Annotated in this window: 820 protein-coding genes, 10 tRNA genes, 3 rRNA genes, 1 other RNA gene and 13 pseudogenes (1 of these 847 cut by a window edge); 484 read left to right on the top strand and 363 right to left on the bottom strand. The window is 65.8% G+C overall.

All coding sequences use genetic code 11. The features are described from left to right. Window positions 1-115 precede the first annotated feature (115 nt). Complete coding sequence (locus G6N42_RS14100) at window positions 116-1,078, top strand: hypothetical protein (protein WP_163730149.1); 963 nt, start codon at window positions 116-118, stop codon at window positions 1,076-1,078. A gap of 53 nt (window positions 1,079-1,131) precedes the next feature. Here the strand turns inward: G6N42_RS14100 and G6N42_RS14095 are convergent, their stop codons facing one another. Then, window positions 1,132-4,815 carry a multifunctional oxoglutarate decarboxylase/oxoglutarate dehydrogenase thiamine pyrophosphate-binding subunit/dihydrolipoyllysine-residue succinyltransferase subunit gene (locus G6N42_RS14095; protein WP_232076577.1) on the bottom strand — a complete coding sequence of 1,228 codons (3,684 nt, stop codon included), beginning with the start codon at window positions 4,813-4,815 and terminating at the stop codon, window positions 1,132-1,134. A 224-nt stretch (window positions 4,816-5,039) separates the two neighbouring features. Continuing rightward, window positions 5,040-5,792 (bottom strand): hypothetical protein, encoded by a 753-nt coding sequence (locus tag G6N42_RS14090; RefSeq protein WP_163730148.1) that lies wholly within the window; start codon window positions 5,790-5,792, stop codon window positions 5,040-5,042. Between the two features lie 145 nt (window positions 5,793-5,937). On the opposite strand from G6N42_RS14090, the gene G6N42_RS14085 reads away from it, so the two are divergent. Both G6N42_RS14085 and G6N42_RS14080 read left to right on the top strand, forming a co-directional pair. Then, window positions 5,938-7,239 carry a multidrug effflux MFS transporter gene (locus G6N42_RS14085; protein ID WP_163730147.1) on the top strand — a complete coding sequence of 434 codons (1,302 nt, stop codon included), beginning with the start codon at window positions 5,938-5,940 and terminating at the stop codon, window positions 7,237-7,239. An 81-nt stretch (window positions 7,240-7,320) separates the two neighbouring features. After that, window positions 7,321-9,426, top strand: a complete 2,106-nt coding sequence (locus G6N42_RS14080) for an MFS transporter (RefSeq protein WP_163730146.1) — start codon at window positions 7,321-7,323, stop codon at window positions 9,424-9,426. 14 nt (window positions 9,427-9,440) lie between these two features. Here the strand turns inward: G6N42_RS14080 and G6N42_RS14075 are convergent, their stop codons facing one another. After that, complete coding sequence (locus tag G6N42_RS14075) at window positions 9,441-10,793, bottom strand: FAD-binding oxidoreductase (protein ID WP_163730145.1); 1,353 nt, start codon at window positions 10,791-10,793, stop codon at window positions 9,441-9,443. Next, the gene (locus G6N42_RS14070) at window positions 10,790-14,209 is read right to left on the bottom strand and encodes a TM0106 family RecB-like putative nuclease (RefSeq protein WP_163730144.1); all 3,420 of its coding nucleotides are present in this window, start codon (window positions 14,207-14,209) and stop codon (window positions 10,790-10,792) included. Before G6N42_RS14070 ends, G6N42_RS14075 begins: the two co-directional genes overlap by 4 nt. A gap of 191 nt (window positions 14,210-14,400) precedes the next feature. Between G6N42_RS14070 and G6N42_RS14065 the strand changes: the two genes are divergently transcribed. Then, window positions 14,401-15,330 (top strand): endonuclease domain-containing protein, encoded by a 930-nt coding sequence (locus tag G6N42_RS14065; protein WP_163730143.1) that lies wholly within the window; start codon window positions 14,401-14,403, stop codon window positions 15,328-15,330. Window positions 15,331-15,381: 51 nt separating this feature from the next. Here G6N42_RS14065 and G6N42_RS14060 read toward each other — a convergent pair whose 3' ends face one another. Then, entirely contained in the window at window positions 15,382-16,026 is a 645-nt protein-coding gene (locus G6N42_RS14060) for an LppP/LprE family lipoprotein (protein WP_163730142.1), read from the bottom strand. A gap of 6 nt (window positions 16,027-16,032) precedes the next feature. Between G6N42_RS14060 and G6N42_RS14055 the strand changes: the two genes are divergently transcribed. The 4 genes from G6N42_RS14055 to G6N42_RS14040 all read left to right on the top strand — a co-directional run bounded on the left by G6N42_RS14055 (window position 16,033) and on the right by G6N42_RS14040 (window position 19,808). Continuing rightward, entirely contained in the window at window positions 16,033-17,721 is a 1,689-nt protein-coding gene (locus G6N42_RS14055; protein WP_163730141.1) for a DEAD/DEAH box helicase, read from the top strand. Next, window positions 17,718-18,857 (top strand): acyltransferase family protein, encoded by a 1,140-nt coding sequence (locus G6N42_RS14050; protein WP_163730140.1) that lies wholly within the window; start codon window positions 17,718-17,720, stop codon window positions 18,855-18,857. The genes G6N42_RS14055 and G6N42_RS14050 overlap by 4 nt, the downstream gene beginning before the upstream one ends. A 169-nt stretch (window positions 18,858-19,026) precedes the next feature. Then, window positions 19,027-19,440, top strand: a complete 414-nt coding sequence (locus G6N42_RS14045; RefSeq protein ID WP_163730139.1) for a heme-binding protein — start codon at window positions 19,027-19,029, stop codon at window positions 19,438-19,440. A gap of 71 nt (window positions 19,441-19,511) precedes the next feature. Then, window positions 19,512-19,808, top strand: a complete 297-nt coding sequence (locus G6N42_RS14040) for a hypothetical protein (protein ID WP_163730138.1) — start codon at window positions 19,512-19,514, stop codon at window positions 19,806-19,808. A 9-nt stretch (window positions 19,809-19,817) separates the two neighbouring features. Here G6N42_RS14040 and G6N42_RS14035 read toward each other — a convergent pair whose 3' ends face one another. From G6N42_RS14035 to G6N42_RS14020, 4 genes are all read right to left on the bottom strand, one after another. Beyond that, a complete protein-coding gene (locus G6N42_RS14035) occupies window positions 19,818-20,402 on the bottom strand; it encodes a TetR/AcrR family transcriptional regulator (RefSeq protein WP_163730137.1) in 585 nt (194 codons plus the stop codon). After that, window positions 20,402-21,643, bottom strand: coding sequence for a cytochrome P450 (locus G6N42_RS14030; RefSeq protein WP_163730136.1), 1,242 nt, complete (start codon window positions 21,641-21,643; stop codon window positions 20,402-20,404). Before G6N42_RS14030 ends, G6N42_RS14035 begins: the two co-directional genes overlap by 1 nt. A gap of 81 nt (window positions 21,644-21,724) precedes the next feature. After that, complete coding sequence (locus G6N42_RS14025) at window positions 21,725-23,092, bottom strand: FAD-binding oxidoreductase (RefSeq protein ID WP_163730135.1); 1,368 nt, start codon at window positions 23,090-23,092, stop codon at window positions 21,725-21,727. A 28-nt stretch (window positions 23,093-23,120) separates the two neighbouring features. Continuing rightward, window positions 23,121-24,779, bottom strand: a complete 1,659-nt coding sequence (locus G6N42_RS14020; protein ID WP_163730134.1) for an L-lactate permease — start codon at window positions 24,777-24,779, stop codon at window positions 23,121-23,123. 129 nt (window positions 24,780-24,908) lie between these two features. On the opposite strand from G6N42_RS14020, the gene G6N42_RS14015 reads away from it, so the two are divergent. Continuing rightward, complete coding sequence (locus G6N42_RS14015; RefSeq protein ID WP_163730133.1) at window positions 24,909-27,530, top strand: helix-turn-helix transcriptional regulator; 2,622 nt, start codon at window positions 24,909-24,911, stop codon at window positions 27,528-27,530. A gap of 6 nt (window positions 27,531-27,536) precedes the next feature. Here the strand turns inward: G6N42_RS14015 and tap are convergent, their stop codons facing one another. Continuing rightward, window positions 27,537-28,778 (bottom strand): multidrug efflux MFS transporter Tap, encoded by a 1,242-nt coding sequence (gene tap / locus G6N42_RS14010; protein WP_163737494.1) that lies wholly within the window; start codon window positions 28,776-28,778, stop codon window positions 27,537-27,539. Window positions 28,779-28,836: 58 nt separating this feature from the next. On the opposite strand from tap, the gene G6N42_RS14005 reads away from it, so the two are divergent. Then, window positions 28,837-29,682, top strand: a complete 846-nt coding sequence (locus G6N42_RS14005) for a uracil-DNA glycosylase (protein ID WP_174262254.1) — start codon at window positions 28,837-28,839, stop codon at window positions 29,680-29,682. On the opposite strand, the gene G6N42_RS14000 is transcribed toward G6N42_RS14005, so the two are convergent. After that, window positions 29,621-30,274, bottom strand: coding sequence for a TetR/AcrR family transcriptional regulator (locus G6N42_RS14000; protein ID WP_163730132.1), 654 nt, complete (start codon window positions 30,272-30,274; stop codon window positions 29,621-29,623). The genes G6N42_RS14005 and G6N42_RS14000 overlap by 62 nt on opposite strands. A 54-nt stretch (window positions 30,275-30,328) precedes the next feature. Between G6N42_RS14000 and G6N42_RS13995 the strand changes: the two genes are divergently transcribed. Further along, complete coding sequence (locus G6N42_RS13995) at window positions 30,329-31,561, top strand: FAD-dependent oxidoreductase (RefSeq protein WP_163737487.1); 1,233 nt, start codon at window positions 30,329-30,331, stop codon at window positions 31,559-31,561. A 13-nt stretch (window positions 31,562-31,574) separates the two neighbouring features. Further along, window positions 31,575-32,612, top strand: a complete 1,038-nt coding sequence (locus G6N42_RS13990) for an LLM class flavin-dependent oxidoreductase (RefSeq protein WP_163730131.1) — start codon at window positions 31,575-31,577, stop codon at window positions 32,610-32,612. On the opposite strand, the gene G6N42_RS13985 is transcribed toward G6N42_RS13990, so the two are convergent. The 4 genes from G6N42_RS13985 to G6N42_RS13970 form a co-directional block, all read right to left on the bottom strand. Further along, on the bottom strand, window positions 32,613-33,056 hold the full coding sequence (locus G6N42_RS13985) for a nitroreductase family deazaflavin-dependent oxidoreductase (RefSeq protein ID WP_163730130.1): 444 nt from the start codon (window positions 33,054-33,056) through the stop codon (window positions 32,613-32,615). It lies immediately after the preceding gene. A gap of 3 nt (window positions 33,057-33,059) precedes the next feature. Further along, window positions 33,060-33,497: an HIT family protein gene (locus G6N42_RS13980; RefSeq protein WP_163730129.1), complete on the bottom strand. Its 438-nt coding sequence runs from the start codon at window positions 33,495-33,497 to the stop codon at window positions 33,060-33,062. Between the two features lie 66 nt (window positions 33,498-33,563). Beyond that, entirely contained in the window at window positions 33,564-34,517 is a 954-nt protein-coding gene (locus tag G6N42_RS13975; protein ID WP_163730128.1) for a hypothetical protein, read from the bottom strand. 113 nt (window positions 34,518-34,630) lie between these two features. Further along, window positions 34,631-36,130 (bottom strand): hypothetical protein, encoded by a 1,500-nt coding sequence (locus G6N42_RS13970; RefSeq protein ID WP_163730127.1) that lies wholly within the window; start codon window positions 36,128-36,130, stop codon window positions 34,631-34,633. 483 nt (window positions 36,131-36,613) lie between these two features. Between G6N42_RS13970 and G6N42_RS13965 the strand changes: the two genes are divergently transcribed. Then, on the top strand, window positions 36,614-37,990 hold the full coding sequence (locus tag G6N42_RS13965) for an amidase (protein ID WP_163730126.1): 1,377 nt from the start codon (window positions 36,614-36,616) through the stop codon (window positions 37,988-37,990). Here the strand turns inward: G6N42_RS13965 and G6N42_RS13960 are convergent. Further along, the gene (locus tag G6N42_RS13960; RefSeq protein ID WP_163730125.1) at window positions 37,987-38,484 is read right to left on the bottom strand and encodes a DNA-deoxyinosine glycosylase; all 498 of its coding nucleotides are present in this window, start codon (window positions 38,482-38,484) and stop codon (window positions 37,987-37,989) included. The two genes, G6N42_RS13965 and G6N42_RS13960, sit on opposite strands and share 4 nt — an antisense overlap. 41 nt (window positions 38,485-38,525) lie before the next feature. On the opposite strand from G6N42_RS13960, the gene G6N42_RS13955 reads away from it, so the two are divergent. The 3 genes from G6N42_RS13955 to G6N42_RS13945 are packed head-to-tail and all read left to right on the top strand — an operon-like array spanning window position 38,526 to window position 41,044. Further along, window positions 38,526-39,641 carry an adenylate/guanylate cyclase domain-containing protein gene (locus tag G6N42_RS13955; protein ID WP_163730124.1) on the top strand — a complete coding sequence of 372 codons (1,116 nt, stop codon included), beginning with the start codon at window positions 38,526-38,528 and terminating at the stop codon, window positions 39,639-39,641. Between the two features lie 60 nt (window positions 39,642-39,701). Next, the gene (locus G6N42_RS13950) at window positions 39,702-40,115 is read left to right on the top strand and encodes a hypothetical protein (protein WP_163730123.1); all 414 of its coding nucleotides are present in this window, start codon (window positions 39,702-39,704) and stop codon (window positions 40,113-40,115) included. A gap of 29 nt (window positions 40,116-40,144) precedes the next feature. After that, window positions 40,145-41,044, top strand: coding sequence for an NAD-dependent epimerase/dehydratase family protein (locus G6N42_RS13945; protein ID WP_163730122.1), 900 nt, complete (start codon window positions 40,145-40,147; stop codon window positions 41,042-41,044). On the opposite strand, the gene G6N42_RS13940 is transcribed toward G6N42_RS13945, so the two are convergent. The 3 genes from G6N42_RS13940 to G6N42_RS13930 are packed head-to-tail and all read right to left on the bottom strand — an operon-like array spanning window position 41,045 to window position 44,335. After that, window positions 41,045-43,240: a heavy metal translocating P-type ATPase gene (locus tag G6N42_RS13940; RefSeq protein WP_163730121.1), complete on the bottom strand. Its 2,196-nt coding sequence runs from the start codon at window positions 43,238-43,240 to the stop codon at window positions 41,045-41,047. Window position 43,241: 1 nt separating this feature from the next. Continuing rightward, window positions 43,242-44,129, bottom strand: coding sequence for a DUF8832 domain-containing protein (locus tag G6N42_RS13935; protein ID WP_163730120.1), 888 nt, complete (start codon window positions 44,127-44,129; stop codon window positions 43,242-43,244). Continuing rightward, window positions 44,129-44,335, bottom strand: a complete 207-nt coding sequence (locus tag G6N42_RS13930; RefSeq protein WP_163730119.1) for a heavy-metal-associated domain-containing protein — start codon at window positions 44,333-44,335, stop codon at window positions 44,129-44,131. The genes G6N42_RS13935 and G6N42_RS13930 overlap by 1 nt, the downstream gene beginning before the upstream one ends. Before the next feature lie 66 nt (window positions 44,336-44,401). Between G6N42_RS13930 and dtd the strand changes: the two genes are divergently transcribed. Continuing rightward, the gene (gene dtd, locus G6N42_RS13925; protein ID WP_163730118.1) at window positions 44,402-44,833 is read left to right on the top strand and encodes a D-aminoacyl-tRNA deacylase; all 432 of its coding nucleotides are present in this window, start codon (window positions 44,402-44,404) and stop codon (window positions 44,831-44,833) included. 4 nt (window positions 44,834-44,837) lie between these two features. Here the strand turns inward: dtd and G6N42_RS13920 are convergent, their stop codons facing one another. Further along, on the bottom strand, window positions 44,838-45,725 hold the full coding sequence (locus G6N42_RS13920; RefSeq protein WP_163730117.1) for an AIM24 family protein: 888 nt from the start codon (window positions 45,723-45,725) through the stop codon (window positions 44,838-44,840). Between the two features lie 38 nt (window positions 45,726-45,763). On the opposite strand from G6N42_RS13920, the gene G6N42_RS13915 reads away from it, so the two are divergent. After that, window positions 45,764-45,970, top strand: a complete 207-nt coding sequence (locus G6N42_RS13915) for a hypothetical protein (RefSeq protein ID WP_163730116.1) — start codon at window positions 45,764-45,766, stop codon at window positions 45,968-45,970. Window positions 45,971-46,043: 73 nt separating this feature from the next. Next, on the top strand, window positions 46,044-46,613 hold the full coding sequence (gene abmR, locus G6N42_RS13910; protein ID WP_163730115.1) for an ATP-binding transcription factor AbmR: 570 nt from the start codon (window positions 46,044-46,046) through the stop codon (window positions 46,611-46,613). On the opposite strand, the gene G6N42_RS13905 is transcribed toward abmR, so the two are convergent. Genes G6N42_RS13905 through G6N42_RS13895 form a run of 3 tightly spaced genes read right to left on the bottom strand, consistent with a single transcriptional unit; the run spans window position 46,610 to window position 52,442 of the window. Further along, the gene (locus G6N42_RS13905; protein ID WP_163730114.1) at window positions 46,610-48,790 is read right to left on the bottom strand and encodes a molybdopterin-containing oxidoreductase family protein; all 2,181 of its coding nucleotides are present in this window, start codon (window positions 48,788-48,790) and stop codon (window positions 46,610-46,612) included. The genes abmR and G6N42_RS13905 overlap by 4 nt on opposite strands. Window positions 48,791-48,810: 20 nt before the next feature. Next, window positions 48,811-50,703, bottom strand: a complete 1,893-nt coding sequence (locus G6N42_RS13900; RefSeq protein WP_163730113.1) for an ABC transporter ATP-binding protein — start codon at window positions 50,701-50,703, stop codon at window positions 48,811-48,813. Between the two features lie 2 nt (window positions 50,704-50,705). After that, window positions 50,706-52,442, bottom strand: coding sequence for an ABC transporter ATP-binding protein (locus G6N42_RS13895; protein ID WP_163730112.1), 1,737 nt, complete (start codon window positions 52,440-52,442; stop codon window positions 50,706-50,708). 115 nt (window positions 52,443-52,557) lie between these two features. Here G6N42_RS13895 and G6N42_RS13890 point away from each other — a divergent pair, with 115 nt between their 5' ends. Both G6N42_RS13890 and G6N42_RS13885 read left to right on the top strand, forming a co-directional pair. Continuing rightward, window positions 52,558-53,172 carry a DUF3558 domain-containing protein gene (locus tag G6N42_RS13890; RefSeq protein WP_434059584.1) on the top strand — a complete coding sequence of 205 codons (615 nt, stop codon included), beginning with the start codon at window positions 52,558-52,560 and terminating at the stop codon, window positions 53,170-53,172. Further along, window positions 53,169-53,735: a DUF3558 domain-containing protein gene (locus G6N42_RS13885; RefSeq protein WP_163730111.1), complete on the top strand. Its 567-nt coding sequence runs from the start codon at window positions 53,169-53,171 to the stop codon at window positions 53,733-53,735. The genes G6N42_RS13890 and G6N42_RS13885 overlap by 4 nt, the downstream gene beginning before the upstream one ends. A gap of 3 nt (window positions 53,736-53,738) precedes the next feature. On the opposite strand, the gene G6N42_RS13880 is transcribed toward G6N42_RS13885, so the two are convergent. Beyond that, entirely contained in the window at window positions 53,739-54,257 is a 519-nt protein-coding gene (locus G6N42_RS13880) for a SixA phosphatase family protein (protein ID WP_163730110.1), read from the bottom strand. Window positions 54,258-54,331: 74 nt separating this feature from the next. Between G6N42_RS13880 and G6N42_RS13875 the strand changes: the two genes are divergently transcribed. The 7 genes and pseudogenes from G6N42_RS13875 (at window position 54,332) to G6N42_RS13845 (ending at window position 63,615) form a co-directional block, all read left to right on the top strand. Beyond that, window positions 54,332-54,877, top strand: coding sequence for a hypothetical protein (locus tag G6N42_RS13875; protein ID WP_163730109.1), 546 nt, complete (start codon window positions 54,332-54,334; stop codon window positions 54,875-54,877). Window positions 54,878-55,051: 174 nt separating this feature from the next. Further along, the gene (locus G6N42_RS13870; RefSeq protein WP_163730108.1) at window positions 55,052-56,596 is read left to right on the top strand and encodes a PepSY-associated TM helix domain-containing protein; all 1,545 of its coding nucleotides are present in this window, start codon (window positions 55,052-55,054) and stop codon (window positions 56,594-56,596) included. After that, on the top strand, window positions 56,589-57,122 hold the full coding sequence (locus G6N42_RS13865; protein ID WP_163730107.1) for a copper chaperone PCu(A)C: 534 nt from the start codon (window positions 56,589-56,591) through the stop codon (window positions 57,120-57,122). The genes G6N42_RS13870 and G6N42_RS13865 overlap by 8 nt, the downstream gene beginning before the upstream one ends. A 17-nt stretch (window positions 57,123-57,139) precedes the next feature. Continuing rightward, window positions 57,140-58,339: a Dyp-type peroxidase gene (locus G6N42_RS13860; RefSeq protein ID WP_232076134.1), complete on the top strand. Its 1,200-nt coding sequence runs from the start codon at window positions 57,140-57,142 to the stop codon at window positions 58,337-58,339. Between the two features lie 72 nt (window positions 58,340-58,411). Further along, window positions 58,412-59,710: pseudogene (locus G6N42_RS13855) on the top strand (dicarboxylate/amino acid:cation symporter). Window positions 59,711-59,824: 114 nt separating this feature from the next. Beyond that, window positions 59,825-60,973: a metallophosphoesterase family protein gene (locus tag G6N42_RS13850; protein ID WP_163730105.1), complete on the top strand. Its 1,149-nt coding sequence runs from the start codon at window positions 59,825-59,827 to the stop codon at window positions 60,971-60,973. Next, complete coding sequence (locus G6N42_RS13845) at window positions 60,970-63,615, top strand: AAA family ATPase (RefSeq protein ID WP_163730104.1); 2,646 nt, start codon at window positions 60,970-60,972, stop codon at window positions 63,613-63,615. The genes G6N42_RS13850 and G6N42_RS13845 overlap by 4 nt, the downstream gene beginning before the upstream one ends. Here G6N42_RS13845 and G6N42_RS13840 read toward each other — a convergent pair. After that, window positions 63,612-64,418: a hypothetical protein gene (locus tag G6N42_RS13840; protein ID WP_163730103.1), complete on the bottom strand. Its 807-nt coding sequence runs from the start codon at window positions 64,416-64,418 to the stop codon at window positions 63,612-63,614. The two genes, G6N42_RS13845 and G6N42_RS13840, sit on opposite strands and share 4 nt — an antisense overlap. Before the next feature lie 196 nt (window positions 64,419-64,614). On the opposite strand from G6N42_RS13840, the gene G6N42_RS13835 reads away from it, so the two are divergent. After that, entirely contained in the window at window positions 64,615-66,150 is a 1,536-nt protein-coding gene (locus G6N42_RS13835) for a GMC family oxidoreductase (protein WP_163730102.1), read from the top strand. A 3-nt stretch (window positions 66,151-66,153) separates the two neighbouring features. Here the strand turns inward: G6N42_RS13835 and G6N42_RS13830 are convergent, their stop codons facing one another. Continuing rightward, entirely contained in the window at window positions 66,154-66,567 is a 414-nt protein-coding gene (locus G6N42_RS13830; protein WP_163730101.1) for a DUF1622 domain-containing protein, read from the bottom strand. Between the two features lie 81 nt (window positions 66,568-66,648). Between G6N42_RS13830 and G6N42_RS13825 the strand changes: the two genes are divergently transcribed. Then, window positions 66,649-67,911, top strand: a complete 1,263-nt coding sequence (locus G6N42_RS13825; protein WP_163730100.1) for an alpha/beta fold hydrolase — start codon at window positions 66,649-66,651, stop codon at window positions 67,909-67,911. Here the strand turns inward: G6N42_RS13825 and G6N42_RS13820 are convergent. From G6N42_RS13820 to G6N42_RS13805, 4 genes are read right to left on the bottom strand one after another with little or no spacing between them, the layout of a single operon-like run. Beyond that, window positions 67,901-69,580 carry an ABC transporter family substrate-binding protein gene (locus G6N42_RS13820; protein ID WP_163730099.1) on the bottom strand — a complete coding sequence of 560 codons (1,680 nt, stop codon included), beginning with the start codon at window positions 69,578-69,580 and terminating at the stop codon, window positions 67,901-67,903. The genes G6N42_RS13825 and G6N42_RS13820 overlap by 11 nt on opposite strands. An 11-nt stretch (window positions 69,581-69,591) precedes the next feature. Next, on the bottom strand, window positions 69,592-71,430 hold the full coding sequence (locus G6N42_RS13815; RefSeq protein WP_163730098.1) for a dipeptide ABC transporter ATP-binding protein: 1,839 nt from the start codon (window positions 71,428-71,430) through the stop codon (window positions 69,592-69,594). Further along, window positions 71,427-72,356: an ABC transporter permease gene (locus G6N42_RS13810; RefSeq protein WP_163730097.1), complete on the bottom strand. Its 930-nt coding sequence runs from the start codon at window positions 72,354-72,356 to the stop codon at window positions 71,427-71,429. The genes G6N42_RS13815 and G6N42_RS13810 overlap by 4 nt, the downstream gene beginning before the upstream one ends. Beyond that, window positions 72,353-73,330, bottom strand: coding sequence for an ABC transporter permease (locus G6N42_RS13805; RefSeq protein WP_163737481.1), 978 nt, complete (start codon window positions 73,328-73,330; stop codon window positions 72,353-72,355). Before G6N42_RS13805 ends, G6N42_RS13810 begins: the two co-directional genes overlap by 4 nt. Window positions 73,331-73,514: 184 nt before the next feature. Here G6N42_RS13805 and G6N42_RS13800 point away from each other — a divergent pair, with 184 nt between their 5' ends. Both G6N42_RS13800 and G6N42_RS13795 read left to right on the top strand, forming a co-directional pair. Then, window positions 73,515-73,784, top strand: coding sequence for a hypothetical protein (locus tag G6N42_RS13800; RefSeq protein WP_163730096.1), 270 nt, complete (start codon window positions 73,515-73,517; stop codon window positions 73,782-73,784). A 121-nt stretch (window positions 73,785-73,905) separates the two neighbouring features. Continuing rightward, entirely contained in the window at window positions 73,906-74,136 is a 231-nt protein-coding gene (locus G6N42_RS13795; protein ID WP_163730095.1) for a hypothetical protein, read from the top strand. 4 nt (window positions 74,137-74,140) lie between these two features. Here the strand turns inward: G6N42_RS13795 and G6N42_RS13790 are convergent, their stop codons facing one another. Further along, window positions 74,141-74,671 carry a hypothetical protein gene (locus tag G6N42_RS13790; protein ID WP_163730094.1) on the bottom strand — a complete coding sequence of 177 codons (531 nt, stop codon included), beginning with the start codon at window positions 74,669-74,671 and terminating at the stop codon, window positions 74,141-74,143. 184 nt (window positions 74,672-74,855) lie between these two features. On the opposite strand from G6N42_RS13790, the gene G6N42_RS13785 reads away from it, so the two are divergent. The 6 genes from G6N42_RS13785 to G6N42_RS13760 all read left to right on the top strand — a co-directional run bounded on the left by G6N42_RS13785 (window position 74,856) and on the right by G6N42_RS13760 (window position 82,852). After that, window positions 74,856-75,560: a response regulator transcription factor gene (locus G6N42_RS13785; protein WP_083124249.1), complete on the top strand. Its 705-nt coding sequence runs from the start codon at window positions 74,856-74,858 to the stop codon at window positions 75,558-75,560. After that, the gene (locus G6N42_RS13780) at window positions 75,538-77,121 is read left to right on the top strand and encodes a sensor histidine kinase (protein WP_163730093.1); all 1,584 of its coding nucleotides are present in this window, start codon (window positions 75,538-75,540) and stop codon (window positions 77,119-77,121) included. The genes G6N42_RS13785 and G6N42_RS13780 overlap by 23 nt, the downstream gene beginning before the upstream one ends. A gap of 23 nt (window positions 77,122-77,144) precedes the next feature. Beyond that, window positions 77,145-79,025, top strand: a complete 1,881-nt coding sequence (locus G6N42_RS13775) for a glycosyltransferase family 39 protein (protein ID WP_163730092.1) — start codon at window positions 77,145-77,147, stop codon at window positions 79,023-79,025. A gap of 56 nt (window positions 79,026-79,081) precedes the next feature. Further along, window positions 79,082-80,341 carry a bifunctional glycosyltransferase family 2/GtrA family protein gene (locus tag G6N42_RS13770; protein WP_434059583.1) on the top strand — a complete coding sequence of 420 codons (1,260 nt, stop codon included), beginning with the start codon at window positions 79,082-79,084 and terminating at the stop codon, window positions 80,339-80,341. A 28-nt stretch (window positions 80,342-80,369) separates the two neighbouring features. Further along, window positions 80,370-82,274: a glycosyltransferase family 39 protein gene (locus tag G6N42_RS13765; RefSeq protein ID WP_163730090.1), complete on the top strand. Its 1,905-nt coding sequence runs from the start codon at window positions 80,370-80,372 to the stop codon at window positions 82,272-82,274. A gap of 86 nt (window positions 82,275-82,360) precedes the next feature. Then, window positions 82,361-82,852, top strand: coding sequence for a beta-class carbonic anhydrase (locus tag G6N42_RS13760; protein ID WP_163730089.1), 492 nt, complete (start codon window positions 82,361-82,363; stop codon window positions 82,850-82,852). 100 nt (window positions 82,853-82,952) lie between these two features. Here G6N42_RS13760 and G6N42_RS13755 read toward each other — a convergent pair whose 3' ends face one another. Then, window positions 82,953-83,378 carry a PaaI family thioesterase gene (locus G6N42_RS13755; RefSeq protein WP_163730088.1) on the bottom strand — a complete coding sequence of 142 codons (426 nt, stop codon included), beginning with the start codon at window positions 83,376-83,378 and terminating at the stop codon, window positions 82,953-82,955. A 167-nt stretch (window positions 83,379-83,545) separates the two neighbouring features. On the opposite strand from G6N42_RS13755, the gene cysD reads away from it, so the two are divergent. Genes cysD through G6N42_RS13735 form a run of 4 tightly spaced genes read left to right on the top strand, consistent with a single transcriptional unit; the run spans window position 83,546 to window position 87,588 of the window. Continuing rightward, complete coding sequence (gene cysD, locus G6N42_RS13750; RefSeq protein WP_163730087.1) at window positions 83,546-84,472, top strand: sulfate adenylyltransferase subunit CysD; 927 nt, start codon at window positions 83,546-83,548, stop codon at window positions 84,470-84,472. Further along, complete coding sequence (gene cysN / locus G6N42_RS13745; RefSeq protein ID WP_163730086.1) at window positions 84,472-86,316, top strand: sulfate adenylyltransferase subunit CysN; 1,845 nt, start codon at window positions 84,472-84,474, stop codon at window positions 86,314-86,316. Before cysD ends, cysN begins: the two co-directional genes overlap by 1 nt. A 55-nt stretch (window positions 86,317-86,371) precedes the next feature. Further along, window positions 86,372-87,103, top strand: coding sequence for a 3'(2'),5'-bisphosphate nucleotidase CysQ (locus G6N42_RS13740; protein ID WP_163730085.1), 732 nt, complete (start codon window positions 86,372-86,374; stop codon window positions 87,101-87,103). 8 nt (window positions 87,104-87,111) lie between these two features. Next, a complete protein-coding gene (locus tag G6N42_RS13735) occupies window positions 87,112-87,588 on the top strand; it encodes an Rrf2 family transcriptional regulator (RefSeq protein ID WP_083123809.1) in 477 nt (158 codons plus the stop codon). Here the strand turns inward: G6N42_RS13735 and G6N42_RS13730 are convergent. Then, window positions 87,585-88,226 (bottom strand): TetR/AcrR family transcriptional regulator, encoded by a 642-nt coding sequence (locus tag G6N42_RS13730; protein ID WP_163730084.1) that lies wholly within the window; start codon window positions 88,224-88,226, stop codon window positions 87,585-87,587. The genes G6N42_RS13735 and G6N42_RS13730 overlap by 4 nt on opposite strands. 97 nt (window positions 88,227-88,323) lie before the next feature. Between G6N42_RS13730 and G6N42_RS13725 the strand changes: the two are divergent. Both G6N42_RS13725 and G6N42_RS13720 read left to right on the top strand, forming a co-directional pair. After that, window positions 88,324-89,235: pseudogene (locus G6N42_RS13725) on the top strand (alpha/beta hydrolase); the annotation flags it as partial. Next, complete coding sequence (locus tag G6N42_RS13720) at window positions 89,222-89,881, top strand: maleylpyruvate isomerase family mycothiol-dependent enzyme (RefSeq protein ID WP_163730082.1); 660 nt, start codon at window positions 89,222-89,224, stop codon at window positions 89,879-89,881. The pseudogene G6N42_RS13725 and the gene G6N42_RS13720, both read left to right, overlap by 14 nt. Here the strand turns inward: G6N42_RS13720 and G6N42_RS13715 are convergent. Beyond that, the gene (locus tag G6N42_RS13715) at window positions 89,850-90,242 is read right to left on the bottom strand and encodes a VOC family protein (protein WP_163730081.1); all 393 of its coding nucleotides are present in this window, start codon (window positions 90,240-90,242) and stop codon (window positions 89,850-89,852) included. The genes G6N42_RS13720 and G6N42_RS13715 overlap by 32 nt on opposite strands. A gap of 85 nt (window positions 90,243-90,327) precedes the next feature. Between G6N42_RS13715 and G6N42_RS13710 the strand changes: the two genes are divergently transcribed. Genes G6N42_RS13710 through G6N42_RS13700 form a run of 3 tightly spaced genes read left to right on the top strand, consistent with a single transcriptional unit; the run spans window position 90,328 to window position 93,052 of the window. Further along, window positions 90,328-90,657, top strand: coding sequence for a GNAT family N-acetyltransferase (locus G6N42_RS13710; RefSeq protein WP_350310123.1), 330 nt, complete (start codon window positions 90,328-90,330; stop codon window positions 90,655-90,657). Beyond that, window positions 90,658-91,674 carry a nitronate monooxygenase gene (locus tag G6N42_RS13705; protein WP_163730079.1) on the top strand — a complete coding sequence of 339 codons (1,017 nt, stop codon included), beginning with the start codon at window positions 90,658-90,660 and terminating at the stop codon, window positions 91,672-91,674. It abuts the gene before it with no gap. 49 nt (window positions 91,675-91,723) lie between these two features. After that, window positions 91,724-93,052, top strand: a complete 1,329-nt coding sequence (locus G6N42_RS13700; RefSeq protein WP_163730078.1) for a flavin monoamine oxidase family protein — start codon at window positions 91,724-91,726, stop codon at window positions 93,050-93,052. Here G6N42_RS13700 and G6N42_RS13695 read toward each other — a convergent pair whose 3' ends face one another. From G6N42_RS13695 to G6N42_RS13680, 4 genes are all read right to left on the bottom strand, one after another. Then, window positions 93,053-93,940: a DUF4097 family beta strand repeat-containing protein gene (locus G6N42_RS13695; protein WP_163730077.1), complete on the bottom strand. Its 888-nt coding sequence runs from the start codon at window positions 93,938-93,940 to the stop codon at window positions 93,053-93,055. 15 nt (window positions 93,941-93,955) lie between these two features. Then, the gene (locus G6N42_RS13690) at window positions 93,956-94,600 is read right to left on the bottom strand and encodes a response regulator transcription factor (RefSeq protein ID WP_163730076.1); all 645 of its coding nucleotides are present in this window, start codon (window positions 94,598-94,600) and stop codon (window positions 93,956-93,958) included. Beyond that, window positions 94,591-95,901 (bottom strand): sensor histidine kinase, encoded by a 1,311-nt coding sequence (locus G6N42_RS13685; RefSeq protein ID WP_163730075.1) that lies wholly within the window; start codon window positions 95,899-95,901, stop codon window positions 94,591-94,593. Before G6N42_RS13685 ends, G6N42_RS13690 begins: the two co-directional genes overlap by 10 nt. A 95-nt stretch (window positions 95,902-95,996) precedes the next feature. Beyond that, window positions 95,997-96,410, bottom strand: a complete 414-nt coding sequence (locus G6N42_RS13680; protein WP_163730074.1) for a VOC family protein — start codon at window positions 96,408-96,410, stop codon at window positions 95,997-95,999. Between the two features lie 46 nt (window positions 96,411-96,456). Here G6N42_RS13680 and G6N42_RS13675 point away from each other — a divergent pair, with 46 nt between their 5' ends. Further along, a complete protein-coding gene (locus G6N42_RS13675; protein ID WP_174262252.1) occupies window positions 96,457-97,341 on the top strand; it encodes an LLM class flavin-dependent oxidoreductase in 885 nt (294 codons plus the stop codon). On the opposite strand, the gene G6N42_RS13670 is transcribed toward G6N42_RS13675, so the two are convergent. Next, a complete protein-coding gene (locus tag G6N42_RS13670; RefSeq protein ID WP_197905535.1) occupies window positions 97,326-97,760 on the bottom strand; it encodes a hypothetical protein in 435 nt (144 codons plus the stop codon). The genes G6N42_RS13675 and G6N42_RS13670 overlap by 16 nt on opposite strands. Before the next feature lie 29 nt (window positions 97,761-97,789). On the opposite strand from G6N42_RS13670, the gene G6N42_RS13665 reads away from it, so the two are divergent. Together G6N42_RS13665 and G6N42_RS13660 are read left to right on the top strand one after the other, a co-directional pair. Beyond that, complete coding sequence (locus G6N42_RS13665; RefSeq protein ID WP_163730072.1) at window positions 97,790-98,458, top strand: DUF899 domain-containing protein; 669 nt, start codon at window positions 97,790-97,792, stop codon at window positions 98,456-98,458. A 23-nt stretch (window positions 98,459-98,481) separates the two neighbouring features. Beyond that, entirely contained in the window at window positions 98,482-99,381 is a 900-nt protein-coding gene (locus G6N42_RS13660) for an SDR family NAD(P)-dependent oxidoreductase (RefSeq protein ID WP_163730071.1), read from the top strand. Here the strand turns inward: G6N42_RS13660 and G6N42_RS13655 are convergent. Together G6N42_RS13655 and G6N42_RS13650 are read right to left on the bottom strand one after the other, a co-directional pair. After that, on the bottom strand, window positions 99,368-100,312 hold the full coding sequence (locus G6N42_RS13655; protein ID WP_163730070.1) for a lipoprotein LpqH: 945 nt from the start codon (window positions 100,310-100,312) through the stop codon (window positions 99,368-99,370). The two genes, G6N42_RS13660 and G6N42_RS13655, sit on opposite strands and share 14 nt — an antisense overlap. A 90-nt stretch (window positions 100,313-100,402) precedes the next feature. Beyond that, a complete protein-coding gene (locus G6N42_RS13650) occupies window positions 100,403-101,386 on the bottom strand; it encodes an alpha/beta fold hydrolase (RefSeq protein ID WP_163730069.1) in 984 nt (327 codons plus the stop codon). Between the two features lie 743 nt (window positions 101,387-102,129). On the opposite strand from G6N42_RS13650, the gene G6N42_RS13645 reads away from it, so the two are divergent. Together G6N42_RS13645 and G6N42_RS13640 are read left to right on the top strand one after the other, a co-directional pair. Then, entirely contained in the window at window positions 102,130-102,762 is a 633-nt protein-coding gene (locus G6N42_RS13645; RefSeq protein ID WP_163730068.1) for a GIY-YIG nuclease family protein, read from the top strand. A gap of 90 nt (window positions 102,763-102,852) precedes the next feature. After that, the gene (locus tag G6N42_RS13640) at window positions 102,853-103,086 is read left to right on the top strand and encodes a family 16 glycosylhydrolase (RefSeq protein ID WP_163737476.1); all 234 of its coding nucleotides are present in this window, start codon (window positions 102,853-102,855) and stop codon (window positions 103,084-103,086) included. Between the two features lie 1,298 nt (window positions 103,087-104,384). Here G6N42_RS13640 and G6N42_RS13635 read toward each other — a convergent pair. Beyond that, window positions 104,385-104,460: transfer RNA gene (locus G6N42_RS13635), tRNA-Arg, on the bottom strand. A gap of 104 nt (window positions 104,461-104,564) precedes the next feature. Between G6N42_RS13635 and argS the strand changes: the two genes are divergently transcribed. The 6 genes from argS (at window position 104,565) to rho (ending at window position 113,261) form a co-directional block, all read left to right on the top strand. Beyond that, window positions 104,565-106,217: an arginine--tRNA ligase gene (argS, locus tag G6N42_RS13630; RefSeq protein WP_163730067.1), complete on the top strand. Its 1,653-nt coding sequence runs from the start codon at window positions 104,565-104,567 to the stop codon at window positions 106,215-106,217. Between the two features lie 83 nt (window positions 106,218-106,300). Beyond that, the gene (gene lysA, locus G6N42_RS13625) at window positions 106,301-107,632 is read left to right on the top strand and encodes a diaminopimelate decarboxylase (protein ID WP_232076573.1); all 1,332 of its coding nucleotides are present in this window, start codon (window positions 106,301-106,303) and stop codon (window positions 107,630-107,632) included. 4 nt (window positions 107,633-107,636) lie between these two features. Continuing rightward, window positions 107,637-108,962, top strand: coding sequence for a homoserine dehydrogenase (locus G6N42_RS13620; protein WP_163730065.1), 1,326 nt, complete (start codon window positions 107,637-107,639; stop codon window positions 108,960-108,962). Further along, complete coding sequence (thrC, locus tag G6N42_RS13615) at window positions 108,959-110,074, top strand: threonine synthase (protein WP_163730064.1); 1,116 nt, start codon at window positions 108,959-108,961, stop codon at window positions 110,072-110,074. Before G6N42_RS13620 ends, thrC begins: the two co-directional genes overlap by 4 nt. A gap of 11 nt (window positions 110,075-110,085) precedes the next feature. After that, window positions 110,086-111,030 (top strand): homoserine kinase, encoded by a 945-nt coding sequence (gene thrB / locus G6N42_RS13610; RefSeq protein ID WP_163730063.1) that lies wholly within the window; start codon window positions 110,086-110,088, stop codon window positions 111,028-111,030. A 299-nt stretch (window positions 111,031-111,329) separates the two neighbouring features. Next, the gene (gene rho / locus G6N42_RS13605; RefSeq protein WP_163730062.1) at window positions 111,330-113,261 is read left to right on the top strand and encodes a transcription termination factor Rho; all 1,932 of its coding nucleotides are present in this window, start codon (window positions 111,330-111,332) and stop codon (window positions 113,259-113,261) included. A 52-nt stretch (window positions 113,262-113,313) separates the two neighbouring features. Here the strand turns inward: rho and G6N42_RS13600 are convergent, their stop codons facing one another. Beyond that, window positions 113,314-113,919: a TetR/AcrR family transcriptional regulator gene (locus G6N42_RS13600; protein ID WP_163730061.1), complete on the bottom strand. Its 606-nt coding sequence runs from the start codon at window positions 113,917-113,919 to the stop codon at window positions 113,314-113,316. 211 nt (window positions 113,920-114,130) lie between these two features. Here G6N42_RS13600 and rpmE point away from each other — a divergent pair, with 211 nt between their 5' ends. The 15 genes from rpmE (at window position 114,131) to G6N42_RS13525 (ending at window position 127,056) form a co-directional block, all read left to right on the top strand. Then, window positions 114,131-114,409 (top strand): 50S ribosomal protein L31, encoded by a 279-nt coding sequence (rpmE, locus tag G6N42_RS13595; protein ID WP_163730060.1) that lies wholly within the window; start codon window positions 114,131-114,133, stop codon window positions 114,407-114,409. 101 nt (window positions 114,410-114,510) lie between these two features. Further along, complete coding sequence (gene prfA, locus G6N42_RS13590) at window positions 114,511-115,584, top strand: peptide chain release factor 1 (protein ID WP_163730059.1); 1,074 nt, start codon at window positions 114,511-114,513, stop codon at window positions 115,582-115,584. Then, a complete protein-coding gene (gene prmC, locus G6N42_RS13585; RefSeq protein WP_163730058.1) occupies window positions 115,581-116,444 on the top strand; it encodes a peptide chain release factor N(5)-glutamine methyltransferase in 864 nt (287 codons plus the stop codon). The genes prfA and prmC overlap by 4 nt, the downstream gene beginning before the upstream one ends. A gap of 13 nt (window positions 116,445-116,457) precedes the next feature. Then, window positions 116,458-117,111 carry an L-threonylcarbamoyladenylate synthase gene (locus tag G6N42_RS13580; protein ID WP_163730057.1) on the top strand — a complete coding sequence of 218 codons (654 nt, stop codon included), beginning with the start codon at window positions 116,458-116,460 and terminating at the stop codon, window positions 117,109-117,111. Window positions 117,112-117,132: 21 nt separating this feature from the next. Further along, window positions 117,133-118,335 (top strand): glycosyltransferase family 4 protein, encoded by a 1,203-nt coding sequence (locus G6N42_RS13575; protein WP_163730056.1) that lies wholly within the window; start codon window positions 117,133-117,135, stop codon window positions 118,333-118,335. 236 nt (window positions 118,336-118,571) lie between these two features. After that, window positions 118,572-119,018, top strand: a complete 447-nt coding sequence (locus G6N42_RS13570) for an ATP synthase subunit I (protein ID WP_163730055.1) — start codon at window positions 118,572-118,574, stop codon at window positions 119,016-119,018. A 10-nt stretch (window positions 119,019-119,028) separates the two neighbouring features. Further along, window positions 119,029-119,826 carry a F0F1 ATP synthase subunit A gene (atpB, locus tag G6N42_RS13565; RefSeq protein ID WP_163730054.1) on the top strand — a complete coding sequence of 266 codons (798 nt, stop codon included), beginning with the start codon at window positions 119,029-119,031 and terminating at the stop codon, window positions 119,824-119,826. Between the two features lie 86 nt (window positions 119,827-119,912). Then, entirely contained in the window at window positions 119,913-120,167 is a 255-nt protein-coding gene (locus G6N42_RS13560) for a F0F1 ATP synthase subunit C (RefSeq protein WP_014212097.1), read from the top strand. Window positions 120,168-120,176: 9 nt separating this feature from the next. After that, window positions 120,177-120,677, top strand: a complete 501-nt coding sequence (locus tag G6N42_RS13555) for a F0F1 ATP synthase subunit B (protein ID WP_163730053.1) — start codon at window positions 120,177-120,179, stop codon at window positions 120,675-120,677. Then, the gene (locus G6N42_RS13550; RefSeq protein ID WP_163730052.1) at window positions 120,678-122,012 is read left to right on the top strand and encodes a F0F1 ATP synthase subunit B/delta; all 1,335 of its coding nucleotides are present in this window, start codon (window positions 120,678-120,680) and stop codon (window positions 122,010-122,012) included. Between the two features lie 50 nt (window positions 122,013-122,062). Then, entirely contained in the window at window positions 122,063-123,706 is a 1,644-nt protein-coding gene (gene atpA, locus G6N42_RS13545) for a F0F1 ATP synthase subunit alpha (protein ID WP_163730051.1), read from the top strand. A gap of 37 nt (window positions 123,707-123,743) precedes the next feature. Next, window positions 123,744-124,673, top strand: coding sequence for a F0F1 ATP synthase subunit gamma (locus tag G6N42_RS13540; RefSeq protein WP_163730050.1), 930 nt, complete (start codon window positions 123,744-123,746; stop codon window positions 124,671-124,673). Between the two features lie 39 nt (window positions 124,674-124,712). Further along, a complete protein-coding gene (gene atpD, locus G6N42_RS13535) occupies window positions 124,713-126,233 on the top strand; it encodes a F0F1 ATP synthase subunit beta (RefSeq protein WP_163730049.1) in 1,521 nt (506 codons plus the stop codon). Window positions 126,234-126,236: 3 nt separating this feature from the next. Further along, window positions 126,237-126,602, top strand: coding sequence for a F0F1 ATP synthase subunit epsilon (locus G6N42_RS13530; protein WP_014212103.1), 366 nt, complete (start codon window positions 126,237-126,239; stop codon window positions 126,600-126,602). Between the two features lie 7 nt (window positions 126,603-126,609). Beyond that, window positions 126,610-127,056 carry a DUF2550 domain-containing protein gene (locus G6N42_RS13525; protein WP_163730048.1) on the top strand — a complete coding sequence of 149 codons (447 nt, stop codon included), beginning with the start codon at window positions 126,610-126,612 and terminating at the stop codon, window positions 127,054-127,056. On the opposite strand, the gene G6N42_RS13520 is transcribed toward G6N42_RS13525, so the two are convergent. Continuing rightward, the gene (locus G6N42_RS13520) at window positions 127,053-127,631 is read right to left on the bottom strand and encodes a cob(I)yrinic acid a,c-diamide adenosyltransferase (protein ID WP_163730047.1); all 579 of its coding nucleotides are present in this window, start codon (window positions 127,629-127,631) and stop codon (window positions 127,053-127,055) included. The two genes, G6N42_RS13525 and G6N42_RS13520, sit on opposite strands and share 4 nt — an antisense overlap. 80 nt (window positions 127,632-127,711) lie before the next feature. On the opposite strand from G6N42_RS13520, the gene murA reads away from it, so the two are divergent. The 4 genes from murA (at window position 127,712) to rrf (ending at window position 134,567) form a co-directional block, all read left to right on the top strand. Then, the gene (gene murA / locus G6N42_RS13515) at window positions 127,712-128,965 is read left to right on the top strand and encodes a UDP-N-acetylglucosamine 1-carboxyvinyltransferase (protein WP_163730046.1); all 1,254 of its coding nucleotides are present in this window, start codon (window positions 127,712-127,714) and stop codon (window positions 128,963-128,965) included. Window positions 128,966-129,293: 328 nt separating this feature from the next. Then, window positions 129,294-130,814, top strand: a 16S ribosomal RNA gene (locus tag G6N42_RS13510). Between the two features lie 393 nt (window positions 130,815-131,207). Next, window positions 131,208-134,338, top strand: a 23S ribosomal RNA gene (locus tag G6N42_RS13505). Window positions 134,339-134,452: 114 nt separating this feature from the next. Continuing rightward, window positions 134,453-134,567: ribosomal RNA gene (gene rrf, locus G6N42_RS13500) — 5S ribosomal RNA — on the top strand. The 16S, 23S and 5S rRNA genes sit together here, the layout of an rRNA operon. A 65-nt stretch (window positions 134,568-134,632) precedes the next feature. On the opposite strand, the gene G6N42_RS13495 is transcribed toward rrf, so the two are convergent. Then, a complete protein-coding gene (locus G6N42_RS13495; RefSeq protein ID WP_163730045.1) occupies window positions 134,633-135,133 on the bottom strand; it encodes a methylated-DNA--[protein]-cysteine S-methyltransferase in 501 nt (166 codons plus the stop codon). Further along, window positions 135,133-136,617, bottom strand: a complete 1,485-nt coding sequence (locus tag G6N42_RS13490) for a DNA-3-methyladenine glycosylase 2 family protein (RefSeq protein WP_163730044.1) — start codon at window positions 136,615-136,617, stop codon at window positions 135,133-135,135. The genes G6N42_RS13495 and G6N42_RS13490 overlap by 1 nt, the downstream gene beginning before the upstream one ends. A gap of 147 nt (window positions 136,618-136,764) precedes the next feature. Here G6N42_RS13490 and G6N42_RS13485 point away from each other — a divergent pair, with 147 nt between their 5' ends. Next, window positions 136,765-137,268 (top strand): hypothetical protein, encoded by a 504-nt coding sequence (locus G6N42_RS13485; RefSeq protein WP_163737473.1) that lies wholly within the window; start codon window positions 136,765-136,767, stop codon window positions 137,266-137,268. Between the two features lie 8 nt (window positions 137,269-137,276). Here G6N42_RS13485 and G6N42_RS13480 read toward each other — a convergent pair whose 3' ends face one another. Both G6N42_RS13480 and G6N42_RS13475 read right to left on the bottom strand, forming a co-directional pair. Next, window positions 137,277-139,085 (bottom strand): fatty acyl-AMP ligase, encoded by a 1,809-nt coding sequence (locus G6N42_RS13480; RefSeq protein WP_163730043.1) that lies wholly within the window; start codon window positions 139,083-139,085, stop codon window positions 137,277-137,279. A gap of 76 nt (window positions 139,086-139,161) precedes the next feature. Beyond that, window positions 139,162-140,766 (bottom strand): adenylate/guanylate cyclase domain-containing protein, encoded by a 1,605-nt coding sequence (locus G6N42_RS13475; RefSeq protein WP_163730042.1) that lies wholly within the window; start codon window positions 140,764-140,766, stop codon window positions 139,162-139,164. 46 nt (window positions 140,767-140,812) lie between these two features. Between G6N42_RS13475 and nucS the strand changes: the two genes are divergently transcribed. Both nucS and G6N42_RS31200 read left to right on the top strand, forming a co-directional pair. Then, on the top strand, window positions 140,813-141,484 hold the full coding sequence (gene nucS, locus G6N42_RS13470) for an endonuclease NucS (RefSeq protein ID WP_083125558.1): 672 nt from the start codon (window positions 140,813-140,815) through the stop codon (window positions 141,482-141,484). Between the two features lie 3 nt (window positions 141,485-141,487). Further along, window positions 141,488-141,784: an Rv1322 family protein gene (locus G6N42_RS31200; protein ID WP_163730041.1), complete on the top strand. Its 297-nt coding sequence runs from the start codon at window positions 141,488-141,490 to the stop codon at window positions 141,782-141,784. 23 nt (window positions 141,785-141,807) lie between these two features. Here G6N42_RS31200 and mce read toward each other — a convergent pair whose 3' ends face one another. Continuing rightward, window positions 141,808-142,281, bottom strand: coding sequence for a methylmalonyl-CoA epimerase (gene mce / locus G6N42_RS13460; protein WP_434059582.1), 474 nt, complete (start codon window positions 142,279-142,281; stop codon window positions 141,808-141,810). 80 nt (window positions 142,282-142,361) lie between these two features. Between mce and G6N42_RS13455 the strand changes: the two genes are divergently transcribed. From G6N42_RS13455 to G6N42_RS13445, 3 genes are all read left to right on the top strand, one after another. Next, window positions 142,362-143,573, top strand: a complete 1,212-nt coding sequence (locus tag G6N42_RS13455) for an acetyl-CoA C-acetyltransferase (protein ID WP_163730039.1) — start codon at window positions 142,362-142,364, stop codon at window positions 143,571-143,573. Between the two features lie 66 nt (window positions 143,574-143,639). Continuing rightward, complete coding sequence (locus G6N42_RS13450) at window positions 143,640-144,023, top strand: DUF3817 domain-containing protein (RefSeq protein ID WP_163730038.1); 384 nt, start codon at window positions 143,640-143,642, stop codon at window positions 144,021-144,023. Between the two features lie 13 nt (window positions 144,024-144,036). Then, entirely contained in the window at window positions 144,037-144,930 is an 894-nt protein-coding gene (locus G6N42_RS13445) for a co-chaperone YbbN (RefSeq protein WP_174262074.1), read from the top strand. A gap of 21 nt (window positions 144,931-144,951) precedes the next feature. On the opposite strand, the gene glgB is transcribed toward G6N42_RS13445, so the two are convergent. Then, complete coding sequence (glgB, locus tag G6N42_RS13440) at window positions 144,952-147,162, bottom strand: 1,4-alpha-glucan branching protein GlgB (protein ID WP_163730037.1); 2,211 nt, start codon at window positions 147,160-147,162, stop codon at window positions 144,952-144,954. Window positions 147,163-147,166: 4 nt separating this feature from the next. Further along, the gene (locus G6N42_RS13435; RefSeq protein ID WP_163730036.1) at window positions 147,167-149,257 is read right to left on the bottom strand and encodes an alpha-1,4-glucan--maltose-1-phosphate maltosyltransferase; all 2,091 of its coding nucleotides are present in this window, start codon (window positions 149,255-149,257) and stop codon (window positions 147,167-147,169) included. A gap of 161 nt (window positions 149,258-149,418) precedes the next feature. On the opposite strand from G6N42_RS13435, the gene G6N42_RS13430 reads away from it, so the two are divergent. The 3 genes from G6N42_RS13430 (at window position 149,419) to G6N42_RS13420 (ending at window position 153,815) form a co-directional block, all read left to right on the top strand. Further along, window positions 149,419-152,061 (top strand): glycosyltransferase family 1 protein, encoded by a 2,643-nt coding sequence (locus tag G6N42_RS13430; RefSeq protein ID WP_163730035.1) that lies wholly within the window; start codon window positions 149,419-149,421, stop codon window positions 152,059-152,061. Window positions 152,062-152,089: 28 nt separating this feature from the next. Continuing rightward, complete coding sequence (locus G6N42_RS13425) at window positions 152,090-152,938, top strand: virginiamycin B lyase family protein (RefSeq protein WP_163730034.1); 849 nt, start codon at window positions 152,090-152,092, stop codon at window positions 152,936-152,938. A gap of 121 nt (window positions 152,939-153,059) precedes the next feature. Next, window positions 153,060-153,815, top strand: coding sequence for an MspA family porin (locus G6N42_RS13420; RefSeq protein ID WP_174262073.1), 756 nt, complete (start codon window positions 153,060-153,062; stop codon window positions 153,813-153,815). On the opposite strand, the gene G6N42_RS13415 is transcribed toward G6N42_RS13420, so the two are convergent. From G6N42_RS13415 to G6N42_RS13405, 3 genes are all read right to left on the bottom strand, one after another. After that, window positions 153,812-155,248 carry a neutral zinc metallopeptidase gene (locus G6N42_RS13415; RefSeq protein WP_163730033.1) on the bottom strand — a complete coding sequence of 479 codons (1,437 nt, stop codon included), beginning with the start codon at window positions 155,246-155,248 and terminating at the stop codon, window positions 153,812-153,814. The genes G6N42_RS13420 and G6N42_RS13415 overlap by 4 nt on opposite strands. Before the next feature lie 77 nt (window positions 155,249-155,325). Further along, on the bottom strand, window positions 155,326-157,278 hold the full coding sequence (locus G6N42_RS13410; RefSeq protein WP_163737464.1) for an ATP-dependent DNA helicase: 1,953 nt from the start codon (window positions 157,276-157,278) through the stop codon (window positions 155,326-155,328). Between the two features lie 29 nt (window positions 157,279-157,307). Beyond that, a complete protein-coding gene (locus G6N42_RS13405) occupies window positions 157,308-158,651 on the bottom strand; it encodes a nicotinate phosphoribosyltransferase (RefSeq protein ID WP_163730032.1) in 1,344 nt (447 codons plus the stop codon). Window positions 158,652-158,780: 129 nt separating this feature from the next. Between G6N42_RS13405 and clpS the strand changes: the two genes are divergently transcribed. The 10 genes and pseudogenes from clpS to rph all read left to right on the top strand — a co-directional run bounded on the left by clpS (window position 158,781) and on the right by rph (window position 165,592). Then, window positions 158,781-159,083 (top strand): ATP-dependent Clp protease adapter ClpS, encoded by a 303-nt coding sequence (clpS, locus tag G6N42_RS13400; RefSeq protein ID WP_163730031.1) that lies wholly within the window; start codon window positions 158,781-158,783, stop codon window positions 159,081-159,083. A gap of 7 nt (window positions 159,084-159,090) precedes the next feature. Continuing rightward, the gene (aosR, locus tag G6N42_RS13395; protein ID WP_163730030.1) at window positions 159,091-159,672 is read left to right on the top strand and encodes an oxidative stress transcriptional regulator AosR; all 582 of its coding nucleotides are present in this window, start codon (window positions 159,091-159,093) and stop codon (window positions 159,670-159,672) included. Window positions 159,673-159,674: 2 nt separating this feature from the next. Next, window positions 159,675-160,694: a P1 family peptidase gene (locus tag G6N42_RS13390; RefSeq protein ID WP_163730029.1), complete on the top strand. Its 1,020-nt coding sequence runs from the start codon at window positions 159,675-159,677 to the stop codon at window positions 160,692-160,694. Window positions 160,695-160,707: 13 nt separating this feature from the next. Further along, window positions 160,708-161,121 carry a M67 family metallopeptidase gene (locus tag G6N42_RS13385; RefSeq protein ID WP_163730028.1) on the top strand — a complete coding sequence of 138 codons (414 nt, stop codon included), beginning with the start codon at window positions 160,708-160,710 and terminating at the stop codon, window positions 161,119-161,121. Window positions 161,122-161,145: 24 nt separating this feature from the next. Then, entirely contained in the window at window positions 161,146-161,427 is a 282-nt protein-coding gene (locus G6N42_RS13380) for a MoaD/ThiS family protein (RefSeq protein WP_163689969.1), read from the top strand. After that, the gene (locus G6N42_RS13375; protein WP_163730027.1) at window positions 161,428-162,399 is read left to right on the top strand and encodes a cysteine synthase; all 972 of its coding nucleotides are present in this window, start codon (window positions 161,428-161,430) and stop codon (window positions 162,397-162,399) included. Further along, window positions 162,390-163,088, top strand: coding sequence for a rhomboid family intramembrane serine protease (locus tag G6N42_RS13370; RefSeq protein WP_163730026.1), 699 nt, complete (start codon window positions 162,390-162,392; stop codon window positions 163,086-163,088). Before G6N42_RS13375 ends, G6N42_RS13370 begins: the two co-directional genes overlap by 10 nt. Beyond that, on the top strand, window positions 163,085-163,918 hold the full coding sequence (gene murI / locus G6N42_RS13365; RefSeq protein WP_163730025.1) for a glutamate racemase: 834 nt from the start codon (window positions 163,085-163,087) through the stop codon (window positions 163,916-163,918). The genes G6N42_RS13370 and murI overlap by 4 nt, the downstream gene beginning before the upstream one ends. Window positions 163,919-163,976: 58 nt before the next feature. Continuing rightward, window positions 163,977-164,751 (top strand): annotated as a pseudogene (locus G6N42_RS13360) (cyclic nucleotide-degrading phosphodiesterase). 58 nt (window positions 164,752-164,809) lie between these two features. Continuing rightward, on the top strand, window positions 164,810-165,592 hold the full coding sequence (gene rph / locus G6N42_RS13355) for a ribonuclease PH (RefSeq protein WP_163730024.1): 783 nt from the start codon (window positions 164,810-164,812) through the stop codon (window positions 165,590-165,592). Between the two features lie 139 nt (window positions 165,593-165,731). Here rph and mbp1 read toward each other — a convergent pair whose 3' ends face one another. Next, window positions 165,732-165,977 (bottom strand): microaggregate-binding protein 1, encoded by a 246-nt coding sequence (gene mbp1 / locus G6N42_RS13350; RefSeq protein ID WP_163730023.1) that lies wholly within the window; start codon window positions 165,975-165,977, stop codon window positions 165,732-165,734. A gap of 131 nt (window positions 165,978-166,108) precedes the next feature. Between mbp1 and rdgB the strand changes: the two genes are divergently transcribed. Both rdgB and G6N42_RS13340 read left to right on the top strand, forming a co-directional pair. After that, window positions 166,109-166,723: an RdgB/HAM1 family non-canonical purine NTP pyrophosphatase gene (gene rdgB / locus G6N42_RS13345; protein WP_163730022.1), complete on the top strand. Its 615-nt coding sequence runs from the start codon at window positions 166,109-166,111 to the stop codon at window positions 166,721-166,723. Window positions 166,724-166,770: 47 nt separating this feature from the next. Then, entirely contained in the window at window positions 166,771-168,231 is a 1,461-nt protein-coding gene (locus G6N42_RS13340) for an MFS transporter (protein WP_163730021.1), read from the top strand. Here the strand turns inward: G6N42_RS13340 and G6N42_RS13335 are convergent. Next, window positions 168,189-168,809 (bottom strand): TetR/AcrR family transcriptional regulator, encoded by a 621-nt coding sequence (locus G6N42_RS13335; RefSeq protein WP_163730020.1) that lies wholly within the window; start codon window positions 168,807-168,809, stop codon window positions 168,189-168,191. The genes G6N42_RS13340 and G6N42_RS13335 overlap by 43 nt on opposite strands. A 90-nt stretch (window positions 168,810-168,899) precedes the next feature. On the opposite strand from G6N42_RS13335, the gene G6N42_RS13330 reads away from it, so the two are divergent. After that, window positions 168,900-169,748, top strand: a complete 849-nt coding sequence (locus G6N42_RS13330) for a haloalkane dehalogenase (RefSeq protein ID WP_163730019.1) — start codon at window positions 168,900-168,902, stop codon at window positions 169,746-169,748. A gap of 3 nt (window positions 169,749-169,751) precedes the next feature. Here G6N42_RS13330 and G6N42_RS13325 read toward each other — a convergent pair whose 3' ends face one another. Genes G6N42_RS13325 through G6N42_RS13315 form a run of 3 tightly spaced genes read right to left on the bottom strand, consistent with a single transcriptional unit; the run spans window position 169,752 to window position 171,209 of the window. Continuing rightward, window positions 169,752-170,084 carry a DUF3817 domain-containing protein gene (locus G6N42_RS13325; RefSeq protein ID WP_083125583.1) on the bottom strand — a complete coding sequence of 111 codons (333 nt, stop codon included), beginning with the start codon at window positions 170,082-170,084 and terminating at the stop codon, window positions 169,752-169,754. Next, entirely contained in the window at window positions 170,081-170,455 is a 375-nt protein-coding gene (locus G6N42_RS13320) for a hypothetical protein (protein WP_163730018.1), read from the bottom strand. The genes G6N42_RS13325 and G6N42_RS13320 overlap by 4 nt, the downstream gene beginning before the upstream one ends. Continuing rightward, window positions 170,436-171,209, bottom strand: coding sequence for a helix-turn-helix domain-containing protein (locus tag G6N42_RS13315; protein ID WP_174262072.1), 774 nt, complete (start codon window positions 171,207-171,209; stop codon window positions 170,436-170,438). The genes G6N42_RS13320 and G6N42_RS13315 overlap by 20 nt, the downstream gene beginning before the upstream one ends. Window positions 171,210-171,292: 83 nt before the next feature. Here G6N42_RS13315 and G6N42_RS13310 point away from each other — a divergent pair. Continuing rightward, a tRNA-Leu gene (locus G6N42_RS13310) sits at window positions 171,293-171,375 on the top strand. Between the two features lie 10 nt (window positions 171,376-171,385). Here the strand turns inward: G6N42_RS13310 and G6N42_RS13305 are convergent. Beyond that, window positions 171,386-172,822 carry an amidase gene (locus G6N42_RS13305; RefSeq protein ID WP_163730017.1) on the bottom strand — a complete coding sequence of 479 codons (1,437 nt, stop codon included), beginning with the start codon at window positions 172,820-172,822 and terminating at the stop codon, window positions 171,386-171,388. A 115-nt stretch (window positions 172,823-172,937) separates the two neighbouring features. Between G6N42_RS13305 and G6N42_RS13300 the strand changes: the two genes are divergently transcribed. Beyond that, entirely contained in the window at window positions 172,938-173,684 is a 747-nt protein-coding gene (locus G6N42_RS13300) for an SDR family oxidoreductase (RefSeq protein WP_163730016.1), read from the top strand. On the opposite strand, the gene G6N42_RS13295 is transcribed toward G6N42_RS13300, so the two are convergent. From G6N42_RS13295 to G6N42_RS13285, 3 genes are read right to left on the bottom strand one after another with little or no spacing between them, the layout of a single operon-like run. Then, window positions 173,681-174,181, bottom strand: coding sequence for a MarR family winged helix-turn-helix transcriptional regulator (locus tag G6N42_RS13295; RefSeq protein WP_163730015.1), 501 nt, complete (start codon window positions 174,179-174,181; stop codon window positions 173,681-173,683). The two genes, G6N42_RS13300 and G6N42_RS13295, sit on opposite strands and share 4 nt — an antisense overlap. Before the next feature lie 54 nt (window positions 174,182-174,235). Then, window positions 174,236-174,730, bottom strand: a complete 495-nt coding sequence (locus tag G6N42_RS13290; protein WP_163730014.1) for an SRPBCC family protein — start codon at window positions 174,728-174,730, stop codon at window positions 174,236-174,238. 26 nt (window positions 174,731-174,756) lie between these two features. Then, complete coding sequence (locus tag G6N42_RS13285) at window positions 174,757-174,999, bottom strand: WhiB family transcriptional regulator (RefSeq protein ID WP_163737457.1); 243 nt, start codon at window positions 174,997-174,999, stop codon at window positions 174,757-174,759. Window positions 175,000-175,196: 197 nt separating this feature from the next. On the opposite strand from G6N42_RS13285, the gene G6N42_RS13280 reads away from it, so the two are divergent. Beyond that, the gene (locus G6N42_RS13280; protein WP_163730013.1) at window positions 175,197-175,835 is read left to right on the top strand and encodes a TetR/AcrR family transcriptional regulator; all 639 of its coding nucleotides are present in this window, start codon (window positions 175,197-175,199) and stop codon (window positions 175,833-175,835) included. Window positions 175,836-175,847: 12 nt separating this feature from the next. Here the strand turns inward: G6N42_RS13280 and G6N42_RS13275 are convergent, their stop codons facing one another. After that, complete coding sequence (locus tag G6N42_RS13275; RefSeq protein ID WP_163730012.1) at window positions 175,848-176,729, bottom strand: AraC family transcriptional regulator; 882 nt, start codon at window positions 176,727-176,729, stop codon at window positions 175,848-175,850. 24 nt (window positions 176,730-176,753) lie between these two features. Between G6N42_RS13275 and G6N42_RS13270 the strand changes: the two genes are divergently transcribed. After that, window positions 176,754-178,016, top strand: a complete 1,263-nt coding sequence (locus G6N42_RS13270; RefSeq protein WP_163730011.1) for an amidohydrolase family protein — start codon at window positions 176,754-176,756, stop codon at window positions 178,014-178,016. 10 nt (window positions 178,017-178,026) lie between these two features. Here the strand turns inward: G6N42_RS13270 and G6N42_RS13265 are convergent, their stop codons facing one another. Genes G6N42_RS13265 through G6N42_RS13240 form a run of 6 tightly spaced genes read right to left on the bottom strand, consistent with a single transcriptional unit; the run spans window position 178,027 to window position 184,294 of the window. Continuing rightward, window positions 178,027-179,346 carry an MFS transporter gene (locus G6N42_RS13265; protein ID WP_163730010.1) on the bottom strand — a complete coding sequence of 440 codons (1,320 nt, stop codon included), beginning with the start codon at window positions 179,344-179,346 and terminating at the stop codon, window positions 178,027-178,029. After that, complete coding sequence (locus G6N42_RS13260) at window positions 179,333-180,142, bottom strand: putative hydro-lyase (RefSeq protein ID WP_163730009.1); 810 nt, start codon at window positions 180,140-180,142, stop codon at window positions 179,333-179,335. The genes G6N42_RS13265 and G6N42_RS13260 overlap by 14 nt, the downstream gene beginning before the upstream one ends. 29 nt (window positions 180,143-180,171) lie before the next feature. Beyond that, window positions 180,172-181,644: an adenylate/guanylate cyclase domain-containing protein gene (locus tag G6N42_RS13255; RefSeq protein ID WP_163730008.1), complete on the bottom strand. Its 1,473-nt coding sequence runs from the start codon at window positions 181,642-181,644 to the stop codon at window positions 180,172-180,174. 13 nt (window positions 181,645-181,657) lie between these two features. After that, complete coding sequence (locus G6N42_RS13250) at window positions 181,658-181,960, bottom strand: hypothetical protein (protein WP_163730007.1); 303 nt, start codon at window positions 181,958-181,960, stop codon at window positions 181,658-181,660. A 13-nt stretch (window positions 181,961-181,973) separates the two neighbouring features. Next, entirely contained in the window at window positions 181,974-183,464 is a 1,491-nt protein-coding gene (locus G6N42_RS13245) for a class I adenylate-forming enzyme family protein (RefSeq protein WP_163730006.1), read from the bottom strand. Next, window positions 183,461-184,294 (bottom strand): SDR family oxidoreductase, encoded by an 834-nt coding sequence (locus G6N42_RS13240; protein WP_163730005.1) that lies wholly within the window; start codon window positions 184,292-184,294, stop codon window positions 183,461-183,463. Before G6N42_RS13240 ends, G6N42_RS13245 begins: the two co-directional genes overlap by 4 nt. Before the next feature lie 202 nt (window positions 184,295-184,496). Between G6N42_RS13240 and G6N42_RS13235 the strand changes: the two genes are divergently transcribed. From G6N42_RS13235 to G6N42_RS13220, 4 genes are all read left to right on the top strand, one after another. Beyond that, window positions 184,497-186,086, top strand: coding sequence for a methylmalonyl-CoA mutase family protein (locus G6N42_RS13235; protein WP_163730004.1), 1,590 nt, complete (start codon window positions 184,497-184,499; stop codon window positions 186,084-186,086). A gap of 65 nt (window positions 186,087-186,151) precedes the next feature. Beyond that, a complete protein-coding gene (locus G6N42_RS13230) occupies window positions 186,152-186,541 on the top strand; it encodes a cobalamin B12-binding domain-containing protein (RefSeq protein WP_163737454.1) in 390 nt (129 codons plus the stop codon). Window positions 186,542-186,569: 28 nt separating this feature from the next. Beyond that, the gene (locus tag G6N42_RS13225; protein ID WP_163730003.1) at window positions 186,570-187,526 is read left to right on the top strand and encodes an LLM class F420-dependent oxidoreductase; all 957 of its coding nucleotides are present in this window, start codon (window positions 186,570-186,572) and stop codon (window positions 187,524-187,526) included. Further along, complete coding sequence (locus G6N42_RS13220) at window positions 187,523-188,584, top strand: CaiB/BaiF CoA transferase family protein (RefSeq protein ID WP_163730002.1); 1,062 nt, start codon at window positions 187,523-187,525, stop codon at window positions 188,582-188,584. The genes G6N42_RS13225 and G6N42_RS13220 overlap by 4 nt, the downstream gene beginning before the upstream one ends. Here G6N42_RS13220 and G6N42_RS13215 read toward each other — a convergent pair. Beyond that, window positions 188,572-188,880 (bottom strand): 2Fe-2S iron-sulfur cluster-binding protein, encoded by a 309-nt coding sequence (locus tag G6N42_RS13215; protein WP_163730001.1) that lies wholly within the window; start codon window positions 188,878-188,880, stop codon window positions 188,572-188,574. The genes G6N42_RS13220 and G6N42_RS13215 overlap by 13 nt on opposite strands. Window positions 188,881-188,995: 115 nt before the next feature. Here G6N42_RS13215 and G6N42_RS13210 point away from each other — a divergent pair, with 115 nt between their 5' ends. The 4 genes from G6N42_RS13210 to G6N42_RS13195 are packed head-to-tail and all read left to right on the top strand — an operon-like array spanning window position 188,996 to window position 193,066. Further along, a complete protein-coding gene (locus tag G6N42_RS13210; RefSeq protein ID WP_163730000.1) occupies window positions 188,996-190,393 on the top strand; it encodes a class I adenylate-forming enzyme family protein in 1,398 nt (465 codons plus the stop codon). After that, window positions 190,378-191,190 (top strand): acyl-CoA dehydrogenase family protein, encoded by an 813-nt coding sequence (locus tag G6N42_RS13205; protein ID WP_163729999.1) that lies wholly within the window; start codon window positions 190,378-190,380, stop codon window positions 191,188-191,190. The genes G6N42_RS13210 and G6N42_RS13205 overlap by 16 nt, the downstream gene beginning before the upstream one ends. Further along, window positions 191,177-192,265, top strand: a complete 1,089-nt coding sequence (locus G6N42_RS13200) for an acyl-CoA dehydrogenase family protein (RefSeq protein WP_163729998.1) — start codon at window positions 191,177-191,179, stop codon at window positions 192,263-192,265. Before G6N42_RS13205 ends, G6N42_RS13200 begins: the two co-directional genes overlap by 14 nt. A 33-nt stretch (window positions 192,266-192,298) precedes the next feature. Continuing rightward, complete coding sequence (locus tag G6N42_RS13195) at window positions 192,299-193,066, top strand: enoyl-CoA hydratase/isomerase family protein (protein WP_163729997.1); 768 nt, start codon at window positions 192,299-192,301, stop codon at window positions 193,064-193,066. Between the two features lie 103 nt (window positions 193,067-193,169). Here the strand turns inward: G6N42_RS13195 and G6N42_RS13190 are convergent, their stop codons facing one another. Further along, on the bottom strand, window positions 193,170-193,913 hold the full coding sequence (locus tag G6N42_RS13190) for an SDR family NAD(P)-dependent oxidoreductase (protein WP_163729996.1): 744 nt from the start codon (window positions 193,911-193,913) through the stop codon (window positions 193,170-193,172). A gap of 84 nt (window positions 193,914-193,997) precedes the next feature. Here G6N42_RS13190 and meaB point away from each other — a divergent pair, with 84 nt between their 5' ends. Continuing rightward, a complete protein-coding gene (gene meaB / locus G6N42_RS13185; RefSeq protein ID WP_163729995.1) occupies window positions 193,998-194,873 on the top strand; it encodes a methylmalonyl Co-A mutase-associated GTPase MeaB in 876 nt (291 codons plus the stop codon). Here the strand turns inward: meaB and G6N42_RS13180 are convergent. From G6N42_RS13180 to G6N42_RS13170, 3 genes are read right to left on the bottom strand one after another with little or no spacing between them, the layout of a single operon-like run. Next, a complete protein-coding gene (locus G6N42_RS13180; protein ID WP_232076132.1) occupies window positions 194,870-195,319 on the bottom strand; it encodes a nuclear transport factor 2 family protein in 450 nt (149 codons plus the stop codon). The genes meaB and G6N42_RS13180 overlap by 4 nt on opposite strands. Window positions 195,320-195,330: 11 nt before the next feature. Then, window positions 195,331-195,915, bottom strand: a complete 585-nt coding sequence (locus G6N42_RS13175; RefSeq protein ID WP_163729993.1) for a TetR/AcrR family transcriptional regulator — start codon at window positions 195,913-195,915, stop codon at window positions 195,331-195,333. Between the two features lie 22 nt (window positions 195,916-195,937). Continuing rightward, complete coding sequence (locus tag G6N42_RS13170; RefSeq protein WP_163729992.1) at window positions 195,938-196,624, bottom strand: TetR/AcrR family transcriptional regulator; 687 nt, start codon at window positions 196,622-196,624, stop codon at window positions 195,938-195,940. Between the two features lie 51 nt (window positions 196,625-196,675). Between G6N42_RS13170 and G6N42_RS13165 the strand changes: the two genes are divergently transcribed. After that, window positions 196,676-197,995 (top strand): glycosyltransferase, encoded by a 1,320-nt coding sequence (locus tag G6N42_RS13165; protein WP_163729991.1) that lies wholly within the window; start codon window positions 196,676-196,678, stop codon window positions 197,993-197,995. Here the strand turns inward: G6N42_RS13165 and G6N42_RS13160 are convergent. The 6 genes from G6N42_RS13160 to G6N42_RS13135 form a co-directional block, all read right to left on the bottom strand. After that, window positions 197,963-198,241, bottom strand: a complete 279-nt coding sequence (locus G6N42_RS13160; protein ID WP_163729990.1) for a cytochrome C oxidase subunit IV family protein — start codon at window positions 198,239-198,241, stop codon at window positions 197,963-197,965. The genes G6N42_RS13165 and G6N42_RS13160 overlap by 33 nt on opposite strands. A 1-nt stretch (window position 198,242) precedes the next feature. Then, a complete protein-coding gene (locus tag G6N42_RS13155) occupies window positions 198,243-198,854 on the bottom strand; it encodes a cytochrome c oxidase subunit 3 (RefSeq protein ID WP_174262071.1) in 612 nt (203 codons plus the stop codon). Then, window positions 198,851-199,657 carry a hypothetical protein gene (locus tag G6N42_RS13150; protein ID WP_163729989.1) on the bottom strand — a complete coding sequence of 269 codons (807 nt, stop codon included), beginning with the start codon at window positions 199,655-199,657 and terminating at the stop codon, window positions 198,851-198,853. The genes G6N42_RS13155 and G6N42_RS13150 overlap by 4 nt, the downstream gene beginning before the upstream one ends. Then, complete coding sequence (locus tag G6N42_RS13145) at window positions 199,654-200,358, bottom strand: hypothetical protein (protein WP_163737446.1); 705 nt, start codon at window positions 200,356-200,358, stop codon at window positions 199,654-199,656. The genes G6N42_RS13150 and G6N42_RS13145 overlap by 4 nt, the downstream gene beginning before the upstream one ends. A 268-nt stretch (window positions 200,359-200,626) precedes the next feature. Further along, window positions 200,627-202,234 carry an FAD-dependent oxidoreductase gene (locus tag G6N42_RS13140; protein WP_163729988.1) on the bottom strand — a complete coding sequence of 536 codons (1,608 nt, stop codon included), beginning with the start codon at window positions 202,232-202,234 and terminating at the stop codon, window positions 200,627-200,629. A 23-nt stretch (window positions 202,235-202,257) separates the two neighbouring features. After that, window positions 202,258-202,971: an IclR family transcriptional regulator gene (locus G6N42_RS13135; protein ID WP_163729987.1), complete on the bottom strand. Its 714-nt coding sequence runs from the start codon at window positions 202,969-202,971 to the stop codon at window positions 202,258-202,260. 157 nt (window positions 202,972-203,128) lie between these two features. Between G6N42_RS13135 and G6N42_RS13130 the strand changes: the two genes are divergently transcribed. From G6N42_RS13130 to G6N42_RS13085, 10 genes are read left to right on the top strand one after another with little or no spacing between them, the layout of a single operon-like run. Further along, window positions 203,129-203,992 carry an alpha/beta fold hydrolase gene (locus G6N42_RS13130; protein ID WP_163737443.1) on the top strand — a complete coding sequence of 288 codons (864 nt, stop codon included), beginning with the start codon at window positions 203,129-203,131 and terminating at the stop codon, window positions 203,990-203,992. A gap of 31 nt (window positions 203,993-204,023) precedes the next feature. After that, the gene (locus G6N42_RS13125) at window positions 204,024-205,709 is read left to right on the top strand and encodes a bifunctional 3-(3-hydroxy-phenyl)propionate/3-hydroxycinnamic acid hydroxylase (RefSeq protein WP_163729986.1); all 1,686 of its coding nucleotides are present in this window, start codon (window positions 204,024-204,026) and stop codon (window positions 205,707-205,709) included. Beyond that, window positions 205,657-206,577 (top strand): 3-carboxyethylcatechol 2,3-dioxygenase, encoded by a 921-nt coding sequence (locus G6N42_RS13120; RefSeq protein WP_232076131.1) that lies wholly within the window; start codon window positions 205,657-205,659, stop codon window positions 206,575-206,577. Before G6N42_RS13125 ends, G6N42_RS13120 begins: the two co-directional genes overlap by 53 nt. Window positions 206,578-206,582: 5 nt before the next feature. After that, the gene (locus G6N42_RS13115; protein ID WP_163737440.1) at window positions 206,583-208,331 is read left to right on the top strand and encodes an FAD-binding protein; all 1,749 of its coding nucleotides are present in this window, start codon (window positions 206,583-206,585) and stop codon (window positions 208,329-208,331) included. Window positions 208,332-208,335: 4 nt separating this feature from the next. Continuing rightward, complete coding sequence (locus G6N42_RS13110; RefSeq protein WP_163729984.1) at window positions 208,336-209,694, top strand: LLM class flavin-dependent oxidoreductase; 1,359 nt, start codon at window positions 208,336-208,338, stop codon at window positions 209,692-209,694. Window positions 209,695-209,698: 4 nt separating this feature from the next. Further along, window positions 209,699-210,511: a coniferyl-alcohol dehydrogenase gene (locus G6N42_RS13105; RefSeq protein ID WP_232076130.1), complete on the top strand. Its 813-nt coding sequence runs from the start codon at window positions 209,699-209,701 to the stop codon at window positions 210,509-210,511. 10 nt (window positions 210,512-210,521) lie between these two features. Further along, complete coding sequence (locus G6N42_RS13100) at window positions 210,522-211,511, top strand: cyclase family protein (RefSeq protein WP_163729983.1); 990 nt, start codon at window positions 210,522-210,524, stop codon at window positions 211,509-211,511. A gap of 9 nt (window positions 211,512-211,520) precedes the next feature. After that, complete coding sequence (locus G6N42_RS13095; RefSeq protein ID WP_163729982.1) at window positions 211,521-212,111, top strand: NADPH-dependent FMN reductase; 591 nt, start codon at window positions 211,521-211,523, stop codon at window positions 212,109-212,111. Next, entirely contained in the window at window positions 212,108-212,947 is an 840-nt protein-coding gene (locus tag G6N42_RS13090) for an alpha/beta fold hydrolase (RefSeq protein WP_163729981.1), read from the top strand. Before G6N42_RS13095 ends, G6N42_RS13090 begins: the two co-directional genes overlap by 4 nt. Further along, the gene (locus G6N42_RS13085; protein WP_163729980.1) at window positions 212,944-213,756 is read left to right on the top strand and encodes an SDR family NAD(P)-dependent oxidoreductase; all 813 of its coding nucleotides are present in this window, start codon (window positions 212,944-212,946) and stop codon (window positions 213,754-213,756) included. The genes G6N42_RS13090 and G6N42_RS13085 overlap by 4 nt, the downstream gene beginning before the upstream one ends. Here G6N42_RS13085 and G6N42_RS13080 read toward each other — a convergent pair. Next, window positions 213,753-214,475 (bottom strand): alpha/beta fold hydrolase, encoded by a 723-nt coding sequence (locus G6N42_RS13080; RefSeq protein ID WP_163729979.1) that lies wholly within the window; start codon window positions 214,473-214,475, stop codon window positions 213,753-213,755. The genes G6N42_RS13085 and G6N42_RS13080 overlap by 4 nt on opposite strands. 116 nt (window positions 214,476-214,591) lie before the next feature. Here G6N42_RS13080 and G6N42_RS13075 point away from each other — a divergent pair, with 116 nt between their 5' ends. The 9 genes from G6N42_RS13075 to G6N42_RS13035 all read left to right on the top strand — a co-directional run bounded on the left by G6N42_RS13075 (window position 214,592) and on the right by G6N42_RS13035 (window position 224,531). Continuing rightward, window positions 214,592-215,257, top strand: a complete 666-nt coding sequence (locus tag G6N42_RS13075) for a TetR/AcrR family transcriptional regulator (protein WP_434059581.1) — start codon at window positions 214,592-214,594, stop codon at window positions 215,255-215,257. Then, a complete protein-coding gene (locus G6N42_RS13070; RefSeq protein WP_163729977.1) occupies window positions 215,254-215,448 on the top strand; it encodes a ferredoxin in 195 nt (64 codons plus the stop codon). Before G6N42_RS13075 ends, G6N42_RS13070 begins: the two co-directional genes overlap by 4 nt. A gap of 10 nt (window positions 215,449-215,458) precedes the next feature. After that, a complete protein-coding gene (locus G6N42_RS13065; RefSeq protein WP_163729976.1) occupies window positions 215,459-216,694 on the top strand; it encodes a cytochrome P450 in 1,236 nt (411 codons plus the stop codon). Between the two features lie 41 nt (window positions 216,695-216,735). Next, entirely contained in the window at window positions 216,736-217,938 is a 1,203-nt protein-coding gene (locus G6N42_RS13060; protein WP_163729975.1) for an amidohydrolase family protein, read from the top strand. A gap of 71 nt (window positions 217,939-218,009) precedes the next feature. Further along, window positions 218,010-219,185, top strand: coding sequence for a M24 family metallopeptidase (locus tag G6N42_RS13055; protein ID WP_410506607.1), 1,176 nt, complete (start codon window positions 218,010-218,012; stop codon window positions 219,183-219,185). Window positions 219,186-219,188: 3 nt separating this feature from the next. Beyond that, entirely contained in the window at window positions 219,189-220,325 is a 1,137-nt protein-coding gene (locus G6N42_RS13050) for a M24 family metallopeptidase (RefSeq protein ID WP_163729973.1), read from the top strand. 10 nt (window positions 220,326-220,335) lie between these two features. Next, complete coding sequence (locus tag G6N42_RS13045) at window positions 220,336-221,304, top strand: enoyl-CoA hydratase/isomerase family protein (protein ID WP_163729972.1); 969 nt, start codon at window positions 220,336-220,338, stop codon at window positions 221,302-221,304. Between the two features lie 5 nt (window positions 221,305-221,309). Continuing rightward, entirely contained in the window at window positions 221,310-223,715 is a 2,406-nt protein-coding gene (locus G6N42_RS13040; protein ID WP_163729971.1) for a CaiB/BaiF CoA-transferase family protein, read from the top strand. Between the two features lie 9 nt (window positions 223,716-223,724). Further along, a complete protein-coding gene (locus G6N42_RS13035) occupies window positions 223,725-224,531 on the top strand; it encodes an SDR family NAD(P)-dependent oxidoreductase (RefSeq protein WP_163729970.1) in 807 nt (268 codons plus the stop codon). Window positions 224,532-224,546: 15 nt separating this feature from the next. Here G6N42_RS13035 and G6N42_RS13030 read toward each other — a convergent pair whose 3' ends face one another. Further along, window positions 224,547-225,380 (bottom strand): SDR family NAD(P)-dependent oxidoreductase, encoded by an 834-nt coding sequence (locus G6N42_RS13030; protein WP_163729969.1) that lies wholly within the window; start codon window positions 225,378-225,380, stop codon window positions 224,547-224,549. 17 nt (window positions 225,381-225,397) lie between these two features. Further along, the gene (locus tag G6N42_RS13025; RefSeq protein ID WP_163729968.1) at window positions 225,398-226,474 is read right to left on the bottom strand and encodes an NAD-dependent epimerase/dehydratase family protein; all 1,077 of its coding nucleotides are present in this window, start codon (window positions 226,472-226,474) and stop codon (window positions 225,398-225,400) included. A gap of 98 nt (window positions 226,475-226,572) precedes the next feature. On the opposite strand from G6N42_RS13025, the gene G6N42_RS13020 reads away from it, so the two are divergent. Together G6N42_RS13020 and fadD12 are read left to right on the top strand one after the other, a co-directional pair. Beyond that, a complete protein-coding gene (locus tag G6N42_RS13020; RefSeq protein ID WP_163729967.1) occupies window positions 226,573-227,373 on the top strand; it encodes a lysophospholipid acyltransferase family protein in 801 nt (266 codons plus the stop codon). A 63-nt stretch (window positions 227,374-227,436) separates the two neighbouring features. Then, the gene (gene fadD12, locus G6N42_RS13015; protein ID WP_232076564.1) at window positions 227,437-229,011 is read left to right on the top strand and encodes an acyl-CoA ligase FadD12; all 1,575 of its coding nucleotides are present in this window, start codon (window positions 227,437-227,439) and stop codon (window positions 229,009-229,011) included. Here fadD12 and G6N42_RS13010 read toward each other — a convergent pair. From G6N42_RS13010 to G6N42_RS12985, 6 genes are all read right to left on the bottom strand, one after another. Then, a complete protein-coding gene (locus G6N42_RS13010; RefSeq protein WP_163729966.1) occupies window positions 229,008-230,441 on the bottom strand; it encodes a WS/DGAT/MGAT family O-acyltransferase in 1,434 nt (477 codons plus the stop codon). The two genes, fadD12 and G6N42_RS13010, sit on opposite strands and share 4 nt — an antisense overlap. An 85-nt stretch (window positions 230,442-230,526) precedes the next feature. Then, complete coding sequence (locus G6N42_RS13005) at window positions 230,527-231,609, bottom strand: phosphotransferase (protein ID WP_232076129.1); 1,083 nt, start codon at window positions 231,607-231,609, stop codon at window positions 230,527-230,529. A gap of 13 nt (window positions 231,610-231,622) precedes the next feature. After that, a complete protein-coding gene (locus G6N42_RS13000) occupies window positions 231,623-232,462 on the bottom strand; it encodes a mycofactocin-coupled SDR family oxidoreductase (protein ID WP_163729965.1) in 840 nt (279 codons plus the stop codon). 33 nt (window positions 232,463-232,495) lie between these two features. Continuing rightward, window positions 232,496-233,620, bottom strand: a complete 1,125-nt coding sequence (locus G6N42_RS12995) for a cytochrome P450 (RefSeq protein ID WP_232076562.1) — start codon at window positions 233,618-233,620, stop codon at window positions 232,496-232,498. A gap of 218 nt (window positions 233,621-233,838) precedes the next feature. After that, complete coding sequence (locus G6N42_RS12990) at window positions 233,839-234,657, bottom strand: acyl-CoA thioesterase (RefSeq protein ID WP_174262069.1); 819 nt, start codon at window positions 234,655-234,657, stop codon at window positions 233,839-233,841. A 59-nt stretch (window positions 234,658-234,716) separates the two neighbouring features. Continuing rightward, the gene (locus G6N42_RS12985; RefSeq protein ID WP_163729963.1) at window positions 234,717-235,439 is read right to left on the bottom strand and encodes a TetR/AcrR family transcriptional regulator; all 723 of its coding nucleotides are present in this window, start codon (window positions 235,437-235,439) and stop codon (window positions 234,717-234,719) included. 122 nt (window positions 235,440-235,561) lie between these two features. Between G6N42_RS12985 and G6N42_RS12980 the strand changes: the two genes are divergently transcribed. Both G6N42_RS12980 and G6N42_RS12975 read left to right on the top strand, forming a co-directional pair. After that, the gene (locus G6N42_RS12980) at window positions 235,562-236,737 is read left to right on the top strand and encodes an acyl-CoA dehydrogenase family protein (protein WP_163729962.1); all 1,176 of its coding nucleotides are present in this window, start codon (window positions 235,562-235,564) and stop codon (window positions 236,735-236,737) included. A 9-nt stretch (window positions 236,738-236,746) separates the two neighbouring features. Further along, a complete protein-coding gene (locus G6N42_RS12975) occupies window positions 236,747-237,529 on the top strand; it encodes an enoyl-CoA hydratase (RefSeq protein ID WP_163729961.1) in 783 nt (260 codons plus the stop codon). A gap of 13 nt (window positions 237,530-237,542) precedes the next feature. Here G6N42_RS12975 and G6N42_RS12970 read toward each other — a convergent pair whose 3' ends face one another. The 10 genes and pseudogenes from G6N42_RS12970 to G6N42_RS12925 all read right to left on the bottom strand — a co-directional run bounded on the left by G6N42_RS12970 (window position 237,543) and on the right by G6N42_RS12925 (window position 246,748). Further along, window positions 237,543-238,721, bottom strand: a complete 1,179-nt coding sequence (locus G6N42_RS12970) for a sulfotransferase family protein (protein ID WP_163729960.1) — start codon at window positions 238,719-238,721, stop codon at window positions 237,543-237,545. Then, window positions 238,714-239,745, bottom strand: coding sequence for a quinone oxidoreductase family protein (locus G6N42_RS12965; protein ID WP_163729959.1), 1,032 nt, complete (start codon window positions 239,743-239,745; stop codon window positions 238,714-238,716). Before G6N42_RS12965 ends, G6N42_RS12970 begins: the two co-directional genes overlap by 8 nt. 33 nt (window positions 239,746-239,778) lie before the next feature. Beyond that, entirely contained in the window at window positions 239,779-240,414 is a 636-nt protein-coding gene (locus G6N42_RS12960) for a TetR/AcrR family transcriptional regulator (RefSeq protein ID WP_163729958.1), read from the bottom strand. A gap of 128 nt (window positions 240,415-240,542) precedes the next feature. Further along, entirely contained in the window at window positions 240,543-241,286 is a 744-nt protein-coding gene (locus G6N42_RS12955) for an acyl-CoA dehydrogenase family protein (RefSeq protein WP_174262250.1), read from the bottom strand. A gap of 68 nt (window positions 241,287-241,354) precedes the next feature. Beyond that, window positions 241,355-242,494: an acyl-CoA dehydrogenase family protein gene (locus G6N42_RS12950; RefSeq protein WP_163729956.1), complete on the bottom strand. Its 1,140-nt coding sequence runs from the start codon at window positions 242,492-242,494 to the stop codon at window positions 241,355-241,357. A 362-nt stretch (window positions 242,495-242,856) separates the two neighbouring features. After that, window positions 242,857-243,297, bottom strand: a pseudogene (locus G6N42_RS12945) (nuclear transport factor 2 family protein); the annotation flags it as partial. Continuing rightward, window positions 243,281-244,510 carry a metal-dependent hydrolase family protein gene (locus G6N42_RS12940; RefSeq protein ID WP_163729955.1) on the bottom strand — a complete coding sequence of 410 codons (1,230 nt, stop codon included), beginning with the start codon at window positions 244,508-244,510 and terminating at the stop codon, window positions 243,281-243,283. The pseudogene G6N42_RS12945 and the gene G6N42_RS12940, both read right to left, overlap by 17 nt. 34 nt (window positions 244,511-244,544) lie before the next feature. Beyond that, the gene (locus G6N42_RS12935; protein WP_163729954.1) at window positions 244,545-244,874 is read right to left on the bottom strand and encodes a hypothetical protein; all 330 of its coding nucleotides are present in this window, start codon (window positions 244,872-244,874) and stop codon (window positions 244,545-244,547) included. Next, window positions 244,867-246,198 (bottom strand): aromatic ring-hydroxylating oxygenase subunit alpha, encoded by a 1,332-nt coding sequence (locus G6N42_RS12930; protein ID WP_163729953.1) that lies wholly within the window; start codon window positions 246,196-246,198, stop codon window positions 244,867-244,869. Before G6N42_RS12930 ends, G6N42_RS12935 begins: the two co-directional genes overlap by 8 nt. A gap of 22 nt (window positions 246,199-246,220) precedes the next feature. Then, on the bottom strand, window positions 246,221-246,748 hold the full coding sequence (locus G6N42_RS12925; RefSeq protein ID WP_163729952.1) for a carboxymuconolactone decarboxylase family protein: 528 nt from the start codon (window positions 246,746-246,748) through the stop codon (window positions 246,221-246,223). 261 nt (window positions 246,749-247,009) lie between these two features. Between G6N42_RS12925 and G6N42_RS12920 the strand changes: the two genes are divergently transcribed. From G6N42_RS12920 to G6N42_RS12890, 7 genes are all read left to right on the top strand, one after another. Then, window positions 247,010-248,305 (top strand): amidohydrolase family protein, encoded by a 1,296-nt coding sequence (locus G6N42_RS12920; RefSeq protein WP_163729951.1) that lies wholly within the window; start codon window positions 247,010-247,012, stop codon window positions 248,303-248,305. A 94-nt stretch (window positions 248,306-248,399) separates the two neighbouring features. Next, window positions 248,400-249,566 (top strand): acyl-CoA dehydrogenase family protein, encoded by a 1,167-nt coding sequence (locus G6N42_RS12915; protein WP_163737424.1) that lies wholly within the window; start codon window positions 248,400-248,402, stop codon window positions 249,564-249,566. Further along, entirely contained in the window at window positions 249,567-250,328 is a 762-nt protein-coding gene (locus tag G6N42_RS12910) for an SDR family NAD(P)-dependent oxidoreductase (RefSeq protein ID WP_163729950.1), read from the top strand. Between the two features lie 4 nt (window positions 250,329-250,332). After that, window positions 250,333-251,547, top strand: a complete 1,215-nt coding sequence (locus G6N42_RS12905; protein WP_163729949.1) for a CaiB/BaiF CoA transferase family protein — start codon at window positions 250,333-250,335, stop codon at window positions 251,545-251,547. Continuing rightward, on the top strand, window positions 251,544-252,341 hold the full coding sequence (locus tag G6N42_RS12900) for an enoyl-CoA hydratase/isomerase family protein (RefSeq protein ID WP_163729948.1): 798 nt from the start codon (window positions 251,544-251,546) through the stop codon (window positions 252,339-252,341). The genes G6N42_RS12905 and G6N42_RS12900 overlap by 4 nt, the downstream gene beginning before the upstream one ends. A gap of 4 nt (window positions 252,342-252,345) precedes the next feature. After that, window positions 252,346-253,491, top strand: coding sequence for a thiolase family protein (locus tag G6N42_RS12895; RefSeq protein WP_163729947.1), 1,146 nt, complete (start codon window positions 252,346-252,348; stop codon window positions 253,489-253,491). Window positions 253,492-253,503: 12 nt separating this feature from the next. After that, window positions 253,504-254,652, top strand: coding sequence for an acyl-CoA dehydrogenase family protein (locus G6N42_RS12890; protein ID WP_163729946.1), 1,149 nt, complete (start codon window positions 253,504-253,506; stop codon window positions 254,650-254,652). A gap of 6 nt (window positions 254,653-254,658) precedes the next feature. Here G6N42_RS12890 and G6N42_RS12885 read toward each other — a convergent pair whose 3' ends face one another. Both G6N42_RS12885 and G6N42_RS12880 read right to left on the bottom strand, forming a co-directional pair. Next, window positions 254,659-255,498: a mycofactocin-coupled SDR family oxidoreductase gene (locus G6N42_RS12885; protein ID WP_163729945.1), complete on the bottom strand. Its 840-nt coding sequence runs from the start codon at window positions 255,496-255,498 to the stop codon at window positions 254,659-254,661. 170 nt (window positions 255,499-255,668) lie between these two features. Beyond that, window positions 255,669-256,334, bottom strand: coding sequence for a TetR/AcrR family transcriptional regulator (locus G6N42_RS12880; RefSeq protein ID WP_163729944.1), 666 nt, complete (start codon window positions 256,332-256,334; stop codon window positions 255,669-255,671). Window positions 256,335-256,406: 72 nt separating this feature from the next. Between G6N42_RS12880 and G6N42_RS12875 the strand changes: the two genes are divergently transcribed. From G6N42_RS12875 to G6N42_RS12865, 3 genes are all read left to right on the top strand, one after another. Beyond that, entirely contained in the window at window positions 256,407-257,702 is a 1,296-nt protein-coding gene (locus G6N42_RS12875; RefSeq protein ID WP_163729943.1) for a cytochrome P450, read from the top strand. A 105-nt stretch (window positions 257,703-257,807) separates the two neighbouring features. Further along, on the top strand, window positions 257,808-258,416 hold the full coding sequence (locus G6N42_RS12870) for a TetR/AcrR family transcriptional regulator (RefSeq protein ID WP_163729942.1): 609 nt from the start codon (window positions 257,808-257,810) through the stop codon (window positions 258,414-258,416). After that, window positions 258,413-258,916, top strand: a complete 504-nt coding sequence (locus G6N42_RS12865; RefSeq protein WP_163729941.1) for a hypothetical protein — start codon at window positions 258,413-258,415, stop codon at window positions 258,914-258,916. The genes G6N42_RS12870 and G6N42_RS12865 overlap by 4 nt, the downstream gene beginning before the upstream one ends. A 54-nt stretch (window positions 258,917-258,970) precedes the next feature. Here the strand turns inward: G6N42_RS12865 and G6N42_RS12860 are convergent, their stop codons facing one another. Genes G6N42_RS12860 through G6N42_RS12840 form a run of 5 tightly spaced genes read right to left on the bottom strand, consistent with a single transcriptional unit; the run spans window position 258,971 to window position 263,938 of the window. After that, window positions 258,971-259,936 carry an NADPH:quinone oxidoreductase family protein gene (locus G6N42_RS12860; RefSeq protein ID WP_163729940.1) on the bottom strand — a complete coding sequence of 322 codons (966 nt, stop codon included), beginning with the start codon at window positions 259,934-259,936 and terminating at the stop codon, window positions 258,971-258,973. Beyond that, window positions 259,933-260,916 carry a phosphotransferase family protein gene (locus G6N42_RS12855; protein WP_434059618.1) on the bottom strand — a complete coding sequence of 328 codons (984 nt, stop codon included), beginning with the start codon at window positions 260,914-260,916 and terminating at the stop codon, window positions 259,933-259,935. The genes G6N42_RS12860 and G6N42_RS12855 overlap by 4 nt, the downstream gene beginning before the upstream one ends. A 38-nt stretch (window positions 260,917-260,954) precedes the next feature. Next, complete coding sequence (locus G6N42_RS12850; protein WP_163729938.1) at window positions 260,955-262,256, bottom strand: acyl-CoA dehydrogenase family protein; 1,302 nt, start codon at window positions 262,254-262,256, stop codon at window positions 260,955-260,957. A gap of 24 nt (window positions 262,257-262,280) precedes the next feature. Beyond that, entirely contained in the window at window positions 262,281-263,285 is a 1,005-nt protein-coding gene (locus G6N42_RS12845; RefSeq protein ID WP_163729937.1) for a zinc-dependent alcohol dehydrogenase, read from the bottom strand. Beyond that, window positions 263,282-263,938: a TetR/AcrR family transcriptional regulator gene (locus G6N42_RS12840; protein ID WP_174262068.1), complete on the bottom strand. Its 657-nt coding sequence runs from the start codon at window positions 263,936-263,938 to the stop codon at window positions 263,282-263,284. Before G6N42_RS12840 ends, G6N42_RS12845 begins: the two co-directional genes overlap by 4 nt. A gap of 63 nt (window positions 263,939-264,001) precedes the next feature. On the opposite strand from G6N42_RS12840, the gene G6N42_RS12835 reads away from it, so the two are divergent. Then, entirely contained in the window at window positions 264,002-264,757 is a 756-nt protein-coding gene (locus tag G6N42_RS12835) for an SDR family NAD(P)-dependent oxidoreductase (protein WP_163729936.1), read from the top strand. A gap of 421 nt (window positions 264,758-265,178) precedes the next feature. On the opposite strand, the gene G6N42_RS12830 is transcribed toward G6N42_RS12835, so the two are convergent. From G6N42_RS12830 to G6N42_RS12820, 3 genes are read right to left on the bottom strand one after another with little or no spacing between them, the layout of a single operon-like run. After that, window positions 265,179-266,147, bottom strand: coding sequence for a TIGR03564 family F420-dependent LLM class oxidoreductase (locus tag G6N42_RS12830; RefSeq protein ID WP_163729935.1), 969 nt, complete (start codon window positions 266,145-266,147; stop codon window positions 265,179-265,181). Between the two features lie 9 nt (window positions 266,148-266,156). After that, entirely contained in the window at window positions 266,157-266,900 is a 744-nt protein-coding gene (locus G6N42_RS12825; protein WP_163729934.1) for a hypothetical protein, read from the bottom strand. A gap of 9 nt (window positions 266,901-266,909) precedes the next feature. Next, window positions 266,910-267,836 (bottom strand): NAD-dependent epimerase/dehydratase family protein, encoded by a 927-nt coding sequence (locus G6N42_RS12820; RefSeq protein WP_174262067.1) that lies wholly within the window; start codon window positions 267,834-267,836, stop codon window positions 266,910-266,912. A 44-nt stretch (window positions 267,837-267,880) separates the two neighbouring features. On the opposite strand from G6N42_RS12820, the gene G6N42_RS12815 reads away from it, so the two are divergent. Next, the gene (locus tag G6N42_RS12815) at window positions 267,881-269,059 is read left to right on the top strand and encodes an acyl-CoA dehydrogenase family protein (protein ID WP_163729933.1); all 1,179 of its coding nucleotides are present in this window, start codon (window positions 267,881-267,883) and stop codon (window positions 269,057-269,059) included. On the opposite strand, the gene G6N42_RS12810 is transcribed toward G6N42_RS12815, so the two are convergent. From G6N42_RS12810 to G6N42_RS12800, 3 genes are read right to left on the bottom strand one after another with little or no spacing between them, the layout of a single operon-like run. Then, window positions 269,022-270,728 carry a nitric oxide reductase activation protein NorD gene (locus tag G6N42_RS12810; protein ID WP_163729932.1) on the bottom strand — a complete coding sequence of 569 codons (1,707 nt, stop codon included), beginning with the start codon at window positions 270,726-270,728 and terminating at the stop codon, window positions 269,022-269,024. The genes G6N42_RS12815 and G6N42_RS12810 overlap by 38 nt on opposite strands. Further along, the gene (locus G6N42_RS12805; RefSeq protein ID WP_434059580.1) at window positions 270,725-271,522 is read right to left on the bottom strand and encodes a CbbQ/NirQ/NorQ/GpvN family protein; all 798 of its coding nucleotides are present in this window, start codon (window positions 271,520-271,522) and stop codon (window positions 270,725-270,727) included. Before G6N42_RS12805 ends, G6N42_RS12810 begins: the two co-directional genes overlap by 4 nt. Window positions 271,523-271,532: 10 nt before the next feature. Further along, window positions 271,533-272,711, bottom strand: a complete 1,179-nt coding sequence (locus G6N42_RS12800; protein ID WP_163729930.1) for a spirocyclase AveC family protein — start codon at window positions 272,709-272,711, stop codon at window positions 271,533-271,535. Between the two features lie 99 nt (window positions 272,712-272,810). On the opposite strand from G6N42_RS12800, the gene G6N42_RS12795 reads away from it, so the two are divergent. Further along, window positions 272,811-273,413 carry a TetR/AcrR family transcriptional regulator gene (locus G6N42_RS12795; protein ID WP_163729929.1) on the top strand — a complete coding sequence of 201 codons (603 nt, stop codon included), beginning with the start codon at window positions 272,811-272,813 and terminating at the stop codon, window positions 273,411-273,413. Here the strand turns inward: G6N42_RS12795 and G6N42_RS12790 are convergent. Further along, complete coding sequence (locus G6N42_RS12790; RefSeq protein WP_163737415.1) at window positions 273,400-274,194, bottom strand: emopamil-binding protein; 795 nt, start codon at window positions 274,192-274,194, stop codon at window positions 273,400-273,402. The genes G6N42_RS12795 and G6N42_RS12790 overlap by 14 nt on opposite strands. Window positions 274,195-274,349: 155 nt before the next feature. Between G6N42_RS12790 and G6N42_RS12785 the strand changes: the two genes are divergently transcribed. The 12 genes from G6N42_RS12785 to G6N42_RS12730 all read left to right on the top strand — a co-directional run bounded on the left by G6N42_RS12785 (window position 274,350) and on the right by G6N42_RS12730 (window position 283,947). Continuing rightward, the gene (locus tag G6N42_RS12785) at window positions 274,350-275,615 is read left to right on the top strand and encodes an aromatic ring-hydroxylating oxygenase subunit alpha (protein WP_163729928.1); all 1,266 of its coding nucleotides are present in this window, start codon (window positions 274,350-274,352) and stop codon (window positions 275,613-275,615) included. Between the two features lies 1 nt (window position 275,616). Beyond that, window positions 275,617-275,982 (top strand): hypothetical protein, encoded by a 366-nt coding sequence (locus G6N42_RS12780; RefSeq protein WP_163729927.1) that lies wholly within the window; start codon window positions 275,617-275,619, stop codon window positions 275,980-275,982. Further along, window positions 275,979-277,226, top strand: a complete 1,248-nt coding sequence (locus G6N42_RS12775; protein ID WP_163729926.1) for a metal-dependent hydrolase family protein — start codon at window positions 275,979-275,981, stop codon at window positions 277,224-277,226. Before G6N42_RS12780 ends, G6N42_RS12775 begins: the two co-directional genes overlap by 4 nt. 22 nt (window positions 277,227-277,248) lie before the next feature. Further along, window positions 277,249-277,701: a MarR family winged helix-turn-helix transcriptional regulator gene (locus G6N42_RS12770; protein ID WP_163729925.1), complete on the top strand. Its 453-nt coding sequence runs from the start codon at window positions 277,249-277,251 to the stop codon at window positions 277,699-277,701. Between the two features lie 52 nt (window positions 277,702-277,753). Beyond that, complete coding sequence (locus tag G6N42_RS12765; RefSeq protein ID WP_163729924.1) at window positions 277,754-278,779, top strand: ferredoxin--NADP reductase; 1,026 nt, start codon at window positions 277,754-277,756, stop codon at window positions 278,777-278,779. Window positions 278,780-278,798: 19 nt separating this feature from the next. After that, the gene (locus G6N42_RS12760) at window positions 278,799-279,542 is read left to right on the top strand and encodes an SDR family NAD(P)-dependent oxidoreductase (RefSeq protein WP_163729923.1); all 744 of its coding nucleotides are present in this window, start codon (window positions 278,799-278,801) and stop codon (window positions 279,540-279,542) included. A 36-nt stretch (window positions 279,543-279,578) separates the two neighbouring features. Beyond that, complete coding sequence (locus G6N42_RS12755) at window positions 279,579-280,883, top strand: aromatic ring-hydroxylating oxygenase subunit alpha (protein ID WP_163729922.1); 1,305 nt, start codon at window positions 279,579-279,581, stop codon at window positions 280,881-280,883. Then, a complete protein-coding gene (locus tag G6N42_RS12750) occupies window positions 280,880-281,209 on the top strand; it encodes a hypothetical protein (RefSeq protein WP_163729921.1) in 330 nt (109 codons plus the stop codon). The genes G6N42_RS12755 and G6N42_RS12750 overlap by 4 nt, the downstream gene beginning before the upstream one ends. A gap of 14 nt (window positions 281,210-281,223) precedes the next feature. Then, on the top strand, window positions 281,224-282,069 hold the full coding sequence (locus G6N42_RS12745) for a TauD/TfdA dioxygenase family protein (protein ID WP_163729920.1): 846 nt from the start codon (window positions 281,224-281,226) through the stop codon (window positions 282,067-282,069). Window positions 282,070-282,183: 114 nt separating this feature from the next. Continuing rightward, window positions 282,184-283,458, top strand: coding sequence for a cytochrome P450 (locus G6N42_RS12740; protein ID WP_163729919.1), 1,275 nt, complete (start codon window positions 282,184-282,186; stop codon window positions 283,456-283,458). Continuing rightward, window positions 283,455-283,649 carry a ferredoxin gene (locus G6N42_RS12735; RefSeq protein WP_163729918.1) on the top strand — a complete coding sequence of 65 codons (195 nt, stop codon included), beginning with the start codon at window positions 283,455-283,457 and terminating at the stop codon, window positions 283,647-283,649. The genes G6N42_RS12740 and G6N42_RS12735 overlap by 4 nt, the downstream gene beginning before the upstream one ends. Before the next feature lie 13 nt (window positions 283,650-283,662). Beyond that, window positions 283,663-283,947, top strand: coding sequence for a DUF1330 domain-containing protein (locus G6N42_RS12730; RefSeq protein ID WP_163729917.1), 285 nt, complete (start codon window positions 283,663-283,665; stop codon window positions 283,945-283,947). Window positions 283,948-284,022: 75 nt separating this feature from the next. Here the strand turns inward: G6N42_RS12730 and G6N42_RS12725 are convergent, their stop codons facing one another. From G6N42_RS12725 to G6N42_RS12685, 9 genes are all read right to left on the bottom strand, one after another. Then, window positions 284,023-285,225: a cytochrome P450 gene (locus G6N42_RS12725; RefSeq protein ID WP_163729916.1), complete on the bottom strand. Its 1,203-nt coding sequence runs from the start codon at window positions 285,223-285,225 to the stop codon at window positions 284,023-284,025. Beyond that, complete coding sequence (locus G6N42_RS12720; protein ID WP_083125713.1) at window positions 285,222-285,422, bottom strand: ferredoxin; 201 nt, start codon at window positions 285,420-285,422, stop codon at window positions 285,222-285,224. The genes G6N42_RS12725 and G6N42_RS12720 overlap by 4 nt, the downstream gene beginning before the upstream one ends. After that, the gene (locus G6N42_RS12715) at window positions 285,419-286,621 is read right to left on the bottom strand and encodes a cytochrome P450 (RefSeq protein ID WP_163729915.1); all 1,203 of its coding nucleotides are present in this window, start codon (window positions 286,619-286,621) and stop codon (window positions 285,419-285,421) included. Before G6N42_RS12715 ends, G6N42_RS12720 begins: the two co-directional genes overlap by 4 nt. Window positions 286,622-286,733: 112 nt before the next feature. Further along, window positions 286,734-287,525, bottom strand: coding sequence for an NAD(P)-dependent oxidoreductase (locus G6N42_RS12710; RefSeq protein WP_163729914.1), 792 nt, complete (start codon window positions 287,523-287,525; stop codon window positions 286,734-286,736). Then, window positions 287,522-288,340, bottom strand: a complete 819-nt coding sequence (locus tag G6N42_RS12705) for an NAD(P)-dependent oxidoreductase (protein WP_163729913.1) — start codon at window positions 288,338-288,340, stop codon at window positions 287,522-287,524. Before G6N42_RS12705 ends, G6N42_RS12710 begins: the two co-directional genes overlap by 4 nt. After that, on the bottom strand, window positions 288,340-289,185 hold the full coding sequence (locus G6N42_RS12700) for an alpha/beta hydrolase (protein ID WP_163737412.1): 846 nt from the start codon (window positions 289,183-289,185) through the stop codon (window positions 288,340-288,342). The genes G6N42_RS12705 and G6N42_RS12700 overlap by 1 nt, the downstream gene beginning before the upstream one ends. A gap of 71 nt (window positions 289,186-289,256) precedes the next feature. Then, window positions 289,257-290,900, bottom strand: coding sequence for a thiolase C-terminal domain-containing protein (locus tag G6N42_RS12695; protein ID WP_163729912.1), 1,644 nt, complete (start codon window positions 290,898-290,900; stop codon window positions 289,257-289,259). After that, window positions 290,897-291,196 (bottom strand): ferredoxin, encoded by a 300-nt coding sequence (locus G6N42_RS12690; RefSeq protein WP_232076560.1) that lies wholly within the window; start codon window positions 291,194-291,196, stop codon window positions 290,897-290,899. The genes G6N42_RS12695 and G6N42_RS12690 overlap by 4 nt, the downstream gene beginning before the upstream one ends. A gap of 4 nt (window positions 291,197-291,200) precedes the next feature. Next, window positions 291,201-292,502, bottom strand: coding sequence for an NADH-ubiquinone oxidoreductase-F iron-sulfur binding region domain-containing protein (locus G6N42_RS12685; RefSeq protein WP_163729910.1), 1,302 nt, complete (start codon window positions 292,500-292,502; stop codon window positions 291,201-291,203). A 30-nt stretch (window positions 292,503-292,532) separates the two neighbouring features. Between G6N42_RS12685 and G6N42_RS12680 the strand changes: the two genes are divergently transcribed. Then, window positions 292,533-293,006: a hypothetical protein gene (locus G6N42_RS12680; protein WP_163729909.1), complete on the top strand. Its 474-nt coding sequence runs from the start codon at window positions 292,533-292,535 to the stop codon at window positions 293,004-293,006. Between the two features lie 5 nt (window positions 293,007-293,011). On the opposite strand, the gene G6N42_RS12675 is transcribed toward G6N42_RS12680, so the two are convergent. The 4 genes from G6N42_RS12675 to G6N42_RS12660 are packed head-to-tail and all read right to left on the bottom strand — an operon-like array spanning window position 293,012 to window position 296,572. Next, complete coding sequence (locus G6N42_RS12675; RefSeq protein WP_163729908.1) at window positions 293,012-293,920, bottom strand: alpha/beta fold hydrolase; 909 nt, start codon at window positions 293,918-293,920, stop codon at window positions 293,012-293,014. Then, window positions 293,917-294,306: a Rieske (2Fe-2S) protein gene (locus G6N42_RS12670; RefSeq protein ID WP_083125722.1), complete on the bottom strand. Its 390-nt coding sequence runs from the start codon at window positions 294,304-294,306 to the stop codon at window positions 293,917-293,919. The genes G6N42_RS12675 and G6N42_RS12670 overlap by 4 nt, the downstream gene beginning before the upstream one ends. Window position 294,307: 1 nt before the next feature. Further along, a complete protein-coding gene (locus G6N42_RS12665; RefSeq protein ID WP_163729907.1) occupies window positions 294,308-295,450 on the bottom strand; it encodes an amidohydrolase family protein in 1,143 nt (380 codons plus the stop codon). 27 nt (window positions 295,451-295,477) lie between these two features. Beyond that, window positions 295,478-296,572, bottom strand: a complete 1,095-nt coding sequence (locus tag G6N42_RS12660) for an amidohydrolase family protein (RefSeq protein WP_163729906.1) — start codon at window positions 296,570-296,572, stop codon at window positions 295,478-295,480. Between the two features lie 286 nt (window positions 296,573-296,858). Here G6N42_RS12660 and G6N42_RS12655 point away from each other — a divergent pair, with 286 nt between their 5' ends. From G6N42_RS12655 to G6N42_RS12615, 9 genes are read left to right on the top strand one after another with little or no spacing between them, the layout of a single operon-like run. Continuing rightward, window positions 296,859-297,851, top strand: a complete 993-nt coding sequence (locus G6N42_RS12655; protein ID WP_163729905.1) for an acyl-CoA dehydrogenase family protein — start codon at window positions 296,859-296,861, stop codon at window positions 297,849-297,851. Continuing rightward, window positions 297,851-299,038: an acyl-CoA dehydrogenase family protein gene (locus G6N42_RS12650; RefSeq protein ID WP_163729904.1), complete on the top strand. Its 1,188-nt coding sequence runs from the start codon at window positions 297,851-297,853 to the stop codon at window positions 299,036-299,038. The genes G6N42_RS12655 and G6N42_RS12650 overlap by 1 nt, the downstream gene beginning before the upstream one ends. A gap of 3 nt (window positions 299,039-299,041) precedes the next feature. Then, window positions 299,042-299,839: an enoyl-CoA hydratase/isomerase family protein gene (locus G6N42_RS12645; protein WP_434059579.1), complete on the top strand. Its 798-nt coding sequence runs from the start codon at window positions 299,042-299,044 to the stop codon at window positions 299,837-299,839. 28 nt (window positions 299,840-299,867) lie between these two features. Next, window positions 299,868-301,163: an acyl-CoA dehydrogenase family protein gene (locus tag G6N42_RS12640; RefSeq protein WP_163729903.1), complete on the top strand. Its 1,296-nt coding sequence runs from the start codon at window positions 299,868-299,870 to the stop codon at window positions 301,161-301,163. Between the two features lie 9 nt (window positions 301,164-301,172). Next, window positions 301,173-301,949 (top strand): SDR family NAD(P)-dependent oxidoreductase, encoded by a 777-nt coding sequence (locus tag G6N42_RS12635; protein WP_163729902.1) that lies wholly within the window; start codon window positions 301,173-301,175, stop codon window positions 301,947-301,949. Beyond that, window positions 301,946-303,073: an LLM class flavin-dependent oxidoreductase gene (locus tag G6N42_RS12630; protein ID WP_163729901.1), complete on the top strand. Its 1,128-nt coding sequence runs from the start codon at window positions 301,946-301,948 to the stop codon at window positions 303,071-303,073. Before G6N42_RS12635 ends, G6N42_RS12630 begins: the two co-directional genes overlap by 4 nt. 44 nt (window positions 303,074-303,117) lie before the next feature. Then, window positions 303,118-304,260 (top strand): sulfotransferase family protein, encoded by a 1,143-nt coding sequence (locus tag G6N42_RS12625; protein WP_434059617.1) that lies wholly within the window; start codon window positions 303,118-303,120, stop codon window positions 304,258-304,260. Between the two features lie 2 nt (window positions 304,261-304,262). Next, window positions 304,263-305,027: a sugar phosphate isomerase/epimerase family protein gene (locus tag G6N42_RS12620; RefSeq protein WP_163729900.1), complete on the top strand. Its 765-nt coding sequence runs from the start codon at window positions 304,263-304,265 to the stop codon at window positions 305,025-305,027. Window positions 305,028-305,036: 9 nt separating this feature from the next. Beyond that, on the top strand, window positions 305,037-306,245 hold the full coding sequence (locus G6N42_RS12615) for a DUF1214 domain-containing protein (RefSeq protein WP_163729899.1): 1,209 nt from the start codon (window positions 305,037-305,039) through the stop codon (window positions 306,243-306,245). Between the two features lie 49 nt (window positions 306,246-306,294). Here the strand turns inward: G6N42_RS12615 and G6N42_RS12610 are convergent, their stop codons facing one another. The 5 genes from G6N42_RS12610 to G6N42_RS12590 all read right to left on the bottom strand — a co-directional run bounded on the left by G6N42_RS12610 (window position 306,295) and on the right by G6N42_RS12590 (window position 310,014). Then, complete coding sequence (locus tag G6N42_RS12610; RefSeq protein ID WP_163729898.1) at window positions 306,295-306,738, bottom strand: hypothetical protein; 444 nt, start codon at window positions 306,736-306,738, stop codon at window positions 306,295-306,297. 64 nt (window positions 306,739-306,802) lie between these two features. After that, complete coding sequence (locus G6N42_RS12605; protein WP_163729897.1) at window positions 306,803-308,170, bottom strand: cytochrome P450; 1,368 nt, start codon at window positions 308,168-308,170, stop codon at window positions 306,803-306,805. 28 nt (window positions 308,171-308,198) lie between these two features. Further along, on the bottom strand, window positions 308,199-308,393 hold the full coding sequence (locus tag G6N42_RS12600) for a ferredoxin (protein ID WP_083125735.1): 195 nt from the start codon (window positions 308,391-308,393) through the stop codon (window positions 308,199-308,201). A 29-nt stretch (window positions 308,394-308,422) separates the two neighbouring features. Next, window positions 308,423-309,283: a mycofactocin-coupled SDR family oxidoreductase gene (locus G6N42_RS12595; protein WP_163729896.1), complete on the bottom strand. Its 861-nt coding sequence runs from the start codon at window positions 309,281-309,283 to the stop codon at window positions 308,423-308,425. A 32-nt stretch (window positions 309,284-309,315) separates the two neighbouring features. After that, window positions 309,316-310,014 (bottom strand): SDR family NAD(P)-dependent oxidoreductase, encoded by a 699-nt coding sequence (locus G6N42_RS12590; protein WP_163729895.1) that lies wholly within the window; start codon window positions 310,012-310,014, stop codon window positions 309,316-309,318. A 254-nt stretch (window positions 310,015-310,268) separates the two neighbouring features. On the opposite strand from G6N42_RS12590, the gene G6N42_RS12585 reads away from it, so the two are divergent. The 10 genes from G6N42_RS12585 to G6N42_RS12540 all read left to right on the top strand — a co-directional run bounded on the left by G6N42_RS12585 (window position 310,269) and on the right by G6N42_RS12540 (window position 322,898). Further along, a complete protein-coding gene (locus G6N42_RS12585) occupies window positions 310,269-311,762 on the top strand; it encodes an aldehyde dehydrogenase family protein (protein WP_434059578.1) in 1,494 nt (497 codons plus the stop codon). Beyond that, entirely contained in the window at window positions 311,762-312,970 is a 1,209-nt protein-coding gene (locus G6N42_RS12580; RefSeq protein ID WP_163729893.1) for a CaiB/BaiF CoA transferase family protein, read from the top strand. The genes G6N42_RS12585 and G6N42_RS12580 overlap by 1 nt, the downstream gene beginning before the upstream one ends. A gap of 291 nt (window positions 312,971-313,261) precedes the next feature. Next, window positions 313,262-314,074 carry an MlaE family ABC transporter permease gene (locus G6N42_RS12575; protein WP_163729892.1) on the top strand — a complete coding sequence of 271 codons (813 nt, stop codon included), beginning with the start codon at window positions 313,262-313,264 and terminating at the stop codon, window positions 314,072-314,074. Window positions 314,075-314,077: 3 nt separating this feature from the next. After that, on the top strand, window positions 314,078-314,935 hold the full coding sequence (locus G6N42_RS12570; protein ID WP_163729891.1) for an MlaE family ABC transporter permease: 858 nt from the start codon (window positions 314,078-314,080) through the stop codon (window positions 314,933-314,935). A 13-nt stretch (window positions 314,936-314,948) separates the two neighbouring features. Then, a complete protein-coding gene (locus tag G6N42_RS12565; RefSeq protein ID WP_163729890.1) occupies window positions 314,949-316,148 on the top strand; it encodes an MCE family protein in 1,200 nt (399 codons plus the stop codon). After that, entirely contained in the window at window positions 316,145-317,170 is a 1,026-nt protein-coding gene (locus G6N42_RS12560) for an MCE family protein (protein ID WP_163729889.1), read from the top strand. The genes G6N42_RS12565 and G6N42_RS12560 overlap by 4 nt, the downstream gene beginning before the upstream one ends. Then, window positions 317,167-318,270 (top strand): MCE family protein, encoded by a 1,104-nt coding sequence (locus G6N42_RS12555; protein ID WP_163729888.1) that lies wholly within the window; start codon window positions 317,167-317,169, stop codon window positions 318,268-318,270. Before G6N42_RS12560 ends, G6N42_RS12555 begins: the two co-directional genes overlap by 4 nt. Beyond that, the gene (locus G6N42_RS12550; RefSeq protein ID WP_163729887.1) at window positions 318,254-319,747 is read left to right on the top strand and encodes an MCE family protein; all 1,494 of its coding nucleotides are present in this window, start codon (window positions 318,254-318,256) and stop codon (window positions 319,745-319,747) included. Before G6N42_RS12555 ends, G6N42_RS12550 begins: the two co-directional genes overlap by 17 nt. Then, window positions 319,744-321,189: an MCE family protein gene (locus tag G6N42_RS12545; protein ID WP_163729886.1), complete on the top strand. Its 1,446-nt coding sequence runs from the start codon at window positions 319,744-319,746 to the stop codon at window positions 321,187-321,189. Before G6N42_RS12550 ends, G6N42_RS12545 begins: the two co-directional genes overlap by 4 nt. Continuing rightward, window positions 321,189-322,898, top strand: coding sequence for an MCE family protein (locus tag G6N42_RS12540; RefSeq protein WP_163729885.1), 1,710 nt, complete (start codon window positions 321,189-321,191; stop codon window positions 322,896-322,898). The genes G6N42_RS12545 and G6N42_RS12540 overlap by 1 nt, the downstream gene beginning before the upstream one ends. 15 nt (window positions 322,899-322,913) lie before the next feature. On the opposite strand, the gene G6N42_RS12535 is transcribed toward G6N42_RS12540, so the two are convergent. Further along, window positions 322,914-323,438: an Rv2253/PknI dimerization domain-containing protein gene (locus tag G6N42_RS12535; RefSeq protein ID WP_163729884.1), complete on the bottom strand. Its 525-nt coding sequence runs from the start codon at window positions 323,436-323,438 to the stop codon at window positions 322,914-322,916. 79 nt (window positions 323,439-323,517) lie between these two features. Here G6N42_RS12535 and G6N42_RS12530 point away from each other — a divergent pair, with 79 nt between their 5' ends. After that, window positions 323,518-323,928 (top strand): hypothetical protein, encoded by a 411-nt coding sequence (locus G6N42_RS12530; protein WP_163729883.1) that lies wholly within the window; start codon window positions 323,518-323,520, stop codon window positions 323,926-323,928. Here the strand turns inward: G6N42_RS12530 and G6N42_RS12525 are convergent. Then, window positions 323,925-325,205 (bottom strand): cytochrome P450, encoded by a 1,281-nt coding sequence (locus G6N42_RS12525; RefSeq protein WP_163729882.1) that lies wholly within the window; start codon window positions 325,203-325,205, stop codon window positions 323,925-323,927. The two genes, G6N42_RS12530 and G6N42_RS12525, sit on opposite strands and share 4 nt — an antisense overlap. A 197-nt stretch (window positions 325,206-325,402) precedes the next feature. Between G6N42_RS12525 and G6N42_RS12520 the strand changes: the two genes are divergently transcribed. Further along, window positions 325,403-326,002, top strand: a complete 600-nt coding sequence (locus tag G6N42_RS12520; RefSeq protein ID WP_163729881.1) for a TetR/AcrR family transcriptional regulator — start codon at window positions 325,403-325,405, stop codon at window positions 326,000-326,002. Between the two features lie 8 nt (window positions 326,003-326,010). Here G6N42_RS12520 and G6N42_RS12515 read toward each other — a convergent pair whose 3' ends face one another. From G6N42_RS12515 to G6N42_RS12500, 4 genes are read right to left on the bottom strand one after another with little or no spacing between them, the layout of a single operon-like run. Beyond that, complete coding sequence (locus tag G6N42_RS12515) at window positions 326,011-326,454, bottom strand: Rv2576c family protein (protein WP_163729880.1); 444 nt, start codon at window positions 326,452-326,454, stop codon at window positions 326,011-326,013. Window positions 326,455-326,508: 54 nt separating this feature from the next. Then, the gene (locus G6N42_RS12510; protein WP_163729879.1) at window positions 326,509-327,654 is read right to left on the bottom strand and encodes a thiolase family protein; all 1,146 of its coding nucleotides are present in this window, start codon (window positions 327,652-327,654) and stop codon (window positions 326,509-326,511) included. A 13-nt stretch (window positions 327,655-327,667) separates the two neighbouring features. Then, a complete protein-coding gene (locus G6N42_RS12505) occupies window positions 327,668-328,141 on the bottom strand; it encodes a Zn-ribbon domain-containing OB-fold protein (protein WP_163729878.1) in 474 nt (157 codons plus the stop codon). A gap of 16 nt (window positions 328,142-328,157) precedes the next feature. Continuing rightward, entirely contained in the window at window positions 328,158-328,646 is a 489-nt protein-coding gene (locus G6N42_RS12500; protein WP_163729877.1) for a UCP032817 domain-containing protein, read from the bottom strand. A gap of 88 nt (window positions 328,647-328,734) precedes the next feature. Here G6N42_RS12500 and G6N42_RS12495 point away from each other — a divergent pair, with 88 nt between their 5' ends. Together G6N42_RS12495 and G6N42_RS12490 are read left to right on the top strand one after the other, a co-directional pair. Further along, window positions 328,735-329,160: a nuclear transport factor 2 family protein gene (locus tag G6N42_RS12495; protein ID WP_163729876.1), complete on the top strand. Its 426-nt coding sequence runs from the start codon at window positions 328,735-328,737 to the stop codon at window positions 329,158-329,160. Then, window positions 329,157-329,678 (top strand): VOC family protein, encoded by a 522-nt coding sequence (locus G6N42_RS12490; RefSeq protein ID WP_163729875.1) that lies wholly within the window; start codon window positions 329,157-329,159, stop codon window positions 329,676-329,678. Before G6N42_RS12495 ends, G6N42_RS12490 begins: the two co-directional genes overlap by 4 nt. A gap of 3 nt (window positions 329,679-329,681) precedes the next feature. Here G6N42_RS12490 and G6N42_RS12485 read toward each other — a convergent pair whose 3' ends face one another. Then, window positions 329,682-330,398 (bottom strand): enoyl-CoA hydratase/isomerase family protein, encoded by a 717-nt coding sequence (locus tag G6N42_RS12485; protein WP_163729874.1) that lies wholly within the window; start codon window positions 330,396-330,398, stop codon window positions 329,682-329,684. Between the two features lie 83 nt (window positions 330,399-330,481). Here G6N42_RS12485 and G6N42_RS12480 point away from each other — a divergent pair, with 83 nt between their 5' ends. From G6N42_RS12480 to G6N42_RS12455, 6 genes are all read left to right on the top strand, one after another. After that, window positions 330,482-332,011, top strand: coding sequence for an AMP-binding protein (locus G6N42_RS12480; protein ID WP_163729873.1), 1,530 nt, complete (start codon window positions 330,482-330,484; stop codon window positions 332,009-332,011). A 103-nt stretch (window positions 332,012-332,114) separates the two neighbouring features. Further along, entirely contained in the window at window positions 332,115-333,305 is a 1,191-nt protein-coding gene (locus G6N42_RS12475; RefSeq protein ID WP_163729872.1) for an amidohydrolase family protein, read from the top strand. Then, a complete protein-coding gene (locus G6N42_RS12470; RefSeq protein ID WP_163729871.1) occupies window positions 333,302-334,777 on the top strand; it encodes a FadD3 family acyl-CoA ligase in 1,476 nt (491 codons plus the stop codon). The genes G6N42_RS12475 and G6N42_RS12470 overlap by 4 nt, the downstream gene beginning before the upstream one ends. Window positions 334,778-334,921: 144 nt before the next feature. Beyond that, a complete protein-coding gene (locus tag G6N42_RS12465; protein ID WP_163729870.1) occupies window positions 334,922-335,758 on the top strand; it encodes an Rv1363c family protein in 837 nt (278 codons plus the stop codon). Further along, complete coding sequence (locus G6N42_RS12460) at window positions 335,755-336,408, top strand: Rv1363c family protein (protein ID WP_163729869.1); 654 nt, start codon at window positions 335,755-335,757, stop codon at window positions 336,406-336,408. The genes G6N42_RS12465 and G6N42_RS12460 overlap by 4 nt, the downstream gene beginning before the upstream one ends. A 12-nt stretch (window positions 336,409-336,420) precedes the next feature. Then, window positions 336,421-337,116 (top strand): IspD/TarI family cytidylyltransferase, encoded by a 696-nt coding sequence (locus G6N42_RS12455; RefSeq protein ID WP_163729868.1) that lies wholly within the window; start codon window positions 336,421-336,423, stop codon window positions 337,114-337,116. Here the strand turns inward: G6N42_RS12455 and G6N42_RS12450 are convergent. Together G6N42_RS12450 and G6N42_RS12445 are read right to left on the bottom strand one after the other, a co-directional pair. Next, window positions 337,103-337,816, bottom strand: a complete 714-nt coding sequence (locus G6N42_RS12450) for an IspD/TarI family cytidylyltransferase (RefSeq protein ID WP_163729867.1) — start codon at window positions 337,814-337,816, stop codon at window positions 337,103-337,105. The two genes, G6N42_RS12455 and G6N42_RS12450, sit on opposite strands and share 14 nt — an antisense overlap. A 198-nt stretch (window positions 337,817-338,014) precedes the next feature. Beyond that, on the bottom strand, window positions 338,015-338,515 hold the full coding sequence (locus tag G6N42_RS12445; protein ID WP_163729866.1) for an AfsR/SARP family transcriptional regulator: 501 nt from the start codon (window positions 338,513-338,515) through the stop codon (window positions 338,015-338,017). 122 nt (window positions 338,516-338,637) lie between these two features. On the opposite strand from G6N42_RS12445, the gene G6N42_RS12440 reads away from it, so the two are divergent. Continuing rightward, window positions 338,638-339,885, top strand: a complete 1,248-nt coding sequence (locus tag G6N42_RS12440; RefSeq protein WP_163729865.1) for a low temperature requirement protein A — start codon at window positions 338,638-338,640, stop codon at window positions 339,883-339,885. 6 nt (window positions 339,886-339,891) lie between these two features. Here G6N42_RS12440 and G6N42_RS12435 read toward each other — a convergent pair whose 3' ends face one another. Beyond that, window positions 339,892-341,169 carry an MFS transporter gene (locus G6N42_RS12435; RefSeq protein ID WP_163729864.1) on the bottom strand — a complete coding sequence of 426 codons (1,278 nt, stop codon included), beginning with the start codon at window positions 341,167-341,169 and terminating at the stop codon, window positions 339,892-339,894. A 333-nt stretch (window positions 341,170-341,502) separates the two neighbouring features. On the opposite strand from G6N42_RS12435, the gene G6N42_RS12430 reads away from it, so the two are divergent. Beyond that, complete coding sequence (locus G6N42_RS12430; RefSeq protein ID WP_163729863.1) at window positions 341,503-342,303, top strand: MerR family transcriptional regulator; 801 nt, start codon at window positions 341,503-341,505, stop codon at window positions 342,301-342,303. On the opposite strand, the gene G6N42_RS12425 is transcribed toward G6N42_RS12430, so the two are convergent. The 4 genes from G6N42_RS12425 to G6N42_RS12410 are packed head-to-tail and all read right to left on the bottom strand — an operon-like array spanning window position 342,290 to window position 346,219. Next, window positions 342,290-343,090, bottom strand: coding sequence for an ABC transporter permease (locus G6N42_RS12425; protein ID WP_163729862.1), 801 nt, complete (start codon window positions 343,088-343,090; stop codon window positions 342,290-342,292). The genes G6N42_RS12430 and G6N42_RS12425 overlap by 14 nt on opposite strands. Next, window positions 343,090-343,941: an ABC transporter permease gene (locus tag G6N42_RS12420; RefSeq protein ID WP_163737403.1), complete on the bottom strand. Its 852-nt coding sequence runs from the start codon at window positions 343,939-343,941 to the stop codon at window positions 343,090-343,092. The genes G6N42_RS12425 and G6N42_RS12420 overlap by 1 nt, the downstream gene beginning before the upstream one ends. After that, entirely contained in the window at window positions 343,941-345,131 is a 1,191-nt protein-coding gene (locus tag G6N42_RS12415) for an ABC transporter substrate-binding protein (RefSeq protein WP_163729861.1), read from the bottom strand. Before G6N42_RS12415 ends, G6N42_RS12420 begins: the two co-directional genes overlap by 1 nt. Before the next feature lie 2 nt (window positions 345,132-345,133). Continuing rightward, window positions 345,134-346,219 carry an ABC transporter ATP-binding protein gene (locus tag G6N42_RS12410; RefSeq protein WP_163729860.1) on the bottom strand — a complete coding sequence of 362 codons (1,086 nt, stop codon included), beginning with the start codon at window positions 346,217-346,219 and terminating at the stop codon, window positions 345,134-345,136. Between the two features lie 159 nt (window positions 346,220-346,378). On the opposite strand from G6N42_RS12410, the gene G6N42_RS12405 reads away from it, so the two are divergent. The 4 genes from G6N42_RS12405 to G6N42_RS12390 all read left to right on the top strand — a co-directional run bounded on the left by G6N42_RS12405 (window position 346,379) and on the right by G6N42_RS12390 (window position 358,711). After that, on the top strand, window positions 346,379-347,113 hold the full coding sequence (locus G6N42_RS12405) for a DUF1906 domain-containing protein (RefSeq protein WP_163729859.1): 735 nt from the start codon (window positions 346,379-346,381) through the stop codon (window positions 347,111-347,113). 493 nt (window positions 347,114-347,606) lie between these two features. Next, entirely contained in the window at window positions 347,607-356,900 is a 9,294-nt protein-coding gene (locus tag G6N42_RS12400; RefSeq protein ID WP_163729858.1) for a type I polyketide synthase, read from the top strand. Between the two features lie 15 nt (window positions 356,901-356,915). After that, window positions 356,916-357,311, top strand: coding sequence for a holo-ACP synthase AcpS (acpS, locus tag G6N42_RS12395; RefSeq protein WP_163729857.1), 396 nt, complete (start codon window positions 356,916-356,918; stop codon window positions 357,309-357,311). A 53-nt stretch (window positions 357,312-357,364) separates the two neighbouring features. After that, on the top strand, window positions 357,365-358,711 hold the full coding sequence (locus G6N42_RS12390; protein ID WP_163729856.1) for a dipeptidase: 1,347 nt from the start codon (window positions 357,365-357,367) through the stop codon (window positions 358,709-358,711). Here G6N42_RS12390 and bcp read toward each other — a convergent pair. Continuing rightward, entirely contained in the window at window positions 358,688-359,161 is a 474-nt protein-coding gene (bcp, locus tag G6N42_RS12385; protein WP_163729855.1) for a thioredoxin-dependent thiol peroxidase, read from the bottom strand. The two genes, G6N42_RS12390 and bcp, sit on opposite strands and share 24 nt — an antisense overlap. 113 nt (window positions 359,162-359,274) lie before the next feature. Here bcp and G6N42_RS12380 point away from each other — a divergent pair, with 113 nt between their 5' ends. Continuing rightward, entirely contained in the window at window positions 359,275-359,499 is a 225-nt protein-coding gene (locus tag G6N42_RS12380) for a DUF3618 domain-containing protein (RefSeq protein WP_163729854.1), read from the top strand. Between the two features lie 11 nt (window positions 359,500-359,510). On the opposite strand, the gene G6N42_RS30950 is transcribed toward G6N42_RS12380, so the two are convergent. Next, complete coding sequence (locus tag G6N42_RS30950; protein ID WP_174262065.1) at window positions 359,511-359,681, bottom strand: hypothetical protein; 171 nt, start codon at window positions 359,679-359,681, stop codon at window positions 359,511-359,513. 481 nt (window positions 359,682-360,162) lie between these two features. On the opposite strand from G6N42_RS30950, the gene G6N42_RS12375 reads away from it, so the two are divergent. Then, window positions 360,163-361,494, top strand: a complete 1,332-nt coding sequence (locus G6N42_RS12375; RefSeq protein ID WP_163729853.1) for a PP2C family protein-serine/threonine phosphatase — start codon at window positions 360,163-360,165, stop codon at window positions 361,492-361,494. Between the two features lie 86 nt (window positions 361,495-361,580). Here the strand turns inward: G6N42_RS12375 and G6N42_RS12370 are convergent. Further along, window positions 361,581-361,656: transfer RNA gene (locus G6N42_RS12370), tRNA-Lys, on the bottom strand. 146 nt (window positions 361,657-361,802) lie between these two features. Between G6N42_RS12370 and G6N42_RS12365 the strand changes: the two genes are divergently transcribed. Continuing rightward, window positions 361,803-363,023, top strand: coding sequence for a L,D-transpeptidase (locus G6N42_RS12365; RefSeq protein WP_163729852.1), 1,221 nt, complete (start codon window positions 361,803-361,805; stop codon window positions 363,021-363,023). A 46-nt stretch (window positions 363,024-363,069) separates the two neighbouring features. Here the strand turns inward: G6N42_RS12365 and G6N42_RS12360 are convergent. Both G6N42_RS12360 and orn read right to left on the bottom strand, forming a co-directional pair. Beyond that, a tRNA-His gene (locus tag G6N42_RS12360) sits at window positions 363,070-363,142 on the bottom strand. Between the two features lie 31 nt (window positions 363,143-363,173). Continuing rightward, complete coding sequence (orn, locus tag G6N42_RS12355) at window positions 363,174-363,821, bottom strand: oligoribonuclease (RefSeq protein ID WP_163729851.1); 648 nt, start codon at window positions 363,819-363,821, stop codon at window positions 363,174-363,176. A gap of 26 nt (window positions 363,822-363,847) precedes the next feature. Between orn and G6N42_RS12350 the strand changes: the two genes are divergently transcribed. Further along, window positions 363,848-365,443: a helicase HerA-like domain-containing protein gene (locus G6N42_RS12350; RefSeq protein ID WP_163729850.1), complete on the top strand. Its 1,596-nt coding sequence runs from the start codon at window positions 363,848-363,850 to the stop codon at window positions 365,441-365,443. Here the strand turns inward: G6N42_RS12350 and cmrA are convergent. Beyond that, window positions 365,440-366,246: a mycolate reductase gene (gene cmrA / locus G6N42_RS12345; protein ID WP_163729849.1), complete on the bottom strand. Its 807-nt coding sequence runs from the start codon at window positions 366,244-366,246 to the stop codon at window positions 365,440-365,442. The two genes, G6N42_RS12350 and cmrA, sit on opposite strands and share 4 nt — an antisense overlap. A 25-nt stretch (window positions 366,247-366,271) precedes the next feature. Between cmrA and G6N42_RS12340 the strand changes: the two genes are divergently transcribed. Then, window positions 366,272-367,591: an MFS transporter gene (locus tag G6N42_RS12340; RefSeq protein WP_163729848.1), complete on the top strand. Its 1,320-nt coding sequence runs from the start codon at window positions 366,272-366,274 to the stop codon at window positions 367,589-367,591. On the opposite strand, the gene G6N42_RS12335 is transcribed toward G6N42_RS12340, so the two are convergent. Beyond that, window positions 367,588-368,376 carry an MmpS family transport accessory protein gene (locus tag G6N42_RS12335; protein ID WP_163729847.1) on the bottom strand — a complete coding sequence of 263 codons (789 nt, stop codon included), beginning with the start codon at window positions 368,374-368,376 and terminating at the stop codon, window positions 367,588-367,590. The genes G6N42_RS12340 and G6N42_RS12335 overlap by 4 nt on opposite strands. A gap of 127 nt (window positions 368,377-368,503) precedes the next feature. On the opposite strand from G6N42_RS12335, the gene G6N42_RS12330 reads away from it, so the two are divergent. The 3 genes from G6N42_RS12330 (at window position 368,504) to G6N42_RS30945 (ending at window position 370,883) form a co-directional block, all read left to right on the top strand. Continuing rightward, complete coding sequence (locus tag G6N42_RS12330; RefSeq protein WP_163729846.1) at window positions 368,504-370,381, top strand: alpha/beta hydrolase family protein; 1,878 nt, start codon at window positions 368,504-368,506, stop codon at window positions 370,379-370,381. 97 nt (window positions 370,382-370,478) lie between these two features. Further along, on the top strand, window positions 370,479-370,688 hold the full coding sequence (locus G6N42_RS12325; RefSeq protein WP_083125781.1) for a hypothetical protein: 210 nt from the start codon (window positions 370,479-370,481) through the stop codon (window positions 370,686-370,688). A 39-nt stretch (window positions 370,689-370,727) separates the two neighbouring features. Then, the gene (locus G6N42_RS30945) at window positions 370,728-370,883 is read left to right on the top strand and encodes a DUF6131 family protein (protein ID WP_099038799.1); all 156 of its coding nucleotides are present in this window, start codon (window positions 370,728-370,730) and stop codon (window positions 370,881-370,883) included. Here the strand turns inward: G6N42_RS30945 and G6N42_RS12320 are convergent. Further along, the gene (locus G6N42_RS12320; protein WP_163729845.1) at window positions 370,880-371,515 is read right to left on the bottom strand and encodes an SACE_7040 family transcriptional regulator; all 636 of its coding nucleotides are present in this window, start codon (window positions 371,513-371,515) and stop codon (window positions 370,880-370,882) included. The two genes, G6N42_RS30945 and G6N42_RS12320, sit on opposite strands and share 4 nt — an antisense overlap. A 96-nt stretch (window positions 371,516-371,611) precedes the next feature. Here G6N42_RS12320 and G6N42_RS12315 point away from each other — a divergent pair, with 96 nt between their 5' ends. The 12 genes and pseudogenes from G6N42_RS12315 to G6N42_RS12260 all read left to right on the top strand — a co-directional run bounded on the left by G6N42_RS12315 (window position 371,612) and on the right by G6N42_RS12260 (window position 384,318). Then, window positions 371,612-373,162 (top strand): carboxyl transferase domain-containing protein, encoded by a 1,551-nt coding sequence (locus G6N42_RS12315; protein WP_163729844.1) that lies wholly within the window; start codon window positions 371,612-371,614, stop codon window positions 373,160-373,162. Window positions 373,163-373,166: 4 nt separating this feature from the next. Further along, a complete protein-coding gene (locus G6N42_RS12310; protein ID WP_163729843.1) occupies window positions 373,167-375,158 on the top strand; it encodes an acetyl-CoA carboxylase biotin carboxylase subunit in 1,992 nt (663 codons plus the stop codon). A gap of 31 nt (window positions 375,159-375,189) precedes the next feature. Next, complete coding sequence (locus G6N42_RS12305) at window positions 375,190-376,350, top strand: acyl-CoA dehydrogenase family protein (RefSeq protein ID WP_163729842.1); 1,161 nt, start codon at window positions 375,190-375,192, stop codon at window positions 376,348-376,350. Beyond that, a complete protein-coding gene (locus G6N42_RS12300) occupies window positions 376,347-376,847 on the top strand; it encodes a MaoC family dehydratase (protein WP_163729841.1) in 501 nt (166 codons plus the stop codon). The genes G6N42_RS12305 and G6N42_RS12300 overlap by 4 nt, the downstream gene beginning before the upstream one ends. Beyond that, the gene (locus tag G6N42_RS12295; protein WP_163729840.1) at window positions 376,847-377,653 is read left to right on the top strand and encodes an HpcH/HpaI aldolase/citrate lyase family protein; all 807 of its coding nucleotides are present in this window, start codon (window positions 376,847-376,849) and stop codon (window positions 377,651-377,653) included. The genes G6N42_RS12300 and G6N42_RS12295 overlap by 1 nt, the downstream gene beginning before the upstream one ends. A 71-nt stretch (window positions 377,654-377,724) precedes the next feature. After that, window positions 377,725-378,198, top strand: a complete 474-nt coding sequence (locus G6N42_RS12290) for a MarR family winged helix-turn-helix transcriptional regulator (protein WP_163729839.1) — start codon at window positions 377,725-377,727, stop codon at window positions 378,196-378,198. Between the two features lie 72 nt (window positions 378,199-378,270). Then, window positions 378,271-379,425 carry a sulfotransferase family protein gene (locus tag G6N42_RS12285; protein ID WP_163729838.1) on the top strand — a complete coding sequence of 385 codons (1,155 nt, stop codon included), beginning with the start codon at window positions 378,271-378,273 and terminating at the stop codon, window positions 379,423-379,425. After that, window positions 379,415-380,728: a DUF1214 domain-containing protein gene (locus tag G6N42_RS12280; protein ID WP_163729837.1), complete on the top strand. Its 1,314-nt coding sequence runs from the start codon at window positions 379,415-379,417 to the stop codon at window positions 380,726-380,728. Before G6N42_RS12285 ends, G6N42_RS12280 begins: the two co-directional genes overlap by 11 nt. Before the next feature lie 36 nt (window positions 380,729-380,764). Beyond that, a pseudogene (locus G6N42_RS31195) lies at window positions 380,765-380,857 on the top strand (CoA ester lyase); the annotation flags it as partial. Between the two features lie 101 nt (window positions 380,858-380,958). Further along, window positions 380,959-382,077, top strand: coding sequence for a pyruvate dehydrogenase (acetyl-transferring) E1 component subunit alpha (gene pdhA / locus G6N42_RS12270; RefSeq protein ID WP_163729836.1), 1,119 nt, complete (start codon window positions 380,959-380,961; stop codon window positions 382,075-382,077). 1 nt (window position 382,078) lies between these two features. Continuing rightward, window positions 382,079-383,137, top strand: a complete 1,059-nt coding sequence (locus G6N42_RS12265; RefSeq protein ID WP_163729835.1) for an alpha-ketoacid dehydrogenase subunit beta — start codon at window positions 382,079-382,081, stop codon at window positions 383,135-383,137. Continuing rightward, window positions 383,134-384,318: a dihydrolipoamide acetyltransferase family protein gene (locus tag G6N42_RS12260; RefSeq protein WP_163729834.1), complete on the top strand. Its 1,185-nt coding sequence runs from the start codon at window positions 383,134-383,136 to the stop codon at window positions 384,316-384,318. The genes G6N42_RS12265 and G6N42_RS12260 overlap by 4 nt, the downstream gene beginning before the upstream one ends. A gap of 1 nt (window position 384,319) precedes the next feature. On the opposite strand, the gene G6N42_RS12255 is transcribed toward G6N42_RS12260, so the two are convergent. The 4 genes from G6N42_RS12255 to G6N42_RS12240 form a co-directional block, all read right to left on the bottom strand. Then, complete coding sequence (locus tag G6N42_RS12255) at window positions 384,320-385,072, bottom strand: enoyl-CoA hydratase (RefSeq protein ID WP_163729833.1); 753 nt, start codon at window positions 385,070-385,072, stop codon at window positions 384,320-384,322. A gap of 38 nt (window positions 385,073-385,110) precedes the next feature. Then, the gene (locus G6N42_RS12250) at window positions 385,111-385,440 is read right to left on the bottom strand and encodes a hypothetical protein (protein ID WP_163737400.1); all 330 of its coding nucleotides are present in this window, start codon (window positions 385,438-385,440) and stop codon (window positions 385,111-385,113) included. A 99-nt stretch (window positions 385,441-385,539) separates the two neighbouring features. Beyond that, window positions 385,540-386,988 carry a PE-PPE domain-containing protein gene (locus tag G6N42_RS12245; RefSeq protein ID WP_163729832.1) on the bottom strand — a complete coding sequence of 483 codons (1,449 nt, stop codon included), beginning with the start codon at window positions 386,986-386,988 and terminating at the stop codon, window positions 385,540-385,542. Window positions 386,989-387,090: 102 nt separating this feature from the next. Further along, window positions 387,091-388,056 (bottom strand): acyl-CoA dehydrogenase family protein, encoded by a 966-nt coding sequence (locus G6N42_RS12240; RefSeq protein ID WP_163729831.1) that lies wholly within the window; start codon window positions 388,054-388,056, stop codon window positions 387,091-387,093. A 60-nt stretch (window positions 388,057-388,116) separates the two neighbouring features. On the opposite strand from G6N42_RS12240, the gene G6N42_RS12235 reads away from it, so the two are divergent. Then, window positions 388,117-389,220, top strand: coding sequence for an acyl-CoA dehydrogenase family protein (locus G6N42_RS12235; protein WP_163729830.1), 1,104 nt, complete (start codon window positions 388,117-388,119; stop codon window positions 389,218-389,220). Window positions 389,221-389,226: 6 nt separating this feature from the next. Here the strand turns inward: G6N42_RS12235 and G6N42_RS12230 are convergent, their stop codons facing one another. The 3 genes from G6N42_RS12230 to G6N42_RS12220 all read right to left on the bottom strand — a co-directional run bounded on the left by G6N42_RS12230 (window position 389,227) and on the right by G6N42_RS12220 (window position 391,895). Further along, window positions 389,227-390,081, bottom strand: a complete 855-nt coding sequence (locus G6N42_RS12230; protein WP_163729829.1) for an IclR family transcriptional regulator — start codon at window positions 390,079-390,081, stop codon at window positions 389,227-389,229. A gap of 91 nt (window positions 390,082-390,172) precedes the next feature. Further along, the gene (locus tag G6N42_RS12225; protein ID WP_232076126.1) at window positions 390,173-391,663 is read right to left on the bottom strand and encodes a histidine phosphatase family protein; all 1,491 of its coding nucleotides are present in this window, start codon (window positions 391,661-391,663) and stop codon (window positions 390,173-390,175) included. A gap of 159 nt (window positions 391,664-391,822) precedes the next feature. Continuing rightward, window positions 391,823-391,895, bottom strand: a tRNA-Arg gene (locus G6N42_RS12220). A gap of 202 nt (window positions 391,896-392,097) precedes the next feature. On the opposite strand from G6N42_RS12220, the gene G6N42_RS12215 reads away from it, so the two are divergent. The 5 genes from G6N42_RS12215 to G6N42_RS12195 all read left to right on the top strand — a co-directional run bounded on the left by G6N42_RS12215 (window position 392,098) and on the right by G6N42_RS12195 (window position 400,175). Further along, the gene (locus tag G6N42_RS12215; RefSeq protein ID WP_163729828.1) at window positions 392,098-392,535 is read left to right on the top strand and encodes a group I intron-associated PD-(D/E)XK endonuclease; all 438 of its coding nucleotides are present in this window, start codon (window positions 392,098-392,100) and stop codon (window positions 392,533-392,535) included. A gap of 76 nt (window positions 392,536-392,611) precedes the next feature. After that, on the top strand, window positions 392,612-394,096 hold the full coding sequence (locus tag G6N42_RS12210; RefSeq protein WP_163729827.1) for a wax ester/triacylglycerol synthase family O-acyltransferase: 1,485 nt from the start codon (window positions 392,612-392,614) through the stop codon (window positions 394,094-394,096). Continuing rightward, complete coding sequence (locus G6N42_RS12205; protein ID WP_163729826.1) at window positions 394,093-395,763, top strand: HAD-IB family hydrolase/lysophospholipid acyltransferase family protein; 1,671 nt, start codon at window positions 394,093-394,095, stop codon at window positions 395,761-395,763. Before G6N42_RS12210 ends, G6N42_RS12205 begins: the two co-directional genes overlap by 4 nt. Continuing rightward, window positions 395,760-398,099: a glycerol-3-phosphate 1-O-acyltransferase gene (locus G6N42_RS12200; protein WP_163729825.1), complete on the top strand. Its 2,340-nt coding sequence runs from the start codon at window positions 395,760-395,762 to the stop codon at window positions 398,097-398,099. Before G6N42_RS12205 ends, G6N42_RS12200 begins: the two co-directional genes overlap by 4 nt. 69 nt (window positions 398,100-398,168) lie before the next feature. After that, on the top strand, window positions 398,169-400,175 hold the full coding sequence (locus G6N42_RS12195) for a bifunctional copper resistance protein CopD/cytochrome c oxidase assembly protein (protein WP_163729824.1): 2,007 nt from the start codon (window positions 398,169-398,171) through the stop codon (window positions 400,173-400,175). Window positions 400,176-400,181: 6 nt separating this feature from the next. On the opposite strand, the pseudogene G6N42_RS12190 reads toward G6N42_RS12195, so the two are convergent. Then, window positions 400,182-400,565, bottom strand: a pseudogene (locus G6N42_RS12190) (allophanate hydrolase-related protein); the annotation flags it as partial. 143 nt (window positions 400,566-400,708) lie between these two features. Here G6N42_RS12190 and G6N42_RS12185 point away from each other — a divergent pair. The 6 genes and pseudogenes from G6N42_RS12185 to G6N42_RS12160 all read left to right on the top strand — a co-directional run. After that, a pseudogene (locus G6N42_RS12185) lies at window positions 400,709-401,021 on the top strand (phenazine antibiotic biosynthesis protein); the annotation flags it as partial. Window positions 401,022-401,199: 178 nt separating this feature from the next. Further along, window positions 401,200-401,658, top strand: coding sequence for a single-stranded DNA-binding protein (gene ssb / locus G6N42_RS12180; RefSeq protein ID WP_163729823.1), 459 nt, complete (start codon window positions 401,200-401,202; stop codon window positions 401,656-401,658). Between the two features lie 96 nt (window positions 401,659-401,754). Beyond that, window positions 401,755-403,428, top strand: coding sequence for an energy-dependent translational throttle protein EttA (gene ettA, locus G6N42_RS12175; protein WP_083125809.1), 1,674 nt, complete (start codon window positions 401,755-401,757; stop codon window positions 403,426-403,428). A gap of 93 nt (window positions 403,429-403,521) precedes the next feature. Continuing rightward, on the top strand, window positions 403,522-408,405 hold the full coding sequence (locus G6N42_RS12170) for an NAD-glutamate dehydrogenase (protein WP_163729822.1): 4,884 nt from the start codon (window positions 403,522-403,524) through the stop codon (window positions 408,403-408,405). Then, window positions 408,402-408,815: an acyl-CoA thioesterase gene (locus G6N42_RS12165; RefSeq protein WP_163729821.1), complete on the top strand. Its 414-nt coding sequence runs from the start codon at window positions 408,402-408,404 to the stop codon at window positions 408,813-408,815. Before G6N42_RS12170 ends, G6N42_RS12165 begins: the two co-directional genes overlap by 4 nt. Next, the gene (locus tag G6N42_RS12160; protein ID WP_163729820.1) at window positions 408,812-409,471 is read left to right on the top strand and encodes a DUF8010 domain-containing protein; all 660 of its coding nucleotides are present in this window, start codon (window positions 408,812-408,814) and stop codon (window positions 409,469-409,471) included. The genes G6N42_RS12165 and G6N42_RS12160 overlap by 4 nt, the downstream gene beginning before the upstream one ends. A gap of 15 nt (window positions 409,472-409,486) precedes the next feature. Here G6N42_RS12160 and G6N42_RS12155 read toward each other — a convergent pair whose 3' ends face one another. Then, the gene (locus G6N42_RS12155) at window positions 409,487-411,070 is read right to left on the bottom strand and encodes a glycoside hydrolase family 13 protein (RefSeq protein WP_163729819.1); all 1,584 of its coding nucleotides are present in this window, start codon (window positions 411,068-411,070) and stop codon (window positions 409,487-409,489) included. Window positions 411,071-411,145: 75 nt separating this feature from the next. Then, on the bottom strand, window positions 411,146-411,541 hold the full coding sequence (locus G6N42_RS12150; protein ID WP_163729818.1) for a globin: 396 nt from the start codon (window positions 411,539-411,541) through the stop codon (window positions 411,146-411,148). 139 nt (window positions 411,542-411,680) lie between these two features. Here G6N42_RS12150 and G6N42_RS12145 point away from each other — a divergent pair, with 139 nt between their 5' ends. The 3 genes from G6N42_RS12145 (at window position 411,681) to G6N42_RS12135 (ending at window position 413,159) form a co-directional block, all read left to right on the top strand. After that, entirely contained in the window at window positions 411,681-412,349 is a 669-nt protein-coding gene (locus G6N42_RS12145; protein ID WP_163729817.1) for an HNH endonuclease, read from the top strand. Window positions 412,350-412,438: 89 nt separating this feature from the next. Next, the gene (gene ctaJ / locus G6N42_RS12140; protein ID WP_163729816.1) at window positions 412,439-412,690 is read left to right on the top strand and encodes an aa3-type cytochrome oxidase subunit CtaJ; all 252 of its coding nucleotides are present in this window, start codon (window positions 412,439-412,441) and stop codon (window positions 412,688-412,690) included. Beyond that, on the top strand, window positions 412,677-413,159 hold the full coding sequence (locus tag G6N42_RS12135) for a DUF5130 domain-containing protein (protein ID WP_163729815.1): 483 nt from the start codon (window positions 412,677-412,679) through the stop codon (window positions 413,157-413,159). Before ctaJ ends, G6N42_RS12135 begins: the two co-directional genes overlap by 14 nt. On the opposite strand, the gene G6N42_RS12130 is transcribed toward G6N42_RS12135, so the two are convergent. From G6N42_RS12130 to G6N42_RS12120, 3 genes are all read right to left on the bottom strand, one after another. Beyond that, complete coding sequence (locus tag G6N42_RS12130) at window positions 413,156-413,506, bottom strand: HNH endonuclease (RefSeq protein ID WP_174262064.1); 351 nt, start codon at window positions 413,504-413,506, stop codon at window positions 413,156-413,158. The two genes, G6N42_RS12135 and G6N42_RS12130, sit on opposite strands and share 4 nt — an antisense overlap. A 102-nt stretch (window positions 413,507-413,608) precedes the next feature. Then, entirely contained in the window at window positions 413,609-416,194 is a 2,586-nt protein-coding gene (gene pepN, locus G6N42_RS12125) for an aminopeptidase N (protein WP_163729813.1), read from the bottom strand. A gap of 37 nt (window positions 416,195-416,231) precedes the next feature. Continuing rightward, the gene (locus G6N42_RS12120) at window positions 416,232-416,636 is read right to left on the bottom strand and encodes a DUF732 domain-containing protein (protein ID WP_232076125.1); all 405 of its coding nucleotides are present in this window, start codon (window positions 416,634-416,636) and stop codon (window positions 416,232-416,234) included. Window positions 416,637-416,804: 168 nt separating this feature from the next. On the opposite strand from G6N42_RS12120, the gene G6N42_RS12115 reads away from it, so the two are divergent. Next, window positions 416,805-417,416 carry a mycothiol-dependent nitroreductase Rv2466c family protein gene (locus tag G6N42_RS12115; RefSeq protein WP_163729812.1) on the top strand — a complete coding sequence of 204 codons (612 nt, stop codon included), beginning with the start codon at window positions 416,805-416,807 and terminating at the stop codon, window positions 417,414-417,416. 31 nt (window positions 417,417-417,447) lie between these two features. On the opposite strand, the gene G6N42_RS12110 is transcribed toward G6N42_RS12115, so the two are convergent. Beyond that, window positions 417,448-417,957 (bottom strand): hypothetical protein, encoded by a 510-nt coding sequence (locus tag G6N42_RS12110; RefSeq protein ID WP_163729811.1) that lies wholly within the window; start codon window positions 417,955-417,957, stop codon window positions 417,448-417,450. Between the two features lie 151 nt (window positions 417,958-418,108). On the opposite strand from G6N42_RS12110, the gene G6N42_RS12105 reads away from it, so the two are divergent. Together G6N42_RS12105 and G6N42_RS12100 are read left to right on the top strand one after the other, a co-directional pair. After that, window positions 418,109-418,588, top strand: a complete 480-nt coding sequence (locus tag G6N42_RS12105; protein ID WP_197905534.1) for a ribose-5-phosphate isomerase — start codon at window positions 418,109-418,111, stop codon at window positions 418,586-418,588. 3 nt (window positions 418,589-418,591) lie between these two features. Then, window positions 418,592-419,386, top strand: coding sequence for an Fpg/Nei family DNA glycosylase (locus G6N42_RS12100; RefSeq protein WP_163729809.1), 795 nt, complete (start codon window positions 418,592-418,594; stop codon window positions 419,384-419,386). A 19-nt stretch (window positions 419,387-419,405) separates the two neighbouring features. Here the strand turns inward: G6N42_RS12100 and G6N42_RS12095 are convergent, their stop codons facing one another. Together G6N42_RS12095 and G6N42_RS12090 are read right to left on the bottom strand one after the other, a co-directional pair. Continuing rightward, entirely contained in the window at window positions 419,406-420,200 is a 795-nt protein-coding gene (locus G6N42_RS12095; protein WP_163729808.1) for a DUF1542 domain-containing protein, read from the bottom strand. 73 nt (window positions 420,201-420,273) lie between these two features. Beyond that, on the bottom strand, window positions 420,274-421,404 hold the full coding sequence (locus G6N42_RS12090) for a hypothetical protein (protein ID WP_163729807.1): 1,131 nt from the start codon (window positions 421,402-421,404) through the stop codon (window positions 420,274-420,276). Between the two features lie 233 nt (window positions 421,405-421,637). Here G6N42_RS12090 and G6N42_RS12085 point away from each other — a divergent pair, with 233 nt between their 5' ends. After that, a complete protein-coding gene (locus G6N42_RS12085; protein ID WP_163729806.1) occupies window positions 421,638-422,879 on the top strand; it encodes a SpoIIE family protein phosphatase in 1,242 nt (413 codons plus the stop codon). Between the two features lie 116 nt (window positions 422,880-422,995). Here G6N42_RS12085 and G6N42_RS12080 read toward each other — a convergent pair whose 3' ends face one another. Beyond that, on the bottom strand, window positions 422,996-423,406 hold the full coding sequence (locus G6N42_RS12080) for a hypothetical protein (protein WP_163729805.1): 411 nt from the start codon (window positions 423,404-423,406) through the stop codon (window positions 422,996-422,998). Between the two features lie 1,108 nt (window positions 423,407-424,514). Here G6N42_RS12080 and G6N42_RS12075 point away from each other — a divergent pair. Together G6N42_RS12075 and G6N42_RS12070 are read left to right on the top strand one after the other, a co-directional pair. Then, entirely contained in the window at window positions 424,515-425,012 is a 498-nt protein-coding gene (locus tag G6N42_RS12075) for a hypothetical protein (RefSeq protein WP_163729804.1), read from the top strand. 537 nt (window positions 425,013-425,549) lie between these two features. Further along, the gene (locus tag G6N42_RS12070) at window positions 425,550-426,080 is read left to right on the top strand and encodes a hypothetical protein (protein WP_163729803.1); all 531 of its coding nucleotides are present in this window, start codon (window positions 425,550-425,552) and stop codon (window positions 426,078-426,080) included. A 323-nt stretch (window positions 426,081-426,403) separates the two neighbouring features. On the opposite strand, the gene G6N42_RS12065 is transcribed toward G6N42_RS12070, so the two are convergent. Next, window positions 426,404-426,790 carry a hypothetical protein gene (locus G6N42_RS12065; protein WP_163729802.1) on the bottom strand — a complete coding sequence of 129 codons (387 nt, stop codon included), beginning with the start codon at window positions 426,788-426,790 and terminating at the stop codon, window positions 426,404-426,406. 174 nt (window positions 426,791-426,964) lie between these two features. Beyond that, window positions 426,965-427,038 (bottom strand) — tRNA-Gly (locus G6N42_RS12060). 119 nt (window positions 427,039-427,157) lie between these two features. On the opposite strand from G6N42_RS12060, the gene G6N42_RS12055 reads away from it, so the two are divergent. From G6N42_RS12055 to clpX, 6 genes are all read left to right on the top strand, one after another. Further along, window positions 427,158-427,231, top strand: a tRNA-Pro gene (locus G6N42_RS12055). A 51-nt stretch (window positions 427,232-427,282) separates the two neighbouring features. Then, a complete protein-coding gene (gene tig / locus G6N42_RS12050; protein ID WP_163737393.1) occupies window positions 427,283-428,683 on the top strand; it encodes a trigger factor in 1,401 nt (466 codons plus the stop codon). Between the two features lie 107 nt (window positions 428,684-428,790). Continuing rightward, a complete protein-coding gene (locus G6N42_RS12045) occupies window positions 428,791-429,393 on the top strand; it encodes an ATP-dependent Clp protease proteolytic subunit (protein ID WP_163737391.1) in 603 nt (200 codons plus the stop codon). Next, the gene (gene clpP2, locus G6N42_RS12040) at window positions 429,390-430,073 is read left to right on the top strand and encodes an ATP-dependent CLP protease proteolytic subunit ClpP2 (protein WP_163729801.1); all 684 of its coding nucleotides are present in this window, start codon (window positions 429,390-429,392) and stop codon (window positions 430,071-430,073) included. Before G6N42_RS12045 ends, clpP2 begins: the two co-directional genes overlap by 4 nt. Before the next feature lie 122 nt (window positions 430,074-430,195). Next, window positions 430,196-430,540, top strand: coding sequence for a hypothetical protein (locus G6N42_RS12035; RefSeq protein WP_163724403.1), 345 nt, complete (start codon window positions 430,196-430,198; stop codon window positions 430,538-430,540). A 301-nt stretch (window positions 430,541-430,841) separates the two neighbouring features. Next, a complete protein-coding gene (gene clpX / locus G6N42_RS12030; RefSeq protein WP_163729800.1) occupies window positions 430,842-432,122 on the top strand; it encodes an ATP-dependent Clp protease ATP-binding subunit ClpX in 1,281 nt (426 codons plus the stop codon). A 201-nt stretch (window positions 432,123-432,323) separates the two neighbouring features. On the opposite strand, the gene G6N42_RS12025 is transcribed toward clpX, so the two are convergent. Continuing rightward, a complete protein-coding gene (locus tag G6N42_RS12025; protein ID WP_163729799.1) occupies window positions 432,324-433,628 on the bottom strand; it encodes a nucleotide disphospho-sugar-binding domain-containing protein in 1,305 nt (434 codons plus the stop codon). Window positions 433,629-433,781: 153 nt separating this feature from the next. Here G6N42_RS12025 and G6N42_RS12020 point away from each other — a divergent pair, with 153 nt between their 5' ends. Then, a complete protein-coding gene (locus G6N42_RS12020; protein ID WP_163729798.1) occupies window positions 433,782-434,285 on the top strand; it encodes a nuclear transport factor 2 family protein in 504 nt (167 codons plus the stop codon). 88 nt (window positions 434,286-434,373) lie between these two features. Beyond that, a complete protein-coding gene (locus G6N42_RS12015; protein WP_434059577.1) occupies window positions 434,374-435,438 on the top strand; it encodes an NAD(P)H-dependent amine dehydrogenase family protein in 1,065 nt (354 codons plus the stop codon). A gap of 26 nt (window positions 435,439-435,464) precedes the next feature. On the opposite strand, the gene G6N42_RS12010 is transcribed toward G6N42_RS12015, so the two are convergent. The 4 genes from G6N42_RS12010 to G6N42_RS11995 all read right to left on the bottom strand — a co-directional run bounded on the left by G6N42_RS12010 (window position 435,465) and on the right by G6N42_RS11995 (window position 439,999). Continuing rightward, window positions 435,465-436,091, bottom strand: a complete 627-nt coding sequence (locus G6N42_RS12010; RefSeq protein ID WP_163729796.1) for a TetR family transcriptional regulator — start codon at window positions 436,089-436,091, stop codon at window positions 435,465-435,467. Window positions 436,092-436,219: 128 nt separating this feature from the next. Continuing rightward, window positions 436,220-437,044 (bottom strand): formate dehydrogenase accessory sulfurtransferase FdhD, encoded by an 825-nt coding sequence (fdhD, locus tag G6N42_RS12005; RefSeq protein ID WP_163729795.1) that lies wholly within the window; start codon window positions 437,042-437,044, stop codon window positions 436,220-436,222. After that, on the bottom strand, window positions 437,044-439,407 hold the full coding sequence (locus G6N42_RS12000; RefSeq protein WP_163729794.1) for an FdhF/YdeP family oxidoreductase: 2,364 nt from the start codon (window positions 439,405-439,407) through the stop codon (window positions 437,044-437,046). Before G6N42_RS12000 ends, fdhD begins: the two co-directional genes overlap by 1 nt. A gap of 88 nt (window positions 439,408-439,495) precedes the next feature. Then, a complete protein-coding gene (locus G6N42_RS11995; protein ID WP_163729793.1) occupies window positions 439,496-439,999 on the bottom strand; it encodes a DUF2505 domain-containing protein in 504 nt (167 codons plus the stop codon). 174 nt (window positions 440,000-440,173) lie between these two features. On the opposite strand from G6N42_RS11995, the gene G6N42_RS11990 reads away from it, so the two are divergent. The 5 genes and pseudogenes from G6N42_RS11990 to G6N42_RS31720 all read left to right on the top strand — a co-directional run bounded on the left by G6N42_RS11990 (window position 440,174) and on the right by G6N42_RS31720 (window position 479,132). After that, a complete protein-coding gene (locus tag G6N42_RS11990) occupies window positions 440,174-440,935 on the top strand; it encodes a class I SAM-dependent methyltransferase (RefSeq protein ID WP_163737387.1) in 762 nt (253 codons plus the stop codon). A 507-nt stretch (window positions 440,936-441,442) separates the two neighbouring features. Beyond that, window positions 441,443-447,748, top strand: a complete 6,306-nt coding sequence (gene pks2, locus G6N42_RS11985) for a sulfolipid-1 biosynthesis phthioceranic/hydroxyphthioceranic acid synthase (protein ID WP_286201642.1) — start codon at window positions 441,443-441,445, stop codon at window positions 447,746-447,748. A 64-nt stretch (window positions 447,749-447,812) separates the two neighbouring features. Continuing rightward, a pseudogene (locus G6N42_RS11970) lies at window positions 447,813-476,711 on the top strand (non-ribosomal peptide synthetase); the annotation flags it as partial. 24 nt (window positions 476,712-476,735) lie between these two features. Further along, window positions 476,736-477,221: pseudogene (locus tag G6N42_RS31725) on the top strand (class I SAM-dependent methyltransferase); the annotation flags it as partial. A gap of 105 nt (window positions 477,222-477,326) precedes the next feature. After that, a complete protein-coding gene (locus tag G6N42_RS31720) occupies window positions 477,327-479,132 on the top strand; it encodes a thioesterase domain-containing protein (protein WP_434059616.1) in 1,806 nt (601 codons plus the stop codon). Here G6N42_RS31720 and G6N42_RS11965 read toward each other — a convergent pair. The 4 genes from G6N42_RS11965 to G6N42_RS11950 are packed head-to-tail and all read right to left on the bottom strand — an operon-like array spanning window position 479,121 to window position 482,381. Next, on the bottom strand, window positions 479,121-481,091 hold the full coding sequence (locus G6N42_RS11965; RefSeq protein ID WP_163729791.1) for an AMP-binding protein: 1,971 nt from the start codon (window positions 481,089-481,091) through the stop codon (window positions 479,121-479,123). The genes G6N42_RS31720 and G6N42_RS11965 overlap by 12 nt on opposite strands. 8 nt (window positions 481,092-481,099) lie before the next feature. Beyond that, complete coding sequence (locus G6N42_RS31580) at window positions 481,100-481,288, bottom strand: integrase core domain-containing protein (RefSeq protein WP_350310135.1); 189 nt, start codon at window positions 481,286-481,288, stop codon at window positions 481,100-481,102. Next, entirely contained in the window at window positions 481,264-481,998 is a 735-nt protein-coding gene (locus G6N42_RS31190) for a hypothetical protein (protein ID WP_232076124.1), read from the bottom strand. Before G6N42_RS31190 ends, G6N42_RS31580 begins: the two co-directional genes overlap by 25 nt. A gap of 38 nt (window positions 481,999-482,036) precedes the next feature. Beyond that, window positions 482,037-482,381: a helix-turn-helix domain-containing protein gene (locus tag G6N42_RS11950; RefSeq protein WP_163729789.1), complete on the bottom strand. Its 345-nt coding sequence runs from the start codon at window positions 482,379-482,381 to the stop codon at window positions 482,037-482,039. Between the two features lie 306 nt (window positions 482,382-482,687). On the opposite strand from G6N42_RS11950, the gene G6N42_RS11945 reads away from it, so the two are divergent. Next, window positions 482,688-484,862, top strand: coding sequence for a glutamine synthetase III family protein (locus G6N42_RS11945; RefSeq protein WP_163729788.1), 2,175 nt, complete (start codon window positions 482,688-482,690; stop codon window positions 484,860-484,862). Between the two features lie 87 nt (window positions 484,863-484,949). Here G6N42_RS11945 and G6N42_RS11940 read toward each other — a convergent pair whose 3' ends face one another. The 3 genes from G6N42_RS11940 to G6N42_RS11930 all read right to left on the bottom strand — a co-directional run bounded on the left by G6N42_RS11940 (window position 484,950) and on the right by G6N42_RS11930 (window position 486,762). Further along, a complete protein-coding gene (locus G6N42_RS11940; protein ID WP_163729787.1) occupies window positions 484,950-485,219 on the bottom strand; it encodes a metal-sensitive transcriptional regulator in 270 nt (89 codons plus the stop codon). Window positions 485,220-485,293: 74 nt separating this feature from the next. After that, on the bottom strand, window positions 485,294-486,169 hold the full coding sequence (locus G6N42_RS11935; RefSeq protein WP_163729786.1) for a sulfite exporter TauE/SafE family protein: 876 nt from the start codon (window positions 486,167-486,169) through the stop codon (window positions 485,294-485,296). A 5-nt stretch (window positions 486,170-486,174) separates the two neighbouring features. Beyond that, on the bottom strand, window positions 486,175-486,762 hold the full coding sequence (locus G6N42_RS11930; protein ID WP_163729785.1) for a rhodanese-like domain-containing protein: 588 nt from the start codon (window positions 486,760-486,762) through the stop codon (window positions 486,175-486,177). Window positions 486,763-486,969: 207 nt separating this feature from the next. Between G6N42_RS11930 and G6N42_RS11925 the strand changes: the two genes are divergently transcribed. The 8 genes from G6N42_RS11925 to G6N42_RS11890 all read left to right on the top strand — a co-directional run bounded on the left by G6N42_RS11925 (window position 486,970) and on the right by G6N42_RS11890 (window position 493,572). Next, window positions 486,970-488,349: an MBL fold metallo-hydrolase gene (locus tag G6N42_RS11925; protein ID WP_163729784.1), complete on the top strand. Its 1,380-nt coding sequence runs from the start codon at window positions 486,970-486,972 to the stop codon at window positions 488,347-488,349. 20 nt (window positions 488,350-488,369) lie between these two features. Beyond that, window positions 488,370-489,572: an NAD(P)/FAD-dependent oxidoreductase gene (locus tag G6N42_RS11920; protein WP_163729783.1), complete on the top strand. Its 1,203-nt coding sequence runs from the start codon at window positions 488,370-488,372 to the stop codon at window positions 489,570-489,572. Between the two features lie 46 nt (window positions 489,573-489,618). Continuing rightward, window positions 489,619-489,981: a thioredoxin gene (gene trxA, locus G6N42_RS11915; RefSeq protein WP_163729782.1), complete on the top strand. Its 363-nt coding sequence runs from the start codon at window positions 489,619-489,621 to the stop codon at window positions 489,979-489,981. A gap of 22 nt (window positions 489,982-490,003) precedes the next feature. Next, window positions 490,004-490,183, top strand: coding sequence for a DUF8730 family Cys-rich protein (locus G6N42_RS31775; RefSeq protein WP_163729781.1), 180 nt, complete (start codon window positions 490,004-490,006; stop codon window positions 490,181-490,183). Between the two features lie 10 nt (window positions 490,184-490,193). Further along, window positions 490,194-490,919, top strand: coding sequence for a peroxiredoxin (locus tag G6N42_RS11905; protein WP_174262062.1), 726 nt, complete (start codon window positions 490,194-490,196; stop codon window positions 490,917-490,919). 63 nt (window positions 490,920-490,982) lie between these two features. Next, the gene (locus G6N42_RS11900) at window positions 490,983-491,396 is read left to right on the top strand and encodes a DUF302 domain-containing protein (RefSeq protein ID WP_163729780.1); all 414 of its coding nucleotides are present in this window, start codon (window positions 490,983-490,985) and stop codon (window positions 491,394-491,396) included. Between the two features lie 35 nt (window positions 491,397-491,431). Continuing rightward, a complete protein-coding gene (locus G6N42_RS11895; RefSeq protein ID WP_163729779.1) occupies window positions 491,432-492,205 on the top strand; it encodes a sulfite exporter TauE/SafE family protein in 774 nt (257 codons plus the stop codon). 20 nt (window positions 492,206-492,225) lie between these two features. Next, a complete protein-coding gene (locus tag G6N42_RS11890) occupies window positions 492,226-493,572 on the top strand; it encodes an MBL fold metallo-hydrolase (protein ID WP_163729778.1) in 1,347 nt (448 codons plus the stop codon). An 8-nt stretch (window positions 493,573-493,580) separates the two neighbouring features. Here G6N42_RS11890 and G6N42_RS11885 read toward each other — a convergent pair whose 3' ends face one another. The 9 genes from G6N42_RS11885 to iolC form a co-directional block, all read right to left on the bottom strand. Further along, the gene (locus tag G6N42_RS11885) at window positions 493,581-494,966 is read right to left on the bottom strand and encodes an aspartate aminotransferase family protein (RefSeq protein ID WP_163729777.1); all 1,386 of its coding nucleotides are present in this window, start codon (window positions 494,964-494,966) and stop codon (window positions 493,581-493,583) included. Window positions 494,967-495,094: 128 nt separating this feature from the next. Continuing rightward, complete coding sequence (locus G6N42_RS11880) at window positions 495,095-496,588, bottom strand: CoA-acylating methylmalonate-semialdehyde dehydrogenase (RefSeq protein ID WP_163729776.1); 1,494 nt, start codon at window positions 496,586-496,588, stop codon at window positions 495,095-495,097. A gap of 2 nt (window positions 496,589-496,590) precedes the next feature. Continuing rightward, window positions 496,591-497,469 (bottom strand): sugar phosphate isomerase/epimerase family protein, encoded by an 879-nt coding sequence (locus G6N42_RS11875; RefSeq protein WP_163729775.1) that lies wholly within the window; start codon window positions 497,467-497,469, stop codon window positions 496,591-496,593. A gap of 1 nt (window position 497,470) precedes the next feature. Next, a complete protein-coding gene (locus G6N42_RS11870) occupies window positions 497,471-498,490 on the bottom strand; it encodes a Gfo/Idh/MocA family protein (protein WP_163729774.1) in 1,020 nt (339 codons plus the stop codon). A gap of 8 nt (window positions 498,491-498,498) precedes the next feature. After that, a complete protein-coding gene (locus G6N42_RS11865; protein ID WP_163729773.1) occupies window positions 498,499-499,404 on the bottom strand; it encodes a sugar phosphate isomerase/epimerase family protein in 906 nt (301 codons plus the stop codon). Window positions 499,405-499,418: 14 nt separating this feature from the next. Then, window positions 499,419-501,365, bottom strand: coding sequence for a 3D-(3,5/4)-trihydroxycyclohexane-1,2-dione acylhydrolase (decyclizing) (gene iolD / locus G6N42_RS11860; protein WP_163729772.1), 1,947 nt, complete (start codon window positions 501,363-501,365; stop codon window positions 499,419-499,421). A gap of 2 nt (window positions 501,366-501,367) precedes the next feature. Beyond that, window positions 501,368-502,255 carry a 5-deoxy-glucuronate isomerase gene (gene iolB / locus G6N42_RS11855; protein WP_163737378.1) on the bottom strand — a complete coding sequence of 296 codons (888 nt, stop codon included), beginning with the start codon at window positions 502,253-502,255 and terminating at the stop codon, window positions 501,368-501,370. Between the two features lie 2 nt (window positions 502,256-502,257). Beyond that, on the bottom strand, window positions 502,258-503,151 hold the full coding sequence (locus G6N42_RS11850) for a Cgl0159 family (beta/alpha)8-fold protein (RefSeq protein ID WP_163729771.1): 894 nt from the start codon (window positions 503,149-503,151) through the stop codon (window positions 502,258-502,260). Further along, window positions 503,144-504,148: a 5-dehydro-2-deoxygluconokinase gene (iolC, locus tag G6N42_RS11845; protein ID WP_163729770.1), complete on the bottom strand. Its 1,005-nt coding sequence runs from the start codon at window positions 504,146-504,148 to the stop codon at window positions 503,144-503,146. Before iolC ends, G6N42_RS11850 begins: the two co-directional genes overlap by 8 nt. A gap of 154 nt (window positions 504,149-504,302) precedes the next feature. On the opposite strand from iolC, the gene G6N42_RS11840 reads away from it, so the two are divergent. After that, window positions 504,303-505,034, top strand: a complete 732-nt coding sequence (locus tag G6N42_RS11840; protein WP_163729769.1) for a GntR family transcriptional regulator — start codon at window positions 504,303-504,305, stop codon at window positions 505,032-505,034. 13 nt (window positions 505,035-505,047) lie between these two features. Here G6N42_RS11840 and G6N42_RS11835 read toward each other — a convergent pair whose 3' ends face one another. After that, a complete protein-coding gene (locus G6N42_RS11835) occupies window positions 505,048-505,836 on the bottom strand; it encodes a TIM barrel protein (protein WP_163729768.1) in 789 nt (262 codons plus the stop codon). Between the two features lie 157 nt (window positions 505,837-505,993). Here G6N42_RS11835 and G6N42_RS11830 point away from each other — a divergent pair, with 157 nt between their 5' ends. From G6N42_RS11830 to G6N42_RS11815, 4 genes are all read left to right on the top strand, one after another. After that, on the top strand, window positions 505,994-506,980 hold the full coding sequence (locus tag G6N42_RS11830) for a substrate-binding domain-containing protein (protein WP_163729767.1): 987 nt from the start codon (window positions 505,994-505,996) through the stop codon (window positions 506,978-506,980). Window positions 506,981-507,011: 31 nt separating this feature from the next. Beyond that, a complete protein-coding gene (locus G6N42_RS11825; RefSeq protein WP_163729766.1) occupies window positions 507,012-508,070 on the top strand; it encodes an ABC transporter permease in 1,059 nt (352 codons plus the stop codon). Window positions 508,071-508,073: 3 nt separating this feature from the next. After that, window positions 508,074-508,898, top strand: coding sequence for an ATP-binding cassette domain-containing protein (locus G6N42_RS11820; RefSeq protein ID WP_163729765.1), 825 nt, complete (start codon window positions 508,074-508,076; stop codon window positions 508,896-508,898). A gap of 126 nt (window positions 508,899-509,024) precedes the next feature. Continuing rightward, window positions 509,025-509,177 carry a hypothetical protein gene (locus G6N42_RS11815; protein WP_163729764.1) on the top strand — a complete coding sequence of 51 codons (153 nt, stop codon included), beginning with the start codon at window positions 509,025-509,027 and terminating at the stop codon, window positions 509,175-509,177. Here the strand turns inward: G6N42_RS11815 and G6N42_RS31715 are convergent. The 4 genes from G6N42_RS31715 to G6N42_RS11795 are packed head-to-tail and all read right to left on the bottom strand — an operon-like array spanning window position 509,174 to window position 515,593. Further along, window positions 509,174-512,341, bottom strand: coding sequence for a long-chain-fatty-acid--CoA ligase (locus tag G6N42_RS31715; protein ID WP_163729763.1), 3,168 nt, complete (start codon window positions 512,339-512,341; stop codon window positions 509,174-509,176). The genes G6N42_RS11815 and G6N42_RS31715 overlap by 4 nt on opposite strands. Before the next feature lie 23 nt (window positions 512,342-512,364). Beyond that, window positions 512,365-513,450, bottom strand: a complete 1,086-nt coding sequence (locus tag G6N42_RS11805; protein WP_163729762.1) for an acyl-CoA dehydrogenase family protein — start codon at window positions 513,448-513,450, stop codon at window positions 512,365-512,367. 1 nt (window position 513,451) lies between these two features. Next, the gene (locus G6N42_RS11800; protein ID WP_163729761.1) at window positions 513,452-514,693 is read right to left on the bottom strand and encodes an acyl-CoA dehydrogenase; all 1,242 of its coding nucleotides are present in this window, start codon (window positions 514,691-514,693) and stop codon (window positions 513,452-513,454) included. A gap of 3 nt (window positions 514,694-514,696) precedes the next feature. Continuing rightward, on the bottom strand, window positions 514,697-515,593 hold the full coding sequence (locus G6N42_RS11795; RefSeq protein WP_163729760.1) for an enoyl-CoA hydratase: 897 nt from the start codon (window positions 515,591-515,593) through the stop codon (window positions 514,697-514,699). A gap of 249 nt (window positions 515,594-515,842) precedes the next feature. Here G6N42_RS11795 and G6N42_RS11790 point away from each other — a divergent pair, with 249 nt between their 5' ends. The 6 genes from G6N42_RS11790 to G6N42_RS11765 are packed head-to-tail and all read left to right on the top strand — an operon-like array spanning window position 515,843 to window position 523,036. Beyond that, a complete protein-coding gene (locus G6N42_RS11790) occupies window positions 515,843-516,952 on the top strand; it encodes an LLM class flavin-dependent oxidoreductase (RefSeq protein WP_163729759.1) in 1,110 nt (369 codons plus the stop codon). Between the two features lie 30 nt (window positions 516,953-516,982). Further along, entirely contained in the window at window positions 516,983-519,499 is a 2,517-nt protein-coding gene (locus G6N42_RS11785; protein WP_163729758.1) for an FAD-binding oxidoreductase, read from the top strand. A gap of 46 nt (window positions 519,500-519,545) precedes the next feature. Continuing rightward, window positions 519,546-520,601, top strand: coding sequence for an alpha/beta fold hydrolase (locus G6N42_RS11780; RefSeq protein WP_163729757.1), 1,056 nt, complete (start codon window positions 519,546-519,548; stop codon window positions 520,599-520,601). Window positions 520,602-520,624: 23 nt separating this feature from the next. Beyond that, the gene (locus G6N42_RS11775; RefSeq protein WP_163729756.1) at window positions 520,625-521,143 is read left to right on the top strand and encodes a flavin reductase family protein; all 519 of its coding nucleotides are present in this window, start codon (window positions 520,625-520,627) and stop codon (window positions 521,141-521,143) included. Beyond that, window positions 521,140-522,228, top strand: a complete 1,089-nt coding sequence (locus tag G6N42_RS11770) for a 3,4-dihydroxy-2-butanone-4-phosphate synthase (RefSeq protein ID WP_163729755.1) — start codon at window positions 521,140-521,142, stop codon at window positions 522,226-522,228. Before G6N42_RS11775 ends, G6N42_RS11770 begins: the two co-directional genes overlap by 4 nt. 37 nt (window positions 522,229-522,265) lie before the next feature. Beyond that, window positions 522,266-523,036: a glucose 1-dehydrogenase gene (locus G6N42_RS11765; protein WP_163729754.1), complete on the top strand. Its 771-nt coding sequence runs from the start codon at window positions 522,266-522,268 to the stop codon at window positions 523,034-523,036. On the opposite strand, the gene G6N42_RS11760 is transcribed toward G6N42_RS11765, so the two are convergent. Next, complete coding sequence (locus G6N42_RS11760; protein ID WP_163737375.1) at window positions 522,997-524,226, bottom strand: TetR/AcrR family transcriptional regulator; 1,230 nt, start codon at window positions 524,224-524,226, stop codon at window positions 522,997-522,999. The genes G6N42_RS11765 and G6N42_RS11760 overlap by 40 nt on opposite strands. A 127-nt stretch (window positions 524,227-524,353) precedes the next feature. Continuing rightward, window positions 524,354-524,746 carry a limonene-1,2-epoxide hydrolase family protein gene (locus G6N42_RS11755; protein ID WP_163729753.1) on the bottom strand — a complete coding sequence of 131 codons (393 nt, stop codon included), beginning with the start codon at window positions 524,744-524,746 and terminating at the stop codon, window positions 524,354-524,356. A 545-nt stretch (window positions 524,747-525,291) separates the two neighbouring features. Here G6N42_RS11755 and G6N42_RS11750 point away from each other — a divergent pair. The 8 genes from G6N42_RS11750 to G6N42_RS11715 are packed head-to-tail and all read left to right on the top strand — an operon-like array spanning window position 525,292 to window position 534,614. Further along, window positions 525,292-526,065: an MlaE family ABC transporter permease gene (locus G6N42_RS11750; protein ID WP_163737372.1), complete on the top strand. Its 774-nt coding sequence runs from the start codon at window positions 525,292-525,294 to the stop codon at window positions 526,063-526,065. Between the two features lie 15 nt (window positions 526,066-526,080). Next, entirely contained in the window at window positions 526,081-526,929 is an 849-nt protein-coding gene (locus G6N42_RS11745; protein WP_163737369.1) for an ABC transporter permease, read from the top strand. Window positions 526,930-526,933: 4 nt separating this feature from the next. Then, complete coding sequence (locus G6N42_RS11740; protein WP_163729752.1) at window positions 526,934-528,298, top strand: MCE family protein; 1,365 nt, start codon at window positions 526,934-526,936, stop codon at window positions 528,296-528,298. Between the two features lie 51 nt (window positions 528,299-528,349). Further along, window positions 528,350-529,375 carry a virulence factor Mce family protein gene (locus G6N42_RS11735; RefSeq protein WP_163729751.1) on the top strand — a complete coding sequence of 342 codons (1,026 nt, stop codon included), beginning with the start codon at window positions 528,350-528,352 and terminating at the stop codon, window positions 529,373-529,375. After that, a complete protein-coding gene (locus tag G6N42_RS11730) occupies window positions 529,372-530,688 on the top strand; it encodes an MCE family protein (protein WP_163737366.1) in 1,317 nt (438 codons plus the stop codon). Before G6N42_RS11735 ends, G6N42_RS11730 begins: the two co-directional genes overlap by 4 nt. 11 nt (window positions 530,689-530,699) lie before the next feature. After that, window positions 530,700-532,013, top strand: a complete 1,314-nt coding sequence (locus tag G6N42_RS11725) for a virulence factor Mce family protein (RefSeq protein ID WP_163729750.1) — start codon at window positions 530,700-530,702, stop codon at window positions 532,011-532,013. Between the two features lie 38 nt (window positions 532,014-532,051). Then, window positions 532,052-533,167 carry a virulence factor Mce family protein gene (locus G6N42_RS11720; RefSeq protein ID WP_163737362.1) on the top strand — a complete coding sequence of 372 codons (1,116 nt, stop codon included), beginning with the start codon at window positions 532,052-532,054 and terminating at the stop codon, window positions 533,165-533,167. A 1-nt stretch (window position 533,168) separates the two neighbouring features. After that, window positions 533,169-534,614 carry an MCE family protein gene (locus G6N42_RS11715; protein ID WP_163729749.1) on the top strand — a complete coding sequence of 482 codons (1,446 nt, stop codon included), beginning with the start codon at window positions 533,169-533,171 and terminating at the stop codon, window positions 534,612-534,614. Window positions 534,615-534,700: 86 nt separating this feature from the next. Here the strand turns inward: G6N42_RS11715 and G6N42_RS11710 are convergent, their stop codons facing one another. Genes G6N42_RS11710 through G6N42_RS11700 form a run of 3 tightly spaced genes read right to left on the bottom strand, consistent with a single transcriptional unit; the run spans window position 534,701 to window position 536,537 of the window. Beyond that, on the bottom strand, window positions 534,701-534,901 hold the full coding sequence (locus G6N42_RS11710) for a ferredoxin (protein WP_163729748.1): 201 nt from the start codon (window positions 534,899-534,901) through the stop codon (window positions 534,701-534,703). Further along, entirely contained in the window at window positions 534,898-535,305 is a 408-nt protein-coding gene (locus G6N42_RS11705; protein ID WP_163729747.1) for a nuclear transport factor 2 family protein, read from the bottom strand. The genes G6N42_RS11710 and G6N42_RS11705 overlap by 4 nt, the downstream gene beginning before the upstream one ends. After that, window positions 535,302-536,537 (bottom strand): cytochrome P450, encoded by a 1,236-nt coding sequence (locus G6N42_RS11700; protein WP_163729746.1) that lies wholly within the window; start codon window positions 536,535-536,537, stop codon window positions 535,302-535,304. Before G6N42_RS11700 ends, G6N42_RS11705 begins: the two co-directional genes overlap by 4 nt. A 125-nt stretch (window positions 536,538-536,662) precedes the next feature. Between G6N42_RS11700 and G6N42_RS11695 the strand changes: the two genes are divergently transcribed. Beyond that, window positions 536,663-537,850, top strand: a complete 1,188-nt coding sequence (locus tag G6N42_RS11695; protein WP_232076123.1) for a LuxR C-terminal-related transcriptional regulator — start codon at window positions 536,663-536,665, stop codon at window positions 537,848-537,850. Here the strand turns inward: G6N42_RS11695 and G6N42_RS11690 are convergent. The 4 genes from G6N42_RS11690 to G6N42_RS11675 are packed head-to-tail and all read right to left on the bottom strand — an operon-like array spanning window position 537,847 to window position 541,851. Continuing rightward, window positions 537,847-538,809, bottom strand: a complete 963-nt coding sequence (locus G6N42_RS11690; protein WP_163729744.1) for a Gfo/Idh/MocA family protein — start codon at window positions 538,807-538,809, stop codon at window positions 537,847-537,849. The genes G6N42_RS11695 and G6N42_RS11690 overlap by 4 nt on opposite strands. Further along, complete coding sequence (locus tag G6N42_RS11685; RefSeq protein ID WP_163729743.1) at window positions 538,806-539,687, bottom strand: sugar phosphate isomerase/epimerase family protein; 882 nt, start codon at window positions 539,685-539,687, stop codon at window positions 538,806-538,808. Before G6N42_RS11685 ends, G6N42_RS11690 begins: the two co-directional genes overlap by 4 nt. After that, window positions 539,684-540,691: a Gfo/Idh/MocA family protein gene (locus G6N42_RS11680; protein ID WP_163729742.1), complete on the bottom strand. Its 1,008-nt coding sequence runs from the start codon at window positions 540,689-540,691 to the stop codon at window positions 539,684-539,686. Before G6N42_RS11680 ends, G6N42_RS11685 begins: the two co-directional genes overlap by 4 nt. Continuing rightward, window positions 540,688-541,851: a phytanoyl-CoA dioxygenase family protein gene (locus G6N42_RS11675; protein WP_174262061.1), complete on the bottom strand. Its 1,164-nt coding sequence runs from the start codon at window positions 541,849-541,851 to the stop codon at window positions 540,688-540,690. The genes G6N42_RS11680 and G6N42_RS11675 overlap by 4 nt, the downstream gene beginning before the upstream one ends. Before the next feature lie 72 nt (window positions 541,852-541,923). Between G6N42_RS11675 and G6N42_RS11670 the strand changes: the two genes are divergently transcribed. From G6N42_RS11670 to mobA, 4 genes are all read left to right on the top strand, one after another. Then, the gene (locus tag G6N42_RS11670) at window positions 541,924-542,928 is read left to right on the top strand and encodes a LacI family DNA-binding transcriptional regulator (RefSeq protein ID WP_163729741.1); all 1,005 of its coding nucleotides are present in this window, start codon (window positions 541,924-541,926) and stop codon (window positions 542,926-542,928) included. 313 nt (window positions 542,929-543,241) lie between these two features. Then, entirely contained in the window at window positions 543,242-545,188 is a 1,947-nt protein-coding gene (locus tag G6N42_RS11665; RefSeq protein WP_163729740.1) for a 2-oxoacid:acceptor oxidoreductase subunit alpha, read from the top strand. After that, window positions 545,185-546,255, top strand: coding sequence for a 2-oxoacid:ferredoxin oxidoreductase subunit beta (locus G6N42_RS11660; RefSeq protein WP_163729739.1), 1,071 nt, complete (start codon window positions 545,185-545,187; stop codon window positions 546,253-546,255). The genes G6N42_RS11665 and G6N42_RS11660 overlap by 4 nt, the downstream gene beginning before the upstream one ends. 10 nt (window positions 546,256-546,265) lie before the next feature. After that, the gene (mobA, locus tag G6N42_RS11655) at window positions 546,266-546,856 is read left to right on the top strand and encodes a molybdenum cofactor guanylyltransferase (RefSeq protein ID WP_197905533.1); all 591 of its coding nucleotides are present in this window, start codon (window positions 546,266-546,268) and stop codon (window positions 546,854-546,856) included. A gap of 13 nt (window positions 546,857-546,869) precedes the next feature. On the opposite strand, the gene G6N42_RS11650 is transcribed toward mobA, so the two are convergent. Continuing rightward, window positions 546,870-547,181, bottom strand: coding sequence for a hypothetical protein (locus tag G6N42_RS11650; RefSeq protein ID WP_163729737.1), 312 nt, complete (start codon window positions 547,179-547,181; stop codon window positions 546,870-546,872). A gap of 810 nt (window positions 547,182-547,991) precedes the next feature. Between G6N42_RS11650 and G6N42_RS11645 the strand changes: the two are divergent. Together G6N42_RS11645 and G6N42_RS11640 are read left to right on the top strand one after the other, a co-directional pair. Continuing rightward, window positions 547,992-548,225: pseudogene (locus G6N42_RS11645) on the top strand (transglycosylase family protein); the annotation flags it as partial. Between the two features lie 218 nt (window positions 548,226-548,443). Next, the gene (locus G6N42_RS11640; protein ID WP_163729735.1) at window positions 548,444-548,923 is read left to right on the top strand and encodes a transglycosylase family protein; all 480 of its coding nucleotides are present in this window, start codon (window positions 548,444-548,446) and stop codon (window positions 548,921-548,923) included. A gap of 2 nt (window positions 548,924-548,925) precedes the next feature. Here the strand turns inward: G6N42_RS11640 and G6N42_RS11635 are convergent, their stop codons facing one another. Genes G6N42_RS11635 through G6N42_RS11625 form a run of 3 tightly spaced genes read right to left on the bottom strand, consistent with a single transcriptional unit; the run spans window position 548,926 to window position 551,040 of the window. Continuing rightward, window positions 548,926-550,092 (bottom strand): FAD-dependent oxidoreductase, encoded by a 1,167-nt coding sequence (locus G6N42_RS11635; protein WP_163729734.1) that lies wholly within the window; start codon window positions 550,090-550,092, stop codon window positions 548,926-548,928. A gap of 22 nt (window positions 550,093-550,114) precedes the next feature. Continuing rightward, a complete protein-coding gene (locus tag G6N42_RS11630; protein WP_163729733.1) occupies window positions 550,115-550,645 on the bottom strand; it encodes a PaaI family thioesterase in 531 nt (176 codons plus the stop codon). Continuing rightward, window positions 550,642-551,040, bottom strand: a complete 399-nt coding sequence (locus G6N42_RS11625) for a winged helix-turn-helix transcriptional regulator (protein ID WP_163729732.1) — start codon at window positions 551,038-551,040, stop codon at window positions 550,642-550,644. The genes G6N42_RS11630 and G6N42_RS11625 overlap by 4 nt, the downstream gene beginning before the upstream one ends. A 144-nt stretch (window positions 551,041-551,184) precedes the next feature. Between G6N42_RS11625 and G6N42_RS11620 the strand changes: the two genes are divergently transcribed. The 12 genes from G6N42_RS11620 (at window position 551,185) to proB (ending at window position 566,688) form a co-directional block, all read left to right on the top strand. Next, window positions 551,185-553,179 carry a S9 family peptidase gene (locus tag G6N42_RS11620; protein ID WP_163737357.1) on the top strand — a complete coding sequence of 665 codons (1,995 nt, stop codon included), beginning with the start codon at window positions 551,185-551,187 and terminating at the stop codon, window positions 553,177-553,179. Between the two features lie 10 nt (window positions 553,180-553,189). After that, complete coding sequence (locus tag G6N42_RS11615) at window positions 553,190-554,443, top strand: saccharopine dehydrogenase family protein (RefSeq protein ID WP_163729731.1); 1,254 nt, start codon at window positions 553,190-553,192, stop codon at window positions 554,441-554,443. Between the two features lie 82 nt (window positions 554,444-554,525). Further along, window positions 554,526-555,140 (top strand): DUF937 domain-containing protein, encoded by a 615-nt coding sequence (locus G6N42_RS11610; RefSeq protein WP_163729730.1) that lies wholly within the window; start codon window positions 554,526-554,528, stop codon window positions 555,138-555,140. Window positions 555,141-555,226: 86 nt separating this feature from the next. Continuing rightward, the gene (locus G6N42_RS11605) at window positions 555,227-557,878 is read left to right on the top strand and encodes a valine--tRNA ligase (protein WP_163729729.1); all 2,652 of its coding nucleotides are present in this window, start codon (window positions 555,227-555,229) and stop codon (window positions 557,876-557,878) included. Beyond that, window positions 557,875-559,287, top strand: coding sequence for a bifunctional tetrahydrofolate synthase/dihydrofolate synthase (gene folC / locus G6N42_RS11600; RefSeq protein WP_163729728.1), 1,413 nt, complete (start codon window positions 557,875-557,877; stop codon window positions 559,285-559,287). Before G6N42_RS11605 ends, folC begins: the two co-directional genes overlap by 4 nt. Continuing rightward, window positions 559,284-559,703, top strand: a complete 420-nt coding sequence (locus G6N42_RS11595) for a DUF4233 domain-containing protein (protein WP_163729727.1) — start codon at window positions 559,284-559,286, stop codon at window positions 559,701-559,703. The genes folC and G6N42_RS11595 overlap by 4 nt, the downstream gene beginning before the upstream one ends. Then, window positions 559,696-560,115, top strand: a complete 420-nt coding sequence (gene ndk, locus G6N42_RS11590) for a nucleoside-diphosphate kinase (RefSeq protein ID WP_163729726.1) — start codon at window positions 559,696-559,698, stop codon at window positions 560,113-560,115. The genes G6N42_RS11595 and ndk overlap by 8 nt, the downstream gene beginning before the upstream one ends. Window positions 560,116-560,426: 311 nt before the next feature. Next, the gene (gene rne, locus G6N42_RS11585) at window positions 560,427-563,264 is read left to right on the top strand and encodes a ribonuclease E (RefSeq protein WP_232076122.1); all 2,838 of its coding nucleotides are present in this window, start codon (window positions 560,427-560,429) and stop codon (window positions 563,262-563,264) included. Between the two features lie 188 nt (window positions 563,265-563,452). Further along, entirely contained in the window at window positions 563,453-563,776 is a 324-nt protein-coding gene (gene rplU / locus G6N42_RS11580; RefSeq protein ID WP_083125208.1) for a 50S ribosomal protein L21, read from the top strand. A gap of 13 nt (window positions 563,777-563,789) precedes the next feature. Beyond that, entirely contained in the window at window positions 563,790-564,056 is a 267-nt protein-coding gene (gene rpmA / locus G6N42_RS11575; RefSeq protein WP_163729725.1) for a 50S ribosomal protein L27, read from the top strand. A gap of 92 nt (window positions 564,057-564,148) precedes the next feature. Continuing rightward, window positions 564,149-565,594: a GTPase ObgE gene (gene obgE, locus G6N42_RS11570; RefSeq protein WP_163729724.1), complete on the top strand. Its 1,446-nt coding sequence runs from the start codon at window positions 564,149-564,151 to the stop codon at window positions 565,592-565,594. Next, the gene (gene proB / locus G6N42_RS11565) at window positions 565,591-566,688 is read left to right on the top strand and encodes a glutamate 5-kinase (protein ID WP_163729723.1); all 1,098 of its coding nucleotides are present in this window, start codon (window positions 565,591-565,593) and stop codon (window positions 566,686-566,688) included. The genes obgE and proB overlap by 4 nt, the downstream gene beginning before the upstream one ends. A 54-nt stretch (window positions 566,689-566,742) precedes the next feature. Here the strand turns inward: proB and G6N42_RS11560 are convergent, their stop codons facing one another. From G6N42_RS11560 to G6N42_RS11545, 4 genes and pseudogenes are all read right to left on the bottom strand, one after another. Continuing rightward, the gene (locus G6N42_RS11560) at window positions 566,743-567,405 is read right to left on the bottom strand and encodes a hypothetical protein (RefSeq protein WP_163729722.1); all 663 of its coding nucleotides are present in this window, start codon (window positions 567,403-567,405) and stop codon (window positions 566,743-566,745) included. An 8-nt stretch (window positions 567,406-567,413) separates the two neighbouring features. Continuing rightward, window positions 567,414-568,250 carry an NAD-dependent protein deacetylase gene (locus G6N42_RS11555; protein WP_163729721.1) on the bottom strand — a complete coding sequence of 279 codons (837 nt, stop codon included), beginning with the start codon at window positions 568,248-568,250 and terminating at the stop codon, window positions 567,414-567,416. 129 nt (window positions 568,251-568,379) lie between these two features. Then, window positions 568,380-568,838, bottom strand: a pseudogene (locus G6N42_RS11550) (Hsp20/alpha crystallin family protein); the annotation flags it as partial. 120 nt (window positions 568,839-568,958) lie between these two features. Further along, on the bottom strand, window positions 568,959-569,498 hold the full coding sequence (locus G6N42_RS11545) for a cysteine hydrolase family protein (RefSeq protein ID WP_163729720.1): 540 nt from the start codon (window positions 569,496-569,498) through the stop codon (window positions 568,959-568,961). Window positions 569,499-569,541: 43 nt separating this feature from the next. Between G6N42_RS11545 and G6N42_RS11540 the strand changes: the two genes are divergently transcribed. Then, window positions 569,542-571,584, top strand: coding sequence for an NAD(+) synthase (locus tag G6N42_RS11540; protein WP_163729719.1), 2,043 nt, complete (start codon window positions 569,542-569,544; stop codon window positions 571,582-571,584). Here G6N42_RS11540 and G6N42_RS11535 read toward each other — a convergent pair. Genes G6N42_RS11535 through G6N42_RS11515 form a run of 5 tightly spaced genes read right to left on the bottom strand, consistent with a single transcriptional unit; the run spans window position 571,581 to window position 574,915 of the window. Beyond that, window positions 571,581-572,183, bottom strand: coding sequence for a methyltransferase family protein (locus G6N42_RS11535; protein ID WP_163729718.1), 603 nt, complete (start codon window positions 572,181-572,183; stop codon window positions 571,581-571,583). The two genes, G6N42_RS11540 and G6N42_RS11535, sit on opposite strands and share 4 nt — an antisense overlap. Window positions 572,184-572,214: 31 nt before the next feature. After that, a complete protein-coding gene (locus G6N42_RS11530; RefSeq protein WP_163729717.1) occupies window positions 572,215-572,826 on the bottom strand; it encodes a cation efflux transmembrane domain-containing protein in 612 nt (203 codons plus the stop codon). Beyond that, window positions 572,826-573,155 carry an ArsR/SmtB family transcription factor gene (locus tag G6N42_RS11525; protein ID WP_163729716.1) on the bottom strand — a complete coding sequence of 110 codons (330 nt, stop codon included), beginning with the start codon at window positions 573,153-573,155 and terminating at the stop codon, window positions 572,826-572,828. The genes G6N42_RS11530 and G6N42_RS11525 overlap by 1 nt, the downstream gene beginning before the upstream one ends. 57 nt (window positions 573,156-573,212) lie before the next feature. Then, a complete protein-coding gene (locus tag G6N42_RS11520; RefSeq protein WP_163729715.1) occupies window positions 573,213-574,037 on the bottom strand; it encodes an enoyl-CoA hydratase/isomerase family protein in 825 nt (274 codons plus the stop codon). Next, a complete protein-coding gene (locus tag G6N42_RS11515; RefSeq protein ID WP_163729714.1) occupies window positions 574,034-574,915 on the bottom strand; it encodes a ribokinase in 882 nt (293 codons plus the stop codon). The genes G6N42_RS11520 and G6N42_RS11515 overlap by 4 nt, the downstream gene beginning before the upstream one ends. Window positions 574,916-574,988: 73 nt before the next feature. Here G6N42_RS11515 and G6N42_RS11510 point away from each other — a divergent pair, with 73 nt between their 5' ends. From G6N42_RS11510 to G6N42_RS11475, 8 genes are all read left to right on the top strand, one after another. Further along, window positions 574,989-576,260, top strand: coding sequence for a glutamate-5-semialdehyde dehydrogenase (locus G6N42_RS11510; protein WP_163729713.1), 1,272 nt, complete (start codon window positions 574,989-574,991; stop codon window positions 576,258-576,260). Between the two features lie 14 nt (window positions 576,261-576,274). After that, entirely contained in the window at window positions 576,275-577,150 is an 876-nt protein-coding gene (locus G6N42_RS11505) for an AAA family ATPase (RefSeq protein ID WP_163729712.1), read from the top strand. A 10-nt stretch (window positions 577,151-577,160) separates the two neighbouring features. Further along, window positions 577,161-578,609: a vWA domain-containing protein gene (locus G6N42_RS11500; RefSeq protein ID WP_163729711.1), complete on the top strand. Its 1,449-nt coding sequence runs from the start codon at window positions 577,161-577,163 to the stop codon at window positions 578,607-578,609. Between the two features lie 108 nt (window positions 578,610-578,717). Then, on the top strand, window positions 578,718-579,338 hold the full coding sequence (gene nadD / locus G6N42_RS11495; protein WP_286201663.1) for a nicotinate-nucleotide adenylyltransferase: 621 nt from the start codon (window positions 578,718-578,720) through the stop codon (window positions 579,336-579,338). Beyond that, the gene (rsfS, locus tag G6N42_RS11490; RefSeq protein ID WP_163729709.1) at window positions 579,335-579,736 is read left to right on the top strand and encodes a ribosome silencing factor; all 402 of its coding nucleotides are present in this window, start codon (window positions 579,335-579,337) and stop codon (window positions 579,734-579,736) included. The genes nadD and rsfS overlap by 4 nt, the downstream gene beginning before the upstream one ends. Then, window positions 579,733-580,401 carry a glucosyl-3-phosphoglycerate phosphatase gene (gene gpgP / locus G6N42_RS11485; RefSeq protein ID WP_163729708.1) on the top strand — a complete coding sequence of 223 codons (669 nt, stop codon included), beginning with the start codon at window positions 579,733-579,735 and terminating at the stop codon, window positions 580,399-580,401. The genes rsfS and gpgP overlap by 4 nt, the downstream gene beginning before the upstream one ends. After that, window positions 580,391-581,119 carry a diglucosylglycerate octanoyltransferase gene (gene octT / locus G6N42_RS11480; RefSeq protein ID WP_163729707.1) on the top strand — a complete coding sequence of 243 codons (729 nt, stop codon included), beginning with the start codon at window positions 580,391-580,393 and terminating at the stop codon, window positions 581,117-581,119. The genes gpgP and octT overlap by 11 nt, the downstream gene beginning before the upstream one ends. Next, a complete protein-coding gene (locus G6N42_RS11475; protein WP_163729706.1) occupies window positions 581,110-581,946 on the top strand; it encodes a DegV family protein in 837 nt (278 codons plus the stop codon). The genes octT and G6N42_RS11475 overlap by 10 nt, the downstream gene beginning before the upstream one ends. On the opposite strand, the gene G6N42_RS11470 is transcribed toward G6N42_RS11475, so the two are convergent. The 3 genes from G6N42_RS11470 to G6N42_RS11460 are packed head-to-tail and all read right to left on the bottom strand — an operon-like array spanning window position 581,943 to window position 584,428. After that, window positions 581,943-582,995, bottom strand: coding sequence for an NAD(P)H-dependent amine dehydrogenase family protein (locus tag G6N42_RS11470; protein WP_163729705.1), 1,053 nt, complete (start codon window positions 582,993-582,995; stop codon window positions 581,943-581,945). The two genes, G6N42_RS11475 and G6N42_RS11470, sit on opposite strands and share 4 nt — an antisense overlap. Before the next feature lie 10 nt (window positions 582,996-583,005). Next, window positions 583,006-583,812, bottom strand: a complete 807-nt coding sequence (locus G6N42_RS11465; protein WP_163737348.1) for an SDR family NAD(P)-dependent oxidoreductase — start codon at window positions 583,810-583,812, stop codon at window positions 583,006-583,008. Window positions 583,813-583,843: 31 nt separating this feature from the next. Further along, window positions 583,844-584,428, bottom strand: a complete 585-nt coding sequence (locus G6N42_RS11460; RefSeq protein WP_163729704.1) for a PaaI family thioesterase — start codon at window positions 584,426-584,428, stop codon at window positions 583,844-583,846. A 118-nt stretch (window positions 584,429-584,546) separates the two neighbouring features. Here G6N42_RS11460 and G6N42_RS11455 point away from each other — a divergent pair, with 118 nt between their 5' ends. Continuing rightward, window positions 584,547-585,248 carry a PadR family transcriptional regulator gene (locus G6N42_RS11455; RefSeq protein ID WP_232076121.1) on the top strand — a complete coding sequence of 234 codons (702 nt, stop codon included), beginning with the start codon at window positions 584,547-584,549 and terminating at the stop codon, window positions 585,246-585,248. Here the strand turns inward: G6N42_RS11455 and G6N42_RS11450 are convergent, their stop codons facing one another. Beyond that, window positions 585,249-586,952 (bottom strand): 3-ketosteroid-delta-1-dehydrogenase, encoded by a 1,704-nt coding sequence (locus G6N42_RS11450; protein ID WP_163729703.1) that lies wholly within the window; start codon window positions 586,950-586,952, stop codon window positions 585,249-585,251. It abuts the gene before it with no gap. Window positions 586,953-587,052: 100 nt separating this feature from the next. Between G6N42_RS11450 and G6N42_RS11445 the strand changes: the two genes are divergently transcribed. From G6N42_RS11445 to G6N42_RS11435, 3 genes are read left to right on the top strand one after another with little or no spacing between them, the layout of a single operon-like run. Further along, on the top strand, window positions 587,053-588,201 hold the full coding sequence (locus G6N42_RS11445; RefSeq protein WP_163729702.1) for a 3-ketosteroid-9-alpha-monooxygenase, oxygenase component: 1,149 nt from the start codon (window positions 587,053-587,055) through the stop codon (window positions 588,199-588,201). A gap of 35 nt (window positions 588,202-588,236) precedes the next feature. Next, window positions 588,237-588,488, top strand: a complete 252-nt coding sequence (locus G6N42_RS11440; RefSeq protein ID WP_174262243.1) for a ferredoxin — start codon at window positions 588,237-588,239, stop codon at window positions 588,486-588,488. Between the two features lie 9 nt (window positions 588,489-588,497). Then, entirely contained in the window at window positions 588,498-589,310 is an 813-nt protein-coding gene (locus G6N42_RS11435) for an SDR family NAD(P)-dependent oxidoreductase (protein WP_163729700.1), read from the top strand. Window positions 589,311-589,313: 3 nt separating this feature from the next. Here the strand turns inward: G6N42_RS11435 and G6N42_RS11430 are convergent, their stop codons facing one another. The 8 genes from G6N42_RS11430 to G6N42_RS11395 are packed head-to-tail and all read right to left on the bottom strand — an operon-like array spanning window position 589,314 to window position 596,744. Then, window positions 589,314-590,096 (bottom strand): SDR family NAD(P)-dependent oxidoreductase, encoded by a 783-nt coding sequence (locus G6N42_RS11430; protein ID WP_163729699.1) that lies wholly within the window; start codon window positions 590,094-590,096, stop codon window positions 589,314-589,316. A gap of 11 nt (window positions 590,097-590,107) precedes the next feature. Beyond that, complete coding sequence (locus tag G6N42_RS11425; protein ID WP_163729698.1) at window positions 590,108-590,539, bottom strand: nuclear transport factor 2 family protein; 432 nt, start codon at window positions 590,537-590,539, stop codon at window positions 590,108-590,110. Between the two features lie 12 nt (window positions 590,540-590,551). After that, complete coding sequence (locus G6N42_RS11420; protein WP_163729697.1) at window positions 590,552-591,628, bottom strand: hypothetical protein; 1,077 nt, start codon at window positions 591,626-591,628, stop codon at window positions 590,552-590,554. A 12-nt stretch (window positions 591,629-591,640) separates the two neighbouring features. After that, window positions 591,641-592,642 carry an alpha/beta hydrolase gene (locus tag G6N42_RS11415; protein ID WP_163729696.1) on the bottom strand — a complete coding sequence of 334 codons (1,002 nt, stop codon included), beginning with the start codon at window positions 592,640-592,642 and terminating at the stop codon, window positions 591,641-591,643. Then, on the bottom strand, window positions 592,639-593,493 hold the full coding sequence (locus tag G6N42_RS11410) for an SDR family NAD(P)-dependent oxidoreductase (RefSeq protein WP_163729695.1): 855 nt from the start codon (window positions 593,491-593,493) through the stop codon (window positions 592,639-592,641). Before G6N42_RS11410 ends, G6N42_RS11415 begins: the two co-directional genes overlap by 4 nt. Then, window positions 593,490-593,975, bottom strand: coding sequence for a polyketide cyclase (locus G6N42_RS11405; RefSeq protein WP_163729694.1), 486 nt, complete (start codon window positions 593,973-593,975; stop codon window positions 593,490-593,492). The genes G6N42_RS11410 and G6N42_RS11405 overlap by 4 nt, the downstream gene beginning before the upstream one ends. Before the next feature lie 28 nt (window positions 593,976-594,003). Then, a complete protein-coding gene (locus G6N42_RS11400) occupies window positions 594,004-595,581 on the bottom strand; it encodes an acyl-CoA synthetase (protein WP_163737343.1) in 1,578 nt (525 codons plus the stop codon). Between the two features lie 11 nt (window positions 595,582-595,592). Next, the gene (locus G6N42_RS11395) at window positions 595,593-596,744 is read right to left on the bottom strand and encodes an acyl-CoA dehydrogenase family protein (protein WP_163729693.1); all 1,152 of its coding nucleotides are present in this window, start codon (window positions 596,742-596,744) and stop codon (window positions 595,593-595,595) included. 100 nt (window positions 596,745-596,844) lie between these two features. Here G6N42_RS11395 and G6N42_RS11390 point away from each other — a divergent pair, with 100 nt between their 5' ends. Both G6N42_RS11390 and G6N42_RS11385 read left to right on the top strand, forming a co-directional pair. After that, window positions 596,845-598,767: a flavin-containing monooxygenase gene (locus G6N42_RS11390; RefSeq protein ID WP_232076120.1), complete on the top strand. Its 1,923-nt coding sequence runs from the start codon at window positions 596,845-596,847 to the stop codon at window positions 598,765-598,767. Beyond that, a complete protein-coding gene (locus G6N42_RS11385; protein ID WP_163729692.1) occupies window positions 598,764-599,651 on the top strand; it encodes an SDR family NAD(P)-dependent oxidoreductase in 888 nt (295 codons plus the stop codon). Before G6N42_RS11390 ends, G6N42_RS11385 begins: the two co-directional genes overlap by 4 nt. Here G6N42_RS11385 and G6N42_RS11380 read toward each other — a convergent pair. The 8 genes from G6N42_RS11380 to G6N42_RS11345 form a co-directional block, all read right to left on the bottom strand. Then, window positions 599,648-600,280 carry a Dabb family protein gene (locus G6N42_RS11380; RefSeq protein ID WP_163729691.1) on the bottom strand — a complete coding sequence of 211 codons (633 nt, stop codon included), beginning with the start codon at window positions 600,278-600,280 and terminating at the stop codon, window positions 599,648-599,650. The genes G6N42_RS11385 and G6N42_RS11380 overlap by 4 nt on opposite strands. Beyond that, the gene (locus G6N42_RS11375) at window positions 600,273-600,620 is read right to left on the bottom strand and encodes an alpha-amylase family protein (RefSeq protein WP_163737337.1); all 348 of its coding nucleotides are present in this window, start codon (window positions 600,618-600,620) and stop codon (window positions 600,273-600,275) included. Before G6N42_RS11375 ends, G6N42_RS11380 begins: the two co-directional genes overlap by 8 nt. After that, window positions 600,613-601,548 carry a LipP1 family hormone-sensitive lipase gene (gene lipP1 / locus G6N42_RS11370; RefSeq protein ID WP_163729690.1) on the bottom strand — a complete coding sequence of 312 codons (936 nt, stop codon included), beginning with the start codon at window positions 601,546-601,548 and terminating at the stop codon, window positions 600,613-600,615. Before lipP1 ends, G6N42_RS11375 begins: the two co-directional genes overlap by 8 nt. Further along, window positions 601,545-602,363, bottom strand: coding sequence for an IclR family transcriptional regulator (locus tag G6N42_RS11365; RefSeq protein WP_163737334.1), 819 nt, complete (start codon window positions 602,361-602,363; stop codon window positions 601,545-601,547). The genes lipP1 and G6N42_RS11365 overlap by 4 nt, the downstream gene beginning before the upstream one ends. A 147-nt stretch (window positions 602,364-602,510) precedes the next feature. Beyond that, window positions 602,511-603,974 carry an FAD-dependent oxidoreductase gene (locus G6N42_RS11360; protein WP_163729689.1) on the bottom strand — a complete coding sequence of 488 codons (1,464 nt, stop codon included), beginning with the start codon at window positions 603,972-603,974 and terminating at the stop codon, window positions 602,511-602,513. Between the two features lie 3 nt (window positions 603,975-603,977). Beyond that, a complete protein-coding gene (bphC, locus tag G6N42_RS11355) occupies window positions 603,978-604,886 on the bottom strand; it encodes a biphenyl-2,3-diol 1,2-dioxygenase (RefSeq protein ID WP_163729688.1) in 909 nt (302 codons plus the stop codon). Between the two features lie 3 nt (window positions 604,887-604,889). Then, window positions 604,890-606,068 carry an acyl-CoA dehydrogenase family protein gene (locus tag G6N42_RS11350; RefSeq protein ID WP_163729687.1) on the bottom strand — a complete coding sequence of 393 codons (1,179 nt, stop codon included), beginning with the start codon at window positions 606,066-606,068 and terminating at the stop codon, window positions 604,890-604,892. An 88-nt stretch (window positions 606,069-606,156) separates the two neighbouring features. Beyond that, window positions 606,157-606,426 (bottom strand): 2Fe-2S iron-sulfur cluster-binding protein, encoded by a 270-nt coding sequence (locus G6N42_RS11345; RefSeq protein ID WP_174262060.1) that lies wholly within the window; start codon window positions 606,424-606,426, stop codon window positions 606,157-606,159. Window positions 606,427-606,555: 129 nt separating this feature from the next. Between G6N42_RS11345 and G6N42_RS11340 the strand changes: the two genes are divergently transcribed. Genes G6N42_RS11340 through G6N42_RS11330 form a run of 3 tightly spaced genes read left to right on the top strand, consistent with a single transcriptional unit; the run spans window position 606,556 to window position 609,805 of the window. Further along, window positions 606,556-608,175, top strand: coding sequence for a flavin-containing monooxygenase (locus G6N42_RS11340; protein WP_163729686.1), 1,620 nt, complete (start codon window positions 606,556-606,558; stop codon window positions 608,173-608,175). Then, window positions 608,172-608,975: a mycofactocin-coupled SDR family oxidoreductase gene (locus G6N42_RS11335; protein ID WP_163729684.1), complete on the top strand. Its 804-nt coding sequence runs from the start codon at window positions 608,172-608,174 to the stop codon at window positions 608,973-608,975. The genes G6N42_RS11340 and G6N42_RS11335 overlap by 4 nt, the downstream gene beginning before the upstream one ends. 2 nt (window positions 608,976-608,977) lie before the next feature. After that, window positions 608,978-609,805 carry a mycofactocin-coupled SDR family oxidoreductase gene (locus G6N42_RS11330; RefSeq protein WP_163729681.1) on the top strand — a complete coding sequence of 276 codons (828 nt, stop codon included), beginning with the start codon at window positions 608,978-608,980 and terminating at the stop codon, window positions 609,803-609,805. Between the two features lie 3 nt (window positions 609,806-609,808). On the opposite strand, the gene G6N42_RS11325 is transcribed toward G6N42_RS11330, so the two are convergent. Then, complete coding sequence (locus G6N42_RS11325; RefSeq protein ID WP_163729679.1) at window positions 609,809-610,666, bottom strand: alpha/beta fold hydrolase; 858 nt, start codon at window positions 610,664-610,666, stop codon at window positions 609,809-609,811. Window positions 610,667-610,781: 115 nt separating this feature from the next. On the opposite strand from G6N42_RS11325, the gene G6N42_RS11320 reads away from it, so the two are divergent. After that, complete coding sequence (locus G6N42_RS11320; protein WP_163729677.1) at window positions 610,782-611,192, top strand: DUF6841 family protein; 411 nt, start codon at window positions 610,782-610,784, stop codon at window positions 611,190-611,192. Between the two features lie 28 nt (window positions 611,193-611,220). Here G6N42_RS11320 and G6N42_RS11315 read toward each other — a convergent pair whose 3' ends face one another. Next, window positions 611,221-611,952 carry a hypothetical protein gene (locus G6N42_RS11315; RefSeq protein WP_174262059.1) on the bottom strand — a complete coding sequence of 244 codons (732 nt, stop codon included), beginning with the start codon at window positions 611,950-611,952 and terminating at the stop codon, window positions 611,221-611,223. Window positions 611,953-612,110: 158 nt separating this feature from the next. On the opposite strand from G6N42_RS11315, the gene G6N42_RS11310 reads away from it, so the two are divergent. The 3 genes from G6N42_RS11310 to holA are packed head-to-tail and all read left to right on the top strand — an operon-like array spanning window position 612,111 to window position 615,435. Continuing rightward, a complete protein-coding gene (locus tag G6N42_RS11310; protein ID WP_163729675.1) occupies window positions 612,111-612,935 on the top strand; it encodes a ComEA family DNA-binding protein in 825 nt (274 codons plus the stop codon). A 5-nt stretch (window positions 612,936-612,940) separates the two neighbouring features. Continuing rightward, window positions 612,941-614,476 (top strand): ComEC/Rec2 family competence protein, encoded by a 1,536-nt coding sequence (locus tag G6N42_RS11305; protein WP_163737326.1) that lies wholly within the window; start codon window positions 612,941-612,943, stop codon window positions 614,474-614,476. A 17-nt stretch (window positions 614,477-614,493) separates the two neighbouring features. Continuing rightward, on the top strand, window positions 614,494-615,435 hold the full coding sequence (gene holA, locus G6N42_RS11300) for a DNA polymerase III subunit delta (protein WP_163737323.1): 942 nt from the start codon (window positions 614,494-614,496) through the stop codon (window positions 615,433-615,435). 35 nt (window positions 615,436-615,470) lie between these two features. Here holA and rpsT read toward each other — a convergent pair whose 3' ends face one another. Then, window positions 615,471-615,731: a 30S ribosomal protein S20 gene (rpsT, locus tag G6N42_RS11295; protein WP_083125256.1), complete on the bottom strand. Its 261-nt coding sequence runs from the start codon at window positions 615,729-615,731 to the stop codon at window positions 615,471-615,473. 289 nt (window positions 615,732-616,020) lie between these two features. Between rpsT and G6N42_RS11290 the strand changes: the two genes are divergently transcribed. From G6N42_RS11290 to G6N42_RS11280, 3 genes are read left to right on the top strand one after another with little or no spacing between them, the layout of a single operon-like run. Beyond that, complete coding sequence (locus G6N42_RS11290) at window positions 616,021-617,601, top strand: circularly permuted type 2 ATP-grasp protein (protein WP_410506609.1); 1,581 nt, start codon at window positions 616,021-616,023, stop codon at window positions 617,599-617,601. Next, window positions 617,601-618,578, top strand: coding sequence for an alpha-E domain-containing protein (locus G6N42_RS11285; RefSeq protein ID WP_163729671.1), 978 nt, complete (start codon window positions 617,601-617,603; stop codon window positions 618,576-618,578). The genes G6N42_RS11290 and G6N42_RS11285 overlap by 1 nt, the downstream gene beginning before the upstream one ends. After that, window positions 618,578-619,417 carry a transglutaminase family protein gene (locus G6N42_RS11280; RefSeq protein ID WP_163729669.1) on the top strand — a complete coding sequence of 280 codons (840 nt, stop codon included), beginning with the start codon at window positions 618,578-618,580 and terminating at the stop codon, window positions 619,415-619,417. Before G6N42_RS11285 ends, G6N42_RS11280 begins: the two co-directional genes overlap by 1 nt. 2 nt (window positions 619,418-619,419) lie before the next feature. Here the strand turns inward: G6N42_RS11280 and G6N42_RS11275 are convergent, their stop codons facing one another. From G6N42_RS11275 to G6N42_RS11265, 3 genes are all read right to left on the bottom strand, one after another. After that, a complete protein-coding gene (locus tag G6N42_RS11275) occupies window positions 619,420-620,376 on the bottom strand; it encodes an esterase family protein (RefSeq protein WP_174262058.1) in 957 nt (318 codons plus the stop codon). 217 nt (window positions 620,377-620,593) lie between these two features. Then, entirely contained in the window at window positions 620,594-621,457 is an 864-nt protein-coding gene (locus G6N42_RS11270; RefSeq protein WP_083125259.1) for a ribonuclease Z, read from the bottom strand. Between the two features lie 37 nt (window positions 621,458-621,494). Then, window positions 621,495-622,514: an aldo/keto reductase gene (locus G6N42_RS11265; protein WP_163729667.1), complete on the bottom strand. Its 1,020-nt coding sequence runs from the start codon at window positions 622,512-622,514 to the stop codon at window positions 621,495-621,497. A gap of 162 nt (window positions 622,515-622,676) precedes the next feature. On the opposite strand from G6N42_RS11265, the gene G6N42_RS11260 reads away from it, so the two are divergent. Then, complete coding sequence (locus G6N42_RS11260; RefSeq protein ID WP_163729665.1) at window positions 622,677-623,105, top strand: CBS domain-containing protein; 429 nt, start codon at window positions 622,677-622,679, stop codon at window positions 623,103-623,105. Further along, window positions 623,098-623,706, top strand: coding sequence for a GNAT family N-acetyltransferase (locus tag G6N42_RS11255; protein WP_163729663.1), 609 nt, complete (start codon window positions 623,098-623,100; stop codon window positions 623,704-623,706). The genes G6N42_RS11260 and G6N42_RS11255 overlap by 8 nt, the downstream gene beginning before the upstream one ends. A gap of 99 nt (window positions 623,707-623,805) precedes the next feature. Here G6N42_RS11255 and G6N42_RS11250 read toward each other — a convergent pair whose 3' ends face one another. After that, window positions 623,806-624,405, bottom strand: coding sequence for a type II toxin-antitoxin system PemK/MazF family toxin (locus G6N42_RS11250; protein ID WP_163729661.1), 600 nt, complete (start codon window positions 624,403-624,405; stop codon window positions 623,806-623,808). Between the two features lie 95 nt (window positions 624,406-624,500). Between G6N42_RS11250 and lepA the strand changes: the two genes are divergently transcribed. The 3 genes from lepA to G6N42_RS11235 are packed head-to-tail and all read left to right on the top strand — an operon-like array spanning window position 624,501 to window position 627,848. Continuing rightward, window positions 624,501-626,348 carry a translation elongation factor 4 gene (gene lepA, locus G6N42_RS11245; RefSeq protein WP_163737317.1) on the top strand — a complete coding sequence of 616 codons (1,848 nt, stop codon included), beginning with the start codon at window positions 624,501-624,503 and terminating at the stop codon, window positions 626,346-626,348. 16 nt (window positions 626,349-626,364) lie between these two features. Beyond that, the gene (locus G6N42_RS11240; protein ID WP_163729659.1) at window positions 626,365-627,078 is read left to right on the top strand and encodes a sensor domain-containing protein; all 714 of its coding nucleotides are present in this window, start codon (window positions 626,365-626,367) and stop codon (window positions 627,076-627,078) included. 56 nt (window positions 627,079-627,134) lie between these two features. Continuing rightward, complete coding sequence (locus G6N42_RS11235) at window positions 627,135-627,848, top strand: sensor domain-containing protein (RefSeq protein ID WP_163729657.1); 714 nt, start codon at window positions 627,135-627,137, stop codon at window positions 627,846-627,848. Window positions 627,849-627,949: 101 nt separating this feature from the next. On the opposite strand, the gene G6N42_RS11230 is transcribed toward G6N42_RS11235, so the two are convergent. Next, window positions 627,950-629,956, bottom strand: a complete 2,007-nt coding sequence (locus tag G6N42_RS11230) for a glycoside hydrolase family 15 protein (protein ID WP_163729655.1) — start codon at window positions 629,954-629,956, stop codon at window positions 627,950-627,952. A gap of 67 nt (window positions 629,957-630,023) precedes the next feature. After that, complete coding sequence (locus tag G6N42_RS11225) at window positions 630,024-631,247, bottom strand: FAD-dependent oxidoreductase (RefSeq protein WP_163729653.1); 1,224 nt, start codon at window positions 631,245-631,247, stop codon at window positions 630,024-630,026. A gap of 32 nt (window positions 631,248-631,279) precedes the next feature. On the opposite strand from G6N42_RS11225, the gene G6N42_RS11220 reads away from it, so the two are divergent. From G6N42_RS11220 to G6N42_RS11200, 6 genes are all read left to right on the top strand, one after another. Continuing rightward, entirely contained in the window at window positions 631,280-631,480 is a 201-nt protein-coding gene (locus tag G6N42_RS11220; protein ID WP_083125268.1) for a hypothetical protein, read from the top strand. Window positions 631,481-631,616: 136 nt separating this feature from the next. Beyond that, a complete protein-coding gene (locus G6N42_RS31575; protein WP_350310121.1) occupies window positions 631,617-631,709 on the top strand; it encodes an Ms4533A family Cys-rich leader peptide in 93 nt (30 codons plus the stop codon). Between the two features lie 116 nt (window positions 631,710-631,825). Then, entirely contained in the window at window positions 631,826-632,857 is a 1,032-nt protein-coding gene (locus G6N42_RS11215; RefSeq protein WP_163729650.1) for a sulfate ABC transporter substrate-binding protein, read from the top strand. Next, window positions 632,854-633,732, top strand: a complete 879-nt coding sequence (gene cysT, locus G6N42_RS11210) for a sulfate ABC transporter permease subunit CysT (protein WP_163729648.1) — start codon at window positions 632,854-632,856, stop codon at window positions 633,730-633,732. Before G6N42_RS11215 ends, cysT begins: the two co-directional genes overlap by 4 nt. Then, the gene (gene cysW / locus G6N42_RS11205; protein ID WP_163729646.1) at window positions 633,729-634,541 is read left to right on the top strand and encodes a sulfate ABC transporter permease subunit CysW; all 813 of its coding nucleotides are present in this window, start codon (window positions 633,729-633,731) and stop codon (window positions 634,539-634,541) included. Before cysT ends, cysW begins: the two co-directional genes overlap by 4 nt. 17 nt (window positions 634,542-634,558) lie before the next feature. After that, the gene (locus G6N42_RS11200) at window positions 634,559-635,617 is read left to right on the top strand and encodes a sulfate/molybdate ABC transporter ATP-binding protein (protein WP_163729644.1); all 1,059 of its coding nucleotides are present in this window, start codon (window positions 634,559-634,561) and stop codon (window positions 635,615-635,617) included. A 19-nt stretch (window positions 635,618-635,636) separates the two neighbouring features. On the opposite strand, the gene G6N42_RS11195 is transcribed toward G6N42_RS11200, so the two are convergent. The 8 genes from G6N42_RS11195 to G6N42_RS11160 all read right to left on the bottom strand — a co-directional run bounded on the left by G6N42_RS11195 (window position 635,637) and on the right by G6N42_RS11160 (window position 646,401). Next, window positions 635,637-636,872: an acyl-CoA dehydrogenase family protein gene (locus G6N42_RS11195; RefSeq protein WP_163729642.1), complete on the bottom strand. Its 1,236-nt coding sequence runs from the start codon at window positions 636,870-636,872 to the stop codon at window positions 635,637-635,639. Between the two features lie 13 nt (window positions 636,873-636,885). Next, window positions 636,886-637,962 (bottom strand): LLM class flavin-dependent oxidoreductase, encoded by a 1,077-nt coding sequence (locus tag G6N42_RS11190; protein ID WP_163729640.1) that lies wholly within the window; start codon window positions 637,960-637,962, stop codon window positions 636,886-636,888. After that, window positions 637,959-639,311, bottom strand: a complete 1,353-nt coding sequence (locus tag G6N42_RS11185; RefSeq protein WP_163729638.1) for a glutamine synthetase family protein — start codon at window positions 639,309-639,311, stop codon at window positions 637,959-637,961. The genes G6N42_RS11190 and G6N42_RS11185 overlap by 4 nt, the downstream gene beginning before the upstream one ends. Continuing rightward, window positions 639,308-640,747: an APC family permease gene (locus G6N42_RS11180; RefSeq protein ID WP_163729636.1), complete on the bottom strand. Its 1,440-nt coding sequence runs from the start codon at window positions 640,745-640,747 to the stop codon at window positions 639,308-639,310. Before G6N42_RS11180 ends, G6N42_RS11185 begins: the two co-directional genes overlap by 4 nt. A gap of 88 nt (window positions 640,748-640,835) precedes the next feature. Further along, entirely contained in the window at window positions 640,836-641,645 is an 810-nt protein-coding gene (locus tag G6N42_RS11175) for an ABC transporter ATP-binding protein (protein ID WP_434059576.1), read from the bottom strand. Beyond that, window positions 641,629-642,657 (bottom strand): taurine ABC transporter substrate-binding protein, encoded by a 1,029-nt coding sequence (locus G6N42_RS11170; RefSeq protein WP_163729632.1) that lies wholly within the window; start codon window positions 642,655-642,657, stop codon window positions 641,629-641,631. The genes G6N42_RS11175 and G6N42_RS11170 overlap by 17 nt, the downstream gene beginning before the upstream one ends. Continuing rightward, window positions 642,654-643,517 (bottom strand): ABC transporter permease, encoded by an 864-nt coding sequence (locus G6N42_RS11165; protein WP_163729630.1) that lies wholly within the window; start codon window positions 643,515-643,517, stop codon window positions 642,654-642,656. Before G6N42_RS11165 ends, G6N42_RS11170 begins: the two co-directional genes overlap by 4 nt. A 124-nt stretch (window positions 643,518-643,641) precedes the next feature. Next, window positions 643,642-646,401 carry a helix-turn-helix transcriptional regulator gene (locus G6N42_RS11160; RefSeq protein WP_163729628.1) on the bottom strand — a complete coding sequence of 920 codons (2,760 nt, stop codon included), beginning with the start codon at window positions 646,399-646,401 and terminating at the stop codon, window positions 643,642-643,644. Between the two features lie 98 nt (window positions 646,402-646,499). On the opposite strand from G6N42_RS11160, the gene G6N42_RS11155 reads away from it, so the two are divergent. The 3 genes from G6N42_RS11155 (at window position 646,500) to G6N42_RS11145 (ending at window position 651,400) form a co-directional block, all read left to right on the top strand. After that, window positions 646,500-647,582, top strand: coding sequence for a class I SAM-dependent methyltransferase (locus G6N42_RS11155; RefSeq protein WP_163729625.1), 1,083 nt, complete (start codon window positions 646,500-646,502; stop codon window positions 647,580-647,582). 28 nt (window positions 647,583-647,610) lie between these two features. Next, a complete protein-coding gene (locus G6N42_RS11150) occupies window positions 647,611-649,740 on the top strand; it encodes an alpha/beta hydrolase (protein ID WP_163729623.1) in 2,130 nt (709 codons plus the stop codon). A gap of 253 nt (window positions 649,741-649,993) precedes the next feature. Continuing rightward, entirely contained in the window at window positions 649,994-651,400 is a 1,407-nt protein-coding gene (locus tag G6N42_RS11145) for an aldehyde dehydrogenase family protein (protein ID WP_163729622.1), read from the top strand. Here G6N42_RS11145 and G6N42_RS11140 read toward each other — a convergent pair whose 3' ends face one another. The 6 genes from G6N42_RS11140 to G6N42_RS31570 all read right to left on the bottom strand — a co-directional run bounded on the left by G6N42_RS11140 (window position 651,401) and on the right by G6N42_RS31570 (window position 657,491). After that, window positions 651,401-652,402 carry a LacI family DNA-binding transcriptional regulator gene (locus G6N42_RS11140; protein ID WP_163729619.1) on the bottom strand — a complete coding sequence of 334 codons (1,002 nt, stop codon included), beginning with the start codon at window positions 652,400-652,402 and terminating at the stop codon, window positions 651,401-651,403. A 69-nt stretch (window positions 652,403-652,471) separates the two neighbouring features. After that, window positions 652,472-653,938, bottom strand: coding sequence for an aldehyde dehydrogenase family protein (locus tag G6N42_RS11135; protein ID WP_163729616.1), 1,467 nt, complete (start codon window positions 653,936-653,938; stop codon window positions 652,472-652,474). 119 nt (window positions 653,939-654,057) lie between these two features. Beyond that, complete coding sequence (locus tag G6N42_RS11130; protein ID WP_163729614.1) at window positions 654,058-654,804, bottom strand: sirohydrochlorin chelatase; 747 nt, start codon at window positions 654,802-654,804, stop codon at window positions 654,058-654,060. Further along, entirely contained in the window at window positions 654,783-655,487 is a 705-nt protein-coding gene (locus G6N42_RS11125; RefSeq protein WP_163729612.1) for a phosphoadenylyl-sulfate reductase, read from the bottom strand. The genes G6N42_RS11130 and G6N42_RS11125 overlap by 22 nt, the downstream gene beginning before the upstream one ends. Window positions 655,488-655,514: 27 nt before the next feature. Beyond that, window positions 655,515-657,194, bottom strand: a complete 1,680-nt coding sequence (locus G6N42_RS11120) for a nitrite/sulfite reductase (RefSeq protein WP_163729610.1) — start codon at window positions 657,192-657,194, stop codon at window positions 655,515-655,517. A 105-nt stretch (window positions 657,195-657,299) separates the two neighbouring features. Continuing rightward, window positions 657,300-657,491, bottom strand: coding sequence for an Ms4527A family Cys-rich leader peptide (locus tag G6N42_RS31570; protein ID WP_350310120.1), 192 nt, complete (start codon window positions 657,489-657,491; stop codon window positions 657,300-657,302). Between G6N42_RS31570 and hemW the strand changes: the two genes are divergently transcribed. From hemW to G6N42_RS11100, 4 genes are all read left to right on the top strand, one after another. Then, on the top strand, window positions 657,490-658,668 hold the full coding sequence (hemW, locus tag G6N42_RS11115; RefSeq protein WP_163729608.1) for a radical SAM family heme chaperone HemW: 1,179 nt from the start codon (window positions 657,490-657,492) through the stop codon (window positions 658,666-658,668). The genes G6N42_RS31570 and hemW overlap by 2 nt on opposite strands. A gap of 77 nt (window positions 658,669-658,745) precedes the next feature. Further along, a complete protein-coding gene (locus G6N42_RS11110) occupies window positions 658,746-659,261 on the top strand; it encodes a sigma-70 family RNA polymerase sigma factor (protein WP_163729606.1) in 516 nt (171 codons plus the stop codon). After that, entirely contained in the window at window positions 659,254-659,952 is a 699-nt protein-coding gene (locus G6N42_RS11105; RefSeq protein ID WP_163729605.1) for an anti-sigma factor, read from the top strand. Before G6N42_RS11110 ends, G6N42_RS11105 begins: the two co-directional genes overlap by 8 nt. 175 nt (window positions 659,953-660,127) lie before the next feature. Next, entirely contained in the window at window positions 660,128-665,308 is a 5,181-nt protein-coding gene (locus G6N42_RS11100) for a type I polyketide synthase (protein ID WP_163729603.1), read from the top strand. Between the two features lie 12 nt (window positions 665,309-665,320). On the opposite strand, the gene G6N42_RS11095 is transcribed toward G6N42_RS11100, so the two are convergent. Beyond that, a complete protein-coding gene (locus tag G6N42_RS11095) occupies window positions 665,321-666,973 on the bottom strand; it encodes a (2,3-dihydroxybenzoyl)adenylate synthase (RefSeq protein ID WP_163729601.1) in 1,653 nt (550 codons plus the stop codon). Window positions 666,974-667,067: 94 nt separating this feature from the next. On the opposite strand from G6N42_RS11095, the gene G6N42_RS11090 reads away from it, so the two are divergent. The 4 genes from G6N42_RS11090 to G6N42_RS11075 all read left to right on the top strand — a co-directional run bounded on the left by G6N42_RS11090 (window position 667,068) and on the right by G6N42_RS11075 (window position 673,561). Beyond that, window positions 667,068-670,547: a non-ribosomal peptide synthetase gene (locus G6N42_RS11090; protein ID WP_286201641.1), complete on the top strand. Its 3,480-nt coding sequence runs from the start codon at window positions 667,068-667,070 to the stop codon at window positions 670,545-670,547. 206 nt (window positions 670,548-670,753) lie between these two features. Beyond that, on the top strand, window positions 670,754-671,194 hold the full coding sequence (locus G6N42_RS31565) for a helix-turn-helix domain-containing protein (RefSeq protein ID WP_197905532.1): 441 nt from the start codon (window positions 670,754-670,756) through the stop codon (window positions 671,192-671,194). Then, window positions 671,136-672,035, top strand: a complete 900-nt coding sequence (locus tag G6N42_RS11080) for an integrase core domain-containing protein (RefSeq protein WP_163729599.1) — start codon at window positions 671,136-671,138, stop codon at window positions 672,033-672,035. Before G6N42_RS31565 ends, G6N42_RS11080 begins: the two co-directional genes overlap by 59 nt. Then, window positions 672,032-673,561 (top strand): HNH endonuclease signature motif containing protein, encoded by a 1,530-nt coding sequence (locus tag G6N42_RS11075; RefSeq protein ID WP_163729597.1) that lies wholly within the window; start codon window positions 672,032-672,034, stop codon window positions 673,559-673,561. Before G6N42_RS11080 ends, G6N42_RS11075 begins: the two co-directional genes overlap by 4 nt. A gap of 15 nt (window positions 673,562-673,576) precedes the next feature. Here the strand turns inward: G6N42_RS11075 and G6N42_RS11070 are convergent, their stop codons facing one another. Beyond that, a complete protein-coding gene (locus tag G6N42_RS11070; RefSeq protein ID WP_163729595.1) occupies window positions 673,577-674,437 on the bottom strand; it encodes an LLM class F420-dependent oxidoreductase in 861 nt (286 codons plus the stop codon). Window positions 674,438-674,742: 305 nt separating this feature from the next. On the opposite strand from G6N42_RS11070, the gene G6N42_RS11065 reads away from it, so the two are divergent. The 6 genes from G6N42_RS11065 to mbtG are packed head-to-tail and all read left to right on the top strand — an operon-like array spanning window position 674,743 to window position 690,680. Continuing rightward, window positions 674,743-675,489: a thioesterase II family protein gene (locus G6N42_RS11065; protein ID WP_163729593.1), complete on the top strand. Its 747-nt coding sequence runs from the start codon at window positions 674,743-674,745 to the stop codon at window positions 675,487-675,489. Continuing rightward, window positions 675,479-676,783, top strand: a complete 1,305-nt coding sequence (locus tag G6N42_RS11060) for a beta-ketoacyl [acyl carrier protein] synthase domain-containing protein (protein ID WP_163729591.1) — start codon at window positions 675,479-675,481, stop codon at window positions 676,781-676,783. The genes G6N42_RS11065 and G6N42_RS11060 overlap by 11 nt, the downstream gene beginning before the upstream one ends. Then, window positions 676,783-679,758 carry a mycobactin polyketide synthase MbtD gene (mbtD, locus tag G6N42_RS11055; RefSeq protein WP_163729588.1) on the top strand — a complete coding sequence of 992 codons (2,976 nt, stop codon included), beginning with the start codon at window positions 676,783-676,785 and terminating at the stop codon, window positions 679,756-679,758. The genes G6N42_RS11060 and mbtD overlap by 1 nt, the downstream gene beginning before the upstream one ends. Then, window positions 679,751-684,982, top strand: coding sequence for a non-ribosomal peptide synthetase (locus tag G6N42_RS11050; protein ID WP_163729586.1), 5,232 nt, complete (start codon window positions 679,751-679,753; stop codon window positions 684,980-684,982). Before mbtD ends, G6N42_RS11050 begins: the two co-directional genes overlap by 8 nt. 47 nt (window positions 684,983-685,029) lie before the next feature. After that, window positions 685,030-689,331, top strand: a complete 4,302-nt coding sequence (locus G6N42_RS11045) for a non-ribosomal peptide synthetase (RefSeq protein WP_163737310.1) — start codon at window positions 685,030-685,032, stop codon at window positions 689,329-689,331. Then, window positions 689,328-690,680, top strand: coding sequence for an NADPH-dependent L-lysine N(6)-monooxygenase MbtG (gene mbtG / locus G6N42_RS11040; protein WP_163729584.1), 1,353 nt, complete (start codon window positions 689,328-689,330; stop codon window positions 690,678-690,680). The genes G6N42_RS11045 and mbtG overlap by 4 nt, the downstream gene beginning before the upstream one ends. Window position 690,681: 1 nt before the next feature. On the opposite strand, the gene G6N42_RS11035 is transcribed toward mbtG, so the two are convergent. Both G6N42_RS11035 and G6N42_RS11030 read right to left on the bottom strand, forming a co-directional pair. Then, window positions 690,682-692,430 (bottom strand): ABC transporter ATP-binding protein, encoded by a 1,749-nt coding sequence (locus G6N42_RS11035; protein ID WP_163729582.1) that lies wholly within the window; start codon window positions 692,428-692,430, stop codon window positions 690,682-690,684. Beyond that, window positions 692,427-695,027: an ABC transporter ATP-binding protein/permease gene (locus G6N42_RS11030; RefSeq protein WP_163729580.1), complete on the bottom strand. Its 2,601-nt coding sequence runs from the start codon at window positions 695,025-695,027 to the stop codon at window positions 692,427-692,429. Before G6N42_RS11030 ends, G6N42_RS11035 begins: the two co-directional genes overlap by 4 nt. 107 nt (window positions 695,028-695,134) lie before the next feature. Here G6N42_RS11030 and G6N42_RS11025 point away from each other — a divergent pair, with 107 nt between their 5' ends. Together G6N42_RS11025 and G6N42_RS11020 are read left to right on the top strand one after the other, a co-directional pair. Then, window positions 695,135-695,878, top strand: coding sequence for a DUF998 domain-containing protein (locus G6N42_RS11025; RefSeq protein ID WP_163729578.1), 744 nt, complete (start codon window positions 695,135-695,137; stop codon window positions 695,876-695,878). Beyond that, window positions 695,878-696,534 (top strand): response regulator, encoded by a 657-nt coding sequence (locus G6N42_RS11020; protein ID WP_163729576.1) that lies wholly within the window; start codon window positions 695,878-695,880, stop codon window positions 696,532-696,534. Before G6N42_RS11025 ends, G6N42_RS11020 begins: the two co-directional genes overlap by 1 nt. On the opposite strand, the gene G6N42_RS11015 is transcribed toward G6N42_RS11020, so the two are convergent. Continuing rightward, window positions 696,531-696,851: a type II toxin-antitoxin system VapB family antitoxin gene (locus tag G6N42_RS11015; RefSeq protein ID WP_163729574.1), complete on the bottom strand. Its 321-nt coding sequence runs from the start codon at window positions 696,849-696,851 to the stop codon at window positions 696,531-696,533. The genes G6N42_RS11020 and G6N42_RS11015 overlap by 4 nt on opposite strands. 199 nt (window positions 696,852-697,050) lie before the next feature. On the opposite strand from G6N42_RS11015, the gene hrcA reads away from it, so the two are divergent. From hrcA to era, 8 genes are all read left to right on the top strand, one after another. Next, window positions 697,051-698,082, top strand: a complete 1,032-nt coding sequence (gene hrcA, locus G6N42_RS11010) for a heat-inducible transcriptional repressor HrcA (RefSeq protein ID WP_083125294.1) — start codon at window positions 697,051-697,053, stop codon at window positions 698,080-698,082. Between the two features lie 51 nt (window positions 698,083-698,133). Then, window positions 698,134-699,276, top strand: coding sequence for a molecular chaperone DnaJ (gene dnaJ, locus G6N42_RS11005; RefSeq protein WP_163729572.1), 1,143 nt, complete (start codon window positions 698,134-698,136; stop codon window positions 699,274-699,276). 6 nt (window positions 699,277-699,282) lie between these two features. Then, window positions 699,283-700,026 carry a 16S rRNA (uracil(1498)-N(3))-methyltransferase gene (locus G6N42_RS11000; RefSeq protein WP_163729569.1) on the top strand — a complete coding sequence of 248 codons (744 nt, stop codon included), beginning with the start codon at window positions 699,283-699,285 and terminating at the stop codon, window positions 700,024-700,026. 105 nt (window positions 700,027-700,131) lie between these two features. Further along, a complete protein-coding gene (locus tag G6N42_RS10995) occupies window positions 700,132-701,166 on the top strand; it encodes a PhoH family protein (RefSeq protein ID WP_163729567.1) in 1,035 nt (344 codons plus the stop codon). Window positions 701,167-701,178: 12 nt separating this feature from the next. Further along, complete coding sequence (ybeY, locus tag G6N42_RS10990; protein WP_163729565.1) at window positions 701,179-701,715, top strand: rRNA maturation RNase YbeY; 537 nt, start codon at window positions 701,179-701,181, stop codon at window positions 701,713-701,715. Then, window positions 701,712-703,001: a hemolysin family protein gene (locus tag G6N42_RS10985; protein ID WP_163729563.1), complete on the top strand. Its 1,290-nt coding sequence runs from the start codon at window positions 701,712-701,714 to the stop codon at window positions 702,999-703,001. The genes ybeY and G6N42_RS10985 overlap by 4 nt, the downstream gene beginning before the upstream one ends. Further along, the gene (locus tag G6N42_RS10980; protein WP_163729561.1) at window positions 702,994-703,311 is read left to right on the top strand and encodes a cytidine/deoxycytidylate deaminase family protein; all 318 of its coding nucleotides are present in this window, start codon (window positions 702,994-702,996) and stop codon (window positions 703,309-703,311) included. Before G6N42_RS10985 ends, G6N42_RS10980 begins: the two co-directional genes overlap by 8 nt. Before the next feature lie 76 nt (window positions 703,312-703,387). Next, window positions 703,388-704,290 (top strand): GTPase Era, encoded by a 903-nt coding sequence (gene era / locus G6N42_RS10975; RefSeq protein WP_163729559.1) that lies wholly within the window; start codon window positions 703,388-703,390, stop codon window positions 704,288-704,290. A 29-nt stretch (window positions 704,291-704,319) separates the two neighbouring features. Here era and G6N42_RS10970 read toward each other — a convergent pair whose 3' ends face one another. The 3 genes from G6N42_RS10970 to G6N42_RS10960 all read right to left on the bottom strand — a co-directional run bounded on the left by G6N42_RS10970 (window position 704,320) and on the right by G6N42_RS10960 (window position 706,816). Then, complete coding sequence (locus tag G6N42_RS10970; protein WP_163729557.1) at window positions 704,320-704,661, bottom strand: MmpS family transport accessory protein; 342 nt, start codon at window positions 704,659-704,661, stop codon at window positions 704,320-704,322. A gap of 104 nt (window positions 704,662-704,765) precedes the next feature. Next, window positions 704,766-705,314, bottom strand: coding sequence for a CAP domain-containing protein (locus G6N42_RS10965; protein ID WP_163729556.1), 549 nt, complete (start codon window positions 705,312-705,314; stop codon window positions 704,766-704,768). 11 nt (window positions 705,315-705,325) lie between these two features. Then, window positions 705,326-706,816 carry an amidase gene (locus G6N42_RS10960; protein ID WP_163729554.1) on the bottom strand — a complete coding sequence of 497 codons (1,491 nt, stop codon included), beginning with the start codon at window positions 706,814-706,816 and terminating at the stop codon, window positions 705,326-705,328. 63 nt (window positions 706,817-706,879) lie between these two features. Here G6N42_RS10960 and recO point away from each other — a divergent pair, with 63 nt between their 5' ends. From recO to G6N42_RS10945, 3 genes are all read left to right on the top strand, one after another. Next, window positions 706,880-707,722: a DNA repair protein RecO gene (gene recO / locus G6N42_RS10955; protein ID WP_163729552.1), complete on the top strand. Its 843-nt coding sequence runs from the start codon at window positions 706,880-706,882 to the stop codon at window positions 707,720-707,722. Further along, on the top strand, window positions 707,670-708,554 hold the full coding sequence (locus tag G6N42_RS10950) for a decaprenyl diphosphate synthase (RefSeq protein WP_163729550.1): 885 nt from the start codon (window positions 707,670-707,672) through the stop codon (window positions 708,552-708,554). Before recO ends, G6N42_RS10950 begins: the two co-directional genes overlap by 53 nt. Window positions 708,555-708,628: 74 nt before the next feature. Continuing rightward, entirely contained in the window at window positions 708,629-709,051 is a 423-nt protein-coding gene (locus G6N42_RS10945) for a hypothetical protein (protein WP_163737307.1), read from the top strand. Here G6N42_RS10945 and G6N42_RS10940 read toward each other — a convergent pair. Next, window positions 709,043-709,465, bottom strand: coding sequence for a Fur family transcriptional regulator (locus G6N42_RS10940; protein WP_163729547.1), 423 nt, complete (start codon window positions 709,463-709,465; stop codon window positions 709,043-709,045). The two genes, G6N42_RS10945 and G6N42_RS10940, sit on opposite strands and share 9 nt — an antisense overlap. Further along, window positions 709,462-709,830, bottom strand: a complete 369-nt coding sequence (locus G6N42_RS10935; RefSeq protein WP_163729545.1) for an ArsR/SmtB family transcription factor — start codon at window positions 709,828-709,830, stop codon at window positions 709,462-709,464. Before G6N42_RS10935 ends, G6N42_RS10940 begins: the two co-directional genes overlap by 4 nt. Before the next feature lie 17 nt (window positions 709,831-709,847). Between G6N42_RS10935 and G6N42_RS10930 the strand changes: the two genes are divergently transcribed. Then, the gene (locus G6N42_RS10930) at window positions 709,848-711,299 is read left to right on the top strand and encodes a glycine--tRNA ligase (RefSeq protein WP_163729543.1); all 1,452 of its coding nucleotides are present in this window, start codon (window positions 709,848-709,850) and stop codon (window positions 711,297-711,299) included. On the opposite strand, the gene G6N42_RS10925 is transcribed toward G6N42_RS10930, so the two are convergent. Then, window positions 711,296-713,305, bottom strand: coding sequence for a TPM domain-containing protein (locus G6N42_RS10925; protein WP_163729541.1), 2,010 nt, complete (start codon window positions 713,303-713,305; stop codon window positions 711,296-711,298). The genes G6N42_RS10930 and G6N42_RS10925 overlap by 4 nt on opposite strands. Between G6N42_RS10925 and G6N42_RS10920 the strand changes: the two genes are divergently transcribed. From G6N42_RS10920 to G6N42_RS10910, 3 genes are all read left to right on the top strand, one after another. Beyond that, window positions 713,304-714,596: a deoxyguanosinetriphosphate triphosphohydrolase gene (locus G6N42_RS10920; protein WP_434059575.1), complete on the top strand. Its 1,293-nt coding sequence runs from the start codon at window positions 713,304-713,306 to the stop codon at window positions 714,594-714,596. The genes G6N42_RS10925 and G6N42_RS10920 overlap by 2 nt on opposite strands. Before the next feature lie 40 nt (window positions 714,597-714,636). Then, complete coding sequence (gene dnaG / locus G6N42_RS10915) at window positions 714,637-716,574, top strand: DNA primase (RefSeq protein WP_163729537.1); 1,938 nt, start codon at window positions 714,637-714,639, stop codon at window positions 716,572-716,574. A 66-nt stretch (window positions 716,575-716,640) separates the two neighbouring features. Next, window positions 716,641-716,952, top strand: coding sequence for a DUF7155 family protein (locus tag G6N42_RS10910; RefSeq protein WP_163729535.1), 312 nt, complete (start codon window positions 716,641-716,643; stop codon window positions 716,950-716,952). On the opposite strand, the gene G6N42_RS10905 is transcribed toward G6N42_RS10910, so the two are convergent. Continuing rightward, the gene (locus G6N42_RS10905; RefSeq protein ID WP_163729533.1) at window positions 716,953-717,207 is read right to left on the bottom strand and encodes a hypothetical protein; all 255 of its coding nucleotides are present in this window, start codon (window positions 717,205-717,207) and stop codon (window positions 716,953-716,955) included. Window positions 717,208-717,355: 148 nt separating this feature from the next. On the opposite strand from G6N42_RS10905, the gene G6N42_RS10900 reads away from it, so the two are divergent. Together G6N42_RS10900 and G6N42_RS10895 are read left to right on the top strand one after the other, a co-directional pair. Then, window positions 717,356-717,428: transfer RNA gene (locus tag G6N42_RS10900), tRNA-Asn, on the top strand. Window positions 717,429-717,512: 84 nt separating this feature from the next. Continuing rightward, complete coding sequence (locus G6N42_RS10895; RefSeq protein WP_163729531.1) at window positions 717,513-717,686, top strand: thiazole synthase; 174 nt, start codon at window positions 717,513-717,515, stop codon at window positions 717,684-717,686. A gap of 58 nt (window positions 717,687-717,744) precedes the next feature. Here G6N42_RS10895 and G6N42_RS10890 read toward each other — a convergent pair whose 3' ends face one another. Next, entirely contained in the window at window positions 717,745-718,584 is an 840-nt protein-coding gene (locus G6N42_RS10890; RefSeq protein ID WP_163729529.1) for a hypothetical protein, read from the bottom strand. Between the two features lie 131 nt (window positions 718,585-718,715). Beyond that, complete coding sequence (locus tag G6N42_RS10885) at window positions 718,716-720,638, bottom strand: acyl-CoA dehydrogenase family protein (RefSeq protein ID WP_163729527.1); 1,923 nt, start codon at window positions 720,636-720,638, stop codon at window positions 718,716-718,718. 101 nt (window positions 720,639-720,739) lie between these two features. Between G6N42_RS10885 and G6N42_RS10880 the strand changes: the two genes are divergently transcribed. Next, on the top strand, window positions 720,740-721,453 hold the full coding sequence (locus G6N42_RS10880) for a VIT1/CCC1 transporter family protein (RefSeq protein ID WP_163729526.1): 714 nt from the start codon (window positions 720,740-720,742) through the stop codon (window positions 721,451-721,453). Then, complete coding sequence (locus G6N42_RS10875) at window positions 721,453-722,562, top strand: esterase-like activity of phytase family protein (RefSeq protein WP_163737305.1); 1,110 nt, start codon at window positions 721,453-721,455, stop codon at window positions 722,560-722,562. The genes G6N42_RS10880 and G6N42_RS10875 overlap by 1 nt, the downstream gene beginning before the upstream one ends. A gap of 6 nt (window positions 722,563-722,568) precedes the next feature. On the opposite strand, the gene G6N42_RS10870 is transcribed toward G6N42_RS10875, so the two are convergent. Further along, window positions 722,569-723,774, bottom strand: a complete 1,206-nt coding sequence (locus G6N42_RS10870) for an MFS transporter (RefSeq protein ID WP_163729524.1) — start codon at window positions 723,772-723,774, stop codon at window positions 722,569-722,571. Between the two features lie 81 nt (window positions 723,775-723,855). After that, window positions 723,856-724,293: a MarR family winged helix-turn-helix transcriptional regulator gene (locus tag G6N42_RS10865; protein ID WP_163729521.1), complete on the bottom strand. Its 438-nt coding sequence runs from the start codon at window positions 724,291-724,293 to the stop codon at window positions 723,856-723,858. 110 nt (window positions 724,294-724,403) lie between these two features. Here G6N42_RS10865 and G6N42_RS10860 point away from each other — a divergent pair, with 110 nt between their 5' ends. The 8 genes from G6N42_RS10860 to G6N42_RS10825 all read left to right on the top strand — a co-directional run bounded on the left by G6N42_RS10860 (window position 724,404) and on the right by G6N42_RS10825 (window position 732,690). Further along, complete coding sequence (locus tag G6N42_RS10860; protein ID WP_163729518.1) at window positions 724,404-726,452, top strand: ATP-binding cassette domain-containing protein; 2,049 nt, start codon at window positions 724,404-724,406, stop codon at window positions 726,450-726,452. After that, complete coding sequence (locus G6N42_RS10855; protein ID WP_163729516.1) at window positions 726,449-727,297, top strand: CbiQ family ECF transporter T component; 849 nt, start codon at window positions 726,449-726,451, stop codon at window positions 727,295-727,297. The genes G6N42_RS10860 and G6N42_RS10855 overlap by 4 nt, the downstream gene beginning before the upstream one ends. A gap of 25 nt (window positions 727,298-727,322) precedes the next feature. Further along, the gene (locus tag G6N42_RS10850) at window positions 727,323-728,840 is read left to right on the top strand and encodes a TldD/PmbA family protein (protein WP_163729514.1); all 1,518 of its coding nucleotides are present in this window, start codon (window positions 727,323-727,325) and stop codon (window positions 728,838-728,840) included. Between the two features lie 3 nt (window positions 728,841-728,843). Next, window positions 728,844-730,220 (top strand): TldD/PmbA family protein, encoded by a 1,377-nt coding sequence (locus tag G6N42_RS10845; RefSeq protein WP_163729512.1) that lies wholly within the window; start codon window positions 728,844-728,846, stop codon window positions 730,218-730,220. Between the two features lie 7 nt (window positions 730,221-730,227). Continuing rightward, on the top strand, window positions 730,228-731,073 hold the full coding sequence (locus G6N42_RS10840; RefSeq protein WP_174262057.1) for a carboxymuconolactone decarboxylase family protein: 846 nt from the start codon (window positions 730,228-730,230) through the stop codon (window positions 731,071-731,073). 30 nt (window positions 731,074-731,103) lie between these two features. Further along, a tRNA-Ile gene (locus G6N42_RS10835) sits at window positions 731,104-731,180 on the top strand. Between the two features lie 244 nt (window positions 731,181-731,424). Further along, window positions 731,425-731,892: a glucose-6-phosphate dehydrogenase gene (locus tag G6N42_RS10830; protein ID WP_163729509.1), complete on the top strand. Its 468-nt coding sequence runs from the start codon at window positions 731,425-731,427 to the stop codon at window positions 731,890-731,892. A 177-nt stretch (window positions 731,893-732,069) separates the two neighbouring features. Next, on the top strand, window positions 732,070-732,690 hold the full coding sequence (locus G6N42_RS10825) for an antibiotic biosynthesis monooxygenase family protein (protein WP_163729507.1): 621 nt from the start codon (window positions 732,070-732,072) through the stop codon (window positions 732,688-732,690). A 133-nt stretch (window positions 732,691-732,823) separates the two neighbouring features. Here the strand turns inward: G6N42_RS10825 and G6N42_RS10820 are convergent, their stop codons facing one another. Together G6N42_RS10820 and G6N42_RS10815 are read right to left on the bottom strand one after the other, a co-directional pair. After that, a complete protein-coding gene (locus G6N42_RS10820) occupies window positions 732,824-733,039 on the bottom strand; it encodes a hypothetical protein (RefSeq protein ID WP_163729504.1) in 216 nt (71 codons plus the stop codon). A 165-nt stretch (window positions 733,040-733,204) separates the two neighbouring features. Further along, a complete protein-coding gene (locus G6N42_RS10815; RefSeq protein WP_163729502.1) occupies window positions 733,205-733,873 on the bottom strand; it encodes a LuxR C-terminal-related transcriptional regulator in 669 nt (222 codons plus the stop codon). A gap of 132 nt (window positions 733,874-734,005) precedes the next feature. Here G6N42_RS10815 and G6N42_RS10810 point away from each other — a divergent pair, with 132 nt between their 5' ends. Together G6N42_RS10810 and G6N42_RS10805 are read left to right on the top strand one after the other, a co-directional pair. Further along, complete coding sequence (locus G6N42_RS10810; RefSeq protein WP_163729501.1) at window positions 734,006-734,287, top strand: GlsB/YeaQ/YmgE family stress response membrane protein; 282 nt, start codon at window positions 734,006-734,008, stop codon at window positions 734,285-734,287. 94 nt (window positions 734,288-734,381) lie between these two features. Continuing rightward, entirely contained in the window at window positions 734,382-734,741 is a 360-nt protein-coding gene (locus tag G6N42_RS10805) for an STAS domain-containing protein (RefSeq protein WP_163729498.1), read from the top strand. A 512-nt stretch (window positions 734,742-735,253) separates the two neighbouring features. On the opposite strand, the gene G6N42_RS10800 is transcribed toward G6N42_RS10805, so the two are convergent. Continuing rightward, window positions 735,254-736,279, bottom strand: coding sequence for a hypothetical protein (locus tag G6N42_RS10800; protein WP_163729496.1), 1,026 nt, complete (start codon window positions 736,277-736,279; stop codon window positions 735,254-735,256). Window positions 736,280-736,879: 600 nt separating this feature from the next. Between G6N42_RS10800 and G6N42_RS10795 the strand changes: the two genes are divergently transcribed. Next, window positions 736,880-737,572: an HAD family hydrolase gene (locus G6N42_RS10795; protein WP_163729494.1), complete on the top strand. Its 693-nt coding sequence runs from the start codon at window positions 736,880-736,882 to the stop codon at window positions 737,570-737,572. Here G6N42_RS10795 and G6N42_RS10790 read toward each other — a convergent pair whose 3' ends face one another. Beyond that, window positions 737,573-738,523: a lytic transglycosylase domain-containing protein gene (locus G6N42_RS10790; RefSeq protein WP_163729480.1), complete on the bottom strand. Its 951-nt coding sequence runs from the start codon at window positions 738,521-738,523 to the stop codon at window positions 737,573-737,575. A gap of 99 nt (window positions 738,524-738,622) precedes the next feature. Here G6N42_RS10790 and G6N42_RS10785 point away from each other — a divergent pair, with 99 nt between their 5' ends. Together G6N42_RS10785 and G6N42_RS10780 are read left to right on the top strand one after the other, a co-directional pair. After that, window positions 738,623-738,943, top strand: a complete 321-nt coding sequence (locus G6N42_RS10785; protein ID WP_163729478.1) for a carboxymuconolactone decarboxylase family protein — start codon at window positions 738,623-738,625, stop codon at window positions 738,941-738,943. Then, on the top strand, window positions 738,940-739,515 hold the full coding sequence (locus G6N42_RS10780) for a carboxymuconolactone decarboxylase family protein (RefSeq protein ID WP_163729477.1): 576 nt from the start codon (window positions 738,940-738,942) through the stop codon (window positions 739,513-739,515). The genes G6N42_RS10785 and G6N42_RS10780 overlap by 4 nt, the downstream gene beginning before the upstream one ends. A gap of 23 nt (window positions 739,516-739,538) precedes the next feature. Here G6N42_RS10780 and G6N42_RS10775 read toward each other — a convergent pair whose 3' ends face one another. Further along, the gene (locus G6N42_RS10775) at window positions 739,539-739,700 is read right to left on the bottom strand and encodes a hypothetical protein (protein WP_163724392.1); all 162 of its coding nucleotides are present in this window, start codon (window positions 739,698-739,700) and stop codon (window positions 739,539-739,541) included. Window positions 739,701-739,881: 181 nt separating this feature from the next. Between G6N42_RS10775 and G6N42_RS10770 the strand changes: the two genes are divergently transcribed. Then, window positions 739,882-741,162 (top strand): acyl-CoA dehydrogenase family protein, encoded by a 1,281-nt coding sequence (locus G6N42_RS10770; protein WP_163729475.1) that lies wholly within the window; start codon window positions 739,882-739,884, stop codon window positions 741,160-741,162. A 4-nt stretch (window positions 741,163-741,166) separates the two neighbouring features. On the opposite strand, the gene G6N42_RS10765 is transcribed toward G6N42_RS10770, so the two are convergent. Next, the gene (locus G6N42_RS10765) at window positions 741,167-741,898 is read right to left on the bottom strand and encodes a hypothetical protein (protein WP_163729473.1); all 732 of its coding nucleotides are present in this window, start codon (window positions 741,896-741,898) and stop codon (window positions 741,167-741,169) included. Window positions 741,899-742,146: 248 nt separating this feature from the next. Between G6N42_RS10765 and G6N42_RS10760 the strand changes: the two genes are divergently transcribed. Further along, window positions 742,147-742,338, top strand: a complete 192-nt coding sequence (locus G6N42_RS10760) for a hypothetical protein (RefSeq protein ID WP_163729471.1) — start codon at window positions 742,147-742,149, stop codon at window positions 742,336-742,338. Window positions 742,339-742,525: 187 nt separating this feature from the next. Then, entirely contained in the window at window positions 742,526-744,160 is a 1,635-nt protein-coding gene (locus tag G6N42_RS10755; protein WP_163729470.1) for a hypothetical protein, read from the top strand. A 57-nt stretch (window positions 744,161-744,217) separates the two neighbouring features. Here G6N42_RS10755 and G6N42_RS10750 read toward each other — a convergent pair whose 3' ends face one another. Genes G6N42_RS10750 through G6N42_RS10730 form a run of 5 tightly spaced genes read right to left on the bottom strand, consistent with a single transcriptional unit; the run spans window position 744,218 to window position 749,977 of the window. Beyond that, window positions 744,218-744,958 carry an SDR family NAD(P)-dependent oxidoreductase gene (locus G6N42_RS10750; RefSeq protein ID WP_163729467.1) on the bottom strand — a complete coding sequence of 247 codons (741 nt, stop codon included), beginning with the start codon at window positions 744,956-744,958 and terminating at the stop codon, window positions 744,218-744,220. A gap of 24 nt (window positions 744,959-744,982) precedes the next feature. Continuing rightward, the gene (locus tag G6N42_RS10745; RefSeq protein WP_163729465.1) at window positions 744,983-746,590 is read right to left on the bottom strand and encodes an ABC transporter ATP-binding protein; all 1,608 of its coding nucleotides are present in this window, start codon (window positions 746,588-746,590) and stop codon (window positions 744,983-744,985) included. Then, on the bottom strand, window positions 746,587-747,489 hold the full coding sequence (locus tag G6N42_RS10740; protein WP_163729463.1) for an ABC transporter permease: 903 nt from the start codon (window positions 747,487-747,489) through the stop codon (window positions 746,587-746,589). Before G6N42_RS10740 ends, G6N42_RS10745 begins: the two co-directional genes overlap by 4 nt. Then, complete coding sequence (locus G6N42_RS10735; RefSeq protein WP_163729461.1) at window positions 747,486-748,454, bottom strand: ABC transporter permease; 969 nt, start codon at window positions 748,452-748,454, stop codon at window positions 747,486-747,488. The genes G6N42_RS10740 and G6N42_RS10735 overlap by 4 nt, the downstream gene beginning before the upstream one ends. Continuing rightward, window positions 748,451-749,977, bottom strand: a complete 1,527-nt coding sequence (locus G6N42_RS10730) for an ABC transporter substrate-binding protein (RefSeq protein WP_163729459.1) — start codon at window positions 749,975-749,977, stop codon at window positions 748,451-748,453. The genes G6N42_RS10735 and G6N42_RS10730 overlap by 4 nt, the downstream gene beginning before the upstream one ends. Before the next feature lie 139 nt (window positions 749,978-750,116). On the opposite strand from G6N42_RS10730, the gene G6N42_RS10725 reads away from it, so the two are divergent. After that, window positions 750,117-750,653: a hypothetical protein gene (locus G6N42_RS10725; protein ID WP_163729456.1), complete on the top strand. Its 537-nt coding sequence runs from the start codon at window positions 750,117-750,119 to the stop codon at window positions 750,651-750,653. 80 nt (window positions 750,654-750,733) lie between these two features. Here the strand turns inward: G6N42_RS10725 and G6N42_RS10720 are convergent, their stop codons facing one another. Beyond that, window positions 750,734-751,489, bottom strand: a complete 756-nt coding sequence (locus tag G6N42_RS10720) for a 3-oxoacyl-ACP reductase family protein (protein WP_163729453.1) — start codon at window positions 751,487-751,489, stop codon at window positions 750,734-750,736. 699 nt (window positions 751,490-752,188) lie between these two features. Between G6N42_RS10720 and G6N42_RS10715 the strand changes: the two genes are divergently transcribed. From G6N42_RS10715 to G6N42_RS10705, 3 genes are all read left to right on the top strand, one after another. Next, window positions 752,189-753,277 (top strand): NAD(P)H-dependent amine dehydrogenase family protein, encoded by a 1,089-nt coding sequence (locus G6N42_RS10715; RefSeq protein WP_163729450.1) that lies wholly within the window; start codon window positions 752,189-752,191, stop codon window positions 753,275-753,277. A 65-nt stretch (window positions 753,278-753,342) separates the two neighbouring features. Next, a complete protein-coding gene (locus G6N42_RS10710; protein WP_163729449.1) occupies window positions 753,343-755,094 on the top strand; it encodes an Hsp70 family protein in 1,752 nt (583 codons plus the stop codon). 28 nt (window positions 755,095-755,122) lie between these two features. Further along, complete coding sequence (locus G6N42_RS10705; RefSeq protein WP_163729447.1) at window positions 755,123-756,865, top strand: acyl-CoA dehydrogenase family protein; 1,743 nt, start codon at window positions 755,123-755,125, stop codon at window positions 756,863-756,865. Here G6N42_RS10705 and G6N42_RS10700 read toward each other — a convergent pair. Both G6N42_RS10700 and G6N42_RS10695 read right to left on the bottom strand, forming a co-directional pair. Continuing rightward, the gene (locus G6N42_RS10700) at window positions 756,862-757,161 is read right to left on the bottom strand and encodes a hypothetical protein (protein WP_163729445.1); all 300 of its coding nucleotides are present in this window, start codon (window positions 757,159-757,161) and stop codon (window positions 756,862-756,864) included. The two genes, G6N42_RS10705 and G6N42_RS10700, sit on opposite strands and share 4 nt — an antisense overlap. Continuing rightward, complete coding sequence (locus G6N42_RS10695; protein WP_163737297.1) at window positions 757,158-757,787, bottom strand: DJ-1/PfpI family protein; 630 nt, start codon at window positions 757,785-757,787, stop codon at window positions 757,158-757,160. The genes G6N42_RS10700 and G6N42_RS10695 overlap by 4 nt, the downstream gene beginning before the upstream one ends. Before the next feature lie 91 nt (window positions 757,788-757,878). Between G6N42_RS10695 and G6N42_RS10690 the strand changes: the two genes are divergently transcribed. Then, the gene (locus G6N42_RS10690; RefSeq protein WP_163729443.1) at window positions 757,879-758,841 is read left to right on the top strand and encodes a GlxA family transcriptional regulator; all 963 of its coding nucleotides are present in this window, start codon (window positions 757,879-757,881) and stop codon (window positions 758,839-758,841) included. A 6-nt stretch (window positions 758,842-758,847) separates the two neighbouring features. Here G6N42_RS10690 and G6N42_RS10685 read toward each other — a convergent pair whose 3' ends face one another. Continuing rightward, window positions 758,848-759,933 (bottom strand): class I SAM-dependent methyltransferase, encoded by a 1,086-nt coding sequence (locus G6N42_RS10685; RefSeq protein ID WP_163729441.1) that lies wholly within the window; start codon window positions 759,931-759,933, stop codon window positions 758,848-758,850. Window positions 759,934-759,993: 60 nt separating this feature from the next. Next, window positions 759,994-760,941 (bottom strand): annotated as a pseudogene (locus tag G6N42_RS10680) (SDR family oxidoreductase). Window positions 760,942-761,033: 92 nt separating this feature from the next. Between G6N42_RS10680 and G6N42_RS10675 the strand changes: the two are divergent. Both G6N42_RS10675 and G6N42_RS10670 read left to right on the top strand, forming a co-directional pair. Further along, on the top strand, window positions 761,034-761,705 hold the full coding sequence (locus tag G6N42_RS10675; protein WP_232076118.1) for a TetR/AcrR family transcriptional regulator: 672 nt from the start codon (window positions 761,034-761,036) through the stop codon (window positions 761,703-761,705). Between the two features lie 36 nt (window positions 761,706-761,741). After that, on the top strand, window positions 761,742-762,308 hold the full coding sequence (locus G6N42_RS10670) for an SHOCT domain-containing protein (protein WP_197905531.1): 567 nt from the start codon (window positions 761,742-761,744) through the stop codon (window positions 762,306-762,308). A gap of 82 nt (window positions 762,309-762,390) precedes the next feature. On the opposite strand, the gene G6N42_RS10665 is transcribed toward G6N42_RS10670, so the two are convergent. Continuing rightward, window positions 762,391-763,017 carry an MBL fold metallo-hydrolase gene (locus G6N42_RS10665; protein WP_083125354.1) on the bottom strand — a complete coding sequence of 209 codons (627 nt, stop codon included), beginning with the start codon at window positions 763,015-763,017 and terminating at the stop codon, window positions 762,391-762,393. Continuing rightward, window positions 763,014-764,111: an S-(hydroxymethyl)mycothiol dehydrogenase gene (locus G6N42_RS10660; RefSeq protein WP_163729439.1), complete on the bottom strand. Its 1,098-nt coding sequence runs from the start codon at window positions 764,109-764,111 to the stop codon at window positions 763,014-763,016. Before G6N42_RS10660 ends, G6N42_RS10665 begins: the two co-directional genes overlap by 4 nt. A gap of 86 nt (window positions 764,112-764,197) precedes the next feature. Here G6N42_RS10660 and G6N42_RS10655 point away from each other — a divergent pair, with 86 nt between their 5' ends. From G6N42_RS10655 to G6N42_RS10630, 6 genes are all read left to right on the top strand, one after another. Next, window positions 764,198-765,811, top strand: a complete 1,614-nt coding sequence (locus G6N42_RS10655) for a LuxR family transcriptional regulator (protein WP_163729438.1) — start codon at window positions 764,198-764,200, stop codon at window positions 765,809-765,811. A 121-nt stretch (window positions 765,812-765,932) separates the two neighbouring features. Further along, window positions 765,933-767,012 carry a class I SAM-dependent methyltransferase gene (locus tag G6N42_RS10650; RefSeq protein WP_163729435.1) on the top strand — a complete coding sequence of 360 codons (1,080 nt, stop codon included), beginning with the start codon at window positions 765,933-765,935 and terminating at the stop codon, window positions 767,010-767,012. Then, window positions 767,009-767,950 carry a homocysteine S-methyltransferase family protein gene (locus tag G6N42_RS10645; protein WP_163729433.1) on the top strand — a complete coding sequence of 314 codons (942 nt, stop codon included), beginning with the start codon at window positions 767,009-767,011 and terminating at the stop codon, window positions 767,948-767,950. The genes G6N42_RS10650 and G6N42_RS10645 overlap by 4 nt, the downstream gene beginning before the upstream one ends. Before the next feature lie 10 nt (window positions 767,951-767,960). Then, window positions 767,961-768,785 (top strand): serine hydrolase domain-containing protein, encoded by an 825-nt coding sequence (locus G6N42_RS10640; RefSeq protein WP_163729431.1) that lies wholly within the window; start codon window positions 767,961-767,963, stop codon window positions 768,783-768,785. 116 nt (window positions 768,786-768,901) lie between these two features. Then, window positions 768,902-769,414 carry a DUF3145 domain-containing protein gene (locus tag G6N42_RS10635; RefSeq protein WP_163729429.1) on the top strand — a complete coding sequence of 171 codons (513 nt, stop codon included), beginning with the start codon at window positions 768,902-768,904 and terminating at the stop codon, window positions 769,412-769,414. A 112-nt stretch (window positions 769,415-769,526) separates the two neighbouring features. After that, entirely contained in the window at window positions 769,527-769,823 is a 297-nt protein-coding gene (locus G6N42_RS10630) for a DUF732 domain-containing protein (RefSeq protein ID WP_163729427.1), read from the top strand. Window positions 769,824-769,826: 3 nt separating this feature from the next. Here G6N42_RS10630 and G6N42_RS10625 read toward each other — a convergent pair whose 3' ends face one another. Continuing rightward, window positions 769,827-770,705: a diacylglycerol kinase gene (locus tag G6N42_RS10625; RefSeq protein ID WP_232076536.1), complete on the bottom strand. Its 879-nt coding sequence runs from the start codon at window positions 770,703-770,705 to the stop codon at window positions 769,827-769,829. A 20-nt stretch (window positions 770,706-770,725) separates the two neighbouring features. Beyond that, window positions 770,726-772,306, bottom strand: coding sequence for an FAD-binding oxidoreductase (locus G6N42_RS10620; RefSeq protein ID WP_174262239.1), 1,581 nt, complete (start codon window positions 772,304-772,306; stop codon window positions 770,726-770,728). A gap of 59 nt (window positions 772,307-772,365) precedes the next feature. On the opposite strand from G6N42_RS10620, the gene G6N42_RS10615 reads away from it, so the two are divergent. Next, entirely contained in the window at window positions 772,366-772,947 is a 582-nt protein-coding gene (locus tag G6N42_RS10615) for a TetR/AcrR family transcriptional regulator (RefSeq protein WP_163729420.1), read from the top strand. Then, complete coding sequence (locus tag G6N42_RS10610; RefSeq protein ID WP_163729418.1) at window positions 772,944-774,473, top strand: glycerol-3-phosphate dehydrogenase/oxidase; 1,530 nt, start codon at window positions 772,944-772,946, stop codon at window positions 774,471-774,473. The genes G6N42_RS10615 and G6N42_RS10610 overlap by 4 nt, the downstream gene beginning before the upstream one ends. Window positions 774,474-774,534: 61 nt before the next feature. Here G6N42_RS10610 and G6N42_RS10605 read toward each other — a convergent pair whose 3' ends face one another. From G6N42_RS10605 to aceE, 7 genes are all read right to left on the bottom strand, one after another. Beyond that, on the bottom strand, window positions 774,535-775,956 hold the full coding sequence (locus G6N42_RS10605) for an acyl-CoA carboxylase subunit beta (protein WP_163729415.1): 1,422 nt from the start codon (window positions 775,954-775,956) through the stop codon (window positions 774,535-774,537). 37 nt (window positions 775,957-775,993) lie between these two features. Next, on the bottom strand, window positions 775,994-777,256 hold the full coding sequence (gene kasB / locus G6N42_RS10600; protein WP_163729413.1) for a 3-oxoacyl-ACP synthase KasB: 1,263 nt from the start codon (window positions 777,254-777,256) through the stop codon (window positions 775,994-775,996). A 27-nt stretch (window positions 777,257-777,283) separates the two neighbouring features. Next, window positions 777,284-778,534, bottom strand: a complete 1,251-nt coding sequence (gene kasA / locus G6N42_RS10595) for a 3-oxoacyl-ACP synthase KasA (RefSeq protein WP_163729411.1) — start codon at window positions 778,532-778,534, stop codon at window positions 777,284-777,286. Further along, window positions 778,531-778,830 (bottom strand): meromycolate extension acyl carrier protein AcpM, encoded by a 300-nt coding sequence (gene acpM / locus G6N42_RS10590; RefSeq protein ID WP_163729409.1) that lies wholly within the window; start codon window positions 778,828-778,830, stop codon window positions 778,531-778,533. The genes kasA and acpM overlap by 4 nt, the downstream gene beginning before the upstream one ends. Before the next feature lie 83 nt (window positions 778,831-778,913). Beyond that, complete coding sequence (locus tag G6N42_RS10585; RefSeq protein ID WP_163729407.1) at window positions 778,914-779,822, bottom strand: ACP S-malonyltransferase; 909 nt, start codon at window positions 779,820-779,822, stop codon at window positions 778,914-778,916. Window positions 779,823-779,993: 171 nt separating this feature from the next. Further along, window positions 779,994-781,235: a PucR family transcriptional regulator gene (locus tag G6N42_RS10580; protein WP_163729406.1), complete on the bottom strand. Its 1,242-nt coding sequence runs from the start codon at window positions 781,233-781,235 to the stop codon at window positions 779,994-779,996. A 48-nt stretch (window positions 781,236-781,283) separates the two neighbouring features. Continuing rightward, window positions 781,284-784,073: a pyruvate dehydrogenase (acetyl-transferring), homodimeric type gene (gene aceE, locus G6N42_RS10575; protein WP_163729404.1), complete on the bottom strand. Its 2,790-nt coding sequence runs from the start codon at window positions 784,071-784,073 to the stop codon at window positions 781,284-781,286. A gap of 198 nt (window positions 784,074-784,271) precedes the next feature. Between aceE and G6N42_RS10570 the strand changes: the two genes are divergently transcribed. The 6 genes from G6N42_RS10570 (at window position 784,272) to G6N42_RS10545 (ending at window position 787,742) form a co-directional block, all read left to right on the top strand. After that, window positions 784,272-784,847 carry an Rv2240c family protein gene (locus G6N42_RS10570; RefSeq protein WP_174262055.1) on the top strand — a complete coding sequence of 192 codons (576 nt, stop codon included), beginning with the start codon at window positions 784,272-784,274 and terminating at the stop codon, window positions 784,845-784,847. Window positions 784,848-784,951: 104 nt separating this feature from the next. Continuing rightward, window positions 784,952-785,377 (top strand): DUF3052 domain-containing protein, encoded by a 426-nt coding sequence (locus G6N42_RS10565; RefSeq protein WP_163729402.1) that lies wholly within the window; start codon window positions 784,952-784,954, stop codon window positions 785,375-785,377. A gap of 4 nt (window positions 785,378-785,381) precedes the next feature. Next, window positions 785,382-785,846, top strand: a complete 465-nt coding sequence (locus tag G6N42_RS10560; protein WP_163729399.1) for a peroxiredoxin — start codon at window positions 785,382-785,384, stop codon at window positions 785,844-785,846. A gap of 45 nt (window positions 785,847-785,891) precedes the next feature. After that, window positions 785,892-785,963, top strand: a tRNA-Val gene (locus G6N42_RS10555). 44 nt (window positions 785,964-786,007) lie between these two features. Next, the gene (locus tag G6N42_RS10550; protein WP_232076117.1) at window positions 786,008-786,661 is read left to right on the top strand and encodes a nitroreductase family protein; all 654 of its coding nucleotides are present in this window, start codon (window positions 786,008-786,010) and stop codon (window positions 786,659-786,661) included. Window positions 786,662-786,671: 10 nt separating this feature from the next. Beyond that, on the top strand, window positions 786,672-787,742 hold the full coding sequence (locus tag G6N42_RS10545) for a DUF2855 family protein (protein ID WP_163729396.1): 1,071 nt from the start codon (window positions 786,672-786,674) through the stop codon (window positions 787,740-787,742). Here the strand turns inward: G6N42_RS10545 and G6N42_RS10540 are convergent. After that, window positions 787,735-788,130, bottom strand: coding sequence for a VOC family protein (locus G6N42_RS10540; RefSeq protein WP_163729395.1), 396 nt, complete (start codon window positions 788,128-788,130; stop codon window positions 787,735-787,737). The two genes, G6N42_RS10545 and G6N42_RS10540, sit on opposite strands and share 8 nt — an antisense overlap. A gap of 87 nt (window positions 788,131-788,217) precedes the next feature. Here G6N42_RS10540 and G6N42_RS10535 point away from each other — a divergent pair, with 87 nt between their 5' ends. Next, on the top strand, window positions 788,218-789,183 hold the full coding sequence (locus G6N42_RS10535) for a cobalamin biosynthesis protein (RefSeq protein ID WP_163729393.1): 966 nt from the start codon (window positions 788,218-788,220) through the stop codon (window positions 789,181-789,183). On the opposite strand, the gene G6N42_RS10530 is transcribed toward G6N42_RS10535, so the two are convergent. The 3 genes from G6N42_RS10530 to G6N42_RS10520 are packed head-to-tail and all read right to left on the bottom strand — an operon-like array spanning window position 789,137 to window position 791,116. Then, on the bottom strand, window positions 789,137-789,964 hold the full coding sequence (locus G6N42_RS10530) for an SURF1 family cytochrome oxidase biogenesis protein (RefSeq protein WP_163729391.1): 828 nt from the start codon (window positions 789,962-789,964) through the stop codon (window positions 789,137-789,139). The two genes, G6N42_RS10535 and G6N42_RS10530, sit on opposite strands and share 47 nt — an antisense overlap. Continuing rightward, a complete protein-coding gene (locus G6N42_RS10525) occupies window positions 789,964-790,470 on the bottom strand; it encodes a low molecular weight protein-tyrosine-phosphatase (protein WP_163729389.1) in 507 nt (168 codons plus the stop codon). Before G6N42_RS10525 ends, G6N42_RS10530 begins: the two co-directional genes overlap by 1 nt. Continuing rightward, window positions 790,463-791,116 carry an HAD hydrolase-like protein gene (locus G6N42_RS10520; protein WP_163729387.1) on the bottom strand — a complete coding sequence of 218 codons (654 nt, stop codon included), beginning with the start codon at window positions 791,114-791,116 and terminating at the stop codon, window positions 790,463-790,465. The genes G6N42_RS10525 and G6N42_RS10520 overlap by 8 nt, the downstream gene beginning before the upstream one ends. A 97-nt stretch (window positions 791,117-791,213) precedes the next feature. On the opposite strand from G6N42_RS10520, the gene cobC reads away from it, so the two are divergent. Genes cobC through G6N42_RS10500 form a run of 4 tightly spaced genes read left to right on the top strand, consistent with a single transcriptional unit; the run spans window position 791,214 to window position 795,157 of the window. Next, window positions 791,214-792,176 (top strand): Rv2231c family histidinol phosphate aminotransferase CobC, encoded by a 963-nt coding sequence (cobC, locus tag G6N42_RS10515; protein ID WP_434059615.1) that lies wholly within the window; start codon window positions 791,214-791,216, stop codon window positions 792,174-792,176. 26 nt (window positions 792,177-792,202) lie between these two features. Continuing rightward, complete coding sequence (locus G6N42_RS10510) at window positions 792,203-793,345, top strand: Nif3-like dinuclear metal center hexameric protein (RefSeq protein ID WP_163737285.1); 1,143 nt, start codon at window positions 792,203-792,205, stop codon at window positions 793,343-793,345. Then, the gene (locus G6N42_RS10505; RefSeq protein ID WP_163729382.1) at window positions 793,335-794,072 is read left to right on the top strand and encodes a zinc ribbon domain-containing protein; all 738 of its coding nucleotides are present in this window, start codon (window positions 793,335-793,337) and stop codon (window positions 794,070-794,072) included. The genes G6N42_RS10510 and G6N42_RS10505 overlap by 11 nt, the downstream gene beginning before the upstream one ends. After that, a complete protein-coding gene (locus tag G6N42_RS10500) occupies window positions 794,069-795,157 on the top strand; it encodes a bifunctional RNase H/acid phosphatase (RefSeq protein WP_163729381.1) in 1,089 nt (362 codons plus the stop codon). The genes G6N42_RS10505 and G6N42_RS10500 overlap by 4 nt, the downstream gene beginning before the upstream one ends. A gap of 156 nt (window positions 795,158-795,313) precedes the next feature. Here G6N42_RS10500 and G6N42_RS10495 read toward each other — a convergent pair whose 3' ends face one another. After that, window positions 795,314-795,889, bottom strand: coding sequence for a helix-turn-helix domain-containing protein (locus G6N42_RS10495; protein ID WP_163729379.1), 576 nt, complete (start codon window positions 795,887-795,889; stop codon window positions 795,314-795,316). Between the two features lie 47 nt (window positions 795,890-795,936). On the opposite strand from G6N42_RS10495, the gene G6N42_RS30935 reads away from it, so the two are divergent. Together G6N42_RS30935 and G6N42_RS30930 are read left to right on the top strand one after the other, a co-directional pair. Next, entirely contained in the window at window positions 795,937-796,893 is a 957-nt protein-coding gene (locus tag G6N42_RS30935) for an NAD(P)/FAD-dependent oxidoreductase (RefSeq protein ID WP_174262054.1), read from the top strand. Next, a complete protein-coding gene (locus G6N42_RS30930; RefSeq protein ID WP_174262053.1) occupies window positions 796,880-797,515 on the top strand; it encodes a class I SAM-dependent methyltransferase in 636 nt (211 codons plus the stop codon). The genes G6N42_RS30935 and G6N42_RS30930 overlap by 14 nt, the downstream gene beginning before the upstream one ends. Here G6N42_RS30930 and G6N42_RS10485 read toward each other — a convergent pair. From G6N42_RS10485 to G6N42_RS10460, 6 genes are all read right to left on the bottom strand, one after another. Then, window positions 797,512-797,718, bottom strand: coding sequence for an Ada metal-binding domain-containing protein (locus tag G6N42_RS10485; protein WP_163729377.1), 207 nt, complete (start codon window positions 797,716-797,718; stop codon window positions 797,512-797,514). The two genes, G6N42_RS30930 and G6N42_RS10485, sit on opposite strands and share 4 nt — an antisense overlap. An 82-nt stretch (window positions 797,719-797,800) precedes the next feature. Further along, window positions 797,801-798,448, bottom strand: a complete 648-nt coding sequence (locus G6N42_RS10480; RefSeq protein ID WP_163729375.1) for a 2OG-Fe(II) oxygenase — start codon at window positions 798,446-798,448, stop codon at window positions 797,801-797,803. Then, the gene (locus tag G6N42_RS10475) at window positions 798,448-798,960 is read right to left on the bottom strand and encodes a methylated-DNA--[protein]-cysteine S-methyltransferase (RefSeq protein ID WP_163729373.1); all 513 of its coding nucleotides are present in this window, start codon (window positions 798,958-798,960) and stop codon (window positions 798,448-798,450) included. Before G6N42_RS10475 ends, G6N42_RS10480 begins: the two co-directional genes overlap by 1 nt. 106 nt (window positions 798,961-799,066) lie before the next feature. Beyond that, window positions 799,067-799,588 (bottom strand): methyltransferase family protein, encoded by a 522-nt coding sequence (locus G6N42_RS10470; RefSeq protein ID WP_163729371.1) that lies wholly within the window; start codon window positions 799,586-799,588, stop codon window positions 799,067-799,069. Beyond that, the gene (locus tag G6N42_RS10465) at window positions 799,589-800,026 is read right to left on the bottom strand and encodes a VOC family protein (RefSeq protein ID WP_163729369.1); all 438 of its coding nucleotides are present in this window, start codon (window positions 800,024-800,026) and stop codon (window positions 799,589-799,591) included. A 10-nt stretch (window positions 800,027-800,036) separates the two neighbouring features. Further along, window positions 800,037-800,492, bottom strand: a complete 456-nt coding sequence (locus tag G6N42_RS10460; RefSeq protein ID WP_163729367.1) for a helix-turn-helix transcriptional regulator — start codon at window positions 800,490-800,492, stop codon at window positions 800,037-800,039. 21 nt (window positions 800,493-800,513) lie between these two features. On the opposite strand from G6N42_RS10460, the gene rnpB reads away from it, so the two are divergent. Beyond that, window positions 800,514-800,912: RNase P RNA component class A (gene rnpB / locus G6N42_RS10455), an RNA gene on the top strand. Window positions 800,913-800,995: 83 nt separating this feature from the next. On the opposite strand, the gene G6N42_RS10450 is transcribed toward rnpB, so the two are convergent. Further along, window positions 800,996-801,331 (bottom strand): hypothetical protein, encoded by a 336-nt coding sequence (locus G6N42_RS10450; RefSeq protein WP_163729365.1) that lies wholly within the window; start codon window positions 801,329-801,331, stop codon window positions 800,996-800,998. 232 nt (window positions 801,332-801,563) lie between these two features. Between G6N42_RS10450 and G6N42_RS10445 the strand changes: the two genes are divergently transcribed. Both G6N42_RS10445 and G6N42_RS10440 read left to right on the top strand, forming a co-directional pair. After that, window positions 801,564-802,235, top strand: coding sequence for a GntR family transcriptional regulator (locus G6N42_RS10445; RefSeq protein ID WP_163729363.1), 672 nt, complete (start codon window positions 801,564-801,566; stop codon window positions 802,233-802,235). Next, window positions 802,232-802,438: a sigma factor-like helix-turn-helix DNA-binding protein gene (locus G6N42_RS10440; protein ID WP_163729361.1), complete on the top strand. Its 207-nt coding sequence runs from the start codon at window positions 802,232-802,234 to the stop codon at window positions 802,436-802,438. The genes G6N42_RS10445 and G6N42_RS10440 overlap by 4 nt, the downstream gene beginning before the upstream one ends. 10 nt (window positions 802,439-802,448) lie before the next feature. On the opposite strand, the gene G6N42_RS10435 is transcribed toward G6N42_RS10440, so the two are convergent. Then, entirely contained in the window at window positions 802,449-803,918 is a 1,470-nt protein-coding gene (locus tag G6N42_RS10435; RefSeq protein ID WP_163729360.1) for a CYTH and CHAD domain-containing protein, read from the bottom strand. An 85-nt stretch (window positions 803,919-804,003) separates the two neighbouring features. Between G6N42_RS10435 and G6N42_RS10430 the strand changes: the two genes are divergently transcribed. After that, window positions 804,004-804,783 carry an enoyl-CoA hydratase/isomerase family protein gene (locus G6N42_RS10430; protein WP_163729358.1) on the top strand — a complete coding sequence of 260 codons (780 nt, stop codon included), beginning with the start codon at window positions 804,004-804,006 and terminating at the stop codon, window positions 804,781-804,783. Between the two features lie 86 nt (window positions 804,784-804,869). On the opposite strand, the gene panB is transcribed toward G6N42_RS10430, so the two are convergent. Further along, on the bottom strand, window positions 804,870-805,706 hold the full coding sequence (panB, locus tag G6N42_RS10425) for a 3-methyl-2-oxobutanoate hydroxymethyltransferase (RefSeq protein ID WP_163729356.1): 837 nt from the start codon (window positions 805,704-805,706) through the stop codon (window positions 804,870-804,872). 157 nt (window positions 805,707-805,863) lie between these two features. On the opposite strand from panB, the gene G6N42_RS10420 reads away from it, so the two are divergent. From G6N42_RS10420 to G6N42_RS10390, 7 genes are all read left to right on the top strand, one after another. After that, window positions 805,864-807,255: a WS/DGAT/MGAT family O-acyltransferase gene (locus G6N42_RS10420; protein WP_163729355.1), complete on the top strand. Its 1,392-nt coding sequence runs from the start codon at window positions 805,864-805,866 to the stop codon at window positions 807,253-807,255. A gap of 45 nt (window positions 807,256-807,300) precedes the next feature. Then, window positions 807,301-808,812 (top strand): alpha/beta hydrolase, encoded by a 1,512-nt coding sequence (locus tag G6N42_RS10415; RefSeq protein WP_197905530.1) that lies wholly within the window; start codon window positions 807,301-807,303, stop codon window positions 808,810-808,812. Then, window positions 808,809-809,249 (top strand): GNAT family N-acetyltransferase, encoded by a 441-nt coding sequence (locus G6N42_RS10410; protein ID WP_232076530.1) that lies wholly within the window; start codon window positions 808,809-808,811, stop codon window positions 809,247-809,249. Before G6N42_RS10415 ends, G6N42_RS10410 begins: the two co-directional genes overlap by 4 nt. A 100-nt stretch (window positions 809,250-809,349) precedes the next feature. Continuing rightward, on the top strand, window positions 809,350-810,690 hold the full coding sequence (glnA, locus tag G6N42_RS10405; protein ID WP_163729348.1) for a type I glutamate--ammonia ligase: 1,341 nt from the start codon (window positions 809,350-809,352) through the stop codon (window positions 810,688-810,690). A gap of 45 nt (window positions 810,691-810,735) precedes the next feature. Then, entirely contained in the window at window positions 810,736-813,696 is a 2,961-nt protein-coding gene (locus G6N42_RS10400; RefSeq protein ID WP_163729346.1) for a bifunctional [glutamine synthetase] adenylyltransferase/[glutamine synthetase]-adenylyl-L-tyrosine phosphorylase, read from the top strand. 2 nt (window positions 813,697-813,698) lie between these two features. Continuing rightward, window positions 813,699-814,328, top strand: coding sequence for a PaaI family thioesterase (locus G6N42_RS10395; RefSeq protein WP_163737282.1), 630 nt, complete (start codon window positions 813,699-813,701; stop codon window positions 814,326-814,328). Further along, window positions 814,325-815,182: a TIGR03619 family F420-dependent LLM class oxidoreductase gene (locus G6N42_RS10390; protein ID WP_163729344.1), complete on the top strand. Its 858-nt coding sequence runs from the start codon at window positions 814,325-814,327 to the stop codon at window positions 815,180-815,182. The genes G6N42_RS10395 and G6N42_RS10390 overlap by 4 nt, the downstream gene beginning before the upstream one ends. Here G6N42_RS10390 and G6N42_RS10385 read toward each other — a convergent pair. Beyond that, window positions 815,179-815,718, bottom strand: a complete 540-nt coding sequence (locus G6N42_RS10385) for a DoxX family protein (protein ID WP_163729342.1) — start codon at window positions 815,716-815,718, stop codon at window positions 815,179-815,181. The genes G6N42_RS10390 and G6N42_RS10385 overlap by 4 nt on opposite strands. A gap of 110 nt (window positions 815,719-815,828) precedes the next feature. After that, complete coding sequence (gene glnA / locus G6N42_RS10380; protein WP_163729340.1) at window positions 815,829-817,265, bottom strand: type I glutamate--ammonia ligase; 1,437 nt, start codon at window positions 817,263-817,265, stop codon at window positions 815,829-815,831. 118 nt (window positions 817,266-817,383) lie between these two features. On the opposite strand from glnA (G6N42_RS10380), the gene G6N42_RS10375 reads away from it, so the two are divergent. Then, window positions 817,384-817,866, top strand: coding sequence for an RDD family protein (locus tag G6N42_RS10375; protein WP_163729338.1), 483 nt, complete (start codon window positions 817,384-817,386; stop codon window positions 817,864-817,866). Window positions 817,867-817,870: 4 nt separating this feature from the next. On the opposite strand, the gene G6N42_RS10370 is transcribed toward G6N42_RS10375, so the two are convergent. Genes G6N42_RS10370 through sucB form a run of 6 tightly spaced genes read right to left on the bottom strand, consistent with a single transcriptional unit; the run spans window position 817,871 to window position 824,952 of the window. Beyond that, window positions 817,871-819,697, bottom strand: a complete 1,827-nt coding sequence (locus tag G6N42_RS10370; RefSeq protein WP_163729336.1) for an amidohydrolase — start codon at window positions 819,695-819,697, stop codon at window positions 817,871-817,873. A gap of 21 nt (window positions 819,698-819,718) precedes the next feature. Continuing rightward, window positions 819,719-820,471, bottom strand: coding sequence for a DUF4191 domain-containing protein (locus tag G6N42_RS10365; protein ID WP_083125426.1), 753 nt, complete (start codon window positions 820,469-820,471; stop codon window positions 819,719-819,721). Between the two features lie 4 nt (window positions 820,472-820,475). Further along, window positions 820,476-821,477, bottom strand: coding sequence for a lipoyl synthase (gene lipA / locus G6N42_RS10360; protein ID WP_163729334.1), 1,002 nt, complete (start codon window positions 821,475-821,477; stop codon window positions 820,476-820,478). After that, on the bottom strand, window positions 821,474-822,166 hold the full coding sequence (gene lipB / locus G6N42_RS10355; protein WP_163729332.1) for a lipoyl(octanoyl) transferase LipB: 693 nt from the start codon (window positions 822,164-822,166) through the stop codon (window positions 821,474-821,476). The genes lipA and lipB overlap by 4 nt, the downstream gene beginning before the upstream one ends. A gap of 17 nt (window positions 822,167-822,183) precedes the next feature. Then, the gene (locus tag G6N42_RS10350) at window positions 822,184-823,092 is read right to left on the bottom strand and encodes a TIGR01777 family oxidoreductase (protein WP_163729330.1); all 909 of its coding nucleotides are present in this window, start codon (window positions 823,090-823,092) and stop codon (window positions 822,184-822,186) included. A gap of 24 nt (window positions 823,093-823,116) precedes the next feature. Then, the gene (gene sucB, locus G6N42_RS10345; protein ID WP_163729328.1) at window positions 823,117-824,952 is read right to left on the bottom strand and encodes a 2-oxoglutarate dehydrogenase, E2 component, dihydrolipoamide succinyltransferase; all 1,836 of its coding nucleotides are present in this window, start codon (window positions 824,950-824,952) and stop codon (window positions 823,117-823,119) included. A 148-nt stretch (window positions 824,953-825,100) separates the two neighbouring features. On the opposite strand from sucB, the gene G6N42_RS10340 reads away from it, so the two are divergent. Continuing rightward, entirely contained in the window at window positions 825,101-825,457 is a 357-nt protein-coding gene (locus G6N42_RS10340; RefSeq protein WP_163729326.1) for an oxidoreductase, read from the top strand. A gap of 92 nt (window positions 825,458-825,549) precedes the next feature. Further along, complete coding sequence (locus G6N42_RS10335) at window positions 825,550-827,325, top strand: SDR family oxidoreductase (protein WP_163729324.1); 1,776 nt, start codon at window positions 825,550-825,552, stop codon at window positions 827,323-827,325. A gap of 17 nt (window positions 827,326-827,342) precedes the next feature. Here G6N42_RS10335 and G6N42_RS10330 read toward each other — a convergent pair whose 3' ends face one another. Together G6N42_RS10330 and G6N42_RS10325 are read right to left on the bottom strand one after the other, a co-directional pair. Next, a complete protein-coding gene (locus G6N42_RS10330) occupies window positions 827,343-828,869 on the bottom strand; it encodes a leucyl aminopeptidase (RefSeq protein ID WP_174262052.1) in 1,527 nt (508 codons plus the stop codon). Between the two features lie 18 nt (window positions 828,870-828,887). Then, window positions 828,888-829,973 carry an adenylate/guanylate cyclase domain-containing protein gene (locus G6N42_RS10325; RefSeq protein WP_163729322.1) on the bottom strand — a complete coding sequence of 362 codons (1,086 nt, stop codon included), beginning with the start codon at window positions 829,971-829,973 and terminating at the stop codon, window positions 828,888-828,890. 45 nt (window positions 829,974-830,018) lie between these two features. Here G6N42_RS10325 and gcvT point away from each other — a divergent pair, with 45 nt between their 5' ends. Next, window positions 830,019-831,116 (top strand): glycine cleavage system aminomethyltransferase GcvT, encoded by a 1,098-nt coding sequence (gene gcvT, locus G6N42_RS10320; RefSeq protein WP_197905529.1) that lies wholly within the window; start codon window positions 830,019-830,021, stop codon window positions 831,114-831,116. Between the two features lie 53 nt (window positions 831,117-831,169). Beyond that, window positions 831,170-832,276, top strand: coding sequence for a branched-chain amino acid aminotransferase (locus G6N42_RS10315; RefSeq protein WP_163729320.1), 1,107 nt, complete (start codon window positions 831,170-831,172; stop codon window positions 832,274-832,276). A 47-nt stretch (window positions 832,277-832,323) separates the two neighbouring features. On the opposite strand, the gene G6N42_RS10310 is transcribed toward G6N42_RS10315, so the two are convergent. From G6N42_RS10310 to G6N42_RS10290, 5 genes are all read right to left on the bottom strand, one after another. Continuing rightward, a complete protein-coding gene (locus tag G6N42_RS10310; RefSeq protein WP_163729319.1) occupies window positions 832,324-832,665 on the bottom strand; it encodes a DUF732 domain-containing protein in 342 nt (113 codons plus the stop codon). A gap of 91 nt (window positions 832,666-832,756) precedes the next feature. Further along, a complete protein-coding gene (locus G6N42_RS10305) occupies window positions 832,757-833,488 on the bottom strand; it encodes an adenosylcobinamide-GDP ribazoletransferase (protein ID WP_163729317.1) in 732 nt (243 codons plus the stop codon). Next, window positions 833,485-834,537 (bottom strand): nicotinate-nucleotide--dimethylbenzimidazole phosphoribosyltransferase, encoded by a 1,053-nt coding sequence (cobT, locus tag G6N42_RS10300; RefSeq protein ID WP_163729315.1) that lies wholly within the window; start codon window positions 834,535-834,537, stop codon window positions 833,485-833,487. The genes G6N42_RS10305 and cobT overlap by 4 nt, the downstream gene beginning before the upstream one ends. Then, window positions 834,534-835,067 carry a bifunctional adenosylcobinamide kinase/adenosylcobinamide-phosphate guanylyltransferase gene (locus G6N42_RS10295; protein ID WP_163737273.1) on the bottom strand — a complete coding sequence of 178 codons (534 nt, stop codon included), beginning with the start codon at window positions 835,065-835,067 and terminating at the stop codon, window positions 834,534-834,536. Before G6N42_RS10295 ends, cobT begins: the two co-directional genes overlap by 4 nt. A gap of 17 nt (window positions 835,068-835,084) precedes the next feature. Then, window positions 835,085-835,786, bottom strand: a complete 702-nt coding sequence (locus tag G6N42_RS10290; protein WP_232076116.1) for a DUF3043 domain-containing protein — start codon at window positions 835,784-835,786, stop codon at window positions 835,085-835,087. Window positions 835,787-835,925: 139 nt separating this feature from the next. On the opposite strand from G6N42_RS10290, the gene G6N42_RS10285 reads away from it, so the two are divergent. Next, window positions 835,926-836,288 (top strand): iron-sulfur cluster assembly accessory protein, encoded by a 363-nt coding sequence (locus G6N42_RS10285; protein ID WP_163729311.1) that lies wholly within the window; start codon window positions 835,926-835,928, stop codon window positions 836,286-836,288. Between the two features lies 1 nt (window position 836,289). Here the strand turns inward: G6N42_RS10285 and G6N42_RS10280 are convergent, their stop codons facing one another. Further along, entirely contained in the window at window positions 836,290-836,964 is a 675-nt protein-coding gene (locus G6N42_RS10280; protein WP_163729309.1) for an Rv0361 family membrane protein, read from the bottom strand. A 146-nt stretch (window positions 836,965-837,110) separates the two neighbouring features. Between G6N42_RS10280 and G6N42_RS10275 the strand changes: the two genes are divergently transcribed. Next, complete coding sequence (locus G6N42_RS10275) at window positions 837,111-838,094, top strand: carbohydrate kinase family protein (RefSeq protein ID WP_163729307.1); 984 nt, start codon at window positions 837,111-837,113, stop codon at window positions 838,092-838,094. Between the two features lie 42 nt (window positions 838,095-838,136). On the opposite strand, the gene asnB is transcribed toward G6N42_RS10275, so the two are convergent. Further along, on the bottom strand, window positions 838,137-840,080 hold the full coding sequence (asnB, locus tag G6N42_RS10270) for an asparagine synthase (glutamine-hydrolyzing) (RefSeq protein ID WP_163729305.1): 1,944 nt from the start codon (window positions 840,078-840,080) through the stop codon (window positions 838,137-838,139). Window positions 840,081-840,158: 78 nt separating this feature from the next. Between asnB and ctaC the strand changes: the two genes are divergently transcribed. The 4 genes from ctaC to G6N42_RS10250 all read left to right on the top strand — a co-directional run bounded on the left by ctaC (window position 840,159) and on the right by G6N42_RS10250 (window position 843,411). Next, a complete protein-coding gene (ctaC, locus tag G6N42_RS10265; protein WP_434059614.1) occupies window positions 840,159-841,241 on the top strand; it encodes an aa3-type cytochrome oxidase subunit II in 1,083 nt (360 codons plus the stop codon). A gap of 15 nt (window positions 841,242-841,256) precedes the next feature. Then, the gene (locus G6N42_RS10260; RefSeq protein WP_083125446.1) at window positions 841,257-841,676 is read left to right on the top strand and encodes a cytochrome c oxidase subunit 4; all 420 of its coding nucleotides are present in this window, start codon (window positions 841,257-841,259) and stop codon (window positions 841,674-841,676) included. 206 nt (window positions 841,677-841,882) lie between these two features. Beyond that, window positions 841,883-842,710 carry an MmpS family transport accessory protein gene (locus G6N42_RS10255; RefSeq protein WP_163729301.1) on the top strand — a complete coding sequence of 276 codons (828 nt, stop codon included), beginning with the start codon at window positions 841,883-841,885 and terminating at the stop codon, window positions 842,708-842,710. Next, window positions 842,710-843,411 (top strand): DUF2561 family protein, encoded by a 702-nt coding sequence (locus G6N42_RS10250; protein WP_163729299.1) that lies wholly within the window; start codon window positions 842,710-842,712, stop codon window positions 843,409-843,411. Before G6N42_RS10255 ends, G6N42_RS10250 begins: the two co-directional genes overlap by 1 nt. Before the next feature lie 169 nt (window positions 843,412-843,580). Here G6N42_RS10250 and qcrB read toward each other — a convergent pair whose 3' ends face one another. The 4 genes from qcrB to ctaE are packed head-to-tail and all read right to left on the bottom strand — an operon-like array spanning window position 843,581 to window position 847,984. Continuing rightward, a complete protein-coding gene (qcrB, locus tag G6N42_RS10245; RefSeq protein WP_163729296.1) occupies window positions 843,581-845,293 on the bottom strand; it encodes a cytochrome bc1 complex cytochrome b subunit in 1,713 nt (570 codons plus the stop codon). Then, a complete protein-coding gene (gene qcrA, locus G6N42_RS10240) occupies window positions 845,290-846,492 on the bottom strand; it encodes a cytochrome bc1 complex Rieske iron-sulfur subunit (protein WP_163729294.1) in 1,203 nt (400 codons plus the stop codon). Before qcrA ends, qcrB begins: the two co-directional genes overlap by 4 nt. Further along, a complete protein-coding gene (qcrC, locus tag G6N42_RS10235) occupies window positions 846,489-847,325 on the bottom strand; it encodes a cytochrome bc1 complex diheme cytochrome c subunit (RefSeq protein WP_163729292.1) in 837 nt (278 codons plus the stop codon). Before qcrC ends, qcrA begins: the two co-directional genes overlap by 4 nt. A 47-nt stretch (window positions 847,326-847,372) precedes the next feature. Then, window positions 847,373-847,984 (bottom strand): aa3-type cytochrome oxidase subunit III, encoded by a 612-nt coding sequence (ctaE, locus tag G6N42_RS10230; protein WP_163729290.1) that lies wholly within the window; start codon window positions 847,982-847,984, stop codon window positions 847,373-847,375. A gap of 49 nt (window positions 847,985-848,033) precedes the next feature. On the opposite strand from ctaE, the gene trpD reads away from it, so the two are divergent. Continuing rightward, window positions 848,034-849,110 carry an anthranilate phosphoribosyltransferase gene (gene trpD, locus G6N42_RS10225; protein ID WP_232076526.1) on the top strand — a complete coding sequence of 359 codons (1,077 nt, stop codon included), beginning with the start codon at window positions 848,034-848,036 and terminating at the stop codon, window positions 849,108-849,110. Here trpD and G6N42_RS10220 read toward each other — a convergent pair. Beyond that, a pseudogene (locus G6N42_RS10220) lies at window positions 849,048-850,847 on the bottom strand (DEDD exonuclease domain-containing protein); the annotation flags it as partial. The gene trpD and the pseudogene G6N42_RS10220 overlap by 63 nt on opposite strands. A 134-nt stretch (window positions 850,848-850,981) precedes the next feature. Here G6N42_RS10220 and G6N42_RS10215 point away from each other — a divergent pair. From G6N42_RS10215 to G6N42_RS10200, 4 genes are all read left to right on the top strand, one after another. Then, on the top strand, window positions 850,982-851,212 hold the full coding sequence (locus G6N42_RS10215) for a hypothetical protein (protein ID WP_163684556.1): 231 nt from the start codon (window positions 850,982-850,984) through the stop codon (window positions 851,210-851,212). Window positions 851,213-851,363: 151 nt separating this feature from the next. After that, complete coding sequence (gene ripC / locus G6N42_RS10210) at window positions 851,364-852,518, top strand: peptidoglycan hydrolase RipC (RefSeq protein WP_174262051.1); 1,155 nt, start codon at window positions 851,364-851,366, stop codon at window positions 852,516-852,518. Between the two features lie 23 nt (window positions 852,519-852,541). Next, a complete protein-coding gene (locus G6N42_RS10205; RefSeq protein WP_174262050.1) occupies window positions 852,542-853,387 on the top strand; it encodes a DUF4157 domain-containing protein in 846 nt (281 codons plus the stop codon). 20 nt (window positions 853,388-853,407) lie between these two features. Continuing rightward, the gene (locus G6N42_RS10200) at window positions 853,408-854,535 is read left to right on the top strand and encodes a glycosyltransferase family 4 protein (RefSeq protein WP_163729285.1); all 1,128 of its coding nucleotides are present in this window, start codon (window positions 853,408-853,410) and stop codon (window positions 854,533-854,535) included. Here the strand turns inward: G6N42_RS10200 and G6N42_RS10195 are convergent. Further along, complete coding sequence (locus G6N42_RS10195) at window positions 854,532-856,334, bottom strand: AMP-dependent synthetase/ligase (RefSeq protein ID WP_197905578.1); 1,803 nt, start codon at window positions 856,332-856,334, stop codon at window positions 854,532-854,534. The two genes, G6N42_RS10200 and G6N42_RS10195, sit on opposite strands and share 4 nt — an antisense overlap. Window positions 856,335-856,427: 93 nt before the next feature. Here G6N42_RS10195 and G6N42_RS10190 point away from each other — a divergent pair, with 93 nt between their 5' ends. From G6N42_RS10190 to G6N42_RS10170, 5 genes are all read left to right on the top strand, one after another. Further along, on the top strand, window positions 856,428-856,817 hold the full coding sequence (locus tag G6N42_RS10190) for a polyketide cyclase / dehydrase and lipid transport (protein WP_163729281.1): 390 nt from the start codon (window positions 856,428-856,430) through the stop codon (window positions 856,815-856,817). A gap of 68 nt (window positions 856,818-856,885) precedes the next feature. After that, complete coding sequence (locus tag G6N42_RS10185) at window positions 856,886-857,326, top strand: SRPBCC family protein (protein WP_083125457.1); 441 nt, start codon at window positions 856,886-856,888, stop codon at window positions 857,324-857,326. Window positions 857,327-857,348: 22 nt separating this feature from the next. Beyond that, window positions 857,349-858,608 carry an ArsA family ATPase gene (locus tag G6N42_RS10180; RefSeq protein ID WP_163729279.1) on the top strand — a complete coding sequence of 420 codons (1,260 nt, stop codon included), beginning with the start codon at window positions 857,349-857,351 and terminating at the stop codon, window positions 858,606-858,608. Further along, window positions 858,605-859,006, top strand: a complete 402-nt coding sequence (locus G6N42_RS10175) for a hypothetical protein (protein WP_163729277.1) — start codon at window positions 858,605-858,607, stop codon at window positions 859,004-859,006. Before G6N42_RS10180 ends, G6N42_RS10175 begins: the two co-directional genes overlap by 4 nt. A 103-nt stretch (window positions 859,007-859,109) precedes the next feature. Further along, window positions 859,110-859,835, top strand: coding sequence for a lysophospholipid acyltransferase family protein (locus G6N42_RS10170; protein ID WP_163729275.1), 726 nt, complete (start codon window positions 859,110-859,112; stop codon window positions 859,833-859,835). On the opposite strand, the gene G6N42_RS10165 is transcribed toward G6N42_RS10170, so the two are convergent. Further along, window positions 859,832-861,124 (bottom strand): glycosyltransferase 87 family protein, encoded by a 1,293-nt coding sequence (locus G6N42_RS10165; protein ID WP_163729273.1) that lies wholly within the window; start codon window positions 861,122-861,124, stop codon window positions 859,832-859,834. The genes G6N42_RS10170 and G6N42_RS10165 overlap by 4 nt on opposite strands. A gap of 84 nt (window positions 861,125-861,208) precedes the next feature. Here G6N42_RS10165 and G6N42_RS10160 point away from each other — a divergent pair, with 84 nt between their 5' ends. Genes G6N42_RS10160 through G6N42_RS10150 form a run of 3 tightly spaced genes read left to right on the top strand, consistent with a single transcriptional unit; the run spans window position 861,209 to window position 864,000 of the window. Continuing rightward, the gene (locus G6N42_RS10160) at window positions 861,209-862,084 is read left to right on the top strand and encodes a hypothetical protein (RefSeq protein WP_163729270.1); all 876 of its coding nucleotides are present in this window, start codon (window positions 861,209-861,211) and stop codon (window positions 862,082-862,084) included. Further along, on the top strand, window positions 862,081-862,578 hold the full coding sequence (locus G6N42_RS10155) for a polyadenylate-specific 3'-exoribonuclease AS (protein WP_163729268.1): 498 nt from the start codon (window positions 862,081-862,083) through the stop codon (window positions 862,576-862,578). Before G6N42_RS10160 ends, G6N42_RS10155 begins: the two co-directional genes overlap by 4 nt. Before the next feature lie 33 nt (window positions 862,579-862,611). After that, window positions 862,612-864,000: a class II 3-deoxy-7-phosphoheptulonate synthase gene (locus G6N42_RS10150; RefSeq protein ID WP_163684573.1), complete on the top strand. Its 1,389-nt coding sequence runs from the start codon at window positions 862,612-862,614 to the stop codon at window positions 863,998-864,000. On the opposite strand, the gene G6N42_RS10145 is transcribed toward G6N42_RS10150, so the two are convergent. Further along, window positions 864,001-865,182, bottom strand: coding sequence for a protein kinase domain-containing protein (locus tag G6N42_RS10145; RefSeq protein WP_163729266.1), 1,182 nt, complete (start codon window positions 865,180-865,182; stop codon window positions 864,001-864,003). A 36-nt stretch (window positions 865,183-865,218) separates the two neighbouring features. Here G6N42_RS10145 and G6N42_RS10140 point away from each other — a divergent pair, with 36 nt between their 5' ends. Next, window positions 865,219-865,623: a helix-turn-helix domain-containing protein gene (locus G6N42_RS10140; RefSeq protein WP_163729263.1), complete on the top strand. Its 405-nt coding sequence runs from the start codon at window positions 865,219-865,221 to the stop codon at window positions 865,621-865,623. On the opposite strand, the gene G6N42_RS10135 is transcribed toward G6N42_RS10140, so the two are convergent. The 4 genes from G6N42_RS10135 to G6N42_RS10120 form a co-directional block, all read right to left on the bottom strand. After that, window positions 865,612-867,144: an alpha-(1->6)-mannopyranosyltransferase A gene (locus G6N42_RS10135; RefSeq protein WP_163737264.1), complete on the bottom strand. Its 1,533-nt coding sequence runs from the start codon at window positions 867,142-867,144 to the stop codon at window positions 865,612-865,614. The genes G6N42_RS10140 and G6N42_RS10135 overlap by 12 nt on opposite strands. Window positions 867,145-867,146: 2 nt before the next feature. Then, window positions 867,147-868,235 (bottom strand): bifunctional (2E,6E)-farnesyl/geranyl diphosphate synthase, encoded by a 1,089-nt coding sequence (idsA2, locus tag G6N42_RS10130; protein ID WP_163729262.1) that lies wholly within the window; start codon window positions 868,233-868,235, stop codon window positions 867,147-867,149. A 94-nt stretch (window positions 868,236-868,329) separates the two neighbouring features. Next, a complete protein-coding gene (locus tag G6N42_RS10125) occupies window positions 868,330-868,977 on the bottom strand; it encodes an LppM family (lipo)protein (protein ID WP_163737261.1) in 648 nt (215 codons plus the stop codon). Between the two features lie 91 nt (window positions 868,978-869,068). After that, window positions 869,069-869,677, bottom strand: coding sequence for a GNAT family N-acetyltransferase (locus tag G6N42_RS10120; RefSeq protein WP_163729260.1), 609 nt, complete (start codon window positions 869,675-869,677; stop codon window positions 869,069-869,071). Window positions 869,678-869,909: 232 nt separating this feature from the next. Between G6N42_RS10120 and G6N42_RS10115 the strand changes: the two genes are divergently transcribed. From G6N42_RS10115 to G6N42_RS10020, 20 genes are all read left to right on the top strand, one after another. Further along, window positions 869,910-870,317, top strand: a complete 408-nt coding sequence (locus G6N42_RS10115; protein WP_163729258.1) for an SCO2097 family morphological protein — start codon at window positions 869,910-869,912, stop codon at window positions 870,315-870,317. Between the two features lie 301 nt (window positions 870,318-870,618). Beyond that, window positions 870,619-871,050 (top strand): division/cell wall cluster transcriptional repressor MraZ, encoded by a 432-nt coding sequence (gene mraZ / locus G6N42_RS10110; protein WP_163684585.1) that lies wholly within the window; start codon window positions 870,619-870,621, stop codon window positions 871,048-871,050. After that, complete coding sequence (gene rsmH / locus G6N42_RS10105) at window positions 871,025-872,176, top strand: 16S rRNA (cytosine(1402)-N(4))-methyltransferase RsmH (RefSeq protein ID WP_163729256.1); 1,152 nt, start codon at window positions 871,025-871,027, stop codon at window positions 872,174-872,176. Before mraZ ends, rsmH begins: the two co-directional genes overlap by 26 nt. Further along, the gene (gene ftsL, locus G6N42_RS10100; protein ID WP_163729254.1) at window positions 872,173-873,243 is read left to right on the top strand and encodes a cell division protein FtsL; all 1,071 of its coding nucleotides are present in this window, start codon (window positions 872,173-872,175) and stop codon (window positions 873,241-873,243) included. The genes rsmH and ftsL overlap by 4 nt, the downstream gene beginning before the upstream one ends. After that, window positions 873,240-875,168, top strand: coding sequence for a peptidoglycan D,D-transpeptidase FtsI family protein (locus G6N42_RS10095; protein ID WP_163729252.1), 1,929 nt, complete (start codon window positions 873,240-873,242; stop codon window positions 875,166-875,168). Before ftsL ends, G6N42_RS10095 begins: the two co-directional genes overlap by 4 nt. A 44-nt stretch (window positions 875,169-875,212) precedes the next feature. Next, window positions 875,213-876,733, top strand: coding sequence for a UDP-N-acetylmuramoyl-L-alanyl-D-glutamate--2,6-diaminopimelate ligase (locus tag G6N42_RS10090; RefSeq protein WP_163729250.1), 1,521 nt, complete (start codon window positions 875,213-875,215; stop codon window positions 876,731-876,733). After that, the gene (locus G6N42_RS10085; RefSeq protein ID WP_163729248.1) at window positions 876,730-878,220 is read left to right on the top strand and encodes a UDP-N-acetylmuramoyl-tripeptide--D-alanyl-D-alanine ligase; all 1,491 of its coding nucleotides are present in this window, start codon (window positions 876,730-876,732) and stop codon (window positions 878,218-878,220) included. The genes G6N42_RS10090 and G6N42_RS10085 overlap by 4 nt, the downstream gene beginning before the upstream one ends. Next, entirely contained in the window at window positions 878,217-879,296 is a 1,080-nt protein-coding gene (mraY, locus tag G6N42_RS10080) for a phospho-N-acetylmuramoyl-pentapeptide-transferase (RefSeq protein WP_083125477.1), read from the top strand. The genes G6N42_RS10085 and mraY overlap by 4 nt, the downstream gene beginning before the upstream one ends. Then, window positions 879,289-880,716 carry a UDP-N-acetylmuramoyl-L-alanine--D-glutamate ligase gene (murD, locus tag G6N42_RS10075; RefSeq protein ID WP_163729246.1) on the top strand — a complete coding sequence of 476 codons (1,428 nt, stop codon included), beginning with the start codon at window positions 879,289-879,291 and terminating at the stop codon, window positions 880,714-880,716. Before mraY ends, murD begins: the two co-directional genes overlap by 8 nt. Window positions 880,717-880,721: 5 nt before the next feature. Next, on the top strand, window positions 880,722-882,281 hold the full coding sequence (gene ftsW / locus G6N42_RS10070) for a putative lipid II flippase FtsW (protein WP_163729243.1): 1,560 nt from the start codon (window positions 880,722-880,724) through the stop codon (window positions 882,279-882,281). Continuing rightward, complete coding sequence (gene murG / locus G6N42_RS10065; RefSeq protein WP_174262049.1) at window positions 882,278-883,390, top strand: undecaprenyldiphospho-muramoylpentapeptide beta-N-acetylglucosaminyltransferase; 1,113 nt, start codon at window positions 882,278-882,280, stop codon at window positions 883,388-883,390. Before ftsW ends, murG begins: the two co-directional genes overlap by 4 nt. Window positions 883,391-883,428: 38 nt before the next feature. Then, window positions 883,429-884,832: a UDP-N-acetylmuramate--L-alanine ligase gene (murC, locus tag G6N42_RS10060; RefSeq protein WP_434059613.1), complete on the top strand. Its 1,404-nt coding sequence runs from the start codon at window positions 883,429-883,431 to the stop codon at window positions 884,830-884,832. Then, a complete protein-coding gene (locus G6N42_RS10055; protein ID WP_163729239.1) occupies window positions 884,829-885,773 on the top strand; it encodes a cell division protein FtsQ/DivIB in 945 nt (314 codons plus the stop codon). Before murC ends, G6N42_RS10055 begins: the two co-directional genes overlap by 4 nt. A gap of 176 nt (window positions 885,774-885,949) precedes the next feature. Continuing rightward, window positions 885,950-887,083: a cell division protein FtsZ gene (gene ftsZ / locus G6N42_RS10050; protein ID WP_163690324.1), complete on the top strand. Its 1,134-nt coding sequence runs from the start codon at window positions 885,950-885,952 to the stop codon at window positions 887,081-887,083. 55 nt (window positions 887,084-887,138) lie between these two features. Next, window positions 887,139-887,846, top strand: a complete 708-nt coding sequence (gene pgeF, locus G6N42_RS10045) for a peptidoglycan editing factor PgeF (protein ID WP_197905528.1) — start codon at window positions 887,139-887,141, stop codon at window positions 887,844-887,846. A 5-nt stretch (window positions 887,847-887,851) separates the two neighbouring features. Then, a complete protein-coding gene (locus G6N42_RS10040) occupies window positions 887,852-888,664 on the top strand; it encodes a YggS family pyridoxal phosphate-dependent enzyme (protein WP_163729235.1) in 813 nt (270 codons plus the stop codon). Next, window positions 888,661-889,314 carry a cell division protein SepF gene (locus tag G6N42_RS10035; protein ID WP_163729232.1) on the top strand — a complete coding sequence of 218 codons (654 nt, stop codon included), beginning with the start codon at window positions 888,661-888,663 and terminating at the stop codon, window positions 889,312-889,314. Before G6N42_RS10040 ends, G6N42_RS10035 begins: the two co-directional genes overlap by 4 nt. Before the next feature lie 159 nt (window positions 889,315-889,473). Continuing rightward, a complete protein-coding gene (locus G6N42_RS10030) occupies window positions 889,474-889,764 on the top strand; it encodes a YggT family protein (RefSeq protein WP_083125548.1) in 291 nt (96 codons plus the stop codon). Window positions 889,765-890,026: 262 nt separating this feature from the next. Next, window positions 890,027-890,842 carry a DivIVA-like cell division protein Wag31 gene (wag31, locus tag G6N42_RS10025; RefSeq protein WP_163729229.1) on the top strand — a complete coding sequence of 272 codons (816 nt, stop codon included), beginning with the start codon at window positions 890,027-890,029 and terminating at the stop codon, window positions 890,840-890,842. A 46-nt stretch (window positions 890,843-890,888) separates the two neighbouring features. Continuing rightward, complete coding sequence (locus G6N42_RS10020) at window positions 890,889-891,197, top strand: DUF308 domain-containing protein (RefSeq protein WP_163729227.1); 309 nt, start codon at window positions 890,889-890,891, stop codon at window positions 891,195-891,197. Between the two features lie 54 nt (window positions 891,198-891,251). On the opposite strand, the gene G6N42_RS10015 is transcribed toward G6N42_RS10020, so the two are convergent. Then, window positions 891,252-891,923: a phosphoribosyltransferase gene (locus G6N42_RS10015; protein ID WP_163729226.1), complete on the bottom strand. Its 672-nt coding sequence runs from the start codon at window positions 891,921-891,923 to the stop codon at window positions 891,252-891,254. A gap of 82 nt (window positions 891,924-892,005) precedes the next feature. Here G6N42_RS10015 and G6N42_RS10010 point away from each other — a divergent pair, with 82 nt between their 5' ends. Then, window positions 892,006-893,352 carry a TIGR01777 family oxidoreductase gene (locus G6N42_RS10010; protein WP_163729224.1) on the top strand — a complete coding sequence of 449 codons (1,347 nt, stop codon included), beginning with the start codon at window positions 892,006-892,008 and terminating at the stop codon, window positions 893,350-893,352. Here the strand turns inward: G6N42_RS10010 and G6N42_RS10005 are convergent. Together G6N42_RS10005 and G6N42_RS10000 are read right to left on the bottom strand one after the other, a co-directional pair. Next, a complete protein-coding gene (locus G6N42_RS10005; RefSeq protein ID WP_163729223.1) occupies window positions 893,331-894,056 on the bottom strand; it encodes a type 1 glutamine amidotransferase in 726 nt (241 codons plus the stop codon). The two genes, G6N42_RS10010 and G6N42_RS10005, sit on opposite strands and share 22 nt — an antisense overlap. Window positions 894,057-894,064: 8 nt before the next feature. Next, window positions 894,065-895,303 carry a serine hydrolase domain-containing protein gene (locus G6N42_RS10000; RefSeq protein ID WP_163729221.1) on the bottom strand — a complete coding sequence of 413 codons (1,239 nt, stop codon included), beginning with the start codon at window positions 895,301-895,303 and terminating at the stop codon, window positions 894,065-894,067. A gap of 155 nt (window positions 895,304-895,458) precedes the next feature. Here G6N42_RS10000 and G6N42_RS09995 point away from each other — a divergent pair, with 155 nt between their 5' ends. Together G6N42_RS09995 and G6N42_RS09990 are read left to right on the top strand one after the other, a co-directional pair. Beyond that, the gene (locus G6N42_RS09995; protein ID WP_163729219.1) at window positions 895,459-897,000 is read left to right on the top strand and encodes a phospholipase D family protein; all 1,542 of its coding nucleotides are present in this window, start codon (window positions 895,459-895,461) and stop codon (window positions 896,998-897,000) included. A 162-nt stretch (window positions 897,001-897,162) separates the two neighbouring features. Next, window positions 897,163-900,438, top strand: a complete 3,276-nt coding sequence (locus G6N42_RS09990; RefSeq protein WP_163729217.1) for a helix-turn-helix transcriptional regulator — start codon at window positions 897,163-897,165, stop codon at window positions 900,436-900,438. A gap of 30 nt (window positions 900,439-900,468) precedes the next feature. Here the strand turns inward: G6N42_RS09990 and G6N42_RS09985 are convergent, their stop codons facing one another. Together G6N42_RS09985 and G6N42_RS09980 are read right to left on the bottom strand one after the other, a co-directional pair. Next, a complete protein-coding gene (locus G6N42_RS09985) occupies window positions 900,469-900,774 on the bottom strand; it encodes an integrase core domain-containing protein (RefSeq protein WP_163729215.1) in 306 nt (101 codons plus the stop codon). A 91-nt stretch (window positions 900,775-900,865) separates the two neighbouring features. Beyond that, window positions 900,866-901,747: a helix-turn-helix domain-containing protein gene (locus tag G6N42_RS09980; protein ID WP_163729213.1), complete on the bottom strand. Its 882-nt coding sequence runs from the start codon at window positions 901,745-901,747 to the stop codon at window positions 900,866-900,868. 91 nt (window positions 901,748-901,838) lie between these two features. On the opposite strand from G6N42_RS09980, the gene G6N42_RS09975 reads away from it, so the two are divergent. Further along, window positions 901,839-903,269 carry an HNH endonuclease signature motif containing protein gene (locus G6N42_RS09975; protein WP_163729211.1) on the top strand — a complete coding sequence of 477 codons (1,431 nt, stop codon included), beginning with the start codon at window positions 901,839-901,841 and terminating at the stop codon, window positions 903,267-903,269. Here the strand turns inward: G6N42_RS09975 and G6N42_RS09970 are convergent. Together G6N42_RS09970 and G6N42_RS09965 are read right to left on the bottom strand one after the other, a co-directional pair. Next, the gene (locus tag G6N42_RS09970) at window positions 903,266-904,723 is read right to left on the bottom strand and encodes a flavin-containing monooxygenase (RefSeq protein WP_163729209.1); all 1,458 of its coding nucleotides are present in this window, start codon (window positions 904,721-904,723) and stop codon (window positions 903,266-903,268) included. The two genes, G6N42_RS09975 and G6N42_RS09970, sit on opposite strands and share 4 nt — an antisense overlap. After that, window positions 904,720-905,535 (bottom strand): SDR family oxidoreductase, encoded by an 816-nt coding sequence (locus G6N42_RS09965; RefSeq protein WP_163729207.1) that lies wholly within the window; start codon window positions 905,533-905,535, stop codon window positions 904,720-904,722. The genes G6N42_RS09970 and G6N42_RS09965 overlap by 4 nt, the downstream gene beginning before the upstream one ends. Window positions 905,536-905,616: 81 nt before the next feature. Here G6N42_RS09965 and G6N42_RS09960 point away from each other — a divergent pair, with 81 nt between their 5' ends. The 7 genes from G6N42_RS09960 (at window position 905,617) to G6N42_RS09930 (ending at window position 915,519) form a co-directional block, all read left to right on the top strand. Then, the gene (locus tag G6N42_RS09960; RefSeq protein WP_197905577.1) at window positions 905,617-906,186 is read left to right on the top strand and encodes a TetR/AcrR family transcriptional regulator; all 570 of its coding nucleotides are present in this window, start codon (window positions 905,617-905,619) and stop codon (window positions 906,184-906,186) included. A gap of 32 nt (window positions 906,187-906,218) precedes the next feature. Next, window positions 906,219-906,632, top strand: a complete 414-nt coding sequence (locus tag G6N42_RS09955; protein WP_163729203.1) for an NINE protein — start codon at window positions 906,219-906,221, stop codon at window positions 906,630-906,632. Continuing rightward, window positions 906,622-907,041, top strand: coding sequence for a DUF2752 domain-containing protein (locus G6N42_RS09950; RefSeq protein ID WP_163729201.1), 420 nt, complete (start codon window positions 906,622-906,624; stop codon window positions 907,039-907,041). The genes G6N42_RS09955 and G6N42_RS09950 overlap by 11 nt, the downstream gene beginning before the upstream one ends. Before the next feature lie 86 nt (window positions 907,042-907,127). Then, window positions 907,128-911,681, top strand: coding sequence for a glutamate synthase large subunit (gltB, locus tag G6N42_RS09945; RefSeq protein ID WP_163729199.1), 4,554 nt, complete (start codon window positions 907,128-907,130; stop codon window positions 911,679-911,681). Continuing rightward, complete coding sequence (locus tag G6N42_RS09940; RefSeq protein WP_163729197.1) at window positions 911,674-913,182, top strand: glutamate synthase subunit beta; 1,509 nt, start codon at window positions 911,674-911,676, stop codon at window positions 913,180-913,182. The genes gltB and G6N42_RS09940 overlap by 8 nt, the downstream gene beginning before the upstream one ends. 37 nt (window positions 913,183-913,219) lie before the next feature. Then, window positions 913,220-914,638, top strand: a complete 1,419-nt coding sequence (gene pyk, locus G6N42_RS09935) for a pyruvate kinase (protein ID WP_163729195.1) — start codon at window positions 913,220-913,222, stop codon at window positions 914,636-914,638. Window positions 914,639-914,658: 20 nt separating this feature from the next. Further along, window positions 914,659-915,519, top strand: a complete 861-nt coding sequence (locus G6N42_RS09930) for an acyl-CoA thioesterase (protein ID WP_163729193.1) — start codon at window positions 914,659-914,661, stop codon at window positions 915,517-915,519. Here G6N42_RS09930 and G6N42_RS09925 read toward each other — a convergent pair. The 6 genes from G6N42_RS09925 to G6N42_RS09900 form a co-directional block, all read right to left on the bottom strand. After that, the gene (locus tag G6N42_RS09925) at window positions 915,516-916,052 is read right to left on the bottom strand and encodes a DUF4190 domain-containing protein (protein WP_163729191.1); all 537 of its coding nucleotides are present in this window, start codon (window positions 916,050-916,052) and stop codon (window positions 915,516-915,518) included. The two genes, G6N42_RS09930 and G6N42_RS09925, sit on opposite strands and share 4 nt — an antisense overlap. 11 nt (window positions 916,053-916,063) lie before the next feature. After that, window positions 916,064-917,554, bottom strand: a complete 1,491-nt coding sequence (locus G6N42_RS09920; RefSeq protein ID WP_163729188.1) for an ATP-binding cassette domain-containing protein — start codon at window positions 917,552-917,554, stop codon at window positions 916,064-916,066. Next, the gene (gene cydD / locus G6N42_RS09915; protein ID WP_174262048.1) at window positions 917,547-919,118 is read right to left on the bottom strand and encodes a thiol reductant ABC exporter subunit CydD; all 1,572 of its coding nucleotides are present in this window, start codon (window positions 919,116-919,118) and stop codon (window positions 917,547-917,549) included. The genes G6N42_RS09920 and cydD overlap by 8 nt, the downstream gene beginning before the upstream one ends. A 41-nt stretch (window positions 919,119-919,159) precedes the next feature. Continuing rightward, window positions 919,160-920,209: a cytochrome d ubiquinol oxidase subunit II gene (cydB, locus tag G6N42_RS09910; protein WP_163729182.1), complete on the bottom strand. Its 1,050-nt coding sequence runs from the start codon at window positions 920,207-920,209 to the stop codon at window positions 919,160-919,162. Window positions 920,210-920,218: 9 nt separating this feature from the next. Next, entirely contained in the window at window positions 920,219-921,679 is a 1,461-nt protein-coding gene (locus G6N42_RS09905; protein WP_163729178.1) for a cytochrome ubiquinol oxidase subunit I, read from the bottom strand. Window positions 921,680-921,741: 62 nt separating this feature from the next. After that, window positions 921,742-922,338: an HdeD family acid-resistance protein gene (locus tag G6N42_RS09900; protein ID WP_163729175.1), complete on the bottom strand. Its 597-nt coding sequence runs from the start codon at window positions 922,336-922,338 to the stop codon at window positions 921,742-921,744. Between the two features lie 187 nt (window positions 922,339-922,525). Here G6N42_RS09900 and G6N42_RS09895 point away from each other — a divergent pair, with 187 nt between their 5' ends. Beyond that, a protein-coding gene (locus tag G6N42_RS09895) for an ABC transporter substrate-binding protein (RefSeq protein WP_163729171.1) crosses the window boundary here: on the top strand, window positions 922,526-922,746 show its 5' end (the start). Its footprint extends 697 nt past the window's final position; only the first 221 of its 918 coding nucleotides appear in the window; its start codon is at window positions 922,526-922,528; the stop codon falls past the right edge of the window.

Here is a 922,746-nt window from a genome sequence, read left to right as displayed (position 1 = left end):
CTAACGGGTTGATTCCGCGCACCAGGTGCAGGCGATCAACCCGTTAGGGAGTTATGCACAGCGGCGAGTCGCGGCAGGTTGGCCGTCAGCTCGTTCCCGGCCACGCTTACCTATCGTGACGCGTTGGCATCTTGGACACGTCGAGCGTCTGCTCTGGTTACAGGACGGGATCATTTCGCGTCGCCAAGTTCTGGACGCAGACGGAACCGACGCCGACATCGCCAGAATGCTGCGCCGTCGCGAGTTAACGGATGTCCACCGTGGCGTCTACGTGAGCCACAGCGGCCCACTCACCCTAGAACAGCGGCACTGGGCTGCGGTACTGGCGTTTTGGCCGGCCGCTCTGGCTCATACCTCGGCGCTGCCCGATCCACCGACGACGGTTGTGCACGTGGCCGTTGGACCGGGACGTCATCTGCGACCATTGCCACGAATCGTGCTGCACAGGACGCCCGACTTCGAGCAACGGGCCGAACTGAACCGCAACCCGCCGGCAATTCGCCTGGAGCACGCGCTGATCGACGTGGTCAGCGGGGAACTCCACGACAAGGACCTCGCGGCTGCGTTCGCGGTACAGGCACGGGTGTGTGCGAGCCGACGGACCACGCCGCAGCAGATACTGCGGGTACTGGCGACTCGCCAACGGGTTTCGGGCCGGCGCACATTTGAGGCAATGCTCGCCGATCTGCGTGACGGCGCATGTTCGGTGTTGGAGCGCGGCTACTTGCTGAGGGTCGAGCGCGCGCACGGGCTGCCCAGGGGCGAGCGTCAGACTCGAAGCACCGCGACTGGCCGGATTACCTACCAGGATGTGCATTACCGCGGGCAGGGCGTTGTGGTCGAACTCGACGGCCGCGCGTTTCATGACGCGCCGCGAGACCGGGATCGCGACGCGCTGCGTGATCTCGCAGAGTTGAGCCGATCAGGCCTGATCACAACGCGAGTGACCCATGGACTCGTCTTCGGCGATGCATGTCGCACGGCAGTGTTGATCGGTGGCCTGCTCCGCCGTCGGGGCTGGACCGGGCGGATGAGAACCTGCCCTGTTTGCCGGCCCGCGCTCGCGCTGACGGGTTGATTTCACGCGCCAGGTGCAGGCGATCAACCCGTTAACGCTCTGGCGCGGAAAACCTAGCGCGCGAACGCCTCGTCGAGGATCTCCTGCTGCTCGACGGCATGCACCTTCGACGAGCCCGACGACGGTGCCGACATCGCACGCCGCGAGATCCGCGTGATGCCCGTCAACCGATCCGCGCAGACCTCGGGCAGCGTGAGCCCGAACGTCGGCCACGCACCCTGGTTGGCCGGCTCCTCCTGCACCCAGAAGTACTCCTCGGTGTTCGGATACAGGTCGAGCGTCTGGCTCAGCCGGCGCTTCGGCAACGGAGCGAGCTGTTCGATGCGCACGATCGCCACATCGTCGCGCTCCTCCTTGTTTTTGCGCGCCACCAGCTCGTAGTAGATCTTGCCGCTGGTCAACAGGATTCGCTTGACCTTTTCACGGTCACCGGTGCCCTCGGTGTAGGTGGGCTCCTCGATCACCGAGCGGAACTTCATCTCGGTGAACTCACGAAGGTCGCTGACGGCTGCCTTGTTTCGCAGCATCGACTTCGGCGTGAAGACGATAAGCGGGCGGTGGATCCCGTCCAGGCCGTGCCTGCGCAGCAGGTGGAAATAGTTCGCAGGCGTCGACGGCATCGCGATCGTCATCGAACCCTCCGCCCACAGCAGCAGGAAGCGCTCGATGCGGCCCGACGTGTGGTCCGGGCCCTGGCCCTCGTGACCGTGCGGCAGCAACAACACCACATCGGACAGCTGGCCCCACTTGGCCTCACCGGAGCTGATGAACTCGTCGATGATCGACTGCGCACCGTTGACGAAGTCACCGAACTGCGCCTCCCACAACACAAGTGCATCGGGATTGCCGACCGAGTAGCCGTACTCGAAGCCCACCGCGGCGAACTCGGACAGCGCCGAGTCGTACACCATGAACTTGCCACCCGTCGGCGAGCCGTCGAGGTTCGAGGTGAGCAGCTGCAGCGGCGTGAACTCCTGACCGGTGCTGCGATCGATGATCACCGAGTGACGCTGGGTGAAGGTGCCGCGCCGGGTGTCCTGGCCCGACAGTCGGATCGTCTTGCCTTCGGCGAGGAAGGATCCCAGTGCGAGCAGCTCGGCGAACGCCCAGTCGACCTTGCCTTCGTAGGCCATCTCGCGGCGCTTCTCCAGCACCGGCTTGACGCGCGGGTGCACGTTGAAGCCTTCCGGCAAGGCGAGATGGGCATCGCCGATCCGGGCCAGCAGTGACTTGTCGACGGCGGTGTTCATGCCGGCGGGCACCATCTGGTCGGCCTCCACCGACGCGCTGGGCGCGATCTCGTGCTTCTCGAGTTCACGGACCTCGTTGAAGACCCGCTCCAGCTGACCCTGGTAGTCGCGCAGCGCGTCCTCCGCTTCCTTCATCGAGATGTCGCCGCGGCCGATCAGCGCTTCGGTGTAGGTCTTTCGCGATCCGCGCTTGGTGTCGATGACGTCGTACATGTACGGCTGCGTCATCGACGGGTCGTCGCCCTCGTTGTGCCCGCGCCTGCGGTAGCACAGCATGTCGATGACGACGTCCTTCTTGAACTGCTGTCGAAAGTCCATCGCCAGCCGTGCCACCCAGACGCAGGCCTCCGGGTCGTCCCCGTTGACGTGGAAGATCGGCGCGCCGATCATCTTCGCGACGTCGGTGCAGTACTCCGACGAGCGCGAGTCGCCCGGGTGAGTGGTGAACCCGATCTGGTTGTTGACGATGATGTGTATGGTGCCGCCGGTGCGGTAACCCCGGAGCAGCGCCAGGTTCAGCGTTTCGGCGACCACGCCCTGTCCGGCGAAGGCGGCGTCGCCGTGCAGCATCATCGGCACGATCGAGAATTTTTTGGAACCGTCGACTTCTTCTCCGACGTCGAGCAGGTCCTGCTTGGCGCGCACCAGTCCTTCGAGCACCGGGTCGACGGCTTCGAGATGCGACGGGTTGGCCACCAGCGACACCTGGATGTCGTTGTCGCCGAACATCTGGATGTAGTTGCCGGTTGCGCCGAGGTGATACTTGACGTCACCCGAGCCGTGGGCCTGCGACGGGTTCAGGTTGCCCTCGAACTCGCTGAAGATCTGCGAGTACGGCTTGCCGACGATGTTGGCCAGCACGTTGAGGCGGCCGCGGTGCGGCATGCCGATGACGACCTCGTCGAGGGCGTGCTCGGCGGCCTGGTCGATCGCGGCGTCCATCATCGGGATGACGGTCTCCGCGCCTTCGAGCGAGAAGCGCTTCTGCCCAACGTATTTGGTCTGCAGGAACGTCTCGAACGCCTCTGCGGCGTTCATCCTCGACAGGATGTACTTCTGCTCGGCGACCGTCGGCTTCTCGTGCTTGACCTCGATGCGTTCCTGCAGCCACTTCTGCTGATCGGGCTCCAGGATGTGGGTGTACTCGACACCGACGTGGCGGCAGTACGCGTCGCGCAGCAGCCCGAGCACGTCGCGCAGCTTCTTGTGCTCGGCGCCACCGAACCCGTTGACCTTGAACTCGCGGTCCAGGTCCCACAGCGTCAGGCCGTGGGAGTTCACATCGAGGTCGGGGTGGCTGCGGAACCGGGTCTGGTCCAGCCGCAGCGGGTCGATGTCGGCCATCAGGTGGCCGCGGTTGCGATACGCCGCGATCAACTCGATGACGCGCCCGTTCTTGTCCTCGATCGAGTCCGGGTTGTCGGTGCGCCACCGTACCGGCTCGTACGGGATGCCGAGCTCACGGAAGATCTCGTCGAAGAAGTCGTCGCTCAGCAGCAATTCGTGCACGGTGCGCAGGAAGTCGCCGGACTCTGCACCCTGAATGATGCGGTGGTCGTAGGTCGAGGTGAAGGTGACCAGCTTGCCGACGCCCAACTCGTTGATGCGTTCCTCACTGGCGCCCTGGAACTCTGCCGGGTACTCCATTGCGCCGACACCGATGATGGCGCCCTGCCCACGCATCAACCGGGGCACGGAGTGCACGGTGCCGATGGTTCCGGGATTGGTCAGCGAAATCGTCACGCCGCCAAAGTCTTCGGCGGTCAGCTTGCCGTCGCGGGCGCGCCGCACGATGTCCTCGTAGGCGGCGAGGAACTGCCCGAACCGCATGTTTTCGGAATTCTTGATGCCTGCGACGACGAGCTGACGGTTGCCGTCCTTGCCCTGCAGGTCGATCGCGAGACCGAGGTTGACGTGTTCGGGGGTCACCGCGTTCGGCTTGCCGTCGATCTCGGCGAAGTGACGGTTCATGTTCGGGAACTTCTTCACCGCCTGCACCAGCGCGTAGCCGATGAGGTGGGTGAAGGAGACCTTGCCGCCGCGGGTCCGCTTGAGGTGGTTGTTGATGACGATCCGGTTGTCGATCATCAGCTTGGCCGGGATGGCACGCACGCTTGTCGCGGTCGGCACCTCCAGCGACGCCGACATGTTCTTCACGACGGCGGCCGCGGCACCGCGCAGCACCTGGGAGTCGGAGCCTTCCGCAGGCGCGGGGGCCGGCTTCGGCTTGGGCGCCGGCTCGCTCTTGGCCTCGGCCTTCGGCGCGGAACTCTGTTCTTTCGGTTTGGCTTCCGGTTTCGACTCGGCCTTGCTCTCGGCCGGCTTGGGGGGCGGTGCAGGCGCGGGCTCGGGCGGGGCGACGGGCGCAGCTGTCCGTTGGCCGTTGCCGGTCTGACTGTCGGTGGTCGGTTCGGGGGAGTAGTCGACCAGAAATTCATGCCAACTGGGATCTACCGAAGAGGGGTCCTCGCGAAACTTGCGATACATCTCCTCGACCAACCACTCGTTCTGTCCGAATGGTGATGGTGAGCTCACGGCAGCTACTCGCCTCGATTCCTTCGCCTCACGCAAGCGCACCTCGGCGCTCGCCGATTTTTCTCCTCTAGTCAGCGGGTACCCGCTGTGTGCCGTCTAAAGGCTATCGCTCTCACAACGACCAGACCATGACAACGCTCTTATGGTCGTTGTGGTCAGACGCTTGCCGGTGACGGCTAGTTTCGCGGTGCGGGCAGGACGTGAATCGCTGCCGGCCAGCGCGGAGGCGGATCGCCGAACGCGTTGCGCGCGTTGGACACGATGCGCTTGCCCATCATCCGGTTGCCGACACCACCGACGACGGCCCCGATGCCGACCGGCAGCAACTTACCGAATGCGATCGCTCCGCGCTTGAGCGTGTAACGCTTGATGAAGTACTTCAGCAGCCGCGAGTTCAGCTGTGAGACCGCGGGCAGCGGCAACGTCGCCGCGCCATCGGCAAGCCACGACCCGCTCGTGCGGCCGGGGCCGAGCAGATCGGTCACCGCGCGCTTGCTGTCCTCGCCGACCAGCACCGCCAGGACCAACGCCCGTCGGCGCTCCCGATGATCGGCGGGGATGCCGTGCACCTCGGCGACAGACAGCACATAGAGCGACGTCGCCTCGAGGAAAACGACCGTCTCGCCCGCGACGGCCGACATGGCCGCCAGCGTGCCGATCCCGGGGAAGGCGGCCGCCGAACCGACGGCGGCACCGCTGGCCATCACTGCGGCGAGGTAGTGCTTCTCGAGGCGGGCAACGATCTGCGCGGGTGTCGCATGGGGGCTCTGCTGGCGCAGCCGGTCGACGTAGGCCTTGACCGCGGGCGCCTGCACGCGCGCGCTGCGTTCGATGATCGCCGAAAGGACCTTCGCCGCTGCACTCGGATTCTCGTCGACGCCATCTCTGGTCGCCGGCAGCTGGTTCTTGGCGCTTGACCTGGCACTCATGTGCGGCCTCCCTGTGCGTACGGCTGGCCTTTCAGGCTAGCCCTATATGAACGCGCGAACGGGCGCGGCGGGTGCCCGAACGTGATCGCGCTCACTGTCTGTGAAGTGGGGAAGAAAATATTGGGAAGCGACGCTAACCATTTTCATGGCAACATCACCCTTCGTGGACGCGACGACTGTGGAGGCGAAGTCGCCGAGCCGCACCAAGATGGTTCTGATCCTGGGACTGTTGGTCGCCCTGGGCCCGCTGACCATCGACATGTACCTCCCGGCGTTGCCGAAGATCGCCGAGGACCTCGGGGTGTCGTCGTCGGTGGCGCAGCTGACGCTCACCGGAACCCTCGCGGGCCTCGCCCTCGGCCAGCTGATCGTCGGTCCGCTGTCGGACTCGCTCGGTCGTCGGCGGCCGCTGATGGCCGGCATCGTCCTGCACATGCTGGCGTCGCTGGTGTGCCTCTTCGCGCCGAACATCGCCGTACTGGGCGTGGCGCGCGGGCTGCAGGGCGTGGGCGCCGCCGCCGCGATGGTCGTGGCGTTCGCCGCGATCGGGGATCTGTTCGAAGAGTCGGTCGCCGCCACGGTCTTTTCCCGGGTGATGCTCGTGCTCGGCGCTGCTCCGGTACTCGCCCCGTCGCTGGGCGCGGTAGTCCTCTTGAAGGCCTCCTGGCACTGGGTGTTCGCGGTGCTGGTGGTCATGGCGGGGGCGCTGTTGTTGCTGGCCGCCCTGGCGCTGCCGGAAACCCTGCCGGCGTCGCATCGACGTCCGCTGAAGGTGCGCAGCATCGCGGCCACATACGTCGAGGTTCTGCGCGACGTCCGCTTCGTCGTGCTGGTCCTCGTCGCCGCGCTCGGCATGTCCGGGCTGTTCGCGTACATCGCGGGCGCGGCCTTCGTGCTGCAGGGCCGGTACGGGTTGGACCAGCAGGCTTTCGCACTGGTGTTCGCGGCAGGCGCCGTCGCGCTGATCGGTGCCACCCAGTTCAACGTCGTGCTGCTGCGCCGGTTCACGCCGCAGACCATCGCGCTGTGGGCGCTGGCCGCAGCGGCCGTGGTGGGCGTTGTGTTCGTGGGTCTCTCGGCTGCCCACGTCGGCGGGCTGTTCGGATTCGTCATTCCGGTGTGGGCGATCCTCGGTGCGATGGGACTGGTAATCCCGAACGCGCCGGCCGTCGCCCTGACCCGGCATCCCGAGGCCGCGGGCACCGCGGCGGCGGCGCTCGGCGCGGCGCAGTTCGGGCTGGGCGCGGCGATCGCCCCGCTCGTCGGGGTGCTCGGCAACGACGAGTTCGCCCTCGCGCTGGTGATGACGGTCGGTATGGTGATCGCGTTGTTCGCATTGGCCCTTACGCTGCGCGTCGGGGCTCGGGCGGTGGGCACGCCGGCGCCCGTATCCAAGGACAATGAGCGGGATGGTGTCATCGGCGACGCCGTCCCAGAGCCGGCCTGAGGTCTGTAGTGGCGCGACCCTGACTTGTCGGGGTTGGCCACCGCCCGTAGCGTCGGCCGAATCTTTGAGTAAGTCGATGTGATGTACAAGACCCTGACCTCCCGGAACAACGACCGCGCAACCGCAACGCGGCGCGGTACCGCCACGGCGAACCCGTGGCATGCGTTGTGGGCGATGTTGGTCGGCTTCTTCATGATCCTCGTGGACGCGACGATCGTGTCGGTCGCCAACCCGTCCATCATGGCCGCGCTCGGCGCCAGCTATGACTCGGTCATCTGGGTGACGAGCGCTTACCTCCTCGCCTATGCGGTTCCGCTGCTCGTGGCGGGCCGACTCGGCGACCGGTTCGGACCGAAGAACCTCTACGTGGTCGGGCTGACGGTCTTCACTTTGGCGTCGCTGTGGTGCGGGCTGGCCGACAGCATCAACACGCTGATCATGGCGCGGGTCATGCAGGGTTTCGGGGCGGCTCTGCTCACACCGCAGACGCTGTCGACGATCACCCGCATCTTCCCGGCCGACCGGCGCGGTGTCGCGATGAGCCTGTGGGGCGCGACGGCGGGCGTGGCGACGTTGGTCGGTCCGCTCGCCGGCGGTCTGTTGCTCGACGTCCTGGGCTGGCAGTGGATTTTCTTCGTCAACGTGCCGGTGGGTGTCTTCGGGGTCGCTCTGGCCGTGCGACTGATTCCGCAATTGGACACCCAGGTGAAGCGGTTCGATCTGCTCGGTATGGCGCTGTCCGGGATCGGCATGTTCATGATCGTGTTCGCCCTGCAGGAAGGGCAGTCGCACAACTGGGCGCCGTGGGTGTGGGGCACGATCGCGGGCGGCATCGGCTTCATGGCCGCGTTCCTGTTCTGGCAGTACGTCAACCCCACCGATCCACTGGTTCCGCTCCGCATCTTTAGGGACCGTGACTTCTCGCTGTCCAACATCGGTGTGGCCACCATCGGTTTCGTCGTGACGGCGATGATCGTGCCGGTCATGTTCTACGCCCAGGAGGTGTGCGGACTCTCGCCTACCCGTTCGGCACTGGTGGTGGCGCCGATGGCCGTCGCGAGCGGCGTGCTCGCACCGTTGGTGGGCAGAATCATCGACAGGTCCCATCCACGCCCGGTGATCGGCTTCGGCTTCTCGCTGGTGGCGATCGCGATGACGTGGCTGTCCATAGAGATGACGTCCGCCACCCCGATCTGGCGGATCGTGCTGCCGTTGACGGTAGTCGGCGTGGGCATGGCGTTCATCTGGTCGCCGCTCGCAGCGACGGCCACACGCAACCTGCCGCCGCAACTGGCCGGGGCGGGGTCGGGCGTCTACAACACCACCCGTCAGGTGGGGTCGGTGCTGGGCAGCGCGGGTGTGGCGGCCTTCATGGCGTGGCGGATCAGCGACGAGGTGGGAGTGACGGGCGCGGAGTCGCCCGCGGGCGACAGCGCGAACCTGTTGCCGGCATTCCTGCAGGAACCGTTCGCGGCGGCGATGTCGCAGACGCTGTTGTTGCCGGCGTTCGTCGCGTTGTTCGGGGTGGGCGCGGCACTGTTCCTCCTCGGGTTCGGTAGTCCGCGGTCGGTGGAGTTCGACGATCCGCGCCCCGACCGCGACATCGGCAACGCCCCGGGATGGAGCGACGACGACGGGTTCGCCGTCGACCACGACGAGTACGTCGAGTACACGGTGTCGTGGGATGACTTGGAACCGGTCAGGACGCGTCGGCCTGGCGCCGAGTCCGATCCCGAGCCGGCCACCGAGCCGATGGCTTCCCGACCGCAGCACGTACTGCACGCGCCCGCGGACCTCTGGCACGACGAGCCCGTCGAGTCCTGGCGCCACGTGACCGACGAATACCCCGCCGTGGTCGAGGACACGCCGCCGGCAGCGCAGGACATCCTGGACTTCTTACGCGCCGCGGATACACCCGCGCCGAAGGTCCAGCCGATCGGATTCGCACACAACGGATTCCACGTCGACGATGAAAAGCACGTCCAGCCGGTGGCGCGGCCGCAGATCGCCGACCCGGCCGGCCGCCATGCGCGTCGTCTCGACGAGCGCGAACCGTCGCGGCACCGGGCGCGCGACGAAGAACCGGAGCCGCGGACGTTCTGGTTCGAGTCCAACGGCAGGCATGCCCGCGATGATCCCGATGACACGCCCCGCCACGGCAGACACTCCACCCCCTGGCCGGACTAGATCGTGGATGCGAACTAGCCGAAGAGCACCGCGGGGTTCAGGTAGCCGGTCGGATCGAACGCCGCCTTGACCGCGCGCATCGCCGCGATGTCCGCCGCGGTGCGTGACATCGACACATAGTCGCGTTTGCGGGTGCCGACGCCGTGCTCGGAGCTGACGTTGCCGCCCAATTCTGCGATCAGTGCCATCATCGCCGAATACAGATCGCGCTCGCGCTCGGACGCCAGCGCGCACCGCACGAGGTTGAGGTGCAGATTCCCTTCGCCGATGTGGCCGAACAACACCGGGATGGTGTCCGGTGAATGCTCGGCGACCAGGTCGACGGCTTGGCTCGCGAAGGCGGGAATCGCTGAAAGGGGCAGCGAGACATCGAATTTGAGCGGAGGCCCGTAAACGCCGAGCACTTCGGCGACGGCCTCGCGCACCTGCCAGAGCCGCTGCTGTGCGACCGTATCCACGCCGACCGCGGGTTCGCCGGCCAGCTGCGCCTCCTCGAGCGCCTCGGCGAGACGCTCGGTCTGGTCGGTGTCGCCCGCCAATTCGATCAGCAGCAGCCAGGCGCCCTCGACGGGCGCGGACACCCCGGCGTGTTCAGCGGTCAGCAGGCTCGCGCGGGCGTCGATCAACTCCAGCGCCGCGATAGGTTCCATCTCGCGGAACGCCCGGCCCGCCTCGATCAGCGCATCCAGGTCGGCGAACCCGCAAACCGCGGTCACCCGGCTGCGCGGGGCCGGATGCAGCCGCAGGTCCAGGCTGGTGATGACCCCGAGCGTGCCCTCGGCCCCGATGAACAGCGACGCCAGGTCGTAGCCGGTGTTGTCCATGCGGACCTGACTGTGGCGACGCACCACCGTGCCGTCGGGGAGCGCCACATCGAGGCCGACGACCTGTTCGCCCATGTTGCCGTAACGCACCGTGCGCAGGCCGCCGGCATTCGTCGACGCCATACCGCCGACGGTCGCCGAGTCGCGCGCGGCCAGATCGACACCGAACACCAGCCCCGCCGCCGTCGCCGCGTGCTGCACCTCGGCCAGAGTGACGCCGGCTCCCACGCGGATCCGTCGTTCCGCGACTTCGACCTCGCCGACGTCGCGCAGCCGTTCCGTCGACAGCAATACGTCGTCATGCTCGGGCACCGTGCCGGCCACCAGCGAGGTCCGTCCACCTTGGACCGTGACATACGCCCCCGCGTCGCGGCAGGCGCGCAGCACGTCGGCGACTTCGTCGGCCGACCCCGGCCGCACGAGCAGCCCGGCGTGCCCGCGGTAACGCCCGGTGTGGTCGACGCTACGGCCGTCGAGCACATCGGGGTCGGTGCTGACGTAGCCGGGCCCGACGATGTCCGCCAGCCGCTCGGTCAAGTTCATGCCGTGGGTCTATCACACGTGGTCAGCGACAGGAACGCGCCCAGTTCGACGAGGCGATCCGGTGTGCCGGGCAGGTATTCGGTGAGCAGCGGCGACTGCACGATGACACTGAGATATTTGGCCCGGCTCACCGCGACGTTGAGCCGATTCCGGTTGAGCAGGAACGCAATTCCGCGTGGCACATCGTCGGCCGACGATGCGGTCATCGACACGAACACCACCGGCGCCTGCCTGCCCTGAAACTTGTCGACGGTGCCGACCTCGACGCCGGTCAGCCCCGCGTCATCGAGGCGTCGCCGTACCGTCACGACCTGTGAGTTGTACGGCGTCACAACCATCACGTGCCGCTGAGCCAGGGGAACCGTGCCGCTTTCGTCGGTCCAAGCCGCGCCGAGCAGGCCGCGGATCTCGGCGACGATCGCATCGGCTTCCTCGGGGCTGTCGGTGGAGTTGCCGTCGTGTTCGACGCTGAGCACGCGCACCCCGGGCGCCTGCCCCTCGAGGCTGCGCGCCGCGGTCACCGTGTCGTACGACTGCAGCCTGCCGTCGTAGGACAGACGTGAGACCGCCGCGCACACGGTGGGGTGCATGCGATAGGACTGATCAAGGAAGTAACCCAATTCGGCTGGCAGCGTGTGCCTTCCGTCGATGAGCCAGCCCAATGCCGACGTGTCGACCGGTTCGGGATGGGTTCCCTGACTGACCTGGGGCAGCTGCTGCGGATCGCCGAGTAGCAACAGGTTACGCGCCGCCGGCGCGACGGCAACGGTGTTGGCGAGGCTGTACTGGCCGGCCTCCTCGACGACGAGCAGGTCGAGCGAGAGCCGCGGTACGCGTCCGGAATTGGCGAAGTCCCATGCTGTGCCGCCGATTACACAACCCTGCGTGTCGGCTATGAACGCGGCGTAGTCCTTCTCCTCGACCTGTCGCCACGGCATGTCGGCGCTCTTCTTCTTGCCCACCCGGTCGGGGTCGACACCCGCCTCGATCACGCCACCGAGCAGATTCTCGACCACCGCGTGCGACTGGGCCACCACGCCGACGCGCCACGCATTCTCGTTGACCAGTCGCGCGATCACCTTTGCGGACGTGAAAGTCTTGCCGGTGCCCGGCGGCCCGTGCACCGCCAGGTAGGACGAATCGAGATCCCTCAGCGCTGACGCGATGTCGTCGGCGATCACGCCGCTGCGAGGGAGTTCGCCGCCGTGGACGGTGCGGGGTGGACGGCGCAGCAGGATGTCGGTCACGGCGTCACACGGCAGGCTGGGGAGTCCGGCAGCCACGTCGGCCGCTGTCGCGTCGATCGACTCCTGCAGCGGCCTGGTGTTGATCGGCGGTCCCGGCGTCAGCGCGAAGGGCACCTGGTCGAACACGTCGCCGTCCTTGGGTGGTCTTTCGCAGACCACGACTTCGGTGGGCACCTCGGGGTCGTCGTAACCGATGACGGTGACACTTGCGAAACCGCGTCGGTCGGGATCGTCGGCGAGACCCGCGGGCGCGGGCGGGTCGTACAGCGCGTACATGCTGTTGGTCAGTCCGCCGTTCGCGAGGCTGCCGATCAGTCGCACATGTCGCTGGGGCTTGCGCGCTTTCGGCGGTTGGTGCCAGTCGTTGTCGATGACGGTCTTGTCGGCGATGAAGACGTCGCTGTTGTCCGCCCACTCGTCGACGGGGTTGTTGACGCGGTCGAAGTGGCCCCACCAGAACGGCTTTTCCTCGCGACGGTGAAAACCTCTGGCGGAAGCAATCATCGCGACAGCGGCTTGTTCGGCGCTCCGCGCTTCGACGCCGTCACCCGCGAATTTCATCAGCTTGCGTTCGAGATCGTCGCCGCGTTCGATCACGTCGTCGTCGCGCACGGGCTGCGGCCCGCGCGGCGGGACGCCGGATTCGATGGCGCGGGCCATCATCCAGTCACGCAGGCGGCCCGTCGAGCGGCAGTCGTAGACGTTGTAGTCCTCGATCTCCTTGAGCACGACGACCGCTTCGTCGGATCTTCCCTCGTCGCGCAGCGCGCAGTAACGCGCGTACTGCGTGATGGAATCTGCGGCGGTGGTCACTTCGCCGTCGCGCAATTCGTTGCCCATGTAGAGGGGTTCGAGGGATTTGATGCTGTAGTTCTCGGTTCCGACTCGAATGCTCTTGCGCACCAACGGATACAGGTCGACAAGTATGCCGTTGCGCAGCAGGTCGTCCACGTCGTTCTCGCCGACGCCGTAGCGACCGGCGAGCCGGAGCAACGTGCTCTTCTCGTATGCCGCGTAGTGGTAGATGTGCATGCCCGGGTAGCGCTTCAGCCGTTTGCGCACCATGGCCAGGAAATCGACCAGTGCCTTGCGCTCACTCGCGCGGTCGTGCGCCCAGAACGGATGGAACTCGTCGTTGACGGTGAGGACGCCCCACAGGTACTCCAAACCCCATTCGTGGCCGTCGACGGTCCACAGCGGGTCGCCCTCGAAATCGAAGAACAGATCACCCTTGTTCGCGTCGGGTAGCACCATCAACGGTTGCGCGTCGACGACCTCGTACGGCGGCTTGCCGTCCACCTTCGCAGTGGTCTGCAGCCGAGCTTGGGCTGCCAGTGTCGTCACGGTGCGCGCCGACAGTTCGGGCACGGGACCGGTGTGGGTGGCGAGGTCGGCGACGGTGACGATGCCCGCGTCGATCAGCCGGGCCCGCTGGCTCACCCGCATTCCCGCGACGAGCAGCAGGTCGTCGTGGGCGCGCACCTGAATCTCGCATTCCGGACAGCGGAAGCATGCGCGCACGTGCTCGTCTTCCCACGTGACCGCGGTCCCGCCGGCCAGGTGGTCGTCGAGCAGACGCTGCAGGCTGGTGCGCCTGCTCAGATACACCGGGAGCAGTTCGTCGACGCGGTATCCAGCCGTCGCGCCGTCACCGAGCACCAACTCGACCTCGGATGCCACCGGCACGCCTGCGCGGGCGAGGGTGTCGGCGTAGGCGGCGAGCTGCAGCAGCGCCTCGACCTTGACCGAACGCGCGAGCTTGGTGTCGCGCAGCCGGTACTCGTCGCCGTCGAGCACCAGGAAGTCCGCGAAACCGGCGAAGCGGCCGTCGAACATCGCGGCCTGATAGACGACGGGTGCGCGGCGTTCGACCGCGCGCATGGTCGCCTCGGCCGCTGCGGTCAGCCCGTCGACGGTGTAGTCGGGCCTGCCGATGACCGCGACGTTCTCCTCGGTCAGTGCGCGAAGCTCGTCGAGGTGGCGTTGTTCGTGCTCACCACCGAGCTTGGCGGTGCGGGCGAGCAATTCGTCTTCGATCGAGACGGCCGGGCCCCGGCCGAGTTTGGCGTCGAACGCGCGCAGCAGGGCGTACTCGCAGCGGGCGGCCGCCGCGAGATCGGATGCGCTGTAGATGACGCGGTCCTGCGTTCCGTGGGCGACAACGAACACGCTGTCACTGTAGGTGAGCGCAGTGACACCTCACCTCAGGCGCGAACGTGGGTTACCGGCACACGAAATGCCACCCAAGTGTGACGCAAATCCACACTCGTCCATTCAGGTCCGCATATTCATCCACAGCCCGGGCTGCACCGACGTCTCGACGGCCACTCGGTGTGGGACCTCGCGCCGAAGGTGGGCGCATGAAACAGGAACCCATGCCGTTCATCGGCACTGAAGCTCTAGCCGCCGGCACGGTGACGAGGCGGACGCTGGTCAGCCGCCACAGGATGCTCTATCGCAATGTCTATTTGGACAAGAGGGTGGAACTCGATCCGCAGCGACGCGCCGTCGCAGCATGGCTGTGGTCGCACCGCAACGCGACCGTCGCGGGCTTGTCCGCCGCGGCGCTGCACGGAACAAAGTGGATTGACGCAGCGCTACCGGCGGAGCTGGTCCGTCAGGACACCTGTGACGTCGACGGCATCGTGATTCACCGCGCGCGGCTGGCGGATGACGAGAGTTGCGTCGTGCAGGGGATACCGACGACGACGCCGGCGCGCACAGCATTCGATCTTGGGCGTCGAGACTCGCTGCAAACGGCGATCATCCGCCTGGATGCGCTGGCGAATGCGACAGACCTCAAACCGCACGAGGTCGTAGGCGTTGCGGCCGACCATCGCGGTGCCCGCGGAGTTGTGCAGTTGCGGCGTGTTGTGGAACTGATGGACGGGGGCGCTGAGTCTCCGCAGGAGACCAGCACGCGGCTGCTCCTCATCGCTGCTCGTTTCCCCAAACCCCGAACCCAGATCATCGTCGTCGGCGAGTACGGCTCGTTCGTCGGCCGCATCGACATGGGGTGGGACGAATGGAAGGTGGGCGTCGAGTACGACGGTCCGCAGCACTGGGACGACCCGGAACAGCATGCGCGTGACATTGACCGCTTGGCCGAATTGGCCGCACAGGGCTGGTTGATCATCCGGGTGAGCCGCGACCTTCTGCGCTATCGACCGCACGTTTTTCTAGCGCGCGTGCGGGACGCGATGCGTTCGGTCGGATGGCCCGGTGCCGACGACATACGACTCGACGCACGCATCGCTTGGCTCGATCCGGCCAACCGAGTGTGGGCTTAACACACGCTCGCGCGCAAGACACGTGCGGGTAATCCACGTTCGGCGCAGAAGTTAACCCGTGTTGCCGATCAGCTCGACGCCGTTGCCGTTCCAGCGGAACCGCACCACGCTGTCCAGCCCGGAGACTCCGTTGGAGTAGCGCAGGGCGACGGTGTCTCCAGTGGTCACGGCATTGTCGATGCCGTTGAAGCCATACGTATCCGGCACTCCGGACGGGATGAACTGGCCGAGGTGGAACATGACGGCCCGGGTGTTGGGGTTCTCCGCATTGGTGTTCGCTTTGACGATCACCACCGACAGCTGCGCGCACTGGTTGTAGTTGCCCGCCACCGGCTCGGGACTCCAGCCCTGGTTGCTCCGCGGGTCACGTGGCAACTCCGACACCGCGCTGGCGATCTCGGGCGCGGCCAGGTTGACCTCACACGGATCGGCTTCGGTGGCCGGGGTGGCTGCAGGCGCCGACGGCGCGGACGGCGCGGGCGCGCCCGCCGGGGGCGGCGTGCTCACCGGAGGCGGGCCGGGAGTCTTGGAGGCCGTGGAGTCGCTGGACCCGCACCCGGCAATTGCGGATGCCACTGCGACCGTCACCAAACAAATCTTGACCGCCGACTTCACGTTGCGCACCGTACCGAAACCTTCCTCGGCGATCGGGCAGGCCGCGCGGCGGGTCGGGCACGTGACGGGCACTAGACTCATCGACTGATGACGTCCCCCGACCCGGACGAGAACCGGGTAGATCTGACCTTCGAGGACCTGCAGATGCACCCTTCGGTGCTGCAGGCCGTCAACGAGGTCGGCTATGAGTCACCGTCGGCCATCCAGGCCGCGACGATTCCGGCGATGCTGAAAGGTTCGGACGTCGTCGGGCTGGCGCAGACGGGCACCGGCAAGACCGCGGCGTTCGCCATCCCGATCCTGTCGAAGATCGACACCGACAGCCGCACCACCCAGGCGCTGGTGCTGGCGCCGACGCGCGAACTCGCACTACAGGTGGCCGAGGCGTTCAGCCGGTATGGCGCCCACCTGCGGGTCAATGTCCTGCCGGTGTACGGCGGATCCTCGTACGGCCCCCAACTCGCCGGGCTGAAGCGCGGCGCGCAGATCGTGGTCGGCACCCCGGGCCGGGTGATCGACCACCTGGAAAAGGGCACGCTCGACCTCACCCACCTCGACTATCTGGTGCTCGACGAGGCCGATGAGATGTTGCAGATGGGCTTCGCCGAGGACGTCGAGCGCATTCTGGCCGACACCCCTGAGTACAAGCAGGTCGCGTTGTTCTCGGCGACCATGCCGCCGGCGATCAAGAAGATCACGTCGAAATACCTGCACGACCCGGTCGAGGTGACGGTCAAGTCCAAGACCCAGACCGCCGAGAACATCACGCAGCGGTATGTGCAGGTGTCGCACCAACGCAAGATGGACGCGCTGACCCGCCTGCTCGAGGTCGAGCAGGGCGACGCGATGATCGTGTTCGTCCGTACCAAGCAGGCCACCGAGGAAGTCGCCGAAAAGCTGCGTGCGCGTGGATTTTCCGCCGCGGCGATCAACGGCGATATTCCGCAGGCGGTCCGCGAGCGCACCATCAACTCGCTCAAGGACGGCAGCCTTGACATCTTGGTGGCCACCGACGTGGCGGCACGCGGCCTGGACGTCGAACGCATCTCGCATGTGCTCAACTACGACATCCCGCACGACCCGGAGTCCTACGTGCACCGCATCGGACGCACCGGTCGGGCGGGCCGATCTGGTACCGCGTTGTTGTTCGTCACACCTCGAGAGCGCCATCTGCTCAAGTCCATCGAGCGGGTCACGAGGCAGAAGCTCGTCGAGATCGATTTGCCCTCCGTGGACGACGTCAATGAGAAACGCGTCGCCAAATTCCTGGACTCGATCACCGCGGCGCTCAATGCGCCCGGAATCGATCTGTTCCGCCAGCTGATCGAGGGCTACGAGCGCGATAACGATGTGCCCATGGCGGATATCGCCGCGGCGTTGGCTCTGCAGAGCCGCGACGGCGAAGAGTTCCTGATGACCGAGCCGCCGCCGGAGAAGCGTCGCGAACGCCCCGACCGCGGTCCGCGTGAGGACGGTCCGCGCAAGCCGCGCGAGCGGCGGGGTGATTTCGCGACCTATCGCATCGCGGTCGGCAAGCGCCACAAGGTGATGCCGGGTGCGATCGTCGGCGCCATCGCGAACGAGGGTGGCTTGCACCGCAGCGACTTCGGGCACATCTCGATCCGGCCCGACCACTCCCTGGTGGAGCTGCCGGCCAAGCTGTCCCGCGAAACGATGAAAGCCCTTGAGCGCACTCGCATACAGGGCATCCTGATCAACCTGCAACCTGATCGTCCGCCACGAAAAGGCGGGAAACCCGGCCACAAAGCCAAATGACCGTATCGAACAGCGTCGCTCAAGGCGGACTGGAATCGGTCGCAAAGGCCGAGCGGGTCTCATCGCTCACCGGCGTCCGGGCCGTGGCGGCGCTGCTGGTCATGCTCACCCATGCCGCGTACACCACCGGCAAGTACACGCACGGTTATATCGGTCTGGTGTGGTCGCGCGCCGAGATCGGCGTGCCGATCTTCTTCGTGCTCTCCGGGTTTCTGCTTTTCAGCCCGTGGGTGAAGGCTGCCGCGACGGGTGACGCCCCGCCCTCGGTGCGCCGCTACGCCTGGCATCGGGTGCGGCGCATCATGCCGGCATACGTCGTCACGGTGCTCGCTGCATATCTGCTGTACCACTTCCGCACGGCAGGGCCCAACCCCGGCCACACGTGGGAAGGGTTGTTCCGCAACCTCACCCTGACCCAGATCTACACCGACAACTACCTGTATTCGTTTCTGCACCAAGGGCTTACGCAGATGTGGAGCCTGGCGGTCGAGGTGGCGTTCTACATCGCCCTACCGGCGCTGGCCTACCTACTGCTCGTGGTGTTGTGCCGCAGGCAATGGCGGCCGGGTCGGCTGTTGGCGGGACTTGGCGCGTTGGCGTTGCTCACCCCGGCGTGGCTGATCCTGGTGCACACCACCGACTTCCTGCCCGATGCCGCGCGGCTATGGTTGCCGACATATCTGGTGTGGTTCCTCGGCGGCATGTTTCTCGCGGCCCTGCAGCCACTCGGGGTGAGGGCATACGGGCTGGCATGCATCCCGCTCGCCATGGTCTGCTACTTCATCGTGTCCACGCCGATTGGCGGTGAGCCGACGACGTCACCGGCGGAACTGCGTGAGGCGTTGGTGAAGGCGGGCTTCTACGCAGTGATCGCCACGCTGATGGTGGCGCCGCTGGCGCTGGGGGACCGCGGCCTCTACGCGAGGTTCTTGTCGTCACGGCCCATGGTCTTCCTCGGCGAGATCTCCTACGAGATCTTCCTGATCCACCTGCTCACGATGGAGCTGGTGATGGTCGAGATTTTGCGGTATCCGATCTACACCGGCTCGATGGGGTGGCTGTTCATCGTGACGTTCGCGGTGACGGTGCCGATGGCCTGGCTGTTGCACCGAGTCACCCGCGTGCGCACCGCTTAGGAGTCTGGGTCAGCACTCCGAAGGGCCTTCGCGTCGTGGTTGTAGGCCACTCCGATCCCGGAAACGATCGGCCCAATCGCGACATTGGGGCCGGCGGTTGTGGTTGTGTCATTGTCGTCGGTAGCCGTCTCACGGGAGGGCTCCCAACGCCTCTACGAAGGGAGCGAGAATGGTGAAAGCGAGCCGCGCTGCACGGCGTGCAGTGGCTGCAGTGATCGGTAGCGGGGCGGTGGCCGGCGCGATGCTGTTCGGGGGCGCCGCAATGGCATTTGCTCAACCCACGCCCGTCCCGCCGCCTCCGCCGCCTCCGGCGCCTGGGGCCCCGCCGCCTGGGTGCACGGCGGCCGACCTGGCGCAGGCGTCGGGCACAGTCGGAACGGCGACGGGGCAGTACTTGTTCACCCACCCGGACGTCAACAACTTTTTCACCAGTCTCCGTGGGCTGCCGAACGAGGAACTCCGCGGCAGGGTGCAGACATATATGGACGCCAATCCTCAGGTTGAGGCCGAGCTCAACGCGATCCGTCAGCCGGTGACGGATCTGCGGACTCGCTGCGACGCGCCAGCCCCTTTGGATAGGTAACGACATGAGCGTTGCCACGCTCATCTTTCGGCTTGATGCGCCAATCGAGCGCCTGTGAGGAGATAACCGAAATGACCCGATGGACACGATCCTGGGCTATCGCGGCGGCGAGCGTCTTCGCCCTCGCCGCCGTCCCCGGGGCGATCGTCACCGTTAACGCCCCGGGGATCGCAAACGCCGACGTGTGCGTGAGTGCGGGCCGCCGGGTATCTGTGAGTGGCTGCGCGAATATCGCCGACGCCGTTGCGCCTTACGTTCCGCCGCCGGCGTACTACGCGCCCATGCCGTACGACCCGCCGCCGCCCCCGAACGTCAGCGCGTGTGTCGGCTACAACGGCCGGTGGGTCAACGCCTCCGGATGCAACTAGACCGCCGTTCTACCTAGCGGTCTCGCGGGCCGCGGGCAACACGATCGGCACGACGAACTCCTCGAGCATCGCCCGCTCGTCGTCCTCGTCATGCCCGGGGAAGAGCATCAGCGACGTCATGACGCGCACCAGCCAGCGTGACCGGTGTGCGACCAGTTCGGGGTTGTCGGGTCCCAGCGAGATGACGAACGCCTCGGTCAACGCCTTGATGACCTCAGATTCCTCGGCCATCTCCGCGCCGATCGGTCGCTGCGTTGTCGCGAACCACGATGCCAACGCGGGACTTTCGCGAACATTACGCAGCGAGGCGATCATGCCCTCGATCAGACGCTCACGGGGATCGACCAGCGCGGTGATCTGATCGGTCATCTCGCGATAGAGCCGGTAGGCCTCACGGTGTACATACGCGGTGTAGAGCGCTTCACGGTTCTCGAAGTACCGGTACAGCGTCGCGCGCGAGCATCCTGCGGCGGAGGCGATTTCGTGCATGCCGACGGTCGCGGCCTCTTTTGCGGCGAACAGTTCACCCGCCGCGTCGAGGATCCGGTCGGCGGCGACCTCGGTCCGCCGTGCCGCCAGCCAGTCGCCCGCCATCAGCGGATGACCGTGAACGGAACTGACAGCGGCCGGCGCACGTAACTGCCTCCGGCCCAGACGATCCCGTCCTCGTCGACCTGGAAGTCGGGGATTCGCGCCAGGAGCTCGGTCAGCGCGACGCGGGACTGCATCCGGGCGGCGGCGGCACCGAGGCAGTGGTGGGCACCGTGGCTGAAGGTCAGGATGTTGCGCGGTTTACGCGTCACGTCGAGCTCGCCCGCATCGTCGCCGTACTGGCGTTCGTCGCGGTTGGCCGATCCGTAGAGGAGCATCACCCGCCGTCCCTCGGGGATGGTGGTGTCTGCGACCGTGACGTCGCGGGTCACCGTCCGGCCGAGCATCTGGACCGGCGAGGTGAGACGCAGGAACTCATCGATCGCGTCGGGGATCAGATCGGCGTTGTCGGCCAGCAGCTTTCGCTGGTCGGGCCGCTGGTGCAGCAGTTGCACGGAGCCGCCGAGCATGCCGGTTGTGGTGTCGTTACCACCCGTGACCATGGTGAAGGTGAACGCGAGAATCGACAGCACGCCGGCGATGTCGCCGTCGGCGCCGACACCCGCCGCCACCAGGTGCGAGACCGTATCGTCCTCGGGGTCGACGCGACGCTTTTCGATCAGCGCGGTGAAGTAGGCCATCATCTCGCCCAGCGCATCACCCAGATGCTCGAGCGCTCCACCGATGCCGCCCTCGGCGGTGTTGGCCGCGACGATTGCGTCAGTCCATCCGTCGAACTTGTCGCGGTCGCCTTCCGGCACGCCGAGGTAGTGCGCGACGACCATCGATGGCAGCGGCTTGAACAGTTCGGCGACGATGTCGCCGCCACCGTTGGCACGGATGCGCTCGACTCGCTCTATCACGTACTCGCGCACCTTGGGCTCGACGGCCTCGACCTGACGAGGTGTGAAGCCACGCGACACCAGCCTGCGGAACTCGGTGTGCACCGGCGGATCTTGCATGACCATCGGCGGGTTGTCGGCCAGGCCGATGAGATCGAGTTCGCCGTAGTTGACCGTCAGACCCTGGGCCGAGGAGTAGGTCTCGTGATCGCGCGCCGCCGCAAAGATGTCAGCATGCCGCGACATGACGTAGTAGTCGTGGTCGGGTTTGTCGTCGGGCACGACGTGGTGGACGGGGTCGTGGTCGCGCAGCGCCCGGTACATACCCCACGGGTTGGCCCAGGTGCTGGCGGTGGCTAGCTGAAAACGGACCGGAGAGCTCTGAGACAGAGTTGCCGTCATGTCTCATTGGTACGACAACCCACCCCGAGTGTCAATAGGTAGAAGCAGACTGGCCGATTTGTCGCAGATAACGCACAGCGGTCAGATCGCGGCCCCGGGATTCAGGATGTTGTCGGGGTCCAGCGCCGCTTTGATGCGCCGATTGAGCTCCATCGCATCCGGGCCGATCTGGCCCTCGAGCCAGGGGCGCTTCAACCGGCCCACGCCGTGCTCGCCGGTGATCGTGCCGCCGAGTCCGACGGCCAGATCCATGATCTCGCCGAACGCTTGGTGGGCGCGTTCGGTCATCGCGGCGTCCGCAGGGTCGTAGACGATCAGCGGGTGGGTGTTGCCGTCGCCGGCGTGCGCGATCACCGAGATCAACAGGTCGTGATTCGCGGCGATCTTCGCCACGCCGCCGACCAGCTCTGCCAGCGCGGGCAGCGGAACGCCGACGTCCTCGAGCAACAACGAACCCTTCATCTCCACAGCGGGTATGCAGAATCTACGAGCCGCGACGAACGCCTCACCCTCGTCGGGATCCGCGGTCGTGAACACCTCTTTCGCGCCGTACTTGGTGAACACCCCGGCCATGAACTCGGCATCCTCGACTCCGGTGGCGCCGCGGTCGTCGGTCGCCGCGACCATCATGGCGGCGGCGGTCCGGTCCAGCCCCATCCGCAGCTTGTCCTCGACGGCGTTGATCGACGCCGAATCCATGAACTCCAGCATCGAGGGCCGCATCTTGCCGGTGATGGTGACGACGGATTGCGCTGCGGCCTCGACGGAATCGAACGTGGCGACGACGGTGCTGGCCACCCGCTGCGGCGGAAGCAGGCGAAGTGTCACCTCGGTGATCACGCCGAGCGTGCCCTCGCTGCCGACGAACAGTTTGGTCAACGAGAGCCCGGCGACATCTTTCAGACGCGGACCGCCGAGTCGCACCGCGGTGCCGTCGGCCAAGACCACCTGCAGCCCGAGGACGTAGTCCGTGGTGACCCCGTACTTCACACAGCACAGCCCGCCGGCGTTGGTGGCGATATTGCCGCCGATGGAACAGATCTCGAACGACGACGGATCCGGCGGATACCACAGCCCGTGCTCGGCGACCGCGGCCTTGACCTCGGCGTTGAGCAGGCCGGGTTGCGCGACGGCCGTGCGTGTCACCGGGTCGACGGTGATGTCGCGCATCTTCTCGGTGGTCAGCACGATCGCGCCGTTCAACGCCGTTGCGCCGCCGGACAATCCGGTGCCCATACCGCGGGGCACGACGGCCACGTGGTTGGCGGTGGCCCACCGCAGCGTCGCCTGCACGTCTTCGGTGCATCGCGGCCGCACCACGGCCAGTGGTGTTCCCGCATTCGGGTCGAAGGCGCGGTCCTGGCGGTAGGACGCCAGGATGTCGGGATCGGTGACGACGGCACCTTCGGGTAGCTCGGCGATCAGGTCGGCCAGCGCATCCGCACTCATGAGTAGATGCTACGAGCAGCGTCGGACGTCATGACGGCACCATCCACGACAGCACCGGGGTGGCCTGCAGCCCCGACAGGATGCACATCAGTAACAGGAAGCCCAGGCTCCACAGCACGACCCTGCGGAAGATGTCGCCTTCCTTGCCGTCGAGACCGACGGCCGCGGCCGCAATGGCGAGGTTCTGCGGTGAGATCATCTTGCCCAGGACGCCGCCCGAGCTATTCGAGGCCGCCATCAGAACGTCCGAAAGCCCGGCCTGATTGGCCGCGGTCACCTGCAGTGCGCCGAACAGTGAGTTCGCCGACGTGTCCGACCCTGTGACGGCTACCCCGAGCCATCCCAGGATGGGTGAGATCACCGCGAACAATCCACCCGTCGCGGCCATCCATGTGCCGAGCGTGATCGTCTGACCGGACAGGTTCATCACAAACGCCAACGCCAGCACCGCCATCACCGTCACGATCGCCCACCGGAGCTGGTGCAGCGTCGAGCCGTACGCTTTCAGCGCGCGCGGCGCCGAGAGCTTCAACGCAATCATCGTGAGGATGCCTGCAACGAGCATCTGAGTGCCCGGGGTGGTGAGCAGGTTCAGGCTGAACTTGGTGAGTGACAACGGGTCGCCGTCCGGGTCGACGACATCGAGTCCCGGCCAATTGAACGTGAACGTGGCTTTCTCGAGCAGGCTCTTCACCGCCGAGATCTGGCATACGACGAAGACCGCGATGATGATGGCGTACGGCGCATACGCCCGAACGACATCGGCGCGCGAATCGTGACGGCCGTCGGCATTCTCAACTCGCTGGGCGAAGTCCGCGGACGGTTCGTCGGCCGCACCGCCCGCGACGGGGGTCGGCTGTTCGGTGTATGCGTGCCGCGGCCGCCAGACCCGTACCAGCGCGACCACCGCGGCGGCGGACAGCAGCGATGCGACCACATCGGCCAGCGGCACGGACAGGAAGTTCGACGTGGCGTACTGCGCGACGGCGAACACGAATCCGCAGACCACCGCCGCCAACCACGTCTCCCGGATGCCGCGCCAGCCGTCGACGATGGCGACCAGAGCCAGCGGAACGAACAGCGCCAGAATCGGCGTCTGCCGACCCACCATCGCGCCCAGGGTGTCGACCGGTATCTCGGTGACCTTGCCCAACGTGATGATCGGAGTCGCCATGGCGCCGAACGCGACGGGCGCGGTGTTGGCGACCAATGCGATCACGGCGGCCTTCAGCGGCTTGAAGCCGAGCGCCATCAGCATCACCGAGGTGACCGCCACCGGGGTGCCGAATCCGGCCAACGCCTCGATCAGCGCGCCGAACGAGAAGGCGATGATGATGGCCTGGATCCGCTGGTCGTCACTCACCTGGCTGAACGAGCGGCGCAACACGTCGAAATGCCCTGTCTCGACGGTCATTTGGTACACCCAGATCGCATTGATGACGATCCACAGAATCGGGAAGAACCCGAACGCGGCACCCTCGGTCCCGGCCAGCAAGGTCTGCCCGATCGGCATGCCGTAAACCAGGACGGCGATCACGATGCTTACGGCCAGCGATATCAGCGACGCCACCCAGGCGGTGACCTTCAAAGCGCCCAGCAAGACGAACAGCAGGAGCAGCGGCAGCGCGGCGATCACCGCACTCCAGGCGAGCGAGTTGGCGACTGGATCGAGAACTTGCTGATACATGGCCTACCTCGGTTGTGGTGCGCATCACATCGAGACTCGCTTACCCAGCGCCCGCGTGATGCCAAACGCCGTCGCGAGAATCCCTGTTATTCGCGCCGACAAGCACGGCGGGCGCGTTATAGTCGCGCCGTGATCAGCGGGGATCCGCTGGCAGGGCGCGACAGCGAGCTTTTGGCGATTCGTCGCGCACTCAGCGGGGGAAGCAAGAATTCAGGCGTTGTGATCGTGGGCGCTGCAGGGGTCGGAAAGACCCGGCTCGCACGCGAAGTCCTCGCGCGCGCCGAAACCGCCGGGGAGCGCACCAACTGGATCGTCGGTACCGAGTCCGCGCGGGCACTCCCGCTGGGTGCTTTCACGGCGCTGATCGGCGATGCGATCGCCGATCCCATGCCCAATGTACGGCACCTGATCAATTCCTTTGTCGCGCAACAGCGTCAGGGGCGTGTCCTGATCGGCGTCGATGATGCTCACCTGCTCGACGGCCTGTCCGCGCATGTGGTTCATCAACTTGCCAATACGCATAACGCCCGTCTTGTGGTGACCCTGCGGGCAGGCACGAAACCACCCGATGCCATCACCGCGCTGTGGAAGGACAGCCTGCTCGCACGTCTGGATCTCGAGCCGCTGACCGTCGATGCCACGCGCGCCATGATCGAGACCGCTCTCGGCGGCGTGGTGGACGCCCGCAGCGCGCGTCGCTTCTGGAAGCTCACCGGCGGAAACGCGCTGTTCCTGCACCAGCTCGTCAAGGATCAGGTCGCCGCGGGCCGGATGCGACTGATGGCCGGCGTCTGGATGTGGGACGGCGACGTCGCGGTGTCGCAAAGCATCAGCGACATGGTCGGTCGACAACTGCACGAGCTCACACCAGAGATGGCCGTGGTCGTCGACCTCCTGTCGCAGTGCGAACCGCTGGCCGTCGATGTGCTGTGCGATCTGGTGGGGCGTGGCGATCTCGAGGACGCCGAGCGGATGCGCCTGATCACCATCGAAAGGTCCGGCGATCAACTCATGGCCCGCCTGGCACACCCGCTGTACGGCGAACTGCGCCGGGCCGCGGCCGGCGAGATGTACCTGTCGAAGATCCGCGGCCGACTGGCGCAGCGACTCGCAAGGGACGCGGATGCGGATTCACAGGCGACGGTGCGCAGGGCGTTGCTTGCCCTCGAGTCCGATCTGCCGCCGGATCCACAACTGTGCCTGCAGGCCGCGCAGTACGCGATGACTCTGCTGGATCTCGATCTGGCCGACCGCTTCGCGACCGCGGCGGCGTCGGCCGGGGCGCCGGACGCCCTCGGGGTCAGAGCGATGAACCTGTTACTTCTCGGTCGCGGTCCGCAGGCCGAGAACGTATTGCGTGAGATCGGCGAAGGCGGCGCGGCCGGGGCGAATCAATGGAACACGCTGCGCGCCGCCAACATGATCTGGATGCTCGGTCGGTGCAACGATGCCGCGGCGCTACTGCAGAATTCGGGCCCCGACACCGAATCACCCGCCGATGCGGCGGCTCGGACGGCGGTGGAGGCCTGCGTCGACGCGGTTTCCGCCCGGTGCGGCGCGGCTGCGGAAAAGGCAACAGCGGCACTGAAGTCCGGCTTACTGTCGGATTTCCACGCGATGCTCGCATCGGTGGCGCTCACCATGGCACTCGGTGCGCTGGGCCGGGGGGATGACCTCACCACCGTCGCCCAAGGTGCCCTCGACCGTGCCATCACGTCGTTCCAGGCATCCCACATGCGGTTCTGGTTCGGCAGCGTCTACGCCCGGGCCTGCAGGCTGACTGGGCGCACCGAGGAGTGCGTGGCGATGGTTGAACGCCTTGCTGACTCGGCTCGTGAGGTTCCCGGCCTGGCCTATGCGAACCTGGCGTCGCTGATGGGTGTCGCCGAGTTGATGCGCGGCGATGTCAGGAGCGCCGCGAAACTGCTGCACGAGGCGCTGGCCGGCGTCGAACGGCACAGTGTCAGAACGGGTTTGCGTCCCGCTACCTGTTTTCTGCTTGCAGAGGCGCATGCGAAACTCGGCGAGGCGGAAGCGGCCAAAGAAGCGATCGTCGAGGCCCAGAAATGCGTTCCACCCGACTATCTGTTCATGCAGACCGCGCTGAGCATCGCCACGGGATGGTCGCTGGCCGCGAACGGTTGTGTCAACGAGGCGATCCGCGCGGTCAAGTCGGCTGCAGCCCAGGCGCGTCAACGCGAACAGCCGACGCACGAGCTGGCCTGCCTGCAGGTGGCGGCGCAGTGGGGCGACGTCTCCGGCGCGGTACGGGCCCGCGAGATCGCGAACGACCTGGACCTGCCGCTGGCCAAAGCCGTTGCCCAGCACGCGGAATCGTTGGCCGCCAACGACGGCGAAGGGCTCTTGCGGGCGTCGAGCGATTACCAGGCGATGGGTGACCGCGCGACCGCTGCCGACGTCGCCGCTCAGGCGGCTGTGGCGTTTACCGCGGATCAGCAGCGTAAGCGCGGTCTCTGGGCCGCTGCGTTGGCCAAGGAACTCAGCGACGCGTGCGGTGGGTTGTGCACCCCCGCTCTGCGCAGCCCGGCAAGTCAACCGTTGACAGGACGGCAGCGCGAGATCGTCGAACTGATCGTGGCGGGGCTGTCCAACCGCCAGATCGCTGACCGGCTGGTGATGTCCGTCCGGAGCGTCGAGGGCCACGTGTACCGCGCGTGTCAGCGGGTCGGGGCCAGTTCTCGCGAGGAACTGACGAGGATCGCACGGGCGGGACCGGCCGCGACCCGCTAAGCCCGCTCAGCGTGAGTGTTCAGCCGGCGGTGGGCGATCCAGCTCCCGCAGCGCTGGCAGGAACACGGCGACGATGCCGAGCAGCAGCATGGGCAGCGACAGGGCAAGGAAGGTCGTAGTCAGGCCGGCGGCATCGGTGAGCGGTCCTGCCACGATCAACCCGAGCGGGCCAGCGGCGTAGGCCAGCGAACCCATCACCCCGACCACCCGACCCCGCAGATGCTTCGGCGCGCGGGTCTGCATCACGTAGTTGTAGATCGGTGCGATCGGTCCGTACACCAGCCCGACGACGGCACTGAGCCCGAGGATGAGCGGCAGGGGCGGGAGGAACGCGATCACCGTCATCGCCGCGCCGAGGGTGATCACCGCGGTCAGCATCGTGGTGCGGCGGCTCATGTACCTCGACAGGACCGCGTATCCCAGCGCGCCGACCAGACCGCCGATGCCCATGGCCATCAACACCCAGCCCAGCTGCGCGGGTTCGTTGCGGTCGGTGAAGTACTTGGGAAAGAGAACTGACTCCATCGGCAGATACAGGCCGTTGGCCGCCAGGCTGATGAACGCCAATGTGCGCAGGACCCTGTTGCTCCAGACGAACCGGAGCCCCTCGACGATGCCCGCCCAGACGCTCTCCGACAGCGCTTCTCGGTCGGGTTTGCCCGTGCCTTCCAGCCGCAGAGTGCCGATCGCGATGATCGACAGCGTGAACGCCGTCGCAGTGACCCACATGGTGTTGACGCCGCCGAGCGTGGCTATCAGCAGGCCTCCGATACCGGGCCCGACGATGTAGGCCAGATTGAAGATCGCCTCGTACACGCTGTTGGCTCGGTCCAGGGTCCAACCCGCCCGCCCTGCCGCCTCCGGCAGCATCGTCTCGCGGGCGGTCATGCCCGCCGGGTCGAAGAAGCCGCCGAGTCCGGCGAGCACCGCCAGCACCGCGACGTTGATGACATCGACTCCAAACGTCAACGCCAGCACGGGCACCGCGGCCACCGATATCGCGGACAACGCATCGGAGATCATCGCCACGCGTCGGCGCCCGAGATAGTCCACCGCGGCGCCGGCGATCAGGGCCGCCGCGAGCAGCGGCAGCGTTCCGGCCATCGCGACCACCGATGCCTCGACAGCAGAGCCGTTGCGCTGCAACACAAGCCATGGGAATGCCACGATCGAGATGCCGTTGCCGGCGCCGGCCATCAGCGCGGAGAACAGGATCAGAAAGAGCGGGCCGCGCTTGTTCGTCATCATGTTGATCTTGACGAAGATAACAGCGGCGAGGGCCGCTCGACATGCCATTTCGCAGCGCATGCACAGTGGTCATGTGGATTTGAAGCTGCCCCATCCGCGTACCGGCGCGCTGTTCGCCTCGCCGGTACCACCCGGTGCCGGCTGGCCTGGAGACGTCGCCTCTCCCGCGACCCCGGTCGCGACCAAGTCGACGCAGGTGGTCCGGCTGGCCGCCGCGGCGATGTCGATCGAGCAACTCGACGCCGAGATATCCGTCTGCCGTGCCTGTCCGCGGCTCGTGCGGTGGCGCGAGGACGTGGCCGTCGGCAAGCGCAAGTCCTACGCCGACCAACCGTATTGGGGGCGGCCCATACCCGGGTGGGGGTCACCGCGTCCGCGGGTGATGGTCGTCGGACTGGCGCCTGCGGCGCATGGTGGCAACCGCACTGGCAGGGTCTTCACCGGAGACCGATCCGGTGACTTTCTCTTCGCCGGACTGCACCGTGCAGGCCTGGCGAATCAGGCACTTTGCGTCGATGCCGCTGATGGGTTGGCGCTCAACGACACTCGGATCGCTGCCGCGGTGCGATGCGCACCGCCGGCCAATGCGCCGACACCGGAGGAGCGGATCACCTGCGCGCCATGGCTGGACGCCGAGTGGCGCCTGACACGTGCGTCGGTTCGAGTGATCATTGCGCTCGGCGGGTTCGGGTGGCGGGCCGCACTGGAGATGGTCCGCAACGGTGGCGCAACCATCGGATCGCCGGCACCGCGCTTCGGCCACGGCGTGACCGCTGACCTCGGTGAGGTCACGCTCATCGGCTGCTTCCACCCGAGTCAGCAGAACACGTTCACCGGGCGCCTCACTGCGCAGATGCTCGACGACGTGTTCGTGCGGGCGAAGGCTCTAGCATCCGACGAATAGTCGTGAACTGGGCGTTGGCCAGCGCGCCAATCTCGGCCGGCGGAATCTCGTCGTAGTGGGCGATGGTCCACTCGTCGAACACCTGGATGACGCTGAACGTCAGGCTGACCTGCAACGCCTGCGGCAGGTCGTCGGACACCGCCCCCGACGTGCGACCGATCAGGAGTAGTTCTTCGACCCAGGTGCGCACCGCGGCCATGGTGTCGCCGACGGTGCCGTGCTCCGCGGACGGCGACCGGCTGTAGAACATCCGGCCCAGGGTGAGGAACGACTCCTGGGTCTGGGAGGCGACGACGAGTTCGGCGAAGAACCGTTCGAGCCGCGGCCAGAACATGCGGCCGGCGAATTCCTCTGGCTTCGGAAATGTGATGGTCCCCGCCACAGTCTCGACTAATTCGCGTACCACGAATTCGAAGAGCTGCGCTTTCGAGCTCAGCACGTAGTAGAACGAGCTCTTGCTCATGTCGCACGCCTCGATGATGCGGTTCAGGGATGCGTTAGCGTAACCCGCAGAGGCGAATTCAGCTGCTGACACCTCGACGAGCCGCCGCCTTCGCTCCGGGTCCATCCGCCGAATTCGGCCCGTGTTCACGTCCAGATGATACCAAGTGGACCGGGTAGTACACAGAATGGTAACTTGGCGAATATGTTCGTGCCGAAATCCGTCGAAGCGCAATATGAGCAGGCCCGTGCCGACGACCTGCGCGTGCTGGTGGTGGGGGCGGGAATCGCCGGCGTCACGGCCGCGCAACTGTTCCGCCGGGGCGGGCGTCGCCCGGTGCTCATCGAGCGGGCACACGACGCCTCAGCCGCCGGCTACATGCTTGCCCTGATGCCGATGGTCGACGGCGCCATCGACGACCTCGGGGTCCGGGACCGGTATCGCGCGTCCAGCGTTTCCTTCGACCGCTACGCCGTACACGGGCACACCGGCCGCATGTTGCGTGAGGATTCGATGGCCGAAGTCATCGCCAGTTATGGCGATTACCGGGGCATCGCACGTGGGTCGCTGCTCGATGTGCTCTCGGCCGGAGGATGTCCCGTGACGTTCGATTCGACGGTCACCGCGCTTCAAGAAAACCCGGGCGGCGTCGAGGTGGGTATCACGACCGACGGTGTGACACAACAACTCGATTTCGACCTCGTCGTCATCGCCGACGGGATCGGATCGACGACGCGCGAGCTGGTGCCGGCTTACCGGCCAGCCGCGATCACCGATACAAAGTGGGGCGGCTGGGTGGTGTGGTCGCCGGGTGACGACGACACCGACCTCGGCGAAGAGGTTTGGGGCGACGGCTTTTTCATCGGCATGTATCCCGTCGCCGGACAGCTGGGAATCTTTCTCGGCGGGCCGCGTGCCGACACCGCCGTGGGGCCGGGACCGTTCGTCGAGTGGATCCGCGGCAAGCTTGCGACGGTCAACCCGCGAATCGCGCGTGCGCTGACGGCAGTGGCCCGGGCCGCCGATCCCTACTACTGGCCGCTGACCGATTGCCGCGCACCGGCGTGGACCACCGACCGCACGGTATTGCTCGGGGACGCGGCCGCGGGCTTTCTACCCACCGCTGGTGTGGGCGCGGGGATGGCGATGGAATCGGCGTGGGTGCTTGCTCGCATGCTGCGGCATGGGGATACGTCACGGCTCCCCGTTCTGCTTCGCAACTTCGAGCTCGGCCAGCGCCCCCGGGTGGAGGCCGCCCAGGACAATTCCCGCCTGTTGGCGACGCTGATGTTCCACCGCAGCAGGAGCCTCGCGTGGGCCCGGGAGTTCGCGATGCGGTTCGTCAGCGTGGAACGGGCGCTGCGGCCGATTCAGCGGCTGCTGCAGGAACAGCCGGACCCGGACCTACTCGTCGGGGAAGCCGTGGGCGCGACGTAGCGTTGAAGTTCAAATGCAGCTTTCCGTCCTAGACCTCGTCCCGGTACGCACCGACCAGTCCACGTCGGATGCGCTCGCGGCCTCGACCCACCTCGCGCAGACCGCCGACCGGCTCGGTTACACCCGTTACTGGATCGCCGAGCATCACAACATGCCCTCGGTCGCGGCGACCAGCCCGCCGGTCGTCATCGCCCATCTCGCCGCACATACCACCCGGCTGCGTCTCGGCTCGGGCGGTGTCATGCTGCCCAACCACGCCCCCCTTGCGGTCGCCGAACAGTTCGCGCTACTGGAGGCCGCGCATCCGGGACGGATCGACCTCGGCATCGGCCGAGCCCCGGGCTCCGACCCGGTGACGTCGATGGCCTTGCGCGGTGCTGCCGGTCGCGACGACCGCGATATCGAGGCGTTCCCCGAGTATCTCGACGACGTGGTGGCCCTGATGGGCGCCGCCGGGGTGCGGGTACCGATTCCGAACCAGCGCTACGTCCTCAAGGCGACCCCGGCCGCGGTGACGGAACCCAAGCTGTGGTTGTTGGGCTCGTCGATGTACTCGGCGCATCTGGCCGCGGCCAAGGGGCTGCCGTACGTGTTCGCGCACCACTTCTCAGGTCAGGGCACCGCGGAGGCGCTGGCGGTGTACCGGTCGGAGTTCCGGCCGAGCGACCTGGCGTCGGAACCCCTGACGTTTCTCACCGTAAATGCGGTGGTGGCCGAAACGCACGACGAGGCAGTGGCTCTGGCGCTGCCGAACCTGCAGATGATGGCGCGGCTGCGGACGGGTCAGCCGCTCGGGGCGCTGGACCTTGTCGAGGACGCCCAATCCGCGGTGGTCAGCCCCCAGGCAGAGCTCATCGCCGACGCCGTCCTGCGCCGTTCGGTGGTCGGATCGCCTAGCGAGGCGGCCGAGCAGATGCGCGCGCTGGCCGATGAGTTCGGCGTCGACGAGGTCATGGTCAACCCCGCGGCGTCGGCGCGCCGCGGCACTGACCCCGCGACGGCACCCGCACGGGACAAGACGTTGGAATTGCTGGCGAAAGAGCTTTTCTAGTCAGGACTTCGGCGTCAGAGCGACAACACTGATGGGTCGCGTCGTCTTCTTCTGATAGGCCGTATATCGGCCGCTGTTGTTCTCGTCGGCGATGCGGAACAGGCGGGCGTAGTCGGGGTCATCCGGCCCGACGATGCGCGCGGTGACCGGGAACCGCTTCGGCCCCACATTGATCTCGACGTCGGGGTTCGCCTTCAAGTTGTGGTACCACGCCGGATAGCGTCTGGCGCCCGCGTTGGACGCGACGATCAGGTAGTTCTCCCCGTCCTTGGCATAGGTCAGCGAGTTCGTCCTTGCCGCACCGGTTTTCGCTCCGACCGAGCGAAGCAACAGGTTCGGGGGAGCGAAGGGTAGGCGGTGGCCCACCCAGCCGTTGGTCGCTTGATAGATCTTGTCGTGGATGCTCAGTACCTTCAGCATCGCCCGCTGCACACGTGACGTCATGGGTCAATCCTGCTCAGCGGGGTCGAGTTTCGCCAGCGCCTCCCGCAGAAGGCGTCCGGACTCCTCGCGATCCGGGTCCCGTCGCATCAGCATGCCTTTCGCGAAGGACAGCTTGTCGCCGCTCTGGCGCGGCAACACGTGCAGGTGGATGTGGAACACGCTCTGAAAAGCGGCCTTTCCGTCATTGATGACCACATTGTTGCCGTCGGCGTGCAGACCGGATTGACGCGCTGCCCGCGCGATCCGCTGCCCGATGGTCACCATGGCGGCAAGGGTTTCCGGCGGCGTATCGGTCAAGTCGACGGTGTGTTGCTTCGGGATGACCAGGGTGTGGCCGCGGGTGAATGGCCGAATGTCCAGTATTGCCAGGTAGTCGGCGTTCTCATAGATCTTGATGGCCGGCGATTCGCCGGCGACGACGGCGCAGAACACACAGGACATCCCGCCACGTTAGCGAAACCACTGCGGCGCCCACCTCTCGGTGGGCGCCGCATCGGTCAGACCTCGTCAGCCATTGCTATTGCTGCTGTTGTTGCCGTTGTTGCTCGACGAGTTGTTCGAGGAGTTGTTGTTCGACTGGTTGCCGCCGGCGTTGCCGTTGGCGCTGCTGCGCGCACTGCCGCCGGTCGCAGTGCCGCCATTGGCGGTACCGCTACGGGCACCACCGGTGCTGGTGGCATTGCCGCCGCGGGTGATGTTCTGGCTGCTGCTGGCCGAGCCGCCCTCGCCGTCCCCGGCGTCTTGATCGACGTCAGCGTCGCCGCCGGTGGCGTCACCCCCGGCCGCGGCGGAGTTGGCGGTGCTGGTGCCGCCGGTAGCAGCGGTCGCGCCGCCAACCGTTTGCGCACCGGTCCCGTCTCCGCCGGTGCCCGGCCCGTCGAGCGCGCCGGTGCCGGCTCCACCGACGCCCGTTTGAGCGGCCGTAGTCACCGGAACCGCCACACCACCGGTCGACACCGGCACGCCGGTGGCGACGCCCCAGCCGCCCAATCCCAGCCCGCCCAGTGCTGCGCCGAGATTCGAGCCACCGACGCCTATTCCGCCGAGTGCCGGGTTCAGGCCCAGTGCAGAGCCCGCGGTGACCACGTCCACATCAGCGGCGGTGCTCGCCGCGGTGCCACCGACCGCGGCGCCGCCGGTTGTTGGTGCGGCGTTGGTCGCATTACCGCCGGCGATGACGGGGCTGAGAATCGGGACGTTCAGCTGGCCGTTGGCGATGTTGCCGTTGGCGACCCCGAACTGGTTGCTGATGCCGTTGCCGTTCGATCCGATCTGGCTGTTGTTGCGGCTCAACACTTCGTTGAACCAGCCGCAGCCGAAGCCTGAATCAACGCAGTTGTCGGCCTGTGCACTGGCTGCGCCCGCGATGGCACCCAGTCCGAGGGCGCTGCCTGCGATCGCGCCGATCGCCACTGTGCGACTCAACCTGCCTGGTTCTCGAGTCTTGTTGTCTTTGGTCATTTCGCTTGAGCTCCTTTGCTTTTGCTCTATGCCGATACTTTGGCGTCGGATGCAGTGTCGTCCTGTCCCACACTGCTGCCCGATGTCAGTTCATCCACACCTCCCTGGACCCCTCAGGCGTCGGAATCGCCGTTGCCATCGCCACCGCTGTCGCTTGCTTCACCGTTACCGGTGCCGACGGAACCGCCGCCGGTGGCACCGGCGCCACCGGTCGGTTGGCCGGTCGGGTGGCCCCCGTGGTTCGTGTCGTTCGACGTCGCGCTTGCAGAGGTGTTACGGGCCGCGGTAAGACCGGCGATCCTGTTGAGAGAGAACAGATTCCGTCGTTCCTGCTGGCTCTGACGATTGATCCGGCCCGTACCACCCGTAGCTACGCTGCGCGCACCTTCGGTGCGGGAGGCGGACACGAGGGATATAACGTCGTCGAGGTCTTTCGGCCCGGCGGTGGTGGAACCCCCCGCACCGCGACCACCGGGACCGATGTTCACCTGGTCGTTGTAGATATTGCCGGAGCCACTTGCGGCCTGGTTCGTGTTGCCATTGCCGGTCCCCGTGACGACGGTGCCTCCACCGGTCACGGTGTTGGTGCTGCCGTTGCCGTTGCCGTCTGCGGTGTTGGTGATGGCCGAGTTGTTGCTCGTGTTGCCGCCGCCCCACGTCCACTGCGGATTCGAGATGTTGGATACGAAGGACCCGTATTGGTGGCTGTTGCCGTTGCCGCCGCCGAACACGAACGAGCCCAACGGATTTCCCATCGAGGAGATCGATTGGCTGCCGTTGCCGTTGTTCATCGTGACGTTGGTGACGGTGACGTTGTTGCTGATGTTGGCGCCGGTGAGGCTGGTCTGCGGATTGAAGATGTTCCCCGAGAGGAGGGAGAACTGAGAGGCGTTGCCGTTACCCGCCCCACCTGAAAGGAATGGCAGTAAGCCGCCTGCGTCCGCCATAGCGACGCTGCCGTTGCCGTTGTTCATCGCGACGTTGGTGACGGTGACGTTGTTGCTGATGTTGGCGCCGGTGAGGCTGGTCTGCGGGTTGAAGATGTTTCCCGACAGGAGCGAGAACTGAGCGGTGTTGCCGTTGCCTTGACCGCCGGCGCCGTCCGCGACGGCATTGTTGCCGTTGTCCATCGTGACGTTGGCGACCTTGACGTTGTTGGCGACGTTCGCACCGGACAGGCTCAGCTGTGGATTGAAGACGTTGTAGGACGCGATGTTGACGCGAGTGCCGACGTTGCTGCCATCGGTGCCGCTGAGATTGATCTGGATCGACAGCAATCGATCGATGAAGCCGTAGAGCCTATTCAGCGCAGCCCCGCCGATGATCATATTCGTGCTGCTGTTGTTCCCGCTGGCGCTGATCTGCGGGTTGAAGACATTGCCTTCGAGAATGTTGACCCGGGTCGCGCTGCCGGCGCCATCGACCTCCGGGCCGGGCAGCAGTATCGCCAATGCTTCCGCCGTGGGGGCGCCCAGGTAGGAGGCTGCGCCGATACCGAGCGCCGCACCACCCGCTGCCACGGAGCTTGCGAGTGCGGTCCGCCGCGCGGGCACCTTCCGGTGGGCGCCCGCCTTCTTTCGCCGCGTGCGCTCGTTACGCCGAACCCGAGCCATCCGCTTCCCCTCTCCCGCGCTGGAGACATGATCAGTTGCGTGAAGCGGACACTAGATCTTTGCTGAGAGGTGTGTCAAGGATCATAGTTGTGTTTCAATCGGACGGATCTCATAAGGTTTGGCAAATATAGACTGGATGACCTACCAGTCGTACCGACCCAGGTCGGGATGTGATATAGAGGCTGGAACTGGGCTGATTTTCGTCTCACGGAGTATTGTTTTAGCTAGGGTGCTATATCAAAAATTTGCTTATGTGTAAATCGCAAACAGGTTGATATCGGTGACTGTCATCGGTCGACGCCCTGGTCAATAGCATGATAATTAACTGAACGACGTCAATACGCGGCATGGCGGTTCGCTGGCCGGGCCAACCAGTGACGCGCCGCGCGTCCTGCCGTTGCGCCCGCGAAGGTCCGCGATCGTGAAACGGCTTCTTTGACTTACGTCTTGTCGCCTCGGATACCGCTCTATGCTTCGGCCTCGATGGACGATCGTGAACTCGCCTTCGCAGGTGCCGCGCAGCAGGCCCGCATGCTCGCAGACGGCACCGTCACCGCGCCGGCGCTGCTCGATGTCTACCTGGATCGCATCGGTCGCTTCGACCCCGAACTGAGGTCCTACCGGGTCGTGCTCGCCGACACCGCCCGCGAGCATGCGGCCATCGCACAGGCCCGCCTCGACGCCGGTGAACGACTGCCGCTGCTCGGCGTGCCGATCGCCATCAAGGACGACGTCGACATCGCCGGACAGGTCACGGCTTTTGGGACCTCGGCCCACGGCGCGGCTCGCACCACCGACGCCGAAGTCGTCCGTCGCCTTCGCGAGGCGGGCGCGGTCTTTGTCGGCAAGACCGCCGTGCCGGAGATGACGCTGTGGCCCTTCGCGGAAACGACGACGTTCGGTGCCACCCGAAATCCGTGGAACACCGACTACACGCCGGGTGGCAGCAGCGGTGGGAGTGCCGCGGCGGTCGCCGCGGGACTCGCGTCGATGGCGTTGGGGTCCGACGGCATGGGGTCGATCCGCATCCCGTCGACGTGGTGCGGACTGTTCGGCCTCAAGCCGCAGCGGGACCGGGTCCCACTGGCGCCGCACGACGGCGCCTGGAACGGCCTGACCGTCAACGGCCCGATTGCGCGAACGGTCGAGGACGCCGCCCGGTTCCTCGATGTGACAAGTGACGACTCCGGCTTCGTCCGTGCTGCAGCGAAAGAGCCTGGCACGCTTCGAATTGCGGTCAGCGCAAGGGTGCTGTTGGGAGTGGTGACACGCGTGGGCGTCCATCAGCGGGCGGCGATGGAGGAGTCGGCCGCACTGCTGCGTGAGCTCGGGCACCAGGTCGTCGTGCGGGATCCCGACTATCCATCGACCGCGATATCCCATGCGTTGTCGCGGTACTTCCGTGGGGCTTACGACGATGTACAGACGCTGCCTCATCCGGAGCGACTGGAGGCCCGCACCCGGAACTTCGCGCGAATCGGTTCGTTGATCTCCGACGAGCGGATGAAGCGGATCAGGGAGGCCGAGAGCGAGCTCGCCGAACGCGTTCAGTCGATCTATGACGACGTGGACGTCGTCCTGACTCCGGGCACTGCGTTGGGGCCGTCGCGGATCGGCGCCTACCAGCGGCGCGGTGCAGTCTCGACGCTGGCGTTGGTTGCCGCGCGAGTGCCGTTCCAGGCGGTGTTCAACGCGACGGGTCAGCCGGCCGCCGTCGTTCCGTGGGGCCTTGACGGCAACGGCGTGCCGACATCGATCCAGTTGGTAGGGCGGCCGTTTGACGAGGCGACGCTACTGTCGCTGAGCGCCCAGATCGAGAAGGTGCGACCGTGGGTGCAGCGACGGCCCACGGTGTCCTAACGCGCGGTCAACGCGTCACGCCAGGTGGCCAGCTTGTCCTCGTAACGCATGGTGTGCGCCGGACTCGTCGACGGAAGCCGCCGGTACGGCAGGTCCGGTGCGACACGGACGAGACGGTGGAAGTTCTTCTCCGCGGCGGCACCGTTGAAGAAGATTCGTCTGATGCCCGGGTACCCGACGAACAGGCCGCCAAAATCGTTGCCCACCATGCTGTCCGGTTCAACGGCGGAATCCAGGCTGCCCTTGCGCCTGCATGATTTCAGCACGTCCCACACAGCGATGCCGTTGGCGATCAGCGCAGCGCTGCGTTCGTCGTACGGATCGTCGGCGGCGAACCCGAACAGCTCACCGGTGATCCGCCAGAACGCGTTGCGGGGGTTGCCGTAGTACTGCTGGGACGCCACCGACATCACGCTCAGCATGTTGCCGAGGATCAACGTGTGCGCCCCATCGCCGACGATCGGCGGGAGCCCATGCACCTCTGGCGCGGCCATGGAGCCGAATATCGCACGGCGCCGCGGTATACGTTGAGCCCGTGGCCGAAGATTTCGACATCGAGGCGTCCGGGCTGCTCGACGGTCTCGACGGCAGCGCCCGGACCGAACGGGCTGAGCTCATCGAATGGCTGCTCGGTGAAGGCTTCACTGCCGACCAGATCAGAGCGTCGTTCATGCCGATGTTGCTCGCCGCCCGCCGAGTTCTGGGTGAGGATGGAACCTACGTGTCGGCCCGCGAGACCTGCGAGAAGACCGGCATCGACCTGGAACTGCTCCAGCGCCTGCAACGCGCGATCGGCCTGCCTACCGTGGACGATCCCGATGCCGCCGTGCACTCGCGTGCGGATGCGGAGGCCGCGGCGTTCGGGCAGCGTTTCATCGAATTGGGCATCGAGCCCGATCAGCTCGTGCAGATCACCCGGCTGTTGGCCGACGGCCTGTCGCGGGCGGCAGAAGTGATGCGCTACGCGGGTCTGGCCACCATTCTCGACCCGACGGCCACCGAGCTGACCATCGCGAAGAATTCGGAATTGCTCGTTTCCGAGGCCGCGCCGTTACTCGGCCCCATGATCCAGGAGATGTTGCGGCTTCAGCTGCGACATCTGCTGGAAACCGAGGCCATCAGCGCATCGGAAATAGCGGAGGGACAACGCCTTCCCGGAGCCCGCCTGGTGAGCATCGCGTTCGCCGACCTCGTCGGATTCACGCGGCTGGGCGAAGTGGTGCCGCCGCAAGACCTCGAACGGCTTGCGCACCGCCTGGCCGATCTCGCGCACGAGGCCGCGGTTCCGCCGGTGCGTTTCATCAAGACCATCGGCGACGAAGTCATGCTCGTCAGTGCCGAGCCGGTGCCTCTGCTCGAGGCTCTGATGACACTGGTCGAGGCGACCGAGGGCGACGACGAATACCCCAGGCTCAGGGCCGGCATGGCGACCGGCATGGCCGTCAGCCGGGCCGGCGACTGGTTCGGCAGTCCGGTGAATCTCGCCAGCCGGGTGACCGGCGCCGCCCGACCCGGTTCGGTTCTGGTGTCGGAGACGACGCGCGAGGCCGTCGGCGACGACGAACGATTCACGTGGTCCTTCGCGGGTGCGCGCCATCTCAAGGGCATCTCATCCGACGTCAAGCTGTTTCGCGTCCGTCGATCGACCTGAGCGGTATTTGCTACACGCAGATCCGCCCGGACGCGACGGCCCTGGGTTTACGATCCAGAGATGCGCCGGGCGATTATTGGGCTGATCTCAGCGGTTGTGCTCACCGCGGGTTTCGCCGGTGCGGGTGCGGCCCACGCCCTGCCCCTGCCGCCGCCGAATCCGGGTCCGTGCAACTTCACCCTTTCGGCGCCACAAGTGGTTCAGGTCGACGGTGTGGCCAAGGTGACCGCCACGCTGACTCCCGCCGGCTGCCTGGCTCCGTGGAAACCCAGGTACGGCGTGGCCTGCCTGTCGATCCAGGGTCAATCCGACCGCTGCACGCAGTCCCGGGATGCGGCTCCCGCGCAGGTGTACTTCGAGCCGTACACCCCGGGCCTGGTCTACGAGGCGTCGGGCCGGGGCTGCAGCGCGGTCTTCGACTACACGACAGATCCCAACTGTCTGCTGCTCGGACCCGTCAACGCCACCCTCTAGCCGGCACCGCGGTCGCTTACGATCAGCCGATGCGCGGTTCAAAGATCCTCATCACCGGTCCCACCGGGCAGGTCGCCGTCCCCGTCGCCAAGGCCCTCGCGGCCGACAACGAGGTGTGGGGCATCGCCCGTTTCACCGACTCCGCGGCCCGGGCCGACCTTGAAGAGTCAGGGGTGCGCTGCGAGCCGGTCAACCTGGCCAGTGGCGACTTCACGGGGCTGCCGACGGATTTCGACTACGTCATCAACCTCGCGGTGGCCAAGAGCGGCAGGTGGGAAAAGGATCTCGCCGCCAACGCCGAGTCGGTCGGGCTCCTCATGTCGCACTGCCGCGGCGCGAAGGCGTTCCTGCACTGTTCGTCAGGGGCCGTTTACGACCCACCCGGCGACGACCCCCGTTCTGAACACGCCGTCCTCGGGGACAACCACAAGCCAATGTTCCCAACATATTCCATCTCGAAGATCGCCGGTGAGGTCGTTGTCCGCACGATGGCTCGTGCGCTCGGCATTCCCAGCGTGATCGCCCGCCTCAACGTCCCCTACGGCGACAACGGCGGGTGGCCGTTCTTCCACATGGAGATGATGCTGGGCGGCTCACCGATCCCGGTCCCGCCAGGTGGGCCTGCCCGCTACAACCTGATGCACGAGGACGACATCATCGCGACAATCCCGAAACTTCTTGAGGTGGCCTCGGTTCCGGCGACAACCCTCAACTGGGCCAGCGAGCAGTTTGTCAGCATCCAGGAGTGGTGCGAATACCTGGGCTCGCTGGTGGGTGTGGAGCCGACGTTCGAGGAAAGCGATCGGGCGTTGCGCGGCAATCCGCTCGACGTTTCGTTGATGCGCGAACTGATCGGGCCCGCGACGGTCGACTGGCAGGACGGACTTCGTCGAATGGCGGCCAAATTTCACCCGGAGCTGGTCGGCTGACTATCGCGACGGTTTGAACCGGCGCAGTCGCAGGCTGTTGCTGACGACGAAGACGGAGCTGAAAGCCATTGCCGCACCGGCGATCATCGGGTTGAGCAGGCCGGCCGCCGCCAACGGCAACGCTGCCACGTTGTAGGCGAACGCCCAGAACAAATTTCCCTTGATCGTCGCGAGTGTCCTGCGAGACAACCGGATCGCATCACCGACGGTGCGCAGGTCATTGCGGACCAACGTCAGGTCACTCGCCTCGATCGCCACGTCCGCGCCGCTGCCCATCGCCAGACCCAGATCGGCCTGTGCCAGCGCGGCCGCATCGTTGACACCGTCACCCACCATCGCGACGATTTTGCCGTCGGTCTGCAGTCGCTTCACGACGTCGACCTTCTCGCTGGGCAGAACCTCGGCGATCACCTCGTCGATTCCCACCTGGGCCGCCACCGTGCGGGCCGTCGCCTCGTTGTCCCCGGTGAGCAGGATCGGCGTAAGCCCCAGCGCGCGAAGCTCTTTGACAGCATCGGCGGACGTCGGCTTGACCGCGTCGGCGACCACCAGGACACCGACGGCCGCGCCGTCCCGGCCGACCGCGACCGCGGTCCTACCCTCGGCCTCCGCACGTCGCAGGGCCTCGTCGAGTTCGTCCGGCATCTGCGTGAACAGTCGCGCCCGCCCGACCGTCACATCAACGCCGTCGACCACACCTTGGACGCCGAGGCCGCGCAGATTGGTGAAGTCCACTGCCGCGGGCAGATCGCCGACCTTCGCCTGCGCACCTGCCGCGATGGCCTTCGCGACCGGATGTTCGGATGCCTCCTCGAGTGCACCTGCGAGCCGCAGGACCTCGTCGGTGTGCACCCCCTCGGCGGCGATCACGTCGACCAGGGTCATCGTGCCGGTGGTGACCGTGCCGGTTTTGTCCAGCAGGATGGTGTCGACCTGATCAGTGGACTCGAGCACCTCCGGACCCTTGATCAAAATGCCCAGCTGCGCACCCCGGCCGGTGCCGACCATCAATGCCGTCGGCGTCGCCAGACCCAGCGCGCAGGGGCACGCGATGATCAGCACCGCCACCGCCGCGGTGAACGCCGCCGCGATCGGTCCGCCCGTGCCGATCCAGAAGCCCAGCGTCGCAACGGACAACGCGATGACGATCGGCACGAAGACACCCGAGATCCGGTCCGCCAACCGCTGGGCTTGCGCTTTCCCGTTCTGGGCGTCCTCGACGAGCCTGCTGATCTGCGCCAGCGCAGTGTCGGAGCCGACTCTGCTCGCCCGTACCACCAACCTGCCATCGGCGTTGACGGTGGCACCGACCACCTCGGCACCTGGTTCGACCTCAACCGGCACCGACTCACCGGTCAGCAGGGACGCGTCGACCGCGGAATGTCCCTCGACCACCACACCGTCGGTGGCGATCTTCTCGCCAGGACGCACGACGAACTCGTCACCGACGTTCAGCGCATCGATCGGGATGCGCTGCTCGGCACCGTCTCGGCGGACCGTCACGTCCTTGGCTCCGAGCTCGAGCAGGGCCCGCAGCGCCGCGCCCGCGCGTCGCTTGGAGCGGGCCTCGAAGTAGCGCCCGGCGAGGATGAAGGTGGTGACGCCCGCGGCGGCCTCGAGATAGATGTTGCCGCTGCCGTCGGTGCGGCCGATGGTCAGTTCGAACGCGTGAGTCATCCCAGGCGTGCCCGCGGTGCCCCAGAACAGCGCGTAAATCGACCACCCGAGCGCGGCCAGCGTGCCCATCGAGATGAGCGTGTCCATGGTGGCGGTACCGTGCCGCAGGTTCGCCCACGCCGCCCGGTGGAACGGCCATGCACCCCAGACCACCACCGGTGCAGCCAATGTCAACGACAACCACTGCCAGTAGGTGAACTGCCACGCGGGCACCATCGCCATCGCGACGACCGGCACCGTCAGCGCCAGGCAGATCAGCAACCGGGTCCGCAGGGCGGAGGTCGGATCATCGTCCGTGACAACGGGGTCCGGCACGGGCAGGTGGGCCTGATAGCCGGCGTCCGCCACCGTCGCTACGAGTTGTTCAGCGGTCACATCGTCGCCGAACTCAACCCTGGCTTTCTCGGTCGCGAAATTGACCGTGGCGGTGACGCCCTCGATCTTGTTGAGTTTCTTCTCGATTCGGTTGGCACACGACGCGCACGTCATGCCGTCCACCGAGAGTTCGACGACTGACATGTCAGTGTTGGTGTCCGCCGCCGTCGCCAGACGGGGCAGGTGCCGTCGTCGAGGCGGCGTCGGTGACGTTCACGGTGAACGCGGCGGTGCGCACGGCATCGCGATGCTGGAAATCGAGGAACAGTCGGTACGAGCCCGTGCTGGGGAACGTCGTGTGGAACCCGATCTCGGGGCCCGAGGCCGCGGTGCCGCCGTCGGGCTCGCTCATCGGATGCACGTGCAGGTAGGCGAGATCTGGTGCACGCACCGCGACGAGGTGCCCGTACGCGCCGAGGTAGGGCTGCAGGTCGTCGACGGGCTTGCCGTCCCGGCTGACCGACAGAGTCAGCATCGACGGGTCGTTGGCCTTCGGCGTCCCGCGCAGCGTCACCGTGTAATCATCGACCTCGGCGGTCTGCGCTGCTGGGGGCAGCGGTTGTGGGTCGTATTTTCCAGCGACGTGCAGATTGGCGCCCAACGTCAGCGCGGGACCGCCCGATGGCATGAAGTCGGCGAAGACGCGATAGTCGCCGGCGCGAGACAGGTCCAGCGGCACACTCCACGTACCCTGCTCGTCGAGCTTCGGGTGGACGTGCTGGAAGACCGCAAGGTCGTTGCGCACGACGATGAGGTGCAGGAGTTCGTCGTGCTTCTCGACGTAGCGCTTCACCGGCGCTCCGGTGGCACTGAGAATCTGAAACTTCAGTGGCACATCGGGATTGGCGGTGGCGATCGAGTCGTCCAGAGCCAGCGTGTACCCGTCCTGTGTCGTCTGCAGTCCGCCGGGCAGGTCTGGTGCGGCCACCGTCGTCGCCTCCTGCGGGGTGACCGCGTTGCCGATCCAGACGGAGATCGCGAAGACCGCGGCCAGTCCGACGACGAACGCGATGACCTTCTGTCCGGTTTTCATCAGCTGGCCAGCTGGTAGCCGGCGTCCTCGACGGCGGTCTTGATCGCGGCCGCCTCGAGCACGCTGTCGCTCTCGATGGTGACGCTACCGCTGGCAAGGTCGACGTCGACGGCTCGGACGCCGGGGATCTCCGTGATCTCCTCACGTACCGACGTGGCGCAATGTCCACAGCTCATTCCGGTTACGGTGACCGTTGTCGTGCTCATGAGTCCATTGGTACCATACCCCCATAGGGTATGCAAACGGCTCGGTCCCTGGCAGCATCGGCGACCATGCGCGTCCTGGTCCAGCGGGTGACGTCGGCGGCGGTGCGGGTCGACGGTGAGGTGGTCGGAGCGGTCCGCCCCGAGCGCCAGGGGCTGGTGGCGCTGGTAGGGGTGACGCACGACGACGACACGTCGAAGGCGCAGCGCATGGCCGAAAAGCTCTGGCAGCTGCGCATTCTCGACGACGAGAAGTCGGCGAGCGACGTCGGGGCGCCAATCCTCGTAGTCAGCCAGTTCACGCTCTACGCCAATACCGCCAGGGGCCGCCGTCCCGCCTGGAACGCCGCCGCCCCTCGCGCGGTGGCCGAACCGTTGGTGACCGCCTTCGCCGACGCACTTCGTGCCCTAGGCGCACAGGTCGAGACGGGCGTGTTCGGGGCGGACATGCGAGTGGAACTCGTCAACGACGGCCCCGTGACGGTGCTGCTCGAGCTGTGAGCCCTCAGTGTGCCGCGGCGACCGGCGGTATGCCCTCCGATGGCTGCACGATGACGAAGCCCGGCCCGTAAAACGACACCTGAACCGCCTCGCCTGAGCCGCGGCCGATCAGCGCTCCCGCTTTGAAACTGGTCTTGAGCTGGGTCTGCAGGTTCGCCGACCATGCCACCACCGCGTTGGTGTCGGCGAACGTGGGTGCCTCGGCGGCGTTGAGTACGACGGGTGGGCCGTCGGTGGTCAGCGCCACCCATCCGGTACCGCGCAATGTCGTATTGAACAGCCCGCCGGCCACCATGCTGCCGCCCTTGACGCGCTCGATGTTCCAGTCGAGGCTTGCCGAAAAGGCCAGCACGTTCTTGCCGCTGATCGACAACCCGGAATTCGTCAGGTTCAGCAGATGGACGTCGTAAGCGCGCTCGGCCAGGAACACGTCGCCCTGCCCCTGGCACCGCATCAGGGGGAGGCCCTCGCCGGTCAGCGCCTTCTTGAGGAACTTCGACGCCCCGCCGCCCTCGAACGCGAAGTCCACGTTGCCCTGGTAGGCCACCATCGCACCCTGGCGTGCCATGAACGGTTCGCCGAGGCGCACGCGCAGCAGCTTGGAGTTCTGATTCGCGATCGGTTTGGCTTCCTTCTCGCTGAACCGTCCGTCGACCAAATCGCCAGTGATGCCTGAGAATCCGTCGCCGGCGGGTTGCCCGCCCATGACCGCGGCCTGCGGTGGTCCTGGCTGATGCTGCGGCGCGGGCCCGGCAGGCGGTGCGCCCAGCGGCGCCCGGACGACCTGCCCCTGGTGCGACACCTGATCGGTCCACTGCTGGCCGTCCCACCAGCGGTGTTCGTAGCGTCCTTCGGGGTCGGGCCGCCAGCTTCCGTTATTAGGTCCAGTCATGGAGACAAAACTAATCCGACGACTGGCATCCTGGTGGCATGGCAAAGGAAATTGACCGGGTGCGCGCGCAAAGCGCCCTCGCGGTCATCAAGCAGCACCCGGGCATGGTGCTGTTCGTCGCCTCCCCGGTGATCATCGGGCTGGGCCTGGTGTGGTGGCTGGTCAGTCCGACCCTGGCTGTCCTGCTGTTCATCGGTGCGGTCGCGGGCGGCGGAGCTGTTCTGCTGTTGAACCGCAAGCAGTAGCGCACACGCACGGCGCTGTTCGCTTCGGGAGAAAGCCGTCCCAACAGCGGTGTAACGATGTAATCATGTAATCATGAGACATCATCACTCCGGCAGAAGGCCAGGCCGCTCCGGCGGCTGGCAGCAGGCCGAACAACCCGACGCGAGTAGTGCGGGCGACTGGTTCTCCGGTCGCCTGCCCGAAGGCTGGTTCGCCGGTGACCCGACGGTCGTCGTCGACCGCGAAGAGATCACCGTCATCGGTCACCTCCCCGAAGTCGAAGGCGCCGAGGAGAGTGAAGCCCACGCATCCGGCAGAGTCGCGCGGTTCCGCGAGGAGACGCGTTCGGAGCGCATGCGGATCGCCGATGAAGCCGAGCGTCGTTACGGTCGCAAGGTTGCCTGGGGTGTCGAGGTGGGGGCCGACGAGGCGACGGAACGAATCCTGTTCACCCACATCGCCGTACCGGTGATGACACGATTGCGTCAGCCAGAGCGCCAGGTCCTCGACACGCTGGTGGATGCCGGCGTGGCCCGCTCCCGCTCCGATGCGCTGGCGTGGTCGGTCAAGCTGGTCGGCGAACATGCCGACGAATGGCTGGGCAAGCTGCGCGACGCCATGCGCAACGTCGACGATCTGCGCGCCGAGGGTCCACAGATCTAGACCCGCTCGACACCCACATACCCCGAGCTCAACGCCGAGGTCTGGGACAGCGGGTCGACGGACACGTCGTCGATGAGCAGGTTGCGGTTGGCGCCGTAGGAAACCGGATCGGCGCCGCCGCGCGGGTCGAAGATCCTTGAGCCCCAGCCGTGGTCGACTATCAGCACCCCGCGACGGGGACGATCGCTGACGGAAGCGGTCAGCTCGATCTGTCCGACGGGGGAGAAGACGCGCACCGCGTCTCCGTCGGCGATTCCCAGCCCAACCGCGTCCTCGGGGTTGATCACCACGTCATTGCGCTTACCCGAGGGGTGCAGGCCGGGAAGCTCGTTGAGCCAGGAGTTCATCGAGTGCCGGTTGCGACGGTTCGACAACTGGAACGGGTACCCGGCTGGGGCGTGCGGCGCGGGTTCGGCGAGCAGTTCGCGCGCGCGGGCCACGAACTCCGGCGGTGCGGCGTGCACCATCTTGTCCTCGGTGCGCAACGCGCTGCGAAAATGACCGAACTCGCGTGGGCCCAGCACCATTCCATGCGGATTCGCCATCAGATCACGCCAACTCACCCTGCGCCCGTTGACCTTTCGGCTGGTCGCGACGAGCAGGCGATTCAACCACGCCGGGGTGAACTCGAGGCCGGGCCTGCGGGTCAGCCTGGCAAGAGCGCGGGTGACCCGCACGAAACCGTTCATCCCTTTGGCGCCGAAGAGCGGCTTGCGCATCGCGATCGCGAGATCGACGAAGATGCGCCACTCTTCACGGGCCCCCGGCGGTGGATCGACGACCGCCCGTCCGTACTGCACGTACGGCTCGTCGTGCAGGTTGCTGGTCAGGGCCAGCAGGTCGTCGCGTTCCAGCCAGTGCGCGGCAGGCAGCAACCAGTGTGCGTGACGGTGACTTTCACGCTGTACCAAGTCAATCGCGACCAACAGATCCAGCTGCGCGAGTGCGGCGTCCAACTTGGCGCCGTGCGGCCCGGACACCACGGGATTGCCGCAGTTGATCACCATCGCGCGAATCTGTCCGGGCCCCGGTGTGGTGATCTCATCGGGCAGTTCCGCCAGCGCGTGGGCACCCGCGACCAGATCGGTGCCCCTGAGCCGACTCTTGTGTGCCGGCGGTTTCGCCATACCGGACAGCTTCAGCGCATCGACATAGCCGGGTTCGAACCGGCGCCCGCCCGGCCGGTCCATGCGACCCGTGATGACGTTCAGCACGTGGCCCAGCCACTCGCCGATCGTGCCGGTCACATGCAGTGAAACTCCGGTGCGGGTGACGACCATCGCGCGCTTGGCGGTCGCGAAATTCCTTGCCACTTGCTCGATGACCGCGCGCGGGACGTCACACCGCACGGCCAGATCATCGAGGTCCGCGTCGGTGACGAGCGCGCGAAGCTCGTCCACCCCGGTGGCGAGATCGCGGCAGTCGCCCTCGTGTTCGAGCCGCTCGTCGAGGATGACCTTGACCATGGCGAGCAGCAGTGCCCAGTCCTGTCCGGGTCGCACCGCCAGATGCACATCCGCCTTGTCCGCGGTCTCGGTCCGCAGAGGATCGACGACGACGATCTGCGCACCTTGGCGCTGTCGCTCCAGTGCGCGCTGCCAGCCGCCGGGCACGGTTTCCAGCCAGTTCCACGCGCTGACCGCCGGATTGGCGCCGACCAGCAGGAAGTAGTCGCAGTTGTCGACGTCGGATACCGGCGCCATCAGCATCGATCCGTACATCGCCTCGGCGACGACGTGCAACGCGTTCTGGTCCACCGAACCGACGGCGTACCGGTTCTGGGTGCCGACGGCATCCAACCACGCGATCATGAACAGCACGTTCGACGACGAGTAGCCAGTCGGGTTCCCGTAATAGAGGCCGATCGAATCGGGACCGTCGGCGTCGATCAGGGCCGTCATCCGCGCCGCGATGTCGGCGATCGCCTCGTCCCAGCTGGCTTCGACATACTCGCCGGCCCCGATCCGACGCATCGGCGCCACGATCCTGCGCGGGTGCTCGACGAGCTGATTGGCCGTCCTGCCCTTGGCGCAGAAGTCATGCCAACTGTGCGGGTTCTGCTTGTCCGGTGAAATCTTGATCACCCTGTTGTCCTCGACGGTGACCTCGAGACCGCAGGCTGCCGAACAGTATCTGCAGAAGGTGTACGCCGTCGTACTTTTCGATGTCGTGGTCATCGATTTCGAGACTACGACGACTACACCTGCGTCATAGACCAATAAGCGCCACGCTTAGCCATGAGCTGCGCGTGGTTGCCTTGTTCAACGATGCGACCGGCTTCGAGGACGACGATGACGTCGGCGTCGCGGATCGTCGAAAGCCGGTGCGCGATGATGAAACTCGTCCGGTCCCGGCGCAATTCGGCCATTGCCTGCTGGATCAGCAATTCAGTCCTGGTGTCGACCGAACTCGTCGCCTCGTCGAGGACGAGCAGCTGCGGGCGGGACAGCGTGGCGCGCGCGATCGTGATGAGCTGTTTCTCGCCCGCGCTGATGTTTCCGCCGTCGCTCCTGACCCACGTTTGATAGCCGTCGGGCAGATGGTGCACGAACCGGTCGACGTAGGCGGCCTTCGCCGCCGCGATCACCTCGTCCTCTTCTGCATCGGGTCTGCCGTAGGCGATGTTGTCGTAGATGGTTCCGCTGAACAGCCAGGTGTCCTGCAGCACCATGCCGATGCGGGATCGCAGTGACTGACGGCTGATGGTGGCGATGTCCACGCCGTCGAGCAGGATCTGGCCGGAATCGACGTCGTAGAACCGCATCAGCAGGTTCACCAGAGTGGTCTTGCCCGCGCCCGTCGGCCCGACGATCGCCACAGTGCTTCCCGGTTCGACGGTCAGTGACAGGTCCTCGATGACGGGAGTGCCTTCGCGGTAGCCGAAGTCGACGTTCCTGAACTCGACCCGGCCGGGGCGCCCCCCGGGCGACGGCGGCATCGCCGCACGCTCAGGGGATTCCTCGTCGGTATCAAGGAGTTCGAACACCCGCTCCGCGCTGGCCACTCCGGATTGCAGGGTGTTGTACATGCCGGCGACCTGGGTCAGCGGCTGGTTGAACTGGCGGACATACTGGATGAACGCCTGGATACTGCCGAGGGTGATCTGACCCGTCGCGACTTGAATGCCGCCGACCACGGCCACCGCGACGTAGCTGATATTGCCGATGAACACCGTCGCCGGCGACACCAGGCCCGAAAAGAACTGCGCCTCAGAGCTGGTCTGATACACGTCGTCGTTGAACTCGCCGAACTGTTGCTGTGCCTGGGCGCGATGACCGAACGTCTTGACGATGGTGAACCCGCTGTACGTCTCCTCGATGTGCGCGTTGAGCCGCCCGGTGTTGGCCCACTGTGCGACGAACAACCGCTGAGACCGTCGTGCGATCACCCGGGTCGCCCACAGAGACAACGGCACGGTGATCACCGTGAGCAGCGTCAGCAGCGGCGAGATCGTCAGCATCATCACCAGCACCGCGAAGACTGTCAACACCGATGTCAACAGCGAGTTGATCGTCATCGAAAGCGACGTCTGGATGTTGTCGACATCGTTGGTGACGCGGCTGAGTACCTCGCCGCGCTGACGGGAGTCGAAGTACGACAGCGGCATTCGGTGCAGCTTGTCCTCGACGTCGGATCGCAGGGTGACCATCGTGCGCTGCACGACGACGTTCAGAATGCGTGCCTGCACCCAGACCAACAGCGCGGCGACCAGGTACAGGCACAGCGCCAACAGCAGCGTGCGGCCGACGGCTGCGAAGTCCACGCCCTGGCCCGGTTCGACATTCATTCCGGACAGCAAATCGGCGAAAGTGTTGTCACCACGCGCGCGCGCCGCGTCGATTGCCTGCTCTTTGGTCAGGCCGGCGGGCAGCTGACGGCCGATCACGCCGTTGAACAACAGGTCGGTGGCGTGTCCGAGAATGCGCGGTCCGACCACACCGATCGCGATGCCAGCGACGCCGAGCAGCACGACCGTGATGGCCAGCGCGCGCTGCGGCGTCAGCTGCTTGACCAATCTGATCGCCGAACCCTTGAAGTCCCGCGACCGCTCGGTCGGCGCCTGTCCCACGCCGCGGATGGTGCGTGCCATCGTCAAGGCGCACCCACCACCTGTGAGTCGGCGAACTCCGCATACTCCGGACAATCCGTCAGCAGAGTGTCGTGGCTACCCACGCCGAGGATCCGCCCGTTGTCGATGACGATGATCTGATCGGCCTGGGAGATTGTCGAAATACGCTGGGAAACAATCACAACCGTGGAACCGGCCGACTCCTGCCGAAGTGCGGCTCGCACCTGTGCGTCGGTTCGGACATCGAGCGCGGAGAATGCGTCGTCGAACAGGTAGACCGCGGGACGGCGGATCACCGCGCGCGCGATCGCCAACCGCTGACGCTGTCCGCCGGAGAAGTTGATGCCCCCCTGCGCGACACGCATGTCCAGCCCGTCGGGGTGGGCGCGTACGAAGTCGTCGGCAGCCGCCACCTCCAGCGCGTGCCACATGTCGTCCTCGGTCGCCACGGTTCCAGGGGCCGCGCCGACCTGAAGGTTGTCTGCGACGGTTCCGGAGAACAGATAGCCCCGCTGGGGCACCACACCGATCGCTGCCCACAACTGTTCGAGATCGAACTCGCGCACGTCGATGCCGTCCACGCGCACCGAGCCGGCTGTCACGTCATACAGGCGGCAGATCAACGAAATCAACGTCGACTTGCCCGAACCGGTCGATCCGACGATCGCCGTCGTCGTCCCCGGCCGTGCGGTGAACGAAATATCCTGCAGTACCGGGCGCTCGGCGCCGGGATAGCTGAAAGAGGCGCCATCCAAACGGATCTCGCCCTCGATGGCCGCGGGCCGCACGGGGTCCGGCGGGCTGGTGATCTGGGGTTCGGTCGACAACACCTCCCCGATGCGCTCGGCGCACACCGACGCGCGGGGGATGAGGACCAGGATGAATGTCGCCAGCAGTACCGCCATCAGGATCTGCATGAAATAGGCCAGGAACGCGATCAGCGAACCGACCTGCATCTGGCCGGCGTCGATGCGCAGACCGCCGAACCAGATCAGCGCGACGCTGGAGATGTTGATGACGAGTGTCGTCGACGGCAGCATCAGTGCCTGCCAGCGGCCTGCCTCTAGTGCCGCTTCGGCGACGGCCTCGTTCGCTTCCGCGAATCGCTTGCGCTCGAACGTTTCCCGCGTGAAGGCGCGAATCACCCGGATGCCGGAAAGCTGTTCACGCATGACCCGGTTGATGCCGTCGATGAGTCGTTGCATGCGCCGGAAGATCGGCAGCAGGTGCGACACCACCCAGTAGTTGGCGGCAGCCAGGATCGGCACACTGACCAGAAGCAGCCAGGACAGTCCCGCGTCCTGATGTATGGCCATGAAGATCCCGCCGATCGACATGATCGGCGCGGTGATCAGCATGGTGCAGGTCAGTTGCACGAGCAGCTGGATCTGCTGGACGTCGTTTGTGCTCCTGGTGAGCAATGACGCCGCACCAAACCGTGCGGTCTCCTCGGCCGAGAACCCGGTGACGTGGTGAAAGATCGACGATCGGAGGTCGCGACCGAATCCCGAGCCCGCCCGCGACCCGAAGTACACCGCGCCGATCGCGCACAGCACCTGCAGTGCGGTGACCGCGAGCATCACGCCGCCGAGCTCGACGATGATCGGCAGATCGCCCTTGGCGACTCCGTCGTCGATGATCGAGGCGTTCACCGTCGGCAGGTACAGCGATGCCAGGGTGCTGATCAACTGAAGCAGCGCCACGGACGCAAGCAGCCACCGATATGGCCGCGCGTACTGTCGCAGCAGCGCCCACAACATGGGAGTTACTGTCGCATACCGCCTATCCGTCGTGGCCAGCAGTGTCACCTGAGAATTGGATAAATAGGCAGGTCAACCGGCCTGTCGGTGGTTGACCTTCTGACCTGCCGCTACAGTGCATGGCGTGACTCCCCGGAGCCGCCCCGGCGGCGACATCAGATCCACGACGCGCCCGGCTCGGACGAGCCGAAACGCCAAAGCGCTGGCCGTGGCGGCCGCGGTGATGATCCCGATGTTTGCCGCATGCTCGGATTCCGAGCCGACGAACCCGGGGGAGGTGCCGCAGAGTCAGGCACCTTCGGACAACGCGACCCACGGCCCCTTCTTCCCTGAATGTGGGGGTATCAGCGACCAGGAGGTGATCTCGCAGACGCGGGTCCCGGGTCTGGTGAACACCGCGAAGACGTCGGTGGGGTGTCAGTGGCTTGCCGGCGGCAGCATCCTGGGCCCGCACTTCTCGTTCACCTGGTTCCGCGGCAGCCCCATCGGTCGTGAACGCAAGACCGAGGAGCTGACCCGAGCCAGTGTCGAGGACATCACCATCGAGGGAAAGAACGGCTTCATCGCCACCGGTGACGATCCGATGCTCGGAACCAACCTGTGCGAGATCGGCATCCAGTTCGATGACGACTTCATCGAATGGTCGATCAGCTACAACGAGCAGCCGTTCCCGGACCCGTGCGACGTCGCCAAGGAACTGACCCGCCAGTCGATTGTGAACTCCAAATGAGAATCGGACTCAGCCATCAACGCCGGGGTGCCGTGCGCGCTGCTGCCGTGGCGCTGACCGCGGTCGCCGTGCTCGCCGGGTGCACCAGCACCGTGGAGGGAACTGCGACCAAGTCGGGGTCCGGTGACACACCCCGGAACAACGACTCCGAACGGCAGTACCCGAACCTGCAGAAGGAGTGCGACGTCCTGACCGAGGACATCCTCGCCGAGACCGTCAACGCGGATCCCTTGGACATCCAGAGCACGTTCGTCGGCGCGGTGTGCCGCTGGCAGGCGGCCAACCCGACAGGACTGGTGGACATCACCCGTTTCTGGTTCGAGCAGGGCAGTCTGGCCAATGAACGCGAGGTCGCCGACCAACTCGAGTACCAGGTCGAGAGCAAGTCGGTGGCGGGTATCGAATCCATCGTGATGCGCCCGAACGATCCGAACGGCGCCTGCGGGGTCGCCAGCGATGCGGCAGGCGTGGTCGGCTGGTGGGTCAACCCGCAGAGCCCGGGCAGCGATGCCTGCGCGATGGCGCTCAAGCTGATGGAACTGACGCTGGCCACCCGCGCCTGAGTCTCACCGAGGCACGTGGAAGGTGACGAGCGTGGCACCGTTGAGCGCCAGCTGATCCCAGCCCTGGCCGGTTCGCAACACCGCGACCGAGGACGTCGGGAACTTCTCGGAGATGCGTTCGGCCGCAGTGCTGTTGCTGCCGTCAGCGGTGGCCAATCCGAGTGACACCGCGGACATCGTCGGCTCGTGCCCGATGACCAGCAGCGTGTTCACCTCGTGGTCGAACCGTGAGGCGACCCCGTTGATCTCGTCGATCACCACGCCGGGCGTCGCGTCGTAGAGGCGGTCGACGAACTCCGTCGGCGCGTCGATGCGGGTCTGCTCCAGCGTCTGCCGGGTGCGAGTGGCCGTCGAGCACAGCACCGCGTCCACCGCGGGCGCGTGCGCTCGCAGCCAGTCACCGGCGAGCGCGGCCTCCCGGATACCGCGCGGTGCCAGCGGACGTTCGTGATCTGCCACTCCCGCCGGGTAGTCCGACTTGGCGTGACGAAGCAGCAACAGCGTGCGATAGGAGTCGCTCACCGTCTCACCGTAGAGGTGGTGCCGTGATGGGGTCTACTAGCTGATGTAGTAGCAGCGGCGGTAGGGTTCGCCACGTGAGTACGCCGAAGTCACGGGCGCGTTGGGTGCGTGGCGCCCTCGTGGGTGCGTGCTCGGCGGTGGTCACGGTCGGTGCTCACGCCGCCGCAGGCGGGGTCGTTCCGCAGGGCGGACGACTCATCGCGTCGATGCTGGTCTGCGCGATCGTCGGCGCCATCCTGGCCGCCGCGCCACTCGAGGATCGCCGCGGCAGGCTGCTCGGCGTGATCGGCGCGCTCGCCGTCGCGCAGTCGCTCGGCCACCTCACGTTGATGGCGTCCGCATCGCATCACCACGGCCACGCGGTGGGACTCACGCCTGCGATGGCCGCCGCGCATCTCGGCGCCGCTGTGCTGCTCGGCGTCGCCATCACCTCCGTCGAATACCTCTACGTCGTCTGCGAGTCGGTGGTGTGCTGGCTGCGACTGTTCGCGCGGGCCGCCTTGCGGCCGGCCGCGCGGGCGTTGCCGCTGGTAACCAGTGACGTTGTCGCACAGTCGGTGCTGCTCTGCGCCGGCCTCGGTATGCGTGCGCCGCCACGGCACGCTCTGTCGGCCGGATAGCGGTCGATCTCTCACACCACAGCAGCGAAGCCTCAGCCGAGGTGTCGCTGCCGTCCTCTGTTGTGTCAGCGCTGAATCGATGCGCCGCAACCGATCTCCCTTTTCTTGCTTGATCTGATCTAAGGAATTGAATCAGGTGTTCGACACACCTCTCCTCGTGCTTGGCATTCTTCGATGAAACCGACAGTCGCGAAGCGCGGCGATGCCGCCGTGCTGCGGCGCATCTGGCGTCTGCATTTCTGGGTGGCCCTGTTCGCCGCACCCGCTCTGGTGCTGCTTGCGTGTTCAGGGCTGGTGATCCTGTACACCGGGCCGCTCAACGATTGGCTGCACCGCGATCTGTATGTCGTTGCCGAAGGGCCCGACACCGTTTCGCTCGATAACCAGGTCGACGTCGCCGCGCAGAATGTCGGCGCGGACTACACGATCGACGCCGTCACACCGCCCGCGGGCGCGGGCCAGTCGACACGGGTCGACTTCCTGTCGCCGGGAGGCCTATCGCTGCCTGCTGGGGAAGCCAACCTCACCCAGGTCTTCGTGGATCCGTACACCGGGCGATATCTGGGCCAGCGCAGTGAGCTGTCCGGCCTCGTCGGGTGGGCAAATCAGCTGCACCGCCTGTTCGGCAACGACGGGCCCCAGGTCCACCTGCCATCGGTCGGACACCTGATCTCGCCGTCGGCCTATCCCGACGCGACGATTCCGGTCGGGATCGGAAACCTGTGGATGGAGCTGACGGCGGTCTGGATCCTCGTCCTGATGGCCACGGGGATTTACCTGTGGTGGCCGAGGGCGATCGAGGCGACGAAGCCGCTGCTGACGATCCGCTGGAAACGCGGCGGCCGCATCCGGTGGCGCGATCTGCATGCGCTCACCGGTGTGGTGATCGCGGTCGTCCTCATCTGTTATGTGCTCTCCGGACTGACGTGGTCACGGTATTGGGGCGAGAATTGGCGGGCGGTTTCTTCCACGATCACGCCGTCGATCGAAGTAGACGCTCCCTCGACGCCGGCGTCCATGGGCGATTACGACCGCCTGGGCCGACGCATCGCCTGGGCGGCCACCGACGATCCGGTGTACGTATCGGCTATCCACGGGTCGGCGCCCGCGCGCCTCTCGTTCGCCGACGTCGATCGGCTTGCCAAGGGCGAGCACATGGTTCCGGGCTACGCGATCATCCCGCCGACGGACGTCACCGAGAACGGGGAAATGCTGTACGGCAGCTACACGGTCGTCAACGCGTGGCCGCAAAGGCTTTCGGAGCAGCGCACGTTGTACCTCAACCAGTTCACCGGGCGGACGATCACCAACGCCACCGCGGAACATGACGGGGCGCTATCCCAGGCGACCAGCTTCGGTATTGCGATGCACATGGGCACTCAGTTCGGAGTGCTGACGCGGATCCTGGCGACAGTCGCGTGCCTCGGGGTGATCCTGAGCGCGTTGACCGGACTGTTCATGTGGTGGCATCGCCGCCCCTCGGGCCGCAGCGGATTGCCGGGTCCGGTCAGCGATGCGACCCGCGCCGGTACACCCAAACGTGCGGCGGTCGCGGTGTCCGTCGCCGCGGTCGTTCTCGGGATCTTGTTCCCGGTGTTCGGGCTGTCGCTGCTCGTCGTACTCGGGGTGGAAGCCGTTCTCGCCAGGCGGCGCCGAACCCGCGAACGCGAGGTGGCCGGCGACACCGGCGACGCTGAGGAGTCGAAGGCATATGTCTGACATAAGAATCCGGGTGTGGGTCGCGGCTTTCGCCGTCTGCGCGTTGCTCGGCACCGGCTGTTCGGCCTCCCCGGGCGACCGCAGGGAGCTGATGGCGTCCACCATTACCGTCGAGAATCAGTGGGCGAGCTCGGCAGCGACGGGGATGGCCGGGATGGCTGCGGTGTTCGGCACGTTCTCCAACTCCGGCGACCACGACGCCCGCATCGTGTCCGGTGAATCGCGGCTTGCCGGACGGGTCGAGGTGCACGAGGTCGTCCCGGATGCATCGGGGGCAATGACGATGCGTCCCAAGGCGGATGGCCTGACGGTACCGGCGGGTGGCTCTCGCGAACTGATCCCCGGTGGTGACCACCTGATGCTGATGGATCTCAAGGCACCGCTGCAGCCAGGTGCCGACGTGACGCTGACCGTCGTCTTCGAGGACGGCTCGACCCTTCCGGTGACTGCGCAGATCCGCGACTTCGCGGGCGCCGACGAGGAATACACACCGGGCGGCACCGGTTCCGGCGGAGGGCATCACTAGCCATGGGTGGGCATCCGATGTTCAATCGGCGGCGTCTCCTGGCCGGCGGCGCCGCCGCGGTGGCCGCGGGAACCGCCCTCACCCAGTGCAGTGCAGCGCAATCTGTCACTGCAGCAGGCGGATTCGGCACCGCGGTCGAACCGTTCTACGGCGCGCACCAGAGCGGCGTCGCCACACCGCCGCAGGCGCATGCGATGTTTGTCGCGCTCGACCTGATCCCGCAGGGGGGCCGAAGTGCCCGCGACACGCTCACCGCCGTCCTGAAGCTCTGGACATCGGACGCGGCGCGGCTCACCCAGGGTGATCCGGCGCTGGCCGACACCGAACCCGAGCTCGCGCTGCGGCCTGCGCGACTCACCGTCACCGTCGGACTCGGGCCCTCCGTTTTCGACCGTGTGGGGCTGGCGCACCTGCGACCGGAATCGGTCACCGAACTGCCCACTTTCAGCACCGACCGGCTCGAGCCGGCATGGTGTGGCGGAGATCTGTTGTTGCAGATCTGCGCCGACGATCCGGTCGTCATCGCGCACGCGGGCCGGGTGCTGCTGAAGAACGTCCGCTCCATGACCCGCCAACGATGGCGGCAGACTGGCTTTCGCAACGCCCACGGCTCCAACCGCCCGGGTGGCAGCATGCGCAATCTCATGGGGCAGGTCGACGGGACGGCGAACCTGCGTGACGATCAGGCACTCGACCGGCATGTGTGGGCGGATGGTGCGGCCACGCCGTGGTTCGCCGGCGGCACGGTGCTCGTCATCCGGCGGATCCGCGCCGAAATGGACACCTGGGACGAACTCGACCGTCCCAGTAGGGAACTCACCGTCGGGCGACGTCTGGACACCGGTGCCCCGCTGACCGGTCGAAAGGAGACCGACGAGCCCGACCTCGGCGCCACCGTCGACGGGATACCGGTGATCCCGCCGAGTTCCCACGTCGCGCTGGCCCGGCACCGCACCGATGATGAACAGTTCCTGCGCAGGCCCTACAACTACGACGATCCGCCCCGCGACGACCGCACGACAGACAGCGGGCTCATCTTCGCCTGCTACCAGCGTGACCCTGCGCGACAGTTCGTCCCGGTACAGCATCGCCTCGCGGGCGGCGACGCGCTCAATCAGTGGATCACCACCATCGGATCGGCCACTTTCGCGATCCTGCCGGGCGTTCCGACGCACGGCGGATTCGTGGGGCAGTCGCTGTTGGGATCCCGGGGCTGAGCGAGGACTGCTGATACACGGGCGCAACGAACCGGCCACGTCTTTGTAGCGGCGCCGACGTAGCTTCGCGCAATGAAAGCCCTGTCGCATCCAGCGCTCCAGATCGGTGTCGCCGCGGTCGCCGGACTCGCCTTCGGCCTGATCGCCGGCGAGTGGGCGGCGAATCTGAAATTCGTCGGCGACATGTTCATCCGGCTGATCCAGATGTCGATCGTGCCGCTGGTGATGGCCTCGGTGATCGTCGCGACCGGTTCGATGACCGGCGCAGGCACCGGCAGAATCGCGTTCCGCACGTTCAAATGGATGTTCGGATTCTCGATCGTCGCAGCCATCCTCGCGTGGGTGCTCAGTGTCCTCATCCGCCCGGGCAGCGGTATCGAGTTCAGCGGCGAGGTCGACTCGTCGCTTCAGGAGTCCGCCGGAGAAGCGTTGGGGTGGCAGGACACCCTGCTCAACTTCGTCTCCAAGAACATCTTCGAAGCGATGTCGAGCGCGTCGATGGTGCCGATCATCGTGTTCTCACTGCTTTTGGGCGTGGCGTTGCGCAACCAGATCAACAAGACCGGCGACACCAGGGTGCTGACGTTCATCGACCAGATCCAGCAGATCGTGCTCACCATGATCCGACTCGTCATGTACGCCGCCCCGATCGGAGTGTTCTGTCTGCTGGCGGCGCTGGCGGGCGATGTGGGTTTCGCCGTCGTCACATCGGCGCTGAAATACCTGGGGGCAACGCTGGCCGGTGTCCTCATCCTGTTCGCGTTGTTCGTTGTCGTCGTCACGTTGCGCACCCGGCTGAGTCCGTGGAAACTGCCGGGCAAGCTCGTCGAGCAGACGGCGATCGCAATCACCACGACGAGTTCAGCGGTGACGTTCCCGACGGTGCTCAAGAACACCGTCGAGAAAGTCGGAGTCAGCCAGAAGGTCGCCAACTTCACGCTGTCGGTCGGTCTGACGATGGGCTCGTACGGCGCTGTCCTCAACTAGATGATCGTCGTCATGTTCCTCGCGCAGTCGGGCGACATCGAGCTGAGTTTCGGCGCGATCGTGCTCGGTATGGCACTGGCCATCCTCCTGAACATGGGAACGATCACCGTCCCCGGCGGCTTTCCGGTGGTGGCCACGTTCCTCGCAACGTCTCTGGATCTTCCGCTCGAGGCGGTCGGATTGCTCATCGCCGTCGACTGGTTCGCCGGGATCTTCCGCACGTTCCTCAACGTCAACGGCGACACCTTCGTGGCCATGCTGGTCGCGAACGCCGACGACGAGATCGACCGTGAGGTCTACAACGGGACGAGGACCGTGGTGGCCGAGGAAATCGAGCTCGCGGACTATCAGGACGTGCTCACCCGCGCAGATCAAGCCGACTGACAGGGCCCGCCGCGCCTCACCGGACATGTCGGCGGCCGGACCTACACTCGCGATGCCTGGCAAAGACCGGCTGAATTCGCGGCTCGGCCGCGGCGAGTGAAGGGAGGGTCCGAGATGCGGTTCATACACACCGCCGACTGGCAGCTCGGCATGACCCGCTACTTCCTCAACGGCGAGGCGCAGCCGCGCTATTCGGCTGCGCGCCGTGACGCCGTGGCGGGTCTGAAGGAGCTCGCGGCCGATACCGGAGCCGAGTTCGTGGTCGTGGCGGGCGACGTGTTCGAGCACAACCAACTCGCGCCGAGGGACGTCAGCCAGTCGCTGGAAGCAATGCGCGCCATCGGCGTTCCTGTGTATCTTCTGCCGGGCAATCACGATCCGCTGGATGCCTCGTCGGTCTACACCAGCCCGCTGTTCGTTGCGGAGTGTCCGGACAACGTGACGGTTCTCGACCGGTCCGGTGTGCACGTGGTGCGGCCCGGCTTGGAGCTCGTCGCGGCGCCGTGGACGTCCAAGGCTCCGTGTGCAGACCCGGTGGCCTCCGTACTCGACGACCTGCCTGCCGACGGAACCGCCCGTATCGTGGTCGGCCACGGCGGCGTCGACATCTTCGTTCCCGACAAGGACCGGCCGTCGCTGATCCGGCTGGCGGCACTGGAGGCAGCCATCGTCCGTGGCGCCGTGCACTATGCGGCGTTGGGCGACAAGCACTCTCGTATGCAGGTCGGTTCCACCGGGCGAATCTGGTACTCGGGGTCGCCGGAAGTGACCAACTACGACGACATTGAAACCGATCCAGGTCATGTGCTGGTGGTCGACCTCGACGAAGCCCACCCTGACGCGCCGGTGCAGGTCCAGCCCCACACGGTGGGCCGGTGGCGGTTCGTGACGCTGCGCCGCTCGGTGGACGACAGCCGCGACATCGCCGACCTGGACCTGAATCTGGATCTGATGCCGGACAAGGACCGTACCGTCGTCCGAATCGGGCTGACAGGTTCTCTGACGGTGACCGACAAGGCCGCGCTCGATGCATGTCTGGACAAGTACGCGCGTCTGTTCGCCGCACTTACCGTGTGGGACAAGCAGTCCGACATCGTAGTGACACCCGCTGACGGGGAGTTCGACAACCTCGGGATCGGCGGATTCGCGGCGGCCGCGGTCGACGAGTTGGTCACCGCGGCAAGGGCGGACGGCGATGACGCCGACGCTGCGCGTTCGGCACTCGCGTTGCTGCTGCGCCTGGCGGACAGGGGAGTGGCGTGAAACTGCACCGCATGGTCTTGACCAATTACCGCGGCATCACGCACCGCGAGATCGAGTTCCCCGACCGCGGCGTGGTGGTCGTCAGCGGCGCCAACGAGATCGGCAAGTCGTCGATGATCGAGGCGCTGGACCTGCTTCTGGAATCCAAGGACCGCTCGTCGAAGAAAGAGGTCAAGCAGGTCAAGCCGACGCACGCGGACGTCGGCGCCGAGATCACCGCCGAAATCTCCACCGGCCCTTATCGGTTCGTGTACCGCAAGCGGTTTCACAAGCGGGCCGAGACCGAGTTGACGGTCCTGGCGCCGCGCCGCGAGCAGCTCACCGGCGATGAGGCGCACGAGCGGGTTCGGGCGATGCTGACCGAGACCGTCGACACCTGTCTGTGGCAGGCCCAGCGCGTGTTGCAGTCCGCGTCCACCTCGGTGGTGGATCTTTCCGGCTGCGATGCGCTGTCACGTGCGCTCGACGTCGCCGCGGGCGAGGCCACCGGTGTGTCGGAGGCGCAGCCCGCGGCCGGCAACGGCACCGACGCGTTGTTGATCGACCGGGTCGAGGCCGAGTACCTCGACTACTTCACCCGAACTGGTCGTCCCACCGGACAGTGGGCTGCGGCGACGAACCGGCTGCGCGCCGCCGACCAGGAACTGGCCCGCTGCGCGGCTGCGATGGCGGAGGTCGACGACGCGGTCCGGCGTCATGCCGAGCTCACCCCGCAGCTGGAGCGGCTGACCGCCGAACGCGTCGACGCCGATAAGCAACTCGTCGCTGCGCAGACTGCCGCCGAGGCTGTCGCCGCGCTCGCCGGCCAGCTCAAGCAGGCCGAGCAGGTCGCATCCGCCGCGGACGCCATCCGCGCCACGTCGGTCGCTGCGGTCAACGAGCGGCGCAAGTTGGCCGAGCAGATCGATGCGCGGGCCGCCGCCATCGTCGATCTCGAAGCGTCGGCCGCAGCGGCGGCGGAGGAGCTGGCCACCGCCGCCGAGGTGCAGCAGGCGGCCGAGGTCGTGGCAGAGCAGGCGCGGGCGGCGATGGCTATCGCCCAGGTGCGCGCCGAGGCGGCCCGCCGAAACGTCGACCAACTGGTTGCGCGCGACGAAGCCGACCGGGTTTCCTCGCTGCTGGCCAAGATCGCAGGGGCGCAACGCGATCTGGAGCGCACCGAGGCCGAGCTCGCCGGCATCGCGCTGACGGCCGAACGCATGCGGGCCATCGAGGTCGCGAAGTCTGCGGTTGACGTGGCAACGGGTCAGGTCGAGCTGATGTCGGCGCACGTCGAACTGGTCGCGATCGGCGACATCGAGGTGCGCCTCGGCGGCGAATCGCACCCCCTTGCCGAGGGCGAGTCGTGGTCGACGAGTGTCAGCGCAGAGACCGAGTTCGAAGTCCCGGGTGTTCTGACCGCGCGCGTTGCCCCGGGCACACCGGCATCGGAGACACAGGCGAAACTGGCTGCCGCCCAAGAGGTTCTGTCGACAGCCCTGGTGACGGGCGGCGTAGCCGACGTGGCCGCGGCGCGCACCCTCGACGAGCGGCGTCAACAATTGATGACGACCCGGGATCGGCTGGTCACCCGGATCGAGGCCCTGACCGGCGACGCGTCGGCCGAGCAGTTGCGGACCCGGCTGGCCGAGTTGACCGCGCGCCAACCCGCTACCGCGGACCTGTTCGGAATCGACCCCGTCGCGGCACGTGCCGAACTCGAGTCGGCGACGGTCGCCGTCACCCAGGCCATCGCCGAGGGGGACAAACACCGCAAGGTCGCTGAGGCGGCGGCAAAACAACTGGGGGAGCGCGAGACCTGCGTCGCGCTGGTGCGCGACAAGCTCGTCACCGAACAGGGCCAGATCATGCTGGCGCGTGAGGAACTCGCGCGACAGCGCGCGGCGGCCACCGACGCGGAGCTCGCCGTCAAAGCCGAGGCGCACGAGGAGGAGGCGCGGCGCGCGAACATTCTCGTCGCCGAGCTCCGCGACGAGCTGGCGGGCGCGGCACCCGACGCCGTCGCCACCGCGCTCAGCGAGGCCGCCCGGAACGCCGAAGCGCTGGGTCGCGCCCATGACGAGGTGGTCGAGGCGCTGCGCGAGGTGAAGACGCAGCTGAAGGTGTACGGCACCGAGGGGCGCAAAGGGCAGCTGGACGCCGCCGAAACCGAACGTGAACACGCCGAGGCCGACTACCTGCGGGTGCAACGTCGCGCCCGCGCGGCGGAACTGCTGCGGTCGGTGATCACCCGTCACCGCGATGCGACCCGGCTGCGCTACGTCGATCCGTTCCGCAGCGAGGTGGAACGCCTCGGTCGGCTGGTCTTCGGCGACAGTTTCGAGGTCGACGTCGACAGCGACCTGAAGATCCGCAGCCGCACGCTGTCAGGCCGCACGGTCCCGTACGAGTCGTTGTCCGGCGGAGCGAAGGAGCAGCTGGGCATCGTCGCGCGGCTCGCCGGCGCGGCGCTGGTGGCCAAGGAGGACACCGTCCCCGTGGTGATCGACGACGCCCTGGGCTTCACCGACGCCGATCGGCTCGTCAAGATGGGTGCGGTGTTCAACGCGGTCGGCGGTGACGGTCAGGTGATCGTGCTGACGTGCAGTCCGCAGCGCTATGCCGCGGTCGACGGCGCCCACCACATCGCGCTGACCACCTAAGGGTTCGGCGAACAAGTCCATGCCGTATCCAATCGGCACCGCTTCTTCTCATACAACCGTTCGTCGAGCAGCAGCACCGTTACGGGCTTTCCGCCGATGTCGGCCACGATGTATTCCGTCAACTCGTGCATGTAATCCACGTTGACTGGGTCATCCCAGGCACCTTCGGCGCCGACGAACGAGATCTCCCGCTTGCCGGGCTGCCCGGCGATCCACACCTCGGTGGCGACGGTGCCATCGAAGTAGCGGCCCCTTGTCAGGGCTTCACCGAAGTCCTGGGCGGCTTCGCGCGAGGCGCCGCGAGAGTAGAAGACATGCTGGCCGTGGCCGAAGTCGACGGACTCCTGCGTGTCGAGCAGCGCCTTGGGATTGATGCCCGTGCTCAAGAACCAGATGGCGAAAGCGCCGAGCATCAACGCGCCGAACCCCAGGCCGATCGCCGCACCGACCCCGGACGAGATCTTTCCGCCGCCGGCGGCGACGTGTGCATCGAAGCGGCGGCCCTGCAGCCATTTCGCGACAAAGTATCCAACGAGCAGCTGCGGCACAAGGAAGACGACGGCGGGCACACTCGCGGGCGTGATCAGCGCCAGCCAGGCGACGACCGAGAACGCGACGAATCCCGCGGCGACGACGGTCGCGGCGGCAGCCTTCTGGCGCCATTTCCAGTAGTTGAACCCGAGCAGGATGCCGCCTGCAGCGAAGCCCCCAAGCGCGGTAGCCCAGGTGACGCCGGTGGGAGGATGAAGACGGTAGGCAGGGGGCACAGCCTGGGGTTCCGCGGCGGGTGGCTGGGGTTCCATCCGATGGCTCCGAAGTGCGAGGGCGGTTCGAAGGTGCTGCTGGTCGCCGGCTACATCCTCGTGCATCACGCGGTTGCTGGGCGTCAATTTGCGTTCTTTGTACCCGGGAACGCTCGAACGCCCGGATAAGGTCGCCCCACATAGTGACGCGGGCAATCGACCGCATCGCGGTCGCTGGACTCATAGACTCCGGCGGGTGGACGCCGACTACATCGTTGTGGGAACGGGCTCTGCCGGATCGGTGGTGGCCAATCGTCTGAGTGCGGATCCGGCCGCTGCGGTCGTGGTGCTCGAAGCCGGGCCGAAGGATAAAGACAAATTTGTTCACATCCCCGCGGGCTTCTCGAAGCTGATGCGCACCCCGATGGACTGGGACTATCTCACGGAGCCTCAGAAAGAGCTCGACGGGCGCGAGATCTATTGGCCGCGAGGCAGAATGCTCGGCGGCTCGTCGTCGATGAACGCGATGATGTGGGTCCGCGGATTCGCCGCCGACTACGACGAGTGGGGTGCCGCCGCCGGCGAGCAGTGGAGCTACGCGAATCTGGAACCGTATCTGCGCCGCATTGAAAGCGGCCCGCTGTCGATCGCTCGTCAACGAAGCCCCCGGTCGTCCACGGCCGCATGGCTCAAGGCCGTCCAGGAATGCGGCTACCGCATCGAAGAGCCCAATCAAGATGAGCCGCAGGGCTTCTGCGAAACCCACGTCACACAGCGCCGCGGGGCGCGGTGGAGCACCGCGGACGCTTACCTGAAGCCTGCGGTCAAACGTCCGAACCTGACGCTGCTGACCGAAGCCACCGCCACGAAAGTGCTGTTCGACGGGCAACGCGCTGCCGGGGTCGAGTTCGAGAAAGACGGACGCAAGCAGGTGGTGCGGGCAAAACGCGAGGTGGTGCTGTGCGGAGGCGCGATCAACAGCCCGCAGCTGCTGATGCTCTCCGGAATCGGTGACCGCGATCAGCTCACCGAGCACGGCATCGACGTGGTCGCCGAGTCGCCGGACGTCGGCGCCAATCTGCTCGATCACCTGGTGGTGCCGCTGGGATTCGACGTGCCGAATGACACTTTGTTCGCGGCCGAGAAGCCGCTGGAACTGCTCAACTACTTGATTCGCAGGCGCGGCATGCTCACATCAAACGTCGGTGAGGCGTACGGCTTCGTGAAGAGCCGCGCCGATCTCGAATTGCCCGATCTGGAGCTGATATTCGCGCCGGCACCGTACTTCGAGGAAGGCCTCGGCGACCCGTATCCGGGCCATGCGGTCGTGATGGGCCCGATCTTGTTGAAGCCGTACAGCAGCGGCACCATCACCTTGCGGTCCTCGAATCCCAAGGACAAGCCGATCATCGATCCGCGGTACCTGACCGACTCGGCCGGCGCGGATCGCGACGCGCTGATGGCCGGCCTGCGGATGTGCGCGACCATCGCGAAGTCACCCGCGCTGAACGGCATCGTCGGCAAGATCGCCAGGCCGCTGAACGCCACGAACCTCGACGACGAAACGTTGGACCGCGCGCTGAACTCGTTGTCGCACACGCTCTATCACCCCGTCGGCACCTGCCGCATGGGTGGCGACGACGCCAGCGTCGTCGACCCGCAGTTGCGCGTCCGTGGGGTCGAGGGCCTGCGGGTCGCGGACGCATCGGTGATGCCGACGATCATCCGGGGGCACACCCATGCGCCCAGCGTGCTGATCGGCGAGAAGGCCGCGGACCTCATCCGCTCCTGAGCGCTAGGCGGGAGAGTCGGGCTGCGAGCTCATGGCGTTACGGGCCGCACTGGTCAGCACCTCGGGGCCGGTGCGTAGCGCCTTGCGCCACGGTGCGACACCGTCGACTTCGATCTCGATGGTGATGCTCAGCACCGTCCTGATGAGGACGATCATCCCTAGAACGGCGGCGTCGGTGAGCGAGGGCGTCGACGTCACGGTCTTGACGATGTCGGCCGCGACGAGCAGCTCGAGGCCGAGAAGAATTGCTCCACCCAGGGATTGCCGCAGCGTCTTGAACGCCCGACCGCCGCTCTTGGTGCGCCTCCAGGTGATCAGCGAAAGTCCGAACGCGAACGCGAACCCGATGATCATCGACAGCACGCCCAGCACTTCGAACGCCTGCGTCGCCCGCTCGAAGAACTCCTGTGTCCGCACGCTGCCTCGGCTCCCGTGGGGTGTTCGATTCGTCCCGCGACTCTATAGAAGATGGGCGCGCAACGGGCAGAATGTAACGCGATGACCATGAACGCCAAACGCCGGCGCGCGCACGACAAACTCGCGGCGCTCCCCGGTGTTCGCGCCGTCCGGCGGCCGGTGGGCAGCGGCCAGGACGGCGCAGACGAGGAGTTCGACCTCTACTACGTGCGCGCCGGGCGCAAGTCTGCTCATCCGCTGGTCGTGATCCCGGGCGGACCCGGAGCGGCATCGGTCGCGCTGTACCGGGGCTTCCGCCGTCGCGCAGCCGCTGAGGGCCTGGACGTAATCATGGTCGAGCACCGCGGTGTCGGCCTGTCCCGCCACGACGATCGCGGCGCCGACCTCCCGCCGGAAGCGTTGACGATCGGCCAGGCCGTCGACGACGTGGCCGCGGTACTCGACGATGCGGGCGTCGACAAAGCGGTCGTCTACGGCACCTCTTACGGCACCTATCTCGCAGCGGGATTCGGCGTTCGCCATCCTCAGCGGGTGCACGCCATGGTCCTCGACTCACCTGTGCTGTCCGCCCAGGACATCGACGCGGTCCGCGAGGCGGCCCGCAGCCTGCTCTGGAACGGCGAGGACCCCGAGACCGCAGACCTGGCGCCCAAGGTGCGACGGTTGGTCGGCGACAACCAGTTGACGCCGGCAGCCACCCAGCTGGCGATCGCCGTCTACGGCCTAGCCGGACCCGCGCTGCTGCGGCGTCAACTGGATCTGCTACTTACCGGCAAGCACTGGCTGTGGTCGGGCATGGCCCACGCCACCCGGCTGGTGCTGGAACGCAAGGCGCCATACCGAAACGAGCCCGACCTCGTCAACCGCATCGCATACCGCGAGCTGAACTATGGCGCGACACCTGACGGCAAGCCGTTCGACCCTGCCGTGGCATATCGCGAAGCTGACACAGGCACAACAGAATTCGATGCCGAGCCCTTCGATCTGGTCGCCCAGATGCCGAACTTCACCTGGCCGACGGTGGTGATCTCGGGAGGTCGTGACCTGATCACGCCGCCGACGGTGGCACAGCGGGTCGCGTCGCTGATTCCGAACGCGGTCCTGGTCAACTTGGCGACCGCGGGGCACAGCATCGTCGACCTGCGCGAAAGCGCGGCCCTGGACGTCGTCAAGGAGATCTACGACGGCACGTTCCACACACTCCCCGAACGCGAGGCCGCCCTGGATTCGAAACCCGCCGGGCTCGGCGTGCGCGCTTTGGTCTGGGGTATCGAGGCGGCAGCAGCCCTCGAATCTGTGGTGCCCGCGGCGATCCCCCGAACCGTGCGCCGGGCTACTTCATGAAACCGATCGTCGAGTAGTTGGCGTCGGCGAGGCCGAATGCGCCGAAGTTCGCCAAATTGCTTCGCACCGCGACGTTTCCGGTCGACTGCGTCAGCGGAAGGCTGAAGACCTCCTCGAACAGCAGCTTGTCCATCTCGTTGGCGAGCGTGCGGGCTTTTGCGGGATCCAGTTCGCTCACTGTCTCCTCGATTTTGGCGTCGATCGCCGGGCTGCTGATGTTGCCGAAGTTACTTTCCGCGCCCGTGCGGTAGATCTGGGTAAGGCTTGACAGCGGGAAAGCGTCACCGCTCCAAGAAAATTGGGCGATGTCGAAGTTGCCGACCGTGACGTAATCGGTGAAGAAGCCCGCCGCGGGCCGGATGTCGAGGTCGAGCTTGACGCCGATCTGGGCGAGGTTGTTCTGCGCGATCTGGGCATACTGCCTCGTCCCGAGCGAGTCGAAGAGCACATCGCGAATGACCAGCTGCTTGCCGTCCTTCTCGCGGAACTGGCCGTTCATCCGCCAACCCAACGCATCCAGTTCCTGCTTCGCCTTTTCGGGATCGAAGGCGACGACGCCGCTGTTGTCCTGGTAGCCCTCCTGGCCGGCGACGTAGATGTGGTTGTTCAGCGGCACCGGGTTGTCGGCGAGCCCCCGCTGGACCACCGCCGCAATGGTGTTGCGATCGATGCCTCGCGCGACGGCGCGTCGCAATGCTGGATCCGCCAGGATCCGGTCCGGGGATCCGTTGAACGTGAAGTGATACCAGCCCAGCCCCGGGGCGCGACGGATGGCGACGCCGTTGGTGCGCCTGGCGATCTCCATCTCGTCGAGGGTGGCGAGGCCGGTGGCGTCGATCGTGTTGTTCTGCAGTGCCGGGATGCGCGCGGCGTCGTCCAGGATCAGGTACGTGATGCTGTCCAGCAGCGGTGCCTCACCCCACCATTTGGGGTTGCGCGTCAACGTGATCCGCTTCGCGCCGCGGTCGAGGTTGGAGATGAGGAAGGGACCTGCAGAGGGGCCGGGCCCGTTGAGCTGCGCTCGGTTGAACGCCTCCGGGGTAGCCGTCGAACTCTTCGGCAGCAGCATGGTGCTGCCCGCGAACATGCCCTTCCAGTCGGACCAGGGCTTGGCAAACGTGATGACGGCCTGTCGATCGTCGACGCCGCGTTCCACCTTCTCGACCCGATCGCTGCCATTGGTGGCGGCGATCGCGAAACCTTTGTCCTTGCCGCTGGTGGCGTTGATCTGGGACTGGAGGTCCTCCCAGGTGATCGGGGTTCCGTCGCTCCACACCGCTTTGGGATTGATGGTGTACGTGACGACCTGAGGGTCGGTGCTCGTCAGCTCCACGCTGGTGAAGTAGTCGGTGTTGACGGAGGCCGAGCCGTCGGCGGCGATCCGGAATGCCCGCGGCATCGTCGGGCGTTCGATCGATGCAACGTCGCCGGTGTTGCCGTCGATATGAAGTGAGTTGAAGTTCGGCGGGAAGTCGTTCAGCGCCAGCCGTAGGTTGCCGCCCTGCTTCAGGTTCGCGACGTCCTGCGGGTTGACGTCGTTGGTGCTGCCGACTTCGGCGGATCCGCCCGCCGATGGCGCCTCCTGGTTGCTGTCGGAGCAGGCGGTCAGGGTCAGGGCAGCGATTACAGTTGCCATGCCCAGGGCCTGAGTGATGCGTCGGAGGCTCATGCCGACCGACTCTAGCGGCGATTCACCTCCGGTTGCGGAACCGCGGCGAGCAATCGGCGGGTGTACTCGTGTTGCGGGCTGCTGAACACCTGGTCACCGTCGCCCTGCTCGACGACCGTGCCCTTGTACATCACCGCCACCCGGTGGGCCAGATGCTTGACCACGGAAAGGTCGTGGGACACGAACAGGTAGGACAGCCCGAACTGCTGCTGCAGGTCCAGCAGCAGGTTGATGATGCCCGCCTGGATCGACACGTCGAGCGCCGAAACCGGCTCGTCGAGGGCGAGGATCTTGGGTTGCAGCGCCAGGGCACGCGCGATACCGATGCGCTGCTTCTGCCCACCGGAGAACTCAGCGGGGTAGCGAGCGGCGTCCTCCCGCCGCAAGCCGACGATACCGAGTAGCTCGGCCACCCTGTCGTCGATGGTCCTCTTGTCGAAACCGTTGGCGCTCAACGGCTCTGCCAGCACTTCGAACACCGGCAGCCGTGGGTCCAGCGAGGCCACCGGGTCCTGGAACACCGCCTGCAGATCGCCGCGCAGGGCACGGCGGGACCGTGAATCGAGAGTCGCGACGTCGGTGTCGAGCACCTCGATCGAACCCGACTGCGGCGCGGTCAATTCCAGGATCTGATGCAACGTGGTCGACTTACCCGAACCGGACTCGCCGACGATGCCGAGCGTGCGGCCCTGCTCGAGCTCGAAACTGATGCCGTCGACCGCGCGCACCTCGCCGACCTGCCTGCGGAACACCACACCCTTGGTCAGCTTGTACGTCTTGACGAGGTCCCGGACCCGCAGCACCACTGTGCGGTCGGCATCATCATCGGCGGCGTCGGGAGGTTCGGTGGACACGCCGTAGATCTGCGCCGCACTGCGTCCGGCTACCTCGTCGGTGCGGATGCACGCGGCCCGGTGGTCCGGTGCGATCTCGAGCAGTTCCGGTTCGTTGGCGCGGCAGTCGTCGATGGCGAGCGGGCAGCGCGGCTCGAACGGGCAGCCGGGCGGTAGCGCGGCCATGGCGGGCGGGGCGCCCGGTATCGGCACCAGCCGCGCCCCCCGCGCGGCGTCCAAGCGAGGTACCGATCCGAGAAGCCCGGCGGTGTAGGGCATTCGGCGGTTCTCGTACAGCTCCTCGACAGACGCGATCTCGACGGGCCGTCCGGCGTACATCACCAGGGCGCGGTCCGCGAACTCGGCGACCACCCCGAGGTCGTGGGTGATGATCAGAACGCCGGCGCCGGTCACGTCGCGTGCGGTCTTGAGCACGTCGAGGATCTGCGCCTGCACCGTGACGTCCAAAGCAGTCGTCGGCTCGTCGCAGATCAGCAGATCCGGATCGTTGGCGATCGCGATGGCGATGACCACGCGCTGCCTCTCGCCGCCGGACAGTTCGTGGGGAAACGCCCGCGCCCGCTGATCCGGCTGGGCGATACCGACCAGATCGAGCAGCTCGACGGCGCGAGCCCGCGCCGCCCGTCTGGTGGTGTCTCGCTGGTGGATCTCGATCGCTTCGGCGATCTGGTCGCCGACCGGGTAGACGGGCGTGAGCGCCGACATCGGGTCCTGGAACACCGTGCCGATGGTCTTGCCGCGAATCTGCGACATCTCTTGATCGGAAAGCCCGATGAGCTCGTTGCCCTGCAACCGAACCGAACCCGACACCGCGGCGTACTCGGGTAGCAGGCCGACGACGGCCATCGCGCTGGCCGACTTGCCGGCACCCGATTCACCGACGAGCGCGACGACCTCTCGGGGGTCGACGTGAAAGTTCATTCCCCGCACCGCATGGACGACGTCGGTGTCGGTGGGGAAGGCAACCGTCAGATCGCTCACCTCGAGCAGGCTCATTTGCGTACCCTCCGCCGCCGCAGAGCTTTACTGCCCGGGTCGAGCGCGTCGCGCAAGCCATCGCCGATGAGGTTGGCGCAGAAGATGATCAACACGAGCGCACCTGCGGGGAACAGGAACAGCCACGGGAAGGTCGTTGCCGACGGGGTGCCACTGGCGATGAGGGTTCCCAGCGACACGTCAGGCGGCTGCACACCGAAGCCCAGATAGCTCAGCGCGGTCTCGGCGAGGACCGCGATTCCGACGTTCAGCGCGGTGTCGATGATGATGATGGAGGCGACGTTCGGAATGATGTGACGCAGGATTATCCGCGTATTGCTCACGCCCATATACCGTGCGGCCACGACGAATTCGCGTTCACGCAGGCTCATCGTCATACCACGCACGATGCGCGAACTGATCATCCAGCTGAAGACGGACAGCAGAACGATCATCCAGAGGATATCGCCCTTGGTGCGCTGCACGACGATGGTGACGAGCAGGAAGCTGGGTATCACCAGCATGAGGTCGACGATCCACATCAGGGTGCGATCGCGCCAGCCGCCGAAGTAGCCCGCGATGGTCCCGACCGTGGCCGCGATGACGGTGGAGATGAACGCGACACAGACACCGATGAGCATCGACTTCTGCATGCCACGCAGAGTTTGGGCCAACAGGTCCTGGCCGAGTGCGTTGGTGCCGAACCAGTGATCGGTGCTCGGCGGTTGCTGCAGCGCGAAGTAATCCAGATCGCTGTAGCTGTAGGGCAGTAGCGGCGGTAGGGCGTAGCAGCCGACGAACAGAAGGACGAGTATCGCGATCGACACCACGGCGGGCTTGTTGCGCGCAAACCGCCGCAGGACCAGAGTGCGCCTCGACGCGAAGGACGCGACATCGACACCGGACTTCGCGGTCGTCGACGAATCTGTCGTCACAGGTTCGGTCATGTCACGCGCACCCTCGGATCGAGTGCGGCATAGATGATGTCCGACAGCAATCCGGCCAACAGGACCGTGACGCCGGCGAACACAACGATGGCCGAGATGATGTTGATGTCCTGCGTGTTGAGGCCTTGGATGAACCATTCACCCATGCCGTGCCATCCGAAGATCTTCTCGACGAAAACCGCTCCGGTGAACAGTCCCGCGAAACTGTAGGCGAACATCGTCGCCATCGGGATCAGCGCCGTGCGCAGCCCGTGCTTGAAAAGTGCTCTGCGACGGGTCAATCCCTTTGCCCGCGCAGTGCGGATGAAGTCCTGGCCGAGCACGTCGAGCATCGCGTTGCGTTGGTAGCGGCTGTAGCCGGCCATCCCTCCCAGCGCAAGGGTGAGCGTCGGCAGCACGAGATGCTGGAGACGATCGACGAACTGGTTCCATGCACCACCGACCGCGTCCGGCGATGTCTCGCCGGTGAACTCGAAAAGTTGAACGCCCACCGCCGAGTTGATGCCCAACGCCGACAGGATCAGCAGAGTGGCCATCACGAACGACGGAGTGCTGATCACCAACAATGACAGCGCGGTGATGACGCGGTCGCTCATGCGGTACTGACGGATCGCACCCCACGCGCCGATGACCACGCCGGCGACGGTGCCGATCACCGAACCGAGGACCAGCAGTCGCAGACTGACACCGACACGGCGCCACAGCTCGTCGGTCACGGGCTGGCCGGCGATCGTGGTGCCGAAATCTCCGTGGAGGACGCCGGAGGCCCACAGGCCGAACTGAACCAGCAGCGGCCTGTCGAGATTCAGTTCGACCCGTTTGGCTTCGATGACCGCTTCAGGCGGGCGCGGGTTGCGACTCAGGAGGTTCTCGAGCGGGTCGAACTGCCAGGCGGCCAGAACGTAGGCCACGAACGACGCCAGCGCCAGCAGCACGAGGTAGTTGAGCAGCCGGCGCGCGAGAAAGCGCGTCATCCGTCCGGTCCGCATGTGCGCTGCATGCGCACAGGTTATGAGATTCGGGTGGCCGACCTTTGGACAACTCACACGTGGCGGTCAGCGGGTCTCCAGATTCGGCGCGTTCACTGATGGTCACCTGCAGTTATTCGACGGTGGCCGCGAGGAAGGGGCGACCGGCAACACTAGAGGGGCAGTTGAAATGGATGATCAGCACAAGAGCAAATCCCGCGCCGATCTGAGGCTCTGTGCAGCCATGATCGGCGGCAGCGCGGTCGTCGCGATGGCTGCGATCGGCCTGATGGTCGCTCAGGAGCACACGGGGGACCCCGTGGCGAAATCGTCGTCGATGATGACGGTCGGCTCGACAAGCACGCAGACCACACCGTCTAACGCGCCCGCCGTCGCGGTCGCCAAGCCCATCATGAAGGGCCCCGCACCGCTGCCGTCCGAGGAGGAGGCCGCCAAGTAGGTCGTTTCACCCCTCTCCACACCGGTTATCCAAGGGTCGTAGGGGTCAAGGACGACCCTTCAGCGAACTGTTCGACGAGCCGCGACGAGGTGGCTCCCGAAGACCGAATGGAGTGGTCAAGGTGAAATCGAAACAGCTGAAACTGGGTGCGGCAACGCTGGGAACGGGTGCGTTGCTGACCATGGGGGCCATGGGCGTGGCGGCCGGTGTGAGCTCAGCCCAGGAAGAAACCGAGGTGCCGAGTCCGGAGATCACACTAGGGGAGACGACGACGTCCACGACGGCGCCGCCCGAACCCGAGACGTCGGTGGCAGTCCCCGAAGTCACGGCCGAGCCGGCACCGACGGCGTAAGCGACTAGTTGCGCGGAGCAGGTCCCGGTGGTCCGGCAGGACCGCCGGGACCTCTCTGTATGTCCACTGACGTGGCGGTCGTCAGCTGGCCGGCGCGGGTGCCCTGGATCGACACCTGATCGGAAACGGCGATCGTTCGGTCGGTGTGCGCCGCGGCCGGCAGCTCGTAGGTCTGCGTGAAGCCGTCGGCGCTCGCGACCGTGATGGCGGTCGGCGAGATCGCCGTCACCGTTCCGGTCTGCGTGAGCTTCGTGGCGAAGCCGCCGCCATCTGCGACGACGTACTCGCCGTGCAGCGTCGTTGGCTCACCGGCCAGATGCTGAACTGAGGTGAAACCGCCTGGTGGGCCGCCGGGCATGCCGTGCCCGAACGCCTGCTGAGCGGGCGATCCGGTCGCCGCGTATATGGCGGCACCGCCGAAACCGGCGATGACGGCGGCCACGCCCACAGCGACGAGTGTCTCTCGCAATCCCCAGCGTGGAGGGGCGGGCGGCGACGCACCCCAGACGGGCTCGGTGGATTGGTCGATCGTCATACGTACACGCTGCATGACCGACATGTGTGTCGGCTGTGTACCTGATCAGCGGTTGGTGTACACGAACATTCACAGCGGGCGCATAGACAACACACAGGGATCGCCCACGACTCCCGCCGATAATGGAGGCGTGGCGAGTTCCAGCGGTTCGGCGGTCAACGACCAGGAGCCCGCGCGCGTCGTCATGCGCCGGGCCGACGGTCGGCCCATCCATGTCCTGGTCGTCGACGACGAACCGGTTCTCGCCGAGTTGGTGTCGATGGCGCTGAGGTACGAGGGCTGGGAGATCGCGACAGCGGGCGACGGTGCAACCGCCATTGCGCTGGCCCGCCAGACCCCGCCCGACGTGGTCGTGCTCGACGTCATGCTGCCCGACATGAGCGGGCTTGATGTCCTGCACCAGCTGCGCGAACAGATTCCGGGGCTGCCGTTGCTGCTGCTGACAGCGAAGGATTCGGTCGAGGATCGAATTGCCGGGCTGACCGCGGGAGGCGATGACTACGTGACGAAGCCGTTCAGTCTCGAAGAGGTGGTGCTGCGACTGCGCGCGCTGCTGCGGCGCACGGGGGTCACGAGCGAGGCGGGCGGTGCGAAGGTCGTCGTCGGTGATCTGGTGCTGGATGAGGACAGTCACGAGGTGACCCGCGCGGGTGAATTGATCACGTTGACCGCCACCGAGTTCGAGCTGTTGCGGTTCATGATGCGCAATTCCAAACGCGTACTGAGCAAGGCGCAGATCCTGGACCGTGTCTGGAGCTACGACTTCGGCGGAAGGTCGAACATCGTCGAGCTGTATGTCTCGTATCTGCGCAAGAAAATCGACAGCGGGCGCGAACCGATGATCCACACGCTGCGCGGTGCCGGTTATGTCCTCAAACCCGCACGCTGAGCCACCGAGCAGGAGCCGGCTGCTCTCACCGCGCACCTGGTCGCTTCGCACGCGGCTGCTCGTGTCCCAGATCCTGCTGTTGGCTTTGGTATGTGCCGGGATCGGTGTCGGCACAATGATTGCGCTGCAACACTTTCTGACCAACCAGCTCGACGATCGGCTGGCGGAGACCGCCAGGCGCTCCGCGGGCCTGTTCGAGTTCGGTCCGCCCCCGCCGCCGCCCGGGTTTCCGCCGCCTCCCGGTTTTCCGGGACGGATGATCATCCGTGACGACATGGGACCGGGACCGTCCTTCCTCAACGCGCCGGGGCAGGCCGCGCGCACGGTCGGCGCGGTGATCTCGCGCGGCACGCCGTTGAACGCGGGTGTCATCACGGCCGACGGCACCCGCGATCGGATCAGCTCCGCCGCGGCAGAACAACTGGCGCACATCGAGCCTCACGAGGCGCCGGAGACCGTCGACTTAGACGGCCTCGGCAGCTACCGCGTGATCGCAATGCGCGCGCACCCGCCCGGCCAGACGATCGTCACCGGCCTGCCGACGTCGGAAGTGGATGACACCCTGCTCACCGTCGGGATCATCTTCAGTGTGGTGGGTGTCCTCGCGCTGTTCGGCGGGACCACGGCGGGATTTCTCATCATTCGCCGTCAACTCGCCCCGCTGTCAACGGTTTCCGCCGCAGCCCGTCAGGTCGCCGACCTGGAACTCGACCGCGGTGAGGTCCGCCTGCCGACCCCGATCGTCAAGGTCGACCCAGCGGCGGCGCACACCGAGATCGGGCAGCTCGGCTCGTCGCTGAACCGGATGCTCGACCGCATTGCGGGCGCGTTGTCCGCCCGGCATGCCAGCGAGACCCGGGTGCGTCAGTTCGTCGCCGACGCGAGTCACGAACTGCGTACGCCGCTCGCGGCGATCCGCGGGTATACCGAACTGGCGCAACGCAAGCGCGGTGACGTACCCGACGACGTCGCGCACGCGATGAACCGGGTCGAGTCCGAGACGGAGCGCATGACGCGCCTCGTCGAGGACATGCTCTTGCTTGCCCGTCTGGACACCGGGCGACCGCTGCAGCAGGAGTCGGTGGATCTTTCGCGGTTGATCGTCGACACCGTCAGCGATGCTCACATCGCCGGTCCCGGCCATGAATGGTCGCTGGACCTGCCCGACGAACCGGTCGTCGTCACCGGTGACGAAGCGCGACTGCACCAGGTCCTGGCCAATCTGCTCGCCAACGCGCGCACCCATACGCCGCCGGGCACGTCGGTCACGACGTCGCTGATGCAATCCGAGGCCGGCGAAGTCGTCCTGACCGTGGCCGACGACGGACCGGGCATACCCGAGTGGCTGCAGCCCGAGATCTTCGAGCGATTCGCCCGCGGCGACACCTCGCGGTCGCGGCGCGGCGGAAGCACCGGCCTGGGGCTGGCGATCGTCGCGGCCGTGGTCAAGGCGCATCGCGGCACCATCGATGTGCGCAGCGGGCCCGGTGCGACGGTGTTCGCCGTGACCTTGCCCGGCAATTCACAGCCAAGCCACAGCGCGAGCCAACCGAGGGCCTAGCCGGGCGAGACAGGATCGTCTCAGTGACGACGACCCTGGTTCTTCCGCGCGAGCGCGCGCAGGAAGCCCCAAATAGCTCCGGCGACAAGTGCTCTGCCGTGGTCTCGAGGCTGGGACTACCTCTTCTGCTGGCGTCGACGGCGGTGCTCTACCTGTGGAGACTGGGCGACAGCGGGTGGGCGAACGCCTTCTACGCCGCGGCGGTGCAGGCCGGCGCGCACAACTGGACGGCGATGCTGTTCGGGTCGAGCGATCCCGCCAACGCGATCACCGTCGACAAGACTCCCGCGGCGTTGTGGGTCATGGACGTCTCGGTTCGTCTGTTCGGACTGAACTCGTGGAGTGTTCTCGTACCGCAGGCGCTCATGGGTGTCGCGTCCGTCGGGTTGCTCTATGCCGCCGTCCGCCGTGTCGCCGGGCCCAGTGCGGGCCTGCTGGCCGGCGCGGTGCTCGCGGCGACGCCCGTCGCGGCGTTGATTTTCCGCTTCAACAATCCCGACGCGCTGCTGGTGCTCCTGCTGGTCGCCGCCGCGTATTGTATGCAGCGGGCATGCGAAAAAGGCTCCAGCCGTTGGTGGTTGGTGGCCGCGGGCGTTGCGGTGGGTGTCGGCTTCCTGGCCAAGATGCTGCAGGCTTTCCTGGTATTGCCCGCATTCGCAGCCGCGTACCTTGTCGCCGGGCACCGCACGCTGTCGCGCCGCGTCGTCGACCTGGTCATCGCGGGCTCGGCCGTGGTGGTTTCGGCGGGGTGGTACCTCGCGCTCGTCGAACTCTGGCCCGAGTCGTCGCGCCCCTACATCGGCGGATCACAGCACAACAGCATCATTGAACTGACTCTGGGCTACAACGGTTTTGGCCGCTTGACGGGTAAGGAGACCGGCGGCCTCGGCAACCTCAACCACGACGTGGGGTGGGGACGGCTCCTCGGCGCCGGCATGGGCCTTGACATCGCGTGGCTGCTGCCGGCCGCAGCGATCTGCCTGGTGGCCGGCATGATTCTCACTCGGCGCGCGCCGCGCACCGACCCCGCACGGGCCGCGCTCATCCTGTGGGGCGGCTGGCTGGCCGTATCCGCACTGGTTTTCAGCTTCTCCAACGGCATCATCCACGCCTACTACACCGTCGCTCTCGCGCCCGCGGTCGGCGCCTGCATCGGAATTGGCGCAACACTACTGTGGCGGAACAGATCCGACATTCGAGCCGCGACGGCCCTGTCCGGGACGGTGCTTGTCACCACCATCCTCGGGGCGGTGTTGCTGACCCGTCATTCGGAGTGGATGCCGTGGCTGCGGGCGAGTGTCTCGGTCGGGGGAGTCGGGGCCGCGGTGCTGCTGCTCGTATCCGGCCGGTTGGCACCGGTGGTGGCGCGATTGGTGGCGGCGCTGGCGGTCGTGTCGTGTCTCGCGGCGCCCGCGGGTTTCTCGATCGCGACGGCCGCAACGCCGCACAGCGGCGCGATACCGAGTGTGGGGCCGTCTCGCCACGTATCCGGCCCCGGCTTTGGCGGGGCGGGGGGCCTGCTTGATTCGCCGAAGCCGTCGACCGGGCTGGTAGCCACCCTCGCCCGCGGCGCGAAGGACTACACCTGGGCCGCGGCGGTCGTCGGATCCAACAACGCCGCGGGCTACCAACTGGCCAGCGGCGCACCGGTGATGGCGATCGGAGGTTTCAACGGCACCGACCCTGCACCGACTCTCGAGAAGTTCCAGCAGCTCGTCGCCACGGGTCAGATCCACTACTTCATCGGCGATCGCATGATGTTGCTGACCGGCAGGTGGGGATCGTCGAGCGGCGGCAGCCGCGCGGCCGCCGACATCGCGCAGTGGGTGGAGACGCACTACACCCCGCTCGTCGTGGACCGTGCGGTGATCTACGACCTCAGCGCGCCGGCGCCGAATACATAGCTGGCATACAGCTTGGCCCCACGGCCAGCACAATCTGCACCTCGACGATGGGTTCCATGACCGATACCGCCCTAGAACGTGGCACCTCTGCTCGGACCCGATTCGAATCCCGGCCGAACGCCACCGAGATAGCGCGCGAGGCAGGTGTGCCCGTGCTCGACGTGGTGGTGCCGGTGTACAACGAGCAGGTCGCTCTGGCCGACTCGGTGCATCGTCTGCACCGTCACCTCCGGGAGCACTTTCCGTTTTCAGCGCGCATCACCATCGCCGACAATGCGAGCACCGACGACACCGCACGGATCGCCGCGCGACTGGCCGCCGACCTGAGTGACGTCCGGGTGGTGCGGCTGCCGGAGAAGGGTCGTGGCCGTGCCTTGCACGCTGCGTGGTCGACGTCGGACGCACCGGTGCTCGTCTACATGGACGTGGATCTGTCCACCGACCTCGCCGCACTCGCACCGCTGGTGGCGCCGCTGGTTTCGGGACATTCCGACCTGGCGATCGGAACCCGGCTGGGCCGCGGCTCTCGGGTGGTGCGAGGCGCCAAGCGCGAGGTCATCTCCCGCTGCTACAACCTGATCCTGAAATCTGCCCTCGCGGCTCGCTTTTCCGACGCGCAGTGCGGGTTCAAGGCGATTCGGGCCGACGTCGCGCAACGCCTGTTGCCGCATGTGGCCGACACCGGATGGTTCTTCGACACCGAACTGCTGGTGTTGGCCGAACGCAGCGGTCTGCGAATCCACGAGGTCCCGGTGGACTGGGTCGACGATCCCGACAGTCGGGTGGACATCGTCGCGACCGCGGCGGCCGATCTCAAGGGCATCGGCCGTCTGCTGCGCAACTTCGCCAACGGTTCGATACCGGTGAATGCGATTGCGGCACAGCTGGGTTCGTCACAGCGCTCGGCCGCCCCGGGCTCGCTGTTCCGGCAGGTCGTGCGATTCGGCACGATCGGGGTGGTGTCGTCGGCGGCGTACGCTGTGCTGTTCATGCTGATGCAGGGGTCGGTCGGCGCCCAGACGGCCAACCTGATCGCATTGCTGCTGACCGCCATCGGAAACACCGCGGCGAACCGTCGCTTCACATTCGGGATCGGCGGCAGGACGAACGTGACACGTCAGCACGTCGAAGGTCTCATCGTGTTCGCGATCGCGCTGGCGATCACGAGCGGATCGCTTGCCGTCCTGCACACGTTCGTGGCCGACCCGCATCATCTGGTCGAGCTGGTTGTGCTGGTGCTGGCCAACCTCGTAGCCACCGCGGCGCGATTCGTCCTGCTGCGCGGCTGGGTGTTTCACCCCCGCCGGACCAACTGAACGATCTGAAAGGCGAAGGAATCGATTGATGACCATCACCGCTGACATGCAACCGCACACCACGCCGGCTGACGACGGCCCTGGGGAGGTCGCGCAACCGCGCTGGGTGCGTCCCGCGCTGTTCACCCTTCTGGCGGCGACCGCAGTGCTCTACCTGTGGGGCCTGGGGTCCTCGGGCTGGGCCAACGATTACTACGCCGCCGCCGCGCAGGCCGGAACCCAGGACTGGAAGGCCTGGCTGTTCGGCTCGCTGGACGCGGGGAATGCGATCACGGTCGACAAGCCGCCCGCGTCACTGTGGCTGATGGCGTTGTCCGGCAGGATCTTCGGGTTCAGCGCCTTCTCCATGCTGCTGCCGCAGGCGTTGATGGGTGTCGGAGCCGTCGCCGTGCTGTACGGGGCCGTCCGACGCTGCAGCGGGCCGGCGGCGGGCCTGATCGCGGGCGCGGTGCTTGCGCTGACGCCAGTCGCGGCCCTGATGTTCCGATTCAACAATCCCGATGCGCTGCTGGTGCTGCTGCTCGTGGTTGCCGGCTACTGCATGGTGCGGGCGATCGAAACAGCGAGTAATCGCTGGATGATGTTGACTGGCTGTGTCATTGGCTTTGCATTCCTGACCAAGTTGCTACAGGCATTCCTGGTGGTGCCAGGCCTGGCGCTGGCGTTTCTCGTCGCGGCCCCCGTTGGCATGTGGAAGCGCATCGGAAAGCTGCTCATCGCCGGCATCGCGATGGTGGTCTCGGCCGGCTGGTACCTCGTGCTCGTCGATCTGTGGCCGGCCGACTCACGGCCGTACATCGGCGGCTCGTCAGACAACAGCCTGCTGCAGTTGACCTTGGGCTACAACGGACTCGACCGTGTGCTGGGCGGTGGCTCAGACGGGCCGCCCGGTGGAGCACCCAGTGGACCGCCTGCAGGTATGCACAACCTGTTCTTCGGCGGAGAACCCGGCATCGGCCGACTGTTCGGCCATTCGATGGGCACCCAGGCGTCGTGGCTGCTGCCCGCGGCACTGGTCGGCCTGCTCGCCGGGCTCTGGTTCACCCGTCGCACCGCCCGCACCGCGAGTGTGCGTGCCTCGCTGCTGCTGTGGGGTGGATGGCTGATCGTCACCGCCGCGGTGTTCAGCTTCATGGACGGCATCATTCACCCCTACTACACTGTGGCGCTCGCGCCGGCGATCGCAGCGCTGGTCGGCATTGCAGTACGAGAACTATGGCGCGGCAAGGAGTTACTGGCCTCCCGCATCGTGCTCGCGATCATGTCGGCAGGTACGGGCGTGTGGGCGTTCATACTGTTGGACCGAACGCCGGACTGGCTGCCCGAGCTGCGATGGGTGGTGCTGGTCGGCTCGATCATCGTCGCGGCAATCATCGCCGTCGGCGCGCACCGGGTCGGTCGCCTCGCTCCCGTCTTGATCTCCGGCGCACTGCTTTTCGGAGTTCTCGCGCCGGCCGCGTATTCAATCGCCACCGTGGCGAGCTCGCACAGCAGTGGACCGATGGCGATGGCCGGCCCGATGCTCGATGCCAACATGGAGCCGCCGGGTGCCGACGGGCCGGGCTTTGGCGCCGTTGACAACCCACTGCTGGAGAACCTCGTCAAGGGTGTGGACAACCGTTGGGCAGCAGCGACTATCGGCTCGATGACGGCCGGCAGCCTGGAGCTGAAGACCGGCGCATCGATCATGGCGATCGGCGGGTTCTCCGGCGGAGACAATTCGCCGACGCTCGAGCAGTTCCAGAACTACGTCGCCAACCACGAGGTGCGGTACTTCATCGCCAGCGGTCACCAGGGGCCGGGCCGGCGGGAATCCGGTGCTGCGGCCGACATCGCGACCTGGGTGAAGCAGAACTTCACACCGATCGATATCGGCGGCACGACGGTATACGACTTGGACGCGCGGTTCAGCAGCGCGACGCCGTCGCCGTAGTGCCCCTCGAACAGACGGCCGTCGTCAATTCGATCGGGGTGATTCTCTTCGGCTCTCACACCTGCCAGCGGGGATACAGTGCAACGATGTCCGTGACCGACGAATACCTGAAGAACAACGAGGCATACGCGAGTTCCTTCACCGGCCCGCTGCCGCTGCCGCCGAGCAAGCACGTCGCCGTAGTGGCGTGCATGGACGCCAGGCTCGACGTCTACCGGGTCCTCGGGCTCGGCGACGGCGAAGCGCATGTCATCCGCAACGCCGGCGGCGTGATCACCGACGACGAGATCCGATCGCTGGCCATCAGCCAACGCCTGCTCGGCACCAGAGAGATCATCCTGATCCACCACACCGACTGCGGCATGCTGACGTTCACCGACGACGGTTTCAAACAGCAGATCCAGGACGAGACCGGTATCAAGCCGGAGTGGGCGGCGGAGGCGTTCGTCGATGTCGACGAGGATGTGCGGCAGTCGCTGCGCCGCATCGAGGCCAGTCCGTTCGTCACGAAGCACGAGTCCGCGCGCGGTTTCGTCTTCGATGTGGCGACGGGCCGCCTCAACGAGGTGACTCTGTAGCGGCTTTGCACCGAGCGCACCTCACCTCGTTTCGCGAGCGTGCGTGTTTGCACACGACACGCCGAGCTAATCCAGCATTTCGCGCACACTCGCGCGAGTGTCAGCCGACCTTGTAGGAGGCGATCGCCTTCGCGACCGCCTCACCATCTGGGCTGACCACGTCGACGTCGCAATTCACCAACGTCCTGCCACGGCGTAGGACACGCCCGATCGCGATCAAATCGGTCGCGCGGGCCGGCGCGAGAAACTGGATCGACATCGACGTGGTCACGCCGCGCAGCGAGTCGGGCACCTCTGCGCCCGCCCATGCAGCGGCCATCACCGCGACGTCGGCCAGGGCGGTGACGGCGCCTCCGTGGACCATATCGCCGAGCGTGACGTTGGATTCGTCCCACGGGAGGCGTAGCCGTACCTCGTCACAGTCGAGCACCTCGGCGACGATGCCGAGCTTGGCGACGAACGGCGATGCGGGGATGAACTGCGCCATGACCTCGGCGCCGGTCGGCGCGCCAGCTGTGAGTGACATGCGTCCAGTATCTGCACCGGATCAATTACCACGGGGGTAGTCGGCCGAGTCGCGCACGCAGCGGCGGGCGCCGACAACACCGATCGTTGACACGGCAGGCCAACCCTGGTTTCATATCGGGTTATGCAGATAAAGCTGGTCATTTCTACCAACTTTACGAGGAAATCATGACCGAGACCGCCGAGCAACTCAATGCGGGCCGATACGAGCTGAGCCATCTGCGCTCGCTCGAGGCCGAAGCCATCCACATCATCCGGGAGGTGGCCGCCGAGTTCGAGAAGCCGGTGCTGCTGTTCTCCGGCGGCAAGGACTCCATCGTCATGTTGCATCTGGCGATCAAGGCGTTCCGGCCCGGCCGGCTGCCGTTCCCCGTCATGCACGTCGACACCGGGCACAACTTTGACGAGGTGCTGCAGGCCCGCGACGAACTCGTCGCCGAGTCCGGAGTGCGACTGGTGGTGGCCAAGGTGCAGGACGACATCGACGCGGGTCGCGTCGTGGAGACCATCCCGTCGCGCAACCCGATGCAGACCTTCACCCTGCTGCGCGCCATCCGCGAGAACAAGTTCGACGCCGCGTTCGGCGGTGCGCGCCGCGACGAGGAGAAGGCGCGCGCGAAGGAGCGGGTGTTCTCCTTCCGTGACGAGTTCGGCCAGTGGGACCCCAAGGCGCAGCGGCCCGAGCTGTGGAACCTTTACAACGGTCGCCATCACAAGGGTGAGCACATCCGCGTGTTCCCGCTGTCCAACTGGACCGAGTTCGACATCTGGTCCTACATCGGCGCCGAGAAGATCAAGCTTCCGTCCATCTATTACGCGCACAAGCGACAGGTCTTCGAACGTGACGGCATGCTGCTGGCCGTCCACAAGTACCTGCAGCCGCGCAAGGATGAGGAGATCGTCGAGAAAACCGTGCGCTTCCGCACGGTCGGCGACGTCACCTGCACCGGCTGCGTGGAATCCCTTGCGGGCACGGTGTCCGAGGTGATCGCCGAGACCGCAGTTTCGCGCCTGACCGAACGCGGCGCAACGCGCGCCGACGACCGCATCTCCGAAGCAGGCATGGAAGACCGTAAACGAGAGGGCTACTTCTGATGGCAACTCTTCTGCGCATCGCGACCGCCGGCTCGGTCGACGACGGCAAGTCGACTCTCATCGGCCGCTTGCTGTTCGATTCCAAGGCCGTCATGGAGGATCAGCTTGCCGCGGTCGAGCGCACCTCCAAAGAACGCGGAAACGACTACACCGACCTGGCTTTGGTGACCGACGGCCTGCGCGCCGAGCGCGAGCAAGGCATCACGATCGACGTGGCGTATCGCTACTTCGCCACGTCCAAACGCAAGTTCATCATCGCCGACACGCCGGGCCACATCCAGTACACGCGGAACATGGTGACCGGAACCTCGACGGCCCAGCTGGCGATCGTGCTCGTCGATGCCCGCCACGGCCTGCTCGAGCAGTCGCGTCGGCACGCCTTCCTGGCCTCACTGCTCGGCATTCGGCACATCGTGCTGGCGGTCAACAAGATGGACCTTGTCGACTGGGATGAGGAGCGTTTCAACAAGATTCGAGACGACTTCCATGAGTTCGCGGCGCGCCTCGACATCCACGATGTGACGACCATTCCGTTGTCGGCGCTCAACGGCGACAATGTCGTCACCAAGTCCGATGTCACGCCGTGGTACGACGGGCCCGCGCTGCTGTCGCACCTCGAAGAGGTTTACATCGCCGGCGATCGCAATCTGGTCGATGTGCGCTTTCCGGTGCAGTATGTGATTCGGCCGCAGACCCACGAGCACGCCGACCACCGCAGCTATGCGGGCACGGTGGCCAGTGGCGTCATGCGTCCGGGCGACGAGGTCGTCGTGCTGCCCACCGGCAAGACGAGCCGTATCACCGAGATCGAAGGTCCAGGGGGACCGGTCCAGGAGGCGTTCCCCCCGATGGCTGTGTCGATCAGCCTGGCCGACGACATCGACATCTCGCGCGGCGACCTGATCGCGCGGCCGAACAACCAGCCAAGAGTGACAAAGGAATTCGACGCCACGGTGTGTTGGATGGCCGACGAGGCTTCGCTGGAACCCGGCCGCGACTACATCGTGAAGCACACGACCCGCACCACGCGGGCCAAGGTGGCGGCCTTGGACTACCGCCTCGACGTCAACACACTGCATCGGGACAAGTCGGCCACAGCGCTCAAACTCAATGAGCTGGGCCGCATTTCGCTGCGCACCCAGGTGCCACTGCTGCTCGACGAGTACAGCCGCAATGCTGCCACCGGTTCGTTCATCCTGATCGACCCGAATACCAACGGCACCGTCGCGGCCGGCATGATCCTGCCGCAGGTCACGGCGCGCGCGTCGAGCCCGAACACCGTGCGCCACGAATCGCTGTGCAAGGCAGAAGACCGGCTGTCCAAGGGCAGGACCGTGTGGTTCACCGGGCTGTCCGGCTCCGGGAAGTCCTCGGTCGCGATGCTCGTCGAGCAGAAGCTGCTCGAAAAGGGCTGCCCCGCTTATGTTCTCGATGGCGACAATCTGCGCCACGGGCTCAACGCCGACCTCGGATTCTCGATGGCGGACCGTGCGGAGAATCAGCGTCGGCTGGCCCATATCGCGGCCATCCTCGCCGACTCCGGGCAGGTCGTGCTCGTGCCCGCCATCAGTCCCCTCGAAGAGCACCGTGCGTTGGCGCGCCAGGTGACCACCGACGCCGGCCTGGACTTCTTCGAGGTGTTCTGCGACACCCCGCTGGAGGACTGCGAAAGGCGTGACCCCAAGGGGCTGTACGCCAAGGCGCGTTCAGGCGAGATCACCCACTTCACCGGGATCGACAGCCCGTATCAACGGCCCAAGAATCCCGACCTGCGGCTCACCCCGGAACTCACGCCGGACGAGCTGGCCGACAGGGTGATCGAACTGCTGGAGAGCAAGCAGTGATGAGCGCCTGCGCGAAGTGGGGACCCCAGCCCGAAGGGCGAGGGGACAGAAGACTGTGAGTGATCACGACGTCGCTGCGCGACTGGCGACGGAGGCGGGCAAACTGCTGCTCGAGGTTCGCGACGAGCTGGCGGACGCCAATCAGGACGAGCGGAAGGCGGCGGGGGACAAGCGGTCCCACGATTTTTTGATGGCAGCGTTGGCCGCCGAGCGGCCGAACGACGCGGTGTTGTCGGAAGAGGGTGCCGACGACCCGGTGCGCCTGTCCGCGGACCGCGTGTGGATTGTCGATCCGCTCGACGGCACCCGCGAGTTCTCGGAGCTGGGGCGCGACGACTGGGCCGTGCACGTCGCGCTGTGGCAGGCGGGTGAACTGGTCGCAGGAGCGGTTGCCCTTCCGGCGCAGGGCATCACGCTCGCCACCCCGGATGTCAGCGCGCCACCGGCGGCTCCAGGGCAACCGCGAGTGGTGGTCTCGCGCACGCGGCCGCCCGCGGTGGCGCTGGCCGTGCGTGACGCGCTGGGCGGCGTCCTGGTCGAAATGGGCTCGGCGGGCGCCAAGGTGGCCTCGGTGGTGCAAGGTCTGTCCGACGTGTACGTTCATGCCGGCGGACAGTACGAATGGGATTCCGCGGCCCCGGTCGCGGTGGCCCGTGCAGCGGGCCTGCACACCTCACGCATCGACGGCTCACCCCTCACCTACAACAGGCGCGACCCACGATTACCCGACGTGGTGGTGTGCCGACCGGAGCTCGCAGCGGCGGTGCTCGCGGTCACACGTGATTGACTGGGCTCATGCGGATGTCGGCCAAAGCTGAATACGCCGTCCGCGCGATGATTCAGCTCGCCACCGCCGACGACGGTGAGGTCGTCAAGACCGACGACCTGGCCAAGGCGCAGGGCATCCCTGCCCAGTTCCTCGTCGACATCCTTTCCGACCTGCGTACCGATCGCCTCGTGCGCAGCCATCGCGGCCGCGACGGCGGGTACACGCTGGCTCGTCGTGCCGCCGACATCAGCATCGCCGACGTGCTGAGGTGCATCGACGGTCCGCTGGCCAGCGTGCGCGACATCGGGCTCGGTGACCTCCCGTACTCCGGACCTACAGCAGCGCTCACCGACGTATGGCGGGCGCTGCGGGCCAGCATGCGCTCGGTGCTCGAACAGACCAGCCTCGCCGAGGTCGCCGCGGGCACCCTGCCCAAACACGTCGGCAGGCTGGCCGACGACTACCGCGCGCAGGAAGAAAGCCGCGGCCACTCCCTGGGCTAGCTCCGGCGTCGCTTCCTGCCCCGCACGGCGATCCCGTCGAGCAGCATGCGCAGACCCTGTGCGAAATCCTCTTCCACCGATACCTCCCGGGCGACGTGGGAGAGCGCTTCCACGTGGGGATGCGCCTCGCCCGCCGTCGATCCGATCCGTGCGGCGGCGTCGCCCGCATCTCGCCCGCGGGTCAACGGCCCGGCGAGTTCGGCCTGGGCCGCGCCGACCACCAGCGCGAAGACTGCGTGGAAAGCCGCGAGGCGATCGGGATCGGAAAGGCCCCCGCGGCCGAGGGCAGCAATGAGCGCGTCGACCACGGCGAACCCGGTTGCCGAGGAGGTGCGCCGGGTCAGGACCAATGGGATGGCGGCCGGATGCGCACGGATACCCAGCCACATGGCCTCGGCCACCGCGTAGACGTCGTCGATCCAATTCGCGGTCGGCTCGGGTATTCGCACCTCGGCCACGACTGCGGCGACGACGAGTTCCTCGAGGCCCTCCTTGTCTGGCACGTAGTTGTAGACCGTCATCGGACCGGTGCCCAGCGCGGCGGCAAGTGCACGCATGCTCAACGCGCCGACGCCGGCATCGTCGACGATGCCGAGTGCCGCGGCGGCGATCTCGTCGGTGGTGAACCGTGCACGCAACCTTCTGACCTCCTTGCTGAGAGCAAGACGCTCATCATCCATTGACAAGTACGTCGTACGTGAAGCAGTCTAACCATAAGTACGACGTACTTATAAGGAGATGATGATGACGGAGACGATCCCGACCGAACGCGTGGACTTCGAGTCTCGCGGCACGCGCTGTGCGGCCTGGCTGACGGTGCCCGACGCGGCGGGACCGCACCCGGCAGTCGTGCTGGTCCACGGCCTGGGCGCGACCCACGACATGATGCTGGCTCAATACGAACAGCACTTCGCCGCGGCGGGTATCGCCACCCTGGCGTTCGACTATCGGAATACCGGTGCATCCGACGGTCAACCGCGCCAACACATCTCGACGCGAAACCAGTGCCGGGACGTCGTCGCGGCCATCGACCACCTTGGCGATCGAGCCGACATCGACGCCGCACGAATCGGGCTGTGGGGCACCAGCCTTGGCGGCATGAACGTGATCAGGGTTGCCGCTGCCCGCGACGACGTCGCCGTCGCGGTGGTGCAATGCCCCATCGTGCACGGGCCGGGCGCAGCCCGCCGACTCGGACTGCTCGCAGCGCTGCGCCTCGCACCGGCGATCACCGAAGACCTGGTGCGTCTCGCCACGGCGCGCGGTCGCCGCTACGTGCCGATCGTGGGACCGCCGGGAGGCTTCGCGATGGTCACCGTCGCCGGTGCCGAGAGCGGCTGGAACTCCACCGTGCCGCCCGGCGGATGGTTCGACAACCGGATCGCCGCCGCCGGTGCGCTCGCCATGGTGACGACGTCAGCGCTGCGGGATGCACGCGACATCGCGGCACCGTTGCTGGTGTGCGTGTGCGACCGCGAGAACCTCATGGACCCTCGCTACGCCGAACTCGTCGCGCACCGGGCTCCTCGCGGCGTGGCCCGGCACTACGACTCCGACCACTTCGCCATCTACCATCCGCCGCTCGTCAGCCGGGTTCTCGCCGACCAGACGGCCTTCCTGAAGGAGCATCTCGATGTCCGTGCGTGACATGTTGCGCAGCAACGATGAACGATTCCTCGCGCTGGCGGCCGGTCTCGGACCCGACGAGTGGGCGCGGCCAAGCCTGTGCGACGCATGGACGAACCACGATGTGCTCGCGCACCTCGTCATCGGCTACCGCTCGGGCGCCGGTGCGACGACACGCGAAATAATCTGCCATGGTGGCTCATTCGACCGGGCGAACACCGCGATGGCGTGCGCGCTCGCGGCCGCTCGAAGTCCCGAAGAACTGCTCGACGAGTTCGGGGAACTGGTGTATCGGCCCCGTGGATTGGGCCGCGTCTTCCCGCCCCAACTGCTGCTGGGCGACCACATCACCCACGAACTCGACATCCTGTTCGCGCTCGATCGCGCACCGCAGATTTCGGGCGAGGCCGTGGTGGCGGTGCTCAATACGCAAGTAGCGCTTCCCAATCCGTTCGTCCCCGCGTACCGCAACAGCAGGGGACTGCGGCTGCGCGCCACCGACATCGACTGGGCACACGGCGATCGGGGTCCGCTCGTCGAGGGGCGCGGCGTCGAGCTCGTGTCCGTTCTGGGGAGCCGGCCGCGCATGTTGTCAGCACTGCGCGGTGATGGTGTGAAGCTGCTGTCCTCGCGAATCAGCCCGTCCCGGATCCGTAGGGGCGGGTGATGATCTCGAGATAGTGCCCGCCGGGATCCTGGAAGTACACGCCGCGACCGCCGTCGTTGTGATTGATCTCGCCGGGCCGGCTGCCCCTGGGGTCTGCCCAGTGCTGCAGATCTCGTTCGCGGATGCGTCCGTAGATGGCATCGAACTCGCCCTCGGACACCAGGAACGCGTAGTGCTGCGGACGGATCTCCTCGTCACCGCCCACCTGGGCGTAATCGAGGCTGGCGCCGTGGTTGAGCTCGACGACGAGAAACGGGCCGAACTCCTTGGCAGGCGGTAGACCGAAGAGTTCGGTGAAAAACCGGGCTGACTCTTGGCGGTCCTTCGCGGCGACGATGGTGTGGTTGAACGTGATTGCCATGTCAATCGAGTCAACCACCGCTCACGCCGGGGCGGCAACAATGCACGATGGAGCAATGTCGCACGCCCACGTCCCAGGTCCACGGGTGACGCTGAGTCATGATGAGACCGTGATAGGTGCCATCGGGTGGCGGCGCCCGCAACCACACATCGTCGACTTCGGTTACTACCTGGGTCGGCCATGGTGGGGGCGGGGGCTCATGTCGGAAGCGGTGCAGCTCGTGCTCGACAGTGCCGGACGCGATCCAGTCGTGTACCGAATCGCGGCGCATTGCCACGTCGACAACACCGCATCGGCGAGGGTGCTGGAACGCAACGGGCTCTCCCTCGAAGGCCGGCTGCGGCGTTACACCGTCCTACCCTATATCAGCGAGGAACCGCAGGACTGCCTGTTGTTCGCCAAGGCGGTGAAGTAGATGAGTGCATTCGATCTGCGTGACCTCACGGTCCCGATCATCATCGCGCCGATGGCCGGTGGGCCGTCGACGCCCGAACTGGCCGCCGCGGGATCCGAGGCCGGCGGCCTCGGGTTCGTACCCGCGGGGTACCTGACGGCCGAAGTATTCGCCGAGCGCATCACCAAGGCACGTCAGCTGACGACGGGGCCCGTCGGCGCCAATCTGTTTGCGCCACAGCCGAGTGCGGGCACGCCCGCCGCCATCGAGGCTTACGCCAAGGCGCTGGCGACCGAGGAGCAGCGCTACGGCGCGGCCCTCGGGTCGCCGCGGTTCGACGACGACGCGTGGGCCGCGAAAATCGAGGTGTTGCTGGACCTGCGCCCCGACGTGGCGTCCTTCACGTTCGGCGTGCCGAGTGCGGACGAATGCAGACGACTACGCGACGCCGGTATCACGACCGTCGGCACGGTGACGACGGTGTCGGAGGCGCAGGTGGCCATGGCGGCGGGCGTCGATGTGTTGGCGGCGCAGGGCCCGTCAGCGGGCGGACATCGCGGGACGTTTGACCCGTCGGCACAGCCGGCATCCGAATCGCTGGACCAACTTCTGGCGGCGATCAAGAGTGGCGCCGACATCCCGGTGATCGCGGCGGGCGGGCTGTCCACCGCCGACGACATCCGCCACGTCATAGACGCCGGCGCGGTTGCGGCACAACTGGGCACAGCGTTCCTGCTGGCCGACGAAGCCGGCAGTAGTCCTGTGCACCGCGCCGCGCTGAAGGATCCGCAGTTCACCGAAACCGTTGTCACCCGGTCGTTTTCCGGACGCTATGCACGTGGGCTGCGGAACCGGTTCATCGACGAGCACGAAGCCGAGGCGCCGTTCGGCTACCCGGAGGTGCACTATCTCACCGGTCCCGTGCGGGCGGCGGCCGTGCGTGCAGGCGATCCGCACGGTGTGAACGTCTGGGCCGGGACCGGTTTTCGCGAGCTGAAGGCGGGTTCGGTGGCCGAGATCTTCGCCATGCTGACGTAGACGTCAATATAGCCGTGATGTCGGCGGCGGCAAGCTACTCTCTCGAACCATGCAGCTTTCCCGGCGTGCGTTCACGCTGGGTTGCGGCGCGCTTGCAGCCTCTCAATTGCTTCCAGGGTGTAGCAGCAGTAGCGACGCGCCGGAAGCGTCGAAAGAGCGCATCGTGGTGATCGGCGCAGGCATGGCCGGTCTGGCCGCCGCACGGCGTCTTGCCGACGCGGGCATGGACGTCACTGTGCTGGAAGCGCGTGACCGTCTTGGCGGCCGCACGTGGACTGACACGACGACGCTCGGGGTGCCGATCGATCTCGGTGCGGCATGGATCCACGGTCCCGAAGGCAACCCGATCACCGAACTCGCCGACCAGGTCGATGCGCGGCGCGTCGAGACCGACTTCGACAAACCCGTCGTATTCCAGGACGGCCGCGAACTCGCCGCGGAGGTCGTGCAAGTCACCCTGCAGCGCTGGCAGGAGACCACCAACGAACTTGGGGTGCTGAGCGCAGACGCGGGCGAGGACGAGTCGGTCGCGACCGGACTCGCCGAGGTCGCCGACATGAACGATCCGCTCGTCCAATGGAGTGTGGCAAGCGAGATCGTCGGCGAGTACGCGGCCGATCCAGATGAACTGTCGCTCAAGTGGTTGGGCAACGAAGGCGAGTTCGGCGGACCGGATCTGATCCTGCCCGGCGGATACACCCAACTGGTGCAGCATCTTGCGCGCGGGCTGACGATCCGGCTGAGCACCGAGGTTAACCGTGTCAGCTACGGGGGCCCGGGCGTGCGGATCGAGACGTCTCAGGGCGCCGTCGAGGCGGACCGAGCGATCGTCACCATTCCACTGGGTGTGCTCAAGGCGGGCACGATCGCGTTCGACCCGCCGCTGGCCGATGAGAAGCGGGCGGCGATCGAACGTCTGGGCTTCGGTCTGCTCGACAAGGTGGTGCTCAAGTTCGATGAGCCGTTCTGGCCGGACGCCGACGTGATCGGGCTCGTCGGCAGCGAGCAGCCCGTGCCGTTCCTGATCAACGGTGAGACATTCGCCGATGTGCCGGTGTTGATCGGCCTGCGTGGCGGTTCGGATGCGCGTGAGCGAGAAGTCCTTTCCGATCAGGATGCGGTGGCCCAAGTGGTGACGGCGCTGAATGCGCCGGCGCCGACCGGGTCGCTTGTCACCCGTTGGGCCGCAGATCCGTACGCGCGCGGTTCGTACAGCTTCGTCGCCGTCGGCTCGAGTCCCGACGATATGGAGGCTCTCGCCGCACCGGCGAACGACCGGCTCGCGTTCGCCGGTGAGGCCACCAACGCAGAGTTCTTCGGCACCGTCCACGGCGCGTACCTGAGCGGTGTACGCGAAGCCGAGCGAATTCTCGGTTAGCTACCGCAGTTCGTCGACGATCGCGTCGCCGTTCTCAGACCGGACGGTGATGACCGCCGACGCACTCTGCCGGTCAGTCGCCCGGGGGACCCGTATCGCCGTGTGTCCGTTCTCCGTATCTGCGTTCACCACGTAGCGGCCGGCCGCAGGCACGGCGACGGTGACGTCACCGTTGTCGCTGGAAGCCTCGACGGTGCGAGGCGCGACGTCACTGAGGTCCACCTCGATGTCGCCATTTGAGGTTTCGGCCGTGAACGATTCGGACACCGAAATCGGATTGCGGGTCATCACACCGCCGTTCTGGGTGTAGATCTCGATACGACGCGCTGATCCGCCGAGCACCGCCTCACCGTTGTCGGTTCGCGCGATCAGCTGGTCGACATCGGCGTTGAGAAGCACGACGCCGTTGTCCTGCTGGGTATTGACCGTCAGTCGGCGCGCAAGGTCCGGTGGCAGCACGAGCGTCAGCTCACCGGCCCGGCCCCAGTCCAGAAACGACGACCCTTCGCCACTGAGCGTGATGAGGGTGACACCGGCATCGGTGTTCACCATCAACGGGTTCTCGCCCGCCCGAGTTGAATTCACCAGCCGTAGGTCGGCCCGGGGTTCGCGGACTTCACGATCGGCGGTGATGCGGACCGCGACCGGGACGGAGCCCGTGTCGACGGTCAGCGACCGCATCGTCGGCGGCAGCGGTGCGGAGTCGGTGATGACCCGGAAGCTGCTGACGCCGATCGCGAGTCCGCCCAGCGATGCGACGGTGCCGACCACCAGCATCGTCGCCGCGACGATGAGTGCCACACGGATTGCGGTGCGTCCCCGCGGTGACAGCGGGGGCGGTGGCTGTGTTGCCGGACCGGCCGGGGGCGGGGGAGCAAGAGTGGTCACTAGGGATCCTTCCGGTCAGGATTCGAGATAGCGCAGCACCGCCAGCACACGGCGGTTCTCGCTTTCGTCGGGAGCAAGAGCGAACTTGGTGAAGATCGATGCGATGTGCTTTTCGGCGGAACCCACCGAGATGTGAAGGGCCGCAGCGATCGCCGAGTTGGTCTTGCCCTCGGCCATCAACTGCAGGACGTCGTGCTCGCGTTCGGTGAGCTGGTCGAGGACGGTGCGGCGGTGTGTGCGCACGAGGATCTGCGACACCACCTCGGGGTCGAGCACCGTTCCACCGCCGCCGATCACCTCGACGGCGTCGAGAAAGGCGGGAACGTCGGCCACCCTGTCCTTGAGCAGGTATCCGAATCCCCTTGTGTCCGAGGAGATCAGGTCCGCCGCGTAGCGCTCCTCCACATAGTGGGAGAGCACCAGCACGGGCGACTCTGGGTTTTGGCTGCGCAGCAACGCGGCAGCCCTGATGCCCTCGTCGGTGAAGGTCGGTGGCATCCGCACGTCGACGATGGCCAGGTCGGGGCGCTTCTCATTGACCAGTCGGAGCAGGTCGGTGGCGTCGGGCACCCCTGCGACGACCTCGTGGCCCCCGTCGGTGAGGATGCGTTCGATGCCGGCCCGCAGCAGTGCGGAGTCCTCGGCGATCACTACGCGCATGGCAGGACCGCGGTGACGGTGGTCGGGCCGGTGGTGGGGCTGGAGACGCTAAAGGTGCCGCGGGCCGCGCGCACGCGTTCGTCCAGACCGCGTAAGCCGGTGGCGTTCTCGTCGTCGGTGATCGACGCGCCGCCGCGACCGTTGTCGAACACGGACACGAACAGCTGGTTCGACGACGTGTCGAGCCGCACCGTGACCGCCGCCTGCGTGGCGTTGGCGTGTTTGGCGATGTTCGTGACAGCCTCGGCGACCACGAAATATGCGCACGCCTCGACCTCCTCGGGTAGTCGGCGCGGAAGGTCGATATCGAGAACCGTCGGCACGGCCGATCGCTGCACCACCGAAGACAACGCGGCGTCGAGGCCGCGGTCGGACAGAATGGTCGGCGCGATGCCGCGCACCACGTTGCGCAGTTCGACGAGCGCGTTCTTGGCGTCGTCGTGCGCCTCGGCGATCAATGTCTTGGCCGCGGGCAGATCGGTGTCCAGCTTGGTCTGGGCCAGGCCGATCGTCATCGCCAGCGAGACCAGCCGCGGCTGCACGCTGTCATGCAGATCGCGCTCGATGCGGTGGCGTTCCGTCTGCGCCGAGGACACCGCGCCCAGTCTTGCGTCGGCCAGCGCGCTGACCTGATGCTGCAGTGCGGTCATCGGTGATGGCGTCAGCAGCCACCGGTCGATGGCCGCGTCGAGGATCGGCGCGAAGATCAGAATCGAAACCGCGGCGGCGATCGCCACCGCGGCGAGCAGCCATGCCAACAGCGGTGGGATGAACGTCAGACCCGCATCCGCATCGCTTTGCCGGACAGCAATCGCCGCGGCGGGCCCCAGGACCGCGAAAGCGACTAGACCACAGGCGATCCCGGTGGCCACGAGGTCGTAGGTCATCCGGAGAAAGTGATGGGCGGTGGCCTTCCAGAGCCTGGCGCTGCTGATGTCCAGCCAGAGCTGATGGGCCCAGCGCTGGAACCCGGTATACGGCGACGTCGTGCGAAATGGAACCGCGATGCCCAGCCCGAAGACCGCCTCGCTTCGCATGCGTTCGATCCATTCGACTCCGCGCATCAGATAGACGAAGACGACGCCCGCCAGCAGGAAGCCGATGACACTGGGGATCGACGAGGCGCCGACGATCAGAATGGTGAGAGGAACCCAGAACCACACCAGCGCGATCGCGGCGCCGGTGACCATCGACGCCGTCGGAACCACGCCGATGCTGCGGGCGGGGGCAGGCCGCACCTGATTCTCGGTATCGACGGGGGCGACGGCGGCCTCTGGACTCGTGTCGGTGACTGCGACCATGCCTATCAACCTATGGATCCGGCGCGGTCCACGAAACGGCGTTTTCCTCCCGACCCGGTAAGGAAAACCCCCAGAATCTAGGATTTCGGCTTGCGCTACTTCGGGGCGCTGAGCTCGAGCGCGATGTTGTCGGGGTCGCGAAACTCAAGAATGTAAGCCGGGCCGATGTCCTTTATCGGCTCATGTGCGACGCCCAGAAAATCGAGATGATCGACCGCGGAGTCCAATTCGTCTTTGCTGCCGACCCGGAACGCGAGATGGTCCAGACCGACGCGGTCCTCGTCGAAGCGGTCAGCGGCGACCGGGCGCAGCCCGATCAGTGTGCCGCCCAGGTCGTAGATCACGCCGCCGAACAGAAAGCTCAGCATCTCGCGCGTCGCGGCGTCGGCCTGTTCAGGCACCTCGAGGAGGATCGGCCAGCCGAACACGCTGTCGTAGAACTGCCGGGACTGGTCGATGTCGGTCACGGTGAGCCGGACGTGGGCAATAGACGTGGTGTTGATCGCCATAAAACCCCATCGTGCCAGAATCGCGATCGTGCACATTGGGATGACGATGCCGGTGATGGAGTCGGACCTGGACGCGTCGACGCTCCGAGAATGGGCGCAGGTGATCGATGCCGGTCCGTTCTCGTCGCTGTGCTGGGGCGAGCGCATCGCATTCAGCAACCCCGACTCGCCGACCCTGCTTGGTGCGTTGTCGGCCTGGACCGAGCGGGTGCGGTTGGTGACCACCGTCATCGTTCCCCAGCTTCACGATCCGGTCATGCTGGCCAAGGCGCTGGCCACCGGCGACATGCTCAGCGGCGGTCGACTGACGGTCGGGCTCGGCGTGGGCGGCAGGAACGAGGATTACCTCGCCGTCGGCGCGGATGTCGCGACCCAGACGATGCGCGGAATGGCCGACAGCGTCGCGGTGATGCGACGCGTATGGGCCGGCGAGAAGGTCACCGAGTCCGTCGAACCGGTCGGGCCGCAGCCGCTGCAGGCCGGTGGGCCGCAACTGCTGGTCGGCACCATGGGTCCCAAGACCGTCCGCAGTGCCGCCGCGTGGGCTGACGGGCTGGCGGGTACGACGTTGGATTTGGACGTCGACAAGGAGAACAAGCTGTTCGACGTCGCACGCGAGGCGTGGGCGCAGGCGGGCAAGCAACCTCCCCACCTGGCCACGTCGTTCTGGTTTGCGATCGGCAATGGCGATGGCACCCGGGCACAGGTCCACGAGCATCTGCGCCGCTACATGAACTGGATTCCGGTCGAGTACGTCGACGCGATGGCGCCGACCACAGGTTGGGCGGGTACCGGCGGCGAGTTGCTGGAGGTACTGCGCGGATTCGCCGCGATCGGAACTGACGAGATCCATTTGATCCCGACGAGTTCGGACATCGACCAGGTTCGGCAGGTCGCAGAAGTGGTCGAGGAGCTTCAGAGGTCGTCGTAGACCTTCTTGTAGTACGCCGACAGCGAACGCCGCCCGACGAACCGTATCAGGGTCACCGCCGCGAGACCCCTGGCACTCTTCGACGTCTGCTGCCACACGCCGTGTACGGCGCTGCCGCCCTCGTGGTGCGCCGCCGTGAGCGACATGAAGCCGCCCGTCTCGAGGTCGTCGCTTTCGGCGACCGTCAGAACCACCGAGTTCGGTTCCGACCAGTCGTAGTGCCATTTCGCCCAGAGTTTCGGGAAGTTCTGGCCCTCGCGAATGTCGGCATCGGTGTCTCCGATTCGATACACCTCGAATGCGCGGACCGACGAGGCCGGCCATCGGTGGGGGCGGTTCGGGGAGAAGTCGATCATGAGCTCGACGACTTGCGCCGGCGTCGCCGTGGTCACGAAATCGAACTCGAACCTTGTGCGCACGTGGCGAACGTATCAGGCAGGCTTGAACCATGACGACGCCGTTACCGCCTATCGTGTCCCGTTCCGAATGGGAGCAGGCGCGCGCCGAATTGCTGCTTCGGGAAAAAGAACTGACGCGGCTCAAGGACTCCGTCAGCGCGGCCCGGCGCCGCCTACCGATGGTCGAGATCACCGAGCCGTACACGTTCGATTCCGAACAGGGCGCGGTGACGCTGCTTGATCTGTTCGACGGTTGCCGGCAGCTGATCCTGCAGCACTTCATGTTCGGTAGCGATTGGGAGCAAGGATGCGACGGTTGCTCCATGATGGCCGAACACATCGGCCCGCTGTCGCATCTGCACGCGAAAGACACGTCGTTCGTGTTGGTTTCGCGCGCTGCACTGCCCAAGCTGCTGGAATTCCGTGACCGGATGGGCTGGCGGCTTCCGTGGGTGTCGTCGGGAGGCACGACGTTCAACGAGGACTTCGGCGTGACCGTCGACGGAGGGGAGCGCCAATCGGTGAGCGTGTTCCTGCGCGACGGCGGTCGCGTCTTCCACACGTGGCAGACCTTCAACCGCGGGGAGGAACCGTTCATGGTGGTGTTCGACCTGCTCGACCTCACGCCGTACGGACGGCAGGAGACGTGGGAGCAGTCACCGGACGGCTGGCCGCAGCGACCGCCGTACGAGTGGATGCGATTGGCCGACTCCTACTGATGCTGTGTGGCTAATCTCAGAGCGTGACGACACAGTGGGCGCCGAGCCGACTCGGCGATTTGAGCGGCAAGCGCATCATCGTGACCGGCGCGACGAACGGTGTGGGCCTGGGAACGGCGCGGGCGTTGGTCCGCACCGGTGCGCACGTGATTCTCGCGGTGCGCAACCTGGAACTGGGCGCCCAGCGCGCGGCCGAGATGGGCGGCGACACCTCCGTCGTCAAGCTGGACCTGGCCGACCAGTCTTCGGTGCGTGCGTTTCCCGACCTGCTCGAGGGTGACGTCGACATCCTCATCAACAACGCGGGGCTGGTCGCACAGACGCGAAGCGACACCGTCGACGGCTTCGAGATGATGCTCGGCACGAACTTCCTCGGCCCGTTCGCGTTGACCAACCTGCTGTTCGAACGGGTGCGATCGAAGATCATCAATGTCGGCTCGGACGCCCACAAAGGAGGCGTCATCGCCTTCGATGATCCGCATCTGCGCACGCGGAAGTGGTCCTCCCTTCCGGCCTACGCGCGCTCGAAATTGGCCGTCATGTTGTGGGGGCTGGAGCTGGATCGCCGTTTGCGTGAAGCGAATTCGCCGGTCACGTCGTTCCTGACACATCCGGGCTGGGTGGCTTCGAACCTGTCCAACGTCTCCGACACCCGCGTGATGTCTGCGTTTCACTCGGTGGTGACGAGAGTCGCGAACGTCATCGGCAACGACATCGACGCCGGTGCCGCGACGTCGCTGTACTGCATCAGCGAGCCCATTCCGCCGGGCAGTTTCGTGGGCATCGACGGACGGTTCGGATTCAAGGGCGGACCGACGCTCGCCGGCCGCACGGCGAACGCCTGCGACTACGAAGACGCCCAGAAGCTTTGGGAGTTCGCCGAGAGCGAGACGGGAACGACATTCCCCATCAGGGGCACGTGAGGCTGATGTCGAAGGGCTCGGTGACCTGCTTTGGCGGGGTGGTGTCGCTCTCACCAGATGCGGTGCCGATGACCGTGTAGGTGTTGCCGGTCTTGGTGGCGGTGGCGGCGCTTTCGGGCGAACTCAGGTAGACGTCGTCGACGTCGGCGAGCTCCACGCGGTGTACCAACGACGCGTCCGGCTCGAGCTCGACGACGATCTTGAGTATTGAGTTGCCCGCGGTGATGGTGGACCTGCCATTCCAGTACTTACACACCACCGGGCCTCGGACATCCACCGGCTTGCCGCCTATGGTCGCGGCGACGGGAAGGGGCGCGGGGGGAGCGATCTCCGGCAGTTTCGCCTTCAGGATCTCCAGTTGACGCCGAGCGACCGAATCGATGAGTTCCGTTGGTAATCCTTCGAGCTTGCCGTAGGGGCCGTCGAACTCGAGCGTGACGACGGCGTTCTGTTCGGAGAACGTGAGCACCGTGATACCCGTGATTTGATCCAGCGACGTCCCCGCGATCACCGATCCGTTGGTTCCGATCGGCGACGGCTCCCACCTGCCCGAGACGTTTGATATTCCATTCCTGGTCAATTCGAGCACCCTCGCGGCTTCGGCAGGGTCGGCCAGGACTCTGATGGTGGAACCGATCATCGAAGAGTCCTCGGCGAAGAAGCGCCCGCTGACGCCGGCGTCGCCGTTCGGGTTGAGGATCGGCGGCTCAGCGGTGAAGGGTTCCGATGAGTCGATGTTTTCGGTCGTGATGAGCAGGGTGCTGTAATCAGCGGGCGTCGCGGCGTCAGTGGTCGCAGACTCACTGGCCGTACCGCTCGCAGGCTCCGACGGAACCGGCGATGCCTGACCGTCGCTCTTGCTGCAGCCTGCGAGCACACATAGGAATGCCACACCTGCTGCGGTCAGCCTGATCGGGGCGGCAGCCTTCACCACGTCGTCCCTCCTGTGCGAGCCCATAACCTGCGCGGACGGGTGCGGGATCACGATAAGTCAGCCGGGAAGCCGGCAACACGGGATTGCTCAGGCGCTGATCGAATCGGTCGCCTCGGGCGCGCTGTCCTCCCCGCCGCAGCCCCGCATCATCGAGCCGAGGTTGGTTTGGTCGTATTCGGCGGGCAGTGTGGAGTCGAGGAACCGCTCGACGACGGAGACGAAGCGGTCGGGGTGGTCGCGAAAAGGCATGTGCCCGGAGCCTTCGAAGATCTCCAAGCGTGAACCGGGCATTGCCTCGTGAGCTATCCGCGCGTGGCTCGCCGGGATCACCATGTCGTCTTCGCCCCAGATGATCTGCTTGGGGATCGATGGCATGAGGTACGCGCGATCGAGCATGGTGATGAACTGTCCGCGGCCGTCCACCACACCTCGCACCGTCCGCGCGAACGCCGACAAAGCCTTCGGATCGGCCAGCCGGGCGAGCAGATCGATACCGCTGCCCAGATCGCGTCCGTGCTTGGTCGAACCGAGCAGCGACTTGGCGGCGCGGCCGGCGAATTTCAGGGCGGGGACCGCGCCCGGGAGGCGCAACGCGGCCAGCGACTCGGCTCCCATCGGCACTGCTGCCAGTCGCAGAGCCGGGGTGACGTCCTTCGTCACACCGCCACAGCTGACCAGCACGATGCGTTCCACCATATGGGGGTATTGGTAGGCAAACTGTGCGGCGATGCCGCCACCAAGGGAGTGACCCACCAGGGTGACGCGGTCGATACCGAGTACGGCGAGAAGGTCGCGCATGCCGTTGGCGAAGGACGCCAGTGAGTAGTCGGCGCGCGGCTTGTCGGAGTCACCGTGGCCCAGGAGGTCCGGCGCGATGACCGTAAATCGTTGCGCAAGTTTGGAATGCACGCTGTCCCAGGTCGTCGAGTTGTCGCCGACTCCGTGGATCAACAGCACCGCGGGGCCCGATCCGGCGATGCGAAAGGCACGGCGATAGCCGTGAACGGTGCGGAACTGAAGCGACGGCGCGACCTTGCGGGCCGGCCGCAAGTCAGGACGTGAAGCAGGCACTGGGTCTCTCCCTTCGTCAGGCGTTTGGAGGAGCCTTAAAGGGAGCACTTGGGAATTCCTTGGAGACCGGTGGTGGCTGCGCCGACGTGGGCGGCGTCCTCGGCGGTGACTCAGCGGTGTTCCAGTGAACTAGTCGCCGGAAGTCAGCATTCGAAATGGTGTTTGGTTGCGGCGAAGTGGCGCAACGCGTCGTGGACGGCGAATGACCGATGCCATCGCCGTCGTCCCCTCCAACCGCAGTCGCAGCACGCATATCCGCCGATCCACGCGTCGACGATGTACGACTGCGGCGCACCAACATCGTCCTGGAGCGGAGGCGTCAGGCGCGGTGGACGGCTTTTGTCGGGGCCGTTGGTTGATGCAAGCGCCGACACGACCGTGTAGGCGATGGATATCAACACGCAGACGACGCTAGCAAAAATGTCGGGTGCGGGACAGCTACCGTAATTTGGCCCTCTACCGGGAGATTAAACCCAAAAATGGGACAGCGAGTGCAAAGACAGCACAAGATCGAGCTTCCCTCCCGCCGGGCCAGGGTCAATATCATCAATCGTCGATGAAGTGGCAGGTAGGCCGAGCGCGGAGTCTGCCGGGGGCCACACCCGGCGCCGGCTGGGTGCTCAACAGCATCGCGATGACCGTGCCGGACGCGACAACCCACCGGGCACCTACATGGAGGTTTCGAGCACGCCGGCTGAACAAGTGGGGCGGGTGAACGCTCGCCGGGGGCTACGCTGACGTATATGGCTGAGTCGATGGCCGCGAAGCGGGCCGCAAACGCTGTCGCGAACTTCGTTGCGGCTCAGCGATATACGCGTGACGAAGTATTCGCCGATCCATGTCCGGTGCCCAGCGAATCGGGTGCCCACGGCTGGTGGTTTCGCGATATCCCCGGTGACATCGATATTTCGGGGTGCGAACAACGCGACGGCTGGGCGCTGCTCTATGTCGGAATCAGCCCCGGCCCACCCCGGGCCGGAAGCAAGCAGCAGAACCAGCAGGATCTTCGCAAACGCATCCGGTATCACTTCGGAGCCGGCAATGCGAGCGCAGACGGTTCCACCCTGCGCAAATCGCTCGGGGTTCTGCTCGGCGACCGACTCGGCTTCGCGCTGCGCCGGATCGGTTCGGGGAAGCGACAGACCTTCGCGGGCGGCGAAGCGGTCCTGACCCAGTGGATGGCCGAGAACGCCGCGGTGTCGTGGGTACTGCACCCGGAGCCGTGGTACCTGGAACCAAAGCTGATCAACGCGCTGGATCTCCCGCTGAACTTTCAGGACAACGAGCGCAACAGGTTTGCGCCGGAACTCAAGCGTCTGCGTCGGGATGCGGCCGTTAAGGCAGCCAAGATGCGCGTGCTCGCGGAGTGGTCGTAGGCCCAGAGTCACGGCGTTGATGGTGAAACATGTTGTGCTCCAGGGTCTTTATCCCGGTGTCGCATTGACCCGTCCCTCCGGTGAACCTGCATCCGCCATCGGCCGTCGACCACGACGTTCAACCACTGGCATGTCTACACCATCGAATGGGCCCCCGGCCGGGTCAGGCTTCTGATCGATGACGCCGTGGTGCTCGACACAACGCGGTACGTCCCGACGAAGCCGATGCGCTGGCACCTACAGACCGAGACGGAAGGGACCGGGACCAACCGCGGCAATCTGTTGGTCGATTGGGTGTCCATCTGGTCATATGCGGGGAGCTGACGGCCGCACGAGCTCTTAGGGCAGACGGCGATCAGATGGGTGAAAAGCCAAGTCCCAAAATATGCTTGGCGATCGAGGCCCGAGGGTACCCGGGCACGCCTGGTCATGCCGGCTGGACGGTTCGGGGTTCCGCCGTCGCCGAAGCGGTATTTGGACTGTAAACCCGTTGGGGCTCAACACCATCAGGCCGACACCGCTCGTCGCAAGATGACGATTCGCGACTATCATCGGATACCTGATCAGTACCGAGCTGATTCCCTGCAACTATTGGTCATTTTTAGCTCGACACGATGGCCCACGGTGCTGCGTTGCTCATGAGCTGGGACGCTATCGGCGGGCGCCGAGTCCTTTAGGAAGCTCCAAGCCCAAGCCGGGAGGGTCGACTCAGCACGTACTTCTCAATCTCTCGGCTCAGGAAGGTGGAACATGGTTCGGAAGTTGGAGCAGCGCCCGACCCGGGTGCGGGGCGCATTGGACAGGTTTGGCCCGCCACTCGAAAGCATCGGCAGTGTTCTCAGTAGCGCAAAAGATGAGGCTGCAGCTCAACCGCAAGAATCGCTGGAGTTGAAGCGCCGTCCATAGGACCGCCGTTTCGAGTGGGAGGGCCAGGGTATCCGGATGTGAGCGGCGTCACACCGCCGCCTCGAAGGAAGAAGCAAAACATGACCAACCCGGAAACAGAGTCCCAGCAAGTGGATGGCGGGCCAGGCACACACAACACCGGATCAGACGAACCCATCAAGGACGCGGACCGCCCGGCCGGCACCGTTGACCCTGATGCCAACCCGCCCATCAGCGACCCAGACGATAAGACCACTGGTGTCGGTGGTGTGGCCAATAGCCCCTCCCAATAGACCGAAGCCGCTCGACCGCCAAACCAGCGCCAAAGACATTGACACGGAAGATGATTCGGGCACAGGTGGGGCGAGCAGACCAGAGAAAGATTCGGAGTATCGGTCTCCGAGGCCGCAGGACACCCCCGGTGGGCGACGGCCTCGCCGGCTGACGAGCGGCCAGCCTCGCAGGGCTCGGAAACGAGAGTGACGATGAAGGTGCGGAGGCACCAGCCTACGTACCGGCACCCGCCGCGGCGAAGATAAACCGCGACCTGGCGATAGATATGGCAGACCTTCCACATGTTCGGCCCGCCGTTGAGAGGTGAGGGCCGGCCGAAAGACCGGACCCACTAGCGGGCTGCCAGGCTGTCAGGTGCCGTTCATCGGTTAGCCGATGCACGGATCAGTGGTGGTTGGCGACACCAAGGAGTCTCGGGTGTGCACGTATCTGTGCTGGTCAGATGGTGCCCCCGGCAGGATTCGAACCTGCGGCCTTCTGCTCCGGAGGCAGACGCTCTATCCCCTGAGCTACGGGGGCGCACGGGTTTGAACCTGCGCCAATGGGCGTCGACAGCCTAACGCATCGAAATGACCGGAAACCGATTCGGGGCCTGACCACGTCAGACCATAGGATGGACCCTCGTGACCCCAGCCGACTTGGCCGAGCTGCTCAAGACCACCGCGGCCGCGGTGCTTTCCGAGCACGGACTCGACAGCGCCGCGCTGCCGGACATGGTCACTGTCGAGCGCCCGCGTAACCCCGAGCATGGCGATTACGCCACGAATCTAGCCCTCCAGCTGGGCAAAAAGGTCGGCGCGAACCCGCGCGAGCTGGCCGCCTGGTTGGCGTCCGCGCTGGCTCAGACCGACGGGATCGCCGCCGCCGACGTCGCGGGGCCCGGCTTCGTCAATCTGCGTCTCGACGCCTCCGCCCAGGGCGTGATCATCAACAACGTCCTCGCCGCGGGCGAGGACTATGGGCACTCCGAGGAGCTCAAGGCACAGAACATCAATCTGGAGTTCGTCTCGGCGAACCCGACGGGGCCGATCCACATCGGCGGCACCCGCTGGGCCGCCGTCGGCGACGCGCTGGGCCGGCTGCTCTCGACGCAGGGTGCGTCCGTGTTACGCGAGTACTACTTCAACGACCACGGCGCCCAGATCGACCGGTTCTCCAACTCGCTGATCGCGGCGGCCAAGGGTGAGCCGACGCCCGAGGACGGTTACGCCGGCGAATACATCAAAGACATCGCCGCACAAGTGATCGCCAAAGAACCCGACGTCCTGAGCTTGCCCGACCACGAAATGCGGGAGACGTTCCGCGCCATCGGGGTCGACCTGATGTTCAGCCATATCAAGGCCTCGTTGCATGAGTTCGGCACGGACTTCGACGTCTACACCCACGAAGACTCGATGCACACGTCGGGGCGCGTCGAGCAGGCGATCGCCAAGCTGCGCGAGGCGGGCAAGGTGTACCAGAAGGATGGCGCAGTCTGGTTGCGCACCACCGACTTCGGCGACGACAAGGACCGCGTCGTCATCAAGAGCGACGGTGCGCCGGCCTACGTCGCCGCCGACATCGCCTATTACCTCGACAAGCGCGAGCGCGGGTTCGACCTGTGCATCTACATGCTCGGCGCCGACCACCACGGCTACATCGCCCGACTCAAGGCCATCGCGTCATCGCTGGGTCAGGATCCCGCCACGGTCGAGGTGCTGATCGGCCAGATGGTCAACCTGGTCCGCGACGGTCAGCCGGTGCGGATGAGTAAACGTGCAGGCACGGTGATCACGCTCGACGACCTCGTGGACGCGATCGGCGTTGACGCCGCCCGGTACTCGCTGATCCGATCCTCGGTGGACACCCCCATCGACATCGATCTGGCGTTGTGGTCGTCGGCATCCAACGAAAACCCGGTCTACTACGTGCAGTACGCGCACGCTCGGCTCTCCGCCCTGGCTCGTAACGCCGCCGAGCTCGGCCTTGCCGCGAGCACCGAGCACCTCGAGCTGCTTACACACGACAAAGAGGGCGCGCTGATCCGCAACCTCGGCGAGTTCCCCCGAGTACTGAAAACCGCTGCGACTCTGCGTGAACCGCACCGCGTCTCTCGTTACCTCGAAGACTTGGCCGGTGACTATCACCGGTTCTACGACTCGTGCCGCGTGTTGCCCCAGGGCGATGAAGCGCCGAATGATCTGCATTCCGCGCGCCTGGCGCTGTGCGATGCCACACGCCGAGTCATCGCCAACGGTCTGGGCATCCTCGGTGTCAGCGCTCCGGAGCGGATGTGATCGCGCACCCGGCCGGCCCACGGCACGCCGAAGAAGTCCACCACGGTGGTGCGCCGCCGCGTCCGCTCTCGGCGGCCGAGGTCTTGCTACTCGCGCCGAATGTCTGGCCGCGCAACACGGTTCGCGGTGACGACGGCGTGGTATCTATCGCCGGAGTGTCCGTCGCCGACATCGCCGCGCAGTTCGGCACCCCGACGTTCGTGATCGACGAGGATGACTTCCGGTCGCGATGCCGGGAGATCGCTGCGGCGTTCGGCGGCGGACAGAACGTGCGCTACGCGGCCAAGGCGTTCATGTGCTCAGAGGTTGCCCGCTGGATCGCTGAAGAGGGGTTGTCCCTCGACGTCGCGACCGGCGGCGAGATGGCCGTCGCACTTCACGCCGGCTTCCCTGCTGACCGGATTGCGTTGCACGGCAACAACAAATCGGTCGCAGAGCTGACTGCCGCCGTCAAAGCGGGCATCGAGCACGTGGTGGTCGACTCGATGGTCGAGATCGAGCGGCTCGACGAAATCGCCGGAGCGGCGGGAGTCGTACAGGATGTCCTGGTCCGCGTCACCGTCGGCGTCGAGGCGCACACCCACGAGTTCATCTCGACCGCGCACGAAGACCAGAAGTTCGGCCTGTCGCTGGCCAGTGGCGCGGCCCTGACCGCCGTGCGTCGGGTATTCGCAACCGACCATCTGCGCCTGGTGGGCCTGCACAGCCACATCGGATCCCAGATCTTCGATGTCGCCGGGTTCGAGATTGCCGCGCATCGCGTCATCGGCCTGCTGCGCGACGTCGTCGCCGAGTTCGGCGTCGAGAAGACGTCGCAGATGTCGATCGTCGACCTCGGTGGGGGACTGGGCATTTCCTATCTGCCACAGGATGATCCGCCGCCGGTCGCCGACCTAGCCGCCAAGCTGAGCGCGATCGTCCGCGAGGAGTCGGCGGCGGTCGGGCTGCCCACCCCCCAACTGGTCGTCGAGCCCGGTCGCGCGATCGCAGGCCCCGGCACCATCACGCTCTATCAGGTCGGCACCGTCAAAGATGTGGCGGTCGCAACCGACCGGTACCGCCGCTACGTCAGCGTCGACGGCGGCATGAGCGACAACATCCGTACCTCGTTGTATGGCGCAGAATATGACGTCCGCCTGATCTCACGCGCCAGTGAAGGTTCATCGATACTGGGTCGGGTGGTCGGAAAGCATTGCGAGAGTGGCGATATCGTCGTGCGCGACACCTGGGTGCCTGACGACATCAGGCCGGGCGATCTGCTCGGCGTCGCAGCCACCGGTGCCTACTGCTATTCGATGTCAAGCCGTTACAACCTCATCGGTCGCCCGGCGGTCGTGGCCGTGCGCGACGGGCAAGCCCGCCTGATTCTGCGCCGGGAAACGGTCGACGATCTACTCAGTCTGGAAGTGGGGTAAGCACATGAGCACCGAGGAAAAGCCCATCGGCGTAGCGGTCCTGGGTTACGGCAACGTGGGTAGCCAGGTCGTACGCATCATCGAGGAGAGTGCGCAGGACCTCGCGGCCCGCATCGGTGCCCCCTTGGTGCTGCGTGGTATCGGAGTGCGCCGCGTCGCCGACGACCGAGGCGTCCCAGTCGACATGCTGACCGACAACATCGACGAACTCGTGTCGCGAGACGACGTCGACATCGTCGTCGAGCTGATGGGGCCGGTCGAACCCGCGCGCAAGGCCATCCTGTCCGCTCTCGAGCAGGGCAAGTCCGTCGTCACCGCCAACAAGGCGCTGATGGCCGTATCCACCGGCGAATTGGCCCAGGCGGCCGAACACGCCCACGTCGACTTGTATTTCGAGGCGGCCGTGGCCGGTGCTATCCCCGTCATCCGTCCGCTGACCCAATCGCTTGCGGGTGACACCGTGATCCGGGTCGCCGGCATCGTGAACGGCACCACGAACTACATCCTCTCCGAGATGGACAGCACGGGCGCTGACTACGCCGCAGCGCTGGCCGATGCGAGCGCGCTCGGCTACGCCGAGGCGGATCCGACCGCCGACGTCGAGGGATATGACGCCGCCGCCAAGGCTGCGATCCTCGCCTCGATCGCCTTCCACACCCGTGTAACCGCCGAAGACGTGTACCGCGAGGGCATTACGAAGGTCACCTCGGCCGACTTCGTCTCGGCGCGCGCACTCGGCTGCACGATCAAGTTGCTCGCGATCTGCGAGCGGCTCACCACAGACGAAGGGCAGCAGCGGGTTTCGGCCCGCGTCTACCCGGCGCTGGTGCCACTGACCCACCCCCTCGCCTCGGTCAACGGCGCCTTCAACGCGGTCGTCGTCGAGGCCGAGGCCGCGGGACGGCTGATGTTCTACGGCCAGGGTGCCGGTGGAGCCCCGACCGCCTCCGCGGTGATGGGTGATCTGGTGATGGCCGCGCGAAACCGAGTGCAGGGTGGCCGAGGCCCGCGGGAGTCCAAGTACGCCAAGCTGCCGATCTCGCCCATCGGCTTCATCCCCACCCGGTACTACGTGAGCATGAACGTCGCCGACCGTCCCGGTGTGTTGTCAGCTGTGGCAGCCGAATTCGGTAAGCGTGAGGTCAGCATCGCCGAAGTGCGCCAGGAGGGCATGGTCGACCCAGAAGGCCAACGGTGCGGCGCGCGCATCGTCGTCGTCACCCACCAGGCGACCGACGCCGCACTTTCCGAAACCGTCGAGGCGCTGGCCGACCTCGATGTCGTGGAGGGCATCAACAGCGTGCTTCGACTGGAAGGAACCAGCGAATGAGCGATGATCCGCTTGCGCGACGAGCAGTGAGCACAGTCCCGCCAAAGGCCGTTCATCAACCCTGGCCCGGGTTGATCGCCGCCTATCGAGATCGCCTTCCGGTCGAGGACAACTGGACACCGATCACATTGCACGAGGGCGGTACGCCGCTGCTGCCCGCGCCTCGACTGTCCGAATTGACCGGCTGCACCGTGCATTTGAAGGTCGAGGGCCTCAACCCGACGGGTTCCTTCAAGGACCGGGGTATGACGATGGCCGTCACCGAGGCCGTCGCTCGCGGCCAGCAGGCGGTGCTGTGCGCGTCCACCGGCAACACCTCCGCGTCGGCGGCTGCCTACGCGGCCAGGGCGGGTATCACCTGCGCCGTGCTGATTCCCCAGGGCAAGATCGCGATGGGCAAGCTCGCCCAGGCCGTCATGCACGGCGCGAAGATCATCCAGATCGACGGCAACTTCGACGATTGCCTCGAGTTGGCGCGCAAGCTGACCAACGACTATCCGACGGTGTCGCTCGTCAACTCGGTCAACCCGTTCCGCATCGAGGGACAGAAGACCGCCGCATTCGAGATCATCGACGCTCTCGGCGCCGCACCGGACGTGCATTCTCTGCCCGTGGGCAACGCGGGGAACATCACCGCGTACTGGAAGGGCTACCAGGAATACCACCGCGACGGGATTTCCGACCGACTGCCACGCATGTTGGGCACGCAGGCCGCGGGCGCCGCACCCTTGGTGCTAGGTGAGCCGGTGACCAATCCCGAGACGATCGCCACGGCCATTCGGATCGGCTCACCCGCGTCGTGGGCGACGGCCGTCGAGGCCCGGGAGCAGTCCGACGGTCGATTCGTCGCCGCCACCGACGAGGAGATCCTCGCCGCCTATCACCTGGTGGCCCGCACCGAGGGCGTGTTCGTCGAGCCCGCCTCGGCCGCGAGCATCGCCGGGCTGCTCAAGTCGATCGAGGACGGCTGGGTCGCCAAAGGCTCGATGGTGGTGTGCACGGTCACCGGAAATGGGCTCAAGGATCCCGACACGGCGCTCAAAGGCATGCCGGTCGTGACCCCGCTACCAGTCGACCCGTCAGCCGTGGCCGAGATGCTGGGCCTGGTCTAGCAGGTGCCCTTGTGACGCAGACTCTGCCCGTCGGTCTGACGGCCACCGCCGTCGTTGCGGCCTCGAGCGCGAACTTGGGTCCGGGCTTTGACAGCCTCGGCCTGGCGTTGAGCCTGTACGACGAGATCGTCGTCGAAGTCACCGAATCCGGCCTCGTGGTCGAAGTCGAGGGCGAGGGCGCAGGGCAGGTCCCGCTGGACTCGTCGCATCTGGTCGTGCGCGCGATCGAGCACGGGCTGCAGAACACAGGGTTTCAGGTCGCCGGTCTTAAGGTCATCTGCCGCAACGGCATTCCGCATTCCCGAGGTCTCGGCTCGTCGGCCGCGGCCGTCGTCGGCGGCCTTGCCGTCGTCAACGGCCTTGTGACGCAGGTGGGTTCGGAGCCGCTGAGCGACGCCGAGTTGATCCAGCTGGCGAGTGAGTTCGAGGGTCATCCCGACAACGCGTCCGCGGCGGTGCTCGGTGGGGCAGTGGTGTCGTGGACCGAACACGAAGGCGTGTTGCCGCGCTACTCGGCGGTGCCGATCCAGCTGCATCCGGACATCCATCTGTTTCCCGCGATCCCCGAAGAGCGCTCCTCGACGGCCGAGACGCGGGTCCTGCTCCCGGAGCACGTCAGCCACACCGATGCCCGGTTCAATCTGAGCCGCGCCGCATTGCTGGTGGTGGCGCTGACGCAGCGCCCCGACCTGTTGATGGAGGCCACCGAAGACGTCTTGCACCAGCCGCAGCGAGCCGCCGCCATCCCCCGGTCCGCGGAATACCTGCGGATTCTCCGGCGTTGTGACGTTTCAGCGGCTCTGTCCGGAGCCGGACCTGCGGTTATCGCATTGAGTACGCAATCGGAGTTGCCGGCGAAAGCCGTTGAGTATGGCATCGCAAACGGGTTCACCGTCAGTGAGATGAGGGTCGGCGAGGGCGTGCGATGGACATCGGGCGTCGTTGCCCGGACTTGATCTGTGCTGGGTCGCACCGACAACAGGAGTCACATCCGAACCAGTGTCTTTCTTGCTTCCAGCACGGAAGCGGGTTATTCTCGCTCTCGTCCAGCAATTGCAGCGTCTCTGCCTGCGTCGACACTAGGACGACCACTCTTCTTTCAAGTGCTCATCTCGTGGACTGACGGTTCGCCGTTTTGCGGCGAATCCCGGCGATCACTGTCGCAGAGGCAATGGTGGGACCCCCGCGTTCAGCGGATTAGCTGATCGCACGAACCCCCGCATGACTTGATCAGCGAGGGAAAGAAAGGAAATCCGTGACCGAAACGGACCTGATCACGGCTGGCGGTAACAGCGATAACGACCAGCTGCCGAGCCCCGTGAATTCAGACATCTCGACTCCCGCGGCCGAGGAAGCGTCCAACAGCACGCCCACCGCGGAAACCGCACCGACCGCCAGCCAAGAAAAAGACGTAGCGTCCGGCAACCGTGCAGGCTCACTATCGACGATGGTGCTGCCCGAACTGCGGGCACTGGCCAAGCAGATCGGCGTCGAGGGCGCCTCCGGAATGCGCAAGAGCGACTTGGTCGCCGCCATCCGTGAGCGTCGCGGCGAATCCAACGGCACGACCCCCAAGGCCGCCGACGCCGCCCCGGCAGAGCCCGCCGCCGAGTCGGCGACCGCTTCTGAGACGACGACGGAGTCCGGCGAGCAGACCGAGCAACAGCGCCCACGCCGTGAGCGTCGCGGGGCCTCCCGCGGATCGGGTGCCCCCAGCGGCTCCGACCAGTCCGCACAGGGCCGTCAGGATGCGAAGCCCGATGCCGACGAGCAGCCCGCCAAACAGCGCGACAAGTCCGAAAGCGACAAGTCCGACAGCGGTAGGTCTGACGGCGACAAGTCCGATGGCGGCGACCAGCAGGGCGGCCAGCAGAACCGCAACAACCAGAACAATCAGAACAACCAGAACAATGACGACGACGGCGAGGGCCGCGGGGGTCGCCGGGGTCGCCGGTTCCGTGACCGCAGGCGCCGTGAGCGTGGCGGTGAAGGTGGCGGCGGGGGAGACCGCGACACCGAGTTGCGCGAGGACGATGTCGTACAACCGGTTGCCGGCATCCTCGACGTGCTCGACAACTACGCGTTCGTCCGCACCTCGGGCTACCTGGCCGGCCCCAACGACGTGTACGTGTCCATGAACATGGTTCGCAAGAACGGTCTGCGCCGCGGCGACGCGGTGACCGGCGCCGTCCGCGTCCCCAAGGAGGGCGAAGGTGGCGGTCAGAATCCGCGGCAGAAGTTCAATCCGCTCGTGCGGTTGGACACGGTCAACGGTGGACCCGTTGAGGACGCCAAGAATCGCGACGAGTTCACCAAGCTGACCCCGCTGTACCCGAACCAGCGGCTGCGCCTGGAGACGACATCGGAGAAGCTGACGACCCGTCTGATCGACCTGATCATGCCGATCGGCAAGGGGCAGCGTGCTCTGATCGTGTCTCCGCCCAAGGCCGGTAAGACCACGATCATGCAGGACATCGCGAACGCGATCACCAAGAACAATCCGGAATGCCACCTGATGGTCGTGCTCGTCGACGAGCGTCCGGAAGAGGTCACCGACATGCAGCGTTCGGTCAAGGGTGAGGTCATCGCCTCGACCTTCGACCGCCCGCCGTCAGACCACACTCAGGCTGCCGAGCTCGCCATCGAGCGCGCCAAGCGACTCGTCGAGCAGGGCAAGGATGTCGTCGTGCTGCTCGACTCGATCACCCGACTGGGCCGCGCCTACAACAACGCGTCGCCGGCCTCGGGCCGGATCCTGTCCGGTGGTGTCGACTCGACCGCGCTGTATCCGCCCAAGCGGTTCCTCGGCGCGGCCCGCAACATCGAGTTCGGTGGTTCTCTCACGATCATCGCCACCGCCATGGTGGAGACCGGTTCGACCGGTGACACCGTGATCTTCGAGGAGTTCAAGGGCACCGGAAACGCCGAGCTCAAGCTGGACCGCAAGATCGCCGAGCGACGCGTGTTCCCGGCAGTCGACGTCAACCCGTCGGGCACCCGTAAGGACGAGCTGCTGCTCTCGGCTGACGAGTTCGCGATCGTGCACAAGCTGCGCCGCGTGCTCTCGGGCCTCGACCCGCACCAGGCCATCGACTTGCTGATGAGCCAGCTGCGCAAGACCAAGAACAACTACGAGTTCCTGGTTCAGGTCTCCAAGACGGCTCCGGGCTCCGGGGACAACGACTAGGTAGCGAATTCGGCGCGCGTACCGCCCGTTGGGGTACGTATGCGCGCCGAAATCACACGGCGGGGTCGGCTTTCAGGCCGGGCATCACGTAGCGGCGCACGTGGATGAGTACCGCGTCGGCGTTCTCCGGATCGAAGGTGTCGCCCGGCACGGTCGCGAGCGAAATCATCACGCGCGCCACCCATTCCGATGCTTCGGCAATGTCGATGTCGGGATGGATCTCGCCACGATCACGGGCGGCGACGAGGTAGCGCGACCAGAAATCCGCCAGGTCGGGCACCAGTCCCTGGACACCTGCCCCCGCGCAAGCGGCGAATTCCTCGGGCTCCTCCATACGCAGCTTCATCAGCAGCGCACCCGGATCGTCGTACGCGGTGCGGGCGTGCCTGATGCCCAGCGCCATCTGGCGGTCCAGACCCTCGACCTGCTCCAGCATCGCGTGCGCGTCAGACCAATACGCTTCGTTCAACCGCACGATCGCCGCGCCGAGCAGCGTGACCTTGTCCGGGAAGTGGCGGTACAACCAGCCGCGGGATACGCCGGCGACCTCGGCCACCTCGGACACCGTGGTCGCGCGGATCCCTTTCGCACGCATGCAGATCTCCGCCGCGTCGGTCAGTCGGTCGCGAACGCTCTTGGTCGCAGTGCCGGTTGTCACCTGGGCATTGTGGCACGGTAGACAGACTCTCAGATCTGTTCAGCCGCAGAGGTCACGCCAGAGCGGGCCGAGGAATAGCGACCCCGTCGCATGCGTTTAGGCCGTTGGCGGTTGACCTGGCATAATGGCGCCGACACCCTCGGTTCCGGTTCACGCCGTACCTCCTGGTCAACGGAGGGGCGACCCGGGGCCCACGATTGAAGAGGAAACCATGAAATCAGGCATTCATCCTGACTACGCCGACACCACGGTGATCTGCGGCTGCGGTAACACGTTCACCACCCGCAGCACCAAGAAGGGCGGCCAGATCCACGTCGAGGTCTGCTCGCAGTGCCACCCCTTCTACACCGGCAAGCAGAAGATCCTCGACAGCGGCGGCCGTGTGGCCCGCTTCGAGAAGCGCTACGGCAAGCGAGCCGGGGCGAGCGCAGCGACGGGATCAAACAAGGGCGCGGGCGACAAGTCGGCCGAAACAAGCACAGACAACTAGCTGTCTTCCCGACGCCCGATGCTGCGCACGAGCGCAGCCCGGGCGTCGGTTTGCGTTTGGCGCAAGAACCGAGGGAGTGCACTGCAGGTAAGGAGGACGACATGGCCGACACGGCACCCGTGATCGAGGCATTGCTCGCCGAGCACGCCGACCTCGAGCGCCAGCTCTCCGATCCCAACCTGCATGCGGATGCGTCTGCCGCGCGGAAGGTCGGCCGCCGGTTCGCCCAGGTTTCGCCGATCGTCGCTACCTACCGCAAGCTCGAGGCTGCCCGCGGCGATCTCGACGCTGCACGGGAACTGGCCGCCGACGACGAGTCGTTCGCCGCCGAGGTGCCCGAACTGGAGGCCACCGTCGAGCAACTCGACACCCAGCTGACCGATCAACTCTCACCCCGCGACCCGCACGACGCCGACGACATCGTTCTCGAGGTGAAGTCCGGTGAGGGAGGCGAGGAGTCGGCACTGTTCGCCGCCGACCTGGCGCGTATGTACACCCGCTACGCTGAGCGGCACGGCTGGTCCGTCACCATGCTCGACGAGACCACCTCCGACCTGGGTGGCTACAAGGACGCGACGCTGTCGATCAGGAGCAAGGGCGATACGGCCGACGGGGTGTGGTCGCGCCTCAAGTTCGAGGGCGGCGTGCACCGTGTGCAGCGGGTGCCGGTGACCGAGTCGCAGGGCCGCGTGCACACGTCGGCCGCGGGCGTGCTCGTCTACCCCGAACCCGAAGAGGTCGAGGAAGTCCAGATCGACGAATCGGATCTGCGCATCGACGTGTACCGGTCCTCGGGTAAGGGCGGCCAGGGCGTCAATACGACCGACTCGGCCGTGCGCATCACGCACCTGCCCACCGGCATCGTCGTCACGTGCCAGAACGAGCGCAGCCAGCTGCAGAACAAGGCACGCGCGCTGCAGGTGCTTGCCGCCCGGTTGCAGGCACTCGCTGAGGAGCAGGCGCAGGCCGACGCGTCGGCGGACCGGGCCAGCCAGATCCGCACCGTCGACCGCAGCGAGCGGATCCGCACCTACAACTACCCCGAGAACCGGATTGCCGATCACCGGATCAACTTCAAGGCGCACAACCTCGATCAGGTCCTCGACGGCGACCTCGATGCTCTGTTCGACGCGCTGGCCACCGCCGACAAGCAGTCCCGGCTTCAGCAAGCATGACCCGGCCCGGCCGGGTGCCAGCCTGCGCCAACATCCGCCAGGCGATCGATGCCGCCGAGGCGGCACTGGCGCGGGCGGGAGTCGGATCGCCACGGGCTGACGCGGAACTGCTTGCCGCATTCGCCGCCGGTGTGGAGCGCGGACGGTTGGCATTCTTCGCCCCCGAATCGGACTTCTACGAAACCTATGACCGACTCGTCGCCGAGCGCGTCAGCCGCAAGCCGCTTCAGCACATCGTCGGAACCGCAGCGTTCGGTCCGGTCACCGTCCAGGTCGGTCCCGGTGTGTTCGTACCGCGGCCAGAAACCGAAGCGATGCTGGAATGGTCTGTTGCACAACAGCTGTCGCCGAACCCGGTGATCGTCGATCTGTGCACCGGTAGCGGCGCGCTGGCGTTGGCCCTTTCGAAGTTCTGGCCCGCCGCCCGCATTGTCGCCGTCGACGACTCGCAGAGCGCACTCGAGTACGCGGCGCGCAATCTCGCAGGCGCCGGCGTCGAACTGCTGCGCTCCGACGTCACCGAACCGGGCCTGCTTCCCGAACTCGACGACTCAGTGGATCTGCTCGTCGCCAACCCGCCCTACATTCCCGACGGTGCGAATCTGGAACCCGAAGTCGCCGAACATGATCCACCGCACGCGCTGTTCGGCGGGCCGGACGGGATGGGTGTCATCGAAGCCATCGCCGACCTCGCCGGCCGATGGCTGCGCGCCGGCGGGCTCTGCGCCGTCGAGCACGACGACACCACTGCCGCGCAGACGGTCGAAGCGTTCGCCCGGACAGGGCGATTCGACGACATCACCAGTCGCTTCGACCTGACGGGTCGGCCCCGCTTCGTCACTGCGGTCCGGAACCGGTGAGAAACTGGACTTCATGACGGAGATGTTCGACTGCCTCGATGAGCAGACGCGGGCGATCGGTATCGCCTCGGCCGTCAGCGCGGTCAAGGGCGGCAGTCTGGTGGTGATGCCGACCGACACGGTTTACGGCATCGGCGCCGACGCCTTCGACAGCGAGGCCGTTTCGGCTCTGCTGTCGGCCAAGGGTCGCGGTCGAGACATGCCGGTTCCGGTGCTCGTCGGGTCCTGGCACACGATCGAGGGGCTGGTGTACTCCGTCCCGAACACCGCCCGCGAACTCATCCGCGCCTTCTGGCCGGGTGCCCTCAGTCTCGTGGTGCGGCAGGCGCCGTCGCTGCAATGGGACCTAGGCGACGCACACGGCACCGTCATGGTGCGCATGCCGCTGCACCCCGTGGCCATCGAGCTGCTGCGCGAAGTCGGGCCGATGGCGGTGTCGAGCGCGAACATCTCGGGTCGGCCCGCCGCCGTCACCGCGAAAGACGCGCGCGACCAACTCGGCGACCTCGTCGAGGTCTACCTCGACGCCGGACCGTCGCAGCAGCAGGCGGCGTCGACGATCGTGGACCTGACCGGTGCACATCCCCGGGTGCTACGCCAGGGGCCGGTCACCGTCGATGCGGTGGCGAAGGTGCTCGGCGTTGACGCGGCGACGTTGACGGACTGATCTGGGGCGACCTGAGAGAACATGGCATACGGTTCATCGGTGGTCTACGCGGCAGACAGTCTGCTGGCGCTCAGTGATCGCGGTGCAGGCGTCCCGCTTCGCGAGCTCGCGCTGGTCGGACTCACCGCAGCGATCATCACCTACTTCGCTACCGGATGGGTGCGCATCATCGCCCGCCGACTCGGCGCAGTGGCCTATCCGCGCGAACGGGACGTTCATCTGCAGCCGACGCCGCGGATGGGCGGGCTGGCGATGTACGTCGGCGTGGTCTGCGCCGTCCTGCTGGCGTCGCAGCTTCCGGCGCTCACCCGTGGGTTCGTGTACTCGTCGGGAATGCCCGCGGTCGTGGTCGCGGGCGGGCTCATCATGGCGATCGGTCTGATCGACGACAGATGGGGATTGGATGCACTGACGAAGTTCGCCGGCCAGATCACCGCGGCCAGTGTGCTTGTCACGATGGGCGTCGCGTGGAGCGTGCTCTACATCCCCGGTGTCGGCACCATCGTGCTCGACCAGGTGTCGTCGATCCTGCTGACGCTGGCGCTGACCGTCGCGATCGTCAACGCCATGAACTTCGTCGACGGGCTGGACGGCCTCGCCGCAGGCCTTGGGCTGATCACCGCATCGGCCATCTGCATCTTCTCGATCGGGCTGCTGCGCGATCACGGCGGCGATGTCCTGTTCTATCCGCCTGCCGTGATCTCGGTGGTGCTCGCCGGAGCATGCCTGGGGTTCCTGCCGCACAACTTCCATCCCGCCAAGATCTTCATGGGCGACTCGGGCTCGATGCTGATCGGCCTGATGCTGGCCGCGGCCTCGACCACGGCCGCGGGCCCGATATCGCAGACCGCATACGGCGCCCGCGACGTGTTCGCCTTGCTGTCGCCGTTCCTGTTGGTGGTCGCCGTGCTGTTCGTGCCCGCACTGGACATGCTGTTGGCGATCGTCCGGCGCACCCGCGCGGGTCGCAGCCCCTTCAGCCCGGACAAGATGCACCTGCACCACAGGCTGCTTCACATCGGTCATTCGCACCGGCGGGTGGTGTTGCTGATCTACTTGTGGGTGGGCATCATCGCGGTCGGCGCCGCGAGCACGATTTTCTTCGATCCGCGTTACACCGGCGCCGTCATGCTGGCGGCGATTCTGGTCGCGATCGTGGTGACTCTCATCCCGCTGTTGCGCCGCCGAGACGGTCAGCCAGACGAAATGTACGACAAAAGGTAGTAGACGTCTTTTATGGCTCTCACCATGTGTTAGGGTGCAGTCAGAACCCGAAAAAACCTCGCGGGTTGCCGGCCTCCGGGCCATCGGTGAGCCACCGATTAGCGCGGAACAACGACCGACAAAGGGAGCGACCCCAGGGTGATTCCAGTGAGCCCAATGCACTCCGATACGCTCGGGGCGACCACTCACAGGAACCATTCGGCAACTTCCTCTGACCGCGGGATTGAGGTGAAGCAGTGACGACGCCAGGGCATGACGCGCCGTTGGTGTTTCCGTCGGTTGCATTCCGGCCATTGCGGCTGCTCATCGTCTGCGTGGCGCTCACCGCCATCGCCGTCGCCGCGGCCTGGTTCACCGGCCATCCGTTCTTCGGTGTTTTCTTCGGTGTCGGACTGGGTCTCGGTTTGCTCAACGCCCTCCTGGTGAAGCGGGCGGTCGAGTCGATCACCGCTGAGGAACACCCGCTGAAGAAGAAGATGGCGCTGAACTCGGCGGCGAGGTTGCTTGTGATCACCGCGATCGCGCTCACCATCGCCTTCGTCTTCAGAACCAACGGCGGGCTCGGGGTGGTGTTCGGACTTGCGATCTTCCAGGCGCTCCTGGTGATGAGCACCAGCATCCCGGTGATGAAGAAGATCCGAAGCGACGGTTTGGATTACGTGGACACGGATTCGAAGGGTTGAGCAGGCTTTCATGAACTGGGCTACGACAGGGACGTCGGAGATCATTCTCGCGGCCGAGGAGGGCGGCGGTGGCGCCGCTATTCACGTCGGCCATCACACGATGGTGTTCGAGCTGTTCGGCATGACGTTCAACGGCGACACCATCATGGCGACCGGTATCACCGCGCTGATTGTCATCGCCCTTGCATTCGTGCTTCGCGCCAAGGTCACGTCGACCGGCGTTCCCGGTGGCGTGCAGCTGTTCTGGGAGGCGCTGACCATCCAGATGCGCAATCAGATCGAGAGCGCCATCGGCATGAAGGTGGCGCCCTTTGTCCTGCCGCTGTCCATCGCGATCTTCGTCTTCATCCTCATCTCCAACTGGCTGGCGGTGCTGCCGTTGCAGTACGGCGGAGCCGACGGCGCTGCGGCCGAGCTCTACAAGCCGCCCGCCTCAGACATCAACTTCGTGCTCGCGCTCGCCCTGTTCGTGTTCGTCTGCTATCACGCGGCCGGGTTCTGGCGCCGCGGCCCCCTCGGTCACCCGATCAAGGTGATCAAGGGTCACGTGGCGCTGCTGGCGCCCATCAACATCGTCGAGGAGCTCGCAAAGCCGATCTCGTTGGCACTGCGACTTTTCGGCAACATCTTCGCCGGCGGCATCCTGGTGGCGCTGATCGCAATGTTCCCGTGGTACATCCAGTGGGCGCCCAACGCGATCTGGAAGACCTTCGACCTCTTCGTCGGCCTCATCCAGGCGTTCATCTTCTCGCTGCTGACGATCCTGTACTTCAGCCAATCGATGGAGCTCGACGACGAGCATCACTGAGCGGTAGTCCGAAACAACTGAATCTTGTAGCACCAACGACCACGAACTCTGGCGGAGGCCGCCAGTTATCAAGGAGGATAAAGGAAATGGATCCAAACGCCCTCATCACCGCTGGCGCTCTGATCGGCGGTGGATTGATCATGGGTGGCGGCGCCATCGGTGCCGGTATCGGTGACGGCATCGCGGGTAACGCGTTGATCGCCGGCATCGCCCGTCAGCCCGAGGCACAGGGCCGGCTGTTCACACCGTTCTTCATCACCGTCGGTCTGGTCGAGGCGGCCTACTTCATCAACCTGGCCTTCATGGCGCTGTTCGTCTTCGCCACGCCGGGTGCGTCGTAGTTCGACAGCATGACCGAACTGACCACGACGATCCTCGCCGCGGAAGAAGGCGGGGGACAGAGCAACTTTCTGGTCCCCAACGGAACCTTCTTTGCCGTGCTGCTCATCTTCCTGATCACGCTCGCGGTGATCTGGAAATGGGTGGTGCCGCCGGTCGGCAAGGTGCTCGCCGCACGGGAAGCCATGCTGGCGAAGACGGCGGCCGACAACCGCAAGTCGGCTGAGCAGCTCGCGGCCGCACAGGCCGACTACGACGAAAAGATGGCCGGCGCGCGCAGTGAGGCGTCGGCCATCCGCGACGAGGCTCGTTCGGCCGGCCGGAAGGTCATCGAAGAGAAGCGTGCCGAGGCGAGCGGCGAGGTCGCGGACACCCTGCGAGACGCCGAGCAGACGCTGTCCCAGCAGGGTGCGGCAACGCAGACGGAGCTTTACTCGTCGGTCGATGGCCTGTCGGCCACGCTTGCCAGCAAGATTCTGGGCGTCGACGTGAAACCAGGTGGGAGCCAGTAAATGTCGACATTCATCGGCCAGCTGATCGGCTTCGCGGTCATCGTCTTCATTCTGATGAAGTGGGTCGTCCCGCTCGTGCGCGACATGATGCACAAGCAGCAGGACGCGATCCGCGCCGCTCTCGAGGAGAGCGCCGAGGCGGCGAAGAAACTCGAAGACGCCGACGCGATGCACGCCAGGGCACTTGAAGATGCCAAGGCTCAGTCGGAGAAGGTGACCGAGGAAGCGCGACAGGACTCCGAACGACTCGCGGCGCAGTTGCAGGAGCAGGCGGGCGCCGACGCCGAGCGGATCAAGGTTCAGGGCGCTCAGCAGATTCAGCTGCTACGTCAGCAGGTCATCCGACAGCTTCGCAACGGCCTCGGCGAGGGCGCGGTGCAAAAGGCTGCCGATCTGGTGCGTGATCACGTCGCTGATCCGGCCGCCCAGGCCGCGACCGTCGACCGTTTTCTCGACGAACTCGACGGCATGTCGTCGTCCACCGCGGCGATCGAGACCGGGGCGTCGGCCAGGTTGCGTTCGGCCAGCCGGCAGGCGATGGCGGCGTTGTCGGAGGAATTCGACAACGTGGCGGGCCGGTTGCGCGAACCGGGGCTGAAGACGTTGGCCGACGAATTGGCTTCGGTGGTCACGCTCCTCGTGACCGAGCCGATTCTGAACCGGCATCTCGCGGAGCCCAGCGACAACCCTGACGCCAAGGTCCGTCTCGTCGACAGCCTGCTTTCTGACAAGCTGGACACCCATACCCTGGAACTCCTGCGCACCGCGGTTTCGCAGCGGTGGTCGACCGACGCTGACCTGCTGGGCGGTATCGAGCACATCGCACGGTTGGCGCTGCTGAAACTCGCAGAGGTCAACGACGAAGTCGACGCCGTGGAGGATCAGCTCTTCCGGTTCGGCCGAGTGCTCGACGCCGAGCCGCATCTCACGGCTGTCCTGAGTGACTACACGGCGCCCGTTGACGGCCGAGTCGCCCTGCTGGACAAGGTGCTCGGAGGCGGCGACGTCAACGAGACAGCCAAGGCGCTGCTTGCGCAGACTGTGACGCTGTTGCGCGGCGAACGCGCCGACGAGGCCGTCATCGACCTGGCCGAACTGGCTGTTGCGCGGCGAGGCGAGATCGTCGCCCACGTGACAGCGGCGGCCGAACTCACCGATGCACAGCACAACCGGCTGACCGAGGTGCTCACCCGGATCTACGGGCACCCCGTGGCCGTGCAGTTACACGTCGATCCAGATGTGCTCGGCGGACTCTCGATCACCGTCGGCGATGAGGTGATCGACGGCTCGATCGCATCTCGCCTGGCGGCCGCCGAGAACCAGCTGCCGGATTGACCGAACACCACCAGACCACCCGTTAACGCTAGGCAGGAAGACGAAAAACCATGGCAGAGTTGACCATCTCCGCTGCTGACATCGAAGGCGCCATCGAGGATTACGTATCCTCGTTTTCCGCCGACACCGAGCGGGAAGAGATCGGCACCGTCATCGATGCAGGTGACGGTATCGCCCACGTCGAGGGTCTGCCCTCCGTCATGACGCAGGAGCTTCTCGAGTTCCCCGGCGGCGTGCTCGGGGTGGCCCTGAACCTCGACGAGCACAGCGTCGGTGCCGTGATCCTCGGCGACTTCGAGAAGATCGAAGAGGGTCAGCAGGTCAAGCGCACCGGCGACGTTCTCTCGGTGCCGGTGGGTGACGCCTTCCTCGGGCGCGTCATCAACCCCCTCGGAGAGCCGATCGACGGACAGGGCGACATCGAGTCCGACACCCGTCGCGCGCTCGAGCTGCAGGCGCCGTCGGTGGTTCAGCGCCAGGGCGTCTCGGAGCCGCTGCAGACCGGCATCAAGGCCATCGACGCCATGACGCCGATCGGGCGCGGCCAGCGTCAGCTGATCATCGGCGACCGCAAGACCGGCAAGACCGCCGTCTGCGTCGACACCATCCTCAACCAGCGTGAGGCATGGGAGACCGGTGACCCCGCGCAGCAGGTGCGCTGCGTCTACGTCGCGATCGGCCAGAAGGGCACCACGATCGCCAGCGTGAAGCGCGCCCTCGAAGACGGTGGCGCGATGGAGTACACCACCATCGTCGCGGCGCCCGCTTCGGACGCGGCCGGCTTCAAATGGCTTGCGCCCTACACGGGTTCGGCCATCGGCCAGCACTGGATGTACGACGGCAAGCACGTGCTGATCGTGTTCGACGATCTGTCCAAGCAGGCCGACGCCTACCGCGCGATCTCGCTGCTGCTGCGCCGCCCGCCGGGTCGCGAGGCCTTCCCCGGCGACGTGTTCTACCTGCATTCGCGGCTCCTGGAGCGTTGCGCGAAGCTGTCCGATGAGCTGGGCGGCGGCTCGATGACCGGACTTCCGATCATCGAGACGAAGGCCAACGACATCTCGGCCTTCATCCCGACCAACGTCATCTCGATCACCGACGGCCAGTGCTTCCTCGAGTCCGACCTGTTCAACCAGGGTGTGCGTCCGGCCATCAACGTCGGTGTCTCGGTGTCCCGAGTCGGCGGCGCCGCTCAGATCAAGGCCATGAAAGAGGTCGCGGGCTCGCTGCGTCTCGAGCTGTCGCAGTATCGCGAACTCGAATCATTCGCCGCCTTCGCCTCCGATCTGGACGCGGCCTCGAAGGCGCAGCTTGACCGCGGCGCCAGGCTCGTGGAGCTGCTCAAACAGCCGCAGTACACGCCTTACCCCGTCGAGAACCAGGTGGTGTCGATCTTCCTCGGCACCGGTGGTCACCTGGATTCGGTTCCGATCGAAGACGTTGCGCGTTTCGAGCAGGAGGTGCTCGAGCACGTCAAGGCCTCCCACGACGACATCCTCAAGGGGATCCGGGAGACCAAGAAGCTCTCTGAGGAGGACGAGGAGAAGCTGTCGGACGTCATCAACGAGTTCAAGAAGGGCTTCTCGGCCAGCGATGGCAGTTCGGTCGTGGTGAACGAGGCCGACGCCGAGGCCATGGACGAAGAAGACGTCGAGAAGGAATCCGTCAAGGTCCGCAAGGCCGGTAAGAAGTAGAGACGGAAAAGGCCGAGAAAGGGTCTGGAGAAGCTAGATGGCTGCAACACTGCGCGAGCTACGTGGGCGCATCCGTTCCGCCGGGTCGATCAAGAAGATCACCAAGGCCCAGGAACTGATCGCCACGTCGCGGATCGCCAAGGCGCAGGCCCGAGTCGAGGCCGCCCGGCCCTTCTCGACCGAGATCACCAGCATGCTCACCGAACTCGCCAGTGCCAGCGCGCTGGACCACCCGCTGCTGGTCCAGCGGGAGAACCCGAAGCGAGCCGGTGTGCTGGTGGTGTCGTCGGACCGCGGTCTGTGCGGTGCCTACAACGCCAACGTGCTGCGCCAGTCCGAGGAACTGTTCTCGCTGCTGCGCGAAGAGGGCAAGACGCCGGTGCTCTACACGGTCGGCCGGAAGGCGTTGGGCTACTTCAGCTTCCGCCAGCGTGAGGTGACCGAGTCCTGGACCGGCTTCTCCGAGCGGCCCACCTACGAGCAAGCGCGTGAGATCGCCGACACCCTGGTGACGGCGTTCATGTCCGGTGCCGACGACGAGGGTGAGGATCCCGGCGAGGACGGCATCCTCGGCGTCGACGAACTACACATCGTGTTCACCGAGTTCAAGTCGATGCTCTCGCAGAGTGCGGCAGCGCGACGCATCGCGCCGATGGTCGTCGAATACGTCGAGGACGAGACGCCGGAAGACGGTCCACACACGCTGTTTTCGTTCGAGCCGGACCCCGAGACGTTGTTCGACGCTCTGCTGCCGCGCTATGTCGCCACCCGTGTCTACGCCGCACTGTTGGAGGCCGCGGCTTCGGAATCGGCGTCCCGACGCCGCGCGATGAAGTCCGCCACCGATAACGCCGACGATCTGATCAAGGATCTGACCTTGATGGCCAACCGCGAACGTCAGGCGCAGATCACCCAGGAAATCAGCGAGATCGTCGGCGGCGCCAACGCGCTGGCCGACGCGAAATAACTTGACGAGCAAAGCCCCTTCCAGGAAGCGAAGAGAGATATGACTGCTACCGCAGAAAAGACCGCAGGCCGAGTAGTCCGCATCACGGGTCCGGTTGTCGACGTGGAGTTCCCGCGCGGCTCGGTGCCCCAGTTGTTCAATGCGTTGCACGCCGAGATCACCTACAAGGAGATGGCGAAGACGCTGACGCTGGAGGTCGCACAGCACCTGGGGGACAACCTCGTGCGCGCCATCTCGATGCAGCCGACCGACGGCCTGGTGCGTGGTGTCGAGGTGACCGACACCGGCGCGTCGATCTCGGTGCCCGTCGGCGACGGCGTGAAGGGCCACGTGTTCAACGCACTTGGCGACTGCCTCGACGAGCCCGGCTACGGCAAGGACTTCGACCACTGGTCGATCCACCGCAAGCCGCCGGCCTTCGCCGACCTCGAGCCTCGCACCGAGATGCTGGAGACCGGCCTCAAGGTCGTCGACCTGCTGACCCCCTATGTGCGTGGCGGCAAGATCGCCCTGTTCGGTGGTGCCGGCGTGGGTAAGACGGTGCTCATCCAGGAGATGATCAACCGCATCGCCCGCAACTTCGGTGGTACCTCGGTGTTCGCCGGTGTCGGTGAGCGCACCCGTGAGGGCAACGACCTGTGGGTCGAGTTGGCGGACGCCGACGTGCTCAAGGACACCGCGCTGGTGTTCGGTCAGATGGACGAGCCGCCCGGCACCCGTATGAGGGTCGCGTTGTCGGCGCTGACCATGGCGGAGTTCTTCCGTGACGAGCAGGGCCAGGACGTGCTTCTGTTCATCGACAACATCTTCCGGTTCACCCAGGCCGGCTCCGAGGTGTCCACGCTGCTCGGCCGTATGCCTTCCGCCGTGGGTTACCAGCCCACGCTGGCCGACGAGATGGGCGAGCTGCAGGAGCGCATCACCTCTACCCGTGGCAAGTCCATCACCTCGATGCAGGCCGTGTACGTGCCCGCCGACGACTACACCGACCCGGCGCCCGCGACCACGTTCGCGCACCTCGATGCCACCACGGAGCTCTCGCGTGCGGTGTTCTCCAAGGGCATCTTCCCGGCGGTGGACCCGCTGGCGTCCAGCTCGACGATCCTCGACCCCGCGGTCGTGGGTGACGAGCACTACCGGGTTGCACAGGAAGTCATTCGAATCCTGCAGCGCTACAAGGATCTTCAGGACATCATCGCCATCCTCGGTATCGATGAACTCGCCGAAGAGGACAAGCAGCTGGTGCAGCGCGCTCGCCGTATCGAGCGCTTCCTGAGCCAGAACATGATGGCTGCCGAGCAGTTCACCGGCCAGCCTGGTTCGACGGTGCCGCTCAAGGAGACCGTCGAGGCCTTCGACAAGCTGTCAAAGGGCGACTTCGACCACTTGCCGGAGCAGGCGTTCTTCCTCATCGGCGGCCTGGACGATCTGGCGAAGAAGGCGGAAAGCCTCGGCGCCAAGATCGACAAGGGCAGCAGTGGCGGCTCGTCGAAGAAGGACGACAAGAAGGACGAGAAGAAGGACGCGCAGGCCGACGATTCCAAGAGCGAGGACGACTAGCTCATGGCCGAAATGACCGTCGAGATCGTCGCCGTCGAGCGCGAGCTCTGGTCGGGTGAGGCCACTTTCGTTTTCACCCGCACCACCGCCGGAGAGATCGGCATTCTGCCGCATCACATTCCGCTGGTGGCTCAGCTCGTCGACGACGCGATGGTGCGCGTCGAACGCGAAGGCGAAGACGATCTGCGGATCGCGGTCGACGGTGGGTTTCTCTCAGTGACCGAAGAGACGGTTCGGATCCTCGTCGAGAACGCCGAGTTCGAGTCGGAGATCAACGGCGACAGCGCAAAGCAGGACTCGGAGTCCGACGATGAGCGGACCGCAGCATGGGGCAGAGCGCGTCTACGCGCTCTAGGCCAGATCGACTAGCCAGCCGATGAGCGTGTCCATGTTCGTCATGGTCGCGCTGATTGGTGTGCTGCTGGTGGTCGTCGTGATGATGTGCTACCGGCTGTGGAAGCTTCGGCAGGTCGGCGGTACGGCCGCAATCTTGCGTGACGTTCCCGCGATCGGCGGGCACGGATGGCGGCATGGCGTAATGCGGTATCACGGTGGAGAAGCCGGTTTCTATCGGCTGTCCAGCATGCGATGGTGGCCCGATCGCACGCTGAGCCGTCGAGGGTTGGAGATAGTGTCACGGCGTGCGCCCAGAGGCGACGAGTTCGACATCATGACTGACGAAATCGTGGTCCTCGAGCTTCGGGATACCAGCCCCGAGCGCCGGCGCGGCTATGAGGTGGCGTTGGATCGCGGGGCCCTGACGGCGTTCCTGTCGTGGGTTGAGTCGAGGCCATCGCCACGCGCGCGACGCCGCACGTCCTAACCTGTTGCGGGACCGCCGGGTTGCCACAGTACGTCGCCGTTCGGATTGGCTGCCCTGGAAAGAATGAACAGCAGGTCCGAGAGCCGGTTGAGGTACTTGGCAGGCAGCACGCTGATTGATTCCCCGTGCGTTTCGACCGCAAACCATGCCGACCGTTCGGCCCGCCGCGCCACGGTTCGAGCGACGTGCAGCAACGCAGATAGTGGTGAACCGCCAGGCAGTACAAAGGAATTCAACGCCGGTAAGTCCGCGTTGAACTCGTCGCACCACGCCTCGAGCCGGTCGATATAGCTCTGGGAGATCCGCAGCTGTGGATGTTCGGGGTTCTCGACCACCGGCGTGGACAGGTCAGCGCCTGCGTCGAAAAGGTCGTTCTGAATCTGCCTGAGAACCTTGAGAATCTCCTCACGCGGGCTTCCCAAAGCAACCGCCACGCCGATGGCGGCGTTGGTTTCGTCACAGTCGGCGTAGGCCGCGAGCCGGGCGTCATTCTTTGACACCCTGCTGAAATCGCTGAGTCCAGTGGTTCCGTCGTCACCCGTCCGCGTATAGATACGGGTCAGATGAACAGCCATGTGGAAACCGTACCGGAGAAGGTGGCTGGAAAGCTGTCGGGAAACTGACACGGCCCACGGTGCTGTTTACACTGACCGGCGTGAGCGAGCGATTCGTGGTGACCGGTGGAAACCGGTTAGCAGGCGAAGTTGCCGTCGGGGGGGCAAAGAACAGCGTTCTGAAGCTGATGGCGGCATCGCTGCTGGCAGAGGGCACCAGCACGATCACGAACTGTCCCGACATCCTGGACGTGCCGTTGATGGCCGAGGTGCTGCGCGGCCTCGGCGCGACCGTCGAGCTCGAGGGCGACGTCGTGCGGATCACCTCGCCCGATGAACCCAAGTACGACGCGGATTTCGCCGCGGTCCGTCAGTTCCGTGCGTCGGTATGTGTGCTCGGCCCGCTGGTGGGGCGCTGCAAACGCGCGAAGGTCGCCCTGCCGGGCGGTGATGCGATCGGGTCGCGGCCGTTGGACATGCATCAGGCCGGACTTCGTCAGCTGGGTGCGCGATGCAATATCGAACACGGTTGCGTTGTTGCCGAGGCGGATCACCTGCGAGGCGCAGAGATTCAGCTGGAGTTCCCGTCGGTGGGTGCCACCGAGAACATCTTGATGGCGGCGGTCGTCGCCGAGGGTGTCACGACCATTCACAACGCCGCGCGTGAGCCCGACGTCGTCGACCTGTGCACGATGCTCAGCCAGATGGGCGCTCAGATATCGGGGGCGGGCACGTCGACCATGACGATCACGGGGGTCGACCGCCTGCATCCGACCGAGCACCGGGTCATCGGTGACCGCATCGTGGCGGCGACGTGGGGTATCGCGGCCGCCATGACCCGCGGGGACATCTCGGTCACCGGTGTTGACCCACAGCATCTGCAGTTGGTGCTGCACAAGCTTCACGACGCCGGCGCCACCGTCACCCAGGACGACAACGGGTTCCGGGTGGTCCAGTACGAGCGGCCGAAGGCGGTCAACGTCGCCACGCTGCCGTTCCCGGGCTTCCCGACGGACCTGCAGCCGATGGCCATCGGCTTGGCGTCCATTGCCGATGGCACCTCGATGATCACCGAGAACGTCTTCGAGGCGCGGTTCCGCTTTGTCGAGGAAATGATCCGGCTGGGCGCCGACGCCCGTACAGACGGTCACCATGCAGTGATACGAGGGATTCCGCAGTTGTCCAGTGCTCCGGTGTGGTCCTCGGACATCCGTGCCGGCGCCGGGTTGGTCCTGGCCGGGCTGGTCGCCGACGGCGACACCGAAGTCCACGACGTGTTCCACATCGACCGCGGTTATCCGCTGTTCGTGGAGAATTTGACCAGCCTCGGGGCGGAGATCGAGCGCATCGCGTAGGGCTCGGAGACCCGGGTTTGGGACTGGGTCGTTGAAGGCGTACTATTTTGTCCAGAAGCCAAGGGCCCCAGTCCAAATGGATCGGCGGACCGGGTTTGACCTCTCTGACCACATGGAGTACAGTGGCAGGGTTGCCTGAAAACCGGGTGTGTTGTTTGAGAACTCAATAGTGTGTTTGGTGGTTTTTGTTTGTTGTTGTTTTTTGGTCTGCCTCTTTTTCCCGTTTAGGGGTGGGCTGTTTTTTTTGATGCCAGTTTTTGGTGTCTTGATGGTGTCAGGCTTGTTCTGATTCGAATTCCACCTGGCCTTTTTGTGGTTGGGTTGTTTTTGTTTGGAGAGTTTGATTCTGGCTCAGGACGAACGCTGGCGGCGTGCTTAACACATGCAAGTCGAACGGAAAGGCCCTTTCGGGGGTACTCGAGTGGCGAACGGGTGAGTAACACGTGGGTGATCTGCCCTGCACTTTGGGATAAGCCTGGGAAACTGGGTCTAATACCGGATAGGACTACGCGATGCATGTCGTGTGGTGGAAAGCTTTTGCGGTGTGGGATGGGCCCGCGGCCTATCAGCTTGTTGGTGGGGTGATGGCCTACCAAGGCGACGACGGGTAGCCGGCCTGAGAGGGTGACCGGCCACACTGGGACTGAGATACGGCCCAGACTCCTACGGGAGGCAGCAGTGGGGAATATTGCACAATGGGCGCAAGCCTGATGCAGCGACGCCGCGTGAGGGATGACGGCCTTCGGGTTGTAAACCTCTTTCAGCTCCGACGAAGCGCAAGTGACGGTAGGGTAGAAGAAGGACCGGCCAACTACGTGCCAGCAGCCGCGGTAATACGTAGGGTCCGAGCGTTGTCCGGAATTACTGGGCGTAAAGAGCTCGTAGGTGGTTTGTCGCGTTGTTCGTGAAAACTCACAGCTCAACTGTGGGCGTGCGGGCGATACGGGCAGACTTGAGTACTGCAGGGGAGACTGGAATTCCTGGTGTAGCGGTGGAATGCGCAGATATCAGGAGGAACACCGGTGGCGAAGGCGGGTCTCTGGGCAGTAACTGACGCTGAGGAGCGAAAGCGTGGGGAGCGAACAGGATTAGATACCCTGGTAGTCCACGCCGTAAACGGTGGGTACTAGGTGTGGGTTTCCTTCCTTGGGATCCGTGCCGTAGCTAACGCATTAAGTACCCCGCCTGGGGAGTACGGCCGCAAGGCTAAAACTCAAAGAAATTGACGGGGGCCCGCACAAGCGGCGGAGCATGTGGATTAATTCGATGCAACGCGAAGAACCTTACCTGGGTTTGACATGCACAGGACGTGCCTAGAGATAGGTATTCCCTTGTGGCCTGTGTGCAGGTGGTGCATGGCTGTCGTCAGCTCGTGTCGTGAGATGTTGGGTTAAGTCCCGCAACGAGCGCAACCCTTGTCTCATGTTGCCAGCACGTTATGGTGGGGACTCGTGAGAGACTGCCGGGGTCAACTCGGAGGAAGGTGGGGATGACGTCAAGTCATCATGCCCCTTATGTCCAGGGCTTCACACATGCTACAATGGCCGGTACAAAGGGCTGCGATGCCGTGAGGTGGAGCGAATCCTTTCAAAGCCGGTCTCAGTTCGGATCGGGGTCTGCAACTCGACCCCGTGAAGTCGGAGTCGCTAGTAATCGCAGATCAGCAACGCTGCGGTGAATACGTTCCCGGGCCTTGTACACACCGCCCGTCACGTCATGAAAGTCGGTAACACCCGAAGCCGGTGGCCTAACCCCTTGTGGGAGGGAGCCGTCGAAGGTGGGATCGGCGATTGGGACGAAGTCGTAACAAGGTAGCCGTACCGGAAGGTGCGGCTGGATCACCTCCTTTCTAAGGAGCACCACGAGACCTGTGACCCGCCCACATCGTGTGGGGGTTCGGAGATCCAGGCGATTCTGTGGATGGCTTTCACCTGTAGTGGGTGAGGGTCTGGTGCACAACAAACGTGTTGTGGCTCAAGGGAAATTGAGTCATGCGGGAAATCATCGGACACACTATTGGGCTTTGAGGCAACAAGCCCGCTATCTCTTCGTCCCGAGTGTGGGAAACCGGGGATAGGGATTGGTTGTCGCCCTGCTTTGGTGGTGGGGTGTGGTGTTTGATTTGTGGATAGTGGTTGCGAGCATCTCGCATGTGAGGGCGCCGGCTCCTTCGGGGGTTGGTGTTTTTGTGTGCGTGATAATGCAATTTTTGATTCTTCCGAGAATTTTTAACTGTTTTGTGTTGTAAGTGTTTAAGGGCGCATGGTGGATGCCTTGGCACTGGGAGCCGATGAAGGACGTGGGAGGCTGCGTTATGCCTCGGGGAGCTGTCAACCGAGCGTTGATCCGAGGATGTCCGAATGGGGAAACCCGGCACGAGTGATGTCGTGTCACCCGTTACTGAATACATAGGTAACGGGGGAACGCGGGAAGTGAAACATCTCAGTACCCGTAGGAAGAGAAAACAAGTGTGATTCCGTGAGTAGTGGCGAGCGAAAGCGGAGGATGGCTAAACCGTGTGCATGTGATACCCGGCGGGGGTTGTGTGTGCGGTGTTGTGGGGCGTTTCTTCTCTGGTCCGCCGGCCAGGGCGAAAGTGATAAACCATTGGGTTAGGTGAAGTGGTCTGGGATGGCCTGTCGTAGAGGGTGAGAGCCCCGTAACCGAAAACTTGATGGCTTTCGTGGAACTGTCCCCGAGTAGCAGCGGGCCCGTGGAATCTGCTGTGAATCTGCCGGGACCACCCGGTAAGCCTGAATACTTCCCAGTGACCGATAGCGGATTAGTACCGTGAGGGAATGGTGAAAAGTACCCCGGGAGGGGAGTGAAAGAGTACCTGAAACCGTGTGCCTACAATCCGTCAGAGCCCTCGCTTTATGTGTGGGGTGATGGCGTGCCTTTTGAAGAATGAGCCTGCGAGTCAGGGACATGTCGCGAGGTTAACCCGGGTGGGGTAGCCGCAGCGAAAGCGAGTCTGAATAGGGCGTATCCAATCCGTAGGGGTTGGTGTAGTGGTGTGTTCTGGACCCGAAGCGGAGTGATCTACCCATGGCCAGGGTGAAGCAGCAGTAAGATGTTGTGGAGGCCCGAACCCACTTAGGTTGAAGACTGAGGGGATGAGTTGTGGGTAGGGGTGAAAGGCCAATCAAACTCCGTGATAGCTGGTTCTCCCCGAAATGCATTTAGGTGCAGCGTTACACGTTTCTTGTTGGAGGTAGAGCTACTGGATGGCCGATGGGCCCTACTAGGTTACTGACGTCAGCCAAACTCCGAATGCCGACAAGTCAAAGAGTGTGGCAGTGAGACGGCGGGGGATAAGCTCCGTGCGTCGAGAGGGAAACAGCCCAGATCGCCGGCTAAGGCCCCTAAGCGTGTGCTAAGTGGAAAAGGATGTGCAGTCGCGAAGACAACCAGGAGGTTGGCTTAGAAGCAGCCACCCTTGAAAGAGTGCGTAATAGCTCACTGGTCAAGTGATTGTGCGCCGATAATGTAGCGGGGCTCAAGCACACCGCCGAAGCCGCGGCAACGACCACCCCTTTGGGGTGACGTTGGGTAGGGAGCGTCCTGCATCCGGTGAAGCCACAGAGTGATCTGGTGGTGGAGGGTGTGGGAGTGAGAATGCAGGCATGAGTAGCGATAAGGCAAGTGAGAACCTTGCCCGCCGAAAGACCAAGGGTTCCTGGGCCAGGCCAGTCCGCCCAGGGTGAGTCGGGACCTAAGGCGAGGCCGACAGGCGTAGTCGATGGACAACGGGTTGATATTCCCGTACCCGTGTATAAGCGTCCCTGATGAATCCACTCTGCTAACCACCCAAATGGTGGTCCACCGGCGACCTTCGGGTCAATGGGGTCTACCGGCTGCGTGGGACCCGGGTGGGTAGTAGTCAAGCGATGGGGTGACGCAGGAAGGCAGCCGTACCAGTCAGTGGTAATACTGGGGCAAACCCGTAGGGGGACATCTAGGCAAATCCGGATGTCGTATTCCCTGAGAGGTGATGCATAGCCGAGTGAGGCGAATTCGGTGATCCTATGCTGTCGAGAAAAGCCTCTAGCGAGCGTATACACGGCCCGTACCCCAAACCAACACAGGTGGTCAGGTAGAGAATACCAAGGCGTACGAGTGAACTATGGTTAAGGAACTCGGCAAAATGCCCCCGTAACTTCGGGAGAAGGGGGACCGGAACACCGTCAAGGCCTTCGCGGCCGGCAGCGGGATCCGGTGGCACAAACCAGTGAGAAGCGACTGTTTACTAAAAACACAGGTCCGTGCGAAGTCGCAAGACGATGTATACGGACTGACGCCTGCCCGGTGCTGGAAGGTTAAGAGGACCCGTTAACCCGCAAGGGTGAAGCGGAGAATTTAAGCCCCAGTAAACGGCGGTGGTAACTATAACCATCCTAAGGTAGCGAAATTCCTTGTCGGGTAAGTTCCGACCTGCACGAATGGCGTAACGACTTCTCAGCTGTCTCAACCATAGACTCGGCGAAATTGCATTACGAGTAAAGATGCTCGTTACGCGCGGCAGGACGAAAAGACCCCGGGACCTTCACTACAACTTGGTATTGGTGCTCGATACGGTTTGTGTAGGATAGGTGGGAGACTGTGAAACACGCACGCCAGTGTGTGTGGAGTCGTTGTTGAAATACCACTCTGATCGTATTGGGCCTCTAACCTCGAACCGTATATCCGGTTCAGGGACAGTGCCTGGTGGGTAGTTTAACTGGGGCGGTTGCCTCCTAAAATGTAACGGAGGCGCCCAAAGGTTCCCTCAACCTGGACGGCAATCAGGTGTTGAGTGTAAGTGCACAAGGGAGCTTGACTGCGAGACCTACACGTCAAGCAGGGACGAAAGTCGGGACTAGTGATCCGGCACCCCCGAGTGGAAGGGGTGTCGCTCAACGGATAAAAGGTACCCCGGGGATAACAGGCTGATCTTCCCCAAGAGTCCATATCGACGGGATGGTTTGGCACCTCGATGTCGGCTCGTCGCATCCTGGGGCTGGAGCAGGTCCCAAGGGTTGGGCTGTTCGCCCATTAAAGCGGCACGCGAGCTGGGTTTAGAACGTCGTGAGACAGTTCGGTCTCTATCCGCCGCGCGCGTCAGAAGCTTGAGGAAACCTGTCCCTAGTACGAGAGGACCGGGACGGACGAACCTCTGGTCCACCAGTTGTCCCACCAGGGGCACCGCTGGATAGCCACGTTCGGACAGGATAACCGCTGAAAGCATCTAAGCGGGAAACCCCCTCCAAGACCAGGCTTCTCACCCATTAAGTGGGATAAGGCCCCCCGCAGACCACGGGATCAATAGACCAGACCTACACGCACAGCAATGTGTTCAGGGAACTGGCACTAACCGGCCGAAAACTTACACACAAACTCGCAACCACACATCCACGCGCATCAAACCACTGCGCCCCACCACCAAATAACCAGGGACACACAAACCCCCCACCACACAGGTGGGTCACTTTGACAAGTGAATAAAGTTACGGCGGTCAATAGCGGCAGGGAAACGCCCGGACCCATCCCGAACCCGGAAGCTAAGCCTGCCAGCGCCGATGATACTACCCAACCCGGGTGGAAAAGTAGGACACCGCCGAACACAAATTAAAGCCCTTTGCCCCCCAATTCAATTGGGGGGCAAAGGCATTTGTGGGATAGCTTGAGCTAGAACAACGTCTGCGCCGTACCGTTGTGCGCCTTCTCCATGTCGAGCAGTGCCCGCTTGCGGTCCAAACCGCCGCCGTATCCGGTGAGACTGCCGTTGGATCCGATGACCCGATGGCAGGGCACGATGATGCCGATCGGGTTGTGACCATTGGCCAGACCCACCGCCCGAAAGGCTCCGGGTGTGCCGATCTGCCTTGCGATCTCGCCGTAGGTCCGAGTCTCGCCATAAGGGATCGTGAGCAGGGCAGCCCACACCCGTCGCTGGAACTCGGTGCCGATGAGATCAAGGCTCAGATCGAAATCGGTTCTCTCCCGGGCGAAATAAGCCTCCAGCTGCTCAACGGCATCGGGGAACGCCGTGTCGTCGTGTTCCCAACCGTCGCGGCTCGGCTCATAGGTCTGATCGACCATCCGCAAATGCCGCAACCGCCCGTCCTTGCCGGCCAACGTGAGTAGTCCAACCGGGCTGTCCATTTTCCGAAATTGCAACGCTTCCATCAGTTCTCCTTCGGCGGCCATTCGTTGACCGCGTGATCCAAAGCTGTCCACAAATGCTGGGTGGCATACGACCGCCACGGTCGCCATTGCATGCTGTGTTCGGTGAGCGGACGCGGCTCTGCCGGTATGCCCAACTGCTGTGCCGCGATCCGCACTCCGAGGTCACTGGAGGGAAAAGCGTCAGGGTCGCCAAGGCCGCGCATTGCGATGACCTCGGCGGTCCATGGTCCGATGCCGGGCAGTTCCAGCAGTTGCACACGCGCACGATCCCAGTCGCATCCTGCGTCGAGCACCACATCCCGCTTGGCCAGCGCCGTGATCAGCGTGATCAGCGTCCGCTGGCGGGACTTCGGAAACGCCAGGTGCGCCGGGTCGATCTCAGCGAGATCCTCGACCGAGGGGAACACATGCGTGAGGCCGCCATCTGCGTCGGCGACGGGCTGACCGTAGGCGGTCACGAGACGGGCGGCGTGGGTGCGTGCGGCCTTGACGGACACCTGCTGACCGAGCACGACCCGCAGTGCCAGCTCCTGCTCGTCGACGGTCCGCGGAATTCGCTGCCCCGGCGCCTTGGCGACCAACGCACCGAGGTCCGGATCGGCGCCGAGCGCGTCGACGACCGCCTCCGGATCCGCGTCCAAGTCGAGCAGACGCCGGCATCGTGCTATCGCCGCGGCGAGATCCCGAAAGTCGTCCAGCCTGATCTCGCACTTCACATGGTCGGGTTGTGGTGTGAGACTGACGATTCCGTTGCCATTCGCCAATCTCAGCGTCCGCCGGTAGCTGCCCGCACGCACCTCCTCGACGCCCGGAACCGCGCTCGCCGCCAGGTGGCCGAACAGGCCCTCGTATGCGAACGGCATGCGCACCGGTAGCCGCAGGGACAACGCGCCCGTCGCGCTCTCTCCGCGACCGAACCTCGAACGTGCCCGTTGTCGCAACGCCGTCGGGGTCAGGTCGCATACCGCGCGCACCGTGTCGTTGAACTGACGGATGCTGGAGAAGCCCGCCGCGAATGCGACATCACTGAACGGCAATTCGGTGGTTTCGATCAGCACACGGGCGGTCTGAGCGCGTTGCGCTCGCGCCAGCGCAAGGGGGTTCGCCCCAACCTCTGCCTGCAGCAGCCGTTCCAGCTGACGCGTGGTGTATCCGACGCGGGCAGCCAGGCCGGCGACGCCCTCACGGTCGACTGTGCCATCCGAGATGAGTCGCATCGCCCGCGCGACCACGTCGCCACGCACATTCCACTCCGGCGACCCGGGTGAGGCGTCCGGCCGGCATCGCTTGCAGGCGCGGAAGCCGGCTTTCTGTGCGGCGGCGGCGGTGGGGTAGAACCGCATGTTGCGGGCATACGGCGGGCGCACCGGACAGCTGGGCCTGCAGTAGATTTTCGTGGTCAGCACGGCGGTGACGAACCAGCCGTCGAACCGCGCGTCCTTGGACTGGACGGCTCGGTAACAGCGATCGAAATCGTCGTGCACAAGTCAACGATTACACGTGCCCACCGACATCACTGGCGGAAAACCGACATCGTCGTGGGGCGCCGATTTCGAGGCGCTAACGATCTCGTCAAGTGTCGGCATCTCTACTCGCATTGCCAGCGAGAACGTGCTCTGGTGGATGGAGTGATGTCGACTCCCGGGCTGACTGCCCTTCGCCTGGCCGCCGGTGCGGTGGCGTGCTCAACGCTGGCCATCATCGGATTGGGGCCGGCTACCGCGGCGCCCACCGCAGATGATCAGGGCTACATCGACTCGACCGCTCGGTGCCCCTCGTCGAGTCAGGCCGTCGTCTTCGGCAGCACCGCAACGTCTCGCGTGGCCATCTGCGAGGCCGACGGCGAGTACGAATATCGCGGAGTGCGATTGAGCGACGGCGCCAAACTGATCGTCCCGGCGGCCAAGTCCACCGACGGGTACACCGCCGAAAACCATGGCATCACCTATTGGGTGACCGAAGACTCGTTGGTCGTCAGCGCGGGCAAAGAGGTGATTCGCGACGAGACGATGGTGGACTTCAACTCTCCGCAGCAGTCCGGCGTGGGCGGATCGCCGGCGCCGGCTGAGACATCAGCGCCGACAACGCCGTTGCCGCCACCGCTGCCCGCGGAGGTGGGCGGTGGCGAGAGTTGACCTGCCGACTATCCCCGTAGTGCGCCGCTGAGGTACTCGGCTCGGCATGCCCGACGGGCCACCTTGCCGCTCGTCGTGCGCGGGATCGCGCCCGCCGGTACGAATCGGACGTCTGCAATCGATAGTCCGTGGATGCGCGTGACGGCTGCGCGGATCGCCTCGGCCGCGGTATCAGGATCGGTGCCGCGGGTGCCTGACGCGCGTTCGGCGACGATGACGACGCCGGAGTCGGTGGCGAATGCCGCGACATACCCCCCGCGCACCATCGGCGAAGCGGACTGCGCCGTCGCCTCGACGTCCTGCGGGTAGTGGTGGAGTCCGTCGACGCGGATCGCGTCCGCACGTCTGCCGATGACATACAGCTCGCCATCGAGGTAGACCCCGAGATCGCCTGTGCGCAACCATGTCCCGTCGGCCGGCGCACCGTCGGCGTGACTTCGCGGCAGCAGGCGTGACCGCAGCGTGGCGTCGAACGTCAGCCGCGACGCCTCGGGCTGCCCCCAGTACCGCCGAGCGGTGTTGTCTCCGTGCAACCAGATCTCGCCTACCTGACCGTCGGCCAGTTCGGTGTGGGCTTGAGGGTCGACGATGACTGCCCACTCGCTGCGCGCGATCTGGCCACACGACACCTGTGCCACCGCGTTGTCCGCATCCGCCGCGACCCGCACCGCCACACCTTCGGCCAGCCGGCCCCGGTCGAAGTACGCGGCCGTGGCTGTGGCGGATGGAGCGATGGTCGACACGAAGAGCGTTGCTTCGGCGATTCCGTACGACGGCTTGATTGCCGTGGCCGGCAACCCGAATGGCGCAAACGCATCGTTGAACGCCGTGATCGCGTCGATGCTGACCGGCTCGGAGCCGATGATCATCACCACGTTGGCGAGGTCGACGTCCTCGCCCGTCGCGGGCACGCCGCGCTGCGCCGTGTACGCGTAGGCGAAGTTCGGCGCGGCGGTGACCACTCGTCCCTCCCGGGATCCGTCCGACAACGCCCGGATCCAGCGCTGCGGGCGACGAATGAACGCGGTCGGCGACATCAGCGTTGAGTGGCCGCCGTATACCGCCGGGAACCCGATCATCGACAACCCCATGTCGTGGTACAGCGGTAACCAGCTGACGCCGTGGGTGTTTCGGTCGAGCAGATCGATGGACAGGATCATCTGCAGCAGATTCGTCCCGACCGCGCGGTGCGTGATCTCCACCCCGACCGGCGGCCGTGTGGAGCCCGAGGTGTATTGCAGGTGTGAGACGTCATCGACGTCGAGGTCGACGGGACCGAATGTCTCGGCGGCCGAGTCCGGAATGTCATCGACTGCGATGACCGGCACATCGGGCGCGAAAGCGAAGCCCGCGAGGAAATCGCGCACGGCGCGGGCCGCCGCGGTGGTCGTCAGGATTGCCGCCGGACGGGCGTCTGTCAGTGCCGTTTCGAGACGTTCGGCGTGCCCTTGGAGTTCGGGGGCGAACAACGGCACCGCGATCGTCCCCGCTTTGACTGCGGCGAAGAATGCCGCAACGTAGTCGAGGCCCTGCGGGGCCAGGATCGCCACGCGGTCGCCCCGCGACGCGAGACTCTGGACGCGCGCGCCTATCGCCTGCATCCGACGGCCCAGCTGGTTCCAGGTCAATTCCATGGCGCGTCCGTCGGCCGAGCCGGCGAAATCCAGATAGCGGTAGGCGACGGTGTCGCCGACGCTGGCGATGTTGCGATCGATCAGCGATATCAGGGTCGTACCGGGCGGCAGCACGATGCCGCCGTCGGCGTCGAGACAGTCCTCGATCCTCAACAGACCCTCGGGGGCAATCGAACCGTGCACATCCACGATTATAATTACTGTGACGCCTGGTACCACTTACATCGCGGACGATGTGACGAAAAGCGCCCTCTGATGATCAGACCGGAAGTGCGAGCCGGGTCGGTACGTCGTGGCCACGCAGAGTCACCGAATCGCCGAGCGTCCAGTGCGCGCGTTCTTCCTCGTTGACGGCTGAGACCGCATCAGAGGACGCGAGCAGGTGACCGGGTGAGTCCTTCGCCAGCTCGCAGAGCCGTGCAGCCTCGTTGACCGGCTCACCGATCACGGTGTACTCGAAGCGCTCCTTGGCGCCGACATTTCCGGCGACGGCCTCACCGGCCGCGACGCCGATGCCGGCCTCGCATTCGGGTACCTCTTCGCGGATGCGCCGCGCGATCGCCCGCGCGGCGGCGAGGCCTTCCTCCTCCGGGCTGTCGAGGTGAACCGGTGCGCCGAAGACGGCGAGGGCCGCGTCGCCCTCGAATTTGTTCACGAAACCGTGGTGGCGATCGACTTCCTCCACGATCACCGCAAAGAACCGATTGAGCAGATCGACGACTTCGGTTGCGGGCCTGCCGGTCACCAGCTGTGTCGAGCCGATGATGTCAACAAAGATCACCGCGACGTGCCGTTCTTCGCCGCCCAATTTCGGCCGTTCCTTCTCGGCCGCGGCGGCAACCTCGCGACCCACGTGTCGACCGAAAAGGTCGCGCACGCGTTCCCGCTCCTTGAGGCCTTCGACCATCGAGTTGAAACCGCGTTGCAATTCGCCGAGCTCGGTGCCGTCGAACACCACCAGATTCGTGTCCAGATCCCCCTGCTCCACCCTTTGCAGCGCGGCACGCACGACCCGCACCGGTGTCGCGATCAGCCACGACAACAGCAGCATGAGAACCCAGCCGAAGGTCAATGCCACCACCGCCAGAATGCCCACGGCGACCGCGAACTGGGTGGCGGAGAGATTCTGTAGCGACACCGCGAAGACGGCGAGCAGGAGGATGCCGAGCACGGGCACGCCCGAGCTGAGCAACCAGACGGTCATCGTGCGGCCCATCACGCCGTGTGCCAACCGACGTGGTGGACGACCGGCCTCGAGGGCCTGAGCGGCGACGGGACGCAGTGCGAACTCCGTGATCAGGTAACACCCGGTGGCGACGACGATGCCGCAGAAACTCACCGCCAAGAGGAACCGCGGAATGAACGCGGTGTCATAGATCCCGTACCAGGTGGTCAGCAGGACTGCGCCGACGCCCCACAGGAACAGCAGCATCTTCGCCACCCGCCACGGCGCAAAGAAGACGTTGCGTTGATCGGCCCGGGTCGGCGGGCGCTCTTCGATTGCCCACCGCAGCGAGTTGACGATCCGTGAGGTGATCCAGACAGTGCCGACGATCAGGGCGAAGGCCATGTATCCGGGCGCCACGGCCCACGTCAGCCATGCGGGTGCGTCACTGAAGATGCTGGGGACCGGGATGGCGACCGCGATCATCAGCAGCGCGACGCCGATGCCGAGCATGTTCGTGAGCAAGATGAAGAACGTGAGGATCAGCTGGATACGAATACGGCGGCGGAGCTGACTTTCCGAAGGCTTGCCCAGCAGCCAGGAGCCGAATTCCGGAGTATCCGGCAGTCGGCCGCTCTGGCGTGTCACCTTCTCGAGGACACGGCCCAGCCGCTGCGGAACGCTCTTGTTGGCCGTCATCGTGGCTAAAGCCTAGGTTGCCGTCCGGCCCCCTAAGGTGGTTCGGGTGCGTCTCGTCATCGCCCAGTGCACCGTCGACTACGTCGGGCGCCTGACAGCTCATCTGCCGTCGGCCCGCCGCCTGCTCCTCATCAAGGCCGACGGCTCGGTCAGTGTCCACGCCGACGATCGCGCGTACAAGCCGCTCAACTGGATGAGCCCGCCCTGCTGGCTCACCGAGGAACCCGACGGGCCCACGCCCGTATGGGTGGTCGAGAACAAGGCGGGAGAGCAGCTTCGGATCACCGTCGAGGCCATCGAGCATGACTCCAGCCACGAACTCGGTGTCGATCCGGGATTGGTGAAGGACGGTGTCGAAGCGCATCTGCAGGAGCTGCTCGCCGAACACGTCGAGCTGCTCGGTGCGGGCTATTCACTGGTGCGCCGCGAGTACATGACCGCGATCGGGCCGGTGGACTTGCTGTGTCGAGACGAGAAGGGCGGCTCGGTCGCCGTCGAGATCAAACGGCGGGGCGAGATCGACGGCGTCGAACAGCTCACCCGTTACCTCGAACTCCTCAACCGCGACACCGTGCTGGCGCCCGTCGCGGGAGTTTTCGCCGCCCAGCAGATCAAGCCCCAGGCTCGCACGCTGGCGACCGACCGTGGGATCCGTTGCGTGACTTTGGACTACGACCAGATGCGCGGCATGGACAGCGACGAGTTCCGGCTCTTCTAACCCATGCCCCGGCGCCGTCCATCGCCGCGCAAGCAACGCGCTGTACCGCCGCTACCGCAGAGCAGGCGGATCGAGACAGGGCCGGACGGATATGACTACGAAGTCCGTCCGGTTTCGGCCGCGCGGGCGACGAAGACCTACCGCTGCCCCGGATGCGACCACGAAATACGCCCTGGCACTGCGCATGTACTCGTGTGGCCGGCAGATCGCGGCGAACAGGCGTCAGAAGACCGGCGTCATTGGCATACGCCGTGCTGGACCCACCGAGGTACTCGGGGGCCTACTCGCAAGTGGTCGTGACGAACTCGGTTCCGAAGCCAGCGTCAGTGATCGGCGGCAGGCTCGACGAGCTCGATGAGGACGCCGCCGGCATCCTTGGGATGGATGAAGTTGATCCGTGAATCGGCTGTGCCGCGACGAGGCTCGTCATAGAGCAGGCGCATACCCTCGGCGCGAAGCCGCTCGCTGAGCGCGTCGATGTCGCTGGTGCGATACGCCAGCTGCTGCAGGCCGGGTCCGCGCTTGTCGAGGAACTTCGCGATGGCCGAGGTCTCGTCGAGTGGCGCCATGAGCTGAATCTGCGCGCTGCCGACGGGCGCGCCGCGCACCGAGAGCATTGCCTCGCGCACACCCTGGTCCTCGTTGATCTCTTCGTGCAGGACGATCATGCCGAGGTGGTCGTGGTACCACTTGATGGCGGCGTCGAGGTCGGGGACCGCGATGCCGACATGATCGATAGCCGTCACGAGGGCGCTGGCGAGCGCCGGACGTGCGTCTACTTGTTCAGTGGTCATCACGTAACGGTAACCTTGAGACAGATGTTTGCGGAATGTGTCATGTGCCACATCTACGAATACCCAGTTCCTGGAGGAAATAAATGACGACGTCGGTGATCGTTGCGGGAGCGCGTACGCCAATCGGCAAGCTGATGGGCTCGCTGAAGGATTTCTCGGGTAGTGACCTCGGCGCCGTCGCGATCGCCGGTGCGCTGGAAAAGGCCAACATCCCGGCGTCGGCCGTCGACTACGTCATCATGGGGCAGGTCCTGACCGCCGGTGCTGGGCAAATGCCCGCCAGGCAGGCTGCGGTTGCCGCGGGCATCGGCTGGGATGTGCCCTCGCTGACCATCAACAAGATGTGCCTGTCCGGAATCGACGCGATCGCGCTGGCCGATCAATTGATTCGCGCGGGCGAGTTCGAGGTCGTGGTCGCGGGCGGCCAGGAATCGATGACGAAGGCGCCCCACCTGCTCATGGACAGTCGCGCGGGCTACAAGTACGGCGACGTCACCGTTCTCGATCACCTGGCCTACGACGGTCTGCACGACGTCTTCACCGATCAGCCGATGGGTGCGCTGACCGAACAGCGCAACGACGCCGACCAGTTCACCAGGGCCGAGCAGGACGAGTTTGCGGCACGTTCGCACCAAAAGGCCGCTGCGGCATGGAAGGACGGGGTCTTCGCCGACGAGGTCGTGCCGGTGAACATCCCGCAGCGCAAGGGTGACCCGATCGAGTTCACCGAAGACGAGGGCATCCGCGCCAACACCACCGCCGAGTCCCTGGCCGGACTCAAGCCGGCGTTCCGCAAGGACGGCACCATCACGGCTGGGTCGGCGTCGCAGATCTCCGACGGCGCGGCGGCAGTCGTCGTGATGAGCAAGGAGAAGGCCCAGGAGATGGGGCTGACCTGGCTGTGTGAGATCGGCGCTCACGGCGTGGTGGCGGGTCCCGATTCGACCCTGCAGTCGCAGCCGGCCAACGCCATCAAGAAGGCCATTGCCCGCGAGGGCATCTCGGTCGATCAGCTGGACGTAATCGAGATCAACGAGGCGTTCTCGGCGGTGGCGCTCGCGTCGATGAAGGAGTTGGGCGTCGACCCGGAGAAGGTCAATGTGAACGGCGGCGCGATCGCCGTCGGGCATCCGATCGGCATGTCCGGCGCCCGGATCACCCTGCACGCCGCCCTTGAGCTGTCACGACGCCGTGGCGAGCGAAGCGACGGGAAGAAACAGGGTTCTGGGTACGCGGTGGCGGCGCTGTGCGGCGCCGGGGGCCAGGGCGACGCGCTGGTGCTGCGGGCAGGCTGAACGTCGTAGACCGCGGCGAGCCGCGCCTACGACACCGCGTAGTAATACACGTCGGTTTCGGGCACAATGGCGGCCATGACAGGCGCTCTTGATCTTCGATCCGTTGCCGGGTGGTTCCGACTGGTTGCTCTGCTCGAGGCCGTCAGTTGGGTCGGTCTGCTGGTCGGAATGTATTTCAAGTACCTGGCCAGCTCGCCGACCGAGATCGGCGTCAAGGTGTTCGGGATGGCCCACGGACTGATCTTCGTCGCCTTCGTGGCGGCCGCATTGCTCGTCGGATTCGCATTCAAATGGTCGTTCGGGACGTGGTCGCTGGCGCTGATCGCCAGCATCGTGCCGCTGGGCAGTGTGATCTTCCTCATATGGGCTGATCGGACCGGCAAAATGGGTGCAGCGGTTCCGTCCGCGGCCATCATGCAACCAGGGCAGCCGGTTCCAGAATCGACGTGACAAACTTGTAGGCGTGACTCGTCCACGTCCCGTTGCGGCCTCCATGGCAGGTGCGATCGACCTTTCGGCGCTCAAGAAGCCGGCCAGTGCCGCCGCAGGTGGCGCCGCCGCCGGACCGTCCGGCGGTGTAGAGGTCACCGAGGCCAACCTCGAAGCCGAGGTCCTGGTCCGCTCCAGTCAGGTCCCTGTCGTGGTCCTGCTGTGGTCTCCGCGCAGCGACGCCAGCGTGCAGTTGGGTGACGCGCTGGCCAGTCTCGCCGCCGCCGACGGCGGCAAGTGGTCGCTCGCGACGGTCAACGTCGACGTCGTCCCGCGGGTAGCGCAGATGTTCGGGGTCCAGGCGATCCCGACCGTCGTGGCGTTGGGCGGGGGACAACCGCTGTCGAGCTTCCAGGGCATGCAGCCGCCCGAGCAGTTGCGCGGATGGATCGACTCGCTGCTCAACGCGACCGCAGGAAAACTCAGCGGCGGAGGCGCCGGAGAGGATCCCGAACAGGTCGATCCCGAGCTGGCCCAGGCGCGGGCGCATCTGGATGCCGGCGACTTCGACGCCGCGCGCGCCGCGTATCAGGCGATCCTCGACGCCAGGCCGAACGACTCCGAGGCCAAAGGTGCGGTGCGTCAGATCTCGTTCCTGCAGCGGGCATCGGCGCATCGTCCCGATGCGGTGGCTGCGGCCGACGCCGCACCCGATGACATCGACGCCGTCTTCGCCGCAGCCGATGTGGAAATTCTGCAGCAGAACATCGCGGCCGCATTCGACCGGCTGATCGCGTTGTTCAAGCGCAAGACCGACGATGATCGCACCAAGGTGCGGACCCGGCTGGTCGAGCTGTTCGACCTTTTCGATCCGGCCGATCCCGAGGTGATCGCCGGCCGACGCAAACTGGCCAACGCGTTGTACTGAGTCGGCCGTTCGCGCGAAAGGCTAGGCCGGGGCCACGGGTTCGAACCACAGCGCTGCCAGCGGCGGTAGCACCATGACCGCTGATGCCGGACGGCCGTGCCACGGCTCGTCGGTCGCCTCGACCGCACCGTAGTTGCCGATGCCCGAACCGTTGTAGATGTCGGCGTCGGAGTTGAGCACCTCCCGCCACGTGCCTGCATGCGGCAGGCCGAGCCGATAACGGGCGTGTTCGGAGCCGGAGAAGTTGAACACGCACGCCAGCATCGAACCGTCGTCGCCGAACCGCATGAAGCTGAGCACGTTGTTGGCCGAGTCGTTGGCGTCAATCCACGAGTAGCCCTCGGGCTTGCTGTCCTGTGACCACAGCGCCCGACTGCCGCGGTAGACGCCGTTCATGTCGTGGACGAAGCGCTGTACGCCGGTGGAGAAGCTGTTCTCGTCGAGCTGATACCAGTCGACGCCGCGCTCCTCGGACCACTCGGCGCGCTGCCCGAACTCCTGCCCCATGAACAGCAATTGCTTTCCGGGGTGGGCCCATTGGTAGGCCAGCAGGCCGCGCAACCCGGCGGCCTTGGTGTGGTCGTCGCCCGGGATGCGGCCCCACAACGTGCCCTTGCCGTGCACCACTTCGTCATGGCTGATGGGCAACACGAAGTTCTCGCTGAACGCGTACAGCATCGAGAACGTGATCTCGTGGTGGTGGTAGCTGCGGTGGATGGGGTCGCGTTTGATGAACTCCAGGGTGTCGTTCATCCAGCCCATGTTCCACTTCATCGAGAAACCAAGGCCGCCAAGGTTCGTCGGCCGCGTCACGCCCGGCCAGGACGTGGACTCTTCGGCGACGGTGACGATGCCTGGCGCGAGCTTGTGCACCGTGGCGTTCATCTCTTGCAGGAACTGCACCGCTTCGAGGTTCTCGCGGCCGCCGTAGATGTTCGGTGTCCAGCCGTCCGCTGGTCGTGAGTAGTCCAGGTAGAGCATCGATGCGACCGCATCCACGCGCAGCCCGTCGATGTGGTACTCCTGCAGCCAGTACAGCGCGTTGGCGACGAGGAAGTTGCGGACCTCAGGGCGGCCGAAGTCGAAAACGTAAGTGCCCCAGTCGAGTTGTTCGCCGCGTCGTGGGTCGGAGTGTTCGTACAGGGCGGTGCCGTCGAAGCGGCCCAGCGCCCACGCGTCCTTCGGGAAGTGCGCGGGAACCCAGTCCATGATCACGCCGATACCGGCCTGATGGAGGGTGTCCACCACATGGCGGAACTCGTCGGGAGTTCCCAGTCGCGATGTCGGCGCGTAGTACGACGTCACCTGATAGCCCCACGAACCGCCGAACGGATGCTCGGCCACCGGCATCAACTCGACATGTGTGAACCCATTGGAGACCACGTATTCGGTGAGCTCGGTGGCCAATTCGCGGTAGCTCAGCCCCGGCCGCCAGGACATCAGGTGCACTTCGAGCGTGCTCATCGGTTCGAAAACCGGATTCTGGCTGGCCCGCTGGGCCATCCAGTCCTGGTCCTTCCAGGTGTATTCGCTCTTCGTGACTTTCGACGCCGTCTGCGGCGGAACCTCGGTGGCGAATGCCATCGGGTCGGCGCGGTCACTGATCGAGCCGTCGGCGCCGTGCACCCTGAACTTGTACAGTCCGCCGATCTCGAATCCGGGCCAGAACAGCTCCCACACACCCGTCGAGCCGAGCACGCGCAGCTGTGCTTCGTTGCCGTCCCAATGGTTGAACTCGCCGATCAGGCTGACGCCCTTGGCATTCGGCGCCCACACCGCGAAGGACACACCGTCGACGACACCGTCGGCGGTGGTGAAACTGCGGGGATGGGCGCCCAGGATCTCCCAGAGCCGCTCATGGCGACCCTCGGCGAACAGGTGCAGGTCGATTTCGCCGAGGGTCGGCAGGAACCGGTATGCATCGGCGGTGGTGTGCACTTCGTCGCCCGAGCCGTAGCTGACCTGGAGTCGGTAGTCCGCCAGGTTGGTCATCGGCAGGGCTACCGCGAACAGGCCGCCCTCGACGTGCTCGAACGGATATCGCTCGCCACCCACGATGGCGACCACCTCGACGGCATGCGGCCGGTAGGCGCGCAACACCGTGTGATCGCCGTCGTACTCATGAGCGCCCAGAATCGAGTGGGGGTCGTGGTGTTCGCCTGCCAGCAGGCGGTTCAGATCAGTCGTGTGCGGCCGCAGGTGCGGGCTCGTACGGTGGTTGGTCTGCGTCATTTCGTCACTCCCTACGCAGCAGATTGAGTCGTTTTTCGGCCGGCACCTGGGGCATGTTCAGCACGTGCGACACGGCGTTTGCCGGGTCGAGGCGCACGTAATTGGCCTGCCCCCACTGGAATTCGTTGCCGGTGATTTCGTCGCGTACCCAGAAGCGGTCGTAGGGTTCCATCCCCAACGCAACCATATCGAGCCAGAGCGTCGCTTCTTCGGGGCCGAACGGGTTGAGCGTCACCACCACCAGCACCTGATCGCCCGTCACCGGATCGAACTTGCTGTAGGCCAACAACGCGTCGTTGTCGACGTGGTGGAACTTGATGGTGCGCAGCTGGTGCAGCGCGGGATGTAGGCGGCGGATCTCGTTGAGCCGCGTCAAGAAAGGCTCGAGTGATTCACCGTCTGCCAGGGCGGCTTCGAAATCGCGCGGCCTCAACTCGTATTTCTCGGAGTTGAGGTACTCCTCGCTGCCTTCGCGGACCGGCCGGTGTTCGTACAGCTCGTAGCCCGAGTACACGCCCCAGTTCGAGCTCATCGTTGCGGCCAGAACCGCGCGGATCGCGAACATGCCGGGTCCGCCGTGCTGCAGGCTCTCGTGGAGGATATCCGGCGTGTTCACAAACAGATTGGGGCGCGCGTAGTCCGCGTGCTCCGCGATCTGCTCTCCGAACTCGGTGAGCTCCCACTTCGCCGTGCGCCATGTGAAGTATGTGTACGACTGCGTGTAACCGAGTTTGGCCAGACCGTAGAGGCGCGCAGGCCGGGTGAAGGCCTCGGCGAGGAACAGCACGCCGGGATCTTCGCTCTTGACCCGGCCGATCAGCCACGCCCAGAAATCGGGTGGTTTGGTGTGCGGGTTGTCCACGCGAAACACCTTGATTCCGTGCGACACCCAGAACCGGACCACCCGCAGTACCTCCTCGTAGATTCCCGCGGGGTCGTTGTCGAAGTTGATCGGGTAGATGTCCTGGTACTTCTTGGGCGGGTTCTCGGCGTAGGCGATGGTGCCGTCGGGCAGTACCGTGAACCATTCCGGGTGATCTTTCGCCCACGGGTGATCGGGTGCGCACTGGAGCGCCAAATCGAGGGCGACCTCCATGCCGTGATCGCGTGTGGCGGAAACGAACTCGTCGAAGTCTTCGATCGTGCCCAGCTTGGGATGGACCGCGTCATGGCCGCCCTTGTCGCTGCCGATGGCCCACGGTGAGCCCACGTCGCCGGGAGCAGCGGTAACCGAATTGTTGCGGCCCTTGCGATGGACCTTGCCGATCGGGTGAATCGGCGGAAGGTAGACCACGTCGAAGCCCATCGCCGCGATGCGGGGAAGCGCCTTGGTCGCCGTCGCGAACGTCCCGTGAACGGGCTTGCCCTTCTTGTCCCACCCGCCGGTCGATCGCGGGAAGAACTCATACCAGGAACTGAACCGGGCCAGCGGACGATCCACCCACACGCCGTATGACTCTCCGCGCGTGACCAATTCACGCAGCGGATACTCGCCGAGCAACTCGGTCACCTGGTCGGCCAGCGCCGCGCCTGCCCTGGTGAACGGGTCACCGGGCTTACGCAACAGCTCCGCCGCCTCGATGATCGGGTCCCGCAGCTTGCGCGGAATGCCCGTCGCAGCCCGTTCGAGCAGCCGCGCCCCCATCAGCAGGTCGTTGGACAGTTCTTCTTCGCCCTGACCCGCGTCCAGCTTCGCGATGACGGCCTTGCGCCACGTCGTGATCGGATCGCTCCACGCCTCCACCCGGAAGGTCCACAGCCCGACGCTGTCGGGGGCGAACTGGCCGTGGAAGACATCCGGCGTGGTGCCCAAAGCCATCGGCAGGTGATGCCGGGTGATGCGCGCGCGCGGATTGACGACCGTCTCGATGGGTACCGGCTCGGCGGCAATGGGGTTCGCACCGGCCGGTCCCTTGACGAGCTGCGGATAGTCCGAACCGTGACAGCGGACGACCAAAGTCGCGGCGACGGCGTCATGACCCTCTCGCCATACTGTCGCGCGTACCGGCACGATCTCGCCGACGACCGCCTTCGCAGGGAAACGGCCACCGGATACGACGGGGGCGACGTCATCGATCTCGATCCGACCGACCACTTCCTACCACTCCTTCACGCTGCGTTCACCGAGCTCATCAATCGCCTCGTTGCGCCTATACCCACGGTAGTGCGCTGCCCAACCAGGCGGAGGTGAAGCGGTATGGATACCAGCCTGCAGGACGGCGAAACATCAGTAATGTTGAGTCGCGTGATGGCCCGATGAAAGCTCTGAGAAGGTTCACCGTCCGCGCCCATCTGCCTGATCGCATGGAGGCGCTCGAACGGCTTTCGATCAACCTGAGGTGGTCATGGGACAAGCCGACCCAGGACTTGTTCGCGACGATCGACCCAGAGCTCTGGCAGCAGGTCGGATGCGATCCGGTCGCGTTGCTGGGACAGGTCAGCCCCCAACGGCTCGACGAGCTCGCCGCCGACGAATCGTTTGTCCGTCGGCTCGATGAACTGGTCGCCGAACTGGACGATTACCTATCGCGGCCGCTCTGGTACCAGCAGCAACTCGACCAAGGTGCACAGCTGCCCAATGGCATCGCGTACTTCTCGATGGAGTTCGGCGTCGCCGAGGTGCTGCCCAACTACTCCGGTGGTCTGGGCATTCTGGCGGGCGACCACCTGAAATCCGCCTCCGACCTCGGTCTGCCGCTGATCGCGGTCGGACTGCTCTACCGGTCGGGTTACTTCCGGCAGTCGTTGACCGCCGATGGCTGGCAACACGAAAGTTACCCGTCGCTGGATCCGCAGGGGCTGCCGCTGCGCCTGCTCACCGATGCCGATGACAACCCAGTGCTGGTCGAACTCGCGATGCCCGAGGGCAACGAGCTGCGTGCCCGCGTCTGGATCGCGCAGGTCGGCCGAATTCCGTTGTTGCTGTTGGATTCTGACATTCCGGAGAACGACCACGATCTGCGCGGCGTGACCGACCGGCTCTACGGCGGTGACCAGGAGCACCGGATAAAGCAGGAGATCCTCGCCGGCATCGGCGGTGTCCGCGCGATCCGGGCCTTCACCGAGGTCGAGGGGCTGGCTTCGCCCGAAGTGTTCCACATGAACGAGGGCCACGCCGGGTTCCTTGGTGTCGAGCGCATCCGTGAGCTGATCGACGCCGGGCTGGATTTCGACACCGCCCTGACTGTGGTGCGCTCATCGACGGTGTTCACCACGCACACGCCCGTTCCCGCTGGAATCGACCGCTTTCCGGTCGAGATGGTCAAGAGGTACTTCGGCAGCCCAGCCGATGAGCGCTCGCGCGAAGAGCACGGTTCGAGCGGCCCGTCCTCTGAATCTTCGCGGTTGCTGCCCGGAGTTTCGCTGGAGCGCATCATCTGGTTCGGGGCCGAGGACGACCCGTCGAAGTTCAACATGGCGCACATGGGTCTGCGACTGGCCCAGCGGGCCAATGGCGTCTCCCTGCTGCACGGCAAGGTCAGCCGCGGCATGTTCAACGAGTTGTGGCCAGGGTTCGACCCGGGTGAGGTGCCGATCGGTTCGATCACAAACGGCGTGCACGCCCCGACCTGGGCGGCCCCCGAATGGCTTGAGTTGGGCCGCGAACTCATCGGCAACGATGACCTCGGCATGCTGCGCGAGCCAGAGGTGTGGGGTCGGCTGAACGAGGTCGATCCAGGCCACATGTGGTGGATCCGCTCGCAGCTGCGCGCGAAGCTGGTCGAGGACGTTCGTGCGCGGCTGCGACGATCCTGGTTGGAGCGCGGCGCGTCGGAGGCCGAATTGCGCTGGATCGCAACGGCGTTCGATCCGAATGTGTTGACCATCGGGTTCGCTCGACGCGTCCCGACATACAAGCGGTTGACGCTGATGCTGCGCGATCCGGAACGGCTGGAGAAGCTGTTGCTCGACAAGGATCGGCCGCTCCAGCTGATCGTCGCGGGCAAGTCGCATCCGGCCGACGACGGCGGAAAGGCGTTGATACAGCAGGTGGTGAAGTTCGCCGACAGGCCAGAAGTCCGACACCGGATCGCGTTCCTGCCCGACTACGACATGTCGATGGCGCGCCAATTGTATTGGGGATGCGACGTGTGGCTGAACAATCCGCTGCGGCCGCTGGAAGCGTGCGGAACCTCGGGCATGAAGAGCGCACTCAACGGCGGACTGAACCTGTCGATTCGCGATGGCTGGTGGGATGAGTGGTATGACGGCGAAAACGGTTGGGAGATACCGACTGCAGACGGCCTGGCCGACGAAGGGCGGCGCGACGATCTCGAGGCCGCGGCTCTGTACGACCTGATGGAGAAATCCGTCGCCCCCAAGTTCTACGACCGCAACGAACAGGGCGTGCCCGAGCGGTGGGTGGAGATGGTGCGCCACACGTTGATAGCGCTTGGGCCGAAGGTGCTGGCGTCGCGGATGGTGCGTGACTACACCGAGAAGTACTACGCACCAGCCGCCCAATCGCTGCGCAAGACCGTCGAGGCCGGAGCTGACGGTGAACCGTTCGGTGCGGCAAGGGAATTGGCGGCCTACCGGGAACGTGTCGCAGAGGCGTGGCCGAAGATCCAGATCACCGACGTCGACAGCTACGGGCTGCCGGACACCCCGGTGCTCGGTTCCGAGCTGACGCTGACGGCCACGGTCGATCTGGCGGATCTGACACCAGACGAGGTATCCGTGCAGGCGGTACTGGGTCGCGTCGATGCCGGGGACACGCTGGTGGGGCCGGTGACCGTGCCTATGCAGCACACCGGCACCGCCGACGGCGGCAACGAGATCTTCACGACGACAACACCGCTGCCGGTCGCGGGGCCAGTGGGTTACACCGTGCGCGTGCTACCTCACCACCCGCTGTTGGCCGGGGACAACGAGCTCGGACTCGTCACGCTCGCGTGACGACCCGAAGACGAGCGCGAGTCGAGGCGTGACCTCGGCCCTCACGGTCGCGATCGACGGCGGGCCGTATGCGTTGGCTGCCGGTCCCGACGGCGCGATATGGGTGACGCTGGTTCACAGCGGGGCGATCGCACGCGTGTCGTCGAGCGGTGACGTCGAGGTCTTTCCCGCCGCGCCCGCCAGCCGGCCGTCGATCATCACCGCGGGACCAGACGGTGCGTTGTGGTTCACCCGCAACGGCGACGACCGCATCGGGCGCATCAGTACGGCGGGGGAGCTGACCGAGTTCGAGCTGGGTGAGAACAGTGCACCGTACGGGATCACCGTCGGACCCGACCGCGGACTGTGGTTCACGACGATGACGACGGGCGAGGTCCGCCGAATTTCGGTCGACGGCGAGCTGTCTGACCCGCATCCCGTCGGAGGCGCGCCTTCGATGATCGTCACCGGGCCCGACAACGCGCTGTGGTTCACCCTCAACCAACGCAACGCTGTCGGCCGGCTGACACTGTCGGGTGAGCTGACCGTGCGTGAATTACCGACTGCCGCAGCCGGTCCGGTCGGTATCGCGAAGACGCACGACGACGCGATCTGGTTCACCGAAATCCTCGCAGAGCGGCTCGGCCGGATCCCGATGGACGAGGCGATCCAGGAGATCGACCTGCCCGGTAAACCGCACGCGGTGGTCGCTGATCCGGCCGACGGGGTGTGGGTGAGCCTGTGGGGTTCCAGCCAGCTGGCCCGCGTGAGCGCCGACGGCGAGATCGTCACGATCGACCTCCCGCCGGGTAGCGAGCCGCACGGCCTGGCGATCGGTCCGGAAGGCGCGCTATGGGTCGCGCTGGAAAGCGGCTTCGTGGTGCGCATGCCATTTTAGAGACTGCCGCTTGCACGCGGATCGAACGATCTCGCCGACACCTGCTCGGCGCCTGTCGTTGTCGGGTTATGGTCCGAGGTCAGTGCGTTATCAACTGCGACGCCTGGGAAAGGGCTCGGCTGTGACGGTTGGGGAGGTGCTGCGACGCAGCATCACGGTATTTGCCATCGGTGGATTGCTGAGTGCGTCGCACGGAATCGCCGCTGCCCAGCCCCAGCCCGGGCCGCAGCCCGTTGTGGTCGACACGGTGGCGGCCCCGCCGGAAGGCGTGCCGCCACCCCCACCCGTCGACGAGGGACGCGTCGAGTCGACCCCGCCCGCGGTGACCGAAGCGCCCGACGGATGGACGCTCACACTGTCGGCCAAGGACGAGACCCAAGCGCCCATCCCGCCGCTGACGACGGCTTTGTCGTCGCGTGAGTACGTCGTCGGCGGAACCTTCATGGGCGAATTGAGAGGTCCAGAGGAGGAAGAGCCTCCCGGCGGAACCTTGGAGGTCGGGTACGAGATCGGGTGCGGCATCGACATGAGCACGTCAAACGGTGTTTCGCTGACCGGCACGATGGGCTTGAACCCGTCGATCGGGCTGATAGGCATCGACGTCATCTCTCCGGGGATCGACGGCGTCCTGCCCGGGCTGGGAGGAAACCTCGGCGCCGGTGTCACAGTCGGACTCAAGCCCGGCCTGATCAACATCATCCCGGTGACGAAGAAGGATTACACGGGTGCCGACCCATGGGTGATGGTCAGCAAGTTCCGCGTCAAGATCGACGGTTGCGTCGGTGAGTCGTTCATCCGCTCGTATGCGTTCCTCACCAGGTCGACTGCGCAGTCTGAAGCGGTGCTGGCTTGGTACGGCGTGACGAAAAAGATCTAGTCGAACCGCTTGAAGCAGCGCTCCTGATCGCCGAGCACGCCGACGCGGAATGCATCGATCCGTGAGAAGCCCGACGGCACCGATTCGCCGTTGACATCGCTGGCAGCCAAGCCGTTGGTGAGTATCCCCGACACCGCCTCGTCCACGTCACCAGCGGTCAGAACGATGGTGTTCCCGTCGGGAGTGCTGCTGTCCTTCGAGAGTTTGGCGGTCGCGACACCGGTCAGGCATGCGGTGCGCAACGCGGCCTCGGCGTTGTCCAGCGCCACGCCGCCGTGCTCATGCTGGATCGCCTGCATGTATCGCGACATCAGAACCGAATACGCGGCGTTATCACCCTTCGCGTGGGTGACCTCCTCGTCGATCTCGCCCGGAGTACCCATCTCCGCGAGCGCGGGCAAATCGACGGCGATCGTGTTGGTCGCCGGGCAGAACGACACCGGCGGGCTCGGCCGCGCGTCAGGGCAATCGGCGGGTTCGAGGCTGAGCTCTGGCGGGTTCTTCGGACTGAAGACGGTGTTCATCGCGGCGATGACGTCCTGCACCGACTTTTCGGTGATCGCCAGCTCACCCGTGTGATCTTCGGGGAGTAACACGGGCAGGTCGCCACGGCGCTGTTCGATCTCCCGCATGTCGATCGATGCGCAGGCGGCGGCGCCGTCGGTGAACCCGAACTGGAATGCCGATACGCGTTCGAACGCCGAACCGTGTTCGTCGTAGCCGACCATAGGGTCGTCCTCGCTCAACACGGGATCCCGCGACGCGATGACCGCGGCCAGCACATTGTTCAGACCGTCGCCGGTGGACACTGTGAAACGCGGCGAATTGCCCTCGGCCACCCATCGCAGGTAGGCCCCCTCGAAGCAGTCCGCCTGTTGTTCGCTCACCAGGACCGGGGTGTCGTCGTCGACCAAACCGGCCTGGTCTTGAATGGCATGGCCGTATTCGTGTCCGAACACGTCGAGCGCGCTGACGTCGCCGAACTCTTCTGCGAGCGCGGGCAGGAATTCGCCACGGTCCCACCCGATGTTCTTGTCGGGGAAGCAGTAGCCGGCGTTGATGACTCCGAATGTGCTGTCACCACAGAACTCGGTGTCGTCGAAACCATCGGCGTCCCAAGAGACCAATTCCCTGACCGGTCGAAACTCACCGCCGAAAGACTCGCTGTACGCGCCTTCCCAGTATTCCTCGATGTCGCTGATCGCCTGTCGGGCAAGTTGATCGACCGCGTCGTCGTCCGTGCCCTCGACGTCGCGCGTGGGCTCCGGAGCACTCGACCGCAAGCCGCTGGGCCCATCGGTGGCAGGCATACCCGCGACGCTGAACGGGTCGTCGAAGACCGAGACGGCGCTGCCCTGCAGCGTCGTGCTGCACGACGTGACGAACAGCGCCGAGGACACCGCGATCACGGCGACCGCCAACTGTCGGGGCATCGACGCCGCCTTTCGAGGGTCGGCCGGCGGCCCGGGCGGCCCGCACGGGGAATTAGCCGACACGATAGTGAAAGGAATCAGCCCGCGCGTAAGCGTTCGAGCGCCTCGCGGACCCTGACCGAGTCGGTGGTCGCCCAGAACGGTGGCAGCGACGCCCGCAGAAACCCGCTGTACCGCGCGGTGGCCATCCGTGAGTCCAGTACCGCGACGACGCCCTTATCGTCGATGCGCCGCAGGAGCCGGCCGGCGCCCTGAGCCAGCAGCAGCGCCGCGTGGCTGGCGGCGACGGCCATGAATCCGTTGCCACCGCGGGAAGCGATCGCGCGTTGACGTGCCGTCAGCAGCGGATCGTCGGGCCGGGGGAACGGGATGCGGTCGATGAGCACCAACGACAGTGACGGCCCGGGAACATCGACGCCCTGCCAGAGCGACAGGGTCCCGAACAGCGACGTCTCCGCGTCCTCGGCGAAGCGTTTCACCAGCGCCGACGTGGTGTCGTCACCTTGACACAGGACGGGGGTGTCGAGACGGTCCCGCATGATCTCCGCCGCGGCCTTTGCGGCGCGCATCGACGAGAACAGGCCGAGTGTGCGGCCGCCCGCGGCGGTGATGAGCCCGGCGATCTCGTCGAGCTGTTCGGCCGATCCGGTGCCGTCGCGCCCCGGCGGTGGGAGATGTGCGGCGACGTAGAGGATGCCCGACTTTTCATGCTGGAACGGCGATCCCACGTCGATGCCTCGCCACCGGACCTTGTCGTCGTCACCGGCGAGCCCCCACGCCGACGCCATGGCATCGAACCTGCCGCCGATGGTCAACGTGGCGGAGGTGAGGACGGCCGTGGTCTGCTCGAACAGCCGGGTGCGCAACAGACCTGACACCGACAGCGGGGCGACGCGCAGGACCACTCGCGTGCTGCCGCGGTTCTCCTCCCGATCGAGCCACACGACGTCGGTGCGGTCCGGAATGGCCGGCACGAAGGAGTCCAGGATGCGCGACGCGGTGTCTGCCATATCGGTCAGCGCGGTGACCGCCTCGGCGCGCGCGGAGGCGGCTTTCGGGTCGCTCGGACTGGTGTCGATCGCCGATCGAACCCGGTGGGCGGCGTCGCGCAGCGCGGTGAGGTAGGTCGCCATTTCGTCGTCGAGCGTGTCGATCCGTCCCGGTGTGGCGTCGTGGATGACCGACGACAGCGTGGCGGTGGCGGCCTCCAGCCGTTGCGCCAGTTCCTGATCGACCAGCCGACTCGAACGTCGATGCGCGACCGCCATCGACGTCGCCGAGAGTTCGCCGGTGGCCACGCCGGTGACGCGGTCGACGAGTTCGTGTGCTTCGTCGACCACGAGCAGGTGGTGTTCGGGAAGCACGGCCGCATCCGATACGGCGTCGATGGCCAGCAGTGCGTGGTTGGTGACGACGACATCGGCGTGGCCGGCCTTGTCGCGGGCTTTCTCTGCGAAGCAGTCGGTGCCAAACGGACAACGCGACACTCCGATGCATTCTCGGGCGGACACGCTGACCTGCGACCACGACCGGTCGGGCACCCCGGGTGTCAGCTCGTCGCGATCTCCTGTCTCGGTGTCCGACGACCATGCGACGAGCCGCTGCACATCGCGGCCGAGGGCGGACGCCGCCACCGGCTCGAACAGCTCCTCCTGCGGCTGCTCATCCGGTTCGCTCGTCGATCCGTTGTGAATCTTGTTGAGACACAGGTAATTTCCCCGGCCCTTCAGCAGTGCGAACTCGGGGGTGCGGGGCAGTGCGTCGGTCAACGATTCGGCGAGCCGGGGGAGATCACGGTCGACGAGCTGGCGCTGCAGCGCGATGGTCGCCGTCGATATGACGACCGGCTTCTCGGTCTCGACTGCCCGCGCGATCGCCGGCACCAGGTACGCCAGAGACTTCCCGGTCCCCGTGCCCGCCTGGACGGCGAGGTGTTCACCGCTTTCGAAGGCATGGGCCACCGCCTCGGCCATCTCGATCTGGCCGGGGCGTTCTGCACCGCCGAGTGCGCTGACCGCCGTTGCCAGCAGTTCGGTGACGTCTCCGGTCTCGCCCGTGACTACTCCTGGTGACTCGCAGGGGAGATTATGCGGGTGGGAATGGCGGGTTCGCCGCGGGAGAGTTTCAGGCCGTCCCAGGGCAAGCTCAGCAGACCTTCCTTGACACGTTCGCGCGCGGCGGCGACATCGAATTCGGTCGTCGGTTCGCCGTTACGCACGAAGTCGACCATGAGGTCGCGTCCCGACTCGCCTTGTGGTCGCCGACCGAATGGGTACACGACCTCCTCGAGGATCGTCCCCGTGTCCTTACATGTCCGCAACGCTTGCTTGCGGCCGCCGTGAGATTCCTTGTGGCTGCTCCGTTTCTCCACGGGCAGACCGTCTACCTCGACCAGCTTGTAAACCATGCTTGCGGTCGGCGCGCCCGACCCGGTCACCACCGATGTGCCGACACCGTAGATGTCGACGGGCTCGACGCGCAGTGCGGCGATGGCGTACTCGTCCAGGTCACCGGACACCACAATGCGGGTGTTGCGGGCGCCGAGGCCGTCGAGCTGTGCCCGCACCTGCCGGGCGAGCACCCCGAGATCGCCCGAGTCGATGCGGACCGCGCCGAGGTCCTGGCCCGCCACCTCGACGGCATTGGCCACCCCCTGCGTGATGTCGTAGGTGTCGACGAGCAGCGTGGTGCCCACCCCGAGGGCTTCTACCTGGGCCTTGAACGCGGCCTTCTCCCATTCCGACGTTCTTCGCCCAAGCGGCTCATCACCGAGGCCCACTGGCACAACGGTGTACAGCAAGGTGAACGCGTGCGCACTGGTGCCCAGTGCCGGCACACCGTAGGTGCGCTGCGCCTCCAGGTTCGACGTGCCGGTGAAGCCGGCGATGTAGGCGGCGCGCGCGGCGGCGACAGCGGCAAGTTCGTGGGTTCGCCGCGAACCCATCTCGATCATCGTTCGGCCGTCGGCGGCGCTGACCATGCGGGCTGCGGCCGACGCGATCGCGGTGTCGTGGTTGAGGATCGACAACGCGAGAGTTTCCAGGACGACACACTCGCCGAACGTGCCGTGCACACTCAATACCGGCGAACCCGGAAAGTACAGCTCACCCTCGCAATAGCCGTCGATATCCCCGCGGAACCGGTAGTCGGCGAGGAACGCCAGCGTCTCGCGATCGCAGAAATCCGAAAGCGCCGTCAACACGGATTCGTCGAACGTGAACTGTGCCAACGCTTCCACGAATCGGGCCGTTCCGGCGACCACGCCGTAGCGACGCCCTTCGGGCAGCCTGCGGGCGAACACCTCGAACGTCGTCCGGCGGTGTGCGGTCCCGTCGCGCAGGGCGGCGGCGAGCATCGTCAACTCGTACTTGTCGGTGAGTAACGCCGTAGACCCCGGGACCACACCGCAACCGTATCGGCTGGGCGGCCGCTGCCTCGACTCAAATGGTCGGGCACGCGTGTTGCGGCCCCCCGGTGCGATCAGCACGATCCGGCGGACGCATGACCCGACTGTCTCGCTATCCTTGTCCACATGGTTACGCCGGCGAAGGCCCGACCGGGAACTCGCGAGGAACGGGACGTCGCCACTCTCGATGCGACGGATAGCCCGTGGGTGACCCTGGTCTGGGACGACCCGGTCAATCTGATGACATACGTGACGTACGTCTTCCAGAAGCTCTTCGGCTACACCGAGCCGCACGCGACCAAGCTCATGATGCAGGTGCACACCGAGGGTAAGGCCGTGGTGTCGGCGGGCAGCCGGGAGTCGATGGAGGTCGACGTGTCCAAGCTGCACGCCGCGGGCCTGTGGGCGACCCTGCAGCAGGACCGCTGATCCGACTGTGCGCAAATGGAAACGGGTCGACACCGCCGACGGCCCGCGCTTCCGATCGGCCCTGGCCGCTCACGAGGTGTCGCTGCTGCAGAACCTGGCGACGTCGATGGTCGGAATGCTCGACGACCGCGAATCGTCCTCTCCCGCTGATGAACTCGAAGAGATAACCGGAATGCGGACCGGCCACTCGTCGCCTCCGCAGGATGAGACGATGAAGCGGCTGCTACCGGACTTCTTCCGACCGCAAACCGATCATCCGGCCGGCTCCGGCCCCGCCGAGAGTCTCAACAGTGCGCTGCGCAGCCTGCACGAACCGGCGATCATCGAAGCCAAACGTGAAGCGGCACAACGATTGTTGGACACGGTGCCGCAACACGGCGGCAAGTTCGAACTCAGCGAAGATGACGCTCACGCCTGGGCGGCCGCGGTCAACGACATGCGGCTCGCACTAGGCACCATGCTCGGCGTCGCGCAGGATGGCCCTGGCGAACTGCCGCCTGAACATCCGATGGCGGGACATCTCGACGTGTATCAGTGGCTGACGGTGCTGCAGGAGTATCTGGTGCTCGGAATCATGGGCAGGTCATGACCATGGGTGCGATCACGGATGTCGCCGGAATTCGCGTCGGCCATCACCACAAAATCGATTCCGATGCGAACCTCGGTTCGGGGTGGGCCACTGGAACAACTGTCGTTCTGACACCGCCGGGAACCATCGGTGCCGTCGACTGCCGCGGTGGTGCACCCGGCACCCGCGAGACCGATCTGCTCGATCCCATCAACTCGGTGCGTCACGTCGATGCCATCGTGCTCAGTGGTGGCAGCGCGTTCGGATTGGCTGCGGCGCACGGGGTGATGGAGTGGCTGGAGGGGCAGGATCGCGGGGTGGCGATCGAGGGCGGCGTCGTACCCATCGTTCCGTCCGCAGTGATTTTTGATCTTCCGGTCGGCGGCTGGAAGTGCCGGCCGAACGCCGAGTTCGGTCGCGCCGCCGCCGAGAGCGCGGGTACCGACGTGGCCATCGGCACCGTCGGCGCCGGCGTAGGGGCACGCGTCGGGGTGCTCAAAGGTGGTGTCGGCACCGCATCGGTGACGCTCGAGTCCGGTGCGACGGTAGGAGCGATCGTGGTCGTCAACGCCGCCGGTGACGCCGTGGATCCCGCGACCGGGCTGCCGTGGCTCGCCGACCAGATCGAGGAGTTCGGTCTGGTGTCCCCGCCGGCTGATCAGATCGCGGCATACGCCGACCGCCACTCCGAGCTCAGCCCGCTCAACACCACCATCGCCGTGGTCGCGACCGACGCGGTCCTCAGCAAGGCGGGGTGCCGCCGGATGGCCGTCGCCGCCCAGGACGGCCTGGCTCGCACCATCCGGCCGTGTCACACCCCGCTCGATGGAGATACGGTGTTTGCGCTGGCCACCGGAGCCATCGAGGTACCGCCCGATCCGGCGACACCCGCGTCGATGTCGCCGGAGGTGCCCCTGATCACCGCGCTCGGGGCGGCCGCGGCGGACTGCCTGGCTCGCGCGGTGCTGGTCGGCGTGCTGGCAGCCGAGTCGGTCGCCGGAATACCGACGTACCGGGACATGTTGCCCGGAGCATTCGAATGAGAGGCTTTTTACCGTGCTGGTGATCCGAGCGGATCTGGTCGATGCCATGGTCGCCCACGCCCGCGCTGACCACCCCGACGAAGCGTGCGGAGTGATCGCGGGACCGGAGGGGTCCGATCGCCCGGAGCGGTTCATCGCGATGACCAACGCGGAGCGTTCGCCGACCTTCTACCGGTTCGACTCCGGCGAGCAGCTCAAGGTGTGGCGCGCGATGGACGAGGCCGACGAGGCGCCGGTCATCATCTACCACTCGCATACCGCCACGGAGGCGTACCCGAGCCGCACCGACATCTCCTATGCGTCCGAACCGGACGCCCACTACGTCCTAGTGTCGACGCGCGACCCCGACGAGCACGAGCTGCGCAGCTACCGCATCCTCGACGGCGTCGTCACCGAGGAACCCGTCAAGATCGTCGAGCAGTACTAGAACTCTGAAAGGAGTGACCGGCCCATGTCTGTCACCGTGTCGATCCCGACCATCCTGCGCACCCATACCGGCGGCGAGAAGCGCGTCGCTGCCGACGGTGCGACCCTGAGTGCGGTGATCAGCGATCTCGAGGCGAACTACTCGGGCATCTCCGATCGCCTGATGGACAGTGCCAACCCCGGCAAGCTGAACCGGTTCGTCAACATCTACGTCAACGACGAGGACGTGCGGTTCTCCGGAGGGCTGGACACCGCGATCTCCGACGGCGACTCGGTGACGATCTTGCCCGCCGTCGCAGGTGGTTGAGTGACCCGATACGACTCCCTGATTCAGGCGCTGGGTAACACGCCGCTGGTGGGCCTACAGCGGTTGTCGCCCCGCTGGAGCGACGAGGACGGCGCTCCGCACGTGCGGTTGTGGGCCAAGCTCGAGGACCGCAACCCCACCGGCTCCATCAAGGACCGGCCCGCGCTACGGATGATCGAGGATGCCGAGCGGCGAGGTGAATTACAGCCCGGCGCAACGATTCTCGAGCCGACGAGCGGCAACACCGGCATATCGCTCGCGATGGCGGCGCTGCTCAAGGGCTACCAGATGATCTGCGTGATGCCCGAGAACACGTCGATCGAACGACGGCAGCTGCTGGAGCTCTACGGCGCGCGCATCATCTACTCCCCGGCCGAGGGCGGGTCGAACACCGCGGTTGCGCATGCGAAAGAGCTTGCGTTGCAGAATCCTTCGTGGACCATGCTGTATCAGTACGGCAACGAGTCGAATGCCCTTGCGCACTACGAGGGCACCGGACCCGAGCTGTTGGCCGACTTGCCTGAGATCACGCACTTCGTTGCCGGCCTCGGCACCACCGGCACGTTGATGGGGACCGGGCGGTACCTGCGCGAGCACAAACCCGACGTGCAGATCGTGGCGGCCGAACCTCGTTACGGCGAGGGGGTGTACGCCCTGCGCAACATCGACGAGGGCTTCATTCCCGAGTTGTACGACCCGGACGTGCTGACCACCCGCTTCGCCGTCGGCTCCTACGACGCGGTCAAGCGCACCCGTGAGCTCGTCCAGGTGGAGGGCATCTTCGCCGGCATCTCCACGGGCGCGATCCTTCATGCCGCGCTGGGCATGGCCGCCAAGGCGCTCAAAGCGTCGCAGCAGGCTGATATCGCGTTCGTCGTCTGCGACGCCGGGTGGAAGTATCTGTCGACCGGCGCGTACGCCGGTAGCCTGGATGACGCGGAGGACGCGTTGGAAGGGCAGTTATGGGCATGACAGGTTCGGGATATCCGGGGCTGCCGGGGACGCCTGCGGAGCCGAGAAAGCGGCCCGCCTGGATCGTCGGCGGCGTGACGATCATCAGCTTCGTCGTGCTGCTCTGGGTCATCGAACTCTGGGACAACCTGACCAATCATCGCCTGGACAACAACGGCATTCGGCCGCTGGAGAGCGACGGGCTGTGGGGGATCATCTGGGCGCCGCTGCTGCACTCGGACTGGAATCACCTGATCGCCAACACCGTTCCGGCGCTCATCCTCGGCTTCCTGATGACGCTCGCGGGGTTGTCGCGGTTCATCTTCGCCACGGCCATCGTCTGGATTCTCGGCGGCCTCGGCACGTGGCTGCTCGGCAACATCGGCGCGCACTGCCCGTACGTCGGCGTGCGCTGCGAGACCAACCACATCGGCGCCTCGGGGCTGATCTTCGGCTGGCTGGCCTTCCTGATCGTCTTCGGATTCTTCACGCGCAAGATGTGGGAGATCGTCGTCGGCGTCGTGGTCCTGTTGGTCTACGGCAGCGTGTTGTTCGGGGTCCTGCCCGGCACCCCCGGCGTTTCGTGGCAGGGCCACCTGTGCGGTGCGATCGCCGGCGTCGTCGCGGCGTACCTGCTGTCCGGGCCTGAACGCAAGGCGCGTGAACGTCGCAAGGTCGCCGCGAAGAACCCGTACAACCTCACGCCGTGAGTTCTGCAACTGCGCCCGTCGGGATCTTCGACTCCGGTGTCGGCGGGCTGACGGTCGCCCGCGCGATCATCGACCAGCTACCGGACGAAGACATCATCTACGTAGGGGACACCGCCAACGGTCCCTACGGTCCGCTCACCATTCCGGAAATCCGCGGGCATGCGCTGGCGATCGGCGACGATCTGGTGTCCCGCGGTGTCAAAGCGCTTGTGATCGCGTGCAATACGGCGTCGTCGGCGTGCCTGCGCGACGCCCGGGAGCGCTACGCGCCCGTGCCCGTGGTCGAGGTGATCCTGCCCGCCGTCCGTCGTGCCGTGGCCGCCACCCGCAACGGCCGCATCGGCGTCATCGGCACGGAGGCAACCATCGCGTCGGGGGCCTACCACGACGCGTTCGCGGCGGCCCGCGACACTGAGGTCATCGGGGTGGCGTGTCCTCGGTTCGTCGACTTCGTCGAGCGGGGAGTGACGAGTGGACGCCAAGTGCTCGGCCTCGCGGAGGGGTATCTCGAGCCCCTCCAGCGCGCTGAGGTGGACACGCTGGTGCTGGGGTGCACGCACTACCCGATGCTGTCGGGTCTGATCCAACTCGCGATGGGCGAGCACGTGACACTGGTGTCCAGCGCCGAGGAGACCGCCAAGGACTTGCTGCGCGTACTCAGCCAATCAGATTTGCTCCATCCGCATCCGGGAGACGCGGGGCCTGCGGTTCGCCGTCGTTTCGAGGCGACCGGCGATCCTGAGGCGTTCACCACACTCGCGGGTCGGTTCCTGGGCCCGACAATCGACGGTGTTCGCCCTGTTCAGCACACTGTCAAAGTCCAAAAATGAATTCGGTCACGCAAACCAGCGATGTTTTCGTCTTGCGGATGGTGGGCATGGCAAGCTAGTGAGTGTGCGAATCACCGTACTCGGTTGCTCCGGCAGTGTTGTCGGGCCTGATTCGCCAGCGTCCGGCTACCTGGTCACCGCTCCGGACACCCCACCGCTAGTCCTCGATTTCGGTGGCGGCGTTGCTCGGCGCGCTGCAGCGGTACGCGGACCCGAACTCCGTATACGTACTCCTCTCGCATCTGCACGCCGACCATTGTCTTGACCTCCCGGGCCTGTTCGTGTGGCGGCGCTATCACCCGTCGCCTGCGCAGGAGCGCGGCGTGATGTACGGGCCGGCCAATACCTGGGCTCGGTTGGGCGCCGCGTCATCGCCCGAGGGCGGGGAGATCGACGACTTCTCCGACATCTTCGATATCCGGCACTGGGTGGACAACCGCGCGGTAGATCTCGGGGCGCTCAACGTCGTGCCTCGCCTCGTCTGCCATCCCACTGAGTCTTACGGATTCCGGATCACCGACCCGACGGGTGCCACGTTGGTCTATAGCGGTGACACCGGCTACTGCGATGCGCTGATCGACCTCGCCCGCGGAGCCGACGTGTTTCTGTGCGAGGCGTCGTGGACGCATTCCCCGGAGCGGCCCCCGAGGCTGCACCTGTCGGGAACAGAAGCCGGCCGGGCCGCCGCCAATGCGGGCGTCGGCGAACTGCTGCTGACACACATCCCGCCCTGGACGTCCCGTGAGGATGTCATCAGCGAGGCCAAGGCCGAGTTCGACGGTCCGGTGCACGCCGTGGTGTGCGGTGAGTCGTTCGAGGTCGCCAAGTCCTGAGGCCGGACTGCCGGCTCAGCCGGCGAGGCGCGTCGGGCCCACCCGATAGGGTTGGCCCGTGTCCAGACGAGAAGATGGTCGGCTTGACGACGAGCTGCGACCGGTTCGCATCACCCGCGGTTTCACCACTCATCCCGCCGGCTCGGTGCTGGTCGAGTTCGGCCAGACCCGGGTCATGTGCACGGCGAGCGTCACCGAAGGTGTGCCGCGCTGGCGTAAGGGTTCGGGACAGGGCTGGCTGACCGCCGAGTACGCGATGCTGCCTGCCGCCACCCACGACCGTTCCGACCGTGAGTCGGTCAAGGGCCGTGTCGGGGGCCGTACGCAGGAGATCAGCCGGCTCGTCGGGCGGTCGCTACGCGCATGCATCGACCTGGGTGCGCTCGGCGAGAACACCATCGCGATCGACTGCGATGTGTTGCAGGCCGACGGCGGCACCCGCACCGCGGCGATCACCGGGGCGTACGTCGCGCTGGCCGATGCGGTGACGTACCTCGGTGCCGGGGGCAAGCTGTCGGATCCGCGGCCGTTGTCGTGTGCGATCGCGGCGGTCAGTGTCGGGGTGGTCGACGGCCGCGTCCGCGTCGACCTGCCCTACACGGAAGACTCGCGCGCCGAGGTCGACATGAACGTCGTCGCCACCGACACCGGGACGCTCGTGGAGATCCAGGGCACCGGCGAAGGCGCGACGTTCCCGCGTTCGACGCTGGACAAGATGCTGGACGCCGCGATGGCTGCCTGTGAGCAGATCTTCGTGATCCAGCGCGAGGCACTCGAGTTTCCCTATCCCGGAGATTTGCCCGAGTCGGCCGAGCCCGCGAAGAAAGCGTTCGGAAGCTGACGAAAGCCAGGGTTCGCGCGACTCCCTAGCGCGCTTACCGGGTTGATTACTTGCACCAGGTACGTGCTAGCGACCCGCTAGTGCCACAGGACCGCGACACCCCCGGCCCGGATGGGGCCGAGGGTGTCTCGATCACCTATTACTTGGAGTTGGCGGCGGCCTTCTGGCGCGTCTCCTGTGCCTTGGCCTCGGCGCGAGCCGTTTCGGCTTCGGCCTCAGCCCGAGCTGCGTCGAGCTGATGTGAGGCCTTCTCGACCTGGGCGCGACCCTCTTCCTGAAGACTGCTCTGGTTCAAGATCAGCCCGATGACCTGCTTGGTGAAGCCGATCGCACCGGAAACGATTCCGCGGACTGCCTCGATGGGACCGCTGTTGTTCTCTGCCATTGTTTCCCCTCCGCTCATTGACGACCGACCGTGTTGTCGGTGTCGTAACGCACTAGCGGTACCCCTTGCGCTAGCTGTTGCAAGCAGATTGTTAGCGGTGTCACAAACCAGTGACCGTCTACCGTTGACCGGTGGCCGAAGTGCTTGTTGCGAGCCGTAATCAGAAGAAGCTGGCGGAGCTGCACCGCGTCCTCGACGCCGCGGGGGTTTCGGGTTTGACGCTGCTGTCGCTGGAGGATGTCGACCCGTTCGACGAAGCGCCGGAGACGGGCGCGACGTTCGAGGAGAACGCGTTGGCCAAGGCGCGCGACGCATATCGCGCGACGGGGTTGGCATCGGTGGCCGACGATTCGGGACTCGAGGTGGCGGCGCTGAACGGAATGCCGGGTGTGCTGTCCGCGCGGTGGTCGGGCGTGGCCGGCGATGCCGCCGAAAAGGATCGAGCCAATACCGCGCTGTTGTTGGCGCAATTGGGGGATGTGCCGGACGGGCGGCGCGGGGCCGCATTCGTATCGGCGTGTGCATTGGTTTCTCGTGCAGGGGAAACCGTGGTGCGCGGTGAGTGGCCGGGCAGCATTGTGCGGGAACCGCGCGGTGACGGCGGATTCGGCTACGACCCGGTGTTCCTGCCGTCGGGATCGGATCGCACGGCAGCGGAGCTCAGTCCCGCCGAGAAGGATGCGGCGTCGCACCGCGGTCGGGCCTTGGCGCTGTTGGTGCCGGCGCTGCGGGAGTTGGCCGGCTAGGCGCACGCAAATTTTGTATAGCCAGCCTAATCGGTAGCATCCCGGAGATGCGCCGCCTCACTACGCCGGGTTTCGGCGACGTCGGGCGCACTCGTCATCCCGCCGTCGTGGTCGCTGTGCTGGCGACAACCGGGACCTGCATGTCGTTGATGCAGACGTTGGTGATCCCGCTGATTCCCGAGCTGCCGAAGCTGCTCAACACCAACGCGTCCAATGCGTCGTGGGTGATCACGGCGACGCTGCTCGTCGCGGCCGTGGCGACACCGGTGGTCGGCAGGCTCGGCGACATGTACGGCCCCAAACGCCTGCTGATCGCCTGCGCGATCCTGATGACCGTCGGCTCACTGATCGCGGCGTCGACGAGCGCGTGGATACCGGTGGTCATCGGCCGCGCGCTGCAGGGCTTCGGTGTGCCCATCGTCCCGCTCGGAATCAGCGTGCTGCGGACGTGCGTACCCGCCCACCGCGTCGGCACCGCAATGGGATTGATGAGCGCATCGCTCGGCGTGGGTGGGGCACTCGGATTGCCATTGGCGGCGATCATCGCCGATCACTTCGACTGGCACGCGGTGTTCTGGTTCGCGGCGATGTTGGGCGCGATGTCCGGAGTTCTGTTCGCTGTGCTGGTACCGCGAATTCCGGCGGCGGCGTCGTCCGACCGACTCGATCCGCTCGGCGCGCTCGGCCTTGCGGCCGGTCTGGTGACGCTGTTGCTCGGAATATCCAAGGGCGGCAGTTGGGGCTGGGGAAGCGCCACCACGCTCGCAATGTTCGCCGCATCGATGGTCATTTTCGCGATGTTCGGGTGGTGGCAACTGCGCATCGACTCGCCCATGGTCGACCTGCGGACGACGATCAAGCGGCCGGTGCTGATGACGAATGTCGCTTCGGTGGCGGTCGGTTTCGCGATGTTCGCGCTCGCGTTGATCGGCCCGCAGGTACTCGAGTTGCCCGTCGCCACCGGCTACGGGCTGGGGCTCTCCATGGTCGAAGCGGGGCTGTGGCTGGCACCGGGCGGCCTGGCCATGATGGTGGCCTCGCCGGTCGCGTCCAGGATCGCCGCCGCCCGAGGGCCGAGGTTCACGCTGACGCTCGGCTGCGCGATCATCGCCGGTTCGTACCTGGCGGGGTTGGTGTTGCTCGGCGCTGCATGGCAGCTGTGCCTGTTCAACGTTCTCGTCAGTGTCGGCGTGGGGTTCGCCTACTCGTCGTTGCCCGCACTCATCAACGCCGCGGTGCCGATGTCGGAGACGGCCGCAGCGAATGGCATCAATGCGCTGGCGCGCGCGCTGGGAACGTCGATCTCGAGCGCCGTGGTCGGTGCGGTCTTGACGGGGTTGACGATTTCCATTGCGGGTCAGGAGTTTCCGTCGTTGACTGCGTTTCGTATCGGTCTGCTGATCGCAGCGGGAATGGCGATACTCGCGGGCGTCCTCGCGGCGATGATTCCGCTGACCGATGCCGATCAGGATCGCGTGCCGGCAGCAGTGGGCGCATCGACGAGGTAGCCGTCGATGAAGTCGTGCAGTGCGGGCGCGAGCGCCTCGACGCCGGAGTCGTTGAGCTTGGCGAGCAGGATGATTCCCTGGTACTGGGCCAGCAGTGCGTGCGCGAGCCGATCCGGGTCGGTGCCCTCGCGCAGTACGCCCGCATCGGCCGCATCGTGGCACGCCCGGGCGAGGTGGCGCTCCATCGCGCCAAGCACCTCGGCGAGATGCTTTCTCAGGTCGTCGTCGGTGGTCGATAGTTCGGCGGCGAAGTTCCCGAACGGGCAGCCGACCGCCCGCCCGAACTGAGCTTCCAACGCGGTCTGAATCTTGCCGATCGCGTCGGGGATCGCATGCAATCGTTGCGCCGGCGTCGCGGCGGGGGAGCCTTTCAAACGTCGCGCGAAGACCTCGGCGTGCAGGTCGATGACTGCTTTGGCGAGTTCGGACTTGGATGGGAAGTAGTGATAGAAGCTGCCTTTCCGCACATCGGCGGCCTGGCACAGTTCGTCGACCCCGACAGCTTGGTAGCTGCGTTCGAGAAACAGCCGTGCGGCCGTCGTGACGATGCGCCCACGGGCGTCCGAGGTTCGGGGCATGGGCCGATTCTACATAGTTGACCGGCAGATTCTCAAAGCGCTCGTCCGGCGTCCGGAACACCTCAGTCATGCAGACAACGTAGACCCGAGTTGACCGACCGGCCGGGCTACGACTTCGCCCCCAACTACGTGGACGTCGACGGCCTGCGCATGCATTACGTCGACGAGGGGCCGCGCGCCGGCAGGCCGATTGTCTGCTTTCACGGGGAGCCGAGCTGGGCATACCTCTATCGCAAGATGGTCGGTCCTCTGGTGGAGGCCGGCCACCGGGTCGTCGTGCCGGACTACGCGGGGTTCGGGCGTTCGGACAAGCCGACCGACCGGGGGTGGTACACCTACGACCGGCATACCGAGCTGACGTCGCGCGTGCTCGCGGGTCTGGATCTCAGCGACGCCATCGTGGTGGTGCAGGACTGGGGTGGCGCGATCGGACTGCGGTGGGCCGTGGAGAACGCCGATCGTGTTGGTGCGCTGGCGATCTTCAACACCGGGTTGTTCACGGGGCGGGTTTCCAAGGGGTTCATGGCGTGGCGCGACTTCGCCGAGAAGAACCCGGATCTGCCGGTCGGCTTCGTGATCCAGGGCGCGACGGCCACGGAGCTTCCCGAGGATGTCGTCGCTGCTTACGATGCACCCTTCCCGACAGTTGAGTCGAAGGCCGGCGCGGCGCAGTTCCCGCTATTGGTGCCGCTTTCCGAAGATGCGCCTGGAGCACTGGTGATGAGTGCTGTCGCCGACGAGCTGTCGCGGTGGCAGAAGCCGGCATTGGTCGCCTTCTCGGATCAGGATCCGATCTTCCCGTATCCCAAAGCGGGGCAAGCATTTTGCGATCTGATTCCCGGCGCTACCGAGCAGGTGAGGATCGAGGGCGCGTCACACTTCCTGCAGGAGGATCGTGGTGAGCGACTGGCCGAAGAGGTGCTCAAGCACCTGACGTGACGGCTAAAGGCCGTGCTTCTGCTTGATCTCTCTGGTTTGAATCTGCTCGACGATGATGCCGACCAGCGGGATGGTGCCCGCCAGCAGGATGCCGATGGTCTTGGCGATCGGCCAGCGCACCTTCACCGCAAGGTTCGCGGTGAAGAGCAGGTATACGAAGTACACCCAGCCGTGGACGACCGCGATCCAGTTCAGGCCCTCCACGCCGAAGCCGTACTTCATCACCATCTCGTAGCAGAGCGCGATCAGCCAGATGCCGGTGATCCAGGCCGTGACGCGGTAACCCATGAGCGCCTTGCGGATGCTTTCAACGGGGGTGCCGGTGGTCTCCGTCATGTCGTCGGTCGTTCCTTGTCTTCCTTGGCGAGTTCGGCGAGGTACGCGTTGTACTCGCTCAACACGGGGTCGTCGTCGGCGGGTTGGGTCGCGGCGGTAGGTCGTTGGGGCAGCAGGCCCGCGGGTATCTCGGTGATCTCATCGTGCCGCGTCGGCTCCGGCGGCGCTTCCTCGTAGCGCACAAATTTGTAGTACGCGTAGACGACGAAGCCGGCGAACATCGGCCACTGCAGGGCGTAGCCGAGGTTGACGAAGGTGCCCGATGCGGACTCGAAGCGGGTCCACTGCCACCAGGCCAGGGCCAGGCAGCCGGCGGCGCCAAGCACCGCCAACGCGATGAGCGCCGGCCTCCTACGCCGCGTAGTGGACACCTTCCAACGGTACCGCGCGGGTCTTCGGGCCGATGAACTCGTCCAACCGAGCGGTATCGGCCTTTCGGTAGATCGACACGATGTACTTGGTCGACCGCGTCCAGTGAATACCGAGCTTGTCGAGTGCGGCGGTGAACAGGCCGATGATGTCTTCGGAGCGGTTCGAGAAGTGGTAGCGGACGCTGGCGACGCCGCGGTCGTTGGCGATGACGCGGCAACCATCGCTGTGGATCAGTCCGAGGACGAACTCTTCGGTGGCTTGGTCGACGAGCGCCTGCTGCCAGGGTTCGAGGGCGATGCGTCGCTTGTGCTTCTTGCCAGCTCCGTGTTGAGGGAACCGGCAAGGCCAGTGCTTTGAGTACAACGAAACGGCAACACATCCAACGCTTTTCACAATGCCTGCTCGTTGGTCTGGCATGAGCATCTCGATGGCCTGGCAGCAGCGTTCGATTATTGCCGGGTACTTCTGGTCGAGCACGATGCGAAGACGCCAGACTCGACGACTCCGCGAGATGCAACCGTCGCCGAGATACATGCCGAGCAGATACGAATATGGCGCTGCGGGCAATGCCGCGAAGTTGTGGCCGGCGCCGCACTCCGCGGAGCCGGCCGGAAATCTTGATCGGACTTTCGGACGGCAGCGCCAGTCGCGCACCGTTGGTCGCGGGATGCCGGTCAGTCGAGCGATGGCGCAATCGTTCATGCCCGCCGCGATCAGCTTCCGCACCGTCTCGAATTCGTCCGCAGACCGCACCTTCGGGCCTTTCGCCGGGTGCCTCCACCGTAGGAAGCGCCACCGACAGACGGGACTAACGAGCAGGTACGATTGCCACCTGCGCGCGAGTGTCGGAACTGGCAGACGAGATGGCTTTAGGTGCCATTGTCCTATGGGCGTGGGGGTTCGAGTCCCCCCTCGCGCACCCTTTTCGCTCAGATCTCTGGTTTCCGATCCACCCACGGCTTCGCCTGCTCGAGCTGACTCGCGACGCGAATCAGCACGTCCTCGCGCCCATACGCCGCAACGAGCTGTACGCCTACCGGCAGCCCCTCGGCCGTCCACTCGAGCGGGAGGCTGACCGCCGGCTGGCCGCTCGTGTTGAACGGGGGAGTGAACGGTACGAACTCGCCCGCGCGCCGCATCGGTGCCATCGGGTTGTCGGGATCGTTGACGATCGTGCCGAGCTTCAGCGGCAGTTCGGCGAGCGTCGGCGTGAGCAGCAGATCCCAGCCCTCATGCCACCACGACTGCATCGCGCGGCGGAACTGGGAGACACCAGCGAGCGCGAGCGCGTAATCGATTGCGCCGAAGTGTTTCGCGAAATCGGCCTGCGCCAGATTCATCGGCTCCAACTCGTGGTCTACGAGCGGACGGCCGAGCTGTCCTTCGAACCGCAGCCGCGACATGCCCATGTTTGTGCTCCACATCGCGCCGAACTTCGAGCCGAGCGTCTCGTCCTCCAATGCCTTCGGCCACGCCGGCTCGACATGGTGACCCAGCGATTCGAGCAGCCGACCGACGGCCTGCGTCGCGGCGGTGACTTCGACATCGACCCGCCCGCCCTGCGCGTGGTGATCGAGGATGCCGATCCGCAGCCGACCCGGATCTGTGCCAACCTCCTCGACGTACGGACGTGTAGGCGGTGGTGCGATCACGGTGTCGCCGACACCCGGGCCGCGGGTCGAGTCGAGCAGGGCGGCGGTGTCGCGCACGGTGCGGCTGACGCAGTGTTCGACCGCAAGTCCGCTCTCGTCACGGACCGGTCCGAGCGTGATGCGACCCTGGCTCGGCTTGAGCCCGACCAGTCCGCAGCACGCCGCGGGAATGCGAATCGACCCGCCGCCGTCGCTGGCATGCGCGAACGGCACCATTCCCGACGCAACCGCCGCGGCCGCACCGCCGCTCGATCCGCCGGGCGTGCGCGTCGTGTCCCACGGGTTGTACGTCGCGCCCCACGCCACCGGCTCGGTGGTCGGCACGCTGCCCAGCTCCGGGCTGTTCGTGCGGCCCGCGATGACCAAGCCCGCCGCGCGGTAGCGACTGACGAGCGTCGTGTCCGCGTCGGCGATGACGTGTGCCTCTTTCAACGCGACGTTGCCGTTGCTGATCCGTTGTCCGGCGTAGTCGGCGAACAGGTCCTTGATGAGGAACGGCACGCCGCGGAACGGACCGTCGGGGAGATCGCTTGCGGCGACCTCTCGGGCGTGATCGAACCAGCGGATCACGACCGCATTGAGCTCAGGGTCGATGCGTTCGATGCGCTCGATCGCCGCTTCCAACAGCTCGCTCGGCGACACCTCTCCGGATGCGACGAGCGCCGCCTGATCGGTCGCATCCATCCACCGGGTCTCGTCGGCAAGCGAAGTCATGACTGCCTGTCTAGCACCAACAAGAATCCGTCGCGGGAATAACGTGACATGTCACGTGTTGTCGTGAAGTGAGAGACGATGGCAACTCCGCCACCTCGACACCAGGGAGATCAACATGGCTCAGCTCGCAGGCAAGACGGCGCTCGTTACGGGCGGGAGCTCAGGCATCGGCCTCGCCACGGCGCAGAGGTTCGCCGCCGAGGGCGCGCACGTTTTCATCACCGGCCGCAGTCAGCGCACCCTCGACGAGGCGGTAGCGGCGATCGGCGATGAGGCAACCGGAATCCGCAGCGACGTATCGAATCTCGATGACCTGGACAGCGTCGTCGACGCCATCTCTTCGCGCGGGCGTGGTCTGGATGTGGTGTTCGCCAACGCCGGCGGCGGAGAGCTCGCGGCGCTGGCCGACGTGACGGTCGAGCAGTTCACCAACACCTTCAACATCAATGTCGGCGGCATCGTGTTCACGGTGCAGAAGGTGCTGCCCCTGCTCAATTCAGGCGCGTCGATCGTGTTGACCGGATCGACCGCGGCCTACGGCGGGAATCCCGGCATGAGCGTCTACGCCGCGTCCAAGGCCGCCATCCGATCATTGGGACGTACCTGGGCGGCGGAGCTCGCCGACAAGGGTTTGCGGGTGAACACCGTCATACCGGGCCCCGTGGAGACGCCGGGACTGACTGGGCTGGCTCCGAGCGGCCAGGAGCAGGCACTGCTGGACGCGGAGGCATCGCGAGTGCCGATGGGCCGCGTGGGTCGGCCCGAGGAGATCGCGGCCGCGGTGTTGTTTCTCGCCTCTGACGAGAGCAGCTTCATGACGGGAACCGAGGTGTTCGTCGACGGCGGTGAGAGGCAGGTCTAACGCTGCGCGCGGACGTCGATGTCGGGGCGGGGCAGCGTCCCGTGGCGCAGGATGGATTCGTAGACCGCCGACAGGACGTCGGCGAGCGCTTTCTCCTGGCCGCGCTTCAGATCGGAGAAGAACACCTGCTTGACCCAGGCGGCGTGCTTGGGTGCCGCGGCCCGAAAGGCGCGCCAGCCGCTGTCGGTGAGTACCACGTCGGTAGCTCGGCCGTCGGTTTCTGAGGGGACCCGCTCGACGTGACCGCGCATACTCGTCCGCTGCAGATAGTGCGACAGCCTGCTACGTTCCCAGCCGATGGTGATCGCCAGGCTGGTGAGCTGTGCGCGGCCCCGCGGCGCGTTGGTCAGAGCATTCATCACCGTGTAGTCGCCGAGAGACATCCCGCACTCGGCCTGCAAATGCCGGTTCATCTCGTATTCCAGCCGATGGTAGACCCGCATGTAGCTCAGCCAGGCTCGCTGTTGCGACGGGTTGAGCCCGCCGTCGTCGGTCACTGCTCAGAAGCCTCCGATAGGTGATATTTCACGTATCGTAGCCCCGAAGTTCGCTCAGGCGTGCGTCGCGAAGTACTTCTGGCCGCCTGCCGGGATCCGCCCGAATCCGGCCTTCAGTACGGGTGCCAGCACCTTGACCGGCAGCGCGAATGCGGGCTTGGGTTCAACCGCAAGCGTCCAGGTGAACAACGTCTCGCTTCCGGCGGGCTCGACGAGGTAGTGCTCGGCGAAGCGCTTGAACAGGGGCACGGCGCACTCGTAGACGTAGAACGACTTGCTGTGCCCGTCCTCCCATTGGAAGAAGCGCTCGCGCATCACCGATCCGCCGGGGGCGGTGACGTCGCGCGTGGTGCCGACTCCGAAAGGCCGTGGCGACGTCCACGTGACGTCTTTGATCATCGGCCCCCAGGCGGCCAGTGACTCGTCGGAAACCAGTGACTCCCAGACCTTTTCAGGTGAGGCGGCAAACCGCTTCTGGTAGCGGAAGATGTGCGGTGCCGAGGTCAGGAAATCGGCGTCGGCGGGTTCGAGCGCGTGCCAGCGGGTCATGAATGACCATCCTCGCACTCAGCGAGCTAACCCGTCTTTCGTACCGGGTATCCATTCTGCTCCGCCAGCGACCGCAGCTGCTTGAGCGCGAAGCGGCGGGCGCGGCCCGCCTCGGGGATCAGGATGCCGGCCCACACTCCCTCGGCGCCCGGCGTCGAACATGCTTCCCGAGCGCATCGCCACCGGAGGGGGCAGGCGCGGCACAGCGCCTTGGCGCCCTCGTCGGCGGTCGTCGTCCATCGATCCGGATCTTGCGTACAGGGTGCCATTGCCGAGTCATCGAGGATGGCTGGTGCCTGGGGCGCATCGACAGCGCGAAGCTGCGCGACCGCGCTCGATCGTGTCTGGACGTGCACTGCTCCGGCCTCCCCGTCTTCGTCGGTCACGTCAACAATACGTTTGTATGGTAGACACAATACGTTCGTATTGTCTAATCTGGGCCTGTGAGCACGGAGACCACCTCTCGATGACTGCGGTGACAGAGCGCGACCACGTCGGTGGCGACGAACTAAAGAAACTCGAGCGGATCCGCCAGGCGGCATTGAAGAGTTTCGCGACGAAGGGCGCTGCGGGGACGTCGCTGCGTTCGGTCGCCGCGGACGCCGGTGTCTCCCTCGGATTGGTTCAGCATCACTTCGAAACGAAGGCCGGTCTCATCAAGGCCGTCGACGACTATGTGATGGGCGTTGTGATCGCCGTAGTCGCCCAACCGGTGACTGCGCCGCACGCAAAGGACTCGATCGCCGACATGGGCAGCCGGGTCACCACACTTCTGCTCGAGCATCCCGACGTCGTGGACTACTTCGGTCGCGCGCTCATCGACGGCAGCCAGCTGGGCATCACGATCTGGGACACGCTCTCCGCCTTCGGTATGGCGCGCTGGACCGCGCGCAAGGAGAGCGGCGAAGCTCGCGACGACATCGACGTCACCTGGGCGGCGTTGAACTCGCTCGTCCTGGCGCTCGGCACCCTCATCGTGCGAGGGCACATCGAGCGGCAGATTCCGGACGCGTTCAAATCGCCCGAGCAGGTCGACAGGTGGCAGAAATCGGTGAACGCCCTGCTGCGTGAGGGTCTCTTTCCGCATCCACGCGACGACGAGTGAGCGTACTCAAACCTATTCGTCTGCAACCCTTTTGCGATATCCGCTTGGTGTTTCTCCGCTGAACTGCGCAAAGGCACGCGTGAATGAGCTGAGACTGTCGAAGCCGACGGCCGACGCGGTCTCCTGGACCGACTGCCCCGGCGCGGCCAGCAGCGCCATCGCGCGCAACATCCGCGCGTGCAAGAGATACGTGCGCCATGACAACCCGAGCTTGTCCTGGAACAGTCGCCGCAACGTACGTTCGGAGACAGACACCGCGCGGCTCACCTCGTCAGCGCTCACTGAAGCAAGGTGCGCCTTCGTGTAGGACATCGCCGCGGCGACAATCGGGTGCTCGGACGTCGGCAGGCTCAGAGGGGCCTCATGGTCGAGGGCTTCGGCGACCAGATCGGCCAGGGTGCGGAAGAACGCGTCTGATTGGGCGTCGCCGTCGGCACGGTCGATCTGCCACCGCAGCGCGTAGATCATCATCTCCCGGATCAACGGCGACACCGCGAGAATGCGTGCGCGATCGCCGGGGGCCGCCACCAGCGCGGGATCGAACATCACCGCAACGGTCTTCACGTCCGGATTCATGACGGCCTGATGCTCGAGTCCCGCGGGTATCCACGCCGCCTGCTGAGGGGGAAGAAGGTAGTGCGCCGAATCGGTCTCGACCTCGACGACGCCGTGCAGCGCGTACTCGATCTGGTGCACCTCGTGGCTGTGCCATCCGGTGATCAGCCCGTCGCCCTCGTACAGGTAGCTGCCGCCGAGTGCCCGACCACCCCGGCGGAGTTCAATGACGCGTCGGGCGGGGCGGTGTGAAAGATTTAGCGCGGGCCGGCGGGAAGGATCCCGCCGGGGTTTGGCCGCTTCGGACAAATCTCTGTCCGAAGTCGCAGAGCCGGTCATGGCAATAGACGGTACTAGTTGGTTATGCAGACCGACGACCTGATCCTGGTGAGTATCGACGACCACGTGGTGGAACCGCCGGACATGTTCCTCAACCACGTCCCCGCCAAGTACAAAGCCGAGGCGCCCGTCGTCGTCACCGACGAGAAGGGCGTCGATCAGTGGATGTACCAGGGCAGGCCGCAGGGTGTCAGCGGGCTCAACGCGGTGGTGTCCTGGCCGGCCGAGGAGTGGGGACGCGACCCCGCCGGTTTCGCGGAGATGCGACCCGGGGTGTACGACGTCCACGAGCGCGTCCGGGACATGAACCGCAACGGCATCCTGGCGTCGATGAATTTCCCGACCTTCACCGGCTTTTCGGCGCGGCACCTCAACATGCACCGCGAAGAAGTCACGCTGGTGATGGTGTCGGCGTACAACGACTGGCACATCGACGAGTGGGCGGGTAGCTACCCGGACCGCTTCATCCCGATCGCCGTGCTGCCGACGTGGAACCCGCAGGCGATGTGCGCTGAGATCCGCCGGGTGGCCGCGAAGGGCTGCCGGGCGGTCACCATGCCGGAACTGCCGCACCTGGAAGGACTTCCGAGCTACCACGACGACGACTACTGGGGCCCGGTGTTCACCACGCTGTCCGAAGAGAATGTGGTCATGTGCCTGCACATCGGCACCGGTTTCGGCGCGATCAGCATGGCGCCGAACGCGCCGATCGACAACTTGATCATCCTGGCCACCCAGGTGTCGGCGATGTGCGCCCAGGATCTGCTGTGGGGCCCCGCGATGCGCGGCTACCCGGATCTCAAGTTCGCGTTCTCCGAAGGCGGAATCGGTTGGATTCCTTTCTATCTCGATCGCAGCGACCGGCACTACACCAACCAGAAGTGGCTGCGGCGCGACTTCGGCGACAAGCTGCCGAGTGACGTGTTCCGCGAGCACTCACTCGCGTGTTACGTCACCGACAAGACGTCGCTGAAGCTGCGCCATGAGATCGGCATCGACAACATTGCGTGGGAGTGTGACTATCCGCATTCCGATTGCTTCTGGCCCGACGCGCCGGAGCAGGTGCTCGCCGAGCTGAACGCCGCGGGCGCTGACGACACGGACATCAACAAGATCACGTGGCAGAACGCGTGCAACTTCTTCAATTGGGATCCGTTCGCGCTCACCCCGAGAGAGCAGGCGAGCGTCGGGGCGTTGCGCGCGAAGGCAACCGATGTCGACGTGTCGATCCGGCCCCGCAAAGAGTGGGCGCGGCTCTACGCCGAGAAACAACTCGCCAAAGCGTGATTCACACTCGCTATGTGCCCACTTTCTGGCGCAACGGCTGAGCCGCGGTCTCCCGCATGGTCATGATCGTGGCGAGGGTGATGATCGCCGCGGCGATGACGTAGAACGCGGGTGCGAGTTCATTTCCGGTTTCGGCAACCAACCAGGTCGCCACGTACGGTGCCGTGCCGCCGAAGATCGCGACGGACACGTTGTACCCGATCGAGTAGCCGCTGGAGCGCACCCGCGTGGCGAACAGTTCGGCACCGGCCGCCAGCGATGCCGACACGAAGACCGATTCAATCGCGGCCAGGGCAGCGTGCGCGGCGATGGCCGCAGCCAGTGATCCGGTGTTGAGCAACATGAACAACGGATAGGCGAATAACGCAAATCCGACCGCACCCGCGATCAGCAAGGGTTTTCGGCCGATCCGGTCCGACAGCGCACCCAATGGCGGGATGAGGATGATCGCGACAGTGCTCGCGATGATGATCGAGACGAAGGCATTGGTCTTCGTGAATTCAAGTGTCTTGGTGAAATACGTTGGCAGGTAGGTGAAGACGATGTAGAAACCGACGTTGTGGATCACCACCAGGCCGGCGATCTGCAGGATCGGACGCCAAGACGTGGTGAACGCCTCCTTCAGCGGTGAGGTCGACACCTCTCCCTCGTCGCGCAGAGTTTCGAATTCCGGGGTGTCGCCGAGCCGCATCCGGATGTAGAGACCGACCACTCCGAGTACGCCGGCGATGAGGAAGGGAATCCGCCAACCGTAGGAGTTCATCGCGCTCTCCGAGAGCAGCGTTTCGAGTCCGGTCACCGTCAGCGAACCCAGCAGGAAGCCAACGACGACCGACCAGACCAGGAACGACACGACGAATCCGCGGTGCTTGTCGGGGGCGAATTCAGCCAGATAGCATGCGCCGCTGCCGTATTCGCCACCTGCTGAGAATCCCTGCACGCAGCGCAGGAGGAGCAGCAAGAGTGGCGCGGCTACGCCGATGGACTCGTAACTCGGTACCAGGCCGATGAGAAGAGTCGAGCCCGACATCAGCAGGATGACAAGCGCGAGCACCCGTTGCCTGCCGATCCGGTCACCGAGTGGCCCGAAGAAGAACCCGCCGAGCGGTCGCATGAAGAATGCGGCGGCGAAGACGGCGAAGGTGCTCAGCAGCGCGGCCGTCTCGTCGCCGGAGGGGAAGAACTGGTCGGCGATGTAGGTCGCGAGGGTGCTGTAGATCGCAAAGTCGTACCACTCGACGGTGTTTCCGATCGCTGCGCCGCGCACCGCCTTCCGGACTTCTGCGGGGTCGGCTTCGCGCTGCCGCTTCGGCGCCTCATCGATGGTCATGACCCTCCTCGTTGTCGAAGTCGCCGTGACGACGGTCGGTGATGAACATGTGGCCCGGTGCGTGGAAGATCGCGAGCGAGGGCCGGGCCTCGATGGCGACCGCCTGCGGAGTCACGCCGCAGGCCCAGAAGACCGGCACCTCGTCCGCGCCCACCCGGACCGCGTCACCGAAGTCCGGTGTCGCGAGGTCGCTGATTCCGATCTCGGCCGGGTCGCCGATGTGCACCGGCGCGCCGTGCATGGCGGGAAAGCGGGCGGAGATCTCGACGGCACGCGGGACGGTATCGGCAGGAAACGGCCGCATGGACACCACCAGCGGCCCGTCGAAACGACCGGCGGGAGTGCACCGTCGGTCGGTGACGTACATAGGGACGTTGACGCCCTGCACCTGGTGCGCAATCGGCAACCCGGCCGCGGCCAGGGCCCATTCGAAGGTGAACGAGCACCCCAGGAGGAACGACACCAGGTCGGTGCGCCATTGACCGGCGATGTCGGTGGGTTCGTCGACGAGGTGACCGTCATGGAACACCCGGTACCGCGGCAGGTCGGTACGCAGATCGGCGTCGGCGGCGATACCGAAGGGGTGTGGTGATCCGGTGTCGGTCACCTCGAGCAGTGGGCACGGTTTCGGATTGCGCACACAAAAGCGCAGGAAGTCGAGCGCCTCGTCGGCGCGCAGGATGACCAGGTTGGCCTGTGCGAATCCCGGCGCAAGGCCGCTCGTCGGGCCGGTGTGCTCGCCGGCTCGGATGGCGGCTCGGTCAGCGGCTGCGGTGTCCGCGGCCCGCAAGGTCATGCTCGTGCATTCCCGTTTGCGACGAGGACCTAACCTGCGGGCTCCTCTCGCACCGGTACCGAGATGTCGGTCGGGATGGTCCGCCCCCGAAGCACCTCAGAGCCGCGGACGACCCAGTGCTCACGTTCGTCGTCGCTCGCTTGCGCGAGTGCGGCACCAGAGCAGAGCACCCGATCGTCGAAGTCCTTGGCGAGATCGGCGAGTCGCGCGGCCTCGTTCACGGCGTCGCCGACGACGGTGTATTCGTAACGGTTCTCGGCACCGATGTTGCCGGCGAACACCGGCCCGGCCGATATGCCGATGCCGAAATCAACCGGGAGTCTGCGTAGTTCGGCACCCAGAGAGCGGGCGGTCGCGAGTGCGGCGGAAGCGGGATCGTCGGTGCGCAACGGTGCACCGAAGACGGCGAGCACTGCGTCGCCCTGAAACTTGTTGACCAGTCCATGGTTCTCATCGACATGAGCGACGACCATCCGAAAGAACTCGTTGAGCACCGACGCGACCTCATGTGGCTCGTGAGTCGCCGCGAGCTGCGTCGAGCCGACAAGATCAATGAACAGAATGGCGGCATTGCGTTCGTCACCCGACAGCGATTCGTTGGCGTCGATCGCGCGGCGGACGACCTCTTCGCCGACGTGCCTGCCGAACAGATCGCGTAATTGTTCGCGTTCGCGTAATCCGGCGACCATCCGGTTGAATCCACTTTGCAATCGCCCTATTTCGGACCATTCGTAGACGTCGAGGGACTTGTCGAGCTTGCCCCGCTCAACCTCGGCCATGGCGTCGACGACCTGACGGAGTGGATCTGAGATCGAGATCGACACCAGGATCATGGCCCGAAGTCCGAGCACGACCGCGACGAGCGCGAGCACGAGGAGGGCCAGTTCGACGGGTGTGTTTTTCGAGATGATCCATCCGTTGGACCTCATCACCAACAGGCTCGCGATCGCGATGCCCGGTAGCGCGGTCGTGACCGCCCACATGATCAACAACCTGGCACGCACACCGGGTGCGGTGGTGGGCGTGATCTCGCTGAAATCCCTTGTGACACCGGCGAGCAGCGGGCGCAGCGTGCGGAGGGTGAACAGAAACCCGGTGCAGACAGTCGCGATCGTGCCGAAGATGATGGCAGACGCGACCACCACCTGTAGTTCCGCTGGGGCACCGAGGTTGAGCGGAATCATCACCGCAGCCCCGACGATCCATGGTGCTGCCGTGATCGCCGATTGGCGGCGCAGCATCTTCAACGCCAGCCGGCGTTCGTCGTCGGTGGGTTCGCGGATGCCGAGCCATTTCAGCGACGGTGCGACGATACGTACGGCCCCGATCGCCACAATTGCCGTACCGATCACGATCACCGCCGCCGCGGCGACGGTGATCACGGGTGTGGCCCGAGCATGGCCGGTCAATGAGATGACCAGGGCGGTGACCTCGGCGGTCGTCAGGAGATAGGCGGACGTCAACCCCGCTGCATACCGGATCAGCAGCCTGCGGGGCTTCACATGGCCGAAGGTATCAGTCGCTCGCGGGCAGCGGCTTGGCTTCTTTCAGTGACAAAGCCGTGTCGCCGACCGACAGGGTGCCCGCCCCCGCCTTGGTCACGAGGACCTCGGCGCCGGACTCGTCGACGTAGCGCTTACCCATCGCATTGCCCTCGGAGAATGCCGGATCGATTGCGGCGTCGGCGGACTTCTCGCTATCCAGCGGCACCATCGGCACCCCGCCCGCGCGCAGATCGTCGAGGCTGTCCGCGCTGCGCACGACGATCACCTGGGTGTCGCAGACTTGGCTCTGCAGTCGCGTGCCGTTCTTGATCATGTTCGGCTCCTTGCTAATTCGAGGCTGTCAGTTCTTGGACCAGTTCGCGGCGCAACACCTTGCCGGTCGCATTGGTCGGCAGTTCGTCGCGGAAGACAACGCGGTCGGGTGTACGCGATCCGCGCAGTTGCGATCGAACGTGCTCGCGCAACTCGTCGGGGTCGGGGTTCGCGCCTGCCGCCGGGACCACCACCGCGACGATGATCTGCCCCCACTGCGGATCCTCGGGCCCCACCACCGCGCAGTCATGCACCAAGGGGTGTTCCACAAGGACGTCTTCGATCTCGGCCGGCGCGATGTTCTCTCCGCCGCGGATGATCGTGTCGTCCGACCGTCCGCCGATGAAGAGGTAGCCGGCGTCGTCGAGCATGGCGACGTCCTTGGTGGGGAACCAGCCGTCGGCGTCGAGCACGGAACCGATCTCGGCGTAACGGCCCGACACCTGGTCGCCCCGGACGAACAGCTCACCGGTTTCGCCGGGCCCGACGACCTGGCCGGCTTCGTCGCGGATCTGTACCTCGATGCCGGGGACCGGCTGACCGACCGAGCCGAGTCGACGGGTGACCGTCACATCGGTCGAAGCCATGGCGTCTCGGTGATCGTCGGGAGTGAGCACCGCGATCGTCGAACTGGTCTCGGTGAGTCCGTAAGCGTTGACGAAACCGACATCGGGTAACAACCCAAGTGCTTTGCGCACCAACGGAAGTGCGACCTTCGAGCCGCCGTAAGCGAGGTTGCGCAGGCTGGGCAGCGCGACCGGCTCCGCTTCGAGGGCCGAGATGATGCGGTCGAGCATCGTCGGCACAACGGTCGCAGACGTGACCCCCTCGTCCCGCACGAGGCGCACCCACTCGGACGGGTCGAACTGCGGCAGGTACACCATCTTTCGGCCGGCATAGAGGTTCGAGAGCGCCGCGCTGACCCCCGCGATGTGGTACGGCGGTACACAGATCAACGCCGCATCATCGGGTGCGGCCCCGTCGAACTCAACCGTTCCGGTGATGTAGCTGGTCAAATTGTTGTGCGTGAGTTCAACCGCTTTGGGCCGCGACGTGGTGCCCGAGGTGAACAGCACGACGCCGACGTCTTCCGGGTCGGGAAACTCGGCGGCCGGCTCCGCAGTGCGGGCGGCGGCGATGAATTCCTCGGATCCGATGACCTGCTTACCGGCGCCTGCGACGACATCGAGGTACTCCGCGTCGGCGACGACCAGCGGCTGCGGCAGACGGTCGATCAGCTCGCGCAGGCCGTCGGCGCTCAGGCGATAGTTCAGCGGTGTGAACGTCGCCCCCGCCCGCGCAGAGGAGAACAGCAGCAGCGGGAGCATGGCACCGCCAAGGCCGACGTAGGCGACGTGCGATGTGCCGGCCGCCGCGATGACGCCCGCCCCACCGTCGGCGAGCTCGCTCAGTTCAGCTGTCGTAAGCCGCATCTCACCCGACACCAGCGCGGTGCGGTCCGGGTTGGTTGAGGCTGCCATCTCCAGCAGCAACGAGATGCTCATGATTTGTCGACGAAGATATCAAGGATGGGGTCGTCCCCACCGCCATAGCCGGACAAGTCGGTCAGGCCGGCCGATGCCAGCGCGTCGACATCGATGAAGCACTGTCCGGTGACATCGGCAGCCGGGCGGGAGAGGATCGCGACCGCCGCGTCGGCCATGATCCGCGGGTCACGCGACCTGGCCAGCATCTCCTGGAAGCCGGGCGAGTTGGCGACCGCGGCGGTGGCGATGTACGTCTCGGGCCACAGGCAGCTGAAGCCGATGCCCGTGTCGGCGTACTCCGCCGCCCAGCCCAGCGACAACAGCGTCATGCCGTACTTCGACAGCGTGTACGACGGGTGCGCGCCCAGCCAGTGCGGGTTCATGTTCAGTGGCGGAGCCAAGGTGATGACGTGCGCGTTCGGAGACTTGCGCAGGTGGGGCAGCGCGGCCTTGGTGAGCAGGAAGGTGCCCCGGACGTTGATGTCCATCATCAGGTCGAACTTCTTGGCGGCCAGGTCTTCGGTCGGTTCGGTCGCGATGGCGCTGGCGTTGTTGATGACGATGTCGACACCGCCGAAGTGTTCGACCGCCGCATCCACAGCGCGCTGCACGTCCTCTTCCTTACGGACGTCACCGACGACCGCAATGCCCTTTCCGCCCGCGGCCTCGACGTCGGCCACGGCGGTGTGGACGGTGCCTGGCAGCCTGGGATGGGGTTCGGACGTCTTCGCGAGAAGGACGCAGTTGGCGCCCAGCTTCGCTGCGCCCAGCGCGATCGCCAACCCGATGCCGCGGGAACCGCCTGACACCACGAGCGTGCGGTCGGTGAACGGTGACGGGCTCGTCATGGGCCTCCTCTGGATGCGCAGTCCCAGGATTCTACCTGGATTCTAATGGAACGGTAGTGACGTTCTCATTCTAGGCAAGTGCCATAATCGCTGTTTACTGGGCCTTCGGTCGCATTGAAGGGGGACTCGTGGGTCCCTCCCACTGCACGTTTCCAGTGTGCGGTATTGGCATTCTCATTTTTTGCAAGTACGTTATCGAGTGATGACTCCGCCATCTGACCTGCCTGTACAGACCCCCTCCGGCATCCCGCTCGAGCCCATCTACGGACCGGCCGACGTGAGTGGTGAGCCCCCCGCGCCTGGCACCTATCCGTTCACGCGCGGCAACTTCGCCAGCGGGTACCGCGGCAAGCTGTGGACGTTCCGGCAGTATTCGGGCTTCGGCACGGCCGAAGAATCCAACCGCCGCTATCGCTACCTGCTGGATCAGGGTGGCACCGGACTGTCGGTGGCGTTGGACCTGCCCACGCAGTGCGGCTACGACTCCGACGACGAGGAGTACGGCGAGGAGGTGGGCCGCGTCGGTGTCGCCGTGGACACCCTGGCCGATGCCGAGATCCTGTTCGACGGCATCCCGCTGGACAAGATCAGCACCAGCTTCACGATCAACGGCACCGCGGCGATCCTGCTGGCCTTCTACGTGGCGGCCGCGGAAAAGAAAGGGGTGCCGCGCGAGAAGCTCACCGGCACCATTCAGAATGACATCCTCAAGGAATACGCGTCGCGCGGCACCTGGATCTGGCCGCCGGAACCGTCGCTGCGGTTGATCGCCGACACGATCGAGTTCTGTGCCGCCGAGGTCCCGCGCTTCAATGCGATCTCGGTCGCAGGGGCTCACTTCCGCGACGCCGGCGCCAACGCTGTGCAGGAGATGGCGTTCACCCTCGCCGACGGCGTTACCTATTGCGACACCGTCGTCGAGCGCGGCCGGATGACCATCGACAAATTCGCCCCGCAGATCTCCTTCTTCTTCTACACCCACGGCGATTTCTTCGAGGAGATCGCGAAGTACCGGGCCGGCCGCCGCCGCTGGGCCACGATCGTGCGGGAGCGCTACGGCGCCAGCAGCGACAAGGCGTCGATGTTCCGGTTCGGCTGCGTGGCCGGCGGTGCGTCCCTGTATGCGCCGCAGGCCCAGAACAACCTCGTCCGGGTGGCCTATGAGGCGATGGCCGCGGTGCTCGGCGGGGTGCAGTCGATGTTCACCGCTGCCTGGGACGAGCCGTTCGCGTTGCCGAGCGAGGAATCCGCGACGCTGGCGTTGCGGACCCAGCAGATCCTGGCGTACGAGACCGGCGTCGCGAAGGTGGCCGACCCCCTGGGCGGGTCCTATTTCGTGGAGGCGCTGACCGATGCCACCGAGGAGAAGATCATCGAGATCATGCACGATCTCGAAGCGCACGGCGGCATGGTGCGCGCCATCGAGGACGGCTACCTACAGGGTCTGATCGCCGACGAGGCCTACAAGATTCACCAGGAGGTCGAGTCCGGGGAGCGGCCGGTGGTCGGGGTCAACAAGTTCGTCGTCGACGAGCCGCCGCCGGAGATCGCGACATACGAGCTGGACGCCGAGGGTCGTGACAAACAGCTCAAGCGGCTGGCGAAGGTCAAGGCCGACCGGGACGACGTCGCCGTGAAGGAAGCGTTGGCCGCCTTGGCGCGCGGCGCGGAGGGCGACGACAACCTGATGCACAGGCTGATCGACTGCGCAGGAGTCTATTGCACAGTGGGGGAGATGGTGTCGACGCTGAAATCGGTGTGGGGCGAGTTCCAGCAGCCGGTGGTGTTCTAGTGTCTGATTCCTCTCCCACCCAAGCCCACCCGGCATCCGCTCCCGCACAGGGCAATCCGGCGCGCGTGCTGGTCGCCAAACCCGGCCTGGACGGCCACGACCGCGGCGCCAAGATCGTGGCGCGCACACTGCGCGATGCCGGCTTCGAGGTCATCTACACCGGGATCCGTCAGCGCATCGAGGACATCGTGTCCATCGCACTTCAGGAAGACGTTGCCCTGGTGGGCCTTTCGATCCTCTCCGGTGCGCACGTAGCACTGACTACTCGCACCGTTGACGCACTCCGTGCAGCCGACGCCGGGGACATCGCCGTGGTGGTGGGGGGCACGATCCCCGAATCCGACGTGCAAAAACTGCTCGACGCCGGCGCCGCCGCGGTGTTCCCCACCGGCACATCGCTGGACACGCTGGTGCGCGACGTCCGGGCGCTGACGGAGAAGGCGGGACGGCTATGAGGCTCGGGCGGGCGAAGCGGGGTGGGCAATGAGACTCGGCGTGATGATCGGGGCTGAGCGCGGGGACATGGCCCGCAAGGTCAAAAAGCTCCTCGAGGACATCGAGTGGGCGGAGTCCGCAGGCATGGACACCGCGTGGATGCCCCAGGTGCCCAACGACTTCGACTGTCTGACCATGGTCGCCCTGATGGGCTCGCGCACGTCCCGCATCGAACTGGGCACCGCCGTCGTACCGTTGCAGGCACAACATCCGATCGCCCTGGCGCGCCAGGCGCTTTCGGTACACGCGGGCACCGGTGGACGGCTGGCGCTCGGCGTCGGGCCGTCGCACCACTGGATCGTGCGCGACATGCTCGGCATCCCCTATGAGAAGCCGGCCGCGTATACCCGCGATTATCTCGAGGTGCTCAACGCCGCGATCGCGGGTCCCGGCGACGTGGACGTCGAGAACGACAACTTCACCGTGCACAACCCGACCGTGCTCGCCGCCGAGCCGCCGATGCCGGTGCTGGTGTCCGCGCTTGGACCGGTGATGCTGCAGATCGCGGGGGAGCACGCGGATGGCACGGTGTTGTGGATGGCCGACGAGAAGGCCATCGGCGAGCACATCGCGCCGAAGATCAACAAGGCCGCCGCGGAGGCAGGAAGGCCCGCACCGCGAATCGTCGCCGGGATTCCGGTGTGCTTGTGCGCCAACTCGGAGATCGACGCCGCCAAGGACCGCGCGAATCGGATTCTGGCCGAGGCGGAGACCTCGCCGAACTATCAGCGGCTTCTGGATCGTGGCGACGCACGCGACGTGGGCGACCTGACCGCCGCCGGTGACAGTGAACAGATTCTGCGTCGATTCAAAATGTTCGCGGATGCCGGGGTGACCGATCTGTCGGTTCGCCTGCTGCCCATCGGTGAGAACCGCGATGAGCTGATCGCCTCGAAGTACCGGACGCGTGAGGTGATCGCGGAACTCGCCAAGGCCGTGCGATGACAGGAGGCCCACCGCTGGCGGGCATCCGCATCCTGGAGGTCGGCGTCATGCTCGCCGGCCCGTACGCGACGATGCTGCTGGCTGATCTCGGCGCCGAGGTGATCAAGATCGAGCCGCCCGGCGGGGAGATCTCCCGCCAGGTCAGTGACAGCTATTTTGCAAGCCTCAACCGCAACAAGCAGAGTGTGTGCCTGGATCTGCAGTCAGACGAAGGACGCGCCCGTCTGGGTGACCTCGTCGCGAATTCGCATGCGCTGCTGGTCAATATGAAGCCGTCGGCGATCAAGCGGCTGGGCCTCACCTACGACGCGCTGCGACCGTTCAACGACCGAATCGTCTGTGTCGCGTTGACGGGGTTCGGGCTGAACGGCGGCGACGACCCAGCCTTCGACTATGTCATCCAGGCGGCGACAGGCGTGGCCGCGATGACGGGCCATCCCGACGATCCGCCGACCCTGCCGGGTTACTCGTCGGTCGACAACTCCACTGGGCTCGCCGCGGCCCTCGGCCTGCTTGCGCAGATCGTCTCGGGGCGCGGTGGACAGGTGGACGTCTCGCTGCGCGACGTGATGCTGTCCCAGTTGAACTATCGCGCCTCGGCGTACCTCAACGACGGCGCCGAGCCACAACGCTATCCGTATGGGGCGCACTCGTATTACGTTCCAGCGCAGCTATTCGAAACTGCCGACGGATACCTGGCGCTGTTCATCACGCATGACGCTTTCTGGAAGTCGTTCGCCACCGAGGCGGGAATCGAGGGCTTCACCACGATGGCCGAGCGGGCGGCGCACCGCCAGGAGGTGCTCGCCGTCGTCGCCGCCCAGCTCGCAACCGACAGCGCTCTTGGGTGGGAGGCCAGGCTGCGTCCGCTGGGCATACCGGCCGCCGCGGTGCGCACGCTGCCCGAGGCGCTGGAGGCGACCCCCGAAGTCGTGGTCACCGCAGGGGATTTCAAGTTGGTGCGCAGCCCGATCCACATCGACGGGTACCACCCCGAATACCGGCCACCCCCGCGCCTCGACGAGCACGCCGAGGCGCCGACGGCTCAGTCGTCGTAGGTGAAACAGACCGAATCCGTGTCCGGAATGGCTTGGCAGGTAAGTATGTATCCGTCTTCGACTTCATCTTCCTCGAGCGCGTCGTTGACACGCATCGTGGCCTTACCCTCGACCAATTTGCCCATGCAGGTGCCGCAGTTGCCTGCTTCGCAGGAGAACGGCGGAGAGAGCCCGGCGCGCCGCGCGCTCTCAAGGAGAGTCTCATTGGCGACCCGTCGAACCGACGCCGTTTTTCGGTCGAGCACGATCGTCACTTGCCCGTCGTCGGGTGAGCCCGGGACCGGTTCTGCCGTCATCAAGCCTCTCCTGGCACATCGGTTCTGAGAATTAGAGAATACCATTCTCTTTTAGTGATACGCTATTCTCGATTCTTGATTCACATCGTGCCGTAGCGGCGAGTGAGGACAGGCTGTGGGTGAGGCGATCGCGCTCGCTTTCGAGGAGCGTGAATACACGCTGCCCGAACTCGATGCCCTGGCCTGCGGTATGGCCACGACTCTCGAGCATCGCGGAGTACGGGCGGGTGACCGGGTCGCGGTCATGTCGTCCAACCGACCCGAGTTCGTCGTCGCACTCCGGGCCGTCTGGCTGCTGGGCGCTGCGGCCGTTCTACTCAGCCCGGCCTGGAAGCGCACCGAGGTCGAACACGCGCTCACGTTGACCAATCCCGCGCACGCCGTGGGAGACCACCCGGTGCTTGCCGAGTGCATGCCGATGCTGTCGTTGGACGAGGCGATCACGCCCGCGTCGCGACGCTTCGGTACGCCCGCACCGGAGAGCGATGCGCTGTTCGTTTTCAGCTCAGGCACCACCGGGATGCCCAAGGCGGTGCGCCATACTCATGCTTCGTTTGCGGTCGCGGTGCAGCACTGGCGCGATGCGCTGGGCTTGTCGTCGGCGGATCGCATGCAGATCATGACGCCGCCGTCGCACATCCTGGGGCTCCTCAACATCGTGATGGCGCTCGAGACGGGCGCCTGGATTCGGCTGCACCGGCGGTTCGATATCGACAGCATGTTGCGGCACATCGAGTCCGATCGGATCACCATCGAAATGGCCGTGGCGCCAATCGCTCTGGCGCTGGCCGCGCATCCCGATCTCGAGAAGTACGACTTGTCGTCACTACGGTACGTGATGTGGTGCGCCACACCGGTCACCGAAAGCATCGCCGAGGCGGTCAGCCGCCGTACCGGCGTGAGCTGGGTGACCGCCTACGGCGCGAGCGAACTGCCGGTCATCTCGTGCAACGACATCACCGGCGCGCGTCTGGATACCGTGGGCCGAGCGGTGCCGGGTGTGGACCTGCGAGTGGTGGCACTGGATTCCGGTCAGGCGGTGGCGCCGGGTGAACTCGGTGAAATCCAGGTGCGATCGGGCTCCGCGATGGCCGGGTACCTGCCGGATTCGGCTACCGCCGGGGCGTTTTCGGACGGCTGGTACCGGACCGGCGATGTCGGCCATCTCGATGCCGAAGGTTGGCTGCGAATCACCGATCGGTCCAAGGAAATGATCAAGGTTCGTGGCTTTCAGGTCGCGCCCGCCGAGATCGAGGCGGTACTGCATGGCCATGCTGCGGTGGAGGATTGCGCCGTGTTCGGGGTCCCCGACCCGGCCAATGGAGAGGCGATCGTCGCCGCGGTCAAGACGGCGGGTTCTGTCGACGCCGATGAGCTGGTCGCGCTGGTCGCCGAGCGACTCGCGTCGTACAAGCGGCCCAGTCAGGTCGTCTTCGTGGACGAGATTCCCCGGTTGCCATCAGGAAAGGTGTTGCGTCGAGTGTTGAAGGAGCGTCTGTGGACGTCCGTCTGACTAGTGAACAGCAACAGCTGCGGGACGCCGCAGCCAAGCTTGCCGATGATCTGGGGCCGGGCTCGGTCGCAGATCTCGACGACCGGGCACGGATCGCGCGCCTGGAGAAGGCGGTGGACGCCACCGGATTTCGTACCCTGCGCTCGGACGGCGCATCCGGTGTCGAGGTGGCCATCGTCGCCGAGGAGTTCGCACGCGGACTCGTTGACGTCCCCTTCCTGGGACCGGTGCTCGCCGACGACCTGAAGGCGCATGGTGTGCAGGTGCCGACGAGGTCCGACGAACAGGAATCCGTCGATCTGACGAGAAGCCTTGCCGGAGTGGTCGAATCACCCGCCGAGCTCGGCGAGCTGTCGGAAGAGGACGCCGGGCGGTGGCGCGCACTGGCGCTCACCGTCACCTGCGCCGACCTCGTGGGCGCAGCGCGTGGCGCGCACGCGCTGGCGTGCGAATACGCGAAGGTCCGCGAGCAGTATGGCGCGACGATCGGCTCGTACCAGGCCGTCGGCCACCTGCTGGCCGAAAGCCTGGCTCTCATCGAAGGGTCGATCAGCGTGCTACGCCACGCCGCATGGGCGGTCGACGAGTTGCCGGCGGTCGAAGCCATCGAAGCGGCGCGGGTGGCAAAGATCTACTGCGCGCGTGCGGCATTGACCGTCTGCGAGACCTCGATCCAGGTGCATGGTGGCATTGGTAACACCTGGGAGTGCCTCGCCCACATCTATCTACGGCGCGTGCTGGCCGCCACCGAAACGTGGCCCGTCAAGCTGGAGGAGCTGACCATTGGATTTCCGTGATTCGACGGAGGAGGCGGCGTTCCGGGAACGGTTGCGCGGCTGGCTGACCGAGCAGAAGGGCAAGTTCCCGACATCCGGTGACGAGTACTGGGCCGCGCAGGGTGCCTGGCATCAGGCGCTGTACGAGCAGGGCTTCTTCGGCACGTCCTGGCCGAAAGAGTACGGGGGTCAGGACCTGCCCCCGGTGTACGACGTCATCGTCGACGAGGAGATCGCGAAGGCCGGAGCCCCGGCGCGCCCCAGCCTCGGGTATCTGGTCGTCGCGTTCGGGCATCACGGGAGCAAGGAACTGCAGCAGCGCTTCCTGCCCGGCATGATCAACGGCACCGAAAGGTGGTGCCAGGGCTTCTCGGAACCGGGCGCCGGTTCGGACCTCGCGTCGCTGACCACCACGGCCACCCGCGACGGTGACGAGTACGTTATCCACGGTCACAAGATCTGGACGAGCTACTCCGACGTCGCCGACTGGTGTCTGCTACTGGCGCGCACCGACAAGGATGTGCCGAAGCACCGTGGACTCTCCGCGTTCGTCGTCTCGATGCATCAGCCCGGCGTGGAGCAGCGGCCATTGAAGATGATCAGCGGCGTCACCAAGGAATTCGGTCAGGTGTCCTTCGACGGCGCCCGGGTGCCCGCCGAGAACTTGGTGGGCAGCCTCGGTGAAGGCTGGAAGCTCGCGATGACCGTCGTCAGCCACGAACGCGAACCGTCGACCCTGGGCTTCTCCGCCCGCTACGGGAAGCTGGTGCGCCAGTTGGCCTCCCGGACCGAAAGTAGTACGCCGGAAGAGTTGTCGTGGGCGTGGGTGCAGACGGAGATGCTGAGGCTGCACGTGCGTCGGCGGTTGTCCGAGCAACTGGACGGCATCACCCACGGGCCGCAGGGGTCGTTGGACAAGCTGTTGATGACGTGGGTCGAGCAGTCCGTCGGCCATGCGGCGCTGGCCACCGTCGGTACGAGCGATCCCGAACTGTTCGGCGCGTACATGTACAGCCGCGCGCAGAGCGTGATGGGCGGAACCTCACAGATTCAGAAGAACATCATCGCGTCGCGCATTTTGGGGCTGGGCGTGTGATGAGCGCCTGCGCGAAGAACGGAAGGCACTGAAATGTATGGAATGCCAGATGAAATCGATGTCAAGACCGACGGCGGTCTCCGCATCATCACCCTGAACCGGCCCGACGATCTCAACGCCGTCAATGACCCGCTGCATGTGGGTCTGGCCAAGATCTGGGAAGAACTCAACGAAGATGTCGGTGCGCGCGCGGCGGTGATCACCGGTGCGGGCCGCGCCTTCTCGGCGGGCGGGGACTTCAACTATCTGGACGAGTTGCGCAACGACGAAGCCCTGCGCCAGAAGACGATCAAGCACGGGCGCGATCTCGTCATCGGCATGATTCGGTGTCGCATCCCGGTCATCGCCGCTGTCAACGGTCCGGCGGTCGGGCTGGGCTGCAGCCTGGCGGCCCTCTCGGACATCGTCTACATGGCAGAGACCGCGTTCTTCGCCGATCCGCATGTGTCGATCGGACTGGTCGCCGCGGACGGCGGTCCGCTGGTGTGGCCGTCGCAGATAAGTCTGTTGCAGGCCAAGGAGTTTGCCTTCACCGGGATGCGGATCAAGGCCGCACGCGCGCTCGAGCTGGGGATGGTCAACCACGTCGTCGAAGACCCGCTGGCCGAGGCGATCGCGTGCGCGAAGAAGGTCATGGAATTGCCGCAGCAGGCGCTCGAGAGCACCAAGCGGTTGATGAACATACAGCTCGAGAAGGCGGTGATGGCGTCGCTGGACTACGCGAACCTGTCCGAGTACGTCTCGTTCGGGACCGCCGACTTCAACAAGATCGTGGACGGGCTGATCGCCAAGGACAAGTAGCTGATCATCCCCAACAGCCGCGAGCGACCGTGTTTGTACGCAACACGCCGTTATTCGACGGCATTTTGCGGTCGCTCGCGGCTAGCAAGCGTGGGCTCTCGCGCTACGAAGTGATCAGTTCTTCGGAGCGCTGGATCGTGCCCGTGATACCGCCGGCGTCCTGCTGAGCCAGCAGCACCGCGGCGTCGGCCATCGCCTCGGGCGGTTCGACCATCTCCGGCGGTATCTCCACACCACCGCCGCCGGCCTGCCACCCTTCGGTGAGCACGACCCGCGACGGGCTCAGACAATTCACAGCGATGTTGTCCGGCTTGAGATCTGAGGCCAGACCCAGATACAGCCGCTCCACCGCGGCTTTCGAAACCCAGTAGGCGTTGGCGCCGTGGTCGATCATGCCGACGCCGGTCGTGGTGATCGCCATCAGTGAGCCGCCGCCGCGCGCTCTCACATGCGGAACGACGGCCTTGGTCACCAGGAACACCCCGGTGAGGTTGACGTTGAGGCACAACTGCCACCGCTTTAGCGGCGTTGACTCGATCGGGCCGAGCCACAGCACACCGGCGTTGGCGACCAGGATGTCGATACCGCCGAACTCAGAAACCGTTGCGGACACCGCATTCTCGACCGACTCTTCGCTGGTGACGTCGCATTGCACAGGCAAGGCGCGGCCACCTGCTGTTGTGATGCGCTCGGCGACGTCATGAATCGTGCCCGGCACCTTGCCCTGTTCCTCGGAACGCGCTGCGACCGCGACCGCGGCCCCCTCCCGGGCCAGCGCCGCGGCAACAGTCGCGCCGATGCCACGGCTGGCACCTGCGACGAAGGCGACCTTGCCGGTGAGCTGCATACGGCCGCCCTTCTTGCAACTGACACTCTCTCAGTCAGAGAATATCATTCTCGTATCTGTCGCAGCCGGGATAAGGTGGACGCGATGTCCATCGACGAGCTCATCGAAGCGGCGCGCGGCGGGTCGACCCGGGCGGCCGGCCGTCTGCTGAGCCTGGTCGAAAGTCCTCGGCGCGCCGAGGTGCTCGATTCACTCGGCGCGGTGCAGGCCCCGCGTGTCGTCGGGGTGACCGGCCCCCCGGGCGCGGGCAAGTCGACGACGGTCGGCGCGTTGGTCTCCGCGTACCGCGAACGTGACATGCGGGTTGCGGTGCTTGCGGTCGATCCGTCGTCGCCCTACACCGGGGGAGCGCTGCTGGGTGACCGCATTCGAATGGCCGCGCATATCAACGACTCCGACGTCCTCATCCGATCGGTGGCAACACGCGGCCACCTCGGCGGGCTGGCCGCGGCGGTTCCGGCGGCCATCAGGTTGCTCGCCGCATTGTCCTACGACCTTGTTGTGTTAGAGACCGTCGGTGTCGGACAGTCCGAAATCGAGATCGCCGCGATCGCCGACCCGACGATCGTGATCCTCAATCCCGGTGCGGGCGACGCGGTTCAGGCGGCGAAAGCCGGTCTGCTGGAGGTTGCGGACATCGTCGTCGTCAACAAGGCGGATCGCGAAGGTGCCGATCAGACCGTGCGCGACCTGAAGGCCGAGACAAAGGCGCCGATCCTGAAACTCGTTGCCGCAGAAGGACAGGGCATCCCCGAATTGGTGGAGGTCATCGAGGTCCACCATCGCACCGACAGCCCGCAACGCCGCATGGCGCGTGCGCGTGCGCAGATCCTGTCCCTGGCGCAGACGCGTCTGCGAAGTCACCCCGATCTGGATCGCCTCGCGTCGCAGGTCGCCGACGGTGGGTCAGATCCATACAGCGCCACCGACCAACTGTTCGTCACCCCCGTAGAGCCTTAACCGATCGCAGGCGCGTCCGCCGGAAACGGCTGCGTCGTCACCTCCCCGTCGGTGTTTCGCAGCAGCGCGTCGTACCGGCGGTGAAGGATCAGCCACGCGCTGCCGTCGCGGACGTACTCGTCGTGGTAGACGCCCGAGATGATCAGGTTGGTGCCCGCGGCGCGCTGACCGCTCTCCTGAACGAACCAACGGCCAACGGCGCGATTGGGATTCGACTCGTCGATCACGACCACCCCGGACATCAGCGCCTGCAGGAAGACGTTCCAGCCGTCGAGCATCGACGTGAAGAACGACAGCATCGCGTCGCGGCCGGTGAAGCGGCCCAACTCCGGCGCGTACCAGGTGCCCTCGGTCGTGAGTGTGCTTGCCACGCCTGCCGGGTCCCGTCGGGATGCGGCATCGGCATACCGGTGGACGAGGCTGCGGATCTCCTGGTCATCGCCCATGTGGTGCACGGTCATTCGGGGAGGCCGAGCATGCGGCTGGTCATCTGCTTCAGCTGTGTGCGTAGCGTCTCACCGTCGACGTCGGCGAGCAACGGGTGCATGACCGCGACGCTGATCGCGCTCGAGAGCATCGCCGCGTGCAGACGCGCCTCGACACCGGCTTCCGTGCCGAGCAGCGCGGCGTAGAGGCGCTCGATGAACCGTTGAAATGGTTCGTACTCGGCCTGCAGGCGGATGATGACCGGATCGAACATCGGGACACGGAAGGCGTCACGGCGGTCGATCGCCTGCTCGACCATCCGGTCGAGCAGCACCGCGCGTGCCCGCAGCGGATGCCCCTCGGCCTCGGCGGCTTCCAGCACATCCTCGAGCTTGCTCATCTCTCGCTCCGTGATGGCGATGACGATCTCGTCCTTCGTCTTGAACTGGCGGTACACGGCCGCCTTCGTCACACCCATCTCGTCGGCGATCATCTGTAACGAGGTCCCACTGACGCCGTGCTCGGCGATCAGCTTCAACGCCGCATCAAGCACGCGGGTCTGGGCGGCGGTGCGGGTGATCTCGCTGAACTTGAGGCCATCCTTTGTGGACGTCACATCGACGAGGGTAGCCGATCGGCTACTTGGCTGGTCGTTTTGACGTCGACCGCGACGAGACGAAAACCGTCTCAGCGAGCATGCGGCGACACCAAGCGCGGTAGGCGTCGACGGTCCACTCGTCGCGGTGGACGATCCGCAGGTAGGTCTCGACGCTGCAGACCACCGCCGCAGTTTCGACCAGTTCGTCGAAGGGCACATCGACACGGATCCACTTTCGGTCGCCGAGCGCGCCGAGTACCCGGCGAAATTGGCTGTTGATGCTCGCGATCAGGGCGTTGAGATACTGCTCGAGTTCGGGGTCTGCGTTGGCGCCGCCGAAGAGTGCAGGCGCCAACGGCGCGGTCCGCTGGTGGATGACCACCGCGGCCTCGGCAAGGTAGTCCAATGCCTCGTCGAGGTCGTCGATCTCCAGAAGTCTGCGGCCGATGTCGAGGTTCAAGACGCTCTCTTCACCGGCCACGCCGACCGCGGAGTATTCGACCGCGGCGATCAGCAGCGCGGCCTTCGGGCCCTGTCCCTGAACGGTTTCGGCGGACACCCCGGCTGCCGCGGCGATCTTCGCGAGTGTCGTGCGCGCGTACCCGTCGGCGGCGAACCGTTCAGCGGCCGCGGCGAACACCCGCGACCGCGTCGCCTCCGCCTGCTGCTGCCGCAGTTGCGATCGGTACGCTCGCGAAGGCTGACCCGATATTGACTTGGGTGCCACAGTAATGAATACTACACAACCATAGTCATTCGCCGATTGGGCGGGGGAACAATGTCATCGGTCGTCATCGTCAGCTTCCCCGCGCACGGTCATGTGGCGCCGCTGTTGACGGTCGCCGAGAACTTCGTCAATCGTGGCGACGATGTCCGATTTGTCACCGGTGCACTGTTCGCCGACAAGGTCGCCGCCACGGGCGCAACCTTCGTGCAGGTCCATCCCGACGCCGACTTCGACGAGACGCCGCTGAGTGAGCGGTTTCCCGAACGCGCGAGGTTGAAGGGCCCCAGTGCGGCTGCGCACGATATCGAGCACGTCTTCGCCAAGCCCGTCAAGTATCAGTACGCCACGATTACGGCGGTTCTCGCGGCGCAACCCGCCGACGTCGTGATCGCCGACCCGGTTTCCCTTGGTGCGGCGTTCCTGCTGCGGGACCCGCGGCCGGTGCGGCCGGCGGTGGTCATGTGCGGCATCATTCCCCTTCCCCTCGAGAGCCCTGACACCGCGCCGTACGGCATGGGTCTGCCGCCTGCACGATTCCTCAATCGGCAGCGGAATAGGCTGTTGGCCAGAGTGAATCACCGGGTTCTGCGGCGACCGCTCAACGTGATCAACGACCAGCACATCGAGGTGCATGGCTGCCCGTGGCCAACCACGCTGATGGACTGGGGCCGTCACGCCGATGCGCTCGTGCAATTCACGGTTCCATCGTTCGAGTATCCAATGTCCGATGCGCCGGACAACCTCCACTTCGTGGGACCGTTGTCCGCCAACGGGTCCCAGGCTCCACTGCCCGAATGGTGGTCCGATCTCGACGACACGCGCCCCGTCGTCCACGTCACCCAGGGCACGGTCGCCAACACCGATTACGACCAAGCGATTACGCCGACGCTGCGTGCGCTCGCCGACCAGGATGTGCTGGTTGTCGTCGCGACGGGCGGGCGTCCCGTTGAGACGTTGCCGCCGCTACCCGCCAACGCCCGCGCGGCCAGCTTTCTTCCCTACGACGAATTGCTCCCGCGTACTTCGATTTTCGTGACGAACGGCGGGTACGGCGGAGTCCAATACGCGCTGCGTTACGGGGTGCCGATCGTCGCCACCGGCGGTAAAGAGGACAAGCCCGAGGTCGGTGCCCGCATCGCATGGTCGGGGGTCGGGCGGCGGATCAGAGCTGAACACCCGACGTACAAGGCGATGCGGCGCGCCATCCTGGACGTCCTGAACGGCCCGCGCTATCGCCAGGCCAGCAGTCGCGTGGCGGCGGACATGGCCGCAGCCCCCGGCTTCACGGGCCTGGCGGACATCGTCGATCGGCTTGTTGGCAGTCCCGCTGCACCGCAATCAGATTCCTGCGAAGTAGAAGCCCAACAGTAGTGCGACGAGGCCGATGAGCCATCCTCCGGTCGTCAATTTGAGCCACCGCGGCGCAAACCGAACCTCCATGAAGTGCCAGATGACCAATTGCGTCTTCACGGCGGCGATGAGCAACACGACGAGCGTGACCGTCACATTGACGACATGGGCTGAGCCCCCGCCACGAGCGGTCAGCCACGACACCACGGTCACGATGGTGAGCAGTGCCCACACCAGGGTCAGGGGGTTGCGGATATAGGACGTCATTTCACCTCATCAGATACAGCAGCGCGAACAACAGGATCCACAACAGATCGACCATGTGCCAATAGGTTGCCGCGGTTTCCACGAACGACATCTTGGGTCTCGCCGAGATCCGCAGACTGCGAATGACGAAGCCGAGAATCACCAGCCCGAGCATGACATGACACAAGTGCAACCCTGTCATGACGTAGTAGTACATGAAGAAGAGATTGGTCCCCGGCGTCAAGCCGGCTGCGACTTCGGGAACGTACTCGAACGCCTTCATGACCGGGAAGGCCACGCCAAGAGCGAACGCGATGACGAACAGTCGAATAGCCTCCGGCACTTTGCCGTTGCGCGCCGCCGAGGTCCCCAGCGCGACGAAAAGAGAACTCGTCAGCAGGATCACGGTGTTGATCGCGCCGATGTCCAGATTGAGCCGCGCCTGGCTCTCGAGAAACAGGTTGGCGTCCTGCCCGCGGTAGTACATGTAGCCGATGAAGTAGACGCCGAAGATGAGCAGATCGCCAATGACGAAGAACCACATGCTCAACTCGCCGGGAACGTGGTTGCGCAGGGGGGTGATTCGCCCGGTGTCGCGGATGCCGGAAGCGGATTCCGCGGCGACGTTCGTCATGCATTCGCCTTCGGTCGCGGATCAGAGGGCACTGGTTCGGGATATAGCCACGCGGTCTCGAGGGTGTCGTCGCGCTGATTCTTGATCGCCCGATAGATGCAGACGTAGACGATGATCTGCCACGACACGTAGAGCACCATGGCGAACCAGAACGTCATCAAGCCGTTCCAGGCGAACGGCCCCGATTTCGAGATCCACACGGGCGCGGCCATCAGTTCGGTGACGTACTGCCAGACGGTGTAATAGCCCAGCCATTTCGGAAGAATGTTGTTCTTGTCGAGGATGATCGCCAGGCCGAAGGCCATCCACATGACGCAGAAACAGCCGAGTGAGCCGATATAGGCGAGGTAGCCGAAGTCATAGAGCATCGCCAGCGTCGACGGCTCGTAGCCGGAGCGAAACGCGCCGACGCCGAAGCAGAACATCGGGAAGAGCATGCCGACGATCGCGCCGGTCATCGATCCGATCATGACCGAATAACGCAACACCGGGCTGACCGACATCCGTTTGATCTGTATGAGATAGACGGCGTTTCCCACAGATGCGAGACCGAAGCACAACGTCAGGATCGCGCAGGCGATGAGCAGATTGTGGGACTGCATGAACTCGACGACCACGGGCATGGGACTGTTCGGCGGTCGGGGCGGCATCATCCAACTCAGCGGTACGAACACGATGCCGAAGATGTTGAAGAAGATCGGTACGAGCCAGAACGCAATCCACTGATCCCGCTTACGATTCCGGGGCCGCGGTGGTGCGGATTCAACCGGAGACTCGGGCGCCGCGATGACGGTGTCGCTCATGCCAGGCTCTCGCGCTCGTCGCCCTGACGGTTGACCACACCCAGCAGGACGAAGAACATCACGACGGCCCAGATCACGAGTACCGCGTTGCGCAGTATGAATGACACGGCGCCGTCCCACGCCAGCGGTCCGGTCTTGTACAGGATCGAAAATGCGCTCGGGATGAGCAGTAGTGCGGCCGCCACGTTGAAATGCGCCACCCAGCGCGGAAATATCGGATCCGGCCGTTCGTCGAGGTAGATGCTCACCGCAAGACAGAAGTTCTGCACCACGATGGTGCCGACGGGCGCGATGAAGAAGAACCACGCCATGTCGTTCAACAGGCTTATCAGCTGCGGATCCCGGTCAGGCCGGAATGCGGCGACGCCCCAGCAGTAGTCGGCGAGGATGAACGCCGTCGTTCCGACGCCGACGCAGATGATGTACGCGTAGGTGAAGACGCTGCTCGACGTGGCGGTGCGCGATATCTGTACGGCGATGACCGCGAACAACGGCACCAGCGATCCTGCGATCAGATTGCACAGGATCACGACTCCCAGGATTCCCGTGACGTTCTCGCTGAAGATCGTCGCGACCTGTTCGGGGCTCAGATTCGGCGATAGCGGCGGAGAGAACAGCGGGAACAAGAAAAAGCCGATGATGAACAGCGCGCCGGCCGGGGGTGCCGTCCACAGCATGATGCGTTGACCACGGGTCGTCATCGACGCCGGTTCACGCGGCCTGTCGCGAGTCGCGGTGGCTGGCTGGCTCCTGCCTTCGGATCTCTCGTCGTCGTTCATGAGTTCGGTCATCGGTGTGGATGCCCTCCTGGCTCGTCGGCACGCGAGCGACTGTTCGACCATCCTGTCGAGCACATATCGCGCGTTCGCAGCACGAGGGTAGCCCAATATTTGACCGTTTGGTAGCCGATCGGCTACTTTGAAGTAGCCGATCGGCAACCGCCGATGGCAGGGGATTCTGTGCGCTCGCCTACCGGGTGCGGGCCGACACCGCCATACCCGCGCGAAAGCCGAATACCATTGCGGGGCCTAGCGTCCCGCCCGCGCCGCCGTACGCCTTGCCGGTCGCGCCCGCCATCGCATTACCCGCCGCGAAGAGGCCCGGGATGGCCGCGCCGCTGACGTGCAGCACCCGCCCGTCGCGGTCGGTGCGCGGACCGCCCTTGGTGCCCATCGCACCGATCGATACCGGGACGGCGTAATACGGGGGAGTGTCGATGGGGCCAAGGGTCTTACCCGCCGAGGTGGTGGCCGTGTCGTCACCCCAGTAGCCGTCGTAAGCGCTTGAGCCGCGGCCGAAATCGGGATCCTGTTCGTGGGCGACGTTGTCGTTCCACGCTGCGAGCGTAGCCGCCAGGCCAGCCGCGTCGATACCCGTCTTCTCGCCAAGCTCGGTGAGATCGGCCGACGGCGTGAACCAGTCCGGTGCCTCCTCCTCGGGCAGAACACCCAGGAACCCGTATCGCTTGAAGTGCTGTGAGTCGAAAACGATCCACGCCGGATCGTTCGCATAGCCCCGCTTCGGGTCGAGGAAATGGAACGGCCCGGCCATCGAGTTGTACTCGCCCGCCTCGTTGAGGAAGCGTTTGCCTGCACGGTTGACGATGATGCTTCTGGGCCGGGTGCGTTCGAGCCGCACGCTGCGGCTGCGCGGGTGCCCCCCGAAGGTATCGCCGGGCAGCTGCACGATCGGCACCCACCACGCCTCGGCCATATTCGCCAGGTCGGCGCCGTGTGCCATAGCCATTCGCAAGCCGTCCCCGGTGTTGTGCGGCGGGGACACCGCGCCACGCATCGGGCCGCGAAGATAGGCCTCGACCAGCTTCTGATCCCATTCGAATCCACCGGTGCCCAGCACCACGCCGCGACGCGCGCGAACGTTGAACTCGCTGTCGCCCTGTGTGATTCGGGCACCCGTGATTCCCAGCGCATCGGAGTACAGCTCCACCGCGCGCGCGTTGGTGTGCGGGACGACGCCCTGGTCGAGCAGCCCCTTCAGCAGTCCGGCGATCAACGCGGTCCCCGCCACGCAGTAGTCGCCCGAATGAACGTCGACCGAGGCGTGGATGCGGGCGCGGGTCTCGGCGTCGATGCCGACATTGCTGAAGTCGGCGGGGAACGACGTGATTCGCTCACTCCACTCGCCGAGCCGGGACCGGTCGAAGGGTTTGGCATTGAGTGACCGTCCGCCTGCCGGGCGTCCGCCGGGGAGTTCGGGCTTGTAGTCCGGGAATCCCTCGGCCACCTCGAACCGTAACTCGCTGTGGGCCTCGACGAAATCGAGCATATCCGGCCCGGTGCGGACGAACGTGTCCACCAGGTCGTCGTCCATGAAGCCGAGCGACTGCGCACGCAGGTAGCTCATCGCATCCTCGACAGTCAGCTCACCCTCGGCCGCGCGGTCATGTGCCGGAATCCAGATGATGCCACCGGAAACCGCTGTCGTACCGCCGACGGTCGCGGCTTTTTCATACACCTCGACCGAGGCCCCGTTGGCCGCCGCCGTCAGCGCCGACGTGAGACCGGCGCCACCACTACCCAGCACGACGACATCGACCTCATGATCCCAATTGGTCACGTGCTCAATCCTTTCGGCGATCCTCAGGACAGGATCGCGGACAATTCGTTCGCCGCCTTGATCACCGCGTCCTTACCGTTCATCACCACGTCCTCGCGGTGCGAGATGAGGTTGATGCATGTGGGCGGCGACGGCGGTTGCCTGCGTACCGGCACGGCCAGGCCGTAGGTATTCGGCTCGACCTCGCCGTGGGTGATCACCCAACCCTGTTGCCGCGTCAGGGAAACCAAATCGCGTTCAGCGGGTCGCGGTGGCATGCTCGCCAGCAGCGCGAGCCCGGCGGCGCCGCGGTCCAGCGGATACCGGCTGCCCTCGTGAAAGGACAGTTGGTAGTACACGTTCGTCGGCACGATGACCGCGATGGCCACCTGTTGGTCACCCTCGGCGACGAGCAGCGACACCGTGCTGCCGAGTTCGTCTGCCAGCGCGCGGAGGGTGGGCAGGCTCAGCTGGCGCAAGTGGTTGTCAAACGATGCGCCGAGTACCGCGAGCGCTGCGGCCGCGCGGTAACGGCCGTCGTCACCCTTGGCTACGAGCCGGAACTGAGACAGCGTGGACAGCAGGCGATACGCGATTGTGCGGTGCACGCCGATGTCGTCGGCGACCTGCTGGGCCGTCAGACCGGATCGGGAGGTCGCCACAAGCTGCAGTGCGGCCAAACCCCTCGCCAACGTCTGCGAGCCGGGCGCACCCGTCGGAGCGGCATTGGTGCTGGCCCCGCCGACCGAATCAGACATCGCGTCTACCTGACTTTCCTTGACATCTGCCACTCACGAGAGTGATGCTCTGACTATAGTGCACATGCATGTGCGGTAAATGAGCACATCGCTTACAAGATACGAGAATCTAATTCTCGGCGTCAAGAGAGGTTGACGAGTGCCGGAAACGTCTCCGCTGCTCGACTTCGAGAGCGTCTGGAGTGACCTCCAGGGGGTCGCGTTCTCGCAGGGGTACATCGACGCCGCCGGCGTTCGTACCCGCTATCTGCACGCCGGCGATCCGGCGAAACCGGCCCTGATCTTGTTGCACGGGTCGGGCGGGCACGCGGAGGCCTACGTCCGGAATCTCGAGTCGCACGCCGAGCGCTTCTCGACGTGGTCGATCGACATGCTGGGTCACGGATACACCGACAAACCCGGGCACCCTCTCGAGGTGCACCATTACGTCTCCCATTTGATGGCGTTTCTCGACGCCATCGGCGCGGAACGCGCCCACATCAGCGGTGAGTCGTTGGGTGGCTGGGTCGCCGCACGCGCCGCAGCGGACCATCCGGACCGGATCGACCGGCTGGTGCTCAACACCGCGGGCGGATCGCAGGCCGATCCCGAGGTCATGAAGCGCATCGTCGCGTTGTCGATGGCCGCTGCGGAGAACCCGACGTGGGACACCGTGCAGGCGCGCATCAAATGGTTGATGGCCGACAAGTCCAAGGATTACGACGACATCGTCGCCAGCCGTCAGCGCGTGTACCGCCAGCCGGGATTTGCCGCAGCGATGAAGGACATCATGGCGCTGCAGGATCCCGAGATCCGCGCGCGAAACCTGCTCGGCCCGGAGGAGTACGGGTCGATCACCGCGCCGACCATGGTCGTATGGACCAGCGATGACCCGACCGCAGATGTCGCCGAGGGCCGCCGTATCGCGTCGATGATCCCCGGCGCGCGGTTCGAGCTGATGCCCGGCTGCGGGCACTGGCCGCAGTACGAGGACCCCAAGACCTTCAACCGTCTGCATCTCGACTTTCTGCTGGGGCGGTGATGAGCGCTTGCGCGAAGAACAGAGAGCCGAGATGACCGAGCCGGTGGACGTCGCCGTCGTCGGAGCCGGACCGTCCGGGCTGACTCTGGCGAACATTCTTGGGCTGCAGGGTGTCCGGACGCTGATCGTCGAGGAGCGCGACACCCTCATCGACTATCCCCGTGGGGTTGGACTGGACGACGAGGCGTTGCGCACGTTTCAGTCCATCGGTCTGGTCGACCGCGTCCTGCCGCACACCGTGCCGAACCAGATCCTGCGATTCTTCGACGCCAAACGCCGGTTGCTCGCCGAGATGGCACCGCCGGACGCGCGTTTCGGCTGGCCCAAGCGCAACGGCTTTGTCCAGCCGATGGTGGACGCCGAGCTGTGCGGTGGGCTCGACCGCTTCGATCATGTCGGCGTGCGGTGGGGACACCGGATGGAGAACTGCGTCGAAACTCCCGACGGTGTCACGCTTGAATTCGCAGACGGCAAGGAGCCCGTGCGTGCCCGCTACGTTGTCGGGTGTGACGGCGGGCGCAGCGCCACCCGACGGCTGATGGGAGTGTCTTTCGACGGCACCACATCGTCGACCCGCTGGCTGGTGGTCGACGTCGCGAACGATCCGCTCGGTCACCCGAACAGCGAAGTGGGAGCCGACCCCAAGCGGCCGTACGTGTCGATCTCCATCGCCCACGGCATCCGCCGCTTCGAGTTCCTGATTCACGACGACGAGTCCGACGAACTCGCCGATGATCCGGCATTCGTCAGACGCATGCTCGCGCAACGGGTTCCGCATCCCGAGCGGGTCGACATGATCCGCCATCGCGTCTACACCCACCACTCGCGTATCGCCGGCTCGTTCCGCAGGGGACGCCTGATGCTGGCGGGCGACGCCGCACACCTGATGCCGGTGTGGCAGGGCCAGGGGTACAACAGCGGTATCCGCGACGCCGCCAACCTGGGATGGAAGCTCGCCGCGGTCATCAACGGCCAAGCCGGCGACGCCCTCCTGGACACTTACGACATCGAGCGCCGCAAACATGCACGAGCAATGATCGACCTGTCCACCATGGTGGGTCGCGTGATCTCGCCGACGAACCGGAGGGTGGCCGCTCTTCGCGACCGCGTCATCCACGGCGCCTCGCTCGTCCCGACGCTGAAGCGCTACGTGCTCGAGATGCGGTTCAAGCCGATGCCGCGGTATCAGCAGGGGGCGGTGTTCCACGCCGAGAACAGTCCGGACAACTCACCGACGGGCACGCTGTTCATCCAGCCCCGCGTCGATACGCGCACGGATCAGAACGTCTTGCTCGACGACGTACTCGGCGCCGGTTTCGCCGTGCTGTGCTGGAGTAACAATTTGCGTGCCGTTCTCGGCGACGAGGCGTTCAGCCGCTGGAAGGCGTTGGGGGCCAGCTTCGTCGAAGCACGGCCCATGACCCAGCTGTATTGGACCGGCCACGACGACGCCGATGTGACGGTCGTCGGTGACCGGACAGGCGCGCTCAAGTCGTGGTTCGACGTCTTCACCGACTCCGTGCTGTTCGTGCGCCCCGATCGCTGCATCGCGGGCGCATGTATCGCGCAGCGCGCGCCAGAACTGAGCACGTCGCTGTTCGACGTCCTCTGTTTGACCCAGGAAGGAGGCTCGATTTCCCATGGCGAAACTGGCCCTGTGTTGCATGTCGCACAGTCCGCTACTGAACCTTCCGGGACCGTCGCGGGATCTCCTTGACGACGTCGAGTCCGCACTGGCAGCCGCGCAAGGTTTCGTGGCGGACTTCGACCCCGAACTGGTCGTGGTCTTCTCGCCAGACCACTACAACGGCTTCTTCTACCGGACGATGCCCCCGTTCTGCATCGGTACCGCAGCCCAGGGTGTCGGCGACTACGGCACCTATGCCGGCCCGTTGAATGTTCCCGGGGACATCGCAGACGCCTGCGCGCGTGCGGTTCTCGAATCTGGTGTGGACGTGGCGCTTTCGGCCGGCATGGACGTCGACCACGGAACGGTGCAACCGCTGGAGAAGCTTTTCGGTGACGCGACGTCGCGACCGGTGATCCCGATCTTCATCAACTCGGTCGCCACCCCGCTCGGGCCGCTTCGCAGGGTGCGGGCACTCGGTGCCGCCGTCGGCACCTTCTTGGCCACCTTGGGCAAGCGGGTGCTCGTCGTGGGTTCCGGTGGCTTGTCGCACGATCCGCCGGTTCCGACGCTGGCCACCGCACCGCCCGCCGCGCTCGCGCGCATCGTCGGTGGGGAACCGATGACGCCGGAACAGCGGCAGGCACGACAGGTGGCGGTGATGGACGCGGCGCAGGCGTTCGCGCACGGCGACAGCCCGCTGCAGCCACTGAACCCCGAATGGGATCAGGCATTTCTCGACCTGGTCGACTCGAATCGCCTCGACGAGGTGGACGCGTGGTCGAACGGCTGGATCGAGCAGCAGGCCGGTCATTCGGCACACGAAATCCGTACGTGGATCGCCGCGTTCGCTGCGCTGGCGGCGCACGGCCGGTACGAGACGGGCCACCGGTTCTATCGCGCGGCACCGGAACTCATCGCCGGGTTCGCCATCAGGACGGCGGTGTGCAAGTCGTGACCACTATGTTCGACCACACGGTCGATGTGCTCGTCATCGGCTCCGGTGGCGGCGGAATGACCGCGGCACTGGCCGCCGATGCGTTCGGCCTCGACACGCTCGTCGTCGAGAAGTCCCCGCAGTTCGGTGGTTCCACCGCGCTCTCGGGCGGCGGTATCTGGGTGCCGGGAGCGCCGTCGCAACGCGAAGCCGGCTATGTTCCCGACCCCGATGGTGTCTTCGAATACCTGCAGCGGATCACCAGCGGCCTGGTCAGCGACGCGCGACTGCGCGCGTACGTCGACAGCGCGCCGGAGATGATGGAGTTCCTCGAGCGGCACAGCCGGTGGTTCGAATTCGTTTGGAAGCCCGGGTACGCCGATTACTACCCCGAATTGCCCGGCGGCTCGGAGTTGGGCAGCACCATCAACGTCCCCGCGATCGACCTGCGCGAGCTCGGTGACGAGGAGCAGAATCTGCTGCGGCCGTTGGCCCTGGCGCCCAAGGGGATCTGGTTCGCCCCCAAAGATCTTCGGCTGTTCTATCAGGTGCGACAGAACTGGCGCGGAAAGGCCGTGCTGGTGAAGCTCATCTGGCGGATGTTTCGCGCTCGGGTCTTCGGTGACCGGATGGCCGCGATCGGCCAATCGCTGGCGGCCAGGATGCGTCTGGCGCTCAAGGAACACGACATCCCGCTCTGGCTGAGCGCACCGATGACCGAGCTGATCACCGACGTCGACGGAACGGTTACCGGTGCGGTGGTCGAGCGCAACGGGCAAGCTCAGCGCATCGGCGCGCGGCACGGTGTCATCCTTGCCGCGGGCGGCTTCGACCACGACATGGAGTGGCGCAGGCAGCATCTGCCGGTTCTCGAGAAGGACTGGAGCTTCGGTAATCCCGCGTCGATGGGTGACGGGATCAGGGCGGGGGAGAAGGTCGGTGGCTCGACCGACCTGCTCGACGAGGCGTGGTGGTTCCCCGCCATGTGCTGGCCCGACGGCAGGCTCCAGTTCATGCTCAACGAGCGAATGATGCCGTCACAGTTCGTGGTCAATGGCGAGGGTAAGAGGTTCATCAACGAGGCGGCGCCCTACATGGACTTCGCGCACGCGATGATCGAAGGACACAACTCCGGCGTCGCGCACATCCCGTGCTGGCTCGTCACCGACATCCGTTCGTTCCATCGCTATGTCGTCGGTGGCCATCTGCCCATCCCGAAGGTGCCGTTCGCGCCGGTGCCCACGGGGTGGAAGGTACCCAAGGCATGGCTGGAGTCCGGAGTCGTGCTGGAGGCCAACAGCTTCGAGGAGCTCGCGACCAAGATCGGCGCACCCCCTGCACAGCTACGCGCCACCGCCGATCGCTTCAACGAGTTGGCCCGCAAGGGTCACGACGACGACTTCAACCGCGGGGATTCCGCCTACGACAACTACTACGGCGACCCGACGCTGCCCAACCCCAACCTGTATCCGCTGGGCAAGCCGCCGTACTACGCGTTCCAGATCATCCTCGGCGACCTCGGCACCTCGGGTGGGCTGCGCACCGACGAGTACGCGCGCGTGCTCCGCTCCGATGACAGCTTCGTGAAGGGGTTGTACGCCGTCGGCAATACGTCGGCCGCGGTGATGGGACGCAGCTATGCCGGTGCGGGCGCGACCATCGGGCCGGCCATGACCTTCGGCTACGTGGCCGCCAAGCACATCGCAGACCAGTTGCCCGACAACGCTCTTCAGTCTGGGCCTCAGACCGGTTCGACACTCAAGATCGAAAGGTAACGAAATGAAGATCTCGCTGTTCTATGAATTCCCGCTGCCGCGGCCGTGGAGTGACGACGACGAGCACAAGCTTTTCCAGGACGGGCTCGACGAGGTGGAGGCGGCCGACAAGGCCGGCTTCTCCACGGTGTGGCTGACCGAGCACCACTTCCTCGAGGAGTACTGCCACTCCACTGCACCCGAGATCTTCCTGTCGGCGGCGAGTCAGCGCACCAAGGACATTCGCCTCGGCTTCGGCATCATGCACCTGCCGCCGGCGGTCAACCATCCCGCGCGGGTGGCGGAGCGCGTCGCCACCCTCGACCTGCTTTCCAACGGGCGGGTCGAGTTCGGCACCGGCGAGTCGTCTTCGGTGGGTGAGCTCGGCGGGTTCGGCATCGATCCGGCCGACAAGCGTGCGATGTGGGAGGAGGCCCTCGAGGTCTCGATCCGCTGCATGACCGAGGAGCCGTTCACCGGTTTCAAGGGCCAGCACGTCGAGATGCCACCGCGTAACGTCGTTCCCAAGCCGTTGCAGAAGCCGCACCCGCCGGTCTGGGTCGCCTGCACGCGCCCCGCCTCGGTATCGATGGCCGCCCAAAAGGGCCTCGGTGCACTGAGTTTCGCATACACCGGTCCCGGCCCGCTGACCGAGCGTGTCAATGGATATTACAAGGAGTTCGAAGAGAGCGCCGTACCGGTCACACCGCAGATGAACCCCAACATCCTCGCGATCGGGGGTGACCTGTCGATGATGGTCGCCAAGACCGACGAACAGGCCATCGAGCGGCTCGGAAAGGGCGGCGGCTTCTTCGCGTTCGGGATCATGCACTACTACATGACCGGCATGCACACCCCGGGCCGGACCGGTGTGTGGGAACGTCACCTCGAGGAGATCGAAAAGGATCCGAGCATCGTCTACGGCCCGGACCGCGGCCCGATCGGCAGCCCGGCGACGGTGCGCGAATTCCTGCGCGGCTACGAGGAAAGCGGTGTCGACGAACTGATCCTGCTCCTCACGCCGCGTCGGCACGAGGAGACGATGGAGTCCATCGAGCTGATGGGTAAGGAGGTCCTGCCCGAGTTCATCGAGCGCGACGAGAAGGCCAGGGCCGAAAAGGCCAAGCGACTCGAGCCCGTCATCGCGAAGGCCGAGGCACGCAGACCCAAGTCGAAGGCACCGCTGTTCGACGAGACCTACGCCTTCGGTGGTCTGCCCACCGGTCGCGAGAACTACACCGCCAACGAGGTGTCGCTGGCGATGGATGAGATGAACGCCGGTATCGAGGCGGCGGCGGCGAAACTCAAGGCGGGCGAGGGGTGGGCGAGCAGGAACCCTGCCGCGGACGCGAGGAGTGGCGTGACCGGAGCTGATAAGAGTTGATTCGGTGACTGACGAGCTGTGGCGTTACGACGGCCGCCGGGTCGTCGTCACCGGATGTGCTTCGGGTATCGGCGCCGAGGTGGCGCGCCAGCTCGCCGGTCTCGGTGCCGAGGTGATCGGCCTCGACATCCGGCCGCCAGAGTTCGACATCGGCGAGTTCATCTCGCTCGATCTTCACGACCCGGAATCGATCGACGAGGCGGCGGCGGCGATCGGCGGTCACGTCGACGCCCTGTTCAATATCGCTGGGGTGTCTTCGGGTATCCGTGATCCCCTGCGGGTGGTCACCATCAACTTCCTGGGTACGCGGCGATTCACCGAGGCGCTGGTGCCCTCGATGCCATCGGGGTCCGCCATCGCCTGTGTGTCGTCGTTGGCGGCTTCGGCCTATCGGGAGAACGCCGCGGTGACGGCGGGCCTGGTCGACACTGAGACGATGGCCGAGGGAATCGAATGGTGTGAGCGCCATCAGCAGGCAGTCGCTGACCGAGGGGGCTACCGGCTGTCCAAGGAGGCGATCATCCTGTACGGGATGGCCAATGTCGCGGCGCTGGGCGCCAAGGGAATCCGGATCAACTGCACCGCACCCGGCGTCACGGACACCCCGATTCTCGACCAATTGCGTTCGGCGTATGGCCAGGAGTTCCTTGACTCCTTCCACACGCCGTTGGGTCGCGCGGCCACGCCCGAAGAACAGGCCAGCGTGCTGGTCTTCCTGAACAGCACGGCGGCCAGTTACATCACCGGACAGGTGATCTGGGTGGACGGCGGCACGACCGGTGAGACAGACCTGGCGGGATCGGTGACGCGACGATGAGGGGCGAACTATGGCCAGCATGACCGACTTCCGGCGGGTCGCCGACGACGTCCGCAACTGGGGGCGTTGGGGCGACGACGACGAAATCGGCACGCTCAACTTCATCACCGCGGAGAAGATCGCCCAGGCCGCCGGTTTGGTCCGACACGGCAAGCTTTTTCCGCTCGGTGTCGATTTCGGATCATCCGGGCCACAGGGCGCATTCCACTTCCGGCAGAACCCGTTACATGTGATGACGATCGACGGCGGCGATGCGAGCACCCTGGCCGAGTACGGTCCGCCCTGGCTGAAGAATCCCGCCGCGATGCAGCTGAGCGAGTACTGGACCAGCGGCCCGATGCGTTTCAACGACGACGTCATCATCATGCCGCTGCAGGCCGCGACCCAGTGGGATGCGCTATCGCACGTCTACTACGAGGACAAGCTGTACAACGGATTCCCGGCGAGTTCGGTCACCAGCCTCGGCGCCTTCCACTGCGGTATTGACAAGGTCGACGGCAGGGGCATCGCGTCCCGCGGCGTGCTGCTCGACATCGTGCGCCTGCGCGGCGTTGAAACGTTTTGTGAAATGGGTGACCCGATCACCCCCGCCGAACTCGACGAGGCCGCCCGGCAGCAGGGTGTCACCGTCGAACGCGGTGACATCGTCCTGGTCAGAACCGGTTGGTGGGCACGATTTCTCGAAACCCGTGACGGTGCCGAACCCGGTGCGGGCCTGGACTGGACCTGCGCGTCGTGGCTGCACGATCACGAAGTCGCGGCGGTCGCGGCCGACAACCTGATGGTGGAGAACCCGGTCCCCGGCGTCGACGGTTGTTTCCTGCCGATGCACATGCTGTGTCTGCGTGACATGGGGTTGATGCTCGGCGAGTACTGGGATCTGACGGCCTTGGCGGAGGACTGCGCCGCCGACGGAGTCTACGAGTTCCAGCTCATCGCACCTCCTCTGAGGGTGACCGGCGCTGTCGGATCGCCCGTGAACCCGATCGCAATCAAGTAGGTGGGAGTCATGACCGCAAGCACAACCACCGGCGGAGCGCCGCTGATCGTCGGTCTTGGCGGAACGCTTCGCGCCAACTCATCGACCGAGCGGGCGATTCGCTACTGCCTGGCATCGGTCGAACGCCAGGGCGGACGCACCCGCTTCTTCAGCGGGCCTGACCTCGACCTCCCGATGTACGCACCACACGAGCTGGAGCGCACCCCCAAGGCGCTCGAACTGGTCAAGGCCCTGCGCGACGCCGACGCCGTCGTCGTCGGGTCGCCGGGATACCACGGTGCGATATCGGGTTTGGTCAAGAACGCGCTCGACTACATCGAAGATCTCCGAGAGGATCCGCGCGTCTACCTGGACAACACGCCGTGGGGTTGCATCAGTTGCGCCTACGGCTGGCAGGCGGCAGTGGGCACCCTGGGCCAGCTGCGTTCCATCGGACACGCACTGCGGGCCTGGCCGACACCGCTCGGTGTGGCGATCAACTCCGCCGACAAGATCTGGGACGACGCAGGGGAGTTGACCGACACGTCGGTGTGCGACCAACTCGACATGCTGGCCACCCAGGTGCTCACCTTCGCGCAGACCGCGTGGGAAACCACGTGAGCGCAGTGCGGAAGACCATTGTGGTCGACGGCCTTGTCACGGGTTATCTCGAGGCAGGACAGGGCGATCCGGTCATTCTGCTGCACGGCGGTGAGTTCGGTGTCAACGCCGAGATCGCGTGGGAGAACAACGTCGCCGCGCTCGCGCACCAGCATCGCGTCCTCGCACTCGAGATGCTGGGTTTCGGTGAGTCCGCGAAGGTCATCGACTTCAACGACGGTCGTGGGATGCGAATTCGGCATATCGCGCGGTTCTGCGCGGCGGTCGGCGTGGAGTCCGCGCATTTCGTCGGGAACTCGATGGGCGCGGTCAACCTGTTCGTCGACGCGACGTCCGAGTCTCCAGTATTGCCTGTGCGCAGCATGGTGACGATCTGCGGCGGAGGCGAGATCCAGCGCAACGAGCACTCGGCCGCCCTCTACGATTATGACGCCACGCCAGAAGCCATGCGGCGCATCGTTGAAGCCCTCTTTCACGACCCCTCGTATGTGGCCGACGAGGCCTACGTACAGCGACGCTACGAGTCGAGCATCGCACCTGGTGCGTGGGAAGCATTGGCGGCGGCGAGGTTTCGCCGGCCCGGGTTGGAACCACCGCCGCTGCCGTCGAGCGCACGGGCCTACGACCGGATCACCGTGCCGACTTTGATCATCGAGGGCGGCGGCGACAAACTGCTCCCGCGTGGCTGGGCGGCCGAGATTGCCGCGCAGATCCCCTGCGCGCGTTCGGCGGTGATCCCCGATACCGGGCACTGCCCGCAGATCGAACAGCCCGCGGCGGTCAACGACCTGCTGCTGGCGTTCCTGGCCGAGCAGCGTGAAGGAGCAGCGACATGACGGACGAACTGGCCGGCAAGGTCGCGATCGTCACCGGGGGCGCGTCGGGTCTTGGGGAAGGGCTGGCACGTCGGTTCGCCGCCGAGGGCGCCAAGGTACTGATCGGCGACGTCGACACCGACAGCGGCGCCGCACTCGCCGCGGAGATCGGGGACAACGCCCTCTTTGTCGAAGCCGACGTGTCCGACGTCGATCAGGTGAGCGGACTGGTGGCGACGGCCGTCGACCGTTTCGGTGGCCTGCACGTCATGGTCAACAATGCTGGGGTGTCGGGCACGATGCACCGGCGGTTCCTCGACGACGATCTCGCCGACTTCCACAAGGTGATGGCGGTCAACGTTCTAGCGGTGATGGCGGGAACGCGCGATGCCGCCAAACACATGTCGCAACACGGCGGCGGCTCGATCATCAACCTGACGTCGATCGGCGGCATCCAGGCCGGCGGTGGTGTGATGACATACCGGGCATCGAAGGCCGCCGTCATCCAGTTCACCAAGTCGGCGGCAATCGAGTTGGCCCACTACGAGATTCGGGTCAACGCCATCGCGCCCGGCAACATCCGCACCGCGATCGTCCGCAAGTCGGCGACGGGGGAGGACCTCGAGAAGCTGGAACAGTTCGAGGCGAAGATCCGAGAACAGATGCGCAACGATCGGCCGCTCAAGCGTGAGGGCACGATGGAGGACGTCGCCGAAGCAGCGCTGTACTTCGCCACCGACCGCTCACGCTATGTCACCGGCACCGTCCTACCGATCGACGGCGGCACGTCCGCCGGCAAGGTGATCGCGCGTAAGCCCAAGTCCGACTAGCGGCCCTCGTCGGCGCGGTCGGCATGTTCGGCCACCAGTCGGGGATATCGGCCGCGGTCGGGCCGAAAGATGTCATGGGGCGAGTCGGGGAAATCGACCAACTGCGCGTGCGGGAACAGCGTCCGGTATCGCGACCACTGGGCATCGCCCACCAGAAGGCGTTCGCGGCTGCGAACGGCGAGCAGCGGAAGTTGTTCTCGGGCAAGACGACCCCACATCGACCGCTCCTGCGCGGCGAGAAACGTCTTGTTGGCGGCGTCCACGTCGAGCCGCTCGCTCACCGGCGTCCCGCGCCAGCGACCGGCGAGCAGCCGGCGCGACATCTCGGGAGTCAGCACCTTCTCCTCGGGTACGTAGTCGCCGATCGCTACGGAGCGAATGCGTTCGAAGTTCGCGATCGCCCACGTCAGCGCGTAGGTCGTGCCACGGGAGAACGTCACCATGTGGACCGGTCCGTCGGTGACGGCGTCGACCACCGCGCCGACGTCGGTGCTCAAGGTCGTCGCGTCATATCCGCTCACAGGAGCGCTGCTGCGACCATGGCCCCGCAGGTCGATCACGACGGTTCTGCGGCCGAACTGGGACAGGACTTCGGCGTAGTCCTCGGCCACGCACGTCATGCCGGGCACGAAGACCACGGGAGCGCCACGGTCGTCGCCGCCGGAGTCGAGGTAGTGGATCCGGGCGTCGCCGCTGTCGGTGAACCGCGAGTTGGCCATCGTCAGCGGGACTCTATGTTTCGCCGATATCGGCGCAGGCGCGGACCCCCGGAAAGCGTTCAAAAGCTTTAAATCAGTCGCTTGACTTAAAGACGGTGGCGCGGTTCACTGATCCTGTGACCACAGCCAGCAGGACCGTTCGCACCGAGCGCGCCAGCATCACGCGCGAGGCGATCCTTGCTGCCGCCGAGCGGTTGTTCGCCGAACACGGTGTTTACGCCGTTTCCAATAGGCAGGTCAGCGAGGCGGCCGGGCAGGGAAACAACGCCGCGGTCGGCTACCACTTCGGCACCAAGACCGACCTCGTGCGCGCGATCGAGCAGAAGCATCGCGTGCCCATGGAGCGAATGCTGGCGCGAATGGTCGCCGACACGGCCGACTCGACCGACCTGCGGGACTGGATTGCATGTTTGGTGTGCTCACTCACCGATCACCTCGATCAGCTCGGTAACCCGACCTGGTATGCGCGTTTCGCCGCCCAGGCACTCGCCGACCCGGCCTACCAGAAGATCGTGGTGAAGGACGCGCTGGCTTCGCCGTCGGTGCTGTTGGTCGTGCAGGGCATCACGCGCTGCCTGCCCGACCTGCCGATGACCGTCGTCACCGAACGCAACATCATGGTCCGCAACCTGATGATGCACACCTGCGCCGACTTCGAGCGCGCCTTCGCCGAGGGTGCCCACATTTCGTCGATGCCCCGCACCACGTGGAGCTCGGTCGCATCCGGTCTCATCGACGCGATCGTCGGACTGTGGCAGGCGCCCATCACGGAGCGACCGTGAGGGTGAGTGTCGACCAGGACAAGTGCGTGTCCTCCGGGATGTGCGTCATGAACGCGAGTGACGTCTTTGACCAGCGTGACGACGACGGCGTCGTCGAGCTTCTCATCACCGAACCCGGTCCCGATCAAGCCGAAGGAACCCGAAAGGCCGCCGCGGCCTGCCCAGCGTTGGCCATTCACATCGAGGAATGACGGAGAATTCATGTCAGAGACCCTTGCCACAGAACACGTTTCGGCCGAGGTCCCCGAATACCCGATGGAACGGGCCGATCGCTGCCCCTTCGCCCCGCCGCTGCCGATGCTCGAGATGGGCGAGGCCAAGCCGCTGTCCCGGGTGCGGATCTGGAACGGCACCACACCGTGGCTGATCACCGGCCACGAGGTGGCACGGGCGCTGTTCGCGGATTCGCGCGTCAGCGTCGACGACCGGCGTGAGGGCTTCCCGCACTGGAACGAGCACATGCTGTCGACGGTGAACAAGCGGCCACGGTCGGTATTCACCTCCGACGCCGAGGAGCACACCCGGTTCCGCCGGATGCTGTCAAAGCCGTTCACGTTCAAGCGTGTCGAGGCCCTGCGCACGGCCATCCAGGAAGTCACCGACGAGTGCATCGACGACATCCTGGCCGGGCCCCAACCCGCCGACATCGTCGCCAAACTCGCGCTGCCGGTGCCGACGAAGGTCATCAGCGAGATGCTCGGCGTTCCCTACGAGGACCACGAATTCTTCCAGCATCACGCCAACGTCGGGCTGGCTCGCTACGCGTCCGCGGAAGAAGGCCAGAAGGGGGCCATGAGCCTCCACAAGTACCTGATCGATCTGGTCGAGAAGAAGATGGAAAACCCATCCGAAGACGCGGTTTCCGACCTGGCCGAACGGGTGACCGCGGGCGAGATCAGCGTCAAGGAGGCTGCTCAGCTGGGCACCGGCCTGTTGATCGCAGGCCACGAGACGACCGCGAACATGATCGGCATCGGTGTGCTCGCCCTGCTGGAGAACCCCGAACAGGCTGCGCTCCTTCGTGATTCCGACGACCCCAAGTTCATCGCCAATGCCGCCGAAGAGCTGATGCGGTACCTGTCGATCATCCAGAACGGTCAGCGCCGGGTGGCCATCGAGGACATCGAGATCGCCGGAGAGACCATTCGCGCCGGCGAGGGGATCATCATCGACCTGGCCCCGGCGAACTGGGACGCGACCGCCTATCCCGAACCGGACAAACTCGACTTCACCCGCGATGCCGGTCAGCAGCTCGGCTTCGGCTACGGCCGGCATCAGTGCGTCGGGCAGCAGCTCGCGCGCGCCGAACTGCAGATCGTGTTCCACACGCTGCTGCGCCGTATCCCCACGCTCAAGCTGGCGATCCCGTTCGACGAGGTGCCCTTCAAACACGACCGCCTCGCCTACGGGGTCTACGAACTTCCGGTGACCTTCTAGCACCGACCAGCCCGCCCCACAGCCCGATTGGAGTACCAACGATGTCTACCCCGACAGCTACAGGATCGCCCACCCACCCCCCGACGACCACCCTCTATCCGCCGGAGGGCTTCGGTGCTCCCAAGAACCGGCAGGGACACGCCTCAGCGGACGGCTTAACCGGGCTTCCCAAGGGCACCGAGATCTTCTCCGCCGACAACCACATCTCGGTCGCCGACGACATTTTCTACGAGCGATTTCCCGAGGAGCTCAAGGGTGCGGCGCCGCGCATCTGGTACGAGGACGGCGCGTACATGGTCGGCATGAAAGGCAAGGCCTGGACAGGTGGCGACTTCGGACGCGTGCTCATGCAGTACGACGACCTCGCCGGCGCCGCCTCCAACAACATCGAAGCGCGCATCCGCGAGCTCAAAGAGGACGGCATCGACACGGAGCTGGCCTTCCCGAACGCGGTGCTGGCGTTGTTCCACTACCCCGACAAGTCCCTGCGCGAGCGCGTGTTTCGGATTTACAACGAACACATCGCCGACCTGCAGGAGCGATCCAATGGCCACTTCTACGGCGTCGGTCTGATCAACTGGTGGGATCCCAAGGGCACCAGGAGCACCCTCGAGGAATTGAAAGCCCTTGGGCTCAAGACATTCCTGCTGCCGTTGAATCCCGGCAAGGACGATGAGGGCAACATCTACGACTACGGCAGCACCGACATGGATGCGGTGTGGGACGAGATCGAGGCTTCCGGCGTCCCGGTCAGCCACCACATCGGGGAGACGCCACCCAAGACGCCGTGCCAGAACAACAGTGTCGTGGTGGGCATGATGGTCAACGTCGACTCCTTCCGCGAACAATTCGCCAAGTACGTGTTCTCCGGAATCCTCGACCGGCATCCGTCACTGAAGATCGGCTGGTTCGAGGGTGGGATCGCCTGGGTGCCAACCGCACTGCAGGACGCCGAGCACATGCTGGCTTCCTACCGGCACATGTTCAACCACGAACTGCAACACGACGTCCGCCACTACTGGGACAACCACATGTGTGCCTCGTTCATGGTCGATCCGCTCGGCCTCCAGCTCATCGACCGCATCGGAGTCGACAACGTGATGTGGTCGTCGGACTACCCACACAACGAGAGCACCTTCGGCTACAGCGAGAAGTCGTTGGCCACGGTCGTCGAAGCCGTAGGCCCTGAGGATGCGGTGAAGATCGTGTCCACCAACATCAAGAAATTCCTGGGTATCTCGTGACAGCCGTGTCGTCTCCGTCGTCAGCGGGTCTGGCGCTGCTCGACATTCCGGAACTGCCGGACCGCGCCAGGATGTACCGCGAATGCGGCGCCCGACTGCGCGATTCCATGCGGGAAAAGGGCGTCGACGCGCTCGTGTTGCTCGGCAACGGCAACGTCGTGTACGCCACCGGCGCGAGCTGGCCTCTGCTCGATGCGGGGCTGTCCCACGTCGAGCGACCGGTCGCGATCGTGCTCGCCGACGATGAGCATCCGCACCTCTACATGCCGTTCGCCGAGGGCAGCGCGTTCGACACCGAGATTCCCGCGGACCACGTCCACGGTCCGCTGTACCTCGAATTCGACGAGGGTGTCGACCATTTCGCGAAGGTGCTCGCGAGCCTGGTCCCGACCGGTGCCTCCATCGCGGTCGACGAGCTCACCGGCGCGATGCGACGAGCCGCTGAACGGCTGTTCCCCGCTGGGCCGCCGACCGATGCCGCACTCGTTGTGGGTCCGGCCAAGCTGGTCAAGACCGTGGACCAGATCGCCGCTGTCAGAAGAGCCTGCCGCATCACCGAGGAGGCCCTCCTCGATGTCCAGCCGCTGGTCGCCCCGGGCGTGACCCAGATGGACCTCTCGGCGCGATTCGTACGGCGCGCCTTCGAGCTTGGCGCCACGACGAACATGATCGAGGGCATCTGGCAGGTGATGCCGACTACCCGTAGCAGCGGTGCGGTCTGGACGACCACCGGCGACCTGGCGCTGCCGCTGCTGCCCACCGAGAAGCGGTTGGCCAAGGGCGACGTGCTGTGGACCGACATCAGCATCACCTTCGAGGGGTACTGCTCCGATTGGGGCCGTACCTGGGTGGTGGGGCAGGACCCCACGCCCGAACAGAACGCGAATTTCGCCAAGTGGCGGTCGATTCTCGACGCCGTGCTCGCCGTGACGAAGGCAGGCGCCACGGCAGGCGACCTGGCACGCGCGGCAATTGCGGCCAACGGCGGCACCAAGCCGTGGCTGCCGCACTTCTACCTCGGCCACGGCATTGGCACCAACGCTGCCGAAATGCCGATGATCGGAACCGATCTCGGCGAGCAGTTCGACGATAACTTCGTGTTCCCGGCTGGCATGCTGCTCGTACTCGAGCCCGTCGTCTGGGAGGACGGCACCGGCGGCTACCGCGCTGAGGAGATCGTGGTCATCACCGAGGACGGATACCAGTCCATCACCGATTACCCCTACGCGCCCTACGGACTGAGTTGACACATGGCTGAAGAGATCATCCCCGACGACCTCACCCTGCGCACCGGGCGGCGCGAGCGCGCCATCGCTGCAATGGACGCCCACGATCTCGACGTCCTGGTATTGGGTCGCCAGGCCAACGTCCGTTATGTGACCGGGGCGCCCCAACTCTGGGTCGCGGGCACCCGTCCGTTCGCGCCGATCTGCGTACTGGTGCGCGCCACCGGCGAGATCCACCTCAACAGCACCTGGGATGAGGGCATCCCCGAGGAGATCGGCCACGACCATCTCTACGGACTGGCCTGGAACCCCATGAACATCATCCAGGTGCTCAAGGGCATCGACGGCGCGGCGACCGCGCGTCGCGTCGGAACCGACGCCTTGTCACCGTCGTTCGCGAAGCTGCTACCGATCGCATTCCCCAACGCGGAACTCGTCGATGCCGAGGTGGCGATGAAGGCGGCCCGGCGGACCAAGACGCCCGACGAGATCCGGGTCTTGAGAAGCGCACTCGGCGTCGCCGAGCGCGGGCTCGCGGCGGCGGTGTCGGAGCTCGCGGCGGGCACCACCGAGCAGGCACTCAACGGCGTCCTCATGGAGGCGATGACCGCGGGTGGATACAGCACCTCGGCGACCCAGGACGGTGCATGGATCACGTCGCCCGACCACTCGTGGCGCGTCGGTCGGCGCGACCGCAGGATCGCCGAGGGGGACCTGGTGGCCTTCGCTGCCGGCGCGCTTGCCGACGGTTACGTCGGTGAGGTCGGCAGGACATGGCCCGTCGGTGACGTTCCCGGCGCCGATGCCCTCTTCGGTCGGTCGAATGAGCTGTGGGAGAGGCTGATCGACGCGTGCCGACCCGGCGCTTCGGCCGGCGATCTGCTTGCGGCCTACGACGCCGCAGGTGAGGCACTGCCGCCGATACCCGTGGCACACGGTCTCGGCCTCGGCTTCGACCCACCGGTGATCTCGCCCGACCTGCCGCAGACCTCGGCGCACGAGCGGCTCGAGCCGGGCACCGTGCTCGCCGTCACCGCCTACGTGTGGGAACGGGGCGTCGGTGCGGTGTTCCGCCGCGATGCCGTGCTCATCACCGACACCGGAGCCGAAGTGCTCACGGCCAGCCCGTCGCCGGCGCAGGCCGCGGCCGGAATCAGCTGAAGGAGAACCCATGTCTGAGAACGGCAGTCGACCATCCCCCGAAGAGCTCATCCTCTACGACAAGGACCCGAAGACCAAGATCGCGACGATCACCTTCAATCGTCCCGAGTACCTCAACGCGCCCACGTCGATGGCGCGGCTGCGGTACGCCGATCTGCTGCGCGCGGCGACAGTCGACAATGACGTCAAGGTCGTCGTGATCCGCGGCGTCGGTGACAACCTCGGGAGCGGTGCCGACCTTCCGGAGTTCATGGAGGGGTACGACAACACCGACCTGCGGCTGGCCGAGTTGCGGCTGGAGGACGACGGCGTCGGCGAGGTCAACTATCCACCGTCGGGAACGTTCCGCAGCGGGGCGACAATCAGCGCGTGGTACGCGAATGTGCAGGCGGGCAATCGGCCACTGCAGGAGCTGAAGAAGATCAGCATCGTCGAGGCCAAGGGCTACTGCTACGGATGGCATTTCTACCAGTGCGCCGATGCGGATCTCGTGATCTCTTCCGATGACGCCCTGTTCGGGCACCCCTCGTTCCGTTACTACGGCTGGGGACCGCGCATGTGGACGTGGATCCAAATGATGGGCCTGCGCAAGTTCCAGGAGATGGTCTTCACCGGACGCCCGTTCACCGCCGCCGAGATGTACGACTGCAACTTCCTCAACAAGGTGGTGTCGCGGGATCAGCTCGAGGCTGAGGTCGACAAGTATGCGCGCGCGTGCGCGCGAAACCGGCCCGTCGACACGGTGTTCCAACAGAAGATCTTCTTCGAGGTCTACAAGCAGCACCAGGGCGAGTACATGGGCAGCCTGCTGTCCGCGTTCTTCGAGTCCATGGGTAGCGGTGTCGCCAACGACGATTCGGACGACCTCGACATGATGGAATCGATCGACAGCGGGCTGGCCGCCGCGGTCAACGACAACGACAGCAAGTTCCCGCCGGACTTCCGGTTGAGCAAATCGAACCGCAAGAAGGACACGTAGCACCTGTGGGGCCGCTGAACGGCTATACCGTCATCGACCTGTCCGTCGGCATCGCGGGTGCCTACTGCACCAAACTGCTCGCCGAGGCCGGCGCCACGGTCATCAAAGTCGAGCCGCCCGAGGGTGATCCACTGCGCCGATGGTCGGCCTCGGGTGCCGAGATCGCACCGGGTGACGACGGGGCGTTGTTCAGTTTCCTCGCGTGTTCGAAGCACAGCGTGGTCGCGGACCCGGACGACGACATCGATGACGTCAACGCGTTACTCGACGGCGCCGACGCGGTCGTGTGGTCGCGCGGGTCGACCGTCGCCGAACATGTCGTGCTCACACCTGCCGCGATCCTGTCCGCACACCCCCACCTGACGGTCACCTCGATCACGCCGTTCGGTCTCGACGGGCCCTGGTCTGACCGTCCCGCAACGGAGTTCACGCTGCAGGCGTGGTCTGGCGGTATCGTCGGCCTCGGTCGCGGCTCGGCCGATCGCGCACCCGTGTACGTCGGCGGGCAGGTCGGTGAGTACCTGGCGGGTGCCTATGCGAGCGCCGCGACGCTGGCGTCGCGATTGCGGGGCGGCGCAGAACTGGTCGACCTGTCGATGCTGGAGACCCAGATCCTCGGCCTGACCTATTACCCGGTGGCCTACTACGAGATGCTGGGCAGGCCATGGCGCGATGCCAGGCGGTTGACGGTGCCCGGGATTGCCCGCGCCAGAGACGGTCTCATCGACATCGGCTGCGGCACCGCGCAGCAGTGGTTCGACCTGTGCGCGATGACGGGGCATCAGGACTGGATCGACGAGGATTCGCCGCTGTCGATCACCGAGCAGGCCAACGAGAAGTCCGATGAGCTGTACGCGTGGGTCGAGAGTCAGACCGTCGACGAGATCAGGGACCTGGCCACCGCGTTCCGGATACCGAACGCCCCGGTTGCCAACGGGGCCAACGTCACCGGTCTCGATCACTTCGTCGAGCGTGGCTCCTTCGTGGTCAACCCCCGTGATGGCTTCTCCCAACCCGGCCATCCCTATCGGATGTCGCCGATGGTGCTTCGCGAGCCGGAACCTGCGCCGCGGCTGGGTGAACACACCCAGCACTACCGTTCGCGCGACAGTCATCCGCGTCGCGAAGGCGACGCCATCTCGGTCGGCCTACCGTTCAGTGGGCTGCGTGTACTCGATATGACGACGTTTTGGGCGGGCCCGTCGTGCACACACATCCTCGCGATGCTCGGCGCCGAAGTCATTCACGTGGAATCGACCCGGCGTCCCGACGGCACCCGGCTGATCGCTGGTATTCCCGTCACCGAGGACCAATGGTGGGAGAAGTCGCCGATCTTCTCCGGGCTCAACACGAACAAGAAGGGGTTGACTCTTGATCTGCAGAGCGCGGCCGGTCGCGAGGTACTCAACCGCCTCATCGCCACCTGCGATGTGATCGTCGAGAACTTCACGCCCCGCGTGATCGATCAGATCGGTCTCGATTTCGCTGCCGTGCAGGCTATTCGGCCGGACGTCGTCATGCTGCGGATGCCCGGCTTCGGTTTGGACGGCCCGTGGCGCGACAACCCGGCCTTCGCCTACGTGATCGAAGCCGCATCGGGAATCAGCTGGCTGACCGGTTATCCCGACCGCAACCCGTACGAGCCTTATTCGGTCGGCGACCCGAACGCCGGCATTCATGCTCTCAACGCCCTGCTCGTGGCGCTCGAGCACCGGCGCCGCACCGGGCACGGAATGCTCGTCGAGGCCGCGATGGTCGACGCCGCACTGAGCGTGGCCGCCGAACAACCCATCGAGTTCTCCGCCTACGGCGCACTGCTGAACCGCGACGGCAACCGCGGACCGACCGCCGCACCGCAGAACTTGTACCGCACCAACGAGATCGACGAGTTCGGGCGTGCCGACTGCTGGGTTGCTGTCGCGGTTGAGACCGACGAGCAATGGGCGGGTCTCTGCGAGGCCGTCGAGCGCCGCGACTGGGCGACGGACGCCGAATTGAGCACCGCGACGGGCAGGCGCGCCCGCCGCGACGACATCGACGAGCACATCGCTAAGTGGTGCATAGACCGTACCGGCGACGACATCGTCGACGCTCTGTGGGAACGCGGTGTGCCGGTGGCCAAGGTCATGCAACCGCACCGCCAGACCGAGATTGCGCAACTGGCGGCTCGCGGCTTCTTCGAGGACGTCGGGCATCCGGTCAACGCCCGAACGCCGCACAGCACCCTGCCGTTCACGTTCTCGCGCGGCCCGGAGCGCGTCCACACCGCGCCGGCTCCGCTACTCGGCCAGCACAATCACGAACTGCTGTCCGAGCTGGGACTCACCAACGACGAGATCGCCGAGCTTGAAGCGCAGGGCGTGATCGGACATGCCCCGGCGATGGGGCCCAGCAAGGCCAAGACGGGCTAGCCTCGACCGGTGACCATCGAACCGTCGGACATCCTGCTCACCGGCCGGGTCGCGGTGGTGACCGGCGGGGGAGCGGGGATAGGGCGCGGCATCGCCGACGGGTTGACGAGGTTCGGGGCGAAGGTCGCCGTCTGGGAGCGCGACGCCGAAACCTGCGCATCGACCGCGGAAAGTCTTGGCGCACTGGGCATCGTCGTCGACGTGAGAGACAGCGGGCAGGTCGATGCGGCACTGCAGCGCACCGTGGACAACCTCGGCGACGTCTCGATTCTGGTGAACAACGCCGGCGGAGTGTTCAAGTCGCCGCTGCTGGACACCACGGAGAACGGCTGGGACGCGCTGTACAAGAGCAACCTTCGCCATGTGCTGCTGTGCACGCAACGGGTGGCGCGGCGTCTGGTGGCGGCCGGCCTGCCTGGCAGCATCATCAACGTCACGTCGATCGAGGGCGCCCGTGCGGCACCGGGCTATGCGGCGTACGCGGCGGCGAAGGCCGGCGTCATCAACTACACGAAGACCGCGGCCCTCGAGCTGGCGACCCACAACATCCGCGTCAACGCCTTGGCCCCCGATCTGACACTGACCGAAGGCATCATCGCGCTGTCCGGCGGCAGCATGCAGGACAGCGACGCTCCCGGCATTCCGATGAACCGGCCCGGCCATGTCGATGAGATGGCCGGGGCCGCAGTATTTCTCGCATCCGAGCTGTCGAGCTATATCACCGGCCAGACCATTCACGTCGATGGTGGCACGCACGCCGCGAGCGGCTGGTATCACAACCCGCAGACTGGCGATTACCAACTGGGTCCGGATTGATCGCCACTCGACGCCTCAGTGCGTCCAGCCCTCGGCGATCTGATCGTCGAATGCGCGGTCGATACGCTCGAACCTGCGCTGGATCGAGGCACGTGACGCCTGGTGTGGGATGACGTAGAGACGGTTGGCGAGAATCGCTTCGGCTGTCAGCCGCGCGACGTCCTCAGCCCGAACCTCGGGGTCCGTCGCCGCCGACGGCAGCTCCTGCGGGGGTTCGTCCGACGACGCGGGGCCGTAATCCGAGCTCCTGACCGCCTGGCTGTTGGCCATCAAGCCGGTGTCCACGATCATCGGGCAGAGCACCGAGACCCCGATCCCGTTGGCGCGTACCTCCCGCGACAGCGTCTCCGCCAGAGCCACGACGCCGTACTTCGCGACGCAGTACGGTCCGAGACCCACGTTCGGGATGAGGCCGGCGAACGACGACGTGAAAAGTATGTGGCTGTCTTCGGCCTGCGCGATCATCCGCGGAAGAAACGCCTCGACACCGTGGATGGGTCCCCACAGGTCGACGTCGATCACGAAGCGCCAGTCGTCGTGGCTGGTCTCTGCGATCGACCCCGCATACGCGATGCCCGCATTGTTGAAGACGACATGCACGGTGCCGAAGACCCGGAATGCCTCGTCGGCGAGGTGGACGACGTCGTCGAGCTTGCGGGTGTCGCAGACCACGCCGTGCGCGTCGAACCCGTCGTCGCGCAGCGTCGACACCGCCTCCTGCAGGCCGGCTTCATTGATGTCGGCCAGCATGAGACGGGCGCCGCGACGCGCGAATTCGTGTGCGGTGGCGAAGCCGATTCCGCTCGCCCCTCCGGTGATGACTGCAGCGCGCCCTTGAAAACTGTCCACGGCGCGACCCTATGCGGTCAGCGCGATCCGTTCGGCGGATCCCACGACGGATCGCCCAATTCGGCGCGAATGACGCCCCACGGATCGGCGTAGATACCCGGAGCTTTCCAGTAAGCGCTCCTGCGCTTCATCACCGCCCGGACGACCGGCACGATCAGGCGCGCCGGGTGTCGCTTCCACCCGAACGTGTCCGTGAGCTCGGCCATCATCTCCGACCACGAGTAGTGCTGGAACTTCAGCGCTTCCTGCGCACGCATGGTGTCCATCCAGTCGGTCACGAACCAGTCGGTCTCGCTGGCAGGGTTGCCCGGCCTTCCCTGGGGAATCGCCCCCGCCATACCCAACGCCTCGACAAGGGCCGGCGCGAGGTCGCCATAGCAGCGGCGGTGTGACTCGTCACCGGCGATCAAGAGGATTTCGCGTGCGGCGTCCGCGGTGGTCGCCGCCGCACATGCCCATGCGACATCGCGGACGTCGACGGTCTGCACCCTGTTGTCGCTCGGTAGTGCGCTCGCGAACAACATGGCGTCGGCGCTGAGCGGCAGCGCCGTGAGATCGGCGCTGAGCACGCCGCCGAATCGCAGCACCACCCATTCCAGGCTCGACGACCGGACGATCTCCTCGGCCTCTGCCTTGGTCCCGCTGTAGATGTCGACGGGTCGCATCGGGTCGTCTGTCGTCAGCGGCAGGGGAGTGAGATGCGGGTTGCGGGGGCCGAACACCGCATTGCTGGACGCGTGGACGAACCTGGGTGGATTCGGTTGCGCCTCGGCGATGCGTACCAGCGTCGCCGTCGCGTCGACGTTGACCCGCCGCGCCACTTTCGGGATGCGGTAGATCGCGGGGGCGATGATCGCGGCGAGGTGGATGATCGCGGACGGGGTGGTTTCGGAGACCAGTCGCTGAACCTGTTCGGTGTCGGTGAGATCGGTCCACCGCGTTTCGACGCCTGGCGGGAGCTTGTGCGCGGCTTTGACGTTGGCGGGTGTCTCCAGGTCGGCCACCACCACCCGCCGCCCCAGAGCCGCCAGCCGCCGCACGGTCGCGGAGCCGACGAGGCCGAAGCCGCCGGTGACGAGTACGCTGTCCGACATATGTCTCCTACCTGCGGATATGTTATTCTCTTTTTCGGAGAGTACTACTACTCGAGGTATCTCGGGTAACGGGGCACAAAGTTGGGAACAAACACATCATGAGCGACGGGGCGGACAAAAAAGTAGCCAAGTGGGATCCCGATCTCACGCGTCAGATTGCGGGCCGGGTCGGCCCCTTGATCAAGCGCTACTTCCGCGCGGAGGTGCGCGATCTGGACCATGTGCCGGCCGCAGGCGGGGCCCTGGTGGTGTCCAACCATTCCGGTGGCATGTTCACGCCCGACGTGCTCGTCTTCGCGCCGGAGTTCTACAAGAAGTTCGGTTTCGACCGTCCGGTCTACACACTCGGGCACGACATGATTTTCTTCGGTCCCATCGGGGACCTGCTGCATCGTGCTGGAGTCATCGAGGCGAATCGGGAGAACGCCGCCCAGGCGCTTCGGGACGGCGCGCTGGTGCTGGTGTTCCCCGGCGGCGATTACGACTCGTATCGTCCGACGTTCACCGAGAACGTCGTCGACTTCAACGGCCGCAAGGGTTACGTCAGGACGGCGATCGAATCCGGGGTGCCGATCGTGCCGATGGTGTCGATCGGTGCGCAGGAGACCCAACTGTTCCTCGCCCGCGGCGACTCGATCGCCCGGCGGCTGGGTCTCCATCGTCTACGGGCGGAGATTCTGCCGATCAGCGTCGGGTTCCCGTTCGGGCTGTCGGTGTTCTTCCCGCCCAACCTGCCGTTGCCGTCCAAGATCGTCACCCGGATCCTGGAGCCCATCGACGTCGCCGCTGAGTTCGGTGAGAACCCCGACGTCGAGATGGTCGATCTTCATGTCCGGGCCGTGATGCAGAAGGCGCTCGACGAACTCGCCAGCGAACGCCGCTTTCCTGTGCTTGGCTGACGGATCGTGGCAGACACTCTGGGACTCCTTCAAACGCTCTGGCGCGCGCGGCTGATAGCCCCGATGCGCCCCGACCGGTATCTGCGGATGGGCGCGGCGGTACGCCGGGTCGGCATGACCGCCACGTCGGGCTTCGCGACGGCCGCGCAGCGGTGTCCCGACCGGCCCGGCCTGATCGACGAACGCGGCACCCTCACCTGGAAGCAGATCGACGATCGTTGCGATGCCCTCGCCGCGGCGCTGCAGCAATTAGGAGGAGCGACACTCGGTCCTGATGTCGCCGCTGGCGCGGCTCCGAAAACCATTGCCGTGATGTGCCGTAACCACCGGGGTTTCATCGAGTCGCTGGTGGGAGCCGACCGCATCGGCTCCAACGTCCTGCTCCTCAACACGTCGTTCGCCGGTCCCGCACTCGCCGAGGTCGTCGAGCGTGAGGGCGCCGATGTCGTCATCTACGACGAAGAGTTCACGGAGATCGTGAGCCGGGCGCTCGAGGGCAGGCCGGAAACCACACGCATCCTGGGTTGGACCGACCGCACCGACGTCGAGCTCACCGTGGACAAGCTGATCGACCGTCATGCCGGTCAGCGGCCCCGGCCCAGCGAGCGTAAGAGCGATATCATTCTGCTCACGTCGGGCACGACGGGAACACCCAAGGGCGCCAAGCGTTCTGCCGGCAGCGGTGGTGCCGGCGATCTGAAAGCGGTGCTGGACCGGACCCCCTGGCGCGCGGAGGAACCGATCGTCATCGTCGCGCCGATGTTCCACGCATGGGGGTTCTCGCAGCTGTTGTTCGCAGCCTTGCTGGCCTGTCCGATCATCACGCGGCGCAAGTTCGACCCAGAAGCGACGCTGGACCTGATCGATCGCTACAGCGCGACAGGCCTGGCAGTGGTGCCCGTCATGTTCGACCGCATCATGGATCTGCCCGACGACGTGCGCAACCGGTACAGCGGTAGGTCATTACGCTTCGCCACCGCATCGGGGTCACGCATGCGTCCCGACGTCGTCACCAAGTTCATGGACCAATTCGGCGACGTGATCTACAACAACTACAACGCCACCGAGGCGGGCATGATCGCCACCGCGACGCCTGAGGATCTGCGCGTCGCACCCGACACCGCGGGAAAGCCCGCCGACGGCACCGAGGTCCGGATCCTCGACGAGTCGTCGAACGAGGTGCCCACCGGTGAGACCGGGCAGATCTTCGTTCGCAGCGGCACACTCTTCGACGGGTACACCTCGGGCACCACCAAGGACTTCCACGAGGGTTTCATGGCATCGGGGGATGTGGGCTACCTCGACGAGAACGGCCGGCTGTTCGTGGTCGGCCGAGACGACGAGATGATCGTCTCGGGCGGCGAGAACGTCTACCCCATCGAGGTCGAGAAGACGTTGGCCGCGCACCAGGAGGTGGCCGAGGCCACGGTGCTCGGAGTCGACGACGAGCAGTACGGCCAGCGATTGGTCGCGTTCGTCGTGCTCGAGCCGGGTGCGTCGGCGACACCGGACACCCTCAAACAACACGTGCGCGAGAACCTCGCCAATTACAAAGTGCCGCGCGAGATCACGGTGCTCGACGAACTGCCCCGCGGCAGTACCGGCAAGATCCTGCGCAACGAACTACGCAACTCCTAGCCCAGCGCGGGGGCAGGCGCCATCGCCGTGTCGACGGTGCTCAGCGGCGGCAACCCAGCGGCCGCGCGGATCTCGTTCAGCCCATGGACCATCGCGTCGGTCGCCTCGTGGATGTCGTCGAAGGTCTCGTCGTCGGACAGGATCGAGATGTCCACCTGGTCGACGTAGCTCCACACGGTCATGTTGAACGCGCTGCCCGCCGAGAGCACCCCGATGGAGTAGATCTCACTGACCGGCGCGCCGCCGATGTGGCCACGCTCGCGCGGACCGGGAACGCTGGACACCGCGACGTTCATCAGCCGGTTGTGCGCGGCGCGCTTCGATTGCCATCGAAGCAGTGCCGGGGTCACGGGCGGCGGTAGGTACTCCATCAGCTGTCCCTGCAGCTTCGGTCCGAGGAGTTCGTAGTCCTCCTTGGCGCGGGCGGTGGACAACGAGGTCAGCCGGACCCGTTCGAGCGGATCGTCGATGTGGATAGGCAACGACACCGAGAGCCCGCCGATCTCGTTGCCGGTGACGCGATCCGGTGACAGGTCCGTGCTGACCGGCACGGACGCGATCAGCGGACGGTCCGCGCGCCCGTCATATCGCAACAGCAGTTCGCGCAGCCCGCCCGCGGCCGTGGCCAGAACGATGTCGTTGAACGTGACGCCCAGTGTCTTGGCGGTCTCCTTGACCTCGGCCAACGACAGTGACGCCGTGGCGAAGGTTCGCACCGGAGAGATCACATGATTGAGGAACGTCGGTGGCGTGTGAAACATCTTCGCCAGGTCGGGATGATCGCTGCGCTCCTTCTTGCGCCGCCACAGCCGGGTGAATCCCTTGGCTGCGTCCCGCGCCAGCCCGGGCAGCGCCGCGGCGTGCGCGACGTGATCGCGACCCGCCGCCGCCAGCAGTTCGGTCGGTGTCGGCTCTTCGCAGACCACGTAGTCGTCGTTCTCGTCAGCCGTCGAGCCGGTCAGGTCCATGAGCCGGGCGAGCAGATTCGCCGAGGCCACGCCGTCAGCCAGGGTGTGGTGCACCTTGCCGATGAGCGCGAAACGGTCGTCGGCCATGCCCTCGGCGAAATGAAACTCCCACAACGGACGAGTGCGGTCCAGCGGCGTGCTGGCGATCCGGCCGATCACCTCGTCGAGTTCGCGACGGCCGCCGGGAGCGGGCACCTGGACACGGCGCAGGTGGTAGTCGAGGTCGACGGGGCAGTCCTCGATCCACATGGGATGGTGCAGTTTCCAAGGGATGTCGATCAGCCGGTAGCGCAGCGGATCGAGCAGGTGCAGCCGACGGGCCACGGTCCTACGGAACACGTCGAAGGTGAACTCGCCCGGATAATCGGCGGCATGGATGATTGCCACCTTGAGCGTGTGGGTGTGCAGATTCGGCGTCTCGCTGTACAACAGCATCGCGTCCATGCCATTGAGTCGCTTCACATCCCACCCCTTCGGACGGGTTCTATGCAACCACTCGGTACCCCATGATCGGGTGCTTTCGGCGAACGGGTTGGCGCGGAGCTGCTTAGGCGGTGATCGCTTCCAGCGCCGAGCGCGTGTCGAGGTCGACGAACGCGGCGCCGTAGCGCTGGGCCAACGCGAGGCAGATGTCGGCGCCCTGCCAGGCGTCCCCGCCGGACAGCGTCGCCATCCAGATGGCCAGCCCGTGCGCGACGGAGGCTCGGTAGCGCAGCCACACCTCGTCGGCGCTGGGCAACTCGTCGGCGGGCAGCTCGAGCGCCCCGCGGTATTCCGCCACCAGATCGCGCTCACCGCGTCTGCGGTCCTCGATGGTGAGCGCGCCCTGCAGGAAGTAGCCGAGATCGAGCGACCAGTTGCCGCGACGGGCCATCTGCCAGTCCAGGAAGCCGACCTCGTCGTCGGGCAGCAGGTAGGTGTTGCCGATGTGCGGATCGCCGTGCAGCAGCGTGGGCGGCGACTCAGAAGATCCCGCCAGCGTGCCGATGTAGCGGGCCCAGATGTCGACGAACAACTCGTCGCCGCTGAGCGCCGGAATCTCCGGGGGTACCGTATCGCCCAGCCGCTCGCGCGCGATGTGCAGCGGCGCGTACCGCATGCCTTCGAATGCGACGAACGGTTCGAGCCAACTGAGGGTCGGGTGGGTGTCGAGCCGTTGACCCCAGAACCGGCTGTGCATCCGCGCAAGCCCACGCACACCGTTGGCCACCTGATCGATGGACATCGGCCGGGTCGAGTCACGCGGATCGGCGCCCCTCGCGACGACGTCCTCCATGATCATCAGGAAGTCGGAGCGGTCCTCGTCGATCAGCGCCGCGTAGACGGTCGGGTGGTCGAGTCCGAGCTCGACGCCCGAGGTGAATAGTCGCGGTTCGTGATACAGCCCGCTGGTCAGCGCAACGAGTTCGGCGTGCTCGGGATCGACGGCCTTGGCGAATACCGTCGCGGGGCCCGAACCAGCCGAATACGTCAACGCCAACCGCGCCCGCTTGTTGGTGCCGTCGTCGCGCAGCACCACCGTCACACCGTCGACGACCGCGCCGGGATGGTGGCGCGTGAGTGCCGCCGTCATCCAGTCGGGGCTGATGTCCTCCCAGCCGCGCGGCAGCGACAGCTCCGCGACAGTCACGTTGCGCCAGAACCTATTTCAGGCAGCTGCCGCCGTCGACCGGCAGCGTCACGCCGGTGACGTAGCGCGCCTCGTCGGACGCCAGGAACAGCACGGCGTTGGCAATGTCCTCGGGCTCGACCCAGCCGATCGGCAACGTGTGCATCATCTGTCCGACGACCTTCATATCTTCCGGGCCGGGGTTTTCCAGGTCGGGGCGGAACAACCGCATCGTCGGCTCGTTCATGAACAGGGGGGTGTTCACGTTGGTCGGGTGCACGGAATTGACCCGGATGTTCTGTGCGCCGAGCTCGACGGCGAAGGTGCGCATGAGGCCCACCACACCGTGCTTGGCGGCGACGTAATGGCCGGTGTGCGGGTAGGCCTTGAGACCGCCGACTGAACTGGTCAGGATGATCGAGCCGCCGCGGCCGCCCTCGAGGATGTGCGGCACACCGGCTTTCACGGTCTTCCACACGCCGCCGAGGTTGACGTCGATCATTGCGGTCCAGTCGGTTTCGCTGGTCTTGTCCAGTGTCTGGCCACCGTTGCCGATGCCCGCGTTCGCGACGATGATGTCCAACCGGCCGAGCTGCTCGACGCCCGCGTCGACCGCGGCCTTCAACGCGTCGTAGTCGCGGACATCGACCTCTGCGGTGTAGATGCGACGGTTGTGGCCCTTCACCAGATCCGCGGTTTCGGCCAGATCCTCCGGCGTGGACGCCTCGATCAGGTCGACTGTGTCGATCTTCTTACAGATGTCGACGGCGATGATGTCGGCGCCCTCGGAGGCCAACCGCACCGCGTGCGCGCGGCCCTGCCCACGCGCCGCGCCGGTGATGAACGCAACCTTGCCTTCTACACGTCCTGCCATGTCTATCAATCCTTTTGGTGGTGGTTGGATATTTCAGGGAACGAAGGTGGGCATGGATTTCCAGCCGCGGACCGCCGTTGTCTGGGACGGCTCGGCATTCGGCCAGTCGACCTCCCAGGTCGGGAACCGCTTGAGGATCTCCTCGAGCGCGATGCGGCCTTCCAGACGGGCCAGCGCGTTGCCCATGCAGAAGTGCGTGCCCGCACCGAATGTCATGTGCGAGTGCTGCTCTCGGTGGATGTCGAAAACATCGCCATTCGGTGGGAACCGGCGGTGGTCGCGGTTGGCCGCTCCGATCAACAGGAGTATCGCGCTTCCTTCCGGAATCGTCTGGCCGTGGTACTCGGCGTCGCGCGCGACGTACCGGGCCATCTGCAGTGCCGGCGGTTCCCAGCGCAGGATCTCTTCGATCGCCTGCGGGATCAGGTCTGGGTTCTCCACGAGTTCGCGGCGCTGATCGGGGTTTTCGGCCAACGTCTTGCCGGCCCAACCGATCAGGCGGGTGGTGGTTTCGGCGCCGGCCGTGGCGACGACGGTCAGGTACATGAGCAGTTCTTCTCGGCGCAGCCGTCGCACCGTGCCGGTCTCGTCGGTGAATTCGACGTTGAGCAGGTCGGTCATGATGTCGTTGGACGGATGCTCGGTGCGGTAGTCGATGAACTCGGCGAATACCTCGCCGGTGGCCATCAAGTCGACTTCCTTGCTCTCCAACGTCGCTTCGCCGTGGTCGGCCACCCGACGCTGATGCTCTTCCGGAATACCCAGCAGCATTCCGATCACCCGCATCGGCATCTGCTCACCGAGGTCGTTGACGAAATCGAACTTGCCGCTGCCGACGAGCGGGTCCAGGCACCGTGCGGTGAACTCGCGGATCTGCGGTTCCAGGGCGAGCACCTTGCGTGGCGTGAACATCCGAGACAGCAGATTGCGCTGGATGTTGTGTAGTGGGGGGTCCTCGAAAATCAGTGTGCCGGGCGGGATCTCCATGCCGGACTTGATGATTTCGAGCAGTGCGCCGCGGCCGGAGATGAATGTCTCGTGGTCGATCAACGCCTTGTTGACATCTTCGTAGCGGCTCAACGCGTAGAAGTCATGCTTGTCGTTGTAGTACAGCGGCGCTTCCTCGCGGATGCGGGCGAACACCGGGTACGGGTTCATGTTCAGCTCGACGCTGTACGGGTCGTAGTACAGCTCGTCCGCCGTTTTCACGTCGGAATTCTCAGCACTGATCGTCACGGGTCGCCTCTCGCAGGACCAGAAAGGTATAAGACAAATGGCTGTCGTTTGTCTCACAACTCTGGCATCGGCTCCACAATGGTGTCAACCGGCGACTCGTTTCGGGCAATTTATACTCTCCGCTTAACAGAATCGGCTTCTCATCGTTGTTCCGCGAAGCGCAGAAGAGCCTCTTGGCCGTAGGACGCGACCAGCACGCCGTCCTCGGTGAGCACATCGCCGCGACCGAAGCTGCGGCCATGGGCGAGAACCGGGCTGTGTTGGCGCAGCAGCAGCCAGCCGTCGGTGCGAAACGGCCGATGGAACCACACCGTGTGCGACGTGACGGCCGAAGTGAACGTCGTACCGTTGCCCCGCTGATCCGCTCCCTCGATCGGGCGCAGGGCGGTGCCGATGAGCGTCAGGTCCGTGGCGTAGGCCGCCAGTGCCGGCGCCATCTCCTGGGCGACGGCTGGGGTCCGCATCCAGAACTCGAACTGCGGGGCACCGATGGTCGTCGCGTTGAGATCGATGGACGCCCTTGTCTCCCAAGGGATCAGGTCGAGCGGCAGCATGTACTCCGGACCGAGCACCGGACCTACGCTCTCGACTTCCTGATGTTCGGGGCCGCCCTCGACGGCGTGCATGCTGACCGACGCCGTGGCGATGACACCACGGCTCTGGGTGGCCGTGATGGTGACCGTCCCGAACGATCGCCCCTCGTGCGCCCGGACAGCCTCGTAGCGGACCGGTTCATCGGCTCTGCCCTCGCGGGTGAAGATCGCGTGCTGGGATTTGACGGCTTTCTCCGGACAGGTGAGCGCTGCGATCCGGAGGAACTGGCCGAGCAATTGGCCACCGAACACCCGGTGGTACTCCAAGTGTTGATTCCGGCCCTCGTACTCTGCGGTCACCCCGTCGCCGGTCGAGGTCTTGGTGATGTCCAGGCAGCCGAGCAGATCGGTCCAGAGATCGGGCACCCGCCCAGTGTAAGTCAGATTCTCGGCGCTGAGAACGTAATTCTCAGGCCGATCAAGCCCTAGCTGGCGGTGAATCCGTGCGCGCAGAAGTCCCAGAGTTCGTCGGCGGTGATCGGGCGCGATGCCGCGTCTTCGGACTCTTCGCCGCTGGACTGTGCGTTGAACATCACGGTCTGCATGGTTATCGCGGCCATCCGCTTGGGGTTGATACCGGCACGCAGCTGACCTGCGGCGCTGGCTTCTTCCATGAGCTCGGTCAGCAGCGCCAGCAGCGGCGCGTGGGCGATTTTGACCTCGGACGGATGTGAGACGAGCAGCCGAGGGGCGAAGTCGGTGAACAGGGGCCGCTTGGCCGTCGGGTCCGGACGCGAGGACTCGAACAGCAGCTGGATCGCCACCCGTAGCCGCTCGATCGGCTCGTCCGGGCCGCTGGTGGCGGCGCGGATCTGGTCGGCGGACCGGGACAGGGCGTCTTCGAACAACGCCAGCAGCAGCTCGTGCTTACCGTCGAACTGCAGGTAGAAGCTTCGTAGCGACTGGCGTGAACGGTCGACCACCTCTTGTACGGTGAAGTCGGTGCTGCCCTTTTCGATGATGATCGCCTGGGCGGCGTCGAGGAAGCGCTGAACGCGCTGAGCGGCCCGGAGCTTCGCGGTTTTGATCGATCGCTCGACCGCGCGCTGCTTCCAGGCGGGTTCTTCGCTGGGGATGGTCACCGGCGGCTCGGATGCTGTCCGAGTGGGGAGAACATGGACTGACTGTACCGGAGAACGTCTTGCCATTGCGGTCCTCGACCCCCTCGCGGCCAACGTGTCAGAGATTGTAACTTTCTCACGTGGAGAATAGTATTCTCCTTTTACTGGCAACAGTAGTCTTACCAAAATTTTGATCCGCCGGGAGCACTGTGCAGCTGACCTTCGACGCTGACGTCGAGGCGTTCCGTGCGGAGTTCGTCGCGTTTCTCGATGCGCACCTGCCGCACGACGCCGAGGCGCTGGAACGGTCGGGTTCCAGCAGCCACGTTCCCGAGTGGGCCAGACGCTGGCAACGGCTCTTGTTCGACAACGGCTGGCTGTGTCCCGGCTATCCGCCCGAGTTCGGCGGCCGCAACGCCACGATCCTGCAGCAGTACGTCCACCAAGAGGAACTGGCTCGGCGCCGGACCTACCTCACCTTCAACCCGCAGGGCGTCGGCATCATCTCCGCGTCGCTGATCTCGTTCGGCAACCACGAGCAGCAACGGCGCTGGGCGGTGCCGATCCTGCGGGCCGAGTTGACGGCGTCGCTGGGGATGAGCGAGCCCGGCGCGGGCTCCGATCTCGCGTCGCTGCGGACCCGTGCGGTCCTCGACGGTGACGAGTTCGTCGTCACTGGCCAGAAGGTGTGGACGTCGGGCGCGCACGACGCGGACGTGCTGCTGACTTTTGTTCGCACTGATCCGAATGCGCCCAAGCACAAGGGCATCAGCGTTCTGATGATCCCGACCGATCTGCCCGGGGTGGTACGGCGCCCGTTCGCCTCGATGTGCGATGTGGAGGATCTCGATTTCAACGAGGTGTTCTTCAACGAGGTACGGGTACCCGCGAAGAACCTCGTCGGCCCCTTGAACGAGGGGTGGCGCGTCGCCAACGGATCCCTCGGCCACGAGCGGAACATGTTGTGGCTCAGCTATGCAGATCGGCTGGAGGAGATGGTCGAGGACTGGTGGCCATCGTCGGCGTTGGACCGCGACCGCTTCGCCACGCTGGTCATGGACAACCAAGCGCTACGTCTGCTCGGGTCGGTCGCACTGGCCAAGGCCGCACGCGGCGACGAGGATCCGTCGGCCATGTCGGTGCTCAAGCTCCTCGGCTCGGAGGCGTCGCAGTTGGCGGCGGAGTACGCGCTGTCGGCGACGGGTCCCGATGCGCTGGCCTCACCCGGTTTCTCGGGTCCTTACAGCGCACAGCATCTCGATCTGTACCGCTCGGCGTGGTTCGAGCGCTATGCCCGCACCTACGGCGGCACGATCGCCGGTGGGACCTCTGAGATTCAACGCAACATCATCGCCCAACGAGTGTTGGGCTTACCGAGAAACTAGGACTCAGCCGTGTACATCGACTACGACGTCGCCGACAAGATCGGCACCATCACCCTCAACCGGCCCGAGGCCGCCAACGCTCAGAACCCTGAGTTTCTGGACGAACTCGATGCCGCATGGACCCGCGCCGCCGAGGATCCCGAGGTGTCGGTGATCATCCTGCGCGCCAACGGGAAACACTTCTCGGCCGGTCATGATCTGCGCGGTGGCGGACCGGTACCCGACAAGATCACGCTGGAGTTCATCATTCAGCACGAGCATCGGCGCTACCTCGAGTACACGCTGAAGTGGCGCAACACACCCAAACCCTCGATCGCCGCGGTGCAGGGACGCTGCATTTCCGGCGGACTGCTGCTCTGCTGGCCGTGTGACCTCATCCTAGCCGCCGACGACGCGCTGTTCTCCGATCCGGTCGTGCTGATGGGTATCGGGGGAGTCGAATACCACGGCCATACCTGGGAACTGGGGCCTCGCAAGGCCAAGGAGATTCTCTTCACCGGCCGGGCAATGACCGCCGACGAAGTGGCCGCCACCGGGATGGTCAACAAGGTCGTGCCTCGCGATCAGCTCGATGCCGAGACCAGGCCGCTGGCCGAGCAGATCGCGAAGATGCCGACTTTCGCTCTGCGGCAGGCCAAACGCGCCGTCAACCAGACGTTGGACGTGCAGGGCTTCTACGCGGCCATCCAGTCGGTCTTCGACATCCACCAGACCGGCCACGGCAATGCGCTGAGCGTCGGGGGCTGGCCCGTACTCGTCAATCTCGACGAGATGAAGGCCAACATCCAATAGCGTCTCCCCGGTCTCAGGCGCGGCTGGTTTCCGAGGGGACGTCGTATCGCTCGATGTAGTCGGCGAACCGGTCCCTGATCTCGCCGGCCTGCAGCCCGTAGTCCTCCAGCCGATATCCGTGGGTGCCGAAGCGGCCCTTCGGATTCGCCGCGACGCAGGCGGTGAGGGCCGCGCGGCCCCGCTCGTCGAGTTCGCGTCCACAGGCGGCGTAGATCTTCTCGACGGTGCCGATCGGATCGCCGACGAGGTCGGCGTATTGGACGTCGACGACTTCGCGCTCGGAATGTGCGCGTCGGAACGCTTCGCTGCGATCGATCGACTCGGCCAGCAGATCGGTCCAGTGCGCGGCGATGTACGCGGTGTGGTCGGCGTCGCTGAACGTACCGGTGAGCGTCGATATCAGGCTGCATGCCGATGCGCACAGCACCGTCGGATCACGATGCAGAAGAACAAGTTTCGCATCCGGGTACTCCGCGGCCAGCGCCGGTAGCGCGATCGCGTGGTTGGGGCTCTTCAAGGTCCACCGGCCGCGGCGGCCGCCGCTCTGCAGCACCTGTAGCACCCGCCGGTGATAGGCGTATGCCGATGTGTAATCCGCGCCGAGCAACCACCGACTGTAGTCTCCGACGTTGGCCATCGCCTCCCAGGTCAGGCTCTTGAAATCCTGGCCAAGAAGCGTGATGCACTCGGTCGGACCCTCGGCGTCCTCGTGATGGACGATCTTCATCTGCGGATTCAGCGACTCGAGCATCTCGATGGCCTCGTTGGCGGCATCGACCCGGGGACCGGAGCGGTAGTTCTCCGGCGAGGGCGGCGGCACGCTGTCGGCGGCCTCCCATCGCAACAGCGCGCGGTTCGCGGGATCCTGATCGAACAGTTGGCTCAGGAACGTCGTGCCCGCCCGGAACAGGCCGATAACCACCAGCGGGGCGTCCACCGGTTCGTCGCGGATCGCGGGGTGGTGGTTGTGCCAATCGTGGATTCGCAGTCGGTTGACGAGGCCGCCGATGATGTTCTGCTCCAACGCGAACCGGCCGATGTCGTTGAGCTGGGCCTGCTCGTCGATCGATGCGCAGAGCACGGTCAGACCCTCGACGAAGTCGTCGGGTCCGAAGTCCTCGGAGCCGGCGGTTTCTACCGCAGCCGACATGACGGCATCCGGGTTGAGCCCCGGCGCCTGCGTGCTAGTCACCCGCGACCGTCACGACCGTGCGCCCCATGGTGCGACGCTGCTCGTGGTCGTCGAGTGCCGCAGCGACCTGATCCATGGTGATCGTCCGACCCACCACGGGTCGAACCGACCCGGCGGAGACGAGTTCGAGCAGCGCCGCATGCACCTCGCGGCCAACCTCGGCTCCGAACATGTTGAGACCGAACCGGCGGAAGTCGACGGGCAGCTCGCCGTAGCCGAGGATGACGCCGAGGACCGAGAAATTGCCCATCGACACCTTACGCAGCGGACGGCCGGTGAGTCCCGATTGCGGGTCGTCGTTGAAACCGACTGGCAGGTAACGGCCCTCGCGGGCCATGCAGGTCCACACGGTCTCGGTGTGCTCGCCGCCGACCAGGTCGACCGCGACGTCGACGCCGCGTAGGTCGGTGCGCGCGTTCACCTCGTCGAACAGGTCGGCGGAGGTGTGGTCGATGAAGGATGCGCCGAGCTCCTCGCACAGCCGTCCCTTGTCGGGACCGCCCGCGACCGCGATGACGCTGGCTCCCGCGGCGACGCCGAGCTGGATGACCGCTGTGCCGACAGCGCTCGCGCCGCCGACGACGAGCAGCGTCTCGCCCGCAGTCAGCTTCGCGCGCCGGTGCAGCGCCAGGTAGCCGACGTGGAAGGGCAACGTGAAGGCCGCTGCGGAGACATCGTCGAGATCCGCTGGTGCATCGAATGTTCCGGTCACCGGCGCCACCGCGAACTCGGCCATACCACCCAGCGACTGGTTGGTCATGGCCACGACCCGTCGGCCCACCCATTCGGCCGCACCCTCGCCCGCCGCGTCGACCACGCCGCAGACGTCCATGCCGAGGGTGAACGGGATCTGGCCCATGACGCTGGCCACGGTGCCGCGGCAACGGGCGATGTCGCCGAAATTCACCGAGGCCGCCGACACCGCGATGCGGACCTCCCCAGGACCGGGCTCGGGGATCGGAACGTCGGCGACTTCAAGTGCTTCTGTGGGATCGCCGTGCCTGACGACGCGCACTGCCTTCACAGCGAGTTACGGTAATAAGCAGGGTTGCTTATGTCAACGAGCTGCGGGCGCGGCCACCGCGGCGGCGGCCATCGCCACCAGGTTCGCGACGAACGGTTCATGCTCGAGCTGTGGGCGGCCGTGGCGTGCACGTCGCTCGAGCAACCGAGCGCGGTCCGCGATGGCCCGGAGGATGAACATCACCATCAGTGAGAACCGTTCGGTGCGAAGCTCATCGGTGAGATGTCCGGTGCGCTCGGTCAGCAGCGCGAACACGTCGTCGCCGCCGGTGCTGGCCAGCACGGCCTGCAACTCGGCGCTGTACTGCGCCCGGTCCTCACCGGTCAGCTCGGCGATGATCAGCAGGCAGCATCGTCCGCGCCAGCCGCTGTCCGCGAGTTCGGCAGCTGGCCGCACGAGCGCTTCGATGACGGATTCGAGCCCCGCCTGGCGCCTGGCCGCCTCGAGCAGTTCACCTTCGCGGCGGGCGAGGAACTCCGCGTGTCGCTCGATGACCGCGCACAGCACACCGTCGCGCGAACCGAAGTGGTAGCGCAGTGCCGCCCGGTTGCGCTGCCCGGCCTGGCGGGTGATGTCGATGAGGGAGGCGTTGAAGACCCCGTCGTGAGCGAAGGCGCGGGCTGCGGCGTCCAGCAGTCCCGCCCTGGTCTTCGACGCGTCGGGTGGCACCCGTGAAGTCTAGGGTCCTTCGGCGTGGGTGCGAGCGACCGCAAAATGTACGCGCAACGCGGCGTGTCTACGTACAGACGCGGTCGCTCGCGACGCCGTGTGAGCCCGGACGAGACAAGGGGGGGTCGTTAGAGGTGGGCGAGACGGGGGACCGAGCCGCGGGCGCGCAGTCCCGCTCCGGCCCTGCGCGTGAGTTCTCTTGAGCTGCCGAGCAACCCGTCGAGAACTAACGTACGTTCGATGTGGTGGTGCAGCTCGTGTTCGGCGGTGAAGCCGATGCCGGCCAGCACCTGCTGGCAGTGTTTGGCCGCGGTGAGCGCTGCCTTGCCCGCGGCCGCCTTGGCCAGCAGCGCGGTCAGGTCGGGGTTGTCGTCGCCGGGTAGCGTCAGCGCCGCCTCGGCTCCTTCGATCGCCACGAGTGTTTCGGCGAGGCGGTGCCGGATCGCCTGGAACGACGCGATCGGCCGACCGAATTGGACACGGTCCAGCGCATGCTGGCGGGCGAGGGTCAGCATCGCCCTGGCGCAACCCGCCAGCCACCAGCCGACCGCGCGTCGCGCGTCGGGCAGTCGAGGATGCCCGCCCTCTTCGACCCGGCGCAGTGGCAACCCGCCCAGGGCCGAACTCTCGTCGGCGCAGGCGTAGTCCCACACCACCCAGCCGCCGCCCGCGTAGGGAAGCGCAGGGTTCGAGCCCTCGTCGGGGCTCGAGGCGAGCAATACGACGTCGTTGAGAACCGAAGCGTGCGAGCCTGTTTCGCCCAACAGCCGGAACACGAGCGGGATTGCCACCTCGGACATGTCGGACAGCATCTCGGACCAGCCGAGCTCAGCCAGTGCCGCATCCAGTTCGGTGCCGGAGGTCGACAGCATCGTCTTGCGCAGGCCGTCTTCGAGCAGTTCCAGTGATTGGGCGTCCCATTCCGATGGTCCGGCCACGATCACTCCTTCCCGAGGTCGAGCAGTCGGCGGGCGATGATGTTGCGCTGAACTTCGGCGGTGCCGCCGTAGATCGTGGCGGCCCGCGAATACAAGTACTCGGTGCGCCACTCGGTGTCGTCCAGCTCGATGACACTCGGGAGCAGGTCGTGCGCAGAGTCGTAGAGCCGCTGTTCGGCGCCGGCGAGTAAGACCTTGTCGATCGACGTGTCCGGGCCGAGCTTATTGCCGTCGGCCAACCGGAGCTGGGTGGCCCGCGAGCGGCAGCGCAACATGTGCAGAGCCAGATATGTCTCGCCCAGCTCCGAGTCCACCGACTGGCCGAGGCTCTTCACCTCGCCAACCAGTGCGTCGAACCGCGAGTACAGGTAGGCGATGCGCTGCCAGAAGCATGTCGAGCGCTCGTAGGGAAGCAGGTCCATCGCGAGTTGCCAACCGTCGCCGGGGTTTCCGAGCATGCGGTCGGCAGGCACCACCACGTCGTCGAAATACACCTCGCAGAATTCGTCGACGCCGTGCATCGTGCGCAGGGGGCGGACATCCACGCCGGGACTGTCCATGTCGACGAAGAAGGCGGTGATGCCCGAATGCCCGGGTCCTGTTCGGGTGAGAAGCACGCAACGCTTGGCGTACTGCGCGAAGCTCGTCCACACTTTCTGGCCGTTGATCACCCAATCCCCGGTCGAGCCGCGCTGTTCGGCGCGCGTGGCAAGCGATGCGAGATCACTACCCGAGCCGGGCTCGGAGAAGCCCTGGCACCAGGTCTCCTGGCCGGACAGCAGCCGAGGCACCATCTCGGCGGCGAGTTCGGGGCGCGCGTAATCGATCATCGTCGGAGTCAGTACTTCGAGCATCGAGTACGGTCCTGGATCGTCGAGCCGACGGCCGACCACCTCTTCGCCGACGATCGCGCGCAGGATCATCGGGCCACCGAGGCCGCCTGCGGATTCGGGCCAGCCCCAGCGCATCCAGCCGGCGTCGTAAAGCTCCTTCAGCACGCGGGCGTGCTGCGCCTGATGAGCGTCGAGCGAGGGGTCGCCGGGCGGGGGAGTCAGGTCATGGCTATCCAGCCATGCGACCAGTTGTGACCGGAACTCGGCGACTGTCTCGAACTCGGTGCCAGCCGTCAGGTCGCTGGTCATCCGGCCTCCGGAGCCGCCCCGGCGGCGACATCGGCCTCCGGAGCCGCCCCGGCGGCGACATCGGCCTCCGGAGCCGCCCCGGCGGCGACATCGGCCTCCGGAGCCGCCCCGGCGGCGACATCGGCCTCCGGAGCCGCCCCGGCGGCGACATCGGCCTCCGGAGCCGCCCCGGCGGCGACATCGGCCTCCGGAGCCGCCCCGGCGGCGACATCGGCCTCCGGAGCCGCCCCGGCGGCGACATCGGCCTCCGGAGCCGCCCCGGCGGCGACATCGGGCTCCGGAGCCGCCCCGGCGGCGACATCGGGCTCCGGAGCCGCCCCGGCGGCGACATCGGGCTCCGGAGCCGCCTCGGCGGCGACATCGGCCTCCGGCCGGCCGATCGCGTGCGGGCGTCCGGAGTCGTGCTCTCCGCTGCGCCGGATGAAGGTCATGGCACGAGTCTTGAGCCGCCAGCCGTCGTCGGTGCGCACGTAGGTGTCCTTGTAGTAGCCGATTCGCATGTCGTGCTTGGAGTGCTCGATGAAGCACAGCGGCTGTGTTCCGGTGGCGGCGTCCGGGTTGTCGGGGTCGAGGTCGATCAGCGCGGTACCCGTCATGAACAGGCCCTTCGGGGCCGCATCGACCAGCTCGGGAAAGCGGGCAAGCGTGTAGGTCGAGCCGAACGCACTGTAGGTGCCGTCGGGGGTGAAAACAGAGATCAGCCCCTCGATGTCGCCTTGGGTGATGGTCACGGCGTATTTGGCGAGCGTCTGCTGGATCTCGACCAGATCCTCGATCCGCTGTTGACTAGGTGACACTGTCATGTCGGTAGACCTTACCGCCCTTCATTACAAAGCTGACGTCTCGTGTAACGCCGATATCGGCGAGCGGATCGCCGGGCACGGCGATGATGTCCGCGAGATACCCCTCGGCGATGCGGCCGAGGTCCGGTTTGTCGATCAGGTCGGCGGCGACGACCGTGGCCGCGCGGAGCACCGCCGCCGGCGGCATGCCCCAGTCCACGAGGGTGACGAGTTCATCGGCATTCTTGCCGTGCGGGATCGCCGGGGCGTCGGTGCCGACGGCAATCTTCACCCCGGCCTCGTACGCTGCCTTGATCGACGTGCGCGCCTTCGGGAACATCTCGGCGGCCTTGTCCTGCAACTCTTTCGGAGCCCTCGACACGTCCATCGCTTCGGCCAGCCTGCGGGTGGTGACCAGGAACCGGTCGTTGTCCACCAACATCTGGATGGCTTCGTCGTCCATCAGGAAACCGTGCTCGATGCAGTCGATACCGCATGCCACGGCGTGTTTGACCGCCTCCGCGCCGTGGGTATGCGCGGCCACCTTCAGCCCGCGCCGGTGTGCCTCGTCGACGATGGCTCGCAGCTCCTCGTCCGAATAGTGTTGTGCGCCAGCTTCTCCGGTCAGCGACATCACTCCACCGGATACGCACACCTTGATCAGCTGGGCGCCGTGCTTGATCTGATAGCGCACGGCCTTGCGGATCTCGTCGACACCGTTGGCGATGCCCTCCTCGACCGTCAGCTCGAGCGCGCCGGGCATGAACGCCGCGAACATCGTCGGGTCGAGGTGGCCGCCGGTCGGTGTGATGGCGTGACCGGCGGGCACGATGCGAGGGCCCTCGATCCATCCGGCGTCGATGGCCTTGCCGAGTGACACGTCAAGCAGGTATCCGCCTGTCTTGACGAACAATCCGAGGTTGCGCACCGTGGTGAACCCCGCACGTAGCGTGCGCCGGGCGTTGCCGACCGCGCGTAGCACCCGGATCGCCGGATCGTCCTGCACCTGGGACAGGCCGGGGGTTTCGCCCCGCCCGCCCATCAGGAGGTTGACCTCCATGTCCATCAGGCCGGGCAGCAGGATGGCATCACCGAGATCGATGACCTGATCGTCGGGACCCTGAGATCCTTCGCCTAGGCCGACGATCCGACCGTCGTCGATGCGGACGATTGCCGGCCGGACGATCTCGCCGGCGTCGACGTCAACAAGACCCGCTGCCTTGAGGGTCAGCATCGATGAGCCGCTTGCGCGAAGAGCGTTGGCACAGCTAGACCACCGGCTCCTTGATGAGATTGATGTAGGCGGCGCCGCTGTCGAGTACCCGGGGCTGTTTCCACACCTCGATGGGAAAGCTCACCATCACGATCGACTGGCCGAGGTGCACCAGAGCCTTCGCGTCCTCCGGCATTCCCTTGAGCGGGAAGCGGGCGTCGACGTAGACCATGATGTCCTCGAGCCTAGCCATGCCCGCGTCGTAGAGTTCCTGCATCTCCTCCATCGAGGAGTTCAGCCGCTTCTGATAGCGCTCTTCCTCGGTCGGCAGGCACCAGTCGCTGAACCGCTCGAGATCCGCGAATTCCTCTGGAAGCTTAGACATTTGCAGTGTCCTTCTCCTCTGAAGCGGCGTGCTTGCCGTTCGAACCGTTGCTATTCAGGCCGGCCTTGTACCGGTCGACGTACTTGTGCGCGGTGTGGTGCAGGTGGCGCAGCAGGACTTCCTGGTCGCACAGCGGGAAGTCGAGAACGGCGCGGGTGCCGATCTGTGTCTGCGTGGCTTCCAGCGTATTGGCGTCCTGGAACGCGTACTCCTTGAACGTCACCGCGGCCAGTTCCTGGGAGAGCCGTTCGCGCAGGTTCTTCGGGGGCACGAAGTACAGGTCGGCCTCGAAGATGTGGGTGTCCACACCGGTGGGCCAGTAGTTGTACGTCAGATACCAACCCGGCACCCAGAACAGCAGGGTGAAGTTCGGGAAGAACTCGAACGAGTCCTGGCCCCAAGTCTTGTGGCGGCCCGGGTTGATCGCCGGCGGCAACTCGTCGGGCAGGATGCCCTTGATGGCGGGCCGGTCCCACGGCCCGAACAGTCCACTGTGCAGGATTCGCTCGATGGGCTTGACCATGTTCAGGTCCTTGGGCGGGCTCATGCCACCCCAGGACGAGATCATCGAGTGATCGCCCTTGATGTCGTAGTGCAGCGCCTCGAAGCCGAACTTGGCCAGTTTCTCGGCTTCCTCCTTCTCCGCCTGCTTCATGTGCAGGATCGGCGCGTGGTAGAACTCGACGAACGCGTCGATGAAGAGCTTCCAGTTCGACTTGATCTCCGCGCGGTAGCTGTAGTGCTCGGTCATCTCGTGGAAGGGATAACCCTTGAGACCCTGGCCGAACTCGCCCAGATACTCCTCGAGCGAGACCGCGTCGTCGTCGAAGTTGACGAAGATGAAGCCCTCCCACACCTCGCAGCGCACCGGCTTGAGCGGGTAGTCGGCCTTGTCGATGTCGAAGAACTCCTGCTCCTGCTGGATGAAGGTCAGGTCGCCCTTGAGGTTGTAGCGCCAGGCGTGGTACTTGCAGACGAACTGGCGGCAGGTGCCGGAGACCTCTTCGCCGGGATAGTCGTTCCACACCAGCTTGTTGCCGCGGTGGCGGCACATGTTGTAGAAAGCGCGGATCTGGTCGCCGTCGTTGACGATGACGATCGACGTACCCGCTCCGACCGACGGCAGCTCACGGGTGATGTAGCTGCCCTTCTTGGGAATCAGCTCGATGCGACCCATTTGCAGCCAGGTCTTGCGGAAGATGGCCTGCTGCTCCAGCTTCCACTGCTCCGGATCGATCGAGTCCTCGTAGTTGACCGGTGCGGTGCCGAGCTCGGGCCAGTTCTCGGTCCAGCTGCCGACGTCGGGCTTCTTGAAAAATGCCACGGTTTGTCTACCTCTCTGCGTGCTATTCGGAGTCGGGTTCCACGCCAAACGTGTTGATGGCCATGGCGAGTGCGCCATAGCAGCCGATCGTGAAGACGAGGTCCATGCGTTGACGTTCGTCGAGGTGTTCCGAGAGCGTCGCCCATGTGGCATCGGCGATCTCCGACTTGTCCTCGAGTTCGTCGACTGCCGCAAGGACCGCCCGGTCGAGTTCGTCGACGGCCTCGCCGCGCTGGATGCCTTCGATGACGTCATCGGACAGGCCGGCCTCACCGCCCATGCGAACGTGGTGGCGCCACTCGTACTCGCAAGCGCGGCGATGCGCGACGCGCAACACCGCGAGCTCGCGCAGCCGGTCGGGCAGTGGCGAGCTGAACATCAAGTGGTTGTTGAAGCGAAGGAAGGACCTGGTCAGCTTGGGGTGGCGGACGAGCGTTGCGAGCAGATTGCCCGCCGCCTCCGGATTGCGGCGCTCAGGAGGCAGCATGCCGGACAAGGCGTGGTCGACGGCGTCATCCCACTGGTCCGCGGGGAGCGGGGGCACACGCACCGGGCGCTTCCTCTCGTTCACGAGAATCAGGTTCTCATATTTCGCCAATAGATTTCCACCTTTCCGGCCGATGGTCAATGCCGTCGCCTGGATGTGCGGGTCGGTGGCCTGCCACTTACAGTCCAACGGTGCTGCTGGAAGGCTATGCGGGTCGTTTCGGACATTGATTCTCGTCGCAAGAGAAGCTAGTTTCCTCAGATAGAGAACCTGACTGGGTAACTAGTGTGGGTGCTATCACAGATTTCGACGGAGGGAACAGGCGTGAACAAAGAAGACATGATTCTGATCAGCGTTGATGATCACATCGTCGAGCCGCCGGATATGTTCAGGAATCATCTGCAGAAGAAGTATCTGGATGAGGCGCCGCGGTTGGTGCATAACCCCGATGGTTCTGATACCTGGCAGTTCCGCGACATCGTGATCCCCAACGTGGCGCTCAACGCGGTCGCGGGCCGCCCGAAGGAGGAGTACGGCCTGGAGCCCCAAGGACTGGATGAGATCCGGCCGGGCTGTTACCAGGTCGACGAGCGGGTCAAGGACATGAACGCCGGGGGCATCTTGGGCTCGATGTGTTTCCCGTCGTTTCCCGGGTTCGCGGGCCGGTTGTTCGCCACCGAGGATCACGAGTTCTCCCTGGCGCTGGTGCAGGCCTACAACGACTGGCATGTCGAGGAGTGGTGCGGGGCCTATCCGGCCCGGTTCATCCCGATGACGCTGCCGGTGATCTGGGACGCCGAAGCGTGCGCCAAGGAGATTCGGCGCAACGCCAAGCGTGGGGTGCACTCGTTGACGTTCACCGAGAACCCCTCGGCCATGGGATACCCCAGCTTTCATGATTTCGATTACTGGAAGCCGATGTGGGATGCACTCGTCGACACCGACACCGTGCTCAACGTGCACATCGGGTCCTCGGGGCGGTTGGCCATCACCGCCCCCGACGCCCCGATGGATGTGATGATCACCCTGCAGCCGATGAACATCGTGCAGGCCGCCGCGGATCTGTTGTGGAGCCGGCCGATCAAGGAATACCCCGATTTGAAGATCGCCTTGAGTGAGGGCGGCACCGGCTGGATTCCGTATTTCCTGGAGCGTGCTGATCGCACCTATGAGATGCATTCGACGTGGACGGGTCAGGACTTCGGCACCCAGAAGCCTTCGGAGGTGTTCCGCGATCACTTCCTGACCTGTTTCATCTCCGATCACGTCGGGGTGCAGCTGCGCAACGACGTCGGCATCGACAACATCTGCTGGGAAGCCGACTACCCACACAGCGATTCGATGTGGCCCGGGGCCCCTGAGCAACTCGACGAGGTTCTCAAAGAGCACCACGTCCCCGATGTCGAGATCAACAAGATGACCTACGAGAACGCCATGCGCTGGTATCACTGGGATCCCTTCACCCACATCACCAAGGAACAGGCCACCGTGGGTGCGCTGCGCAAAGCCGCCGAAGGCCACGACGTCACCATCCAAGCGCTGTCAAAGAAGGAGAAGACGGGCGCGAACTTCGCCGACTTCGCCGCCAACGCCAAGGAATTGACCGGCAACAAGGACTGAGTCCCACTGCGATTTCGGCGTGCCTGGAAACGCTCAGCGGGACCGAGCGCGCCGAAATCGCTATGCACGAAGAGGAGAACACGTGTCTGGGGGCATGAGTTTCGAGCTGACCGAAGATCAGCAGATCATCCGCAAGTCCGTCGCGGAGCTGTGCAGCAGGTTCGACGACGAATACTGGATGAAAAAGGACCTGGCGCACGAATTTCCGCAGGAGTTCTACGACGCGATCGCCTCCGGCGGCTGGTTGGGCATGACCATCCCCGAGGAGTACGGCGGCCATGGGCTGGGCATCACCGAGGCGACCCTGCTGCTGGAGGAGGTGGCACGGTCCGGCGCGGCGATGAACGGTGCCAGCGCCATCCACCTCACGATTTTCGGGATGCAGCCTGTCGTCAAGCACGGCTCCGACGAACTCAAGGCCGCCACCCTGCCCCGCATCGTCAACGGCGATCTGCACGTGTGCTTCGGTGTCACCGAACCCGGTGCGGGACTGGACACGTCGCGCATCACCACGTTCGCCAAACGCGAGGGCGACAAGTACCGCATCAATGGGCGCAAGGTGTGGATCTCGAAGGCGCAGGAATCGGAGAAGATCCTGCTGCTCACCCGCACCACGCCCTTCGACGAGGTCACCAAGAAGACCGACGGTATGACCTTGTTCCTGACCAATCTGGATCCCGACCACGTCGACATCCGCCCGATCAAGAAGATGGGCCGAAATGCGGTCAGCTCCAATGAGGTATTCATCGACGACCTCGTCGTCGGTGTCGAGGACCGTGTCGGTGAGGAAGGCAAGGGGTTCAAGTACATCCTCGACGGGCTCAACCCTGAACGAATGCTGATCGCCGCCGAGGCCTTGGGCATCGGCCGCGTCGCGCTGGAGAAGGCCGTGAAGTACGGCAACGAGCGCGTCGTCTTCGAGCGCCCGATCGGCATGAACCAGGGCCTGCAGTTCCCGCTCGCCGACTCGTTGGCACGCCTGGACGCCGCCGAGTTGGTGCTGCGCAAGGCGGCGTGGTTGTACGACAACGGCAAGCCGTGCGGGCGTGAGGCGAACACCGCCAAATACCTCTGTGCCGACGCCGGATTCGGTGCCGCCGACCGGGCTCTGCAATTGCATGGCGGCATGGGGTACTCCGAGGAGTACCACGTATCGCGGTACTTCCGTGAGTCGCGGCTGATGAAGATCGCGCCGGTCAGCCAGGAGATGATCCTGAACTTCCTCGGCGAACACGTACTCGGCATGCCAAGGAGCTACTGAATGGGTTACTTCGACCTGACCGGCCGTGCCGCACTGGTCACCGGTGCCGGCGCAGGCGGCGGCATCGGAGCGGCGGTTGCCGCGGCGCTCGCCGATGCGGGCGCGGCCGTCCTGGTGACCGATCTCGATGCGGACGCGGCATCGGCTGTGGCCGAAAGAATCCGCGCCAACGGCGGTAAGGCTGACTCGTGCGCGCTGGACGTGAGTGACCGCGAGGCGGCCGATGCGGCCGCCGCGCAGGCCGCCGGGCTCGGCGGGGGGGCGCTGCACATCCTGGTCAACAACGCCGGTGTCACGTCGCCCGCGATGTTTCCCAAGCTGACGGACGAGACGTTCCGATTGACGTTCGACATTCACGTCATGGGCACATTCCACTGCACCCAGGCCGCACTGCCGCACATCCCGACCGACGGCACCGGCCGCGTCATCAATGTGACGTCGGCGGCGGGGCTGACCGGAACGCTCGGCCAGGTCAACTATTCGGCGGCGAAGGCCGGCCTCATCGGTTTCACGAAATCACTTGCCCGCGAGCTGGCCCCGAAGAACATCATGGTGAACGCCCTTGCACCGCTCGCCGCGACACCGATGACGGAGACCATCCGGACCAACGAGAAGTTCGCGGCCAACATGATGAACCGCATTCCGCTCAAGCGCTGGGCCGAACCGTCTGAGATCGCGGGCGCCTTCGTGTTCATGGCGTCCGACGCCGCGTCCTACATCACGGGTCAGGTGTTGCCGGTCGACGGCGGCATGGTGATGTAGGTACATGAATGCACCGCTGGCGGGCGTGACCGTCGTTGCGATGGAGCAGGCGGTCGCCGCCCCGATGTGTACTCGTGTGCTCGCCGACTTCGGTGCACGCGTGATCAAGGTGGAGAACCCCAACGGGGGTGACTTCGCCCGCGCTTACGACGATGTCGTCAACGGGCCGGGAGGTCTTGCCGCGCACTTCGTGTGGTGCAACCGGGGCAAGGAATCCGTCACCCTGAACACGAAATCGCCGCAGGGTTTGGACCTCCTGCACCGACTTCTTGACGGCGCCGACGCGTTCGTCTCCAACCTTGCGCCGGGATCCACCGCACGGATGGGCATCTCGGCCGCCGACCTGGCGCAGCGCCACCCCAACGTCATCCCTGTCGAAATCGACGGCTACGGACCGGGTGGTCCCATCTCGCACAAGCGCGCGTACGACCTTCTGGTGCAAGCTGAATCCGGGTCGTGTGCCATCACGGGCTATCCCGGGATGCCCGCCAAGCCCGGGCCCGCAATCGCTGACTTCACGACTGGCCTCTATGCCGCGATCTCGATTCTGGCGCTGTTGTTCGCGCGCGGAAAGCGACCCGATGGCGCCACCGCCCCGTCGGTCGAACTCAGCCTGTTCGACGTCATGACCGATGTCATGGGCTACGCGCTGACCTACACGCAGCATTCAGGCATTGACCAGGAGCCACTCGGCGTCGGATCTCCCGCGGTCGCGCCGTATGGCGCGTTTCCGACCCGCGACGGCCAGACCGTCGTGCTCGGCACGACCAACGACCGCGAGTGGCAACGCGTTGCACGCGAGATCATCGACCGGCCCGATCTCGCCGACGATCCGCGCTTCGCGACCAATCCGGGGCGCTGCGAGCACCGGGCCATCCTCGACGAGGCCATCGGATCATGGTGTGCCCAGCATGATCTCGCCGATATTCAGAAGACGGCCGACACCGCGGGTATCGGCAACTCGCGCTACAACCTGCCGAGCGAAGTCGTCGTGCATCCCCAATTGGCCGCCCGGGACCGCTGGCGCAACGTGGGTACCTCGGCGGGCGATATCCAGGCGCTGCGGCCGCCGCCGGTGATCAGTGGATTCGAACAGTCGATGGGTGCGGTGCCGGGGCTGGGTGAGCACACGGACAGCGTCCTGAGTGAGATGGGTTTGACCGCAGACGATCTCAGCCGGCTTCGCGCCGAAGGCGTGATCGGGCCCGCGTACTCATGACCCCAGAACAGGTTCTGCTCACCGAAGACCGCGACGGCGTGCGGACGCTCACGCTGAACCGGCCAGACCGGAAGAACGCCATCAATCCCCAGCTGTGGGAGGAGTTGGCCGACGCGCTGCGCGCCGCCGCACGGGACACCGAGTTGCGGACACTGGTGATCACCGGGGCGGCCAGGGCGTTCTGCTCAGGTGCGGACATCGGCACCGCGGAGGACATTCATCCCCGGCACAAACTGCGCAGGCTCAGCGAGGTTGCGCTGGCGCTGCACGAACTGACCGTCCCCACCGTCGCGAAGGTGAACGGCGTGGCCGTTGGCGCGGGCTGGAATCTCGCCCTCGGATGTGACTTCGTGGTGGCGACGCCCGAGTCGCGCTTCTGCCAGATCTTCTCCAAGCGTGGCCTGTCGGTCGACCTAGGCGGGTCATGGCTGTTGCCCAAGCTGGTGGGGCTGCAACAGGCCAAGCGGCTGGTGCTACTGGCCGACATGATCGACGCCGAAGAGGCGCGATCCCTCGGATTGGTCACCTGGATCAAGGCGGCCGACGAGATCGACGCCTTCGTCGACGACCTGGCGGCTCGCCTCGCCGCGGGCCCGCCCGTCGCACTGGCGCAGAGCAAGGCCCTGCTCAATGACGGAGCCGCGGTGACGTTGCGTGAGGCGCTGGCAAATGAGGCCCGCGCGCAACAGGGCAACTTCGCCACAGCAGACTCAACGGAGGCGTACGCGGCATTCGCGCAGAAGCGTGAGGCGGCGTTCACTGGTCGATGGGCCGTGCCGCCCAGATCGGAGTAACAAGATGCGTGAAACCGTGATCGTCGAGGCGGTGCGTACCCCCGTCGGCAAGCGCAACGGGGGACTGTCGGATATGCATGCGGCGGACCTGTCCGCCATCGTGCTGAACGCGCTCGTGGAGCGGGCGGGCATCGATCCCGACATCGTCGACGACGTGGTGTGGGGTTGCGTATCGCAGGTCGGTGACCAGTCGAGCAACATCGGGCGCTACTCGGTGCTGGCGGCGGGCTGGCCGGTGCACATTCCGGGCACGACCGTCAACCGTGCCTGCGGGTCGAGCCAGCAGGCGCTCGACTTCGCCGTGCAGGCCGTCATGTCCGGCCAGCAGGACGTCGTCGTGGCAGGTGGTGTCGAGGTGATGAGCCGGGTCCCGCTGGGGTCGGCACGGGCGAGCGGCATGCCGTATGGCCCGAAAGTGCTTGAGCGCTATGGCGACTTCTCGTTCAACCAGGGCATCTCGGCGGAGTTGATCTCGCAGAAGTGGGGCTTCTCGCGAACCCGGCTCGACGAGTACTCGGTGCGCTCACACGAGCTGGCCGCAGCCGCCCAGGACAACGGGGCGTTCGAAACGCAGATCATGCCGGTGTTCACCGACGGCGAGCCCGTCGTGGCAGACGAGGGTGTGCGGCGGGGGAGCACCGTCGAGAAGCTCGCCGGGCTCAAGCCCGCCTTCAAGGAGGACGGCGTCATCCACGCGGGTAACTCGTCGCAGATCTCCGACGGGGCCGCCGCGCTGCTGATCATGACCGCGGAGAACGCCGTCACGATGGGGCTGCGACCGATCGCGCGGTACCGCGCCGGCGCGGTCACCGGGGCGGATCCCGTGCTGATGCTGACCGGTCCGATCCCCGCGACCGAGAAGGTTCTGCACAAGGCGGGTATCGGCATCGACGAGGTCGGCGTGTTCGAGGTGAACGAGGCCTTCGCGCCGGTGCCCCTGGCCTGGCTGGCCGAGACCGGTGCCGACGAGGCGAAGCTCAACCCGCTCGGCGGCGCCATCGCACTCGGCCACCCACTGGGCGCGTCGGGCGCGGTGTTGATGACCCGCATGCTCAATCACATGCGGGACAACGGTATTCGCTTCGGTCTGCAGACCATGTGCGAGGGCGGCGGCACAGCCAACGCCACCCTTGTAGAACTCATCGCCTAGGGAGGACGCTGCGTGCGTAGAGATCTTTTCACCGAAGACCACGAGGCTTTCCGCGAGCTCGCGCGCGACTTCGTCGAGAAGGAGGTGGTTCCGCACTATCCCGAGTGGGAGAAGGGCGGACGCATGCCGCGCGAGGTGTTCAAGCAGATGGGGTCGCTGGGTCTGCTGGGTACAGCCATTCCCGAGGAGTACGGCGGCGGCGGTCAACCCGATTATCGCTACTTCGTCGTGATGCAGGAGGAGGCGGCCCGGGCGCTGGTGACCCTGTCGACGGTACGCACCCAACTCGAGGTGATCCTGCCGTACTTCCTGCACTACGCGAACGAGGAGCAGCGCAAGCGCTGGTTCCCCGGGCTGGCCGCAGGCGAACTGCTGACCGCCGTCGCGATGACCGAGCCGGGCACCGGATCCGATCTGGCGGGTATGCGAACCACCGCGGCACGCGATGGTGACGACTGGATCATCAACGGCGCCAAGACATTCATCACCGGAGGTATGCAGGCCGACCTGGTGATCGTGGTCGCCCGCACCGCGACGGATCCGGACAACCGTCGGAAGGGGCTGACGCTGTTCGTCGTCGAGGACGGCATGCCCGGCTTCACCCGCGGCCGCGAGCTGGAGAAGATGGGCTGCAAAGTGCAGGACACCGCCGAGTTGTCCTTCGTCGACGTACGCGTACCCGCCGCCAACATGCTGGGCGAGGAGGGCGAGGCCTTCGGCTATCTCGGCCACAACCTGCCGCAGGAGCGGCTCACCGTCGCGGTGGGATCGGTGTCGCAGGCGCGGTCGGCCATTGCCGCGGCGATCGACTACACCAAGAGCCGCAAGGCGTTCGGTACGCCGGTCGCGTCGTTTCAGAACACAAAGTTCGAGTTGGCCGCCTGCTCGACCGAGGTCGAGGCCGCGCAGGCCATGCTCGACCGGGCGATCACGCTGCACGTCGAAGGGGAGCTGGCGCCCGCCGACGCGGCGCGGGTGAAGCTGTTCTGCACCGAGATGCAGCAGCGGGTCATCGACAGGTGCCTGCAGCTGTTCGGCGGATACGGCTACATGATGGAGTATCCGATCGCCCGGCTGTACACCGATGCGCGCGTGGCCCGGATCTACGCAGGCACCAGCGAGGTCATGAAGGTGATGATCGCCAAGTCGCTGGGTCTGTGAAATCGCTTATTTCAGCATGCTGCCGGCATCGACCGTGACTGGAAGACCCGTGATGTAGCGCGATTCGTCGGACGCAAGGAAGAGCACGGCATTGCTGACATCGATGGACTCCACCCAGCCGACAGGCAGTACGTGCATGAACTGCGCGGCGACGGCGAGGTCGTCGGGCCCCGGGTTCTCGAGGTCAGGGCGGAACAGCCTCATCGTGCCCTCGTTCATGAAGAGCGGCGTGTTCACGTTGGTGGGGCACACGGCGTTGACCCGGATCGAGTGCTGTCCCAGCTCGACGGCGAAGGTCCGCATCAGCCCGATGACACCGTGCTTCGCGGCGATGTAGTGGCCGGTGTGCGCATACGGCTTCAGGCCGCCCACTGAACTGGTGAGGATGATCGACCCGCCGCGGTTACCTGACAGCAGATGCGGCACAGCGGCTTTGACGGTCTTCCAGACGCCCGACAGGTTGACATCGATCATGTCGCGCCAATCGTCCTCGCTGGTCTTGTCGAGCGTGGCGCCACCGTTGCCGATGCCGGCGTTGGCGACGACGACGTCAAGTCGCCCGAGCTGTTCGACTCCGCTGTCCACGGCGGCCTTCAGGGCGTCGTAGTCACGTACGTCCACCTCAGCGGTGATGATGCGGCGATTCAGGTTCTTGACCAGATCGGCGGTCTCGGCCAGATCATCGGGAGTCGCCGCCGGGATGTCGGTTTGGCTGCTGATCCGCTTGCAGACGTCGACGGCGATGATGTCGGCGCCTTCCTCTGCGAGGCGCACGGCGTGGCTGCGGCCCTGGCCACGTGCCGCGCCGCTCACGAATGCCACCTTGCCCTCGACTCGCCCGCCCATGTCGTCACCTCGGTTCGCCGGACGCCGCCGAACGCAAAGGCTCAACCGCGTGTTGATCGATCGATCAGAATTGGTCGATCGATCAGGATCGTGACATCGATCCGCGCGCCCTGTCAACCAGTGCGGCCAAAGGCGGCGCGGCGAAGGCGCTACGGCGCTTCGAGTGGCGCCTAGGGACCGGCAGGAGTCGACTCGGTCGCCGTTGGTGAATCGGTCAGCAGATCCAGTTGGCGTTCCATGAACGCCCGCATCGCGTCGTGCCCGAGGGTGACGTCGACCGCGCTTTCGTTGCACAGACTGCGGGCGATCTGCGCGATGAGCATCGAGATCACGACCGGCGGATACTCATCGAGGTCGACCCCCCGAGCGCGTAGGGCAACGGTTACCGCGGCGGTTTCGATGTCGCGCACCCGCTCCGCGTAAGCCTTCAATTCTGTGCGAATCATCTTGCGATGGTTGGCAAGCGCCATGAATTCCGTGTTCAGCCCGGTCCTTCTGGTATCCCCGTTGATCAGCCACAGCGTGCGCAACGGGTCATCGTCGGTGAGCGAGGCGCGCATGCTCTGCAGCGAAGTCTCGGCGCCTGCGCGCAGGACTTCGACGAACAGATCGTCCATTGTCGGGAAGTAGTAATAGACCAACGCCTGCTTGACGCCGGCCTCCGCCGCCACCCGCCGCGAGGTGGCGGCGGCATAACCTTCGTCATGCATGATCTTGGCGGTCGCCTCGATCAGACGCTCGCGCGCTCCTGTCTCGGCGGACGCATTCCGAGTCGAACGCGTGGCGCTGGTGACCGCTCGATTGCTTGACCGCCCAGCGGCCCGCGTGGTAGGCATGGCGCATCCTAACAGTTTGGTCGATCGACCAAATTGGACGCGGAGACGATCCATGACGAAAGAACGGCATCGATGACCGACCTCGCATCAGTGGACTACTTTTCCGACCCGGCGATCAGCCAGGATCCGTACGACTACTGGGACGCCCTACGCGCAGAGGGGCCGGTGTTTCGTGAACCTCACCACGGCGTCGTAGCCGTCACCGGGTATCAGGAAGTGCTGGCGGCATTCAGGGATCACGAGTCGTTTTCGGCGGTGAACGCGATCGGTGGGCCGTTTCCACCACTGCCGTTCGCGCCCAAGGGTGACGACATCACCGAACAGATAGAGGCGCACCGCCACCTCTTTCCGATTCACGAGCACATGGTGGTGATGGATCCACCAGCACATGAGCGAGCGCGGTCACTGCTGACCAAGCTGCTGACGCCGCGGCGCCTCAAGGAGAACGAAGACTTCATGTGGCGGCTGGTCGATAGCCAACTCGATCAGTTCGTGGACCCCGCGTCTTCGGCGGGCAGCTGCGAATTCCTGTCGGAGTATGCGAAACCCTTTGCCACGTCGGCGATCATCGATCTTCTAGGCGTACCGGAGCAGGACCGGCCGGAATTTCTCGCGGCGCTGGGCGCCGAGCAACCCGGGGGTAGTCGGGTCGGGGCTCTCGATGGTCGGCCGGTGGGGCTCGACCCGCTGCAGTATCTCGATGAAAAATTCGCCGGTTACCTCGCCGATCGCCGCCGCGAACCTCGCGATGACGTGTTGTCCGGCATGGCGACGGCCCGCTATCCCGACGGCTCCGTTCCGGACCTGATCGAGGTCGTCAAACCGGCGACCTTCCTGTTCGCCGCAGGCCAGGAGACCGTTACCAAGCTGCTCAGCACCGCGGTGCAGACGCTCGGAGACCACCCGGAGTACCAACAGATACTGCGGGAGAACCCGGAGCGCATCCCGGCGTTCATCGAGGAGGCACTGCGGATGCATTCGCCGACCAAGGTGGATTTCCGGCTCGTCCGCAGGACCACCACGCTCGGCGGTGTGCACTTGGCGGCGGGAACGATCGTGATGCTTTGCCTCGGCGCCGCCAACCGGGACCCGAACAAGTTCGAGGACCCGCACTCCTTCCGCCCGGACCGCAAGAATGTGCGGGAGCACATCGCATTCGGCCGCGGAATTCACACCTGCGCAGGCGCTCCGCTCGCTCGCGTCGAAGGAAAAATCACCGTTCATCGTCTGGTAGACCGGATGAGCGAGATCCGGATCAGCGAGGCCGCTCACGGGCCCGCCGGGGGTCGCCACTATGCCTACGACCCGACGTTCCTGCTGCGCGGCCTGACCGAGCTGCACATCGAATTCACGCCGCGCACCCCCTGACCTGCGATATGACCGGCGATCGGATCAAATTTCGTTGAGACCCTTGTCGCAGCGGAGAAACCTACCTACTGTGTGTTCACTAGGTTGGTTCGACGAAGGAGCCCCGTGACAGCCCCACGGCCCTATGCGAGCCTCCTCGCCAAAGGTGAGGATCGCAGGCAGCGGATACTCGCCGTCGCTGAGCGGTTGCTGGCGCGCAACGGCTGGCGGAACACCTCGTTGGCGCAGATCGCGAAGGAGGCCGGGGTGAGCCCGGCGGGTCTGCTGCACCACTTCGAGTCCAAGGAACAGCTGCTCAACGCGGTTCTCGATGCCCGTGACGCCGACGACGAGATCCATGCCGACTACCGCTCCGGCGATCTGATCACCGAACTCAGCCGCGTGCCCGAGCGATTCGACCGTGCCCCCGAGTTGGTCGGGACGTTCACGGTGCTGCTCGTCGAGAACATCGCACCGGATGCGCCGCTGCACGACCGGCTGCACCACAGGTACCGCGAAGCGGTGAGCATCATCGTCGATCTCATCAAACAAGGCCAAAGCGACGGCCGGTATCGCCCAGATTTCGACGCGGCCGGAAAGGCCGTCGAGATTCTCGCATTTATCAACGGAATGGAGACCCTATGGCTACTCGATCCCTCAATCCCGCTGGCCGAGGTGTTCAAGGGGTACGCGGAATCACTGGGTCGCGACTTCTCTCCGAGGAGCTCGATGTGAGGTACCGACTCGACGTCGTCGCCCCGACCGCGCTCGATGCGGTGCGCTGCGCCGGCGGCTGGATCTACGACCGCGTGATGGCCGGGTGGGACGTCACTGTGCTCATCGGGAGCGCGGACGATCTGCGGCCGCTGCACATCCTCGGCGCCCAGACGCTCGATCTGCAGGCAGTGCTCGACCAGTGGGAGGACCGGCCCCATCCGCAGACCGTCGCCGTCGCCGCCGATCTCTTCGACCGCGATCCGCGGGTGCTCCAGCATGTGCGCAATGCGCTCGAGCAGGGTGCCACCGAGGTGACGTTGTGGGGCGAGAGCCTGCCCGCCGAGTTGGACGGCAGCGTCGATTCCGCCCAGCATCACTTGAGTGCTGCCGCAAGGGCTTTCAAATCCCGTGCGCTCGCCGCCGCCAACGATCCCGGGGCGGACAGTGTCGCGTCGAGTGAGACGTTTCGATGCGGAATGATGGCCTCCGTCGCCGCGGACCTGGTCCCTGCCAGCTAGCGATTTGTGCACGTTTTGGTGCGCTCACCGCTCCAAAATGCACACAAATCGCGGTCAGGTGAGGTCGATCAGGATCTTGCCGATCGCGCGGCCCTCGGCGACGTGCTCGAGCGCCCGGACCGTCTCGGCGAGCGGATAGACCGCCCCGATGTGCGGGCGCACCGCGCCGCTCACCAGAAGTGCACGCAGCTCGTCCTCGTTACGGGCGAATTCGTCGGCGGGAACATCCTGGAACTGGAAGCCCAGGACGTGAACCCCCTTCACCAGAACAAGATTCAGCGGGATGCGGGGGATGTCACCGGAGGCGAAGCCCACGGTCACGAACCGTCCGCCTCGCCGCAGCGAGCGCAGAGCCGGCTCGGACAGGTCGCCGCCCACCGGATCGACGACCGCGTCGGCTCCACCGGGCAGGGCTTTACGCAGCAAGTCCCGCAACGCGCCTGAACGATGGTTGATCAGATGTCGCGCTCCGTAAGAAGCTGCGGCATCGAGCTTCTCGTCCGACGACGCCACGGCGGCTACTGACGCGCCGAGTTGCGTCGCGAGTTGAACCGCCGCAAGTCCGACGCCGCCGCCCGCGCCGAGCACGACAACCTGGTCGCCGGATTGCACCCGCGCCACCGATCGCAGCGTGTGATAAGCCGTGCGGTATGCGACGCCGAACGCCGCAGCGGTGCGGTCGTCGACACCGTCGGGGATCCGGGCCAGCCCGGCCGGATCGACGGTGACCTCCTCGGCGAACGCACCGAACATCCCGGTGCCGGTGACTCGGTCGCCGATCGCAAAATCGGTTGTTTCAGAACCGGTTTCGACGATCATGCCGGAGAACTCACTGCCGGGGACGAACGGGACGGGCACGGTGACCTGATACTGGCCAGCGATCAACAGCACGTCGGGGAAGTTGACCGCGGCGGCCGCAACACGGACGCGGACCTGTCCCGCCGCGACGGCCGGAGACGGTTGGTCGCCGATGCGGACCACGCCCGGCGGTCCGTACTGCGGGCAGACCGCGGCCCTCACCGGTAGTCGCTGGATTCCGCGAGGTCGGCCGCTGAACGCATCAACGACGTGATGACCGGTCCATACGCGAGCAGTTTCTCGTTGTCGCCCGCGCGCTGGAAACCCTGTTCCAGGACGATCGCGAGCTTCCACTTGGCCAGCACCAGGTAGTAGTCGAGATCGTCGACCTGACGCCCGGACACCTTCGCGTAGTGATCGATCACGGCGGTACGCGACGGCATGCCGCGCATGTCGACGTAGCTCATGGCCGACGGTTCATCGGTGTCCTCGGGCCAGCTCTGCACCATCCATCCCAGGTCGAGCTTCGGATCTCCGACCGTACCCATCTCCCAGTCGACGATTGCGGCCATTTGCGCCGGCGCGCCGTGCCGGTACATCACGTTGGCGAACTGATAGTCGCCGTGCATGAGGCCGGGGATGAAGTCCAGCGGGCGGTGGTTGCGCAGCCACCGCGTCGCGGCGTCGAGACCGTCGATCTCGCGGCCCTTGATCCGTTCGAAGAACGCGGTCCACCGGTCGACCTGGCGTTCGTGAAAACCGTCCGGGCGGCCAAGATCCTGCAGTCCCTTGGCTTTCCAGTCGACCTTCGACAACAGCGCGATTCCCTCGGCCAGCTGATACGACAGCCCGGGACGCGCTGCCATATCGCTGTCGAACGGCTCGGGCCACTTACCGTGCTGGTCCATCGGCGACCAGCCGTCGACGTATCCCATCAGATAGAAGGGTCGGCCGAGAATCGACGCGTCTGCGCAGACGCCTACGGCCGCGGTATGCGGTACGTCGGTGCCGTCGAGCGCCTCGATGATCCGCCATTCGCGCAGGATGCCTTTGTCCCGGTCCGGCGGGGCGCCCGTTGGAGGCATGCGAAGGACGCACACGTTCTCGCCTCGGCTGACCTTGTAGATGACGTTCTGCGTACCCCCGGAAAGGAAGTCGGCCTGCAGGGGTTCGCCCTTACCGGGGAGCTGCGCCCCGTCCATCCAGTCGGCGAGCCGCGCGGTGTCGATCTTCTCCTCGGTCACAGATTCCCGACCTCGTTTTCGAGATAGTCGGCGTACTTCGCCCGAGCCGCCTCGCGTTTGCGCGGCTCCCATTCGGTGGGCCAGGTGTCCTCGGTGGGCCGGTAGTCGCGCAGCACCTGCTTGGCCACCGTCGTCTTGTGCACCTCGGTGGGTCCGTCGGCCAGCCCCATCACCGCGGCACCGGTGACCATCCCGAGGAACGGCATCTCGTTGGTGACGCCAAGGGCGCCGTGCACTTGCATTGCCCGCCAAGCGATGTCGTGCAGCACCGTGGGCATCGCGACCTTGACCGCGGCGATGTCTTTGCGCACCTTCTTGTAGTCGTTGTATTTGTCGATCTCCCATGCGGTGTAGAGCACCATCAGCCGGAACTGCAGTAGCTGGGCATACGAGTCGGCGATGTAGCCCTGCACGAACTGCTTGTCCGACAGTCGGCTACCCTGCGTCTCGCGACTGAGCGCGCGTTCGCACATCATGTCCAACGCCCTCTGTGACATGCCGATGGTCCGCATCGCGTGGTGGATGCGCCCGCCACCGAGCCGCGTCTGTGCGATGACGAACGCCTGGCCCTCACCACCCAGCAGGGCCTCGGCGGGCACCCGGACGTTGTCGTAGTGGATCAATGCGTGTGATCCTTGGCCTTCGGGTTCGCCGTACAACCCGATGTTGCGGATGATGTTCACCCCCGGGGTGTCGGTAGGCACCAGGAACATCGACATCCCTTGGTGCGCACTGACGTCGGGATTCGTCACGACCATGACGATGAGAAACGAGGCCGTGCTGGCGTTGGAGGAGAAGAACTTGTGGCCGTTGATCACCCAGTCGTCACCGTCGCGTACCGCGGACGTCGTGAACAGGGTGGGATCGGCGCCGGCGTGCGGTTCGGTCATCGAGTAGCAGGAGAACAATTCGCCGCCCAGTAGCGGCATCAGGTACCGCTGCTTCTGCTCGTCGGTGCCGTAGTGCGCGATGATCTCGGCGTTGCCGGTGTCGGGCGCCTGGCAGCCGAACACGATCGGCGCCCATTGCGAGCGGCCGAGGATCTCGTTGAGCAGTGCCAGCTTCAGCTGCCCGTAACCTTGTCCGCCGAGTTCGGGTCCGAGGTGAGTGGCCCACAGCCCGCGTCGGCGCACCTCTTCCTTCAGGGGGTCGATCGCATCTCGCCGCTTGCCTTCCAGCGGTGTGAACTGCAGGTGCGGAAACGCGAGGTCCAGCGGTTCGATCTCCTCGCGGACGAACTCGTCGGCCCAATCCAGCACCTTCTGGTACTCGGGGTCGGTCTCGAAATCCCACGCCATGTGCGTACTCCTCTCAGTTGTAAGTCACTGGAAAACGACGACGACCTTGTCGGCCGCGCCGGGGGTGGACGCGATTCGCAGCGCCTCGTCGACATCCGCGAACGGGATTGTGTGGCTGACGATCACCGCGTACTTCTCCCAGTTCGCGACGATGTCGGAGGTGACTTCGAAGATCTCGTCCGGGTAGCCGATCGACCCGACGATGGTGATCTCGTTGCTCATGACGTTGAGGAAGTCGACGGCCACGGGCTCCTTGTGCACCGCGACGACGCACAGCCGCGCGCCCGTCTTGGCGGCGCCCAACGCCGCGCTGATCACCCGCGGCGCACCCGCGGCGTCGTAGTAGATGTCCGTACCCGCCTTGCCGGGAAACATCGACTCGCCGGCACCGTGCAGTTCGATGAGCCGTTTCGCGACGTCCTCCTCGGCGGAGTTGATCACGGCGTCGGCGCCGACGGCGAGGGCCTTCTCCAGTCGTGCGGGAATCAGGTCGGCAACCACGACGTGGCCGACGCCGATGGATTTGAAGCCGATGGTGGCGCCCAATCCGATCGGTCCCGCACCAAAGATCACGACCTTGTCGGACGGTTTCGGTTGGCACCGGTTGACGCCGTGGCGGGCCACCGCCATTGGTTCGTTGAGTGCGGCCACCTCGAAGGGAATGTGATCGGGAACGACCTCGACGCTCGTGCCGCGGACGGCGTCCTCGATGAGCAGGTGCTCGGCGAGCGCACCGAATTTGCCACCGTTGCCGATGATTCCACTCGGCGCGATCATCGGGTTGACGACCACGTGGTCGCCGATTGTGAAACCGGTGACCGCACTTCCGATCTCGACGACCTCGCCGGCTGGTTCGTGGCCCAGTGGCATGTGTCCCTTGCCGAAGCCTCCCATCGAGATGTACAGGCTGTCGGATCCGCAGATTCCGCAGGCCCGCATCTTGATCAGGACGTCGTTTGGTCCGACCGTCGGCTTCGGCACGTCGATCACCTGGGTTTCGTTCGGCCCGGTGATCACCGTCGCCTTCATCGTCGCGCCTTGAGGTTGAACCCGGCGACCAGTGCGGCGATATCGGTGGTGACCACCTCGGAGAAGGACTTGTCGCCGAAACCTCCCGACGCCCAATGGCGCACGCCCTCGCTGACGTGCATCCCGGCGAGGTGCGACAGGTGCTTCACGTCGACATGGGCCGCAAGCTTGCCATCGGTTTGAGCCTTGACGAACAGTTCGCCGAACATGTCGGCATCGGTGTCGCTGCGCTCGTCGCCGGACAGTATCCGGTGCTCGTGGCGGTACCCCTCGAGAATGGTCTCGACGATCAGGTCGCGCGGGTTGCGGGCCATCGACCGTTCGAGGCTGCGCAACGCCTCGGCGATCACGTGCTCGATCTCATAGTCGGTGTCGAGCATCGCGTGCACCTTCTTCTGTGCCGCCCGCGTCGACAAGAGGCCGACTTCGAACAACACATCCTCTTTGGCGGGGAAATAGAAGTAGAACAGGGCGCGGGAGACGCCGGCGGCCCGGCAGATGTCGGCGACAGTGGTCTGGGCGTATCCGTTGGTGCGCCACAGTGCCATGGCCGCCTGCACCAGGCTGCGCTTCGTTTCGTGCGACCGCGCACGCTGGAAAGACGCTCGCCGCTGACCACTGTCAGCACCGTTGGCCACGACAGATTTGGGCACAGCCGCACTGTAACAGCTAAATTGGGGCTTGCATATAGTTGACGTTTGTCTAACTATCTAGGGGTGGCAGGTTCCCTCGATGGCAGACGAATATTGGTGACCGGCGGTGCAACGGGTATCGGTGCGGCGGCGGTCGAGGTGCTCAGCGGGGCGGGCGCGCAGGTCGTGGCGACGTATCACTCGACACCCCCGCCCGACGTCGATGGCGTTTCATGGCTGCAGTGCGACGTGCGCGACGCTGCTGCCGTCGACGACATGGTGGCCACCGCCGCCCAGCAGATGGGTGGCCTCGATGTGCTGTTGCACGCGGCCGGCATGTGGCAGGCGGGCATCCCCGGCCAGATCACCGGCGACGACATCGACTTCCTGATGGACACCAACATCAAGGCGACCATCTTCACCAACCAGGCCGCCTACGCGGTGATGCGCCGCAGCGGCGGCGGCCGCATCATCAACTTCGGGTCGGGGGAGGCCGTGATGGGCAGTCCGATCTCGGCGGTCTACGCCGCGACCAAGGGCGCGGTGTCGGCCTGGACCCGCTCGATCGCCAAGGCGTGGGCGTCCGAGAAGATCTCGGCGATCGCACTGGCCCCCGCCGTGCAGACACCCGGAGCCGACCGGCTGCGCGAATTCCTGGGACCTGCGGCCGCGAAGTTCATCGATGAGGAGATCAAGAAGACGATTCCGCTCGGCGGCGCGCTCGGCGATCCGGTCGAGGATCTCGGTCCGGCGTTGGTGTTCTTCTGCAGTGCAGATTCACATTTCATGACCGGACAACTCGTGGCGATTGACGGCGGCCTCGTCATGCTGGGCGCCTGAGTCAAGGACAAGGAGCAACGATGCCCAACCAACTGCACCACGTCGTCATGCGCAGCCATTCGGCTGCGACCTTCACCGCGTTCCTGACTGACGTGGTGGGGATGACGGTGACAGCCGAAATGCACATTCCCGGAGAAGTATTTGAAGCTACGTTGGGATGGCCACCGTCCGACGGAGCCGACGTGACGATCTTAGGTGGCGGCGAAGGTGGCTTGATCGAGGTGCTCGACGTGCCCGAACACTTGCGTGATTTCGCTCCGGAGGGCCTGGCCGCTCTGTCGTTTCTGACCGACGACTTCTCCGGTACCAAGGACAAGGCGAGCACGTTCACGGACGACGTCACGGTATTCGACACCGGGATTTCGGGCGTTGACCTGTTCTTCTGCACGATGGGTGGGGTCCCCATCGAATTCATGGGTGCCTATGCGCCAGAATCGAATTCCGACACAAGCGAGGCCACGAACTCCTCAGTGCGGCGGCGTGATTCGCTGCGAGCCTTCGCGTCGTCGCCAAGAGGGACCACCCGGACGGCAAGATCGGTGACGCCGGCGTCACGGTAACTCTTCAGCCGGGCCAGCACTGTTGCTTCGTCGCCCGCGGCCATGGTGTCCCCGACGTCCTCGGCGTCACCGTGTTCGAGCAGCCGGACGTAGTTGGGGGAGAAGTCGGCGTGGCCCAGCACCTCACTCGCGTACTCGCGAGCGCCGTCGGTTTCATTGTTCGAGCAGAGCGCGACGGGCACCCCCGCCACGACACGAGTTCCGGACCGTCCGGCGGCCTGCGCGGCCTCCGTGATGCGCGGCACCACGTAGTCGCCGATGGCCCGCTCGTCGGCCATCCACAGGATGGTTCCGCCGGTGCGTTCGCCTGCGATGCGCAGCATTGCGGGTCCGAGTGCGGCCACGAGTACCCGCATCTCGAAGTCCTCGGTGACATCCACCGGGCTATGCACGCGGAAGCTGTTGTTGTCCACTGCGATCGGGCCAGGACCGGCGAACGCCGCGTCCAGCACATCGAGGTAGTCGCGCACCAGCAGGGCCGGCTTGTCGTAGGGAAGTCCGAGTTGGTCGGTGATGATCCAGTGGTGAGACGGGCCGAGGCCCAGCGAGAAGCGGCCCGAGCAGGCCACCTGGGTGGTCAGGGCCTGCTGCGCCATGATGAGCGGATGGCGCGTCTGGATCGGCACCACTGCTGTCCCGATCTCGATGCGCTCGGTCACCTGACCAAGCAGCGCGACCGCTGTCATCGCGTCGAGGTAGCCGGGAACCTGGGGAATCCAGAACGACGCGAAACCGTCACGCTCGGCGGCCTTGCCGTCGTCGAGAAGCCCGGTCAGCCGGTCGGCGCGTGAACGCTCCTTGTCCGAGCCGATCATCAGGCCGATCCGCATCAAAGCCTCCTACGGCACATAGCGATCCCATTCGTGCGGTACGACGGGGTAGAACGGTGCGGCCAGCAGCGGTTCGACTTCGCCCTGGTCCCATCGCGAAGTCAACACCGGCTCAAGGCGTTCCGCGGTGGCAAGAGGATCGTCGTCGAGAAAGCAGTAGGTGACGGTTTGACCCACTGGTGCACTCGCCAGTCTCGCATCGACGTCCAGCGTCGCCGCCGACCAGATGCCGGCCACCCCGTCGACCGCGAGCAACGGATCTGCCGGCGCGTCGCCACGTTCGAGCAGCAGGTACACACCCTTCACCGGCCACCACGGCAGCACGTCGGCGCCCACCTTGACCCGCGGTGCGGCAGACTTGCTCCGCACGTCGTAGACACCGCGCTCGACGGGTGGCAGCAGCGGCAGTTTGCGCTTGCCGCCGATCAGCGCCTTCGCCAGTGCGAGAAAGCCTTCCATGCCGCCGGGGTCTGTGAAGAAGTACGTCATGACATGGTCGATGGTGTCGTAGGGTTCGGTCTCCGTAGCGCGGGCGGCGCGGCATGCGGGCGTCGACACCAACCGCAGGGACGCGCGCACGGCCGACAGTCGGTGTTGTTCGGGACGGTGATCGAGTGTGTGCCAGCGCAGGTATTCGGCATCGGTACCGTCGGGGTGCCGCGTGGCCATCGAGACGAACAACGTGGTGATGTCGCCACGGCCGGTGGCAAGGACGTCATCGATTTCGTCGGACGGCGTTCCGGGCAGCTGCATCAAATGTCCTTAGGGCGTCAGTGGTTCGAACAAAGCGATTTCAGGATGACGGGCCGCGACCATGCGCCGGAACCCGTCACGCCAGTGCACTTTGGTCGCACCGAGTATTTCGTGCATGTAGGTGACGTCGGGCCATAACGGTGTGTGTGCGTCCGCGGTGTAGGTGAAGACCGGTTCGACGCCGACGAGCTCACCGAGGTAGGCGCAGTAGTCTTCGGCGCTGACCGTCTCGCTGCCGGCCCAGTTCACCACGATGGGCGGCGTCGCCGCGACCTCCATCGCCCGGATGCCGAGTTCGACGTAGTCGTCCTCGTAGAGCGGGTTGTAGTTGTTGGGTTTGTCGGGATGCAGCCGAATCGGCGTGCCCGCCAACATCATGTCGAGCCGGTCAGCGGGGGCTCCGCCTTCCGGGCCGTAGGTCGAGCAGATGCGGATGATCGTGAGCGGTATGTCGAACTGCTTCGCGATCCAGGTGCACACGGCCTCGGCGGCGATCTTGGAGAAGCTGTAGTTCGGACGCAGCGGAACGCCCGGCGGATCCGATTCCCGCAGCGGCCGCTGTCCCTGGTACCCGTACACCGATCCGGTCGAGCAGAACACGAAACCCTTTGCGGTGCGGCAGTGGTACAGCAGATCGCCGGATTTCTGCGCGGTCGTGTCGACACATTGTTCCCAATCACCGGAGCCGGCGTCGACGGCCGCGTGGAACACGTAGGTGAAATCGGTGGGGAGCGCGGAGAAGTCGCCGACGCTCATGTCGAATGTCACCGGCGTGATGCCGGCGGCCGTGAGCTTGTCGCGATCCGCGGGGTCCCTCAGCCGTGCGGCACCCCAGACCTCGTTGCGCTGTGCCAACGCCCGCGCGATCGGGAACGCGATTTTTCCCGTGGCGCCGGTGATCAAGATCTTCTCCGCATCGAGCATCCCTTCAGTCATAGCGCACGGCGACCCAAATGTTAAGTACTTGATACTGTTGATCCGTGCAGCTCACCTTCGATGCCGACGTCGAGGCGTTTCGCGCGGAGTTCATCGACTTTCTCGACGCACACCTGCCTCCGGAGGCCGAGGCGGAGACCGAGCGGTCCCGATCGACGTCGCATGTACCGGAGTGGTCGCGCCGGTGGCAGCGCCTCCAGTTCGACCACGGCTGGCTCCTTCCGGGCAATTCGCCCGAGTTCGGCGGCCGCAATGCGGGCATCCTTGAACAGTTCGTTCACCGCGAGGAACTCGCGCGACGCCGCATCTATCACGCGTTCAACCCGCAGGGCGTCGGCATCATCGCCGCCTCGCTGCTGTCGTTCGGCACCGAGGAGCAAAAGCGGAAGTGGGCGGTGCCCATCCTGCGTGCCGAGATGACGGCGTCGCTGGGCATGAGCGAACCGGGTGCGGGCTCGGATCTGGCGGGTTTGCGTACCCGTGCCGATATGGTGGACGAGCACTTCGTGGTGAACGGGCAGAAGGTGTGGACCAGCGGCGCCCACGACGCCGACGTCATCCTGACCTTTGTGCGCACCGATCAGGAAGCGCCGAAACACAAAGGGATCAGCGCGCTGATCATCCCGACCGATCTGCCGGGGGTGGAGCGCCGGCCGTTCGCGTCGGTGTACGGCCGCGACGAGGTCGACTTCAACGAGGTGTTCTTCTCGGATGTGCTGGTACCGGCGGAGAACCTCGTCGGGCCACTCGGCGGCGGATGGAAGGTCGCCAACGGATCGCTCGGCCATGAGCGGACGATGATGTGGATGGCGTTCGCCAATCGCCTCGAACAACTGCTGGAGGACTATCGTCCCGTCGGTGAGGTGAATCGGGACCGGTACGCGACGATCGCAATGGACTATCAAGCGCTGCGTCTGTTGGGTTCGGCGGCGCTCGGACAGGCTGCGCGCGGTGAGCGTGACATCCCCGGTGTCTCGGTGCTCAAACTGCTCGGATCCGAGGCCGAGCAGAGCGCGCTGCGGCACGCGCTGGACGGCGCGGGTGTCGCCGGTTTGCTCAGCCCGTCGTTGACCGGGCGCCACAACCCCTACAGCCCAGATCTTTTCACCGCCAGCTGGTTCACCCGGTACATCAGTAGCTATGCCGGCACCATCTCCGGTGGCACGTCAGAGATTCAGCGCAACATCATCGCGCAGCGCGTGCTGGGGCTGCCCGCCCGGTGAGCGAACTGGGGGTGGCCAGGGCTCGAAGCGCACCGAGGAACAACTCGTCCATTCGCGGGCTCAAATCGGCAAGGGCCGGGGCGCTGGCGAAGCTGGTGGAGCCGAACACGCGTTCCAGCACGCCGGTGTCCGTGGACGCACCGATCGAAAGGCACAGGCAGGCAACGCCGTCGGCGCGTAGTTCTTCCAGGGCTTTGCTGGCGTCAGCCTCCGCGTAACGACCTTCGTAGCCCTCGTCGTAGGGGAAGCCGTCGGACAGGACGAGCAGCAGTTGATTCGGTGTGCCGGAACGGCTCTTGAGTACCTCGCCCGCACCGCGGATGCCTGCGCCGAGACGCGTGTAGCCAGACGGTTGAAGTTGGTTGAGCCGCGCCCGGCCAGCCGCGCCGAACCGCTGGTCGAAGCTCTTGATGGCGGGCAGGTGGACCGCACGCCTGCCGTGTGAGCGGAACGCATAGACGGCGACGCGATCGCCGAGCTCATCGAGCGTCAGGGCCAGCGTCGCCGCCGCTCGCCGTTGATGGTCGTGCACCGCGAGGCCCTCGGCATCGGTATCGGTGGCCGATCCTGACGCGTCGAGCAGAATGAGGACGCCCAGATCGCGAGTCAGCCTGCGGCGCTCCACGTATACGTTTTCAGGCGGTGAGAATCCTGAGCGCAGATCGACGAACAGGTCCATGAGCGCCTCGATGTCCAGCTCTTCGCCATCAGGCCTGGCGCGCAATATCTTCGGGGCGAGACCGATGCGCGACAACCGCCGCCGGAGCACGTCGTCGTGCGTCACGCCGGCTGCGCTCACATCTGCCGCGGATGTCAGGGGAAACTCGATCACACGGCACCACTCGGGCCGGTACCGGCCGTCGAAGACGTCCCACTCCGGATATAGCGCTCCACCGATGCCCAGCGACGCGCCAGGCCTGCCGTCGTCGGTGAAGCGGATCGGGGTGGGAAGCGGTCGCGCGTTCAGACCGGCCGACCGTGCCCGGCGGGTTGAGCGGATTTGCATGCCGCCGCCTGCGGTGTCGCTGGCCTCCGATCGCGAGCCACCGAGGATCTTGCGCAGGAAGTTCGCAACCGCATCCGTCGTGGTGACCGGTGTCTCGAACATCTTCAGAATCTTGCTTCTCTGCGCGGGGTCGTCGTCTTCGTCGTCACCCTCAGCCGGATCACCGAGTGTGAGTTCCAGCCGCAGGTCTTTATCGGTTGCGGCCGAACCGGTCTCGTCGGCAGACGCCAACAGCAGGGACGGCTTGAGCGTGCCGAACCATGGCGGTGCACCGGAGACGCTCTTGCGGGTCCGCGCCATGTTCAGCGACTCGTCGGCCGTCGCGGTCGTCGGCTCCTCGTCGGGACTCACGTCGATGGCGGGCAACCGGTCGGCGAGATCGCGCAGTACCCGACGTCCCTCCAAGGCCAAGTACCGACGAGCTACCGACGGTCGGCCCCGTAACCCTTTGAGCAAGCGCGCATCCAGACTGCCAGCGCCGAGCAACGCGCTCTGGACCAGCACCTCGCGGCGCTGCCGCTCGACGGATACGCCCGCAGACACCGACACGACCTGGCCGTTGGTGTGGGCGCTCTGGCCGGCGGGTGCCTCTGCGATGTCGAGCGCCCGGCCCGCGATGAAGGAGGCCAGAAGCCGGAACCGTTCCGGGTGGGAGGGGCTCACTGTCTAGGCAGAACGGCGTCAACGAGTTCATCGAGGGCGCGGATGACGTCGTCGTCGTCGGAGAGCACCTGGACGACGGCCGCGTGGACAGCGCTGCGCAATTCCAGTCCCTCGGCCGCCAGGCCTCCGGCGAGAATCAACATGCGTGTGGAAGACACCTCGCGCAGCGGTGAGCCGTCCAGATTTCTAATGGCATAAGCGAGTTCGACCAGCGCCCGGGCGGTTTCGGTGTCGATCCCAGCTTCGTGGGCGACCACCTCGGTTTCGATCTCAGGGGACGGGTAGCCGAGCTCGATGGCGACAAAGCGCTGACGGGTGGATTCCTTGAGGTTCTTCAGCACGCTCTGGTACCCGGGGTTGTAGGAGACCACCAGCTGAAATCCGGGCGCCGCCTTCAGCGTCGTGCCGAGCCGGTCGATCGACAACACACGACGGTGATCGGTGAGCGGGTGGATCACGACAGTGGTGTCCTGGCGCGCCTCGACCACCTCGTCGAGATAGAAGATGGCACCGGCTCGCACCGCGCGGGTCAAAGGTCCGTCCACCCAGACCGTCTCGCCGCCCTTCAACAGAAAGCGGCCGATCAGATCGGCCGACGTCATGTCCTCGTGACCCGCGACGGTGATGAGCTCACGGCCGAGTTCGTGAGCCATCGCCTCGATGAAGCGCGTCTTCCCGCAACCGGTGGGCCCCTTCAGCAGAACCGGCGAACCGCGGCGGGCTGCCGCCCGAAACACCTCGAGCTCGTTCCCGACAGCACGGTAGTACGGCGCAGTCGAGCTCGTCTCGGCCATCGGCCGAATATTACTGAGAGCCATTGCCGTTCGCGCCTTGAATCGGCACGACAGGCGGGATCTCCACCCCTTCCGGTAACACGAGTTCGCCGTCGTGGTTGACGAATCCTGAGCGGTGGGTCGTCAGTGGTAGGTCAGGATTCGGACACGGTCGGTCGGTTCCATCGCCGCAGATGCCAGGGTTGAAATACGAACGCTTCTGCACGTCTTCGGGCCACGGATCAGCTTGCGTGCCAAGCCAGGTGGCAGGCACGTTGTAGAAGAGGAAGAAGCATGCGCTCACGCCGCCGAAGATCGCCAGGAAGCGAACGAACTGCTGTTTGACGAACCCGCCGCGGATTTGGTCGAGTCCACGTTCGACGACGGTGCGGCCGCGGTCATCGGTGAAGAAGCGCAGGCAACAGAGCGCCGCCTGGACGCCACCCCACATAAAGCCTTCGTAGATCGGATATTGGTAATAGGTGCCGGCGTTGAGGGACAGTGACTGGATGGCGCCCGGGTAGGAGTAGAAGCCGATCGGCAGGAGGATCAGCCCCTCCATGATGAAGTCGAAGACGATGGCAATCGCGTAGGTGACCAACACGAGCCGCAGGTTGCTGATACCCGGCCAACGGCTCTTGATCTTGCGCATGAGCGCGCATCCGACGATGGTGAGCAGCAGCACCCCGTACATGTAGCCGGGGATGTTGGTCAGCAGCGGCTCGGGCACCGTATGTCCCGGTTCCTCGTGTGCCACCCAGCCGGGAATGTACGGTGCCCAGGAACCCTGATTGAACAGCCATGCGTTGTACGTGCACCAGGTGCTGTAGTAGTTGAGCATCGGGTCCTGGAACATCATCAGTGCCATCGACACCAGCAGCATGCCGTCGAGCGTGATGCGTCGTTCCCGCCACCACGGTCGAATGATGAAGAACCACAGCGCGAATGGCAGGCCGATCCATAGCACGACCGCGTTGGCGATCAACGGAATCTTCATGTACATCGGTGGTTCGCTCGGGCCGCTCGCCACCGGCTCGAAATAGGGCCCGCTGACCCACCGGACGAAGAGATACACCGTCAGCGCCAGGAAAACGGCCCCGACAGTCGCCCATATCTTGATGGAACTCGACGGCCGCGGGGTCTCCGTGCCGAGCACCGCGGTGCGACTGATCGACTCGGTGACGGTGGGCTTTTTCGACGGTCCGCTCACAACGACTCCTGGCTTGGAATGATGAACATGTTCCGGAAAGATACCAATGAGTATCTGAGTATCCAATAGGTTTCTCAGATTCTGTGTCAGACTTCAGTCATGGTCGAGCGCTGGACGCGGGAACGACGCGTCGAACACACTCGCTCCCTGCTGCTCGATGCCGCCGAGGAGGTGTTCGCCGAAAAAGGCTTCACCCCAGCCAGTCTCGATGACATCGCGCGCGCAGCCGGCTACACCAAGGGCGCCATTTACAAGCACTTCGCGACCAAGGAGGACCTTTTCCTGGCCGTCAGCGATCGCTACTGGCGCCGATATTTCGACAACTTCGCCGAGGTGATGGCCTCTGCGAAGCAGGTCGGGGCGCGCGAATTCGACGAAATCGCCAAGCGATGGCGCAAGCTCAGCCGGGACCGCGGCGCCGAGCATGCCGCCCTTGGCCACGAGTTCACGCTGTACCTGCTGCGCAACCCCGAAGCGCGGGAGCGGGTGGCTGCCAAGAGGTCGGAGGTCGTCGAGGCGCTGGCGAAATTCATCGTCGACGGCATGGACCGGCTGGGCGGCACCCTGCTGATTCCGCCGCTGACGTTCGCGCAGGTGCTCGTCGCGACCAGCGATGCAGTCGTGCTCGGCAGCGAACTCGACGGCGTCGACCTCTACCGGCCGGTCATCGAGATGTACACGTCGGCGATCAAGTTGCCGTGACGTGCTGTTGGGTCGGCCTGAGCGCCCCCGCCCGTCTGGTCAGGTAGTCGATCTGAAGGTGGATCGAATACAGCACCAGCGGCGGCAGGACGATGAACGGAATGTTCTCACCGATGAACTTGAACCACAGCCCATACGCGCCCTGGCCGATGTCGTTGAATCCGGCGCCCACCTCGGCGAGGAAGTACACCGCGGTGCTGCTCATCAGCACTGCGATGCCGGCGAACGTCACCCATAGGCACCGGATGCGTGACTCGGTCGACAGCGTCGGCCGGATGAGTCGCGTCCACATCGTGATGACGACGATGCCGGTGGTGACCCCGACGACCTCCAGCGCGAACATCCACGGGTTGCCGCTGACGTAGCGGGTGTCGGCCAATCCGTATTGCCACCACAGCCACTTCCAGCCGGGGTCGGTGGTCGGCGTCCACATTCCGAGCGGGTGGCCTATTAAGAACATCAGCTCGTACCCGATCTGGCTGAAGGCCGTGTAGGGCAGGTAGAAGAGCGTGAGTTCGGCGGCCTTGTCGAGCCGAGTTCGATTCTCGCCCGGTGCATCCCAGAGGATGACGAAAGGCAGCAGGATTACCGGGATTCCGAACAGCAGATTCGCGATGACGTCGACCGTGAAGGAGGGGGGGGTGAGCCCGACAGTCACGCCGATGGTCATCAATACGAAGACCGCGGCGGTGAAGATCGCGACTGCGAGATAGATCCTCGCTCGATGGGATGCCCACGGCTGGGCGAAATTCGGTTCGTGTTCAAAGGTGCTCGCCATCATCACGGGGGCCTGCCATCTCGTGTATCAACTACTTGCGATTGATCTCGCGAGCATATACGGTCAGCGCTACAGGGCCCATAAGAATTGCTCGTCGCGTGCACGACATCTTTCAGCCTCGCGTGCGCGCCACACAGCGATATCGACAGGAACAGGCGATGGCGCGATTCCCTAAACCACCCGAAGGCAGTTGGACTGAGCACTATCCGCAACTGGGGACAGGTCCGGTGTCCTACGAGGACTCGGTTGACCCCGAGTTCTACGAAGTCGAGCGCAAGGCGGTTTTCCGGCGGGCGTGGCTGAACGTCGGTCGTGTCGAACAGATTCCGCGCAAGGGCACCTACTTCACCAAGGAACTAAAGGTCGTCAACACCTCCATCATTGTGGTGCGCACGACGAACGGAGAAGTCAAGGCGTATCACAACATCTGTCGCCACCGCGGCAACAAGCTGGTCTGGAACGACATGCCGCTGGAAGAGACCAGCGGGGTGTGCCGACAGTTCACCTGCAAGTACCACGCATGGCGCTACGACCTCGACGGCAACCTCACCTTCGTCCAGCAGGAGGGGGAGTTCTTCGACCTCGATAAGAGCCGATACGGCCTGGTGCCGGTGCATTGCGAGGTGTGGGAGGGCTTCATCTTCGTCAACTTCGCGAAGACACCCGAGCAGTCCCTGCGCGACTTCCTCGGGCCGATGATCACCGATCTCGAGGGTTATCCATTCGAGAAGATGACGTCGCGCTTCTACTACCGCTCCGAGGTCAAGGCCAACTGGAAGCTCTACATGGACGCGTTCCAGGAGTTCTATCACGCACCCGTACTGCACGCGAACCAATCGCCGACGGCCTACTCGAAGGCGGCGGCCGAAGCGGGGTTTGAGGCTCCCCATTACCGCATCGAAGGTCCGCACCGGTTGGTGAGCACGTCGGGTATCCGCGCGTGGGAGATGGCCGACGAAATGCGCAAGCCCATCGAAGACATCTGTCAGAGTGGGCTTTTCGGGCCGTGGGACAAGCCGGATCTGGGAGAGATGCCGAGAGGCCTCAATCCCGCGAAATGTGATCCGTGGGGGCTGGATTCGTTCCAGCTCTTCCCCAACTTCGTCATTCTGTTCTGGGGCCAGGGCTGGTACCTGACGTATCACTACTGGCCAACGTCGCACAACACGCACATCTTCGAGGGAACGGTGTACTTCCCGGCACCGCGGACGCCCCGCGAGCGGATCGCGCAGGAACTCGCCGCCGTGTCCTTCAAGGAGTACGGCCTGCAGGACGCCAACACCTTGGAGGCCACCCAGACGATGGTCGAATCACGCGTGCTCGACAACTTCGTCCTCTGCGATCAGGAGGTGCTCATCCGCCATCTCCATACCGAGACCGCGGCCTGGGTCGAGGACTATCGGCGCAAGACCGCGGGGGTGTGACATGACGACCGCAGCTTCGACGACGCCGACTCCCGACCGCCCGTCCAAATTGCCGCCGGAGTTCGCCGACCTCGAAGAGTTTTCGGACTGGTGCCTGGGCAGCGAAGCCGAACGTTACGCCAAACGGTTGGCCAGTTCGATGCAGGAGATCCAAGCGTTCTACGACGCGATCACCGCACGCGCGGAAGAGGCCATCGCCTACTGCGACAAGTTCTCGCTGGACGATATGCCGGAGGACGTGCTCAACCTGATGCATCTGTTGTATTCGATGATCCAGGCGTCGTTCCCCGTTGAGTGCTGGAAACAACCCAAAGTGCCTGACTCGGGTGCGACGACATTGGACTGCGTATCGGAACCGGTGCCGTGACACCTCGGATCACCGTCCTGCGTGGCGCGCGCTGGGCCGACGTCGAGGCCGGCGAGGTCCGCTCGCCTGCCGTGATCGTCGTGGAGGGTGACCGCATCCTTGCCGTCAATCCAGTTGACCTGCCGCCGAATCCGGACGAGGACATCGACCTGGGCGACGTGACCCTGCTGCCGGGCCTGATGGACATGGAGCTCAACCTGCTCATCGGCGGTCCGGGCGGTCCGGAAGGGCTGCCGAGCCCCATGCACGGCGTGCAGGACGACCCCGCGTACCGGACGTTGCGCGGGGCGGTCAACGCGCGCACCACACTGGAGGCCGGTTTCACCACGGTCCGCAACCTGGGGTTGATGGTGAAAACGGGCGGCTATCTGCTGGACGTCGCGCTGCAACGTGCGATCGATCAGGGGTGGCACATCGGTCCACGCATCTACCCCGCGGGGCATGCGGTGACCCCGTACGGCGGGCACCTCGACCCGACGGTGTTCCAGCGCCTGGCCCCGGGCATCATGCCGCTGTCCGTCGCCGAGGGCATCGCCAACGGTGTGGACGAGGTTCGTGCGTGCGTCCGGTACCAGGTCAGGCATGGAGCGAAGCTGATCAAGGTGTCGGCGTCGGGGGGCGTGATGTCACACAGCACTGCACCGGGCGCCCAGCAGTACTCGGACGACGAATTCGCCGCGATCGCGGACGAAGCGCATCGCGCCGGGGTACGGGTGGCCGCGCATGCCGTGGGGGACAGCGCTATTCGCGCCTGCATCCGCGCGGGAATCGACTGCATCGAGCACGGTTTCCTGGCCACCGACGACACCATCAAGCTGATGGCCGACACCGGCACGTTCCTGGTGTCGACCACCTACCTGACCGAGGCCATGGCGGTCGATCGAATCGCTCCCGAGCTTCGCAAAAAGGCCGAGGTGGTCTTCCCGCAGGCCCAGGCCATGTTGCCGAAGGCGATCGCGGCCGGTGTCCGCATCGCCTGCGGCACGGATGCGCCGGCGATTCCGCACGGGCAGAACGCAAAAGAACTGTGCGCGCTGGTATCCCGCGGGATGACGCCCATGCAGGCCTTGCGCGCGGCGACGATCACCAGCGCCGAACTCATCGAAGCCGACGGCGAGCTGGGACGTCTGGCCGCCGGCTATCTCGCCGACATCGTTGCCGTACCGGACGACCCGTCACGCGACATCGCCGTCACGCTGGATGTCGGGTTCGTCATGAAGAACGGCGTCGTCTACAAGCGCTAGCGCACCGCTGAGAGGAGCAAGCGTGGAACAAACCGACAACATTCTCTGGCTGCTGAAGCAGGCCTGGTACTTCTCCTTGACGACGGTCAACGATGCGGTGAGCGACCACGGGGTGAGTACTGCGCAAATCGGTGTGTTGCGACAGTTGGCGACCGAGCCGGGTCTGTCCGGCGCCGACCTGGCACGGCGCATGCTGATCAGTCCCCAGGGTGTTCAACTCGCGCTGACCGCTCTCGAGCGACGTGGCCTGATCGTGCGAAAGAAGGATCCGCAACACGGCCGCATCCTGCAGGCATTTCTCACCGACCAGGGGCGTGATGTAGCCGAGGCTGTGGTCAACGACGCAATCGCCGCGCACGACAAGGTTTTCGGGGTACTGAGCAAGTCCGAGCAGCAGACGCTGCGCGACCTGCTGGCGCGCGTCGTCGAACAGGGCACCGGGCACGAATTGTTCGACGATCACATCGGACAGTAGGGGAGTATTCAGTACTTGAGATTAATGACAAGTACTTGATATATTGAGCGGGATGGGCGACAACAACGGAGCCGACGGATTCGCGCCGTTACGCGTCAAGCGGGTCGTGCGCGAGACCAGCGACGCCGTTTCCCTGGTGCTGGGTGTGCCCGACCACTGCTCGGCACGGTTCCGGTATCGGGCAGGCCAGTTCCTGACGCTGCGGGTCAATGTGGACGGTCAGGATCTGCGGCGCTGTTATTCGATGTCGTCGGCGCCGGTGGAAGACGAGCTTCGGATCACCGTCAAGCGCGATCCCGGCGGCGTGGTGTCCAACTGGCTCAACGACGCCGCCACCGAGGGTGTCGAGATCCATGCGGCGCCACCCGAGGGACGCTTCTGCCTACGCGACAACGGCGACGAGATCGTGGCGTTCGCGGGCGGCAGCGGCATCACGCCGATCATGTCGCTCATGCGGACGGCCCTGAGCGGATCGTCGCGTCGTATTCGGCTGTTCTACGCCAATCGCAATCGCGATTCGGTGATTTTCGACGAGGCGCTCGCTCGACTTGCCGAGCAGCACGCCGACCGTCTGGCGGTCGCGCACCACATCGATGACGACAACGGTGTGGTGACTCCCGAAGCGGTACGGACTTTCCTCGAAGATGCCGGTGCGGCCGACTACTACATCTGCGGCCCGCGTCCCTTCATGGACACCGTCGAGGCTGCGGTGCGGGAATCCGGTGTGCCGTCGCAGCGTGTGCACCTCGAGCGCTTCACGGTCGACCCGGTGCCTGCCGACGTCGGCAACAGCTCCACGGAGACGACCGAAACGGTCGTCATCGAACTGGACGGCAAGAAGACGACCGCCGACTACCGGTCCGGCAACACGCTGCTGCAGACAGCGCGCATGTCCGGTTTGCGGGCGCCGTCGTCGTGCGAGACGGGTTCGTGCGGAACGTGTATGGCACGCATCGTCACCGGGAGTGCCCGGATGCTTAACAACGATGCACTCGATGACGACGAAGTGGCTGAAGGCTGGGTGCTGACGTGTCAGTCTCTACCTACCAGCCAAACAGTCCACGTGGTCTACGAGTGATGGAGCGGAGGAACGTGCGATGACGCGGGTGGCGGTGGTGACCGGCGGCGCCTCTGGTATGGGCGAAGCGACGTGCCACGAGCTTGGCAGGCGTGGGCACAAGGTGGCTGTTCTCGACCTCAACGGCGAAGCGGCGCAACGGGTCGCCGAAGAGTTGCGCGCGGAGGGCGTCACGGCATTCGGGGTGGCCGCTGATGTCAGCGACCGCACCGCCGTTGAGGAAGCCTTCTCGAAGGTGCGCACCGAACTGGGCCCGGTGCACATCCTGGTAACCAGCGCGGGCGCCGTGGACTTCGCGCCGTTCACCGACATCAGCGTGCAGGCCTGGCAGCGACTGATCGACGTCAATCTCACGGGCACCTTCCACTGCTGTCAGATCGCGGTGCCGGACATGCTGGAAGCCGGCTGGGGCCGCATCGTCATGATCTCCTCGTCCAGCGCGCAGCGCGGATCGCCGGGGATGGCGCATTACGCCGCGTCGAAAGGCGCGCTGTTGTCACTGACCAGATCGCTTGCGCGGGAATACGGTCCGACGGGTATCACCGTCAACAACATTCCGCCGTCGGCGATCGAGACGCCGATGCAGCACGCGGGACAGGCGGCCGGACACCTTCCCTCGAACGAGCAGATGGCCGCGAGCGTCCCGCTCGGCCACCTGGGCACCGGTGCCGACATCGCCGCCGCCGTCGGCTTCCTGTGTTCCGAAGAGGCCGGTTTCATCACCGGCCAGACGCTGGGTGTCAACGGCGGGTCGGTGATGTGACGACCACGAGTTCTCCGAGACGACAGGGAGGTTCGCATGGCTAAGTGGCCCAAACCGGCCGAGGGTAGCTGGACGGAGCATTACCCGGAACTGGGCACCGGACCGATCTCGTTCCGCGACTCGATCTCACCGGAGTTCTACGAACTCGAGCGCGAAGCGGTCTTCAAGCGCGCCTGGCTCAATGTTGCTCGCGTCGAGGAACTGCCGCGGGTCGGCAGCTACCTCACCAAGGAGATCGAGGTCGCCAAGACGTCGGTGATCGTCGTCAGGCGCAAAGACCAGCAGATCCGAGCCTTCTACAACGTCTGCCGTCACCGTGGAAACAAGTTGGTGTGGAACGACTATCCCCACGAGGAGGTCAAAGGCACCTGCCGCCAGTTCACGTGTAAGTACCACGGGTGGCGTTACGACCTCAAGGGTGATCTGACGTTCGTGCAACAGGAGGGCGAGTTCTTCGGACTGGACACCTCGCAGTACGGATTGAAACCCGTGCACTGCGACGTGTGGAATGGTTTCATCTTCATCAATTTCGACCATGAACCTCGGTGGACGCTGCGTGAATTCCTCGGCCCCATGATCACCGCGCTGGACGACTATCCATTCGAGATGATGACGGAGCGTTACGAATTCGAAGCGCGGAACAACAGCAACTGGAAGATCTTCGCCGACGCGTTCCAGGAGTACTACCACGTGCCGTCGCTGCATTCGCAGCAGGTGCCCAGCGCCGTTCGTCAACCCAACCAGACGTTCGAGTGCGGACATTTCCAGATCGACGGACCCCACCGCCTGGTCTCGACGGCGGGTACTCGCCGGTGGCTGCTCGACCCGGAGTTCATGTATCCCGTCGAGCGGGTCACCCGAAGCGGACTCGTGGGTCCGTGGCGTACCCCTGAGACGCATCATTCGGCCGGCCTGAATCCGGGCGGTATCGAGCCGTGGGGCATCACCAATTTCCAGATCTTCCCGAACCTCGAGATCCTGATCTACCACGGGTGGTACCTGCTGTATCGCTACTGGCCGACGTCGCACAACACCCATAAGTTCGAGGCGTACAACGCATTTCATCCCGCACGTACGGTGCGCGAGCGCATCGAGCACGAGGTCGCGTCCGTGGTGCTCAAGGAATTCGCGCTGCAGGATGCGGGCATGCTCGGCGGCACCCAGGCGGCGCTCGAATACGGCCTGGACGAGCCGATAGTCAACGACTACCCGCTGTCGGATCAGGAGATCCTCGTCCGCCATCTGCACAAGGTGGCCGTCGACTGGGTGGAGGAGTACCAGGCCGAACGCATGCCCGAGCCGGAGGCGAGAATGGGCCACGGGGTGGGGGTCGGATCATGACCCGACTGCCCAGCGCCTTCGCCGAGTTCGAGCAGTACGCCGAAAAGTGGTGTCTGGCAACTGAACCGGAGCGGTGGAGCACCCGGTTGAGCACGCCCATGTCGGAGATACGCGAATTCTACGATGCGTTCACGCCTCGCTTCGAGGAGGCGATCGACTACTGCGACAAGTTTCCGCTCGACGATGTGCCCGACGATGCGCTCAACCTGTTGCACCTCGTGTACTCGATGATCATGGTGTCGATGGCCGTTGAAGTCTTCGGTACCCAGAAACCCGCCGACTCCGCCGACGCGGTCATGCATCGCGTCAGTGCGCCAGTGCCGTGACGGATAGGACGAACATGAGTCTGCTGACGATCAACAAACTCACCTCCTCGGTCGGTGCCGAGGTCGTCGGGCTGGATCCCGACCGGCTGGCCTCCGACGATGCGCTGGCCGAAGCGGTGCTCGAAGCACTGGAAGACAATGGCGTGCTGGTCTTTCCGGGGTTGGGCCTGCAACCCGAGGCGCAGGTGGCGTTCTGCCGTCGACTCGGCGACATCGACCACTCCTCCGACGGGCACCATCCCGTCGCAGGCATCTATCCCGTCACGCTCGACAAGTCCAAGAACGCTTCCGCCGCCTATTTGCGCGCGACCTTCGATTGGCACATCGACGGGTGCACACCGCTGCACGATGAATGCCCGCAGAAGGCCACCGTGCTGTCGGCCAAGCAGGTGGCCGAGCACGGCGGCGAGACCGAGTTCGCCAACTCCTATGCGGCCTATGACGCATTCAGCGACGAGGAAAAGCGGCGGTTCGGATCGCTGCGGGTGGTGCACTCGCTGGAGGCCTCGCAACGTCGGGTCAACCCCGACCCATCGCCCGAGCTGGTCGCGCGCTGGCGCAGCCGCCCCACCCACGAGCACCCTCTGGTGTGGACACATCGCAGCGGCCGCAAGTCGCTGGTGCTCGGGGCATCGGCGGACTATGTCGTCGGAATGGACCTCGACGAGGGTCGGGCGCTGCTCGCCGAGCTGCTGGACCGCGCCACCCAGCCCGACCTGGTCTATCGCCACAGCTGGTCGGTCGGGGACACCGTCATCTGGGACAACAACGGCGTCCTGCACCGAGCAGCGCCCTATGACCCCGATTCACCTCGGGAAATGCTGCGAACCACCGTTTTGGGACACGAGCCGATCCAATAATGGTGTGGACGCGCTGTGCGGGTGCACAGCTGCCTCGTTGACGCCGACGTGCCCACTGTGGAAATCTAATACCCACATATGAGAATCACATTCTCGTAGTTAGAGGAGTAGCGCATGACGGAGGACCTCACCTCGGTCGATTTCTTCCGGGACAGTCGACTGACGGATGACCCGTTTCCGTTCTACGAGGCACTTCGCAACAAGTGCCCCGTCACCCGTGAGGATCACTACGGCGTGACGATGGTGACCGGCTGGCAGGAGGCCGTCGACGTCTACAACGACGCGGAGACGTTCTCGTCGTGCCTGTCGGTGACCGGCCCGTTTCCCGGGTTCCCGGTTCCCCTCGAAGGGGACGACGTCACCGACCTGATCGTGAAGCACCGCGACGAGATCCCGTTCAGCGATCAGCTGCCGACGCTGGACCCCCCGACGCATACGAATCACCGCGCGTTGTTGATGCGGTTGATCACGCCCAAGCGCCTCAAGGAGAACGAGGACGCGATGTGGCAGCTCGCCGACGACATCCTCGACGACTTCCTGGCACCGGGCGAGGGTGAGTTCATCAAGGGCTTCGCCGGTCCGTTCACGTTGCGCGTCATCGCCGATCTGCTGGGTGTGCCCGACGAGGACCGCGACGACCTCCTCGAGCGGCTCGCGCGCGGCACCCACGGAAGCTCGGTGGGCAACGCCGACAAGACGATGAACAAGACTCCGCTGGAATACCTGTATGAGGTCTTCGCCACGTACATCGAGGACCGGCGGGCCGAGCCGCGCGATGACGTGCTGACGGGACTGGCCACCGCGTCGTTCCCGGACGGCTCGATGCCCGAGGTCGCTGACGTCGTGCGGGTGGCCACCAATGTCTTCTCGGCAGGGCAGGAAACCACGGTGCGGCTGCTCAGCACGGCGCTCAAGGTGATCGGCGACCAGCCCGACATTCAGCGTCGGCTGCGCGAAGATCGCAGTCTCCTCGGCAATTTCATCGAGGAGTGCCTGCGCATAGAGAGCCCGGTCAAAGGCGATTTCCGATTGTCACGGGTGCCGGTGACCGTCGGTGACCAAGAGCTCGGGGCCGGCTGCACGCTGATGGTGATCAACGGGGCGGCCAACCGCGACCCGCGGCGTTTCGAGGATCCGGACACCTTCGATCCCGACCGCAAGAACGCCCGCCAGCACCTGGCCTTCGGCCGCGGCATCCACAGCTGTCCCGGCGCTCCGCTGGCACGTGCCGAAACGCGCGTCGGGCTCGAGCGTCTGCTCGATCGCACCACCGACATTCGCATCAGCGAGAAACACCACGGCCCGGTGAGCAATCGGAACTATCAGTACATCCCGACGTACATCCTGCGCGGGCTCACCCAGCTGCATATCGAGTTCGACGTCCGATGAAGGTCAGCGTTGACGAAGACAAGTGCGCCGGCCACGGCATGTGCCTGACGCTGTGCCCCGAGGTGTTCGAGATGACCGACGACGGTTGGGCGGTCGCGAAGCCGGGTGAGGTGCCTGCGGAGCTCGAGAGCGCAGCCAAGGACGCCATCGCGAACTGTCCAGAACAGGCTATCTCTGAAATCGACGGTTAATAAAGGAGATCGAATGCCCAAGGCGTACATCCTCATCACCGAGGACGTCAAGGATCCGGCCGGGATGGCGGAATACGGCAAGCTCGCGAGCCAGGCCATGGCCGGTGCCACGCTGTTGTCGTTCGACTCGAAGGCCGAGGTGATCGAAGGGCAGTGGCACGGTACCCAGACCGTGCTGCTGGAGTTCGAATCCGAAGAGGCAGCCAAGGAGTGGTACTACTCCGATGCCTACCAGGAGGCGGCCAAGCTGCGTCAGGCCGCCGCCGACTGCAACGGCGTCATCCTGCACGGCCTCTGATTTTTTTACGCGAGCAGACGCGAAAACCCCCATCTTGATTCGAAATTCGGGGTTTTCACGTCCGCTCGCTGAGAGTTAAAGCACGCGGACCGGAACGTGTGACCAGCCGGCGACGTTCTGCATGGCGACACGCTCGCACTGGCCCCACAGCACTTCGTACCGCGGCATGCGGTCCAATAGCCGCTCGATTGCGATCGCGGTCTCCATCCGGGCGAGCGCAGCGCCGAGGCAGCTGTGCACGCCGTACCCGAAGCCGAGGTTCTGTGCCTCGGTCCGGTCGCGATCGATGTCGAAAGTGTCAGGATCGGTGAACGCGTCCGGATCGCGGTGTGCCGAAGCCTGAAGCAGGAACACGGGTTTGCCCTCGGGGATCGTGACACCGTGGAGGTTGACCTCGCGCATCGATCGGCGGACGTTGTAATGCACCGGTGGTTCGTAGCGCAGAAGCTCCTCGACCGCGGCGGGGATCTTGCTGCGATCGTCGAGCAGCTTCTGCCACTGTTCGGGGTGGCGCGCGAACTCGACCACGGCGTTGCCGACCAATTTCGTGACCGTTTCGGCGCCGGCACCCCCGAGAAGCGTGGCGAATCCCGCGATCTCGAAGTCTTCGAGTGACTCGACCCCACCGTCCTCACGCTGGATCTCGGCAGCGACCAGCCGGCTGAACATATCGTTTTGCGGTTCGTTGCGGCGTTCCTGGATCAGCTGGAAGTACAGACCCATGGCTTCCGCGATGGCCGCCATGCCCTCCTCAGACATGTCGATCTGGCCCGGTTCGCGATGGAGCGAAGTGTCCACCCACTCACGGACTTGCTGGCGCTTGTCCTCGGGGACACCGAGCATCGTTGTGATGATGTCGACTGGGAAGTACGCCGAGAAGTCCTGTACGACATCGAAGCTCGCGGGGTCGGCCGCGTTCAGGTAGCGGTCGATCGTCTCGGTCACCATCGGACGCATCGCCTCGATCGCACGCGGGGTGAACACCTTGTTGACCAGGCTGCGCATGTGGCGGTGCTCGGGTGGGTCCATGAGGATGATCATCTTCATGGGGGGCGGCTCACCGGACCGGACCATCGCGAGGTCGAGGCCGTACGCCGAGGAGTAGGTCGCAAAATCCTTATAGGCCGCCGCGACGTCCTCGTGGCGGGACAACGCGTAGAAGTCCTCCGCCTCGTTGTAATAGACGGGCGTTTCCTCGCGCATGCGCCGGTAGATGTCCCAGGGCCCGTTGAAGTACTCCTCGGAGAACGGGTCGAAGACGACCTTCGATGCGGTCATTCGTCTTTGATGAAGATCGCCTGGCGCGGGCACTGCCGCACAGCTTCTTTGACGTGCTCTTCGTTTTCAGGTGTTACCTCGTCCTGGAGGACATGCAGATAGTCCTGGTCATCCAGGTCGAAGATCTCGGGGTCGATGCCCATGCACACCCCGTTGCTCTCACACAGACCGAAGTCGACTTCGATTTTCTGGGTCACTTCAGCACCCTCACTGGAACGTTGTGGTAACCCGCGACGTTCTGCATCGTCACCCGATGTAAGCCGTCCCAGTCGACCTCGTAACGCGGCATGAAGTCCAGCAGGTGCTCGAGCGCGATCACACTCTCCAGGCGGGCCAGTGCCGCCCCCAGGCAACTGTGAATTCCGTAGCCCAGGCCCATGTGCGGCGACTGGGTGCGGTCGCGGGTGATGTCGAATTCTTCGGCGCGGTCGTAGGCCCGAGGGTCACGGTTGGCGGCCGCCTTCATGATGAAGACCGGCTTGTGCGCGGGCACCGTGCCGCTGGGCACGTGTGCTTCTTTGAGCGTGTAGCGCACGTTGTACTGCACCGGGCCGACGTAGCGCAGCAGTTCCTCGACGGCATCGTGAACCTTGCTGCGGTCGTCGAGCAGCAACTGCCACTGTTCCGGATGCTTGGCGAACTCGACGACGGCGCTGCCGATCAGCTTGGTGACCGTCTCGGCGCCGGCGCCACCGAGCAGTGCACAGAAGCCGGTGATCTCGATGTCGTCCAGCTTGCGCATCTTGCCGTCGGGACCGGGAATCTCGGCCGTGATGAGTCGGCTGATCATGTCGTCCTGCGGATTCTGGCGCCGTTCCTGCACCAGGCCGTAGTAGTAGATGCCCGAGTCGATATTGGCCTGCATGTTCTTCTCGGACAGCTCGATTTGGCCAGGCTCACGTTCGAGGCTCGTGTCGATCCAATGCCGCACCTGCTGGCGGAACTCTTCGGGGACACCGGCCATCCGGGTGATCACTTCGACGGGAAACGGGCCTGAGAAATCCTGGACGACGTCGAAACCGTCCGGGTCGCACTTCGACAGGTAGTGCTCAACGACCTCGATGACGGTTTCACGCTGCGACTGAATGGCGCGGGGCGTAAACGCCTTGTTCAGCAGGCTGCGCATGTGGCGGTGGTCGGGTGGATCCATGAAGATGATGGACTTGTGCGGCCCCTCCTCGGACCGCACCATCGACAGGTCGCAGCCACGAGACGAGGAGAACGAGTCCGTGTCCTTCAAAGCCGCGGCGACGTCCTCGTGCCGGGTCAGCGCGTAGAAGTCCTCTTCCTCGTCGTAGTAGATCGGCGCTTCGTCGCGCATGCGCTTGTAGATCTCATACGGGTTGTCGAAGTAGTCCTGCGAAACCGGGTTAAATTTCAATTTGGGCTTGGTCATGGTCTCTCTTTCGCCGCGTGGCTAACGTCTACGTGCGTTACGCAAGGCTGCATTTGTGTAACGTATAGTATGCCTCACAAGAGGCTGCTGAGACAGCGGAATCGCATCTGTTTCATGGTTGAATTCCGGCGTTGATGACGTTGTCGAGGAGCCCGATCGTCTCACCGAGCTCGGCAGCGATCTTGCGCACGACCTCGACGTCCTTTCCGATGAACTCGCGGGTCCGTTCGACGAAGGAGTCCACCGATCCGCCCGCCGCGACAAAACCCGCGACCCGGCTCGACCCGCTGCCGTGCGTGATCGCCTCCAGCAGCTGTGCCTCGTCCACGCCAAGGCGATCGCCCAGCGCGACGGCCTCCCGCAACAACCCGATCTGGGCGGCGAACAACGCGTTGTTGGTCAACTTGACGGCCTGGCCCGCGCCCAGCGGACCGACGTGCAGAATCGGGTCGCTATAGGCGGCGAGTACCGGCCGGACGCGCGCGACCGCATCAGTGGGACCACCGACGAAAATCGTCAGCCCGCCGCCGGCGATGTTGTGCGGGCCGCCGCTGACGGGGGCGTCCAGCACGTCGACGCTGGGGGAGTGTGCCGCGATCGTCTGCACGGTGCGCGGACTTCCGGTCGTGTGCACGACGAGGGCGGAGCCGGGCGACATCGCCGAGAGCACGCCGGGCGAGCACACCTGCACAACCTGCTCGTCGGTGAAGACGCAGACGATGAGAACGTCTGCGTCCCTGGCGATGTCGTGGAGACCCGCGACCGCCTGTGCGCCGAGCGCAGTGACCTCCTGGCGCTTTTCGTCCGTCCTACCGAGTGCGCGGACGTGATGGCCGGATTCGACGAGACGGGACACCATCGGGCCGCCCATGCGACCCGCCCCAACGAATCCGACGCAAGTCACCGCGGATGGTCCATCGATTCCAGGGCGGTGTCCGCCGCGGTGAACACCGAGCCTTCGGGCGCTGACGCGGCGGCGGCGATGCTGGCTGCGTGACGAACGTCCTTCTGCAACAACGCGCCCGCGATCGGCGCGAGGCCTTCGACGGTCCCGCCGAAGATCGCGATGCTTCCCAGCGCCTTGCTGGTCGCCGATCCCCCGTTGAGCACCTCGGCCAGCCGAACCCGCGGGATGCCGAGGGACTCGCCCAGGTCGAGTGTGCTCAGCGCGCTGCCCAGGTTCGCGGTGAACAGCAGGTTGTTGAGGATCTTGGTGACCTGTCCGCTGCCGAGCGGACCGAGATGAACGATCGGATCGGCGTAGGTCGCGAACACCGGGCGGCACCGCTCGGCGACCTCTTCTTCGCCTCCCACCATGACGAGCAGCTTGCCCTCCTCCACGGCGGGGCCTCCGCCGCTCACGGGTGCGTCGATCACCGAAACACCCTGAGCGGCAGCCTTCTCCGCGATCTCCCGGCACGTGTCGGGGTGCACGGTGCTGTGGATCGCCACCACGCCGCCGGAGGCCAGACCTGCCAGCACGCCGCTGTCGCCATAGAGCACTTCCCGTACGTCGTCGTCGCCGACCACACATAGGCAGACCAGGTCACTCGCCGCTGCCAACTCAGCGGGTGAACCCGCGGTCTTCGCGCCGGTGTCGGCATAGGGATCGAGGCTGGCCGCCCGACGCGCCCACAGCGTCGTCTCGAACCCGCCTTCGACGATCCGTCGTGCCATGGGACCGCCCTGACTGCCCAACCCGATGAATCCGACGCGCATCAACCCGCCTCCATAGCTTCCGATGTGCTCTGCTGCGCGACAACGCATTCCTCGGCGAACGACAGCACTGCGCTGTGGTACGCCGCCGCGTTGTGCGATAGGGACATATTGTGTCCGGTGTTCGGTTGCTCGTTGGTCACGAATCGCGGTGATGACGTGAACATGGCGGCGATCTGACCCAGGGCCTCGGCATCCGATCGCCACACGCGCTCGTGTTCGGCGGCGCTGAACTGCACCGGCACCCGAACATGCGGCGCCAGCGCGGGAAAGTCCTGCCGCGGCCAGCTCTTCGTCATGCCCACTTCGTAGAGCGCGCCGGTCGACGAGTTCGTCATGCCGGACAGCACGTCGGGCGGATACAGCTCGGCGGGCTGCCAGAGCACCTCGCGCAGGCCGGTCGGTCGACCGGTCGCCGTCGCCGACTTCATGATCTCGGCCATCGCCGCGTCGTATTGCACACCCGTGCCCGCCAACTCGAGTCCGATGACGCCGGCTTGGTCAGCCCGATCATCTACGGCCAGACGCACCGCCAGCTCACAACCGGCGGAGTGGCCGACGAGAAACAATCCCGCACCGCGCGGGTTGGCGCCGAGTATCTTGTCGATCGCGCCGTAAACGAGCGCAACACGTTGCTCCGGCCGCTCCATGGCGTCAGGGTAGGGCGCAGAGCTTCCGTACCCGGGCCGGTCGAGTGCCACCATGGTGAAGCCGTGGTCGGCTCCCATCCGGAGCAGTGACAGCGACGGGTGCCCCGGGCAATCGAAATACGCTGCGGTGCTGGATCCGCCGTGGAACGCGACCACGACAGCCTTGGGTTCGTCGACCGCCGCGATCAGTCCGGACATGGGCACGCCGTCGACGAAGACGACGCGTGGTCTCGGAGCCGCCCCGGCGGCGACATCAGGCTGCGGATCGCTCACGCGTCGGTCCGCATCAGGATCGCGCCGCTGGGTGTGAGGCCGCCGCTGCTGACCACCGCAACACGGGCGTCTTTGACCTGACGTTCGCCGGCGTCGCCGCGCAACTGGGTGACCGCCTCGTGAATGAGCCCCATGCCGTGTGTGCGGCCGTGGGAGAGCTGACCGCCGTGGGTGTTCAGCGGGATCACACCGTCGCGGGCGATGGCCTTGCCGCCGTCGAGGAAATCCTTCGCCTCGCCGATACCACAGAACCCGAGCGCCTCCAGCCACGACAGACAGTTGAACGAGAAACCGTCGTAGAGTTCGGCGACGTCGACGTCCTTGGGCCGCAGTGACGTTCGCGTCCACAGGTGCGCGGACTGACCCAGGACCTGTGGTTCGTGAGTCATCGTGGTCTGATCCCAGTCGGTGCGTTCGACGATCTGGGTACCGACCGCTTCGAACAGCACCGGCTTGCGCGGCATGTCCTTGGCGGCGTCGACCGCCGACACGATCACCGCGACGGCGCCGTCGCACGGGACGTCGCAGTCGTAGAGCCCGAACGGGGTGGTGATCGGTCGCGCGTTCAGGTAGTCGTCCATGGTCATCGGATCGCGGTAGATCGCCGTCGGGTTCAACGCGGCGTTGGCGCGCTGGTTCAGCGCGATCCAGCCGAGCGTCTCGCGCGTCGTCCCGTAGCGCTGAAAGTGTCGCTGCGCGTTGAGCGCGAGCACATGCGCCGCGGATATGGCGCCGAATGGTGTCTGCCAGCTGGAGGTGCTCAAGCCCGTAGGAGGTGTGGTCTTGCCTTCCTTCATCAGCTGTTGAAAAGTGGCCTCCCACAAGGTGCGGAAGCACAGGACGTGCCGGGCCATGCCGGTCGCGATGGCCATCATTGCGGCGATGACCGATCCGCCGGGACCGAACGTGTCCATTCCGCCATTGATCCAAGTGGGCCGCAACCCGAGTGCGCCTTCAAGGGCACTCACTCCGCCTTCTCCCATACCCATCATGTCAAGCCCTGGATACGTGGACAGTCCGTCGATGTCGTCGAACGTCAACCCCGCGTCGGCGACCGCCGCCTCGCACGCGTCTATGGTCAGCGCCAGCGGCGGCACCATCAGGCGCCTACCCAGCTTTGACGCACCAATGCCGGTGATCGCTGACTTCTCCTCGAACTTGTCTCCGGTCAGCGGCGGACTCACGTGCCGCGCGAAATCCGTTGGCGCGATCTCGTCGGTGGGCAGTGGCCCTAACTCCTTGTCCGCAGTGGGGCGAAACAGGGGAAGCCAGACATCTTCGATCTTGTCGAAGGTGACCTCGACCATCTGCCCCAACGTCAGTTCGTCGGGATCGCACTCCACGATGTTGGTGGTCAACCGAACACGCGGATCCTCGACGACGGCAACCTGAGCCACCACATATGGCGGGGGCAGGTCGGGGAAGCCGAATCTGTGGTTGACCGTGAATGCCGAGAGGGTGGCGCGTCCGGAGACATCGCGCACGCCCATGTTGCGGCTGCGACAGTATCGGCACACCGGCTGCGGTGGATGAATCAATGCCTCGCAGTCCTGGCATTCCTGGATGCGAAGGACGCCGTCACCGCCTGCGGTCCAGAAGAACTCGTTCTGAGCATTCAGTTCGGGCAGGGGTCGAGTCACCTGACGAACTCCGAAATAGCCTCGCTGCCGTTGTTTTTCGGGTCCGGCTCGGGTGACTCCTGCACATCGGGGTGCGCCGCTCCGTCGCCTGAAGGCCGGTGCTCACCCATGTATACGATGGCGTGGACCGGGCAATCGAACAGCGCGCGCATCACTGCGTCGCGATCCTTCTCGGCCACAGTGCCATCGCCGATCAGCGATGCGTAGCCCCAGTCGTCGAGCGAGAAGTACCCTGGCGCGTGCTTGGCGCAGATGCCGAACCCGTCGCAGAGAGTCCGATCGAGCCGGATTCGCAAGCCGTCACTCATGTCCCACCGCCTCCACTTCGTACGGCCGTATCTCGTTGAAAGCGCCGGTGCGGCAGGACGGGCACTCGCGGGCGAGGTGGCTGGTGATCAGTTGCGGGTACTGGCGCAGCAGGCTCGCCGCGACGTTCGTGGCGCCGTCGAGGGTGCCGCATGCGCCGCGGCCACGCAGTACCACCGACCAGCGCTCCAGGCGCGTGACGTCCTCCTGGGTCGCCGCTCCGTCGCGCAGTGCCGAAACGACGGCCGCCATTGCCGCCGTGCCGTTGAAGCACGACCCGCATTGGCCGGCGTTCTCCCGATCGAAGTACGACATCACCGACGCCGCGACGGCGACGGGGCAGTCGTCGGTGAGAATCGAGATCGCACCGCAGCCAAGGCCGCTGCCGAGGCGGCGAATCGTCTCATGGTCGAGCGTCGCGCCGAGGATGTCGGTGTTGACCAGGCCGGCGAAATAGCCGCCCATCAACACTCCGCGCACCGAGTCCTTCGGCACACCGTGCAAGGTCAGCAGATCGGAAAACGCGGCGCCATGCGGAATCTCGTACAGCGCTGCGGGCCTGCCGCCGCCCGTGATCGTCGCCAGGAACGTTCCCGGCGACATCGGCGTGCCGACCGCGCGGAAACTCTGTGCGCCGTGCTGGTGGATGTGCGGGAGATTGGCGAGCGTCTCGACATTGCTGACGGTCGTCGGCAAACCTGACACGCCCTCCTCGAACGGCCGGGGTGGTTTGTCGGTCGGCTTTGCGGGCCCGCCGTTGATGCGGCGTACCGCGGCGGTCTCCTCACCCGCAACGTACCCGGGTTCTACGCTGATCACCGCGACGTCGGTCGCACCGAACATCTCGGGATCGAGTTCCGACAGCGCACTGTTCACCGCGACGGCCGACTGTTCGTCGGAGACATACACATACGCGCGGCTCGCGTTGACCATCACGGCGGCCAGGCGCAGACCGTCCAGCACGAGATGCGGCCGGTTGCGCAGCAGCCAGCGGTCTTTCACCGAAGCCGGCTCGCCCTCTTCACCGTTCGCGACGATGACCGTCTGCACGCCGCGGCGCCCGGCGTCGCGCACCGTACGCAGCTTGGTCCCCAGCGGGAAGGCGGCGCCGCCGCGACCGAGCAGACCGGACAGGTCGACCTGCTCCAGCAGTGCGTCCGCGTCCGTCAGCGGCCGGTAGCCGCCGGCCTGCACATACTCGGCAAGCTCCTCGGCTTTCACCTGGGTGGGCCGCAACAGTCGCGGCGTACACCCTGGCCACGTGGCGACGGTGAGTTCGGTTGCGGTGAAGGTCATCGCGTCGCACCTCTGGATAGGCTGACGGGCATGAGGACTGCCGTGGTGCGCGTTGGCGTGGATCTGGCCGGCGAACTCGCGCCCGCAGAGTTAAGCGATGGCATGGCGCGCCTCCGCGAATCGGCCGGCGCAGCGGGCGTCGACGTGGTGGAGAACAATCTCGCCGGCCTTCCGCCGCAACGACGTGAGGTCGAGCTGTTGATCGCTGGCGACGATGCCGCCGAACTCGAACGCATCGCGGTGAGTTTGTGCGCCAAGGCTTTCGGCACGAAACCGGTGCCCGGTGTGCTGACTTTCATCAGCAGGGGCACGGACGACGACGCGCACGGCGTGCTCGCCGGATTGGGGCTCAGCGGCGAAATCGAACGTGTCGCTGGTGACGACGGCTGGGACGTGATCCATGTGACGCTGCGCAAGTCCGACCTCGAGCGGGTGCCCGAGAGTCGCGTCCACACCGCCCTGGAGGCGTCGCTCAACTGCGAAGTGCACATCCGCACTGTCTAGCGCCATCAGTCGTCCAGGAACTGGAGGATTGCGGGCGCGGCCTGCACCCAGGTGTCGAAAAGGCAGAAGTTCTTCCCGCCGCTGGCGGCGAACTTCTCACCGGCACGTTCCCAAGCGTCTTCCGGCCATGGCGGGTCGATCAATGTGGAACCCTTGATCAGGCAGCTCACCTCGAGCGAGGTGCGCTTCGGATGGTCCCAATCGTTCTCGCCGCCACGGATGATCAACGTCGGAATGGTGATGTTGTCGAACATCTCGTCCTCGACGCCGGGGATGGTCTGGCCGGGCTTGGGCACGAAAGCGTTGAGCCAGCGCCGCATCAGCTTGAGGAACTCGTCGACGTCGAGTGCCCGGAACCGCGCCTCGTTGTCCGGGTTCTCGGCGATGCGCTCCTTCCACTCGGCGACGTGGAGCAGGCCCTCGACGCCCATGCCCTTGGCGGCCAGGATGCTGGGCACGACATAGTGTCCGCCGAGCACGAACGAGCCGTAGACCCCGCCGACGATGTTCCACACCACCAGTTTTCGCACGATCTCTGGGTAGAGCATCGTGGTCAGCATGGAGTCGCGTGCCCCGCCGGACCCACCCGCGATGATGCACGGACCGACGTCGAGTCCGGTGATCAACGCGTGCAGAGTCTCGGCGCGCATGTGTGATTCGCTCTTGCCGTAGAACTGCACGTCCGACTTGCCACAGTTCGGCCTGTCCCACAGCAGGACCCGGTAGCCGCCCTCGGCCAGCGCCTCCGCCAACGGCCGCAGCCCCGGGATGTCCTTGCTGAATCGGCCTCCCGGCGTCAGGGCGATGAATTCGCCTTCTTCGCCGAGGATTTCGTAGACGACGCGGCCGCCCTTGTATTCGAAGATCTCTTCGCCGGGCTTGAGCCGCAGGCCGGAGGACTCAGTGGTTGTCATGCCTGCACCATCACATCGTTGCCGACGATCCGGACGGGATAGGTCCGGATACTCCACTCGGGTTTGACCGCGGTCGTGCCTGTCGCCAGTTCAAAACCCCACTGGTGCCACGGGCAGTAGATGAATTCGAGGTCGCGCACCATCACCGCGTCGCCAGGAACGTCGTCGTCGACGATCGTGCGGCCGCGCGGGCGGCCCGAGCACAGCGGACCGCCCTCGTGCGGGCAGTAGTTCGCGATGGCGTAGAACGTGCCGTTGACGTTGTAGACGCCGACGCCGTGCCGGCCGATGGGCACCAGTTTGTGTGTGCCCGGCGGGATCTCGTCGACGGTGGCGACGACGTGTTCGCGCCCTTGCGCGAGCCGGGGCGTCTTCTGCTCGTCCAACTCAGAACACCCGCACCTGGCCCTCGAGGGCCGGAACCGTCTCTGGCAGGTGGTATGTCGCGATGCCGTTGCGGAACATCACCGCCTCGCGGGCGTGCTCGGGCAGGTGCTTGACCAGCCAGCGGGGGTCGTCGAACGTCCAGTGCGGATAGTCGCTGCTGAACAGCAGGATCTTCTCGCACTCCATCCACTCGAACGCCCGGGTCAACTCGGTCTTGTCCTCGGGGTAGTCCAGCGGCTGGGTGGTGAACTTGATGTGGTCCTTGACGTACTCCGACGGCTTGCGCTTGATGTCCAGCCACGACTTGCGGGCTTCGTAGATCGCGTCCATCCGCCACATCAGCGGCAGGATCCACGTGAATGCGTGCTCCACCAATACGATTCGCAGTGTCGGGAACCGGTCGAAGAGGCCGTCGAAGACCATGCTCATCACCTGGTTCGCGGCCAGCAGCGAGTAGGTGACCATGAAATCGTGGTTGTAGCTGGGGAACCCGACCGGCGGGATCGGCAGTTCCTCGTGGTGGCTGCGCGACAGGTGGCAGCTCACGGTGATGTCGTGTTTGGTGGCGGCTTCCCAGATCGGGTTGTACTTGGGGTCACCCCACGCCGGACGGGGTTCGGCCTTGATCAGGATCTGTCCCATGTAGGGGTGGCCGGCCCAGCGCTCGATCTCGCGAGCGGAGTCCTCCGGCGCTTCGATCGCCGCGCAGATCGAACCCCTCCAGCGCTCGTGCCAGTTGTTGTGACTGTCCAGCCAGTGGTTGTCCTGCCAGTCGTTCAGGGCACAGCTCATCGCGTGGTTCACCTCGGGGAAGCGCGCCGGGTAGGCGGCCGGCTCGAGGATGGCGATGTCGGCGCCGGCCTCCATGATCAACTGCTTGAACGCCAGATCGGGGTCGCTGCCCGCGAAGTTGCCGTCCGACGGAAACGTGTCCACCCGCATCGCATACGCGTGTGCGTAATCAGGCGCGTCGTAGTAGATCTGGTCCCCGACCCGGCGCGTCAGGAAGTACTTGCTGCGCCACGGCTCGGGGATGTACTGCGTCAGCTCGCCGGCCCTCGGCGTCGGATGCACGTCGGAGTCGACGCAGCGAACCGCGATGCGCTCGGCCGCGGGCTTTCGCTCGTTCACTGTGACCGTCATAGTGGCCTCCCTTAACGAAGTCTTCTCTTACTGTGCGCTGACGCCGGCCCCGACGTCTATGCCGTAGAGCTCCGCGGCATTTCGCCAGCAGAGCTTGTCGCGTTGTTCCGCCGAGTACGAACTGGGCACCCTCAGCTCGTTGAGCTGCCAATGCGGGTAGCTCGACCCGTACATCACCATGTCGTCCTTGCCGGTGAAGTCGAGCCATTCACCGGCGAATTCGACGTCGCCGGGCCCGTCCATCGCGCCCTGGATGAAGTAGGTGTGGCCGGGCAGGTAATCGCTGGGCATCTTCGGCGCCCACGGAGTCTGCTCGAGGTGGGGGCGACCGAAGCAGTCCATCCGCCACATGAACGGCGTCAGCAGGTCACCGGCCCCGTCGGCCCAAACGAACTTCAGCGTGGGCATCTTCTCGAACACCCCTTCGACGATCAGGTTCATGAGGTGATACAGAAAGTTCAGCGCCATGAAGCTGACGTAGTGCTCGTAGGTCCTCGGAACTCCATTCGGTGTCGGCGCGTACTGCACGCCCGCTCCGACCTCGATGTGCACCGCGACTGGAAGATTCGCCGCCGCGGCCGCTTCCCACAACGGCCAGTACTGAGGTTTGCCGTAGAGCTCTCGCGACTGCAGCGGGACGCCGATCTGTACGACGCGTGGGTGGTCGGCGTATTTCGCGATGTCGCGCAGCGCTCCGGTGACGTCGTCGGGATTGACCCGGATGGTGCCGCGGAACCGGTCGGCGTAGGAATTGTCCTCGAGCCAGCGCGACACCATGAGCTCGTTGTGCGCCGCCGCGATCGCGGTGCCGAGATGGCGGTCGGGCATGATCCCCCGCGTCATCGGGTGCAGGATCGCGATGTCGACGCCGCGTTCTTCGAAGAGCTGCCGGCCGACGAACTCGGGGTCCGATCCGGGATAGCGGCGTTCACCTTCGGTGTCGGGGGCGTACTCGCCGCCGGGGGCGCCGTACCAGTCCATTTCGTAGTCCGGGAATCCGCGGCTCTTGAACGGCTCGCGCATGAAGCCGCGCAGGTCCTTGTTCGACTTGCTGAAGATGTGCACGCTGGCATCGATCACGGGTGTCTTACCGAGCTGGCTCTCCTCGGGAAGTGTGTTCACTCAAGGCCTCCGATGTCCATCCGGGTGGCCGGAGCGCACGAGGGGCTGTGACATGCGCCGGCACCGGACATAAAGCCATAGTAAAGGCTTGTTCTTCAAAGGCAAGAATCTTGTTCTCCAGCAGAACGCTTACTTCTTCGCAGGTCAGGGTGTGCGCTGGTCAGTCGCTTGGCGCCCGGGCCGTGAAACGAGGTAGTCGAATCCAGAGAACGGTTACAGCATCTAACGAGAATGTTATTCTCGTGCCAACCCACGACGTAGTGACGAGGTCCTCGGGAGGCCACACGTGTTACTGGAATTCGACGCCGATCAGCGGCTGTGGCAGGAGACCGTGCGGGACGCGGTCACCAAGGCTTGCCCGGCGTCCCTCGTTCGCGGAATCGCCGAGAACGGCGAAGACCCCATGCCGCTGTGGAAGACCTACGTCGACGCGGGCTGGACCGAGCTCAACGATCCGGAGAACGCCGTCGAACTCGCGATCGTGGCCGAGGAATTGGGCCGCGCCACCGATCCGACCCCGTTCCTGGCGACATTGACCCAGTTCGCGCCCCTCGCCGGTGACCGGTTCGATCCGCAGCTGGCCGGCACGGCCGTGTACAGCGGGGTGACCGCTCATCGCGACGCCCAGGGCTGGGTCCTGAATGGAACGGCGCATCACGTACTCGACGGTGACCGCGCCGAGAAGCTCGCAGTGGTCACCGGGGCCGGGGTCTTCGTCGTCGACGCCGGCGAGGCCGCCACCCGGCGCAGCGACGTCTTCGATCCGGTGCTGCACGTAGCGGAGGTCACCTTCGCCGGTACGCACGTGCCCGACACCGACCGCGTCCCCGTCGACACCGAAAAGGCCCGGCACGTGGCCCTCACCGGCATGGCCATCACGACGGTCGGCGCCTGCCAACGCATCCTCGATCTGGTGCTCGAGCACGTGAAGCAGCGTCAGCAGTTCGGTGTGGCGATCGGAACCTTTCAGGCCGTGCAGCACAAGGCTGTCGACATGCACGTCGCGACCGAGCGTGCCCGCGCGCTGTCCTACTTCGCCGCCTTGACCATCGCAGCCGACGACCCTCGACGCCGGCTTGCGGCGGCGATGGCCAAGGCATCGGCGGGGGAGGCTCAGGCATTGGTGTTTCGCCACGGCCTGCAGCTGTTCGGCGCCATGGGATTCACGTGGGAGAACGACCTGCAGTTCGCGCTGAAGCGAGCCAAGGCCGGTGAACTACTGCTGGGCGGGGCGGCGGAGCATCGTGCGGTGATCGCCGCGGAATACAGGATTTCCTAATGCAATTGACCTTCGATTCCGATGTCGAGGAGTTCCGCGCCGAGTTCGCGGCGTTCCTCGACGAGCACCTGCCCTCGGAGAGCGAGACCCAGGAGCGACCGAAGTCGGTGTCGCACATGCCCCAATGGGCGCGTGACTGGCAGCGGCTGTTGTTCGACAACGGCTGGTTGCTGCCCTCCCAGCCACCAGAGTTCGGTGGCCGCAATGCAACGGTGTTGCAGCAGTTCGTGCACCTCGACGAACTGTGCCGACGGCGCATTTACCACAGCTTCAACCCGCAGGGCGTGAACATCGTTGCGGCGTCGTTGATCTCCTTCGGTTCCGACGAGCAGAAGCACCGTTGGGCGGTGCCCGTGTTGCGCGGCGAGATGACCGCATCCCTCGGCATGAGCGAGCCGAGCGCGGGGTCCGATCTGGCGTCGCTGCGCACCCGAGCTGAGTTTTTCTCTGATGCCGACGAGCCCTACTTCGTGGTCAACGGTCAGAAGGTGTGGACGTCCGGCGCACACGACGCCGACTTCCTGTTGACGTTCGTGCGCACCGATCCCGATGCCCCCAAACACAAGGGCATCAGCGTGCTGATCATCCCGACCGACACTCCCGGTGTGGTGTGCCGGCCCTTCGCCGACATGTGCGGTGAGGACAATCTCGACTTCAACGAGGTGTTCTTCACCGACGTTAAGGTGCCGGCCGAGAACCTCGTCGGCCCGTTGAACGGCGGCTGGTCGGTCGCCAACGGCTCTCTCGGCCACGAACGCACCATGATGTGGCTCGGCTTCGCAGACCGGATCGACAACATGATCGCCGATTTCCGGCCGCGCACCGAGCTGGAGCGCGACCAGTACGCGACGACGATCATGGACTATCAAGCGCTGCGTGCCATGGGTTCGGCGGCGCTGGCCCGCGCCGCGCGCGGCGAGATGGACACCGCGTCGGTGTCGGTGCTGAAACTCTTCGGTTCTGAAGCCGAACGTCAGGCGTTCGAGAACGCGTTGACCGCCGCGGGAGCCGAGGGCCTCACCCACCCGTCGACCACGGGTCCTTACGAACACATGAACCTGGACCACTACTTCGTCAGCTGGTTCGAGCGCTACGCGCGCAGCTTCGGCGGCACCATCGCAGGCGGCACGTCCGAGATCCAGCGCAACATCATCGCGCAGCAGGTGCTCGGTCTGCCGCGGCGCTGATAAGTGACCGAGTCCGCTCCCACCCGAACCCACCCGGCGACGCTGCTCATCGACCGGCCCCACGTCGGCGTTGTTCTGCTGCAACTCAATCGGCCCAAACAGCTCAACGCGATCAACGAGGCGATGCGCGACGAGTTGATCGCGACGCTCGCCACCATTGGCTCCGACGTATCGGTCCATGCCGTCGTGATCACCGGACAGGGGCGCGGATTCTGTTCGGGGATCGACGTCCGCAACTTCTCGCCGAAGGCACTGGAGGCCTCGGATCCCGCGATCGAACGGTTGCGGTTCCAGGAAGCGATGGCCGCTCTGCCACAGGCGATCCGGAATCTGCCCCAGCCCGTCATCGCCGCGGTGAACGGCCCGTGCGTGGGCGCGGGCTTCGCGCTGTGCCTGTCGTCTGACATCCGGATCTGCTCGACATCCGCGACGTTCGGCAACGGTGCGATCCTGCTCGGGTTGTCCGGTGCCGAAATGGGCATGAGCTACCACCTGCCCCGGATCGTCGGCACCAGCGTCGCCGCCGACTGGATGATGACCGGCCGCACGGTGACGGCGGCCGAAGCCGACCGTCGCGGCCTGGTCAGCCAGGTGCTCGAGCCGGACGAACTGATGCCGCAGGCACTCGAAATCGCCCGCGCCGTTGCGGAACTCCCGCCCTTCGGCACGCAGCTGACGAAACGCGCGCTGCAGGTGAACACCGACGCGACGTGTTTCGGCGCGGCACTGGAGCTCGAGAATCGCAACCAGGTGCTCAGCCACGCCACGGACGAAGCCGAGGCGCGGCGGCGACCGAAGTGATCGCGGTACGGAAAGGCGGTACTCGATAGTGGCGTGGGACTTCTCCACCGATCCCGAATGGACGGAGCAGCTGGCCTGGGTAGAGCAGTTCGTCCGCGAGGAATGCGAGCCCATCGACTACGTGGTCAAGGAGTCGCACGACCTCAATGACCCCGTGCGCCAGGCGCTGGTCCCGCCACTGCAGGACATCGTCAAAGAGCGTGGGCTGTGGGCCACCCACCTCGGCCCGCATCTCGGCGGACCCGGCTACGGACAGGTGAAACTCGCGCTGCTCAACGAGATTCTCGGGCGATCGGAATGCGCACCGATAGTGTTCGGATCCCAGGCACCCGACTCCGGCAACAGTGAGATCCTCGCGCACTACGGCACACCGGAACTCAAGGAACGGTATCTCGAGCCGCTGCTGGACAACCGGATCGTGTCGTGCTTCTCGATGACCGAACCGCAGGGCGGCGCCGATCCCAAGGTATTCACCACCATGGCAGTGCAAGACGGCGATCATTGGGTGATCAATGGTGAGAAGTGGTACTCCTCGTTCGCGTCGATGGCGTCCTTCATCATCGTGATGGCGATGACCGATCCCGACGCGCCGCCCTACCAACGCTATTCGATGTTCGTCGTGCCCGGAGACACGCCGGGCATCAACGTGCTGCGCGACGTCGGCCTCGGCTACCAGCCGCCAGGCGGCGGACGCGAAGGCTACGTGCGGTACGAGAACGTCCGGGTACCCGCCGACCACATGCTCGGTCCTCGCGGTGGTGCGTTCGTGGTGGCGCAGACCAGGCTGGGCGGCGGTCGCATCCACCACGCCATGCGCACAGTCGGACTAGTGCGGCGGATCTTCGACATGCTGACCGAGCGGGCCGTCTCGCGTTACACGCAGGGAGAGCTGCTCGCCAACAAGCAGATGGTGCAGGAGATGATCGCCGACTCCTGGATGGAAATCGAGGCCTACCGCCTGCTGACCCTCCAAACCGCCTGGAAGATCGACAAATACAACGACTACAAGGCGGTACGCGGCGATATCTCGGCGGTGAAGGCGATGATGCAGAAGGTGCTGCATGACGTCTCGGCGCGCGCCCTTCAACTGCACGGATCGCTGGGCACCTCGCATGAGATGCCGTTCGTGCAGTACATGACGGAATCGTTCGTGCTCGGGCTGGCCGACGGGCCGACCGAGGTGCACAAGGTGACACTGGCGCGGCTGTTACTCAAGGACGTCAAGCCTGCACCGGACGCATTCCCGTCCGAGCACCTGCTGCGGCTGCGGGAAGCCGCTGAGGCGAAGTTCGCCGACAAGCTCGCAGGCATTGCGCGTACCTAGGAGGGCACGATGACGTGTGACGGCAAGGTGGCCCTGGTCACCGGCACCAGCCGCGGGTTGGGCAAGGCCATCGCGAAGCGTCTGGCGGCAGAGGGGGTCACCGTCGCCCTCACCGCGCGCACCGCCGAACCCGACCCGAAATATCAAGGTTCCCTCAGCCAGACGCTGGCGGAAATCGAACAATCGGGCGGATCGGCGATCACCGTCGCCGCCGACCTCGCCAAACCCGAAGACCGCGAACGGATGTTCAGCGAAGTCGTGGAGAAGGTCGGCGCACCCGACATTCTCGTCAACAACGCGGCCGTCACATTCCTGCGGCCACTAGACGAATTCCCCGACCGTCGCGTCCGTCTGATGATGGAGATGCACGTGCTGGCCCCGCTGCACCTCACCCAAATGGCGATCCCCGCAATGCGCGAGCGTAAGCGGGGGTGGGTCCTGAACGTGACCTCCGTCGGCGGCGATCTGCCTGACGGACCGCCGTTCTCCGCGTTCGATCGCGAGGCGGGTTTCGGCATCTACGGCACAGCGAAGGCCGCGCTCAACCGGTTGACGAAAAGCCTTGCGGCCGAGCTGTACGACGACGGCATCGCCGTGAACGCCGCAGCACCGTCCAACCCCGTCGCCACCGAAGGTGCGGGTGCACTCGACCTCGCCAAGACCGACACCGAAGACATCGAGCTCATCACGCAGACGGCGTTCGTGTTGTGCACGGGCGATCCGAAAACGCTGACCGGCCGTATCGCTCACACGCAACCGTTCCTGCGTGAGGTCGGCTGGCTGTGAAGGTCCAGCCCGCTGCGTACCTGCGGACCACACTTCCGCTGGACCTCTCGGTACTGACGCAGCTCGACAGCGGCCGTTACCACTCGATCTGGCTGCCCGATCACATGGTCAGCTTCTGGCCCGACTCGATCTGGACTCCTGAATTCACCGACCTGGCAACGGTTTCTCCGTCGCCGCACCGCCACCTCGACGCCATGGCGGTGGCCGCGGCGGCGGCAGTGCTGACCGAGAACGTACCGCTGGTCACCAGCGTGATCGATACCGTGCGCCGTCATCCGGCGCTGCTCGCACAGAGCGCGCTCACCATCGACCATCTCGCCGAGGGCCGTTTCGTGCTCGGCCTGGGCAGCGGCGAGACCGAGAACACCGTGCCCTACGGATTCGACTTCACCAAACCGGTCAGCCGATTCGAAGAGGCGCTGCACGTCATTCGGCTGCTCTGGGACAGCGACGGCCCGGTCGATTTCGACGGGCAGTTCTACCACCTACGCCATGCCCGGCTCGACACCGAGCCGTATCAGGGTGCCACCCCGCCGATCTGGATCGGAGCAAGCGGGCCGCGAACCCTGGAGATCGTCGGCCGCTACGCCGACGGGTGGTGGCCCACCGGCGCCTGGGATCCCGACGACTACGCCCAAAAGCTCGCCACCGTAAGGGCTTCGGCGGAGCGGGCCGGCCGCGATCCGATGGCCATCACGCCGTGCTACATCCAGGTCTGCCTGATCGGTCGCGACGCCGCCGCCCTCGCCGAGATTCTCGACGCGCCGCTCGTCAAGGCGTTCCTTCTGCAGGTATCCGCCGAACTCCTGCGCAGCCTCGGCTTCGAACATCCGATGGGGGAGCACTGGCGTGGCTACCAGGACATCGACCCGGCGACACTGACCCGCGAGCGCGTGGTCGAGTTTCTCGACCGGGTCGAGCCCGAATCGATTCTCGCCGTTGTCCCACACGGCACGCCGAAGCAAGTGGCGCAGGAGATCAAAAACTATGTCGACGCGGGCCTTCGCGTGCCCAAGATCCTGGATTATGGCGGTATGGCCGGACTCTCGTACTCCGCCGCGTCCGCGGAGAACGTGCGCGACGTCGAGGACGAACTGATGCGCCTGTGCGGAGACGTCCAGTGAGTGGCGCGCTCGACGCGGTGAACGGTGCCCTGAACGCGCAGAAGATGCTGAACCGGGCGCAGGCCGGCACCGGTCTGACGGACTACGGCGACGCCACGCTGCCGCAGCGATTCGCCACGGCCGTCGACCTTCTCAACGGCATCGGCTTGGACGCCGACGGTAGGGCGCGGGCTGAGGACGTATGCCACTGGCTGCTCACCTCGCGACTGGAGTTCTTCGAGGACCGACACCGGTATCCGGTCGCCGACGAAGTGATCGAGCGGCCGATGTTCGTGACCGGCGAACCGCGCTCGGGCACCACCCTGATGCACGCCCTGATGTCGGTGGATCCCGATGCGCGGGCGCTCCGGTTCTGGGAGGTGATGTATCCGTCCCCGCCACCCGGAATGGCCGGCGATGACGACCCTCGCCGGGAGCGCGCCGACGCAGACTGGCGCGAGATCAACGCACAGATGCCGAAATGGCTGCACAGCCATCCCTACAACGACATGCTCGGCGCGGGGCTGCCGGAGGACGAACGCACCTGGGCCTTCGACTTCCGCGTGATGACACCGACCGCGTGGTGGCGGGTTCCGATGCAGACGGTGGTCGGGGGTCTGCCCACCGATGACGCCGCACAGTACCGCATCCACAAGGCGATGCTGCAACAGTTCCAGTACGGACGTCCGCGCAAGCAGTGGGTTCTGAAGGGATTCCACGGCTTTCGTCTGCGGGAGTTCTTCAACTGCTATCCGGACGCGACCCTGCTGTGGCTGCACCGAGACCCCGTGCAGGTCGCCGCGTCGCGCACGATGATGATGGCCGACATCCTCGAAGGCATCGTCGGCCCGATCGACCTACAGCAGGCGGCGAAGACGCATCTCGAGTTGACGCGGGCAAGCATCGCCAACACCATGACCAACCCGCTCACCGACGATCCCCGGATCCTGCACGTGCGCTACACGGATTTCCTTGCCGACCCCGTCGGCACCGTCGCCCGCTACTACGAATTCCGCGGCCGGACCCTGAGCGCCGATGCCCGAACGGCCATGCGCGCCTATCTGGAGAACAACCCGGGCGACCGGCACGGGAAGTTCCGCTATTCGACCGAACTCCTCACCGACATCGGTGAGGATCTCGAGGCGTTGCACGAAGAATTCCAGCCGTTCCGTGATCGATTCGGTGTCGCAATCGAACAGCGGAGGTGAGGGTGCATAGTCGGCTATCGGTGCACAGTGTGACGTTTCTCGGCACGCCGTTCGCCGAGCAACATTCGATGTGGTCCGCACTTGGACTCACCCGGCTGAGCCTGATCGATTCCCAGCTGGGTGAACCCGGGCTGGTGCCGCTCATCGAGCAACACGGCTACTCGGTCGACACCGTGTACCACCTGTTCGAGTCCGGCGACCGGCTGTCCCGCGTCATCGAGAACGCCGCCGCTCTCGGAACTCGCGTGGTGTACATGCTGACGGGCGGTCGAGGTGAATTGGACTGGGGCCAGGCCGCCGAACGCTTCTGCGCGGCGGTCGCTCCATGCCTACGTGAAGCAGAGCACGCCGGCGTCGCACTTGCCATCGAAAACGCATCCGCTCTCTATGCGGACATCCACATCGCGCACACCCTGCGCGACACGATCACACTGGCCGAGATGGCGGGCGTCGGTGTCTGTATCGACTTGTTTCATTGCTGGGCCGAGGCCGACCTGGGCGGTCTCGTCGAACGCGCGCTGCCGCGGACGCTGCAAATTCAACTCAGCGACTACGTCCTCGGTGACCGGGCACTCCCGGCCCGCGCCGTCCCGGGGGACGGGACGATCCCGATCGAGCCGTTCCTCCGGCAGGTACTCGCCGGCGGCTACAGCCATGGCTTCGATCTGGAGTTGATCGGCCCTCGTATCGAGGCCGAGGGCCGTTTCGAGGCGGTGCGTCGCGGCTGCGAGATGGTATCGACGATGCTGAAACGACTTGGTGTGTAGGGGATAACTGTGGCGCTTGGAGACGGTTCTGATGACGCTGCGCTGCACGCCGCGTGGATCGACTTCTGCGACCGTCTCAAGGTGGCCGGCGAACGGGTCTTCAAGGATCTGAACCCCACCTCGGGTCTGCAGCGGGCCGACGGCTTCAGGTTCTTGACGCAGAACCTCGGTCAGGCCTTCGATCTGGGGCTGGAGACCAGGGACACCCGCTATCCGGCGATTCATACGTTCTGCAATCCCACGCGCAAGCTCGGCGGCGACTGCGCCGACTTCCTCTATCAGCAGGCGTGGATCGACGGCGAATCGACGTATCGCGTCGTCGGAAACCGCGGCACCGCACGATTTCTCAACATCACCGTGCAGGGACCGCGATCCGACGGTCCTGGCGTACTCCACGAACCATTCGGCGACGTCCCGGAGGCCAATCTGTTCGGCCACGAGCTCACGTCCGCCGACGACGGCAGCTTCGAGGTCTGGGTCGGCGGCCAGCAACGCGGGACGAACTGGGTACCCACCACGGCGGGGTCGCGCAAGTTGTTCATCCGCCAGGGTTTCGACTCCTGGGACGAGCGGCCTGCTCGCCTACAAATAGAACGTGTCGGCATGGATACTCCCAAGCCTGCGCCGACTCCCGTGTCGATGATCGACGCGATGGGCTGGGCGGGTGACTTCGTCACCGGCCTGATGGACGATTGGCCGGAGTTCCCGTTCCGCTACGGCGGGGTGGACGCCGCGAATCCCAACCGTTTTCCGGCCGCCGGCGCGACCGACGCCGATGCGAAACGCGGTCGCGCCGCGACCAATATGCATTGGGTGCTGGCCGCCGACGAGGCGCTCATCATCGAGTTCGACGCGCATGAGGGCCTGTGGATGTTCACCAATATGGGTGTCTTCTTCAACAGCATGGACTACCTCTACCGGCCGGTGAGCTACACGCCGAGCCGCACCGCGGTGGACAGCGACGGCAAGGTGCGGCTGGTGCTGGCGCACGATGATCCGGGCTATCACAACTGGATCGACACGCAGGGCTTCGAGCGGGGCAACATCACCTACCGGCACATGCTGGAGGGTGAGCCGGCCGAGTTGTACACCCGGGTGGTCAAGCGCGCGCAGCTCGCCGATGCGCTGCCACCCGCGACCGTGACCGTCACTCCCGAGGAGCGCGTCGCGCAGATGTGGGCGCGGTTCAACGGAATTCGGCAACGTTACGTCTTGTGATTTCGGTGCGCATACGGTCGCTGAGCGGTCGTCCGCGCACCGAAATCGCCTATAGGCGTTGGAGTCTGAACGTCCAGAACTGCTGTCCGGGCGGGCCGTTGAAGCAGCCGACGTCGTAGTTCGAGGTGATGGTGCCGGTCAACGAGGTGTCGTCCCACACATAGGTTTCGTGGGTGGGCATGGCGTAACCGGGAAGGCACTGCAGACCGTCGGACACGTCGACCTTGAGCGTCCACTGGCCGTTGGCCAGGTAGGCGTTTCCCTGATAGTAGTTGTAGAACTTCAGCCGGGGCGCCGCGCTGATGTACCTGCAATCCGGTTCTCCGGCGCCGCATCGCGCGACGAACCAGAACCACGACGCCCGCTCGTACCTGTTGGTCTGGAGATCGTAGTTGCCGTAATTCCAGAAGGCGTTCGCTGGTGGCGCGACCACCGTTGCCAGCGTCATGAGGACGGCGGCGGCCACCGCGGCCAGGACCTTGACGGATTTCATCGCGTCCTCCCAATTCCGTTCGCCGGTGCCTATCAAACCATCTCGTAGCAAATCTCGGTTCCGATCAGTCGATGACGACAGCGTCCTTGTGTTCGGTGATGGGTCGGGCCGGATGCTGTTCATCGCAGATCCGCTGAAGTTTCTCCAGCGTCTCGTCCAGTCCCGGACCCAGTGGCTTGCCCGGCGTGAACGTCGCCGGCAGATGCTTCATGCCCTGGATGACACCGATGGTCTCGTAGTGTTCGGTGCCCTCGGGGTCACAGACGTAGTCGGGCATGCGGTCCAGCACCGCGGTCAGCATCGACTTGAAGACCGTGCGGGCGACGTTGGAGCCCACGCAACGGTGAACACCGATCCCGAAGCTGAAGTGACGGTTGCCCTTCCGGTCCATGATGAGCTCGTTGGGCTTTTCGAAGACCGACGGGTCGCGGTTGGCCATGGCCCACGAAATCCACAGTCGCTCGCCTTCTTTGAATTTCGTGCCCTCGACCTCGACATCGTCGGCGAAGGTGCGTCCGTCGCCCGGTGCCGGCGTGTAAAAGCGTAGGAACTCCTCGGTGGCCGGGTTCAGCAAGGTCTCGCGTTCGCGGCTGAGCAGCTCGCGCTGGTCCGGGTTCTCCGACAGCCACTCCAGCGAGTGCGCGGTGAGCGCGGTGGTGGTGTCGAAGCCGCCGCCGATGATCAACCCGAGATTGCCGAGGATCTCCAGGTCAGGGGCCGGTTCACCGTCGATACGCAGTTGCAGCAGTGCGTTGATCAACCCGGGCCGCGGGTGCTCGCGGACCTCCATCATGGTGGTGATCATGTCGATACCCATCTGGCGGTTCATCTCGGCGACGCGGGCGGCGTCGGGCGAATGCTCCGGGGTGGATACCGAGAGGTGCGCGGGCTCGCTGTAGACCGGCCACTTCTTCAGTTCGATGCCCATCATCGCCAGCGTCAGCACCGCGGGCACGATGTTGGCCAGGTCGTCGACGAAGTCGATGCGGCCCGACTCGATCTTTTCGTCGAGGGCCGCCCGGGTGATCTCGTCGACGAACGGTTGCCATCGCCGGACCGCGGCAGGGGAGAGGTAGGGGTTCAACGTGCCGCGGTAGATGCTGTGCTCGGGTTCGTCCATCTCCAGGATGCCGCCCCGCACGACCGTGGCTCGTTGCGCCTTTGGGATCGTTATTCCCTGATAGCCCTTTCGCTCTCCGTTGATGTCGTGATCGTTGGACACCACCGGACAGCGAGCCAACTCGAACACGTGCTTGCTGTCGGCGGCAACCCAATGTCCGTCGTAGACATCAGTCCAGGCCATCGGGCATTTGGACTGCATCTCTTCGGTGATCTTCTCGAACTGCACCCGATACTCCGGGGTGTGCCGGTCGAAGTGATACCGATTCTTCTTCCGCTCGTTGTCGGCGGCGCGGATGTCGTCGACAGTCAAGGCTTGTCTCCCTGCCGTTGAAGTGATCTCACTCTTCTATCGAGATGGCCTGCTCGGGGCACGACTGCACGGCTTCGCGTACCGCGTCCTCCTGGTCGGGCGGCACCACTTCGTGCACCGGCGAGGCAGTGCCGTCAATATCGCTGAGCTCGAAGGAATCTGGCGCGATCATCGAGCACAGCGTGTGGCCCTGGCAGCGTCCCGAGTCGACGAAAACCTTCACCGTGTCCCCTTCTCAGATAGTGCCCGCTCTTAAATGTGGTAGTCGTACCACTTCAGGTATCCGCCGGCATCGACGCGCTGCTGGGTGCCGGTGATGTACCGGGCCTCGTCCGATGCCAGGAAAAGCACCATGTTGCTGATGTCCTCGGGTTCGATCCAAGGCACCTTCATCGCCTGCTGGACGTAGAACACGGGTTCGGCGTCCGCCTTCGTCGGGTGCTCCAGGTCGGGACGGAACGACTTGTACATCGGCTCGCTCTGCAACATCGGAGTGTTGCAGTTCGTCGGGTGAATCACGTTCGCGCGGATGCCTCGTGGCGCGAGTTCGGCAGCGAGGTTGTGGACATACTGCGACAACAGGCGCTTCGAATGGAGATACGCGGCGCCACCGGGATCGGTGCCCGGGTTGTCGTTCTTACTGACGTCCATCAGGGCCGCGGTGGACCCGGTGGCGATGATCGACGCACCTTCGCGGAGGTGTGGGAGTGCCACGTGGATGGCGTTCATGGTGCCAATCAGGTTGGTATTCATGACGTCTACCCAGGCCGCCATGTCACCCGAGCCCTTCATGCCCGCGATTCCGGCCGACGTGACGACGATGTCGAGCCCGCCGAGCTCAGAAACACCTGCCTCGAGCGCGTGCTTCAGCTGCGCGGCGTCACTCACATCGACCTGCGCGGTGACGACACGCTGTCCCGTCTTCTCGACGAACTGCGCCGTCTCCTCCAGGTCCTCCGGTGTGGCCATCGGGTAGCCAACTGTCGCGAAATCTTCACATCGGTCGACGGCGATGATGTCGGCGCCCTCTTCGGCTAACCGGATGGCGTGACTGCGACCCTGTCCGCGACCCGCGCCCGTGACGAAGGCGACCTTTCCCTGTACTCGTCCCACTGAGATGTCCTTTCGATCTGGCTGGTGTTTGGTTACGTGTTCCGGCCGCCGTTGACGCCCAGGATCTGACCCGTGATGTAGCCGGCCTCCTCTGAGGCCAAAAACGCGCAGGCGGCCGCGATGTCCTCGGGCTTCCCGATGCGCCGCACCGGCGTCGAGTCGATGCTCTGCTGGACGGTGAGGTAGCCGCGCTCCTCGGACTTACGCAGCATCGGGGTGTCGATGAAGCCGGGCGGCACCGCGTTCACGGTGATTCCGCTGGGGCCGTACTCCAGGGCCAGTGACTTGGTGAGTCCGTTGACCGCCGACTTGGCCGCTACATACGGGGACATGAACGGCTGGCCGGAATGCGTGCTCGACGACGAGATGTTGACGATGCGCCCCCAGCCGGCCTCGATCATGTCGGGCAACACCGCCTGGATGCAGTGGAAGACGCCGTTGAGGTTCACGTCGACGACCCGCTGCCACTCCTCGAACGAGATGTCGGTGAATCGCTTGAACTTCTCCAGCCCCGCGGCGTTCACCAGAACCGTCACCGGACCGAGCTGAGCGCGCACGGCATCGAGGGCGGCGTCGACCTGAGCGCGGTCGGTGACGTCGGCGACGTACGAGTTGTCAGCGTCCGATGGATTGAGGTCCAGAATCGCCACATTCATGCCGTCCGCGCGCAACCGGTGCGCCACTGCCTGCCCGATGCCGGAGCCACCTCCGGTCACGACAGCGTTCTTCAACTCCACACCTGCCGGTCATGCATTAAGAATCGTCCTTCCGATTATGAGAACCGTACTCTCGGGTGTAGCAATCCCGCAAGACACGGTAGAGGTCAGATTCGCACAGGTGAGACGTTTCGTCGGCGATTGTCGCACCGTTAAGTGCAGGCAGTGAGAGTTCCGGTCTTTTCCTTGAGTTCTCTTGATACGAATGTATGATTCGCCGGTGATGAGAATGAAGTTTCCATCACATGGGCTGTGTGCTGAGGAGGATGATGCAGGAAACGACCATCACGGGTAACGGGTCAGCCGCCGACACCGCCGCACGCGGTGCCGATAGGCGACTGCTGATAGACGGGCAGTTACTCGATACGTCTCGGACGTTTCCCAGCCTCAACCCGGCCACCGGCGAGGTGCTCGGACACGCACCGGACGCCACCGTCGGCGACGCCCAAGCAGCGGTCGCCGCTGCGCGGCGCGCATTCGATGAGACCGACTGGTCGACCAACACCGAATTGCGGATCCGCTGCCTCGACCAGCTGCACCAGGCGCTGGTCGACCACCGCGACGAACTCGCCGCGCTGACCATCGCCGAGGTCGGCGCGACCGAAGCGCTGTGCCAGGGCGCTCAATTGGACCAGCCGATCGCGATCGTCCGCTATTACGCAGACCTGTTGAAGACCTACCCGATGACCGAGGATCTCGGGAACATCGAAAGCCGGGGCATGCAGCACCACCGTTGGGTGGAGAAGGAAGCGGGCGGCGTCGTCGCCGCGATCATCGCCTACAACTATCCGAACCAGTTGGCGCTGGCCAAGCTCGCGCCGGCACTCGCGGCGGGTTGCACGGTGATCCTGAAGTCCGCCCCCGACACCCCGCTGATCACGCTGGCGCTCGGGGAGCTGATCGCCAACCACACCGACATCCCCGCCGGCGTCGTGAACGTCCTCAGTGGCGCCGATCCCGAGGTCGGTGCCGCGCTGACCACCAGCCCCGATGTCGACATGGTCACCTTCACCGGTTCCACACCGACCGGCCGCCGGATCATGTCGGCGGCCAGCGACACCCTCAAGAAGGTGTTCCTGGAACTCGGCGGCAAGTCGGCGGCGATTGTGCTCGACGACGCCGACTTCAACACCGCGGCGCTGTTTTCGGCCTTCAGCATGGTCACCCACGCCGGTCAGGGTTGCGCGCTGACGTCGAGACTGCTGGTGCCGCGCAGTCATCATGACGAGATCGTCGAGATGATCAAGAACAATTTCGCATTGGTGCGCTATGGCGACCCAGCCGACCCCGGTACGTACATGGGTCCGCTGATCAGCGACAAACAGCGCGACAAGGTCGACGGCATGGTGCAGCGCGCCGTCGAGGCGGGCGCCACGCTGGTCACCGGAGGCGAGAAGGTCGACCCGGGCTACTTCTATACCCCGACGCTGCTGACCAACGTGGACCCCGACAGCGAGATCGCTCAAGAAGAGGTCTTCGGTCCGGTGCTCGTGGTCATCGCCTACGAAGACGACGACGATGCGGTGCGGATCGCCAACAACTCGATCTACGGGTTGTCCGGTGCCGTGTTCGGCAGCCAGGACCGTGCGCTCGCGCTCGCCCGCCGCATTCGGACGGGCACCTTCTCGATCAACGGGGGCAACTACTTCAGCCCCGACAGTCCGTTCGGCGGCTACAAGCAGTCGGGCATCGGCCGCGAGATGGGCACCGCGGGGCTCGAGGAGTTTCTCGAGTCGAAGACGTTTGCGACGGTGGTGAGCTGATGAGTGCGCCGCTTGACGGAATCCGCGTCCTCGAAGTCGCGATGTACGGCTTCGTGCCGTCGGCGGGCGCCGTACTGCGCGAATGGGGCGCCGATGTCATCAAGGTTGAGCACGCGGTGACCGGCGATCCGCAGCGCGGGCTGCGCCAGACCGGGCTGCTGCGGGTCGAGGGCGATCCCAACCCCAACATCGAACACGCCAACCGCGGCAAGCGCAGCATCGGTCTGGACATGTCGGTGCCCGAGGGCAAAGAGGTGCTGCTGGAACTGGCCAAGCGCGCTGACGTGTTCCTCACGAGCTTTCTGCCGGGACATCGACAGAAGTTCGGCATCGACGTCGAGGACATTCGCGCCGTCAACCCCACGATCATCTACGCCAGGGGCAGCGCGCTGGGACCCCGAGGCGAGGAGTCGGTCAAGGGCGGCTACGACATGACGGCGTTCTGGTGCCGCGCGGGTACGGCGGCCACCATCACGCCGCCGGGTACACCCGGCATGGTCGGTCCGCCCGGACCCGCCTACGGCGACACCATCTCGGGCACCAACCTCGCGGGCGGGATCGCCGCCGCACTGCTCAAGCGCGAGCGCACCGGTGAGCCATCGGTGGTGGACGTCTCGCTGCTGGGGAGCGGCCTGTGGTCGCTCGGGCACACCGTCGCGCTGACGAAGCATCTCGGTCAACGGATGGAGGCCTTCCCGCCAGGGACGCAAGGTTCGCCCTTCAACCCGCTGGTGGGCCTGTATCCGACCGCCGACGATCGCTACATCTCTTTTGTGATGATGCAGCCCACCAAGTTCTGGGCGGATGTCTGTAAGCACATGGATCTCGACGAACTCGCCGACGATCCGCGCTTCGCGACTGCCGAGTCGATCGCGGAGAACACCGCAACGGCCAACGAGATCCTCAGCGAGGCGATGCAGAAGCGCACCCTGCCGGAGTGGAGCCAGCGCTTCTCAACGCTGCTCGGACCGTGGGCGCCGGTGCAGGACACCCTGCAGGCTGTCGAAGACGCGCAGATCCGCGCCAACGACTATCTGGTGTCAGCGGGTGAACTCGAATTGGTCGCGAATCCAGTGCAGTTCGATGTGAGTCCACCCCAAACCGGCCCCGCTCCGGGATTTGCAGAGCAAACTGACGAAGTCTTGCTGGAACTCGGATTGGCTTGGGACCGAATCATCGAGCTGAAGACGGCCGGGGCCGTCACCTAGACAACGAGAGAGGCCAGGGATACAGCCCAAATGCCCAACGTCACTTCGATCGGCACCCAGGTGCCGCGCAGAAGGGGGTTATCCCCCGAAATCAGCGGTTCCTACGCGGGCATCGGCGTGATCGGCTATGAAGGTGTCGGATTCACCGAGGGGCTGCGGGGGGCTATAACTCATCGAATCCGACGGGACGACTGTCGCCGGGGAGATCTGTGGGGACTCAAATCAACTTGGTGCACAATGTCTTTCGGTCGGCGGGGGTGTCAGCAGTGACCATCGTGGGAGGAGCCACCTATGGCGCGGGGTAGCGGGCCGGAGCGGTGGTCGCCTGGGTTGCCTCAGCTGAGCAGCTTTGCAGGCCCGATGCAGGCTATCGGCGGTCTCTTCGCTATGTCGGCCGATGCGGTGCGATTTGTGTTCCGCAGGCCGTTTCAGTGGCGTGAGTTCCTGGAGCAATGCTGGTTCATCGCACGGGTCGCTTTGCTGCCCACGTTGCTCGTGGCGATCCCGTTCACGGTGCTGGTCAGCTTCACGCTCAACATTCTTCTTCGCGAGCTGGGTGCGGCCGATCTGTCGGGCGCGGGTGCGGCGTTCGGTGCGGTCACCCAGATCGGTCCGCTTGTGACAGTGCTCATCGTGGCGGGGGCGGGTTCGACGGCGATCTGTGCGGACCTGGGGTCGCGAACCATCCGTGAGGAGATCGAGGCGATGGAGGTACTGGGTATCAACCCAGTGCAGCGGTTGGTGACACCGCGGATGCTGGCCGCGGGTCTGGTCGCATTGCTGCTCAACAGCTTTGTGGTGGTCATCGGAATCCTGGGTGGCTATTCGTTCTCGGTCTTCATCCAGGACGTGAACCCGGGGGCGTTCGCGGCCGGTATCACGCTTCTGACGGGGGTGCCCGAGGTCATCATCTCGTGTGTGAAGGCTCTCCTGTTCGGCTTGATCGCCGGACTGGTCGCCTGTTACCGGGGGTTGAGCATCACTGGTGGTGGTGCCAAAGCGGTAGGCAACGCCGTCAACGAGACCGTGGTCTATGCGTTCATGGCGCTGTTTGTGATCAACGTGCTCGTCACAGCCATCGGCATCCGGATGACGACGGGGTAGCGGATGGGCACATCAACGGTTCTCAAGTCCAGGTTTCCGCGGACCTCGACCGCGGCGCGCCGTCCGGTGGAGTGGCTGGGCGGCATCGGCGACCACATGATCTTCTATGCGAAGTCGCTGGGCGGGATTCCGCATGCCTTCGTGCACTACCGCAAGGAGGTCATCCGGTTGATCGCCGAGATCTCCATGGGCGCAGGGACGTTGGCGATGATCGGCGGTACCGTCGTGATCGTCGGCTTCCTGACCTTGGCCGCCGGCGGCACGTTGGCCGTGCAGGGCTATTCCTCACTCGGCAACATCGGGATCGAGGCGTTGACCGGATTCTTGGCGGCCTTCATAAACGTGCGTATCGCCGCACCGGTGGTCGCAGGTATCGGCTTGGCGGCAACCTTCGGCGCGGGAGTGACTGCGCAATTGGGGGCCATGCGGATCAACGAGGAGATCGACGCGCTGGAATCGATGGCGATCCGGCCGGTCGAGTACCTGGTGAGCACGCGCATCATTGCGGGAATGATCGCGATCACCCCGCTGTACTCGATCGCGGTCATCCTGAGCTTCGTCGCCTCCCAGTTCACCACGGTGGTGCTGTTCGGCCAGTCCGGCGGGCTGTATGACCATTACTTCGATACTTTCCTCAACCCGATCGACCTGCTGTGGTCATTCCTGCAGGCGATCTTGATGGCGATCACGATCCTGTTGATCCATACCTACTTCGGCTACTTCGCCACCGGCGGGCCCTCCGGTGTCGGCGTCGCAGTGGGCAACGCGGTTCGCACCAGTCTGATCGTCGTCGTCTCGGTGACGCTGCTGGTGTCGCTGTCCGTCTACGGTTCCAACGGCAACTTCAACCTCTCCGGATAAGCGACTTACAGCCATGAATTCGATCACCGCGCGCGCACTGGCCGGCCTGGCCGGACTCGTCGCGATCGTCGTCGTATTCGCCTTGGGTATCGGTCTCTTCCGAGGCTCGTTCACCGAGACCGTTCCGGTAACGGTGGTCTCGGATCGTGCGGGTCTCGTCATGAACCCCGACGCGAAGGTGAAGATGCGCGGCGTGGAGGTTGGCAGGGTCGCCTCTATCGCGACGAGGCCAGACGGGCAGGCCGTCCTGAAGCTGGACATGAATCCGTCTCAGCTGCACCTGATTCCCTCGAACGTCGGTGTGGACATCACGTCGACGACGGTGTTCGGTGCCAAGTTCGTCGATCTCCTCCCTCCAGCGAACCCTGAATCGCAGAGACTGCACGGGGGACAGGTGATCGAGGGGCGGCATGTCACCACTGAGATCAACACCGTCTTTCAGCGCCTCGTCACCGTCCTGGACAAGATCGACCCCGCGAAACTCAACGAGACCCTCGGCGCGGTCGCGACGGCGTTCGACGGCCGCGGCGAGAAGATCGGCCGCAGTCTTGAAGACTTCAACGCGTTCCTGGCCAAGATCAATCAGAGCCTGCCGAATCTATCGCGCGACATCGAAGCGTCGGTCCCGGCGTTCACCGCCTACGGCGACGCCGCGCCCGACCTGATCGGAACCTTCGAGAATTCGATCCAGCTAAGCAATTCCATCGTCGAAGAACAGCAGGCTCTCGACGAATTTCTCATCAGCTCAATCGGTTTGGCCGATATCGGCAACGATGTGATCGGCGGCAACCGCCAGGCCCTGACGGATCTTCTGCACGTTCTCGTGCCGACCACATCACTGCTCGGCGAGTACCACGAGATGCTGGCCTGCGGCGTCGGCGCCCTGGTCCCCTTCGTGAATGCCGGAAATTTCCAGTATTCGCACATTTTGTTCAATGCCGGTCTCACACTGGGGACCGAGCGCTATCGCTGGCCCGAGGACCTACCCAAGGTCGCGGCTTCCACTGGAGGTCGGTCCTTCTGCAAGGAGTTGGGTCTGCCCGACGTCCCGCCTGAGTTCCGGGTGCCGTTCCTCGTCTCAGATTCCGGCTCGAACCCGTTCAAGTATGGAAACCAGGGGATCTTGCTCAACTCCGATGGACTCAAGCAGTGGCTGTTCGGTCCCATCCCGGGACCGCCCCGCAACAGTGCGATGATCGGAATGCCGGGGTGACGCGCATGCGGGGCACATTCATCAAGTTCGGGATCTTCGCGATCGTCATGGTGCTGCTGACCGCGTTCCTGTTCGCCACTTTCGCCGAAGTGCGGACCGGTTCGACCAACGACTACTCCGCAGTATTCGATGACGCGTCCCGACTGGAAACCGGAGACACCGTCCGGGTGGCGGGCATCCGGGTGGGCACGGTGCAGGAGGTGTCGCTGGACGCCGATCGCAATGTGCTGGTGAAGTTCGACGCCGGGCGGGACATCAAGCTGACGGACGGCACCAAGGCGCAAATCAAGTATCTCAACCTCGTCGGCGACCGCTACCTCGAACTCGTCGATGCGCCGGGATCGACAAAGATCCTGCCCGCTGGCGGCCAAATACCGATTGACCGCACGGCGCCCGCGCTGGATCTTGACCTGCTGCTCGGCGGGCTGAAGCCGGTCATCCAAGGCCTCAACCCGCAGGATGTCAACGCGCTGTCGGCATCGCTGCTCCAGATTCTGCAGGGCCAGGGCGGCACCATCGAATCGTTGTTCTCGCGGGCGTCGTCGTTCTCGAATGCGCTGGCGGACAACAGCGCCGTGATCGAGCAACTGATCGACGAACTCAAGACGACGCTGAAAACGCTGTCCGACGACGGGGACCAATTCACCGAGGCCATCGACAAGCTCGAACAACTCGTGCGCGGCCTCTCGGAGGATCGTGACCCGATCGGTGAGGCGATCACCGCACTCGACAACGGCACCGCCTCGTTGTCCGACCTCCTCGGCCGGGCACGGCCGCCGCTGGACGGCACCGTCGACCAGGTGAAGCGGCTCGCGGAATACCTTGACGCGGACAAGGCCACCTTCGACGCCACGCTGCAGCGTCTGCCCGATATCTATCGCAAGCTGGCCCGGGTGGGCTCCTACGGCGCGTTCTTCCCCTACTACATCTGCGGAATCGCCTTTCGGGCAAGCGATCTCGAGGGCCGTACTGTGCAGTTCCCCTGGATCAGGCAAGAGACGGGGAGGTGCCGGGACGAATGAACAAGTACCGCGGATCCTCTCTCATCAGGGCCGGCTTCATCGGCGTGGTGCTGATCATCCTGGTGATCATGATCGGCTTGCAGCCCGAACGCCTGTACTCGTGGGCCACCGCCCTGCGTTATCAAGCGGTGTTCACCGAGGCCGGAGGTCTTGCAGCCGGTAACGACGTGACTGTCTCAGGCATCAAGGTCGGCTCGGTGTCGTCGATCGAACTCGAAAACGGCGAGGCGCTGGTTGGTTTCACGATCGACGGCAAGTATGCGCTCGGTTCGGACACCACCGCGCACATCCGCACCGGCACGCTGCTCGGCGAGCGCGTGCTTGCGCTGGAGTCAGAGGGCAGCGGCACGTTGTCGCCGAATCAAACCATCCCGGTCACCAGGACGTCGTCGCCGTATTCGTTGACCGACGCGGTCAGTGAGCTGACCGCGAACACGGCGCAAACCGAGACCGACACTCTCAACCAGTCGTTGGACACGTTGGCACAGACGCTCGACCAGGTGGCTCCGGAACTGGGACCGACTTTCGACGGCCTGTCGCGGGTGTCGAAATCGCTCAACGGACGCAACGACAGCCTGGCCGAGCTGCTGAAAACCGCAGGCGATGTCACGGGAATCCTGTCCGAGCGCAGTCAGCAGGTCAACTCGTTGATTCTCAACGCCAACGACCTCCTCGGTGTGCTCAACGATCGGCGTCAGGCGATCGTCGACCTGCTGGCCAACACGTCGGCCCTGTCGCGGAATCTCACCGGTCTCGTCGCCGAGAATGAACAGGAACTCGCGCCGGCGCTGGAGAAGATGAACGCGGTCAACCAGATGCTGGAGAAGAACCGCGACAACATCACCAAGGCCCTCGCGGGGGTGCGCAAGTACGAGGTGACCCAGGGCGAGATCGTCGCCAACGGCGCCTACTACAACGCGCTTGTCCCCAACATCCAACCGGCGCAGCTGCTGCAGCCGTTCCTGGACTACGCGTTCGGCTTCAGAAACGGTGAGAACATCGGGCAACCGCCGGACACCGCCGGTCCGCGCGCGCAACTTCCGTTCCCCGTCAACGGGCTTCCACAACCAGGAGATCTCCCCGATGATGGCAACCCGTAAGCGCCTCGCGACATGGGTCGCCGTGCTGCTGGCCGTGGTGCTTGTGGCCGGAGCCGCGTTCCTGGTGCGCCAGGTCTTCTTCGGTCCAAACAAGATCACCGCGTACTTTCCGACGGCCACGGCCATCTATCCCGGCGACGAGGTGCGGGTGTCCGGCGTCAAGGTCGGCAGAATCGAGAGCATCCAACCCGAGGGCACGCAGACCAAGCTGGTCCTGGAGGTCGACCGCGACGTGCCGGTGCCTGCGGGCGCCAAAGCGGTGATCGTCGCGCAGAACCTGATCGCCGCACGGTATGTGCAGCTCACGCCGGCATATCGCGAGGGTGACGGGCCCACCATGGCCGACGGCGCGGTGATTCCCAGTGACCGGACCGCGGTCCCAGTCGAGTGGGATGAGGTCAAAACCCAATTGATGCGACTGGCAACCGAATTGGGGCCCAAGCCCGGCTCGCAGGGCGCGGTAACCGACACTTCCATCGGCAGGTTCATCGACAGCGCCGCCAACGCGATGGACGGCAACGGTGAGAAGCTTCGATCGACGCTTGCCGAATTGTCAGGTGTCGCAAGGATCTTCGCCGAAGGCAGCGGCAACATCGTCGACATCATCAAGAACCTGCAGGTCTTTGTCAGCGCGCTGCGCGACAGCAAGCAGCAGATCGTCCTGTTCCAGAACCGCCTGGCCAGCCTGACCAGCGTGGTGGACAACAGCAGGTCGGATCTGGACGCGGCGCTGTCGGATCTGTCTGTTGCGATCGGGGAGGTGCAACGGTTCGTCGCGGGCAGTCGCGAACAGACCGCCGAGCAGATCAGAAGCCTGGCCGCTGTCACCCAGAACCTGGTCGACAGCCGGCTGCCCCTGGAGAATGTCCTGCATGTGGCGCCCAACGCCATCGCAAACTATCTGAACATCTACTACCCGCCGACCGGCGGCGTGAGTGGGGCGTTCTCTTTCGTCAACTTTTCGAACCCGGTGTACTTCATCTGCGGCATGATTGGCGGCGTCGCCAATACCACTGCGCCCGAGACGGCGAAACTCTGTGAGCAGTACCTCGGTCCGGCGCTGAGACTGCTGAACTTCAACAACCTGCCACTGCCGATCAATCCATACCTGCGACCGAGCCCCAAACCGGAAAACCTCATTTACACAGACCCCAAGCTTGCGCCGGGCGGTACCGGGCCGGGTGATCCACTCGAGCCGCTGCCTGCGGTCTCGGCCTACACCGGTGCCGGTGACGTACCACCGCCGCCCGGATACGGGGGCGTCGGACTGCCCGATATGCCGCGCGGCCTTTACGGACACGACGAAGTGCCTTCGATACCGTCTCCCGCGCTGTTTCCAGGCGCGCCGATTCCGGGTCCGCCCAACATACAACCCGGACCGGGGACGCCTTCGGTCCAGAACATGTTGCTTCCGCCCAGCCCTGCCCCCCCGCCACCGGGTCCGTTGCTGCCTGCGGAAGGGACGCCGCCGTCATGATCCGTCGCAACGGTGTGAAGGTGATGGTCGTTTCGGGCTGCTGCCTGGCTCTGACGATGACGGGTTGTGCGTATCAGGGTGTGAACTCGCTGCCGCTGCCGGGTGCGGTCGGCCGCGGGCCCGACTCGGTGCAGTACACCGTGCAGGTCCCGAATGTCGCGACGCTGGAATCGAATTCGCCCGTCATGATTAACGACGTCATCGTCGGCAGTGTCGGCAAGATGACCGTTGACGCTTGGCATGCGAACGTCGAGATATCCGTCAAGCCGGATGTGGTCGTCCCTGCGAACGCCGTGGCCTCGGTCGGGCAGACCAGCCTGCTGGGATCGATGCATCTGGCGCTGAATCCGCCGCTGGACGAACAGCCGAGCGGTCGTCTACAGCCCGGTGCCACCCTGCCCTTGAACCAGTCGTCGACCTATCCGACCACCGAGCAGACGCTGTCGTCGCTGTCGACCATCGTCAACGCGGGCGGGCTTGGGCAGATCGGCGATGTCATCCACAACTTCAGCGCTGCGCTGTCGGGGCGGGAGCCACAGATCCGTGAATTGCTGACCCAGCTCAACGATTTCGTGGGAACGCTGGATGCCCAGCGCGACAACATCATCGAGTCCATCAAGCAACTCAACCGCGTGGCTGGAAAGTTCGCCAGTCAACGCGACGTGATCGACCGGGCGCTCAGAGAGATTCCGCCCGCGATAGACGTGCTGGTGAAAGAGCGACCGAACCTCACCACGGCGCTGCAAAAGCTGGGGACTTTCAGCGACACCGCGACCCAGTTGGTCAACGATGCCGGCGACGATTTGGTGAAAAACTTGCAAGGCCTCGAACCGGCACTCAAATCGCTCGCCGACATCGGCCCCGATCTCAGTCAGGCGCTGATCTTCGCGACGGCGTTTCCGTACGGCCCGGCATTCGCCGACAAGATCGCCAAAGGCGACTACATCAACCTCATGGCCACGTTCGACCTGACTTATCCGCGTTTCAAGCGCGGAATCCTGCTCGGCACCCGATGGGGTGATCAGAACGCCAAGCTCATTCCCGCCCCGGGCGATCCGTATTTCCTGAACTACGCCTACGACCCGATCATGGTGGGCGTCGCGCCGCCGCCAAGCGACCTGCCGCCCGCGCCCGATGCGGCTCCGGGAGCGCAGATCAACACCATGTTCGGGCCGGTGCTACCGATGGTTCCGCCGCCTCCGTCCAGACCGCAGTTCGGATCCGAGCCGAAGCTGGAGGGCTCGCAGATCTTCGCCGGTCCCTTTGGCGCCGAAGCGCCCGCCGGACCGGCACCAGCTGAGTTGCCGGCACCGCCGGCGGGAGCTGAATTGCCGGCACCGCCGGCGGGAGCTGAATTGCCGGCACCGCCGGCGGGAGCTGAATTGCCGGCACCGCCGGCGGGAGCTGAATTGCCGGCACCGCCGGCGGGAGGTGGTGGCTGATGCTGACCCGCTTCGTCCGCAACCAGCTGATCATCTTCACGATCGCATCGATCGTCGGCGTGACGGTGATGCTGTTCGCGTACATGCAGTTGCCGACACTGCTCAACGTGGGCCGGCTGACCGTCACGCTGGAACTGCCTGCTGCAGGCGGTCTCTACCGCTTCGCCAACGTGACGTATCGCGGGGTGCAGATCGGCAAGGTGAAGTCGGTAGAGCTCACCGAGAACGGTGCCGAAGCGGTGCTGTCACTCAACACATCGCCGAAAGTCCCCGCGGATCTCGAGGCAAACGTGCTCAGCGTGTCGGCGGTCGGCGAGCAGTACGTGGACCTGCGGCCACGCACCGATTCCGGTCCATACCTCCAGGACGGCTCACGAATCTCGGTGTCCAACACCACGATCCCGCAGCAGGTCGGCCCGATGCTGGACCAGGTCAGCGAGCTGGTTGACAGCATCCCCGGCGACAGGATCTCCGATCTGCTCGACGAGACATTCAAGGCGTTCAACGGCGCAGGGCCCGATTTCGGCTCGCTGATCGACTCCGGTGCGACGCTGACCGAGCAACTCAACAGCGTGTCGGATGAGTCGCGCGGTTTGATCGACGACAGTGGTCCGCTGCTGGATTCGCAGGCCGAGACAGCCGACTCCATCCGGACGTGGGCGCGCAGCCTGGAGGGGGTCACCGCCCAGCTCGCGCAAAACGATCCTCAGATACGCGCACTCCTGCAGCAGGGACCTGGCTTCACACAAGAGGTCTCGGCGCTGCTCAACCAGATCAAGCCGACGCTGCCCATCCTGCTGGCGAACCTGACCACGCTGGGACAGATCCTCGTCACGTACAACCCCTCGATCGAGCAGCTGCTGGTGGTTTTCCCCAATGCGCTGGCCGCCCAGCAGGGCTTTGGCCTCGGCAAGAACAACCCCACCGGGTATGCGCTGAGCGACTTCTCGCTCACCATCTCCGATCCGGTGCCGTGCACGGTCGGCTTCCTACCGCCGTCCCAGTGGCGTTCACCCGCGGACACCACGACCATCGACACGCCAGATGATCTGTACTGCAAACTGCCCCAAGACTCGCCGATCGGCGTGCGCGGCGCCCGAAACTATCCGTGCATGGGACACCCGGGTAAGCGTGCCCCAACCGTTGAACTCTGCAACGACCCCGAGGGCTACAAGCCCATTGCCCTCCGTCCTCATTCGACAGGGCCATATCCGATTGACCCCAACATCATTGCGCAAGGCTTCCAGGTCGATGACCGGGTCGACTTCCAGGAACGGATCTACGCACCGATCGAGGGGACACCCCTGCCTCCGGGCGCCGTGCCGTCGGGGACGCCTCCCGGTGTTCCCAATCCGCTGTACACGCCGATCGCACCGCCCCCGGCGGCGCCGCCGATGCCGCCACCGCCGCCGTCACCTGCACCCCTGCCGCCACCGCCGCCGGGCAATTCGGTGAACGGTGTGCCCATCCCGGCCGCGCCGGCTGGCGCTGTCGTACCCGCGCCGTCAACGGAGGTGCCACACGGCGGTGGAGCGCCGGTTACGCCGAGTGCGTTCCGCGGCAACGAATCCGGCGGACCCTCCGTCGCCGCGGTGCCCTACGACCCAGACACCGGTCAGTTCGTGACACCCGACGGACAGGTGCAGACTCTGACGAATGTCGCCACTGGTCATACTCCCAAATCGTGGAAAGACCTGCTGCCGACCTGATTTGCGCTAGGCGCCCTAGGCAATCTGCTCCAGCTTCATCGGTGTCTCGATGGCGAGGGGTTTGTTGGTGCCGCACGAGCCGCTGGGACTTATTGTGCGCTGGCGGCCCACCAGGAAGTTCGTGATCCTCTTGTTGGCTTCCTCGGCCACCACGTCGACGCCGGAGAACTGAAACCTCTGTTCACCGGGAGCGACGCCGCCGCCGGGGCAGAACTGCCACTCGGGAATATTGCGGTCGACCACCCAATAGGTGTTCGGATAGCCGTACCACAACCGGGCGGTCCACCCTGCCGAACTCGTTGCCGTACCTTCACATTCGACGGGGCTGACACAACTGGAAGACAGCGTCCACGTCTCGTCGATGGTCGGCATCTGCTTTTTCACATCGTTGACGAGCGCGATGTCGCCGTTCGCGTGGTAATGGTAGGTGCCGTTAAGTTCGACGCCGAAGTCCGATGCGCGGGCCGTTGGAGTGCCGCTGAGGGTCGCGGCGACGGTCAGTGCTGCTAGTGCGCCAGCGGCGATCTTGTGTCCACGCATGACTCTAGAGCCTATCTTGACCGGTAGCGATCCTCTTCGAAAGCGAGAATTTGATTCCCTCACATGTGAGAATGATCGGGTGCGATCCACCATCGCAGTGCTTGCTGCAGCCCTGACCGCAGGTTCGATCATCGCGTCGCCCCCGGCCGCGGCCGGACCGACCCAGTGCAACGAGCCCAGCTGTGTCCCGGGCATCAAACCGGGTGTCGTACTGGGCTCGTACTGCGGCGACAACACCAAGTACTACGTATTCGGTGTGACGTCGTGGGGCCGGCTGGTCTTTTGCGGAACGCCGAGAAGATACGAACCGCGCTGGTTCCGGTCACCGGAGATGCGCGGAATCAAGGACTACATGAGTGACTGCGCCGGCTACGACGGCGAGGTGGCCCAGGCGCCCGACGGCATGTTCCTCAGTTGCGTGACGCGCGAGGACGGCTTCCCGCGATGGGAGAGCGGCGAGCAGCTCAGGCCCGCCCCGGCAGGTTCCTAGCCGACGGGCCTGAACTCGATGTTGATCTCGGTCAGCCCGCGCAGGATGAACGTTGGCTCGTACTCGTAACGCCGCGCGTCGATCGGCCCGTGCTTCTCCTCGCTCACGGTGATGTCGGCCATCCGGTCGAGAATGCGCTCGATCGATACCCGGCCTTCCACACGCGCCAGGGGCGCGCCTGGGCACGAGTGAATGCCACGGCTGAACGCGATGTGCTCGCGCACGTTCTTGCGCTCGAGTGAGAACTCGTGTGGATTCTCGAAGCGGGCAGGGTCGCGGTTGGCGGCACCGGGACTCACCATCACCGTGGTTCCCGCGGGCACCGGGGTGTCGCCGAGTGTCGTTGTCTTGCGGGCCATTCGGAACACGCTCTTCACCGGGCTGTCCATCCGCAGGCACTCCTCGACGAACACGGGGATAAGCGTGCGGTCGTCACGCAGCTGCTGCTGGATGTCCGGCCGGTCGCTCAGCACCCGCATGGCCGCGCCGAGCAGCTTTGCGGTCGTCTCCTGTCCGGCCGCGAACAGGAACGTCGCGGTCCGCACCACATCGACCACCTCGGGGGTCGAACCGTCGGGATACTTCGCGGTCGCAATCGAGGTGAGCACGTCGTCGCGCGGGTTCTCTCGGCGTTCCTCGATGTACTGCGAGAACTTCTCGTCCGCCCACGCGAGCGGGTTCACGGCGATCACTTCGTGGTCGAGGCTGCCGATGTTGGTTCCCTCGCCTTGGGCGCCGAACGCCTGACGAAAATCCTCGTGGTCCTCTTCGGGCACGCCGAGCAGGTCGGCGACCACCAGAAGCGAGAACGGCTTGGCGTAGGCATTGAGGAACTCGCAGTGGCCCGCGGCGATGAATTCATCGATGTGGCGGTCGGCGAGCCGCCACATGAAGTCTTCGTTCTCCTTGAGGCGCTTCGGCGTCAGCAGGCGCGAAAGAACGGACCGCGCGTCGGTGTGATGCGGCGGATCCATCGTGACCATGTGCTCGTGCATGATGATCTCGGTGCGGTGCTCCTCGAGCTGCGCGCAGATGTCGTCACCCTCAGGCGTGAACGGCATCGGCGTGAAGGGCCCCATGACCGCGACGCAGGACGAGTAGTTCTCGGTGTCCTTGTAGACGGAGTTCGCCGCTTCCCAGCCGGTCACGGCGAGCACGCCGTTGTTGATCGGACAGCACACCGGATCCTTGCTGCGTACATGGTCGTAATACGGGTGAGGATCGGGCACCAACGACGGATCGGTGAAGTAGTCGACCGAGTCGAAATCTGTGGTCATCGTCTTGTGAGCCCTCCAAGGTCGGCGCTTACTCGCGTCGTGGGTGTGACTGAATCGGTCGCATCGACGAGCCGGCTAGCCAAATATGCTGAGCACCTGCTTAGCATGGCGTTAAGGTCAGGGTCAAGGACGCGCGGCCGGTCGGCACTACGATCGGCGTGTCGTAACACGCGACGTCGGAAAAGAGGACTGACGCCATGACATCGGTGCGAAGGATCGGGGCGCCGGAGGCGAAGAACCGGGGTGTGCTCCTCGATGCCGCCGAGCAGCTGCTTCTCGAGGAGGGCTACGCCGCGGTCACATCGCGCCGGGTCGCTGAAAAGGCCGGACTGAAACCCCAGCTCGTCCACTACTACTTCCGCACAATGGAGGATCTCTTCCTCGCGGTGTTCCGCCGGATGGCAGAAGCCGGGCTCAGTGTGCTGCAGACAGCACTGAAGTCGCCGCAGCCGTTGTGGTCGCTGTGGAGGTTCAGCACGCAGCCCGAGGCGACGAGGCTGACGATGGAATTCATGGGCCTGGCGAATCACCGCAAGGCGCTGCGTGCCGAGATCGTCTACCACGCGGAACGATTCCGGGCTGAACAGAACGCCGCGATCGCCGCCGCGCTCGATCGGTACGGCGTCGCATCCAATGACGTTCCGCCTGTGGTGTGGACGGTGTTCGCGACGAGTGTGTCCCAGGGGCTGGTGATGGAGCGCGCGCTGGGCATCACCACCGGTCATGCCGAGACGTTTGCGTACTGCGAGCAATGGATCCGCCGCCTGGAGGGCGAGCCACTTCCCACGGACGAGTGAATCAGCGTTCACCAGTTGCGGATTGAGCAGAGCGCGCCCTTGGGCCGTTGATCCGTCGCGACGACGACGCCGTCCACCGCGAGGATGCAATGAACATTGGGAGTCAGGCCGGGTTCGCCTTGCGCAACGACCATCGCCCATTCGTCGGGATTGGCCAGCTGCACGTCGAGATTCCATTGCTGATTCGGTCCGACGTCGGCCTCGACCTTCGGGGTGTAGGCGTAGGGGTTGTGGCTGTAGTCGGCCCAGTTCGGTGGGTCGACGTCGCGGTAGTAGATCTTCAGGTACGCAGGCCCCTCGGCGAACACCGTGTATTTCACGTTGTGTAGCGGAGCCTGAGCAGTCGCAGGCACGCTCGCCGCGGCGATGCCCGAAGTCGCCAGTACGGTTGCCGCAGCGAGCCGCAGCAACGCTGTCGGCGTCCAAACACGGGGTGTCGCCGGAAACTTCATTCCCCGAATTTTAGAACCATGTTTTCGCACGGTGGGCCGAATGCTCGATCTGGCTCAGACCGAAAGAATCGTCGCTGAGGCGGTACCCGGCGCGCCGTAGACCTGCGCCAAACCGACCTTCGGCTCCCCGGGAACCTGCCGGTCACCCGCCTCGCCGCGAAGCTGGCGCACCAACTCGTGGACCTGCCGCAGACCCGAGGCGCCGATGGGTTCGCCGTTGGCGATCAGACCGCCGTCGGTGTTGATCGGAATGGTGCCGTGGATCTCGGTGGCGCCATCGGCCAGCAGCTTCTCTTGTTCGCCGTCCGCGCAGAGCCCGGTCTCGGCCATGTGGATCACCTCGGCGCCCGCGTCGGTGTCCTGCAGCTGGGCGATGTCGACGTCGTCGGGACCGATTCCGGCCGCCTCGTAGGCCGCCTTGGCGGCGTACACCGTCGGCGACGGGTCCTCGTCGAGTGGCGCACTCGTGGCGTGCACCTCGTAAGCGCCGTAGGTGCGGGTCCGGATCTCGCTGGCACGCACGAACACCGGCTTGTCGGTGAACTTGTGTGCGATATCCCCGCGGCACATGATCACCGCGGCCGCCCCCTCGTCCGGAGCGCAGAACATGTACTGGGTGAGCGGGTAATTCAGCACCGCGGAGTTGAGAATCTCGTCGACCGAGATCTCCTTGCGGCGGAACGCGTTCGGGTTCAGCGCACCGTTGCGGAAGTTCTTGTTGGCCACCCGCGCCAGCGTCTCCTGGGAGATGCCGTGCTTGTGGATGTAATGGTTGGCCTTGATGCCGAAGAATTTGGTGGTGACGAACTGGCCGTTCTCGGCATACCACTGGGGCAGGGCCAGTTTGGCTGGGTCGTCGGTGAATGCGCCGCGGGGATGCTTGTCCAGGCCGATGGCGATGCCGATGTCGTACTTGCCGAGGCGGATGGTGTCGGCCGTCTGCTGGATCGCCGAGGCCGCCGTCGCGCACGCGTTGAACACGTTGGTGAACGTGATGCCGGTCAGCCCCACCAGGCGGGTGACAGCGTCGGGGTTGGAAACCTCGTAGCTCCCGCCGAAGCCGAACTGGATGTCCTTCCATTCGACACCCGCGTCGGTGAGGGCGAGTTGGATCGCTTCGGCGCCCATCTCCATGGCTGTTTTGTCGAACCGGCCGAACGGATGGAGTCCCACTCCGATGATCGCAACGTCGTTGGTCATGTCACGGTCCTCTCTAGACGGGCTGGAAGGCGAAGGTGATGATCTCGTTGCCCTCGTCGTCGGTGGTGAACGGCACCATGGTCAGCTCGACCTGCATGCCGAATTGCAGCTTCTCGGGGTCGTTTTCGGTCAGCCGGCCCTCGACACGGATCACGTCATCGAGCTGGACCAGGCCCACGCCGAACGGCACGAAGTCCTTACCCGCGGGCCCCTTGTACGGGGCGCCGGGCGGAAAGCCCTGCGTCGTCCAGGCGACCAGGGTGCCCTGGCGGGGGAGATGCACGTCGGTCATCTCGCCGCCGCTGCACTTTGGGCAGCGCTGCTGGACAGGGAAGGTGGTCGCTCCGCACACACCGCAGCGGCTGCCGATCAGCTGCGGGTTCTCGTCGGGCCACGTGGAGATCTCGGGGGCGAGCGCTTTCTGGGTGGACACGGAGTGACCATAATCGGAAATGACGTTCTCGTCTAGAGAGAACAACGTCCGCATCACCCGTTGCCGCCGCTCACCTGACTCGAGAGATGTCGGCCTCGATCGCCGTCACCTTCGCGGGATCCACGCCCCACGGCTGATCCACCCCGACACTCCGATCGAGGTCCCACAGCACACATTGCTCACCCGGCTGCGCCACCATCGACCAGGCGATCACCGTCCTGCGCAGTCGTTCCTCCGCCGAATCGGTGACGGCACCCGCGGGTGCCCCGCCCTCGGGATGGTGATGAAGGAACCGGCCGTATGCCCTTTCGCAGAACGCGGCGTATCGGGCGGTGCACAGGATCAGGCCGTGCCATGCCTCGTCAACGGCGTGAGATGGCATCCCGATGATCTGATCGTCGCGCAGAGCCGCGCCGCAACACCTCAACCATTGCCGGAGACCGGTGTCGATGAGCTCCCGGGGCTGCCACGGACACGTCTTGAACACGGCGGGCGGAAGTTCGAGTTCCGACGCCGCAACCAGCACGCGATCGACCGGATCGCCGCGCCAACGCCGCACGTCATCACCCTATGTGTACCGGTGCGGACTCGGCGTTCTTCGCGCATTCATGGTGCTGGCCGCGGTCGCAACGCGTTAGCCTGCCCGTGTGGATGCCGACAAAGCGCAGATCGCCGACGTTCTGATCCGCTACGCCACCGGAATCGATTTCAAGGACTGGGCGCTGTTGCGCACCTGCTGGACCGAGAACGTCGACTGTGACTACGGCGAGGTCGGGCGGTATTCGGGTGTCGACGCCATCAGCGGGTTGATGGAGCAGCTCCACAGCTCGATGGGGCCCACCTACCACCGGCTGTCCAACTTCACGATCACTGTCGACGGCGATCGGGCCACCGCCAGATCCTATGTCTTCGCGCATCTGCAGGCGGTTCCCGACGATCCGGCCACTTGGGTTGAGGCCCTTGGTCATTACGACGACGAACTCGCCCGTACTCCCGACGGATGGCGCATCGCCCGCCGGACCACGCAGATCGCGCGGGTGCAGTCCGGTGTCACGGTGATCCCGCAGTCATGAGCATCCTGCCCGGACCGATCCGACAGATCGGTTACATCGTCGAGGATCTCGACGACGCGCTCGTGCCGTGGATCGACCTGGGTGTCGGCCCGTTCTTCGTCATGCGGGGTATTCCCATACGAGCGTCTTATCGCGGCGACCCGTGTGAGGTCACGATCTCGATGGCGCTAGCCAACAGCGGGGAGATGCAGATCGAGCTGATCCAGCAAGAGGACAGCACCCCGAGCATCTACACCGAATTTCTCGCGGCCAGTGGTCCTGGCTACCACCAACTCGCGTACTGGACGGATGATTTCGACGCGACGATGGCATCTGTGCGTGATGCCGGCTGGCCGGTGGTCTGGCTCGGAGACGAGAACGTCGGAACACGGTTCGCCTATCTCGAGCCGCCGAATAGTCCCGCCACCGTCATCGAGATCATGGAAGACAACGAAATCACTTCCGGCATGGGTAAATTCGTACGTGATGCCGCAGTCGACTGGGACGGTAGCGATCCGATCCGCGTCCTCGGGGGGTAGGCGCTACTTGTCGCGCTTCATCACCTTGTCGGCGGCTGACCAGTGTTCGTCTGAAACCCACAGGCGCGCAAAGGCTGCGACAGCCTCCGTCGTCGTCGCCCCCTTCATGACGCGCTTGATCTCTCCTGCCGGACGGCCGGCCATGGCGCGGGCGAGATCACGCCAGCCGCTGTCGAACGATGCCCGCGGGATGACGCGGTCCACCAGCCCCAGCCGTTCGGCCTCCGCTGCACCGACGATGGTGCCGCTGCCCGCCAGCAGCAGCGCTTGGCTGTAACCCACCAGCGCGACGAGACGTTCGGCGCCGCCCCACGCCGGCATGATCTCCAGCGCCACTTGGTTGAATCCGATCTTGATGTCGTCGGCCGCGACCCGGATGTCCGCAGACACCGCGAACTCGGCGCCCCCGCCCAGTGCGTGCCCGTTCAATGCCGCGATCGTCGGCCCGGGAAAGCCGGCGATCCGGTCACAGATGGTCCGCATGCGGAAAGCCATCGCCGAGGCGTCGAGCTCGGTGCGCAGCGCGCTGAGTTCCTTGAGGTCGCCGCCGGAGACAAAGGCGCGGTCACCGGCGCCGGTGATGACGAGCGCCCGGGCACCGTCAGCGCTGTCGAGCGCCTTCTCCAGTTGGTCCATCGTCTCCAGGGAAATGGCGTTGCGGGCATGCGGCCGGTCGATGGTGATGACCGCCAGCCCGTCGTCCAGCTCGAGGTCCACCATCTAGCGTTCTCCATTCCCGGTATTGGCATTCTCTCTAGCGGAGAATAACATCGGGGGCCCGACGCGGAGGTGCAGCCGAATACATGCGAAAAATCCCTGAGTACCTGACGAAACGCTACGTCGCCGAAGGTTGGTGGACACAGGAAACACTCGGGGACCTGGTGGCCGGCGGACTGGCGGCCAATCCAGCGACTGCCTTCAACGTGCATTCCGCGGTGCGGCCGTACTCCGGCACCTTCGATGACGTCGAGACCGAGGCCCGCAGGCTGGCGGCGGGACTTCGGTCGCGCGGCGTGGGCGCGGGTGACGTCGTCGCCATCCAATTGCCCAACTGGATGGAGGCCGCTGCGGCGTTCTGGGCCGCGACCTTCCTGGGTGCGGTGGTCGTGCCGATCGTGCACTTCTACGGGCGCAAAGAACTCGGTCACATCATGACGACGGCACGGCCGAAGGTCTTCATCACCACCGCCGAATTCGGCCGCATGACCTTTCAGGCCGACCTTTGCGCGGACGTGCCGATCGTCGGGTTGGTCGGCGACACGTTCGACGACCTCCTCGCCGACGACCCGATGCCGGGCACCATCGGCGCGGACCCGGCCAGCCCGGCGCTGATCGCGTTCACCTCGGGCACCACGAGCAACCCCAAGGGGGTCATTCACAGCCACCAGACCCTCGGCTTCGAGACGCGTCAGCTCCTGGAGAACTACCCGCCCGACCGCGGCAGGCAGCTGACGGCGACCCCGGTGGGGCACTTCATCGGGATGCTCGGCGCATTTCTCATCCCGGTGCTCGAAGGAGCGCCCATCGATCTGTGTGACGTGTGGGACCCGGGCCGGGTACTCGAGCTCATCGAACGCGACGGTTTGTCGATCGGCGGCGGGCCGCCGTATTTCGTCACGAGCGTGCTCGACCATCCGGACTGCACGCCGGACCACGTGCGCCACTTCACGACGGTCGGGTTGGGCGGCTCGACGGTTCCGGCGGCAGTGACACGGCGCCTGGCCGATCTCGGCATGTTCGTGTTCCGTTCCTACGGCAGTACCGAGCACCCGTCGATCACCGGGTCGCGCCGCAGCGCGCCGGAAGACAAGCGCCTGTTCACCGACGGCGACGTCCGGCCCGGGGTGGAGATCCGGCTCGGGCCCGACGGCGAGATCTTCAGCCGAGGGCCAGACCTGTGCCTCGGCTATACCGACGAGGCGCTCACCGCGAGCGCGTTCGACGCCGACGGCTGGTACCGCACCGGCGATGTCGGTGTCCTCGACGACGACGGCTACCTCACGATCACCGATCGCAAGGCCGACGTGATCATCCGGGGCGGCGAGAACATCAGCGCGCTGGAGGTCGAGGAGGTCCTGCTCGGTATGCCGGCCGTCGCCGAAGCCGTGGTCGTCGCGGTGCCCGACGACCGTCTGGGCGAGCGCGCGGCCGCAGTGCTGCGCGTTCGCGACGGCTCGGAGATGCCGACGCTTGACGAGGTGCGAGAACACTTCAAGGCGCAGGGTGTCGCGGTCCAGAAGTGGCCCGAGGAGCTGCACCGGGTGGACGACTACCCGCGCACTGCGAGTGGCAAGGTTCAGAAGTTTCGCGTCAGGCAGTCATTGCATGCGTGAGCGGTAGGCAACCCCACCGGTAACGTCATTACCACTACGGCGAAAACCTTGTTACCATCGCGCTAGGAGAATAGGATTCTCGTCAGAGGATAAGGAGTCTTTCATGGGCCAGCTGTCGCACCGCGTCGACATTCCGTTTCCGCTGTTCGATGCGGACAACCATCTCTACGAGCCGCCGGAGGCGATGACCAAGTACCTCCCCAAGGAGTACAAGGACATCGTCCAGTACGTCGAGATCAATGGCCGTACCAAGATCGCGCTCAAGGGCGTGATCAGTAACTACATCCCGAACCCCACCTTCTCCGTCGTCGCCAAGCCGGGCGCCTGGGAGGAGTACTTCAAGTTCGGAAACCCCGACGGCAAGAGCAAGCGCGAGCTGTTCGGTGAGCCGATGCGCGCCATTCCGGCGTTCTTCGAGCCCGAGCCGCGCCTCGAGAAGATGAACGAGCTGGGCATCGACCGTTCGCTGATGTTCCCGACCCTGGCCAGCTTGATCGAGGAACGCCTGTCCGACGATCCGGTCGCCATCCACGTGATCATCCACGCGCTCAACGAGTGGCTGCATGAGGTGTGGGGCTTCAACTACCAGAACCGGATCTTCACCACGCCGGTGATCACCCTGCCCATTGTCGAGAAGGCCATCGAGGAACTGGAGTGGTGCGTCAAGCGCGGTGCTCGCGCGATCCTCATCCGTCCCGCACCGGTGCCGGGCTTCCGCGGCCCGCGTTCGTTCGCGCTGCCCGAGTTCGATCCCTTCTGGGAGCGCGTCGTCGAGTACGACATCTTCGTCGGTATGCACTCGTCTGACAGTGGCTACTCCCGGTACACCTCCGAGTGGGACGGTGCGGCCCAGGAGATGCTGCCGTTCCAGACCAACGCCATGTCGATCCTCAACGAGTGGCGCCCGATTCAGGATGCGGTGGCTTCCTGGGTGATTCACGGTGCGCTGTTCCGGTTCCCGAAGCTGAAGGTGGGCATCGTCGAGGCCGGCTCGAAGTGGATGTTCCCGCTGTTGGATTCAATGGCAGAGGTATGGAAGAAGGCGCCGGAGGCCTTCCTCGGCAACCCGATCGAGGAGATCAAGAACCGCATCTACGTCAGCCCGTTCTACGAGGAGGGCATCGACGAGCTCATCAACCTGATCGGCGTGGAACAGGTGCTGTACGGCTCCGACTGGCCGCACCCGGAGGGCCTGGCTGAGCCGACCCACTACGTGACCGCGCTCGAACATCTTGCGCTCGAAGACCAGGCGAAGATCATGGGCGGCAACCTCGGCCGCCTTGTCACCGTGTGACGGGTAGTCAACCTTTCCAGACCATCCCCGAGATGGTCTTGAGCGCGGCGGACCGCTTCGGCGATGCAGAAGCGGTTGTCGACGGTTCGCTGCGCATCACCTTTTCCGGAGTCGTCGATCGGATCCGTTGTGCGGCAGGGGCGTTCGCGGACCTCGGTATCGAGAAGGGCGATCGGGTAGCCATCTGGGCGCCAAACTCCGCGGAATGGATGATCGCCGCGTTCGGAATCATGACCGCGGGTGCGGTGCTGGTCCCGGTGAACACGCGGTTCAAGGCTGACGAGGCCGGCGACATCATCGTCCGCAGTGGGGCCAAGGCCGTCATGGTCCAACAGGGTTTCCTGAACCAGGATTACTCTCTGCCCTCTTTGAACACCGGCCGGCGTCCGCCGGTCATCGACTTGAAGTCCGGCTTCCTGGCCTCTGGTTCACCTCTGCATCGTCAGGTCAGCGGGGACGACATCTCCGACATCATCTTCACATCGGGCACGACCGGCAGGCCCAAGGGCGCCAGGATGAATCATCTGCAGACGCTACGAGCCTACGAGGAGTGGGCCACGCTGGCGGACCTCCGTGAAGGTGACCGCTACCTGATGATCAACCCGTACTTCCACACCTTCGGGTTGAAGGCCGGTTTGGTCGCGTCGTTCCTGCGCGGCGCGACAATGGTGCCGCTTGCGGTGTTCGACATCGATCGTGTGGTGGAACTCGTTGCGGCCGAACGCATCACGATGCTGCCCGGCCCGCCGACGCTTTACCACTCGCTGCTCACGGTCGCTGACAAGACCAAGCTCGCCACGCTGCGGGCCGCGGTTACGGGCGCCGCAGACATCCCGGTCGAACTCATCAGGCGCATTCGCGACGACCTGCCCTTCGAATCGCTGATGACCGGCTACGGGCTCACCGAGGCGGGTAACGTCACGTTGTCTCGGCCGGGTGATTCACCCGAGGACGTCGCGACCACGGCGGGCCTGCCGTGCGAGGACGTCGAGGTGCGGATCGCCGATGACGGCGAAGTGTTGGTGCGTGGCTACAACGTCATGCAGGGGTACCTCGATGACCCCGTCGCCACCGCCGAGGCGATCGATCGCGACGGCTGGCTGCACACCGGCGATCTGGGCACCCTCGACGCCGCGGGACGGCTGCGGATCGTCGGCCGCAAGAAGGACATGTTCATCGTCGGCGGATTCAACGCCTATCCCGCCGAGATCGAGGGCTTTCTGCTCGAGCATCCGGCGATCGCGCAGGCCGCGGTCATCGGCGTGCCGGACGAGCGGATGGGTCAGGTGGGCAAGGCGTTCATCGTGGTGAAGGCCGACGCAGGAGCGATGAGCAGCGACGACGTCATCGAGTGGAGCCGCGGACGAATGGCGGGTTTCAAGGTGCCCCGGTATGTAGAGTTCCTCGACAAGCTGCCGTTGAACGCCACCGGCAAGGTGGTGAAGGACGACTTGAAGAAGCTGCACAGCTGAGCGCGTGCACAGCGTGTAAATAGCATTTCCGCAGGAAGGGCGGCATCAGTCCGGCCTTTGAGTGGAGGGTATCGTCGCGGCGATACGCAATAAAAGAAAATGGCATTCTCGTAAGTAGTGGGACATACAGACAAGGAGGTCGCTGTGCCGTCATTCAGGCGCCGCGCGTCGGCGACCGACACTGATCAGCGCGCCGTGGAACCGCCACTGGAGGCGGACGGCACGACCGACGATGCGCTGACACTGGCCGAGGAGGCCGAAGCCGAGGCGGCCGAGGCCGAAGCCGCTGCCGCCGCGGCGCGCGCGAAGGCAAAGGCGATCCGGTTGCGTCGCGAGGCGCAGGAGGCCGAAGCCAAAGCCAAAGCCGAGGCCGACGCGGAGAACCAGGCCGACGACGAGGTCGCGGCGGATGAAGCGGTGGAGACCCAGGCCGCCGTCGAGGGCGCTGCCGTTGATTACGACCAGGAGGCCGCTCCGAAGGGACGCCGCTGGGGGCTCATCGTCAAGGTGGTGGCGATGACACTCGCGGTCCTCTGCACCGCCGCATTGATAACCGCCAGCGTGCTCATGGTGAACGAGCACCGGAAGGCAACCGAGAATCAACAGCTCAATGCAGAGTTCGCCGCCGCCGGCCGGCAGGGAGTCGTGACGCTGATGTCGCTGGACTTCAACACCGCCGAAGACAACGTTCAGCGCATCATCGAGAACACCACCGGCCAGTTCAAAGCGGACTTCGAAGACCAGGCTGCGGATTTCGTCAAGGTCGCTCAGGATTCGAAAGTCATCACCGACGTCACGGTCACTGCCGCCGCCGTCGAATCGATGACCCCGAATCAGGCGGTCGTGCTGGTTGCGGCCACCTCCCGCGTGACCAATTCCTCAGGCGCCAAACAAGAGCCGCGCGCATGGCGACTGCAGGTCAGCCTGGAACGAGTGGACGGCGGACAGATCAAGATGGCGAAAGTCGAGTTCGTGCCATGAGCGCCGACGAGAACACCACAGTGCCGGCGGACGACCCGACCGCCGAGGAAAGTAGCCAAGCCGTCGAGATCACTGAGTCCGGCGAATCGACAGACGATTCCAGCGACGGCACCGCCGAGAAGGTATCCGATGAGAAGCCCGCGCGCGGCGGCGACCGGGGCATCGTCCGCCGAAATATCGGGGCCATCCTCGTCGCGGTCGCACTGGTTGCCTCCGCCGGCGTTGCCGGGTGGCTGTACTTCTCTCAGTACCGGATAGACCAGCAGACCAACGCGGACGCAACGAACGTCGCTCTGGAAGCCGCGAAAAACGGCACCGTGGCGTTGTTGTCGTATTCGCCGGAGTCTCTCGACAAGGACTTCGCCGCCGCCAAGTCGAATCTGACCGGCGACTTTCTCTCGTATTACACGCAATTCACCGAGCAGATCGTCACTCCCGCGGCCAAGGAAAAGCAGGTCAAGACGGCCGCATCGGTAGTGCGGGCAGCGGTGTCAGATATGCAACCCGACTCCGCCACGGTGTTGGTGTTCGTAAACCAGGTCACCACCAGCAAGGAGAATCCGGACGGCTCGTTCGCAGCGAGCAGCGTCAAGGTCGGACTGAAGAAGATCGACGGCCGCTGGTTGATCAACACCTTCGACCCGGTCTAGCGGCGCGCGAAAGTGGAGCTTTCGGCCGTTGTGCCGCTGCCGGTTTCGGTCGTCGACAACCCGGCGGCAGCATTCCTATCGGTGGGGACCGAGCCGCCGTTGCCCCGAATCGTGCGATCGATGCTCGACACGGTGGAAGAACCGAGTCGGACTGTCATCGCCACTGCCGCGTCGCTTGTCGGCGACGTGCGCACCGCTCTCGCGTCCCGGGATCTGGCAGCGGTGAGTGTCGCGGCGGTAGGTGGATTGGCTCACAGGGCCGACTGTCTCGGCGCGGCGCTGGAATATCTGCAGCGAGCGGCGTTCTCGACGAGCCACGTGCTCGTCTACGACATCGCCACACCGTTGGCGCCGGCCGACCTTGCCGCCCGTGTCGTCGAAGGCATGCGCTGTGGTGGCGCAGTCGTGATGCCGGCACTGGCGGTGACCGACAGTGTCAAGGCCGTCGACGGACACGGGTCGATCACCGCCACCGTCGATCGGTCGGTGTTGCGCGCCGTCCAATATCCGCGCGGTTTCACCGTCGACGCGTTGGCCGGACTGCTCGAACGGGGCGCGTCGGCAGACTTCGACGAGATCGCGGTGGCCATCGATGCCGCGGTGCCCGTCACCTTCGTCGACGGTGACCCCGATGCGTTCCGTGCCGAGCTGCCCGAGGACGCCGAGTTCGTCGAAGCGATCATCGCGAGCAGGATCAGCGGCGCGTGAGAAGGCGTTCGGCGACCGCGATGTCCGCAGCGTAGGTCACCTTGAGGTTGCGCTGTTCGCCGCGGAAGGTGCGGACCTCGACATCGGTGAACGCTTCCACGCACGACGATGTGTCCGTCCCCTCGAACCCTTCACGTTCGGCCGCGCGGTATGCCTGCAGCAGCGTCGCTGCGCGAAAGGCCTGGGGGGTCTGGACGCGCACCAATGCTGCGGAGCCGGCCAACAATTCGACGTCATGGCCGCGGGTGCGAATCACATCCGCGACCGGCAGCGCGGGGATGGCGCCACCGAACTCGCGGGCGACCGACAGCGCGGTGACGAACATGTCCGGCCCGGCGACCGGCCGGGCGGCATCGTGGATGATGACGACGTCGACGGCCCCAGAGTCGATGTCGGTGGCAAGATACCGCAGCACATTGGACTCCGACGCGTGCCTGGTGTCGCCTCCCTCGACGAACTCGACTGTGGCCGTTGGTACTTCACTCTGCAGCGTATCCCTGGCCAACTCGTACTCTCCGCGCCGGAACACCAGCACGGTGCGAGCGATCTCGGGCACTCGTGTCAACGTGTCGATCGACCACGCCACCATGGAGCGGCCTGCGATCCGCAGATAGGCCTTGTTACCGTCGGCGCCGACCCGGGTTCCCAGACCGGCTGCCAAGACGACGGCGACGGCGTCGGGGCCCGGCCTTGCGCTCATGCTGTCATCTTGTCACTGCGGACCGTCCCGCCGCGGTGCGCTGTTGCCCCGGCCAGTTCGCAAGGTCTGACCCCCCGGTCGACCGTCAGTCTTCTGCGTGCCGGTCGTGGTCCCACCGCTCCAGGCGCACCTGCAGGTTGTACAGGCCGATCGCGGCGAGCGGAACGCAGACCGAGATGCTCACCACCCAGAACGCGTTCACGGGGTCCTCGGTTCGGCGGCGCAGCGGTCGGCGATCATCTGCAGAGCCGTCTTGCGCTTGAGGTGGTAGTGGTCGCGATCGCTGATGACCCACTGCTCGAACCACCTGTCGAGGAGGTCGCCCGCCCGAAGCAGCGGAAGCAAGTCGGCCATCAACTGTGCGTCGGCATTGTCGTCGAGCAGCAGCTCGATGAGATCGGCCGAGTGGTGAAAGTCGACGTAGACGTCTGGAGAGAGCTGAAGGTACTGCGGATCCACCGTCAGCAGGGGCCCGGCGCCGGCGGGCCGGAGGCGCCACAGCGCCGATCGCAGGCTCGCGACGGCCTTGGGGAGATGGACGTTCGGCCAGAGCTTGGTGCACACCCAGAGGCGGTGCACAGGTTTGCGCTTCATCGCGACGAGCGCGACAAGCCGTTGAGAGGCGGGAGGCAGGGTGACGTGCCGATCGCCGTGATACACCGCGAAGTCGCCGAGCAGGCTCACTGAGAACTGGTCCACGTTTCGATCGTGGATCCCGCTACCCGCCAGGGCGTGAGTAGTGCGCTACTCCATATCTCACCGATGTCGTGCGGTGCCTCGCCAGGGGATGCGGTGAAATGTAGCCGGAAAGGACAGACCACATGACTGAAGCGCAGCGACCGACGATCATCCACCACCGGGTGCGCCGGATGACGGGTCGTGACCCCGACGAACAGCACCGTGTTGCGACGCCGCTGGAGCTGCTGTTCGACCTGACGTTCGTCATCGCGTTCGGCATCGCCGCCAATGAGTTCGCCCACCTCCTGGCCGAAAATCATATCGGCGCGGGCCTGCTCGGCTTCTCCCTCGCCACGTTCTCGGTGTGCTGGGCGTGGATCAACTTCAGCTGGTTCGCCTCGGCGTATGACACCGACGACTGGGTCTACCGGCTGATGACGATGCTGCAGATGGTCGGCGTCATCATCATGGCGCTCGGCTTCCCGCCGATGTTCGCCTCGATCGAACACGGCCAGCACGTCGACAACCGCGTCATGGTGGGCGGGTACATCGTCATGCGAATTGCCCTGGTGGGGCAGTGGTTACGCGCGGCCAGCCAAGACCCCGAACACCGGCCGGCGTGCCTGACCTACGCGCTGTGGGTGACCCTCGCACAGGTCGGCTGGTTGGCCGCCCTGCTGCTGCACACGTCGGTTCCGGTGACGCTCATCGTGGTCGCACTCCTGATCGGGGTGGAGACTCTGGGCCCGCTGTTGGCCGAGACCCGCAGGGGCGGCACCCCGTGGCACGCGCACCACATTGCCGAACGCTACGGCCTGCTGGCGATCATCGCTCTCGGCGAAGGTGTGGTCGGAACGGTGGCGTCGTTGTCGGCCGTGGTCGGCGCGCAGGGCTGGACGTTCGACGCCGCGTTCGTCGCCGTCGCAGGCGTGGGGCTCACGTTTGGCATGTGGTGGTCGTATTTCGTGGTGCCGCACGCCGAACTGCTGCACGCCCACCCCGACCGCTCGTTTTGGTTCGGGTACCTGCCGATCGTGATGTACGGCGCCATCGTGGCAACGGGCGCCGGTCTGCACGCCGCCGCCTACTACATCGAGCACCACTCGAAACTGAGTGCGGCCGAGACCGTCTTGACTGTCGCTGTGCCGGTTGGGCTGTACATCGCCTCTATCTACGCGCTCTACATGGTGATCGTGCGCAAGGCAGAACCCGTTCTCGTGCTGCTGCTGGGACTCACCGCCGTGGTGCTGGCCGTTGCGGTGTGGCTGGCCGATTCGGGCCGTTCGATGGCGAACTGTCTGCTGGTCGTCACATTGGCGCCGCTGGTGACGGTGATCGGATACGAACTGCTTGGCCATCACCGTGCCAAGGAGAAGGCGACACCCGCTTGATCGGAGCTATCGCGGCGCGGGATGCGGTTCGAAACCCTCGATCACGAGATGTGGACTTGCGTTCTCCGCCCGCATCACGGCGCGCGCCTTGCGGCGCGTGATGAGGATGCCCACCACCGCAAGCGCCCAGACGGCGTACTGAACCGTCCACGCCAGCCGAAACGATTCGAACGAGATGTCGCCCACCGCGTCGAGGATGACGCCCATGAACTGCATGACCAACAGCGACGCGATGAAACCGCCCATGTTGACCATGCCCGACGCGGTGCCGAGCGTGGCCCGAGGATTGAAGGTTCGGGCGAAGTCGAACCCGACCATCGATCCGGGGCCGCCGACCGAGATGACCACCACGAGAACCACCAGTAGCCACAGCGGCGCCCGGCCGGGCAGCGCCAACACCACGGACCAGATGACGGCGTTGCTGGCGATGATGCAGAGCACCAGCCGCGACCTGCGGTTCGGATGACGTCCGGTGAAGATGCCGACCAGAATGCCGGCAGAGATCGCGGCGACCACCGACAGAGTCAGCAAGGTGCCTGCGATGGTTGCCGAAAGACCCTGAGCGACAGTCAGATACGGCACACCCCACATCAGCGCAAACACCGTCACCGAGAACTGTGTGCCCATATGCGTGAAGAAGCCCAACCGGGTCCCCGGTCGCAGCCACACCGTTTTCACGCTGACCAGTATTTCGCGCAGCGACGTGGCTTCGGCTTCGACGATGCGGCCCTCGGGAGTGTCCTGGACCAGCAGCAGGGTGAGGATGATCGACAGCACTCCCAGCGCGGCCACCGAGACGTAGGCGGTGGTCCAGCCCGAGCCGGCGAGCAGAGCGAAGAACGGGATGGCGGACAGCACCTGGCCGAGCTGGCCGCAGATCCCGGTCAGCTGCGTGACCAGCGGCACCTGCCGGGGGCTGAACCAATGCGGAACCAGGCGCAGCACGGAGATGAAGGTGAACGCGTCCCCCAGTCCGACGACCGCGCGCGCACCGATCGCGACCGGCAGGGATTCGGTGAAGGCCAACGCCAGCTGGCCCGACGCCATCAGCGTGGCACCCGCGACGATCAGCGTTTTGGAACCGAACCGATCGAGCAGTAGCCCGGCCGGTACCTGCGCGCCCGCGTAGACGACGACCTGCAGCACCACAAACGCCGACAAGACGGTGGGGCTTGCGGTGAATCGGTCGGCCGCGTCCAGGCCGGAAACCCCGAGCGTGGTGCGGTCGAGGACGGCGACGATATAGGCGAAGAGTCCGGTGGTCCACACGATCCAGGGACGCACGCCGAAACCTCACTACCGCCGATTTGTCTTAATGTCTGCCAAATTCATCCTCCCGCAACGACCGCTCAGGAAGCCAATCCGTCAACCGTGAAATCACTCACCCGATCGGCCAGCCTCGACGAAAAAAGTTGGCTGAGAGGTTGCATTCAAATATGATCAAAAATTACCACAGAGGTAAATATGCAGATAGAAACCCATTACCGGAGTAGCTAAATACTCATTCTCCTGTTAGGTAACCATTCGCTAAATCTGCACGTGCGCGCTAGAGTGGAGCGATGAACCGTCGCGGTCCACGGCTACTCCGCGCCCCGATGTCGATCGGGGCGGTTTTCAATGGCTGAGTACCGTCTGGAAGAACTCGCCCAGATATCCGGCGTCAGTGCCCGCAATATCCGCGCCTACCGCGAACGCGGGCTGCTCGACGCGCCCCGCCGCGTCGGCCGTTCGGCGTTCTACGACGACTACCACCTGTCACAGTTGCGCACCATCAACCAGCTGCTGCGCCGCGGCTTCAACTCGGCCCACATCGCCGAGTTCTTCGCGAGCATGCGTCAAGGCGCCGACCTGGCCGACATCCTGGGTATCCAGCGAGCACTGTTGGGGCCCACGCCGAACGACGAACCCGACGGTGCGTCCGACGCCGGCGACCAACGGCCCTCCGGCGGTGAGCCGGCCCCAAAACCCCGTGCCGTCCGCATCGATCCCGACAGTGAGGCGGCGCGAAAGTTGATCGAACTCGGCTTCGCCGAGGCACGGGCCGGCAGCGTCGTCGTCGTCGACCCGTCGATCGCCGAGATTCTGGGCCGCACGTCCGATCAGCTGCTTTACGTCCGCGCGCTGCTGCGAATCTACGAGTCGTCGCGGGACGCCGCCGACGGCCTGGTCAGTGGCTTCGTCCGAGCGCTTGGCGATTCCGTCGAGGCGAAGTTCGGGAAGGACCATCGGCCTAAGCCGCGCGAGCTCGACGACCTGGGGCAGATGGCGAGGGACTACCGCGAGCTATGGGGTCACGTCTTGTCGATTCGCATGGAGGAGTCGCTGCGGCGGCAGCTGGCGACGGTGGCCACCGGCCACCCAGCCGGCGGCTTGCTGAGCGAGCTCCTGCGCCGGTGTGCGGGCACTACACCCGGCTGACGGCAGGATCTCCGCCGAAGCGCTGCGCCAGCCACACCGGGATTATTGCGACAATGGTCAGCGCGGCGGCGACGACGTTGATCACGGGGGCCTGGTTGGGCCGGAAGAGGTTTCCGAAAATCCAGATCGGGAGTGTCTGCACGGCCGGGCCTGCCGTAAACGTCGTGACGACGATCTCGTCGAAGGACAGGGCGAACGCCAGCACCGCACCCGCGACCACCGATCCCCGCATCGTCGGGAAGGTCACGTAGCGGAAGGTTTGCCACGGCGACGCGCCGAGGTCGGCCGAGGCGTCCTCCAGGCTGCTTCCCATCCGGCGCAGCCGCGCCTGAGTGTTGTTGAAGACGATCACGATGCAGAACGTCGCGTGCCCGATGATGACGGTGGCCATGCCCAGAGACATGCCGAGTGCGGATGTGAACGTCGCATTCAGCGCAATGCCGGTGACGATCCCCGGCAGCGTGATCGGTAGTACCACAAGCAGACTCACCACATGCTTGCCGAAGAAGTCGTAACGCTGCACGGCGAAGGCTGCCATCGTGCCCAACACCAGCGCGATGACCGTTGCGCCGAGACCGACGACAACCGAGTTCACGAGTGACTGCCACATACCGTGGCTGTTCCAGGCGTCCGTCCACCAGTGCAGCGTGAATCCCGTCGGGGGAAACGCGAATGTGCGGGAGGTGTTGAACGCGTTGATCACCACGAGTAGCAGTGGCGCATAGAGGAAGAGCAACACGAGCAGCGTCCAGCCCCGGACGAGGCGGCGGGCGGTGTTCGACAGCATCAGATGTTCTCCAGCGCGCCCGTGCGCCGCATCGCCAACAGATACGCCACAATCGCCAGCAGCGGGATGATCGACAACGCGGCGGCCAGCGGCTGGTTGTTGGCGGTGACGAGTTGGCCGTAGATGATGTTGCCGAGCAATTGAGTCTTGCCGCCGACGATCGTCACCGCGATGTAGTCACCGAGCGACAGCGAGAAGGTGAATATCGAGCCCGCGGCGATACCGGGGAACACCAACGGCGCCAGCACCATTCGGAGGGTGGACATGTCGGAGGCGCCGAGGTCGGCGCTCGCGTCGAGCAGCGAGTCCGGAACGCGGGTGAACGCCGCGAACACCGGAAGGACCATGTAGGGCAGCCACAGGTAGGTCAGTGTCACGATGGTGGCGGCCAGGCCATACCCGGGTGTGTAGTCGGTCGCCCAGACCAGTGGGCCTTCGGGGGATAGAAGCATGCGCCACGCGTATGCCTTGACCAGATAGCTGGCCCACAGCGGGGTCGTCACGGCGACCACGAGCGCGAGCCGCACCCGCGGTGACGCGACCTTGGCCATGTAGAACGCCAGCGGCACGGCGAGCACGGCGCAGATCACGGTGACGGCCAGCGCCACCGATACGGTGCGTACCGCCGCTGTACGGAAAAGCTCGTCGGTCGCCACCCGCACGATGTTGTCGAAGGTGAACGAGTGCACCACCGCGCCGGTGAAGGCGTCTGTGCTCCAGAAGGCCGAAACCAGGAGCACGGCAAGGGATCCGAGATATGCGACCACCAGCCAGGCCAAGGGTGGCACGAGCAGGAAGCCGAGGCTGATACGCCGTCGCACGGACCCCGACGAGGCGGCCCCGCGCAACATCACCCCTTGATCTGCTGCCACTTGTCGACCCACTCGTTGTAGGCCGTGCAATTATCCCCGCTGCCGTCCACGCAATTCTTCTGCGGTGTGGTCCAGTAATGGATCTTGGCGGCGAAGTCTTCGTCGGTGGCGTGGTAGATGTCGCAGAAGTCCGGTTCGACGGTGTACTTGCACGCTTCGGTGTTGGCCGGAGCCTCGCCGAAGAACTCGGCGACCTGGGCATTGACCTCCGGCGAGGAGATCCAATTCATCCACTTGTACATGCAATTGGGGTGCGCGGCCTTCGACGAGATCATCCAGGTGTCCGACCACCCCGTTGAACCTTCTTTGGGCAGAACGGTGTTGACCTGCACCCTGTTTTCCGAGCCGATCGTGTTCGCGATGACCTGCCATGTCGTACCGATGACCGAGGTGCCGGATTCGAACGCCTGCACCTCCTTGGTGTAGTCCGACCAGTACTCGCCGATGCTCTCCCGCTGCTTCTTGAGCAATTCCGTTGCCGCGTCGAGCTGTTCGGGCGTCAGCGAGTACGGATCCTTGATGCCGAGTTCCGGCTTCGACTTGGACAGGTACAGCGCCGCGTCGGCAATGTAGATGGGGGAGTCGTACGCGGTGACCCTGCCCTTGTACTTGTCCGCATCGTCGAATACCGCCGCCCATGAGTTCGGGGCATCGCGAACGACCTCGATGTTGTACATCAGCAGATTGGCGCCCCAGCCGTGAGGGATCCCATACATCTTGCCGTCCACCGAATTCCACGGTTTGTCTTTGAGGAACGGCGAAATAGAGGCGTAGTTCGGCACGAGATCGGTGTTCACCGGGGCGACATCTCCGGCGTAGATCAACCGCAACGTCGCATCGCCGGACGCGGATACGCCGTCGTACTGGCCACTGCGCATCAGCTGCACCATCTCGTCGGAGGTGTTGCCGAGCTTCACGTTGACCTGACAACCGGTCTGTCGCTCAAACGGCGTCACCCAGTCGGCGGTGCTGTCGTTCGAACCGTCCTCGGCGTAGCCCGCCCATGCGATCAGGTTGAGCTCGCCCTCGCCGTCGCCGATGGCCTCCATGGGCTCCAGCTTCGGCGGCGGCTCGTCTCTGCCGGGTTGGTCGGTGCATCCGGTGATGCCGGCCAGCATGAGGGCGGCGCACGCGGCGAGCACAAGACTGACTCGTGTTCTGGACGGCATCGCTACTCCTCGTTCGTCAGGGTGTGTACCGCTTTTTCTGGCCAGGCCAACGTGATTGGACTGCCGTGATGTAGGTCGGGCGGCAGCCAGGTGCTGGCGGTGAGGACCGTGGCGGTGAGATCGACGCCGATCTGCGTGCGCGCGGTGATCCTGGTGGTGGGGCCGGCGTAGATGAGCTCAGACACCGTGGCCGCGACCGTGCGCACGCCGGGCACCGAGTCGGTGTCTGCCGCGAAGACGCCGATACGCTCGGGCCGTACCACGAACGTTCCGGAACGTCCCACGAGTGCTTCGGCGACGGCGCCGACAAGCACGTTCGAGGTGCCGACGAAATCAGCCACGAATCTGTTGACCGGGTTTTCGTAGACCTCGCGCGACGGACCGACCTGCTCGATGCGCCCGTGGTTGAACACCGCGAGCCGATCGCAGAGGCTCAGCGCCTCGTCCTGGTCGTGAGTGACGATCACGAACGTGATGCCGACTTCGCGCTGGATCTCCTTGAGTTCGATCTGCATCTGCTCGCGCAGCTTGAGGTCCAGCGCCCCGAGCGGCTCGTCGAGCAGCAGCACCCGTGGCCGTCCGACCAGTGCGCGTGCGAGCGCGACGCGCTGACGTTGCCCGCCCGACAACTGCTGCGGGCGTCGGGACGCATGCTCGGTGAGCCGGACCAAGTCGAGTTCGTCGCTGGTTCGACGTCTGCGCTCCGCCTTGGGGACCCCGCGCACCTTCAGGCCGTACTCGACGTTCTGCGCGACGGTCATGTGCGGGAACAGTGCGTACTCCTGGAACACGGTGTTGACGTCGCGGTGTCGCGCCGGACGGGCGGTGACGTCTGCGCCGCCGAGCCTGATGGTCCCGGCGGTGGGCTGCTCGAATCCCGCGATCATGCGCAGGACGGTTGTCTTTCCGGATCCGGACGGGCCGAGGATCGCGAACAGTTCGCCGTCCGCGACTGTGAGGTCGGCGCTCTGGACGGCCACGACGCCGCCGCCGAACTCCTTTCGGACGCCGATCAGCTCAACCTGCGGTTCTTGATCGCCGGCGGGGACATCCACAGCAGATCCAGCGCTGATGGTGTCCGAGGGCATGGCCAATCGTAGGAATCGGAATGGTCGCGCCGCAGTTCATCGCGGATTTCACGCCAGCTCGTGTTCGCTCGGCTACCTCGCCGTGACAGTAAATCTTGATGCAGGTGTGACCAGTGGCGCTGTCGTGAAAAGTGATGTTGCTGTCGTACTCTGTGGCACGTGTCAATTTCCCGGCGCGACGTGCTGAAAGGTGCCGTCGCGTTGCCCGCCGCGCTTGCCGCGGGCGCAGGTCTGCAGACGCTGGTGTCCGCGGCTGCTCCCGTGACGGCTTCGGCGGCGCCGTTGGGCGTCCTGCTCGACTATGCAGCCGGGGTGATCAGCGCCAGAGACATCCGGGCGTCGGGCGCGCTGGGCGCCATTCGGTACGTCTCCGACCGCAGGCCCGGGGGTGCCTGGATGCTGGGTAAGCCGATCCAGATCGCCGAGGCGCGTGACCTCTATCAAAACGGTCTGAAGATCGTGTCCTGCTACCAGTACGGCAAGCAGGACACCGCCGACTGGCTCGGCGGGCAGAACGCCGGTGTCGCGCACGCCAAGCGGGGATGGGAGTTGCACGTCGCCGCCGGCGGTTCCTACGGAGCGCCGATCTACACGTCGATCGACGACGATCCGACGTACGAGCAGTACAAGCAGCAGGTCGCGCCGTATCTGCGGGGCTGGGAGGCGGTGCTGGGACATCAGCGCACCGGCGTCTACGCCAACTCGAAGACCATCGAGTGGGCTGCCCAGGATGGGCTCGGCGCGTGGTACTGGCAGCACAATTGGGGATCACCCGGCAAGATCGCCCATCCGGCGGCCCATCTGCACCAGGTGGAGATCGACAAGCGCTCCGTCGGAGGCGTCGGGGTCGACATCAACCACATACTCAAGCCGCAATACGGCCAGTGGGATTAAAAACCTTACCGGTCAGTAAGTAGAGCCAGCAAACTTCCGATGGTGGCCGGCCTCGCTGACAAGACAAATCATGTCCAGTTGTCGACTCTGCACGCCGCAATGCCGCAGGTGAAGATGGCCGAAAAATTTAGATAACGATTCGATAACAATACCGCCTTGATCAGCGCTGTTACACCTACTCGACCGTAACCACCTGTCAACAGGACGTTTGTCCCGGATAGCTGAGGCCGGTTGGAGGGCGCGCGTTATCTCAGAGACGGTTACCCGTGCGTAGAACTCGCTAGTAACCATTTCGGGCGCGAAAATGGTGTCGTCTCTTATGACACTCTTAGCACGGCTGGGATGTCCGCTGGACCGGATGAACAAGTCGGGATTCGACGCCGAATCGCATGGTCCCCGCAGGGGAGCGCGGGCCAGTCAGCTTCTAGCGACGCCACAGCCACCACAGACGACGAGCGATACGCGCAGATAGCACCGAGGGAGAAATAAAGACGTGACGATCAACGAGCAGCACCGGGTGCCGGCAGAGTCAACCACCGAGCGCCCGGGGGCCCGCCCCTCCGCGCATGCGCTCGTCGATCGGTTGAACGCCGGTGAGCCCTACGCCGTCGCGTTCGGTGGGCAGGGCGCCGCGTGGCTGGAGAACCTCGAAGAACTGGTCAGCTCGGCTGGCATCGAGTCCGAGCTCAGTGAAGTCGTGGGCGAGGCCGAGCTGCTGCTGCAGCCCGTCGCCCGCGAGCTGGTGGTCGTGCGGCCGATCGGCTTCGAGCCGATGCAGTGGGTGCGGGCCCTGGCCGCCGAGGAGTCGCTGCCCGCCACCAAACAACTCGTCACCGCGGCGATCTCGGGCCCCGGCATCCTGCTTGCCCAAATGGCCGCCATCCGCGCGCTCACCAGGCAGGGCCTGGATCTGTACAACACCCCGCCGGTCGCGATGGCGGGCCACTCGCAGGGCATCATGGCCTGCGAATCGCTGCGGGCGAAGGGCACCAAGGACGCCGAGCTGCTGGCTCTGCTGCAACTGATCGGCGCCGCCGGTTCGTTGATGTCCCGACGACGGGGCATGGTCGGTCGCGGCAACAAGACGCCGATGGTGTCGGTGACCAACGTCGACCCCGACCGCATGCGTGAGCTGCTCGAGGAATTCAGTACGGATGTCCGCACCGTGCTTCCGCCGGTGCTGTCGATTCGCAACGGCAGGCGCTCCGTGGTGATCACCGGGACGCCGGAGCAACTGGGTCGATTCGAGCTCTACTGCAGCAAGATCACCGAACGGGAAGAGGCCGAGCGCAAGAACAAGCTGCGCGGCGGAGCGGTGTTCGCACCCGAATTCCACGGAGTGCAGGTCGAGGTCGGCTTCCATACCCCGCGCCTCGCCGACGGCGTCGCGGTCGTCGAGGGCTGGGCCGAGAGGTGCGGTATCGACGCCGCGATGGCGCACGAGATGACCGAGGCGATCTTCGTCCGTCCCATCGACTGGGTGGCCGAGATCGAGCGGCTGCACGAGTCGGGCGCCAAATGGATCGTCGACCTGGGCCCGGCCGATACCGTGACTCGCCTGACCGCGCCCGTCATCCGGGGATTGGGCGTCGGAATCGTTCCCGCCGCCACCCGCGCCGGTCAGCGCAACCTGTTCACCGTCGGCGCCGAGCCCGAGGTGCTGCCCCCGTGGTCCAGCTTCGCGCCGACCACGGTGGAGCTGCCCGACGGCTCCGTGAAGCTGTCCACCAAGTTCACCCGCCTGACCGGCCGGTCGCCGATCCTGCTGGCGGGTATGACGCCCACGACCGTCGACGCCAAGATCGTCGCCGCGGCCGCCAACGCCGGCCACTGGGCCGAGCTGGCCGGTGGCGGTCAGGTCACCGAGGAGATCTTCTCCGACCGCATCGCCGAGCTCACCAACCTGCTCGAGCCGGGCCGCGCCGTGCAGTTCAACACGCTGTTCCTGGATCCCTACCTGTGGAAGCTGCAGGTCGGCGGCAAGCGGTTGGTGCAGAGAGCGCGTCAGTCCGGCGCTCCCATCGACGGCGTTGTGGTCAGCGCGGGCATTCCCGATCTCGAGGAAGCCGTCGAGCTGATTGACGAGCTGAATACCGTCGGCATCAGCCACGTCGTGTTCAAGCCGGGCACGGTCGGCCAGATCAAGTCGGTCATCAACATCGCCGCCGAGGTCCCCGGGAAGGACGTCATCGTCCACATCGAGGGCGGACGCGCAGGTGGTCATCACTCGTGGGAGGACCTCGACGACCTGCTGCTGGCGACCTATGCGGATCTGCGCAAACTGTCCAACATCACCATCTGCGTCGGCGGTGGCATCGGGACGCCCGAACGAGCGGCCGACTACCTTTCGGGCGCATGGGCCAAGGCCTACGGCTTCCCCGAGATGCCGGTCGACGGAATTCTCGTCGGTACCGCGGCCATGGCGACCCTGGAGGCCACCACCTCGCCGGCCGTCAAGCAGATGCTGGTCGAGACGACCGGCACCGATCACTGGATCAGCGCCGGAAAAGCCAACGGCGGCATGGCTTCCAGCCGTAGCCAGCTGGGCGCGGACATTCACGAGATCGACAACGCCGCCTCTCGGTGCGGCAGGCTGCTCGACGAGGTCGCCGGCGACGCGGATGCCGTGGCGGCCCGTCGTGACGAGCTGATCGCGGCGATGGCCAACACGGCCAAGCCCTACTTCGGCGACGTCAGCGGCATGACCTACCTGCAGTGGCTGAACCGTTACGTCGAGCTGGCGATCGGTGACGGCGACAGCACCGCCGACACCGCAACGCCGGGCAGCCCGTGGATCGCCGACACATGGCGGGACCGGTTCGCCGACATGCTCAAGCGAGTCGAGGCGCGACTTCATCCGCAGGACTCCGGCCCGATCGAGACTCTCTTCGCGGATACCGCCGAAGGCCAAGCGCTGCTTGAGGATCCGCAGACCGCGATCGATCGGCTGCTGCAGCGCTACCCGGATGCCGGGACCCTGAAGCTGCACCCCGCCGATGTGCCGTTCTTCATCACGCTGTGTAAGACGCCGGGCAAGCCCGTCAACTTCGTGCCGGTCATCGACAAGGACGTACGCCGCTGGTGGCGCAGCGACTCGTTGTGGCAGGCCCACGACGCGCGCTACACCGCCGACGAGGTGTGCATCATCCCCGGCACGCAGGCGGTCGCCGGGATCACGCGGGTCGACGAGCCGGTCGGCGAACTGCTGGACCGCTTCGAGCAGGCGTCGATCGACGCGCTGGTCGCCTCGGGCGCCGAGCCGACGCCGGTGGTGTCGCGCCGCCAGGCCCGCGAGGACGTCACCGGTGCCCTCGCGGTCGTACTCGATTCGCCCGACGTGCTGTGGGCAGGCCGTACCGCCATCAATCCGGTACACCGCATCGGCGCATCGGATGAGTGGCAGGCCAACGAAAACCGCAGTGCCACACACCCGTCCACCGGCGCACGGCTCGAGCTGAACGCCGACGGCCCGAATGCCGGGACTGTCACCCTGAGTGTCCCGCTGAGCGACATCTGGATCGACATCCGCTTCACTCTCCCGTCCTGCACCGTCAACGGCGGCATGCCGGTCGTGACCGTCGAGGACGCGTCGAAAGCGATGCGTTCTGTCCTTGCGATCGCCGCAGGTGTCGATGGCCCCGACGCGCTGCCACCGGTGCACGACAACACCGCATCGGTCACCGTCGAATGGGATCCGGAGGAGGTCGCCGACCACACCGGCGTCACCGCGACCTTCGGGGCGCCGTTGGCGCCGGGTCTCACGCTGGTGCCGGACGCACTCGTAGGCCATTGTTGGCCCGCGGTTTTCGCAGCGATCGGAGCCGCGGTCACGGACGACGGAATCCCCGTTATCGAGGGTCTGCTGAGCCTGGTGCACCTGGACCACGCTGCGCACCTGCTCGTTCCGATGCCGAAGACGACGGCCCAATTGACGGTCACAGCAACGAGTTCGGCCGCCTTCGACACCGAGTACGGACGCGTTGTCCCGGTGAGAGTCGACGTCACCGATGCCGACGGCACCACCCTGGCGAAACTCGAAGAGCGGTTCGCGATCCGCGGTCGCACGGGCGCCGTCGAACTCAGCGACCCGCCGCGCGCCGGCGGTGCGATCACCGACAACGCGACCGAGACGCCGCGTCGCCGCCGTCGTGACGTCACCGTCGCCGCGCCGACCGACATGCGCGCCTTCGCGGTGGTGTCCGGGGACCACAACCCGATCCACACCGACCGGGCGGCCGCGCTGCTGGCCGGCCTGAAATCGCCGATCGTGCACGGGATGTGGCTCTCGGCCGCCGCGCAGCACGTTGTGGCCGCCACCGACGGCAAGGCCGCCCCGCCGGCTCGTGTGGTCGGCTGGACGTCGCGATTCCTCGGCATGGTGCTGCCCGGTGACGACATCGACTTCCGCGTCGACCGTGTCGGAATCGACCGTGGCGCAGAGATCGTCGAGGTCGCCGCGCGCGTCAACAACGAGCTTGTGATGTCGGCCACGGCGCAACTGGCCGCCCCGAAGACGGTCTATGCGTTCCCGGGCCAGGGCATCCAGCACAAAGGCATGGGCATGGAGGTTCGCTCCCGGTCCAAGGCCGCGCGCAAGGTGTGGGACACCGCCGACAAGTTCACCCGCGAGACCTTGGGCTTCTCGGTGCTGCACGTCGTGCGCGACAACCCGACCAGCCTGATCGCCAGCGGTGTGCATTACAGCCACCCCGACGGCGTGCTGTTCCTGACGCAGTTCACCCAGGTCGCCATGGCGACGGTGGCGGCCGCCCAGGTCGCCGAGATGCGTGAGCAGGGTGCGTTCGTCGAGGGTGCGCTGGCGTGCGGGCACTCCGTCGGCGAGTACACCGCCCTGGCCTGTGTCAGCGGTGTCTACGAGCTGGAGGCACTGCTGGAGGTGGTGTTCCACCGTGGCAGCAAGATGCACGACATCGTTCCTCGCGACCACCTGGGCCGGTCCAACTACCGGCTGGCTGCGATCCGGCCGTCGCAGATCGATCTCGACGACGACGACGTCCCCGGCTTCATCGAAGAGATCTCCGAGCGCACCGGTGAATTCCTGCAGATCGTGAACTTCAACCTGCGTGGCTCGCAGTACGCGATCGCCGGGACGGTGCGCGGGCTCGAGGTGCTCGAGGAAGAGGTCGAGAAGCGTCGCGAGATCAGCGGCGGTAAGCGCTCGTTCATCCTGGTGCCCGGTATCGACGTGCCGTTCCACTCGTCCGTGCTGCGGGTCGGCGTCGCCGACTTCCGCCGCTCGCTCGAGCGCGTCATGCCCCGCGGTGCGGATCCCGACCTGATCGTCGGCAAGTACATCCCCAACCTGGTGCCGCGGCCGTTCACCCTGGACAAGGACTTCATTCAGGAGATCCGCGATCTGGTGCCCGCCGAACCGCTCGACGAGATCCTTGCCGACTACGACACCTGGCGGAACGAGAAGCCGAGTGATCTGATGCGCAAGGTCGTGATCGAGCTGCTGGCATGGCAATTCGCCAGCCCGGTGCGCTGGATCGAGACTCAGGACCTGCTCTTCATCGAGGAGGCCGCGGGCGGTCTGGGCATCGAGCGGTTCGTGGAGATCGGTGTGAAATCCGCGCCGACCGTCGCGGGCCTGGCGACCAACACGCTCAAGCTCCCGGAGTACTCGCACAACACGACCGAGGTGCTGAACTCGGAGCGCGACGCCGCGGTGCTGTTCGCCACGGACACCGACCCCGAGCCGGATCTCGATGCGGACGACGGTGCCGACACGGCGCCCGCGCCCGTGGAGTCCGCCGCGCCGGTCGAGGCCGCACCCGCCCCCGCCGCCGCTGCCGTGTCGACGGGTGGGCCCAGCTCCAATGTCGCGCCTGCCGGCGCTCCGCGCCCCGACGATCTGGTCTACGACGCGGCCGACGCCACCACGGCGCTGATCGCGCTGTCGGCGAAGATGCGCATCGATCAGATCGAGCCGCTGGACTCCATCGAGTCGATCACCGACGGGGCGTCGTCGCGGCGCAACCAGCTGCTCGTCGACCTCGGCTCGGAGTTGAATCTCGGTGCCATCGACGGTGCCGCAGATGCCGACCTCGCCGGGCTGAAGGGTCAGGTCACCAAGCTGGCCCGTACGTACAAGCCTTACGGCCCAGTGCTTTCCGACGCCATCAACGACCAGCTTCGTACGGTCCTCGGGCCGTCCGGCAAGCGGCCCGCTTACATCGCCGAGCGAGTCAAGAAGACTTGGGAGCTTGGTGACGGCTGGGTCAAGCACGTCACGGTCGAGGTGGCGCTGGGCACTCGCGAGGGTTCCAGCGTGCGCGGTGGTGAATTGGGCGGCTTGCACGCAGGCGCGCTTGCGGACGCGGCTTCCGTCGACAAAGTCATCGACGCCGCGGTGTCGGCGGTGGGTTCACGCCACGGTGTGGCCGTCACGCTGCCCGCGGCAGCCGGTGGCGGTGGCGGCGTCGTGGACTCCGCGGCACTCGGTGAGTTCGCCCAACAGGTGACCGGACCCAACGGTGTACTCGCTTCGGCGGCGCGCCTGATCCTGGGGCAGCTCGGCCTGGAGACGCCGGTCAGCGCGCCGGAAGCGACGGATGCGGAGCTCATCGATCTGGTAACTGCCGAATTGGGTTCGGATTGGCCACGTTTGGTCGCTCCGACATTCGACGGCCGCAAGGCAGTGGTGTTCGACGACCGCTGGGCCAGCGCACGTGAGGATCTGGCCAGGTTCTGGTTGTTGGACGAGGGCGAGATCGACGCCGACTGGCAGCGTCTTTCCGAGCGGTTCGAAGGCGCCGGCCACATCGTCGGCACCCAGGCCACCTGGTGGCAGGGCAAGGCGCTGGCGGCGGGCCGCAACATTCACGCGTCGCTGTACGGCCGCGCGGCCGCAGGCGCGGAGAACCCGGGCAAGGGGCGCTACACCGACGAGGTCGCGGTGGTGACCGGTGCATCGAAGGGCTCCATCGCGGCATCCGTAGTGGCCCAACTCCTCGACGGCGGGGCGACGGTCATCGCGACCACGTCCAAGCTCGACGACACCCGGCTGGCGTTCTACCGCGATCTGTACCGGGACAACGCCAGGTTCGAAGCCAAGCTCTGGGTCGTGCCCGCCAACATGGCGTCCTACAGCGACATCGACGCGCTCGTCGAGTGGGTCGGTACGGAACAGACTGAAAGCCTTGGGCCGAAGTCCATTCACCTCAAGGATGCGCTGACACCAACGCTTCTGTTCCCATTCGCGGCGCCGCGGGTGGCCGGCGACCTGTCGGACGCGGGATCGCGCGCCGAGATGGAGATGAAGGTCTTGCTGTGGGCCGTTCAGCGGCTGATCGGCGGGCTGTCGCACGTCGGCGCGGAACGCGACATCGCGGCGCGGATGCACGTGGTGCTGCCGGGCTCGCCCAACCGCGGGATGTTCGGCGGTGATGGTGCCTACGGTGAATCCAAGTCCGCGCTCGACGCGTTGGTCACCCGGTGGAAGGCCGAGTCGTCGTGGGCACAGCGGGTTTCGCTGGCGCACGCGCTGATTGGCTGGACCAAGGGCACCGGACTGATGGGTCACAACGACGCCATCGTCGACGCCGTCGAAGAAGCCGGAGTGACGACATATACCACCGACGAGATGGCGAAGATGTTGCTCGATCTGTGCGACATCGAGTCGAAGGTGGCCGCTGCACGCGAGCCGCTACAGGCGGACCTGACCGGCGGATTGGCCGAGGTCGAGCTGGACCTGGCCGAGTTGGCCGCCAACGCGCGCGACCAGCAGGCGGCCGGCGGAGCCGAGAGCGACGACGCCGACGGCAACGATGCCGGCACGATCCGCGCGCTGCCATCCCCGCCGCGTGGCTACCGGGCTGCGCCGCCGCCGGAATGGGACAACCTCGATGTCGACCCCGCCGATCTGGTGGTGATCGTCGGCGGCGCCGAGCTCGGACCCTATGGTTCGTCACGCACCCGCCTCGAGATGGAGGTCGACAACGAGCTGTCGGCGGCCGGCGTGCTGGAGCTCGCGTGGACCACGGGCCTGGTCAAGTGGGAGGACGATCCCACCCCGGGTTGGTACGACGTCCAGACCGGCGATTTGGTCGACGAGGGCGAGCTGGTGGAGCGTTATCACGACGCGGTGATCGAGCGGGTCGGCATCCGCGAGTTCGTCGACGACGGTGCGATCGATCCGGATCACGCTTCACCGATCATGGTTTCGGTCTTCCTCGACAAGGACTTCACGTTCGTCGTGTCGTCGGAGGCCGAGGCCCGGCCGTTCGTGGAATTCGATCCGGAGCACACGGTCATCGCGCCGGTGCCGGACAGCAGTGATTGGCAGGTGACCCGCAAGGCGGGCACCGAGATTCGCGTGCCGCGCAAGACGAAGCTGTCCCGCACGGTGGGCGCGCAGATCCCGACGGGCTTCGATCCGATGGTGTACGGCGTCCCCGCGGACATGGTGTCGTCGATCGACCGGTTGGCGCTGTGGAACCTCGTCACGACCGTCGATGCCTTCCTGTCCGCGGGTTTCACTCCTACCGAGCTGATGCGCTGGGTCCACCCCAGCCTGGTGGCCAGCACGCAGGGCACCGGCATGGGTGGAATGACGTCGATGCAGACCATGTACCACGGCAACTTGCTCGGCCGGAACAAGCCGAACGACATTTTGCAGGAGGTTCTGCCGAATGTCATTGCAGGACATGTGGTTCAGTCCTACATCGGCAGTTACGGCTCGATGATCCACCCGGTGGGCGCATGCGCCACCGCGGCGATCTCGGTCGAAGAAGGTGTGGACAAGATCCGCCTCGGTAAGGCCGAGTTCGTGGTGGCTGGCGGTTACGACGACCTGACGCTGGAAGCCATCATCGGATTCGGTGACATGTCGGCCACAGCCGACACCGAGATGATGCGGGCCAAGGGCATCAGCGACTCGAAGTTCTCGCGCGCCAACGACCGTCGCCGGCTCGGGTTCGTCGAGGGACAGGGCGGCGGAACGATCCTGCTCGCCCGCGGTGACCTGGCGCTGAAGATGGGTCTGCCGGTGTTGTCCGTCGTGGCCTACGTGTCGTCCTTCGGTGACGGTGTGCACACGTCGATCCCCGCTCCGGGGCTCGGTGCGCTGGCAGCTGGTCGTGGCGGCAAGGGATCGCAGTTGGCACGTTCGCTGGCGAAGCTGGGTGTGGGTGCCGACGACATCGCAGTGGTGTCCAAGCACGACACCTCGACTCTGGCCAACGATCCGAACGAAACCGAGTTGCACGAGCGTCTTGCGGATTCGATGGGCCGGTCGGCCGGTGCGCCACTTTTCGTGGTGTCACAGAAGAGCCTGACCGGTCACTCGAAGGGTGGTGCCGCGGCGTTCCAAATGATGGGGTTGTGCCAGATCCTGCGCGACGGCGTCATTCCGCCGAACCGCAGCCTGGACTGCGTCGACGAAGAAATGTCCGGAGCCGGACACCTCGTCTGGCTGCGCGACAGCCTCAAGTTCGGCGACAAGTTCCCGTTGAAGGCCGGTCTGATCACCAGCCTCGGCTTCGGACACGTGTCCGGACTGGTGGCGCTGGTGCACCCGCAGGCGTTCATCGCGGCGCTGAGTCCTGATCAGCGTGAGGACTACAAGCGTAGGGCTGAGGCACGCGTGCTGGCCGGACAGCTGCGACTGGCGTCGGCGATCGCGGGTGGACGGCCGCTGTACGAGAAGCCTGCCGACCGGCGATTCGGTGGAGACGTCGCGGAGAAGCGGCAGGAAGCAGCAATGCTTCTGGACGAGTCTTCGCGCCTCGGTGAGGACGATGTGTACCTGCTCTCAGGGCAGTGAGATAGGTTCTTGCGCATGGCGGTAGTCGGTGTGGGGATCGATCTCGTCTCCATCCCCGACTTCGCCGAACAGGTCGACCAGCCGGGAACGGTGTTCGCCGAGACGTTCACGCCCGGCGAGCGGCGTGACGCCGCCGACAAGAGCTCGTCGGCGGCGCGGCATCTGGCGGCGCGCTGGGCGGCCAAGGAGGCGGTGATCAAGGCGTGGTCGGGGTCGAGGTTCGCCAAGCGGCCGATGCTGCCGGAGGGCATTCACCGCGACATCGAGGTCGTCACCGACATGTGGGGCCGACCCAAGGTGCGCCTCACCGGCGCAATCGGTGAACACCTGAAGGACGTGGTCATTCACGTGTCGATGACCCACGAGGGCGATACGGCGGCGGCGGTCGTCATATTGGAGTCGCAACCCTAACGGGCCAATCTGCGTTTGCTCACCAAGGATTGGCGACCAGCTAGCCTCGAAGGGTGAGCGATCTCGTGCAGCGGGTGCGCGACGTGTTGCCGTCGGTGCGCCGCGACTTGGAAGACCTCGTGCGTATCGAATCGGTGTGGGCCGATCCGGCCCGTCGTGGTGAAGTACAGCGCAGCGCCGATGCAGTGGTAAAGCTGTTGTCGGACGCGGGCTTCAAGAATGTGCAGATCGTCAGCGAGGGCGGCGCCCCCGCCGTCATCGCCAGGCATCCGGCGCCGCCGGGTGCGCCCACCGTGCTGCTCTATGCCCACCACGACGTTCAGCCCGAGGGTGACCACACACAGTGGAACTCGCCACCGTTCGAGCCCACCGAGCGCGACGGACGCCTCTACGGACGCGGCACGGCCGACGACAAGGCCGGCATCGCAACGCATCTGGCGGCCTTCCGGGCCCACGGTGGCAACCCGCCCGTCGGTGTCACGGTATTCGTCGAGGGGGAGGAGGAGTCGGGATCGCCGTCGCTGTCCCGACTGCTGGCCGCACACCGTGAGGCGCTGGCGTCCGACGTGATCGTCATCGCCGACTCCGACAACTGGAGCACCGACGTGCCTTCGTTGACGGTGTCGCTGCGGGGTCTGGCCGACTGTGTCGTCGAGGTCGCGACGTTGGATCACGGCCTGCACTCGGGTTTGTGGGGTGGCGTCGCCCCCGATGCGTTGACGGTGCTGGTGCGACTGCTGGCCAGTCTGCACGACGATGAGGGAAATGTGGCCGTCGAGGGATTGCACGAAGCTGCCGCTGCGGACGTCGACTATCCGCCGGAGCGGGTCCGCGCGGAAACGGGGCTCTTAGACGGGGTCCGCGAAATCGGTTCCGGGTCGGCGCCGCAACGACTTTGGGCCAAGCCCGCGATCACGGTGATCGGTATCGACACCACGCCGATCGACAAGGCGTCGAACACGTTGATTCCGCGGGCGCGGGCGAAGGTCAGCATGCGCGTCGCGCCGGGCGGCGACGCGGGGGAGCACCTCGCGGCCCTGACCCGTCACTTGGAGCGGAACGCGCCGTGGGGTGCGCAGGTGACCGTCACCCCCGGCGACGTCGGCCAGCCGTACGCCATCGACGCCACCGGAGCCGTCTACGACGCCGCCCGCGCGGCGTTCCGGCAGGCGTGGGGCGCCGAGCCCGTCGACACCGGAATCGGTGGCTCTATTCCGTTCATCGCCGAGTTCGCCGAGGCGTTCCCGTCGGCCAAGATCCTGGTGACCGGCGTGGAAGACCCTGCGACACAGGCGCACAGCGTCAACGAGAGCCTGCACCTGGGAGTCCTGGAGCGGGCCGCGATCGCCGAGGCGCTGCTGCTGGCGAACCTGGGGTCAGACGGACAGATCGCGACGTAGCTTGGCCACGTGACCGGTGGCGCGGACGTTGTACTGCGCCTCGGCGATCTTGCCCTTCTCGTCGACCACGAACGTCGAACGAATAACGCCCTGAACGGTTTTGCCGTACATCATCTTCTCGCCGTAGGCGCCCCACGCTGTGAGAACCTCGCGGTCGGGGTCGGACAGCAGCGGAAAGGTCAGCTTTTCCTTGTCACGGAACTTGGCCAGCTTCTCGGGTTTGTCGGGAGAGATGCCGATCACGTCGAGTCCGGCCCCGTTGAGTTCGCCGAGGCTGTCGCGGAAGTCGCACGCTTGCTTGGTGCAGCCCGGCGTGGAGGCAGCGGGGTAGAAGTACACGATGACCTTGCGCCCCTTGTAGTCGGAGAGCTTGACGGTCTTGCCGTCGGCGTCAGGCAGGCTGAACGCGGGGGCTTTGTCGCCCACCTCGAGTCGCGGAGTCTGTGACACGTGAGCGGATCCCCTCTCATGGACCGGTGCACTTCGATTGATGCGAGCTGATCTAGGGTAGTTGCGCAAGGCACCGGAGTTGGAGCAGGGCTTGACGCGTATGGGAGATGGATGTGGCGGACCGCGACCCCGACACCATCAAGCAGGAGATCGACCAGGCTCGCGACCAGCTGGCGCTGACGGTCGACTCCCTGGCTGAGCGTGCCAACCCACGTCGGCTGGCCGACGACCTCAAGGCTGGATTGGTGCAGTTCGTCAAGAAGCCGCCGGTGGCCATCTCGCTGGCAGGCGTGGGAACTGTGGTCATCGTGCTCGTCGTGCGCCGGATCAGGCGCTGAGGCGGCTCAGTTCAGCGCCGGCGGCCGGGGCGGAACAGTTCCGAGAACCACGAGCTCGGCGGATTGGCGACACGGCCGATACGGCTGCAGTTGTACACCGCAACCGGGCCCTGCCCAGTTACGTCGTCGTCGCCGTGCGCGCCGTGCGCACCAGCTGCGAACGCTGCGCCAATCTGCGCCATCAGCTAATTCCCTGTCCTTCGGTTTCGGCTGTCAACAGCGGGCCGCTGCCCTCGTCGTCAGCTAACGCGGACTCTAACATCATTGGCACTCTTTTGGCAGCTTGAACCGAGACAATCTGTGGAAAGAGTTACCTCCGCAACGATCATCGGCCCTGCGCAAGCCCGAGGATGACCGATTTTCTGTAACTTCCAGCACACATAGCGCTGGCAGGCTCGAAGCCGTGCTGGATATTTACGCAAACGAAAGCCGCAACCGTCCGAATGTGGTAATTGAAGGCGCCGGCGATAGCCTTCCGCGATACGCGGCGTCGATGTCCCCCCGGGATCGAGAGGCCTTCGACGGCTCGGCCCTAGCCGAAGCGGGGCGATACGGGAACACGCCTGCGGTATTTACGCCGTTTATGGGACATTGAACTGTTGACGGCGCCGGTCGCCGGTCACCCGCCGACTCACTCCATCGGTGGATCAGTGAAGGGGCGGCATGGAGGCTCAGACTTTCCCCGTCAGGTTCCCCGCGGAGAGCGGCGAATTCGACGACACCGCCTATGCCCGTGGGATGGCGCGGTTGGTGCAAGCGGTCCAGGAGCTCTCGCTGGCACGAAGCTTGTCGGAGGTGCAGGGCATTGTCCGTACCGCTGCTCGCGAACTCACCGGTTGCGACGGTGCGAGTTTCGTGTTGCGCGACGATGACAAGTGCTACTACGCCGACGAGGATGCGATCGCCCCGCTGTGGAAGGGGAGCCGGTTTCCCCTGGAGGCCTGTGTCAGCGGGTGGGCGATGCTCAACCGCGAATCGGCGGTGATCCCTGATATCTATCGCGATGCCCGCGTCCCCCACGAGGCGTACCGGCCCACATTCGTCAAGAGCCTGGTGATGGTTCCCATCCGCAAGCTCGACCCGATCGGGGCGATCGGCAACTACTGGGCGTGTGCGCGGCAGCCCTCCGAGCAGGAGGTCTCCCTACTGCAGGCCCTGGCAGATGCGACGTCGATCGCGATGGAAAACGTGCAGGTCTACTCCGAACTCGAACAACGGGTGCATGACCGGACAGTCGCGCTGGAGCGGGCCAACGACGAGATCCGCCAGAAGACCGGCCGCCTCACGGCGGGACTGGACAGCGCATCAGCCTATGTCTCGTCGATCCTGCCGGGTGAACTGGAAGGGCCGGTGCGAGTGTCCTCGCGCTACCTGCCGTCCCAGCAGCTTGGCGGGGACAGCTTCGACTACCGGTGGATCGATGACGATCATCTGATCGCCTATCTGATTGACGTCTCCGGGCACGGTATCGGCCCCGCACTGTTGTCGGTGTCGGTGCACAATCTGTTGCGCTCGGGCTCCCTGCCCTTGACGACACTGCTGGCCCCTGATCAGGTGCTGGCCGAACTCAACCAGCTCTTCGAGATGGACAAGCACGACGGGAACTACCTGACGATGTGGTTCGGGGTGTACGAATTGTCCTCGCGCACGCTTCGCTACGCCAGCGCGGGTGCCCCGCCGGCCATTGCCGTCGGTCCCGATGCCACCAGCACCGAGTTGTCCACCGCTGGAAAACCTCTCGGGATGTTCGACGATGCCGTCTACACCTCGCGCAGCTACGCCGTGCCGCCGGGCTGCCGCATCCTTCTCTACAGCGATGGCGCCTATGAGGATGCCTGCGTCGACGGGCACCCGTTGTCCCCGACGGATTTCAAAGACCTGTTCACCCGGCTGCACGAATCGTCCCTGGACGTCCTCGTCGAAACACTGCGGGGTCTCACGCCGTCGGGCACCTTCACCGACGACTGTTCACTCGTCCGACTGGAATCCGGCTGACGACGTCGGCGACGAGGTGAACGTGATGCCAGTGGACGGCGAGGCTGGTGCTGGGGTCTGCGCCGGAATCCCAACAGGGATTTTGCTGGTGCGCCGTCAGGGTTTCGAACCCCGGACCCGCTGATTAAGAGTCAGCTGCTCTACCAACTGAGCTAACGGCGCTGCGTGTGAGACGATAACAGGCCGCGCGGCGCGCGCGAAATCGTTACTCGCCCGCCGCTGGAGAGCGACGCTGTCGTCGCGCCTCGGGTCGTCGGTGCCCTTAGACTATTCCCAGAGATTCTTCTATTCGTGAGGTGGAGCAAACAATGTGGCAGGTCAGGTCCGTGGCCGGTCCGCGTCGCAATCGTCGATGGCTGACCGTCATCGCGCTCATTCCCGCGATCGTGCTTGGGCTGTCGGCGTGCAGTAGCAATTCCGCGCCGCCGCAGCCTCAGGTCATCGCCGACAAGGGCACGCCGTTCGGCGACCTGCTCATTCCCAAGCTGGCCACGACGGTCAAGGACGGGGACGTGGGGGTGAGCGCCGCGTCGCCGGTGACCGTCGGGGCGGAGGACGGCGTGCTCGGCGCGGTCTCCATGGTCAACGAGGACGGCGAGCCCGTGCAGGGCAAGCTGAGCAAGGACGGCCTCCAGTGGGCTACCACCGAGCCCCTCGGTTACAACAAGCGCTACACGCTGACCGCTGAGGCGCTCGGCCTGGGCGGTGCCACCTCTCGGCAGATGACATTCGAGACGCACTCGCCGGAGAACCTCACGATGGCCTATGTGGTGCCCAGCGAGGGCGAGGTCGTCGGCATCGGTCAGCCGGTCGCCGTCCAGTTCGACGAGAACATCCCGAACCGCCTGGCTGCCCAGCAGGCCATCAAGATCACGACCACGCCGCCCGTCGAAGGCGCCTTCTATTGGCTGAACAATCGCGAAGTACGTTGGCGGCCCGCGAATTACTGGAAGCCGGGCACCAAAGTCGAGGTGGCGGTCAACACCTACGGCGTCGACCTGGGCGACGGCCTGTTCGGCCAAGAGAACATCACCACGCACTTCTCCATCGGCGACGAGGTGATCACCCGCATCGACGACAGCACCAAGACGATGACGGTGACGCGCAACGGCGAGGTCATCAAGACCATGCCCGTCTCGATGGGCAAGAACAGCACGCCGACCAACAACGGCACCTACATCGTCGGTGACCGCCGCTCCCACATGGTGATGGATTCGTCGACCTACGGCGTGCCGACGAACTCACCCAACGGCTACCGCACCGAGGTCGACTGGGCCACCCAGATCTCCTATAGCGGCATTTATGTGCACGCCGCACCGTGGTCGGTGGGTAGCCAGGGCTACAGCAATGTCAGCCACGGGTGCATCAACGTGAGCACGAGCAACGGGCAGTGGTTCTACGACAACTCCAAGCGCGGCGACATCGTGGAGATAAATAACACAGTCGGCTCGATCCTTCCGGGCACCGACGGCCTGGGCGACTGGAACATTCCGTGGAGCCAATGGAAGTCGGGCAACGCGAGCGTCTGATCGTACAAAAAAGTCAGGGAGCGGATTCCGCTCCCTGACTTGTTTGGGTGGCTGACGGGACTCGAACCCGCGACAGCCAGGATCACAACCTGGTGCTCTACCAACTGAACTACAGCCACCATCGCCGCAGCATCTGCGGCGTCGTCGATACTAGCCGCTCGGGCGCTCTGCAGCCGAATCGATATCCGCAGAGTCGCCGTTCGGCGGGCCTAGCTGACCGGCGATCGCGGCGATATCACTGGTCGAGGGCCCGGGCGGGGCGACGAAGGCCGTCTGACGGTAGTACTTGAGCTCGCGGATCGACTCGTGGATGTCGGCCAGGGCGCGGTGGGCCAGACCCTTTTCGGGCTGGCCGAAGTAGATCCGGGGATACCAGCGCCGGCACAGTTCCTTGATCGAGCTGACGTCGATCATGCGGTAGTGCAGGAAGTCGTCGAGCTTGGGCATGTCCCGCGCGATGAACCCACGATCGGTGGCGATCGAGTTGCCGGCCAACGGAGCCGTCTTAGCCTGTTTGACGTGCGTGCGGATGTAGTCGAGGACGAGTTCTTCGGCGGCCGCCATGTCGACCGTGGACGCCCGCACCTCCTCGGTCAGGCCCGATCGGGCGTGCATATCCCTGACCACATCGATCATCGACGCCAGCGCCTCATCGTCGGCGTGGATGACGACGTCTATGCCTTCGCCCAGGATGTTGAGGTCGGCGTCGGTCACCAGCGCCGCGATCTCGATGAGCCGGTCGGTCCCCAAGTCGAGGCCGGTCATCTCGCAGTCGATCCACACGAGTTCGTCACGCACAGCGCTCAACAGTACTGTTTGCGACCATGACCAACGCGTCGAGCGTCAATGCAGCCCAGCAAATCGCCGCCGGTTATGCGTTCGAGGGCCCGGCCCTGGAGTTGGGCACGGTCGTCGTCGACGGTCTCTGCGACCCGACGGCGCGGGTCCGCATTCCGTTGGCCACCGTCAATCGGCACGGCCTCGTCGCGGGCGCTACCGGTACGGGTAAGACGAAATCGCTGCAGGTGATGGCCGAGCAGTTGTCCGCGGCCGGTGTGCCCTGCCTGATGGCTGACATCAAGGGCGACCTGTCGGGACTGTGCGCGCTCGGCGAGCCGAACGACAAGACCGAGCAGCGCGCCACGGACACCGGCGACGACTGGACGCCCACCGCCCATCCGGTGGAGTTCTTGTCGCTCGGCACCGGCGGAATCGGCGTGCCGGTGCGAGCGACCATCTCTAGTTTCGGCCCGATTCTTTTGTCAAAAGTGTTGGGGCTCAACCAAACCCAGGAGTCCACGCTGGGGTTGATCTTTCACTGGGCCGACCAGAAGGGCTTGCCGCTGCTAGACCTCAAGGATCTGCGTGCGGTGATCCAGTTCCTCACCGGCGACGACGGCAAGCCCGAACTGAAGGCACTCGGCGCGGTGTCCAAGACCACGGCCGGCGTCATCCTCCGGGCCCTGGTCAACCTCGAGGCCGACGGTGGCGACACGTTCTTCGGTGAGCCCGAACTCGAGCCCGAGGACCTGATGCGCGTCGACGCGCAGGGCCGCGGCGTCATCACGCTGCTCGAGGTCGGTGAGCAGGCGGCGCGGCCGGTGATGTTCTCGACGTTCCTGATGTGGGTGCTCGCCGATCTCTTCACGACGCTGCCCGAGGTCGGTGATCTCGACAAGCCGAAGCTGGTGTTTTTCTTCGACGAGGCCCACCTGCTTTTCAGCGACGCGTCGAAGGCCTTTCTGGAACAGGTCGAGCAGACCGTCAAGTTGATCCGCTCCAAAGGTGTCGGGGTGTTCTTCTGCACCCAGCTGCCGACCGACGTGCCCAACGCGGTGCTTTCGCAGTTGGGGGCGCGGGTCCAGCATGCGCTGCGCGCCTTCACCCCCGATGACCAGAAGGCGTTGTCGAAGACGGTGCGGACTTACCCGAAAACTCAGGTCTACGACCTGGAGACGGCGTTGACGTCGCTGGGCATCGGCGAAGCGATCGTCACCGTGCTTTCGGAAAGCGGTGCACCGACACCGGTGGCGTGGACCAGGATGCGGGCCCCGCGCTCGCTGATGGACACCATCGGGTCCGAGGCGATCGGTGCGGCCGCCAAGGCCAGCCCGCTGCAGGCCGAGTACGGCCAGACGATCGACCGCGACTCGGCCTATGAGCGGCTGTCGGCCAGGATGGCGCCGCCAGAACCGCCCGCGCCGGCGGCCGAACCGCAGCTGCCGCCGCCGCTCCCGGTCGATGTCGGGGGAGCGACGGCCTCAGGCGAGGTGAAGAGCCGGGGGACTGCCGAACCCGGAATGCTCGAGAAGGTGATGGACAGTCCGGCGTTCAAGAGTGCGATGCGCTCGGCGGGCACGGTGATCGGCCGCGAGATCACGCGCAGCATTTTCGGCACGGGCCGTCGCCGCAGGCGCTAGCCGCCGCCGAGCTTCTTGTAGACGGCGCCGACGATCGGCGTCACGATCGCCCGCGGTGTGTAGCCAGCGCCGACCGACATCGCCTTGCTGGTGATACCGGGAACGATGCGCATCTTGTTGCGCTCCAAGCCATCCAGCGACAGCTTGGCGGTGTACTCGGTGGAGATCCACAAGAAGTCCGGGATCAGCTTCTCCACGAGCGACTGTTCGGTCTCCGACGGAAGCGTTTCGCGCACCGGTCCGGGAGCGAGCAGCGTGACGTGCACGCCGTCGCGCTTGAGTTCACCGCGCAGCGACTCACTGAACGTATTGACGAACGCTTTGCTCGCCGCATAGGTCGCGTTGTTCGGTATCGGCGAATTGCCTGCGGCGGAACCGGAGATCAAGATGCCGCCGGCCTTGCGCGCCACCATTCCCGGCAATACCGCGAGCACAAGGTCGTGCACCCCAAGGACATTGAGTTGCACCTGGGCCTGCTCACCATCGGCGGGCAGGGAAGCGACGGGTCCGAACGTCGCGGTACCGGCGTTCGCGCACAGGATCGAGATGTTACGGACGGCCAGCTCGTCACAGAACTTCCCGCGTTCGGCGGGATCGGCGAGGTCGACGGGACGCACCTCGACCGTCACGCCGTACTGGCCGCTGATCCGGTCGGCCAGCGTCCGCAGGACGTCTTCTCGGCGGGCGGTGATGATCAGGTGGTGCCCGCGCGCGGCGAGTTCGAGGGCCAGAGCTTCGCCGATATTCTGCGACGCTCCGGTGACGACGGCGCGGGCATCTTCGCTGGGAGCGGGTACTGGCATGGGCCGGACTATATCGTGGGGCCCCATGAGCGAACTGACGTCGTCCGCGCCGACGGTGCGACGGTCGCAGATCCTCTCCTGGGCGGTATGGGACTTCGGTTCGACGGGGCTGAACGCGGTCGTGGTCACCTTCGTGTTCTCGATCTACCTCACCAACGCCGTTGGTGACGGACTGCCCGGCGAAATCAGCGCGACGAGCTGGCTCGGGTGGGCGCTGGGCGCTGCCGGCCTGGCCGTCGCACTGCTGGCCCCCCTCACCGGCGTGTGGGTCGAAACGCCGTGGCGGCGACGACGCGCGCTGGCCGCCCTCAGCGTGATGTCGGTCGTGTCCACCGTGGCGATGAGCGTGGTCCGCGAGGACTGGCGCTACTTGGCGCTGGGTCTTTTCCTGGTGGCCGCCACCTCGGCGTGCAACGACCTGGCGAGCGTGCCGTACAACGCCATGCTGCGCCAGCTGTCCACTCCCCGCACCTCGGGTCAGATCTCGGGATTCGGTATCGGCTTGGGCTATTTCGGCAGTGTCGTCTTGCTCTTGGTGGTCTATTTCGGATTCGTCTCCGGCGACGGTGATCACACCGGTCTGTTGAATCTGCCCAGCGCCGACGGCCAGAACGTCCGCGCCGCCATGATCTTCACCGCGGTCTGGTTCGCCCTGCTCGCGCTGCCGGTTCTCATCCTGGTCCCCAGCCCGAAACCAGACATCGAGGTGCCGGTCGAGGCAAGCGGCTTCTTCAGTGGATACCGAAAACTGTGGACCGAAATCCGCAGCGAATGGCACAGGGATCATCACGTCGTCTACTACCTGATCGCCAGCGCCGTGTTCCGTGACGGACTCACCGGCGTATTCGCCTTCGGCGCAGTGCTCGGAGTCAAGGTGTACGGCGTCTCCTCGGCCGACGTGCTGTTGTTCGGGGTGAGTGCCAGCATCATCGCCGCCATCGGCGCGATCATCGGGGGCTACCTCGACGACAAGATCGGCGCCAAGCCGGTGATCGTGGGCTCGCTGGCGTCGATGATCGTGGTCGGTCTCATCCTGATGACGCTGTCGGGTGTCCTGGCGTTCTGGATCTGCGGACTGTTGCTGTGCTTGTTCATCGGGCCGACGCTCTCGGCCGCCCGGACGCTGATGCTGCGCATGTCGGCCGAGGGTAAAGAGGGCGTCGCCTTCGGCCTGTACACCACGACCGGCCGGGCGGTGTCCTATCTGGCTCCGGTGTTGTTCTCGACGTTCATCGCCATCTTCGGTACCGACCGAGCGGGCATCGGCGGCCTCGTCGTGGTGCTCTTGGCGGGGATGCTGGCGATGCTGGTGGTGAAGACGCCGGGCCGGGTGCAGGCAACCTAGCCGGTTGGGGCGCAGATCGTCAGGCCGGCACCCGTGCGCTGCTCGAGGGTGACGCCGTTGACCGAGATCGAGCAGGTCACTTCGCGCCCGACGTTGATGATGCTGATGCTCGCGGAAGCGTCTGCAGGTTCGGCCAATTGGACTTCCTTGCTCCACGGCAGCATGACGTTGAACTCCGTCTGCAGCAGTCCGCCGTTGTCGACATAGGTGATGTTGATGGCCCGGCCGTCACCGGTGACGTTGTAGACCACGGTCTCGGTGGGGCCGGCTGGGGTGGTGCCGGTGGTGGTGGGCACGGTGGGCAGGGTCGGGGGTGGGGTCACCGGAGCCGAGGGCGTGCGCGACGTTGTCGTCGACGGGGTTCGGGTCGGCGTGGTGCGCTCGGTGAGCGACGGCGGCGGCGCGACGACGGTCTCCTGACGGGAGCTGTTGTCGTAGACGACGACCAATGCGATCACCAGGCCGATGACGGTCAGTACCGCCGCCGTGGCCAGCACCCACAGCCAGCGGGGTGACTTCGGCTCGTCCGGCGGTTGTCCGGCGCCGTCGGGCGGATACTGCCCACCGTATTGGTCGTACCGGCCGGTTGAGTAGGGGTCGTAGCCGTACGGCAACTGCTCGGTCGGGGGCGGCGCTGAGGGGGCCTGATAGGTGGGGCCGTACGGGGCCTGGCTCGCATATGCGGGATCGGGGCCCTGATAGCCGCCGTCCAGCGGCTGCGTCGGGTTGGGTCCGTAGTTGGCGCCCGACTGCTCATCACGTCCGCGGTGTGGTGAATCGGTCATGCCCACCTCATGGCTGCGAGGGTACCTGTGCAGGCGCTCAGGCTGCCCTCGCGGCAAAGGTTCGGTCCGTCCGCACTGTCGCGATCACCACGTTTACCGCCCGCGACCTCGGTTTACTCTGGTTCCGATGGCTGAGCAGGTTCGTCGCGTCTACGGGGCATCGATGTCGCCGGACGCCACCGCGTTCGCGCACATAGTCGACGACGGCGGATACCCGCGCGCCGTGCAGCGGTTCTTGCGCGGCTGGCGGGCGAGTTCCTCTCGTGACGTCGAATTGCCTGTCGACGGTCCGGTGAATCGGGTCATCCATTCCGCGGACGGATATTGGCTCGCGTGTGAGGTGGCACCCGAGGGCGGGTCTCGAAGCCAGATCTGGGTGGTGACAACCGATCCCGACGACCGCGACGCTCGCCGCATCGACAACTGGCCCGCCGGAGCCGCCGAAGGCAACGCGGAACTGATCGGTTGGGACGGTACCCGGGTCGCGGCGATCCTGACGGGTGACGACGGTGTCGGCAGCTCGTGCCTGATCGACCCGGCCGACGGGATCACCGTGGTGCTCGACCGGCGGTCGGGCGGCAGGCTGGTCGACGCGTGGGCGGGGTCCGCACTCGTGCGCGTCGGACCACGCGGCTACCGCGACCTCATCATGTTGCGCGGGTCTACCGAAATCGCTTTGCTGCCCTACGATCCCGGTTCCACCACCGACAACGGAATCATCCTCGATGACCACGTTCCGCGCCGCCTGCGAGCTGGTCTGGAGGGCGACTCTTACGAGCTGTATCAGCCGTCGACCGCGACCGGGCTCACCGGCACAGAGGGGTATGTGCGTGCGCTGATCCGCAGCGAGAACGGCGCCGAACACGCCCGGCTGCTCGAAGTCACCACCACCGAAGACGGGGTGTCGTATCAGGTCATCGCGGAGCGGCCGGGATACGAACTCGACGAGTTCACCGTCAGCGACGACTTGTCCACCGTGGCCATACTGTGGAATATCAACGGCGCCAGCGAATTACAGATCCTGGAACTCGCTGACTACACGGCATACCCGCCGATTCCGCTGCCCGGGATGGTGGCCAGTGAGCTAAGTATCAGCGCCGGCGGGTCGATGCTGGCGATGACGGTCGAAAGCCCCTCGATGCCTGCGACTGTCGAACTGGTCGATCCCCGTACTCGCGAGTGGGAGCCGGTCGACCGTGAGCCGAGTCTCGGTCCGGTGTCAGCCGATCCGACGCTGGAGACCATCACGGCGCGTGACGGTCTGACGTTCACCGGATGGCTGTTCCGGCCACCCGACGGGATCACGCCGATCGGCGCGATGTTGTTCCTGCACGGCGGGCCCGAAGGTCAGGGCAGGCCCGGCTACAACGAGTTCTTCCCACCCCTGCTCGAAGCCGGCATTTCGGTGTTCCTGCCGAACGTGCGCGGATCCGGAGGGTTCGGACGTTCCTTCATGCATGCCGACGACAGAGAGAAGCGATTCGCGGCCATCGACGATGTCGCGGATGCGGTCAACTTCCTGGCCGAGAACGGTCACGCGCATCCCGATCGCATCGCGTGCTGCGGTTGGTCATACGGCGGCTATCTGACGCAGGCTGCGCTTACCTTCCATCCCGAATTGTTTGCCGCGGGCATCAGCATTTGCGGTATGAGCGATTTGAACACGTGGTACCGCAGCACCGAGCCGTGGATCGCCGCTGCCGCCTATCCGAAGTACGGCCATCCTGTCAGCGACCGCGACCTGCTCGAGGAATTGTCACCGCTGCAGCGGGTGGATGCGATGACCGCACCCCTGCTTCTCGTCCACGGCGCCAACGACACCAACGTCCCCCCGGACGAGTCGCTGCAGATGTACACCGCATTAAAAGCGCTCGGGCGCACCGCCGAACACCTGGTATTCCATGACGACGGCCACGAGATCGACAAGCGGGAAAACCGCGCCGTACTGGTCAAGGCCATGTGCGACTGGCTGTTCACAGCTTTCTCACCGCGCCGGGAACCGTAGCCGAATCGTTGCCATTCCCAGGTTTGGGAAATTTTCTGCCGGGTAAACACGCTGCGTGCGCGCCGATTTGGGGCGCAATTAGAGATGGAGGCGCAGCATGCGAGGTGGTGGGCTACTCGGAGTTCTAGTGCTCATCTGGTTGCTGATCGGCGCGTTTGCGGCCTATCAGCGCGGTTACTTTGAAACTGGCGCAACCAACTGCGCGACTGCGGGGAGTATCGCACTCACGGTCGTCGTCGGCCCGCTGAACTACGCGGGAGTCAATCCGAAGGTGGCGGACTGCAATATCCCGGAGCCCAGTCAATAGTCCACTAGCAGTTGATAATTCAAAAGAAATGGAGTCACGATGATTATCCTCGGAATCATCCTCGCCGTACTCGGTTACATCCTCGGCATCAGCGTTTTGACGACAATCGGTGTCATCCTGGTCGTTATCGGAGCCGTCTTCTGGATTCTCGGGTCCGTCGGACGTCCCGTCGGTGGCCGTAGAGCCTGGTACTAACCGCTCACGGTCTCCGCGGCCGAGGTCAGCGCAGCAACCGTCATCGCTCGAAGGACGGCACGCTCGCTGGCCTCGGCCCTTTTTGTGGCACTTGGTTTCACCGAATGTGGGGTCGAATTCAGCAGTCCGAACGTCGCGTGCGCCATCAGCCGGGCATCGTCTTCCCGGAGAGACTTATTCAACTGCCGCAACACATCGACCCAAATCTCGACATACTGCCGCTGGGCCTTTCGGACCTGACGTTTGGCGTTCGGCGGCAGGTTGGGAAGGTCACGATCCTGGATGCGGATCAGATCCGATTCGCCGAGTGCGAAGTCCAGGTGAAAGTCGACCAGCCCATCGAGCGCGGACCGCGCGTCGTCAGCCCGCGCGACGACCTCGGTCGCGCCGGCCAGCAGGCGTGTGCTGATTCCCACCAGCAATTCGACGAGCAGCGCTTCTTTGTTGGGGAAGTGGCGGTAGATCGCCGGTCCGCTGACGCCGGCAGCGGCGCCGATGTCCTCCAGACGCACGGCAAGATATCCCCGTTCGGCGACCAGTCGTTCAGCCGCTGCGATCAGTTGCGATCGGCGGTCCGATTTGGCCTTGCTGCGGCGCGTCGCGGCCAGATCAGGCACCGAAGTGGAGGCCATCGACACACTCCAAACGCGCTGGTGGACATTTCGGTTAATCGTGACTAACATACCACGAGTTAGTCGTCATTAACTCAACTGAACGGGTTTTCTGCGATGACAACGCGGATCTCGCATCGCGAGGAGCACCTCGAGCTGGTGGGTCAATTGCGCGCCAAGCTCGCCGCTGCGGCGCTCGGTGGCCCCGAACGTGCCCGCGAGCGCCACGTCAGCCGCGGCAAGCTGCTACCGCGTGACCGCGTCGACGGGCTCCTCGACCCGGGCAGCCCTTTTCTCGAGCTGACACCGCTGGCCGCCGACGGCATGTACGACGACGAATGCCCCGGCGCGGGCATGATCGCCGGCATCGGACGCGTCTCAGGGCGCGAATGTGTGGTCATCGCGAACGATGCGACCGTCAAGGGCGGGACCTACTATCCGATCACCGTCAAAAAGCACCTGCGCGCTCAAGAGGTAGCCGGACAGAACAGGCTGCCGTGCATCTACCTGGTTGACTCGGGCGGGGCGTTCCTGCCGCGCCAGGACGAGGTGTTCCCCGACCGCGAGCACTTCGGCCGCATCTTTTACAACCAGGCCAACCTGTCCGCCGCGGGCATCGCTCAGATCGCGGCGGTGCTCGGCTCGTGCACGGCCGGGGGCGCGTATGTGCCGGCCATGAGCGACGAGGCCGTGATCGTCCGCAATCAGGGCACTATCTTCCTCGGAGGCCCGCCGCTGGTGAAGGCGGCGACCGGCGAGATCGTCACCGCGGAAGAACTCGGCGGCGGCGATCTGCACTCCAAGACCTCCGGTGTCACAGACCATTTGGCGCACGACGACCGCGATGCTTTGCGGATTGTGCGGCGAATCGTCGGCACGCTGGGCCCGCGTGAGCCGCTGCCTTGGGATGTGAGGCCGACGGTGCACGCGGTCGCCGACCAGACCGAACTGTACGACGTGGTGTCCGTCGACTCGCGTGTGCCATACGACGTTCACGAGGTGATCACGCGCATCGTGGACGGCGGGGAGTTCGCCGAGTTCAAGGCCGAATACGGCAGCACGCTGGTGACCGGATTCGCGCACATCCACGGTCACCCGGTCGGCATCATCGCCAACAACGGGGTGCTGTTCAGCGAGTCGGCCCTCAAGGGTGCCCATTTCATCGAACTCTGCGACAAGCGCAACACACCACTGCTGTTCCTGCAGAACATCTCCGGCTTCATGGTGGGACGCGACTACGAGGCGGGGGGCATCGCCAAGCACGGCGCGAAGATGGTCACCGCGGTCGCCTGCGCAAGGGTGCCGAAACTGACCGTCGTGATCGGCGGTTCGTACGGCGCGGGCAACTACTCGATGTGCGGGCGCGCGTATTCACCCCGGTTCCTGTGGATGTGGCCGAATGCGAGGATCTCGGTGATGGGTGGTGAGCAGGCCGCCTCGGTGCTGGCGACGGTGCGTGGAGAGATGACTCCCGACGAGGAGGAGACGTTCAAGGCGCCCATCCGCCAGCAGTACGAGGATCAGGGCAACCCGTACTACTCGACGGCCCGGCTGTGGGACGACGGCGTCATCGATCCCGCTGACACCAGAACCGTTCTCGGCCTCGCACTTTCAGTGGTCGGACAGGCTCCACTCGAGCCCGTCTCCTACGGCGTTTTCCGGATGTGATCACGTGACCACCATAGATACAGTCTTGATCGCCAACCGCGGTGAGATCGCCGTGCGCGTGATCCGCACGCTGCGTGCGATGGGTATCCGTTCGGTCGCGGTGTTCAGCGACGCCGACACCGGCGCCCGTCACGTCGCCGAGGCCGATGTGGCGGTGAACATCGGGCCTGCCGCGGCCCGGGAGAGCTATCTCGACATCGACGCGGTGGTCGCGGCGGCCCGGCGCACCGGGGCGCAGGCGGTGCACCCGGGTTACGGGTTCCTCTCGGAGAACGCACAATTCGCGGCTGCCCTGCACTCCGCTGGCATCGTGTTCATCGGCCCTCCAGTCGGCGCGATACAGACGATGGGTGACAAAATCGCCGCCAAGGCCGCGGTGTCGGCGTTCGGAGTTCCTGTCGTTCCCGGTGTGTCGCGGCCCAGCCTCACCGACGCAGACCTGATCGCCGGTGCTGACGAGGTCGGATACCCGGTCCTGGTGAAGCCGTCCGCGGGCGGCGGCGGCAAGGGCATGCGCGTCGTACACGAGCCGGCGGAGCTGGCGGCCGCGCTGGCCAGCGCCCGCCGGGAGGCCGCGTCGGCCTTCGGCGACGACACGCTGTTCCTCGAACGTTTCGTGTTGAACCCGAGACACATCGAGGTGCAGGTGCTCGCCGACGGCTTCGGCAACGTCGTGCACCTAGGCGAACGCGAGTGCAGTCTGCAGCGTCGGCATCAGAAGGTGATCGAAGAGGCGCCGTCGCCCCTTCTGGACGCGGCAACCCGTGCCCGCATCGGTGCCGCGGCCTGCGATACGGCCCGCAGTGTGGAGTACACCGGCGCGGGCACCGTCGAGTTCATCGTGTCCGCCGACCGGCCCGACGAGTTCTTCTTCATGGAGATGAACACCCGCCTGCAGGTCGAGCACCCGGTGACCGAAATGGTCACCGGCGTCGACCTCGTCGAACAACAGGTGCTCATCGCGGCGGGGCACAAGCTGCCGTTCAGCCAGGACGACATCACTTTGACCGGGCACGCCATCGAGGCGCGCGTCTACGCCGAGGACCCCGGCCGTGGCTTCCTGCCGACTGGCGGCACCGTGCTGGACCTTGCCGAACCCGGTGGCCGCGGCGTCCGCGTCGACTCCGGGCTGAAAGCCGGCACCATAGTCGGCAGCGACTACGACCCGATGCTGTCGAAGGTCATCGCGCACGCCGAGGACCGTGCCGGCGCCATCCGCGCCCTCGATACGGCCCTGTCGCAGACCGCTGTCCTCGGTGTCGTCACGAACATCGAGTTTCTGCGATTTCTGCTGGCCGATCCTGACGTCGTCGCCGGTGACCTCGACACCGGTCTACTCGACCGCCGCATGCCGGACTTCGAGCCCGCGGAGCCGGGTGACCGTGAGTTGATCGCCGCGGCTGCCCACAAGTGGCTGCGCGGCTGGCCCGACCCGGTCACCGACCTGTGGGCGGTGCCATCGGGATGGCGGCTCGGAGAGCACGCGCCGACGGCGCTTCGCCTGCATTCCGGCGACCGCACCGACCACGTCTACCTCACCGGCAACCCCGGATCCGCGACCGCTGCCGTGGAGGACAGCGAATCCCGTTCGTTGTCAGCGTCTCTCGACGGTGACAAGTTGTCGTTGACGCTGGATGGGTTGCGAACCGAGTACCTGGTCGCGGCCGTCGACGGGCGGACCTGGCTGTCCGGTGACGGGCACACCGCCGTCGTCGACGAGGTTCGGGAAGCGCCCGTGCGCCCCGACGACGAACTGGGCGGCGACGCCGAGCTGACGAGCCCAATGCCGGGTTCGGTTGTCGCCGTCGGTGTTTCCGACGGCGACGCGGTCGAGGCCGGAACCGTCGTAGTGACCGTCGAGGCCATGAAGATGGAACACGCACTGACCGCCCCGGTCGCGGGTGTGGTCGAGCTACTCGTCGCCGTCGGCGACCAGGTCAAGGTGGGCCAGACATTGTCCCGGATCACCGCTAGTGAGAAAGCAGAACAGGCATGAGCATCAAGCGAGTAGCGGAGGCGGATCGCGCATGAGCAACAGTCTGGCGACGGGCATGCTGCCCGATCACTATGAGCAGCTGGCCAAGACGGTCCGCGATTTCGCGCAGAGCGTGGTCGCGCCCGTCGCCGCCAAACACGATGAAGAGCACTCGTTTCCGTACCAGGTCGTCGCCGGCATGGCCGATATGGGGTTGTTCGGCCTGCCATTCCCCGAGGAATACGGCGGTATGGGCGGTGACTACTTCGCGCTGTGCCTGGCGCTGGAGGAGCTCGGCAAGGTCGATCAGAGTGTGGCGATCACGCTGGAGGCAGGTGTTTCGCTGGGTGCGATGCCTGTGTACCGCTTCGGCAACGAGGAGCAGAAGCAGGAATGGCTGCCGCTGCTGGCGAGCGGAAAGGCGCTGGGTGCATTCGGTCTGACCGAGGCGGGTGGCGGTACCGACGCGGGCGCGACTCGAACGACAGCGCGGCTAGACGACGGGCACTGGATTATCAATGGCTCCAAGCAGTTCATCACCAACTCGGGCACCGACATCACCAAGCTCGTCACCGTTACCGCAGTAACGGGGGACACGGACGGCAAAAAGGAGATCTCGTCGATCCTGGTGCCGGTTCCGACGCCGGGATTCACCGCCGAGCCTGCCTACAACAAGGTCGGGTGGAATGCGTCGGACACCCACCCGCTGAGTTTCGACGACGTCCGGGTACCGCAGGAGAACCTGCTGGGCGAACGTGGTCGCGGTTACGCCAATTTCCTGCGCATCCTCGACGAGGGACGGATCGCCATTGCAGCATTGTCCGTCGGTGCCGCGCAGGGCTGCGTCGACGAATGTGTGAAGTACGCCAAGGAGCGGGAGGCGTTCGGTCAGAAGATCGGCGCGTACCAGGCCATCGCATTCAAGATCGCCCGCATGGAGGCGCGCGCACACTCGGCCCGAACCGCCTACTACGACGCGGCGGCACTGATGCTGGCGGGCAAGCCGTTCAAGAAGGCCGCGGCAATCGCCAAGCTGGTGGCCAGCGAGGCGGCGATGGACAACTCCCGCGATGCCACGCAGGTGTTCGGCGGCTACGGCTTCATGAACGAGTATGCGGTCGCTCGTCACTACCGCGACAGCAAGATCCTCGAAATCGGCGAGGGGACAACGGAAGTACAGCTGATGCTGATCGCACGGGAGGCCGGCCTGTGAGCGGCGCCGAAGAGTCCAAGAAGGTCATCGTCCAACGCGGTCTGTGGTTCGAGGAATTCGAAACCGGTGTCCTGTACCAGCACCGGCCGGGACGCACCATCACCGAGGCGGACAACGTGCTGTTCACCACTCTGACCATGAACACCCAGGCGCTGCATCTCGATGCGGCGTTCTCCGATGCGTTGCCCCCGTTCAACCAGCGGCTGGTGAATTCGATGTTCACGCTGTCGACACTGGTCGGGCTGTCGGTGGCGCAACTGACACAGGGCACCATCGTCGGAAACCTCGGCTTCGGCGAAGTCGCGTTCCCGAAGCCGCTCTTCCACGGTGACACGCTCTACGCCGAGACCGAGATCACCGAGAAGCGGGAATCGAAGAGCAGGCCGGGGGAAGGCATCGTCACCTTCTTGCACGTTGGCCGCAATCAACACGGTGACGTCGTGGCGACCGCGTCCCGCAAGACCATGGTGCGCAAGCGGCCCGAGGGGACGGCCTGATGGCGTTGGGCAACAACGGTCCGGCTTGGCTGTTCTGTCCCGCCGACCGCCCTGAACGGTTCGAGAAGGCCGCCGCCGCAGCCGATGTCGTTATCCTCGATCTCGAGGACGGTGTCGCCGCCAAGGACCGCGAAGCCGCACGCCAAGCGCTGATCGACACTCCGCTGGACCCCGCCCGCACGGTCGTCCGGATCAACCCGACCGCGACGTCCGATCATCAGCTCGACCTGGAGACGCTGGCGCGCACCGACTACACCGTCGTCATGCTGGCTAAAACCGAATCACCGCGCCAGGTCCGCGATCTCGCACCGCGCGAGGTGGTCGTGCTGATCGAGACACCGCTGGGCGCCTTGGAAGTCGGCGAACTGGCGCGCATGGACAATGCGTTCGCGGTCATGTGGGGCGCGGAGGATCTGTTCGCCGTCACCGGCGGCACCGCCAACCGGTGGCCCGACGGTAGTTACCGCGACGTCGCCAGACATGTGCGGTCGCAGAGTCTGCTTGCCGCCAAGGCGTACGGCAAGATCGCGTTGGATTCCGTTTATCTCAACATCAAGGACCTCGACGGCCTCCGCGCGGAAAGTGACGACGCGGTCGCAGTGGGCTTCGACGCCAAGGTTGCCATCCACCCATCGCAGGTTGCGGTCATTCGTGATGCCTACGCGCCGACAGACGAGCAGGTCGACTGGGCACGGGCGGTTCTCGCGGCTGCCCGCGATGAGCGGGGAGTGTTCCAACACGAGGGTTTGATGGTCGATGCCCCGGTGCTTCGGCGCGCAGAACGGATCGTCGCGTCCGCCACGTAGGGACGAGTTTCGCGGGACCGGCTTCATGCCCGCCTCTGAGCGTCACCCCGCATAGCGTGCATGATTTGCCAATGGCGTTGTCAGGCAGACAAGGGTCGCTGGACTCCATCAACCACACGCTGGCCAGGGTGATGCGGCTGAGCGGCAGTCGCTCCATGTTCGCCCGGCAGGCGGCGGCCGCCGGTGTGGATCTGGCGCAGCCGTCCTACGTCCTGCTCCGAACCCTCATCGACGAGGGACCGCTCCCGATGGGTGGTCTGGCGCGTATCGCTCACATGGACGTGGGCATGGCGGCGCGGCAGGTCAACGCACTCGTCGAGGCGCGGCTGGTCAGTCGACAGCCGGATCCCGCGGACCGACGAGTGTCACTCGTTGCGGCGAGCCCTGAGGGCCACCGGGTCGCGGGAGCACTGCAGGACGTGCGGCGGCGTCACTTGCAGCGGGCACTGTCCGGATGGTCGGCCTCCGAGCTGGAGGACTTCGATCGGCTTCTGATGCGGTTCCTCGCAGACACCACGGCGACTTCGATCGACGACGAACCATGAAGACAGGCGTCGAGAAGAGTGCGCTCTCGTAGTTGCTTGACATTGTCAAATTACTAGGGCTAGCCTTCTTGCATGGGTGCCGGGTGGCGCTACTACTTCGACTGGGCCAACTACCGCACGATGCTCAGGCTGTTGCGCGAGGAGCCAAATCCGGCGCGACGCCGAAAAATGTTCTGCGCGTTCCTGATCGGTGTGCCGACGATCGCCGCCATCCACGCCGTCTGCTTCGCGCTGGATCCCATCCTGTTCCCGTCGCTGCGCAGGACACAGGTGCGCGAGCCGACGTTTTGTGTCGGACATGCCCGCAGTGGCACCACCTATCTGCATCGGTTGATGGCCAAAGACCCTCAGTTCAGCTACGTGCTGATGTACGAGATGTTCTTTCCGTCGCTGCTCGAGAAGCGGTTCCTGCGGCTGCTGTTCCGAATCGATGACGTGACGGGGAAGCGCCTCCGGCGCAGGCTCGATGCGATCGAAGAGAGCGCGTTCGCTGAGACCAATGACATGCACAAGACGGGGTTCTTCGCACCCGAGGAGGACGACTTCCTGTTGACGTGGTCGCTGGGTTCCGGCTTCTGGATAGTGATGTTCCCCTACATGGGTGAGCTGGATTTCTACCACGTCGACCGCTGGAGCGAAGACAAGCGTAGGCGTGTGATGACCTTCTACAAGGAATGTGTTCGGCGCCAGATCGTCCTGAATGGCGGAGGAACTCACCTGAGTAAGAACCCGACCTTCTGCGGCCGCGTCGAGGCCCTCATCGAGACATTCCCGGATGCGAGATTCGTTGTGCCAGTGCGTAACCCTTACGAAACGATCCCGAGCCTCCTCAAGATGCTGCAAAAAGAGTGGACGCTGCGCGGACGCGACGACCAGTTGATCAAGAACTCGCTGCGCGTTCTGGCCGACCAGTCGTTCGATGCCTACGAACATCCGCTCGAGGTGCTGGCGCGACATCCGGAAACGCGCTCGTGCGTAGTCGACTATCGAGACCTGGTGAGCAGGCCTGCGCTCACGATGCGTTGCGTCTACGAGGAGTTGGGTCTCGAGCTCGGGCCCGCGGTCGCCGAGGCAATCGACTCGGCATTGGGACAAGGCCATGAGTCGGCTCATCGATACTGCCTCGAAGAATTCGGCCTTGATCCACACGAGATTCACACCCAGTTGGCCGGCCTCTTCGAGCGCTTCAACTGGGAGACAGAAGGAGACGACGCAATTGTCAACTGAGTCAAGCGCGACCGCACTCCGCGCCGCCTGGACCGACTTGATCGACGGACTGAACAGGGCAAGGGACGCGATCGACTCACCGGATCTACACGCGCCCCCAGAGACCGAGCGGGGGCTCGCCGAGGGATACCGCTACCTACTCGGCTTCACATTCGGTGCGATCGAGCGCGCCTTGTGTGAAGACCCCGCGTTCCCATACTTCCGCCGCGCAATTCAGCCGGTGGACAAGGCGACCATCGACAATGCCGACGCGCTGTACCTGTCGGCGTCGATCGACGGTGGCGCCAGTTACCGGGTGCGGGGCAGGCTGGTGGGCCACAAGGCGCCGCAGTACATGATTTTCGAAGCGCACACCGCGTACGCCGGAGACTCGGGCACATTGGCGGAGCTCAGCCCGACCGAACGCGCCATCACTGGATCGCTCGACAGCACGGGCCTGGTCGTGGCCGACGATGGTCAATTCGAGATCCTCGTCGCCCCGGCGCGGCCCGCCGATCACGTCGGCAACTTCATCGCCTCGCGTCAGGTCATCGGCGACGACACGAAAGATGCCCGATTCTTGATCGTGCGCATGCTTTTTCACGACTGGGAGAACGAGCTATCGCCCGATCTGCAGATCGTCCAGGCCGGCAGGGAGGGTGCGCATCCGCCGCCGATCGACCCGTCTGCCGCGGCCATCAAGATGCGTCGAGTCGGCGCGATCGTCGAGAATCAGATGAAGTTCTGGAACGAGTTCTACGACGTCGTCTTGGAGGCACACGGTGACCGGAACGGCGATGGCCAAACGTTCATGCCTCGCAACGGACTCAACGAACCCGCGCGGGCGAACCTCGCGACGGGCGGCGGTCAGTGCACCAACGTCTATTCCGGCGGAATGTTCGACCTCGGCCCGGATGAGGCCCTGCTGGTTGAGATCGACGCCCCAGTCGAGCCGTCCTACACCGGCTTTCATCTCGGCAATCTGTGGGGTGAGTCGTTGGACTATGCCAACCACGTGACCAGTCTCAACGGATTTCAAGCCGAAGCAGACACCGACGGCATCACCCGGTTCGTGATCGCCCACCGCGATCCCGGTGTGCCGAACTGGCTGGACACCACTGGCCAGACGCAAGGGTTCCTCACCGCGCGGTGGACCTACCCTGAGCCTCCTGACGAACTCCCGAAGGTCAATGTCAGCAAGATGGCGTTCGGCGAGGTGCGTCCACACCTCCCCGCCGCCACCCGCGTCGTCTCTCAAGACGAACGCAATGAGCAGATCCGGATCCGTCAGGAACACGTTCAACGGAGATATCGCCAGTACTGACGCGCGACACGTCCTCACCGCCGGCCGCGATCAGATGCTGTCTTCCAATGCGAGGGCATAATGGTTGATGCCCCAGTACTGCGGCGAGCAGAGCGCATCGTCGCGTTAGCGCCACACCCCGGCAGCTAGCGGACGAGCCCCCCACCAGGGGTTCTGCTCCGATCGCCTCCGTGCTGAGCACCTCAGTCGCCTGACGGCGCGACCCGCCGTCAGTGACCCTAGGAGGCGGTATGGCAGGGATCGATGCGACCCCGCGGACGTCTGGGATAGAGCCAGGCGTCGAGCTGGATCCGATACAGCTGGTCGCGCCCGATGGGACGCCGACCGCCTCAAGCAGGTCCTCTCAATACCGACGGAACCTCCCGCCCGAGACTCTGGCCTGGCTCTACGAGTCGATGGTCGTCACCCGCGAACTCGACATCGAGTTCGTCAACCTGCAGCGACAGGGTGAGCTGGCACTCTACGCATCCTGCCGTGGTCAGGAGGCCGCGCAGATCGGTGCCGCAGCTTGCCTGCCCAAGACCGACTGGCTGTTCCCGCAGTACCGAGAGATCGGCGCGTTTCTGCTGCGCGGACTCACCCCGGCGCAGATGGGTGCGGTCTGGCGCGGCAAATGGCACGGGGGGCTGCAGTTCACCGAGAAGTGTGTCGCGCCGATCTCGATCCCGATCGGAACCCAAGGTCTGCATGCGGTCGGCGCGGCGATGGCGGCGCAACGCCTTGGCGAGGATTCGGTGACCTTGACGTTCATGGGCGACGGCGCCACCAGCGAGGGCGACGCGCACGAGGCGCTGAATTTTGCGGCCGTGTTCAACGCGCCATGCGTGTTCGTCGTACAGAACAACCACTGGGCGATATCGGTTCCGGTCAGTAGGCAGCTGGCCGGGCCGTCGATCGCGCACCGGGCCATCGGCTACGGGATGCCCGGAGTTCGGGTGGACGGCAACGACGTGCTGGCCTGTTACGCCGTGACGGCCGAGGCCGCCAAGCGTGCCCGAGGAGGCGGCGGGCCGACGCTGATCGAGGCGATCACCTACCGGATGGGTCCGCACACCACCTCTGACGACCCCACCCGCTACCGCTCCGACGAGGAACTCGAATACTGGGCGGCGCGCGACCCGATTCAGCGCTACCGGACGTACCTGCAGTCGGTAGGTGTGTGGAGCGAGCGGCTCGAGGAGCGGGTTGCCGCCAAATCGAAGCGATTGCGCGCCGAGCTGCGGGAGGCGGTTGTCGACGCCGACGATTTCGACATCACCGACGTGTTCGACACCGTGTACCACGACATCACCCCGGACTTGCTGGCGCAGCGAGAACAAGTGCTGGCGGAGATCGCGAAGGAGGCCTGACGTGACTCAGATCATCGAGCGGCCGACCTTCCACGGAGACGACGAACCGCAACGTCCGTTATTGACCACCGTGCCGGACGCCCCGACGCTGACCATGGCCCAAGCGATCAACCGCGCACTGCACGACGCGATGGCAACCGACGAACGCGTGCTCGTGTTCGGTGAGGACGTCGCCACGCTCGGCGGTGTCTTCCGGGTCACCGAGGGGCTCGCTCAAACCTTCGGTGAGCAACGGTGTTTCGACACTCCGCTGGCGGAGTCGGCAATCATCGGCATCGCGATCGGCATGGCGATCCGCGGCTTGGTACCCGTCCCGGAGATCCAATTCGACGGGTTCGCCGCGCCGGCGTTCGACCAGATCGTCAGCCATCTCGCGAAGTACCGGATGCGAACCCGCGGCGACATCGAGATGCCGGTGACCATCCGGATTCCGTCGTTCGGCGGAATCGGGGCCGTCGAACACCATTCGGAGTCGACCGAAAGCTACTGGTTGCACACCGCGGGGTTGAAGGTGGTGGCGCCCTCGACCCCGACCGACGCGTACTGGCTGCTGCGACAGTCGATCACATGCCGTGATCCGATCGTCTACCTGGAACCCAAGCGCCGGTATTGGTTACGTGAACCCGTCGACACCGTCACCCCTGGCCTGCCGATCGGGCGTGCGGCGATCCGGCGTAGCGGAGACGACGTCACGGTGGTGACCTACGGACCGCTGGTCGCCACAGCCGTCAGCGCCGCCGAACTGGCGGCGCAGCACCACGGTTGGAGTATCGAGGTCATCGACCTTCGGTCGCTGAACCCGTTGGACTTCGATACGGTCGCCGAATCGGTGCGGCGCACCGGTCGCGCTGTGGTCATGCACGAGGGGCCGCGCACGCTGGGCTTCGGTGCTGAACTCGCGGCGCGCATCCAAGAGGAGTTGTTCTACGACCTCGAGGCACCGGTCCTGCGCGCCACCGGATTCGACACCCCGTTCCCGCCGGCACGGCTGGAAAAGCTGTGGCTACCGGGAGTCGACCGGCTTCTGGATTGCGTCGAGCGGACGCTGGAGGCGCCATGACCGACCAGGTGCGGGACTTCCTCGTTCCCGATCTCGGTGAGGGGCTGGAGGACGCGACGATCACGAGCTGGAGCGTCGCGGTCGGCGACACCGTCGAGCTCAACCAGACGCTGTGCACGGTCGAGACCAACAAGGCCGAGGTGGAGATCCCGAGTCCGTTCGCGGGGCGGATCGCCGAGCTCGGCGGCGGCGAAGGTGAAACGCTGAATGTCGGTGCGGTGCTGGTCCGTATCGAGACCGACACGCCGACGGCTGTGGAGACCAAGCGTAACCCGGTCCTGGTCGGCTACGGCGCCGACGACGAGATGGACGAAACCAGGCGAACCACGCCGCCCACGTCGACACGACCACGCGCGAAGCCCCCGGTACGAAAGTTGGCATCGGAGCTGAACGTTGACCTCAACGCGCTGGTGGGCTCGGGCGCCGACGGTGTCATCACCCGCGAGGATGTCTTGACGTCGGCGGGCCGGTCCGCGCCGAGCCCCGACATGGTGGCGGTGCGCGGCGTGCGGGCGGAGATGGCCCATCGAATGTCGCTGTCGCGCAGGGAGATACCCGATGCCCATGCCAGCGTGCAGGTCGATGGGACGAACCTGGTGCGGCTGCGCGACCGCATGCGTGACCAGGTGGGCGACGACGTGTCGATCACACCGTTCGTACTCACGTTGCGGCTGTTGACGATTGCGCTCACCCACCACCAGAACCTCAACGCGACTTGGGTAAATACCACCGAAGGTCCGCAGATCCATCTGCACTCCGCGGTGCATCTGGGATTCGGAGTCGCGGCACCGCGCGGCCTGCTGGTGCCCGTCGTCAAAGACGCCCAGGACAAGACGACCCGCGAGCTCGCCGACGTGGTCGCCCGGCTGATTCGGGACGCGCGGTCCGGCACGCTCAGGCCGACCGAACTGCAGGGCTCGACGTTCACGGTGTCCAACTTCGGCGCGCTCGGGCTCGATGACGGCGTCCCGGTGATCAACTATCCGGAGGCGGCGATCCTCGGGATGGGCTCGCTGAAGCCGCGCCCCGTCGTCGTCGACGGAGAAGTCGTGGCGCGGCCGACGATGTCGCTCACGTGTGCGTTCGACCATCGCATCATCGACGGCGCGCAGGCCGCCGCATTCTTGGCCGAACTGCGCGGCCTCATCGAGTCGCCCGAACTGGCGCTGTTGGACCTCTAGCTCACCGGCGCTTGGCGGCCTCGAGTCGGCGCGCGAACTCCGGTGATTCGATGGAGGTCGCCTGCGGGCCCAGCTCGGTGTCCACCGCGATGCGGTGCTGGTCGCTGTCGACGAATCCGGGGTTGGCGGTAGCGCGCATCGAGGCTTTGGTCGCGAGAACCACCTCGCGCGGCGCAGCGGCCGGTCCCGCGGCGAGTTCGCGCGCGGCGGCCACGGGATCCTCGGCGACCTTGAGCGCGAGTCCGTGGCGCACCGCCGTCTCGGCGTCGAAGCTCATCCCGAACAGTAGCGACGCGCGGGCTACCTGCGGACCGACCGCGCGCTGCAGCATCCACGTGGCACCGCCGCCGGGATGGATGCCCAGCTTCTGAAAGCGCGGATCGAAGAGGGCGTGGGGACCGGCGATGCGGACATCCGCGGCTAGTGCGAGGTTCAGCCCGGCGCCGACTGCCGCGCCGTTGACGGCGGCGATCGTCGGCAACGTGCAGTTGGCGACCGCGAGGAATCCGTCGTAGATCACGCGCAGGCCGTCCTCGGTGGCCTCGCCGAGCGCGGTCAGATTGGCGCCTGCGCAGAACGCCTTCCCGGCGCCGGTGACGATCAGCGCATGCACATCTGTGTTGGCCTCGGCGGCATCCACCGCGGCACGCAACGCCGCAGAGATCTCGAAAGTGACCGCGTTGCGGCGGTCGGGATCGTTGATGGTGATGACGGCGACGTGGTGGTCGACGTGAACCAGTACGAGATCAGACACGCGGCTCAGCCTAGTGACCGCTCACAGCCCTCTGTGAGTCAGGCGATCGTCAACGTGACGTTGTGTAGCGCCACCGCGACATCGGTGGGCAGGATGTCGACGAACGTCGCGGCGTCGCGCTGGGCGGGGCCGGAAGCGATGACGTTGCCCGGAAAGCTGGGGCTGCACGGGAAGTTGTGGCAGCGGTACCAGAACCCGGGCGCACTTTGATACGGAAACATGCTCGGGGCCTGATTGACGCGGTAGTGGCCCGGCGGGATGAACGCCGTCGCCCATCCGTCGCGCGGATTGGTGGTGACGTTGAAGACGCCGTTGCTGCCGTAGCTCGGTGGAGCGGCGTCCGCAGGGACGGCCAGTCCCAGCGCCATCAGTGCGGCGCCCGCTGCCGTCGCGACCTTCGTCTTCACGTCGTGGAGTGTATCCACAGCGTCGCCAGGCCGAGGCAGATCTCGCGACGACAGCACCCGTCACGCCGCCGCGGCGCCACCGTTGTTCGCGTCGGTGGATCCGCCGGGTTCGGTGCCGTCGCCGGCGCCGTTCCCGCCGGCTGGCTCGGTCGGCGACGGATCTGTCGGCTGTTCGACGTTCTCGCCGTCCTTCGGTTTGTCTGGCACGGCGCCGACAGGGCTTTCCGAGCCCTCTCCGAGGGTGCCGGGCTTGACCTTGAGTCCGTCCCGAACGACGTTCAGCAGGGGCTTGTTGGTCAGTTTCGGCTTCTGCGGTTTCAGATAATCCGGCACCGCGGTCGCCTCGGCGGCCTGCTCGAGTTGCTCGGCGATCGGAGGCTTGTCTTCCGCCGCAAATGGCTCGGCCGTGTCGGTGGTCGGCTCAATCCTGTTCATAGACGGCGGATTTTCCTGCCGCAGCGGACCGAGCGCCGCGGCGACCGTGCGCTCGATCACGCCGGGAAGCTTCGCCAAGGCGGTCACGATGTCAGCGCTCGACGGCAGGAACGCCCCGGGTCGATAGGCGCTGGGATCGCTCGGAATCGGGTTGCCGCCGTAGTAACCGAAGTCGACGGCCAACTCCAGAACTGGATTGAGGACATCGGCGATGTAGTCACCGAAGTAGGTGCGAATCAGCTTGGTCAGCGGCAGCTCGTCCGTCGTATAGGTGACATACGTGGTGTTGTCCCGCGTCGTGATGTAGGCCGTGATTCGGTCGCTCGGCGAGCTGCATCGCGCGTCGGGGCAGTCCAGCACGGCGCCGCTTTCGGTGATCGCGCACGTGTTGGCGTTGCACGTGACCGACGGTGTGCCGTCGGCATTGACCGGCAGATCGATCTCCGCCTGATTCAGGCGCGTGTTCAGGTACGCCGCCAGCGAATTGACCGCCGAGAACGGGTTCAGCACGTAGGAAGGGGCATTCGAGTTGTAGTCGTACTGGTAGCCGACGTTCACTGCCGCCTGGGCCGGAACCTCGCTGGGGGTGGGAATGGGGTTGACCCCGATGAGGGCGAACCACGGATACCGGGTGCCGAAGCCGCCGTCGGGACGAGCGACGTCGTTGTCCAGAATGAAGACGGTGTCCGCGTAGGCCGGATCGTCCCTCAGCAACAGCAGACTCGCGTTCGCCGCACCCCAGCCCGAGGCGAGGACGGCGTTCTGCTCGCCCGCGTTCTCGTCCAGCGCAGCCCTGATGCCGGCGGGGCCCTCACGGAAGTTCACACGGACGATGTCCGTGCCGTCGGCCCCGGTGTACATCGGGTCGCGGAACTTGCCGCCGAAGAAGTTCTCGACGCCCTCTCCGGTCGGATTTGTCGAGCTCCCGACCACGATGAGTGCGGCCAGGTCGACAAGGGACGCGGAGATGGAGGCGGGTTGCGTGACCGCAACGGCGCCGACGCTGGTAGCGACTCCCACCGCGACAGCGCCGATCGCGACCTTGAGCGTGCGCTTTCCGTCAGACTTCGCCATTGATCCGCCCCTTGTAAGCATTTCGCAGCAAACCTGTTGCCCACCGGAATGGTACGCGAGATCGCCACTTCTCGGCACTCGGGATGTCCGTGATTTTGCCGATCAGGCGCCCACTGCTTCGTCGAGCACAGCGGCGGACAGTCGGCACCCCATATGCACGTCCCGCCACAGGCGGGTAACCGGATCGGTCATGTCGAGCGCATGGCGACTGTTGCCAAGGATGTGGTCGGCGGCGGACCTCGCCCTGGCCACCGCTTGCCGATAGGCCCGGGCGTCGGCCGCTTCGGCCTCCGGACGCCGCAACGCGTCGACGATCTGGAGCCTGGTCGCGTCGATGTCGGATGCGGCCCGGGCCACTTGCGCAGGGGCGGCGTTGGCCAGTTCGCCGCCGCTGTAGGACGTAGCAAGCCGAGCCCGCATCTGTTCGACGTGGTGGCGCCAGACGCCCTCGGCCGCCCCTGTCACTGCTGCGGCCGCACCGGCCATGGCGATTGCCGCGGCACGGTGGTCACTTGGAAAGGCGTGGCTGTCGTCGACGACGTGACCGGCGATCGTCACGTCGCAGACGCCTGCGACGGTGAAACCCTCGCGATGCGGTTCGATCCGTGCGGCGGCACGCGGCACGAGGACGCGGCGGGCGTTCTCCGTGGGCAGCAGCAGCCAGTCGGCATATTGGGCGCCGACGACCGATTCCCACCGGCCGACCAGCCGCTGATCGGGCCCGACGGCACCCGAGCCGCGATAAGCGATGGTAGCCACCGCTTCCGGATCCGAACCCCATACCGCGTGGACAACAGCCTCTGGGAGAGTCGCGATTTGGCGGGTGGCCGCATGGAACATCGCCGCGAGCCACCCGAGCGATCCGTCGAGAGACGCGAGTTCGCAGATCTGCGAAACGAACTCGTCGGCACCCAATTCCGACCCGCCATGCCGCGCCGGGCGCATCGCGTGGCCGGCTATCGAACCGTGCAGCCCGACAAGTGATTCAGTCGTGACCCCTTCGGATTCGCTGGCCAGCTTGCCGAGAATGACGCGGACGACGCGCGGCACGGTCGTCTGCTCGGCCATACTCACCTCCACGCGGGCGCCGAACTGGTATTGAGAAATCGTGGCACGAAAAAGGCAGCTGTGAAGCAGACTACGACGCCGTCGGTGCTCGATTCGGTTCGAGAGTTGATTCCCGAGATCGCCGCGGCCGCGCCAGATGTGGACCGGCGGCGCGCGGTCGACCCCGAAATGATCGCGCGCCTTCAGGACACCGGCTACTTCGCGCTGCTGCGACCGCAGGGTTTTGAGAGCGAGGGCGACCCCGACGACTATCTGACCGCCACGCATGAACTCTCCTCGGCGTGCATGTCGACCGGCTGGCTCGCCGGATGGCTGGCGATGAACAGCTGGGGGCTGTCGGTGCGCAACGAAAGGGTGCAGCAGGACATCTGGGGTGACGACCCGCGCACGCTGCTGTGCTCGTCCTACGCCCCGACCGGACGGTTGGAGTCCGTCGACGGCGGGTTCCTACTATCCGGTCGATGGGCCCGATGCACCGGCGCGCGCCATGCGGCGTGGTTGAGCGCCGCGGCGCTGCGCGTGGGGCCTGACGGCGCCGCCCAGGACTTCATGGCAGTGCTGGTGCCGCAGGCTGACTACGTGATCGAGCCCACCTGGAATGGGTTGGGACTGAGGGGGATTGGTGCGGACGACGTCGTCATGTCCGGCGTATTCGTGCCAGAGCATCGCGCGTTCAGCTGGCTGAACTTCGATCCGAACGCTGCGACGAAGCTGCTGGACCGGTTGCCGCAGCCGACGTTGTACACCCTGGCCGGAACCATTCCGCTGCTCGGGGCGGCGCAACGAGTGCTGGCAGAGCGGGCGCCGGACTCTTCGACACCGCTGGATCCGATCGCGATGGCCCGCGCGGACATTGAACTGTCGATGCTTCAGATCAGACGCAATCTTGCCGATCTGATGGACCGCGTTCGCGCCGGCGGATATCCGGATGCGGAATTGGTGCTTCGCGCGCGTCGGGACCAGGTGATGGCGTGCGAGCGGGCGGTCGCGGCGATCCGCACGGTCGTGCACAATCCGGGTCCCCACGCTGATCACGCTCTGCTGGAACGAATCTGGCGTGATGTGCAAACCGCGCAACGCCACGTGTCGAGCAATGTGGAACAGGTACTTTCTGTGGCCGGTCGGTTCGCGATGGGTCTCAACGTGGATGACCTCATCTGGTAGCGCGGGTCACACCCAGTCGTCGGACGACAGGGTGCGTAGCACCCGCGACATCATGTCGTCGGTGACGGTCGTGGAATCGGTGTCGTTCCGCGTTGCGGGTATCGCCCTGCCGATGTGCTCCGATATGCCTCTTGCAGCGCGCGTGAGGAACGGCGCCATCCGGTTGAGCCAGCGGGCGGGCATCGGGCCGGTGAGGGAGAGACCGGCCACCTCGCCGTCGGCCATTCGGATGGGTGCTGCGACGCTCGACAGACCCACGGCCAGTTCCTGGTCGTCGTAGGCGAGTCCGTGCCGGGATCGGATCAGTGCCAGCTCCCGGTGCAGCGTGGCCAGGTCGGCGATGGTCGCCGGGGTGCGCTTGGGGAGCGGATCGGCCAGGATCGCGTCGACGTCCTCGGCGGGCTGCATGGCCAGCATCGCCTTGCCCAGCGCGCTGGCGTGGGCGGGGGTGCGGCCCGCGACGCGTGTCGGAATCGCGACATCGCTGCTGCCACCGACCTTGTCGAGATAGACGATGTCCGCTCCCAGCAGCACGCCGAGATGTACGACGAGGGATGTGTCGGCGGCAAGACGTCTGAGCACCGGCGACGCTATGCCGCGCAACTCGGAGTGATCGACGGCGCGATTCGCCGAGAGAGACGACGCAGCAAGGCAATAACCGTCCGGCCCGCGGGTGAGCAACCCTGTCGCGTGAAGTTGATTGAGGATGCGGTGAGTCGACGAACGCGGCAGGCCGGTGTGGGAGGCCACGTCGTCGAGGCGTAGCTGCTTTCCGGCGCGGTCGAACGAGTTGATGATCAACGCGACCCGCGCCACCATCGACGCCGGCGCGTCAGACGCACTGTTCGCAGGACCGACCAAGGGCCCTCCCGTGTCGCGGTTGAGTCAGTTCACTGTAGGTGGCAGAAAAACAGTCGGCCCCTTGCAGGGGCAAGGGGCCGACTGCACTCATTTACGCCGCGTTGCTTTGCGAACCTCCGCCGTCACTGTCACTGTCACTGTCACTGTCACTGGGACTGGGACCGGTGCTGCCTGCGGTGCCGGTGGTGCCGACCGTTTCCGAGGTGGTGCTGTCCTTCTTGTCAGTGGCACGTTTCGGAGTAAACCTCGAGACGAAGTCGCGGACATCGTCGGCCGTGATCGGACCACGATCGCCGGCCCGAGTAGGCCTCGTGGTGCGCGCCGGTACGGACTCGGCACCTTCGCTCGCCTCGTCAGCGTCGACCGCCTGTGACTTCTTGGTGGAGCTGCGTGGCTTGGCGCCGAACGAGCTCGTGGCAGCGGAAACGCGCCCGGCGATGTCGGTGGATTCCGCCGTCGCCGAGTTGTCGGTCGTCGCTGTGACCGAGGCGACCTGGCTGTGCGGTGCCGGGGTGTTTTCGGTGTCACCGGACTCGGCGGGTTGCGACGTCAGCTTGCTGATCTCGTTGGTGATTTTGGCGGTGACGGCGCGGCTGAACTTGGCGAACGAGAACTGCGTGTCCGCGGCGCCGCGATTGACCGCGGTGAGGATCGTCCTGACGTCCCGCGTGGCGAACGCGTCGGCGACCTCATCGAAAGTCGCGGTCAGCTGACGCGTCAAGGTGCGCTGCTGAAGCGCGATTTCGGCGCTGAGTGTGGGTTCAGGGCTGAACCGCTGCCCGTTCCAGTCGACCAACGTCCAGCCGTCTTCGTTGTTGCCTTCGATGACGACGTAGTCGGTGTTGCCCAACGCAGCCGTCTGCAGCAGCTGTAGCTTCTGGATCGGGGTCAGGTTGTTCACGTTCATCATCGTCCAGAACATGATGGCGCCGCCGTGCGAGTACACGATCGCGTTGCGGTCACCGTTGTCGTACATCGTCTGCAGCGCACCGTCGACCCTGGCGTCGAACACATACCCGTTGAGTCCATCCGTACCGGGCATGACGGTGCCCTTGTTGAAACGATCCACTGGGATCTGGGGGATGACGCCGGGCAGTGCCCACCCGATGGGATACAGCCCGTACCCCCGCGAGGCGTTGGCCTCCGGGGTGCCCTCGAAGACACCGGCCTCGATCTCCTGAAGGCCGGGCAGCACCTGCACCGGCAGGCCCAGGTACTGCGACATCGGGGCCGCGGTGAGCTGGGTCCGCACCATCGTGGATGCGTAGATGGCGTCGTAGTTGTTGTCGCCGAGTAGGTCGACCACATCTTCAGCCTGCTGCTGACCCAACGGGGTGAGCACCGGGCCCGGGGTCGACGTGTCGATCAGTCCGGAGGCATTGCCCTCGGATTGACCGTGGCGGACGAACGTCACCCGCATCGTCTCGGCCGCCGAGGCGGGAACCGCCGCGCCAATGAGCATGGCGATCGCGGCTACAACGACGCCGAGGATCCGGTACATCGCCCTTCTGCGCTGACGCCCTGGCGACGTCGCTCGTATTCGTGAACCCGCCTGGATGGCGCCTTCAGACGCACCGTTCATTGAGCAATTCCTCCCGCCGTTGGTGTGGACAGCTCACGGTGAACGGAAGGTGAACACGGGACAACCCGCAATCTCATTCAGCGGGACTTGCGCGTCGCAACGAGCGAGCTATGCGGTGTTCAGGCGCGGTGTCGCGTGTGGCGAGCGCTCCTCATTTTGCGCCCCCGGCAGGATTCGAACCTGCAACCTACGGAGTAGAAATCCGCTGCGCTATCCGTTGCGCCACGGGGGCAAGTGATACGACACGCGACCCAGAAACTACCGACGTATCGCAACGACACCTACATGTGGCCGTCGTTCTCCTTTCACATACGCCTCCCGAGCAGGGCGAAACCGGGTATTGGGTCACTCTGTCGGTGAGCTACGAAGGCAGCGCACCTACCTTAGCCGAACTCCCGCAAACCGATTGATGGGTCATCGATTACTCTAAAACGATGGCGCACCACACGAAAGACAAGGGTGATTTGGGCATCGCCAAAGCCCATGCCGATTTGGTGAGTCAGGGATTCACGGTCTTGTTCCCGGCGACGGAGCATGCGCCGTTCGACCTCGTCGCGTACGCAGCGGGAGAATTCAACCGTCTACAAGTGAAGTATCGATCGGCGCGCACAGGCGCCGTCACCGTCACGTTCCGATCCATGTGGGCGGACCGCAACGGGACGCACACGACACGGATGGATAAAAGCGCAATCGATACGGTGTGCATCTACTGCCCGGAGACCGACGAGTGTTACTACATCCCGCCCGATGCGTATGGCGCATCGGTCACGCTCCGGATAGCGCCCAGCAGGAACGGCCAAAAGGCGGGAGTTCTGGACGCTGCAGCCTTCCGTAAGCTGCCGAGTCCGCTGACGCGTCGCGACAGCCACTAAAGGCCCGTCGCACTCCCGCGCAGCGGACTAGCGTGGTGACCACCGAATGGGCCTATGGGAAGGGGAGCGACGGGCAATGAGCGATGTGCCGGACCTCGACGCCGACGGACTCCCGGAGGAACTGAGCGCGTTCGATCAGATCCTGCATCGCGGTGAAGCCAACCCGCGCACCCGGTCGGGGATCATGACCGTGGAGATCCTGGATGCCGAGCCGGACTGGGAGCAGTTCCGGCGACGGTTCGACAACGCCTCACGCAAGGTGCTGCGGCTACGGCAGAAGGTCGTCACGCCCACGCTGCCGACGGTGGCGCCGCGGTGGGTCATCGATCCCGATTTCAACCTCGACTTCCACGTCCGCCGAATCCGGATCGCCGAGCCGGGCACCCTGCGCCAGGTGCTCGACCTCGCCGACGTCGCCGCGCAGTCGCCGCTCGACATCTCCCGGCCATTGTGGACCGCGACGCTGATCGGGGGGCTCGAAGGCGGCGGTGCTGCGATCATGATGCATCTGAGCCACGCCATCACCGACGGTGTTGGCGCCGTCGAGATGTTCGCCAACATCTACGACCTCGAGCGCGAGCCCGCGCCGCGAGCAATCCCTCCGTTGCCGATTCCGCAAGACCTCTCACCCAACGACTTGATGCGGCAAGGGGTCCGGCGCCTCCCCGGCACGATCGCCGGCCGCGTGCGCGGCGTCGTCGCCGGCACCGCTCATGTGGTTACCGAAGCGATTCGCGACCCGGTCTCGCGCATGGGCAGCGTCGTCGGCTACGCGATGTCCGGTGTCCGCGTGATGGGCCCGGTCGCCGAGCCGTCGCCGGTGCTGCGCCGGCGCAGCCTGTCGTCGCGCAGCGAGGCCATCGACATCAAGTTCGGCGACCTGCATCGCGCGGCCAAGGCGGCGGGTGGCTCGATCAACGACGCGTACCTTGCGGGTTTGTGTGGCGCGCTGCGGCTCTACCATGAGGCCAAAGGTGTTCCCATCGATGCCTTGCCGATGGCGGTGCCGGTCAACCTTCGATCCGAGGCCGACCCCGCCGGTGGAAACCGGTTCGCAGGGGTCAATCTCGCTGCGCCAATCGGGCTGCAGGACCCCGAGGTGCGAATCAAGAACATCCGTTCACAGATGACGAGCAAGCGCGAAGAGCGGGCGATCGACATGGTCGGTGCCATCGCCCCGGTGATCAGCCTGCTGCCTGACTCGGTGCTCGAATCGATGGCGGGTTCGATCGTCAACTCCGACGTGCAAGCCAGCAACGTGCCCGTTTACGCGGGCGACACCTTCATCGCCGGGGCAAAAATCCTGCGACAGTACGGAATTGGTCCGCTGCCCGGTGTGGCGATGATGGTGGTGCTGATCTCTCGGGCGGGGTATTGCACCATCACCACACGCTACGATCGCGCCGCGATCAACGACCCGGACCTGTGGGCACGCTGCCTGTTGTCGGGATTCGACGAAATCCTGGCTCTGGGTGGCGACGGCCGCGCAGAGCCGGCGTCGTTCTCCGCGGAGCCGCCCGAAACTGCCCAAATCTCACCGAACGGAAGTGCGCTGCAATGACTTCGGGAAACGGCCAAGGCGCGCCGGCCATCGGCAGGACCATGCGACTGCCCGGTTCCGTCGCCGAAATCGAGGCGAGCCCGGCCGGACCTGAGGTCGGCGCGTTCTTCGATCTCGACGGCACGCTGGTCGCCGGCTTCACCGGTGTGGTCATGACGCAGGACCGGCTGCGGCGCCGCCAGATGTCGGTCGGGGAGTTCATCGGCATGGTGCAGGCCGGGCTCAATCACCAACTCGGTCGCTCCGAATTCGAGGACCTCATCGGCAAGGGCGCCCGAATGCTGCGTGGCAACTCCCTCGATGACATCGACGAGCTGGCCGAGCGTCTGTTTGTCCAGAAGATCGTCGGCCGCATCTATCCCGAGATGCGTGAGCTCGTCCGCGCACACATGGCCCGCGGCCACACCGTGGTGCTCAGTTCGTCGGCGTTGACGGTGCAGGTCGAGCCGGTCGCGCGGTTCCTCGGCATCAAGAACGTGTTGAGCAACAAGTTCGAGACCGACGAGGACGGTCTGCTGACCGGAGAGGTGCTCAGGCCGATCATCTGGGGTCCGGGCAAGGCCAGGGCGGTGCAGGCGTTCGCCTCCGAGAACGACGTCGATCTGGCGAAAAGCTATTTCTACGCCGACGGTGACGAGGACGTCGCGCTGATGTATCTGGTCGGCAATCCGCGGCCCACCAACCCGGCGGGCAAGCTCGCGGCGGTCGCCGCCAAACGTGGCTGGCCGGTACTGAGATTCAGCAGCCGCAGTGGCAGCAGCCCGGTGTCACAGCTGCGCACCGCCGCGGGCATCGCGACGATGATGCCGATCGCCGCGGGCGCTATCGGACTCGGCCTGCTAACCCGCAACCGGCGCACCGGCGTCAACTTCTTCACGTCGACGTTCGGCCGGACGCTTCTCACGACCATCGGTGTCGATCTCAATGTGCTCGGCAAGGAGAACCTGACGGCCGAACGGCCTGCGGTGTTCATCTTCAACCACCGAAACCAGGCCGACCCGCTGATCGCCGGGAGACTCGTCGAATCCAACTTCACGTCGGTCGGAAAGAAGGAACTCGAGAAGGACCCGATCGTCGGCACGATGGGCAGGATCATGGACGCGGCGTTCATCGACCGTGACGATCCGCAGAAGGCGATCGAGGGACTGAAGAAGGTCGAGGAGCTCGCGCGCAAGGGGCTCTCGATCCTCATCGCGCCCGAAGGCACCCGGCTGGACACCACCGAGGTCGGCCCGTTCAAGAAGGGCCCGTTCCGTATTGCGATGTCGGCGGGAATCCCCATCGTGCCCATCGTGATTCGTAACGCCGAAGTGATCGCCGCCCGCGATTCGAGCACGTTCAATCCCGGCATCGTCGACGTCGTCGTGTATCCGCCGATCCCCGTAGACGATTGGACTCATGACAACTTGTCCGAACGCATCGCCGAGGTACGCGAACTCTACCTCGACACGCTGAGGGACTGGCCGCGGGACGAGCTGCCCACTCCAGAGCTGTACCGCCGCGCGGCTCCGGACAAGAAGGCGCAGAAGTCTGCGGCAAAGAAGGTTCCCGCCAAGAAGGCGGCCACCAAAGCGGCCGCCAAATCGACGGCCAAGAAGGCTGCGGCGAAGAAAACCCCCGCCAAGAAGACGGCGACGAAAAGGGCTGCGCCGAAGGGCCGGTCGTGAAACCCACCGCGGACCAGATGGCACCGTTCACCGCTACCGACGACTCACTCGTGCTGGCATCGGTGTCGTCGCCGGCCGAGCAGGAACTGCTCAACGACTGGCTGGAACAGCAGCGCCGCGAGCATCCCGACGCCAAGGTGGACGTGTTGCGGCTGCCCGACGACGATCCGCCTCCCGGCGTGCTCGCTCAGCTCGTCGCCGAGCTGGAGGCCGACGAGGATCGGTCCGTTGTCCCCGTGCGGGTGTTCTGGGTGCCGGGCGGACTACCGACCCGTTCGAAGGTGGTGTCGCTGCTGTCGGGTCGCGACACCTACCGGCCGCCAGAGCTTCTGCAGCGCCGCATCCTGCGCAAGGATCCGTCTCGCGCGCGGGTGGTCGCCGGCGAGCCCGCCAAGGTTTCGGAGCTTCGGCAGCAGTGGGCCGACACCACGGTCGCCGAGAACTCTCGGGAGTTCGCGCGATTCGTGATGCGTCGCGCGGCGTTGGCGATCGAGCGTGTCGAGCTGCGCCTGCTGGGACCGGAATACAAGTCCCCGCGCCTGATGAAGCCAGAGATCCTGGCCTCATCGCGGTTTCGCGAAGGCCTGGAACAGATCCCGGATGCGACGGTCGAAAAGGCGGGGGAGATGCTCGATGAGCTCTCCACCGGCTGGAGCCGCTTTTCGGTCGACCTGATCCCGTCGCTGGGCCGCGCCATCTTCAGCCGCGGGTTCGATCCCAACGTCGACTACGACCGCGCCGAGGTCGAGGCGATGCGCGACAGCCTGGAGAACCATCCCGCGGTGCTGCTGTTCTCCCACAGGTCTTATCTCGACGGTGTGATCGTCCCGGTGGCCATGCAGGAGAACCGATTGCCACCGGTGCACACCTTCGCGGGCATCAACCTGTCCTTCGGGTTCATGGGTCCGCTGATGCGTCACTCGGGCGTGATCTTCCTGCGCCGCAAGCTCGACGACCCGCTCTACAAATACGTGCTGCGGCAGTTCGTCGGCTACATCGTCGAGAAACGCTTCAACCTCAGCTGGTCTATCGAGGGCACCCGCTCACGCACCGGAAAGATGTTGCCGCCCAAACTCGGTCTGCTCGCCTACGTCGCTGATGCGTACCTCGACGGCCGCAGCGACGACATCCTGCTGCAGCCGGTATCGATCAGCTTCGACCAACTGCACGAAACCGCCGAATACGCCGCATATGCGCGAGGAGGCGAGAAGACGCCCGAGGGTTTGTCCTGGATGTACAACTTCATCAAGGCGCAGGGTGAACGCAACTACGGCAAGATCTACGTCCGCTTTCCCGCGGCGGTGTCGATGCGCGAATACCTCGGTGCCCCACACGGTCCGATGGCCACCGACGAGGCCGCCAAACGCCTGGCCATGCAGAAGATGGCCTTCGAGGTGTCGTGGCGGATCCTGCGGGCAACGCCGGTCAATGCGACCGCGCTGGTGTCGGCGCTGCTGCTGACCACCCGCGGTGTCGCCCTGACACTCGATCAACTGCACCACACCTTGCAGGATGCGCTGGATTACTTGGAGCGCAAGCAAACTCCGATGACCAACAGCGCGTTACGGTTGCGCACTGCCGACGGGGTGCGCGCCGCGCTCGACGCGCTGTCCAACGGTCATCCGGTCACGTGCGTCGACGGTGGCCGCGAGCCGGTGTGGCGGATTGCGCCCGAGGACGAGCACGAGGCGGCGTTCTACCGCAACACGCTCATCGACGCGTTCCTCGAGACGTCGATCGTCGACCTGGCGCTGGCGTACTCGGGGCGCGCCGAAGGTGACCGCTTGGAAGCGTTTTGGAGCCAGGCGATGCGGCTCCGCGCTCTGTTGAAGTTCGATTTCTACTTCGCCGACTCGGCAGCCTTCCGCGAGCATGTCGCCGAAGAGATGTCCTGGCACCAGGACTGGGAGTCGCACGTCGCGTCGGGAGACGTCGACAGCGTGCTGCGCGCCAAACGTCCGCTCATCGCCGGTGCGATGCTGCGACCGTTCTTCGAGGCGTACGAGATCGTGGCGGATGTGTTGCGTGAATCGCCCCCCGACATCGACGAGAAGGCGTTGACCAAGCAAGCGCTGGGTCTCGGCAATCAATACAGCGCGCAGCATCGGGTGCAGAGCAACGAGTCGGTGTCCGCCCTGTTGTTCGCGACGGCGCGTCAGGTGGTCGCCGACCAGAATCTGCTGACACCGGCCGCCGATCTGGACGAGCGACGCGCAGCGTTCGCGACCGAGTTGCGCGGCATTCTGCGCGACATGGACAAGGTCGAGCAGTTCTCCCGCGAGCAGTTCTATGCGCGCGAGGTCGCGCGCCGCAACCTCCGCACCGAACCGGCCTAGCAGCTCGCCCACCACGCATTCCGGATATCGCCTGCGGGCTGGCGACTGGCCACGCCATACGCTGAACGCATGACGACGGTCGCATCCCGCGTGCGCACCGGCCCGGTGTGGCCGGTGCTCGTCGGGGTCGCTGTGCTGGCCGGGGCGACCGCCGCGGGCCTGGGCGCGCTGTCGCTCGCGGATGCGCTGACGGCGACGGGGCTGCCCGATCCGGGCCCGGTGACCACGTATGGCCTGCCGTTCGTCCGAGCAGCGGGGGAGATCGCCGCCGTGATCGCCGTCGGGTCGTTCCTGTTCGCCGCATTCCTGGTACCTCCGCAGGCCAACGGGGTGCTCGACGCCGGCGGCTATCGTGCGCTGCGGCTCGGCACTGTCGCCTCCGGCGTGTGGACCGTCTGCGCCGCGTTGCTGGTCCCGCTGACCGTGTCCGACGTCACCGGGCAGCCCATCTCCTCGCGCCTGGACCCGTCCGCGATCTGGTCGGTGGCGAGCCTGGTCGAGATCGCCGGGGCGTGGCGGTGGACCGTCTTCATCGCCGCTGCCGTGACCATCGCCAGCATCCCGGTCCTGCGCTGGTCGCCGACGCCGCTGCTGTTCGCGGGGTCCCTGGCCACCCTGCTGCCGCTGGCGCTGACCGGTCATTCGGCCTCCGGCGGTTCCCACGATCTGGCCACCAACAGCCTGCTCATCCACCTCGTGGCCGGCGCGCTCTGGGCCGGCGGGTTGCTGGCGCTGCTGGTGCACGCGCTGCGCGGTGGCGAGCACGCCTACCTGGCGGCGCGTCGATTCTCGGCGGTCGCACTGTGGTGCTTCGTCGCCATGGCGTTCAGCGGTGTCGTCAACGCCCTCGTCCGGGTTCAGCCCTCAGATCTGTTCGACACCGCGTACGGCTGGCTGATCCTGGCCAAGACGGCGGCGCTGTGCGTACTCGGTGCGCTCGGTTGGTTGCAACGCCGCCGCGGTGTCGCCGCGCTGGAGGCGGACCCTGGGGCGCGCGTTCCGTTGATCAGGTTGGCACTCGTGGAAGCGGTGGTGTTCGGCCTGACGTTCGGTATCGCCGTCGCGCTGGGGCGGACACCGCCCCCTGCGCCCCCCATCTTCAATCCCTCCATCCCGGTGATCGAAATCGGCTACGACCTGGCAGGTCCACCAACGCTGGCCCGCATCCTGTTCGACTGGCGCTTCGACTTGGTATTCGGCACGGCAGCCATCGTGTTCGCCGTCGTGTACACGGTTGCCGTCATCAGGCTGCGGCGCCGCGGCGACACATGGCCGATCGGCCGGACCGTGGCATGGCTCCTGGGTTGTCTGGTCCTCCTGTTCGCCACGTCATCAGGCGTCGGCCGGTATATGCCGGCCATGTTCAGCATGCACATGGCCGCGCACATGCTGCTGTCGATGCTCGCGCCGATCCTGCTCGTGCTCGGGGCTCCCGTCACGCTCGCATTGCGGGCGCTACCCGCCGCTGGCCGCGACGATCCGCCGGGGCCCAGGGAGTGGCTGCTCGCCGCCCTGCATTCTCGGGTGTCGCGCGTGCTCACCAATCCGTTCGTCGCGACGTTCCTGTTCGTGGCGGGTTTCTACGGGCTGTACTTCGGCGGCATCTTCGACGCGGCGGTGGACAGCCACCCCGCCCACCTCGCGATGAATCTGCACTTCCTCCTGACCGGCTACCTGTTCTATTGGGTGGTGATCGGCGTCGATCCGACTCCGCGGCCGATCCCGCCGCTGGGCAAGGTCGGCATGGTGTTCGCGTCGTTGCCATTCCACGCGTTCTTCGGGGTGGTGTTGATGAGCACGAACACGGTACTGGGAGAGCCGTTCTACAAGTCGCTGCAGCTGTACTGGCACAACGACCTGCTCGGCGACCAACGGCTGGGTGGTGGAATCGCCTGGGCGGCAGGCGAGTTGCCGCTCGTCATCGTGATGGCCGCGCTGCTGATTCAGTGGCGCCGCAGCGACGAGCGCACCGCGAAGCGGCTGGACCGCGCCGCGGATCGCGACGACGAGGCCGACCTCGCCGCGTACAACAGGATGCTCGCCGAGCTTGCCCGCCGCGAGGAGCAGTCCCAGTAGCGGTCGTTAGACCGCCCGTGCCGCAATGGCGACGGGCCAGCTGCCATAGCGACTTATGTCGGGGCCGGTGGCGGCTGAAGCATCGCAACTGAATCCGGTTCGCCATGTGCCGTCCTCGAACTCGACCTTGCCCAACTGCATGGGCGCGGGGAGCGCCGCGAGGAACAAGCCGAGTGCCCGTGGCGAGAGCAACCAGCGATGACCCATGATGGAGGCGCCCGCAGCGCCGTCGGGCACGCGGGTGACGGCGGGCTTGGGCGGGTCGGTCGGCAGCACCGACATCCGGTACCTGGGGGCCGTGGTGATCTCGCCGGCCCACTGCGCGCCCAAATCCGTGAGTTCGTGAGACAGCGGTCCGCCCCGCAGGTGCGCGCCGAACACCACCAACTCCAGATCCTCGCTCATGGGCCTTCAATGTACGGGGCATCGTGACCGGCACGCGCGGTAGACGCTTGCCGAATGGCACGTTAACGCACGCATTTTCGCGAGATAGGTCACGCTGCATGCCACGTGGCGGTGACACCACTGGTGCCGTGACCGGTGTCGACTTCTCATTGCTGGACGTTCCGCGCGACCGACCCGTCGAGGACCCGGACGCGTTTCTGCGCGCGGCGATCGCATGGCATTTCGGCGCCGATCCCGCTGATCTTCGAATCGGGCGGAACCACCGGGGCACCGAAGCGCACCGCCCAGCTGCCTGATTGGGTCGAGCAGGTAACCCGTTGGCAGGTAGAGGATTTCGCGGCAGGTGGCTTTGTCCGCGGCAGCGGACTGGCGTGCCTGATGCCGAGCGGTCCACATGGCGTCGGCTACTTCTCGCGCGAGGTTTCGCGGCGGTTGGGATCGGCGGGTTGTGCGGAGGCACTCGAAGGCTGACCCGCGGCCTATCCACAACGGCGGATTGATCCACAGCCGCGGGGCGGCGCCGACCGTACGTGGTCTCGATGTCGGCGGCCCGACGGTCAATGGTCGTGTCACCGACGCGCCGGGTCGCCGGCCGTCGCACGTAATGAAAGGAAGCATCATGTTCGAGACGCCGTTTCACATCGTCGGCAATATCGTCACCGATCCAATCCACCGCCAGGTCGGCGAGCAGGAGATGGTCAGGTTCCGCGTCGCCAGTAATTCCCGCCGCCGCACTGCCGAAGGAACATGGGAGCCGGGCAACTCGTTGTTCGTGACGGTGACCTGCTGGGGGCGCGCGGTCGCTGGTGCCAGCGCCGGTCTCGTGAAGGGCGATCCGGTGATCGTCGTCGGACACGTCTACACCAGCGAGTACGAGGACCGTGACGGCAACCGGCGCTCGTCGGTCGAGGTACGGGCGACATCCGTCGGCCCAGATCTGGCCCGCTGCACCGCCCGCATCGACCGGACCAAACAACCGGCCGACGCGCGGGTCACCGACCTTGCCGACGAAACCTCCGACGCCAGCGATGACGGCGCCGCCGACGAGTCAGGCCGGGAGCTGCCACTGTCGGCGTAGCCGCAGGCACACGGTCGGCTCGACCGTAGGGGCCACGCCTAGGATGGTCGGCGGCGATAAACGACTCGACCCTCTTTTGAAAGGCAACACCACGGCATGGCCGAATTCATCTATTCGATGCGGAAGGTCCGCAAGGCGCACGGCGACAAGGTCATCCTTGACGACGTCAGTCTGAACTTCCTTCCAGGCGCGAAGATCGGCGTTGTCGGTCCTAACGGGGCTGGTAAGTCGAGCGTCTTGCGGATCATGGCCGGGCTCGACACCCCCAACAACGGCGATGCGCTGCTCCAACCGGGTGCGACGGTCGGCATTCTGATGCAGGAGCCGGAGCTCGACGAGACCAAGACGGTCCGCGAGAACGTTGAAGAAGGCGTTGCGATCAAGGCCAAGCTCAACCGCTACAACGAGGTCGCCGAGCTGATGGCCACCGACTACAGCGATGAGCTGATGGAGGAGATGGGCAAGCTCCAGGAGGAGCTCGACGCCGCCGACGCCTGGGACATCGACTCCCAGCTCGAACAGGCGATGGACGCGCTGCGCTGCCCACCGGCCGACGAGCCCGTCACCCATCTGTCCGGCGGCGAGAAGCGGCGGGTGGCGCTGTGCAAGCTGCTGCTGTCCAAGCCCGACCTGCTGCTGCTCGACGAGCCGACCAACCACCTCGACGCCGAGAGCGTTTTGTGGCTCGAACAGCATCTCGCCAGCTACAAGGGCGCCATCCTGGCCGTCACGCACGACCGCTACTTCCTGGACAACGTCGCGGAGTGGATCCTGGAGCTCGACCGCGGACGCGCTTACCCGTACGAGGGCAACTACTCCACCTACCTGGAGAAGAAGGCCGAGCGCGTCGCCGTTCAGGGTCGCAAGGATGCCAAGCTGCAGAAGCGACTGCAGGAGGAGCTGGCCTGGGTCCGGTCTGGCGCCAAGGCGCGCCAGGCCAAGAACAAGGCCCGCCTCGGACGCTACGAAGAGATGGTCACCGAGGCGGAGAAGACCCGCAAGCTCGACTTCGAGGAAATTCAGATCCCGGTCGGCCCGCGCCTCGGCAACGTGGTCGTCGAGGTGGAGCATCTCGACAAGGGGTTCGAGGGGCGCACCCTCATCAAGGACCTGTCGTTCACTCTTCCGCGCAACGGAATCGTCGGCGTCATCGGCCCCAACGGTGTAGGTAAGACCACGCTGTTCAAGACCATCGTCGGTCTCGAGCAGCCGGACAGCGGCACCGTGAAGGTCGGCGAGACGGTCAAGCTCAGCTACGTAGACCAGAGCCGCGGCGGCATCGACCCCAAGAAGACCGTGTGGGAAGTGGTTTCCGACAAGCTGGACTACATCGAGGTCGGACAGAATGAGATCCCGTCGAGGGCGTATGTCTCGGCATTCGGTTTCAAGGGTCCGGATCAGCAGAAGCCCGCCGGCGTGCTGTCGGGTGGTGAACGCAACCGGCTCAACCTGGCGCTCACCCTCAAAGAGGGCGGCAACCTGATCCTGCTCGACGAGCCGACCAACGATCTCGACGTCGAAACGCTGTCCTCGCTCGAGAACGCGCTGGAGAATTTCCCCGGCTGTGCAGTCGTGATCTCGCACGATCGCTGGTTCCTCGACCGCACGTGCACGCACATCCTGGCGTGGGAGGGCGACGACGACAACGAGGCCAAGTGGTTCTGGTTCGAAGGCAACTTCGGCGGCTACGAGGAGAACAAGATCGAGCGGCTCGGTGCCGACGCGGCACGTCCGCACAGGGTGACCCACCGCCGCCTCACGCGAGACTAGTGTCCATCGTGCGGACCACGTGGTCGCCTGCTCGTCGAGCCGGCGACGACGTCCAATGACGGGCGGTCCACGGGTACAGGCGAGGAGCGTCGCATGTCGGTGAATCCGGGAGCCATCGGCGGACCAGCTGGTCCCGGTCGCGCCGGACCTTCAGCACCTCACGCGCTGAGCCCGGAAGACGTCGCGCGGCTCGCGCACGCCTATCTCGATACCTACCGCGGCCCGCACGATGCACCCGCGTCCGACGCGTCGCTGACCCTGCCGGTCGATATGTCGTCGCGCCAGATGATGGGCCCGGCGCTCGTGACCGCGCATCATCGCCTTGGGCAGCGTCGGGCGGTCGGCGAAACGCGGGTCGCGGTATACGGCGGGGACGACCCGAAGGGCTTCGGTCCGGCGATGCAGATCGTCACTGATTACAGCCCGATGGTGATGGATTCGGTGACCGTGCTGCTGCACCGATTCGGCGTCTCGTACTCGGCGATCATGAACCCGGTCTTCCGGGTGCGACGAAGCTCGAACGGCGAGCTGCTCGACGTCCGGCCGTCCGCCGACCCGGCGGCGTCGCGTGAAGGCGTCGATGAGTCTTGGATCCATGTTCAACTCGGCCAAGCCGCGGACAGCGGCGCGCTCACCCAGGTTGCCCAGTTGCTGCCGGGCGTCCTGGCCGACGCACGGCAGGTCGCGCTGGACTCCAGCGCGATGGGTGCCTCGATGCGCCAACTGGCGTTCGAACTCGATAACGACCACAACGGCCGATTCCCCGGGCGGGATCGCAAAGACGTTGCAGCGCTGCTGCGGTGGCTCGCCGACGGGCACTTCGTGCTGCTCGGCTACCAACGCTGCTCCGTCGACAATGGTCGATCTTCGGTGGACCCGGCGAGCCGGCTCGGCGTCCTCCGGCTGCGCCAGGATGTGCTGCCGCAGTTGACGCACAGCGACGAGCTGCTTGTGCTGGCTCAGGCGACCATCCCCAGCTACCTTCGTTACGGCGCGTACCCTTACATCGTCGTCGTACGCGAGCAGTTGGGTCCGACGGTGATAGAACACCGTTTCGTCGGCCTGTTCACCGTCGCGGCGACCAATGCCAATGTGCTTGAAATACCGCTGATTTCCGGGCGAGTGCGCGAGGCGTTGGCGCTCTCGCAGCGCGATCCGAGCCACCCGGGCCAGTTGCTGCTCGACATCATCCAGACCATTCCCCGTTCGGAGTTGTTCGCGCTGTCGGCACGGGCGCTGCTCGACATGGTCAAGGCGGTCGTCGACCTCGGGTCGCGACGCCGCACCCTGTTGTTCATGCGGGCCGATTCGCTCGCCCATTTCGTCTCGTGTCTGGTGTACCTTCCCCGTGACCGTTACACCACCGACGTGCGGCTGGAGATGCAGAACATCCTGGTGCGCGAGCTCGGCGGGGTCAGCATCGAGTACACCGCACGCGTCAGTGAATCACCATGGGCCGTAGTGCATTTCACGGTCCGCATGCCCGACGGCTCGCGTCCGGCGGACATCGATGCCTCGATGGAGAACGAAACCCGCATCCAGGGTCTGCTGACAGAGGCGGCCCGCACGTGGGGAGACCTGCTGACCGGTGCGGTCAGGACCGGTTCCATCGACCAAGCCAAGGCAGCGCACTACGCGTCGGCGTTCTCGGAGTCCTACAAGCAGGCCTTCACGCCGCATGAAGCGATCAACGACATCGCCATCATCGAAGAGCTGCAAGATAATTCGATCAAGCCTGTGCTCCTGGACGCCGTCGAGGAACACATCGCGCAGCTCACCCTGTATCTCGGCGGACAGTCCGCGTCCCTGAGTGCCCTACTCCCGATGCTGCAGTCGATGGGTGTCGTGGTGCTCGAGGAGCGGCCGTTCACCGTGACCCGACCCGACGGTTTGCCGGTGTGGATCTACCAATTCAAGATGTCGCCGCACAGTTCCGTACCGGAGGTGCCGCCGGGCCCTGAACGCGACGCCGCCCAGATGCGCTTCGCCGATGCGGTGACCGCGATCTGGCACGGCCGCGCCGAGATCGACCGGTTCAACGAACTCGTCCTGCGGGCCGGCCTCACCTGGCAGCAGGTAGCCGTTGTACGCAGCTATGCGAAATATCTGAAGCAGGCGGGTTTTCCGTACAGCCAGTCACACATCGAGTCCGTGATCAACGACAACGCCGCGACGGCGCGATCGCTGGTCGAATTATTCGAGGCCCTGTTCTGTCCGACCGCGCCGACAGACGATGCGCCGCGACGACGCGACGCCCAGGCCGCCGCAGCAGCCGTCGCCGCCGACATCGACGCCTTGGTCAGTCTCGACACCGACCGAGTTCTGCGCGCGTTCGCGTCGATGATTCAGGCCACGCTGCGCACCAACTACTTCGTCACCCGGCAGGAGTCCGCGCGCGCACGAAACGTCCTGTCCTTCAAGCTGAACCCAGGCCTGATCGACGAACTCCCGCTGCCGCGACCCAGGTTCGAGATCTTCGTGTACTCGCCGCGCGTCGAGGGCGTACACCTGCGATTCGGGCATGTGGCCCGCGGCGGACTGCGCTGGTCGGATCGCAGAGAGGACTTCCGCACCGAGATCCTGGGCCTCGTGAAGGCTCAGGCGGTGAAGAACGCCGTCATCGTGCCGGTCGGCGCCAAGGGTGGGTTCGTCGTCAAGGACCCGCCCCCGGCCACCGGCGACGCCGCAGCCGACCGAGACGCCCAACGCAGCGAGGGCGTGGCGTGCTACCGACTCTTCATCTCCGGTCTGCTCGACGTCACCGACAACGTCGACAAGGTCACCGGGGCGGTTGTGACGCCGGCCGACGTCGTGCGCAGGGACGGCGACGACGCGTATCTCGTCGTCGCCGCCGACAAGGGCACCGCGACGTTCTCAGACATCGCCAACGAGGTGGCGCTGTCCTACGGCTTCTGGCTCGGCGACGCCTTCGCGTCGGGCGGATCGGTGGGCTACGACCACAAGGCGATGGGTATCACCGCCAAGGGTGCGTGGGAATCGGTCAAACGGCATTTCAAAGAGATGGGCGTCGACACCCAGTCCGAGGACTTCACCGTCGTCGGCGTCGGTGACATGAGCGGCGACGTGTTCGGCAACGGAATGCTGCTGTCCAAGCACATTCGACTGCGCGCCGCGTTCGACCATCGGCACATCTTCATCGACCCGGACCCCGACGCGGCGACGTCGTGGGACGAGCGCAAGCGACTGTTTGAACTGCCGCGGTCCAGCTGGGAGGACTACAACGCCTCGCTGATCAGCGAGGGCGGCGGCGTGTACAGCAGGGAACAGAAGGCGATCCCGATCAGCTCGCAGGCCCGCACGGCACTGGGCATCGAGGACGGCGTCGAGGAACTCACCCCACCCGCGCTGATGAAGGCGATCCTGATGGCGCCTGCGGATCTGCTGTTCAACGGCGGCATCGGCACCTACATCAAGGCCGAGACGGAGTCCGATGCCGACGTCGGCGATCGTGCCAACGATCCCGTGCGGGTCAACGGTAATCAGGTGCGCGCCAAGGTCATCGGAGAAGGTGGCAACCTGGGCGTGACTTCACTGGGGCGGGTCGAGTTTGATCTCGCAGGGGGCCGGATCAACACCGATGCGCTGGACAACTCGGCAGGCGTCGACTGTTCCGACCACGAGGTCAACATCAAGATCCTGATCGATTCACTCGTCACCGCGGGCAAGGTCAGTCCGCAGGACCGCACCGAACTGCTGCTGTCGATGACCGACGAGGTCGGTCGTCTTGTTCTCGAGGACAACGTCGATCAGAACGATCTGCTGGGCACCAGCCGCGCGAACTCGGCCAGTCTGCTCCCCGTCCACGCCCGCATGATCAAGGACTTCGTCCACGATCGTGGGCTGAACCGGGAACTCGAGGCGCTGCCATCCGAGAAAGAGATCAGTCGTCGCTCCGAAATCGGAATCGGTTTGACTTCACCGGAACTCGCGACGCTGATGGCTCACGTCAAACTTGCTCTCAAGGACGACGTGCTCGCCAGCGACCTGCCCGATCAGGACGCGTTCGCTGCTCGCCTGCCGGTGTATTTCCCCGCCAGGCTTCGCGAGGAGTTCGGCGCGGACATCCGTGCGCACCAGCTGCGTCGGGAGATCGTCACCACGATGCTGGTGAACGACCTCGTCGACACCAGCGGCATCAGCTACGCCTACCGGGTCGCCGAAGACGTCGGTGTGGGGCCGGTGGACGCGGTCCGAAGCTATGCGGCGACCGACGCCATCTTCCGGATCAGCGACGTGTTGCGTCAGATCCGCGTGGCCAGCGAAAACGGGGTGTCGGTGGTGGTGTCGGACCGGATGACATTGGATCTGCGGCGGCTCATCGACCGGGCCGGGCGCTGGCTGCTCAATTACCGGCCGCAACCGCTGGCGGTCGGGGCCGAGATCAATCGGTTTGCGGCCAAAGTCGCCGCCCTGACTCCGCGCATGTCGGAGTGGCTCCGCGGCGACGATCAGGCGATCGTGTCGAAGGAGGCCGGCGAGTTCAGTTCGCAGGGAGTGTCTTCCGACCTGGCGTACATGATCGCGACGGGGCTGTACCAGTACAGCCTGCTCGACGTCATCGACATCGCGGACATAGTCGACCGCGAACCGGCCGAGGTTGCGGACACGTACTTCGCGTTGATGGATCACTTCAACACCGACAGCCTGCTCACGGCGGTGTCACGGCTCGAACGGGATGACCGTTGGCATTCTCTGGCGCGGCTGGCGATTCGCGACGACATCTACGGTTCGCTACGTGCGTTGTGCTTCGATGTGCTGGCCGTGGGCGAGCCCGACGAGACCGGCGAGGAGAAGATCGCCGAGTGGGAGTCGACCAACAGTTCGCGAGTCGGCCGTGCGCGGCGAACGCTCGCCGAGATCTACGAGGGCGGAGAACTTGACCTGGCCACCCTGTCGGTGGCCGCCCGTCAGATTCGCAGCATGACTCGGACGAGTGGAACGGGGACGTCTGGGTGACACATGGTTTCATCGCGCCGGTGCACGTCCGTTGGTCGGACATCGACATGTATCAGCACGTCAACCACGCGACTATGGTCACACTCCTCGAAGAGGCACGGATTCCGTTTCTGCGTGAGCCGTTCGGTCCTGAGATCGACACCATCGGCCTGCTGATCGCGGACGTGCACATCTCCTACAAGGCGCAGGTGCGACTGATCGATTCGCCCTTGCAGGTGACGATGTGGACGAAGAAGGTGCGGTCTGTCGATTTCACCATCGGATACGAAGTGCGGCCGGTGGGTGCGTCTGCCGACTCGAAACCCGCCGTGATCGCCGATACACAGCTGGCCGCCGTACATATCAGAGAGCAAAGACTGCAACGACTTTCAGATGGTCAGAAGGCGTATTTGCGGCAATGGTTGAGATGACTCAACCCGAGCGCGGTATTTGGCTGCACGACGCCGCTGATCGCGAAGACCTCGCGGCCTTCGTCGAGCGCGCCTTGCGACTGGACGACGCGGCGGTGATCCGGTTACGTGAGCGCGAGGGCGGTCTGGTCACGGCCTGGGTGTCGACCGGGTTCGACGTGCTGGCCAGTCGCGTGGTCGCCGGTGAAGTCAAGCCTGCCGACCTGTCCGTGGGTGCCGACGCGTTGGGCGCGGGTCTGGCCGCGATGGATGCCAGCGGATATGTCGGGACGGGCTTCGCGATGGACTCCGCGTGGCGCGGTGCGTTGCCGCCCGAGTCGGGCTTCGAGCACCTCGATGACGTGCCTGCCGGTGTCATGCTCGATCTGGCGCAGCGAGGAATGGCGCTCGCCAAGGAGCATTCCAGCTCGCACGGTCCACCCGCGTCGCTGCTGGACCAGGAGGTGGTGGCGGTCATCGCCGGCGACGCCAGCGTTGGTATACCGATGCGCTGTGTATTCGCCTTGACCGCAATGGGTTTCCTGCCGCAATCGGGTGATGCCGTCGGCGGCGACGAGATCGTGCGAGTGCGTGCGCTTCCGTCATGGTTGCGCGTCGACGCTCGCTTCGGTTCGGTTTATCGACGACGCGGCGACCCGGCATTGGTCCTGCGTTAAAAGCCTTCGCGGAAACTAGACCAGCCAGGCGGCGGCGTTCGGCGGCAGCTTGCCGCCCACCAGTTCAGCACTCGCCAACAACACCTCATCGTCGGGCAGCGCTATCGCGTCGGCGCCGGCATTGAGCACGCATACCAACCCGCCGCTATTCCGGAACGTCAACGTGTCGGCCGGGGAGTCGAGCCATTCGATCGTCGGACCGGCGAATTCGGCTCGATCCCGCCGCAATTCGATTGCTCGCCGGTAGAACGTCAGCGTCGACGCCGGATCACCGTCCTGCTGCTCGACGGTCAACGTCGCCCAGTCCTCAGGCAGCGGCAGCCAGGTGTCAGAACTGTCCGAGAACCCGAACGGAGGTGCCTCGCCCTCCCACGGCACCGGCACCCGGCTGGCGTCGCGCCCGCGCCGCGTGTGACCCGAGCGCTCCCACACCGGATCGCGCAGCGCCTCGTCGGGCAGGTCGACGTTGGGCAGGCCCAGCTCTTCGCCGTTGTAGATGAACACCGCGCCGGGCAGTGCCAGCATCGCCAGCGTCATCGCCTTGGCGCGGTCCAGGCCGACGGCTCCGCCGCCGTACCGGGTCGGTTCACGGTCGACGTCGTGATTGGCCAGCGTCCAGCTCGGCGTCGCATCCACGAGATGCGCTGCGGCAAGCGAGTTCTCGATGGCATGACGGATGTCGGTGGCGTCGAACTCCGCGCGCAGCAGGCGGAAGTTGAAGGCCAGATGCAGCTCATCGGCCCGCACGTACTGCGAGAACTGCTCGTTGTCGTACACCCAGACCTCGCCGATGGCGACCGCGTTGTCGTAATCGTCGAACACCCCGCGGATCTGCCGGTGGATGTCGTGCACGCCGTCGTTGTTGAAACGCGGGTCGTCGTCCATATCGGCCAGCAGCACTTCAGCCTTGATGTGCTCCATGTCGGGCAGTCCCGGCGGCTTGGCCATCCCGTGTGCGACATCGATGCGGAACCCGTCGACGCCGCGCTCGAGCCAGAACCGCAGCGTCTTCTCGAGATCGTCGAAGACCTCCGGGTTGTCCCAGTTCAGATCCGGCTGTTCGGCGTCGAAGAGGTGCAGGTACCACTGCCCGGGATTGCCGTCGGCTTCGACGACGCGCGTCCACGCCGGCCCGCCGAAGATCGACACCCAGTTGTTCGGGGGATGAACACCGCCGGGGCCGCTGCCGTCGCGGAAGATGTAGCGCCCGCGTTGATCGCTGCCGGGGCTGGCGGCCAACGCCGCCTGGAACCAGGGGTGCGCCGAGCTGGTGTGGTTGGGCACCAGATCCATCGTCACCTTGATTCCCGCGGCGTGCGCGGCCTCTGTCAGCCGGTCCAGCGCTCCGATGCCGCCGAACATCGGGTCGACGTCGCGGGGGTCGGCCACGTCATAGCCGTTGTCGGCCATCGGCGACACCATGACCGGGTTGAGCCAGATCGCGTCGACGCCGAGTGCCTCGAGGTAGTCCAGCTTGGCGATCACACCGTCGAGATCGCCGAGACCGTCGCCGTTGCTGTCGTAGAACGATCGCGGATAGACCTGATAAAACAGCGCGTGCGACCACCAAGGCTCACGGGCACTCACGTCCTGACTCATCGCCGCCAAATCTACGTCAACGGCCCGCTCGCACCGTCGAGGAAATGGCGCGTTCACCGCCGCTTGGCCCGCTCGTCAGAAGGGTGAGTTGACCATCGAGTGCGCGGCCATCTCCAGATAGGCCAGGAGCTCTTCGCGATGCTCGTCGTCCAACGTCTGCGAGTCGATCTCCGCGACGGCGGTGTGCATGCAGCGCAGCCATGCGTCGCGCTCGAGATAGCCGATCCGAAACGGTGCGTGCCGCATGCGCAGCCTCGGATGACCGCGCTGATCGGAGTAGGTCCGCGGCCCGCCCCAATACTGCTCGAGGAACATCCGCAGCCGCACCTCGGCGCCGTCGAGGTCTTTCTCGGGATACAGCGGGAGCAGGATCTCGTCCTCGCGCACCAACTGGTAGAACCGCGACACGAGGGTTCGGAACGTGTCATGGCCACCGACTTCGTCGTAGAACGACCGCTGGGGCTGAGTCACTCCACCATTGTGTCCTGCCGCCACAAAGCGCTGCCCAGCCGGTCGCGTCACCCGATGTTCATTGGACTGACCAGCGAACACGAGCAGAATTGTCGTGCGATTGACAGGAATCCGTGGTGGACTGTCCGACGGAGGACGTATGGCGCATCGCAAGAAAGGCCCGTCCAAAAGGGCTGGCCACCGGCTTCACGACGCCGCAGCGGGCTTGTCCGGGCCCGCAGTGTCGCATTCGCAGTCGCGCGTCCTGCACAGCGTCGAAACCCATCCGCCCAGTACCAGGGAAGGCTCGCTGTGGGGCCGGCGGCGGGTACTCCTGCTGAACTCCACGTACGAACCGTTGACCGCTCTGCCCATGCGGCGGGCGGTCATCATGCTGATGTGCGGAAAAGCCGACGTGGTCCACGACGATCCGGGCGGCCCCGTCATCCACTCCGCCAGCCGCTCCATCGTGGTGCCCTCGGTCATCCGGCTGCGGTCCTACGTCCGAGTGCCTTACCGTGCGCGCATCCCGATGACCAGGGCAGCGCTGATGCACCGCGACCGGTTCCGCTGCGCCTATTGCGGCGGCAAGGCCGACACCGTCGACCATGTGGTGCCACGCAGTCGCGGCGGCGAGCATTCGTGGGAGAACTGTGTGGCGGCCTGCTCGACGTGCAACCACCGCAAGGCCGACCGTTTGCTCTCCGAACTCGGCTGGTCTCTGCGCTCGGTGCCGGTACCGCCGAAGGGCCAGCATTGGCGACTGCTGTCCAGCGTGAAGGAACTCGATCCGGCATGGGTTCGGTATCTGGGCGAAGGCGCGGCCTGAGCTATGGCCCTTGGCTCTTCGCGCGGGCGCTCATCGCTGGCTGTTGGCTCTTCGCGCAGGCGCTCATCGCTGGCTGATACGGTTTGCGCGTGAGCACAGCACTTACTCATTCCCTCCTTGGCGGGGTTCCACTGGCCGTGCTGCTGGTGTTGATGTTCTTGATCTACGTCGTCGGTCCAAAGCGCAAGGGCCCGCATCCGGCTACCTACAAGATGTCCGACAAGTGGACGCATGACCCGATCCTGTGGGCAGCCGATGAACCCGCCGATCACGGCGGTCATGGGGCTGGCCATGGTTCGCACCCCGTCACGGTAGGAGGCGGCGCAAGTGGCAAGTGGTGACGTCGTAACTACTCGTTCCACGGAACTCGCCGAGCTGCCGCGCGGCTGGGTCGTCACGAACAGCGGCCGGATCTCCGGGGTCACCGAGCCCGGCGAGTTGTCGGTGCACTACCCCTTCCCGGTCAACGATCTGGCGTTTCTCGACGACGCGCTGAAATACGGTTCGCGCGCCGCCAAGGCCCGTTTCGCGGTGTACCTCGGGGACCTCGGCGCCGATACCGCGGCGACCGCTCGCCAGATCCTGGCGAAGGTGCCGACACCGGACAACGCCGTGCTGCTCGCGGTGTCCCCCGACCAGCGCGCGATCGAGGTGGTCTACGGCAGCGAGGTCAGCGGCCGCGGCATCGAGGAGTCCGCACCCAAGGGAGTGACCGCCGCCGCGGAGCTGTTCAAGGACGGCAAGCTCATCCCGGGCCTGATCAAGGCCGTCGAGGTGATGAGCGCCGGGGTCTCACCAGCAGCTCATTAGCCGGCGTCGGCCAACAGCGCCGCACGGATCTCGACGTATCGCTGGAGAAATCTGCGTTCGTCGAGGCGCTTACGGCGCATCCATCCGGTGACTTCGTCGTTGCACTTGCTGGTGTTGCACCTGGCGCAAGCGGGCACGACGTTGTCGATGGTGTAGCGCCCGCCGCGGGATATCGCCATGACGCAATCGCGCTGTAGTGCAGCGTCGGTCGCCCCGCAGTAAGCGCAACCTTCCCAGGCATCCTTGATGGCTGCCCACTGCTCGGCGGTCAGGTCATGGTCGACGGCGGCCATCCGTTTCTTGCGCTTGCGCGCAGCGCGCGCTCGTCTCGTCCGACTGACCGCCATCCACAAAGAATGCCGCGCGAGTGACCGCAAAGTGCACACGGTTTACGGCGTGTCGCCGTACAAACACGGTCACTCGCGGCTTCGCGTGGGCCCTTGCGAAAGTCAGCTGGCGTCGAAACCCCGTGCACGCAGCGACCGCTCGACCCCGGCGCGGCCTTCGAGCACCAGCCGGCGTAGCGGCGGCGGCACGTCTGGGTCAGACAGGAACCTGTCGGCGGCGTTTAACCCCTCCTGGCTGATGTCCCATGACGGATACAGCCCGACGACGACGGTCTGTGCCACCTCGCTCGACCGCCGTTGCCAGACGCCGGAGATGGCGCTGAAGTACTTGTCGCGGAACGGCTTCAGCAGTTCTTCCTGACCCGGGCGCACGAAGCCGATGGTGATCGACCGCGCGGTGACGTTGGCCAGGGTGTCGTCCTCCATGACCTCCTGCCAGTCCGCTTCCTTCACCGCCAACTGAGGCCGCGCCGCCGCGGCCTGCGCGGCATGCCGCCCACCTGCAGCCGTCGGATCGCGTTCGGCTTCCGCGTCGATGAACGGTGATTCGGGGCCGTCCGCGTCGATGACGCCTGCGGTGGCCAACGCGGTGACAATGCGCCAGCGCAAGTCCGTGTCGATCACCAGGCCCGGCATGTTCACCGCCTCGGGCTCGTTGTCCAACAGCGTCGACAGCACAGCAATGTGGTTGGGGGAGAGCACCGATGCGCACAGCGCATTGACGAACGCCAGCTGGTGGTCAGAACCCGGTGCCGACTCGCGTGCACGGTCCAGCAGTGCATCGCCGAATGCCGGCCAGCCGTTCTCTTTCGCCCAGACCGGGTCGGCGTAGGAGCCGAGCGCGGTCTGTGCCTGCAACAGGAGGCGTTGCGCGACACCGACTTCGGATTCGGCGTGCACACCGCTGATGACGAGGGCGACGAAGTCGCGGGCCTTCAGTTCGGCGTCACGGGTCATCTCCCACGCCGCCGACCACGCCAGCGTGCGGGGGAGCGGCTCGGCGATATCGGCGATCCTCGTGAGCGCCGTCTGCAGCGACTGCGGGTCAAGGCGTAACGAGCAGTACGTCAGGTCGTCGTCGTTGACCAGGACGAGCTGTCCCCGCGAAACTCCCTGCAGCGCAGATACTTCGGTAACATCACCCTCGATGTCGAGCTCCTCGCGGTGCGTTCGCACCAGCTTGCCGCTACCGTCGTCGTCATAGATTCCGACCGCGAGGCGGTGCACGCGTGTCTCCCCGGCGCCCGGTTGCGCCCCGCTCTGGGCGATCGCGAACCGGGTGAAATTGTCGTCGGCGTCGAGGTCGAATTCAGCACGCAGCGTGTTGAGTCCGGTGGTTTTGAGCCACTGCCTGCCCCAGCCGGACAGGTCGCGTCCGGACGCCTTCTCCAGCGCGCCCAGCAGGTCGCCGAACGTCGCATTCGCAAAAGCGTGGTCGCGGAAGTAATCCCGCAGGCCGGCCAGGAACGACTCGAGTCCCACGTAAGCCACGAGCTGCTTCAGGACGCTGGCGCCCTTGGCGTAGGTGATGCCGTCGAAGTTCACCTCGACGGCGTGCAGATCGGGGATGTCGGCGGCCACCGGATGCGTCGACGGCAACTGATCCTGCCGGTATGCCCAGGACTTCTCGACGTTCGCGAACGTCGTCCAGGCCTCTTTGTACTCGGTCGCCTCGGCCTGGCACAGCACCGAGGCGAACGTCGCGAACGACTCGTTGAGCCACAGGTCGTCCCACCACTGCATCGTGACCAGATCGCCGAACCACATGTGCGCCATCTCGTGCAGGACGGTCTCCGCGCGTCGCTCGTACGACGCCCGCGTCACCTTGCTGCGAAAGACGTAATCCTCGAGAAATGTCACGGCGCCGGCGTTCTCCATAGCGCCCGCATTGAACTCCGGCACGAACAGCTGGTCGTACTTGCCGAAGGCATACGGCACGCCGAAGTTGTTGTGGTAGAAGCCGAATCCCTGCTTCGTCTCGGTGAAAAGCCGCTCCGCGTCCATGAATTCGGCGAGCGACTTGCGGCAGAACAGGCCGAGCGGAATGTCGCCGTGCTCGTCGTTGTAGTTGTCGTCCCAGCGCGCGTACGGGCCGGCGATCAGCGCGACCAGATAGGTGCTCATCCTCGGTGTGACGGCGAAGGTGTGCCGTTTGCCGGCGCCCGCGTCTTCGGCGTCGGTGGTGGCGCCGTTGGAGACGACCTCCCAGTGCGACGGGGCCGTGACGGTCACCTCGAAGGTCGCCTTGAGGTCGGGCTGGTCGAAGCACGCGAACATCCGCTTGGCGTCGGCGGTTTCGAACTGTGAGTACAGGTAGACCTCGTCGTCGACCGGGTCGACGAACCGATGCAGGCCTTCACCGGTGTTGGAATAGCGGCATTCGGCGTCGACGACGAGGACGTTGCTTTCGACCAGGCCCGTCAGCGGAATACCGGTGGACTCGTCGTAACTCGACACGTCGATGTCGCGGCCGTTGAGGACGGCGCTGCGGACGCGATCGGCGGCGATGTCGATGTAGGTGTCGGCGCCGGGCAGCGCTTCGAAGTCGACGGTCGTCACCGATCGGAACGTGCGCTCGCCGGGCTTGCCGGCGCCGTCGGTCAGATCGAGGTCGATGCGGTAGTTGCCGACGGTGACCAGTGCGGCGCGTTCGACGGCTTGGTCACGGGTGAGGTTGGGAAGTGCCACGTGTCCAACCTAGTGGTCGGTCTCGTGGTGAGGCGCGCTAGAACCCCGGTATCCCGAACCCGTTGAGCCCGGTGAGCCCGTTCAGGCCGCCCAGTCCGTCGAGCCCCTCCAGGACGGTGCCGTTGCCGATCCGGGCCATCATCGATGGGCAGTACATCGATATGGCGATCCCGGTGAAGAAGGCCGCCATGTCGGGGTTGATGCCGTTGTTGGAAACGGTGGAGTACACCGACGCCAGGTTCTTGCCCGGTTCGACGAGCATCGGGCAGACCGACTGTCCGAGCCTTTCCGTGCTTACGGCATCGCCGTACCCGATGCCGGCGTCGTTCAACGCGTTGAGGAACGTCGTGTCCACCGGCTCGGCGGACGCCGGCGCCGCGAGACAGAGTGCCATCGCGGGTCCGGCCAATGCCGTGGCGATCATGCGTTTCGTTTTAATCACAGGTGAAACACTGATTGACAACAGTCACATCGACAACACGCTTCTATAACTGTTTGCACACTATGCGTGTCCTGTGAGCCGGTACGTCGCAATACGTGGCAGCGGGAACATGCGGGCGGGGTGCAAGGTTGTCTGAATGGACGTCTGACCATCTACCGAGAGGTTTTCATGCCCGAGAAGTCTGTCGCCGGTTTCTGGTTCGACCCGCTGTGCCCGTGGTGCTGGATCACGTCGCGTTGGATCCTCGAAGTCGAGAAGGTGCGCGATATCGAGGTGCAGTGGCACGTGATGAGTCTTGCGGTGCTCAACGAGAACAAAGAAGATCTGCCTGAGCAGTACCGCGAAGGTCTCAAGCAGGCGTGGAAGCCGGTCCGGGTGGCGATCGCCGCAGAGCAGGCCAAGGGCAGCGAAATCCTCGCGCCGCTCTACACGGCGATGGGCACACGCATCCACAACCAGGACAACAAAGATTTCGATGTCGTCATCAAGGAGTCGCTGGAGGAGGTCGGACTGCCGGCCGAGCTGGCCGAGGCCGCCAACACCGACAAGTACGACGAGGCGCTGCGAGAGAGCCATCACGCGGGTATGGATGCCGTCGGCGACGACGTCGGTACCCCGACGATTCACGTCAACGGTGTCGCCTTCTTCGGCCCGGTGCTGTCGAAGATCCCACGCGGCGAAGAGGCCGGAAAGCTGTGGGACGCCTCGGTGACGTTTGCGTCCTATCCGCACTTCTGGGAGCTGAAGCGCACCCGCACCGAGCCGCCGGTATTCGATTGACCGCTCGCGGTCGTCTTCGACTGACGAGGTTTCAGCGCGCCGCGAGCCACCAGGAATACAGCGCCGTGAGGTCGTCGCCCGATGCCGACCCCACGAACAGATCCGAGGCCTTGGTCCACGACACCGTCGGCGCGCCTTCTCGGGGGCCGCTGGCCGTCGTGCAGACCACCATGCCGCCTCCCCATGCGACCGGCTGCGCGCCGGCCGCTCCCGGACATGCGACAGGACTACCACTGCCCGCCAATATGCCGAAGGCCGTGTCCACGTCGGCAGGGCTCCCGTACAGCGAGTAGACGGCGCTGTACGGCCCGCCCGGTTGACTGTTCCGGCCGCAGCCGAGCCTGGCGACGAACGGGTCTTCGGGGTACTGCCGCCCGACTTGGCAATCGGTCGAGCCCGCGGGGATCAGAGCGGCCAGTTCGTCATTGCGTGCCTGATCGCTCGCTGGGTCAGCGGCCGCCGGTGCCCAAGTACCGAGAAGTGTGGCCGCGGAAAGACAACCGACGGCGATCGCTCGTGAAGGCTGAAACAAATCGAACATTTGCCGCTCTCCGATTCCGGCGCCTATGGCCGTGATAAGACGCGATTTTATGCCTGCGCGCACGTTTGCACGGCGACTTCGCAGTTTCTCAGGCCCGCCCTCGCCGGCATGCGAACGCCGCTGGCCGGAACCGTCTGCCAGAATGGCCGCCATGCGCGTCTACCTGGGAGCCGACCACGCGGGCTTCGAGTTCAAGCAGCGGATCGTCGAGCACCTCACCGCCAACGGGCACGAGCCCGTCGACTGCGGGGCGTACGCGTACGACGCCGACGACGACTACCCGGCGTTCTGCATCGCGGCCGCGGAGAAGACGGTCGCCGACCCAGGCAGCCTCGGCATCGTGCTCGGCGGTTCGGGCAACGGCGAGCAGATCGCCGCGAACAAGGTGCCCGGTGTCCGGTGTGCGTTGGGGTGGAGCGTCGAGACGGCCAAACTCGCGCGCGAGCACAACAACGCGCAGGTGATCGGCATCGGCGGGCGCATGCACACGGAAGACGAGATGCTCGCGATCGTCGATGCGTTCCTCACCACGCCGTGGTCGAAAGCCGAACGGCATCAACGTCGTATCGACATTCTGTCCGAGTACGAGCGCACCCACGTCGCGCCTCCTGTGCCCGGCGCGCCGAGCTAGGGGATGCCGGAAGGGCACACGCTGCACCGGCTTGCCCAGCTGCATCAGCGCCGATTCGGCCGGGCGCCGGTCATGGTGTCCAGCCCGCAGGGCCGATTCACCGACGGGGCCGCGGCGGTCAACGGACACGTCCTTAAGAAGGCCAGTGCGTGGGGCAAGCACCTGTTCCACCACTACAACGGCGGCCGCGTCGTGCACGTTCACCTCGGGTTGTACGGGACGTTCACCGAACTCCCGTTACCCATGCCACTGCCCGTCGGTCAGGTGCGGATGCGGATGCTCGGTGCCGAGTACGGCACCGACCTGCGTGGCCCGACGGTGTGCGAGGTCATCGAAGAGCCGGAGATCGCCGACATCGTCGCGCGTCTTGGCCCAGACCCGTTGCGCCGTGACGCCGACGGGGCATTGGCGTGGAACCGAATCCGCAAGTCGCGCAGACCCATCGGTGCGCTGCTGATGGACCAGTCGGTGATTGCAGGCGTGGGCAACGTGTACCGCAGCGAGCTGTTGTACCGACATCTCATCGACCCGTACCGACCGGGCACGCACATCGACGAGAGCGAATTCTTCGCGATGTGGACAGATCTCGTCGAGTTGATGAAAGTTGGCGTGCGGCGGGGCAAGATCATCGCGATCCGCCCCAAGGACGACCATGGGTTGCCGTCATATGGACCTGGCCGGCCGCGCACCTACGTGTACCGGCGTGCGGGAGAACCATGTCGGGTGTGCGGCACCGAAATTCGCACTGCGGAGTTGGAGGGCCGCAACCTGTTCTGGTGCCCGACCTGTCAGAAATAGGAACCGACTCCGCCGGCGGCTAGAAGCCGCCGAAGTCGCCTCCGAAGTCGCCGCCACCCCAATCGCCGCCCCAGCCGCCATCGCCGCCGCCGAAGTCACCCCCGCCGCCGTCGGCGTAGTCACCCCCGCCGTCGCCGCCACCATCGCCGCCCTGATCGAATCCTTGGTCGTATCCCTCCGCGAAGCCCTGCTCGTAGCCGGTGCCGGCCATGCCCGAGAACAGCGCGCTGAACAGGAACATCGATCCCACACCCCACGCGCCGGCGACCAACGCGGGTTTCCACCACGGCTCGGAGTACCAGCCGGCGGGCACGGGGCGGCCGGCGACGCGGCCGCCGGGGTAATAGTTCGGTGTGCGCTCGGACGGAGCCGGCGACGCCTCGATCTCGCGACCTTCGAAGTTCACCTTGCGGTCCTCGGTGACGGTGCCGGCCGAGCGTTGGCCGGCAAGCGTTTCCAGCTCCGGGCCTGGGTCGATGCCCATCGCGGTGCGGGCGGCACGCACGTAGTAGAGGCCTTCGAGTGCACTCTCCTTGGCGAACAGCGCCTGCTTGGCGGTGTTTGCCTGCTCGATCTGCGAACCCGCCGCCGTATACCGCTCCGACGCGTCGGCAAGCGCCTGCTTGGAAGCGTCGTCGGTGCCGGTCAAGTTGATGACCTGGCCGCCGAGACGTTCGATCACGCGACGCGCATCGGCTTTCGCGTCCTCCAGTGAGGCGGCATTGCGCCGGTCGGAGGCCCTCATCGCGCCGTACACCACCGCACCGAGAGCGACGACGACCAGGACAACGAGGACAAGCAAAACGCTGTTCATGGCGTCCAGCGTACCGACAGGAAACAGTCAAGATCGGTCGCGAACATGCAGCGAGTTACGCCCGCAGCGAGACCTACAGCGCGAGAGTCCTGCGCAGGTGCCAGGCGACATCACCGTCGGCGTCCTTGTCGGGATGGCTGAAATACTCGGTGTGCGCGGAACCGGGTTTGAGCCGCTCGGGCTGATTGCCGCTCACCGCGATGTCGCGGATGCCGGCGCCGAACAACGGACCCAACTCCCCGCCGAACCAGTCGCCGCGGCGGCTGCCCCGAGTCACGGGAAACCACATGTTCGTCCATCGCGTGGCGGCGAACGGAGACTCAGGTTGGCATCCGACGACGACGCCGCGACGCATCAGTTCCTCGAACAGCTCACGCCGCAGGGCGCCGTCCGACGTCTTCATGCCGTTGAGCAACGGCGGCCGAGTAAGCAACAGATCCGCAAGGACCAGCGGGGCGCCGACGGTGACGAAATCGGTTATGCACGAGGCCTTTCCCTGTTTGTGAAACTGTGCCCAGAATAGCGTCAGCGCGTCATACGCGATGTACGTGCCGGTACCGTGGGCAACCACGACGATGCGTGTGTATCCCTCTTCGTGCACATCGCGGAGAAGGTCGACCAGGCCGCCGCGAACGGCTCGTCGCGCCGCATACGAAGGCGGCGCCGGATCCAGGTAGCGGGCAGAGTCGACCAGGGGCGCGGTCTTCTTGTTCACCAACGCTCGCGCCAGCATGCGGTAGAGGCCGAACCAAAAGACCAACACGGCCGCGCTGATGGTCAACCCGATGATCCACGCCGGAACATCCGAATTCAGCGCGTAGCCGGACACGAACAGTACGGGGATCAGCAACAGGGCTGACAGGACCACGATCCAGACCCGACGCCAAATCCCGACCAGCGCGTCGGGCACATTGCCGGGCCGCCGCAGAAAGAGCCGTAGCGCCGTCGATGCAACGCCGGCGTACTTGCCCGCGGTCATCAGGAATGGCCAGTGGTATTCGAAGAAGTCGACGGGACCAGGGGCGACGTAGCGGCGCGCTTCGTAGGTGTCGGTGATCTCGGCCGGACGCGGTTGGTAGTCCCATTTCCCGTCGAGCGGATGCAGCGCCGTCCGCACGAAACCTTCGAACGTCTCCATCGGGCGTTTCTCGCCCATTCCATGCACGATGACGACCGCTGTGCGTCGCGGGTCCTCCGCTGCCATGTCACCTTCCAAGACTGTTGTGTCGCGAGGAGAGTCCGCGATCCCGATGAATTCTCGACCACAATGCGTGCGCGCGCCTCGAATCTCGGCAGACCGCACAGGCCGGTGCTCCCCACCGCGATTGCTGCCTTTCGGCAATCGCGTACACCACCCTGCTCTGCCAAATATCGTTTCGCGTAACGCGGGGATCGATCGATGGGGGACGCGTGGTTCAAGAGCTCGGGCGTGAGGCCATGTCAGCCGAAGTCGTCGGTGAAGGCTTCGTGCTCGCTCCCGAGGTCGAAGATGCCCGGATGCGCTCTGTCGAGCAGTTGCACTTGCTGGGCTCAGAACCCGAGGAGCGATTTTCCCGCATCACCCGGATGGCGCGACAGGTGTTCGGCGTGCCAATGGCCGCGGTGTCGCTGATCGATCGTGATTGCCAGTGGTTCAAACAGAACGATGGCCTTGACCTGGCCGGCACGGTGCCCCGGGAGCAGACCATCTGTCGGGCGACCATCGCGCGCGTGTACATGAACGTCGACGAACCGGCCCTGATCATCGAGGATGCGCGCCAGGAACCGGATTTCTGCGAACTGCCCGCGATCAAGGCCGAAGGCGGCGTCCGCTTCTACGCCGGCTACCCACTGTTCGGCCCTGGCGGTCACCCTGTCGGCACCTTCTGCATCTACGACACGAAACCGCGTTCGCTCGACAGCGAGCAGGTCGAGACGTTTCGCGAGTTGGCCGGTTGGGTTCAGCGGGAACTGGAACGGTTCGATGAGATGGATCGTGCAACACAGGTGCAAAGTCATCTGCTGCCGCGACCGCTCGGCGATCTGCCGGGATACACCGTGTGCGCCTTGTGTTTGCCCGCCTTCGCGGTCGGCGGCGACTTCTACGACCATTACAGCTCGCAGCGCGGCGTGATCTTCACCGTCGCCGACGTGATGGGAAAGGGACTCGGCGCCGCGATCCTGACCGCCAGCGTGCGATCAGCCCTTCGCGCGGCGTCGCGGGCGGTCGACGAAATGGATCACAGTGCCGACCTCGCCGACGCGGTGAACTCCGTGTCGGCGCAACTGTCCGACGATCTCACCAGCACCGAAACCTTCGTCACGCTGTTTCATGCGCGACTGGATATCGCCACGGGAGCAGTGCGCTACGTCGACGCCGGACATGGTCTCGCCCTGATAGTGCGGAAAACCGGTGTCGTCGAACGGTTGTCGAGCGAGGGTCTGCCGCTCGGCGTCATGCCCGACGAGGAGTGGGTGTCGCACGACGTGATGCTCGAAGACGGTGAAACGCTTGTCATCGCGTCCGACGGCGTGCTGGATCTGATCGGTGACGGCACCGATGTCCGTCCTGCGTTGGAGTTCGTCGCCCAATATCCCGATCCCGTCGAGTTGTGCTCTCGAGCGCGTGCCCTCGCCGAGGCCGGCGCTGCGCTGGATGACGTCACCCTGGTCGCAATCCAGAAGACGCCCGAACAGTGAGCGCCCGGTGGCGGTCCTCGATGGTCACGATGGAAATTGCCCCCGGTGCCGGATGCCTCGGACGTGCTCGTCACCTCGGCAACCGGTGTGCCGACGGCGGACCGATTCTGGGATGACTACGGCGTGCAGGCCGCGGGGCCACCGTCCAAGGAGACGCAGCAGCGGCCGTTTACACAACACGTGAACGAATTGTTCGCGTTGATCGAAGAGTTGTCGCCAACAGTCGTCGATTGAACGTTGGTGTTATTGGGGCCGCTCTGAACAGATATGTTGTTGCCGCTGTTGATGTTTACGGTCGCGCCGCTGCCGTTCGGGTTCAGGCGATTCGGATCAGATGCTCCCGGCACGCCCACCCCCTGGATGTCCTGCAGGACGTCGGCAATTGTCTGGCCGCAGACGTCCAGCGGCTCGGGTTGCGCGACCGCCATCGACCAGGAGGTAGCGCCGAAGATTGCGCCAGCCACTGCGATCGACGCAGAGGGCAGCAGGAGATACGCAGAAAAATGGTTGGTTCGTCGGGATGCCACTGTGCCTCCCTGCGGATCGAAGGTGCCGTTGTCCTAGGTAGCAAACAGCATGCGCGTTCTGACGCTCCGACCGCAAGGGACCGATGGGGTATATCAGCGGATTGGTTGACTAGGCAAAATAATGAGGCGTCATGCCGATAATCCTCAATCGCGGATGTGATTGCCTGTTTGCACAGCTCCGATCCGTAATTTGACTGTGCGGTATTACTCAAGCCGGTTCGAAATGAATCAGCAAAAATCTGATCTCCTAAACATTTCACCCTCTGCATGGGCCGCCGCTCCGAACATTGGCTCGGCTTGACTCATACACGACATCGCTCGGTGCCGTCATCGCTGCAACAGCTCCGCCGCGCCTTGCTCGGTCGGGTCCGAGTGGTGCGACGCGTTTCGGCGGCGCGTCGCCCGCCTCGGCCCAGCTACTACGCTGAGGGTTCCATGCAAGGAATCGACGATTGCTATACACAGAAACTAAGTTCACTGGATTTCGTAGCTCTTTGGTCCGATTTGGATCGCAATACGTTGCTGACAGCATGCGCGTTGCTCAAAGCGCCCCGTTACCCGACCGAGATACTTGCGCATGCAACCGTCTTCAGCCAGCCAAGATTCACACTCATCTCAGATGGATTCGGTGCGATCGGCGAGTACGACAGCCTGTTTGGCCAGGTTGCTTGATCGCGCAGGAATCCGTAGCACTATATTGACTCAAACGTGAATAAAATTTCCTACAGATCGGCCTTCTAATTCGCCAGATAGCTAGCTGTGATACTTGACACAGTCTCTGGCAAAGGAATACCGTCGATCCGTACCTGACTCGCTGCAGGCACGGGAGGGAGCAGTCGGTGATGGCGCCACGCGCAAATATCGTCCAGTTGCGCCAGTCGTCGTTGGTCTGCATCCACTCACAGCGTTCGCCCCCCGCTTCCATGATGTCGCAGCGACGGATCGCAATCCATCACAATTCTCCGGTCGGAATTGGCCCCGGCTCAATTCTGTGCGCATTCAGACAGCAAATTGACTAACTCGTATTTAACAACCACAGAGAGCGAAGGAGATCAGCAAAATGGCAAATCACAGGATGTCGCGTAAGCGCCCGGCGTTCAATCGGACCGTGGGCGTCGGCTTGGTCGCGGGCAGTATGGCTTTGAGCGGTGTTGCGCTCAGCTTATCGACGGCTACCGCGCCGGAAGCAAACGCGGCCTGCGGTAAACGATTCGTAGTCTTCGGGAACACCGGCACCAACAACCCGAACACACTCAACTACGGCTCTGGTAACAACCTGAACTTCCAAGGCAACTTCACCGGAGGAAATCTGAGCAGCAGCCAAACCTCGAGCACGGGCAACAACACCAGCGGGAACACCACCAACCCGACAACCTGCACCGTCACGCAGACTCCCAGCCTGTTCCCGACGTTCCCGAGTACCAACTTCTTCGGCAACACCGGAACGAACAACCCGAACACCTTCAATGTGTTCTCGGGCAACAACATCAACGCTCAATTTAGCGGATTCGGGCCGAACGCCAGCGGCGCGCAGAGCGCGACCACGGGCAACAACGGAAGCACGAACACGGGGAACACCACCACGGACACCAGCGTCGGTCCGTAGGGGCGGCCGCCGCTTCGGCGCGACACTGGACCGACAGTAGCGCGGTCCAGCTGTCGACGCCGGAGGTTGCCTGTGGCCGGGACCACTGCACATCGGCCGGTGCCACGACGTCGTCACGCTCGGGCTTCGGATAGCCTGCGGCGGCTGCGAAGTCGGCAACACCGCGATGACACCACTTGCGCGAGAACGATTACTGGCTCGCGATGACAGCCCTCGGCGCGCTGGGCGCCCAGCATTTGGCGAGGTCGGCGCGTGACTCCGCTGTCGGGCTCGGAACTACTGCTGAATGTGGCGGCTCTCGATTCAGCCGACGGCGGGTGACGGCAGACTCCGCCTTCGCTGGGTATGCGGCGGATACTCCGACAGTTGACGACCCTATCGGGGGTTAGTCCGCCCGATTAGCGCACCGTGCCAACAACTTTCACGGCGTGTCCAGCAATGTCCTTGCGTACGGGCCACGGACGGGCCGAGGGCATCTGTCGCCAGCAAATCGAACACCCGACGACCGCCCCTGGCCCAACCCATAGCCTCACCGGCATGTCACGCACCGTCGCTGCCTCCGTTCTGATCGCGTTCACTCTCACCGGCTGCGGGTCCACCGTGACCGACAGCGACAGCCCCACCGCGTCGTCATTTGCCACCAGTGCCAACGCCGCCACCGCAACCACGGCACCGGCACAGCCGAAGACGCTTGAAGCCGCGACCGCAGTAGCGCAAGAGTGGGTAGACCGCAGAGCGGCAGGTGACTACGCGGGCGTCTGGCTCTTGTTCAGCGAGCAGGTTCGCGAGGGCATCAGCCAGGAGAACTACGTAACCGTCAGCGAGACGTGCACGAGTTCCCTCACGAAGCTGCCGTCAACAGTTAACGGTGTACGCCTCGACGGTCCGGACAAGGCGATCACTCGCCTTGAGGCGATGGAGTTCAAGCTTCCGGCGGACCTCGTATACGAGGGCGGCCAGTGGCTCTTGCTCTTGCTGCCGACACCGGAGTTCGCGGAGGACCTTGGTGAGCCCGTTCAACAGATGATCGATGAGCGAAAAGCCGAAGGCGACTGCGAGGCGCAGTAGCGCCGTGCGCGCTGGGCACAACTCTCTCTAAAGCGGTGTTCCGGCTGCGGTACTGCGCGCCAACAACGGCGGTGCGGGCATTGCGTCCGGCCTCCGCTGGCGCGGGCTGCGGCGCACGTATGCCACCTGTGTGTCGCGGCTGGCGTCCCGATGTTTGAAATCAGTCGATTCATGGGCCATGCGAAGCTGAGCACGACGGAATCGGTCTACGCGCACCTGCCGACCGAGGATCACAGTGAGGTGATGGCAGCGCTTGGTGCGATGGCGGTGCCCACTAGTCGCGCAACCAACGTGATCCGGCTTCGGAGCTAATTGCGCCGCCGTTAGGCCTGACTCAAGTGAATTCGGGTGCCGTCGCCGCGACCCTCGTAGGTCCAGAGCATTTTCCAGCCCTCCCAATCGGCGTTCTGAGTTCCGTCGATAGGGCGTGTCTCTTTGACTTGGTAATCGACGTTCGATGGCGCATGGGTTTCCTTCAAGAGGCACTCGTAGACGGCCTCGGCGGACTCTGTGCCCGCGAAGAAGTTATATTCGATGGCCTTCTTGTCCTCTGAAAGCTCGATGTTTGACGAGTCCTGTTTGCACTTGTTGTAGACGGACTCGGCTGTCACTCGGTCGTCCTCGCCGCAACCCGTCATGAGTGTCGCCAACGCCGTCGTCGCGACGACCGCCGTCCCGACTCGTTGCACGAACGATTGAGCGCTGCCCACTGATACCCCCTGGAGAAGCTGGCAACGGAGGTGTTACCGCCGCGGCGGGTACGGCAAACATGCTTCGCCCTCGCGCAGGCATCCATTCTGCTGCCGAGACGGGCCAAAGACGGGCCAGCCACCGCCCCTCAAATTGTTCGTACGCAGCAAATACGCCCCGATCAGGGGCGTTAGTGGAGCGGGCGACGGGAATCGAACCCGCGTAGCTAGTTTGGAAGACTAGGGCTCTACCATTGAGCTACGCCCGCGTGTGTTGCACCAGGAGACTGTACCGGCGCCCGCGGAATCATCCAATTAAAGGCTGGGCGCGTCCAGGCCGTAGTATCTCGCGTGGTCGTTCTGTGTTTTGAGAGCGATCGCGTAGGCGCGGGGTGTAGCGCAGCTTGGTAGCGCATCCGCTTTGGGAGCGGAAGGCCGCAGGTTCAAATCCTGTCACCCCGACTGCACCCCTACATAGGCAAGACCCACCCAGGATCAACGAGGAGCATGAGCGTGAAGAGCACCGTCGAGAAGTTGAGCCCGACCAGGGTTCGCATCAACGTGGAGGTGCCCTTCACCGAGCTCGAACCTGAGTTCGATCGCGCCTTCAAGCAGCTGGCGAGCCAGGTCCGGCTGCCCGGCTTCCGGCCCGGCAAGGCGCCGCGCAAGCTGCTCGAGGCCCGCTTCGGCCGTGAGGCCATGCTTGACCAGGTGGTCAACGACGCACTCCCCGGCCGCTACAGCGAGGCGGTGACGTCGTCGGATCTGCGCCCGATCGGCCAGCCGGACATCGAGGTCACCAAGAAGGAGTACGGCGAGGATCTCGAATTCACCGCCGAGGTCGACGTCCGCCCCGAGATCGACCTCCCGGACCTTGACGCGCTGGAGCTCACGGTCGACGCCATCGAGGTCAACGACGATGAGGTGGACGCCGAGCTGCAGAACCTCCGCGCCCGCTTCGGCACGCTGACCGGTGTCGACCGCGCCGCCGAGGATGGCGACTTCGTCTCCATCGACCTGTCCGCGACCGTCGACGGCGAGGACCTGCCCGAGGCCAAGACCGAGGGACTCTCACACGAGATCGGTTCCGGCCAGCTGATCGAGGGCCTCGACGAGGCCATCATCGGCCTCAAGGAGGGGGAGACCCGCGTCTTCACCACCAAGCTGGCCGCCGGCGCACACGCCGGCGAGGAGGCTCAGGTAACCGTCACCGTGAAGTCGGTCAAGGAGCGCGAGCTGCCCGAGCCCGATGACGAATTCGCCCAGCTGGCAAGCGAATTCGACACCATCGACGAGCTCAAGAACAGCCTCACCGAGCAGCTGCGCAACCGCAAGCGCGTCCAACAGGCCGAGCTGATCCGGGACAAGGTGCTCGAGGCTCTGCTTGACCAGGTCGAGGTGCCGCTGCCCGAGAACGTCGTGCAGGCGCAGGTGGATGAGGCGCTGCACAATGCGATCCACGGGCTGGACCATGACGAGGCGCGGTTCGCCGAGGCGCTCGAAGCTCAGGGCGGCAGCCGGGAGAAGTTCGACGAGGAGAACCGCACCAACGCGGAGAAAGCCGTCAGCACCCAGCTGCTGGTGGACGCGATCGCCGACAAGCTCGACGTCGAGGTCGGTCAGGACGACATCACTCAGCGCCTGATGCTGATGTCGCAGCAGTACGGCATGGAGCCGCAGCAGCTGCTCGCCGCCCTGCAGGAGAACAACCAGTTGGCGGCGCTGTTCGCCGACGTCCGTCGCGGTCTGGCGGTGGCGCAGGTCGTTCAGGGCGCCACGATCACCGATTCGAACGGTGAGGTCGTGGACACCTCGGAGTTCTTCGGTCGTGGCGGCGATTCCGAGGCGCCTGAAGCATCCGAGGCCCCGGCCGAAACGGCCGAGACTGACGAGGAAACCGCCGACGCCAAGTGACGCTGTGAGCGAAAGCGGCCTGTCTAGGGAGTGCACGCTCGCACAGGTTGGTTAGTGTCGGTGAGTGTTAGGACTTGAAAGAAAGCAGGTATCCAGTCGTGACTGATATGCGTGGTGCATCGCCCGGACTGAACCTCGTCGACTCTGTCTACGAACGGTTGCTCTCCGAGCGCATCATCTTCCTGGGATCACAGGTCGACGACGACATCGCCAATAGGCTGTGCGCGCAGATTCTGCTGCTGTCGGCCGAGGATCCCACCAAGGACATCCACCTCTACATCAACTCGCCGGGCGGATCGATCAGCGCGGGCATGGCGATCTACGACACCATGGTCCTCGCGCCGTGCGACGTCGCCACCTACGCGATGGGGATGGCCGCGTCGATGGGTGAGTTCCTCCTCGCCGCGGGCACCAAGGGCAAGCGCTACGCGCTACCGCACGCCCGCATCCTGATGCACCAGCCACTCGGTGGCATCACCGGCGGCGCCGCCGACATCGCGATCCAGGCCGAGCAGTTCACGGTCATCAAGAAGGAAATGTTCCGGCTGAACGCGGAGTTCACCGGGCAGACCCTCGAGCGGATCGAAGCCGACTCCGACCGCGACCGCTGGTTCACCGCGCAGGAAGCCCTCGAGTACGGCTTCGTCGACCACATCATCACCAGCGCCAGCGTCAACGGCTCTGGCCCGAGCGCAGGACTAGACAAATGACCGACCACTTGCATCCGCAGACTGACCCTCGCCTGGCACCCCACGGCGGTGCCGTGATCCAGCCCCAGGCCCGCTACATCCTGCCGTCGTTCATCGAGCATTCGAGCTTCGGTGTCAAAGAGTCCAACCCGTACAACAAGCTGTTCGAGGAGCGCATCATCTTCCTCGGCGTGCAGGTCGACGACGCGTCGGCGAACGACATCATGGCCCAGCTGCTGGTCCTCGAGTCGCTCGATCCCGACCGCGACATCACCATGTACATCAACTCGCCGGGTGGCTCTTTCACCTCGCTGATGGCGATCTACGACACCATGCAGTACGTTCGCGCAGACATCCAGACCGTCTGCCTCGGCCAGGCCGCGTCGGCCGCCGCCGTGCTGCTCGCCGCAGGCAGCCCCGGTAAGCGCCTCGCGCTGCCCAACGCCCGCATCCTGATCCACCAGCCCGCGCTGTCCGGCGTCATCCAGGGCCAGTTCTCCGACCTGGAGATCCAGGCCAAGGAGATCGAGCGGATGCGCACGCTGATGGAGACGACGCTGGCCCATCACACCGGCAAGGACGCGGCGCAGATCCGCAAGGACACCGATCGCGACAAGATCCTTACGGCCGAGGAGGCCAAGGAGTACGGCGTGATCGACACCGTCCTGGAGTATCGCAAGCTGTCCGCTCAGACCGCCTGAGCCCAGCTCCCAGACCCTTGCGCCGGCGTCAGTAATGCCGCCGAATCGGGCTCCGGGACCCGTCGTGCATGGCAAGCTGTCGACACCGTGCAGATGGGTACGGCGACAGGGGGATTGCCACGATGGTGGGGGTACGACTTCGCGGGGCGGTGCTCGCGGTGCTCGCTTCGGCGGCAGCTGCGGTACTGGTGCAGTTCGGATCTTCCGCGATCGGCGGTGCGCAGCCGCCACCGCCACCGCCGCCACCTCCGCCGTGCCCTTACGGCATGTACTGGGACGTGTACACGGTGACGTGCGTGCCGGTCGACGCGACCGTCTACGTGAACCCGCCGAACCCGGTGGTGGGGCCTGCCGGACCCGTTGGTGTCGGCGGAGTCGTCGGTCCGGTGGGACCTGGCCCCGTGGGTCCTGGCCCGGTGGGTCCTGGCCCGGTGGGTCCAGGGCCGGTCGGACCGGGTCGCCGGTAGGGGTTGCGGTATCGGGGACGCGCGGTTGCCGGCAACTCCCACGCGACGGGTACTTTGGTTGCGGACGGCTCCCGAACCGGTAACGGCGGCGACACGCCAGGGGCGTGGCAGCGCGTTCCAGAGGGTTGCGGGGTGGTTAGGCGATATGTTCTGCCCACACAAGTGAATACCAACTACGCGATTCGGCTTTATCGGTCGCCTCGTGCCGGAACAAGCGGGTAGCGTCGGGATCAACACCCAGTGGGATCTCGAGCGAATCGAATCAGATCTTATTGCGAACAGGAAAGTAGGACTTCACCACATGGCGCGCATCGGAGACGGCGGTGACCTGCTGAAGTGCTCGTTCTGCGGGAAGAGTCAAAAGCAGGTCAAGAAACTCATTGCGGGCCCCGGCGTATATATCTGCGATGAATGCATAGACCTGTGCAACGAGATCATCGAAGAGGAGCTTGCTGACGCCGACGATGTGAAACTCGACGAGCTGCCTAAGCCTGCGGAGATTCGCGAGTTCCTCGAGGGGTATGTCATCGGACAGGACACCGCCAAGCGCACCTTGGCCGTCGCCGTCTACAACCACTACAAGCGCATCCAGGCCGGCGAGAAGATGCGCGATTCGCGCGCCGAGCCCGTCGAGCTGGCCAAGTCCAACATCCTGATGCTCGGCCCCACCGGCTGCGGCAAGACCTACCTCGCGCAGACGCTGGCGAAGATGCTGAATGTCCCGTTCGCCATCGCCGACGCCACCGCGCTCACAGAGGCGGGCTACGTCGGCGAGGACGTCGAGAACATCCTGCTCAAGCTGATTCAGGCCGCCGACTACGACGTGAAGCGCGCAGAGACCGGCATCATCTACATCGACGAGGTCGACAAGATCGCCCGCAAGAGCGAGAACCCGTCGATCACCCGCGATGTCTCCGGTGAGGGCGTGCAACAGGCGCTGCTGAAGATCCTGGAAGGCACGCAGGCGTCGGTGCCGCCGCAGGGCGGCCGCAAGCATCCGCACCAGGAGTTCATCCAGATCGACACCACCAACGTCCTGTTCATCGTGGCGGGTGCGTTCGCGGGCCTGGAGAAGATCGTCTCCGACCGCGTCGGCAAGCGCGGGCTGGGCTTCGGTGCCGAGGTGCACTCCAAGGCGGAGATCGATACCCAGGACCACTTCGCCGAGGTCATGCCCGAGGACCTGATCAAGTTCGGCTTGATCCCCGAGTTCATCGGTCGTCTCCCGGTCGTCGCGTCGGTGACGAACCTCGACAAGGAGTCGCTCGTCACGATTCTGTCGGAGCCGAAGAACGCATTGGTGAAGCAGTACACACGGCTGTTCGAGATGGACGGCGTCGAGCTCGAGTTCGACGAAGCGGCCCTGGAGGCGATCGCCGATCAGGCCATCCACCGCGGCACCGGTGCCCGCGGCCTGCGCGCCATCATGGAAGAAGTCCTGCTGCCGGTGATGTACGACATCCCCAGCCGCGACGACGTCGCCAAGGTGGTCGTGACCAAGGAGACCGTCGAGGACAACGTCCTTCCGACGATCGTTCCCCGCAAGCCGCCCCGCAACGAGCGTCGCGAGAAGAGCGCTTAGCCTTCAGCGCCGCGTTGTGTGGGCCAGCGAGCTCACCAGCCCCCACACGAGGAACGTCGCTACCGCGATGTACTGCAGCCGCTCAACCATGGCTTCACCGTCGTCCGAATGCTCGCTAGCGGCACGCGTAGCCGACTACGCCAGCTGATCCTGGGTGCCTCTTGCGCAGGGATGGGTGGCCGAATGGGTCGGCGCACGGGCTCATCGCTGCACCGCCTGGCGCTCGGCGATGACCTCGTCGATCAGCGCGGCGATCTCGGCCACCCCGTCACGTCTCGCGAAGGCCGCCTCCAGCTTCCGCGCGGCACGCAGATAGCTGTCGTCGCCCAGCACCTTGCGGACCGCGGCGCGGATGACCCTCGGGCTCGGCGTCCCGGTCTTGAGGTTGACGCCGGCACCGCTCCACGCGACGCGCGCCGCGACTTCCGGCTTGTCCTCCGTATTGCCGGCGACCACCAGCGGAACACCCATCGACAACGCTCGCTGCACCGCGCCGAACCCGCCGTTGGTGACCATCACGTCCACCTTGGGCAGCAGGACGTCGTGCGGGATGTATTCGGCGACATAGGCATTCAACGGAAGCGGGACCTTCAGCTGGGACACGTCGCGGCCACCGGTGGTGGCCACCACGATGACGTCCTCACCGCCGAGCGCATCGATGGTGGGTTCGAGCAGGCGGCCGAGGTCGGCGTTGTCGATGGTGCCCTGGGTGACATGCACGACGGGCCGGTCGCCGTCGAGTTCCGACCACCACGGTGGCGGGCGGAACCCCCGCGCCGGACGGGGATGAACAGCACCGACGTAGCGCACATTCGAGGGTAGATCGCTTCGGGGATAGTCGAATTCAGGCACCGTGGGTGCGATGTAGCGGTCCGCCAGTACCCCGGAGTCGAGGATGAACGTGGGCAGTTGCCGGCTGTTCAAGCGATCGAGTAGCAGATTGGCCGTGTTCTGGCACTCGCGCAACAGCACCTTGTGCGACAGCGTCGTCAGTGCCCGGTTGCGCAGCCGCCCCAGTGTGGTCGAGGACGGAGTCATGCCCAGACCGAAGGGGGCGGTGTCGCGGCTGCTCACCATCAGCGGCATCGTGCTGTAGCTCAGCATCGGCGGACGGGCGGCGGCATCACCGAGCAGGAACGGCAGGATCCCGAAGTAGGCGGAATCGGCGAGGATCGCATCGAAGCGCGTCTGTGCCATCGCCTCCGACAGTGCGCGCGTGAGCAATGGCATCGGCTGCAGGAAGATGCGCTGGATGTCGAAGTTGATTCTCTTGACGCCGGACGTTTCCGCACGACCTGGCAGGTCGAGGTCGAGTCGAGTCAAATCGAAATCGGCTTCCGCGGGAATCGCGGCGGGGATGGCGCCGACGGCTCGAATCTTGTCGGCATGTGCGGCGGCCGTCAGGACGGTGACGCGGTCGCCACGGTCGACCAGACCCCGTGCGACATTCAGCAGTGGTCCGATGTGGCCGGTGGGGGACAGCGAGGGGATGAGGATTTCTGGCATGCATCGATGCTCGCGATCGGCGCGTGCGCAAGCTTGGAGGTTATCTGGAGAACTGGTGGAGATCGCAGGTAGAAGCGTTAGTGTCGGGCTCTCGGTTGTCGGCGCTGGCTCGTTCCTCGAGTCGGACACTTCACACGCACAGGTAGGGAGACCATGGCAGAGCTGAACGAGCGCGAGCTGGAGGCGCTGGATTCATACCGGCGTTATGTCGCACAGCGTGAACGTTGTGTCGCTGGCGCGGCGCCTTGGTCGACCATCGGCGAGTGGTTCACCGAGGATGCGGTATTCATCGACCCGGCCTTTGGCCGGGTGCAAGGGCGCGACGAGATCGCGGCGTTCTTCGACCGGTCGATGGTCGGCTTCGAAGGATGGAGTTTCCCGGAGGAATGGACCATGGTCGACGGTGATCGCCTCGTCACGTACTGGTGGAATCGCTTGGCCGGGACACGCGCAGACGGCACGCCATATCAGGCGCCGGCGTTCTCGGTGCTGCACTACGCGGGCGACGGCCTGTTCGACTACGAACTCGATCTGATGAACATCGCGGAAGTGGGCGAGTTGCTGGTCGAGTCCGGTTGGGTCCCGAGTCCGGGTATGTCCGTTCCGGAGCCACGCCCCGACCGAAACATCACCCCGCCGCGTCTCGACACCCCGTGACGCGGTGAGCCTTTAGCGCCCGCTCTCACTCATGTGATAGTTACTGCTATCTTGACAGTCACTGTCAATCACGACTTGAATGGTCGCCATGGCGATTCGCGTGGTGCAGTGGGCGACTGGTGGCGTGGGACGAGCAGCGATCGAGGGGGTGCTCGCGCATCCCGACCTCGAGTTGGTGGGCGCCTGGGTGCACTCAGAGGGCAAGCACGGCAAGGACATCGGCGAACTCGTCGGCCGCGACCCGATCGGTGTCACGGCGACGACCAGCATGGAAGACATCCTCGCTCTCGACGCCGACTGCGTGGTCTACAGTCCGCTGCTGCCGAACGAGGACGAGGTCGTCGCGCTCCTGCGCTCCGGCAAGAATGTGGTCACCCCGGTAGGTTGGGTCTATCCCGATCTTGATAACTGCAAGGCCATCCTCGATGCCTGCGCCGACGGCGAAAGTACTCTGCACGGCACCGGTATTCACCCCGGAGGCATCACCGAGCGGTTCCCGCTGATGGTCTCGGCGCTGAGTGCGGGGGTGACGCACGTGCGGTCGGAGGAGTTCAGTGACATCCGCACCTACAACGCCCCCGACGTGGTGCGCTACATCATGGGATTCGGCGTCTCGCCCGAAGAAGCGATGGCAGGTCCGATCGTCGAATTGCTGGGCGCCGGATTCAAGGCGTCGGTTCGAATGATCGTGGCGGAGATGGGTTTCGACGCCGATCCCGAACTCGAGTCCGTGCAGGAGGTTGCCGTGGCGACTGCGCCGCTCGATACCCCCGTCGGTGTCATCGAGCCGGGTCAGGTCGCCGCCAGGAAGTTCCACTGGCGCGCCGTCGTGGATGGGACACCGGTCGTCACGGCAACAGTCAACTGGTTCATGGGGGAGGAGAACTTCGACCCGGCGTGGAGTTTCGGACCTGAGGGAGAACGATTCGAGGTCGAGATCACCGGAGACCCCGACGTGTTGCTCACGTTCAAAGGTCTGCAGCCGGACACCATCGAGCAGGGCCTCGTGCGCAACCCCGGTATCGTCGCCACCGCCAACCACTGTGTCAGCGCGATCCCGTACGTCGTCGACGCCGAACCCGGCATCAAAACGTATCTCGATCTGCCCTTGTTGGCCGGCCGCGCCGCGCCGCAGTTCGGCGCTCATCGATGAGAACTATTGAAAGACAGAGGTTCTTGCTATCGCCGACGCCGTATGGTCCGCGCCGGACTGTCGAGTCCACGGGTGACCAGCTGGAGAGCCCGCTCCGTGAGGGTGTGTAGTGACTCGTTCTGGTCGTAGGTGAGCCACCACTCATAGGCATATTCGGCCGCAGCGACGGTGGCGCGGACGAGTACGCCGGCCCGGATGTCGGACCCGGCGGCGGTGTCGTTGAGGCGGAGGGCAACTGCGTCGATGAGCTCGTCGCAGTCCTCGCGACTCAGTAGGGAGGCTCGCCGCAACTCTGCCGGAGCCGACGCCATCGCCCGGCGCCACAGTTCGAGTGTCTCGTCGTCGTCCAGGAACTGCGAGGTGCGGGCGAGGATGGCCGCGGCGATGGAGTCCGCGACGTCCTCGCCGGCGGGGCGGGCACGAAAGTTGGCGACGATTTGCTCGCGTCCACGCTGGGTGGCGCCCAGTAAAAGGTGTTCCTTGCTCGGGACGTGCCGGAAAAAGGTACTCGGCGAAATGCCTACCGCTTCGGCGATCGCCTCGGTACTGACGTTGTCGAAACCCTTTGCGGCGAACAATCGCAGGGCAGCATGCTGAATGTCGGCGCGCAGTGCGTTGCGTTGCCGCTCGCGCAGCGGAATCGAATCGGGCATGCACACCTCTCGCCAGACCGAATTCCTGCCCGGGAGCCACAGTCTTCAGAAGATGACAGTGACTGTCAAGTTAAATGTCACTATTGTCCGGGGCAATTTGTGATGCGCTGGTTGCGCTTTCGAGCCGCCTAGTGCGTCACGCGGTCCGGTCTCGTATAGACGTTCATCGAGTCGCCGCGGAGGAAGGCGACGAGTGTCAGACCGGACTGACTGGCGAGGTCGACGGCCAGTGACGACGGCGCGGAAACCGCGGCGAGCACTGGGATGCCGGCCATCACTGCTTTCTGGGTGAGTTCGAACGAGGCGCGCCCGCTGACCAGGAGAACGGTGGCGCTCAGGGGTATCCGGTCGTTCTCCAGTGCCCAGCCGATGACCTTGTCGACGGCGTTGTGACGGCCGATGTCTTCGCGCACCACCAACGTGGTGCCGTCGACGTCGAACAGCGCCGCACCGTGCAGTCCGCCGGTGCTGGCGAACACCTTCTGCTCGTCGCGTAAGCGGTCGGGAAGGTCGGAAAGTGTTTCGGCAGTGACCGTGGTCGGGTCGTCGCCGGGGCCGTGCTTGCTGATCGTTCGGACCGCATCCAGTGAGGCCTTACCGCACACGCCGCACGACGAGGTCGCGTAGAAGTTCCGGGTCATATCAACGTCAGGCGGCGGGACCTCCGGCGCCAGGGTCACGTCGAGCACGTTGTATGTGTTGACTTGGTCGGGGCCCGCTCCCTTGCAGTAGCGCACCGTCAGCACATCGTCACGGTTTGCGATGATGCCCTCAGTGAGCAGGAAGCCTTGGGCGAGTTCGATATCCGAGCCCGGGGTGCGCATCGTGACCGTCAGCGGTTTGCCGTCGATCCGAATCTCGAGCGGCTCCTCGACTACCAGGGTGTCGGGCCGGGCGATGGTATCGCCGGCGGTGACGTGATGGACGCGGCGGCGCGCTGTCACGCGGCCCACTAGCTGACCACCCGATCTTCGGCGCGGACACCGGCGGAGCGCTCCAGGCGGATCACCACGGCCTTGGACACCGGTGTATTCGACTTCTCGGCAACGTGATCGAGCGGAACCAACGCGTTGGTCTCCGGATAGTAGGCGGCGGCATTACCAACCGGGGTCTCGTACGCCACCACCATGAAGTCCTTGGCGCAGCGCTCCTGGAGTTCGCCGTCGCCCCCGGGGAATTCGGACACGAGGTCGACCCGGTCACCCTCGCACAATCCGAACCGCTCGATGTCCGCCTTGTTGACGAACACGACTCGGCGGCCGCCCTTCACGCCTCGGTAGCGATCGTCGAGGCCGTAGATTGTGGTGTTGTACTGGTCGTGGCTGCGCAGCGTCTGCAGAATCAGCCTGCCCTCGGGGATCGGCACCCACTGCAGCGGATTCACGGCGAAGTTGGCTTTGCCTGTGCTCGTAGGGAATATGCGAGAATCCCGAGGGCCGTGCGGCAACTGGAAACCATCGGGTGCGCGCACCTTGTGGTTGTAGTCGTCACAGCCGGGCACCACGGCGGCGATCGCGCCGCGGATGGTGTCGTAGTCGTCGTTGAACACTTCCCATGGCACGGGGTGGTCGGGTCCGAGCAGTGTGCGTGCCAGTTGGCAGACGATCGCGACCTCGCTGCGGACGTGATCGGACGGCGGGTTCAGGCTGCCGCGCGACAAGTGCACCATCGACATCGAATCCTCGACGGAAACTTGCTGTTTGACGCCGCGCTGAATGTCGCGGTCGGTGCGGCCCAGTGACGGCAGGATCAATGCCGAGCGGCCGTGCACCACGTGGCTGCGGTTGAGCTTCGTCGAAACCTGCACGGTAAGTGAGCAGTTGCGCAATGCGGCTTCGGTGACGGCGGTATCGGGAGTCGCCGTCGCGAAGTTACCGCCCATGCCCATGAAGACTTTCGCGTGACCGTCGCGCATGGCGCGGATCGCATCGACGGTGTCGACGCCGTGCTTGCGCGGGCTGACGATACCGAAGTGCTTGTCGAGCGCGGCCAGGAAACTCTCGGGCATCTTCTCCCAAATGCCCATCGTGCGGTCGCCCTGCACGTTGGAATGTCCACGCACGGGGCACAATCCGGCACCGGGCTTACCGATCATGCCGCGCATCAGCAGCACGTTGGTGATCTCCGAGATCATCGGAACAGCGTGCTTGTGCTGGGTCAGTCCCATGGCCCAGCACGCGACGATGCGTTCGGAGTCGATCATCATTTGCGCGACCTTCTCGAGTTGCGCACGCTCGATACCGGTCGCCTCCAACACGGTGTCGAGGTCGACGGCCCGCGTCTGGGCTTCGTACTCGGCGAAATTCGCGCAGTGCTGCTCGATGAATTCGCGGTCGACAATCTGCACGCGCGGACCGGCATCGTCCTGGGCCTCCAGTAGCAGGCGGCCCAGCCCCGCAAAGAGCGCCATGTCGCCGCCGAGGCGGATCTGCACGAACTCGTCGGCGATGGGCACCCCGTGGCCCACGACGCCGTGCACCTTTTGCGGGTCCTTGAATCGGATCAGCCCGGCCTCTGGTAGCGGATTGATCGCAATGATTTTCGCGCCGTTGGCTTTCGCCTTTTCCAGCACCGACAGCATCCGGGGATGGTTGGTGCCGGGATTCTGACCCGCGATCACGATCAGGTCAGCGTTGGCGACGTCTTCGACGGTGACCGAGCCCTTGCCCACGCCGATGGCTTCGACCAATGCCGCGCCCGAGGATTCGTGACACATATTGGAGCAGTCAGGCAGGTTGTTCGTGCCGAAGCTGCGGACCATCAGCTGGTAGAGAAACGCCGCCTCGTTGCTGGTGCGCCCAGAGGTATAGAAGACGGCTTCGTCGGGGTGATCGAGTTCGCGCAACTCGTCGGCGATCAACTGGTAGGCCTCGTCCCATTCGATGGCGCGGTAGTGATCGTCGCCAGGGCGCAGCACCATCGGGTGGGTGAGTCGGCCCTGCTGCGAGAGCCAGTACTCGGGTCGACCGTCGAGGTCGGCGATCGAGTGCCGCGCGAAGAAGTCGGGGGTGACGACGCGCTTGGTCGCCTCTTCGGCGACGGCCTTCGCACCGTTCTCGCAGAACTCGGCGAACTTGCGGCCACCATGCTCCTCGGGCCATGCGCAGCCGGGGCAGTCGAAGCCGTGACGTTGGTTCAGGCGGACCAGGGATGCGCCTGTGCGCCAAACCCCCATCGACTTGAGGCCGCGTTGCAGTGACACCATGACTGCCTTGACTCCGGCCGCCTCCTGCTCGGGCCCGGTTGCGACGACCGCGTGCTCGTTGTAACTCGCATCGAAGTCACGGGTGACGTCGCGTCGTCTGCCTAACCGCATGTGCCCAGCCTAGGTCCTGGTCTCATACCCCAGGGATACCCACGCAGCGTGGTCGGTATCTGGGACGAGCGCGCGGCACCACAGGCTGTCAGGCCTGCTCCGTGATCCACTTCGTGGTGAAGCGCTCGATGATGTTGAACTGCTGACTCAACATGTGGCCGATCATGCTCTCGATTTTGCCGCCGACCAACGGGACCCTGAATTCCACTGTCGCGTTGCAGTCAAGGCGCGAACCGCTTTCCGTCGGCGCCAGCAAAGCTACGCCAGACCCGGATCCCGGCGCTCCGTGCGATGCGATGTCGATCTCTCCGCGCACCAGACCGTCGCCGATCGGGCGCCACGTTTCCTTTTGCACGACCTTCCAGTCGCGTGGGAAGAACCTCGCCACGATCTTGGGCAGCCCTTCGTGGCGCAGTTTTTGGATGATGACCACCGTCGCGGCGCGGTCGGAATCGATGACCAATGAGTCCAGCGTGCCGAATCCCCCGAACTCCGCCAGCCGCGTCTGCCAGTAGTTCTCGTCGGAGAACGCCGAGTGAATCTGCTCGACACTGGCGGGAGATTTGACACAGAAGTCGACCGATCGAGGCACAGCGGCAGGCTAACCCGTCGGTATCCTGCGGGGGCTGCTTTGGTGGGCCGAAACCACATTGCTTAGGGGGAGTTTGTGACGAATCCAGGAGGTCCCGAGCCGATCGACCCGGTTGGTGCTCAGACCGGCAAGGTGGACTTCACGGCGGTGCCGTGGAAATCGGTGGAGTGGACGATGTTGTGCATGCTTTACCTTCGTGCCTGCGAGAGTCAGGTGGAGCGGCCAATCCTGGGCGATCACATGGCGGCACAGGACGTCGCGCGTATCGAATACGACTTCGAGCGCATTCATCGTTTCGTCCGCCCAGCGGCCAATCAGTACATGGTGGCCCTGCGCAGCTCGCAGTTCGATGCGTGGATCGCCGAATATCTGGATCGCGAACCCGAGGCGGTGGTGCTGCATCTGGGGTGCGGGCTGCACAGTCGAGCGTTTCGCCTGGGCGCGGGGCGTGTGCGGTGGTTCGACGTCGACCTTCCACAGGTCATCGCGCTTCGTCGGCAGTTGTATGCCGAGTCCGAGGCCTATCGGATGGTCGCGTCGTCGGTGACCGAGTCGCCTTGGATTGATGAGCTACCCACTGGCGGTCCCGTCCTGATCGTCGCCGAAGGCCTACTCATGTATCTGAACCCTGCCGACGTGGCCGAACTCCTCCACCGGCTAGTTGACCGCTTCGACTCCGGAGAGCTGCACGCTGACCTGCTTTCGAAGATGGGTCCACGGCTCTCCAAGGTGGCGATGGGGGGAATCATCAAGTGGGGAACCCGCGACGGTCTCGAGATCACCCGCTGGGATGATCGGATCCGGCTTGTCGACGACAGTCCCGTGATGGCCGGATTCGAGAAGATTTCGCCTGCTCGGCAGCGGTTGTTGTACCGCGCCGCGCACGCCGTCCCGACGTGGCGAAACTATGATCGGCTCTTCCGCTACGCCTTCTAGATACCGGCGCACCTGTTGCTGAGACGTGATGCAAATGCATTCGTGGCGCGACGAGCCCGTCGGCCGCGAGAGCGTCCCTGGTTGGTCCCTGCGGATCGCGACTCAGGCCACAAAGCGAAGTTTACGTTGGCGAGCTAACTAATTTGCCAGCTTCCGCTGTGGTTTTTTGCCCAGCGTCGGCTGGATCGATATGGTCCGTTAACCGCCAGGCGTGGTCGCTTGCCGTATGACACGCCCGCGGAGCGACTACGCCTGGGGTGGACAGACGCCATATCGGGCTGTCCGTTCGCGTGGCTGGAGGCGTCTTGCGATTCGTCTCTCCCCGGCAGGACCGAGAGCAATTGTTATGTCATCTAAGCCACGCTCTGACGGTGGCGCTAATTTGCCCAAATCGCGGACTCGGGGATGTGGCCTCCAGTAGCGTTCGGCTCATCTCGACTACGCGGACTCGGGAACCGGATCGGCATCAGGCCTGCGATTCCGGCTGAAAAAAGGGGGCGAGCGGACGTGGACAACCCAGGCGTCGCATCCGTCGCCGTCATCGGCATGGCTTGCCGGCTTCCCGGGGGCATTGACTCTCCCGAGCGGCTATGGCAGGCGCTGCTGCGCGCTGACGACTTGATCACCGAGGTTCCCCCCGACCGGTGGGATGCCGAGGAGTACTACGACCCGCAGCCCGGGGTGCCGGGCAGGTCGGTGTCCAAGTGGGGGGCGTTCCTCGATGATGTCGCCGGCTTCGATTCGGAGTTCTTCGGGATCAACGAGCGCGAGGCCACCGCCATCGACCCACAACACCGCTTGCTGCTGGAAACCTCGTGGGAGGCCATCGAACACGCGGGGCTGACCCGCGAGACCCTGACCGGCTCATTGACCGGGGTATTCGTCGGCCTGACGCACGGCGACTATCAATTGCTGGCTGCCGACGCCGACGCGGTCGAAGGCCCATATGGCTTCACCGGTAGCAGCTTCAGCCTGGCGTCGGGGCGGATTGCGTACGCCATGGGGGTCCACGGTCCCGCCATGACGGTGGATACCGCATGCTCGTCGGGCCTGACGGCGGTGCACATGGCGTGTCGCAGCCTTGCTGAGGGCGAAAGCGATCTCGCGCTCGCTGGCGGCGCCTGCGTGATGCTGGATCCGCGAAAATTCGTCGCGGGCTCGGCGGAAGGCATGCTGTCGCCCACAGGGCGGTGTCATGCGTTCGACGTCGCAGCAGACGGATTTGTGTCAGCCGAAGGCTGCGTCGTGGTTTTGTGCAAACGGTTGCCGGATGCGCTGCGGGACGGTGATCGGATTCTGGCCGTCATTCGTGGGACCGCTGCCAACCAAGACGGCCACACGGTGAACATCGCCACACCATCGGCAGAGGCTCAGACCGCCGTCTATTCGGCGGCGCTGGCGGCCGCGGGGGTCGATGCCGGCAGCATTGGAATGGTCGAGGCGCATGGCCCCGGCACCGCGGTCGGAGACCCGATCGAATACGCGAGCCTGGCCAACGTCTACGGCATCGACAGCCCCTGCGCGCTGGCCTCGGCGAAAACGAACTTCGGCCATGCCCAGTCCGCCGCCGGGGTGCTGGGCTTGATGAAGACGGTCCTGGCACTGCAGCACGGTATTGTTCCCCAGAATCTGCATTTCACCCGGTTACCTGACGCTATGGCCACCATCGAGACGAAACTCTTTGTGCCGCAAGCGATCACGCCCTGGCCTCGCAACGGAGGCGTTCCCCGGCGGGCAGCGGTATCGTCGTACGGCCTGTCGGGGACCAACGTGCACGCCATTGTGGAGCAAGCACCTGAATCTCCTGCCGAAGCCGCCGTGCGAGAAGTTACCTCATCTGAGAGATCGTCGACGCCGCTGCTCTTCCTGATTTCGTCCACGTCGGCCGAGCAACTTCGCCGCACTGCCGGCCGACTGGCCGACTGGGTGACAGCACGAGAGGACGTGGCGCTGGCAGATCTCGCCTACACCCTGTCGCGACGGCGCGCGCACCGGCCAGTTCGCACCGCTGTGATCGCGAGTACCCGGCAGGAGCTCGTCGGGGCTCTGCGTGAGGTTGCCGACGGCGACACTCCTCATGAACCCGCGGTCGGACAGGACGACCGTGGGCCGGTATGGGTGTTCTCCGGGCAGGGCTCTCAATGGGCTCAGATGGGTGCCGATCTTCTCGCCACTGAGCCGGTGTTCGCCGCCAAGATCGCGGAAGCGGAGCAACTGATCGCATCCGAGGCGGGTTTCTCGGTGACTGAGGCGATGACCGCACCGCAAATGGTCACCAGGATCGAGCAGATTCAGCCCACGTTGTTCACGATGCAGGTGGCGCTGGCCGCCACCATGCGTGCCTACGGGGTTCGCCCCGGCGCGGTCATCGGGCACTCCCTCGGCGAGGCAGCGGCCGCCGTCGCCGCCGGAGCCCTCTCGTTGGAAGACGGGGTCAAGGTTATCTGCAGACGTTCTCGTCTGATGTCGCGCATCGCCGGCGCCGGGGCGATGGCATCGGTGGAACTGCCTGCCCAGCAGGTGCTTTCGGAGCTGATGACCCACGGTATCAGCGATGCCGTGGTGGCGGTGGTTGCCTCACCGCAGTCCACTGTGATCGGCGGCGCCACCGAAACTGTTCGGGATCTGGTTACGGTGTGGGAGCAGCGTGACGTGCTGGCGCGCGAGATCGCCGTCGACGTCGCCTCACACTCTCCGCAGGTCGATCCGATCCTGGACGAGCTGATCGACGTACTCGCAGATCTGCATCCGAAGACGCCGGATATCCCCTTCTACTCGGCGACCATGTACGACCCGCGGGAAGAGGCGGTATGCGACGCGGATTACTGGGTGCAGAATCTGCGGCAGATGGTGCGGTTCGCGCCCGCAGTGCAGGCCGCTCTGGAGGACGGCTACCGAGTTTTCACGGAACTCGCGCCCCACCCACTGCTCACCCACGCGGTCCAGCAGACAGCCCGAAGTCTCGACATGCCGATGGTGGCCCTGGCCGGTATGCGCCGCGACCAAGCGTTGCCATCCGGGCTGCTTGGTCTACTTGCGGATTTGCACAAATCCGGTGCCACAGTGGACTTCTCGGAGCTGTACCCCAGCGGGCGTTTGGTGGATGCGCCGTTGCCCACCTGGACGCACCGTCGAATGATGTTCTCCCGAGACGGCCAGGAATCGCCAACTCATGGCGGTCGCACGGTTTCAGTCCATCCGCTGCTGGGCGTACATGTGCGGTTGCAGGAAGAACCCGAGCGCCACGTCTGGCAATCCGAGGTGGGCATCGCCGTACAACCCTGGCTCGGCGATCACCGGATTCGCAATGTGGCGGTGTTTCCGGGCGCTGCTTATTGCGAGATGGCGCTGGCGGCCGGGAACGCCCTGCTGGGCAACGATTCCGAGGTCCGTGACATCCACTTCGAACAGGCCTTGATCCTGGATGAGCAGACCGCGATCAGTGCCGCCGCGGTGGTGTCAGCGCCGGGTGTTGCCACGTTCAGGGTCGAGACCGGTCAGGGAGCCGAACTCGTGACGCAAGCCACTGCCGTTCTGCATTCTGCGGGCGAGGTGCAGCCGTCCGCGCACGACATCGCAGCACTAATCGCTGCGCATCCTCGCTCTGTCGACGGCGACGATGTGCGCCAGCGTATGGATCAGCGTGGTGTTCAATACGGTCCGGCGTTCAGCGGTGTCGCAGTCGTACACACGGGCGAGGAGGGAAGCGCGACGGTGGTGGTCGAGGTTGCCCTACCGCGCCAGATCCGCTCGCAACAAGACGCTTACGGTGTTCATCCAGCGCTATTGGATGCCTGCTTCCAGTCGGTCGCCGCCCATCCGGATGTGCAGGGGCTGGGCGAAGACGTACTCGCGTTGCCGTTGGGCATCAGACGACTCCGCTTCTACGGTGCGGCCCGCAATGCCCGCTACTGCTATACCCGGGTAACGCAAGCCGACGTCTTCGGTGTCGAGGCCGACCTGGACCTACTCGACGAGGACGGCACGATCCTCCTCACGGTGCAGGGGTTGCGCTTGGGCATGGGCGCATCAGAGCACGGCCACAACGATCGTGTTCTCGCGGCACGGTTGCTGACCATCGAGTGGCGGCAACGCGAATTACCCGAGCTCGACGACATCGATGCCGGGCGCTGGTTGCTGATCAATACTGCGACCGCTGACGTAGTCGCGACATCGCTAACGGACGCATTGAAAAGCCTGGGGACGCAATGCACCACCATGTCCTGGCCGATGCGGGCCGATCAGGGTCAGAACGTCGAAGCGTTCGGAAATCATTTGCGTGCCGGCGGTTTGACAGGCGTGGTCGTCCTGACCGGACGCGAAAACGGCGGTACGCAGGATGACTGCGCGGTGCGTGCCCGCGAGTACGTGAGCCATCTGGTGCGCATTGCGCGCGAATTGCCCACGGTCACCAACGAGCTGCCGCGTCTGTACGTCGTGACGCGCAACGCCCAAACAGTGGTAGCAAGTGATGTGGCCAATCTGGAGCAGGCCGGGCTGCGGGGCTTGATCCGGGTCATCGGCACCGAATTTCCGCACCTCCGTGCGACCCAGATCGATGTGGACGACGCTGCCGACGCCGAGCATCTGGCGCAGCAACTGCTCGGCGGGTCGGATGACGACGAGACAGCCTGGCGGAACGGCGCCTGGTACACAGCGCGGCTGTGCCAGTCGCCCCTGAGTCCGGAGGAGCGCCACACCACCATCGCCCACCATGACCGTGACGGCGTGCGACTGCAGATCCGCACACCCGGTGATTTGGAGACGGCGGAACTCGCTACCTGCGAACGAGTTTCGCCGGGGTTCGGGCAGATCGAGGTCGCTGTCAGCGCGTCCAGCGTCAACTTTGCAGACGTGCTCGTCGCGTTCGGGCGCTACCCCGCCTTCGAGGGGCGACTGCCGGAGCTGGGAACCGATTTCGCCGGGGTGGTGACCGCCGTCGGGCCGGACGTCACGGACCACGAGGTGGGAGATCACGTCGGGGGGATCTGCGCCGACGGGTGTTGGGCGACTTTCATCACCTGTGACGCGCGCCGCGCCGTTACGCTACCTGCCGGCTTGAGCGACGAGCAGGCCGCAGCGGTGACCACCGCGCACGCAACCGCCTGGTACGGCCTACACGAGCTGGCCCGTATCGGGGGAGCCGACAAGGTGCTGATTCATTCCGGAACAGGCGGTGTGGGACAGGCGGCGATCGCCATCGCTCGCGCCGCGGGTGCTGAGATCTTCGCGACTGCGGGCAATGAGCAACGACGGCAGTTGTTGCGCGACATGGGAATAGCGCACGTATACGACTCACGAAACCTGGAGTTCGCCGATCAGATACGACGTGACACCGACGGCTATGGCGTCGATATCGTGCTCAACTCGGCCACCGGCGCTGCGCAACGCGCCGGCTTGGAATTGCTTGCGCTCGGCGGCCGATTCGTCGAGATCGGTAAGCGCGACATCTACGGCGATACCCGGCTGGGCCTCTTCCCGTTCCGGCGGAATCTCTCGTTCTACGCCCTCGACCTGGGATTGCTGGCATACAGCGACCCCGACCGGCTCTGCGATTTGTTGAACACGGTGTACGAGCACACCGCGACCGGCCTGCTGCCGATGCCGCAGAGTACGCACTATCCACTTGCCGACGCCGCCACCGCCATTCGAGTGATGGGCGGCGCGCAGCACACCGGAAAGCTCGTGCTCGATGTCCCGCACACCGGAACCCGCCGTGTGATGGTGCCACCCGCGCAGGTCCCTGTCTTCCGCCGCGATGGCGCCTACCTCATCACCGGCGGGTTGGGCGGCATCGGTCTGTTCTTGGCAGAAAGGCTCGCGGCCGCCGGTTGCGGGCGCATTGTGTTGTCCTCGCGGTCGGAACCAACGCCGGAGGCGCTGGAGATGATCGATCGCGTCCGCGCCGCCGGCGCAGAGGTCGTGGTCGAGCGCGGCGACATCTCCGAGGCCGGCACTGCGCCACGGCTGTTGGCCAGTGCGATCGCCACCGGGTTTCCGTTGCGCGGCGTTCTACATGCGGCGGCGGTGGTCGAGGACGCGACTCTGATCAACATCACCGACGAGCTGATTGACCGCGATTGGGCACCAAAGGTTTACGGCGCGTGGAACCTGCACACCGCCACGATCGACCAGCCGCTGGATTGGTTCTGCTCGTTTTCCTCGGCTGCCGCGCTGGTTGGCTCGCCCGGACAGGGTGCGTACGCCGCGGCCAACAGCTGGCTGGACTCCTTCACGCACTGGAGGCGGACCCAGGGGCTTCCTGCCACGGTCATTGCCTGGGGCGCCTGGGCCCAGATCGGGCGCGCCACCGCCCTGGCCGAGAGCTCGGAGGTCGCTATCGCGCCCGACGAGGGCGCCTACGCTTTCGAGGCGGTGCTGCGTCACGACCGCGCCTACACTGGCTACGCGCCGATCACGGGCGCCCCGTGGCTGGCACTCTTCGTCGAGCGAACCCCCTTTGCCGAGGCCTTCCGCTCCAACGCGCAAAGCGCCACCGGCACACGCAAACTGCTTGCGGAACTCAATGAGCTGCCTCGAGACGAGTGGCCGATGAGGTTACGGCGTCTGATCTCGGACCAAGTGGCCCTGATACTGCGCCGCAGCGTAGACCCCGACCGGCCGCTGTCCGGATACGGTCTGGATTCACTGGGCGCCCTCGAACTCCGTACCCGCGTCGAGACCGAAACCGGTATACGGATCTCGGCCGGCGACTTCACCACAATCACCATTCGCGGTTTGGCAGGGATGCTGTGCGAAAAGCTGGCGTCCGCACAGGCCGGTGAAACCGAGGAGCGGTCCGATGGAGCTTAAAGACCGGACGTTTCCGCTGACTCGCGGACAGTTGGACATATGGCTTGCGCACGAAACGGGTCGCTTCGGCACGGAGTGGCAGCTCGGCCTGTTCGTGAAGATCGAGGGCCGGGTAGAACGTCGTCCCCTGGAGTGGGCGATTCGCCGGGTGATGCAAGAGGCCGAACCCGCCCGGGCCGGTTTCTTTGAGGAGGACGGTCTCGTCGGCCAAAAGGCAATTGATTACCCGGATGTCGACCTCGCCTTCCATGACCTGACGGCCTCAGAAGATGCCGTACAGGAAGCCCTGCGCATAGCTGATGAGATCCAGCGCACGCCAATGCCGTTCACAGGTCCGCTGTTCAAGTTCGCACTGTTCCGCACAGCGGCAGCCGAGTTCTATTGGTTCACTTGCTGCCACCACATAATCACCGACGGTACTGGCGTGGCATTAGTCGGCCACCGCATCGCTTCCGTCTACTCGGCAGTCGTTTCGGGCGCACCCATTCCTCCTGCGTTTTTCGGGTCGCTGGAGGATCTGGTCGACAGCGAATCGGAATATGAATCGTCGACCGAGTACGAGGACGACGAGGCGTACTGGACCAGCAACCTCCCGGCGGAAGGCGGACCGCATTGCCGGATACTGCAAATCGCTGGGGAGCGCGATCCGTATAGGCCTTCCGCGCCCGTCCAATTCGAACCATCGGTGCTCCGCCGAGTTGACGAATTGGCCCGTAGGTGGAACCTGCCTCGATCGTCTCTCATCACCGCCGCGTGCGCCTTGTTGGTGCACGCGTGGTGCGGTGACGGGCACGAGGTCGTCCTCGACTTCCCGGTCAGCCGCCGCGTGAGCTCGGAGTCCAAGACGGTTCCGGGAATGGTGGCCGGAATCGTGCCGCTGGTACTGAACGTTTCGCCGGAATCTGCGGTAGCCGACTTCTGTCAGCATGTTGACGCGCGCATCCGAGAAGCGGTGCAGCATCAGCGTTATCCAGTACAGGCTCTGGAACGAAAGGCAAACCCCTTCGGCTCGCGGCAGTCAGCGGACCGGGTGAGCGTGAACTTCATTCAGTCCGAATTCAACCTGAACTTCGGCGGGGTCCCGGCATCGGCGTCCTACACCAGTTCTGGGCTCGTCGGGGGCTTCGGATTCTTCTTCTCTGGCGTCGGCGATGAGCTCTTTCTCAGCACAGCAGGCCCCGGGCAACCTTTTTCAGAGTTCAGCGTTGCCGACTTGGTGGGTCGGTTGGAGCGGGTGTTGGTGGGGTTGGTGGTTGATCCGTTGGCGCGGTTGTCGTCGTTGGGTGTGGTTGATGGTGGTGAGTGGGCTGGGTTGGGGGTGTTGGGTAATCGGGGGGTGTTGACGGCGCCGGTGGGTGCGGTGGTGTCGGTTCCGGGGTTGTTTGGTGAGTTTGTGCGGCGTTGCGGTGGGGTTGTGGCGTTGCGGTGTGGTCAGCGGTCGTGGACGTATGACGAGCTTGATGTGGCTTCGGATCGGTTGGCGCGGTTGTTGGTGGCGCGGGGGGCGGGGCCGGGTCGGTGTGTGGGGTTGTTGGTGCCTCGGTCGGGTGAGGCGGTGGTGGCGATTTTGGCGGTGCTGAAGTCGGGGGCGGCGTATTTGCCGGTGGATCCGGCGGTGCCGGCGGCGCGGTTGGAATTCATTGTTGGTGATGCGGCTCCGGTGGCGGTGTTGACGACGGCGGGGTTGGCTGGGCGGTTGGCTGGGTGTGGGGTGGCGGTCATCGATATCGATGATTGTGGGGTTGATGCTGGTTCTGGTGCGGTGTTGCCGGTGGTGGCTGCTGATGATGTGGCGTACATCATTTATACGTCGGGGACCACTGGTGTGCCCAAAGGTGTTGCGGTGACGCATTGTAACGTCACGCAGTTGTTGGGGTCGTTGGATGCGGGGCTGCCTCGTGGTGGGGTGTGGCCGCAGTGTCATACGTTGGCGTTCGACGTGTCGGTGTGGGAGATTTTTGGGGCGTTGTTGCGTGGTGGGCGGGTGGTGGTGGTGCCTGAGGAGGTGGCCGGTTCACCGCAGGACTTCCATGCGTTGCTGGTCGCCGAGCAGGTCGATGTGCTGACTCAGACTCCTTCTGCGGTGCGGGTGTTGCCGCGGGAGGGGTTGGAGTCTGCGGCGTTGGTGGTGGTCGGTGAGGCGTGTCCGGCTGAGGTGGTTGATGTGTGGGCGCCGGGGCGGGTGATGATCAATGCCTACGGTCCGACCGAGACCACGATGTGTGTGGCGATCAGCGCGCCGCTGAAACCGGGAGAAGGGGTGCCGATCGGTGCGCCGGTGCCGGGGGCGGCGTTGTTTGTGTTGGATAAGTGGTTGCGGCCGGTGCCTGCGGGGGTGGTCGGTGAGTTGTATGTGGCTGGTGGGGTTGGCCTGTGGGTATGTGCATCGGTCGGGGTTGACGGCGTCGCGGTTTGTCGCGTGTGGGTTCGGGGCGCCGGGGGCGCGGATGTATCGCACGGGGGATTTGGTGCGGTGGCGTGCTGATGGGCAGTTGCAGTATTTGGGGCGTGCTGATGAGCAGGTCAAGATCCGTGGGTATCGGATTGAGCTTGGGGATGTTCAGTCCGCGTTGGCCGGGTTGGACGGGGTCGATCAAGCGGTGGTTATCGCGCGTGAGGACAGCCCCGGCGATAAGCGTCTGGTCGGTTACATCACCGGCACCGCCGATCCGGGGTCGCTGCGTGTGGCGTTGGCAGAGCGGTTGCCGGCCTATATGGTGCCCACCGCGGTGGTGGTCTTGGATGCGCTGCCGCTGACGGCCAATAACAAACTCGACACCCGCGCGTTGCCGGCCCCGGATTACACCGACGCCGAACATTATCGGGCACCCACCGACGCGGTCGAGGAAATCCTGGCCGGTATCTATGCCCAGGTCCTGGGACTGGACCGGGTGGGCATCGACGACTCCTTCTTCGACCGCGGCGGCGACAGCATCCTCGCCATGCGCCTGGTCGCCGCGATCAATGCCACTCTCGGAGTGGGCCTTTCCGTGCGCGTCTTGTTCGATGCTCCGACGGTTGCCCAGTTGGCGCCGCGCCTCGGCGGGGAGGTCGGGGGACTCGAGCCGTTGGTTGCCGGTCAGCGGCCCGCAGTGGTGCCGTTGTCATTCGCGCAGAGCCGGTTGTGGTTCATCGACCAGCTGCAGGGACCGTCACCGGTTTACAACATCGCGACCACCCTTCGGATCAGCGGGGGACTGGATGTCGACGCCCTGGGCGCTGCCTTGGCCGATGTGGTGTCGCGCCATGAGAGCCTGCGCACATTGATAGTGGCACCCGAGGGGATACCCCAGCAGCTGGTGATCCCCGCCGAGCGGGCCGACTTCGGTTGGGAGGCCGTCGACGCCACCACATGGTCAGCCGATCGCCTTCGTGAGGCGATCGACGAAACAGCGCTCCACTTTTTTGAGATCATGCGCGAGATCCCGCTACGGGCAAGACTTTTCCGCGTCACCGATGACGAACACGTGTTGGTGGGTGTGGTGCACCACATCGCCGCCGACGGGTGGTCGATCATCCCACTCGTGGGTCATCTGAGCGTGGCGTACGCCAGCCGATGTGCGGGCCGGGCGCCGGCGTGGGCCCCGTTGCCGGTGCAGTACGTGGATTACACGCTCTGGCAGCGCGCCCAGTTCGGTGATCTCGACGACGACAACAGTCGTATCGGCGCTCAACTGGCGTATTGGCAAGACGCTCTGGCCGGAATGCCCGAACGGTTGCAGTTGCCGACCGATCGGCCCTATCCGGCGGTTGCCGACCATCGTGGCGCCAGTGTCACGGTGGACTGGCCGGCCGAGTTGCAGTTGCAGGTGCGTGAGCTCGCACGCGAGCACAACGCGACAAGCTTCATGGTGATGCAGGCCGCATTATCGGTGCTGCTGTCCCGGCTGAGCGCCAGCACAGATGTGGCGGTTGGGTTCCCGATCGCCGGTCGCAACGATCCGGCACTCGACGAACTGATCGGGTTCTTCGTGAACACCTTGGTGTTGCGGGTCGATCTGGCAGGCGATCCCAGCGTTGCCGACTTGCTGGATCAGGTGCGGCGGCGCAGCCTGGCGGCCTTCGAGCATCAGGATGTTCCGTTCGAGGTACTCGTAGAACGACTCAACCCCGCCCGGAGCATGACCCACCACCCGCTGGTCCAGGTGGCCTTGGATTGGCAGAAACGCAACCCAGCCGCCGCGCTGGCATTGGGCGATCTGCCGGTCACCCACATTCCGGTCGACACCCAGACCGCACGCATGGACCTGACGTTCTCACTGTCGGAACGTTTCACCGATGCCGGCGAGCCCGCGGGAATCGGTGGCGCGGTGGAATTCCGCACCGATGTCTTCGACGCCGCCGGGATCGAAGCGCTGGTCGACCAATTGCGGCGCGTGGTGGTGGCGATGACCACCGATCCCGCTCAGAACATGTCGTCGATCGACTTGCTCGATGCCGGGGAACGCGCCTGGCTGGACGAGATCGGTAACCGGACGGTGCTGACTGCACCGTCGACGGAGCCGTCGTCGGTTCCGGTGTTGTTCGCCGAGCATGTGACGCGCCGCGCGGAAGCGGTCGCGATCAGCTGCGGGGAGCGTTCCTGGACTTATCGCGAAGTTGACGAGGCATCGAACCGATTGGCGCACTTGCTGATCGCCGACGGCGCGGGCGCGGGGCGGTGTGTCGCGTTGCTCGTCGAGCGTTCGGCCGAGGCCATTGTGGCAATGCTGGCGATCCTGAAGACGGGGGCGGCGTATCTCGCGATCGATCCGGTGCTACCCGAAGCCCGGCTTGAATTCATGGTCAAAGACGCTGCGCCGATCGCGGCGGTCACCACCGGGAGTCTGCGTGGACGGCTGGTCCGCAGCGGACTGCCCGTCGTGGAGATCGATGACCCTGCTCTGGCTGCGTATCCGAGCACCGCAGTGTCGGTTGCGGCCCCCGACGACATCGCCTACTTGATCTACACCTCGGGCACCACCGGCGTGCCCAAAGGGGTGGCCATCACACACGGCAACCTGACGTCTCACCTGTCGCGGTCGACGCCCACACACCTGCCCAGCGAGCAGGTGTGGACGCAGTGTCATTCCTATGCCTTCGATTTTTCGGTGTGGGAGATCTGGGCGGCGCTGTTGGGCGGGGGACGATTGGTCGTGGTTCCCGAGTCGGTGGCCGGATCACCCGAGGACTTCCACGCGTTGTTGATCGCCGAGCAGGTCAACGTATTGACTCAAACGCCGTCTGCGGTGGGGGCGCTCGAACCGGAGGGTCTGGAGTCGGTGGCGGTGCTGCTGGGCGGCGAAGCCTGCCCCCCCGAGGTGGTCGATCGGTGGGCACCGGGGCGCGTGGTGATCAACGCCTATGGCCCGACTGAGGCTACGGTATATGCGTCGATGAGCGTACCGTTGCCAACCGGGTTGGGCGTGGTACCCATCGGTGCGCCCGTGTCGACCTCGGCGCTGTTTGTGCTCGATGAGTGGTTGCGACCGGTGCCTGCCGGGGTCGTCGGCGAGCTGTATGTCGCAGGCGGCGGCGTGGGCGTGGGGTATGTCGGCCGGACCGGATTGACCGCGTCGCGGTTCGTGGCTTGCCCGTTCGGTGGGGCGGCGGCACGGATGTATCGCACTGGAGATTTGGTGCGGTGGGATCCCGACGGGCAGCTGCAGTACCTCGGGCGCGCCGACGAGCAGGTCAAGATTCGCGGCTACCGCATCGAACTCGGTGAAATACAGAGTGCGCTAGCCGGATTGGACGGCGTCGACCAGGTGGTGGTGATCGCCCGCGAAGACAACCCCGGGACCAAACGCCTCGTCGGCTATGTCACCGGGACCGCAGATCCGGTCGGGCTACGCAACGCGCTCGCTGATCGACTGCCGTCATACATGGTGCCGGGCGCGGTGGTGAAACTCGACGCGTTACCGTTGACGGTCAACGGCAAGCTCGACACCCGCGCGTTGCCGGCTCCCGAATACAACGACAGCGATTACCGCTCGCCGGCCGACGCGGTCGAAGAGATTCTCGCGGGCATCTACGCCCAAGTCCTGGGGCTGGAACGCGTTGGCGTCGACGACTCCTTCTTCGACCTCGGCGGCGACAGCATCCTGTCGATGCAGGTGGTCGCTCGTGCCCGCGCGGCGGGTCTGCTGTGTCGGCCGCGCGACGTCTTCGTCGAGCAGACGGTGGCCCGGCTGGCGCGGGTGGCCGGGGTGGCCGACGGCGCGGCGGGTGTGATCGACGAGGGGGTCGGGCCGGTGGTGGCCACCCCGATCATGCGTTGGCTGCACAGTGTGGACGGTCCCGTCGACCAGTTCAATCAAGCGGTCGTGCTGCAGGCCCCGGTCGGGGTTACGGAGGCCGATGTCGTGGTGGTACTGCAGGCGCTGCTCGACCGGCATGCGATGCTGCGCTTGCGCGCCGACGACGTCGCCGGTGGCTGGTCCTTGCAGGTTCCCGAAGCCGGTGCGGTCGACGTAGGCAGCTGCCTGGAGGTCGTCGACGATTTGACCTCCGAGGTGTTGATGGCCGCCAGGTCGCGGTTGAACCCGGGCGCCGGGGTGATGCTGAGCACCGTGTGGGCGGTTGCGACCCGTCAGCTCGCGGTGTTCGTTCACCACCTGGCCGTGGACGCGGTGTCCTGGCGGATTCTGATCGAAGACCTCAATATCGCCTGGGCCCAACATCTTAACGGCCAGTCGGCAGCGCTGCCGGTAACGGGCACATCGTTCGCCCGGTGGGCTTCGCTGTTGGCTGAGTATGCGCGGTCGGCGGGTGTTGTGGAACTGGCCGAGGCCTGGCGCAAGGTGACGGCCGCCCCGGCCGTGCTGCCCCCGGTCCAACCTGACGTCGATACCTATGTCACCGCCGGACACCTGTCGGTGTCGCTGGACGCCGAAAGCACCAGCCAGCTTCTCGGCGAGGTTCCCGCGGCATTCCACGCACGCATCCACGAAATCCTGTTGATCGCACTCGGGTTGGCGTGGAACGAATTCCGCAGCACCAATGCCTTGCCCGTCGGCATCGACGTCGAAGGTCATGGCCGCGAGGAGGATCTGGCGCCCGACATCGATCTGTCCCGCACCGTCGGCTGGTTCACCACCAAGTACCCGGTGTCCTTAACCGTCGGCGAATTACGTTGGAGACAAGTCATTTCCGGCCATGCAGCCCTTGGCGCGGTGATCAAGGACGCCAAAGAACAACTCCGTGCGCACCCCGACGGGATGACCTATGGGCTGCTGCGTTACCTCAACACCGACATCGAGGTGACCGGGTCGGACCCATCGATCGGATTCAACTATCTCGGTCGGCTCGGCGCGGTAACCGCCGATATGCCGGATGACTTCTGGCGCCCGAGCGCCGACAGCCTGTCGGTCGCGGACGCGGCGGCTGCGGTGCCCATGCCGCTGGCGCACGCCCTCGAACTCACCGCCGCCACCATCGACGCCGAGGACGGCCGAAGGCTGCGCTCCAGCTGGACCTGGGCGCCATCGGCACTGGACCACACCCAGGTCACCCGGCTCAGCCGGCTCTGGTTCGAGGCACTCACCGGTATCTGCGCCCATGTCCGACGCGGCGGAGGCGGGTTGACCCCGTCTGATGTCGCACCCGCTCCGCTCAGTCAACTGCAGATCGACGAACTGGACCACCAACACCGGATCGCCGATGTCTTGCCGCTGACCCCCTTGCAGGAGGGCCTGCTCTTCCACTCCAACAACTCACACGGCGTCAACGACGTGTACGCGATGCAGCTGGACATCACGGTGAGCGGACTGCTCGATGCCCATCGCTTGTGCGACGCGGTGCAGGCCATGGTCAACCGGCATCCCAACCTTGCCGCGCGCTTCAGCAGAGAATTTGAGCAACCGATTCAGATCATCCCCGCCGATCCGGTCGCACCATGGCGGTACATCGACCTCACCGGAAACGACGTGTACCCGGATGAGCAGCTCCAGCAGTTGTGGACCGCCGAGCACACCGGAGGGTGTGACCTCGTCCACGAACCTGGACAGGTCATCTCGGCCGATCCAGTGGCGCCGCGGGGGGCTGTCGACCTGAAAGCCTCCAGCACCGACGTCGACGTCGATGAGCAGATCGAGCGGGTCTGCGCCGCCGAACGGGTCGCGGTGTGCGACCTGACTCAACCGCCGGCCTTCCGGGCGGCGTTGATCCGCATCGCGCCGGATCGGCACCGGTTCGTGCTGACGAACCACCACATCGTGCTCGACGGCTGGTCCCTTCCGATCATGTTGCAAGAGATCTTCGCCGGCTATTACGGGCACCGGCTGCCTGCGGCCCCGCCATATCGCAGGTTTCTCAGCTGGCTGGCCGATCGGGACCAAGCTTCCGCCCGGACGGCCTGGCGCGAGGTGCTCGCCGGTTTCGACACCCCCACATTGGTCGGTCCGCCGGGCCGGTCCAGTCTTGGTCCGCGAGGGACGACCGTCGTTCGGGTACCCGAGGCCACGACCCAGGCCCTCAAGGAATTGGCACGCGCATGCCACACCACCGTAAACATCGTGCTTCAAGGCGCATGGGCACAGGTACTGATGTGGTTGACCGGACGTCACGACGTCGTCTTCGGTACCGCGGTATCGGGACGGCCAACGGAGGTCGCCGGTGCGGAATCGATGGTCGGGTTGTTGATCAACACGGTGCCGGTGCGCGCGCAGATCACGACGGAAACCACGACCGCCGGGCTGCTTGAGCAACTGCAAGGCGCGCACAACGACACGCTGGAGCACCAGCACTTGGCGCTGAGTGAGATCCACCGCGCCGCAGGCCACAAGCACCTGTTCGACACGGTCTTCGTCTACGAAAACTACCCGGTCGATGCCGCCGCAATGTTCGGCACCAACGGATTGGCCATCACCGAGATCAACGGCCGCGAATTCAACCACTATCCCCTTGCGATGGTGGTTCGACCCGGCCACGAACTCGGCCTTCGCGTCGAGTTCGACACGGAGGTGTTCGACGCGACGCGGATCGAGAGGCTCACGAAGCGGTTCCAGGCGGTGCTGGCGGCGATGGCCGCGCCAAAGGAGCAGGAGCAGGCATGACCGCCGATCCCAATCGGCGATTGTTGTCGGTCGATCTCTTCGACGAGAGTGAAAACGCCGACCTGGACGGGTGGGGCAACCGGTCGGTACTGACGCAGCCGGCGACCCCGGTCTCCGTTCCGGAGGCGTTCGCCGCACAGGTGCGTCGCACACCCCAAGCGCGGGCCCTGTGCTGTGGAGAGTCCTCGTGGACTTATGACGAGCTGGACATCAGGTCAAACCAGTTGGCGCACAAGCTAGTCGAGCAAGGTGCGGGTTCCGGACAGTGTGTGGCATTGCTCATGGAGCGCTGCGCCGAGGCCGTCATCGCAATCTTGGCGGTGCTGAAATCCGGCGCGGCCTACCTACCGATCGATCCGGCGCACCCGCCGGCCCGGATCAAATTCATGACCGAGGATTCCGCACCGATCGCCGCGATCACCACCACTGAGCTCGCCGGCCGACTCGACGAATGCGGTGTGCCGGTTATCGATATCGGCGACGCGGGTACCGACGCGCAACCCAGCACCGCGCTGCCGGCCCCGGCGCCTGACGACATCGCCCACATCATCTACACCTCCGGTACCACCGGTGTGCCGAAAGGTGTTGCGGTCACTCATCACAACATCACCCGCCTGTTCGACTCAATCGACGTCGGCCTTGATTGGGGACCTGGACAGGTATGGACGCAGTGCCACTCCTATGCCTTCGACTTCTCGGTGTGGGAAATCTGGGGTGCGCTGCTGTTCGGCGGCCGGCTGGTCGTCGTGCCCGTCTCGGTGGCCCGATCGCCGGAAGACTTCCGTGCGCTCTTGGTCGCCGAACACGTCAGCGTCTTGAGCCAGACCCCGTCGGCCGTCGCGGCACTCTCACCGCAAGGGTTGGATTCTGTTGCGCTGATGGTGGCCGGTGAGGCCTGCCCGGCCGAGGTGGTGGATCGATGGGCGCCCGGACGCGTGATGATCAACGGATACGGCCCTACCGAGACAACGGTGTACGCGACGATCAGCGCGCCGCTGAAACCGCGAGAAGGGGTGCCGATCGGTGTGCCGGTGCCCGGGGCGGCGTTGTTTGTGGTGGACGGGCGGTTGCGGCCGGTTCCGGCCGGGGTGGTCGGCGAGTTGTATGTCGCCGGTCGCGGTGTCGGCGTGGGGTACGTGCGCCGCGCAGGGCTGACCGCGTCGCGGTTCGTGTCGTGTCCGTTCGGGGAGCCCGGGGCGCGAATGTATCGCACCGGGGATCTGGTGCGGTGGGGTGCCGACGGGCAGCTGCAGTATCTCGGGCGCGCCGACGAGCAGGTCAAGATTCGCGGCTACCGCATCGAACTCGGTGAAATCCAGGCGGCATTGGCAGCGCTTCACGGCGTGGCCCAGGCAGTCGTCATCGCCCGTGAGGACCGCCCCGGTGACAAGCGCCTGGTGGGTTACGTCACCGAGTCGGCGACCGCCGCAGTGGACCCGGCTGCCGCGCGCACCACTTTGGCTGATCGGCTTCCGCCGTACATGGTGCCGGGCGCGGTGGTTGTTCTCGACGCGTTGCCATTGACGGTCAACGGCAAGCTCGACACTCGCGCCCTTCCGGCACCCGACTACGCCGACCGCGATCATCACCGCGCCCCGGCCAACGCGACCGAGGAGATCGTGGCCGGTGTCTACGCCCAGATTCTCGGCGTCGAACGGGTCGGCGTCGACGAATCTTTCTTCGACCTCGGCGGTGACAGCATTTCGGCGATGCGCCTGGTCGCCGCAATCAACACCACTCTGGGGGTAAGGATTTCGGAGCATGTCTTGTTTGACGCGCCGACCGTCGCCCAGTTGGCGACCCGTCTCGACGGGGAGGGCGACGGGCTCGACCCGCTGGTGGCCGGGCAGCGACCGGAGATGGTCCCCTTGTCGTTTGCGCAGAGCCGGTTATGGCTCCTCAACGAATTGCAGGGGCCCTCGGCGGTCTACAACATGGCAACTGCGCTTCGGATTCGCGGAGGGCTCGATGTCTACGCCTTGGGCTTGGCGCTGGCCGATGTGGTGGGGCGCCACGAATCGCTGCGGACCATTTTTCCCGACATCGACGGTGCGCCGTTTCAGCTGGTCGTGTCGCCCGAGCGAGCCGAATTCGGCTGGCAGGTCGTGGATGCCACCGGCTATTCGACCACGCGGCTGAACGAGGTCATCGACATCGCAGCGAACCACACGTTCGACTTGGCTGATGAGATCCCGCTGAGGGCAACGCTTTTCCGCGTTGCCGATGACGATCACGTGTTCGTCGGGGTGGTACATCATATCGCCGCCGACGGGTGGTCGATCTCCCCGCTGGTGCGCGATCTGAGCGTGGCGTATGCCAGCAGGTGCGCGGGCCATGCGCCGGACTGGGCGCCCTTGGCCGTCCAATATGTCGATTACACGTTGTGGCAACGCGCTCAGTTCGGTGATGTCGACGACATCCATAGCCGTCTCGGCGCGCAGCTGGCTTATTGGCGGGCTGCTCTGGCCGGCCTACCCGAGCGACTGCAGTTGCCGACCGATCGCCCTTATCCGGCGGTGGCGGATCAGCGGGGCGCCATTGTGAGGGTGGACTGGGCCGCAGAGCTGCACGAGCAGGTGCGGGAACTGGCACACGAGCACAACGCGACCAGTTTCATGGTGCTCCAGGCGGCTCTCGCGGTGCTCTTGGCAGCGATCACCGCGAGCGACGACATCGCGGTGGGATTCCCGATCGCGGGGCGCCGGGATCCGGTGCTCGATGATCTGATCGGGTTCTTCGTCAACACGTTGGTGTTGCGGGTCGATCTAACAGGCGATCCCACGGTTTCCGAGCTGCTTGCCCAGGTTCGGCAACGTAGCCTGGACGCGTTCGAACACCAGGACGTGCCCTTCGAGGTGCTGGTCGAACGGCTCAATCCCACCCGGAACATGAGTCACCACCCGCTGGTCCAGGTGGCGCTGGCCTGGCAGAACTGGCAGGAAGGCGGTCCCGACAGCGGGTTGACTCTGGGCGATCTGCCCGTGACCCGGATGCCGCTGGACACCCATACGGCTCGCATGGATTTGACGTTCTCCCTGTCCGAGAACTGGACCGCCACGGGTGAGCCCGCCGGGATCGGTGGGGTCGTCGAGTTTCGCACCGATGTGTTCGACAGCGCCACCATCGAAACACTCGTGGGTCGGTTGGAGCGGGTGTTGGTGGGGTTGGTGGTTGATCCGTTGGCGCGGTTGTCGTCGTTGGGTGTGGTTGATGGTGGTGAGTGGGCTGGGTTGGGGGTGTTGGGTAATCGGGGGGTGTTGACGGCGCCGGTGGGTGCGGTGGTGTCGGTTCCGGGGTTGTTTGGTGAGTTTGTGCGGCGTTGCGGTGGGGTTGTGGCGTTGCGGTGTGGTCAGCGGTCGTGGACGTATGACGAGCTTGATGTGGCTTCGGATCGGTTGGCGCGGTTGTTGGTGGCGCGGGGGGCGGGGCCGGGTCGGTGTGGGTTGTTGGTGCCTCGGTCGGGTGAGGCGGTGGTGGCGATTTTGGCGGTGCTGAAGTCGGGGGCGGCGTATTTGCCGGTGGATCCGGCGGTGCCGGCGGCGCGGTTGGAATTCATTGTTGGTGATGCGGCTCCGGTGGCGGTGTTGACGACGGCGGGGTTGGCTGGGCGGTTGGCTGGGTGTGGGGTGGCGGTCATCGATATCGATGATTGTGGGGTTGATGCTGGTTCTGGTGCGGTGTTGCCGGTGGTGGCTGCTGATGATGTGGCGTACATCATTTATACGTCGGGGACCACTGGTGTGCCCAAAGGTGTTGCGGTGACGCATTGTAACGTCACGCAGTTGTTGGGGTCGTTGGATGCGGGGCTGCCTCGTGGTGGGGTGTGGCCGCAGTGTCATACGTTGGCGTTCGACGTGTCGGTGTGGGAGATTTTTGGGGCGTTGTTGCGTGGTGGGCGGGTGGTGGTGGTGCCTGAGGAGGTGGCCGGTTCACCGCAGGACTTCCATGCGTTGCTGGTCGCCGAGCAGGTCGATGTGCTGACTCAGACTCCTTCTGCGGTGCGGGTGTTGCCGCGGGAGGGGTTGGAGTCTGCGGCGTTGGTGGTGGTCGGTGAGGCGTGTCCGGCTGAGGTGGTTGATGTGTGGGCGCCGGGGCGGGTGATGATCAATGCCTACGGTCCGACCGAGACCACGATGTGTGTGGCGATCAGCGCGCCGCTGAAACCGGGAGAAGGGGTGCCGATCGGTGCGCCGGTGCCGGGGGCGGCGTTGTTTGTGTTGGATAAGTGGTTGCGGCCGGTGCCTGCGGGGGTGGTCGGTGAGTTGTATGTGGCTGGTGCGGGGTTGGCCTGTGGGTATGTGCATCGGTCGGGGTTGACGGCGTCGCGGTTTGTCGCGTGTGGGTTCGGGGCGCCGGGGGCGCGGATGTATCGCACGGGGGATTTGGTGCGGTGGCGTGCTGATGGGCAGTTGCAGTATTTGGGGCGTGCTGATGAGCAGGTCAAGATCCGTGGGTATCGGATTGAGCTTGGGGATGTTCAGTCCGCGTTGGCCGGGTTGGACGGGGTCGATCAAGCGGTGGTTATCGCGCGTGAGGACAGCCCCGGCGATAAGCGTCTGGTCGGTTACATCACCGGCACCGCCGATCCGGGGTCGCTGCGTGTGGCGTTGGCAGAGCGGTTGCCGGCCTATATGGTGCCCACCGCGGTGGTGGTCTTGGATGCGCTGCCGCTGACGGCCAATAACAAACTCGACACCCGCGCGTTGCCGGCCCCGGATTACACCGACGCCGAACATTATCGGGCACCCACCGACGCGGTCGAGGAAATCCTGGCCGGTATCTATGCCCAGGTCCTGGGACTGGACCGGGTGGGCATCGACGACTCCTTCTTCGACCGCGGCGGCGACAGCATCCTCGCCATGCAAGTGGTGGCTCGCGCCCGCGCGGCCGGTCTGAGCTGTCGGCCGCGCGATGTGTTCGCCGAACAGACGGTGGCTCGGCTGTCCCGCATCGCCGAAATCGCCGATGGCACAGCGAGTGTCGCGGATGAGGGTGTCGGTCCGGTGCAAGCCACCCCGATTATTCGCTGGCTGGAAACGGTGCACGGCCGAGTCGATCAGTTCAACCAAACGATGATCGTGGCGGCCCCAGCCGGGGGCTCTGAGGCCGACATCGTGGTGATATTGCAGGCCCTGCTCGATCGGCATGCGATGCTGCGGCTGCGTGTCGACGAGAACGACAGCGGTTGGTCGTTGGTGGTGCCGGAGCCGGGCGCGGTCGATGCCGGCGATTGCCTGCACACCGTCGACATCCTGTCCGACGAGACGTTGGCGGCGGCCCGGTCGCGGTTGAACCCGGCCGCCGGGGTGATGCTCAGCGCGCTGTGGGCGACCTCGACCAGACAGCTGGCGCTGATCATCCACCATCTGGCCGTGGATGCGGTGTCGTGGCGGATTCTGCTCGAGGACTTCAATATCGCTTGGGCCCAACACCATAACGATCAGCCTGTGGTGCTGCCGGCGGGCGGAACGTCGTTTTCCCGATGGGCATCACTGCTGAGCGAGCATGCCCGGTCGGCGGAGGTGGCGGAACTGGCGCAGGCGTGGCAGAAGGTGACGGCCGCGCCGCCCGTGCTGCCCCTCGTAATTCCCGAAGTCGATACCTACGCCGCCGCCGGGCGTCTTACGGAATCGCTGGATGTCGAGACCACCCGCCAGCTACTCGGTCCGGTCCCGGCCGCGTTTCACGCTGGGGTGCAGGATGTTCTGCTGATCGCGTTCGGCCTGGCATGGGCGGAATTCCTGAAAGTTCGTGACGTGCCGATCGGCATCGACGTCGAGGGGCACGGCCGCGATGAGGAGCTGAGTCCCGATATCGACTTGTCTCGCACCGTGGGTTGGTTCACCGCCAAGTATCCAGTGTCCCTGACCTTCGGTGAATTGGGCTGGACACAAGTCATTTCCGGTGATGAAACACTCGGCCTGACCGTCAAAGACGCCAAGGAACAGCTCCGTGCCGTTCCCGACGGCATGACGTTCGGTCTGCTGCGATACCTCAACACCGCCGTCGAATTGTCCGGAAGCGACCCAACGATCGGATTCAACTACCTCGGGCGGCTCGGGGACGATGCCACGGCCATGACCGATGACCTGTGGCGGATCAGCCAGGACGGCTTATCGCTTGTCGACATCGCCGCAGCGGTGCCAATGGCGCTGGCGCACACCGTGGCACTGAATGCGGCCGCAGTCGACACCGACGCCGGTCCACGGCTGCACGCCACCTGGAGCTGGGCGCCCTCGGCACTGAACGACGCGCAGATCGGCCGCCTGAGCCAACTGTGGTTCGACGCCCTGGCCGGCATCTGCGCGAATGTCCAACGCGGCGGTGGCGGATTCACACCCTCCGACATCGCCCCGGCCCGACTCACCCAGCATGAGATCGACGAGCTGAACCGGCAATACCGAATCGCCGACGTGCTGCCGCTGACCCCGATGCAGCGCGGCCTGCTTTTTCACACCAACACCACTCACGGCGCCGCCTACGACGACCTGTACGCGATGCAGCTCGACATCACGGTCACCGGGCCGCTCGACCCTGACCGCCTGCGCGACGCCGTGCGCCGCGTGGCCAACCGGCATCCCCATCTGGCCGCGAGGTTCTGCGAGCAGTACGACCAGCCGGTACAGGTCATCCCGGCCGATCCCGCGGCCGCGTGGCGGTATATCGACGTCACCGGTGGAGACCCCGAGCAGCAGGTTCAGCAGCTGGCCGCTACCGAACGCGCCGCCGTCTGCGATCTCGCCGACCCGCCGGCCTTCCGGGCGGCGCTGATACGCACCGCCGAAGCCGAACACCGATGCATACTGACGTTCCACCACATCGTCATGGACGGCTGGTCGCTGCCGATCCTGCTGCAGGAGATCTTCGCCGGGTATTACGGTCATCGCCTCCCCCCGGCCGCATCGTATCGCCGCTATGTCAGCTGGCTGCTTGATCGGGACCTCGACGCCGCCCAAAAGGCTTGGGGTGAAGTACTCGCCGGCTTCGACACCCCGACTCTTGTCGGTTCGCCTCAGCGATTCGGGCACCGGGGCGTCGAGGCGTTCCGGCTTCCCGAGGAGACCATGCGGACGCTTGGGGAGCTCGCGCGGTCGAACCACACCACCGTCAACACTGTGCTGCAGGCGGCATGGGCGCAGCTGCTGATGTGGCTGACGGGGCGCCACGATGTCGTCTTCGGCACCGCCGTCTCCGGGCGACCGGCCGACGTGGTCGGTGCGGAGGCGATGGTGGGCCTGTTGATCAACACCGTGCCTGTGCGCGCGCGGATCACATCGGCTAGCACCACGGCCGATCTGCTAGACCAGCTGCAAAGTGTCTACGTGCAGACACTCGACCACCAATTTCTGCCGCTCAACGAGATTCACCGCATCACCGGCGTTGACCAACTCTTCGACACCCTTTTCGTCTATGAGAACTACCCGGTCGACACCGATGCGATGGTCGGCGCCGACGGGTTGGCCATCGGCGGTTTCAGCACCCGCGAACGCAACCACTACCCCCTGACGCTGCAAGCACAGCCGGGCAGCGATCTGAGCCTTCGCCTCGAATTCGACACCGGCGTGTTCGGCCCGGCCGGCGTCGAGAAGCTGATCCAACGGTTCACCCAGGTGGTGGCGGCCATGACGGCCGAGCCCACCCGACGACTGCTGTCGATCGATCTACTCGACGCAGACGAGCATGCCTACCTGGATGAGGTGGGCAACCGCGCGGCGTTGACCCAGTCGACGACGCCGGTGGCGCTTTCGGAGGTGTTCGCCGCCCAAGTATCACGCACTCCTGACGCGGGGGCCGTGACGTTCGACGGCCAGTCGGTGACCTATCGCGAGCTAGACGAGGCGGCCAACCGGTTGGCGCACATGCTGGTTGCGCACGGTGCGGGGCCGGGCCGGTGTGTGGCACTGATGTTCAACCGATCTGCCGAGGCGATCGTGGCGATCCTGGCCGTGCTCAAGACCGGTGCGGCGTATCTACCGATCGATCCCGCGCATCCGCAGGTTCGGATCGCGTTCATGACAGAGGACTCCTCGCCGATTGCCGCGATCACCACGCCTGCCCTGAGAGACCGGTTCAACGGATGCGATCTGGTGCTCATCGACGTCGATGATCCCCGTATCGAAATCCAGCCCAGCACCGCGTTACCTGCCCCGGCGCCCGATGACGTCGCGCACATCATCTACACCTCGGGCACCACCGGTGTTCCCAAAGGGGTTGCCGTCACGCAATACAACGTGGTGCAGCTGTTCGAGTCGCTCGACACCGGTCTGGCACTGACGCCCGAACAGGTGTGGACTCAGTTCCACTCATATGCCTTCGACTTCTCGGTGTGGGAGATCTGGGGCGCGCTGCTGCACGGTGGGCGACTGGTAGTGGTACCCGATTCGGTCGCCCGGTCACCGCAAGAATTCCACGACTTGCTGGTTCGCGAACACGTCACGGTGCTCACCCAAACCCCCTCTGCGGTAAGGGGTTTATCGCCGGAGGGGTTGGGCTCGGCGGCGTTGGTCATCGGCGCGGAGCCGTGCCCCCCGGAGTTCGTCGACCGGTGGGCACCCGGCAGACTGATGATCAACGTGTACGGCCCCACCGAAACGACGATGTGGGCCTCCAAGAGCGCGCCGTTGGCAGCCGGCTCGGGTTCGCCCCCCATCGGCTCGCCAGTGACCGGGGCGGCCCTCTTCGTGCTAGACGGGTGGCTTCGACCCGTGCCGCCCGGGGTCGTCGGGGAACTCTACCTGGCCGGCCGTGGTGTCGGCGTTGGGTATTGGCGCCGGGCGGGTCTGACCGCATCGCGGTTCATAGCGTGTCCATTCGGCGGCGCAGGAGCTCAGGGAATAAGGATGTATCGCACTGGCGACCTGGTGCGGTGGGGGAGTGACGGGCAGCTGCAGTACCTGGGACGTGCCGACGAGCAGGTCAAGATCCGCGGCTACCGCATCGAACTCGGCGAAATACAATCAGCGCTAACCGATCTGGACGGAGTGGCCGAAGCAGTGGTCATTGCCCGGGAGGACACTCCCGGCGACAAACGGTTGGTCGGCTACGTCACCGAATCGCGGCCGGGTGCTGTCGATCCGGCGCGGGCCCGCACTGCCTTGGCCGACCGGCTACCGCCCTACATGGTCCCGGCCGCAATAGTCGTGCTCGCCGGCTTGCCTATGACGGTCAATGGCAAGCTCGACATCCGCGCCCTGCCTGCACCGGAGTTCCAGCAGGTCGGTCGTTACCGTGCCCCAGCCAACGCGGTCGAGGAGATCCTTGCCGGCATCTACGCCCAGGTCCTCAACATCGAGCGGGTGGGTGCCGACGACTCCTTCTTCGATCTCGGCGGCGATTCAGTCTCGGCCATGCGCCTGGTCTCCGCGATCAATGCCGGATTGGACGCGGACCTTTCGGTCCGCGCCTTGTTCGACGCACCCACGGTCGCCCAGCTTGCGCCCCGTGTCACCGGGGCGAGCGGGCGTGAGGCGTTGGTCGCCGGCAACCGACCCGCCGTAGTTCCGTTGTCGTTCGCCCAGAGTCGGTTGTGGTTTATCGACCAGTTGCAGGGCCCGTCACCGGTTTACAACATGCCGGTGGCGCTGCGACTGCGTGGCCGTCTCGACGTCGATGCGTTGGTCGCCGCTCTCGCCGATGTCGTGGGCCGGCACGAGAGCCTGCGCACTCTGATCAGGGCGCCGGAGGGGATTCCCCAACAGGTGGTGGTGCCCATCGAGCATGCCGAATTCGGTTGGGATGTGGTCGATGCGACCGGCTGGACTTCTGAGCGCCTCGGTGAGGCCATCGCGCAGACCGGGCGTCACGCATTTGACCTGACCACCGAGATCCCGCTGCGGGCGAGGCTTTTCCGCGTCATGGACGACGAACACGTGCTGGTGGGCGTGGCGCACCACATCGCGGCCGACGGCTGGTCGATCGGCCCGCTGGTGCGGGATCTCGGCGTGGCGTATGGCGGCCGGCGTGCGGGACGTGCTTCCGGGTTGACTGAACTACCCGTGCAGTACATCGACTACACGCTGTGGCAGCGTGCGCGGTTCGGCGACCTCGATGACAACCAGAGTTTGATCGCCCGGCAGGTGGCCTACTGGCAGGACGCGTTGGCCGGGATGCCTGAGCGACTTCAGCTGCCCACCGATCGGCCCTATCCGGCGGCGGCTGACCAGCGGGGCGCACGCGTGATGGTCGACTGGCCGGCCGAGGTGCAAGAGCAGGTACGGGCGGTCGCCGCGCAGTACAACGCGACCAGCTTCATGGTTATGCAGGCCGCACTGGCAGTGTTGTTGTCGCGACTGAGCTCAAGCAGTGATGTGGCGGTGGGGTTTCCGATCGCGGGGCGCACCGATCCCGCGCTGTACGAGTTGATCGGGTTCTTCGTCAACACGCTGGTGTTACGGGTCGCGCTCGCAGGCGACCCCTCCGTATCCGAGTTGCTGGATCAGGTGCGGCGGCGAAGCCTTGCGGCTTTCGAGCATCAGGATGTGCCGTTCGAAGTCCTGGTGGAGCGGCTCAATCCGACGCGGTCGATGACGCATCATCCGCTGGTGCAGGTGTTGTTCGCGTGGCAGAATCTGCCCGGGCACACCAGCGATCCCGCCGCGGGGCTGACCCTGGGCGATCTGCAGGCCACTCAGATGCCGGTGGACACCGAGACCGCCCGGATGGATCTGACCTTCTCGCTGTCGGAGCACTTCACGGACACCGCTGAGCCCGCAGGGATTTGGGGTGCGGTCGAGTACCGCACCGACGTATTCGACGCCGCCACCATCGAAACGCTGATCGAGCGCCTGCGACGCGTGGTGGTGGCGATGACCGCGGATCCGACGGTGCGGGTGTCGTCGATCGACGTGCTCGACGACGGCGAACGCACGCGGCTGGACGCGATCGGCAATCGTGCGATGTTGACGGCACCGGCACCGGCCCCGGTGTCGGTGCCCGAGTTGTTCGCCGAGCACGTGGCTCGCATTCCCGACGCGACCGCGGTCAGCTCCGACAGCTGCAGCCTCACATATCGAGAGCTCGACGAGGCCGCTAACAGGTTGGCGCACTTGCTGATCGAAGAGGGTGCAGGCCCGGGACAGCGCGTCGCGCTGCTGCTGGAGCGCTCCGCTGAAGCGATCGTGGCGATGCTCGCGGTGGTCAAGACCGGGGCCGCATATCTGCCGATCGATCCGGCCCATCCCGATGCCCGCATCGGGTTCATGCTCGCCGACGCCGCGCCTATCGCCGCCATCGCCACGGCGGGTCTGCGCTCGCGACTCCAGGGTCCGCTGGCGGTCCTCGAAGTCAATGACCCCGCGGTGGACACTCAACCGACCACTCCGCCGCCCGTGCCTGCGGCGGACGACGTGGCCTACCTCATCTACACGTCGGGCACCACCGGCGTGCCCAAAGGCGTCGCCATCACACACGCCAACCTGACGAGCCATCTGGCGAAGTCGGCCCCCGCCCACATGCCCGCCGATCAGGTATGGACGCAATGCCATTCGTACGGCTTCGACTTCTCGGTGTGGGAGATATGGGCTGCGCTGCTCGGCGGCGCCCGCCTTGTCATCGTCTCCGAAGAGGTGGCCGGCTCACCGGAGGACTTCCACGACCTGTTGGTACGCGAACAGGTCACCGTGCTCACCCAGACCCCGTCGGCGGTGGCGGCGCTGTCGCCGCAGGGTCTGGAATCGACGTGCGTCCTGCTCGGCGGTGAGGCCGTACCGGCCGAGGTGGTCGACCAATGGGCGCCCGGGCGTGTGGTGATCAACGCGTACGGCCCCACGGAGGCGACGGTGTACGCCTCGATGAGCGCGCCACTGAGCGTCGGATCGGGTGCGGCGCCCATCGGCGCACCGGTGTCGACGGCGGCGGTGTTCGTCCTGGACGAGCGGCTGCGTCCGGTGCCTACCGGTGTGGTGGGCGAGTTGTACGTCGCGGGGCGCGGCGTGGCCGTCGGATACATCGGCCGGACGGGATTGACCGGCTCGCGGTTCGTCGCATGCCCGTTCGGCGAACCGGGCACCCGCATGTATCGCACCGGCGACCTGGTGTATTGGCGTGCTGATGGACAAATGCAGTACCTCGGCCGCGCCGACGAGCAGGTCAAGATTCGCGGCTACCGGATCGAACTCGGTGAAATCCAAAGCGCGCTGGCCGAACTGGATGGCGTAGAGCACGCCGTGGTGCTCGCCCGCGAAGACAACCCGGGAACCAAGCGCCTCGTCGGTTACATCACCGGGACGGCCGACCCCGTCGAGCTGCGCGCCACACTCGCCGACCGGCTGCCGGCCTATATGGTGCCCGGGGCCGTGGTGGTCATGGACGCGTTGCCGTTGACGGTCAACGGCAAGCTCGATATTCGCGCTCTGCCCCCACCGGGCGTACAGCAGGCGCATCACTACCGGCGGCCGGTCACCGCCGTCGAGGAGATCCTCGCCGGCATCTACGCCGAAGTCCTGGGGCTGGAACGGGTCGGGGTGGACGACTCGTTCTTCGACCTCGGCGGCGACAGCATCCTGTCGATGCAGGTCGTCGCTCGCGCGCGAGCCGCCGGCTTACGCTGCCGACCGCGTGACATATTCGTTGAGCAGACGGTGGCCCGACTGGCCATGGTCGCCGGAATGGCCGATGGTGAACCCGGCGTCGTTGACGAGGGCATCGGTCCCGTGGTGGCTACGCCGATCATGCGGTGGCTGCGGACTATCGACGGTCCGATCGATGAGTTCAATCAGACGATGGTCGTGCGGGCACCCGCCGGGGTCACCGAAGCTGACGTGATCGTCGTACTCGGGGCGCTCCTGGACCGACACGCCGCACTGCGGCTTCGCGCGGCAGACGACGGCGCCACGGGGTGGTCGCTCGAGGTACCCGAACCTGGTGTGGTCAACGTGGCCGATTGCGTGCACACCGCCGACGAACTCAACGCTGCTGCGCTCGAGGCCGCGCGGGCGCTGTTGAACCCCGCCGCAGGGACGATGCTCAGCGCGCTGTGGGTGCCCGCAACCGGCCAGCTGGCGTTGATCATTCATCACCTCGCCATCGATGCCGTGTCCTGGCGGATCCTGCTCGAAGATCTCAACATCGCCTGGGTCCAGCACCACAGCGGGCAGCCTGTCGAGCTGCCGACGACGGGAACCTCGTTCGCGCGCTGGACTTCACGGCTTGCAGAGCACGCACGCACTCCAGCAGTGGTGCAGCATGCCGATGCCTGGAGAGATATCGCCGCGACCCCCGTCACGCTGTCACGGGCGCAACCCGCGGTGGACACCTACGCCAGTGCCGGACACTTGTCGGCCTCGCTGGGCCCCGAGCACACTCGTGCGCTGCTCAGCGAGGTCCCCGCAGCGTTTCACGCTGGCGTGCAAGACATCCTGTTGATCGCCTACGCGTTGGCATGCACAGAGTTTCTCGACGGCGACGCGGCGATCGGCATCGATGTCGAGGGCCACGGCCGCAATGAAGACGTGGTCGACGATGTCGACCTGTCGCGCACCGTGGGGTGGTTCACCGCCAAGTACCCGGTGTCGTTGGCGGTCGGTGGCCTGCGCTGGGCACAGGTGGTCGCAGGCGACGCCGCGCTCGGCCCCGTGATCAAGAACGGCAAGGAACAACTGCGTGCCCTGCCCGATGGGCTGACCTACGGTCTGCTGCGCTATCTCAATGACGACGTCGATCTCTCCGGGGCCGACCCGTCCATCGGGTTCAATTACCTCGGGCGCGTGGCTGCCGGCGCTGCCATAGCCGACGTGTCCGCCGATCTTTGGCTGGTGAGCGAGGACGGCCTGGCAATCGCCGATGCTGCCACGACCGTGCCGATGCCTTTGGGCCACACCGTGGAACTCAACTCGGCGACCGTCGACACCGAGACCGGACCACAGCTGAACGCCACATGGACCTGGGCGCAATCGGCCCTCGACGACGCGCAAGTCAACCGGCTGAGCAAACTCTGGTTCGAGGCACTGGTCGGTATTTGCGCGCATGTCCGAAGCGGGGGCGGCGGACTTACCCCGTCCGACATCGCACCGTCCGTGCTGACGCAACAACAACTCGACGAGCTGCAGCGGCACTACCGCATCGCCGATGTGCTGCCGCTGACCCCGCTGCAACAGGGGCTGCTCTTCCACGCCAGCACCGCACAGGATTTCGGTGATCTCTATGCGATGCAGGTCGACATCACGGTCACCGGCGCGCTGGATCGCTACCGCCTGCGCGACGCGGTGCAGACGACGGTGAACCGCCACCCCAACCTCGCCGCCCGGTTCTACGACCACTTCGACCAGCCCGTCCAGATCATCCCCGTCGACCCCGAAATTCCCTGGCGCTACGACGAGCTGGACGCCGAGGAGCAGATCCGGCAGCTATGCGCTGCCGAGCGTGCGGCGGTCTGTGATCTCACCCACCCGCCGGCTGTACGCGCGGCATTGATCCGCACCGCCCCGGATCGGCACCGGGTGGTGCTGACCTACCACCACGTCGTCGTCGATGGCTGGTCGATGCCGATCCTGCTGCAGGAGATTTTCGCAAGCTACTACGGGCAACGGCTGCCCGCAGCGACGCCGTACCGCAGTTTCATCACCTGGCTGGCTAACCGTGACCGACACGCCGCGCACGCGGCGTGGCGGGACGTACTGGCCGGATTCGAGACGCCGACACTCGTCGGCCCCGCGGGTCGGCTCCGTCTTGGCGCGCGGGACAGCAACTACTTCCGGCTGAGTGAGCAAACCACGAGCGCGCTCGGCGAATTGGCGCGCTCATGTCACACCACCCTCAACACCGTGTTGCAGGCGGCCTGGGCACAGGTGCTGACGTGGCTGACCGGGCAGCAGGACGTCGTGTTCGGCACCGCGATTTCCGGGCGCCCGGCCGATGTGGCAGGTGCGGAGTCGATGGTGGGTCTGCTGATCAACACCGTGCCGGTGCGCGCGAGGTTCAGCCCGACCACCACGACCGCCGATCTGCTCGATCAACTGCGAACCTTCAACGGCCACACCCTCGACCATCAGCACCTGGCGCTCACCGAGATCCATCACACCACCGGACACGATCTGCTCTTCGACACCCTCTTCGTGTTCGAGAACTATCCGGTGAACACCGGCGCGATGGCAGCTAGCGACGATTTGGCCATCGTCGAGTTCAACACCAGTGAGTCCACCCATTATCCGGTGACGCTGCAGGCACTTTCAGGCGCCGAACTGGGTCTTCGAATCGAGTTCGACACCGATGTCTTCGATGAGGCCGGGATCGAGGCGCTGGCCGCGCGGCTTCAGCGGGCATTGGTCGCGATGGCAGCCGAACCGACCCGACGGCTCTCCTCGATGGATGTGCTGGACGCCGATGAACATGACCGGCTGGACCAGATCGGCAACCGGTCGGTACTGACCCGGCCCGCGACACCGGTATCGATTCCGGTGCTGTTCGGCGGGCAAGTCGAGCGCACACCCGCTGCGGTCGCTCTGGTGTGGGGCGAGCGTTCGTTCACCTACCGCGAGCTCGATGACTCCGCAAACCGGCTGGCGCACTTGCTAATTGAGCACGGTGCTGGCCCTGGGAGTAGTGTGGCGCTGCTGTTGGAGCGGTCCGCTGAGGCTGTCATCGCGATCCTGGCGGTGCTCAAGTCTGGCGCCGCGTATCTGCCGATCGACTCCGCGCACCCATCAGCCCGGGTCGAGTTCATGATCGACGATGCCGCGCCGATCGCCGCGATCACCACCAGCGGACTGGCCGGCCGATTGGACGGATGCAACCTGGCGGTCGTCGATATCGAAGACCCTCGTATCTCGGGCTATCCAGACACCGGCATGCCGGCGCCGGCTCCAGACGACATCGCGTACATCCTCTATACGTCGGGCACCACCGGTGTCCCCAAGGGCGTCGCGATCACCCAGCAGAATGTCATCAGCCTGTTCGAGGGAATGGATGTCGGACTGGCGCTGGGCGCGGAACAAGTGTGGGCGCAATGGTATTCGCTGGCATTCGACGTCTCGGTGTGGGAGATCTTCGGTGCCCTGCTGCATGGCGGCCGCCTCGTGGTGGTGCCCGAATCGGTCGCCCGGTCACCGGAGGACCTCCATGGTCTGCTCGCGGCAGAACACATCACGGTCCTGAGCCAGACACCCTCGGCGACGGGAATGCTGTCGCCACAAGGGCTGGGATCCATGGCGGTGGCGGTCGCCGGTGAGGCCTGCCCGACGGAGCTGATGGACCGTTGGGCGCCGGGGCGGATCATGATCAACGCGTACGGTCCGACCGAGGCCACGGTGTATGCCGCGATCAGCGCGCCGCTGAGGGCGGGGTCGGGTGTGGTGCCGATCGGCATGCCCGTCCCCGGGGCGGCGTTGTTCGTGCTAGACGGGTGGCTGCGACCGGTGCCGCCCGGCGCGGTCGGCGAGTTGTACATCGCCGGCCGCGGCGTCGGCGTCGGATATGTCCGTCGGGCCGGGCTGACCGCGTCACGTTTCGTCGCATGCCCGTTCGGCGGCGCCGGGGGAACAAGGATGTATCGCACCGGCGATCTGGTGCGGTGGGGCGCCGACGGCCAGCTGCAGTATCTGGGGCGCGCCGACGAACAGGTCAAACTGCGCGGATATCGCATCGAACTCGGCGAGGTCCAGGCAGCGCTGGCCGGGTTGGACGGAGTGCGACAAGCGGCGGTCATCGCCCGCGAGGACCGCCCCGGGGACAAACGGCTGGTGGGCTACATCAGCGGCACCGCAGACCCGGCGGTGCTGCGCAGCGCCCTGGCTGAACGGTTGCCGTCCTACATGGTCCCGTCCGCAGTGGTGGTTGTCGACGAACTGCCTTTGACACCGAACGGCAAACTCGACACCCGCGCATTACCCGCACCCGAATACGCCGCGGGGGCCAACTACCGTGCCCCTGCCACCCCGGTCGAAGACATTCTGGTCGGCATCTACGCCCATGTGCTCGGTGTCGAGCGGGTGGGTGTCGACGACTCCTTCTTCGACCTCGGCGGCGACTCGTTGTCGGCGATGCGCCTCGTCGCCGCCGTCAACACCGGCCTGGACGCCAGCGTTTCGGTGCACAGCCTTTTCAACGCGCCGACCGTCGCGCGGCTGGCGCTGCATGTCAGTGGGGAGGCGGGTCGACGCAAGCCGTTGGTTGCCGGTCCGCGCGCGGCCGTGATTCCGCTGTCCTTCGCCCAGAGTCGGCTGTGGTTCCTTGACCGCTTCCAGGGTGGAGCGGCGACCTACAACATGCCGAATGCGTTGCACATCAAAGGCCCCCTGGACGTCGAGGCATTGGTGTCGGCCTTCGATGACGTCATCGCACGCCACGAATCATTGCGCACCATCTTCCCCGACACCGACGGTGTCCCGTTCCAGAAGGTCATACCCGCGGAGCCGGGGATGTGGCGGCTCGCGGGCGCACCGTTGGTGGTGTCCCTGTCCGAACAGGATGTCCTCACAAAGTTGACGACGCTGGCGGTGCACCGCTTCGATCTGTCGGCCGAAATCCCGATTCGCGCACAGGTCTACTCGGTTGGCCCCGAGCAGTATGTCGTGGCAATCGTCGTACACCACATCGCCTTTGACGGATGGTCGCTGACCCCGATGGTCAGGGACATCGGCGAGGCGTATAGCAGCAGGACCAAGGGGATGGCCCCTGGCTGGGCGCAGCTGGCCGTGCAGTACGTGGACTATACGTTGTGGCAGCGTGAACAGTTCGGCGACCTCGACGACGACGACAGCCCCATCGCCGCGCAGCTGGCCTACTGGCAGGACGCGCTGGCCGGGATGCCCGAGCGTCTGCAGCTGCCCACCGACCGGCCCTATCCGCCTGTCGCCGACTACCGTGGTTCCGGTGTGGCGGTGAACTGGCCGGCGCAGCTTCAGCAGCGGGTGCGTGATGTTGCCCATCAGCACAACGCGACCAGCTTTATGGTGATTCAGGCCGCCCTTGCCGTCCTGCTGTCCGAGGTCAGCGCGAGCAACGATGTCGCCGTTGGGTTTCCGATTGCGGGCCGTCGCGATCCGGCACTCGACGAGTTGGTCGGTTTCTTCGTCAACACCTTGGTGCTGCGGGTCGAATTGGCCGGGGATCCTACGTTCGCCGAGCTGCTCGCCCAGGTGCGGCAGCGCAGCGTGGCCGCATTCGACCGACAAGACGTCCCGTTCGAGGTGCTCGTCGAGCGGCTCAATCCCACCCGAACCCTGACGCACCATCCGCTGATCCAGGTGATGCTGGCGTGGCAGAACATTCTGGGACAGGACGGCACCGACGGTGGCGCGGTGGCGTTGGGTGATCTGCATGTCTCGCAGATGGCGATGGACACCCACACCGCCCGGATGGACTTGGTCTTCCATCTCTCCGAACGGTGGACCGACAACGGTGAGGCCGACGGGATCGGCGGAATGGTCGAGTTCCGGACGGACGTGTTCGACGCCGCTACCATTGTCACGCTGATCGAGCGCCTCGAGCGGGTGCTGGTGGCCATGACCACCGACCCCGAACGGCGGGTGTCGTCGACGGATCTACTTGACGACGGCGAACGTGCCCTCCTCGATCGGTGGGGCAACCGCGCGGCGTTGACCCGGCCCTTGCCCACTGCGGCATCGATTCCCACACTGTGGACCGAACAAGTCGCCCGCACCCCCGATGCAGTCGCGGTGACCTTCGGTGACCAGTCGCTCACTTACGGAGACATCGAGGAGGCCGCCAACAGGTTGGCGCACCTGTTGATCGCCCACGGCGCAGGCCCCGGACAATCTGTGGCGCTGCTGTTCACCCGCTCCACCGAGGCGATCGTCGCGATCCTCGCGGTGCTCAAGACCGGGGCGGCCTATCTTGCGATCGACCCGTCGCACCCCAGCGCTCGCATCGAGTTCATGCTTGGCGACGCGGCGCCGATCGCCGCGATCACCACTGCGTCGTTGCAATCACGGCTGGCGGATGCCGGACTGGTCGTCATCGACATCGACGATCCGCGTATCGAAATCCAGCCCAGCACCGCGGTGCCTGCGCCGGGGGCCGACGACATCGCCTACATCATCTACACGTCGGGCACGACCGGCCAGCCCAAGGGAGTGGCCGTCGCGCATCGGAATGTGGCGCAGCTGATGGAGTCACTGGACGCCGACGTGCCGCGCACGGGCGTGTGGACGCAGTGTCATTCCCTGGCCTTCGATTTCTCCGTTTGGGAGATCTGGGGTGCGCTGCTCGGCGGTGGCCGTCTGGTGGTCGTGTCCGAGTCGGTCGGCCGTTCGCCGGAGGAATTCCATGCCCTGCTGGTCGCCGAACAGGTAAGTGTGCTGAGCAGGACCCCGTCGGCGTTCTACGCATTGCAGACCGTCGATGCGCTGAGCCCCGAGCAGGCCGGGAAGCTGAAACTCGAGGCCGTCGTGTTCGGTGGCGAAGCACTTGAGCCACAACGTCTTCAGACGTGGTTACACAACCACCCCGAAATGCCGCGCTTGATCAACATGTACGGCATCACCGAGACGACGGTGCACGCCTCGTACCGGGAGGTCGTCGTCGACGACGTCGATACCAGCGGCAGTCCTATCGGTGGTCCGTTGACCCATCTCGCCTTCTTCGTGCTCGACGGGTCATTGCGGCGTGTTCCGCCGAGGGTGGTCGGAGAGCTGTACGTCGCCGGTGCCGGCCTCGCATACGGGTACACCCGCCGGGGCGGGTTGACCGGAACGCGTTTCGTCGCATGCCCGTTCGGGGAGCCCGGCATGCGGATGTATCGGACAGGCGATCTGGTGTCGTGGGGGGCCGACGGCCAGCTGAAATATGTCGGGCGCGCCGATCATCAGGTCCAGATCCGGGGCTACCGCATCGAACTCGGTGAGATCGAAAACGCTCTCGCCGCTTCGCCCGAGGTCACCCAGGCCGTGGCCACCGTGCACCAAAGCGATGCCGGCGCCCAGATCGTGGGCTATGTCACCCTCGATCACACCACGACCGACGAGAGCGACGCCGTACTCGTCGAGGAGTGGCAGCAGATGTACGACGACCTGTATGGGGCCGAGGTCGGGACGTCAAAGTTCGGCTCCGATTTCCGCGGCTGGAACAGCAGCTACACCGATGACGCGATTCCGCTGACGGAGATGGCGGAATGGCGCTCTGCCACAGTGGATCGCATCAAAGCCCTTCAGCCGCGGCGCCTGCTCGAGATCGGCGTCGGATCGGGCTTGTTACTGTCGAAGATCGCCCCGCAGTGTGAGCGCTACGTCGCCACCGACATGTCGCCGGTGACCATCGCCAACCTGTCGTGCTCACTAGAGCAGTTGCGGATTCCGTGGCGAGACCGGGTACAGCTGTTGGCCCAACCGGCGCACGTTACCCAGGCATTGCCCCGGGGCTACTTCGACACCATCGTGCTCAACTCGGTCATCCAGTACTTCCCCAACGCGGGCTATCTCGTCGACGTCATCGACAACGCGATGGATCTGCTGGTTCCCGGCGGTGCGCTGTTCATAGGCGACATTCGCAACCACAGCTTGCAGGGTGCGTTCCAAACCGGCGTCGCTTTGGCGCACAACAACACCGCCACCGACGCGGCCGAAGTCCGGCAACGGGTTCATCGCGCGGTCATGAACGAACCGGAATTGCTGGTGGCGCCAGAGTTCTTCGCCGACTGGGCCGCCGACCACCCTGCACCGGTGGGGATCGACATCCAGGTGAAGCGCGGATCTGCCGACAACGAGCTGACCCGATACCGCTATGACGCGGTCCTCCAGAAGGCTGCCGAGCCGATGCTGTCGCTCGCCGACGCGAAGATCTGGACATGGCGAGACTGCGAATGCCTGGACGGGCTGGGCGCACGGTTGACGACGCAGCGTCCCGCCGTTGTCCGCGTCACCGGGATCCCCCGTGCCGGCGTGGCTGACGACGTTCACATCGAGGCAGCGCTCGCCGCCGGGCTCCCGCTGGCCGATGCGGTTGCCGAGGCCACCACCATTCGCGACGCCACCGCACCAGAAGAACTTCATCGCCTCGGTGAATCCCAGGGATACCGGGTCGCCGTCACCTGGGGCGCCGAACCCGGCACCCTCGATGCCGTCTTCATCGCCGCGAGCGAATTTGAGCGCGCGGCGGGCTTGACCGATGTCTACCTGGCGTCCGAGCCCCATTTACGCGGTGCGCACGCGAACAACCCGCAGACCAACACAAAGATCGGCGCGGTACGTCAGCGATTGGGCACGCGGTTGCCGGAGTACATGGTCCCCGCACAGATCGTGGTGCTCCAGGAGTTCGCGCTCACCTCCTCGGGCAAGATCGACACGAAAGCGCTGCCGGAACCGGTCTTTGCCACCACCCCCTTCCAGGCGCCCCAGACCGAGATCGAAAAAATCATCGCAGGCATCTACGCTCAGGTGCTGGGTGTCGAGCGGGTCGGCGTCGACGACTCGTTCTTCGACCTCGGCGGCGATTCGCTTTCCGCGATGAGACTCGTCGCCGCGATCAATGCCGCCCTCGACGCACAACTCGCCGTGCGAACCGTGTTCTACGCACCCTCGGTGCGGAGCTTGAGCCGGCAATTGGGCCGGGCAGACAACGATTTGGAAGTCGTTCCCGCAGAGGTGTTCAAGGAAGCTCCGGGTATTCCGCTTGTCTGTGTGCACGACGGGCTCGGACTGAGCTGGTCCTATCGGACCCTCGGCGGGTATCTGGATTGCCCGATCATCGGCATCAACCAAGTGCCGCAGGACGGCGAGCCTGACCCCCAGTCAATTCGTGCCATGGCTGCCAGCTATGCCGACAGAATCCAATCCGTTTATCCGGCAGACACTTACAACATCCTCGGCTGGTCCTTCGGTGGCGTCGTCGCCCACGAACTCGCGGTGGAACTTCGCCGCCGCGGGTGCGTTGTCCAGCGCCTGGTGCTGCTCGACCCCGCTTTCAGCACCGGCCTGATCATCGCCGCCGCAAACAGGGAGCTGGACCAAGGTCAGGTGCTCGAACACATCCTCCGCACCAACCGGGTCGACATGCCGGTGCTGTCGGGCCCTCTCACCTACGAACGGGCGCAAGAGATCTTGGCGCAACGGGGTGCCGTGGAGTTCCCGCTGCCGCCGAGGGAGCTGCTCGAGTTGATGGTGCGCAGCGTCAACGCCAACCGGAAGCGTCTCCGTGGGTACACACCCGATGTATTCGACGGAGACATGGTCATCTTCTCAGCCGCAAGAAGTCGAGCGACTCACGATGGTGGACCCCCCCTGATGTCCCGGCTTGGCGGACTGCGGACGCGGATCGCAGGCCGGCGCACGTCGCGGAAATGGCGCAATCATGTCCGCGGTGACGTGACGACGTATCCGGTCGACTGCGCGCACCACGACATGCTGAACCCCGCGTCGCTACGCTTGTACGGCGAACAGCTCAGGCGTTCAATGGATTAGGCGCTGGAACCCGTCGTCTCGATAAAGCTGGACACATGCCGCGCGTCTGACTTTGCCGCTCGTTGTGATGGGTATCGAGCCCGGCACGACCAGCACGACGTCTTGGACAGCCACGCCGTGTGCGTTGGATATCGCGGAGGTGACCTGCTCCTCGATGTTGCGGAGATTCTCGCTGACCTCCTCATCGGACTCGCCGCGCTTCTTGACCTCGACGATCACGACGAGCTTCTCCGTCGCTTCATCCACGACGGCGACGGCCGCGACCCGGCCTCTCGAAATCTCTTGGACCGTGGCCTCGATGTCGTCGGGATAGTGATTGCGGCCACGCACGATCAAGAGGTCCTTGATCCTGCCGACGATGAACAGTTCCCCTTCTGAGAAGAAGCCGAGGTCTCCCGTTCTCAGCCATCGATCTTGGGGTGTGCCAGGCGTGGGAGCGTTCAGTGTTGCACCGAAGGTCTGCTCGGTCTCGGCCGCCCTGAGCCAGTAACCGGCACTGACGTTTTCGCCGTGTACCCAGAGCTCACCGACTGTGCCCGCGGGCGCTTCGGTCGCGGTTTCGGGATCGACGATTCGTACCATCGGCGACCGCGGCTTGCCGTAACTCACCAACGGCGTACCGGTATCGCTTCGAATCGCCTGACCGGCCCCAAGTTTCGCTGGCTCGAAGGGGACGAAATCCGGCGGTTGGCCAGGCGCGTTGGTGGCGACGAACACCGTCGCCTCTGCCAGTCCGTAGGAGGGGCGTATCGCCGACTCGGGAAAGTTGAATGGTGCGAACCGCTGGTTGAAGCGTCTGATCGTGATCGGGTTCACCCGTTCGGCCCCGCAATTGATGAACGAGACGTCGCCCAGGTCGAGGCCCGCCATGTCCTCGTCTGTCGTGCGTGCGGCCGTGAGAGTGAACGCGAAATTCGGTGCCGCGGAGAGTACCTGCGGATTACGCGCGAGCATCTGCATCCACCGGGCTGGTCGTTGCAGGAAGGCGATAGGACTCGTGATCATCGATGGCCAGCCACCGAAAATGCCGGTGCACACCCCACACATCAATCCCATGTCGTGGTAGAACGGCAGCCACGAGACAGTCGACTTGGGCATCGGGTTGTCGGCGACATAGTTCGCGACCATCTGTTCCCAATTGGCCGACAGATTGCGGTAGGAGATCACCACGCCGGCGGGTGTGCGCGTAGAACCAGAGGTGTACTGAAGATACGCAATGTCCGGATAGTCGTGCCGCCGCGCGCTGGACCCTCGGCGAGTATCGAGGTCAAGCGAATCGATTTCGAGGATCGAAGGGGCGATATCAACTCCCGCGGCCTCTGCATAGGGGACGACACTGTCGACGACGGAGGAGGTGGTGAGAAGGGCCGTCGGCGACGCATCCCGCAAAACCGCGGTGACCCGTTGATCGTGGACCCCGACTGCCGGGACCGACAGCGGAACCGCAATGCGTCCCGCTTCCAACGCCCCCAGGAACGCCACGATGTAGTCGAGCCCTTGCGGCGCCAGAATGACGGCACGATCACCGGTCGAGCCGCACGCGTCGAGTTCCTGCGCCAGGTTGGTCACCCGCCTGCTCAACTGTGCCCACGTCAGGCTCTCGGCAACGCCTTGCCAGTCCGTGTCGAAATCGAGAAAGGTGAACGCCGTGTCATTGGGCTGAAGGCTTGCGCGTTCGCGCAGGACGACGCGTATCGAAGGTCCAACCACAGGCACCCCCTGTCGCAGCCAACCAACGCCACCACCGTGTGTCGAACCTAGAGTAACCAGCTCGCCCGTTGCCGTGTTTACGTCAACCCAGCCGGGAAGGCGTCCCATCGCGTCGCGGATCTTCTTGACATGCTCACCATTGATCTGCCCGGCCGCCTGCGCCGCGGCGGTGGCGTCCAGCCGCGGCGCCAACGGTTGACCGGTCAACGCCCGCCGCGCGGCCATCGCCACCAGAACCGCGGTCGTCATGTCTTGAGTCAAGAAGGTGGCAGGGTTTTGCTGTCGAGGTAGGCCTGTTTTGGGGTGCGGTCGGCCAGGGCTTGGTGTGGTCGGATGGTGTTGTAGATGATGCGGAATCGATGGGTTTCCATGTCGAGTGCGTCGCCGTCGCCGATGTAGCCGCGGAAGAGATGCTCGTATTTCAGGGTTTCGAAGAATCGCTCGATGACGCCGTTGGTTTGTGGTGATTTGATGCGTGTGCGGATGTGGCGCAGGAGCGGATCATGGCCGGTGAACAGGGTGTGGAAGTCTTTACCCCGGTAGCAGGGACCGTTGTCGGACACGATCGCAATCGGTGCAGGGCGTGGCCGATGACGTTGTCCTCGGCGTCAAGGACCTCCATTTCGCCGCGGTCGACTCGCAGGTCGGTGAGGTTCAAGATGCGGGTGGCTTCCTCGACGGCCAACCGAATGCAGTGCACGGCGTCGCGGCCGCGGCTGGTGGGCGTGACGGTGATGGCCAGGCAGTATTTGGTGACGTAGTCGATGACGGCACTAATTCGCCAGATCCCGCCGTGGGCGGTCTCGAACTCGGAGAAGTCGGTCTGCCACACCCGGTTGCGCTCAGTCGGCGGATCGTGAAATACCCGGCGGCGCAACGCAGCCCAAGACTTTCGATCGGCCCGAAAGCCCTGGGGTAACAGCAGGCCACGCCGCCGCAGCGCGCGTTGCACCGACGAGTTGGTTACGTCGTGACCATCAGCGCGCATCAGTGCGGCGATCTTGCGGTAGCCCCAGGCCGGCCACGCCTCGGCGTACTTCGCCGCGATCGCTTCGATCCGGTCGACGACCGGCGCCGGCCAAGGCCCCTTGGCCGGGTCACCAGCGCGCAGTCGGGCCAGCCGGCGGCGATAGGTCCGCTCGGCGATGCCGGCCAATGGCGCGAACCTCGAAACCGGCAGACCTGCTGCTTCTCTTAGGGTTTCGAGGTCCTGGAAGGGACCTGATCGGCCAAAGCTGCACCGCGCTGCCAGATCCGCAGCTGCACCGTGGCTTCGGCCAGCGCGAGTTTGAGCTGCTCGTTTTCCATCCGCAGCCGACGCTGCTCAGGGCTACCCGCGCCATGCGCGGCGCCGCTGGGCACCTCCTGCAAGCGTTGGGCCCCAGCCTCAAGGAACTGATGCTTCCACTTCGTCACCTGAGTCGAGGCCACCCCACACCGCCGGGCCGCCTCAGCACAGGTCATCTCACCGGCTAGAACAGCCAGCACCAACCGGGTCTTCTCCTCGGCAGCAATCTTTGTTCGTCGCGATCTGACCATGACCCACTCAACCTCCTCAACATCAGCCGCGTATGCACAACGCGACCCTGCCAAGAAGTTTGAGTCAGTGGAGTCAACATGATTCGAACATACATTCGAGCACCGACAGCCAAACCTGAGATGTGACAACAGAAACCAAAGTGACGCAACGGGTTTGAGTGAAGTTGTGCGGCGGAGACCCCAAAAAGGCGCGAGCAAACAACTTCTGTCGTTGACGGCGGCGTAACAATCCCGGAACGCGACGTTCCTACTGTGGGCCGGTCACGGTCCGCAAAGAGTGCGGGCAAGAGCGATAGGAAGTTTCCAGTGAGCGGAAATGCAGTGCGTCTGCAGGCGATCAACAATGTCGAGGCGTACGTGCCTCCAGCGATCAGCTTCGTGCCCGGCGAAGAACCGGGTGCGATCTTCGGCTCGAACGTCTTCACCATGGCCGAGATGCGGCTGCGGTTGCCCAAGTCGGTGTACAAATCCGTCGTCGCCACCATCGAGAAGGGCGCGAAGCTGGATCCTGCGGTCGCGGACTCGGTCGCGTCGGCGATGAAGGACTGGGCGCTGTCGAAGGGTGCCACGCACTACGCCCACGTCTTCTACCCGATGACCGGGCTGACGGCTGAGAAGCACGACAGCTTCCTCGAGCCGGTCTCCGATGGCCAGACGCTTGCGGAGTTCGCGGGTAAGACGCTGATCCAGGGGGAGCCGGATGCTTCCAGCTTTCCGTCCGGCGGCCTGCGCAGCACGTTCGAGGCCCGCGGCTACACGGGTTGGGACGTCACCAGCCCGGCGTACATCCTGGAGAACCCGAACGGCAACACACTGTGTATCCCGACGGTGTTCGTGTCGATGACCGGCGAGGCGCTGGACTTCAAGACTCCGCTGCTGCGCAGCCAGCAGGCGATGGGTGCCCACGCCGAGCGGATCCTGAAGCTGTTCGGCCACGACAACGTGGCGAAGATCGTCGCGTTCTGCGGCCCGGAGCAGGAGTACTTCCTGGTCGACAGGCACTTCTTCTTGGCGCGACCCGACCTGGTCAACGCGGGCCGCACGTTGTTCGGTGCGAAGCCACCGAAGGGCCAGGAGTTAGACGACCACTACTTCGGTGCGGTACCGGAGCGGGTGCTGGGCTTCATGATGGATACCGAGCGCGAACTGTTCAAGCTCGGCATCCCGGCCAAGACCCGGCACAACGAGGTTGCGCCAGGACAATTCGAGATCGCCCCGATGTTCGAGCGCGGCAACGTCGCCTCGGATCACCAGCAGCTGTTGATGACCGTCTTCAAGACGATCGCCAAGAAGCACGGCATGGAGTGCTTGTTCCATGAGAAGCCGTTCGCCGGCGTCAACGGGTCGGGCAAGCACGTGAACTTCTCGCTGGGCAATGCGGACCTGGGATCGCTGCTCGTGCCTGGCGATACCCCGCACGAGAACGCACAGTTCCTGGTGTTCTGTGCCGCGGTGATCCGCGCTGTCCACAAATACGCGGGCCTGCTTCGGGTTTCGGTGGCGTCGGCCACCAACGACCACCGTCTCGGCGCCAACGAGGCACCGCCGGCCATCATCTCGATCTTCCTGGGCGATCAGCTGGCCGACGTGTTCGAGCAGATCGCCAAGGGCGCGGCGACGTCGTCAAAGGGCAAGGGCAGCATGATCATCGGCTGCGACACACTGCCGGTGTTGCCGACCGATGCGGGTGACCGAAACCGCACCAGCCCGTTTGCCTTCACCGGAAACCGGTTCGAGTTCCGCGCGCCGGGATCGAGTCAGACGGTGGCGGTGCCGATGATCATGCTCAACACGATCATGGCCGAGGCGCTCGACTATATGGCGACGATCCTGGAGAAGGCCGTCGAGGGCGGCGAGGACTTCGACGAGGCCGTCCAGAAGCTGCTGACCGACATCATCACCGAGCACGGTGCGGTGGTGTTCAACGGTGACGGTTATTCGGAGAACTGGCAGATCGAGGCCGCCGAACGGGGCCTGCCGAACCTGAAGACCACGCTGGATGCACTGCCCGAGCTGATCAAGCCCGAATCCATCGAGCTGTTCGAGAAGTACGCCGTGTTCAACGAGCGCGAGCTGCACAGCCGCTACGAGGTCCGCCTCGAGATGTACGCACTGACCATCGGTGTGGAGGCCAAACTCGCGCTGGAACTCGGGTCGACGGTCATTCTGCCTGCGGCCGTCCGTTACCAAACCGAGCTGGCGCAGAACGTCGCCGCGCTCAAGGCTGCTGGTGTCGAGCCGGACTTGACCCTGCTTCAGGACGTCAGCACGCCGATCTCGGAGCTGACGGCGGCGCTGGCGGCGCTGAAGGCGGGACTGGCCGAACACGGTGGAGACTCCGCCGCCGAGGAAGCCGCCCACGCGCAGAGCCTGTTACCGAAGATGGACGCGGTTCGTGCCGCCGCCGACACGCTGGAAAGCATTGTGGCCGACGATCTCTGGCCGCTGCCGACCTACCAGGAGATGCTCTACATCCTGTGAGACTCGCCGAGTGTGGGGGTCCAGTCCGAGCCACTCGGGCATTGGTAACCGCAACCCCCACACTCGGCGACCAACCGGACAGGCGCGTCAGGCTAGAGCCAGGAAGAGCTTCTCGAGTTCTGCCTCACTCATCGGCGGGTCGCCATCGGCGGTAGCCCCCGTGACGCATTCACGTAGGCCGGTGGCAACGATTTTGAAGCCTGCACGGTCGAGGGCCTTGGACACCGCGGCCAGCTGCGTCACCACGTCTTTGCATTCGCGGCCGTCCTCGATCATCGCGATCACCCCGGCCAGTTGCCCTTGGGCGCGCCGGAGCCTGTTAAGCACTGCGGCGATGCTGTCTTGATCACCCACCATTGAAGTGCCCTTTCATTCGCGTGAATCGGTTCATTTCATCGTACCCTCCGGGGTATACCGCGGCTGGTCGCGCGTCAGCCTGTCGCCAGCCCTATTCGGCTCCCGCCGGCGAGTCGGCGCAGTGGACAGAAATCCTGTCGGGTGCATGCGAGGTAGAGCGCACCGGCGACGGCCGTAGATACCGCAGCGCCGACACCCACGGCGAGGTGGATTTCTTGGGCCAGGATGACCGAGGACATCGCCAGGACGAACCAGCCGAACGCCTTACGTAATGCATCGGGGTTGACCCTTGCCGTCAGTCGTGCGCCGACCAGCGCACCGACCACTGCCGCGGCGGTGACCATCAGCGCCGCAGTCCAGTCGATCTGAACGCTCGACAGGTAGCCACCCAGTCCTGCGAAAGACTTCATCGCGATCACAACCAACGAGGTGCCCACGGCCACCGGCATCGGCAATCCTCCGAGGAGCGCCAGGGCCGGCACGACAAGGAACCCGCCGCCGGCGCCGACGAGCCCCGTCACCAACCCAACGCCGAGGCCTTCGGCAACGACCTTGACGACTGGAATGCGACGCGGGGCATCGGATTCCGCAATGTTCTTCCGCCCACGAAGCATGGCTACCGCGGTGGCGATCATCATCAGCGCGAACCCGATGAGTAGTACTGAGCCCGGAATGAAGCGGGCCAGGACCCCGCCCAGGTAGGCGCCGGCCATGCCCGCGGCGCCGAATATCAGGCCCGTTCGCCACTGGACGCGGCCGGCGCGTGCGTGCGAGACGGCGCCGACCGCACTGGTGACGCCGACCACCAACAACGACGTTGCGATGGCCTGTTTGGCGTCCATGCCCGCGACGTAGGCGAGCAGGGGGACGGTCAGGATCGAGCCGCCACCGCCGAGCAGACCCAGTGCGATGCCGACGAAGACCGCGAGCGCAACCGTCACGGCAATCATGTCGGCTACCCGACCTTCTGGTCTGGTGACCCGACGAGCTGCGCCACGACGGTCTGGGCGTCACAAGTGGCTCCACGGTTGTAGGGCAGCTTCGACAGCAGCATGCCCATGGCGCAGGTGTTGGACAACGCCGCGAAGGCGAGCCCGCCGCCGACGCCGCCGGCCAGCCACTTGAGCTTGGGGGCGGCAATGCTGCCGAGGATGCTTGTCAGCACGAGAGAGCCGGCGACAAGGCGCACCTGGCGCTCGAGGTCCCAGCGCTGCGCGCCGCGGTTGACCGCGAAACCCTTTGCTTCCCAGGCGGTGATGCCGCCGTCGAGGATGTGCACATTGTCGAGGCCCGCTGTGCGCAGGGTCTCCTCGGCCTGTGCGGCGCGTTGACCCGAGCGGCATACCAGCACGACATCTTCGTCGAGGTGCCTGATGATCTCGTCGCGGTGTTCGCGCAGCAGGTCCAGCGGAACGTTGTAGGCGCCTGCGATGTGCGCGGTCTCGAACTCGCCCGGGGTTCGGACATCGAGAACCCGCGGCGGCGCAGCCGAAGTGAGGCGTTCGCTGAGGTCTTGCGAATCGATGGTGGTGGGAGCGGTCATGGTGTTCAGCGTCCTTCCGGCTAGCCGGCAGTGACCAAAGCCTCTAGGACTCTTGATACCGCCGGGGGTATCTTTAGTCATCATGGTAGACATACCCCCACGGGTATTGTCAAGCAGGGAATAAGATACCCCCTAGGGTACTTGACATACCCATAGGGGTATATGTCAGGATGGCTCTACCCGCAACGGAACGAAAGGACTCGCGCCATGAAATTCGTCCAGTACTACCTGGATTGTCTGTCCCACGCCTCATACCTGGTGGGCGACGAAACAACAGGCCGCGCAGTCGTCGTCGACCCGCAACGCGACATCGCTGAATACCTGGCCGACGCCAAGGAACTGGGTCTGACGATCGAACTCGTCATCGAGACCCACTTCCACGCCGACTTCCTGTCCGGCCACCTCGAGTTGGCCAAGGCAACAGGCGCGAAGATCGTGTTCTCCTCCGTCGCGGAAACCGAGTTCGAGTCGATGGGGGTGGCCGACGGTGAACGCTATTCACTCGGTGACGTCACACTCGAGTTCCGGCACACCCCGGGCCACACGCCAGAGTCGATGTCGATCGTGGTCTATGAGCACGCCGACGACGAGATTCCGTACGGCGTCCTCACCGGCGACGCTCTCTTCATCGGCGACGTCGGCCGCCCGGACCTGCTGGCCTCGATCGGCTTCACCCGCGAGGAACTGGCGGACAAGCTCTACGACTCGCTGCACAACAAATTGATGACGCTGCCTGACGCCACCCGGGTCTATCCCGCCCATGGGGCGGGCTCCGCGTGCGGTAAGAACCTCTCGACCGACCTGTGGTCGACGATGGGTGACCAGAAGGCGACCAATTACGCACTGCGGGCTCCCGACAAGGCGACCTTCATGAGCCTCGTCACCGAAGGTCAGCCGCCCGCGCCGGGCTACTTCGTCTACGACGCGATCCTCAACCGCAAGGACCGCGAACTGCTCGATGAAACCAAGATGCCGGCGGAGATGACTTACGAGCAGGTCCGCAGGGCGATCGACAACGGCGCCGTCCTGGTCGACGGACGGACCCCCGAAGAGTTCGCCCTGGGCCACTTGCGTGGCGCGATCAACATCGGACTCGAAGGCCGTTACGCCGAATTCGCCGGATCGGTGCTGCCGTCCGACGTCGACATCGTCCTGTTCACCGAACCCGGCCAGGAGCTCGAAGGCAAGAACCGGCTTGCCCGGATCGGGTTCGACCGGGTGATCGGCTACGTGGCTGACCCGTTCGAGGTGATGCTCTCGCACCAGGACGACGTTCAGGTGGCCTCTCGATTGACCGCGAAGACGTTCGACCAACGGGCATCTGAGCTCACCGACCTGCAGATCGTGGACGTCCGCAACCCGGGCGAGGTCGAGGCAGGCACGATCCCGAACGCGATCCCGATCCCGGTGGGCCAGTTGCCTACTCGGCTGGACGAGCTCGACGCCACCAAGCCGACCGTCGTCTACTGCGCAGGAGGCTACCGGTCGTCGGTCGCGGCGAGCCTGCTGCGGCACAACGGCTTCACCGACGTCAGCGACATCCTGGGAGGTTTCGGCGCCTGGGACGAATCCCACCAGAACGCCTGAGCAACAAGGAGACGAACACCATGACCACCACCGCCAAGCACCAGATCCTGATCGTCGGCGGCGGAACCGCGGGCATCACCGTCGCGGCCCGCTTGTTGCGCAAGGGCTACCGCGACGTCGCGGTGATCGAGCCGTCGCGCACGCATTACTACCAGCCGCTGTGGACGCTGGTGGGCGGCGGGCAGGCGAAGGCCTCGACCACCGAGCGTGCCGAGTCATCGGTCATGCCGAAGGGTGCGACATGGATCAAGAAGGCCGCCAAAGCCTTCGATCCAGAGAACAACACGGTCACATGTGCGGACGGAGCCACCTACGGCTACGACGTGCTCGTGGTCTGTCCCGGCATTCAGCTCGACTGGAAGGCCACCGAAGGATTGGAGGAAGCCCTGGGCCGCGACGGGGTGTCGTCGAACTACCGGTTCGACCTGGCGCCGCGTACCTGGGACTTCATCCGCACACTGAGGTCGGGCACCGCAGTCTTCACGGTGCCCTCCGGGGCGATCAAGTGCGCGGGCGCCCCGCAGAAGATCGCGTACCTGGCGGCTGACTACTGGCGAAAACAAGGCGTGCTCAAAGACATCGACGTCCACCTGGTCATGCCGGGACCGCGGCCCTTTGGCATCCCCGCGATCGCCGACAGCCTCGATGCGGTCATCGCCGACTACGGGATCCATCTGCACAGCAGCGCCGAGGTGACCTCCGTCGACGCAGCGTCGCACAAGGTCGGCATCACCAGCGTCGGCCCCGGCGGCACCGACACGATGCTGCCCTACGACGTGTTGCACGCCGTCCCGCAGCAGTCGGCGCCGGACTGGATCAAATCCAGCCCGCTGTCGACGGGCGACGCGGCGGGCTACGTCGAGATCGACAAGCACACCATGCAGCATGTGCGCTACGCCAACGTGTTCAGCCTTGGTGACGCAGGCTCGTCGCCGAACTCGAAGACGGGCGCCGCAATTCGCAAGCAGGCCCCGGTCGTGGTCGAGAACGTCGACTCGTTCCTGAAGAACCCGCCGCTGCAGGCGTCGTACGACGGTTACTCGTCGTGCCCCATCGTCACCTCTTCACACGCGATGCTGCTCGCCGAGTTCGACTACGACCTGAACCTCGAACCCTCGTTCCCGATACTCGACCCGACGAAGCCACACCGGGCGTACTGGTACCTCAAGAAGTACGGGCTCCCGTTCATGTACTGGAACCTGATGCTCAAGGGCCTTGCCTAGCAATTCAACTGTGCCACTTGTAAAGACGAAAAGAACGGACACTGCAATGACTATCAAGAATCTATCCGGAGCCGACTTCGAGTCCACGATCACCGACAACCCGATCGTGTTGATCGACTTCTGGGCCTCGTGGTGCGGACCGTGCCGATCCTTCGCCCCGGTCTTCGACCGCTCGGCACAGTCGCATCCCGACGTCGTGCACGCCAAGGTCGACACCGAAGCGGAAGGGCAACTTGCCGCGGCGTTGGAGATCCAGTCGATCCCGACCGTCATGGCCTTCCGTGACGGCGTGCTCGTCTACCGCCAGCCGGGCGCCCTGCCTGCGGCCGCGCTCGAGGACCTGATCACCCGGGTCAAGGCGCTCGACATGTCCGAGGTCCGCGCCAAGATCGCCGCGACGAGGCCCTGATCCACAAAGGAGATCCGTAGAAATGTGCTATCCCGAGAAGTGCCCCCGCTGCGGAAAGACGGGCTGGGCCGGCTGCGGTCAACACGTCGACGAGGTGATGCGCGCGGTGCCCGCGGCTCAACGATGCACCTGCGACGGCGATTCCGCGTTCAAGCCCAGATCCACCATCACCACCTCGCCAATTCACCGCCGACCAAGGTAGAGGAACCGACATGACCACCATCGAGACACCTGCTCCCGTGACCACAATGCCGCGCATCGGTGATCCGGCCCCGGCCTTCACCGCCCAAACCACCCAGGGCGAAATCAACTTCCCCGCCGACTATGCGGGCAAGTGGGTCATCTTCTTCTCCCACCCAGCCGACTTCACCCCGGTCTGCACCAGCGAGTTCATGACGTTCGCCACGATGCAGGAGCAGTTCGCCGCCTACCACACCGAACTCGTCGGCCTGTCGGTCGACGGGCTCTACAGCCACATCGCTTGGCTGCGGACCATCAAGGAGAAGATCTCCTACCGCGACATGAAGGACGTCGAGGTCACCTTCCCGCTGATCGAGGACGTCTCGATGGAGGTCGCCCGCAAGTACGGGATGATCATGCCGGGCGAGGATTCGACCAAGGCCGTGCGCGCGGTGTTCGTCATCGACCCCAAGGGCACGATTCGGGCCGTCATCTACTACCCGCTGAGCCTGGGCCGCAACTTTGACGAGTTGTTGCGCGTCATCCAGGCTCTGCAGACGGCCGACCACTTCTCGGTCGCAACACCGGCCGACTGGCGCCCGGGCGACCGGGTCATCGTGCCGCCTGCCGGCTCTTGCGGCACTGCCAAAGAGCGGATGGACGGTCATGTTGACGGCGTCGAGTGCGAGGACTGGTTCTTCTGTACCAAGGAGATCTCCGCGCAGGATGTCGAGTCCGCCATCCGGGGTAATCAATAGGGCAGGCTGGACATCGAATACCCCCATGGGTAACCTGGGTCCAGGCAGTGAAAGGAGGCAAACATGGCGCTGGCCATATCGACCACGCTGCGGGCATCGTTCGAGGACGCGGTAGCGATGACCCGAAAGGCGCTTTCCGACCAGGGGTTTGGAGTTCTCACCGAGATCGATGTTAAGTCCACGTTGAAAGAAAAGTTGGGCGAAGACATGGAGAACTATCTGATTCTCGGGGCGTGCAACCCGCCACTGGCACACCGCGCGGTCAACGTCGATCGAAAGATCGGGTTGTTGTTGCCGTGCAACGTGGTGGTTCGCTCGGATCCTGCTCACGAGGGCTCCGTGATCGTCGACGCGATGGACCCCCAGATCATGGTTCAGGTGGCTGACGAGCCGGGCCTGCGTGAGGTCGCCGACGACGCCGCCGCAAAGCTGCACGCCGCGATCGACGCGCTGTCCCAGACCGCGCCCGCGAAATAATCGGGCCCCGCGATGTGCGGGCGAAGGTCTAAAAAGTGAACATCGGAATCGCCCTCGCGCTCGGCGCCGTGATCGGTGTCTTGTTGGGTTTGCTCGGCGGTGGCGGATCCATCCTTGCGGTACCGGCACTGGTCTACGTGCTGGGCCTCGGTGTCGAACAGGCGATTCCGATGTCGCTGATAGTGATCGGCATCGCCTCCGCGGTAGGTGCGTTACCCAAGATCCGGGCACACCAGGTGCAGTGGCGACTGGCAGGAATCTTCGCGGCTGCCGGTATCCCGGCCACGTTCATCGGAACCGCGATCGGCAAGCATCTGCCGCAGTCGGTCCTACTGATCGGCTTTGCCTTGGTGATGTTCGTGGCCGGAGTTCGGATGCTGAAGGATGCGGGGGACACCGGAACCGCCTGCAGTGTGGGTGAATCCGGAATCAACTGGCGCCGCTGCGCCCCGCGGTCGATCCCCGCCGGATTCGCCGTTGGTCTGTTGACAGGGCTGTTCGGTGTCGGGGGTGGCTTCCTGATCATCCCGGCGTTGGTGCTGATGCTCGGTGTGGAGATGCCGATCGCCATCGGCACGTCACTCCTCATCATCGTCGCCAATTCCGCCGCCGGTGTGATTTCCCATCTGGGCGGGGCCGGCATCGACTGGTCGATCACTGCCGCGTTCGTCGGCACCGCGATTGTCGGCTCGCTCGTCGCCGGTCATTTCGGCACCAAGCTGGAAACGGCCCGACTCCAGCGCTGGTTCGCTTACCTCGTGTTTGTTGTGGCGGCCTACGTGCTGCTGGACACCATCGTTCTTCGCTGAGACCTCTGAAAGGAGATCCCATGAAAATATCCATCATCGAAACCTCTGGGCTGGGCGACCGCAGCTATCTGGTCGACCAAGGTGACACTGCCGTCGTCATCGACCCCCAGCGGGACATCGACCGAGTCCTGTCGCTGGCCCGCGACCGCGGGGTGACGATCACCCATGTGGTGGAGACCCATATCCACAATGACTACGTCACCGGCGGACTGGAGTTGGCGCGCACTGTCGGGGCGGAGTACGTGGTTCCCGCCGGTGACGACGTCGCCTACGACCGCAGGCCCGTCCGCGACGGCGACGTCGTCGATGCCGGGCCAATTCAGTTGCAGGTCATGCATACTCCGGGCCACACTCACCACCACGTCAGTTATGTGTTGCGCGACAAGACAGGGAACGTCCACGGTGTGTTCACCGGCGGATCGATGCTGCACGGCACCACCGGTCGCACCGACCTGCTTGGTGCCGAACACACCGACGCGCTGACCCATGCGCAATTCCACTCGGTGCGGCGCCTCGCAGATGAGTTGCCAGCCGAGACAAAGGTGTTCCCGACCCATGGGTTCGGCAGCTTCTGTTCCGCCACACCGGCGAGTGGTGACGACTCCACCATCGCCGACGAGTTGGTCACCAACCCGGCGTTGACCCAAGACGAGCAGACCTACGTCAACGATTTGCTCGCGGGACTCACCGACTACCCCGCCTACTACGCGCACATGGGTGTCATCAACAAGGCCGGGCCAGCGCCGGTGGACCTGTCGTTGCCCGACCCGGTAGACCCTGACGAACTGCGTGAGCGCATCGAGGCAGGAGAATGGGTTGTCGACCTGCGCAACCGCACCGCGTTCGCTGCCGGTCATCTCGCCGGCACCCGTGGCTTCGAGCTGTCGGACTCCTTCGTCGCCTACCTGGGCTGGCTATATGACTGGGGCGAACCACTCACCTTGATAGGTGAGAGCACCGACCAGATTGCCGAGGCCAGAAGGGAACTCGTGCGTATTGGTATCGACGAGCTCGAAGGTGCGGCGGTCGGGGAAGTCGGCAGCCTGAGCGCCGGGGCCGAGCTGCGCTCCTACCGCGTCGCGTCCTTCACCGACCTCGCCGAAGCCGTCGAATCCGCCGACCTCACCATCCTCGATGTCCGCCAGCAACCGGAATTCGAAAGCGGCCACATCCCCGGCGCGGTGAACATACCGCTGCACAAGCTCATCGAGCGGATGTCCGACGTGCCCGAAGGCGAGGTCTGGGTGCACTGCGCATCGGGCTACCGGTCCTCGATCGCGGCCTCCTTGATCGACCGGCCGGGGCGCACCGTCGTGCTCGTCGACGACGAGTACGAAAACGCCGAGAAGCTCCAACTCACCACCTGATCGTCCAGTCAGGTGGTGTGGCCGTCGGCAACAGTCAGTGCCGCGTCGAGCATGCGCAGCCCGTCCGCCACCTCCGCGTCGCTGACGTTGCACGGCGGCACCGCGTGGATACGGTTGAAGTTCGCGAAGGGGAGCAGACCATTGGCCTTGCACGTCGCGAGCGTTTCGCCCATCGCGGGGCTCGACCCGCCGTACGGCGCCAATGGTTCGCGGGTCTGCCGGTTGGTGACGAGCTCGATCGCCCAGAACACACCGAGGCCGCGCACCTCGCCGACCGACGGGTGCTTGGCCGCCAGCTCACGCAGGCCCGGGCCGAGCACGTCGCCGCCGATGCGCGCGGCGTTGCCGACCATGCCCTCGTCCTTCATCGCGTTGATGGTGGCGACCGCGCAGGCTGTCGCCAGCGGATGACCCGAGTAGGTCAGGCCGCCCGGATAGGGACGGTCGGCGAACGTCTTGGCGATCGACTCGTTGATCGCCACACCACCGAGCGGGACGTAGCCTGACGTGACCCCCTTGGCGAACGTGATGAGATCGGGCACGACGTCGAAATGCTGGATGGCGAACCACTTTCCGGTGCGCCCGAAGCCCGCCATCACTTCGTCAGCGATGAAGACGATGCCGTAACGGTCACAAATCTCGCGGACACCCTTCAGGTAGCCGGGTGGCGGCACCATGATGCCCGCGGTGCCGGGCACCGATTCCAGGATCAGGGCCGCGAACGACAGCGGGTTCTCCATCTGGATCAGCCGCTCGAGGTGTTCGAGTGCTCGCTGCGTCTCTTGCTCCTCGTTGTCCGAATGGAACGAGGAGCGGTACAGGAACGGCCCGTTGAAGTGCACGACACCGCTGGTGCCGTAGTCATTGGGCCACCGGCGTGGGTCGCCGGTCAGGTTCACCGCGGTATCGGTGCCACCGTGGTAGGAGCGATAGCGGGCCAGCACCTTGTACCGGCCGGTGTGCAGCCGGGCCATGCGAACGGCGTGTTCGACGGCGTCGGCGCCGCCGTTGGTGAAGAACACCCGGTTGAGATCGCCGGGCGTCCGTTCCGCGATGAGCCGTGCGGCCTCCGAGCGGGCGGCATTGACGTGCGCGGGCGCGACGGTACACAGCTTTGCGGCCTGTTCGGCAATGGCGGCAATGACTTTCGGGTGCTGGTGACCGATGTTCGTGTTGACCATTTGCGACGAGAAGTCCAGCAGTTTGTTGCCGTCACCATCCCATACGTAGGAGCCTTGTGCGGCGAGCACGGTCATCGGCTTCAGTGCGGCCTGCGCCGACCATGAGTGGAAGACGTGGGCGCGGTCGAGTTCGTGTGCGCGCACGCCCTCGGCGATCGCCGTGGCAAGGTCCTGCCCGTTGGGTAGCTGTTGCGGCGCGGTGGACCCTGTCATGGCTGTGCCTGTCTCTGTATCCCCGTGTGTATTGCGGGAAGCCTAGCCCGGCGCCTGCACCGAAAGTACGGTTGTTGACGGCCTTACTCGGACGATGCGTACAACAACCGTACGTTCGGCGTCATTGGCTACTGGTTCTGGGGAAAGCCCAACTCGATGCCGCCGTGGCTGGGGTCGAGCCAGCGGCTGGTGATCGCCTTCTGCCGGGTGAAGAACTGCACACCGTCCATCCCGTGCGCGTGGCTGTCGCCGAACAGCGACGCCTTCCATCCGCCAAAGCTGTAATACGCCATCGGCACCGGGATCGGCACGTTGATGCCGACCATCCCGACCTGGACCTCGTTCTGGAAGCGCCGCGCGGCCCCGCCGTCGTTGGTGAAGATCGCCGTGCCGTTGCCATACGGGTTGGAGTTCACCAGGTCCATTGCGTCGTCGTAGCTCTCGACGCGGATCACCGACAGCACCGGGCCGAAGATCTCGTCGGTGTAGACGCTCATCTCGGGGGTGACGTTGTCGATCAGGGTAGGGCCCAGCCAGAACCCGTCCTGTCCACCGTCGGCCTTGACGTTGCGGCCGTCGACGACGATCTTCGCGCCATCGGCCTCGCCGGCGTCGATGTAGGACGCCACCTTGTCGCGGTGGGCCTTGGTGACCAACGGTCCCATATCGGAATCCTTTGTGCCGTCCCCGGTCTTGATGCCTGCCGCGCGCTCGGCGATCTTGGCGACGAGGTCGTCGGCGATCGGTCCGACGGCGACGCACGCGGAGATCGCCATACAGCGTTCGCCTGCCGAACCGAAGCCCGCGTTGACCATCGCGTCGGCCGCCAGATCCAGATCTGCGTCCGGCAGGATGACGGCGTGGTTCTTCGCGCCGCCGAGGGCCTGCACACGCTTGTCGTGTGCGGTGCCGGTGGCGTAGACGTATTTCGCGATCGGCGTGGAGCCCACGAACGACACCGACTTGACCTTCGGATTGGTCAGTAGCTCGTCGACCGCTGTCTTGTCGCCCTGCAGTACGTTGAACACACCCGGCGGCAGACCGGCTTCGGCCCACAGTTCGGCAATCCACAGCGACGCGCTCGGGTCCTTCTCCGACGGCTTGAGCACGACAGTGTTGCCCGTCGCGATCGCGATGGGGAAGAACCACATCGGCACCATGGCGGGGAAGTTGAACGGGCTGATCACACCCACGACACCCAGCGGCTGGCGGATGGAGAAGACGTCGACCTTGGTCGACGCGTTCTCGGTGAAACCGCCCTTGAGTAGATGCGGTATACCGCAGGCGAACTCGACGACTTCCTGGCCCCGGCTGACCTCGCCGAGCGCATCGGAGACGACCTTGCCGTGCTCGCTGGTGATGATCTTCGCCAGCTCACCCTTGCGCGCGTTGAGCAGCTCGCGGAAGTTGAACAGGATCTGCGTGCGCTTGGCCAGCGAGGTATCGCGCCAGGCGGGGAATGCCTCGGCCGCAGCGTCGATCACCGTGCGCGCATCTTCGATGGTGGCCAGCGCCACCTCGCCGGTGACGGTTCCGGTGGCCGGATTGGTCACCGGGGCGGTGGCGGTGCTTGCGCCTGCGAAGGCCTCGTTGTTCATCCAGTGGCTGATGGTCTTGCTCATATTTATCTTTCCGTGAATTTGGAGACGTATTCGGTCATGGTCTTGAGTTGGTAGCGGGAGACGTCGTGGGCGGCCTCGTCTTCGGCGAACACCGACGACACCATCACGGTGTCCGGCCGGTCGTAGAAGCCGATGTCGGCCAGGGCGCCGAAAAAGTCGTCCCAGTCGATGTCGCCGTCGCCGATTTTCAGGTGCTGGTGCACCCGCACCGGATTGCCCGGTGGATTCGTGATGTAGCGCAGGCCGTGGCTGCGGTGGTGGTCCATCGTGTCGGCGACGTGCACCAGTCGCAGGCGCTCACCGGCGGCGCGCATGATCTCCGTCATGTTGCCGCCCATGTGGAAGGCATGGCACGCCACGAAGACCATGCCAATGTTCGGCGAGTTGACGCCACGGATGATCCGGAGCGCTTCCATGCCGTCTTCGACGAAATCGTCTGGGTGCGGGTCGATTCGGACGTCGATGCCTTCGCGTTCGAAGATCGGTACGAGTTCTTCCATCGACCGGAAGAAGGCCCGCTCGGATTCCTCGGGTTTCTCGGGCCGGCCGGAGAACTCGGTGTTGATCACGTTGACCCCGAGATCGACGGTGATCTGCACGACGCGCTTCCAATTGCGCACTGCAGCTTCGCGGGCGTCCTCGTCGGGCCCCGACCACCGCAGCACCGGCAGCACCGACGCGATACCCACACCGGCATCGCTACATGCCTTGCGAAACTTCGCGACCAGATCATCGTCGGCGCGTGGATGATTGAAGAACGGGATGAAGTCCCGGTGCGGCGTCAGCTGCAGGTGCTCATAGCCCAACTCCGCGACCAGCTTCGGGAAGTCGAGCAGTTCGTAGTCGTGGTGGAACGGCGTGGGATCAAGTGCGATTTTCATGTCAGGCTCCGTTGATCGAGGCGCGGTCGACCATCGTGACCTCGACGGGCAGCCCGCTGTCGAGCGACTCGACGCCGGCCTCGCAGACAGCGGCGGCGGCATAGCCGTCCCATGCCGTCGGACCATCGACGTTGAAGCCTGAGCGCACCGCGTCGACCCAGCGCTGAAACTCGGTGTCGTAGGCCTGTCCGAACCGCTCCCGGAACCCGGGAGTGATCTGGCCGCCCCAATGGCCGGGGGCACTCTTGCGCACCAGCCCGACATCGAGTCCGATCATGGCACTGCCCTTTTCGGCCACCACCTCGGTGCGCACCTCGTAGGCCACCCCGGTCGTGACGAACAGTTCGACGTCCACGTGCTTGCCGGACACGGTGCGCATGATTGCGATCTGTGGATCGGCAAGCCCCTGTGGCGCAGCGGGGTTCGCCGCGGGCTTGACGATCTGGATGGACGCGATCTCCTCGTCGAACAGGAAGCGCGTGACGTCTACCTCGTGGACGAGGGAGTCACGCACCACCATGGCGCTATCGAACGTCGGGGGTACTGCCGGGTTGCGGTGCGCACAGTGCAGCACCAGGGCGCGGCCGAGTTCCCCGCCGTCCAGCAGTGCCTTCAGCCGGGCGTACTCGTGGTCGAAGCGGCGCATGAAACCTACCTGAATCAACCGCTTGCCCAGCTCGGCCTCGCGCTTCACGACGGCCAGCGAGGTTTCGATGTCGGTGGTCAGCGGCTTCTCGCACAGCACGGGTTTGCCGTGCTCCAGGCAGGCCAGCAGTTGTTTCTCGTGCGTCGGACCCGGCGTGGCGAGGACGACCGCGTCGACGTCCGGGTCGGCGATTGCGTTGAGCGGGTCGACGATGGCACGGCACCCTGGGATGTCTGCGGCGATCTGTTCGGCCTTCTCGGTGATGTAGTCGTTGACCACCGAGACGCGGGCCCCTGAAATCCTGCTGGTGAGGCGGGCGACGTGATCGGCGCCCATCACGCCGACCCCGAGGACGGCTACACGCAAGTCTGACACCGGTTCTCCTAGCTGAATTGAACGGTCGGGACGCCGCACGAACCCAGATAGGACCGGGTGCGCTGGGCTATGGGCAGGGGTGCGTCGACCTCGCAGGGGTACATGTCCTGCTCGACGATCGCGAACACGTCGATGCCGAGCTTCTCGATCTCGGCCAGCAGCGGCGGCATCTCCGGAATGCCAAGTGGTGGTTCGATCATCGCGCCGAGCTTGACGGCCTCGCCGAACGGAAGGTCCTCGGCCTCCACCTTCGCGCGCACCTCGGGGTCGACCTGCTTGAGGTGCAGGTAACCGATGCGCTCCGGGGCACGTCGGATGATCGCGATGTTGTCGCCGCCGCAGTAGCTGATGTGGCCGGTGTCCAGGCAGAGGTTGACGAACTCGCCGTCGGTGCCGTCGAGGAAGCGGTAGACGTTCTCCTCGGTATCGACGTGGCTGTCCGCGTGCGGGTGGTATTGGGCACGAACGCCGTACTTCTCGAACATCGCCCTACCGAGTTCGTTCATGCCCTCGGTCTTCTTGCGCCACTGTTCGGTCGTGAGGTTGCGGTCCTCGAGGACAGCCCCTGTCGACGGGTCGCGCCACATCTCCGGAATGACGACGACGTGCTTACCGCCGACTGCTGCGGTCAGCCGCGCGACGTCCTCGATCTGCCTCCACACTGCATTCCACGAATCGTCCTGGTGCAGATGCTCGAAGACGGTGCCCGCCGACAGCTTGAGGCTGCGCTTGGCCAACTCGTCCGACAACTGCTTCGGGTCGGTCGGCAGGTATCCGTAGGGTCCCAGTTCGATCCACTGGTAGCCGGACTCGGCGACCTCGTCGAGAAATCGGGTGTACGGCGTCTGGCCTGGATCGTCGGGGAACCATACGCCCCACGAGTCGGGTGCCGATCCAACAAGTATGGTGCTCAACGTCATTCGTCCTATCAGTCACTAGGCTTGATCAAGGGGCGTTGGATCTTTTTCCATTCGGCGTACTTCTCGTACGCCTCCTGGGTGGAAGTCAGGGTGGATACCTCGGATACCGGCACGTCCCACCAGGACTCGCTGTCCGGTGCGCCGATCAGAGGATCGGTTTCGACGTGGATCACCGTGGTGCGCTCGCTGGCTTTGGCCACCTTCACGGCGTCGGCGAACTCCGCGGCGGTACCGACCTTGATGACGTCGGCGCCCAGGCTGGCCGCATTCGCCGCGAGATCCACCGGCAACGTGTCGCCATCGAGACGGCCGTCGCTGGTGCGGTAACGGTACGCCGTACCGAAACGCTGAGATCCCAGTGCCTCCGACAGCGATCCGATCGATGCGAAGCCGTGGTTCTGCACCAGAACGACGATGACCTTGATGCCCTCCTGTACTGCGGTGACCAGCTCGGTGGCCATCATGAGGTAGGAGCCGTCGCCGACCATGACGAACACGTCGCGGGTTTCGTCGGCCATCCGCACCCCAAGGCCCCCCGCGACCTCGTAGCCCATGCAGGAGTAGCCGTACTCGACGTGGTATCCCTTCGGATCCCTTGTCCGCCAGAGCTTGTGCAGGTCACCCGGCATCGAGCCGGCGGCGCAGACGACGACGTCGCGTGGGTCGCTCAGCGTGTTGGCCAAACCAATGACCTGGCTCTGATTGAGCGCCGCGCCGTCCTCGACCGTGTACGCGGCCGTGACGGTGTCGTCCCACTCCTTGGCCAGTGCCGCGGCGCGAGTCCGATAGTCGTCGGATACCTGGTAGTCGCCGAGCGCCGGGCCCAGTGCTTCAATGGCCTCGCGGGCGTCGGCCACCACACTGATTCCGCCCTGTTTCACCGCGTCCAGCGACGCCACGTTGATGTTGACGAACTTGACATCGGGGTTGTTGAACGCGGTTCGCGATGCGGACGTGAAATCGCTGTAGCGCGTGCCGATTCCGATGACGACATCCGCCTCCGTGGCCAGCGCGTTGGCCGCCGTCGTGCCGGTCGATCCGATGGCGCCGACACATTGCGGATGGTCGTACGACAGCGCACCCTTGCCTGCCTGGCTCATGCCCACCGGGATGCCGGTCTGCTCGCACAACGCGGCCAGCGCCTCGGTCGCAGCGGAATATACGACGCCACCGCCCGCGACGATCAGCGGCTTGCGGGCCGTACGGATCACCTCGGCCGCCCGTGCGATGACCGACTTCTCGGGCAGCGGACGTGCGACGTGCCAGGTCCGTTCGGCGAAAAGCGATTCCGGCCAGTCGTGGGCTTCGGCCTGCACGTCCTGGGGGATGGACACCGTGGCGGCGCCGGTCTCGACCGGATCGGTGAGCACGCGCATCGCGCCGAGCAGCGCGGCGGGAAGTTGCTCGGGGCGCCACACCCGGTCGAAGTAGCGGGACAGCGGTTTGAAGGCGTCGTTGACCGTCACATCGCCGGACGACGGCAGCTCCAGCTCCTGCAACACCGGTGCGCTGACACGAGTCGCGAAGGTGTCGGCAGGCAGCAGCAGAACCGGCAGCCGGTTGATGGTCGCCAAGGCCGCGCCGGTGAGCATGTTCGTCGAGCCGGGTCCGACACTGGCGGTGACAGCCCACGTCTGCAGCCGGTCCTTCTGCCGAGCATAAGCGACGGCGCTGTGCACCATGGCCTGCTCGTTACGGCCGAGCACGTACTTCAGTCCCGGTTCTCTGCCGGCTTCGCAGGCCTCGACCTCGTCCTGCAGCAGTGCTTGGCCGAGGCCCGCGACGTTGCCGTGTCCGAAGATGCCGAAGGCGCCCGCAAAGAACTTGGTGCGCTCACCGTCGCGTTCGACGTACTGGTTGGCCAGGAAGCGAATCGTCGCCTGCGCCACGGTAAGTCGGACGGTGCCCTCGGTGTCGGGCGTCTTCTCGGCCCGCTTCGGTGCGGTGGAGACCACGGCTAGGCTCCTGTCTTGTGTAGCGGGAGACGGGGATCTACGGCCTGGTCTTCCCAGGTGCCGCGGAGCCAGGCGTGCTCCGGGTCATCGACGATCTTCCAGGCACGTTCGGCGCCGGGTCCGGCCATGACGTTCAGGTAGTACATGTGGTACCCCGGCGCCGCGACCGACGGTCCGTGATATCCGTGGGGCACCAGCACCACATCGCCGGTCCGCACCTCTTCGAGTACCTCGATCGGACGGTCCGGTGTCCCGTACACGCGGTGGTAGCCGAATCCGCGTGAAGCTGTGCCTTCTATGGAAGGGCCTGGCGAAAACTCGAAGTAGTAGATCTCCTCGAGTTCGGTTTCGGTGGGCGTGGTTTCGTCGTGCTTGTGCGCGGGATAACTCGACCAGTTGCCGCCGGGAGTGATGACCTCACACGCGATCAGCGAATCTGCCTCGAAAACCCCTGCGGTGCCGAAGTTGTGGACCTGGCGGCTGCAGTTGCCGGTGCCGCGCAGTTCGACCGACACATCGGCGGCGGCGACGCGGCGGTTGGGAAACGACGTCTTGGCCCGGGCGCCGCAGATCGCGAACCGGCCTTCACCGGCGATGACATACGTCTGGTCGATGCCGATGTAGACCATGTCGGACGGCCCGTCGAACACCGACGCCCGAGGCGCCAGCTCGAATACCTCACCGTTGCACTCGACGGCGCCGCCGCCCGCCAGCGGCAGAATCATCACCTCGGTGTCACCGGTGGTCAGTTCGGCACGGTCAGATGCCCAGTGCCCACCTATTTCCAAGACCTGTAGGGAGGATTCGGACCAACCGGCGGACTCCGGCGTGATGTCGACCGTGAACGGCGGCGTCGCGCTGCGCGCCGGAATGTAGAGCTTGCTGTGCATGGTCACCTCACCATCGATACGGCGGTCGCGACGGCGGAGGCCACGTCGTCGTCCGGTGGATAGAGCAGCGTTCGTCCGACGATGAGCCCCCGCACCGACGGTAGCGCCAGTGCCTTCTCCCAACTCGCGAATGCTTCGTCGGGATCGGTCGGGTCGCCGCCCAGCAGCAGTGTGGGCAGCGTCGTCGCCTCCATCACGCGGTCCATCTCGTCAACGACCGGGAGCTTCATCCACGTGTAGGCCGACGTCGAGCCGATGCCCTGGCCGATGTGAATCGACTTGATCACTGCGTCGGGGGACAGGTCGTTGCGGACCTTCCCATCGACGCGGGACGACATGAACGGTTCCAGCATCGCGATGAGTCCGTTTGCGGCCAGCTCGTCAACGGCGCGTGCGCACGCCGCCATGGTCGCGACGGTGCCAGGGTCATCGAGATCGATGCGGCACAACATCTTTCCGCCGTTCATCTTCGCTGCGGTGGTCGACGCCGCTGTGGCGGCCGTCATCCTGTCGTCGAGTTCGAAGGACGCGCCGGCCAGCCCGCCGCGATTGAACGACGAGAACACGACCTTGTCCTCGAGCGCGCCGAGCAACACCAGGTCGTCGAGGATGTCGGAGGTGGCCAGGACGCCGTCGACGCCGGGATCGGCGAGCGCCGCGCGCAGCCGGTCAAGCAGGTCGGTGCGGCTGTTCATCGCGGTCGGGCGAGTGCCGACGGCGAGTGCACCGCGGGCGGGGTGGTCGGCGGCCACGATCATCAGACGGCCGTTGCCCCTGATGGTCGGGCGCGTGACGCGGTTCTGCCATGCGCGGGCTATCGCCCCGGGATCGGTGGCACGCAGCTCGGTGATCGCCGCGTAGTCGGTGCATAGTGCGCCGGACAGTGATCTAGACATTGACGGCCTCCGCCGCTGTACGTTCGGCGAGCTCGGCCACCTCGGCGGCGGTCGGCATCGCGGTCGAGCACTCCAGCCGGGAGGCGACGATGGCACCCGCGGCGTTGGCGTAGCGCAGGGTCTTCTCCAGCGACCAGCCGTGCAGCAGGCCGTGACACAGGCTGCCGCCGAACGCATCCCCGGCGCCGAGGCCGTTGACGACGTCGACCTCGTTGGGTGGCACCGTCACCGAGCTGCGCTTGGTCTTGCCAAGGACGCCGCGCGGCCCCTGCTTCACGATCGCCAGCTCGACGCCGAGGTCCAGTAGCGCATCGGCGGCCTTGTGCGGGTTGGATTCACCGACGGCGATCTGGCACTCCTCGCGGTTGCCCACCGCGACGGTGACATGCTGCAGGGCCCGCTGGACCTGTTCGGTGGCGGCGGCGGGGGAGTCCCAGAACATCGGGCGGTAGTCGAGGTCGAGGACTGTGAGCGGCGCCCGGTCGCGGTGCTGATCCTCTTCGCGCGAGCGCTCGTCGCGAGCCGACCATGCCGCGAAATGCGCACTGCGGCTCGGCTCTTCGGACAGCCCGGTCACGGTCGACCAGTAGAGCCGCGCCGAGTGTACGGCCTCGGTATCGATGTCATCAGCACTGATCTGCAGGTCCGGTGCCTTGGGGCGACGGTAGAAGTACAGGGGGAAGTCGTCGGGTGGGAAAATTTCGCAGAAGGTAACGGGCGTCGGGTATTCGTCGTTGGTCACCACGTGGCGGTTGTCGACGCCGAGGCGGGCCAATTCGTTGCTGACGAACTTTCCGAACGGGTCGGCGCCCACACCGGAGATCAGGGCCGAGCGGTTACCGAGGCGTGCCGCGGCCACCGCGACGTTGGCGGCGCTGCCGCCGAGGAACTTGCCGAAAGTCTCGACATCCTGCAGGCCCACCCCGATCTGCAGCGGATAAACATCGACGCCGCAGCGCCCGATGGCGAGTACGTCATGTGGCTGTGTAGTCGTCAAGGGTCGGCTCTCCACGAGTAGGGGATGGCTGTATATGACTGTGCCCGTCCTCACTCGGCCATGTCAATAGTTTGTCCTGACATTCTATCTTTCGATCATAGGGTGCTAGGATTCAGCTACTCTTTGTCTGATCCCTCAGCAGATCGGAGACAACGTGTCCCTGACAGTGGAGCTCGACAGGTCAAGCCCTGTTCCTCTCTACTATCAGCTCGCTCAGGCCATCGAGGCGGCGATACGCGATGGCGAACTCGCGCCCGGTGACCGTTTCGAGAATGAGCTGGCGTTGGCGAAGAGATTGACGCTTTCGCGGCCTACGACGAGGCGTGCGATCCAGGAGCTCGTCGACAAGGGACTGCTGGTTCGCAAGCGCGGTGTTGGCACGCAGGTCGTACAGAATCCGGTTCACCGGCGCGTCGAGCTGACAAGCCTTTTCGACGACCTCGCCCGCGCCGGCCAGGAACCGACAACTCAGTTGCTCGAGTACTCCGTTGGCAAGCCCGACGAGGAGATCGCGCGCGAGCTCAGCATCTCCGAGGACCGCGAGGTCGTCACCATCCACCGACTGCGATGTGCCAACGGCGAACCGCTCGCGGTGATGATCAACCACCTTCCGGTCGAGATCGCGCCCGAAGCGGACGAGCTCGAGACCGTCGGCCTGTATCAGTCGCTGCGTTCGCGCGGCGTGCACATCCGCCTGGCGCGTCAGCGCATCGGGGCAAAGGGTGCCACGCGCACCGAGGCTCGCCTGCTCGGGGAGAAACTCAACGCTCCCCTTCTGACCATGGCGCGGACCGCGTTCGACGACTCGGGCACTGCGGTCGAGTTCGGTACACACTGCTACCGCGCGTCGCGGTACTACTTCGACACGACCTTGGTCGACCGCTAGCTTTTCTCGCGGGTCACGAGAACGCGGCCCGAAAGGCTTCCAGTGCCGCTTCACTGCCTTCGATGCTGTCGACGGATGCCCACGCCTCCATGCCGATGGTGCCGGTGAAGCCGACCTCGCGCAGCGCCTTTGCGATAGCGGGGTAGTTGATCTCACCGGTTCCGGGCTCGCAGCGTCCGGGGACGTCGGCCACCTGGATCTCGCCGATCGCATCGCCGCAACGACGGATCAGCTCGATGAGATTGCCCTCGCCGATCTGGGCGTGGTACAGGTCGAGCATCATCTTCACGTTCGGATGTGCCACGCCCGCGATCAGGGCCAACGTGTCCTTGGCGCGGGCCAGCGGGATGCCGGGATGATCGACGATCGTGTTGAGGTTCTCGACGCAGAACTGCACGCCGGCCTCGGCTCCGAGATCACCGATGCGCTCGAGGGTGCGCAGCGCGGTCAGCCACATCTCGCCGATCGCGCGCTGCCGCGGTCGCACGGCGTTTCCTTCGCCGTCGAGCTCGGCGGTATGCAGGTTGAGTCGCGGAACACCCAGTGTCTCAGCGGCTTTGATAGAGAGCTCCGCGGTGCGGACCACCTCTTCGGCGCTGGCGGGATCGATCAGATCGCCGTGCAGGTAACCCGTCATCGAGGTGAAGCGGGCGCCGGTGGCCGCGAGCGCATCGAGGTCTTTGTCGTGCCAGCTCCAGATCTCGACGGCGAAGCCCATCTCGTGGATTCGGCGCACCCGTTCGAGGATCGGTAGCTCCGTGAAGACCATCTCCGAACAGACCGCAAGCTCAAACTCTGCCATGGCAACCTCGCCTCCTTCGCTGTGGGCGCCACGAGCGGAACCCTAACATTTGATGTGCAGTCCTAATGTCAGGACAAACTATTGACTTTCTGCTGTGAGGCGTATTACATCGATCCTTGAGGTGTGCTACGTCGCACGCAAAGGGCAAGGAGATTCAATGAGGATTAGTCGGCTCGCGGCGATGGCCGGGGTGACCGTGCTCGTACTGGGAATCGCGTCGTGTTCGTCCACCGGCGGTAAGCCGCGGGAGAGCGAAGGCGGGATGGGCGGCGGCACCGTCGACACGCCGCGCGCGACGATCGCGATGATCACCCACGAAGTGCCGGGTGACTCGTTCTGGGATCTGATCCGCAAGGGCGCAGAGACCGCGGCGAAGAAGGACAACATCGAGCTGCGCTATTCGAACGATCCTGAAGCGCCCAACCAGGCCAACCTCGTACAGACCGCGATCGACAGCGGAGTCGATGGCATTGCGCTCACGCTCGCCAAGCCCGATGCGATGCGTGCCGCCGTCGCGGCCGCAGAGGCCAAGGGCATTCCCGTCGTCGCGTTCAACGCAGGCGGCGACGCCTGGCAGCAAATGGGTGTCAAGGAGTTCTTCGGGCAGGACGAGTTCATCGCGGGCCAGGCCGCTGGGGACCGGCTCAAGCAGGACGGCGCGAAGAAGGTGCTCTGTGTCATTCAGGAACAGGGGCACGTCGGCCTCGAAGACCGCTGTGCCGGTGTGAAGAGCAATTTCCCCGCGACCGAGAACCTCAACGTCAACGGCAAGGACATGCCGTCGGTCGAATCGACGATCACCGCGAAGCTGCAACAGGACCCGAGCGTCGACTACGTGGTGACGCTGGGGGCGCCGTTCGCGTTGACCGCTGTGCAATCGGCGAAGAACGCGGGCAGCAACGCCAGGATCGGCACCTTCGACACCAACGCCGCGCTCGTCAGCGCGATCCAGGACGGCAGCGTGCAATGGGCCGTCGATCAGCAGCCGTTCCTGCAGGGTTATCTGTCGATCGACTCGCTGTGGCTGTACCTGAACAACGGCAACGTGATCGGGGGCGGCAAGGAGACCCTGACCGGTCCGGCGTTCATCGACAAGACGAACGTCGACGCCGTGGCCGAGTTTGCGAAGGGCGGAACCCGCTGATGAGGACTTGCGCGAAGAAGGAAGTGCACTGATGAGTACCAGTACCGGAGTCGACCTCGCCGAACGTAAGGTCGTTCGCGACGAACGTGTCAAAGAGCGAAACCGCATACAACGGATGCTGATTCGCCCCGAGATGGGTGCGCTGATCGGCGCGGTCATCATCTTCATCTTCTTCTTCATCATGGCGCCGCCGTTCAGGTCGGCCGAATCGCTGGCCACAGTGCTCTACGGCAGCTCGACCATCGGAATCATGGCGTGCGCAGTCGCCCTGCTGATGATCGGCGGTGAGTTCGACCTGTCGGCCGGCGTCGCGGTCACCACAGGTTCCCTGGCGGCGTCCATGCTGGCCTGGAACTTTCATCTGAACCTGTGGGCGGGGGCGGGTTTGGCGCTCATCCTGTCGCTCGCCGTCGGATTCTTCAACGGGTACATGGTGATGAGAACCAAGATCCCGAGCTTCCTGATCACGCTCGGGACCCTGTTGATGTTGACCGGTGCGAATATCGCCGTGACCAAATGGGTTTCCGGGGCTGTCGCCACGCCCAGCGTGAGCGATATGCAGGGCTGGGAGTCCGCCCGTGCCGTGTTCGCGTCGACGCTGACGATCTTCGGGGTGCCCGTGCGCATCACGGTGCTGTGGTGGCTGCTGTTCACCTTGATCGCGACCTACGTGCTGTTCAAGACCAAGATCGGTAACTGGATCTTCGCCGTCGGTGGCGACGCGGAAAGTGCGCGTGCTGTCGGCGTGCCCGTCACCGCGGTGAAGATCGGGCTTTTCATGTTCGTCGGGTTCGCGGCATGGTTTTCCGGCATGCATCTTCTGTTCTCGTACAACACTGTTCAGTCCGGCCAGGGAGTGGGGCAGGAGTTCATCTACATCATTGCTGCCGTCATCGGCGGGTGTCTGCTGACGGGCGGATACGGGACGGCCATCGGTGCCGCGATCGGCGCGTTCATCTTCGGCATGGTGCAGCAGGGCATCGTTTATGCAGGCTGGGAACCAGACTGGTTCAAGTTCTTCATGGGCGTGATGCTGCTGTTCGCGGTCATCGCCAACAACGCATTCCGCAACTACGCCGCTAAGAGGTGAACCATGACCGCAACCGTTGACCAACATGTCGAAGAAGCTCCGTCCGGAGGCAAGGTGCCGCTGGTCGAGCTGAAGAGCATCGGCAAGATGTACGGCAACATCACTGCGCTGAAAGACATCTCGCTACGTGTACACGCCGGCGAGGTGACGGGGATTCTCGGCGACAACGGCGCAGGCAAGTCCACGCTGATCAAGATCATCGCCGGGTACCACCCGCCGAGCGAGGGCGAACTGCTCGTCGACGGTGAGCCCGCCCGCCTCGCATCACCGAAAGATGCACTGGGCAAGGGGATCGCGACGGTCTATCAGAATCTGGCCGTCGTGCCGCTGATGCCGGTGTGGCGCAACTTCTTCCTCGGCCAAGAGCTTCGGAAGAAGTCCTTTCCGTTCTCGTTGGACTCGAACGCGATGCGTGCCACCACGTTGTCCGAACTTGCGAAGATGGGCATCGAACTGCCCGACGTCGACGTGCCCATCGGCTCGCTCTCCGGTGGTCAGCGGCAATGCGTGGCGATCGCGCGGGCCGTGTTCTTCGGTGCGCGAGTGCTCATCCTCGATGAGCCGACCGCGGCACTGGGTGTCAAGCAGTCAGGGGTGGTGTTGAAGTACATCACCGCCGCCAAAGAGGCCGGTTTCGGCGTGGTGTTCATCACACACAATCCGCATCACGCGCACATGGTGGGTGACCACTTCGTGCTGCTCAACCGGGGTCGTCAGAAGCTGGACTGCACATACGACGACATCACGCTCGAGCACCTCACACAGGAGATGGCCGGCGGTGACGAGCTCGAGGCGTTGTCGCACGAACTGCGCGGTAAAGGCGCATAACCGCGCTCAGAAGAGCCCCGCGACGGAGGTCACGGGGCCCTTCGCGGATTACAGTTCGGTCGCTGTTCACCTCGTAGGCAGTGCGCCGCGAATGACGGCTGCGGGCACAGACGGCACAATGGATTCGTGCATATCGAACCCGATCCGAAACGGCACGCGCCGGTCTGGCGCGACCCGCTGTCTGCGGGGTGGCGTGCGCACCGGGGCCTGCTGATGCTTCGGTTGCGGTGGCATGCGCGCCGCGACGCGCCCGCCCGGCCGCCGCAGCCTTCGAACTAGGTTTCCAACCCCAAGAGCCGTACCGTCTCGGTCCGCATCTCGACCTTGCGGACCTTGCCGGTCACCGTCATCGGGAACTCGTCGACGACGTGTACATAGCGCGGAATCTTGAAGTGCGCGAGCTTTCCGGATGCGAACGCCCGCACGGCGTCGGCGTCCAGTGGTGTGCGGCCGGCCCGCATCCTGATCCAGGCGCAGATCTCTTCACCGTACTTCTCGTCGGGAACGCCGATCACCTGAGCGTCATCGATGTCGGGGTGGGTGTGCAGAAACTCCTCGACCTCGCGCGGATAGACGTTCTCGCCGCCGCGGATCACCATGTCCTTGATGCGACCGATCACCATGCAGTACCCGTCGTCCCGCATCACCGCCAGATCACCGGTGTGCATCCAGCCGTCGACATCGACGGCCTCGCGCGTGCGGTCGTCGTCGTTCCAATAGCCCAGCATCACCGAATAGCCCCTGGTGCAAAACTCGCCTGGCTGACCACGTTTCACGGTGTGACCGGTTTCGGGGTCGACGATCCTGATCTCTACGTGCGGATGCGCCCGCCCCACGGTGGAGGTGCGGCGGTCCAGGTCGTCGTCGATCAGCGTCTGGCAGGACACCGGCGACGTTTCCGTCATGCCGTAGGCGATCGCCAGCTCGGACATGTTCAGCTCGTTGACGCACCGCTTCATCAGCTCCATCGGGCAGGTCGCCCCGGCCATGATGCCGGTCCGCAGCGATGAAAGGTCACGCTCGCCGAGATCGGGGTGGCCGAGCATTGCGATGAACATCGTCGGTACGCCGTAAAGGGCGGTGCAGCGCTCCTTTTCGATCGCCTCCAACGTCGCGGCCGGGTCGAATCCTGCCGCGGGAATGACCATCGTGGCGCCGTGGGTGGTGCACCCGAGATTGCCCATCACCATGCCGAAGCAGTGATAGAAGGGCACCGGGATGCAGAGCCGTTCGCCGGGGCCGAGGTTGATCAGCTCGGTGACGAAGAACCCGTTGTTGAGGATGTTGTGGTGTGACAGGGTGGCGCCCTTGGGGGAACCCGTTGTCCCCGAGGTGTATTGGATGTTGATCGGATCGCTGGGCTGCAGGCTGTCCATTCGCGTCCGCAAGTCGGCCGCCGACACCTGACTGGCGCGGGCCCGCAGGGCGTCCCAGTCGCCGGTGTCCAAGAAGACGACCCCGGTCACGTCGGGTGTTTCCGGCAGCACTTCGCCGACCATGCTGCGGTAGTCGGAGGTCTTGAACGCGCTCGCTGACACCAAGAGTCGCGTGCCCGACTGGCGGAGCACATACGCCAGCTCGTGGGTGCGGTAGGCGGGGTTGACGGCGACCAGGATCGCGCCGATCTTGGCGGTCGCGTACTGGAGGATGGTCCATTCCGGGCAGTTGGGCGCCCAGATGCCGACGCGATCACCGCGCTCGATACCGCTTGCGATCAACGCCCGTGCGACCAAGTCGATCTCGGCGTTCAGTTCGGCATAGGACCAGCGCCGGCCGCCTGCGACGTCGACCAGGGCCTCCGCGTCGGGATACGTCGTGGCGGTCCGCTCGAAGTTCGCCCCGATCGTCTCGTCAAGCAGGGGAGTGTCGGTCGGTCCCATGGCATACGCCTGGGTACCGGACTCGGCGGCACCGTATTCCTCGCGCAGCCGAGTCTTCAGGACCTTCCCGCTTGCGTTGCGCGGCAACGTGTCGACGATCGCGAGGCGACGCGGGCGCTTGTAGGGGGCGAGGTGCTGCCGGCAATGCGCTTCGATGTCGTCGTCGGTCGGAGGATCGGCAGCGTCGCGCGGGACGATCACGGCCAAGGGCGTCTCGCCCCACTTCACATCGGGTACCCCGATGATCGCCACCTCGGCGACCTTGGGACAGGTGGCGAGCACGTTCTCCACCTCGGCGCAGTAGATGTTCTCCCCGCCGGAGATGATCATGTCCTTCTTGCGGTCGACCACATAGATGTAGCCGTCGGAGTCCTGGCGGACCAGGTCGCCGGAGTGAAACCACCCGCCGTGGAACGCTTCTGCCGTCTCGTCGGCCTTGTTCCAGTACTCCTTCATGACCAGTGGGCCCAGATAGACGATCTCGCCGACCTCGCCCTGGGCGACATCGTTCATCTGGTCGTCCACGATCCGCGTCTCCACGTTGAGCATCGGCGTGCCCACCGAGCCGATCTTGCGCAGCGCGTCCTCGCCACGGAGCAGACACGTGATGGGGCTGCACTCGGTCTGACCGAACGCGGCGATGATCTCGGCGTGCGGGAACGCGTCGATCATGGTTCGCAGCAGCGTCGTCGACGCAGGCGCGGCACCCCACCACACGCGGCACAGGCGGGACAGATCCCGGGAGCCGAGATCGGGCATGGCGCAGACGATCTGCCACTGAGCCGGCGTCATCCAGCACGAGGTGACGCGTTCCTCGACGATCGTGGCGACGATCGCGGCGGGGTCGAACCCGCCCGAGGGGGGAATGACCGCGGTGCGGCCGTTGAGGAACATCGGCAGCATCCCGGACACACCGGCCGTATGAAACAGCGGCGCCACTGCCATCCAACAGTCGTCGTCATCGCGGTTTCCCAGGGTGGCGATCGAACTGAAGGCGTGCAGATAAAGGTTGCGGTGGGTGAGGACAGCGCCCTTGGGGAAGCCTGTCGTCCCCGACGTGTACATGATGAAGGCGGGCGCCTCGTCGTCGACCGTGACCTCAGCGACAGCACTGTCGGCGGCGGCGATGATGTCGTCCATATCACCGCCGATGGTGATGACCGTGTCTACCGACGGAGCCTTGGCACATGCCTCTTCCACCGCCGGCGCGAGCGCGATGTCCACCAACACGGCCGCCGCACCGCTGTCCGAGAGCACATATGCGATCTCGTCGGCCACCATCCGGAAGTTCACGGGTACCGCGATGGCGCCGAGACGCAATGCGGCAAGCCAGGACTCGACGAGTTCGATGCTGTTGTATCCGAGGACGGCCACCCGATCGCCATGGCCGATACCGCGGGCGGACAGCGCGTTGGCCAGCCGTGTCACCCGGTCGTCCAGCTCGAAAAAGGTGCACCGTCGTCGCGGATCGACGAACGCGACCTTGTCGGGTCGGACACCGGCATGCCTGCGCAGGACATCGCTGAGCGTGATGCCGGTGCAGGGGGATACGAGCGTGGTCATCATTGCTCCTTTGCGAGTGAGGATCAAAGACCCGCGCGGTCGGCGAGCAGCAGGCGATGATGTGTGCTTCCACCGAACAGCGCCTGGGTCGTCTTGGCGCGTCGGAAGTACAGGTGCAGGTCGTGCTCCCAAGTGAAGGCGATACCGCCGTGCACCTGGATGGCGGAACCGGCGCACAGCGCGAAGGTGTCGGCGGCCTGCGCCTTCACCAGCGGGCCGACGATCCGCAGTTCCGCGTCGTCCGCGGCACTCATCGCGGCGTACATCACAGCCGTGCGCGTCGCATCGATCTCGATCATCATCTCGGCACAGGCGTGCTTGACCGCCTGAAAGGATCCGATCGGGCGATCGAACTGCTTTCGGGTGCGGGCGTATTCGACCGCCATCGTGAGACAGGCCTCGGCGCCGCCGAGCATCTCCGCGGCGAGCAGCACCCGTGCGATGTCCATCACCCGCTCGATATCCTCGGGTGACCCCGCGGACAGCGCTTCGGCGGGAGCGTGCGCCAGTTCCAGCCTGGCGACGGGTCGTGTGACGTCGAAGGACGGCAGGTTCACGAGAGTCACCCCCGGCGCATCCGCTGCCACCACGTGCAGGGCGACCACACCGTCGGCCACCGCGGGCACGATGAACAGGTCCGCGACCGAACCGTGCAGGACCGGCCCGCATACGCCGGTGAGGACGGTGCCGCCCTGCCATTCGGCGCGCACCCGTGCCGTCGCGGGGTCGGTGTCGCCATGGGCTGCCACCGCGAGCGCGCCGACCTGGTCTCCACAGAGCATTCCCTTCAGCAGTCTGCGACGCTGCTCCTCGTCACCGGTGCGGAACACCGCTTCGACTGCAAAGGTCGTGGCCGCCAACGGAACCGGCGTCAGTGCCCGGCCGAGCTCGGAGAACGCGACCGCCGCCTCGAGCAAGGTGCCACCCGCACCGCCGTATTCGAGCGGAACGTGCAACCCCGGCAGCTCCAGCTCGTTGCACATCCGCTTCCAGAGCTGGGGGTCGTGGCCCGCGGCGCCGCGGATCATGGCGGGCGGTGCGGCGTCACGGAGAAAACCGTTCAGTGATGCGCGAAAGTCGTCTTGTTCTGTGCTGTAACGAAAGTCCATGTCACCGATTCCCGCCTGCGGCCGCGTGAGGCCGTGGTTCTTTGGGCAGCCCGAGCAGTTGCTCACCGATCACATTGCGCTGGATCTGAGAACTACCGGCGTAGATCGTCGCGGCACGCGCGTAGAGCAGTTCGTCCATCCAGCAGGCCGCCGAGTTGGGTGTGCCCGCCTCCGGAACTATCAGCGCCGCACCGTTGCCCGGACCTTCCGGCCCGAGCGTCTCGACGCCGAGGATCTCGGCGGCCAGCTCCGTGTGGCGCCTGAAGTACTCGCTCCAGATGACCTTGCTGATCGCGGCGTCGGGGCCGGGACGCCGGCCGTCCAGCAGCTGCGTCAGACCGCGGTAGCCCTGGTAACGCATGATCTGGACCCGCGAATAGCACCACGCCAGTCCGTCGCGGATATGCGGGTCGGTGTGCAATCCACGCGCTCTGGCGAGGTCGTTCAACCGCTCGAGGTCCCTCCCGAAGTCGATGGCCGCGGTGGTGATCTGCGCGCCGCGTTCGAAGCCGAGCAGCGTCATCGCGGTCGGCCACCCGCGGCCGATCCCGCCGACCACGTTGGCTGCCGGGGTTCGGGCGTCGGTCAGGAACACCTCGCTGAACGAGGCATGCCCGGCAGCGTTGACGATCGGGCGCACGTCGACGCCCGGTTGGTCCATCGGGACCAGCAGCAGTGAAAGTCCCTTGTGCTTCGGTGCATCGGGAGCTGTGCGCGCCAGCACGAAAATCCAGTTTGCGCATGCGCCTGCGGATGTCCAGATCTTCTGGCCGTTGACCACCCACTCGTCGCCGTCGAGCACGGCCCTCGTCCGCACCGACGCCAGGTCGGAGCCTGCCTCGGGCTCGGAGAAACCCTGACACCAACGGTCCTCGCCGGACAGGATCCGCGGCAGAAAGTGCCTCTTCTGCTCCTCGGAACCAAGTGCGATCAGCGTGTTGCCGATCAGCTCGATTCCGAACCGGTCGTTCTCCGGAGGTTCCGGTGCGCCGGCGCGGGCGAATTCCTCTGCCAGGACGACCTGTTCGATGACGGACAGGCCGGCTCCGCCATATTCCCTCGGCCAGGACACGGCGACCAGTCCGCGGTCCGCGAGGATCTGGCGCCACCGATGTGCGAAAGTCTCCCGGTCTTCCGGCGCCAGCGCACCGCCGCCCGGCCAGCTCTGCGGAAGGTGCTCGGCGAGGAACGTGCGGATCCGGTCCCGGAACGCCTCTGCTTGTTGCGGGTACTCGACGTCCATCGATCAGGGCCGCCGCTTGGCCGCGGGCAGGATCTCGGGTGCGATGCGCCAGTCCTCGAGTCCGTAGTCGACCGTCCCGTAGGACAACTCCCCGCCGGTCACTTCGCTCCAGTGCGCGTGATTGAGCTGATGGATCTTGAAGCAGGCGTCGAGCGCCGTCGAAAAGCCCATCGCGTCGACGGTCTGATTCACCGATTCCTTGATCAGGAGGGCCGCGAGGGTCGGCAACTTGGCGATGCGGCGGACGAACTCGACGGTGCGATCGGCCAGCTCGTCGTTGGGGAACACCTTGCTCACCATGCCGATGGCGTGGGCTTCGTCGGCATCCAGCGAGTCGCCGGTGAGCAGCAGTTCCTTCGCCTTGCGGGGCCCGAACTCCCACGGGTGGCCGAAGTACTCGACGCCGCACATGCCCAGCCGCGTGCCGACGACGTCGGCGAAAACGGTGTCCTCACCGGCGACGATGAGGTCACAGCACCATGCCAGCATCAGTCCGGCCGACAGGACCATGCCGTGGACCTCGGCGACAGTGATCTTGCGCAGATTGCGCCAGCGCTTGGTGTTCTCGAAGAAGTAGTGCCACTCCTGACGGTTGCGGGACTCGACTCCGCCGTACGTTCCGCCGTTGCACTGGTAGGTCGGGTGCTGGTCGGGGCCTGGTGAGCGTTCCCGGACATCGTCGGTGGAGCCCAGGTCGTGACCGGCGGAGAACGACGACCCCGCGGCCCGCAGCAGCACCACTCGCACCTCGTCGTTCGATTCGGCCAGCTCGAATGCGCAGCCCAGCTCGACGAGCATTCCGCGGTTCTGCGCGTTGCGCTGCTTGGGCCGATCGAGCGTGATGACGGCGATCTGCCCCCCGTCGATGACCTCGTATCCGATGTAGTCGAAATCCGACACGGATCACTCCCTTCTTTCGGTGCATCAGGCCGCGCGGCCGCTCGATCGCGGTGACCAGGCGTTTGGGTGCTTGACGTTGGCGAGATTACGCGGCGCGACCGCAATATGTCCATAGCCAATACGCGCTATCAAAAACTTCAGAGACGTAAATCACGATGCAAACTGATGCTTGCGCTCAATGATGTATCTTGCTAGTACTGTGTTGTACATCGCAGTCGGCGGTACCGAAGCATCCCAGAAGGGTTGAAGATGGAGATCGGAATTTTCCTCATGCCGGCACACCCGCCGGAGCGAAGCCTGTTCGACGCCACCCAGTGGGATCTCGACATAATCGAGCTCGCCGACCAGCTGGGTTACGTCGAGGCGTGGGTCGGTGAGCACTTCACCGTGCCGTGGGAGCCGATCTGTGCGCCGGACCTGCTGCTGGCGCAGGCGCTGCAGCGCACGAAGAGGATCAAGCTGGCGCCGGGTGCGCACCTGTTGCCGTACCACCACCCGGTGGAATTGGCGCATCGCGTCGCATATTTCGACCATCTCGCGCAGGGCAGGTTCATGCTCGGTGTCGGCGCCAGCGGCATCCCAGGGGACTGGGCCCTGTTCGACGTGGACGGCCACAACGGTGAGCATCGCGAGATGACGCGTGAGGCGCTCGAAATCATGTTGCGCATCTGGACCGAGGACGGACCGTGGGAGCACCGCGGAAAGTACTGGAACGCCAACGGGATTGCGCCGATGTACGACGGCCTGATGCGCCGTCACATCAAGCCGTTCCAGTCGCCGCACCCGCCGATCGGTGTCACCGGCTTCAGCGCCGGTTCGGAAACCCTCAAACTCGCGGGCGAACGCGGCTACATACCGATGAGCCTCGATCTGAACACCGACTACGTGGCCACCCACTGGGATGCCGTGCTGGAAGGGGCGGCCCGCAGCGGGCGTACTCCCGATCGCCGTGAATGGCGACTGGTGCGCGAGGTCGTTGTGGCGGAGACCGACGAGAAGGCGTTCCGCTACGCCGTCGACGGCATGCTCGGCCGCAACATGCGCGAGTACGTACTGCCGACCTTCAAGACGATGGGCATGACGAAGTTCTACAAGCACGACCCCGCGGTGCCCGATGCCGACGTCACGCCGGAGTACCTGGCCGAGAACACATTTGTGGTGGGTTCGGTCGAGACGGTCGTGGACAAACTGGAGGCGACCTACGACCAGGTCGGCGGTTTCGGTCACCTGCTCATCCTCGGGTTCGACTACAGCGAGGACCCCGGACCGTGGAAGGAGTCGATGCGGCTACTCGCGGAGGAAGTCATGCCGCGGCTGAACGCGCGCATCGCGAAAAAGCCGGCGGGCGCGGTCGTCTGACGTCGAGCACGGGTAGGAAAGGGCACTGGCGTGGAAGCTCATCAGATCACGGTGCGATATTCGGACGGCACGCAGAAGACGATGCCGGGACGGCCAGACCAGTCGATTCTCGATGCGGCGGAAGAGCACGGTGTCTCGATCGTCAACGAGTGCCAGAGCGGCATCTGCGGAACGTGCGTCGCCACGTGCGCCTCGGGTGACTATCAGATGGGGCGCACTGAAGGCCTGTCGGACGTCGAGCGCTCAGCGCGAAAGGTCTTGACGTGCCAGACGTTCGCCGATACCGATTGCGTCATCGATCTGCAGTATCCGGCCGATGACAACGCGGCGCGACTGGTCACCGGAGAGGGTGTGGTGACCAGTGTGCAGCGGCTGTCGGGCACCACCGCGATTCTGCGGATCGATACCTCGGGCATCGACGACTCGATCACGTTCAAGGCGGGCCAATTCGCTCAGCTGCGGGTCCCGGGAACCGATGTGTGGCGAAATTACTCCTTCGCGCATCCCGACGACGGCCGCACCGAACTGGAGTTCATCATTCGGTTGCTGCCCGACGGCGTGATGTCGAACTATGTGCGCGATCGCGCCAAACCGGGTGACCGAATCGCGTTGCGGTGCAGTAAGGGCGGCTTCTATCTGCGGCCGATCGTGCGGCCCGTCATCCTCGTGGCCGGCGGCACCGGGCTGTCGGCGATCCTGGCCATGGCTCAGAGCCTCGACAGTGACATCGGGCAACCGGTGCATCTGCTGTATGGCGTGACCGCCGCCGAGGACCTTTGCAAGCAGGACGAACTCGACGAACTCGCGCGACGCATCCCCGGCCTTCGGCTGCACACCATCGTGTCCCAATCCGACGCCGGCTGGGACGGCCCCGTCGGGCTGGTCACCGATCTGCTCGACGAGTCCATGCTGAGTGACGGCGACGCCGACGTCTACCTCTGCGGCCCAGCACCCATGGTCGACGCGACGCGAAACTGGCTCGACAACAATGGTATTCATCGCGTCGGTCTGTATTACGAGAAGTTTGTGGCGAGTGGGGCTGCGCGCAGGCGTACCCCGGCGCGCCTGGACTACGCCGAGCTCGACCTGACGCAGGTGCGACGTGACGGTCGCGGCACCGCCGTTGTCATCGGCGGTAGCATCGCCGGTATCGCGGCGGCCAAGGTGCTGACTGAGACGTTCGACCGGGTGATCGTGCTCGAGAAGGACGGCCGTCACTCCCGCCGTGAGGGCCGGCCTGGCGCGGCCCAAGGCTGGCACCTCCATCATCTGCTCACCGCGGGACAGATCGAGCTGGAACGGATTTTTCCGGGCATCGTCGACGACATGGTGGCCGAGGGTGCATTCAAGGTCGATATGGCAGACCAATACCGCATCCGGCTCGGTGGCACCTGGAAAAAGCCCGGCACCAGTGACATTCAGATCGTGTGCGCCGGCCGCCCGCTGCTCGAATGGTGCGTGCGGCGTCGGCTCGACGACGAACCCCGCATCGAGTTCCGTTACGAGGCCGAGGTCGGTGACCTCGTCTACGACCGCGACGCCAATTGCGTCATCGGTGTCGCGGTGGACCGTGACGGCGTCCTTGATGTGGTGCCGGCCGAGTTCGTTGTCGACGCATCCGGGAAGAACACGCGCATACCGGAATTCCTGGAGCACGTAGGGATCGGCGCCCCTGAGGTCGAGCAGGACATCATCAACTGCTTCTACTCCACCATGCAGCACCACGTCCCGCCGGAGCGGCAGTGGGACGACAAGGTGATGGTGATCTGTTACGCCTACCGCCCCTACGAGGACACCTACGCCGCGCAGTACTACACGGACAGCTCACGCACCATATTGTCCACGTCTCTTGTCGCCTACAACTGTTACTCGCCACCACGTACCGCACGCGAGTTCCGCGAGTTCGCCGACCGGATGCCCTCACCGGTCGTGGGTGAGAACATCGACGGGCTGGAGCCCGCGTCGCCGATCTACAACTTCCGCTACCCCAACATGCTGCGGCTGCGGTACGAGAAGATGCGCAACCTCCCGCGTGCCCTGCTGGTCGTCGGCGATGCCTACACCAGCGCCGACCCCGTGTCGGGGCTGGGTATGAGCCTGGCGCTCAAGGAAGTCCGCGAGATGCAGCTGTTGCTCGCTAAATACGGCGCGGGACATCACGACCTGCCGCGCCGCTACTACCGCAAGATCAGCAAGATGGCCGATACGGCCTGGTTCGTGATCCGCGAGCAGAACCTGCGCTTCGACTGGATCAAGGGCGTGCGTGACAAACGCCCGTTCTATTTCGGTGCGCTCACCTGGTACATGGACCGCGTCCTCGAACTGGTACACGACGACCTCGATACCTATCGTGAGTTCCTCGCGGTCGTTCACCTCGTCAAACCGCCCGCGGCCCTGATGATGCCGAAGGTCGCGGGCCGTGTGCTCGGCAAATGGGCGCGCACGAGGTTGTCCGGGCAGCAGACGCTGATCGCGCGCAACTACTCCGATCGGACCGTGCCCGTCGCCGATCGGCTGGACCGTCCCGAGGAAATCGCCGTCGGGTAGGCGGCAACCCCCACACACTGAACCACAACAAGGAGAGGCGACTCGCATGCCGCAGATTCATCGGATGCTCGACTGCCGTGGCACCCGGATCCACGCCGTGGAAGAGGGCGAGGGTCCGTTGGTGGTGCTGGTCCACGGCTTTCCCGAGTCGTGGTACTCGTGGCGCCATCAGATACCCGCGCTCGCGGCGGCGGGGTACCGCGTGGTGGCGATCGATCAGCGAGGCTACGGGCAATCGTCGAAGTTCCGCGTGCAGTCCGCTTATCGCATCAAAGAACTCGTCGGCGACATCCTCGGCGTGATCGACGCGTACGGCGAGAAGCAGGCGATCGTGGTCGGACACGACTGGGGTGCCCCGGTCGCGTGGACGTTCGCCTGGCTGCACCCAGACAGATGTGCCGGAGTCGCCGGGCTCAGTTGTCCCTTCGCCGGACGTGGTGTCATTGCCCTGCCGGGCAGCCCTTTCGGAGAGCAACGCCCGAACGATTATCACCTCGAGATCGCCGGACCGGGCAGGGTGTGGTACCAGGATTACTTCTCAGCGCAGGACGGCATCATCGCGGAGATCGAAGAGGACCTGCGCACCTGGCTCCTCGGACTCACCTACACGGTCTCGGGCGATGCCGTGAGCGCCGCCACGCGTGCCGCCGAGGCGGAAGGGATCGATCTGGCGGCCATGGATCCGCTCGACGTGATCCGCGCGGGCCCGTTGTGCATGCCCGAGGGGGCGCGCCTCAAGGACGCCTTCGTGTATCCGGAGAAGATGCCGGACTGGTTCACCGATGAGGATCTCGATTTCTACACAGGCGAATTCGAGCGCTCCGGCTTCGGCGGGCCGCTGAGCTTCTATCACAACATCGACAACGACTGGCACGACCTGGCCGACCAGGCCGGCAAGCCACTCACCCCGCCCGCCGTCTTCATCGGCGGGCAGTACGACGTCGGCACCACATGGGGAGCCGAAGCGACCGAACGCGCCGAGGAAATGATGCCGAACTACTGCGGCACCCACATGGTGGCCGAGGTCGGACACTGGATTCAGCAGGAAGAGCCCAAGGAGATCAACCGGCTGCTGCTCGACTTCCTGCACGGGCTGCGCTAACGGCAAGGCACGGACGAAAAGACATGCATCCAGTCCACTCCCGCCAACTCGACGACTCGACATTGCGTCGCGTCTTCGGGTGTTTCCCGTCCGGGGTGATCGCCGTCTGCGCGAGCATCGACGGTGAGCCGGTCGGCATGGCGGCCAGCTCGTTCACCACGGTTTCGGTGGCCCCGCCGCTGGTGTCGATTTGCGTGCAGAACACCTCGACCACATGGCCGAGGTTGCGCGAGTGCGAGAGGCTTGGTGTCAGTGTGCTGGCCGAGCACCACAGTGACGCCTGCCTTTCGCTGTCACGAAAGGTCGGGGACCGGTTCGCGGGGGTGCGCTGGACTGAACAGTCCAAGGGGGCGGTGTTCGTCCACGGGGCCACGGCGTGGCTGGACTGCCGCCTGCACTCCGAGCTCCCTGCGGGCGACCACACCATCGCGCTACTGGAGATCTGCGAACTCAGCGCCGATCCGGACACCCCACCACTTGTTTTTCACGGCAGCCGGTTTCGCCGACTCGCCGTCGCGGCAACAGCGGGGGAGCGCGGATGAGAACCTCAGATGTACGGGTGCGGCGCGCGATCGCAGCCGTAGGCGCGGGCCGTCCTGTCGTGGTGACAGACGATGCCGCGCAGGGCTACCTCGTCTTCGCCGCCGAGACCGCGACCTCCACACTGCTCGCCTTCACCGTCAGGCACACCTCCGGCTATGTCCGAATCGCCTTGCCGGGCACCGAGTGCGACCGGCTCGACTTGCCGCCGGTGTGCAACGGCGGCCACCTCGGCGCCACGCAGCGTGTCGCGGTCGATTGGGGCGGGGTTGGCACCGGCATCTCGGCGACCGACCGCGCCGCTACCATCGTGGCGCTCGCCGCGCAGGCGTCGTCACCCTCGGATTTCCGGCGTCCCGGCCACGTCGTGCCCGTCCTGGCCGATGCGGACGGCGTGTTGGCACAACCGGCGGTGGCGGAGGCGGCGGTGGACCTCGCCCGGCTCGGAGGCCGGCGACCCGCGGGCGTCCTCTGCGAGATCGTGTCGGGCGAGCGCGTCGGGGCGATCGCCGACGAGGCCGAGTCGATCGAGTTCGCCGACAGGCACGGGCTCGGTGTGATCTCGATCCCCGATCTCGCACAGTTCCGGCGGCGCACCGAACCGCAGGTCGTCCGGTCAGCCGAAACCCTGCTGCCCCTGGGTGCAGTGACGTCGCGCGCCATCGGTTTTCGTGACACCCACGGCGGCGGCGAACATCTCGTGGCGATCATCGGCGCCGCCGATTCGGATCGCCCGATGCCGTTACACGTGCACGTCGAATGTCTGACCGGAGACGTGTTCGGGTCGTTGGGTTGTTGCTGCGCCGACGACCTCCATCGCGCGGTGACGACGATGACTGCTCGGGGCAGCGGCATGATCGTGTACCTGCGCCCACCGGGTCCGGTCGGCGCCTGCGGATTGTCGACGCGCGACGCGTTGGGTGCGGAGCGGGTTTCGCAGATCGTGGCATGGATATTGCGCGATCTGGGCGTGCATTCGGTCCGGCTGTCCGATGATGCTCCGGGGTTCGGCCTCGTGATGTTCGGTGCCATCCGCGAACACGGTTTGGTCGCCGGGCAACACCGGGTTCTTGCCGTCGCGGGGTGACAATCGTTATGGCTCAAACACACTCACAAGGAGTCACATGACGCATCCGGACCTTGCTGGCAAGGCCGCCATCGTCACCGGCGCAGGCGCCGGCATCGGTCTCGCGATCGCAGCGCGCCTCGCCGACGAGGGCTGTCACGTGCTGTGCGCGGACATCGACGGCGCCGCCGCCGACGCCGCGGCGATGAAAATCGGCAGCGGCGCGGTCGGTTTCCGGGCCGACGTCAGCGACGAGGAACAGGTGATCGCGATGGTCGAGGCCTGCACAACCGAGTTCGGCGGAGTCGACAAACTCGTCGCGAACGCCGGAATCGTTCATTTCGCGCCCCTGACCGAAACGACCGTCGAGGACTTCGACCGGGTCATCAAGATCAACCTGCGCGGCGCGTGGTTGTGCACCAAACACGCCGCACCGAAGATGATCGAGCGCGGTGGCGGAGCGATCGTGAACATGTCGTCGCTGGCGGGTCAGGTGGCGGCGGCCGGGTCGGCGGCGTACGGCATGTCCAAGGCGGGGATCATCCATCTCAGCCGCGTGACCGCCGCCGAATTACGTTCGGCCAACGTGCGTTCCAATGCAGTGTTGCCCGCGTTCGTCGACACGCCGATGCAGCAGACCGCGATGGCGACGTTCGACGAGGTGCTCGGCGAGGGCGGCGCGGACAACATGATCGCCCGGCTGCAGGGCCGCATGGCCGGCCCGGAAGAGATCGCCGGAGTCGTCGCCTTCCTGCTGTCCGACGATGCGTCGATGGTGAACGGGACAGCTCAGATCGCGGATGGCGGAACCATTTCCGCGCTCTGGTGACCGCGGCTGGTCAGGATCGACAACACGATCGCGGTGATCTCTTCCGCGACGCCCGAATACCGGGTCAGGTGCCAGGTGCGCACGGTGTCGTCGATGAAGCTGATGGCCGCGGCGACGAGGAGTCGTGCCTGCGCGGCCGTGGTTTCGGGCACCAGTCTGCAGATGAGGTCGATCCATACCGCTTCGCGGTCGACCTGGTTGCGTGTGTATGTCTCGCTGACCTCGTCAGAGGCGTGGGAAAGTTCGGTGATCGACACCGACACCAGGTCGGGATCGTCGAGGCTGATGCGGACCCGCCCGGCGACCAGCGTGCGCAGACAGTCCGCCGTGTCGTTGTCGCTGCGCAACGCGCGAATGGTTTCCAGGCTCCACCAGTCATCCAGACGCCCGATGAGGGCGTCGAGGATGGCCTGCTTGGACGAGAACGTGCGATACAAGCCCGGACCCGCAATGCCGGCGCCCTTGCCGATCTCACTCGTGCTGACGGCCGGATAACCCTGAGCGCGGAAGAGACGCGCACCGGTGGCCAGCAGGGTTTCGTGCCGGGAGAACAATGCGCGCCCGTCATCGGGCGTTGGGTCGAGAGGTTTCAGCGCGCTGACGACAGGCGTCCGGGCAGCCGCCATGCTGGCCCGGTTCAGCAGTTCGGACAGCTCGTCTCCCGGCAGGCTCAGGTTGTGTCTACCCAGGCTGGTGATGGTGCTGGACACCGCCCAGGCGCGCAGTTCGAGATGCTGCGGGCTGAGGTCGGTCACCTCGAGCCGCACGCTGTCGCGAATCCCGGCCACGATGGCGTTGATGCGACGGCGCACCTCGGACCGCTCGACGTCGTCGAGGTAGCGGGCCTCGCGCTGCCAGAGCACGGTCAAAGACCGCGATGCGACGGCGGCCGCCGTCAGGTCGGGCAGTTCGACGCTCAACGGCCGCGGCGCCGAGGCTGTCTCGCCCTCGGAGAGCTGCCGGGCGCTCTGATACTGCTCCTGGCCGGTGCGGATAGCGGCGGCGAGCAGGGCCTGCTTGTTGTCGTAGTGCCTATAGACCGCGCGGGCGGTGACACCCGCCGCCTCGGCGATGTCCTCCAGCTTGACCGAATGAAAGCCACGTTCGATGAACAGCCGAACCGCCTGCTCCAGGATCTGCTGCTTGCGGTCCTTCGGCCTGCGCTTGACGGTTGACACCGCAGGCTCCACCACCGCCCGTCGCCTCCCCTCTTGCTCACTCGAACCACCAAATCCTGCCAGACGCCTGCGCTTTGCGGCGGAGACGACATGCGGTGGGACTGCGGACGAGTCGCTGGCCATGTCGGGGACCGGTGAACTAGAGCTTGAAGCCGCTCTGGCGCTCAAAATCGGCGAGGTCGAAATAGTCGGTGAAGCGGGTGATTTCACCGTTCTTGACGACGAAAACACCGGTGACGGGCAGCTCGACCTTGCGGCCGTCGTTCATGGTGAAGTAATCGATCCGCTCGGCCAGGACAAGGCCCGGCTCGGCCGCCAGGGTCACGATATCGAGCTTGGCGTACGAGAACGCGTCGAGGAACGCGCGGAAGATCTCTCGGATGCCGTCGATGCCCTCGATCGGCGCCACGGGCGTGTTGTGGTAAACGGCGTCGGCGGCGAAGGCGCCGCAGATGGTTTCGAGATCGCGGCCCTCCCAAGAGCCCAGGAAGTCGCGTACGAGCTTCTCGCTCGCCTCTTTGGTGTCGGTCATGCAACCCCTCCTCGGGTATCGCTTCGCGCACGGCAGCGTCAAGCTCACCGTCTGCATGTGACGTACAGAACAGTACTATCAAGATACATCCATGAGCACAAGCCGCACTCTTCATCGTTCTTTGTCTATCTTGTGCATTCTATTGGGCGTATCGACTATGGACATAACTGACATCGGCCGCGTACCCTCTCGGATGTCACCGCACAACTTCGACCTGTCGGGATGGCCAACATGAGCAGCTCCACTCGTCGCCGCGGCGCCGAGCCCATGCGGGTCACGCGGGTGCTGCCAGTCGTTGCCGCGGTGGCGCCGCGGGCATCACAGCAAACTGCGCTGACCGTCGCGTGCAGCGGCGTATGCCTCGTAAGGGGGAGACTTATACCTCTTTTTGGAAGCAGCAATCGGACCGTAGGGGTCGATAGCGTTCCGTCTATGCCCTCCATCGATGGCGATTTCCGGCAAACGCACAGGGCACGGATGGTCGAAGCCTCGGCCGGTTGTTTGCAGGATCGCCGCCTCCCGGCAACCGCGCCGTTGGGCTCAGCATGCTGATCTCGGCGCAAACGGCGACCAGGCCCGTGCGTGCGGTCGGCGGGTTCTTGGCCATGTCGATGGACACCTTGGTGTTGATGTTCAAGCCACCGTTCGCGTGGCGTGAGTATCTGGCTCAGTGCTGGTTCGTGGCAAGGGTTTCGACGCTGCCCGCGGTACTGATGACAATCCCGTGGGCAGTGATATCGGGGTTCCTTTTCAACGTCTTGTTGGCCGATATCGGCGCGGCAGACTTTTCCGGTACCGGTGCCGCGATCTTCACGGTGTCCCAGAGCGGTCCGATCGTGACGGTGTTGGTGGTGGCGGGTGCGGGTGCCACGGCGATGTGCGCCGATCTGGGTGCGCGGACGATTCGCGAGGAACTCGATGCGCTACGGGTCATGGGTATCAACCCGATTCAGGCGCTTGTCGTTCCGCGCGTACTGGCGGCCACGACCGTGTCGCTGGCGCTGAGCTCGGTGGTGATCATGACGGGCCTGGTCGGCGCGTTCGTTTGCTCGGTGTACCTGATGGACGTTTCGGCGGGCGCGTGGGTGGCGGGGTTGACCACGCTGACCCATATGGCCGATGTCATCATCTCGATGGTCAAGGCGACCCTGTTCGGATTGATGGCGGGCTTGATCGCTTGCTACCAAGGCATTTCGGTGGGTGGTGGTTCCGCCGGTGTGGGCAGGGCGGTGAATGAAACGGTGGTGTTCGCCTTCCTGGTGTTGTTCTTGATCAATATCATCGTCACCGCTGTCGGCGTCCCGTTCATGGTGTCCTGAGGTGGAGCCGTGACGTTGGGTGTTCCGAGCGGACTTCATCCCCGCTTACAGCGGGCGAGGAAGGCAGTGGTAGCCGGATGGGACCAGATTGGTTCGCAGACAAGGTTTTACGCCACCACGCTGGCTGGTATTCCGGATGCCGTCATCAACTACCGCGGCGAGCTGTTGCGAGTGATCGCACAGATGGGATTGGGCAGCGGGGCGCTTGCGGTGATCGGCGGGACGGTGGTCATCGTGGCGTTCTTGACGATGACGACGGGTGCGATTGTCGCGGTGCAGGGATACAACCAGTTGGCTTCGGTGGGTGTGGAGGCGCTCACTGGCTTCGCGTCCGCGTTTTTCAATACCCGCGAGATTCAGCCGGGCACGGTGATGGTGGCACTGGCCGCCACCGTCGGCGCCGGCAGTACAGCTCAGCTGGGGGCGATGCGAATCAATGAGGAGATCGACGCGCTCGAGGCCATCGGTATCCGCAGTGTGAGCTACTTGGCCTCCACCAGGGTGGTGGCCGGAGTGATCGTGGCGATCCCGTTGTTTTGCATCGGGCTGATGACGGCTTTCTGGGCCGCTCGTATCGGCACCACTGCTGTGTACGGCCAGGGGTCAGGTGTCTACGACCACTACTTCTATACATATCTGAGTCCATCCGACGTCTTGTGGTCGTTGGCCGAGGTGGCTGCGGTCGCGTTGATGATCATGCTGCTGTGTACCTATTACGGTTACACCGCGCGCGGTGGGCCCGCAGGCGTAGGTGAGGCCGTGGGCCGAGCGGTGCGTGCCTCGATGGTCGTCGCATCGGTCCTGATCGTGATCATGACGCTGGCCATCTACGGCCAGTCCGGCGATTTCCACTTGGCCGGTTAGTGGCATGAAGCGAAGGGCAGGGACATACCGCATCGCCACCGGGTGGTGGACGGTGATCTTGTTGACGGCAATTGTGCTGTTTTTGTCCGTAACGGCGGCATCGTTCGGGGAAACATTCAGATCGTATGTGCCCGTGACGCTTTCGTCGGAGCGAGCCGGATTGGTGATGGAAACCAACGCAGATGTCATGATGCGCGGTGTCCAAGTCGGCCGGGTCAGCCAGATCGGCGGCGGGGGCGATCGAGCCAGCTTGAAGCTGGAGATCGACCCTGACCAGATCCGCTACATCCCGGCCAACGTGGAAGCTCAGATCAGTGCCACAACCGCATTCGGCACCAAGTTCGTCGAGCTGGTCTATCCGCCGAATCCGAGCCCCAAGCGGCTGGCCGCCGGCGCCGTGCTGCATTCAAAGAATGTCAGCACAGAGATCAACACGGTCTTCGAAAACGTCGTCGAGCTGCTCAAGATGATCGACCCGCTGAAGCTGAACGCCGTGCTGACCGCAGTCGCCGACGGCGTGCGTGGACAGGGCCAACGGATGGGCCAGGCCACCACAGACCTCAATGAGGTCTTGCTGGCACTGAACGCGCGCGCCGAGACCATGCAAGAGAACTGGCGCTCGCTCAAGAACGTCGCCGACACCTATGACGCCGCAGCCGACGACATCGTGTCCATCCTGGACGCTGTCAGTACCACCAGCACGACGATCAGCGACCAGGCGAGCGCACTAGATGGGTTGTTGTTGAACGTCATCGGTCTGTCGACGGCAGGCACGAACCTGCTTGCCACGAGCAAGGACGATCTCGTCGAGGCGGTCAACACCCTTGAGCCGACGACGAACCTGCTGCTGCAGCACAGCCCCGTGTACGAGTGCTTTTTGAAGGGCGCCACGTGGTATCTCGACAACGGCGGCTATGCGGCGTGGGGCGGCGATGGTCGCACTCTTCAGCTCGACGTCGCCTTGTTGCTGGGAAACGATCCCTACGCCTACCCGAACAATCTGCCGATAGTGGCCGCCAAGGGCGGACCCGGCGGTGCGCCGGGGTGCGGCTCGCTACCGGACGCGACCAAGAATTTCCCCGTGCGCCAACTGATCACCAACACCGGCTGGGGGACCGGCCTGGACATTCGGCCCAACCCCGGTGTCGGACATCCCTGCTGGGCGAACTACTTCCCGACGACGCGTGCCGTGCCGGAGCCGCCAAGCATTCGTCAGTGCCTGCCCGGCCCGGCGATCGGGCCGGTTCCCTACCCCGGGGCGCCACCGTACGGCGCGCCGCTGTACGGGCCGGGCGGCGTGCCGCTGTGGCCGGGGGTCCCCCCGGCGGCCCCGGCGCCGCTCGACCACAACGGGCAGGGCCCACCGTGATCGCACTGGTCATCATCACCGCCGACCATCCGCACAAGGAGGAGAGCCTCCGTGGCTGACTTCAGGGGCACCATCTGGCGCCTGGGCGTTTTCCTGGCTGTCTGCCTGTTCGTCGCATTCCTGACGCTGACGATCTTCGGACAGTTTCGCTTCGGCGCGGGCAACAGCTACTACGCCGAGTTCAGCAACGTGTCCAACCTGAGGAACGGCACGATAGTGCGGATCGCGGGCGTCGAGGTCGGCAAGGTGGAGAACATCTCCATCAACCCGGATGCGACTGTGCGCGTGCAGTTTTTCACCGAGAAGTCGGTCGTGCTCACGCAGGGCAGCAGGGCGGTGATCCGGTATGACAACCTGTTCGGCGACCGGTTTCTGGCCCTCGAGGAAGGCACCGGCGGACTCAAGACGCTGAGTCCCGGGCAGACCATCCCACTGACTCACACTCAGCCCGCGCTGGATCTGGACTCGGTGATCGGCGGCTTCAAGCCCCTGTTTCGGGCGCTGGACCCCCAACAGGTCAACGACCTGACTCAGCAGTTGATCGAGGCGTTCGAGGGTCAGGGTCCCGCGATTGGGTCTTTCCTGCAGCAGGCCGCGGTGGTCACCAACACGTTGGCCGACCGCGATCTGCTGATCGGGCAGGTCATCGACAACCTCAACGTGGTACTCGGGTCGTTGGGCGGGCAGAGCGAGCGGTTGGACAAAGCCGTGACATCACTTTCGGAGCTGATCGGCGGGCTGGCCGAACGCAGAACCGACATCTCCAACGCGGTGGCTTACACAAACGCCGCCACCGGTTCGCTCGCTGACCTTTTGGCCCAGGCCCGGGCGCCGTTCCGCGAGGTGGTCGCGCAGACCGATCGGGTGGCGGGCATCGCCGTGGCCGACCACGAGTATCTCGACAATCTGCTCAACACGCTGCCGGACAGATACCAGGCCCTCGTGCGGCAGGGGATGTACGGCGACTACTTCAGTTTCTACCTGTGCGATGTCGTGCTCAAGCTCAACGGCAAAGGGGGCCAACCGGTGTACGTCAAAGTGGCCGGCCAGAGCACGGGGCGGTGCGCGCCCAAGTGAAGTCATTCTCCGAACGCAGCCCCTTGGTCATCGGCACCGTCGGCGTCGCAACGGTTGCCGTGATGGTGCTGGCCGCCTTGCAGTACCAAAACCTGCCCTTCCTCAACTCGGGTAGGGAGTACTCGGCGTACTTCGCCGACGCCGGCGGGCTGAACACCGGTGCCGGCGTGGAGGTTTCCGGCTTCGTGGTGGGCAACGTCTCGGACATTGCGCTCGATGAGGCGGGTGTGCTCGTCACGTTCAAGATCGACAGCGATGTGCGTCTGGGGGACCGCACCGAGGCCGCGATCAAGACCAAGAGCCTGTTGGGCGCCAAGATCGTCGATGTGACGCCGCGCGGGAGCGGGCAGCTGGACGGCACCATTCCGCTCGACCGGACGGTTTCGCCCTATCAGCTGCCCGACGCCCTGGGTGACCTGGCCACCACGATCAGCGGCGTGAACACCGACCAGCTCTCGAACTCGCTGGCCACGTTGGCCCAAACCTTTTCGGACACACCGGCGGATCTGAAGGATGCGGTGGCGGGCGTCGCGCGGTTTGCACAAGTGCTCGACACTCGCGATGCCGAGTTGCGCAGGCTGCTGGACAACGCGGCCCAAGTGACGGGGGTGCTGGCCAAACGCACCGACAACATCGTGAGTCTGGTGAAAGACACCAACGCACTACTGGCGGCGTTGCGGACGCAAAGCTCGGCATTGGACCAGATCTGGGCGAACATCTCGGCGGTGTCGCGCCAGCTGCACGCGTTCATCGGCGAGAACCGTCAGCAGCTGCGGCCGGCGTTGGAAAAGCTCAACGGAGTGTTGGCGATCGTCGATGACCGCAAGCAGCGTGTGCAGCAGTCCATCAAATTGATCAACACCTACGTCATGTCTCTTGGTGAATCGCTTTCCTCCGGCCCGTTCTTCAAAGCCTATGTGGTCAACCTTTTTCCGGGTCAGTTCGTGCAACCGTTCGTCGACGCGGCGTTTTCGGATCTGGGGTTGGATCCGGCCACGTTGCTGCCATCACAGCTGACGGACCCGCAGACCGGCCAACCGGGGACGCCTGCATTGCCGGTGCCTTTCCCGCGGACCGGTCAGGGCGGGGAACCCAGATTGCATCTGCCCGACGCGATCACCGGCAATCCCGGGGACCCGCGCTACCCCTACCGCGAGCCGCCCCCGCCACCACTGCCTGGCGGTCCGCCGCCGGGGCCGCCCGCGCTGCCGCCGCCGGCGATGGCCTCGGTGCCCGAGCCGACTCCAGCGCCGGTCTATCTGCCGGCGCCGGGCGAGGCGCCGCCCCTCCAACAACGGGGAGTAAGGCCATGATTCCGGCTGCGATGAGGTCGCCACGTACCGCGAGGTTCGTCTTGGCGGTGGTGCTTGTGCTGGTGTTGGGTGCGGGCCTGATCGTCGTGGCACGTATGCCCGCGCAGATCGCCCGGACGGTGGTGGTCGCCTACTTCGAGAACAGCACAGGGGTCTTCGCCGGCGACCACGTGCTGGTTCGCGGCGTGCCCGTCGGCAAGATCGAATCGATCGAACCGCAGCCCGAGCGGGCCAAGATCACATTCTGGTTCGACGGCAGGTACAAGGTTCCTGCCGATGCCAAGGCCGTGATCCTGTCACCGCAGCTGGTCACCGGCCGCACGATCCAGCTCACGCCGCCCTACACCGGTGGACCGACGATGGCCGACGGCGCGGTGATTCCCGAGGACCGCACTGCGGTGCCTGTCGAATGGGACGACCTACGTGCGCAACTCGAGAGGCTGACCGACCTGCTCAAGCCCACCGGGCCCGATGGTGTGAGTACGTTGGGCGCACTCATCGACACCACCGCGGACAACCTGCGCGGTCAGGGCCCGACGATCCGTGACACCATCATCAAACTGTCGCAGGCGGTTTCGATCCTCGGTGACCACAGCAGTGACATCTTCGCCACGTTCAAGAACCTCTCGACGCTGGTGTCTGCGCTGAGCGACAGCGCCGATCTGCTCGAATCGCTCAACCGCAACCTCGCGGAGGTGACGTCCCTACTGGCCGACGATCCGAACAAAGTCGGTCAGGCGGTCGAGGATCTCAACGCGGTCGTGGGTGACGTGCAGGACTTCGCCGCCGACAACACGGAGGCGATCGGTACGGCATCGGACAAGATGGCGTCGATCACTCGCGTGCTCGTGGAAAGCCTCGACGACATCAAACAAACGCTGCACATCGCCCCGACGGTGTTGCAGAACTACAACAACATCTACGAGCCGGCCAACGGTTCATTGACCGGCGCCCTGGCCATCAACAACTTCGCGAACCCGATCTCGTTCCTGTGCGGCGCGATTCAGTCCGCATCCCGCCGGGGAGGTGAGCAATCGGCGAAACTGTGCGCGCAGTATCTGGCGCCCATCGTGAAGAACCGTCAATACAACTTTCCGCCGTTGGGAGAGAACCTGTTCGTCGGCGCGCAGACCCGCCCGAACGAAGTCACCTACAGCGAGCCCTGGATGCGCCCCGACCACGTACCGCCCGCCGTCGATCCGCCGCCGGACGTCCCCTTGGCCGCCGAAGCCTCGGCGCCTGACCCGGCATTCACCGCGCCGCTGGCCACGAACCCCACCGACGGTCTGCAGGGCATGATGGTTCCTCCCGGAGGTGCCCCGTGACTCGGCGACGCTGGCAACACGTCGCGGCCAACGTGACGATGGTCCTGATCGTGGCCGCGATGCCCGGCTGCGGTTGGCGCGGGCTGAACTCACTACCCCTGCCCGGCACACAGGGAACCGGCGCCGGCTCATTCGTGATCCAGGCACAAATGCCTGACGTCAACAACATTGAGCCGAACTCGCGCGTGCGTGTCGCCGACGTCACGATCGGCCATGTCACCAAAATCGAGCGCCAGGGCTGGCATGCGCTGCTGACCATGCGCCTGAACGGCGACGTCGACCTGCCCGCCAACGCGACGGCCAAGATCGGCACCACAAGCCTGCTGGGTTCCTTGCACATCGAGCTCGCGCCGCCGACGGGCGAAGCGCCACACGGACGGCTGCACGCCGGATCGGTCATCCCGCTGCCGGACGGCGGCGCCTACCCGAGCACCGAACAGACGCTGGCCGCGCTGTCGATGTTGCTCAATGGTGGTGGCCTGGGCCAGGTTCAGGACATCACCGAGGCGTTTTCCACCGCGCTTCGGGGCCGCGAGCAGGACGTGCGAAGCTTGATCACGCAGCTTCGGGAATTCACCGGCCACCTCGACGACCAGACCGGCGACATCATCGCGGCCACCGAGAGCCTCAACCGCCTGGTCGGGAAATTCAGTGCACAGCAGCCCGTTTTGGACCGGGCACTGGCCACCGTCCCCGACGCGTTGGCTGTGCTCAACTCCGAACGAGACAACTTGGTGCAGGCGGCCGATCAGCTCGGCAAGTTCAGCGCTCTGACCGTGGACACGGTGAATCAGACGAAGGAAAACCTGGTGAAGGAGTTGAGACAAGTCGGCCCCGTGTTGGAGTCGCTGGCCAACGCCGGTCCCAGCCTGACGCGATCCCTGAGCCTGCTTGCCACCTTCCCGTTTCCCAACGAGACCTTCGAAAACTTCCAACGCGGTGACTACGCCAATTTGACCGCCATCGTCGACCTCACGCTCAGCCGTATCGACCAAGGGATCTTCACCGGTACTCGATGGGAGTGCGATCTGACCTGGCTCGAGCTGCAGTGGGGCCGCACCATCGGCCAGTTCCCCAGCCCTTGCTTGGCTGGTGGCCCGAACGGTCCCGGGAATCCGCTGACGATCCCCTATCAATGGAATCAGGGCCGCTAGCATGCATTTGACCGGACGGGTACGAATTCAGTTGGCCATCTTCACGATCGTTGCCCTTGCGACGGTGGCGGTGATGGCCCTGCACTTCATCAACCTGCCCGCCATGTTCGGCGTCGGCCGGTACACGGTGACGGTGGAACTGCCGAGATCCGGTGGGCTCTATGAATCGGGCAACGTGACCTATCGCGGCACCAAGGTCGGCCGGGTGGAATCGGTGCGTCTGACCGATACCGGTGTGGCGGCGGTGCTCTCGCTGCAGTCCGGAATCGACATCCCCTCAGACCTGAAGGCCGAGGTGCACAGTCAATCCGCGGTCGGCGAATCCTATGTCCTACTGTTGCCCCGTAACGGCAGCTCGCCGCCGCTGAAGAACGGTGACGTGATCGCCCTCGCTGACTCGTCAGTGCCGCCGGACGTCAACGCTTTGCTCGCTGCGGCGAACACCGGTCTGCAGGCCATACCCCGCGACGACCTCAAGACCGTGATCGACGAGGCCTACACGGCGGTCGGCGGGCTCGGTCCAGAACTGTCGCGTGTGATCGAAGGTGCATCCACGCTGGCGATCGACGCGCGCAAGAATCTCGATCCGCTGACCACGCTGATCGACAAGGCCGATCCGGTGTTGGATTCGCAGACGAACACCTCTGATGCGATCCAGGCGTGGGCGTCCCATGTAGCCACGGTGACCGCCGAATTGAAGACCCACGACGAGGCAGTTGCCGGCGTCATCGTCAAAGGTGGCCCGGCGGCCGCGCAGGTGCGGCAACTGGTCGAACGCCTGCAGCCCACCTTGCCCATCCTGCTGGCCAACCTCGTCAGTGTCGGGCAAGTCGCGCTCACCTATCAGAACGACATCGAACAGCTCCTCGTGGTGTTTCCCCAAGCCATCGCGGCAAACCAGGCCGGCATCCTCGCCAACCTCAACACCAAACAGGACTACAAGGGCCAATACCTGAGCTTCAACCTGAACCTCAACCTGCCGCCACCTTGCACCACCGGGTTCCTGCCTGCCCAGCAGCAACGCGTTGCCGCGCTCGAGGATTATCCGCAGCGGCCGCCCGGTGACCTCTATTGCCGGATCCCGCAGGATTCACCGTTCAATGTGCGTGGCGCACGCAACATTCCGTGTGAAACCGTGCCGGGGAAACGCGCGCCCACGGTCAAGTTGTGCGAAAGCGACGAGGTCTTCGTACCGCTCAACGACGGATTCAACTGGAAGGGGGATCCCAACGCGACGTTGTCGGGTCAGCCCATTCCACAGTTGCCGCCCGAAGCTGCGCCTCCACCGCCGCCCGCTGCGCCGCCGCCGATCGCTGCGGCCGAATACGATCCCGCGACCGGTAGCTATATCGGGCCGGACGGCCGCCGGTACACGCAATCGGATCTCGCCGCAGGCGCGCCCGAGAACAAGACCTGGCAGACGATGCTGCTGCCGCCGGGGAATTGACCAATCGTTTGGGGGATCGAGGAATCCGGCCGCGTGAACGATGACAAATTGCAGTTCACCCGCGGGCGCTACAGCGCGTTGCTGGGTTAAACGATGTCGCTCACGATACGGAGTGCGCCCGACGGGCACATCCTGACGGCGTTGCGCACGGCCTTCTCCTCGCCGGCGGACACTCGATCCGAGGCGAGGACCACGATCCCGTCGTCATCCTGATCGAATGTCTTGTCGGCCGTCATCACGCAAACCCCTGCGCCCATGCAGATCTCGCGGTCACCCGCGACCCTCATCGGGTGAACGCCTGCAGCGTCAGGGCGGAGTTCATGAAGTCGCGGAAGTAGAGCCAGCGACCGCCACGCAGCGTAATGATGTGCGCAAACTCCGACTCCCATTCGTAGCCTGTGTCGAGTCGCCGGAACCGTTGCCTGCCCCACGACGCCAGCTCGTCACCCTGGGCGATGAACTTCCACGCCTCCATCTCGGTGATCGCGATCGATTCCCCAACCTTGGTGAAGAACGTCACGGCCTCGTCAAACCCCCGGTAATCACCGGCATAGGGAATGCCTTCGGTGCCGTAATAGGTGATACGCACGTCGGGGTCGAGCAGTTCCAGTGCGGTCTGCAGATCACCGGCGGGCACAGCGGCGTAGATGGCCTTCGTCGCCGCGATATTGGCTGCCTCCTCCGGGGTCATGAGAGGTGAAGGGGGAGACGCACATAGGCGTGGGTCAGCAGGCTTGCGGTCTGCTTTGTGCCGGGATCATCGGTCAGCGCGATCGTCTGATAGCGGTCGAGTACCGCGTTCACCACGGCGACCACTTCCAGGCGGGCCAGTGATGCACCGAGGCAGAAGTGCAGACCGTGCCCCATCGACAGCTGCTGGCGGATGTTGGGCCGATCGATGTCGAGCTTGTCGGGGTCACCGAACACCTCGGGGTCACGATTGGCAGAGCCGAAAAACAGTGCCACCCAATCACCTTTGCGGATCAGCTTGCCGCCGACCTCGACATCGCGGGTGGCGATGCGGAACAGCCGCTGCGGCGGTCCGTCGACACGCATGGCCTCTTCGACGAAGACGTTCACCAAGGTGCGGTCGCTGCGCATCCGCTCGGTGATCGCGGGTTCGCGCGCCATCGCATGCAGCAGATTGCCGATCAGGAACGTGGTGGTCTCGCTGCCGGCGACGACGAGCGTCACGCAGAACCGGACGATCTCCTCGGGGGTCAGCCGCTGCCCGTCGACCGCGGCGCGCAGCAGGGCGGAGATGAGATCCTCGGCGTCTTCGACATCGTCGGTGGGGGTGCGCTCCGCCAGCCGGGCGGTGTGCTCGGCGAGCCGGGTCGCGAACGTGGTCACCATCTCCTCATTGCTCGCGATGCGCTCCTCGGGTGTGAGCGACGACGACAGCATGAACGCGTTGGCCCACTTTTTGAATCGGACGTGATCGCCGTCGGGCAGGCCCAGCAGTCGCACCATGGCGCGGGTGGGGATCTCGGCGGCGAATTCCATCACCTCGACGTCACCGCTGCCCAGGTCGTCCAGCAGATGCGGCACCAACTCGTTCAGCCAGCCCTCCAGGCGCTTCACCCGGCGCGGGGAGAACGCCTGGCTGACCAGCTTCCGTTCGACTTCATGCTTGGGCGGGTCGGTGTTGACGAGCATCAGGCTCGGCGCAGACGACGCCTCCTGCAAAGGATCCCGCGACGAGAACGTCGCGCTGTCCCTGGCCGCCTCGAAGATCTGGTCGTAGCGGAACAGCGCCCACGCGGTGACGGGTTCGTCCGCCCCCGGAATGGTCCCCGGCGGCCAGTCACGGTATCCGGGCACGGGTGAGAGTGCCCGGAGCTGCTCGTACAGCGGATACGGGTTCGCGATGCCCTGGGGCGTGGTCAGCAGTTCCAAGGCCGAGACGGTCGTAGATGACATGACAAATAGCCTGTGCCAGCTCACCGGGCAAATCGATCCCCCGTTGGGGAGGTCTCGTACCCCCTTACGAGGTGAATTGGCGGTTCCGGCCGCACCTGAGCATCGATCGGAGGACAGTCTTGGTGGTGAGCGTTGTGAGCGAGAAGCCCGAGACGCCCGCGATCGGCAGCCTGTCCGACGGTGACCATCCCGGCTGGGCGTCGCGCCCTGTCAAGGACACCGAAGCCGCGCGCCGCTACCGGGAGGCATTTCAGGACTGCGAGATCGACCCGTCCGAGGACCCCATGGCGGTGGTGGCCGAGGCGGTCGACGCCAAGGCGACCGTGGTGCGCAACGCGTTGGAGGGACTCGGCGACGAGAACGCGCTCAATGCCCTCGACTCCCTGCTTGATCTGTCATCGCTGGAACGCGAGCTGATCGAGGATGGGGCGCGGCGGCGCACGTTTGCACTCCTCTCGGTACAGGAGGCACTGAGCAAGCTGCGTGTCGTAGACGATGTCGCGACGATCGTCGACCGTGCGCCACGCGAGCTGGTCGAGTCGTGCGGCTTCGACCGCGCCGTGCTGTTTCGTGTCCACGAGGGCCGAATGGTCATGGAGGCAGCCTATTTCGGCGAGGACACCGAGGGTGCCGAGAAGATGGTGGCTTTCGCGCAATCGGTGGCGCCGCCCCTCAACCACATGCTGCTCGAGACCCAGATGATCCGCCGCCGCGCGCCCGCCATCGTGCGCGACGCCCGCAACGATCCGCGCGTCAACCGCCCGATCATCGATTTCTCCCTGACCCACGCCTATGTGGCGGCACCGGTGATGCCGACCGGCAAGGTGATCGGCTTCCTGCACGCCGACCGGTTGTACTCGGGCCGCATCGTCGACGAGATTGATCGAGACACGGTGTGGGCGTTCGCGGAAGGCTTCGGATACGCCTACGAGCGCACCGTTCTCCTCGAGCGCATGCGCCGTCAACGCGCAGACGTCCGTCGCGCGTTGGCGTCTGCCGACGAAGCCGCACGGGCGCTGCAGGACGCGGATCTGGACCTTGCCAAGATCGAACCGGTCGAACGCAGTCCGGCGGCGCAATCGCTGGCCGAGGTGCAGACGCGTGTCATGGCAATCCTGACCCGTCGCGAGATCGAGGTCCTCCGCCTGATGGCGGCCGGCCGCACCAACCAGCAGATCGCCGACGAGCTGGTGATCTCGGCGGGCACGGTGAAGTCCCACGTCAAGCGAGTGCTGCGAAAGCTGCACGCCACCAACCGCGCCGAGGCGGCCTCGGCGTATGTGCGGCTGGCGAGCGTGCCGAGCGTGGGCTAGCGGGGTTCCATTCCGCCCGCCCGGTATACGGCGTCGACGTAGGCCATGTTCTCCACCGCGTCGACCGTACTCACCGGCAGCGGTGCGCCGTGCAGGACGTGCGCGGCGAACGCCTCCAGTTGGTACGTGTACGACGTGCGCGTGCCCAGATGTTCGACGCTACTGCCCGCGGGCGTCCGGACGGTGACACGGTCGTCGGCCTGGGGCTTGATGAAGTTGTGCACCAGGACATCTCCGTCGGTGCCGACGATCTGAATCGTGAACGTGTAGTCATCGGCCACCATCGAGTTTGTGCTGAAGCCCGTTGCGCCGCTGGGAAAGCCGAGTTCGACATCGCACCACGCGTCGACGCCGGGGCTGCGTTCTTTCGCGTTCACCCGCACAATCGACGGACGACCCAGCTGACGCATGACGTGCAGCCCGTAACAGCCGAGGTCCATCAACGCGCCGCCGGCCAACTCGAGCGACCATCTCGGATCCCCGTCGGCAGTCTCGGGCATCGCCATGCGCACCTCGACATGTGTGATGTCACCGAGGGTGCCGGCACGCGCGAGCTCCAGGGCACGCCGCGTCACGGGGTGGTACAGGTAATGGAAGGCCTCCACCACAGGCACACCCGCACTCTCGGCGGCCTCGGCGACTTGCTCTGCCTCAGTCCGGTTGCGGGCGAACGGCTTTTCGGTGAGCACCGGTTTGCCCGCCGCGACCGCCGCGAGATTCCACGGCGCGTGCAGTGCGTTCGCCAACGGGTTGTAGACGACGTCGACCTCGGGGTCGTTGATCACGTCCTGGTACGACGGCACGACGCGCTCAACGCCGTACTTGTCGGCGAAAACCTGCGCGCGCTGCGGATCGCGCGCGGCCACCGCGACCAGTCGATGACCCAGCTCGTGTGCGGGCCCGACGATCGCAGGCTCGGCGATGCGGGAGGCCCCGAACACGCCGATGCGCAAGCTCACACCGTCACGCGGCCACTGACGTCGTGCATGAAAGCCACGCTGGTCCGCACGTCGCGTAGGGGTCCCTCATCGGTGGGTTCACCGTCGAGGATCGTGTCCTGTTCCATGACGAACCAGCCGTCGAATCCATTGGCGCCCAGCGCAGTCACGATGCCCGCGATATCGACGTCACCCGCGCCCAGCGGGGTGTACATGCCGGCGCGCACCGCCTCGGTGTAGGTGAGTTCTCCGGCCTGAACGCGAGCGGCGAGCGCCGCGTCGACGTCCTTGAGATGTGCGTGCGCGATCCTGCCGGGTACCTGCAGTGTCAGAGCGAGTGGATCCGTACCGCCGATCAGCAGATGGCCGGTGTCCAGACACAGCTTGATGGTCGAACCCTGCAGCACCCGGTCGACGTCGCCGCGGGTCTCTACCATGGTCCCGACGTGTGGATGCAAGACGGCGAGTGCACCGCGGTCGGCGGCCGCCGCGGCGAGCCGGTCGAGATTGGCCAGTAGCGTGGCCCATTGGCTGTCGTCGAGCGTCGGCCTCGAGTCATAACCGTCGGAACCCGTCGCAGCGGCGAGCACGAGAACGTCGGCTTCGCAAGCGATCAGCGCGTCAAGCGGGCCCTTGATATCGGCGAGCGGGTCGTAGTCGGGGTCGTGCAGCAGCACGGGTACGAACATGCCGACACAGCGCAGACCGTTCGACGCGAGCAGGGCGGTCAACTCCTCGGGGTCTGATGGCAGGAAGCCCTCGGGACCCAACTCGGTGGCGGACAGGCCGACATCCCGCATCTCGGTGAGCACCCGCTCGGCGCTGAGCTGGTGACCCCAGCCGGGTACCTCGCACACTCCCCACGAAATCGGTGCACCGGCGATCTTCAGGGATTTCATCGTGACCTCACGTCCTTGATGCTCACCGGCACGCGGCGCTGCAACGACTCGGTGGCCGCTTCGGCCAGCCACGCGACCTCGACCGCGTCGGCCACCGTGCATGCCGGGGCGGCGTTTCCCTTGACCACATCAACGAACGCACTGAGCTCCGCGCGGAATGCCTCGGTGAAGCGGTCCATGAAGAAGTGGTGCGCCGGTCCCTCGGGAAAGCTGTTGGCGGGGTCGACATTTCGCACCGGAACTCCCTGATCCCAACCGGCGACCACCGTGTCGTGGAAGCCGTGCACTTCGAGGCGGCAGTCGTAGCCGTGGGCGTTGTACCGCGCCGCCGAGACCACGCCGAGCGTCCCGCCTTCGAAGGTGACGACCACGGCGGCGGTGTCCACATCGCCGAACTCAGCGAACTTCGGGTCTCCTTGGACGCTGCCAGCGGCGTACACGTCGACGGCCTGCTGGCCTGTGATCCAGCGGATCACGTCGAAATCGTGCACGGCGCAGTCGCGGAAGATCCCACCCGAACCCGCGATGTACTCCATCGGCGGGGGAGCCGGGTCCATCGTCGTGCTGCGCACGGTGTGCAGGGCGCCCAGCGAGCCGTCGTCGACCGCGCGCTTGGCGGCCGCGAACGCGGCGTCGAACCGCCGCTGATAGCCGACCTGGACCGGCACACCCGACCGCGCGATCACGTCGGCAACCCGCGTGCTCTCGACCGCTGTGGAGGCGATCGGCTTCTCGCAGAACGTGGGCAGGCCGCGCTCGACTGCGGCCAGCGTCAGCTCGGCGTGTGCGGGTGTCGCGGCGGACACGACGACCCCGTCCACGCCGGACGCCAACAGGGCGTCGACCGAGTCGACAGCTCTCGCATCGTGTTTGGCGGCGACGGCCGCGACGACGTCGGGCCGCTCGTCGGTGATGACCAACCCGTCGATGCTGTCGAGGCCCGAGAGGGTTTCGGTGTGGAACGCACCGATGCGGCCCAGTCCGATGACGCCGAGCGTGGTCATGGCATTCTCCGTTCTTGGTGGGCGCGCAAGACGACGTCGAGTTCGTCCGCGTTGAGGTTCGAGTCCAGCGCCGCCAGCACCGAGTCGACCTGACTCGGTGGGGCGAGGCTGCCGATGGGTTGATCGCTGTCGAGGTTGGTGGGGAACGCGTAGCCCTCCGCGGTGGCGACCACCGCGTTGTGCAGGTCGCGCTGCGGGCGTCCGGCAGCCTTCATCGCCAGCAGTGCCGGATAGATCGCGCGGACCATCGCCGTGCGGTCCAGCGCCTCCATCGCCCGGCCGAACGGCGAGGACACCTGAAGCAGGTTCGCGATCCGCCGGATGTCACCCGAAACATTCGATCCCGCAGCGTGATACAGCGCCGGGTTGAAGAACATCGCATCACCTTTGTTCAGCGGCAGCTGCACGTGATGGTCGGCAAAGAAGTCCACGAACTCGGGCCGATTGAAGGCGATATAGCCGCCCGCGAACCGCTGCGAATGTGGCAGCAGCATCGTGGGGCCGCTTTCGACCGGCATATCGCAGTGGGCGACGGCGCCCTGCAGCGTGAGCACCGGTGAGGTCCGGTGCAGATGCGCCGGATACTGCGCAAGGTGTTCGTCGGGGACGAAGCCGAGGTGATAGTCGCGGTGCGGAACCTGGGCGTTGCCACCGGGATTGACGACGTTCACCTGAGAGGTGACCTGGTAGCGGGGACCAAGCCAGGCTTGGCAGACGACGGCGAGGGTGTCGTTCGCGTAGTACTCGGCGAACACGTTCGGCGCGTGCAGCGCGAGCTTCTGGGCGGCGTTCCAGATCCGGTCGTTGGCGCCGGGCCTGCCGAAGTGGTCGCCCGCGGCCCTGCCCGCCGCGCGCTGTGCGGCGATGATCGCGAAGAAGCCCTCGTTCGCGCGGTCGACGAGGTCGGACGAGAAAGCGCCTTCGAACAGTACGACGCCCGGACCATCGGCGAGCGCGCGGATCAACTCCGCTTGCAGCTCGCGCCGGTCGCCGCCAGCCACCGCGGCCGCCGAGTACACCGGCACGTTGCTGCGCACTTCGGTGGCGTTCGGGTAATCGGCGCGTTCGGTGTCACGGAGCACCTGCGGCCGGAAGTCGTCGATCCGGCATTCGGACTCGCCGATCCACGGCGGGTCTGTCGTCCTCACCGGTGCGGTCATGCCAGTTAGTCTTGCTGTGACAGTCGCCGCAATCAACGCCAGAAATCCATCAAAAACACCTCAGGAAGATCGATGCCGCACCGCTATAAGGTCCGCGAGATCGCCCAGCAGGCCGGGCTGAGCGAGGCAACTGTCGATCGCGTCCTCAACCAACGGCCCGGCGTCCGCGCGAACACCGGGGCCGAAGTCGAGCAGGCGATCGCGGATCTCGACAAGCAGCGGGCCCAGCTGCGCCTCAACGGCCGCCGCTACCTCATCGACGTCGTGATGCAGACGCCGGCGCGGTTCTCCGATGCGTTTCGCGCCGCCATCGAGGCCGAGTTGCCCGCCTTCGCACCCGCCGCGCTGCGCGCCCGCTTTCATCTGTGGGAGTCCGGGTCAACGGAACAGATGGTGGAGGCGCTCGGCCGCATCAAGGGCAGCCACGGCGTCGTGCTCAAGGCCCAGGACGACCCCGCGGTGGCCGAGGCCGTCGACCGCCTGGTCGAAGGCGGTGTGCCGGTGGTGACGTATACGACCGACATTCCCGCGAGCGCGCGATGCGCGTACGTGGGCATCGACAACCACGGCGCCGGGGTGACGGCGGCCTATCTGATGCGGGAGTGGCTGGGGTCGGCGCCGTCGGACATTCTCATCACGCTGAGCCGCGCGGTGTTCCGCGGCGAGGGTGAGCGCGAGGTCGGCTTCCGCTCCGCGATGCGCGGTACCGGGCGCACGATCGTGGAAGTCAGCGAAAGCGACGGGCTGGACTCGACGAACGAGCGGTTGGTTCTCCAGGCGCTCGAGCGCCATCCAGAAGTCGGAGCCGTCTATTCGGTGGGAGGTGGCAACACCGCGACGATCGCGGCCTTCGAACGATTAGGGCGGGTGTGCAGGGTTTTCGTTGCCCATGATCTGGACGTCGACAACAGACAGCTCCTGCGGGACGGGCGCATCTCGGTCGTCCTGCACAACGATCTTCGCGCCGACGCGCGCTTGGCGATGCGGCTGATACTCCAACAGCAGGGCGCGTTGCCGGTCGAGCCGACGCGGCCGGTGCCGATCCAGGTCATCACGCCCTACAACCTGCCGCCGTAGGCGGCGCGCGAGTGCTAGCAGCGGGCTACTGATCGGTAGCAATTTCCTTATTAATGACACTCAGTGCCACGTGACGCAAAACACATTTTTGTCTCGCGGCGGGCATCGGCACACGCGCTGATCAGGGCGTTCGTTTGGTAGTTACCAGTGCGTACCCCGCGAGTCGTGTGAAGGGCCACCTAAGAGAAGTGCCATAATCGGTACTGCCAGTGACATCAAATTTCTGTGGACGTCCAACGACGGCGCGTCGCTTCGACCGCGACTCCGAGGACTGTTCGCCGGAACGGCTTGACTCAGACGGAAGGCGGTCGCAGTGGGGGCCAACGGCAACGGGGCCAACCCGGGCACCAGACAGAAGCTCGAAAAGGTCGTCATTCGTTTCGCGGGCGACTCCGGTGACGGCATGCAGCTCACTGGTGACCGCTTCACCTCCGAGGCCGCGCTCTTCGGCAATGACCTTGCGACGCAACCGAATTACCCCGCCGAGATCCGCGCACCACAGGGCACGCTGCCCGGGGTGTCGTCCTTCCAGATCCAGATCGCCGACTACGACATCCTGACCGCGGGTGACCGCCCCGACGTGCTCGTCGCGATGAATCCCGCCGCGCTGATGGCCAACGTTTCCGACCTGCCCCGCGGTGGGCTGATCATCGCCAACTCGGACGAATTCACCAAGCGCAATCTGGCGAAGGTCGGCTACGAGGGCAACCCGCTGGAGAACGACGACCTGTCCGACTACGTCGTGCAGGCCGTGCCGATGACCACGCTGACGCTGGGTGCGGTCGAAGAGATCGGCGCGTCGAAGAAGGACGGCCAGCGCGCCAAGAACATGTTCGCCCTCGGCCTGCTGTCGTGGATGTACGGCCGCGAGCTCGAACACAGCGAAGCGTTCATCCGCGAGAAGTTCGCCCGCAAGCCCGATATCGCCGAGGCGAACGTGCTGGCGCTGAAGGCCGGCTGGAACTACGGCGAGACGACCGAGGCCTTCGCGGGCAGCGTCTACGAGGTCGCGCCCGCCAAGCTCAAGAGCGGTGAGTACCGCCAGATTTCGGGTAACACCGCGCTGGCCTACGGCATCGTGACGGCGGGCCAGCTGAGTGATCTGCAGGTGGTGCTCGGCACGTACCCGATCACCCCGGCCTCGGACATCCTGCACGAGCTGTCCAAGCACAAGAACTTCAACGTGCTGACCTTCCAGGCCGAGGACGAGATCGCGGGCATCGGTGCGGCGATCGGCGCGTCGTACGGCGGCGCACTGGGCGTCACCAGCACCTCCGGACCCGGCATCTCACTGAAATCCGAGGCCATGGGGCTCGCGGTGATGACCGAGCTGCCGCTGATCGTCATCGACGTGCAACGCGGCGGCCCCTCGACGGGTCTGCCGACCAAGACCGAACAGGCCGATCTGCTGCAGGTGCTCTTCGGGCGCAACGGCGAATCGCCGGTCGCGGTGGTGGCGCCGAGGTCCCCGTCGGACTGCTTCGACGTCGCCGTCGAGGCCGTCCGCATCGCCATCAACTACCACACCCCCGTGGTCATCCTGTCCGACGGCGCGATCGCGAACGGCTCTGAGCCGTGGCAGATTCCGGACGTCAGCACCTACGAGAAGATCGAGCACACCTTCGCCAAGACGGGTGAGCCCTTCCAGCCGTACGCGCGTGACCCCGAGACGCTGGCCCGCCAGTTCGCGGTGCCGGGCACTCCAGGCCTCGAGCACCGCATCGGCGGGCTGGAGGCGGCCAACGGCTCGGGCAACATCTCCTACGAGCCGAAGAACCACGACCTGATGGTGCGGCTGCGCCAAGCCAAAGTCGACGGCATCACCGTGCCGGACCTCGAGGTCGACGACCCCACCGGCGACGCGGAGCTGTTGATGCTCGGTTGGGGGAGCAGCTACGGCCCCATCGGCGAAGCATGCCGTCGCGCGCGCCGTAAGGGCATCAAGGTGGCCCAGGCGCACCTGCGCAACCTGAGCCCCTTCCCCGCCAACTTGGGCGAGGTGCTGCGGCGCTACCCCAACGTGGTGTTGCCGGAGATGAACCTCGGCCAGCTGGCGCTGCTGCTGCGCGGCAAGTATCTGGTCGACGTTCAGTCCGTGACCAAGGTGGAGGGCATGGCGTTCCTCGCCGACGAGGTGGAGGGCATCATCGATGCCGCGCTCGACGGAACGCTGGGCGACAAGGAAATTGACAAGGCCAAGTTCGCGCGGCTCGCTGCGGCCACCATCGAAACCGAAACTGGCGTGGGAGCAATCGCATGACCGACCTGATTGGTGCAGATCTCGGACTGACGGCCGGAACCGGCCTGGTCCCGACGACCGACGAGCCGCAGAAGTCGAAGGACTTCACCAGTGACCAGGAAGTCCGCTGGTGCCCCGGTTGCGGCGACTACGTCATCCTCAACACCATCCGCAACTTCCTGCCCGAACTCGGGCTGCGTCGCGAGAACATTGCGTTCGTCAGCGGTATCGGCTGCTCGAGCCGATTCCCGTATTACCTGCAGACCTACGGGTTCCACTCGATCCACGGCCGTGCGCCGACGATCGCGACGGGGCTGGCGCTGGCCCGCCAAGACCTGTCGGTGTGGGTCGTCACCGGTGACGGCGACGCGCTGTCGATCGGCGGCAACCATCTGATCCACGCGCTACGTCGCAACGTCAATCTGACGATCCTGCTGTTCAACAACCGGATCTACGGGCTGACCAAGGGGCAGTACTCGCCGACGTCAGAGACGGGCAAGGTCACCAAGTCGACCCCGATGGGTTCGCTGGACTACCCATTCAATCCGGTGTCGTTGGCGCTCGGTGCCGAGGCGACATTCGTTGGCCGCGCCTTGGACTCCGACCGCAAGGGCCTGTCCGAGGTGCTTCGTGGCGCTGCTGAGCACCGCGGCGCCGCGCTCGTCGAGATCATGCAGGACTGCCCGATCTTCAACGACGGCTCGTTCGACGCGCTGCGCAAGGAAGGCGCCGAGGAGCGGCTCATCAACCTGACCCACGGCGAGCCGATCACCTTCGGCGGCGACGGCGAATACTGCGTCGTCAAATCGGGCTACGGGCTCGAGGTCGCCAAGACCGCCGATGTGTCGGCCGACGAGATCGTCGTCCACGACGCGCAGCTGGAGGACCCGGCATATGCGTTCGCGCTGTCGCGGCTGTCCGAGCAGAACCTCGACCACATGGTGATGGGGATCTTCCGGAAGGTCAGCAAGCCGACCTACGACGACGCTGCCCGCCAGCAGGTCGCCGCGGCGCGCAATGCCAAGCCGCACGACACGGCCGCGTTGCAGTCGCTGCTCCGGGGCAAAGACACCTGGACCGTCGACTAATCTCACTGACGTGACGTCCCCCGTACCGCTTGCAGCGGTCATCCTGGCCGGCGGGGCATCCCGTCGAATGGGCCGCGACAAGGCCACCGTCATGTTCGACGGCCAAACGCTCGTCGAGCGGATGGTGTCAGCCGTCAGCCCGAGATGCGCGCCCGTGTTCGTCGTCGCCGCCCCGGGTCAGGCGCTGCCGACCCTGGACGCGCACATCCTGCGGGACGACATCCGGGGCGTCGGGCCACTGCTGGCAACAGGGCGCGGGTTGCGTGCCGCTGCGGAAGCCGGACGTGAGCTCGCCTTCGTCTGCGCCGTCGACATGCCCCTGCTGTCGGCCGATCTGATCGACGAACTCGAAGGTCCGGCTGTCCGACTCGGGGCCGACGTGGTGCTGCCGTGGGACGGTCGCACCCACTATCTCGCCGGGATCTACCGCACGAGCCTGCATGAGCGGGTGTCCGAACTCGTCGACGCGGGGGAGCGCAGCATGCGCGCCCTGGTCGAGAGTGTCGACACGCAGCGGGTTGTCATGCCCGAGCAGGCCTCGCTGACCAACGTCAACACGGTCGCCGAGCTGCGGGCCACGGCGTCCTCGCGAATCGCTTAGCAAATTCGCAAATTCACGTCCATTCAATTCTTCGCTTATCGAATTCAATTCGGTGCACCGAATTGGCTCGATATTTCTCCGTGATATAGACCGCGTCGACCTTGACGCCGAGTCGCCAATGACTGTCGAGTATCTCTGGGCGGTAGCTCAGATGTTCTGTCCAACAGGAACGTTCGAATTCGTCGGCCGGCGGCAGGCGCCAATTCGATCGCGGATCGGGTCGAATTTCGTTCTCGGGCAGCGCCGGGGGTGAAATGGGACGTCGCTTACCCGTGACGTCCTTTGTCCGTTCCGCCCGCGGCCGGGCAAAGATGAGCGTGTCCATAACACATCGTAGGCTGGGTCGGATTCGAAGCGCACGTAATGTGCTGTAGCACAGTAGTTTTGGCCTATCGAATGTTTTGAATCCCGGCTCGCCCATCGATTGGTGGATGCAGCCTGCGGGACGACACTGTGTATCAAATATCAAGGGGCACCGGGCATTGGCGCTCATCCGCTGCGCTCTGGCGTCATCGGTGATACCAGCGAACCGATCGACCGACACTGGCGCCTACCGGCGACTTCTGCACTCACGCCAGATGTTTCGCAACGAAACCTGGGGTTTCACGCGTCGGGAATGGTGGGCTGGGTCACAAAATACCAGTGAGATGGCTCACGGCAATATGCCGAAGCTGTGAAAACCTCAGCTTCGGAGAACTTGCGGATGACCTGCGCAGACGTTCGACTCTGACCGGCGTGATCAGTCCGTGATCTGGCCGCTGCACGATCTTGACCGAAATGACTTTCGCCGAATCGGTTTGTACGGTCCTAATCGGCTTCTCAGGGAGCAAATAATTTCAAAAACCACGAACCTGCGTGTGAGTGGGGCCGAGCGGTCATTACGCACCCGACGGCCGCCGGACGTGATCGTCCGGTGAGGCGCTTTTCGCTTCCCACTGCTGCACCTACCCGAGACGGTGCGGCCCAAAACCCCGGCCTGTGATCAGGCATGTGCCCTGTGCGTCCTCGCACGGGCCTGGTTGGCGCGCGCACGTCGAAAGGATCGAAGTTGAAGAACATCCGCAAGACGATTGGTCTGGCGACCTTCGCCGGCGCGCTCGCCGTGACGCCGATGGCGCTGGCAGGCACCGCCAATGCGGACAGCGTCAACTGGGATGCGGTCGCGGCTTGTGAGTCCGGCGGCAACTGGGCGATTAATACGGGTAACGGCTACTACGGCGGCCTGCAGTTCAGCATGGGCACCTGGAAGTCCAACGGCGGCAGCGGCTCGCCGCACAACGCTAGCCGTGAAGAGCAGATCCGCGTCGCGGAGAACGTTCTGCAGTCGCAGGGCATCGGCGCATGGCCGAGCTGCGGCGGACGCGGTTAATCAGTAGGACCTTTGCAGAGGCGGTGTTCAGGCGAAATGCCTGGACACCGCCTCTTCTTTCTCAGAGGCCTCTTACGCCAATTAAGTAACGATTAAAACTTTTGACGCTTACGTAACAGGTGACCTTCCTCACCCGAAACACCGGATAGCCGCATCGAAGCACGCACAGGGCTTCACGCGGGCCTTGAGTTCCAAACGGTCGGGGAAGGACCGCAGAAATGAAGTTTTCGAAGATTGTCGCCAAGGGCATGCTGACCGCCGCGATCTCCGGCGCGCTCGCCCTCGTGCCGATGACCATGTCCACCGCCACCGCGAGTGCGGATTCGGTCAACTGGGACGCCATCGCCGAATGTGAGTCGGGTGGCAACTGGTCCATCAACTCCGGCAACGGCCACTACGGCGGCTTGCAGTTCAAGCAGGCGACGTGGAACTCCAACGGCGGCAGGGGTAACCCCGCGACGGCCTCTCGCGCCGAGCAGATCCGGGTGGCCGAGAACGTCCTGCGCACCCAGGGCCTCAAGGCGTGGCCGAAGTGCGGTCCCCGCGGTGCGTCGCCTGCCATCTGGAGGACCCCGGGCTCAGCGCCATCGATGCCGGCTGTGCCCGCGGCCGCGGGCGGCTGCGCCTCGATGCCGTCGAGCGCGTTCCTCGGCTTCCTCAATCCGCGCCAGATGTGCGCCACGCTGCTTGGCGGCTGATCTCAGGCCGGCTGGACGTCGCGGTCGGTAGGAAGCGCGAAAGCCGAGCGAGCCGCGACCGTGGCCAGGTGCCGCGTGACCAGCGCTTCGGGGCCCAGCACGCTCGCCCGGGTGATCGCAGCGCTGAGCAACGGCGGCAAGTTCACAATCCGGCCGATCATCTTGGACTCCCGCACCAGCGAGCGCACCCTCGGGCGGCGGAACGCGGCGAACCGGCTGAACGCGGCACTCAGATCGGTGCTCCTGTGGACGAAGGAAGCCAGGATTGCCGCGTCCTCGAGCCCCTGGCAGCCGCCCTGACCCAGATGCGGCCGCATCGGATGAGCCGCGTCACCGACCGCCACGATCGTTCCCCGGGCCCACTGCCGCGCCGGGTCGCGGTCGTACAGGTCGTTGCGCAACACGCGGTCGGGATCCGTGGCGGCCAGCACTGCGGGAATGGGCTCTGCCCACGCACCGAATTTGTCCTTGAGGTAGTCGAGCTCGCCCTGCGGCGCGCTGCGCCCCTCCGACGTGCGTTCGGTGGCGAACCAATAGGTCCTTTCCCCGCCGAGGGGCACGTGGCCGAACTCGACGGCGGGGCCGAGGACCTCGCCTGCGAAGTCGGCGTCGATCGTGCACTCGGCCACCCCCCGCCACGCCGTGTAGCCGACATAGCGGTTAGCCAATGGGCCGTTCAGATGGCGAGCCACCATCGAGTGCGTACCGTCCGCGCCGACGACCGCATCGACCTGAATCGTCGTCGAGTCCGACAGCCTCACCTGTACACCGTCGGCGGTGGCCACCAGGGAGCGGGCCGCGAGCCCGTATCGCAGGGTGCCCTCGGCAAGCCGGCCGGCCAGCACCGATGTCAGGACATTCCGGTGGATCACCACCAGCGGTTCGCCGAGCGCCTCGACGAGTCGCTGCGGCGACGGGTGGCGCAGCCAGGTCCCGTCACGCCAGCGCATCGCCCCACCGGTGATCCGGCCGCCCGCGCCGCGGACCGCGTCGCCTAGGCCGATTTCGTCGAGGGCGGCCAGTGCGTTGGGCCAGATGCTGATGCCCGCGCCGGACGACGTGTCGGTGCGCTCGTCGATGACCGAGACGTCGTGGCCGTGTTGTTGGAGCGCGTTGGCGGTCGCCAGTCCGGCGATGCCCGCGCCGATCACCAGGATCCGCTTCGGCATCCGTCGAACGTATCGCGTGCGCCTAGAGATCGAAGATGAGGAGCGTGCTGGTCGCGGTGGCGACAATCGCTCCGGATTCGTCGGTCACAACGCCTTCGGAGAAGCCGACCCGCGATCCGGTCTTCACCACTGTGCCCACGGCGGTGAGGGCGCCGCTGCTCAGGCGTACCGCCTTGAGGTAGTTCACCTTGATCTCGATCGAGGTGTAGCCCTTGCCCGCGGGAAGGGTGCTGTGGACGGCGCAGCCTGTCACCGAGTCCAACAGCGTGCAGATCAGCCCGCCGTGAATCGCGCCGATCGGGTTGTACGCGGATTCGTCTGGCCGGCAAGTGAATACGACTCGACCTTCTTCGGCGTCGGCTATGGCGAACTCCATCAGACCGCTGATCGGCGGTTGCGGTAGACGGCCCTCGGCCATCGCCTGCAGGTAGTCCAGGCCGGCCATCGTCAGTCCCTTGGCGGTGCTCGGGCCCGGCTCGTGCCACGTGATGGTCTTCGAGCGTTGCGGGCCCCAGTCTGTGCTGGCGTCGGTATCGGCCAGGTCTGCGGTCATCGCTTGTCCTTCCACGTCGTCATCGAGGGGTAGTGGCGCTGGCGGTCGGGGTCGTCGAGGGAGACGGCGTGCGCCTTGCCCCACTCCAGGAGTGCGTCGAGAACGGGAATCAACGCCTGGCCGGACGCGGTGAGGCGGTACTCGTAGCGCGGGGGAGCGCCTTGGTACTGCGAGCGGGTGACGACATCCGCGTTCTCCAGCGCCTTCAGTCGGGCCGCGATGCGGTCGCGCGGTGCGCCGGTGCCACGCACGATGTCGGTGAAGTGGGTGGCGCCCAGCGCGATCTCCCGGATGACGAGCAGCGCCCAACGTTCTCCGACGAGCTCCAGCGCCGCCGCGATCGGACACGGCCGGCCGGGAAGTTCTGCCAGGGGCAGGGCACTCGGCGAGGTCATGCTTCGAGCCTGCCACGAGTCAGTTTGAAAATCAAACTGACGGCTCTGGACCTGCCCCGGTGCCGAGACTGCGGGCAGATCGCCAATCTGCAGAAAAACCCGATCTGGCAGCAGGCTCGGTGGGTCTCGGCGTGTGCTACCAACATGGGCATGACGCAGCCGACGCCGTTCGACGACCTCGACGCCTACGTCGCGTTGCCTCGCGTCTCGGGGCTGGCGGTGTCGGCGGACGGCACCCGGGTCGTGACCACCGTCGCCGAGCTCAACGAGAAGCGCACCGAGTACGTCAGCGCCGTATGGGAGCTCGACCCCGCCGGCGGGCAGCCTGCGCGACGGCTGACCCGCGGGGCCAAGGGTGAGTCGTCGCCGGTGTTCACCGCCGACGGCGACGTGCTGTTCGTGGCTTCCCGGCCGACCGAGGGCGACGACAAGCCGCCCGCGGCGCTGTGGCGTCTACCTACGGCGGGCGGTGAGGCTTTCGAGGCGCTCGCATTGCCCGGCGGGATCGAGACCGTGCGCACCGCCGCCGAAGCGAACCTCGCCGTGGTGCGCGCGCCGGCGATGCCCTCGGCCCGCAGTGTCGACGACGATCGACGTCTTCGGGAGCTGCGCAAGGACACCAAGGTCACGGCCATCCTGCACACCGGTTACCCGATTCGCCACTGGGACAAGGACCTCGGACCGGGAGTGCCGCACCTGTTCGGCATCGATCTCGATGACGACACCCCGAAGGACCTGACCGAAGCGCCGGGAAGCGCGTTGTGGGACACGGACTTCGATGTCAGTCCCGACGGCCGGTTCGTCGTCACCAGCTGGCAGCAGCCGGCCGCGGGTGCTGCCAAACATGCCGTTCTGGTGCGAATCGATACCGACAGCGGTGACCGGACCGTGATCGCCGACGACCCCGACGGTGACCTGTGGAGCCCGGTGATCGCGCCGGACGGAGCGTCGGTCGTATACGTCCGCGAATCGTATTCGACGCCCGAGATTGCACCACGGATCACGCTGCATCACTTGAGATTCGGTGATGATCCGATCGATATCGCGCCGGACTGGGATCGCTGGGCGACGTCGGTGAATTGGTCGCACGACGGCGCAGCGCTGATCGTCACGGCTGACCAGGACGGCCGAGGTCCGGTCTTCGCGATCGATCCGGCCGACGGCGCCGTCACGCAACTGACGCACGACGACTACGCCTACAGCGACGTCAACACCGCCCCCGACGGGGTGATCTACGCGTTGCGCAGTTCCTATGCGGCGCCGCCCCACCCGGTGCGCATCGATCCCGACGGGTCGGTCACCGAGTTGCCCTGTGTCGACGTGCCGCCGCTTCCCGGCACGTTGACCGAGGTCGAGGCGACGGCGGCCGACGGCACCAGGGTCCGTTCGTGGCTCGCGTTGCCGGAGGGCGCCAGGCCGGCGCCGCTGCTGGTGTGGATTCATGGCGGCCCGCTCGGCAGCTGGAATGTCTGGTCGTGGCGATGGAACCCCTGGTTGTTGACCGCGCGGGGCTATGCGGTCTTGCTCCCTGACCCCGGGTTGTCGACGGGATACGGACAGGACTTCATCCAGCGAGGGTGGGGCGCGTGGGGAAGCGCGCCGTACGAGGATCTGATGGCGGCTACGGACGCGGCTTGTGAGCATCCGCGTGTCGATGCCGACCGGACCGCGGCGATGGGCGGATCTTTCGGCGGCTATATGGCCAATTGGGTTGCCGGACATACCGATCGGTTTGATGCGATCGTCACGCATGCGAGCCTGTGGGCGCTCGATCAGTTCGGGACCACCACCGACGCGTCGTACTACTGGGTGCGGGAGATGACGCCCGAGATGGCGGCGGCGAATTCGCCACACCTCCATGTCGGCCAGATCGCCACCCCGATGCTGGTCATCCACGGCGACAAGGACTATCGCGTACCCATCGGCGAAGCACTGCGCCTCTGGTATCAACTGCTCACCGAATCGCGTCTGCCCGCCGCCGACGACGGCACCAGCCCGCACCAATTCCTGTATTTCCCGTCGGAGAACCACTGGGTGCTCACCCCCGCGCACGCCAAGGTCTGGTATCAGGTGGTGACGGCTTTCCTCAGCCGTCACGTGCTCGGTGAGGACATCGAGCTGCCGGAGACGCTCGGGTAGCGTCGCGACCATGGGTACCGATCGCGAATTCGACATCGTCCTGTACGGCGCCACCGGCTTCGTCGGCAAGCTGACTGCCGAGTATCTGGCCCAGGCGGGGGGTGACGCGCGCATCGCACTGGCGGGCCGGTCCCAGGACAAGTTGCTCGCCGTGCGGGAGACGTTGGGGGAGGCGGCGCAATCCTGGGAGCTGATCGCGGCCGACGCTTCACAGCCGTCATCTCTGAACGCGATGGCAGCCAGGACGCAGACGGTGGTGACGACCGTCGGGCCCTACCTGAAGTACGGGTTGCCGTTGGTGGCCGCGTGCGCTGCCGCGGGCACCGATTACGCCGACTTGACCGGGGAGGGCCTCTTCATCCGTGAATGCATTGACCTGTATCACAAACAGGCCATCGACACCGGTGCACGTATCGTCCACTCGTGCGGATTCGACTCCATCCCTTCGGATCTCACCGTATTCGCACTGCACCGCCGCGCAGAACAGGACAAATCGGGTCAGCTCGCCGACACCAACCTCGTAGTGCGAACTTTCGCCGGAGGAGTGTCAGGTGGCACGGTCGCCTCGATGCTGGAACTGATGCGCGCGGCGTCGACCGACCCCGAGGCCAGGCGTGTGATGAACGACCCCTACACCTTGACGCCCGATCGAGCCGCGGAACCCGAACTCGGCGGCCAACCGGACCTGCGCTGGCGTCGTGGCGGTGACATCGCTCCCGAGCTCGACGGCTATTGGGTCGGGCCGTTCGTGATGGCCGCAGCGAACACGCGAATTGTCCGCCGCAGCAATGCATTACTGAATTACGCCTACGGTCGACGGTTCGAGTACGCCGAGCAGATGAGTATGGGCCGCTCCCTTGTCGCACCAGTGACGGCCGCAGTGAGCGCAGGGGCGAACAATGTGATCATGGCGCTGGGGAGCCGCTACTTCAACCGGCTGCCGGGCAAGCTCATCGAGCGCATCGTCCCGAAGCCGGGCACAGGACCCAGTGAACGCACACGCGAACGCGGCCACTACACCGTTGAGACGTACACGACGACGACAACGGGTGCACGCTATCGAGCGACGATGTCGCAGCAGGGCGACCCTGGGTACAAGGCCACCTCGGTGCTGCTCGGCGAATGCGGTCTTGCGCTGGCCTTCGACCGTGACCGACTATCCGACTTGCGAGGTGTCCTGACGCCCGCAGCGGCGATGGGCGATGCGTTGCTGGCCCGATTCCCTGCGGCCGGAGTGTCGCTGGAGACAACGCGACTGAATTGATCTGCCCGCGCAGAACGTCTGTGTACCAATGGCATTTCGACTAGCGTCGCTTCCAATATCCCAGCGACGAAGGTGGGCAGTCATGGCTGGTCTTGATGATCTCTACGCGCAAATCCCCGTACGGGACATCGCCACCAAAATCGGTGCCGATGAAGGCGAAGTGAACAACGCGATCCGCACCCTGGTGCCCGCGCTGGTCGGCGGTCTGGCCGAGAACGTGCAGGCCGATCAGATCGACTCGAGCGACCTCGAATCCGAGGTGGCCCGGCAGGGCGCGAGCGGCCTGCTCGATGGCGGCGTCAGCGTCGACCAGGTCGACGAAAAGCAGGGCGACCAATACGTCGCGAAGATTTTCGGCGGCAACGACAGCGGGGCGGTCGCGTCCGCGCTCGCCGGTAAGGGTGCCGGTGGCGGTGACCTGATCAAGCAACTTCTGCCGATCCTGGCACCCATCGTGCTGGCCTACATCGGCAAGCAACTCACCAAGGGTTCGGCGCCGGCCGAGGCCCAGCAGGCGCCCGCGGGCGGCGGGGGAGGACTCGGCGACATCCTCGGCAGCATCCTCGGCGGCGCTGGTGGTGGCGGTGGCGGCAACAACCCGCTGGGCAGCATCCTGGGCAGCGTGCTGGGCGGCAGCGGCGGTCAGAGCAACCCGATGGGCGAGATTCTGGGCGGATTGCTCGGCGGCAAGAAGTAGGCCATCGGCAAGAATGACGCCCGGGCTGACGTGTGCCCGGCAATCCGCCTGAACGGCCACCACGCTGGAGTTCATAGAATGGCGCGGTGACCGACAGCTCCCACCCCGGCCTCGACGCCCTGCCCAAATCCTGGGATCCCGGCGCGGTCGAGAGCGATCTGTACGAGGGCTGGGTCAACGCCGGCTACTTCAAGGCCGACGCCGCAAGCGAGAAGCCGCCGTACTCGATCGTTCTTCCGCCGCCGAATGTGACGGGCAGCCTGCACATGGGCCACGCGCTCGACCACACGCTGATGGACGCGTTGACGCGCCGCAAGCGCATGCAGGGCTACGAGGTGCTGTGGCTGCCCGGCATGGACCATGCGGGCATCGCGACCCAGAGCGTCGTCGAAAAGCAGCTCGCCGTCGACGGCAAGACCAAAGAGGACTTCGGCCGCGAGCTGTTCATCGACAAGGTCTGGGACTGGAAACACGACTCCGGCGGCACGATCGCCGGCCAGATGCGGCGCCTCGGCGACGGCGTCGACTGGAGTCGCGACCGGTTCACCATGGACGACGGCCTGTCCCGCGCGGTGCGCACCATCTTCAAGCGGCTGTTCGACGCGGGGCTGATCTACCGCGCCGAGCGGTTGGTGAACTGGTCGCCGGTGCTCGAGACCGCCGTCTCCGACCTCGAGGTCAAGTACGAAGACGTCGAGGGTGAGCTGGTGTCGTTCCGCTACGGCTCGTTGAACGACGACGAGCCGCACATCGTGGTGGCCACCACCCGTGTGGAGACGATGCTGGGCGACACCGCGATCGCGGTGCACCCCGAGGACGAGCGCTATCGCGATCTGGTCGGCAAGACCCTGCCGCACCCGTTCGTCGACCGCGAGATGATCATCGTCGCCGACGAACACGTCGACCCCGAGTTCGGCACGGGCGCAGTCAAAGTGACCCCGGCGCACGACCCCAACGACTTCGAGATCGGCCTACGCCACCAGTTGCCGATGCCGACGATGTTGGACACCAAAGGCCGGATCGCCGACACCGGAACCGAATTCGACGGTCTCGACCGTTTCGATGCACGTGTCAAGGTCCGTGAGGCGCTGGCCGAACAGGGCCGCGTCGTCGCCGAGAAGAGGCCGTACCTGCACAGCGTCGGGCATTCCGAGCGCAGCGGCGAACCCATCGAACCGCGGCTGTCGCTGCAGTGGTGGGTCAAGGTCGAATCGCTGGCGGCCGCGGCCGGGGATGCCGTGCGTGACCACCGCACCGTGATCCACCCGCCGAGCCTGGAGCCGCGCTGGTTCGCCTGGGTGGACAACATGCACGACTGGTGCATCTCACGCCAGCTGTGGTGGGGCCATCGCATCCCGATCTGGCACGGCCCCGACGGCGACATGGTGTGCGTCGGCCCGGACGAGACCCCGCCTGCGGGCTGGGAGCAGGACCCCGACGTGCTGGACACCTGGTTCAGCTCGGCGCTCTGGCCGTTCTCCACGATGGGCTGGCCCGAGCACACGAAGGAACTCGAGAAGTTCTACCCCACAACGGTTCTGGTCACCGGGTACGACATCCTGTTCTTCTGGGTGGCCCGGATGATGATGTTCGGCACCTTCGTCGCCGACGACCCGGCCATCACCAGTGGGGGGACGCGCGGGCCGCAGGTGCCGTTCGAGAACGTGTTCCTGCACGGGCTGATCCGCGACGAGTTCGGCCGCAAGATGAGCAAGTCGCGCGGCAACGGCATCGACCCGCTCGACTGGGTCGACAAGTTCGGCGCCGACGCGCTGCGGTTCACCCTTGCCCGCGGTGCGAGCCCCGGCGGCGACCTGTCGATTGGCGAGGACCACGCCCGCGCGTCGCGCAACTTCGCCACCAAGCTGTTCAACGCGACCCGATTCGCGTTGATGAACGGCGCCGCACCCGCTCCGCTGCCCGACACAAGCCAGCTGACCGACGCCGACCGGTGGATACTCGGGCGGCTGGAAGAAGTTCGCGCCGACGTAGATGATGCGTTGGACAGCTACGAGTTCAGCCGCGCGTGCGAGTCGCTTTACCATTTCGCCTGGGACGAGTTCTGCGACTGGTACGTCGAATTGGCGAAGGTGCAGCTCGCCGACGGTATTCAGCACACCACGGCCGTGCTGGCATCGGTGCTCGATGCGCTGCTGAAGCTGCTGCACCCGGTCATGCCGTTCGTCACGGAAGTGTTGTGGAAGACGCTGACCGGTGGCGAGTCGCTGGTCATCGCCGACTGGCCACAGCCGTCAGGTTTCGCGGTGGATCAGGTTGCGACACAGCGAATCACCGACATGCAGAAGCTGATCACCGAGATCCGCCGATTCCGCAGCGATCAGGGCCTCAACGACCGTCAGCGGGTGCCCGCGCGGCTCTCCGATGTCGAGAAGGCGGGCCTCGAGGCCCAACTGCCCGCCGTCACCGCGCTGGCCTGGCTGACCGAGGCCAAAGACGGCTTCGATCCGTCGGCCGCGGTCGAGGTGAGGCTGTCGCAGGCCACCATCGTGCTCGAACTGGACACCTCCGGCACCGTCGACGTCGCGGCCGAACGGCGCAGGCTCGAAAAAGATCTGGCCGCCGCGCAGAAGGAACTCGCGGGCACCGAAGGCAAGCTCGGCAACGATGCGTTCCTCGCCAAGGCCCCGGCCGACGTGGTCGACAAGATCCGTAACCGCCAGCAGGTGGCCCGAGAAGAGGTCGACCGGATCACGGCCCGCCTAGCCGGCATGAAATGACCGGTCCCACCCCGGACGAGATCGCGTCGCTGCTCCAGGTCGAGCATCTGCTCGATCAGCGTTGGCCGGAAACGAAACTCGAGCCCAGCACCACCCGCATCTCGGCGCTGATGGAGTTGCTCGGCTCACCGCAGCGGAGCTACCCGTCGATCCACATTGCCGGAACGAACGGTAAGACGTCGGTGGCTCGGATGGTGGATGCGCTGTTGACCGCCTTCAGCCGTCGCACCGGCCGCACCACCAGCCCGCATCTGCAGTCCGCGGTCGAGCGCATCTCGATCGACGGGAAACCGATCAGCCCGGCGAAATACGTCGAGACCTATGGCGAGATCGAACCGTTCGTGCACCTCGTCGACCAGCAGTCCGAAGCTGGGGGCGGTCCTGCGATGAGCAAGTTCGAGGTCGTGACCGGGATGGCCTTCGCCGCCTTCGCCGACGCGCCGGTCGATGTGGCCGTTGTCGAGGTCGGTCTCGGCGGGCGGTGGGACGCCACCAACATCATCGACGCGCCCGTCGCCGTCATCACCCCGATCGGGGTCGACCACGCCGACTATCTGGGCGACACCATCGCCGAGATCGCCGGGGAGAAGGCGGGGGTCATCAAGAAGCAGGAGGACGATCTCGTTCCCATCGATACCGTCGCGGTGATCGCGCGTCAACTGCCCGAAGCGATGGAAGTGCTGCTGGCCCAGACGGTACGGGCCGACGCCGCCGTGGCGCGCGAGGATTCGGAATTCGCCGTGCTCGGCCGGCAGGTCGCCGTTGGGGGACAGCTGCTCGAACTGCAGGGCCTCGGCGGGGTGTACAGCGAGGTGTTCCTGCCGCTCCACGGTGAGCATCAAGCGCACAACGCGGCGGTGGCGCTCGCCGCCGTCGAGGCATTCTTCGGCGCGGGCGCGCAGCGACAGCTCGACATCGACACGGTGCGCGCCGGTTTCGCATCCGTAACCAGCCCCGGTCGGCTCGAGCGGCTGCGCAGTGCGCCAACGGTTTTCATCGACGCCGCACACAATCCCGCGGGTGCCGTTGCACTGGCGCAGGCGCTGCAGGAAGAATTCGACTTCCGGTTCCTGGTCGGCGTCGTCGCGGTGATGGCCGACAAGGACGTCGACGGGATCCTCACCGCGCTCGAACCCGTGCTCGACCAGATCGTGGTGACCCACAACGGTTCGCCGCGCGCGCTGGAGGTCGAGGCGCTGGCGATCCGCGCCGAGGAGCGGTTCGGCCCGGAACGGGTGATCGTCGCACCGGCGTTGCCCGACGCGATCGAGACCGCCACGGCACTTGTCGAGGAGGCCGGAAATGAAGGCGAGGGCCTCGGCGGCTTCGGAGGGGTGGGCATGGTGATCACCGGTTCGGTCGTCACGGCAGGCGCGGCGCGGACGCTGTTCGGCAGGGACCCCGAATGACCGAGCAACCGCAGGGCCAGCCCGACCCCTGGAAGAGCTTTCGCGGCGTGATGGCAGGCACGCTGATCCTGGAGGCGATCGTCGTACTGCTCGCGCTGCCCGTCGTGGCGCGTATCGGCGGCGGGCTGACGGCCGTCAGCGGCGGGTATCTGGTCGGGCTCGCCGCGGTGCTGGTGCTGTTCGCCGGAATTCAGGGGCGGGCGTGGGCCATCTGGGCCAACCTGGCATTGCAGCTGGTGGTGATCGCAGGAGTTTTCGTGCACGGCGCCATCGGCTTCATCGGCCTGGTGTTCCTCGGCGTGTGGCTGCTGATCGCCTACCTGCGCGTCGAGGTGTTGCGCAGGCAGAAGCGGGGACTGCTGCCCGGCCAGCAAGGCCCCCCGGACCAGTCCAGCTACGCTGGCCCGCGTGACTGAGCCGACCGAGCGCACCCTCGTATTGATCAAGCCCGACGGCGTCAAGCGACAGCTGATCGGCGAGATTCTCAGCCGAATCGAACGCAAGGGGCTGACCATCGCGGCTATGCAGCTGCAGAACGTCAGCGACGAGCGTGCCCGCCGGCACTACGCCGAGCATGAGGGCAAGCCGTTCTTCGGGTCGCTGCTGGAGTTCATCACCTCCGGGCCCGTCGTCGCGGCCATCGTCGAAGGCCCGCGGGCCATCGCGGCGTTTCGTCAGATCGCGGGCGGAACCGACCCTGTCGAGAAGGCCGCGCCGGGCACAATCCGCGGCGATTTCGCGCTGATCACCCAGGACAACCTGGTGCACGGCTCGGATTCGCCGGAGTCGGCCGCGCGCGAGATCGGCCTGTGGTTCGCCGGCGCATAGGGCCCGCAAATAACCAGCTCGGCCAGCTTGGTCGGGCGCGGCGGCGTGATGTGGGATACTGGGCGCGGGTAACCGGCCGATTAACCAGCGGGTGGATGCCCGAATGAAGACTTTGACGTGCGCGACCATCGCCACGCGCGGTGCGGCGCAGACCGTCCAGCCATCATTCAGACCGGCACTGACGGTCCCCAACCTGGGGATTGATCGGAGCGAGACCATAACAAGCTCGGGCGAAGTGAACCCGGGTCAATAGCGGAAGCCCTCGCGTGGCCGCGTCAAACAGGACGCGCCCGGGGGCTAAAGGAGAATACGTGGCCGACGATGCCCATACCGAAGCCCCATCAGAAGAATCGCAGCACGCGGAGGATGTTCAGCCAGAGACGCTGACCGTCCCGCCGCCCGCTGAGCAGCCCGAAGAGCCCGACGCTGGGGTCGGTGCGGAGGCGGTCGCGGAGGACGTCGAGGCCGAGGAGCCAGCGGCCGAGGCTGATGATCGCGACGGTGAGGACGCCGACGGTGAGGACACCGACGGTGACGACACTGACGGTGACGACACCGACGGTGAGGACGCCGACGAGCCCGAATCCCGGCTGATGCTCGACACCACCCAGGAAGTGCCCGAGCGTGCGCACTACCAGCCGCTGTTCATGGCGCCTCAGCCGATACGGGTCGAATACGACTCGGACGATGATGACGATGACGACGACGAGACCGACGACGACTCCGGTCCGGATTCCGACGACGAGCAGCCCGACAAGCCGTCGGCTCGGCGCAGGCGTCGCGGGCGTCGCGGACGTGGGCGGGGTCGTGGCGAACAAAATGGCGAAGACTCCGACGAGGGCGAGTCCGACGGTCGCAGCCAGGACTCCGGCGACGATTCAGACGACTCCGACGATTCCGATGACTCCGACGACGACAGCGGCGATGACGACAGCGCGGGCGGTGAAGGCGGCACACGTCGCCGTCGCCGGCGCCGGCGCCGCAAGTCCGGCTCCGGGGACGACAGCGAGGGCGGATCGTCGGACGACCCGCCGAACACCGTCGTCCACGAGCGCGAGCCGCGTAAGTCCGGCCGCGGCGACAAGTCGGGCAAGTCCGGCGACGGCGAGATCCAGGGCATCAACGGGTCGACCCGGTTGGAGGCCAAGCGGCAGCGCCGTCGGGACGGACGCGACGCCGGACGCCGCCGGCCGCCGATCCTGAGCGAGGCGGAGTTCCTCGCCCGGCGCGAAGCCGTCGAGCGGATGATGGTCGTGCGCGACAAGGTCCGCACCGAACCACCACACGAGGGCGCGCGCTACACGCAGATCGCCGTACTCGAAGACGGCGTCGTCGTCGAACATTTCGTGACGTCGGCGGCGTCGGCGTCGCTGGTCGGCAACATCTATCTGGGCATCGTGCAGAACGTGCTGCCCTCGATGGAGGCCGCATTCGTCGACATCGGCCGCGGTCGCAACGGCGTGCTCTACGCGGGCGAAGTGAACTGGGAGGCAGCCGGTCTCGGCGGCGCCGCCCGCAAGATCGAACAAGCGCTCAAGCCCGGCGACTACGTCGTCGTGCAGGTCAGCAAGGACCCGGTCGGGCACAAGGGAGCTCGCTTGACCACGCAGGTCTCGCTGGCCGGCCGGTATCTGGTCTACGTGCCGGGTGCGTCGTCGACCGGGATCAGCCGCAAGCTGCCCGACACCGAGCGGCAGCGGCTCAAGGAGATCCTGCGCGAGGTCGTGCCGGCCGAGGCGGGCGTGATCATCCGCACCGCGTCGGAGGGCGTCAAGGAAGAAGACATCCGCACCGACGTCAACCGGTTGCAGGAACGCTGGACGCAGATCGAATCCAAGGCCGTCGAGACCAAGAAGAAGGCGGCCGGCGCTGCCGTCGCGCTCTACGAAGAACCCGACGTGCTGGTGAAGGTGATCCGCGACCTGTTCAACGAGGACTTCACCGGTCTCATCGTCTCCGGCGACGAGGCCTGGAACACCATCAACGAGTACGTGAATTCGGTAGCGCCCGAGCTCGTTCCGCGGATGAACAAGTACGAGACCGCCGCCCCCGACGGCCCTGACGTGTTCGCCGTGCACCGCATCGACGAGCAGCTGGCGAAGGCCATGGACCGCAAGGTGTGGTTGCCGTCCGGTGGAACGTTGGTCATCGACCGCACCGAGGCCATGACGGTGGTCGACGTGAACACCGGAAAGTTCACCGGCTCGGGTGGAAACCTGGAGCAGACCGTCACCCGCAACAACCTCGAGGCCGCCGAGGAGATCGTCCGCCAGCTGAGGCTGCGCGATATCGGCGGCATCGTGGTCATCGACTTCATCGACATGGTGCTGGAGTCCAACCGCGACCTCGTGCTGCGGCGGCTGACCGAAGCGCTGGCACGCGACCGCACCCGGCATCAGGTGTCCGAGGTGACGTCGCTCGGTTTGGTGCAGCTGACGCGAAAGAAGTTGGGCACCGGGCTGATCGAGGCTTTCTCGACGACCTGCTCGGAATGTGGCGGCAGGGGAATCCTGTTGCACGGCGACCCCGTCGACTCGACGTCCAACGGTGGTGGGCGCAAGGCCGAGACGGGCGGGCGTCGGGGCAAGCGCGGTAAGCGTGGCGCCAAGGCCGAGGATGTTCCCGTCGCCAAGGTGCCACCGCATCCCGCCGGCGAGCATCCGATGTTCAAGGCGATGGCCGCGGCCAACGGTCGTCATGAGGACGACGAGGACGAGGTGGACTCGGAGGCCGCTCCCGAGGAAGTCGCCGAAGTCGATTCGGAGACCATTCGCGAAGCCGTCGCCGAGGCCCCGGAGGAGGACTCGGAAGAGGACTTCGACGACACCGACGAGGATTCGGATGACGAGTCCGATGAGGACGACATCGACCTGGATGACGACGAGGACGACGAGGACGACGACGACATCGAGGTTATCGGCGCTGACTCCGACGAGGACGACGACGAGGACTCCGACGACGAGGACTCTGACGACGACGACGACGAGGACTCCGACGACGACGAGGACTTCGAGGACGACGAGGACTCCGACGACGAGGACGACGAGGACTTCGAGGAGCCCGAACCGGCTCAGGTCGTCGTTCCGGCCGGTCGGCACCGTCGCCGCGCGGCGGCCAGGCCTGCGGGACCGCCGATCAACGAGGACTGACCGCACGCGCTGACCTGGGGTGGCGTGACCTGCGGTGATTTGACCCTCGCCGCGCGACTCAAGTAATCTTGGGCAGTTGTCGCCAGGCCCGGAGGCCGGCGGCTCGGAAAGAACTAGAAAGACCCAGCAACCCAGACATGCGCAGCCACCAGTAGCGCGCGCCCGGAGACGAGAAGAAGAAGGACCTGATGGCAGGCGATAAGGCCACGTACGCGATCGTCAAGACCGGCGGCAAGCAGTACAAGGTCGCGGTTGGCGACGTGGTGAAGGTCGAGAAGATCGAGGCCGAGGCCGGCGCGAGCGTGTCGCTGCCGGTGGCCCTGGTGGTCGACGGTGCGAAGGTCACCACCGACGTCAAGGCGCTGGAGAAGGTCGCCGTCACCGGCGAGGTGCTCGAGCACACCAAGGGTCCCAAGATCCGCATCCACAAGTTCAAGAACAAGACCGGCTATCACAAGCGGCAGGGTCACCGTCAGCAGCTGACGGTCCTCAAGGTCACCGGAATCAAGTAGTAGGAGGCGACACATGGCACACAAGAAGGGCGCTTCCAGCTCACGTAACGGTCGCGACTCAGCCGCCCAGCGGCTCGGCGTCAAGCGGTTCGGCGGCCAGATCGTCAAGGCTGGCGAGATCATCGTCCGCCAGCGCGGTACTCATTTCCACCCCGGCGTGAACGTCGGGCGCGGCGGGGACGACACGCTGTTCGCCACGGCTCCCGGTGCGGTCACTTTCGGCACCAAGCGTGGTCGCAAGACGGTCAGCGTCGTGCGACCGGTCGCTTCGGAGGCCTAGTACTCGCTCCTTGATGTCGCAATCGACGTTTTGCAGCTGGGTACTCGCACTTTCTCTGCAAAACGTAGATTTCGACATGGAAAGGAACACCGATGCCCCGGTTCGTCGACCGTGTCGTGATTCACGCGAAGGCGGGCAACGGCGGTAACGGCTGCGCGTCGGTTCACCGCGAGAAGTTCAAACCACTGGGCGGACCCGACGGCGGAAACGGCGGGCGCGGCGGCAGCGTCGTGCTGGTCGTCGACCCGCAGGTGCACACCCTGCTCGACTTCCACTTCCACCCTCATGTCGATGCGCCGTCCGGCAAGCAGGGCATGGGCGGCAACCGCGACGGGGCCGCAGGCGCCGACCTCGAGGTCAAGGTGCCCGACGGCACGGTCGTGCTCGACGAGAAGGGCAGGCTGCTCGCCGACCTGGTCGGCGCGGGCACCCGCTTCGACGCCGCGGCAGGCGGGCGCGGCGGGCTGGGCAACGCCGCATTGGCGTCTCGCGCGCGCAAAGCGCCGGGATTTGCGCTGCTCGGGGAGAAGGGTCAGGTCCGCGACCTCACCCTGGAGTTGAAGACGGTTGCGGACGTAGGGCTGGTCGGATTTCCGTCAGCTGGTAAGTCGTCGCTCGTCTCGACAATCTCGGCGGCCAAACCCAAAATCGCCGACTACCCGTTCACCACGCTGACGCCCAACCTGGGCGTGGTGTCGGCAGGGGAGAACACCTTCACCGTCGCCGACGTTCCCGGCCTGATTCCCGGGGCATCGGAGGGACGTGGTCTCGGACTGGAATTCCTGCGCCATATCGAGCGGTGCGCGGTCTTGGTGCACGTCGTCGACTGCGCAACGCTGGAACCCGGCCGTGATCCGGTATCCGACATCGAGGCACTGGAAGCCGAGCTGGCCGCGTACACCCCGACGCTGCAGGGTGATACGACCCTGGGCGACCTGGCATCCCGGCCGCGCGCGGTGGTGCTGAACAAGATCGACGTGCCGGAAGCACGCGAGCTCGCCGACTTCGTCCGCGAGGAAGTCATCCGCAGGTTCGGCTGGCCGGTGTTCGAGGTGTCGACGGTATCCCGAGAAGGATTGCGGCCGTTGACGTTTGCGCTGTGGGACATGGTGTCGGAATATCGCAAGGCGCAGCCTGCCGCCGTGCCCCGCAGGCCGGTGATCCGGCCGGTCCCGGTGAACGAGAGCGGCTTCACTGTGGCGTCCGACGGGGACGGCGGTTTCGTCGTACGCGGTGCGCGGCCCGAACGGTGGATCGCCCAAACGGATTTCACCAACGACGAGGCCGTCGGCTACCTCGGCGACCGGCTGGCACGGCTCGGCGTGGAGGACGAACTGTTGCGCCTGGGCGCCAAGCCTGGCTGCGCGGTCACCATCGGCGACATGACATTCGACTGGGAGCCGCAGACGCCCGCCGGTGTTGACCTGCCGTTGTCCGGTCGCGGAACCGACGTGCGACTGGAGCAGACGGATCGGCCCCGCGCCCCTGAGCGGAAGGCCGCCCGCCGCGAGCGACGCAAACCCGGCGGTGATGCGTGACTCACCGGGAAAGCATCCGGACCGCACGAAGCGTCGTCGTCAAGATCGGCACGACCGCGCTGACCACGCCATCCGGGGTCTTCGACGTGGCCCGGCTGGCGACGCTGGCCGACGCGATCGAGGCCCGCATGGAGGCCGGTTCGGACGTGGTGATCGTGTCGTCGGGTGCGATCGCCGCCGGCATCGAACCGCTCAAGCTGTCCCGACGGCCCGCCGACCTGGCCACCAAACAGGCGGCCGCCAGCGTCGGGCAGGTGGCGCTGGTCAACGCGTGGAACACGGCGTTCGCCCGTTACAACCGCACCGTCGGGCAGGTGCTGTTGACCGCGCACGACATCTCGATGCGGGTGCAGCACACCAACGCCCAGCGCACGCTGGACCGTTTGCGCGCGCTGCATGCCGTCGCGATCGTCAACGAGAACGACACCGTCGCCACCAACGAGATCCGGTTCGGTGACAACGACCGGCTCTCCGCGCTGGTCGCCCACCTCGTCGGGGCCGACGCGTTGGTGCTGCTGTCCGATATCGACGGCCTGTACGACTCCGACCCGCGAAAGGGTAACGCGCGCTTCATCTCCGAGGTGTCCGGCCCTGACGACCTCGAAGGGGTTGTCGCCGGACGCAGTAGTCATCTGGGTACCGGCGGGATGGCGTCGAAGCTGTCGTCGGCGCTCCTGGCCGCCGATGCCGGAGTTCCGGTGTTGTTGGCCGCCGCGAGCGATGCCGCCACCGCGCTGGTCGACGCATCGGTCGGCACGGTGTTCGCTCCGCGACCCGAACGCATGTCGGCGCGCAGGTTCTGGGTCCGCTACGCCGCCGAGGCTTCCGGGGCGCTCACGCTCGACGATGGCGCGGTGCGAGCCGTCGTCAGGCAGCGACGGTCGCTGCTGCCGGCGGGTATCACCGCGGTGTCAGGCCGCTTCTTCGGCGGCGATGTCGTCGAGTTGCGTTCACACGATGCGACGATGGTGGCGCGCGGCGTGGTGGCCTATGACCACGCGGAGTTGGCCACGATGCTGGGCCGGTCAACGTCGGATCTGCCCGCCGAGATGCGCCGTCCCGCGGTCCACGCCGATGACCTGGTCGCCGTTTAACTGCGATTTGTGCACGTTGGGGAGCGGTGAGCGCTCAATAACGTGCACAAATCGCTAATGGAGGCGGGCGTGGAGCTTGGAAAGCACCGACTTGATCTGGTCGGCCCGCTCATCGGCGTCCTGCATGACGTCGTCCTCCGCGGCCACCACGGTCACACCGTTCGCCTGTGCCGTCGCCTCGAAGCACGCACGCACCGCGGGGTCGGCCAGTATCAACGCGGCGAGCATGCCCGGCGCAAGCTCGCGCGACCGCAACATGCCGCGGTAGTGCACCTCGGCGGGTATGCGAATCTCCATCGCGCCGCCCTCGAGCTGCTGTTTCGCGGCGGCCAGCAGCAGAGTGAGCGCCGCGCGTGAGATGGCGCCGATCACTTTTCTGCGGAACGGGAACCACGGCACCGGCAGCCTGTCGATCTGGCTGTCCAGGCCGCCGGTGAACATGTACTCGATGAGGCTGCGGGTGCGCACCTCTTCGACGTCGGCCCACTCGACCTTGTCGCCGTCGAACTCGACGGTGTCTTCGCTGATCGCGACGCCACCGAAGTAGTTGAGCTTGCGGACCAGTCCGCGCAGCTTGCTCGGTGTCAGCGAGTGATTCGCGATCATGTCGCCGACGCCCAGAGCCCATCGGCCGGAAACGGGTCCGGGACCGGGGCGGTGGCTCTCTAGCAGCGACTGCAGCCAGGAGGCGTCGTCGTCTTTGGTGTCTGTGGACACAAGTTCATCTAAGCGGAGTTGGCGACGGCGGGCAGTTCATCGGCCAGCAGCGCGAGCATCTCCGAGCAGCCGGCGTCGATCTTGACTGTCGCATGGTCGTCGCCGCGGGTACGTCCCCGGTTGATGATCGCAACCGGGATGCCCCGCGATGCCGCATGGCGGACGAACCGGAAACCCGAGTAGACCGTCAGCGACGACCCCGCGATCAACAGGGCATCCGCATCATCAACGAGTGAATACGCTTGTTCCACTCGCTCTTTGGGCACGCTCTCACCGAAGTAGACGATGTCGGGCTTGAGCATGCCTTCGCAGCGAAGACAGTCGACGATCGTGAACGTAGCGGTGTCGCTGACGACCGCGTCTGCGTCGGGGGCCACCGCGATGCCGCCCACCGCCTCCGCGCGCTCGAGGAAGCCCGGGTTGGCCGCTTCCAGAAGTTCGGCGAGCGCGGCGCGCGGCATCGTGAAACCGCAGTCCAGGCAGATCACGCCGGCGTACGTGCCGTGCAGGTTGACGACGTTGCTGCTGCCGGCCTTGGTGTGCAGGAGGTCGACATTCTGGGTGATCAGCCCGGACACGACGCCCGCACGTTCGAGTGCGGCCAGCGACCGGTGCCCGGCATTGGGCATCGTTTCGTGCATGTGGCGCCAGCCGATGTGATTGCGCGCCCAGTAGCGCTGCCGAAACTCGCGGTCGGACGTGAACTGCCGAATGGTCATCGGGTTGCTCGGCGGCGAATCGGGCCCGCGGTAGTCGGGAATCCCGGAATCCGTGGACATTCCCGCTCCGGAGAGCACTGTGACGCGACGACCTCTCAGCAGGCGTACGAGCTCGGGGGCGTCCACCCCTTCCAGGGTAGTTCAGCCGGCGGGCTGCTCCTGGTTCTCGCCGGCCGGGAGCTCAGCCTGCGCATGCTCGTCGTGCTCGTCGTCATCGTCGTCGTCGTCAAAATCGTCATCGTCCTCGTCGACCAGAATCGTCTCGATGACCTCGACGTGCTTCTCGATCGGCGCGTCGTCCGAGAGGGTGACGGAGACGGTGAGGATGCCGCGGTCGTAGGTGGCGTGGATGTCGTCCTCGTCGGCGCCGACGGGCAGCGCGATAGTGCGCGCGAACGATCCGTACGAAAACTCCGAACGACCGTCGGTGTCGGCCGACTGTGTGCGCTCGGCCTTGATGGTCAGCGCGCCGTCGCGGACGGTGACCTCGATGTCCTCGATCGGGTCGACTCCGGGAAGTTCGACGCGAACCTGGTAGCGGCCGTCAGCGGTCTCGTCCTCGATGCGCAGCAGGTTGTTGTCGAAAAAGGGGCGCAGGCCAGCGATCGACGGCAGGCTGGAAAACGTTGAAAAACCAGGGAAAGGCCTGAAGAGTTCGGACAGCTCGAGGAGCACGGGGCGTGACTGACGTTGCACGGCAAGCTTATTCACGATTCCTCCAGGTGGCACGCGGGCGAAAGGTCGACGATTCACGATGCGCGACGCAGGAAAAATCGCCGAAGCCGCAGTGGTGCGGGTGGGCGAACTGCAGGCCAACACAAGGGTGCGGATTGGTCAGCGCAGGCACTTCTCAGCCGGTACCAGCTCTGCGTGCATGTTCTTGTTCATCATGGTCAGTGCGGCATCCCCGAGTTCGGGATCGATATGGGCCACGCAGTCCGGGGGGACGATGAACGAGAAATGACGCACGTAGGCGTCGAGCGCGCTGTAGAGAATGCACTGTTCGGTCACCTGCCCGGTGATGATCAAACGCTGGGTCTCCAGTCGGCGGAGTAGATACGCGAGCGAGCTGGCGTAGAACGCGCTGTGGCGCACCTTGGTGACTCGCAGGCTGTCCTTGTCGGGGGCGACGGGTGTCACCAGATCTGAACGTTCGCCGTCCAGGGCGGCCTTCACGACGTCGTCGAAGTCCGCCGTGAAGTCGCCGTAGTTGTCGTTGACGTAGACCAGGTCGACGTCCTCGCGGTCACGGGCGCGCGAAATGAGGCCCGCCAGCGGATCCACGATGTTCTCGACGTTGGGCACCAGCGCGTCGGCATCCTCGTGTTGATAGGTGTTCATCATGTCGATGACCAGCAGAGCAGTGTCACTCATGGGGAGTTGCATACCCCGATCTGTTTTCGGGCAACAATGAACCATGGATTTCTACTCGGCGTACGGGCAGGGCTTCTTCCGTGTTGCCGCCTGTACCCACCAGACGACCCTCGCCGACCCCGCCGCCAACGCGGAGTCGGTGCTGCGGATCGCGCGGGGCTGTCACGACGACGGGGTCGGCCTGGCGGTGTTCCCGGAGCTGACGTTGTCGGGATACTCGATCGAGGACATCCTGCTGCAGGACACCCTGCTGGACGCGGTCGAGGATGCGTTGCTGGACATCACGGCGGCGTCGGGCGATCTGCTGCCCGTCCTCGTGGTGGGCGCACCGCTGCGCTACGCGCACCGGATCTACAACACCGCGGTCGTGATCCATCGCGGCCGCGTGCTCGGCGTCGCGCCCAAGTCCTACCTGCCGACCTATCGCGAGTTCTATGAGAAGCGTCAGATAGCCGCCGGCGATCTGGTGCGCGGCGCGATCCGGATGGGCGACGCGGATGTGCCATTCGGACCCGACCTGTTGTTCACGGCAACCGACATACCTGGCTTCGTCCTGCACGTCGAGATCTGCGAGGACATGTTCGTGCCTGTGCCGCCGAGCGCGAAGGCCGCGCTTGCGGGTGCGACGGTGCTGGCCAACCTGTCCGGCAGCCCCATCACGATCGGCCGTGCCGATGACCGCTGCCTGCTGGCCCGCTCCGCGTCGGCGCGCTGCCTCGCCGCGTACGTCTACGCCGCGGCCGGTGAAGGCGAATCGACCACGGACCTGGCCTGGGACGGCCAGACCATGGTGTGGGAGAACGGTGTCTGCCTCGCGCAGTCCGAGCGCTTTCCCAAGGGAGAGCGCCGATCCACGGCCGACGTCGACCTGGAACTGATTCGCTCCGAGCGGCTGCGGATGGGCACGTTCGACGACAACCGCATCCATCAGGGCATCACCCCCGAGTCGTTCCGGAGGGTGGAGTTCACGCTCGATCCGCCTGCCGAGGACATCGGTTTGCTCCGCGAGGTGGAGCGCTTCCCGTTCGTGCCCGCGGATCCCACACGGCTGGAACACGACTGCTACGAGGCATACAACATTCAGGTCGCCGGACTGGAGCAGCGGCTGCGCGCACTGAACTACCCCAAGGTGGTGCTCGGACTCTCCGGCGGACTGGACTCGACGCACGCGCTGATCGTCGCCGCCCGCGCCATGGATCGCGAAAACCGCCCACGTAGTGACATTCTCGCGTTCACGCTGCCCGGCTTCGCGACCGGTGAGCACACCAAGAACAATGCCAGCCGGCTCGCGGATGCACTCGGAGTCACGTTTGCCGAGATCGACATCAAGTCAACGGCGGAGTTGATGCTCAAGGAGATGGATCATCCGTTTGCGCGTGGTGAGAAGGTCTACGACGTCACCTTCGAGAACGTGCAGGCCGGTCTTCGCACCGACTACCTGTTTCGGTTGGCCAACCAACGCGGCGGAATCGTGCTGGGCACAGGCGATCTCTCCGAGCTCGCACTCGGCTGGTCTACCTACGGCGTCGGCGACCAGATGTCGCATTACAACGTCAACGGCGGAGTGCCCAAGACACTGATTCAGCATTTGATCCGGTGGGTCATCTCGTCGAACCAATTCGACGACACCGTGAACGAGGTGCTGCAGTCGGTTCTCGACACCGAGATCACACCGGAACTGGTGCCCAGCGGTGAGGACGAGGAGATTCAGAGCAGCGAGGCCAAAGTCGGACCGTATGTGCTGCAGGACTTTTCGCTGTTCAGCGTGCTGCGTTACGGGTTCAGGCCATCGAAGATCGCATTCATGGCGTGGCACGCGTGGAGTGATCCTGAGCGCGGCGACTGGCCGTCCGGCTTCCCGATGGACAAGCGGCCCGCTTACTCGCTGAAGGAGATTCGTCACTGGCTGCAGGTGTTTGCGCAGCGGTACTACTCCTTCTCTCAATTCAAACGGTCGGCGCTGCCCAACGGGCCGAAGGTGTCGCACGGTGGATCGCTGTCACCGCGGGGTGACTGGCGGGCGCCGTCGGACATGTCGGCGCGCATCTGGCTCGACGAGATCGAACGCGAGATCCCCGAGGACTAAGTGCGTCCCACTCCGGGGATGAACCGGCCGACAGCAGCGAGGTAATCGCGATAGGCCTCGCCGTGCGCGGTCAGCAGGTAGGGCTCCTCGACCACGCGCACCTGAAGCTCGATCGTGACGATCAGCAGAGCGAATCCGATGACGGCGACCGGATTCGGTGTGATCAGGGCGAGTCCGAGGCCAAACGTCATCATCGCGGTGAAGATCGGGTTGCGCACCCACCCGAAGACGCCGGTGCGCACCAGTGTCGTCGTCTCGCTCTTGTCGACGCCGATCCGCCACGAGTCACCCATGTCCAGCTGCGCGTACACGGTGGTGGCGATACCGATCACGGCGATGACGGCGCCCGTGATTTGGATCCACGGCGCGTGCAGGAAATTCACCGGCGCGACCACGCGGAGCATCTGCAGGATGGGCGCGAAGACCGCGATACCCATGGAGATGATGAATCCCACTCCGGCGAACCACTCGACCGATCCGGGGCGGCCGCTGATGCCGCGGAATCCGGTGGATCCGGTGCGCCGCCGCTGTTCCCAACTGCGCCAACCGAATCCGAGTAGCGCGAACACCGCGAAGAGCACCAGCGCGATGGTGGGCATGACCATTTTAATTCGGGTCCTTTCAGGACGTTCATGGACAGCATGGGTCTCCGCGCCAGGCGTTGACGCCTTCGCGCACGGCGATCGCGGCGATACCGAGCGCTGCGACGGGGTCGGCCCACGACCAGCCGAGCACGCTGTTGAGCAGCAGACCGGCCAGCAGAATCGCCGACAGGTAGGTGCAGAGCAGTGTCTGCTTGGAATCCGCTACGGCTGAGAGCGATCCGAGCTCACGGCCGGCGCGCCGTTGGGTCAATGACAGTACCGGCATGATTGCCAGGCTGAGCGCGGCAAGCACGATGCCGACGGTCGACGGGCGCGCCTCACCGATGCCGGCCAATGCGCGCACCGCGTCGACGGTGACGTAGGCCGCGAGCGCGAAGAACGAGAACGCGATGAAGCGCAGCGCCGTCTTCTCCCGCGCTTCCGGGTCGGCGGCCGAGAACTGCCACGCGACCGCAGCCGCCGACGAGATCTCGACAACGGAGTCGAGGCCGAATCCGATGAGCGCCGAGGACGACACTCTGGTGCCTTCGGCCAGCGCCACCACCGCCTCGACCACGTTGTAGGCGATGGTGGCGGCCACCAGAAGTCGGATCCGACGGGTAAGCACTGCCCGCCGCGCCTCGGTCAGGGCGGTCATCAGCAGCAGTCGTCGGTTTCGGCGGCCGGGCAGCACGCCGGATCGACGGCGAGGACCAGGCCGACCAGATCGTCGAGGGCGTGCGCGATCCGCTTGTCGGCCAATTCGTAGCGGCTACGCCTGCCCTCGGGTTGGGCGACCACCAGACCGCAGCCGCGCAGGCAGGCGAGGTGGTTGGACAGGATCTGACGCGACACCCCGATCTTGTCGGCCAGGTCGGACGGGTAACCGGGCGCGTCGCGCAGCATCAACAGGATTTCGGCGCGGGTCGGATCGGACAGTGCGTATCCGAAGCGTGAGAGCGCGTCGCTGTGAGTCACCGCCTGCATGGGACTGACGGTACATCAGATTCTGTATTCAGAAAACCCTGAACTATTAAATCGCGTCTAGAGGCGGCCGTCGAGGCGCAGGTCGGGGTGCACCCAGTTGGGCGAACGCCGCTCCTTGAACGACATGAAGCCCTCCAGGGCCTCGGGCCCGGACAGGCCGGCCTGCATGCCGATGCGGTCGAACAGTCCCAGGTAGTTGTCCAGGCTGGACTTGACCAAGCCCCTGGCCGCGGGTGCGGTCCGGCAGCATTGACCGAGCACTTCGCGGGCGGAATCGAGGAGCTCGTCGTGCGGGACGATCCGCGCGACCATGCCCCACTCGTGGGCCTCCTGCGCGGTCAGCGTGCGGCCGGTGAACATCAGATCGCGGGTGCGGACCGGGCCGATGAGGCGCGCCAGCATCTGGCTGTAGTACGTGTCGGCGATGCCGCGCAGCAGCTCGGGTACTCGGAACGTCGCCCGATCGCTCACCACCGTCATGTCACTGCACAGCGCGATCTGCAACCCGCCGCCCTGACACAACCCGTTCACCGCCGAGACCACGGGCTTCACCGACTGGCGCAGCGTCTCGAACGGCGTGACGTCCATGCCAAGCGCCGAACCGAACGTCAGCCAATCGTCGCTGCCGTCGCCGCCGCCCATGTCGCCGCCGGGGGCGAACACGTCACCGGTGCCGGTGATCAGCAAGCCGGCCAGATCCGGGTCGGCGTCGACGTGCCTGACCGCGTACCGAATACCGAAGTACATCGCGGGTGTCATCGCGTTGCGTGCCTCGGGCCGGTCCAGCGTGCACACCCCGAACGCACCCTCACGGGTGAAGCGCAGGTACGGGGTGCCCAGCCAGTCGCCCTCGGGTGGCCGCGGTGGCCCGGTCTTCGTCATAAATGTCCCTCGCTCGCTTTTCTGTTGGAAACCGCATCATCGATGGCCTCGGCGTACGGCGCGCAGTCGCCCGCGCCCGGCACCAGCGTCGACAGTGCCCCGGCCGCGCATGCCCGGCGCAGGGCGACCTCGTGGCCGGTCGGCCAGCCGGCGGCCAGCACGCCGGCGAATACGTCGCCCGCACCCGTGGTGTCGACGGGCGTGACCCGCGGCGCGGGGACATCGAAGCGTTCGTCCTCGCCGAGGTAACTCGCGCCTCGCCTGCCGCGGGTGATCACAAGATGGGCGACGGGCCAGTGCCATTCACGAGCTTCCGCTTCGTTGACGACGACGACGTCGGCCAGTTCGGACAGTGCGAGCAGATCGTGCGGCCGCGCGCCGGACGGGGAGGCGTTGACGATGACTGTCGCGCCGGCGGCCCGGGCGACGCGTGCGGCAGCGATCGCGGTGGCGATCGGGATCTCCAGCTGCAGCAGAACGACATCGCTGTCGGCGATGACTGCCTGGACGTCGGCGGAGTCGACAGACAACTTGGCGTTGGCGCCGGGGGCGACCACGATGTTGTTCTCGGCCGCGGCGTCCACCACGATGGCCGCCGTGCCGCTGGGCCCGGCCACCGACACCAGCCCGTCGAGCCCTACGTCGTTCGCGGACAGGTGCGCGCGCAACTGCTCGGCGGTCGCGTCGCTACCGAGAGCGGCGACAAGCTGCACCGATGCGGCCGCGCGCGCCGCGGCCACCGCCTGATTTCCGCCCTTGCCCCCTGGTGAGGACAGCAGTGCGGACGCCAGCACCGTTTGGCCGGGCCGCGGTAACGCGTTCACGGTGAACGTCAGATCGGCGTTGACACTGCCCACAACACAGACCCGTGCGGCCATAACAGCCAAGCTAGCCCAGGCCCGCTACCTGACACGTGTCGAACTGCCCAGAGAGGTTCGATACGCTGGCTCAATGAGTGTGCAGGCTGCAGCCTGGAGTGAAGTGACAGATGGGCCTGGGTCCGACTTGCGCTCGCAGGTCCACGACGCCGCCCGCCGGGCCCGCGTCGCCGCCCGCACCCTGGCCACGCTGTCCACCGAAACCAAGAACCGCGCGCTGCATGCCGCGGCAGACGCGGTGCTTGCGCGGGTGCACGAGATCCTCGCCGCCAACGAGCGCGATCTCGAGGCTGCCAGAGCCGCAGGCACACCGGAGGCCATGCTCGACAGGCTCGCGCTGAATCCTCAGCGTGTGGACGGCATCGCCGCCGGACTGCGACAGGTCGCCGGGCTGCCCGACCCCATCGGCGAGGTGCTGCGCGGGCGCACGCTGCCCAACGGCCTGCAGTTGCGCCAGCAGCGCGTCCCGCTCGGCGTGGTCGGCATCGTCTATGAAGGCAGGCCGAACGTCACCGTCGACGCGTTCGGGTTGACGCTGAAGTCCGGCAATTCGGCGCTGCTGCGCGGAAGCTCGTCGGCGGCCCAGTCCAACGAAGCGCTCGTCACCGCGCTGCGGGCAGCGATGGTCGGTGAGGGGCTCGAACCCGACGTCGTGCAGCTGCTTCCCAGCGCCGACCGCGCCAGCGTCACGCATCTGATCCAGGCCCGCGGTCTCGTCGACGTCGTGATCCCGCGTGGGGGAGCAGGGCTGATCGACGCCGTGGTGCGCGACGCGATGGTCCCCACCATCGAGACCGGTGTCGGCAATTGTCATGTGTACGTGCACGAATCGGCCGATCTCGATGTTGCCGAACGCATTCTGCTCAACGCCAAGACGCGCAGGCCCAGCGTGTGCAATGCCGCCGAATCGCTGTTGATCGACGCCGCGATCGCCGACACCGCGCTGCCGCGGCTGACGAAAGCGCTGCGCGACGCTGGCGTCACGCTGCACGAGAATCCGTCGGACGACGAACTTCGAGCGGAGTTCCTGTCGATGGACATCGCGGTCGCGGTGGTCGACGGTCTCGACGCCGCGATCGAGCACGTCAACGAATACGGCACCGGTCACACCGAAGCCATCGTGACAACCAATCTTGCTGCTGCACAACGGTTCACAGAGCAGGTGGACGCCGCGGCGGTGATGGTGAACGCATCGACGGCGTTCACCGACGGCGAGCAGTTCGGGTTCGGCGCCGAGATCGGCATCTCGACCCAGAAGCTGCACGCCAGGGGTCCGATGGGCCTGCCAGAACTGACATCGACCAAGTGGATTGTGTGGGGCGACGGCCAGACCCGTCCCGCCTGATTAGGAGTAGCCGAGTGAGCGTCCCCGCGCGCCCAGCACCGTTGTTCGCAGACATCGACGATGTCGGCAAGAAGCTCGCCGAGACGGGCTACCTTCCCGACACCGCAACCGCCACAGCGGTATTCCTTGCCGACCGGCTGGGCAAGCCGTTGTTGGTCGAAGGTCCCGCCGGTGTGGGTAAGACCGAACTGGCCCGCGCGGTCGCGCAGGCGACCGGCTCAGGTCTGGTGCGGCTGCAGTGCTACGAGGGCGTCGACGAGGCCCGCGCGCTGTACGAGTGGAACCACGCCAAGCAGATCCTGCGCATCCAGGCCGGCTCCGGTGACTGGGACCAGACCAAAACCGATGTGTTCAGCGAAGAGTTCCTGCTGACGCGTCCGCTACTGACCGCGATCCGACGCACCGAGCCGACGGTGCTGCTAATCGACGAGACGGACAAGGCGGACATCGAGATCGAGGGCCTGCTGCTGGAGGTGCTCAGCGACTTCGCGGTGACGGTGCCCGAACTGGGCACCATCGTCGCCGAGCGCAAACCGTTCGTCGTGCTGACCTCCAATGCCACTCGTGAACTGTCAGAGGCGCTCAAGCGCCGGTGTCTGTTCCTGCACATCGACTTTCCCGATGCCGAGCTGGAACGGCGCATCCTGTTGTCCCGCGTGCCCGAACTGCCCGAACACCTCGCCGAGGAACTGGTCCGCATCATCGGCGTGCTGCGCGGTATGCAGCTCAAGAAGCTCCCCTCGGTGGCCGAGACCATCGACTGGGCCCGCACCTTGCTGGCACTGGGGCTGGACACGATCAGCGATGCGACCATCGCGGCGACTCTCGGAGTGGTGCTCAAACACCAGTCCGATCAGATCAAAGCCTCCGGCGAGCTACGCCTGAACTAGGAGAGAACTGATGGCAGTCCGCCGAACCCGCCCACCGCAGCCGTTGGCGCCGCACGGAATACCCGGCCACCTGGTCGAGTTCGTGGAAGCGCTGCGCGGGCAGGGGATTTCGGTGGGTCCGTCGGAAACCGTCGATGCCGGGCGGGTGATGTCGGTACTGGGGCTGCAGAGCCGGGAACAGCTGCGCGAGGGACTTGCATGCGCGGTGCTGCGCCGCCCCGATCACCGCGAGACCTACGACGCGATGTTCGATCTGTGGTTTCCCGCGGCGCTGGGCGCGAAGACCGTCTTCGTCGACGATGACGACGAAACGGGCGGCGAGCCCGAGGGATTGCCGCCCGAGGATGTCGACGCCATGCGGCAGGCGCTGTTGGACCTATTGGAAGCCAACGAGGATCTGGCCAATCTGGACGAGCGGCTCCAGCGGATGATCGCCCAGATCGTCGAGGCGCACGGGCGGTACAACTCCAGCCGCGGCCCGTCTTATTCGTCCTATCAGGCGCTCAAGGCCATGAACCTCGACGACCTGGAAGGCCGGCTGCTGGCCGGCCTGCTCGCCCCCTACGGCGACGAACCGACGCCAACCCAGGAGCAGATCGCCAAAGCGATGGCGGCGCAACGCATCAATCAACTGCGTCGAATGGTCGAGGCGGAAACGAAACGTCGCACCGCTGAACAGCTGGGCCGCGACCACGTGCAGATGTACGGCGTGCCGCAGCTCGCGGAGAACGTCGAGTTCCTGCGTGCCTCAGGCGAACAGCTGCGTCAGATGCAACGCGTCGTGAAGCCGCTGGCGCGTACGCTGGCGACCCGGCTGGCCGCCCGGCGGCGCCGGGCGCGACAGGGTGAGATCGATCTGCGCAAAACACTGCGCAAATCGATGTCCACCGGCGGCGTGCCGATCGACGTGGTGCTCAAGAAGCCGCATCCGGCGCGGCCCGAACTGGTGGTGCTGTGCGACGTATCCGGGTCGGTTGCCGGTTTCAGTCATTTCACGTTGATGCTCGTGCACGCGCTGCGCCAGCAGTTCTCCCGGGTTCGGGTCTTCGCGTTCATCGACACCACCGACGAGGTGACCGAGTTGTTCGGGCCGGACGCCGACCTGGCGGTCGCTGTGCAGCGGATCACCCGCGAAGCCGGGGTGTACACCCGCGACGGCCACTCCGACTACGGGCACGCGTTCGCCTCGTTCATGAACACCTGGCCGAATGTGCTGTCGCCGCGCAGCTCCCTGCTGGTGCTCGGCGACGGGCGCAACAACTATCGCAACCCCGAGATCGAGCTGCTGGCGCACATGGTCAACTCCAGCCGGCACGCGCACTGGCTCAACCCCGAGCCGCGGCACCTATGGGGCAGCGGCGACTCGGCGGTGCCGCGCTATCAGGACGTCATCACGATGCACGAATGTCGGTCCGCCAAGCAGCTCGCCTCGGTCATCGATGCGCTGCTGCCGGTCTAGGGTCGGCGCGAACGTGGGTTACCCGCACACTTTGTCGGCCGAAACCGTGCGTCAAGCCCACGCTCGACGCGGGAAGTAAGCTGGTCAATCGTGGTTTCGCGACGCAGGCTGGGCGTGATGGGTGGGACGTTCGATCCCATCCACAACGGCCACCTGGTCGCAGCAAGCGAGGTCACCGACTTGTTCGAGCTCGATGAGGTGGTTTTCGTCCCGACCGGTCAGCCGTGGCAGAAGCATCACCGCCACGTCACCGCCGCCGAGGACCGCTATTTGATGACCGTCATCGCCACCGCGTCGAACCCGAGGTTCTCGGTCAGCCGCGTCGACATCGACCGCGGCGGTCCGACCTACACCAAGGACACCCTGCGCGACCTGCGTGCGCTCAACCCGGACGCGGACCTGTACTTCATCACCGGAGCCGACGCGCTGGCGTCGATTCTGTCCTGGCAGAACTGGGAGGAGATGTTCTCCATCGCCAAATTCGTCGGAGTCAGCCGGCCCGGTTACGAGCTCGACGGTCAGCACATCAAGGCGGCCATGGCCGAGCTGCCGCCTGAAGCGCTGAGCCTCGTGGAGGTTCCCGCGCTGGCGATCTCGTCGACCGACTGCCGTAGGCGCGCCGAAAAGGGCAGGCCCATCTGGTATCTGGTGCCCGACGGTGTGGTGCAGTACGTGGCCAAACGCAAGCTGTACGAGGCCAATTCGTTGGCGGAGGAGTCCCCCCGATGAGCGCATCCCAAGAGGCGATCGACATGGCGACGGTGGCCGCGCGGGCGGCGTCGTCCAAGCTCGCCGAGGACGTCACCGTGATCGACGTTTCGGGGCAGCTGGTCATCACCGACTGCTTCGTCATCGCGTCGGCGTCCAACGAGCGGCAGGTCAACGCGATCGTCGACGAGGTCGAGGAGAAGATGCGGCTGGCGGGGCACAAGCCGGCCCGGCGGGAAGGCGGCCGCGAGGGACGGTGGACGCTGCTCGATTTCGTCGACATCGTTGTGCACATCCAGCATCAGGACGAGCGCGATTTCTATGCCCTCGATCGGCTGTGGCGTGACTGCCCCGTCATCGCGGTGGATCTGGAATCCGATGAGCCGCTTGCGCGAAGAGCGGAGGAATCCGACTCGTGAGGATCCGCCGACTGGTCATGCTGCGTCACGGGCAGACCGAGTACAACGCGGGCAGCCGCATGCAGGGCCAACTGGACACCGAACTGTCCGATCTGGGCCGGGATCAGGCCGTTGCCGCGGCCGAGGTGCTGGCCAAGCGGCAGCCGTTGCTCATCGTGTCCTCTGACCTGCGACGGGCGCTGGACACCGCGGTCAGCCTGGGGGAGCGCGCCGGAATGCCAGTGCAATTGGACACCCGGCTTCGCGAGACGCACCTCGGCGACTGGCAGGGGTTGACGCATCTCGAGGTCGACGCCCAGGCGCCGGGCGCCCGGCTGGCGTGGCGCGAAGACGCCCGCTGGGCACCGCATGGCGGAGAGAGCCGGGTCGACGTGGCCGCGCGCAGCATGCCGCTGGTGAACGAGCTGCTCGCCGAGCATGCGGATTGGGGTGTCGACGATCCGGAACGGCCGGTGGTGCTCGTCGCTCACGGCGGGCTGATCGCCGCGCTGACCGCTGGATTGCTCGGTTTGCCCGTCGACAATTGGCCGATCCTCGGCGGCATGGGCAACTGCAGCTGGGTGCAGTTGTCCGCGCACAGCGACGTCGACGCCGCGCCAACGGACATTCGCTGGCGGCTCGACGTGTGGAACGCCTCGGCGCAGGTTGCCAACGATGTCCTCTGATCCCGTCCGCCCGACGCTGCTGCTGTTCTGCGACTCGCTGTCGTACTACGGCCCGACCGGCGGGCTGCCGTCCGACGACCCACGTATATGGCCTAATATCGTTGCTGCACAGCTTGATTGGGATGTCGAGCTCATCGGCCGGATCGGCTGGACCTGCCGCGACGTGTGGTGGGCCGCCACCCAGGACCCGCGGGCCTGGGCGGCGCTGCCGCGTGCGGGTGCGGTGGTGTTCGCGACATGTGGGATGGATTCGCTGCCGTCGCCGCTGCCCACCGCGCTGCGCGAGCTGATCCGGTACATCCGTCCGGCGTGGCTGCGGCGCTGGGCGCGCGATGGGTACGGCTGGCTTCAGCCGCGCCTCTCGCCGGTGTCCCGTGCGGCGCTGCCGCCCCACGTGTCAGTCGAATACCTCGAGATGACGCGTGGCGCCATCGATTTCAACCGTCCCGGAATCCCGGTGGTGGCGTCGTTGCCTTCGGTGCACATCGCCGAGACCTACGGAAAGGCGCACCACGGCCGCGAAGGCACGGTGAAGGCGATCACCGCATGGGCGGCCGAACACGGCATTCCCCTCGTCGACCTGAAGGCCGCCGTCGGCGACGAGGTCATGAGCGGCCGGGGGAATCCAGATGGCATCCATTGGAATTTCGAAGCGCACCAGGCCGTGGCCGACCTGATGCTCAAGGCGCTCGCGGAGGCCGGCGTGGCATGTCCGTGATCGTCGTGACGGACTCGTCATCCCGTCTGACGGCAGATGAGCTGAAGCAGAACAACATCCGTCAGGTGCCGCTGCATGTACTGGTTGACGGCGCCGATCTGCGTGACGGTATCGACGACGTGCCCAACGACATTCACGACCGACCGCGCGCGACTACTTCGGGGGCATCGCCGGCGGCGCTGACCGAGGCGTACCGGCAGGCGCTGGCCGACAGCAACGGAGACGGTGTCGTCGCAGTCCACCTCTCCGCCGCGCTGTCGAGCACCTTCAGCACGGCGGTGCAGGCGGCCCGCGAGTTCGGCCCCTCGGTCCGCGTGGTCAATTCGCGATCGGCGGCGATGGGGGTCGGGTTTGTCGCGTGCGCCGCGGCAGACGCGGCAGCTGCCGGCGAGGATTTGGAAGCCGTTGAGGCGGAAGCCCGTTCGGCGGTGCCGCGCACTCACGCGTTCATCGTTGTGCACCGACTGGACAACTTGCGGCGCAGCGGGCGGATCGGCACGGCGGCGTCGTGGCTGGGCACGGCGCTGTCGCTCAAGCCGCTGCTGTGTCTGGATGTGGACGGTCGACTCGTGCTGGATCAGCGGGTGCGCACGCTCACCAAGGCGCACACCGCCATGGTCGAGCGGGTCGCGGAGATCGTCGGCGAGGGCGGCGCGAGGATCGCCGTCCACCACGTCGACAATCACGATGGCGCAGACGAAATGGGCGCCGCGCTGACCGCGCGCTTACCGCAGATCGACTCGCTCACCGTCACCGACATGGGCCCGGTGTTGGCGATTCACCTCGGCGCCGGCGCCATCGGCGTCGTCGTCCAGACCGCCGATTAGCGGGCCACCCGGCCGGTGACCGGCGGGAGGTCCTTGAGCGTGACGATGCCCGGTGCGGCCGCGACGACTGCGGGCACGGCGTTGGTGACCGGCATCGCCGTGTAGATCATGCCGAGGCCCATGAATCCGGGCTCGGTCCAGTCCTTGGGCGGCAGGCAGTGCAGCACCGTGCGCATGTTCGGCAGGCCGAACACCTGGATGACGTGACCGTGTTCGAGCGGCTTGGGCGGGGTGACGTGGCTGCCCATGATCCAGTTGAATCCGACGCTGACGACGTTCTTGTCGCCCACCCACCCGCGGTGATAGCCCATGACACCGCCCACGGTGCCCGAGGGGATCTGCATGAATCCCAGATCGCTGTCGCCGGTCGCGGGCGTGAACGTCACGTCGAACGTCATTCTGTCGAGCTTGGCCCCGATGGCGTCGGCCATCATCGCGGCGGATTCGGCGAACACCTCGCTCTCGCGTCGCACGCTCTCGGCCAGGCCCGGGGTGTCGGGGTCCTGCGAGAAGCCCATCGCCGTCTGCGTTCCCGCCGACTCGTACGTCGAGCAGTCGACCGATTCGGTGATCCGGATTTCGTCGACCCGCTCGCACGAGCCTGACAGCACCATGCCCACCATGTTCGTCATGCCCGGGTGGGCGCCATTGCCGAAGATCGTGGAATTGCCTTTCTCGCAAGCTTTCCGGATGCGCGTCAGATCCTCGGGTGTCTGCTTGCCGCCGGTGATCCAGGCGGCGCTGGTGCACACGTTCACGCCGGCTTCGAGCAGTGCGACGAGTTCATCGATGCTGGGCCACAGCGGGTTGTAACAACAGGCGTCGGGTGCCAACGCGATGAGCTCCGCGATGTCGTTGGTGGCCTTGATGCCGGTGGGTTCGGGCCAGCCCGACAGCTCGGCCGCGTCGACTCCCACCTTGTCCGCGCCGTGGGCGTAAACGCCGACGAGTTCCATGTCATCGCGGCCGATGATCGCGTGCAGCGATCGTCGGCCGATGTTGCCCGTGGTCCACTGAATCACACGGAGGGGCCGCTCGGGGGTCGTCATTGAAAGCACGTTACATGTGGGTTCCGCCGTCGACTCGCACCTCGGTCCCCGTCACGAAATAGGCATCCGAGGAGGCGAGCATCGCCACCACAGCGGCGACGGCGTCCGGCCTGGCGAACATGCCGCCGCCGTCCACCGGGAGGGTCGGCATGATCTTGCCGAACAGCGAGAAGTCGGCGTCGGCTGGCAGTCCGGGACCGACGCTCTGTTTGGATTCGCCGGTGCCGTCGGTCATTCCGGACGAGATCGAGCCGGGCTGAACCGAGTTGAACCTGATCCGCTCCTTCGCGAACTCCAGCGCGAGCGTGTGGGTCATCGCTTGAACCCCGCCCTTCGACGCTGCGTAGGCGGACATGTAGGGGTGCGCGAAGGCCGCGGAGGTGGAACTGAAGTTGACGACGGCAGGGTCGGTGCCGTTGCGCAACGCGGGGATGGCCTCTCGCGTCATCAGGAACGTGCCGATCAGATTGATCCGCAGCACCTGTTCGAAATCGGCAAGCGTGGTTTCGAGAAAATGCACCGACCGCAATATCCCCGCCGCGTTCACCAGCGCGTCGAGACCTCCGAGCGCTTCGACGGCCTGGGCCACGCCCTGCTTCACAGACTCCTCACTGGAGACGTCGAGGACCACCGCCGTCAGCCGGTCGCGGTGCGGTTCGGCCTTGGCGACGGTGTCCTTCAAACCGGACTCGCTCACGTCCGCCGCCGCCACCCGGCCGCCTTCGTCCAGGATCCGCAGCACGGTCGCCTGACCGATCCCGGAGCCGCCACCGGTGATCAGGACTCGACGATCGTTGTATCGCTGAAGAGGTGCCATAGGCAGATACTGCTGGGTCGGACCAGAATTGTCAGCCATCTGCCCGACCTCGCTTCGGATGGATGAACACGCCCTCCGCCTCGACGGTGATCCCACCGGGGCCGGCGATGTGGCCGACGGCAAACGTTTTCGCACCCTCGATGCGCTCGACATGCGCCTGGGCGCGCAGCGGCCGCCCCAGGGGGGTGCCGCGGAGGTAGCGCAGCGTCAGCGTGCCGGTGACGGCGGGCTTACCCGGCTGGTGCGCGGTGGCGCCGAGGACGTGGTCGAGGATCATCGCGCACACACCGCCGTGGACATGACCCGGCGGCCCCTCGTAGGCGGCGCCGAGAATGAAGTCCGTGTGCACCACGCCGTCCGTGCCGTGATGAACAGCCAGGGGAGGCGCGACGGGATTGCGGATCCCGATGACGACGTTGCCCCACGCGATCGGGTGACCGTCCGGTCCGGTTTGCACACCGAACGATCCCGGTAGGAGTGATTCGCTCAGATGCGCCGTGGCCGCCTCGATCCTTTCGGTTGCGGCTGCGATGGCGGTCGAGTCGACTTCCGTGCGGATGGTGGCGTCGATCAGACGGCGCACAGCCGCGGTCAGCAGTTCGTGAGTTTCTGTCATCGCCTTCCCAAGTCGCGGTGCACGCAACTTTCAGCCTTGAGGAGTCCGACCGCAACCAGGTCTCCCGCCCAGTGGTCAGTTCGCGTTCGAGTGTGACCTGGGTTGTTAGTCTGAGCTGGTGAAAGACAGCGACCAGCAGGGGAAGCCGAACCTTGCGGCGACCAGCTGGGCGCTATTGGGCATGCTGTCGTACGAGTACGAGCTGTCGGGATATGACATCCGGAAGTGGATCGATTGGAGTATGCGGTTCTTTTACGGAAGCCCTGCGTACAGCCAGATCTACTCCGAACTCAAGAAGCTCGAGCAACTCGGCTTCGTGACATCGCGTGTCGATAGCGACGGCAGCCCTCGCAGTCGCAGGCTGTACAAGATCACTGAAGAGGGCATGGAGGCGGTGACCCGGTGGGCAAACGACGCTCCGCTCGATCCGCCGGTGCTCAAGCACAGTCCTCTGCTGCGGGTGACGCTGGGGCACCTCACCAACCCCGCCAGGCTGCGCGAGATCCTGCAAGAACACCTGGCTTACGCCGACGAGATGCATCGCAGCGCGGCCAAGGACGCCAAATGGGCGGGAGCCGACACGACATGGGCCTATGCGCGAGTAGCGCTGAACTGGGCCGAGCGGTACTACGCCAACGAGCGCGAGCTGACCCTGAAGATGATCAAGGAGCTCGACGAGGCCGAGGCCGAGTTCCCGCGTGTCGGTGACGGTGGACGAACGAAAGTCCCTTGGCCTGCACCGGAATACTGGTACGAGATCGAGAAGAAAGCCGAGGCCGACGACGGAGCCGCCCCGGCGGCGACATCAGACCACGCGTGATCACGTCGCGGCGGCGTCGCGGGCGGCAATGTATCCGTACACCAGACCCTGCGCGATCGTCGCGCCCGCACCGGGGTAGGTGGCGCCGAACGCGTTCGCGGCGGTGTTGCCGATCGCATACAGCCCCGCGATGGCGGTGCCGTCTTCGCGCAGCACCCGGGCGCGCTCGTCGGCGCGCAGGCCGCCGCACGTACCGAGGTCGCTGAGCGCCATCTTGACCGCATAGAACGGGCCGTGGTCGAGCGGGCGCAGATTCGGGTTCGGAGTGATCGTGGGGTCGCCGTAGTAGCGGTCATACGCGCTGCGTCCGCGACCGAAGTCGGAATCGTGTCCAGCGCGCGACATCTCGTTGAATCGGCCGACGGTGGCGACGAACTCCGCCTCGGGCACCTTCATCATGCGCGCGAGTTCGGCCAGATCGTCGGAGCGGTGGGCAATCCCCGCGTCGTACCACGACTGCGGCAGACTCATTCGCGGAAAGCGGTCCGCGGCAAAGACATAGCTGTTGCGGTACTGCTGATCGAAAACGATCCACATGGACTCGACGGGGTTACCGGCACGCTCCCTTTCGAGCACGCACTGGCCGAACGACATGTAATCGGACGACTCATTGGTGAACCGCCGGCCCGTCTGGTCGACGATCAGCGAGCCCGGCAGGGATCGTTCGGCGAGCATGACCAGCGGATCGCCCCCCGGCACCGGTGCCACCGCAGGGAACCACCACGCCTGATCCATCAGATCGATTGCGGCACCAGCATCTTGAGCGATGCGGATCGCATCACCGGTGTTGGTCTCGGCACCCAGGCTGGTGTGCTCGCCGAGTGATTCGGACTGGAACTTCCACCGCATGTCCATGTTGTGGTCGAAGCCGCCCGCGGCCAACACGACGCCGCGCCGTGCTTGGATGGTGACCTCGCGTCCGTTGTGGGTGACGACGGCTCCGGTGACCCGGTCGCCGTCGGTGATCAGCCGCACCAGCGTGGTCTGCGTCCACACACCGATGCCCGCGCGCAGGACGCCTGCGAACAAGCCTGCGGCCAGCGCCTGTCCGCCTGCGGTGTACCGTCGTCCGAGCATCAGGCCGCCGATGCCCTGAGCCAGTCGTTTGGCGATGAGCGGCAGGCCTTTTCGAGGTACCCGGACCATCAGGTTCATCCAGCGATAGTCCGCACTCGTGGTCGGCATCGGGATCGTCGGCTCCATCAACCCCGGGCGCAGCAACGAGCGGTACCGGCCGAGAAGCGAGGTGTTGAACGGTCTGCACTCACACGTCCGCCCGTCGGCACTTCCCCCGGGTTGCTCGGGGTGGTAGTCGGAGTAGTCGCGTGCCCACGTGAACCGCATGGGCGTGGTGCGGCGCAGCATCTGGACTGTCGCCGCGAGGTGGGTGACGAACTCCGCTGACCGTTGCGGCGGAGCGGTGCCGGCGACGACCGAGTCCAGGTAGGTCCGTGCCTTCTGCGCGGTGTCCCCGGCTCCGTTCTCCTCGAGCACCGGGCTCGCGGGAATCCACAGGGCCCCGCCGGACCTCGCGGTGGAACCGCCGACGTATGGCGATTTCTCGACGATCAGCACGTTGAGTCCGTGCTCGGCGGCCGCCAGCGCGGCGGCCATGCCGGTGCCCGATCCCACCACGAGCAGGTCGACGGACGTATCGCGCAGGGGCATCCCGGCGGGAACGGTGGTAGGCGCAGCAGTCGTCACGGCTTCGACAGTAGGTCGGGGCGGTCACTGTCGCGGAGGATCTTCCCTCCCAGCGGGACGATTCGCGCCACGAGCCGCGCCGCGGGCGTACAACGAGGGCATGACGTTGCAGCCAGGGACCGCAGAAACCGACGAGATTCGGCAGATCGAAGCCGCAGCAGCGCCGACCCGATTTGCCCGCGGATGGCACTGCCTGGGTCTGATCAGGGACTTCGGCGACGGCGAGCCACACTCGGTGAGCGCGTTCGGCCAGAAGCTGGTGGTGTTCCGCAGCGGCGACGGCAAGATCAACGTGCTCGACGGCTACTGCCGTCACATGGGCGGGGATCTGAGTCAGGGCACCGTGAAGGGCGACGAGATCGCCTGCCCGTTTCACGACTGGCGATGGGGCGGCGACGGCCGATGCAAGAAGGTGCCCTACAGCAAGCGGACGCCGAGGCTGGCCCGCACCGCGACGTGGACCACCCTGGAACAGGACGGCATGCTGTTCGTCTGGAACGACCCCGAGCGCAACCCGCCGCCGCCGGAAGTCGCCATACCCCGGATCGAGGGTGCGGCGAGCGACGACTGGACCGACTGGCATTGGTACACCACCGTCGTTCACACCAACTGCCGCGAGATCATCGACAACGTCGTGGACATGGCGCACTTCTTCTACATCCACGGCTCGATGCCGACGCAGTTCAAGAACATTTTTGAAGGACACCTCGCGACGCAGTACATGAACAGCGGCTCTCGCGGGGACATACCGGATCCGGAAGGCCAGCCACGACTGCTCGGCACGACCTCAGTGGCGTCGTACTACGGCCCCTCGTTCATGATCGACGACCTGACCTACCACTTCGAGAACGACGACCAGAAGACGATTCTCATCAACTGCCATTACCCGATCGATGCCAATTCCTTTGTGCTGCAGTACGGAATCATCGTTAAGAAGTCGGCTCACTTGCCCGAGGAAGCGGCAATGCAGGCCGCCATCGCGCTTGGCGACTGGGTCAAGGTCGGCTTCGAGCAGGACGTGCAGATCTGGAAGAACAAGGTGCGCATCGACAACCCGTTGCTGTGCGAGGAGGACGGGCCGGTGTACCAGTTGCGCCGGTGGTACGAGCAGTTCTACGTCGACCTCGCCGACGTAGAACCCGACATGGTAAACCGGTTCGAGTACGAGATCGATGTCACGCGCCCACGCGAAGCCTGGCAGCAGGAAGTCGAGGCGAACATCGCCGAGCGTTCGGGCGCGACAGGGTGACCCTTCGGGCCGACAACCGGCTCGCCGACGTGCCGATGGTGCCCGTGGCGTGCCGGACATGCGGTGCGGAAGTACTGGCCCGCAAGAGCAGTTGGGAGCAGACGAGCGTGCAGTGGGACGCCGACGCGATGGCTCGCTGCCCGCAGCGGCGTAATGCCGCGCTACTGGATACTCCTGGCCGGCCCACGCTGTTCTTGTCCTGCTCCGAGCTGACGGAATCGATCCACGACGCGGTGGCCGCGCGCCGATTGCCCATAGTCGATGAGACGGTGCGCGCCGCACCGTAATCTCGTCTCGTGAGCGGTCACATCGATTCACCGGTGGCGGTCGTGACCGGTGCCAGTCGCGGCGCCGGCCGTGGCATCGCTTCCGCGCTGATAGCTGACGGTTGGCGGGTCTATCTGACCGGCAGGACCGTGACTGATCCTGGCGACGGCGGCACCGCCGTGAGTGTCGACCACCGCGACGACGATGCGGTTGCCGCATTGTTCAAGCGGGTCGACGACGAAAACGGCGGGTTGGATCTGTTGGTGAACAACGCCGCGGCCATTCACGACGATCTGGTCAGCCCAAAGCCGTTCTGGGAGAAGCCACTCGAGCTGGGTGACGTGCTCGACGTCGGGTTGCGGTCGGCGTATGTGGCGTCCTGGTATGCCGCGCCGCTGTTGGTGCGGCGGGACCGAGCTTTGATCGCGTTCACGTCGTCGCCGGGATCGGTGTGCTACATGCACGGCCCGGCGTACGGCGCCCAGAAAGCGGGCGTGGACAAGATGGCCGCCGACATGGCGGTCGACTTCCGTGGTACCGGTGTGGCCACGGTGTCGATCTGGATGGGCATTCTGCTCACCGAGCGCTTCCGCAGTGCGTTCGCCGGACATCCGGACGCGCTGGCCAAGACGGCGGAGCATGCCGAAACCCCTGAGTTCACCGGCCATGTGATCGACGCGCTGTATCGCGATCCCGATCTCGCCGAGCTGTCCGGCCACACCGTCATCGGCGCCGAGATGGCGCAGCGCTACGGCATCATCGACGAGGACGGCAGGCAGCCGCCCTCGCACCGCGACATGATGGGCGCACCGCGCGAGCCCAGCTCGGTGGTGGTGCGCTGAGCGTCAGGCGTGCGCGCCGCCGTCGACGCGGATCTCGGTGCCGGTGATGAACGCTCCGTCGTCGGAGGCGACCATCGCGATCACGGCCGCGACGGCGCTGGGGTCGCCGAGGATTTCGTTCTCCTTGCCGTGCAGCAGCGGAGTCTGCTTGGCCCACAGTGCCAAGTCGTATCCCTCGGGCATCTTGTCGAGGGTGCTGTTGGCCAACGCCGTCGACACCCCACCCGGCTGGATGTTGACCGCTCGAAGCCCCTGTTTCGAGTATTCCAGCGCCAGTGCGTGGGTGAATGCCAGCACGCCGCCCTTGCTCGCGGCGTACGCGGCCATGTATGGATGCGCGAAAGTGGCTGCGGTGGAGGTGAAGTTGACCACCACGCCGCGACCGGAGTCGATGAGCGCGGGAAGCGAAGCGCGCGTCATCAGGAACGTGCCCGTCAGGTTGATCGCCAGTGTGGTGTTCCAGTCGTGCAGCGTGTGTTCGTGGGTGTGGGCACAGAGCTGAATGGCCGCGGCATTGACGAGCACATCCAGCCCGTCGAGGGTGTTGACAGCGGCAGCGACCTCGCTGCCAACCGCAACCTCGTCGGAGATGTCCAGGACGGCGGTCGTCAATCGCTTCGCCGTGCCCGCGTCCTCGGCAGCAGCCGTTGTCCTCGCGAGCCCTTCGGCGGCGACGTCGATCGCGACGACTGTGCCGCCCTCCTCGAGGAGACGGGCGACGGTGGCCTGCCCGATACCCGAGCCGGCACCGGTGATGACGATCCGGCGGTCATCGAACCTCTGCATGATCGCTCCTTTCAAGCCGGCCGCAGGACGTTGATATCGCCCATGGCGATCTGGACATCGAAGTGACGGTGGATGATTCGCCATCCGTCGGCTGTACGCAGATGTCGATCCCGGTAGACGCCGATCGCTTCATACGGGGTCAGCTGCGCGCGGTCCCCGGCCCCGACGTGTAACACCCGCGCCTTGGTCACCGAGCGCGCCTCATCGCCGTCGATCGCAATCTGATAGTTGCCGAGAAGATGCTGCGACGGCCCGCAGCCGTCGAGAAAACTGCGGATCGATTCGACGATGGCCGCTCGCCCAGTGAGCGTGGCAGCGTAGTTTCCTACCGCTTCCGGGTGAAATACGTCATTCAGGCCCAACCAGTCTCGCGTGTCCAGACACGTCGCGTATCTGTTGAGAACATCGATGATCGCTTGGCGCTCGACGCACTCGCATTCCATCGCCCGCAATCCTCAGGTCAGCTGGAAGGCGCTGATCGGTGCCTCATCCGGGTATACCGCCGGGCCGCCGAGGTCGTAGGCCGCGTTGAGCGCGCCGATGAATTCCGGATCGTGCAGCGGCTCGCTCGGCACATCGAGTCTGATGCCTTTGCGACTGAGATCGTCGACCATCATGTCGATGGCCTTGTCGGCGGTGAGATCGTCCGAGCCGTCCATGTTCTTCTTCAGTTCGTCGAAGTCGGAGAACACTTCGGCCGACCAGTGCACCAGGAAGCGCAGATCGTCGGTGTGGTGCCGGGCGATCACGTCCTCGCCGTTCTTGAGCAGCCAGTGGTCGCGATCGCTCGGGTCGCCGGTGAACAGCGTGTCGAAGGCGAGCCCGGCCGGAGTCTGCTGTTCGAGGGGACCATTCGCCTCGCCGCGGTGCACCATCATCTCGTTCTGGACCACCACACCCCGGTTGAACACCGGAGGCAGCAGTCGCTGCGGTGCCTTCAGTGGGCCGTCAGGCCAGTAGGTGAAGCCGCTTCCTTCGTCGAGCGAGAACCACGTGATCACCTGAGCCATCTTGATCAGGTAGTCCTGGAACAGGCCGGACTTGCCCATCACACTGCACAGCCATGTCGGCGCATTCTCGTGACGGACGCCGCGAAAGCTCGGGGAGTCAAGGTGGCCGGGGTCGCGGTTGGCGCACGGGCCGTTGATGTTGAACAGCATCAACTCGGGCTTGGCGTAGTCGGCGTTCCAGTAGCTCTTTGCAAGTTCGACGAATCGCTGGTTGTAGAAGCAGTCGTGCAGTTCGGGATAGAGGACCGTGCCGTAGTTGGCGAGGTAGCCGCGAAAGGTCGGTGTCAGGAACAAGTCGAGCGACGGTTCGAAACCCTCGGGGAATGCGCCGCTCATCGTCGCCATCAACTCTTCTGCGGAGGCGAAGTGCTGGGCAATGATCAGCTTCCATGGCCCCTGCGTGCGGACGACGTCGAGTAGTCGCTCCTTCTGGTCGGCCGTGTAGACATTGTCGATCTCCCGTGGCGGCGCGGCGGGACGCAGCACATCGGAAAGCTCCATTCGCCGCTCGTCCGTGAGCATGTCATGGTCTCCTTACTGACTTTGTTCGCTCGATTGTGGGCTGCACCGCTCTGCGGGCGGACCAGGGTGTCCGGTGATCGGGAAGTTCACCGGGTTGTCGAACTTCGCCCGCAGCAGGGCGCCCACCTCAGCGATCGCCAGCCGTCCGCGAGCGGTGGCGTCCGACCGCATCAAGAACCCGTGATAGGCGCCGGGATAGCGCGCGAGTGTGGTTTGCACGCCGGCGTCGCGCAGCCGTGACGCGTAGCGCTCGCCCCAGTCGCGGATCGGATCGCATTCTGCGGTAACGACTATGGCGGGCGGCAGTGCGCTCAAGTCGGCCGCATGGGCCGGCACCCGGTACTGGTCGTGCGGCGCGCCGCTGCCTGCGTCGGCCAGCTCATGCATGTAGACGATGTCGTCGTGGCTGAGCATCGGCGCATCGGGAAGTCCGACCATCGATTCCACCGTCATGTCGCGGTCGAGGCCCGGGTAGAGCAGCACCTGGCACGCGATCGTGGGACCGCCGCGATCGCGGGCCGCGAGCGCCACCGCCGCAGCGAGTGAGCCACCGGCACTGTCTCCGACGACCGCCAGTCGTGTGACGTCGACGTCTATGCGCTGTGCGTGCTCCGCAACCCACTCGGTGGCCGCGTATGCGTCGTCGAACTGAGCGGGCGCGGCGAACTCTGGAGCCAGCCGGTAGTCGACCGACATCACGGTGGCGTTGGACTGGGCGGCAAGGGTTCTCGCCAGTGGCTCGAATGAATGGTTGGACCCCATCACCATGCCGCCGCCGTGGAAGTAGACCAGCACGGGCGCGTCCGTCGTGTCCGTGGGGCGGTAGATCCGAACGGGAATTCGGCCGGCGGGCCCGGGGATCGCGCAGTCGTCGACGTTCGCCATGACAGGCATGTCGTCGGGATGCGGTGCGGACTCGATCGCGTGTCGCACCGCCGCCAGGCCGCGCTCTCGCATCGGCGGGATCGGACCAAACGACGCGACACGCGCGGCGGCATCCGGGTCGAGCGTCATTGCTGTTCGGGGTCGAACCGACGGCCCGACCGTAGTGCCGGCGGACGTTGGGAGACCAGGGCTTCCGCGCGTTCCGCCATCGCCGAGCCGACGTAGTCGGGTTGGGTCAGAAGGTAGAACCGCCCCTGGGCAGCTTGGTCGAAGACGACTTCGGCCGCCGCGAGCGGGTCCATGGCGTCGGCCTTGATGTCGAGCATGGCGCCGCGCTGCGACTCCGCGGCGGCGACGTCACCGGTGTCCACACCACCGGCGGATTCGAAGATGTTCGACACCACGGCACCCGGCAGGACCGCTTGGACGTGAATGTGGTTGTGGCCGGCCAGTTCGACCTCGAGGCGTAGGCACTCGGTGAGCGCCAGCACCGCGTGTTTGCTCATGATGTACGGCGTCTGCAGCGGCACCGAGGCGACGCCGCCGATCGACGAGAGGTTCCACACCCACGCCGGTTCACCGGCGGCGATCATCGGCGGCAGAAATGCTCGCACGCCGTGGAAGACTCCACTGATGTTGATGTCGACCAGTCGATTCCAATTCTCGACGGGGGTGTCCCATAGGAACCCGAACTGCTCGACACCTGCGTTGTTGACGAGCAGCCGCACCGGTCCGACGTCCCGGTACGTGCGTTCGGCGAGTGCGGACACCGCCTCCGGATCACGGACGTCGCACACGACGTCGATAGCGCCCGCGCCCGCTGCTACGAGCTCGTCACGAAGCGCCGCAACCGCATTGGCATCGATGTCGGCCAGCACCACCGTCATGCCCAGCGAGCCGGCATGTCGGGCAAGACCCGCGCCGATGCCTGCGCCTGCACCGGTGATAACGGCGACGCCACCGTCGAAGGGTGTGCTCACGTGCCTGCCGTGGCGGAACTCTTGGCGCTGTGTTCAGCGAAGGGAATCGAATCCTCGGCGTCGAGCACCACACTCATCGACGTGAAAACCAGGCCATGGTCGGCCCGCCGTATCCCGACATCGACGACGCCACTGGACACATCGAACGGGACGTTGTTGGTGATCTGGTTGACATACAGATAGAAGCGCACGTTGGTCACGGCGCCTTCGCTGCCTGTGCGGAAGATGTTGGTCGCGTGATGGCGCAACGGGTAGGGGTTCTCGTTCCGGTGCTGCGTCAGCCACGCCAAAGTCTCGGCACCGCCGTGCAGCTCGGCGGCCAGCAGATGCTCGAACGGGCACTGGCCCGAATCCGAACGACTGAGGTACTCCATTTCGTCACCGATCCGGGTGGCCAGCTCATCGAAGTGGCCCTGGTCGTAGTGGTACCAGAAACCCGCGATGAACTCCTGGACGTCGGTCAACGTGATGGCTTCGCTCATGGCCACCAGTCAATAGCCGCCACCTGCGCTACGGCGCGAAGGCGTCCGGTGAGTGGAACGGTTTTTCTGACCCGAAACGGGTGCGAAGATCACGCTTGAGCAGCTTGCCGCTGGGGTTCTTCGGTAACGCATCGACGAAGTGGAGCCGTTTCGGCGTCTTGTACCCGGCCAGGTGGCTGCGGCAGTGGGTGAGCAGTTCGGCCTCGGTCGGGCTCGCGCCGTCGCGCGGGACGACTGCCGCGACAACAGCCTCCACCCAGACCGGATGCGGGACACCGAACACTGCGACTTCTTCTACGCCCGGATGGCCGTACAGGACTTCTTCGACCTCGCGGCTGGCGACGTTCTCGCCGCCTGTCTTGATCATGTCCTTCTTGCGGTCGACGACGTGCAGCAGCCCGAATTCGTCGTAGAAGCCGAGGTCTCCGGAATGGAACCATCCGCCTCGGAACGCTTCCGCGGTGCGTATCGGGTCGTCGAGGTAACCCAGCATGAGCTGCGGTCCGCGGTGCGCGATCTCTCCGACCGCTCCGGCCGAAACGGGGGTATCGGTGTCGTCGAGGATGGTGGTCTCGACGTTGATCGCGGGCCGGCCCGCCGCACCGCCGTGGTCTGCCTGATCGGCCGGACCCAATGCGCTTGCCAAAGGGGCCATCTCGGTCTGGCCGTAGAAGTTCCACAACTGCAGGTCAGGCAGGCGCTCGCGGAGCTCGAGCAGGATTTCTGTGGGCATCGCCGATGCGCCGTAGTAGCCCTTGCGCAGGCTGCTCAGGTCGACTTCGTCGATGATGGGCGAGCGCAGCAGGCTGATCCAGATGGTCGGCGGGGCAAAGAAATTGGTCGCCCCGTGGTCCTCGATGCTGCGCAAGATCACCTCGGGATCGGGACGCGGAAGGATGATGCTCGTAGCGCCCAGGTAGATATCGGTCGCCAGGAAATTGTCGAGCTGGGCACAGTGGTAGAGCGGCATCGAGTGAATCTCGATGTCGTCCTCCGACATCGACCCGGCCACGATGGTGCTGACGTAGTTGGACACCAGGCTTCGGCTGGAGTGCATCACGCCCTTGGGGCGCGATTCGGTGCCGCTGGTGTACATCAGGCGAAGCAACTGGTCATCGGCGATCTCGACGTCGGGTGGCAGAGTGGTTGTGGTCAGCCAGTGCGCGAAGTCTTGCCAGCCGTACGGTGCGCGTTGCCCGTCGGCGTTCAACGCTACGGTGGTGAGCGACGATCCGTTGCCGGCCATCGCTGCGTCCGCCGTGGGGATCAGGTCGTGCTCGACGATGAATCCGCGGACCCCGCTGTGGCCGAGGATGTAGGCGATCTCGTCGGCGGTGAGCATGAAGTTGATCGGCACGAGCACGACACCCGCCCTCGCGGTGGCGAACGCAAGTACCGCGTACTGCCAGCAGTTGTGGGCCAGCAATGCCACGCGGTCACCGGGCGAAAACCCGTTGTCCCGCAGCGCCGCCGCGGCGCGGTCGACCAGCTCGTCGAATTCGGTAAAGGTCAACGTGACGTCGCCGTCGATGAGGGCGACCTTGCTGGGATGCCTGCGGGCGGTCCGGCGCGGGATGTCGCCCAGGGTGTGGCTGCGCACCTGCATGCGGTCGTCCTTCACTGCGCGAGCTTCAGTTCGCGGCCGATGATCTCGCGCATGATCTCCGAGGTGCCGCCGTAGACACGGGTGACCCTGGCGTCCATCGCGGAGCGGGCGATCGGGTACTCGCGCATGTACCCGTAACCGCCGAACAGCTGCTGGCAGGAATCGAGGCACCGAAACTCCATCTCCGTCGCCCACAACTTGGCCTTCGCGGCGTCAGCGGGTGACAGCCGCCCGGCATTGAGCTCTATGACGCAGCGGTCGACGAACGCCTCCGCCACCGACACCTCGGTGGCGACATCGGCGAGGACGAATCGGGTGTTCTGCAATGCGCCGATGGGTTTGCCGAATGCGGTGCGGTCGCGCACGTAATCGATCGTCCAGCGCAACGCCGCGCGGGCGCGACCGAGGCTGCCGACCGCGATCTGCATCCGTTCCTGCGGCAGATTTTTCATCAGATATTCGAATCCGCGCCCCACCTCGCCCAATACGTTCTCTTTCGGCACCATCACATCGGTGAAGATCAGCTCCGACGTGTCCTGGCAGTGCAGTCCGAGCTTGTCCAGGTTGCGGCCGCGCTCGAAGCCGGGCATCCCGCGCTCGAGCACGAGCAGCGTCAGGCCGCGGTGCCTGTCGGCTGAGGTGCGCACGCAGGTGATCACCAGATCGGCGTTCTGTCCGTTGGTGATGAACGTCTTGGCGCCGTTGACGCAGAAGTGATCTCCGGCGTCGACGGCCGAGGTGCGGATTCCGGCCACATCAGAGCCGGCGCCGGGCTCGGTCATCCCGATGGCCGCGATGAGGTCTCCGGCGACGAAGCCCGGCAGCCACCGAGCGCGTTGTTCGGCGCTGCCCAGGTCGGCAAGATAAGGCAGGCAGATGTCGTTGTGAACCGCGAAACTCAAACCGACGGCACCGCAGTCTGCATCCATGAACGATTCGATCAGGACCTGGTTGTAGCGGAAATCGTGCGCTTCGACGCCACCGAATTGTTCGCCGGCCGCAAAGCCCAGCAGCCCAACGGCTCCGGCTTTGGCGAACACCTGACGTGGGATGATGCCGTCGTCCTCCCAGGCGGCGATGAACGGTGCGACCTCCTTGCGTGCGAAATCGCCGGCGAGTTCTCCGAATGCGCGGTGGTCGACTTCGTAATGCACGCGATCCATTGCCGCAGAGTAGGCACGTGTGCACTGCGGAGACGATGAGTGTCCCGCTCAGTAGACATGACGACCCGCGGCCATCGTCACGGCATCGATACTCCGTTGTGTGATCACTGATGCCGAAACCGTTCGGGCGACCACCGGTTCCGGGTTCGATCCTGTCGAGCTCCGAGCGAACCTGCGACAGGCCGACCCGGGTGTGCTGGTTGCGGTGCTGGCTCAGCTCACCGGCGACGCGTCGGTGATCGACAGGTTCGGGCCGGCGATCACACACGTGCCCGACCCGCCCGAGCGTGCGGGTGTCACCGACGCCGAGACCGCGGAGGCATTGGCATCGGCAGTCCTCGACGCGCTCGACAACCCGTCGGCTCATCGTGTTGCCGACGACCCGGAACTGTTCACCCGGCTGCTGCCGCTCGCGCTCGGCTCTGAGGTCGACGACGAGTTCGTTCCGCTGTTGCTCGAACAGGGCGGCTTTCAGCTGTCGCAGCCGACATTGCCACGCACTGTGCCGGTCCCGGCGACGACGAGTGTGGCGATCATCGGCGCGGGTCTCGCCGGGATGATCGCTGCGTTCGCTGCCGCGGACGCCGGCGTCGCGTACGAGATCTTCGACCGCAACGACGAAGTCGGAGGGACCTGGCTGACGACGACCTACCCGGGGATCGGTGTGGATACGCCGTCGGCGTACTACTCGCTGTCGCGTGAGGTGAATCCCGACTGGACGAGCTACTACCCGCAGGGTGCGGAGTACCAGGCGTACCTGGTGTCGCTGGCCGACAAGTACCGACTGCGCGACCACATCCGGTTCGGCACCGAGGTCGAGGCGCTGACGTGGGAGGAAGACCGACGGCAGTGGCGCATCGAGACGGTGGATCGCGACGGCCATCGTGGGATCAGCTATGCCCGCGTGGTGATCACCGCCGCCGGATACCTCAACCGTCCACGATGGCCGGAAGTCGGCGGCCGAGAAACATTCGCGGGCACGAGTATTCATTCGGCGCAGTGGGACTCGTCGCTGGATCTCACCGGTAAGCGGGTCGCGGTCGTCGGCGCCGGCTGCACGGCCGTGCAGATCGTCGACGCCTGCGTCGATGAGGTCGCGCACTTGACGGTCTTTCAACGTCAGCCGCACTGGGTGGCGCCGCGTAAGCGGCCGACCGACGATGTGCCCGAGTTTCGGCGCTACCTGGGTCGCCATCTGCCGTACTACGCGAACTGGCACCGGCTCAAGTCGTACTGGGCCACGTCCGACAACAACTATCCGGTGATACTGCAAGATCCGGAATGGGCAAGTGAGCACCTGTCGATCTCACCTGCCAACGACGTGCTGCTGCAGATGTGCCTGGAGTACATCGACCGGACCTTCGGGGCGGACAGCGAATTGGCGAAGAAGGTGACTCCTGATTTCGCACCGTACGGCAAGCGCATCATCCGGGATCCGGGTGGCTACTACGCGGCACTGACCCGCAGTCACGTCGACGTCGAGGCCAGCGAGCCCGCCGAAGTCAACGAGCGGGGGATCGTCACGGCCGACGGCCGCCAAATCGATCTCGACGTCATCATCTACGCCACCGGCTATCACCTGGACTTCCTGTCGACCATCGACATTCGTGGTCGCGATGGTCGCACTCTCGCCGGGGAATGGGGCGACAGTCCCCGCGCCTATCGCGGTGGCACGGTACCCGGCTTCCCCAATCTGTTCATCAACTCGGCACCGAATTACAGTCCGGGTCACGGTGCGGGTGCGAACTTCTCGATGGAAGTGATGGCGCACTACATCATCGAATGCCTGCAACTCATGGCACTGCGCGGGGCGACGGCGATCGAGGTGACGCAGCAGGCGCACGACGACTACGTCGCCGCGATCGACGAGGCGATGGCGGGCACAGTGTGGTGTCACACGCCGAATGCGCACACGTATTACCGCTCCGGGTCGGGCCGTGTGGTGGTGGCCACTCCGTACCGTCTGGTCGATCTATGGCATCAGCACCGGGCGCCCATCGAAGAGCATTTCGAACTGCGATGACTCAATTGCTGAGCGGAAAAACGGCTTTGGTCACAGGCAGTAGCCGGGGGATCGGTCGGGCGATCGCGCAGCGCTTGGCGGCCGAGGGCGCGACGGTCGTGGTGACGGCGCGTTCGTTTGAGCCGTCGCAGTCCTTGCGTTGGGGATCGTCCGCGGCGCTACCCGGCACGATCGGCGAAACCATCGAGCTCATCGAGGGGGCGGGGGGGCAGGCGATCGGGCTGGCGGCGGATCTGGAGAATCCCGGTGATCGCGACCACCTCGTCCAGCGGGTACTCGAGCGCACCGGCCGGCTCGACATCCTGGTCAACAACGCTGGTTTCGCTGACTATTCGATGGTCGAGGACATGTCGCTGGACACCTTCGAACGCACAGTGGAGCACTATCTACGGGTCCCGTTCGTGCTGACCAAGGCGGCGGTGCCCGGTATGCGCGCACAAGGCGCGGGCTGGATCGTCAACATCGGATCGGTGACCGGGGTCGCGCCGGTACGGCCGTACCGCGAGTACAACAAGACCTCGGGCGACGTGGTCTATGCGTCGGTCAAGGCGGCCTTGCATCGGTTCACGCAGGGGGTCGCTGCCGAACTGCTCGACACGAACATCGCGGTCAACTGTGTTGGTCCGTCCACTGCAGTGCGCACACCCGGTGCCTCAGCGCTGATCCCGGACACCTTCCCGACGGAACCGGTCGAGTATCTGGCCGAGACCGTGTTGGCGATGTGTCACCGGCCCGCTGCCGAGCGCACGGGGCTGGTGGCTTTCAGCCTGCACTATCCATGGTCTCAGCAACTCGCGGTACACACCCTCGACGGCAGATCGGTGCTGCCGCCGTTGGAGCCACCGAGCACCGCGAACCCGAACATCCTGCCGGCCGGTGTCTAACCCAAAACCACGGTGTCACTGCGGCAGAAGCTGTGACACACCCGGTCCCGCACGATCACTTCGGGACACTCCGGATCGAACCATCGGTCCACATGGGCCCAGTGGATCGGGTGCATCAAATACGGTCCCATCAGGCCGTCGACGTCGGTGAAATGTTGCTCGAACACGTGGGTCCATTGCGACGCACCGATAGCGCGCTCCACCCGGCTCAACTGCCATGCCGTGATCGTGCGCACATAGTCCGGCATCAGATTGAGGTCGCTCTCGAACCGCTCGACGAGGGCCTCATCGGCTTCGGGCGACACCCGCAGCAGCAGGGTCCGATAGACACTCGCGGGCTGCTCAACCGCGGTTTTGCTTGCCGCACCGCGATATTCGACACCGTCGACGTGTTCGACCGCGGCGGACTCGAGCGCACGGTCGAGTTCGGCGGTTGTGTCGGTCCGCCTCTCTAGATCGGAGAAGCGGAGGTGCACCAGAATGTCGCCGCCGTTGCGGACACCGGGCAGCGTCGGTTCGATGAGGACGTGCGCCGCCGCCGATGCGTCCGCAACGGCACGGAGGGCGGGAATCAGTGCATGGGGTTCATCGCCCGGTGCCAGGTGGATCAGCCTGGTGAGATTAAACATCGCAGAGTTCGTCGACATCGTCGGCAGCGGCGGCCACGCTGCGCGACCGTTGACACACCAGCTCGCCGATCGTCGTCCACCATCGGCCGACGCTGGCGTCGGGCCTGCCCTTCCACGTCATCTCCCACCACGCCTGCGCACTCGGCAGCGACCAGCGGACGGTGACCGTGTTGGACTGATCGGTGAACCAAATGGGTGGGCTGACGAGGATGTCGCGCAACGTCATTCCGCGTTCGCGGGCTCCAGGAGCGTATTCAGCGAGGTATCGGTCGATGAATTCTTTCGCCCGTCCCGGCTGCGTCACCACATGGTCGACGACATAGACCGCACCGTCAGACATGCGCACCGGCGAGAATCGTGGACAGGTCTTCGCCCGCTCGCCTTCGTGCCTGCTGGGCGAGCTCGAGTACGGGCATGGTCATGAACCCGTGAATGGCGCCCTCGTAGTGCCGATGCGTCAATCGAACGCCTGCACCTTTGAGCGCCTCGCCGAATGCGATTCCTTCATCCCGCAGTGGGTCGTGGCCTGCCGTCACGACTACGGCGGGTGGCACACCGGACAAGTCGGCGGATAGCGGTGCAGCGTATGGATGTTCGCGGTCGACGGGGGAGGGCACGTACTGGTCCCAATACCACTGCAATGCGGGTCGGGGGTTGTAGTACCCTTCGCCGAACAAGCGATACGACTCCGTGTCGAATCGCGGAGAGATCATCGGGTACAGCAGCAACTGCGCCGCGAGCGTCGGTGCTCCGCGATCGCGTGCCATCAGCGCGACCGTTGTCGCGATATGGCCACCCGCACTGTCGCCACCCACGACTATTCGGCCCGGATGGCCGCCGAGGGCGTCCGCGTTGCGGGCAGCCCAGTGCGTCACCGCGAACACGTCTTCAGCGGCCGCCGGCCATGGCGCTTCCGGCGCCAGCCGGTATGCGACGGAAACCACTACGGCGGGAATCAGATTCGCCAAGCTGCGGCACAGTCCGTCGTGGCTGTCGAGGTCGCAGAACACAAACCCACCACCGTGGGCGTACACCATCGTCGGCACCGGCCCGGACGCTGAAACGGGGCGGTAGATGCGCACCGCGATATCGCCCGCGGGCCCGTGCACGGATACGTCGCGGACGTCGCCGACCTCTTCGGGTGTCGCCGGCGCGACGAATCGGGACCTGATCGTCGCCCGCGCCGTCGCGCCGGTCATCGTGTGCACGGGCGGAAATCCGGCGTCGAGCGCTTCGATCATCTCGGCGATCTGCGGATCGAGCGTCATGCGTACTGCAGCTCCGCGACCGGGCGCGCGGCGCTGCGCAGTGGCCGCGCGTGTTGCAGGGTTGGTGCCACTCGCCGCGGCCCGTCTTCGACGTCGCGCCATATCCCCATCGCGGTCATGCGCACCGGCGCCGCGAGACGCTGGTCGAACGTCATTCGGCTGACAGGGCCGCACACCGATACCGCCGCGACAGCTTCTCCCGGGCCGCCGATGGGCGCTGCGACACAACCGAATCCGGGCACCGACTCTTCGCGGTCGAACGCTACGCCGCGGCCGCGAACGTTGGCCAGTTCAGCGCGCAGCTGCGCGGGCGTGCTGATCGAGTACCTGGTCTTGCGGGTACTGAGATCGACGACGTCGGCCTCGCTGTTATAGGCCAGCATCGCCTTGCCCACCGCCGCGCAATGCGCGGGCTGACGACCGCCCACGCGGGTGGGTATCGCTGCCACCATCCGGTCGCCGATCTTCTCCAGGTAGACCACGTCGGAGCCGTCCAACACGGCGAGATGGACGACCAGTCCCGTCGCGCGATGCAGATCATGCAGCAACGGGATCGCTGCCCGGTGCAGCCGGTCCTGGTGCACGGCGAGCGAGCCGAGCTCCACGAGCCGCATCCCCAGCTCGTAGTCGCGGCCGTTGCGGCGCAGCCAGCGCAGCGCGACCAATCGTTCGAGCATCCGGTGCGCCGATGACCGGGGCAGGCCCGTGCGACGAACGATCTGGGCCAGGTTCAGGCGTCCGGGTCCGTCGAAGGCGTCCAACACGAGCGATACCCGATCGATCACAGCACTCGGAGTTTCGACAGCCCCGGACATCGTGGTCATGACGCCTCCTCGCATATGACTAATAGGAATATGCCTATTTGTAGCATATTGGTGTGGCGGCTGTCACGTAGGCACGCGGAAAATGACGCAGACCACCACCGATGTGCGGTGGTGGCCTGCGGGAATGCTGGAAGTGCCTTACCCCTCGGCTGCAGCGCGGCCTGCGCGGCGGCCGTAGAAACTGCCGTCACCCAGCGAGATTCCGCTGGCATAACCCCACGCCGCGACACCCGCAGTGCAGCGCCCCGCGGCATACAGGCCGGGAATCGGTGCTCCGCTGACGTGCAGCACCTCGGAGTCCAGCGTGGTCTGCAGGCCGCCCAGCGTGAACCCGGCGCAACTGCCCCGGAGATCGATGGCGCCGACGGGCGTTCCGATGGGCTTGAGCCATTCGGGCTTCTTGTGCAGCAGCGGATCCTCGCGGCGCGCAGCGGCCTCGTTGTACGCGCTGACGGTGGCCTGCAACGAACCAGGCGGAAGGCCGATCTCGCCCTCGAGTTCCGCGACGCTGTCGCAGACCCACGTCGCCGGACGTTTGAGGAACGGTGTCGGAGAGGTCGCGGCCATCGCCTCCTCCTGCGCGTCACCGTCGATGATCAGGTACGCGGTGTCGTCCTGGTGATACAGCGTGAGCTGACCGATGCGGCCGGAGTACATGTCCTCTGGGACATAGCGCTGCCCGCGCCCGTTGACGAGGATGCCCCGCACGGTCTGCTGCGGGTCGACGAGGAATGCCACTTCGGTGGCGTCCATGTGCGCGAGATCGGCGCCCAAAGCCTGCGCCATCCGGATCGCTTGGCCGTCATGCTGTTCGATAGATGCCGCGGGCCGCCCGACGAGCTTCGGCGCGTACTGAGCCAGCATGGCGTCGTTGTAGGCGAAGCTGCCGGCCGCAAGCACGACGCCGCGCCGCGCGCGGATCGCGACCGGTTTGCCGTACTGGCGGGCGATGAGCCCAACGACGCGGCCGTCGGACTGCACGACCAACGAGGACGCGTGGACGTCATACACAGCGCGAACGCCGAGCGATGTCGCAGTGTCGACGAGTGGCTTCATCAGCATGTAACCGGCGCTGGCCTCGCCGGCCTTCTTGTTCGACATCTGCGGAATATGGCCCCGCGGAGCGGGTTTCGCGATGGTGTTGAACGGGAAGGCGTTCTCGCCGCCGGTGAACATGAGGCCTTCGTCGCCGGGCGGCTCCCAGCCGGGCTCGCCCCAGAACACCGGTTTGAACGGCACACCGCAGCGCACCAGCCAGTCGAAGTGGTCGACGCTTCCGGCGCAGTAGTCGCCGACGCGGTTCGCGTCGGCGCCCGGGCCCATCGCCACGTTGAGGAATGCGACCATGTTGTCGACGGAATCGTCGAAGCCACAGGCTTTTTGCAGGTCGGTGCCGCCGCCGAGGTAGATGAACCCGCCCGCCATCGCGGCGGCCCCACCCCAGCCGCCGGTCCGCTCGAGGACGAGGACGTCGGCGCCGGTCGAGGCGGCTTCCACCGCCGCGGCCGCACCGGCGATGCCGTACCCCGCGATCACGACATCGGCTTCGTAGTCCCAACTCTCGATCTCATCAGCAGACCTGGGGTAGACGTCGGTATCCATCGGCTACATCCGCATCGCGGCTGGCGGTTCGCCCATCCACTGGTGACCCCAGTAGCTGTCGGCGGTGATTTCCTCTGCGGTGTAATACCGTTCGTCCACCCGCATGCCTTCGGTGCCGAACTCGATGTCCCAGTCGCCGGGTGCACGGACGTAGAAGGACACCATCTTGTCGTTGGTGTGACGCCCCAGCGTCGAGGACAGCTGGAAACCCTCCGCATTGACGCGGTCGAGCGCTTGCCCGACCGCGTCGAGACTGTCCACCTCCACCATGACGTGGACCAGGCCGGGTTTGTCCTGGTTCATCGATGGGCAGATGGCCAGGCTGTGGTGCCGCTCGTTGATGCCCAGGAAGCGAACCCGTATGGGACCGAACTCCGGCGGGGCGGGGACCCGGAAGGCTCCGCGCGAGCGGAAACCCAAGACGCCGGTGTAGAAGTCGAACAGGCCGTTGGCATCCATCGCGGGAACCACCACGTGGCCGAGACCCTGGTCGCCGGTCACGAACCGCGCGCCGAACGGGGTGATGACCGGGCTGTGGTCGAGCACCGCGCCGTGGAAGACCTCCAGCGTCGTACCCGCTGGATCGGAGAACGTGATCACTTCCTCCACGCGCCGCTCGTCGGCCTCGGCGGGGGACAGGTCCTTGAACGCGATCGACGCGGCGTCCAACGCGGCTTTGACTTCCACGAGCGCGGCGTGGTCGCGCACCTCCCAGCCGACCGTCAGAACCCGGTCGACGTCGCCGGGTACGACGATGATGCGCGCTGCGCGCTCGTCCATCCGCAGGTACAGGGCAGAGGGATCGGGACCCGATCCCTCGGCGAATCCCAGTACGCCGAAAGCGAACTGACGCCACCGATCGATATCGCTGGCCGCAACGGTAATGTAGCCGAGGCTCCTGAGAGTGCTCATCGGTCAGATCAGCGCCCGCAGCGGACCCTCGGGGTCGACGCCGAACGAGCTCAGCGCCGACGCGTGATATGGCGTGCCGGGAATGTGGATCGCGTGGGCCAGACCGGCGTGCGCGTCACGCCAGTACCGTTGCAGCGGTTTGTCCATCCGCAACGCGTTACCGCCCGATCGGGCGAAGATCTGGTCGACGGCGGCGACCGCGCGCCACGCCGCGCGCACCTGTGTCCGTCGTCCGGCGGCACGGTCTTCGAAGGACACCTCCTTGCCGGTGTCGACGATGTCGTAGATGCGGTCGACGTTGGCCAGCAGTTCCTGGCGGGCGGCGTTGATGTCCGCGGCGGCCTCGCCGATGGCGTACATGACGTACGGGTCGTCCTTGACCGCACCGTAGGCGCCGACGCGGTCACGCTGGTAATCGAGGTGGGCGGCCAGCGCTCCCTCGGCGATGCCGACCACCGCGGACGTGATGCCCAGCGGGAACATGGTGGACCATGGCATGAGGTACAGCGTCGACGACATCCCGGCCTTGCGCTGGGCGGTGCCGTCCATCACCTCGGTGGCGTCCATCGTCCGGTAGTCGGGGACGAAGGCGTCACGCACGATGACGTCCTTGGACCCGGTGCCACGCAGACCCACGACATTCCAGGAGTCCTCGACGATCTCGTAGTCCTTGCGCGGCAGGATCATGTGCAGCATCTGCGGCGGCATCAGCGGTTTGCCCTCGGCGTCACCGAGCATCGCGCCGAGGATGATCCACTCGCATTGGTCGGTGCCCGAGCTGAACTGCCAGCGGCCGTTGAAGATGTAGCCCCCGTCGACCGGCCTGGCCACACCCTGCGGCGCGTAGGGCGACGCGACCCAGGTGTCGACGTCGGCGCCCCAGATCTCCTCGGCCACCCTGGGATCGGCGTAGGCCAACTGATAGGGGTGCACGCCGACGACGCCGTTGATCCATCCCGCAGCGGGATCGAGCGTCGCCGTCGCCATCACGGTCTCGGCGAACTCGCGCGGATGGACCTCGTAGCCGTTGTACTTGGCGGGTTGCAGCAGCCGGATATTGCCGGCCGTCTTCATCGCCTTGGCTGTCTGGTCGGTGAGTTGGCCGATCTTCTCGGCCTCGGCGCCCTGCTCACGCAGTTGGCCGGCCATCTCCATCACTCGGTCGATTACCCGCTCGGTCATGCTCTCGTCCTTACTGTGTGGGCTTGATTCATGGTCTACCTCAGGTCGCCCCGACGCCGCAGGCAATCCCGGTCAGTGGACTGCGCCGTCAAAACTGGATGTGCACCGAGGCGGAGACGGGTCTTGTCTGACACGCCAGGATCAGGCCGGCCCGCCGGTCCTCGGGTTCGAGGACATCACTGTGCGCCATGTCGACCTCGCCGGAGACGACGCTGCACACGCACGAGCCGCACCGCCCCTCGCGGCATGAGTGGGGCACGTCGATGCCCGCGGCGAGCAGTACGTCGACAAGTGTGGACTGCGCCGGCCAGTCGATGCGATGCAGTTTTCCGTCGAGATCCACGTCGGCTCTGGCCATGGCGGACAGTGTCGGCCCTGGGCGGCTGAGACGGACAGCTGCCGTCCGGTGTCCGGGATCCGAAATCCTGAGCGTCCGGTCACCGGGAAACCGCCCGGCTCGGCGGCCGCGACGACCTACCGTGTGTTCGTGAGCACCGAGGCAGACGTAGACGTCGTCATCGATGTCGTCATCGTGGGCGCAGGTTTCGCCGGAATCTACGCCCTGCACAAATTCCGGTCGCTGGGATTGACGGCGCGGGTGTTCGAGGCCGCGCCGGAGGTTGGCGGCACGTGGTACTTCAACCGGTACCCCGGTGCGCGCTGCGATGTCGAAAGTGTCGACTACTGTTACTCGTTCTCCGACGAGTTGCAACAGAAATGGTCGTGGACCGAGAAATATGCGACGCAGGCCGAGATCCTGCGGTACCTGAACTGGGTCGTCGACGAGCTCGATCTGCGTGACGGCATCACGTTCGACACCCGTGTGACATCGGCGGTGTTCGATGACGCCGCTGTGCGCTGGACGGTGAACACCGACACGGGGGAGTCGGTCAACGCACGATTCTGCGTGATGGCAACGGGACCGTTGTCGGCCGCGTTGACGCCGGACTTCCCAGGCCTGTCCACGTTCGAAGGCGACGTTTACCACACCGCGCACTGGCCGAAGGAGACCGTCGACTTCACCGGCAAGCGCGTCGCGGTGATCGGCACCGGATCATCCGGCATCCAGTCGATACCGATCATCGCCGACCAGGCGGAGAAGCTCGTCGTCTTCCAACGCACCCCGAATTACAGTGTCCCTGCAGGTAATCGAGCCTTGACGGACGATGACGTCGCCGACTACAAGGCTTCTTACGACGAGCGCCGGCGGTTGTCGTGGCGCAGCGGCGGAGGCTCACCACACATTGCGCACCCCAAGCTGACGATGGAGGCCACCGCTGAGGAGCGCAGGGCGGCATTCGAAAAGCGTTGGGAACTCGGCGGCGTGTTGTTCTCCAAGACCTTCAGCGACCAGATGACGGATATCGAAGCCAACGACGAAGCCCGAAAGTTCTACGAGGAAAAGGTCCGCGCCGTCATCGATGATCCCGAGGTCGCCGACCTGTTGATCCCGAACGACCATCCGATCGGCACCAAACGGATCTGCACCGACACCAACTACTTTCAGACTTTCAACCGGTCACACGTCGAGCTCGTCAGTGTCCGCAAGACGCCCATCGAGTCCATCGACGCCACCGGCATCACCACCTCCGACGCACGTTTCGACGTCGATGCGATTGTGCTCGCGACCGGGTTCGATGCGATGACGGGCGCCCTGGCAAAGATCGACATCGTCGGGCGTAACGGCCACACGCTTCGCGACGACTGGGCGCACGGGCCACGCACTTACCTCGGGTTGGCGGTGGACGATTTTCCGAATCTGTTCCTGGTGTCCGGCCCCGGCGCCCCCGCGGTGCTGGCCAACATGGTGCTGCACGCAGAAGCGCACGTGAACTGGATCGCCGATGCCATCACCTACCTCGACGACCACGGTCACACCGCCATCGAGGCCACGGCGGACGCCGTCGAGGACTGGAACGCCGAACTGAACCGACGGGCGGACGCGTCACTGTTCACCAGGGCGAATTCCTGGTACATGGGGGCGAACGTGCCTGGAAAGCCACGGGGCTTCATGCTTTTCATCGGCGGGTTCGCCGCCTACCTCGACATCTGCCGCGAGGTCGTCTCCGCGGGCTACAAAGGGTTCGAACTCGTGACGGCGCCGTGAGGTCCGGACTCGACGGCAAGGTGGTCGTCGTCACCGGCGCCGCTCAGGGAACGGGACGCGTGCACTGCCAACGGTTCGCCGATGAGGGCGCAGATGTGATCGCTCTCGATACTGCTGTAGTCGCCGACGAATTGAACAACACGGCAACGCAGGTGCGCGATCGAGGCCGGCGATGTGTCGCCGCGACGGTCGACGTACGCGATGCCGACGCGATGTCGACCGCGATCGACGCCGCCGTCGGCGAACTGGGTCGGCTCGACGTCGTCGTGGCCAATGCCGGCGTACACACCGCAGGCGCACCGACATGGGAACTCAGCGACGAAACCTGGCAGAACACGCTGGCCATCAATCTGACCGGGGTGTTTCACACCGTGAAGTCGGCGGTGTCACACATCGGTGAGGGCGGGGGATCTGTGGTGATCATCAGTTCCACGAATGGATTACGTGGTACTCCCAACACCGCGCACTACACCGCCAGCAAGCATGCGCTGGTAGGCCTTGCCCGCACACTGGCCAATGAGCTTGGACCGCAGCGGATTCGGGTCAACACGGTTCATCCGGGCGCAGTCGGTACAGCGATGGTGGTTAACGACGCGACATTCCGGCGGCTCTGTCCCGAGGTGCCCAACCCCACGGCGGCCGACGCCGCTGAAGTCCTCAAGGCCCGCAACCTGCTGCCGGTGGGATGGGTCGAGCCCGTCGACGTCGCCAACGCCGTCGTGTTCCTGGCCTCCGACGACGCCCGCTACATCACCGGAACCCAACTCGTGGTCGACGCCGGTCTGACACAGAAGGTGTGAAGATGGGTCGACTGCAGGGGAAGGTCGCACTGATCACCGGTGCGGCGCGGGGTATCGGACGCGCGCAGGCGGTTCGGTTCGCCCAGGAGGGTGCCGACGTCATCGCCCTCGACATCTGCGGCCCGGTGGACACCGTCGTCACACCGCCGGCGACGCCCGCCGATCTCGACGACACGGCCCGGCTGGTATCCGAAGCCGGCGGCCGTGTCGTCACCGAGGTCGTCGACGTCCGTGACAGCGCTGCTGTGCAGGCCGCAACGGACCGCGGCGTCGAGTTCCTCGGTGGTCTGGACATTGTGTGCGCGACCGCGGGGATCACCTCGCGCGGGATGGCCATCGAGATGTCCGAGATCGCCTGGCAGACAATGTTGGACGTCAACCTGACCGGTGTCTGGCGGACCTGTCGTGCTACCGCACCGCATCTCATCGAACGCGGAGCGGGTTCGATGATTCTGATCAGCTCCATCGCGGGCCTGCGTGGTTTGGTCGGGGTTGCGCACTACACCTCGGCCAAACACGGCGTGGTCGGGCTCATGCGCACCCTCGCCAATGAGCTTGCACCGCACAATATCAGGGTCAACTCGGTGCATCCGACCAATGTCGATACGCCGATGATCCAAAACGACAACGTCCGCGCCGCGTTCCGGCCGGACCTCGAGCATGTCTCCCGTGAGGAGTTCGCCGAGGCGGCGTGCTCGATGAACATGCTGCCGATTCCGTGGGTCGACGCCGTCGACGTCGCCAACGCATGCCTGTTCCTGGCGTCGGACGAGGCCCGCTACATCACCGCCGTCACGCTGCCCGTGGACGCGGGCAGCACTCAGCGCTGAGTCTCAGCGGGTCAGGAACGCCAGCACCGCGCTTTCGAACGCGTCCTTGGCCTCGATCATCGCCCAGTGTCCGCAGTTCGGGAACACGTGCAGCTCTGCGTTGGGAATGGTGCGCATCGGGATCAGGGCCATGTCCAACGGGCTCACCCGATCGTCGCGGCCCCACGTCAGCAGCGTCGGAGCGGCCACCTTGTGCATCGTCGCCCAGGGCAGTGGAGCATCCGATGCCCGCATCGCCGCCATCATCTGCGTGAACGCCGCCTTGCCGTACATGCGGCGGGCGCTTTCCAGCGTCGGTGGGTCTGTCGCCAGCGCCCACCGTTCCTCGATCAGTTGCTCGGTCACCAGTGCCGGGTCGTACACCATCGAGTGCAACCAGTCGACCAGTCGCTGCCGCGTCGGGTTCTCGGTGAATTCCTGCAACAGCCGGATGCCCTCACTGGGGCCCGGCGAGAAGATGTTGGTGCCGATCCCGCCGATGGTGACGAGGCGCCGCACCTTCGCCGGCTGATGGGTCGCGTAGTTGATGCCGACGGCGCCACCCATCGAGTTGCCGATGATGTCGACGGAGTCGAGTCCCAGCGCGTCGATGAACGTGCCCACGGCGCCGAATGCGGTGAGCATCGGGTGGCCACCGAAGTCGTCGCTCACGCCGAAGCCGGGGAACTCCAGCACGAGGCAGCGAAAGCGCTCGGCGAATGTGCCCAGGATGCCGCGGAAATTGCGCCAGCCCGTCACCCCGGGACCGGACCCGTGCAAGAGCACCAGGGGAGGACCATCACCCGCTTCGTGGTAGCGAAGAACGCCCGCCTCGGTGGGCATCTCGCGAAGCGTGTCGTCATAGGTCAATTCCGCTGTCATCACCGATCCCGTCGCCGACAATTGGGCAATACCTCAGACTGGCATCGTGACATACGGCGTCGCGGCCGCCGTCCCGGTGAACGGGCCATGAGCACGGCCGGTCCGGAAAGGAGTCATGATCGCCATGCCCGTGGACGCGAAAACGGTCAGCCACTTCCTTGCCGAATACTTCGAGGCCTTCGCGGCATGCGTGCGCGGCGAGCGGGAGATCGCCACGCTACTGGCCTGCTACGCGGTACCGCTGATCATCACCAGCGACGACGGCGTCACAGGGCTCACGACGGACAGCGAGGTCGCGACGGTCATCCAGGGCCAGGTCGACGGGTTGCGGGCCCTGCGGTACAGCGGGACCCGGCTGCTTCAGTCCGAGGTCATCGGTCTCAACGCGACGTCAGCGCTGTTTCGCGCCAGCCTGTCGCGATACGACGACCAGGGCGATGAAATCGACTGCCCGACAATTACTTACGTCATAACCAATATCGATGACGGCCTGCGGATATCCATGCTCGCCGCCCTCGGCGACTAGTGCGGCACATCGGCGCGAAGAGTTCCGATCATTCAACGGTTTCTTCGACGGGTTTCAATTCCTCGGCCGAGTCCGGTTCGGTCGCCGGGTCCCTCGCGTCGGGGGCGTCGGCGGTGGCGGGCCGCTTGTCGCGTTGCGGCTCCGCAGACAACGCGGCGCCGAGCGCCAAGAAGAACAGGATGAGCAGCGGTGCGCCGAGATAGGTGTTCATCGGGCCGCCGGGCGAGATGAAGCTGCCGGGGGGACCGATGATCGTGATCGTCTCGATCAGCTGCTCCACCGCGAACACGGCGGCGACGATCCCAAGCCAGCGAGGGAACTGACCGGCATTGGCGGCCAACAGAATCGGTACAGCCATCATGAGGTTCGTGATCGTCAGCATCGGAGCCGACATGGTCACGATGTCGATGATCGTCCGTGCGGTCGCCGAGCCGAGCTGTTCGGGGTGCAGTGCCAAACCCGCGGCGAACCACGTGGCGATGAACACCTGCGCCAGCAACGCCGCGGCACCGACGGTGAAAACGTAGCCGGCCGGGCCTGACAACCGCTCACGCGCATACCCGAGTAGCGCCACCAGCGCCAGAGACCCGAATGCGAGCAGCAGTGCCTGTGCGCGCATCGCCCCCGAGTGCTCATTGACATGCGCGACGATCGCCGAGCCCGGCTTGTCGATGCCGGGAAATCTTGGCGCCAGCACCAGTGCAACGGCGTACAGCACCGCGAACGCAATACCGGCCGTCATCGGGGTTCGACGATCCATATTGCACCCCCTCGTGCCGCGGTGAGACTCATCGATGCGGACACCGGACATCAACCCTAGACAACGCACCTATCCACAACCGTCATTTGATCCCCAGCGCGCGTCGCGTGTCCCTGTTCGCGGCAAGTGCGGTCCGACGTCGGGCCTACTTTCGGCTCATGCGAACGGAATTGCCCGCCGAGCGTCTGCATCGCCGTCTCGGCGCAGAGAGTGAGCCCGATACCGATGCCGACAGCGAGCCCCGGCCCGACACGTTGTTGTCGCGGTGGTTACCCGACTCCAATGCCGGCGGAACGCCGAGTTGGCTGGCGGCCGTGCGAGCAGATCCGGGCAGGGCGGGGGTCATCGCATTGGGTGTCGTGGGTGTCATCGCGGTTCTGGTCACACTGTTCACGCTGGCGCGCGACGACTCGCCGCCGGTGACTTCGGCGAAACTGCCGCCGGTGCAGATGGTTTCGTCGGCGAGTCCGACCCCATCCGCTGGTGCGCCCGCACCCGATACACCCGTCGTGGTGAGCGTGGTCGGCCTTGTCGGTAAGCCTGGCCTGGTGACGCTGGACCCGGGGGCTCGGATCGCCGATGCGCTCGCTGCCGCTGGCGGCGCGCTCGACGGCGCGGATCTGTTGGAACTGAACATGGCACGACGAGTCGCAGACGGCGAGCAGATCGTCGTCGGCATCGCTCCGGTACCGGGGGAGCCGGCGACGATGGGCAGCTCCATCAGCCCGGGAGCGGCCCCGGCCGCGTCATCGGAGGTGCCTTCGATTCCCGGCGATCCCGCAGCGCCGGACGGTCTGGTGGACCTCAACAGCGCAACCGTCGAGCAGCTCGACGGCCTGCCGGGGATCGGTCCGGTGACCGCGGCAGCGATCGTCGCGTGGCGTGACGCCAACGGACGCTTCAGTAGCGTCGACCAACTCGGCGACGTCGACGGCATCGGGCCTGCGCGGCTGGAAAAGCTGCGCGATCGCGTCCATGTGTGACCACGATGGACCCGGGCGTCACGAGGCTCGACCTGCGCCTGGTACCGGCGGCGCTGACCGCCTGGTCGGTGACAGCTGCCGGAATCCTCTGGCCCACAACAGGTGTGATCGCCATGTCGACGGTTGCGGTCGCGGGGACCGCAGCGGCGGGGTGGTGGGGCCGTGGCCGCGGCGGCGATGATCGCACCTTCGGTGCAGGGGTGCTCGCCGTCGCGGTGGTCGGTGCAGCGTTCGCCATCGCGATCGGACTTCGCGTCGACGCGATGGGGCAGCATCCGGTCTCCCAGCGGTACGGCACGGTCGCCTCCGTCCTCGTCACACCGGTGGAAAGCCCTCGCGAACTGGGCGGCAACCGGGTGATGTTCCGCGCGACGTTTCAGGAACTCGACGGTCGCGAGGTGAGCGGAAGGCTGGTTGTATTCGCCTCGGCCGCTGCCTTTTCGGAGCTGACTGCGGGCCGACCCGTCGCATTCCGCGCCCAGATCGGCCGACCGACGCGCAACGATTTGACGGTCGCCGTGCTGTCGGCGACAGGTACGCCGACGTTGGGTGAGGCGGCAACCGTGCTGCGCGCCGCACATGACGTCCGCGCGGGCTTCGCCGAGGCGGCGCGCGGCGCCCTGCCCGCAGATCAGGCGGCGATGTTGCCTGCGCTGGTCCTCGGCGACACCTCGACGCTGTCGCCGAAGACGACCGAGGAGTTCCGGGCATCGGGCCTGACGCACCTGACCGCGGTGTCCGGCGCCAATGTGACCATCGTGTGCGGGGCGGTGCTGTTGAGTGCCGGTGTCGTCGGACCACGGATGGCGGTAGTGCTCGCGGCGTTCGCGCTGCTTGGTTTCGTCGTCGTGGTGCAGCCCTCGGCGAGTGTGTTGCGCGCCGCGGTCATGGGCGCGGTCACGCTGTTGGCGTTGGTGTCGCACCGCCGTCGGCAGGCGATTCCAGCACTGTCGGCGACGGTTCTGGTGCTGATGATCGCCTCGCCCGAACTCGCTGTCGACCTGGGGTTCGCCCTGTCGGTGTCGGCGACCGCGGCGTTGGTGGTCATCGCCCCTGCGTGGTCGCGGCGCCTGGTCGGGCGTGGCTGGCCCAAGCCGCTCGCCGACGCGGTGTGCGTCGCTGTCGCCGCCCAACTCGTCACCGCACCTCTCATCGCGGGGATATCGGGCACCCTCAGCGTAATGTCGGTGGCCGCCAATTTGGCTGTCGCCGTGGTCATTCCGCCGATCACCGTCGTCGGCACCGCCGCCGCGGCCGTGTGCCCGGTCTGGCCTGCGGGAGCGGATCTGCTGATCAGGTTCACCGGACCCGAACTGTGGTGGTTGCTTCGCGTTGCGCACTGGTCGGCACGTGTTCCGGGCGCGTCGATCGCCGTGCCGTCAGGGCTGCTGGGTGTCGTCGTCGTCGCTGCGGCGGGAGGCGCGGTCGTGGTGCTGTGGCGCCGGCGCTGGACCCGCATGGGCGTATGTGTGGCGCTCGTCGTCGGGCTGGCGTGGACGGTGGCGGGTCTGTCGGGTGGCCATGACACGATCGTCGGGTGAGTGACGATGCTGCACGCTTGCACCTGGTGCTCGGAGACGAAGAGCTGCTGGTCGAACGGGCGATAACCGCGGTGCTCAAAAGTGCCCGCAAGCGGGCGGGCACCGAGGACGTCCCCGTGGACCGGTTGCGCGCCGGTGAGGTCAGCACCAGCGAGCTCGCCGAGCTACTGAGCCCGTCGTTGTTCGCCGAGGAGCGGGTCGTGGTGCTGGAGTCCGCAGCCGAGGCGGGCAAGGACGCGGTCGCGCTCATCTCCGAAGTCGCCGCCGACCTGCCGTCAGGAACCGAGTTGATCGTGGTGCACTCCGGTGGTGGCCGCGCCAAGGCGCTGGCGGACAAGCTCAAAGGCCTTGGCGCACAGGTCCATCCATGCGCCAAGATCACGAAATTCGCCGAGCGTGCCGACTTTGTGCGGCGCGAGTTCCGCTCACTGAAGGTCAAAGTCAGCGACGACACCGTGACAGCGCTGCTGGACGCCGTCGGCTCCGACATCCGCGACCTGGCCTCGGTGTGCTCGCAGTTGGTGGCCGACACCGACGGCGAGGTCGACGCCGCGGCCGTTCGTCGATACCACTCGGGAAAGGCCGAGGTGAAGGGCTTCGACATCGCGGATAAGGCGGTCGTCGGCGACGTCGCGGGCGCCGCCGAGGCGCTGCGCTGGGCGATGCTGGCCGGCGAGCCCCAGGTGGTGTTGGCCGACGCACTGGCCGAGGCCGTCCACACGATCGCCCGGGTGGCGCCGCTGTCCGGCGATCCCTACCGGCTGGCATCGGAGCTGGGCATGCCGCCGTGGCGGGTGCAGAAGGCGCAGAAGCAGGCGAGACGGTGGTCGCGCGCCTCGGTCGCGGAGGCGATGCGGCTCGTCGCGGCGTTGAACGCCGACGTGAAGGGAGCCGCAGCGGACGCCGACTACGCGTTGGAGTCAGCGGTGCGAAAGGTCGCCGAGCTCGTCGCGGACTAGTTGTCCGAAGTTCAGACTGAAGCGGACGGGCGGAATCAGATCTTGTTGAACGCGCGCGACAGCGCGGACTTGCGGTTGGCCGCCTGGTTCTTGTGGATCACGCCTTTGCTGGCGGCCTTGTCGAGCTGACGGCTGGTCTTCAGCAGCAACTCGTTGGCCTTGTCCTTGTCCCCGGCCTCGACGGCCTCCCGGAATCCGCGGACAGCCGTGTGAAGAGACGACTTCACCGACTTGTTGCGCAGTCTGCGGCGCTCGTTGGTCTTGATGCGCTTTTCCTGCGACTTGATGTTGGCCACGCGTGTTTTCCTTCGTAAATCCAGGTTGGTTGAATGCAAAGACGTTATTGGGCCCCCGACCTGCGGGCAGCGAGGGTTCAGATTACCAGCGCAGTGGGTAAATGCCCAAAGTGACGTCGCTGGCCTGCCGAAACGCCGCACTTGGTGCAGCATGTCAATGGTGAGTCTTCGAACACTTCCCGCCGACACCGCACGATCGTCGCGAACCCGCTCGACAAAGCCCCGACGTCACGACGGCGTTTTCGAGGGCTACAACAGCCTGGGCAGCTATTCGAAGGCGTTCGACGAGATGTTCGACGCCCAGGGCAACGTCCGGGGCCCCTACAAGGGCATCTTCGCCGAGCTGGAGCCGACTGACGCCTCCGAGCTGGCGGCCCGCGCCGAGGCCCTCGGGCGTGCCTTCATCGACCAGGGCATCACGTTCTCGCTATCCGGTCAGGAGCGGCCGTTTCCGCTGGATCTCGTCCCGCGGGTGATTTCGGCGGCGGAGTGGACTCGGCTCGAGAAGGGGATCACCCAGCGGGTCAAGGCGCTCGAGGCCTATCTCGACGACATCTACGGCGAACAGGAGATCTTGCGCGACGGGGTCATTCCGCGCCGGCTGGTGACCTCATGCGAGCACTTCCACCGTGAGGCGGTGGGCATATCCCCGCCCAACGGCGTCCGTATCCACGTCGCAGGCATCGACCTCGTTCGCGACGCGCAGGGCGCCTTCCGCGTGCTCGAGGACAACCTGCGCTCACCGTCGGGAGTCTCCTACGTGATGGAGAACCGGCGGACGATGGCGCGGGTCTTCCCCAATCTGTTCGCCACTCACCGGGTGCGGGCCGTCGGCGACTACTCGTCACATCTGTTGCGGGCACTGCGCAATGCGGCCGCCTCCAACGAGGCCGATCCGACCGTCGTCGTGCTGACGCCCGGCGTCTACAACTCGGCGTACTTCGAACATTCGCTGCTCGCCCGTCAGATGGGCGTCGAACTCGTCGAGGGTCGCGACCTGTTCTGTCGCGACAACACCGTCTACATGCGCACCACCGAGGGCGAGCGCCAGGTCGACGTCATCTACCGGCGCATCGACGACGACTTCCTCGACCCGATGCAGTTCAATCCCAACTCGGTACTCGGCGTTGCCGGCCTGCTCAATGCCGCGCGGGCGGGCAACGTCGTCATCTCCAGCGCAGTCGGCAACGGCGTCGGCGATGACAAGCTCGTCTACACCTACGTCCCCACGATCATCGAGTACTACCTGGGCGAAAAGCCGCTACTGGCCAACGTCGACACCTTTCGGTGCTGGCTCGACGAGGAACGTGAGGAAGTCCTCGATCGAGTGGATGAATTGGTCATCAAACCGGTCGAAGGCTCGGGCGGCTACGGCATCGTGTTCGGCCCCGATGCGTCGGAGAAGGAACTCGCTGCGATCAGCAAGAAGATCCGGAGCGACCCGCGCGGCTGGATCGCGCAGCCGGTGGTTCAGCTCTCCACCGTCCCGACCCAGATCGGCGACAGCCTGGCGCCCCGGCACGTCGACCTGCGTCCGTTCGCCGTCAACGATGGTGACGATGTCTGGGTGCTGCCCGGCGGCCTGACGCGAGTGGCCCTGCCCGAAGGGTCGCTGGTCGTCAACTCCAGCCAGGGAGGGGGATCCAAGGACACCTGGGTGCTGGCGTCGCGCACCTCGGTCGCCGACCGTGAGCTCGCCGCGGCCGAAGTGGTGCGGTCGCTGCCCAAGGCGCCGAAGGCGCCGAAGAGCGACAACGGTTCCGAGAGCTCACAACAGCAGCAACAACAGCAGTCGCAGCCGACGGGCGCCACGAACGGATCCCAGACTCAGCAACAGCAACAACAGCAGCAAGCGCAAGGGAGCCAATGATGTTGGCCCGCAACGCTGAATCGCTGTATTGGATCGGACGCTATGTCGAGCGGGCCGACGACACCGCCCGAATCCTCGATGTGACGGTCCACCAATTGCTCGAGGACTCCAGCGTCGACCCCGATCAGGCGTCACGGACTCTGCTGCGCGTGCTCGGCATCGAGCCGCCCGAGGAGTCGCTGGACGTGTGGTCGTTGACCGACATCGTCGCCTTCGGCCGGGACTCACACGGAGCGTGTTCGATCGTCGAGGCCATCTCGGCCGCGCGCGAGAATGCCCGCGGTGCTCGCGAGGTCACCTCAACGGAGATCTGGGAATGCCTCAACACGACCTACAACGCACTCGCTGAACGTGAGCGCGCAGCGAAACGTCTTGGGCCACATGAGTTTCTGTCATTTGTCGAGGGCCGCGCGGCAATGTTCGCCGGTTTGGCGGATTCGACGTTGAGCCGCGACGACGGCTACCGCTTCATGGTCTTGGGCCGCGCGATCGAACGGGTCGACATGACCGTCCGGCTGCTGCTGGCCCGTGTCGGCGACAGTGCGTCCTCACCGGCGTGGGTGACGGTGCTTCGTTCTGCGGGCGCGCACGACACATATCTACGCACCTACCGTGGCGTGCTGGATGCGGGCCGTGTCGTCGAGTTCATGCTGCTGGACCGGCTTTTCCCGCGATCGGTCATGTATTCGCTGCGGCTGGCCGAACACAGCCTCGACGAACTGCGCCACCGCGCCCTCAATCGCGTCGGTGCGACCGCGGAAACCCAACGGCTGCTGGGCCGCGCGCGCAGCGAGCTGGAGTTCCTGCGCCCCGGACTGCTCCTGGATTCACTCGAGGAGCGTCTCGCCGGGCTGCAGAAGGTCTGTGCCGATGTCGGGGAAGCGTTGGCGTTGGAGTACTTCCACTCCGCCCCGTGGGTCGCATGGACGGACGCGGGACATAACGGCTCTCTGGTCATCGAGGAAGGCGAAGTCTGATGTGGCGGCTGAGAGTGGTCCATTCCACCGGCTACGCCTACAAGTCACCGGTGACTGCGTCGTTCAACGAGGCCAGGCTGACTCCACGCTCGGACGCCCGGCAAAACGTCATCTTGAACCGTGTCGAAACCGTGCCCGCGACAAGGTCATACCGCTACGTCGACTATTGGGGCACGGCGGTTACGGCGTTCGACCTGCACGCGCCCCACACCGAGCTGGAGGTGACGTCGTCGTCGGTGGTGGAGACCAACCGCGGCGCCATGCCGAAAGAGGATGTCAGCTGGGAGGATCTGCGGTCAGCGGGGGCGATCGACCGGTTCGACGAAGTGCTCGGCCCGACGCACTACACACCGGAGAGCAAGCGAATTGCGCGGGTGGGGCAGCGCATCATCAAGGACCACGATCCGCGTGAGGCCGTTGTCGCGGCCGCCAACTGGGTGCACAGTGAACTCGAGTACGTTCCCGGAACCACCGGCGTGCATTCGTCCGGGCTGGACGCGCACCGCGAAGGCAAGGGGGTCTGCCAAGACTTCGCCCATCTGACGCTGATCCTGCTGCGCAGCATGGGAATTCCCGCCCGCTACGTGTCCGGGTATCTGCATCCGAACAAGAAGGCCAAGATCGATGACACCATCGACGGGCAGAGCCACGCGTGGGTGCAGGCGTGGACCGGTGGTTGGTGGAACTACGACCCCACGAACGACGCCGAGATCAACGAGCAGTACATCAGTGTCGGTGTCGGCCGCGACTATTCGGATGTCAGCCCACTCAAGGGCATCTACTCCGGCGAAGGCTCGACCGACCTCGACGTCGTCGTGGAGATCACCCGGCTGGCTTAGGGTTACGCGCCGAGGGTGGCCTGGATGTCGCCCTTCATCGCCCTCAGCTGAGAACCCCAGTAGGCCCAATCGTGGATGCCGTTGGGCGGGAAGTTGAACGTCCCGTTGTTGCCGCCGTCGGCGACGTAGAGCCGCTGGAAGTTCTTGTTGCTGTCCAACGTGATGCTTTCGAGGACCTGACCGGGAAGACCCGTGTCACCCAACTCGCCGGGCCTGCCGCTGCCGCAGTACACCCAGATCCGGGTGCCATTGTTGACCAGCCTCTGAACGTTGACCGTCGGGTCGTTGCGCTGCCAGGCCGGCCCGCCGCCGGGTCCCCACATCGCGCTCGCGTCGAATCCGCCGGCGTCGCGCATCGAGATTCCGACCAGCGCCGGCCAGATGCCTTCGGACAGGTTCAGGAACCCCGACAGCGATCCCGCGTAGACGAACTGCGCTGGGTGGTACGCGGCCAGGATCAACGCCGAGCTACCCGACATGGACAGTCCCACCACGGCGTTTCCGGTGGGGGAGATGCCTTTGTTGGCAGAGAGGTAGGCGGGCAGCTCCGAGGTCAGAAACGTCTCCCACTGGTAGTTGTAGGTGGTGCCGTTGCCGACCGCCGGACCCTGCCAGTTGGTGTAGAAGCTCGACATTCCGCCGACGGGCATCACGACGGACAACCCGGACTGGTAGTAGTCCTCGAACGCGGCGGTCTCGATGTCCCAGCCGCTGTTGTCATCGCGGGCGCGAAGACCGTCGAGAAGGTACACGGCGCGCGTGCCGCCACCTTGGAATCGCACGGGGATGTCGCGTCCCATCGCGGCGGACGGCACCATCAGCGTCTCGACGGGAAGTCCGGGCCGGGAGTAGGCGGCGGCCGATCCGGTTTGGCCTGCGACCGCGATCAAACCTGGCAGGACGAGGGCGGCCAGGGCGGCTGCACAGAATCTGCGCGCCATTGTGCTCACTGATGTCATGTGTATCGCACATCTTTCGGGTAATGCCGCAGTGTTTGCGGTCTTCGATTTCCGAGCTACGGGCCGGCGTTCCCGACGATGCCGGTTCAGGTGCTTCTGCTTCACACCTGCCGCAGAGGTCAGCGCTGACCAACAGCGCCGCCATTCAATTCGTCGGCAGCCGACACCGCCACGTTACGGACGCCGGCGTGGTCGCGCCGGAAGCGTCACTGTTCGGTCATGAACCCGCGGGCTTGGCGCAGACGCCGGGGTGGACCTCGACGCGATGCAGGTCGTCACCCACCTCGATCTGGCGATCGAACGCCGTCGCCGCCAATGCACGCCACTCGTCTTCGGCGCCGGGCGCGATCGCGGGCACGTAGTGGGTGAGGATGAGAATGCCCACACCGGCTCGTGTCGCAGTCTCCGCGGCCTGCTCGACAGAGGAGTGGTAGTCGCAGATATCCCTGATGCGCTGCATCGGCATGGCGTCGATCAGGTCCTTGCGAATCACTGTGTGCACCAACGCGCCAGCGCCGGATGCCAGAGCGTCGAGGCTCTCACACGGCACGGTGTCGCCGGCCAGCACGACCGAGGCCCCGGCATGCTCGATACGAAAGCCGATGGTGGGCGCCACCGGGCGGTGGTCGGTCGGTGCGACGCGAATCTGCACACCGTCGCGATCCCACACCGGGCCGTCGGTGTACTCGAAGACCTCTACCGGCGGCGGTGAGTTCAGGTCCGCATGGTGAGCGATGCGGTACCCGATGTCGAACCCGAACGCCTTGAGCGTGTTCTCGACCACCTCGGCGGTGCCGGGGGGACCGATGATGGGCAGAGGTGCGGGATCGGGGGTGAACGTCGATACCCAGCGGGTGATGATCACGTCGCCAAGATCGGCGATGTGGTCACTGTGCAGGTGGGTCAGCAGCAGCGCCGTCAACGCATTGGCTCCGGTGCCCGCGCCGGTGAGCCGTTGCTGAACGCCGCGGCCGCAGTCGATCAGGAACGTCTGACCGCCCGCTCGGACAAGCGTCGACGGGCCCGCGCGGTTCGCGTCGGGGATGGGGCTTCCGGTGCCGAGCAGCGTCACCTCGATCATGGGCCTAGGTATACCCGCCGAGCCGGACCGATGGGCGTTATTCGCGGCCCGCGGACACCCAGCTGAGGTTTCCGAAGCGGTGCCCCGTGACCGCAGCCGCCGCAGCATCCAGTGCGTCGAGCTGTTGCGTCGTCAGCGTCACCGACAGCGAGCCGAGGTTCTCTTCGACGCGAGCCGCCCGCCGGGTGCCTGGGATCGGCACCGCCGCGACACCGAGCGTCTGTGCGCGATACCGCAGCCACGCCAGCGCCACCTGCGCGGGCGTGGCGCCCTGTTGAGCGGCGACACCTTTCACGAGCTCCACCACCGCCAGATTCGCGTCCAGCGCACCGTCGCCGAATCGGGGCATGGTGCGCCGGAAATCCCCGGACGGCAGGTCGTCGCTAGACGTGATCGTGCCGGTCAGGAAGCCGCGGCCGAGCGGTGAGTAGGGGACGAACCCGACACCGAGTTCGGCGGCGGCCGGGACGACGCTGGCTTCCACGTCGCGGCTCCAGATCGACCATTCGCTCTGTACCGCCGCGATCGGGTGCACGGCCACCGCGGCCCGCAGCTCGTCGGCGGTGACCTCCGAGAGCCCGAGGTGGCGAACCTTGCCCGCCGTCACCAGCTCGGCCATGGCGCCCACCGTTTCTTCGATTGGCACGCTCGTATCGCGCCGGTGCATGTAGTAGAGGTCAACCGCGTCGGTCTGCAGCCGCTGCAGGCTCTCGTCGATGCACGCGCGGACGTACGCGGCATCTCCGCGTGCCGCGAGTTCTTGCGCCGCGCGATTGGCCGGATTGCCGGTGATGCCGAACTTCGTTGCCAAGGTGACCTCGTCCCGACGGTCGGCCAACAGCTGGGCGATCAGCCGCTCGTTTTCGCCGCCGCCATAGACGTTCGCGGTGTCGATGAAGGTCACACCCAGGTCGATACAGCGATGCAGGGTGGTCAGCGACTCGGTGTCGTCGACCTCGCCGTATACGGGAGTCAGCGCCATTGCACCGAAACCGATTGCGCTGACTGATAGTTCGTCGCCCAGCGCGACGGTGGGCACGGCGTTGTCCGCTGCCATGTTCGTTCCTTCCGCGTCGACTGTCGAAAGTCAAAGGGTCCAGCCGCGCCTACCACCGTTCTATTCCTCGGAAGGGCACTTTGGGACAGCTATGCCAAAACCTTTCGCGCGGCGCGAGTCGGACCTAGCCTGAAGTGAGCCAGGTCACGAGCGGAGGCAACGATGCGGATCGCGGACGTATTGCGGAACAAGGGTGCGTCGGTGGCGACCATCACCCCGGAGACCTCGGTGTCCGGGCTGCTCACCGAACTCTCCGTGCACAACATCGGCGCGATGGTGGTGGTCTCGCCCGACGGCGTGATCGGCATCGTCTCCGAGCGCGACGTCGTCCGCGCGCTGCACCAGCGCGGCGCCGACCTGCTGCGGATGCCGGTTTCGGAGATCATGACGACGTTCGTCGCCACATGCACCCCGACCGACACGGTGGACAGTCTCAGCGCGCTGATGACCACCAAGCGGGTCCGCCACATCCCGGTGATGGAGAACGGCAGGCTCACCGGGATCGTCAGCATCGGTGACGTCGTCAAGACACGTATGGAAGAGCTCGAAGCGCAGCAGGAGCAGCTGCAGGCCTACATCACACGTGGCTGAGATCGAGGTCGAGGCGGCGCAGCGGCGCGACGCACGACGGATCGGCACGGTGCTGGCGCGCGCGTTCTACGACGACCCGGTGACGTCGTGGATGCTGCCCGACGACCGAACCCGATTGAAGGGGCTGACCCGGGCGTTCACCGGCTTGGCGCGGCACCACTTCCTGCCGCGTGGGGGTTCGGAGGTCGGCAGGCGCGGCGGGCCCGTCGGTGCAGCCACGTTGTGGGATCCGCCGGGTCAGCGCAAGACGTCGTGGTTCGAGGAGCTGCGGATGGCCCCCGTGATGCTGTGGTCGCTGCGGTCCCGTGTACCCGCGAGCGTGCGGCTGCAAGAGATCATGGAGGAGCACCATCCGGAAGAGCCGCATTGGTACCTGATGCTGATCGGCAGTGACCCGTCAGTGCGCGGGGCGGGCTTGGGCCAGGCGTTGATGCGGTCGCGGCTCGACCGCTGCGACGCCGAGCGTGTGCCCGCGTATCTGGAGAACAGCAACCCGAAGAACGAGGCGTACTACCTGCGGTTCGGGTTCGAGGTCATCGGCGAGATCAAGGTGCCCGACGGGGGACCGTCGATGTGGCCGATGTGGCGCGAGCCTCGCTGACCTGATCCGCGAGGGCCCGCCAGAAGCCGCGAACGACCCCAAAATGCACGCGGTATGCGGCGTGTTGCTGTGCAAACACGGTCGCTCGCGAGGGAGAAATCAGCTCCAGGAGTACTCGGCGCGTAGCCGCGCGGCCACGACCTCGAACTTCTCCCGCGCCAGGATCGCGCCCTCGCGGCGGATGCCCTCTTCCGGCACGTCGAGCACGCGGTCCAGCCGCACCCAGCTCGCCCTGCTCTCGTAGTCCCAGGTGCCGGTGCCGATGCTGACCCAATTGGGGTCTTCGCGGTGATGTTCCTGGCTGGAGAGCATCAGGCCGAGCAGCACGGCCCGGTCACGCCCGACAATCAGCACCGGCCGGTCCTTACCCTTGGTCGGATCGTCTTCGTAGACCACCCACGTCCACACGATCTCTCCGGGATCGGCCTGGCCGTCGAGGTCGGGCGCGTAGGACAGCTTGCGGGCCCGGTGTGCGGTCGGGACGAAGTTCTGGCTTACCGGCCGGCCCGCGGTGATCGCGCGGGGCTCAGCAGCCGGCGCGCCGACGATGGCGTCGATACCGAGCTTGATGCCGTATTGAAGACCGCGCGCGACGGTCTCGGGTTGCAGCTGCTGGCGGATGAACTTCGGCGCCTCGTTGAACACCAGGTTCTCCGCAAAGCGCTGGAAGGTCTGCAGCCCTTTCCAGGGGGGAGCCATATCGACGAGCTTAAGGGAAGGTCCGTTCCCACGATTGTGTCGCCGGGGGCCTCGCTAGATACCCTGGTAGCGCACCATCCGACCCGGCTCAGGAGATTCCCATCAGCAGTTTCGCCGACAAGACGTTCACCGCGCCGGCGCAGATTCGGAACTTCTGCATCATCGCCCATATCGACCACGGCAAGTCGACGCTGGCCGACCGGATGCTGCAGCTGACCGGCGTGGTCGCCGATCGTGATATGCGCGCCCAGTATTTGGACCGGATGGACATCGAGCGCGAGCGCGGCATCACGATCAAGGCGCAGAACGTCCGCTTGCCCTGGAAGGTCGGTGACGAGGAGTTCGTGCTCCATCTGATCGACACTCCGGGCCACGTCGACTTCACCTACGAGGTGTCCCGGGCGCTGGAGGCGTGCGAGGGCGCGGTGCTGCTGGTCGACGCCGCTCAGGGCATCGAGGCCCAGACGCTGGCGAACCTCTATTTGGCGCTGGACCGCGATCTGCACATCATTCCGGTGCTCAACAAAATCGACCTGCCGGCCGCCGACCCGGACCGCTACGCGGCCGAGATCGCCCACATCATCGGTTGTGAGCCCACCGATGTGCTGCGGGTGTCGGGCAAGACGGGCGACGGCGTTGCGGACCTGCTCGATCACGTCGTGCGCGAGGTGCCGCCGCCGACGGGCGACGCCGACGCGCCGGCCCGCGCGATGATCTTCGACTCCGTCTACGACACCTACCGCGGTGTGGTGACGTATGTGCGCGTGGTGGACGGCAAGATCGTGCCGCGTGAACGCATCAAGATGATGTCCACCGGTGCCCACCACGAGCTGCTGGAAGTGGGCATCGTCTCGCCCGACCCGAAGCCGTCGGTGGGTCTCGGCGTTGGCGAGGTCGGCTACCTGATCACCGGTGTGAAGGACGTGCGCCAGTCAAAGGTCGGTGACACCGTCACGAGTGCGAAACACGGTGCGACGGAACCGTTGACGGGATATCGCGAGCCGCGCCCGATGGTTTACTCCGGGCTGTATCCGGTCGACGGCTCGGATTACCCGGATCTGCGCGATGCGCTCGAGCGGCTGCAGCTCAACGACGCCGCGCTCTCGTGGGAGCCGGAGACGTCGGTGGCGCTGGGGTTCGGCTTCCGCTGCGGCTTCCTCGGGCTGCTGCACATGGAGATCACCCGTGAGAGGCTCGAGCGCGAATTCAACCTCGACCTCATTTCGACCTCGCCCAACGTTGTCTATCGCCTGGTACAGGAAGACGGCAGCGAGATGGTCGTCACCAACCCGTCGGATTGGCCGGAAGGCAAGATCCGCACGGTGTTCGAGCCAGTGGTGAAGACCACCATCATCGCGCCGAGCGAGTTCATCGGCACGATCATGGAACTGTGCCAGTCCCGACGCGGCGAGCTCGGCGGCATGGACTACCTGTCGCCGGAGCGCGTCGAGCTGCGCTACACAATGCCGTTGGGAGAGATCATCTTTGACTTCTTCGACGCGCTGAAGTCGCGCACCCGTGGCTACGCCAGCCTCGACTATGAGGAGTCCGGCGAGCAGGAAGCGGATCTGGTGAAGGTCGACATCCTGTTGCAGGGCGAGGCCGTCGACGCCTTCAGCGCGATCGTGCACAAGGACGCGGCGTTCGCCTATGGCAACAAGATGACGACCAAACTCAAGGAGCTGATTCCGCGTCAGCAGTTCGAAGTTCCGGTGCAGGCCGCGATCGGTTCGAAGATCATTGCTCGCGAAAACATCCGCGCGATACGCAAAGACGTGCTATCGAAGTGTTACGGCGGTGACATCACGCGCAAGCGCAAGCTGCTCGAGAAACAAAAAGAGGGCAAGAAGCGAATGAAGACCATAGGTCGGGTTGAAGTGCCTCAGGAGGCATTCGTCGCGGCTCTGTCCACCGACGGCCCGGCCGACAAGACGAAGAAGTAGGTTCCACCAGAAGATGATGCGCTCAACGACTCGCATAGTGGGTGCGTTGAGCGCGTGCGTCCTGCTGGCGGCGTGTGGCGCTCCTGTCCAGGACGCGCGGCCCACGGTTCGCATCGCCGAAGCCGTCCAACCTTCTCCTGCGCGTGCGCTCGACAAGATTTTGCCCACCCAGGAAGAGCTGTCCGTCCTGGGGCCCAACGGCATGATGGGCCAGCGCGTCCAGGGCGGTCCGAGCATGCTCCTGGCCACCATCGGCGAAGCTGACGCCACACCCGCCGACTGCGTCAGCCCGACGTACCGGCTGCAACGGGTGGTCTACGACACCGCTGCGGTGCAATCGGTCGCCAGCCAGTCGTGGACAGGCGGATCGTTCGACGCGCCCCCGGTGTCGGGGTTCTTCGGCGTGGTGCAGTTCTCCTCTGAGGCCGACGCGCGCGCGTTCTTCGCCGACGCGGCGGACAAGTGGCATCGGTGCAACGGACAGGCGCTGGTACTGAATCAGCCCGACCACGGTGCGCAACGCACGAGCAGGATCACCGACGTGACCGTCGACGGCCGGATGGTCTCGGCGATGGTGATGCAGGACTCCGGTTCGATGTCCCAGCGCGCGCTCGGGGTGGCGGCGGATTGTGTTGTGGACGTGGAGGTTTCCGACATGAACGGCTTGGGCGGCCCGCAGGCGGCCGCGACGTTGGCCCGGGTGATGCTGGAGAAGGTCGGCACCGCGTAGCCGCCGGAATTCGCCGGTGGTGCCCGCATTCGCCGTCAGTCGGTCACAATAACGCGGTGACCTACATCGGTACGGCCAAGCGGAGACACGCCGCCGCGGCCGTGATCGCAGCATCCGTCCTGCTCACCGGCTGCGTGAGCACCGTGGCGGGTACCGCGGTGCGTCCACCGAACGCCGGGCGCAGCGACGTGCCTCCGCTGGACGAGTCGAAACTCGACGACCTGGTGCTCCCGATCGGGGAGATCAACGCGATCATGGGCTCGTCCGCGATGGAGGTCACCAGCGAGCTGGACGAGATGACCGACCATTCGGACGCGGTGTCGGACCCGGACTGCCTCGGCGCGATCTACGGGGCCGAGGAGCCCGTGTACGCCGGCAGCGGCTGGACCGCGGTGCGGGACCAGATATCGCGCGAAGAAGGCGACGACAACGAGCACTGGGTCGAGCAGACCGTCGTGCTCTATCCGTCAGCCGACAAGGCGCAGGATTTCTTCGAGAAGTCCAAGGCGCAGTGGGAGAGTTGCAACGAATCCACCGTTTCGGTAGGCAACGGCGGCGACGCATATGACTGGGATATCGACGAGTTCAATGCCGAAGACGCCCTGGTCACTCAGGTGACGACGCAACGGGACGCCGCCGGATGGGCATGCCAGCACGCGCTTTCACCGGTTTCGAACGTCACGGTCGAGGTGTGGGCGTGCAGCTACTCACCAGGGGACGAGGCCGAGACCATCGTCACCGACATCGTCGCCAACGCCGCCGAGAAGTAACCGGCCGACCGCCTGGCCCGGTTTCGACCGGGCAACTCGAGGCGGTATGCGTTGCCTGGCAGGAGTACGCAACGCGCGTAACAGTGCTCGCGGCGGGGTGTCTAGGACGGGGCATTGGCCGGCACGAAAACCCCTGAGCTGTCAGCCTCCTCCTCGGCGCGGATCACGTGGACGACGGCGTTGATCAACGCCAGGTGGGTGAATGCCTGCGGGAAGTTGCCGAGATGCCGTCCGGTCCTCGGCTCGATCTCCTCGGCATAGAGGTGCAGCGGGCTGGCGAACGACAGCAGCCGTTCACACAGGTGCTTGGCGCGGTGAATCTCGCCGATCTCGACGAGCGCGGACACCAGCCAAAACGAGCAGATCGTGAATGTGCCTTCCTCACCGGACAATCCGTCGTCGGTTTCCTCGACGCGGTACCGCAGCACCAGGCCCTCTTCGGTGAGTTCGTCGGCGATCGCGAGCACCGTTGCGCGCACGCGCGGATCGTCGGAGGGCAGGAACCGGGTCAGCACCGCCAGGAGCAGCGAGGCGTCGAGCGCATCGTCGCCGTAGCGCTGCGTCAGCACGCCGCGGGAGTCCACACCCTTCTTGAGGATGTCGGCCTTGATCTCCTCGGCGATCACGCGCCATTGCTGCGCGTAGGACTTCTCGCCCTGCAACTCCGCGAGTTTGGAGCCTCGGTCCAGTGCGACCCAGCACATGATCTTGCTGGACGTGAAGTGCTGCGGCTCGCCGCGCACCTCCCAGATTCCGCGGTCCGGTTCCTTCCAGTGCTTGATCGCTTCCTCGACCTGTTGCTTGAGCACCGGCCACAGCGTGTCGGAGATCTGCTCACGCGACTTGGCATGCAGGTACACCGAATCCAGCATCGTGCCCCAGATGTCGTGCTGCATCTGGTTGTAGGCGCCGTTGCCGATCCGCACCGGGCGGGCGTTGTCGTACCCGGACAGGTGGTGAAGCTCCTCCTCGACGAGGCTGCGTTCACCGCCGACCGCGTACATCACCTGAAGTGGGTGGCGCTCACCGTTGTTGGCGCCGGACACGTCGGCGATGAACGCGAAGAAGTCATCGGCCTCACGGTCCAGACCCAACGTGTACAGACCCCACAGCGCGAACGTCGAGTCACGCACCCAGGCGTAGCGATAGTCCCAGTTACGTTCGCCCTGAGGGGTTTCCGGCAGCGACGTGGTGGGCGCGGCGAGCAGGGCGCCGGTCGGCGAATATGTGAGGCCCTTGAGCGTGAGGGCGCTGCGCTGCAGGTAGGCGCGCCATGGATGATCGGGGAATTCGCCGATGTTGATCCACTGCCGCCAACACTCGCTGGTCGCCCACATCTTGTCGGCGGCTTCGTCGTACGTCTGCGGCGCCGGATGCTTGGACCAACTCAACGCCACGTAGGCGTTGTCACCCTCCTTCATCCGGGTGCGCGCCCGCGCCTCGTGCCCTTCCAGTCCCAACCGCAGATTGGTCGTCAGCCGCATCGTCGGGTGGGCGTCAGGATCGCGGCTGGCGCGGGCGATCGCCTCGCTGTATGCCTGGGCCGAGTACTCCCATGTCGCGGCGACCCGGTGGTAGTCGAACGCGGGCTCGCAGTTCATCACCAGTTCGACGGTGCCGCTCACACATCGCACGGTGCGCAGCAGAATGTGCTCGGCGTCCCAGTCCATCGGGGTGCGACGGTGCGTCCGCGACCGGGTCTCGAGGTCGTGCCAAGGACCCATCACGAGCGCGTCGCGCACGATCACCCAGCCGGTGTGGGTTTGCCAGGTGGTTTCCAAAATCAGGCTGCCGGGCAGGTAGCGGCGTGCGGCAGGCACCGAAACCCCGTACGGGGCGAGGCGGAAATGGCCGGCGCGACGGTCCAGGATGGCGCCGAACACGCTGGGGGAGTCGGGGCGCGGGACACACAACCATTCGACAGACCCCGCCGAGGAGATCAGGCAGGTGGTTTCGCAGTCCGACAGGAACGCGTAGTCGGCGATGGGCGGGAACGGGTTCCGCAGGGACCCGCCGGTGGTGTACGGCACCGGGGCCGTCACCGACAACGGGGCGTTGTAATCGATGTCCTTCGATGGCCCACCGGAGGCGGCGTCTTGCAGAACCATCCCGACATCATCGACTGCCGACGTGCCTGGCGTCCACTTATCGCCTGCGTGTCCTGCGAAGGCGCGGTCAGCGCCGAGCAAACTCCGGCACGTGTTCGGGCAGGGGGCCGATGGCGATCCCGTACCCAGCCACAGTGCGCAGCGGGCGAACCCGCGCCGCCATTCGGATGAGCAGCGGCGGTTTGGCCGGCCGGGTCGAGGTCACAGCCACCGCGATGACGCGATTGTGGACGACGCGTTGCACCGCTTGAATGAGCGCCGCCGGCAGCCAGCGCCGGGCCTGGACGCGGGCCAAGGTCTTGGTGGAGACGGCGCCTTCCCGCAGCGGACTCGCCAGCATCCCCGCCGCCGCGACGGCATCTGCCACCGCAAGGTTGATCCCCACCCCACCGACCGGGGACATGGCGTGGGCGGCGTCGCCGATCAGCAACAGGCCGTCGCAATACCATCGCCGCAGCCGGTTGAGCTGCACGTCGAGCAGCTTGACATCGTTGAACGACGTCAAGGAGGCGACGTGGTCGGCCAACCACGGGACGAGGCCCACCACGCCGCGGTGTAGTGCCTCGATGCCCTGCGCCCGAAGTTCGGCATCCCGGCCCTTGGGGATCACGTAGGCGCACTGGTAGTAGTCGCCGCGATCGATCACGATCTGCGCCGCCCCGGCGCCGAGGACACCGGCCAGGCCGGGCGGATCGCCGGCCGCACGGGGGAGCCTGAACCACCACACATCCATCGGCGCCCCGAAGCTTCGGGGCCGCAGACCCATCGCCGCGCGCAGCGTCGACGAACGGCCGTCGCACGCCACCGTCAGAGCGGCACGCATCTCGCGAGTCTCGCCGTCAGCGCCGCGGTAGCGCACCCCGACCACCTTCTCGTCGCTGAGCATCGGCCCGAGCACTTCGGTGCTGCGAAGCAGGCGAAACGTCGGCTCCTTCTCGGCGGCGGCGGCCAGCAACTCGAGGAAATCCCACTGCGGCACAAGCGCAATGTGCTTGTGCGGACCGGGAATTCGGCCCAGATCGATGCCCACCTCGGTGCCCTGGACGCTCATGGTCAGGGTGTCGATCTCACGGTGCGGAACTTGCGCGAACTCCGATGTCAGCCCCAGTTCGTCCAGCAGGCGCAGGGTGCTGGCGTGCACGGTGTCACCGCGGAAGTCGCGCAGAAAATCGGCATGCTTCTCCATGACTGTGACGTTCACGCCCGCACGGGCGAGCAGGAGTCCGAGCATGATGCCCGCGGGACCGCCACCGGCGACGATGCATGTGGTTTCTGATTTCTCGCCCGGCACGACGTCATCTTCGCATCGAATAGTCTGGCCGCATGGGCGGCTTCCTCAGTTGGTGGGACGGTGTGGAGCTGTGGCTCTCCGGACTGCCGTTCGTCGCCCAGACCGCGGTGGTGATGCCGGTCGTGCTGGCCCTGGCCTACGGGGTCGCAGTGGTACTCGACGGAGCACTGGGGAACGGGATACGGGTCTTGCGCCGGGTCAAGCACGACGACGAAGACGTGGACCAGCGATGAGAGGTGGCATGCCGAGGTCGAGGGTGACGTTGGTGCTGGTCATCCTCATGGTGCTGGTCGTCGTCATGTGGTGGCTGACGCGCTAGCGGGCAAACGTGAGCGGAGAACCTGGGAAGACTCTGTTATTGTTCGCGCCATGCGTACGGCATCCGGCAACAAGAGTGGTCATGTCTTGACCCTCATTGCCGTGGGTTTCACCGCCGTCGCTGATGTCTGTTGTTGTCGCTGACTCCACACCCGTCCCGCGGTCTGGTGTCGGTAGCGGCTGAACAGTGCCGACATACTGATGCATAACCTTGCTGTCGTGACGGGATCACCACGTAACTCCCGCAACGAAAGGTCATCATGGTCAACATTCGTAAGACGTGGCGCACCGCCGCCGTCGCGGCGGCATCCGCGGCACTGCTCGCCGCGTGCGGCGGGGGATCCAGCGACGTCGCGGGCGGCGACGGTGAGCAAGGGGCCGCCGACACCACCCTGACGGTGGTCGCCTACGCCGTGCCCGAACCGGGCTGGAGCAAGATCATCCCCGCGTTCGCGGCGACCGAAGAAGGCAAGGGGGTCGCGGTCACCACGTCCTACGGCGCCTCGGGCGACCAGTCGCGTGCCGTCGTCGACGGCAAGCCGGCGGACCTGGTCAACTTCTCGGTCGAACCCGACATCACCCGTCTGGTCAAGGCCGACAAGGTGGCCAAGGACTGGAATGCCGACGCCACCCAGGGCATCCCGTTCGGTTCGGTTGTCTCGCTGGTCGTGCGCAAGGGCAACCCGAGGAACATCAAGGACTGGGATGACCTGCTGCAGCCGGGGCTCGAGGTCGTCAGCCCGAGCCCGCTGAGTTCGGGGTCTGCCAAGTGGAACCTGCTGGCGCCGTACGCCGCCAAGAGCAACGGCGGCCAGGATCAGCAGGCGGGGCTCGACTTCGTCAACAAGTTGGTCACCGAGCACATCCGGACGCGGCCGTCGTCGGGTAGGGAGGCGACCGACCTGTTCCTGCAGGGCACGGGTGATGTGCTACTGAGCTATGAGAACGAGGCGATCAACATCGAGCGCCAGGGTAAGCCGGTCGAGCACGTCAACCCGCCGCAGACCTTCAAGATCGAGAACCCGGTCGCGGTGGTTACGTCCAGCGCGCATCAGGAGCAGGCCAACGCGCTGAAGAACTTCCTCTACACCCCTGAGGGCCAGAAGATCTGGGCCCAGGCCGGCTTCCGGCCGGTTGACCCCGCGGTCGCCGAGGAATTCTCGACCGACTTCCCGACTCCGGAGAAGCTGTGGACGATCGCGGATCTGGGCGGCTGGAGTGAGGTCGACCCCGCGCTGTTCGACAAGGACAATGGATCGATCACCAAGATCTACAAACAGGCCACCGGATGACAGCTGCTCTTGACGACGAGGCGACCCGGCCGAAATCCACCGGGAGTGGTGGAGCCGGGCCGCCTCGCGGCTTCTTCAGGAGCCGCTACGGCAGCACGCGGCTGCGCGTCGGCGTCGCGACGACATGGCTGTCGGTCATTGTGCTGCTGCCGCTCGCCGCGATCGTGTGGCAATCGGCAGGCGGCGGCTGGGCCGCGTTCTGGCAGGCGATCACCTCCAACGGCGCGCTCGAGTCGTTCCGTGTCACGTTGACGGTGTCGCTGGCGGTCGCGGTCGTCAACCTGTTCTTCGGATTGATCGTCGCGTGGGTGCTGACACGCGACGACTTTCCCGGAAAGCGCTACGTCGACGCGATCATCGACCTGCCGTTCGCGCTGCCGACCATCGTCGCCAGCCTCGTGATGTTGGCCCTGTACGGCCCCAACAGTCCGGTTGGCATCTCGCTCCAGCAGACCATCTGGGGCATCGGCATCGCGCTGGCGTTCGTCACGTTGCCGTTCGTCGTTCGTTCGGTGCAACCGGTGCTGCTGGAACTGGACCGGGAGGTCGAGGAGGCGGCGGCGTCGTTGGGTGCCGACAACTTCACCATCTTCCGGCTGGTGATCCTGCCCGCGCTGCTGCCGTCGCTGCTGTCAGGAGCGGGCCTGGCTTTCTCCCGCGCGATCGGCGAGTACGGTTCCGTCGTGCTCATCGGCGGTGCGGTTCCGGGCGAGACAGAGGTCTCTTCCCAGTACATCCGCCAACTCATCGAGTTCGACGATCGGACCGGCGCCGCAGCGGTATCCATTGTGCTGCTGGTCATTTCGTTCGTCGTCCTGTTCATTCTTCGCACCATCGGATCGCGGGCGGCGAAGCGGGAGGAGCTGGCCGCATGATCCTGTCCCGCACCACGCGGTACCTGCTCCGATTCCTGGCGCTCGGGTATGTCTTGGTCCTGCTCGTCGTGCCGGTCGGACTGATCCTCTGGCGGACGTTCGAGCCCGGAGTCGGCGCCTTCTTCGAGTCGATCACCACTCCGGCTGCCATTTCGGCACTGCAACTGTCGTTGATCGTGGTCGCGATCGTGGTGCCGCTCAACGTCGTCTTCGGGGTGCCGACCGCGCTGGTGTTGGCGCGCAACAAGTTCCGCGGCAAGAGCGTGTTGCAAGCGGTCATCGATCTGCCGTTCGCGGTGTCACCCGTGGTGGTCGGCGTGGCGCTCATCCTGCTGTGGGGCTCGACCGGTGTGTTCGGCTTTCTCGAGAACGACTTCGGTATCAAGATCATTTTCGGCTTCGCCGGGATCGTGCTCGCCAGTATTTTCGTGACGATCCCGTATGTCATCCGTGAGGTCGAACCGGTGCTGCACGAGTTGGGTACTGACCAGGAGGAAGCCGCGTCGACACTGGGTTCCAGTGGGTGGCAGACGTTCTGGCGGATCACGCTGCCCTCGATCAAATGGGGCCTCATGTACGGCGTCGTCTTGACCGTCGCGCGCACGCTCGGCGAATACGGCGCGGTGATCATGGTGTCGTCGAACCTGCCCGGTATCTCCCAGACCCTGACGCTGCTGGTATCCGACCGTCATGCACGCGGTGCGGAGTACGGGGCGTACGCGATCTCCACACTGCTCATGGCGGTGGCCGTCGTCGTCCTGATCGCCCAAGTGATTCTCGACGCCCGCCGCGAAAATACAAGCAAATAGGCTTGAGGAGCCCTGATATGACGAACGCGATCACCGTACGGAACGCGAACAAGCGCTACGGCGACTTCGCAGCTCTGGACAACATCGACTTCGACGTTCCCGCGGGTTCGCTGACCGCGCTGCTCGGCCCCAGCGGTTCGGGCAAATCAACGCTGCTGCGCGCGATCGCGGGACTCGACCAGCCAGATACCGGGACCATCACCATCAATGGCGAGGACGTCACCGGCGTCCCGCCGCAGCGCCGCGGCATCGGCTTCGTCTTCCAGCACTACGCGGCGTTCAAGCATCTGTCCGTCCGCGACAACGTCGCCTTCGGCTTGAAGATCCGAAAGAAGTCGAAGGCGGAGATCGCCGAGAAGGTCGACAACCTCCTTGAAGTCGTTGGGCTCGCCGGTTTTCAAACTCGCTACCCCAACCAGCTCTCCGGTGGGCAGCGCCAGCGTATGGCGCTGGCCCGGGCACTCGCCGTCGACCCGCAGGTGCTGTTGCTGGACGAGCCGTTCGGCGCCTTGGACGCCAAGGTCCGCGAAGACTTGCGGGCGTGGCTGCGACGACTGCACGACGAAGTACACGTCACCACTGTGCTGGTGACGCACGATCAGGCGGAGGCGCTCGACGTCGCCGACCGGATCGCGGTGCTCAACAAGGGCCGCATCGAACAGGTCGGTTCGCCAACCGATGTCTACGACAAGCCGGCCAACGCATTCGTGATGTCGTTCCTCGGAGCGGTCTCATCCCTCAACGGCAGCCTGGTCCGGCCGCACGACATTCGCGTCGGCCGCAATCCCGATATGGCGATCGCGAACTCCGACGATTCTGTTCAGACCACTGGAGTGCTGCGAGCCACCATCGACCGAATCGTCATGTTGGGCTTCGAGGTCCGCGTAGAGCTGACCAGCGCCGCGGACAAGACCCCGTTCACGGCGCAGATCACGCGTGGTGACGCTGAGGCGCTCGGCCTCAAGGAGGGGGACACCGTGTACGTGCGTGCGACGCGGGTTCCGGCGCTGCCCGGCGGTACCGACCTTCCCGCCGCCGACAAAGCTGACGAGGACGAGTCGCTGACATCGGCCTGATCCGGCTGCTCCGCCCAGCTCAGAAGTAGCCGTTCGCAGGTGGGCTCACGCCGTTGACCGCGTAGTTGCCCGCCGCATACGCCTTGTACGCCAACGGGCTGTGCGTGGCGACGGTGCGGGCGTTGCGCCAGTGCCGGTCCAGGTTCAGCGCGCGGGCGGTGGCTGACGCGCCGCCGGTGTCGAACAGCCGCTCCGCGGCCGAGATGGTCAGCTTTTCGGCCACCAACTGCGCCTTGGCGACCGTGACGGCGACGTCGGTGACCGCGTGCTGGTCGTGCTCCAAACCGTGACCGACGAGCCGGTCGATCGAATCAGCTGCCGCCAACACGATGGCTTCGGCCGACGATGCGGACGCCGAGATGTCCCCGACAGCCTGCAGGACAAAGGGATCCGTCGCCGCGCTGTCAGCCACCGAATGTGACGCCGGACGCGCCTTTGTGCGGACGTAGTCGACCGCGTCGTCGAAGACGGCGTAGGCGATACCGACCGCCACCGACGCCAAGTACAGCTGCAGGAACGCGGTCCCGTGTCCCAGCGTGGTGCCCTCGGATACGGTGACGACCTCGTTGGGCCGAACCTCGACCTCGGTGAACCGCGTTCCGCCGCTGGCGGTGGTGCGCTGGCCGAATCCGTCCCAATCGTCGAACAAGTCGACCCCCGTGCGGTCCGCCGGGACGATCACCTGCACATCGCGGCCGTCGGCGTCCAGGGCCGATACCGCGATCACATCGGCGAACAACGTGCCGGTGGAGTAGAACTTGTAGCCGTTGAGCCGCAGCACCCCCGAGGTGTCGGGCAACACCTTGGTGTCGGCGCTCGACGGCGCCCTGCCCGCGGCGTCGGTGATCGCGTTGCCGACGACGAGCCCCGCGTTCACGCGCGGAAACCACTCGCTGCGCTCACCGGGTACCGCGCGGTTACTCAGCAGACGTTCGGAGAAGCCGAAATGCGCCCGCAGCGCCTGGGCGACATTGGAACTGCCGCGGCCGATCTGAATCACCGCGGTCAGTACGTCGCGCACCGTGCCACCGGGGCCGCCGAACTCGGTCGGCACCCGTAGTGCGAGCACGCCCGTCCGCCGGATCGCTTCGACGGCGGCGTACTGCAGCACCCGCTCGCGTTCGGCGGCCGGGTCTTCGCGCCGCAACGTGGCGACGACATCCGTGAGTCGGGCCAACCGTTCGTCGACCGAGCCGCCGAGTGGCTGGGTAGAGAACGGCGTGCGCGGTGCGACGGGTTCGCGGGTGACGGTCAAAGCAGCTCCATGTTTATCGGAAGTGGGGAATGATCTTGTCCGCGAACCGGTCCAGTTCCGACTCGATGGGCTGGAACTGGAGCATGAACAGCTCGATGCCGGCGTCGTGGAACACGTCGATGCGCTCGATCACCTGGTCGTAGGAACCGACCAGGCCGGCCAGCGTCCCGCCGTTCGAGCCGATGCGCTTGGTGCCGGAAAGGACCTTGTACATCTGGGTCTTCGGGTCGGTGCCGCCGGAGATCTCAGGGCGGGTCTCGGCATCGTCGAGCGAATGAAGATAGTCCAGCTCTGCGATCGCCTCCTCCTCGGTCTCCCGCGCGATCACAAAGGCGGACAGGCCGAATCGCAGCGGTGCACCGTGGCGCGGCCGGCTGCGCAGGTCCTCGACGACGTCTATGGTCTCGAGAAGCGGACGGCCGTTGATAAAGAACACGTTCGCGTGTTCGGCGGCCAGCTCCCGGCCCGGTTCGGATTCTCCGCCGACGTATAGCGGTGGCGGGTCGGCCGGCGCGGGGCGGATCACGGCGGGGTGACCGCCACGGTCGCCGATCGCGACGTGCTTACCTGCCCATAATTCGATGACGCTTGCCAGCCACTCGCGCGAATATGCGTACCTGTCATCGTGTTCCAGCGGATCGAGCCCCAGGCCTTCGAGCTCGGGCAGAAACCATCCGGTGACGAGGTTGACCGACAGGCGACCGTCCGCGATGTCGGCGACGTTGGCGGCGATCTTCGCGAAGACCAACGGGTTGAACAACAGCGGTTTGACCGCACCGATCAACTCGATGCGTGACGTCGCCTCGGCAAGTGCCGCGATCGTGGACCACGTTTCGAGGACGTCGTCCTCGGTGTTGCTCGGGTGGATGACGTGCTGCGCCAGCAAAGTGGAGTCGAACCCGGCCGATTCGGCGCGCAGCAGCAGATCGCGGGTGCGGCGGTAGCTCGCGTCGGGCGGGTCATGGGGGTGCAGGCGGGCACCGTGGTTGCCGTAGACGGGCGCCCACACCCCGAAACGCGGAGCCGGAAGGCCGGCGACATTGGCAGGCGGAGCCGGAAGGCCGGCGACATTGGTAGGTGGTGTGCTCACGAGCGGGTCAGGTAGCGCTCGCGTTCCCAGTCGCTGACCTCATTCGAGTACTCCACCCATTCGCTGCGGGCCAGTGCCGCGAAGTCGCGTACCGAATCGGCGCCGAGGATGTCTGCGATGGTGTCGTCGCGGGTCGCGAGTTCCAGTGCCACACCGAGTGATTCGGGCAGCGGAACACCTTTGATGTACAGGTTGCCGCCCTCGGCCGGCGGGGGATTGGACTTCGCTTCCAGTCCCGCGATCACCGCAGCCAGCGCCGAGGCGATCAGCCAGTACGGGTTGGCGTCCGACGCGCCGCTGCGCAGTTCGATACGGGTGGCCGACGGGTTGGTTTCCACCAGTGAGCGCACCGCGGCGCTGCGGTTGTCGCGGCTCCATGTCACGGTGGCCGGTGCGAACGAGTCGGGTACGAAGCGCCGGTATGCATTGACCGAATGCGCCCCGAACAAGGTGATCGACGGAAGATGCTCGAGCAGACCCGCGATCGCGTGCAGGGCGGTCTGGCTCTCGGCGCCGTCGTTTGGAGCGAAGGCCGGTTCGCCGTCGCGCCACAGCGAGATGTGCAGATGCTGGCTGCTGCCGGAGTGCTCGGTGAACGGCTTGGGCATGAAAGTGGCGATCTTGCCGTGCTTTCGGGCCACCTCCTTGGCGGCATACTTGAGCCGAACAGCATCGTCCGCGGCTTCCAGCGCATCGGTGTAGACCAGGTTGGTCTCGATCTGGCCTGGGCCGTACTCGGTTTGGATGCCCTCCAGGCGGGTGAAGACACTCAGCGTCTCGTAGAGATCGGTGAGTAGCGGATCGAGTGCGTTGGCGTTTTCCAACGAGTAGGCGTGGATGTCGTCCTGGAACGGTGATCCGTCGGTGTTGAGCAGGTACAGCTCGAACTCCACGCCGATCTTCGCGGTGTAGCCCAGCGATCCGAGCCGCGCCAGGACTTTCCGTAGGACTGCGCGAGGGTCGAGCAGCGACGGACTGCGGTCGTGGGAGACGATGTCGGAGATCACGTGACCTACTCGCGGGCGCCACGGCAGGGGCCGGTAGGTCGCGAGGTCGGGCACCGCGAACACGTCGGGGTAGCCGCCGATCCAGTTCGTGAGATCGAGTGAGTCGACGACTGCACCCTCGGTGTTCCAGCCCAAAGACGCTTCGCAGAAGGCGAATCCACTGCCCAGTGCGCGGTTGAGGAACTGCGACGCCGGAATCCGTTTGCCCTGCGCATGGCCGAACGGATCACTCCACGCCACCTCGATCTCGTGGAGTGAGCCGTCGCCGAGGGCATGGCGCAGTTCGCGCTCCTTCGCCGAAGTCGTGCGCGGGAACGCCGGCGCATCCACCGTCTTCGTCATGACTGTGCGACGGTGCTGTAGCGCACCCTCGTTCCGACGACGGCGCCCGCCGCGAACGCCGCGACGAGCAAGCCGACGATGACCCAGGCCAGCAGGCTGGAGCCGCCGACGAGGGTGTCTAGATTGGCGAGGATGAGCACCAACGATCCGACCAACCCGACCAGCCCGAGCGCCGGGGCGATGCGCACCCGCCACTGCGAGTGCCCACGGCGGTCCTTCCCGAAGAAGGCCAGGACCGCAACGCTGGTCGCGATCAGCAGCACGATGACACCGACGGTCGTCGCACCGGCGAACCAGGTGTAGAACTGCGCGGCAGGGTCGAGCTGGAACACCACGGCGAGTGCGACGCTGACCGCGACGACGCCGGAAATCCACAGCGACGCCTTGTGCGGCGAGCCGTGTTTGACATGCGGGCGGCTCAGCGACTCCGGTAAGACGTCGCGCTGCGACAGGGCGAAAAGGTAGCGCGATGCGATCGTGTGGAACGCGAGGATGCAGGCGAACAGGCTGGTGAAGTAGAGCACGGTGATTATGTCGGCACCCACGATGCCGATGTAGCGCGACGCGGTGTCACCCAGGAAAGTGCCTCCCGAATCGGTGGCGCGTGCCACCGCCGCCGCGTCACCCCAGCCCGAGATCAGTGCCCAGCTGGTGACCGCGTAGAAGACGCCGATCAGGATCAATGCGACGTAGGTGGCCCGCGGGATGGTGCGTTCGGGTGTGCGGGCCTCGTCGCGATAGATCGCCGTCGCCTCGAAGCCGACATAGCTGATGATCGCGAAAAGCAGTCCGATGCCCAGGGATCCGGAGACGATAGCACTCGGATCGATGATCCCCGTCGACAAACCTTGGTCACCGCCGCGGGCGACGATGACGAGATCGAGAACCACGACAATCGCGATCTCGGCCGTCAGCAGCACCCCGAGCACCTTGCTGGACAGTTCGATGTTGCGGTACCCGAGGAACGTCACTACGGCGAAGGCGAGCGCAGCGAACAGCCACCACGGCAGTGCGGGCCCGCCGACGAGTTCGACGACGGCGGCGCCTGCGGGTCCCAGCAGACCGTAGACACCGGCCTCCAGCGCCACGTAGCTGACGATCGCGACGAAGGCGATGCCGATACCTGCGGGCATCCCCAATGACTTTCGGACATAAGAGAAGAACGCTCCGGCCTCGTCGACGAACGGCGTCATCGCCGTGAATCCGACCGCGAACAGCAGCAGGATGATCGTCGAGATGATGAACGTCGCAGGGAAGCCGGCTCCGTTGCCCGAGGCGAGGCCCAATGGAACGACGCCGCCGATCACGCCCAGCGGCGCGGCCGCGGCCACCACCAGGAAGACGATGGACGCCACCCCGAGATTGCCGCGCAGCTGGCGTGCCGGTGCCGGCGGATCATCTCTCAAAGAATCTGGCGCAGCTGTTATTTCGGACATGGTGCCATCCTTCGATGAGTCGATAGGGTTATTGGACGCTAGGCCGATACGCGATGGGTCACCACATCTGAAGTCAGCGTGAGTCTTATTACGCGGCCGCGGCCTTGACCGCGCGGCCTACCTCGGTGCGAATCGCCGTGTACTCGGGTGAGCGGCGGAGTTCGTCGACGTCGACGCCCGTGCGGGGAAGGTCGACTGGAAGGTCCAAGGCCACTTGTCCCGGGCGGCGCGTGAGCACCACGATGCGTGAACCGAGGAAGGCGGCCTCGTCGGCACTGTGCGTTACGAACACGGTGGTGCGGCCCGATTCCGCGCTGACCTGGCGGACATCTTCCTGCAGTCGCTCCCGGGTGAGCGCGTCGAGCGCCGCGAACGGCTCGTCGAGCAGGAACAGCGGGGTCTCGGCCGCCAGTGCGCGGGCGATCGCGACGCGCTGCTGTTGGCCACCGCTGATCTCCCAGATCTTGCGGTCGGTAGTCCCTTCCAGACCCACTCGCGACAGCAGTTGGTCGCGGCGAGCGGCCCGGCGTTCGCGAGGCACTTTCGCGTACTTGAGTGCCAGGTCGATGTTTCCGCCGACCGTGCGCCAGGGGAACAGTCGCGGCTGCTGAAACACCACACCGGCTGTCACCCCCGGTGTCGGTGGTGTGCCCGATACCTGCACCTGCCCTTCGCTGGGCGACTCGAAGCCGGCCAGCAGCCGCAACAGCGTGCTCTTTCCGCAGCCCGACGCGCCGACCAGCACCAGGAACGATCCGGGGTCGATGCTGAGGTCGACCGGACCCAGTGCGGTGACCGCGTTGCGCCCACTGCCGTAGCGATGCGACACTCCGGCTATCCGGATGGCCGCGTTGTTGTTCTGTCGGACAACGTCTTTCAGATCACTGACTGAGGACACCGGGCAAACCCTTGGTGTAAATCGCATCCTGGAACGTCTGCAGCGGGGCCGCCGACGGAATCTGCTTCTGATCAGCCAGGAACTGCGATGCGCTCTGCAGGTTGTTCGCGAGGTTACCCGGCTTGCCTTCGCCACCAAGCCACTCAGCAGAGGCGACCTCCTCAGGCGTGAGGAACACTCCCTGCTTGATCTGACCCTCGGTCTCCTCGGGCGACAATCCGATCTCGGCGGCGACGGCCTTGGCGGCTGCGGCGGGATCATCGTGAATTAACGTCAGTGCGCGTGCCTCCTGCTGGCGCCAGGTGTCGACGACCTCCGGATGTGCAGCGGCGAATTCGTCGGACACCACACCCAGATCCAGCGTCGGCTTCCCGTCCTTCGCCAGTTGGCGGCTGGTGATGAGGTCCTTACCGCTCTTGCGCAGATCGTCCAGCGTGGGCAGCCATGTGTACGCCGCGTCGATGTCGCCACGGTCCCATGCGGCCAGAATCGCCTGGGGCTGCAGGTCGACCAGCTGAACATCGTTGGGAGACAGCCCATTCTGGGCGAGTGCGGCCAGCACGCTGTAATGCGCCGTCGAGGCAAACGGAGTGGCGACCCGCTTGCCCCTCAGCTGCGCGATGGTGTCGATACCGCTGCCGTTGCGTGCGACCAGCGCCTCGTTGTCACCGGCCACGTCGAGGACGAACGCGACCTTGTACGGGATGTTCAGTGGCGCCGACAATCCGCGGGCCACCGGGCTGGATCCCAGGGCGCCGAAGTCGAGTTCCTTCGCGATGAACGCGGTGTTCACGTCGGCGCCGGAGTCGAACTTCGTCCACTTGATGTTGTAGTCGGGCAGCGCTTCTTCTAGCCAGCGGCTGTTCTTCACGATCAGGTCACCGCTGGGGAAGGTCTGATACCCGATTCGGATTGTCGGCTTGTCCGCCTGCTGTCCCGACTGGTCGACGGAGCAACCGGCCAGCGCCAGTGTGGCAACAACCAATGCAGCGAATACGGTTTTCAATCTCATATCTTTCCTCTCCAGGGGACAGCGCGCCGTTCGATGGCACGGAGCAGACCGTCGATGACAAGTCCGGAGATGCCGATGGCGAAGATGCCGACGAGCACGACCGGAGTGTTGTTGTAATTGCTTGCGTCCTTTACCAATCCGCCGACACCGGGGATGCCGTTGAACAGTTCGGCGGCCACCACGGACGAGTAGGCCATGCCGACCGCCAGGCGGATGCCGGTGAACGTCTCGGGCAGCGCCGAGGGGACGACGACGTCACGGATGACCTCGGTGCGCGAAGCGCCAAGTGCGCGAGCGGCTTCCTGCAGACCCACCGGTGCCGCGACGACGGCTGCGGTGGTCGCCACCGCCGCGGGCGGCAGCGCGGCCAGCGCCAGTAGCGTGATCTTGGGTGCCTCGTCGATGCCGAGCCAGATGACGAGAAGGAAGAAGTAGGCCAGCGGGGGCAGTGCGCGCAGGAACGTCAGCCAGGGTTCGAGCACACTGCGTACCCAACCGATCGAGCCCATGATCAGGCCGAGCAGCACTCCGAGCGCTACACCGATGACGACACCGGCGAGCACCCGGCGCAACGTCATGTAGAGGTGTTCCCACAGCAGGTAGCCGGCGTATCCACGGACTCCGTCGTGGGTGGTCGACACGTCGACGAAGGCCTGCCACACCGTGCTGGGGTAGGGCACAAACGTCTGGTTCCAGATGCCACTGGCCGCCGCGAACTGCCACACGACGAAGAAGACGAACAACGACAGCAGGGGGAGCGCCGCGCGAGTGAGCCTGCCGCGCCACTTTCCTGCGGGCGGCGCGGAAGCCAGCGAGCCGACCTGCTGCCCGTCGGGCGCGATATCTTCAAACACCGACACAGTACGCGACCTTCTGTTGCTGAGATGGAACGGAAATGGCTCAGCGACAGCAGAAGTCGTCAGACAGCGCGGTGGTCATTCCGCTATTACTACCGGCTTCTGCGTGCGGCGTGCAGGGATAGGCTCAGTGCGAATTTAAAGTGTCGGCGGCTTGGCCCTCCTCGGCCATGACCGACCGCAGCTCGTCACGGCTACGGATATCAAGCTTCTGATAGATGTGGCGCAGGTGGTATTCCACGGTCTTCGGGCTCAGAAACAACGCCGCCGCTGCTTCTTTCGTGGTGGCACCGCCACCGAGCATTCCCGCGATGCGAAGTTCCTGCGACGTCAGTACATCGAGACGGCCTTCCCCGTTGCGCCGCAGCCGTTCGCCGGTCGCGTCGAGCTCACCGGACGCGAACTCCGCCCAGGGGCGGGCGCCGAGTCGGTCGAATTCCTCTAGCGCTGAGCGAAGGTGCGGCCGCGCCGCCGTCCGAGCTTTGTCACGGCGCAACGCGGAGCCGAACGCCAACCGCGTTCGCGCGACCTCGTATCTGTCCGGGTTGAGTTCGTGTAGTTGGAGTGCCTTTTCGAACTGCGCACACCGCTCGCCGGCGTCATTCGCGACCAGCGCGGTCGCGCGGTACGCTCGTGCCAGCGCCCATGGTTGATCCTTCTCGAGCGCGCGTTGCAGGTAGTCGCGCGCGGTAGCCCGTGCGGCCACGATCTGCCCCTGCCGTACCTGCGCCTCGGTGAGCTCGGGTCCCGGCGCTAAGTCGACATCCTGGAAACTGATGTCGGACAATATCTTTTCCAAATCCACGAAGTGTGCAACGGCCGACTCGGGGTCCGCTTCGGCCAATGCCAGGTCGCCCAATGCGAATCTCGCCCACAGGCCGGCGAACACGATCTGGTGGCGGTGCGCCAACTCCAGCGCCTCGCCGGCATTGGCGCGGCACTCGTCGGTATGGCCCATGCGAGCCTGCAGCCACGCCAGGCCAGACAGCGACGCGGCGAGATCGGTGCTTTGCCCCGTTTCCCTCGCCAGGGTGACACTTTCGTCATACTGCGTCGCGGCCGCCTGCCAACGGTCGGTGGTGGCGGCGTCACGCGCGGTGTGGAACAGGAGATTGGGCAGCGAGCCGATCGCTGTCTGCGCGCGTCTTTCATCCTCGAGACGACGAATGGTGTCCCGGCCGGCCGCGCACTCGCGTAAGAACAGCGTCCCGATGATCGCCCAGTCCGGCCGGTGCGGATCATCCACCGCCCGTGGCTCGTCGCGCAACGCATCGACACCCCTCCGCAGCCACCGCACGCCGTCGTCGCCTGCCAACACCCGAGCCACGCCGATGGCGAACATCGCGCGAACTCGAGTCGACGCCGTCGGGCACACGCCGAGGAGTGCCTCCATCCGGTCGGCCGTGGCCGACCCGGCCGCCGTGTCGCAAAGGTAGAAGGTCGCCGTCACGGCGTCGGCGAGCAGCGCAAGCGTCGTTTCCGGATTGGACGTTGTCGTGCGTTCCGCCGCCGTGGTCAGGAGTTGGTACGCGTCGCGCAGCGATCCGGTTCGTAGCGCGATATTTCCACGCAGCGCATCGATTTCGGCCTGTGCGGACGGAGTCGCCGTGAGTGCGGCCGCGTCGAGTAATTCGCGGGCGCGGTCGGGCCGGCCGGCCAACCAAGCCGAGTCGCCCGCGGCGATCAGCCGGGTAGCACGCAATGAGTGGTCGTCGGTCAGCTCTGCGCTGCGCTCCGATGCCAGCGTCGCGGCACCGTAAGCGCCCTGCGCACGCGCACGTTCGGCGACCGCCGTCAGATCTGAAGCGACCGCATCGTCGGGGCCGATTGTTGCCTGGCTGAGATGCCACGCCCGTCGGTCGTGCGATGCAGCGGGCAGAGCATCAGCGACGGCTCGGTGAACCGCGCGTCGCGCGTTCCCGTCGGCGGTGGCATACACCGCCGATCGGACCAGCGGATGGCGGAATTTCGCACGACCTCCGACGATTTGGAGCACACCGATCGCCTCTGCACCGCCGAGTTGGTCGATCGTGGTGCCCACCGTCCTGACCGCCCGCGATATCAGCGCCAGATCGCCGTCGGCGACAACGGCGACGAGCAGCGCGAGACGCGACGCGTCGGGCAGTGCCGTGATTCGTTGGCCGAACGCTTCGACGACCGTCTGCGGTACGGGCACCGGGAGCTCGGGCGGAAGGCTGCGTACGCGTTCGATGTCGCGGGCCAGCTCGACAATGGCGAGCGGACTACCCAGCGTGAGATGATGCAGCTTCGCGACGAGATCGGCCGGAGCCGGTGTAGCGCTGGTCGTCTCGATCAACGCCGAGGCGGCCGACAGGTCCAGCCCGCCGAGATCGACCACGGGAAGGTCGCTTTCGGCGAGTACCGCACCGGGTTCAGGCCGCGTGCAGATCAGCATCGCCACCGCGTCCGCGAGGAGGCGGCGGGCCACGAATGTCAGCGCCTCAGCGCTCGGCGCGTCGATCAGGTGCGCATCGTCGACTAGCACGAGAAGCGGACCCTCTTCGGCGTAGCGGCTGATCAGACTCAACGTGGCCGCGCCGACCGCGAACCGCGCGGGAGCCGGGCCGTCGCGCAGCATCAACGCCACCGCCAAGGCCTCGGCCTGCGGGGCGGGGAGCCGATCGATCAGATGAAGTGCCGGACGCAGCAGTTGATGCAGGCCCGAAAAGCCGAGCGCCGCCTCCGCCTCGCTGCCGGACGTCCGCATCACCGCCATATCGCCGGTGCTCGCCACGGCGTCCTCCAGGAGCGCGGTTTTACCGATCCCGGCTTCGCCCCGCAGAACAAGCACACCGCTTTGACCAAGTCGCGCCGCGGCGAGCAGCTGCCCGATGCGCTGCTGCTCTGACACCCGGCCTACGAGCATGGGCTGATGCTACGGCGAAGACGACTAGGTGGGTCACCTGATTCGCGAGCTGGCAGCGGCGTGCGACCGTGGTTTCACCTGGTGAAAGGAAGAGTCTGATGAACACACCCACTGTCGTCGCATCCGCGGTCGACCCGGAGAAACTGATGGCATTCGTATTCCGCGCTGTCGAGGAAGCGGGTGCGGCCCTGAACTGCGCGCTGGTGGTCATGGGCGACCGTCTGGGCTATTACCGCGCTTTGACCAGTCTCGGCCCGTCGACCCCGTCGGAGCTGGCCGAGCACACCGACACCGACGAGCATTACGCCCGTGAATGGCTCAACGCGCAAGCGGCGGGGTCATATGTCGACTACGACCCGGCGACCGGTCGCTACCACCTGCCGCCCGAACAGGCGGCAGCGCTCACCGATGAAACAAGCCCGGCGTTCGTCACCGGTTTGTTCCAGATCGCACACGGAACAGCACGCGACGCGGGGGATGTGATGGTGGCGGCAGCCACCGGGGACGGCGTGGGCTGGGGTGAGCACAACCACGACGTCCACGAAGGTTGCGAAAGATTCTTCCGGCCCACGTACGCCGCCTATCTGGTGAATTCCTGGCTGCCCGCACTGGACGGGGTGGTGGACAAGCTCAACCGTGGGATATTCGTGGCCGACGTTGGCTGCGGACACGGGGCGTCGACGATTCTCATGGCGGAGGCGTTCGGGCGCTCGGACTTTCGCGGCACTGACGCACACGTCGAATCGATCGAAACAGCCCGGGAACGGGCCGCGCTTTCGAAAGCCGGTGCCGGAATCACGTTCGAATCCGCCGCCGCGGATGCCTTCACAGGTGGTCCGTACGACCTGATCACGATGTTCGACTGTCTGCACGACATGGGTGACCCGATCGGCGCGGCCCGCCATGTGCGCGAGATGATCGCCGAGGACGGGACGTGGATGATCGTCGAGCCCGCCGCGGGCGATCACGTCGAGGACAACTTCAACCCGATCGGCCGGGCCTACTACGGCTTCTCGACGCTGCTGTGCACGCCGTCATCGCTCGCCCAACCGGTCGGGCTCGCCCTCGGTACGCAAGCCGGACCCGCGCGGATCCGCGACGTGGTCACCGCCGCGGGCTTCACCCGATTCCGGCTAGCGGCACAGACGCCGTTCAACCATGTTTTCGAGGTTCGGCCCTGAATCGCATCTGGCAGACGAGGATGGTGGCATGCCCGAACAGCGTCGAGCACGTCCTCCTGACGCGTCCGGTGAGGTGACCCGCGAGGGCGTCACCCTGCACTTCGACGTGTACGGCGAGGGTGCGACCACAGTGACGCTCATACCCACATGGTCGCTGGTCGATTCGCGAGTCTGGAAGGCCCAAGTGCCGTACCTTTCGCGGCACTACCGGGTCGTGACATTCGACGGACGTGGGTCGGGCAGGTCCGACAGCCCCACTAGCATTGAGGCGTACGCGAACCGCGAATACGCGGCTGATGTCCTCGCGGTGCTGGATGCGGTGGGCGTCGAACAGACCGTGCTGGTCACCCTGTCGCGCGGTATCGAGTGGGCCGCTCGCGTGGCGGCGTCAGAGCCGCAGCGGATTCAAGGCATCTTCGCAATCGCGCCGTCGTGTGACATCCCGGCCGCAGGTCTGGATTTCGAGAGCCTGGCCTGGTCGCAGGCCGTCGACGAGCCAAGCGGCTGGGAGAAATACAACCGGCGCCACTGGCTGAACGGCGGCCTCGAAGACTTTCGCGACTTCTTCTTTGCGCAGATGTTTCCAGAGCCGCACTCGACCAAGCAGATCGAAGACATGATGTTGTGGTCGGCTGATATCGACGCCGATACACTGGTGAAAACCACTGCAGCCCGGCTTGATTCGACGCTTCGCACCGACGACACCTTTCTGGACATCGTCGAATCAATCCGCTGTCCCGTGCACATCGTGCACGGTACCAAGGACAAGGTGAGCCGCGATGCCGTCGCTGTGCAACTAGCTGACCAGGTCGGCGGATCGCTTACGCTCATCGAGGGATCCGGTCACGGACCCTCTGCGCGCGATGCGGTACGGGTCAACACCATCATCCGGAAGTTCGTTGAGTCGGTCGCGCCGGTCCCGCAGCGCGCACGGCATGTGCGGGCGTTGCGGAGGCGCCGTCGCGCGTTGTACCTCTCCTCGCCGATCGGGCTCGGACACGCCCGCCGTGACGTCGCGATCGCCGCGAAACTTCGTGAGGCCGTGCCGGATGTGCAGATCGACTGGTTGGCCCAGGATCCGGTGACCCGGGTGTTGGAAGCCGCGGGGGAGAACGTGCATCCCGCTTCGAGGTACATGCTCAACGAGTCGACGCACGTGGAAAGCGAATCGGGCGAGCACGACCTGCACGCGTTCGAGGCTATACGTCGGATGGATGAGATTCTGCTCGCAAACTTCATGTTGTTCGCCGAGGTGGTGTCCGAGGAACCACCTGATCTCGTAATCGGCGACGAGGCATGGGAAGTCGACTATTTTTTGCATGAGAATCCGGAGCTGAAGAACTTTCAGTTCGCGTGGCTGACCGACTTCGTCGGGTGGCTGCCGATGCCCGATGGCGGGGCGCGTGAAGCCGCGCTCACCGCGGATTACAACGCCGAGATGATCGAGCACCGCAGCCGATTTCCGTGGTTGCGTGATCGGTCGATCTTCGTTGGAAGCCCGGAAGATGTTGTGGTGCAAGAGTTCGGTCCGGGGCTGCCGGACATCAGGTCGTGGACCGAGGAGAACTTTGACTTCTCCGGGTATGTACTCGGATCGCCGCCTCCCAGCGGCCCGGAGCGGGCGGCCTTGCGCCGCAAGCTGGGCATGAAGACCGACGACAGGCTCTGCGTGATCACCGTCGGTGGTACGGCGGTCGGCGGTTCGCTGTTGCGGCGGATAGTCGAAGCCGCGCCCAAGGTGCGAAAACTTCTGCCCGAGATGTGTTTCCTGGTCGTCACCGGGCCTCGGATCGATCCGGATACCGTTCCGGCCCGCCGCGGCGTCCGAGTCCGGGGATTCGTCCCGGACCTCGCGGATTACCTGGCCGCCTGCGACATCGCAGTGGTTCAGGGCGGATTGACGACATGCATGGAGCTGACGGCTGCGGGAACTCCGTTCATCTACATACCGCTGGAGCATCATTTCGAGCAGAACTTCCACGTCCGGCACCGCTTGGAACGCTACGGCGGGGGACGGCGAATGCACTATGCCGAGGCCGCAGATCCCGACTTGCTGGCGAAGATCATCGTCGATGAAATGTCATCGGCCGTGCCGTACCTGCCCGTCGAGGCGGACGGGGCGCAGCGAGCTGCGGCAATGCTGGCCGAGTTGCTCTGAGACGTAGAGACTAGAGAGGTACCGGATTCGGGTCGCGCCCGAAGGGGACCATGAAGGCTCCGTTGACGCTGGCTGTACCTGCCACCGGATTGCTGGCGAACAGACCGGCGTCACCACTGCGCCGCTATTCGGGGCGCCGTCGTACCCCTTAGTGGACATCGACCCGACTGGACGCATAACCTAGCTTGGTTATGCGCTTAAGCACGGCGTGGACAACGGTGTTCCCGGGGCGCGGCGAAAGGTTTGACGGACAGTGACTACGACCATTCCGGTGTTCAACCCCTCGACAGAAGAACAGATCTTCGAGGTCGTCGACTCAGACCAGGCAGCCGTCGACGCGGCAGTCGCCCGGGCTCGCGAGACCTTCGAATCCGGGGTGTGGCGCAAGCTGCCCGCCGCGCGACGCGCGGAGGTGCTCTTCCGAGCCGCCGAGATCATCAGGGAACGTACCGACGAGCTCGCCTTGCTCGAGGGCCGTGACAACGGCATGAACAAGGTGGCGGGTGAGCAGATCATCAAGGTGTCGATGGAGATGCTGCTGTACTACGCAGGTTGGGTCGGCAAGATCCACGGCGAGTCCAGCAGCGTCGTATCCGACGGCCTGCTCGGTCACTACGAGAGCTTTCACAACTTCACCCAGCTCGAACCGGTCGGGGTGTGTGGCCTCATCATCCCCTGGAATGGTCCGTTCTTCGTCGCGATGCTCAAGGTCGCGCCCGCGCTGGCGGCCGGCTGCTCCTGCGTGCTCAAGCCCGCCGAGGAGACGCCGCTCACCGCGTTGAAGCTGGAGGAGATCTTCCGCGAGGCAGGCCTGCCCGACGGCGTGCTCAACGTCATCACCGGTTACGGCGAGACCACCGGTGCGGCGCTCACCGCGCATCCGGACGTCGACAAGATCTCGTTCACCGGGTCGACAGAGGTCGGCAGGCTCATCGTCAAGGCGGCGGCCGGCAACCTCAAGCGCCTCACGCTCGAGCTGGGCGGAAAGTCGCCCCTGATCATGTTCGAGGACGCCAATCTCGACAAGGCGATCATGAACGCGAGCCTTGGACTGCTCGCCGGATCGGGGCAGAACTGTTCCTGCACCTCGCGCATCTACGTTCAACGCGGCATCTACGACCAGGTGGTCGAGGGTATTGCCGGGTTCGCCAAGATGCTGCCGATGGGAGGCAGCGAGGACCCCGATTCGGTACTGGGACCGTTGATCAGCGACAAACAGCGCCAGCGTGTCGAAGGCATTGTGCAAGAGGGTGTTTCGAAGGGCGCCGAGATCATCACCGGCGGTAAGTACCTGGACCGCAAGGGCTACTTCTACGAGGCCACCGTCATCACCAACACCACGCCCGATATGCGGCTCATCCGCGAGGAGATCTTCGGGCCCGTCGGCTGCGTCATCCCCTTCGACGAGGAAGAGGAGGTACTGGCCGCCGCGAACGACACGGAGTACGGCCTGGCCGGCGCCATCTGGACGGAGAACCTGGGGCGTGCCCACCGAGTCGCGAACGAGCTTCACGCAGGGCAGGTCTGGGTCAACTGCGCGCTTGGGGCGGATCCGTCGATGCCGATCTGCGGGCACAAGCAATCGGGTTGGGGCGGCGAGCGGGGTCGCAAGGGCATCGAGGAGTACTTCAACACCAAGGCCGTCTACATCAGCCTCTGATCAGGTCGAGGCGCGCACGATCAGCCGGGTGATGTCGGCCGGCTGCGGTGGCGGCGACGACGGATAATTCAGTTCGGCGAGCAACGCGGCGGTGGCCACGTCGGCGACCGCGGTCGGATCGAACTCGACCGTCGTCAAGGGCGGCGAGCTCAGCGCTCCGATGGGTGCGGCGTCGACCCCGATGACCGCCAGATCGGCGGGGCACGTCAAACCCGCCTCCCGTACGCCGAACAGGATCAGGCACGCGACCTCATCGCTTTGCGCGCACACCGCGGTGACGCCGTCGCGCACCCACGAGGTGACCACCTCCACGACGTTCTCCTGGGTGACGTCGGCGACGCGGACCGGCGGCAGCTCCCTCGCCGTGGCCGCTGAGAGGATGCCGCCCAGCCAGTAGTCGCCCAGAGCGCGCCACCTCTTGGCGCCGGCGCGGGCGAAGGCGATCTCCCGGTGGCCGCGTGACACGAGATGGTCAATTCGCATCTCGCCCACAGACTCTGGTGGATTGCCCAGTGCGGGCAGCGTCCCGATCTCGATGTGCGGGATGTCCGCCGCCTTCATGGCGCGCACGACTCGATCGGGCAACGGGAACAGGCTCGTGACGGCGACGGGATCGATGTTCTCGATCGCGTCGACGATGTTGCGGTCGTCTTCGGTTTCGAAGATCTGGATCTGGAGCAGCCCTGCCCGTGCCAGATCGGCTGTCATCCGGCTGCCCGCCTGCAACGGCATGTCGCCGACGGCGATGCGCGGAACCACGTAGAGCACGGCCCCGCTCCTGCCTCGCGCCAAGTTGCGGGCGGCCAGGTTGGGTCGGTAGCCCAACTGCTGGGCGGCGCGGATCACGGCGTCGCGAGTCCGCTCGGAAATCCGGTGCCCCTCGACGTCGTTAAGGACGTAACTCACCGTGGCAGTCGACACGTTCGCCAGACGCGCGACGTCAGCGGTGGTGGGCCTGGGCAGTCGCGTTTCGCCGGCTGCCGCGCCACGGGGACCGGCCATGCCACATCGTGGCATGCTCAGTCCCCGGGTTCGCGCATAGTCCGCGGCGTGGTCACCGCCGCATCGGTGTCAGAGCTGTGCCCAGACCGACTTCGTCTTCAGGTACGCGTCGATACCTTCCTGGCCGAACTCGTGTCCCCAACCGGACTGCCGGTACCCGCCGAACGGCACCGCGTGGTCGAACACCAACTGGCAGTTGATCGTTACGGTTCCGGCTTGCAACCGCTTGCCGAGACGATGCGCACGGCTGAGGTCGTTGGTCCACGCGGTGGCCGCCAGGCCGTAGGTCGTGTCGTTGGCCATCGCGACGGCCTCGTCGTCGTCGTCGAAAGGCAGGACCGTGACCACGGGCCCGAAGATCTCCTCCTGATACAGCCGCATGTCACGGTTGACGTTGGTCAGGACGGTCGGGTGCACGAAGTAGCCCTTGCGATCGAGCCGGTGGCCGCCCGTGACGACCTCGGCACCCTCGGACTTGCCCTCGTCGATGTAACCCATGACCCTGGTCAGCTGCTTCTGACTGATCAGCGGGCCGCTCATGCATCCCTCCTCATCAGGTCCGCCGAGCTTGACGAAGTTGGCCATGTTGGAGATGCCTTCGAGCACCTCGTCGTAGACGCCGCGCTGGACGAAAACGCGTGAGCCGCACACACAGCCCTGGCCGGAGTGCACGAAGATTCCCATCGACGCCATGAAGATGGCCTTCTGCAGGTCCGCGTCGTCGTAGATCAGCACCGGCGACTTACCGCCGAGCTCGAGCATGACCTTCTTGAGGTTGCCCGCCGATGCCCGCACGATCTCCTTGCCGATCTCGGTCGAGCCGGTGAAGGCGACCTTCTCGACGTCAGGATGCGCGGTGATCGCCGCGCCCGCGGTGTGGCCGTAGCCGGTCAGCAGGTTGACGACACCCTCGGGCACGCCTGCCTCGTGGATCAACCGGTTGAGCAGGATCGCCGACAGCGGCGTCTCCTCTGCGGGCTTGACCACCATGCTGCAGCCTGCGGCCAGCGCGGGCGCGAGCTTTGCGCATGCGTTGAAGATCGGGCCGTTCCACGGAAAGATCAGGCCCACAACGCCGTACGGCTCCTTGAGCGTGTAGGTGTGCATGTCGACCCACGTGTCGGTGGCGATGCCCGCGGTCTTCACGTCGTACGCGTTACCGCTGATCTTGGTGCACCAGCCGGCGTAGTAGCGGAAGAACTCGGCGCAGTTGGGCAGGCCAAGCGTCGCCTGCATCAGCGGCATGCCGGTGTTGAGCGAATCGAGGTGTGCAATCTCGTCGGCGTGCTCGTCGATGAGATCGGCGATCTTCCACATGATCTTGGCCCGCGCCCGTCCGGGCAGCTCCGACCACACGCCCGCCTCGAAGGAGGCCTTGGCACGCGCGACGGCCTCATCGACGGCTTGCGCGCCGCAGTCGGTGAACTCGACGATCTGCTCCTCGGTCACCGGGTTGATCACCGAGATCTTCTCACCCGTGCCCGGCCGTGCGGTGAGTTCGTCCAGAACCGTCTGCAGTGTCGCCGTCGATGTCATCGTTGACCTTTCTCGTCGCCCACGGGGAGCGCGTCGCCCACCATGCTGAGCAACTGCTTAGCATGGTGGCGACGCGAGGGTCAAGGCAGGCGCGAGCGGATGCGAAAACCGATTACCGTTCAGGCGGCGGCGGAGACGACGCTCATCGCGTCGAAACGGTCGAGCACCGTGGCGGCGACCAGGTTGTGTGAGCCCAACGGCTCGGCCATCTGAATGCCGTGAGCTGCCGCATAGGACGCCACGCGGTCGGTGATGATGCCGTGCGCCAGGAACCATGGAGCGATCACAAGATTGCGGGCGCCGTCGGCCCGCAGCCGCTCCACCGCGTCGGCGACGTTCGGCCGCGGTCCGGTTGCGAACGCGACTTGGGCACCGGCCCAACGGGTTCCGGCGCTGAGCGCACGCGCCACGTCCCCGGTTCGCGCGTTGGCCGCCTCATTCGACGATCCGACGGCCGCGACCACAACGCCGAGGCCGTCCTCGTCCGGCGACACCCCGGTCTCGGACAGCCGCTGCCGCAACACGGACAGCAGGGCGGGATCTTCCCCGAGCACCTCGGCCTGCTCGACCCGCGCACCCGACTGCTCGATCATCTCAGGGATGTCGACGCGCGCGTGATACGCGTCGGCCAGCAGGAACGGCACCACGACGCCGTCGGGAAGGCCGGTCAGCACGTCACGCAGGTTCGGGTCGGTCTTCTCCAAAAACGCGGCACTGACGTCGAGCCAGGGCCGCAGCCGCCGGATGCGGCCGGCAACGGCATGTGTCACCGCGGCCGACCGCGGGTCGACGCTGCCGTGTGCCGCCAGGACGAGCGTCGGGCGGCTGGTGGGAGCCGGAGCCGTCACGACGCGTGCAGTCCGCATTCCGTCTTGGTCTGGCCCGCCCAGCGACCGCTGCGCGGATCGGCGCCCTCGACGGGCTTGGCGGTGCACGGTGCGCAGCCGATCGACGGATAGCCCTCGAAAACCAGGGGATTGACCAGCACATCGTGGGCGTCGATGTACGCCTGCATGTCCTCGTCGGACCACGCCGCGATCGGGTTGATCTTCACCAATCCGAAAGCCTTGTCCCAGCTGATGAGTGGCGCGTTGGCACGGGTGGGCGCCTCGACGCGGCGGATGCCGGTCACCCATGCCGAGTATCCGCGCAACGCCTTGGACAGCGGCTCGACCTTGCGCATCCGGCAGCACTCGCTGGCCTCGCGGGCGAACAGATCCTTGCCGAACAACTCGTCCTGCTTGGCGACCGTGTTCTCCGGCGTGACGTTGACGACGTTGATGTCGTAGACCGCCTCGACCGCGTCACGGGTGCCGATGGTCTCGACGAAGTGGTAACCGGTATCGAGGAACAGCACGTCGACGCCCGGGCGTACCTTGGCGGCCATATCGACGAGGACGGCGTCCTGCATGTTCGACGCGACGACGTAGTTGCCGCCGAAGTTCTCGTCGGTCCAGCGCAGCAGTTCGTCGGCGTTCGCACCCTCGAGTTCCGCCGCACCGCGTTCTGCCAACGCGATCAGGTCAGCCTCTGAAATGACGTCAGTCATCTGTGCCCTTCCTCTTCGCGCAAGCGCTCATCGCAGATCCGCCTCGTCTGCTCGTACGGCCCACGTAGCGAAACGCTCGCCGTCCTCGCGATGTTTCACGAAGTTGCGAACGACTCGTTCGATGTAGTCAGCCAGCTCGGTCGAGAGCACCTTGTGCTGACGCAATTTGCGGCCGAACCCGCTGTCCAGACCCAGGCTTCCCCCGAGGTGGACCTGAAAACCCTCCTCGGGCCCATCACCCTCGTCGACCATCTGGCCCTTGAAACCGATGTCGGCGACCTGGATGCGCGCGCACGAGTTCGGGCAGCCGTTGATGTTGACGGTGATCGGCACGTCGAGCTGGGCGTTGATGTCCTCGAGGCGCTTCTCCAGCTCCGGAACCAGCACCTGCGAACGGCTGCGGGTCTCGGCGAAGCTCAGCTTGCAGAACTCGATGCCGGTGCAGGCCATGAGGTTGCGCCGCCAGTGCGACGGTTGCGCCGGCAGCCCCAGCGCGTCCAGGCCGTTGCGCAGCTCGTCCAGCTTGTCGTCGGGAACATCGAGGATGATCAGCTTCTGGTACGGCGTGAATCGGATCCGATCGCTGCCCGCGGCCTCGGCCAGGTCGGCCACCTTAGTCAGGATGGTGCCCGAAACGCGGCCCGCGATCGGTGCGACGCCGACGGCGTTCAGGCCGTTCTTCAGTTTCTGCACGCCGACGTGGTCGATCGGTCGCGTGACCGGGATCGGTGCGGGTCCGTCGATCAGCGGCCGCTTCAGGTACTCGGTCTCGAGAACTTCACGGAACTTCTCGACACCCCAGTCCTTGATCAGGAACTTCAGCCGGGCCTTCGACCGCAGCCGCCGGTATCCGTAGTCACGGAAGACGCTGACCACGCCCTCCCATACGTCGGGCACCTCGTCGATCGGCACCCACGCGCCGACCCGCTGACCGAGCATCGGGTTGGTAGACAAGCCGCCGCCGACCCACAGGTCGAAGCCCGGACCGTGTTCGGGATGCTCGACGCCGATGAACGCCACGTCGTTGACCTCGTGCACCACGTCCTGCAGGCCCGAGATCGCGGTCTTGAACTTGCGCGGCAGGTTCGAGTACTCGGGCTTGTTGATGTAGCGCTTGACGATCTCGTGAATCGCCGGAGTTCCGTCGATAACCTCATCGAGTGACTCGCCGGCCAGCGGGGAGCCGAGGACGACGCGGGGGCAGTCGCCGCACGCCTCGGTGGTCTGGAGTCCGACCTCGTCGAGCCGCCGCCAGATCTCGGGCATGTTCTCGACCTCGATCCAGTGGTACTGGATGTTCTGCCGGTCGGAGATGTCGGCGGTGTCGCGCGCGAACTCGGTGGAGATGCGGCCCAGCGTGCGCAGCGCGGCCGCGGTCAGGGCACCGCCGTCGCTGCGGACGCGCAGCATGAAGTACTCGTCCTCGAGCATGTCGGTGTTCTCGTCACCGGTCCAGGTGCCGTCATAGCCCGGCTTGCGCTGGGTGTACAGACCCCACCAGCGAAAACGGCCGCGCAGGTCGCCCTTGTCGATCGACTCGAAGCCGTTCTTGGCGTAGATGTTCTCGATGCGCGCCCGCACGTTGAGCGGGTTGTCGTCCTTCTTGGACTGTTCGTTCGGGTTGAGCGGCTCGCGGTATCCGAGTGCCCACTGGCCCTCGCCACGTGGGCGCTTGACAGGCTTGGGCTTTGATTCGGCTGTTGTCATATGGTTTGGCTCCTTTGTGGAGCCGGACCGCGCGTCTCACCGGTGGGCTGACCGGCGGCGCAGATCCGGCGGCCAGCTGCAAGTACAGGTGGGCAGGTCAGCGCGTCAGGGCAGACAACAACAGGTACATACGCGCTTGAAGTCGACGTGACGCCGCACCACCAGCGATACGCGGTGGGGGAAGATGCGGCCGGACTTCACGTTGCCAATTGTGCCACGGGCACCGACAGATGCCCTAACCGGGCCAGATTTGCGCTCACCGTGAGCAAAAGGCGCGATCTGGGAAACTGGCTGCATGACAGTCCCGACGGCAGGCGTGCGCGAGCTGCCCGATCTGGCGCCGACGCCGGGCCGTCCGTTCGGCGTCTACGTCCATGTGCCGTTCTGCGCTGCCCGCTGCGGCTACTGCGACTTCAACACCTATACCCCCGCAGAGCTGGGCGGAACGAATCCCGACAGCTGGCTGGCGGCGCTGCGTACGGAGCTCGCACTGGCCGCCGATCGGCTGGGCTCCACGCCCGTCGTCGACACCGTCTTCGTCGGAGGCGGCACCCCCTCGCTGCTCGGTGGCCCCGGTCTGACGTCGGTGCTGGCTGCGATCCGCGCGCATTTCACGCTCGCAAATGAGGCCGAAATCACGACGGAGGCGAACCCCGAGTCGACGTCACCCCAGCTGTTCGAGCACCTGCGGACGGCCGGCTTCACCAGGGTGTCGCTGGGCATGCAGTCAGTGGCACCGCACGTGCTGGCGGTGCTGGATCGGGTGCACTCGCCGGGGCGGGCTCTGGAAGCGGCGGGCGACGCCCGCGCTGCGGGCTTCGAGCACATCAACCTCGACCTGATCTACGGCACGCCCGGGGAGACCGACGACGACCTACTGCGCTCGGTCGATTCCGCCGTCGAGGCGAAGGTCGACCACGTGTCCGCCTACGCGCTGGTGGTCGAGGACGGTACGGCGCTGGCCCGCCGCGTGCGGCGCGGCGAGGTTCGTCCACCCGACAACGACGAGCTCGCGCATCGGTACGAGTTGATCGACGCGCGGTTGTCGGAAGCGGGTCTGGGTTGGTACGAGGTTTCGAACTGGTGCTTGCCCGGTGGTGAGTGCCGGCACAACGTCGGCTACTGGAACGGTGGTGAATGGTGGGGCGCCGGGCCTGGTGCGCACGGTTACGTCGGCACCACCCGATGGTGGAATGTCAAGCATCCCAACCTATATGCGCAAACGCTGGCCGAGGGGACGTTGCCGGTGGCCGACTTCGAGCGGCTCGACGCGGGCGCGCTGCACACCGAGGACGTCATGCTGCGGGTGCGCTTGCGCGAAGGGCTTCCGGTGGCGACGTTGAACGAGGCCGAACAGAGTCGCGCCCAGACCGCGATCGAGGACGGGCTGCTGACACGCGCCGGCGACCATTTGATCCTCACCGACCCGGGTCGCCTGTTGGCCGACGCGGTGGTCCGCACTCTGCTTGACTGACGATTGAACGATTCTGCGGTGGTAATCCGTTGTGTTGTGCGACGACGGAAAGCGAGGAATGCGCCGGTGCATCGCATATGACCGATCCTGATCAGGGCGAGCTGCTGCGGGCGATCCACGACGCCCACAGCAGGGATCTGCAGCGCTATGTCATGCGTCTGACGCGGGGCGACATGCCGTTCGCGGAGGACGTGGTGCAGGAATCGCTTTTGCGGCTGTGGCGAAAGCCCGAGATTCTCGAACAGCCCAGCGAATCGGCGCGGGCGTGGCTGTTCACCGTCGCCCGCAACCTCGTCATCGACGACCGCCGCAGCGCGCGCTTCACCCGGGAACTGCAGAGCGACGACCTCCCCGAGCGTCCGTCGCTGGATGCGATCGGACCCGCGGTCGACAAGTGGGTCCTGGCCGACGCGCTGAAGTCGTTGTCCAGCGATCATCGCAACGCCATCGTGCGCGCGTACTACCTCGGCCAGACCGTTGCCGACATCGCCCAGCAGGAACAGGTTCCCGAGGGCACGGTCAAGTCCAGACTTCACTACGCGCTACGCGCGTTACGAATCGCGTTGCAGGAAAGGGGGGTTGGCCGTGACTGAGAACAAGCCCGACGACGATCTCGCGGAATGGGATGCCGCCTACGTGCTCGGCGCGCTGAACCCAGACGATCAGCGGATCTACGAGAACTATCTCGCCACGAACCCCGAGCGGAACGCCGAGTTCGGCGAACTGGCCGGGATGCCCGAGATTCTCGATGTGCTCAGCCCCGAAGAGGCCTTGGCTTTGACCGACCTCGCGGGCAGTCCGCCGACCGCGGATCGCCCCGACAACGTCGCGTCGTTTTCCGCCGCCTCGGCGAAGCGGCAGCGGCGGTCCGGGCGGGCCATCGCGGTCGTGGTGGCGGCCGCCGCGGCGTTGGCGATCGTCGGCGGCGTAGTCGGGGCGACGGTCTTTCCTCGCACGACGTCGGTGGAGACGGTGGCGATGTCACCGATGCAGCCTGGGTCGCGTCCCGGTCTCACCGCCCAGCTCGCCGTCACGGAGAAGAAGTGGGGGACCGAGCTCAACTGGGCCTGCGAGTACACCAAGGATTGGTCGCGCGACGTCGAGAGCTACGACATCGTCGTCACGACGAAGAGCGGCGGGCAGACGGTCGTGGGTTCGTGGCGTCCCGCCGGGGACGAAGCCGCCGGATTGTCAGCGGCGACGAGCATTCCGACATCGGAGATCGCCAAGGTCGACATTCGGGTGACCGGCACCGATGAACCGCTGGCCGTCACCACTCTTTGAGGGTCACCGGCGAGTTCGACGACGGCGGAAACGTGATCGGCGCCACGCTCATGATCACTGTGTAGGCCCTGCGTAGGGACCAATTCCGGCGCCTGGTGTGCCAGGATGGCGACCATGACGCGGGGTTTGTTAGGCAAGGCTATCCAGACTTTCAAGCACGCAGGGCTTCGTTGACGTGGCAACTACCCCTGAGCCGGTCGCGATCGTCGGCATCGGCTGCCGGCTGGCGGGCAGCATCAACGACCCGGCGCAGTTCTGGACGTTCCTGATCGAAGGCCGAAGCGACGTACGAGAGGTGCCGGAGGAGCGCTGGGAACCGTATCTGCGCCGGGATCCCCGCAACGCGGCGGTGTTGAAGGAAACCACGCGCTGGGGCACCTTCCTCGACGACCTGGCCGGGTTCGACGCCGAGTTCTTCGGGGTGTCACCGCGCGAGGCGGAACTGATGGATCCCCAGCAGCGGCTGGCGCTCGAAGTGAGCTGGGAAGCGCTCGAACACGCCGGTGTGCCGCCGCGCACGTTGGCGGGAACCGACACCGCCGTGCTCATGGGCGTCAACTCCGACGACTACGGCAAGCTGATCATGGAGGACCTGCCCGGCATCGAGGCATGGACCGGGATCGGCACGTCCCTGTGTGGCATCGCCAACCGGGTGTCGCACCTGCTCGATCTGCGCGGGCCGAGCGTCGCGCTGGACGCCGCGTGCGCCGCATCGCTGGTGGCCGTGCACCAGGCCTGCCAGATGCTTCGCTCCGGTGAGACGTCGCTGGCGCTGGCCGGCGGTGTCAGCGCCCTGATCGGCCCTGGGCTGACGCGTGTGCTCGACGAGGCGGGGGCGACGGCCCCGGATGGGCGCTGCAAGACGTTCGACGCCAGTGCCGACGGTTACGGGCGCGGCGAGGGCGCGGCGGTGGTCGTGCTCAAACGCCTCACCGACGCGGTGCGCGACGGTGATCGGATCCTGGCCCTGGTGCGCGGCGGTGCGATCGCGCAGGACGGTCGGACGGTGGGCATCATGTCGCCCAACGGCGATGCTCAGGCCGACATGTTCGCGCGGGCGTGCAAATCAGCCGGCGTGCCACCCGCGAGTGTCGACTTCGTCGAGGCGCACGGAACCGGCACGCCGACAGGCGATCCCACCGAGGTGCGGGCGTTGGCGTCCGTCTACGGAGTCGATCGACCGGCGGACGCGCCGTGCCGAATCGGATCGGTGAAGCCGAACGTCGGCCACCTGGAAGGTGGCGCGGGCGTGGTCGGCCTCGTCAAGGCGGCGCTGGCGCTGTACCACGAAGCGATCCCGCCGACCGCCGGGGTGAAAACGCTGACCCCCGCCGTTGATTGGGCGAACAGCGGCCTGCGGGTGCCGACCGTCGTCGAGCCGTGGGAGCGCACCGGCGACGCACCCCGTCGCGCCGCGGTGTGCAGCTACGGCTACGGCGGGACGATCGCCCACATACTGCTCGAGGAAGCCCCCCGTCCCGAGACTCCTTCTGCTGCCGAGGTTTCAGCCACGCCGACGGTCGTGCCGATATCGGCGCGCTCAACGGCCCGGGTGCGCACCCAGGCGCGGGCCCTGGCCGACCATTTGCGCGCCGGCGACAAGGGACTGGATCGCGTCGCGGCGACGGCGTGGGTGCGCCGCTCGCACGAACCGGCAAGGGCCGCGGTGGTGGCGGAGAACATCGACGGTTTGGTGGCCGGGCTGGACTCGCTCGCCAACGACGAACCCGATCCAATGGTCGTGACCGGCAACGCTCTCGCGACAGAAGGTGCGGTGTGGGTGTTCTCCGGCCATGGATCGCACTGGGCCGGCATGGGACGACAACTGCTCGAACGTGCGCCCGCATTCAGCGCGGTCATCGACGCGATCGATCCGGTGTTTCGCGAAGAGCTGGGGTTTCGTGCGCGCGATGCGCTGCGCACCGGCGAACTCGGCGGCACAGACCGCGTGCAGGCGTTGACGTTTGCGATGCAGGTGGGTCTGGCCGCGGTGCTACGCGAGCGGGGCGTGACGCCCGCCGCCGTGATCGGGCACTCGGTGGGTGAGGTCGCCGCGTGTGTGACGGCAGGTGTGTTCGACCTGACGGTGGGCGCCGCGGTGGCGTGCTACCGAGCGCGTGGATTCCAGTCGGTGATGGGCGACGGCGCCATGGCACTGGTGCGCCTACCTTTCGCTGAAGCCGAACGGAGACTCGAGGGACATCGCAGTGTGGTGGCGGCGATCAGCGCTTCACCCGCATCGACCGTCGTGTCCGGCACCGTCAGCGCCGTCGAGCAGATCTGCCAGATGTGGACCGACGAAGGCGTGATGATCCGCCGCGTCAACACCGACGTGGCGTTCCACAGTCCGGCGATGGATGTGCTGACCGCGGAACTCGGCCGGCTCACAGCAGAGCTGCCGCCGCCACGTCCCGCCGAAATCCCGCTGTACACAACTGCACTGACCGATCCGCGGTCGACGGCACCTCGCGACCAGCACTACTGGGTCAGCAACCTTCGTGATCGCGTGCGTTTCGCGGAGGCGGTGACCGCGGCGGCCGAGGACGGCCATCGGCTGTTCCTGGAGGTGTCCGCCCACCCCGTCGTCTCACATTCGATCGTGGAGACGTTGACGCACGCGGGCATCGACGAGCATGAGGTGGTCCCGGTGCTCCGCCGCGACCGTCCGGAGCTGCAATCGGTGGCCACTGCGGTGGGCGCCCTGTACTGCAACGGCGCCCCCGTACGCCACGGCATCGATGCCCGCACACCGTGGGCCGACTCGCTGCCCGTCACGCAGTGGCAGCACCGCCGCTTCTGGCGCACGCCGACGCCGCCGCCCGGTGGTCGCGGTGTGCATGACGTCGACACTCACACCCTGCTGGGCGGGCGGATGGACGTGACAGGCGCCGTCGCATCCACCATGTGGCACACCCGCCTGGATATGGACAACCGGCCGTATCCGGGCAACCATCCCGTACAGAATACGGAAATCGTCCCTGCCGCAGTCATTTTGAACACCTTCCTAGGCGCGGTCGCCAATCTGAACACGCGCTCTGACCGGTCGAGTACCGACCTCGTGGACGTCCGCCTGCGCACCCCGGTGGCGCCGAGCCGCGCCCGCGATGTGCAGGTGGTCCTGCAGGACCGCGGGCTGACGCTGTCGACACGGCTGGTGGACGACGACGACACTGCCGACGACGGCGGGTGGCTCACCCACAGCAGCGCGGTCGCCGCCGCCGACGACGACATCGAGGATCTTCTCGGACAGGTGCTCGAGGAGTCTGCCGCGCGTCAGCGGTGTGCCGACGCCCTTGCGCCGAACCACATCGTGGACACCCTGGCGACGCTCGGTGTGGCGGCGATGGGATTCGATTGGGAGATACTCGATCTGCACCGCGCCGATTCAGAGCTGATCGCGCGGGTCGCCGCCCACGGCGACCGGACCGCGCCCGCGACGTGGGCGGCGCTGCTCGATGCCGCGACATCCGCGGCTTCCACGATTTTCGACGGACCACCGCGACTGCGGATGCCTGCCCGAATAGAGCGGGTGCAGGTGTACGGCCGTCCGCCGGCGGTCGCGGTGCTGCAGGTTCGACGCCGGCCCGACACCACCACGACCGATGTGCTGATCGCCGACGAGTCGGGCACTGTGCACGCATCGCTCACCGGGATGTCGTTCGAGGAACTCCAAAGCCCTGCCGGAAGCGATCTTTCGCGGATGCTTCACCACGTCACGTGGCATTCGGTCCCGTGGGACCAGGGCGAACGGCCGTCCGCGGTGTTCGTCGTCGGCGGTGACGCCGACACCCAACGCTTCGTGACCCGCGATCTCGCCGGCGCTGACGTGCCGTATGTGACCTACGCCGAACCGGGCGAGATCGCCGAGGCCGCCGTCGAACTGGACCGCGACGCTGTGGTGCTGGTCCTGCCCCGCGCGCACGACACCCCGCAGAAATCGGTCGAGGTCGTCATGCGTACGTTGCGGCACCTGCTCGATCGCGGCGCGAAGGCACGCATATGGGTGCTCACCCAGGGTGTGCACGAAGGCGGCAATGTCGTCCACGCTCCGCTGTGGGGGCTTGCCCGCGTCGCGGCCGCCGAGCATCCCGAGATCTTCGGCGGTGTCCTCGACGTGGGCAATGCGCATCTGCCCGTCGGCGCTCTCGCGTCCCTTCGCGGTCATCCCGTCGTCGTGCTCCGCAATGGCGACACGAAGGTCGCGAGGTTGGCTTTCGCCGGCCGGGGGACCGGCACGCCCATGCAGTGTTCGCCGGGTGGTACCTACCTGATCACCGGCGGCACAGGCGTTCTCGGCCTGAGGATGGCGCAACGACTCGCCGATATCGGTGCTCGGCGCATCGTTCTGCTGTCTCGCTCAGGCATGTTGGACCGTGCCGATTGGCGGGACGCGGCGGAATCCGAGCTGATTCGCACAGTGGCTGCGCTCGAGGAGCGGGGGGTGTCGGTCCACGTCATGCCGCTCGACGTCGGCGCGCCCGACGCCGTCGAGGCGCTGCGGGTCGCGCTGCGGCATCTGCCACCCGTGCGGGGTGTCATTCATGCCGCTGGTGTGGAAGCCGGTGCACTGCTTGTCAATACGAGTGCCGAGGATTTCGAGATGGCCATGCACCCCAAGGTCGACGGGACCTTGACATTGCACGAGGTCTTCCCGCCGGAGCAGTTGGATTGGATGATCTTGTTCTCGTCGTGCGGTTACCTCGCGGGCTTCCCCGGACAGGGTGCCTACGCGTGCGCGAACTCGTTCCTCGACGTCATGGCCCGTCATCGCCGTCGTCTCGGCGACCGCACGGTGAGCATCGCGTGGACGGCGTGGCGAGGTTTGGGGATGGGCTCGACGTCCGGCTTCGTCGCCGCTCAGCTCGACGCGCTCGGTATGGGCACCATCGGTGCCGACGAGGCGGTCCGTGCGCTTGATCTGGCGATGCGCGATGATCAGCCGAATGTCGTTGTGCTTCCCGTGCTCCCGGGAGCCACCGCCGTCCCGATGCTCGCCGATGTCGCGCCCGTCGAGAACGACGAGTCGGCGCTGGCGGATTCGGTGGCGGGCAGTTTTGTGGGGGACGACGGCGAACCCGACCCGAAGCGCGTCATCGAGTGCGTCGTCGGCGCAGTCTCGGCCCAGCTGGGTCTCGCGGAAAACGATGTGGACACCGGGTTGCCTCTGGTGGAGATCGGTGTCGACTCGATCATGACCGTCGGACTGTTACGTCAGCTCGAGAAGCAGACCGGGCTGCCGCTGCCGCCAACGCTGCTGTGGGAATACCCCTCCGCAGCCGCGGTGTCGGAGCGAATCACCGAGCTGCTCGCATCACCGGAAGCCTCGCAGGAGTCCTGCGAAGTCCCGGTGTCCTGATCGCCGGGAGGGTCAGGACGACGCGAGCTGCGCCACGACCTTCTTCTTGTCGACCTTGCCCACCGCGGTCTTGGGCAGTGCCGGCATCGGCGCGAGCACGTCGGGGCGTGAGTGTGCGGAAACGCCCCGTTCATCGAGGAACTGGTTCAGCTCGGCGAGCGTGACCGCGCGTCCGCTGAAGACGACTGCAGCGCAGATCTTTTCGCCGAGGTAGTCGTCGGGTAACGCAACCGCGGCCGCGGCGTCGATCGCCGGATGTGCGAACAGGTGCTCCTCCAAGTCGGAAGCGGATACGGTTTCACCGCCGCGGTGAATGACATCCTTGATCCGCCCGGTGACCTCCACGTAGCCCGCCCTCGGGCCGTCGGTGAAGATGCGCACCCGATCCCCGGAGCGGTAGAAACCGTCGGGGCTGAACGACCGTGCGTTGGCCTCCTCGGCGCGGTAGTAGCCGTTGAGCGTGTAAGGGCCGCGCACCAGCAGCTCGCCCTCCTCGCCCGGGGCGACTTCGCGGCCCGCCTCATCGACCACTCGCATCTCGTCCAAGGGTGACATCGGCTTTCCCTGGGTGTTGACAACGACGTCGACAGGATCGCCGATGCGGGTGAAGTTGAGCATTCCTTCTGCCATGCCGAAGATCTGGGACAATCCGGGGGTCAACCCGTCGAGGATGTAGCGGGCCTCCTCGGGCGTCATCCGTGAGCCGCCGACCTGGACCACGCGCAGCGATGTCGGCAGCACAGGCTCCCACTCACACGCCTGCGTCCACACCTTGGCGAGTGCGTTGACGAGTCCGGTGACGGTGATCTTGTGTTGGTCGATCACCGCGAACGCCGACTCGGGGCTCGGATCGGCGGTGAACACCGACGTGGCCCCTACGGTCATCGAGCCCAGCAGGCCGGGGCAGCCCAGCGGAAAGTTGTGCCCCGCTGGCAGCGCGACGAGATACACGTCCTCGCCGGTCATCTCGTACGCTTGCGCGCACGCGGTCGCGTTGTAGACGTAGTCGTCGTGCGTGCGGGCGATCAGTTTCGGCAGGCCGGTCGTGCCACCCGACACCAGCAGCAGGGCGGGGTTACCCGGGTCGACCGGCGCCTGATCACGGATCGGACCGTCGAAATCGGCCAGCTCCGACCATGATTGGAACGGACCGGGGTCGCCATCCACGAACACGTGGGCCAGCCGGGGATGTTCGTTCACCAGGGCCTGGGCCAGTTCCCGGTAGTCGAAACCGGCGACCCGGTCGGCGACGACGAGGCCGACTGCACCGCTCACGCCGGCGAAGTGGCTGAGTTCGGCATGGCGATGACCCGGCAGACACATCACCGGGACGGCGCCCGCACGCAACAGACCGAACAACGCGACGGCGAACTCAGCCGAATTGGGCAGCTGCAGCATCACGCGGTCACCGGGGGCGATACCGCGTTCCGCCAGTGCCGACGCGACCCGATTGGCACGCGCGTCCAGTTCGGCGAAGGTATAGGTGGTGTCCGGATCGATCACCGCGGCGCGGTCCGGCCAGTTCGTCGCGGCATCGCTGAGGATCGAATCGAGCCGGCGGCCGGTCCAGAGCCCGGCGCGGCGGTACTCGTTCGCGCGGTCGGCGGGAAATGGGACGAAACCGGTGGTGAGATCGCTGTGCTGAGAGTCGAGACCGGTGCTCATTGTGGGTAGGACCCCTCCGGGTAGGTGTGTTCGGCACCTCGAATATAAGGTAGCCTCGCCGAGTTAGTTAGGGCAGCCTAATTTGGAGGAGAGCGTGGCTTTTGCGGGTGGGGCGACAGACAACAGAGGTGCCGCCGTTCACGCCATCCGGGAGGAAGTCGCCGAACTTCTCGGCGTGAACCCCGACGAGGTCGACCCCGAGGGCGACCTGATCGCGTCCGGGCTCGACTCGATCCGCATGATGTCGCTGTCGGGTCGCTGGCGTAAGCGGGGGATTCCGGTCAACTTCGCCGCGCTGGCGGAGAACCCGACGGTGGCAGCATGGTCGGCGCTGGTCGCGCAGCTCTCCGGTGATCCCGCCGAGGCCGCGGACACGGTCGTCGAGAGCGACGATGACGACGACGGTGTTTTCCCGCTCGCACCGATGCAGCACGCGATGTGGTTGGGCCGCAACGACGATCAGCAACTCGGCGGCGTCGCGGCACACCTTTACGTGGAGTTCGACGGCGCGGGCGTCGACCCGACCCGTCTGCGTGAGGCGGCAGCAAAACTTGTTGCACGCCATCCGATGTTGCGGGTGGAGATTCTGCCGGACGGTACCCAGCGGATCGGTGATCGCGGCCTTCCGGTCACGGTCCACGACCTGCGCGAGATGGACGCCGAAGGGGCTGAGCAGCGACTGGAGACCATTCGGCAGCAGAAGTCGCACCAGCTGCTCGACGGCGATGTGCTCGAACTGAGCCTGTCGTTGCGCCCGGACGGGCGGACGCGGCTGCACGTCGACATGGACATGAACGCGGCGGACGCGGTGAGTTACCGCAAGTTCATGGCCGACCTCGCGGTGTTCTACCGCGGCGGCGAACTGCCCGAGCTGGGCTACACGTACCGCCGATACCGTGCCGCGTTGACGGCGGCCGACCCCGGGCCCTCCGACGAGGACCGCCGGTGGTGGGCAGAGCGCCTGCCCGAACTCCCCGAATCGCCTGCGCTGCCGCTGGTTCCGCTCGCCGAGCAAGCCGACCCCCGCAGCAGCGTCCGACTTTGGCACATCTTCGATGTCGAGACGCGCGATGCACTCTTCGCCGCAGCACACCGTCGCGGGTTCACCCCCGCGATGGCCGTCGCGGCGTCGTACTCGAATGCGTTGGCGCGCTGGTCGAGCGGCTCACGGTTCCTGCTCAACCTGCCGATGTTCGGTAGGGAACCGTTCCACCCCGACGTCGAGAAACTGGTCGGCTGCTTCACCTCGTCACTGATGCTCGACATCGACCTGACGCGCACCAGCACACCCGCCGAGCGGACCCGTGCCGTGCAGGAGACGTTGCATAACACCGCTCGGCACTCGAGCTACTCGGGTCTGTCGGTGCTGCGCGACCTGGGACGCCACCGCGGCAACCAGACGCTCGCGCCGATCGTCTACACCAGCGCGCTCGGACTCGGCGATCTGTTCGCCGGTGAGGTCACCGAATTGTTCGGCGCTCCCGTATGGACCATTTCGCAAGGCCCGCAGGTGCTCATCGATGCGCAGGCGACGCCGCTGGCGACCGGTCTGATGATCAACTGGGACGTCCGCGTCGACGCGTTCCGTCCCGGTGTCGCCGACGCGATGTTCGCCTACCACCTGGCCGAGTTGACCAGGCTGGCCGCCGACGACGCGGCGTGGGACGCAAGCGATCCGCCCGCGGTGCCCGCGGCGCAACGAGCCGTCCGCGCCGCGGTGAACAGTGCGACCGCACCGCCGAGCGGGGAGACGATCCACCAAGGGTTCTTCCGCAATGCGGTGGCTGCGCCTGACGCGCCCGCGGTGTTCAGCGACGACGGCGACCTGACCTATGGCGCGGTACGCACCCGGGCGCTTGCGGTCACGGAAGCCCTACGCGGCAGTGGGGTTCGTCCCGGCGACCTGGTGGCGTTGATCGGTCCCAAGTGCGCCGAGCAGATTCCCGCGACGCTCGGAATTCTCGCCGCCGGTGCCGCCTACCTTCCGATCGGTGCCGATCAGCCGACCGACCGCACCGCCCGCATCCTGGAATCGAGCGGTGTGGCGGCCGTCCTGCTCTGTGGTGGTGCCGATCCGGTCGAGACCGCGGTGCCGGTGATCACCGCCGCGACGGCAATGCAACATGCCGTCGATGTTGAACCCACCCCGGTCGAACCGCACGACCTGGCCTACGTGTTGTTCACGTCGGGCTCGACCGGTGAGCCCAAGGGCGTAGAGCTGACACACGACGCGGTGATGAACACCATCGAATTCGTCAGCGGCCGCTACGAACTCGGTCCGTCCGACCGGAGTCTGGCTCTGGCGTCGCTGGAAGCCGACATGTCGGTGCTGGAGATCTTCGCGATCCTGCGGACCGGTGGTGCCGTCGTCGTGGTGGACGAGGCGCACCGTCGGGATCCCGACGTCTGGGCGGGGCTGATCCACAAGCATTCGGTGACGTTCCTCAACTGGATGCCGGGCTGGCTGGACATGCTCCTCGAGGTCGGCGGCGATCGGCTGGACACGCTGCGGGTGGTGTTGCTCGGAGGCGACTGGGTGCGGCCCGAACTCATTCGGGGACTCCGCAAGTCAGCGCCCACAGTGCGCGCCGCGGGGCTGGGCGGGGCGACCGAGACCGCGGTGCACGGCACGATCTGCGAGGTCGATGTTCCGCCGGCGCACTGGACCTCGATTCCTTACGGCATGCCGTTCCCGAACAACGTCTGCCGGGTGGCGGCCGCCGACGGATCGGACTGCCCGGACTGGGTACCGGGCGAACTGTGGTTCGCAGGGCGCGGCATCGCACGCGGGTATCGCGGGCGACCGGACCTGACGGCCGAGAAGTTCGTCGAATACGACGGTCGAACCTGGTACCGGACAGGTGATCTCGTCCGATACCAGCCTGACGGAACCTTGGAGTTCGTCGGCCGCATCGATCACCGGGTAAAGATCAGCGGTTACCGCATCGAGCTCGGCGAGGTGGAAGCGGCCCTCAAGCGGGTGCCGCACATCGACGCGGCGGTGGCCGACGTGATCCCGGGCGATCCGGATGTACTTGCCGCGCTGGTCCGTACCGACGACCCGAGTGTCGAATCGCACGCCGTCGCGGCCGCGCTGGCCGAGCTGGTTCCTGCGCACATGATTCCCAAGATCATCGTCGTGAGCGATCAAATCCCGTTCACGGTGAACGGCAAGCTCGACCGCAAGGCCGCCGCCCGGGTGTTGGCGCAAGCCGAACTGCCGGCCGCCAACGCTTTCCGCCCGGCATCCACGCCACTGGAGTCGGCGCTCGTCGCGATCGTCGGCGAGGTGCTCAACATCGCGGCCGACAAGATCGGCATCGATGACGACTTCTTCTCCCTCGGTGGCGATTCCGTGCTGGCTACCCAGGTGATCGCGCGGGTCCGGGACTGGCTCGATACGCCCACGGTGCTCGTCACGGACATGTTCGCGGCGCGATCGGTGTCGAAGTTGGCAGAACGACTCGTCAGTCGGGAACCGGATGCGGATCGGCTCAACATGGTCGCCGAGGTGTATCTGGAGGTGGCTGCGATGGACACCGCCGACGTACTCTCTGAATTGGCGGGCGGCTAGTTCACGGACGGCTCTGAATCCCCTGCGTCACAACAGTTTCAGAAGTCCGCGCTTTGGCGGAGACCCTTAGAGATCTCTTCGGATTATTTCTAGAGGTTTCTTAGGTTTCGAACGTATGTTCGAGTCATGAGTGCTCCACTGACTCAAACTTCTTGGCAGGGTCGCGTTGTGCATACGCGGCTGATGTTGAGGAGGTTGAGTGGGTCATGGTCAGATCGCGACGAACAAAGATTGCTGCCGAGGAGAAGACCCGGTTGGTGCTGGCTGTTCTAGCCGGTGAGATGACCTGTGCTGAGGCGGCCCGGCGGTGTGGGGTGGCCTCGACTCAGGTGACGAAGTGGAAGCATCAGTTCCTTGAGGCTGGGGCCCAACGCTTGCAGGAGGTGCCCAGCGGCGCCGCGCATGGCGCGGGTAGCCCTGAGCAGCGTCGGCTGCGGATGGAAAACGAGCAGCTCAAACTCGCGCTGGCCGAAGCCACGGTGCAGCTGCGGATCTGGCAGCGCGGTGCAGCTTTGGCCGATCAGGTCCTTCCAGGACCTCGAAACCCTAAGAGAAGCAGCAGGTCTGCCGGTTTCGAGGTTCGCGCCATTGGCCGGCATCGCCGAGCGGACCTATCGCCGCCGGCTGGCCCGACTGCGCGCTGGTGACCCGGCCAAGGGGCCTTGGCCGGCGCCGGTCGTCGACCGGATCGAAGCGATCGCGGCGAAGTACGCCGAGGCGTGGCCGGCCTGGGGCTACCGCAAGATCGCCGCACTGATGCGCGCTGATGGTCACGACGTAACCAACTCGTCGGTGCAACGCGCGCTGCGGCGGCGTGGCCTGCTGTTACCCCAGGGCTTTCGGGCCGATCGAAAGTCTTGGGCTGCGTTGCGCCGCCGGGTATTTCACGATCCGCCGACTGAGCGCAACCGGGTGTGGCAGACCGACTTCTCCGAGTTCGAGACCGCCCACGGCGGGATCTGGCGAATTAGTGCCGTCATCGACTACGTCACCAAATACTGCCTGGCCATCACCGTCACGCCCACCAGCCGCGGCCGCGACGCCGTGCACTGCATTCGGTTGGCCGTCGAGGAAGCCACCCGCATCTTGAACCTCACCGACCTGCGAGTCGACCGCGGCGAAATGGAGGTCCTTGACGCCGAGGACAACGTCATCGGCCACGCCCCTGCACCGATTGCGATCGTGTCCGACAACGGTCCCTGCTACCGGGGTAAAGACTTCCACACCCTGTTCACCGGCCATGATCCGCTCCTGCGCCACATCCGCACACGCATCAAATCACCACAAACCAACGGCGTCATCGAGCGATTCTTCGAAACCCTGAAATACGAGCATCTCTTCCGCGGCTACATCGGCGACGGCGACGCACTCGACATGGAAACCCATCGATTCCGCATCATCTACAACACCATCCGACCACACCAAGCCCTGGCCGACCGCACCCCAAAACAGGCCTACCTCGACAGCAAAACCCTGCCACCTTCTTGACTCAAGACAGTGCGGAGGCGCTGCGGGAAGCGATCGCAGCCCTGCGTGCCGCGCATGATCACTTGGCCGCGCTGCCCATCGACGTGCTGACGAAGTCCGAATTGGTTGATGCTCTTGATGAACTGGAGGCGCTGTCGTGTCAGTTGCCGACTCAGGGCCACCGGATGTTGGCCCGCGTGCAGATCGAGGCGACGGCCAAGGAGATGGGCGCGAAGTCCTGGCGTCAGGTGTTGGCGACGCGATGGCGCATCTCGACGTCGGAGGCGGGGCGTCGCCTCGATGAGGCGGCGCTGTTGGGACCGCGCCGCGCGTTGACCGGAGAGCCGCTGGACCCGGTGCTGCCCTGTGTTGCGCTCGCGCAGGCGCGCGGAATGATCAACGGCGAGCATGTCGAGGTGCTGCGGAAGGCGATGGACCGCATCCCGCCGGCGATCGACACTCTGACCCGCGCGCAGATCGAAGTCGATCTGGTCGGCCACGCGGTCGGATTGGGACCCAAGGAACTCAGGGATCAGGCCGAGCGCACCCTGTTCCTGCTGGACCAGGACGGTCCCGAACCCGACGATGCCGAACGCGCACGTCGCCGCGGCGTGTCAAAGGGCCCGCAGGGTTCGGACAAGATGAGCCCGTTGAGGGGCAATCTCACCCCGGAGTTGGCGGCCACGCTGGAGGCGATCTACGCCAAGTGGGCCGCGCCTGGGATGTGCAATCCCGATGATGAGAGCCCCTGCATCTCGGGCACTCCGAGCCAAGCCCAGATCGACAACGACCAGCGGACGCTTGCACAGCGCCAGCATGACGCGCTGCTGGCGGTGGGGCGCAGTGTGTTGGCCAGCGGGGTGCTGGGACAGCACAACGGGTTGCCGACCTCGATCATCATCCGCACCACCCTGCAGGATTTGGAGAGCCGCGCGGGGGTCGGCGTCAGCGGCGGCGGCACGGTGGTGCCGATCGGCGATGTGATCCGCATGGCCGCGCACGCCAATCAGTTTCTGGCGGTGTTCGACGAGGCGACTGGTTCGGCGTTGGATCTGTTTCGGGCTCGGCGGGTGGCGTCCCCGGCGCAGCGGCTGATGCTGATCGCCCGCGACGGGGGGTGCACGAAACCGGGGTGCACCGTCCCGGCGTATGGCAGCCAGGTTCATCACGCGGCCAAGGATTGGGCCGATGACGGGTTGACCAATGTCGATGAGCTCGGGTTGGCGTGCGGGCCGGATAACCGGATGGTCGGCGCGGGCGGGTGGACCACCCAGATGAACGAGGACCACGAGGTGCAATGGATCCCGCCCGCGCACTTGGACACCGGCCAAGCCCGCGTCAACGACTACCACCGCCCCGAACGGCTACGCCCACCCAGCGACGAACCCATCGAGGAACCGGCAATACGGGCCGATGACACACCCTCAGACGATGTCCCACCATTCGAAAACGCGCGATTCGACGACGAATGGCTCATCGGACCACCCGATTACGAACCGATCCTCAACCCGCACGAACCCGGCGGCCCAGAACCCAACGCCGCCTGAGGCGCTGGCGGGTGGCTAGTTCAGCGCGGCGGCCAGTCGGCGCCACTGATCGCGGGGGAATTCCCTGGGATCGGCGGTGAGCACCTGCACGCAGACATGGTCGGCACCCGCAGAGAGGTGCTCGTTCACCCGGCCGAGCACGGTCGCTTCGTCGCCCCACGCGATGATCGCGTCGAACAGCCGATCGCTGACCGACGCCAAGTCCTCCTGGGTGAAGCCGGAGCGCAGCAGGTTGTTGGCATAGTTCGGCAGCGCCAAATACGAACGCAGCCAATCCGTTCCAAGCGTCCGCGCCTCGTCCCTGTCTTCGCTGAGCAGCACCGTCTGCTCGGGCAGCAGCAGCGGGCCTTCGCCGAGATGCTCACGGGCGTAGCGGGTGTGGTCCGGCGTCACCAGATAGGGATGAGCGCCGCGGGCCCGTGTCGCAGACAGTTCGAGCATCTTCGGACCCAGCGCGGCGAGCACCCGGTTCGCGACGGGCACCGGGTTGTCGGTCGCGTCGATCGCATCCAGGTAGGCACGCGTCGCGGCGAGCGGCTTCTTGTAGAGGCCCGGTTCCTTGGAATCGATGAGTGGAGCGTGGCTCACGCCGATGCCGAGCAGAAAGCGTTCACCATGTTGAGCCGTCAACTCTGCATACCTGGTAGCCACGTCCGCGGGCTCGTGCATCCACAGATTCAGGATCCCGGTGGCGATCACGACGCTCTTGGTCGTCGCCAGCAGATTGCTCACTGAGTCGAGCACCGGACCGCCCACGTCCGGGATCCACAGCGCGGTGAACCCGAGCTCCTCGAGCTCGGCCGCGGCCTCGGCGGCCTCTCCGGCGTCGCCGTAGCGCAACTGAGAACTCCACACTCCGACGCCTGCCAGATCCATCCGTTGATCCTTTCCCGGGCAACTAGCCACTCACGCTACCGTCGGCGCCCGGCAACCCATCGTCGGGGGCCACGGACTCACGCCGACCGTGTCTGCCCAGGTGGCAAGCCATCCGAACGTGCGTGAACGTGGTCGAGCTCACCCGCTCGGACCCCGGACGTACGAGTCTCCGACACGCTCAATTAGGGTAACCTCACCAACTTAGGACAGCCTGCGCTAATTCATGCTGGGAGGGTTCGTGCGTTCTCGCTGCGGTGCTGCAGGCCGTCCCGAACGACCGACCGAAAACCATCGCCGAGCCGCCGATGATTGACGAACAGAGCCAGCTGACCTTCCAGCCCTGGATCAAACGATCCCCGGGTCGAAAGAGCGACGGCGCGACCGTGGTGTTTCCCCACGCGGGGGGCGCCGCCGCGGCCTACCGGGGCTTCGCCGCGGCGTTGGCTGCCGGCGGCGCCGACGTCTACGTCGTGCAGTACCCCCAGCGAGCGGACCGGCTCACTCACCCCGCCCCGGACACCGTCGAAGACTTGGCCGCGCAACTCTTCGACGCCGGCGAATGGACCCGACTCGGGCCGATGAAACTGTTCGGCCACTGCATGGGCGCCGTGATCGCGTTCGAGTTCGCTCGCGTCGCCGAAGCCAAGGGTGCCGACGTGAGCAGCCTCTGGGCGTCGGCGAGCCAGGCGCCCTGCACGATCGCCACCTCACCACGGCTACCCACCGCCGAGGCGGAGGTGATCGCGAACATGGTCGACCTGGGCGGCACCGATGAGCGGCTGCTCGCCGACGAGGACTTCGTCGACCTGCTCGTTCGCGCCGTGCGCGCCGACTACCTGGCGTTCAACCGTTACGCGTGCGGCGACGATGTCCAACTGCGCGCCGACATCCACACCATCGGCGGCCGCAACGACCACCGGGTGAACGAGGACATGCTGCGCCGTTGGACCACACACGCCGGCGGGGCGTTCACACTGTCGCTTTTCGATGGTGGGCACTTCTACATCAACGACCATCTCGACGCCGTTGCGGAGCTCGTCAATGACGTCTAGCGACGCGGACGCCGTCGTGATCGCCGGGATGGCGATTGAAGCGCCCGGCGGAATCGATACCGCGGACGCCTACTGGTCGTTGCTGTCCGAGCGACGCGAGGCGTTGAGCCCGTTTCCGCGGGACCGCGGCTGGTCAGTCCGCAAGGTGCTCGACGGGTCACACCGCGAGGGGTTCAAGCCGATCCACGATCTCGGCGGATTCCTCTCCGGTGGCGCGACTTTCGATGCGGAATTCTTCGGTATCTCGCCGCGCGAGGCCGTAGCGATGGACCCGCAGCAACGGGTCGCGTTGCGCGTGGCCTGGCGTGCACTAGAGAACACCGGGATCAACCCCGACGACCTCGTCGGTCACGATGTGGGCTGCTACATCGGTGCGTCGACAATGGGTTACGGTCCCGATCTCGCCGAGTTCACCAACCTCACGGGCCATTTGATGGCCGGTACCGCCCTCGGACCTGTTTCCGGGCGGATCGCCTACACGCTCGGGCTGGCCGGACCGGCGATGACGATCGATACCTCATGCTCCTCGACATTGACCGCAATTCATCTAGCCGCGCAGGCGATTCGGTCAGGGGATTGCGACATGGCGATCGCCGGCGGGGTCTGTGTGATGGGGTCACCGGGATTCTTCGTCGAGTTCTCCAAGCAGCACGCGCTGTCCGACGACGGTCGCTGCCGCCCGTACAGCGCGCACGCAAGCGGCACCGTATGGGCCGAAGGCGCGGCGATGTTCGTGCTGCAGCGACGTTCCGCCGCACTTCGCGATGGACACCACGTACTCGGCGAACTTCGAGCGACATGTCTCAACCAGGACGGTCGCTCCGTCGGGTTGACGGCGCCGAGCGGCCCCGCGCAGACGCGGCTGTTTCAACGTGCGCTGCGCCAAGCCGGAATCCGTGCCGAACAGGTCGGCATGGTCGAAGGTCACGGCACCGCAACCCGACTCGGCGACCGCACCGAACTCACCTCCTTGGCCCAGACCTACGGGGCCACCGAACCTGGCCGCGGCGCACTGCTCGGATCGGTGAAGTCGAACATCGGCCACACTCAGGCCGCTGCGGGCGGGCTCGGCCTGGCCAAAGTGCTCATCGCCGCTGCGCGCGAAGCCGTGCCCGCGAGCCTGCACACAGCCGAGGCAAGTCGCGAAATCGATTGGGAAAAGCAAGGTCTGCGGCTGGCAACCGAACTCACACCGTGGCCCGCGACGGATGGGCACCGGTTGGCCGCGGTGACGGCGTTCGGGATGAGCGGCACCAACGCGCACGTCATCGTCTCCGTACCGGAAGCCGCGTGATGCCCACCAACGGACTTCCCGACGGCCGCGAGCTCGTTGTCCTCAGTGCGCACGCCGAGGAACTTCTCACCACCGATGCCGACGCGATCCTTCGGTACCTGCGCCCCGGCACGGACGTCTCTGCCGTTGCGGCCACGCTCCTCCGCACGCGCAGGCTGCGGCGGCACCGCGCCGTCGTCCGCGCGGCGAGCATCGCTGAATTGGTCGAAGGCCTGCAGGCGCTCAGCGCCGGAAACGAACATCCGATGGTGGCGACATCGTCGGAAACAAGCACCGGTAAAACGGTTTTCGTCTTTCCCGGCCAGGGCAACCAATGGCCGTCGATGGGAGCCGATGCTTACGATCGGTCACCGGTGTACCGCGCCCAGGTAGATGAATGCGTGGCGGCGTTCGCCGCCGCCGGCCACGTTTCGCCGCTGCCGTACCTCACCGCGCACACCGGTGGTGGCGACTGGTCGCAGGTCGAGATCCAGGGCGCGCAGTTCGTCCACGCCGTGTGTGTGGCTCATATCTGGCAATCCTGCGGGGTGACACCCGACATCACTGTCGGCCACAGCCTGGGTGAAGTGGCAGCGGCATACGTCGCCGGTCGAATAACACTCACCGATGCGGTCGCCGTGGTCATCGCGCGTGCGAAAGCGGTCGACCGCCTGCAGGGCGACTATCGCATGGCCGCGCTGGGCATTTCGGTCGGGGAGGCCGAGCACCTGATCGCCACCGTCGAAGGCTGGCTCGAGGTGTCGGCGGTCAACTCGAAGTCGTCGGTCGTCGTCTCGGGCCAGCGCGATGCCGTCACCGCTCTGGTGGCCACCGCATCGGATCGGGGTCTGTTCGCCCGCGAGCTCGGCGTGAATTATCCAGGCCACACCACCGCGCTGGAGGCGCTGCACGACGACCTGTCGGCCCTCTTGCCCAAGGGTCAGTTCGGCCCTGCACCAGTGCAATTCATCGGGTCGGTCACCGGTCAAGCCGTGCCGGCAGGGACCGGTTTCGCGCACTACTGGTACCGCAATCTGCGCGATACGGTGCGTTTCGACCGCGCCGTCGACGCGGCTCGCAGACAGGGCGGAGCCCGGTTCATCGAGATGTCGGCGCACGCGTCGCTGCTGTTCGCGTTGGAAGATCTGACCGGCGACGGGCCTGAGCCCCCGCTCATCGTCGGATCTGGTCGACGCGACGAACCGCTCATCGACACTTTGTCGGCCGGCATCGCCGCCGTCGCGGTCGCCGATCCGGGGTTCGGATGGTCCGTCTTGGCCGACACGGGGATGCCAGTGCTCCAGGGCTTTCCCAATGCGCCGATGCGTGAGGTACACGTATGGGCCGAACCCGAACCGCTGGCACCCGTGTTCGGGTTGACCGTTTCGAGTGAGAAGTGGAAGCAGAGCGCCGTATTCGCCACAACGGGTGCGCACCGGCGAATCGCAGTCGTCGACCTGGTGGGTCCGGGCAGTTCGCTGTCGGCGCAATTGAGGACCGCCATCGCGCGGCACGGCGACGCGGAACCAGCCCAGCCGGGCGAGGCCGACCTCGTCCTCGCGATCGCCCCGCTGCTCGACCACCCCGACGCCGAGGTCGCCGCTGCGCAGATCGCACGAATCGTGGGCGAGGGTCTGTTCGACTATGCCGATGCCGGGGGATCGGCCTGCCGCGACCTATGCCTTGTGACGGTCGGCGGCGAACACGTACTTCTCGATGAGCCCGTTGCGCTACCGGCGCAGGCGGCACTGGCCGCGATGCACCGCAGCATCGGTTACGAACGACCCGACCAAGCGTTCCGCCATCTGGATCTGCCGTCCTGGGAGATCGACGACGCCACCGCGACGGTGGTCATCGACGCCGCGCGTGGCCGTGTGCACGAGGGAGCGGTCCGCGACAGCGCCTCCGGCCCTGCCCTTTTCGTCCGCACGCTATCCGAGTCCGATGCTCCCGCCCTGGACTGGAAGCTCGACGACGGACTGCTGGACAACGTGGTGATCACCGGTGGAACCGGGGCGGTCGGACTGCACTTCGCGCGGTATCTCGCAGAGCAGGGCGCTCGCCGCATCGTGCTGCTCAGCCGAACGGGCGTCGACGCGGCGATCGTGGCCGAACTGACGGGTGTCGCTGGCTTCGCCGGTGTCGAGATCGTCGCCCCTCCGTGTGATCTGCGCTCCGCCGAGCAGGTCTCGGCCGTCGCGCGGGATCACGGCGCCACAGGGGCGTCGCTCCTCATCCACGCGGCGGGGGCTGCGAGCTTCGACGACTTCGCAGATATCTCCTCGGAGTCCTTCTCCGATACCGCGGCGGCGAAGATCGGCGGCTTCGCGCGCATGACCGATTTGTGGCCACTGCGTTCTGATACGCGAATCCTGGTGTGCTCCTCGGTGTCCGGTGTGTGGGGCGGCCGCGGCCACGCAGCGTACTCGGCTGCCAACCGGATGCTCGACGTGATGGCTGGTCAGCTGCGGGCCAAGGGCCAGCATTGCGTCGCCCTCCGATACGGGCTATGGCGCACGGATCCTGGCCGCGACAGCGGTATCACGGCTCGTGCCGGCGTGAGCGCCATCGAGCGCTCGGGACTGCTGCCGATGGCGCCCGGGTCTGCAGTCGCCGCCAGCCTGCGTGAGCACGAATCCGATCCGATGATCATGGCCGCCGACCCCGACCGGCTGCGAAAGTTCCTCGACAGCCAGACCGTCGAGCAATCCGGCGCGGCGGCCCCCTCGGCCAGCACCCGCAGCGGCGAAGGGCCGACCAGAGTCATCGCCGAAGTTGCTTCGGTGCTCGGCATCGACGCCGCGACGATCGACCGACAGACATCGCTGCTCGACCTCGGCTTGGATTCACTGCTCGCCCTTGATCTGCGCAAGCGGTTGCGGCGGGTGACCGGTGCATCGGTGCCGCTGGGCGCCCTGCTCGGTGGCATCACCAGCGCTGAACTCATCGCCGACCTCGACACCCGATTACAGAAGGTGGAAACGACGCGTGACTGACATCGCCGATATTCGCGAACACGCCGATGAGCGCCGGCTGGAGCTGTTGCGGCGCAGGCTTTCCGAGAAGGGCCTTCGGTCGGATGAGCAGACGCCCGTCGAGCCGACGAACACCGAACTGTCTGACGGGCAGCGTCGCATGTGGTTCGTTCAGATGGCCGACCCCACCGGCGCGATCCTCAACATCTGCCTGTCCTATCGGATCAGGGGGGCGCTGGACGTCGCGCGGCTCCGCGACAGCGTGAACGCGGTGGCCGCGCGGCATGTGCTGCTGCGCACCACGTACAGCGCGGATTCGGACGGCGAGCCGCAGCCGACCGTCCATGACGACCTGATGCCGGGCTGGTCGGCGCACGACCTGTCCGAGCTGTCCGAGCACTCCAGCAGATTGCGGCTGGAAGTGCTGGCGCAGCGTGAATTCGGCGCACCCTTCGACCTGAGTTCGGATTCGCCGCTGCGCCTGACCGTCGTGCGTACCGGTGCCGACGAACACGTCATGCTGCTCGTCGCGCACCACATCGCCTGGGACGACGGCTGCTGGCAGGTGTTCTTCGCCGACCTCACCCGCGCCTACCGCGGTGAGCAGCTCGGCGCGCCGACTCCGATCCCAACGCCGGTGTCGGGTGCCGTCGACGGCGATCTCGAGTACTGGCGCAACGTGATGGCCAATCCGCCGGAACCGCTGGAGTTGCCCGGCCCCAACGGATCTGCGATCCCGACGAACTACCGTTCGCAGCGCACCACGCTGCGGCTGCCCGACGCGACGGTGGAGCGCGTGGCCGCCGTGGCCAAGGAGTCCGGTGCCACCCCGTACATGGTGCTGCTGGCCGCATTCGGTGTGCTGATCCAGCGCTACACCCACTCCGACGACTTCCTCGTCGCCGCGCCGGTGCTCAACAGGACCGCCGACCTCGACGACGTCATCGGGTACTACGGCAACACGGTCGCGATGCGGCTGCGTCCACAGCGGGGTCAGACATTCCGTGAGGCGATTGCCGACGCCCGCGACACCGCAGTCGGTGCCTTCGCTCATCAGGGGGTCAACCTGGACCGAGTGGTCGCCGAGATCAACCCCGACCGCAGTCACGGTGTGGAGCGCATGACGCGGGTTACGTTCGGGGCGCGTGGCGCCGACGATCACGGCTTCAATCCCGACGGAATCACCTGTGAGCGAGCCGAGTTGCGCGGCCAGTTCACCCAGCTGCCGTTCGGTTTCATGGTCGAGTTCGACGGTGCGGGTATCGAGATCGAGGCCGAATATCTCGTCGAGGTTCTCGACGGCGGACTGGCCCGGCAGCTGCTCGAGCACTACGTGGTGCTGCTCGACAGCGCGCTGGCCGACCCCGGGACGCCGATCAGCGATCTCGACCTGATGGGACCCGCCTACGCCGACTGGCTGCGGAAGGTCTCAGCCGGTGAGGAATACGACACCCCGGCGACGACATTGGCCGCGTTGGTGGAGGCGCAGTCCGCCCGGACACCGGATGCGACCGCCGTGGTCTTCGAGGGACGCCATTACACCTATCGCGAGATCAACGAATCGGCGAACCGATTCGCACACTGGTTGATCAAACAGGGAATCGGCACCGAGGATCGTGTCGCCGTGCTGCTGGACCGTTCCCCAGAACTGGTGATCACCGCCCTGGGGTTGATCAAGGCCGGCGCGGTCTACCTACCCGTCGATCCGACCTATCCCGAGGATCGGTTGAACTTCATCCTGTCCGACTCCGATCCCAAACTCGTACTGCGCGAGGCTGTCGGCGGGCTCGACGGCTATCCCGCGTCGAACCCCACCGACGCCGATCGGGTCCGTCCGCTCGGACCCGAGAGCACCGCCTACCTGATCTACACGTCGGGCTCCACCGGGCTGCCCAAGGGTGTCCCCGTCCCGCACCGGCCGGTCGCCGAATACTTCGTCTGGTTCAAGGGTGACTACCAAATCGACGAGCGTGAGCGGCTGCTACAGGTCGCCTCGCCGAGCTTCGACGTGTCCATCGGCGAGATCTTCGGCATGCTGGCATGCGGTGGACGACTGGTGATTCCGCGTCCGGACGGTCTCCGCGACGTCGGCTATCTCACCGATCTGCTGCACGACGAAGCCATCACGTCGATGCACCTCGTCCCGTCGCTGCTGGGCTTGTTGATGTCGCTGCCGGGCGTGAACCAGTGGCGCACCCTGCAACGGGTGCCGATCGGCGGCGAAGCGCTCCCCGGTGAGCTCGCCGACAAATTCCACGGCACCTTCGACGCGCTGCTGCACAACTTCTACGGCCCCACCGAGACGGTGATCAACGCCAGCCGTTACAAGGTGGAGGGCAAGCAGGGCACGCGCATCGTGCCGATCGGCACGCCGAAGATCAACACCCAGATTCACCTGCTCGACGATGCGCTGAAGCCGGTCCCGGCCGGCGTCATCGGCGAGATCTACATCGGCGGAACGCATGTGGCGCGGGGTTATCACCAGCGGCCCGGGCTGACCGCCGAACGGTTCATCGCCGACCCGTTCACCCCCGGCGCCAGGCTGTACCGGTCCGGCGACCTGGCCCGCCGCAACGCCGACGGGGACATCGAATTCGTCGGCAGGGCAGACGAACAGGTGAAGATCCGCGGCTTCCGGATCGAACTCGGAGAGGTCGCCGCCGCGATCTCCGTCGACCCCAGCGTGGGTCAGGCGGTGGTCGTGGTCAGTGAGCTGCCGAACCTCGGTAGAAGCCTCGTCGGGTACCTCACGCCCGCCGACACATCCCCCGGAGCCGCCGACGACGTCGACATCGAGCGTATCCGCGCTCGGGTCGCGGCGGCACTGCCGGACTACATGACGCCGGCGGCCTACGTGGTGATCGACGAAATCCCGATCACCGCGCACGGCAAGATCGACCGCGCCGCGCTCCCGGAACCCGACGTGGACTCCTGGGCCGGCGCGGCGGCCGAATACCGCGAACCCGCCGAGGGGACGCAGCGGCGCGTCGCCGGCCTGTACGCCGAACTGCTCGGCCGCGACCGGATCGGTGCCGACGACTCGTTCTTCGACCTCGGCGGTCACTCGCTGCTCGCCACGAAACTGGTTGCCGCGGTGCGGTCGCAGTGCCACGCGGACATCGGCGTCCGCGAGGTCTTCGAACTCGGCACGGTCGCGAAGCTGGCCGAGCGCATCGACTCGATGTCGGCATCCGACTCGCGGCGCCCGCGGATCGCCGCGCTCCCACACGACGGGCCGATGCAGATGTCGGCCTCGCAGCTGCGGATGTGGTTCCAGTACCGCATCGACGGTCCCAACCCCGTCAACAACATCCCGTTCGCCGCGCGGCTCACCGGGCCGTGCGACGCCGATGCGTTCGTCCACGCGGTCCGCGACGTCGTCGCCCGGCACGAGGTCCTGCGTACCACCTACCGCGAAATCGACGGCGTGCCTTACCAGATCGTGAACGCCGCCGAAGAGGACTCGGTCTCGGTGCGGCGGGCCCGCGGTGACGACGAGGCATGGCTGGACGCCGAACTCGACCGCGAGCGGCGGCACATATTCGACCTCGAGGGCGCGCTGCCGGTCCGCGCGGCCGTGCTGTCGACACCCGATGCGCATGTGGTGTCGCTCGTGGTGCATCACATCGCGGCGGACCACTGGTCGGCCATGGTGTTGTTCAACGATCTGCTCGCCGCCTACCGGTCCCGCCGCGCCGGTGAGGCGCCGACCTTCGCGCCGCTGAACATCCAGTACGCGGACTACGCGGCGTGGCAGGCGGCACTGCTGGCCGACACCGGCGGACCCGTTGTGGCGCAACGTGACTACTGGCGCGGACGGCTGGAAGGTCTGCCCGAGGATCCGGGGCTGACCCCCGACCTCGAGCGCCCGCCGGTGCTCAGTGGTGAGGGCGATGCCGTCGAGTTCGGCATCGACGGCGCGATCCGCGCGCAGCTGACCGAACTGAGCCAGCAGGTCGGCGTCACCGAGTTCATGCTGCTGCAGCTGGCAGTCGCCGTGGCACTGCACAAAGCTGGTGAGGGCAACGACATTCCGCTGGGCACTCCGGTGGCCGGCCGCACCGAGGCCGAGCTCGATCACCTGGTCGGGTTCTTCATCAACATCGTCGTGCTGCGCAACGATCTGACCGGCAACCCGACACTGCGCGAACTGCTGCGGCAGGCCCGCGACACCGCGCTGGGCGCCTACGCCCACCAGGACCTGCCCTTCGACCAGGTGGTCGACGCAGTCCGGCCGGCGCGGTCGCTCTCTCGCAACCCGCTTTTCGGTGTCGTGGTGCACGTGCGCGAGGCCCTGCCCGCCGGGCAGGTCGTGGAGTCCTCGGCCGAGGGTGACACCGTGTTCACTGCGCTGGAGCCGCCGTTCGATGTCGCGCACGCCGACCTGTCGGTCAACTTCTTCGCCGCCGCTAAAGTTGCCGGCTCAGCCGGCGGTGCTCGGATTGCCGGCTCAGCCGGCGGTGCTCGGATTGCCGGCTCAGCCGGCGGTGCTCGGATTGCCGGCTCAGCCGGCGGTGACGGCGGTTATCGAGGGCACGTCATCTACCGCACCGACCTGTACCGGCGCACGACCGCGGAACGGTTGGTCCGCTGGCTCGGCCGTGTGCTGGCCGCGTTCGCCGACGATCCCGATCAGCGGCTGCGCGACATCCAGATCGCCGATCGCGAGGAACGTCAGCGGGTGTACGGGTTCAGCGCCGCGGCGGGCGTCAGCGTGCTCGACCAGTGGCGGGATCCCGTGGCAGTCGGTGTCATCGGCGACGTATACGACCACCACATCGACGAACAGGGCGCACACCTGCGACCTACAGGGAAGCGCGCGCGCTGGTCCGACAGTGGCGAGGTTGAGTACATCGAAGCCGCCATGCCGACGGCGCCGGCAGGTCCGGCTGGGCCGTTTGAGGCCGCCCGCACCGAAACTGAACGCGTCCTCGCCGCATTGCTCGCCGATGTACTCGAACTGCCCGACGTCGGTCGCAACGACGACTTCTTCAGCCTCGGCGGCGACAGCATCCTCGCGGTGCAGGTGGCCGCGAGGGCGCGCGATGCGGGATTGGCGCTGACCGCGCGAATGGTGTTCGAGCATCCTGCGATCCGGGAACTGGCGGCCACCATCGATGCGGGGGGCAGTGCGCCAGAAACCGCCGCTATCCGCCACGAGCCGATGGCCGCCTCGGGCCTGTCGCCCGACGAATTGGCGGCGGTGACATCGATGTTCCACTCGTCCCGCGACGGTGCGCAGTGACCCAAACCAGCACCAAGACCGATGCCGAGGTGGCCGTCGAAGATGTGATGGCGCTCAGCCCGCTGCAGCAGGGGTTGTTCTCGCTGGCCCAACTGAGCAGCGGTGACGCCGGTGACGACCCGTACGTCATCGCGATGTCCGCCGACATCTTCGGCGAACTGGATCCGGAGTTGTTGCGCACCTGCGCCGCGCACCTGCTGGCCCGGCATCCCAACCTGCGCGCCAGCTTCTTTCGCGGTGACCTGAGCCGCCCCGTCCAGGTCGTCCCCACCCGCGTCGACCTGCCGTGGCGCACGATCACCGCCACCGCCGACGAGGTCGACGCGCTGGACTTCGACGAACGATTGCGCCCGTTCGACCTCGAGCACGGACCCGCGATCCGCTTCGTGCTCATCGAGGTGCCCGAATCGCATTGGCGCCTCGTGGTGGTCGCCCACCACATCATCATCGACGGCTGGTCGCTGCCGCTGTTCGTCGGTGAGCTGATCGGCATGTACCGCGCAGGCGGGGATGCCGCTGTCCTGCCCCCGCCGCCGCGGCCGTACCGCGACTACATCGGTTGGCTCGCAGCGCGAGACCAGGAGGCCAGCCGCACACTGTGGCGCGAACACCTCGCCGGCATGGATGGTCCGACCCTGCTGTCGCCTACCCTTTCCGCGGGCGAGCCCGACGGCGGGTCGCCGCGTCGCACCGAGCTGAAGCTTGACACCGGCACCACCGCCGCGCTGGCTGGGGCGGCGCGTGCGCACGGGGTCACCGTGAACACCCTGGTGCAAATGGCCTGGGCGACTTTGTTGTCCGCGTTCGCAGATCGCAGTGATGTGGTGTTCGGCGTGACGGTGTCGGGTCGCCCCAGCGAGCTGGCCGGGGTTGAGACCATGGTCGGACTGTTCATCAACACCGTGCCGCTGCGGGTGCGGCTGGATCCCGCGACCTGCGCGGGCACGCAATGTGTTGCACTGCAACGCGAGGCGGCGAAGCTTCGTGACCACAGCTACCTGCCGCATGCCGAACTACGATCGCTCGGCGGCATCGGCGAGATGTTCGACACCCTGCTGGTGTACGAGAACTTCCCGCCCGGTGGACTGGTCGGAGGCGGGGAGTTCACGGCCAACGGCGCGACGTTCCGCCCGGCGGCGCTGGAGAGCCTGTCGCACTTTCCCGTCACCGTCGCCGCCCACATGGTCGACGACCAGCTGACGGTGCTCGTCGAGGTGGTCGACGGGGCACTCGGGTCGATGAAACCCGAAAGCCTGGGTCGACGACTGCTCAACACCGTGCAGCTGTTGATCGCCAAGTGGGACAGCCCGCTTCGCGATATCAGTGTCCTGCTCGACGGGGAGCAACCGCGAACCGAGATCGATGAGGCACCCGAACACACCGGGGTGCACACCAGGTTCACCGACGTCGCCTACACCCGGCTGGCATCGCGGGCACTGAGCTGGTCCGGCGGCGAGCTGACCTATCGCGAGCTCGATGAGGCCGCCGACCAGGTGGCCGCCCTGCTGGTCGGTAGCGGGGTTCGCGTCGAGGACCCGGTGGCGATCAACCTTTCACGCGGCCCGCAATACGTGATGGCCATGCTGGGGGTGCTGAAGGCCGGTGCCGTCATCGTCCCGCTCGACCCCGCTATGCCTGCCGACCGGATCGCTGACATCCTCGCCCAGTGCGGTGCGGCGGTGATCGTCGACGATCTGTTGATGTCGGCCGCTGCCGCCGGACAATCCGACGGATTCCAGCCCGTCGCAGCACATCCCGGCCAGGCTGCGTATGTCGTCTTCACGTCGGGCACCACGGGACGGCCGAAGGGCGTCATCGGTACCCACCAAGCGCTGCTCGCGTACGCCGAGGATCACGCCCAGCACATTCTGCGGCCCGCCGCGGCCCGGTTAAGCCATCCGCTGCGCGTCGCGCATGCCTGGTCGTTCACCTTCGACGCGGCCTGGCAACCGCTGGCGGCGCTGCTCGACGGGCACTCGGTGCACATTGTCGACGACGACGTCCAACGGGATGCCGAATCGTTGGTCGAGACCATCGCACGGTACGGAATCGACCTGATCGACACCACCCCATCGATGTTCGCCCAGCTGCACGCGGTCGGACTGTTGACGACGGTGCCCCTTGGCGTGCTCGCGCTGGGGGGTGAGGCGATCGGCATTCCGGCGTGGAACCTGATCCGCGACGAATGCTCTCGCACCGGCATGACGGCCTACAACTGTTACGGACCAACAGAATCGACGGTTGAGGCCGTGGTCGCGCCCATCGCCGATCATCCCGAGCCGACGATCGGTGTGCCCACGTCGGCGACCCGCGCCTACATACTGGATTCGTGGCTGCGGCCCGCACCCGACGGCGTGCCCGGCGAGCTCTACCTGTCCGGTCGCCAATTGACCCGCGGCTATCTCGGCAGGCCCGCCGAGACCGCGGGCCGATTCGTGGCCGACCCGTTCGTTCCCGGCGAGCGGATGTACCGGACCGGTGACGTGGTGCGACGCCAGCCCGACGGGGCGCTACAGTTCCTCGGCCGCTCTGACGCGCAGGTCAAGATCCGTGGGTTCCGTGTCGAGCCCGCCGAGATCTCGGCCGTGCTGCACACACACCCCGCGGTGCGTCACGCACATGTCGCGGTACGGGAGCGGGTTCGCGGCGGGCCGCGATTGATCGCCTATGTGGTCGCGGAACCAGCGCCTGACCTCGCCGAGTTGCGGGGCATGCTGTCAAAGCGGTTGCCGCGCTATATGGTTCCGCAGAGCATCGTCTTCGTCGACCAGATGCCGCTGACGTCGCACGGCAAGATCGACGAGCCCGCGCTGGCCGCGCTTCCCGTAGCCGACGCTCCTTCGGCGGCAGCGGAAACCGAAACCGAGGCCGCGCTCGTCGCTGTGTTGACCGAGCTACTCGACGGCGTCGAGATCGATGTCACCGCGGAGTTTCTTCAGCTCGGCCTCGACAGCATCGTCGCGCTATCGGTGGTGCAGGGCGCCCGCAGGCGCGGCATTCCCCTGCGGGCACGGCTGATGTTGGAGTGCACGACCATCCGCGAACTGGCCGCCGCGATCGACAACGAGTCTGTCACCGTCGACAGCCGGGGTGACGAGGGAACCGGGCCGATACCAGTGCCGCCCAACGTGCACTGGCTCTACGAGCACGGCCAACCGCGGCGGCTGGCGCAGACCGAGACGGTACGGCTGCCCGAGGGGATAACCCGCGCGGACCTGGACCGCATGCTCGATGCCGTCGTCGACGGGCACGAGGTCCTGCGCAGCCGCCTGGACATCGAAACGATGACGCTCGTCGAACACGAGCCCACCGGCTTTCTCACCGAGGTGTGGGTAGAGGGTGACATGGTCGACGCGGTCGCCGAGCATTCCGCACATGCGGTGGAACGGATTGACCCGCAACGGGGATCGATGATGTCGGCGGTGTGGCTGCGAGAGTCCGACGGACCGGGCGTGCTCATGCTGGTCGCACACGTGCTTGCGCTGGATCCCGCATCGTGGCGGATCGTGCTGGGTGAGCTCGACGCATCGTGGCACACCATCACATCGGGTCTGGATCCGCTGGCCACGACGGAGCACACCAGCTATCGGCGGTGGTCGCGGATGCTCGCCGAGCGCGCCGCCCGACTGGACACATGCGACTTCTGGGCGGCCCAACTCGAGGGTGCCGATCCGGTGCTCGGCACCCGACGCCTCCGGCCGGAGATCGACCGGATCGGCGACGTCGTCGTCACCATGTCGCTCACCGAGCCAGAGGTGTCGGCGCGTGTTCTCAGTGGTGCCGTGCCCGCGCAGAAGATCCTTGCGGCCGCGGCCGCAAGGACCATCGATCGGTGGCGCGAGCATCGGGGTCAGGACCAGGCGCCGCCCCTGCTCGCACTGGAGACGCACGGCCGCGCGGACGGAATCATGGACGACACCGACACTTCCGACACAGTGGGTCTGCTCACCGCCATCTATCCGCTGCGGATGAATGTGCCAGGCGCGATCGACGCGGTGCCGGGCGACGGTATCGACTTCGGGCTGCTGCGCTACCTGCGTCCGGATACCGCGGAGCGGCTGCGGGGGTACGCCGAGCCGCAGGTGCTGCTGAACTTTCTCGGCAGGGTGCACGTCGGCACCGGCGGCGAGCTGATCCCCGATCGCTCACTGTTGGCGCGCGTTTCGCCGCGGCCGGAACCCGATCTCGCTGTACGACATGAGTTGACCATCCTGGCCGCCGTGATCGGCGACGCGGACAGGCCGGTCCTGGGCACCCAGTGGCGCACGCTGCCGGAGATCCTGTCCGCCGACGACGTCGCCACCCTGCAGTCGATGTGGCAGGACTCACTACGAGAGGTTGCACCATGAGGCCTACCCTCGCCGTCGTCGGCGCAGGAGCCAAGGCCATTGCCGTCGCCGCCAAAGCGGCCGAGCTGAACGACATGGGCGTCGACGTGCCCAAAGTCGTTGCGGTGGAACGCACGGGCGTTGCCGCCAACTGGCAGGCCGAGGGCGGCTGGACCGACGGCCAGCACCGGTTGGGTACCAGCCCCGAGAAGGATGTCGGCTTCCCGTACCGCTCGTCGTCCCCTGCCCTGCGGGCGGGGGCCCAGGCGCCGGGCCGCAACGCCGAACTCGACGAACGCATGACGCGGCACAGCTGGCAGGCATACCTGATCGCGACCGGCCAGTTCGCCGAATGGGTAGACCGCGGCAGGCCCGCTCCCACACATCGCAAGTGGAGTCAGTACCTGCGCTGGGTCGCGGGCAACTGTCGGATGAACATCGTCTCCGGTGAGGTCACCGGGATCTCCGTCGACAGCACCGCCGCCACACCCCGCTGGGCACTGCACACGTCCGAGAAGGCGGTGCTCGCGGACGGCGTGATGATCACCGGTCCCGGCCAGCCCGAGCGGTCCATTCTGCCCGGCAACCCGCGGGTGCTCTCGATCGCGCAGTTCTGGCACCGGGCCGCGGGCAACGAGCTGATCACCGCGGAGCGGGTCGCGGTGATCGGGGGAGGCGAGACCGCCGCATCGATTCTCAATGAGCTGTTTCGGCACCGGGTTTCGACGATCACCGTCATCTCGCCCGGAGTCACCCTGTTCACCCGCGGCGAGGGATTCTTCGAGAACAAGCTGTTCTCCGACCCCACCGGCTGGACCAGCCTCACACTGAACGAGCGCCGCGACGCGCTGGCACGTACCGACCGCGGCGTGTTCTCCGCGCGGGTGCAGGATGCGTTGCTGTCCGACGACCGAATTCGCCACCTTCGCGGCCGCGTCGCGCACGCGGTGGCACGGGACAGCCGAATCCGCCTGACGCTCAGCACGAATCGGGGAAGTGAGAATTTCGAGACCGTGCACGGATTCGATCTCGTGATCGACGGTTCGGGCGCCGACGCGCTGTGGTTCCTGCCGCTGCTGGGCCAGGATGCGCTGGATCTGCTCGAACTGAGCCTCGGCGGCCCGATGACCGGTGACGCGCTCCAGGAGTTCATCGGCGACGACCTGGCCGTCGCCGGCGTCACGCCAAAACTGTTCCTGCCCGGACTGTCCGGGCTCACCCAGGGGCCGGGTTTTCCCAACCTGTCCTGCCTCGGACTGCTGTCGGACCGGATACTCGGTTCCGATTACGCCACGGAGCGAGGCCCGTCCGAGCGACCATCAAGGACTGTGACGGACAACGCACTGGAGAGAAGCGAATCCGTGGGCTGAGCTAGGCGTCGGCCGCGATGCGCCAGCCGGCGCTCTGCTGTTGCCGGCGCCAGAACTCGGCGAATCGTCCGCCGCGTCCGGTCAGCTCATCGATGGCGCCCTGTTCCACGATTCGCCCGGAGTCGACGAACAGCACATTGTCGGCGTTGCGGATCGCTCCCGGCCGGTGCGCGACGATGACGCGGGTGCGGCCGCGTGGATCGTCTCTGATCGCGTCGGTGACGGCCGTCTCGTTCACGGTGTCCAGCGCGCTGGTCGCTTCGTCGATCAGTAGGACTCCAGCCGGTTTCACGAGGGCTCGTGCAATGCTGACCCGCTGACGTTCACCTCCGGACAGCGCCGCTCCCGCCTCACCCACCCGGCTGGACTCGCCGTCAGGCAGGCGCGAGACTATTTCGTCGACGCGGGCCAGCGCCATGGCGTTTCGGAGATCGTCGTCGCGGGCGTCGGGGTGTCCGGCACGGACATTGTCCTTGATCGGGCCGTCGAACAGATAAGGATGCTGGAACACCATGCTCACCAGCGCCCGCCGCGTGGCCGCATCGAGTTCGTCGATATCGACGCCATCGACGAGGATCTGGCCGTGGGTGGGAGCATGCAATCCCGCGATGAGCGAGAGGATCGTGCTCTTACCCGAACCCGATGGGCCCACGATCGCGGTCGTCGTTCCGGGTTCGAGCACGAAGTTGAGCTCGGCGAGCACGTCACCGGCGTCTGCGGCACCGTCGTAGCGGAAAGCCACGTCGCGGAACTCGATTCGCGGCGCGCGGTTTGCGGTGGCGGCAACGCCGCCGCCGACCGCCGCGCGGGGGGCGTCGATGATGCTGCGCAGCCGGTTGAGCACGCCGCGTGAGTTCTCGACGGCTCCGGACAGGTCGGCGAGCGCGTTGAAAGGTTCGAGGAACCGCACCGTGACGATCAGCAGCGCGACGGCCTCCGGGGCGCCGATCTGACCTCGCACCGCCAGGGTCGTGATCATGCCCGCCAGCACGATCAGCGCGAGTTGGCTTGCCACGCTGAACATCAGCTGCCCGGGAATCTGGAACAGCAGCAGCCTCATCGCGGCACCTCGTGCGGTCGCCACCGCCTCGCCGGTCTGGCTGCGCGCTGCCGTCGCCCGCCGGCTGGCCCGCAGCGCCTGCTGCGTCCTGGCGAATTCGAGGATGCGTTCGGTGAGCGCGCTGTGTGCGCGACCGTCGGCGGCGTCAGCTGCCCGCACTATCCGCTGGCTGGCCACCAGCGCACCCAGCATCAGGGGCAACGCGATGGCCGCGGCCACGCCCAACTGCCATGAGACGAAGAACAACCCGAGTGCGATCGCCGCGGGCAGCAGTAGCGCGCCGAGGAACGGTGTGAGCAGGTTAGCGACGAAGGACACCAGATCCGGTGCACTGGCGGCGATGGCCTGACGCGCCATCGCGGTGTTGTCGGTGGTGAACCATCCGAGCGGGACGTCGGTGAGCCGGTCGGCCATCCGGTGCTGAGTGTCGTTCGCCAACGCGAAACCGATGCGATAGCCGATGCGCGCCTGGATCATCTCGACGATCCAGCCGCCGACGGTGGCCGCGGTGAGCGCGCCCAGCCACGGCAGGGCATCGGCGGGTGCCGAGCTGAACAGGGCGGCCAGCAGCGGTACCAGCAGCAGCGCGCTGGTGGCGCGCAGGATCACCGAAACAAGGCTCAACACTGCGTAACCCGTGAGTGCGCCGCGGTACCCGGCGGGGACCAGCCGGATCAAATTGCCGATCATCGGGTGGCCTCTCCGGTGAGTACTTCCGCGTGTGTTCCGGTCTCGCCTCGGCTGTCCCACAGTTGGCGGTAACGGCCGTCGGCGGCGAGCAGTTCGGTGTGCGAGCCGATCTCGGCGATACGCCCGCCGTCGAGCACGACGATCTGGTCGGCTTCGGTGACGGTGTGCAGCCGATGGGCGATCACCAGTACCGTGCGGTTGTGGATGAGGCGGCTCAATGCCTGTTGCACCAGGTATTCCGATTCGGGATCGGCGAACGCGGTCGCCTCGTCCAGGATCAGGATCGGCGTGTCGGCGAGCAACGCCCTGGCGATGGTGAGCCGTTGACGCTCGCCTCCCGACAGCTGGCTGCTCGCACCGAGCTCGGTCTGGTATCCGTTGGGCAGCCGCATGATCCGGTCGTGGATCTGTGCGTCCGTCGCCGCCGCCTCGACGTCAGCGTCGCTCGCATCCGGTCGGGCCAACGCGATGTTGTCTCGGACCGTGCCCTGGATGAGCTGGACATCTTGGAACACGAAACCGACCTGCGTGTACAACTCGTCGGGCTCCAACGTGCGCACATCGCGCCCGTCGATGCTGATCGAGCCGAAGTCGACGTCGTGGAATCGCGCGAGAAGTGATGCCAGCGTGGACTTTCCGGATCCGGAAGGGCCCACCAGCGCGGTGACGGTCCCCGGCCGCAGTGCCAGCGTGACGTCGTGGATGACGGGAACTCCCGGGCGGTAGCCGAAGCCCACGTTGTCGAAGGTGACCGTTCCCGGGTCGGCGGCAGGCGTCTTCGCCGCGGCGTCGTCTGCGTCCATGGTGGCCAGTTCGTCCTCGTCGAGGGTCACGGCGATGCGACGGGCGGCCTGCATCCCGTCGCGCAGACCGGCGAATCCGAAGGCGATGCCGAGCAGGCGGGTACCGAACGTCGTTCCGAGGATCAGGAACGGCAGCAGGGTCAACGGCGCCATCGCGCCGGAGACGACGAACAGGGTTCCCGCGGAAGCGATGAGCCACAGGAACGTCGACGGCCGAGTGGTCAGATCCATGAACGTCTTCTTGCCGATGAACGGCCGCTGCCAGACGTTGATGAAGTCTATGTACTCGTCGAGGCGACGACGGAATGACGACGCCGCCGCGCCGCCGAAGACCCGGATCACCGGCTGACCCTCGAGGTAGGCGGCGGCCTCGCCGTTCATCCGCTCGGCCCACCTCGACGCCTCGGTGATCTTCGGACCGCTCTGGTACACCATCGTCCACGTGGTGACGAGGTACACCAGGATCGGCAGCAGTAGCACCAATGCCAGTCGCCAGTCGACGACGAACAGGTAGACCAGCACCGCGATCGGCGCGACGACGGCGGCGACGGCATCGGACACCGCATGGGTGACGAGGTAGTGCAACGACAGGGTGTCGTCCTGGATCAGTTTCTTGACCGCGCCGGATCCGCGTTGGGTGAACCATCCCAGCGGTACCCGTGCGAGTTTGTCGATCAGCCGTCGACGAACAGTGGCGTTGAAACGCATGTCAACGGCGTGCAGCCACAACAGCAGTGCGGCGCTGAGCGCGGCGCCCGTTCCGAGCAGCACCACGAAGACGATCAGGGTGCTGCGCAATGCGGACTCACCCGCGCCCGCCAGCAGCTGCCTGGCCAGCTCGACGAGAACGATGAAGGGCGCCAACTGAATCAGCGTGATCAGCGTTTCGAGAATGCCGGTCGCGATCAGCTGCGGCTTCACCGGCGCCAACAGATCCTTGGCGGCCTGCGAACGCCACCGCCCCCTGGGTGCCTCCGCGGGGACCGGTGCCGCCGTGCTCTTCTCGACCGCACCGGTTTCGGACTCCACGGCCGAGGGCGTGTCCTCGTTGTCGCGGCGGCTGCCCATCTCGCGGCCCTGCGTCCAGTACGCCTGTGCCTGCAGGTCGGACTTCGGGAATCCGAACACGTCGCGCATGCGCTTACGCAGGTGCTTGAGCGACCCTGCCTCCGGTCCCGCCCACGCCGACCAGTTCGACCAGTCGCGGTCCTCGATGGCCGCGGCGAGGGCGAGCTCGTCGGTCCTGTCCACCCAGCGCAGTGCCCGACGTGGATGGTCGTTGATCGGGATGAGTTCGTCGTCATGGGAGTGCCGTTCGAGGTACACCTCGACGTCCACATCGTCTGGCAGCGCCGCGAGAATCGAGTTGATCGCGGGTATCGACGCCGAGTCGCCGATGAGCAGATAGCCGGCGGGCAATTCCTCGGGGACCGCGAATCCTTTGGACCCCAACGCGACGACGGGAAGGGTCATCCCCGGTTCGGCTCTGGCCGCCCAGTGGCTGGCCGGACCGGACGGCTCGTGGAGGACCATGTCCACCGCGAATTTGCCTGACTCCGGCTCGGTCCAGACGAGCGTGTAGATGCGCTGGAACTCGCTGTCGCCGCCCTCGGGGTCGGGAAACCAGAAACGCAGAAACGCCGTCGGCTCGACAACGACGTCCTGGAAGATCGTCGGTGAAGACATGGTGATTCGGACGAAGTGCGGCGCCACCCTCACGACGTCGGTGACGGTGGCCCGGTGGTCACGCCCCCCAAAGCTGCGCAGCAGGGCTCCCTGCAGGCCTCTTCCCATGTCCAAAGTCCTTTGCTCGGCAATGTCCGATCACGACAAGCCCCCGCCGTGCCCGACCTCGACGAGGTGGCGAGAAGCCCGCAGTTAGTTAGCCTAGCCTAACCTGCATGCGAGGCGAGGCGTCCCGCCCGGCGGGTGCATTCCGCCCCGCTGACATACCCCAGCTGATCTACCGTGTGGCGGTGACCACCCGGCGCGCGCTGAGCGTTGTCGCCGCGCTGTGGATATCGGCGGCCGTCATCTTCATCGGTTTCGAGGCCATCGCGGCGGCCGCGATCCCGTCCTACAGCTACACCGCGAAGTACATAAGCGTGTTGGGCGTCCCCGAATGGTCACCGCGCGCGACGCTGATGAACTGGGGTTTCTATCTTCAGGGCGCGCTGTTCCTCGCCGGTGCTGTGGTCGCGGTGCGCGCCGTTCATCCTCGGCGGACCGGCGTGGCATTGCTGTTACTGACAGCCACGAACGCCGTCGGGAATTTCCTCGTCGGATTCGTGCACGGCTTCTCGCCGTTGTGGAACGACGGCTACGAATGGCTGCACGGGTTCGGCGCATTTCTCGCGATAGGCGGTGGAAATGCGGCGATCGTGGTGGGTTCGGTGGTGGTTGGCCATGCCGTGTCGGCTCGCTGGTATCAGCCGATCGGGGTGATGATTGGAGTGGCGGGCCTGGTGTCCGCCGCGTTGCTGCACACGTACACCAGTTGGGCAGTGGATTTTTCGCACATCGGCCTCGTCGAACGGGCCTGTGTGTACACGATCATCGGCTGGCAGGTTTTCACCGGCATCGTCCTATTGGCCCGACCTCGCAACGACGTTGCGGCGCCACGCGTAGAAGAAGGAGTGGCTTGATGGCCGAGACGACGCGAGTGGTGCTGGCCGACGACGACGTCCTGCTGCGGGCCGGTTTGGCCAGCCTGCTCGAGGGCGCCGGCTTCGAGGTCGTGGGCCAGGCCGACGACGGCGGGCAGTTGCTCGACCTGGTCCGCGCGATGACGCCCGACCTCGTGGTGACCGATATCCGGATGCCACCCACCAACACCAGCGAGGGCCTGGACGCCGCCCGACAGATCCGGCAGGAACTGCCGGATACCGCGATCATGGTGCTGTCCGCACATGTCGCCGTCGACGATGCGATGGATCTGCTGGCCGCGGGGGACCGCATCGGTTACCTGCTGAAGAGCCGCGTCACCGATGTCGCCGATTTCATCGACTCGCTGGAGCGTGTCGCGCGGGGGGCGTCGCTCGTCGACCCGGCTCTGGTGCGCGAACTCGTCTCGGCGCGCAAGCGGGACGACCCGCTGAGCGTGCTGAGCGAGCGCGAGAGCGAAGTCCTCGCGTTGATGGCCGAGGGTCGATCCAATGCCGGTATCGCGCACCGTATTTGGGTCACCGAGGGCACAGTGGAGAAGCACATCCGCAGCATCCTGAACAAGCTGAGCTTGCCCGAGACGGGTGAGGATCACCGCCGCGTACTCGCGGTGCTCGCCTTCCTCGACGCCCGCTAGATCGACACCTGTTCGGACATGGGTGCATCCATGTCGAACACCCGCGCGTGCAGCACGATTCGGTTGCGCAGCGCCGAACGCACGGCGCGGTGCAGCCCGTCCTCGAGGTAGACGTCGCCGTTCCACTTCACCGCGTGCGGGAACAAGTCGCCGTAGAACGTCGAGTCCTCCGATAGCAACCGATCGAGCGCCAGCACGGTCGTCGTCATCACCAGTTCGTCGAGCCGGATCTGTCGGGGCGGGATCTGCGCCCACTGTCGATGCGACAGCCCGTGATCGGGGTAGGGCCTCCCGTCGAGCACGCCCTTGAAGATCACCGGAGCCGCCCCGGCTTCGATTTCTGGGACTTCTGGCTCCGCGCCGCAACCCACCCCCGCGTCGTCCCCCGAGGCAAACGCATCACTCGCAGAGGCTATCGCAAACGGCTAGTTCGCAACGCAATCATCCGCCGTGCGGTATCGCCGCTGATGATGCCCGTAAAATGAATCAACCGGTACGGGAAAGGTAGGTGAACGCATGGGTAGCGCCGAAGATCGACGATTCGAGGTGCTGCGCGCGATCGTCGCCGACTTCGTAGCCACCAAGGAGCCTATCGGCTCGAAGTCACTCGTCGAGCGCCACAATCTCGGCGTCTCCAGCGCGACCGTCCGCAACGATATGGCGGTCCTGGAGGCCGAGGGTTACATCGCCCAGCCGCACACAAGCTCGGGCCGAGTGCCGACCGAAAAGGGCTACCGCGAATTCGTCGACCGGCTCGAAGACGTCAAGCCGCTGTCCTCGGCCGAACGCAGCGCGATCCTGGGGTTCCTGGAATCCGGCGTCGACCTGGACGACGTGCTGCGCCGCGCGGTGCGGCTGCTCGCTCAGCTGACCCGCCAGGTCGCGATCGTGCAGTACCCGACGCTGTCGACGTCGTCGGTGCGCCACCTCGAGGTGGTTGCGCTGACACCGGCACGGCTGCTGCTGGTCGTCATCACCGACACGGGTCGCGTCGACCAGCGCATCGTCGAACTGGGCGACCCCCTCGACGAGCATGACGTGGCCAAGCTGCGCGATCTGCTGGGCCAGGCGCTGGAGGGCAAGCCGCTGGCCGCCGCGTCGATCGCGGTCGCCGATCTGGCGTCGCAGCTCAACGGCAACGGCGGGCTGGCAGACGCGGTCGGGCGGTCGGCCACGATGCTGGTGGAGACGCTCGTCGAGCACAGCGAGGAGCGGCTGGTGCTGGGCGGAACGGCCAACCTGACCCGCAACACCGCTGACTTCGGCGGGTCGCTGCGGTCAGTCCTCGAAGCGCTCGAGGAGCAGGTGGTGGTGCTACGACTGCTGGCCGCGCAGCAGGAGGCCGGCAAAATCACCGTGCGAATCGGCCACGAAACCGAAGCCGAGGCAATGGCCGGAACTTCGGTGATTACCACCGCATACGGAAGTTCGGGCAAGGTGTACGGCGGCATGGGTGTGCTGGGCCCCACCAGAATGGACTATCCCGGAACTATCGCCAATGTCGCCGCGGTTGCTCTCTATATCGGGCAAGTGTTGGGTAGCCGGTAGTACCGGCGACGAACAGACACGAACCAGCAGGAAAGGTCAGGCAAGGTCAGCGTGGCACGCGATTATTACGGGCTGCTCGGCGTGAGCCGAGATGCGAGTGATTCGGAGATCAAGCGCGCGTACCGAAAGCTGGCCCGGGAACTGCATCCCGACGTCAACCCCGACGAGGAGGCGCAGGCGCGGTTCAAAGAGATCAGCGCCGCCTACGAGGTCCTCAGCGATCCCGAGAAGCGCCGCATCGTCGACCTCGGTGGCGATCCGCTGGAATCGGCCGCGTCCGCAGGAAACGGCTTCGGTGGTTTTGGGGGCCTCGGCGACGTGTTCGAGGCGTTCTTCGGCGGCGGAGGCACCTCTCGCGGGCCGATCGGCCGCGTTCGGCCGGGTTCGGACTCGCTGCTGCGGATGCGGCTGGACCTTTCCGAGTGCGCGACGGGCGTGACCAAGCAGGTCACCGTCGACACCGCCGTCCTGTGCGACCTCTGCCAGGGCAAGGGCACCCACGGCAACTCCAAGCCCGTCGCGTGCGACACCTGCCACGGAAGCGGTGAGGTGCAGACCGTGCAGCGCTCGCTGCTCGGCCAGGTGATGACGTCCCGGCCCTGCCCGGTGTGCGGCGGGATCGGCGAGGTCATCCCGGACCCGTGTCATCGGTGCGGTGGCGACGGTCGCGTGCGGGCTCGACGCGAGATCAGCGTCAAGATCCCCGCGGGCGTCGGTGACGGCATGCGCGTCCGGCTGGCCGCACAGGGCGAGGTCGGACCCGGCGGCGGGCCTGCTGGTGACCTCTACGTCGAGGTGCACGAGAAGGCCCACGACGTGTTCGTGCGCGACGGCGACGATCTGCACTGCACCATCTCGGTGCCGATGGTCGACGCGGCGCTGGGCACCACCGTCACCGTCGACGCGATCCTCGACGGCCCGACCGAGATCACGATCGCGGCGGGCACCCAACCGGGACAGGTCACGACGCTGCGCGGACATGGGATGCCGCACCTGCGGTCCGGGGTGCGCGGAGATTTGCACGCCCACATCGACGTCGTGGTGCCGTCGCGATTGGACCACGAGGACATCGAGCTGTTGCGCAAGCTGAAGGAGAAGCGCAGCCGCGACATCGCCGAAGTGCGTACCGCGCATGCGAATTCATCCGGTGGCGGACTCTTCAGCCGCCTGCGCGAAACGTTCACCGGTCGCTGAGAGACCGTGACCGAGGCGCTCTTCTACGTCGATGCGCTGCCCGCAGAAGGTGATCTCGCCGTCGTCGACGGTGACGAAGGCTTCCATGCGGCCAATGTCCGGCGCATCCGACCAGGCGAGGAACTCGACCTGAGCGACGGAGCCGGCGCGGTGGCCCGGTGCGTTGTCGAAGATGTCGGCAAGGGCATGCTGACCGCCCGCGTGCGCGACCGCAGGACCGTTACGGCACCCACTCCGAGCATCACCGTCGTGCAGGCGCTCCCGAAGTCGGACCGCTCCGAGCTGGCCGTCGAGCTCGCCACCGAGGCAGGTGCCGACTCGTTTGTCGCATGGCAGTCGGCGCGTTGCGTGGCGCGATGGGACGGACAGGCCCGCGTGGACAAGGGGCTGCGCCGGTGGCGGGCCGTCGCCAAGTCGGCGGCACGGCAATCGCGGCGGCCGTACATCCCCGATGTCAGCGGCGTGGTATCGACTAAGGAGCTGGTGGAGCGAGTGCGCGACATGGCGACCACGCCGGTGCTCGTCCTCCACGAATCCGCGACGCAGCCGATCACCGAGGTGCCCGTCGCCGATGCCGAGACGCTGCTGCTGCTCGTCGGCCCGGAGGGGGGCATCGACGACGAGGAGATCGCCGCCCTGTCCGGGGCGGGGGCCACGGTCGTGCGGCTCGGGCCAACGGTGTTGCGTACGTCGTCGGCGGCGGCGGTCGCGCTGGGGGCTCTCGGTGTGCTCACCCGGCGCTGGTCATGAGCCGGCCCGCGGCCTAACCATTGGGTTGCATCGGTACCCGGCGGTAAACTGGGTACTCCCAGGCAAACAAGCAGGCGAAACCAGGAAGCAGGCAGAAAACCGCACGTGACGCCCAGCGAAACGAACGCTGACTCCGACGCGACCGTTCGCAGCAGCATCGATGTTCCGCCCGACCTCGTCGTGGGCCTGCTTGGATCCGCCGACGAAAACCTGCGCGCACTCGAACGCATCCTCGCTGCCGACATCCATGTCCGCGGTAACGCGCTGACCCTGTCCGGTGAGCCCGCCGATGTGGCGCTGGCCGAGCGGGTGATTTCCGAGCTCGTCGCGATCGTCGCCAGCGGACAGCGGCTCACCGCCGATGCCGTCAGGCACAGCGTCGCCATGCTCACTGGAACCGGCAATGAATCACCCGCCGAAGTACTGACCCTCGACATCCTGTCGCGGCGCGGCAAGACCATCCGCCCGAAGACGTTGAACCAGAAGCGTTATGTCGACGCCATCGACGCGCACACCATCGTCTTCGGCGTCGGCCCCGCAGGCACCGGTAAGACGTATCTGGCAATGGCCAAGGCGGTCAACGCATTACAGTCGAAACAGGTCAACAGGATCATCCTCACCCGCCCCGCGGTGGAAGCCGGTGAGCGCCTTGGGTTCCTGCCCGGCACGCTGAGCGAGAAGATCGACCCTTATCTGCGGCCGCTGTACGACGCGCTCTACGACATGATGGATCCCGAGTCGATCCCAAAGCTGATGAACGCCGGCATCATTGAGGTTGCCCCGCTGGCGTATATGCGTGGCCGCACACTTTCGGATGCGTTCATAATTCTGGACGAAGCGCAGAACACCACCAGCGAGCAGATGAAGATGTTCCTGACCCGTCTGGGTTTCGGGTCGAAAATCGTTGTCACCGGGGATATCACGCAGGTGGACCTGCCCGGTGGGGCATCGTCGGGACTGCGGACGGCGATGCGGATTCTCGATGGCGTCGACGACATCCACTTCGCCGAGCTCACCAGCGCCGACGTGGTTCGCCACCGGTTGGTGGCCGACATCGTCGACGCGTATGCGAAGTCCGAGGAGCCGGATCTGATGAACAGGGCGCAGCGACGTGCTTCCGGTAGTCGGCCGCGGCGGTAACGGAATTCAACGATGAGTATTGAGGTGTCCAACGAATCGGGCATCGACGTTTCCGAAGAGGAACTGATCAGCATCGCCCGATTCGTCATTCGCAAGATGAAAGTCAACCCGGCCGCCGAACTGTCGATGGTGCTGCTCGACACGGCAGCGATGGCAGACCTGCACATGCGGTGGATGGACCTGCCCGGTCCCACCGACGTGATGAGCTTCCCGATGGACGAGCTCGAGCCGGGCGGGCGGCCCGACGCGGCCGAACCGGGGCCGTCGATGCTCGGCGACATCGTGCTGTGCCCACCGTTCGCCGCCGATCAGGCTGCCGCGGCAGGTCATTCGCTTGGCCAGGAACTGGCGTTGTTGACGGTGCACGGCGTGTTGCACCTGCTCGGGTACGACCATGCCGAACCCGATGAGGAGAAGGAGATGTTCGCGCTGCAGCGTCAACTGCTTGAAGAGTGGGTCTCCGACCAGGTCGAGGCGTACCACCAGGACCGCCAGTCCGAGAAGGATCGGCGCCTACTGGACAAGTCCCGATTCTTCGACGAACAGTGAACAATCTCGGTCAGTTGATCAGCGCGATCGTATTGGTCGGCGTGGCCGGTCTTTTCGCGGCGACCGACGCGGCGATCAGCACGGTGTCGATGGCGCGCGTCGAGGAACTCGTGCGCGACGAGCGTCCCGGTGCGGTGCGGCTGGCGAGGGTGATGGCCGAGCGTCCGCGCTTCATCAACCTCTGCGTCTTGCTCCGAATAGCCTGCGAGGTCAGCGCGACGGTGCTGCTGGCCGCCTTCCTGGACGACTATTTCGGGGTGAGCTGGGGACTGGTCTCGGCCGCGGCGATCATGACGGTGGTCAGCTTCGTCGCGATCGGTGTCGGCCCGAGGACCGTCGGCCGGCAGAACGCCTATTCCATCTCGCTGGTGGCTGCGCTTCCGCTGCAAGCGATTTCGATCGTGCTCACCCCGGTGAGCCGCCTGCTTGTGCTGCTCGGTAACGCGCTGACCCCGGGCCGCGGTTTCCGCAACGGGCCGTTCTCGTCCGAGATCGAGCTGCGTGAAGTCGTCGACATGGCGCAGCAGCGCGGCGTGGTGGCCGACGACGAGCGGCGGATGATCCAGTCGGTGTTCGAGCTCGGCGACACCCCGGCTCGCGAAGTCATGGTGCCACGCACCGAAATGGTGTGGATCGAGGGTGACAAGACGGCGGGTCAGGCGACCTCGCTGGCGGTGCGCAGCGGACACTCGCGCATCCCGGTGATCGGCGAGAACGTCGACGACATCGTCGGTGTCGTCTACCTGAAAGACCTTGTCCAGCGGACGTATTACTCCAACAACGGCGGACGCGACACCAAGGTGTCCGAGGTGATGCGGCCCGCAGTGTTCGTACCGGACTCCAAGCCGCTGGACGCGCTGCTGCGCGAGATGCAGCTCGACCGCGTTCACATGGTGCTGCTGGTCGACGAATACGGTGCGATAGCCGGGCTGGTCACCATCGAGGATGTGCTCGAGGAGATCGTCGGTGAGATCGCCGACGAGTACGACACCGACGAAGTCGCGCCCGTGGAAGAACTGGGCGACCGTCGATACCGCGTGTCGGCGCGCCTGCCGATCGAGGATCTCGGCGAGCTGTACGACATAGAGTTCGACGAGGACCTCGACGTCGACACGGTCGGCGGGCTGGTGGCCTTCGAGCTGGGCCGTGTCCCGTTGCCGGGTGCCGAGGTGACGTGGGACGGGCTGCGACTGCTCGCCGAGGGCGGGCGGGATCATCGCGGACGTGTCCACATCGGCACCGTCCTCGTCAGCCCGAACGAGCAACCGGAGGGCGACGATGAGTGAGCTTGATGCCGAGGACGCCAAGTTGGTCACGCTGGCACGCGGCGCGATGGGCCGGGCCGACGCGTCCTGTGGTGCAGCGGTGCGCGACCTCGACGGGCGCACCTACGCCGGCGCTCCGGTCGCTTTGAACTCGCTGGAGCTGACCGCGCTGCAGGCCTCCGTCGCGGCGGCGGTGTCCAGCGGTGCGACCGGATTGGAGGCCGCCGTGCTGGTCGGTGGAAGCGTCGACGACGCAGGGATAGCCGCGGTGCGCGAGCTGTCGGCCGACGCCGTGGTCATCGTCACCGACCGGGCTGGTAACGCCTTATGACAATCGAGACTGCTGATAGATCGCGGTTCGAGCTTTTTCTGCGAACTCTCAGCAGTCTCGGCGGGAAAGAGTCGCAGTGAGTAACGAGTTTCGTTCGGGCTTCGTCTGTTTCATCGGGCGGCCCAACACCGGCAAGTCGACGTTGACCAACGCCCTGGTCGGGACCAAGGTGGCGATCACCGCCAACCAGCCGCAAACCACCCGCCACACCATCCGCGGCATCGTGCACCGCGAGAACTTTCAGATCATCCTGATCGACACCCCGGGCTTGCACCGGCCGCGCACGCTGCTGGGCCAGCGGCTCAACGATCTGGTGAAGGACACCTACTCCGAGGTCGACGTCATCGGGCTGTGCATCCCCGCCGACGAGCGGATCGGACCGGGGGACCGCTGGATCCTCGAGCAGATCCGCGCGATCGCGCCAAGGACCACGCTGGTCGCGATCGTCACCAAGACCGACAAGCTCGCACGCGATCGCGTTGCCGCCCAACTGATCGCGGTGAGCGAGCTGGTGGGCGGGGACACCGAGATCGTTCCCGTGTCGGCGACCACCGGTGAGAACCTCGACGTGCTGACCGACGTGCTGGCCGCCCAGCTGCCGCCGGGCCCGGCTTTCTACCCTGACGGGGAGCTCACCGACGAGCCCGAAGAAGTGTTGATGGCCGAGCTCATCCGCGAGGCCGCACTCGAAGGTGTGCGCGACGAGCTGCCGCACTCACTGGCGGTGGTCATCGAGGAGGTCGAGCCACGCGAAGGGCGGGACGACTTGATCGACGTCCACGCGATTCTCTACGTCGAACGCGACAGCCAGAAAGGCATCGTGATCGGCAAGGGCGGCGCCAGGCTGCGTGAGGTCGGCACCGCGGCCCGTATGCAGATCGAAAAGCTCTTGGGCACAAAGGTTTACCTCGACCTACGGGTCAAGATCGCCAAGAACTGGCAGCGTGACCCAAAACAGCTCGGACGTCTGGGATTCTGAGCGCTGGAAGAACCGTCCAGCGGCGTCGGTTACAGGTACGCGATGCAGTGGGCCGCGTCGCCCGGCGCCTGCTCGGCAACCACCGTGCCGTCCAAGGTGATACGGCATCCCTGGCTACCGGTCTTGGTGACCACGACGACCTGTAGCAGCGCCACGTCGGGGCCGATCGACACGGTCTGGGTGAACGGCGCCGCGGTGTCCTCGGGGATGCGGCCGCCCGGATCGAGGTCGATCGAGTACACCGTGCCTGATCCGGTGACCTCGTAGACGACGGTCCGTGATTGCGCGGATGCCGGCGCGATGCCGATACCCGCCGAGACCGCGGCCGCCGCGAATGTCAGCGCGGCGACCCTTGTGCAATTGATGCTCACGAATCCTCCCGAACAAAGATCTTTGCCACCCCGACGAAACCTGACGATAGCTTCAGGCCAGGCGCGAGTCAGTGATTTGAATATATTCGCTGCGGGGGGATATTTCAGCCCGGGAAGCCGGCTCCCGGCTGTCCGAACGGCCGGTTCGGTGACTGCACGGGAGGTGCGCCGTCACCCTTGCCGTAGACAGCGACCACGACGGTGCGGTCGATCAGATTCGCTGACCACACGCCGATGTCGACGTTCGAGCAGTCCGACATGATCGCGTTGTAGTCAGGGCGGTGATACCACTGGTTGATCAACTCGATGCCGCTGATCGCCAGTGCCGGATTGATGGCCGTCGTCTCGGCCACGGCTCCGGCGTAGCCGGCGTTGCGCGCACGGTCGGCCACAGTCGACCCGTCGGAACCGATGTCGCCGTTCAGTGCCCGATTGTTGAGGACGTCATCGGTGTGCCATTGCGCGGCCAACCGCAACTTCGGATTGATCTTGATGTCGGTGGTGCACCCGGCCTGGTGCTGCATGGTGTAGACGTTGGCGACCACGCTGTCGTTGAGCCGCTTGTTGTCAGCGCCAGCCGTCGGTGTCCCCAGCACGTTGCCGGCCGCCATCACCATGACCGGGAGTGCGTATGCGCAGTGCCACGCTTTCATGGGCGATGACATTACGCCACTTCGCCGGGCCTGATCTCCTCAATGGAACGGCCGGTCGGGTCCGGGTCGGGTGCCATCGACGGCGTCCACCACACCTCCGGTTGCTTGTTGGCCCAGCCGTTGATCGCCTCGAGCGCGGCGGCCAGCGAGATCAGCAACGGTTCACTGTTGGCCGGACCCATCAATTGCACCCCGATCGGCAGACCAGCGGACGTGAACCCCGCGGGCACGTTGATCGAGGGCCAGCCCAGGAGGTTCCACGGCCAGGTGACGGGACACGCCTGGATCATGGCGCGATCGGTGGCCAGGCCGCTGAGAGTGTCGTAGTCGTGGACGTTGGGGGGCGGTTGGGCAGTGGTCGGTGCCAGCACGACGTCGACGAGGTTGAAGATCCACTCGATCCGGCGGTGCGCCGCGGCCTCGCGGGCGCGTGCCTTGCGCAACGTGTGCTGTGACAGCATCCAGCCGGTCCGCATGTTCGCCTTCGTGCGCTTGTCCAGGTCGACGCCGTAGCCCAGGCGGTCGGCCCAGTCCAGCAGTCCCGAGGTCGAGCGCGACAGAAAGCTCCACGACATGGCCAGGTTGTATGCGGGATCGGCTTCGACGACCGTGTGCCCGAGCTCTTCGAGCTGGGCCGCTGTGGCGGCCATCGCGGCACGGATCTCGGGGTGCAGTTTGGCCCGGAAGACGGTGTACGGGAACTTGGTGGACAGCGCGATCCGCAGCGGTCCCGGTGCTCGGCCGACGTAGTCCGACATGTGGACGGGCGGTGGCTGGTGCAGGTCACCGGGAACGTTGCCCGACGCGGCGTCGAGCACGATCGCCGCGTCGGTGACCGTCCGGGCGAGCACACCGTTGACGGTGATGCCGTTGAACGCTTCAGGCAACGGCCAGGTGGAGATTCTGCCGCGCTGGGGTTTGATGCCGACGAGATGAGTCCACGCCGCGGGGATGCGGACACTGCCGGCCCCGTCGGATCCGATGGCCGCGGCCACCAGGCCCGCGGCCACCGCGGCCGCGCTGCCGCCCGACGATCCGCCCGGTGTGTGCTCGCGCGACCACGGATTGCGAGTGTGGCCGAAGGCCGGTCCGCTGGTGAACGGCCACTGGCCCAGCTCGCAGGTGTTGGTCTTGCCGACGATCACCGCGCCCGCGGCCCTGAGCCGTCGTACGACTTCGGAGTCCTCGCGCGCGGGCTCGATGTTGCCGGCCGCGCCGAATCGGGTGGGCACGCCCTTGACATCGACGTCGTCTTTGACGGCGATCGGTATGCCCAGGAGCGGATGTTTTGAAAGATCCTGGCCCGCTGCGCGTTTGCGGTCCGCCTCGGCGGCGTCCGCCAGCGCCTGTTCGGCCAGCACCACCCGGAACGCGTTGAGCGTGGGCTGGCTGGCGGTGATCGCGTCCAGTGAACGGCGCACCAGGTCATCGGATGTGACGGAACCACTCGCCAGCTGAAAAAGCTGCTGAGTGAGCGTGGGAAAACGGGTGAGCTCGACCATCACCTATAAAATACCGGCGCTGCGTACACCGAACATGTCCGATCGCAATGGGAGACTGTTGTGATGCGGCTGTACCGGGATCGAGCGGTGGTGCTGCGTCAGCACAAGCTCGGTGAGGCCGACCGGATCGTCACCCTGCTCACCCGTGACCACGGGTTGGTGCGCGCGGTGGCCAAGGGGGTGCGGCGCACCCGCAGCAAGTTCGGGGCCAGGCTGGAGCCGTTCGCGCACATCGATGTTCAGCTGCATCCCGGCCGGAATCTCGACATCGTCACCCAGGTCCAGGCCATCGATGCGTTCGCCACCGACATCGTCAGTGACTACGGCCGCTACACATGTGCGTGCGCGGTCCTCGAAACAGCCGAGCGCTTGGCAGGTGAGGAGCGGGCCCCGATGCCCGCACTGCACCGGCTGACCGTCGGCGCGCTGCGGGCGGTGGCCGACGGCAGCAGGCCCCGGGAACTCGTGCTGGACGCTTACCTGTTGCGCGCCATGGGAATCGCCGGTTGGGCGCCTGCGCTGACTGAATGCGCCCGCTGCGCGGCGCCGGGGCCGCACCGAGCGTTCCACGTCGGGGCCGGGGGCAGCGTGTGCGTCCATTGCAGGCCGTCGGGGTCGGCGACACCCCCGCAGGCGGTGATGGACCTGATGGCCGCGCTGCACGACGGGGACTGGGAGCACGCGCAGACGTCGACGTCGTCGCATCGTAGCCAGGCCAGCGGCCTGGTCGCCGCGCACCTGCAGTGGCATCTGGAGCGGCAGCTGCGGACGTTACCGCTGGTCGAGCGGATGTACCGGGTTGATCAGACAGTCGCCGACCTACGGGTTCCGCTGGTCGGGCAGGATATGGCGCATGGCTACCAAGAGGGGCAAGGTGAAGTACCCACAGCTGCCCCCGGCGCCTGACGACTATCCGACATTTCCCGACAAGTCGACGTGGCCCGTCGTCTTCCCAGAACTGCCGTCCCGCACCAACGGCAAGTTCGCGCGGCCACCACAGCACACGTCCAAGGCGGTCGCCCCCGAGATCCCGGCCGGGCAGGTACCCAATCACGTCGCGGTGGTGATGGACGGCAACGGACGGTGGGCCACCCAGCGCGGGCTGCACCGCACCGAGGGTCACAAGATGGGCGAAGCGGTGCTCATCGACATCACCTGCGGAGCAATCGAAATCGGCATCAAGCACCTGACGGTGTACGCGTTCTCGACCGAGAATTGGAAGCGCAGCAGCGAAGAGGTGCGCTTCCTCATGGGGTTCAACCGCGAGGTGGTCCGTCGTCGCCGTGAGAATCTCAACGACATGGGCGTGCGGATGCGCTGGGTCGGTTCGCGGCCGCGGATGTGGCGCAGCGTCATCAAAGAGTTCGACATCGCCGAGCAGATGACTGTCGACAACGACGTCATCACCATCAACTACTGCGTGAATTACGGCGGCCGCACCGAGATCGTCGAAGCGGCCCGCGAGCTTGCGCAGGAGGCTGTGGACGGCAAGATCAACCCGAGCCGGATCAGCGAGGCGGCCTTCGCCAAGCATCTGCACCGCTCCGACATTCCCGACGTCGACTTGTTCATCCGGACGTCGGGGGAGCAGCGGGCAAGCAACTTTCTGCTTTGGCAGGCGGCCTACGCCGAGTACGTCTTTCAGGACAAGCTGTGGCCCGACTACGACCGCCGCGACCTGTGGGAGGCGTGCGAGGAGTACGTGAACCGCAACCGTCGATTCGGCCGGGCCGAATGATGTACCTGAGCGGCCGGGCCGAATGATGTACCTGAGCGGCCGGGCCGAATGATGCACCTGAGCGGCCGGGCGTGATGTCCATGCAGGATCGCCTGGCCGCCGTCCTCGGCGAGGTGGTGACGCTGAGTCGGGAAGAGGACGGCGCGATCACCCTGCACCACGATGGCACGGTCGCATCGCTGCGGGTGGTCGAGATCGCCGAAGGTCTGGAGCTGGTGTCGCTCACCCAGATCTTGGCGTGGGACCTGCCGCTGGACGCCAAACTCCGTGCGGCGGTGGCCGATCACGCGCACAACACCCTGCTGGGCACTGTGTCACTGGCGAGCAAGAGCGGCCACAAAGAGGTCGCGGCCGGAGCCAAGCGGAACTCCAAGAAGGTCGCGGATGTGTTGCTGCGCTACAACTTTCCCGCAGCGGGTCTCACTGACGCAGCGTTGCGCACGCTGATCCTGATGGTGCTGGCCACCGGTTCCGACGTGCGGCGCGCCCTAACCTGACGGCTTGGCGCTCGTGCATGCCCCGCACAGACCGAAAATCTCGATCGTGTGACTGATGTCAGAGAAGCCGTGCTTGCGGGCGACTTCGGTCGCCCACGTCTCGACCTGATCGCCCTGTACCTCGACTGTCGAACCGCACGCCCGGCACACCAGATGGTGATGATGGCCGTCGGAGCAGCGCCGGTACACGGCCTCGCCGGTGTCGGTGCGCAGCGCGTCGACGACGCCGGCGGCGGCCATCTGCTGCAGGGTGCGGTAGACGGTGGTGAGCCCGATACCCTCACCGCGCCTGCGCAATTCGTCGTGTAACTCCTGGGCGGATCGAAATTCGTCGAGCTTGTCCAGTAGTGCGGCGATCGCGGCGCGCTGCCGGGTGGAGCGGACTCCGGTAGCGGCCGGCGCGGGCCCCGTCACTGGTGGCCCTCCGCAGCGTGCGTCACGGCTGCGACGACGATGTCGGCCAGGTGGTGATCGACCAGGCGGTACATCACCTCTCGTCCCGACCGCGAGCCCGCCACCACCCCGGCGGACTTGAGGATCCGCAGATGCTGGCTGACCAGCGGTTGGGGCACCGCCAGCGCGTCGACGAGTTCGTGGACACAGCGCGCCGACTCGCGCAGTTGCAGCACGATCGCAATGCGCACCGGGGCGGCCAACGCCCGCAACAGGTCGCCGGACGTGTCGAGCACGTCGCGGGGCGGCAGCTCGGGAAACGGCTCGCCACTGTGATCGTGACCGTTCTCGACGGGATCTTCGGCGAAAGTAGAAACCGTTTTCATTATGGCGCCCAGAATACATGCAGACTTCCGCATGTCAACCGTGTGCGCGCTTCTCGCTAGGGTGTTATCCCGTGGCTTCCATCATCGACACCGTCGCCAACCTCGCCAAGCGTCGTGGACTCGTCTTCCAGTCCGGCGAGATCTATGGAGGCACCAAGTCGGCGTGGGATTACGGCCCACTCGGAGTGGAGCTCAAGGAGAACATCAAGCGCCAGTGGTGGCGTTCGGTCGTCACCGGTCGCGACGACGTCGTCGGCTTGGACAGCGCGATCATCCTGCCCCGCGAGGTGTGGGTGGCCTCGGGGCACGTCGAGGTGTTCAACGACCCGCTCGTCGAGTGCCTGAACTGCCACAAGCGCCACCGTCAGGACCACATGCAGGAGGCGTACGCCGAGAAGAAGGGGACGCGCGACACCGCCGTTGATCCAGACACCGTGCCGATGTCGGAGATCGCGTGCCCGGACTGCGGCACCAAGGGGCAGTGGACCGAGCCGCGCGACTTCAACATGATGCTCAAGACCTACCTCGGCCCGATCGAGACCGAGGAGGGCCTGCACTATCTGCGTCCAGAGACTGCGCAGGGCATCTTCGTCAACTTCGCGAACGTCGTCACCACCGCGCGGAAGAAGCCGCCATTCGGCATCGGCCAGATCGGCAAGAGCTTCCGCAACGAGATCACGCCGGGCAACTTCATCTTCCGCACCCGCGAGTTCGAACAGATGGAGATGGAGTTCTTCGTCGAACCCGACAGCGCCCCCGAATGGCACCAGTACTGGATCGACACGCGGCTGCAGTGGTACGTCGATCTCGGCATCGACCGCGACAACCTGCGGCTCTACGAGCATCCGAAGGAGAAGCTGTCGCACTACAGCGACAGAACCGTCGACATCGAGTACAAGTTCGGCTTCCAGGGCAACCCGTGGGGTGAGCTCGAAGGTGTGGCGAACCGGACCAACTTCGACTTGTCCACGCACTCAAAGCATTCCGGCGTTGATCTGTCGTTCTACGACCAGGCGACCGAAACCAGGTACGTGCCCTACGTCATCGAACCCGCAGCCGGCCTGACGCGGTCGCTGATGGCGTTCCTGGTCGATGCGTATCGCGAAGACGAGGCGCCCAACGCCAAGGGCGGTGTGGACAAGCGCACCGTGCTCCGGCTCGATCCGCGGTTGGCTCCGGTCAAGGCCGCGGTGCTGCCGCTGTCACGCAACGAGCAGCTGTCGCCGAAGGCGCGTGATCTCGCCGCCGAGCTCCGCAAGTCCTGGAACGTCGAGTTCGACGATGCGGGCGCCATCGGACGGCGCTACCGCCGCCAGGACGAGATCGGCACACCGTTCTGCGTGACGGTCGATTTCGACACTCTCGAGGACCAGGCCGTGACGATCCGCGAACGCGACGCCATGACTCAGGAGCGCGTGGCACTCGACGCCGTCAGCGATTATCTCGCTATCCGGCTCAAGGGCGCCTAGAAGCGGCCGCCGCCGCCGCTGTAGCTGCGGCCCGACGATCGTGACGACCCGCCGAACGACGTTGACCGGCCCATCCCAAGCCCGCCGCCGAAACCGCCGCTGAAGCCGCCGCGCAGCGCGCCGCTGAGGATGTTGCCGATGATGATGCCGCCGATAACACCGCCCATATTGGAGCCGCTGCCGCCGCCGCCCCAGCCCGACGTGTAGTGCCGCTGCGCGGCCGCGACGTCGTTGCTCGCCAGCGTCTGCGCCTGCCCGGCCAGCATGTCGGCGCCGTTGGCGTGAGCGATCGCCTCGCTGATGTTCGTCGCCCGCTTGTCCTGCGCGGCCTGCAGCTGGCGGACGGCTTCGGCGAGCCTGGTGCGGGCCTCCGGCCCGATGCTGCCGCGGCGCGTGTCGATGAAGTCCGACACGCCCCGGACGCGAGACTGAGCGGAGAACAGCGCCTGATCGAATGCCCTGCCGAGGCGTTTGATGGCTTCTTGTTCCTCGAGAACCGTAGCCAGCAGCCGATCCAGCTCGGCGTCGGCTCTGGTCAGACGCGTGAACGCGCCCAGCGGGTCGGTGCCGCCGTTCTTTTGCGCGTCGGCGATACCGGCCGCGGCCTGGTCGCGCGCCGCGGTGAGCTCAGCCTGGTGAGTGGTCTTGCCCTGCTGTAGTAGTCCGTTGGCCTGGTTGACACCGTTCTGGACGTCGGCGATGGCGTCGGGGAGCGCCGCGACGGCGCGGTTGATGTCGACACCTGCGCTGTCGATCGCATCCAACAGCGAACGCGCCTGTCCCAGCGACGATTCCGCGGCGCGGATGGCGTCGACCAGACCCATTTGCTGGCCCACCGGCCGGGCGACGAGGTTACGGGCGGTGGTGATGTTCTGATCCGCGAAACCCAACCGCTGCCGTGCGGTGCTTACATTCTCGGCAACCGAAGTCAGTGCGGCAGCGTCGAATTGGTTGTGCAGCGTTGCCAGCGCTTGTTCCGACGGCTCGAGCCGGGCGGTGAGGTCGACCATCTGTTGGGTCAGGGTGTCCAGCCTGGTCGGTGCGTTGATCACCAGATCGCGCAGTTTGTCGAAGGCCTCTGATTGCGCCTCCAGTTCGCGGTCGGCCTTGGCGGCGGCGACGACCACGCGGGTCAGCAGGTCGCGGCGCTGTGCCTGTGTCTCGGGGATGGAGTCGTCGAGGATCTGCCGGACGTTGAACGCTTGCGCCAGCGTCGTCCTGGCGTTGCTGACGGCGCGACTGAACGATTCGGTCTGCGCGGTGCCGAATTCTTCAACAGCCAAAGCCAATTCGCTGTCGCTGGTTCGTAGCGCGTTGTCGACGTCGACCACCATCATCTTGGACAGATCATCGAGCGCGTCGATCGGGACAGCGGCCAACGCGTTGGGGTCGGACGGATCCACCCGCTTGGCCGCCGCGAACTCGGCTTCGCGCCGCTGGCGCCGCCGCCGCCGCGACCACAGGACGAGCGCAAGCACGATCACCGCGATGATCAGCAGCACGATGACTATCCCCAGCCACGAGATGGCCGCGCCGGGCGTCGCCGCCGATGGCGTGACCAACCCGTCTGCGGCGGCCACCGCGGCACCCGCCCAGTCTCTCTGCCGCAATTGCGGCTCGATCTCGTTGCGCTGCAATGCGCTCGCCTCGGACTGGCTGGCCACGGTCGACGGCACGAGGAACGCGTAGGACCGTTCGACGGTGGCGACTGCCAACAGTGCGTCGTAGTCGCCGAAGCTGCTGATCTGCATCGTGACGCGGGCCCAGCCGACCGGATCCTGGTCGAAACTGTCGACGTAGACGACCCACAGTCGGACGCGGCGCTCGTTGTATAGGTTGTCCACCGCACCCTCGACCTGCGCACGTTGATCGGCTGACAGCACGTCTGACCGGTCGGTGACGTAGTCCGGCACGCGGAAGGGTGGTTCGGCGGCAGTGGCCGGAGCGAGTACGAGGGCGGCGGTCAGCATTGCGAGCACGACGCTGAGCAAGCGGGCGATGCGCATGGTCGTCAATCTAGTACTGGCAGACTGTGCGGCGGTGGCAGCGAATCAGGATCTCTACGACAAGTTCGACCGCGAGCGGCTGGTGGTCGAGCCGCCGAAAGCTGCCGCGTTGCCGGGCACCGACACCGAGCACCGCACCGATTTCGCGCGCGACCGCGCCCGGGTGCTGCATTGCGCCGCGCTACGCAGGCTGGCCGACAAGACCCAGGTGGTGGGGCCGCGCCAAGGGGAGACGCCGCGCACCCGGTTGACCCATTCGTTGGAGGTGGCGCAGATCGGCCGCGGTATGGCCATCGGTCTGGGCTGCGACCCCGACCTCGTCGACATGGCCGGGCTGGCCCACGACATCGGCCATCCACCGTACGGTCACAACGGCGAACGCGCCCTCGACGAGATCGCCGCGGAATGCGGCGGCTTCGAGGCGAATGCGCAGAACTTCCGTATCCTGACCCGGCTGGAACCCAAAGTTCTTGGCCCGCAAGGTCACAGCGCCGGATTGAACCTCACTCGCGCGGGGCTGGATGCGGTGACGAAGTATCCGTGGCGCCGCGGCGGTCAGCGGCGCAAGTTCGGGTTTTACGAGGACGACGCGGCCGCCGCGGACTGGCTGCGCTCGGGTGTGCCGGAGGAAAAGCCGTGCCTGGAGGCGCAGGTCATGGACTGGGCCGACGACGTGGCCTACTCGGTGCACGACGTCGAGGACGGTGTCGTCTCGGGCCGTATCGACATGCGGGTGCTGGCCGATGACGACGCGGCCACTGTGCTGGGGCGCCTCGGCGAATCGAGCGGGATGGGGGCCGGACTGCGCTCCGACGATCTGGTGGCCGCCGCAGGCCGGCTGTCGAATCTGCCCGTCGTCGCGGCCGTCGGCAAGTACGACGGCACATTGGCCGCGTCGGTCGCGCTCAAGCGACTGACCAGTGAACTGGTCGGACGATTCGCGTCCGCGGCCATCGCGGCGACCAGGGAGGTGGCCGGAACGGGGCCGCTGGTGCGGTACCAGGCCGAGCTTCGGGTGCCGGGGCTGGTCAGGGCAGAGGTGGCGGTGCTCAAGATCTTGGCGCTGCAGTTCATCATGTCCGATCCACGGCACCTGGAACTCCAGGCACAACAGCGCGAACGCGTGCACCGCGTCGTGGAGTGGACGCTGGCCGGCGCACCCGCCACGCTCGATCCGATCTTCGTCCCCGCGTACAACGCCGCCGAGTCCGACGGCGCCCGGATGAGGGTCGTCATCGACCAGGTCGCTTCATTCACCGAGGGGCGATTGGAGCGCTTGGAACCGGCCTAAGCCTGATCGCGCGCGACGCCGGGCGCTCTAGACTGGCCCGGTGGCCGGCCGCATCCCCGATCGTGACATCGCGGCCATCCGTGAACGCGTACGCATCGAGGAGGTCGTCGGCGACTACGTGCAGTTGCGCCGGGCGGGTGCGGACTCGCTGAAGGGCCTCTGCCCGTTCCACGACGAGAAGTCTCCGTCGTTTCATGTGCGGCCCAACCACGGGCACTTCCACTGCTTCGGCTGCGGCGAGGGTGGCGACGTCTATGCCTTCGTCCAGAAGATCGAGCATGTCAGTTTCGTCGAGGCCGTCGAACTGCTGGCCGACCGCGTCGGCTACACCGTCACCTATACCGGCGGCTCGACGACCAACGTGCAGCGCGACCGCGGCAGTCGCAGCCGGCTGCTGGCGGCCAACGCCGCCGCCCAGGAGTTTTACGCCGAGGCGCTGAAGTCCGACGAGGCCGCACCGGCGCGCGAGTACCTGATCGAGCGCAACTTCGACGCGGACGCCGCGGCGAGGTTCGGCTGCGGTTTCGCCCCGTCGGGGTGGGAGACGCTGACAAAGCACTTGATGCGCAAGGGTTTTGAGTTCAAGGAGCTGGAGGCCGCGGGCTTGTCTCGCGAGGGCCGACGCGGCCCGATGGATCGCTTCCACCGTCGCCTGCTGTGGCCGATCCGCGCCAGCGGTGGGGAAGTGATCGGCTTCGGCGCCCGCCGGATCTTCGACGACGACCAGATGGAAGCGAAGTACATCAACACCCCGGAGACCGTGCTGTACAAGAAGTCGTCGGTGTTGTTCGGCCTCGATCTGGCCAAACGCGACATCGCCAAGGGACACCAGGCGGTCGTGGTCGAGGGCTACACCGACGTGATGGCGATGCACCTGTCCGGCGTGACGACGGCCGTCGCCTCCTGTGGCACCGCCTTCGGTGACGAGCACTTGGCGATGTTGCGGCGACTCATGATGGACGACAACTTCTTTCGCGGTGAGCTGATCTACGTTTTCGACGGTGACGCCGCAGGACGCGCCGCGGCGGTCAAGGCGTTCGAGGGTGAACAGAATCTCGCCGGGCAGTCGTTCGTCGCGGTGGCCTCAGAGGAGAAATTGGCCGGGATGGATCCGTGTGACATCCGGCTCCATTTCGGCGACGGGGCATTGCGGGATCTGGTGGCGCGACGCACGCCGCTGTTCGAGTTCGCCATTCGCACGGCCCTTGCCGACCATGACCTCGACAGCGCCGAAGGCCGGGTGAACGCCTTGCGGCAATGCGTGCCGATGGTCGCCGGCATCAAGGACAGCATGTTGCGCGACGAATACGCGCGCCGCGTGGCGGGCTGGGTCGGTTGGGCCGACGTCGCGCAGGTGATCGGCAGGGTGCGCGAGGAAGCGCAGAAGCGCGGTATGCCCGAGCGCGGTGGTCGGCGCCGCGCGGCTGCGGCAGAACACGGCGCACCACGGCAGGCGCGTCCTGCTGTGCCCAAGGCAGAGCGTCCCGATCCGGCCGATCCGACGCTGTGGCCGCAGCGCGAGGCGCTCAAGTCGGCGCTGCAACACCCGGCGCTGGCCGGTCCGGTGTTCGACTCGCTGACCGTCGAGAGCTTCACCCACCCCGGCTATGCCGCGGTCCGAAAGGCGATCGACGCCGCAGGGGGTGTGGCTGCGGGGCAGTCCGGCGGGCAGTGGATAGATGCGGTGCGCGGACATGCGGGGTCCGAGGCAGCCGCGGGCTTGGTCAACGAGCTCGGCGTGGAAACCATCAATGTCGACGACGACGAGAAGATGCGGCGCTACATCGCCGGAGTAATGGCGAGGCTGCAGGAAGTGTGGGTCGGACGGCAGATCGCCGAGGTCAAATCCAAGCTGCAGCGCATGTCGCCGGTTGAGCAGGGCGACGAGTATCACGCTCTGTTCGGGGACCTGGTCGCCATGGAGGCCTATCGCCGCAGCCTGCTGGAACAGGCCAGCGGCGACGACCTCACTGCGTGACACCGCGTAACGCGATAGGGTAGGCGCGCGATCAACCGTCGGGGAACGGTTAAGAAAGGCTCATTCGTGACATCGACCAAGAACCAGGCACGTCGGCTCATTGCCGTAGGTGCGTTTGCGGTCGCCGCCGTCGCGGCGCCCTTCGCAGCGTCCGCGCTGACAAGCGATGCGATTGAGAATGTGGCACTGCCTCCCGGCTGTCTGGCGTGGTTCGGCAACGCGGAAGATGGCAAGTGCCTGGGTTACTCCAACGGCAACGGAGTGAACATCGGTACCCCGGAATTCGGGTTCGAAGGCGGCAACGGATCGAACGGCGCGGGCTTCTCCACCGGCCCCCTGATCCCGGGCCGCACCATCACCGAGCCATACGCGCCCTAACTAGCGCTGCCGGCCCTTCGGCACGGCCTCCGGCCCGATCACGGTCGTTCCGTGGTCGATCTCTGACAGCGTGACCAAATGTGGGTCCGGTGACACCCGATCCGCGATCTTGCGACGCCCCGCATCGATCACCGCTTTGGCGGCCGGGCTCTCGGTGACCGCCCGGTATGTCCCGGCAATCTGTTCATACCGGCGTCGGCCTGCCTTCGTACCCAACACGTAGCCGACAGCCAGTACGGCGACATACCGGATCACTAGACCCCTCCCGGACGACGGTGCGATTCCACCATCCTGCCTCACATCCCTGGGTGCGTGTGGGGCGGAGGCGCATTGGCGATGCGAGCGGGAGGTGCGCTAGAGTCATGCCTCGGCCCGCGCTGATGAACACGTCGCGGGTGAGCCGTCCCCTGTAGCTCAACTGGCAGAGCATTCGGCTGTTAACCGAAGGGTTGCTGGTTCGAGTCCAGCCGGGGGAGCAAGATCCATCGAACGGATGATGCCGTCGGGTATCGCCCATCTTGCCAAGAACTCTCCAAGGCGCGCGTCCCAATCTTTAGCGCATGTTGATACGACGCACCTCACCCTGGATCCTCGGAACCGCGATGGCCGCAGCCATCGCTCATTCCGCATACGCCACGCAGATCGCTCAGGCTTTCGCCGACGCCTTCGAACCCGACCTCGACGCATGGGAGCACATCCCGGTGGGTCATGCCACCGCGGAGCTGGCCAGTTGATTACCTACGCGTACTGAGGCTTCGCGCCGCGAAGCCCCAGTACATGCGAGGCAATTGACTACCAGCAGGCTTGACGACGATCGGCCTGGAACAGGTTGTCAGCGGCGCAGGGTCCGGCGTTAGCGGACACCAGCTCGCGAATCTGGTTGTACAGATCGACGGTCGCGGTGGTGGCCAATCGCGCCGCCAAATCGAAGTTGTTGATCGGCGGGTTGCTGCCCGGGACCTGGATCATGCCGCGCGGGCTGTTCCAGGCGTCCTTGTTCAGCGTGGAGTGGCATTCGACGACTCCCGGCGGCGGACCACCTGGAGGGCAGCCACCCAACAGGTCGTCGTGGTTGGCCAAAACGTCGAAGTAGCCGGTGTGCAGGCCCGGCGGGAAGGCTGCAGGGTCGCAGGTGGGCATCAGCGGGGGCGGCATCCGGTCCGGCTGGTTGATCGCGATGTTGTCTTCGACCCAATTGGAGTGGGAGTAGAAGTCCTGCACCGCGTGCGCGAGCCCGCCGAAGGCGGCGCGGGCGCCCGGACCGTCGACCAGGTCGCTGCCACCGGGGCCCGCGGGCCGGGCACCGGCCAGGATGACCGGCGTGAAGAAATTCCACGCCTCCTGCGTCATGTTGCAGATCTCGACGGGATTGTTGGCGCCGTCGATGTGGCGGAACTCGTCGGCGAAGAACGCGTCGCTACCGACCGCACCGGCGCCCGGCGGCGGGCCAACCAGAATTTGGGCGATCGCAGTCTGATCAACCCCGAGGGGTTGTAGCGCATCGCGGGTGACGCGCTCATGGTTCTGGATTTGGAAGGCCTGGGCCGGCGGCGCGAGGGCACCGACGACCGCGGTTGCGGCCGCGACGACAGCAACCGAAAGACCAAACCTGGACGGGCGGAACGAGAACATCAATTACCTCCCCTGGTGCCTGGCAGGTCCGCTCGGACCAGCGATGCTGAATTCTGTCAGCGTCTGCCATGAAGCATCTCAGAATTCGCCGGAATTGTGACGCGCAGCACCACCAATGGGGCGGATGGTGCCTATGTGTCGATGATGTTTTCCGGATGCAGCATCTCGGCGTAGCGAAGCTGCTCCGGTATGCCAAAGCCGTCGACCAGTAACTCCGCGTAGGGACGCAGGTTGCGGCACCGCTCGTTGACGCCGCGAGTGACGGCCTTGGCGCGTTCGGTCGACAGGAAACGGTGCTCCATGAACCAGGCTCTGTCTTCCTCGATCACCGAGAGCGCATACAGGTCGCACACCATGTTGAGGATCTCGCGCGCCTCGTCGTCCTCGCACGAGTCGACGCCCGCCACGAACGCCTCGAGGATGATGCGCTCTATATGCGCGCGCGCGGCGTGCAACACGTGGTCCTGCACAGAGTTGAACGCATCGAAGGCGCTCATCTCCTTGGACTTGCCCTGCAGGCGTCGGGCCACCGTCGCCAGGATGTACTGCTCGCGGTCCTCGAACATCTTGACCTGGGTGCCGCGGTTGAAGAGGCTGCCTTCTTCTTCGTTGTCCTGCCGGGTGTCGAGGATGGTCTGCATGATCGTCTCGGCCGCAGTGCGTTTGAGCACCCGCTCGCCGGCGAAGTTGGCCGCGAACCGCACCCATTCGACCGGGCTCATGCCCTTGATGTCGTCGGCGTAGGCGGTCAGCAGTTCTTTGGCGACGAGCTGGGTCAGCACGTGGTTGTCACCCTCGAAGGTGGTGAACACGTCGGTGTCGGCCTTCAACGCGATCAGCCGGTTCTCGGCGAGATAACCTGCGCCACCGCAGGCTTCACGCGCCTCCTGGATCGCTCGGGTGGCATGCCAGGTGTTGGCGGCCTTCAATCCTGCCGCCCGCGACTCGAGCTCACGCTGTTCCTCGGCGTCGGGGTCGTCAGCCGTCTGCAACTCGTGACACTTGGCGACGAGCTCGTTCTGCGCGAACTGAAGTGCATAGGACTTCGCGATCAGCGGGAACAACCGCCGCTGATGCACCAGGTAGTCCATGATCAGCACCTCGCGGTCCGCGCCGGGCGCCTCGAACTGCCTGCGTTCCAACGCGTATCGGGTCGCGATGTCCAGCGCGACGCGCGCGGCCGCGCCCGCACTCCCGCCGACGGTGACCCTGCCGCGGATCAGTGTCCCGAGCATCGTGAAGAACCGCCGGTTGGGATTTTCGATCGGCGAGGTGTACGTCCCGTCCTCGGCGACATCGGCGTACTTGTTGAGCAGGTTCTCGCGTGGGATGCGGACGTGGTCGAACTGGATGCGTCCGTTGTCCACCCCGGGCAAGCCGCCCTTGTAGTGGCAGTCACTGGTGGTCACGCCCGGCAGATCGTTGCCCTCGTCGTCGCGGATCGGCACCACGAAACAGTGCACCCCGTGCCCCTCGCCGTCGGGAGTGATCAGCTGTGCGAAAACCGCTGCGACACGGGCTGTTTCGGCGGCGCCGCCTATGTAGTCCTTGCGCGACGTGCGGGTGGGGGAGTCGATCACGAATTCTTGCGTGGCGGGATCGTAGGTGGCGGTGGTCTCCAGCGCCTGCACGTCGCTGCCGTGACCGGTCTCGGTCATCGCGAAGCAGCCCAGCAGGTCCAGGTCGATGATCCGCTGTACGAACGCCTCGTGGTGGCGTTCGGTGCCGAGGTTCTCGATGGCACCGCCGAACAGACCCCACTGCACGCCGGCCTTGACCATCAGCGACAGGTCGGACATGGCGAGCATCTCGATCTGGGTCACCGCCGCGCCGACGTCGCCGTTGCCGCCGTGCTCCTTCTTGAACCCGTCTTCGGCCGCGCCCTGTGCGGCCATGATCTTCAACTGCTCGCCCACCTTCGTGCGGGCGATGACGGTGTTCGGTGTGTAGTGCGGTTTGAAGACCTCGCTGGAGAGTTCCTCGCGCATCTGGTTCTTCACATCGCGCCAGCGGCCGTCGAGGGCGTTGCGTAGATGTTCCGCAGTGGTGGTCATTACTCGACCGTAGCCCTTTGGAGGCCCGTCGAAACTGTGATGTCAGAAACGTAGCCAAACCTTGCTAGACCAGGCGAAACCGGTGGCGTTAAATCGACCCCATGTCCGCACCGACCGGCGTTCCGCACATGTCGTCACACCGGCACGCCGATGTGACCGGGGGCTGGCTGCGCGCGGCCACGTTCGGGGCGATGGACGGCCTTGTCAGCAACACCGCCCTCATCGCGGGTGTCGCCGCCGCGGCCAGCGCGCACACCGTCGTGATCAGCGGCGTGGCCGGGCTGTTGGCCGGCGCGTTCTCGATGGCGCTGGGGGAGTACACCTCGGTGGCGACGGCCAACGAGCAGATCGAGTCCGAGGTCATCGTCGAGCGACGCGCGTTTGAAAAGCACCCGCAGGCCGAAAAGGCCGAGTTGGTGGCGATGCTGATGGACATGGGGATGACCCGCGAAACCGCGAGCAAGGCCGCCGAGGAGGTCCACCGCGACGAGAAGGTCGCTCTGAACTTCCACCTCGTGCAGGAGCTCGGCGTCGACCCGCGTGAGAAGCCGTCGCCCTGGGTGGCCGCTGGCTCGTCGTTCGTCATGTTCGCGATCGGTGCGATCATTCCGCTGATCCCGTACCTACTCGGAGTCGAATCGCTGTGGCCGGGGCTGCTGTGTGGTGGTCTGGGGTTGCTCATTGCCGGTGGGCTGGCGGCCAGATTCACCAAGAGGCCGCTGTGGTTCGGGTCTCTGCGGCAGCTGGCATTCGGCGCTATAGCGATCGCGGCCACCTACGCAGTGGGAAGCCTCGTCGGTACAGTCATCGCGTGATGCGACTGCGGTGCAGCCTTTTGGCGGCCGCCCTGTTCCTTTCCGCCTGCAGTCCCGCATCCACGCTGTCGACAGGCTTGACCTACCTCGGGCAGGTCGACTTTCCGGCCAGCTACCTTTTCGATGACACGACGGTCGGGGGACTTTCGGCGATCACCTATGACCCGGGCCGTCAGCTCTACTACATCATCAGTGACGACCGCTCGGCGAGAAACCCCGCAAGGTTTTACACCGTCCGAATCACATTGAGCGACAACAGATTGATTGGTGTCGAGTGGCTCGATACCACCTCACTGCTGGACCGGTCCGGCGCACCTTTTCCCCCGCTGTCGCCCGATGCCATGCCTCCGGTGATCCCGCCGGACCCCGAGGGCATCGCGTTCGACGAGCGCCGCCAACAGCTGTACTGGTCCAGCGAGGGCGAGCGGATCGTCAAGGATCCGAACCGGCCGCTGCTGTTGGATCCGTGGGTTCGCGTCGCAGGACTCGACGGTGCGTTCCGCGGTCAATACGACCTGCCACCCGTGCTGTGGATATCGCAGCAGGACACGGGCCCCCGCACCAACAATGGTCTCGAGGGGCTGACGTTGACGCCGAGCGGCAACTATCTGTTCGCGGGAATGGAAGACCCAGGTTTCAACGACGGCGGTTTGCCGACCGCCGAGGCCGGTGCCCTCACCCGCGTCACCAGGTTCGACGTCTCGACGGGCACCGCCAGCGCGCAATACGCCTACCCGCTCGACCCGATCACCGCGCCGAACGGCGATGCGAACGGGCTGTCGGATCTCGTGGCGCTCGACGACGACAACTTTCTGGTCATCGAACGCTCGCACGGCGCCCACAATGTCGCGCGCATCTACCGGGCCAGCACCGCCGGCGCCGACGACATCTTGGACAGGCCGTCGCTCGCGGACGCGCCGCCGACGGCGATGACCAAGATTCTGGTGGCCGATCTGTCGACGATTCCCCAGGTGCAGAATCTGGACAACGTCGAGGGAATCACGTTGGGCCCCAGGCTGTCGGACGGCAGGCAGGTCGTAGTGCTCGTCACAGATGACAACTTCTCGGATGACCAGACGACGCAGTTCTATGCGTTCGCCATGGAGTGATGGATCTCAGCTGTCGCTGCCGACGGTGATCGCGGTCGCCTCACTGACCTCGTCGAGTTTCTCCTCGGCGTCGATACCCGTCAGATGGGAGCGGCTGATTGCCAGGACACCCGCTGCCAGCAGCACCGCCGCCGCACCGACCCAGTACGGGGCATGGACGTTGACCCGTTCGCCGAGCACGCCGGCGAGCCACGGCGCCAATGCGGCACCGGAGAAGCGTACGAAGCTGTAAGCCGCTGAGGCGACGCCTCTTTCGACCGGCGCAGCCTTCATCACGGTCTCGGTGATCAACGTGTTGTTGACACCGATGAACAATCCCGCCACCACCACACACGTCGCCAGCACGGTCTTGTTCTCGGTGGCGACGGCCATCGCCGCCAGAGTCGCGGTCATGGCCAAGAGATTCACGAGCAGCGTCGGCACGGTCCCGAAGCGGCGTTGCAGCCGCGGCGCGACGACCACCGACGTGAACGCCAGCGCGACACCCCAACCGAAGAAGATCAGCCCGATCTCGTGCGCGCTCATGTCGAGCGGAAACGGTGTGAAGGCCAGCAGCGTGAAGAAGCCGAAGTTGTACAGCAGCGCGGTGATTGCGACGCCGAGCAGACCGCGGTGGCGCAGCGCACGGAACGGGTCGGCCAGCGTCGTCGCACGTCCGGCGGGCGGTGTGGACGGCAGCAGGAATGCCGTGACGACGACGGCGAACGCCATCAACGCCGACACCCCGAAGAACGGTCCGCGCCACGAGATCGATCCGAGCAAACCGCCGACCAGCGGGCCGACCGCGATGCCGACACCCAGCGCCGCCTCGTACAGGATGATCGCCTGCGCCACCGAGCCGCGCGCGGAGTTGACGATCGTCGCCAACGCCGTCGCGATGAACAGCGCGTTACCCAGGCCCCAAAGTGCCCGCCAGCCAACGATTTCGGTTACCGTTTCCGACATGCCGGCCAGGCCGGCACCCGCGATGATGACCACGAGCCCGAGCAGCAGAGTGCGTTTGGGGCCGATGCGGCTCGCCACTACGCCGGTGATCAGCATCGCGACGCCCATCACCGCCATATAGCTGGTGAATAACAACGACACCTGCGACGGCGACGCGTTCAGGTTGTCGGCGATCGGCTTGAGAATCGGGTCGACCAGACCGATACCCATGAACGCGACGACGGACGCGAAGGCAACGGCCCAAACAGCTTTGGGTTGACGCCACATATGGGCAAGTGCTCCTTTTGGTCGAGTGATTTCGGTGTAGGTGGTCGCGCTCTGCGCGACTCAGCACACCGAAATCACGAATTATTTGGCGGCGGTGGGTGAGGCCGCGTCCGCGAGAAGCCCTCGCAATATACGGACTGCTTCGCTGAGCGCCTGCCGATCCGACGCGTCCAGACGCTCCAGGTACGGCTCGATGGCGGCCTCGCGGTCCACGCGCACCTGCCTCAGCGTCTCGACTCCCTTGGACGTGATCTGGACCAACACGGCCCGCGCATCGTCGGGGTCGACGGTGCGTGACACATAACCCCCGTCCTCGAGCCTGCGCACCTGGGTCGTCATCGTCGGTTGCGAGCAGTGATCCAGCACCGCGAGATCCGATATCCGGGTCGGCCCCTTGTCTTCGATCGTCGACAGCAGCCGCGCCTGCGCGAAGGGCAGGGGTAGCCGGGCGCGCTGCGTGGCCAGTCGGTTGATCCGGGCGACCACATGCAGCAGGTCGGCGCCGAGGGTCTGAGTCATGACCCCACTATTACATAGCCTTGCTATGCAGTTCAAACGAAGCGGCAGGCCGATTGCTGGTCGCAGCAAGGCGACGACCGCTCTTAGAATTCGACTGGCAGAATCGTGCAATGGCCGTGACCGGGGATTCGGGCGTGACTCGACGTTCCGGCGCGCTGAGCCCGGGTGAACTGGCCCAGGCGTCGGTCATCGCGGCGCTGTCCGCGGCCACGGCGATCATTGCCGTCGTCGTTCCGTTCGCCGCGGGTCTGTCGTTGCTCGGCACCGTCCCGATGGGTTTGCTGGCCTACCGCTATCGGCTGCGCGTGCTGCTCACCGCCACTGTGGCCGGTGCGATCATCGCGTTTCTGATCGCCGGCATGGGCGGCTTCATGACCGTCATGAACTGCGCCTACATCGGTGGCTTGACCGGCATCATCAAGCGCCGCGGACGCGGCACGCTGACCGTCTTCCTGTGTTCATTGGTCGCCGGGGCGCTCTCTGGCGTATTCGTCGTCGCGGCGCTGGCGATCCTGACGCGCCTGCGCCATCTCATCTTCGAATCGGTAACCGCCAACGTCGACGGAGTCGCCGCGATCATCGCGCGCATCCCCGAAATGGAGGGTTTGGCCGAGCAGCTCAAGCGCGACTTCGCCACCGCGCTGGACTATTGGCCGTTGCTGTTCTTCGCATCCTCGGTGTGGTCCATCGTCTTCGTCACGCTCATCGGGTGGTGGGCGCTGTCGCGGGTGATGTCGCGACTGGTCGCCATCCCCGACGTGCACAAGCTCGAATCCTCCGCCGACACCGGAACCATCGCCCCTGTACCGACGCAGTTGCACGACGTCCGCTTCCGTTATCCGAACGCCGACCACGACGCGCTGGGTCCGGTATCGCTGAACGTCGTACCCGGTGAGCATCTCGCGATCACCGGCGCGAACGGTTCGGGCAAGACGACGTTGATGCTGATGCTGGCCGGCCGCGAACCGACGTCGGGCACCATCGACCGGCCCGGCGGCGTCGGGCTCGGCCGGCTCGGCGGTACGGCGGTGATCATGCAGCACCCCGAGAGTCAGGTGCTCGGCACCCGGGTCGCCGACGACGTGGTGTGGGGCCTGCCGCCGGGGACGACCACGGACATCCCCAAGCTGCTCGGCGAGGTCGGGCTGGACGGGCTCGCCGAGCGCGACACGGGCGGTCTGTCGGGCGGTGAGCTGCAGCGGCTCGCCGTCGCGGCGGCGCTGGCCCGTGAACCGTCGCTGCTGATCGCCGACGAGGTGACCAGCATGGTCGACCAGGAGGGTCGGGGCGCGCTGATGTCGGTGTTATCCGGGTTGACGAAGCATCACGACATGTCGCTGGTGCACATCACCCACTACAACGACGAGGCGGATGCCGCGGACCGCGCCGTCAATCTGACCGGCAACGGTGGCGCCGCCGACAACACCGACATGGTGGAAACCGCGTCGGCGCCGCCCGCTACCGTCACCGGCTACCACCACGCCGACAAGCCAGTGCTCGAACTCCGTGGGGTCAATCACGAATACGGCAGCGGAACACCGTGGGCTGCAATGGCGCTGCGCGACATCACCTTCACCGTCAACGAGGGCGACGGGTTGCTGATCCACGGGCTCAACGGATCCGGGAAGTCGACGTTGGCATGGATCATGGCGGGACTCACTGTCCCGACCGGCGGCAGCTGTCTGCTCGATGGTGCGCCGGTGTCCGATCAGGTTGGTGCCGTTGCCATCTCCTTCCAGGCGGCCCGCCTGCAGCTGATGCGCGGCCGGGTGGATCTCGAGATCGCATCTGCGGCCGGGTTCTCCCCGCGTGACCGCAAGCGGGTGAGCGAGGCGCTGGCCACCGTCGGCCTGGACAAGGCGCTGGCGAAGCGGCGCATCGACCAACTGAGCGGCGGCCAGATGCGCCGTGTGGTGCTGGCCGGGCTGCTGGCGCGCCAGCCTCGTGCGCTCATCCTCGACGAGCCGCTTGCCGGGCTGGATGCGGCGAGTCAGCGTGGGCTGCTGCGGCTCCTGGGTGAGCTGCGACGCCACTTCGGGCTGACCATCGTCATCATCTCCCACGACTTCTCGGGCCTCGAGGACGTGTGCCCACGCACTCTGCATCTGCAAAACGGGGTGGTGGCGGCGACGCCGACGGTGGCGGGAGACAGATCGTGACCGCGCCGATCGCGAACAAGCGGCAACGCAGGCCGGTGGTGCTGCTGCGCCCCGTACCGGGTAACAGCGCCATCCACCGGCTCTGGGCCGGAACGAAACTGCTCATGGTGGCGGCAATCGGCATCCTGATGACCTTCTATCCGGGGTGGGTTCCCATCGGTGCGGTTGCCGTGCTGGTGCTCATCGCCGCGCGAATCGCTCGGATACCCCGCGGCGTGCTGCCGTCCATCCCGGGCTGGCTCTGGATTTTGTTGTTCTTCGGCGGTCTCACAGCGACTTTCGCGGGTGGCAGCCCCGTGATCGACGTCGGTTCGGTCGAGATCGGACTGGGTGGGCTGTTCAACTTCCTGCGGATCACGGCGTTGTCGATCGTTCTGCTCGGCCTGGGCGCCATGGTGTCGTGGACGACCAACGTCGCCGAGATCGCCCCCGCCGTAGCTAAATTGGGCCGGCCGCTGAAGGCGCTGCGCATACCGGTCGATGAGTGGGCGGTGGCGCTGGCGTTGGCGCTGCGCGCATTTCCGATGCTGATCGACGAGTTCCGTGTCCTCTATGCGGCGCGCAGGTTGCGCCCCAAAGAGCAGGCGGCCACCAGGCGAGGGCGCTTCCGCGCCGGGATGCTCGAGCTTGTCGACCTGCTCGCGGCGGCAGTCACCGTTGCACTGCGACGGGCTGACGAGATGGGCGACGCGATCACCGCCCGCGGCGGCGTGGGACAGATCTCGGCGTCGCCGTCGGGCCCGAAGGCGATCGACTGGTGGGCATTCATGATCGTCGGTCTGGTGTGCGCGACGGCGCTCGCGCTGGAGTTGACGATTCTGGGCACCAGCGCCGTCACGAGGTGAGACCGGCCGCTATTACGGTGGTGGCGTGACAGCGCAACGCCAAGTCGACCCCGACTTCCTCGAGCTGCCGCGCCATGAGCTGGCCGATGCAGCGTTATCTGCGGCGAAGGCCGCCGGAGCCAGCTACGCCGACCTGCGCATACACGCGATCACGACGGACCACATCCAGCTGCGCGACGGTGAGCTGGAGGCGGCCGTGGTCAACCGCGAGATCGGGCTGGCGGTGCGGGTCATCGTCGACGGCACGTGGGGCTTCGCCTCGCACGCCGAGCTGCATCCCGGCACGGCTGCCGAGACCGCGCGCCGCGCCGTCCACGTCGCGGCCACGCTGAAGCCGTTGAATGCGGAACACGTCGAACTGGCGCCCGAGCCGGTGTACTCGGATGTCAGCTGGGTGTCCGACTACCGCATCGACCCGTTCGCCGTCTCCGCGGCGGACAAGATCGCGGTGCTCGGCGAGTACTCCGGCCGGCTGATGGCCGCCGACGGTGTGGATCACGTATCGGCCGGGCTCCATGCGATGAAGGAGCAGACCTTCTACGCCGATACGTTCGGCTCGTCGATCACGCAGCAGCGGGTGCGGTTGATGCCGACGCTGGACGCCGTCACGGTGGACGCGGCGGCCGGGTCGTTCGAGACGATGCGCACACTGGTGCCGCCGATGGCGCGGGGCTGGGAGGTCGTCGCGGGCGACGACGTGTGGAACTGGACCGACGAGCTGGCGCAGCTGCCGTCCCTGCTGGCTGAAAAGGCAAAGGCGCCCAGCGTTTCGGCGGGGCCGACGGATCTGGTGATCGACCCGACCAATCTATGGTTGACGATCCACGAGTCCATCGGGCACGCCACCGAATACGACCGCGCGATCGGCTACGAGTCCGCGTACGCGGGCACGTCCTTCGCGACCCCCGACAAGCTGGGCACCATGCGCTACGGATCGCCGGTGATGAATGTCACCGCCGATCGCACCGTCGAATATGGTTTGGCCAGTGTCGGTTACGACGACGACGGGGTGGCCGCGCAGAGCTGGGATCTGGTGCGCGACGGCATCTTCGTCGGCTATCAACTGGATCGGGTGTTCGCGCCCCGGCTCGGTGTTGCGCGCTCGAACGGCTGCTCGTATGCCGACTCGCCGCATCACGTGCCGATTCAGCGGATGGCCAACGTCTCGCTGCAGCCCGGTACCGATGAGCTGAGCACCGACGATCTCATCGCCCGGGTGCAGGACGGCATCTACATCGTCGGCGACAAGTCATGGTCGATCGACATGCAGCGCTACAACTTTCAGTTCACCGGACAGCGGTTCTTCCGGATTCGCGACGGCCGCCTCGACGGTCAGCTGCGCGACGTCGCGTACCAGGCGACCACGACCGACTTCTGGGGATCGATGGAAGCCGTCGGCGGGCCGTCGACATGGCGCCTCGGCGGTGCGTTCAACTGCGGCAAGGCGCAGCCCGGCCAGGTGGCGGCGGTCAGTCACGGCTGCCCGTCGGCGTTGTTCCGCGGGGTGAACGTGCTCAATACGCGCGACGAGTCGGGGCGGTAGTCGGTGATCGGAGCACAGCAGGTGGTCGATACTGCGCTGGCCGAGGCCGACCGGCTCGGCAAGGCCGACGAGACCATCGTCCTGGTGACCGACCGCGCGGACGCTTCGTTGCGCTGGGCGGGCAATTCGATGACCACCAACGGCGAATCGATGAGCCGGAGTACCGCAGTGATATCGATTGTGCGCCAAGGGAAGACGGCACGAGTCGGGTCGGTGCGGTCCGGTGATGTGGACCCGTCGTCGATCGCCGGTCTGGTGGCGGCATCGCAGGAGGCGGCGCTCTCGGCGCTCGAGGCTCCAGATGCCGCGCCACCGTTACCCGCCGGCGATGCATCCGCCGATTGGGACGACCCGGTGGCGGGCACGAGCGTGGAGGCCTTCCTCGGCGTGGCGGGCAGTCTCGCGGCGCGGGGATTCAGTGGGGCGGATCAGCTGTACGGGTTTGCCCGGCACGACGTCGAGACGACGTTCCTGGCGTCCTCGACCGGGCTGCGGCGGCGCCATACCCAGCCGACCGGCTCGGTGGAGATCAACGGCAAGCGTGACGACGCCAGCGCGTGGGTGGGTTTCAGCACCCCCGACTTCGATGATGTGCCAACGGATTCGATGCTCGAGCGGCTGTCCACGCGCCTGGGCTGGGCGCGGCGCAGCGTCGAACTGCCTGCCGGGCGGTACGAGACGATCATGCCGCCATCGGCGGTGGCGGACATGATGATCTACCTGTGGTGGACGATGGACGGCCGCGGCGCCGAGGAGGGCCGCACCGCACTCTCGGCTCCCGGTGGTGGGACGCGGGTAGGGGAGAAGCTCACCGATCTTCCGCTGACGCTGTATTCCGACCCGTTCGCCGACGGGTTGGCGTGCACACCGTTCGTCACGGCGTCGGCGTCGTCGGAGCGCGAGTCGGTGTTCGACAACGGGATGGACATCGCGCGTGTGGACTGGATCCGCGACGGCACGATCAGCACGCTGGCGTATCCGCGAGCGTCGGCCGCGGAATTCGGCGCGCCGGTCGCGGTGCCCGCGGACAACCTGCTGATGACCGGCGGCACCGCCAGCCTGGCGGACATGATCGCGAGCACCGAGCGCGGCCTGCTGTTGACAACACTGTGGTACATCCGCGAGGTCGACCCGGCGGTGCTGCTGCTGACGGGTCTGACCCGTGACGGCGTGTACCTCGTGGAAGACGGTGAGGTGACGGCCGCCGTCAACAATTTCCGGTTCAACGAGAGCCCATTGGACTTGCTGCGGCGGGCCACCGAGGCTGGCGCCACGGACCGTACGCTGCCCAGGGAATGGGGCGACTGGGTGACGCGGGTGACGATGCCGCCGCTGCGGATCCCCGACTTCCACATGTCCTCGGTGAGCCAGGCGCAATAATCCTTGGGTGAGTGACGAGAATCTGGCCGAGCGGATCGGCGGTCTGGTGGCGATGTCGTCGGGGGACGGGCGACTCGACACCCTGATGCGGCTGACATGCGGCAGGGCGCTGGGTTTGCATCCGCTGCCCATGGAGGTCGATCTGGTCGACGGGGCAGCCGAGCACGAGCCACTGGTGTGCGCGTTCGCCGAGCAGTTCGCCGTCGACGTATCGGGCATCACCGACAATCAGCGCAAGCTGTTCGCGACAGCGCTGGGTGACAACGTGTTTCGAACCGTGGTGATGATCTTCGTCGCTGATTTCGTCCCAAGGGTGTGGGCGGCATTCGAGGCGCTGGGGCTGCGCAGGCACGGCAACGGCGGCACCGTCGAGTGGGACCACGACTCCGATCCGACCGACGCCCTGCTCAACGGGTTCCTGCCCGCAGTGGCACGGCTGCGCGGGCTGGACCCGGTGACGACGGAGGTCGTGCGGCTGCGGGGTGCGACGCAGCACAACTGCCGACTGTGCAAGTCGCGCCGGGAGACTAACGCGCTGGACGCCGGCGGATCCGAGGACTTGTACGGCGACATCGAGCAGTACGAGTCGTCGGAGAAGTTGACCGATGCGCACAAGGCGGCGCTGCGGTTCGTCGACGCGATGATCTGGTCACCCTCGCAGATCAGCTCCGACCTTGCCGCGGAGATTCGCCAGCACTTCTCGGAGGATCAGGCGTTCGAGTTGACACTGGACATCATGCGCAACGCCGCCAACAAGATCATGGTGTCGCTGGGTGTGGATGCCCCGCTCGTGACGGACGGCACGGAGTTGTTCTCCGTCGACGAGGACGGGCAGACGGTCTCCGCGGGTTAGCGCATGCGAATATAGGTGCCGCATTAGCTGGGGGCGGTAGCTCAGTTGGTTAGAGCCGTGGACTCATAATCCATTGGTCGCGGGTTCGAGCCCCGCCCGCCCCACCATGACAGGTGTATGACGTCGGCTGATGCTTGACGTTTGTGCTTCGGGTGATGGGCGACAGTGTTTCGGCTGATGCTTTACACCTGCTTCGGTTGATCCTTGACACTCCCTGGATGAGGGAGTTGAGCGTGGCAGAGGTATCAGGCCGCGTTGGCGGTGATCGGCGTCCATCACTGACAAAAGTCGTGCTCACCAGAGGGTTCGGGCGCACAATAGAGGAGTACGTCTGAAACCTGGGGAGCCGCGATGAGCGAGCAGCTGTACGACTATTTCGGTGCGATCTTCCAGCGGTACTTCAGACCCGCCCTCGATGCATATCCGGGTAAGGGTGGAGCACTCGTCGAAAGCTTGTTCACGCTGACTGATGACGTCCCGGATCGATTGGCACAGAGTCGGCGCGCCGCAGTCGCATGGGGCACAGCGGAGAGCCCGGACGCCAGGGTCACCTCGGAACTCTTCGTGATCACCCAACACGGGCTGATGTATGCCGCCGGGTTCAACCAGTCGCGCCGGGCGCTGTATTACTTGGCAACGCCGCCCGCACTGTTCGATCCGTTCGTCGATCAGGTCGACACCGCCGAACTGCCGTCGGGCGCGGTAGTCGTGGTGGACAGTCGGCTCGGCCGCGATCTCGCATCCGCGCATCCCATGGACGCCGCGCTTCGCCGGATACTCGATGACCACCTGGCCCTGCGGGTGGATCTGCCCGCGTAGCTATTTGCGTGACGCGAATCGTCTGCGGCTGCGGCGGGATGAGTCGCCGTTTGGTGTACCGCGACATGTTTACGGTTTTTGGTTCGATGGCACCTTGCCGCACCCTACCCAGCGGAGGACGATGTATACCGACGGCAGCGCCGTCGTGACGCTGCCCCGTCATCGAGGAGGCAGATTATGTACGCGCGAACGACCACCCTTCAATCAAACAAAGATTCCATCGACGCCGGCATCGCCAATGTCCGTGACAATGTGATGTCCGAGCTGCAGGGCATCGACGGCTATGTCGGTCTTTCGTTGTTGGTCGACCGGGATTCCGGGCGCTGCATCGCCACCACCGCCTGGGAGACCGAGGAGGCGATGCGCGCCAGCGACGAGGCGGCACGGGAGATTCGTCAACGCGCCGCGGAGGCGTTCGGCGGCGAACCGGACGTCGCCGAATGGGAGATCGCTGTCCTACACCGTGATCATCAGAGCCGTGAGGGCGCCTGCGTCCGCGCCACCTGGGTCAAGGTGGAGCCCGACCAGATAGAGCGGGGCATCGACATCTTCAAGATGGGTGTGCTGCCCGCACTGGACGAACACGAAGGGCTTTGCAGCGTAAGCCTGTTGGTCGACCGTGCGACCGGGCGCGGAGTGTCTTCGGTGGCCTACGACAGCTCCGAAGCGTTGCAGCACAACATGGGCAAGATCGAGGAGCTGAGGTCCGCGAGCGCCCGGGAAGCCTCCGCAGAGATCCTCGACGAGTGCAACTTCGAGTTGGCGATCGCCCACTTGCACGTTCCCGAGATGGCCTGACGTCCGACTGCCGCATAGGTCCGTCACTCACGAAAGGAACATCAGAAAGCCAAGAACCCCCGCCCGAATGCGTTGCGGGAGAGATTCATCTAGCCGCAGCGAGCCTGGGCGCGACAGGTCGATGAGTCGTGCATCAGGCAGCAATCACCTGCGGCGCGGGCAGGTAGGACGCCGTCCAGGCGATGAAATCGCCTCGGGACTCGCGGGGAGCGCCGATCCGCACGTTGGCAACGGCTTCTCCGGCCCGGCGGGCACGGATGTGAATCTCGGCGGTGATGAAATTGTTGATGTGCACGGGATGCATGTGGACCGGTACTGCGACCTCGACGGCCTTCCAGTGACCATTCATGACGATGTCCTCTCGCCTCGGTGAGCAGCGATCGGATTACCGTGACGACGCTGCTCGTAGTTTTCGGTGGCTCTCCAATGCGGGAACCGTTACGAGCAGTGTTGGTCGGTGATCTTGGAGGTTTCTAAACGCGAGAGGTCGACTAGTACGTCGCGAGGATCGAGCCTAGGGGCCGCCCTTCCAGTGTTCGATGCGGTTGTGGTCGGGTGTGAACCCGTGACGGACACCCCATAGGACGGCTTGCGTGCGGCTGGACACGCCGATCTTGCGGTAGATCGTCCGAATGTAGGACTTGATGGTGTTGGGACTCAGATACGTCAACGCCGCGACATCGGCATTGCTCTTGCCCTGCGTGATGAGGGCCAGAATCTCTGATTCCCGGTCGCTGAGCCCCTCGCCACGACCTGGCCAATCAAGCCCGACTGCGCTACGGGCCCGCGGCGGGACGTCGCTGATGATCGTCTCTCCGGCGTGCACCGCCTCGAGCGCCGCGACCAATTCTCGCGCGGGCAACGTCTTGGAGAGGTAGCCGTCGGCGCCGTGTTGTCGAGCGCTCTCGATGAGTTCAGGGTGAAAGTTCCACGTGTAGACCACAACTCGGCGTGCCCTCGGGTTGGCAACCAGATGTGCGATCTCCTCGTGATCGGATTCAGGTTGGGCGAACGAGTCGTACAGAACGATGTCCACCGCGTCTTCTAGACCCATGTTGGAGTCGATCTCCGCGACGACCACACGGTCGCGGTATCGGTCGAACATGTTGGCCACGCCCATCAGCACGACGTCGTAATCGTCAACGAGGGCGACGGTGATCGGGGAGCTGGGGGTCGGTGCCACCGGTCTGAGATTACCTACTTAGGGGTGTAGCTGCACCCCCCTTAGGGGTGTTGCATTGGTAGCAGCGTCGGGCACCCGCTCGACCGGCCGGTCCAAGCGCGCAGTCAGCGCTCAATAGAAAGGCTCATCGCCATGATCGGACTCATCCTGAGCATCATTGTCATTGGACTCCTTGCCGGCGCTTTGGCGCGCCTGCTGGTCCCCGGCAGACAGAACATATCGGTCGTGATGACCATTGTCCTCGGTGTCGTCGGCTCCTTCGTCGGCGGATTCCTCGGTTACCTGCTCTTCGGCAAAGACAGCTCAGAGGGCTTCCTGCAACCTTCAGGGATCCTCGGTTCCGTCATCGGTGCCGTTGTCGTCTTGCTGATCTGGATCAGCGTCGGACGACGCAGCTCGGTTCGTAGCCGCTAAAGCTGTTCATGCACAACAGAGGTCGGCTCCGAAGCACTCCGGGGCCGGTCTCTGCTGTCGCTGATTCCTTTACTCGAGTTTGGAGAGGGTAACCGTGAATCCACCGACGATCGACTTCGGCGTCGCCGAGCACTGGGTCGAGTGTGGTGTCGTAGTGGCGGTGTGGGGAGACCTGGACCTGGCCACCGCGCCCAAACTGGCCGACGCGATCGAGGCCGCTGTCCGAAAAAGGCCGGCGGCGCTGATCGTAGATCTGACGCGGGTTGACTTTCTGGCCTCAGTGGGAATGACTCTGCTGATCACCGCGCACCGAGAGATCGCACCGTCAGCGCGATTTGGCGTCGTCGCGGATGGTCCTTCGACCGGTCGTCCGCTCAAAATGACGGGGATCGACACCATCGTCGACGTGTACCGCAGCCTCGACGAAGCGTTGGACAAATGCGCATCGAGCTAGGCGGGAGTGCTGCGTCTGTGCACAGGGCGGTTCGACGGCGGCCAGCCTGGTGCTGGCTGCTTAACACCACAGTTGCACCAGCGGCCGTCTAACAGGGGACAGCGGACCGACTCGAAGTCCATTGGACGCAACCTGCCCCATCCCGTGCTGTGTTCAAGGCTAGCGTCTGGCAGGCCAAACCACAGGGGGTAGCACCCCGTTTTCATCGGATTTCGACAATATTCCAAACCCTGTGGAGCGCACCTGCCCTGTCGCTCATCAGCTGAAGGCTTTTGCGCCCGCTGCGCGGTAGTCAACAGGCCAGCCCCTATGTGTGGCTGCACAGTTTCCTCGACGACTCGGCGATCGCGGTCGAGGACTGCTGGGTCGGCCAGATGTCCGCGCTACCCGCGATGCTCGCGAGGAGTTGCCGCAGATCGCCTGCCGCTGACGGCCTTTGATGGTTGCTGGACACTGCGGATGGTAGGCCAGGTAGGCGTGAACGCTCCAGGCGTAGGAGCTCAGGACGATACTTAGTCCGTGCGGCGAAAGCGTTTCCTGCCTTCGGCTTCCAGCCGCAGCTGCAGAGCCCGAGCCCGCGCCTCGGCCGCCCGCTCACGGGCCTCGGCGGCTTCCGACGCCGCCCACACCTCGGCGACGCGGGCCTCGGCTTCGGCGGCCTCGGCTTGCTTCCTGGCCTCGGCGGCGCAGGCTTCGGTTCTGGCGGCTTCTGCTTGCGTCTGCAAGCAGGCACCCACCTCGGCGGCGCGGGCTCGCGCTTCCGCGGCTTCTGCTTGTGCCCAGGCCTCGGCGGCGCGAGCTTGCGCTTCGGCGGCGTCGGCTTGCTTCCTGGCCTCGGCGGCGCGGGCTTGCGCTTCGGCGGCTTCTGCTTGTGCCCAGACTTCCGCGGCGCGGACCTGGGCTTCGGCGGCTGCTGCCTTTCTCCTGGCTTCAGCGGCACGGGCTTCGGTTTCGGCGGCTTCTGTCCGTGCGCGCGAGTGAGCCTTGGTTTCGGCGGCGCGGGCTTGAGCTTGGGCGGCCTCTGCTTGCGCCTTGGCCTCGGCGGCCAGCGCTTCGGTTTCGGCAGCGAGGGCTTCGGCCTCGGCGGTTTTTGCCTGCGCTCGCGCCTCGGCGGCCAACGCTTCGGCTTCGGCGGCGAGCGCGTCGGCTTCGGCGGCCAACGCTTGAGCTTCGGCGGCTTCGGCCCGCTCCCGCGTCTCGGCAGCCAGGGCTTGGGCTTCGGCGGCTTCGGCCCGCGCCCGCGTTTCCCGTTCGCGCTGGGGCAGATTCGGTTTGGCTCGCCATCCTCGGTCGCCGCGACGCTGCTGTTGCCGACCCCCGACCCGCTTACGGTGCTTCCGGATCCTTTGCTTGTCCACGATCATTTCGCTGACGACCAAGAGAACCGCGGCCAGCGCGAGCAGAGGCGCGAACAGCGATGGGCGCGTGGCCATCCCCCCGAAACCAGCAATCGCCAGCGGCACCGCGACGATCATCGCGGCCGAAGAAGACCGCTCGCTGAGATCTGGCCTAGTAGCGGCCATCCTGGAAGACCCCACGATCCGATCCCTCCGGGGGAGACGTTGGCCTTCGTATTGTGACGTACGTCGTCGCAGCGTGCTCGGTATAACGCCCCTTTTTTAGGCAGCAATCTCGCAGCAGGCGCGTTCGCCGCCGCGAGGCTGACGACGGTGGGGCCATGCCCACGCTCGGTGACGACGTAGCTCAGGAAGGGGTAGGCGAATCCCAACGCGCGCACCAGAAAGCTGCCGGCGACCAACGCGGGGCGCCGTGCAGCCACTCGTCATCGATGTTGCGTCAAAAGTATGCGGCCGCGAGCTTGGCGGATATCCGCTGATCGGCCGTCGCGACGGAGAGGGCCCGTGTCCACCGATTGGGGGACAACGGTTTCACCAGGCTGACGGGCCGATCGGCCTATACCGACGTGATCGCAACGTTCATAGTGTTCTACCCCATGACGGAACAGCACACCGACGTGATCTTCACGCCGCCACCGAATCCCAACGATGGTGTGCACGTCACCGACGTGCGGCAAGCAGTGACCGAGCACAGAGCCAAATACGAGCGGTACGCACATCGACATCGGTGCGCCCGCGCTCGTCTGAGCATCCATCAACTAATAGAAATTTGGTAATGACATGAGCAACTATTCCGATGTTGCCATCCTCTTCGAACTGGACGGCACTCTCGTCGACTCCCAGGACGCGGAAGCGCTTGCGATGCAATGCTTCGCCAGACAGCTGGGAGGCACAATCCTCGCGCCGGACATCAACGACCTGGTCGCCGATCGGCGCATGCAGGAAGCGATCGACATGCTGTGCGCGCACATCGGCGTCAACGTGCCTGCGGACGCACTGCCTCGTGTGCGCCAGCTCGCCGAGTATTTTTTGGAGCGACGTCTGCGATGCGTCCCCGGTGTCGGCGCCGCGCTCGGCCGGATCGATCACCCGAAATTCGTGGTGTCGAACTCGCCGGTTGACACGATCGACGACCGACTGTCACGCACAAAGCTGTTGCGCCACTTTCCTGGAGCGCATTTCTCTGCCTACGAGTACCAAACCTGGAAGCCCGCTCCCGATCTGTACCTTGCCGCGATCCAGGACCTCGGACTCGAGCCGGATGCGGCGATCGCGGTCGAAGACAGCAGGGTCGGTGTGCAAGCCGCTGTCGAAGCAGGACTGCGGGTCTACTGGTATCAGCCGAGCTTTCGCGGCTCGAACTGCTGGGTTGGGCAAGTACGACTGTTCGGCAAGATGTCCGCGCTACCAACGATGCTCGAGGGAGACCTGCCGCTCCCCGCGCATCGGCGGCGGCCGTTGATGGTCGTCTAGTTACTGCGGATGGTCGGCCAGGTAGGCCTGAACCGGGATAGGCGCCGTCGAGATGTAGCCGATCGGCAGGAGGACGTCGCCGGCGGTCGTGCGGTAGTAGACATCCCATCGGTAGTAGCCGGCGAACGCGCCGGGGTCGGCCGCCAAGACCTCGGCGTAGTCATGAACCGCTTGCACGTATCGATCCGAGTTGTTGTACCGGAAGATCGCGTTGTCGGGATTGCCGGCGAAGTTGTTAGCGGCGAGGTAGCGGCCCGCTGCCATGATGCTGTCCCGAAGTGAGTGGATGTCGCCGCCGTCGCCGTAGGCCTCGAACGTGGACGGCAGGAATTGCATAGGGCCTTGTGCGCCAGCGGTGCTGGTGCCTTCGATGCTGCCGAAGCGGGTCTCGATGAGATGTATCGAAGCCAGGTAGTTCCAGGGGACGCCCGTGGCCGCCTCGGCTTCGCGATAGTGAGCCATCAACGCGTCCGCGGGAGCGGGGGCGACGATCCGCCACGCCGGAACGGTGTCTCTCACCTCGGTCATCGGATACAGCTGACGCCGAGCGTCGACGTTGCGGTCATACGTCGCGACGAGCTCCGGCGGAATCCGAGGACGGATGATCGGATCCCAGTCGGGGTTGCGTCCGATCGCCCGATAGGCGGCCTGCTGACGGCGGGCGGCCGAGGTGAGCGCCGGCTCCGCCGTCGACGGGTTACGCAGCGAGCGCTCATCGGCCACCAGGTCGTCGGCCAGCTGCGCCGGATCGGACGAGATCTTCGGTTGTGCTCCGGAGGAAGTTGCCGGCGGACCAGGTGACGTCGGCTGGTCCATCGGCTGCACGGGGGCGGTGGTGGGTGCGGACGTCGGTGCAGGTGACGGTTCCGGTGGAGCACTCTGCGTGCAGCCGGCGAGTACGCACACCGCGGCCGCAATGCTGAGCAACGCCCGCAGCTGTTGTCGGCTCACCGCCCGAGTCTGTCAGGAATCGACTCCGGCCGTGTCGGCCCGGCGGAGTCCGGCTGCGCCTTGTTCCCCGCACCACGGAATCCTGAAAGACTGGGCTCGATGACCGATATCGACCGACTGCATCGCGAGCTGATCGCCCGCGTCCTCGGCAGCGGCGGGACGGCGCCACTCCAGATGCGCCGCGCGGCGTTCGAGGCCGCCGGCCTTGATGAGCCGTTGCAGTCCCTGGTCGACAAGGTGGCTCGTCACGCCGACCAAGTCAGTGACGACGACTTCAACGCCGCCTGCGCCCACGGTCTGAGCGAGGACCATGTTTTCGAGATCGTTGTGTGCGCCGCGGTTGGTGAGGCGGACCGCCAGTACACCGGCGCGCTCGCGGCGTTGGCAGCCGCCACCGGCGAAACCGGCGGCTCCCGATGAGGCTCGAAATCCTCGATCGCGGCCACCGCCTGCCCACGAAAGCCCTGCTCGCCATCATCCGGGTGGTCAGTGGTCATCCCGTGGTCGACGCCGTCAAGCTGGCGTTCTACCGACCCGACTTCTACGGTGCCGGGGCCCTAACCCATGAGGCGATGCGCGGGCCGTCGGACTGGTCGGTCGGCGACCGGGAGCTGATGGCGGCTGTAGTCGCCAAGGGCGTGGATAGTCCGTTCTGCGTCGCCGCGCACTCTGCTACGTCGACCCTGTGGTTCGGCGATGCCACGAAAGTCGCTGCCACCCTTGCGGATCTGGACACCGCGCCGATCGACGGACAACTTCGCGCCACGCTGCATATGCTCGCCAAGCTGAGCTGCGGGCAGGCGATCGATGTCGACGATATGCGTGGTGTGCTCGACGCCGGCGTCACCCGGGCGCAGATAGAAGACGCATTGGCCGTCGGTCTGGCTTTTGGAATCACCGCCCGACTGGCCAATGCGTTCGACTTCGATATGGCGACGCAGGCCGCGATGAATGCCGGCGCCAAACATCTCCTGCGGCGCGGATATCGATAAGCGCCGCCGCTGAGCCTCCTGCGCTAGAACCAGACTTTTCGCCCGCCGACCGGACGGCCGACTGCGCCAAGGATCCACAGCACGACACCAACCACAATGAGGATTCCGCCGATGGTGTAGAGGATCGACAGGCTGGTGAAATAGCCGATCAACAGCAGGATGATGCCGAGGATGATCATGGTCACGCTCTTCTCTTGTATGTATTGCGTTGGAACTAACGGACATGTGATTTGCCCGATCCGTCAAATTCAAACCTCCGGCCGTGCCGGCACGTGTGCGCCTTCGGTAAGCCCGAGGGGTGCGGCGTAGCGTCTGGTGGACAACTACTGATGTCGGCGGCACGGGACAGATGTCAAGGGGATCTGAATGGCCTGGGATTTCAGCACCGAACCGGAGTTTCAACGCAAACTCGACTGGGTCAAGGAATTCTGCGAGGAAAAGGTCGAGCCGCTCGACCACATCTTTCCGCACGCCGTGCGTTTGCCTGATCCCGCGATAAAGGCCTATGTGCGCGAACTGCAACAAGAGGTCAAAGATCAGGGCCTTTGGGCGATCTTCCTCGACGAGGAGCTCGGCGGTCCCGGCTTCGGTCAGCTGAAGCTCGGTTTGCTCAATGAGGTGATCGGTCGGTACGCCGGAGCCCCACACATGTTCGGTGCCTCGGCACCAGACACCGGCAACATGGAGATGCTCGCCGCCTACGGGTCCGAGGAGCAGAAGGAGCGGTGGCTCAAACCGCTGCTCAACCAGGACATCTTCTCGGCCTACTCGATGACCGAACCGCAGGGCGGCAGCGACCCCAACCTGTTCAGGACGACCGCAGTCCGTTACGGCGACGAATGGGTCATCAACGGCGAGAAGTGGTTCACCTCAGCCGGCCGGGTGGCCGACATCCTCTTCGTGATGTGCACCAACGGCATGTTCGTCGTTCCCCGTGACACGCCGGGTGTGGAGATCATGCCCGAGCCGCGCAACCACAATCACATCGTCTACCGCGATGTCCGTGTGCCGCTGGACCACCTTCTCGGTCCCGAAGATGGCGCAAAGACGTTGGCGCAGAGACGACTTGGTGGCGGCCGCATCCACCACGCGATGCGCACCATCGCGCAGTGCAACCTCGCCTTCGACATGATGTGCGAGCGGGCACTGTCGCGGGAGTCGCACGGCAAACTCATCTCCGATCACCAGATGGTGCAGGAGAAGATCGCCGAGTCCTACGCGATGATCAAGATGCTGCGCCTGTTCGTCCTCGAGACGGCTTGGAAGATCGACAACACGTCCACCCAGGAGGCCCGCACCGAGATCGCCGCCGTCAAGTTCACGATGGCCAAGACGCTGCGCGAAGTGTCGTTCAACGCGCTGCACATCCTCGGATCGCTGGGAACCACCGACCTCACCCCGATTCAGGCCATGTACGCGGCCGCGCCGACGATGGGTATCGCCGATGGCGTCGACGAGGTGCACAAGGCGACCGTCGCCCGCCGCGTGCTGGGCGGTTACACCCGCCACGAAGGCAACTTCCCGACCGAGTTCCTGCCCTACAAGCGGGAAGAGGCACGCAAGAAGATGCAGCCGCTGCTCGACGCGCGTCCTGAGTTGGCCGCGGCGGCCGAGGCATACGCGAAGTACTTGGGGCGCCGCCGCTGACGGCCTACCCGCCGGTTCTGACGTTGAACGGTAATCGCGCCGTTCCCAACTGGTTCAGCGATCCATCGGCGTTCATCGCGTACGCCGCGACGCCGCCCTCGCCGTTGGTCATCGACGGGTCGAGCGTGAGCCGGTAGCGCAGTGAGACGGTCTTGCCCTTCGGGAATTCCTGGACGTTCTCGTAACCGCCCATGAAGTCCGTACCCGTGCCCGCAGCGGGGTGCTCCAGCGGGGTCCAGCTGCCGGCAGCCGGATCGAAATAGTCGACGGTGCCCTTGGCGATAGGGAGCCCGTCGGGCACGCAGCTGCAATTCTCAAGCACCACAACAACACCCACCGACGGGTAGGAGACCGGGGAGGTGTTGCACAGCTCCACCTCGAATTCGACTGGTGCTGCGCCGGGGGTGACGGTGCCCGACGGTATGCCGCTGATCGAGACGTCGATCTGGTCGGCCTCTGACACCGCGTCATACCGTTCGACGACGGGCACGGGCCTGTTCGCCGGGTTGATGGCGCAGTCACCTGCCGCCACGGTCGGCGTGCTCGTCGTGGTCGGCGACGGCTCGGGCGCGACCGTCGTCGGCGCGGTCACCGTCGTTGTCACCGTGGTTGTCGCGGCCGGCGCGGTCGTGCCGGCACCGGTATCGGTCGTACTTGTCGAACACGCGGCAACCCAGGTGGCCGTGGCCATCGCGGCCGCCGCGAACAAGACGCGTGTGGCGGGGTTCGCTGTCATCGAATGTCCTCTGCGTGCTGGGCCGCGGGCAGGATGCACCGTGGTCGGTGCTGTCAGCCAATACCGGCGGAGTCCCTACCGATCCCAATTCGGCCGACTGCGGCTGCGCAGACCGGGCAGAGTCACCTGGCCAGGGCGGCGACGACCAGTCGCGAACCCGGCTGAATGGTCTCCTCCGCTGCCGGCCGGTCTGCGCCGCCTTGCGTACGAGCCACCGATAGATCGTTGGGAAACCGTAGGGTGAAGTCATGCGGATCGCCATCATCGTGCTGGGTTTGCTCGTCGCGTTCTTCGGCATCGTGTTCACCTTGCAGGGCTTCGGCGTCATCGTCAGCGACAGCCCGATGACCAACACCACCACCTGGTCGGTGCTCGGGCCGATCATCGCGGTCATCGGCATCGCCCTGGCCGTCTTCGCCGCGCGCCGCCGCCGTCCCTAACCGCAGGCCACGAGGGTCTGCGCGGCATCCAAAGCCCGACTCGTTCCGATGCTCGGGGTCCTCATCGTCCGCCGTCTCGGTCTGTGTGTAACACCTGAGTCTGACTAGCGATGAACCTTCTGAGATCAGCGCAGCGACCGCTCCTGGTCCAGGCAACTCGTCGGGGGAATTGAAGGAGTCGATAAACGTGGGTGCACCCCTCGAATTTTGCTCGAAGCGAGGCGTCGTCGCAGTTCTGGCGACCGGCGTCGTTATTTCACTGACCGCACTGACTGGGGGAATGGCCCCGGCGATCGCCGCTCCCGGCGACGACAGCGGGGTGACCACCACCGTGGTCGCCCCAGCGCCGGAGGTCTCGGCTCCCGAGCCCGTCGAGGAGGCCCCGCAGGCCCCCGCCGAGGCGCCGGCGCCCGTGGTGCCGCAAGCACCGCAGACCCAGGCTCCCGCTGAGGTCGAGCAAGCGCCCCAGACGCAGGCACCGGTGGAAGCCCCGTCAACCGCAGAGGCTCCTCCGGTGACGACCGTCGCGCCGGCCGAGCCCAGCGAGGCGGACGTGACGACGGCCTCGCAGGCTCCCATCACGCCTGCGCCGGGCACCGCGACGCCCGAGACATCGGCCGAGGCCACCACCGCGGCCGAGTCGCCCGAGTCCTCGACCGCGGCTACCACCGCCACCAGCCCGAGCGAGGCGGCGGAGTCGTCGGCGTCGACCTCCACTCCGTCGTCGGAGGCAGCGGAGTCGAGCACAGAGACCAGCGGAACGACCTCGCCCAGCGAGACCTCGACGAGCGAGTCGGCCGAGACGTCTGCGTCCGAGACGAGCAGCAACGAGTCCGAGACGCCGACGGTGTCCATCGAGCAGACCGCCAAGGAGATAGAGACCATCGAGCCGCAGACGCTCGAGGCCCCCGAGGAGGACGTCCAGCTCGCCAGCAAGGCAGCGCCCGTCGACGAGAAAATCCCCGCCCCGGCGCAGGAGCAGGAGCTCGCATCGTTCTCGAGCGAGATCTCGACGAGCCTGAAGCTCCCCGGCCTCGAGGTGAACACCAGCGCGACGACGAACTTCGCCGTCGATCCGCCGGTCGAGCTGATCAGCCCGGTGCGGCAATGGCGGCCGGACTGGGTGCAGTACGACGAGTACTACCGGCCGATCATCCTGAACCCGTATCGGAACCCGGTGCGCATCGTCTACATGTACGAGATGACGCCGCGGATCATGATCGTCCCGCCGCTGGGCAGGATGGTCTTCGAGGCTGCCCAGTACGCGGCTTACAGCTTCACCGCCGCCCTGCTGGCCCCGGTCATCGCGGCCGCCAACGTCGCACAAGCCGTGTCCAATATCGCGGTCGGTAGCTTCTTCGGCGGTGGCTATTACCCCGGTGTCGGAATGCCTCCGCCACCGCCCCCGCCGCCGGTGATGCGCTACGACAACGTGCCGGTGTTCGTGAACTACTCGAACGCACGGTATGAGCCGTTCCGGGTCAACCGCATCGTCGATGTGGGCGACGACCCGCAGTTCGGTGAGCGCAAGGTGCTGCTCGACGGCGTCACTCCCGCGTGGGGTGTCTGGAACCAGTCACCCACCGGTGAACGGCAATTCGAGGTGCACCGTACCCAACAGTTCCCCGGTCTCGAGGCGCCCGCCGAGGGTCCGCTGCCGGGTGACTACCGCCTGCGACTGGCGTCCGACGACACGTCGACGGGAGGCCTGTCCGGCCGCGACATCTTCCTCATGGTGTCGGCCGGCGTCATCGGGACACTGGGCTTCGGCGCCATCGGGTTGGCGTTCTTCCTGGGCCGCCGACGCAACCAAGGGATCTAACGTCCGCTCGCTGACCCGGTGCCCCCGCACCGGGTCAGCTTGCGTCAAGGCGCCGGCTCAGCCGGCGCCTTTTCCGTTGTCGATCCGATACACCGCACCGTGGATGGCGGCGGCGTCGTCGCTGGCGAGGAACGCGATCGCCTTCGCGACGTCGGAGGGTTCCATGAACCCGCGCGGGGAGGCGATCCGCATGATCAGATCCCAGTCGGCGTTCTCGGGAGCGGTGAACTCCGTCGCCTGCGGGGTCGGCATGCCGCCCGGGCAGAGCGCATTGACCCGGATGTTCGATTTGGTGTACTCGACGGCCAGCGCACGGGTCAGCCCGACCAGTCCGTGCTTGGCCGCGCAGTAGCCGGCGGAGTAGACCTCGCCCTCCACGCCGGCGATGGACGTGACGTTGACGATGTTGCCGCCGGTCTCCAACAGGTGGGGAAGCGCGGCGCGGCAGAGGTAGAACGGCCCGTTCAGATTCACCGCGAGATCGAGGTTCCACTCCTCGTCGGTCATCGTCGTCGTGTGCCGCATCTGGTGGAAGCCCGCGACATTCACCAGCACGTCGAGCCGGCCGAACTCCTCGACGGTCTGCGCCACAGCCCCCCGGCAGGCTTCCGGCGACGAGATGTCGACCGACGCATACTTCCCGCCGGGCACCGTTTCGAACACCGTCGCCATCTCGTCGGCCCGGCGCGCAATGCCGAAGACTTTCGCTCCCCGCTCCGCGAAAACCTGCGCCACGACGGCGCCCAATCCTGACGAGACGCCGGTGATCAATGCGACCTTGTCGCTGAGCTGAGTCATGGCGACACCTTAGGCATAGACGGGTCAGGTCCAGGCCCGGGGTCGCTCCGGAGGCACCGCGGCAAGTAGCTTTCGGGTGTAGTCGTGTTCGGGCGCGCTGAACAGCTCGGCGGCGGAACGGTACTCGACGGCCTCGCCGCCTCGCATCACCAGGACGTCGTGGCTGACCTGCTGTACGACGGCGAGGTCGTGGGCGATGAACAGGTAGGTCAATCCCAAGTCGCGTTGCAGCCGCGCCAGCAGATCCAGTACCCGCGCCTGCACCGAAACATCCAGCGACGCAGTCGCTTCGTCGAGGACGAGCAGTTCGGGTTCGCCGGCCAAAGCCCGCGCGATGCTGACCCGCTGGCGTTCACCACCGGACAGCTCGTGCGGATACCGGGACGCGAACGACGTTGGCAGACCGACGAGTTCGAGTAGCTCGTCGACACGTGCCCGGCGCGCCTTCTTGCCGTTCACCACCCGGTGCACCCACAGTGGCTCCTCGATCGCCGTGCCGACCCGGGTGCGGGGATTCAAGGTCGAGAACGGATCCTGGAACACCAGACTGATCCGCCTGCGCAGTGCCTTCTCAGCGGAGCCACGCACACCGAAAACATCGGCGTCGCCCAGTTTCGCCGCGCCCGCATCGGGTTTGACGAGGCCGGTGAGCGTGGCGGCCACCGTCGATTTACCCGAACCCGATTCGCCGACGAGCCCGAGGGTGGTGCCGCGGCGGATCGTAAACGACAGGTCCTTCACCGCATGGACGACCGACGAACCGAGCGGCGTGCGCACGTCGAAACGCACATCGAGGCCCTCGACGTCGAGCAACGTGTCGGCGTCATCGGCAGGCGGTGGGGGACCGTCGGCGCCGACGACGGGGCGGGCGTGCAACAGTTCGCGCGTATAGGGATGCTGGGGGCGATCGAATACATCGAGGACGGGCGCCTGCTCCACGGCGTGGCCGCCCTGCAGCACGGTGACCTCGTCGGCAATCTGGCCGATCACGCCGAGGTCGTGGCTGATCCACACCACAGCGGTGCCGAAGTCGCGCTGCAGATCCCGCACCAGGTCGACGATCTGCGCCTGCGTCGTCACGTCCAGCGCGGTGGTCGGTTCGTCGGCGACCAACAGTTCTGGGTCGCACGCCATGGCGATGGCGACCATCACGCGCTGCTTCTGTCCGCCGGACAGCTGATGCGGATAGGCGTGCAGACGCGTCTCGGGGTCCGGCAGTCCGACCGCCTCCAGCAGTTCGAGGGCCCGGTCGCGGGCCTGCCTGCGCGTCATCCGACGATGTGTCTCAAGTGATTCGGTGATTTGGCGTTCGAGCGTGAGCAGGGGATTGAGCGACGTGCCCGGATCCTGGAAGACGAAGCCGATGCGGCCGCCGTGCACGCTGCGCAACAGCCGATCAGATGCGCCGACGAGTTGGACGTCGCCGGCCAGCGTGCTCGTACCGGACACCGATGCGCCCGGTGCGTCCAGCAGTCCGGTCGCCGCGAGCACCGACATCGTCTTGCCCGATCCGGACTCGCCGACGATGCCCAGCGTCTGCTCGGGCGCCACGTCAAATGAGATGCCGTGCACGATCTCGCGTTGGCCGATGCGCACCCGTAGGTCGCGCACGCTCAGGGTCGGGTCACTCACCGCTGTCGCTCCTGCGCATTTCGCTCCTTGCGTGCGCGGGCCTCGATCATGGTGCGCTGCTTGGGATCGAGGACGTCACGCAGACCATCGCCCAGCAGGTTGAACGCGAGCACCGTCATGAAGATCGCGGCGCCTGGAAACACCGCCATCCACCACGCCATGGTGACGAACCCCTGCGAGTCGAAGATCATCCGACCCAGCGACGGCTGCGGCGGCTGAATGCCGAGACCCAAGAACGAGAGGGCCGCCTCCGACAGGATCGCGAACGCCAGCGACAGTGACGTCTGCACCACCAGCGGTCCGGCGATGTTCGGCACGATGTGCCTGCCGAGAATGTAGAGGTGGCCGGTGCCCATGCTGCGGGACACCGAAACATACGGTTCGACCCGAACACTCAGCGTGCTGGCGCGCGAGACGCGGGCGAAGATCGGTGTGTAGACGATGCCGATCGCGAGGATAGTGGTCGTCATGCCGGGGCCGAGAATCGCGACCACCGCGAGCGCCAGCAGCAGGACGGGGAACGCGAACATGACGTCAACGACGCGCATGAAGATCGTGTCCAGCCAGCCGCCGCGGTAACCGGAGACGACGCCGATCGTCACGCCGACGACGACAGCGAACGCCACGCTGATCACCGCAACACGTAGCGATGCCTGCGTCGCGACGAGCACGCGGGAGAACACATCGCGACCCAGTTCGTCGGTGCCGAACCAGTGCGCGCCGCTGGGACCCTGTAACGCGTCGGGCACGTTGACGTCGTTGACGCCAAAGGGCGCAATCCAATTCGCGGTGAGCGCCACGACGGCGATGACGATGAGGATCGCCCCGCTGACGACGGTGACGGGGTTGCCCAGCAACAGGCGCCACGAGGACACCCGCGTATCGGTGTCGGCGGTCATGACAGCCGGATCCTCGGGTCGACTACCGCGTACAGTGCGTCCACGATCAGGTTGATGAGCAGGAACAGCGCGGCGATGAGCAGCACCGCGCCTTGAATCACGGGATAGTCGCGAGTCGCCACCGAGTTGTACACGAGGCGGCCAAGGCCGGGCCACGCGAACACCACTTCGACGACGATGACGCCGCCGAGGATCGTCGCGAGCTGGATGCCGGTGATCGTCAGCACCGGGATGAGCGCGTTGCGCACGGTGTGCCGAAATGTCACGACCCGCGGCGACAGACCCTTCGACCGCGCGGTGCGGACGTATCCCATCGACGCGACCTCCAGCACCGCCGAGCGCACATACCGGGTCATGATCGCTCCGGCGACGAGCCCCACTGTCAGCGCGGGCAGCACGATGTGGCGCAGCCAGCCACCCGGATTGTCCAGCAGCGGTTGATATCCCGACGTCGGAAGCCAGCCGAGCGTCGTCGCGAACAGCGCGATCAGCAGGATGCCCATCCAGAAGTCCGGCACCGACACGCCGAACTGGCTGGCGACCCGGATGATCGCGTCGCTGACGCGACCCTCATGCAGCGCCGACCAGATGCCCGCCGGCACTGCGATCAGTAGCGCGACGACGATGCCGACCACGGCCAGCGATACCGTCGCGGGCAGTCGCTCCAACAGGATCACCGTCACCGGATCACCGTTGCGGAAGCTCACGCCGAGGTCTCCCGTCAGCGCCGAACCGACGTAGCTGAAGAATTGTTCGACGATGGGTTTGTCGAGACCGCTCGCCGACCTCAAGGCTTCGTACGCCTGCGGGCTGTAGCGCGTGCCCAATGCGATGCGCACCGGGTCTCCCGGTACGAGGTGCACCAACGCGAAGACGACGATCAGCACGCCGAGCAAGACGACCGCCGAATAGGCGAGCCGGCGCGCCAGGAAGCGCGCGATCGGATGAGTCACGAAGCGGGTCACTGTGACTGGCCTTGATCGAGTTGGACGTGGCGGAACCGGACTGCGCCGTCGCGCCGAGACTCGAAGCCGGAGACGTTGGTGCTCCACGCCTGAATCACGGACGGGTTGTAGAGGTAGATGTAGCTGACCTCGTCGGCGATCTTTGTCGCCGCGCGGGCGTAAACATCGCCGCGCGCTTTGCGATTCGTCTCGACCCGTCCGGCATCGAGCAGTCGGTCGACCTCCGGATCGGAGAACTTCTGCGCATTGCTGGTGCCGCCGGTGTGGTGCTGTGCGTAGTAGAAGTCGTCGGGATCGATATTGCCGAGCCAGCCCATCATGAGCATGTCGAAGTTGCCGTTATTCTGCTCGTCCAGCCAGGTGGCGAAGTCGACGGTGCGGATGTTCACCGTGATGCCAAGTGGTGCAAGGTTATCCGCGATGACCTGCGCGGCCGTCACCGTCTCCGGGTATTCGCTGGTGACCAGCATGTCGAGGTCGGCGTTGGTCACCCCGGCTTCCTGCAACAGACCCTTGGCCTTCTCGATGTCGTAGCCGTATCGGTGGTAGTCGGTGTACCAGGGATTGCCCTCGGGGATCGCGAGCTGGTTGGCCGCAGCAGTGCCGTAGCTGGTGGCGGTCACGATCGCGTCCCGGTCGATGCCATAGGCGACGGCCTGACGGACCCGCACGTCGTTCCAGGGTTTACGCGCCTCGTTGAGTGCGAGATACCAGTAGTCGTTGCTAGGGGTGACTGCCAGGTTCACCGAGTCGTCGTCGCGTAGCTGTGTCACTCGTTGGGGCGGGATCGAGTCGGTCCAGTCGACCTCGCCGGCCTGCAGCGCCGACAATGCCGTCGTCGGCTCGGAGATGAAGCGGTATGTCACCCCCGAAACGCTCGGCGGGCCATCCCAGAACGACGGGTTCGCTTTGAGGGTGATGGAATCGCCGCTCTTCTGACCGCTGAACGAGAACGGGCCGGTGCCGATCGGATGCGTGGCGATCTGGCCACTCTCGACATTGGCACGTTGCACGATCGCCATGCCCTTGAAGCCGCCGATGTTCGTCAACAGGTTCGGTGTCGGCTGCTCGAGACGGATCACCACGGTCTCGGCGTCAGGGGCGCTGACATCGGTGACGGCGCTGAACTTGTCGACGTTGGTCAGCTGCTCGTCAATGATGCGGCGATACGAGTACACGACGTCGTCCGCGGTGAACGGGCTCCCGTCGTGAAACGTGACACCCGGCCGCAGGCGGAACGTCCAGGCGAGCTGGTCCGGGCTGACGGTCCACGACTCGGCCAGTGCCGATCGCATCTCGAGGTTGGCATCCGGTTCGACCAGCGTGTCGAAGACGTTTTCGAGCACCTCGAACGAGAAGTATGCGCTGGTCTTGTGGGGGTCGAGCTGATCGGGTTCGCCTGCGATCGCGGCGATGAGATTGCCTGACGACTCGCCGCCGAGGTCCACCCGCTGGCCGGTCGAGCACGCAGTGAGGCCGGAAAAAAGGGTGACGACAGCGACCAACACCGCCAGTCGTCTCATTGCCATCACCCCGAACGCATCTACCCGCTCGGTCAGGGGCTTGAAACGCCGGGCGCGGTCAAAGGGGTGACGGACCAGGCTGTGCACTGGAATACTGCACGGGATTCAAGGTCTTCTGCCGGGTGAATGGGGTGCCATCGTGAGGTTCGTCAAGGGGTTTGTCGTGGCCCTCCTCGGGATTGCCACCGCTCTTGGGGTCGTTGCATCGGCTCAGGCGCAGGGCCCGGCCGCCAGGGCGCCGGGTACTCCGGAAGGCGTCTACGACGTCAACATCGACGGTCAGGCGCAAAGCACTTGGGAGATCTGGCCGATCTGCGTGCCGACGGTGGGTGACCTGCGTGATCCGCTGCTGTTGCCGGTCGCGTGCTCGTTGAAGGTGGGGCCGTCCAATCTGGCCGGCCGTGATGCGCGCATGGTCGACGGAATGTGGCAATTCGTCTACAACGACGCCAAGCGCACATGTCCCGACGGCACCACAGCCCCGCAACAGGTGATCTTCCGATTCGACGGGTATTCATTGACCGGCCAGATGAAGGTGCTGCACGGCGATGAGTGCGGCGATGCGCCCGCAATGGTCGTTGCGCCGCTGACTCTGAAGTTCAACCGGCCGCTGTCGATCCCCGTCACCCAGTACCCGCTGCAGTGTGAGCCGGGCGGGTTGCGCCGCTGTTTCTGAGTTGTCTGGCGACTCCTCGATCGGGAAGGTCGACGGGTGGCCGTACCGCCGCGATGCAGTTCAAGGTAGGACTGCGGGCCCTAGACGGTGAATCCGCCGTCGACGTTCCAGTGCGCGCCGGTGATGTATCCGGTGTCGGGGCCCGCCAGATAGCTGACCACGCCAGCGACGTCACTGGGCTGACCATAGCGACCGCCGGCCATGACTTTCTTTGCCATTTCGGCGAATTCGCCTTCGTCGGGGTTCATGTCGGTGTTGATTGGGCCCGGCTGGACGTTGTTGACGGTGATGCCGCTGGGCCCGAGGTCGCGAGCCAGGCCGCGCGTCAATCCCGCGACGGCGGCCTTCGTCATCGCGTACACCGCCAGGCCGGGACCCGGGACCTGGTCGGCGTTGATGCTGCCGATGTTGATGATGCGTCCACCCTCGCCGAGGTGGGCGAGTGCTGCCTGGATCGCGACGAACACGCCGCGGATGTTGATCGCCACGATCTTCTCGAACTGGTCGGCCGGGAAGGATGCGACGTCGCCCAGGATCGCGATGCCTGCGTTGTTGACGAGGATGTCGAGGCCGCCGAGCTTGGCGACGGTTTCCTCGACGGAGTGGGTCACCTGTTCGGGGTCGGCGGCGTCGGCCTGGATCGCCACGACCGTCGCACCGTCGGCGGCGACTTCGGCGACCAGCTTCTCGGCCTCGGCCGTCGACGCGCCGTAGGTGAATGCGACAGCGGCTCCGTCGGCGGCCAGCCGTCGCACGATCTCGGCCCCGATTCCCCGTGACGCCCCGGTGACCAGTGCCCGTCGTCCCGCGAGTGGCTTTCCGCTTGCTGTTGTCATGGCGTGGATAATGCCGCAGAAGCGGTAAACATTCCCGGGCTTGCCGACCGTGCTTGTCAGACGTGGCAGGCACGCTCTCCGGAATGGATAGTGATGAGACGTCGCTGTCATCAATTGATGACGCGGCTGGGTCGGGTAGTGCCTGGGGTGGGGTCGGTCCGAAGCCGTGGTGGTTTGGCCATCCGGAGTTGCAGGCCGCCCGTCAAAGGGTGCTCGATGAGTTGGGCTGGGCGCCGGGCGAATGCGACGAGCCCGAGCCAGCGCCCTGCGACGAGTTGGCGGGGGATAGTGCCGACGCAACGGCGTCATCAATTGATGACGCGGCTGGGTCGGATGGTGCCTGGGGTGGGGTCGGTCCGAAGCCGTGGTGGTTAGACCATCCGGAGTTGAAGGCCGCTCGTCAAAGGGTGATGGACGAGATAGAGCGTGCGCCTGACAGGCCGGGCGACGACGCCGGGCCCGACCGAGTGCTGAACGACATGCTCTCCGGCGCGAGCGTGCGCGAGCTTCGTGAGGCTCGCGATGATCTCGCTCGCGCGCAGGCTCGCTACGCCGAAGCCGTCCGGTCCGGCCGTGATTGTGGACTCTCATGGGGCGAAATCGGATCCGTACTCGGCGTTCCCAGGCAGCTCTTACACCGTCGGTTCGCGCGGCGGCTAGGGTCACGACGGGGGCCGAGCGAAAGGTAACGGATACCGCGTGACTGTTGACTCTCAGAAGAAGCGGATCGTCGTCTTCGGCACTGGCTTCGTCGGCCAGATGGTGATCCCCGAGATCGTCAAACATCCGCTGTTCGAACTGGTCGGCGTCGGAGTCAGCAACCCCGACAAGGTCGGCCGCGACGTCGGAGAGGTCTGCGGTCTCGACACGACGCTGGGAATCACCGCCACCGACGACATCGACGCGCTGATCGCGCTCAAACCCGACGCCCTGGTGCACTACGGACCCACCGCCGCGCACGCCGAGGAGAACATCAACCTCATCACCCGGTTCCTACGGGCGGGGATCGACGTCTGCTCGACGGCGATGACCCCTTGGGTGTGGCCGACCATGCACCTCAACCCGCCCAACTGGATCGAACCCATCACCGCGGCCTGTGAGCTCGGCGAGGCGTCCTGTTTCACCACCGGCATCGATCCCGGCTTCGCCAACGACCTGTTCCCCATGACGCTGATGGGGCTGTGCTCCGAGGTGCGTACGGTACGTGCTTCCGAACTGCTCGACTACACGAACTACACCGGCGACTACGAGCGTGAGATGGGAATCGGCAGGCCCCCCGAGAAGAAGGCCATGCTCGAAACCCCCGACATCCTAGTCTTCGCCTGGGGCGGAACCGTTCCCATGATCGCGCACGCGGCGGGCATCATGCTCGACGAGATCACCACGACCTACGACAAGTGGGTGACCCCCAACGAACGCAAGTCCGCCAAGGGCGTCATCCCCGCGGGGAACGTCGCGGCCGTGCGGTTCACGATCAACGGCCTCTACCAGGGCAAGACCCGCATCCAGCTCGAACACGTCAACCGGATCGGCGACGACGCCGCACCCGACTGGCCGACCGGCAACCAGAACGACGTCTACCGCGTCGACATCGAGGGGACGCCGAGCATCTTCCAGGAGACCGCATTCAGGTTCACCGACGGCTCGGGGCGCGATGCCGCGGCCGCCGGGTGCCTCGCGACCGGCCTGCGCGCGCTGAACGCGGTGCCTGCCGTCAACGACCTGTCCCCGGGCTGGGTCACCGCGCTCGATCTACCACTGATTCCCGGGTTCGGGACCATCCGCTGAGTAACGTTTTCGCCGTCTGATCAGATGGACATCTCCGGACAACAATCTGATCGAGACGGGAAGACATGTCAGAGGGGCTAGGGCTCTCGATAGGTGCCACACGCCTGACCGCGGTGGTCGTGGGCCGAGCGGCGCTGTCGCGTACCGCGGTGCTGACGCGCTTTGGGCACCGGCCGCCCGAGGTGGGGGTGCCCAGCGAGAATCCCAACCTCAACGAGCGTGGACTGATCCTCACCGACTTCGTCGACCGAGTCGGTGACCCGGTCGGCATCGTCGCGGCCGACGGTTCCACCCACCTCGCCGACGGTGTGCTCGCCGATGCGCTGCGCGCCCTGTTGCTCACCTTGACGGGCGGCCGGCCACCGGTCGACCCGGTCGCGGTCACCTATCCCGCACACTGGCGTCCGGCGGCCGTCGAAAGCCTGCGCAATGCGCTGGCCGCGTTGCCGGAGTTCGGCACCGCGCCGCTGGTGTCCGACGCCACCGCCGCCGTACGGGCGCTGCAGGACGACCCGGGTGTGCCGACGCGCGGCGTCATCGCGCTGTGCGACTTCGGCGGCACCGGGACGAGCGTCACGCTGCTCGACGCCGACGCGGGCTACGCGCCGCTTGCTCCCACCGTTCGCCACACCGATCTCTCCGGTGATCTCGTCGACCAGGCCTTGCTCACCCACGTGATCAACGATCTGTCGGCGGCGGGAAACATCGACCTGTCGGGTACGTCGGCGATCGGCTCGCTGACGCGTCTGCGGGCCGAGTGCCGCAACGCCAAGGAGCGGCTGTCCACCGCCAGCGTCACCTCGTTGATGGCCGACGTGCCCGGACACCGTGGCGAGGTGAGGCTGACGCGCAACGAACTCGACGACGCGATCCGTCATCCGGTCACCGACTTCGCTGGCGTGCTGCAGGAAACGTTGGAGCGCAACGGCGTTCGCGAACTTGCTGCGATTGCCACCGTCGGCGGAGGAGCGCGAATCCCGATCATCACAACAACGTTGTCCGACCGCTTCCGGGTACCGATAATCACCAACGGTCAACCCGAGCTGACCGCGGCCATCGGCTCCGGCCTGACGGCCGTGCGCGGAACCGTCGACGACGACCAGACAGCCATGGCCGCTGCCGCCGCTGCGGCGGCGCCCGCCACGCAGATGGCACCCGAGGTGGTTCCGGCGGCCGACGAGATGGCTCCGTCGGGCCAGTTCGGGGCACTGGCATGGTCGGACGCCAACGACGTTCCCGACGTGGCGCCGACCGGTCACTACGAGTACGACTCGCCTGCCGACCCCGACGACGTCCGGCCGCAGATCCAGTTCCAGCCCGACCCGCATGACGACGAGCGCTCGGCGAAGGCGCTGCCCTGGTACCGCCGGCCCGAGGTGGCGCTGGGGGCAGGCGTGTTGGTGGTGCTGGTCGCACTGGCGGCGGCCCTCATCTTCGTGATGCGCGACGGCGATACCCCGCCGGAGACGGCGTCGACCACGGCCCCCTCACAGCCTCCGGCCACGAGCGCGGAGGCGCCTTTGCCGCCGGAGACGCAGGCCCCGCCACCCGAGACCGCCACGCAGGAGGCGCCACCGCCGCCGGTGACCGAGACGGTGACCGCATCCCCGACCGAACCACCCCCGACCACTCCGCCGCCCCCGGAGACGACGACCGCGCCTCCTCCGCCGACCAGCGAAGCGCCGCCACCCACGACCACTCAGCCGCCGGCAAGCACGCCACCGCCGCCGCCGACCGTCCCGACGCTGCCCTACGAGACGATTCCCGGTCTGCCCTTCGTCCCGAACCCGATCCAACCGCCGCAACCGGCGCCTTAGCGTCGGCGGCGGTTCTAGGCTGGCGGCCATGACGACCGATGGCTTGCTTTTCGACCCCAACACCTACGACCCGCCGCAGTTCGATGCCGAAACGCGCAGGTTGTTGCGTGCGACCATCGACTGGTTCGAAAGTCAGGGCAAGAAGCGCCTACTGGATGACGATCTGGCCGCGCAATGGCCGGCCGACTTCGTCGACTTCGTCAAGCGCGAGAAACTGTTCGCGACGTTCCTCACCCCGTCGGAATTCGCCGCGGGCGACCCGGACAAGCGCTGGGATGCCGCGCGCAACGCCGCCCTCTCGGAGATCCTCGGGTTCTACGGGCTGACGTACTGGTACACCGAACAGGTCACCATTCTCGGCCTGGGACCCATTTGGCAGAGCGAGAACAAGGACGCCAAGCTGAGGGCAGCCGACGACCTCGACGCCGGCGAGGTGATGGCCTTCGGGTTGTCCGAACGCTCCCGCGGCGCCGACGTCTACAACACCGACATGGTGCTGACGCCGGCGAGCGAGGAGGACCGCGCGAACGGCATCCTGTACCGGGCGACGGGGGAGAAGTACTACATCGGCAACGGCAACGTCGCCAGCATGGTGTCGGTATTCGGACGGCGCGGCGACGTCGAGGGCCAAGACGCGTACATGTGGTTCGTCGCCGACAGTCAGCACGACGACTACCACCTGATCGACAACGTCGTGCACATGCAGATCTACGTCAGCACCTTCCGGTTGGACAACTATCCGGTGCGAGAGGAGGACATTCTGCACACCGGCGTGGAAGCCTTTGCCGCGGCGCTGAATACGGTCAACGTCGGCAAGTTCAACCTGTGCTCGTGCTCCATCGGCATGTCAGAGCACGCCTTCTACGAGGCGATCACCCACGCTCAGAACCGCATCCTGTACGGCAACCCGGTCACCGAATTCACCCACGTACGAACCAACTTCGTCGACGCGTACTCGCGGCTGATCGCGATGAAGCTGTTCAGCCAGCGCTCCGTCGACTACTTCCGTGCCGCGAGCCTCGATGACCGCCGATATCTGCTGTTCAACCCCATGACCAAAGCCAAGGTCACCATGGAGGGCGAAACCGTGCTGCGGGCGTTGCACGACGTGATCGCCGCCAAGGGATACGAGAAGGACACGATGTTCCGCGAGGTTGCACAGTTCATCGGCACCCTGCCGCGACTGGAGGGCACCGTGCACGTGAACGTCGGCCTGGTGCTCAAGTTCATGCCGAACTACATGCTGAATCCCAAGGAATATCCGCCGATCCCGATGCGCAACGACGCTGCGGACGACACATTCTTCTGGAACCAGGGGCCGACGCGGGGTGCTGGAAAGGTGCAGTTCGCCGATTGGACTCCGGTGTACGAGGCACATGCTGGCATTGCGAATGTCGCGGTGTTCTACGACCAGGCCAAGGCATTCCGTGAGTTTCTCCTGACCGCCGCGCCCGACGCCGACCAGCAGAAGGATCTCGACTTCCTGCTCAACGTGGGACATCTGTTTTCGTTGATCGTGTACGGACAGCTGATCCTGGAGCAGGCCGCGCTGACGGGCCTGGACGCCGACATGCTCGACCAGATCTTCGATTTCCAGATCCGCGACTTCAATATGTATGCCGTTGCGCTGCATGGTAAGCCGACCGCGACGACGGCCCAGCAGGACTGGGCGCTGAGCGCGATCCGCAAGCCCGTTCCCGACGCGGAACGGTTCCATCGGGTCTGGGAACGGGTCAAGGCCTACGACGGCGCCTACGAGATGGCGCCCTAGCGGCGGCGCACACCCGTCACCGCCGACCGCGGTAGGCGGCCCGCGCGAGAATGGCCGACGAGTCGGTCGCCGTCGACGATGACGTCGAAGTCGAGGTTCAGCCGCATCGGCTTACGCACCGACTGGCTCCACGTAATCCGTTGTCCATCAACCACGATGCCCTGTAGCGCAACCGTCTCGTCCTTGCCGGTCGCGGAACCGGTGAGGGCGCCGTCCTGTTCGGTGAAGGTGTAACGCACGGCGAGCGAGCCGATCGGTGTCTTGATCGTGACGTCCCAGTCTCCGGCAATGCTCATGCTGTCCACACCGTCCCTCGTCGTTCGTAGGCGAACAACTCCTCGACCGCGAGGGCGACCGTCGCTCCGTAGAAGCGGTCGAGCAGATGGAGTGCGAGGTCCAAACCGGAGGTGACGGCTCCGGACGTCACCAGGTCGCCGTCGTCGACGACCCGGGCGTGCACTGTGGTCACGCCCGTAGCCTCGAGCAGGTCCATGCCGAGGTGGTGGGTGACCGCGTTACGGCCCTCCAGCAGCCCACCCATCGCCAGCGCGAGCGAGCCTCCGCACACCGTGGCCACGGTGACATCTGGATTCTCCATCGCCTTGCGCAGCAGCGGAATAACTGCGGATTCCGCGAACCGTGCGAGCAGGACGGGGATGGTGTCGACCTCGTCGGGATCGCCGTCGATCGGCCCGGACGCGCCGGGCACGACGATGAAGCCGGGCTTCGACGGGTCGAGCTGCGCGGTGGCATGCAAGACCATTCCCAGGGTCCCACCGAGCACCTCCCTAGGCCCCTCGGCAGACACCAGTTCAACCTGGAGTTCGCCTCCGGCGAAGTCACTGCCGGCGGCAAGCACTTCGAACGGTGCGGTGGCGTCGAGCGGATCGAACCCGTCGAACAACACGATCTGTGCGTACACACGGTGATCGTCGACCCGTTTCGGCCGGGTTGCCAGTGGCCAGATCGCCACATATCGCCAAGATATTGCCAAGTCCTGTTATGGTGCCGGTATGCATGTCGTCGCTGTGCTGGCGCTGCCAGACACCATTGCTTTTGATCTGGCAACCGCGGTCGAAGCCTTCGGTCGGGTCCAGTTGCCCTCTGGCGCACCGGGATACCGCATCGTGGTGTGCGGGTCACAACCGGAGGTCACCGCCGGGCCGCTCCGCATCGCCACCGACCACGGCCTCGAAGCGCTGGCCGATGCCGACACCATCGTCGTCCCCGGACGTAACGACCCCACGGTCGATACCTCCCAGGAGGTGCTGTCGGCCCTGACCGCCGCCCATGCTCGCGGCGCGCGGATCGCATCGATCTGCTCAGGTGCCATCACCCTGGCCGCCACCGGATTGCTGGACGGTAAGCGCGCGACGACCCATTGGATCGCCACCGAGTACTTTCGCGCGCGCTTTCCCGCCGTCGACCTCGATCCCGATGTCCTCTACGTCGACGACGGCCAGGTGCTGACATCGGCGGGCGCATCGGCCGGTTTGGACCTGTGCCTGCACATGATCGCTCGCGACTACGGAGCCGCGGTGGCGGCCGACGCGGCCCGACTCGCCGTGGCACCCCTGCATCGCAGCGGGGGACAGGCGCAGTTCATTCTCCGAAATCAGGCGGCTGTCAAACACATTGCCGAGCGCACCGAGCTCGACGATGTACTCGCGTGGATCGAACAGGAAGCACACCGCGACGTGACGTTGCACGACATCGCGGCCCGCGCCGCGGTGAGCGTGCGAACCCTGAACCGGCGATTCCAGTCTGAGACGGGTCAGACGCCGATGCAATGGCTGACCGGAGTGCGGGTCCGCCATGCTCAGCAGCTGCTCGAGAGCACCGCATACGGTGTCGAAAGGATCGGCCGTGAGGTCGGCTTCACCTCCCCGGCCAATTTTCGCGAGCAGTTCCGGCGGCTGACCGGAGTAGCACCCTTGAACTACCGCAACACCTTTCGTGAGCGGATGGCAAGCTGATGGCTACTACTTCGATTGTCGCTTCACCAGCACCACATGCGCCATCGGAATCTGCGTCTGCTCCGGCGATGCCGCCAGCCGACTGACCACTCCGGCCTCGAGCCGATCGAAGAGCTCCGTCTTGCGTGGGTCGGCGTGGCCTCCTTCGAGCGCGCTTGCGAACGTGGGGAACGCCGCGGCTCGGCAGAAAGCCCCCCACTGAGCACCGAAAGCCTTGGCGTCCTTGTCAATTTGGTACTGCTTGAAGAAACGGTCTTCGGCGTCGAAAAGGTCGAGTTGCTCGATCTCGAGATTCTCGAACCGCCCGGAGGGCGCAAAGCACGCGCGGAAGTCGGCAGCGTTGCGTCCGGCGATCGGCAGTACCATCCGGTGTTTCTCGTCCTCGGTGATCAGTCCGGCCGCGGTGAGTTCGGCCACCGCGTCGTACATGCTGTTGAGGAGCGGGTGGTACCCGAAGTCGCCGGACTCATCGATACCCGGCGTCATCACCACTATCCGTCCGCCGGGCGCCAACTCTCTGCCACGGAATGCGACGAACTCGTGCCAGTCGTGCGCGGCCTGACGCGCATACTCGGCTTTGACACGCTCGTCGCTGCTGTAGGCGACGTGGATGTGGTCGGGGACCGGCGCGGGCACGCGGCTGAGCCATTGGATCGCCCACGAACTCCAACCCAGGTTGACGCTGTTGGACGGGAGGATCTGCGCGTAAAAGGAGCGACCCACGGCCGAGGCGAATGTCGCCGCATCTTTTCGCAGGTAACTGTCCGGGTCGTCACTGAGTGTCTTGAACAATGCCGTGAAGTCGTTGTCCGGCAGGTCGGTGTGGACGACCAGGATCGAATGGTCGTGTCGGGTTCGCTTGCGCAGCACAGCGATAGCCGCGCACATGGGCAGAAGAGAGTTGTGGCCGTTGGCTGCGCCGTAGTCGGCGACGACGATCGGCCCTGGTTGCTTGGGCAGCGGTACCGCGTCGGCCGCCTTCTCGAATATCGCCATGGCCGCAGGCAGTCCTGCGGCCTGAAGCCGGGAACTGGCCGTGTAGGAACCGCTCTCCATCGGTTCAGGCCGCACGACGATGCTTGACTCAGGCATCGCGACCTCCGGGACGTGTGGGCAACGGGCAGCTGGGGCGTACCCACGACCGTAGTCCCCTTACGCGGGATAGGTCACCGAAGTCAGTCGCTCCGAGATCGCCCACAACCTGCGTCCGTCGGCCTCGTCACTGGCGCGGGGGAGGATCTTGGCGTCGGTGACGCCGCCGCCGGCCAGTTCGAGGATGCCCCGTGGTCCGTAGAACGCGCCGCCCTGCGCCTCGGGGGCGGTCGCGCCGTACAGGCTGGGCAGAATTCCCTCGTCGATCTCCTGCCACATGAACGGCATCGCGGTCCGGCTGACGCGGTAGAAGCGTTCCAGCAGCGTCGGGTTGGCCTGACCGTGGGAGGGGCCGCTCAGCTGGAGGTTGGTCTTGCACAAGCCGGGATGCGACGCGTTGGACATGATGTTCCACCCGCCGTGGCGACTCCTGCGGTCCAACTCGATCGCGAACATCAGGTTCGCGGACTTGGACTGCGCCTACGCCTGGGTGGCGTTGTATCGCTTCTCCCACTGCAGATCGTCGAACCGGATGCCGCCGAAGCGCGCTGCAGAACTGCTCAACGAGTGCACCCGCGGCTGGTCGGCGGCACGCAGCAGCGGCAGCAGATGACCGGTGAGCGCGAAGTGGCCCAAATGGTTACAGCCGAACTGTAATTCGAATCCGTCGGCGGTGGTTTCCCGCTGCGGTGGCTGCATGATGCCTGCGTTGTTGATCAGGAGGTCGATCGGTCGTCCCTCGGCGTTCAGTTCGTCGCCGAGCGCCTTGACGCTGGCCAGCGAGGACAGGTCGAGCGCCTTGATGGACAGCTTGGCGTCGGGGACCGTCGCGCGGATCTGCTCGATCGCGGCCTCGCCCTTCGCGCGGTTGCGGATCGCCATGACGACGTCGGCGCCCGCGGCGGCCAGCCGGGTCGCGATGCCAAGCCCCAGCCCGGAGTTGGCGCCGGTGACGACCGCGAGCTTTCCGGACTGATCGGGGACCGTCACTGTGCGCACACGGACCATGAGTTTCTCCTCTACGTCGGATGGATAACCGAACAGTAACGGACCATTGGTCTGATAACAAGAGCCCGATGGTCTGATAATGTTGCTGTCTTGTGACGTCCTTCCAGCGTGCTCGCCGGCCGGAGCAGATGGCGGCCCGCCGGATGGCGATCATGAAGGTCGCGCGCGACATGCTTGCCGAGAAGACCGTCGGTGACATCAGCTTGCGGGAACTCTCGGACCGGGTCGGACTGGCCAAGTCGAACGTACTGAGATATTTCGACAGCCGCGAGGCGATCTTCCTCGAGGTGCTCGACGAGGAATTCACGATGTGGCTCGCTGACGTCGAGAGTCGGCTGGGGCGGCCACGTGCCAGAAAATCGGGCTACGCCAACGAGATCCGGGTTGCGACCGTCGTCGCGGATTCGGTGATGGCGCGCCCGCTGCTCGGCGAGCTTCTCGGGTCGATGGCCTCGGTGCTGGAACGCAACATCTCGCATCGGTTCGCCCGCGACTTCAAGGCGCGCGCGATGGGGCGGATCGCGGCATTGGCGGCCCTCGTGCACCGCCATCTGCCCTGGCTGCCTGAAGAGTTCACCGCGTTCTTCGCCGAGGGGTCGCTGATGTTGACAGCGGGCGCGTATCCGTTCTCGGTGCCCACCGAACCAGTGCGCGCCGCCATCGCAGAGATCGGGCTTCCCGATCCAGGTCAGCGATTCAGCGACGGCCTGCGATTGGGTCTGCAGACATGGCTGATCGGCGCGGCGGCACAGACCGAGGCGTGACAGACATACGGCCGAAGTCGTGACACACTTTCGGCCATGAAGCGCGCGCCGCGGATCGCGATCGTGGTTTCTGTTCTCACGTTGGTCGTGTCTTTCGTCGGTTTCATGGCATCGCTTGTCCTGAACGTCTTCGTGCTCGACGAGTACGACGCGTACGGCGAGATGACAATTCCGGGCTCCATGAGCCTGCAACTTCCTGCTGGCGAGATGACCGTGAGCTTCCATACCGTGGTGGCCGACAATCCGAGGAGCGGTTTCGCGATTCCCGATCTGAGTTTCGGGATCACCCCGACCGCCGGTCTGCCGGAGCCCACGGTCATCGAAGACATCGGCGGCACAACGACACACAACAACGATGTGCGCGTGCGGGTCTGGAAGGTTCAGGTTCGGGAGGCGGGCACCTACCAGGTCGAGGCCAAGGGGTCTGTCGACGGGTTCATCACGCCCAGAATGGCATTCGGACATGACGGCTCCCGCGGATGGCTGCCGTTCGTGTTCGGCGGTCTCTTCGGACTCGGCTTACTGCAGCTCGCCGTCTCGTTGATGTGGTCCGCGCGTGCGGCCAAGAAGCGTCGCATTCTCGACGAGGGCCGAGGAACCTAATCGCCGCGAGCGACCGCCTTTGTACGTCAGTTTCCGAAGTGTCGCCGTACAGACACGGTCGGTCGCGGTGCAAGGGGCGCGCTCAGCTGCCGCGCTTGACCCAGTCGTCGTAATTCACGAGCTCGTCACCGATGGTGGTGGTGTCGCCGTGTCCGGTGTAGACGACGGTGTCGTCGGGCAGCTTCCCGAGCCGGCCCGAGATCGACGAGAGGATCGTGGGGAAGTCCGAGTACGACCGTCCGGTGGCCCCCGGGCCGCCCTGGAACAGGGTGTCGCCGCTGAAGACCGCGTTCAACGCGGGAGCATGCCAACACACCGAGCCCGGCGAGTGTCCAGGAGTGTGCAGCGCGTGCAGCTCGATGCCACCGACAGCGAGCGTCTCGCCATCGCTGACGGTACGGAAATCCCTCTCGGGGTGAGTCATTCGCCACAGCACGTCGTCGGCCGGATGCAGAAGCACCGGCGCGTCGAGCGCATCCGACAGCTCAGGGGCGACCGTGACGTGGTCATTGTGCCCATGGGTGCAAACGACTGCCACCACGTTGCGGCCGCCGACGGCCATGACGATCGGCCCGGCGTCGTGGGCGGCGTCGAAGACGATGACGTCGTTGTCGTCGCCGACGAGCCAGATGTTGTTGTCGACTTCCCAGGATCCGCCGTCGAGTTCGAAGGTGCCGTGGGTGACCACGCGGGAGATGTTGTCGCTCACAGGATCACCACCGAGCGCAGCACAGCGTCTGCTTCGGAGCCGGCATGCATCTTGTGGAATGCGTCCTCGATACCGTCCAGACCGATGCGTTCGGAGACGAACTTCTCCAGCGGCAGCCTGCCTTGCAGGTAAAGGCTGATCAACGTGGGGAAGTCACGCTCGGGCAGGCAGTCGCCATACCACGACGATTTAAGTGAACCGCCGCGGGAGAAGAAGTCGATCAGCGGCATCTCCAATGTCATGTCCGGGGTCGGAACACCGACCAGGACAACGGTTCCGGCCAGATCGCGGGCATAGAACGCCTGTTTCCACGTTTCGGGCCGACCGACCGCGTCGATCACCACGTCCGCGCCGAAGCCGTCGGTCAAATCCTGGATCGTCGCCACCGGGTCGAGCTCTTTGGCGTTGATGGTGTGCGTGGCCCCGAACCCGCGCGCCCAGTCCAGCTTCTTGTTGTCGGTGTCCACCGCGATGATCCGCCGCGCCCCGACCAAGGCGGCACCGGCGATCGCGGCATCACCGACACCGCCGCAGCCGATCACGGCCACAGTGTCGTCACGGTTGACCGCGCCGGTGTTGATCGCCGCGCCGATACCGGCCATCACCCCGCAGCCCAACAGGCCCGCCACCGCGGGATCGGCGGCCGGATCGACCTTCGTGCACTGGCCCTCGTGCACCAATGTCTTGTCTGCGAAGGCGCCGATGCCCAGCGCGGGCGTCAACGGGGTGCCGTCGGTCAAGGTCATCGGCTGCTCGGCGTTGAATGTGTCAAAGCACAAATGTGGGCGACCGCGCTTGCACGCCCGGCACTGTCCACACACCGCACGCCAGTTCAGGATCACGAAGTCGCCGGGCTCCACGTTCGTCACACCCGCGCCGACCGACTCCACCGTGCCCGCCGCCTCATGACCCAGCAGGAAGGGGAACTCGTCGTTGATCCCGCCCTCGCGATACGTCAGATCGGTATGGCACACCCCGCAGGCGATGATGTCGACCACCACCTCACCGGCACCCGGATCGGGGATGACCACCTCGACCACCTCGACCGGCTCACCCTTCTTACGCGAAATCACGCCCCGCACCGTCTGAGTCATGGGGATAACATAACGTTCTCAATTAATTCATGCCCGAAGGGGCATTTGAACTTCTCCGCCCGGATATACCGTTGTACTTCACTGACATGGATACCGGCGTAGGCACCCACGGCGACCTGCTGCTGACGGCGCGCACCGCGCACGTCCGCCGAGACTGGCATGCCTCCTATTCGGCATTCTTCCGGGCAGGCGAGGACACGCCGCTGGGTACCGACGACCTCGACGCGATGGCGACTGCGGCGTGGCAGCTGGGGCGCGGCAAGGAGTCCCTGCGCATCGCCGAACGTGTCTTCGGACAGTTGTCGCGCACCGACCCGCCGTCGGCGGCGATGAAAGCCGTGGAACTCGGCCTGGCGTGGTTCACCCGCGGGGACTTCGTCATCGCGCAGGGCTGGATGAACCGGGCACGCCGACTGCTCGACGGCGCCCCCGAGGGGCCCACCGACGGCTACCTGGCATATCTCGAGGCGCTCGTGGTGATGGCCGACGGCGATGCGCTCGCCGCGCGGGTGCAGAAGCTACGAGACGTCTGTCAGCGGCTGGACATGCCCGCGCTCAACGCGCTGTGCCGGGTCGCCGAGGCGCTGACCGCGATCAGCGAGGCCCGGGTGGCCGATGCGTACGGACTGATCGACGAGGCAATGTTGCCGATCCTTGCCGACGAGGTGCCCATCGACTGGGCGGGCGACATCTACTGCGTCGTCCTCAACCAATGTCATCGGCTGGCCGACCTGCCGCGGATGAGGGCATGGACCCAATCAATGGAGCGCTGGTGCAACGACTTTGCGGGGTCGTCGAACTACGGCGGGGTCTGCGATGTGCATCGGCTGCAGCTGTCGGCTGCCACCGATGACTACCGCCAGCTCGAGGACAGGCTTGCCGAGACCAGCCGGGCGCTGGAGGACGTCAACACCTGGGCCGCCGGTGAGGGGTACTTCCAGTTGGGGGAGGTGCGGCGGCTGCGCGGCGATGCCGATGGTGCGTTCGCGGCCTTCGCGCGCGCCCGGTCACTGGGTGTGGAGCCCCAACCCGGTGAGGCGTTGCTGCGTTGCCGGATGGGTGACCGCGAGACCGCGTGGACCGATTTGCGGCTGGCGCTTGCCGGCGCCGACCGGCCGGGCCGCATGCGATTGTTGCGCGCGTCGGTCGAAGTCGCGCTGGCACGTGGCAGCCTCGACGAAGGCGAAAGATACTGTGCGGAACTCGAATCCGGCGCCGAAGCGTTCGCTACCCCCGGATTCCGGGCGTGGGCAGCACATGCCCGCGGCGCGCTGTTGACACAGCAGGGGCAGCACGCGAGGGCACTGGGATTGCTCGAAGCGGCGCTGCGCGAGTATCGAACTCAGCAATCTCGGTACGAGACCGCGCAGATTTACGAGTGGATGGCCCTCGCGCACAAGGGCCTGGGCGACGAGCAGCTGGCCGCCGCGGACTCGGCGACCGCCGAGAACATCTACGCCCAGCTGGGAGTCGAGCCGGCCCAGATCTGCGTCACCAGCACAGCCCGGGGTCTGACCAAACGCGAAATCCAGATTTTGCAGCGAATCGCCGGGGGCGCGACCAACAAACAGGTCGCCGAGCAGATCTGCATCAGTGAGAAGACGGTCGGCCGTCATCTGGCCAACATCTACGCCAAACTCGACGTCTCCTCACGCACGGCCGCGGTGGCGTGGGCATACGACAACGACATCCTGCAATGACCAACTGCATCGTATGCACCACACGGGTGTCCGAAAAGATGCATCGTTTGCCCGATGCGGGCGGTGCGCGCCCCGCGTTTAGTTCAAGTGATCACCACTCGACCACCCCTCAAGGAGCAGGATGACCGCCATCGAAGAACAGCAATTCACCGACACCACAGAAGAATTCGCCGGCCGTATCGCGGGTGCCATTGACAGCGCCAGCCTGGCGATACTGCTGTCGATCGGGCATCAGACCAATTTGTTCGACACCCTGGCCGAACTTCCACCGGCCACCAGCGCGCAAATCGCCGACGCCGCCGGGCTCAACGAACGCTATGTGCGGGAATGGCTGGGTGGGGTGGTGTCCGGCCGCGTCGTCGAGTTCGACCCGGCCACGCAGACCTACACCCTTCCGCGGCACCGCGCGGCCGTGCTGACGCGGGCGGCGGGTCCGGACAATCTGGCCCGCGTCGCGCAGTTCATACCGATGCTCGGTGAGGTGGAACAGAAGGTTGTCGATTGCTTCCACAACGGCGGTGGTTTGTCGTACAGCGACTATCCACGCTTTCACAAGCTGATGGCCGAGGAGAGCGGTGAGGTGTTCGACGCCGCACTCGTCGAGGTCATTCTGCCGATGGCTGACGGCCTGCCCGAGCGGCTGCGCGCCGGCGCCGACGTGGCCGACATCGGCTGTGGCAGTGGCCACGCGATCAATGTCATGGCACAGGCGTTTCCGGCAAGTCGCTTCACCGGCATCGACTTCTCCGACGAAGGCCTCGCCGTCGGCCGGGCCGAAGCCCAACGGCTGAACCTGCCCAACGCGACGTTCGCCGCCATGGATGTGGCGGCGCTCGATATGAGCGAAACCTATGACGTCATCACGGTTTTCGATGCGATTCACGACCAGGCCCACCCGGCGCAGGTGCTCCAGAACATCTATTCCGCACTGCGGCCGGGCGGCGTGTTGTTGATGGTCGACATCAAGGCGTCGACTCGGCTGGAGGACAATATCGGCGTGCCGTTGGCGACGTACCTCTACACGGTGTCGACGATGCACTGCATGAGCGTGTCGCTGGGTCTGGGCGGAGATGGGCTAGGCACGTGTTGGGGTCGGCAACTGGCTACGTCGATGCTCGCCGATGCCGGCTTCGGGGACGTCACGGTCCGCGAGATCGAATCCGACGCGTTCAACTACTACTACATCGCGCGCAAATCATGAGCCGGCGCGGGAGCCTTCCTCAGCTGGGCGGCGGCCTGTTCGTGACCGACGGCGGACTCGAAACCGAACTCGTCTTCCATGACGGCATCGACCTGCCGGCCTTCGCGGCGTTCCCGTTGCTTGACAGTCCGGACACCCGGGACCGGCTGCGGCGCTACTACGATGGGTACCTGGCGATCGCGCGCAGGCATGGCGCCGGCTTCGTCATCGAAACACCAACGTGGCGTGCCAATCCCGACTGGGCTTCACAGCTCGGATACTCACCCGAGCGGCTCGACGCGCTGAACCGTTCGGCGGTGGAGCTCGCCGAGGAGGTCCGTGCGGCGGCGACAGCCCAGGGTCTAACCGCGGTGGTGAGCGGCTGCGTGGGCCCGCGAGGCGACGGCTATGACCCGCGCGACGCGATGACGGCCGAGGATGCCGAGCGGTATCACGCGGTCCAGATCGCGACGTTCGCCGACACGACCGCCGACCAGGTCACCGCGATCACGATGACCAATGCCGCAGAGGGAATCGGTGTGGTGCGGGCCGCTGCCGCGGCGGGCATTCCGGCGGCGGTCTCGTTCACTGTCGAGACCGATGGCCGGCTGCCGACAGGTCAGCCGTTGCACGAGGCGATCGAGCAGGTTGATGCCGAAACAGACGGCGGTGCAGCGTATTTCATGGTCAACTGTGCGCATCCGACACATTTCGCGGATGCGCTCGACCACGACGGGGAGTGGCGGTCGCGGCTTGTCGGTCTGCGCGCGAACGCCTCATCGAAGAGCCACGCTGAACTCGACGAGTCCACCGAACTCGACGAGGGCGACCCCGACGACCTCGGGGCGCGGCATGCCGCCCTGCGGGATCGCTTACCCGCGGTGACGGTGCTCGGCGGGTGCTGCGGCACCGACGCGCGCCATGTGGCGGCCATCTGCGAGGCGTGGAGCGCCCAATAGGCTAGCTGATGTGGCAGCGCTTGATGCGATCGAAGAGTGGCCGGTCCCGACCGCCGCAGCCGCGGTAGTCGGACCATCCGGAATCCTGGCCCAGCACGGCGATGTCCGGCAGCGCTTCACGTTGGCGTCGGTGACCAAGCCGCTGGTGGCCCGGGCCGCGCAGATCGCGGTCGAGGAGGGCGCCGTCGACCTCGACACCGAAGCCGGCCCGCCCGGTTCCACGGTGCGTCACCTGCTGGCACACACGTCCGGCTATTCGATGCACTCGGCGGATCTGATGGCCGAGCCCGGCAAACGCCGGGTGTACTCGAACTACGGATTCGGGGTGCTCGCCGAGACGATTCAACGGGCGGCAGACATCGAGTTCGCGCAGTACCTGACCGAGGCGGTGTGCGAGCCGCTTGGCCTGTCGGACACCACGCTGGCGGGCGGTGCCGAGGCGGCCGGATTCGGAGCCACCTCGACCGTCGCTGACCTCGTCGCCTTCGCCGGCGACCTGCTGCGCCCCTCGACCGTGTCCGAACAGATGCACACCGAGGCCACCCAGGTGCAGTTTCCCGGCGTGTCGGGGGTGCTGCCCGGTTTCGGGACGCAGCGTCCCAACGACTGGGGTCTGGGCTTCGAGATCAGGGACGACAAGTCGCCGCACTGGACAGGTTCGGCGAACTCGGACGCCACCTACGGGCATTTCGGCCAGTCAGGGACGTTTTTGTGGGTGGACCCGCGGGCTGACCTAGCGCTCGTGGTGCTCACTGACCGCGATTTCGGCGACTGGGCATATTCGCGCTGGCCCGCGCTATCTGATGCCATCCTGAGAGAATTCGAAGCAGACTAGCGCAACAGGCGCCTCACAGGGCACAATAGACACGCACGACACATACATTTGCACATCATTCGGAACCGCCAGGTCGCTTGGGGAAGACGTCCCTCGTGGAGCCGAAGGAGCAGCAAATGCGTGCAGCGAACCAATTCGCCGACGCGGCGACTGGCGTGGTGTACATCCATGCTTCTCCCGCGGCGGTAGCCCCTCATGTCGAGTGGGCGCTGTCGTCGACGCTTTCGGCGAGAGCAAACCTGAAGTGGACGCCCCAGCCTGCCATGCCCGGGCAGCTGCGCGCCGTCACCAACTGGATCGGGCCGGTGGGCACCGGGGCGGCCCTGGCGAACGCACTGCGGTCCTGGTCGGTGTTGCGCTTTGAAGTCACCGAGGACCCCAGCGCAGGCGTCGACGGTCATCGCTGGTGCCACACCCCGCAACTGGGCATGTGGAGCGGCGCGATGAGCGCCAACGGCGACGTGATGGTCGGCGAGATGCGGCTTCGGACGTTGATGCAATCGGGGGCCGACATGTTGGCGGCCGAACTCGATTCGGTGCTCGGCACCGCATGGGACGAGGCGCTCGAGCCCTACCGTGACGGCGGCGACGCCGCCGAGGTCAGCTGGCTGAGCCGGGGAGTCGGCTAGCCGCGTGTGCACGTCGTCGGTGCGCCGCGAAGATTCACCGGCAAATTTCGCAGTAGTTGCACCTTCGACTTCGAGATCGCTGAGACTGTCGTCATCTCCCTAGGAGGCGACAATGTTCACGATCCGCGTACTCACCGCAGCGACCTTCGCCACCGGCGCGCTTCTCACCGCTGCAACCGCATCGGCATCACCGGCTACCGACGCGCTGTTCGGCGCGCTTGACGGGCTCGGGTTGCCGATTTCGGGACCCGCCGTCATCACGGCGGGCAATCTGGCCTGCGATTCCTCTACCAGCGGCCTGGCCCGCGATCTGATTGCATCGCGGATCTCCAGCGAGTTCGGCCTGGACCCGGGTCAGGCGAACCAGTTCGTCGGGATCAGCCTCGCGGTCTACTGCCCGCTGCGGTAATCGCTACGGGGCCGGCGTCAGGATCTTCAGCGCGCCCGGCACCGCCGACACCTCGACGGGAAGCGGACAGGCGTACTCGCCATCGGCGTAGGCGTTGATGCCCGGCGAGTCGACGGTGATGGTGCGGGCACGCTCGGTGCGGACCTCGTCGAGGTCGACGTGCGTGCCCTTGAATACGGTGGGGAACAGTCGGATCAGCTTCGTGCGCGACGCCGATGACACCATCGTGACGTCCAGCAGTCCGTCAGTGGGGTCGGCTTTCGGGCAGATCAGCATGCCGCCGCCGTAGCTCTTGGTGTTGCCGAAGGCGGCCAACGTCAATTCGGTGTCCAGTTCGCGCCCGTCGAACGTCAGGCTGAATGGCAGCAGCCGCAATTTGGACAACTCGGCGACCATCGCGACGTTGTAGCGCATGCGGCCGTGCGGCCACTTCATCCGGTTGGTCCTGTCGGTCACCAGTGAGTCGAAGCCGGCGGCCATCACGGTGCCAAACCACTTCTGCGCGCCGTCGATGCTCCTGATGCGACCCAGGTCGACGGTCTTGGCCACGCCGTCGACGATGACGTCGGCCGCGGCCTCGGGATCCTTTGCCGGAATGCCGAATTCACGAGCGTGATCGTTGCCGGTGCCCGACGGGATGATGCCCAGCGGGATGTCGGTCTGCGCAAGTACCTGCAGCGCAAGCGAGACGATGCCGTCACCGCCGACGACGACCAGCGCATCCATCCCGCGTTCGAGTGCACCCTCGACGAGTCGTCTCGCGTGCTCGGCATCGGTACCCGCGATGGCGACGACGTCGATGCCGCGCTTGTGCAACCGTGCGACGGCGCGTTCGGCGGCGTGCGGAGCACTGCCGTGCCCCGATGCCGGATTCGTCAGCATCGTGACGCGGCCGAGCTCCGTCACGGAATCAGCTTGCCGGGGTTGAGAATTCCGGCCGGATCCAACGTCGCCTTGACGGCCCGCAGCACCTGGACGCCGAGCTCGCCGACCTCGTCGCGCATCCACGGGCGGTGATCGGCACCGACGGCGTGGTGGTGGGTGATGGTGGCGCCGGTGCGCATCATCGCCTCCGAAGCCGCCGTTTTCGCCTCGTGCCACTGCTCGATCGGATTGCCGCGCTGCCCGGCGACGACCGTGAAGTACAACGAGGCTCCCGTCGGATACACATGCGAAATGTGGCACAGCACCAGTGCCGGTGTACCCGATTCGCCGAGAGATTTCGTCAGCGCTTCGGTGACCGCCGCCTTGAGCGCGGGCACGTTCGACCAATTGGTCGCGGTCTCCAGCGTCTCGCACAAGGCGCCGGCCGACAGCAACGAGTCACGAAGGTAGGGCGCGTTGAACCGCCCGTGCTCCCAGGCGCGGGCCGGCCCCTCACCCAGCGACGTGCCACCGGCGGCCTGCAGCACTGCGCGCGTTTCGGCATGGCGACTCTCGACGTGTGCCGCGGTGCCCTCGAACGCGGTGATCGCCAGGCAGCCGCCGGTGATCTGCTCTTCGCCGATGTTCTCGGTGGTGGCCAGGTTCACCCCGGTCTCGGCCTCGTCGGACAATCGGATGACGGTCGGCCCGGCACCGGTCTGCACGACGGCGCGCAGCGCGTCGGCTCCGGTCGCGAAATCCGGGAACGACCACGCCTCATAGCGGGTCGCCGCGGGCACCGGGTGCACCTTGACCCGCACGCGGGTGATGATCCCGAACACGCCTTCCGAACCGATCATCAACTGGCGCAGGTCAGGACCGGCGGCCGACTCGGGGGCACGGCCGAGGTCGAGCACGCCCGCCGGGGTCACCGTGCGCAGTCCGCGCACCATGTCGTTGAAGCGGCCGTAACCCGCCGAATCTTGACCCGACGAGCGGGTGGCGGCGAATCCGCCGATGGTCGCGAACTGGAAACTCTGCGGGAAGTGGCCGAGGGAGAAGCCGCGTTCGCCGAGCAGGCGTTCGGCCTCGGGACCGGTCAGCCCGGCGCCGAGTTCGGCTTCGCCGGAGACCTCGTCGAGCGAATGCAGTTCGGTGAGGCGGCGCAGATCCAGCGAAATGACCGCGCCGAAGTCTCCGCGGATCGGGTCGAGGCCGCCGACCACGCTCGTTCCACCGCCGAACGGGACGATCGCGATTCCGTGCTCGGAGCAGTACCGCAGGATCGCGGCGATCTCGTCGTCACACTGGGGCAGTAACACGGCATCGGGTGCGTCCTGCACGCCGGAGTCCTTGCGGCGCAAGAGGTCCAGAGTCGATTTGCCGCCGGCGCGAAGGAGTCGGCCGCGGTCGTCGACACGGCAGTAGTCGGCGCCCACGATGGCGGCCAGCCCGTCACGATCGGCGTCGGACAGCGCGGACGGGCGAAGGGTGACGTCCTCGGCCTCGAGATCGGGCGTAGCCGCACCGTCGACGCCGAGCGCCTGCTTCAGCAGGGTCTTTATCCCGTCGGACAGCGGTTTGGCCGCAGCGGGATCACCCCAGGCATTCCACTTCATCGGGGGCAGCAGTGCGGTCTGTTGGTCATCCGGACGCATCATGCGTTACAGTATTACACATGCTGTCAATCAGTAACGATTCACCGCAGACGATCGGAGATCGGATCCTCGCTGCGGCGGCCGAGTGCGTGTTGGCCTTCGGGGTGGACCGAGTGACGCTGGCCGAAATCGCTCGCCGCGCTGGTGTCAGTAGGCCCACGGTCTATCGGCGCTGGCCCGACACGCCTTCGGTGCTGGCGGCGCTGCTGACGTCGCGGGTCATCGGCGTGCTCGACGCCGTACCGAGCCGACAGGTCGGCCGCGGACCACTGGTCGAGCGCATCGTGACGGTTGCCGCACTGCTGCGTCGCGACGACGTGGTCATGTCGGTGCTGCGCAGCGCCCCCGATCTGGCGATGATCTACATCGCCGAGCGGTTGGGCACCAGCCAGCAGGTCCTGCTCGATGCCGTCGCCGCCGATATCAAGCTCGCGCAGGAAGAGGGCAGCGTGCGTGCCGGCGATCCCCGTCAGCTCGGAGCGATGTGCCTGCTGATCACCCAGTCGGTGATCCAGTCCGGCCAGATCGTCGCGCCGATCCTCGATGCCGACGCACTCGCCACCGAGCTCGCCCACTCACTGAACGGATACCTGAAACCGTGACCACCTCGACGGCACTCAACGAGGCCCGCCGCACCTCCGAACTTGCGGCACTGGCCGACGGCGCCACGATCGACGTTCTCGTGATCGGCGGCGGCATCACCGGTGTCGGTATCGCGCTGGACGCCGCGACGCGCGGGCTGAGCGTCGCACTGGTCGAGAAGCACGACCTGGCGTTCGGCACCAGCCGGTGGAGCAGCAAGCTGGTCCACGGCGGTCTGCGGTATCTGGCGACCGGCAACGTCGGCATCGCGCGACGCAGTGCGGTCGAACGCGGAATCCTGATGACGCGCAACGCCCCTCACCTCGTCGAGGCCATGCCCCAGCTGGTCCCGCTGCTGCCGTCGATGAACACTGCGTCGCGCGCACTCGTGCGGTTCGGTTTCGTGGCCGGCGACGGGCTGCGCAAGCTCGCGGGCACACCGTCGTCGACGCTGCCGCGGTCTCGGAGGATCGACACGAGCCGTGCCGTCGAACTCGCGCCGACCGTGCGTCGCGACGGCCTCGACGGTGCCCTGCTCGCCTATGACGGGCAGCTGATCGACGATGCACGCCTGGTCACCGCGGTGGCCCGCACGGCCGCCCAGCACGGCGCCGTGATCCTCACCCGCGTCGCGGCATCCGATGCGACAGGCACCTCGGTGACGTTGACCGATCAGCGTTCCGGGGAGTCGTTTCAGGTCTCGGCCCGGGTGGTCATCAACGCCACCGGTGTGTGGGCGGGTGAGGTGGACCCCTCGGTTCGCTTGCGTCCCAGTCGCGGAACGCATCTCGTGTTCGATGCCGAGGTGTTCGGGAATCCGGTTGCCGCCCTGACGATCCCGGTACCCGGCGAGATCAACCGCTTCGTGTTCGCGATGCCAGAGCAACTCGGTCGCGTGTACCTGGGGCTCACCGACGAGGATGCGCCCGGTCCAATACCCGACGTGCCGGAGCCCACAGCCGAGGAGACCAAGTTCCTGTTGGACACGGTCAACACCGCATTGGATGTCGCGCTCAGCGCCGGGGACGTGATCGGTGCGTATGCCGGTCTGCGGCCGCTGATCGACGCCGGAGCGGGACGCACCGCCGACGTGTCGCGCGAGCATCGGATCGTCGAGTCGCCGTCAGGTGTGCTCAGCGTCATCGGTGGCAAGCTGACCGAATACCGGTACATGGCAGAAGATGTGCTGGATCGGGCGGTCGCAGTGCGGGGTCTGACGGCCTCCGGTTGCCGCACCCGAAACCTGCCCCTGGTGGGTGCACCGTCGAATCCCGTTGCGACACTGCGCTCGCCGGCCGAACTGCCCGGCTCGTTGGTCGCGCGCTACGGTGCGGAAGCGCCGAATGTGATCGCCGCCGCGAGCTGCGACCGGCCCACGGAGCCGGTGGCCGACGGGATCGATGTCATTCGCGCGGAATTCGAATACGCCGTGACCCATGAGGGCGCGCTGACCGCCGACGACATCCTCGATCGTCGCACTCGCATCGGTTTGGTCGCCGCGGATCGCGACCGGGTCGCGGATGTGGCCAAGGAATTCATCGGCTAGCTGTTGTGATTTCGGTGCGCAAACAATCGCTGAGCGATCGTAAGCGCACCGAAATCGCCGGTTATAGCGGGATGTTCTTGTGCCGGCCGCGGCGCGCGGGCGCCTCGGCCAGGGCCTGCGTCAGCCGGCTGCGAGTGTGCGACGGATCGATCTTCTCGTCGACCACGCCGATCTCGATGGCCGAATCCACACCACCGGCAATGCGCTCATGCTCGGCGGCCAGCTCCTCGTGCAGTGCCTCGCGCTCGTCATCCGACGCCGCGGCCAGCTTCTTCTTGTGCAGGATGCCGACGGCGGCCTTGGCGCCCATGACGGCGACCTCGGCGTCGGGCCACGCAAACACCTTGGTGGCGTTAAGCGACCGCGAGTTCATCGCAATGTAGGCACCGCCGTAGATCTTGCGGGTGACCAGCGTGACGCGCGGCACCGAGGACTCGCCGAACGCGTGCAGCAGCTTCGCGCCGCGACGCACGACGCCACCCCACTCCTGGTCCACACCGGGCAGGTAGCCGGGCACGTCGACGATCACGACGAGCGGTATGCCGAAGGCGTCGCACAGGCGCACGAAACGTGCTGACTTCTCGGCACTTTCGGAGTTCAGGCAGCCACCGAGGCGCAGCGGGTTGTTGGCGATCACACCGACGGTGCGCCCGGCCAACCGGCCCAGGCCCACGACAATGGACGGCGCCCACTTGCCCTGGAACTCCTCGAACGGCACCCCCTCGTCCAGCAGGGCCTCGACGAGCGGATGCACGTCATAGGCCCGGCGTGCGGACTCCGGCAGCAGGGCGTGCAGGTCGCTGTCGCCCGCCTCGGCCTTGGTGCGGTCGAAATGGCCTTGCTGGCAGAACAATCCGACCAGGCGACGGCCACGCTCATAAGCGTCGACCTCGTCGTCGGCGACGATGTGGCACACGCCGGATTTCTTGTGGTGGGCGTCGGGGCCGCCGAGCGACACCATGTCGACGTCCTCACCGGTGACGCTGCGGACCACATCGGGACCGGTGACGAAAACCTTGCTGTCCGGCGCCATCACGATGACATCGGTCAGTGCCGGTCCGTACGCGGCGCCGCCGGCAGCGAAGCCGACCACCACCGAGATCTGCGGGATGTACCCGGAGGCGCGGATCATGGCCTCGAAGACCAAACCGACTGCGTGCAGAGCTTTTACGCCTTCGGCCAAGCGTGCACCGCCCGAGTGCCAGATCCCGACAATCGGGCTCTGTTCCTCGATGGCGGTGTCGTACGCGTTGACGATGTGTGCACAACCCTCCACACCCATGGCGCCGCCCATGACGGTGCCGTCGGTGCAGAACGCGATCGTGCGCACGCCGTTGACGGTTCCGGCCGCGGCCAGCACGCCGGAGCGGTCCCGCTCGTGCAGCAACTCGACGGTGTTGTCGTCGAAGAACGTGCTCAGGCGCAGCAGCGGATCGCGTGGATCGAGCGATTCGTTTACGGCTTCGGGAGCCATGATGGTCATTCAATCCTCCTGTAGCGCCGAGCTTGCCGGCGGGACGTCAGTACTTGCCGAACGCGAGCGCGACGTTGTGCCCACCGAATCCGAACGAGTTGTTGATCGCGTATTGATAGTTGCCGGGTCGCGGCGAGCCGGCGACCACATCGAGGTCGATCTCCGGATCGAGGTTCTTCAGGTTGAGCGTCGGCGGGATGACGCCGTTCTTCAACGCCAACACGGTGAGGATGGACTCGACGGCGCCGACTGCGCCGACCGAGTGGCCCAGCGCCCCCTTCGGGGCGTAGACCGCGGCCCGGTGAGAGCCCAGGGCATTGTGGATGGCCTTGCCTTCGGCCACGTCACCCACGGTGGTGCCGGTGGCGTGCGCGTTGATGTGGTCGATGTCCGCGGGGGACAGGCCCGCGAGCTGGATGGCCCGCGTCATCGCGTGGCCGGCCTGCTCACCGTTGGGATCGGGCGCCACGATGTGGAACCCGTCGGACGTGATGCTGGCGCCCATCAGCCGCGCGTGGATGGTGGCACCGCGAGCTTTGGCGTGTTCCTCGGTCTCGATCACCATCAACCCGGCGCCCTCACCGAAGACGAAACCGTTGCGGTCCTTGTCAAATGGGCGACAAGCTCCGGCGGGATCGTCGTTGGTGGTGGACAACACGATGCGCATCTGCGCGAAGCCGGCAATCGGCACCGCTTCGATCTTGGTTTCGACGCCACCACAGATCGCCACGTCGGCTTCGCCGAGCACGATCTGTCGCCACGCCTGCGCAATGCCCTCAGAACCCGAGGCGCAGGCCGAGATCGGCGTGCTGACGCCGGCCTTGGCCTTGCGCTCGAGCCCGACTGCGGCGGCGGCCGCGTTGGGCATGTACATCTGGACGGCAAGCGGTGACACCGCCCGAAGGCCCTTCGAGCGCAGCGCTTCGTAGGCGTAGAGCAATTCCTCGGTCGAGCCCATGCCGGTGCCGATCGACACCATCAGGCGCCGCGGATCGACGTCCGGTGACCCGGCGTGGTCCCACGCCCGTCTGCTCAGCACCGTGGACATCCGCTGCAGGTACGACAGCCGACGCAGTTCGACCCGCGTCAACTCCTCTTCGAAGTCCTCCAGCAGATGTCCGCCGATACGGACCGGCAGGTTGTATTGCTCGACGAACGGATCGTCGAGCAGCCGAATGCCACTCTGCCCATCCAGCAGTCGTTGCCAGGTGGTGTCCGCATCGGTCGCCAAAGCGGTCGTCATCGCAAAACCGGTGACGACCACGTTGGGGAAGCCGCTCCCCGTCGAAAGCTGGGTCAACGCTGCCATTACTGCTCTGAGATTTCCTTTCCTATCTCAGTAACGCCCAAACGCCAGGGCGACATTGTGTCCACCGAAGCCGAACGAGTTGTTGATGGCGTACTGGTATTCGCCGTATCGTGGCTCGCCCGCGACGACATCGAGATCGATCTCGGGGTCTGGGGTCTCGTAATTCAATGTCGGTGGGATCACGCCGTCACGCAGCGCGAGCACCGTCAGGATCGACTCCAGGGCACCGACCGCTCCGATGGAATGGCCGAGCGCCGACTTCGGTGCGTACACCGCCGCATGCTCCACTCCGGCAACGCGGATGGCGTTCGCCTCGGCGGTATCGCCGATTGGAGTGGCGGTGGCGTGCGCATTGACGTGGCTGATGTCCTTGGCATCGAGGCCTGCGGTCTCCATTGCACGCTTCATCGCGTGCCCGGCGCGCAGACCATCGGCGGCAGGCGCGACCATGTGGAACGCGTCCGACGTGATACCGGCACCCATCAACCGGGCCAGGGGCTTGGCGCCGCGAGCCTTGGCGTGCTCTTCGGTCTCGATGATCATGAGCGCACCGGCCTCACCGAAGACGAACCCGTCGCGGTTCTTGTCGAACGGCCTGGAGGCGCCCTCGGGATCGTCGTTGTTGGTCGACATCGCACGCATCATCGAGAACGCCGCGATCGGCAGCGCCTCGATACCGCCTTCGACGCCGCCGCAGACGGCGATATCGGCGTCACCCATGACGATCTGGCGCCATGCGTGGGCGATGCCCTCTGAACCCGACGAGCAGGCCGAGACCGGGGTGATAACCCCGGCGCGGGCGCCCAATTCCAGGCCGATGACGGCAGCGGCGCCGTTGGGCATGATCATCTGAACAGCCAGCGGGGACACCTTGCGGGGCCCGCCCTCGTTCATCGCATCATACGTCTCGACGATCTTCTCGCCGCCACCCAGACCGGTGCCGACCACGACCGCGAAACGATCGGGGTCGACCTCGGGCTTGCCCGCGGACTCCCAGAGCTGATTGCCCAGGTACTTGGCCATGCGCTGGACGTACGACATGCGCCGCAGTTCCAGCCGTGTCATCAGCGGGTCAAGGGGCTCCTTGAGGTGCCCGCCGATGCGCACGGGCAGATCCCACTTGGTGACGAACTCGTCCTCGAGTACGTGGATGCCGCTCTCGCCTGCCAGCAGGCCCTTCCACGTGCTCTCGATGTCCGGTGCGATGGACGTCGTCGCAGTGACGGCGGTGACCACAACGCTGGGGAAACCGCCGTTAGCAGTGGAAGGTTTGGTCACTTGTTGTCCGACATCTGTGCGCGGATGGCGGCAGCGGCCTCGGGGTTCTCTTCCTCGAGCTTCTGGATGTAGGAAACGACGTCGCCGACGGTGCGCAGGCCCGCGAGGTCCTCGTCGGGGATCTTCACGCCGTACTTGTCCTCGGTCTGCACGGCGATCTCAACCATCGACAGCGAGTCGATGTCCAGGTCGTCGACGAAGGACTTCTCCGGGGTGACCTCGGAGGGCTCGATACCGGTGACCTCTTCGATGATCTCGGCGATGCCGGCGATGATTTCGTCCTGGGTGGTTGCCACGATGGCTCCTTCTAATTGGTTGTTACTGCCAACTGGTGTTGGTATGTGGTTGTTGCCTCCGACGGACCGGAAAGCATTCCCTTTCAGAGCTCGGCGAGCCCGTCCAGGTCAGCGGGGGACTTGACGGCGTGCGTCGGTACCCCCCGAAGTTCGCGCTTGGCAATCCCCGTCAGGGCCCCGGCAGGCGGGAACTCGACGAGCGCCGTCACATTCTGTTGACGCATGGTCTCGGTGCACAGATCCCAGCGCACCGGCTTGGTCATCTGACCGACCAACTTGACCATCGCGTCCGCGGCCGAGGCGACTGCTTGACCATCGGCGTTCGACAACAGCGTCGTTGTCGGCTCGGACGTTGTTACACCCTCGGCGGCGGCCGCGTACCCCTCGGCGGCGGTGGCCATGAAGTGTGTGTGGAACGCGCCGGCGGTTGCGAGCTTACGCACCCGCGCCTTCTCCGGCGGATCCTCGGCGAGCTTGTCCAGGGCCGCGATGCTGCCTGCGGCCACGATCTGACCGGCCGCGTTGCGGTTGGCGGGCACGAGATCGAGCGCCTCGAGACGGGCCAGCACCTCGGCCTCGTCACCGCCGAGCACCGCGGCCATTCCGGTGGGCTCGAGTGCACAGGCCTTGGCCATCTCGGCGCCGCGGGTCGCGGCAAGCTTGACTGCGTCGTCCGCGGAGATCACGCCAGCGATCGCGTATGCCGCGATCTCACCGACCGAGTGGCCGGCGACCACGGTCTGCTTACCGTCCAGGACGCCGCGCCGGGTCAGCTCTTCGTGGGCGAGCAGGGTGGCCGCCACGACCAGTGGCTGCGTGACGGCGGTATCGGTGATTTCCTCAGCGGTGGCGGTAGTTCCCAGCGTCGCGAGGTCCAGCCCGCTGATCGCCGACCACGCTGCGATACGGTCAGCGGCACCCGACAGCTCGAGCCACGAGGCGAGCATGCCGGGAGTTTGAGAGCCCTGTCCGGGCGCAAGCAACGCAAGCACTCTCTAAGAGAACACTGTGAAACCACATTTGCGCGGTGTAAGAGATTATGAACCTGGTCTTAGGTTTTTGTAGGTACTCCACAAAAGCGCATGTGATGCGACGCCATCGATACCGGTCCGCGACCTTATTGCCACCCGTGATCTTGAACTAGGCCCACGGAGTGACCTCCGTCACCTGGCTATGGCGATGTTTCGCGTGCTGGCTAGGTGCGTTTGCCGACTCAGCCGCCCCAGGCTGGACGCTACCCGCAGGACATAGGCGTCCCGCGGGACCGTCGGATCGCGACCCGTGAAGTCCGCGATCCGTTTGAGCCGGTAGCGCACGGTATTTGGATGAACGAACAATTTGCGCGCACACGCCTCGATGGCGCCGCCCGAGTCCAGATAAGCGTCGAGGGTCTCGGCCAGCGCCGGACCCGCGTCTGCCAAGGGCCGCATGACCTCAGCTTCCAGCGCGGCGACCGCGGAGATGTCGCCCAGCAGTGCTCGTTCGGGCAGTAGCTCGCGGGCCACGACCGGCCGCGGTGCGCCGGTCCAGCCGGCGACCGCGTTCATGCCGGCGATCGCCTCGGTGGCGCTGCGATGCGCGGCCGCCAATGTGGTGGCGGTCGGGCCGATCACTACTGGGCCGTCGGCGAATACCTTCATCAGGTCGGTGAGAAAGCGGTCGGTCGCGGACAGTCCGCCCGACACGATCGCCACCAGCCAGGTGCCATGCACGTCGGACAGCGCGGCGCGGCCGTGGCGGTTGGCGACATCGTGCACGTCGTCCCCGACGAGGTCGTTCCGGTCCGGATGTGGAAGACCGACGATCACGGTGGCCGGGGCGGTCGCGTCCCATTTCAATGCCGCGGCCTGCGACTGCAACTCCGGTCCGGTGTCCCCGCGTACGACCGCGTCGATGACATTGGCCTCCATCCGGGTGTCCCAGGCGCCGCGCGCTTCGGCCTGGTCGGCGTAGACGGTGGCGGCGGCGAACGCGAGATCCCGGCTGTAGCGCAGAATTCCGGCCGTCAGCGCGGTCAACTGTTCATCGGAGCGAGCCAAGAGCGGCACCACCTCCTCGCAGTACTCCATGGTGACGCGAACCATCTCGACCGACTGCCGTAGCGCGATCTTGCGACGGAGATCCTGTGGGACGACCTCGAACGCCTCGGCGGTGTAGCTGACATTGCTCTGCGGATTGCGCATCCACTCGACGAAGTTGACCACCGCGGCCTGCACGACCAACTGCACGCTGGCCCGCTGCGAGGCCTCGAGATCGGCGAAGAACGGCAGCCGTTGCTCGAGGGCGCGCACAGCCTCGGTGGCCAGTCGGCCCGAATACTGCTTCAGCCGCCGCAGCACCACGTCGGGCACCGCTTCCAGCACCTCGACCGTGGACTTCGGCGGAACGTAGCGATTGTCGGGCATCTATAAAGACTACGCCATGCTTCTGGAGGAATCCTCCAAGAACAGCGGTCAGGCGACGCCGGGATCCGACGTCTGTTCGGGCGCGGCCAAGACGTCGTCGATCTGGTACTTGTTCGCGGCGTCGACGGCGACCGACTGATCGATGTTGCCGTCCCGCGCCAGTCCCTCGAGCACCGCGACCGCAATCGACTCGGCGTCGGTGTTGTAGTAGCGGCGAGCGGCGGGCCGGGTGTCGGAGAAGCCGAAGCCGTCGGTTCCCAGCGTGACGTAGGTGCCGGGCACCCACGGCCGGATCTGCTCGGGAACTGCGCGCATCCAGTCCGACACCGCGATGACCGGCCCGACCGCGTCGGCCAGGGCGGTCGTCACGAACGGCGTGCCGGCTTCCCGGTCGGGGTGGCGCAGTCGCTGCTTCTCGATCTCCACGCCGTCGCGATTGAGCTCATTCCAACTCGTCACCGACCACACATCGGCGGCGACGTTCCATTCGTCGCCCAGCAGCTGCGCAGCGCGCAACGCTTCGGGCATCGCGACACCGGACGCCAGGATCTGAGCGGTGTGCGACCTCTTCTCCGGCGCGGGCCGGTACCGGTAGATACCGCGCAGCAGCGCATCGACGTCGATCCCCTCCGGTTCGGCCGGTTGCACATACGGCTCGTTGTAGATCGTGATGTAGAAGTACACGTTCTCCGGGTCCTCGCCGTACATCCGCGCGAGGCCGCTCTCCGCGATGTATGCGATTTCGTAGGCGAACGCCGGGTCGTAGGCCACCACGGCCGGATTGGACGACGCCAGCAGCAACGAATGCCCGTCGGCGTGCTGCAGGCCCTCGCCGACCAGGGTGGTGCGCCCTGCGGTGGCGCCGAGCACGAATCCGCGCGCCATCTGGTCTGCGGCGGCCCAGAAGCCGTCGCCGGTGCGCTGGAAGCCGAACATCGAGTAGAAGATGTAGAGCGGGATCATCGGCTCGTTGTGGGTGGAGTACGACGTGCCCACCGCGGTGAACGACGCCGTCGAACCGGCCTCGTTGATGCCCTCGTGCAGGATCTGGCCGATTTCACTTTCCTTGTACGCCAACATCAATTCGGCGTCGACGGCCGTGTACAGCTGCCCGTTGCGGTTGTAGATCTTCAGGCTCGGGAACCACGAGTCCATGCCGAAGGTACGTGCCTCGTCGGGAATGATCGGAACGATGCGCTTCCCGATCTCCTTGTCGCGCAACAGTTCCTTGAACGTGCGCACGGTCGCCATGGTGGTGGCGACCTCCTGGTTACCCGAACCCTTCTTCAGCGCCTTGTAGGTGTCGCGGGGAGGAAGGGGCAGCACCTTGGCGTGGGTGCGGCGCTCGGGTAGGAAGCCGCCCAATGCCCGCCGCCGCTCCAGCATGTAGCGGATCTCGGGCGCCTCCGGGCCGGGGTGGTAGTACGGCGGGAGGTAGGGATTCTCTTCAAGCTGTTCGTCGCTGACCGGAATGCGTTGTGCGTCACGGAAATACTTGAGGTCGGCCAGCGCGAGCTTCTTCATCTGGTGCGTAGCGTTACGGCCCTGGAAGTGCGCGCCCAGCGAGTAACCCTTGATGGTCTTGGCCAGGATGACGGTCGGCTGGCCCTTGTGATCCATCGCTGCGCGGTAGGCGGCATACACCTTGCGGTAGTCGTGGCCGCCGCGCTTGAGGTTCCAGATCTCGGCGTCCGACATCTTCTCGACGAGCTGCTTGGTGCGCGGGTCGCGGCCGAAGAAGTGATCGCGAACGTAGGCGCCGTCGTTGGCCTTGTAGGTCTGGTAGTCACCGTCGGGCGTCGTGTTCATCAGGTTCACCAGCGCGCCGTCACGGTCGGCGTGCAGCAGGGTGTCCCATTCGCGGCCCCACACGACCTTGATGACGTTCCAGCCGGCGCCGCGGAAGAACGACTCCAGCTCCTGGATGATCTTGCCGTTGCCGCGCACCGGGCCGTCGAGGCGCTGCAGGTTGCAGTTGATGACGAACGTCAGGTTGTCCAGACCCTCGTTGGCCGCGACCTGGATCAGGCCGCGTGATTCGGGCTCGTCCATCTCGCCGTCGCCGAGGAACGCCCACACGTGCTGGTCGGAGGTGTCCTTGATGCCGCGGTCGTCCAGGTAGTGGTTGAAGCGGGCCTGGTAGATCGCGTTCATCGGGCCCAGGCCCATCGACACCGTCGGGAACTCCCAGAAGTCCGGCATCAGGCGTGGATGTGGGTACGACGGCAGCCCGCCGCCGGGGTGGCTGTGCTCCTGCCGGAAGCCGTCGAGGTCATCGGCGGTCAGCCGGCCTTCGAGGAACGCGCGCGCGTAAATGCCCGGCGAGGCGTGGCCCTGGATGAAGATCTGGTCGCCGCCGCCGGGGTGTGCCTTGCCGCGGAAGAAGTGGTTGAACCCGACCTCGTAGAGCGCCGCGGAGGATGCGTATGTCGAGATATGCCCTCCGACACCGACTCCCGGTCGCTGCGCGCGGTGCACCATGATCGCGGCGTTCCAGCGGATCCAGGCCCGGTAGCGGCGTTCGACGTCCTCGTCGCCGGGGAACCACGGCTCGAGTTCGGTCGGGATCGTGTTGACGTAGTCGGTGGACGTCAGCGCCGGGATGGCCACCCGCTGTTCGCCGGCGCGCTCCAGCAGTCGCAGCATCAGGTAGCGGGCGCGGGAGGGCCCGGACCGCTCGAGCAGCTTGTCGAACGACTCCAGCCACTCGCCGGTCTCTTCGGTGTCGATGTCGGGCAGATACGACGCGACACCTTCCCGGATCACCCGAACGCGGTCGGGTTCGGCTGCACTGCTGGAGTTTTGGGCCAGGTCCTGGCGCGCGAACTCGGTGGTCAACTTCCGCTCCTTGTTAGGCGGTATACGTGCTGCGGTGGTCGGCGTGGATGTTTTCCGCACCTCTCACCTGTGGTCACTTTGCACTCTTGCGTGCGCGGTTCCTCCATCCTTCTCCAATCCTGCACGACATGCACCGGTGGGGTACGGGACTGGAATGAACCCGCGGTCGCGAATGGGACCCGGTAACCTCTGCAGACCGTGGTGACCGGTTGGCTGTTTCCGAGACGCCTGCGGATCGCCGCTCTCGCGATCGGCAGTGCCGCTTCCGCGGCGATGATCATCGTGGGCTGCAGCAGTGTCACCCAGGGCGCCGCGTCGGTCGATACCGCGGATGCACCCGTGTACAGGGCGTCGGTGTCGGCGTCGATCGCGGAGTCCGCGGCCAGCTCGAGTGCCCGCGAGTCCGAGCGGCAGGCGTCGCTCACCCAGGAGGCGGTGCATACGTCGTGTGAGTCGCTGAGCACCAGCAGTGTGGACGCGATCACCGCAGTCAACGCCTACGTCGACGCCTTCAACCAGAGCGCCGCCGACGCCGAAGCCAAGGCGCGACCCGCGATCGACGCCCTCAATCACAGCGCCGACCTGGTCGCACGCAGCATGTCCGAGGAGCTGCCGCCGGACCTGAAGGACTCGATGAACACCTGGGTCGACGCCGCAAGGGGCGTGGCAGTGGCGATTGAGGGCAATTACGGGCCTGAAGAATTCAACGCCGCGATCACCAAACTCAACGATGCGAAGACCACCGCGCTGAACCGTTGCGATGCGGCATATTGATTCAGATCGGCACAACCTTGCCGCCGGTGAGTCGGTAGCGGACCCCGGCGTGCGACGATAGGGCTGGACGCACATCGCGCCAGCTGGCTGAAGGAGGACCGACGGTGGTCGCGGCGGAGGACGCCTCGAACTTCGCCCAAAGACTGGGCATCCAAAAAGATCAGGTTGTGCAGGAGTTGGGCTGGGACGAGGACGTCGACGACGACATCCGGGCCGACATCGAGGAAGCGTGCGGCGGTGAGCTGCTCGACGAAGACGCCGACGAAGTGATCGACGTGGTGCTGCTGTGGTGGCGCGACGACGACGGCGACCTCGTCGACCGTCTGATGGACGCCATCACGCCCCTGGCCGACGACGGGGTCATCTGGGTCGTCACCCCCAAGACGGGTAAGCCCGGACACGTGCAGCCGGCTGAGATCGCCGAGTCGGCGCCGACGGCCGGGCTGATGCAGACCTCGTCGGCGAACCTCGGCGGCTGGATCGCCAGCCGGCTGGTGCAGCCGAAGTCCAAGGCCGCGGGTCGGCGATGAGCCGGTGATCGAGGTCGGAACCGAGGCGCCGGACTTCACGCTCAAGGACCAGAACGGCCAGCCGGTCACGCTGAGCGACTTCCGCGGTGCCAAAGATGTGTTGCTGGTGTTCTTTCCGTTGGCGTTCACCGGGATCTGTCAGGGCGAGCTCGACGAGATCCGTGATCATCTGCCGAACTACGAGAACGACGACACTGCGACGTTGGCCGTCTCGGTCGGCCCGCCGCCCACCCACAAGGTCTGGGCGACCGAAAGCGGCTTCCTGTTTCCGGTCCTGTCGGACTTCTGGCCGCACGGCGCGGTGGCGCAGGCCTACGGCGTGTTCAACGACGACGCCGGCTTCGCCAATCGGGGGACCTTCGTCGTGGATCGCGGCGGCATCGTCCGGTTCGCGGAGATGAAGCAGCCGGGGGAGCCGCGCGATCAGGCGGTGTGGACGGACGCGCTGGCGGCGCTTCGGTCGGATTGACGGATTTCGTGTCTGACCTCGTCGGCGTGTAATTTGCCCTGACGAGGGCGCGTAGCTCAGTGGTAGAGCTCTGGTTTTACACACCAGCGGTCGGCGGTTCGATACCGTCCGCGCCCACCCTTGCCTCTTGACCCGGACGCCGGCCGTGCTGGGATCAAGACATGACGCAACAAGAACCCCTGACCATGTCGCTCGAAGAGGCGATGCGCACTCAGCGGGCCATCCGTCGGATCAAACCGGACCCGGTCGATGACGCACTGCTCCTGCACATCCTCGAGCTGGCCATGAAGGCGCCGACGGGCTCCAACGCGCAGAACTGGGAGTTCATCGTCGTCAAGGACCGTGCGGTGGTTGCGAAACTCGGCCGCCTGAACCGTACGGCCATCAGTTTCGGCGGCGAGATGTACAAGCGCATGCTCGGCAACCGGATGGACGAGAAGATGCTGCGCAACGAGAAGGCCGTGCGGTGGCAGGCTGACCACTTCGACGAGATCCCCGTGGTGATCGTGCCATGTCTCAAAGGTGTCGTCCCGCCCTGGCCGCCGGTCGCGGTGACAAGTGCCTACGGTTCCATCTATCCCGCCGTGCAGAACCTCCTGCTGGCGGCCCGTGCCGCAGGTCTGGGCGCGGCGCTGATCACCATTCCGCTGTGGAGCAAGTTCTTGGCCCGCCGCGTCCTCGGTCTGCCGTGGAACGTCACCCCGTGCGCGGTGATCCCGATGGGCTGGCCGATCGGCAAGTACGGCCCCACCACGCGTCGTCCTGTCGGAGAACTGGTTTCGCTCGACCGGTATGGGAATCGCGCCTTTATGTAAGGCTGGCCGCGTGGACCTGGAGCTGAATCGCGAGGACCTTCACGACACCCGCATCGTCAACGGCGACCCGCCGTCGCCGGCCGACGGCGAGGCGTTGCTTCGCATCGAGTCGTTCGGCCTGACCGCGAACAACATCACGTACGCCGTGTTCGGCGACGCAATGAACTACTGGGGCTTCTTCCCGGCGTCGGACCCGGAGTGGGGGAGGCTCAACGTCTGGGGTTACGCCCACGTCGAGGAGTCCCGCAATTCCGGCCTGCCGCAGGGCATGCGCGTCTACGGCTACCTGCCGTGCGCCAGCCACCTGGTGGTCATGCCCTCCCGCATCAACGAGAAGGGCTTCTTCGACGCGGCACCGCATCGGGCGGGTCTGCCGTCGGCCTATCAGGGTTACCGCGACATCGAGACCGATCCCGTCTACTCGGCCGACCGCGAGGCCGAACACATCCTCTTCTTCCCGCTGTTCTTCACGTCGTTCCTCATCGACGATTTCCTAGCCGACGAGGACTTCTTCGGCGCCGACACGATCGTCATCTCCAGCGCGTCTTCGAAGACGGCGCTGATTGCGGCTTACCTACTCGCCAAGCGTGACCGCATCAAGGTTGTGGGACTGACGTCGCGGGGCAACAGCGAGTTCGTCGAGGGACTGAACATCTACGACTCGGTGTGTCTGTACGACGCGGTGTCCGATCTTCCCGGCGAGCGCGCGGTCTACGTCGACATCTCCGGCGACGGTAAGGTGCGCGCCCAAGTGCACGCCCACTACGGGGATCGGCTGGCCCACAGCTCGACGGTCGGTGCCACCCACTGGACCGAGATAGCATCGGGGGCAGGCGAACTCGCCGGCCCAAGCCCGGTGTTCTTCTTCGCGCCGGACAGGATCGCCAAGCGCGGCAACGACTGGGGGACCGCCGAGCTCGACCGCAAGGTCGCCGAGTCGTGGGCGCCGTTCGCGCAGTGGGCCGCCGGCTGGCTCCGGATCGAGCGGATTTCGACCGAGGACGAGATCCAGCGGGCCTACCTCGAACTGCTCGACGGGAAGGTCGACCCGGCGACGGGGATCATCGTCACGCTCAGGTAGGCGGCGCGAAGAACTCCAACGCGATGCCGTCGGGATCCCGGAAGCTGAGCCCTGACCCGTAGCTCTCGTCGACGATGCCGCTGTGCTCGACACCCAGGGCGTCGAGCCGCTGCACCCACTGTTCCAGCGCGGCGCGGTCCGCACATCCGAAGCCGACGTGGTCCAGCCCGGCGCGGAATTCGGTGAATCGTTCGTCGGGCGCTTGCTGATCGTGCTGATGGATGCCGAACAAGGTGCCGTTGTCGAACGCCCACACCAGATGGTGGAAACCCGCATCGGTGTGCTCGTCAAGGACGGGTTCGGCCTCGAGCAAGGCCCGGTACCACGGTCCGCTGACATTGAGGTCACGCACCGTCAGCGCGACATGGTTAAGGGCCGGGAACGTCATCGTGGACTCCTCGCAGTTGTGTCTGCTGTGATCATGGACCCCCGGCCAGCCGATTGTGCGCGAACCACCCTGTGAGACGCTGCCGGAGTGTTTGCGCCACATGGCCGCGGCCGCGCCGCAGGGATGGCGGTGGGGTGGCTGGCCGACCTGCTGTTCGGTGACCCCCGCCGGGGTCATCCGGTGGCGTTGTTCGGCCGCGGCGCATCGGCTTTCGAGCGGCTGAGCTACGCCGACACCCGCGCCGCCGGTGCCGTCCACACCGCCGCTCTGCTCGGGGCCCTCGGCGCGGCCGGCGTACTGATCGAGCGGGCGGCAGGGCGCGTGGGAGCGCCAGCGGCCATGGCCGCGGCGACTTTCGTGGCGCTGGGCGGGACGTCACTCACGCGGGCCGGCAATCAAATGGCGGCCCACCTGACCGCAGGCGACGTCGACGCCGCCCGCGCGCTGCTGCCGTCGCTGTGCGGACGCGATCCGTCGGTCCTCGACGCCGACGGCCTCGCCCGCGCGGCACTGGAATCGGTCGCGGAGAACACCTCCGACGCGCAGGTGGCCCCGATCCTGTGGGGCGCGGTCGGCGGGGTTCCCGCCATTCTGGTCTACCGCGGCGCCAACACGCTGGACGCGATGATCGGTCACCGCACATCGCGCTACAGCCGATTCGGTTGGGCCGCAGCCCGTTTCGACGATGCCGCCAACTTCGCCGCCGCCCGCGCCACCGCGGTCATGGTCATGGTGTGCGCACCGGTGGTCAGCGGGTCACCGCGCGGAGCGTGGCAGGCGTGGCGCCGCGACGCGGCACGTCATCCCAGCCCCAACGCCGGTGTCGTCGAAGCCGCCTTCGCCGGCGCGCTGGGCGTGCGGCTGGGCGGGCCGACCCAGTACGCCCACCAGCTCGAGATCCGGCCGACACTCGGCGAGGGTCCGCCACCGGGGATCGCCGACCTCAGCCGCGCCGTTCGCTTGTCGCGTGCGGTTCAGATCGCGACCGCACTCCTCGCAGTGCTTCTCAGCGGCGTCGGCCGTAGCGGTCGGCGAGCTTCGCCTCCGTCGTGACCGGTTTCTCCGGCGTGGCGTCCGCGGCCTCCTTGGCCGCCTTGTCCCGCCGACGCTGCAGGATCTCGGCGCGCACGAAGTAGCCGAGGCCGATCGGCGCGATGATCCCGAACGCAATCCATTGGATGCCGTACGACAGGAACGGCCCGGCGTCGAGGTTGGGCAATCCCAGCACGCCCAGCCCGCCGGGCTGGTCCTCGACCAGCTGCAGGTACGACCCCGCCAGCGGCACGCCGGTGAGCGTGGAGATCTGCCCCACGTTGATCGAATACACCTGCAGTGCACCGTCCTCGCGGAACGGCTCCTTGTCTCGCACCAGCCCTTCGGAGTCCCGCAACCGGGCGGTGACGGACACCGTTCCCGTCGGCGGTGCGGGAATCGGCGGGACCTTCGACCCGCCCTCCGGGCGCACGTAACCGCGGTTGACGAGCACCGTCGGGCCGCCGTCGACCGCGAAGGGGACCAGCACCTCGAACGCGGGTTCGCCCTCGACCGACCGTAGCCGCGCGAGTACCTGGGCGTCGGGCAGATACTCACCGGTCGCCGTGACCCGGCGCCACTGGTCGTCGGGCGCCGACGAATCCTGTTGCGGCAAAAGCGTTGTCACCGGTACCGGGTCGGCGGTCACCGAGTGCGAGATCTGGTTGTTCTCCCGCGACGTCTTGGTGTTCTTGCCGAGCTGCCACGGCGCCAGCACGGTGAAACACAGGTACGCGAACGCCACCACCACAACCGCCAGAGCCAGCCAGGACGGCTTGAACAAGAAGGCCCAGCGCTTCATCAGCTCGCGATTCCACGCGCGGACAGCTGCTCGTCGACCCACTCATGCAGGCCGGGCAGAGACGCGTCGATCACGGAGAAGACGTCCTCGAAGTCGTCGTGACCGCCGTAGTAGGGATCCTCGACGTCCAGCGCATGCGCCCCCGACCTCGGGTCGAACGAGCGCAGCATCCGGACTCTGTCTGCGTCGACGCCCATATCCGTCAGTATCCGCAGATGGTTGCGGCCCAGCGCGATGACGAGGTCGGCGGACAGATGGTCGTCGTCGATCTGCGCAGCGCGGTGCGCGGAGGGGTAACCGTGCGCGCGAAGCACGTGACTGGCCCGCCGGTCCGCGGGCTCGCCCGCGTGCCAGCCGCCGGTACCCGCACTCGTCACCCGCACCGCGCCCGCAAGACCACGCTCGCTGAGCTGGTGGGCGAACATCTTCTCCGCCATCGGCGAGCGACAGATGTTGCCCGAGCAGATGAAGGTGACGTGTAGCGGCGCGTCGGCTGATTCAGACACCGAGCACCGTCCGCAGCTCGTCGACGGTCGCGACCCGTGCGTAGGGAACGACGGGGTCGGGGTCCTCGAAGTCCGAGCGACCGTATCCCCAGGCGACCACCACGGTGTCGATGCCGTGCTCGGCAGCGCCCTCGACGTCGTGAGACCGGTCGCCGACCATCAGCAAACGGTCCGGCAGCGGCTCGAGCTGGGCCAACGCACGCTTGACGACCTCGGACTTGGTGGCGCGCAAGCCGTCGACGCTGGCGCCCGCGATGACCTCGAAATGCCCGTCGAGCCCGAAGTGGGCGAGGATCCGGACCGCCGTCGGCTCGGCCTTGGACGTCGCCACCGCCAACCGCACCCCTGCGGCCCGCAGGTCGGCGAGCAGTGCGGGGATCCCGTCGAACGGGCGGTTGATCGCCCAACCGCGGTCCAGATAGTCCTCCCGGTACGCGGCGATCGCCGCGTCGGCCTGCTCACCGAGGCCCATGTCGCGCAGCGTGTGATGCATCGGCGGGCCGACGATCAGCCCGGCCAGGTCGCCTTCGAGGGCGACGGCGCCCACGGCGTCGAGCGCATGGCGGAAGCTCGCCACGATGCCCTGAGCCGAGTCGGTCAGGGTGCCGTCGAGGTCGAAGATCACCAATTGCGGGGACGCCGTCACAAACTCATTGTCCCCGACGGCCCACTAGTGTCGTGATGTGGCAAGCCAATCCCGCCCGGGAGCGCGTTATCACGGCGACCGGGCCGCAGGTCCGGGCATGCTGGACTTCGCCGTCAACGTTCGCGCCGACGCGCCGCCGTCGTGGCTGGCCGATCGACTCACGGCGCGGATGGCCGACCTGGGCAGGTACCCCAGCGCCGCCGACGAGCAGCGCGCCCGCGCTGCCGTCGCCGCCAGACACGGCCGCGATACGGCCGAGGTCGCCCTGCTGGCCGGGGGCGCCGAAGGGTTCGCGCTGTTGCCCGCACTTCAGCCACAGTCCGCGGCGCTGATCGTGCCGTCGTTCACCGAGCCCGAGGCCGTCCTCGCCGCGGCCGGTGTGCCATTCCAGCACGTCGTGCTCGCGCCGCCCTACGAGCTGGCCGATGCGGCCGTGCCCGAGGACGCGGACCTCGTCATCGTCGGAAATCCGACCAACCCGACGTCGGTGCTGCACTCGCGCGAGCAGATCACCGCGCTGCGCAGGCCGGGCCGCATCGTGGTCGTCGACGAGGCGTTCGCGGACTCGGTGCCCGGTGAGGCGGAGTCATTGGCGGCCGTACCGCTCCCGGGTGTGGTGGTGCTGCGCAGCCTCACCAAGACGTGGGCGCTGGCCGGCCTGCGGGTGGGTTATGCGCTGGGAGCCGCCGACCTGCTCGATCGGATGACCGCGCGACGCCCGCACTGGCCGCTGGGCACGCTGCAGCTCGAAGCGATCGCCGCGTGCAGCACACCGCACGCGGTGGCCGAGGCCGAACGCGGCGCCCAACGCCTGCGCCGCCTGCGCGCGGAGATGGTCGACGGGCTGACTAGCATCGGCGTAGATGTCGTCGACGGATCTGCTCCCTTTGTCCTCTTTGCCGTCGAGGACGCCGAACTGATGCGAAAACACCTCGACGGCAAGGGCATTGCGGTGCGCCGGTGCGACACCTTCGTCGGACTGGACGGCCAGTTCCTGCGTGCGGCGGTGCGGCCCGAGTGGCCGGTGCTGGTCGAGGCGATGGCCGAGGTGATCCGGTGAGTGCCCGGAGCCGCTCGGCCTGCGACATCAGACCACGGCTGTCCGACATCATCGACGTTCTCGAGACGGCCTACCCGCCGAACCTGGCCCAGGACTGGGATTCGGTGGGTTTGGTCTGCGGTGACCCGTCGGAGACCGTCGAGACGGTCACGGTCGCGGTGGACGCCACCGCCGCCGTCGTCGCCGAGGTGCCCGACCGGGGACTGCTGCTCGCGCATCATCCGCTGCTGTTGCGCGGGGTCGACACCGTCGCCGCCGACACGGCCAAAGGTGCGCTGCTGCACCAGATGATCCGCACCGGCCGGGCTCTGTTCACCGCGCACACCAACGCCGACGCGGCATCGCCAGGAGTATCGGACGCGCTGGCCGCCGCACTGGGCCTGACCGTCGAAGAAGTCTTGGCGCCCATCCCGTCCGGCACGGGTCTGGACAAGTGGGTGGTCTTCGTACCCACCGAAAACCCCGAAAACGCCGACGCGGTAAGGGAAGCGATGTTCGCCGCGGGCGCCGGACACATCGGCGACTACTCGCACTGCAGCTGGACCGCGACGGGTATCGGCCAATTCCTGCCGCACGACGGTGCAACACCGACGATCGGCGCTGTCGGGACCGTTGAGCGGGTGCCCGAGGAGCGGGTGGAGATGATCGCATCGTCGCGGATGCGTGGCCGCGTGCTGGCGGCGATGCGCACGGCGCACCCCTACGAGGAGCCCGCGTTCGACGTCTTCGAGCTGGCGCCGCTGCCGGGCGACGTCGGGTTGGGCCGGGTGGGCTCGCTGGCGCGCCCGGAGCCGTTGTCGGCCTTCGTGTCACGGGTGCACGACGCGCTGCCGGGCACATCGTGGGGGATTCGCGCCTCCGGCGATCCCGAGGCGACGGTGTCGCGGGTGGCGGTCTGCGGCGGTGCAGGCGATTCCCTGCTCGACACCGTCGCGGGCGCGGAAGTACAGGCCTTTGTGACCGCAGACCTTCGGCACCACCCCGCCGACGAGCACCGGCGGGCGTCTGACGTGGCGCTCGTCGACGTCGCGCACTGGGCGAGCGAATACCCCTGGTGCACACAGGCCGCAGACCTGTTGCGAGACCATTTCGGCGAAGCGTTACCCGTGCGGGTGTCAGCGGTTCGTACTGACCCTTGGAACGTGGAGAGAACGAGGCATGAAAGCTGAAGTAATTCAACAACGTTCGCTGCTCGAGCTGGCCGAGCTGGATGCCGAACGAGGCCGAATCGAACATCGTGCGGGCCACCTCGCCGAGTCGCAACGGCTCGAAACCATTCAGGCGACGCACCGCGAGGCCAACGACCGGCTGGCCGTACTGCAGATCGCGCTCGACGACCTCAACGAGCAGGTGAGCAAGTTCGAGGCCGAGATCGACTCGGTCCGCCAGCGTGAGGATCGCGACCGCAAGCTGCTGGACTCGGGGGCCACAGATGCCAAGCAGCTCACCGAGTTACAGCACGAACTGGAGACACTCGAGCGCAGGCAGGCGTCGCTGGAGGACTCGCTGCTGGAGATCATGGAGCGCCGCGAGGAGCTGCAGGGCGAGCAGGCTGCCGAGCTGACGAAGATCGACGAGCTGCAGAAGGACCTCGGAGAGGCGCAGCGGGCGTGCGACGAGGCGCGCAGCGAACTCGACCGCCTACGCGACCAATCACTTTTGCGGCGCGACGAACTCGTCGCCAGCCTCGACCCCGACCTGGTGGCGCTGTACGAGCGTCAGCGCACCCGCGGCGGCGCGGGAGCTGGGCTGCTTCAGGGCGGCCGGTGCGGTGCATGCCGCATCGAGATCGACCGCGGCGAACTGGCCAGGATCTCCGCCGCCGCCGAGGACGAAGTGCTGCGGTGCCCCGAGTGTGGAGCGATTCTGTTGCGGGTCAAGGGGACCGGCGCGTGAAGGTTGTCGTCGAAGCCGACGGGGGATCGCGCGGCAACCCCGGCCCGGCCGGATACGGCGCGGTCGTGTGGACCGCGGATCACAACACCGTGCTCGCCGAGCGCAAACAGGCGATCGGCCGTGCCACCAACAACGCCGCCGAGTACAGCGGGTTGATCGCCGGCTTGGAGGAGGCCGCGAACCTGGGCGCCGACGAGGTCGACGTGAACTTGGACTCCAAGCTCGTCGTGGAGCAGATGTCGGGGCGCTGGAAGGTCAAGCATCCGGACTTGGCGCCGCTATATCAGCAGGCCACCGAGCTGTCGACGCGATTCGACCGCGTCACCTACACGTGGGTTCCGCGGGCGAAGAACAGCTATGCCGACCGCCTGGCGAACGAGGCGATGGATGCGGCAGCCGAGCTGGAAACGTCCACGGCGGAACCGAAACCGGAACAGCACCCCAACCCAGCCGGCTGGACCGGTGCGCGCGGTGCGCCCACCCGGTTCCTGCTGCTGCGACACGGGCAGACCGAACTGTCGGTGGAGCGCCGGTATTCGGGCCGCGGCAACCCAGCGCTGACGGACCTCGGCCGTCGCCAGGCCGACGCGGCCGCGCAGTTCCTGGGCAACCGGGGCGGCATCTCGGCCGTGATCACCTCGCCGCTGCAGCGTGCGCACGACACCGCCGATGCAGCGGCCAAAGCGCTGGGCCTCGACGTCACCGTCGACGCCGACCTGATCGAGACGGACTTCGGCGGCTGGGAGGGGCTCACGTTCGGCGAAGCGGCCGAACGTGATCCGGCGTTGCACAAGCGCTGGCTGCGCGACACCAGTGTGGCGCCGCCCGACGGGGAGAGCTTCGACGCCGCGGCTGAGCGCGTCGGCAGGGCGCGGGCGCGCATCATCTCCGAGCATCCGGGTGAGACGGTGCTGGTGGTGTCGCACGTGACGCCCATCAAGACGCTGCTGCGGATGGCCCTGGATGCGGGCCCGAGCGTCCTCTATCGCATGCACCTGGACCTGGCGTCGCTGTCGATCGCCGAGTTCTACCCCGACGGTGCGGCCTCGGTACGGCTGGTCAACCAAACGGCCTACCTGGGGTAGGGGACGGCCGGTTGGACGTGCTGGCCGACCCGAACACCCATCAGGCGATCGCATGGCTGCCGGGCCAAGGCACTGACGCCACCACCTCGACAACCCGCTCAAGCACCTCGCCGAGCTGGCACACGATCGGCTGTAGATCGGCGGTCGCGTCAGATCTCAGCCGTGCAGGTGCAGCCGTTCACCGTGCACACCAAAGATGATGATCGCCTCCGCCGGACCGCCGTCCACTCCGAACCAGTGGGGTGTCCAGGTCGAGAACTCAACGGCTTCACCGGGTTTGACGATGAAGTCGCGCTCTCCGAGAATCAGCCGAATCTGGCCTGACAGCACGTACATCCACTCCTGGCCTTCATGGACAGGTAGCTCGGGAGGTGGCCTCCGGCGTCGGGCACTGACCCGGATCTTGTACGCGTGGAGTCCGCCTGCCGCGGCCTGACGGGTCAGCGGCCAGTAGGTGATGCCGTGGCTGGTGTGCGAGTTCGCCCGGACCCGTGGATCTTCGGCCTCGGGGGCGCGGAGTAGTTCGTCGGTGCTCACCGAGAGTGCGGCGGCGAGGCGGGGGAGATGGTCGAGGGCCAGCCGTCGCTTACCGGATTCGAGACGACTCAGTGTCGACACGTCGATGCTCGATCGGGTGGCGACCTCTTCGAGGGTGAGGCCGCGCTGCATCCGCAGATCCCGCAGACGCTTGCGCACCCGCAGATCGACACTTTCTTCGTCATTTGCCTGCATGGCAAGAAAGCTTGGCACTTTTGCCCTAGCGCCTGCAAGGTGGGGTCATGGACAACATCTGGGACTGCATCATCGTCGGAGGCGGTGCGGCCGGCCTGAGTGCCGGCTTGGTGCTCGGACGGGCACGGCGCCGCACTCTGCTGGTCGATGCCGGAGCGCAGAGCAATCTGCCTGCTCACGGCATCGGCGGCCTGCTCGGACACGACGGACGGAGTCCGGCCGAGTTATACGAGACCGGGCGACGTGAGCTATCGGTGTATCCGGGTGTCGAGGTGCGCACCGGCGAGGTGGTCGCGGGTGAACCGTCGGACGGCGACTTCGTGCTCCAACTGGCCGACGGCACCCGCGAGCGCGCGCGACGCGTACTGCTGGCCACCGGTATGGAGTACCGCCCGCCGGAGTTGCCCGGCCTCGCGCAGCTGTGGGGCGGATCGGCGTTCCACTGCCCGTTCTGCCACGGCTGGGAGATGCGGGACCAACCTCTGGGCGTCCTGGCCCGAGGTCCGCGTGCGGTCCATTCGGCGCTGCTGCTGCGCGGTTGGAGCGACGACATCGTCGTGCTGACCGACGGGCCCGACGGCCTGGAGGACGACGACCGCATCCGGCTGGCCGACGCGAACATCACCATCGACGACCGACGCGTGGCCGAACTGGACTCCGAGAACGGCGAATTGAGCGCCGTCGTATTCACCGACGGAACTCGACTGGCGCGCCGGGGTTTACTCGTCGCCACCACGCTGCACCAGCGCTCGACGCTGGCCGATGAGCTGGGCGTCGAGTCCGCCGATCCGACACCGGTCGCGCAGAACCCGATCGCCGTGGACGGCTTCTACCGGACGACGGCACCCGGGGTGTTCGCCGCAGGCGATCTGAGCGTGCCGATGCCACAGGTGGCGGCCGCGATCGCGAGCGGCTCGCACGCAGCTGCGGCGATAGTGCAGAGTTTGATGGCCGACGAATACGGTCTGGCCGTTCCTGAAGGGAGACGACGTGTCAACGCCTGACGCCAAGGAGCATTGGGAGCAGCATTACGGCGAACGCGACCGAGTGTGGAGCGGACGGGTCAACCTGCGCCTCGCCGAGGTGGTGACCGGGCTGGAGGTCGGTCGAGCACTCGACCTCGGCTGCGGCGAGGGAGCGGACTCGGTGTGGCTGGCAGAGCGTGGCTGGGATGTGGTCGCCGTGGATATCTCGGATACCGCGCTGCAGCGAGCTCGTTCAGCAGCCGAGACGCGCGGCGTGCTCGACCGGATCGACTTTCAGCAACACGACCTGTCACAGACATTTCCGGACGGCGAGTTCGACCTGGTGAGTGCCCACTTCCTGCACTCCACCCTGCCGCTGGATCGCACCCGCATCTTCCTGCCGGCAGCCGAAGCCCTGAAACCGGGCGGCACGCTGCTGATCGTGGACCACAGCGCACCTCCGCCGGGTGACTCGAAGCTCGATCACCATCGCCACATGTTCCTGAGTCCCGAGGAGGTCGTCGCCTCGCTGAATCTCTCAGATGCGGAGTGGGAGCCCGCGCAGACGAAAGTGGTCGAGCGAGAGGTGAACTGGCCCGACAGGGAGCCCTTTATCTGGCATGACAACGTGATCGTGCTGCGCCGTCGGCCAGCGGGCTAGACGCCCGATTTCCACTCGTGGTAGCGGGCGGGCAGGCACCGCGCGCACGGCCGGTAACCCGCCGCGACGGCGGCCGCTTCGTCGGCGAAGAACACGCGATGCCGTACGTAGCCGCCCTTGTCGATGGCGCGTCGCGCCGACGGGCAGTCGAGGCGACCGTAGATGCGGGACGCACGATGGCCGCCGAGTGCGCCCGGCCGCACTGATCAGCGTGTAACGCGGCATCTCTCACGCCGCGTCGTGGAACACCAGGCCGAGCGCGAACCGCTGGCCCGATCGGACCGTCTAGACGCCGTGCCGGACCGGCGCCGCCGACCACCCGCGCGCCGAGCGGACCGGTCGCTCCCGGGTGGTGAACACGAACCCGTGACCGCGCGGCAGCAGTGTGGAGGTGCCGCGCGACTGGGCCCGGGGGCGCTGCTCGACGAGCAGGAATTCGCCGCCGGTGTGGTCGACGCCCGGCTCGCTCAGGTTGATCACCACCTGCAGTGGAAAGATCAACTCGCCGTACAGGTCTCGATGCAGCGCGTTCCAGTCTCCAGCGCCGTACTTGAGCAGTATCGTCGTCGACTTCGTCTGGCCGGCCGCGTGGCACATGTCGAGCCAGTCGTCGAGGGTGTCCGGCCACGGGGATGGGCGGCCGAGCTTGGCCCACCAGTCTTGCGCGATCGGCAACAGCCGGGGGTACAGCGCTTGCTTGAGTGCTTCGATCGGGGCGGGATAGGGCCGGTCGAAGTATCGGTACTCACCCTCGCCGAACCGGTATCTGTGCATGTCGATGGTCGAGCGGAACATGTGGTCGTCGGAGTAGTGCCGCTTGATCGCCTCGGCCTCGGCATCGGTGAGCAGCCGGGGTAGCAGTGCCCCGCCGAAGTCGTTGAGCTCAGCGGTGATTGCGTCCCAATCACCCGAGTCGACCCGCTTCCGATGCATCAGAACAGTCTCGCCGCCTTGACGTCGGCGGCCTCCTCGAGTTCGAGCAGAAACTGCTTGCGCTTCAGCCCGCCCGCGTAGCCCGTGAGTTGACCGTTGCTTCCGACCACCCGGTGGCAGGGGATGACGATGCACAGCGGATTACGGCCGACGGCCTGGCCCACTTCCTGCGCTGTTGTGCGATCGGCCAGCGCTGCGGCCAGTTCTCCATGGGTGACGGTGCCGCCGAAGGGGATGTCGGACACCAAGTCCCAGACCCGCTGCTGACGCTGGTCGCCCTGTGGGCGGACGGGCAGGTCGAAAGCGGCGCGGTCGCCGGAGAGGTAGGCCGTCAGTTGGACCTCCGCCTCGGTAAGCAGGACATCGGAGTGCGCGTGGACCCGCGCTCCGAAGGCGGATGAGTCGGGGCGACGCCCGTGATGCCGGAAGTAGACGCCGGTGAGGGCGTCGCCGTCGGCGACCACGGTGAGCTTGCCCAACTGGCTGTCGATGACGCAGTGTCGGGTGTTCATGTCTTGTAGACGCCGGTGGTCGGCGAGACGTGAGATCGATGCATGCCAATCCGGCGGGATATCAGGAATGGCCTAGTGTGCGCTGAGATCGACGATTCGCCCGCTTTCAGGCGATTTTGCGATCTGGCTGCACACTAGGCGGCCGCCACGGCGTGAGGCGTGGAGTCCATGCGGGCACATTGCGCCGGTATTCCTCGTACTGCTCGCCGTAGGTGCGCACCAGCGTCGGTTCCTCGTACCAGTGCACGAATGACGCCGTCGCGATCCACCCGATCACCGCGTAGACCACCAACCACAGGCTGTCGAAGAGCAGCGCCTGGCCCAGGATCGCGGTCAACAGGCCGACGTACATCGGGTTCCGGACGAAGCGGTTGAACCCTCCGACGACAAGCCGTTCGGTCGGCGCGACGGGCATCGGCGTCCCGCCTGCCTTGGTGAACTGGACGAAAGCGTGAATGGGCGGAATCAGGCCCGCGACGACGAAGACCGCCCCCAGGACCAGACGTAACGGCGGGCTGGACTCGGGGATCTCCCATCGGGTGATCAGCCACGGGCCCAGCCCGACGAACGTGCCGGGCGCGACGACGAAGAATGCCGCCGAACCCAGTGCTGCGGTAGTGGTTCGCACCTAGACAGTATTGGCGGGCGGCGGTGCCAATTGGGTCAATCGGACGCTGTTGCCGGACGGATCACGAAATCCGGAGTCGATGCCGTACGGCATCTGATGTGGTGGTTCGGTGAATTCGACGCCGCGAGCGGTCATCTCGTCGTAGTCGGCCTGGATGTCTTCGGTAGTCAGGAACACGGTGCCGGCGAAGCCCTTGGCGGTGAGTTCCTGCACCTGCTTGCGCGTGACCTCATCCATCACAGGTTCGCCGGGGACCGCCATCAACACGATCGACACGTCGTCCTGGCCCGGCGGACCGACGGTCAACCACCGAAACGTGTTGTCCATATCAGGCAGCGAAACATCTTGGCGCACTTCCATTCCGACGTTCTCGGTCCAAAATTTCAGTGCGACGTCCTGGTCGTGTACCCACAGGTGGGCGCTTGCAACTTTGATCATGCGAACGACGCTACGTTCGGTCGCCGTCGCCCGTCTTCTCCCCGTGTGCTGTCTTACGCACGCGGCTGTCGGCGGGCGGCCGGGTGTCGCGCGCGAGGATGCAACTGGGCACTCGCGCGTAGATTGCTGCCGGCGGCATGCTGGCCCGATACGCGGCGGGGGGCATGCCGTACACCCGCGAGAAGCTGGTGGTGAACGACCCGACGCTTTGCAGTCCCACCATCACGCAGATGTCGGCCACGGAGCGGTCGGTGTGGCGCAGCAATGACGCCGCGCGCTCCAAACGCCTGGTCTGCAGATATGCCCGGGGAGATTCCCCGAACGTCCGGGTGAACATCCGGCTGAAATGGGCCCTCGACAGTCCCGCCGCGGCGGCGAGGTCGTCGACGGTGATGGGATCCGAATAGCGTGCGTCGACCAGATCCTTGGCCCGCAGGAGATAACGGGCCGGGGGAACCTGGGACATGAGCTAAGTTTATTGCGCGGATGAGTTGGCCGGGCGGCCGCGGATCGTCGCAAGATGATTCGAGGAAAGTCCGGACTTCGCAGAGCAGGGTGATTGCTAACAGCAATCCGAGGTGACTCGCGGGACAGTGCCACAGAAAACAGACCGCCGCCCTGGAGGCGGTAAGGGTGAAACGGTGCGGTAAGAGCGCACCAGCATTCCGGGTGACCGGAGTGGCTAGGCAAACCCCACCCGAAGCAAGGCCAAGAAGGCCGCACCTGGTGCGGCCGCGCAGGCGTCCGAGGGCTGCTCGCCCGAGCCTGCGGGTAGGCCGCTTGAGGCACCCGGCAACGGTGTGTCCAGATGGATGGTCGCCGCCTCACCGCCGTGATCACTCGCGGTGGTGCGGAACAGAATCCGGCTTACAGGCCAACTCATCCGCCCTATGTCTTGCATATTCAGCCACTCGGGGTCGCCGCCGTCCGCAGCGGATCCGAGCACCGAGTCAATCGAGCGAAAGAGACCTACGGGCCGGGCTGCCATCCCATGTCGGAGGCACACACCAGACCCAGACCGTCAGGAGATTGAGCAACGCCGTCACTCTCATCGACGCATGGAGAGCCGACCTCACGAACACCGACCAGAGGCATGGATTGAACCCACTGGCCCGCGCCGTCGAACGCGACACAGGCGAGCGGCTCGCCGCTAGGGCCGCGTCCATAGATGTATCGGCTAGCGCTGTCACAAGGTGCGCCGAGCACTGCGTCGTCGTTGATGCCGGGCACATCGTCGGCGGCGGCGATTGGAGCGGCGCCCAGGAAAATGGCTAGCACGGCGGTGTTGATAAGGATTCCACGCATATTGCTCCACCCCTGAAACTGACTTGAAGCTCGACCCCCAAGGCGAAAGCGTAATTGCATCGCATCGAAGGACGTCGACTTTTCGCAGGTATTTTCGGGGACCAACCCATGACCGCGCACGCCCTACGGTGCGGAACAGAATCCGGCTTACAGGCCAACTCATCCTCTTTCCATGGGACCTCACAGCCAGCATCTGTATACAAGAACTCAAGATCGTAGACAGGACACCGCGATGGCATCCGAAAGTTCCGCAGCACGCATCGCCGCACAGCTCAGGGCCGAGATCCTGCACGGGGACGTCGCGCCCGGCGCCAAGCTCGCCCAGGTCGGCCTCGCCGAACGGTTCGGCGTCAGCCGGATCCCGGTGCGCGACGCGTTGGCGCTGCTCGCCAGCGAAGGCCTGGTGCAGCCGCTGTCCAACGCCACCGCGATCGTCACCCGCATGTCGATCGAGGAACTTCAGGAGCTGTACGACCTGCGGCTGTCGATCGAGCCGAAGACCACCGCCATCGCCGTCCCACACGTCGGCCGCGCCGACATCATCTACATGCGAAGGCAGCTGGCGATCATGTCAGAGCCAACCGATGCGCGCACCTGGCTCGCGGCCAACACCGAATTCCACGCCGCGGTCTACCGCCGGTCCAACCGCCCGCGCACGATCGAACTGATCGAGCACTTGCGGCGCTTGACCGATCGCTACGTGTACCTGCACCTCGAGGTGATCGGTCAGACCGGGCACATCGGGAGCGAGCATGCGGAGATACTGGCCGCCGTCGAACGCGGGGATGCCGCCACCACGGCGCGTCTCATCGGCGACCACCTCGCGAAGGCGCACGACCACATACTCGACTACATCGTCGACCATCCCTCGGTGCTCGACCCGCACGCGGTGCTTTCGCCGTGACCGACGGCAAGGTGATTCGACAGGCCATGGCGCTGCTGTCGATTCCGCACCGCGAGCTCATCTACCGGGCGTACTACCTCGGGCGCTCCACCGCGCAGATCGCCTCCGAGTACTGCACCACCGAACCCGCCGTGCGTACCGAGCTGCACGACGCGATGCTCGAGCTGCGCCGCATTCTGCACGGAGTCCACGCAACCGTCTGAGTCACGACTCCTAGCGAACGGACTTTCTCAGCTTCTTCAGTGCGGCGCCGAGGCTCTCCTCGGCTCGACGTGCGACTTCGGCTTCAAGCTGATAGAGCACCCCGTAGGTGAAGGTGTCCTCGCCGGCGGCGTGCGCGACGGCGGCCTCCTTGCTGAGGTGATTCCGGCTGACGACGCTGTCCTGATGATCGCCGAGCAACGACTGAATGGCCTTCGCGCGGTCGGACACCTTGTCGTCACCCGTCGCCGACGCCGTATACCGAAGTCGTTTGGCGCGCTTACGAATTCGGTGCAAAGCTTCGTCTCGCTCGGCGTCGGACTCGGCGGTGTCCGCTGCCTTGGCCGCTTTACGGACCTTCTTGTACGCGGCGGCGATGGTCAGCGTTGTGGGCTCTTCGTCACCGGGCGCCGGCGGTGGCGGGGGGGTGGCCACCAATGCCTCGAGAGCATCGAGCAGCCGGAAGTACCGATCGGAGCGCATCGCGATCAGCGATCGCCGGTGCCCCGCGGAGTAGCGCTTCTTCGCGCCGTCGACCAGTCGCTCGCGCACCGGACCGCGGATCAATTCCGCGGGCAGTTCGTCGAGTGCTTTCTCGTACTTCTCGGCGAGCACCTCGGCGTCGCGCGCCACACCCAGCACGGACGCGAGCTGGCGCAGTTCGTCGAGGATCCAGGCGTCGTCGGTGATCCCGAACGCGTCCTCGGACGACTGCAACAGACTGCGGATCTTGCGTGTCGTGACGCGCATCTGGTGTACGGAGTCGTAGACATCGGCGCGAACCGCCCGATCCCACTCCAGCAACTCGTCGACATGTCCGGCCACCGCCCGGTGGATCGGATCGTCCGGCAGCTCCGACGGCTCGGACTCGGCCGTCGATTCGAGTACCCGGGCCAGCTTGGAACCGTGCCCGGCAGGTACCGCGCCGGCATCCAGGAGCCTGTTCGCGAGCCGCTCCAGCAGTTCTCGATCGCCGCCCTCGGCGAGCTCGAGCTCCCATTCGCGCCACCGTTGTTCCGCGCCGTCCAGCCCGGCCGAGGCGGTGACCTGGTCATCGCAGAACTCCGCGAGCGCCACGCCGTCACGTCCGTAGAGCATGTCGACGGTGCGCTCGGTCGAGATCCGCGCCACGGGAGCCAACGGCCGGTCCCGCACGATGGCCAACACGACGTCGCGCAGCGCCTCCGGCACGTCGTCGCCCGAGCTGTCCAGCGGCTCCCGCACCTCGGTGCGGGCGTCGGCACCTGCGGGCAACTTGAGGTGCCATCCGGCGTCGGGGCCGCCGGTGCGCCGGCGCAACGTGATGCGGTGCGCGGCCAGGTCGCGGTTGGGGGTGTCGAAGTAGACGGCGTCGAGTTGCTGCACGGGAGAACGCTTCACCGACGCGACCGCCGAGAGCCCGTCGAATGACGGGGAGACGGTGGAGTCGACGACGTCGAACTTGCGCTCGACCTCCAGATAGCTCGAAGTGGATTTGCCCATGGTGCGGGCAAGACTGCCACATTCAGGTAAACGAGGAGGCCGGGGGAGAGGTTGAGCAGTTGGACAGCGGCGATAAGGTCCAGGGGTGACCGACTACGAAACGATCGAATTCGAGCCGTCCGGTGCCATCACCCGGATCACCCTGAACCGGCCCGACGCCGCAAATGGGATGACCGACACCATGACTCGCGAGCTCGCCGATGCGGCCCGGCGCTGCGACACCGCGGCGACGAAGGTGGTCGTGCTCACCGGTTCGGGTCGGTTCTTCTGCGCCGGAGGCGATCTGAAGTCCTTTGCGCCTGCGCCCGACAGGGGCCTGCACATCAAGGGCGTCGCGAACGATCTGCATCGCGCCATCTCGAGCTTCTCACGGATGGACGCCGTGCTCATCACCGCGGTCAACGGCACCGCCGCCGGAGCAGGCTTCTCGATCGCGGTGACGGGCGATCTCGTCCTTGCCGCGGAGTCGGCGTCGTTCACGATGGCCTACACCAAGGTGGGGCTCTCGCCGGACGGCAGCTCGTCGTACTTCCTGCCGCGGCTCATCGGCATCACCAAGACCAAGGAACTGATGCTGACCAATCGCACTCTCTCGGCTCAGGACGCCGCACAGTGGGGTCTGGTCACCGAGGTGGTGCCCGACGATCAATTGGCCGCGCGTGCCGACGCGCTGGCCGAAAAAATGGCGGCCACCTGCGCCGGGTCCAACGGCTCCGTGAAGGCACTGATGCTGTCGACGTTCAGCAGCGGTCTCGAGGAGCAGATGGAATTCGAGAGCCGGCTGATCGCCGAACGTGCCAACTCCGCCGACGGCCGCGAAGGCGTCGATGCCTTCATGGCCAAGCGGAAGCCGGAGTTCTCCTAGCTCGCGAGCCTGCGCGCCGAGTGTGGACTTGTAACACGCGAATCTGTGTAGATGCGTGTGGGTAACCCACGTTCGCGGGTGAAAAATTAGAAGGAGTGCTCTTCGGCGGGGAACGTCCCGCTCGCGACCTCGTCGGCATACTGCGTTGCGGCGCGGCTCAATTCGGCACCCACATCGCCGAAGCGTTTGACGAACTTTGCGGTCTTACCGCTCGTCATGCCGGCCATGTCCTGCCACACCAGCACCTGCGCATCGCAGTTGGGTCCGGCTCCGATGCCGATGGTGGGAATGGTCAGCTTGCCGGTGATCTGAGTGGCCAGTTCAGCGGGAACCATTTCGAGCACCACGGCGATGGCCCCGGCTTCCTGCACGGCGATCGCGTCGTGGACGGTCTGCTCGGCGCCGTCGCCGCGGCCCTGGACGCGGAACCCGCCCAGGCCGTTGACGCTCTGCGGGGTGAACCCGATGTGCGCGACCACGGGGATGCCGGCCTGGGTCAGGGTCGCGATCTGATCGGCGACGCGCTCGCCACCCTCGAGTTTGACCGCACCCGCACCGGTCTCCTTCATGAACCGGGTGGCCGTGGCAAGAGCCTGCTGCGGGCCCGCCTCATAGCTGCCGAACGGCAGGTCGGCGACCACCAGTGCGTGCGACGCGCCGCGGACGACGCCGCGGACCAGCGGGATGAGCTCGTCGGGAGTCACCGGCACCGTGGTGTCGTAGCCGTACACCACGTTGGCCGCCGAATCGCCGACCAGCAGGACGGGAATGCCTGCATCGTCGAAAATGCGGGCGGTGGAGAAGTCGTAGGCCGTCAGCATGGCCCACTTGTGACCTTCTGATTTCCATTTCTGGAGGTGAAGGGTACGGACCTTCGTCCGCGGCTTCTCCGCGGCAGCGCCATAGACAGTCTGCTCAGACATCGTTGTCCCTCACGGGTTGGTCCGGTCGATCCTCGAGGCCCATCCGGGTCCCCGGGTTCGTCTGACCTGTTCAGTCTGCCACTTCGGGCGCCGAAGTTGAAAGGCGCGTTGAGTGGATTTCCTCACACCGGGCTCAGCCCGGCCTAACATCGGCGGCATGCAACGGTTAAGCGGACTCGACGCCAGTTTCCTGTATCTCGAGACCGCGCAGCAACCGCTGCATGTGTGTTCGATCCTCGAGCTGGACACGTCGACCATGCCGGGCGGGTACACCTTCGACCGTTTCCGCGACGCGTTCGACCTGAGGATCAAGGCGATGCCGCAATTCCGGGAGAAGCTCGCCGACAGCAGGTTCAACCTCGACCATCCAGTGTGGGTGGAGGACAGGGATTTTGACGTCGACCGGCACCTGCACCGCATCGGTTTGCCCGCCCCGGGCGGTCGCCGCGAATTGGCCGAGATCTGTGGGCACATCGCCTCGCTGCAACTCGACCGCAGCCGGCCGCTGTGGGAGAAGTGGGTGATCGAGAACGTCGAGGGCACCGACCCGCAGGACGGCGGGCGCATCGTCGTGATGACGAAGGTCCACCACTCCGGTGTCGACGGGGTCTCGGGGGCCAACCTGATGTCGCAGCTGTGCAGCACCGAAGCCGATGCTCCGCCGCCCGATCCGGTGGACGGTCCTGGCGATGCGAGCTCCCTCGAGATCGCGGTCTCTGGCGCGGTCAAGTACGCCACCCGGCCGCTCAAGTTGATCAATGCGCTTCCGTCGACCCTGTCGACGGTCGTGGACACCGCCCGCCGCGCCCGCGGGGGCAACGCCATGACGGCCCCGTTCGTCGCTCCCAAGACCGCCTGGAACAGCAACGTCACCGGACATCGCAACGTGGCGTTCGCGCAGCTGGACCTCGAAGACATCAAGACCGTCAAGAACCACTTCGGGGTCAAGGTCAACGACGTGGTGATGGCGCTGGTGTCCGGTGTGCTGCGCAAGTTCCTCGACGATCGCGGTGAGTTGCCGGAGAACTCGTTGGTCGCCATGGTGCCGGTGTCGGTGCACGACAAGTCGGACCGGCCCGGCCGCAACCAGGTGTCGGGCATGTTCTCCAAGCTTGAGACTCAGATCGAGGACCCAGCGGAGCGACTGAAATCCATCGCCGACTCGAATTCGGTTGCCAAACAACACAGTTCGGCGATCGGGGCGACCCTGCTGCAGGACTGGACCCAGTTCGCGGCGCCCGCGGTTTTCGGTGTCGCGATGCGGGTCTACGCCGCCAGTCGGCTGAGCGGGGCCAGGCCGGTGCACAACCTCGTCGTCTCCAACGTCCCCGGCCCGCAGGTTCCGCTGTACTACCTGGGCTGCGAGGTGGACGCCATGTATCCGCTGGGGCCGATTTTCCACGGCTCCGGCCTCAACATCACGGTGATGTCGTTGGCCGGCAAACTGAACGTCGGGATCGTGTCATGCCCGGAGTTGCTGCCCGATCTGTGGGACATGGCCGACGACTTCAAGGCCGCCCTCGACGAGTTGCTCAGCGCCACGCGATAGCCGCCTAGCCAGCGCGGATGTGCGGTCATGGCAGCATGTGGTGCCATGAGCCTGAAGATCGGCGTCCAAGTGACGGCGTTGATGTTGCTGGTCGCCGGTTGCACGAACTTGGTCGAGGGGCGCGGCGTGGTCGCCGTGCCCCCGCCGGGAACGCCGATCGAATGGGGGGAGTGCGAGAACTCGTCCTCCGACGGCGAACCGGCCCCCGTCGGTGCCGAGTGCGGCATGTTGTCGGTTCCCGTGAACTGGGCCGAGCCTGACGGCGAGGTCGCGCGGCTGGCGATGATCCGGTTCAAGGCGACCGGAGACAAGATCGGCTCCCTGATCGTCAACCCCGGCGGTCCTGGCGAGTCGGGTGTCGCGGCGGCGACCAGCATGGTCGGGCTGCTGCCCGACAGCGTCCGCCAACGATTCGATCTGGTCGGCTTCGACCCGCGCGGCGTGGCCGCCTCCACGCCCGCAGTGTGGTGCAACTCTGACGCCGACAACGACCGGCTCCGCGCCGACCCTCAGGTGGACTACACGCCCGAGGGTGTCGAGCACATCGAGTCCGAAACCAAGGCGTTCGTTCAGCGCTGCATCGACAAGATGGGCGACGAATTCCTTGCCAACGTCGGAACTGCCAGTGTCGTCAAGGATCTCGACGCGATGCGGGAGGCGCTCGGCGACGAGAAGCTGAACTATCTCGGCTACTCGTATGGCACCCGCATCGGCGCGCTGTACGCGGAGGCCTATCCGGACAAGGTGCGCGCGATGATCCTCGACGGCGCCATCGACCCCAACGCCGATCCCACCGAGGCCAACATTCGCCAGGCCAAGGCATTCCAGACAGCGTTCAACGACTACGCCGCCGACTGCGCCAAGGACGCGGACTGTCCGCTGGGCACCGATCCCGCCAAGGCGGTCGACGTCTACCGCAGCATGGTCGACCCGCTGGTGGAAGACCCGTTGAAGACGCGTGATCCGCGCGGGCTGAGCTACTCCGACGCGATCGTCGGCACCATCCTGCCGCTGTACTCGCCGAATCTGTGGCGCCACCTCACCCAGGCCCTCAAGGAGATCAAGCAGGGGGAGGGCGACACGATGCTGGCGCTGTCCGATCTCTACATGGGCCGCGACGAGAACGGCCACTACAACAACTCGACCGACGTCCGCGTGGCGGTCAACTGCGTCGACAAGCCGGCGGTGACCGACCGCGCCAAGGCCGTCGAGGAGGACCGGCGGGCCCGTGAAGCGGCGCCGTTCATGAGCTATGGCGAGTTCACCGGGCACGCTCCGCTCGGCACCTGCGCGTTCTGGCCCGTCCCTCCGACGACCGAACCGCACGAGATCAAGGTCGACGGGCTACCGCCGATCCTGGTGATCTCGACGACCAACGACCCCGCCACCCCGTACGAGGCGGGCGTCGACCTGGCGCGTCAGCTGGGCGGCACGCTGGTCACCTTCGTCGGCACTCAGCACACGGTGGGCTTCCAGGGCGAGGGCTGCATCGACGACATCGCGGCGAAATACCTGGTCGATCTCACGGTCCCGCCGGAGGGCGTCCGTTGCGAGTGAACATCACCGGTGTCACGGTTTCGGATCTGCCGGAGCTGTTACCGATGATGCGCGGCTATTGCGACTTCTATCGCGTGGATCCGTCCGATGAGCGGCTGCTGGCCCTGTCGAACGCGCTGATCGACAACCCAGACGAGGGTGTGCAGCTGATCGCGCGCGTCGACGGGACACCGCTGGGGTTCGCGACGATCTACTGGACCTGGCAGACGTTGTACGCCGCACGCGTCGGCGTGCTCAACGATCTGTACGTGGAGTCGGCGGCGCGTGGCACCGGCACCGGCCGGGCGCTGATCGAGCGGGGTCTGCAGCTGTGCCGCGACCGCGGTGCCGAGAAGTTGGTGTGGGAGACGGCCCCGGACAACGCGACGGCGCAGCGGCTCTACGACGGAATCGGCGCGTCGAAGTCGACCTGGCTGAGCTACGAACTCGACGCCTGACCGTACGCACTGCTGATCGAACCCGCCCGATTTACCTGCTCTTCGCGCAAGCGCTCATCGCCGTAACACAGATTTAACAGCCGGTGCATACCCTGCGGACATGGACCGGCAGAAGGAATTCGTGCTGCGCACGCTGGAAGAACGCGATATCCGCTTCGTCCGGTTGTGGTTCACCGATGTGCTCGGATACCTCAAATCGGTCGCCATCGCGCCCGCCGAACTCGAAGGCGCGTTCGAGGAGGGCATCGGCTTCGACGGTTCGGCGATCGAAGGCTTCGCCCGGGTTTCCGAGGCCGACATGGTGGCACGGCCCGATCCGTCCACCTTCCAGGTGCTGCCGTGGACGTCCAGTGCCGGCGACCACCACTCGGCCCGCATGTTCTGCGACATCACGATGCCCGACGGTTCGCCCTCGTGGGCGGACTCGCGCCACGTGCTGCGCCGCCAGCTGTCCAAAGCCAGCGACCTCGGCTTCTCCTGCTACGTGCACCCCGAGATCGAGTTCTTCCTCCTCAAGCCGGGTGAGTACGACGGCAGCGTGCCCGTCCCCGCCGACAACGGCGGCTACTTCGACCAGGCCGTGCACGACGCCGCGCCGAACTTCCGCCGCCACGCCATCGACGCACTCGAGCAGATGGGCATCTCGGTCGAGTTCAGCCACCACGAGGGCGCACCGGGCCAGCAGGAGATCGACCTGCGCTACGCCGATGCGCTGTCGATGGCCGACAACGTGATGACCTTCCGCTACGTCGTCAAGGAGGTCGCGCTCGGCGACGGGGTGCGGGCCACGTTCATGCCCAAGCCGTACTCCGAACATCCCGGCTCGGCAATGCACACCCACATGAGTTTGTTCGAGGGCGAGAACAACGCCTTCCACAGCCCCGATGACGTGTTGCAGCTGTCCGATGTCGCCAAGTCGTTCATCGCGGGCATCCTCGAACACGCCAACGAGATCAGCGCCGTCACCAATCAGTGGGTGAACTCCTACAAGCGGCTCGTCCACGGCGGCGAGGCGCCGACCGCGGCGAGCTGGGGAGCGGCCAACCGCTCGGCGCTCGTGCGGGTCCCGATGTACACACCGCGCAAGGCATCGTCGCGACGCGTCGAGGTGCGCAGCCCCGACTCGGCGTGCAACCCGTATCTGACCTTCGCCGTCCTGCTCGCCGCGGGGCTGCGCGGCATCGAGAAAAACTACGTGTTGGGCCCCCAGGCCGAGGACAACGTCTGGAACCTCACCCCCGAGGAACGCCGCGCGATGGGCTACAAGGAGCTGCCGGGCAGCCTCGGTGTGGCGCTGGGCGAGATGGAGAACTCCGAACTGGTCGCAGAAGCGTTGGGGGAGCATGTGTTCGACTACTTCCTGCGCAACAAGCGCGCCGAGTGGGAGAACTACCGCAGCCACGTCACGCCGTTCGAGCTCAAGACGTACTTGTCGCTGTAGCCGTCTGTAATCCAGCCCCTGGAGCTGGTGCGCTAACGTCGAGCCGTGGCCAAACCTGCGACGCAGCGACCGAAGCTGCCCAGCGTGGGACGCCTTGGGCTGGTCGAACCCTCGGCGCCCGCCGACCTCGATCGGCTGGGTTGGAACACCGATTCCCACGTCGAGTTGTTGTGGTCGTTGTCGCGCGCACCGGATGCCGACACCGCGCTCGCCGCGATGGTCCGTTTGGTCGACGCATTGGGCGACGGCTGGAGCGAACTCAATCAGCAACTGCTGACCGACCGCGGTCTGCGCGGCCGGCTGTTCAGCGTGCTCGGGTCGTCGCTGGCGCTCGGCGACCACCTTGTCGCCCACCCCGAGAGCTGGAAGCTGTTGGCCGGACGGGTGACGTTGCCGTCGGCCGAGGAGTTGCGCGCGATCTTCGGTGATCTCGCCGAAAAGGCAACGGACACAAGGGATGCGCTGCAACCGCTGCAAAGCCTGTACCGCGACCGGCTGCTGGTGCTTTCGGGTCTGGACCTGGCTTCGACCGTGGAAAACGAAGCCGTCCTGCCGTTCACGACGGTTGGTGAGCATCTGTCCGACCTTGCCGACGCGGCGCTCGGCGCAGCGTTGGCCGTTGCGCACAAGTCGGTGGGCGGCGAGATGCCACGGCTGGCCGTCATCGCGATGGGCAAGTGCGGTGCGCGCGAGCTGAACTACGTCAGCGATGTCGACGTGATCTTCGTGGCGGAGGGCTCGGCGGACCAGCTCGCGATCGCGACCCGGGTGGCCGGCGAGATGATGCGCTTCGCGGGTGATGCGTTCTTCGAAGTGGACGCCGCGCTACGTCCGGAGGGCAAACGCGGCCAGTTGGTTCGCACGCTGGACTCGCATGTCGCCTACTACCAGCGCTGGGCCAAGACGTGGGAGTTCCAGGCGTTGATGAAGGCGCGACCCGCCGTCGGCGACGCCGAGCTCGGCAAGCAGTACATCGACGCTTTGATGCCGATGGTGTGGACGGCGTGCGAGCGGGAAGACTTCGTCACCGAGGTGCAGGCGATGCGCCGTCGCGTCATCGACAACGTGCCGGCAGGCATGCGGACCCGCGAGATCAAACTCGGCCCCGGCGGGCTGCGTGACGTCGAGTTCGCGGTCCAGCTGCTGCAGCTCGTCCACGGCCGCCACGACGAATCGCTGCACGTGGCGTCGACGGTCAACGCGCTGGCCGCGCTCGGCAACGGCGGCTACATCGGCCGCGACGACACAGCGAACCTGACCGCGTCATATGAGTTCCTGCGGCTGCTCGAACACCGACTGCAGCTCCAACGGCTCAAGCGCACGCACATCCTCCCCGAGGATGACGACGACGAGGCGCTGCGCTGGCTGGCGCGGGCCGCACACATTCGCCCCGACGGCACCCACGATGCTCTCGGCGTGCTGCGCGAAGAGCTGAAGCGGCAGAGCATGCGGGTATCGCGGCTGCACGCCAAGCTGTTCTATCAGCCGCTGCTGGAATCGGTTGGCGCCTTCGGGATTCCGGAGGGACTCAGTGCCGACGCCGCCGAGCGTCAGCTGGCCGCGCTCGGCTATGAGGGGCCGCAGAGCGCGCTGACCCATCTGAGGGCGCTGACGGGCGAGGGCGGCCGCCGCGGGCAGGTGCAGCGGGTGTTGCTGCCGACGCTGCTGGACTGGCTGTCGGATACGCCCGACCCCGACGCCGGTCTGCTGTCGTACCGGCGGATCAGCGAGGCGCTGTCCGACGCGCGGTGGTACCTGTCGACACTTCGCGACGAGGGTGCGGTGGCCAAGCGGCTGATGCAAGTGCTGGGCACCTCGGCCTATGTGCCCGAACTGCTGATGAGGGCCCCTGAGGTCATCCAGCTCTATGCTGACGGCCCCAGCGGACCCAAGCTGTGCGAAGTCGAGCCGGAAGGGGTCGGCCGAGCGCTTGTCGCCTCGGCGGGGCGCCATGCCGACCCGGTGCGGGCCATCGCCGCGGCACGCACCCTGCGCAGGCGCGAGCTGGCTCGCATCGCGTCGGCCGACCTGCTGGGCATGCTCGAGGTGACCGACGTGTGCCAGGCGCTGACGTCGGTGTGGGTGGCCGTACTGCAGGCCGCGCTGGAGGCGGTGATCCGGGACAACACGGGCGAAGACGGCGCGCCCGCGCGTATCGCCGTGATCGGGATGGGCCGTCTCGGTGGCGCCGAATTGGGCTACGGGTCGGACGCCGACGTGATGTTCGTGTGTGAACCGAACGCGGGCTTCGAGGAGTCGGTCGCGGTCAAGTGGTCGGTGTCGGTGGCGGAGAAGGTGCGCACGCTGCTCGGCACGCCGTCCGCGGATCCGCCGTTGGAGGTCGACGCCAACCTGCGACCCGAGGGCCGCAGCGGTCCGTTGGTGAGAACGCTTGCCTCCTATGAGGCCTACTACGAGAAGTACGCGCAGACGTGGGAGGTGCAGGCGCTGCTGCGCGCGCACCGGGTGGCCGGCGATCCCGATCTAGGGGAGCGCTTCCTGTTGATGATCGACAAGACGCGGTATCCCGCGGGCGGTGTCTCGCAGCAGGCGGTCCAGGAGATCCGGCGCATCAAGGCGCGCATAGATGCCGAACGACTGCCGCGCGGCGCCGACCCGAATACGCACACCAAGCTCGGCCGCGGCGGACTCGCCGACATCGAGTGGACAGTGCAGCTGATACAGCTGCGGTACGCCCACAAAGTTCCTGCGCTGCACAACACTTCGACGCTCGAGGCACTCAACGCGATCGGCGCGGCCGAGCTGATCGCCGAGGGCGATGTCGAACTGCTTCGGCAGGCCTGGCTGACCGCGACGCGGGCGCGCAATGCGCTGGTGCTGGTGCGCGGGAAGGCGACCGATCAGCTTCCGGGGCCGGGACGTCAGCTCAATGCGGTGGCGCTGGCCGCCGGCTGGAAGAGCGACGACGGCGGCGAGTTCCTCGACAACTACTTACGTGTCACGCGTAGGGCAAAAGCAGTGGTACGAAAGGTGTTCGGCGAGTGAGCATGGACTTCGGGTTCGACGTGATCAGCGATGCGGAGTACGAGCGCCAACGCGCGCTCTACGGACCGCTGACGGAATCGGTGCGCAGGCTCATCGACGCCGGTTTGCATACCGAGGTCGACGAGGACACCGTGCGCGACGCCCAGGACAAGATCGACGCGTTGACCGCGCTGCTCGAAAGCAAGAAGCGCGCCGTCACGTCGACGCTGCGGCACGAGGCCACCGGGCGGCCGCTGGCGTGGGCCAATCCCGCTGTGGGACTGCGGAATGCGATCGCGCCACCGATGATCATCCACCACGAGGACGATGGACAGTGCTGGAGCGAATTCACCCTGAGCGGCGCCTACGAGGGGCCACCGGGATGGGTGCACGGCGGCATCTGCGCCCTGGTGCTCGACCACCTGCTCGGCGAGGCGGCCAGCGAGGGGCTGACCCAGCCGAAGTTCACCGGCACGATCTCACTGCGGTATCTGCGTGGCACGCCGCTGGGGCCGTTGCGCGCGGAGGCTTTTGTAGAGCGGTCCGAGGGTGTGAAGACTTTCGCCCGAGGCTATTTGAAGGATGCCGACGGCCCGACGGTCGAGGCGGAAGGCGTGTTCATTCGCCCGGCGTGGGCGCGTGACGCCGGATGAAGATCTATGTGAGCGCTGCCTTCCTCGACACCGGCGAAGTCGTCGAGATCGCCAAGGCCGCCGATGATCTGGGCTACGACGGTCTGGGCATCCCAGACCATGTGATCAACCTCGAGACGCTGAAGACGCCGTATCCGTATACCAAGGACGGCAAGCGGCGGTGGGAAGCCTTCACCGACTGGCCGGACCCCTGGGTGCTGATCGGCGCCCTCGCCATGGTGACGACGCGGCTGCGTTTCGTGACGACCGTCTACCTGCCCGCGATGCGTGACCCGTACTCGGCGGCGAAATCGATTGGCACGTCGGCATTGTTGGCCGGTGGACGGTTGGAACTCGGCATTGGCGTCGGCTGGTGCGAGGAAGAGTTCACCCTCATGGGGCAGCAGTTCGCCCGTCGCGGTAAGCGCACCGACGAGATGCTCGCGCTGATGAAGGAGCTCTGGAAGCCGGGCTGGACCGAGTTCGACGGCGAGTTCTACCAGACCCCGCGGCTGGAGATGGAGCCGACGCCACCGCCCATTCCGATCTACGTCGGTGGTCTCTCCGACATCGCACTGCGTCGCGCCGCGAAACACGACGGCTGGATCGGCGACCTGATCAGTACCGACCAGGCGCTGATACGTGTGGAAAAGCTACGCGAGATGCGGGCCGCGCAGGGATTGTCGATGGACGACTTCGTCGTGATCACGCCGCTGACCGATGCGTTCACCCCCGAGCACTACGACCGCGCGCAGGCGGGCGGAATCGACGGGATCATCACGATGCCGTGGATGTTCTACTCGGGACCGCTGGCCACCCTCGACGAGAAGATCGACGGTATGCGCAAGTTCCGTAAGGACATGGCGCTGGACTAGCGGCGGCGGAATCGGCTGAGCAGTCCGCCGCGGCGGACGGGCGCACCGGTTGCATGACCTGCCGGCGCGGCGGTTCCGGTGACCACACGGTTCGGCGCCACACCTCCGCCGCGGGCGCGACGGCGGCTGTCGACGGCCCAGGCGCCGCCTCCCGTGGTGGCGAGCAGCAGGAAGCCGAAGCAGTACAGGACGGCCAGTTCACCGCCATTGGCGATCGGCCAGAACGGTTGAGTCGCATCGCCCTTGAGGATGGGCCAGTGTGCATAGAAGTACGCGAATGCCATCTCCCCAGAGGCGATGAATGCCGCGATTCGAGTGAACAGCCCGAGGGTGATCAGGATACCCAGGACCAGTTCGATTAGGCCGGCCCACCAGTACGGGAAGGAGCCCGTTTCTATCGGCGCGGGCGCAGCGATCGGCCAGTCGAACAGCTTCTGCGTGCCGTGCATCATGAACATCAGGCCGAAGACGATGCGGAAAAGGCTCAAGACGGGGGATGAGTAGCTGGCGAGACGTGCGTCCAGATTGGTCGTCATGTGCTGCAACCCTACGTGAGGACGGACAGGATTTTCACAGCTGAATGCCCAAAGGGCCGGCGGCGCAAACGCCACCGGCCCTTCGGTCAGAGCTCCTTGTTGCGAGCCGACTAAACGTCGTAGTAAAGGGCGATCTCGTAGGGGTGAGGACGGATCTGCACGGGCATGATCTCGTTCTCCCGCTTGTAGGAGATCCAGGTCTCGATCAGGTCCTCGGTGAAAACTCCACCCTCGGTGAGGTATTCGTGATCCTCTTCGAGCTTGTCGATCACCGCGGACAGCGATGTCGGAGCCTGCGGGATGCTGGCGGCCTCGTCCGGCGGCAACTCGTAGAGGTCCTTGTCGACTGGCGCCTGCGGCTCGATCTTCTTCTTGATGCCGTCCAGGCCGGCCATCATCATCGCCGCGAACGCCAGGTACGGGTTGCCCGAGCTGTCGGGGGCGCGGAACTCGAGACGCTTGGCCTTCGGGTTGTTGCCGGTGATCGGGATACGCACCGCGGCCGACCGATTGCGCTGGCTGTACACCAGGTTGATCGGGGCTTCATAGCCTGGGACCAGACGCTTGTAGGAGTTCACCGTCGGGTTGGTGAACGCCAGCAGCGACGGCGCGTGGTGCAAGATGCCGCCGATGTAGTGGCGCGCGGTGTCCGAAAGGCCCGCGTAACCCGACTCGTCGTGGAACAGCGGCTGGCCGTCCTTCCACAGCGACTGGTGGGCGTGCATGCCGGACCCGTTGTCACCGAACAGCGGCTTGGGCATGAAGGTCACCGTCTTACCGGCGGCCCATGCGGTGTTCTTCACGATGTACTTGAACAGCAGCAGGTCGTCGGCCGCGTGCAGCAGCGTGTTGAACTTGTAGTTGATCTCGGCCTGCCCGGCGGTGCCCACCTCGTGGTGGCCGCGTTCGATCTCGAAGCCCGCGTTCTGCAGATTGGTCGTGATCTGATCGCGCAGGTCGACGTAGTGGTCGTACGGTGCGACGGGGAAATAGCCGCCCTTGGGGCGCACCTTGTAACCGCGGTTGGGGGATCCATCGGCCTCGAACGGCTCGCCGGAGTTCCACCAGCCGGCCTCGGAGTCGATCTCGTAGAACGTGCCGTTCATCTTCGAGTCGAAGCTTACGGAGTCGAAGATGTAGAACTCGGCCTCGGCGCCGAAGTAGGCGGTGTCGGCGATTCCGGTGCTGGCGAGGTAGTTCTCCGCCTTGCGGGCCACGTTGCGCGGGTCGCGCGAGTACGCCTCGCGGGTGAACGGATCGTGCACGAAGAAGTTGAGGTTCACCGTCTTGGCGGCACGGAACGGATCGATGCGCGCCGTCTCGGGGTCGGGCAACAGCATCATGTCGGATTCGTGGATCGACTGGAAGCCGCGCACCGACGAACCGTCGAAGGCCAAACCGTCCTCGAAAACGCTCTCGTCGAACGCGGACGCCGGGATCGAGAAGTGCTGGACCACGCCGGGCAGATCGCAGAACCGGATGTCGACGTATTCGACTTCCTCATCCTTGATCAGCTTGATGACGTCGTCAGCCGTCTTATCTGCCACTGAGAACTCTCCTTATATCTGGTAACCCGCGCGTTGACGCTATGGACAGGATGTTGCACCGTCATCAACCTCATGTTGCGCCGAAGTTACGCAATGCCGCAGCGCATATCCTGACAGTATGACCCGTCCCCTGGGGTCCTGGCTGTCGGGTTCGGACCCGAGCGGCGAATCAGGAGCCAACGAATACCCCGGTCAGCGCCTCGGCCTGCCTCCGTCCGGTCCCGGATCGATCGCCGGCTTCGGCAGGCGCATCGCCGCGTTGCTGATCGATTGGTTCATTGCGTACGGGCTGGTCGGTCTTCTCGTCGCGGTCGGTCTGATGAACCAGCAGACCTTCCTCTACACCCCGCTGGGATCCACCTCCATCGCCGTGGTCTGGGTCGTGCTCGGCATCATCTCCGTGCGCCTGTTCGGCTTCACTCCGGGTCAGCTGGCACTCGGCGTGCGGGTGGCCTCCATCGACAATCGGATTCACGTCGGCCTCGGCCGCGCGACCGTACGCGGGATCCTGGTGTTCTTCGTCATCCCGGCGCTGTTCACCGACAGCGATCTGCGCGGCTACCAGGACCGCTTCACGGGCACGGCGGTCGTCAAGCGCTGATGCCTCAGACCTGGTGACGGATCTCGCCGTTCATCATGGTCATCGTGACCCGGGCCTGGTGAATGTCGTGCGGATCGACCTCGAGGATGTTCTTGTCGAGAACGATCATGTCGGCGAGCTTGCCGACCTCGAGCGAGCCCACCTTGTCGTCCAACCGGATCTGGTAGGCGGCACCCAGCGTGTTGGAGTGCACCGCCTCCTCGACTGACAGCCGCTGGTCGGCAGGTGGCAGCACTTCGGCGTCGGGGTCGCCGATCAATTGCCGTGTCACCCCGAGCTGTATTGAATCCAGCGGTTTGTAGGTCGAGTAGTACCCCGCCGCCGGCCAGTCGGTGCCGAACGAGATGCGGCCGCCGGTCTCCAACACGTCCCGCGCGCGGTACATCAGATCCTGGCGGGGCTTGCCGTACCGGGCCGCCATGTTCACCACGGTGTCCGGGTCAGCGGACATCCAGTTCGCGGAGAACTGGGCGACGACTCCGAGCTTGCCGAACCGCTGGTTGTCGGGGTCCTGAACATAGACCAGATGCGCGACAGTGTGTCGGCGGTCCCGGGGCGGGTTCGCCGCGATGGCCCGCTCGATGGAATCCAGCGCGACGCGTGCGGTCCGTTCACCACACGCATGGACGTGCACGTCGAAGCCGGCGGCGTCGACTCCGCCGATCAGTTGATGCCACTGGTCTTCGGTGAACGGCGACGCCCCCGCGGAGTCGGGTTTGTCCGCGTACGGGTCGATCAGCCACGCCGTGTATCCACCCTGCGTACCGTCACCGATGATCTTGACGGCGCCGACCTGGACCAGCTCGGTCGAGATCCGGTCGCGGATGTCGGTCAACTTGGCGGCCGCGTCGTCGACCGGTGGCGATTTGACGCTGTAGGACGCGACGACGCGGAACGGTAACGCGCCCCTGGACTCGGTGGCGGCATAGAGCTCGATCAACGCGCCCTGGTCGTCACCGATGGGTGGCACACCCGCGTCGAACACCGACGTGATGCCCGCCGCCGAAGCCTTCGGCAGCCACGCCTCCATGAGCTTTCCCATGGTCTCGGGGGAGATCGGCTCGATCGCGTTGACCAGACCGAGCACGGCATTGACTTCGAGGACGTAGCCGGTCGGTTCGCCGTTCTCGTCGCGGACGTAGTAGCTGAATCCGGGGATGGGGTCCTCGGATTCGCGGGTGATGCCCGCCGTCTCCAGCGCCTTGCTGTTGGCCCACAGGCTGTGCCCGTCGATGGCGAAGAAGAAGCCGGGACGGTCCGGCAGGACCTTGTCGAGGTCGGCGCGGGTCGGCCCCTCGGGGCCGAACATGTCTACGCGCCAACCGAATCCACGCACCGGGCCCTCGGGGTGGTCCTTGGCGTACTGGGCGATTGCGGCCAATGCGTCGGCTCCGGTCGGCACCTGCAGGTCGACGCCGGTGGTCAGGAATGCCCCGAGAAACGGGTGGATGTGGCCCTCCACGAACCCGGGCATGAGCAGTCGGCCCGCCAGATCGATGACCTTGGTGTCCGGTCCGGCAAGTGCCATCGCGCCCGCTTCGTCGCCGACGTAGCTGATCGCGTTGCCGGTGACGGCGACGGCCTCGGCCCATGGCGCCGCGGTCGACACGGTGTAGATCGGGCCGTTGCGGAACACGAAGTCGGCGTGATCAGGATCGCCGCCGGCCGACGTCTGCGGGGCCTCGGACCCGGGCTGGACCGTACACGCGCTGGCCGCTGTCACCGCGACCGTGACGGCGGCGGCCGTCAGCAGCGTGCGACGCGTCAGGTGTGTGCGACTAGTCCGACCGAAGGCAGCGAAGTGCGGTGCCCAATCGCACGCAGTGCACACCTGTTTCCCCCCGGACCGGTATCACTTCCTTCGGACAGTGCGTTGCACGCCGCGCATCTTGGCCTGTGCCGGCAACGGGCCCTTCGGCATCGCGGCTGGTCCAATCTTGCTGCCGAGCGCCGCCAGCCGCGACTCCAGTGAGTCCATCTGCTTGACGGTGATGTTCGCGGGCAGCTTGTTGAGGTGGCGTTCGAGCTTGGCGAGCGGAACCTCGTCCTCGCCGTTGCCGATCACGATGTCGTAGATCGGGACGTCGCCCACCAGGCGCGCGGTGCGTTTCTTCTCCTGAGCCAGCAGCGGCTTGACCCGCGACGCCGAACCCTCACCCACGAAGATCACGCCGGGACGTCCGATCACCCGGTGCACCGCGTCGAAATGACCGGTGGCCGCGACGCCGGGAGTGACCCGCCACTTGCCGCGCAGATTGTCCAGCGCCCACGCCGCCGCACCAGTCTGCCCTTCGGCCTTGCGGTACACCGACTTCTGCGCCCGGCGGCCGAAGATGATGAACGCGACGAGCGCTCCAAGCACCACGCCCAGCGGAATCATCAGGTACGTGGTGAACCCGCCGGCGAAGATTCCGAGGGCCACCGAGGCCGCCACGATCAGCACGAACGCGCCGATCATGTAGGGCAAGAGCCGCTTGTCCTCTTTGCGCTGAATCTGGAAGGCCTGCCACAGCTGGCTGCGGCGCTGCTTGGAGGCTGCCTTCCGGGCCGCCTTGGCTTCGGCCTTGGCCGCCTTGTTCGCGGCGGTGTTGCGGGGTTTTGCCATTTGTTCAGGATACGGACTGCGATGTCGCCGCCGAGGCGGCTCCGGAAGGCTTCGCGGGCCTTGCCGCGACGGCCTGTGCATAGAGGCGTCCGGCGCGGTACGACGACCGCACCAGCGGGCCGGCGAGCACACCGGCGAAGCCGAGCTCGGTGGCGAAGCCCTCGTGCTCGACGAACTCCTCGGGCTTGACCCAGCGCTCGACGGGGTGATGGCGCACCGACGGACGCAGGTACTGCGTGATGGTGACGAGGTCGCAGCCCGCCTCGTGCAGATCGGTCAATGCCGCGCGCACCTCGTCCGGTGTCTCGCCCATGCCGAGGATCAGGTTGGACTTGGTGACCAGACCGGCGGCGCGCGCCGCGGTCAGCACCGAAAGGCTGCGTTCGTAGCGGAAGCCCGGCCGAATCCGCTTGAAGATGCGGGGCACCGTTTCGACGTTGTGGGCCAACACTTCTGGCCGTGCTTGAAACACCTGAGCCAGCAGTTGCGGATCGGCGTTGAAATCGGGGATCAGCAACTCCACGCCCGTGTTCGGGTTCAGTTGCTTGATGGCGCGGACCGTCTCGGCGTACAGCCAGGCTCCGCCGTCGGGAAGGTCGTCGCGGGCCACCCCGGTGACCGTCGAATAACGCAGTCCCATCGCCTGCACGCTTTCGGCGACGCGGCGCGGCTCGTCACGGTCGAGTTCGGCGGGTTTGCCGGTGTCGATCTGGCAGAAGTCGCAACGCCGGGTGCACTGCTCGCCGCCGATGAGGAAGGTGGCCTCCCGGTCCTCCCAGCATTCGAAGATGTTGGGGCAGCCCGCCTCCTCGCAGACGGTGTGCAAGCCCTCGCGGCGAACCAGCGCCTTGAGCTCCTTGTACTCCGGGCCCATCCTGGCTCGGGTCTTGATCCACGGCGGCTTACGCTCGATCGGCGTCTCGGCGTTGCGCACCTCGAGACGCAGCAGCTTTCGGCCCTCCGGAGCGGCATGGCCGGCGACGTTGGACCCAGGAGCGGTTGTCACTGCGTCAATGCTACCGACAGGCGGCCGTCGAGGGCGGCATCGACGGCCGCGGCTACCGGCTCGATGACGTCGGCGACCCGGATCTGCCGGCCCAACTCGGCGGTCAACGAGGTGACCCCGGCATCGGAGATGCCACACGGCACGATCGCCGAGAACGCGGACAGGTCGCAATCGCAGTTCAGCGCGAACCCGTGCAGTGTCGTCGATCGCGACACCCGGATACCGACGGCGGCCACCTTGCGGGCCGGAGCGGCAGCCGATCTCGAGGAAGACCCACGCACCCACACGCCGGAGCGGCCCTCGATCCTGCAGGTCTCCAAGCCGAGGTCAGCGCACACCGTGATGAGCGACTCCTCAAGGCGCCGAACAAAATTCACCACGTCCAAAGGCTCGGCCAGTCCGATCACCGGATAGCCCACCAACTGTCCGGGACCGTGCCAGGTGATCTTGCCGCCGCGGTCGGTATCGATGACGGGAACGTCGGGCGTGCCGGGTCTTTCACTGGGCAGGGTGCGCTTGCCCGCCGTGTAGACCGACGGGTGTTCGAGCAGCAGCAGTGTGTCGGGGCCGCCTGCGACGCGTGCGTCGGCCAGCTCGCGCTGCAGCTGCCACGCCTGCCGATAGTCGACGGTGCCGAGTCGTTGCACGTCGATGGGTGTCGTCACCGACCGAATGGACACTGGCGCCATGTCTTTGACGGTACGCGTTAGCCGGCCTTCGGCGCGGTGGCGAACGCCAGCGCCTCGCCGATCGTGTTGTGGTGGAACTCGAATCCGGCGCGCTCCAGGGCGGCCGGAATGGCGCGCTGGCCTCCGAGCAGGCCTTCGTCGGCGAACTCACCGAACGCGGCCCGCAACGCGAAGCCGGGCACCATCAGCGGTGTGGGGCGGTTCACTGCGCGTCCAAGGGCGGTGGTGAACTCGGCGTTGGTGACCGGCGCGGGTCCGGTCAGATTCACCGGACCCGACAACTCGTCCTTGGTGATCGCGAACAGTATCGCGCGCACCTCGTCCTCCAGGCTGATCCACGGCATGTATTGGCGTCCGTCGCCGAGTCGGGCACCCAGGCCAAGCGAGAACAGCAGTTTGAGGCGGCCGAGCACCCCGCCGGCATCCGTCAGGACGAGTCCACTGCGCAGCAGAACCACCCTGGCGCCGCTACTCTCGGCAGCCGCCACCGCGGCCTCCCAGTCCTGGCTCAATTGAGCCAGGAAGCCGTCGCCTGGGGGCGCGGTTTCGTCGACGGTGCGGCTGCCGGTATTGCCGTAGTAACCCACCGCGCTGGCGTTGACGAGCACGGGCACACCGGCTTCCGCAACCCCGGCGGACAACACCTCGGTCGGCCCGATACGGCTGTCGCGCAGGGCCTGCTTGAACGCGCCCGACCATCGTTTGTCGCCGACGTTCACACCGCACAGGTTCACCACGGCGTCGACCCCGGCCAGCGCGCCCGGGTCGAATTCGCCGGTGTCGGGGTTCCAAAACACCTCGTCGGGGTTGGACGGTGCGCGGCGCACGATGCGCAGCACCCGGCGATCGGTGGCCCGTAGGGCGTACACCAAAGCAGAACCGATGAGGCCGGACGATCCGGCAATCGCAATGACGGCGTCGGACACGACGGACGGCAGTCCTTCCCGGTCTTAGAGACCCAGATCGGCCTCGAACGCGCCGTCCTCGAGACGCCGCTTGATGGTGGTCACGAAACGTCCGGCGTCTGCACCGTCGATCAGCCGGTGGTCATACGTCAACGGCAGGTAGCAGATGGAGCGCACACCGATCGACTCGTTACCCGAATCGTCGACGATCACCCGCGGCCGCTTCACGATCGCGCCGGTGCCCAGCATCGCCGCCTGCGGCGGAACGAGGATCGGGGTGTCGAACAGCGCGCCCTGGCTGCCGATGTTGGTGATCGTGAACGTGCCGCCGGACAGTTCGTCTGGCTTGAGATTCCCCGAACGCGCGCGATCGGCGATATCGGCGATCGCGCGGGCCAACCCGGCCAGCGACAGGTCCCCGGCGTTCTTGACCACCGGCGAGAGCAAGCCCTGCTCGGTGTCCACCGCGAAACCGAGGTGCTCGGCGTCGTAGTAGGTGATCTCCTTGGACTCTTCGTTGTAGCTCGCGTTGACGTTGGGATGCGTCTTCAGCGCGTCGATCACCGCACGCGCGATGAACGGCAGGTACGTGAGGTTGACGCCTTCGCGCTCGGCGAAGTCCTTCTTCGCCCTGGCCCGCAGCGCCACCACCTTGGTCATGTCGACCTCGTGGGTTTGTGTCAACTGTGCTGTGGCTTGCAGGGATTCACGCGTCTTCTTCGCGGTGATCTGCCGGATCCGGTTGGCCTTCTGCGTCGTGCCGCGCAGATGCGCCAACGCGGGTGCCGGTGTGGCCGGCTGCTGCGGTGCGGCCGCCCGGGTCGCAGGCGTTTGTGCGGCCGGCTCGGCCGCCGGTGCCCGCTTGGCTTCGGCGGCGGCGAGGACATCCTGCTTACGGATGCGTCCGCCGACGCCGGTTCCCTTCACCGAGGCCAGGTCGACGTCGTTCTCGGCGGCCAGCTTTCGGACCAAGGGCGTCACATATGGCGAGCCGTCACCCGACGGCGCCTCGGACTCGGGTTTCGCCTCCTGCTTGGGCTCCGCTTTGGGTTCTGGCTTTGGCTCGGGCGCTTGCTTGGGTTCGGGCTTTGGCTCGGGCTTGGCTTCTTGCTTGGGTTCTTCCTTGGCTTCCGGCTTGGCTTCTTGCTCGGGTTCGGGTTCGGGCTCCGGCTCGGGCTCCGGTTCGGGCTCGGGCTCCGGTTCGGGCTCAGCTGCTGCATCCGCGTCACCGATCTTGGCCAGCTCGCCGCCGACCTCGACGGTGTCGTCCTCTTCAGCGGTTATCGACACCAGCGTGCCCGCCACCGGCGACGGGATCTCGGTGTCGACCTTGTCGGTGGACACCTCGACGAGCGGCTCGTCGACCTCGACGGTGTCGCCGACCTTCTTCAGCCACCGGGTCACGGTGCCCTCGGTCACGGACTCACCGAGCTCGGGCATCTTCACCGACGTGGCCGAACCTGATGACTTGGCGGCGGGCTTGGATTCGGGCTTGGATTCCGGCTCGGGCGCTTCTTCTTCCTGCTCCTCAGCGGCGGGCTCCTCCGGCGCGGCAGGTTCTTCGGCAGGCTCGGGCTCTTCTTCGGCGGGCTTCTCGTCGGGCTCGGAGTCGGATCCGGAGTCATCATCTCCGCCTGATTCGCCCGCCTCGCCGATGACGGCCAACTCGCCGCCGACCTCGACGGTGTCGTCCTCCTGGGCCACGATCTTCTGCAGCACGCCGGCGGCGGGCGAGGGAATCTCGGTGTCGACCTTGTCGGTGGACACTTCCAACAGCGGCTCGTCCTGTTCGACCGTGTCTCCCTCTTGCTTGAGCCAGCGGGTGACAGTCCCCTCGGTGACGCTCTCACCGAGTGCGGGCATCTGAACGGAGATGGCCATGCGTTTGGGCTCCCTCGAACGGTCTGTCGCAGGTGGTCGATTTATCTGTTCCCATCCTGTCACGTCCGTACCAAGCTTTCGCCGCAGACTCGGTGAGCCGATGCTCTGGCACTATCGAAGGAGGTAGACGAAGGGAGCGCGGCCCGAGGTGGGTTTGTTCGACAGGTTCTCGCGCCGTGCGCGCAGGTCAAAGAGCGGCGGGGACGACCCGGCCGCGGATTTGAAGTACCTCCGCCAGTGGGTCGCCGACCACCACGGAGTCGAAGCATTTGTGGAACCGCGCACCACCGTCACCGACGTCACGGTCGTGCTGGTGGCTGCCGACGGTGAGTGGACGAGGAGACGTGCCGGGGGAGACGCCGGAGCGCGCAGGCTCTCCGACCGCCTCAAGATCCCGGTCTACGACGTGCAGAAGGTCGGATATCCACAACGGATGCGCGACTACGACGCTCGGCGACGGATCGAACGCAAACGTGCCGCCCGCGAGGAGCTGGAAGACCGCTGATGTGGGCCCACGCCCGAAGGGCAGGGACGCTTGCGCGAAGAAGAAACAGCACTGATACGGTACCGGCGGTCCCACTAACTCGCGGAGGTGCCATGAGAGCGACGGCGGAGGCTACTGAACGGCGCGTCGACAGCAGCGGCGGAGTTCAGATCGCGGTCTACGAAGACGGCAACCCCGACGGCCCGCCGATCGTGCTGGTGCATGGCTGGCCCGATTCGCATGTGCTGTGGGACGGCGTCGTGCCCCTGTTGGCGGACCGTTTCCGCGTCCTGCGCTACGACAACCGCGGAGTGGGGAGCTCGTCTGCGCCGAAATCGACATCCGAATACCGGATGTCTTGTTATGCCGACGATTTCGCTGCGGTGATCGGCACCCTCGCGCCCGGCGAGAAGGTGCATGTGCTGGCGCACGACTGGGGTTCTGCGGGCATGTGGGAGTACCTTGCCCGGCCCGACGCGAGCGAGCATGTCGCGTCGTTCACGACGCTGTCCGGCCCCAGCATCGATCACACGAACCGATTCGTGATGAGCAGCCTCAGGCGGCCTTACCAGCCGCGCAGGTTCGCGCAGGCGCTCGGCCAGTTGGGTCGGCTGACCTATATGGGTGCGTTTTCCGTCCCCGTGCTCGCGCCGATGGCTGTCCGCAGAGTCCTCGCCGATCGGGTCACCTGGATGCTGAAGAACCGTGACGGCATACCAGCCGACCAGGTGCACCATTCGCAGACTTACAAGACCGACGCTGTCAACAGCTTGAAGGTCTACCGCGCCAACTACTTCCGCGCATTCGTGCCCCCCAAGCGCGATCCCTATATCGACGTCCCGGTCCAGGTCATCGTGAATTCGAACGACCCGTTCATCCGGCCCTACGTCTATGCGGACACCCACAACTGGGTGCCGCGACTGTGGCGTCGCGACATCGGCGCCGGCCATTGGTCGCCGATGTCGCACCCGGCGACGGTCGCACGGTCGGTGCACCAGCTGGTCGACTTCCTCGAGGGCAAGCCGCCGAACAGAGAGCTGCGGCGCGCGCAGGTCGGCCGTTCCCGTGAACCGTTCGGTGACACGCTGGTGTCGGTCACCGGCGCAGGCAGCGGTATCGGACGTGCTACCGCCCTCGAATTCGCAAGGCTGGGCGCGGAATTGGTAGTCAGCGACATCAACGAGGCGGGCGCCAAGGAGACCGCCGCGGCGATCGTGTCTAGGGGCGGAGTGGCTCATGCGTACGCCCTCGACGTCGCCGATGCCGACGCCGTCGAGCAGTTCGCCGAGGAGGTGTGCGCGGAACACGGGGTGCCCGATGTCATCGTGAACAACGCGGGTGTCGGCCATTCGGGCATGTTTCTCGACACCCCCCGCGACGAGTACGACCGCGTGCTCAACATCAACTTCGGCGGAGTCGTCAACTGCTGCAGGTCGTTCGGTCGCAGGCTGGTCGACCGCGGCGCGGGCGGGCACGTCGTCAACGTCTCGTCGATGGCGGCGTATTCGCCGCAACAGTCGATGAACGCCTACTCCACCAGCAAGGCGGCCGTCTTCATGTTCGGCGACTGCCTGCGCGCCGAACTCGATGAGGCCGGTATCGGACTCACGACGATCTGCCCCGGCGTCATCGACACGAACATCGTCCACACCACGCGTTTCGACGTGCCCGCCAACAAGGCGGCGAAGGTCGAAGCGCGCCGCAAGCAGATCGAAAAGGCTTTTTCCGCAAGGCGTTACGGCCCGGAGAAGGTGGCCAAGGCCATTGTGTCGTCGGTGCGCAAAAACAAGGCGATCCGGCCCGTCGCGCCCGAGGCCTACATCGTCTATGGCGTTTCACGCCTGCTGCCGCAGGTGATGCGGAGCACCGCCCGCCGCAAGGTCCTCTAGCTAGCCTATTCGGTGAGTCAGCCGTTCTCGGCGATGTCTTCCAGGACGGCGAACATCGTCCGCGTCGGGACACCGGTGCCCCCCTTGCCGGTGTAGCCCCACGGCCCGCCGGTGTTGTACGCGGGCGCCGCGATGTCGATGTGCGCCCACTGCACCCCGTCGGCGACGAACTCGCGCAGATACGTTCCGGCGACGAGCATCCCGGCGTAGCGCGAACCGCTCACGTTGGCGAGGTCGGCCACCGTCGACTTGAGGTCGTCCTTGAGCTCCTCGGGCAGCGGCATCGGCCACGCGTTCTCACCAGCCTGCTGGCTGCGTGCGGCCACCCGATCGCGGAACTCCTCGCTGCCCATGACGCCCGGGGTGCGCGCGCCCAGCGCGACGGTCTGGGCGCCGGTGAGCGTCGACGTCTCGATCAGGTAGTCGGGGTTGTCCTCGCAGGCCCGCACGATCGCGTCGGCCAGGATCAGCCTGCCCTCGGCATCGGTGTTGAGCACCTCGACGGTGATGCCGCCGTACTGGGTGAGCACGTCGCCGGGCCGCTGCGCCGTCGCCGACGGCATGTTCTCGGCCATCGGCACCGTGGCGATGACGTCGATCGGCAGCTTCTGCTTGGCGGCCAGCACCACGGTGGCGATGACGGCTGCCGCGCCACCCATGTCAGAGGTCATGTGGTGCATGTTCGCGGCAGGCTTGATGGAGATGCCGCCGGTGTCGAAGGTGATGCCCTTGCCGACCAGCGCGACCGTCTTCGACTTCTTGCCCTTACCCCCGCGGTGGGTGAGCCGGACCAGCCGGGGCGGACGCGACGAGCCCTTGCCGACGCCGATGATCCCGCCGTAGCCCGCCTTGTCGAGCGCCTTATCGTCGAGCACCTCGACGTCCAGGCCCGCTGCCTTGCCCAAAGCCTCTGCGCGCTTGGCGAATTCGGCGGGGAAGAGGTGGCTGGGCGGGGTGTTCACGAAATCGCGCGCTGTCGCGACGGCGGTGGCGATATCCGTTGCCCTGGCCGCGGCCTCCTTGGTCTTGGTCTTCGTGTCGACCGTCAGCGCCGTGATGGTGCGCAGGCCGTTGTCCTTGGGAGAGGTCTTCTCGCTGCGGAAGTCGTTGAAGCGGTATGCCCCCAGGATCAGCCCCTCGATCGTGGCGCCCAGATCGATGTCCGACAGCGTGGTGACGACGTTCTCGACACCGTTCAGTGATCGCGCGGCGACGCCGGCGGCACGCCGGATCGTGTCCGCGGGCCACGCGTCGCGGTTCTTACCGAGCCCGACCGCCAGCACGCTCGCCACCGGCAGTGACGGCGCAACCACCCGGGTGACCTGGTCGGAGCCGCCTTTCGCGCCGAGGGCCTCGAGGGCCACCTCGATCTCACCGACCGCTTCGGCGTCGAGGAACGGGTTGCCGACGACCGTCGCCTTGGCGTCCTCATCGGAGCCGCTGATCACGGCGACGATCAGCACGGTGTCGTCGACCTTGCGTTTGGGCAGCGACGAACTGACGGTGACGGTGGGGACCTGAAAACCGGTGCTAGCTGGGCTCACGAGCGATAACCATATCGCTCACCGGGCGAGGTGCAGGTCGTAGGCCGCGACCGGCTCGTCGAAACCTTTGAGTGTCAACGGTTCCTGAGGAATGGCGGGCCATTCCGGCAGCTGGTCGCGGACGTCGGAGGAGGCCAGGATCTGGCCCGGGGCCGCCGCCGCGACGAGGCGGGCCGCCAGGTTCACCGGATTGCCGAAATAGTCGCCGTATATGCCCAGCACGGAGCCGTATCCGAGGCCGGCGCGCACCTTCAGGCCGGCCTCGCGGGCCCGAGGATGCTCGACGAGGTCCATCGCCACCTTGACCAGTAGCTCTGGTGTCGAGGTCACCCACATCACCTCATCCCCGATGAACTTCACCACCCGGCCACCGTCGGTGTGCACCGTGTCCGACACCGAGCCGCCGAACTCCATGAGCAGGTCGAACAGGTCGGTCGGGTCCATCACCTGCGTCAGTTGGGTGAAGCCGGTGAGATCGGCGAACCCGACGCCACACGTCACATTCGCCGACGCGTCGGTGATGACACCCTCGAAATGTGTTCTGGCACTGATGATGTGCTGTCGGAACACCGCATCGATCAACACGCCGAAGGTTTGGGTGATCTCCGTGATTTCGCGGTATGCCATCGCGGTGGTGAGTTCGTCGTTGCTGATCGCCATCAGCAGGTCGGGTTGCGCCATTCGCACCATCGTCCCGCCGGCCTCGGCGACCCGCGCCATCGCGTTGCCGAGAATCCGCAGAAAGGCGAGCGCCGGGTCGTCGCCGACCAGCTCCTTGATCGCCACCCACGTCGACAGCCCGTCGACGTCCAACTGACTCAGCGTGAGCGCGTCCGGGTCGGCGATGGTCAGTCCCAACGCAGTCCACGCGGTCGCCACCTCAGGCATCGACACGCCCAGCGCGTCGGCGGCCGTTCGCAGACTGTAGATCGGACGACCCGGCCCCTGCAGCGCGTCGCCGGCCAGGCCGAACAGCCGGCCTTGGCGCTCGGCCTCGACCATCTCGTCGGCCGAGAATCCCAGCTTGTTCAGGTAATCGATCAAAGCCGCCCGGCCGCGCGCATTGGCGATTCCTGCGGCTTCGAGCGCGTCGAAATCGACCACTACCCGAGTCTGCCAGCGTCGACGATCCCATTAGGGTGGATTTCCGTGACGAGCGAAGTCTTGCAGGGCCCCCTCGAAGAACGTCATCGCCAGCTCGGCGCCAGCTTTGCCGAGTTCGGCGGCTGGCTGATGCCGGTCTCGTACGCCGGCACCGTCACCGAGCACGCTGCCACGCGCAGCGCCGTCGGGCTTTTCGACGTGAGCCACCTGGGCAAGGCGCTGGTGCGCGGCCCGGGCGCGGCCGAGTACATCAACTCCGCCTTCACCAACGACCTGCGCCGCATCGGACCTGGCAAGGCGCAATACACGTTGTGCTGCACCGACTCCGGCGGCGTTGTCGACGATCTCATCGCGTACTACGTCTCCGACGACGAGATCTTCCTGGTGCCCAACGCGGCCAACACCGCCGCCGTCGTCGCCGCGTTGAAAGATCGCGCGCCTTCCGGGCTCACGATCACCGACGAGCACCGGTCGTATGCCGTGCTCGCGGTGCAGGGCCCCAAGTCGCCCGAGGTCCTCGGCGCGCTCGGGCTGGCCACGGACATGGACTACATGGGCTATGTCGACGCCGAATTCCGCGGTGTCCCCGTGCGGGTCTGCCGCACCGGCTACACCGGCGAGCACGGCTACGAACTGCTGCCCCCGTGGGATCGGGCCGAAGTCGTGTTCGACGCTCTCGTCGACGCGGTCGGTGCGGCCTCCGGAGAGCTGGCCGGCCTGGGCGCCCGCGACACCCTGCGCACCGAGATGGGCTATCCGCTACACGGCCACGAACTGTCGCTCGACCTGTCGCCGCTGCAGGCGCGGTGCGGCTGGGCCATCGGCTGGAAGAAGGACGCGTTCTGGGGCCGCGACGCGCTGCTGGCGGAAAAGGAAGCCGGCCCGCGACGGCTGCTGCGCGGGCTGAAAGCCGTCGGCCGCGGAGTACTGCGGCCCGACCTAACCGTGCTCGACGGCGACCGTCAGATCGGCGTCACGACATCGGGAACCTTTTCTCCGACTTTGAAAGTCGGCATCGCGCTCGCGCTCATCGACACCGACGCCGAGATCGCCGACGGGCAACACGTGTCGGTCGACGTCCGTGGCCGCGCGCTCGAATGTGAAGTGGTGTCTCCGCCATTTGTCAGCGCGAGGACGCGCTAGGCACCCGTTCGTCGAGCCGAAAACTCGGTAGTCAGCGGATATACAATCGCTGCATGACTGACGGCCCCCTCGAGTTCACGGTAGAGCGCAACGCAACTCCGGCGACCGACGAGGTACGGGCATCGATACTGGCCAATCCAGGATTCGGCCAGTTCCACACCGACCACATGGTGTCGATCGACTATGCGGAAGGCAAAGGCTGGTTCGACGCGCGGGTCGTCCCGTACGGCCCGATCGAACTCGATCCATCCGCGATCGTGTTGCATTACGCCCAGGAGATCTTCGAGGGTCTCAAGGCGTATCGGTGGGCGGACGGGTCCATTGTGTCGTTCCGGCCCGAGTCCAACGCCAGGCGGCTTAAGACCTCGGCGAAGCGGCTGGCGATTCCCGAACTGCCCGAAGAAGTGTTCATCGAATCGCTGCGCCAGCTGATCGCGGTCGACGAGCAGTGGGTGCCCGCGGCCGGCGGCGAAGAGTCGCTGTATCTGCGGCCGTACACCATCGCCACCGAACCGGGTCTCGGCGTGCGGCCGGCCAAGGAGTACCGCTATCTGGTCATCGCGTCACCGGCGGGGGCGTACTTCAAGGGCGGCATCAAACCGGTCAGCGTGTGGCTGTCGACCGAGTACGTGCGGGCCTGCCCAGGCGGCACGGGTGCGGCGAAATTCGGCGGCAACTACGCCGCATCGCTGCTGGCGCAGGCGCAGGCCGTCGAGCACGACTGCGATCAGGTCGTCTGGCTCGACGCGGCGGAACGCCGCTACGTCGAAGAGATGGGTGGAATGAACCTGTTCTTCGTGTTCGGCAGCGGCGGATCGGCGCGCCTGGTCACGCCCGAGCTGAGTGGCTCGATACTTCCCGGTGTCACGCGAGATTCGTTGCTGCAGTTGGCAAGCGATGCCGGATTCGCCGTCGAGGAACGCAAGATCGACGTCGACGAGTGGCAGAAGAAAGTGGCGGCGGGCGAGATCACCGAGGTGTTCGCGTGCGGCACCGCCGCGGTCATCACACCCGTCGCCCATGTCAAGCACGCCGACGGTGAGTTCACCATCGCCGACGGTGGTCCCGGCGAGATCACCATGGCCCTGCGCGACACCCTGACCGGAATCCAACGCGGCACCTTCGCCGACACGCACGGCTGGATGGCGCGCCTGAACTGAACGACAGGGGACCCCACCGCAGTGGGGTCCCCGTCGGTGAGAGTGGATCAGCCGAGAGCGGCCTCGTGCTCGGGGCAGTAGGTCGCCACGGCCGCGCCGACGAAGAACGCCGAGTCCTCCTGCACCAGATCGGTGGTGGTGGAGACGGAGTTGACGGCGTCGTAGAGCGAGTCGCCCTCGTCGAACATGACGCAGACGTCGTAGGCGAGGCTGACGGCCTCCTCGGTCGACGGCGGCTGGATGCCCTCGTCGGTGAGCACGCTGACGAACATGTCGTCGGTGGTGGTGGTCGCTCCTGCCATGCCCGCGCCGACGAGAGCGGCGATGCCCAGGCTGGAGGCGGCGGCGGCAGCGGCGATGGCGGCGGTGAGGTGACGGAGGGTGGGCATTGCGGTTCCTTTCGGTGGTCGAGCTTCCTGGTGGGGTAGGAAGAGACTCCGATGCCGCGCTTGACGAATTCTTGTCAGATTCTTGGAGGCGCTAGGACGGCCCGATCGCCAGCCCGACGGCGGCCACCGTCGTCGTGATCTCGACCGCCGCACCCAGCACATCGCCGGTGATACCGCCGAACCGGCGCACGCAGTGCGCGACGAGGGCGGCGCCGCAGGCCAACGCAACCAGCACGGCCACCGGACCCTGCCACGGCCGCGGGCCGGCCACTACGGCGGCCGCCGCGACCGCCACCACCCACAGCCCCGCCACCGCCGTCGGCTGGGTGCCCGCAACCATCCCGCCGAGTGAACTCCCCGCCGCGGCGGGTACCGAACGCCGGCACGCCAGCACCGCGGCGACCCGGCCCGCGGTCACCGCGACGATCACCCCCACGGGACCGCAGGCCGTGAACGCGAATGCCTGCGTCAGGAGGACGACCACCAACGCCGCGACGCCGAACGGCCCGGCCGACCCGTCGCGCATCACCGTCAAAGCCCTGGCGGGCGGGCCGTAGCAGCCGAGCCCGTCGGCGGTGTCGGAGAGCCCATCGGCGTGCAGCCCGCGGGTGGCGAGCAAAAGCACCGCGACCGCGAGCACGCCACCCAACGGATTCGCCGGGCCGAAGGCCCACTCCGACGCCCACACCGTCGCAGCGGCTGCGGCCCCCAATGCGATGCCCACCAGCGGCAGCGCGGTCAGCGCCCCCCGGCCGAACGGCGCCGTCGAACGCACCGGGAGCACGGTCCCGAATGCCAGCGCCCCGGCGACCGAACGGATCACTGCTTCGCAGGTGCCTGGGTGATGCCGGCTTCGTCGAAGGTCGCCATCGACGCCAGCGTCGCCACCGCGGCCCGCACGATCGTCAGCGCGACCGCGGCGCCGGTGCCTTCGCCGAGGCGCATCTGCAGATCGACGATCGGCTCGAGTTCCAGCTTGCGAAGCGCCTGCGCATGCGCGGGTTCGGTGGACCGGTGGCCGGCCTGCCACCACTGCCGGGCGCCGGGCGCGAGCTTGTCGGCCACCAACGCCGCGGCCGTCACCACGACACCGTCGAGCAGCACCGGCGTACGCCGGACCGCGGCCTGGGCGCAGAATCCCGCCATCGCCGCCAGGTCGGCCCCACCGCAGACCCGCAGCAGCGCAACGGGATCGCGTGCACCGCGGCTCCGAAACAATGCGTCCCTGATGGCGGCGGTCTTGCGGGCCCACCCGGCGTCGTCCACGCCGGTGCCCCGGCCGACCACCGCGACCGGTTCGGAGTCGGTCAGTACGGCGATCAAAGTCGTTGCGGGCGTGGTGTTTCCGATGCCCATATCGCCGACGATGAGGATGTCCGCGCCTGCGTCGACCTCTTCGTCGGCGATCCGGCGTCCGGCATCGACTGCCGCCGCCACCTCGTCGTGGCTCAGCGCGTCCTCGACGGCGATGTTGCCGCTGCCGCGGCGCACCTTGTGTGCACCGATGGACGGCGCGAACGGCTCGTCGGAATCGACGGCGATATCCACGACGCGCACGGTCGCGCCCGCCGCTTCGGCGAGGATGTTGATGGCGGCGCCGCCGGCGTCGAAGTTGGCGACCATCTGGGCGGTGACCTCGGCGGGAAACGCAGAGACCCCGGCCGCCGCGACGCCGTGGTCGCCGGCGAAAACCACCACCCGTGCCCGCTCGAACTGCCGGGGCGGACACGCACCCTGACATGACGCCACCCAGACCGAGAGGTCCTCGAGCCGACCCAGCGAGCCCGGCGGTTTGGTCAAGCGCTGCTGGCGGGCGCGCGCGGCGACGGCGACGTCGGGGTCGGGTGGTGAGACGGTCTCGAACTCGGTCACCCCGCGCCATCCTTGACGGTGACGGGTTGCCCGGCGATCACCAGCACCACGCGGTCGCACGCCGCGGCCAGTCGCTGATTGAGGGCGCCCAGTTCGTCGGCGAACCGCCGGCCTGACGCCGTGGCGGGTACGACCGTCAGCCCAACCTCGGGCGACACCAGGGCCAACGCAGAGTCGAACGAGTCCACGGCATCGACCAGGTCGTCGACGTCGGCCGACACGGATCCGTCAGTCCACGCGCCCGTGCGATCCATGGCCGCGGTCAGCCACGCTCCGATGTCGTCGACGACGGTCGGGGTGGGGTCTTCGCGCAACTGCGTTGCGATGTCGGCGGTTTCGACCGTGGACCAATTCGCGGGCCGGCGCCGGCGGTGTGCCTCCACCCGCGCCGACCACTCGACGTCCCCGTCCGCCGCGGGGCCGGTGGCCAGGTAGCGCACGGCCGCCGTCGCGTCGACCGATTCGGCGATCGCCGACTCCGCCCATTGCGATTTGCCCGACCGGATGCCACCGAGCACCAGGATGCGCACCAGGGTGTCAGGTTCCGTCAACTGACACGTGCGCCGCGTTCCACCTGCGGCCGGGGTGCGCGCATGCGGCGCAGCTGCGAAGCGCGGCTGGCCGCGTAAAAGCCTAATTTCCAACCGGATTCGGTGTTCTCGGGGAACCTTGCGTCCACCAACCTGTTGGCCTTGCGGCCCAGGATGAATCCGTCGATCACCATGATGAGGACCAGCACCAGCATCGCGGGGGAGACAAGCTGCTGCACCTGGACCGACGGCACCGAGAGCATCACGAAGATCAGCGCGAGCGCGGCAGGCATGAACAGGCCCAGCACGTTGCGGCGCGAGTCGACGATGTCGCGGACATACCGGCGGACCGGACCCTTGTCGCGGGGCAGCAGGTAGGCGTCGTCGCCGGCCATCATCTTCTCGCGGCGCTCAGCCATGTCGGCGCGGCGCGTGAGCTTCTCGGCCTTGCGCTCGTCCTTGCTCAGCTTGGTGCGCGCTTCCTTGCGGCGTTTGCGCGCCTCGGCGGCGGTCATCGGGGCGGGCGCCACCGGCCCGCGCTTGCGGGTGGCCTCGCTGCGCTTGGGTGTCGGACGGCCCTTGGGCGCGGTGGTCCCGGACTCCCCGGAACCTGCGGCAGTGTCCTCGAGGCCGGTTTCGGGGGTGTCTTCGGACACATCGGATTCCTGTCTGGAATCTCGTATCCGCGAGTTGTCTTTCTTTCGGCCCAGCAGGTTCACGCCTGCCAGATTAACTTCCGACCGCATCCGACGGCATACGTGCCCGGCGGGACCTGGGGACAAACTCGGGAATAGGGCCGGGACAAGGTACCGTTGAGCTAGTACGCCGCACATTTGATGAGGCTTTACAGGAGACGTAATGACTGTTCAGGGAGAGTCGGCCACCGGGACCGCCACCCATGGCGCGAAGTTGACCGATGCCGCCGCAGCCAAGGCCAAGGCGCTGCTCGACCAGGAGGGCCGCGAGGATCTGGCCCTGCGTATCGCCGTTCAGCCGGGTGGCTGCGCCGGGTTGCGCTACAACCTGTTCTTCGACGACCGGACCTTGGACGGTGACGTGACCGCCGAGTTCGGCGGCGTCGCACTGACGATCGACCGGATGAGCGCGCCCTACGTCGAGGGGGCCGTCATCGACTTCGTCGACACCATCGAGAAGCAGGGTTTCACCATCGACAACCCGAACGCCACCGGTTCTTGCGCCTGCGGCGATTCGTTCAACTGATTCAGTACTGCCCGGCCGTCCGCGGCAGATAAGAGCAGACCAGCACCTCGTCGCCCTGGGCGAGCAGTTGGGCCACGCCCTGCTGTTCGCCTTCAGCGCGTGGTTCGCCACGGCGCGAGGTGCCCGACGGCTCGACGCGCATGGTGAACAGCACCTGCGCCTGGTGGGGCGACCACATCACGATCTTGTCGATCGATGTCACCTCGGCGCGCCCGTATTGCTGCCGGAAGGCGTCGCTGGCCAGGCTGGCGAGCGCCAAGTCGGAGCGCTTCTCCTTGACCGCGTCGAACATCCCACACAACGTGTGCCTGGCGACGGTTTCGTCGTCGCCGTTGGTCATCGCATCCAGGTACTGCTGAATCGCGTTCTTGGCCGCCTCGTCGGACAACGTGCCCGAAGCCGACGAAGCCCCGTCGCCACCGCGGGTGGCAAGCACGATCCCCGTCACAGTGGCGGCGACGACGATAACCGCGATCAGCGCGCCCACGATCAGCGGCCAGCGCCGCTTTTTCGGGTACTGCACCGGCGGCGGGAGCATTCCCGGGTACGACGGCTGCGCATTCTCCGGATAGGGCTCCGCAAAGGGCTGTTGGGGAAATGGTTGCGGCCCGGTGTTCGGATACATTTGCGGGCCGGCCGGTCCAGCGCCGTATTCGGGCTGGTACGGACCCGACATATATTTGCTCCCCAGAAGTGTGCGTCGGAATTGGTCTGTCTACAGTGGCCCAACGGGCACTCGTACGCAGGTTAGCGCACGTTGGGCGGAGGCCCACTGAGTAAGGTTTATGTAGACGGCTTAATGAATGAAGGGTGTGACGTTTCGTGACCATTGCGGTAACCGGATCAATTGCGACCGACCATCTGATGCGGTTTCCCGGGAAATTCTCCGAACAACTCCTGCCCGAGCATCTGCAGAAGGTGTCGCTGAGCTTCCTGGTCGACGATCTGGTCGTCCATCGCGGTGGCGTCGCAGGAAACATGGCCTTCGCGATCGGTGTGCTGGGTGGGGACGTCGCGCTCGTCGGCGCCGTCGGACGGGACTTCGACGAGTACCGCACGTGGCTCGAGGCCGTCGGCGTGGACACCGGCAGCGTGCTCGTTTCGGATAGCGCATACACCGCGCGGTTCGTCTGCACGACCGACGACGCCATGGCGCAGATCGCATCCTTCTACCCCGGAGCCATGTCGGAGGCGCGCAACATTTCGCTGGCCGACGTCGTGAAGCGGGTCGGCACACCGGAATTGGTGATCGTCGGCGCCAACGACCCCGAGGCCATGTTCCTGCACACCGAGGAGTGCCGCAGGCTCGGTCTGGCGTTCGCAGCCGACCCGTCCCAGCAGTTGGCCCGGCTATCCGGTGAGGAGATTCGCAAGCTCATCGACGGCGCGACGTACCTGTTCACCAACGACTACGAGTGGGATCTGCTGCTGCAGAAGTCGGGTTGGAGCGAGGCGCAGGTGATGAGCCAGATCGGTATGCGCGTCACGACGTTGGGCCCCAAGGGCGTCGACCTCGTCGGCTCGAACGGCACCTTCATCCACGTCGACGTCGTCCCGGAGAAGCATCAGGCCGACCCGACCGGCATCGGCGATGCGTTCCGCGCCGGATTCCTCACCGGCCGCAGTGCCGGGCTGAGCGACGAGCGGTCAGCTCAGCTGGCCTCGCTGGTCGCCGTTCTCGTCTTCGAAGCGCCGGGGCCGCAGGAGTGGAGCTGGGACCGCGAGGAAGCGGTACAGCGGCTGAGCGACGCTTTCGGAGCCGAGGCTGGCGCGGAAATCTCGGAGGCGCTTGGCGCCGACAGATAGTCAGAGGCGCTTGGCGCCGACAGATAGTCGGGTCGCTTCCTCTTACAGCTGGACGGGGTAGGTCGGCTCGCTGATCTGCGGGGTCACACTGTGCTCGACGAAGATGGCGTGCCACAGCATGAAGATCAGCACGGTCCACAGCCGTCGGCTGTGATCGCTTGTGCCGCTTCGGTGTTCGTCGAGCATCCGCGTGACCGCCGAGAGATCGACAAGCTCGCCTGCCCCTGACGTCGCGACCGTCCGATATGCCCAGTCCTGCAGCTCGCCTGCCTGCAGCCAGTGCCGGATCGGTACCGGGAAGCCGAGCTTCGGCCGGTTGAGCACGTGCGCGGGCACGATCGGTTCCAGTGCGCGGCGCAGCGCGAACTTGGTGGTGGTTCGGGTGATTTTCTGGTCCAGCGGAAGGCGCGACGCCACCGCGAAGACCTCTGGGTCCAGGAACGGCACCCGTAACTCCAGCGAGTTGGCCATCGTCATCTTGTCGGCCTTGACCAAGATGTCGCCACGCAGCCACGTGAACAGATCGATGTGCTGCATACGCGCCACCGGATCCCAGCCGTCGGATGCCGAGTACACCGGCGCGGTGACGTCCGTGTGCGTCCATTCCTGGCGGAAGCCGGGAAGGACCGCGCGCAGTTGTGCGTCCGAGAAGCTACGCGCGTTGCCGTAGTAGCGCTCCTCGAGCGTGAGCGATCCCCGGTGCAGCAGGCTTTTCCCGCGCATGCGGTCGGGCAGCGGTCGCGACGCGCGGCCGAGCGACCGTCGCACCGGTCGTGGCAGATAGTCAAATGGGCGCAGCGACAACGGTTCCCGGTAGATGGTGTAGCCACCGAACAGTTCGTCGGCGCCCTCACCGGACAGCACGACCTTGACGTGCTTACGGGCCTCGCGGGCAATGAAGAACAGCGGGACCAACGCTGGGTCGGCGACGGGTTCGTCCAGATACCACACGATTTCGGGTAGCGCCGCGACGAACTCCGCCTGACTGACCACCTTGGTGACGTGTCGCGCGCCGATGGCTTCGGCCGAGGCAACGGCGACGTCGACCTCCGAGTAGCCCTCGCGTTCGAACCCCGTCGTGAACGTGATCAGCCGCGGGTTGTGCCGCATGGCCAACGCCGCGATCGCCGTCGAGTCGATCCCGCCGGATAGGAACGCGCCCACTGTGACGTCCGCGCGCATGTGCTTGGCGACCGAGTCCTCCAGGACGGCGGTGATCTCGTCGTAGCGTGCGCGTTCGTCGCCGGACGTGAACCCGACCGCAGAGAACCGCGGCGTGAAGTACCGGGTGACCTCGGGAGGGTTACCGGGGCGCACGCGGGCATAACTGCCTGATTCGAGCCTGCGCACACCTCGGTGCAGCGTCTCGGGTTCCGGCACGTACTGCAGCACGGTGTAGTGCTGCACGGCACGTTCGTCGATACCGAGATCGATACCGACGACCCCGGCGAGATCCAGCAGACACTTCTTTTCGCTACCGAATACGGTGCCGCCCCCACCGGTCGCCATGTACAGCGGCTTGATGCCGAAAGGGTCGCGGGCACAGAATAATTCGCCCTCGACGGTGTCCCACAGCGCAAAGGCGAACATACCGCGAAGCCGGGTCAGCGCTTCGGTGCCCCAGTAGTGATAGGCGGCGACGATCGCCTCGCTGTCGCCGTCGGTGGCGAACACGGCGCCGTGCTCGGTGCGTAGTTGCTCCCGCAACTCGAGGTAGTTGTAGATCTCACCGTTGAACACCAGGACATACCGGTCCGGGGACTCCGGCGGGCCCCAGCGCAGCGGCTGGTGGCTGTGGGCGATGTCGATGATCGACAGCCGGTTGAACCCGAGCACCGTGGTGGGGTGCGCGGCGTCGTCGGACCACGTACCGGGTTCGTCAGGGCCGCGATGACGCATCAGGTGCGACGCGCCCGACACCGCGGCGACAAGGTCGCCGGATACCTCGGCGGACGGGTCGGTTACCAGGGCCAGCAGTCCGCACACCGCGCCAGTATGCCTAATGACTGACCTGTGTCGAGACCTGCGTCCGGAGGTGGTCTACGCTGCGTAGTATTCGGCTTTCTGTTCCGACTTCTAGGAGGCGCCAGCGTGACACCTCGCGGTGTGAAGGTGGTGGCGTTGTCAGTCGTCCTCGGCAGCATGACGGTGCTGCTCAGCGGGTGTGACTGGTCTACGGTTCTCGGCCTCGGCTGGCCCCGCGGCATCACCCCCGAGGCGCATCTGAACCGCGAGCTGTGGATCGGCTCCGTGATCGCCTCGCTGGTCGTCGGCGTGATCGTGTGGGGCCTGATCTTCTGGACTTCGGCGTTTCACCGGCACAAGAAGGGCGACACCGAGCTGCCGCGCCAGTTCGGCTACAACATGCCGCTGGAGCTGGTGCTGACCGTGGTGCCCTTCCTGATCATCTCGGTGCTGTTCTACTTCACCGTCGTGGTGCAGGAACGGATGCTGCAAAAGGAGCCCAATCCCGAGGTCGTCATCGACGTCACCGCCTTCCAGTGGAACTGGAAGTTCGGCTATCAGAAGGTCGACTACGCGGACGGTACCTTCAGCTACGAAGGCGCCGACCCGGAGCGCAAGGAAGCGCTCGCCTCGGGGCCTGAAGGGCTGGAGAGCCCGGAAGGCGGCGAAGCCGGTTCGCACGGCGGCGAGTTCGGCGCCATCGCGGGCAAGAACCCCGAGGACCGCACGTACCTGAACTTCAACGATGTCGAGACGCTGGGGTCGTCCACCGAGATCCCGGTTCTGGTGGTGCCGTCCGGTAAGCGCATCGAGTTCCAGATCGCATCCGCGGACGTCATTCACGGCTTCTGGGTGCCGGAGTTCCTGTTCAAGCGCGACGTGATGCCCAATCCCGAGGCGAACAACTCCGACAACATCTTCCAAATCAGCGAGATCAACCAAAACGGTGCGTTCGTCGGCCGGTGCACGGAGATGTGCGGCACCTATCACTCGATGATGAACTTCGAGCTGCGAGTGGTGTCGCCCAACGACTTCAAGGCATACCTGGAGCAGCGTGTCGACGGCAAGACCAACGCCGAGGCGCTGCAGGCGATCAACCAGGAACCCCTGGCGGTCACCACAAAGCCGTTCGACACCCGCCGCGGTGAGCAGGCACCCGAGCTAACGCAGGCCAGCAAGTAGGGGTAGGGACACCACATGCATATCGAAGCCAGGCTGTTCGAGTTCCTGACCGGATTCTTCGTCCTGTCTGCGGTTGTCTACGGCGTGCTGACGGCGATGTTCCAGTACGGCGGCGTTGAGTGGGCCGGTACCACCGCGCTGATTCTGACGGCGGGCCTGACCCTGATCACCGGTACGTTCTTCCGGTTCGTGGCCCGGCGCCTGGACACCAGGCCCGAGGACTACGAGGACGCCGAGGTCAGTGACGGCGCAGGCGAGCTGGGCTTTTTCAGCCCGCACAGCTGGTGGCCGATCTTCATTGCCCTGTCGGCGTCGATCACGGCCGTCGGGGTCGCGCTCTGGCTCCCATGGCTGATCGTGGCCGGCGTCTGCTTCGTGCTGACGACGGTCGGGGGCCTGGTGTTCGAGTACTACACCGGAGCCGAGAAGCACTGACGCTCGCCGGCTTCGCGTGGGCCCAGGCCGTCGCGAACGTCGCACCCGGACAAGGTCACAATCGGAGCACTACTTCGCCCGTTATCCGCGCTGTGAGATCCATCCGGATCGGGTGGTTGGATAATGTTGCCGAGGCACGGTCAGTCGCTTGTCGCGGACACGCGGCCGATTACGCCGCAGGTGTGAGTCGAGAAGGATAGGCGTAAATGAGCGGGCCGAACCCCCCGGATCACGAAGGGGACGATCTTCCTGGTCAGGGCAGCAGCCCCAGCGGGCCGGAGAGCAGTGAGACCGACGCCTACTCGCAGGCCTACTCGGCTCCTGAGTCCGAACAATTCTCCAGCGGCCCCTACGTGCCCGCCGATTCCGGCCTGTACGACTACGACACCTACGAGCCGGGCGACCGGCTGGATCCTGCTGAGCCGCCGAGGTGGCCGTGGGTCGTCGGGGTGGTGGCCATCGTCGCCGCCATCGCGCTGGTCGTCTCCGTGTCCGTCCTGGTGACCCGGACCGACACCGACAACCTCTCGCAGCCCGAAACCTCGACGACCACACCGCCTCCGCCGCCGGTGCAGGACGAGATCACCACCACCACTCCGCCTCCGCCTCCGCCGCCACCGCCGCCGCCGAGCGAGCCGCCCCCGCCGCCGGAGACCGTGACGGTCACCCAGGAGCCGGCCCCGCCGCCCCCGCCACCCGCGGAGCCGCCTCCGCCGCCTCCTGAGACCGCGCCGCCGCCGCCACCGACCACCACCCGCGCTGGACCACGTCAGGTCACATACTCGGTCACGGGGACCAAGGCGCCGGGGGACATCATCACGGTGACCTATATCGACGCTTCCGGCCGCAGTCGCACCCAGCGCAACGTCTACATCCCGTGGTCGCTCACCGTGACACCGATCTCACAGTCCGAGGTGGGCTCGGTCCAGGCGTCCAGCCTGTTCCTCGTGAGCAGGCTCAACTGCTCGATCACCACGAGCGACGGCACCGTGTTGTCGTCCAACACCAATAACTCCGCACAGACAGCCTGCTGATGCCTTACGCCACTGATCCCGTGGGGAGCCTGCATGCGCGCCCCAACCTCGAGCCCGGCGAGTTCGATCGCACCGACCGCATCCTGCTGGGCGCCTGTGCGGTCATATGGCTCATCGCGCTGGGCACGGCTGTCGCGGCCGTCGTGGCCCTCGTCGATCTGGGCAGCGGCCAGCAGGAGTCGTCGGACAGTTCGGGCACCCCGTGGCTGCTCTACGTCGTGATCGCGGTCTCCGCCGCGGTGATCATCGGCGCGGTGCCGCTGCTGATCCGCGCGCGCCGCGACGCGATGTCCGACGCCGAACCGCCCGCCCGTGACGCGTCGCGACCGGCTCCCGGCCGCCAGGACCTCGGCCGCGGTGACGCGACGCGCAGTGAGAGGCTGCGGATCTCCGGGGCACCGGTGGGCCGCATCCACAACGGCCCGGGTTATGCGGCTGCGGTCACGCACAGCACGTCACTGCCGGCTCCGCTGGTGGCGGCCATCGACCAGGTGTGGCTGCGTTGCGCTGTCCTGATCGCGTGCGCCATCGGCATCGCCATGGTCGTCATCGGCGTGGCGACCTACTTGATGGCCATCGAAAGCGACACCGCCGCATGGGTTTTCTTCGTGCTGAGCGGGCTTGTCACGCTGGCAATGCCGGCGATTCCATGGTTCTACCTGCGCGAGTTACGCGCTCTGCTGGACGGCGAGAGCGCGTAACTCCCGGTCCGGGGGCCAATTGACCCCGGACACCGGCGATTTCACCGCCGCGGGTCACCGCTCCGCATCGCTATCGACGTTCTGCAGCAGAAGCACGAGTAGACGTCTGCATTTCGTAGACAGCGTTCACCAGTACCGGCCATCACGCGCTCTGCTGGACGGCGAGAGCTCAGTGGTGCCCGTTGGACCCGTTCGACGAGCCGTTCGACGAGCCGTTGGACGAGCCGTTGCGGTCCTGGTGCTCGCGCAATGCGGTGAGCGCCCTGCGGTGAGCCGTGTGCTCGGCCTCGACGAGAGCGTCGTTTTCCGACAGCGGATCTCCCTTGAGGAAGCTGCCGCTGCCCGGAGCGCCAGCGAAGCCGAGCTTGTTCATCCGCTTTGGAACCGCTGCGCCCTGGTACTCCAACGGAATTGGATGACCATGGTCGTCGACGGGGCCGAGCGGCTGATGCAGCTCGATGTAAGCGCCGTGGGGCAGCCGCTTGATGATGCCGGTCTCGATGCCGTGCTCGAGCACCGCGCGGTCGCTGCGCTGCAGCCCGATGGCCCAGCGGTAGGCGATGTAGTACACGATCGCCGGCAGGACCACCATGCCGATGCGGCCGATCCACGTCGTCGCGTTGAGCGAGATGTGGAACTTCAGCGCGATGACGTCGTTCATGGCCGACAGCGTCAGCACCATGTAGAACGCGATCGCCATGGCGCCGATTGCGGTGCGCACCGGTGCATCTCGGGGGCGCTGCAGCAGATTGTGATGAGCCTTGTCGCCAGTGAACCTCTTCTCGAGGAACGGCCAGGCGGGCAACAGCATGAAGATCAGGCCCATGATCAGCGCCACCCAGACCGGCGCGGGCACGGTGTGACCGAGGAAGTACAACTCCCAGGCCGGGAAGATGCGTGCCAGGCCCTCCGTCCACATCATGTAGAAGTCCGGCTGGCTGCCTGCCGACACATGCGACGGCCTGTAGGGGCCTAATTGCCAGATCGGGTTGATCTGCAGCAAGCCGCCCATCAGGCCAAGGATGCCGGTCGTCATCGCGAAAAACGCACCGGACTTCACCGCGAACACCGGCATGACCCGTACACCGACGACGTTCGACTCGGTCCGTCCTGGACCTGGGAACTGGGTGTGCTTCTGGAACCACACCAGCGCGAGGTGAATCCCGATGAGCGCCAAAATGATCCCGGGAATCAACAGGATGTGCAGTGAGTACATTCGCGGGATCCAGTAGCCGTCTTGCGCGCACTGGTACCCCACACCGCCGCATGGGAAGTCGCCGCCGAAGAGTGCCCAGTGCAGCCATGTTCCGATCACCGGCATGCCGAGGGTGATGGAGCTCATGGCCGCCCGCAGGCCGATGCCGGACAGCAGGTCGTCGGGCAGTGAGTAGCCGAAATAACCCTCGAACATCGCCAGAATCAGCAGCAGGGAGCCGATGACCCAGTTGGCCTCGCGGGGACGGCGGAATGCGCCGGTGAAGAAGATGCGGGCGAGGTGCACCATGATCGACGCGGCGAACAGCAGCGCCGCCCAGTGGTGGACCTGGCGGACGAACAGCCCGCCGCGCACTTCGAAGCTGATGTCGAGTGTCGACGCGTAGGCCTTCGACATCTCGATACCGCGCAGCGGCTGATACACACCGTCGTAGACGATTTCGGCCATCGACGGATCGAAGAACAGGCTCAGGTACACGCCGGTGAGCAACAGGACGATGAAGCTGTACAGCGCGATTTCACCCAGCAGGAACGACCAGTGGGTGGGAAACACCTTGTTCAGCTGCCGGCGCACCGCGGCTGATGGGTGATAGCGCGAATCGATGGCGTCGCCTTGGCCGGCCGCGACCTCGGCCATATTCGGTGGTTTTGGCAGTTTCGGACTCAATTTGTTTGCTCCCAGAATGCCGGGCCGACGGGTTGGATGAAGTCGCCGTTGGCGACCAGGTATCCGTCCTGATCAATGGTGATGGGCAACTGCGCCAGCGCGCGCGCAGCCGGGCCGAATATGGGTTTCGCAAAGTGCAACGCGTCAAATTGCGACTGGTGGCACGGGCAGAGAATGCGGTAGGTCTGCTGCTCGTAGAGCGATGACGGGCAGCCGAGGTGCGAGCAAACCTTGGTGTAGGCGAACAGATCCCCGAAGTTGAAGCTCTCCTGGTTCTTTCGCTTGACGACCCGGGGCAAGTCGACCGGCTTGATGCGGATCAGCATGACCGGGTTGCGCACGCCCATGGTGATTTCGGCCAGCCGGTGATGCGACTCGACGGTGGTGCCGTCACCGTCGGCCTCACGCCACGGGAACACGGTCTCCATTCCGCCGGCGTCGATGTCCTCAGGGCGCATCTTGGCGTAGGTGCCGTTGCCGGTTGCGCGGGCAAGGAAGATGGTCTCGCCCTTGAAGCGCGGCGTCCAACCGGACGTCCAGAGCACGGCCTTCTTGCCTTCGGCGGTCTGCACCACCGGTTTCCACGGATTCTTGATCAGACCACCGGCGAAGGCCACGAGGGTGCCGAGGCCGAACGCGCCGAGGCCGACTCCGAGCGACAGGCCAATCAATTTGCGCCGCTTCAGCGTTGACGCTTCGAGCGCGTCGGACAGGTTGGCCACCACCGTCTTTCGGTGGATGTCGGGGGAGGCGCCGTCGTGGCGCTCCTGGATCGAGATCTCCTCGGGGATGAACTTCTTCTGGTACAGCACGGCGCCAATGCCGATCGCCAGGATCGACAGACCGAACGTCAATCCGTACATCGGAGTGGCGAGGTCGTACCAAAGGTGGCCTTCTTCGGCTCCGCTGCGGTACTCCCACGGCCAGAACAGGAAAACGACCAGCAGCGCCAGGCCCGACAGGCCGCCCAGCATCAACCAATACGCGACCAGGCGCTCGGCGCGCTTCTCGGCCTTGGTGCCGGGAACCGGCCAGCGGTCGTCCTTGTAGACGATCTCGACACCGTCGAGCTTGCCGCCGAGCTCCAGCAGTTCCTCACGCGACATCGCGGCGAGTTCGGCGTCGGTCGGCTGACCTGGAACGCCTTGCTGGCCGGGGGTGTCGGTGCCCTTGCCGGTGCCGTCGTTGCCGTCGCTCATGCTCGCGCTCCGATCCACAGGGCCACGATGACGACGGCCACTATGCCGATAATCCAGATCGCCATGCCCTCGGACGTCGGGCCGAGGCCACCGAGGCCGTAGCCACCCGGGTCAGGAGCCGTGCTGGCCATCCGGACGTAGGCGACGATGTCGCGCTTTTCCTCCGGCGACAGCTGCCGATCGGAGAACTTGGGCATGTTCTGGGGTCCGGTCAGCATCGCGGTGTAGATCTGGGCCGGATCGGCGCCCGCCAGGGCGGGTGCGTACTTACCCGACGACAACGCGCCGCCCTTACCCGTGAAGTTGTGGCACGACGAGCAGTTCAGCCGGAACAGGTCACCGCCGCGGGCGACGTCGCTGCCCAGCAGCGACTCGTTGGCGATAGCCCCGTTCTCGTCGCGCGGAACGACCGGTCCGCCACCGTTGGCCTGCACGAATGCGCCGAGGGCGTCGATCTGCTCGGCGTCGAACTGCGGGGGCTTCTGCGGTGCCTGGGCCTCGCCACGCATGGCGGGCATGCGTCCAGTGGACACCTGGAAGTAGACGGCGGCCTCGCCGACACCGATGAGGCTGGGTCCGCGGTCGGCCACACCCTGCAGGTTCGCGCCGTGGCACGTGATGCAAGAGGTGTCGAACAGTTCCTTACCGGTGCGCAGCAGCGCCGACTGCGACTCGTCGGCGACGGCGACCTGCGGGGTCGGGGTCAGCGTGGCCGCCAGACCACCGGCGACCCCCAGCCCGACGAGCAGAAGCATCGCCGCTGACAGGCGGCGGCGCAGCCGCCGGCGCTTGATCGTCGCCGGTTTGCCGGTTCCGGTGGCCTTCTCGGTCATCGAACCCCTTCTCTTCGAACCCCTCAACGGACGCATCGGCGAGCCGATCACCGAACGAAGTAAATGACGGCGAACAGGGCAATCCACACGATGTCGACGAAGTGCCAGTAGTACGAGACGACTATCGCCGCGGTGGCCTGAGCAGGCGTGAACTTACTCATCCTGGTTCGGGCCAGCAGGAAGATGAAGGCGACGAGGCCGCCGATGACGTGCAGGCCGTGGAATCCGGTGGCCAGGTAGAAGACCGACCCGTAGGCGCTGCTGGACAAGGTGGTGCCGTGTTTGACCAGCTCGATGTATTCGTAGCCCTGGCCGAGGACGAAGAACAGGCCCATCAGGAACGTGATGACATACCAGCGACGCAGCCCGAAGACGTCACCGCGCTCGGCGGCGAACACGCCCATCTGGCAGGTGAACGACGAGGCGATCAGCACCAGCGTCACCGGAACGGCCTGGACGAGGTTCAGCTCGGTCGGCTCGGGTGGCCAGTTGCCCCCGGCCTGCGAGCGGGCGGTGAAGTACATCGCGAACAGCCCGGCAAAGAACATCAGCTCGCTGGAGAGCCAGACGATCGTTCCGACACTGACCATGTTCGGCCGGTTCAGGGAATGAACTCGCGACGTGATAGCGGTCCCCGAGGTGCCTACAGCGCTCGTCACAGAAGCAAGTATGACGCTTTGTAGTTGTTGAACTCCACCCGGGTGAGCAATTGGTCATAATCAGCGCGTGACTTCCGCTGATTCCCCCACCTGGCCACAACTCCTCGGCCGCCTAACCACAGGTCAGGCGCTCGAGACCGGGCAGGCCGGCTGGGCGATGGATCAGATCATGACCGGTGCGGCCACTCCAGCTCAGATCGCCGCCTTCGGCGTGTCGATGAAAATGAAGCGCCCGACGCCCGCAGAGGTGGCCGAGATGGCCGACATCATGCTCAAACATGCGCGCCGAGTTCCGACGGAGACGATCGGCAACGAGACCGTCGACGTGGTCGGTACCGGTGGCGACGGCTCCAACACGGTGAACCTGTCCACGATGGCCGCGATCGTCGTGGCCGCCGCCGGTGTGCCGGTGGTCAAGCACGGCAACCGGGCCGCGTCGTCACTCTCAGGTGGTGCCGACACTCTGGAGGCGCTCGGGGTGCGGATCGACCTGGGTCCCGAGGATGTCGCCCGCAGCGTCGCCGAGGTCGGTATCGGATTCTGTTTCGCGCCGCAATTCCATCCGTCCTACCGGCATGCCGGGGTTGTGCGGCGTGAGATCGGTGTGCCCACTGTTTTCAATCTGCTTGGGCCGCTGACGAATCCGGCGTCGCCGCGGGCCGGTCTGATCGGCTGCGCGTGGGCGGACCTGGCCGAGGTGATGGCCGGAGTGTTCGCCGCCCGCCGCTCCAGCGTGCTGGTGGTGCATGGCGACGACGGCCTTGACGAGCTGACCACCACCACGACGAGCACCATCTGGCGCGTTCAGGCCGGCACCGTCGAGCGGCTGACGTTCGATCCGATGGCGTTCGGGTTCGCCCGCGCGCAACTGTCCGAGCTCATCGGCGGAGACGCGGAGGCGAACGCCGAGTCGGTGCGGGCGGTACTCGGCGGTGAGAAGGGGCCGGTGCGAGACGCTGTGGTGCTCAATGCCGCCGGCGCGATGGTGGCGCACGCCGGTCTAGCCAGCGACGCCAAGTGGGTGCCCGCGTGGGAGTCGGGTCTGGCCAGAGCCACCGAGACCATCGACTCGGGTGCGGCCGAAAAGCTGCTCGCGCGTTGGGTGGGGTTCGGTCAAAAGCTCTGATTCGGAACGGGTTTCGGTCAGTTGCTCAGCCGCGACGCGCGCCGACCGCGCCGCCGCGGCCCAGCCCGAGAATCGACCCGCCGAGCCCGCCGGTGAGGCGTAACCGGCTTCCGCGCGCACGATCCGGACGCCCGGCTGGGAGAGCCAGCGTGCGATGAGCGCAGTCTCCTCGACGAGTGCACCGCCGAGTGGCGCCTGACTCGGCAGAATCGCTTGTGCGCCAGCGCAAATCGCGTCCACGACCGGCATGGGCGGAACGCCGCGCAGTGCATTGCCCGCCGACGCCAGCTGCCCGTGACGGATCACGGCGAGGCGCCAGCCGCCGGCGCCGTCCGGACGCGCCGCGACGATCTCGCTGACGTCGGCAAGTGCGCGTAGCCGCTGGCCACGCCAGAGCACGTCGATGGCGGTGGCGGCGTGATCCCTCAGCCGCGCAGCGGTTTCGTAGCGCGCGCGGCCCGCGAGGTCGGTGATGTGCGACAGCACGTCGGCCAGCGCGCTGCTGTCGGCGCCTTCGATCAGGTCGCGGGCCCGCGTCGGCGCGCCGGCGTATTCGGCGGCGTTGATGTCGCGCGGCGCGGGGCACGGTGAGACTTCGTGTTCGGGGCACTTCGGACCGTGCAGCGCCGCGCGGCCCAGCCTTGCCGAGCAGGTCCGCACGCCGGTGAAGCGGGCCAGCAATGCGGCGGTCTGTACCGCGTCGGCGCGGGCGCGAAACGGGCCGACGGCGGACGCGTGCTTTGGCGAACGCACGACAGAAAAACGTGGGAACGCCTCGTCGGTCAGCACCACCCACCACCACCGGTGCGGGAATTTCGATCGGCGGTTGTAGGGCGGTGAGTGCGCGGCGAGCAGCCGGAGTTCTCGCACACCGGCCTCCAGATCGTGCGCGCACTCGACATGGTCGACCGCCGTGGCCAGCGACGCCATCTCCTTGATGCGGGTGCGTGGGTCCGCGCCGTTGAAGTACTGGCCGACCCGACGGCGCAGATCGACGGCCGTGCCCACATACAAGACTTCCGACGCGGGCCCGCGGAACAGGTAGACGCCGGGCCGCCGGGGCAGTGATGAGGCGAGATGGCGGTTGCGGCGCTGAGCGGGTGACACGTCGGGCAGGTACGACCGCAGCTCGGTATAGGTGTGTACGCCTTGGTTGCCGACGCGCTCGATGAGCCCGTGCAGCACGTCGACGGTGGCGCGGGCGTCGTCGAGGGCGCGGTGCGTCGGGGTGGTGGACGCCCTGAACAGCCGGGCCAGCGCCGACAGGCGCACGCTGGGTGCCTCGTCGCGGGTGAGCACGCGTCGCGCCAGGCGCACCGTGCACAACACCGGCGGCCGGGGCCAGGCGATCTCGGCGCGCTCGGCGGCCGCGCGCAGGAACCCGACGTCGAAGCCGGCGTTGTGGGCGACCAGCACCGCTCCGCGCGCGAATTCGAGAAACGAGGGGAGTACCGAGTCGATCGTCGGGGCATCGCACACCATGGCCGTGGTGATGCCGGTCAGCGACACGATCTGGGGTGGGATGCTGCGGCCCGGGTCGACCAGGGTGGCGAGCTCGCCAAGCACCATGCCGCCGCGCACCTTGACCGCGCCGATCTCGGTGATGGCGTCGTGGTTCTCGCCGCTGGCGCGGCCGCCCGTGGTCTCGAGGTCGACGACGACGAACGTGGTTTCGCGCAACGACACATCAGTGTTGAAAGCCAATGGCTCGACGTCAGCGAAGCTGAGCTGGCCCATGCGCTGACGGTAGGGAACCGGACCGACAAATGCCGCCAGGCTGGGCTTTGCCACGCCGCCCGCGGCACACACCAAACGTAAATGTCGGTGCCCGCGGATACCGTGCGGGTAACACCGAGCAGGAGGACTGCGGAATGTTTGATAACGACGAGGTGCCCGACACGGGCACCGTCACCATCGACTGCGATGACTGCGCAGTGCGGGGCCCCGGTTGTCAGGACTGCGTCGTCAGTGTCCTACTCGGCGTCCCCGAAACTTTGCTCGACGACGAACGCCGAGCGCTCGAAGTGCTCGCTGACGTGGGGTTGGCGCCACGTCTTCGACTCGTTCCGATCCACGGCCGCAATAACTCTGGCGTTGCGTGACAACACGCTACAGGTGGGCCGGTTGTTGCAGATGTGGCGTCGCCTGTTAAATTTGCGTCTTCTGTTGGACAAGGGCGATGCCGTTTCGTAACCTGTCTGAGACCTAAGCGCAGCTCGACACGGCCCGTCACGGCAGTTGAAGGACGCAATCTTGAGGCTCGACCGCACGCAATGGTTCACTCGTGTTCTTAAGCGACCCGGTATCGGTGTGATAGCCGGCCTCATGGTGTTCGGCGGACTTCTCGCCTCGGGTGTGCAGGCCGATCCCGCCGATGACGCGCTGGCGAAGCTCAATGAACTGTCGCGGCAGGCCGAGCAGACGACCGAGGCCATGCACTCCGCGCAACTGGATCTGAACGACAAACTGGCTGCGCAAGAGGCCGCGGAGGCCAAGCACGCCGCCGACGCCGGTGCGCTGGATTCCGCCAGGTCTGCACTGGTGACATTCCAGATCGGTGTCGACAAGATCGCCGCGTCGCAGTACATGGGTGGCCGGCCCGACGGCATGAACGCCCTGCTGACAGCCTCGTCGCCGCAGGGTCTCATCGATCAGATGTCGGTACAGCGCGTGATGGCCGCTGAAATATCGTCACAGATGAAGAGCTTCCGGGAGGCCAGCGCACGGGCAGCCGCCGCCGAGGAAGCATCGGCGAAGTCGGCCGCCGCGGCGAAGACCGCCGCCGAGCAGGCTGCCGCCGTCCGTGCTGATCTGCAGTCCAAGCAGAGCAAGCTGCAGGTCGAGATCGCGACCGTCAAGTCGCAGTACGAGGCGTTGACGCCGAACCAGCGCGAGGCCCTGGCCGCCATGCCGCCCGTGCCCCCGATCCCGCCGCCGCCCGCTCCGGCGCCCCCGGGCGATCCCGCGATACTCGCCGCCGCTCCTCCTGGCATCGCTCCGCCGCCCGCCGGCGCTGTTCCGGCCCCCGGCGTTCCGCCCGGTGACATGGCCCCGCCAGTCGGCGGCCACGGCACCACCGTCATCCAGGCCGCATTGAGCCGCATCGGATCGCCTTACTCGTGGGGCGGATCCGGCCCCAACGCGTTCGACTGCTCCGGGCTGGTGCAGTGGTCGTTCCAGCAGGCGGGCATCTCGCTGCCGCACTCCAGCCAGGCGCTGGCCAACGGCGGATCGCCGGTCTCGGTAGACCAGATGCAACCGGGTGACGTCGTCAACTACTACTCCGACGCATCGCACACCGCGATCTACATCGGCAACGGCATGATGGTTCACGCCTCGACCTATGGCACGCCGGTGCGCGTCGCCCCAGTGGACAACGCGCCGATCTACAACGTCCGCCGCTACTGACCCTGGAGAACCAGCGCCGGCGAGTGGCAGATCGCCTCTCGCATGCAAAGACGAGAACCACTCTCGCCGCGGTCCTGATCGCCGAACTGGTCTGCGGACTGCTTCTACTCGGCAATGCCGGACCAACTCAGCCCGATCCGCCGATGGCCGCACCGGCGTCCCTCAGCACGCCCTCCTCGGCGCCGACCACGCAGACGCTGCGAGACGGCCGCACCGTGCGCCTGGTCGGTCTTGGTGAGCGCACCGCCCCCCTGCTGCGGCGCATCTCCGCGCATCTCGACGACGCGGCGGACGCCGTCACCGGCTTCTGGGGACCTGACTGGCCGCGCGAGATCGTCCTGGTGGCGACCGGCACCGACGAACAGTTCGCGGCGGTCGGCGGCGGCGACTCTCACACCGCGGCCACCACCGCCGGTGAACGAATCGTGTTCGCACCCGGCGCTGCGCAGATGAGCGATGAATCGCTGCGAATCGTCTTGCGCCACGAACTGTTCCACTACGCGGCACGTCACGCGACCGCAGCCGATGCACCGCAGTGGCTCACCGAGGGCGTCGCCGACTTCGTCGCTCGCCCTCCCACGCCGCTGCCCACCCACGCCGCCGCTATGGCAGGGGCAGGACTGCCGACCGAGGCGGAGCTCAGCGGGCCCGACCGCTCGCTGGCCTACGACCGCGCCTGGTGGTTCAGCCGGTTCGTGGCCGACACCTACGGCACCGCAGCACTGAAGGACCTCTACGTGCGCGCCGGCGGACACGGCCACCCCGACGTCGCCACCGCGGCGCAAGACGCCCTCGGAACCGACCTCGCCGCAGTGCTGGCCGCATGGCGGCAGTGGCCGACCTGGGGGGACCGCCCACCCGGGCGCTAGAGGGAATAGCCTGACGGGCTATGAGTCGGGTCCTGCTGGTTACCAACGATTTTCCGCCCAGACGTGGCGGCATTCAGTCGTACCTCCAGGAATTCGTGGGCCACCTGGTCGACGCGGGTGCCCACACCTTGACGGTGTACGCACCGAAGTGGAAGGGCTCCGACGAGTTCGACCGGGCCGCCGACTACGAGGTGGTGCGGCATCCGACCACGCTGATGCTGCCCGAACCGTCGGTCGCGGGTCGGATGCGGCGACTCATCAAGCTTCACAACGCCGAGACCGTGTGGTTCGGCGCGGCGGCACCGCTGGCGTTGATGGCGCCACTGGCTCGCGACGCGGGCGCCGCCCGGGTGATCGCGAGCACCCATGGCCACGAGGTGGGATGGTCGATGCTCCCGCTGGCCCGAACGGCGTTGCGGCGCATTGGATCCGGGACCGACGCGGTGACTTACGTCAGCCGCTACACCAGGCGGCGGTTCGCGTCGGCGTTCGGTCCGCATGCGGCACTCGAGCATCTGCCGCCGGGTGTGGACACCGAGCGGTTCGTGCCCGACGAGATCGCACGCGCGCAGATGCGGGCCCGCTACGGGCTGGGCGGTCGCCCCGTCGTGGTCTGTCTGTCGCGACTGGTGCCGCGCAAGGGCCAGGACATGTTGATCCGGGCGCTGCCCGCCATCCGGCAACGTGTGCACGGTGCCGCTCTGGTGATCGTCGGCGGCGGCCCCTACGGAAAATCCCTGCGGGGCCTCGCGCAGGACTTCGGGGTGTCCGACCATGTGGTGTTCACCGACGGCGTGCCTGGCGAGGAACTGCCGGCCCATCATGCGATGGCTGACGTGTTCGCGATGCCGTGCCGGACCAGGGGAGCCGGCCTGGACGTCGAAGGTCTGGGCATCGTCTACCTGGAGGCGTCGGCGTGCGGAGTGCCCGTGGTCGCCGGCCGGTCAGGCGGTGCGCCCGAGACCGTGCTCGACGGCGAGACCGGGGTGGTGGTCGACGGCTGGGACGTCGGCGCGATCGCGGCGACCGTGAGCGATCTGCTCGCCGATCCCGACCGGGCGGCCCGGATGGGGGCGGCCGGTCGGCGCTGGGCCGTCGACAACTGGCAGTGGAAGGACCAGGCCGCCAAGTTGTCCGACCTGCTCTAGTCCTTCGCGTACAAACCCTCGATATCGGTGGCGAACTTCTCGGCCACCACCTTGCGCTTGACCTTCATCGTCGGGGTCAGTTCGCCGGTGTCCTCGGTGAAGTCCACGCCCAGGATCCGGAACTTGCGGATCGCCTCGGCCTTGGACACGGCCTCGTTGGCCTCCTTGACGGCCAGGTCGATCTCGGCGACCAGGTCGGGGTCGGTGGCCAGGTCACCGACCGACGCGCCCGCGTTTTTTCCGTTGCGGTCCTTCCAGCCGTCGAACGCCTCGGGGTCAATCGTGATGAGCGCTGCGATGAAAGGTTTCGCGTCACCGACCGCCATCGCCTGACTGATCAACGGGTGGGCCCGCAGCCGGTCTTCGAGGATGGCGGGTGCGACGTTCTTGCCGCCGGCGGTGACGATGATCTCCTTCTTGCGACCGATGATCGTCAGGAAGCCGTCGTCGTCGATGGCGCCCAGATCGCCGGTGTGGAACCAGCCGTCGGAGAACACCGCGTTGGTCTCGGCTTCGTTGCGCCAGTAGCCGCTGAACACGACGCCGCCCTTGACCAGCAGCTCGCCGTCCTCACCGAGCTTCATACTGTTGCCGGGCAGCAGCTTGCCGACCGAACCCACGCGCAGGTCGCCGACGCGGTTCACGGTGATGGCCGCGCTGGTCTCGGTGAGCCCGTAGCCCTCGTAGATCGAGAGCCCGACGCCGCGGTAGAAGTGGCCCAGCCGTGCACCAAGCGGGGCGCCGCCGGAAATCGCGGCGTGACATTCGCCGCCGAGTGCGGCCCGGAGCTTGCCGTAGACCAGCTTGTCGAACAGCGCGTGCTTGAGTTTGAGCACAAGACCGGGGCCGCCGGTGTCCTGCGCCTTGCTCCACTCGATCGCGGTGTCGGCGGCGGCCGTGAAAATCTTGCCCTTGCCGCCACTTTCGGCGTTCTGCTCGGCGGTGTTGTACACCTTTTCGAACACCCGCGGCACCGACACCACCAACGTCGGCTTGAAGACCGCGAACGTCGGCACGAGGTTCTTGATGTCGCTGGTGAACCCGAGCGTCACCTTGTTGGTGAACGCGGCGACGGTGATCGCGCGGGCCAGTACGTGCGCGAGCGGCAGGAACACCAGCATCCGTTCGCCCTTGGCCAGGTGCGTGGGGAAGCAGTCCTTGGCGCCGCGGATCTCGTAGAGCAGGTTGGAATGGGTGAGTTGGCAGCCTTTCGGTCTGCCGGTGGTGCCCGACGTGTAGATCAGCGTCGCGGGGTCGGAGGACTTCACGCCGGCCAGGCGGTCATCGAGCTGTTTGGCGTCCACCGACGCGCCCGCCGCGGCGAGCGCGTCGAGCGCGGGCGTATCCGAACCGTCGATCCGCAGCACCGTGCGCAACGAGGGCACCTCGCCCTTGAACTGCTCGATCTTGTCGGCGTGAGCGTCGGACTCGGCGAATATCAGCACCGCGCCGGAATTCTCGAGTACGTATTTCACCTGCTCGGCGGAGCTGGTCTCATAGATCGGCACCGTCACCGCACCCGCGGCGAGAATCGCGAAGTCCAGGATCGGCCACTCGTAGCGGGTGGCCGACAGGACGGCGACGCGATCACCGGGGGCCACACCCTCGGCGATCAACCCCAGTGCCGCCGAACGGATCTGATCGGCGGCCTCCTTGCACGTGACGTCGGTCCATACGCCGTCGACGAGGCGCTGGAAGATCACGTGGTCGGGATCGTCGCGCTCGTGGCTGAAGACGGAGCTGACGACATTGTCATACTCACCCACGGTGAATGAGGCGGGGACACTGAACTCGCGCACGATCATGGCCTCTCGACTAGCGGCTTTGCCGCTCAATAGCGTAGTCGGCCACCGTCGACACCGACCGGGGCACGCATGTATAGCTTGTAGGCCATGCACAGCATCCAGATCGCCGACGAGACGTTTGTCTCCGCTGACCCCGCCGAGGTGGGAACGGCGGTCGGCGACCCCGCGAATTGGCGCCGCTGGTGGCCCGACCTGCGGCTGACCGTGGTGGAGGACCGCGGCGAGGTCGGTCACCGGTGGACAGTCGCCGGCGCGCTCACCGGCACGATGGAAGTCTGGCTGCAGCCCGCCCTGGACGGGGTGATCCTGCATTATTTCCTGCATGCTGAACCGTCGGGCGTGGCGGCCTGGCAGCTGGCGAAGATGAACCTCGCCAAAATGAACCATCAGCGCCGGGTAGCGGGCAAAGACATGGCGTTCGAGGTGAAGCGGCGCCTGGAGGCGACGCGCCCGGTCGGGGTATCCCGGCTGGCGTGAGACTTGGGCCCAACGCCGCCGCGCGGGGTAGATTCTGGGCCATCGGCAGATAGACGGAGAAGAAGGCAGTGGCGGACAAGACGGCGCAGACCATCTACATCGATGCCGACCCGTCGAGGGTGATGGGTGTCATCGCCGACATCGCGTCCTATCCGGAGTGGGTCAACGAGTACAAGGACTGCGAGGTCCTCGAGGCAGGTCCGGAGGGGTATCCCAAGACGGCGCGACTGGTGTTGGACGCGGCCGTGCTCAAGGACACGATGGTTCTGGCATACGACTGGAAGCAGGTCGACCGCGGCTCGGTGGAGTGGACCTTGGTGTCCAGTTCGCTGCTCAAGTCGTTGAACGGCGCATATCGGTTGTCGCCCAAGGGGTCTGGAACCGACGTTACCTATGAGCTGTCGGTCGACCTGATCATCCCCATGATCGGGCTGCTGAAGCGCAAGGCCGAACGGCGGCTCACCGACACCGCGTTGAAGGACCTCAAGAAACGAGCCGAGGCTGAGTGACCTTCCGCCACCCCCTCGCGGTGTGAATCCGGGCCCGCCGGTGGCTCGGATCAGTCTCTTCGTCGGTAAGGGCGGTGTCGGGAAGTCGACTCTGGCCACCGCCACCGCCGTGCGCGACGCCCGCGCGGGCATGCGGGTGCTGCTCGTGTCGACGGATCAGGCGCACTCGATCGGTGACGTCCTGGGCGCGCAAATCACTCCGACCGGGCGACGGAAACCCACCAGGGTCTTCGCCGACCTCGACAACGGCACCGACGCGGGTGGTCTCCTCGACGCGTTGGCGCTCGACACGCTGGCACTGCTGGAGACGCACTGGCGCGAGATCGCCGGGATGCTGGCCGGCAGATTTCCCGAGTCGGATCTGGGAAGCGTTGCCCCCGAAGAACTTTCAGCGCTGCCGGGTATCCAGGAAGTGCTCGGTTTGCACGAGGTCGGCGAGCTGGCGGCAGCTGGTCAGTGGGATCACGTCGTGGTGGACTGCGCGTCGACCGCCGATGCGCTGCGCATGCTCACGCTGCCCGCGACGTTCGCGCTTTACCTGGAGCGCGCCTGGCCCCGGCACCGCCGGCTGTCCGGCACCGACGACGCTCGTTCGGCTGCGGTCGTGGGACTCGTGGAACGCATCAGCGCGGGCACCGAGCGGTTGAGCGCGCTGCTCACCGACGGGTCCGTACTCAGCGCCCATCTGGTGATGACCGCTGAACGGGTGGTCGCCGCCGAGGCGGCCCGCACGCTGGGCTCGCTGGCGTTGATGGGCGTTCGGATCGACGAGTTGATCGTCAACCAGATTCTGGTGCAGGACGATTCATACGAGTACCGCAACCTGCCCGATCATCCCGCGTTTGACTGGTACTCCGAACGGATCTCCGAGCAGCAGTCGGTGCTCGACGAATTGGACAGCATGATCGGCGACGTGCAGCTCGTCCTCGTTCCGCACCTGGCCGGCGAGCCGATCGGTCCGAAAGCACTTGGCGAGCTGCTGGACGCCGCACGCAGGCGCGACGGTTCACCGCCCCCTGGTCCGCTGCGGCCGATCGTGGACAGGGAATCCGGATCCGGTCTCGAAGCCGTCTACCGACTGCGGCTAGAGTTGCCGCAGGTCGACTCAACCGCCCTCGCGCTCGGACGGGTCGACGACGACTTGATCATCGGTGTCGGCGGGATGCGACGCCGTGTTCGACTCGCTTCGGTACTACGTCGTTGCATCGTGATCGACGCGCAGCTGCGAGGCAGTGAACTGACAGTGCGGTTCCGACCGAATCCGGAGGTGTGGCCTCAGTGAACGGCGAACACTCCGACATCGGTCCGGAGTTGCGGCAGCTGGCGCAGACCATCCTGGATCGACTCGACCCCGCGCTGCGCATGGCCGCGGCGCGTGCGGCCGCCCCAGACGCCACCCCCGGGAAGTGCCAGCAGGTGTGGTGCCCGGTGTGCGCACTGGCCGCGCTGGCGTCGGGCGAACAGCATCCATTGCTGACGGTCATCGCTGATCACAGCGTCGCGCTGCTCACCGTGGTGCGGGCGCTCATCGAGGACACTGCGCATTCCGGACAGTCGGGTGGCGCACCGCCTCCGCCTCCGGACGGGCCGCCGTCGCCGCCGGAACCGCCCAACAATGACGGGCCCGCACCACCGGGACCCGGGCGCTATCAGCACATTCCGGTAACGGTCGAGGACTAGCTGAGTTCAATCTCGCGCCGAGGCTGCGCTGTGGTCGCATGCCCGGTGCGTGGGTACAGTTGTCGCAGAACACCGAGGTGTGTTCGATCATCAGGAGGGGCCCATGTGGTATTGGCTGTTCAAGTACATCTTCATGGGTCCTTTGCTGTCGTTGCTGGGCCGGCCGAAAGTCGAAGGGCTGGACTATGTTCCGCGCTCGGGACCCGCGATCCTCGCCAGCAACCACCTAGCCGTTGCCGATAGCTTCTTCAAGCCTCTTGTGGTCCGCCGCCGGATCACCTTCCTGGCCAAGGCCGAGTACTTCACCGGAACGGGGCTCAAAGGGTGGTTCCAGCGGTGGTTCTACACCGCCGCGGGCCAGGTGCCGATCGACCGTTCCGACGCCGACAGTGCGCAGGCCGCGTTGACCACCGCGGCGCGGGTGCTCGGTGAGGGCAAGCTGCTCGGTATGTATCCCGAGGGCACCCGCTCACCCGACGGACGGCTCTACAAGGGCAAGACAGGGCTGGCGCGACTGGCGCTGGAGACGGGTGTCCCGGTGATTCCGGTCGCGATGATCGGCACGGATTCCGTCAATCCGCCTGGCAGCAAGATGTGGCGATTCGGCCGGGTCACGGTGAAGTTCGGCAAGCCCATGGACTTCAGCCGGTTCGAGGGCCTGGCAGGCAACCGGTTCATCGAGCGGGCCGTCATCGACGAGGTGATGTACGAGCTGATGCGCCTGTCCGGGCAGGAGTACGTCGACCTGTACGCCGCCGATGTCAAGGAAGGCAAGGCGGAGCCCACCGCGAAGCCGTCCGCCCGTATGCCCGAAGTTGCCGCCGGTTAGTTGACCGCGGGAACACGCGCTTCGTCGACCGCGGCATCGGAGCCCTGGGTCTGGCGCCACGACATCGTGCCTGACACGACAATCACCGCGATCGCCCACCACACGTAGGAACCGCCGGCCAGCTGCCGCCAAAGCGACGCCGCGGTTTCCTGGTGTTCGGGCATCAGCGGGATCGGGGTCCAGATCATCAGCGCGACGCCCGCCGCGGCGACAACCCCCAGGGCCACGTGCCGCTGGCGGTAGGCCGCGATGCCGGTGACCAGCACGGTGGGCAGCACCCACACCCAATGATGCGACCAGGAGACCGGCGACACCACCAGCCCGAACATCGCCACGCAGATCAGGGCGAGCACCGGTTGCTCGGCCTTCAAGACGCGTCGCACGGCCCACACCGTCAGCGCCAGCACCGCGAAACAGGCGACGGTCCACAACACGAATCGCATGCCTTCGCCGAGGCCCAACCGAGCCAGGGCGCCGGCGATGTTCTGGTTGGTGTTCAGCGTCGCAGTGCCGATGCGGTCGGTGTTGCGCACAGTTTCCGTCCAGTACTCGAACGAGTCGCGCCAGGCGAACGCCACCCCGGCCAGCGTGGCGGCAGCGGCAGACGCCGCGGTGACCAGCAGCGCGCGGGTGTCCCGACGCAGGACGAAGTACAGCAGGAACACCGCAGGGGTGAGTTTGAGGGCGATCGCCAGCCCCAACAGCATGCCGCGCGGCCACGGTGTCTTGCGCGGGACGCAATCGGCGATGACCAGGGTCATCAACACCACGTTGATCTGGCCGAAGTCGAAGTTCGACCGGATCGGTTCGAAGTAGATGACCGCGGGCGCCACGATCGCCGCGGCCAGCCAGGTCCGGCGCAGCCATGCCGGCTCCGAGGTGACAGCGCTCTTGCCGTCCGCCGGATCCGGCCATACGTCCAGTCGAGTCAGCAGGATGGTCGTCGCGACGATCAGCAGAAGCAGTGTGGCCAGCGTGATCGCGATGCTCGCACCGTCCAGCGACAGGAGCGCGAACGGCGCGAACAGGACGGCCGCCAGCGGCGGGTAGGTGAAGGGCAGGTCGAGCCCGCCGCGAGTGTTGAACATGACACCGTCGGCATACAGCGGCCGGCCGTCGAGCCAGGCCTGCCCGCCCATCCGGTAGACGTCGATATCGATGCGGTACGGGGTGTGGCCCAGCAGCCGCCAGCCGGCCCAGACCAATGCCGCCACGGTGAGCAGCTGAACCAGCCGCCAGGCGAGCATTCGTCCCCAATCAGGCATGCCGGGAGACCGCCGAATACTCATTTCGCGACCAGACTATCGGTGGCCACCGGCGCGTCGGAGGGTATCCCGGGCGTGACACGCGCAGGTCGGCGTAAGTTTTCGACCGTGCGCGCGACGTTCGACCTCGACTTCGGCATTCCACATAGCCGAATACCGCTGGTGTTCTGCCTGGTCGCGTTCATTCTCACGTTCTTTGTGACGCGCACGATCGTGCGGTACATCCGCAGCCATGCCGACTCCGACGCGCCCCGCAAGTGGTGGCAGCCGCGCAACATTTCTGCAGGCGGCGGACTGCACATCCACCACGTGGTTATCGGCGTGATACTCGTCATGATCTCCGGTGTGTCGATGGTGACTTTGGCGGTCAACGGGGGGGTACCCGAATTCACGGTCGCGGCAACCTTTTTCGGAATCGGAGCCGCACTGGTGCTCGATGAGTTCGCGCTGATCCTGCACTTGCAGGACGTTTATTGGGCCGAGGACGGGCGAACTTCGGTCGACGCGGTATTCGCTGCCGTCGCCGTGGCGGGTCTGCTCGTCCTGGGGTTCAACCCGCTGTCTTTCTTCGATATCGGGATCTGGCGCAACGACCACTCGTTCGAGGCGAGGGCCAGCGTGATCGCCCTTGCAGCGCTCACGTTGATGCTGGCGGTCGTCGTGTTGCTCAAGGGCAAGGTCTGGACCGGGTTGGTGGGGATGTTCATCACCCCGCTGCTCTTCATCGGAGCGATCCGGCTGTCCCGCCCACACGCGCCGTGGGCCCGATGGCGATACGGCGACCGCCCGAGGAAGATGCACCGCGCGCTGGAGCGCGAACGTCGGCTGCGACGACCGGTGGTGCAGGCCAAGCTGTGGCTGCAGCACGTCATCGCGGGCGAGCCACGCTTCCCGGAAGACGCCGAAGTGAACCAGGAACTGGACCGCGAGATCCGCGCCGCCCCGGCGCCAGAGCGGGCGGCGGCGGGAGTACCGCGGGCGTGAAGTACTTCTACGACACCGAGTTCATCGACAACGGCCGGACGATCGAGCTGATCTCCATTGGCGTCGCAGCCGAGGACGGTCGCGAATATTACGGTATTTCAACGGAGTTCAACCCGGAACAGGCGGGCAGCTGGGTGCGCAAGAACGTGCTGCCCAAGCTCCCTTCGCCGTCGTCGCAGCTATGGCGCTCGCGTCGGCAGATCCGCTCGGAGCTGGAAGATTTCTTCGGCGTCGACGGTGACGAGCCGATCGAACTGTGGGCGTGGGTCGGGGCTTACGACCATGTCGTGCTGTGTCAGTTGTGGGGCCCGATGACCGACCTGCCGCCTGCGATTCCTCGGTTCACCCGGGAGTTGCGGCAGTTCTGGGAGGAGAGGGGATCGCCCCGGATGCCGCCGCGACCGCGCGACGCCCACGACGCCCTGGTGGACGCGCGTCACAACCTGTTGCGCTTCCAGTTGATGACCACCGGCGAAGTGCCAGTCCAGCGGTGAAAACCGCTATCGGCGTCCGGTTACCATTGACGGGTGAACTGGACCGTCGACGTACCCATCGACCAGCTGCCTGCGCTGCCGCCGCTGCCTGATGAGCTGCGGCAACGCCTGGACACCGCACTCGCCAAGCCCGCCGCCCAACAGCCGAGCTGGGACGCCGAACAGGCCAAGGCGATGCGGACCGTCCTGGAGAGCGTGCCGCCCATCACCGTTTCCTCTGAGATCGAGCGGCTCAAGAGCCTGCTGGCCGACGTGGCCCGCGGCGAGGCGTTCCTGCTCCAGGGCGGCGACTGCGCCGAGACGTTCGCCGACAACACCGAACCCCATATCAGGGGCAATATCCGCACCCTGCTGCAGATGGCCGTCGTCCTGACCTACGGGTCGAGCATGCCGGTGATCAAGGTCGCGCGAATCGCAGGCCAGTACGCCAAGCCGCGCTCGTCGGACACCGATGCCCTCGGGCTGAAGTCCTACCGCGGCGACATGATCAACGGGTTCGCTCCCGACGCCGCGGTCCGCGAGCACGACGCGTCGCGGCTGGTGCGCGCGTACGCGAATGCGAGTGCCGCGATGAACCTGACCCGCGCCCTGACATCGGGCGGGCTCGCGTCCCTGGACCTCGTGCACGACTGGAACCGGGAATTCGTCCGGACGTCGCCTGCCGGCGCCAGGTACGAGGCCTTGGCCGGCGAGATCGACCGCGGTCTGCGATTCATGAACGCGTGTGGCGTCAACGATCCCAATCTGCAGACCGCCGAGATCTACGCGTCTCACGAGGCGTTGGTGCTCGACTACGAGCGGGCGATGCTGCGGCTGGCCGACAACAGCGAGGGCGAGCAGGCGCTGTTCGACCTGTCCGCGCACTACGTGTGGGTGGGCGAGCGCACCCGCCAGCTCGACGGAGCACACATCGCGTTCGCCGAGGTGATCGCCAACCCGATCGGCGTGAAGCTCGGCCCCACGATGACCCCGGAACTCGCCGTCGAATACGTGGAGCGGCTCGACCCGAACAACGAGCCCGGCCGGTTGACGTTGGTCACGCGCTTCGGCAACAACAAGGTTCGCGACCTGCTGCCACCGATCATCGAGAAGGTGCAGGCGACCGGGCATCAGGTGATCTGGCAGTGCGATCCGATGCACGGCAACACCCACGAGTCGTCGACCGGTTACAAGACCCGCCACTTCGACCGGATCGTCGACGAGGTGCAGGGCTTCTTCGAGGTGCACCGCGCGCTGGGCACGCATCCGGGCGGCATTCACGTCGAGATCACCGGCGAGAACGTCACCGAGTGCCTCGGCGGCGCTCAGGATATCTCCGATTCGGACCTGGCCGGGCGTTACGAGACCACCTGCGACCCGCGACTGAACACCCAGCAGTCGCTGGAGCTGGCGTTCCTCGTCGCGGAGATGCTGCGCGACTAGTTACAGCAGCGCACCGATATTGCTGCCGACCGTCCACGAGCCCGCGGCCACCAGCCCGGTCAGCGTGATGACGGCGATCACCCAGAACAGCAGCACGCGCTTGGAGCGTTGCCGCGCCCAGTAGAACTCGTCGAGGTCGACACCGGCGAATTGTCCTGACACCGGCTGATATTCGGGCTCCTGGGGCGGAATGTTGCCGAGAGTGAGCTCACGGGTGTGCTGCGGTGCGGGCCGGGGTTTGCCGGCGGTGACGACGGTGGTCGCCGCAGCGTGCTGAGCCGAGTTGCTCGGTGCAGGCACGCGGAAGGCCGGCAGGCCGAGGTCGTCGACGATCTCGGCGAGATCATCGGCCATGTCCCCGGCGTCCGTGTAGCGCCGCTGCGGATCGCGGGCGGTGGCGTGCAGTACCAGTTCATCGAATTGTGTTGGCACACCGGCAATCACCGTTCCCGGCGGGGGTACATCGTGGTCCATCCGTTGGTATGCGACCGTGAGCGCATTGTCACCGGTGAACGGCGTGACGCCGGTGAGCAGCTCGTAGGCCATGATGCCGACCGAGTACACATCGCTGCGGGGATCGGCGTCACCGGTGCCGACCTGTTCGGGTGACAGGTAGGCCGCGGTGCCCAGAATGACGCTGGTGGACGTGATCTTGGCTTCGGCGACCGCGCGAACCAGCCCGAAGTCGGCGATCTTGACCTCGCCGTCGTCGGAGATCAACACGTTCTCGGGCTTGATGTCGCGATGCACCAGACCGGCCGCGTGCGCGACCGCCAACCCACCGAGTACCGGTTTGAGCACCGCGGCGACGGCATGCGGTGGCATCGGTCCGCGCTCGCGCAACAGCTCTCGCAGGGTGCCGCCCTCGACGAGCTCCATCACGAGGTAAGGGGCCTGCCTGCCGGGTGTTCCAGCGCCCTGGTCGTAGACGGCGACGAGGCCGGGATCCTTGAGGCGGGCCACCGCGCGCGCCTCGCGCTGAAAACGTGTGAGGAACTGTTGGTCGCCCGCGTAGCGGAATTCCATGATCTTGAGTGCCACTGGACGGTCGAGACGAAGGTCCAGTCCGCGGTACACGGAGCTCGTGCCGCCGGTGGCGATCATGTTGTCGACTCGGTACCGACCGTCCAGCACGGTCCCGACGAGCGGCGCCGACTGCCGGTGGGTCTCCACGAAACACATGTTACGAGTCGACCGTCTCGACTTAGACTCGATGAGGTGAGCAGCATTCCGGCCGCCGATGATGTTCTTGACCCTGGCGAGGCCGTCTACGACCTGCCCGCTGTCGCCGATCTACTCGGTGTTCCGGTCACCAAGGTGCAGCAGCATCTGAGGGAAGGACACCTGATTGGCGTACGCCGCAACGGCGCGGTGGTGGTGCCGAAGATCTTCTTCGACGACGCCGGTCGCGTCGTGAAGAGCCTGCACGGGTTACTCGTCCTGCTGCACGACGGCGGCTATCACGAGACCGAGATCATGCGCTGGCTGTTCACCCCGGACTCGTCGCTGACGATCCGCAGGGACGGGGAGGCGGACAAGCAACCCAATGCCCGGCCGGTTGACGCGTTGCACTCGCATCAGGCCCGTGAGGTGGTACGTCGGGCCCAGGCTCTAGCTTATTGACCGCTCGGCGGGTCGTGCCGTGCTGACCGCCGGCGCCTTGTAAAGCGAGTACCACGCGCCTGCAGCACAAGCTGTGGCCAGCAGCACGTGCGGCCACGAGTACATGCCGTGCGCTCCGTCGGGTTTCCAGATCACCGTGATCCATGTGGACAAGCCCGCGATGATCGCAATCGACCGCCTACCCTGGGTCAAGGCTGAGATGACCGCCAGCGGCCAGGTGTAGTACCAGGGCAGCGCCGCGGGCACGAACAGCACCACGACGGCCATCACCAGGGCGATACCGACCAGAGCCTCGCGGTCGGTGTGGCGAAACCTCCACCACAGCAATGGAAGTGAGATCGCGATGATGGCGATGCCGATGATCCGGGTGACGTCGAGCACGGCGTAGAAGTTCACCTGCATGAAGAGGCTGCCGATGACGTTGATCAGGTTGGCCGCTGCGGTCGGCAGCGTCAGCCAGTTGATGATCTTCACCGAACCCGCGAGTGCTGTCAGCCAGCCCAGGCCGACGCCGGCGGCCAGCGACAATACCGCGAACACCGCGACGAAGACGAGTGCCGAGGCGACGGTCGCCGCCGCGAACGACTTGGCGGGCCCATAACCGCGCCGTTGCCGTAGGTCCCGTGCCCACACCCACACCATGAACGGAAGGGCAAGGCCCGCGGTGGCTTTCACAGCGACCGCGACGGCGATCAGGCTGACGCCCCAGAAGTGGTGGCCGCTGAAGGTCAGTGCGATCGCGGCCATCATCAGTCCGACCATCAGCATCTCGTTGTGGACGCCGCCCATCAGATGGATGATCACCAGCGGGTTCAGCACGCATATCCATAGTGCCGCGGCGCCGTTGGCGCCGACGTGACGGGCCACCCGGGGCGCCGCCCAGATCAACAGCGCCAGACCGGGCAACATGCACAGCCGCAGCAGCATCGTGCCCGCGACCACGTCCTCGCCGACCACCAGGGTCACGAACTTTGCCACCAGGATGAAGGCGGGTCCGTAGGGTGCCGTTGTGGTCGTCCAGATGGGACTGACGTTCTCCAGCAACGAGTTCGGGTTCTCGATAGGCCCGACGACGTACGGGTCGAATCCGTCGCGCAGCAGCGCGCCCTGGGCCAGATACGAATAGGTGTCGCGGCTGAACACCGGGACACTCAACAGCAGCGGAGCCAGCCAGAACGCCGTCGTCGCGACCATCGTGTACTCGGTCGCGGTGCGGTCGATCACGCTGCGCCCCAACCGCAGCCAGGCCAACAGCATCAAGGCCACGCCGACCCACAACAGCACCGACGACAGCACCAGACCGTGACCGAAACGCAGCCATGACAGGTGCAGCGATTCCAGCAGGGGATCGTGTAGCCGCGTGCTGCCCGCGCCGAGTCCGCCCGCGGCGATCAGCACGGCGCCAAGTGCGCCGAGCCGCGCGGGTTTCGCCTCCGGCGACGTCGCGAACGCGACGAATCGCGAAATGCGTTGCCCGCTGGCTGATGTGTCCGACGGCAGCGCCGGTGACGATGGTGTCATTGTCACGCGGTCCGGTTGGCGGCCAATCTGGCGAGCTCCGAAAGGCCGATCTTGGCCTGGCTGTCGATCGATGCGACGTTGAGGATCGCGAGCGCTCTGCGGGTCAGCACATCGATACGGTCTTCGACGGCGGCCAGTGCGCCGACCGATTCGATGAGCAGACACAGATCTTTGACCTGCGCGTCGGAAAGCTCTGTGCCGATGGATGTGCGGAGCATTTTGGCCCCGACCGGATCGTGCTTCTCGGCCAGCTCGACCGCCTCGGCCAGCAGCACGGTTCGCTTACCCGAACGCAGATCGTCTCCGGAGGGCTTGCCGGTCACCGCTGGGTCGCCGAACACGCCGAGCACGTCGTCGCGCAGCTGAAACGCGACGCCGAGGTTGGTGCCCAGCTCGTGGAAAGCGGCCTGCACATCCGGGCGGTCCGCCGCCGCGGCGACGCCCAATTGCAGCGGGCGTGAAATCGTGTACGAAGCAGTCTTGTAGATGTTCACCGTCATCGCCGATGCCACCGATTCGGCGCCGCTGGCCTCGGCCACGATGTCGAGGTACTGGCCGCCGAGGACCTCGGTGCGAATGGCGCCCCAGATCCGGTTGACGCGACGGTGCGCCTCGATCGGCAGATCGACCGTCGCGACGATGTCGTCGGCCCACACCAGGGAGAGGTCACCGAGCAGGATCGCTGCGGACAGGCCGAATTGGTCGGAGTTGCCGTGCCAGTCGTTGGCGCGGTGCTTCTCCGAGAACAGCCGATGCACGGTCGGCAGTCCGCGACGGGTCGCCGATGCGTCGATGACGTCGTCGTGGACGAGGGCACAGGCGTGCAGCAACTCGAGTGCGGAGAACAGGCGCAGGGCCTGCTCCTCATCGCTGTCGTCGGGGTGTTCGGCCACCGCGCGCCAGCCCCAGTACGCGAAGGCCGGCCGCAGGCGCTTGCCGCCGCGCAGCACGAACTCTTCCAGCGCGGCGGTCAGCTCGCCGTAATCGGCGCCCATGTAAGCACATTCGCTGCGGCGCTCGGCAAGATAGACGCGCAGTTGCTCGGTCACGGCTTTGGCCAACTCGACGGCTGACGGTGCCGCTGCGTACACGCTCAGCGGGCGCCCCTTTCTTTGTGCACTATTCGCCCCGAGTGCATTCAGAGTAGAGCCTGAGCCTGCTGGTTTAGCAAGTCAGAGCGGGGTGTCAAGGGGACTCGGTGCGGCGCTCGCCGACGCGGGGCGATTGGTCGCGGTTGTAGTAGGCGAGTCCGCCGATGATCCCGGCAACCAGGAATGAGCCCACGGTGAGCCAGATCGCGGCGCCGGTGAACGAGCGGGCGCTCGGGTCGGTATATCGGGCCTGGGCGTTCATCGTGCTCACGACACCGGGCCGCAGTTTCCACTCGACGATCTCGGCGGACACCTGGGTCCCGTTGGTCGATGTGACCTCGCCGGGGAACGACACCGAAAGAGAGACGTCGGCGTCGGGGTCGCTCAGTGAGGTGAGGTCGACGCGGCCCTCGAGAATCACGAGGTCGCCGGCGCGCCGAAGCGCGATGTCCACGCCGGCGGCGTCGCGGTTCATGTTGGCCAGTTGGGGGAGTTCGGCGAAGGTGAGGTCTGAGAACACCGCTTGAGAGCCGACATAGTCGTCGCGGCTGTACTCGGAGACAGCCACCTTGTTGGCGAATGTCAGGTTGTTGAGAAGTTGGGGGCCCTTGTCGTCGTCGTTGCGCGGTTTGGCCGCGGCGACGATCTGTCCCGACACCCTGTCGTCGGGCGAGACCGTCATCGACGCCCTGATCCGAACACATCCGACGAGTGCCGGAAGGGCGATCAGGATCAGCAACATCACGGCGAGCAGCCGACGTTTCCGAGAATGCTGGGCGCGCACGTGGTCATCGTGCCAGACCGGAGCGGTTCAGCGATGCATCAAAGAGGTATCAGAGAGGTAAAGCCCGCCCCAGGATGGCAAACGCCCGCGGATCGCCTGCGAAGTGGTAACCCCGGATGATGTCGGCGAAGCCGAGGCGACGGTAGAGCCGCCAGGCCCGGTTTGCTTCGCCGTTGATCTCGGGCGTCGACAGCAGTACCTGCGATTCGGCACGGTCGGCGAGCAGCCGGCGGGCGAGCGCCTCACCGAGTCCGCGGCCCTGCGCGCGGGGATGGATGTGCAGTTCGGTGAGCTCGAAGTAGCTCGTCATCAGCTCGGCGATGCGGGCCGGCTCGGCGCCTACCCGGTGCAGGCCGGCGACCACTTGCTGCTGCCACCATTGGTCCGGCGCGCCGCAGTAGCCGTATGCGATGCCGAGCAGCGACGCCGAGGCCAGTTCCGGATCTGAAGGGGCAGTCGCGTCGGGTCCGTCCCGGTCGGGCGCCTCGACGGCGGCGACCGCCTTCCACCCACCCCGGTGCGTGTGCTCGAGCCACATCGATGCGCGTTGGTCTTCGGTGCCACGCGGATAGCGCATGGCGTCGACGTAGACGGCGAGCGCGTCACCGAGTCGGCGTTGCATATCGCTCGGCGACAGATCGATCAGAAACGTCGCCAACTTGCTCCTGTCCTCAGATCAACTTGGTGCACTCACGTGTCCCCATTATCAAACCGAGCGAGGTGTTACTCACCGGCGGCAGTGCACGTCATACAATCGGGCGTCCAACAAGGTGGTACGGCTCAGACTGACCTCGTATCATGACTGTTAGGCGTCCGTGAATGCGGGCGGACATCAGTTTGAACGATTTGAGACCGGTCGCATCGGCTCCAGGGCCCCGAGGGAGGGACGAATGCCACTCTCCGATCATGAGCAGCGCATGCTCGATCAGATCGAGAGCGCGCTTTATGCCGAGGACCCGAAGTTCGCTTCGAGCGTTCGCGGTGGAACGCTCCGCGCGCCGTCCACCCGCCGTCGACTGCAGGGTGCAGCGCTTTTCGTGGCCGGACTGGCGATGCTGGTGGCGGGTATCGCGATCCCCGCCACTCGGATCGGCGACTTCGCGATCCTGTCTGTGATCGGCTTCATCGTGATGTTCGGCGGCGTGGTCTTCGCGATCACCGGCCCGCGCGTGGCAGGCGGTCGTGACCATTCGGCCACCGATCAGGTCGGGCAGCAGCGACAAAAGAAAGCCAAGGGTTCCGGCGGTTCGTTCACCAGTCGCATGGAGGATCGCTTCCGCCGCCGTTTCGACGAGTAGTAACACACCGACCCCAGGGGTAGCCCACACCGGGCTACCCCTTTTTTGTGCTGACGGCCGGCTCAGCTGCTGAATTGCTGCCCCACCGCGCCCCACCTATCCGGTCATGCCCCTCTAGCTGCGGTTTTACAGCCCGGACAGCTCCCGATGCCCAACCGCGGTGCTGAAACGTCGCCGATCTCCCTGCTAGGTGGGGACGCGCGAACAAAACTTGATATCAAATGGAGTGATGTGGGGGATTGTGGGGTAAAGTGGCGGCAACGGAGCAACCGGGGCTCCGGATGGCGCGGGAGGTGGCGGGATGTTTCTCGGCACCTACACGCCGAAGCTCGACGACAAGGGGCGGCTCACACTGCCCGCCAAGTTCCGCGACGCGCTGGCAGGAGGGTTGATGGTCACCAAAGGCCAAGATCACAGCCTCGCCGTCTACCCGCGCGCGGAGTTCGAAAAGTTGGCACGACGGGCGTCGCAGGCATCCCGGAGCAATCCGGAGGCTCGGGCATTCCTGCGAAACCTGGCCGCGGCCACCGACGAACAGCACCCCGACTCACAAGGCCGGATCACGCTGTCGGCCGATCATCGCCGCTACGCCAACCTCTCGAAGGACTGCGTGGTGATCGGATCGGTTGACTACCTGGAGATCTGGGATTCGGCGGCGTGGCAGGAATACCAACAGACGCACGAAGAGAACTTCTCCGCGGCCACAGATGAAGCTCTGCACGACATCATCTGATGCGGGACTCGACCGGCTCGGTGCCCGTGCATCGTGGCCTCTGTCCGAACCGGCCCTGGCGTACTTCCCCGACGCCAGGTCCGCACACTCGGACAGGGACCTCGGTGCAGGGGCCTTCCCCGGAGGCCTGGAGGGATTCACAGCGATGCCAGATCACATCCCCGTCCTCCTCGACCGCTGTGTCGAGCTGCTTGCCCCTGCGCTGACCCGCGACGCCCCCGATGGCAGCGGCGCAGTGCTCATCGACGCCACACTCGGCGCGGGTGGCCATGCCGAGCGATTCCTCACCGAGTTCCCCGCCCTGCGGCTCATCGGGTTGGACCGCGATCCGAATGCCCTATGGATCGCCGGAGAGCGGCTATCCAAATTCGGCGACCGCGTGCTGCTGGTGCGTACCCGATACGACGGGATCCAAGGCGCACTCGAGCAGTCCGGTCACTGGGCGGGCAGCGACGACTTCTCGGTGGCCGGCATCCTCTTCGACCTCGGGGTCTCCTCGATGCAGCTGGACCGCACCGAACGGGGCTTCTCCTACGCCGTGGACGCACCGCTGGACATGAGGATGGACCCCGACGCGCCGCTGACGGCGGCGGAGGTTGTCAACACCTACGACGAGCGCACGCTGGCGCGGCTGCTGCGTGAGTTCGGCGAGGAGCGGTTCGCCAACCGGATCGCCTCGCAGATCGCCCGCAGGCGCGCCAACCGGCCGTTCTCGACCACCGCCGAGCTGGTCGAGCTGCTGTACCAGGCGATACCGGCGCCCGCTCGCCGCACCGGCGGACACCCCGCGAAGCGGACGTTCCAGGCGCTGCGCATCGCCGTCAACGGAGAACTGGACTCGCTGCGTGACGCGCTGCCCGCGGCACTTGACGCACTGGCGCCCGGCGGACGGATCGTGGTGATGGCCTACCAGTCCCTGGAGGACCGCATCGTGAAGAACCAGTTCTCGGCGGCCACGGCATCCAGGACGCCGCAAGACCTGCCGGTCGAATTGCCCGGGCATGGACCGGAATTCGTCGCCTTGACCCGTGGCGCCGAGCGCGCGGGGGACGAAGAGATCGCAATCAACCCACGTAGCGCAAGTGTGCGGCTACGGGCGCTGGAAAAGGTGGGGGAGTCACGATGAAGGCCAAGCAGAGCAATCAGGCAAAGCAAGGCAAGCAGGCCAAGCAGCGCAAGCAGGTCAAGCGTTCGGCCTTGGCGCGCGGAACCGACGAGCGCCGCAACCCCCGCAACAGTGGTCGTCCCGCCGAAGCGCCGTCGCGCCGCAAGCCCCCCCGCGACCAGCGGCCACGGCGGTCCGCGCCCCAGACCGCCCCGATTCCGCGGCCCACCGGTGCTCCGGCCCGGCCGAAGAACGCCGGCCAGGCCAAGGCGCGAGCGAAGGCGCGTAAGGCCAAGGCGCCCAAGGTCATTCGGCCTCCGCTACGCGAGCGCATCCTCGTCAAACTGTCGTCTGTCGACCTGCGTCCCCGTGCGCTGATCGCCAGGGTGCCGTTCGTTGTCTTGGTCATCGGATCGCTAGGTGCAGGTCTGGGAACCACACTTTGGTTGTCGACCGACGCCGCCGAGCGTTCCTATCAACTCGGAAACGCCCGTGAGACGAATCAGGCTCTGCTGCAACAGAAGGAAGCGCTGGAGCGGGACGTCCTCGAGGCGCAGGCGGCACCCGCGCTCGCCGAGGCGGCTCGCGGCCTGGGCATGATTCCGTCGCGGGACACCGCGCACCTCGTGCAGGATCCGTCGGGAAACTGGATCGTCGTCGGCACTCCCAAACCCGCCGAAGGCGTTCCACCGCCCCCGCTGAACACGCCGCTTCCCGAGGAAGCGCCACCGGCACCTCCGCAGGCTCCGGCGGCGCGCGTCACCGAACCGCGTGAACTCACTGTGCGGATACCGGAACGACCTGCGCTCGCGCCGGCGCCCGGCGCCGTCCAACTGACGCCCGGCGCGAGCCAGCCGATCCCGGGCATCAGCCAGCCCGTGCCGATCCCCGCGGTTCCACCGGCGGCCACGCCCGGTGTCGAGGTACCGCACGCGACCCAGGGCACGCTGCCCGCACTGGGGCCGCTGCCCGCGACACCGGCCGCCCCCTCGGCGCCGGTGATCCAGCAGCCGCTGCAGGTGCCACCCGTCGAGGCCGCACCGCAGGCGCCCGGGCCCGTCGCGCCGATCCCCGGCGCACCGGCATGAGCCGCGGCGACAAGGGTCCCGTCCCCGGCAAGGCGAAGGCGCGCACCGCGGGAAAGACGGCGAAGACGCAGGAGCGGTCCGCGCGGTCGCGGCGCACCCGCACGCCGTCGGCCGAGGGTGGCATACGTAGCGCGTCGTTCGTATTTCGACATCGCGTCGGCAACGCCGTCATCTTCCTGGTGCTGATCGTCGCGGCCGCGCAGCTGTTCAACCTCCAGGTTCCGCGCGCCGAGGGTCTACGCGCCGAGGCCGCGAGCCAGCTCAAGGTCACCGACGTCGACCAGGCTGTGCGCGGGGCGATCGTCGACCGCGACAACGACAAACTGGCCTTCACCATCGAGGCGCGCGCGCTGACGTTCCAGCCGGTCCGGGTGCGCAAGCAGCTGGAAGAGGCACGGGCGAAGACGGAGGAGGCGCCGAATCCGGACACCAGGCTGCGCGAGATCGCCGATGAGGTGGCGCTGCGGCTCAACAACAAGCCGAACGCGGCCACGGTGTTGAAGAAGCTCAAGAGCAACGAGACATTCGTGTACCTGGCCCGCGCGGTCGACCCCGCCATCGCCGACGTCATCACCACCAAGTTCCCCGAAGTCGGCTCGGAGCGGCAGGATCTGCGTCAGTACCCGGGCGGGGCACTGGCGGCCAACATCGTCGGCGGCATCGACTGGGACGGCCACGGTCTGCTGGGCATGGAGGACTCGCTGGACGCGGTCTTGGCCGGCACCGACGGTTCGGTCACGTACGACCGCGGGTCCGACGGCGTGGTGATTCCGGGGAGCTACCGCAACCGCCACGACGCGGTCGACGGGTCGACGGTGGTGCTCACCCTCGACGACGACATCCAGTTCTATGTCCAGCAGCAGGTGCAGCAGGCCAAAGACCTCTCCGGTGCGAAGAACGCGTCCGCGGTGGTGCTGGACGCGAAGACCGGTGAAGTCCTGGCGATGGCGAACGACAACACCTTCGATCCGAGCCAGGACATCGGCAGGCAGGAGAACCGGCAGCTGGGCAACCTCTCGGTGTCCTCGCCATTCGAACCCGGGTCGGTCAACAAGATCATCACCGCCGCATCGGTGATCGAGTACGGGCTGTCCAACCCCGACGAGGTGCTGCAGGTGCCGGGCTCCATCCACATGGGTGGCGTCACCGTCGGCGACGCCTGGGAGCACGGCGTCATGCCGTACACCACCACCGGGATCTTCGGGAAGTCCTCGAACGTCGGCACCTTGATGTTGGCCCAGCGCCTCGGTCCGGAGAAGTACTTCGAGATGGTGCGCAAGTTCGGCCTCGGCCAGCGCACCAACGTCGGGCTGCCGGGGGAGAGCGCGGGCCTGGTCCCGCCGATCGACCAGTGGTCGGGCAGTACGTTCTCCAACTTGCCTATCGGACAGGGTCTTTCGATGACCCTGCTGCAGATGACGGGTATGTACCAGGCGATCGCCAACGACGGCGTGCGCGTTCCGCCGCGCATCGTCAAGAGCACCATCGCTCCGGACGGACGTCGCACCGACGAACCCCGGCCGGAAGGGATTCGGGTGGTGTCGGCGCAGACCGCGCAGACCGTGCGGCAGATGCTGCGGGCGACGCTACAGCGCGATCCGATGGGCGTGCAGCAGGGCACCGGATCGCAGGGCGCCGTCGAGGGCTATCAGCTGTCCGGCAAGACAGGCACCGCCCAGCAGATCAACCCGGCGTGCGGCTGCTACTACAGCGACGTCTACTGGATCACCTTCGCCGGCATCGCCACGACCGACGACCCGCGCTACGTCATCGGCGTCATGATGGACCACCCGCACCGCACGGCCGACGGCCAGCCCGGGACGACCGCGGCGCCGCTGTTCCACAACATCGCTTCCTGGTTGCTCCAGCGGGAGAACGTGCCGCTCTCACCCGAGGGACCGCGGCTGACGCTGCAAGCGGACTGAGCGCTCGGATGGGCCGGATACCGGGCCGGTAACGTGTCATCGCCATGAACCTGCGTCCCAGCCACCCTGCCGGAAGCGCGCTCGGACTGGTTGCCGAGCAGGTCGCGGCGGTTCCGGCGCACGGCCCGCGGGTCCCCGACATCCGGATCACCGGGGTCACGCTGCGCAGCCAGGACGTGCAGGCCTCCGACCTGTTCGCCGCGCTGCCCGGTGCCTCGTCGCACGGTGCCCGCCACGCCGCCGAAGCGGTGTCGCGGGGGGCCGCTGCGATCCTGACCGACGCCGCCGGGGTCGCCGAGATCGGTGCCGATGTCGACGTCCCGGTGCTCGTCCACCCGGCTCCGCGCGCGGTGCTCGGCGAGATCGCGGCCACAGTCTACGGGCATCCGTCGGAGAAGCTGCGCGTCATCGGCGTCACCGGGACATCGGGCAAGACGACCACGACCTATCTCGTCGAGGCCGGTTTGCGTTCGGCCGACCGGATGCCGGGACTCATCGGGACGGTCGGCATCCGGATCGACGGCCGCGATCAGCCCAGCGCGCTCACCACACCGGAGGCCCCCGACCTGCAGGCGCTGCTCGCCGTGATGGTCGAACAGGGCGTCGACACCGTGGTGATGGAGGTGTCCAGCCACGCGCTGACCCTGGGACGCGTCGACGGGGTCCGGTTCGCGGTCGGCGGGTTCACCAACCTATCCCGTGACCATCTGGACTTCCATCCAACGATGCAGGACTACTTCGACGCCAAGGCCAAGCTGTTCGATCCCGAAGCTCCAACGCACGCAAGCGTTTCGGTGGTGTGCGTCGACGACGACGCGGGCCGCGCGATCGCCGATCTCGCGCACGATCCGGTATCGGTCAGCACGACCGGAACCGCCGCCGATTGGCGCGTCGAAGACGTCCGCGCAGTCGACGCGGGTGCCCAGGAATTCGTCGCCGTCGACCCCGCAGGGGTGCACCACGGACTGAGGATCGGCCTACCGGGCCGCTACAACGTGGCGAACTGTCTGCTCGCGGTGGCGCTGTTGGACGCCGTGGGGGTGTCACCGGAGCAAGCGGCGCACGGGCTGCGTACGGCGAGCGTGCCCGGACGTCTGGAATCCGTCGACCGTGGGCAGCCGTTCCTGGCGCTGGTCGACTATGCGCACAAGCCCGGTGCGTTGGAAGCGGTGCTGCAGACGCTGCGGGAGCAGGGCGCCGGCCGCTTGGCGGTCGTGTTCGGCGCCGGCGGTAATAGGGACCCCGGTAAGCGTGCACCGATGGGTCAGGTCGCCGCCTCCTTGGCAGAGCTCGTCGTGGTCACCGATGACAATCCGCGCGACGAGGACCCTGCCGCCATCCGTGCTCAGATCGTCGCGGGCACGGCGGGGCGCGCAGAAGTGGTCGAGATCGGCGACCGTCGTCAGGCCATCGACTTCGCGGTCGGATGGGCGCAACCGGGCGACATCGTGCTCGTCGCCGGTAAGGGGCACGAGCCGGGACAAACCAGCCATGGTGTGACCCGCCCGTTCGACGACCGCGACGAGCTCGCCGCAGCCCTCGAGGCGTTGGGTCGACGCGCGTGATCGACCTGACCATTGCCGAGATCGCCGACATCGTCGGTGGACGGCTCGCCGACATCAGCCCGGAGCAGGCGGCGGCGACCCGCGTCACCGGAACCGTCGAGTTCGACTCGCGCGCCGTCGGCCCCGGCGGCCTGTTCCTCGCGCTGCCCGGTGCCCGTTCGGACGGACATGACTTCGCGGCCGCGGCGGTTGAACAGGGGGCGGTGGTGGTGCTCGCCGCCCGGCCCGTCGGAGCGCCCGCGATCGTTGTCGAGCCCGCTGCGCCGTCGGCCGGCGACGGGACCGCGAGCGTGCTCGAACATGACACCGACGGTTCAGGGGCCGCGGTGCTGGCCGCTCTGGCGCGCCTCGCCGCTGCCGTCGCCGCGCGCCTGGTCGAGGGCGGGCTGACGATCGTCGGCGTCACCGGCTCGTCGGGTAAGACGTCGACCAAGGATCTGCTGAGGGCTGTCCTCACCCCGCTGGGTGAGGTGATCGCGCCGCCCGGCTCGTTCAACAACGAACTCGGTCATCCGTGGACGGTGTTGCGGGCGACGGAGTCCACCGACTATCTGGTGCTGGAGATGTCCGCGCGGCACCGGGGCAACATCGCGGCTCTGGCCGCCATCGCACCGCCTTCGATCGCGGTCGTACTCAACGTCGGCACCGCGCACCTCGGTGAGTTCGGGTCACGAGAAGCGATCGCGGCGACGAAAGCTGAACTGCCCCAAGCTGTCCCGTCATCAGGAGCGGTGATTCTCAATGTCGACGACGCCGCGGTGGCCGCGATGGCCGATGTGACGGCGGCGCGGGTGGTGCGGGTGTCCCGTTCGCCGGGCGCGGACCTGTGGGCGGACGCGGTGACGCTCGACGAGTTGGCGCGGCCGCGGTTCACGCTGCATGCCGGCCGCGGACAGGTTGACGTCACGCTTGCGGTGCACGGCGACCACCAGGTGTCCAACGCGTTGTGTGCGGCCGCGGTCGCGCTCGAGTGCGGCGCAACGCTCGAGCAGGTGGCCCAAACACTCGCCGCGGCGGGTCCGGCGTCTGCGCACCGCATGCAGGTCGCCACCCGCGCCGACGGCGTCACGATCATCAATGACGCCTACAACGCCAACCCAGACTCCATGCGTGCCGGACTCAAGGCGCTGGCCTGGATGGCGCGCGGGAAACATCGCAGCTGGGCGGTTTTGGGCGAGATGGCCGAACTCGGTGACGACGCGATATCGGAGCATGACAACATCGGCCGGTTGGCCGTGCGATTAGATGTGTCACGACTGATCGTCATCGGAACCGGGAGGGCTATGAGCGCCATGCACCACGGCGCGGTGATGGAGGGGTCGTGGGGGCCTGAGGCCACCATGGTCGCCGACGCCGACGCAGCGCTGGCTGTGCTCCGGTCCGAACTGCGGCCCGGTGATGTGGTGCTCGTCAAAGGCTCCAACTCGGCCGGGCTCGGCGCGCTGGCCGATGTCCTGATCGCCGATGAGGGGGATCCGCTCGCATGAGGCAGATCCTCATCGCCGTCGGGATCGCACTGACGGTCTCGATTCTGCTCACCCCGGTGCTGATCCGGCTGTTCACCAGGCAGGGTTTCGGCCACGAGATCCGCGAGGACGGCCCGCCCAGTCACCACAAGAAGCGCGGCACACCGTCGATGGGCGGGGTGGCGATCGTCGCGGGAATCTGGGCCTCCTATCTCGGCACCCACCTCGTCGGCGTGGTGATCGACGGTAGGGGCCCGTCGGCGTCGGGGATGCTCGTGCTGGGCCTGGCGACCGCGCTCGGCTTCGTCGGCTTCGTCGACGATCTGATCAAGATCCGGCGGTCGCGCAACCTTGGGCTGAACAAGACGGCCAAGACCGTCGGCATTCTGTCCGCCGCCGTCATATTCGGTGTACTCGCGCTACAGTTCCGCAACTCCGACGGGCTGACGCCGGGTAGCCCCGATTTGTCCTACGTCCGTGAAATCGCCACGGTCACACTGCCGCCCGCGCTGTTCATCCTGTTCTGCGTCACGATGATCTACGCGTGGTCCAACGCGGTGAACTTCACCGACGGCCTGGACGGGCTGGCCGCCGGCGCCATGGCGATGGTCTGTGCGGCCTACGTGCTGATCACCTTCTGGCAGTTCCGCAACGCTTGCGCGATCAGTCCCGGTTTGGGCTGTTACAACGTTCGTGACCCGCTCGACCTCGCGATCGTCGCGGCGGCGACGGCAGGTGCCTGCATCGGTTTCCTGTGGTGGAACGCCGCGCCCGCCAAGATCTTCATGGGCGACACTGGATCGCTCGCGCTGGGCGGCATCATCGCCGGTCTGTCGGTGACCAGTCGCACCGAGATGCTCGCGGTCGTCCTCGGCGCACTGTTCGTCGCCGAGGTCACGTCGGTCGTCGTGCAGATCCTGGCGTTCCGCACCACCGGACGCCGCGTCTTCCGTATGGCGCCGTTCCATCACCATTTCGAATTGGTGGGCTGGGCCGAAACCACGGTGATCATCCGCTTCTGGCTGTTGACCGCCATCGCCTGCGGGCTCGGTGTCGCGCTGTTCTACAGCGAGTGGTTCACCACCGTCGGTGGGTGACGTGAGCGATCTCTCGATTCTGGTGCCGGGTGCGCGCGTCCTCGTGACCGGCGCGGGTATCACGGGCCGTTCGGTGAGCGCCGTGCTGGAGCCGACCGGCGTGCGGCTGACGATTTGCGACGACGATCCGCTGGCGCTGCAGCGCCTCATCACACCGGCGCGCGTGGTCACCACCGACGACGCGCAGGCGCACATCGCCGACTACGACCTGGTGGTGACCAGTCCCGGGTTCTCGCCGACCGCTCCTGTGCTGGCGGCCGCGGCGACCGCTGGCGTGCCGATTTGGGGGGACGTCGAATTGGCTTGGCGGCTGGACAGTTCCGGCCACTTCGGCCCGCCGCGGCAATGGCTCGTCGTCACCGGAACCAACGGGAAGACGACGACGACGTCGATGCTGCACGCCATGCTGATCGCGGCGGGACGTCGCGCCGTGCTGTGCGGCAACATCGGCAACCCCGTACTTGACGTGCTTGCTGAACCCTCCGAAATGTTGGCAGTCGAGCTGTCGAGCTTCCAGCTGCACTGGGCGCCGTCACTGCGGCCGGCGGTGGGCGTGGTGCTCAACGTCGCCGAGGACCACCTGGACTGGCACGGCAGCCTGGAGGCCTACGCGAACGACAAGGCCCGTGTGCTCGACGGCCAGGTCGCGGTCGTGGGCCTCGACGACCCGATCGCCGCGGGCCTGCTGAACACGGCGGCGGCTCCGGTACGGGTCGGCTTCCGGCTGGGCGAACCGGCAGCGGGGGAGCTCGGCATGCACGACGGCATGCTCGTCGACAACGCGTTCGGCGAGCGGCTGCCGCTGGCCTCTGCCGAGTCCATCACGGTGGCGGGCCCGGTCGGGGTGCTCGATGCGCTGGCCGCGGCGGCGCTGGCCCGCGCGGTCGGCGTGGGGCCGGAGCCCATCGCCGGCGCGCTCGCGGATTTTCAGGTGGGCAGGCACCGCGCCGAAGTCGTCGGCACCCATGACGGCGTGACCTACATCGACGATTCCAAGGCCACGAATCCGCACGCGGCGCAGGCCTCGATCGCCGCGTATCCGCGCGTGGTGTGGATCGCCGGCGGCATGCTGAAGGGCGCGTCGGTCGAAGAACTGGTGATCGCGGTGGGGAATCGGCTGGTCGGAGCGGTGCTGATCGGCCGAGACCGTGAGCTGATCGCCAATGCGTTATCGCGACACGCCCCGGATGTCCCCGTCGTTGAGCCTGTGACGGGGGAGGATTTTGGGGTGCATGGGAAAGATGAGACTGGTGTGACTGGAGAGGCGGTGATGACGGCCGTCATCGAGGCCGCGTCACGTCTCGCCGGCCCTGGTGACACCGTCCTGCTGGCACCGGCCGGGGCATCCTTCGACCAGTTCAGCGGCTACGGCCATCGCGGCGATGCATTCGCCGCGGCCGTGCGCGCCCTGTCGCGGTAGCAGCGATGAGCAACATCCTGACCCGATTGCGGCTCCGCAGGACGGGTGACGACCAGCCGGCCGACGCCGTGTCGGCGGAGCCCGCTCCCCGCACCCGGTTCGGCGCCTGGCTCGGCAGGCCGATGACGTCGTTCCACCTGATCATCGCCGTCGCGACGCTGCTGGTGATCCTCGGCCTGACGATGGTCCTGTCCGCCTCGGGCGTGTACTCCTACGACACCGACGGGTCACCGTGGATGGTGTTCGCCCGGCAGGTGCTGTGGACCGTGGTCGGCCTGTTCGCGTTCTACGTCGCGATGCGGGTACCGATCCACCTGATGCGCAGCCTGGCGTTCAGCGGTTTCGCCATCTCTGTCGTGCTGTTGGTGTTGGTGCTGATCCCGGGAATCGGCAAGGTGGCCAACGGTTCTCGAGGCTGGTTCGTCGTTGCGGGCTTTTCCATGCAGCCGTCGGAACTGGCGAAGATCGCGTTCCTGATCTGGGGTGCGCACCTACTGGCCACCCGTCGGATGGATCGAGCCTCGCTACGCGAGATGTTGATCCCGCTGGTGCCGGCCGCGGTGATCGCGCTGGCGCTCATCGTCGCCCAGCCCGACCTCGGGCAGACGGTGTCGCTGGGCATCATCCTGCTCGGTCTGCTCTGGTACGCCGGTCTGCCGCTGCGGGTCTTCCTGTCGTCGCTGCTCGCGGTCATCCTGTCCGCGGCCGCGCTGGCCATGGCCGAGGGCTACCGCTCCGACCGCGTGATGTCATGGCTGAATCCCGGCGCCGACTCCCAAGGGTCCGGCTACCAGGCCCGTCAGGCCCGCTTCGCGCTGGCCAACGGCGGTTTCTTCGGCGACGGACTGGGGCAGGGCACCGCCAAGTGGAACTATCTGCCCAACGCCCACAACGACTTCATCTTCGCCATCATCGGAGAGGAACTCGGCTTCGTCGGGGCGGCGGGTCTGCTCTGCCTGTTCGGTTTGTTCGCCTATACCGGGATGCGGATCGCGCGGCGCTCGGCCGATCCGTTCCTGCGGCTGCTGACCGCCACCGCGACGCTGTGGGTGATGGGTCAGGTCTTCATCAATGTCGGCTACGTGGTGGGCCTGCTGCCGGTGACCGGGCTGCAGCTCCCGCTGATCTCTGCTGGCGGAACGTCAACGGCCACAACGCTGTTGATGGTCGGCGTCATGGCGAATGCGGCGAGACACGAACCCGAAGCTGTCGCCGCACTGCGCGCGGGGCGTGACGATCGGGTCAACCGACTGCTACGGCTGCCGCTGCCGCAGCCGTACGTGCCCAGCCGCACCGAGGCGCTGCGCGACCGGATGCGCACGCGCGGATCGAAATCGAAGGGACCCAAGAAGGACGCACGGCCGCGTCCTGCGACTCGAGCGGGGGGCGCGAAGGCGGCCAAAGCCTCCAAGCCCGCTACCAGCAGAGCCCGCAAGCCCGCCGGCGAGAACCGGCGCCAAACCCCCACGGCTGCTCGGGCCGTGCGAGCCCCAAGGCATCATGGAGACGGCCGAGATCGCAAAGGCCGACGGGTTCGCACATTGGAAGGTCAGCATTACGGGTGAAAAGTACGGTTTCAGTGGTACTCGCGGGCGGTGGTACCGCGGGCCATGTCGAACCGGCGATGGCAGTGGCAGACGCGCTGCGAGCGATCGATCCCGACGTGCGGATCACCGCGCTGGGCACCGAACGCGGTCTGGAGACCCGGTTGGTGCCCGAACGCGGATATGACCTGGAATTGATCACGCCGGTCCCGCTTCCGCGCAAGCCATCCGCCGACCTGGCCCGGCTGCCCTGGCGGATACGGAAGGCGGTGCGACAGACCCGCGCCGTGCTCGCCGATGTCGACGCCGACGTTGTGATCGGATTCGGTGGCTACGTCGCGCTGCCCGCGTATCTGGCCGCCCGCCGGCGGGTGCCGGTCGTGGTCCACGAGGCCAACGCCAGTGCGGGTTGGGCGAACCGGGTGGGTGCCCGGTTCGCGCGACGGGTGCTGTCAGCGGTGCCGGATCCCGGTCTCCGCGACGTGGAGGTCGTCGGGGTGCCGGTGCGTGCGGCGATCACGTCGCTGGACCGCATGGCGTTGCGTGCCGAGGCGCGCGCCCACTTCGGGTTCGACGCCGACGCCAAGGTGCTGTTGGTCTTCGGCGGTTCACAGGGTGCACAGTCGCTCAACCGCGCAATCTCCGCGGCCGCCAAAGATCTTGCGGCGTCGGGCATCTCGGTGCTACACGCCCACGGCCCCAAGAACACCCTCGACTTGCGCGAGCCGGCGGACGGTGATCCGCCGTATGTCGCCGTTCCGTACCTCGACCGGATGGACCTCGCCTACGCCGCGGCCGACCTCGCGGTCTGCCGGTCGGGGGCGATGACGGTTGCCGAGGTGACGGCCGTCGGACTGCCCGCGGTGTATGTGCCGCTTCCGATCGGCAACGGGGAGCAGCGACTCAACGCGCTGCCCGTCGTCAACGCCGGTGGCGGCCTCGTCGTCGACGATGCAGATCTGTCACCGCAATTCGTCGCCGAGACGGTCGTCGGATTGTTCACCCAGACAGGCAGATTGCAGGCGATGACGGCGGCCGCCGCGTTGGCCGGACACCGCGACGCCGCGCAAAAGGTTGCCGAGGTGGCTCTCGAAATCGCCCGTGGATCCGACCGAAAGAGTGTGCGGTGAACGCGAAGTCACTCCCAGAGGAGTTGCAGCGGGTGCACATGGTCGGCATCGGCGGAGCCGGTATGTCGGGTATTGCCCGCATTCTGCTGGACCGCGGCGGCATGGTGTCCGGCTCGGATGCCAAGGAATCGCGTGGCGTGGTGGCGCTGCAGGCCCGCGGGGCGTCGATTCGCATCGGGCACGACGAATCCTCCCTCGACCTGCTGCCGGGCGGACCGACGGCTGTCGTCACCACGCATGCCGCGATCCCCAAGACGAACCCAGAACTGGTCGAGGCCCGCCGCCGCGGCATCCCGGTGATCCTGCGGCCCGTCGTGCTGGCCAAGCTCATGGCCGGTGACACCACCCTGATGGTGACCGGCACCCACGGCAAGACGACGACCACGTCGATGCTGATCGTCGCCCTGCAGCATTGCGGGTTCGACCCGTCCTTCGCGGTCGGCGGCGATCTCGGCGAGGCGGGCACCAACGCCCACCACGGCAGCGGCGACTACTTCGTCGCGGAGGCCGACGAGAGCGACGGCTCGCTGCTGGAGTACAGCCCCGACATCGCGGTGGTCACCAACATCGACGCCGACCACCTCGATTTCTACGGCAGCGTGGAGGCCTACCGCGCCGTCTTCGACGACTTCGTCGAACGCATCAAACCCGGTGGCGCACTTGTGGTGTGCGTCGACGACCCCGGTGCCGCCGCGCTCGCCGAACGCACGGCGGCCCTCGGCATCCGGGTGTTGCGCTACGGCAGCGATCCAGCCGTGGCGACCGACGCCGCGCTGCTGAGCTGGGAACAACACGACACCGGCGCCGTCGCACACATCAAGCTGGCCGGCGACCCGGAGCCGTGGGTGCTGCGGCTGGCGGTGCCGGGCCGACATATGGCGCTCAATGCGCTGGCCGCGCTGATCGCGGCCGTGAACGTCGGGGCGCCCGTCGACGCCGTGCTGGACGGATTGGCCGGCTTCGAAGGTGTGCGCCGCCGTCTGGAGTTGGTCGGCACCGTCAACGGCGTGCGTGTCTTCGACGACTACGCGCACCATCCGACTGAGGTGAACGCCAACCTGAGCACATTGCGGACGGTGGCGGGGACAGGCCGCTCGGTTGTGGTCTTCCAGCCCCATTTGTATTCGCGGACAGAGGCTTTCGCGCGGGAGTTCGGGCAGGCGCTGAACACCGCCGACCAGGTTTTCGTGCTCGACGTCTACGCGGCACGCGAACAGCCCATACCGGGTATCAGCGGTGCGAGCGTGGCCGAACACGTCACCGTTCCGGTCACCTACATTCCGGACTTCTCGGCCGTCGCCGAACGGGTCGCCGAAGCGGTTCGCCCCGGTGACGTCATCACAACCATGGGGGCGGGCGACGTCACGATGCTCGGCACGGAAATCCTTGCGGCGCTGCGGGCCAAGGCCAACCGCGGTGCACCCGGCGGACCGGTTCGATGACCGAACCCACCGAACCGTCGCAAGCCGCCGAGCCGACCGCCGAGGCCGAAACAAGCGAGGCGCCGGCCGAGGCCGAAGCCGTCGAGGGGGACGCGCCGGCGGAACCAGACGCCGAGCCGCAGGAAACCGATTTCGAGGGACCGCGTCGCCGCGCACGACGGGAACGCGAAGAACGACGCGCGGCCCAGGCCCGCGCCACCGCCATCGAAGAGGCGCGTCGCGAGGCCAAGCGGCGCGCCACCGGGATCGTCAGCACGAAAAAGGTTGGGCGCGGCGCGGTTCGGGGTCTGAAGGTTCTGATGTGGTCGGCGTTGATCAGCGTGATCGTCGTCGGACTCGGCCTCCTGCTGTACTTCACGCCGGTGATGTCCGCCCGCAACGTCGTCGTCGTCGGACTGGGTTCGGTGACGCAGGAGGAAGTGACCACCGCCGCGGGCGTCGCGCCGGGGACGCCGTTGTTACAGGTCGACACCGACACGGTCGCCGAGCGGATCGCCGGGATCCGGCGCGTCGCGACCGTGCGGGTGCAGCGGGAGTATCCCTCGACGCTACGGGTGACCATCGTCGAGCGTGAACCGGTGGTGGTCAAGGACTATCCGGACGGACCGCACCTCTTCGACCGCGACGGCGTGGACTTCGCGATTGGGGTGCCGCCGCCGGGCGTGCCGTACCTCGATACGAAGAATCCCGGACCCAACGACGCCCCCACGAAGGCCGCGCTCGAGGTGATGACGTCGCTGCGACCAGAGGTCGCCGCCCAGGTTGCCCGTGTCGACGCCCCCTCGGTCGCGGCCATCACCCTGCAGCTCACCGATGGACGCCAGGTGATCTGGGGGACGACCGATCGCACGGAGGAGAAGGCGCTCAAGCTCGGCGCGCTGCTCACCCAGCCGGGCAAGACCTACGACGTCTCCAGTCCGGATCTGCCGACCGTCAAGTAATTGCGCAGAAATCTTTGCGTGCGCGTCGGCGCGCCTGCACGGATCGTCCGCGACCGCGCCCTACCGTTCTGGTTGCACGGACCAACTTGACATAACTATAACCCTCTGGTTGAGGTTGAGAGTTTGCCGAGGTGATCCGCGTGTCGACAGCCAACCTGGGAGGAAAGGGCGATCCGATGACCCCCCCGCATAACTACCTCGCCGTGATCAAGGTCGTCGGCATCGGCGGCGGCGGCGTCAACGCCGTCAACCGGATGATCGAGCAGGGCCTTAAGGGCGTTGAGTTCATCGCCATCAACACCGACGCGCAAGCTCTGTTGATGAGCGATGCCGACGTCAAGCTCGACGTGGGCCGCGACTCCACCCGCGGGCTCGGCGCCGGTGCTGACCCCGAGGTCGGGCGCAAGGCGGCCGAGGACGCCAAGGACGACATCGAGGAACTGCTGCGCGGTGCCGACATGGTGTTCGTCACCGCAGGCGAAGGTGGCGGCACCGGTACCGGTGGCGCGCCCGTCGTGGCGACCATCGCGCGCAAGCTCGGTGCGCTGACCGTCGGTGTGGTGACGCGACCGTTCTCCTTCGAGGGCAAGCGCCGCAGCAATCAAGCCGAGACCGGCATCACCGCTTTGCGGGAGAGCTGCGACACCCTCATCGTGATCCCCAACGACCGACTGCTGCAGATGGGTGATGCCGCGGTGTCCTTGATGGACGCGTTCCGCAGCGCCGACGAGGTACTCCTCAACGGTGTGCAGGGCATCACCGACCTGATCACCACGCCTGGTCTGATCAACGTCGACTTCGCCGACGTCAAGGGCGTGATGAGCGGCGCCGGCACCGCATTGATGGGTATCGGCTCGGCCCGCGGCGACGGCCGGGCGCTCAAGGCAGCGGAAATCGCGATCAATTCGCCGCTGCTCGAGGCGTCCATGGAGGGCGCTCAGGGTGTGCTGTTGTCGGTGGCCGGCGGCAGCGACCTCGGACTCTTCGAGATCAACGAGGCGGCGTCGCTGGTTCAGGAAGCGGCGCACGCGGAAGCGAACATCATCTTCGGCACCGTCATCGACGACTCGCTGGGCGACGAGGTCCGGGTCACGGTGATCGCGGCCGGCTTCGATTCCGCGGGGCCGGGACGCAAGCCGGTGGTGGGTGCCGGACAGGCCATCGCACCTGCGGCCGCGGGCAAGGTGACATCACAGCTGTTCGAGCCCGCCGACGCCGTCAGTGTGCCGGTGCACACCAACGGTGCGACGGTCAGCATCGGCGGGGACGACGACGATGACGTCGACGTGCCGCCGTTCATGCGCCACTGATTCCCGTGCTCTCCGCTCTTCGTCCGAGAGCCTCATCGCCGCGATACTGGGAAACGTGACGGTTCGTATTCGGCGCGTGACAACGACGCGCGCCGGTGGTGTCTCCGCGCCGCCGTTCGACACCTTCAATCTCGGCGACCATGTCGGCGACGACCAGGCCGCGGTGGCCGCCAACCGCAAGCGGCTCGCTGCGGCGATCGGGCTGGGCGACGACGGTGTCGTGTGGATGAACCAGGTGCACAGTGATCGCGTGGTCGTGGTCGACGAACATCAGACCGAGCCGGTAGACAAAACCGATGCGTTGGTTACCACCAGGGCGCGTTTGGCTTTGGCCGTGGTAACCGCCGATTGTGTTCCGGTTTTATTAGGGGATGCGCGCGCCGGAGTCGTGGCCGGCGCGCACGCGGGACGGGTGGGGGCGCAGAACGGCATCGTGGCGCGCACGGTCGAGGCGATGCTCGACGTGGGTGCGCACGTCGAGGACATCTCGGTACTGCTCGGCCCGTCGATCAGCGGACGCAACTATGAGGTCCCCGAGGCGATGGCCGCTGAGGTCGAGATGACGCTTCCCGGCAGCCGCACGACGACGACCAGAAATACCCCGGGGCTTGACTTGCGGGCCGGAATTGCCCGGCAGTTAACGGATTTGGGCATTAGATCCATCGACGTGGACCCGCGCTGCACGGTGGAGGACCGCAACCTGTTCAGCCATCGGCGCGATGCACCGACGGGACGCTTGGCGTCTCTGGTGTGGATGGAGTGACGCTGATGACGGCAGCCACTCGCGAACAGGAGCTTGCCGACGCGCTGGCCGCCGTACGAGCCCGGCTCACCGCGGCGGCCGAGGCGGCCGGCCGCAATTCCGACGAAATTGAATTGCTGCCCATCACCAAATTCTTTCCGGCCGCCGATGTAACAATTCTGCACCATTTAGGGTGCGAGGCATTTGGCGAATCGCGCGAACAGGAAGCGGCGAATAAAGCGGCCGAAGTCGCCAATAGTGTGGGCGGCGCACCCATTCGCTGGCACATGGTCGGACGTATCCAGCGCAATAAGGCGCGGTCGATCGCGTCCTGGGCGTATGCCGCGCACTCGGTCGACAATGTGCGCGTCGTCGACGCATTGAACCGCGCCGCGGCGCGGGCGTTGGCCGACGGTGAGCGCGCCGCGCCGCTTCGCGTCTACATACAGATAAGCCTCGACGGCGACACCCAGCGCGGCGGCGTGGACGTCGAGCACCCGGCGTTGGTCGACGAGGTCTGCGCCGCGGCCGAGGCTGGCGAGGGCCTGGAGTTCGTTGGGCTGATGGCGATTCCGCCGTTGGGATCGGACCCGGACCAGGCGTTCGGCCGCCTGCAATCCGAGCTCGCGCGGGTACAGCGCGACTATCCGCAGCGCCTAGAACTGTCAGCGGGGATGTCCGGCGACCTCGAGGCGGCGGTTCAACACGGCTCGACGTGTGTGCGTGTCGGTACCGCGCTAATGGGGCCTCGTCCTCTAACGTCACCTGAAGTAGTCACTCCAGTCACATCTTCATCACAGACACCAGAGTCGGAAGTCATCAGAAGGGTCGAGCGATGAGCACACTCCACAAGGTCAAGGCCTACTTCGGGATGGCCCCTATGGACGACTATGACGACGAGTACTACGAAGACGACGACCGCGGCACCTCGCGCGGTGGATACTCACGCCGTTCGCGTGAGGACCGGTTCGACGACCGCTTCGAGGCTGACGGCTACGGTCCCGGTCGCGGCGGCTACGACGAGTACGACGACGCACCCGGTGGGTATCGCGGTGGGTTCCGTGACGAAGATCGATTCGAGCCGAGGATGCGCGGCACGCGCGACTTCGAGCGCGCATCCTCCCGGCTGGGCGCGTTGCGCGGTTCCACCCGCGGTGCACTCGCGATGGATCCGCGCCGGATGGCCGAGCTGTTCGAGGCGGGCAGCCCGATGTCGAAGATCACCACGTTGCGGCCCAAGGACTACGGCGAGGCCCGCACCATCGGTGAGCGGTTCCGCGACGGGACCCCGGTGATCATGGACCTCGTGACCATGGACAACGCCGACGCTAAGCGGCTGGTCGACTTCGCGGCCGGGCTGGCATTCGCACTGCGCGGTTCATTTGACAAGGTCGCGACCAAGGTCTTCCTGCTGTCGCCCGCCGATGTGGACGTCACGGCCGAGCAGCGGCGCCGTATCGCTGAAGCCGGCTTCTACGCCTATCAGTAGCTGCCGATCAGTAGGTCCTGAGCGGTTTGGGGCCATCGGCGCCGACGCCGTCACCGAACGTGCCAGGTAGGCTGGCGGCGTCGCGCGAGCGCTCCGGCTTCAGGCGTGCGCGGCCTTGTGCCTGTATCGAATGTCACACCTGTAGTGAGGTCGGCTCCGTTGTCGCAATTCTTCTCGATCCTGGGCTTCGCCCTGTTCGTGTTCTGGCTGCTGCTGATCGCCCGGGTCGTCGTGGAGTTCATTCGTTCGTTTTCCCGGGACTGGCAGCCCAAGGGGGTGACGGTGGTGATCCTGGAGCTGATCATGACCGTGACCGATCCGCCCGTGAAGCTGTTGCGCCGGATCATTCCGCAGCTCACGATAGGCGCCGTTCGCTTCGATCTGTCGATCATGGTGCTGCTGCTCCTGGCGTTCATCGGCATGCAGCTGGCATTCGGCGCAGCGGTCTGAGATCGGTCGGCACGCCGCGGATTTGGCGTTAGCGACGGCCGTCATCCGGGGGTTTGCCGAGGTCGATATTCGTTCACCGATTCGCGACATCGTCGGCGGGGAACTTGCGCGGGAACTTGCCGGGAACATTGAAATTCGCTCTTAATTATTGGGCTCTCCCGCAACCGCCGGGTCTGGTGTGACAGGATGGACGCCAGTTACGTTCCAGCGAGGCTCTACACTTTGAGATCGGTTTACGGTCCAGACTTCAAGGGGGCAGAGAATGCCGCTCACACCAGCCGACGTTCACAACGTCGCGTTCAGCAAGCCACCCATCGGCAAGCGCGGCTACAACGAGGACGAGGTCGACGCGTTCCTCGATCTGGTTGAGAACGAGCTGACCCGCCTCATCGAGGAGAACGCTGATTTGCGTCAGCGAGTCGCCGAGCTGGACCAGGAGCTGGCGTCCGGTGGCGGCGGTGGCGGCCAGTCGACGCAGTCGATTCCGCAGTACGAGCCTGCTCCGACACCTGCGCCCGCACCCGAGCCTGCCCCCCAGCCCGTATACGAGGCGCCCGCGGCCCAACAGTCGACCACCGAGGATCAGGCGATCAAGGCGGCTCGCGTGCTGGCCCTGGCCCAGGACACCGCGGACCGGTTGACGGGCTCCGCCCAGGCTGAGTCCGACAAGATGCTCGCCGACGCCCGCGCCCAGGCAGACGCCATGGTCAGCGAGGCGCGCCAGACCGCGGAGACCACCGTCGCCGAGGCCCGTCAACGCGCCGACGCCCTGCTCGCCGACGCTCAGACCCGGTCCGAGACCCAGCTGCGGCAGGCCCAGGAGAAGGCCGACGCCCTGCAGGCCGACGCCGAGCGCAAGCATTCCGAGATCATGGGGACCATCAACCAGCAGCGCACCGTGCTGGAAGGCCGCCTTGAACAGCTACGCACGTTCGAGCGTGAATACCGCACCCGGCTCAAGACCTACCTGGAGTCGCAGCTCGAGGAACTCGGACAGCGCGGCTCCGCCGCACCGGTGGACTCCAGCGCCAACAACGACTCCGGCAGTTTCAACCAGTTCAACCGCGGCAACAACTAGTCATCGGCGTTTCGCAGGCCGTGTCCCGTCGACCCAGGGTTGATCCATGTTGATCGTTGCGCTCGTGCTCGCAGTCATCGGCCTGGCCGCGCTGGTCACCGCCGTTGTCACCAGCAATGAGCTGATCGCATGGGTGTGCATCGCCGCCAGCGTGATCGGCGTGGTGCTACTGATCGTGGATGCGATCCGGGACCGCTCGCGAAACGATGACGGTGCCGTCGAGCGAGACGAAGTCGCGGAGTTCGACGAGGAATATCCGGAGTCCGCGGATCCCGCCGCGGAGCCCGATTACGAAGCGGAGACGACGGTCGTCGAGCAGGCCGACGACGTCGCGGGCGACGACCGCAATCGCTAAATCGTTGGGACTGAACTGAATTCGCGGCTCAGCCGCGGGTGTTGAATTCGCGGCTCAGCCGCGGGCCAGCAATTCGCGTACCTCATCGTCGGTGACCTGGTGGAAGTCCTCGTACACCTGGCCGACGGCTTCGAATCCCGGCGGCGTCATCGCGCACACCACATCTTCGGCTTCGGCCGCGAGGTCACGGCACGTCGATTGCGGCCCGACGGGCACGGCGACCACGATTGCGGCGGGGGCCTCGGCTCGCACCGCACGCACCGCGGCGAGCATGCTGGCTCCGGTGGCGATCCCGTCGTCGACCAGGATCACCGTCTTTCCGGCCAGCGCGAGCGGTGGCCGGTCACCGCGATAGGCGTGTTCGCGCCGGTGTAGTTCATCCGTTTCGCGCTCGATCGCGGCCTGTATTTGGTCTTCACTGATGCCGAGGCTGCGGACCAGGCTTTCGTTGATCACCACACCACCGCCGGAGGCCAGCGCTCCCATCGCGAGCTCGTCCCACTGTGGGACGCCGAGCTTACGGACCAGGAACACGTCCAGCGGTGCGTGCAAAGCACAGGCGACCTGCGCGCCGACCGGGACACCACCCCGGGCCAGCCCCAGCACCTGCACGTTGCAACGGTCGCGGTAGGACGCCAACTCCCGTGCCAGGACGTCGCCGGCCTCCCGGCGGTCCCGGAACACACGACCCGCATCTCGGCGGGTCAGCCGGCGGACTCCGCTCATCGAATCTCCGAATTTCAGATTACGACCCTGGATACCCAGACCGGGGGCAATCCGTCGGCGCTGCGGGTACGAATATCGACATATGGGCATCGAGTTGGAAACCGTCGTCGACCATCCGCTGGCAGAGGTCTTCGAATGGCACTCGCGAATCGGAGCGATGCGGCGGCTGGTACCGCCGTGGCAGCCGATGAAGGTGGTGAGCGAGGCCGACTCCCTGGTTGACGGCCGCGCGGTCCTCGGGCTGCCGGGCGGGTTGCGGTGGGTGGCGCAGCATGATCCCGACAGGTACGAGCCCGGACGCCGATTCGTCGACGTGCTCTCCTCCGACGGACCCCGGTCCTGGCCACCGCGCATCGTCGGACACTGGACCCACACCCACGAGTTCGGCGAGGCGCCTTCGGGAACGCGCGTATACGACCGCATCGACGCGCCGGTACCCGCGGCCGCGCTGCGACCGATGTTCGCCTATCGGCATCGGCAGCTCGCCGACGATCTGGCCGCACACCGGGACGCACGTGATGCGGGATTGCGCCCGATGGTGGTGGCACTCACCGGTGCGACGGGCCTGGTCGGCACCGCGCTTTCGGCGTTCTTGAGCACCGGCGGGCACCGGGTGATCCGCTTGGTGCGCCATGCGGCGCAATCGCCCGACGAGCGGCAGTGGGATCCCGATCATCCCGCCCCCGACCTGTTGTCGGGCGTTGACGCCGTGGTGCATCTGGCCGGCGCGTCGATCGCGGGCCGGTTCACGGCCGCGCACAAAGAGGCGATCCGCGACAGCAGGATCGGACCGACGCGCCGGCTGGCCGAACTCGCCGCCGCCAGTGACTTCAGCGGGCCGTTCGTCAGCGCCTCGGCGGTCGGCATCTACGGATTCGACCGCGGCGATGCCATCCTGTGCGAGGACAGCGTGCGCGGCGACGGTTTTCTCGCCGACGTCGTCGCGGACTGGGAGGCCGCCACCGCACCCGCCGCCGAGTCCGGACTTCGGGTCGTCAATGTGCGCACCGGAATCGTGCAGTCGGCCAACGGCGGAACACTACGACTGCTGCGTCCGTTGTTCGCCGCCGGGCTCGGGGGCCGCGTCGGCGGAGGACGTCAGTGGCTGTCCTGGATCGCGCTGGACGACCTACTCGACGTCTACTACCGCGCGCTGTACGACGCCCGGCTGTCGGGTCCGGTCAACGCCGTCGCGCCCGCACCGGTGCGTAACGCCGACTACACGAAGGCGCTCGGCCGGGTACTGCACCGGCCGACGCTGCTACCCGTGCCGTCGCTGGCGCCTCGGCTCTTGTTGGGGGAGCAGGGATCACGAGAGCTCGCCGAAGCCGATCAGCGGGTGGCTGCCACCAAGCTGGAGGCGGTGGGCCATCGATTCCGGCACCCGCACATCGACGGTGCGCTCGCTCACGAACTGGGACACGGCTGACGAACGACGTGAGTCACGAAGCCACGCACCAGATCGCGCACCCGCGACGATGCATCATCGGCAAGTTCTGTTGTGCGGGAGCGTAATTCATCGTGCGTGCGTCCGATGCTCGCGACCTCACCGTCGGTATCGTCGGCCAGCCACCGCTCGAGCAGCTCCGTGTCGACTTCCGGATGGAACTGCAATGCGAGCGCACGGCCGAGCACGAACGCCTGCGATGCATTGGCGGTGCGGGCGATCTCGGTGGCTCCGGGAGGCAGGGTCCATCGGTCGAAATGCCATTGGAACCACGGTCCGCCGGGGACGAGGTCCGGACTGTCGCTGGTGATGTCGTACCAGCCGATCTCAGGCTCCGTCGACCGCGCCACCGAACCGCCGAACGCCTGCGCCAGGAGCTGCCCGCCGAAGCACACGCCCAACAGCGCCACGCCCGCATCGGCGGCGTCACGTACCAACTGCGTCTCGGCGCCCACCCAGGTGCGGCGCAACGTGTCGTCGTACACCGGCCATCGCGCACCCAGCGGTACCACGACGTCGTAGCCGCCTGCGTCGGGGAACGTCACGTCAACGGCGGGATCGCCGACGCGCGCGGCGGGGACGACCTCGAACACCTCGACGTCGTATCCCTGTTCGGTGAACGCCTCGCCGAGCAGCGCTTCGGTCGCGAGGTGCTCGTTGCGGAGAAACAGAACTTTCGGAGCCACACCTCACCTTATTTCGGCGCGCGTACCGGTGGCGCGTCGTCGGGGGCCAGCACCGCACCGATCTTTCGGAACACGGTGTCAGCGGCGTTGGTGTAGTCGCCCTGGTCGTCGAAGGCTTCGGGAAGGTATGTCGCGGCGACCGCAATGGCGATCTTCTGTGATGGCAAGTAAGCCTCGATCGCCGAATACCCCGACATCAGCGGATTCTGCAGCAGCCAGTTGCCGGAGATGACGATGCCGAGGCCGTACGTGTAGCCGTCGGTCATCTCGTCACAAGTGGTGCACCCGGGCTGTTTGCGGGTCTTTCCGCGGAGGTCGGTGGACACCATCTTCTCGTAGGACTCCGTGGACAGTAACCGGCCGGAACCGATTGCGGCTGCGGTGGCCTCCATGTCGTAGATGTCGGTCGTCTGAATCGCACCGTGGGTGATGGTCCATGACGGATCCCAGAAGGTGCTCTCCTCGTAGAACGGTGAGCCCGACGGTATCTTGAGGAACGCGCGACGTTCCGAGCTGAACGCGTGCAGCACGGGTGCCGGAATCTCCGGCGTCAGCGAGTTCACTGTGTTGGTCAACCCGAGTGGCCGAAGCACCTTATCGGACAACAGCTTCGGCATCTCCTGACCGGTCGCCTTCTCCAGTGCGAGGCCGAGGAGCAGGTAGTTGGTGTGCGCGTAGTTCCAGTTGGTTCCCGGTTCGTAGAGCAGCGGCTGTTTGATCGCGTACTGCAGCAGATCGTGAACTGTCCAGCGCCGGAACGGATTGGCATACAGCGCGTCGTTCATCGCGGTGTTGCCGATGACGTAATCGACGTAACCCGATGTCATCTGGGCCAGCTGACCCAGCGTGACGCGGTCGGCGTGCGGAATCTCGGGCAGAAACTTCGACAGCTTGTCGTCGAGACTGACCTTCTGTTCGTCGACGAGCTTGAGCAGCAGCGTCGCGACGTAGGAGATGGCCACCGCGCCATTGCGGAAGTGCATGTTGGTGGCCGCGGGCACGCCGGTCATCGATTCGCCGACGGCGTCGGTGACGACCTCTTGCCCGTCGACGGTGACCCGGACGATGACCGCCTTCAGGTGTTCATCGGCCATCGCGTCGCGGACGGCGCGCATCACCGCGTCGGCCTTGGCGTTGTCGGTGTTCGCGCTCGTCGCGGGCGGTTCGTCCGGCAGCACGCCGGGCGTACACCCGGCGGTCAGGGCAATTGCGCACAGTGCGACCAGTAGCCGCCGGAGTACGGGCATGCCCGGATCTTCGCACACCCTCGGGTGCGTAAATAACCGCGAAAATGGGCATTCAGGTGCGTGTCTCTGCTGGCCGAATGGTTTCTCACGTCCTACCGGGTGATTTTCGATCCCGACGGTCTGGCCTATGCCGACCGGTTGCTGGGCCGCAGGCCATGAACATCACCGATTGGTTCCTCACCGCAGACGAACGCGGCAACCCCGATTCCGAGTTGCCCGCGTGGTGCGAAGGCAACAGGGCGGAGCCACTGATCCACGGCGCGACGTATTTCGACCAGCTTGTCACCGAAGTGCAAGCGCTCAACGCAGGTGATCATCTGTTTTTCACCGACTGGCGCGGCGACCCGGACCAGAAGATGCGCGACGACGGTCCGACCATCCGCGAATTGTTCTGTCGCGCCGCCGAACGCGGTGTCGTCGTCAAGGGTCTGGTGTGGCGATCCCATCTGGACAAGTTCGCCTACAGCGAGGAGGAGAACCGGCACCTCGGCGAGGCGATCGAACGCGCAGGCGGGGAGGTGTTGCTCGACCAGCGCGTGCGCATCGGCGGATCGCACCATCAGAAGCTCGTCGTCATCAGGCATCCTGGTGCGCCCGAGCGGGACGTCGCGTTCGCCGGCGGTATCGACCTGTGCCACTCTCGCCGCGACGATGCATCGCACCGCGGCGACCCGCAGGCGGTGCAGATGGCCGAACGGTACGGCGAGAATCCACCGTGGCATGACGTACAACTGCGGGTGCAGGGCCCCGCCGTGGGCGCCCTGGACATGACTTTCCGCGAGCGCTGGAACGATCCAGCGTCGCTGGACATGCTCAATCCGCTGGCGTGGCTGCGGGACAAGTTGGGCGGGGCCGATATGAAGGCGGATCCGCTGCCCGACCAGCCGCCGGATCCGCCGCCGTGTGGGCCGCACGCCATACAGGTGCTACGCACATACCCTGATGCGCACTTCGCTTACGACTTCGCGCCCAACGGCGAGCGCAGCATTGCGCGTGCATACAACAAGGTGGTGCCGCGTGCCCAGCGGCTGATCTACGTCGAGGACCAGTACCTGTGGTCGAAGCGGGTGGCGAAACTTTTCGCTCAGGCGCTGAACGAGAACCCGGACCTACATCTGGTTGCCGTCATCCCGCGCCATCCCGACGTCGACGGACGACTCGAGTTGCCGCCCAACCTCATCGGTCGCTGGCAGGCGCTCGAGACATGTCGCGCGGCCAGCCCGGAGCGGGTGCACATTTTCGACGTCGAGAACCCTGAGGGCACACCGGTCTACGTGCACGCCAAAGTGTGTGTCATCGATGACATCTGGTCGTGCGTCGGCAGCGACAACCTCAATCGGCGGTCTTGGACGCACGACAGCGAGCTGACCTGCGCCGTCCTCGACACCGATGGCGACTTCGCGCGTGATCTGAGATTGCGGCTGTTACGCGAACACCTCGACCGCGCCGACGACGGCAGCGACGATCGCGGACTGGCCGAACCGGCCACCGCGGTGCGCGAAATCATCGAATCGGCAGAGGAATTGGAGCGCTGGCACGCCTCCGGTCGACGTGGTCCACGGCCGCCTGGTCGCCTTCGGCCACACAAGGCGGAGCGGCCGAGCCTGTTCACCCGGCTGTGGGCCGAACCGGTCTACCGGTTGACCTATGACCCGGACGGACGTTCGTACCGCGATCGCCTCAGGGGCAGGCTGTAAAGGCGATTGGCAGGCTGGCCGATCGTTGTGGTGATGGTTCGACTATCTGGTTTCGCGGCGCCGAGAAGATCGACCGAACGTCGTGTCTCTGGAGCGGGGTGGGTCGTATATACGCGTATTCGCTGATGTATTGCCGCACGTCAGGGCTGCATGCTGGCTAGCATGAGCGCGACTGAGTGGAGCGAACTGGGCGTGAGCGAGCTGCCGACGGGGACGGTGACGCTGCTGCTGGCAGACGTCGAGGGCTCGACGCGGCTGTGGGAGACCCAGCCGGTGGAAATGAGCGCGGCGATCGCGAGGCTCGACGAGACGCTGGCGGGGCTCGTCGCGGCGCACCACGGGGTCAGGCCGGTGGAGCAGGGTGAGGGCGACAGCTTCGTGCTGGCCTTCGCGCGGGCAAGTGATGCGGTGGCGTGCGCGCTGGCGCTGCAGCGTGCCCCGCTGGCGCCGATCCGGCTGCGGATCGGCATCAACACCGGCGAGATCCAATTGCGCGACGAGGGCAACTACATCGGCCCGACGATAAACCGGACGGCGCGGTTGCGCGATCTCGCGCACGGCGGGCAGACGGTGCTCTCCGGGGCTACCGAGCCGGTGGTCATCGACTACCTGCCCGGCGGGGCATGGCTGACCGACCTTGGCACGCATCCGTTGCGCGACCTGCCGCGTCCCGAACGGGTTGTGCAACTGTGCCATCCAGACATTCAGAACGACTTTCCACCACTCCGCGTCGTGGGTAGCGCTGCGACGCAAAACCTTCCGGCTCAACTTTCCAGGTTTATTGGCCGAGACTCTGAGATGCGTGAAGTCGCCGGACTCCTCGCCGAGAATCGACTCGTCACACTTACTGGCGCAGGCGGAGTCGGAAAGACTCGCCTCGCTGTAGAGGTCGCGGGTGCGATAGCGTCGGAGTTCGGAGAATGTATCGCCTACGTCGACTTGGCTCCGATCACCAATCCCGTACTTGTCCCGGTTGCGGCCGCGCGAGCCTTCGGACTTCCCGACCAAAAAGGCCTGCCTGCGACCGAAACACTCGTGCGATATGTCGGCGAACGCCGTGCGCTGATGATCCTGGACAATTGTGAACACCTACTGGATTCCTGCGCAGCGCTGATTGACACCGTGCTGGCCGAATGTCCTTCGCTGGTGTTGATGGCGACGAGTCGGGAACCGATCGGAGTTGCGAGTGAGGCGACGTGGCGAGTCCCCTCACTATCGCTGGACATTGAGGCCGTCGAGCTGTTTGTCGACCGCGCCCGCAAGGTGAGCCCTGGCTTCCAGGTCATAGAGGACAATTCGGTTGCGGTGACCGAGATATGCCACCGCCTCGACGGCATGCCTTTGGCCATCGAACTCGCCGCAGCACGCATGCGAGCAATGTCCGTCGATGAAATACTCGCGAGTCTCCACGACAGATTTCGCCTGCTGACCGGCGGTGCGCGAACCGCCGTGCGGCGCCAGCAGACCCTTCGAGCTTCCGTGGACTGGTCACATGCCTTGTTGACCGAACCGGAACGCGTGCTGTTCCGCCATCTTGCTGCCTTCATGGGTGGCTTCAACCTCGATGCAGCGGAAGCCGTCTGCGGCGGCGGGCATGTCGAGCGTTACCAGGTCCTCGACGAGCTCACACTTCTCGTGGACAAGTCGCTGGTCGTCGCTGAAACTAATTCCAGTCCAACGCGATACCGAATTCTGGAGACGATACGTCAGTACGGATTGGAAAAGCTTGGCGAGTCAGGTGACGCAGATGCGGTACGCGGTCGTCACCGCGATTACTTCCTATCCGTGGCGACCGCACTGGACAGGCCTGAGCGAACGGAGCATGAAGGCCGCCTCGACCAAGCTGAACTCGAAATAGACAATCTGCGCTCGGCGTTCGTGTGGAGCCGTGAAAGCGGTGACTCCCAGCTAGCGCTCACGTTCGCCGCATCGCTTCAACCGCTTTGGTTGGCGCGGGGGAAGATCCGCGAAGGGCTTGCATGGCTCGAAGCTGCGCTCCTCGAGGACCGGACTGCCGCGCCCTCTGCGCAGCGAGCACGAGCGCTCGCCGACAAGGCGATGCTCGAATCGTGGGTATCGGCCGGTGACGCCGATCAAGCCGAGGAAGCGCTCAGCATCGCGCGTGACATCGGCGACCCGGCACTACTGGCACGCGCGCTCACCGCAGGCGGATGCGTCCGAGGACATGTCGTTACCAGCGCGCAGCCGTACTTCGACGAAGCGCTGGAACTTGCGAGGTCGGTCGATGATGCGTGGCTGGTCAGCCAGATACTCGGTTGGCAGGCCTACGGCGCAATGATGCTGGGGAACATTGTCCCAGCGTTGAAAGCCGGAGAGGCGGGACGGGACTTCGCTGACGCCATCGGAGACCGATTCGTCTCGCGGCAGTGCCGTTGGTGTATCGGCCATGTTTTGTTCTGGCACGGGGACTTGGCCGACTCGATCGCGCAGCTAGACAAGGCAGCGATGGAGGCGCAAGGTGCACACGACCTTTTTTGGGTGGGAATGAATCGTGCGAGCCAGGGGTGGCCGCTCGTGTACCAAGGAGAGATAGCCGCCGCAGATGCGGTCGCCGCTATGGCGGTCGAAGCCTCTGCGGAGATCCAAGGAATACAATTGGGATGGGCGTACTGGATCGTGGCATTGGCCGCACTCGCCTCCGGAGATGTGGAACGGGCGAAGCAGGCCAACGATATAGCTGCGCCATTGATGGATTTTCAGCCGGACGGCGCCAATGCAGGCTGGCATCTGAATGTCGAGATCGCCTTGGCCTTGGGGGATCTCGACGGTGCTCGGCGCTGGGCTGACGACGCGGTCGTTGCTACCTCTCAGAGGACCGCGCACGCAGTCATGGCGCTCGCCGCGCGGGCTCGCGTGGCGAGCGCGGAGGGACGGCTCGATCTGGCCGAGGAGGACGCTCACCGCGCACTGGCTATCATCGCCTGCGCCGAGGTCTATCTCTACCTTCCCGATATCCTTGAGCGCCTGGCTGAAGTGGCTGCGGGGGTTGAAAGCCTCTGCGCAGCGACCCGGTTGTGCGGTGCGGCGAACGGGGCGCGAGAACGATTCGGAGTCCTCCGCTTCAAGGTTCACGAACCCGAATACAACACGTCTATCGCAGCATTACGAAAATCGCTGGGCGACACCGATTTCGATGCGGCGTGGGCCGAGGGTGCGGCGTTGTCGACGGAGGAGGCGATCGCGTATGCCCAGCGTGGTCGTGGGTCGCGTAAGCGGCCGTCCAGCGGGTGGGCGTCGCTGACGCCGACCGAGCTCGACGTGGTGCGGTTGGTCAGTGAGGGGTTGGCCAACAAGGACATTGCGACGCGCCTCTTCATCTCGCATCGCACGGTGCAGACGCATCTGACGCACGTGTACACCAAACTCGGCCTTACCTCGCGCGTCCAGCTGGCGCAGGAGGCCGCGAAACATAGCTGACGGGATTTGTCAGGGGCTGTCTGTCTTGAGTCAAGAAGGTGGCAGGGTTTTGCTGTCGAGGTAGGCCTGTTTTGGGGTGCGGTCGGCCAGGGCTTGGTGTGGTCGGATGGTGTTGTAGATGATGCGGAATCGATGGGTTTCCATGTCGAGTGCGTCGCCGTCGCCGATGTAGCCGCGGAAGAGATGCTCGTATTTCAGGGTTTCGAAGAATCGCTCGATGACGCCGTTGGTTTGTGGTGATTTGATGCGTGTGCGGATGTGGCGCAGGAGCGGATCATGGCCGGTGAACAGGGTGTGGAAGTCTTTACCCCGGTAGCAGGGACCGTTGTCGGACACGATCGCAATCGGTGCAGGGCGTGGCCGATGACGTTGTCCTCGGCGTCAAGGACCTCCATTTCGCCGCGGTCGACTCGCAGGTCGGTGAGGTTCAAGATGCGGGGGCTTCCTCGACGGCCAACCGAATGCAGTGCACGGCGTCGCGGCCGCGGCTGGTGGGCGTGACGGTGATGGCCAGGCAGTATTTGGTGACGTAGTCGATGACGGCACTAATTCGCCAGATCCCGCCGTGGGCGGTCTCGAACTCGGAGAAGTCGGTCTGCCACACCCGGTTGCGCTCAGTCGGCGGATCGTGAAATACCCGGCGGCGCAACGCAGCCCAAGACTTTCGATCGGCCCGAAAGCCCTGGGGTAACAGCAGGCCACGCCGCCGCAGCGCGCGTTGCACCGACGAGTTGGTTACGTCGTGACCATCAGCGCGCATCAGTGCGGCGATCTTGCGGTAGCCCCAGGCCGGCCACGCCTCGGCGTACTTCGCCGCGATCGCTTCGATCCGGTCGACGACCGGCGCCGGCCAAGGCCCCTTGGCCGGGTCACCAGCGCGCAGTCGGCCAGCCGGCGGCGATAGGTCCGCTCGGCGATGCCGGCCAATGGCGCGAACCTCGAAACCGGCAGACCTGCTGCTTCTCTTAGGGTTTCGAGGTCCTGGAAGGACCTGATCGGCCAAAGCTGCACCGCGCTGCCAGATCCGCAGCTGCACCGTGGCTTCGGCCAGCGCGAGTTTGAGCTGCTCGTTTTCCATCCGCAGCCGACGCTGCTCAGGGCTACCCGCGCCATGCGCGGCGCCGCTGGGCACCTCCTGCAAGCGTTGGGCCCCAGCCTCAAGGAACTGATGCTTCCACTTCGTCACCTGAGTCGAGGCCACCCCACACCGCCGGGCCGCCTCAGCACAGGTCATCTCACCGGCTAGAACAGCCAGCACCAACCGGGTCTTCTCCTCGGCAGCAATCTTTGTTCGTCGCGATCTGACCATGACCCACTCAACCTCCTCAACATCAGCCGCGTATGCACAACGCGACCCTGCCAAGAAGTTTGAGTCAGTGGATGTCGATAGAATCAAACGTATGTTCGAGGGCATGTCGGATGGGGATCTCATCGACGTGATGGGTGAGTCCACCCGCTATGAGTCGACGTGTATGGCGGAGCGATTGTTGGCGGTCGCCGAGCTTTACGTCCGCAATCAAGGCGCGTTGGCCGACCTTGATTGGTGCGTGGTTGATAACTGTGCCGCTACGGCCGCTGACGTGTCGGCCGTGCAGAACATCAGTCACTCCCGCGCGGTCGGGCAGGTCCAGTTCGCGTGTGTGCTGGCGCATCGGTTGCCCGCCGTGGCCAAGGTGTTCCTGCGCGGCACCATCGATTACCGCATGGTGTCGACGATCATCAACCGTACCGACAATGTCGAGGATGCGTTGATGCCGGAGTTGGACGAGGCGATCGCGCGGCATTGCGAGAAGTGGATGAAGCTGTCGAAGAACAAGCTGCGGGATCGGGTGGACCAGTGGGTGGCCAAGTTCGACCCCGCCGGCGTTCGCGTTCCACCCAAGGTCGACGAGAACCGGTACTTCGAGGTGGACGAGGCCGGTCCGGGAATGGCGTTTGCCTCCGGTCATGTCCGTGCCGCCGACGGGGCGGCACTCAATGCGCGGTTGGATGCGTTGGCCGCCACGGTGTGTGAACACGATCCGCGCAGCCAGAACCAGCGTCGCGCGGATGCCACTGGGGCTTTGTCCCGGATGGAAGCCACCCTGGCATGTGAATGTGGACGCGAGGATTGCCCAGCGGCAGCAGCACAGGCCGACGCCAAGAGCGCTGCGGCCACAGCAGTCATCCATGTGCTCGCCGAACAAGCGACGATCGATGGAACCAGCGATAAGCCGGGGTATCTGCGCGGGTTCGGAATCTTGCCCGCCGAATCCGTCCGCACGCTGGCCAAGACCGCCACACTCAAGCCGCTCACAGTGCCCAGCGGTGAGGCGCCCGATCCCGGATATCGGCCCTCGGCGAAGACCAAGGAATTCCTGGCGTGGCGTGACTTGACGTGCCGCTGGCCGGGCTGCGACAAGCCGGTCGAGAAGTCCGATGTCGATCACACGGTGCCGTACCCATTGGGTTCGACGCATCCGTCGAACACCAAGCACTACTGCCGGATCCACCATCTGCTCAAGACATTCTGCGGGTGGACCGACCGGCAGTTGCCCGACGGCACGATCCTGCTGACGTCCCCGACCGGGCACACCTACACCAGCGAAGCGCTCGGCGCGGCGATGTTTCCCGCCTTGGCCCGGCCGACCGGCGAACTCGACTTGCCGCCCTATGTGGTCGATCAGAACCCGGACCGAATGGCAATGATGCCGCGGCGTAAACAAACCCGCGCCCAGGACCGCCAAGACCGCATCAACGCCGAACGACGTGAACGCACCGAACTCATCGCCGAAGAAGAACGACAACACCAAGCCTGGCTCGCCGCCAACTACCAGCCACCACCCTTCTAGCCGGAAGTGGTGATGTGAAAGTCGCGATCGTCGGGTCGGCTCAGCATGGCGGTCATCGTCTTGCGGTCGTATGGCCACAGGTCGACGTTGCCCTCGTCGGTGAGATACCAAGAGTTGCAACCGGTATTCCACACGGTGGGCCCCAACGCGGCAGTGACGTCGTCGTTGAACTTCGCGGTGGCTTCCTCGGTCACCTCGACGGTGTCGATCTCGCCATCGCGGAACTTCCGCAGCCAATGCGTGATGTAGCGGGCCGTCAGCTCCGACGAATACTGCAGGGACACCGAACCCGTCGGGGAGTTCGGGCCAAGAACCGTAAAGAGATTGGGGAAACCAGGGATCGCCGTCATCCGATAAGCCCGCGGCCCCTTGGCCCACGCGTCGTCGATCGAGATGCCGTCGCGCCCGCGCAGGGTCATCGGGCGCATGTAGTTGTGCGCCTCGAATCCCGTGGCCAACACCAGCAGGTCGACGTCGATCTCACGGCCGTCCTCTAGCCGAATGCCCTGCGGCGTCACCCGCTCGATCGGCGTGGTGACCAGCTCCGCGTTCCCCGCACGGATCGCGCGATAGTACGAACTCGACACGACCTGCCGTTTGCAGAAGGGCTGGTAGTCCGGCGTGAGACTGTCACGCAGTTCGCGATCGCGAATCTGGATGCGCAGGCACAGTCGCGCGTAACTCTGTGCCAGTCGGCGCTGCACGGTCGGTCGCAGCGCGATGTCGGTCAAAATGCCTGAGCCCCTGAGCAATGCGCCGTAGAGCCGACGATGCACCGCGGGCGTCCGTCGCAGCAACGAGCCCACCACCGTCGGCTGGGACAGCCCCATCGGCGCCCAGATCACCCACTGCGGGGTCCGCACGAAGTGTGTGATGTGGCCGGCGCCGGCCTGAAGTGCAGACACGATCTGCACCCCGGTCGAGCCGTTGCCGATGACGGCGATCCGTCGCCCATCAGTGACCACACCGTCGTCCCACCGCGCGGTGTGGACGACGTCGCCCGTAAAACTCTCCAGGCCGGGAATGTCGGGTGTGAACGGGTGATGGAGCACACCGGTCGCCGATATCACAAAGTCTGCTTCCAACTCCGCACCATCGGAAGTCGTTACTCGCCAGGATGATCCGGTGAACACCGCAGACCGAACTTCCGAATCGAGCCTGAGGTGTCGGTCGATCCCGAACTGGTCGACGACGTCGTGAAGGTAACGCTGAATCTCCTCACCGGGTGCGAACAGCCCCGACCAGTCCGGCTTCGGCGCGAACGAGAACTGGTACAGCTGCGACGGGACATCGCAGGTGAGGCCGGGATAGCGGTTCCAGTGCCACACGCCGCCGACGTCGGAACCCTTCTCCAGGATCGTGAAGTCGTGGAAACCGGCCCGCTGCAACGTCACCGCGGTGGCGATGCCCGCAATGCCCGCGCCGATGATGACAACCCGAGGTTCGCGCGTCATTGGCGGGCCTGCGCTGCGATCGTCTGCTCATAGGCGGCGCGGACATCGTCCTGCACCGACGTCAGCGCCCTGCGATCCCCGATCAGCTTGCGGCCCAGGCGCATCACCGGCTCCGGTGCCGTCGCATTCACCAGATCCCATCCCGCCAGATACCGGGGCACGGTGATTTCGGCGCGCCGACTGCGGACACTGCCGACAATCGCACGTGCGACGTCAGCGGCGTCGACCGTCGGCATCCCGTGGCCGAGTGGCACGCCCGACGCGAGCCGCGTCCGCACCGCACTCGGCAGCACCGCGCTCACGCTGACACCGGTACTCCGGTATTCCTCTCGGACCGCAGCGGACAGCCCTACGGCCGCGAACTTGCTGGCGTTGTAGACCGCCAATCCCGGGACGACCAGCTTGCCTGCCATCGACGCCACGTTGACCACATGTCCTCGGCCGCGCTCGATCATGTGCGGCATGACGGCTCTCATGCCCTGAATCAGGCCCCACACGTTCACATCGAGCGTCGTTCTGCTGATCGCGTCGTTCTCGGAGAGGAAGTCGCCCAGCGGCATCACGCCGGCGTTGTTGATGAGGATGTCGATGCGGCCGTATCGGTCCATCACCGTGCCGACGAAAGCCCCGAACGATTCGCGCGAGGTGACGTCGACGACGAGTGCGTCGGCCGCGTCCGCCGGGTCGAGGTCCCCGACGCATACCACTGCGCCACGCGCGGCGAAGAGATCGGCGGTCGCCTTGCCGATTCCGCGGGCTCCGCCCGTCACGGCGACGACGGCGCCGCGCAGCGCGATCTTGGGATAGGGCATACCGTGCTCCCTCCATTAAGAAACCGACGGTATCCAGAGTCCAAAAGTATGTCAATGCGGTACGATGGCGCCGTGCCTCGGATGACTCGCGCCGAAAGCCAGGCCCAGACCAGGATGCAGCTGCTCAAGACCGCCAGGCAGCTCTTCTTCGAGGACGGCTATCACCCGACATCGCTGGAAAAGGTCGCCGACGCCGCGGGTTTCTCGAAGGGCGCGGTCTACTCGAACTTCCGGAACAAGGACGAGCTGTGCATCGCCGTGCTCGACGAGGTCCGCGGAGAGCGTCTCGGCGAGATTCTCGACATCATGGCCAAGCCGGAGGCCGCCTCCCGCGTCGAGGGACTGCAGGCGTGGGCCGAGCGCGTCATCGGCGATCCGGCCTGGACGTCCTTGGAAGTCGAGTTCGCTGCACACGCCCGTCACAACGAGCAGCTGCGCAACGAACTCGCGTCTCGACTCAACGGCATACTCCAAATGCTCACCGGGGCAGCAGAATCCGCTGGCAGCACTACGCCGGCACTGCCAGGCGGCGAAACGGCCACCGTGATGCTTGCGCTCGGAGTCGGCCTCGGATTGCTTCGCTCCATCGACCCGTCGCTGCCGGTAGACGGTCTCGCCGACGTCCTTCAGCTCGTGAGTGGCCAAACCTGAAGTAATGGCCGTGTTTCTGGCATGCTGTGGGCATGACTGAGCCGCAGTTCGGTGGCAACGAATATGGAAGCCAGCCGACGCCGCCGCCCCCGCCGCAGCCTGGCTACCCACCGCCGCCGCAGGCTGGCTATCCGCCGCCGGGCGGCCAGTATCCGCAGGCCTACATGGACCCGAGCGCGCCCTTCGGCAGGCACCCGATGACCGGTGAGCCCTACTCCGACAAATCCAAGGTCGTCGCGGGGCTGCTGCAGCTGCTCGGTCTCTTCGGGCTCGTGGGCATCGGCCGCATGTACATCGGCCAGACCGGGCTCGGCGTCGCCCAGCTGATCGTCGGCCTGGTGACCTGCGGTATCGGCGCCGTGATCTGGGGGATCATCGACGCGATCCTCATGCTGACCGACAAGGTGCGCGATCCGCAGGGCCGACCGTTGCGCGATGGCACCTGATACGACCAGCACGACCCCCAACCGCGGGCGGCTCTACACCGCCCTCGGCACGGGTGCCGCGGCGGTGGGTGCGCTGGCCTACATCGGCATCGCCGACCCCCACCGGCCGAACTTTCTGTTCCCCGGATGCCCCTTCCAGGCGGCGACGGGTCTGTTCTGTCCGGGCTGCGGCGGCCTGCGCATGGTCCACGACGTCCTGAACGGCGACCTGTCCGCTGCCGTCGTCGACAACGTCGTCGCCTTGATCGGCTTGCCGCTTCTGCTGATATGGGTCCTGCTGCGGCGCCAAAGTGGACGCCCATGGCTGACGCCGGTCTCCGGCGCCGTCATCGTCGTGGTCGCCGTCGCGTGGACCGTGGTACGGAATCTCCCCGGATTCCCGCTGGTACCGACGCTTCTCGACGGGTAACAAGCGCGCTGCGCTGATACAATCGGACTTCGGGCCGGTGCAGTCCCGGGACATGATTTCCCACGACTGCGGAGGGTTTTTCCTCGATGCTCTACTCGGCATTTCCCGAGCCCCAGGGGCTCTACGACCCGAATAACGAGTCTGACTCCTGCGGTGTCGCCATGATCACCGACATCCAAGGCCGCCGGTCGCACGCCATCGTCGTCGACGGACTGGTCGCCCTGGAACATCTCGAACACCGTGGCGCCGCGGGCGCCGAACCCAACAGCGGCGACGGTGCGGGCATCCTCATCCAGCTGCCCGTCGAACTGCTGCGCGAGGTCGTCGACTTCGAGCTGCCGACGCCGACGGCCGGAGGCGCCAACACCTTCGCCGCCGGCATCTGTTTCCTGCCGCAGGATGCCGCCGACAGGGCCGCCGCACGCGCCGACGTCGAAGCCATCGCCGCCGAAGAGGGGCTCACCGTGCTCGGCTGGCGTGAGGTCCCCACCGATCCGGACGGAGCCGAGGTCGGGGCGACGGCGCTCGGCTGTATGCCGCACATGGAGCAGCTGTTCGTCGCCTCGCCGCAGCACCTCGGTGGGATCGATCTCGACCGTCACGTCTACCCGCTGCGCAAGCGCGCCGAGCGCAACGGCGTGTACTTTCCTTCGCTGTCCAGCCGCACCATGGTGTACAAGGGCATGCTCACCACAATGCAACTGCCCCAATACTTTCCGGATCTGCACGACAAACGGTGCTGCAGCGCGATCGCGATTGTGCACAGCCGGTTTTCGACGAACACGTTCCCGTCCTGGCCGCTGGCGCATCCCTTCCGCTTCGTCGCGCACAACGGTGAGATCAACACCGTGCGCGGCAACCGCAACCGGATGCACGCGCGCGAGGCGATGCTCGCCAGCGCCAAGATTCCAGGTGACCTGTCCCGGCTCTCACCGATCTGCACACCCGGGGCCTCCGATTCGGCGTCGTTCGACGAAGTCCTCGAACTCCTGCATCTGGGTGGGCGCACCCTGCCCCACGCCGTGCTCATGATGATCCCCGAGGCGTGGGAGAACAACACCACCATGGAGCCCGCCGAGCGGGCGTTCTGGCAGTTCCACGCGTCCCTGATGGAGCCGTGGGACGGGCCCGCGTGCGTCACGTTCACCGACGGCACGCTCGTCGGAGCTGTGTTGGACCGCAACGGTTTACGACCAGGACGCTGGTGGCGCACCCTGGATGACCGCCTCATCCTCGCCAGTGAGAGCGGTGTGCTCGACGTGCCGTCCGCGCACATCGTCGCCAAAGGCCGGCTGCAGCCCGGCAAGATGCTCCTCATCGACACCGCCGCCGGCCGCATCGTGGGCGACGACGAGATCAAGGAATCCCTCGCCGGGCAGGAGCCCTACGGCGAGTGGTTGCACTCCGGACTGCTCGACATCAAGACCCTTGCCGACCGCGTCCGTTTCCAGCCGAACCACGAAACCGTCGTGCGCAGGCAGATCGCCTTCGGCTACACCGAAGAAGACCTGCGCATTCTGCTCAGCCCGATGGCCGCCTCGGGCGCTGAGCCGTTGGGCTCCATGGGCACCGACACTCCGACTGCCGTGCTGTCGCAGCGGTCCCGGCTGCTCTACGACTACTTCGTCGAACTCTTCGCGCAGGTGACCAACCCGCCGTTGGACGCGATCCGCGAGGAGGTCGTCACGTCGATGGCCCGCGTCATGGGGCCGGAGCAGAACCTCCTCGAGCCGACCGCGGCGTCGTGCCGCCAGATCGTGCTGCGGTGGCCGGTTCTCGACAACGACGAGCTCAACAAGATCGTTCACATCAACGACGACGGCGAATACGGCGGGCTGAGGACCGCGGTCCTCAAGGCGCTCTACGACGTCGAGCGCGGCGGTGACGGCCTGGCCGACGCGCTGGAGGACCTGCGCCTTCGGGCATGTGACGCCATCGCCAAAGGTGCGCGCACCCTGGTCATCTCCGACCGCGACTCCGACCACACGAGGGCGCCGATACCGTCGTTGCTCGCGGTCTCGGCCGTCCACCATCACCTCGTCCGCACAAAGCAGCGCACGACGGTCGCCCTGGTGGTGGAGAGCGGAGACGCCCGCGAGGTTCACCACATCGCGATGCTCATCGGTTTCGGCGCCGCCGCGGTCAATCCGTATCTGGCGTTCGAGTCGATCGAAGACCTCGTCCGTGAAGGTGAGCTCACCGGCATCGAACCCGCTGCGGCGGTGCGTAACTACCTCAAGGCCCTCGGCAAGGGCGTCATGAAGGTGATGAGCAAGATGGGCATCTCGACCGTCGCCTCCTATACCGCGGCGCAGGCTTTCGAGGCGGTCGGCATCGACAAGCACGTCATCGATCAGTACTTCACCGGTACGCCCAGCCAACTCGGCGGTGTCGGATTGGACGTGCTCGCCGAGGAAGTCAAGGTCCGGCATCGGCGTGCGTATCCGGAGAACCCGACCGAGCGGGTGCACCGGCGGCTCGAGGTCGGCGGTGAATACGCGTTCCGCCGCGAGGGCGAACTGCACCTGTTCACCCCGGAAGTGGTGTTCCTGCTGCAGCATTCGACCCGCACCGGTCGCCACGACATCTTCAAACAGTATTCCGATGAGGTGAACCGCCTCTCCAGGGAAGGCGGCACGCTGCGTGGTCTGTTCAGTTTCAAGAAGCTGAGGCCCCCGGTGCCGCTGGACGAGGTCGAATCGGTCGACTCCATCGTCACCCGATTCAACACCGGCGCGATGAGCTACGGCTCCATCTCCGCGGAAGCGCACGAGACCATGGCCATCGCCATGAACAACCTCGGTGGCCGCTCCAACTCAGGTGAGGGCGGCGAGGACACCGACCGCCTCTATGACCCCCGGCGTCGCAGCGCCGTGAAACAGGTCGCCTCGGGCCGGTTCGGCGTCACCAGCGACTATTTGGTCAACGGCACCGATATCCAGATCAAGATGGCACAGGGCGCCAAACCCGGCGAGGGCGGACAACTCCCGGGTTACAAGGTGTATCCGAACATCGCGAAGACGCGGCACTCGACACCGGGAGTCGGGTTGATCTCGCCGCCGCCGCACCACGACATCTACTCGATCGAGGACCTGGCTCAGCTGATCCACGATCTCAAGAACGCCAACGCCGACGCCCGCATCCACGTCAAGCTCGTCAGTAGCGTCGGCGTGGGCACGGTCGCGGCGGGTGTCTCCAAGGCGCACGCAGACGTGGTGCTGATCTCCGGGTATGACGGCGGCACCGGTGCCGCGCCGCTCACGAGCCTCAAGCATGCGGGCATGCCGTGGGAGATCGGGTTGGCCGATACCCAGCAGACGCTGATGCTCAACGGTCTGCGCGACCGCATCACCGTGCAGTGCGACGGTGGAATGCGCACCGCGCGTGATGTCGTTGTCGCGGCGCTGCTCGGCGCCGAGGAATACGGGTTCGCCACTGCACCGCTTGTGGTTTCGGGCTGCATCATGATGCGGGTCTGTCATCTCGACACCTGCCCGGTGGGCGTCGCGACCCAGAACCCCGAGCTGCGGGCGCGATTCAACGGCAAGCCGGAGTTCGTCGAGAACTATTTCCGGTTCATCGCCGAGGACATCCGTCGCTACCTCGCCGAACTCGGTTTCCGCAGTATCGACGAGGCGGTGGGTCATGCCGAGATGCTGGACACCGACGAAGGCGTCGCCCATTGGAAGAGCAAGGGTCTGGACCTGGCGCCGGTGTTCGCGGTCGCCCGCGGGCGGGATGGTGGGGAAGACACGGAGCCGAGCGGAGCGCGCCGCCGCATCAGGGGGCAGGAGCACGGCCTCGAACAAGCGTTGGACCGCACGATCATCCAGCTCGCCGAGGGTGCGCTGGAAGACGCGCATCCGGTCCGGCTCGAACTGCCGGTGCGTAACGTCAACCGCACCGTCGGCACGCTGCTCGGGTCCGAGGTCACCCGACGCTATGGCGCCGCGGGCCTGCCCGACAACACGATTCACATCACGTTGACCGGCTCCGCGGGACAGTCCGTCGGGGCCTTCCTGCCGCCGGGTATCACGCTGGAGCTGATCGGCGACGCCAACGACTACGTGGGCAAGGGGCTGTCCGGCGGACGGGTCGTCGTCAGGCCGCCGGACGACGTGCTTTTCCTGCCCGAGGACAACGTCATCGCGGGCAATACCCTGCTGTTCGGCGCCACGTCGGGCGAACTGTATCTGCGCGGCCGGGTCGGCGAGCGGTTCGCCGCGCGCAACTCCGGGGCGCTGACCGTCGTGGAGGGTGTCGGCGACCACGCCTGCGAGTACATGACGGGCGGCCGGGTGGTCGTCCTCGGCAAGACGGGCCGCAACACGGCGGCCGGCATGTCCGGCGGCATAGCGTTCGTGCTCGGGCTCGACCCGAAGAAGGTCAACACCGAGATGGTCGAGCTGCAGCGGCTCGAACCCGAGGATCTGACCTGGTTGCGGGACGTCATCGCCACTCACGCCAAGTACACCGGAAGCACGCTGGCCGCCAGTGTGCTGTCCGACTGGCCAAGGCGCAGTGCGCAGTTCACCAAGGTGATGCCCCGCGACTATCAACGGGTCTTGGAGGCCACCTTGGTCGCCAAACGCGAGGGCCGCGATGTCGACACCGCGATCATGGAGGCGAGCCGTGGCTGATCCGACAGGATTTCTCAGGGTCCCCAAGGTCGAAGCCGCGAAGCGGGCGGTCGACGAACGCGTCGGTGACTGGCGCGAGGTCTATGAACAACAGGATCCGCACCAGCGCGCGGGTGAGGTCTCTCAGCAGGCCCGCCGATGCATGGACTGCGGAATCCCGTTCTGCCACTCTGGAAGTGCGGGCTGCCCGTTGGGCAACCTCATCCCGGAATGGAATGACCTGGTGCGGCGCGGCCGCTGGGACGCGGCGAGTGACCGTCTGCACGCGACGAACAACTTCCCGGAGTTCACCGGACGGCTGTGCCCGGCGCCGTGCGAAGCGGCGTGTGTCCTCTCCATCGGAGAGGAGCAGACGGGCGGCAGCGTCACGATCAAGCGCATCGAACAGACCATCGCCGACCAGGCCTGGATGGACGGCGTCGTCGAACCTCAGCCCGCGGCCATCGCGACGGGTAGGCGAGTGGCTGTCGTCGGATCGGGTCCCGCCGGACTCGCTGCGGCACAACAGCTCACACGTGCCGGTCACGATGTCACCGTGTACGAGCGTGACGACCGGATCGGCGGTTTGATGCGCTACGGCATTCCGGAATACAAGCTCGAGAAGGCCACGCTGAACCAGCGGCTGGCCCAGATGCGGGCGGAGGGAACGCGGTTCGTCACCGAGTGTGAAGTCGGTGTCGACGTGCCCGTCGAGCGCCTGCGGGCCCAGTACGACGCTGTGGTGCTGGCGGTCGGCGCGCTGCGGGCACGCGACAGCGACGCGCAGGGCCGATCGCTCAAGGGCGTGCACCTGGCGATGGACCATTTGGTGCCCGCGAACAAGGAGTGCGAAGGCGACGGTCCGAGCCCGGTCTCCGCCGAGGGCAAGCACGTCGTGATCATCGGCGGCGGTGACACCGGCGCGGACTGCCTGGGCACCGCCCATCGTCAGGGGGCGAAGTCCGTGACCCAGCTGGACTACAACCCGGAGCCGCCGGAGTCGCGCGACGAGTCACGCTCGCCGTGGCCGATGTGGCCGGTCGTGCTGCGCACCCGCCTTTCGCCTGCACACGCCGAAGGTGGCGACCGCCGGTACGAAGTGGCGGTTCAACGCTTCCTCGGTGACGACCAGGGGAATCTGCGTGCCATCGAGATCGCGGAGGTGAAGGTCGAACGGGACGCCGAGGGACGTCGGGTGATCACGCCCGTCGGTGACTCGTTGGAACTTCCGTGTGAGTTGGCCCTGCTGGCGATCGGCTTCGACGGTGTCGAGCACATGCCGCTGCTGGACGGGCTCGGTCTCGAACTCAACCGTCGCGGAGCGCTGCCCTGCGGATCGGACTGGCAGACAGACGCGCCCGGAGTGTTCGTATGTGGCGATGCTCACCGTGGTGCCTCACTGATCGTGTGGGCCATTGCCGAAGGCCGCAGCGCCGCTCATGCCGTGGACAAATACCTGATGGGGGAGTCGGATCTGCCCGCACCGGTGATCCCGGGCGCAGTGCCTCTGGCCAGCCTGTAGCCGGTGTCTGAATCGATTAACGACTATGCTCGCAGGCGTGAATAGACGCGGAAAGATCGTCTGCACCCTAGGTCCGGCCACCGCTTCCGACGAAGCTGTCAAGGCACTGGTCGAGGCCGGCATGGACGTCGCACGGCTCAACTTCAGCCACGGCGATTACTCCGATCACGAAGCCAACTACAAGCGCGTTCGCGCAGCATCCGATGCCACTGGGCGCGCCGTCGGCATCCTCGCCGACCTGCAGGGTCCGAAGATCCGCCTCGGCAGGTTCGCGGCGGGGCCCACCTACTGGGCCGAGGGTGAGACCGTGCGGATCACGGTCGACGACTGCGAAGGCACCCACGACCGGGTGTCGACGACCTACAAGCGGCTCGCGGAGGACGCCACCGAGGGCGACCGGGTGCTCGTCGACGACGGAAACGTCGGGCTGGTCGTCGACCAGATCGACGGTAACGACGTGGTGTGCATCGTCACCGAGGGCGGCGCGGTTAGCAACAACAAGGGGATGTCGCTCCCCGGCATGAACGTGTCGGCCCCCGCACTGTCGGAGAAGGACATCGAGGACCTGGAGTTCGCGCTTCAGATCGGCGTCGACCTGGTCGCGCTGTCGTTCGTCCGTTCACCCGCCGATATCGAACTCGTGCACGAGATCATGGATCGCGTCGGCCGGCGGGTGCCCGTCATCGCCAAGCTCGAGAAGCCCGAGGCCATCGACAACCTCGAAGCCATCGTGCTGGCTTTTGACGCGATCATGGTGGCCCGCGGCGACCTGGGTGTCGAACTACCTCTGGAAGAGGTCCCGCTGGTGCAGAAGCGGGCCATCCAAATGGCAAGGGAGAACGCCAAACCCGTCATCGTCGCGACTCAGATGCTCGAGTCGATGATCGAGAATTCCCGGCCGACCCGCGCCGAGGCGTCGGACGTCGCGAACGCGGTGCTCGACGGCGCGGACGCCGTGATGCTGTCGGGCGAAACCTCGGTGGGCAAGTACCCGCTGGAGGTCGTCAAGACGATGGCCCGCATCGTCAAGGCGGTCGAGGAGAACTCGGTCGTCGTCCCGCCGCTCACCCACGTGCCCCGCACCAAACGTGGCGTCATCTCCTATGCGGCGCGCGATATCGGCGAGCGTCTGGACGCCAAGGCGCTGGTCGCCTACACGCAGTCCGGTGACACGGTCCGCCGGCTCGCACGGTTGCACACCCCACTGCCGCTGCTGGCGTTCACGTCGCTGCCCGAGGTCCGCAGCCAGCTCGCGCTGAGCTGGGGCACCGAGACGTTCATCGTTCCGCACATCCAAACCACCGACGGCATGATCAAGCAGGTCGACAAGTCGCTACTCGAACTCGGCCGTTACAAGCGGGGCGACCTGGTGGTCATCATCGCCGGCGCTCCACCGGGCACAGTAGGCTCCACGAATCTGATCCACGTGCACCGGATCGGGGAGGACGACGTCTAGTCGCACGGAAAGGGGGCCCAGTGTCAACGGCAGATTTGGATGAGCTGCTGGCGATACTGGACCTCCGTCAGACCGGCGACGACACCTACGTCGGTTCGCACCCGAGCAAGAATCCGGTGCGCACATTCGGCGGCCAGATGATGGCGCAGTCGCTGATCGCGGCGACCCGCAGCCTCGAACATGACTTGCCGCCGAGCGCGCTGTCCGTGCATTTCATCGCCGGCGGCGATCCGGAGAAGGACCTCGAATTCCACATCGCGCGACTGCGCGACGAGCGCCGCTTCGCCAATCGCAGGGTCGACGTGATGCAGGACGGCGTGCTGTTGACCAGCGCGATGGTGTCGTATCTGGCCGGTGGCCGCAGCCTGGAACACGGGATCGAGCCGCCTGAGCTGCCGGATCCGTTGACCGTGCCACCGGTCGACGATCTGCTGCGCGGATACGAAGATGTTGTTCCGCATTTCGTGAACGCGCTGCGGCCGATCGACTGGCGCTACACCAACGATCCGACCTGGGTGATGCGCTCCAAGGGGGAGAAGCTCACCTACAACAGGGTCTGGATGAAGGCCCAGGGCCACATGCCCGACGACCCCGCACTGCACGCCGCAGCGCTGGCGTACGCGTCGGACACCACGGTGCTGGACTCGATCATCACCACCCACGGGCTGTCCTGGGGGTTCGACCGGATCTTCGCGGTCACCACCAACCACTCGGTGTGGTTTCACCGCCCGGTGCGGTTCGACGAATGGGTGCTGTATTCGACGTCGTCGCCCGTGGCCGCCGATTCACGGGGCCTCGGCACGGGGCACTTCTTCGACCGGTCGGGTCAGTTGCTGGCGACCGTGGTGCAGGAGGGCATCGTCAAGCACTTCCCGCGCTAGGGCGTCGGGGTGACCGTGATCGAGAACTGGTCCTCGAGGTTCTGGGTGAACTGGTCCGAGCACTCCTGCTGGGCGGCCGGATCCGAGCCGGCTCGGTTCAGGCAGTCGACGAGGTCGGTCCCGCCGACTTCGCCGAATCCCCATATGAACAGCCCGATTACGACGATGGCTTCGATGATGCTGAGGAACCCCAGCACGATTCCGGCGACAGCGACGCCTCCGTTGGTCGCCTCCCCGCGCTTGGCCTTGCCCCACCCGAGGAACCCGAGAATCACTGCGACGACGCCGAGTACGACGCCACCGACGACCGTCAGCAGCGCGATGATCGCAGTCACCAATGCCGCGATTCCCAAACCGTTTTGGGGTGCGGACGGTGGCGGTGCGTACCCGCCGTACGGCGCCTGCTGCGGCGGATAGCTTCCGGGATACCCACCGTAGGACGGTGGTGGGGGTCCGGCCGGCGGGGGCGGGGGTGCCGACGGGGACGCAGGCGGCGGCGGGGGTGGCGTTTCGGGCTTGTCCGGCTCGCTCATGGTGTCTGAGGTTACTCGCAGGCTCCGAGATTGAGGACGGGACTTGCAAAGTCGGCCGGCAGGTGATGGGTGGCGACGACGACGGTGCGTTCGGCGGGGAACAGCGCGCCGGGGGTCAGCATTTCGATGAGAAGTCGCTCGCCATCGGCGGCGTCGAGGTGTTCGGTGGGTTCGTCGAGCAACAGGGTCGGCATCTTCGACACCAGCGCGCGGGCCAGCAGCAGTCTCCTGCGCTGCCCCGCCGAAACGGCCGCAGCCCCGCCGACGAGGACGGTGGACAGGCCGTCGGGCAGCGCGTCGAGCCAATCGGCGAGCCCCACCCGATGCAGGGCTTCACGGAGCTCGTCGTCGGTCGCATCGCCACGCGCGACAAGGAGGTTGTCGCGAACGGTCGTGGCGAACAGATGTGCATCCTCGGCAAAGAAGGCGGTCTGCGACGGGGTCTCCTCGGGCAGCAGACCCGCGAGGTTCATCAGCAGCGTCGTCTTCCCAGAGCCGCTGGCGCCGGTGACTGCCAGTCTGGCACCGGGTTCGAGGTCGATCTCGGGGACCGTCGGACGGCGCGCGTCGTCGCGGTCCGGGTTGACCAGCACGTGCAGGCGGCGTGCGGCGAGGCGTGAACGCGCCAGCTGGACGCCGGCGGCGGGCAGCGCTGTCGTCGCTTCAAAAGCGGAGAGCGGCAACAGCATCAGTATCGCGACCGTGGTCGGCGCGACGGTCGGCGCCAAGGCGATTCCGCAGACGACGGCACCCAGCACGCTGGCGCCGATGGCCGCGATAGGAGCCGCGGACGCCAATGCGGCGGGTGCCGCGGCCCGGTCGATGGCGCGGCCCCAGTCGCGTTGCTGCCGGTCGGCATCGGCCAGCAGCTCGTCGAGCCGACCGCTCACCCGCAGCTCGGGCGCGTGTTCGAGTGCGATCATGGCTGCCGTATCGCGCTGTGAACGATGTTGTACAGCAAGCTGTTCAGCGGCCGCCGCGGCCCGGGCGGTCAACACGGGTGCGACGACGCCCGCAATCAGCAAGCACAACATCAGGACGATGGCGGCCGGGGGAGAGATGACGGCGATGACGACGGTGGCGGCGGTCCCGAGGATGGCCGCGACCGATATCGGGACCGCCGCGCGCACGAGCACATCGGAGAGCTCGTCGACCGATGCGCCGATGTCGCTGACCAGTTCACCGGTATGCCGCCGCAGCACCGCGTCGGCGGGTCCTGCGGCGAGCTGTGCGTACAGTCGCTCCCGGACGTCGGCGGCGGCGCGCAGGGCGGTGTCGTGCGACGCCAGCCGTTCGCAGTAGCCCAGCACCCCGCGCGAGATACCCAGTGCGCGGACCGCCACGGCCGCCACCGTCAGGTGCAGCACCGGCGGCATCTGCCAGGCCCTGGTGATCAGCCATGCCGCCACGCCCGCCAGTGCGAGCGCACTGCCGAGGGACAGCACCCCGAACAGGATGGCGAGCAGCAGCCGGGGAACCCGCGGGCGCAGCAACTCAAACATCGACGAGGCTCCCGATCTGCAGGACGCGCTCGCCGATGGCGAGCACCGGTGCGCGGTGGCCGACCACGATCACTGTCGCACCGGCGGCGGCGCGTGTGGTGATGGCGTCGAGCACGCGGTGTTCGGCTTCGGCGTCGAGGTGAGCGGTCGGTTCGTCGAGAAGCAGGACGGGAGCGGCCGATCCGAGCACCCGGGCCAGTCCGAGTCGTTGGCGTTGACCGAGCGAGAGGCCGACGCCGCCGCTGCCCAGCATGGTGTTCAGGCCGTCGGGCAAGTCGGCCAGCACCTCATCGAAACAGGCCATCCGGCAGGCCTTCTCGATATCGTCGAGCGGTCCGAAGAGCTCGAGATTCTGCCGCACGGTACCGGGAATGATCGCGGGACGATGCGCAAGCCACCCGACTTGTGCCCACCAGGCGGGCAGGTCCAGATCGGCCACGTCGATGGCGTCGACGTGAATCCGGCCGGCCTCCGGCTCGGTAAGACCCAGAATGGCGTGCAGCAGCGTGGTCTTGCCCGCTCCGTTGGGCCCGGCGATGACGGTCACCCGGCCGGGCTCGACGGTGGCGTCGAGCGCCGTGATGGCGATGGTGGACCCCCGTGTGGCAGATCCGGCCGTCACATGGCCGGTCCCGCCCGCCGACGACGGCAGCGCATCGACGAGACGGAACGCATTGTCGGCGGCCGTCTTTCCGTCCTGTGCGGCGTGATAGGCCGCGCCGACGCGGCGCAGTGGCCAGAACACCTCGGGCGCCAGCAGCAGCGCCGTGAGACCCGCAGTCAAGGTCACATCGCCGTAGACCAGTCGCAGCCCCACGCTCACCGCGACGAGCGCGACACCGAGTGTGGCCAGCAATTCGAGCACCAGCGAAGACAGAAAGGCGATGCGCAACGTCGCCATCGTCGAACGACGATGGGCGGCGCCCAATTCGGCGATCCGCGTCGCTGAGCCTCCCACGCGTCGCAGGGCCCGCAGCGTCGGCAGGCCCGCCACCAGATCCAGCAGACGCGATTGCAGCGTGGCCATCGCGCGTAACGCCGCAGCAGAGCGCTCGGAGGTGGTGAGGCCGATCAGGACCATGAAGATCGGAATGAGTGGCAGTGCGATCGAGACGATCAATGCGGATCGCCAGTCGTACCAGGCGATCACGGCGACGGTGGTCGGTGTCAGAAGCACGGCGGCGAGCAGCGCGGGTAGATATGCGGTGAAGTACATCCGCAGGCCGTCGAGGCCCCGGGTGACGAGGATGGCGGCGTCGTCACGGTGCCGCGTGAACTGGCGTGGCGGCAATGCCGTCGTCGCCGCCAGCACCGACCGGCTGATGTCGGCAATCACCTCGCTCGCCCCGCGCTGCGCGAGCCGGCCCTGCTGCCAGGTGACCACTGTCCGGAATGTCCACAGCAGCACAAGAATCGACAGTGGCCCTGCCAGCCGGCTGAGGCTGCGCGCATCCGGATCGGTGATCACGCGGGCCGCGATGTCGGCCAGCACGACCGCGGAGGCGATCGTGGCGCCGGCGATCAGTACGCCGCAGGCGGTCGACGACACGAGAAATCGGCGCATCGCTGTCGATGCACGCCACAGGCGCGGGTCGACAGGCCCGTTCACGTGCGTTGCCGTGACAATCCGACTGAGGCCGGGATGGCATCGGCGGTGATCCTGCGGCGGAACACCCAGTACGTCCACCCCTGGTATCCGACCACCAGTGGCAGCAGCGTCAAGGACGCCCACGACATGATCGCCAGCGTGTACGGCGTCGATGAACCGTTGTAGATCGTCACGTTCCAGTCCGGATTCAGCGTGGACGGCAACAGATTCGGATACATGGTGCCGAACAGCAGCACCACGACCGAGGCGACCACGACCATCGTCGAGGCGAACGCCCAGCCCTCCCGGCGGCGGGTCAGCATCAGTGCCACCGCCGTCAGCAGCGCGATCACGGCGATCCCCAGCGGCAACCATGTCCAAGTCTTGCCGTGCGCCAGTTGCGTCCAGAGTCCGAACCCGCCTGCGAACACGATGGCCGGCAGCGACAACACACGGGCGAAGCGGAATGCGTCGTCGCGCACCGCACCTGCGGTCTTCAATGCCACGAACACCGCACCGTAGAACGCGAACAGCGAGGCCGTCGCCAGCCCGCCGAGAACCGTGTAGCCGCTGAGGACATCGCCGATCGACAGGTGAGCCTGGCCGTCGGCGTCGATGGGTAGGCCCCGCACCAGGATCGCGAACGCGACGCCCCACAGGATGGCGGGCAACCAGGATCCGGCCGCGATACCGGCGTCGGCCCATGTGCGCCAACGCGGATCGTTGATCTTGCCGCGCCATTCGATGCCGACGACGCGCACGATCATCCCGACCAGGATGGCCAGCAGGGGCAGATACAGCGCCGAGAACATCGTGGCGTACCAGTTCGGGAACGCGGCGAACATCGCTGCGCCGGCGGTGATCAACCAGACCTCATTGGCGTCCCACACCGGACCGATGGTGTTCAGCGCGGCGCGCCTGCGCTGCTCGGGATCCGCGCCGCTGCTCTTGCCCGCCCGCCCGAACGGGGCCATCAGCATGCCGACCCCGAAGTCGAAGCCCTCGAGCAGAACGAAGCCGCCGAACAGGACGGCGATGATGAAGAACCACATCTCTTGTAGGCCCATCACACACTCCTAGTACGCGAAGGACAGGGGAGCGACGTCCTCGTCGTCAGGCGCGGGCGGCGGTACGGGCTCCGAGTCGTGCTCCAGCGGACCCTCGATCACATACCGGCGTAGCAACCAGAACCAGATCACGCCGAGTGCGCCGTACAGCAGCGTGAAAACGGTCAGTGAGAGCACCACCATGCCCGTCGCATGGCTGGATACGCCCTCCTGCACGGTCATTCGAACCAGTTGATCCCCGGTGGGGTTGGGCACCACCACCCAGGGTTGCCTGCCCATCTCGGTGAAGATCCAGCCCGCCGAGTTGGCCAGGAACGGTGTCGGCAGAGTGATCAACGCGAACCGGCTGAACCACCGTTGGTCGGGTATTCGGCCGCGACGTGTCAGCCATAGCGCGGCGAGCGCGAACACGACGGGCACGAGCAGGAGTCCGATCATGGCCCGGAACGCCCAGTAGGTCACGAACAGGTTGGGTCGGTAGTCGCCTGGGCCGAACTTCTGCTGGTATTCCTGCTGCAGATCGTTGACGCCTTCAAGGGTGACACCGCTGAACCTCGACTCCGCAAGGAAGGGCAGCACGTAGGGCACCTCGATGAGGTGGGTGACGCTGTCGCAGTTGTTGTGGGTGCCGACGGTCAGGATCGAGAAGTCGGGATCGGTTTCGGTGTGGCACAACGACTCTGCCGACGCCATCTTCATGGGTTGTTGGACGAACATCAGCTTGCCCTGGAAGTCTCCGGTGAAGAACAAGCCGCCCGCCGCCACCAGCGCGACGAGGCTGGCTGCGATGGTCGCGGGCCGGTACATGGTGCGTGCCTCTACGGTTTCGTCCGCACGCTTGACCGACCGCACCATCAGCCAGGCACTCACCGCGGCGACGAAAACGGCTGCGGTGAGGAACGCTCCGGCCACGGCGTGCAGGAAGGCCCAGATCGCCGTGTTGTTGGTCAGCAGCGCGCCGAAGTCGACCAGTTCGGCGCGTCCGGTCTCCGGATTGTATTTGGCGCCAACGGGATGCTGCATGAACGAGTTCGCCGCGATGATGAAGTAGGCCGAGGCGTTGACCGCGAATGCGACGATCCAGATGCATGCCAGGTGGACGAGACGCGGTAGGCGGGTCCAGCCGAAGATCCACAGGCCGATGAACGTCGATTCGAAGAAGAACGCGATCAGTCCCTCGAACGCCAGGGGCGCGCCGAAGATATCGCCGACGAAGCGCGAGTATTCACTCCAGTTCATTCCGAACTGGAATTCCTGCACGATGCCGGTTGCGACGCCGAGCGCGAAATTGATCAGGAACAGCTTGCCGAAGAACCGGGTCAGCCGGTACCACGCGGGATTGCCGGTGACGACCCACGCCGTCTGCATGGCGGCGATGAGCGGAGCCAGCCCGATGGTGAGGGGGACGAGTATGAAGTGGTAGACGGTGGTCGTTCCGAACTGCCACCGCGACACATCGAGTGCGTCCATGCGAACCTCTCCCGTGGCTGTTCCGTCAGCCTACGACAGAGCGTAGTAGAAATCAGTGTGCGTTAGCTCACCGGCGCTTCTGTCGAAGGTGCAGGCGCGGCGCCGCCGAGGCCCTTGGAGGCTTTCCGAATGGCGAATGCCGTGCCGATCTCGGCTGCGCCGAGGAAAATCAGGATGATGCCGGTGACCTGGGTGACGGCGACCAGCCCCTCCATGGGCCACGCGAACATGATGATGCCCGCGATCAGACCCAGCACGCCGATGAAGATTTCCCAAATGCGTCCCGGCAGGGTGGGGTCCGAGACCGCCGACATCAGCGTCGCGACGCCGCGGAAGATGAAGCCGATGCCGATCCAGATTGCCAGCAGCTCGATCGAGTTCGAGAAGTTGATGAAACAGAGGACGGCCAGCACCAGTGCCGCCGCGCCGCCGATGAACAACAGGACTCTGCCGCCGAGGGACGACTTCAGACTGAACGCCATGACGACTTGCGAGATGCCGGTGACGAGAAGATAAGCGCCGAAGAAAATGGCGGTGACGAAGATCGCTGCCGCGGGCCGCCACAGGATCAGGACCCCGAGAATCAGCACCAGGATTCCGGTGGCCAGTGCCGACTTCCAAAGGTGCGGCAGCATGCTTGGTCGAGCAGGACTTTCCATGCGCGAAGTTTCGCATAAAGGCAATACCGAGGCCTGGATATTCCCCGTTCCGTATGCAAATCGTGTCATTGGAGCACTACGGAATTCGTCGGCCGTTCGTGTTCCCCTGCCGCCTGCGTACGTCTCTATTACTGTTCCCCTACCGGCGCTTCTCGCTGGATCAACGAGGCAGAAAGTAGAGAAAACCGTGCTACGTGAGTGTCAAGACCGCCGAGGGAAACTTCTGCGTATCGCGGGTGTGTTTGCTGCGACTGGCGCACTGCTCCTCTCGGGGTGCGCGAGCGGTACCAACACCAGCGAAAGTGAGACCGGCAGCCCGACGGCCGCCGCCGATAAGGTCGAGGAGATCGCGAACACCGTTCCAGAGGCGATCAAAGAGTCCGGCAAGCTGATCGTCGGCGTCAACAT

This window comes from Mycobacterium gallinarum (assembly GCF_010726765.1).
Taxonomy (GTDB): Bacteria; Actinomycetota; Actinomycetes; order Mycobacteriales; family Mycobacteriaceae; genus Mycobacterium; species Mycobacterium gallinarum.
This window is presented reverse-complemented; position numbering and strand designations above follow the sequence as displayed.

What these genes read in the sequence shown, in the direction of transcription:
- G6N42_RS14095 (WP_232076577.1), bottom strand. Translation starts at nt 4,815, where the DNA reads ATGTATCGCAAGTTTCGCGAGGACCCCTCTTCGGTAGATCCCAGTTGG.
- G6N42_RS14090 (WP_163730148.1), bottom strand. Translation starts at nt 5,792, where the DNA reads ATGAGTGCCAGGTCAAGCGCCAAGAACCAGCTGCCGGCGACCAGAGAT.
- G6N42_RS14085 (WP_163730147.1), top strand. Translation starts at nt 5,938, where the DNA reads ATGGCAACATCACCCTTCGTGGACGCGACGACTGTGGAGGCGAAGTCG.
- G6N42_RS14080 (WP_163730146.1), top strand. Translation starts at nt 7,321, where the DNA reads ATGTACAAGACCCTGACCTCCCGGAACAACGACCGCGCAACCGCAACG.
- G6N42_RS14075 (WP_163730145.1), bottom strand. Translation starts at nt 10,793, where the DNA reads ATGAACTTGACCGAGCGGCTGGCGGACATCGTCGGGCCCGGCTACGTC.
- G6N42_RS14065 (WP_163730143.1), top strand. Translation starts at nt 14,401, where the DNA reads ATGAAACAGGAACCCATGCCGTTCATCGGCACTGAAGCTCTAGCCGCC.
- G6N42_RS14060 (WP_163730142.1), bottom strand. Translation starts at nt 16,026, where the DNA reads ATGAGTCTAGTGCCCGTCACGTGCCCGACCCGCCGCGCGGCCTGCCCG.
- G6N42_RS14055 (WP_163730141.1), top strand. Translation starts at nt 16,033, where the DNA reads ATGACGTCCCCCGACCCGGACGAGAACCGGGTAGATCTGACCTTCGAG.
- G6N42_RS14050 (WP_163730140.1), top strand. Translation starts at nt 17,718, where the DNA reads ATGACCGTATCGAACAGCGTCGCTCAAGGCGGACTGGAATCGGTCGCA.
- G6N42_RS14045 (WP_163730139.1), top strand. Translation starts at nt 19,027, where the DNA reads ATGGTGAAAGCGAGCCGCGCTGCACGGCGTGCAGTGGCTGCAGTGATC.
- G6N42_RS14040 (WP_163730138.1), top strand. Translation starts at nt 19,512, where the DNA reads ATGACCCGATGGACACGATCCTGGGCTATCGCGGCGGCGAGCGTCTTC.
- G6N42_RS14035 (WP_163730137.1), bottom strand. Translation starts at nt 20,402, where the DNA reads ATGGCGGGCGACTGGCTGGCGGCACGGCGGACCGAGGTCGCCGCCGAC.
- G6N42_RS14030 (WP_163730136.1), bottom strand. Translation starts at nt 21,643, where the DNA reads ATGACGGCAACTCTGTCTCAGAGCTCTCCGGTCCGTTTTCAGCTAGCC.
- G6N42_RS14025 (WP_163730135.1), bottom strand. Translation starts at nt 23,092, where the DNA reads ATGAGTGCGGATGCGCTGGCCGACCTGATCGCCGAGCTACCCGAAGGT.
- G6N42_RS14020 (WP_163730134.1), bottom strand. Translation starts at nt 24,779, where the DNA reads ATGTATCAGCAAGTTCTCGATCCAGTCGCCAACTCGCTCGCCTGGAGT.
- tap (WP_163737494.1), bottom strand. Translation starts at nt 28,778, where the DNA reads ATGATGACGAACAAGCGCGGCCCGCTCTTTCTGATCCTGTTCTCCGCG.
- G6N42_RS14005 (WP_174262254.1), top strand. Translation starts at nt 28,837, where the DNA reads ATGCACAGTGGTCATGTGGATTTGAAGCTGCCCCATCCGCGTACCGGC.
- G6N42_RS13995 (WP_163737487.1), top strand. Translation starts at nt 30,329, where the DNA reads ATGTTCGTGCCGAAATCCGTCGAAGCGCAATATGAGCAGGCCCGTGCC.
- G6N42_RS13990 (WP_163730131.1), top strand. Translation starts at nt 31,575, where the DNA reads ATGCAGCTTTCCGTCCTAGACCTCGTCCCGGTACGCACCGACCAGTCC.
- G6N42_RS13985 (WP_163730130.1), bottom strand. Translation starts at nt 33,056, where the DNA reads ATGACGTCACGTGTGCAGCGGGCGATGCTGAAGGTACTGAGCATCCAC.
- G6N42_RS13980 (WP_163730129.1), bottom strand. Translation starts at nt 33,497, where the DNA reads ATGTCCTGTGTGTTCTGCGCCGTCGTCGCCGGCGAATCGCCGGCCATC.
- G6N42_RS13975 (WP_163730128.1), bottom strand. Translation starts at nt 34,517, where the DNA reads ATGACCAAAGACAACAAGACTCGAGAACCAGGCAGGTTGAGTCGCACA.
- G6N42_RS13970 (WP_163730127.1), bottom strand. Translation starts at nt 36,130, where the DNA reads ATGGCTCGGGTTCGGCGTAACGAGCGCACGCGGCGAAAGAAGGCGGGC.
- G6N42_RS13965 (WP_163730126.1), top strand. Translation starts at nt 36,614, where the DNA reads ATGGACGATCGTGAACTCGCCTTCGCAGGTGCCGCGCAGCAGGCCCGC.
- G6N42_RS13960 (WP_163730125.1), bottom strand. Translation starts at nt 38,484, where the DNA reads ATGGCCGCGCCAGAGGTGCATGGGCTCCCGCCGATCGTCGGCGATGGG.
- G6N42_RS13950 (WP_163730123.1), top strand. Translation starts at nt 39,702, where the DNA reads ATGCGCCGGGCGATTATTGGGCTGATCTCAGCGGTTGTGCTCACCGCG.
- G6N42_RS13945 (WP_163730122.1), top strand. Translation starts at nt 40,145, where the DNA reads ATGCGCGGTTCAAAGATCCTCATCACCGGTCCCACCGGGCAGGTCGCC.
- G6N42_RS13940 (WP_163730121.1), bottom strand. Translation starts at nt 43,240, where the DNA reads ATGTCAGTCGTCGAACTCTCGGTGGACGGCATGACGTGCGCGTCGTGT.
- G6N42_RS13935 (WP_163730120.1), bottom strand. Translation starts at nt 44,129, where the DNA reads ATGAAAACCGGACAGAAGGTCATCGCGTTCGTCGTCGGACTGGCCGCG.
- G6N42_RS13930 (WP_163730119.1), bottom strand. Translation starts at nt 44,335, where the DNA reads ATGAGCACGACAACGGTCACCGTAACCGGAATGAGCTGTGGACATTGC.
- dtd (WP_163730118.1), top strand. Translation starts at nt 44,402, where the DNA reads ATGCGCGTCCTGGTCCAGCGGGTGACGTCGGCGGCGGTGCGGGTCGAC.
- G6N42_RS13920 (WP_163730117.1), bottom strand. Translation starts at nt 45,725, where the DNA reads ATGACTGGACCTAATAACGGAAGCTGGCGGCCCGACCCCGAAGGACGC.
- G6N42_RS13915 (WP_163730116.1), top strand. Translation starts at nt 45,764, where the DNA reads ATGGCAAAGGAAATTGACCGGGTGCGCGCGCAAAGCGCCCTCGCGGTC.
- abmR (WP_163730115.1), top strand. Translation starts at nt 46,044, where the DNA reads ATGAGACATCATCACTCCGGCAGAAGGCCAGGCCGCTCCGGCGGCTGG.
- G6N42_RS13905 (WP_163730114.1), bottom strand. Translation starts at nt 48,790, where the DNA reads ATGACCACGACATCGAAAAGTACGACGGCGTACACCTTCTGCAGATAC.
- G6N42_RS13900 (WP_163730113.1), bottom strand. Translation starts at nt 50,703, where the DNA reads ATGGCACGCACCATCCGCGGCGTGGGACAGGCGCCGACCGAGCGGTCG.
- G6N42_RS13895 (WP_163730112.1), bottom strand. Translation starts at nt 52,442, where the DNA reads ATGTTGTGGGCGCTGCTGCGACAGTACGCGCGGCCATATCGGTGGCTG.
- G6N42_RS13885 (WP_163730111.1), top strand. Translation starts at nt 53,169, where the DNA reads ATGAGAATCGGACTCAGCCATCAACGCCGGGGTGCCGTGCGCGCTGCT.
- G6N42_RS13870 (WP_163730108.1), top strand. Translation starts at nt 55,052, where the DNA reads ATGAAACCGACAGTCGCGAAGCGCGGCGATGCCGCCGTGCTGCGGCGC.
- G6N42_RS13865 (WP_163730107.1), top strand. Translation starts at nt 56,589, where the DNA reads ATGTCTGACATAAGAATCCGGGTGTGGGTCGCGGCTTTCGCCGTCTGC.
- G6N42_RS13860 (WP_232076134.1), top strand. Translation starts at nt 57,140, where the DNA reads ATGTTCAATCGGCGGCGTCTCCTGGCCGGCGGCGCCGCCGCGGTGGCC.
- G6N42_RS13850 (WP_163730105.1), top strand. Translation starts at nt 59,825, where the DNA reads ATGCGGTTCATACACACCGCCGACTGGCAGCTCGGCATGACCCGCTAC.
- G6N42_RS13840 (WP_163730103.1), bottom strand. Translation starts at nt 64,418, where the DNA reads ATGGAACCCCAGCCACCCGCCGCGGAACCCCAGGCTGTGCCCCCTGCC.
- G6N42_RS13825 (WP_163730100.1), top strand. Translation starts at nt 66,649, where the DNA reads ATGACCATGAACGCCAAACGCCGGCGCGCGCACGACAAACTCGCGGCG.
- G6N42_RS13820 (WP_163730099.1), bottom strand. Translation starts at nt 69,580, where the DNA reads ATGAGCCTCCGACGCATCACTCAGGCCCTGGGCATGGCAACTGTAATC.
- G6N42_RS13815 (WP_163730098.1), bottom strand. Translation starts at nt 71,430, where the DNA reads ATGAGCCTGCTCGAGGTGAGCGATCTGACGGTTGCCTTCCCCACCGAC.
- G6N42_RS13810 (WP_163730097.1), bottom strand. Translation starts at nt 72,356, where the DNA reads ATGACCGAACCTGTGACGACAGATTCGTCGACGACCGCGAAGTCCGGT.
- G6N42_RS13805 (WP_163737481.1), bottom strand. Translation starts at nt 73,330, where the DNA reads ATGACGCGCTTTCTCGCGCGCCGGCTGCTCAACTACCTCGTGCTGCTG.
- G6N42_RS13800 (WP_163730096.1), top strand. Translation starts at nt 73,515, where the DNA reads ATGGATGATCAGCACAAGAGCAAATCCCGCGCCGATCTGAGGCTCTGT.
- G6N42_RS13790 (WP_163730094.1), bottom strand. Translation starts at nt 74,671, where the DNA reads ATGACGATCGACCAATCCACCGAGCCCGTCTGGGGTGCGTCGCCGCCC.
- G6N42_RS13785 (WP_083124249.1), top strand. Translation starts at nt 74,856, where the DNA reads ATGCGCCGGGCCGACGGTCGGCCCATCCATGTCCTGGTCGTCGACGAC.
- G6N42_RS13780 (WP_163730093.1), top strand. Translation starts at nt 75,538, where the DNA reads ATGTCCTCAAACCCGCACGCTGAGCCACCGAGCAGGAGCCGGCTGCTC.
- G6N42_RS13770 (WP_434059583.1), top strand. Translation starts at nt 79,082, where the DNA reads ATGACCGATACCGCCCTAGAACGTGGCACCTCTGCTCGGACCCGATTC.
- G6N42_RS13765 (WP_163730090.1), top strand. Translation starts at nt 80,370, where the DNA reads ATGACCATCACCGCTGACATGCAACCGCACACCACGCCGGCTGACGAC.
- G6N42_RS13760 (WP_163730089.1), top strand. Translation starts at nt 82,361, where the DNA reads ATGTCCGTGACCGACGAATACCTGAAGAACAACGAGGCATACGCGAGT.
- G6N42_RS13755 (WP_163730088.1), bottom strand. Translation starts at nt 83,378, where the DNA reads ATGTCACTCACAGCTGGCGCGCCGACCGGCGCCGAGGTCATGGCGCAG.
- cysD (WP_163730087.1), top strand. Translation starts at nt 83,546, where the DNA reads ATGACCGAGACCGCCGAGCAACTCAATGCGGGCCGATACGAGCTGAGC.
- cysN (WP_163730086.1), top strand. Translation starts at nt 84,472, where the DNA reads ATGGCAACTCTTCTGCGCATCGCGACCGCCGGCTCGGTCGACGACGGC.
- G6N42_RS13735 (WP_083123809.1), top strand. Translation starts at nt 87,112, where the DNA reads ATGCGGATGTCGGCCAAAGCTGAATACGCCGTCCGCGCGATGATTCAG.
- G6N42_RS13720 (WP_163730082.1), top strand. Translation starts at nt 89,222, where the DNA reads ATGTCCGTGCGTGACATGTTGCGCAGCAACGATGAACGATTCCTCGCG.
- G6N42_RS13715 (WP_163730081.1), bottom strand. Translation starts at nt 90,242, where the DNA reads ATGGCAATCACGTTCAACCACACCATCGTCGCCGCGAAGGACCGCCAA.
- G6N42_RS13705 (WP_163730079.1), top strand. Translation starts at nt 90,658, where the DNA reads ATGAGTGCATTCGATCTGCGTGACCTCACGGTCCCGATCATCATCGCG.
- G6N42_RS13700 (WP_163730078.1), top strand. Translation starts at nt 91,724, where the DNA reads ATGCAGCTTTCCCGGCGTGCGTTCACGCTGGGTTGCGGCGCGCTTGCA.
- G6N42_RS13690 (WP_163730076.1), bottom strand. Translation starts at nt 94,600, where the DNA reads ATGCGCGTAGTGATCGCCGAGGACTCCGCACTGCTGCGGGCCGGCATC.
- G6N42_RS13685 (WP_163730075.1), bottom strand. Translation starts at nt 95,901, where the DNA reads ATGGTCGCAGTCACCGACACGAGTCCAGAGGCCGCCGTCGCCCCCGTC.
- G6N42_RS13680 (WP_163730074.1), bottom strand. Translation starts at nt 96,410, where the DNA reads ATGGCGATCAACACCACGTCTATTGCCCACGTCCGGCTCACCGTGACC.
- G6N42_RS13675 (WP_174262252.1), top strand. Translation starts at nt 96,457, where the DNA reads ATGCCGGTGATGGAGTCGGACCTGGACGCGTCGACGCTCCGAGAATGG.
- G6N42_RS13665 (WP_163730072.1), top strand. Translation starts at nt 97,790, where the DNA reads ATGACGACGCCGTTACCGCCTATCGTGTCCCGTTCCGAATGGGAGCAG.
- G6N42_RS13645 (WP_163730068.1), top strand. Translation starts at nt 102,130, where the DNA reads ATGGCTGAGTCGATGGCCGCGAAGCGGGCCGCAAACGCTGTCGCGAAC.
- G6N42_RS13620 (WP_163730065.1), top strand. Translation starts at nt 107,637, where the DNA reads ATGAGCACCGAGGAAAAGCCCATCGGCGTAGCGGTCCTGGGTTACGGC.
- thrC (WP_163730064.1), top strand. Translation starts at nt 108,959, where the DNA reads ATGAGCGATGATCCGCTTGCGCGACGAGCAGTGAGCACAGTCCCGCCA.
- rpmE (WP_163730060.1), top strand. Translation starts at nt 114,131, where the DNA reads ATGAAATCAGGCATTCATCCTGACTACGCCGACACCACGGTGATCTGC.
- prfA (WP_163730059.1), top strand. Translation starts at nt 114,511, where the DNA reads ATGGCCGACACGGCACCCGTGATCGAGGCATTGCTCGCCGAGCACGCC.
- prmC (WP_163730058.1), top strand. Translation starts at nt 115,581, where the DNA reads ATGACCCGGCCCGGCCGGGTGCCAGCCTGCGCCAACATCCGCCAGGCG.
- G6N42_RS13580 (WP_163730057.1), top strand. Translation starts at nt 116,458, where the DNA reads ATGACGGAGATGTTCGACTGCCTCGATGAGCAGACGCGGGCGATCGGT.
- G6N42_RS13575 (WP_163730056.1), top strand. Translation starts at nt 117,133, where the DNA reads ATGGCATACGGTTCATCGGTGGTCTACGCGGCAGACAGTCTGCTGGCG.
- atpB (WP_163730054.1), top strand. Translation starts at nt 119,029, where the DNA reads ATGAACTGGGCTACGACAGGGACGTCGGAGATCATTCTCGCGGCCGAG.
- G6N42_RS13560 (WP_014212097.1), top strand. Translation starts at nt 119,913, where the DNA reads ATGGATCCAAACGCCCTCATCACCGCTGGCGCTCTGATCGGCGGTGGA.
- G6N42_RS13555 (WP_163730053.1), top strand. Translation starts at nt 120,177, where the DNA reads ATGACCGAACTGACCACGACGATCCTCGCCGCGGAAGAAGGCGGGGGA.
- G6N42_RS13550 (WP_163730052.1), top strand. Translation starts at nt 120,678, where the DNA reads ATGTCGACATTCATCGGCCAGCTGATCGGCTTCGCGGTCATCGTCTTC.
- atpA (WP_163730051.1), top strand. Translation starts at nt 122,063, where the DNA reads ATGGCAGAGTTGACCATCTCCGCTGCTGACATCGAAGGCGCCATCGAG.
- G6N42_RS13540 (WP_163730050.1), top strand. Translation starts at nt 123,744, where the DNA reads ATGGCTGCAACACTGCGCGAGCTACGTGGGCGCATCCGTTCCGCCGGG.
- atpD (WP_163730049.1), top strand. Translation starts at nt 124,713, where the DNA reads ATGACTGCTACCGCAGAAAAGACCGCAGGCCGAGTAGTCCGCATCACG.
- G6N42_RS13530 (WP_014212103.1), top strand. Translation starts at nt 126,237, where the DNA reads ATGGCCGAAATGACCGTCGAGATCGTCGCCGTCGAGCGCGAGCTCTGG.
- G6N42_RS13525 (WP_163730048.1), top strand. Translation starts at nt 126,610, where the DNA reads ATGAGCGTGTCCATGTTCGTCATGGTCGCGCTGATTGGTGTGCTGCTG.
- G6N42_RS13520 (WP_163730047.1), bottom strand. Translation starts at nt 127,631, where the DNA reads ATGGCTGTTCATCTGACCCGTATCTATACGCGGACGGGTGACGACGGA.
- G6N42_RS13495 (WP_163730045.1), bottom strand. Translation starts at nt 135,133, where the DNA reads ATGGAAGCGTTGCAATTTCGGAAAATGGACAGCCCGGTTGGACTACTC.
- G6N42_RS13485 (WP_163737473.1), top strand. Translation starts at nt 136,765, where the DNA reads ATGTCGACTCCCGGGCTGACTGCCCTTCGCCTGGCCGCCGGTGCGGTG.
- G6N42_RS13475 (WP_163730042.1), bottom strand. Translation starts at nt 140,766, where the DNA reads ATGACGGCCAACAAGAGCGTTCCGCAGCGGCTGGGCCGTGTCCTCGAG.
- G6N42_RS31200 (WP_163730041.1), top strand. Translation starts at nt 141,488, where the DNA reads ATGCCCCGGCGCCGTCCATCGCCGCGCAAGCAACGCGCTGTACCGCCG.
- G6N42_RS13455 (WP_163730039.1), top strand. Translation starts at nt 142,362, where the DNA reads ATGACGACGTCGGTGATCGTTGCGGGAGCGCGTACGCCAATCGGCAAG.
- G6N42_RS13450 (WP_163730038.1), top strand. Translation starts at nt 143,640, where the DNA reads ATGGCGGCCATGACAGGCGCTCTTGATCTTCGATCCGTTGCCGGGTGG.
- glgB (WP_163730037.1), bottom strand. Translation starts at nt 147,162, where the DNA reads ATGACGCAGACCAACCACCGTACGAGCCCGCACCTGCGGCCGCACACG.
- G6N42_RS13430 (WP_163730035.1), top strand. Translation starts at nt 149,419, where the DNA reads ATGAAAGCTCTGAGAAGGTTCACCGTCCGCGCCCATCTGCCTGATCGC.
- G6N42_RS13415 (WP_163730033.1), bottom strand. Translation starts at nt 155,248, where the DNA reads ATGCCCCGACAGTTGGCGGTCGCCGTGATCGCGGTGTCCTCGGCGCTG.
- clpS (WP_163730031.1), top strand. Translation starts at nt 158,781, where the DNA reads ATGGTTACGCCGGCGAAGGCCCGACCGGGAACTCGCGAGGAACGGGAC.
- G6N42_RS13390 (WP_163730029.1), top strand. Translation starts at nt 159,675, where the DNA reads ATGGGTGCGATCACGGATGTCGCCGGAATTCGCGTCGGCCATCACCAC.
- G6N42_RS13380 (WP_163689969.1), top strand. Translation starts at nt 161,146, where the DNA reads ATGTCTGTCACCGTGTCGATCCCGACCATCCTGCGCACCCATACCGGC.
- G6N42_RS13370 (WP_163730026.1), top strand. Translation starts at nt 162,390, where the DNA reads ATGGGCATGACAGGTTCGGGATATCCGGGGCTGCCGGGGACGCCTGCG.
- mbp1 (WP_163730023.1), bottom strand. Translation starts at nt 165,977, where the DNA reads ATGGCAGAGAACAACAGCGGTCCCATCGAGGCAGTCCGCGGAATCGTT.
- G6N42_RS13340 (WP_163730021.1), top strand. Translation starts at nt 166,771, where the DNA reads ATGCGCCGCCTCACTACGCCGGGTTTCGGCGACGTCGGGCGCACTCGT.
- G6N42_RS13335 (WP_163730020.1), bottom strand. Translation starts at nt 168,809, where the DNA reads ATGCCCCGAACCTCGGACGCCCGTGGGCGCATCGTCACGACGGCCGCA.
- G6N42_RS13325 (WP_083125583.1), bottom strand. Translation starts at nt 170,084, where the DNA reads ATGACGGAGACCACCGGCACCCCCGTTGAAAGCATCCGCAAGGCGCTC.
- G6N42_RS13305 (WP_163730017.1), bottom strand. Translation starts at nt 172,822, where the DNA reads ATGACTTCGCTTGCCGACGAGACCCGGTGGATGGATGCGACCGATCAG.
- G6N42_RS13300 (WP_163730016.1), top strand. Translation starts at nt 172,938, where the DNA reads ATGGCTCAGCTCGCAGGCAAGACGGCGCTCGTTACGGGCGGGAGCTCA.
- G6N42_RS13290 (WP_163730014.1), bottom strand. Translation starts at nt 174,730, where the DNA reads ATGACCCGCTGGCACGCGCTCGAACCCGCCGACGCCGATTTCCTGACC.
- G6N42_RS13285 (WP_163737457.1), bottom strand. Translation starts at nt 174,999, where the DNA reads ATGGCACCCTGTACGCAAGATCCGGATCGATGGACGACGACCGCCGAC.
- G6N42_RS13280 (WP_163730013.1), top strand. Translation starts at nt 175,197, where the DNA reads ATGACTGCGGTGACAGAGCGCGACCACGTCGGTGGCGACGAACTAAAG.
- G6N42_RS13275 (WP_163730012.1), bottom strand. Translation starts at nt 176,729, where the DNA reads ATGACCGGCTCTGCGACTTCGGACAGAGATTTGTCCGAAGCGGCCAAA.
- G6N42_RS13270 (WP_163730011.1), top strand. Translation starts at nt 176,754, where the DNA reads ATGCAGACCGACGACCTGATCCTGGTGAGTATCGACGACCACGTGGTG.
- G6N42_RS13265 (WP_163730010.1), bottom strand. Translation starts at nt 179,346, where the DNA reads ATGACCATCGATGAGGCGCCGAAGCGGCAGCGCGAAGCCGACCCCGCA.
- G6N42_RS13260 (WP_163730009.1), bottom strand. Translation starts at nt 180,142, where the DNA reads ATGACCTTGCGGGCCGCGGACACCGCAGCCGCTGACCGAGCCGCCATC.
- G6N42_RS13250 (WP_163730007.1), bottom strand. Translation starts at nt 181,960, where the DNA reads ATGATCAAGAACGGCACGCGACTGCAGAGCCAAGTCTGCGACACCCAG.
- G6N42_RS13245 (WP_163730006.1), bottom strand. Translation starts at nt 183,464, where the DNA reads ATGAGCATCTCGTTGCTGCTGGAGATGGCAGCCTCAACCAACCCGGAC.
- G6N42_RS13240 (WP_163730005.1), bottom strand. Translation starts at nt 184,294, where the DNA reads ATGACGAGCCCGTCACCGTTCACCGACCGCACGCTCGTGGTGTCAGGC.
- G6N42_RS13235 (WP_163730004.1), top strand. Translation starts at nt 184,497, where the DNA reads ATGACTCCGCCATCTGACCTGCCTGTACAGACCCCCTCCGGCATCCCG.
- G6N42_RS13225 (WP_163730003.1), top strand. Translation starts at nt 186,570, where the DNA reads ATGAGACTCGGCGTGATGATCGGGGCTGAGCGCGGGGACATGGCCCGC.
- G6N42_RS13220 (WP_163730002.1), top strand. Translation starts at nt 187,523, where the DNA reads ATGACAGGAGGCCCACCGCTGGCGGGCATCCGCATCCTGGAGGTCGGC.
- G6N42_RS13215 (WP_163730001.1), bottom strand. Translation starts at nt 188,880, where the DNA reads ATGACGGCAGAACCGGTCCCGGGCTCACCCGACGACGGGCAAGTGACG.
- G6N42_RS13195 (WP_163729997.1), top strand. Translation starts at nt 192,299, where the DNA reads ATGTATGGAATGCCAGATGAAATCGATGTCAAGACCGACGGCGGTCTC.
- G6N42_RS13190 (WP_163729996.1), bottom strand. Translation starts at nt 193,913, where the DNA reads ATGCAGCTCACCGGCAAGGTCGCCTTCGTCGCAGGTGCCAGCCGTGGC.
- meaB (WP_163729995.1), top strand. Translation starts at nt 193,998, where the DNA reads ATGTCCATCGACGAGCTCATCGAAGCGGCGCGCGGCGGGTCGACCCGG.
- G6N42_RS13180 (WP_232076132.1), bottom strand. Translation starts at nt 195,319, where the DNA reads ATGGGCGATGACCAGGAGATCCGCAGCCTCGTCCACCGGTATGCCGAT.
- G6N42_RS13165 (WP_163729991.1), top strand. Translation starts at nt 196,676, where the DNA reads ATGTCATCGGTCGTCATCGTCAGCTTCCCCGCGCACGGTCATGTGGCG.
- G6N42_RS13160 (WP_163729990.1), bottom strand. Translation starts at nt 198,241, where the DNA reads ATGACGTCCTATATCCGCAACCCCCTGACCCTGGTGTGGGCACTGCTC.
- G6N42_RS13155 (WP_174262071.1), bottom strand. Translation starts at nt 198,854, where the DNA reads ATGACGAACGTCGCCGCGGAATCCGCTTCCGGCATCCGCGACACCGGG.
- G6N42_RS13150 (WP_163729989.1), bottom strand. Translation starts at nt 199,657, where the DNA reads ATGAGCGACACCGTCATCGCGGCGCCCGAGTCTCCGGTTGAATCCGCA.
- G6N42_RS13145 (WP_163737446.1), bottom strand. Translation starts at nt 200,358, where the DNA reads ATGACGACCCGTGGTCAACGCATCATGCTGTGGACGGCACCCCCGGCC.
- G6N42_RS13135 (WP_163729987.1), bottom strand. Translation starts at nt 202,971, where the DNA reads ATGTCTGATTCGGTCGGCGGGGCCAGCACCAATGCCGCTCCGACGGGT.
- G6N42_RS13125 (WP_163729986.1), top strand. Translation starts at nt 204,024, where the DNA reads ATGACCGAGCCGGTGGACGTCGCCGTCGTCGGAGCCGGACCGTCCGGG.
- G6N42_RS13120 (WP_232076131.1), top strand. Translation starts at nt 205,657, where the DNA reads ATGTCGCACAGTCCGCTACTGAACCTTCCGGGACCGTCGCGGGATCTC.
- G6N42_RS13115 (WP_163737440.1), top strand. Translation starts at nt 206,583, where the DNA reads ATGTTCGACCACACGGTCGATGTGCTCGTCATCGGCTCCGGTGGCGGC.
- G6N42_RS13110 (WP_163729984.1), top strand. Translation starts at nt 208,336, where the DNA reads ATGAAGATCTCGCTGTTCTATGAATTCCCGCTGCCGCGGCCGTGGAGT.
- G6N42_RS13100 (WP_163729983.1), top strand. Translation starts at nt 210,522, where the DNA reads ATGGCCAGCATGACCGACTTCCGGCGGGTCGCCGACGACGTCCGCAAC.
- G6N42_RS13095 (WP_163729982.1), top strand. Translation starts at nt 211,521, where the DNA reads ATGACCGCAAGCACAACCACCGGCGGAGCGCCGCTGATCGTCGGTCTT.
- G6N42_RS13085 (WP_163729980.1), top strand. Translation starts at nt 212,944, where the DNA reads ATGACGGACGAACTGGCCGGCAAGGTCGCGATCGTCACCGGGGGCGCG.
- G6N42_RS13080 (WP_163729979.1), bottom strand. Translation starts at nt 214,475, where the DNA reads ATGGCCAACTCGCGGTTCACCGACAGCGGCGACGCCCGGATCCACTAC.
- G6N42_RS13065 (WP_163729976.1), top strand. Translation starts at nt 215,459, where the DNA reads ATGTCAGAGACCCTTGCCACAGAACACGTTTCGGCCGAGGTCCCCGAA.
- G6N42_RS13060 (WP_163729975.1), top strand. Translation starts at nt 216,736, where the DNA reads ATGTCTACCCCGACAGCTACAGGATCGCCCACCCACCCCCCGACGACC.
- G6N42_RS13055 (WP_410506607.1), top strand. Translation starts at nt 218,010, where the DNA reads ATGTACCGCGAATGCGGCGCCCGACTGCGCGATTCCATGCGGGAAAAG.
- G6N42_RS13050 (WP_163729973.1), top strand. Translation starts at nt 219,189, where the DNA reads ATGGCTGAAGAGATCATCCCCGACGACCTCACCCTGCGCACCGGGCGG.
- G6N42_RS13045 (WP_163729972.1), top strand. Translation starts at nt 220,336, where the DNA reads ATGTCTGAGAACGGCAGTCGACCATCCCCCGAAGAGCTCATCCTCTAC.
- G6N42_RS13025 (WP_163729968.1), bottom strand. Translation starts at nt 226,474, where the DNA reads ATGTCGGACAGCGTACTCGTCACCGGCGGCTTCGGCCTCGTCGGCTCC.
- G6N42_RS13020 (WP_163729967.1), top strand. Translation starts at nt 226,573, where the DNA reads ATGAGCGACGGGGCGGACAAAAAAGTAGCCAAGTGGGATCCCGATCTC.
- fadD12 (WP_232076564.1), top strand. Translation starts at nt 227,437, where the DNA reads ATGCGCCCCGACCGGTATCTGCGGATGGGCGCGGCGGTACGCCGGGTC.
- G6N42_RS13000 (WP_163729965.1), bottom strand. Translation starts at nt 232,462, where the DNA reads ATGGCAGGACGTGTAGAAGGCAAGGTTGCGTTCATCACCGGCGCGGCG.
- G6N42_RS12995 (WP_232076562.1), bottom strand. Translation starts at nt 233,620, where the DNA reads ATGAACCCGTACCCGGTGTTCGCCCGCATCCGCGAGGAAGCGCCGCTG.
- G6N42_RS12985 (WP_163729963.1), bottom strand. Translation starts at nt 235,439, where the DNA reads ATGGCAAGACGTTCTCCGGTACAGTCAGTCCATGTTCTCCCCACTCGG.
- G6N42_RS12955 (WP_174262250.1), bottom strand. Translation starts at nt 241,286, where the DNA reads ATGCTGTCGACCTCCGGCACCGAACTGGATGCGGCACTGGCTGAGCTC.
- G6N42_RS12950 (WP_163729956.1), bottom strand. Translation starts at nt 242,494, where the DNA reads ATGACCAGCGACCTGACGGCTGGCACCGAGTTCGAGACAGTCGCCGAG.
- G6N42_RS12940 (WP_163729955.1), bottom strand. Translation starts at nt 244,510, where the DNA reads ATGCTGACCCTCAAGGCAGCGGGTCTTGTTGACGTCGACGCCGGCGAG.
- G6N42_RS12935 (WP_163729954.1), bottom strand. Translation starts at nt 244,874, where the DNA reads ATGTCTAAGCTTCCAGAGGAATTCGCGGATCTCGAGCGGTTCAGCGAC.
- G6N42_RS12915 (WP_163737424.1), top strand. Translation starts at nt 248,400, where the DNA reads ATGAGTTTCGAGCTGACCGAAGATCAGCAGATCATCCGCAAGTCCGTC.
- G6N42_RS12910 (WP_163729950.1), top strand. Translation starts at nt 249,567, where the DNA reads ATGGGTTACTTCGACCTGACCGGCCGTGCCGCACTGGTCACCGGTGCC.
- G6N42_RS12905 (WP_163729949.1), top strand. Translation starts at nt 250,333, where the DNA reads ATGAATGCACCGCTGGCGGGCGTGACCGTCGTTGCGATGGAGCAGGCG.
- G6N42_RS12900 (WP_163729948.1), top strand. Translation starts at nt 251,544, where the DNA reads ATGACCCCAGAACAGGTTCTGCTCACCGAAGACCGCGACGGCGTGCGG.
- G6N42_RS12895 (WP_163729947.1), top strand. Translation starts at nt 252,346, where the DNA reads ATGCGTGAAACCGTGATCGTCGAGGCGGTGCGTACCCCCGTCGGCAAG.
- G6N42_RS12885 (WP_163729945.1), bottom strand. Translation starts at nt 255,498, where the DNA reads ATGGGCGGGCGAGTCGAGGGCAAGGTGGCATTCGTGAGCGGCGCGGCA.
- G6N42_RS12880 (WP_163729944.1), bottom strand. Translation starts at nt 256,334, where the DNA reads ATGCCTACCACGCGGGCCGCTGGGCGGTCAAGCAATCGAGCGGTCACC.
- G6N42_RS12875 (WP_163729943.1), top strand. Translation starts at nt 256,407, where the DNA reads ATGACCGACCTCGCATCAGTGGACTACTTTTCCGACCCGGCGATCAGC.
- G6N42_RS12855 (WP_434059618.1), bottom strand. Translation starts at nt 260,916, where the DNA reads ATGGACGGGGCGCAGCTCCCCGGTAAGGGCGAACCCCTGCAGGCCGAC.
- G6N42_RS12850 (WP_163729938.1), bottom strand. Translation starts at nt 262,256, where the DNA reads ATGGCGTGGGATTTCGAGACCGACCCCGAGTACCAGAAGGTGCTGGAT.
- G6N42_RS12845 (WP_163729937.1), bottom strand. Translation starts at nt 263,285, where the DNA reads ATGAAGGCGACGGTGATCACCGGGCCGAACGAAACCCAGGTGATCGAC.
- G6N42_RS12830 (WP_163729935.1), bottom strand. Translation starts at nt 266,147, where the DNA reads ATGCGGATCGGCCTGATGATCGGCTCGGACAAGGAGCGTTCACGCGCC.
- G6N42_RS12825 (WP_163729934.1), bottom strand. Translation starts at nt 266,900, where the DNA reads ATGCAGCTGCCCGGAACGCCGTCCGACGAAATCGATGACGTCCTTGCC.
- G6N42_RS12820 (WP_174262067.1), bottom strand. Translation starts at nt 267,836, where the DNA reads ATGACTGAAGGGATGCTCGATGCGGAGAAGATCTTGATCACCGGCGCC.
- G6N42_RS12805 (WP_434059580.1), bottom strand. Translation starts at nt 271,522, where the DNA reads ATGGCCGAGACGAGCTCGACTGCGCCGTACTACCGTGCTGTCGGGAAC.
- G6N42_RS12795 (WP_163729929.1), top strand. Translation starts at nt 272,811, where the DNA reads ATGGTCGAGCGCTGGACGCGGGAACGACGCGTCGAACACACTCGCTCC.
- G6N42_RS12790 (WP_163737415.1), bottom strand. Translation starts at nt 274,194, where the DNA reads ATGATGGCGAGCACCTTTGAACACGAACCGAATTTCGCCCAGCCGTGG.
- G6N42_RS12785 (WP_163729928.1), top strand. Translation starts at nt 274,350, where the DNA reads ATGGCGCGATTCCCTAAACCACCCGAAGGCAGTTGGACTGAGCACTAT.
- G6N42_RS12780 (WP_163729927.1), top strand. Translation starts at nt 275,617, where the DNA reads ATGACGACCGCAGCTTCGACGACGCCGACTCCCGACCGCCCGTCCAAA.
- G6N42_RS12765 (WP_163729924.1), top strand. Translation starts at nt 277,754, where the DNA reads ATGGGCGACAACAACGGAGCCGACGGATTCGCGCCGTTACGCGTCAAG.
- G6N42_RS12760 (WP_163729923.1), top strand. Translation starts at nt 278,799, where the DNA reads ATGACGCGGGTGGCGGTGGTGACCGGCGGCGCCTCTGGTATGGGCGAA.
- G6N42_RS12755 (WP_163729922.1), top strand. Translation starts at nt 279,579, where the DNA reads ATGGCTAAGTGGCCCAAACCGGCCGAGGGTAGCTGGACGGAGCATTAC.
- G6N42_RS12750 (WP_163729921.1), top strand. Translation starts at nt 280,880, where the DNA reads ATGACCCGACTGCCCAGCGCCTTCGCCGAGTTCGAGCAGTACGCCGAA.
- G6N42_RS12745 (WP_163729920.1), top strand. Translation starts at nt 281,224, where the DNA reads ATGAGTCTGCTGACGATCAACAAACTCACCTCCTCGGTCGGTGCCGAG.
- G6N42_RS12740 (WP_163729919.1), top strand. Translation starts at nt 282,184, where the DNA reads ATGACGGAGGACCTCACCTCGGTCGATTTCTTCCGGGACAGTCGACTG.
- G6N42_RS12735 (WP_163729918.1), top strand. Translation starts at nt 283,455, where the DNA reads ATGAAGGTCAGCGTTGACGAAGACAAGTGCGCCGGCCACGGCATGTGC.
- G6N42_RS12730 (WP_163729917.1), top strand. Translation starts at nt 283,663, where the DNA reads ATGCCCAAGGCGTACATCCTCATCACCGAGGACGTCAAGGATCCGGCC.
- G6N42_RS12725 (WP_163729916.1), bottom strand. Translation starts at nt 285,225, where the DNA reads ATGACCGCATCGAAGGTCGTCTTCGACCCGTTCTCCGAGGAGTACTTC.
- G6N42_RS12715 (WP_163729915.1), bottom strand. Translation starts at nt 286,621, where the DNA reads ATGACCAAGCCCAAATTGAAATTTAACCCGGTTTCGCAGGACTACTTC.
- G6N42_RS12705 (WP_163729913.1), bottom strand. Translation starts at nt 288,340, where the DNA reads ATGCGCGTCGGATTCATCGGGTTGGGCAGTCAGGGCGGTCCCATGGCA.
- G6N42_RS12700 (WP_163737412.1), bottom strand. Translation starts at nt 289,185, where the DNA reads ATGTCCGGACTGATCGCGGCGGTCGACGAACCCAAGGCTGTCGTGGTC.
- G6N42_RS12685 (WP_163729910.1), bottom strand. Translation starts at nt 292,502, where the DNA reads ATGACCTTCACCGCAACCGAACTCACCGTCGCCACGTGGCCAGGGTGT.
- G6N42_RS12680 (WP_163729909.1), top strand. Translation starts at nt 292,533, where the DNA reads ATGAGGACTGCCGTGGTGCGCGTTGGCGTGGATCTGGCCGGCGAACTC.
- G6N42_RS12675 (WP_163729908.1), bottom strand. Translation starts at nt 293,920, where the DNA reads ATGACAACCACTGAGTCCTCCGGCCTGCGGCTCAAGCCCGGCGAAGAG.
- G6N42_RS12665 (WP_163729907.1), bottom strand. Translation starts at nt 295,450, where the DNA reads ATGACGGTCACAGTGAACGAGCGAAAGCCCGCGGCCGAGCGCATCGCG.
- G6N42_RS12650 (WP_163729904.1), top strand. Translation starts at nt 297,851, where the DNA reads ATGCAATTGACCTTCGATTCCGATGTCGAGGAGTTCCGCGCCGAGTTC.
- G6N42_RS12635 (WP_163729902.1), top strand. Translation starts at nt 301,173, where the DNA reads ATGACGTGTGACGGCAAGGTGGCCCTGGTCACCGGCACCAGCCGCGGG.
- G6N42_RS12625 (WP_434059617.1), top strand. Translation starts at nt 303,118, where the DNA reads ATGCTGAACCGGGCGCAGGCCGGCACCGGTCTGACGGACTACGGCGAC.
- G6N42_RS12610 (WP_163729898.1), bottom strand. Translation starts at nt 306,738, where the DNA reads ATGAAATCCGTCAAGGTCCTGGCCGCGGTGGCCGCCGCCGTCCTCATG.
- G6N42_RS12585 (WP_434059578.1), top strand. Translation starts at nt 310,269, where the DNA reads ATGCAGGAAACGACCATCACGGGTAACGGGTCAGCCGCCGACACCGCC.
- G6N42_RS12580 (WP_163729893.1), top strand. Translation starts at nt 311,762, where the DNA reads ATGAGTGCGCCGCTTGACGGAATCCGCGTCCTCGAAGTCGCGATGTAC.
- G6N42_RS12575 (WP_163729892.1), top strand. Translation starts at nt 313,262, where the DNA reads ATGGCGCGGGGTAGCGGGCCGGAGCGGTGGTCGCCTGGGTTGCCTCAG.
- G6N42_RS12570 (WP_163729891.1), top strand. Translation starts at nt 314,078, where the DNA reads ATGGGCACATCAACGGTTCTCAAGTCCAGGTTTCCGCGGACCTCGACC.
- G6N42_RS12565 (WP_163729890.1), top strand. Translation starts at nt 314,949, where the DNA reads ATGAATTCGATCACCGCGCGCGCACTGGCCGGCCTGGCCGGACTCGTC.
- G6N42_RS12555 (WP_163729888.1), top strand. Translation starts at nt 317,167, where the DNA reads ATGAACAAGTACCGCGGATCCTCTCTCATCAGGGCCGGCTTCATCGGC.
- G6N42_RS12550 (WP_163729887.1), top strand. Translation starts at nt 318,254, where the DNA reads ATGATGGCAACCCGTAAGCGCCTCGCGACATGGGTCGCCGTGCTGCTG.
- G6N42_RS12545 (WP_163729886.1), top strand. Translation starts at nt 319,744, where the DNA reads ATGATCCGTCGCAACGGTGTGAAGGTGATGGTCGTTTCGGGCTGCTGC.
- G6N42_RS12540 (WP_163729885.1), top strand. Translation starts at nt 321,189, where the DNA reads ATGCTGACCCGCTTCGTCCGCAACCAGCTGATCATCTTCACGATCGCA.
- G6N42_RS12535 (WP_163729884.1), bottom strand. Translation starts at nt 323,438, where the DNA reads ATGCGTGGACACAAGATCGCCGCTGGCGCACTAGCAGCACTGACCGTC.
- G6N42_RS12525 (WP_163729882.1), bottom strand. Translation starts at nt 325,205, where the DNA reads ATGACCACAGATTTCGACTCGGTCGACTACTTCACCGATCCGTCGTTG.
- G6N42_RS12520 (WP_163729881.1), top strand. Translation starts at nt 325,403, where the DNA reads ATGACATCGGTGCGAAGGATCGGGGCGCCGGAGGCGAAGAACCGGGGT.
- G6N42_RS12515 (WP_163729880.1), bottom strand. Translation starts at nt 326,454, where the DNA reads ATGAAGTTTCCGGCGACACCCCGTGTTTGGACGCCGACAGCGTTGCTG.
- G6N42_RS12510 (WP_163729879.1), bottom strand. Translation starts at nt 327,654, where the DNA reads ATGACCAACGACGTTGCGATCATCGGAGTGGGACTCCATCCGTTCGGC.
- G6N42_RS12505 (WP_163729878.1), bottom strand. Translation starts at nt 328,141, where the DNA reads ATGCGGACGTTGTTCTCTCTAGACGAGAACGTCATTTCCGATTATGGT.
- G6N42_RS12490 (WP_163729875.1), top strand. Translation starts at nt 329,157, where the DNA reads ATGAGCATCCTGCCCGGACCGATCCGACAGATCGGTTACATCGTCGAG.
- G6N42_RS12485 (WP_163729874.1), bottom strand. Translation starts at nt 330,398, where the DNA reads ATGGTGGACCTCGAGCTGGACGACGGGCTGGCGGTCATCACCATCGAC.
- G6N42_RS12480 (WP_163729873.1), top strand. Translation starts at nt 330,482, where the DNA reads ATGCGAAAAATCCCTGAGTACCTGACGAAACGCTACGTCGCCGAAGGT.
- G6N42_RS12475 (WP_163729872.1), top strand. Translation starts at nt 332,115, where the DNA reads ATGGGCCAGCTGTCGCACCGCGTCGACATTCCGTTTCCGCTGTTCGAT.
- G6N42_RS12460 (WP_163729869.1), top strand. Translation starts at nt 335,755, where the DNA reads ATGAGCGCCGACGAGAACACCACAGTGCCGGCGGACGACCCGACCGCC.
- G6N42_RS12450 (WP_163729867.1), bottom strand. Translation starts at nt 337,816, where the DNA reads ATGAGCGCAAGGCCGGGCCCCGACGCCGTCGCCGTCGTCTTGGCAGCC.
- G6N42_RS12440 (WP_163729865.1), top strand. Translation starts at nt 338,638, where the DNA reads ATGACTGAAGCGCAGCGACCGACGATCATCCACCACCGGGTGCGCCGG.
- G6N42_RS12430 (WP_163729863.1), top strand. Translation starts at nt 341,503, where the DNA reads ATGGCTGAGTACCGTCTGGAAGAACTCGCCCAGATATCCGGCGTCAGT.
- G6N42_RS12425 (WP_163729862.1), bottom strand. Translation starts at nt 343,090, where the DNA reads ATGCTGTCGAACACCGCCCGCCGCCTCGTCCGGGGCTGGACGCTGCTC.
- G6N42_RS12420 (WP_163737403.1), bottom strand. Translation starts at nt 343,941, where the DNA reads ATGTTGCGCGGGGCCGCCTCGTCGGGGTCCGTGCGACGGCGTATCAGC.
- G6N42_RS12415 (WP_163729861.1), bottom strand. Translation starts at nt 345,131, where the DNA reads ATGCCGTCCAGAACACGAGTCAGTCTTGTGCTCGCCGCGTGCGCCGCC.
- G6N42_RS12410 (WP_163729860.1), bottom strand. Translation starts at nt 346,219, where the DNA reads ATGCCCTCGGACACCATCAGCGCTGGATCTGCTGTGGATGTCCCCGCC.
- acpS (WP_163729857.1), top strand. Translation starts at nt 356,916, where the DNA reads ATGGCGGTAGTCGGTGTGGGGATCGATCTCGTCTCCATCCCCGACTTC.
- G6N42_RS30950 (WP_174262065.1), bottom strand. Translation starts at nt 359,681, where the DNA reads ATGGCGCAGATTGGCGCAGCGTTCGCAGCTGGTGCGCACGGCGCGCAC.
- G6N42_RS12375 (WP_163729853.1), top strand. Translation starts at nt 360,163, where the DNA reads ATGGAGGCTCAGACTTTCCCCGTCAGGTTCCCCGCGGAGAGCGGCGAA.
- G6N42_RS12365 (WP_163729852.1), top strand. Translation starts at nt 361,803, where the DNA reads ATGTGGCAGGTCAGGTCCGTGGCCGGTCCGCGTCGCAATCGTCGATGG.
- G6N42_RS12350 (WP_163729850.1), top strand. Translation starts at nt 363,848, where the DNA reads ATGACCAACGCGTCGAGCGTCAATGCAGCCCAGCAAATCGCCGCCGGT.
- cmrA (WP_163729849.1), bottom strand. Translation starts at nt 366,246, where the DNA reads ATGCCAGTACCCGCTCCCAGCGAAGATGCCCGCGCCGTCGTCACCGGA.
- G6N42_RS12340 (WP_163729848.1), top strand. Translation starts at nt 366,272, where the DNA reads ATGAGCGAACTGACGTCGTCCGCGCCGACGGTGCGACGGTCGCAGATC.
- G6N42_RS12335 (WP_163729847.1), bottom strand. Translation starts at nt 368,376, where the DNA reads ATGACCGATTCACCACACCGCGGACGTGATGAGCAGTCGGGCGCCAAC.
- G6N42_RS12330 (WP_163729846.1), top strand. Translation starts at nt 368,504, where the DNA reads ATGGCTGAGCAGGTTCGTCGCGTCTACGGGGCATCGATGTCGCCGGAC.
- G6N42_RS12325 (WP_083125781.1), top strand. Translation starts at nt 370,479, where the DNA reads ATGCGAGGTGGTGGGCTACTCGGAGTTCTAGTGCTCATCTGGTTGCTG.
- G6N42_RS30945 (WP_099038799.1), top strand. Translation starts at nt 370,728, where the DNA reads ATGATTATCCTCGGAATCATCCTCGCCGTACTCGGTTACATCCTCGGC.
- G6N42_RS12320 (WP_163729845.1), bottom strand. Translation starts at nt 371,515, where the DNA reads ATGGCCTCCACTTCGGTGCCTGATCTGGCCGCGACGCGCCGCAGCAAG.
- G6N42_RS12315 (WP_163729844.1), top strand. Translation starts at nt 371,612, where the DNA reads ATGACAACGCGGATCTCGCATCGCGAGGAGCACCTCGAGCTGGTGGGT.
- G6N42_RS12305 (WP_163729842.1), top strand. Translation starts at nt 375,190, where the DNA reads ATGAGCAACAGTCTGGCGACGGGCATGCTGCCCGATCACTATGAGCAG.
- G6N42_RS12295 (WP_163729840.1), top strand. Translation starts at nt 376,847, where the DNA reads ATGGCGTTGGGCAACAACGGTCCGGCTTGGCTGTTCTGTCCCGCCGAC.
- G6N42_RS12290 (WP_163729839.1), top strand. Translation starts at nt 377,725, where the DNA reads ATGGCGTTGTCAGGCAGACAAGGGTCGCTGGACTCCATCAACCACACG.
- G6N42_RS12285 (WP_163729838.1), top strand. Translation starts at nt 378,271, where the DNA reads ATGGGTGCCGGGTGGCGCTACTACTTCGACTGGGCCAACTACCGCACG.
- pdhA (WP_163729836.1), top strand. Translation starts at nt 380,959, where the DNA reads ATGGCAGGGATCGATGCGACCCCGCGGACGTCTGGGATAGAGCCAGGC.
- G6N42_RS12260 (WP_163729834.1), top strand. Translation starts at nt 383,134, where the DNA reads ATGACCGACCAGGTGCGGGACTTCCTCGTTCCCGATCTCGGTGAGGGG.
- G6N42_RS12250 (WP_163737400.1), bottom strand. Translation starts at nt 385,440, where the DNA reads ATGGCGCTGGGACTGGCCGTCCCTGCGGACGCCGCTCCACCGAGCTAC.
- G6N42_RS12245 (WP_163729832.1), bottom strand. Translation starts at nt 386,988, where the DNA reads ATGGCGAAGTCTGACGGAAAGCGCACGCTCAAGGTCGCGATCGGCGCT.
- G6N42_RS12240 (WP_163729831.1), bottom strand. Translation starts at nt 388,056, where the DNA reads ATGGCCGAGCAGACGACCGTGCCGCGCGTCGTCCGCGTCATTCTCGGC.
- G6N42_RS12225 (WP_232076126.1), bottom strand. Translation starts at nt 391,663, where the DNA reads ATGAACGGTGCGTCTGAAGGCGCCATCCAGGCGGGTTCACGAATACGA.
- G6N42_RS12215 (WP_163729828.1), top strand. Translation starts at nt 392,098, where the DNA reads ATGGCGCACCACACGAAAGACAAGGGTGATTTGGGCATCGCCAAAGCC.
- G6N42_RS12210 (WP_163729827.1), top strand. Translation starts at nt 392,612, where the DNA reads ATGAGCGATGTGCCGGACCTCGACGCCGACGGACTCCCGGAGGAACTG.
- G6N42_RS12205 (WP_163729826.1), top strand. Translation starts at nt 394,093, where the DNA reads ATGACTTCGGGAAACGGCCAAGGCGCGCCGGCCATCGGCAGGACCATG.
- G6N42_RS12195 (WP_163729824.1), top strand. Translation starts at nt 398,169, where the DNA reads ATGACGACGGTCGCATCCCGCGTGCGCACCGGCCCGGTGTGGCCGGTG.
- ssb (WP_163729823.1), top strand. Translation starts at nt 401,200, where the DNA reads ATGTTCGAGACGCCGTTTCACATCGTCGGCAATATCGTCACCGATCCA.
- ettA (WP_083125809.1), top strand. Translation starts at nt 401,755, where the DNA reads ATGGCCGAATTCATCTATTCGATGCGGAAGGTCCGCAAGGCGCACGGC.
- G6N42_RS12170 (WP_163729822.1), top strand. Translation starts at nt 403,522, where the DNA reads ATGTCGGTGAATCCGGGAGCCATCGGCGGACCAGCTGGTCCCGGTCGC.
- G6N42_RS12160 (WP_163729820.1), top strand. Translation starts at nt 408,812, where the DNA reads ATGACTCAACCCGAGCGCGGTATTTGGCTGCACGACGCCGCTGATCGC.
- G6N42_RS12155 (WP_163729819.1), bottom strand. Translation starts at nt 411,070, where the DNA reads ATGAGTCAGGACGTGAGTGCCCGTGAGCCTTGGTGGTCGCACGCGCTG.
- G6N42_RS12145 (WP_163729817.1), top strand. Translation starts at nt 411,681, where the DNA reads ATGGCGCATCGCAAGAAAGGCCCGTCCAAAAGGGCTGGCCACCGGCTT.
- G6N42_RS12130 (WP_174262064.1), bottom strand. Translation starts at nt 413,506, where the DNA reads ATGGCGGTCAGTCGGACGAGACGAGCGCGCGCTGCGCGCAAGCGCAAG.
- G6N42_RS12115 (WP_163729812.1), top strand. Translation starts at nt 416,805, where the DNA reads ATGCCCGAGAAGTCTGTCGCCGGTTTCTGGTTCGACCCGCTGTGCCCG.
- G6N42_RS12110 (WP_163729811.1), bottom strand. Translation starts at nt 417,957, where the DNA reads ATGTTCGATTTGTTTCAGCCTTCACGAGCGATCGCCGTCGGTTGTCTT.
- G6N42_RS12105 (WP_197905534.1), top strand. Translation starts at nt 418,109, where the DNA reads ATGCGCGTCTACCTGGGAGCCGACCACGCGGGCTTCGAGTTCAAGCAG.
- G6N42_RS12100 (WP_163729809.1), top strand. Translation starts at nt 418,592, where the DNA reads ATGCCGGAAGGGCACACGCTGCACCGGCTTGCCCAGCTGCATCAGCGC.
- G6N42_RS12095 (WP_163729808.1), bottom strand. Translation starts at nt 420,200, where the DNA reads ATGAACAGCGTTTTGCTTGTCCTCGTTGTCCTGGTCGTCGTCGCTCTC.
- G6N42_RS12090 (WP_163729807.1), bottom strand. Translation starts at nt 421,404, where the DNA reads ATGGCAGCGGAGGACCCGCGACGCACAGCGGTCGTCATCGTGCATGGA.
- G6N42_RS12085 (WP_163729806.1), top strand. Translation starts at nt 421,638, where the DNA reads ATGTCAGCCGAAGTCGTCGGTGAAGGCTTCGTGCTCGCTCCCGAGGTC.
- G6N42_RS12070 (WP_163729803.1), top strand. Translation starts at nt 425,550, where the DNA reads ATGTCACGCACCGTCGCTGCCTCCGTTCTGATCGCGTTCACTCTCACC.
- G6N42_RS12045 (WP_163737391.1), top strand. Translation starts at nt 428,791, where the DNA reads ATGCGTGGTGCATCGCCCGGACTGAACCTCGTCGACTCTGTCTACGAA.
- clpP2 (WP_163729801.1), top strand. Translation starts at nt 429,390, where the DNA reads ATGACCGACCACTTGCATCCGCAGACTGACCCTCGCCTGGCACCCCAC.
- G6N42_RS12035 (WP_163724403.1), top strand. Translation starts at nt 430,196, where the DNA reads ATGGTGGGGGTACGACTTCGCGGGGCGGTGCTCGCGGTGCTCGCTTCG.
- clpX (WP_163729800.1), top strand. Translation starts at nt 430,842, where the DNA reads ATGGCGCGCATCGGAGACGGCGGTGACCTGCTGAAGTGCTCGTTCTGC.
- G6N42_RS12025 (WP_163729799.1), bottom strand. Translation starts at nt 433,628, where the DNA reads ATGCCAGAAATCCTCATCCCCTCGCTGTCCCCCACCGGCCACATCGGA.
- G6N42_RS12020 (WP_163729798.1), top strand. Translation starts at nt 433,782, where the DNA reads ATGGCAGAGCTGAACGAGCGCGAGCTGGAGGCGCTGGATTCATACCGG.
- G6N42_RS12015 (WP_434059577.1), top strand. Translation starts at nt 434,374, where the DNA reads ATGGCGATTCGCGTGGTGCAGTGGGCGACTGGTGGCGTGGGACGAGCA.
- G6N42_RS12010 (WP_163729796.1), bottom strand. Translation starts at nt 436,091, where the DNA reads ATGCCCGATTCGATTCCGCTGCGCGAGCGGCAACGCAACGCACTGCGC.
- G6N42_RS12000 (WP_163729794.1), bottom strand. Translation starts at nt 439,407, where the DNA reads ATGCGGTTAGGCAGACGACGCGACGTCACCCGTGACTTCGATGCGAGT.
- G6N42_RS11990 (WP_163737387.1), top strand. Translation starts at nt 440,174, where the DNA reads ATGTTGTGCATGCTTTACCTTCGTGCCTGCGAGAGTCAGGTGGAGCGG.
- G6N42_RS31720 (WP_434059616.1), top strand. Translation starts at nt 477,327, where the DNA reads ATGAACGAACCGGAATTGCTGGTGGCGCCAGAGTTCTTCGCCGACTGG.
- G6N42_RS11965 (WP_163729791.1), bottom strand. Translation starts at nt 481,091, where the DNA reads ATGACGACCGCGGTTCTGGTGGCGATGGCCGCGCGGCGGGCGTTGACC.
- G6N42_RS11950 (WP_163729789.1), bottom strand. Translation starts at nt 482,381, where the DNA reads ATGGTCAGATCGCGACGAACAAAGATTGCTGCCGAGGAGAAGACCCGG.
- G6N42_RS11940 (WP_163729787.1), bottom strand. Translation starts at nt 485,219, where the DNA reads ATGGTGGGTGATCAAGACAGCATCGCCGCAGTGCTTAACAGGCTCCGG.
- G6N42_RS11935 (WP_163729786.1), bottom strand. Translation starts at nt 486,169, where the DNA reads ATGATTGCCGTGACGGTTGCGCTCGCGGTCTTCGTCGGCATCGCACTG.
- G6N42_RS11930 (WP_163729785.1), bottom strand. Translation starts at nt 486,762, where the DNA reads ATGACCGCTCCCACCACCATCGATTCGCAAGACCTCAGCGAACGCCTC.
- G6N42_RS11925 (WP_163729784.1), top strand. Translation starts at nt 486,970, where the DNA reads ATGAAATTCGTCCAGTACTACCTGGATTGTCTGTCCCACGCCTCATAC.
- G6N42_RS11920 (WP_163729783.1), top strand. Translation starts at nt 488,370, where the DNA reads ATGACCACCACCGCCAAGCACCAGATCCTGATCGTCGGCGGCGGAACC.
- trxA (WP_163729782.1), top strand. Translation starts at nt 489,619, where the DNA reads ATGACTATCAAGAATCTATCCGGAGCCGACTTCGAGTCCACGATCACC.
- G6N42_RS31775 (WP_163729781.1), top strand. Translation starts at nt 490,004, where the DNA reads ATGTGCTATCCCGAGAAGTGCCCCCGCTGCGGAAAGACGGGCTGGGCC.
- G6N42_RS11905 (WP_174262062.1), top strand. Translation starts at nt 490,194, where the DNA reads ATGACCACCATCGAGACACCTGCTCCCGTGACCACAATGCCGCGCATC.
- G6N42_RS11900 (WP_163729780.1), top strand. Translation starts at nt 490,983, where the DNA reads ATGGCGCTGGCCATATCGACCACGCTGCGGGCATCGTTCGAGGACGCG.
- G6N42_RS11890 (WP_163729778.1), top strand. Translation starts at nt 492,226, where the DNA reads ATGAAAATATCCATCATCGAAACCTCTGGGCTGGGCGACCGCAGCTAT.
- G6N42_RS11885 (WP_163729777.1), bottom strand. Translation starts at nt 494,966, where the DNA reads ATGACAGGGTCCACCGCGCCGCAACAGCTACCCAACGGGCAGGACCTT.
- G6N42_RS11880 (WP_163729776.1), bottom strand. Translation starts at nt 496,588, where the DNA reads ATGAGCAAGACCATCAGCCACTGGATGAACAACGAGGCCTTCGCAGGC.
- G6N42_RS11875 (WP_163729775.1), bottom strand. Translation starts at nt 497,469, where the DNA reads ATGAAAATCGCACTTGATCCCACGCCGTTCCACCACGACTACGAACTG.
- iolB (WP_163737378.1), bottom strand. Translation starts at nt 502,255, where the DNA reads ATGCACAGCAAGCTCTACATTCCGGCGCGCAGCGCGACGCCGCCGTTC.
- G6N42_RS11850 (WP_163729771.1), bottom strand. Translation starts at nt 503,151, where the DNA reads ATGTCTAGATCACTGTCCGGCGCACTATGCACCGACTACGCGGCGATC.
- G6N42_RS11835 (WP_163729768.1), bottom strand. Translation starts at nt 505,836, where the DNA reads ATGGCAGAGTTTGAGCTTGCGGTCTGTTCGGAGATGGTCTTCACGGAG.
- G6N42_RS11830 (WP_163729767.1), top strand. Translation starts at nt 505,994, where the DNA reads ATGAGGATTAGTCGGCTCGCGGCGATGGCCGGGGTGACCGTGCTCGTA.
- G6N42_RS11825 (WP_163729766.1), top strand. Translation starts at nt 507,012, where the DNA reads ATGAGTACCAGTACCGGAGTCGACCTCGCCGAACGTAAGGTCGTTCGC.
- G6N42_RS11820 (WP_163729765.1), top strand. Translation starts at nt 508,074, where the DNA reads ATGACCGCAACCGTTGACCAACATGTCGAAGAAGCTCCGTCCGGAGGC.
- G6N42_RS31715 (WP_163729763.1), bottom strand. Translation starts at nt 512,341, where the DNA reads ATGACCACGCTCGTATCCCCCTGCACCGGCATCACGCTCAGCGATGTC.
- G6N42_RS11805 (WP_163729762.1), bottom strand. Translation starts at nt 513,450, where the DNA reads ATGGACTTTCGTTACAGCACAGAACAAGACGACTTTCGCGCATCACTG.
- G6N42_RS11800 (WP_163729761.1), bottom strand. Translation starts at nt 514,693, where the DNA reads ATGGACGTCGAGTACCCGCAACAAGCAGAGGCGTTCCGGGACCGGATC.
- G6N42_RS11790 (WP_163729759.1), top strand. Translation starts at nt 515,843, where the DNA reads ATGGAGATCGGAATTTTCCTCATGCCGGCACACCCGCCGGAGCGAAGC.
- G6N42_RS11780 (WP_163729757.1), top strand. Translation starts at nt 519,546, where the DNA reads ATGCCGCAGATTCATCGGATGCTCGACTGCCGTGGCACCCGGATCCAC.
- G6N42_RS11775 (WP_163729756.1), top strand. Translation starts at nt 520,625, where the DNA reads ATGCATCCAGTCCACTCCCGCCAACTCGACGACTCGACATTGCGTCGC.
- G6N42_RS11770 (WP_163729755.1), top strand. Translation starts at nt 521,140, where the DNA reads ATGAGAACCTCAGATGTACGGGTGCGGCGCGCGATCGCAGCCGTAGGC.
- G6N42_RS11765 (WP_163729754.1), top strand. Translation starts at nt 522,266, where the DNA reads ATGACGCATCCGGACCTTGCTGGCAAGGCCGCCATCGTCACCGGCGCA.
- G6N42_RS11755 (WP_163729753.1), bottom strand. Translation starts at nt 524,746, where the DNA reads ATGACCGACACCAAAGAGGCGAGCGAGAAGCTCGTACGCGACTTCCTG.
- G6N42_RS11750 (WP_163737372.1), top strand. Translation starts at nt 525,292, where the DNA reads ATGCTGATCTCGGCGCAAACGGCGACCAGGCCCGTGCGTGCGGTCGGC.
- G6N42_RS11740 (WP_163729752.1), top strand. Translation starts at nt 526,934, where the DNA reads ATGAAGCGAAGGGCAGGGACATACCGCATCGCCACCGGGTGGTGGACG.
- G6N42_RS11725 (WP_163729750.1), top strand. Translation starts at nt 530,700, where the DNA reads ATGAGGTCGCCACGTACCGCGAGGTTCGTCTTGGCGGTGGTGCTTGTG.
- G6N42_RS11720 (WP_163737362.1), top strand. Translation starts at nt 532,052, where the DNA reads ATGGTCCTGATCGTGGCCGCGATGCCCGGCTGCGGTTGGCGCGGGCTG.
- G6N42_RS11715 (WP_163729749.1), top strand. Translation starts at nt 533,169, where the DNA reads ATGCATTTGACCGGACGGGTACGAATTCAGTTGGCCATCTTCACGATC.
- G6N42_RS11710 (WP_163729748.1), bottom strand. Translation starts at nt 534,901, where the DNA reads ATGAGGGTCGCGGGTGACCGCGAGATCTGCATGGGCGCAGGGGTTTGC.
- G6N42_RS11705 (WP_163729747.1), bottom strand. Translation starts at nt 535,305, where the DNA reads ATGACCCCGGAGGAGGCAGCCAATATCGCGGCGACGAAGGCCATCTAC.
- G6N42_RS11700 (WP_163729746.1), bottom strand. Translation starts at nt 536,537, where the DNA reads ATGTCATCTACGACCGTCTCGGCCTTGGAACTGCTGACCACGCCCCAG.
- G6N42_RS11685 (WP_163729743.1), bottom strand. Translation starts at nt 539,687, where the DNA reads ATGAAATCCCTGAAGATCGCCGGTGCACCGATTTCGTGGGGAGTGTGC.
- G6N42_RS11680 (WP_163729742.1), bottom strand. Translation starts at nt 540,691, where the DNA reads ATGACCACGCTCGGCGTCATCGGACTGGGCCGCATCGGTGCGTTCCAC.
- G6N42_RS11675 (WP_174262061.1), bottom strand. Translation starts at nt 541,851, where the DNA reads ATGACCGCACCGGTGAGGACGACAGACCCGCCGTGGATCGGCGAGTCC.
- G6N42_RS11670 (WP_163729741.1), top strand. Translation starts at nt 541,924, where the DNA reads ATGCCGCACCGCTATAAGGTCCGCGAGATCGCCCAGCAGGCCGGGCTG.
- G6N42_RS11660 (WP_163729739.1), top strand. Translation starts at nt 545,185, where the DNA reads ATGACCGACCTGATTGGTGCAGATCTCGGACTGACGGCCGGAACCGGC.
- G6N42_RS11650 (WP_163729737.1), bottom strand. Translation starts at nt 547,181, where the DNA reads ATGGACACGCTCATCTTTGCCCGGCCGCGGGCGGAACGGACAAAGGAC.
- G6N42_RS11640 (WP_163729735.1), top strand. Translation starts at nt 548,444, where the DNA reads ATGAAGTTTTCGAAGATTGTCGCCAAGGGCATGCTGACCGCCGCGATC.
- G6N42_RS11635 (WP_163729734.1), bottom strand. Translation starts at nt 550,092, where the DNA reads ATGCCGAAGCGGATCCTGGTGATCGGCGCGGGCATCGCCGGACTGGCG.
- G6N42_RS11630 (WP_163729733.1), bottom strand. Translation starts at nt 550,645, where the DNA reads ATGACCGCAGACCTGGCCGATACCGACGCCAGCACAGACTGGGGCCCG.
- G6N42_RS11625 (WP_163729732.1), bottom strand. Translation starts at nt 551,040, where the DNA reads ATGACCTCGCCGAGTGCCCTGCCCCTGGCAGAACTTCCCGGCCGGCCG.
- G6N42_RS11620 (WP_163737357.1), top strand. Translation starts at nt 551,185, where the DNA reads ATGGGCATGACGCAGCCGACGCCGTTCGACGACCTCGACGCCTACGTC.
- G6N42_RS11615 (WP_163729731.1), top strand. Translation starts at nt 553,190, where the DNA reads ATGGGTACCGATCGCGAATTCGACATCGTCCTGTACGGCGCCACCGGC.
- G6N42_RS11610 (WP_163729730.1), top strand. Translation starts at nt 554,526, where the DNA reads ATGGCTGGTCTTGATGATCTCTACGCGCAAATCCCCGTACGGGACATC.
- folC (WP_163729728.1), top strand. Translation starts at nt 557,875, where the DNA reads ATGACCGGTCCCACCCCGGACGAGATCGCGTCGCTGCTCCAGGTCGAG.
- G6N42_RS11595 (WP_163729727.1), top strand. Translation starts at nt 559,284, where the DNA reads ATGACCGAGCAACCGCAGGGCCAGCCCGACCCCTGGAAGAGCTTTCGC.
- rplU (WP_083125208.1), top strand. Translation starts at nt 563,453, where the DNA reads ATGGCAGGCGATAAGGCCACGTACGCGATCGTCAAGACCGGCGGCAAG.
- rpmA (WP_163729725.1), top strand. Translation starts at nt 563,790, where the DNA reads ATGGCACACAAGAAGGGCGCTTCCAGCTCACGTAACGGTCGCGACTCA.
- obgE (WP_163729724.1), top strand. Translation starts at nt 564,149, where the DNA reads ATGCCCCGGTTCGTCGACCGTGTCGTGATTCACGCGAAGGCGGGCAAC.
- G6N42_RS11545 (WP_163729720.1), bottom strand. Translation starts at nt 569,498, where the DNA reads ATGAGTGACACTGCTCTGCTGGTCATCGACATGATGAACACCTATCAA.
- G6N42_RS11540 (WP_163729719.1), top strand. Translation starts at nt 569,542, where the DNA reads ATGGATTTCTACTCGGCGTACGGGCAGGGCTTCTTCCGTGTTGCCGCC.
- G6N42_RS11535 (WP_163729718.1), bottom strand. Translation starts at nt 572,183, where the DNA reads ATGCCCACCATCGCGCTGGTGCTCTTCGCGGTGTTCGCGCTACTCGGA.
- G6N42_RS11530 (WP_163729717.1), bottom strand. Translation starts at nt 572,826, where the DNA reads ATGACCGCCCTGACCGAGGCGCGGCGGGCAGTGCTTACCCGTCGGATC.
- G6N42_RS11525 (WP_163729716.1), bottom strand. Translation starts at nt 573,155, where the DNA reads ATGCAGGCGGTGACTCACAGCGACGCGCTCTCACGCTTCGGATACGCA.
- G6N42_RS11520 (WP_163729715.1), bottom strand. Translation starts at nt 574,037, where the DNA reads ATGACGAAGACCGGGCCACCGCGGCCACCCGAGGGCGACTGGCTGGGC.
- G6N42_RS11515 (WP_163729714.1), bottom strand. Translation starts at nt 574,915, where the DNA reads ATGGCCGCACGGGTCTGTGTTGTGGGCAGTGTCAACGCCGATCTGACG.
- G6N42_RS11510 (WP_163729713.1), top strand. Translation starts at nt 574,989, where the DNA reads ATGAGTGTGCAGGCTGCAGCCTGGAGTGAAGTGACAGATGGGCCTGGG.
- G6N42_RS11500 (WP_163729711.1), top strand. Translation starts at nt 577,161, where the DNA reads ATGGCAGTCCGCCGAACCCGCCCACCGCAGCCGTTGGCGCCGCACGGA.
- rsfS (WP_163729709.1), top strand. Translation starts at nt 579,335, where the DNA reads ATGAGCGCATCCCAAGAGGCGATCGACATGGCGACGGTGGCCGCGCGG.
- octT (WP_163729707.1), top strand. Translation starts at nt 580,391, where the DNA reads ATGTCCTCTGATCCCGTCCGCCCGACGCTGCTGCTGTTCTGCGACTCG.
- G6N42_RS11475 (WP_163729706.1), top strand. Translation starts at nt 581,110, where the DNA reads ATGTCCGTGATCGTCGTGACGGACTCGTCATCCCGTCTGACGGCAGAT.
- G6N42_RS11470 (WP_163729705.1), bottom strand. Translation starts at nt 582,995, where the DNA reads ATGACGACCCCCGAGCGGCCCCTCCGTGTGATTCAGTGGACCACGGGC.
- G6N42_RS11465 (WP_163737348.1), bottom strand. Translation starts at nt 583,812, where the DNA reads ATGGCACCTCTTCAGCGATACAACGATCGTCGAGTCCTGATCACCGGT.
- G6N42_RS11460 (WP_163729704.1), bottom strand. Translation starts at nt 584,428, where the DNA reads ATGACAGAAACTCACGAACTGCTGACCGCGGCTGTGCGCCGTCTGATC.
- G6N42_RS11445 (WP_163729702.1), top strand. Translation starts at nt 587,053, where the DNA reads ATGACGTTGCAGCCAGGGACCGCAGAAACCGACGAGATTCGGCAGATC.
- G6N42_RS11440 (WP_174262243.1), top strand. Translation starts at nt 588,237, where the DNA reads ATGGTGCCCGTGGCGTGCCGGACATGCGGTGCGGAAGTACTGGCCCGC.
- G6N42_RS11430 (WP_163729699.1), bottom strand. Translation starts at nt 590,096, where the DNA reads ATGCAGAGGTTCGATGACCGCCGGATCGTCATCACCGGTGCCGGCTCG.
- G6N42_RS11425 (WP_163729698.1), bottom strand. Translation starts at nt 590,539, where the DNA reads ATGGAATGCGAGTGCGTCGAGCGCCAAGCGATCATCGATGTTCTCAAC.
- G6N42_RS11420 (WP_163729697.1), bottom strand. Translation starts at nt 591,628, where the DNA reads ATGCTCACGGACGAGCGGCGAATGGAGCTTTCCGATGTGCTGCGTCCC.
- G6N42_RS11415 (WP_163729696.1), bottom strand. Translation starts at nt 592,642, where the DNA reads ATGACGCTCGACCCGGATGCCGCCGCGCGTGTCGCGTCGTTTGGTCCG.
- G6N42_RS11405 (WP_163729694.1), bottom strand. Translation starts at nt 593,975, where the DNA reads ATGAGCGAAGCCATCACGTTGACCGACGTCCAGGAGTTCATCGCGGGT.
- G6N42_RS11400 (WP_163737343.1), bottom strand. Translation starts at nt 595,581, where the DNA reads ATGCAGGTGCGCAGCCACACCCTGGGCGACATCCCGCGCCGGACCGCC.
- G6N42_RS11395 (WP_163729693.1), bottom strand. Translation starts at nt 596,744, where the DNA reads ATGGATCGCGTGCATTACGAAGTCGACCACCGCGCATTCGGAGAACTC.
- G6N42_RS11385 (WP_163729692.1), top strand. Translation starts at nt 598,764, where the DNA reads ATGACTCAATTGCTGAGCGGAAAAACGGCTTTGGTCACAGGCAGTAGC.
- G6N42_RS11380 (WP_163729691.1), bottom strand. Translation starts at nt 600,280, where the DNA reads ATGTTTAATCTCACCAGGCTGATCCACCTGGCACCGGGCGATGAACCC.
- G6N42_RS11375 (WP_163737337.1), bottom strand. Translation starts at nt 600,620, where the DNA reads ATGTCTGACGGTGCGGTCTATGTCGTCGACCATGTGGTGACGCAGCCG.
- lipP1 (WP_163729690.1), bottom strand. Translation starts at nt 601,548, where the DNA reads ATGACGCTCGATCCGCAGATCGCCGAGATGATCGAAGCGCTCGACGCC.
- G6N42_RS11365 (WP_163737334.1), bottom strand. Translation starts at nt 602,363, where the DNA reads ATGTCCGGGGCTGTCGAAACTCCGAGTGCTGTGATCGATCGGGTATCG.
- G6N42_RS11360 (WP_163729689.1), bottom strand. Translation starts at nt 603,974, where the DNA reads ATGGATACCGACGTCTACCCCAGGTCTGCTGATGAGATCGAGAGTTGG.
- bphC (WP_163729688.1), bottom strand. Translation starts at nt 604,886, where the DNA reads ATGAGCACTCTCAGGAGCCTCGGCTACATTACCGTTGCGGCCAGCGAT.
- G6N42_RS11350 (WP_163729687.1), bottom strand. Translation starts at nt 606,068, where the DNA reads ATGACCGAGCGGGTAATCGACCGAGTGATGGAGATGGCCGGCCAACTG.
- G6N42_RS11345 (WP_174262060.1), bottom strand. Translation starts at nt 606,426, where the DNA reads ATGGCCAGAGCCGACGTGGATCTCGACGGAAAACTGCATCGCATCGAC.
- G6N42_RS11330 (WP_163729681.1), top strand. Translation starts at nt 608,978, where the DNA reads ATGGGTCGACTGCAGGGGAAGGTCGCACTGATCACCGGTGCGGCGCGG.
- G6N42_RS11325 (WP_163729679.1), bottom strand. Translation starts at nt 610,666, where the DNA reads ATGACAGCGGAATTGACCTATGACGACACGCTTCGCGAGATGCCCACC.
- G6N42_RS11320 (WP_163729677.1), top strand. Translation starts at nt 610,782, where the DNA reads ATGATCGCCATGCCCGTGGACGCGAAAACGGTCAGCCACTTCCTTGCC.
- G6N42_RS11315 (WP_174262059.1), bottom strand. Translation starts at nt 611,952, where the DNA reads ATGGATCGTCGAACCCCGATGACGGCCGGTATTGCGTTCGCGGTGCTG.
- G6N42_RS11310 (WP_163729675.1), top strand. Translation starts at nt 612,111, where the DNA reads ATGCGAACGGAATTGCCCGCCGAGCGTCTGCATCGCCGTCTCGGCGCA.
- G6N42_RS11305 (WP_163737326.1), top strand. Translation starts at nt 612,941, where the DNA reads ATGGACCCGGGCGTCACGAGGCTCGACCTGCGCCTGGTACCGGCGGCG.
- G6N42_RS11290 (WP_410506609.1), top strand. Translation starts at nt 616,021, where the DNA reads ATGTTCGACGCCCAGGGCAACGTCCGGGGCCCCTACAAGGGCATCTTC.
- G6N42_RS11285 (WP_163729671.1), top strand. Translation starts at nt 617,601, where the DNA reads ATGTTGGCCCGCAACGCTGAATCGCTGTATTGGATCGGACGCTATGTC.
- G6N42_RS11280 (WP_163729669.1), top strand. Translation starts at nt 618,578, where the DNA reads ATGTGGCGGCTGAGAGTGGTCCATTCCACCGGCTACGCCTACAAGTCA.
- G6N42_RS11275 (WP_174262058.1), bottom strand. Translation starts at nt 620,376, where the DNA reads ATGACATCAGTGAGCACAATGGCGCGCAGATTCTGTGCAGCCGCCCTG.
- G6N42_RS11270 (WP_083125259.1), bottom strand. Translation starts at nt 621,457, where the DNA reads ATGATCGAGGTGACGCTGCTCGGCACCGGAAGCCCCATCCCCGACGCG.
- G6N42_RS11265 (WP_163729667.1), bottom strand. Translation starts at nt 622,514, where the DNA reads ATGGCAGCGGACAACGCCGTGCCCACCGTCGCGCTGGGCGACGAACTA.
- G6N42_RS11260 (WP_163729665.1), top strand. Translation starts at nt 622,677, where the DNA reads ATGCGGATCGCGGACGTATTGCGGAACAAGGGTGCGTCGGTGGCGACC.
- G6N42_RS11250 (WP_163729661.1), bottom strand. Translation starts at nt 624,405, where the DNA reads ATGGCTCCCCCCTGGAAAGGGCTGCAGACCTTCCAGCGCTTTGCGGAG.
- G6N42_RS11240 (WP_163729659.1), top strand. Translation starts at nt 626,365, where the DNA reads ATGCGCTCAACGACTCGCATAGTGGGTGCGTTGAGCGCGTGCGTCCTG.
- G6N42_RS11230 (WP_163729655.1), bottom strand. Translation starts at nt 629,956, where the DNA reads ATGGTTCTGCAAGACGCCGCCTCCGGTGGGCCATCGAAGGACATCGAT.
- G6N42_RS11220 (WP_083125268.1), top strand. Translation starts at nt 631,280, where the DNA reads ATGGGCGGCTTCCTCAGTTGGTGGGACGGTGTGGAGCTGTGGCTCTCC.
- G6N42_RS31575 (WP_350310121.1), top strand. Translation starts at nt 631,617, where the DNA reads ATGCGTACGGCATCCGGCAACAAGAGTGGTCATGTCTTGACCCTCATT.
- G6N42_RS11215 (WP_163729650.1), top strand. Translation starts at nt 631,826, where the DNA reads ATGGTCAACATTCGTAAGACGTGGCGCACCGCCGCCGTCGCGGCGGCA.
- cysT (WP_163729648.1), top strand. Translation starts at nt 632,854, where the DNA reads ATGACAGCTGCTCTTGACGACGAGGCGACCCGGCCGAAATCCACCGGG.
- cysW (WP_163729646.1), top strand. Translation starts at nt 633,729, where the DNA reads ATGATCCTGTCCCGCACCACGCGGTACCTGCTCCGATTCCTGGCGCTC.
- G6N42_RS11200 (WP_163729644.1), top strand. Translation starts at nt 634,559, where the DNA reads ATGACGAACGCGATCACCGTACGGAACGCGAACAAGCGCTACGGCGAC.
- G6N42_RS11185 (WP_163729638.1), bottom strand. Translation starts at nt 639,311, where the DNA reads ATGACGAAGACGGTGGATGCGCCGGCGTTCCCGCGCACGACTTCGGCG.
- G6N42_RS11180 (WP_163729636.1), bottom strand. Translation starts at nt 640,747, where the DNA reads ATGTCCGAAATAACAGCTGCGCCAGATTCTTTGAGAGATGATCCGCCG.
- G6N42_RS11170 (WP_163729632.1), bottom strand. Translation starts at nt 642,657, where the DNA reads ATGAGATTGAAAACCGTATTCGCTGCATTGGTTGTTGCCACACTGGCG.
- G6N42_RS11160 (WP_163729628.1), bottom strand. Translation starts at nt 646,401, where the DNA reads ATGCTCGTAGGCCGGGTGTCAGAGCAGCAGCGCATCGGGCAGCTGCTC.
- G6N42_RS11155 (WP_163729625.1), top strand. Translation starts at nt 646,500, where the DNA reads ATGAACACACCCACTGTCGTCGCATCCGCGGTCGACCCGGAGAAACTG.
- G6N42_RS11150 (WP_163729623.1), top strand. Translation starts at nt 647,611, where the DNA reads ATGCCCGAACAGCGTCGAGCACGTCCTCCTGACGCGTCCGGTGAGGTG.
- G6N42_RS11140 (WP_163729619.1), bottom strand. Translation starts at nt 652,402, where the DNA reads ATGGCCGGTCCCCGTGGCGCGGCAGCCGGCGAAACGCGACTGCCCAGG.
- G6N42_RS11135 (WP_163729616.1), bottom strand. Translation starts at nt 653,938, where the DNA reads ATGACATCGACGGCGACACTGCAGACGGTTCTGGACGAACTCACCGCA.
- G6N42_RS11130 (WP_163729614.1), bottom strand. Translation starts at nt 654,804, where the DNA reads ATGCGGACTGCACGCGTCGTGACGGCTCCGGCTCCCACCAGCCGCCCG.
- G6N42_RS11125 (WP_163729612.1), bottom strand. Translation starts at nt 655,487, where the DNA reads ATGACTGACGTCATTTCAGAGGCTGACCTGATCGCGTTGGCAGAACGC.
- G6N42_RS11120 (WP_163729610.1), bottom strand. Translation starts at nt 657,194, where the DNA reads ATGACAACAGCCGAATCAAAGCCCAAGCCTGTCAAGCGCCCACGTGGC.
- hemW (WP_163729608.1), top strand. Translation starts at nt 657,490, where the DNA reads ATGACAGTCCCGACGGCAGGCGTGCGCGAGCTGCCCGATCTGGCGCCG.
- G6N42_RS31570 (WP_350310120.1), bottom strand. Translation starts at nt 657,491, where the DNA reads ATGCAGCCAGTTTCCCAGATCGCGCCTTTTGCTCACGGTGAGCGCAAA.
- G6N42_RS11110 (WP_163729606.1), top strand. Translation starts at nt 658,746, where the DNA reads ATGACCGATCCTGATCAGGGCGAGCTGCTGCGGGCGATCCACGACGCC.
- G6N42_RS11095 (WP_163729601.1), bottom strand. Translation starts at nt 666,973, where the DNA reads ATGAGCACCGGTCTCGACTCTCAGCACAGCGATCTCACCACCGGTTTC.
- G6N42_RS31565 (WP_197905532.1), top strand. Translation starts at nt 670,754, where the DNA reads ATGGTCAGATCGCGACGAACAAAGATTGCTGCCGAGGAGAAGACCCGG.
- G6N42_RS11070 (WP_163729595.1), bottom strand. Translation starts at nt 674,437, where the DNA reads ATGGATCTGGCAGGCGTCGGAGTGTGGAGTTCTCAGTTGCGCTACGGC.
- G6N42_RS11065 (WP_163729593.1), top strand. Translation starts at nt 674,743, where the DNA reads ATGATTGACGAACAGAGCCAGCTGACCTTCCAGCCCTGGATCAAACGA.
- G6N42_RS11060 (WP_163729591.1), top strand. Translation starts at nt 675,479, where the DNA reads ATGACGTCTAGCGACGCGGACGCCGTCGTGATCGCCGGGATGGCGATT.
- mbtD (WP_163729588.1), top strand. Translation starts at nt 676,783, where the DNA reads ATGCCCACCAACGGACTTCCCGACGGCCGCGAGCTCGTTGTCCTCAGT.
- G6N42_RS11045 (WP_163737310.1), top strand. Translation starts at nt 685,030, where the DNA reads ATGGCGCTCAGCCCGCTGCAGCAGGGGTTGTTCTCGCTGGCCCAACTG.
- mbtG (WP_163729584.1), top strand. Translation starts at nt 689,328, where the DNA reads ATGAGGCCTACCCTCGCCGTCGTCGGCGCAGGAGCCAAGGCCATTGCC.
- G6N42_RS11035 (WP_163729582.1), bottom strand. Translation starts at nt 692,430, where the DNA reads ATGATCGGCAATTTGATCCGGCTGGTCCCCGCCGGGTACCGCGGCGCA.
- G6N42_RS11030 (WP_163729580.1), bottom strand. Translation starts at nt 695,027, where the DNA reads ATGGGAAGAGGCCTGCAGGGAGCCCTGCTGCGCAGCTTTGGGGGGCGT.
- G6N42_RS11025 (WP_163729578.1), top strand. Translation starts at nt 695,135, where the DNA reads ATGCGAGGCGAGGCGTCCCGCCCGGCGGGTGCATTCCGCCCCGCTGAC.
- G6N42_RS11020 (WP_163729576.1), top strand. Translation starts at nt 695,878, where the DNA reads ATGGCCGAGACGACGCGAGTGGTGCTGGCCGACGACGACGTCCTGCTG.
- hrcA (WP_083125294.1), top strand. Translation starts at nt 697,051, where the DNA reads ATGGGTAGCGCCGAAGATCGACGATTCGAGGTGCTGCGCGCGATCGTC.
- ybeY (WP_163729565.1), top strand. Translation starts at nt 701,179, where the DNA reads ATGAGTATTGAGGTGTCCAACGAATCGGGCATCGACGTTTCCGAAGAG.
- G6N42_RS10980 (WP_163729561.1), top strand. Translation starts at nt 702,994, where the DNA reads ATGAGTGAGCTTGATGCCGAGGACGCCAAGTTGGTCACGCTGGCACGC.
- G6N42_RS10965 (WP_163729556.1), bottom strand. Translation starts at nt 705,314, where the DNA reads ATGAAAGCGTGGCACTGCGCATACGCACTCCCGGTCATGGTGATGGCG.
- G6N42_RS10960 (WP_163729554.1), bottom strand. Translation starts at nt 706,816, where the DNA reads ATGGTCGAGCTCACCCGTTTTCCCACGCTCACTCAGCAGCTTTTTCAG.
- recO (WP_163729552.1), top strand. Translation starts at nt 706,880, where the DNA reads ATGCGGCTGTACCGGGATCGAGCGGTGGTGCTGCGTCAGCACAAGCTC.
- G6N42_RS10950 (WP_163729550.1), top strand. Translation starts at nt 707,670, where the DNA reads ATGGCTACCAAGAGGGGCAAGGTGAAGTACCCACAGCTGCCCCCGGCG.
- G6N42_RS10945 (WP_163737307.1), top strand. Translation starts at nt 708,629, where the DNA reads ATGTCCATGCAGGATCGCCTGGCCGCCGTCCTCGGCGAGGTGGTGACG.
- G6N42_RS10935 (WP_163729545.1), bottom strand. Translation starts at nt 709,830, where the DNA reads ATGAAAACGGTTTCTACTTTCGCCGAAGATCCCGTCGAGAACGGTCAC.
- G6N42_RS10930 (WP_163729543.1), top strand. Translation starts at nt 709,848, where the DNA reads ATGCAGACTTCCGCATGTCAACCGTGTGCGCGCTTCTCGCTAGGGTGT.
- G6N42_RS10920 (WP_434059575.1), top strand. Translation starts at nt 713,304, where the DNA reads ATGGTCGTCAATCTAGTACTGGCAGACTGTGCGGCGGTGGCAGCGAAT.
- G6N42_RS10925 (WP_163729541.1), bottom strand. Translation starts at nt 713,305, where the DNA reads ATGCGCATCGCCCGCTTGCTCAGCGTCGTGCTCGCAATGCTGACCGCC.
- G6N42_RS10895 (WP_163729531.1), top strand. Translation starts at nt 717,513, where the DNA reads ATGTTGATACGACGCACCTCACCCTGGATCCTCGGAACCGCGATGGCC.
- G6N42_RS10890 (WP_163729529.1), bottom strand. Translation starts at nt 718,584, where the DNA reads ATGTTCTCGTTCCGCCCGTCCAGGTTTGGTCTTTCGGTTGCTGTCGTC.
- G6N42_RS10885 (WP_163729527.1), bottom strand. Translation starts at nt 720,638, where the DNA reads ATGACCACCACTGCGGAACATCTACGCAACGCCCTCGACGGCCGCTGG.
- G6N42_RS10880 (WP_163729526.1), top strand. Translation starts at nt 720,740, where the DNA reads ATGTCCGCACCGACCGGCGTTCCGCACATGTCGTCACACCGGCACGCC.
- G6N42_RS10875 (WP_163737305.1), top strand. Translation starts at nt 721,453, where the DNA reads ATGCGACTGCGGTGCAGCCTTTTGGCGGCCGCCCTGTTCCTTTCCGCC.
- G6N42_RS10870 (WP_163729524.1), bottom strand. Translation starts at nt 723,774, where the DNA reads ATGTGGCGTCAACCCAAAGCTGTTTGGGCCGTTGCCTTCGCGTCCGTC.
- G6N42_RS10865 (WP_163729521.1), bottom strand. Translation starts at nt 724,293, where the DNA reads ATGACTCAGACCCTCGGCGCCGACCTGCTGCATGTGGTCGCCCGGATC.
- G6N42_RS10860 (WP_163729518.1), top strand. Translation starts at nt 724,404, where the DNA reads ATGGCCGTGACCGGGGATTCGGGCGTGACTCGACGTTCCGGCGCGCTG.
- G6N42_RS10830 (WP_163729509.1), top strand. Translation starts at nt 731,425, where the DNA reads ATGAGCGAGCAGCTGTACGACTATTTCGGTGCGATCTTCCAGCGGTAC.
- G6N42_RS10825 (WP_163729507.1), top strand. Translation starts at nt 732,070, where the DNA reads ATGTACGCGCGAACGACCACCCTTCAATCAAACAAAGATTCCATCGAC.
- G6N42_RS10820 (WP_163729504.1), bottom strand. Translation starts at nt 733,039, where the DNA reads ATGAATGGTCACTGGAAGGCCGTCGAGGTCGCAGTACCGGTCCACATG.
- G6N42_RS10810 (WP_163729501.1), top strand. Translation starts at nt 734,006, where the DNA reads ATGATCGGACTCATCCTGAGCATCATTGTCATTGGACTCCTTGCCGGC.
- G6N42_RS10795 (WP_163729494.1), top strand. Translation starts at nt 736,880, where the DNA reads ATGAGCAACTATTCCGATGTTGCCATCCTCTTCGAACTGGACGGCACT.
- G6N42_RS10785 (WP_163729478.1), top strand. Translation starts at nt 738,623, where the DNA reads ATGACCGATATCGACCGACTGCATCGCGAGCTGATCGCCCGCGTCCTC.
- G6N42_RS10780 (WP_163729477.1), top strand. Translation starts at nt 738,940, where the DNA reads ATGAGGCTCGAAATCCTCGATCGCGGCCACCGCCTGCCCACGAAAGCC.
- G6N42_RS10770 (WP_163729475.1), top strand. Translation starts at nt 739,882, where the DNA reads ATGGCCTGGGATTTCAGCACCGAACCGGAGTTTCAACGCAAACTCGAC.
- G6N42_RS10765 (WP_163729473.1), bottom strand. Translation starts at nt 741,898, where the DNA reads ATGACAGCGAACCCCGCCACACGCGTCTTGTTCGCGGCGGCCGCGATG.
- G6N42_RS10760 (WP_163729471.1), top strand. Translation starts at nt 742,147, where the DNA reads ATGCGGATCGCCATCATCGTGCTGGGTTTGCTCGTCGCGTTCTTCGGC.
- G6N42_RS10750 (WP_163729467.1), bottom strand. Translation starts at nt 744,958, where the DNA reads ATGACTCAGCTCAGCGACAAGGTCGCATTGATCACCGGCGTCTCGTCA.
- G6N42_RS10740 (WP_163729463.1), bottom strand. Translation starts at nt 747,489, where the DNA reads ATGACCGCCGACACCGATACGCGGGTGTCCTCGTGGCGCCTGTTGCTG.
- G6N42_RS10730 (WP_163729459.1), bottom strand. Translation starts at nt 749,977, where the DNA reads ATGAGACGACTGGCGGTGTTGGTCGCTGTCGTCACCCTTTTTTCCGGC.
- G6N42_RS10720 (WP_163729453.1), bottom strand. Translation starts at nt 751,489, where the DNA reads ATGACAACAGCAAGCGGAAAGCCACTCGCGGGACGACGGGCACTGGTC.
- G6N42_RS10710 (WP_163729449.1), top strand. Translation starts at nt 753,343, where the DNA reads ATGTCAGAGGGGCTAGGGCTCTCGATAGGTGCCACACGCCTGACCGCG.
- G6N42_RS10705 (WP_163729447.1), top strand. Translation starts at nt 755,123, where the DNA reads ATGACGACCGATGGCTTGCTTTTCGACCCCAACACCTACGACCCGCCG.
- G6N42_RS10700 (WP_163729445.1), bottom strand. Translation starts at nt 757,161, where the DNA reads ATGAGCATTGCCGGAGACTGGGACGTCACGATCAAGACACCGATCGGC.
- G6N42_RS10690 (WP_163729443.1), top strand. Translation starts at nt 757,879, where the DNA reads ATGCATGTCGTCGCTGTGCTGGCGCTGCCAGACACCATTGCTTTTGAT.
- G6N42_RS10685 (WP_163729441.1), bottom strand. Translation starts at nt 759,933, where the DNA reads ATGCCTGAGTCAAGCATCGTCGTGCGGCCTGAACCGATGGAGAGCGGT.
- G6N42_RS10670 (WP_197905531.1), top strand. Translation starts at nt 761,742, where the DNA reads ATGAAGCGCGCGCCGCGGATCGCGATCGTGGTTTCTGTTCTCACGTTG.
- G6N42_RS10660 (WP_163729439.1), bottom strand. Translation starts at nt 764,111, where the DNA reads ATGACTCAGACGGTGCGGGGCGTGATTTCGCGTAAGAAGGGTGAGCCG.
- G6N42_RS10655 (WP_163729438.1), top strand. Translation starts at nt 764,198, where the DNA reads ATGGATACCGGCGTAGGCACCCACGGCGACCTGCTGCTGACGGCGCGC.
- G6N42_RS10650 (WP_163729435.1), top strand. Translation starts at nt 765,933, where the DNA reads ATGACCGCCATCGAAGAACAGCAATTCACCGACACCACAGAAGAATTC.
- G6N42_RS10645 (WP_163729433.1), top strand. Translation starts at nt 767,009, where the DNA reads ATGAGCCGGCGCGGGAGCCTTCCTCAGCTGGGCGGCGGCCTGTTCGTG.
- G6N42_RS10635 (WP_163729429.1), top strand. Translation starts at nt 768,902, where the DNA reads ATGCGTGCAGCGAACCAATTCGCCGACGCGGCGACTGGCGTGGTGTAC.
- G6N42_RS10630 (WP_163729427.1), top strand. Translation starts at nt 769,527, where the DNA reads ATGTTCACGATCCGCGTACTCACCGCAGCGACCTTCGCCACCGGCGCG.
- G6N42_RS10625 (WP_232076536.1), bottom strand. Translation starts at nt 770,705, where the DNA reads ATGCTGACGAATCCGGCATCGGGGCACGGCAGTGCTCCGCACGCCGCC.
- G6N42_RS10620 (WP_174262239.1), bottom strand. Translation starts at nt 772,306, where the DNA reads ATGAAGTGGAATGCCTGGGGTGATCCCGCTGCGGCCAAACCGCTGTCC.
- G6N42_RS10615 (WP_163729420.1), top strand. Translation starts at nt 772,366, where the DNA reads ATGCTGTCAATCAGTAACGATTCACCGCAGACGATCGGAGATCGGATC.
- G6N42_RS10605 (WP_163729415.1), bottom strand. Translation starts at nt 775,956, where the DNA reads ATGACCATCATGGCTCCCGAAGCCGTAAACGAATCGCTCGATCCACGC.
- kasB (WP_163729413.1), bottom strand. Translation starts at nt 777,256, where the DNA reads ATGGCAGCGTTGACCCAGCTTTCGACGGGGAGCGGCTTCCCCAACGTG.
- G6N42_RS10580 (WP_163729406.1), bottom strand. Translation starts at nt 781,235, where the DNA reads ATGCCCGACAATCGCTACGTTCCGCCGAAGTCCACGGTCGAGGTGCTG.
- G6N42_RS10550 (WP_232076117.1), top strand. Translation starts at nt 786,008, where the DNA reads ATGACGCAACAAGAACCCCTGACCATGTCGCTCGAAGAGGCGATGCGC.
- G6N42_RS10540 (WP_163729395.1), bottom strand. Translation starts at nt 788,130, where the DNA reads ATGACGTTCCCGGCCCTTAACCATGTCGCGCTGACGGTGCGTGACCTC.
- G6N42_RS10530 (WP_163729391.1), bottom strand. Translation starts at nt 789,964, where the DNA reads ATGAAGCGCTGGGCCTTCTTGTTCAAGCCGTCCTGGCTGGCTCTGGCG.
- cobC (WP_434059615.1), top strand. Translation starts at nt 791,214, where the DNA reads ATGCTGGACTTCGCCGTCAACGTTCGCGCCGACGCGCCGCCGTCGTGG.
- G6N42_RS10505 (WP_163729382.1), top strand. Translation starts at nt 793,335, where the DNA reads ATGAAAGCTGAAGTAATTCAACAACGTTCGCTGCTCGAGCTGGCCGAG.
- G6N42_RS10495 (WP_163729379.1), bottom strand. Translation starts at nt 795,889, where the DNA reads ATGCAGGCAAATGACGAAGAAAGTGTCGATCTGCGGGTGCGCAAGCGT.
- G6N42_RS30935 (WP_174262054.1), top strand. Translation starts at nt 795,937, where the DNA reads ATGGACAACATCTGGGACTGCATCATCGTCGGAGGCGGTGCGGCCGGC.
- G6N42_RS10480 (WP_163729375.1), bottom strand. Translation starts at nt 798,448, where the DNA reads ATGCATCGGAAGCGGGTCGACTCGGGTGATTGGGACGCAATCACCGCT.
- G6N42_RS10475 (WP_163729373.1), bottom strand. Translation starts at nt 798,960, where the DNA reads ATGAACACCCGACACTGCGTCATCGACAGCCAGTTGGGCAAGCTCACC.
- G6N42_RS10465 (WP_163729369.1), bottom strand. Translation starts at nt 800,026, where the DNA reads ATGATCAAAGTTGCAAGCGCCCACCTGTGGGTACACGACCAGGACGTC.
- G6N42_RS10460 (WP_163729367.1), bottom strand. Translation starts at nt 800,492, where the DNA reads ATGTCCCAGGTTCCCCCGGCCCGTTATCTCCTGCGGGCCAAGGATCTG.
- G6N42_RS10450 (WP_163729365.1), bottom strand. Translation starts at nt 801,331, where the DNA reads ATGCGTGGAATCCTTATCAACACCGCCGTGCTAGCCATTTTCCTGGGC.
- G6N42_RS10445 (WP_163729363.1), top strand. Translation starts at nt 801,564, where the DNA reads ATGGCATCCGAAAGTTCCGCAGCACGCATCGCCGCACAGCTCAGGGCC.
- G6N42_RS10435 (WP_163729360.1), bottom strand. Translation starts at nt 803,918, where the DNA reads ATGGGCAAATCCACTTCGAGCTATCTGGAGGTCGAGCGCAAGTTCGAC.
- panB (WP_163729356.1), bottom strand. Translation starts at nt 805,706, where the DNA reads ATGTCTGAGCAGACTGTCTATGGCGCTGCCGCGGAGAAGCCGCGGACG.
- G6N42_RS10420 (WP_163729355.1), top strand. Translation starts at nt 805,864, where the DNA reads ATGCAACGGTTAAGCGGACTCGACGCCAGTTTCCTGTATCTCGAGACC.
- G6N42_RS10415 (WP_197905530.1), top strand. Translation starts at nt 807,301, where the DNA reads ATGAGCCTGAAGATCGGCGTCCAAGTGACGGCGTTGATGTTGCTGGTC.
- glnA (WP_163729348.1), top strand. Translation starts at nt 809,350, where the DNA reads ATGGACCGGCAGAAGGAATTCGTGCTGCGCACGCTGGAAGAACGCGAT.
- G6N42_RS10395 (WP_163737282.1), top strand. Translation starts at nt 813,699, where the DNA reads ATGGACTTCGGGTTCGACGTGATCAGCGATGCGGAGTACGAGCGCCAA.
- G6N42_RS10390 (WP_163729344.1), top strand. Translation starts at nt 814,325, where the DNA reads ATGAAGATCTATGTGAGCGCTGCCTTCCTCGACACCGGCGAAGTCGTC.
- G6N42_RS10385 (WP_163729342.1), bottom strand. Translation starts at nt 815,718, where the DNA reads ATGACGACCAATCTGGACGCACGTCTCGCCAGCTACTCATCCCCCGTC.
- G6N42_RS10375 (WP_163729338.1), top strand. Translation starts at nt 817,384, where the DNA reads ATGACCCGTCCCCTGGGGTCCTGGCTGTCGGGTTCGGACCCGAGCGGC.
- G6N42_RS10365 (WP_083125426.1), bottom strand. Translation starts at nt 820,471, where the DNA reads ATGGCAAAACCCCGCAACACCGCCGCGAACAAGGCGGCCAAGGCCGAA.
- lipB (WP_163729332.1), bottom strand. Translation starts at nt 822,166, where the DNA reads ATGGCGCCAGTGTCCATTCGGTCGGTGACGACACCCATCGACGTGCAA.
- sucB (WP_163729328.1), bottom strand. Translation starts at nt 824,952, where the DNA reads ATGGCCATCTCCGTTCAGATGCCCGCACTCGGTGAGAGCGTCACCGAG.
- G6N42_RS10335 (WP_163729324.1), top strand. Translation starts at nt 825,550, where the DNA reads ATGAGAGCGACGGCGGAGGCTACTGAACGGCGCGTCGACAGCAGCGGC.
- G6N42_RS10315 (WP_163729320.1), top strand. Translation starts at nt 831,170, where the DNA reads ATGACTGACGGCCCCCTCGAGTTCACGGTAGAGCGCAACGCAACTCCG.
- G6N42_RS10310 (WP_163729319.1), bottom strand. Translation starts at nt 832,665, where the DNA reads ATGCCCACCCTCCGTCACCTCACCGCCGCCATCGCCGCTGCCGCCGCC.
- G6N42_RS10285 (WP_163729311.1), top strand. Translation starts at nt 835,926, where the DNA reads ATGACTGTTCAGGGAGAGTCGGCCACCGGGACCGCCACCCATGGCGCG.
- G6N42_RS10280 (WP_163729309.1), bottom strand. Translation starts at nt 836,964, where the DNA reads ATGTCGGGTCCGTACCAGCCCGAATACGGCGCTGGACCGGCCGGCCCG.
- G6N42_RS10260 (WP_083125446.1), top strand. Translation starts at nt 841,257, where the DNA reads ATGCATATCGAAGCCAGGCTGTTCGAGTTCCTGACCGGATTCTTCGTC.
- G6N42_RS10255 (WP_163729301.1), top strand. Translation starts at nt 841,883, where the DNA reads ATGAGCGGGCCGAACCCCCCGGATCACGAAGGGGACGATCTTCCTGGT.
- G6N42_RS10250 (WP_163729299.1), top strand. Translation starts at nt 842,710, where the DNA reads ATGCCTTACGCCACTGATCCCGTGGGGAGCCTGCATGCGCGCCCCAAC.
- qcrA (WP_163729294.1), bottom strand. Translation starts at nt 846,492, where the DNA reads ATGAGCGACGGCAACGACGGCACCGGCAAGGGCACCGACACCCCCGGC.
- qcrC (WP_163729292.1), bottom strand. Translation starts at nt 847,325, where the DNA reads ATGACCGAGAAGGCCACCGGAACCGGCAAACCGGCGACGATCAAGCGC.
- G6N42_RS10215 (WP_163684556.1), top strand. Translation starts at nt 850,982, where the DNA reads ATGTTTGATAACGACGAGGTGCCCGACACGGGCACCGTCACCATCGAC.
- G6N42_RS10200 (WP_163729285.1), top strand. Translation starts at nt 853,408, where the DNA reads ATGAGTCGGGTCCTGCTGGTTACCAACGATTTTCCGCCCAGACGTGGC.
- G6N42_RS10190 (WP_163729281.1), top strand. Translation starts at nt 856,428, where the DNA reads ATGCACAGCATCCAGATCGCCGACGAGACGTTTGTCTCCGCTGACCCC.
- G6N42_RS10170 (WP_163729275.1), top strand. Translation starts at nt 859,110, where the DNA reads ATGTGGTATTGGCTGTTCAAGTACATCTTCATGGGTCCTTTGCTGTCG.
- G6N42_RS10165 (WP_163729273.1), bottom strand. Translation starts at nt 861,124, where the DNA reads ATGAGTATTCGGCGGTCTCCCGGCATGCCTGATTGGGGACGAATGCTC.
- G6N42_RS10145 (WP_163729266.1), bottom strand. Translation starts at nt 865,182, where the DNA reads ATGTGTTTCGTGGAGACCCACCGGCAGTCGGCGCCGCTCGTCGGGACC.
- G6N42_RS10135 (WP_163737264.1), bottom strand. Translation starts at nt 867,144, where the DNA reads ATGACACCATCGTCACCGGCGCTGCCGTCGGACACATCAGCCAGCGGG.
- G6N42_RS10125 (WP_163737261.1), bottom strand. Translation starts at nt 868,977, where the DNA reads ATGTTGCTGATCCTGATCGCCCTTCCGGCACTCGTCGGATGTGTTCGG.
- G6N42_RS10115 (WP_163729258.1), top strand. Translation starts at nt 869,910, where the DNA reads ATGCCACTCTCCGATCATGAGCAGCGCATGCTCGATCAGATCGAGAGC.
- mraZ (WP_163684585.1), top strand. Translation starts at nt 870,619, where the DNA reads ATGTTTCTCGGCACCTACACGCCGAAGCTCGACGACAAGGGGCGGCTC.
- rsmH (WP_163729256.1), top strand. Translation starts at nt 871,025, where the DNA reads ATGAAGCTCTGCACGACATCATCTGATGCGGGACTCGACCGGCTCGGT.
- ftsL (WP_163729254.1), top strand. Translation starts at nt 872,173, where the DNA reads ATGAAGGCCAAGCAGAGCAATCAGGCAAAGCAAGGCAAGCAGGCCAAG.
- G6N42_RS10095 (WP_163729252.1), top strand. Translation starts at nt 873,240, where the DNA reads ATGAGCCGCGGCGACAAGGGTCCCGTCCCCGGCAAGGCGAAGGCGCGC.
- G6N42_RS10090 (WP_163729250.1), top strand. Translation starts at nt 875,213, where the DNA reads ATGAACCTGCGTCCCAGCCACCCTGCCGGAAGCGCGCTCGGACTGGTT.
- mraY (WP_083125477.1), top strand. Translation starts at nt 878,217, where the DNA reads ATGAGGCAGATCCTCATCGCCGTCGGGATCGCACTGACGGTCTCGATT.
- ftsW (WP_163729243.1), top strand. Translation starts at nt 880,722, where the DNA reads ATGAGCAACATCCTGACCCGATTGCGGCTCCGCAGGACGGGTGACGAC.
- murC (WP_434059613.1), top strand. Translation starts at nt 883,429, where the DNA reads ATGGTCGGCATCGGCGGAGCCGGTATGTCGGGTATTGCCCGCATTCTG.
- G6N42_RS10055 (WP_163729239.1), top strand. Translation starts at nt 884,829, where the DNA reads ATGACCGAACCCACCGAACCGTCGCAAGCCGCCGAGCCGACCGCCGAG.
- ftsZ (WP_163690324.1), top strand. Translation starts at nt 885,950, where the DNA reads ATGACCCCCCCGCATAACTACCTCGCCGTGATCAAGGTCGTCGGCATC.
- G6N42_RS10040 (WP_163729235.1), top strand. Translation starts at nt 887,852, where the DNA reads ATGACGGCAGCCACTCGCGAACAGGAGCTTGCCGACGCGCTGGCCGCC.
- G6N42_RS10035 (WP_163729232.1), top strand. Translation starts at nt 888,661, where the DNA reads ATGAGCACACTCCACAAGGTCAAGGCCTACTTCGGGATGGCCCCTATG.
- wag31 (WP_163729229.1), top strand. Translation starts at nt 890,027, where the DNA reads ATGCCGCTCACACCAGCCGACGTTCACAACGTCGCGTTCAGCAAGCCA.
- G6N42_RS10020 (WP_163729227.1), top strand. Translation starts at nt 890,889, where the DNA reads ATGTTGATCGTTGCGCTCGTGCTCGCAGTCATCGGCCTGGCCGCGCTG.
- G6N42_RS10015 (WP_163729226.1), bottom strand. Translation starts at nt 891,923, where the DNA reads ATGAGCGGAGTCCGCCGGCTGACCCGCCGAGATGCGGGTCGTGTGTTC.
- G6N42_RS10010 (WP_163729224.1), top strand. Translation starts at nt 892,006, where the DNA reads ATGGGCATCGAGTTGGAAACCGTCGTCGACCATCCGCTGGCAGAGGTC.
- G6N42_RS10000 (WP_163729221.1), bottom strand. Translation starts at nt 895,303, where the DNA reads ATGCCCGTACTCCGGCGGCTACTGGTCGCACTGTGCGCAATTGCCCTG.
- G6N42_RS09995 (WP_163729219.1), top strand. Translation starts at nt 895,459, where the DNA reads ATGAACATCACCGATTGGTTCCTCACCGCAGACGAACGCGGCAACCCC.
- G6N42_RS09990 (WP_163729217.1), top strand. Translation starts at nt 897,163, where the DNA reads ATGAGCGCGACTGAGTGGAGCGAACTGGGCGTGAGCGAGCTGCCGACG.
- G6N42_RS09980 (WP_163729213.1), bottom strand. Translation starts at nt 901,747, where the DNA reads ATGGTCAGATCGCGACGAACAAAGATTGCTGCCGAGGAGAAGACCCGG.
- G6N42_RS09975 (WP_163729211.1), top strand. Translation starts at nt 901,839, where the DNA reads ATGTTCGAGGGCATGTCGGATGGGGATCTCATCGACGTGATGGGTGAG.
- G6N42_RS09970 (WP_163729209.1), bottom strand. Translation starts at nt 904,723, where the DNA reads ATGACGCGCGAACCTCGGGTTGTCATCATCGGCGCGGGCATTGCGGGC.
- G6N42_RS09965 (WP_163729207.1), bottom strand. Translation starts at nt 905,535, where the DNA reads ATGCCCTATCCCAAGATCGCGCTGCGCGGCGCCGTCGTCGCCGTGACG.
- G6N42_RS09960 (WP_197905577.1), top strand. Translation starts at nt 905,617, where the DNA reads ATGACTCGCGCCGAAAGCCAGGCCCAGACCAGGATGCAGCTGCTCAAG.
- G6N42_RS09955 (WP_163729203.1), top strand. Translation starts at nt 906,219, where the DNA reads ATGACTGAGCCGCAGTTCGGTGGCAACGAATATGGAAGCCAGCCGACG.
- G6N42_RS09950 (WP_163729201.1), top strand. Translation starts at nt 906,622, where the DNA reads ATGGCACCTGATACGACCAGCACGACCCCCAACCGCGGGCGGCTCTAC.
- gltB (WP_163729199.1), top strand. Translation starts at nt 907,128, where the DNA reads ATGCTCTACTCGGCATTTCCCGAGCCCCAGGGGCTCTACGACCCGAAT.
- G6N42_RS09925 (WP_163729191.1), bottom strand. Translation starts at nt 916,052, where the DNA reads ATGAGCGAGCCGGACAAGCCCGAAACGCCACCCCCGCCGCCGCCTGCG.
- G6N42_RS09920 (WP_163729188.1), bottom strand. Translation starts at nt 917,554, where the DNA reads ATGTTTGAGTTGCTGCGCCCGCGGGTTCCCCGGCTGCTGCTCGCCATC.
- cydD (WP_174262048.1), bottom strand. Translation starts at nt 919,118, where the DNA reads ATGCGCCGATTTCTCGTGTCGTCGACCGCCTGCGGCGTACTGATCGCC.
- cydB (WP_163729182.1), bottom strand. Translation starts at nt 920,209, where the DNA reads ATGGGCCTACAAGAGATGTGGTTCTTCATCATCGCCGTCCTGTTCGGC.
- G6N42_RS09905 (WP_163729178.1), bottom strand. Translation starts at nt 921,679, where the DNA reads ATGGACGCACTCGATGTGTCGCGGTGGCAGTTCGGAACGACCACCGTC.
- G6N42_RS09900 (WP_163729175.1), bottom strand. Translation starts at nt 922,338, where the DNA reads ATGGAAAGTCCTGCTCGACCAAGCATGCTGCCGCACCTTTGGAAGTCG.